The organism is Streptomyces cynarae (assembly GCF_025642135.1).
Classification (GTDB): domain Bacteria; phylum Actinomycetota; class Actinomycetes; order Streptomycetales; family Streptomycetaceae; genus Streptomyces; species Streptomyces cynarae.
In genome coordinates this window covers 2337155-3259900 of record NZ_CP106793.1, presented here as the reverse complement: position 1 = coordinate 3259900, position 922746 = coordinate 2337155, and the positions used below count along the sequence as shown (strand labels likewise).

Annotated in this window: 769 protein-coding genes, 10 tRNA genes, 1 other RNA gene, 60 pseudogenes and 2 riboswitches (2 of these 842 only partly in view); of the genes and pseudogenes, 455 read left to right on the top strand and 385 right to left on the bottom strand. The window is 71.3% G+C overall.

Features of this window, described 5'->3' with window-relative positions; all coding sequences use genetic code 11:
* From N8I84_RS15175 to N8I84_RS15115, 13 genes and pseudogenes are all read right to left on the bottom strand, one after another.
* Nucleotides 1-42: the beginning of a GvpL/GvpF family gas vesicle protein gene (locus tag N8I84_RS15175; protein ID WP_263230036.1), read on the bottom strand. Its footprint begins 771 nt before the window's first position; 42 of the gene's 813 nt are visible here — the first part of the coding sequence; it begins with the start codon at nt 40-42; its stop codon lies beyond the left edge, outside the window.
* Between the two features lie 368 nt (nt 43-410).
* A pseudogene (locus tag N8I84_RS15170) lies at nt 411-725 on the bottom strand (gas vesicle protein); the annotation flags it as partial.
* An 82-nt stretch (nt 726-807) separates the two neighbouring features.
* Nucleotides 808-1923 (bottom strand): SRPBCC family protein, encoded by a 1116-nt coding sequence (locus N8I84_RS15165; protein WP_263230035.1) that lies wholly within the window; start codon nt 1921-1923, stop codon nt 808-810.
* On the bottom strand, nt 1916-2416 hold the full coding sequence (locus N8I84_RS15160) for a hypothetical protein (protein WP_263230034.1): 501 nt from the start codon (nt 2414-2416) through the stop codon (nt 1916-1918). Before N8I84_RS15160 ends, N8I84_RS15165 begins: the two co-directional genes overlap by 8 nt.
* Before the next feature lie 28 nt (nt 2417-2444).
* On the bottom strand, nt 2445-2708 hold the full coding sequence (locus tag N8I84_RS15155; protein WP_263230033.1) for a gas vesicle protein GvpG: 264 nt from the start codon (nt 2706-2708) through the stop codon (nt 2445-2447).
* A gap of 45 nt (nt 2709-2753) precedes the next feature.
* Nucleotides 2754-3476 (bottom strand): GvpL/GvpF family gas vesicle protein, encoded by a 723-nt coding sequence (locus N8I84_RS15150; protein ID WP_263230032.1) that lies wholly within the window; start codon nt 3474-3476, stop codon nt 2754-2756.
* The gene (locus N8I84_RS15145; protein WP_103838718.1) at nt 3473-3901 is read right to left on the bottom strand and encodes a gas vesicle structural protein GvpA; all 429 of its coding nucleotides are present in this window, start codon (nt 3899-3901) and stop codon (nt 3473-3475) included. Before N8I84_RS15145 ends, N8I84_RS15150 begins: the two co-directional genes overlap by 4 nt.
* A 47-nt stretch (nt 3902-3948) precedes the next feature.
* Nucleotides 3949-4275 (bottom strand): gas vesicle protein GvpO, encoded by a 327-nt coding sequence (locus N8I84_RS15140; protein ID WP_103838719.1) that lies wholly within the window; start codon nt 4273-4275, stop codon nt 3949-3951.
* Between the two features lie 262 nt (nt 4276-4537).
* Nucleotides 4538-4927 (bottom strand): D-ribose pyranase, encoded by a 390-nt coding sequence (gene rbsD, locus N8I84_RS15135; protein ID WP_263230031.1) that lies wholly within the window; start codon nt 4925-4927, stop codon nt 4538-4540.
* Entirely contained in the window at nt 4924-5919 is a 996-nt protein-coding gene (locus N8I84_RS15130; protein WP_263230029.1) for a ribokinase, read from the bottom strand. Before N8I84_RS15130 ends, rbsD begins: the two co-directional genes overlap by 4 nt.
* A gap of 122 nt (nt 5920-6041) precedes the next feature.
* Nucleotides 6042-7988, bottom strand: a complete 1947-nt coding sequence (locus tag N8I84_RS15125) for an ABC transporter permease/substrate-binding protein (RefSeq protein WP_263230028.1) — start codon at nt 7986-7988, stop codon at nt 6042-6044.
* A complete protein-coding gene (locus tag N8I84_RS15120) occupies nt 7978-9507 on the bottom strand; it encodes a sugar ABC transporter ATP-binding protein (RefSeq protein ID WP_263230027.1) in 1530 nt (509 codons plus the stop codon). Before N8I84_RS15120 ends, N8I84_RS15125 begins: the two co-directional genes overlap by 11 nt.
* A complete protein-coding gene (locus N8I84_RS15115) occupies nt 9504-10544 on the bottom strand; it encodes a LacI family DNA-binding transcriptional regulator (protein ID WP_263230025.1) in 1041 nt (346 codons plus the stop codon). Before N8I84_RS15115 ends, N8I84_RS15120 begins: the two co-directional genes overlap by 4 nt.
* Before the next feature lie 325 nt (nt 10545-10869).
* On the opposite strand from N8I84_RS15115, the gene N8I84_RS15110 reads away from it, so the two are divergent.
* The 10 genes and pseudogenes from N8I84_RS15110 to N8I84_RS15070 all read left to right on the top strand — a co-directional run bounded on the left by N8I84_RS15110 (nt 10870) and on the right by N8I84_RS15070 (nt 21027).
* Entirely contained in the window at nt 10870-11196 is a 327-nt protein-coding gene (locus tag N8I84_RS15110) for a hypothetical protein (protein ID WP_263230024.1), read from the top strand.
* 80 nt (nt 11197-11276) lie between these two features.
* Nucleotides 11277-11591 carry a pore-forming ESAT-6 family protein gene (locus N8I84_RS15105; protein ID WP_263230023.1) on the top strand — a complete coding sequence of 105 codons (315 nt, stop codon included), beginning with the start codon at nt 11277-11279 and terminating at the stop codon, nt 11589-11591.
* Nucleotides 11592-11627: 36 nt separating this feature from the next.
* Nucleotides 11628-12020 (top strand): DUF6507 family protein, encoded by a 393-nt coding sequence (locus tag N8I84_RS15100; protein ID WP_263230022.1) that lies wholly within the window; start codon nt 11628-11630, stop codon nt 12018-12020.
* Nucleotides 12021-12205: 185 nt separating this feature from the next.
* The gene (locus N8I84_RS15095) at nt 12206-14674 is read left to right on the top strand and encodes a hypothetical protein (protein ID WP_449334042.1); all 2469 of its coding nucleotides are present in this window, start codon (nt 12206-12208) and stop codon (nt 14672-14674) included.
* Nucleotides 14671-15690: a hypothetical protein gene (locus N8I84_RS15090; RefSeq protein WP_263230020.1), complete on the top strand. Its 1020-nt coding sequence runs from the start codon at nt 14671-14673 to the stop codon at nt 15688-15690. Before N8I84_RS15095 ends, N8I84_RS15090 begins: the two co-directional genes overlap by 4 nt.
* Nucleotides 15691-15809: 119 nt before the next feature.
* On the top strand, nt 15810-16247 hold the full coding sequence (locus tag N8I84_RS43130; protein ID WP_390898895.1) for a pentapeptide repeat-containing protein: 438 nt from the start codon (nt 15810-15812) through the stop codon (nt 16245-16247).
* A 57-nt stretch (nt 16248-16304) separates the two neighbouring features.
* A pseudogene (locus tag N8I84_RS15085) lies at nt 16305-16482 on the top strand (IS5/IS1182 family transposase); the annotation flags it as partial.
* A gap of 223 nt (nt 16483-16705) precedes the next feature.
* Entirely contained in the window at nt 16706-17002 is a 297-nt protein-coding gene (locus tag N8I84_RS15080) for a YrhB family protein (RefSeq protein WP_263230019.1), read from the top strand.
* A 199-nt stretch (nt 17003-17201) separates the two neighbouring features.
* Nucleotides 17202-19484, top strand: a complete 2283-nt coding sequence (gene recD2, locus N8I84_RS15075) for an SF1B family DNA helicase RecD2 (protein WP_263230018.1) — start codon at nt 17202-17204, stop codon at nt 19482-19484.
* Between the two features lie 253 nt (nt 19485-19737).
* Nucleotides 19738-21027, top strand: coding sequence for a citrate synthase (locus tag N8I84_RS15070; RefSeq protein WP_263230017.1), 1290 nt, complete (start codon nt 19738-19740; stop codon nt 21025-21027).
* A gap of 814 nt (nt 21028-21841) precedes the next feature.
* Here N8I84_RS15070 and N8I84_RS15065 read toward each other — a convergent pair.
* On the bottom strand, nt 21842-24106 hold the full coding sequence (locus tag N8I84_RS15065) for a heavy metal translocating P-type ATPase (RefSeq protein ID WP_263230016.1): 2265 nt from the start codon (nt 24104-24106) through the stop codon (nt 21842-21844).
* A gap of 86 nt (nt 24107-24192) precedes the next feature.
* The gene (locus N8I84_RS15060) at nt 24193-24432 is read right to left on the bottom strand and encodes a heavy-metal-associated domain-containing protein (RefSeq protein WP_263230015.1); all 240 of its coding nucleotides are present in this window, start codon (nt 24430-24432) and stop codon (nt 24193-24195) included.
* Between the two features lie 245 nt (nt 24433-24677).
* Here N8I84_RS15060 and N8I84_RS15055 point away from each other — a divergent pair.
* A pseudogene (locus N8I84_RS15055) lies at nt 24678-25720 on the top strand (zinc-dependent alcohol dehydrogenase family protein).
* Nucleotides 25721-25799: 79 nt separating this feature from the next.
* Here N8I84_RS15055 and N8I84_RS15050 read toward each other — a convergent pair.
* The 4 genes from N8I84_RS15050 to N8I84_RS15035 form a co-directional block, all read right to left on the bottom strand.
* Nucleotides 25800-26000 (bottom strand): helix-turn-helix transcriptional regulator, encoded by a 201-nt coding sequence (locus N8I84_RS15050; RefSeq protein ID WP_103838731.1) that lies wholly within the window; start codon nt 25998-26000, stop codon nt 25800-25802.
* A gap of 344 nt (nt 26001-26344) precedes the next feature.
* Complete coding sequence (locus tag N8I84_RS15045; RefSeq protein ID WP_263230014.1) at nt 26345-27067, bottom strand: chaplin; 723 nt, start codon at nt 27065-27067, stop codon at nt 26345-26347.
* A 136-nt stretch (nt 27068-27203) separates the two neighbouring features.
* Complete coding sequence (locus N8I84_RS15040; RefSeq protein ID WP_390899030.1) at nt 27204-27395, bottom strand: chaplin; 192 nt, start codon at nt 27393-27395, stop codon at nt 27204-27206.
* Nucleotides 27396-27755: 360 nt separating this feature from the next.
* Nucleotides 27756-28166 (bottom strand): rodlin, encoded by a 411-nt coding sequence (locus tag N8I84_RS15035; protein ID WP_263230013.1) that lies wholly within the window; start codon nt 28164-28166, stop codon nt 27756-27758.
* Nucleotides 28167-28420: 254 nt separating this feature from the next.
* Between N8I84_RS15035 and N8I84_RS15030 the strand changes: the two genes are divergently transcribed.
* Nucleotides 28421-28828 carry a rodlin gene (locus N8I84_RS15030; protein WP_390898894.1) on the top strand — a complete coding sequence of 136 codons (408 nt, stop codon included), beginning with the start codon at nt 28421-28423 and terminating at the stop codon, nt 28826-28828.
* A 102-nt stretch (nt 28829-28930) separates the two neighbouring features.
* Here the strand turns inward: N8I84_RS15030 and N8I84_RS15025 are convergent, their stop codons facing one another.
* The 7 genes and pseudogenes from N8I84_RS15025 to iolC all read right to left on the bottom strand — a co-directional run bounded on the left by N8I84_RS15025 (nt 28931) and on the right by iolC (nt 38953).
* Complete coding sequence (locus tag N8I84_RS15025; protein WP_263230011.1) at nt 28931-29794, bottom strand: ABC transporter permease; 864 nt, start codon at nt 29792-29794, stop codon at nt 28931-28933.
* Nucleotides 29791-32436 (bottom strand): alpha/beta fold hydrolase, encoded by a 2646-nt coding sequence (locus N8I84_RS15020; RefSeq protein WP_263230010.1) that lies wholly within the window; start codon nt 32434-32436, stop codon nt 29791-29793. Before N8I84_RS15020 ends, N8I84_RS15025 begins: the two co-directional genes overlap by 4 nt.
* A gap of 178 nt (nt 32437-32614) precedes the next feature.
* A complete protein-coding gene (locus N8I84_RS15015) occupies nt 32615-34012 on the bottom strand; it encodes an APC family permease (protein WP_263230009.1) in 1398 nt (465 codons plus the stop codon).
* A gap of 300 nt (nt 34013-34312) precedes the next feature.
* Nucleotides 34313-35815: a CoA-acylating methylmalonate-semialdehyde dehydrogenase gene (gene mmsA / locus N8I84_RS15010; protein WP_263230008.1), complete on the bottom strand. Its 1503-nt coding sequence runs from the start codon at nt 35813-35815 to the stop codon at nt 34313-34315.
* A 14-nt stretch (nt 35816-35829) separates the two neighbouring features.
* Nucleotides 35830-37713: a 3D-(3,5/4)-trihydroxycyclohexane-1,2-dione acylhydrolase (decyclizing) gene (iolD, locus tag N8I84_RS15005; RefSeq protein ID WP_263230007.1), complete on the bottom strand. Its 1884-nt coding sequence runs from the start codon at nt 37711-37713 to the stop codon at nt 35830-35832.
* A gap of 89 nt (nt 37714-37802) precedes the next feature.
* A pseudogene (locus N8I84_RS15000) lies at nt 37803-37965 on the bottom strand (5-deoxy-glucuronate isomerase); the annotation flags it as partial.
* A 34-nt stretch (nt 37966-37999) separates the two neighbouring features.
* Nucleotides 38000-38953 carry a 5-dehydro-2-deoxygluconokinase gene (gene iolC / locus N8I84_RS14995; RefSeq protein ID WP_263230006.1) on the bottom strand — a complete coding sequence of 318 codons (954 nt, stop codon included), beginning with the start codon at nt 38951-38953 and terminating at the stop codon, nt 38000-38002.
* A 180-nt stretch (nt 38954-39133) separates the two neighbouring features.
* On the opposite strand from iolC, the gene N8I84_RS14990 reads away from it, so the two are divergent.
* The 5 genes from N8I84_RS14990 (at nt 39134) to N8I84_RS14970 (ending at nt 42759) form a co-directional block, all read left to right on the top strand.
* The gene (locus tag N8I84_RS14990) at nt 39134-40093 is read left to right on the top strand and encodes a helix-turn-helix domain-containing protein (RefSeq protein ID WP_263230005.1); all 960 of its coding nucleotides are present in this window, start codon (nt 39134-39136) and stop codon (nt 40091-40093) included.
* Between the two features lie 371 nt (nt 40094-40464).
* Nucleotides 40465-40704 (top strand): chaplin ChpG, encoded by a 240-nt coding sequence (gene chpG / locus N8I84_RS14985; protein ID WP_181138935.1) that lies wholly within the window; start codon nt 40465-40467, stop codon nt 40702-40704.
* Nucleotides 40705-40955: 251 nt separating this feature from the next.
* On the top strand, nt 40956-41672 hold the full coding sequence (locus tag N8I84_RS14980) for a hypothetical protein (protein WP_263230004.1): 717 nt from the start codon (nt 40956-40958) through the stop codon (nt 41670-41672).
* A 136-nt stretch (nt 41673-41808) separates the two neighbouring features.
* Nucleotides 41809-42105, top strand: coding sequence for a hypothetical protein (locus N8I84_RS14975; protein WP_263230003.1), 297 nt, complete (start codon nt 41809-41811; stop codon nt 42103-42105).
* 156 nt (nt 42106-42261) lie between these two features.
* A complete protein-coding gene (locus N8I84_RS14970; protein ID WP_263230002.1) occupies nt 42262-42759 on the top strand; it encodes a DUF5949 family protein in 498 nt (165 codons plus the stop codon).
* A gap of 17 nt (nt 42760-42776) precedes the next feature.
* Here the strand turns inward: N8I84_RS14970 and N8I84_RS14965 are convergent, their stop codons facing one another.
* The 3 genes from N8I84_RS14965 to N8I84_RS14955 all read right to left on the bottom strand — a co-directional run bounded on the left by N8I84_RS14965 (nt 42777) and on the right by N8I84_RS14955 (nt 45379).
* Nucleotides 42777-43736: a D-2-hydroxyacid dehydrogenase family protein gene (locus tag N8I84_RS14965; protein WP_263230001.1), complete on the bottom strand. Its 960-nt coding sequence runs from the start codon at nt 43734-43736 to the stop codon at nt 42777-42779.
* Nucleotides 43737-43829: 93 nt separating this feature from the next.
* Entirely contained in the window at nt 43830-44378 is a 549-nt protein-coding gene (locus N8I84_RS14960; protein ID WP_263230000.1) for a L,D-transpeptidase, read from the bottom strand.
* 350 nt (nt 44379-44728) lie between these two features.
* Complete coding sequence (locus N8I84_RS14955; protein ID WP_263229999.1) at nt 44729-45379, bottom strand: RraA family protein; 651 nt, start codon at nt 45377-45379, stop codon at nt 44729-44731.
* Nucleotides 45380-45647: 268 nt separating this feature from the next.
* Here N8I84_RS14955 and N8I84_RS14950 point away from each other — a divergent pair.
* The 3 genes and pseudogenes from N8I84_RS14950 (at nt 45648) to aroC (ending at nt 48664) form a co-directional block, all read left to right on the top strand.
* Nucleotides 45648-47208: pseudogene (locus tag N8I84_RS14950) on the top strand (acyl-CoA carboxylase subunit beta).
* The gene (locus N8I84_RS14945) at nt 47205-47468 is read left to right on the top strand and encodes an acyl-CoA carboxylase epsilon subunit (protein ID WP_263229998.1); all 264 of its coding nucleotides are present in this window, start codon (nt 47205-47207) and stop codon (nt 47466-47468) included. Before N8I84_RS14950 ends, N8I84_RS14945 begins: the two are co-directional and overlap by 4 nt.
* Nucleotides 47465-48664 (top strand): chorismate synthase, encoded by a 1200-nt coding sequence (gene aroC, locus N8I84_RS14940; RefSeq protein WP_263229997.1) that lies wholly within the window; start codon nt 47465-47467, stop codon nt 48662-48664. The genes N8I84_RS14945 and aroC overlap by 4 nt, the downstream gene beginning before the upstream one ends.
* Before the next feature lie 128 nt (nt 48665-48792).
* Here aroC and N8I84_RS14935 read toward each other — a convergent pair whose 3' ends face one another.
* Nucleotides 48793-49470: a ScbR family autoregulator-binding transcription factor gene (locus N8I84_RS14935; protein WP_390898893.1), complete on the bottom strand. Its 678-nt coding sequence runs from the start codon at nt 49468-49470 to the stop codon at nt 48793-48795.
* A 162-nt stretch (nt 49471-49632) separates the two neighbouring features.
* Between N8I84_RS14935 and N8I84_RS14930 the strand changes: the two genes are divergently transcribed.
* Nucleotides 49633-50718, top strand: coding sequence for a ScbA/BarX family gamma-butyrolactone biosynthesis protein (locus N8I84_RS14930; protein ID WP_263229995.1), 1086 nt, complete (start codon nt 49633-49635; stop codon nt 50716-50718).
* A gap of 470 nt (nt 50719-51188) precedes the next feature.
* Here N8I84_RS14930 and N8I84_RS14925 read toward each other — a convergent pair whose 3' ends face one another.
* Nucleotides 51189-51824 carry a TetR/AcrR family transcriptional regulator gene (locus N8I84_RS14925; RefSeq protein WP_263229994.1) on the bottom strand — a complete coding sequence of 212 codons (636 nt, stop codon included), beginning with the start codon at nt 51822-51824 and terminating at the stop codon, nt 51189-51191.
* Between the two features lie 130 nt (nt 51825-51954).
* Between N8I84_RS14925 and N8I84_RS14920 the strand changes: the two genes are divergently transcribed.
* From N8I84_RS14920 to N8I84_RS14905, 4 genes are all read left to right on the top strand, one after another.
* The gene (locus N8I84_RS14920) at nt 51955-53127 is read left to right on the top strand and encodes an acyl-CoA dehydrogenase family protein (protein ID WP_263229993.1); all 1173 of its coding nucleotides are present in this window, start codon (nt 51955-51957) and stop codon (nt 53125-53127) included.
* Nucleotides 53128-53134: 7 nt separating this feature from the next.
* A complete protein-coding gene (locus N8I84_RS14915) occupies nt 53135-54100 on the top strand; it encodes an HAD family hydrolase (RefSeq protein ID WP_263229992.1) in 966 nt (321 codons plus the stop codon).
* A gap of 203 nt (nt 54101-54303) precedes the next feature.
* Nucleotides 54304-55479, top strand: coding sequence for a ParB/RepB/Spo0J family partition protein (locus N8I84_RS14910; protein WP_263229991.1), 1176 nt, complete (start codon nt 54304-54306; stop codon nt 55477-55479).
* A 189-nt stretch (nt 55480-55668) separates the two neighbouring features.
* Nucleotides 55669-56730 carry a LuxR C-terminal-related transcriptional regulator gene (locus N8I84_RS14905; protein ID WP_263229990.1) on the top strand — a complete coding sequence of 354 codons (1062 nt, stop codon included), beginning with the start codon at nt 55669-55671 and terminating at the stop codon, nt 56728-56730.
* Between the two features lie 30 nt (nt 56731-56760).
* On the opposite strand, the gene N8I84_RS14900 is transcribed toward N8I84_RS14905, so the two are convergent.
* Together N8I84_RS14900 and N8I84_RS14895 are read right to left on the bottom strand one after the other, a co-directional pair.
* Nucleotides 56761-58119, bottom strand: a complete 1359-nt coding sequence (locus N8I84_RS14900; RefSeq protein WP_263229989.1) for an NB-ARC domain-containing protein — start codon at nt 58117-58119, stop codon at nt 56761-56763.
* 5 nt (nt 58120-58124) lie between these two features.
* Nucleotides 58125-59045, bottom strand: coding sequence for an AfsR/SARP family transcriptional regulator (locus N8I84_RS14895; RefSeq protein WP_263229988.1), 921 nt, complete (start codon nt 59043-59045; stop codon nt 58125-58127).
* 218 nt (nt 59046-59263) lie between these two features.
* Here N8I84_RS14895 and N8I84_RS14890 point away from each other — a divergent pair, with 218 nt between their 5' ends.
* The 6 genes from N8I84_RS14890 (at nt 59264) to N8I84_RS14865 (ending at nt 64574) form a co-directional block, all read left to right on the top strand.
* Nucleotides 59264-59770 carry a PhzA/PhzB family protein gene (locus tag N8I84_RS14890; RefSeq protein ID WP_308437743.1) on the top strand — a complete coding sequence of 169 codons (507 nt, stop codon included), beginning with the start codon at nt 59264-59266 and terminating at the stop codon, nt 59768-59770.
* Nucleotides 59771-59861: 91 nt separating this feature from the next.
* A complete protein-coding gene (locus N8I84_RS14885; protein ID WP_200417826.1) occupies nt 59862-60032 on the top strand; it encodes a hypothetical protein in 171 nt (56 codons plus the stop codon).
* 44 nt (nt 60033-60076) lie between these two features.
* The gene (locus N8I84_RS14880) at nt 60077-60418 is read left to right on the top strand and encodes a hypothetical protein (protein ID WP_263229987.1); all 342 of its coding nucleotides are present in this window, start codon (nt 60077-60079) and stop codon (nt 60416-60418) included.
* The gene (gene phzG / locus N8I84_RS14875) at nt 60415-61032 is read left to right on the top strand and encodes a phenazine biosynthesis FMN-dependent oxidase PhzG (protein ID WP_263229986.1); all 618 of its coding nucleotides are present in this window, start codon (nt 60415-60417) and stop codon (nt 61030-61032) included. The genes N8I84_RS14880 and phzG overlap by 4 nt, the downstream gene beginning before the upstream one ends.
* A gap of 96 nt (nt 61033-61128) precedes the next feature.
* Complete coding sequence (locus N8I84_RS14870; protein ID WP_313884256.1) at nt 61129-61971, top strand: PhzF family phenazine biosynthesis isomerase; 843 nt, start codon at nt 61129-61131, stop codon at nt 61969-61971.
* Nucleotides 61972-62057: 86 nt separating this feature from the next.
* On the top strand, nt 62058-64574 hold the full coding sequence (locus N8I84_RS14865; RefSeq protein ID WP_263229985.1) for a helix-turn-helix domain-containing protein: 2517 nt from the start codon (nt 62058-62060) through the stop codon (nt 64572-64574).
* A gap of 76 nt (nt 64575-64650) precedes the next feature.
* Here N8I84_RS14865 and N8I84_RS14860 read toward each other — a convergent pair.
* From N8I84_RS14860 to N8I84_RS14840, 5 genes and pseudogenes are all read right to left on the bottom strand, one after another.
* Nucleotides 64651-65858, bottom strand: a pseudogene (locus tag N8I84_RS14860) (3-deoxy-7-phosphoheptulonate synthase).
* Nucleotides 65855-67822, bottom strand: a complete 1968-nt coding sequence (locus tag N8I84_RS14855) for an anthranilate synthase family protein (protein ID WP_263229984.1) — start codon at nt 67820-67822, stop codon at nt 65855-65857. Before N8I84_RS14855 ends, N8I84_RS14860 begins: the two are co-directional and overlap by 4 nt.
* Nucleotides 67819-68481, bottom strand: a complete 663-nt coding sequence (locus N8I84_RS14850) for an isochorismatase family protein (RefSeq protein WP_263229983.1) — start codon at nt 68479-68481, stop codon at nt 67819-67821. Before N8I84_RS14850 ends, N8I84_RS14855 begins: the two co-directional genes overlap by 4 nt.
* 69 nt (nt 68482-68550) lie before the next feature.
* On the bottom strand, nt 68551-69462 hold the full coding sequence (locus tag N8I84_RS14845) for a hypothetical protein (protein WP_263229982.1): 912 nt from the start codon (nt 69460-69462) through the stop codon (nt 68551-68553).
* Nucleotides 69463-70115: 653 nt separating this feature from the next.
* Nucleotides 70116-71363, bottom strand: a complete 1248-nt coding sequence (locus N8I84_RS14840; protein ID WP_263229981.1) for a cytochrome P450 — start codon at nt 71361-71363, stop codon at nt 70116-70118.
* Between the two features lie 261 nt (nt 71364-71624).
* On the opposite strand from N8I84_RS14840, the gene N8I84_RS14835 reads away from it, so the two are divergent.
* Both N8I84_RS14835 and N8I84_RS14830 read left to right on the top strand, forming a co-directional pair.
* Complete coding sequence (locus tag N8I84_RS14835; protein ID WP_263229980.1) at nt 71625-71975, top strand: YybH family protein; 351 nt, start codon at nt 71625-71627, stop codon at nt 71973-71975.
* Between the two features lie 73 nt (nt 71976-72048).
* The gene (locus tag N8I84_RS14830; RefSeq protein ID WP_263229979.1) at nt 72049-73959 is read left to right on the top strand and encodes a DHA2 family efflux MFS transporter permease subunit; all 1911 of its coding nucleotides are present in this window, start codon (nt 72049-72051) and stop codon (nt 73957-73959) included.
* 108 nt (nt 73960-74067) lie between these two features.
* Here the strand turns inward: N8I84_RS14830 and N8I84_RS43125 are convergent.
* The 8 genes and pseudogenes from N8I84_RS43125 to N8I84_RS14790 form a co-directional block, all read right to left on the bottom strand.
* A pseudogene (locus N8I84_RS43125) lies at nt 74068-74466 on the bottom strand (MFS transporter); the annotation flags it as partial.
* On the bottom strand, nt 74463-75167 hold the full coding sequence (locus N8I84_RS14820) for an MFS transporter (protein WP_263229976.1): 705 nt from the start codon (nt 75165-75167) through the stop codon (nt 74463-74465). The gene N8I84_RS14820 and the pseudogene N8I84_RS43125, both read right to left, overlap by 4 nt.
* Nucleotides 75168-75172: 5 nt before the next feature.
* On the bottom strand, nt 75173-75514 hold the full coding sequence (locus N8I84_RS14815; protein WP_263229975.1) for a hypothetical protein: 342 nt from the start codon (nt 75512-75514) through the stop codon (nt 75173-75175).
* 7 nt (nt 75515-75521) lie between these two features.
* Nucleotides 75522-75818 (bottom strand): phosphopantetheine-binding protein, encoded by a 297-nt coding sequence (locus N8I84_RS14810; protein WP_263229974.1) that lies wholly within the window; start codon nt 75816-75818, stop codon nt 75522-75524.
* 38 nt (nt 75819-75856) lie between these two features.
* A complete protein-coding gene (locus tag N8I84_RS14805) occupies nt 75857-77500 on the bottom strand; it encodes a (2,3-dihydroxybenzoyl)adenylate synthase (protein ID WP_263229973.1) in 1644 nt (547 codons plus the stop codon).
* 46 nt (nt 77501-77546) lie between these two features.
* Nucleotides 77547-78602, bottom strand: coding sequence for a ketoacyl-ACP synthase III family protein (locus N8I84_RS14800; RefSeq protein ID WP_263229972.1), 1056 nt, complete (start codon nt 78600-78602; stop codon nt 77547-77549).
* A 35-nt stretch (nt 78603-78637) separates the two neighbouring features.
* The gene (locus tag N8I84_RS14795) at nt 78638-78832 is read right to left on the bottom strand and encodes a tautomerase family protein (protein ID WP_263229971.1); all 195 of its coding nucleotides are present in this window, start codon (nt 78830-78832) and stop codon (nt 78638-78640) included.
* A gap of 37 nt (nt 78833-78869) precedes the next feature.
* Nucleotides 78870-80129, bottom strand: coding sequence for a DegT/DnrJ/EryC1/StrS aminotransferase family protein (locus N8I84_RS14790; protein ID WP_263229970.1), 1260 nt, complete (start codon nt 80127-80129; stop codon nt 78870-78872).
* Nucleotides 80130-80361: 232 nt separating this feature from the next.
* Here N8I84_RS14790 and N8I84_RS14785 point away from each other — a divergent pair, with 232 nt between their 5' ends.
* On the top strand, nt 80362-81486 hold the full coding sequence (locus tag N8I84_RS14785) for an LLM class flavin-dependent oxidoreductase (protein WP_263229969.1): 1125 nt from the start codon (nt 80362-80364) through the stop codon (nt 81484-81486).
* A gap of 821 nt (nt 81487-82307) precedes the next feature.
* Here N8I84_RS14785 and N8I84_RS14780 read toward each other — a convergent pair.
* Complete coding sequence (locus N8I84_RS14780; protein ID WP_263229968.1) at nt 82308-84410, bottom strand: BTAD domain-containing putative transcriptional regulator; 2103 nt, start codon at nt 84408-84410, stop codon at nt 82308-82310.
* Nucleotides 84411-84600: 190 nt separating this feature from the next.
* Here N8I84_RS14780 and solA point away from each other — a divergent pair.
* From solA to N8I84_RS14755, 4 genes and pseudogenes are all read left to right on the top strand, one after another.
* Nucleotides 84601-85838, top strand: a pseudogene (gene solA / locus N8I84_RS43120) (N-methyl-L-tryptophan oxidase).
* 32 nt (nt 85839-85870) lie between these two features.
* Nucleotides 85871-86377 (top strand): flavin reductase family protein, encoded by a 507-nt coding sequence (locus tag N8I84_RS14765; RefSeq protein WP_263229966.1) that lies wholly within the window; start codon nt 85871-85873, stop codon nt 86375-86377.
* A 50-nt stretch (nt 86378-86427) separates the two neighbouring features.
* Nucleotides 86428-87525 (top strand): phenylacetate--CoA ligase family protein, encoded by a 1098-nt coding sequence (locus tag N8I84_RS14760; protein WP_263229965.1) that lies wholly within the window; start codon nt 86428-86430, stop codon nt 87523-87525.
* A pseudogene (locus N8I84_RS14755) lies at nt 87525-88969 on the top strand (aldehyde dehydrogenase family protein). Before N8I84_RS14760 ends, N8I84_RS14755 begins: the two are co-directional and overlap by 1 nt.
* Nucleotides 88970-89086: 117 nt before the next feature.
* On the opposite strand, the gene N8I84_RS14750 reads toward N8I84_RS14755, so the two are convergent.
* Nucleotides 89087-90319, bottom strand: coding sequence for a cytochrome P450 (locus tag N8I84_RS14750; protein ID WP_263229964.1), 1233 nt, complete (start codon nt 90317-90319; stop codon nt 89087-89089).
* 328 nt (nt 90320-90647) lie between these two features.
* Between N8I84_RS14750 and N8I84_RS14745 the strand changes: the two genes are divergently transcribed.
* From N8I84_RS14745 to N8I84_RS14720, 6 genes are all read left to right on the top strand, one after another.
* Nucleotides 90648-90995, top strand: a complete 348-nt coding sequence (locus N8I84_RS14745; protein ID WP_263229963.1) for a phosphopantetheine-binding protein — start codon at nt 90648-90650, stop codon at nt 90993-90995.
* A complete protein-coding gene (locus N8I84_RS14740; RefSeq protein ID WP_263229962.1) occupies nt 90988-93582 on the top strand; it encodes a type I polyketide synthase in 2595 nt (864 codons plus the stop codon). Before N8I84_RS14745 ends, N8I84_RS14740 begins: the two co-directional genes overlap by 8 nt.
* Before the next feature lie 49 nt (nt 93583-93631).
* Nucleotides 93632-95659 carry an acyltransferase domain-containing protein gene (locus tag N8I84_RS14735; protein ID WP_263229961.1) on the top strand — a complete coding sequence of 676 codons (2028 nt, stop codon included), beginning with the start codon at nt 93632-93634 and terminating at the stop codon, nt 95657-95659.
* A 12-nt stretch (nt 95660-95671) separates the two neighbouring features.
* Complete coding sequence (locus N8I84_RS14730; protein ID WP_263229960.1) at nt 95672-96745, top strand: aldo/keto reductase; 1074 nt, start codon at nt 95672-95674, stop codon at nt 96743-96745.
* Nucleotides 96746-96767: 22 nt separating this feature from the next.
* A complete protein-coding gene (locus N8I84_RS14725; RefSeq protein ID WP_263229959.1) occupies nt 96768-97256 on the top strand; it encodes a lipocalin-like domain-containing protein in 489 nt (162 codons plus the stop codon).
* A 242-nt stretch (nt 97257-97498) separates the two neighbouring features.
* Nucleotides 97499-98887, top strand: coding sequence for an FAD-binding oxidoreductase (locus N8I84_RS14720; RefSeq protein WP_263229958.1), 1389 nt, complete (start codon nt 97499-97501; stop codon nt 98885-98887).
* Between the two features lie 188 nt (nt 98888-99075).
* Here the strand turns inward: N8I84_RS14720 and N8I84_RS14715 are convergent, their stop codons facing one another.
* Together N8I84_RS14715 and N8I84_RS14710 are read right to left on the bottom strand one after the other, a co-directional pair.
* Nucleotides 99076-99366 (bottom strand): hypothetical protein, encoded by a 291-nt coding sequence (locus tag N8I84_RS14715; protein WP_313884254.1) that lies wholly within the window; start codon nt 99364-99366, stop codon nt 99076-99078.
* A gap of 428 nt (nt 99367-99794) precedes the next feature.
* Entirely contained in the window at nt 99795-100334 is a 540-nt protein-coding gene (locus N8I84_RS14710) for a GNAT family N-acetyltransferase (RefSeq protein ID WP_263229956.1), read from the bottom strand.
* A 554-nt stretch (nt 100335-100888) separates the two neighbouring features.
* On the opposite strand from N8I84_RS14710, the gene N8I84_RS14705 reads away from it, so the two are divergent.
* The 3 genes from N8I84_RS14705 (at nt 100889) to N8I84_RS14695 (ending at nt 103000) form a co-directional block, all read left to right on the top strand.
* Nucleotides 100889-101089, top strand: a complete 201-nt coding sequence (locus N8I84_RS14705) for a hypothetical protein (protein WP_263229955.1) — start codon at nt 100889-100891, stop codon at nt 101087-101089.
* 639 nt (nt 101090-101728) lie between these two features.
* Nucleotides 101729-102157, top strand: coding sequence for a hypothetical protein (locus N8I84_RS14700; RefSeq protein WP_263229954.1), 429 nt, complete (start codon nt 101729-101731; stop codon nt 102155-102157).
* Nucleotides 102158-102415: 258 nt separating this feature from the next.
* Nucleotides 102416-103000, top strand: a complete 585-nt coding sequence (locus tag N8I84_RS14695; protein ID WP_263229953.1) for a hypothetical protein — start codon at nt 102416-102418, stop codon at nt 102998-103000.
* A 230-nt stretch (nt 103001-103230) separates the two neighbouring features.
* On the opposite strand, the gene N8I84_RS14690 is transcribed toward N8I84_RS14695, so the two are convergent.
* Entirely contained in the window at nt 103231-103572 is a 342-nt protein-coding gene (locus N8I84_RS14690; protein WP_263229952.1) for a DUF5713 family protein, read from the bottom strand.
* Nucleotides 103573-103747: 175 nt separating this feature from the next.
* Here N8I84_RS14690 and N8I84_RS14685 point away from each other — a divergent pair, with 175 nt between their 5' ends.
* On the top strand, nt 103748-104164 hold the full coding sequence (locus N8I84_RS14685) for a hypothetical protein (RefSeq protein ID WP_263229951.1): 417 nt from the start codon (nt 103748-103750) through the stop codon (nt 104162-104164).
* 104 nt (nt 104165-104268) lie between these two features.
* Nucleotides 104269-104922: an ATP-dependent DNA ligase gene (locus N8I84_RS14680; protein ID WP_263229950.1), complete on the top strand. Its 654-nt coding sequence runs from the start codon at nt 104269-104271 to the stop codon at nt 104920-104922.
* A 296-nt stretch (nt 104923-105218) separates the two neighbouring features.
* Here the strand turns inward: N8I84_RS14680 and N8I84_RS14675 are convergent.
* Nucleotides 105219-105291: transfer RNA gene (locus N8I84_RS14675), tRNA-Arg, on the bottom strand.
* Between the two features lie 263 nt (nt 105292-105554).
* Here N8I84_RS14675 and N8I84_RS14670 point away from each other — a divergent pair.
* The 4 genes and pseudogenes from N8I84_RS14670 (at nt 105555) to N8I84_RS14655 (ending at nt 111689) form a co-directional block, all read left to right on the top strand.
* Nucleotides 105555-107200, top strand: a pseudogene (locus N8I84_RS14670) (dynamin family protein).
* Nucleotides 107201-107235: 35 nt separating this feature from the next.
* Nucleotides 107236-109204: pseudogene (locus tag N8I84_RS14665) on the top strand (GTPase).
* A 293-nt stretch (nt 109205-109497) separates the two neighbouring features.
* Nucleotides 109498-109989, top strand: a complete 492-nt coding sequence (locus N8I84_RS14660; RefSeq protein WP_263229949.1) for a single-stranded DNA-binding protein — start codon at nt 109498-109500, stop codon at nt 109987-109989.
* Nucleotides 109990-110282: 293 nt separating this feature from the next.
* The gene (locus tag N8I84_RS14655; RefSeq protein ID WP_263229948.1) at nt 110283-111689 is read left to right on the top strand and encodes a thioester domain-containing protein; all 1407 of its coding nucleotides are present in this window, start codon (nt 110283-110285) and stop codon (nt 111687-111689) included.
* Between the two features lie 62 nt (nt 111690-111751).
* Here the strand turns inward: N8I84_RS14655 and N8I84_RS14650 are convergent, their stop codons facing one another.
* Both N8I84_RS14650 and N8I84_RS14645 read right to left on the bottom strand, forming a co-directional pair.
* Entirely contained in the window at nt 111752-113128 is a 1377-nt protein-coding gene (locus tag N8I84_RS14650) for an FAD-binding oxidoreductase (RefSeq protein ID WP_263229947.1), read from the bottom strand.
* 25 nt (nt 113129-113153) lie between these two features.
* Nucleotides 113154-114119, bottom strand: coding sequence for an antibiotic biosynthesis monooxygenase (locus N8I84_RS14645; protein WP_263229946.1), 966 nt, complete (start codon nt 114117-114119; stop codon nt 113154-113156).
* Between the two features lie 99 nt (nt 114120-114218).
* On the opposite strand from N8I84_RS14645, the gene N8I84_RS14640 reads away from it, so the two are divergent.
* The 4 genes from N8I84_RS14640 (at nt 114219) to N8I84_RS14625 (ending at nt 117749) form a co-directional block, all read left to right on the top strand.
* Entirely contained in the window at nt 114219-114785 is a 567-nt protein-coding gene (locus N8I84_RS14640; RefSeq protein WP_263234762.1) for a nucleoside deaminase, read from the top strand.
* A gap of 203 nt (nt 114786-114988) precedes the next feature.
* Nucleotides 114989-116653, top strand: a complete 1665-nt coding sequence (ettA, locus tag N8I84_RS14635; RefSeq protein WP_263229945.1) for an energy-dependent translational throttle protein EttA — start codon at nt 114989-114991, stop codon at nt 116651-116653.
* 2 nt (nt 116654-116655) lie between these two features.
* Nucleotides 116656-117066, top strand: coding sequence for an acyl-CoA thioesterase (locus tag N8I84_RS14630; RefSeq protein ID WP_263229944.1), 411 nt, complete (start codon nt 116656-116658; stop codon nt 117064-117066).
* The gene (locus tag N8I84_RS14625; protein WP_263229943.1) at nt 117063-117749 is read left to right on the top strand and encodes a hypothetical protein; all 687 of its coding nucleotides are present in this window, start codon (nt 117063-117065) and stop codon (nt 117747-117749) included. The genes N8I84_RS14630 and N8I84_RS14625 overlap by 4 nt, the downstream gene beginning before the upstream one ends.
* A gap of 38 nt (nt 117750-117787) precedes the next feature.
* Here the strand turns inward: N8I84_RS14625 and N8I84_RS14620 are convergent, their stop codons facing one another.
* Complete coding sequence (locus tag N8I84_RS14620) at nt 117788-118201, bottom strand: globin (RefSeq protein WP_263229942.1); 414 nt, start codon at nt 118199-118201, stop codon at nt 117788-117790.
* A 119-nt stretch (nt 118202-118320) separates the two neighbouring features.
* Between N8I84_RS14620 and N8I84_RS14615 the strand changes: the two genes are divergently transcribed.
* A complete protein-coding gene (locus N8I84_RS14615) occupies nt 118321-119301 on the top strand; it encodes a methyltransferase domain-containing protein (RefSeq protein WP_263229941.1) in 981 nt (326 codons plus the stop codon).
* Between the two features lie 20 nt (nt 119302-119321).
* Here the strand turns inward: N8I84_RS14615 and N8I84_RS14610 are convergent.
* The 14 genes and pseudogenes from N8I84_RS14610 to N8I84_RS14540 all read right to left on the bottom strand — a co-directional run bounded on the left by N8I84_RS14610 (nt 119322) and on the right by N8I84_RS14540 (nt 138709).
* Nucleotides 119322-120676, bottom strand: a pseudogene (locus tag N8I84_RS14610) (FHA domain-containing protein).
* Nucleotides 120677-120758: 82 nt separating this feature from the next.
* Entirely contained in the window at nt 120759-122141 is a 1383-nt protein-coding gene (locus tag N8I84_RS14605) for a vWA domain-containing protein (protein WP_263229940.1), read from the bottom strand.
* A 183-nt stretch (nt 122142-122324) separates the two neighbouring features.
* Complete coding sequence (locus tag N8I84_RS14600) at nt 122325-123725, bottom strand: PP2C family serine/threonine-protein phosphatase (RefSeq protein ID WP_263229939.1); 1401 nt, start codon at nt 123723-123725, stop codon at nt 122325-122327.
* A gap of 3 nt (nt 123726-123728) precedes the next feature.
* Nucleotides 123729-126445, bottom strand: a pseudogene (locus N8I84_RS14590) (tetratricopeptide repeat protein).
* A 4-nt stretch (nt 126446-126449) separates the two neighbouring features.
* Nucleotides 126450-127763 (bottom strand): annotated as a pseudogene (locus tag N8I84_RS14585) (hypothetical protein); the annotation flags it as partial.
* Nucleotides 127764-127849: 86 nt separating this feature from the next.
* A complete protein-coding gene (locus N8I84_RS14580) occupies nt 127850-128854 on the bottom strand; it encodes a glutamate ABC transporter substrate-binding protein (RefSeq protein ID WP_263229937.1) in 1005 nt (334 codons plus the stop codon).
* A gap of 14 nt (nt 128855-128868) precedes the next feature.
* Nucleotides 128869-130242 (bottom strand): hypothetical protein, encoded by a 1374-nt coding sequence (locus tag N8I84_RS14575; RefSeq protein WP_263229936.1) that lies wholly within the window; start codon nt 130240-130242, stop codon nt 128869-128871.
* 441 nt (nt 130243-130683) lie between these two features.
* Nucleotides 130684-131667, bottom strand: a complete 984-nt coding sequence (locus N8I84_RS14570) for an N-acetylglucosamine kinase (RefSeq protein ID WP_263229935.1) — start codon at nt 131665-131667, stop codon at nt 130684-130686.
* Nucleotides 131658-132923 carry a 6-phospho-beta-glucosidase gene (locus tag N8I84_RS14565; RefSeq protein ID WP_263229934.1) on the bottom strand — a complete coding sequence of 422 codons (1266 nt, stop codon included), beginning with the start codon at nt 132921-132923 and terminating at the stop codon, nt 131658-131660. Before N8I84_RS14565 ends, N8I84_RS14570 begins: the two co-directional genes overlap by 10 nt.
* A gap of 10 nt (nt 132924-132933) precedes the next feature.
* Nucleotides 132934-133827 (bottom strand): carbohydrate ABC transporter permease, encoded by an 894-nt coding sequence (locus N8I84_RS14560; protein ID WP_263229933.1) that lies wholly within the window; start codon nt 133825-133827, stop codon nt 132934-132936.
* Between the two features lie 2 nt (nt 133828-133829).
* A complete protein-coding gene (locus tag N8I84_RS14555) occupies nt 133830-134771 on the bottom strand; it encodes a carbohydrate ABC transporter permease (protein WP_263229932.1) in 942 nt (313 codons plus the stop codon).
* A gap of 2 nt (nt 134772-134773) precedes the next feature.
* Nucleotides 134774-136105 (bottom strand): ABC transporter substrate-binding protein, encoded by a 1332-nt coding sequence (locus tag N8I84_RS14550; RefSeq protein ID WP_263229931.1) that lies wholly within the window; start codon nt 136103-136105, stop codon nt 134774-134776.
* Nucleotides 136106-136191: 86 nt separating this feature from the next.
* Nucleotides 136192-137403 (bottom strand): ROK family transcriptional regulator, encoded by a 1212-nt coding sequence (locus N8I84_RS14545; RefSeq protein WP_263229930.1) that lies wholly within the window; start codon nt 137401-137403, stop codon nt 136192-136194.
* A gap of 208 nt (nt 137404-137611) precedes the next feature.
* Nucleotides 137612-138709 carry a mechanosensitive ion channel family protein gene (locus N8I84_RS14540; RefSeq protein ID WP_263229929.1) on the bottom strand — a complete coding sequence of 366 codons (1098 nt, stop codon included), beginning with the start codon at nt 138707-138709 and terminating at the stop codon, nt 137612-137614.
* Nucleotides 138710-139031: 322 nt separating this feature from the next.
* On the opposite strand from N8I84_RS14540, the gene N8I84_RS14535 reads away from it, so the two are divergent.
* Complete coding sequence (locus N8I84_RS14535; RefSeq protein WP_200417413.1) at nt 139032-139568, top strand: HNH endonuclease; 537 nt, start codon at nt 139032-139034, stop codon at nt 139566-139568.
* Between the two features lie 72 nt (nt 139569-139640).
* Here the strand turns inward: N8I84_RS14535 and N8I84_RS14530 are convergent, their stop codons facing one another.
* The 4 genes from N8I84_RS14530 to N8I84_RS14515 form a co-directional block, all read right to left on the bottom strand.
* Nucleotides 139641-140378, bottom strand: a complete 738-nt coding sequence (locus tag N8I84_RS14530; RefSeq protein ID WP_263229928.1) for an ATP-binding cassette domain-containing protein — start codon at nt 140376-140378, stop codon at nt 139641-139643.
* Nucleotides 140375-140962, bottom strand: coding sequence for a hypothetical protein (locus N8I84_RS14525; protein WP_263229927.1), 588 nt, complete (start codon nt 140960-140962; stop codon nt 140375-140377). Before N8I84_RS14525 ends, N8I84_RS14530 begins: the two co-directional genes overlap by 4 nt.
* Nucleotides 140959-142263, bottom strand: a complete 1305-nt coding sequence (locus N8I84_RS14520; protein ID WP_263229926.1) for a DUF7224 domain-containing protein — start codon at nt 142261-142263, stop codon at nt 140959-140961. The genes N8I84_RS14525 and N8I84_RS14520 overlap by 4 nt, the downstream gene beginning before the upstream one ends.
* An 85-nt stretch (nt 142264-142348) precedes the next feature.
* Complete coding sequence (locus N8I84_RS14515) at nt 142349-142783, bottom strand: hypothetical protein (RefSeq protein ID WP_200417409.1); 435 nt, start codon at nt 142781-142783, stop codon at nt 142349-142351.
* Between the two features lie 301 nt (nt 142784-143084).
* On the opposite strand from N8I84_RS14515, the gene N8I84_RS14510 reads away from it, so the two are divergent.
* The 3 genes from N8I84_RS14510 to N8I84_RS14500 all read left to right on the top strand — a co-directional run bounded on the left by N8I84_RS14510 (nt 143085) and on the right by N8I84_RS14500 (nt 145825).
* Nucleotides 143085-143324, top strand: coding sequence for a hypothetical protein (locus tag N8I84_RS14510; RefSeq protein WP_103842593.1), 240 nt, complete (start codon nt 143085-143087; stop codon nt 143322-143324).
* Nucleotides 143325-145400, top strand: a complete 2076-nt coding sequence (gene malQ, locus N8I84_RS14505; protein ID WP_263229925.1) for a 4-alpha-glucanotransferase — start codon at nt 143325-143327, stop codon at nt 145398-145400. It begins immediately after the preceding gene.
* Nucleotides 145401-145585: 185 nt separating this feature from the next.
* A complete protein-coding gene (locus N8I84_RS14500) occupies nt 145586-145825 on the top strand; it encodes a hypothetical protein (RefSeq protein WP_200417407.1) in 240 nt (79 codons plus the stop codon).
* 122 nt (nt 145826-145947) lie between these two features.
* Here the strand turns inward: N8I84_RS14500 and N8I84_RS14495 are convergent, their stop codons facing one another.
* Nucleotides 145948-146520, bottom strand: coding sequence for a TetR/AcrR family transcriptional regulator (locus tag N8I84_RS14495; RefSeq protein WP_263229923.1), 573 nt, complete (start codon nt 146518-146520; stop codon nt 145948-145950).
* Nucleotides 146521-146620: 100 nt separating this feature from the next.
* On the opposite strand from N8I84_RS14495, the gene N8I84_RS14490 reads away from it, so the two are divergent.
* Complete coding sequence (locus tag N8I84_RS14490) at nt 146621-148105, top strand: FAD-dependent monooxygenase (RefSeq protein ID WP_263229922.1); 1485 nt, start codon at nt 146621-146623, stop codon at nt 148103-148105.
* Nucleotides 148106-148220: 115 nt separating this feature from the next.
* Here N8I84_RS14490 and pepN (N8I84_RS14485) read toward each other — a convergent pair whose 3' ends face one another.
* The 3 genes from pepN (N8I84_RS14485) to N8I84_RS14475 all read right to left on the bottom strand — a co-directional run bounded on the left by pepN (N8I84_RS14485) (nt 148221) and on the right by N8I84_RS14475 (nt 155581).
* Nucleotides 148221-150800 carry an aminopeptidase N gene (gene pepN, locus N8I84_RS14485; RefSeq protein ID WP_263229920.1) on the bottom strand — a complete coding sequence of 860 codons (2580 nt, stop codon included), beginning with the start codon at nt 150798-150800 and terminating at the stop codon, nt 148221-148223.
* A gap of 132 nt (nt 150801-150932) precedes the next feature.
* Complete coding sequence (locus N8I84_RS14480; RefSeq protein WP_263229919.1) at nt 150933-151949, bottom strand: aspartate-semialdehyde dehydrogenase; 1017 nt, start codon at nt 151947-151949, stop codon at nt 150933-150935.
* 332 nt (nt 151950-152281) lie between these two features.
* A complete protein-coding gene (locus tag N8I84_RS14475) occupies nt 152282-155581 on the bottom strand; it encodes a S8 family serine peptidase (RefSeq protein ID WP_263229918.1) in 3300 nt (1099 codons plus the stop codon).
* A 377-nt stretch (nt 155582-155958) separates the two neighbouring features.
* Here N8I84_RS14475 and N8I84_RS14470 point away from each other — a divergent pair, with 377 nt between their 5' ends.
* A complete protein-coding gene (locus tag N8I84_RS14470; RefSeq protein ID WP_263229916.1) occupies nt 155959-156450 on the top strand; it encodes an NUDIX hydrolase in 492 nt (163 codons plus the stop codon).
* A gap of 46 nt (nt 156451-156496) precedes the next feature.
* On the opposite strand, the gene N8I84_RS14465 is transcribed toward N8I84_RS14470, so the two are convergent.
* Entirely contained in the window at nt 156497-157066 is a 570-nt protein-coding gene (locus N8I84_RS14465) for a GNAT family N-acetyltransferase (RefSeq protein WP_263229915.1), read from the bottom strand.
* 236 nt (nt 157067-157302) lie between these two features.
* On the opposite strand from N8I84_RS14465, the gene N8I84_RS14460 reads away from it, so the two are divergent.
* The gene (locus tag N8I84_RS14460; RefSeq protein ID WP_263234760.1) at nt 157303-158532 is read left to right on the top strand and encodes a glycosyltransferase; all 1230 of its coding nucleotides are present in this window, start codon (nt 157303-157305) and stop codon (nt 158530-158532) included.
* 103 nt (nt 158533-158635) lie between these two features.
* Here N8I84_RS14460 and N8I84_RS14455 read toward each other — a convergent pair whose 3' ends face one another.
* Both N8I84_RS14455 and pepN (N8I84_RS14450) read right to left on the bottom strand, forming a co-directional pair.
* On the bottom strand, nt 158636-159688 hold the full coding sequence (locus N8I84_RS14455) for a hypothetical protein (protein ID WP_263229914.1): 1053 nt from the start codon (nt 159686-159688) through the stop codon (nt 158636-158638).
* 348 nt (nt 159689-160036) lie between these two features.
* The gene (gene pepN / locus N8I84_RS14450; RefSeq protein WP_263229913.1) at nt 160037-162646 is read right to left on the bottom strand and encodes an aminopeptidase N; all 2610 of its coding nucleotides are present in this window, start codon (nt 162644-162646) and stop codon (nt 160037-160039) included.
* Between the two features lie 162 nt (nt 162647-162808).
* Here pepN (N8I84_RS14450) and N8I84_RS14445 point away from each other — a divergent pair, with 162 nt between their 5' ends.
* Nucleotides 162809-163483 carry a DsbA family protein gene (locus N8I84_RS14445; RefSeq protein WP_263229912.1) on the top strand — a complete coding sequence of 225 codons (675 nt, stop codon included), beginning with the start codon at nt 162809-162811 and terminating at the stop codon, nt 163481-163483.
* A 96-nt stretch (nt 163484-163579) separates the two neighbouring features.
* On the opposite strand, the gene N8I84_RS14440 is transcribed toward N8I84_RS14445, so the two are convergent.
* The 9 genes from N8I84_RS14440 to N8I84_RS14400 form a co-directional block, all read right to left on the bottom strand.
* Nucleotides 163580-163810 carry a hypothetical protein gene (locus N8I84_RS14440; protein WP_263229911.1) on the bottom strand — a complete coding sequence of 77 codons (231 nt, stop codon included), beginning with the start codon at nt 163808-163810 and terminating at the stop codon, nt 163580-163582.
* A gap of 23 nt (nt 163811-163833) precedes the next feature.
* A complete protein-coding gene (locus N8I84_RS14435; protein ID WP_263229910.1) occupies nt 163834-164835 on the bottom strand; it encodes an NAD(P)-dependent oxidoreductase in 1002 nt (333 codons plus the stop codon).
* Nucleotides 164836-164968: 133 nt separating this feature from the next.
* Nucleotides 164969-166345 (bottom strand): amino acid permease, encoded by a 1377-nt coding sequence (locus tag N8I84_RS14430; RefSeq protein ID WP_263229909.1) that lies wholly within the window; start codon nt 166343-166345, stop codon nt 164969-164971.
* A 120-nt stretch (nt 166346-166465) separates the two neighbouring features.
* Nucleotides 166466-167356, bottom strand: a complete 891-nt coding sequence (locus N8I84_RS14425) for a TauD/TfdA dioxygenase family protein (protein ID WP_263229908.1) — start codon at nt 167354-167356, stop codon at nt 166466-166468.
* A gap of 11 nt (nt 167357-167367) precedes the next feature.
* Complete coding sequence (locus tag N8I84_RS14420; RefSeq protein WP_263229907.1) at nt 167368-168711, bottom strand: LLM class flavin-dependent oxidoreductase; 1344 nt, start codon at nt 168709-168711, stop codon at nt 167368-167370.
* Nucleotides 168708-169442 carry an ABC transporter ATP-binding protein gene (locus N8I84_RS14415; protein ID WP_263229906.1) on the bottom strand — a complete coding sequence of 245 codons (735 nt, stop codon included), beginning with the start codon at nt 169440-169442 and terminating at the stop codon, nt 168708-168710. Before N8I84_RS14415 ends, N8I84_RS14420 begins: the two co-directional genes overlap by 4 nt.
* The gene (locus tag N8I84_RS14410; RefSeq protein WP_390898892.1) at nt 169418-170257 is read right to left on the bottom strand and encodes an ABC transporter permease; all 840 of its coding nucleotides are present in this window, start codon (nt 170255-170257) and stop codon (nt 169418-169420) included. Before N8I84_RS14410 ends, N8I84_RS14415 begins: the two co-directional genes overlap by 25 nt.
* Before the next feature lie 5 nt (nt 170258-170262).
* On the bottom strand, nt 170263-171330 hold the full coding sequence (locus tag N8I84_RS14405) for an ABC transporter substrate-binding protein (RefSeq protein WP_263229904.1): 1068 nt from the start codon (nt 171328-171330) through the stop codon (nt 170263-170265).
* Between the two features lie 250 nt (nt 171331-171580).
* Nucleotides 171581-172780: an ROK family transcriptional regulator gene (locus tag N8I84_RS14400; RefSeq protein WP_263229903.1), complete on the bottom strand. Its 1200-nt coding sequence runs from the start codon at nt 172778-172780 to the stop codon at nt 171581-171583.
* A 447-nt stretch (nt 172781-173227) separates the two neighbouring features.
* Here N8I84_RS14400 and N8I84_RS14395 point away from each other — a divergent pair.
* Nucleotides 173228-173808, top strand: a pseudogene (locus N8I84_RS14395) (biotin transporter BioY).
* Here the strand turns inward: N8I84_RS14395 and N8I84_RS14390 are convergent.
* Together N8I84_RS14390 and N8I84_RS14385 are read right to left on the bottom strand one after the other, a co-directional pair.
* Nucleotides 173795-175132 (bottom strand): FAD-binding oxidoreductase, encoded by a 1338-nt coding sequence (locus tag N8I84_RS14390; RefSeq protein WP_390898891.1) that lies wholly within the window; start codon nt 175130-175132, stop codon nt 173795-173797. The pseudogene N8I84_RS14395 and the gene N8I84_RS14390 overlap by 14 nt on opposite strands.
* A gap of 61 nt (nt 175133-175193) precedes the next feature.
* On the bottom strand, nt 175194-176663 hold the full coding sequence (locus N8I84_RS14385; protein WP_263229901.1) for an amino acid permease: 1470 nt from the start codon (nt 176661-176663) through the stop codon (nt 175194-175196).
* Nucleotides 176664-176931: 268 nt separating this feature from the next.
* Between N8I84_RS14385 and N8I84_RS14380 the strand changes: the two genes are divergently transcribed.
* Together N8I84_RS14380 and N8I84_RS14375 are read left to right on the top strand one after the other, a co-directional pair.
* Nucleotides 176932-177417 (top strand): ribose-5-phosphate isomerase, encoded by a 486-nt coding sequence (locus tag N8I84_RS14380; protein WP_263229900.1) that lies wholly within the window; start codon nt 176932-176934, stop codon nt 177415-177417.
* Nucleotides 177418-177504: 87 nt separating this feature from the next.
* Entirely contained in the window at nt 177505-178314 is an 810-nt protein-coding gene (locus tag N8I84_RS14375; RefSeq protein ID WP_263229899.1) for an Fpg/Nei family DNA glycosylase, read from the top strand.
* Nucleotides 178315-178366: 52 nt separating this feature from the next.
* Here N8I84_RS14375 and N8I84_RS14370 read toward each other — a convergent pair whose 3' ends face one another.
* Nucleotides 178367-179596, bottom strand: coding sequence for a GNAT family N-acetyltransferase (locus N8I84_RS14370; protein ID WP_263229898.1), 1230 nt, complete (start codon nt 179594-179596; stop codon nt 178367-178369).
* Nucleotides 179597-179745: 149 nt separating this feature from the next.
* On the opposite strand from N8I84_RS14370, the gene N8I84_RS14365 reads away from it, so the two are divergent.
* The 8 genes and pseudogenes from N8I84_RS14365 (at nt 179746) to N8I84_RS14330 (ending at nt 191055) form a co-directional block, all read left to right on the top strand.
* The gene (locus tag N8I84_RS14365; protein WP_263229897.1) at nt 179746-180924 is read left to right on the top strand and encodes a PP2C family protein-serine/threonine phosphatase; all 1179 of its coding nucleotides are present in this window, start codon (nt 179746-179748) and stop codon (nt 180922-180924) included.
* Between the two features lie 99 nt (nt 180925-181023).
* The gene (locus N8I84_RS14360) at nt 181024-181476 is read left to right on the top strand and encodes an HD domain-containing protein (RefSeq protein WP_263229896.1); all 453 of its coding nucleotides are present in this window, start codon (nt 181024-181026) and stop codon (nt 181474-181476) included.
* A 38-nt stretch (nt 181477-181514) separates the two neighbouring features.
* Nucleotides 181515-181826: a hypothetical protein gene (locus N8I84_RS14355; RefSeq protein ID WP_263229895.1), complete on the top strand. Its 312-nt coding sequence runs from the start codon at nt 181515-181517 to the stop codon at nt 181824-181826.
* 13 nt (nt 181827-181839) lie between these two features.
* Entirely contained in the window at nt 181840-183195 is a 1356-nt protein-coding gene (eccD, locus tag N8I84_RS14350; protein ID WP_263229894.1) for a type VII secretion integral membrane protein EccD, read from the top strand.
* Nucleotides 183196-184011: 816 nt separating this feature from the next.
* Entirely contained in the window at nt 184012-184911 is a 900-nt protein-coding gene (locus tag N8I84_RS14345; RefSeq protein ID WP_263229893.1) for a MinD/ParA family ATP-binding protein, read from the top strand.
* A gap of 22 nt (nt 184912-184933) precedes the next feature.
* Nucleotides 184934-188910, top strand: a pseudogene (gene eccCa / locus N8I84_RS14340) (type VII secretion protein EccCa).
* A 168-nt stretch (nt 188911-189078) separates the two neighbouring features.
* Nucleotides 189079-190509: a DUF6177 family protein gene (locus N8I84_RS14335; RefSeq protein ID WP_263234759.1), complete on the top strand. Its 1431-nt coding sequence runs from the start codon at nt 189079-189081 to the stop codon at nt 190507-190509.
* A gap of 351 nt (nt 190510-190860) precedes the next feature.
* Entirely contained in the window at nt 190861-191055 is a 195-nt protein-coding gene (locus N8I84_RS14330) for a hypothetical protein (RefSeq protein ID WP_200417380.1), read from the top strand.
* A gap of 535 nt (nt 191056-191590) precedes the next feature.
* Here N8I84_RS14330 and N8I84_RS14325 read toward each other — a convergent pair.
* Nucleotides 191591-191661, bottom strand: a tRNA-Gly gene (locus tag N8I84_RS14325).
* A gap of 152 nt (nt 191662-191813) precedes the next feature.
* On the opposite strand from N8I84_RS14325, the gene N8I84_RS14320 reads away from it, so the two are divergent.
* The 5 genes from N8I84_RS14320 to clpX all read left to right on the top strand — a co-directional run bounded on the left by N8I84_RS14320 (nt 191814) and on the right by clpX (nt 197091).
* A tRNA-Pro gene (locus N8I84_RS14320) sits at nt 191814-191890 on the top strand.
* A 207-nt stretch (nt 191891-192097) separates the two neighbouring features.
* A complete protein-coding gene (gene tig / locus N8I84_RS14315) occupies nt 192098-193486 on the top strand; it encodes a trigger factor (protein WP_263229892.1) in 1389 nt (462 codons plus the stop codon).
* 499 nt (nt 193487-193985) lie between these two features.
* Nucleotides 193986-194597: an ATP-dependent Clp protease proteolytic subunit gene (locus N8I84_RS14310; protein ID WP_200417786.1), complete on the top strand. Its 612-nt coding sequence runs from the start codon at nt 193986-193988 to the stop codon at nt 194595-194597.
* Between the two features lie 336 nt (nt 194598-194933).
* Nucleotides 194934-195614, top strand: coding sequence for an ATP-dependent Clp protease proteolytic subunit (locus N8I84_RS14305; RefSeq protein ID WP_313884253.1), 681 nt, complete (start codon nt 194934-194936; stop codon nt 195612-195614).
* 190 nt (nt 195615-195804) lie between these two features.
* On the top strand, nt 195805-197091 hold the full coding sequence (clpX, locus tag N8I84_RS14300; RefSeq protein WP_200417377.1) for an ATP-dependent Clp protease ATP-binding subunit ClpX: 1287 nt from the start codon (nt 195805-195807) through the stop codon (nt 197089-197091).
* 88 nt (nt 197092-197179) lie between these two features.
* Here clpX and N8I84_RS14295 read toward each other — a convergent pair whose 3' ends face one another.
* A complete protein-coding gene (locus tag N8I84_RS14295; protein ID WP_263229891.1) occupies nt 197180-198187 on the bottom strand; it encodes a hypothetical protein in 1008 nt (335 codons plus the stop codon).
* 138 nt (nt 198188-198325) lie between these two features.
* Between N8I84_RS14295 and N8I84_RS14290 the strand changes: the two genes are divergently transcribed.
* The 13 genes and pseudogenes from N8I84_RS14290 to N8I84_RS14230 form a co-directional block, all read left to right on the top strand.
* The gene (locus N8I84_RS14290; protein WP_263229890.1) at nt 198326-200950 is read left to right on the top strand and encodes a valine--tRNA ligase; all 2625 of its coding nucleotides are present in this window, start codon (nt 198326-198328) and stop codon (nt 200948-200950) included.
* A gap of 411 nt (nt 200951-201361) precedes the next feature.
* A complete protein-coding gene (gene folC / locus N8I84_RS14285; protein ID WP_263229889.1) occupies nt 201362-202909 on the top strand; it encodes a bifunctional tetrahydrofolate synthase/dihydrofolate synthase in 1548 nt (515 codons plus the stop codon).
* 6 nt (nt 202910-202915) lie between these two features.
* On the top strand, nt 202916-203254 hold the full coding sequence (locus tag N8I84_RS14280; RefSeq protein ID WP_263229888.1) for a DUF4233 domain-containing protein: 339 nt from the start codon (nt 202916-202918) through the stop codon (nt 203252-203254).
* 190 nt (nt 203255-203444) lie between these two features.
* On the top strand, nt 203445-203858 hold the full coding sequence (ndk, locus tag N8I84_RS14275) for a nucleoside-diphosphate kinase (protein WP_263229887.1): 414 nt from the start codon (nt 203445-203447) through the stop codon (nt 203856-203858).
* A 342-nt stretch (nt 203859-204200) separates the two neighbouring features.
* Nucleotides 204201-205220 carry a rod shape-determining protein gene (locus N8I84_RS14270; protein ID WP_103845224.1) on the top strand — a complete coding sequence of 340 codons (1020 nt, stop codon included), beginning with the start codon at nt 204201-204203 and terminating at the stop codon, nt 205218-205220.
* A 142-nt stretch (nt 205221-205362) separates the two neighbouring features.
* Nucleotides 205363-206301, top strand: coding sequence for a rod shape-determining protein MreC (gene mreC, locus N8I84_RS14265; RefSeq protein ID WP_263229886.1), 939 nt, complete (start codon nt 205363-205365; stop codon nt 206299-206301).
* Between the two features lie 12 nt (nt 206302-206313).
* A complete protein-coding gene (gene mreD / locus N8I84_RS14260) occupies nt 206314-206982 on the top strand; it encodes a rod shape-determining protein MreD (protein WP_263229885.1) in 669 nt (222 codons plus the stop codon).
* Nucleotides 206983-207056: 74 nt separating this feature from the next.
* Nucleotides 207057-209309 (top strand): penicillin-binding protein 2, encoded by a 2253-nt coding sequence (mrdA, locus tag N8I84_RS14255; RefSeq protein ID WP_263229884.1) that lies wholly within the window; start codon nt 207057-207059, stop codon nt 209307-209309.
* Entirely contained in the window at nt 209306-210505 is a 1200-nt protein-coding gene (gene rodA, locus N8I84_RS14250) for a rod shape-determining protein RodA (protein ID WP_263229883.1), read from the top strand. The genes mrdA and rodA overlap by 4 nt, the downstream gene beginning before the upstream one ends.
* 232 nt (nt 210506-210737) lie before the next feature.
* Entirely contained in the window at nt 210738-212237 is a 1500-nt protein-coding gene (locus N8I84_RS14245) for a CYTH and CHAD domain-containing protein (RefSeq protein WP_263229882.1), read from the top strand.
* Nucleotides 212238-212404: 167 nt separating this feature from the next.
* Entirely contained in the window at nt 212405-214375 is a 1971-nt protein-coding gene (locus N8I84_RS14240) for a TIGR03960 family B12-binding radical SAM protein (RefSeq protein WP_263229881.1), read from the top strand.
* Between the two features lie 577 nt (nt 214376-214952).
* Nucleotides 214953-215615 (top strand): CBS domain-containing protein, encoded by a 663-nt coding sequence (locus N8I84_RS14235; RefSeq protein WP_263229880.1) that lies wholly within the window; start codon nt 214953-214955, stop codon nt 215613-215615.
* Nucleotides 215616-215679: 64 nt separating this feature from the next.
* A pseudogene (locus tag N8I84_RS14230) lies at nt 215680-216033 on the top strand (IS630 family transposase); the annotation flags it as partial.
* A gap of 89 nt (nt 216034-216122) precedes the next feature.
* Here N8I84_RS14230 and N8I84_RS14225 read toward each other — a convergent pair.
* From N8I84_RS14225 to N8I84_RS14215, 3 genes are all read right to left on the bottom strand, one after another.
* Entirely contained in the window at nt 216123-216518 is a 396-nt protein-coding gene (locus N8I84_RS14225; RefSeq protein WP_263234757.1) for an MmcQ/YjbR family DNA-binding protein, read from the bottom strand.
* Between the two features lie 123 nt (nt 216519-216641).
* The gene (locus N8I84_RS14220; protein ID WP_263229879.1) at nt 216642-217292 is read right to left on the bottom strand and encodes a nitroreductase family protein; all 651 of its coding nucleotides are present in this window, start codon (nt 217290-217292) and stop codon (nt 216642-216644) included.
* 148 nt (nt 217293-217440) lie between these two features.
* Nucleotides 217441-217974: a carboxymuconolactone decarboxylase family protein gene (locus N8I84_RS14215; RefSeq protein ID WP_263229878.1), complete on the bottom strand. Its 534-nt coding sequence runs from the start codon at nt 217972-217974 to the stop codon at nt 217441-217443.
* A gap of 135 nt (nt 217975-218109) precedes the next feature.
* On the opposite strand from N8I84_RS14215, the gene N8I84_RS14210 reads away from it, so the two are divergent.
* Nucleotides 218110-218748: a TetR/AcrR family transcriptional regulator gene (locus N8I84_RS14210; protein WP_263229877.1), complete on the top strand. Its 639-nt coding sequence runs from the start codon at nt 218110-218112 to the stop codon at nt 218746-218748.
* Between the two features lie 232 nt (nt 218749-218980).
* On the opposite strand, the gene N8I84_RS14205 is transcribed toward N8I84_RS14210, so the two are convergent.
* Nucleotides 218981-219274, bottom strand: coding sequence for a hypothetical protein (locus N8I84_RS14205; protein WP_263229876.1), 294 nt, complete (start codon nt 219272-219274; stop codon nt 218981-218983).
* Here N8I84_RS14205 and N8I84_RS14200 point away from each other — a divergent pair.
* Both N8I84_RS14200 and N8I84_RS14195 read left to right on the top strand, forming a co-directional pair.
* Nucleotides 219273-219515, top strand: a complete 243-nt coding sequence (locus N8I84_RS14200; protein WP_263229875.1) for a hypothetical protein — start codon at nt 219273-219275, stop codon at nt 219513-219515. The two genes, N8I84_RS14205 and N8I84_RS14200, sit on opposite strands and share 2 nt — an antisense overlap.
* Before the next feature lie 365 nt (nt 219516-219880).
* Nucleotides 219881-220696 (top strand): class I SAM-dependent methyltransferase, encoded by an 816-nt coding sequence (locus N8I84_RS14195; protein WP_263234756.1) that lies wholly within the window; start codon nt 219881-219883, stop codon nt 220694-220696.
* A gap of 131 nt (nt 220697-220827) precedes the next feature.
* Here the strand turns inward: N8I84_RS14195 and N8I84_RS14190 are convergent, their stop codons facing one another.
* Nucleotides 220828-221523, bottom strand: coding sequence for a DUF899 domain-containing protein (locus N8I84_RS14190; protein ID WP_263229874.1), 696 nt, complete (start codon nt 221521-221523; stop codon nt 220828-220830).
* A gap of 104 nt (nt 221524-221627) precedes the next feature.
* Complete coding sequence (locus N8I84_RS14185; protein WP_263229873.1) at nt 221628-222515, bottom strand: alpha/beta fold hydrolase; 888 nt, start codon at nt 222513-222515, stop codon at nt 221628-221630.
* Between the two features lie 233 nt (nt 222516-222748).
* On the opposite strand from N8I84_RS14185, the gene N8I84_RS14180 reads away from it, so the two are divergent.
* From N8I84_RS14180 to N8I84_RS14130, 11 genes and pseudogenes are all read left to right on the top strand, one after another.
* Nucleotides 222749-224284, top strand: a complete 1536-nt coding sequence (locus N8I84_RS14180) for an alpha/beta hydrolase (protein ID WP_263229872.1) — start codon at nt 222749-222751, stop codon at nt 224282-224284.
* 184 nt (nt 224285-224468) lie between these two features.
* Nucleotides 224469-225245, top strand: a complete 777-nt coding sequence (locus N8I84_RS14175) for a TIGR03936 family radical SAM-associated protein (RefSeq protein WP_263229871.1) — start codon at nt 224469-224471, stop codon at nt 225243-225245.
* Nucleotides 225246-225509: 264 nt separating this feature from the next.
* Nucleotides 225510-229557, top strand: a pseudogene (locus N8I84_RS14170) (Rne/Rng family ribonuclease).
* Between the two features lie 278 nt (nt 229558-229835).
* Nucleotides 229836-230156, top strand: a complete 321-nt coding sequence (gene rplU, locus N8I84_RS14165; RefSeq protein WP_004001309.1) for a 50S ribosomal protein L21 — start codon at nt 229836-229838, stop codon at nt 230154-230156.
* Between the two features lie 14 nt (nt 230157-230170).
* Nucleotides 230171-230425 (top strand): 50S ribosomal protein L27, encoded by a 255-nt coding sequence (gene rpmA / locus N8I84_RS14160; RefSeq protein WP_014672692.1) that lies wholly within the window; start codon nt 230171-230173, stop codon nt 230423-230425.
* A gap of 138 nt (nt 230426-230563) precedes the next feature.
* A complete protein-coding gene (gene obgE, locus N8I84_RS14155) occupies nt 230564-232000 on the top strand; it encodes a GTPase ObgE (RefSeq protein WP_263229870.1) in 1437 nt (478 codons plus the stop codon).
* Nucleotides 232001-232246: 246 nt separating this feature from the next.
* Entirely contained in the window at nt 232247-233374 is a 1128-nt protein-coding gene (proB, locus tag N8I84_RS14150) for a glutamate 5-kinase (RefSeq protein WP_263229869.1), read from the top strand.
* A 190-nt stretch (nt 233375-233564) separates the two neighbouring features.
* The gene (locus N8I84_RS14145; RefSeq protein ID WP_263229868.1) at nt 233565-234068 is read left to right on the top strand and encodes a hypothetical protein; all 504 of its coding nucleotides are present in this window, start codon (nt 233565-233567) and stop codon (nt 234066-234068) included.
* A gap of 61 nt (nt 234069-234129) precedes the next feature.
* Complete coding sequence (locus N8I84_RS14140) at nt 234130-235416, top strand: glutamate-5-semialdehyde dehydrogenase (RefSeq protein WP_200417354.1); 1287 nt, start codon at nt 234130-234132, stop codon at nt 235414-235416.
* A gap of 120 nt (nt 235417-235536) precedes the next feature.
* Nucleotides 235537-236148, top strand: a complete 612-nt coding sequence (locus tag N8I84_RS14135) for an SCO2584 family spore wall biosynthesis protein (RefSeq protein ID WP_449334041.1) — start codon at nt 235537-235539, stop codon at nt 236146-236148.
* Nucleotides 236149-236303: 155 nt separating this feature from the next.
* Nucleotides 236304-237370 (top strand): annotated as a pseudogene (locus N8I84_RS14130) (SCO2583 family membrane protein).
* A 151-nt stretch (nt 237371-237521) separates the two neighbouring features.
* On the opposite strand, the pseudogene N8I84_RS14125 reads toward N8I84_RS14130, so the two are convergent.
* A pseudogene (locus N8I84_RS14125) lies at nt 237522-238568 on the bottom strand (M48 family metallopeptidase); the annotation flags it as partial.
* Nucleotides 238569-238686: 118 nt separating this feature from the next.
* Between N8I84_RS14125 and N8I84_RS14120 the strand changes: the two are divergent.
* From N8I84_RS14120 to N8I84_RS14090, 7 genes are all read left to right on the top strand, one after another.
* A complete protein-coding gene (locus tag N8I84_RS14120) occupies nt 238687-238842 on the top strand; it encodes a hypothetical protein (RefSeq protein WP_200417350.1) in 156 nt (51 codons plus the stop codon).
* A gap of 167 nt (nt 238843-239009) precedes the next feature.
* Nucleotides 239010-239165, top strand: coding sequence for a hypothetical protein (locus tag N8I84_RS14115; protein WP_181923042.1), 156 nt, complete (start codon nt 239010-239012; stop codon nt 239163-239165).
* Between the two features lie 82 nt (nt 239166-239247).
* Nucleotides 239248-239910 (top strand): nicotinate-nucleotide adenylyltransferase, encoded by a 663-nt coding sequence (nadD, locus tag N8I84_RS14110; protein ID WP_263229866.1) that lies wholly within the window; start codon nt 239248-239250, stop codon nt 239908-239910.
* Nucleotides 239911-239926: 16 nt separating this feature from the next.
* Nucleotides 239927-241690: an LCP family protein gene (locus N8I84_RS14105; RefSeq protein WP_263229865.1), complete on the top strand. Its 1764-nt coding sequence runs from the start codon at nt 239927-239929 to the stop codon at nt 241688-241690.
* Between the two features lie 109 nt (nt 241691-241799).
* A complete protein-coding gene (rsfS, locus tag N8I84_RS14100; RefSeq protein WP_200417347.1) occupies nt 241800-242258 on the top strand; it encodes a ribosome silencing factor in 459 nt (152 codons plus the stop codon).
* Nucleotides 242255-242923: a histidine phosphatase family protein gene (locus tag N8I84_RS14095; RefSeq protein ID WP_263229864.1), complete on the top strand. Its 669-nt coding sequence runs from the start codon at nt 242255-242257 to the stop codon at nt 242921-242923. The genes rsfS and N8I84_RS14095 overlap by 4 nt, the downstream gene beginning before the upstream one ends.
* 118 nt (nt 242924-243041) lie before the next feature.
* A tRNA-Ala gene (locus N8I84_RS14090) sits at nt 243042-243114 on the top strand.
* Between the two features lie 53 nt (nt 243115-243167).
* Here the strand turns inward: N8I84_RS14090 and N8I84_RS14085 are convergent.
* Nucleotides 243168-244076 (bottom strand): helix-turn-helix transcriptional regulator, encoded by a 909-nt coding sequence (locus N8I84_RS14085; RefSeq protein ID WP_263229863.1) that lies wholly within the window; start codon nt 244074-244076, stop codon nt 243168-243170.
* Nucleotides 244077-244300: 224 nt separating this feature from the next.
* Here N8I84_RS14085 and N8I84_RS14080 point away from each other — a divergent pair, with 224 nt between their 5' ends.
* The 4 genes from N8I84_RS14080 (at nt 244301) to N8I84_RS14065 (ending at nt 246332) form a co-directional block, all read left to right on the top strand.
* On the top strand, nt 244301-245665 hold the full coding sequence (locus N8I84_RS14080) for an MFS transporter (protein WP_263234755.1): 1365 nt from the start codon (nt 244301-244303) through the stop codon (nt 245663-245665).
* A gap of 69 nt (nt 245666-245734) precedes the next feature.
* A complete protein-coding gene (locus N8I84_RS14075) occupies nt 245735-245908 on the top strand; it encodes a hypothetical protein (RefSeq protein ID WP_200417343.1) in 174 nt (57 codons plus the stop codon).
* Between the two features lie 3 nt (nt 245909-245911).
* Nucleotides 245912-246145, top strand: coding sequence for a hypothetical protein (locus N8I84_RS14070; protein ID WP_016643127.1), 234 nt, complete (start codon nt 245912-245914; stop codon nt 246143-246145).
* A gap of 114 nt (nt 246146-246259) precedes the next feature.
* Nucleotides 246260-246332 (top strand) — tRNA-Ala (locus tag N8I84_RS14065).
* Between the two features lie 214 nt (nt 246333-246546).
* Here the strand turns inward: N8I84_RS14065 and N8I84_RS14060 are convergent.
* Nucleotides 246547-248163: an NADH-quinone oxidoreductase subunit NuoF family protein gene (locus N8I84_RS14060; RefSeq protein WP_263229861.1), complete on the bottom strand. Its 1617-nt coding sequence runs from the start codon at nt 248161-248163 to the stop codon at nt 246547-246549.
* A complete protein-coding gene (locus N8I84_RS14055) occupies nt 248160-249464 on the bottom strand; it encodes a cytochrome b/b6 domain-containing protein (RefSeq protein ID WP_263229860.1) in 1305 nt (434 codons plus the stop codon). Before N8I84_RS14055 ends, N8I84_RS14060 begins: the two co-directional genes overlap by 4 nt.
* Before the next feature lie 576 nt (nt 249465-250040).
* On the opposite strand from N8I84_RS14055, the gene leuS reads away from it, so the two are divergent.
* The 8 genes and pseudogenes from leuS (at nt 250041) to holA (ending at nt 260673) form a co-directional block, all read left to right on the top strand.
* Nucleotides 250041-252920 carry a leucine--tRNA ligase gene (gene leuS / locus N8I84_RS14050; protein ID WP_263229859.1) on the top strand — a complete coding sequence of 960 codons (2880 nt, stop codon included), beginning with the start codon at nt 250041-250043 and terminating at the stop codon, nt 252918-252920.
* Nucleotides 252921-253069: 149 nt separating this feature from the next.
* On the top strand, nt 253070-253804 hold the full coding sequence (locus tag N8I84_RS14045; RefSeq protein WP_263229858.1) for a hypothetical protein: 735 nt from the start codon (nt 253070-253072) through the stop codon (nt 253802-253804).
* Nucleotides 253805-253876: 72 nt separating this feature from the next.
* A complete protein-coding gene (locus N8I84_RS14040; RefSeq protein ID WP_263229857.1) occupies nt 253877-254722 on the top strand; it encodes a DegV family protein in 846 nt (281 codons plus the stop codon).
* Nucleotides 254723-254850: 128 nt separating this feature from the next.
* Nucleotides 254851-255945: a ComEA family DNA-binding protein gene (locus N8I84_RS14035; protein ID WP_263229856.1), complete on the top strand. Its 1095-nt coding sequence runs from the start codon at nt 254851-254853 to the stop codon at nt 255943-255945.
* Nucleotides 255942-258465: pseudogene (locus N8I84_RS14030) on the top strand (ComEC/Rec2 family competence protein). The gene N8I84_RS14035 and the pseudogene N8I84_RS14030 overlap by 4 nt, the downstream one beginning before the upstream one ends.
* 4 nt (nt 258466-258469) lie before the next feature.
* The gene (locus tag N8I84_RS14025) at nt 258470-259309 is read left to right on the top strand and encodes an arylamine N-acetyltransferase family protein (protein WP_263229855.1); all 840 of its coding nucleotides are present in this window, start codon (nt 258470-258472) and stop codon (nt 259307-259309) included.
* Nucleotides 259310-259371: 62 nt separating this feature from the next.
* Complete coding sequence (locus N8I84_RS14020; RefSeq protein ID WP_263229854.1) at nt 259372-259617, top strand: hypothetical protein; 246 nt, start codon at nt 259372-259374, stop codon at nt 259615-259617.
* Nucleotides 259618-259683: 66 nt separating this feature from the next.
* The gene (holA, locus tag N8I84_RS14015) at nt 259684-260673 is read left to right on the top strand and encodes a DNA polymerase III subunit delta (RefSeq protein WP_263229853.1); all 990 of its coding nucleotides are present in this window, start codon (nt 259684-259686) and stop codon (nt 260671-260673) included.
* Between the two features lie 326 nt (nt 260674-260999).
* On the opposite strand, the gene rpsT is transcribed toward holA, so the two are convergent.
* Entirely contained in the window at nt 261000-261266 is a 267-nt protein-coding gene (gene rpsT, locus N8I84_RS14010; RefSeq protein WP_263229852.1) for a 30S ribosomal protein S20, read from the bottom strand.
* A 287-nt stretch (nt 261267-261553) separates the two neighbouring features.
* Here rpsT and lepA point away from each other — a divergent pair, with 287 nt between their 5' ends.
* A complete protein-coding gene (gene lepA / locus N8I84_RS14005; RefSeq protein ID WP_263229851.1) occupies nt 261554-263422 on the top strand; it encodes a translation elongation factor 4 in 1869 nt (622 codons plus the stop codon).
* A gap of 266 nt (nt 263423-263688) precedes the next feature.
* Entirely contained in the window at nt 263689-265563 is a 1875-nt protein-coding gene (locus N8I84_RS14000) for an AMP-dependent synthetase/ligase (protein WP_263229850.1), read from the top strand.
* Between the two features lie 7 nt (nt 265564-265570).
* On the opposite strand, the gene N8I84_RS13995 is transcribed toward N8I84_RS14000, so the two are convergent.
* Entirely contained in the window at nt 265571-266134 is a 564-nt protein-coding gene (locus tag N8I84_RS13995; protein WP_263229849.1) for a response regulator, read from the bottom strand.
* A 157-nt stretch (nt 266135-266291) separates the two neighbouring features.
* On the opposite strand from N8I84_RS13995, the pseudogene N8I84_RS13990 reads away from it, so the two are divergent.
* The 3 genes and pseudogenes from N8I84_RS13990 to N8I84_RS13980 all read left to right on the top strand — a co-directional run bounded on the left by N8I84_RS13990 (nt 266292) and on the right by N8I84_RS13980 (nt 270165).
* A pseudogene (locus tag N8I84_RS13990) lies at nt 266292-268222 on the top strand (SpoIIE family protein phosphatase).
* Between the two features lie 31 nt (nt 268223-268253).
* Nucleotides 268254-269486 carry a radical SAM family heme chaperone HemW gene (gene hemW, locus N8I84_RS13985; RefSeq protein WP_263229848.1) on the top strand — a complete coding sequence of 411 codons (1233 nt, stop codon included), beginning with the start codon at nt 268254-268256 and terminating at the stop codon, nt 269484-269486.
* Between the two features lie 100 nt (nt 269487-269586).
* Nucleotides 269587-270165, top strand: a complete 579-nt coding sequence (locus N8I84_RS13980) for a Uma2 family endonuclease (RefSeq protein ID WP_263229847.1) — start codon at nt 269587-269589, stop codon at nt 270163-270165.
* Here the strand turns inward: N8I84_RS13980 and N8I84_RS13975 are convergent.
* Together N8I84_RS13975 and N8I84_RS13970 are read right to left on the bottom strand one after the other, a co-directional pair.
* Nucleotides 270143-270955 carry a DUF3097 domain-containing protein gene (locus tag N8I84_RS13975; protein ID WP_263229846.1) on the bottom strand — a complete coding sequence of 271 codons (813 nt, stop codon included), beginning with the start codon at nt 270953-270955 and terminating at the stop codon, nt 270143-270145. The genes N8I84_RS13980 and N8I84_RS13975 overlap by 23 nt on opposite strands.
* A gap of 34 nt (nt 270956-270989) precedes the next feature.
* Nucleotides 270990-271724, bottom strand: coding sequence for an MBL fold metallo-hydrolase (locus N8I84_RS13970; protein ID WP_263229845.1), 735 nt, complete (start codon nt 271722-271724; stop codon nt 270990-270992).
* Between the two features lie 197 nt (nt 271725-271921).
* Between N8I84_RS13970 and hrcA the strand changes: the two genes are divergently transcribed.
* From hrcA to N8I84_RS13920, 10 genes are all read left to right on the top strand, one after another.
* Complete coding sequence (hrcA, locus tag N8I84_RS13965) at nt 271922-272941, top strand: heat-inducible transcriptional repressor HrcA (protein ID WP_263229844.1); 1020 nt, start codon at nt 271922-271924, stop codon at nt 272939-272941.
* Nucleotides 272942-274078, top strand: coding sequence for a molecular chaperone DnaJ (dnaJ, locus tag N8I84_RS13960; RefSeq protein WP_263229843.1), 1137 nt, complete (start codon nt 272942-272944; stop codon nt 274076-274078).
* A gap of 922 nt (nt 274079-275000) precedes the next feature.
* Nucleotides 275001-276074 (top strand): nitronate monooxygenase, encoded by a 1074-nt coding sequence (locus N8I84_RS13955; protein WP_263229842.1) that lies wholly within the window; start codon nt 275001-275003, stop codon nt 276072-276074.
* The gene (locus N8I84_RS13950; RefSeq protein ID WP_263229841.1) at nt 276071-276820 is read left to right on the top strand and encodes a 16S rRNA (uracil(1498)-N(3))-methyltransferase; all 750 of its coding nucleotides are present in this window, start codon (nt 276071-276073) and stop codon (nt 276818-276820) included. Before N8I84_RS13955 ends, N8I84_RS13950 begins: the two co-directional genes overlap by 4 nt.
* A 44-nt stretch (nt 276821-276864) precedes the next feature.
* Nucleotides 276865-277257 (top strand): VOC family protein, encoded by a 393-nt coding sequence (locus N8I84_RS13945; protein ID WP_263229840.1) that lies wholly within the window; start codon nt 276865-276867, stop codon nt 277255-277257.
* Nucleotides 277258-277341: 84 nt separating this feature from the next.
* On the top strand, nt 277342-277908 hold the full coding sequence (locus tag N8I84_RS13940) for a hypothetical protein (RefSeq protein ID WP_263229839.1): 567 nt from the start codon (nt 277342-277344) through the stop codon (nt 277906-277908).
* 71 nt (nt 277909-277979) lie between these two features.
* Complete coding sequence (locus tag N8I84_RS13935; RefSeq protein WP_263229838.1) at nt 277980-281183, top strand: S41 family peptidase; 3204 nt, start codon at nt 277980-277982, stop codon at nt 281181-281183.
* Nucleotides 281184-281307: 124 nt separating this feature from the next.
* Nucleotides 281308-281661 (top strand): histidine triad nucleotide-binding protein, encoded by a 354-nt coding sequence (locus N8I84_RS13930; protein WP_263229837.1) that lies wholly within the window; start codon nt 281308-281310, stop codon nt 281659-281661.
* Between the two features lie 6 nt (nt 281662-281667).
* Nucleotides 281668-282600, top strand: coding sequence for a ribonuclease Z (locus tag N8I84_RS13925; RefSeq protein WP_263229836.1), 933 nt, complete (start codon nt 281668-281670; stop codon nt 282598-282600).
* Between the two features lie 20 nt (nt 282601-282620).
* A complete protein-coding gene (locus N8I84_RS13920) occupies nt 282621-283613 on the top strand; it encodes an adenosine deaminase (protein ID WP_263229835.1) in 993 nt (330 codons plus the stop codon).
* Here the strand turns inward: N8I84_RS13920 and N8I84_RS13915 are convergent.
* Together N8I84_RS13915 and N8I84_RS13910 are read right to left on the bottom strand one after the other, a co-directional pair.
* Nucleotides 283577-284827: an MFS transporter gene (locus N8I84_RS13915; RefSeq protein WP_263229834.1), complete on the bottom strand. Its 1251-nt coding sequence runs from the start codon at nt 284825-284827 to the stop codon at nt 283577-283579. The genes N8I84_RS13920 and N8I84_RS13915 overlap by 37 nt on opposite strands.
* 196 nt (nt 284828-285023) lie before the next feature.
* Nucleotides 285024-285806 carry an IclR family transcriptional regulator gene (locus tag N8I84_RS13910; RefSeq protein WP_263229833.1) on the bottom strand — a complete coding sequence of 261 codons (783 nt, stop codon included), beginning with the start codon at nt 285804-285806 and terminating at the stop codon, nt 285024-285026.
* Nucleotides 285807-285923: 117 nt separating this feature from the next.
* Here N8I84_RS13910 and N8I84_RS13905 point away from each other — a divergent pair, with 117 nt between their 5' ends.
* The 3 genes and pseudogenes from N8I84_RS13905 to N8I84_RS13895 all read left to right on the top strand — a co-directional run bounded on the left by N8I84_RS13905 (nt 285924) and on the right by N8I84_RS13895 (nt 289483).
* Nucleotides 285924-286880, top strand: coding sequence for a 5-dehydro-4-deoxyglucarate dehydratase (locus tag N8I84_RS13905; RefSeq protein WP_263229832.1), 957 nt, complete (start codon nt 285924-285926; stop codon nt 286878-286880).
* Entirely contained in the window at nt 286877-288223 is a 1347-nt protein-coding gene (locus tag N8I84_RS13900; RefSeq protein ID WP_263229831.1) for a glucarate dehydratase family protein, read from the top strand. Before N8I84_RS13905 ends, N8I84_RS13900 begins: the two co-directional genes overlap by 4 nt.
* Nucleotides 288224-288368: 145 nt before the next feature.
* Nucleotides 288369-289483, top strand: a pseudogene (locus tag N8I84_RS13895) (carbohydrate kinase family protein).
* Nucleotides 289484-289723: 240 nt separating this feature from the next.
* On the opposite strand, the gene era reads toward N8I84_RS13895, so the two are convergent.
* Nucleotides 289724-290674: a GTPase Era gene (era, locus tag N8I84_RS13890; RefSeq protein ID WP_200417311.1), complete on the bottom strand. Its 951-nt coding sequence runs from the start codon at nt 290672-290674 to the stop codon at nt 289724-289726.
* A 185-nt stretch (nt 290675-290859) separates the two neighbouring features.
* On the opposite strand from era, the gene N8I84_RS13885 reads away from it, so the two are divergent.
* Both N8I84_RS13885 and N8I84_RS13880 read left to right on the top strand, forming a co-directional pair.
* Nucleotides 290860-292170, top strand: a complete 1311-nt coding sequence (locus N8I84_RS13885; protein ID WP_313884252.1) for an ammonium transporter — start codon at nt 290860-290862, stop codon at nt 292168-292170.
* Nucleotides 292167-292505 (top strand): P-II family nitrogen regulator, encoded by a 339-nt coding sequence (locus N8I84_RS13880; protein WP_200417310.1) that lies wholly within the window; start codon nt 292167-292169, stop codon nt 292503-292505. The genes N8I84_RS13885 and N8I84_RS13880 overlap by 4 nt, the downstream gene beginning before the upstream one ends.
* Here N8I84_RS13880 and N8I84_RS13875 read toward each other — a convergent pair.
* The 4 genes and pseudogenes from N8I84_RS13875 to N8I84_RS13860 all read right to left on the bottom strand — a co-directional run.
* A pseudogene (locus N8I84_RS13875) lies at nt 292402-293409 on the bottom strand (WxL protein peptidoglycan domain-containing protein); the annotation flags it as partial. The gene N8I84_RS13880 and the pseudogene N8I84_RS13875 overlap by 104 nt on opposite strands.
* 59 nt (nt 293410-293468) lie before the next feature.
* Nucleotides 293469-294788: a beta-xylosidase gene (locus tag N8I84_RS13870; RefSeq protein ID WP_263229830.1), complete on the bottom strand. Its 1320-nt coding sequence runs from the start codon at nt 294786-294788 to the stop codon at nt 293469-293471.
* Nucleotides 294789-294935: 147 nt separating this feature from the next.
* The gene (locus N8I84_RS13865) at nt 294936-295289 is read right to left on the bottom strand and encodes a cytidine/deoxycytidylate deaminase family protein (protein WP_263229829.1); all 354 of its coding nucleotides are present in this window, start codon (nt 295287-295289) and stop codon (nt 294936-294938) included.
* 111 nt (nt 295290-295400) lie between these two features.
* Entirely contained in the window at nt 295401-296270 is an 870-nt protein-coding gene (locus tag N8I84_RS13860; RefSeq protein WP_263229828.1) for a helix-turn-helix transcriptional regulator, read from the bottom strand.
* A gap of 91 nt (nt 296271-296361) precedes the next feature.
* On the opposite strand from N8I84_RS13860, the gene N8I84_RS13855 reads away from it, so the two are divergent.
* Nucleotides 296362-297825, top strand: a complete 1464-nt coding sequence (locus tag N8I84_RS13855) for an MFS transporter (RefSeq protein ID WP_263229827.1) — start codon at nt 296362-296364, stop codon at nt 297823-297825.
* Here the strand turns inward: N8I84_RS13855 and N8I84_RS13850 are convergent.
* Genes N8I84_RS13850 through N8I84_RS13835 form a run of 4 tightly spaced genes read right to left on the bottom strand, consistent with a single transcriptional unit; the run spans nt 297787 to nt 301032 of the window.
* On the bottom strand, nt 297787-298146 hold the full coding sequence (locus N8I84_RS13850) for an MmcQ/YjbR family DNA-binding protein (RefSeq protein ID WP_263229826.1): 360 nt from the start codon (nt 298144-298146) through the stop codon (nt 297787-297789). The genes N8I84_RS13855 and N8I84_RS13850 overlap by 39 nt on opposite strands.
* Nucleotides 298143-299453 carry a hemolysin family protein gene (locus N8I84_RS13845; protein WP_263229825.1) on the bottom strand — a complete coding sequence of 437 codons (1311 nt, stop codon included), beginning with the start codon at nt 299451-299453 and terminating at the stop codon, nt 298143-298145. Before N8I84_RS13845 ends, N8I84_RS13850 begins: the two co-directional genes overlap by 4 nt.
* Nucleotides 299450-299947, bottom strand: a complete 498-nt coding sequence (ybeY, locus tag N8I84_RS13840) for an rRNA maturation RNase YbeY (RefSeq protein WP_103838288.1) — start codon at nt 299945-299947, stop codon at nt 299450-299452. The genes N8I84_RS13845 and ybeY overlap by 4 nt, the downstream gene beginning before the upstream one ends.
* A 14-nt stretch (nt 299948-299961) precedes the next feature.
* Complete coding sequence (locus tag N8I84_RS13835) at nt 299962-301032, bottom strand: PhoH family protein (protein ID WP_200417304.1); 1071 nt, start codon at nt 301030-301032, stop codon at nt 299962-299964.
* Nucleotides 301033-301311: 279 nt separating this feature from the next.
* Between N8I84_RS13835 and N8I84_RS13830 the strand changes: the two genes are divergently transcribed.
* The 4 genes from N8I84_RS13830 to N8I84_RS13815 all read left to right on the top strand — a co-directional run bounded on the left by N8I84_RS13830 (nt 301312) and on the right by N8I84_RS13815 (nt 305336).
* Nucleotides 301312-302382 carry a M4 family metallopeptidase gene (locus N8I84_RS13830; protein ID WP_263229824.1) on the top strand — a complete coding sequence of 357 codons (1071 nt, stop codon included), beginning with the start codon at nt 301312-301314 and terminating at the stop codon, nt 302380-302382.
* A gap of 21 nt (nt 302383-302403) precedes the next feature.
* Nucleotides 302404-302670 (top strand): protealysin inhibitor emfourin, encoded by a 267-nt coding sequence (locus N8I84_RS13825; RefSeq protein WP_263229823.1) that lies wholly within the window; start codon nt 302404-302406, stop codon nt 302668-302670.
* Nucleotides 302671-302754: 84 nt separating this feature from the next.
* Nucleotides 302755-304074: a GH1 family beta-glucosidase gene (locus N8I84_RS13820; protein ID WP_263229822.1), complete on the top strand. Its 1320-nt coding sequence runs from the start codon at nt 302755-302757 to the stop codon at nt 304072-304074.
* The gene (locus tag N8I84_RS13815) at nt 304071-305336 is read left to right on the top strand and encodes an MFS transporter (RefSeq protein WP_263229821.1); all 1266 of its coding nucleotides are present in this window, start codon (nt 304071-304073) and stop codon (nt 305334-305336) included. Before N8I84_RS13820 ends, N8I84_RS13815 begins: the two co-directional genes overlap by 4 nt.
* Nucleotides 305337-305370: 34 nt before the next feature.
* Here N8I84_RS13815 and N8I84_RS13810 read toward each other — a convergent pair whose 3' ends face one another.
* Nucleotides 305371-306180, bottom strand: coding sequence for an SDR family oxidoreductase (locus tag N8I84_RS13810; RefSeq protein ID WP_263229820.1), 810 nt, complete (start codon nt 306178-306180; stop codon nt 305371-305373).
* A gap of 431 nt (nt 306181-306611) precedes the next feature.
* Here N8I84_RS13810 and leuA (N8I84_RS13805) point away from each other — a divergent pair, with 431 nt between their 5' ends.
* Complete coding sequence (leuA, locus tag N8I84_RS13805) at nt 306612-308333, top strand: 2-isopropylmalate synthase (protein WP_263229819.1); 1722 nt, start codon at nt 306612-306614, stop codon at nt 308331-308333.
* 184 nt (nt 308334-308517) lie between these two features.
* Nucleotides 308518-309225, top strand: a complete 708-nt coding sequence (locus N8I84_RS13800; protein WP_263229818.1) for a TerB family tellurite resistance protein — start codon at nt 308518-308520, stop codon at nt 309223-309225.
* A gap of 87 nt (nt 309226-309312) precedes the next feature.
* Here the strand turns inward: N8I84_RS13800 and N8I84_RS13795 are convergent, their stop codons facing one another.
* On the bottom strand, nt 309313-310248 hold the full coding sequence (locus N8I84_RS13795; protein ID WP_263229817.1) for a dihydrodipicolinate synthase family protein: 936 nt from the start codon (nt 310246-310248) through the stop codon (nt 309313-309315).
* Between the two features lie 211 nt (nt 310249-310459).
* On the opposite strand from N8I84_RS13795, the gene N8I84_RS13790 reads away from it, so the two are divergent.
* The gene (locus tag N8I84_RS13790) at nt 310460-310939 is read left to right on the top strand and encodes a protein-tyrosine phosphatase family protein (protein ID WP_263229816.1); all 480 of its coding nucleotides are present in this window, start codon (nt 310460-310462) and stop codon (nt 310937-310939) included.
* Here N8I84_RS13790 and N8I84_RS13785 read toward each other — a convergent pair.
* The gene (locus N8I84_RS13785; protein ID WP_263229815.1) at nt 310920-311453 is read right to left on the bottom strand and encodes a GNAT family N-acetyltransferase; all 534 of its coding nucleotides are present in this window, start codon (nt 311451-311453) and stop codon (nt 310920-310922) included. The genes N8I84_RS13790 and N8I84_RS13785 overlap by 20 nt on opposite strands.
* A 263-nt stretch (nt 311454-311716) precedes the next feature.
* On the opposite strand from N8I84_RS13785, the gene N8I84_RS13780 reads away from it, so the two are divergent.
* The 6 genes from N8I84_RS13780 (at nt 311717) to N8I84_RS13755 (ending at nt 318343) form a co-directional block, all read left to right on the top strand.
* Nucleotides 311717-312520, top strand: coding sequence for an SCO2525 family SAM-dependent methyltransferase (locus N8I84_RS13780; protein WP_263229814.1), 804 nt, complete (start codon nt 311717-311719; stop codon nt 312518-312520).
* Between the two features lie 72 nt (nt 312521-312592).
* Nucleotides 312593-314431 carry an SCO2524 family protein gene (locus N8I84_RS13775; protein ID WP_263229813.1) on the top strand — a complete coding sequence of 613 codons (1839 nt, stop codon included), beginning with the start codon at nt 312593-312595 and terminating at the stop codon, nt 314429-314431.
* Between the two features lie 2 nt (nt 314432-314433).
* Nucleotides 314434-315351 (top strand): SCO2523 family variant P-loop protein, encoded by a 918-nt coding sequence (locus tag N8I84_RS13770; RefSeq protein ID WP_263234753.1) that lies wholly within the window; start codon nt 314434-314436, stop codon nt 315349-315351.
* The gene (locus N8I84_RS13765; RefSeq protein WP_263229812.1) at nt 315348-316331 is read left to right on the top strand and encodes an SCO2522 family protein; all 984 of its coding nucleotides are present in this window, start codon (nt 315348-315350) and stop codon (nt 316329-316331) included. Before N8I84_RS13770 ends, N8I84_RS13765 begins: the two co-directional genes overlap by 4 nt.
* 1 nt (nt 316332) lies before the next feature.
* Entirely contained in the window at nt 316333-317301 is a 969-nt protein-coding gene (locus N8I84_RS13760) for an SCO2521 family protein (RefSeq protein WP_263229811.1), read from the top strand.
* Nucleotides 317302-317341: 40 nt separating this feature from the next.
* Nucleotides 317342-318343, top strand: a complete 1002-nt coding sequence (locus N8I84_RS13755) for a DUF6879 family protein (protein WP_263229810.1) — start codon at nt 317342-317344, stop codon at nt 318341-318343.
* Between the two features lie 15 nt (nt 318344-318358).
* Here N8I84_RS13755 and N8I84_RS13750 read toward each other — a convergent pair whose 3' ends face one another.
* Together N8I84_RS13750 and N8I84_RS13745 are read right to left on the bottom strand one after the other, a co-directional pair.
* Nucleotides 318359-319192 (bottom strand): ABC transporter permease subunit, encoded by an 834-nt coding sequence (locus N8I84_RS13750; RefSeq protein ID WP_263229809.1) that lies wholly within the window; start codon nt 319190-319192, stop codon nt 318359-318361.
* A complete protein-coding gene (locus tag N8I84_RS13745; protein ID WP_263229808.1) occupies nt 319189-320103 on the bottom strand; it encodes an ABC transporter ATP-binding protein in 915 nt (304 codons plus the stop codon). Before N8I84_RS13745 ends, N8I84_RS13750 begins: the two co-directional genes overlap by 4 nt.
* Nucleotides 320104-320235: 132 nt before the next feature.
* Here N8I84_RS13745 and N8I84_RS13740 point away from each other — a divergent pair, with 132 nt between their 5' ends.
* From N8I84_RS13740 to N8I84_RS13730, 3 genes are all read left to right on the top strand, one after another.
* Nucleotides 320236-321438, top strand: coding sequence for a sensor histidine kinase (locus N8I84_RS13740; RefSeq protein WP_263229807.1), 1203 nt, complete (start codon nt 320236-320238; stop codon nt 321436-321438).
* On the top strand, nt 321435-322088 hold the full coding sequence (locus tag N8I84_RS13735; RefSeq protein ID WP_263229806.1) for a response regulator: 654 nt from the start codon (nt 321435-321437) through the stop codon (nt 322086-322088). The genes N8I84_RS13740 and N8I84_RS13735 overlap by 4 nt, the downstream gene beginning before the upstream one ends.
* 172 nt (nt 322089-322260) lie before the next feature.
* A complete protein-coding gene (locus tag N8I84_RS13730; RefSeq protein ID WP_263229805.1) occupies nt 322261-323208 on the top strand; it encodes an FG-GAP repeat domain-containing protein in 948 nt (315 codons plus the stop codon).
* A gap of 61 nt (nt 323209-323269) precedes the next feature.
* Here N8I84_RS13730 and N8I84_RS13725 read toward each other — a convergent pair whose 3' ends face one another.
* Together N8I84_RS13725 and N8I84_RS13720 are read right to left on the bottom strand one after the other, a co-directional pair.
* On the bottom strand, nt 323270-323476 hold the full coding sequence (locus N8I84_RS13725; RefSeq protein ID WP_313884251.1) for a DUF397 domain-containing protein: 207 nt from the start codon (nt 323474-323476) through the stop codon (nt 323270-323272).
* Nucleotides 323458-324291, bottom strand: coding sequence for a helix-turn-helix domain-containing protein (locus tag N8I84_RS13720; protein ID WP_263234751.1), 834 nt, complete (start codon nt 324289-324291; stop codon nt 323458-323460). The genes N8I84_RS13725 and N8I84_RS13720 overlap by 19 nt, the downstream gene beginning before the upstream one ends.
* 185 nt (nt 324292-324476) lie before the next feature.
* Between N8I84_RS13720 and N8I84_RS13715 the strand changes: the two genes are divergently transcribed.
* From N8I84_RS13715 to N8I84_RS13690, 6 genes are all read left to right on the top strand, one after another.
* Entirely contained in the window at nt 324477-324659 is a 183-nt protein-coding gene (locus tag N8I84_RS13715) for a hypothetical protein (protein WP_390898890.1), read from the top strand.
* On the top strand, nt 324656-324877 hold the full coding sequence (locus tag N8I84_RS13710) for a hypothetical protein (protein ID WP_263229803.1): 222 nt from the start codon (nt 324656-324658) through the stop codon (nt 324875-324877). The genes N8I84_RS13715 and N8I84_RS13710 overlap by 4 nt, the downstream gene beginning before the upstream one ends.
* Nucleotides 324878-324921: 44 nt before the next feature.
* Nucleotides 324922-325668, top strand: coding sequence for a DNA repair protein RecO (gene recO / locus N8I84_RS13705; protein WP_200417284.1), 747 nt, complete (start codon nt 324922-324924; stop codon nt 325666-325668).
* A 110-nt stretch (nt 325669-325778) separates the two neighbouring features.
* On the top strand, nt 325779-326612 hold the full coding sequence (locus tag N8I84_RS13700) for an isoprenyl transferase (protein ID WP_263229802.1): 834 nt from the start codon (nt 325779-325781) through the stop codon (nt 326610-326612).
* Nucleotides 326613-326681: 69 nt separating this feature from the next.
* The gene (locus tag N8I84_RS13695) at nt 326682-326825 is read left to right on the top strand and encodes a hypothetical protein (RefSeq protein WP_263229801.1); all 144 of its coding nucleotides are present in this window, start codon (nt 326682-326684) and stop codon (nt 326823-326825) included.
* A complete protein-coding gene (locus N8I84_RS13690; protein WP_263229800.1) occupies nt 326822-327175 on the top strand; it encodes a hypothetical protein in 354 nt (117 codons plus the stop codon). Before N8I84_RS13695 ends, N8I84_RS13690 begins: the two co-directional genes overlap by 4 nt.
* Before the next feature lie 19 nt (nt 327176-327194).
* Here N8I84_RS13690 and N8I84_RS13685 read toward each other — a convergent pair whose 3' ends face one another.
* The 4 genes from N8I84_RS13685 to N8I84_RS13670 form a co-directional block, all read right to left on the bottom strand.
* Nucleotides 327195-327617, bottom strand: a complete 423-nt coding sequence (locus N8I84_RS13685) for a Fur family transcriptional regulator (protein WP_263229799.1) — start codon at nt 327615-327617, stop codon at nt 327195-327197.
* A 221-nt stretch (nt 327618-327838) separates the two neighbouring features.
* Nucleotides 327839-328741 carry a metal ABC transporter permease gene (locus N8I84_RS13680; RefSeq protein WP_263229798.1) on the bottom strand — a complete coding sequence of 301 codons (903 nt, stop codon included), beginning with the start codon at nt 328739-328741 and terminating at the stop codon, nt 327839-327841.
* Nucleotides 328741-329526 (bottom strand): metal ABC transporter ATP-binding protein, encoded by a 786-nt coding sequence (locus tag N8I84_RS13675; protein ID WP_263229797.1) that lies wholly within the window; start codon nt 329524-329526, stop codon nt 328741-328743. The genes N8I84_RS13680 and N8I84_RS13675 overlap by 1 nt, the downstream gene beginning before the upstream one ends.
* Before the next feature lie 17 nt (nt 329527-329543).
* Nucleotides 329544-330503, bottom strand: a complete 960-nt coding sequence (locus tag N8I84_RS13670) for a metal ABC transporter substrate-binding protein (protein ID WP_263229796.1) — start codon at nt 330501-330503, stop codon at nt 329544-329546.
* A gap of 161 nt (nt 330504-330664) precedes the next feature.
* Here N8I84_RS13670 and N8I84_RS13665 point away from each other — a divergent pair, with 161 nt between their 5' ends.
* The 4 genes from N8I84_RS13665 to N8I84_RS13650 all read left to right on the top strand — a co-directional run bounded on the left by N8I84_RS13665 (nt 330665) and on the right by N8I84_RS13650 (nt 336379).
* Nucleotides 330665-332047 (top strand): glycine--tRNA ligase, encoded by a 1383-nt coding sequence (locus N8I84_RS13665; RefSeq protein ID WP_263229795.1) that lies wholly within the window; start codon nt 330665-330667, stop codon nt 332045-332047.
* Nucleotides 332048-332213: 166 nt separating this feature from the next.
* On the top strand, nt 332214-334616 hold the full coding sequence (locus tag N8I84_RS13660) for a glycosyltransferase (protein ID WP_263229794.1): 2403 nt from the start codon (nt 332214-332216) through the stop codon (nt 334614-334616).
* A 204-nt stretch (nt 334617-334820) separates the two neighbouring features.
* Nucleotides 334821-335264: a hypothetical protein gene (locus N8I84_RS13655; RefSeq protein ID WP_263229793.1), complete on the top strand. Its 444-nt coding sequence runs from the start codon at nt 334821-334823 to the stop codon at nt 335262-335264.
* A gap of 140 nt (nt 335265-335404) precedes the next feature.
* Nucleotides 335405-336379 (top strand): glycosyltransferase family 2 protein, encoded by a 975-nt coding sequence (locus N8I84_RS13650; protein WP_263229792.1) that lies wholly within the window; start codon nt 335405-335407, stop codon nt 336377-336379.
* Between the two features lie 62 nt (nt 336380-336441).
* Here N8I84_RS13650 and N8I84_RS13645 read toward each other — a convergent pair whose 3' ends face one another.
* Nucleotides 336442-336900 carry a VOC family protein gene (locus tag N8I84_RS13645; RefSeq protein ID WP_263229791.1) on the bottom strand — a complete coding sequence of 153 codons (459 nt, stop codon included), beginning with the start codon at nt 336898-336900 and terminating at the stop codon, nt 336442-336444.
* A 139-nt stretch (nt 336901-337039) separates the two neighbouring features.
* Complete coding sequence (locus tag N8I84_RS13640; RefSeq protein WP_263229790.1) at nt 337040-338467, bottom strand: MFS transporter; 1428 nt, start codon at nt 338465-338467, stop codon at nt 337040-337042.
* Between the two features lie 101 nt (nt 338468-338568).
* Between N8I84_RS13640 and N8I84_RS13635 the strand changes: the two genes are divergently transcribed.
* Nucleotides 338569-339489 (top strand): helix-turn-helix transcriptional regulator, encoded by a 921-nt coding sequence (locus N8I84_RS13635; RefSeq protein ID WP_263229789.1) that lies wholly within the window; start codon nt 338569-338571, stop codon nt 339487-339489.
* Between the two features lie 70 nt (nt 339490-339559).
* Here the strand turns inward: N8I84_RS13635 and N8I84_RS13630 are convergent, their stop codons facing one another.
* Nucleotides 339560-341005, bottom strand: a complete 1446-nt coding sequence (locus N8I84_RS13630; protein ID WP_263229788.1) for an MFS transporter — start codon at nt 341003-341005, stop codon at nt 339560-339562.
* Nucleotides 341006-341087: 82 nt separating this feature from the next.
* Between N8I84_RS13630 and dusB the strand changes: the two genes are divergently transcribed.
* Complete coding sequence (gene dusB, locus N8I84_RS13625; protein WP_263229787.1) at nt 341088-342227, top strand: tRNA dihydrouridine synthase DusB; 1140 nt, start codon at nt 341088-341090, stop codon at nt 342225-342227.
* On the opposite strand, the gene N8I84_RS13620 is transcribed toward dusB, so the two are convergent.
* The 3 genes from N8I84_RS13620 to N8I84_RS13610 all read right to left on the bottom strand — a co-directional run bounded on the left by N8I84_RS13620 (nt 342228) and on the right by N8I84_RS13610 (nt 348054).
* On the bottom strand, nt 342228-344204 hold the full coding sequence (locus N8I84_RS13620) for an alkaline phosphatase family protein (RefSeq protein WP_390898889.1): 1977 nt from the start codon (nt 344202-344204) through the stop codon (nt 342228-342230). It lies immediately after the preceding gene.
* Nucleotides 344205-344488: 284 nt separating this feature from the next.
* Nucleotides 344489-346426, bottom strand: a complete 1938-nt coding sequence (locus N8I84_RS13615; protein WP_263229786.1) for an amylo-alpha-1,6-glucosidase — start codon at nt 346424-346426, stop codon at nt 344489-344491.
* The gene (locus tag N8I84_RS13610; RefSeq protein WP_263229785.1) at nt 346423-348054 is read right to left on the bottom strand and encodes an MGH1-like glycoside hydrolase domain-containing protein; all 1632 of its coding nucleotides are present in this window, start codon (nt 348052-348054) and stop codon (nt 346423-346425) included. Before N8I84_RS13610 ends, N8I84_RS13615 begins: the two co-directional genes overlap by 4 nt.
* Before the next feature lie 130 nt (nt 348055-348184).
* On the opposite strand from N8I84_RS13610, the pseudogene N8I84_RS13605 reads away from it, so the two are divergent.
* Together N8I84_RS13605 and ppdK are read left to right on the top strand one after the other, a co-directional pair.
* Nucleotides 348185-349404 (top strand): annotated as a pseudogene (locus tag N8I84_RS13605) (ROK family protein).
* Between the two features lie 456 nt (nt 349405-349860).
* Nucleotides 349861-352602: a pyruvate, phosphate dikinase gene (gene ppdK / locus N8I84_RS13600; RefSeq protein ID WP_263229783.1), complete on the top strand. Its 2742-nt coding sequence runs from the start codon at nt 349861-349863 to the stop codon at nt 352600-352602.
* Nucleotides 352603-352729: 127 nt separating this feature from the next.
* On the opposite strand, the gene N8I84_RS13595 is transcribed toward ppdK, so the two are convergent.
* Nucleotides 352730-353338 (bottom strand): hypothetical protein, encoded by a 609-nt coding sequence (locus tag N8I84_RS13595; RefSeq protein WP_263229782.1) that lies wholly within the window; start codon nt 353336-353338, stop codon nt 352730-352732.
* 478 nt (nt 353339-353816) lie between these two features.
* Between N8I84_RS13595 and N8I84_RS13590 the strand changes: the two genes are divergently transcribed.
* From N8I84_RS13590 to N8I84_RS13575, 4 genes are all read left to right on the top strand, one after another.
* Nucleotides 353817-355034: an NAD(P)/FAD-dependent oxidoreductase gene (locus N8I84_RS13590; protein ID WP_263229781.1), complete on the top strand. Its 1218-nt coding sequence runs from the start codon at nt 353817-353819 to the stop codon at nt 355032-355034.
* On the top strand, nt 355034-357625 hold the full coding sequence (gene nirB, locus N8I84_RS13585) for a nitrite reductase large subunit NirB (RefSeq protein WP_263229780.1): 2592 nt from the start codon (nt 355034-355036) through the stop codon (nt 357623-357625). The genes N8I84_RS13590 and nirB overlap by 1 nt, the downstream gene beginning before the upstream one ends.
* On the top strand, nt 357622-357975 hold the full coding sequence (gene nirD / locus N8I84_RS13580; RefSeq protein WP_263229779.1) for a nitrite reductase small subunit NirD: 354 nt from the start codon (nt 357622-357624) through the stop codon (nt 357973-357975). Before nirB ends, nirD begins: the two co-directional genes overlap by 4 nt.
* 150 nt (nt 357976-358125) lie before the next feature.
* Entirely contained in the window at nt 358126-358908 is a 783-nt protein-coding gene (locus tag N8I84_RS13575; RefSeq protein WP_263229778.1) for a sulfite exporter TauE/SafE family protein, read from the top strand.
* Nucleotides 358909-358942: 34 nt separating this feature from the next.
* Here N8I84_RS13575 and N8I84_RS13570 read toward each other — a convergent pair whose 3' ends face one another.
* The 4 genes from N8I84_RS13570 to N8I84_RS13555 form a co-directional block, all read right to left on the bottom strand.
* Nucleotides 358943-359563 carry a class F sortase gene (locus tag N8I84_RS13570; RefSeq protein ID WP_263229777.1) on the bottom strand — a complete coding sequence of 207 codons (621 nt, stop codon included), beginning with the start codon at nt 359561-359563 and terminating at the stop codon, nt 358943-358945.
* Between the two features lie 114 nt (nt 359564-359677).
* Nucleotides 359678-360202, bottom strand: a complete 525-nt coding sequence (locus tag N8I84_RS13565) for a hypothetical protein (protein WP_263229776.1) — start codon at nt 360200-360202, stop codon at nt 359678-359680.
* A 262-nt stretch (nt 360203-360464) separates the two neighbouring features.
* On the bottom strand, nt 360465-361394 hold the full coding sequence (locus N8I84_RS13560) for an aminoglycoside phosphotransferase family protein (protein ID WP_263229775.1): 930 nt from the start codon (nt 361392-361394) through the stop codon (nt 360465-360467).
* Between the two features lie 76 nt (nt 361395-361470).
* Complete coding sequence (locus N8I84_RS13555; protein WP_263229774.1) at nt 361471-363123, bottom strand: M4 family metallopeptidase; 1653 nt, start codon at nt 363121-363123, stop codon at nt 361471-361473.
* A 145-nt stretch (nt 363124-363268) separates the two neighbouring features.
* On the opposite strand from N8I84_RS13555, the gene N8I84_RS13550 reads away from it, so the two are divergent.
* Together N8I84_RS13550 and N8I84_RS13545 are read left to right on the top strand one after the other, a co-directional pair.
* Nucleotides 363269-363682, top strand: coding sequence for a gamma-glutamylcyclotransferase family protein (locus N8I84_RS13550; protein WP_263229773.1), 414 nt, complete (start codon nt 363269-363271; stop codon nt 363680-363682).
* Nucleotides 363683-363783: 101 nt separating this feature from the next.
* A complete protein-coding gene (locus tag N8I84_RS13545) occupies nt 363784-364725 on the top strand; it encodes an intradiol ring-cleavage dioxygenase (protein WP_263229772.1) in 942 nt (313 codons plus the stop codon).
* On the opposite strand, the gene N8I84_RS13540 is transcribed toward N8I84_RS13545, so the two are convergent.
* The 3 genes from N8I84_RS13540 to N8I84_RS13530 all read right to left on the bottom strand — a co-directional run bounded on the left by N8I84_RS13540 (nt 364673) and on the right by N8I84_RS13530 (nt 369105).
* Nucleotides 364673-366838 carry a molybdopterin oxidoreductase family protein gene (locus tag N8I84_RS13540; RefSeq protein WP_263229771.1) on the bottom strand — a complete coding sequence of 722 codons (2166 nt, stop codon included), beginning with the start codon at nt 366836-366838 and terminating at the stop codon, nt 364673-364675. The genes N8I84_RS13545 and N8I84_RS13540 overlap by 53 nt on opposite strands.
* 111 nt (nt 366839-366949) lie before the next feature.
* Nucleotides 366950-368422 carry a membrane-associated oxidoreductase gene (locus N8I84_RS13535; protein WP_263229770.1) on the bottom strand — a complete coding sequence of 491 codons (1473 nt, stop codon included), beginning with the start codon at nt 368420-368422 and terminating at the stop codon, nt 366950-366952.
* A 2-nt stretch (nt 368423-368424) separates the two neighbouring features.
* Nucleotides 368425-369105 carry a SanA/YdcF family protein gene (locus tag N8I84_RS13530; protein ID WP_390898888.1) on the bottom strand — a complete coding sequence of 227 codons (681 nt, stop codon included), beginning with the start codon at nt 369103-369105 and terminating at the stop codon, nt 368425-368427.
* Between the two features lie 251 nt (nt 369106-369356).
* Between N8I84_RS13530 and N8I84_RS13525 the strand changes: the two are divergent.
* The 5 genes and pseudogenes from N8I84_RS13525 (at nt 369357) to N8I84_RS13505 (ending at nt 376401) form a co-directional block, all read left to right on the top strand.
* A pseudogene (locus N8I84_RS13525) lies at nt 369357-370165 on the top strand (sirohydrochlorin chelatase).
* A 72-nt stretch (nt 370166-370237) separates the two neighbouring features.
* Entirely contained in the window at nt 370238-371563 is a 1326-nt protein-coding gene (locus N8I84_RS13520) for a deoxyguanosinetriphosphate triphosphohydrolase (RefSeq protein WP_263229768.1), read from the top strand.
* 163 nt (nt 371564-371726) lie between these two features.
* Complete coding sequence (locus tag N8I84_RS13515) at nt 371727-372992, top strand: NAD(P)/FAD-dependent oxidoreductase (RefSeq protein WP_263229767.1); 1266 nt, start codon at nt 371727-371729, stop codon at nt 372990-372992.
* 135 nt (nt 372993-373127) lie between these two features.
* Nucleotides 373128-375032 (top strand): DNA primase, encoded by a 1905-nt coding sequence (gene dnaG, locus N8I84_RS13510; protein ID WP_263229766.1) that lies wholly within the window; start codon nt 373128-373130, stop codon nt 375030-375032.
* Nucleotides 375033-375145: 113 nt separating this feature from the next.
* Nucleotides 375146-376401 (top strand): annotated as a pseudogene (locus N8I84_RS13505) (RNA polymerase sigma factor).
* A 35-nt stretch (nt 376402-376436) separates the two neighbouring features.
* Here the strand turns inward: N8I84_RS13505 and N8I84_RS13500 are convergent.
* From N8I84_RS13500 to N8I84_RS13485, 4 genes and pseudogenes are all read right to left on the bottom strand, one after another.
* A complete protein-coding gene (locus tag N8I84_RS13500; protein ID WP_263229764.1) occupies nt 376437-378365 on the bottom strand; it encodes an ABC transporter ATP-binding protein in 1929 nt (642 codons plus the stop codon).
* On the bottom strand, nt 378365-380098 hold the full coding sequence (locus N8I84_RS13495; RefSeq protein ID WP_263229763.1) for an ABC transporter ATP-binding protein: 1734 nt from the start codon (nt 380096-380098) through the stop codon (nt 378365-378367). The genes N8I84_RS13500 and N8I84_RS13495 overlap by 1 nt, the downstream gene beginning before the upstream one ends.
* 248 nt (nt 380099-380346) lie before the next feature.
* A pseudogene (locus tag N8I84_RS13490) lies at nt 380347-381836 on the bottom strand (xylulokinase).
* Nucleotides 381837-381926: 90 nt separating this feature from the next.
* Complete coding sequence (locus N8I84_RS13485; RefSeq protein WP_263229762.1) at nt 381927-382241, bottom strand: YtxH domain-containing protein; 315 nt, start codon at nt 382239-382241, stop codon at nt 381927-381929.
* 155 nt (nt 382242-382396) lie between these two features.
* Between N8I84_RS13485 and N8I84_RS13480 the strand changes: the two genes are divergently transcribed.
* From N8I84_RS13480 to N8I84_RS13470, 3 genes are all read left to right on the top strand, one after another.
* Nucleotides 382397-382469 (top strand) — tRNA-Asn (locus N8I84_RS13480).
* A gap of 5 nt (nt 382470-382474) precedes the next feature.
* Nucleotides 382475-382547, top strand: a tRNA-Asn gene (locus N8I84_RS13475).
* A gap of 176 nt (nt 382548-382723) precedes the next feature.
* Nucleotides 382724-382800 (top strand) — tRNA-Ile (locus N8I84_RS13470).
* Nucleotides 382801-383155: 355 nt separating this feature from the next.
* On the opposite strand, the gene N8I84_RS13465 is transcribed toward N8I84_RS13470, so the two are convergent.
* Together N8I84_RS13465 and leuA (N8I84_RS13460) are read right to left on the bottom strand one after the other, a co-directional pair.
* A complete protein-coding gene (locus N8I84_RS13465; RefSeq protein ID WP_390898887.1) occupies nt 383156-383965 on the bottom strand; it encodes an ABC transporter ATP-binding protein in 810 nt (269 codons plus the stop codon).
* Nucleotides 383962-385758, bottom strand: coding sequence for a 2-isopropylmalate synthase (gene leuA / locus N8I84_RS13460; protein ID WP_263229760.1), 1797 nt, complete (start codon nt 385756-385758; stop codon nt 383962-383964). The genes N8I84_RS13465 and leuA (N8I84_RS13460) overlap by 4 nt, the downstream gene beginning before the upstream one ends.
* 185 nt (nt 385759-385943) lie before the next feature.
* On the opposite strand from leuA (N8I84_RS13460), the gene N8I84_RS13455 reads away from it, so the two are divergent.
* Nucleotides 385944-386633 carry a FadR/GntR family transcriptional regulator gene (locus N8I84_RS13455; protein WP_263229759.1) on the top strand — a complete coding sequence of 230 codons (690 nt, stop codon included), beginning with the start codon at nt 385944-385946 and terminating at the stop codon, nt 386631-386633.
* 499 nt (nt 386634-387132) lie between these two features.
* A complete protein-coding gene (locus tag N8I84_RS13450; protein WP_263229758.1) occupies nt 387133-387351 on the top strand; it encodes a class IIb bacteriocin, lactobin A/cerein 7B family in 219 nt (72 codons plus the stop codon).
* 76 nt (nt 387352-387427) lie between these two features.
* Here the strand turns inward: N8I84_RS13450 and N8I84_RS13445 are convergent, their stop codons facing one another.
* Complete coding sequence (locus N8I84_RS13445; protein ID WP_263229757.1) at nt 387428-388021, bottom strand: NADPH-dependent FMN reductase; 594 nt, start codon at nt 388019-388021, stop codon at nt 387428-387430.
* 113 nt (nt 388022-388134) lie between these two features.
* On the opposite strand from N8I84_RS13445, the gene N8I84_RS13440 reads away from it, so the two are divergent.
* Complete coding sequence (locus N8I84_RS13440; RefSeq protein ID WP_263229756.1) at nt 388135-388986, top strand: helix-turn-helix domain-containing protein; 852 nt, start codon at nt 388135-388137, stop codon at nt 388984-388986.
* A gap of 125 nt (nt 388987-389111) precedes the next feature.
* Here N8I84_RS13440 and N8I84_RS13435 read toward each other — a convergent pair whose 3' ends face one another.
* The 6 genes and pseudogenes from N8I84_RS13435 to N8I84_RS13410 form a co-directional block, all read right to left on the bottom strand.
* On the bottom strand, nt 389112-389804 hold the full coding sequence (locus N8I84_RS13435) for a DUF305 domain-containing protein (protein WP_263229755.1): 693 nt from the start codon (nt 389802-389804) through the stop codon (nt 389112-389114).
* A 106-nt stretch (nt 389805-389910) separates the two neighbouring features.
* The gene (locus N8I84_RS13430; protein ID WP_263229754.1) at nt 389911-390339 is read right to left on the bottom strand and encodes a DUF6153 family protein; all 429 of its coding nucleotides are present in this window, start codon (nt 390337-390339) and stop codon (nt 389911-389913) included.
* 101 nt (nt 390340-390440) lie between these two features.
* Nucleotides 390441-391477: pseudogene (locus N8I84_RS13425) on the bottom strand (rod shape-determining protein).
* Between the two features lie 157 nt (nt 391478-391634).
* Nucleotides 391635-392972, bottom strand: coding sequence for a carboxyl transferase domain-containing protein (locus N8I84_RS13420; RefSeq protein WP_263229753.1), 1338 nt, complete (start codon nt 392970-392972; stop codon nt 391635-391637).
* A complete protein-coding gene (locus tag N8I84_RS13415) occupies nt 392965-394452 on the bottom strand; it encodes an acyl-CoA synthetase (RefSeq protein ID WP_263229752.1) in 1488 nt (495 codons plus the stop codon). Before N8I84_RS13415 ends, N8I84_RS13420 begins: the two co-directional genes overlap by 8 nt.
* 73 nt (nt 394453-394525) lie before the next feature.
* Nucleotides 394526-395590, bottom strand: a complete 1065-nt coding sequence (locus N8I84_RS13410) for a MerR family transcriptional regulator (protein ID WP_263229751.1) — start codon at nt 395588-395590, stop codon at nt 394526-394528.
* Between the two features lie 162 nt (nt 395591-395752).
* On the opposite strand from N8I84_RS13410, the gene N8I84_RS13405 reads away from it, so the two are divergent.
* On the top strand, nt 395753-396622 hold the full coding sequence (locus N8I84_RS13405; protein ID WP_263229750.1) for an ATP-grasp domain-containing protein: 870 nt from the start codon (nt 395753-395755) through the stop codon (nt 396620-396622).
* Here the strand turns inward: N8I84_RS13405 and N8I84_RS13400 are convergent.
* Nucleotides 396606-397184, bottom strand: coding sequence for a hypothetical protein (locus N8I84_RS13400; protein ID WP_263229749.1), 579 nt, complete (start codon nt 397182-397184; stop codon nt 396606-396608). The two genes, N8I84_RS13405 and N8I84_RS13400, sit on opposite strands and share 17 nt — an antisense overlap.
* A gap of 134 nt (nt 397185-397318) precedes the next feature.
* On the opposite strand from N8I84_RS13400, the gene N8I84_RS13395 reads away from it, so the two are divergent.
* The 3 genes from N8I84_RS13395 (at nt 397319) to N8I84_RS13385 (ending at nt 400142) form a co-directional block, all read left to right on the top strand.
* Nucleotides 397319-398092: an IclR family transcriptional regulator gene (locus tag N8I84_RS13395; protein WP_263229748.1), complete on the top strand. Its 774-nt coding sequence runs from the start codon at nt 397319-397321 to the stop codon at nt 398090-398092.
* Nucleotides 398089-398934 (top strand): SMP-30/gluconolactonase/LRE family protein, encoded by an 846-nt coding sequence (locus N8I84_RS13390; RefSeq protein ID WP_263229747.1) that lies wholly within the window; start codon nt 398089-398091, stop codon nt 398932-398934. Before N8I84_RS13395 ends, N8I84_RS13390 begins: the two co-directional genes overlap by 4 nt.
* A 218-nt stretch (nt 398935-399152) precedes the next feature.
* Complete coding sequence (locus N8I84_RS13385; RefSeq protein ID WP_263229746.1) at nt 399153-400142, top strand: arabinan endo-1,5-alpha-L-arabinosidase; 990 nt, start codon at nt 399153-399155, stop codon at nt 400140-400142.
* Here N8I84_RS13385 and N8I84_RS13380 read toward each other — a convergent pair.
* Entirely contained in the window at nt 400139-403099 is a 2961-nt protein-coding gene (locus N8I84_RS13380; protein ID WP_263229745.1) for a beta-galactosidase, read from the bottom strand. The genes N8I84_RS13385 and N8I84_RS13380 overlap by 4 nt on opposite strands.
* A gap of 39 nt (nt 403100-403138) precedes the next feature.
* Here N8I84_RS13380 and N8I84_RS13375 point away from each other — a divergent pair, with 39 nt between their 5' ends.
* The gene (locus tag N8I84_RS13375; RefSeq protein WP_263229744.1) at nt 403139-403597 is read left to right on the top strand and encodes an RrF2 family transcriptional regulator; all 459 of its coding nucleotides are present in this window, start codon (nt 403139-403141) and stop codon (nt 403595-403597) included.
* A gap of 19 nt (nt 403598-403616) precedes the next feature.
* Here the strand turns inward: N8I84_RS13375 and N8I84_RS13370 are convergent, their stop codons facing one another.
* The 10 genes and pseudogenes from N8I84_RS13370 to N8I84_RS13325 form a co-directional block, all read right to left on the bottom strand.
* A complete protein-coding gene (locus N8I84_RS13370) occupies nt 403617-404948 on the bottom strand; it encodes a substrate-binding domain-containing protein (protein WP_263229743.1) in 1332 nt (443 codons plus the stop codon).
* Nucleotides 404949-405408: 460 nt separating this feature from the next.
* Nucleotides 405409-406128, bottom strand: coding sequence for a transglycosylase SLT domain-containing protein (locus tag N8I84_RS13365; RefSeq protein WP_263229742.1), 720 nt, complete (start codon nt 406126-406128; stop codon nt 405409-405411).
* 392 nt (nt 406129-406520) lie between these two features.
* Nucleotides 406521-408232 (bottom strand): annotated as a pseudogene (locus tag N8I84_RS13360) (pyridoxal phosphate-dependent aminotransferase).
* 113 nt (nt 408233-408345) lie between these two features.
* Nucleotides 408346-409425 (bottom strand): annotated as a pseudogene (locus N8I84_RS13355) (aldose epimerase family protein); the annotation flags it as partial.
* A gap of 42 nt (nt 409426-409467) precedes the next feature.
* Nucleotides 409468-410712, bottom strand: a complete 1245-nt coding sequence (mmsB, locus tag N8I84_RS13350; protein WP_263229741.1) for a multiple monosaccharide ABC transporter permease — start codon at nt 410710-410712, stop codon at nt 409468-409470.
* Nucleotides 410709-412259, bottom strand: coding sequence for a multiple monosaccharide ABC transporter ATP-binding protein (gene mmsA / locus N8I84_RS13345; protein ID WP_263229740.1), 1551 nt, complete (start codon nt 412257-412259; stop codon nt 410709-410711). The genes mmsB and mmsA (N8I84_RS13345) overlap by 4 nt, the downstream gene beginning before the upstream one ends.
* A 45-nt stretch (nt 412260-412304) precedes the next feature.
* The gene (gene chvE / locus N8I84_RS13340) at nt 412305-413414 is read right to left on the bottom strand and encodes a multiple monosaccharide ABC transporter substrate-binding protein (protein WP_263229739.1); all 1110 of its coding nucleotides are present in this window, start codon (nt 413412-413414) and stop codon (nt 412305-412307) included.
* 127 nt (nt 413415-413541) lie between these two features.
* Complete coding sequence (locus tag N8I84_RS13335; RefSeq protein WP_263229738.1) at nt 413542-414510, bottom strand: hypothetical protein; 969 nt, start codon at nt 414508-414510, stop codon at nt 413542-413544.
* 123 nt (nt 414511-414633) lie between these two features.
* The gene (locus N8I84_RS13330; protein ID WP_263229737.1) at nt 414634-415638 is read right to left on the bottom strand and encodes a zinc-dependent alcohol dehydrogenase; all 1005 of its coding nucleotides are present in this window, start codon (nt 415636-415638) and stop codon (nt 414634-414636) included.
* On the bottom strand, nt 415635-416798 hold the full coding sequence (locus N8I84_RS13325) for a mandelate racemase/muconate lactonizing enzyme family protein (protein WP_263229736.1): 1164 nt from the start codon (nt 416796-416798) through the stop codon (nt 415635-415637). Before N8I84_RS13325 ends, N8I84_RS13330 begins: the two co-directional genes overlap by 4 nt.
* 306 nt (nt 416799-417104) lie before the next feature.
* Here N8I84_RS13325 and N8I84_RS13320 point away from each other — a divergent pair, with 306 nt between their 5' ends.
* From N8I84_RS13320 to yjfF, 6 genes are all read left to right on the top strand, one after another.
* Nucleotides 417105-417914 (top strand): SCO2400 family protein, encoded by an 810-nt coding sequence (locus N8I84_RS13320; protein ID WP_449334040.1) that lies wholly within the window; start codon nt 417105-417107, stop codon nt 417912-417914.
* Nucleotides 417915-418388: 474 nt separating this feature from the next.
* Nucleotides 418389-419405, top strand: coding sequence for a LacI family DNA-binding transcriptional regulator (locus N8I84_RS13315; RefSeq protein ID WP_390899029.1), 1017 nt, complete (start codon nt 418389-418391; stop codon nt 419403-419405).
* 138 nt (nt 419406-419543) lie between these two features.
* Nucleotides 419544-420548: an ABC transporter substrate-binding protein gene (locus N8I84_RS13310; RefSeq protein ID WP_263229733.1), complete on the top strand. Its 1005-nt coding sequence runs from the start codon at nt 419544-419546 to the stop codon at nt 420546-420548.
* A 96-nt stretch (nt 420549-420644) separates the two neighbouring features.
* Nucleotides 420645-422183: a sugar ABC transporter ATP-binding protein gene (locus N8I84_RS13305; RefSeq protein WP_263229732.1), complete on the top strand. Its 1539-nt coding sequence runs from the start codon at nt 420645-420647 to the stop codon at nt 422181-422183.
* A complete protein-coding gene (locus N8I84_RS13300) occupies nt 422180-423277 on the top strand; it encodes an ABC transporter permease (RefSeq protein WP_263229731.1) in 1098 nt (365 codons plus the stop codon). The genes N8I84_RS13305 and N8I84_RS13300 overlap by 4 nt, the downstream gene beginning before the upstream one ends.
* A complete protein-coding gene (gene yjfF / locus N8I84_RS13295) occupies nt 423277-424299 on the top strand; it encodes a galactofuranose ABC transporter, permease protein YjfF (protein ID WP_263229730.1) in 1023 nt (340 codons plus the stop codon). The genes N8I84_RS13300 and yjfF overlap by 1 nt, the downstream gene beginning before the upstream one ends.
* A 115-nt stretch (nt 424300-424414) precedes the next feature.
* On the opposite strand, the gene N8I84_RS13290 is transcribed toward yjfF, so the two are convergent.
* Nucleotides 424415-424870: a MarR family winged helix-turn-helix transcriptional regulator gene (locus tag N8I84_RS13290; RefSeq protein WP_263229729.1), complete on the bottom strand. Its 456-nt coding sequence runs from the start codon at nt 424868-424870 to the stop codon at nt 424415-424417.
* Between the two features lie 90 nt (nt 424871-424960).
* Here N8I84_RS13290 and N8I84_RS13285 point away from each other — a divergent pair, with 90 nt between their 5' ends.
* Together N8I84_RS13285 and N8I84_RS13280 are read left to right on the top strand one after the other, a co-directional pair.
* On the top strand, nt 424961-425959 hold the full coding sequence (locus N8I84_RS13285; protein WP_263229728.1) for an NADP-dependent oxidoreductase: 999 nt from the start codon (nt 424961-424963) through the stop codon (nt 425957-425959).
* 211 nt (nt 425960-426170) lie between these two features.
* A complete protein-coding gene (locus N8I84_RS13280; RefSeq protein WP_263229727.1) occupies nt 426171-426968 on the top strand; it encodes an EI24 domain-containing protein in 798 nt (265 codons plus the stop codon).
* A 199-nt stretch (nt 426969-427167) separates the two neighbouring features.
* Here the strand turns inward: N8I84_RS13280 and N8I84_RS13275 are convergent, their stop codons facing one another.
* Both N8I84_RS13275 and N8I84_RS13270 read right to left on the bottom strand, forming a co-directional pair.
* Nucleotides 427168-428139, bottom strand: a complete 972-nt coding sequence (locus tag N8I84_RS13275; RefSeq protein ID WP_263229726.1) for an aldose epimerase family protein — start codon at nt 428137-428139, stop codon at nt 427168-427170.
* A 10-nt stretch (nt 428140-428149) separates the two neighbouring features.
* Nucleotides 428150-429040 (bottom strand): SGNH/GDSL hydrolase family protein, encoded by an 891-nt coding sequence (locus N8I84_RS13270; RefSeq protein WP_263229725.1) that lies wholly within the window; start codon nt 429038-429040, stop codon nt 428150-428152.
* 203 nt (nt 429041-429243) lie between these two features.
* On the opposite strand from N8I84_RS13270, the gene N8I84_RS13265 reads away from it, so the two are divergent.
* A complete protein-coding gene (locus N8I84_RS13265; RefSeq protein WP_263229724.1) occupies nt 429244-429738 on the top strand; it encodes a DUF3145 domain-containing protein in 495 nt (164 codons plus the stop codon).
* A gap of 85 nt (nt 429739-429823) precedes the next feature.
* Here the strand turns inward: N8I84_RS13265 and fabF are convergent, their stop codons facing one another.
* The 5 genes from fabF to fasR form a co-directional block, all read right to left on the bottom strand.
* Complete coding sequence (gene fabF / locus N8I84_RS13260; RefSeq protein WP_263229723.1) at nt 429824-431095, bottom strand: beta-ketoacyl-ACP synthase II; 1272 nt, start codon at nt 431093-431095, stop codon at nt 429824-429826.
* Nucleotides 431096-431215: 120 nt separating this feature from the next.
* On the bottom strand, nt 431216-431464 hold the full coding sequence (locus N8I84_RS13255) for an acyl carrier protein (RefSeq protein ID WP_043440034.1): 249 nt from the start codon (nt 431462-431464) through the stop codon (nt 431216-431218).
* Between the two features lie 103 nt (nt 431465-431567).
* Nucleotides 431568-432599 (bottom strand): ketoacyl-ACP synthase III, encoded by a 1032-nt coding sequence (locus N8I84_RS13250; protein WP_263229721.1) that lies wholly within the window; start codon nt 432597-432599, stop codon nt 431568-431570.
* 16 nt (nt 432600-432615) lie between these two features.
* Nucleotides 432616-433554 carry an ACP S-malonyltransferase gene (locus tag N8I84_RS13245; RefSeq protein WP_263229720.1) on the bottom strand — a complete coding sequence of 313 codons (939 nt, stop codon included), beginning with the start codon at nt 433552-433554 and terminating at the stop codon, nt 432616-432618.
* Nucleotides 433555-433643: 89 nt separating this feature from the next.
* Nucleotides 433644-434849 (bottom strand): fatty acid biosynthesis transcriptional regulator FasR, encoded by a 1206-nt coding sequence (gene fasR, locus N8I84_RS13240; protein ID WP_200417197.1) that lies wholly within the window; start codon nt 434847-434849, stop codon nt 433644-433646.
* A gap of 80 nt (nt 434850-434929) precedes the next feature.
* Here fasR and N8I84_RS13235 point away from each other — a divergent pair, with 80 nt between their 5' ends.
* Nucleotides 434930-435586 (top strand): pirin family protein, encoded by a 657-nt coding sequence (locus N8I84_RS13235; protein WP_263229719.1) that lies wholly within the window; start codon nt 434930-434932, stop codon nt 435584-435586.
* Nucleotides 435587-436087: 501 nt separating this feature from the next.
* Here N8I84_RS13235 and N8I84_RS13230 read toward each other — a convergent pair.
* Together N8I84_RS13230 and N8I84_RS13225 are read right to left on the bottom strand one after the other, a co-directional pair.
* On the bottom strand, nt 436088-436909 hold the full coding sequence (locus N8I84_RS13230; RefSeq protein ID WP_263229718.1) for a serine hydrolase domain-containing protein: 822 nt from the start codon (nt 436907-436909) through the stop codon (nt 436088-436090).
* A gap of 19 nt (nt 436910-436928) precedes the next feature.
* Nucleotides 436929-437420 (bottom strand): GNAT family N-acetyltransferase, encoded by a 492-nt coding sequence (locus N8I84_RS13225; protein ID WP_263229717.1) that lies wholly within the window; start codon nt 437418-437420, stop codon nt 436929-436931.
* Nucleotides 437421-437516: 96 nt separating this feature from the next.
* On the opposite strand from N8I84_RS13225, the gene N8I84_RS13220 reads away from it, so the two are divergent.
* Complete coding sequence (locus N8I84_RS13220) at nt 437517-437993, top strand: MerR family transcriptional regulator (protein ID WP_263229716.1); 477 nt, start codon at nt 437517-437519, stop codon at nt 437991-437993.
* Entirely contained in the window at nt 437990-439006 is a 1017-nt protein-coding gene (locus N8I84_RS13215) for an aldo/keto reductase (protein ID WP_263229715.1), read from the top strand. Before N8I84_RS13220 ends, N8I84_RS13215 begins: the two co-directional genes overlap by 4 nt.
* A 102-nt stretch (nt 439007-439108) precedes the next feature.
* Here the strand turns inward: N8I84_RS13215 and N8I84_RS13210 are convergent.
* From N8I84_RS13210 to N8I84_RS13200, 3 genes and pseudogenes are all read right to left on the bottom strand, one after another.
* Nucleotides 439109-439959: pseudogene (locus tag N8I84_RS13210) on the bottom strand (DUF4429 domain-containing protein).
* A gap of 65 nt (nt 439960-440024) precedes the next feature.
* Complete coding sequence (locus N8I84_RS13205; RefSeq protein WP_263229714.1) at nt 440025-441242, bottom strand: alpha/beta hydrolase family protein; 1218 nt, start codon at nt 441240-441242, stop codon at nt 440025-440027.
* A gap of 258 nt (nt 441243-441500) precedes the next feature.
* Nucleotides 441501-442142: a TetR family transcriptional regulator gene (locus tag N8I84_RS13200; RefSeq protein WP_263229713.1), complete on the bottom strand. Its 642-nt coding sequence runs from the start codon at nt 442140-442142 to the stop codon at nt 441501-441503.
* 112 nt (nt 442143-442254) lie between these two features.
* Between N8I84_RS13200 and N8I84_RS13195 the strand changes: the two genes are divergently transcribed.
* Nucleotides 442255-443871 carry an MFS transporter gene (locus N8I84_RS13195; protein ID WP_263229712.1) on the top strand — a complete coding sequence of 539 codons (1617 nt, stop codon included), beginning with the start codon at nt 442255-442257 and terminating at the stop codon, nt 443869-443871.
* A gap of 193 nt (nt 443872-444064) precedes the next feature.
* Complete coding sequence (locus N8I84_RS13190; protein ID WP_263229711.1) at nt 444065-444364, top strand: small hydrophobic protein; 300 nt, start codon at nt 444065-444067, stop codon at nt 444362-444364.
* A gap of 49 nt (nt 444365-444413) precedes the next feature.
* Here N8I84_RS13190 and N8I84_RS13185 read toward each other — a convergent pair whose 3' ends face one another.
* Entirely contained in the window at nt 444414-445157 is a 744-nt protein-coding gene (locus N8I84_RS13185; protein WP_263229710.1) for a potassium channel family protein, read from the bottom strand.
* A 113-nt stretch (nt 445158-445270) separates the two neighbouring features.
* Nucleotides 445271-448018 (bottom strand): pyruvate dehydrogenase (acetyl-transferring), homodimeric type, encoded by a 2748-nt coding sequence (gene aceE / locus N8I84_RS13180; RefSeq protein ID WP_263229709.1) that lies wholly within the window; start codon nt 448016-448018, stop codon nt 445271-445273.
* A 426-nt stretch (nt 448019-448444) separates the two neighbouring features.
* On the opposite strand from aceE (N8I84_RS13180), the gene N8I84_RS13175 reads away from it, so the two are divergent.
* The 6 genes from N8I84_RS13175 (at nt 448445) to N8I84_RS13150 (ending at nt 453524) form a co-directional block, all read left to right on the top strand.
* A complete protein-coding gene (locus N8I84_RS13175; protein ID WP_200417185.1) occupies nt 448445-448882 on the top strand; it encodes a DUF3052 domain-containing protein in 438 nt (145 codons plus the stop codon).
* Between the two features lie 236 nt (nt 448883-449118).
* Nucleotides 449119-449577, top strand: a complete 459-nt coding sequence (locus N8I84_RS13170; RefSeq protein ID WP_263229708.1) for a peroxiredoxin — start codon at nt 449119-449121, stop codon at nt 449575-449577.
* A 155-nt stretch (nt 449578-449732) separates the two neighbouring features.
* Entirely contained in the window at nt 449733-450308 is a 576-nt protein-coding gene (locus tag N8I84_RS13165; protein ID WP_200417183.1) for a TerD family protein, read from the top strand.
* Between the two features lie 474 nt (nt 450309-450782).
* On the top strand, nt 450783-451358 hold the full coding sequence (locus tag N8I84_RS13160; RefSeq protein WP_263229707.1) for a TerD family protein: 576 nt from the start codon (nt 450783-450785) through the stop codon (nt 451356-451358).
* A gap of 176 nt (nt 451359-451534) precedes the next feature.
* On the top strand, nt 451535-452683 hold the full coding sequence (locus N8I84_RS13155; protein ID WP_200417181.1) for a DUF475 domain-containing protein: 1149 nt from the start codon (nt 451535-451537) through the stop codon (nt 452681-452683).
* Nucleotides 452684-452792: 109 nt separating this feature from the next.
* The gene (locus N8I84_RS13150) at nt 452793-453524 is read left to right on the top strand and encodes a TerD family protein (RefSeq protein ID WP_263229706.1); all 732 of its coding nucleotides are present in this window, start codon (nt 452793-452795) and stop codon (nt 453522-453524) included.
* A gap of 103 nt (nt 453525-453627) precedes the next feature.
* On the opposite strand, the gene N8I84_RS13145 is transcribed toward N8I84_RS13150, so the two are convergent.
* Complete coding sequence (locus N8I84_RS13145; protein ID WP_263229705.1) at nt 453628-454548, bottom strand: TerD family protein; 921 nt, start codon at nt 454546-454548, stop codon at nt 453628-453630.
* Between the two features lie 189 nt (nt 454549-454737).
* Here N8I84_RS13145 and N8I84_RS13140 point away from each other — a divergent pair, with 189 nt between their 5' ends.
* The 4 genes from N8I84_RS13140 to N8I84_RS13125 all read left to right on the top strand — a co-directional run bounded on the left by N8I84_RS13140 (nt 454738) and on the right by N8I84_RS13125 (nt 459959).
* Entirely contained in the window at nt 454738-455904 is a 1167-nt protein-coding gene (locus tag N8I84_RS13140; protein WP_263229704.1) for an HpcH/HpaI aldolase/citrate lyase family protein, read from the top strand.
* A 17-nt stretch (nt 455905-455921) separates the two neighbouring features.
* Nucleotides 455922-458402 (top strand): phosphoribosyltransferase, encoded by a 2481-nt coding sequence (locus tag N8I84_RS13135; protein WP_263229702.1) that lies wholly within the window; start codon nt 455922-455924, stop codon nt 458400-458402.
* Nucleotides 458399-459211, top strand: coding sequence for an HAD family hydrolase (locus N8I84_RS13130; protein ID WP_263229701.1), 813 nt, complete (start codon nt 458399-458401; stop codon nt 459209-459211). Before N8I84_RS13135 ends, N8I84_RS13130 begins: the two co-directional genes overlap by 4 nt.
* 88 nt (nt 459212-459299) lie before the next feature.
* Nucleotides 459300-459959, top strand: coding sequence for an O-methyltransferase (locus N8I84_RS13125; RefSeq protein ID WP_263229700.1), 660 nt, complete (start codon nt 459300-459302; stop codon nt 459957-459959).
* A gap of 128 nt (nt 459960-460087) precedes the next feature.
* On the opposite strand, the pseudogene N8I84_RS13120 reads toward N8I84_RS13125, so the two are convergent.
* A pseudogene (locus N8I84_RS13120) lies at nt 460088-460311 on the bottom strand (FmdB family zinc ribbon protein).
* A 644-nt stretch (nt 460312-460955) separates the two neighbouring features.
* On the opposite strand from N8I84_RS13120, the gene N8I84_RS13115 reads away from it, so the two are divergent.
* The 3 genes from N8I84_RS13115 to N8I84_RS13105 all read left to right on the top strand — a co-directional run bounded on the left by N8I84_RS13115 (nt 460956) and on the right by N8I84_RS13105 (nt 465696).
* Nucleotides 460956-463064: a transglycosylase domain-containing protein gene (locus N8I84_RS13115; protein ID WP_390899028.1), complete on the top strand. Its 2109-nt coding sequence runs from the start codon at nt 460956-460958 to the stop codon at nt 463062-463064.
* 55 nt (nt 463065-463119) lie between these two features.
* Nucleotides 463120-464418, top strand: a complete 1299-nt coding sequence (locus N8I84_RS13110) for a polysaccharide deacetylase family protein (protein WP_263229699.1) — start codon at nt 463120-463122, stop codon at nt 464416-464418.
* Nucleotides 464419-464544: 126 nt separating this feature from the next.
* Entirely contained in the window at nt 464545-465696 is a 1152-nt protein-coding gene (locus N8I84_RS13105; protein WP_263229698.1) for an amidase domain-containing protein, read from the top strand.
* Between the two features lie 28 nt (nt 465697-465724).
* Here the strand turns inward: N8I84_RS13105 and N8I84_RS13100 are convergent, their stop codons facing one another.
* Both N8I84_RS13100 and N8I84_RS13095 read right to left on the bottom strand, forming a co-directional pair.
* Complete coding sequence (locus N8I84_RS13100) at nt 465725-467074, bottom strand: coiled-coil domain-containing protein (RefSeq protein ID WP_263229697.1); 1350 nt, start codon at nt 467072-467074, stop codon at nt 465725-465727.
* Nucleotides 467075-467218: 144 nt separating this feature from the next.
* Complete coding sequence (locus N8I84_RS13095) at nt 467219-467995, bottom strand: DUF4097 domain-containing protein (RefSeq protein WP_263229696.1); 777 nt, start codon at nt 467993-467995, stop codon at nt 467219-467221.
* A 174-nt stretch (nt 467996-468169) separates the two neighbouring features.
* Here N8I84_RS13095 and N8I84_RS13090 point away from each other — a divergent pair.
* Nucleotides 468170-468241 (top strand) — tRNA-Val (locus N8I84_RS13090).
* 74 nt (nt 468242-468315) lie between these two features.
* On the opposite strand, the gene N8I84_RS13085 is transcribed toward N8I84_RS13090, so the two are convergent.
* Entirely contained in the window at nt 468316-468804 is a 489-nt protein-coding gene (locus N8I84_RS13085; protein WP_263229695.1) for a DUF4396 domain-containing protein, read from the bottom strand.
* A 270-nt stretch (nt 468805-469074) separates the two neighbouring features.
* Between N8I84_RS13085 and N8I84_RS13080 the strand changes: the two genes are divergently transcribed.
* Nucleotides 469075-469581 carry a hypothetical protein gene (locus tag N8I84_RS13080; RefSeq protein ID WP_263229694.1) on the top strand — a complete coding sequence of 169 codons (507 nt, stop codon included), beginning with the start codon at nt 469075-469077 and terminating at the stop codon, nt 469579-469581.
* Between the two features lie 154 nt (nt 469582-469735).
* On the opposite strand, the gene N8I84_RS13075 is transcribed toward N8I84_RS13080, so the two are convergent.
* The gene (locus tag N8I84_RS13075; protein WP_263229693.1) at nt 469736-470086 is read right to left on the bottom strand and encodes a hypothetical protein; all 351 of its coding nucleotides are present in this window, start codon (nt 470084-470086) and stop codon (nt 469736-469738) included.
* A gap of 177 nt (nt 470087-470263) precedes the next feature.
* Here N8I84_RS13075 and N8I84_RS13070 point away from each other — a divergent pair, with 177 nt between their 5' ends.
* From N8I84_RS13070 to N8I84_RS13060, 3 genes are all read left to right on the top strand, one after another.
* Complete coding sequence (locus N8I84_RS13070) at nt 470264-470713, top strand: MarR family winged helix-turn-helix transcriptional regulator (RefSeq protein WP_263229692.1); 450 nt, start codon at nt 470264-470266, stop codon at nt 470711-470713.
* 114 nt (nt 470714-470827) lie between these two features.
* Complete coding sequence (locus N8I84_RS13065) at nt 470828-471415, top strand: hydrolase (protein WP_263229691.1); 588 nt, start codon at nt 470828-470830, stop codon at nt 471413-471415.
* A 58-nt stretch (nt 471416-471473) separates the two neighbouring features.
* Nucleotides 471474-471725, top strand: a complete 252-nt coding sequence (locus N8I84_RS13060) for a DUF2277 domain-containing protein (RefSeq protein ID WP_263229690.1) — start codon at nt 471474-471476, stop codon at nt 471723-471725.
* Here the strand turns inward: N8I84_RS13060 and N8I84_RS13055 are convergent.
* The 3 genes and pseudogenes from N8I84_RS13055 to N8I84_RS13045 all read right to left on the bottom strand — a co-directional run bounded on the left by N8I84_RS13055 (nt 471697) and on the right by N8I84_RS13045 (nt 473969).
* A pseudogene (locus N8I84_RS13055) lies at nt 471697-472295 on the bottom strand (DedA family protein). The gene N8I84_RS13060 and the pseudogene N8I84_RS13055 overlap by 29 nt on opposite strands.
* Nucleotides 472296-472556: 261 nt before the next feature.
* Complete coding sequence (locus N8I84_RS13050) at nt 472557-473009, bottom strand: DoxX family protein (RefSeq protein WP_263229689.1); 453 nt, start codon at nt 473007-473009, stop codon at nt 472557-472559.
* A gap of 315 nt (nt 473010-473324) precedes the next feature.
* The gene (locus tag N8I84_RS13045; RefSeq protein ID WP_263229688.1) at nt 473325-473969 is read right to left on the bottom strand and encodes an HNH endonuclease family protein; all 645 of its coding nucleotides are present in this window, start codon (nt 473967-473969) and stop codon (nt 473325-473327) included.
* Between the two features lie 409 nt (nt 473970-474378).
* Here N8I84_RS13045 and N8I84_RS13040 point away from each other — a divergent pair, with 409 nt between their 5' ends.
* Nucleotides 474379-474960 (top strand): TMEM165/GDT1 family protein, encoded by a 582-nt coding sequence (locus N8I84_RS13040; RefSeq protein ID WP_263229687.1) that lies wholly within the window; start codon nt 474379-474381, stop codon nt 474958-474960.
* A 199-nt stretch (nt 474961-475159) separates the two neighbouring features.
* Complete coding sequence (locus N8I84_RS13035; RefSeq protein WP_263229686.1) at nt 475160-475819, top strand: HAD-IA family hydrolase; 660 nt, start codon at nt 475160-475162, stop codon at nt 475817-475819.
* Nucleotides 475820-475880: 61 nt separating this feature from the next.
* On the opposite strand, the gene N8I84_RS13030 is transcribed toward N8I84_RS13035, so the two are convergent.
* Entirely contained in the window at nt 475881-476846 is a 966-nt protein-coding gene (locus tag N8I84_RS13030; RefSeq protein ID WP_263229685.1) for a peptidoglycan-binding domain-containing protein, read from the bottom strand.
* Nucleotides 476847-477034: 188 nt separating this feature from the next.
* On the opposite strand from N8I84_RS13030, the gene N8I84_RS13025 reads away from it, so the two are divergent.
* On the top strand, nt 477035-479170 hold the full coding sequence (locus N8I84_RS13025) for an MDR family MFS transporter (RefSeq protein WP_263229684.1): 2136 nt from the start codon (nt 477035-477037) through the stop codon (nt 479168-479170).
* Between the two features lie 10 nt (nt 479171-479180).
* Here N8I84_RS13025 and N8I84_RS13020 read toward each other — a convergent pair whose 3' ends face one another.
* Nucleotides 479181-479672, bottom strand: coding sequence for a GNAT family N-acetyltransferase (locus tag N8I84_RS13020; RefSeq protein WP_263229683.1), 492 nt, complete (start codon nt 479670-479672; stop codon nt 479181-479183).
* 175 nt (nt 479673-479847) lie between these two features.
* Here N8I84_RS13020 and N8I84_RS13015 point away from each other — a divergent pair, with 175 nt between their 5' ends.
* Both N8I84_RS13015 and N8I84_RS13010 read left to right on the top strand, forming a co-directional pair.
* Complete coding sequence (locus N8I84_RS13015; protein ID WP_263229682.1) at nt 479848-480522, top strand: hypothetical protein; 675 nt, start codon at nt 479848-479850, stop codon at nt 480520-480522.
* A gap of 5 nt (nt 480523-480527) precedes the next feature.
* A complete protein-coding gene (locus N8I84_RS13010) occupies nt 480528-481070 on the top strand; it encodes a hypothetical protein (protein ID WP_263229681.1) in 543 nt (180 codons plus the stop codon).
* Nucleotides 481071-481272: 202 nt separating this feature from the next.
* On the opposite strand, the gene N8I84_RS13005 is transcribed toward N8I84_RS13010, so the two are convergent.
* Nucleotides 481273-481692: a DnaJ family domain-containing protein gene (locus N8I84_RS13005; RefSeq protein ID WP_263229680.1), complete on the bottom strand. Its 420-nt coding sequence runs from the start codon at nt 481690-481692 to the stop codon at nt 481273-481275.
* 118 nt (nt 481693-481810) lie between these two features.
* Between N8I84_RS13005 and N8I84_RS13000 the strand changes: the two genes are divergently transcribed.
* Nucleotides 481811-482206, top strand: coding sequence for an FHA domain-containing protein (locus N8I84_RS13000; RefSeq protein WP_263229679.1), 396 nt, complete (start codon nt 481811-481813; stop codon nt 482204-482206).
* 15 nt (nt 482207-482221) lie between these two features.
* Here the strand turns inward: N8I84_RS13000 and N8I84_RS12995 are convergent, their stop codons facing one another.
* Both N8I84_RS12995 and proP read right to left on the bottom strand, forming a co-directional pair.
* The gene (locus N8I84_RS12995) at nt 482222-482896 is read right to left on the bottom strand and encodes an O-methyltransferase (protein ID WP_263229678.1); all 675 of its coding nucleotides are present in this window, start codon (nt 482894-482896) and stop codon (nt 482222-482224) included.
* 157 nt (nt 482897-483053) lie between these two features.
* Entirely contained in the window at nt 483054-484430 is a 1377-nt protein-coding gene (gene proP / locus N8I84_RS12990; protein ID WP_263229677.1) for a glycine betaine/L-proline transporter ProP, read from the bottom strand.
* A gap of 559 nt (nt 484431-484989) precedes the next feature.
* Here proP and N8I84_RS12985 point away from each other — a divergent pair.
* Nucleotides 484990-485817, top strand: coding sequence for a glycerophosphodiester phosphodiesterase (locus tag N8I84_RS12985; RefSeq protein ID WP_263229676.1), 828 nt, complete (start codon nt 484990-484992; stop codon nt 485815-485817).
* A gap of 214 nt (nt 485818-486031) precedes the next feature.
* On the opposite strand, the gene N8I84_RS12980 is transcribed toward N8I84_RS12985, so the two are convergent.
* The 3 genes and pseudogenes from N8I84_RS12980 to N8I84_RS42710 form a co-directional block, all read right to left on the bottom strand.
* Complete coding sequence (locus N8I84_RS12980) at nt 486032-487228, bottom strand: hypothetical protein (RefSeq protein WP_263229675.1); 1197 nt, start codon at nt 487226-487228, stop codon at nt 486032-486034.
* An 11-nt stretch (nt 487229-487239) separates the two neighbouring features.
* Nucleotides 487240-489090 (bottom strand): SCO5717 family growth-regulating ATPase, encoded by a 1851-nt coding sequence (locus tag N8I84_RS12975; RefSeq protein WP_313884343.1) that lies wholly within the window; start codon nt 489088-489090, stop codon nt 487240-487242.
* 168 nt (nt 489091-489258) lie between these two features.
* Nucleotides 489259-489822, bottom strand: a pseudogene (locus N8I84_RS42710) (RNA polymerase sigma factor); the annotation flags it as partial.
* A 107-nt stretch (nt 489823-489929) separates the two neighbouring features.
* Between N8I84_RS42710 and N8I84_RS43115 the strand changes: the two are divergent.
* Both N8I84_RS43115 and N8I84_RS12970 read left to right on the top strand, forming a co-directional pair.
* Nucleotides 489930-490052 (top strand): annotated as a pseudogene (locus N8I84_RS43115) (XRE family transcriptional regulator); the annotation flags it as partial.
* On the top strand, nt 489994-490275 hold the full coding sequence (locus N8I84_RS12970) for a DUF397 domain-containing protein (RefSeq protein ID WP_263229673.1): 282 nt from the start codon (nt 489994-489996) through the stop codon (nt 490273-490275). The pseudogene N8I84_RS43115 and the gene N8I84_RS12970, both read left to right, overlap by 59 nt.
* On the opposite strand, the gene N8I84_RS12965 is transcribed toward N8I84_RS12970, so the two are convergent.
* Entirely contained in the window at nt 490259-491428 is a 1170-nt protein-coding gene (locus N8I84_RS12965; RefSeq protein WP_263229672.1) for a steroid 3-ketoacyl-CoA thiolase, read from the bottom strand. The two genes, N8I84_RS12970 and N8I84_RS12965, sit on opposite strands and share 17 nt — an antisense overlap.
* A gap of 258 nt (nt 491429-491686) precedes the next feature.
* Here N8I84_RS12965 and N8I84_RS12960 point away from each other — a divergent pair, with 258 nt between their 5' ends.
* A complete protein-coding gene (locus N8I84_RS12960; protein ID WP_263229671.1) occupies nt 491687-492922 on the top strand; it encodes a cytochrome P450 in 1236 nt (411 codons plus the stop codon).
* Between the two features lie 133 nt (nt 492923-493055).
* Here the strand turns inward: N8I84_RS12960 and N8I84_RS12955 are convergent, their stop codons facing one another.
* Complete coding sequence (locus N8I84_RS12955) at nt 493056-493742, bottom strand: YoaK family protein (RefSeq protein ID WP_263229670.1); 687 nt, start codon at nt 493740-493742, stop codon at nt 493056-493058.
* Between the two features lie 105 nt (nt 493743-493847).
* On the opposite strand from N8I84_RS12955, the gene N8I84_RS12950 reads away from it, so the two are divergent.
* Nucleotides 493848-495101: an alpha/beta hydrolase gene (locus N8I84_RS12950; protein WP_263229669.1), complete on the top strand. Its 1254-nt coding sequence runs from the start codon at nt 493848-493850 to the stop codon at nt 495099-495101.
* A gap of 108 nt (nt 495102-495209) precedes the next feature.
* Here N8I84_RS12950 and N8I84_RS12945 read toward each other — a convergent pair whose 3' ends face one another.
* Complete coding sequence (locus N8I84_RS12945; RefSeq protein WP_263229668.1) at nt 495210-495638, bottom strand: aggregation-promoting factor C-terminal-like domain-containing protein; 429 nt, start codon at nt 495636-495638, stop codon at nt 495210-495212.
* A gap of 395 nt (nt 495639-496033) precedes the next feature.
* Between N8I84_RS12945 and N8I84_RS12940 the strand changes: the two genes are divergently transcribed.
* On the top strand, nt 496034-496723 hold the full coding sequence (locus N8I84_RS12940; RefSeq protein ID WP_263229667.1) for a phosphotransferase: 690 nt from the start codon (nt 496034-496036) through the stop codon (nt 496721-496723).
* A 49-nt stretch (nt 496724-496772) separates the two neighbouring features.
* On the opposite strand, the gene N8I84_RS12935 is transcribed toward N8I84_RS12940, so the two are convergent.
* Nucleotides 496773-497252 (bottom strand): nuclear transport factor 2 family protein, encoded by a 480-nt coding sequence (locus N8I84_RS12935; RefSeq protein ID WP_263229666.1) that lies wholly within the window; start codon nt 497250-497252, stop codon nt 496773-496775.
* A gap of 43 nt (nt 497253-497295) precedes the next feature.
* Entirely contained in the window at nt 497296-498351 is a 1056-nt protein-coding gene (locus N8I84_RS12930) for an MBL fold metallo-hydrolase (RefSeq protein WP_390898884.1), read from the bottom strand.
* 495 nt (nt 498352-498846) lie between these two features.
* Here N8I84_RS12930 and N8I84_RS12925 point away from each other — a divergent pair, with 495 nt between their 5' ends.
* Nucleotides 498847-499011, top strand: coding sequence for a hypothetical protein (locus N8I84_RS12925; protein WP_263229665.1), 165 nt, complete (start codon nt 498847-498849; stop codon nt 499009-499011).
* Nucleotides 499012-499106: 95 nt separating this feature from the next.
* Here N8I84_RS12925 and N8I84_RS12920 read toward each other — a convergent pair whose 3' ends face one another.
* Complete coding sequence (locus tag N8I84_RS12920; RefSeq protein ID WP_263229664.1) at nt 499107-499496, bottom strand: hypothetical protein; 390 nt, start codon at nt 499494-499496, stop codon at nt 499107-499109.
* Nucleotides 499497-499777: 281 nt separating this feature from the next.
* On the opposite strand from N8I84_RS12920, the gene N8I84_RS12915 reads away from it, so the two are divergent.
* Together N8I84_RS12915 and N8I84_RS12910 are read left to right on the top strand one after the other, a co-directional pair.
* A complete protein-coding gene (locus tag N8I84_RS12915) occupies nt 499778-501238 on the top strand; it encodes an aldehyde dehydrogenase (RefSeq protein ID WP_263229663.1) in 1461 nt (486 codons plus the stop codon).
* 3 nt (nt 501239-501241) lie between these two features.
* Nucleotides 501242-501475, top strand: a complete 234-nt coding sequence (locus tag N8I84_RS12910) for a ferredoxin (protein ID WP_263229662.1) — start codon at nt 501242-501244, stop codon at nt 501473-501475.
* 306 nt (nt 501476-501781) lie between these two features.
* Here the strand turns inward: N8I84_RS12910 and N8I84_RS12905 are convergent, their stop codons facing one another.
* On the bottom strand, nt 501782-502429 hold the full coding sequence (locus tag N8I84_RS12905) for a TetR family transcriptional regulator (protein ID WP_263229661.1): 648 nt from the start codon (nt 502427-502429) through the stop codon (nt 501782-501784).
* A 229-nt stretch (nt 502430-502658) separates the two neighbouring features.
* Here N8I84_RS12905 and N8I84_RS12900 point away from each other — a divergent pair, with 229 nt between their 5' ends.
* Genes N8I84_RS12900 through N8I84_RS12890 form a run of 3 tightly spaced genes read left to right on the top strand, consistent with a single transcriptional unit; the run spans nt 502659 to nt 505944 of the window.
* Nucleotides 502659-504113 (top strand): glycosyltransferase family 4 protein, encoded by a 1455-nt coding sequence (locus tag N8I84_RS12900; RefSeq protein ID WP_390898883.1) that lies wholly within the window; start codon nt 502659-502661, stop codon nt 504111-504113.
* On the top strand, nt 504107-504877 hold the full coding sequence (locus N8I84_RS12895) for a class I SAM-dependent methyltransferase (protein ID WP_263229660.1): 771 nt from the start codon (nt 504107-504109) through the stop codon (nt 504875-504877). Before N8I84_RS12900 ends, N8I84_RS12895 begins: the two co-directional genes overlap by 7 nt.
* A complete protein-coding gene (locus tag N8I84_RS12890; RefSeq protein ID WP_263229659.1) occupies nt 504874-505944 on the top strand; it encodes a prenyltransferase/squalene oxidase repeat-containing protein in 1071 nt (356 codons plus the stop codon). The genes N8I84_RS12895 and N8I84_RS12890 overlap by 4 nt, the downstream gene beginning before the upstream one ends.
* 87 nt (nt 505945-506031) lie before the next feature.
* On the opposite strand, the gene N8I84_RS12885 is transcribed toward N8I84_RS12890, so the two are convergent.
* Nucleotides 506032-506325, bottom strand: a complete 294-nt coding sequence (locus N8I84_RS12885; protein WP_103841859.1) for a hypothetical protein — start codon at nt 506323-506325, stop codon at nt 506032-506034.
* A gap of 160 nt (nt 506326-506485) precedes the next feature.
* Between N8I84_RS12885 and N8I84_RS12880 the strand changes: the two genes are divergently transcribed.
* The gene (locus N8I84_RS12880) at nt 506486-507070 is read left to right on the top strand and encodes a hypothetical protein (RefSeq protein WP_263229658.1); all 585 of its coding nucleotides are present in this window, start codon (nt 506486-506488) and stop codon (nt 507068-507070) included.
* 57 nt (nt 507071-507127) lie between these two features.
* Here N8I84_RS12880 and N8I84_RS12875 read toward each other — a convergent pair whose 3' ends face one another.
* The 5 genes from N8I84_RS12875 to N8I84_RS12855 all read right to left on the bottom strand — a co-directional run bounded on the left by N8I84_RS12875 (nt 507128) and on the right by N8I84_RS12855 (nt 512692).
* A complete protein-coding gene (locus tag N8I84_RS12875; protein ID WP_263229657.1) occupies nt 507128-508135 on the bottom strand; it encodes an LLM class F420-dependent oxidoreductase in 1008 nt (335 codons plus the stop codon).
* Nucleotides 508136-508244: 109 nt separating this feature from the next.
* Nucleotides 508245-509048: a DUF5336 domain-containing protein gene (locus N8I84_RS12870; RefSeq protein WP_263229656.1), complete on the bottom strand. Its 804-nt coding sequence runs from the start codon at nt 509046-509048 to the stop codon at nt 508245-508247.
* Between the two features lie 158 nt (nt 509049-509206).
* Complete coding sequence (locus tag N8I84_RS12865; protein ID WP_263229655.1) at nt 509207-510160, bottom strand: N-acetylmuramoyl-L-alanine amidase; 954 nt, start codon at nt 510158-510160, stop codon at nt 509207-509209.
* 10 nt (nt 510161-510170) lie between these two features.
* Nucleotides 510171-510833 carry a class I SAM-dependent methyltransferase gene (locus N8I84_RS12860; RefSeq protein WP_263229654.1) on the bottom strand — a complete coding sequence of 221 codons (663 nt, stop codon included), beginning with the start codon at nt 510831-510833 and terminating at the stop codon, nt 510171-510173.
* Nucleotides 510834-510943: 110 nt separating this feature from the next.
* Nucleotides 510944-512692 carry an MFS transporter gene (locus tag N8I84_RS12855; protein WP_263229653.1) on the bottom strand — a complete coding sequence of 583 codons (1749 nt, stop codon included), beginning with the start codon at nt 512690-512692 and terminating at the stop codon, nt 510944-510946.
* Nucleotides 512693-513051: 359 nt separating this feature from the next.
* Here N8I84_RS12855 and N8I84_RS12850 point away from each other — a divergent pair, with 359 nt between their 5' ends.
* Nucleotides 513052-514473: an MFS transporter gene (locus N8I84_RS12850; protein WP_390898882.1), complete on the top strand. Its 1422-nt coding sequence runs from the start codon at nt 513052-513054 to the stop codon at nt 514471-514473.
* Between the two features lie 19 nt (nt 514474-514492).
* Here N8I84_RS12850 and N8I84_RS12845 read toward each other — a convergent pair whose 3' ends face one another.
* The 4 genes from N8I84_RS12845 to N8I84_RS12830 all read right to left on the bottom strand — a co-directional run bounded on the left by N8I84_RS12845 (nt 514493) and on the right by N8I84_RS12830 (nt 518240).
* Nucleotides 514493-515125: a response regulator transcription factor gene (locus N8I84_RS12845; RefSeq protein ID WP_263234745.1), complete on the bottom strand. Its 633-nt coding sequence runs from the start codon at nt 515123-515125 to the stop codon at nt 514493-514495.
* 175 nt (nt 515126-515300) lie between these two features.
* Complete coding sequence (locus N8I84_RS12840) at nt 515301-516587, bottom strand: sensor histidine kinase (RefSeq protein WP_263229651.1); 1287 nt, start codon at nt 516585-516587, stop codon at nt 515301-515303.
* Nucleotides 516588-516612: 25 nt separating this feature from the next.
* Nucleotides 516613-517329 (bottom strand): ABC transporter permease, encoded by a 717-nt coding sequence (locus N8I84_RS12835; RefSeq protein WP_263229650.1) that lies wholly within the window; start codon nt 517327-517329, stop codon nt 516613-516615.
* Entirely contained in the window at nt 517329-518240 is a 912-nt protein-coding gene (locus N8I84_RS12830) for an ABC transporter ATP-binding protein (protein WP_263229649.1), read from the bottom strand. Before N8I84_RS12830 ends, N8I84_RS12835 begins: the two co-directional genes overlap by 1 nt.
* 246 nt (nt 518241-518486) lie before the next feature.
* On the opposite strand from N8I84_RS12830, the gene N8I84_RS12825 reads away from it, so the two are divergent.
* From N8I84_RS12825 to N8I84_RS12815, 3 genes are all read left to right on the top strand, one after another.
* Nucleotides 518487-519377, top strand: a complete 891-nt coding sequence (locus N8I84_RS12825; RefSeq protein WP_263229648.1) for a MaoC/PaaZ C-terminal domain-containing protein — start codon at nt 518487-518489, stop codon at nt 519375-519377.
* A gap of 134 nt (nt 519378-519511) precedes the next feature.
* Nucleotides 519512-520588, top strand: coding sequence for a Zn-dependent alcohol dehydrogenase (locus tag N8I84_RS12820; protein WP_263229647.1), 1077 nt, complete (start codon nt 519512-519514; stop codon nt 520586-520588).
* Nucleotides 520589-520599: 11 nt separating this feature from the next.
* Nucleotides 520600-521595, top strand: a complete 996-nt coding sequence (locus tag N8I84_RS12815; RefSeq protein WP_263229646.1) for a 3-oxoacyl-ACP reductase — start codon at nt 520600-520602, stop codon at nt 521593-521595.
* Between the two features lie 163 nt (nt 521596-521758).
* Here the strand turns inward: N8I84_RS12815 and N8I84_RS12810 are convergent, their stop codons facing one another.
* Nucleotides 521759-521941, bottom strand: coding sequence for a hypothetical protein (locus N8I84_RS12810; RefSeq protein ID WP_263229645.1), 183 nt, complete (start codon nt 521939-521941; stop codon nt 521759-521761).
* Nucleotides 521942-521991: 50 nt separating this feature from the next.
* Nucleotides 521992-523307: pseudogene (locus N8I84_RS12805) on the bottom strand (hypothetical protein).
* A gap of 483 nt (nt 523308-523790) precedes the next feature.
* Between N8I84_RS12805 and N8I84_RS12800 the strand changes: the two are divergent.
* The 3 genes and pseudogenes from N8I84_RS12800 to N8I84_RS12790 all read left to right on the top strand — a co-directional run bounded on the left by N8I84_RS12800 (nt 523791) and on the right by N8I84_RS12790 (nt 526633).
* A pseudogene (locus N8I84_RS12800) lies at nt 523791-524647 on the top strand (Nif3-like dinuclear metal center hexameric protein).
* Nucleotides 524644-525387, top strand: coding sequence for a zinc ribbon domain-containing protein (locus N8I84_RS12795; protein WP_263234744.1), 744 nt, complete (start codon nt 524644-524646; stop codon nt 525385-525387). The pseudogene N8I84_RS12800 and the gene N8I84_RS12795 overlap by 4 nt, the downstream one beginning before the upstream one ends.
* A gap of 43 nt (nt 525388-525430) precedes the next feature.
* The gene (locus tag N8I84_RS12790) at nt 525431-526633 is read left to right on the top strand and encodes a bifunctional RNase H/acid phosphatase (protein WP_263229644.1); all 1203 of its coding nucleotides are present in this window, start codon (nt 525431-525433) and stop codon (nt 526631-526633) included.
* On the opposite strand, the gene eda is transcribed toward N8I84_RS12790, so the two are convergent.
* Both eda and yaaA read right to left on the bottom strand, forming a co-directional pair.
* The gene (eda, locus tag N8I84_RS12785; RefSeq protein ID WP_263229643.1) at nt 526608-527300 is read right to left on the bottom strand and encodes a bifunctional 4-hydroxy-2-oxoglutarate aldolase/2-dehydro-3-deoxy-phosphogluconate aldolase; all 693 of its coding nucleotides are present in this window, start codon (nt 527298-527300) and stop codon (nt 526608-526610) included. The genes N8I84_RS12790 and eda overlap by 26 nt on opposite strands.
* Before the next feature lie 81 nt (nt 527301-527381).
* Nucleotides 527382-528182, bottom strand: coding sequence for a peroxide stress protein YaaA (yaaA, locus tag N8I84_RS12780; RefSeq protein WP_263229642.1), 801 nt, complete (start codon nt 528180-528182; stop codon nt 527382-527384).
* A gap of 226 nt (nt 528183-528408) precedes the next feature.
* On the opposite strand from yaaA, the gene N8I84_RS12775 reads away from it, so the two are divergent.
* The 8 genes and pseudogenes from N8I84_RS12775 to N8I84_RS12740 all read left to right on the top strand — a co-directional run bounded on the left by N8I84_RS12775 (nt 528409) and on the right by N8I84_RS12740 (nt 536054).
* Entirely contained in the window at nt 528409-528987 is a 579-nt protein-coding gene (locus tag N8I84_RS12775; RefSeq protein WP_263229641.1) for a Uma2 family endonuclease, read from the top strand.
* Between the two features lie 42 nt (nt 528988-529029).
* Nucleotides 529030-529857 carry a helix-turn-helix domain-containing protein gene (locus N8I84_RS12770; RefSeq protein ID WP_263229640.1) on the top strand — a complete coding sequence of 276 codons (828 nt, stop codon included), beginning with the start codon at nt 529030-529032 and terminating at the stop codon, nt 529855-529857.
* 22 nt (nt 529858-529879) lie between these two features.
* A pseudogene (locus N8I84_RS43110) lies at nt 529880-530659 on the top strand (DMT family transporter); the annotation flags it as partial.
* Between the two features lie 127 nt (nt 530660-530786).
* An RNA gene (gene rnpB / locus N8I84_RS12760) (RNase P RNA component class A) lies at nt 530787-531194 on the top strand.
* Nucleotides 531195-531545: 351 nt separating this feature from the next.
* On the top strand, nt 531546-531773 hold the full coding sequence (locus tag N8I84_RS12755) for a hypothetical protein (protein WP_263229638.1): 228 nt from the start codon (nt 531546-531548) through the stop codon (nt 531771-531773).
* 5 nt (nt 531774-531778) lie between these two features.
* Nucleotides 531779-534055 carry a TOMM precursor leader peptide-binding protein gene (locus N8I84_RS12750; protein WP_263229637.1) on the top strand — a complete coding sequence of 759 codons (2277 nt, stop codon included), beginning with the start codon at nt 531779-531781 and terminating at the stop codon, nt 534053-534055.
* Nucleotides 534056-534307: 252 nt separating this feature from the next.
* On the top strand, nt 534308-535420 hold the full coding sequence (locus N8I84_RS12745) for a sensor histidine kinase (protein WP_263229636.1): 1113 nt from the start codon (nt 534308-534310) through the stop codon (nt 535418-535420).
* A gap of 121 nt (nt 535421-535541) precedes the next feature.
* The gene (locus N8I84_RS12740) at nt 535542-536054 is read left to right on the top strand and encodes a flavin reductase family protein (RefSeq protein WP_263229635.1); all 513 of its coding nucleotides are present in this window, start codon (nt 535542-535544) and stop codon (nt 536052-536054) included.
* A gap of 61 nt (nt 536055-536115) precedes the next feature.
* Here N8I84_RS12740 and N8I84_RS12735 read toward each other — a convergent pair whose 3' ends face one another.
* Nucleotides 536116-537036 carry an MBL fold metallo-hydrolase gene (locus tag N8I84_RS12735; RefSeq protein WP_263229634.1) on the bottom strand — a complete coding sequence of 307 codons (921 nt, stop codon included), beginning with the start codon at nt 537034-537036 and terminating at the stop codon, nt 536116-536118.
* A 203-nt stretch (nt 537037-537239) separates the two neighbouring features.
* Here N8I84_RS12735 and N8I84_RS12730 point away from each other — a divergent pair, with 203 nt between their 5' ends.
* Nucleotides 537240-537848, top strand: coding sequence for a response regulator transcription factor (locus N8I84_RS12730; protein ID WP_263229633.1), 609 nt, complete (start codon nt 537240-537242; stop codon nt 537846-537848).
* A gap of 77 nt (nt 537849-537925) precedes the next feature.
* Here N8I84_RS12730 and N8I84_RS12725 read toward each other — a convergent pair whose 3' ends face one another.
* A complete protein-coding gene (locus N8I84_RS12725) occupies nt 537926-538567 on the bottom strand; it encodes a hypothetical protein (RefSeq protein WP_263229632.1) in 642 nt (213 codons plus the stop codon).
* A 170-nt stretch (nt 538568-538737) separates the two neighbouring features.
* Here N8I84_RS12725 and N8I84_RS43400 point away from each other — a divergent pair.
* Nucleotides 538738-539555: pseudogene (locus N8I84_RS43400) on the top strand (AfsR/SARP family transcriptional regulator).
* A gap of 4 nt (nt 539556-539559) precedes the next feature.
* Here N8I84_RS43400 and N8I84_RS12715 read toward each other — a convergent pair.
* The 3 genes from N8I84_RS12715 to N8I84_RS12705 are packed head-to-tail and all read right to left on the bottom strand — an operon-like array spanning nt 539560 to nt 542620.
* Nucleotides 539560-540450 (bottom strand): 4'-phosphopantetheinyl transferase family protein, encoded by an 891-nt coding sequence (locus tag N8I84_RS12715; protein WP_263229631.1) that lies wholly within the window; start codon nt 540448-540450, stop codon nt 539560-539562.
* A complete protein-coding gene (locus N8I84_RS12710) occupies nt 540447-542153 on the bottom strand; it encodes an acyl-CoA dehydrogenase family protein (protein ID WP_263229630.1) in 1707 nt (568 codons plus the stop codon). The genes N8I84_RS12715 and N8I84_RS12710 overlap by 4 nt, the downstream gene beginning before the upstream one ends.
* Nucleotides 542154-542179: 26 nt before the next feature.
* The gene (locus tag N8I84_RS12705; RefSeq protein WP_263229629.1) at nt 542180-542620 is read right to left on the bottom strand and encodes a nuclear transport factor 2 family protein; all 441 of its coding nucleotides are present in this window, start codon (nt 542618-542620) and stop codon (nt 542180-542182) included.
* 183 nt (nt 542621-542803) lie between these two features.
* Between N8I84_RS12705 and N8I84_RS12700 the strand changes: the two genes are divergently transcribed.
* The 4 genes from N8I84_RS12700 to N8I84_RS12685 are packed head-to-tail and all read left to right on the top strand — an operon-like array spanning nt 542804 to nt 545717.
* Nucleotides 542804-543589 (top strand): SDR family NAD(P)-dependent oxidoreductase, encoded by a 786-nt coding sequence (locus tag N8I84_RS12700; protein ID WP_263229628.1) that lies wholly within the window; start codon nt 542804-542806, stop codon nt 543587-543589.
* 8 nt (nt 543590-543597) lie between these two features.
* Nucleotides 543598-544452 carry a DUF6081 family protein gene (locus tag N8I84_RS12695; RefSeq protein ID WP_263229627.1) on the top strand — a complete coding sequence of 285 codons (855 nt, stop codon included), beginning with the start codon at nt 543598-543600 and terminating at the stop codon, nt 544450-544452.
* 30 nt (nt 544453-544482) lie between these two features.
* Nucleotides 544483-545211, top strand: coding sequence for an SDR family NAD(P)-dependent oxidoreductase (locus tag N8I84_RS12690; RefSeq protein ID WP_263229626.1), 729 nt, complete (start codon nt 544483-544485; stop codon nt 545209-545211).
* A gap of 35 nt (nt 545212-545246) precedes the next feature.
* On the top strand, nt 545247-545717 hold the full coding sequence (locus tag N8I84_RS12685) for a hypothetical protein (RefSeq protein ID WP_263229625.1): 471 nt from the start codon (nt 545247-545249) through the stop codon (nt 545715-545717).
* A 63-nt stretch (nt 545718-545780) separates the two neighbouring features.
* On the opposite strand, the gene N8I84_RS12680 is transcribed toward N8I84_RS12685, so the two are convergent.
* The 4 genes from N8I84_RS12680 to N8I84_RS12665 all read right to left on the bottom strand — a co-directional run bounded on the left by N8I84_RS12680 (nt 545781) and on the right by N8I84_RS12665 (nt 549630).
* Complete coding sequence (locus N8I84_RS12680) at nt 545781-546740, bottom strand: aromatase/cyclase (RefSeq protein WP_263229624.1); 960 nt, start codon at nt 546738-546740, stop codon at nt 545781-545783.
* Nucleotides 546741-546824: 84 nt separating this feature from the next.
* Complete coding sequence (locus N8I84_RS12675; RefSeq protein WP_263229623.1) at nt 546825-547097, bottom strand: acyl carrier protein; 273 nt, start codon at nt 547095-547097, stop codon at nt 546825-546827.
* 50 nt (nt 547098-547147) lie between these two features.
* A complete protein-coding gene (locus N8I84_RS12670) occupies nt 547148-548365 on the bottom strand; it encodes a ketosynthase chain-length factor (RefSeq protein WP_263229622.1) in 1218 nt (405 codons plus the stop codon).
* Entirely contained in the window at nt 548362-549630 is a 1269-nt protein-coding gene (locus N8I84_RS12665) for a beta-ketoacyl-[acyl-carrier-protein] synthase family protein (protein ID WP_263229621.1), read from the bottom strand. Before N8I84_RS12665 ends, N8I84_RS12670 begins: the two co-directional genes overlap by 4 nt.
* A 343-nt stretch (nt 549631-549973) precedes the next feature.
* On the opposite strand from N8I84_RS12665, the pseudogene N8I84_RS12660 reads away from it, so the two are divergent.
* A pseudogene (locus N8I84_RS12660) lies at nt 549974-551136 on the top strand (acyl-CoA dehydrogenase family protein).
* 85 nt (nt 551137-551221) lie between these two features.
* Here the strand turns inward: N8I84_RS12660 and N8I84_RS12650 are convergent.
* Nucleotides 551222-551587 carry an ArsR/SmtB family transcription factor gene (locus tag N8I84_RS12650; protein ID WP_263229618.1) on the bottom strand — a complete coding sequence of 122 codons (366 nt, stop codon included), beginning with the start codon at nt 551585-551587 and terminating at the stop codon, nt 551222-551224.
* Between the two features lie 123 nt (nt 551588-551710).
* Here N8I84_RS12650 and N8I84_RS12645 point away from each other — a divergent pair, with 123 nt between their 5' ends.
* The 9 genes from N8I84_RS12645 to N8I84_RS12605 all read left to right on the top strand — a co-directional run bounded on the left by N8I84_RS12645 (nt 551711) and on the right by N8I84_RS12605 (nt 560441).
* Entirely contained in the window at nt 551711-553171 is a 1461-nt protein-coding gene (locus N8I84_RS12645; RefSeq protein ID WP_263229617.1) for an MFS transporter, read from the top strand.
* Nucleotides 553172-553203: 32 nt separating this feature from the next.
* The gene (locus N8I84_RS12640) at nt 553204-554127 is read left to right on the top strand and encodes a zinc-binding dehydrogenase (RefSeq protein WP_263229615.1); all 924 of its coding nucleotides are present in this window, start codon (nt 553204-553206) and stop codon (nt 554125-554127) included.
* 84 nt (nt 554128-554211) lie between these two features.
* Nucleotides 554212-554700 carry a cupin domain-containing protein gene (locus N8I84_RS12635; protein WP_263229614.1) on the top strand — a complete coding sequence of 163 codons (489 nt, stop codon included), beginning with the start codon at nt 554212-554214 and terminating at the stop codon, nt 554698-554700.
* A gap of 33 nt (nt 554701-554733) precedes the next feature.
* Nucleotides 554734-555498, top strand: coding sequence for an SDR family oxidoreductase (locus tag N8I84_RS12630; protein WP_263229613.1), 765 nt, complete (start codon nt 554734-554736; stop codon nt 555496-555498).
* A gap of 35 nt (nt 555499-555533) precedes the next feature.
* Nucleotides 555534-556529 carry a quinone oxidoreductase family protein gene (locus N8I84_RS12625; RefSeq protein WP_263229612.1) on the top strand — a complete coding sequence of 332 codons (996 nt, stop codon included), beginning with the start codon at nt 555534-555536 and terminating at the stop codon, nt 556527-556529.
* Nucleotides 556530-556774: 245 nt separating this feature from the next.
* Entirely contained in the window at nt 556775-557956 is a 1182-nt protein-coding gene (locus N8I84_RS12620; protein WP_263229611.1) for an acyltransferase family protein, read from the top strand.
* Between the two features lie 381 nt (nt 557957-558337).
* Nucleotides 558338-558610 (top strand): type II toxin-antitoxin system Phd/YefM family antitoxin, encoded by a 273-nt coding sequence (locus N8I84_RS12615; protein WP_263229610.1) that lies wholly within the window; start codon nt 558338-558340, stop codon nt 558608-558610.
* A complete protein-coding gene (locus N8I84_RS12610; protein ID WP_263229609.1) occupies nt 558607-558870 on the top strand; it encodes a Txe/YoeB family addiction module toxin in 264 nt (87 codons plus the stop codon). Before N8I84_RS12615 ends, N8I84_RS12610 begins: the two co-directional genes overlap by 4 nt.
* A gap of 158 nt (nt 558871-559028) precedes the next feature.
* Complete coding sequence (locus tag N8I84_RS12605; RefSeq protein ID WP_263229608.1) at nt 559029-560441, top strand: RtcB family protein; 1413 nt, start codon at nt 559029-559031, stop codon at nt 560439-560441.
* Between the two features lie 45 nt (nt 560442-560486).
* Here the strand turns inward: N8I84_RS12605 and N8I84_RS12600 are convergent, their stop codons facing one another.
* The 6 genes from N8I84_RS12600 to N8I84_RS12575 form a co-directional block, all read right to left on the bottom strand.
* Entirely contained in the window at nt 560487-560942 is a 456-nt protein-coding gene (locus N8I84_RS12600; RefSeq protein WP_200417762.1) for an archease, read from the bottom strand.
* Nucleotides 560943-561064: 122 nt separating this feature from the next.
* Entirely contained in the window at nt 561065-562678 is a 1614-nt protein-coding gene (locus N8I84_RS12595; protein ID WP_263229607.1) for an MFS transporter, read from the bottom strand.
* Nucleotides 562679-562744: 66 nt separating this feature from the next.
* Nucleotides 562745-564148 carry an alpha/beta hydrolase gene (locus tag N8I84_RS12590; RefSeq protein ID WP_263229606.1) on the bottom strand — a complete coding sequence of 468 codons (1404 nt, stop codon included), beginning with the start codon at nt 564146-564148 and terminating at the stop codon, nt 562745-562747.
* 192 nt (nt 564149-564340) lie between these two features.
* Nucleotides 564341-565168, bottom strand: a complete 828-nt coding sequence (locus N8I84_RS12585) for a PaaX family transcriptional regulator (protein WP_263234743.1) — start codon at nt 565166-565168, stop codon at nt 564341-564343.
* 61 nt (nt 565169-565229) lie between these two features.
* Nucleotides 565230-565595, bottom strand: a complete 366-nt coding sequence (locus tag N8I84_RS12580) for a MazG-like family protein (RefSeq protein ID WP_263229605.1) — start codon at nt 565593-565595, stop codon at nt 565230-565232.
* A gap of 24 nt (nt 565596-565619) precedes the next feature.
* Nucleotides 565620-566165 carry a DoxX family protein gene (locus N8I84_RS12575; protein ID WP_263229604.1) on the bottom strand — a complete coding sequence of 182 codons (546 nt, stop codon included), beginning with the start codon at nt 566163-566165 and terminating at the stop codon, nt 565620-565622.
* Nucleotides 566166-566329: 164 nt separating this feature from the next.
* Here N8I84_RS12575 and N8I84_RS12570 point away from each other — a divergent pair, with 164 nt between their 5' ends.
* The gene (locus N8I84_RS12570) at nt 566330-567325 is read left to right on the top strand and encodes an aldo/keto reductase (RefSeq protein WP_263229603.1); all 996 of its coding nucleotides are present in this window, start codon (nt 566330-566332) and stop codon (nt 567323-567325) included.
* A gap of 275 nt (nt 567326-567600) precedes the next feature.
* Entirely contained in the window at nt 567601-568929 is a 1329-nt protein-coding gene (locus tag N8I84_RS12565) for a D-alanyl-D-alanine carboxypeptidase family protein (protein ID WP_263229602.1), read from the top strand.
* A 118-nt stretch (nt 568930-569047) separates the two neighbouring features.
* On the opposite strand, the pseudogene N8I84_RS12560 reads toward N8I84_RS12565, so the two are convergent.
* Nucleotides 569048-569807, bottom strand: a pseudogene (locus tag N8I84_RS12560) (SDR family oxidoreductase).
* Nucleotides 569808-569907: 100 nt separating this feature from the next.
* Between N8I84_RS12560 and N8I84_RS12555 the strand changes: the two are divergent.
* Nucleotides 569908-571278: a multidrug effflux MFS transporter gene (locus N8I84_RS12555; RefSeq protein WP_263229601.1), complete on the top strand. Its 1371-nt coding sequence runs from the start codon at nt 569908-569910 to the stop codon at nt 571276-571278.
* Nucleotides 571275-572444, top strand: coding sequence for a serine hydrolase domain-containing protein (locus tag N8I84_RS12550; RefSeq protein WP_263234742.1), 1170 nt, complete (start codon nt 571275-571277; stop codon nt 572442-572444). Before N8I84_RS12555 ends, N8I84_RS12550 begins: the two co-directional genes overlap by 4 nt.
* A gap of 145 nt (nt 572445-572589) precedes the next feature.
* Here N8I84_RS12550 and N8I84_RS12545 read toward each other — a convergent pair.
* Nucleotides 572590-575457: pseudogene (locus N8I84_RS12545) on the bottom strand (AAA family ATPase).
* A gap of 173 nt (nt 575458-575630) precedes the next feature.
* Here N8I84_RS12545 and N8I84_RS12540 point away from each other — a divergent pair.
* The 3 genes from N8I84_RS12540 to N8I84_RS12530 all read left to right on the top strand — a co-directional run bounded on the left by N8I84_RS12540 (nt 575631) and on the right by N8I84_RS12530 (nt 578924).
* Nucleotides 575631-576836, top strand: coding sequence for an epoxide hydrolase family protein (locus N8I84_RS12540; protein ID WP_263229600.1), 1206 nt, complete (start codon nt 575631-575633; stop codon nt 576834-576836).
* Nucleotides 576837-577029: 193 nt separating this feature from the next.
* Nucleotides 577030-578040 (top strand): small ribosomal subunit Rsm22 family protein, encoded by a 1011-nt coding sequence (locus tag N8I84_RS12535; RefSeq protein WP_263229599.1) that lies wholly within the window; start codon nt 577030-577032, stop codon nt 578038-578040.
* 152 nt (nt 578041-578192) lie between these two features.
* A complete protein-coding gene (locus N8I84_RS12530; RefSeq protein WP_263229598.1) occupies nt 578193-578924 on the top strand; it encodes a bifunctional DNA primase/polymerase in 732 nt (243 codons plus the stop codon).
* Nucleotides 578925-578999: 75 nt separating this feature from the next.
* Here the strand turns inward: N8I84_RS12530 and N8I84_RS12525 are convergent, their stop codons facing one another.
* Genes N8I84_RS12525 through efeO form a run of 4 tightly spaced genes read right to left on the bottom strand, consistent with a single transcriptional unit; the run spans nt 579000 to nt 583245 of the window.
* Nucleotides 579000-580001, bottom strand: a complete 1002-nt coding sequence (locus tag N8I84_RS12525; protein WP_263229597.1) for a hypothetical protein — start codon at nt 579999-580001, stop codon at nt 579000-579002.
* Nucleotides 579958-580833 carry an iron uptake transporter permease EfeU gene (efeU, locus tag N8I84_RS12520; RefSeq protein WP_263229596.1) on the bottom strand — a complete coding sequence of 292 codons (876 nt, stop codon included), beginning with the start codon at nt 580831-580833 and terminating at the stop codon, nt 579958-579960. Before efeU ends, N8I84_RS12525 begins: the two co-directional genes overlap by 44 nt.
* A 3-nt stretch (nt 580834-580836) precedes the next feature.
* Nucleotides 580837-582087, bottom strand: coding sequence for an iron uptake transporter deferrochelatase/peroxidase subunit (efeB, locus tag N8I84_RS12515; protein WP_263229595.1), 1251 nt, complete (start codon nt 582085-582087; stop codon nt 580837-580839).
* 15 nt (nt 582088-582102) lie between these two features.
* Nucleotides 582103-583245, bottom strand: coding sequence for an iron uptake system protein EfeO (gene efeO, locus N8I84_RS12510; RefSeq protein ID WP_263229594.1), 1143 nt, complete (start codon nt 583243-583245; stop codon nt 582103-582105).
* A 145-nt stretch (nt 583246-583390) separates the two neighbouring features.
* Between efeO and N8I84_RS12505 the strand changes: the two genes are divergently transcribed.
* The gene (locus tag N8I84_RS12505) at nt 583391-584080 is read left to right on the top strand and encodes a PhzF family phenazine biosynthesis protein (protein ID WP_263229593.1); all 690 of its coding nucleotides are present in this window, start codon (nt 583391-583393) and stop codon (nt 584078-584080) included.
* A gap of 7 nt (nt 584081-584087) precedes the next feature.
* On the opposite strand, the gene N8I84_RS12500 is transcribed toward N8I84_RS12505, so the two are convergent.
* Complete coding sequence (locus N8I84_RS12500; protein WP_263229592.1) at nt 584088-584756, bottom strand: biliverdin-producing heme oxygenase; 669 nt, start codon at nt 584754-584756, stop codon at nt 584088-584090.
* A 116-nt stretch (nt 584757-584872) separates the two neighbouring features.
* Complete coding sequence (gene map, locus N8I84_RS12495; protein ID WP_263229591.1) at nt 584873-585730, bottom strand: type I methionyl aminopeptidase; 858 nt, start codon at nt 585728-585730, stop codon at nt 584873-584875.
* A gap of 60 nt (nt 585731-585790) precedes the next feature.
* Here map and N8I84_RS12490 point away from each other — a divergent pair, with 60 nt between their 5' ends.
* Nucleotides 585791-586021: a hypothetical protein gene (locus tag N8I84_RS12490; protein WP_200417093.1), complete on the top strand. Its 231-nt coding sequence runs from the start codon at nt 585791-585793 to the stop codon at nt 586019-586021.
* A 223-nt stretch (nt 586022-586244) separates the two neighbouring features.
* On the opposite strand, the gene N8I84_RS12485 is transcribed toward N8I84_RS12490, so the two are convergent.
* Complete coding sequence (locus N8I84_RS12485) at nt 586245-586847, bottom strand: hypothetical protein (RefSeq protein ID WP_263229590.1); 603 nt, start codon at nt 586845-586847, stop codon at nt 586245-586247.
* A 202-nt stretch (nt 586848-587049) separates the two neighbouring features.
* Between N8I84_RS12485 and npdG the strand changes: the two genes are divergently transcribed.
* Nucleotides 587050-587754: an NADPH-dependent F420 reductase gene (gene npdG / locus N8I84_RS12480; protein ID WP_263229589.1), complete on the top strand. Its 705-nt coding sequence runs from the start codon at nt 587050-587052 to the stop codon at nt 587752-587754.
* Nucleotides 587755-587838: 84 nt separating this feature from the next.
* Nucleotides 587839-588033: a hypothetical protein gene (locus tag N8I84_RS12475; protein WP_263229588.1), complete on the top strand. Its 195-nt coding sequence runs from the start codon at nt 587839-587841 to the stop codon at nt 588031-588033.
* Here N8I84_RS12475 and N8I84_RS12470 read toward each other — a convergent pair.
* Complete coding sequence (locus N8I84_RS12470; protein ID WP_263229587.1) at nt 588023-588823, bottom strand: site-2 protease family protein; 801 nt, start codon at nt 588821-588823, stop codon at nt 588023-588025. The two genes, N8I84_RS12475 and N8I84_RS12470, sit on opposite strands and share 11 nt — an antisense overlap.
* Nucleotides 588824-588975: 152 nt before the next feature.
* Between N8I84_RS12470 and N8I84_RS12465 the strand changes: the two are divergent.
* Nucleotides 588976-592250, top strand: a pseudogene (locus N8I84_RS12465) (BTAD domain-containing putative transcriptional regulator).
* Nucleotides 592251-592278: 28 nt separating this feature from the next.
* On the opposite strand, the gene N8I84_RS12460 reads toward N8I84_RS12465, so the two are convergent.
* The 3 genes from N8I84_RS12460 to panB form a co-directional block, all read right to left on the bottom strand.
* Nucleotides 592279-593097 (bottom strand): ABC transporter permease, encoded by an 819-nt coding sequence (locus N8I84_RS12460; RefSeq protein WP_200417087.1) that lies wholly within the window; start codon nt 593095-593097, stop codon nt 592279-592281.
* Entirely contained in the window at nt 593094-594119 is a 1026-nt protein-coding gene (locus N8I84_RS12455; protein WP_263229586.1) for an ATP-binding cassette domain-containing protein, read from the bottom strand. The genes N8I84_RS12460 and N8I84_RS12455 overlap by 4 nt, the downstream gene beginning before the upstream one ends.
* A gap of 182 nt (nt 594120-594301) precedes the next feature.
* Nucleotides 594302-595189, bottom strand: coding sequence for a 3-methyl-2-oxobutanoate hydroxymethyltransferase (gene panB, locus N8I84_RS12450; RefSeq protein ID WP_263229585.1), 888 nt, complete (start codon nt 595187-595189; stop codon nt 594302-594304).
* Nucleotides 595190-595475: 286 nt separating this feature from the next.
* Here panB and N8I84_RS12445 point away from each other — a divergent pair, with 286 nt between their 5' ends.
* The 4 genes from N8I84_RS12445 to N8I84_RS12430 all read left to right on the top strand — a co-directional run bounded on the left by N8I84_RS12445 (nt 595476) and on the right by N8I84_RS12430 (nt 600347).
* Nucleotides 595476-597065 (top strand): MFS transporter, encoded by a 1590-nt coding sequence (locus tag N8I84_RS12445; protein WP_263229584.1) that lies wholly within the window; start codon nt 595476-595478, stop codon nt 597063-597065.
* A gap of 93 nt (nt 597066-597158) precedes the next feature.
* Complete coding sequence (locus N8I84_RS12440; protein WP_263229583.1) at nt 597159-597788, top strand: TetR/AcrR family transcriptional regulator; 630 nt, start codon at nt 597159-597161, stop codon at nt 597786-597788.
* 205 nt (nt 597789-597993) lie between these two features.
* Nucleotides 597994-599028, top strand: a complete 1035-nt coding sequence (locus tag N8I84_RS12435; RefSeq protein ID WP_263229582.1) for an endonuclease/exonuclease/phosphatase family protein — start codon at nt 597994-597996, stop codon at nt 599026-599028.
* A gap of 98 nt (nt 599029-599126) precedes the next feature.
* Nucleotides 599127-600347, top strand: a complete 1221-nt coding sequence (locus N8I84_RS12430) for an MFS transporter (protein ID WP_263229581.1) — start codon at nt 599127-599129, stop codon at nt 600345-600347.
* Between the two features lie 96 nt (nt 600348-600443).
* Here N8I84_RS12430 and N8I84_RS12425 read toward each other — a convergent pair whose 3' ends face one another.
* The 4 genes from N8I84_RS12425 to N8I84_RS12410 form a co-directional block, all read right to left on the bottom strand.
* Entirely contained in the window at nt 600444-602543 is a 2100-nt protein-coding gene (locus tag N8I84_RS12425; RefSeq protein WP_263234741.1) for an NAD(+) synthase, read from the bottom strand.
* 135 nt (nt 602544-602678) lie between these two features.
* On the bottom strand, nt 602679-604619 hold the full coding sequence (locus N8I84_RS12420; protein WP_263229580.1) for a S53 family peptidase: 1941 nt from the start codon (nt 604617-604619) through the stop codon (nt 602679-602681).
* A gap of 299 nt (nt 604620-604918) precedes the next feature.
* Nucleotides 604919-605548, bottom strand: coding sequence for a DUF305 domain-containing protein (locus tag N8I84_RS12415; RefSeq protein WP_263229579.1), 630 nt, complete (start codon nt 605546-605548; stop codon nt 604919-604921).
* Nucleotides 605545-606273 carry a DUF3105 domain-containing protein gene (locus N8I84_RS12410; protein WP_263229578.1) on the bottom strand — a complete coding sequence of 243 codons (729 nt, stop codon included), beginning with the start codon at nt 606271-606273 and terminating at the stop codon, nt 605545-605547. Before N8I84_RS12410 ends, N8I84_RS12415 begins: the two co-directional genes overlap by 4 nt.
* Nucleotides 606274-606426: 153 nt before the next feature.
* On the opposite strand from N8I84_RS12410, the gene N8I84_RS12405 reads away from it, so the two are divergent.
* Complete coding sequence (locus N8I84_RS12405; protein ID WP_263229577.1) at nt 606427-606861, top strand: RrF2 family transcriptional regulator; 435 nt, start codon at nt 606427-606429, stop codon at nt 606859-606861.
* Between the two features lie 350 nt (nt 606862-607211).
* Here N8I84_RS12405 and N8I84_RS12400 read toward each other — a convergent pair whose 3' ends face one another.
* Together N8I84_RS12400 and N8I84_RS12395 are read right to left on the bottom strand one after the other, a co-directional pair.
* A complete protein-coding gene (locus N8I84_RS12400; RefSeq protein WP_263229576.1) occupies nt 607212-607667 on the bottom strand; it encodes a DUF4232 domain-containing protein in 456 nt (151 codons plus the stop codon).
* 256 nt (nt 607668-607923) lie between these two features.
* A complete protein-coding gene (locus N8I84_RS12395) occupies nt 607924-609105 on the bottom strand; it encodes a globin domain-containing protein (protein WP_263229575.1) in 1182 nt (393 codons plus the stop codon).
* A 317-nt stretch (nt 609106-609422) separates the two neighbouring features.
* On the opposite strand from N8I84_RS12395, the gene glnA (N8I84_RS12390) reads away from it, so the two are divergent.
* Nucleotides 609423-610784, top strand: a complete 1362-nt coding sequence (glnA, locus tag N8I84_RS12390; RefSeq protein WP_263229574.1) for a type I glutamate--ammonia ligase — start codon at nt 609423-609425, stop codon at nt 610782-610784.
* A gap of 663 nt (nt 610785-611447) precedes the next feature.
* On the opposite strand, the gene N8I84_RS12380 is transcribed toward glnA (N8I84_RS12390), so the two are convergent.
* From N8I84_RS12380 to N8I84_RS12365, 4 genes are read right to left on the bottom strand one after another with little or no spacing between them, the layout of a single operon-like run.
* The gene (locus tag N8I84_RS12380; RefSeq protein ID WP_263229573.1) at nt 611448-613079 is read right to left on the bottom strand and encodes a glycoside hydrolase family 13 protein; all 1632 of its coding nucleotides are present in this window, start codon (nt 613077-613079) and stop codon (nt 611448-611450) included.
* Between the two features lie 58 nt (nt 613080-613137).
* Nucleotides 613138-613971 (bottom strand): carbohydrate ABC transporter permease, encoded by an 834-nt coding sequence (locus N8I84_RS12375; RefSeq protein ID WP_263229572.1) that lies wholly within the window; start codon nt 613969-613971, stop codon nt 613138-613140.
* 4 nt (nt 613972-613975) lie between these two features.
* Nucleotides 613976-614914, bottom strand: coding sequence for a carbohydrate ABC transporter permease (locus N8I84_RS12370; protein ID WP_263229571.1), 939 nt, complete (start codon nt 614912-614914; stop codon nt 613976-613978).
* A 5-nt stretch (nt 614915-614919) separates the two neighbouring features.
* Nucleotides 614920-616323 (bottom strand): ABC transporter substrate-binding protein, encoded by a 1404-nt coding sequence (locus N8I84_RS12365; RefSeq protein WP_263229570.1) that lies wholly within the window; start codon nt 616321-616323, stop codon nt 614920-614922.
* 285 nt (nt 616324-616608) lie between these two features.
* On the opposite strand from N8I84_RS12365, the gene N8I84_RS12360 reads away from it, so the two are divergent.
* The 3 genes from N8I84_RS12360 (at nt 616609) to N8I84_RS12350 (ending at nt 619075) form a co-directional block, all read left to right on the top strand.
* Nucleotides 616609-617628: a LacI family DNA-binding transcriptional regulator gene (locus N8I84_RS12360; protein ID WP_263229569.1), complete on the top strand. Its 1020-nt coding sequence runs from the start codon at nt 616609-616611 to the stop codon at nt 617626-617628.
* Nucleotides 617629-617807: 179 nt separating this feature from the next.
* A complete protein-coding gene (locus N8I84_RS12355; protein ID WP_263229568.1) occupies nt 617808-618161 on the top strand; it encodes a DUF6233 domain-containing protein in 354 nt (117 codons plus the stop codon).
* Nucleotides 618162-618391: 230 nt separating this feature from the next.
* Nucleotides 618392-619075 carry a DUF899 domain-containing protein gene (locus tag N8I84_RS12350; RefSeq protein ID WP_263229567.1) on the top strand — a complete coding sequence of 228 codons (684 nt, stop codon included), beginning with the start codon at nt 618392-618394 and terminating at the stop codon, nt 619073-619075.
* 3 nt (nt 619076-619078) lie between these two features.
* On the opposite strand, the gene N8I84_RS12345 is transcribed toward N8I84_RS12350, so the two are convergent.
* The 3 genes from N8I84_RS12345 to N8I84_RS12335 are packed head-to-tail and all read right to left on the bottom strand — an operon-like array spanning nt 619079 to nt 622312.
* On the bottom strand, nt 619079-620116 hold the full coding sequence (locus N8I84_RS12345) for a TolB family protein (protein WP_263229566.1): 1038 nt from the start codon (nt 620114-620116) through the stop codon (nt 619079-619081).
* The gene (locus tag N8I84_RS12340) at nt 620113-621423 is read right to left on the bottom strand and encodes an MFS transporter (protein ID WP_263229565.1); all 1311 of its coding nucleotides are present in this window, start codon (nt 621421-621423) and stop codon (nt 620113-620115) included. The genes N8I84_RS12345 and N8I84_RS12340 overlap by 4 nt, the downstream gene beginning before the upstream one ends.
* Nucleotide 621424: 1 nt before the next feature.
* Nucleotides 621425-622312, bottom strand: coding sequence for an alkaline phosphatase family protein (locus N8I84_RS12335; protein WP_263229564.1), 888 nt, complete (start codon nt 622310-622312; stop codon nt 621425-621427).
* A 171-nt stretch (nt 622313-622483) separates the two neighbouring features.
* Between N8I84_RS12335 and N8I84_RS12330 the strand changes: the two are divergent.
* Together N8I84_RS12330 and N8I84_RS12325 are read left to right on the top strand one after the other, a co-directional pair.
* Nucleotides 622484-623418 (top strand): annotated as a pseudogene (locus N8I84_RS12330) (DUF72 domain-containing protein).
* Nucleotides 623419-624310: 892 nt separating this feature from the next.
* The gene (locus N8I84_RS12325) at nt 624311-627310 is read left to right on the top strand and encodes a bifunctional [glutamine synthetase] adenylyltransferase/[glutamine synthetase]-adenylyl-L-tyrosine phosphorylase (RefSeq protein WP_263229563.1); all 3000 of its coding nucleotides are present in this window, start codon (nt 624311-624313) and stop codon (nt 627308-627310) included.
* Between the two features lie 24 nt (nt 627311-627334).
* On the opposite strand, the gene N8I84_RS12320 is transcribed toward N8I84_RS12325, so the two are convergent.
* Both N8I84_RS12320 and N8I84_RS12315 read right to left on the bottom strand, forming a co-directional pair.
* Nucleotides 627335-628204: a phosphatase PAP2 family protein gene (locus tag N8I84_RS12320; RefSeq protein WP_263229562.1), complete on the bottom strand. Its 870-nt coding sequence runs from the start codon at nt 628202-628204 to the stop codon at nt 627335-627337.
* Between the two features lie 108 nt (nt 628205-628312).
* A complete protein-coding gene (locus tag N8I84_RS12315) occupies nt 628313-629347 on the bottom strand; it encodes a LacI family DNA-binding transcriptional regulator (RefSeq protein WP_103843642.1) in 1035 nt (344 codons plus the stop codon).
* 425 nt (nt 629348-629772) lie between these two features.
* Here N8I84_RS12315 and N8I84_RS12310 point away from each other — a divergent pair, with 425 nt between their 5' ends.
* From N8I84_RS12310 to N8I84_RS12275, 8 genes are all read left to right on the top strand, one after another.
* Nucleotides 629773-631047, top strand: coding sequence for an extracellular solute-binding protein (locus tag N8I84_RS12310; protein ID WP_263229561.1), 1275 nt, complete (start codon nt 629773-629775; stop codon nt 631045-631047).
* A gap of 168 nt (nt 631048-631215) precedes the next feature.
* Nucleotides 631216-632220, top strand: a complete 1005-nt coding sequence (locus N8I84_RS12305; protein WP_263229560.1) for a carbohydrate ABC transporter permease — start codon at nt 631216-631218, stop codon at nt 632218-632220.
* A 13-nt stretch (nt 632221-632233) separates the two neighbouring features.
* A complete protein-coding gene (locus tag N8I84_RS12300; protein WP_263229559.1) occupies nt 632234-633145 on the top strand; it encodes a sugar ABC transporter permease in 912 nt (303 codons plus the stop codon).
* A gap of 184 nt (nt 633146-633329) precedes the next feature.
* Nucleotides 633330-634994, top strand: coding sequence for a glycoside hydrolase family 13 protein (locus tag N8I84_RS12295; protein WP_263229558.1), 1665 nt, complete (start codon nt 633330-633332; stop codon nt 634992-634994).
* A 355-nt stretch (nt 634995-635349) separates the two neighbouring features.
* On the top strand, nt 635350-636732 hold the full coding sequence (locus N8I84_RS12290; RefSeq protein WP_263229557.1) for an alpha-amylase: 1383 nt from the start codon (nt 635350-635352) through the stop codon (nt 636730-636732).
* A gap of 204 nt (nt 636733-636936) precedes the next feature.
* Nucleotides 636937-642345 carry a pullulanase-type alpha-1,6-glucosidase gene (gene pulA, locus N8I84_RS12285; protein WP_263229556.1) on the top strand — a complete coding sequence of 1803 codons (5409 nt, stop codon included), beginning with the start codon at nt 636937-636939 and terminating at the stop codon, nt 642343-642345.
* 77 nt (nt 642346-642422) lie between these two features.
* The gene (locus N8I84_RS12280) at nt 642423-644036 is read left to right on the top strand and encodes a fused response regulator/phosphatase (RefSeq protein ID WP_263229555.1); all 1614 of its coding nucleotides are present in this window, start codon (nt 642423-642425) and stop codon (nt 644034-644036) included.
* Between the two features lie 33 nt (nt 644037-644069).
* Entirely contained in the window at nt 644070-644426 is a 357-nt protein-coding gene (locus tag N8I84_RS12275; RefSeq protein ID WP_263229554.1) for a 5-carboxymethyl-2-hydroxymuconate Delta-isomerase, read from the top strand.
* A gap of 7 nt (nt 644427-644433) precedes the next feature.
* On the opposite strand, the gene N8I84_RS12270 is transcribed toward N8I84_RS12275, so the two are convergent.
* From N8I84_RS12270 to N8I84_RS12260, 3 genes and pseudogenes are all read right to left on the bottom strand, one after another.
* Complete coding sequence (locus N8I84_RS12270) at nt 644434-645150, bottom strand: TetR/AcrR family transcriptional regulator (RefSeq protein ID WP_263229553.1); 717 nt, start codon at nt 645148-645150, stop codon at nt 644434-644436.
* Between the two features lie 115 nt (nt 645151-645265).
* Nucleotides 645266-647181, bottom strand: a pseudogene (locus tag N8I84_RS12265) (hypothetical protein).
* Between the two features lie 224 nt (nt 647182-647405).
* Complete coding sequence (locus N8I84_RS12260) at nt 647406-647909, bottom strand: tetratricopeptide repeat protein (RefSeq protein ID WP_263229552.1); 504 nt, start codon at nt 647907-647909, stop codon at nt 647406-647408.
* A 143-nt stretch (nt 647910-648052) separates the two neighbouring features.
* Between N8I84_RS12260 and N8I84_RS12255 the strand changes: the two genes are divergently transcribed.
* Nucleotides 648053-648478, top strand: a complete 426-nt coding sequence (locus tag N8I84_RS12255; RefSeq protein ID WP_263229551.1) for a hypothetical protein — start codon at nt 648053-648055, stop codon at nt 648476-648478.
* 101 nt (nt 648479-648579) lie between these two features.
* Here N8I84_RS12255 and N8I84_RS12250 read toward each other — a convergent pair whose 3' ends face one another.
* The 8 genes from N8I84_RS12250 to N8I84_RS12215 form a co-directional block, all read right to left on the bottom strand.
* Nucleotides 648580-650124, bottom strand: coding sequence for a DUF1996 domain-containing protein (locus N8I84_RS12250; protein WP_263229550.1), 1545 nt, complete (start codon nt 650122-650124; stop codon nt 648580-648582).
* A gap of 210 nt (nt 650125-650334) precedes the next feature.
* Nucleotides 650335-650988, bottom strand: a complete 654-nt coding sequence (locus N8I84_RS12245; protein WP_263229549.1) for a response regulator transcription factor — start codon at nt 650986-650988, stop codon at nt 650335-650337.
* Nucleotides 650973-652241 carry a sensor histidine kinase gene (locus N8I84_RS12240; protein WP_263229548.1) on the bottom strand — a complete coding sequence of 423 codons (1269 nt, stop codon included), beginning with the start codon at nt 652239-652241 and terminating at the stop codon, nt 650973-650975. The genes N8I84_RS12245 and N8I84_RS12240 overlap by 16 nt, the downstream gene beginning before the upstream one ends.
* 50 nt (nt 652242-652291) lie before the next feature.
* Nucleotides 652292-653314 (bottom strand): SDR family oxidoreductase, encoded by a 1023-nt coding sequence (locus tag N8I84_RS12235; RefSeq protein WP_263229547.1) that lies wholly within the window; start codon nt 653312-653314, stop codon nt 652292-652294.
* Between the two features lie 60 nt (nt 653315-653374).
* On the bottom strand, nt 653375-653956 hold the full coding sequence (locus tag N8I84_RS12230; RefSeq protein ID WP_263229546.1) for a winged helix-turn-helix domain-containing protein: 582 nt from the start codon (nt 653954-653956) through the stop codon (nt 653375-653377).
* Nucleotides 653957-654338: 382 nt separating this feature from the next.
* Nucleotides 654339-655367, bottom strand: coding sequence for a glutamine synthetase (gene glnII / locus N8I84_RS12225; protein WP_263229545.1), 1029 nt, complete (start codon nt 655365-655367; stop codon nt 654339-654341).
* A 556-nt stretch (nt 655368-655923) separates the two neighbouring features.
* Nucleotides 655924-656628, bottom strand: coding sequence for a septal ring lytic transglycosylase RlpA family protein (locus tag N8I84_RS12220; protein WP_263229544.1), 705 nt, complete (start codon nt 656626-656628; stop codon nt 655924-655926).
* Between the two features lie 136 nt (nt 656629-656764).
* Entirely contained in the window at nt 656765-657124 is a 360-nt protein-coding gene (locus N8I84_RS12215; protein ID WP_263229543.1) for an arsenate reductase family protein, read from the bottom strand.
* A 164-nt stretch (nt 657125-657288) separates the two neighbouring features.
* On the opposite strand from N8I84_RS12215, the gene N8I84_RS12210 reads away from it, so the two are divergent.
* Complete coding sequence (locus N8I84_RS12210; protein ID WP_103843620.1) at nt 657289-657597, top strand: hypothetical protein; 309 nt, start codon at nt 657289-657291, stop codon at nt 657595-657597.
* 102 nt (nt 657598-657699) lie between these two features.
* Here N8I84_RS12210 and N8I84_RS12205 read toward each other — a convergent pair whose 3' ends face one another.
* Nucleotides 657700-658911: a winged helix DNA-binding domain-containing protein gene (locus N8I84_RS12205; RefSeq protein WP_263229542.1), complete on the bottom strand. Its 1212-nt coding sequence runs from the start codon at nt 658909-658911 to the stop codon at nt 657700-657702.
* Between the two features lie 142 nt (nt 658912-659053).
* On the opposite strand from N8I84_RS12205, the gene N8I84_RS12200 reads away from it, so the two are divergent.
* Nucleotides 659054-659317, top strand: a complete 264-nt coding sequence (locus tag N8I84_RS12200; RefSeq protein ID WP_263229541.1) for a hypothetical protein — start codon at nt 659054-659056, stop codon at nt 659315-659317.
* Between the two features lie 22 nt (nt 659318-659339).
* Here the strand turns inward: N8I84_RS12200 and pspAB are convergent, their stop codons facing one another.
* From pspAB to glnA (N8I84_RS12185), 3 genes are all read right to left on the bottom strand, one after another.
* Nucleotides 659340-659924 carry a PspA-associated protein PspAB gene (gene pspAB, locus N8I84_RS12195; protein WP_263229540.1) on the bottom strand — a complete coding sequence of 195 codons (585 nt, stop codon included), beginning with the start codon at nt 659922-659924 and terminating at the stop codon, nt 659340-659342.
* A gap of 6 nt (nt 659925-659930) precedes the next feature.
* The gene (htpX, locus tag N8I84_RS12190) at nt 659931-660854 is read right to left on the bottom strand and encodes a zinc metalloprotease HtpX (RefSeq protein ID WP_263229539.1); all 924 of its coding nucleotides are present in this window, start codon (nt 660852-660854) and stop codon (nt 659931-659933) included.
* A gap of 209 nt (nt 660855-661063) precedes the next feature.
* Complete coding sequence (glnA, locus tag N8I84_RS12185) at nt 661064-662473, bottom strand: type I glutamate--ammonia ligase (protein WP_103843613.1); 1410 nt, start codon at nt 662471-662473, stop codon at nt 661064-661066.
* Between the two features lie 198 nt (nt 662474-662671).
* Here glnA (N8I84_RS12185) and N8I84_RS12180 point away from each other — a divergent pair, with 198 nt between their 5' ends.
* A complete protein-coding gene (locus N8I84_RS12180) occupies nt 662672-663139 on the top strand; it encodes an RDD family protein (protein ID WP_263229538.1) in 468 nt (155 codons plus the stop codon).
* A gap of 105 nt (nt 663140-663244) precedes the next feature.
* On the opposite strand, the gene N8I84_RS12175 is transcribed toward N8I84_RS12180, so the two are convergent.
* From N8I84_RS12175 to lipB, 4 genes are all read right to left on the bottom strand, one after another.
* A complete protein-coding gene (locus tag N8I84_RS12175; RefSeq protein WP_263229537.1) occupies nt 663245-663946 on the bottom strand; it encodes a DUF4191 domain-containing protein in 702 nt (233 codons plus the stop codon).
* Between the two features lie 164 nt (nt 663947-664110).
* Nucleotides 664111-664308 carry an SCO2195 family GlnR-regulated protein gene (locus tag N8I84_RS12170; RefSeq protein WP_200417036.1) on the bottom strand — a complete coding sequence of 66 codons (198 nt, stop codon included), beginning with the start codon at nt 664306-664308 and terminating at the stop codon, nt 664111-664113.
* Nucleotides 664309-664585: 277 nt separating this feature from the next.
* Nucleotides 664586-665575, bottom strand: coding sequence for a lipoyl synthase (lipA, locus tag N8I84_RS12165; protein WP_263229536.1), 990 nt, complete (start codon nt 665573-665575; stop codon nt 664586-664588).
* Nucleotides 665576-665720: 145 nt separating this feature from the next.
* Nucleotides 665721-666518, bottom strand: coding sequence for a lipoyl(octanoyl) transferase LipB (lipB, locus tag N8I84_RS12160; RefSeq protein WP_263229535.1), 798 nt, complete (start codon nt 666516-666518; stop codon nt 665721-665723).
* Between the two features lie 241 nt (nt 666519-666759).
* Between lipB and N8I84_RS12155 the strand changes: the two genes are divergently transcribed.
* Nucleotides 666760-668235, top strand: a complete 1476-nt coding sequence (locus N8I84_RS12155) for a regulator (RefSeq protein ID WP_263229534.1) — start codon at nt 666760-666762, stop codon at nt 668233-668235.
* Between the two features lie 13 nt (nt 668236-668248).
* Here N8I84_RS12155 and N8I84_RS12150 read toward each other — a convergent pair whose 3' ends face one another.
* Both N8I84_RS12150 and N8I84_RS12145 read right to left on the bottom strand, forming a co-directional pair.
* Nucleotides 668249-669619 (bottom strand): NAD(P)/FAD-dependent oxidoreductase, encoded by a 1371-nt coding sequence (locus tag N8I84_RS12150; protein ID WP_263229533.1) that lies wholly within the window; start codon nt 669617-669619, stop codon nt 668249-668251.
* Between the two features lie 188 nt (nt 669620-669807).
* On the bottom strand, nt 669808-670710 hold the full coding sequence (locus N8I84_RS12145) for a TIGR01777 family oxidoreductase (protein WP_263229532.1): 903 nt from the start codon (nt 670708-670710) through the stop codon (nt 669808-669810).
* 71 nt (nt 670711-670781) lie between these two features.
* On the opposite strand from N8I84_RS12145, the gene N8I84_RS12140 reads away from it, so the two are divergent.
* Nucleotides 670782-671270 (top strand): GNAT family N-acetyltransferase, encoded by a 489-nt coding sequence (locus N8I84_RS12140; RefSeq protein WP_263229531.1) that lies wholly within the window; start codon nt 670782-670784, stop codon nt 671268-671270.
* A 70-nt stretch (nt 671271-671340) separates the two neighbouring features.
* Here the strand turns inward: N8I84_RS12140 and N8I84_RS12135 are convergent, their stop codons facing one another.
* Nucleotides 671341-672525: a MarP family serine protease gene (locus N8I84_RS12135; protein ID WP_263229530.1), complete on the bottom strand. Its 1185-nt coding sequence runs from the start codon at nt 672523-672525 to the stop codon at nt 671341-671343.
* A 352-nt stretch (nt 672526-672877) separates the two neighbouring features.
* On the opposite strand from N8I84_RS12135, the gene N8I84_RS12130 reads away from it, so the two are divergent.
* Together N8I84_RS12130 and N8I84_RS12125 are read left to right on the top strand one after the other, a co-directional pair.
* Nucleotides 672878-673621 (top strand): peptidoglycan recognition protein family protein, encoded by a 744-nt coding sequence (locus N8I84_RS12130; RefSeq protein ID WP_390899027.1) that lies wholly within the window; start codon nt 672878-672880, stop codon nt 673619-673621.
* A gap of 129 nt (nt 673622-673750) precedes the next feature.
* A complete protein-coding gene (locus N8I84_RS12125; protein ID WP_263229529.1) occupies nt 673751-674008 on the top strand; it encodes a hypothetical protein in 258 nt (85 codons plus the stop codon).
* Between the two features lie 2 nt (nt 674009-674010).
* On the opposite strand, the gene N8I84_RS12120 is transcribed toward N8I84_RS12125, so the two are convergent.
* The 12 genes and pseudogenes from N8I84_RS12120 to N8I84_RS12065 all read right to left on the bottom strand — a co-directional run bounded on the left by N8I84_RS12120 (nt 674011) and on the right by N8I84_RS12065 (nt 690866).
* Nucleotides 674011-674529: a DUF4240 domain-containing protein gene (locus tag N8I84_RS12120; RefSeq protein WP_263234739.1), complete on the bottom strand. Its 519-nt coding sequence runs from the start codon at nt 674527-674529 to the stop codon at nt 674011-674013.
* Between the two features lie 56 nt (nt 674530-674585).
* A complete protein-coding gene (locus tag N8I84_RS12115; protein ID WP_263229528.1) occupies nt 674586-675590 on the bottom strand; it encodes a helix-turn-helix transcriptional regulator in 1005 nt (334 codons plus the stop codon).
* 77 nt (nt 675591-675667) lie between these two features.
* Entirely contained in the window at nt 675668-678370 is a 2703-nt protein-coding gene (gene aceE, locus N8I84_RS12110; protein WP_263229527.1) for a pyruvate dehydrogenase (acetyl-transferring), homodimeric type, read from the bottom strand.
* A 297-nt stretch (nt 678371-678667) separates the two neighbouring features.
* A complete protein-coding gene (locus N8I84_RS12105; RefSeq protein WP_200417025.1) occupies nt 678668-679291 on the bottom strand; it encodes a GntR family transcriptional regulator in 624 nt (207 codons plus the stop codon).
* A gap of 194 nt (nt 679292-679485) precedes the next feature.
* Nucleotides 679486-681311 (bottom strand): annotated as a pseudogene (gene sucB, locus N8I84_RS12100) (2-oxoglutarate dehydrogenase, E2 component, dihydrolipoamide succinyltransferase).
* Nucleotides 681312-681370: 59 nt separating this feature from the next.
* Nucleotides 681371-682759 carry a dihydrolipoyl dehydrogenase gene (lpdA, locus tag N8I84_RS12095; RefSeq protein ID WP_263229526.1) on the bottom strand — a complete coding sequence of 463 codons (1389 nt, stop codon included), beginning with the start codon at nt 682757-682759 and terminating at the stop codon, nt 681371-681373.
* Between the two features lie 302 nt (nt 682760-683061).
* Nucleotides 683062-684591, bottom strand: a complete 1530-nt coding sequence (locus tag N8I84_RS12090) for a leucyl aminopeptidase (RefSeq protein ID WP_263229525.1) — start codon at nt 684589-684591, stop codon at nt 683062-683064.
* Between the two features lie 253 nt (nt 684592-684844).
* Nucleotides 684845-685626, bottom strand: a pseudogene (locus N8I84_RS12085) (adenosylcobinamide-GDP ribazoletransferase).
* Nucleotides 685627-685666: 40 nt separating this feature from the next.
* Nucleotides 685667-686350, bottom strand: coding sequence for a hypothetical protein (locus tag N8I84_RS12080; protein ID WP_263229524.1), 684 nt, complete (start codon nt 686348-686350; stop codon nt 685667-685669).
* 100 nt (nt 686351-686450) lie between these two features.
* Complete coding sequence (locus N8I84_RS12075) at nt 686451-688448, bottom strand: phosphatidylglycerol lysyltransferase domain-containing protein (protein ID WP_263229523.1); 1998 nt, start codon at nt 688446-688448, stop codon at nt 686451-686453.
* Between the two features lie 66 nt (nt 688449-688514).
* A complete protein-coding gene (gene cobT / locus N8I84_RS12070) occupies nt 688515-689585 on the bottom strand; it encodes a nicotinate-nucleotide--dimethylbenzimidazole phosphoribosyltransferase (RefSeq protein ID WP_263229522.1) in 1071 nt (356 codons plus the stop codon).
* A gap of 82 nt (nt 689586-689667) precedes the next feature.
* Nucleotides 689668-690866 (bottom strand): annotated as a pseudogene (locus N8I84_RS12065) (bifunctional adenosylcobinamide kinase/adenosylcobinamide-phosphate guanylyltransferase).
* Nucleotides 690867-690979: 113 nt separating this feature from the next.
* Here N8I84_RS12065 and N8I84_RS12060 point away from each other — a divergent pair.
* A complete protein-coding gene (locus tag N8I84_RS12060) occupies nt 690980-691189 on the top strand; it encodes a hypothetical protein (protein ID WP_263229521.1) in 210 nt (69 codons plus the stop codon).
* A 40-nt stretch (nt 691190-691229) separates the two neighbouring features.
* Here N8I84_RS12060 and N8I84_RS12055 read toward each other — a convergent pair whose 3' ends face one another.
* The 3 genes from N8I84_RS12055 to N8I84_RS12045 all read right to left on the bottom strand — a co-directional run bounded on the left by N8I84_RS12055 (nt 691230) and on the right by N8I84_RS12045 (nt 693756).
* Nucleotides 691230-692300, bottom strand: coding sequence for a S1C family serine protease (locus tag N8I84_RS12055; RefSeq protein WP_263229520.1), 1071 nt, complete (start codon nt 692298-692300; stop codon nt 691230-691232).
* Between the two features lie 71 nt (nt 692301-692371).
* A complete protein-coding gene (locus N8I84_RS12050) occupies nt 692372-693073 on the bottom strand; it encodes a class I SAM-dependent methyltransferase (protein WP_263229519.1) in 702 nt (233 codons plus the stop codon).
* An 83-nt stretch (nt 693074-693156) separates the two neighbouring features.
* Nucleotides 693157-693756: a DUF3043 domain-containing protein gene (locus N8I84_RS12045; protein WP_263229518.1), complete on the bottom strand. Its 600-nt coding sequence runs from the start codon at nt 693754-693756 to the stop codon at nt 693157-693159.
* Between the two features lie 329 nt (nt 693757-694085).
* Between N8I84_RS12045 and N8I84_RS12040 the strand changes: the two genes are divergently transcribed.
* The 5 genes from N8I84_RS12040 (at nt 694086) to N8I84_RS12020 (ending at nt 698361) form a co-directional block, all read left to right on the top strand.
* Nucleotides 694086-694883, top strand: coding sequence for a PspA/IM30 family protein (locus N8I84_RS12040; RefSeq protein WP_263229517.1), 798 nt, complete (start codon nt 694086-694088; stop codon nt 694881-694883).
* Between the two features lie 25 nt (nt 694884-694908).
* Entirely contained in the window at nt 694909-695187 is a 279-nt protein-coding gene (gene pspAA / locus N8I84_RS12035) for a PspA-associated protein PspAA (RefSeq protein WP_263229516.1), read from the top strand.
* Between the two features lie 122 nt (nt 695188-695309).
* A complete protein-coding gene (locus N8I84_RS12030) occupies nt 695310-696539 on the top strand; it encodes a sensor histidine kinase (RefSeq protein ID WP_263229515.1) in 1230 nt (409 codons plus the stop codon).
* Nucleotides 696540-696561: 22 nt separating this feature from the next.
* Nucleotides 696562-697239, top strand: a complete 678-nt coding sequence (locus tag N8I84_RS12025) for a response regulator (RefSeq protein WP_263229514.1) — start codon at nt 696562-696564, stop codon at nt 697237-697239.
* A gap of 471 nt (nt 697240-697710) precedes the next feature.
* A complete protein-coding gene (locus N8I84_RS12020; RefSeq protein ID WP_263229513.1) occupies nt 697711-698361 on the top strand; it encodes an SMI1/KNR4 family protein in 651 nt (216 codons plus the stop codon).
* A 543-nt stretch (nt 698362-698904) separates the two neighbouring features.
* Here N8I84_RS12020 and nadA read toward each other — a convergent pair.
* Nucleotides 698905-700089, bottom strand: a complete 1185-nt coding sequence (nadA, locus tag N8I84_RS12015; RefSeq protein WP_263229512.1) for a quinolinate synthase NadA — start codon at nt 700087-700089, stop codon at nt 698905-698907.
* A gap of 322 nt (nt 700090-700411) precedes the next feature.
* On the opposite strand from nadA, the gene N8I84_RS12010 reads away from it, so the two are divergent.
* Nucleotides 700412-700768: an iron-sulfur cluster assembly accessory protein gene (locus N8I84_RS12010; RefSeq protein ID WP_055491910.1), complete on the top strand. Its 357-nt coding sequence runs from the start codon at nt 700412-700414 to the stop codon at nt 700766-700768.
* Nucleotides 700769-700848: 80 nt separating this feature from the next.
* Here the strand turns inward: N8I84_RS12010 and N8I84_RS12005 are convergent, their stop codons facing one another.
* Both N8I84_RS12005 and N8I84_RS12000 read right to left on the bottom strand, forming a co-directional pair.
* Nucleotides 700849-702369, bottom strand: coding sequence for a hypothetical protein (locus N8I84_RS12005; RefSeq protein ID WP_263229511.1), 1521 nt, complete (start codon nt 702367-702369; stop codon nt 700849-700851).
* A gap of 172 nt (nt 702370-702541) precedes the next feature.
* The gene (locus N8I84_RS12000) at nt 702542-702757 is read right to left on the bottom strand and encodes a hypothetical protein (RefSeq protein WP_200416999.1); all 216 of its coding nucleotides are present in this window, start codon (nt 702755-702757) and stop codon (nt 702542-702544) included.
* A 132-nt stretch (nt 702758-702889) separates the two neighbouring features.
* On the opposite strand from N8I84_RS12000, the gene N8I84_RS11995 reads away from it, so the two are divergent.
* Nucleotides 702890-703864, top strand: coding sequence for a carbohydrate kinase family protein (locus N8I84_RS11995; RefSeq protein WP_263229510.1), 975 nt, complete (start codon nt 702890-702892; stop codon nt 703862-703864).
* Nucleotides 703865-703890: 26 nt separating this feature from the next.
* Here the strand turns inward: N8I84_RS11995 and N8I84_RS11990 are convergent, their stop codons facing one another.
* Nucleotides 703891-705267 (bottom strand): cysteine desulfurase/sulfurtransferase TusA family protein, encoded by a 1377-nt coding sequence (locus N8I84_RS11990; protein ID WP_263229509.1) that lies wholly within the window; start codon nt 705265-705267, stop codon nt 703891-703893.
* Nucleotides 705268-705651: 384 nt separating this feature from the next.
* Between N8I84_RS11990 and ctaC the strand changes: the two genes are divergently transcribed.
* The 4 genes from ctaC (at nt 705652) to N8I84_RS11970 (ending at nt 710124) form a co-directional block, all read left to right on the top strand.
* Entirely contained in the window at nt 705652-706611 is a 960-nt protein-coding gene (ctaC, locus tag N8I84_RS11985) for an aa3-type cytochrome oxidase subunit II (protein WP_103843106.1), read from the top strand.
* Nucleotides 706608-708341: an aa3-type cytochrome oxidase subunit I gene (gene ctaD / locus N8I84_RS11980; protein ID WP_263229508.1), complete on the top strand. Its 1734-nt coding sequence runs from the start codon at nt 706608-706610 to the stop codon at nt 708339-708341. The genes ctaC and ctaD overlap by 4 nt, the downstream gene beginning before the upstream one ends.
* Nucleotides 708338-708736 (top strand): cytochrome c oxidase subunit 4, encoded by a 399-nt coding sequence (locus tag N8I84_RS11975; protein ID WP_263229507.1) that lies wholly within the window; start codon nt 708338-708340, stop codon nt 708734-708736. The genes ctaD and N8I84_RS11975 overlap by 4 nt, the downstream gene beginning before the upstream one ends.
* Nucleotides 708737-708867: 131 nt before the next feature.
* A complete protein-coding gene (locus tag N8I84_RS11970; RefSeq protein WP_263229506.1) occupies nt 708868-710124 on the top strand; it encodes a L,D-transpeptidase in 1257 nt (418 codons plus the stop codon).
* Nucleotides 710125-710169: 45 nt separating this feature from the next.
* Here the strand turns inward: N8I84_RS11970 and N8I84_RS11965 are convergent, their stop codons facing one another.
* A complete protein-coding gene (locus N8I84_RS11965) occupies nt 710170-710571 on the bottom strand; it encodes a response regulator (RefSeq protein ID WP_263229505.1) in 402 nt (133 codons plus the stop codon).
* Between the two features lie 180 nt (nt 710572-710751).
* Here N8I84_RS11965 and ctaE point away from each other — a divergent pair, with 180 nt between their 5' ends.
* The 8 genes from ctaE (at nt 710752) to N8I84_RS11925 (ending at nt 718578) form a co-directional block, all read left to right on the top strand.
* Complete coding sequence (gene ctaE / locus N8I84_RS11960) at nt 710752-711372, top strand: aa3-type cytochrome oxidase subunit III (RefSeq protein ID WP_103843096.1); 621 nt, start codon at nt 710752-710754, stop codon at nt 711370-711372.
* 109 nt (nt 711373-711481) lie between these two features.
* Nucleotides 711482-712294 carry a cytochrome bc1 complex diheme cytochrome c subunit gene (qcrC, locus tag N8I84_RS11955; protein ID WP_263229504.1) on the top strand — a complete coding sequence of 271 codons (813 nt, stop codon included), beginning with the start codon at nt 711482-711484 and terminating at the stop codon, nt 712292-712294.
* Nucleotides 712291-713349: a cytochrome bc1 complex Rieske iron-sulfur subunit gene (gene qcrA, locus N8I84_RS11950; protein ID WP_263229503.1), complete on the top strand. Its 1059-nt coding sequence runs from the start codon at nt 712291-712293 to the stop codon at nt 713347-713349. The genes qcrC and qcrA overlap by 4 nt, the downstream gene beginning before the upstream one ends.
* A complete protein-coding gene (gene qcrB, locus N8I84_RS11945) occupies nt 713346-714983 on the top strand; it encodes a cytochrome bc1 complex cytochrome b subunit (RefSeq protein ID WP_263229502.1) in 1638 nt (545 codons plus the stop codon). Before qcrA ends, qcrB begins: the two co-directional genes overlap by 4 nt.
* Before the next feature lie 136 nt (nt 714984-715119).
* Entirely contained in the window at nt 715120-716184 is a 1065-nt protein-coding gene (gene trpD / locus N8I84_RS11940; protein ID WP_263229501.1) for an anthranilate phosphoribosyltransferase, read from the top strand.
* A 94-nt stretch (nt 716185-716278) separates the two neighbouring features.
* On the top strand, nt 716279-716635 hold the full coding sequence (locus N8I84_RS11935) for a PRC-barrel domain-containing protein (RefSeq protein ID WP_263229500.1): 357 nt from the start codon (nt 716279-716281) through the stop codon (nt 716633-716635).
* A gap of 27 nt (nt 716636-716662) precedes the next feature.
* Nucleotides 716663-716833, top strand: a complete 171-nt coding sequence (locus N8I84_RS11930; protein WP_263229499.1) for a hypothetical protein — start codon at nt 716663-716665, stop codon at nt 716831-716833.
* 80 nt (nt 716834-716913) lie between these two features.
* A riboswitch (SAM riboswitch) is annotated at nt 716914-717030 on the top strand.
* A 186-nt stretch (nt 717031-717216) separates the two neighbouring features.
* The gene (locus N8I84_RS11925) at nt 717217-718578 is read left to right on the top strand and encodes an aminotransferase class V-fold PLP-dependent enzyme (protein ID WP_263229498.1); all 1362 of its coding nucleotides are present in this window, start codon (nt 717217-717219) and stop codon (nt 718576-718578) included.
* 44 nt (nt 718579-718622) lie between these two features.
* Here N8I84_RS11925 and N8I84_RS11920 read toward each other — a convergent pair whose 3' ends face one another.
* On the bottom strand, nt 718623-718904 hold the full coding sequence (locus N8I84_RS11920) for an Lrp/AsnC family transcriptional regulator (RefSeq protein ID WP_103843080.1): 282 nt from the start codon (nt 718902-718904) through the stop codon (nt 718623-718625).
* A complete protein-coding gene (locus N8I84_RS11915) occupies nt 718901-719632 on the bottom strand; it encodes a rhomboid family intramembrane serine protease (RefSeq protein WP_263229497.1) in 732 nt (243 codons plus the stop codon). The genes N8I84_RS11920 and N8I84_RS11915 overlap by 4 nt, the downstream gene beginning before the upstream one ends.
* Nucleotides 719633-719789: 157 nt before the next feature.
* Between N8I84_RS11915 and N8I84_RS11910 the strand changes: the two genes are divergently transcribed.
* From N8I84_RS11910 to N8I84_RS11890, 5 genes are all read left to right on the top strand, one after another.
* On the top strand, nt 719790-720029 hold the full coding sequence (locus N8I84_RS11910) for a hypothetical protein (protein ID WP_103843079.1): 240 nt from the start codon (nt 719790-719792) through the stop codon (nt 720027-720029).
* 36 nt (nt 720030-720065) lie between these two features.
* Entirely contained in the window at nt 720066-721415 is a 1350-nt protein-coding gene (locus N8I84_RS11905) for an NYN domain-containing protein (RefSeq protein WP_263229496.1), read from the top strand.
* Nucleotides 721416-721654: 239 nt separating this feature from the next.
* Nucleotides 721655-722689: a C40 family peptidase gene (locus tag N8I84_RS11900; RefSeq protein WP_263229495.1), complete on the top strand. Its 1035-nt coding sequence runs from the start codon at nt 721655-721657 to the stop codon at nt 722687-722689.
* Nucleotides 722690-722936: 247 nt separating this feature from the next.
* Entirely contained in the window at nt 722937-723980 is a 1044-nt protein-coding gene (locus N8I84_RS11895; protein ID WP_263229494.1) for a C40 family peptidase, read from the top strand.
* 64 nt (nt 723981-724044) lie between these two features.
* A complete protein-coding gene (locus tag N8I84_RS11890; RefSeq protein ID WP_263229493.1) occupies nt 724045-725241 on the top strand; it encodes a hypothetical protein in 1197 nt (398 codons plus the stop codon).
* Between the two features lie 41 nt (nt 725242-725282).
* Here N8I84_RS11890 and N8I84_RS11885 read toward each other — a convergent pair whose 3' ends face one another.
* Complete coding sequence (locus tag N8I84_RS11885) at nt 725283-726512, bottom strand: glycosyltransferase family 87 protein (RefSeq protein WP_263229492.1); 1230 nt, start codon at nt 726510-726512, stop codon at nt 725283-725285.
* A 147-nt stretch (nt 726513-726659) separates the two neighbouring features.
* On the opposite strand from N8I84_RS11885, the pseudogene N8I84_RS11880 reads away from it, so the two are divergent.
* Nucleotides 726660-727801 (top strand): annotated as a pseudogene (locus N8I84_RS11880) (glycosyltransferase family 4 protein).
* 163 nt (nt 727802-727964) lie between these two features.
* On the top strand, nt 727965-729587 hold the full coding sequence (locus tag N8I84_RS11875; RefSeq protein WP_263229491.1) for a GMC oxidoreductase: 1623 nt from the start codon (nt 727965-727967) through the stop codon (nt 729585-729587).
* Between the two features lie 23 nt (nt 729588-729610).
* Here N8I84_RS11875 and N8I84_RS11870 read toward each other — a convergent pair whose 3' ends face one another.
* Entirely contained in the window at nt 729611-731407 is a 1797-nt protein-coding gene (locus tag N8I84_RS11870; protein WP_263229490.1) for an AMP-dependent synthetase/ligase, read from the bottom strand.
* 306 nt (nt 731408-731713) lie between these two features.
* Here N8I84_RS11870 and N8I84_RS11865 point away from each other — a divergent pair, with 306 nt between their 5' ends.
* The 6 genes from N8I84_RS11865 (at nt 731714) to N8I84_RS11840 (ending at nt 737012) form a co-directional block, all read left to right on the top strand.
* Nucleotides 731714-732511: a metallophosphoesterase family protein gene (locus N8I84_RS11865; protein ID WP_263229489.1), complete on the top strand. Its 798-nt coding sequence runs from the start codon at nt 731714-731716 to the stop codon at nt 732509-732511.
* A 161-nt stretch (nt 732512-732672) separates the two neighbouring features.
* The gene (locus tag N8I84_RS11860) at nt 732673-733116 is read left to right on the top strand and encodes an SRPBCC family protein (protein ID WP_263229488.1); all 444 of its coding nucleotides are present in this window, start codon (nt 732673-732675) and stop codon (nt 733114-733116) included.
* Between the two features lie 110 nt (nt 733117-733226).
* Entirely contained in the window at nt 733227-734396 is a 1170-nt protein-coding gene (locus N8I84_RS11855) for an ArsA family ATPase (RefSeq protein WP_263229487.1), read from the top strand.
* Between the two features lie 89 nt (nt 734397-734485).
* Complete coding sequence (locus N8I84_RS11850) at nt 734486-734968, top strand: DUF5304 domain-containing protein (protein WP_263229486.1); 483 nt, start codon at nt 734486-734488, stop codon at nt 734966-734968.
* 137 nt (nt 734969-735105) lie between these two features.
* Complete coding sequence (locus tag N8I84_RS11845) at nt 735106-736059, top strand: ROK family glucokinase (RefSeq protein ID WP_200416971.1); 954 nt, start codon at nt 735106-735108, stop codon at nt 736057-736059.
* A 194-nt stretch (nt 736060-736253) separates the two neighbouring features.
* Nucleotides 736254-737012, top strand: a complete 759-nt coding sequence (locus tag N8I84_RS11840) for an endonuclease/exonuclease/phosphatase family protein (RefSeq protein ID WP_263229485.1) — start codon at nt 736254-736256, stop codon at nt 737010-737012.
* A gap of 30 nt (nt 737013-737042) precedes the next feature.
* On the opposite strand, the gene N8I84_RS11835 is transcribed toward N8I84_RS11840, so the two are convergent.
* Together N8I84_RS11835 and N8I84_RS11830 are read right to left on the bottom strand one after the other, a co-directional pair.
* Nucleotides 737043-737609, bottom strand: a complete 567-nt coding sequence (locus N8I84_RS11835; RefSeq protein ID WP_263229484.1) for a hypothetical protein — start codon at nt 737607-737609, stop codon at nt 737043-737045.
* Nucleotides 737602-738381 (bottom strand): alpha/beta hydrolase, encoded by a 780-nt coding sequence (locus tag N8I84_RS11830; protein ID WP_263229483.1) that lies wholly within the window; start codon nt 738379-738381, stop codon nt 737602-737604. The genes N8I84_RS11835 and N8I84_RS11830 overlap by 8 nt, the downstream gene beginning before the upstream one ends.
* Nucleotides 738382-738543: 162 nt before the next feature.
* Between N8I84_RS11830 and N8I84_RS11825 the strand changes: the two genes are divergently transcribed.
* The 4 genes from N8I84_RS11825 to N8I84_RS11810 all read left to right on the top strand — a co-directional run bounded on the left by N8I84_RS11825 (nt 738544) and on the right by N8I84_RS11810 (nt 742493).
* Nucleotides 738544-739281 (top strand): lysophospholipid acyltransferase family protein, encoded by a 738-nt coding sequence (locus N8I84_RS11825; protein WP_263229482.1) that lies wholly within the window; start codon nt 738544-738546, stop codon nt 739279-739281.
* Between the two features lie 53 nt (nt 739282-739334).
* Nucleotides 739335-740579 carry a MacS family sensor histidine kinase gene (gene macS, locus N8I84_RS11820; protein ID WP_263229481.1) on the top strand — a complete coding sequence of 415 codons (1245 nt, stop codon included), beginning with the start codon at nt 739335-739337 and terminating at the stop codon, nt 740577-740579.
* A gap of 50 nt (nt 740580-740629) precedes the next feature.
* A complete protein-coding gene (locus N8I84_RS11815; protein ID WP_263234738.1) occupies nt 740630-741277 on the top strand; it encodes a response regulator in 648 nt (215 codons plus the stop codon).
* A 187-nt stretch (nt 741278-741464) separates the two neighbouring features.
* Nucleotides 741465-742493, top strand: coding sequence for a 6-phosphofructokinase (locus N8I84_RS11810; protein ID WP_263229480.1), 1029 nt, complete (start codon nt 741465-741467; stop codon nt 742491-742493).
* 98 nt (nt 742494-742591) lie between these two features.
* Here N8I84_RS11810 and N8I84_RS11805 read toward each other — a convergent pair whose 3' ends face one another.
* Together N8I84_RS11805 and N8I84_RS43105 are read right to left on the bottom strand one after the other, a co-directional pair.
* Entirely contained in the window at nt 742592-744550 is a 1959-nt protein-coding gene (locus N8I84_RS11805) for an anthranilate synthase family protein (RefSeq protein WP_263229479.1), read from the bottom strand.
* A 101-nt stretch (nt 744551-744651) separates the two neighbouring features.
* The gene (locus N8I84_RS43105) at nt 744652-744714 is read right to left on the bottom strand and encodes a trp operon leader peptide (RefSeq protein ID WP_351226422.1); all 63 of its coding nucleotides are present in this window, start codon (nt 744712-744714) and stop codon (nt 744652-744654) included.
* 100 nt (nt 744715-744814) lie between these two features.
* Between N8I84_RS43105 and N8I84_RS11800 the strand changes: the two genes are divergently transcribed.
* Together N8I84_RS11800 and N8I84_RS11795 are read left to right on the top strand one after the other, a co-directional pair.
* Nucleotides 744815-746167, top strand: a complete 1353-nt coding sequence (locus N8I84_RS11800; protein WP_263229478.1) for a class II 3-deoxy-7-phosphoheptulonate synthase — start codon at nt 744815-744817, stop codon at nt 746165-746167.
* 119 nt (nt 746168-746286) lie between these two features.
* A complete protein-coding gene (locus tag N8I84_RS11795; RefSeq protein WP_263229477.1) occupies nt 746287-746529 on the top strand; it encodes a (2Fe-2S)-binding protein in 243 nt (80 codons plus the stop codon).
* Here N8I84_RS11795 and bfr read toward each other — a convergent pair.
* On the bottom strand, nt 746526-747005 hold the full coding sequence (gene bfr / locus N8I84_RS11790; RefSeq protein ID WP_263229476.1) for a bacterioferritin: 480 nt from the start codon (nt 747003-747005) through the stop codon (nt 746526-746528). The genes N8I84_RS11795 and bfr overlap by 4 nt on opposite strands.
* Before the next feature lie 153 nt (nt 747006-747158).
* On the opposite strand from bfr, the gene N8I84_RS11785 reads away from it, so the two are divergent.
* Nucleotides 747159-747791, top strand: coding sequence for a sulfite oxidase-like oxidoreductase (locus N8I84_RS11785; protein WP_263229475.1), 633 nt, complete (start codon nt 747159-747161; stop codon nt 747789-747791).
* A 19-nt stretch (nt 747792-747810) separates the two neighbouring features.
* On the opposite strand, the gene N8I84_RS11780 is transcribed toward N8I84_RS11785, so the two are convergent.
* The 5 genes from N8I84_RS11780 to thiO all read right to left on the bottom strand — a co-directional run bounded on the left by N8I84_RS11780 (nt 747811) and on the right by thiO (nt 752971).
* Nucleotides 747811-748710, bottom strand: a complete 900-nt coding sequence (locus N8I84_RS11780; RefSeq protein WP_263229474.1) for a deoxyribonuclease IV — start codon at nt 748708-748710, stop codon at nt 747811-747813.
* Nucleotides 748711-748762: 52 nt separating this feature from the next.
* Nucleotides 748763-750676 (bottom strand): Stk1 family PASTA domain-containing Ser/Thr kinase, encoded by a 1914-nt coding sequence (gene pknB, locus N8I84_RS11775; protein ID WP_263229473.1) that lies wholly within the window; start codon nt 750674-750676, stop codon nt 748763-748765.
* A 100-nt stretch (nt 750677-750776) separates the two neighbouring features.
* On the bottom strand, nt 750777-751571 hold the full coding sequence (locus tag N8I84_RS11770) for a thiazole synthase (protein WP_263229472.1): 795 nt from the start codon (nt 751569-751571) through the stop codon (nt 750777-750779).
* 3 nt (nt 751572-751574) lie between these two features.
* Nucleotides 751575-751775, bottom strand: a complete 201-nt coding sequence (thiS, locus tag N8I84_RS11765; protein ID WP_263229471.1) for a sulfur carrier protein ThiS — start codon at nt 751773-751775, stop codon at nt 751575-751577.
* Complete coding sequence (gene thiO, locus N8I84_RS11760) at nt 751772-752971, bottom strand: glycine oxidase ThiO (RefSeq protein ID WP_263229470.1); 1200 nt, start codon at nt 752969-752971, stop codon at nt 751772-751774. The genes thiS and thiO overlap by 4 nt, the downstream gene beginning before the upstream one ends.
* Nucleotides 752969-753081, bottom strand: a riboswitch (TPP riboswitch). Its footprint overlaps the gene before it by 3 nt.
* 125 nt (nt 753082-753206) lie before the next feature.
* On the opposite strand from thiO, the gene N8I84_RS11755 reads away from it, so the two are divergent.
* The 5 genes from N8I84_RS11755 (at nt 753207) to N8I84_RS11735 (ending at nt 757750) form a co-directional block, all read left to right on the top strand.
* On the top strand, nt 753207-754433 hold the full coding sequence (locus tag N8I84_RS11755; RefSeq protein WP_263229469.1) for an NAD(P)/FAD-dependent oxidoreductase: 1227 nt from the start codon (nt 753207-753209) through the stop codon (nt 754431-754433).
* 80 nt (nt 754434-754513) lie between these two features.
* Nucleotides 754514-754879 carry an Rv2175c family DNA-binding protein gene (locus N8I84_RS11750; RefSeq protein WP_200416954.1) on the top strand — a complete coding sequence of 122 codons (366 nt, stop codon included), beginning with the start codon at nt 754514-754516 and terminating at the stop codon, nt 754877-754879.
* A gap of 186 nt (nt 754880-755065) precedes the next feature.
* Entirely contained in the window at nt 755066-755716 is a 651-nt protein-coding gene (thiE, locus tag N8I84_RS11745) for a thiamine phosphate synthase (RefSeq protein ID WP_263229468.1), read from the top strand.
* Nucleotides 755717-755835: 119 nt separating this feature from the next.
* Nucleotides 755836-756759, top strand: a complete 924-nt coding sequence (gene metF / locus N8I84_RS11740) for a methylenetetrahydrofolate reductase [NAD(P)H] (protein ID WP_263229467.1) — start codon at nt 755836-755838, stop codon at nt 756757-756759.
* 55 nt (nt 756760-756814) lie between these two features.
* The gene (locus N8I84_RS11735) at nt 756815-757750 is read left to right on the top strand and encodes an SCO2102 family sporulation regulator (RefSeq protein WP_263229466.1); all 936 of its coding nucleotides are present in this window, start codon (nt 756815-756817) and stop codon (nt 757748-757750) included.
* 28 nt (nt 757751-757778) lie between these two features.
* Here the strand turns inward: N8I84_RS11735 and N8I84_RS43100 are convergent.
* From N8I84_RS43100 to N8I84_RS11715, 5 genes and pseudogenes are all read right to left on the bottom strand, one after another.
* A pseudogene (locus N8I84_RS43100) lies at nt 757779-758066 on the bottom strand (NAD(P)/FAD-dependent oxidoreductase); the annotation flags it as partial.
* Nucleotides 758067-758128: 62 nt separating this feature from the next.
* Nucleotides 758129-759271: a phytoene desaturase family protein gene (locus tag N8I84_RS11730; protein ID WP_390898880.1), complete on the bottom strand. Its 1143-nt coding sequence runs from the start codon at nt 759269-759271 to the stop codon at nt 758129-758131.
* 455 nt (nt 759272-759726) lie between these two features.
* Entirely contained in the window at nt 759727-760359 is a 633-nt protein-coding gene (locus tag N8I84_RS11725; protein ID WP_263229465.1) for a TetR/AcrR family transcriptional regulator, read from the bottom strand.
* 44 nt (nt 760360-760403) lie between these two features.
* Nucleotides 760404-762488: a YhgE/Pip domain-containing protein gene (locus tag N8I84_RS11720; protein WP_263229464.1), complete on the bottom strand. Its 2085-nt coding sequence runs from the start codon at nt 762486-762488 to the stop codon at nt 760404-760406.
* Nucleotides 762460-763260 carry an ATP-binding cassette domain-containing protein gene (locus N8I84_RS11715; protein WP_390899026.1) on the bottom strand — a complete coding sequence of 267 codons (801 nt, stop codon included), beginning with the start codon at nt 763258-763260 and terminating at the stop codon, nt 762460-762462. Before N8I84_RS11715 ends, N8I84_RS11720 begins: the two co-directional genes overlap by 29 nt.
* Before the next feature lie 231 nt (nt 763261-763491).
* Here N8I84_RS11715 and N8I84_RS11710 point away from each other — a divergent pair, with 231 nt between their 5' ends.
* From N8I84_RS11710 to N8I84_RS11700, 3 genes are all read left to right on the top strand, one after another.
* Complete coding sequence (locus tag N8I84_RS11710) at nt 763492-764031, top strand: SAV_6107 family HEPN domain-containing protein (protein WP_200416947.1); 540 nt, start codon at nt 763492-763494, stop codon at nt 764029-764031.
* Nucleotides 764032-764181: 150 nt separating this feature from the next.
* The gene (locus N8I84_RS11705; RefSeq protein ID WP_263229462.1) at nt 764182-764952 is read left to right on the top strand and encodes a methyltransferase; all 771 of its coding nucleotides are present in this window, start codon (nt 764182-764184) and stop codon (nt 764950-764952) included.
* Nucleotides 764953-765229: 277 nt separating this feature from the next.
* Nucleotides 765230-765613 (top strand): DUF3040 domain-containing protein, encoded by a 384-nt coding sequence (locus N8I84_RS11700; protein ID WP_263229461.1) that lies wholly within the window; start codon nt 765230-765232, stop codon nt 765611-765613.
* Nucleotides 765614-766028: 415 nt separating this feature from the next.
* Here N8I84_RS11700 and N8I84_RS11695 read toward each other — a convergent pair.
* The 4 genes and pseudogenes from N8I84_RS11695 to N8I84_RS11680 all read right to left on the bottom strand — a co-directional run.
* Nucleotides 766029-768455 (bottom strand): annotated as a pseudogene (locus N8I84_RS11695) (transglutaminase TgpA family protein); the annotation flags it as partial.
* Complete coding sequence (locus N8I84_RS11690; RefSeq protein WP_263229460.1) at nt 768452-769810, bottom strand: DUF58 domain-containing protein; 1359 nt, start codon at nt 769808-769810, stop codon at nt 768452-768454. The pseudogene N8I84_RS11695 and the gene N8I84_RS11690, both read right to left, overlap by 4 nt.
* Complete coding sequence (locus N8I84_RS11685) at nt 769810-770838, bottom strand: AAA family ATPase (RefSeq protein WP_263229459.1); 1029 nt, start codon at nt 770836-770838, stop codon at nt 769810-769812. The genes N8I84_RS11690 and N8I84_RS11685 overlap by 1 nt, the downstream gene beginning before the upstream one ends.
* A gap of 283 nt (nt 770839-771121) precedes the next feature.
* A complete protein-coding gene (locus N8I84_RS11680; RefSeq protein ID WP_263229458.1) occupies nt 771122-771664 on the bottom strand; it encodes a beta-class carbonic anhydrase in 543 nt (180 codons plus the stop codon).
* 417 nt (nt 771665-772081) lie between these two features.
* On the opposite strand from N8I84_RS11680, the gene rsmH reads away from it, so the two are divergent.
* The 16 genes and pseudogenes from rsmH (at nt 772082) to N8I84_RS11600 (ending at nt 790026) form a co-directional block, all read left to right on the top strand.
* Nucleotides 772082-773038 (top strand): 16S rRNA (cytosine(1402)-N(4))-methyltransferase RsmH, encoded by a 957-nt coding sequence (gene rsmH, locus N8I84_RS11675; protein ID WP_263229457.1) that lies wholly within the window; start codon nt 772082-772084, stop codon nt 773036-773038.
* Between the two features lie 106 nt (nt 773039-773144).
* Nucleotides 773145-773765, top strand: coding sequence for an FtsB family cell division protein (locus N8I84_RS11670; protein ID WP_263229456.1), 621 nt, complete (start codon nt 773145-773147; stop codon nt 773763-773765).
* A 5-nt stretch (nt 773766-773770) separates the two neighbouring features.
* On the top strand, nt 773771-775723 hold the full coding sequence (locus tag N8I84_RS11665; protein ID WP_313884249.1) for a peptidoglycan D,D-transpeptidase FtsI family protein: 1953 nt from the start codon (nt 773771-773773) through the stop codon (nt 775721-775723).
* Nucleotides 775724-775958: 235 nt separating this feature from the next.
* Nucleotides 775959-777535, top strand: a pseudogene (locus N8I84_RS11660) (UDP-N-acetylmuramoyl-L-alanyl-D-glutamate--2,6-diaminopimelate ligase).
* Between the two features lie 4 nt (nt 777536-777539).
* Nucleotides 777540-778955, top strand: a complete 1416-nt coding sequence (locus N8I84_RS11655; protein WP_263229454.1) for a UDP-N-acetylmuramoyl-tripeptide--D-alanyl-D-alanine ligase — start codon at nt 777540-777542, stop codon at nt 778953-778955.
* Entirely contained in the window at nt 778952-780025 is a 1074-nt protein-coding gene (gene mraY / locus N8I84_RS11650; protein ID WP_263229453.1) for a phospho-N-acetylmuramoyl-pentapeptide-transferase, read from the top strand. The genes N8I84_RS11655 and mraY overlap by 4 nt, the downstream gene beginning before the upstream one ends.
* A complete protein-coding gene (gene murD, locus N8I84_RS11645) occupies nt 780007-781437 on the top strand; it encodes a UDP-N-acetylmuramoyl-L-alanine--D-glutamate ligase (RefSeq protein ID WP_263229452.1) in 1431 nt (476 codons plus the stop codon). Before mraY ends, murD begins: the two co-directional genes overlap by 19 nt.
* A 117-nt stretch (nt 781438-781554) precedes the next feature.
* Nucleotides 781555-782904: a putative lipid II flippase FtsW gene (ftsW, locus tag N8I84_RS11640; protein ID WP_263229451.1), complete on the top strand. Its 1350-nt coding sequence runs from the start codon at nt 781555-781557 to the stop codon at nt 782902-782904.
* Between the two features lie 6 nt (nt 782905-782910).
* The gene (gene murG, locus N8I84_RS11635) at nt 782911-784002 is read left to right on the top strand and encodes an undecaprenyldiphospho-muramoylpentapeptide beta-N-acetylglucosaminyltransferase (protein WP_263229450.1); all 1092 of its coding nucleotides are present in this window, start codon (nt 782911-782913) and stop codon (nt 784000-784002) included.
* 23 nt (nt 784003-784025) lie between these two features.
* Nucleotides 784026-784811: a cell division protein FtsQ/DivIB gene (locus N8I84_RS11630; protein ID WP_263229449.1), complete on the top strand. Its 786-nt coding sequence runs from the start codon at nt 784026-784028 to the stop codon at nt 784809-784811.
* A gap of 279 nt (nt 784812-785090) precedes the next feature.
* The gene (gene ftsZ / locus N8I84_RS11625; RefSeq protein ID WP_263229448.1) at nt 785091-786278 is read left to right on the top strand and encodes a cell division protein FtsZ; all 1188 of its coding nucleotides are present in this window, start codon (nt 785091-785093) and stop codon (nt 786276-786278) included.
* Nucleotides 786275-787003, top strand: a complete 729-nt coding sequence (pgeF, locus tag N8I84_RS11620) for a peptidoglycan editing factor PgeF (protein WP_263229447.1) — start codon at nt 786275-786277, stop codon at nt 787001-787003. The genes ftsZ and pgeF overlap by 4 nt, the downstream gene beginning before the upstream one ends.
* A gap of 6 nt (nt 787004-787009) precedes the next feature.
* Nucleotides 787010-787729 (top strand): YggS family pyridoxal phosphate-dependent enzyme, encoded by a 720-nt coding sequence (locus tag N8I84_RS11615; RefSeq protein WP_103839874.1) that lies wholly within the window; start codon nt 787010-787012, stop codon nt 787727-787729.
* A gap of 129 nt (nt 787730-787858) precedes the next feature.
* On the top strand, nt 787859-788500 hold the full coding sequence (gene sepF / locus N8I84_RS11610) for a cell division protein SepF (RefSeq protein WP_200416927.1): 642 nt from the start codon (nt 787859-787861) through the stop codon (nt 788498-788500).
* A 52-nt stretch (nt 788501-788552) separates the two neighbouring features.
* Entirely contained in the window at nt 788553-788843 is a 291-nt protein-coding gene (locus N8I84_RS11605; protein WP_103839876.1) for a YggT family protein, read from the top strand.
* Between the two features lie 52 nt (nt 788844-788895).
* A complete protein-coding gene (locus N8I84_RS11600) occupies nt 788896-790026 on the top strand; it encodes a DivIVA domain-containing protein (protein WP_200416926.1) in 1131 nt (376 codons plus the stop codon).
* A gap of 252 nt (nt 790027-790278) precedes the next feature.
* Here the strand turns inward: N8I84_RS11600 and ileS are convergent, their stop codons facing one another.
* Nucleotides 790279-793416 carry an isoleucine--tRNA ligase gene (gene ileS, locus N8I84_RS11595; RefSeq protein ID WP_263229446.1) on the bottom strand — a complete coding sequence of 1046 codons (3138 nt, stop codon included), beginning with the start codon at nt 793414-793416 and terminating at the stop codon, nt 790279-790281.
* Between the two features lie 610 nt (nt 793417-794026).
* Here ileS and N8I84_RS11590 point away from each other — a divergent pair.
* From N8I84_RS11590 to N8I84_RS11565, 6 genes are all read left to right on the top strand, one after another.
* Complete coding sequence (locus N8I84_RS11590; RefSeq protein ID WP_263229445.1) at nt 794027-795655, top strand: TraR/DksA family transcriptional regulator; 1629 nt, start codon at nt 794027-794029, stop codon at nt 795653-795655.
* Nucleotides 795656-795732: 77 nt separating this feature from the next.
* Nucleotides 795733-796353, top strand: a complete 621-nt coding sequence (gene lspA, locus N8I84_RS11585) for a signal peptidase II (protein ID WP_263229444.1) — start codon at nt 795733-795735, stop codon at nt 796351-796353.
* Between the two features lie 84 nt (nt 796354-796437).
* On the top strand, nt 796438-797382 hold the full coding sequence (locus N8I84_RS11580) for an RluA family pseudouridine synthase (RefSeq protein ID WP_200416922.1): 945 nt from the start codon (nt 796438-796440) through the stop codon (nt 797380-797382).
* Complete coding sequence (locus N8I84_RS11575) at nt 797379-797855, top strand: GNAT family N-acetyltransferase (RefSeq protein ID WP_263229443.1); 477 nt, start codon at nt 797379-797381, stop codon at nt 797853-797855. The genes N8I84_RS11580 and N8I84_RS11575 overlap by 4 nt, the downstream gene beginning before the upstream one ends.
* A gap of 84 nt (nt 797856-797939) precedes the next feature.
* Nucleotides 797940-799526 (top strand): Na+/H+ antiporter, encoded by a 1587-nt coding sequence (locus N8I84_RS11570; RefSeq protein WP_263234737.1) that lies wholly within the window; start codon nt 797940-797942, stop codon nt 799524-799526.
* A gap of 78 nt (nt 799527-799604) precedes the next feature.
* Nucleotides 799605-800345 (top strand): SDR family NAD(P)-dependent oxidoreductase, encoded by a 741-nt coding sequence (locus N8I84_RS11565; RefSeq protein ID WP_263229442.1) that lies wholly within the window; start codon nt 799605-799607, stop codon nt 800343-800345.
* A 12-nt stretch (nt 800346-800357) separates the two neighbouring features.
* Here the strand turns inward: N8I84_RS11565 and N8I84_RS11560 are convergent, their stop codons facing one another.
* The gene (locus N8I84_RS11560) at nt 800358-801467 is read right to left on the bottom strand and encodes a mechanosensitive ion channel family protein (RefSeq protein ID WP_263229441.1); all 1110 of its coding nucleotides are present in this window, start codon (nt 801465-801467) and stop codon (nt 800358-800360) included.
* 102 nt (nt 801468-801569) lie between these two features.
* Between N8I84_RS11560 and N8I84_RS11555 the strand changes: the two genes are divergently transcribed.
* Nucleotides 801570-802139 (top strand): dienelactone hydrolase family protein, encoded by a 570-nt coding sequence (locus tag N8I84_RS11555; protein WP_263229440.1) that lies wholly within the window; start codon nt 801570-801572, stop codon nt 802137-802139.
* 15 nt (nt 802140-802154) lie between these two features.
* Here the strand turns inward: N8I84_RS11555 and N8I84_RS11550 are convergent, their stop codons facing one another.
* The 4 genes from N8I84_RS11550 to N8I84_RS11535 form a co-directional block, all read right to left on the bottom strand.
* The gene (locus N8I84_RS11550) at nt 802155-803816 is read right to left on the bottom strand and encodes an alkaline phosphatase D family protein (RefSeq protein ID WP_263229439.1); all 1662 of its coding nucleotides are present in this window, start codon (nt 803814-803816) and stop codon (nt 802155-802157) included.
* A gap of 102 nt (nt 803817-803918) precedes the next feature.
* Nucleotides 803919-804731 (bottom strand): DsbA family protein, encoded by an 813-nt coding sequence (locus N8I84_RS11545; protein WP_263229438.1) that lies wholly within the window; start codon nt 804729-804731, stop codon nt 803919-803921.
* Between the two features lie 72 nt (nt 804732-804803).
* The gene (locus tag N8I84_RS11540; RefSeq protein ID WP_263229437.1) at nt 804804-805490 is read right to left on the bottom strand and encodes a hypothetical protein; all 687 of its coding nucleotides are present in this window, start codon (nt 805488-805490) and stop codon (nt 804804-804806) included.
* 68 nt (nt 805491-805558) lie between these two features.
* Complete coding sequence (locus N8I84_RS11535; protein WP_263229436.1) at nt 805559-806884, bottom strand: DUF2252 domain-containing protein; 1326 nt, start codon at nt 806882-806884, stop codon at nt 805559-805561.
* Between the two features lie 234 nt (nt 806885-807118).
* Between N8I84_RS11535 and dnaE the strand changes: the two genes are divergently transcribed.
* Nucleotides 807119-810655, top strand: a complete 3537-nt coding sequence (gene dnaE, locus N8I84_RS11530) for a DNA polymerase III subunit alpha (RefSeq protein ID WP_263229435.1) — start codon at nt 807119-807121, stop codon at nt 810653-810655.
* A 109-nt stretch (nt 810656-810764) separates the two neighbouring features.
* Here the strand turns inward: dnaE and N8I84_RS11525 are convergent, their stop codons facing one another.
* Entirely contained in the window at nt 810765-810944 is a 180-nt protein-coding gene (locus tag N8I84_RS11525) for a hypothetical protein (protein ID WP_263229434.1), read from the bottom strand.
* Nucleotides 810945-811165: 221 nt separating this feature from the next.
* Here N8I84_RS11525 and N8I84_RS11520 point away from each other — a divergent pair, with 221 nt between their 5' ends.
* The 4 genes from N8I84_RS11520 (at nt 811166) to N8I84_RS11505 (ending at nt 815076) form a co-directional block, all read left to right on the top strand.
* Nucleotides 811166-812371 carry an NYN domain-containing protein gene (locus tag N8I84_RS11520; RefSeq protein ID WP_263229433.1) on the top strand — a complete coding sequence of 402 codons (1206 nt, stop codon included), beginning with the start codon at nt 811166-811168 and terminating at the stop codon, nt 812369-812371.
* Between the two features lie 120 nt (nt 812372-812491).
* A complete protein-coding gene (locus tag N8I84_RS11515) occupies nt 812492-813463 on the top strand; it encodes an ABC transporter ATP-binding protein (RefSeq protein WP_263234736.1) in 972 nt (323 codons plus the stop codon).
* Between the two features lie 82 nt (nt 813464-813545).
* The gene (locus N8I84_RS11510; RefSeq protein ID WP_103839892.1) at nt 813546-814367 is read left to right on the top strand and encodes an ABC transporter permease; all 822 of its coding nucleotides are present in this window, start codon (nt 813546-813548) and stop codon (nt 814365-814367) included.
* 34 nt (nt 814368-814401) lie between these two features.
* A complete protein-coding gene (locus N8I84_RS11505) occupies nt 814402-815076 on the top strand; it encodes an AAA family ATPase (RefSeq protein ID WP_263229432.1) in 675 nt (224 codons plus the stop codon).
* A gap of 186 nt (nt 815077-815262) precedes the next feature.
* Here the strand turns inward: N8I84_RS11505 and ybaK are convergent, their stop codons facing one another.
* From ybaK to N8I84_RS11485, 4 genes are all read right to left on the bottom strand, one after another.
* Nucleotides 815263-815769 carry a Cys-tRNA(Pro) deacylase gene (gene ybaK, locus N8I84_RS11500; protein WP_263229431.1) on the bottom strand — a complete coding sequence of 169 codons (507 nt, stop codon included), beginning with the start codon at nt 815767-815769 and terminating at the stop codon, nt 815263-815265.
* Between the two features lie 45 nt (nt 815770-815814).
* A complete protein-coding gene (locus tag N8I84_RS11495; protein WP_263229430.1) occupies nt 815815-816555 on the bottom strand; it encodes an LON peptidase substrate-binding domain-containing protein in 741 nt (246 codons plus the stop codon).
* Nucleotides 816556-816566: 11 nt separating this feature from the next.
* The gene (locus N8I84_RS11490; RefSeq protein WP_263229429.1) at nt 816567-817673 is read right to left on the bottom strand and encodes a hypothetical protein; all 1107 of its coding nucleotides are present in this window, start codon (nt 817671-817673) and stop codon (nt 816567-816569) included.
* A gap of 153 nt (nt 817674-817826) precedes the next feature.
* The gene (locus N8I84_RS11485) at nt 817827-819407 is read right to left on the bottom strand and encodes a pentapeptide repeat-containing protein (protein ID WP_263229428.1); all 1581 of its coding nucleotides are present in this window, start codon (nt 819405-819407) and stop codon (nt 817827-817829) included.
* Nucleotides 819408-819716: 309 nt separating this feature from the next.
* Between N8I84_RS11485 and hisD the strand changes: the two genes are divergently transcribed.
* The 10 genes and pseudogenes from hisD (at nt 819717) to N8I84_RS11435 (ending at nt 827484) form a co-directional block, all read left to right on the top strand.
* The gene (gene hisD, locus N8I84_RS11480) at nt 819717-821042 is read left to right on the top strand and encodes a histidinol dehydrogenase (RefSeq protein WP_263229427.1); all 1326 of its coding nucleotides are present in this window, start codon (nt 819717-819719) and stop codon (nt 821040-821042) included.
* Nucleotides 821039-822178: a histidinol-phosphate transaminase gene (locus tag N8I84_RS11475; RefSeq protein ID WP_263229426.1), complete on the top strand. Its 1140-nt coding sequence runs from the start codon at nt 821039-821041 to the stop codon at nt 822176-822178. The genes hisD and N8I84_RS11475 overlap by 4 nt, the downstream gene beginning before the upstream one ends.
* On the top strand, nt 822175-822768 hold the full coding sequence (hisB, locus tag N8I84_RS11470) for an imidazoleglycerol-phosphate dehydratase HisB (RefSeq protein WP_100825690.1): 594 nt from the start codon (nt 822175-822177) through the stop codon (nt 822766-822768). The genes N8I84_RS11475 and hisB overlap by 4 nt, the downstream gene beginning before the upstream one ends.
* 3 nt (nt 822769-822771) lie before the next feature.
* Nucleotides 822772-822936, top strand: a complete 165-nt coding sequence (locus tag N8I84_RS11465) for a hypothetical protein (RefSeq protein ID WP_263229425.1) — start codon at nt 822772-822774, stop codon at nt 822934-822936.
* A complete protein-coding gene (hisH, locus tag N8I84_RS11460; RefSeq protein WP_263229424.1) occupies nt 822933-823604 on the top strand; it encodes an imidazole glycerol phosphate synthase subunit HisH in 672 nt (223 codons plus the stop codon). The genes N8I84_RS11465 and hisH overlap by 4 nt, the downstream gene beginning before the upstream one ends.
* A 3-nt stretch (nt 823605-823607) precedes the next feature.
* Nucleotides 823608-824333 (top strand): bifunctional 1-(5-phosphoribosyl)-5-((5-phosphoribosylamino)methylideneamino)imidazole-4-carboxamide isomerase/phosphoribosylanthranilate isomerase PriA, encoded by a 726-nt coding sequence (gene priA, locus N8I84_RS11455; RefSeq protein WP_103839900.1) that lies wholly within the window; start codon nt 823608-823610, stop codon nt 824331-824333.
* Nucleotides 824330-824719: a RidA family protein gene (locus N8I84_RS11450; RefSeq protein WP_263229423.1), complete on the top strand. Its 390-nt coding sequence runs from the start codon at nt 824330-824332 to the stop codon at nt 824717-824719. Before priA ends, N8I84_RS11450 begins: the two co-directional genes overlap by 4 nt.
* 25 nt (nt 824720-824744) lie before the next feature.
* Nucleotides 824745-825515 (top strand): imidazole glycerol phosphate synthase subunit HisF, encoded by a 771-nt coding sequence (gene hisF, locus N8I84_RS11445; protein ID WP_263229422.1) that lies wholly within the window; start codon nt 824745-824747, stop codon nt 825513-825515.
* A gap of 122 nt (nt 825516-825637) precedes the next feature.
* Nucleotides 825638-826228 (top strand): ArsR/SmtB family transcription factor, encoded by a 591-nt coding sequence (locus N8I84_RS11440; RefSeq protein ID WP_263229421.1) that lies wholly within the window; start codon nt 825638-825640, stop codon nt 826226-826228.
* A 12-nt stretch (nt 826229-826240) separates the two neighbouring features.
* A pseudogene (locus N8I84_RS11435) lies at nt 826241-827484 on the top strand (MFS transporter).
* 9 nt (nt 827485-827493) lie between these two features.
* On the opposite strand, the gene N8I84_RS11430 reads toward N8I84_RS11435, so the two are convergent.
* Nucleotides 827494-828129, bottom strand: coding sequence for a TIGR03085 family metal-binding protein (locus tag N8I84_RS11430; protein ID WP_263229420.1), 636 nt, complete (start codon nt 828127-828129; stop codon nt 827494-827496).
* 82 nt (nt 828130-828211) lie between these two features.
* On the opposite strand from N8I84_RS11430, the gene hisI reads away from it, so the two are divergent.
* Nucleotides 828212-828613 carry a phosphoribosyl-AMP cyclohydrolase gene (gene hisI, locus N8I84_RS11425; protein WP_263229419.1) on the top strand — a complete coding sequence of 134 codons (402 nt, stop codon included), beginning with the start codon at nt 828212-828214 and terminating at the stop codon, nt 828611-828613.
* A gap of 11 nt (nt 828614-828624) precedes the next feature.
* A complete protein-coding gene (locus N8I84_RS11420) occupies nt 828625-830133 on the top strand; it encodes an anthranilate synthase component I (RefSeq protein ID WP_263229418.1) in 1509 nt (502 codons plus the stop codon).
* A 3-nt stretch (nt 830134-830136) separates the two neighbouring features.
* Here N8I84_RS11420 and N8I84_RS11415 read toward each other — a convergent pair whose 3' ends face one another.
* Nucleotides 830137-831354: a S53 family peptidase gene (locus N8I84_RS11415; protein WP_390898879.1), complete on the bottom strand. Its 1218-nt coding sequence runs from the start codon at nt 831352-831354 to the stop codon at nt 830137-830139.
* A gap of 259 nt (nt 831355-831613) precedes the next feature.
* Between N8I84_RS11415 and N8I84_RS11410 the strand changes: the two genes are divergently transcribed.
* From N8I84_RS11410 to lgt, 9 genes are all read left to right on the top strand, one after another.
* Complete coding sequence (locus tag N8I84_RS11410; protein WP_263229416.1) at nt 831614-832252, top strand: TIGR02234 family membrane protein; 639 nt, start codon at nt 831614-831616, stop codon at nt 832250-832252.
* 150 nt (nt 832253-832402) lie between these two features.
* Nucleotides 832403-832642, top strand: a complete 240-nt coding sequence (locus N8I84_RS11405; RefSeq protein ID WP_263229415.1) for an HGxxPAAW family protein — start codon at nt 832403-832405, stop codon at nt 832640-832642.
* Between the two features lie 94 nt (nt 832643-832736).
* Nucleotides 832737-833195: a DUF2752 domain-containing protein gene (locus N8I84_RS11400; protein ID WP_263229414.1), complete on the top strand. Its 459-nt coding sequence runs from the start codon at nt 832737-832739 to the stop codon at nt 833193-833195.
* Between the two features lie 177 nt (nt 833196-833372).
* Nucleotides 833373-834182 (top strand): indole-3-glycerol phosphate synthase TrpC, encoded by an 810-nt coding sequence (gene trpC / locus N8I84_RS11395; protein ID WP_263229413.1) that lies wholly within the window; start codon nt 833373-833375, stop codon nt 834180-834182.
* 22 nt (nt 834183-834204) lie between these two features.
* Nucleotides 834205-834453, top strand: coding sequence for a tryptophan biosynthesis modulator TrpM (gene trpM, locus N8I84_RS11390; protein ID WP_263229412.1), 249 nt, complete (start codon nt 834205-834207; stop codon nt 834451-834453).
* Between the two features lie 82 nt (nt 834454-834535).
* Nucleotides 834536-835822 carry a tryptophan synthase subunit beta gene (gene trpB / locus N8I84_RS11385; protein WP_263229411.1) on the top strand — a complete coding sequence of 429 codons (1287 nt, stop codon included), beginning with the start codon at nt 834536-834538 and terminating at the stop codon, nt 835820-835822.
* Complete coding sequence (gene trpA, locus N8I84_RS11380) at nt 835819-836634, top strand: tryptophan synthase subunit alpha (protein ID WP_263229410.1); 816 nt, start codon at nt 835819-835821, stop codon at nt 836632-836634. Before trpB ends, trpA begins: the two co-directional genes overlap by 4 nt.
* Before the next feature lie 85 nt (nt 836635-836719).
* The gene (locus N8I84_RS11375) at nt 836720-837496 is read left to right on the top strand and encodes a DsbA family protein (protein ID WP_263229409.1); all 777 of its coding nucleotides are present in this window, start codon (nt 836720-836722) and stop codon (nt 837494-837496) included.
* Nucleotides 837497-837614: 118 nt separating this feature from the next.
* Nucleotides 837615-838598, top strand: coding sequence for a prolipoprotein diacylglyceryl transferase (gene lgt / locus N8I84_RS11370; RefSeq protein WP_263229408.1), 984 nt, complete (start codon nt 837615-837617; stop codon nt 838596-838598).
* Between the two features lie 67 nt (nt 838599-838665).
* Here the strand turns inward: lgt and N8I84_RS11365 are convergent, their stop codons facing one another.
* From N8I84_RS11365 to N8I84_RS11335, 7 genes are read right to left on the bottom strand one after another with little or no spacing between them, the layout of a single operon-like run.
* The gene (locus N8I84_RS11365) at nt 838666-839493 is read right to left on the bottom strand and encodes an HpcH/HpaI aldolase/citrate lyase family protein (protein WP_263229407.1); all 828 of its coding nucleotides are present in this window, start codon (nt 839491-839493) and stop codon (nt 838666-838668) included.
* Entirely contained in the window at nt 839490-840680 is a 1191-nt protein-coding gene (locus N8I84_RS11360; protein WP_263229406.1) for a CaiB/BaiF CoA transferase family protein, read from the bottom strand. The genes N8I84_RS11365 and N8I84_RS11360 overlap by 4 nt, the downstream gene beginning before the upstream one ends.
* On the bottom strand, nt 840677-842164 hold the full coding sequence (locus N8I84_RS11355; RefSeq protein ID WP_263229405.1) for an ADP-ribosylglycohydrolase family protein: 1488 nt from the start codon (nt 842162-842164) through the stop codon (nt 840677-840679). The genes N8I84_RS11360 and N8I84_RS11355 overlap by 4 nt, the downstream gene beginning before the upstream one ends.
* A 1-nt stretch (nt 842165) precedes the next feature.
* Nucleotides 842166-843320, bottom strand: a complete 1155-nt coding sequence (locus N8I84_RS11350; protein WP_263229404.1) for an ADP-ribosylglycohydrolase family protein — start codon at nt 843318-843320, stop codon at nt 842166-842168.
* Nucleotides 843321-843327: 7 nt separating this feature from the next.
* A complete protein-coding gene (locus tag N8I84_RS11345; RefSeq protein ID WP_263229403.1) occupies nt 843328-844449 on the bottom strand; it encodes an ADP-ribosylglycohydrolase family protein in 1122 nt (373 codons plus the stop codon).
* Entirely contained in the window at nt 844446-844679 is a 234-nt protein-coding gene (locus N8I84_RS11340; protein WP_263229402.1) for a hypothetical protein, read from the bottom strand. Before N8I84_RS11340 ends, N8I84_RS11345 begins: the two co-directional genes overlap by 4 nt.
* A gap of 13 nt (nt 844680-844692) precedes the next feature.
* Entirely contained in the window at nt 844693-845874 is a 1182-nt protein-coding gene (locus N8I84_RS11335) for an ADP-ribosylglycohydrolase family protein (protein WP_263229401.1), read from the bottom strand.
* Between the two features lie 255 nt (nt 845875-846129).
* Between N8I84_RS11335 and N8I84_RS11330 the strand changes: the two genes are divergently transcribed.
* The 4 genes and pseudogenes from N8I84_RS11330 to N8I84_RS11315 all read left to right on the top strand — a co-directional run bounded on the left by N8I84_RS11330 (nt 846130) and on the right by N8I84_RS11315 (nt 854207).
* On the top strand, nt 846130-846861 hold the full coding sequence (locus N8I84_RS11330; RefSeq protein WP_263229400.1) for a VIT1/CCC1 transporter family protein: 732 nt from the start codon (nt 846130-846132) through the stop codon (nt 846859-846861).
* Nucleotides 846862-847228: 367 nt separating this feature from the next.
* Nucleotides 847229-851824: a glutamate synthase large subunit gene (gltB, locus tag N8I84_RS11325; RefSeq protein WP_263234735.1), complete on the top strand. Its 4596-nt coding sequence runs from the start codon at nt 847229-847231 to the stop codon at nt 851822-851824.
* Nucleotides 851817-853279: pseudogene (locus N8I84_RS11320) on the top strand (glutamate synthase subunit beta). Before gltB ends, N8I84_RS11320 begins: the two are co-directional and overlap by 8 nt.
* 205 nt (nt 853280-853484) lie before the next feature.
* A complete protein-coding gene (locus N8I84_RS11315; RefSeq protein WP_263229399.1) occupies nt 853485-854207 on the top strand; it encodes a vWA domain-containing protein in 723 nt (240 codons plus the stop codon).
* A gap of 6 nt (nt 854208-854213) precedes the next feature.
* Here N8I84_RS11315 and N8I84_RS11310 read toward each other — a convergent pair whose 3' ends face one another.
* Together N8I84_RS11310 and N8I84_RS11305 are read right to left on the bottom strand one after the other, a co-directional pair.
* Nucleotides 854214-855158 carry an acyl-CoA dehydrogenase family protein gene (locus tag N8I84_RS11310; RefSeq protein ID WP_263229398.1) on the bottom strand — a complete coding sequence of 315 codons (945 nt, stop codon included), beginning with the start codon at nt 855156-855158 and terminating at the stop codon, nt 854214-854216.
* Nucleotides 855159-855186: 28 nt separating this feature from the next.
* Nucleotides 855187-856323 carry an acyl-CoA dehydrogenase family protein gene (locus N8I84_RS11305; RefSeq protein WP_263229397.1) on the bottom strand — a complete coding sequence of 379 codons (1137 nt, stop codon included), beginning with the start codon at nt 856321-856323 and terminating at the stop codon, nt 855187-855189.
* 68 nt (nt 856324-856391) lie between these two features.
* Here N8I84_RS11305 and N8I84_RS11300 point away from each other — a divergent pair, with 68 nt between their 5' ends.
* From N8I84_RS11300 to N8I84_RS11290, 3 genes are read left to right on the top strand one after another with little or no spacing between them, the layout of a single operon-like run.
* The gene (locus tag N8I84_RS11300) at nt 856392-857174 is read left to right on the top strand and encodes an SDR family oxidoreductase (protein WP_263229396.1); all 783 of its coding nucleotides are present in this window, start codon (nt 856392-856394) and stop codon (nt 857172-857174) included.
* Nucleotides 857175-857215: 41 nt separating this feature from the next.
* Nucleotides 857216-857860 carry a TetR/AcrR family transcriptional regulator gene (locus tag N8I84_RS11295; protein WP_263229395.1) on the top strand — a complete coding sequence of 215 codons (645 nt, stop codon included), beginning with the start codon at nt 857216-857218 and terminating at the stop codon, nt 857858-857860.
* A gap of 42 nt (nt 857861-857902) precedes the next feature.
* Nucleotides 857903-859060 carry an acetyl-CoA C-acetyltransferase gene (locus tag N8I84_RS11290; RefSeq protein WP_263229394.1) on the top strand — a complete coding sequence of 386 codons (1158 nt, stop codon included), beginning with the start codon at nt 857903-857905 and terminating at the stop codon, nt 859058-859060.
* Here the strand turns inward: N8I84_RS11290 and N8I84_RS11285 are convergent.
* Genes N8I84_RS11285 through N8I84_RS11270 form a run of 4 tightly spaced genes read right to left on the bottom strand, consistent with a single transcriptional unit; the run spans nt 859044 to nt 862491 of the window.
* Entirely contained in the window at nt 859044-860102 is a 1059-nt protein-coding gene (locus N8I84_RS11285) for an NAD(P)H-dependent flavin oxidoreductase (protein ID WP_263229393.1), read from the bottom strand. The two genes, N8I84_RS11290 and N8I84_RS11285, sit on opposite strands and share 17 nt — an antisense overlap.
* Nucleotides 860102-860857 (bottom strand): CoA-transferase subunit beta, encoded by a 756-nt coding sequence (locus N8I84_RS11280; RefSeq protein WP_263229392.1) that lies wholly within the window; start codon nt 860855-860857, stop codon nt 860102-860104. The genes N8I84_RS11285 and N8I84_RS11280 overlap by 1 nt, the downstream gene beginning before the upstream one ends.
* Nucleotides 860854-861747 carry a CoA transferase subunit A gene (locus tag N8I84_RS11275; protein WP_263229391.1) on the bottom strand — a complete coding sequence of 298 codons (894 nt, stop codon included), beginning with the start codon at nt 861745-861747 and terminating at the stop codon, nt 860854-860856. The genes N8I84_RS11280 and N8I84_RS11275 overlap by 4 nt, the downstream gene beginning before the upstream one ends.
* Nucleotides 861748-862491 (bottom strand): enoyl-CoA hydratase family protein, encoded by a 744-nt coding sequence (locus tag N8I84_RS11270; protein WP_263229390.1) that lies wholly within the window; start codon nt 862489-862491, stop codon nt 861748-861750. It lies immediately after the preceding gene.
* Nucleotides 862492-862582: 91 nt separating this feature from the next.
* Here N8I84_RS11270 and N8I84_RS11265 point away from each other — a divergent pair.
* Nucleotides 862583-863352: pseudogene (locus N8I84_RS11265) on the top strand (SDR family oxidoreductase).
* On the top strand, nt 863349-864263 hold the full coding sequence (locus N8I84_RS11260) for an SDR family oxidoreductase (protein WP_263229389.1): 915 nt from the start codon (nt 863349-863351) through the stop codon (nt 864261-864263). Before N8I84_RS11265 ends, N8I84_RS11260 begins: the two are co-directional and overlap by 4 nt.
* Nucleotides 864264-864449: 186 nt before the next feature.
* Here the strand turns inward: N8I84_RS11260 and N8I84_RS11255 are convergent, their stop codons facing one another.
* Entirely contained in the window at nt 864450-864968 is a 519-nt protein-coding gene (locus N8I84_RS11255; protein WP_263229388.1) for a MarR family winged helix-turn-helix transcriptional regulator, read from the bottom strand.
* 134 nt (nt 864969-865102) lie between these two features.
* Between N8I84_RS11255 and N8I84_RS11250 the strand changes: the two genes are divergently transcribed.
* Nucleotides 865103-866542 (top strand): MFS transporter, encoded by a 1440-nt coding sequence (locus N8I84_RS11250; protein ID WP_263229387.1) that lies wholly within the window; start codon nt 865103-865105, stop codon nt 866540-866542.
* 57 nt (nt 866543-866599) lie between these two features.
* Here N8I84_RS11250 and N8I84_RS11245 read toward each other — a convergent pair whose 3' ends face one another.
* The 3 genes and pseudogenes from N8I84_RS11245 to N8I84_RS11235 form a co-directional block, all read right to left on the bottom strand.
* Nucleotides 866600-866920 carry a hypothetical protein gene (locus tag N8I84_RS11245; RefSeq protein ID WP_263235060.1) on the bottom strand — a complete coding sequence of 107 codons (321 nt, stop codon included), beginning with the start codon at nt 866918-866920 and terminating at the stop codon, nt 866600-866602.
* 77 nt (nt 866921-866997) lie between these two features.
* Nucleotides 866998-867342, bottom strand: a pseudogene (locus N8I84_RS11240) (ankyrin repeat domain-containing protein); the annotation flags it as partial.
* 114 nt (nt 867343-867456) lie between these two features.
* Complete coding sequence (locus N8I84_RS11235) at nt 867457-868353, bottom strand: hypothetical protein (RefSeq protein ID WP_263229386.1); 897 nt, start codon at nt 868351-868353, stop codon at nt 867457-867459.
* Between the two features lie 199 nt (nt 868354-868552).
* Between N8I84_RS11235 and N8I84_RS11230 the strand changes: the two genes are divergently transcribed.
* The 5 genes and pseudogenes from N8I84_RS11230 to N8I84_RS11210 all read left to right on the top strand — a co-directional run bounded on the left by N8I84_RS11230 (nt 868553) and on the right by N8I84_RS11210 (nt 875655).
* Nucleotides 868553-868903 (top strand): chorismate mutase, encoded by a 351-nt coding sequence (locus N8I84_RS11230; protein ID WP_263229385.1) that lies wholly within the window; start codon nt 868553-868555, stop codon nt 868901-868903.
* 602 nt (nt 868904-869505) lie between these two features.
* Nucleotides 869506-870063, top strand: a complete 558-nt coding sequence (locus tag N8I84_RS11225) for a response regulator (protein WP_200416861.1) — start codon at nt 869506-869508, stop codon at nt 870061-870063.
* 56 nt (nt 870064-870119) lie between these two features.
* Nucleotides 870120-872650: pseudogene (pepN, locus tag N8I84_RS11220) on the top strand (aminopeptidase N).
* Nucleotides 872651-872857: 207 nt separating this feature from the next.
* On the top strand, nt 872858-874249 hold the full coding sequence (locus N8I84_RS11215) for a pyridoxal phosphate-dependent decarboxylase family protein (RefSeq protein ID WP_263229384.1): 1392 nt from the start codon (nt 872858-872860) through the stop codon (nt 874247-874249).
* A complete protein-coding gene (locus tag N8I84_RS11210) occupies nt 874246-875655 on the top strand; it encodes a lysine N(6)-hydroxylase/L-ornithine N(5)-oxygenase family protein (protein WP_263229383.1) in 1410 nt (469 codons plus the stop codon). Before N8I84_RS11215 ends, N8I84_RS11210 begins: the two co-directional genes overlap by 4 nt.
* Nucleotides 875656-875734: 79 nt before the next feature.
* Here the strand turns inward: N8I84_RS11210 and N8I84_RS11205 are convergent, their stop codons facing one another.
* A complete protein-coding gene (locus N8I84_RS11205; RefSeq protein WP_263229382.1) occupies nt 875735-877531 on the bottom strand; it encodes a bifunctional metallophosphatase/5'-nucleotidase in 1797 nt (598 codons plus the stop codon).
* A gap of 307 nt (nt 877532-877838) precedes the next feature.
* On the opposite strand from N8I84_RS11205, the gene pyk reads away from it, so the two are divergent.
* A complete protein-coding gene (pyk, locus tag N8I84_RS11200) occupies nt 877839-879275 on the top strand; it encodes a pyruvate kinase (RefSeq protein ID WP_263229381.1) in 1437 nt (478 codons plus the stop codon).
* A 4-nt stretch (nt 879276-879279) separates the two neighbouring features.
* On the opposite strand, the gene N8I84_RS11195 is transcribed toward pyk, so the two are convergent.
* The gene (locus N8I84_RS11195; protein WP_263229380.1) at nt 879280-880059 is read right to left on the bottom strand and encodes a helix-turn-helix domain-containing protein; all 780 of its coding nucleotides are present in this window, start codon (nt 880057-880059) and stop codon (nt 879280-879282) included.
* Between the two features lie 83 nt (nt 880060-880142).
* Nucleotides 880143-880225: transfer RNA gene (locus N8I84_RS11190), tRNA-Leu, on the bottom strand.
* A gap of 98 nt (nt 880226-880323) precedes the next feature.
* Here N8I84_RS11190 and N8I84_RS11185 point away from each other — a divergent pair.
* Nucleotides 880324-880974, top strand: coding sequence for an ANTAR domain-containing response regulator (locus N8I84_RS11185; protein ID WP_263229379.1), 651 nt, complete (start codon nt 880324-880326; stop codon nt 880972-880974).
* An 89-nt stretch (nt 880975-881063) separates the two neighbouring features.
* On the opposite strand, the gene N8I84_RS11180 is transcribed toward N8I84_RS11185, so the two are convergent.
* The 9 genes from N8I84_RS11180 to N8I84_RS11140 form a co-directional block, all read right to left on the bottom strand.
* The gene (locus N8I84_RS11180) at nt 881064-881780 is read right to left on the bottom strand and encodes an ABC transporter ATP-binding protein (RefSeq protein ID WP_263229378.1); all 717 of its coding nucleotides are present in this window, start codon (nt 881778-881780) and stop codon (nt 881064-881066) included.
* On the bottom strand, nt 881777-882688 hold the full coding sequence (locus N8I84_RS11175; protein ID WP_263229377.1) for an ABC transporter ATP-binding protein: 912 nt from the start codon (nt 882686-882688) through the stop codon (nt 881777-881779). Before N8I84_RS11175 ends, N8I84_RS11180 begins: the two co-directional genes overlap by 4 nt.
* A 5-nt stretch (nt 882689-882693) precedes the next feature.
* On the bottom strand, nt 882694-884520 hold the full coding sequence (locus tag N8I84_RS11170; protein WP_263229376.1) for a branched-chain amino acid ABC transporter permease: 1827 nt from the start codon (nt 884518-884520) through the stop codon (nt 882694-882696).
* A gap of 5 nt (nt 884521-884525) precedes the next feature.
* On the bottom strand, nt 884526-885458 hold the full coding sequence (locus tag N8I84_RS11165; RefSeq protein WP_263229375.1) for a branched-chain amino acid ABC transporter permease: 933 nt from the start codon (nt 885456-885458) through the stop codon (nt 884526-884528).
* A 114-nt stretch (nt 885459-885572) separates the two neighbouring features.
* On the bottom strand, nt 885573-886802 hold the full coding sequence (locus tag N8I84_RS11160; protein WP_263229374.1) for a branched-chain amino acid ABC transporter substrate-binding protein: 1230 nt from the start codon (nt 886800-886802) through the stop codon (nt 885573-885575).
* Nucleotides 886803-887089: 287 nt separating this feature from the next.
* Nucleotides 887090-887698 (bottom strand): Tat pathway signal sequence domain protein, encoded by a 609-nt coding sequence (locus N8I84_RS11155; protein WP_263229373.1) that lies wholly within the window; start codon nt 887696-887698, stop codon nt 887090-887092.
* Nucleotides 887695-888117, bottom strand: coding sequence for a hypothetical protein (locus N8I84_RS11150; protein ID WP_263229372.1), 423 nt, complete (start codon nt 888115-888117; stop codon nt 887695-887697). Before N8I84_RS11150 ends, N8I84_RS11155 begins: the two co-directional genes overlap by 4 nt.
* A gap of 63 nt (nt 888118-888180) precedes the next feature.
* Nucleotides 888181-888669: a PaaI family thioesterase gene (locus N8I84_RS11145; protein WP_263229371.1), complete on the bottom strand. Its 489-nt coding sequence runs from the start codon at nt 888667-888669 to the stop codon at nt 888181-888183.
* Between the two features lie 54 nt (nt 888670-888723).
* Complete coding sequence (locus N8I84_RS11140) at nt 888724-891027, bottom strand: FdhF/YdeP family oxidoreductase (RefSeq protein ID WP_263229370.1); 2304 nt, start codon at nt 891025-891027, stop codon at nt 888724-888726.
* A gap of 287 nt (nt 891028-891314) precedes the next feature.
* Between N8I84_RS11140 and polA the strand changes: the two genes are divergently transcribed.
* Nucleotides 891315-894041: a DNA polymerase I gene (gene polA / locus N8I84_RS11135; protein ID WP_263229369.1), complete on the top strand. Its 2727-nt coding sequence runs from the start codon at nt 891315-891317 to the stop codon at nt 894039-894041.
* A gap of 178 nt (nt 894042-894219) precedes the next feature.
* Here the strand turns inward: polA and N8I84_RS11130 are convergent, their stop codons facing one another.
* A complete protein-coding gene (locus tag N8I84_RS11130) occupies nt 894220-895074 on the bottom strand; it encodes a DUF4184 family protein (RefSeq protein ID WP_263229368.1) in 855 nt (284 codons plus the stop codon).
* A gap of 273 nt (nt 895075-895347) precedes the next feature.
* Between N8I84_RS11130 and N8I84_RS11125 the strand changes: the two genes are divergently transcribed.
* The 3 genes from N8I84_RS11125 (at nt 895348) to N8I84_RS11115 (ending at nt 898396) form a co-directional block, all read left to right on the top strand.
* Entirely contained in the window at nt 895348-897087 is a 1740-nt protein-coding gene (locus N8I84_RS11125; protein ID WP_263229367.1) for a lytic transglycosylase domain-containing protein, read from the top strand.
* Nucleotides 897088-897246: 159 nt separating this feature from the next.
* On the top strand, nt 897247-897381 hold the full coding sequence (locus N8I84_RS11120) for an SPW_0924 family protein (protein ID WP_263229366.1): 135 nt from the start codon (nt 897247-897249) through the stop codon (nt 897379-897381).
* Between the two features lie 22 nt (nt 897382-897403).
* Nucleotides 897404-898396 carry a DUF3068 domain-containing protein gene (locus N8I84_RS11115; protein WP_263229365.1) on the top strand — a complete coding sequence of 331 codons (993 nt, stop codon included), beginning with the start codon at nt 897404-897406 and terminating at the stop codon, nt 898394-898396.
* Here N8I84_RS11115 and hrpB read toward each other — a convergent pair.
* The 3 genes and pseudogenes from hrpB to N8I84_RS11100 all read right to left on the bottom strand — a co-directional run bounded on the left by hrpB (nt 898386) and on the right by N8I84_RS11100 (nt 902242).
* A pseudogene (hrpB, locus tag N8I84_RS11110) lies at nt 898386-900886 on the bottom strand (ATP-dependent helicase HrpB). The gene N8I84_RS11115 and the pseudogene hrpB sit on opposite strands and share 11 nt — an antisense overlap.
* Before the next feature lie 25 nt (nt 900887-900911).
* Entirely contained in the window at nt 900912-901238 is a 327-nt protein-coding gene (locus N8I84_RS11105) for a hypothetical protein (protein ID WP_263229364.1), read from the bottom strand.
* A gap of 143 nt (nt 901239-901381) precedes the next feature.
* Entirely contained in the window at nt 901382-902242 is an 861-nt protein-coding gene (locus N8I84_RS11100; RefSeq protein WP_263229363.1) for a class I SAM-dependent methyltransferase, read from the bottom strand.
* Nucleotides 902243-902587: 345 nt separating this feature from the next.
* Between N8I84_RS11100 and rpsA the strand changes: the two genes are divergently transcribed.
* The 4 genes from rpsA to N8I84_RS11080 all read left to right on the top strand — a co-directional run bounded on the left by rpsA (nt 902588) and on the right by N8I84_RS11080 (nt 906309).
* Nucleotides 902588-904078, top strand: a complete 1491-nt coding sequence (gene rpsA / locus N8I84_RS11095; protein WP_103839640.1) for a 30S ribosomal protein S1 — start codon at nt 902588-902590, stop codon at nt 904076-904078.
* A 182-nt stretch (nt 904079-904260) separates the two neighbouring features.
* The gene (locus N8I84_RS11090; RefSeq protein WP_263229362.1) at nt 904261-905199 is read left to right on the top strand and encodes a PAC2 family protein; all 939 of its coding nucleotides are present in this window, start codon (nt 904261-904263) and stop codon (nt 905197-905199) included.
* A 70-nt stretch (nt 905200-905269) separates the two neighbouring features.
* Nucleotides 905270-905878 carry a dephospho-CoA kinase gene (gene coaE / locus N8I84_RS11085; RefSeq protein ID WP_263229361.1) on the top strand — a complete coding sequence of 203 codons (609 nt, stop codon included), beginning with the start codon at nt 905270-905272 and terminating at the stop codon, nt 905876-905878.
* A gap of 50 nt (nt 905879-905928) precedes the next feature.
* Complete coding sequence (locus tag N8I84_RS11080; protein WP_263229360.1) at nt 905929-906309, top strand: tetratricopeptide repeat protein; 381 nt, start codon at nt 905929-905931, stop codon at nt 906307-906309.
* A 94-nt stretch (nt 906310-906403) separates the two neighbouring features.
* Here the strand turns inward: N8I84_RS11080 and N8I84_RS11075 are convergent, their stop codons facing one another.
* A complete protein-coding gene (locus tag N8I84_RS11075; RefSeq protein WP_263229359.1) occupies nt 906404-906670 on the bottom strand; it encodes a DUF6343 family protein in 267 nt (88 codons plus the stop codon).
* A gap of 119 nt (nt 906671-906789) precedes the next feature.
* Between N8I84_RS11075 and N8I84_RS11070 the strand changes: the two genes are divergently transcribed.
* Together N8I84_RS11070 and N8I84_RS11065 are read left to right on the top strand one after the other, a co-directional pair.
* Entirely contained in the window at nt 906790-907776 is a 987-nt protein-coding gene (locus N8I84_RS11070; protein ID WP_263229358.1) for an acyltransferase domain-containing protein, read from the top strand.
* Between the two features lie 83 nt (nt 907777-907859).
* The gene (locus N8I84_RS11065) at nt 907860-908552 is read left to right on the top strand and encodes a class I SAM-dependent methyltransferase (RefSeq protein WP_263229357.1); all 693 of its coding nucleotides are present in this window, start codon (nt 907860-907862) and stop codon (nt 908550-908552) included.
* 1 nt (nt 908553) lies between these two features.
* On the opposite strand, the gene N8I84_RS11060 is transcribed toward N8I84_RS11065, so the two are convergent.
* Nucleotides 908554-909246 (bottom strand): RNA-binding S4 domain-containing protein, encoded by a 693-nt coding sequence (locus N8I84_RS11060; protein WP_263229356.1) that lies wholly within the window; start codon nt 909244-909246, stop codon nt 908554-908556.
* A 111-nt stretch (nt 909247-909357) separates the two neighbouring features.
* Here N8I84_RS11060 and N8I84_RS11055 point away from each other — a divergent pair, with 111 nt between their 5' ends.
* Nucleotides 909358-910074: a uracil-DNA glycosylase gene (locus tag N8I84_RS11055; protein WP_263229355.1), complete on the top strand. Its 717-nt coding sequence runs from the start codon at nt 909358-909360 to the stop codon at nt 910072-910074.
* Here N8I84_RS11055 and N8I84_RS11050 read toward each other — a convergent pair.
* Entirely contained in the window at nt 910071-910727 is a 657-nt protein-coding gene (locus N8I84_RS11050) for a GntR family transcriptional regulator (RefSeq protein ID WP_263229354.1), read from the bottom strand. The two genes, N8I84_RS11055 and N8I84_RS11050, sit on opposite strands and share 4 nt — an antisense overlap.
* Nucleotides 910728-910983: 256 nt before the next feature.
* On the opposite strand from N8I84_RS11050, the gene N8I84_RS11045 reads away from it, so the two are divergent.
* From N8I84_RS11045 to N8I84_RS11025, 5 genes and pseudogenes are all read left to right on the top strand, one after another.
* Complete coding sequence (locus tag N8I84_RS11045; protein ID WP_263229353.1) at nt 910984-912462, top strand: NCS1 family nucleobase:cation symporter-1; 1479 nt, start codon at nt 910984-910986, stop codon at nt 912460-912462.
* Between the two features lie 2 nt (nt 912463-912464).
* Nucleotides 912465-913175 (top strand): aspartate/glutamate racemase family protein, encoded by a 711-nt coding sequence (locus N8I84_RS11040; RefSeq protein WP_263229352.1) that lies wholly within the window; start codon nt 912465-912467, stop codon nt 913173-913175.
* Nucleotides 913176-913272: 97 nt separating this feature from the next.
* Nucleotides 913273-914052: a nucleotidyltransferase family protein gene (locus tag N8I84_RS11035; RefSeq protein WP_390898877.1), complete on the top strand. Its 780-nt coding sequence runs from the start codon at nt 913273-913275 to the stop codon at nt 914050-914052.
* 178 nt (nt 914053-914230) lie between these two features.
* Nucleotides 914231-916095: pseudogene (locus tag N8I84_RS11030) on the top strand (FUSC family protein).
* A gap of 229 nt (nt 916096-916324) precedes the next feature.
* Complete coding sequence (locus N8I84_RS11025) at nt 916325-916498, top strand: hypothetical protein (protein WP_200416828.1); 174 nt, start codon at nt 916325-916327, stop codon at nt 916496-916498.
* A gap of 219 nt (nt 916499-916717) precedes the next feature.
* Here the strand turns inward: N8I84_RS11025 and N8I84_RS11020 are convergent, their stop codons facing one another.
* Nucleotides 916718-917176, bottom strand: a complete 459-nt coding sequence (locus tag N8I84_RS11020; RefSeq protein WP_263229351.1) for a hypothetical protein — start codon at nt 917174-917176, stop codon at nt 916718-916720.
* Nucleotides 917167-917865 (bottom strand): ATP-binding protein, encoded by a 699-nt coding sequence (locus N8I84_RS11015; RefSeq protein WP_263229350.1) that lies wholly within the window; start codon nt 917863-917865, stop codon nt 917167-917169. Before N8I84_RS11015 ends, N8I84_RS11020 begins: the two co-directional genes overlap by 10 nt.
* Before the next feature lie 319 nt (nt 917866-918184).
* On the opposite strand from N8I84_RS11015, the gene N8I84_RS11010 reads away from it, so the two are divergent.
* The 3 genes from N8I84_RS11010 (at nt 918185) to N8I84_RS11000 (ending at nt 920206) form a co-directional block, all read left to right on the top strand.
* Complete coding sequence (locus tag N8I84_RS11010; protein WP_263229349.1) at nt 918185-919045, top strand: helix-turn-helix domain-containing protein; 861 nt, start codon at nt 918185-918187, stop codon at nt 919043-919045.
* A complete protein-coding gene (locus N8I84_RS11005) occupies nt 919046-919300 on the top strand; it encodes a DUF397 domain-containing protein (RefSeq protein ID WP_263229348.1) in 255 nt (84 codons plus the stop codon).
* A gap of 90 nt (nt 919301-919390) precedes the next feature.
* On the top strand, nt 919391-920206 hold the full coding sequence (locus N8I84_RS11000) for an SAM-dependent methyltransferase (protein WP_263229347.1): 816 nt from the start codon (nt 919391-919393) through the stop codon (nt 920204-920206).
* Between the two features lie 110 nt (nt 920207-920316).
* On the opposite strand, the gene N8I84_RS10995 is transcribed toward N8I84_RS11000, so the two are convergent.
* The 3 genes from N8I84_RS10995 to N8I84_RS10985 form a co-directional block, all read right to left on the bottom strand.
* Nucleotides 920317-921807 carry a glutamate synthase subunit beta gene (locus tag N8I84_RS10995; RefSeq protein ID WP_263229346.1) on the bottom strand — a complete coding sequence of 497 codons (1491 nt, stop codon included), beginning with the start codon at nt 921805-921807 and terminating at the stop codon, nt 920317-920319.
* Nucleotides 921808-921908: 101 nt separating this feature from the next.
* Nucleotides 921909-922388 carry an anthrone oxygenase family protein gene (locus tag N8I84_RS10990; RefSeq protein ID WP_200416822.1) on the bottom strand — a complete coding sequence of 160 codons (480 nt, stop codon included), beginning with the start codon at nt 922386-922388 and terminating at the stop codon, nt 921909-921911.
* Nucleotides 922389-922432: 44 nt separating this feature from the next.
* On the bottom strand, nt 922433-922746 hold the 3' portion of the coding sequence (locus N8I84_RS10985) for a DUF2293 domain-containing protein (RefSeq protein WP_263229345.1). Its footprint extends 376 nt past the window's final position; the window shows 314 of its 690 coding nt (coding positions 377-690); its start codon lies off the right edge, out of view; the stop codon is at nt 922433-922435.

Sequence of the window (922746 nt, the reverse complement as noted above, 5' to 3'; positions counted from 1 at the left end):
CGCACCCAGCACGGCATACGCGTAGCACAGCTGCTCGTCCACCGCCCTCAGCTCCGGTCCTCGTCCTCATCGGCCCTGCGCCGGGTGCGTCGCGGCTCGGTGCGCGGCTCTCGTTCGGCGTCGCGGTCCCGTCGTGGTTCTCGTTCGGCGTCGCGGTCCCGTCGTGGTTCTCGTTCGGCGTCGCGGTCCCGTCGTGGTTCTCGTTCGGCGTCGCGGTCCCGTCGTGGTTCTCGTTCGGCGTCGCGGTCCCGTCGTGGTTCTCGTTCGGCGTCGCGGTCCCGTCGTGGTTCTCGTTCGGCGTCGCGGTCCCGTCGTGGCTCCCGCTCGGCGTCGCGGTCCTCCCGCGGCCGGCTGCGGCGGCCGGACCTGCCCTCGGACAGCTCGGGCGGTGGGGACGACGCGAGTTGTCCGCGCAGCTCCTCCACTTCGGCCCGCAGCCGCTCGTTCTGTTCCCGGAGGCTGCGCCGGCCGTCGGCGCGTGAGGACAGCGCCGGGTCGTGCTCCCACCAGTCGATGCCGATCTCCCGGGCCTTGTCCACGGAGGCCACCAGGAGCCGGAGTTTGATGGTGAGCAGCTCGATGTCGAGCAGGTTGATCTTGATGTCGCCGACTATCACGATGCCCTTGTCGAGCACGCGTTCAAGGATGTCGGCCAGGTTCGCGCCGGAGGACCCCTGACTGTAGGGGGTCAGGGGCCGCGACGCGGGGACGGCGGGATCGGACACGGCACACTCGACCTCGTTTCCCTGAGCACCCGGCGCCGGCGACAACGGAGGCCGGCGAGTTCACGCACCTCAGCGCCCGCGACTATCCGCGGCGCCGACGCCCTTCGGGTGCCTCCCTCTCGTCGTAGCGGTCGTCGGGTTGCTCGTCTTCGTCCTCCTCCCACTCGTCGTCCTCCTCGGAGGACTCGGGCTTCTCGTCGTCCTCGTCCTCTTCGTCCTCGTCCCGGCGTCCCCGACGTCCCTCTTCTCTGTCTGCCTCTTCTTCCTCCTCCTCGTCCCGGCGGCGCTCCTCGGGCTCCTCTTCCCGCTCCTCGGGCTCCTCCTCGCGCTCCCCGCGGCCCTCCTTCTCGGCCTCTTCCTCTTCCTCGCGCTCGACCTCCTCCGAGCTGCGGACCACCTCCCCGTCGCGGATCTCGCCGCGCCAGGCGCCGGTGGCCTCACCGCGGGTCATGACGAACGAGCGGTAGAGCTTGAGATCGAGCCGCACCCGCCGCCCCTGGGCGCGCCACAGGCTGCCCGTCTTCTCGAACAGGCCCTTGGGGTAGTACTGCAGGACCAGCAGAACCTTGGTGAGGTTGTCGCCGAGCGGGTGGAAGGTGACGACGCCCTTGTTCGTGCCCTTGGGACCCTCGGTGGTCCAGGCGATGCGCTCGTCGGGCACCTGCTCGGTCACGACGCCCCGCCATTGGCGACGTGACTTGGCGATCTTCGCCTGCCAGTGGGTCGTGGTCTCGTCGTCCTGCCGGACGTCCTCGACACCCTTGGCGAACTTTTCGAAGTCCGGGAACTGCGTCCACTGGTTGTAGGCCTCGCGGACGGGCACGCCCACCTCGACGTCCTCGATGATGGTCAGTCCCCGCTGCGGTCCGCCGGGCTTCTTGCCGCCTACGCCCGCCGCCTCCTTGGCCTTGCCGAGCAGCGTGTCCTTCGCCTGGGACAGGATTCCGCCCGCCCCCGCCCCCGCGCCTTCCCCTCCGAGGAGCCTCTTGCCGCCCTTGAGGGCGAGTTTGCCCAGCATGCCGGGACCGACGTGCGTCTCCGCCAGCCGGCGCGCCCCCTCACCCAGCCGCTCGCCCATGCTCTCGAGCATCACCTGGAGCCGGGCCTGCAGGTAGCTCTCCAGCTCTGCCTTGAGCCGGTCCGCGCCAGGGTTCCCCTGCACCTGATCACGAACCTTGTTGAGGGTGCCCTCAACCATCGTCCGGCCTCCTTGATCGTGCGGACCCGCTCTTCGCCCTCTTCTCGCGCCCCTCGCTCCGGTGACCCGGCTCCTCCCCTGCTCCGCTCCGACGCTCTCTCCGGCTTCCGTCGTCCCGGCCGCCCTCGTCCCGGTCCCCCTCCTCGTCCGCGTCTTCCTCGTCGCGGGCCTCCTCGTGCCGACCGCGCCCGCCCTCGCCGTGCGTCCTCTCCTTCAGCCCCGCGGTGCGCTCGTGCAGGGCGTCGGCCAGGCTCTCGGCCTTCGCCGACAGCACGGTGGTGGCCGCGGCCTTGCCCGCGCTCGCCAGCTCACCGCGCACCTGCTTGCTGACGTTGCCGAGGACGGGGGAGTCCTGGAGCAGCTTGCCGACCTGCCCGGGCCTCATCCGCGACCCGGCCATCGCCGCCCCCAGGCTCAGGGCGAGCTTGCCCTTCTTCGTCCGGCCCAGCAGATAGCCGCCGAGAACAGCCGCGCCGATCTTGGCGTTGTTCATGGTTCCCTCTTCTTTCTTTCGCCGACCGTCACGGCCCGCCCTGCGCCTTCCGCAGGTGGTAGGCCCTGATCTCCTCCAGGCGGTGCAGCAGCGCCTCCTCGCGCTGCGCGAACTCCTCCTCGGCGATACGGCCCTCGGTCCGCGCCTGCTCCAGGTTCACCAGCTCCTCCTGGATGGGAGCCGGGTCGTAGTACTCCTGCTCCGCGGTCTTGACGACCTTGTCGAGCACCCAGCCGATGCCCCTGACCGGGGCGAACGGCAGCCCCAGGATCCCGGTGACCAGTCCTCCCACAGCGCCTCCTCCTCATGCCGTCCGGGTCGGTCGGTCCGGGCCCGGTCAGGCGAAGCTGTACGGCGGCAGCGGCCCCCGTACCCGCACCTCGATGCCCTCGCCGAGGCGCTCGGCCAGCTCCTGCCCGGCCCGTGTGAACTCCTCCGCCCGCTCGCCCTCCACCAGGAAGGACGCGTTCACGAAGTACTGCTTGGACGGGGGGGACACCTTCTCCGACAGCGCGAGCGGCCGCAGCGCGGCGAGGACCTCCTCGGCCTCCGCGTCCTGGCGGCTCTGCACCTCCTGCGCGATGAGCTGACCGAGCGCCAGGCGGTCGTCGTAGCTGCCGCCCTCGCGGGTCCGCGCGCTCAGCGCCCGCGCCTGCTCGGACTCCTCGAGGATGGTCCGCAGCAGGGCGTCCTCTTCCTGCACGCCCTTGACGTTGAACTCGGCCCGCCCGGTGAGCTCGTCCAGCCGCTGGGAGAACTCCTCGGCCCGCGACTCCAGCACGGCGCGTACGGCGTCCTCGTTCTCCGCGACGTATCCGAAGCCGAGCGGCAGGATGCTGCCGCCGGCCCACAGACGTCCCTGGACCTCGTTGTGCGCCTCCAGGTCGCGGCGCGCGACCGACAGGTCCTGGGGGGCGTCACTGACGACGGCGCACAGCGAGCCGCTGCGGACGGTCCGCAACTCGGCGGGGGCCTCGCCCACGCCCTTGACCCCGTCCAGATCCAGCGGATGCGAGTCCTTGGTGATCGCGTACACGTACAGCGACATCGGCTCGCTCACTCCTCCCGGTCCTTCGAGGAGCGGTGGCTCGAGCCGCGTTCGATGTGCTCGGGCTCCCTCTCGCGCTCCTTGCTCCCCTTCTGGAGCGATTCGGTGAACGCCTCCACCGCGCCGGTCAGCGCGCCCTTGCTCTTGCCCCGGGCACCACCCTCGGTGATGCTCTGGGTGATGTCCGTCAGCGTCGCGGGGGCCTTGCGGCCGGACTCCAGGTCCAGCCGGTTGCAAGCCTCGGCGAAGCGCAGATAGGTGTCGACGCTGGCGACGACCACGCGGGCGTCCACCTTCAGAATCTCGATTCCGATGAGGGACAACCGTACGAATGCGTCGATGACGAGGCCCCGGTCGAGAACCAGTTCCAGTACGTCGTAGAGGTTGCCGGAGCCTCCGCCGCCCCCGCCGGCCGGCAGACCACCGCCCTGCGGCATTACAGTCACAATCTTCTGTCCCTTCAAGCGAAGGGCGTCAGCCGCTGTCAGCGGCCCTCTTTGTCGACCTGCGCGCGGGTGTAGCGGCGTACTTGTTCGTAGCCCATCAGATTGCCCGCGGGGTCCAGAACGACCCGGTAGCTGGCCATCACACTGCTCGTGTCCGGAACACGCTCCAGCTCCACGACCTCGACGAGGGCCTCCCAGCCATGGTCCGTCGGTCTCAGCGCCGAAACGGACTGAGGAGCCCGCCCGAGCAGCTCGGTCAGCTGTTCGGCCGCGCTCCGCATGGCCTGGGGAGCGCTCACTCGCTGAGGAGCGGACGCCTCCCGCGACGAGGAGTCTGCCTTGTCCGGCTCACGGTCGTTCGTGATCCATCACCTTCTTACTCCACTTCCATCATCGACCCTGACCACATCCGGTGCCAGTTCTTGCGCCGCCCGCGACGGACCCTCGGAAAATTCTCCGCGAAGGGTGCAACCCTTGCCGCCCTCTGCGTGTCGTAAGGGGAGTCAGGACTCCCCGGGGGGATCTGGGGGGATCACGGGGGTTCTGGCTGGGTGGGGGGAAACCGAGGGGCCCGGGCAGTGACCGGGCCCCTCGAAGTATCGCGGTATCGCAGGCAGAGCGGCCGGTTCAGAAGAAGACGCCGCAGCGCAGGAGCACGTTCGCGTACGGGCGGGCCTCACCGGTGCGGACCACCAGGTGGGCGTCGGCCGCAAGCCGCTTCAGCTTCTCGTGCGGGACCAGCTCGAGGTCCGGGAAGCGGGCCTCCAGCAGCGCCGTGGCCTGCGGGTTGGCGTCCCGCACCTCGTGCGCGGCCGTGGCGCCCTCCACCACCAGCTCCTGGAGCAGACCGTCCAGGACCTCCGCGAAGGACGGCACCCCGGCGCGGAACGCCAGGTCCACGACCCGGGGGCCCGCCGGGATCGGCATGCCCGCGTCGCATATCAGGACCCCGTGCCCGTGCCCCAACTCGGCCAGGGCGCCCGCGAGGTGACGGTTCAGGATTCCGGCCTTCTTCACAGGGACTCACCTCGCGCGGACGCTCCTCGGGCAGGCACTCCAGGCTCGCCTTCCCGGCCGGGCGTCCGGGGGTCGTCCCCCAGGCCGGCGCCGCACAGGGCTTCGACCTCCTCGGCGGTGGGGTAGGACTCCTGAGCGCCGGGGCGCGTCACCGCCGCCGCCCCCACCCGCGCCGCGTACGCCGCCGCCTCGGGCAGCGCCGCGCCCGTGCCCAGCCGCCAGGCCAGCGCAGCCGTGAAAGCGTCGCCCGCGCCCGTCGTGTCGACGGCGTCCACCTTCACGGAGGGGACACGGGTCATCGAACCGTCGGCCGCCACCAGAGCGCCCTCCGCGCCCAGCGTCACCACCACCGAGCGGGGGCCGAGCGCCAGCAGCGCCCGCGCCCAGTCCTCAGGCGCCCCGCCCAGCTCGTCGCCCGCGATGACCCGTGCCTCGTGCTCGTTCACGATCAGCGGGTCACAGGCCGCCAGCACCTCGGCGGGCAGTGGCCTCGGCGGCGACGGGTTCAGCACGAACCGGGTGCCGGACGGCAGGTTCCGTACGACCTCCTCCACCGTCTCCAGTGGGATCTCCAGCTGCGCCGACACCACCCGGGAGGCGTGCAGCAGGCCTTGTGCGGCCCGTACGTCCTCAGGGGCGAGCCGCCCGTTGGCGCCCGGGGAGACCACGATGCTGTTGTCCCCCGACGGGTCCACCGTGATCAGCGCGACCCCCGTGGGCGCCCCGCCGACCAGGACCCCCACCGTGCCGACGCCCGCCGCGCGCTGCGCGTCCAGCAGCAGCCGGCCGTGCGCGTCGTCGCCGACCCGGGCCAGCAACGCCGTACGGGCGCCGAGGCGGGCGGCGGCCACCGCCTGGTTCGCGCCCTTGCCGCCCGGGTGGACGGCCAGGTCGGAGCCGAGCACCGTCTCCCCGGCCGCGGGCCGCCGCTCGACCCCGATCACCAGGTCGGCGTTGGCCGATCCCACGACCAGGAGGTCGTAGTCGTACATGAACTGTCTCCCAACGGATCCCAGCGGATCCCCGTGCATCCGACAAAGCGGTGAATCCGGCGCCACGGCCGCGGACCGCGCGTGCTGCGCGGCCCGCCGCCGTGGCGACCGGACGGGGCGGGTCAGCCGGTGAACCCGGCCACGTTCTCCTTCGTGACCACCTTCACCGGCACCATGACCGTTTTCTCGACCTTCTTGCCCTGAGCGGCCTGCAGCGCGTTGTCGATCGCGATCCGGCCCAGCTGCGAGGGCTGCTGCGCCACCGACGCGTACAGCGTGCCCGCCTTGACCGCGGCGAGTCCGTCCGGCTCACCGTCGAAGCCGACGACCTGGACCGACTTCCCGGCCTTCGACCCCAGCGCCTTGATCGCGCCGAGCGCCATCTCGTCGTTCTCGGCGAAGACGCCCTGGATGTCCGGGTGGGCCTGGAGCAGGTTCGTCATCACGTCGAGGCCCTTGGTGCGGTCGAAGTCGGCGGGCTGCTCGGCGACGACCTGGATGCCCGGGTAGGCCTTCAGGCCCTCGGCGAAGCCCGCGCCGCGCTCGCGGCTCGCGGACGTGCCGGCCAGACCCTGCAGGATCACGATCTTGCCCTTGCCGCTGAGCTTCTCGGCCAGCGCCTTGGCGCCCAGCTTGCCGCCCTCGACGTTGTCGGAGGCGACCAGCGCGGCCGTCTTCGCCTTGTTGACGCCGCGGTCGACGCCCACGACGGGGACGCCCGCCTTGTTCGCGGCCCGCACCGCCGGGCCCGCGGCGTCCGAGTCCACCGGGTTGACGACGATCGCGCCGAGGCCCGAGCTGGTGAAGTTCTGCAACTGGTTGGCCTGCTGCGAGGCGTCGTTCTGCGCGTCCGTGACGGTCAGGTCGACGCCCAGCTTCTTCGCCTCCGCCTGCGCGCCCTGCTTGATCTGGACGAAGAAGGGGTTGTTGAGGGTGGACAGCGACAGGCCCACCTTCGGCGTGGTGGAGGACGAGCCGCCGTGCAGGAAGGACATCCCGCCCACCACGGCCACCGCGACCACGGCCGCGAGCGCGTACGTCAGCGTCTGCCGGCCCCGGCCGCCCGGAGAGGTGCCGGCGGCCACGGGGGTGGCCCCGGCCTTGCGGCGCACGGTGTCGAGGAGCACCGCCAGGGCGATCACGACACCGATGACGACCTGCTGCCAGAAGGCCGACACCGACAGCAGGTTGAGGCCGTTGCGCAGCACCGCCAGGATCAGCGCGCCGATCAGCGTGCCCGACGCCTTGCCGGTGCCGCCCGCGAGGGAGGCGCCGCCGATGACGACCGCGGCGATCGCGTCCAGCTCGTAGCCGTTGGCGGCCTGCGGCTGCGCGGAGGACAGTCGCGCGGCGAGCACGATGCCCGCGGCCGCGGCGAACAGACCCGACAGCGCGTAGATCGCGATCTTCTGCTTCTTCACCCGCAGACCCGACAGACGGGCCGCTTCCTCGTTGCCGCCGATCGCGTACATGGAGCGGCCGATGTACGTACGGCCGAGGACGAACGCGGTGATCAGGCCCATGACGACCATGACGAGGACCGGCACGGGCAGCCAGCCGCCCAGCGTGTCACCGAGGTGCGAGACCGAGTTCGGGAACGCGATCGGGGAGCCCTGCGAGATGACCAGCGAAAGACCGCGGCCCACCGACAGCATGGCGAGCGTCGCGATGAACGGCGGGAGCTTCCCGTACGAGATCAGGATGCCGTTGACGAGTCCGGCGGCGAGGCCGGTCGCGATCGCGAGGATCACCGCTATCGCGACGGGGACGCCCGCCGACGTGGCGCTCCAGGCCAGGACGGTGGCCGACAGCGCGGCGACCGACCCCACCGACAGGTCGATGCCCGCCGAGACGATCACGAAGGTGACGCCGAAGGCGAGGATGGCCGTGACGGCCGCCTGGACGCCGATGTTGAGGAGGTTGTCGGTCGTCAGGAAGTCGCCGGACAGCGCGGACATCGCGATGACCAGGACGATCAGCGCGGTGAGCGCGCCGTTGTCGAGCAGGAGTCTGCGGACCCCCGCGGCGCCACCGGCGCCCGCCCGGCTCTTGAGCGTGTCAGTGGCCACGGGTGGCCTCCATTTCGTTCACAGACGTGGTGGGTGTGCTGACGGCGAGCGCCATGACGGAATCCTGCGTCGCCTCGTCGGCGGAGAGTTCGCCCGCGATCCGGCCCTGGGCCATCACCAGCACCCGGTCGCTCATGCCGAGCACCTCGGGCAGATCGCTGGAGATCATCAGGACTGCGGCGCCCGCGGCCGTGAGTTCGTTGATCAGCTGGTAGATCTCGACCTTGGCGCCGACGTCGATACCGCGCGTCGGCTCGTCGAGGATGAGCACCTTGGTGTTCGCCAGGAGCCACTTGCCGATGACGACCTTCTGCTGGTTGCCACCGGAGAGCGTGCGCACGTGCTGGCCGAGACCGGCCATCCGCACGCGCAGCTGGTCGGCGACCTTGGCCGCGGCGGCGTGCTGCCCCTTGCGGTCGACGAGCCCGCCGCGGGTCGCGGCCCGCATGGTCACGAGTCCGAGGTTCTCCTCGATGGACGCGTCCAGGACGAGACCCTGGCCCTTGCGGTCCTCGGGCACGAGCCCGATCCCGGCCTCCATCGCGGCGTTCACGTCGTACCGGCGCACCTGGGTGCCGGCGACGCGCACGGCTCCCCTGTCATAGGGATCGGCGCCGAACACCGCCCGTACGACCTCCGTACGGCCGGCCCCCACCAGCCCCGCGATGCCGACGACCTCACCGGCCCGCACCTCGAACGACACGTCGTGGAAGACCCCGTCCCGGGTGAGCCCCTCGACGGTGAGCAACGCCGCGCCGGTGTCGGGCCGTTCACGCGGGTACTGCTGCTCGATCGACCGTCCCACCATGAGGCGCACGAGCTCGTCCTCGGGCGTGGAGGCGGGCACCTGACCGACGCTCCTGCCGTCGCGGATCACGGTCACCCGGTCCCCGAGAGCGGCGATCTCCTCCAGATGGTGGGTGATGAAGACGATGCCGACGCCGTCCTCGCGCAGCGCGCGCACGATGGCGAACAGCTTCTCGACCTCTTCGGAGGTGAGCACGGCCGTCGGCTCGTCCATGATCAGCACGCGCGCGTTCAGGCTGAGCGCCTTCGCGATCTCGACCATCTGGAGCCGGGCGATGCCCAGTTCACGCACACGCGCGCGGGGAGACACGTTCACACCGACGCGTTCGAGGAGTGCGGCGGCGTCCGCCTCCATCTTCTTGCGGTCGATCATGCCGAAGCGGCGCGGCTGGCGGCCCAGGAAGATGTTCTCGGCGACGGTCAGGTCGGGAACGAGGTTGAACTCCTGGTAGATGGTGGCGATCCCGAGGCGCTCGGAGTCCTGCGCACCGTGGATGCGCACCTCCTCGCCGCCGACCAGGATCCGCCCGGCGTCGGGGCGGTAGGCGCCGGAGAGCATCTTGATGAGGGTGCTCTTGCCCGCGCCGTTCTCACCGAGCAGCACATGCACCTCGCCGCGGCGCAGATCGAAGTCGACGCCGTCGAGCGCGACCACGCCGGGGAAGGTCTTGCGTATGCCTTCGATGCGCAGCAACTCGTCAGGGTTGCTCACGACTGGCTCCTTTGTACGGGGAACTGCACAGCGGGGGCCTGTGCAGGCGACTCGCCGCACGAGCGGCGTACGACGAGACGGGCGGGGAGGGTGACGGACTCGGGGTGCCGCCCCTCGATGCGGTCGACCAGCGCGCGCACGGCGGCGCGTCCCAGCCGGCCGGTGGGCTGGGCGATCGCGGTGATCGGCGGATCGGTGTGCACGAACCACGGGATGTCGTCGAACGCGGCGAGCGCGATGTCGTCCGGCACCCGCAGCCCGCGCGCCCGGATGGCGTCCAGCGCGCCGAGCCCCATCAGGTTGTCGGCGGCGAACACGGCCTCGGGCGGCTCGGCCAGGTCGAGGAACCGCTCGGTGGCCCGGCGCCCGCTCTCGACCTGGAAGTCGCCCTGGCCGATGTAGGCGTCCGGGAGGGGGAGCCCGTACTCGGCCAGGGCCTCGCGGAAGGCCTCGACGCGCTCGCGGCCCGTCGTGGTCGCCGCCGGACCGGCGATGATCGCGAGCCGCCGGTGGCCGAGCCCGTGCAGATGACGGACGAGATCGTGGACGGCGGCGCGGCCGTCGGAGCGTACGACGGGTACGTCGACGCCCGCGATCCACCGGTCCACGAAGACCATCGGGGTGCCGGCCCGCGCGGCGTCCAGGATGAGCGGCGACCCGCCGTCCGTCGGGGAGACGAGCAGCCCGTCGATCCGCCGGTCCATCAGGGTCCGCACATGGTGGTCCTGGAGGTCGGGCCGCTCGTCGGCGTTGCCGATGATCACGCTGTAGCCGAGGGCGCGGGCCTCCTCCTCGACGGAGCGGGCCAGATGGGTGAAGTAGGGGTTGAGCACGTCGCTGATGACCAGGCCGAGGGTGTGGGTCTGGTCGGTGCGCAGGGACCGGGCGACGGCGTTCGGGCGGTAGCCCAGCGCCTCGACGGCGGCCAGCACACGGGTGCGTGCCTCGGCGCTGACCGACGGGTGGTCGTTCAGGACGCGCGACACCGTGGCGACGGAGACTCCCGCCTCGGCGGCGACGTCCTTGATGCTCGCCATCGCCGGACCACCTCCTTGTGGATCCGTGGAATCGTTTTCACGACTGACGAACAGGATTGGAATCGATTACATTCCGTTCTTCAAGGGGTGGAGCGAGGGCGAGACCTGATTGTGACCGTGTGAGGCAGGTCACTTGAGGGGGCGTGGGCTGCGGCTGGTGTGAGGTGGGCCACTCGAGTGCATGTCTGCCCCCTGGACTTCGCGGAGTGATCCGTTCCCTGTAGCAGGGCTGTGACCGGAGGCGGTTGCGAGTGTGAGGGGCGGCCGTGAACATGGAGGGTGCGGAATCGTTCAGTGAGCTCAACTCGCCACAGGGGGAGCCGAGATGAAGTTCGACATGGGGGCGCAGACCCTGTCCACGCTGGTCAAGGAGTCGCGTGGGTCGAGTGACGATCTGGGGACGCTGATCCGTCAACTGGTGCAGGCGGCACAGCCGTTGGAGGGGAAGTTCAACGGTGCGGGCCGGGTGGCGTTCGACCGGTTCAAGGCGCGGGCGGACGAGATCACGCAGGAGCTGAACGGTTCGCTGGCGGCGATCCTGGGCGGTCAGAGCGGCATGGACTCGGCGTTCGGCACGGGTGTCCAGGAGCAGGGTGACAACGCGCGGCGTCAGATGGGGGCGGCGAACTTCGACGCGGCCAGGTTCCGCTGAGCGCGGCGGCGCGGGTGGCCGCGGCGGAGCGGCCGACGGCAGGTCGACTTCTGTCCTTTTTCCACGGGGAGTGATGGGTGATGGCGGGTTCGGATGTGGACCGTCGGTCGTACGACACGGGCGCGTCGGCGGACGCGCAGGCCAGTCTCCAGTCGGTGATCGGCCGGTTGGAGCAGGTCATCGCGGATCGGGACCGTCAGGTGAAGGCGGCGATCGCGGACTTCACGGCTGACGGGGTGGCGGACGAGTACCACGGCAAGGAAATGCGGTGGAACCGTGCGTCGCAGGAGGTGAAGAACATCATCGCGCTGGTGAGGTCGACGCTGGAGGAGAACGACGCGACGGCGCAGTCGACCATGGCGCGGGCGAAGGCGGCGGTCGACGGCATCGGCTGAGGCCGGTGGTGGTTTGGCGGTAGGTGCGGGGGGTGCGTGGTGCCGGGCTGGGATCTGAAGCCGCAGGGCATTCAGGGTGTGTTGAAGACGACGGGTGAGGCGGCGTCGCATTTCGAGAAGCAGGCGAACGCGTTCGGGGAGCATCTGACGTCGGCGGCGTCCAGTGCCGGCACGATCTCCGCGAACGGTGGGGGCGGGGGCGGTGACGGGAAGCCGCAGGGCGGCCTGGTGGCGCTGGCCCTTTCGCAGTACGCCGAACACGCCACGAGGGACCTGCAGTTCATCGCGGCGCGGGCGGGCAAGTCGCTGCAGGGTGCGGTGGATGCGACGACGGCCTATCTGAACGGGGACGAACAGATGGCGGCGCAGGCGCAGCGCAAGGCGCTGGCGGATCCGCGGGTGGACATGCCGGGGGCGGGTCAGAGGTGATCGATCCGGAGGCGATACCGCAGTACACGGGGAACCTGGCGGAGCTGGAGGCGGCGTACGGCGACCTGAAGAGCGACGCCTCCGACATCCGCGACACCGGCCGGGACGTGCACACCCGGTTCCAGGGCCTGACGGCGTACTACAGCGCGCCGGAGGCGGAGCAGCTGTTCGCGACGACGAAGCCGGTGGCGGACCGTTCGGATGACTTCGCCACCGGTCTGGAAACGGTCTCCTCGGCCTTGTCCGGTTACGCGACCGAGATCCGCCCGCTCGTCGAGAAGCTGAAGCAGCTGAAGATCGAGGCGACGAACTTCGTCAACTCGGTCAAGGACGACAAGGACTGGGAGTACGACGGCGACAAGGTCGACGAGCACAACCGGATCCGGGACGAGATCACGCAGACGGTGGCGGCGTTCTGGGCGGCGGAACGGACCTGCCACAACAAGATCACCGCGTTGTGGCACGGCACCCGGATGGTGGCCGGGGACGGCTCGGACAACAAGAACCAGTACGGGTTCGACGCGGCCGACATGAAGAACGCCAAGCTCCCGTGGGGCGATCCGGTGGACGAGAAGCACCACTGGTGGGAGGTCGGCCACTGGGTGAAGTCGTTCCTGTGGGACGGGATCGTCATCGACAGCGTCTGGGGCACGATCAAGGGCCTGGGCACGCTGGTGGGTGTCAACGGCTGGGCGGCGATGGGGCAGGCGTGGAAGGGCCTGGCGCAGCTGACCACCGGCCTGGTGATCTCCTCGCTTCCCGGAGCTCAGGCTCTGTTCTGGGGCCTGCCGGACGACAAGCTGCCGTCGTGGCTGCGCGACTCGCGCAAGGCGATGAAGGAGACGGGCAAGGCGCTGGTGGCGTGGGACGAGTGGGGCAAGAACCCGGCTCGTGCGGCCGGTGCGGTCACCTTCAACGTCCTGACGGCCGTGTTCACCGGCGGCGAGGGGGCTGCGGCGGCCGGTGCGGGCAAGGCGGGTGCGGTCGCGAGGGCGGCCTCGGTGGCGGGCAAGGTGGGCCGGGTCATCGATCCCATGACGTATGTCGCGAAGGGCGCGGGCGCCGGCCTGTCGAAGATCGGCGACATCACGGCGGCGCTGAAGGGCGTCGGCCGCGTCGAGATCCCCGAACTCCCGGAGAACGCGCTCACGCTGCCCGAGGGCGCGGTGAGGCTGCCCGACGGCACGGTGCACCTGCCGGAGGGAGCGGCGATCCCGGAGGGCGCGGTCAGACTCCCGGACGGCAACGTCCAACTGCCGGCCCACGACGGGCCGGTACTGCCGGAGGGCGCGACGAGACTGCCGACCGGGGAGGGCGCCCCGGCGCGGTACCTCGACCCGCGGGGAAACATCCTGGACGAGCACGGCGACGTGCTGCAGAGTGCGGAGGACGCCCCGAGGGAGCCGGGCGACACCGAGCCGAAACCGCCGACGGGCTCGGACGTGCCGCATACACCGACTCCGGCCAGGGAGCCGGCGCTGGTGGGCGCGGGCGGGCAGACGGCTGAGCAGGCGGGGGAGCACGTTCGGCTGGTCGACAGCGTGGGCCACGACCTGGGCGACGTTGGCCGGGCGGGCGACGACGCGGCGGTGCATGCGGGCGGGGAGAGCGTGCCGAGGGTCCACGCGGGCGGCGACGGTCTGCCGGGTGCAGGCCATGCCGGGGATCATCTGCCAGGCGGCCACGCGGGTGACCACTTGCCCGGTGGCAGCGCCCACGAACACGGGGCCGGGCCCTCCGCCAGCCATGAAGCACCGAGCGATCACGGCAGTGGCTCTCATACCGATGGTCCTGGCAACTCGGGCCATGAGGGCTCGCGTGGAGGGCACGAGCAGCCATCCGTCGGCGGTCACGTCGAGGGAACGGCTACCGATGGCCATGAAGGCGCGGCCACCGGCGGTGGTGAGGGACTGCACGGTTCCGGAACGGCTGATGCGCCGGACATCGGTGGCATGCACGAGCCGGCTGGCTGGGAGCGCCCCACCGAGGCCACGGGACCGATGGAGCGCGGCGGTCAGCTCGAGCAGCAAGTTCGGGACCAGATACGAGGCACGAATGTCAAGCCCGGTGACGTGGGCAAGATCATGCAGACGCTGGGTGACAGTCCTGCAGGCAAGGAGATCGCCGACACCATCGCATCGGGCAGGTTCAGGAACACCGAAGGATTTTCCACTGTGGTTTCCAACCTCTCGCGCCCACAAGACCTTTCCGGCTGCCTGGAGCAGATTCGGCTCGCCAACCGCTTGCACAACAGTGGACTCACTGACATCTCGTTCGAAGTGAAGCAGGATGGGCATACGCTGAGGCCTGGTGTGATCACAGGTCCGGCAACGGATCTCGACGTCATGGCCCGGGACGCCAATGGCGACGTTCACGGCTGGCAGTTCAAGGACATGACGGGACCGGACTCGACCACGAAGGCAAGCAAGGTCGTCGACAAGATATACAAGAGCCTTGATCAGCTCAGGGACTCGCACGCCGACGTGCAAACCTTCGTGGTCGATACAAAGGTGCCCAAGGCCGAAATTGAGAGCCAGCTCGGGCGGCTGCAGAAGGGTTTCGAACAAAAGGAAGTGCAGTTTGTCATCCGTACACCGGACGGGGTAGTTTTCGTGCCGCGCGGCGGTAGGTTCACCCCGGAGGGAACGCTGTGATCGCCAGTACGACAGTCGCCCGCTGGACGTGGGGGCGGGAGGACGAATCGGCCGATGCGCTGACGTGCTGCCTGCGGGATCTGCTGGCGGCGTACGGCGTGTTGTCGGTGCACAGGCTTGCGGTTGGTGAGCACACCGTACACATCTCGGTCACCGAAGCAGGAAGGGCGAGAACCCGCCTTTTCGAGGGCGAGTTCACCGTCTCGTCCGAAGCGGCGAGCCGACCCGAGACGGTGGCGTGGTTGGCCGACGAAGTCCGAGCGGGAATGCGAACAGGCGAGGTCGGGTCCGTGGATGCCAGGATGGCATGCACCGGTGTTGTCGAGAGGCCCCCGCACGAGGCACAGCAAGAGGAGTTGTTCTCGCTCAGTGCGTCGTCGTTCGCCGATTTCGTCACCGTCGCCCTGTCGACGCGAACGGACGCGTGGATGCCGTACGACCTGAGAGGTCGTGCACAGCCCGAGGTGTACAAGGCGAACGCGCCGCGGCTGGCCGCCGCACTGGACGGACTGGCTGCGGCGCTCGGTTCCGATACCGATCCGGACGATCCGACGTATTTCGGCAGGCCTACCGAGACCGGGATCGAGAACTTCTACGAATCCGACGGTGCTGCGTCGGACGTGTGGGGAAGCTTCGAGATTCCGTATCGAAATGAGGTCTTCCATCACACTCCCCGTTTCCAGGACGACGTCTACCGGCGCTCGATGGACGGAGAGGTGCTGTACGTCCCGGTGCGCGATGAACACGGTCGAGTTCTGGGCTACCTGTGGGCCTCGGACGCCGAGGGCGCAGCCAGCTTCGAACCACGGATCGACGCGGACGATGACGGCTACAGGGCAGGCCTTTTGTGGCTGGACCGTCTGCACGTCCTCTTCCAACGGCGTCTCTCACCGTCTGCGGCGCTCACCGAGGCGTCGAACGTTCCCGAGGAGTCGGGTTCCGGCCGTGTGGATCCTGCGGCCCGGCCTCGTACCGTCGACCTGATCGAGCTGCGAGAACTGGCGGCCGGCGGCTGACGGGGTCAGGGCCGCGACCACGCCGACGTTGAACCGACGATGTCGAAGGAGCCGGTCCCGTAAGGGATGGGCTCCAGTCCGCTTTCGGTGGATGGCATGACGACCCAGCGTCTGCGTGAGTGGCTCGACACCGACGGAGGGAGGCTGCACGCCGCAGGGCTAGACCTCCGAGGCGCGGACTCCCGCACGGTGATTTCTCGGAATCCTGGTTGTCGGAAGTGAAGTTGGCCAGCGTCAGGTCGGTCGGCGCAGGACTGTACCGCTCGCATGTCCACGGGACCGACCTGACGGAGAGTTCCCTTGTGCCGGTCAACCTCCACGACGCGGACCTGCGGAACGCGAAGCTCGACGGTGCAAACGCCTGTTACACCCGACGAGGCGCAGGCTCTGGCTGCTTGCTTCGGCCCCGACGACTGCTACGGCGTCGCTTGGTCGTTGCTGCACCTGATCGAGACCAGCCCCGGGCCGGTGCCGCCGGTGACGCCTCCCGGCCCCGATGCCGACGAATGGCATCACACGCTCTGGAACCGGTGGGGAAACCATGCACTCACCGGTGAGGACTTGACGCGTTTAGGCCCTGAGGTGTCTGGATAGCCCGTTCACCGGGTTGAGCGACCCTGCAGCAACTGGCGCCGCTCTTCGGGGTGTCAAAGTCTGCAGCCGACCGCATCATCGACCAACTCGGGCCGTCGCTGGCACTGGAACCCCGCAAGCAGTTCCGTAAGGACACCATGCTGATCGTGGACGGCACTCTCGTCCACACCCCGTGACCACACCATTGCCGAGCAGTCGACAGCCCTTGCGGTCGCGAGGGCAGCCTCGGTGGCGGGCAAGGTGGGCAGTGCCCTGGGCATCGCCGAGTCCGGCGGCCTGAGCCTGCCGGTGCGCCTGGCGCCCGAGAGCTGGGAAGAAGCCGCAGACGACACTGGGGATATGAAAGCGTGATGACCGGCCCCGGTAAAGGCCATCCTCTCCCAGCGTTGAGTCCTACGGAAAGAACGATCGGGTCCTGAGAATGACGAGAGACGAAGCCGTCGAGGCGGCACGTGTCCACCTGCGAACAATTTACGGAGACGGGCCGCCGACCATCGTGATGGAGCCGGAACTGTCGGTCGAGCACGATGCGGCGTGGGCCGTGCGCTTCGACAGCCAGGAGCACATCGACACCGGGGACATCACCCAGGCGCCGATGGTGCGGGTCGTCGCCGTCTTCAAGGACAGGTCGTTTGTGGGGTTCCCTCCTTCCGCCTGCACCACGGAGCAGTCGAAGACGTGGCTGGCCACGGGGCAGCGGCCCAGGAAGCCGTTTTGAGCCCATGAGTGATCCGCGCATCGCCGGCTGAGGACTGGTTGCGGCGGACCTACCGCGGAATGGTGGAACTGTCCGGCTCCGGCCCGTCGCCGGCCGGGCGTGGTTCTTCGGTGCGAGTAATGGGCGGCAAGGGCCGATGCCCCGGAGCACCTGGCACAGGTGGGCTCCACCTGTCACACCCCAGCGCTAACGTCACCCCATGACCAAGGAGGCGACCCGGACGGGGCAGGCCGGTGACGGGGCCGGCGAGCGGCGGCTTGCTGTGCTCGAAGGTGTGCTTGAGCGGATCACGTACGCCAATGAGGAGAACGGGTACACCGTCGCCCGCGTCGACACCGGCCGCGGCGCTGGTGACCTGCTCACCGTCGTCGGTGCGCTCCTCGGTGCGCAGGTGGGCGAGTCGCTGCGGATGGAGGGGCGCTGGGGGTCGCACCCCCAGTACGGGCGGCAGTTCACGGTGGAGAACTACACGACCGTCCTCCCGGCCACCGTCCAGGGCATCCGCCGCTACCTCGGGTCCGGACTCGTCAAGGGCATCGGCCCCGTCTTCGCCGACCGGATCACCCAGCACTTCGGGCTGGACACCCTGAAGATCATCGAGGAGGAGCCCGAGCGGCTCATCGAGGTCCCCGGCCTCGGCCCCAAGCGCACCAAGAAGATCGCCGACGCCTGGGAGGAGCAGAAGGCGATCAAGGAGGTCATGCTCTTCCTGCAGACCGTCGAGGTGTCCACCTCCATTGCCGTCCGCATCTACAAGAAGTACGGCGACGCCTCCATCTCCGTCGTCAAGAACCAGCCCTACCGCCTCGCCGCCGACGTCTGGGGCATCGGCTTCCTCACCGCCGACCGCATCGCCCAGTCCGTCGGCATCCCGCACGACAGTCCCGAGCGCGTCAAGGCCGGCCTGCAGTACGCCCTGTCGCAGTCCGCCGACCAGGGACACTGCTACCTCCCGGAGGAGCAGCTCATCGCCGACGCCGTCAAACTCCTCCAGGTCGACACCGGCCTCGTCATCGAGTGCCTCGCAGAGCTGGCGGAGCCACCGGAGGACGGCGACGACCCCGGTGTCGTACGGGAGAAGGTGCCCGGCCCGGACGGAGGCGACCCCGTCACCGCCGTCTACCTGGTCCCCTTCCACCGCGCCGAACTCTCCCTCTCCGCCCAGCTGCTGCGCCTCCTGCGCACGGAGGAGGACCGGATGCCCGACTTCCGGGACGTGGCCTGGGACAAGGCGCTCGGCTGGCTCAAGGAGCGTACGGGGGCCGAACTGGCGCCCGAGCAGGAGCAGGCCGTACGGCTCGCGCTGACCGAGAAGGTCGCCGTCCTCACCGGCGGGCCCGGCTGCGGCAAGTCGTTCACCGTACGGTCGATCATCGAGCTGGCCCGAGCCAAGCGGGCCAAGGTCGTGCTCGCCGCGCCCACCGGCCGTGCCGCCAAGCGCCTGTCCGAGCTGACCGGCGCGGAGGCCTCCACCGTCCACCGGCTGCTGGAGCTGAAGCCCGGCGGCGACGCGGCCTACGACAGGGACCGCCCGCTCGACGCCGACCTGATCGTCGTCGACGAGGCCTCCATGCTCGACCTGCTGCTCGCCAACAAGCTGGTCAAGGCCGTGCCGCCCGGTGCGCACCTCCTCTTCGTCGGCGACGTCGACCAGCTGCCGAGCGTGGGTGCCGGCGAGGTCCTTAGGGACCTGCTCGCCGACGGCAGCCCGATCCCGGCTGTCCGGCTCACCCGCGTGTTCCGCCAGGCCCAGCAGTCCGGCGTCGTCACCAACGCGCACCGCATCAACGCCGGGCAGCACCCCCTCACCGACGGCCTGAAGGACTTCTTCCTCTTCGTCGAGGACGACACCGAGGCCGCCGGACGGCTCACCGTGGACGTGGCGGCCCGGCGGATCCCGGCCCGCTTCGGCCTCGACCCGCGCCGCGACGTGCAGGTGCTCGCGCCCATGCACCGCGGACCTGCCGGCGCGGGCACCCTCAACGGTCTGCTCCAGCAGGCGATCACCCCCGCCCGTCCCGACCTGCCCGAGAAGCGGTTCGGCGGCCGCGTCTTCCGCGTCGGCGACAAGGTGACCCAGATTCGCAACAATTACGAGAAGGGGAAGAACGGTGTCTTCAACGGCACCGTCGGCGTGGTCACCGCGCTCGACCCGGTCGATCAGCGCCTGACGGTGCTGACGGACGAGGACGAGGAGGTGGCGTACGAGTTCGACGAGCTCGACGAGCTGGCCCACGCCTACGCGGTGACGATCCACCGCTCCCAGGGCAGCGAGTATCCGGCGGTGGTCATCCCGGTCACCACCGGAGCCTGGATGATGCTCCAGCGGAACCTGCTCTACACCGCGGTCACCCGGGCCAAGAGGCTGGTCGTGCTCGTCGGTTCACGCAAGGCGATCGGTCAGGCGGTGCGTACGGTGTCGGCCGGCCGCCGCTGCACGGCACTGGACTTCAGGCTGTCGCCGCGGCCCCTGGAGAGCTGAGCACCTCCCGTCCCCGGCACCCCACCAGCGTCCATCGCTGTCATCGAAAAAAATGATCGATCAAATGAGTCGCGAAGGTCACAGAGCACTTCCGGAACGGGTCGGAGGGGGGCAGGATGAGCAGGTTGACGGCACTCAGTGCCGCCGATGAGCCCAACGGCCGACCCCGAGTGCACTCTCCTGCGCCAAATGGGGGATGGTAGAGACAGTCAGGGCACCTCGAAGATGAGGCACTACGTCGGTGAGGGAAGACGTGAGCGACAACTCTGTAGTACTGCGGTACGACGGCAACGAGTACACCTACCCGGTGGTCGACAGCACCGTCGGTGACAAGGGCTTCGACATCGGAAAGCTCCGCGCCCAGACCGGTCTGGTGACCCTGGACAGCGGCTACGGCAACACCGCCGCCTACAAATCCGCCATCACCTACCTCGACGGCGAGGAGGGCATCCTCCGGTACCGCGGTTACCCGATCGAGCAGCTGGCCGAGCGCTCCACCTTCCTGGAGGTCGCCTACCTGCTGATCAACGGCGAGCTGCCCACGGTCGACGAGCTCTCCACCTTCAAGAACGACATCACGCAGCACACCCTGCTGCACGAGGACGTCAAGAACTTCTACAAGGGCTTCCCCCGCGACGCCCACCCGATGGCGATGCTGTCCTCGGTGGTCTCCGCGCTGTCCACCTTCTACCAGGACAGCCACAACCCGTTCGACGAGAAGCAGCGCAACCTCTCCACCATCCGCCTGCTCGCCAAGCTCCCGACGATCGCGGCGTACGCCTACAAGAAGTCGATCGGTCACCCGTTCGTCTACCCGCGCAACGACCTCGGCTACGTCGAGAACTTCCTGCGCATGACCTTCTCGGTCCCCGCGCAGGAGTTCGAGCTGGACCCGGTCGTCGTGTCCGCGCTCGACAAGCTGCTGATCCTGCACGCCGACCACGAGCAGAACTGTTCGACCTCCACGGTCCGCCTGGTGGGCTCCTCGCAGGCCAACATGTTCGCCTCGATCTCGGCCGGCATCAACGCGCTCTGGGGCCCGCTGCACGGCGGCGCCAACCAGTCCGTCCTGGAGATGCTCGAGGGCATCCGCGATTCCGGCAACGACGTCGACACCTTCATCCGCAAGGTGAAGAACAAGGAGGACGGCGTCCGCCTGATGGGCTTCGGCCACCGGGTCTACAAGAACTTCGACCCGCGCGCCAAGATCATCAAGGCCGCCGCGCACGACGTCCTCTCCGCCCTGGGCAAGGAGGACGAGCTCCTCGACATCGCGCTCAAGCTGGAGGAGCACGCGCTGTCCGACGACTACTTCGTCGAGCGCAAGCTCTACCCGAACGTGGACTTCTACACCGGCCTGATCTACCGCGCCATGGGCTTCCCGACCGAGATGTTCACGGTCCTGTTCGCCCTCGGCCGCCTGCCGGGCTGGATCGCCCAGTGGCACGAGATGATCAAGGAGCCGGGCTCCCGCATCGGCCGCCCGCGCCAGATCTACACCGGAGTGGTCCAGCGCGACTTCGTTCCGGTCGAGGAGCGCTGACACCTGGCGGTGAGGGGTGCCGGGTGGCTGGTGCCCTGTTGCCGGGTTTCGGTGGCTCCGGTCGGTCTGCCGGCTTGGGGTGGCGTGGGCTCCCGGGCCGGCCGGGGGTCCGGGGGTTGCCCCCGGGTCGGCACGGTCGCCGGAGTGGTCCAGCGTGACTTCGTTCCGGTCGAGGAGCGCTGAGCGGCGCTGCCGCGTAGCTGTCGTACGTACCCGTGGCGTACGCCGTCTTCGTAGAACGGCGTACGCCGCGCGCGCTCCGCGCACATGAGCCGGAAAAGCAGAAGGCGCCCCGGCGCCGGTCCCCCCACGGGCCGACGACCAGGGCGCCTTCCCATGTCCCGGTGCGGATTCCCCCCACGGGATCCGGCCGGGCGTCTGCGGGACAGCGCCTGAATCGCTGTGAGCAAAACGAGCAGAAGTCGGCATACCACTGCGGTGCGGTCTGCCGGGACGCGTACGGACGGGAGGGCCGCTCAAAGCTCCCCGGTGTACGTGCCCCGGCAACGCAGTTTCCCGGGGACGTCCCCCAAGACATCCCCAGATGTCAGTCGCGCCCCCCAAGACGCTCCCGACATCGCCAACTTAGACCCACGAACCCTTCCGCTGGTTACGTTCACGTCACTGTGATCTGTGTCTCTTGCGCAGCTCCTGAAGATGCGCAAGAGCCTCGACACGTTGATCGAGGCCCCAGCGTAAGGATGATGCGCGGGCCTTGTGAAGAGCTTATGTGAGGCTCGCTTCCGACTCTAGAGGGACTCTTACCGCCCCGTCCCGGGAACCGCGCCCCGAGGCCGGTGTCCCCGCGGTCCCCTCATGAGAACGCCCGCAGCCGCAGGCTGTTCGTGACCACGAACACCGACGAGAAGGCCATGGCGGCACCCGCGATCATCGGGTTGAGGAAGCCCGCCGCGGCCAGCGGCAGGGCGGCCACGTTGTACCCGAAGGCCCACGCCAGGTTCCCCTTGATCGTGGCGAGCGTGCGCCGTGACAGCCGGATCGCGTCCGCGGCCACCCGCAGGTCCCCGCGCACCAGCGTCAGATCGCTCGCCTCGATCGCCGCGTCCGTCCCGGTGCCCATGGCCAGGCCCAGATCGGCGGTGGCGAGGGCGGCCGCGTCGTTGACGCCGTCGCCGACCATGGCGACGGTCCGCCCCTCGCCCTGGAGCCGCCGGACGACGTCGACCTTGTCCTCGGGCAGCACCTCGGCGATCACGTCCGCGCCGTCGATGCCGACGGCCCGCGCCACCGCCTCGGCCACCGCCCGGTTGTCCCCGGTCAGCAGCACCGGCCGCAGTCCCAGCGCGCGCAGGTCCCGTACGGCCTCGGCGCTGGTCTCCTTGACCGCGTCGGCCACGGTGACGACACCCAGTGCCACACCGTCCCGGACGACCACGACGGCCGTACGCCCCTCCGTCTCCGCCCCGGCCTTCGCGCCGGCCAGCGGCTCCGGGAGCGCGCCGGGGAAGCGGCCCACCGTGACCTCGTGTCCCTCGACGCTGCCGCGCACGCCGACTCCTGGCACGTTCTCGAAGTGCTCCGGCGTCGGAAGGTCGCCGAGGCGCTCCTGGGCGCCTTCCGCGACCGCCCGGGCGATCGGGTGCTCGGAGGCGTGTTCAAGGGCCCCTGCGAGCCGCAGAACCTCCTTCTCGTCGCTGTCCTCGGCGGCGTACACCTCCTGGAGCGTCATCCGGCCGGTGGTCACCGTTCCGGTCTTGTCCAGGACCACGGTGTCGACCCGCCGTGTGGACTCCAGCACCTCGGGACCCTTGATCAGGATGCCGAGCTGGGCGCCGCGGCCCGTGCCGACCATCAGGGCGGTCGGGGTGGCGAGACCCAGTGCGCACGGGCAGGCGATGATCAGCACCGCGACCGCCGCGGTGAAGGCGGCGACGGTGTCCCCGGTGACGCCGAGCCACACCCCGAAGGTGCCGAGCGCGATCAGCAGCACCACGGGCACGAAGATCCCGGAGATGCGGTCGGCGAGGCGCTGCACCTCCGCCTTGCCGTTCTGCGCGTCCTCCACGAGCCGCGCCATCCGCGCGAGCTGGGTGTCCGCGCCGACCCGGGTCGCCTCGACCACCAGCCGGCCCCCGGCGTTCACGGTCGCGCCGGTCACGGAATCGCCCACCGCCACATCGACCGGCACCGACTCGCCGGTCAGCATGGACGCGTCGACCGCGGAGGCGCCCTCCACGACGGTCCCGTCGGTGGCGATCTTCTCCCCGGGCCGAACCACGAACCGGTCGCCGACGGCCAGCCGCGCCACCGGAACGCGTACCTCGCGTCCCTCCCGCAGCACCGCGACGTCCTTCGCGCCCAGTTCGAGCAGCGCCTTCAGCGCCGCGCCCGCGCGCCGCTTGGAGCGGGCCTCCAGGTAGCGTCCGAGCAGGATGAACGCGACGACACCGGCGGCCACCTCGAGGTAGATCGTGGACGCCCCGTCCGTACGGGAGACGGTGAGCTCGAAGCCGTGGCGCATGCCCGGCATGCCCGCGTGCCCCCAGAACAGCGCCCACAGCGACCAGCCGAAGGCGGCGAGCGTGCCGACGGAGACGAGCGTGTCCATGGTGGCCGCGCCGTGCCGGGCATTGGTGAACGCCGCCTTGTGGAACGGCAGACCGCCCCATACGACAACGGGGGCGGCGAGGGTGAGCGAGAGCCACTGCCAGTTGTCGAACTGCAGGACCGGAACCATCGCGAGCAGCACGACGGGCAGGGCGAGCAGCGAGGAGACGGTCAGGCGCCGGCGGAGAGAGGCGAGCTCCGGGTCTTCTTCGAGCCCCGAGGGCTCCTCCGTCCCGGCGGGCCGTTCCGGCTGCGGCGGCGGGGGTTCCTCGGCGGAGTAGCCGGTCTTCACCACCGTGGCGATCAGATCGGCGACCTCGATCCCCTCGGGGTAGGAGATCTTCGCCTTCTCCGTCGCGAAGTTGACCGTGGCGGTGACGCCGTCCATCCGGTTGAGCTTCTTCTCGACACGGGCCGCGCAGGAGGCGCAGGTCATGCCGCCGATCGTGAGCTCGACCTCGGAACGCGCGGTCGTGTCGTTTATCGGGGCTGGTGCTGTGGTGCTGGTCATGTCCGGACTCCAGACAACGGACCGGGCCGTGCGGAGCCAGTATCAGCTGGTCGGTACGGCTCGATGCGGTGGGCGATGCCGGTGGTTCAGGCCTTGCCGACGAGTTCGAAGCCCGCCTCGTCGACCGCGGCGCGCACGGCCTCGTCGTCGAGGGGGGCGGCGGAGACGACCGTCACCTCGCCGGTGGACGCGACGGCGGTGACGGAGGTGACGCCGTCGATGCCGGAGATCTCGCCGGAGACGGAGCCTTCACAGTGCCCGCAGCTCATCCCGCTCACCTTGTAGACGGTCGTCACGGAACCGGGGGTGTCGGTCTGCGCGGTCATGGCGTTACTCCTCAGGGAGGCGTGTGGGGCTTACGAGAATCACACTATACCCCCTGGGGGTACCCGACGAGGGGAGGTGGGGGCGCATCGGCGGGGCGCGTTCCGTCCGGCCGCCGTCAGTGGGTCGCATCTCGGCGTGGAGGACGGGGAGGAGGCCCGGGGGACGGGGCACCGGCGGGGCACTAGCGTTCGGCAGGAGACGATCTGCGGGGCAGGGATCGCGGACATGGCGGAGGGTCGGTCGTATGCGTGCGGTGGTGTTCGAGCGGTACGGGGAGCGGGCCGAGGTGCGCGAGGTGGCGGACCCGGAACCGTCAGAGCACGGGGCCGTGGTGCGGGTCGAGGCGACGGGGCTGTGCCGCAGCGACTGGCACGGCTGGATGGGACACGACCCGGACGTCACGCTCCCGCACGTGCCCGGCCATGAACTCGCCGGTGTCGTCGAGGCCGTCGGCGCCGGGGTGACGCGCCGGCGGCCCGGCGACCGGGTCACGGTGCCGTTCGTCTGCGCCTGCGGCAGCTGTCCGTCCTGTGCGGCGGGCGACCAGCAGGTGTGCGAGCGGCAGACCCAGCCCGGGTTCACGCACTGGGGGTCCTTCGCACAATACGTGGCGCTGGAGCACGCGGACGTGAACCTGGTCGCGGTGCCGGAGGAGATGTCGTTCCGGACGGCGGCGGCGCTCGGGTGCCGGTTCGCCACGGCGTTCCGGGCGGTCGTCCAGCAGGGGCGGCCGGCCGCGGGGAGTGGGTCGCCGTGCACGGCTGCGGGGGTGTCGGGCTGTCGGCGGTGATGATCGCGGCGGCCGTGGGGGCGCGGGTCGTGGCCGTCGACCTGTCGCCCCAGGCCCTTGAGCTGGCACGGAAGTTCGGCGCGGCGGAGTGCGTGGACGCGACGGGCGCCGACGACACGGCCGAAGCGGTCCGCTCCCTGACCGGCGGCGGCGCCCACGTCTCCCTCGACGCGCTCGGCTCCCCGGCGACGTGCGCCGCGTCGGTGAACGGACTGCGCCGCCGCGGACGCCACGTCCAGGTCGGTCTGCTGCCCTCCGCCGACGGCACCACCCCCGTCCCCATGTCCCGGGTGGTCGCCCTGGAACTGGAGATCCTCGGCAGCCACGGCATGGCGGCACACGCGTATCCGCCGATGCTGGAACTGGTCCGGTCCGGCGCCGTGCGCCCCGACCTCCTGGTCACGTCGGCCATCCCGCTGGCCGCGTCCCCCGAGGCACTGGCGGCCATGGGTACGGCACCGGGGCAGGGAGTGACGGTCGTCGAGCCGTGGCGCTGAGCCGGCCGGCCACCGCCGGCGACAGCCGAGTGGCCCGCCCCGACCGGGACGGGCCACTCGGAGGCACCGGGGGTAGCCGTCAGGGCTCTCCGCGGCCGCGGTTGCCCGGGCGGGAGGCCACCCAGGCCCGGACCGTGTCGGCGTACCAGTAGGGCTTTCCGCCCTCCACATGGTCCGGTGGGGGAAGCAGCCCGTGCTTGCGGTAGGACCTGACGGTGTCCGGCTGCACGCTGATGTGGGCGGCGATCTCCTTGTAGGACCAGAGGCGACGGTCCGTCATCTTCAAGCACCTCCTCGCGCACGCCACGGCGGCGACCGGGGGGAGGTCGTCGGGGGAGCCGGGCCCGCGCTGGCGATCACAAAGCCTGTGCCGGGTCAACGACCCGCGGCGCGCGCGGGAAAGGGCCTGTGAACCGGCTGTGACAGAAGGCCCGCACAGCCGGGACATGCGTGACCGGAGGGAGTCCTTTGTGACACGGGTGGCGCATCGGCCGCGAGTGCCCATCGGCTGAACGGCCCAGGGGCGGCGTCCGGAGTGGACGCCGCCCCTGGGCGGTGAACTGAGGGAGTGACGCGTGAACGACGCCACGGGTGCCGGACGCGGGACGCCCGGCCCCCGGCGCGCTACCGGCGGGAGGTGACCCGCCCCCGTCGGTACAGGATGAGCCCGCCGGTCAGCATCGCGACGCTGACGGCCGAGGCCGCGAGGAGGCCCTCACTGCCGGTCTCCGCCAGGGCGGGCAGGGTGTGCGAGGCCGCGACGGGCTGCACGCCGGCCCGCGGGATGTTCGTCTGCGGGACACCAGCCTGGGGCGGCAGCGTTCCCTGCGGAGGCAGCGTTCCTTCCGGCGGGGTCGTCCCGGTGCCCGGCGTCTGGGGCGTCGCCCCGGAGCCCGGAGGGTTCGTGGTGCCGGACCCGGGCGGGGTGGTCGTGGTGCCGGACCCGGGCGGGGTGGTCGTGGTGCCGGACCCGGGCGGGGTGCTCGAGGTGCCCGACCCGGGTGGGGTGCTCGGGGTGCCGGAACCGTTGCCGTGCGGCGGCGTCTGCACCGGGACGGTCGGTGTGGGGGCGGGGGTCACGGGTGCAGGGGATGCCGTGGCGCCCCGGCCGTTGGCACAGGCGTTGCCGAACGCCGGGTTCAGCACGGCGATCACGTTGACCGTGTTGCCGCAGACATTGACGGGGACGTTCACGGGGGCCTGGATGGTGTTGCCGGACGCGAGGCCCGGTGATCCGGACGTCGAGCCGTCGGCGGTCGAGTCGGCGAACACCGGGCTGCCGCACAGGGACAGAATGCCCGTCGCGGCGGCCGCCGCGACCATTCCCCTGCTCAGGGTCTGTCGCAATCTCGTTGTCTTCCTGCTGGTAGAGGTGGGATAAGTGGTAAAGCCGGCCCTGGAACCGAGAAGAGCAGTCCAAGGCCGGCCGTGACACAGCCGGACGGCTGGTGTGCGACGACCTCAGCCGCGCGCGGCCATGGCGTCAGGTGTTGGAGCACGCGTTGCCGGCTGTGGGGTTCAGCAGCGCGATGATGTTGAGGCTGTTGCCGCAGACGTTGACGGGCACGTGCACGGGAACCTGGATGACGTTCCCGGACAGGACACCCGGGGAGTTGGTCGCGGACGCGTCGGCTCCGGAGTCCGCCATGGCCGGCGCGGCCATTCCCAGAGCCATGATGGCGCCGGCCACGACGGCGGCGCTCTTCTTGTGCTTCACGGAATTTCCCTTCTGTGCGGTCGTGCCCCTGTGACGGCCGAAACCGAGCGAGCACGGCTTGAAACGGCTCGCCGCACGACCTGCATCTGTGAAACGAGGAATAGACGGCCGAAGCAACTCCCTGGCGAGGGCCGCCACGCAATTCACCCGAACGCCGATCGTGAATACACACGAAAGGCGGGGCGGGCCGTCCGCGTGACTTCGTGCGACTTAAAGCCGTTGGGGAGGAGGCCGGGAAAAGAAGAATTCGCCGACGACCGCCCGCGTCCGGGGCGCCGAAGATGCGAAAGCGGGCGGCCGACCGGTGCGCGAAGGCGGTCAGCGGTTGCCGGTTCCGTTCGCGGACAGGACCGGAACGTCCTCCAGGACGTGCGACAGCGGCTCGTCGCCCTTGGCCTGGGTGGAGTTCTCGGTGCACTGCTGGTTCTGCGGAGCCGACAGGACCGGGACGTCCTGCACGGCGACCGGCACCAGGCCGACGAGCGAACCGGCGTTGGCCTTGGCCGGCGCACCGAGGCAGAGCTTGTTCAGGGAGCCCTGCACCAGGGACATCTGCGGACTCATGGCGCCCGAGGTCGCCGAGTTGCCGAACGACTCGGAGATGGTGTTCGAGTTGGTGGAGGTGGTGCCGGTGTCGTCACCGAGCGCCAGGGCATGCGGAGCGGCCGCCGCCGAGACACCCACCACGGAAGCCGCGACCGCAGCCGCGGCCATCGCCTTCTTGAACATGTCGGTTCCTTTCCTGACAGAAGACACGTGTTCCTGCTCTGCGACCAACCCGGAACCCTCGTATTGGTTTCGGCCGTTCACCCGGTCGGGCCCGTTCCGCGGGCAGTAATTCTGGAAATACGCGCCCGGCGCACGGATCCGCCTGCGCCTCTCGATATCGGCCATCGGAGTGAAGGGGAGCAACCATGACACCGTGCGGCAGTTGTCCAGAGCGCTCCGGTGGACGGGGTTTCTCCAGAAGGGACTAGCAAGTGATGAAGAGGTTCATGGCCGCCGCGGCGGTCGCTGCTTCCGTGGTGGGCGTCTCGGCGGCGGCCGCTCCGCAGGCGCTGGCGCTCGGTGACGACACCGGGACGACGTCCACCAACGGCAACACCTCGACGCAGCAGTACGGCAACTCGGCCACCTACGGCGCGATGAGCCCCCAGATGGCGCTCATCCAGGGCTCGCTGAACAAGCCCTGTGTCGGTCTGCCGGCGAAGGTCAACGCCGGTTCGCTCGTCGGCCTGGTGCCGGTCGGCGTCCAGGACGTCCCCGTCCTGTCGGCGTCGCAGAACCAGCAGTGCACGGAGAACTCCACCCAGGCCAAGGGCGACGAGCCGCTGTCGCACATCCTGGACGACGTTCCGGTCCTGTCCGCGAACGGCACCAACAACGGCTGAGTCCGGAACTTCCGGCGCACGAGGAGCGGCCCGCCGAACGATTCGGCGGGCCGCTCCTTCGTATGCGCCCCGGCCACTCGGCTCCGGGGATCCCCGGCTGTCCTAGGAGACGACGTCCTTGCGGGCGAAACCGCGGAACGCCAGGGCGAACAGCACGAGCGCGTACGTCACCGAGATCGCCGTGCCCTGGACCATGCCGGCCCACTCCGGCTGGGTCTGCACCGCGTCGGCCCAGGCGAACTGCCAGTGCGCCGGCAGGAAGTCGCGCCAGTGGCCGAGAGCGGTGACCGCGTCCAGCACGTTCCCCACGATGGTGAGCCCGACCGCGCCGCCCACCGCGCCCAGCGGGGCGTCCGTCTTCGTCGACAGCCAGAACGCGAGCCCGGCGGTGACCAGTTGGGACACGAAGATGTACGCCACCACGACGGCCAGCCGCGCAGCCGCCGTGCCCGGGGAGAGGGAGCCGCCGGTCGGTATGTTCAGCGGGCCCCAGCCGTAGGCGGCCGTCCCCACCGCGAGCGCGACGACCGGCAGCAGCACCATGGCCGCGAGGCTCATGCCGAGCCCCACCGCGAGCTTGGACCACAGCAGGCGGGTGCGGGGGACGGGTGCCGCGAGCAGATAGCGCAGCGAGGACCAACTCGCCTCCGAGGCGACCGTGTCGCCGCAGAACAGGGCCACCGGGATGACCAGCAGGAACCCGGCGGAGACGAACAGGTTCACCGCGGCGAAGTTGGCACCCGACGCGGTCGCCGTGTCCATCAGCGTCACCCGGCCGTTGCGCGAGCCCGGGTCGCCGCCGATGGCGAACGCGACGACCAGCACGAACGGCAGCAGGGTCAGGATGGCACCCATCACGAGGGTGCGGCGCCGCTTCAACTGCCGGACGAGCTCCACACGCAGCGGCAGCGTCCGCCGCGCCCGGTACCCGTCGGCCGTCTCCGCCCGCTCGGCGAGCGCACTCATGCGGAACCTCCGATCAGGGTCAGGAAGGCGTCCTCCAGACGCCGGTGGGGGCCCACGGACTCCACGGGGACCTCCAGCCGCACCAGCTCCGCGACCAGCCGCGGCGCGCTGCCGCCCGCGTCGAGCCGGACCAGCAGCCCGTCCTCCGTGCGCACCGCCGAGGCGACGCCCGGCAGTGCGCCCACCTTTTCGACGAGGGGCTCCTCCACGGGTGCGGCGGTGCCGACGAGCAGGGTGTCGCCCGAGCCGATGATCTCCTTGACCGGGCCCGCCTGGAGCAGTCGGCCGCGGTCCATGACCACCAGGTGGGTGCAGGACTGCTCGACCTCCGCCAGCAGGTGGCTGGAGACGATGACCGTGCGCCCGCCCGCCGCGTACCGGATCATGACCTCGCGCATCTCGCGGATCTGGGGCGGGTCCAGGCCGTTGGTCGGCTCGTCCAGGATCAGCAGGTCCGGCAGGCCGAGCATCGCCTGGGCGATGGCGAGGCGCTGCCGCATGCCCTGGGAGTACGTGCGCACCGCGCGCTCCAGCGCGTCGCCGAGCCCCGCGATCTCCAGCGCCTCGTCCAGGTGCGCGTCCTCGGCCGGGCGGCCCGTCGCTCGCCAGTACAGCTCCAGGTTCTCCCGGCCGGACAGGTGCGGCAGGAATCCGGCGCCCTCCACGAAGGCCCCGACCCGTGACAGCACCGGCGCACCCGGGCGCACCGCATGGCCGAAGACGCGGATCTCGCCGCCGTCCGGCCGGATCAGGCCCATCAGCATGCGCAGCGTTGTGGTCTTGCCCGCGCCGTTCGGCCCCAGCAGGCCCAGCACCTGTCCCTTCGCCACGCGGAAGGACAGGTCCTTGACCGCGTACCGGTCCGCCGACTTCGCGTACCGCTTGCTCAGGCCGGTGATGTGCAGCGGGACGTCCGCCAGCGCCGGGTCGGGTGCCGGTGCCGTCGTACGGCGGCGGGCCGTGAGCAGCAGGGCCGCCGCGACGACCGCTCCGGTCACCGGCAGCCACCACACCCAGGAGGGAAGCGGGGCCGCAGCGGTCGCGACCCCGGGCGCCGTCGGCACCTTCAGTCCGCTCTTCAGGGAGACCGTGTACGTGGCGGGTGCGGTCGGGGAGGCGTAGCCGAGGTCCGTGGAGGCGAGGACCAGCCGGAGCCGGTGTCCCTTCTGCACCTCGTGGTCGACGGCGGGCAGGGTCAGCGTGACGTCCTTGCCGGTCTTGGCTCCCTCCACCCGGACGGGGGCGACCAGTTGTGACGGCAGTACCGGCTGTCCCTTGCCGGGGCCGACGTCGTACACCTTCCCGAACAGTACGGCGTCGTCGCTCGTCGAGGTGACATGCACCGTCACGGTCGGCGAGCCGGTGATCCACAGGTCCTGGCGCACGGGACGTGAGTCGAACTGCGCGTACTGTCCGGGGAAGTCGAGCGACACCCCGACGCCCAGCGACGACAGCTGGGCGAGGCCGCCCGAGCCGCCGAGCCCGGGGAGGGCGGAGACCGCGGGCGGGGTGGCCCCGGCCGGGTTGGCGAACCGCTGCTGACGGCCGCTGAGCTCGACCGTCCGCTGCCCGCTCTCCAGCCCCTGGTACGAGGCGCCGCTCGCGCCCTTCAACTGGGCCGCGCCGTCCGTGGAGTCGATGCCGCCGGTGCGGGTGATCCGGAAGGCGGGCCCTGTGTCGACGCCCTTGTCGCCCTTCAGATAGCGGTCGAACCAGGCGGTGTCACGGGCCTGCACGCGGCTGGTCTCCATGTCCCCGCCGTCGTGGCCGCCCGCGATCCAGTCGACGTCCACCGGGGCGCCGTCGGCCCGGATCGCCCGGGCCGCCGCGTCCGCCTGCCCGAGCGGGAACAGCGAGTCGGACTGGCCCTGCACCAGCAGGGTGGGCACCTTGATGTCCTCTGCCACGGCGGACGGCGAACGCGCCTGGAGCAGGGCACGCGCCTCGGTGTCGGGCTTGCCGGACTCGGCGACCCGCTCGTACATCCGGCACAGCTCGGCGGTGAACTTCGCACAGCCGCCGCCGGAGTTCACGAAGACGCCTGCCCACAGCTTCTTGAACACGCCGTTCGGGAACAGGGCGTCCGCCAGGTTCCAGTACGTGATCGCCGGGGCGATGGCGTCCACCCGGTGGTCGTACCCCGCGGCCAGCAGCGCGATCGCGCCGCCGTAGGACGCGCCGGCCATGCCCACGCGCGGGTCGCCCGGCTTGTCCAGCCGGACCTCCGGCCGCTGCGCCAGCCAGTCGATGAGCCGGGAGACATCGGCGACCTCGCTCTTCGGGTCGTTCAGCCCGATCTTCCCTGTGGACCTTCCGAAGCCGCGCGCCGACCAGGTCAGCACCGCGTACCCGTCCCGGGCGAGCGTGACCGCCTGGTCCGTCATGTCGTCCTTGCTGCCGCCGAAGCCGTGCGCGAGCAGGACGGCCGGGCGGCGGCCGGGGGACCCGGACGTGAAGAACGAGGTGTCGATCCGTACTCCGCCGCCCATGTCCATGACTCTGTCGGAGCGGTGCACGGCCGGTGCGTCGTCCGATGCGACGGCCGTCCACGTCCCGACGCCGGCCAGCACGAGGAGGGCCGCGACCACGGCGGCCACGGCCCCTCGGCGCAGCCCACGGAATGCGGGCAGTCGAAGATCCATGCGTCAACGGTAAAGGCCACCGCCGACAACGGGGGCAGCCGCGGGACTGAACCGCGGCCCCTCCTGCGGGCGTACGGGCCTGCCGCCGCGTACCGCAGCCGTGGTACGACGACGCGGCCGCCCCAGCCGCCGGTGGTGGTGCGGGCGGCAGGGGCGACGGGGCGACGGGGACGGCGGCTCAGGCCCGCGCGTCCTCCGGGAGCGACACCAGCCAGCGGGTCGCGCGGCGCGGGCGGAGGTACAGGGCCCAGTAGAGGGTGGCGGCGGCCGTGATGCCGCCCGTCCACAGCAGGTAGGTCGCCTCCTGCTGGGTGAGGATGTAGCCCAGGACCGCGATCAGCAGGACCGGCATCGCGGGCCACAGCGGCATCCGCCAGGCCGGCGTGTGCGCGTGGGCGCCGCGCCGGGCGAGCAGGGCGGCCACCGCGACGAGCAGGTACATGCCGGTCACCGAGACGCCCGTGACGCCGTAGAGCGTGTCCAGGTTGACGAAGCAGAGCAGTGCGCCGGGGACGCCGACGACGAGGGTGGCGACCCAGGGGGAGCCGAACCTGCCCAGCTTGGCGAGCGCGTGGTTGACCGGCTCGGGCCAGGCCTTGTCGCGGGCCGAGGCGAACAGCACGCGGGAGTTCTGGATGACCATGACGATGCCCGCGTTGATGATCGCGAGCGCCACGCACAGGCTCACGAAGGTGCCGACGGCGGTGTTCGACCAGGCGGTGACCATGCTGCTGAGGTCGCCGCCGGTCAGCGCCTTGAGGTCGGGGGCGCCCATGGTGATCGCGACGACCGGGACCAGGATGACGACCGAGGAGATGGCGAGGGTGGCGAGGACCGTGCGGGCGACGGTGTGGCGCGGGTTCTCCAGTTCCTCGGAGAGGTAGACGGCGGTCGAGAAGCCCTGGGTGACGAAGAGGGCGATGGCGAGGCCGGAGACCACCATCATGGCCGTGACGTGGTCCGTGTGCCCTCCGGCGCCGGTCACCTGCATCGAGACCAGACTGCCGGCCCCCCGCTCGCCGTGCGCGAAGCCGAGGACCGCGACGACGCCCGCGGCCACGACTTCCAGGACCAGGAAGATGCCGGTGATCCAGGCGTTGGCGCGCAGATCCAGCAGACCGGCGAGGGTGGCGAGGAGCATGACCCCGGCGCCCGTCATGGCCGGGTCGAGGTGCACCACCGGAGCCAGGTAGTCCGCCGTGCCCATCGCGATCACCGGTGGCACGATCATGACGACCAGCAGGGACAGCACGAACACCAGCCAGCCCGCGAGCCGTCCGGCCAGCGTCGACACCATCGCGTACTCGCCGCCCGCGCTGGGGATCAGGGTGCCCAGCTCCGAGTAGCAGAACGCCACCGCGATACAGAGGACGGAGCCGATGGCGATGGTGAGGGCGGTGGCGGTGCCCAGCGAGCCGAACAGGTCGGGGACGACCACGAAGAGCGTGGAGGCGGGCGTCACGCACGACAGGGTCAGGAGGGTGCCGCCGACGACGCCGATGGACCGCTTGAGCTTCTGGGGACTGCCCGATACCGGGACGGGGGCGTTCTCGACAGGGCGGAGCGTGTCGGTCATGCGGCGGTTCCGATCGACTCGTGCGACATGGTGGGGTCGGGAGCGTTATCGCCTCCGCGGCTTCGGTCGTACATGCTCTGGTGCGCTCCCGGCGCACGCATCGAACCCCGACGAAAACCGCCGCGTCAATGGGTGTTCAGCTACGAAATCCGCACCAGAATCGCGATCTACGACTGAATCACGCGTCAATCGGTCCGTCCGTTCGGCATCTTGCGGTCATGCGGGAACCGCAACGGGGTCCCGGAAAAAAATGAGGCCGTCCGCATGACGGACGGCCTCGTCAGCCCTGCCGGGCGATGATCAGTGGTTGCGCGGGAACCCCAGGTCCACGCCCGCCGGGGCGTCGGCCGGGTCGGGCCAGCGGGAGGTGACCACCTTGCCGCGGGTGTAGAAGTGCGTGCCGTCGTTCCCGTAGATGTGGTGGTCGCCGAAGAGCGAGTCCTTCCAGCCGCCGAAGGAGTGGTAGCCCACCGGGACCGGGATCGGCACGTTCACGCCGACCATGCCGGCCTCGATCTCCAGCTGGAAGCGGCGGGCCGCGCCGCCGTCCCGGGTGAAGATCGCGGTGCCGTTGCCGAAGGGCGAGGAGTTGATCAGCGCCACGCCCTCGTCGTACGTGTCCACGCGCAGGACGCACAGCACCGGGCCGAAGATCTCGTCCTGGTACGCCCTCGCCGTGGTCGGCACCCTGTCCAGCAGCGAGATGCCGATCCAGTGACCGTCCTCGTAGCCGTCGACGGTGTACCCGGTGCCGTCGAGGACGACCTCGGCGCCCTCCGCCGCCGCGCCCGCGACGTACGACGCCACCTTGTCGCGGTGCGCCTTCGTGATCAGCGGGCCCATCTCGGACGCCGGGTCGTCGCCCGGACCGATCTTGATCTTCTCGGCGCGCTCGCGGATCTTCTCCACCAGCTCGTCGCCGATCGAGCCGACCGCGACGACCGCGGAGACGGCCATGCAGCGCTCACCCGCGGAGCCGTACGCCGCCGAGACCGCCGCGTCCGCCGCCGCGTCCAGGTCGGCGTCCGGCAGGACCAGCATGTGGTTCTTGGCGCCGCCCAGCGCCTGCACGCGCTTGCCGTTCCCGGAGGCCGTGGTGTGGATGTAGCGGGCGATCGGGGTGGAGCCGACGAACGACACCGCCTTGACGTCCGGGTGTTCGAGCAGCCGGTCCACGGCCACCTTGTCGCCGTGCACGACGTTGAAGACGCCGTCCGGCAGACCCGCCTCCGCCAGCAGTTCGGCGAGGCGGATCGACGCCGACGGGTCCTTCTCGGACGGCTTCAGCACGAAGGTGTTGCCGCACGCGATGGCGATCGGGAACATCCACATCGGCACCATCGCCGGGAAGTTGAACGGCGTGATGCCCGCGACCACGCCCAGCGGCTGCCGGATCGAGGCCACGTCCACCCGGCTCGCCACCTGCGTGGACAGCTCGCCCTTCAGCTGCACGTTGATGCCGCAGGCCAGGTCCACGATCTCCAGGCCGCGCGCCACCTCGCCGAGCGCGTCGCCGTGCACCTTGCCGTGCTCGGCGGTGATCAGCTCCGCGATCTCGTCGCGGTGCTCGTCCAGCAGCGCCCGGAACCTGAACAGGATCGAGGTGCGCTGCGCGAGCGAGGACCGGCCCCAGGTCGCGTAGGCCTCCTTGGCCGCGGCGACGGCCGCGTCCACCTCCTCCACGGTCGCGAACGCGACCTTCGTGGTGACCGCGCCGGTCGCCGGATCCGTCACCGGCCCGTACGTGCCCGACGCGCCTTCGGCGGTCTTGCCGCCGATCCAGTGGTTGACGATCTTCGTCATGCCCGAGAACTCCTTCACAGATGGCGGCGTCGGGTGGCAACGTGCCGTTCGTAGACCTCGCGCGCCTTGACCGCGGACGGCCGGGTCGCGGTTTCGGCCACGGGTACATCCCACCAGGCCTGCGCGGGAGGCGCGCCCGACACAGTGTCTGCGGTTTCGGTCTCCACATAGACACATGTGGGAGTGTCCGCGGCGCGCGCCTCGGCGAGCACGTCACCCAGGTCGCGTACGGTCCTGGCGCGCAGCACCCGCATCCCGAGACTGGCCGCGTTGGCGGCGAGGTCCACGGGCAGCTTCGCCCCCGTGTACGTGCCGTCGTCGGAGCGGAAGCGGTAGGCGGTGCCGAACCGCTCGCCGCCCACGGACTCCGACAGGCCGCCGATGGACGCGTAGCCGTGGTTCTGCACGATCAGCACCTTGATCGCGATGCCCTCCTGCACGGCCGTCACGATCTCCGTCGGCATCATCAGATAGGTGCCGTCGCCGACCAGTGCCCACACGGGCCGGTCCGGCGCGGCCAGCTTCACGCCGATCGCGGCCGGGATCTCGTACCCCATGCACGAGTAGCCGTACTCGACGTGGTACTGGTCGCGGGAGCGGGACCGCCACAGCTTGTGCAGGTCGCCCGGGAGCGAACCGGCCGCGTTGATGATCACGTCCGACTCGTCCACCACCGCGTCCAGAGCGCCGACGACCTGCGGCTGCGTCGGCCGCAGATCCGGCTCCTCGGCCTCGAAGCAGGCCTCCACGCGCTGCTCCCAGCGCTCCTTGTCCTCCGTGTACTCGGTGACGTACGCCGGATCGACCCGGTGGTCGTGCAGCTCCAGGGCCTCGGTCAGCTCCTCCAGCCCGCTGCGGGCGTCCGCGACCAGCGGCGTCCCGGACATCTTGTGCCCGTCGAACGAGGCGATGTTGATGTTCAGGAAGCGGACGCCCTCACCGGCGAAGAGGGTGCCGGAGGCCGTGGTGAAGTCCGTGTAGCGGGTGCCGACGCCGATGACCAGGTCGGCGGTGCGGGCCAGCTCGTCGGCGGCCGCGGTGCCGGTGTGGCCGATGCCGCCGACGTCCTGGGGGTGGTCCCAGCGCAGCGAGCCCTTGCCGGCCTGGGTGGAGGCGACCGGGATGCCGGTGGCCTCGGCGAACTCGGCGAGGGCCTCCTCGGCGCGGCTGTGGTGGACACCGCCGCCCGCGATCACGAGCGGACGCCGGGCGCCGCGGACGGCCCGGACGGCCTCGCCGAGTTCGATCGGGTCGGGTCCCGGGCGGCGCACGTTCCAGGTCCGCTCGGCGAAGAACTCCTCCGGCCAGTCGAAGCCCTCCGCCTGCACGTCCTGCGGCAGCGCCAGCGTGACCGCGCCCGTCTCCACAGGGTCGGTGAGCACGCGCATCGCCTGCAGGGCGGCCGGTATCAGCGCATCCGGGCGGGTGATCCGGTCGAAGTACTTCGACACCGGGCGCAGACAGTCGTTGACGGACACATCGCCGGCGTGCGGGACCTGAAGCTGCTGGAGGACCGGGTCGGCGGGGCGGGTGGCGAAGACGTCGCCGGGCAGCAGGAGGACCGGGAGGTGGTTGACCGTGGCGAGGGCGGCACCCGTGACCAGGTTGGTCGCGCCCGGCCCGATGGACGTCGTCACCGCGTGCGTGGACAGCCGGTTCGACTGGCGGGCGAAGCCGACCGCCGCGTGCACCATCGACTGCTCGTTACGACCCTGGTGGTACGGCATGGCGTCGGGGTACTCGACCAGCGCCTGCCCGAGGCCCGCGACGTTGCCGTGCCCGAAGACGCCCCAGGTGGCGGCGATCAGCCGGCGGCGCACGCCGTCGCGCTCGGTGTACTGGGCGGCCAGGAAGCGTACGAGCGCCTGAGCGACCGTGAGCCTCGTCGTTGAGGTCATCGGTATCCCTCCGTGTGGTCCGGGTGGAAGCAGATCCGCACCTGGGGTACGGCCCTGCCGCCCTGCACGTCTCGACCGTACGTCGCTCGGACCTCCGGCGCGGGGCCGTAGCGGGCGGGGAGTCTGCGCTCGCACTTCGCTCCTGCCAGGGCGAAGCGGTCTCCCGCGCCGGAGGCGATCGGTGCCCGGGCGTCCGGACCCGTGCGCGAGGCCGGTCGTGCCAGCGAACACGGTGTCCCTGCCCGGGAGTTGTTCAGCTTTGTCCGCTATGTTTTCGTCCCGGTGGTCACAGCACCGCTCCCGCCGTGATCGCCGCCTCCACCTCGTCGGCCGTGGGCATGGCGGAGGAGCACTCCAGGCGGGAGGCGACGATGGCGCCCGCCGCGTTGCCGTATCGCATGATCCGCTCCAGGTCCCAGCCGGCCAGCAGCCCGTGGCACAGCGACCCGCCGAAGGCGTCGCCCGCGCCGAGGCCGTTGAGGACCTTCACCGGGAGCGGCGGCACCTCGGCCGACTCGCCCGTGCTGCTGACCGCGAGGACGCCCTTGGGCCCTTGTTTGACCACGGCCAGCTCGACACCGGCGTCCAGCAGGGCGCGTGCGGCGGCGTGCGGATCGCGCTCACCGGTGGCGATCTCCACCTCGTCGACGTTGCCGACCGCGACGGTGGTGTGGCGCAGGGCCTCGGCGTAGAACGGACGCGCGGTGTCCGGATCGCGCCAGAACATGGGCCGCCAGTCGAGGTCGAAGACCGTCGTACCGGCCTTGGCGCGGTGGGCGAGCGCCGCGAGCGTGGCGGTGCGGCTGGGCTCCTCGCACAGGCCCGTGCCCGTGATCCAGAAGACGCGCGCGGCGCGGATCGCGTCCAGGTCCAGCTCGTGCGCGTCGATCTCCAGGTCCGGCGCCTTGGGCTGCCGGTAGAAGTACAGCGGGAAGTCGTCCGGTGGGAAGATCTCGCAGAACGTGACCGGTGTCGGCAGCCCGGGCACCGCTGTGACCCAGCGGTCGTCGACGCCGAAGCCGTGCAGCGCCTCGTGGAGGTAGGCGCCGAAGGGGTCGTCGCCCGTGCGCGTGATCACCGCCGTACGCCGGCCGAGCCGGGCTGCGGCGACCGCGACGTTCGTCGCCGAACCGCCCAGGAATTTCCCGAAGGACGTCACCTGCGGCAGGGACACCCCGGTCTGCAGTGGATAGAGGTCCACGCCGATCCGGCCCATGGTGATCAGGTCGTAGGCCTCCATCGGGTTCCCTTCGCTTCGGCTGTCCCCCAGGTCTAGCCGTGCCGGGGAGCCCTGTCAATGTTTTGTCCAGACATTCGGATGACACCTTGACGTGGTTTCGGGAAATCGAGGGCCGGTGGGCTTTCGGAGGCTGTGGAGGGTGGGCACCATGGGTGGTTTCCGGGTGTCCCGGGAGGGCGTATGGCGAGCGGGATGGCGGCGCGCAGTGGGCGCGGACCGGACGGGAGTTGGGAAACCGTGGTCGCGCGGCCGCACCCCCGGCTGCGACCCGGTGTGATCAGCTACCGGGGGATCCGGCTCGCGCTCGACGGCCCGCGCAGCCGCCTGGAGACCCCCATCGGCGCGGCCACGCTCCTGCTGGGCTTCGAGGGCTCCGTCCGTATCGCTCGGCCCGGCCGGCCCCCGACGACCCTTGAGTCGGTGTACTCCGGGCTGAACACCACGGCGGCCGTCGGCGAGCACGGCGGCCGCATCTTCGGCATCGAGATCCTGCTCACCCCGTGGGCCGCGTTCACCCTCTTCGGCGCCTCTCAGTACGAGTTGACCAACCGGCCCGTCGACCCGGACGAGTTGCCGCGTCCGGCAGGTCGTGGCGGCGGGGCGGGCGTGGCCGAACTCGCCGCCGCACTGGCCGCGCTGCCCGCCTGGGCGGACCGTTTCCGGCTGCTCGACGACGTGCTCGCGCACTGGACGCAGGCAGGGCCGCCGAGTTCGGCCCGGGTGGTGCGCGCCTGGTCGCTGCTGCGGCGCAGTGGAGGTGCCGTGCCGGTGGCGCGGCTCGCGGACGAGGTCGGGTGGAGCGTACGGCAGTTGGAGAACCGGTTCCGCGAACAGATCGGGCTGGGCCCGAAGGCCGCGGCCCGTGTGCTGCGGCTGCAACGCGCCCGGCGGCTGCTCGCCTCCGGGCGGTCGGCCGCCGAGACCGCGGCGCTCTGCGGCTTCTACGACCAGGCGCATCTGAGCGGGGAGTTCAGGGCGATGACCGGGTGCACGCCCCGGGAGTTCGCCGCGGCGCGCGGAGCGGTGGCGGCGACGCGGTCCGGGCCGCCCGGGGCGGACCGGATGACGGGGGAGGCGACGAGCCTGGTGCTCTCGCCGAACGACAGTGCGCTTTTCTCCAAGACCGGAAGGATCGCCTGACGGCACGCTGGGCCCGTGGCGGTCGCTGCGGGGGAACGCGCGGACCGGCGAGCCGGTCCCGGCGCAGCGGGTCCGGCCCGCCCTGCACGGGGGCAGGGCCGGGCCGGGGTGGCCTGAACGGCCGGGATCCGTACGCGTCACCGGTTCGCACGGCGCGGCAGCGACCGCCCGGCCACGGCCTGGGATGCCGGCCCCTGCGGTGCACGAGCTGCTGCGGCACACGGAAACCGGTCAAGTGTCCCGGAAGGGTGAAGCGTGGCAATTCCGGAGATCACCCCATCGGAGGCGCAACCCGGGCGGGTGCATCGCAGTTGACTCAACGTCGGGCATTCCGCCCGGCTGTTGTGACGATCCCCAAGGAGCACCTCTCCATGTCGCGTATCGCGAAGGGCCTTGCCCTGACCTCCGTTGCCGCCGCGGCCGTGGCGGGCACCGCCGGCATCGCCGCCGCCGACAGCGGCGCAAGCGCCGCCGCCGACAACTCTCCGGGCGTTCTGTCGGGCAACGTCGTGCAGGTCCCGATTCACGTTCCGGTCAACGTGTGCGGGAACACGATCGACGTCGTCGGCCTGCTGAACCCGGCGTTCGGCAACACCTGCGCCAACGGCTGACGCCCGACAGCGGACCCTTCTGCCGGCCGTTCCCCCCTCGGGGGGACGGCCGGTTGGCGTCTTTGCGCCCGTTCGGCGTTGCCCCGAACGGGTGGCGCCGTCACCAACCCGCTCATATGGCCCCTCACCAGCGGAAACGTGGTGTCCGACGGGCCGCGGACGCTACTGCGGGCGGCCGATCTGTTGCAGGCCATGGCGGCTCCTTCCACGGTGAGCACAAGCACCCTCACCGACCACGAAGGGGACCACTCATGCCTGCTCTGTCCACCCGCCGCCTTGCTTCCTCCGCTGTCTGCGCCACCTTGCTGCTCGGCATCACCGGCCCCGCCGCGGTGGCGGCCGACCACGACGCGCCCCGCGGCCGGACCCACGCCTCCGCCCCGCTGCCCGGTCCGGAGGTGCTTCTGCCCCGGGTCCAGCGGCTCACCGGAGCCGACCGTGCCGTGGCGCCGGTCTCCGAGCTCGTCAAGGCCGCGCTCACGGCGGACAACCACCGGCTGCCCGCCAAGGAGGCGGCCAAGCTCAGCAGGGCCGCGCAGGACGCCGTCACCAGGATCACCCGGCCCAGCCCGGCGCCGACCGGGCCCATACCCTCGCGCAACGACGTACAGGGCGACGCGCTCGCCGCTCTGCGCAAGGCGGTCGACGACCTGTCCGCGGCGACCACGTCCGGCAACGGCGGTCAGGTACTGCCCGCGGCCACGACCGTGCTCAACAAGCTCATCAGCGTCCTCGTCGCCTCCGTGGCCGGCGGGGTGACCATGCCGCCCCTCCCCAGCCTGCCGAGCATGCCCAGCCTCCCGCCGTCGCTGATGCCGAAGCCGAGCGGGAGCGCCACCGCCAAGCCCAGCCCGACGACCACGCCGACGTCTTCTCCGACGTCCGGCTCGAAGCTCGCGCCGGCCGGCACGCCCACGGACCCGCCGCAGCACACGGTCTCGGCCATGCCGTACCCGCCCAAGCGCTGAACCGGCCTGATCCAAACGAGAGGCCCTAAGGGTTTCCGCCGGGTCGGGGGCTCGTTAGCCAGGACGCAACCGTCCCCTCCGGTGACTTCGGTCACCGAAGCTCCGGTGACCTCGGTCGCCGAAGAAAGGAACACGGATGAAGTCCCTCAAGGCCGTCGCCGTCGTCGCCGGGTCCCTGGTCGCAGCCGGCGTCACCGCACCCGCCTTCGCCGACGACGCCTCCGACCTGACGCCCACCAGCCTCAACGGTGCGCTGCAGACCGTCACCACCCAGAAGACCCTTGACATCCGTCCCATCGCCCACCAGTCCGACACCCTGGACACCGAGAACAAGCACTCGGTGCTGAGTACCGTGAACGGCGCGGCGGCCGCCCTCAACCGGCAGGCCGGCCCCACCCGGCTGCTCGGCGGTCTCCCGCTCCGGGGCCGCTAGGGCGTGTTGCGAAGGGCCCTTCCTCGCAGCCGACCTGATCCGAAAGACAGGCTCTGGCCGTCCGGGTCCCTCGTTCGTGTGGTCGCCGCCGTCCGCATCCCCCGGTCGGGCGAGAAACCGCCCGGTGGGCCGCCGGGCCGTCGATACGGTTCCGCGGTGACCACAACTTCCAGCGCAACGCGCCCCTTCCGCGCCGCCGACCTCGGCACGCTCGTCGTCCTGGCCTGGAGCGGCGAGGCCCCCGGCGGGGACATGCCCTACCTGCTCGCCTACTCCCTCGGCGACGGGGAGAGCGGTCCGGAGGGCTCGGCGGCCGCCGTCGAGGCGCTGCTGCGCGCCAACGGGCTGCACCCGGGCGATCAGCTCATCGACGGCACCCAGCGCCCCGGCCTGCCCGTGACGTTGCTGGCCGAGGCGGGCCAGGCCGTCGTCACGATGCCGTATCTGAACGCCCAGTGCGCCGTGCCGCCCCAGTGGCTCGCCGCCCTCCGCGCACGGGGCCACGCCTACTTCCTGTTCGCCACCCGCCCCTGGCCCGAGGCCGCGCCCGGCAGGCCCGTCGAGCCGGAGCGGCTGGCGGCGTTCGCGGGCGCCGAGGAGACGCTGACCACGGCCGCGCACGTCCTGGTGCCGGCCCTCAGGCTGCGCGGCTGAGGCTCTGCGGCCGCCGATCAGCCGAGGCGGCGCACCGGCTTCCCCGCCAGGTACGCCTGGATGTCCTCCACGGCCTGGCCGTAGTACGTCGCGTAGTTGCCGCGCGAGACGTAGCCCAGGTGCGGGGTGGCGAGCAGGCGCGGGGCGGTGCGCATCGGGTGGTCGGCCGGAAGCGGTTCCACGTCGAACACGTCGACGCCCGCGCCCGCGATACGGCCCTCGTGCAGGGCCGCGAGCAGGGCGTCCTGGTCGACGATGGCGGCACGTGAGGTGTTGATCAGGTAGGCGGTCGGCTTCATGAGCGCCAGTTCACGGGCGCCGACCAGGTCGCGGGTGCGGTCACCGAGCGCGAGGTGCACCGAGACGAAGTCGCTTGTCGCGAGCAACTCCTCCTTGGACCCGGCGAGTTCCACCCCGACCTCGTCCGCGCGCTCCTTCGTGAGGTTCTCGCTCCAGGCGGCGACCTCCATTCCGAACGCGAGCCCGACCCGCGCCACCCGGCTGCCGATCCTGCCGAGACCGAGGAGTCCGAGCCGCCGTCCGTGCAGGTCCGCGCCCACGGTGCTCTGCCAAGGGCCGCCGTGCCGCAGGGCGTTGTTCTCCTCGACGATGCCGCGCGCGAGCGCGAGCAGCAGGGCCCAGGTCAGCTCGACGGGCGGTGTGCCCGAACTCTCGGTGCCGCAGACGGTCACCCCGTGCGCCTTCGCGGCGGCGTAGTCGATGACGCTGTTGCGCATGCCGGAGGCGACGAGCAGTCGCAGTCGGGGCAGCCGGGCGAACAGCGAGCCCGGGAACGGCACGCGCTCGCGCAGCGTGACCACGATGTCGAACTCCGCCAGCGCCGTGACCAGGGCCTCCTCGTCGTCGAAGTGCTCGGCGAAGGACACCACCTCCACCCGGTCCCCGATCGGTGACCAGTCCGCGACGGTCGTCGCGATCTGCTGGAAGTCGTCGAGCACGGCACAGCGAAGCCGCATGTCAGCCCCCTTTGATCAACGGGGGCACCTTATCGGACGGAGTACGGCGGCCCGGTGGCCCTGTGGACGGCCGCCCGGGAATTCGCCGTGCGACTACTCTCCCTTCCTGGTGCCCCAGAGGTAGACGCTGTCACCGATGCGGAGCAGGGACCAGAGCGCCTTGGCGTCGTCGTACCGTAGATTCACGCACCCGTGCGATCCCGGGTCCTCGAAAATCGGCCGGTAGCTCGCGTGAAGGGCCTCGCCGCGGTCGAAGAACTGGCTGAACGGCATGGGGCCGGGAAACTGCGTCGAATAGAAGTCCTCCACGCGCCGGTAGATCTTGTGCCGGCCATTGCGGGTGAGGTAACCCGGCCTGCCGGTACGCGCCGGGACGGGCCCGAAGACGATCTTCTTGTTCTTCCGCACCCACAGCAACTGACGGTTCTGGTCCACGCAGACCGCGACTTTCGCCGCCTTGGGGCATCCGGTGAGGGACTTCTTGTGGGTCGCGGCCCAGGTCACGCTCGCGGCTCGGTAGCTGACGAGGCCGGCATACCCGTCCGCCGGGTCGATCTCGTACTTCTGCTGCATCTCTTGGATGGCCGCGCAGTCCTCCGCGGACTGCTCTCCGTCCTCGCGCAGACCCAGATACTTCTCCACCTGCCGTTGAAAAGGCCCTGTGCTGAGCCGGCATTCCGGTGTTTCATCCCCGGCGGGGCGGATGTGCGGAGCGCTCGCGGCCGACGGCGCCGAGGTGATGGCGAGCGTCACGGGGAAGGCGATGCCCGCGGTGGCCCAGATGCGAATCCAACGGAAGGGGATTCGTTTCCTCCTTGCCATCAGGTTCCCTCTCGGTACCGGGCCCATGGAATTCCGGGGCGTGCGTCGACGGGGAACCAGTTGACATTTCCCGTTCCTGCCAAACGGAGGCGCCGAGGGCATCACCCCAATGCCCCCGGCGGCGCTCCCGGGACAGTGCCCTTCGGTCCTCGACGGCCCGTCAGGCGCCGTCAGCCTTCGAAGCCCTGGGCGCGCAGGATCGCGTCGACGCGGGTGCGGTGAGCCTCCTCCCACGCGTCGAGGGTCTCGGCGGCCTCCTCGGCCAGCTTGGCCCGGGCCGCGGCGAGCACCTCGTCCGTGCGGGCGGCGGGGACCACGACGACGCCCTCCTCGTCGGCCACCACCAGGTCGTCGGCGCGCACCGGAACCCCGCCGCAGCGGACCTCCACGTTGAGGGGTTCCACGACCGACTTGCCGCCGGGGACGGGGATGACGCCCCGGGCGAAGACGGGGAAGCCCATGGCGCGGACCTCGGCGAGATCGCGGATCAAGCCGTCGGCGACAAAGCCCCTGACGCCGCGTCGCCGGGCCACGGCGCAGACGTTTCCGCCGGCCAGTGCGTAGTCCAGGTCGCCCGACTCGACGACGATGACCGACCCCGGCCCGGCGCGGTGGATGGCCGCGTGCAGCATGAGGTTGTCACCGGGAGCGCACCGCACGGTGAACGCCGGTCCGGCGGTGCGCGGCACCGGTGACCACAGCGGTCGTATGCCGATGTCCATGACCTGCCCGCGGCCCAGGATGTCGGCGAGGGTGGTCGTGGGGATGTCCGCGAAGACCGACGGTCCGGCGGAGTCGATGGTTCCAGGGGCGTCTGTCATGGTCGCTCCGTTCGTCGTATGCCGTGGTGACCTCAACACACCCCTATGACCTGCGGAGATGCGCTGGTCATGACCATGTCGGCGAGCCTACCGAAGACGCGCGTCGACTGACGTGGTGATCACGCCGCTTCCGATCGAGGACTGAGGCCGCCGGTACAGATCCCTGCAAGGCTCCGGCTAGGGCGGGCGTCCACCATGGCAGGTGTCCAGCTGAGGCCAGGGGTGCGGCCGGGAGCGGCCGGTCCCGATTCCGGAGGGGGGCGTGCAGATGACCGAGCCGGAGGACGCCCGCGCCAAGGCGGCCGCGCTGGCCGCCCTGCGCGAGCAGGTGCACGCCGGACCGGGCTCCGAGGCCACGGCCGCACAGCATGCGAAGGGCAAGCTCACCGCGCGCGAGCGGCTGGCGCTCCTCTTCGACAAGGGCACGTTCACCGAGACCGAACCCTTCCGCCGGCACCGCGCGAGCGGCTTCGGCCTGGAGCACAAGAGGCCGTACACGGACGGCGTCGTCACCGGCTGGGGCACCGTCCACGGCCGTACGGTCTTCGCGTACGCCCATGACTTCCGCATGTTCGGCGGTGCCTGGCGAGGCCCACGCCCAGAAGATCCACAGACTCATGGACCTGGCTGAGAAGGCCGGCGCGCCGTTGGTGGGCCTGTGCGACGGGGCAGGCGCGCGCATCCAGGAGGGCGTGACCGCGCTGGCCGGATACGGCGGCATCTTCCGCCGTCATGTCCGCAACTCCGGGGTGATTCCGCAGATCAGCGTCATCATGGGGCCGTGCGCGGGCGGCGCCGCCTACAGCCCGGCACTGACCGACTTCGTCTTCATGGTGCGCGGAACCTCGCAGATGTTCCTCACCGGCCCCGACGTCGTCCAGGCGGTCACCGGCGAGCGGATCGGGCAGGACGGCCTCGGCGGCGCCGACGTGCACGCCGCGCGCTCCGGGCTGGCCGGCTTCGTCCACGACGACGAGGAGAGCTGCCTGGAGGACGTACGGCGTCTGCTGCACCTGCTGCCCTCCAACAACCGCGAACGCCCGCCCGCCCTTCCTTTGGAAGACCCCCCGGACCGGCGCACCGAGACGCTCCTCGACCTGGTGCCCGCCGATCCCCGGCGCGCCTACGACATGCGGGCGGTGCTCGCCGAGATCGCCGACGACGGTGACTTCTTCGAGGTGCACGAGGCGTGGGCGCCCAACGTGCTGTGCGCGCTGACGCGGCTGGCCGGACAGGTGGTCGGCGTCGTGGCCAACCAGCCTTCCGTGCTCGCCGGGGTGCTCGACATCCACGCGTCCGAGAAGGCCGCGCGTTTCGTGCGGTTCTGCGACGCCTTCAACATCCCCCTCGTCACCCTCGTCGACGTCCCCGGTTTCCTGCCCGGTGTCGACCAGGAGCACAACGGCGTGATCCGGCACGGCGCCAAGCTGCTGTACGCGTACTGCGACGCCACCGTGCCCCGGGTCTCCCTGGTGCTGCGCAAGGCCTACGGCGGCGCCTACATCGTGATGGACTCGCAGTCCATCGGCGCCGACGTCTGCCTGGCCTGGCCGACCAACGAGATCGCGGTGATGGGTGCCGAGGGCGCCGCCAGTGTCGTCTTCCGGCGGGAGATCGCCGCCTCCGAGGACCCGGAGGTCACCCGTCGGGAGCGCGTCGAGGAGTACCGGCGCGAACTGATGCATCCCTACTACGCGGCCGAACGCGGCCTCGTCGACGACGTCATCGACCCTGCGGACACCCGTTCCGCACTGATTGGAGTGCTGGCCATGCTGCGCGAGAAACACGTCCCCCTGCCCGGCCGGAAGCATGGGAACCAGCCCCAATGAGCGCCCGCAACGAGGGGTTTCGCGCGTACGACCTGCTGGCCGCCGGGGCCTGGCGGGTCGTCAGGGGAGAGCCCACGGCGGAGGAGGTCGCCGCGCTGGCGCTCGTGCTCGGGGCGGCGCTGTCCCGGCGGCAGTCGGCCCCGCGCGACACGGAGCGGACGGTCACCGTTCCCGTGGCCCTGCGCCGCGGCGAGCCCTGGTCGGCCGCCGCCACGTCGTGGGCGGCGGCGCCCCTGACCGGTCGGCGGGAGGCGGCATGAGCGGCGCGACGGCGGGCAGGTTGCGCTGGCTGACCGCGGGGGAGTCCCATGGTCCCGCACTTGTCGCGACGCTGGAGGGCCTTCCCGCCGGCGTGCCGATCACCACCGGGATGGTGGCGGACCACTTGGCGAGGCGGCGGCTGGGCCATGGACGCGGTGCGCGGATGAAGTTCGAGCGCGACGAGGTCACGTTCCTGGGCGGTGTCCGGCACGGTCTCACCCTGGGCTCCCCGGTGGCGATCATGGTCGGCAACACCGAGTGGCCCAAGTGGGAACAGGTCATGTCGGCCGACCCCGTGGACCCGGCGGTCCTCGAGAACCTCGCGCGCAATGCGCCTCTGACCAGGCCGCGTCCGGGGCACGCGGACCTGGCGGGGATGCAGAAGTACGGGTTCGACGAGGCCCGGCCGATCCTGGAGCGCGCCTCGGCCCGCGAGACGGCGGCCCGCGTGGCGCTGGGCGCGGTGGCCCGCTCGTACCTGAAGGAGACCGCCGGTATCGAGGTCGTCTCGCACGTCGTCGAGTTGGCGAGCGCCAAGGCCCCCTACGGCGTCCACCCGACCCCGGCCGACGTGGCGAGGCTGGACGCGGATCCGGTGCGGTGCCTGGACGCGGACACGTCGAAGGCGATGGTCGCGGAGATCGACCAGGCGCACAAGGACGGCGACACGCTCGGCGGTGTGGTCGAGGTCCTCGCGTACGGCGTGCCGGTCGGGCTGGGCTCGCACGTGCACTGGGACCGGCGCCTTGACGCACGGCTGGCCGCCGCGCTGATGGGCGTTCAGGCGATCAAGGGGGTCGAGGTCGGCGACGGGTTCCGGCTGGCGCGGGTGCCGGGGTCCGAGGCGCACGACGAGATCGTGCGGACCGGTGACGGGATCAGGCGTGCCACCGGCCGTTCCGGGGGCACCGAGGGCGGTCTGTCCACGGGTGAACCGCTGCGCGTGCGGGCGGCGATGAAGCCGATCGCCACCGTGCCGCGGGCGCTGGCAACCGTCGATGTGGCCACCGGCGAGGCGGCCAAGGCCCATCACCAGCGCTCGGACGTGTGCGCGGTGCCGGCGGCCGGCATCGTCGCCGAGGCGATGGTCGCCCTGGTCCTGGCGGACGCCGTGGCGGAGAAGTTCGGCGGCGACAGCGTCGCCGAGACCCGCCGCAACGTGCGGTCGTACCTCGACAGCTTGCACATCCGCTGACGTGACCGCCGCCGGGCCTCCCGACGGCCGCCGCAACGGCGTGGCGGCGGTCGTCGGGCCGTCCGGGTGTGGTCCGGTCTCCGGGGGTGGTCCGGTGCGGAAAGGGACCAGGCGCCGGCTCGGCGGCGTCAGACCTTGCCGGCCGCGGAGGTCGCCATGGGCAGTACGGCGTCGATGATCTCCCGCACGCGCGTCACGAGATCGGCCCGCTGGTCGAGCCGCCACGAGATGTGCTGCGCCCCGAAGAACGCCGCTACGAGCACCCGGCCCAGAGCGTCCGGGGCGCTGTGCGACGGCAGGTCGCCCGCGCTCCGGGCCCGGTCGAGCAGCTGCGTGACCGACTCGGTGTATCCGACGAACGGCTCGGGAAGCGAGGCGTTGATGGACGCCGACTCGATCTGCAGCCGTGCCCCGGCCTGGATCATCGTGTCGTCGCGGAAGGCCAGCGCCGTGCGGTTGAGGAGCTCGGCCACCGCCTGAAGGGGAGGCAGCCCGGCCTTGCCCACCTCCTCGGCGATCAGGGGAAGACGGCGGTAGAACTCCTCGCTCACCGCGGTCGCCAGGGCTTCCTTGTTGGCGTAGTGGAAGTAGACGGCGCCCTTCGTCATGCCCGCGATCTCGGCGATGTCGAGCATGGTCACGGCCGGAAAGCCCCGTTCCGCGAAGGCGGCGGCGGCCGCGTCCAGCACCTGCTGACGGGTGCGGACGGCGCGCTCCTGCTTGAGCTCGCGCGGCCTGGCTGCCCTGGGCGAGGGTCGGCGCGTGGGCTTGTCTGCTGCTCCCACAGTGCTCCTCTTCACGTTCATTGCTCCTTGGTATGCCGACCATCGTCGGGGAGAGCGGCAGGCATTGCAATATTCCTTCTCGAAGGTATATTTTCTCGCCCCGGGGGGATGGTTTCTTGCCCCCGCTCCGTCATCGCAGCGATCCGTACATCGTTCCATCGTGACTGAGTGGAGGATGCATCAATGTTTGATGTCTTAGCCGCGGAGGCGACCGCTCCGAGAGCCGAGACCGTGACCGACCGGGGCGGTGCGCCGGACGTCCGCACCACGACGTGCGAAGCGCCCGTCGTGCCGGGCGGCGCGTGGAGTGCCGACTTCGTGCAGCGCCTCGATCATCTCAGGCCGGTGCCGCGCACCCTGGTGCACCGTGCGGCCATGGCCGAGGTCTTTCTCACCGACACGGCACCGATCGGGGAGGACCACTTCCTGGTCGCCGCGCAGTGGCCCAGGGACCATGCGCTGTACTACCCGGATCCGCTGGGCCGCACGGATCCCCTGCTCATTGCAGAAACGCTTCGGCAGTCGTTGGTCTACCTCTCCCACGAGTACTACGACGTGCCTCTCGGATACCGGTTCGTGGCGTACGACATGGACTTCGAGATCACGGATCCGGCGCCCCTGCGCGTGCGCGGAGTGCCGCACTCCGTGGTGCTGGACGTCCGCTGCGTGCGGGTGGGACATCGGCCGCCGCGCCGACACGGACTGCGCCTGGAGGCGGAGCTGACCGTGGACGGGAAGGTCTGCGGGCGGGCCGGGATCCGCTTCATCGCACTGGACGAACGGACCTACCAGGTTCTGCGGTCCCGCAGCACCCCCTACGCGAGCCCGGTCTCACTGACGGGCGACGCGGTGCGGACGGGGCCCGGCGGGGCGGAGTGGGAGACGGTGCCGCCCACCGGGACGGGCCGGTTGCGGGCCAAGGACTGTGTACTGGAGCGGTCCGCCGCGGGGGAGTGGCGCATGCGGATCGACACGGACCACGCGATCCTGTTCGACCACCCCACCGACCATCTGCCGATGATGGCGTCCCTCGAGGGGTTTCGGCAGCTCGGCCATCTGCTCGTCAACGGCGGCTCGTCCGACGTCGGCGCCTACTCCCTGGTCTCGTGCACCACCGACTGCCGCCTCTTCGTCGAGCTGGACGCCCCGGTCTCACTCGTCGTCCGGGACGACCGCCGCGACGCCGGCACCCGCCGGCTGACCGTCGACGCGGTGCAGTGCGGCAAGGTGGTCACCACGGCGGACATGGTGTGGGCGGAGAAGGGCTGACGCTCCGTCGGGTGACGGTGCGGGGAGGCGGGCTGACGGGCCCTGTCGTGTGTGGCGGTGTGGCGGAGGCCGACTGACGTCCCGTCGTGTGGGGGCGCGGGTGGAGGCCGGCTGATGCTCCCTGTCGTGCGGTGGGGCGGGTGGAGGCCGGCTGACGTTCCCCGTCGTGGCGGCGGGGCGAGTGGAGGCCGGCTGATGCTCCCTGTCGTGTGGCGGGGCGGGTGGAGGCCGGCTGATGCTCCCTGTCGTGTGGCGGGGCGGGTGGAGGCCGGCTGATGCTCCCCGTCGTGGCGGCGGGGCGAGTGGAGCCCGGCTGATGCTCCCCGTCGTGGCGGCGGGGGTGGGGCCGGCTGACGTTCCGTCGGGGCGGCGGTGCGGGCGGAGGGTGAACTATCCCTCCGCTCGTACGCCGGCTGCCGCCGTGCACTGCCTGCCCCGGGTCGGCCCGGGGCGGTGGCGTGCCTTCCCGGTCAGGAGCCGGGTTCCGCCCGGTGTCCGCGTAGGGCCGGGTCCAGGAGGTCCCACATCTCGCGGACCCGGTCCGGCAGCTTCGTCCAGTTCACGACGGGTGCCGTGCAGTGCGCGCCGAACAGCACGGCGAGCAGCAGGTTGGCGATGCGCTCGGCGGGCAGCTCCGGGTCGACGTCCTGCTCCCGCTGGGCCTCCAGTACCAGCTCCACGGCGTGCGCCCGCAGCCGGGACAGCATCGTCGGGGGCTCCCCGGTCCGCTGGGCGCGGTCCATGACGAGGCGGAGGGCGGCGGCGGTGCGGATGTCGTTCTCGAGGCGGTCCGCGAGCGAGAAGGTGAGCGAGCGCAGCTTGCCGAGCGCGGTGCCGTCCGGACCGCCGAAGGCGTGCCTGCCGTCGTCGCCCCCGGTCCTGTCATGGTCCGGTGTGCTCAGGGCCGCGTCGAACTGCTCGACCAGGGCCCTGGCCAGTTTCTCCTTGGAGGGGAAGTGGCCGTACAGGGCGCCCTTGGTGAGGCCGGTGCGTTCCGCGACCCGCTGCAGATTGGTGTTCGGGTACCCCTGCCGGGCGAACTCCTCGGCCGCGGCGTCCAGGACGCGTTCGTACGTCAGCCGTGACCGTGCTTGCTTTCCGGTCATCCCTCTTCCCTTCCGAGGGCTGCTGGTACATGGTAAAGATACCTTCGCGAAGGAATTTTTACTAGCCCGAACGCCCTCGTCGTGGTCCGGGCCGTCTCAAACAATCGCATTGATCCGAGGAGTTCAAGGGATGACCGAGCTCACTGACCTGATCGCAGCGGACACTCGGCGGCGCGGGCTGCTTGCTCCGGCCCCGGCCGCCGCGGTCGCCTCGCTCGGCGCGGCCGACGCCGAGCAGGAACGGCACATCTCCGCGCGGACCGCGCGGGCGCTGACCGAAGCGGGCTTCGCCCGCCACTTCGTGCCCCGGACCTGGGGCGGCGGCGAGGGCGGCTTCGCCGAGCTGTTCGACGCGACCGTCGAGGTCGCCGGGAGCTGCGCCTCCGCCGGATGGTGCGGGGTGCTGTGGGCGGGCCACGGGCGCTTCGCCGCGTTCCTGCCGGAGGAGGGGCAACGGGACCTCTGGGGCCGAACGCCCGACGTGCGGATATCGGCGGCGGTCATCCCGCCGGCGGGCAGTGCCGAGCCCGAGGCCGACGGCTGGCGGGTGGGCGGCAGATGGCGGTTCGCCAGCGGGGTGGACCATGCCGACTGGGTGCTGGTGGCCGCGCCGGAACGGCAGGCGGATGCGGACGCGGGCGGGTGCGCGCGTGCGCTCGTCTTCGCCGTGCCCCGGGCCGAGGTCGAGGTCATCGACTCCTGGAACAGCGTCGGCCTGCGCGGGACGGGCAGTCACGAGATCGCGCTCGACGGAGTGTTCGTGCCGCGCCGGCGCTCCTTCGAGATGGCCGCGATGATGAGCGGCGACGCGACGCCCGGACGCCCCGTCCCCTACGCCGCCCCCGCCCAACTCGTCGGCGGAGTCCTGCTGGTCGCGGTGGCGTTGGGCGCCGCCCGGCGGGCCCTGCGCCTGTGGAGCGAGCTGGTGCTGGGCAAGGCGGCGTCGGGCGCGGCCTCCGCGGCCGTTCCCGTCTGGGAGGCGTTCGCCCGCTCCTCCGCCGAACTCGACGCCGCCGGGCTGCTGTTGCGCGAGGTGGCGCGCCGGGCGGACGTGGACCCGCGGGCCGAGGGAGCGGTCGCGCACGGCCAGCGGGACGCCGCGGTGGGAGCCGAACTCGTGGTGGCCGCCGTGGACCGCCTCTTCCGCACCGGCGGCTCGCACGGCAGCGACGCCACGGGCGACTTCCAGCGCGCCTGGCGCGATGTGCACACCGCCACCGGGCACGCCGCCCTGCGGCTCGGCCCCGCGGCGGAGGCCTATGCCCGCGTCGGTACGGCGGCTCTGGCGGCCGAGGGCAGGTGACGAGAGCGTGGCCACGGGGGATCGGACGCCGGCGGTGACGGCGGTCGAGAGCCGTACGGGCGGAGCTGCCGTGAAGACGGTCGAACGGGCGACGGGCACGCGAGCCCTGGAGCGCAGCGGACGCCCGCACGCGGCCCTGCGGACCGTCGTCGGGCAGGCCCGCGCCGGCGGCGTGAACGGGACGAAGGAGTCGGCGGCCGCTGCGCCGCCCCACGGCGCACCGGTGTCTCCGCACCCGTGCGGGCCCGCCCCCTTCCCGGTGCCGTCCGGTCCGTTCGGGCCCCCCGGGCGGGAGCGGCCGGACCGTGCCGTCGCCGTGCGGGTGGTGGTGTTCAGTGACGTGGACGAGACGATCGTCGCCTGCAAGAGCCTGATCGACTTCCTGGGTTTCTACTGGGGCGAGCGGTACGGCGCACAGGGCGTCCGGCACGCCCGGCGTCTCGCCGCCGAGCTGGCTGCGATGGCGGGCGCCGGGGTGTCGCGCGAGGAGGCGAACCGCCGGTACTACCGTGCCTGGGCCGGTGAGAGCGCCGCCGCCGTTGCGGAGGCGGGGCGCCGCTGGTATCACGAACGGTCGCGCCGGACCGGGTTCTTCGTCCCCGGCACCCGCGCGGCCCTGGACGCGCACCGCGCCGAGGGCGCCGTCGTCGCGCTCGTCTCCGGGTCGTTCCCGGCGCTCCTCGCCCCCGTGGCCGAAGCGGTCGGCGCCCGGCACCTGCTGTGTGCCCGCCCGGAGGAGCGCGGCGGGGTGCTGACCGGCGAACTCCAGGACGGGCCGGTGATCGGGGAGGGCAAGCGGCGACTGGTCCGGCGGCTGCTGGACCGGTACCCCGGGGCCGACCCGCGGGACTGCTTCGCCTACGGCGACCACATCTCGGACCTGGCGATGCTCACCGAGGTCGGCCACCCGGTCATCGTCGGGGACGACCCGGGACTCGTCGCGCGCCTACCGGGCGCCACTCGGCTCAAATAAAATTCCTTCGCGAAGGTATTATGCTCGATGCGGGGACTTGGCGGACGGCCCGAACCCCGAACGGCCCCGCCGCCCCGAAGGGGGACACGCACCATGCGGAACGCCACACATCTGTCACCGGCCGGGACCGCAGCTCGCACCCGGCTCCGTACGCCTCCTTGGATGCGACCCCGCACGACCGACCCGACCGGGGGGACAGCCACGTGAGCAGCACCGACTCCACCGACACGGGCGCACCGATCCGGGAGACCGGGACCGCCGTCCAGGGGAGCGCCCTGACCATCGGATCCTCGGGCGGCGGGTTACCGCTCAGCCTCGCGGACTCCGCGGCCCTGTTCCTGGACACGGCCGATCCCGAGGCCGCGCACCACAACAGACTCTCCCCCGTGGAGCTCGTCCCGATCGACTCACTGCTCCCGGCCGCGTCCCCGCGGCTGGGCGGGGAGGACGCGGCGCACGCACGGACGCTCGCCGGGTCCGGGGCGACCCTGCCGCCCGTCATCGTGCACCGTGCGACGATGCGGGTCGTCGACGGCATGCACCGGCTGCGCGCCGCGCGCCTGCGCGGCGAGGAACGGCTGCCGGTGCGGTTCTTCGACGGGTCGGAGCACGACGCCTTCGTGCTCGCCGTCGAGTTGAACGTCAAACACGGCCTGCCGCTGTCCACGGCCGACCGCACCGCGGCCGCCCACCGCATCCTGCGCACCCATCCCCAGTGGTCCGACCGGGCCATCGCCTCGGTGGTCGGCCTGTCCGCCCGCACCGTGTGCGCGATCCGCCAGCGCATGGAGGGCCCGGAACCGCAGGCCGCGGTCCGCGTGGGACGCGACGGGCGGGTCCGCCCGCTGAGCACCGCCGAGGCCCGCCGCCAGGCCGGCGCGTTCATCGCGGCGCACCCCGAGGCGTCCCTGCGCGCCGTCGCGGCCGCGGTCGGCATCTCGCCGGGCACGGTCAGGGACGTACGCCAGCGGGTACTGCGGGGTGAGGACCCCGTACCCCCCGGGCAGCGGGAGCGGCGGGCCGCCAAGACGGCCGGGCAGGACAGGTCGGTCAACGGGACCGAGGGAGCCGACGGGGACACGGACCGCGTGGGCCGCCCGGCGCGGACCCGCGGCGGACGCGGCGCGGCCGGACGCCCGGCGGCAGAGGAGCGGGACGAGTTGCTGCGGGTGCTCAGCCGCGACCCGTCGGTACGGCTCACCGAGAACGGCCGCTACCTGCTGCGGCTGATGGCCACCCATGCCGTCCCCGCCGAGCGCCGCCGCCAGCTCGCCGACAGCGTGCCGCCGCACTGCACCGGCATCGCCGCCGGCCTGGCCCGGCAGTGCGCCGAGGCCTGGCTCGACCTGGCCCGCAGCCTGGACGGCCGGGCCGGATGACGCCCGGCCGAAGCGCCCCCGACGGACACCGGAAGGCGCGGTCCGCCCACCCGCCGGAGCGCCCGTCGGCGCACCACGCGTGCAACTGCCGCACCCCGGCGGTCGCACACCGCCGGGCCGCGTCCCTCGCGCGCCTTCTCCCCTCCGTGAACCCTCCGATCCGACCCACCCCCCGACGAGGAACCGACGATGCTTGACGAACTCGGACTGGGCCCGGACGCCGCAGCCGTGTACGGCGTCATGCTCAGGACTCCACAGCTGGGACGGCAGGAACTGGCCGGGATCCTGGGCTGGGCGCCCGACCGGATCGAGGACGCGTGGGACGAACTGCTCCGCCTGGCGCTGCTGCGGCCCTCCGAGGAGCGGCCCGGACGCATGCGGCTCGTCGACCCCGAGCTGAGCCTGCAGCGCCTGCTGGCCCGCCAGGAACAGCGGCTCCTGGAGCGGCAGAAGGCCGTCGCGGAGGCCCGGTTCGAAATCAGCCGCATGCTGATCGAGCTCATGGACGAGGCCCCGGGCACCGGGCCCAGCGGGGTCAGGCAGTTCACCGGCGAGGACGCTGTCCGCTCCCGGCTGGAGCGGTACGCGTACGGCTGCGAGCGCGAGTTCGCCCTGTTCGCTCCGCGCGGCCCGCGGCTGGAGAGCTCGCCGGAGGCCTCCCGCGTGCTGGAGCAGGGAGTGGTCGGCCGCCGCCTGCGCGCCCGCTACCTGTGCGTGACCGGCCTCGCCGGCGACCGGGACGCCCTCGCCCACGCCCGCTGGCTTCGGGGCAGCGGGGCCGAGGTGCGCGCGGTGCCCGAACTCCCGTTGCGCATGGCGTTGTTCGACGGCCGCACCGCGGTGCTGCTGCGCGATCCGGACCAGCTGGACGAGGGCATCCTGGTCCTGGACGGCGGCCCCGCCGTCACCGCCCTGAACGCCCTCTTCGAGCTGCAGTGGCAGCGCTCCGAGCCGCTCGACCCCGAGCCGGAGCCGGCCGACGACGAACGCCCCACCGGCCAGGAACGCGCGGTCCTCGAACTGCTCGCGGCCGGGCACACCGACGAGGTCGTCGCCCGCAAACTGGGGATATCGGTGCGCACCGGACGCCGTGTCACGGCGCACCTGCTCGAACGCCTGCAAGCTCGCAGCCGCTTCCAGGCGGGTGTCCTCGCCGCCGCCCGCGGCTGGCTCACCCCGGTCCCGCAGCCGCCCTCGCCCGTGCGGGCGGCCCCCGCACGGCGAGGGAGGAGCGACCGTGGCGCGAGGTGAGGAGAGGGCGGACCGGCCGCAGACCCGCCCTCAGGCCGCGCCGGGTGCCCCTGTCACGACCGGGGTGTGGGCCTGACCGGGTGCCGTTGCCAGGGCTGGGGTGTGGGCCTGACCGGGTGCCGTTGTCAGGGCTGGGGTGTGGGCCTGACCGGGTGCCGTTGTCAGGGCTGGGGTGTGGGCCTGACCGGGTGCCGTTGTCAGGGCTGGGGTGTGGGCCTGACCGGGTGCCGTTGTCAGGGCTGGGGTGTGGGCCTGACCGGGTGCCGTTGTCAGGGCTGGGGTGTGGGCCTGACCGGGTGCCGTTGTCAGGGCTGGGGTGTGGGCCTGACCGGGTGCCGTTGTCAGGGCTGGGGTGTGGGCCTTACCGGGTGCCGTTGCCAGGGCTGGGGTGTGGGCCTTACCGGGTGCCGTTGCCAGGGCTGGGGTGTGGGCCACGCCGGGGGTCCCCGTCACGGTCGGGGCCTGGGCTTGATCAGGTGCCCCTGCCCCGGCCTGGGTCTGACCGGAGGCCGGAGCTTCGAGGGAGCGGGCGAACAGCTGTACCAGACCGGGGCAGCGGTACAGCGGCTGTCCCTGGTCGTCGATCGCCGACAGGTCCAGCAGGCGGGCGTCGGCCAGCCGGTCCAGGGCCTGCTCGAACGACGCGGGCTCCGCGCTCCCGGCCCGCCCGGCGGCCTCCGCCGCGGTGAACGGGCGCAGGCCCAGAGCGGGGAGGCTCCGCAGCACCGCGACGGCGGTGTCGTCGAGGTCGTGCAGCGAGTGGGCCAGGCTCGCGGCCACGGACAGCTCGCCGTACCGCAATTCCCCGAGCCTCGCCTCGGGTTCGGCGAGGCGGTCGGCCAGCCAGGACAGGGGGAGCCGCGGCCGGGCGGCCAGGCGGGCGCCCACCGCGCGCAGCGCCAGCGGCAGCCCTTCGCAGTACGCCACCAGGTCCCGTGCCGCCTCCGGTTCGCGGGCCAGCCGCGACGCCCCGGCCATCGCCCCCAGGAGCGTCAACGACTCGCCGGGGCGCAGCGGTTCGAGGACCACCGTGCGTATGCCGGAGACCGCCGCCGGATGCGTCCGGGCGGTGACCACCACCGCGGATCCGGTCCCGCCCGGCAGCAGCGGGTCCAACTGCCGCTCCTCCACCAGGTTGTCGAGGATCACCAGCAGCGCCTTGCCCGCCGTGCGGGCGCGGTAGCGCTGCACGTACGCGGGCAGGGCGGCGCCCGCCAGGTTCTCGGCGCTGTCGCCGAGCGCCCGCAGCAGCTCGGACAGCACCGTGCGCGGGTTCCGCGGCGCGCCGTCCGGCGCGCGCAGGTCGGCGTACAGCTGACCCTCGGGGAAGGAGGACGCGACCGTGTGCGCCACCTGCACGGCCAGCGTCGACTTGCCGACGCCCGCCATGCCGGTCAGCAGGAAGCGCCGCGGACGCTGCGGTGCCCCCTCGCCCTCGTCCCACGGCGGCAACAGCCGGGCGAGCTCGGCCAGTTCCCGCTGCCGCCCGGTGAAGTCGTCCGCGGGGGCGGCAGCATCGCCGGCGCGTCGGCCGCCGCGGCCGGCACCGGGGCGGCGGCGCGCCCGGTCGGCGGCACCGCCAGGACCGGGGTGTTGTTCAGCACGGTCTGGTACGCGGCGCTGAGCGTCGGCCCCGGATCCACACCGAGCTCGTCGGCAAGCAGCTGCCGTCCGTGGTGGTACACCGCGAGCGCGTCGCTCTGCCGGTCGCAGCGGTACAGCGCGGTCATCAGCTGGGCGCGCAGCCGCTCGCGCAGCGGGAACGCGTGCACCAGGCCCGTCAGCTCCGCGATCAGCTCCCGGTGCCTGCCCAGCGACAGATCCGCCTCCAGACGGTCCTCCAGGGCCAGTGCCCGGGCCTCCTCCAGCCGGGGCCGCTCCGCGTCCGCCAGATGCTCCGTCACATCGGCGAGCGCCGTCCCGCGCCACAACCGCAGCGCCTGCCCCAGCCGCCGGCTCGCCCGCTCGAACTGCCGCTGGCGCAGCGCCCGTGCCCCCTCGGCCGCCAACTGCTCGAATTCCAGAACGTCGACGGCGGCGTCCTCGGCGTGCAGCAGATAGCCGGACTGCTGCCGCTCGAGCCGCACCGAAGGACCCAGCAGCCGTCGCAGCCGCGACATGTAGGTGTACAGCTGCGCGGTCCGGGTGTCCGGCGGATGCCAGCCCCACAGCGCCGAGGTCAGCGCGGAGTCCGGCACGGGCCAGCCGCGGGCGAGGACCAGGGCCGCGAGCGCCGTGCGCACCTTCGCACCCGGCAGGGGGACCGCGCCGCGCTCGCCCAGCACCTCGACATTTCCCAGCAGCCGGAATTCCATCGCCCTCTCCTTGCCCCGTGGCGGAGTCGTCTCCGTTCCGGCATTCTGCGCGAACGGTCGGCCCGGATTCAGCAGGACAGGGCGTCAGGAAGCTGCGCGGGCAGGACGTTGCCACGCGCGTATAGACGAAATATGGCAGCGCGCTCCCCGGCTATAGACACCCGTCCCACGGTGGCGGGCGGCAGCACTCATTCGTCCGTACGACGCCGGAGGACACCGTGTCCGACACCGCACAGCTGAACGGCACCGCCGACACCGCGGTCTTCGCCGACGAGGCCGAACTGCGGCGCGCCAACCGCGCCGCCGTCGAGACGTACATGCACACGCTGGGCCAGGACCGCCTGACGCGGCATCACCTGTTCACGGAGGACGGGGTGGGCGGCCTGTGGACGGCCGACACCCCGGGCCCCATCGCCATCCACGGCCGCGACCGCCTGGGCGAGCACGCCGTCTGGTCGCTGCGGTGCTTCCCCGACTGGGTCTGGTACAACATCGAGATCTACGAGACCCAGGACCCGAACCGCTTCTGGGTCGAGTGCGACGGCAAGGGGAAGATTCTGTTCCCCGGCTATCCCGAGGGCTATTACGAGAACCACTTCATTCACTCGTTCCTGCTGGAGAACGGAAAGATCAAGCAGGCCCGGGAATTCATGAACCCGTTCAACCAGCTCCGCGCGCTCGGCATCGACGTCCCGCAGATCAAGCGGGAAGGAATTCCCACCTAGTCCCCCTGGACGGCCCGTGCCGAAAAGGCCGTGCCGGACAGCCCGCGTCGAAGAGTTCGCGTCGAAGAGTTCCCGGCGACGAGGAGTCGTGGTGTCCCCGAAGGAAAAGGCTGCACGCCGCCGGGCCCTGGGCCGCACGCGGCGCACCACTCGGTACGGCCTGCCGCGGAGCCTGGACGTCTGGGCGCACTGCGCGCCGATCAGGCTCGCCGGCTGCGAGGACGTGCCGAACGAGACGCACATCCTGCGCGGCATCGACTGACGGCGGCGGCCCCCGCCGCCTCACCCGAGAAAGGTTCACATGTCATGAGGGCCATGGTCGCCTGGTGGGATCTGAGCGAATCCGACCAGACCATCGAAACCCTGCGGAACTTCCTGCGCGACGAGGCCGTCGACGCATGGAACCGCCAGCCCGGACTGATCTACAAATTCTGGATCGCCGACCAGGAGCACAACCGCTGGGGCGCCGTCTTCATCTGGGAGTCGGCCGAGGCGTCCGCGCCCCCGCATCCGCGCAGCGCCGCGGAACTCATCGGCTACCCGCCCACTCAGCGCTCGGTGTTCGACATCGAGGCCGTCGCGGAAGGCATCCACGAGCTGGCCGGCATCTCCAGCCTCGCGGGCCTCGGCCGCGCGCTGCAGGTATGAGCACGACGGAGGCGCACGTGACCGCGACGCCGGTGGACCCGCCCTTCCCCGACGACCCCATCGGGCTGCTCAGAACCTGGTTCGGCACGGCCGCCGAAGAAGGGGTGCGGGAGCCGGGAGCCATGGCGCTGGCCACCGCGGACGAGGGCGGCCGCCCCTCCAGCCGTACCGTCCAGGTCAACACGATCACCGACCGCGGCCTGGTGTTCACCACCCACGCGGGCAGCCGCAAGGGCCGCGAACTTGCCCGGCGCCCCCGGGCGTCCGCGGTGCTGTACTGGCGCGAGAACGGCCGTCAGATCGTCCTCGAAGGCCCCGTCGAGCGGCTGCCGGACGCCGAGGCGGACCACCTGTGGGCGGTGCGCCCGGTGGTCACGCACGCCATGTCCACGGTCTCCCGGCAGAGCGAACCCCTCGACGACGAGGAGCGGCTGCGCGCCGAGGCCGCCCGGCTCACCGGGCTCGGCGCCCTGCCCCGGCCGGAGTCCTTCGCCGGATACCTGCTGACCCCCGACGCGGTGGAGTTCTGGCAGGCCCGCACCGACCGGCTGCACCACCGGCTGGTCTACCAGCGGACCGACCGGGGCTGGACGACGAGCCGCCTGCAGCCGTGACGCGCCCCGGCCCCGCACCTCGGGGTGCGGGGCCGTCCCCCCTCCCTACGACAGAAAGGTGACGGACATGGCTCCGGCGCCCGCGCGATTGGACGGATGATGCACGCCTACATGGTGGCTGACGCCTTTACGAGCACGCGTCTCGAGGGCAACCCGGTGGCCGTTTTTCTGGACGCGGCCGACATACCCGGCCCGCGGATGCAGCGCATCGCCCGGGAGATGAACCTGTCGGAGACCACCTTCGTGCTGCCGCCCCAGGAGGGCGGCGACGCGCGCATCCGTATCTTCACCCCGGTCAACGAGCTCCCCTTCGCGGGTCATCCGCTGCTGGGCACGGCCATCGTGCTCGGTGAGTCGGTCCGGGCCAACCGCCTCCGGCTCGAGACGGCGATGGGAGTGATCCCCTTCGTCTTCGACCGCGGCGACGACGGGAGGATCGTCTCGGCACGGATGCGGCAGCCGATCCCGACCTGGGAGGTGTACGAGCACGCCGACGAACTCCTCGCCGCTCTCGGCCTCGACTCCTCCACCCTGCCGGTGACCGCGTACCGCAACGGCCCCCGGCACGTCTACGTGGGCCTCGAGAGCATCGAGGCGCTCTCCGCCCTCGAACCCGACCACAAGGCGCTCGCCAAGTTCCCGGACATGGCCGCCAACTGCTTCGCGGGATCCGGCGCGCAATGGCGCAACCGCATGTTCTCGCCCGCCTACGGCGTCGTCGAGGACGCGGCGACCGGCTCCGCGGCCGGCCCGCTGGCCCTGCACCTGGCCCGGCACGGCCTGGTCGAGTTCGGCCGGCAGATCGAGATCCAGCAGGGCGTCGAGATGGGGCGCCTGTCCACCATGCTCGCCACCGCGTCCGGCCGGGCCGACCACGTGGAGTCGATCGAGGTGGGCGGCTCCGCGGTCATCGTCGCCCGCGCCGGACTCATGGCCTGACACCGGCGTGAACGACGCCACGGGCGCCCGGCACCCGGCCGGCGCCCGGCACCGGAGCACCCAGCGGACAAAGGAGTGACCGCACCATGCCGATCACGCCGTACGCCGGCGCCGCATGGCCCCTCACGGCCAGGGAGACCGAACTGGCGGACGTCGCCACCGCGGTGGAGCGCGGCGGCGCCCTCCTCGTCGGAGAGCCCGGCACCGGAAAGAGCAGGCTGCTCGCGGCCGCCATGCAGGCGGCACGGCACGCCGGGCACACCACCGTGTGGCTGCACGACCCGCGCGCCACCGACCTGGACCGGCACTTCGGCGAGGCGGACGGCGGGGGGCGGACCGTCGTCGGGGCCGACGACGTGCACCTGCTGGTACCGGGCGCGGCGGAGCGGCTGTACACGCTGGTCCGCGCCGGCCGGGCCGCCCTGCTCGGGGCGGCCCCGTCCGGCATGCCGCTGCCGGACGGCGTCTCCCGGTTGTGGGTCGAGGGCCGGGTCGAGCGGATCCCCGTCGAGCCGTTCGACCCGGCCGCGGCCGAAACCCTGCTGCGGGCCCGGCTCGGCGGCCGGATCGCCCGGCAGAGCCTGGACGGGCTGTGGTCGCTGACCCTGGGCAACGCCCAGTTCCTGTGCGAGATCGTCGAATCCGCGCTCGCCGAGGGCGCCTTGCGGCTCGGCGGCGACACCTGGCAGTGGCACGGCCCCGCCGGCGAGCCCTCCGACCGGCTCGCCGAGATGGTGCGGCTGCGGCTCGGCCCGCTCGCCGACGACGAGGCGGAGCTTGCCGCGATGATCGCCCTCGCCGGACCGCTGGAGGCCGGTCTGGCACCGGTCGAGGACCTCATCCACGCCGCCGAGTCCCTCAACCGGCGCGGCGTCGTGGTCACCGAACGCGACGGCAAACGGCTACGGCTGCGCCTCGCCCACCCGCTGTACGCGCCCGTGCTCACCGCCGGGCTGCCCGATCTGACCGCCCGGCGGCTGCGGCTGCGGCTGGCGGAGGCCATCGAGGCGACCGGCGCCCGCCGCACCGACGACGGTTCTCGCACGGTCGCGCTGCGGCTCGCCGCGGGCGACGAGCTCCCGCCGCACCGGCTGCTCGCGGCGGCCGACGCGGCCCTGCGCCGCCGCGACTTCGCCCTCGCCGAGCGCCTGGGCCGCCTGGGACTCGCGGCGCAGGGCGACCGGGACCACGGCGGGGGTGGTCCCGGTGCCCTGCTGGCGCGGGCGCTCGCCGGGCAGGGGCGGTACCAGGAGGCGGAGGCGGAGTTCGCCCGGGGAACCGGGGACGAGGCGGCGCGGGCCCTCAACCTGGCCTGGGGCCTGCACCGGGTCCCCGAGGCCGCCGCGCTCGTGGAGACGGCCGCCGCGAGGCGCCCCGACGACCCCGAGCTGCTCGGTGCCCGTACCGTCCTGCAGTTGCTGCGGGACGACACCGGCGACGCGGCCGGCACCGGGCTCCCGGGCCCGGACGCCGCCGCCCTGGTCGTGCCGCCCGTGGCGCTGGCACGGATCGAACGCGGCGACGCCGCCGGCGCGCTCGCGCTGCTGGGGCAGGTGCGCGACCGGATGGACGGGTGGGAGGCCGAACACCGGCTGGCGGCCCGGCTGCTGACCAGCCGCGCCGCGTTCCACGCCGGCCGGACCGCCGAGCTGTCCGCCGCACTCGACGGGATCCGTCACGACAGCGCGGGCAGCCGCGGCGAGATCCGCGGCGCGGTGGTGCGGGCCCGCACCTACCGCAGCGCCGGGCGCTACGACGAGGCCGTCGCGCTGCTGCGGCGGGCCTGCGCCCGCGACGACCGCGCCGACTGGTTCACCACTCCCGCCTGGACGCTCTCCCAGCTGGCCGGTGCGCTCGCCGAGGCCGGTGAGCACACCGAGGCCGTACGGACCGTCGTCGAGGCCCGCGCGGTCGAGCGGCAGTCCGTGGCCTACCCGCTCGCCGTGGACGGCGCCGCCCTCGAGCACGCCCTCGTCCTCGCGTACACCGGCGACCTCGCGGGCGCCGCGCGCCGCGCCCGCGAGGTCGCCTCCCGAGCGGCCGCGGCCGGGCGCCTGCAGCAGGCGGTCACCGCCCTGCACCTGGCGGGCCGGGTCGGTGACGCGGCGGCTTCCGCCGCGGACCTCGCCCGGCTGGTCCGCGAGGACGACGGCGGGTACCCGGCGCTGCTCGCCACCCACGTCCGGGCCCTGGCCCGGCGTGACGGCGACGCGCTGGACACGGTCGCCGACCGGTTCGCCTCGTTCGGTGCGCCGCCGCTCGCCGCCGAGGCGTCCGCGCAGGCCGCCCGCGCGCATCAGGCGGCCGGCCGCCGTCGTCGGGGTCGCGCCGCACGCGTGCGGTGCGCGGAGCTCCTCGCCGCGTACGACGGTGATCTCCCGCCCTGGGCACCCGCATCGGCGTCCTGGACGGAACCCGCCCCGGGCACGGCCCGGCTGACCGCCCGGGAGCGCGAGGTCGCCTCGCTGGCCGCCTCCCGGCTGTCCAACCAGGAGATAGCCGACCGGCTCGTCGTCTCCGTGCGCACGGTGGAGAACCACCTGCACCGGGTGTACGGGAAGCTCGGCGTCACCGCCCGCACGGAGCTCGCCCACCATCTGTGAGCCCCCTCCCTCTCGTCCGTCCCCTCCATGAAGGGCCCCGGCCGTCCGGCCGGGGCCCTTCGCGCGGCCGGCTGGCTCACCCGGCCACCGGGGTGGCCAACTCACCGACGAGCCGGGCCAGTTCCAGCGTCTGACTGCGGTTGAGCCGCGGGTCGCAGGCCGTCTCGTAGCGGAGCGGCAGGTCGGCCGGGGCGACGCCGGCGCCGACGCACTCCGTGACCTCCTCCCCGGTCATCTCCAGGTGCAGGCCGCCCGGGTGCGTGCCCAGCGACCGGTGCACCTCGAAGAAGCCGGTGACCTCGTCGAGGACCGCGTCGAAGTGCCGGGTCTTGTGCCCCGACGGCGCGTTGTAGGTGTTGCCGTGCATCGGGTCGCATATCCACACCACCGGCCCGCCCGCCGCGGCGACGCTCTCCACCAGCGGCGGCAGCGCGTCCCGCACCCGGTCGGCGCCCATCCGCGCGACGAGCGTGAGCCGCCCGGCTCCCGGTCCGGGTCGAGCCGCTCGATCAGGGCCAGCACCTCGGCGGGCGTGGCCGTCGGGCCGACCTTCACCGCGACGGGGTTGCGGATCCGGGAGAGGTAGTCGATGTGCGCCCCGTCCGTCTGCCGGGTCCGCTCGCCGACCCACAGCAGGTGTCCGGAGCCCGCGTACGAGTCGCCGGTCCGGGCGTCCGGCCGGGTCAGCGGGTGCTCGTAGTCGAGCAGGAGCGCCTCGTGCGAGACGAACATCTCCCGCTGGCCGAGAGCCGTGCGCCGTTCGGTGAGCAGCGAGCGCACGGCGTTCAGCGTCGCCCCGGCCGCCGCGTACACCTGCAGCATCCGGTGCGGGTCCGGGGTGCGGGCCTCGGCGGTGAACTCCGGGCCGTTCACGGCGTCACCCCGGTACGACGGCAGAGTCACCCCGTCCCGGGTCTCCACCGGCTGGGAGCGGGGTTTGGCGTACTGGCCGGCGAGCCGCGCCACGACCACGACCGGGAGGAACATCGCCTCGCTCAGCTCGTCGGCCGTATCGAACAGGGTGTCCATCTTGCGTGAGACCGTGTCGAGCGACAGGTCGCGGAAGGTCTCCGCGCAGTCGCCGCCCTGAAGGAGGAACGCCTTGCCGGCCGCCACGGCGGCGAGCCTCCGGCGCAGGACGTCGCACTCGGTCGGCAGCACCAGCGGCAGCGCGGTCAGCAGCCGATCCCGGACGGTCCGCAGGGCCTCGGGGTCGGGCCACACCGGCTGCTGGAGCGCCTCGGGCACGGCAAGGGACGACGACGGGGGCAGAAGGGCGCTCATGCGACTTCCTCGCGTTCCGAGTAGGGGAGGGGCGAACGGAGACGGGCCGGGAACAGGCCGCTGACCAGGCGTTCGAAGGTGTGCACGCCGGCCCGTGACATGACGGACTCGGGATGGAACTGCACGGACGCGAAGCCCGCGCCGCGCAACCCGTGGACCTCGCCGGTGGCCGGGTCCCGGGCGACCTGAACGGGGCCGGGGCGGGCGGCGGGGCCGGGGAACGTGTCCGCCGCGCTCACCGCGGTGAACGTGTTGTAGAAGTAGACGTCCTCGCGGTGCTCGAACAGGTCGATGGTGCGCTGCACGCCTTGGTTGGGCACGTCCTTGCGGACCAGTTCCAGGCCGAGGACCGAACTGAGGATCTGATGGCCCAGGCACACCGACAGAAACGGCGTGCCCCGGCGCAGCAACTCCCCGGTGAGCGCCCGCATGTGGGCGATCTTCGGATGGGCGGTGTCCCGGGGGTCGCCCGGTCCCGGGCCCACCACGACCAGGTCGTTGCCGTCGAGGTCGTACGCCTCGTCGAACCGGCGCACCACGACCTCGAGCCCCAGGGCCCGCATCAGGTCGGCGCCCATCGCCGTGAACGTGTCCTCGGCGTCCACGAACAGGGCCCGCAGCCCGGCCAGCGGCGAGTCGGCCGTCCGCCGTCGCCGCGGGTCGGCGCGCCAGAACGGAGCCAGCGGTTCGTTGCGGGCGGACAGGGCGAGGGCGACCGCCGGCAGCAGGCTCAGCCGGCGGGCAGCCGCGGCGGCCGGGGACACCTCGCCCGGTTCCGCCGCGGTGGCGCCCGGGTCGCCGTGCACCACGGCCAGCAGGCCCGCCGCCTTGGCCCGCGTCTCGGCGGCCTCCGCGTACGGGTCGGAGTCCCGCACCAGGGTCGCCCCGACGCTCAGCCGCAGCGTGCCCGCGGCGTCCACCTCGGCGGTGCGGATCAGGATCGCCGTGTCCAGGGCGCGCTCACCCGCGGCGTCCCGGCCGATCAGCGCGGCCACGCCCGCGTAGTAACCCCGGCCGTCCGGCTCGTACTTGGAGATCACCCGGCAGGCACTCTCCAGGGGGCTGCCGGTGACGGTCGGCGCGAACAGCGTCTCGTGCAGGACGGTGCGCACATCGAGCCGGGAATGCCCCTCGACGAAGTACTCGGTGTGCGCGAGCCGGTCCATGGCGCGCAGCCGGGGGCCCACCACGCGGCCGCCGCCCTCGCAGATCCGGCTCATCATCTTCAGTTCCTCGTCGACGACCATGTACAGCTCGTTGGCCTCCTTGCGGTCGGCCAGGAACTCAAGGAGGCCTTCTGCGGACGGGCCGGACTCCGGGTAGCGGTAGGTGCCGCTGATCGGGTTCATCACGGCGGTGCCCGCGTCGAGGGTGATGTGCCGCTCGGGGCTCGCGCCGAGCAGGGTGCGCTCCCCGGTGTGGATCAGGAAGGTCCAGTAGGCGCCCGCCGAGTGGCGCAGCAGCCGCTTGAAGAGCGCGAGCGCGGCCTGCGGCGACCAGTGGTCGAACTGCGTCACGAAGGTGCGCTTGAGGACGAAGTTGGCGCCGGCGCCGGTGCCGATCTCCTCGTCGACGACGCGGCGCACGGCGTCGGCGTAGGCGTCGTCGTCCAGGTCGAAGCCCAGGTCGCGGGCGCTCAGCGGCACGTCGGGGAGCCGGTCGAGCACCTCGCCGACCGGTGCCGAGGCCTGGTGCTCGATGCTCATCACCGTCAGCGGCGCCCTGTCGTCGGGCGCCTCGAAGCCGCGCTCGGCGATCTGCCGGTAGGGCAGCAGCACCAGCGCCTCGTGGCGTGCGCGCCCGCCCGGGGCGGGCAGCGGCACCTCGGCGAGGGCGTCCGCCTGGTGCAGGGTGCCGGTGAGCAGGTCGATCCGCTCGGCGGCCGTCTCCGGGCGGTGCAGCAGCGCGAACGCCGCGGGCGGGGTCGGACCGGTCAGCGCGTCCAGCAGGTCCGGGTACGTCATCGCAGGGCTCCGGTGGTCTGAAGGGCCAGGGCGTCGCACACGTCGGCCGCGGTCACGACCATGGCGCAGCGCTTGGCCGCGTACTCCACGGCCATGCGGTGGTCCCGCTCGCTGAAGTCGGCGACGGCGTCCGCCACGAAGAACGGCTGGATGTCGTGCGCCATGGCCTCGCAGGCGGTCTGCAGCAGGCCCACGTGTGCGTACACGCCGCACAGGATCAGCTGGTCGCGTCCGCTGTCGCGGAGCAGGTCCAGCAGCCCGGTGCGGAAGAAGGCGCTGGGGCGCCACTTGGTGAAGACGGTGTCGCCGGGGTCCGGCGCCAGGGACGCGGGGATGTCCCGGTCGGCCGCGGTCGCGCGCATGCCCTCGCCCCAGAAGTCCTTGAGCAGGCCGCGCTCGGCGGGCGTCATGCTGCCGGGCTGGGCGGTGTACGCCACCGGCACGCCGGAGACCGCCGCCGCGCGCCGTACGGCGGTGGCGTGGGCGAGGAGTTCGGGTCCCGGGGAGCGGTCGCCGAAGCACCTGAGGAAGTAGTGCTGCATGTCGTGGACGAGCAGCAGCGCCCGGCGCGGGTCCACCGTCCAGGAGACGGTGTTCGCGGGCAGGTCGGCGCGGGTGGGCAGGGAATAGGGCGGTACCGGCGGAATGGTGTTCGCCATGGTCCGGGCCTCCTGGGTAGGGAACGGGACTTCAGGTGGGTCGCAGCCCGTGCGGGCACGGGAGGGGGCTCAGGGCAGGGCCGCGGTGATCTCCAGGACGGCGGCGCCCGCTTCCAGCCCCGGCGTGGCGGCGGTGAGCAGCAGCCGGTCGCCGGGCGCCGCGCGACCCGTGGCGCACAGTTCCTCCAGGGCCGGCACCAGGTCGCCCGCGCCGGACGCGCCGCTGAGGGTCGCGGCGAGATCGCCCCGGGCGAGGCCGGCCTCGGCGAGGACCTGGTCCTCGGTGCGGGCGCGCAGCGCGGCCCAACCGGTGCCGGGCGGGATGCGCAGGTCGTAGTGGCCGGGGTCGCAGTTCTCGGCGACCGACAGCACGCGGGCGAAGCCGCCGAGCCGCGAGACGACGAGCGCGTGGCCGGTGGGGGCGCCCGGAGCGGTGGCCGGCGCGTGCGGATCGTCCCGGGCATCGAGGTCGCCCCGGATGTCGGGTACGGGGGCGGCCGGGTCGGATCCGGTGATCAGGACGGCGTCCTTGCCGCCCGGTGCGCGCAGCAGATGGGCGCACAGTCCCAGCGCGGACAGCAGGGAGAGCTGTCCCTGACGCAGCTCGGCCGCGGTGACGGCCCGGCCGAGGGTGCGGTGCAGGACGTAGTGCGGAACCGACAGGTGTGCGGGGCCGGCCGGAAGGGTGCTGCCGTGCAGAAGCGCACCGAACCGTTCGTACGGCAGCCCCGCGCGCGTCAGGGCGGTCCGGGCGGCGTGCACGGCGGCCTCGGGGCCGGGCCGGACCGTGGTGTCGTCGTGGTCGGCCCGGGACGACCGGGCCGCCGAGTCGTGCCCGGTGGCCGTCCAGGACCCGGAGATCGCCCCGGGTCCGGCCGCGGGCGCGGTGCCGGGACGGGCGAAGGCACCCGGTGGACGGATGTGCGCGGTGGCCGGGCGCCAGGTGCCGATGCCCGCGAGATGAATGTGTCCGGCTCTCATCCCGTGCCCTCCTTTCGGTGCGGTGACCGGCGGAGAGCAGCACAACACGCGGGCAGTGCCCGTCTCTTGAGTGGACGTCACTCACAAACGCCCGGACCCGGCCCGGCAACGTGTGGGCGTCGGGGGCCCGTGTGGGGGGTCGGACGGACCGCGCGGGCCGGGCTCGGCAACGTGTGGGCGTCGGGGGCTCGTGTTGGGGGTCGGACGGACCGCGCGGGCCGGGCTCGGCAACGTGTGGGCGTCGGGGGCCCGTGTGGGGGGTCGGACGGACCGTGCGGGCGGGGCTCGGGAACGTGTGGGCGTCGGGGGTCCGTGTGGGGGGTCGGACGGACCGTGCGGGCCGGGCTCGGGAACGTGTGGGCGTCGGGGGTCCGTGTGGGGGTCGGACGGACCGTGCGGGCCGGGCTCGGGAACGTGTGGGCGTCGGGGGCCCGTGTGGGCGGTCGGACGGACCGTGCGGGTCCGGCCCGGCAACGCGTGGGCGGCGGAGGCCCGTGCGGGTTGCCGGACGGACCAGGCGGGCCCGGCTCGGCAACGCGTGGGCGGCGGAGGGGCCCGTGCGGGTTGCCGGACGGACCGCGCGTGGGCCCGGCATGCGACCGGGCCCGGGAGGAGGCCTCCCGGGCCCGGAGCGCCGGATGGGGGACTGCCGGTCACCAGGTGACCGGGAACCGCTCCAGCCTCCTGCTGGCCGCGCCGGGCACGAACCGCAGCTCCTCGTCGGGCACGGCCAGCCGCATGTCCGGGAAGCGGGTTCGCAGCGCCAGCAACGCCTCCTGGATCTCGATGCGGGCGACGGGGGAGCCCAGGCAGTGGTGCACACCGAAGCCGAAGGCCATCTGATGGCTGCCGTTGTCCCGGGCAGGGTCGTGATCCAGCGGGGCCGGGAAGGCGGCAGGGTCGAAGTTGGCCGCCTGGGTGGCGGCGACGATCACCTCGCCCGCGCGGATGCGGACGCCGCCCACCTCCATGTCCTCCGTCGCCTGCCGGGCCAGCGTGCCGCCGAAGTTGCCTATGGGCAGCCGGCGGACCAGCTCCTCGACCTCGGCGGCCAGCTCCGTCCGCTCCGTGGGCACGCTCAGCAGACCCTCCGGGCGGCCCAGGATCTCCCGCAGACAGAGGCCGAGCTGGGCCACGGTGGTCTCGAAGCCGGCGACCAGCAGAGTGCCGCCGAGCGCGACGATCTCCTGATCGGTCAGGGCGTCGTCCTTGTCCGAGGGGCCCTGCCCGGCGGCGGCGAGGATGCTCAGCAGGTCGTCGCCCGGTTCCTTGCGCTTGGCCGCCACGAGCTCGCCGATGTACGCGAGCAGGGCCTGGTGCGCACCGGCGTCGAAGGGCCGGTCGGGTCCGGTCGGGGCGATCAGCGCGTCCCGCCACGCCTCGAAGCGGTGCCGGTCCCCGAGCGGCACGCCGAGCAGTTCGCAGATGACCCGGACCGGAAGCAGCATGCAGAACTGCTCGTTGATGTCCGCGGGACGCGGTCCGGCGGCGAGGTCGTCGAGCAGTTCGCCGGCCATCTCGGCGATGCGGGGCCGCAGCGCCTCGCTGCGGCGCGCGGTGAAGCCCCGGCCCACGATCCGGCGCAGCCGGGTGTGGTCCGGCGGGTCGAGGGTGAGGATCGAGGTGCCGACCCGCTCCACGGCGAGGACCTGCGCGCCGTCCGAGCGGGCGGCGGCCTGCCGCGAGGCCCGCGCGTCGGTGAGGACGGAGCGGACCTCCTGATAGCCGGTGACCAGCCAGGCGGGACGGCCGCTGGGCAGCCGCACCCGGGTCACCGGGTCGCCGGTCGCGAGGTGCGCGTAGGCCAGGGCTCCGTCCGTGCGGGACTCCTCCTCGCCGAAACGCAGTGGGAATTCGGGAAGCAATTCAGCCGTGTCTTCCGAGGTGACGGTTTCGGTCATCGCGGTGAAATTCCTTCGGTGGAAGCCATTCGGATCCGCGGCACCGTACGACCCGTCCGGGTCCCCGGACAATGTACGCAGTCGAACGCCCGGCCGGGACCTATTCCGTGTGCAAGTCCGCTGTGCAAGTGAGGACTTCGCGCTGCCCCCGAAACGGAATGCACTGCCACAATTCCCGGACGGCAGGCCCGTGCGCACCGGCACGCGCGCGCACCGCTGCCGCCTGCCGTTCGCACACCGATGTGGAGAGTGAGTACGCGGATGACTGAACGCGAAACCGCCAAGAGCCCGGAGGACCTGCTGCGGCTCTTCATCGAACGCGGCAACGCCGGGGACGTAGAGGGGCTGCTGGCGCTGTACGAGCCGGACGCCGTGGTGGCCGTCCCGCCGGGCCGCGAGACCACCGGCCACGAGGCGCTGCGCGCGGTCTACACCCAACTGCTGGCGAAGAAGCCCAAGTTCGACGCGGGCACGGTGCTGCCCGTGCTGCGCAGCGGCGACTACGCCCTGACGACGGCGCGCACCGACGACGGTGGCGCCCGTGCCGAGGTTGCCCACCGCCAGCCCGACGGCACCTGGCTCTGGATCATCGACCGGCCGTTCTTCGGCTGACTCGGTCCGCCGGGGGCGGCGGCGACGCGTCCGGCCGCTGCCGCCCGCACCGGACCGCTTCCCAAGGAGTCACATGAACACGAAGCTGCGCGGCAACCCCTGGGCCATGCTGACGGTGCTGTCCCTCGGCTACTTCATGACCATGCTCGACATGACGATCATCAACGTCGCCGTGCCGAGCATCTCCGGCGACCTGCACGCGTCCCTCGCCGACATCGCCTGGATGATCAACGGCTACGTCATCGCCGTGGCGGCGTTCCTCATCACCGCGGGGCGCCTCGGCGACCTCTGGGGGCCGCGCAACCTCTTCCTCGGCGGCGTGGTGCTCTTCACCGTGTCGTCCATGGCCTGCGGCCTGGCCCAGAACACCGAGCAGTTGATCGCCGGCCGGTTCGTGCAGGGCCTGGGCGCGGCGCTACTGCTGCCGCAGACCATGACGTTCATCATCGCGGTCTTCCCCGCGGAGCGGCGCGGCTCGGCGCTCGGCGTGTGGGGCGCGATCGCGGGCGTGGCGACCGTCGCGGGCCCCACACTCGGCGGGCTGCTGATCACCGTCGCCGACTGGCGCTGGGTCTTCTACATCAACCTGCCCATCGGCGTGGCCGTCCTGGTGCTCGGCCCCCTGCTGCTGACCGACGTGCGCCCCGGCCGCCGGGCTTCGCTGGACCCGGTCGGCGTGCTGCTGCTCACCGTCGGCCTGGTGCTGCTCACCTACGGCCTCGCCGAGGGCCAGCGCTACGACTGGGGAACGGTCGACGGCTGGATCACCATCCCGGGGGTGCTCGCCGCCGGTGCCGTGGTGCTGCTGCTGTTCCTGCTGGACCAGCGACGCAAGCAGGGCCGCTCCCCGCTGGTCCCGTTCGAGCTGTTCAAGGACCGCAACTACACGCTGATGAACGGCGTGAACGTCCTGGTGTCGCTGTGCACGGTCGGTGTCTTCCTGCCGCTGAACATCTACCTGCAGTCGGTGCTGGGCTACAACGCGCTCAAGACCGGTCTGACGATGGCGCCCATCGCCGTCGTCTCCGTCGCCGTGGCCCCGGTCGCCGGGCGTCTCGTGGACCGGGTCGGCGGCAAGTACATCCTGGTCGCCGGACTCGTGCTGTTCATCGCAGGCATCGGCTCGGTGGCGTTCATCGCCGAGGTGGACACGCCCTGGTACGCCTTCCTGCCCGGGTTCGCCGTCGCGGGTGCGGGCGTCGGCTGCACCTTCGGGCCGATGCAGACCCTGGCCACGTACGACGTCCCGCACCGGCTCGCCGGGGCCGCGTCCGGAGTTCTCAACAGCAACCGCCAGTTCGGCTCCGTCCTCGGCGGTCTGGTCGCGGTCGCCGTGCTGCAGAACCGACTGCTGGCGGACGTGACCCCGCGAGCCTCCGACGCGGCCCGCGCGCTGCCCGCTCCGCTGCGCGGGCGGTTCGTGGACGAGATGACCGGGGCAGCGGCCGGTGCCGCGGCCGGAGGCGGCCGGTCCGCTCCCGCGCTGGCCCGCGACGCCTCGCCCGAACTGGCCCGGAAGATCACCGACCTGGCTTCCACCGTGCTGTCCCACTCCCTCGTGGCGGCCCTCGTGCCCGCCCTGCTCGTGGTCTGCGGAGCCATGGCGCTCGGGGTGCTGCTCGCGGCGGCGGCCCGGCAGCCCGCCCCGCCGCAGCGGCGGACCAGAGGAGGCCACGGCACCGACGGCCGTGCCGGCCCTGCCGCCGACGGACTGAACGAAGGCCTCCGCCCGGACCGCCGTCCCCGGCACCCCGGGCGGAGGCCTCCACCCGCCGGCCGTCCGCTCCCGCACTCTGCCCGCCCGCCAGGTACGGCGGGCGGACGAGGAGTTCCGGAGCGCGCGGACGGGAGGCGGGGCCGTCAAGCCGCCGCCTTCACCGGCTCGGAGGACGGCGCGGCGGGCGCCGCCACCTGGGTGCGGCGGCGGCCCGGGAGCAGCAGGACCGAGCCGGCACCGAGCACGGCGGGCACGGCGAAGGCGTAGAAGTTCACCGCCGCACCGACGTCCGCGGCGACCAGCAGCCCCGACGGCCGGCCCGGCCACCGCCCCGAACCGCCCGATCCCGAGCGCCCAGCCCAGCGCGGTCGCCCGGATCTGCGGCGGATAGTGCAGCGCCACATAGGCGTTGACCAGGATCTGGGTGCCGATCGTGCCGCATCCGGCGACCGCGACGAGCAGATACAGCGCGGGCGCGTACGTCGCCTGGCTGAGCAGGGCGATGGACACCGCGGCGGCGGCGAAGGAGAGCGCGGTGACCGGCTTCATGCCGATGCGGTCGCCGAGCGGTGCGAGCAGCAGTGAGCCGGCCACCGCGCCCGCGTTCATCGCGACGAGGAACAGCAGCGACCCCGACAACGGGTATCCCGCCCCCTTCATGATCTCGGGCAGCCAGGTGTTCAGTCCGTACACGAGGAGCAGTCCGAAGAAGCTCGTCAGGGCGAACAGCAGGGTGGCCCGCAGGTGGCGGGGCGAGAACAGGGCGAGTGTCACCGCCCGCGCGGAGGCCCGGCCCGCGGCGGCGCGGTGGGCGCGGGCCGGCCGGCGGTGAAGCGCCGTGCCACCGCCTCCGCCTCGGCGAGACGGCCCTCGGCCCGCAGGAACGCCGCCGACTCCGGCAGGTACCGCCACAGCAGAGGCACCACCAGTACCAGCGGCAGCACCCCGATCCAGAACATGACGCGGAAGCCGTAGCGCGGCAGCAGCGGCATCGCCAGCACCGCGGCGAGGATCCCGCCGACCGAATAACCGGAGAACATCAGCGCGTTGTTGAGGCTGCGCCGGTGCGGCGCCGAGCACTCCACGGTCAGGGCGATCGCCGTGGGCATGACCCCGCCCAGGCCCAGACCGCCGAGCGCCCGGAACAGCCCGAGCCAGCCGGGCGTGGGGGCGAGCGCGCAGGCCGCCATGGCGAGCGAGAACCACGCCACGCTGATCAGGACGGTGCGGCGACGCCCCAGGACGTCCGCGACCGCGCCCGCGCACAGGGCGCCGACCAGCATGCCGAACAACCCGTAGCTGCCGATCGCGCCCGCCTCGGTGGGCGTCAGGTGCCACGGCTCGTAGCGGAGCAGCTCCGGCACCACCGCGCCGTACACGATCAGGTCGTAGCCCTCGCACACGATCGCCGCGAAGCAGAGCCCCACGACCAGCAGTTCGCCGCGTCGCGCACGGGGGAAGAGAGCCGTCGTCATGGCGCTCACACCCCCGCCGCGGCCGTGAGCGGGGCGAGTTCGCGCGCCATGGTGCGCACGTCGCCCGCGATGCACCGGGCTATCCCGGGCAGCCCGTCCGACACGGGCAGCCGACGGGACCAGGAACGCGGCTTCGCCGGACCGTCATGGGTCATCCGGAATTGCAGCTGGAACGAGTCTCCGGATTCCCGCAGATGTACGTGGAAATGCGTGTCGGGGATGTCGAGCGTCACCTCGTCCCCGACGCAGGAGAAACGGACGAGCTGTTCCACGTCGGCATCCAGCAGATGCCGGGCGAGCCGGGCAGCCGTTCCGGCGACATGGAATTTCCGTACTCGGGTGGCCATGATTTCCTCACCTCTCCCCGTTCCCGGAGTTCTCGGCGTTCTCAGTGTTCTCAGTGTTCTCGGCGTTCTCGGCGTTCTCGGAGACGAGCCGGGCCCAGGCGTTCACGGTGGGCTCGGCGGCCAGGTCCTGGTACTTCACCCGGATTCCGGCGCGGCGCCAGCGCGAGCCGAGCCGCATGACCTGGAGCGAGGTCAGCCCGAGGTCGACCAGGCGGGCGTCGCCGGGGACCTCCTGCGGGGCGGTGCCGAGCAGCTCGGCGACCGCCGCCCGCACCTCGTCCTCGGCTCGGATGGTGCTGTTCATGGGAGTTCCTCCCTCTCGGTGGTGGGACGGCGGGACGGTCAGCCGGCGGGCAGCAGACCGGCGGCCGCAGGCGCGTCCTCGCCCCGGGCGATCGCGGACAGCCGCTTCTTGTCGACCTTGCCGAGCCCGGTCAGCGGCAGGCTGCCGAGGTACTCGACCCGGTCCGGGAGCTTGTACTCGGCAAGGCCCCTGGCCCGCAGCGCCTCCTTGAGCTCCACCAGGGACGGCGGGGTGCCCTGGGGCACGACGAAGGCGCAGGTCTTCTCGCCCAGGTAGGTGTCGGGTACGGGCACCAGCGCAGCCCGCGCCACCGCCGGCAGGGTCAGCAGATGCCGCTCGACCTCGTCGGCCGGGACCTTGTCGCCGCCGCGGATGATGACGTCCTTGATGCGGCCCTCGATCACCAGGTTGCCGTCCTCGGTGAGCCGGGCCAGGTCACCGCTGCGGTAGAAGCCGTCCGCGGTGAAGGCGCGCGCGTTGTGCTCCGGCGCCCGGTAGTAGCCACGCAGTGTGTACGGCCCGCGGGCCAGCAGCTCACCGGTCTCGCCGACCGGCACCTCGCGGTCGTCCTCGCCCACGATGCGGATCTCGTCGGCGGGTGAGATCGCGCGGCCCTGCGTGGTCAGGACCGTCTCCTGCGGATCGCCCTCGCGGGTGAAGGTCAGCAGGCCCTCCGCCATGCCGAACACCTGTTGCAGCCGGCAGCCGAACGCCGGTTCGACCCGCGCGGCGACCTCCGGGTGCAGCTTCGCGCTGCCGATCTGCAGGGTGCGCAGCGAGGAGATGTCGTTGTCCAGCCACTCGGCCTCGTCGAGCCACATCTGTACGACGCTGGGCACGACGGAGGTTATCGTCACCCCCTCCTGCTCGATGAGCGCGAAGCACACGTCGGGCGTGGGCTCCTCGGCGAACACCACCGTGCCGCCCTGCTGAAGTGCTCCGATCACACCCGGGCAGCCCCAGGTGAAGTTGAACTCGACCGGCAGCACCGCGAGATACACGTCCCGCTCGCCCAGGCCGGACGCCTGGGAGGCGGCCCGCGCCTGGTACGCGTACTCCTCGTGGATCCGCGGGATCAGCTTCGGCAGGCCCGTGGTGCCGCCGGACAGCAGGAAGAACGCCACGTCCGACGGGTCCGGCGCGGGCAGTTCCTCCGGCTCGGCGTCCACCTCTGCGAGCGGCACCGCGCCGACGCCGGCGGTGTCCTCGCCGTACACGAACAGGTGTAGCAACGCGGGCAGTTCGTCACGGACCCGGCGCGCGAGCCCCAGGTGGTCGAAACCGTTCAGCTCGGCCGGGAAGACATAGCCGACCGCCTGCGACAGCTCGCACAGGTGGCGGACCTCGGCCGCACGGTGCGCGGGCAGGCAGAACACCGGTTTGGCGTCCAGGCGGAACAGCGCGAAGCAGACCACGACGAACTCCGGCGTGTTGGGCAGTTGCACCACCACGCGGTCCCCGGCCCTGATGCCGCGAGCCCTGAAGCCCGCGGCCATGCGCCGGGAGCGGCGGTCGAGTTCGTCGTACGTCAGCCGGGTGCCCGGCCCGACGAGGGCGGTCCTGCCACCGACCCGGCGGACGGACTCGTCCAGCAGATCCAGCAGCGTCTCACCGCGCCAGTAGCCCTCGGTGCGGTAGCGCTCGGCGACGTCCTGCGGCCAGGGCGTGCATCCGTCGAGCATGGTCGTCTCCTTCAACTCGTACTCGATGTGGGGCGGTCGGCGGCGGTCACCCGGACGCGGCGTCCGTTTCGTCGGTGAGCGGCGCGGTGATCTCGACCACGGCGCAGCCGCACTCCATGCCCGGGGTCGCGCCGACCAGCAGGACCCGGTCCCCGGGCACCACCTGGCCGGTGGTCCACAGGTACTCGAGGCCGATCGCCAGGTCGTTGACGCTGGCGTGGCCGGTACGGCGGGCCATCTCCCAGGTGCTGCGGGAGATGTCGAAGCCGAGCGGTTCGAGGAACATCGCCTCCAGGGCGTCCCGGGTGAAGGACACGGTGACCACGCGGGCGATGTCCTCGATGGCGGTCCCGGCCTCCGCGAGCGTGCGCTGCACGGCCTCCTCGCACAGCTCCTGCCAGCTGCCGCCCGGCGGGGTGTGCCCCTCGGCCCACTTGCGCCGCCAGTAGTCGGAACGCGACTGGAAGTCCATCAGCCGTTCCTGCGGCTGCTGCGGCGGCAGCTGCACGCGGCCGTCGCGGTGGCGCCACTCCATGTGCGGATCCGACAGCGAGCCGACGGCCAGCAGCCGCGCGAAGCCGGAGCGGCGGGAGACCACCAGGGCGGAGCCCGCGTCGCCGAGCACGAACAGGTCCATCGCGCGCCAGCGGTCCACCAGCGGAGTGGAGAAGGTGTCCGCGCCCGTCAGCAGCACCGCGTCCTTGCCTTCCGGGGCGGCGGCCAGCTGCGCGGCGGCCATGCCGAGCGCGGACAGCATGCCCAGGCAGCCCTGGCGCACCTCGACCGCGCTGATCGGCGTGGCGAGGGTGTGCAGCAGCACGTAGTGCTGCGCCGACCAGCCCTCCTGGCCCTGGCTGAAGGTGCCGGTGTGCAGCAGGGACGCGAAGTCCTCGGGGCGGTGGCCGGAGCGGCGCAGCGCGGTGCGCGCCGCGCGCACCGCCATCTCGGGGGCGGGCAGTCCGCTCTCCACCGTCACCGACTCGATGCCGGACGCCTCCCGGGCGTCGGCGTCCCACCAGCCGGCCTTCACGGCCTGTTCGGTGGGGACGGCCGGGGGCAGATAGGTGCCCACGCCGGCCAGGTAGATGTCGTCGACCTTCACCTCACGGTCCTCCTTCCGCGCACGCTCAGGGGCCGCTACTGGTCGGCGGAGCCGGGCTTGCCGCCGATGCCCCAGCGCCTGCGGGGCACTCCCTGCACGGCGATCCAGGTCTGTTCGGCGGCGCCGGGTCCGAACACGTCGCCGACGGCTTCGGTGAGGCGGGCGATGAGCGCGGCCTCGGTCTGCTCGTCGAGGCGGTCCTCGTAGAGCTTCACGTCGATGAAGGGCATGGTGGGCTCCTCGGGAAGAAGGGGAGGTGGGAAGGGGTCAGCCGCGAGCCGCGCCGACCGGCTGGGCGTCGGCGGCCGGGGCCAGCGCCTCTGCCAGGGCCTCGTCCAGTGCGTTCACCAGGTGGTCGACCTGTGCGTCGGACAGCCCCGGGTGGCAGGGCAGGTTGACGTGCTCGTGGAACCACAGGTGCTCGGCGACCGGGCACTCGCCGGTGCCGTGGCCGCGCTGCTGCCACTCCGGCAGCAGGTGCAGCGGGAAGTAGCGCAACTGCACTTCCACGCCACGGGAGTTGAGGCCGTGCACCAGGCGCTCGCGGGCGCCGTCCGGGCCGTCCAGGAAGCAGGTGTACAGGTGCTGGGCGTGCTGGATGCCCGGCCTCGGCCGCTGCACGCGGGTGTACGGGTGGGCGGCGACGACCTCGTCGAGGCGCGCGGCGATCGCGCGGCGCCGGGCCACCAGTGTGTCGAGCCGGTCCATCTGCACGAGACCCACGGCGGCCGCGGCCTCCGACAGGGTCGCGTTCGTGCCCGGCCTGCGGAACTCGGAGACCACCCGCTCATAGGCGCCCGAGGTGAACTTCATCCAGGGCAGCAGCTCCGGGGCCGGTGCGGTGGGCTCCGGCACCGCCGTCAGGACCCCGTCGATCTCGTTGGACCGCAGCCGGTCGATCCGCTCCGCCCAGTCGTCCCGGTCGAAGGTCAGCATGCCGCCCTCGCCCAGGGTGCTGATGTTCTTGGCGGAGTGGAAGCTGAAGCAGCCGATGTCGCCGAGCGAACCGGGGCGCCGTCCGTCGTACCGGGCGCCGAGGGCGTGGGCGCAGTCCTCGATCACGGTGATGCCGCGCTCGCGGGCGATCGCCATGATCTCGTCCATGTCGGCCGACCAGCCGCCGTAGTGCACCAGCAGGATGGCCCGCGTCCGCTCGTTGACCAGGGACTTCAGAACGACCGGGTCCATGTTCAGGGACTCGGGTTGTACGTCGCAGAAGCGCACCCGGGCCGGCGACCCGAGCAGCGGCTGGGCGGTCGCCTGGAACGTCTGCGGGGTGACGACGACCTCGTCGCCCGGCTGTAGGTCCAGCAGATGGATGGCCAGTTCCAGGGCAACCGTGCCGCTGGTGACCGACAGGGCGTGACGGGCCCCCACATGGCGGGCGAAGCGCTCCTCGAAGCGTTCCCGCCAGGCGCCCATCGTCAGCGCGTCGTCAGAGGCGACGACGTCCTCGAGAGCCGCGACCTCGGCCGCGCCGAGTATGGTTCCGCGTTTCGCGTACGGCACGGAATAACTTCCCCGCATGGTCATCCCCTTCTTGCCAGCTCGACTTGCTCGCCGATCGCGTACTGCATTCGCAGCTTAGGGATGCGGGGGAGTGGGGGAAGGAATCCGGGCCTTTGCTGACTCCAGGCTGACGTCCTGACATCGGCCGCCGGTCCTTCCTTGACAGTTGATGACGTGTCGGGGGCAATGTGGGGTGCGTGGCAAGGCGAGTCCAAGAACGAGGACGCATACACGACCACAGGGAGTCGTCATGGAATTCGGTGTGAACTTCTTTCCGGTCATCGACCCGGCCGAGAAAACGGCGACGGCCTACTACGACGAGACGCTGCGGCTCATCGAACTGGCCGAGTCCCTCGGTTTCACCCAGGCGCAGACCGTCGAACACTACTTCTCGGGCTACGGCGGTTACTGCCCCGACCCGATCACGCTGCTCACGGCGGCCGCCGCCCGCACCACGCGGATCCGGCTGGCCACCGGGGCGTGCGTGCCCGCCTTCACCCACCCGGTGAAACTGGCCGGCAAGCTGGCCATGCTCGACCACCTCTCGCACGGCCGGCTCGACGTCGGCTTCGGACGCGCCTTCCTGCCCACGGAGTTCGAGGCGTTCGGCGTGTCCATGGACGAGAGCCGGGCCCGGTTCGCCGAGGGTGTCGAGGCGATCCGCAGGCTGTGGACGGAGGAGAACCTGGTCTGGGAGGGCAGCTTCCACCGGTTCGGGCCGGTCACCATGCTGCCCCGGCCGTACCAGGACCCGCACCCGCCGATCTACATCGCCTCGGCGTCCAGCGCCGAGTCCTGCGCGGCGGCCGGCACCGCCGGGCACCACTTGCAGGTCGTGCCGTCGGTCACCTCCGCCGAGCAACTGGCCGCGATGCTGGTCCACTACCGCCGGGCCTGGGACGCGGCGGGGCACGACCCGGCGGCCCGCCGCATCCAGATCAAATTCACCTGCTATGTGGACGCCGACCGGGAAACGGCGTACCAGCAGGGCGAATTCTACGAGCGCAACTACGTGGACCACATGGCGAAGGCCGTCGCCCCGCTCGCCGAGAGGGGATCGGCGGACTATCCCGGGTACGAGAAGTTCCTCGAGAAGGCACGGAATTACGACTTCCGTGCCGCGCTCGGGGCGAACAAGGTACTGGCGGGAAATCCGTCCGACGTGCTCGCCCAGATCGAGACGGTACGCGAGCAGTTCGGCACGGATCTCTCCTTCAGCCTCCAGTTCAACCCGGGCGCCATGGAATACGGCCGGGCGGCAGCCGCGATGGAATTGTTCGCGGCCGAGGTGATGCCGGCGTTCCAGGACGACGCGCCGCAGGACGGCACGGGCGCCGAGATCCGCTGCCGCGCCGCGCTCGCGGTGCCGGCCTGACCGGAAGCCGGAAGCCGGCCCGGCGAGAACGCGGTGAGCGGCTTGTTCCATCGGGGTCCCCCAGGGCGGCACGGACGGCGCTGGGGACCCCCTCGGGAGGAGGCCCCCGGCCGGCGTCGCTGTCGGCGCAGGCGCCGCGGTGAGGGCTCTTGGCCCCCTGTGGTACGGGTGGTCAGGTCGGCTGCCGTGCCGCGCTCGCGGTGCCGGCCTGACCGGACGGCGGAAGCCGGAAGCCGGAAGTCGGCCCGGCGAGGAACGCGGTGAGCGGCTTGTTCCATCGGGGACCCCCAGGGCGGCACGGACGGCGCTGGGGATCCCCTCGGGAGGAGGCCCCCGGCCGGCGTCGCTGTCGGCGCCGGCGCCGCGGTGAGGGCTCTTGGCCCCCTGTGGTACGGGTGGTCAGGTCGGCTGCCGTGCCGCGCTCGCGGTGCCGGCCTGACCGGACGGCGGAAGCCGGCCCGGCGAGAACGCGGTGAGCGGCTTGTTCTATCGGGGCCCCCAGGGCGGCACGGACGGCGCTGGGGATCCCCTCGGGAGGAGGCCCCAGGCCGGCGTCGCTGTCGGCGTCGGCGCCGCGGTGACGGCTCTTGCTCCCCGTGGTCGGGTGGTCAGGTCGGCTGCCGTGCCGCGCTCGCGGTGCCGGCCTGACCGGACGGCGGAAGCCGGCCCGGCGAGAACGCGGTGAGCGGCTTGTTCCATCGGGGGCCCCAGGCCGGCACGGACGGCGCTGGGGGACCCCTTCGGGTGGAGGCGCCTCCGGCCGGCGTCGCTATCGGCGTCGGCGCCGCGGTGGCGGCTCTCGCTTCCTGTGGTGCGGGTGGTCAGGTCGGCTGCCGTGCCGCGCTCGCGGTGCCGGTCCGAGCGGGCGCCGGGAGCCGGCTGCCGAGAAGCGCGGTGAGGTGCTCCACCTGAGCCTGCAACTCCTTCTGCTGCGAAGCGAGCAGCGCGACCCGCTCGCGCAGCCGGATCAACTCCCGCCGCTCCGCGGCCCGCTCCGGCTCCGGCCCGTTGCTGACCCACACACCCCGACCTCCGGGCCCTGTAGTCGCCGTCTCCCGCGGGGCCCGTGGCACGGCTCGCGGCCGACCGGGGCCGGGAGAAGCGAGTCCGCCCCCGCGCCCGGTGCCGCTGCTCGTGGCGGGTACGGGGCCGGCGTGACCGGGGTCGCGGCCCGCGGCGCCGGACCCGGTGGTGCCTGACCCCGGGACGGTACCGGGAGCGCGGTCGTCGCCGTGGCCGGTGCGCCGAGCACGGCCGTCCGTGCCGCCGGGGCCCGTGGCGACGCGGGTGGCGGTTCCGGTCGTGGAGGAGCGCCCGTTCGCGACGTCGCCGTCGTCGGCGGCGCCGGAGCGGGCGCCGATGCCACCGCGTGCGGCTCCGGCCGGTTCGTGCGCCCCCGGGACGCCTGGCCCCCGACCGGCCGGGACGGGGCCGCGTGCAGGCGCTTCCCGCATGCCCTCGGCCTCGACCGGCCGACGCCCCTCCGCATCGGGCGCCGGCTGCCGCCGGTCCGACCCGGCGTCCGTGGGCTGGGACGGGCGGCCGTTCGAGTGAGGCTGGTGGGCCGAGGAGTCTGGCCGACGTCCGTTCGGGCCGGGTCGGGAGGCGGTGGCATCGGGCCGGTGGCCGGCCGGGACCGGTCGGGGCACCGTGGAATCGGGGCGACGACCGTTGGGGCCCGGTCGGGGGGCCGTGGGACGTGGCCGACGTCCGTTCGGATCCGGGTGGAGGGCCGTGAAGTCGGGCTGCCGACCGCTCACGTTCGGCGTCGGCGCCGTGGGATCGGGTCGATGACCGCTGGGGCCCGCCCAAGGGGACTCGGGTTCCGCCTGACGACCGTGCCGGCCCGGCGAGGAGCTCTCCGTAGCGGGGTCATCATCCCGTCGGCCCGGTGCGTGGACCTGCGAACCGGAGCCGAGGCCGGTGCCGGTGCCGTAGGGGGTCGGCCGGGGCCTCCCCGGTACCAGCGCGGAGCCGCCCGGGACGGCTCCGGGAACACGCCGTCCCGGTCCGGGCTCCTCGGGGTCGAACCCGAAGTCGCCAGCGGCGGTTTCGGATTCCCGTACGTCCGGTGCAAGTTCCTCCTGGCTGCAGCCGAGGGCGCCGCCCCGGAACGCCTCGAACTTCGGTACGCCCGGCCCGGACTCCTGAACGCCGCCCCCGAAGCCCCCGGCAGCGGTGTCGGGCCGCCGCAGGCCCGATGCGGGCTCCTCCCGCCCCGAACCGAGACCGCCCGGGAGCGTCACGGACTCGCGCGGAGCCGGCTCGTCGGCAGGGAGGTCGTAGCCGCCGACACGGCGCATCGCCAGGGCCAGTTGCTCCTGGAAGCGGGAGCGGCCGGGGTGCGCCAGGGCGACCGCGTCGATCTCCTCCACCAGCTGCGCGTGGCGCCCGGCGCGCAGCCCGCAGTCGAAGTACAGCTCCAGCACGTCGAGCCGCTCCGCCTCCAGCCGCCGGGCGACCCCGGAGCACAGGGGTCCGCGCGCACTGCCGTACAGGGCGGGCCCCCGCCACAGTGCCAGCGCGTCGCGCAACTGCCGCCAGGCGGCGCGCGGATCGCGCTCCACCAGGGCCCGGCCGCGCTCGACGGCGTTGCGGAAGCGGGCGCGGTCCAGTTCCTCGGGGCGGACCTGGAGCAGATATCCGGCACCCCGGGCCACCAGGCGCGGGGTGTTGGCCCGCTCCGGCTCCACCGAGATCAGCGCCTGCCGCAGCCGCGACACGTGCGCCTGCAGCGCGTTGCCCGCCTTGCCGGGCGGGCAGTCGCCCCACAGCTCGCGGATCAGATGCTCCGCGGGGACGACACCGCCCGGCCGGGTGAGCAGCGCGCCGAGCAGGGTGCGCTGTTTCGGGCTGGTGAGCGCCACGCCTGGTGCGCGCGGTGCGGCGGCCACCTCCGGGGCGCCCAAGATCCGGAATTCCATGCGGTCCCTCTTTCGATCCGTCCGGTCCGCGACCGCTCCGCCGTCGCGGGCCGTTCCCCGTGTTCGACGCGCGGGTGTCTCCCGCCGCGCCGATCGGACCACGCGTCCCGCCCGGGCAGCGTGAGTGAGCGGTACTCAACTGAGCGGTCGTCAGACGGCGCTCACCGCGCCCTCCCGGCCGGGGACCCGGATGAGTGGTGGCTACTCAGGCCCCGCGCCGGCGCCGGGTGGTGTGGTGGACGCCGTCGGCCGGCCGGACCGTGGCCGGCCCGAAGGAGGAGGGGACATGGCCGGGTGGGACGCGGAAGTGGCCGTCGTGGGCCTGGGAGCCTGGGGCGCTTCGGCCCTGTGGCAGCTGGCGGCGCGCGGCATCGACGCCGTGGGACTCGACCGCCATGAGCCGGGCCACCCGTTCGGCTCCTCGCACGGCGGCTCCCGGATGTTCCGCGTCACCTGCCTGGAACACCCCCACCTGGTCCCCCTGGCCCGCCGCTCCTTGGAGCTGTGGCACCAGCTGGAGCAGGCCCACGGGCAGCAGTTGTTCGTTCCCGCGGGCGGTCTGCTGATCGGCCCCGAGGACGGTCTCATCGCCGGCGGCACCCTGCGCGCGGCCCGCGTCCACGGCATCGAGGTGGAGACCCTGACCCCGGCCCGGCTGCGCGAGCGCTTCCCCCGGCAGGCCGCGCTGCCCGCCGACCACATCGGCGTGTGGGAGCCGTCCGCGGGCATCCTGCGCCCGGAGGAGTCGGTGCGGGCCGCCGTCGGCCTGGCCCGGGCCGCCGGGGCCTGGTCCACACCGGCACCCGTGTCGACGCGATCGAACTGGTGCCCGGCGGCGCGCTGGTGCGTACGGCCCAGACCGAACTGCGGGTCCGTCAGGTCGTCGTCGCGGCCGGCGCGTGGCTCGGCTCCCTGGTGCCGGGCCTGCCCGTGGAGACGTACCGGATGCCGATCACCTGGTTCCGTCCCCGGGCGGGCCACGAGGACGGCTTCGGCCTCGCCGACCTGCCCGTCTTCATGCGCGAGATCGAGGGCGGCCGGGTGCTGTGGGGCAACGGCGCCGAGAACGGGCACGACGTCAAACTCGGCCTGGAGGAGCACGGGCGGGTGCCCACCCCGCTGGACCCGCTGACCGACGACCGCGCGGTCCTCCCCGAGGACTGGACGGAGCTCGGCTCCCTGCTCCCCGAGAAGCTGCCCGGCCTCGCCGACGTGCCGTCGAAGGTCGCGGTCTGCATGTACGCGAAGACCCCCGACGGCCAGTTCGTCATCGGACGCCCCGGCGGGGACAGCAGGCTCGTGGTCGCCGGCGGGTGCAACGCCCACGGGTTCAAGCACGCCACGGGCATCGGCGAGCTCCTCGCCGACCTGGTGCAGCACAAGCCCGCGGCGATCGACGCCGGCTTCCTCTCCCCGGACCGTTTCTGACGGCCCGGACCGCTTGCGACGGAAGGTGAATCATGACTGTTGAGGCACTCGCGCGGCCCTCCCTCATCGGCAACCAGGAGTTCCGCGACGCGATGGCGCTGCTCGCCGCCCCCGTCACGGTCGTCACCACCGTGGACGCGGTGGGACGGCGGCGCGGGTTCACGGCCAGCGCCGTCTCCTCGGTGTCCATGGACCCGCCGCTGCTGTCGGTGGGCCTGGCCCGCACCTCCAGCTGCCACGACGACCTGCTGGCCGCACCCGAATTCGTGGTCAACGTGCTCGCCGGGCACCAGCAGGACGTCGCCCGGGGCTTCGCCCGGCAGGGCCAGGACCGGTTCGCCCAGGGGACCTTCGCCGAGTGGCCGGGCACCGGACTGCCGTATCTGCCCGACGCCCTGATGACGCTGCACTGCCGGCTCGACCAGGTGGTGGAGGCCGGCGACCACGTCCTCGTACTGGGCGCGATCTGCGGCACCCGGACCAGCGCTCCGGGCAAGGCCCTCGTCTGGTACGACCGCGCCTTCCACACCCCCGGCTGACCGGGCCCGCCGCGCCCGCCCACCCACCGTGAGACGATCAAGGAGACGTCGTGCCCACCGCAGTCAACCCCCTGCTGGAGCTCCCCTTCGACAGCCGCCCCGACCCGGACGAGTTCGTCCAGGCGGCGATGGAATGGCACTTCAGCCCCGAGACCGGCTCCCCCTACTGGCTTCAGCGGGCCAAGGCCCTGGACTTCGACCCGCGCAGGGACATCAAGAGCCACGCCGACCTGCACCTGTTCCCGAACGTCGTGAACGAGATGCGCAAGGTCCCGGTGCACGAGCTGATCCCCAAGGGCTACGGCCCCCGCCCGGACATCGTCGGCATCTACGAGAGCGGCGGCACCACCGGCGCGCCCAAGCGCGTGGTGTGCCCCCGCGACTGGCTCGACCGGCTGGTCGAGTGGAGCAACGCCAACCTGGACGAGCACGGTTTCCCGCGCGGAGTGGACTGGCTGGGCCTGACTCCGTCCGGGCCGCACATCGTCGGCGAGATCTTCCGCCGGTCCGCGGCCACCCACGGCCGGTACGGCTTCCAGGTCGACCTCGACCCGCGCTGGGTGAAGAAGCTCATCGCCGAGGGGCGCAGGGACCAGGCCGACGCATACGCCGAACACGTCATCGACCAGGCGGCGTTCGTGCTGCGCACCCAGGACATCGGGGTGCTCACCATCACCCCCGCCCTGCTGGAGCGCCTGGTGCGCCGCGACGACCTGGTGAAGCTCGTCAACGACAAGGTGCGGGCCATCCGCTGGGGAGGCACCCAGCTCGACCCCGACACCCTGCACCTGTACCGCACCGAGATCTTCCCGGACACCGTCCTGTACGGGCACTACGGCAGCACGATGATCCTCGGCATCGCGGGCCAGCGGGCGGGGGACACCGGCGACGCCTGCGTCTTCGACACCTTCTCGCCGTACGTCACCTTCTCCGTCGTCGATCCGGCCACCCGCCGCCCCGTGGCGTACGGGGAGCGCGGCCAGGTGGTCATGAACCACGTGTCCAAGGCGCTGTTCCTGCCCAACAACCTGGAGCGCGACCTCGCCACCCGCGTCGAGGCGCTGCCCGGCCGGGTCGGCGACGCGGCCGCCGACATCGCCCCGGTCGCCACCTTCGAGAACGAGACGGTCATCGAGGGGGTCTACTGATGACGACCGCACCCGCCCGGACGACGGCACCCGCGCCCGCGACGGCCCCGGCGGCGGAGCCCGGCGCGCCGGCGCCGGACGGCGGACCGATCCAGCTGGACGTCCTCGGCCCCTCGGGGCCCTACCGCTCCCGCACCCGCGCCCCGGTCGCCGACGTCTCCGGACAGCCGGTGGCCGAGCTCTCCTCGCCCCGGCCGTCTACGTCGACCGGGCCATGGCCGCGCTGCGCCGCGCCCGGCCGCTGCCCGCGGACGAGCGGATCGCCGCGATCGTGCGCGCCGGACGCATCTTCGCCACCGAGACCATCGGCGGCCTCACCGTCGACGACTACGAGCACGCGGTCAGCCGGGTCTCCGGCGTTCCCCTGACGGTGGTACGCGCCGCCACCCGCACCGCGCTGCACCGCACCGCCCAGCTCCACCGCGGCCTCCAGCACGCCCGCCCGCACGGCGCGGTCGGGGACTGGCGCGACCCGCTGACCCGTTCCGGGCGCGCCGTGTGGACCCGCAGGGGCGAGGTGTTCGCCGTGCACGCCGCCGGTAACCACCCCGGCACGCACACCCTGTGGCCCGAGGCCCTGGCCCTCGGCTACCGCGTCGCCGTACGCCCCTCACGCCGTGAGCCGTTCACCCCGCACCGCCTGGTGAGCGCGTTGCGCATGGCCGGGTTCGGCGAGGACCAGGTGGTGCTGCTGCCCACCGACCACGCCGCCGCCGAGGCGCTGCTGAGCGGCGCCGACCTCGCGTACGGCAGCGACGAGGTCATCCGCCAGTACGCCGACGACCCGGCCGTACTGCCGCTGACCCCCGGCCGGTCCAAGATCCTGCTGACCGCGGACACCGACTGGCGCGCCCACCTGGACACCGTGGTCGACTCCATCGCCCACCACGGCGGCACCGGCTGCGTCAACGCGACGGCCGTCCTGGTCGAGGGCGACCCGACCCCGGTCGCCGAGGCGATCGCCGAGCGGCTCGCGGCGCTGCCCGCCCTGCCGCCCGAGGACGAGAACGCGGTCCTTCCGGTGCAGTCCGCGGTCGCCGCGCGCGCCCTGGAGAAGTACGTACGGGACCGCGCCGGGGACGCCCGCTGCCACCTCGGCTGCGACGGCTTCGTCGAGGAACTGGGCGACGGCAGCGCGGTGCTCCGCCCCGTCGTCCACCAGCTCGACAGCGCCGCCGACGACCGCGTCGGCACCGAACTGCCCTTCCCCTGCGTGTGGGTGGCGCCCTGGTCGCGCGCGCAGGGCGTGTCCCCCCTGCGCGACACGCTGATCCTCGGCGCGTACACGCAGGACACCGAACTGATCGACGCGTTCCTCGACGAGCCGAGCATCGCGAACGTGTACATCGGCGACCATCCCACCTACTGGACCGACACCGGAATTCCGCACGACGGCTATCTCGCGCATTTCCTGATGCGGACCAAAGGCGTCATTCGCGGATGACCTGCGGATGCGCAAGCGGCGATGCCCGTCCCCGGCAGGGGGACGGGCATCGCCGTATTTCACCGGCCACGGACGGGCATCGAATTCTCCGTGGACCGGAATCGGTGACGAGCGTGATCACCAGACGACGGGAAGGGACACCAGACGCCGGTTGATCGCGGCCTCGTGGAAACGCAGTTCCTCGGCCGGCACCGCGAGCCGCATTCCGGGAAACCGGTCACGCAACGCCTTGAGGGACTCCTGGAGTTCGATCCGGGCAACCGGCGCGCCGAGGCAGCGGTGCACCCCGTAGCCGAACGTCAGGTGGTGGGCGACGGTGTCGCGCACCGGGTCGTGGCGGCGCGGGTCGGCGAAGGCCTCCGGGTCGAAGTTGGCGGCCTGCACGGCGGCGATCACGATGTCGCCGGCCTTGATGGACACCCCGCCCAGCTCGACGTCCTCGGTCGCCTTGCGGGCCAGCGTGCCGCCGTAGTCGCCGATCGGCAGCCGCCGGATCAGCTCCTCGACCTCGGCCGCCAGCGCCTCCTCGTCCTGCGGCAGGCCGCGCGGCCCGTCCGGTCCGGTCAGCACCTCCCGCAGCACCAGGCCGAGTTGCGCCACGGTGTTCTCGAAGCCGGCGACCAGCAGGGTGCCGCCCAGCGCGGCTATCTCCCGGTCGGTCAGGACGTCCTCCTCCTCACCGTCCTCGCCCGCCCGGGCCAGCACGCTCAGCAGGTCGTCCTGCGGCCGCTCACGCCGCTCGGCCACCAACTCGTCGATGTACGCGAGGAGTTCGGCGTGTGTCGAGGTGTCCGGCGCGCCGGTCCCGGTGATCGGCGCGTCGAGGCCGTCGCGCCACTTCTCGATCCGGTACCGGTCGGTCGGCGGCACCCCGAGGATCTCGCCGATGACCCGCACGGGCAGCACCTTGCAGAAGCCCTCGCACAGGTCCACGGGGTCGGGGTGCTGCTGCGCCAGGTCGTCGAGGAGCTCACCCACCATCTCGGTGATGCGGGGCCGCAGGGCGGCGATCCGCGCCTCGGTGAAGCCGCGCGCGGCCACGCGGCGCAGCCGGGTGTGGGCGGGCGGGTCGAGGTTGAGTATCGACGTGCCGACCGCCTCCACGGCCAGCAGGTGCCCGCCCGGGTCGCGGACCGCCTCGTTCCGGGAGAACCGCGGATCGGTGAGCGCCGTACGCACCTCCCGATAGCCCACGATCAGCCATGCGGGGCGGCCGCTGGGCAGCCGTACCTCGGTGACCGGGGCGCCGGCCGCCAGCCTCGCGTACTCCTCGGCCACGTCCGTGCGCCGTTCGACGCTGCGGAGCGGGAACTCCGGCAACTGCCTGCCGGTCATGGTCTGCGCGGTCATGAGTTTCCTCCCCTGGAAGACAGCGCCGGGAACAGTACGGGCCTATTTCAACCATCGGCAACGATCCGCAGTTGCCCACCGGATCGTTCCTCCTGAGAAGGAGTCAATCGCATGGTCGTGCACGGGGGCGATGCCCCTCGGGCGTTCTATAGACCGCTCATGAGACCGGGAATGGAATTCCTGGAGAGGGCCGCCGGACGATGCTTTCGGTGACGGATCGCGTTCAACCGAGGATGTGCGTCAGTCGCACGGCGGCGCGGCCCTCGGAGCCACGGCCGTCCTCCGTCATCCGGCGCAAGACATCCGCGCGACACAGGGGAGAAGACCGGTGATTTCCCATCCCCCGGCCACGGACACCGAGCGTGTCCTCGCCGGCATCTGGTGCGAGGTCCTCGAACTGCCCGAGGTGGGGGCCGAGGACAACTTCTTCGACCTCGGCGGGCACTCCGTCCTGCTGCACATGGTGCAGGACCGCATCACCGCCCGCCTCGGCGCGGCCCCGCCGCTCGTGGACCTGTTCCAGTACCCCACGGTGCGCGGGCTCGCCGCACACCTGGACGGGGACGGCGGCGCCGGGGAACCGCTCGGCCGCACGGCACGACGCCCCGGGGGCGGCCGCTCCCGGCTCGCGGCGCGCCGCGCCCGCACCGGACTCGGAGGGCCCGGCCGTGAGTGACCGCATCGACGACGCCGGGGCGGATGCCGGGCAGGACGACGGCCTGGTCGCCGTCGTCGGCCTGGCATGCCGGTACCCGGGAGCCGAGAACGCCGACGAGTTCTGGCACAACCTCGTGCGGGGACGGGAGACCGTCACGCGCTTCCCGCGCCGTCCCACGCCCCGCGGCGGCAGCGAGTACACGCCCGCGCGCGGCCTGTTGAAGGACCCCGAGTGGTTCGACGCGGACTACTTCGGCTTCTCGCCGCGCGAGGCACGCCTGCTCAACCCGCAGCACCGGGTGTTCCTGGAGTGCGCGGTCGAGGCGCTGGAGGACGCGGGCCAGGACCCGGACCGGCACTCCGGACGCGTCGGCGTGTACGCGGGCAGCACCGACACGGCGTACGCGCAGTTGCTCAAGGAGCGCCGGGACGAGCTGCCCTCCGTGACCGACATGGAGATCCTGGTCGCCAACGCCCCCGACTACCTGGCCTCCCGCGTCGCCTACAAGCTGGGCCTGCGCGGCCCCGCCGTCGTGGTGCAGGCCGCCTGCGCGACCTCCCTGGTCGCCGTGCACACCGCCGTGCAGGCGCTGCTGTCCGGCGACTGCGACCTGGCACTCGCCGGAGGCGTCGCGGTGCGCGTCCCGGCCAAGGAGAGCCCGTACATCGAGGGCGGGATCATCTCCGCGGACGGCGTCTGCCGCACCTTCGACGCCGCCGCGGGCGGCACGGTGGGCGGGGACGGCGTCGGCATCGTCGTCCTCAAACGGCTCGCCGACGCGCGGGCCGACGGCGACCGGATCCGTGCCGTGCTGCGCGGCTCCGCGGTCAACAACGACGGCTCCGACCGGGTCGGCTTCACCGCGCCCAGCGTGTCCGGACAGGCCGCCGTGATCCGCGAGGCCCAACTCGTCGCGGGCGTCGACGCGGACACCGTCACCTACGTCGAGGCCCACGGCACGGCCACCCCGCTCGGCGACCCCATCGAGATCACCGCCCTGACCCGGGCGTTCCGCGAGGACACCGACCGCGCCGGGTTCTGCGGCATCGGCGCGGTGAAGACCAACATCGGACACACCGACGCGGCCGCCGGGGCCGCCGGACTGATCAAGACCGTGCTCGCCCTGGAGCACGGCGTCCTGCCGCCGAGCCTGAACTACACCGCGCCCAACCCCGGGATCGACTTCGCGTCGAGCCCCTTCGAGGTGGTCACCGAGGTCCGCGAGTGGCGCCCGGACGGCGGCGTGCCGCGCCGGGCCGGGGTGAGCTCCTTCGGCATCGGCGGCACCAACGCGCACGTGATCCTGGAACAGGCGCCCGAGCCGGCGCGCACCGGTGCCGAACCGGGCGCGGTGGAGCCCGGACCCCAGCTGCTCGTCCTGTCGGCCCGCACCGAAACGGCCCTCGACACGCTGACCGGCCGGCTCGCAGCCCACCTGCGCGACCGCCCCGGACTCGCGCTGCCCGACGTGGCCTGGACCCTCCAGACCGGCCGCCGCGAACTGCCCGTGCGCCGCTGCGCGGTCGTCGACGGCCCCGCGGACGCCGTACGCGTCCTCGACGGCCTGGACCGCGGCCGCCTCACCGACTCCGCGGCCGCCGCCCCCGCCGGCCCCCTCACCCTGTTCTTCCCCGGCACCGCGACCCGCGCCGACACCCGTGACCTGAGCGCGGATCCCCTGTTCCGGCGCACCGTCGAGGAGTGCCTGGCCCTCGCCGACCCGGACGCGGAGGTCCCGGAGGCCCTCGACGTCTTCGCCACCGAGCTGGCCCTGGGCCGGCTGTGGCAGTCATGGGGCGTCCGTGCCGCGGCGGTCGCGGGACACGGCACCGGCGCGCTCGTCGCCGAGACCGTGGCGGGGGTGTACACAGTCGAGGACGCGGTGCGCCTCATCCTGACCGGGGCCGGAGCCGGGCGGGGGCCGAGGCCGCCCCGGAGCCCAGGCCGATGGCGACAGCGGCGTCACCCGCCGCGACCCGAGCATCCCGGTCCGCACGGGGGTGTCCCCGCCCGCACGGAAGACATCCAGGTCAGCACGGCAGGCGCCGACGCGTCGGCCGAGGACCGCGGCATCACGCTGCTGCCGGTCCTGCCCGAGGAGGCCGGTGCGCTCGGCGCCCGCGCCGCCCTGCTGACCGCCCTCGGCCGGCTCTGGCTCGGCGGCCTGTCCGTCGACTGGAGCGCCGTGCACGGGGCCGGGCGGCGCCGCAAGGTGGCACTGCCGACGTACCCCTTCGAGCGCCGGCGCTACGTGGTGGAGCCACTGGCCCCCGCCTCCCCGGACGCCACGCCCAAGGCGTCCCCGGCCCCGGAAGCCCCGACTGCCGTCGTGCCGCAGGCTTCTGGTGCTCCGGACGTGCTGACGGCGGTGTCGGAGTTGTTCGCCCGGACGTTGGGGCTGGAGTCGGTGGGTCCGGATGCCGGGTTCTTCGATCTGGGTGGGGATTCGCTGGTCGCGACGCAGTTGCTGGCATTGGCGCGTGAGTCGTTCGGGGTGGAGCTGGAGTCGTCGGTGCTCTACGACGCGCAGACCCCTGCCGAGTTCGCGGCCCTGGTCGCCGACCGGCTCGGCGGGCGCACACCCGAACCGGCCCCGGTCGCCTGACGGCCCCCGCCGTGAGCCCCGCCCCCGCCTCCCGAAAGGAGCACCACCCATGAACGCCGGTACGCCACGCGGCCGGTGGCTGGTCACCCGCACCCGCCGCCCCGACGCCGTCGCGGACCTGTACTGCTTCGCCCACGCAGGGGGTTCGCCCGGCGAGTACGTCCGCTTCGGCGACGAACTGCCCGAGCTCGAGGTCCACGGCATCCAACTCCCCGGCCGTGCCGCGCGGCACGCCGAGCCCCCCGTCACCGGCATGCCCGAGCTGGTCGACGCGGTGGTCGCGGTCCTGGACCCGCAGCGCCCGTTCGCCTTCTTCGGTCACAGCCTGGGCGGACTGGTGGCCTTCGAGGTGACTCGTGCCTTACGCCGCGTGGGCCGGCCGCTGCCGACCCGGCTGCTGCTGTCCTCCAGCCCGCCCCCGCCCCACCAGCGCGCCGCCACGACCGTCCACACCCTCCCGGACGACGAACTGCTCGCCGAGGTCGAGCGGCGCTGGGGTGCCCTGCCCGCCCAGGTGCACGAGGACGCCGCCCTGCGCGCCATGGTGCTCGGCACCTTCCGCGCCGACCTGCGGATCTTCGAGACGTACCACTTCGAGCCCGGCCCGCCCCTTCAGATCCCGCTCACCGTCTTCGCGGGCGAACAGGAGCGCGAGACCCTGCGCGTGGAGAACTGGCGGGAGCACACCGAGGGGCCGTTCGAGACCGTCCACCTGCCCGGGGGCCACTTCTACTTCCGCGCCCCGGACCAGCGGCACCGGCTGCTCGCCCGGATCCGCGGCCTCCTGGGGGAGGAGCCTCCCGGCGGGACTGTGCACGTCAGGGCGGGGGCCCACCGGGTGGTGGCGGTGACCGCGCCGGTACCCCCGTACCGCGCCTTCGCGGTGGGGGAGACCGACGAGGACCTGGCGAAGGCACTGCAGCGGGAGCGGGAGAAGGCACGGCATGAACTCCGGCAGGCCGCTGGGGAGGCGGTAACGGGAGGAGTGCCGACGGGGCCGGGAGCGGCGCCGACGGCACCGGGAGGAGCGCCGCAGCGGCCGGACGGCCGACCGCCCGCCATCGCCTTCGTCTTCCCCGGCCAGGGCTCCCAGTACGGCCGCATGGGCCTCGCCCTCGCCCGCGACCTCCCGCTCTTCCGCGCCGAACTGGACCGTTGCCTCGACCTGCTGCACAGCGCCGCCGGAATGGACCTGCGCCCCGTCCTCCAGGACGCGACGGGAGCCGGACTCCGGCAGACCGAGGCCGCACAGCCCGCCCTGTTCGCCTTGGAATACGCCCTGGCCCGCACCTTGATCGCACTCGGCGTGCGGCCCGCCGCGATGATCGGGCACAGCCTCGGCGAGTACGTCGCCGCCACCCTGGCCGGGGTCATGGAACTCCCGGACGCCCTGCGCTTCGTGGCCCTGCGCGCCCGGCTGATGCAGCAGGCGCCGCCCGGGGCGATGCTCGCGGTTCCGCTCCCCGAGCACGCACTCGCCCCGTACCTCACCGAGGGCACCGACCTGGCCACGGTCAACGCCCCCGACTCGTGCGTGCTGGCCGGAACCGATGAGGCCATCGCGCGCGTCGAGGAGAGGCTCGCCTCCGCCGGCACGCCCGGCCGCCGCCTGCGCGTCTCGCACGCCTTCCACAGCAGGATGATGGACGGCTGCGTGGACCGGCTGCGCGAGGCGGCCGCCGGGATCGGGTTGCGCCCGCCCGCGGAGAGGTTCGTCTCAGGCGTCACCGGTGCCTGGATCACCGCCGAGCAGGCCACGGACCCCGACTACTGGGCCCGGCACCTGCGGCAGACCGTGCGGTTCTCCGACGCCGTCGCCACCCTGCTCGCCGACGCCCCCGGAGTCCTCCTGGAGACCGGCCCCGGCCCCGCCCTGACCGGACTCGTCAAACGACGCTCCGACCTGCCTCCGGGCACCACCGCCCTCTCGTCGCTGCCGCACCCCGGCGCCCGCACTCCCGAAACCGCCGGACTGCTGACCACGCTCGGCACGCTGTGGACGGCCGGCGCCCCGGTCGACTGGCCCGCGCTCGGCGCCGTGCCCGGCGATCGGCCCACCATCCCCCTGGCCGCCTGAGGAGGCCCAGCCATGCGCAGTCCCGCCTTCGGACGGAAGACCGGCCTGAGGGTCTCCCAGTACGGGCTCGGCACCGTCAACTTCGGCACCCGCTGGGGAGCCGGGGCCGAGCCGGCCGTGGCCCGCCGGATGTTCGAGCGCTTCGCCGAGGCCGGCGGCACCCTGATCGACACCGCCGACTACTACCAGAGCGGCCAGGCCGAGGAACTGGTGGGCGAGTTCGTCGGGGCGGACCGCGACGCGTTCGTGCTGTCCGGCAAGTACACCTTGGGCACCGGGGCCTCCCGGGCCCCCGGGGACACGGCCCGTGGCGCCGGCCCCCGCCCCGGCAACAGCCGCAAGAGCATGATCCGCTCGCTGGAGGCGAGCCTGCGGCGGCTGCGCACCGACCACATCGACATCTACTGGGCGCACTTCCCCGACCCGGTGACCCCGGTCGAGGAGATCCTGGCTGCCTTCGACGACCTGGTGCGCGCGGGGAAGATCCTGTACGCGGGTCTGTCCAACTTCCCCGCATGGCGGGTCTCCCGGGCCGCCACCATCGCCGAACTGCGCGGCTGGTCCCCCCTGATCGGCATCCAGACCGAGTACAGCCTCGCCGAACGCACCGCCGACCGCGACCTGCTGCCCATGGCCGAGGCCCTGGGCCTCGGCGCGGCCCTGTGGTCGCCGCTCGGCGGCGGACTGCTCACCGGCAAGTACCGCACGAGCAGCGCGGGCCGCCTGACCGACCTGGGCGGACGCGTCATCCGTACGGAGTCCAGCGCCCGCGTCACCGCGGTCGTGGACGCCGTCCTGGCCGTCGCCGCGGAGACGGGGGAGCCCGCCTCCCGGGTGGCCGTCGCCTGGGTCCTGCACCGCGCCCGGCGCAGCGGCACCACGCTGGTGCCGGTGATCGGCCCGCGCACCCCCGCCCATCTGGAGGACTACCTGGCCGCCCTCGACCTGCGCCTCACCGACGAGCAGACCGCCCGCCTCGACGAGGTGAGCGCGCTGCCGCCCGAGCCGCTCGAGGAGACGACCCGCCGGGCCCAACGGGGCATGACCGGCGACGACACCCCTGAACCCGCCGCTCCCGCGGCCTGAGCGCCCCGGAAGGGAGACGCCGATGCACCCCCCGACGACAGCACAGCTCACCGCACCGGACGGCACGGGACGCGGAGCCCGCCCCACGGCACGGGACACCACCGGTCGCGCGGCCGGCCCGTGGGAGACCGACGAGGACCTGACCGGCGTCTGGTCCCTGCGGTCCTTCCACGACCTGGACGACGACGGCACCGTGCACGAGGGCCCGCTCGGGCCCGCACCGGCGGGCCTGCTGGTCTACGCCCCGGGCGGCCGGCTCTCCGTGACGATGATGCGCACCGGTCCCGCGCAGCCCGGCCGGCCCGACTACATGAGCTACGCGGGCACCTGGCGCCGGGACGGCGACCGCGTCGTCCACACGATCGACCTGGCGCCGGACAGGTCGTGGCTGGGCACGGACCAGATCCGCGACCTGGTCTTCGTCGCCCGGGACGAACTGGAGCTGCGCGGCCGGGCCCTGGTGGGCCGCCCCCAGCTGCGCGTACTCCGATGGCGCCGCGTCTCGCACTGACCGGCAGCCGGATCACGCACTGACCGGCAGCCGGATCACGCACTGACCGGCAGCCGGATCACGGACTGACCGCCAGTCGGCTCACCGACTGACCGCCAGTCGGCTCACCGACTGACCGGCGGCCGCATCACCGACCGACCCGGGCCGAGCAACCGGCGCGGTGTGCAAACAAGCCCATCCATCGACTGCCGACACAGGCAACGGCAGGGTGGCAGTTGACCCCCCTGGAAAGGAACGAGCAGATGAGCGTCGACGTCGACCTGGAAGGCCTGACCGGGCAGGTGAAAGGCCCTGTGCTGCGGCCGGGCGACGAGGGCTACGACGAGGAGCGGTCCGGCTTCCAGGCCGGTTTCCGGCACGAACCCTCCGTGATCGTCGGTGCGACGTGCGCCGACGACGTGCGCGCGGCGGTGCGGTTCGCCGCCGGCCTCGACCTGCCGGTGGCCGTGCACTCCACCGGTCACGGCATCGTCACCGCTCTGCGCGGGGAGGGGGTGCTGATCAGCACGCACCGGATGACCGGCCTCGAACTGGACGCGGAGGCCCGCACCGTACGGGTCGAGGCGGGCGTGCGCTGGGAACAGGTGATCAAGGCCGCGGCCCCGCACGGCCTGGCCCCCCTCAACGGATCGGCGCCCCATGTGGGCGTGGTGGGCTATCTGCTCGGCGGCGGCACGGGACTGATGGGCCGTGAGTTCGGCTACGCCTCCGACCTCGTCCGCTCCCTCGACGTGGTCACGCCGGACGGCACCCTGCGCCACGTCACGGCGGAGTCGGACCCGGACCTGTTCTTCGCGCTGCGGGGCGGCGGTGGCGCCTTCGGCGTGGTGACCGCTGTCGAGACGGAACTGGTCCCGGTGGCACGCTTCTACGGCGGCGGCCTGTACTTCGAGGCCGACGACCCGGTGGACTTGCTGCGGGCGTACCACGAGTGGACGCTGACGGTGCCGGAGCAACTCACCTCGTCGATCGGGCTGATGGGCTACCCGCCGGCCCCCGCGTTCCCCGAGCCGCTGCGCGGCAAGTACGTCGCCCACGTGCGGCTCGTCTTCAACGGCAGCGCGGAGGACGGCGAGCGCCTGGTGGAGCCGCTGCGTGCGCTCGGCCCCCGACTGATCGACTCGGTACGCGAGATGCCGTACGAGGAGGCGGGGTCGGTCTACCACGACCCGACGTTCTCGCATGCCTACTTCGGCGGCAACGTGCTGCTGCGGGAGTTGGACCCCATCGCCCTCCAGACCCTGATCGATCTGGCGGGCCCGGGCACCCCGGTACCGTGCATCATCGACATCCGTCACCTGGGCGGCGCCCTCTCCCGACCCCCTGCCCACCCCAGCGCGGTCGGCGGCCGCTCGGCCCAGTACGTGCTCCGCCTGATGACCGGCGGCATGGCGGCCCCGCCGGAGGCCGCGCGCCCGGTCCACCAGCGGGTCTACGACGCCCTCAAGCAGTGGACGGTGGGCCGCAGCCTCAACTTCGTCTACAACGACGGCACGCCTGTCGCCGAGCCCCAGGTCCGCGACCTGTTCGAGCCGGAGACCTACACCCGCCTCCAGTCCCTCAAGTCGACCCTGGACGCCCAGAACCTCTTCCGCCACACCCACAACATCCCACTGCCGCCGACGACCTGACAGCCCTGGCCCCGGCTCACCATCCCCCGGGCCGGGGCCAGTTTGCACCGGGGGAGTAGGGCTCCCGTCGACCTGGACGGGGCGGATCGCCGGACGGCCGGGCTGTACCGACCCCGTGAAGACGCGCCGCTCGAGCGGCCGGGCATCCCTCGCGGCCCGCTACGAGGCGACGGGGCTCGCCCGTCGCCTCAGATCCGCCCGCCGGTCAGACGGGTGATCGGACCCTGCGTGCGGCGCCCCGCACGACGGCCCGCCAGGTATGACGTGGTACCCAACGCCGACAAGCCCGCACCCACACCGGCGGCGAGGAGCTTTCGATGGGCGATCAACGTCCATGCCGTCTTGGCGAAGGCGACGGCCTGTCCCGAGGCGGCGATGACGGCCCGGCGACCGGCTTGGACACGCTCGGCCGCGCCGTGCACGACCTGGGTACCCGTCCCGGCCGCACGCTCGACCGCGTCCTCGGCCGCTGACGCCACGTCACCGGTCTTTTCGGCTGCCTTGTCCGCCGCCTGCGACGCGGGGGCAGTCGCCTTCGTAGCAGCCCGCCGGGCCTTGGCAGATGCACTCCGCTTGGATGCGGAACCTTGATTCGTGCCGCTGTTCGATTGACTCATGGACTTCGCGTTGCCGCTCGCGTGAACGCCAAACACACTCCGCCGGGACGGTGCGCGCCGATGTTGCGCGCCCCGCCCCGGCCGCTCAGGGCACCAGCGACACCCGCTTCAGGAGTGCGACTCACGGCGGCCTCAGCCGTGGGGACTTGGGGAGCCATCGGTCATGGGGGTACTACAAGCCTGCCTACGGCCGCTGCCGTTGATGTCGGACGCGGATGTCAGACGCGGATGTCAGATGTCGAACCGATCCAGATGCGGGCAGGGCTCCAGTGGGGTATACGACCGGTCAATCAGGGGCGGTTCAGGCCCCACGTCTGCAGGGCGTAGGGCCGCCCCTTCTCCTCACCCCTGATCAGCGGCACGTCGAGCAGTCTGAAACCCGCCTTGGTGGCCACGGCGACGCTGGCGGCGTTTTCGGCCTCGAGCTCCAGGATCACCTTCTCCGCGCCCAGTTGCTCGAAGGCGTACGCGGCCATCACCCGCACCGCCCGCGCTGCCAGCCCCTGGCCGCGGTGTGCCGGGCCGACCGCATAGCCGAGCTCTGGGCCCTCGGGGGTACGCCGCAGCATCACCTCGCCGAGCGGTGCGCCGCCGTCGACGGTGATGGCGAGCAGGATGGTCGTGCCCTCCGCTCGCAGCTGCCGGTCCCGGTCCAGTCGCGTGCGGGCGGCCGCTTCGTCGAAGGGGGAGACGATGGGTGTCCAGTACGCGATGTCGGGGTGGTCGAACAGCTCCGGCATCGCGGCCAGGTCCGCCTCCGTCCAGTCGCGGAGAACGAGGCCCTCCCCCGAGAGCTCGATCCGCTCGGGAAAGGACGTGGTGCTGATCATGGTGGGGACCTCCCTGGCCTGTTCAGGACAAGGCAGGGTAACCAGAGGCAGGCGAAGGCTCACCGATATTTTCCGGGGACTCTCAAACCCGGCCGTGGTGTCCGCCAGTACCGCCGACGGCTCCCGTCACGATCGGCATCCGCCACGACCAGCGCGAGCACTCAACGGCAGGACTCGAACCGGCGGAGCCCAGCGCTCGGAAGATCCGGGCACGCCCGTGACGCGCGTCCGGATCGGCTGACGCCGCAGCCGTGACCGACTGCTGACGGCTACCGCCGTCTTTGTTCGTTGCCGTCAGTGCTGCCGCGTGGGCTCCGGACTCTGCCGGCTTTGCCGCAGCGGGCGCCCGCGTCACTGCTGCTACCTCGTCTGTCACTGTTGGTCGCCGTCGACCGGCCGCGGGCAGCCTGGAGACGCCCCAGGGCGTCCTGGCTGTCGCGGTAGCTCATGCCATGAGGCCTCTTGACTGCAAGCCGTGGTGATGTGGAGCAGAGTGTCTGCAGGGGGGCCGGTGGGGAAGAAACCAGAGCGGGAGGGAGAACAGGAGGACCGACGTGACCGTCCTCGCGATCTTTCTCTTCATCATCGGGACGCTCCTGATCCTCATCGGGGCGCTCCTCATCCTGATCGGGACGTTTCTGATCGCACTCGGGGCGACCTTGATCCTGACGGGGCTCGCCCTGATCGCCGTAGGCGCGTTCTTGCTGATCCGGAGAGTCCTCGGACGTGATCGAAGGCGATCGCACTCCTGGTGAACCCAAGGACGGCCCCCAGCACAGCCACAGCTGATCACCGGCGGCCATGACCTGGGGTCGCCACGGGAGGGCGCTCGTGCGTGAGCACGGCGTCACGAGTTCGACCTATACCTGACCTTGGTGCGGTGACCTGGCGTTGCTGCGGCCGGACGGGAGTGCTCGTGTACGCCCCCGTCCGGTGTCATCGATGTCAGCCGTGGCTGTGAGGCCCCTGCTTGATGCGAACCGTGGACGCATAGGTCGCTGAGGTCTGCCGTGCTGGCCAGGCGAACAGTAAGGGGTATGGCCGGTGGGGGCCGGTCGGACGGGGTTGCTGTACTTCCCTGCTCTACAGCCGCGCATCTCCAAGCGCAGGTCGCGGGAATGACACGCGTTGATCACGCTGGCGTCGCGGCTCGAACCCCGTTCACACTGCGACCTTGACTTGAAATTAATCTTAGGTGAGCCTTACCTAAGTATCATCTGTGATCGCCTTAGGAGTCGTCTGTGTCCGTGCTGCCCTCGGAGCCATCCGTGTCCCCTCAGGCGGCGCCCACCAGGCGGTTGGGGCTGTACGACACATGGTGGACGGTCGGAGCGGCCGCGCTAGTCGTCTGCCTGGGCCTCTCGGCCTGCACATGGATATCCCTGCATGTGAGAGTGGACGCCACCCTTCACGCCGTGGCGCTTTTTGCCCACCTGGCCTCACTCGTGCTCGGCTTCGGGGCCGTCCTGGTGGCCGACTACCATGCGCTCCTGTATCTGGCAGGCCGGTGCACCTTGCGCGACGCCCTGAACAGCACAGCCCACCTCCACGTCCTGATCTGGAGCGGCCTCGCCGGGCTCGTGGCCAGCGGCGTAATGCTCCACCCAAACCTTGGCTCCGCCCTGACCCGCATGAAGTTGGGGCTGGTGCTCGTCCTCACTCTCAACGGCCTCCAGGCCGGGCTCCTCAACAGACGCATGATGCAACAGGGCGGTGCCGTGGTCACACCGCGCCTCCTGGCTTGGGGAGCCGCGACGGCTCTGGTGTCTCAGACCTGCTGGTGGGGCGCCGTGGCAATCGGCTTCCGCAACAGTCAGTACTGAGGTCGGCGGAGTCTCAAGGACCGAGTCAAGCCTGTGGGGCGTCGCTCATCGGTTGAGAACGGCGCCCTGTGCAGGCGTTGTGTGACGTTGCCCCTCGATGCGAACTACGGGCACGGTGGTCACTGAGGTCTGCTCGGCTGGTCGGCCGGTCGTCTGTGGCCTGTGGCAGTCGGCTGTGGTCGCGGTGGTTGCTGTACTTCGCTGCTGTACAGCTCCAAGTGGTCCGAATCTTCCAGCCGCCCACGTAGCCTCATCTGCGTGTATGACGACTGGTTCGAGGACTACGAACTGAACAGCCAACAGCAGGCGGTCGTGGACGTCGTGAGGGAGTCCGCCCGCTCCTGGCCGGAATGTCGACCCGCTGACACCGTCGTGCTCGTCTTCGGGCCGGACGAAGACGACGAGGAGGACGTAGCCCCTGCCGCACGGGAGTCTCGGTGGGAGCCCCCAACTGAGCACACGGCCTACCTCACCGCACTGGACGAGGCGCTGGACCGGGGAGAAGAGGTTCTCACGCTCATAGCGGATCTGGTCGATCGGCGTGAAAGGGACAGGGGCCTGATCTTCATGACGTTGGGCGCGACTGTCATAGGTAACCGGCTCTTCTGCAGCGAACGCCACAGCCAGAACTACCAGACTCCGGAACCGACCAGGAATGTGGCGCTGCTTACTGCCGCCGGCCCCCCGGAACATCTCGGCCGGATCGCTGCCGCCTGGTTCGAGGAGATCATGAACCGCCTCATCGTCTCTTCTCACCCGGTCGTGGGTGGCGGATACAGATTCGTCCCTCCGGGCACTGCACTTCCGCCAGGACATCGCTGGGTGCGCAACGGACCCCAGTGATCAACCCATTTCGAGGAACGTTGCAGAGCGCGTCAGAACCCGAAGAAGTGAAGGGCCGGGTCTCTGACCTGCGGCCGTACAATCGATCAACGCTGCGACCTGCGGCTTAGCTGTCGCTGGTTGTAAGCGTTGGTCGTCGTTGAGCGCCCTCGCACGGCCCACAGACGGCCCGGGACTGCGCCGGAGCTGACTGCGTCTACCAGCGTGGATCAGGGTGACCCGGTACCAGGTCACCAATCGCGGGTTGCGATCAGCGTCTCTACGTCAGCGTCCTGGAAGCCATAGGCCGATGCTACGAACCAGAAGTCTTCGGCGATCACTTCCCGGGCAACCGTCTCGATCTCGCTGCCTGCTGCCTCGAACTCCGCTTCCAGGAGGTTGAACTCCTCCGTCGCGGCCTGGGCGAGTGCGTACAGCGACGCCACATCCGTCGGTCGTTCGGCCTCGATCCGCTCACACAGACGGATCATGATCGCCTTGCCCTTATCGACCACGTGATCCGGGAAGTACCCGTCCGAGTACAGGCCTCGCAGAAACGCGTGCCCTGCCACCTGCTCGTTTGTGATGGCCATGTTGCGTGCCCCATTCCCCGGATTGAACCGATGCGCAGATCATGCAGCACGCCACTGACAAGGTCGGCGGAGTCTTAATGACTCAGTCAAGCGTGGTCTCCCACGTCGAGGAGCACCGGTCCAGAGCCGACTGACGTCGATGGTCCCCCACGGTCGGCTCGACTACCCTGCGGGTGTGCGTGCTGAAGAGGTCCGCCGCTGGATCGCGGAACACGATGCTTCGATCAGCACGGTCGAGCTTGCTTCAGCGTTCGATGCTTACCTCTGCACCCTGCCGTGGGCGGGCCATGGCATCGACTGGCGAGGCTTGCCGTGTCGATCCCTCGGGCTTCAGGGTGTCTCAGATGAGGAGGCAGTGGCGTGGGCAAGGATGACTCCTATGGGCGCCCATGATCACGTCCTGTTGATCGATTCCGCGTCCGAGCCGGGCGTCATCTGTGCTTTCGACGATGCGCTGCGCGACTTCGAGCTGCTATCGAATCGTCCAGAGCTCTACATGTGCGGAGTGGACCTCTCGGGAGGGCTGCCCGAACCGGCCTTTGGGCACTTCATCGAGCGCCGTGCGTTCATGACCCTCAATGCGCGGCTGTGAGGCGCAGCCGGCGGCGGGCTCAACCTCCTGCTGAGGCAATGGCCCTCCCTGGTGGTGTGGTTGTGAAGGGCCGGTTGTCGCGGAGCAGGGCCCACAGGACATCGATGCGTCGGCTCCGTGTGGCCGCGCATGCCGGTGTCCTGCAAGCCGACAGGCAGGAGTTGCTACGTGAGCCGTACGCACGTCGACGCGAGAAGCTGGAGGGCCTGTTCCGCGAGCATGGGCTGATTACGCCGTGGACGCTGTGTCCCGAGACAAGCGACGTCCGGACTGCACAGGAGTGGCTGGCCTCCTGGACGCAGGAGCCAGGCCTTGAGGGGCTGGTGATCCGCGGGAGGGACCAGCGATACCTTCCGGGCGTTCGGGGTTGGCACAAGATCCGCCGCAGGAACACGACCGAGGGCATCGTCGGGGCGATCACCGGCACCCTGCCCCGCCCGCAAAGCCTCTTGATGGGCCGCTACGACCAGGACGGAGCCTTGCATCTGGTCGCCCGTAGCACCCAACTGTCCCCTGAGTCGGCCCGGCGTGTCGCCGGCAGGCTCACCGCTGCCAGGCCGGGGCACCCGTGGGAGGGCGTGCGATTCACCACGTCGTGGGCGTCTCGGACACCGCTCGACGTCGTCCTCGTCGAGTCCGCACTGGTCGCGGAGATCGACGTGGACACTGCCCAGGACAGGGGGGCCTGGCGGCACCCGGTGCGGTTCATCCGCCTCCGTGAGGACATGGCGCCACAGGACGTTGCTGCCTTCGGCTAGGGCGCCGTGCCGGCCGCCGGGTGACCGCACGGTCGGAGCTGCCCTGTACACCTCGAGGCAGCTTCGGGACGTCGATAGCGATCCTCGCGGTTACCTCTCCGCCCTGCCTGAACGGCCTGACGGTGCTCGGAGAACTTCTCCGCGTATTCACCGCAGCCACCCGCAGAAACCCGGTGACGGCCGGACAGCGCCGGACTCTCCCCGCGACCACCAGGAGCGGTCCGGCGCTCTTCTGCGTAGACCTGCACCCACCCTGACCAGCAAAAAGCCCTCCCCGAAGGGAGGGCGGAAACGTGCGCCCCCGGCAGGACTCGAACCTGCGGCCAAGCGCTTAGAAGGCGCCTGCTCTATCCACTGAGCTACGGGGGCCTGTGGTGGCCTGTCGTGGGGCCCGGACGGGCTGATCCGTGACCTTGCCGGGGACAAGGATAGGGCTCCCCGGGCCCTTGTCCCTGTTGCTTCGCCTCCGTGGCTCCATGTGGAGGTTCAGTGAAGCGGTCCGATAATCGCAGGCAGGTGCGAATCCTGCATCGCTTTTGGCGTTCCACGCCCCGGGTGTTGTGCACTCGTTATGCCTGCGTCCCAGTCGCCCCATCCGTCCCGTCTGTCCTTCGGCGCGCAGACATCGTCATATGCTTCAGAAAGCTTCCAAAGTTGGGCATTCTTCGCATGTGGTGACCTTGGACGTACGGCCTCAGCTGCTCGACGCACTCTCCGCCCTGCGCGACCGTGTCGCCGCCGCACGCTTCCCGCTGCCCCTGGCCGGGGCTCCACGCGCGCGTGCGAACCGCGACGAGCTTCTCGCACAGCTCGACGACTATGTGGTGCCCCGGCTGAGAGAGCCTGAAGCGCCCCTTCTGGCCGTCATCGGGGGATCGACCGGGAGCGGCAAGTCGACGCTCGTCAATTCCCTGGTAGGGCGCAAGGTCAGCGAGGCGGGCGTCCTGCGGCCCACCACCCGAACGCCCGTCCTGGTCTGCCATCCGGGGGACCACCACTGGTTCAGCCGTATGCGCGTCCTTCCCACCCTTTCGCGCGTATGGGTGCCCCAGCAGGAGTCCGGCGACGACCCACGCACCGCTGTGGGCCGCGAGGAGCGGGTGCTGCGCATCGAGACAGCCGACACGCTCCCGCGCGGGCTCGCCCTCCTCGACGCGCCCGACATCGACTCCCTGGTCGCGGGCAACCGGATCCTCGCCGCCGAGCTGATCTGCGCCGCAGACGTCTGGGTGCTGGTCACCACCGCCGCCCGCTACGCCGACGCCGTGCCCTGGCACCTGCTGCGCACCGCCAAGGAGTACCGCGCGACCCTCGTCACCGTGCTCGACCGGGTACCGCACCAGGTCGTGTCCGAGGTGTCGCGGCAGTACGCCGCCCTGCTCACCAAGGCCGGGCTCGGCGACGTCCCCCGGTTCACCGTGCCCGAGCTGCCCGAGTCCGCCTGGGGCGGGGGGCTGCTGCCCGCCACCGCCGTCGAGCCGCTGCGCTTGTGGCTTGCGAACCTGGTCCGGGATCCCGCCGCCCGGGAGGCCGCCATGGCACGGACGGCCCAGGGAGTCCTCGACTCGCTCAGGGCCCGGCTGCCGGAACTGGCCGGCGCCGCCGCCGCCCAGTACGCCGCCACTCTTCGGCTCACCGCGGCCGTCGACACCGCGTACGACAGCGAGTGCGCGCGCGTGCGGGAGCGGCTGGAGTCCGGGGCCGTCCTCGCCGGCGACGCCCTGAAACGCTGGCGCGGCCACCCCGTGGACTGCACCGCCGGGGAACTGCTGGACGCCCTCGTCGACAGCCTCGGCGCCCTGCTGCTGTGCGCGATCGCAGCCGCCGACGAGCGCGTCGAGGATGCCTGGCGGCGCGAACCCGCCGCGGCTACCCCGGAATTGATGCAGCGCGACCCCTCGCTGGAGAGCGCCGAGCACCGCATCGGGATGACCGTACGACGCTGGCGGCGCGTCCTGGAGGAGTACTCCGAGGAAGCGGTGCGCGACCTGGACAAGAGCACCGCCCCGGACGCCGAGGAGGTGGCCGCCCTCGTCGCCACGGCCCTGCTCGGCGGAGGGCGGGCGCGGGCGGCGGCGAGGGGCTTGCCGAGCGGATCGGCGCGCATCGGGCGCTGCGGCTGCGCGACCGCGCCGCGCGGCTGCTCTCGGAGTATCTCGACCGGGCCCTGCGCACGGAACGCGAACGCCGCCTCGCCCCCCTCGACGCCCTCGATGTCCACGCCGAGCCCCAGGCCGAACTCATCGCCGCGCTGTCCGTACTCGAGAAGGAGAGGTGACCGCGGTGACCGCTGCCACGGATCACACCGATCACATGGGTCACGCAAAAAGTCCCGGACATGAGCTCGCGGAAGGGGCCGTCGCCACCGCCGAGGAGCGGGCGGGCGACGGACGGTCAGCCGGCGAGTACGCGCGCGGGGAGCACGATTCCGCGGCGGAGCGGACCGGTGCGGACACCGGCGTGCCGCACGGCTCTCGGATGGGCGTCCCGAAGGCGTCGACCGGGGGCCCGGCCGACGACGGCCTGCACGCGCACGTGCAGCACGGCGACCCGGCGGCGCATACGGAGGCCGTGCCCGTCTGGGACGACGGACTGATCGCCCGCCGCATGCCCGGTACGGCCGTCCCGCCGGACGGCACCACACCGGACGAGCCGGGTGCCGCGGCCGTACGGCAGCCCGCGCCGCTCGCCTACGACGGGCCCCTGCGCTTCCGGCTGGACGCGCTGCGCGAACTGGTGGGTCTGTCGCGGACCAGGCTGGACAGCGGCACGCTCGCGGAGGCGGGCCGGGTGCTGGACGAGGCGGCCGCGCGGCGCAGGCTCTCCGGGGAGCACACCGTGGTCGCCGTCGCGGGAGCCACCGGCAGCGGGAAGTCGACGCTCTTCAACGCGCTCGCCGGCGTGCCCTCTCCGAGACCGGGCTGCGCCGGCCGACCACCGCCGCGCCGATCGCGTGCAGTTGGAGCGACGGCACGGGCCCGCTGCTCGACCGCCTGGGCGTTCCGGGGCGGTTGCGTCGACGCCCCGTGCCCAACCCCGAGGGCGAGGCGCGGCTGAGCGGCCTCGTCCTGGTCGACCTGCCCGACCACGACTCCGCGGCCGTGGAACACCGGCGGCAGGTCGACCGCATCCTGGCCCTCGTGGACGCGGTCATCTGGGTCGTCGACCCCGAGAAGTACGCCGACGCCGTCCTCCACGAGCGCTATCTGCGGCCCCTGGCCGGGCACGCCGAGGTCATGTTCGTCGTCCTCAACCAGGTCGACCGGCTCCCCGGGGAGGCCGCCGAGCAGGTCCTCGACGATCTGCGGCGGCTGCTCGACGGGGACGGGATCGCCTTGGGGGAGTACGGCGAGCCGGGCGCGACCGTGCTGGCGCTGTCGGCGCTCACCGGCGAGGGCGTGGGGGAACTGCGCGAGGCGCTCGGACAGTTCGTGGCCGAGCGGGGGGCTGCCGTGCGCCGTGTCTCCGCGGACGTGGACGTGGCCGCCGCTCGGCTTCGGCCCGTCTATGCCACCGCGGGCCGTGCCGGGCTCACCGAGGAGACGCGTGAGGAGTTCTCCGGGCGGCTCGCGGACGCGGTCGGCGCGACCGCTGCGGGGAGGCCGCCGAGCGCGCCTGGCTGCGGCACGCCAACCGCGCGTGCGGCACGCCGTGGCTGCGGCTGTGGAGGTGGTACCGGGACCGGCGCGAACCCTCCACGGGACGCCTGCCGGTGCCCGCGCCCCCGGACGAGGAGGCCACCGCGCGGCAGCGCGTCGAGCAGGCCGTGCGGACGGTGGCGGACCGGGCGACGGCCGGGCTGCCGGCGCCGTGGGCCCAGGCGGTGCGCGAGGCCGCGGTACGGGGTGCGCAGGGGCTGCCGGAGGCGCTGGACGAACTGGCGGTGCGCACCACCCTGCCCTCGGGTCGGCCGCCTCGGCCCGGCTGGTGGCGGGTCGCCGTGCTCGCCCAGGCGTCGATGACGCTTCTGCAACTCATGGGGACTCTGTGGTTGGTGGGGCAGGTCGTCGGATTCATGCCGTCGGGCCTCTGGGCGTCGCTGCTGCTGTTGCTGGTCGGCCTGGTCGGTGGTCCGGGCGTCGAGTGGGGCTGCGGGGTGGCGGCCCGCGGACCGGCCCGGCGGTACGGGCTCGAGGCGGAACGGCGGCTGAGGGACGCGGCAGCCGCGTGCGGACGGGCCCGGGTCCTGGATCCGGTGGCGGCGGAACTGCTGCGGTACCGGGAAGTGAGGGAGCAGTACGCGAAGGTGGCGGGGGCCGGGGCGGGGGCGCGGGTGGGGTGAGCGTCGTGCGGCCGTCGCGTCGGAGAGCTGACGGAGGCGTCGCACGGGGACGGGAAGGGGCGGAGGCGCTCGTTCGGGTGGCGGAGTTTTCCACAACCGGGCGGTAGCCCACAGGGCCCAGCGGGCTCGGGCCGACGGAGGCAGTCTGGCTTCGCGGCGATCGCGGACGAAGCGGTCGCCGTACGGCGGCGGCAGGCGACAGGGCGTGGCCGCCGCGGCAGACGCATCCGTGCGGGACAGGCCCGTACGCGTTCGGCTCCGGTGCGCGGCCGGAGCGAGGGAGGGGATTCGCCATGAACGAGACGACGGTGTGCGTGGTCGGCAACGTCGCCACACAGCCGGTGTACCGGGAGTCGCCGTCGGGACCCACCGCCCGGTTCCGGCTGGCGGTGACGGCGCGGTATCTGGACCGCGAGAAGAACGTGTGGACGGACGGGCACACCAACTTCTTCACGGTGTGGGCCCGGCGCTCGCTGGCCACGAACGTCGCCGCATCGGTGGCGGTGGGGGATCCGCTCGTCGTCCAGGGGCGGTTGAAGGTGCGGACCGAGCAGCGCGACGGGCAGGGCTGGCTGTCGGCGGACCTCGACGCGGCGGCGATCGGCCACGACTTGTCCCGCGGCACGTCGGCCTTCCGGCGGTCGTCGCGGCCCGAGGCGCAGAGCGGCGTGACGGCGCAGCCGGAGCCCAACTGGGAGACGGAACCGGCGAGTCGGACGCCCGAGGAGACACACCCGCGAGAAGGGGCGGAGCAACCGCAGCCGGAGCCAGCCGGAGTGACGTGACGTCAGGCACAGCAGTCATCGTCAGGCACAGCAGTCATCGTCCTGGCCCAACTGCCGCTCATCACCGCAAGTATCGCCCAATATGCTGACGCTTCCTGCCCTAAGGGCGATAGGCGCAGCTCACAGGCTGTGTGAGCGATAACGATTGCGAGTCGGATCGGCTGTTGGGTCACATGATCGGGGAGCGGGGTGCGTGGCGTCCTTAGGATGCCGGGCATAGCTCTCGGGGCTTCTGATTCTGCTGGTGGGACCACGCACCCCACGTCAACGGGTCCTGCTCGAAGGGGAATTCTGTGTTTGCTGCGTTCTCTGCGCCGTCCGCGCGCAGGCGAGGGGCCGCCCGCCTCGCTGCCGCGACGCTGGTGTCCGGACTCGTCGCGGCGGGCCCGCTGGCCGCCGCGGGGGCGACGGCCGCCGACGGGACGCCGCAGAGCGAGGGCGGGGCGACCGCGACCATCGGCGGCCTCAAGACCTACGGGGCCGCCGTCGTCCACGGCGGCGGCACGGACGAACAGCTGTCGGCGGGCCTGTTCGAGATGTCCGTCGACAACGGCGGCACCCTGCAGACGTACGGCATCGACATCCACAACCCCACGCAGAAGGAGGCCAGGTACCACGAGACGTCGTGGAGCGGCACGTCCCTGAACGGCAACAAGAACGCCGGAAAGATCCGCTGGATCCTGCAGAACTCCTACCCGCAGGTGAACGACCTGGCGCGGTTGGCGGCCGAGGCCGGGGCCAAGGGCCTCACCGAGCAGGACGCGGCGGCCGGCACCCAGGTGGCGATCTGGCGCTTCTCGGACGGCGCCGACGTGGACGCGGTCGACCCGCAGGCCGAGAGGCTCGCGGACTACCTGGAGAAGCACGCACGGAGCCTCCCGGAGCCCGCGGCGTCCCTGACCCTCGACCCGCCGGCCGTCGCGGGCCACCCGGGCGAGAGGCTCGGCCCGGTCACGGTGCACACGAACGCGGACAGCGTGACGGTGACCCCGCCGGCGGACGCCGCCACCACGAAAGTGAAGATCGTCGACAAGGGCGGCAAGCCGGTCACGACCGCGACCGACGGCAGCCGGATCTACTTCCAGGTGCCGAAGACGGCGCAGCCCGGTTGGGGACAGCTGACGGTCCAGGCGTCGACCACCGTGCCGGTAGGCCGGGCCCTCACCTCCGAGACCCGCAGCCAGACGCAGATACTCGCCGGCTCCAGCGAGTCCACCGTCTCGGCCACGACCACGGCGGCCTGGGCAGAGAAGGGCGCCATACCGGCTCTGTCGGCCGAGAAGAACTGTGCCGAGGGCGCTGTGGACATCTCCGCCGTGAACAAGGGCGACAAGGCGTTCACGTTCGATCTGATGGGCGCCGAGCACACGATCCCGGCAGAGGCGTCACAGAAGGTGACCATCCCTTTGCAGGAGGATCAGCCCTACGACTTCACGATCAAGGGCCCGGCAGGTTACAAGAAGTGGGTCAAGGGCGTCCTCGACTGCAAGACGGAGACCGCCGCGGGCGGACTGAAGATCCAGACGCTCAGCCGGCCCAGCCCTGCCACGGCGGGCGGCACGGCAACGGACACCAACCTCGCCGAAACGGGCACGTCGAGCGCCACCCCGCTCATCGCGGGCACGGCGATGGCCCTGGTCCTGGTCGGCGGCACGGCGCTGCTCCTGGTCCGCAGGAAGCAGACGTCGACGCACGACTGAGCGATACGAAGCGGTCCGAGTCACGGAACGCCATCGAACATGGCTGAGAATATGACTGAACGTCACGGTGAGGCATCCTCAGGTGACAGATAAGACCAGAAGACGCCCTCCGGGTCGTACGTCGTCTTGAGGCTCTGCAGTCGCTGCCAGTCGTCCGGGGCGAAGGACCGGCGGGCACGGGACGACGCGGCGGTGAGGTCGGCCTCGGCGATGTAGTGCCCCGTCCCCAGGGGTTCGATCGCGTGCATGGCTTGACGCAGCCAGTCGATGTTGACCGCGTCTTGGCGGTGATCCTGCCAGACGGCGTACAGAGCGACGTAGCTGTTCCCGAGCGCGGAGAAGGCCATGTCCCCGGGTGGTCGGCCCGCCGGCGAGACCGGCGCCAGGATCAGCGACCTGCTCGACGGCGCCGCGTCGAAGACATCGGCGAGTCGCCCCAGCAGCGTGGGGAAGTCGGCGTCCGACCACAGCGTGTCCGCCGCATAGCGGTGCTCAGGACCCCAGAGGGTGGCGGCGACGTCGTACAGGGTCTCGAACGTCGCCGGCTCGTCCAGCCGACGGGAGAGGGAGCGTTCGGCGAGGGGACAGGTCCGGAGCGGTCCCAGGGAGTCGTAGGCCTCTTGCTTGCAACGGGCGAAGGCGGTCCCCGTCACGGTCACCACTTTCGGGCCGGGCGCCGAGCCGGGGTCCGCCGTGGCGAGGGAGAAGCTCAGCTCGACGCTCGGGGGGAGCTCTGAGGACGCCCCCATGGCCCAGTGCGTCACCTCGACGACGTCCGAGAGGGGGAAGGTCCACGTGGTGCTGGTGATCGCCTCGGGGCGCGGATACAGCCTGAGGCGGAAGGCGGTGACCGCGGCGAAGAAACCTGGACCCGCTCCGCGTGCCGCCCAGAACAGGTCACGGTGTTCACGCTCGTTGCAGGTGATCGGCTCGCCGTCCGCGGTGACGGCCTCGATGTCCGTGACGTCGGCGCAGGCCGGTCCACGGATTCCGGAGTTCCATCCCAGTCCTCCGCTGAGGAGGTACCCGCCGACGGCGACGGACCCGCAGTGGCCCGTCGGGAAGGCGAACCCGTGACGGCCGAGTTCGGGAGTGAGCTCCCGGCCCGTTATCCCGGGCCGCACCGTCGCCGTCGCGGATACCGGGTCGACCGCACACGTGCGGAGTCCGGACAGGTCGATGAGCATGCCGCCGTCGCGCAACGGTGACCCGCACCAGCTGTGTCCTCCCGACCGCATGGCGACCCGGAGTCCCTGGGCGCGGGCCAGGCGGACCGCCTCCACGACGTCGTCGGCCGAGGCCGGGCGGACGATGACGTCCGGGAACCGCGCCGGTGTGAGCCCGTTCCACACCGCGGCGGTGCGGATGTCTTCGTAATCGGTGTCGCCCCGTCGCACCGACATTCCCGCGAGACGGTGAGTTCGGGTGTGCCGCTTCATCACCTGTGCTCCTCACCTCGGCCCGTCAAGTGGTGAAGCCGAAAACAGCGAGGAGCCCCGCGTAGCACGCCGTCACCATGGCGGCGCCCGCGAGCTCGACGCGTCGCGACCGCAGCCGGTCGGGCGCCAGCCAGAAGGTCAGGGCGCGGTTCACCAACGGCATCAGAACCCAGGTCAGAATCGCGACGCTCAACACGTTTCCGATGAACAGGCCGAGGTACCCCGGAACGCCGGCATCGGTGAGGGCACGGCCCACGCTGAGGTTGAGCACCACGACGGTGGGATAGAGCGCGAGGAGAACGGACATGGCCTGCTTCCAGTTGGGAGGGGCGCCTGCCTCCTCCCTGCCGCCGAAACGGAACCAGCCGCTGAAGGCCGACGCGATCTCGCGCACATCGAAGTCGGCGAAGTAGTCGCGTCCCTCGTCCAGCAGTTTCCCGCGGACGTCCGACTCGAGCCACTGGTCGAGGTGTTCACGGGTGTCGAACCGGAACATGACGACCCAGCGATCCTGGATCCCCTCGACGGGCGCGAAGAGTTCGGACCCTTTGAAGCCCCGGTACTTCTGCTGAGTCTTCAGGACCTTGTCCTGCCAGCGCAGGAAGTCCCGTTCACGGCCAGGCCTCACGTCGTGGGAGACGACCGCCGTCACGGCTTCCCGAGCCGGTCGCCCTCCGCTGAGGACCTGCTGGGAGGACTCCCCCTCGAACAAGTCGCGGCCGTCATGCAGAAGTTCCCGGCGCGTCGCAGACTCGAGCCAGGCGCTCAACTGGTCGACGCCCGAGAAGCGGAACACCACGACCCACTGGTTGTCCTCGGCGGATTCGGGCGGGTACAGCTCCGTTCCCTCGAACCCGTCGAAGTCCCGTACGGCCCGATTCACCCGCTCCTGCCAGCGCTTGTAGTCCTCCTCGCGACCGAGGACGACCCTTTGCGTGATCACCACGGTCGCTCCGGCCCCACCAGGGGCGCGGTTTGCGCTGGCGTTCATACGGAGTAGCGTAATCTGAAAGGGATTTAAGGGGCAAATCGGTGGAATGCGAATACCGTTGAATGTCGAGCCGTGAAATGGCGGGAAGCGGAGGTCGTCATGGGGCACAAGGAGTTCCTGGCGGAGGCGGTACGGCTGGCCACGGAATCGGTCGAGCATGGATGGGGTGGCCCGTTCGGCGCCGTCATCACCAGGGACGGCGAGATCGTCGCCCGGGGGCAGAACCGCGTGCTCCTGACCGGCGACCCCACCGCACACGCCGAGGTGGAGACCATCCGCAAGGCGGCCCAGCTCCTTAACCCCCAGGCGCCCACCATCTCGGAAGAGCACCAGAACGAGGGCACCCTGCAATATGTGCCGCGTCCCGAAGGCTCCCCCGACCCGGTACCCGAGCGCGCCCGGATGCTCCAGGGCTGTTCGATCTACATCAGCGGCGCACCGTGTCCGATGTGCATGAGCGCCATCTATTGGTCGCGTATCGACAACGTCTACTTCAGCTGCGACCTGGACGCCACCCGGAACATCGGCTTCGACGACGCCTTCCAGTACGAGGACTTCCAGAAACCGCTGGACCAGCGCCGGATCCACATCGAGCAGATCCACCCCGAGCTGGGCGCGACGGCATACGAGGCCTGGGAGACGAAGCCGGACCGGCACCCCTACTGAACCGTGCGGATGACGCACAGCCACAGCGAGCGCACGTAAGGTGACCGAGCTGTGTGGTCGGCGACAGTCGAGCCCACTGCGGCGAGGGGAGAAACCGCAGGTCGGAGGGGCCCGCTCATACTGGTTTCCGCTCCGGGGCGGCCGTCGGGCAAGATGGGGTGTATCTGCCCACTGCCAGATTTCAAGCTGCCGGACGGTTTCTCTTGGCTGAGTTCATTTACACCATGCGCAAGGCGCGCAAGGCGCACGGCGACAAGGTGATTCTCGACGACGTCACCCTGAACTTCTTGCCGGGTGCCAAGATCGGCGTCGTCGGTCCGAACGGTGCCGGTAAGTCGACCGTGCTGAAGATCATGGCGGGGCTGGAGCAGCCGTCGAACGGTGACGCGTTCCTCACGCCCGGCTACAGCGTCGGCATCCTGCTCCAGGAGCCTCCGCTGAACGAGGAGAAGACCGTCCTGGAGAACGTCCAGGAGGGTGTTGCCGAGATCAAGGGCAAGCTCGACCGGTTCAACGAGATCGCCGAGCAGATGGCGGTCGAGTACACCGACGCGCTGATGGAGGAGATGGGCAAGCTCCAGGAGGACCTCGACCACGCCAACGCGTGGGACCTGGACTCCCAGCTGGAGCAGGCCATGGACGCCCTGGGCTGCCCGCCCGGCGACTGGCCCGTCACCAACCTCTCCGGTGGTGAGAAGCGCCGCGTCGCGCTCTGCAAGCTCCTCCTCGAGCAGCCCGACCTGCTGCTCCTCGACGAGCCCACCAACCACCTCGACGCCGAGTCCGTGAACTGGCTGGAGCAGCACCTGGCCAAGTACGAGGGCACCGTCGTGGCGATCACCCACGACCGGTACTTCCTCGACAACGTCGCCGAGTGGATCCTCGAGCTGGACCGCGGCCGCGCCTACCCCTACCAGGGCAACTACTCCACCTACCTGGAGACCAAGGCCACCCGCCTCAAGGTCGAGGGCCAGAAGGACGCCAAGCGGCAGAAGCGCCTGAAGGAAGAGCTCGAGTGGGTGCGGTCGAACGCCAAGGGGCGCCAGGCCAAGTCCAAGGCGCGGCTGGCCCGCTACGAGGAGATGGCCGCCGAGGCCGAGAAGATGCGGAAGCTGGACTTCGAGGAGATCCAGATCCCGCCGGGCCCGCGCCTGGGCAACGTCGTGGTCGAGGTCGACGACCTGCACAAGGCCTTCGGGGAGAAGATCCTCGTGGACGGGCTTTCGTTCACGCTGCCCCGTAACGGCATCGTGGGTGTCATCGGCCCGAACGGCGCCGGCAAGACCACCCTCTTCAAGATGATCCAGGGCCTGGAAACGCCGGACTCCGGTGACATCAAGGTCGGCGAGACCGTCAAGATCTCGTACGTCGACCAGACCCGCGCCAACATCGACCCGAAGAAGACGCTGTGGGAGGTCGTCTCCGACGGCCTGGACTACATCAACGTCGGCCAGGTCGAGATGCCGAGCCGGGCCTACGTGTCCGCCTTCGGCTTCAAGGGCCCGGACCAGCAGAAGCCCGCGGGTGTCCTCTCCGGCGGTGAGCGCAACCGCCTCAACCTCGCGCTCACCCTGAAGCAGGGCGGCAACCTGCTGCTCCTCGACGAGCCGACCAACGACCTCGACGTGGAGACGCTGTCGTCGCTCGAGAACGCGCTGCTCGAGTTCCCCGGCTGCGCCGTCGTCGTCTCCCACGACCGCTGGTTCCTCGACCGTGTGGCCACCCACATCCTCGCCTACGAGGGCGAGTCCAAGTGGTTCTGGTTCGAGGGCAACTTCGAGTCGTACGAGAAGAACAAGATCGAGCGGCTCGGCCCGGACGCGGCCCGGCCGCACCGTGCCACCTACCGGAAGCTGACCCGGGGCTGATCTTGCGCCACATCTACCGCTGCCCGCTGCGCTGGGCGGACATGGACGCATACGGCCACGTCAACAACGCGGTGTTCCTCAGCTACCTGGAGGAAGCCCGGATCGACTTCCTGAGCCGCCCGGACAAGCAGTTCAGGCAGGGATCCGTGGTGGCACGCCATGAGATCGACTACAAGCGGCAGCTCGTCCACCGGCCCGAGCCGGTGGACATCGAGCTGTGGGTGACGGAGATCAAGGCGGCGTCCTTCACGGTCGCCTACGAGGTCAAGGACGGCGACCAGGTCTGCGTCCGGGCCTCGACGGTGGTCGTGCCGTTCGACTTCGAGGCACAGCGGCCCCGCCGGATCACGGCGGAGGAGCGCGCGTTCCTCGAGGACTACCGGGACGACGAGGAGGAGGCCGTCGCCGCATGACGGTGCTCCACCTCGCCGACGACGGGGAGGCGGCGGACCTCGCCGCCTTCCTGGCCCGGCTGCTCCACTACGACCGCGGCGCCGCGGTACGTCTCCAGGCGACCGGGACGACGCTGGCGGTCTTCGGGCGGCCGCCGTCGTTCGAGGTGCTCGCGGTCCGCGCGGTGCGGCTCGCCAAGCCGTACGAGGACGGGCTGGAGCTCCAGCTCGATGTGACCGTGTCGGCGGGTGAACTCCTGGAGTCCGTCGACGAGTCGGCGGCCACGGCAGCGGTGCCCGCCGCCGTCACCGGACCGCCCTGGGCGGGCGTCCTGCCGCCGCGCGCCGGCTGGCGGCCCGAGCCCGGGCTCGGGGCGCCCCACGCGCTGCGGGCGACCGTGGCGGCGGCGGTGGCCGAGTTCAGGTCCCGCACGGAGGAGCTGCCGGCCGAGCGGCGCACCCGTGCCGAACTCGACCGGATCGGCCGTGAGATCTGGTCCCGCACGGTGGGGGACACCGGGCTGCCGGTGCGGGCCGTGCACGCGGCGCAGTCGCTCGGCTTCCTGCGCCCGGCCCCGCAGGCGTCCACCGAGGAACCGGTCGCGCTGCTCTCCTCCGGCGCGTGGCTGCGGCTGCGCACGCCGTACGGGTCGATCGCCGTGCGCAGAGCAGGACTCGGCGCGCTGAACGTCAGCGTCCGCTGACCTTCGGCGGAGCCTGACCCCAAGGCTCACCCCAGGGCTCACCCCGGGGTGTTCACCATCGTCGCGGCGGCGTACGTCAGGTAGTTCCACAGCGTGGTCTCGTGCTCCTCGGAGAGGCCGAGTTCCTCCACCGCGACCCGCATGTGCTTCAGCCAGGCGTCGTGCGCGGCCTGGTCCACGGCGAACGGGGCGTGGCGCATGCGCAGACGGGGATGCCCGCGCTGCTCGCTGTACGTCGTCGGGCCGCCCCAGTACTGGATCAGGAACAGAACGAGGCGCTCTTCCGCCGGGCCCAGGTCCTCTTCGGGGTACATGGGCCGCAGGACCGGATCCTCGGCGACTCCCTCGTAGAAACGGTGGACCAGGCGGCGGAAGGTCTCCTCACCGCCGACCTGCTCGTAGAAGGTCTGCTCCTGAAGCGTGCCGCGCCGAATCTCTTTCACATGCTCCATGGTCTCAGACACGCCGACCGAGGACGCAAGGCTTAGGACCAGGGGGCCAGAGGGACGGATTCCGGATCCGGCGCGCGGCGTGCTCGCCCCGGGACTGTGTGCCGCAGCACAGTGGAGGTATGGCCACGCACGCTCTCGACCAGGATCTGGAGAACCTCGCCGCGTCCGCACGGGCGGAACTCGTGCGGGAGATCGACGCGAGCGGCGCCTGGAGCGCGGATCCCGTGTGGCGGGAGGCGTTCGAGGCGGTGCCGCGCCACCTCTTCGTGCCGTACTACTACATCGGCGTCAGGGGCGGCTACGAGCGCCGATGGTGCGGCGACCCCGACCCGGAGCACAGGGAACAGTGGCTGCGCGGCGCGTACACCGACACCCCGCTGGCCACCCGTGTGCGCGACGGCGAGCTGCTCTCCTCCAGCAGCCAGCCCTCCCTGATGGCGGAGATGCTGACCGAGCTGGGGGTCGAGGACGGGAACGCCGTACTGGAGATCGGCGCCGGCACCGGCTACAACGCGGCCCTGCTCGCCCACCGCCTCGGCGACGACCGGGTCACCACCATCGACCTGGACCCGGAGATCACCGAGTCCGCCCGGCAGCACCTGGCGGCCGCGGGATACCACCCGGCCGTGGTCACGGGCGACGGCGCGCGCGGCGTACCGGAACGCGGCCCCTTCGACCGGGTCATCGCGACCTGCTCGCTGAGTTCGATCCCGGGCGCCTGGCTCGCGCAGTGCGGTCCGGGCGCCCGCATCCTCACGCCGTTCGCGACGGGGCTGATCGCCCTGCGGGTGCGGGACGCGGGGCACGCCGAGGGGCGTTTCCTGCGTACGCCCGCCTTCTTCGTGCCGTTGCGCGGGGGCACCCGCACCGAACCGGAGCCGCGGGATCTGGGCGGGCTGCCGCAGCGGGCGCGCGGCGACGACCGGTTCCGGTTCCTGCTGGCCCTGACGCGGGGCAGCCTAGACCCGTACGAGGCCTACACGCTGTGGGAGCGCGAGGGACAGCCCGGGCGGGAGCGGTACGGCATCACTGTCGACGGCGACCGCTCCTGGGCGTGGCTGGACGATCCGGAGGGGCCGTACGCCTGGCCCCTCCCCTGATCGTCCGTTCCGTCAGCCCCTCAGCCCCGGCGGATGGTGATCGTCGTCCAGGCGCCCACGTGCACCCGGTCCCCGTCCTGCAGGGGCACCGGCACGAAGGGCTGGATGGGCTCCTCGGAGCCGTTGACCGTGGTGCCGTTGGTGGAGTTCTGGTCGACGACCGCCCAGGACCCGTCCGGCTGCTGCACCAGTACCGCGTGCTGGTGCGAGACGCCCGGGTCCTCCGGCGGCACCGACAGGTCGATGTCGGGGGTGTCGCCGGTGGAGTGGCGGCGGCGGCCGATGCTGACCTGGTTGCCGGTGAGCGTGCGCTGCTGTTCCGGGGAGTACGCGGGCAGGTTGAGGCCCGCGGCCTCCGGGCCGGAGCGCTGCATCATCGCCATGAAGTACTCGCGGTCCGGGCCGATGGTCGCGGTCCAGGTCGCGGGCTGCTGCTCGTACGGGCGCGGCGGGGCCTGGGTGGCGCCGGGCTGCGGGTAACCGTAGGCACCGCCCTGACCGCCACCGGGGCCGCCGGGACCGCCCGGCGCCGGGGCGGACGACGGCGGTGAGATCACCCAGTCGTCGTCACCGCCGCCGAAGGACGGACCGCCCGACTGCGGCGGGGCGGGCGGCGGGAAGCCCTGGGTCGGCGGCGGGGGAGGCGGCGGACCGGGCCGCTGGAAGGCGGAGGGCGGTGCGCCCTGCGGGAAGCCCGACGGGACACCCGGAGCCGTGGCCTGCGGACCGGACGCGCCGGGACCACCCGGGCCACCGGGACCACCATGACCGCCCGGGCCACCGGGCGTGGGGCCGGGCGGCGGCGGAACCGGACGCGACGGATCGGCACCGAAGCCGGGCGGACCGGACGGACCGGCGGGACCGGCCGGGCGTGAGGCGTCCGGGCCGAACCGCGTCGGCCCGGACGGCTCGCTGCCGAACGGCGACGGCGGAATCGGTTCCGCAGGCCGGTTGACCTGCGACGGCCGGGACCTCTCGTAGTCGTACGAGTCCGGGCCGGGCCCGGCCGGTCCGCCCTGCTGGAAGTGCGGCGGCAGACCCGGCGCCGGCGTGCGCGGGGCGGCGGGGGTGTACGAGGTCGCCGTGTTGGTCAGGAAGTTCCACCGGCACTCCTCGCAGAACGGGGCGCCGCCCTCGCGGGGCGTACGGCACTGCGGGCACAGCTCCGGCTCGGAATCCGGTACGGCGGACAGCGGGCGTCCCCCGGGCGGCCGCCCGCGCCCGGAGGCGGCGGGGGCGAACCCGGCGGCGGGTAGCCGTAACCGGCGGCGGGCGGCGGTGGAGGCGGCGGGGGTACGGCACCGGCCATACGGTGACCGCAGACCTCGCACCAGTCGTCGGAACCCGACTGGTGTCCGTTCGGGCAGGTCGGCATGTCGGCGCGTCCCCCTCTCCTTCTTCCGGTCACCGGGACCGGCGTGGTTCTCCAACCCCTGGGGGTCGGGCTGGCTGTTATGTCACTTCTTTACACGAACAGTCTTTGTGGACCGTGTCTCGAGTGTCATCTCGTCGGCCTCCGCGACCTTCGCCTTCAGTCGCACAGTACCTGTCGCGGCATCGACCACGTCCACCACCTTCGCAAGCAGTTTCGCAGTATCCGCGTTCCCTGAGGCATTCGCGAGCTGAACGGCGCGGCCCAGTTTGGCCGTTGCGCCATCGAAATCGCCCTCTTTGCGCAGATCCAGCCCCTGCTGGATGACTTGGGCGAGTTCGGCCTGCCCTGTGTAGTGGGCGACCTGGGGGTTGATGGACGTGGACGCCGCCATGTCGTCGGTCCACACGGCGCGTACGAGCCCCTGGACGCCCAGGCTCTGGGCACTTCCTCCCCCACTCCCGGCTCCGCTCGAGCGTGAGGCACCCCCGGCCTCGGGTATGACCAAGGACACGCGCGCGGCCAGCATCTCCTGGCCGATGTTCGCCGCCGGGACCTGGACGCAGACGTGGTAGTCGCGGGACTCGTCGCCCCAGGAGCCGGTGGGGTAGTCCCCGGCGCGCGGACCCGCCTCGACCCGACGGGCGGTCAGGTCCTCGACGGTGGGCGCCACCTGCTTGACGAATTTGATCTCCGTGCCGACGGGTGTCCACAGCCGCAGCGCGACGTCCGCGACCTCCTTGCCCATGGCCGTCTCCATCATCTGTGTGAAGTCGGCGGCGAGGGCGGCCGGATCGGCGACGATGTCGGCGGTGCCGAGCAGCGCGGAGGCGATCCCGGTGACCTCCTTGACCTCCCAGTCGGTGCCCACACCCCGCGCGTCGCAGGTGAACCGGCCGGCGCAGGCGTCCAGCGTGGCCTTCAGCGCTCCGGGGGACTCGTGCTCGTTGCGGCCGTCGGTGAGCAGGATGCCGTGGCGTATGGAGACGTCCGCCGAGGACAGCAGCCGGTCCGCGAGCCGCAGCCAGGTGCCGATCGCGGTGCCGCCGCCCGCGCTCAGCCGGCGCAGCGCCTGCTTGGCCTGGCCGCGGGTGGTCGCGTCGGCGACCGCGAGCCGCCCGCCGCCCGGGTAGACCTCCTTGGCCACATGGGTGCCGCCGATCACCGCGAAGTGCACACCGTCGCGCAGGGTGTCGATGGCGGCGGCGGTCGCCTCGCGCGCGTTGCGCATCTTGGTCGGCGGATAGTCCATCGACCCGGAGCAGTCGACCATGATCGCCACGGCCGCGTCCGGGCCCTGCCCCGGCGCGTAGAGGTGGGGCGCCCTGACGGCGCTTCCGATCGTGCCGCCGCCGGTCGCCGTCACCGTGACGATGGCGTTGACCTCGCGGCCCCCCTCCGGCAGGTACTCGTTCTGGTAGACGTCCACCGAGAACTGCGGCACGCTCGACTTCGAGAAATTGGCCATGGCCGTATCGGATCCCCCTTGAGAAAACCCACCGCGGTGGGTGACGACTGGTGGCGGACCGGTCCCCTCCGGTCCTGCGTCCTGTCGTCGAACCCCCACGACAGGACTCGGGGCCTCTCGGGCCGGCCCCCGCCGGCCCCGGGCGCGTCCGGGGGCACCCTCACGGTGCCCCCGGCAGACCTCTCAGGCGGATCCTGCCCCCTGCGGCAGGGCAGGGAACGGGAGGACCGCCACTGTTACGTTGTCGTGCCCACCGCCGTCCAGGGCGTGGCCCAGCAGTACCCGGGCGGCGTGCAGCGGACGGAGCCCGGCGTCGAGCGGCACCACCTCGGCCATCTCCTCGGCGGCCTCCGCGTAGTTCCACAGCCCGTCGGTGCACACCACCACGACACCCGGCCGGTCCGGTTTGAACGACGCCGTGTGCGGGTCCAGTTCGTAGGCGTCCGCGCCGAGCCAGCCCGTGATCGCGTGGGCACGCTCGTCGGCGTACGCCTCGGCCTCGCTCATCAGGCCCGCGGCGACCATCTGCGCGGCCCAGGAGTCGTCCTCGGTGAGCCGGGCCGGCGGCGCGGTGCGGTCCACCGGGACCCAGTAGGCGCGGCTGTCGCCGACCCAGCCGACGACGAGCAGACTCGCGGTGACGACGGCGCCGACCAGGGTGCACGCGGGCGCGTTCTGGTGCGGGGCGTGCTCCTGGGCCGTCTCCGGCTCGGCGGCCAGGGAGTTGACGGCGTGCGAGGCGGCGATGATCGCGTCGTGCATGGCCTGCTGCGGGTGCGTGCCGCGCGGCAGGGCGTCGAGGAGCGCTTCGCTCGCCGCCCGGGAGGCGGCCAGAGAGGCGTCGTCGGGGCGGGTCGCCGAGGACACGCCGTCGCAGACGATCGCGACCACCGCGGGCGAGCCGTCGGGCAGCGCGGTGGAGGAGACCGCGAACGCGTCCTCGTTGCGGTGGTGGCGCAGGCCGCGGTCGCTGACCGCCGCGACCGCTCCCAACTCCTGTTCCAGGTGGTCGCGTTCGCGCGGCTGGGCGTGGCCGCAGTTCTCGCAGTAGCCGTCGCTGTCCACGGTGCCCGCGCGGCAGGCCACGCAGACCTTCGTGCCGGCGGGAGGCGTGGACGGCACGGTGGTGCGCGGGTCGACCGGCTGGGACGGGGGCCGCCCCTGCTCATGGGGGTCCCCCCGCTCGAGCGAAGCCGAGAGTGGGGGAGGAGCCGAGTGCTCGGGGGAGGCGAGGTGGTAGTCGTCGGGTTCCGCGGGACGGTCGAACCGCACGCCCCTCCCGGCGGGCGTGCCGGGAGGCTCCGCGCCGCCCGGGTCCGTGCCCGGCAGGTCGGTCGGCAGGTGCACCGGGGCGGGCGCCTGCGGGCCGCCCGTCGGCGGGGCAGGCGGCCAGTCCACCGAGGGCGCCTCCGAAGAGGGCCGCGGCACCGTGCCGTTCATGGTCAGCGTCGGGGGGTCGGACGGCGGAGCGGGCACCACCGACAGGTCGTACCCGCAGGCGCCGCAGTAGAGGTCGCCCGGCTCCAGGGGCTCCTCACAGCTGGGGCACCGCGAAAGCGCCGTCGACCGGGGCATCTGCGACATCGATCACACCCACGTCCGGGGGCGGTAACGGTTTGCACGTTCCACCAGGTCGATCCTCTCCTCGCCGCCCTGTGCGAGCCTGGCCAGCGTCCGGTACGAGCGCTCCAGGCCGAAGCGCAGGCCGCGCTCGTCCAGGTCGCTGCCGAGCAGCGCCCGCCCGTCGGCCGCGGGCGGCGCGGAGCCCTGGCCACCGGAGAGTACCCAGTCCAGCGCACAGCCCAGGACCTCTGTGGACAACTGCTCGCGCCGCACGGCGTCCAGACCGTACGCCTCCAGCGCCTGCACTTGTCCCGCGGCGGCCACCAGGTCGTCCAGGAAGGCCGGGTCCGGTCCCCGGCCGGTGCGCTGCCGCAGCCGCGCCCGGACGGCGGCGACGCGGGCGGCGGTGTAGTGGATGGACGCCTCCGGCACGGACTCCAGGGTACGCACGGCACCCTGGCGGTCACCGGCGGCGAACTGGACGCGGGCCAGACCGAACGCCGCGCTGACGTAGCTCGGGTCGGTCGTCCATACGAGGCGGTAGTACTCGGCGGCGTTGTCGAGCTGGCCGAGGACCTCCGCGCACAGGCCGAGGGCCAGCTTGGGCGCGGGCTCGCCGGGGAAGGCGTCGTAGACCGCGTCGAAGGAGAGCGCGGCGGCCTCGTGGTCGCCCGTGACGAGCGCGGTGACACCGCGGTACCACACGACCCGCCAGTCGTCGGCGTGGTCCGTCTCCAGGGCCGCGAGGGCCTGCCCGGCACCCGCCGTCTCACCCATCTCCAGCCGGGCGCGCAGCTCGCGCAGCCTCAGCTCCGGGGAGGCGGTGGGTGCGCTGCGCAGAGCGACGATCAGCTCGGCGGGCGCGGAGGCGATGAGACCAGCCAGGAAACCGGCGTTGGGGTCGCCGGGGTCGACATGCGGGACGGGCAGCGCGAGTGCGGCGGCAGGGGCGTCGACCGGCTTGACGACGGCGGGGGCGCCGACGGCGGCCGTGCCACCCGTGCCCCCGGCCGCCCCCGGACCGGTACCGGCGGCGGGGGAGCCGGAGACGGCGGGAGGGGCGGCGGGGGCAGGGGCCACGACGGCAGAGGCGGACGCGGCACGCACGGTGCCGGAGCCCGCCGTTTCCGGCGTGGCGGGCAGCGCACCCCCGGTTCCGGAGCCCGCGGTTCCCGGCGTGGCGGGCAGCGCACCCCCGGCCGCCCGGCGCAGGCGGCGCGCGGCACCACCCGTGCCCCCAGCCGCGACACCTCCCCGGCCTGCCTCGGGAACAACTCCGTGTCCGTGACCTTGAGTTCCGGACCGAACAGCGTCGACAGCGCGGGCCTCGGACGGCCCGTCCGAAGCGCGACGACCTCCCGCAGCACGCCCGTCAGCTGCTCCGACATCTCCTGCGCGGACGCGAACCGGCGCGCGGGGTCGGGGTCGGTGGCGCGGACCAGCAGCCGGTAGAAGGACTCGTACCGGCGGAAGACCTCGATGGTGTCCGGGTCGGGCAGGGAGTCGGCGTAGGCGTTCGTGTAGCCCTGGAAGTCGAAGGTGAGCACCGCCAGGGTGCGCGCGACCGTGTACAGGTCGGAGGCCACCGACGGGCCGACGTCCGCGACCTCGGGAGCCTGGTAGCCGACCGTGCCGTAGATGGCCGACTCGTCGTCGTCCATCCTGCGCACCGCGCCCATGTCGATCAGCTTGAGCTGGTCCTCGGTCTGGATGGCGTTGTCGACCTTGAAGTCGCAGTACAGCAGGTTCCGGCTGTGCAGATGGCCGAGCGCCTCCAGCGCCTCGATGCCGTACGCGCACGCCTGTTCCACCGGCAGCGGATCGCGTCGCCCGTCCGGTGCGCGACGCTCGTTGGCGATCTCCTTCAGCGACTTGCCGCCGACGTACTCCATGACGATGTAGCCGTCGAGCGAGCCCGTGCGCTGGTCCAGGTGCTCGACGAAGTTGTAGATCCGCACGATGTTGGCGTGCTCGATCTCCGCCAGGAAGCGCCGCTCGGAGATCGCCGCGGCCATCGCGTCCTGGTCGCCGGTGTCCAGCAGGCCCTTGAGGACCACCCAGCGGTCGGAGACGGCGCGGTCCACCGCCAGGTAGATCCAGCCGAGCCCGCCGTGCGCCAGGCAGCCCACGACCTCGTACTGGCCGTGCACGATGTCTCCGGCCTTCAGCTTCGGGACGAACGAATAGGGGTGGCCGCACTTGGTGCAGAACCCCTCCGTGCGTCCGGGCCGGTCGCCGCGCGCCCGCCCCACCGGGGCCCCGCAGTCGGAGCGCGAGCAGAACCGCTTGCGTTCGGGCACCTCCGCGCGCTCCAGCACCATGGCCCGCGGGTCGGGCCGCGGCACCGCCGGGACCTGCACCAGGCCCAGGCCGAGCCGGCTGCGACCCGAACTCCCACCGGTGGAACCGGAGCTGCGCACCGACACCGAGCGGCCGGTGGACTTCCCGGACAGCCGGCCCGACACCGACCGCCGCGACTGTGACGACCGCCGCGACTGTGACGACCGCCGGGACTGCGACGACCGCGACGACGTTCCCGAACCGGGCCGCGCACCGCCGGTCCCCGAACCTTGGGAGCCCTTGCCGTCCGCGGTGCCCCCCGCGGGCGGCGAGCCCTCCGCGCCCTTCGCCGAGACGACCGGCGCGAGCCCGCACGTGTCGCAGTACAGCTCGCCGCCGCCCACGTCCTCGTACGACCCCTCGCAGCCGGGCCGCTGGCACGCCCGCCCCGCCTGGCTCATGCCTCCCCCTCCGGTCGGCCGGTGCGCCCGGCTCGGGCACGCGCGCGCCGAGCAGTTCCGCGGCCGCCCGCTGGTAGCGCAGCACCGCCTGCTCGGCGGCCCTCAGGTCGCAGGGCGCGCTCCACAGCATGCGGCGGGCCGCGTCGTACCGCTCGACCAGCAGCGGGTCCTCCGCCAGGCCGTGCCGGGCCACCTTCGCCTTGTACGCGTCGAGGCGGCCGCGTAGCTCGGCGCGGACCGCGAGCGGCGCGGTGACCGCCGTCAGCGACTCACGGGCGCGCTGGAGTTCGTCCTCCGCCCTCTGCTCCAGCGAGTCAAGGAGCGGCGAGAGGCGGTGCCACTGGGCGTGCCTGCGGTACTCGGCGGCCGTCGCCAACTGCTCCTGCAGCGCGGTGGGCGGGCCGCTGACCGCGGGCACCTCCGAGGCGGCGATCTTCGCCAGCACCTCACCGCGCGCGCTGCGGGCCTCGGCCAGGGTGCGGTCGGCGCGGCTGAGCAGGTCGCGCAGTCTGACGAGCCGCTTCTCCGCGTCCTGACGTACCGTCAGTACTGCGTCGATCTCCCGGCGTACGTCCTCAAGGGCGCGTGCCTGGCGGTCGTACACCGTGGTGTCCGGCCTGCCGCCGCCGGGCGCCGAACTCCCCTGGGCCGGGACCCAGTACGCCAGCGGGTCGGAGACCACCTGCTCGCGCAGCCTGGTCAGGGTGCGGGTGATGCGCTCCAGGTCGTCGCCCGCCGGATGCTCACCGGGGCGTACGCCCACCGAGTGGGCGAGTTGACGCGTGCGCTGCAACTCCGCGGCCAGTAGATCGATCCGGGCGGGCAGCGCCGACCACACCGCGTCGGCGGCGACGACCATGTCCAGCGAGGACGCGTACAGGTCGTTCATCCGGTCCACGAGCTGCTCCAGGGTGAACTGCTCGCTGAGCCGGCCGGTGCCCGCCATGGTCGGCGCGTTCGCCGTCGCAGTGATGCCGCCCGCGACGGTGACGCTCGGGCCGCGCAGCAGTTCGGTCAGCTCGGCCAGGTCCTCGCGGCTCGACCAGCGCCTGCGGGAGCGGATGTCCCGCGCGGTGCGCAGCGTGTCCGTGTAGGCGTCGAAGTACGCCCACAGCAGGGTGATCGACGCCTCCGCCGACGCCCACCGCTCCTTGGTGACGCCGGTCAGCTCGGCGCCCTCGAGGAGTCTGCGGCCCGCGTGGTCCTGGAGGGCGAGGAGCGAGGTCTCTATGGCCTCGTGCTCCGCACCGAGCCGCGCCAGCGCACGGTCCACCTCGTCCCGGTCCAGCACCGGCCCGGTGGGTCCCGTGACGCCCATCGATCACCTCTCGCTCTCGTCGTTCCCCGCGCGCCTGTCCGGTGCGCCGGGGCAACTCTCCAGTGGTACCAGGTCGGTTGCGCGGTTCAGGTGGAAGGCGGCTGTGACGGCGTCGAGTCCTTGCCCAGCGTCTGGGACAGCCACCTGGTGTACGAGGCCTGCCAGCCGTTCTTGCGGTAGTCCTCGAGCACCTGGTTGACCCGGCGTACCAGATCCTTGTCATCCTTGTTCATCGCCACGCCGTAGTACTCGGTCGTGAAGGGCTTGCCCTTGAGTTCGACGGTCGGGTCCTGGGCGGCCTGACTGGCGGCGAGCGCGCCGTCGGTGACCACCGCGTCGACTTCGCCGAGTTGCAGTTTCACCAGGCAGTCGAGCTGGTTGGGGACGGTGGTGGAGATGTCGGCCGACGCGGCGAGCCGGCCGGACTTCCTGTCCTCGGTCAGCTTCGCGCCCGCGGTCGAACCCTGGGCCGAGCAGATCCTCTTGCCGGCGAGCGACGTGTCATAGCCCGTGATCGAGGAGGACTTGGGCGCGAGTACCTGCTGGCCGGTCGTGAAGTACGGCTCGGAGAAGGAGACGTCCGCCAGCCGGGCGCAGGTGATCGTCATGGTGCGCACCACCATGTCCACCTGGTGGTTCTTGATCGCCGGAATGCGCTGGTTGGTGGGGATGGCGTGGAAGCGGACGGCGTCCGGGCTGCCGATGACCTGCCGGGCGATCTCGCGGGCGAGGTCGATGTCGAAGCCCTCGAGGTCGCTGCCCTTGCTGTTGGGGTCGCGGTAGCCCCAGTGGTAGCTGTTCTGGTCGACGCCCACCGAGAGATAGCCGCGCTGTTTGATGGCCGTGACCGCCCGGCCCGTCTCGTCGCTCGACGGCGGCGGGCTCAGCCGCTCCGGGTGGCCGTCGCAGGAGTCGTCCTTGGCCTGGGTGGCCTGGGCGAGGCCCGGGCCGCCGGTGCTCGTGGAACCGTTCCCGCGCGGGTGGGTCAGCGGCAGCAGCAGCGCGAGGACCAGGGTGAGCGCACAGGCGACGAGCATCGCCGCCACGCCGCCCCAGCCCTTCACGCTCGCCCGCAGACGCCGTGCGATCATCGCCGCTCCCCCTCTCACCGGTACTCCGACAGCCTGCGCCCGATGCCGAGCACCGCGCCGGAGGCGCCCAGCACGGCGAGGACGGCCGCGCCCACCGGGAGCCCGGTCATGGCGTCCCGGCCGTCGCTCGCCGCCTGCACGAACTCACTCTCCTCGTGGTCCAGCGCCTTCGCCAGGTTCGCGTCCACGCTGTCGAAGCACTCGCCGGTGGGCTGGTCCGCCCTGGATCCGATGATCTTGTTCAGGGCCGCCTGGTAGTTGCCGTCGTCGTCGGCCGCCCGGGCCTGCTTGTGGCGCTCCTGCCACACCTTCATGTTGCCGGTGGCGGCCTTCACGGGCTGCTCGCCCGCCTGGTCGTCGGCGAGGGAGGCCGCCTTGGCGAGGGTCGTGCCGAGTGCGTCCATGTCCTGCTGGAACGCGTAGTCGTAGGCGTCCTCGACCGCCCCGCTCGGCAGCTTCTCGGTCTCGGCGCCGCGGCTGACCAGGGTCAGGTTCTCGTTGCCGCGCGCGTTCAGGGACGCGATACGGGCGTCGTGCAGCACGTTCAGCGAGCGGATGCCGTGCGCGTACGACGAGTTCAGGCCGGCGCGGGCGACGCTGTGGCCGGCGGCCAGCCACAGCAGGACGATCGCGGAGGCGGCCGTGGCGGCGACCAGACCGTGGTTGAGCACCCGGTTGGTCCGCAGGTAGTGGCGGCGCTGCGCCCAGCCGAGGGCGGCGAGCGCGAGGACGCCGAGGGCGAGGGCGAACCAGGGATACGGAGTGGCGCTCCTGTAGTCGGAGCGCAGCCGCTGGTTCTCCTTGGTGTACAGGTCCTGGGCGGCCGGCAGCATCTCCTGCTGCATCTTCTCGTTCGCCGCCCGCAGATAGGCACCGCCGACCGGGAAGCCCTGGCGGTTGTTGGCGCGGGCACGTTCGATGAGGCCCTTGTACTCCGGGAGCAGCGTGTTGAGCTTGGTGATGGTGGTCGCGGAGGGGGAGCCGGGCTCGGCGTTGGCCGCGGCGGTGACCAGCTTCGCGGCGGCCGTCCGGATGTCCTTCTCGTACCGGAGGGTGGTCGCGGCGGGTTCCTGGCCGCCCGCCAGGAAGCCGCTGGAGGCCGCGGTGTTGGCGTCGGCGAGGGAGCGGTAGATGTCGGCGGCGCCCGCGCTGAGCGGCTGGCTGCGGTGGAGTACGTCGTCGGCGGCGCCCGCGCGGTCGGTCATCTGCCAGGCGGTGACGGCGCCGAAGGATACGACGAGCAGGGCGAGGACGGCGCCGATGACGCGGAGCCGGCCGGGTTCGGTGGCGGCGGCGGCGCGCAGGCGGTCGGCGCCCTCGGCGAAGGCGGTGCGGCGGGGTGCGAGGGGCGTCGCCGGTGGGGCGACGCCGTGCTGCAGCTGTGTCACCTGACCTCCCCCTTGGCCATCCGTCGCGGCAAGTATCGCCGCGGGGGTGCTGTCCGCACAGGGCTTTGGGTGATCTTGTTGCTGAGCTGTGCCGTTGCGTTGCCCCTCCCCCCGCTCTTGAATACGCGTTCTGGTGGTGTTCGGTTCCCGGGGGTGGGCTGGGCCGGGGGAGGTCGCGCGACCCGGCGCCTACGGGGTGCCTCCCCCAGTGCCTTGACGGCCTGGGAGGTACCCCCAGCGCCCACCCGTGCCGCCCCAGCGGCACGACTGCCCGCAGCTACGGCGGCTCGACTGCCCGCAGCTAGGGCAGCTACGGCAGCTATGGCGGCTGCGGCGGCTGCCGCAGCTACCTGGCGCCCGGTGGCTTCGCTGCCACGGCTGGGTGGGCGGGAGCCCAGCGCACGGGCGCCCGCAGCCGCGCAGGCGCGACTTCCCGTCGGCTCAGCGGCCTTGCGGTCCCTCGTAGTACGCCCGTGCCCGTGCCTGGGCCTCCTTCGGGGCGTGTTCGTGGTCCAGGCCCAGTAGTGCCGCTCCCAGGACCGGGCGGGCCGTGACCACCTGGGGGACCGCCTTCGGGGCCCTCGACGCCAGGAGGTCCCTTACCGCGCCGTCCAGTCGGGGGTGCTGGGCCGCCAGGATGCTGCCGCCCAGTACGACCGGGGTCTCCTCCTCCAGGAGGTCCAGCCGCCTCAGCGCCACCGTCGCCATCGTGACCACCTCCTCCGCCAACCGGTCCACGACCGCGCGGGCCACCAGGTCGCCCTCCTCGGCCGTCGTGAACAGCACCGGGGTCAGCTCGTGGCGCCGGTCGTGGGCGATGTGCCCCAGGTGCAGCGCCTCGATGAGCGCGTACATCGAGGCGAGGCCGAAGTGCGCCGGCAGCGTGCGTGCCAGGGCGGTGGGGCCGCCGCGGCCGTCCTCCGCACGCGCCGCCCACCACATGGCCTCCTCCGCCAGGCCCCAACCGCCGCCCCAGTCGCCGGAGATGCGGCCGAGTGCGGGGAAGCGGGCGGTGCGTCCGTCGGGGCGCATGCCGACGCAGTTGATGCCGGCGCCGCAGACCACGGCGACGCCTCTCGGTTCGGCCACCCCGGCCCGCAGGATCGCGAACGTGTCGTTGCGCACCTCCACCGTCGTGCCCCACGCGCGCGCGTGCAGCGCGGCGGCCAGCTGTTCCTCCTCCACCGGCAGGTCGGCGTTGGCCAGGCAGGCCGAGACATGGGTGACCGAGGCGACCCCCGCCGCCGCGCAGGCCCGCTCGACGGCTTCAGCCAGGGCGTCCACCGCCGTCTCCACGCCCACGGCCGGCGGCCGGAACCCCCCGCCCCGCGCGGTGCCGAGGACCTCCCCGTCGGCGGCCACCACGGCGACGTCGGTCTTGCTGTTGCCCGCGTCGATGGCGAGGACACTTGCGGTCAGGCCCACGCGAGGTGCTCCCGGTTGTGCGCGATCAGTCGGTCGGTGAGGGCGTCGGCGTACTCGTACTGGCCGATCAGGGGATGGGCGAGCAGGGCGCGGAAGACGCGGTCCCGGCCGCCGCGCAGGGCGGCGTCCAGGGCCAGGTCCTCGTACGCCGTCACGTTCGCCATCAGCCCCGCGTACAGCGGGTCCACGGAAGGTACGGGCAGCGGGGTCGGTCCGTGCGGGCCGACGGCCGCCTGCACCTCGATCACCGCGTCGTCCGGAAGGAAGGGCAGCGTGCCGTGGTTGTACGCGTTCACTACTTGGTACGGCGAGCCGGACCCGCCGAGCAGCGCCGCCGCGAGGTCGACCGCGGCCTCCGAGTAGTAGGCGCCGCCCCGCCGGGCGAGCAGATCGGGCTTCTCGTCGAGCTCGGGGTCGCCGTACATCTGGAGCAACTCCCGTTCCATGGCGGCGACCTCGGCGGCGCGCGAGGGCTTCGTCCTCAGTTCCCGCACGACCTCGTCGTGCGCGTAGTAGTAGCGCAGGTAATACGACGGGACCACGCCGAGCCGGTTCACCAGGCTCCGGGGCAGGCGCAGATCGGCCGCGATCGCCTCGCCGTGCTCGGTGAGCAGCTTGGGCAGTACGTTCCCGCCCTCGGGACCGCCCAGGCGCACACCGGTCTCCCACGTGAGATGGTTCAGGCCCACATGGTCCAGGTGCACATCGGCGGGAGTGACCCCGAGCAGCGCGGCGAACTTCCGCTGGAAGCCGATCGCCACGTTGCACAGTCCGACGGCCCGGTGGCCCTCCTTCAGCAGGGCGCGGGTGACGATGCCGACCGGGTTGGTGAAGTCGATGATCCAGGCCTTCGGGTTGGTGCGGCGGACCCGTTCGGCGATGTCCAGGACCACCGGCACGGTGCGCAGCGCCTTGGCGAGGCCGCCCGCGCCGGTCGTCTCCTGACCGACGCAGCCGCACTCCAGCGGCCAGGTCTCGTCCTGCTGCCGTGCGGCCTGGCCGCCGACGCGCAGCTGGAGCAGCACGGCGTCGGCGCCCTCGACCGCCTCGTCCAGGTCGCCGGTCGTGACGACGCGTCCGGGATGTCCCTGCTTGGCGAAGATCCGTCGGGCCAGCCCGCCCACCAGCTCGAGGCGTTCGGCGGCCGGGTCGAGGAGGACCAGCTCCTCGACCGGCAGCGTGTCCCTCAGCCGTGCGAATCCGTCGATGAGTTCAGGTGTGTAGGTCGACCCTCCGCCGACCACGGTGAGTTTCATGTGTGGCTGACTAACCCTTCACTCCGGTGAGCGTGACGCCCTCGACGAACGCCCGCTGGGCGAAGAAGAACACGAGGATCACGGGGGCCATGACCAGCACGGTCGCGGCCATGGTCAGGTTCCAGTCGGTGTGGTGCGCGCCCTTGAACGACTCCAGGCCGTAACTCAGCGTCCAGGCGCCCGGGTTCTCGGAGGCGTAGATCTGCGGGCCGAAGTAGTCGTTCCAGGCGTAGAAGAACTGGAAGAGCCCGACGGCGGCGATGCCCGGCCGGGCCATGGGCAGCACGACCTTCAGCAGGGTCCGCAGGTCACCGCAGCCGTCGACCTTCGCGGCATCCAGGTACTCGTTCGGGATCGTCATCAGGAACTGGCGCAGCAGGAAGATGGAGAACGCGTCGCCGAACGCCATCGGGATGATCAGTGGCCACAGCGTGCCCGCCAGATCCAACTGCTTCGCCCAGAACAGGTACATCGGGATGATGATCACCTGCGGTGGCAGCATCATCATCGAGATCACCAGCATGAGGGACAGATTCCGGCCCCGGAAGCGGAACTTGGCGAGCGCGTACGCCACCGGAACGGACGACACGACGGTCAGGACGGTGCCCAGGCCGGCGTAGACCAGGGTGTTCCTCCACCAGGTGAGGAAGCCGGGTGTGTCGAACACCTTCCGGTAGTTGCCCCACTCCCAGGTGTGCGGGATCAGGTCGCGGCTGAGCGCCTGGCTGTCGCTCATCAGCGAGGTCAGCAGCACGAAAACGAAGGGCAGAGTGAAGAAGAGGGCGGCGGCCACGCCGAGGGAGTGGACCGCGACCCACTCCAGGGCGGCCCTGCGGCGGGCGGTGCGTGCGGCCGGCGAGGCGGGCGCCCGCACCCCCACCGGCTTGTCGAGCACTTGGGTCATGGTCAGTCACCTGCCAGGTTGAGGCCGCCCCGGCGCCGCATCAGGAACGCGGTGAACACCATGGACAGGGCGAACAGCACGAGCGCGACCACACAGGCGGAGCCGTAGTCGAAGCGCTGGAAGCCGAGGTTGTAGACGAGTTGGGGCAGGGTGAGCGTGGACTTCTCGGGGTAGCCCGGCTCGAACTGCGTGCCGGCGCCCTGGATGACACCGGAGGCGACCTTTCCGGCGATCAGGGGCTGTGTGTAGTACTGCATGGTCTGGATCACTCCGGTGACCACCGCGAACATCACGATCGGCGAGATGTTCGGCAGCGTCACGTACCGGAAGCGCTGCCAGGCCGACGCGCCGTCCAGTTCGGCCGCCTCGTACTGCTCCTGCGGCACGTCGAGCAGGGCGGCCATGAAGATGACCATCAGGTCGCCGATGCCCCACAGGGCGAGCAGGGTGAGGGCGGGCTTGGACCAGGAAGGGTCGTTGAACCAGCCCGGTGCCGGGATGCCGATCTTCTCGAGGATCGAGTTGACCGGGCCCGTACCCGGGTTGAGAAGGAAGGCGAACGCCATGGTGGCGGCGACGGGCGGGGCGAGGTAGGGCAGGTAGAACAGGGTGCGGAAGACGCCCGTACCCGTCTTGATCTTCGTGATCAGCAGTCCGACGCCGAGCCCGAAGAGGACCCGCAGGCTGACCATGATCACGACCAGCCACAGGGTGTTGCGCAACGCGGGCCAGAAGTAGGGGTAGTTCTCGAAGACGTACGTCCAGTTCTTCGCTCCGCTCCACGTCGGCGGCCGGAAGCCGTCGTAGTGCATGAACGAGAAGTAGACCGTCGAGATCAGCGGGTACGCGAAGAAGACCGCGAAGCCGATCAGCCAGGGCGACATGAAGGCGGCCGTCCGAAGCGCCGCCCTGCGGCGCTTCGAGGCGAGGGTGATCGTGCTCATCGCTACTTGGCCTGCGCGATGTCCGTGTCGATCTGCTGGGCGGTCTTCTGCAGAGCGGCCTTCAGATCGGTGACCTTGCCGCTCTCGTAGTCGTATCCGAGCTGCTGGATCGTCGTGAGGTACACGCCGCCGTTGACCGAGGCGGGGGTGGTCGTGGAGTTCGGGTTCGCGGCGATGTCCAGGAACGTCTTGAAGCGCGGGTCGTACTTCAGCTTCGGGGACTTCAGGGCCGCCAGGGTGGAGGGCACGTTGTGGATGGCGTTGGAGAAGTTCACCACCGCGTCCGTGTCGGTGGTCATGTACTTCACCAGTTCCCAGGCCGCGTTCTGCTTGGTGCTGGTGGCGGCGATACCGGCGATCGTGCCGGTGATGTAGCCCTTGCCGTACTGGGAGGCCTGGTCGTCGGGGACGGGCAGCGGGGCGACCCCGATGTCGAAGTTCGGCTTGGCGTCCAGGGCCATGCCCAGGCGCCACTCGCCGTCGAGCTGCATGGCGACCTGACCGGTGTGGAAGGGGTGCTTGGGACCCCATTCGTCACCGAGCTTCGAGCGGTACCTCTCCAGCTTCTGGTAGCCGCCGAGTTCGTCGACCAGCTTCTTCTGGAGCGTGAAGCCGGCGGTGAAGGCGGGGTCCTCGGCGAGGTTCGACTTGCCGTTCTTGTCGAAGTAGGTGGGGGAGAACTGCGCGAAGTAGTGCTCGGTCGTGGTCTCCCAGCCGTGGTAGTCCGGCATGAACCCGAGCTGCTTGTAGCCGTCGCCGTCGGGGACGGTCAGCTTCTTGGCGTCGGTCTCGAATTCGGACCATGTCTTCGGCGGGGCCGCGATGCCCGCCTTCTCGAAGGCGGTCTTGTTGTAGTAGAGCCCGTACGCATCGCCCAGCAGCGGCACCGTGCAGCGGTTGCCGTCGAACTGGGTGTACTCGTTCATCGCCTTCGGGAAGGTCGTGGACGGGTCGACGCCGGCCTTCTTGAAGAACGGGTTCAGGTCGACCAGGGCGCCCGAGGAGCAGAACTTGCCGACGTTGTTCGTGGTGAAGGACGAGATGACGTCGGGAGCCTTGTCGCCGCCGGTGCGCAGCGCCTGGTTGATCTTGTCGTCGGTCATGTTGGCGACGACGTTGACATGGATGTTGGGGTGCGCCTTCTCGAAGCCGGCGATCAGCGCGTTCACGGCCTTGGTCTCGTTCGGCGCGCTCCAGGCGTGCCAGAAGTTGATGGTGGTCTGCTTGGAGGCGTCGTCACTCGCGCCGGAGGAGGACTGGCCGGTGCAGGCGGTCGTGAGGAGAGCGACCGACGCGGTCAGGGCAAAGGCGACTTTTCGGACTGTTTCGGGCATGACGGGGTCTCCCTGGGACGGGCGGGGTGTGGTTCGACCGGAGCGGGTGCCGGGCAGGGGTGGAACCGGGGTGGGGACCCGGGGACTCAGCGCGAGGTGTCGAAGACCTCGTCGCGGGTGGCGGCGAGGGCGCTCTCCAGCGCCCCGCGCAGCACGGGGTGTTCACGCACGTCGCCTACGACGAGGCGTGGCCGGGATGCGGCCAGCTCCTCCAGTTCGGCCTGGAGCAGGCCCCGCAGCGGCTCGCCCCCGGCGGTGAGGGAGGCGCCGCTGAGGACGACGAGTTCGGGGTCGAGCACGGAGACGAGCGAGGCCAGACCGGTGGCCAGTCGGGTCGCGTACGTCTGAAGGAGCCGCCGGTGGGGACCGGTGGCGCTGTCGGCGGCCCGGGCGACGAGGGTGGCGGCGACCTCGGCGTACGGGCCGGTGGGCACGTCGTCGATGCCGAGTTCGCGGGCCAGTACCGGGATGGTCTGGGAGCCGGCCAGTTCCTGGAAGCCGCCGCTGTTGGCCTTGGCGACGTGGCGGACCAGGGGTGCGCCGGGCACCGGCAGGAACCCGACCTCGCCCGCGCCGCCGGTCCAGCCGCGGTGCAGGCGTCCGCCGAGGACGAGGGCGGCGCCGAGACCGCCCTCGCTCCACAGCAGGACGAAGTCGTCGTGGCCCCTGGCCGCGCCCAGGCGCTGCTCGGCGAGGGCGACGAGGTTGACGTCGTTCTCGTACTCGACCGGCATCGGCAGGGCGGCGGCGAGTTCCTCCAGCAGCGTGGGGGAGTGCCAGCCGGGCAGGTGGGAGGCGTAGCGCAGGCGGCCGGTGTTGGGGTCGAAGGCGCCCGGGGTGCCTATGACCACCCGGTGCACGTCGGAGGCGGCGAGCCCGGCGGCCTTCACGGCGCCGTCGAGGGCGTCCGTGACCTGCCGTACGACGGGTTGCGCCGCGCGGCGGCCGGGGGTGGCCAGCTCGAACTCGCCGACCGTCCGGCCCGTGATGTCGGCGACGGCGGCGAGGATGCGCTCGGGGGTGACGTCCAGGCCGGCGACATGGGCGGCGGCCGGGTTGACGACGTACAGCTGGGCGCTGGGGCCCGGGCGGCCCTCGCTGGTGCCGGTCATCAGGACGAGTCCGGCGGCCTCGAGACGGGCGAGCAGCTGGGAGGCGGTGGGCTTCGACAGGCCGGTGAGCTTGCCGATGCGGGTGCGGCTGAGCGGGCCGTGCTCCAGGAGCAGGTCCAGGGCGGCGCGGTCGTTCATGGCGCGCAGCACCCGGGGGGTGCCCGGTGTACCGGCGGATCCTGCCATGCGTGTCGCCACCTGCCTTTCAACGGCCCAGCTTCTCAGCGAGGGCGCGGGGAAGTCCACCGAGCGCTCGTTTCCGGTCACTGTTAGGAAAGTTTCCTATTGGTGAGAGGACCGTAGGCGCCGTGTCCCGGAGGCGTCAATACCCCACGGAAAAGGGCGCCCGGAGATTTCCGGGCGCCCTGTCGGGTCGTACGAGCCGTCGGCCGTGCTACTTGGCGGCCGGGCGCGGTGGCGGGATCGGTGAGGCGGCCTCGGACTGCGGGGAGTCCGGGTTCGAGTGGACCGACGGGGGTGCCACCGGGGCCGTGGAGTCGTCGGCCTCCTCCTCCGCGAGGGTTGCGGGCAGGCCGCCCACGATGCGGATGTCCTCCTCGTCGAAGGCCCGCTTGACGCGCCAGCGCAGCTCGCGCTCCACCGCCCGTGCCTTGCCCGGCATGGTCTTGGCCGAGAGACGGACCACCATGGAGTCGATCAGCACGCTGTCCAGTCCGAGCACCTCGACGGGGCCCCAGAGGATCTCGTTCCAGGGCTCGTCCTTGCTCATCCGCTCGGCCACCGTGTCCAGGACCGCCTTCACCCGGTCCAGGTTCTCGCTCGCGCGGACGGTGACGTCCACCCCGGCCGTCGCCCAGCCCTGCGAGAGGTTGCCGATGCGCTTGACCTCGCCGTTGCGGACGTACCAGATCTCGCCGTCGGCACCGCGCAGCTTCGTCACCCGCAGGCCGACCTCGATCACCTCACCCGAGGCCACACCCGCGTCGATGGTGTCCCCGACGCCGTACTGGTCCTCGAGGATCATGAACACGCCGGACAGGAAGTCCGTGACCAGGTTGCGGGCGCCAAAACCGACCGCGACACCCGCGACACCCGCCGAGGCCAGCAGCGGGGCCAGGTTGATCTGGAAGGTCGCCAGCACCATCAGCGCCGCGGTGCCCAGGATCAGGAAGCTCGCCACCGAGCGCAGCACCGATCCGATGGCCGCCGCGCGCTGCCGGCGGCGCTCGGCGTTGACCAGCAGGCCGCCCAGCGAGGTGCCGTTCGCCGTCGCCTCGCTGCTGCGGTTCATGCGCTCGATGAGCTGGGTGATCGCGCGCCGTACCGCCACTCTCAGCACTGCCGCGATGACCAGGATCAGGATGACCCTGAGGCCTATCGCGAGCCAGGTCGACCAGTTCTGCTCGACCCAGCTCGCGGCGTGGTTCGCGCTCTCCTGGGCGTCCTGGAGCGTGGGAACCGCCGGAGCCGTCGACTCCGTCGGGGACGGAGACGGTGTGGCGCCGGCGGCCGGTAGGGCGGGCAGGGACACGGCGGGTACCTCCAGTGCGTCTGCCTCCGGTGGGGGCGGTCAAGGTCGTCGAGGTCACGGAAAGGTCACCGGACGGCAGGAGCACCACACTAACGGGGCATCGTGTGGGGATCATGACGATGTCCCGTGGAGAGACCGTGTCACCTGGGAGTTCACCAGGTGAAGCAGGGGGGCGCGCGCCCGGTGGCGCCCCGGGTGTGGTCGAAAACACTCCCAGCCCGTTACCGGGACATGGTGGCGCTTCCACCAGGCATGAGGGGAGACTGGCTCTCAGATCGTCCCGGCGCGAGCCACGCGCCGCCGGCGTACAAGGAGGGCATCCGTGCCGCACGTCCTGGTCCTCAACGCGTCGTACGAGCCACTCGGCGTCGTACCGCTCCGCCGCGCGCTCGTCCTCGTCCTCGAGAACAAGGCCGTCTGCCTCGAGGAGTCCGGCGCCTACCTGCACAGCGCGACCGTCACTGTCCCCGCACCCAGCGTGGTCCGGCTGAAGCGATTCGTACGGGTTCCCTACCGTGGGCCCGTTCCTCTCACCCGTCGCGCGCTCTTCGCCCGCGACGGCGGCCGGTGCATGTACTGCGGTGGCGTCGCAACCAGCGTCGACCACGTCATCCCGCGCAGCCGCGGTGGTCAGCACGTCTGGGACAACGTGGTGGCCTCCTGCCGCCGCTGCAACCACGTGAAGGCCGACCGCCACCTCGTCGAGCTGGGCTGGCGGCTGCGCCACAAACCCGCCCCGCCCACCGGCCTGGCCTGGCGCATCATCGGCACCGGCCATAGGGACCCGCGCTGGCTGCCATACCTGCAGCCGTACGGCGCGGACGACGCCTTGGCCCGGATCGACGGCATTTCCGCCTGAGGATCCGGGCCTTCGTGTTCGCGGGGGCGACCCGCGGCGGCATGCCGCGGGTCGCCCCCGGGCTGTACTGGCCTACGGCTCCCCGTGGCCCAGGAGAGCGGTGTACGCACCCTCCGCGGCACGTCCCTGGGGGACGTCGGCCGGGGTGTGGGCGAGGAAGGACTCGGTGGTGCCGGAGTGCAGGATCCGGCCGGCCTCCAGAACGGTGACGTGGTCGGCCTCCTCGGCGAGGTCCGCGACATCGTGCGTGGACATGAGCACGCGCACGTCCTCCCTCAGACCGGCCAGGATGTCCCGGAAGACCCGGCGCTGACGCGGGTCCATGCCGGCCGTCGGCTCGTCCAGCAGGAGCACCCTGGCGTCGTGCACCAGGGCCGCCGCCACCCCCACCCTGCGCAGCTGGCCGCCGGAGAGGCGGGTGGTGCGCTCGTCGGCCTTGTCGGACAGCTCGACGCGCTGCAGCGCCCGGCGCGCCTGCGACCAGGCGTCGCCGCGGTTCATCCCCTTGAGCCAGCCGATGTAGGCGACGTACTCCCGGGCAGTCAGGGAGGCGAGCGGGGTGATGGTCTGCGGCATCCAGGCGACGGCCTTGCGGAACTCCTTGCTGCCGGCGCGCAGCCTGCCGAAGGAGACCGAGCCCGACTCCGGAACGACGACGGAGGCGGACATCTTCAGCAGCGTCGACTTCCCCGCGCCGTTGGGGCCCAGCAGGATGGTCAGGCCGCCGGGCAGTGCGTAGCTGAAGTCGCTGAGCACGGGCCTCTTGCGCCGCCCGTAGGAGTAGGTGCAGTCGGCGAGTACCAGGGTCATGGCTGATTCCTAGGGGAGCGTAGCTGGGCGGCGATGCCGGCGGCGAGGGCCAGGACGGCGGCGATCGCGGCGTGCGGAGCGCCGAGCGGTTCCGGGACGATCGCCCAGAAGTACGGGTCCGTGAAGGTGCGGAAGCCCACCAGGACGACGGCCATGACCCAGGCGACCGGCACCATGACGGCGGGCGTGCCGACCAGGGCGTGGAAGCAGAGCATCAGACCGGTGAGGAAGGCGGTGTTGCGGCCCACCGCCCAGGCGGCGGAGGAGCCCGTGAGGGCGCCGACCGCGAAGCCGACGAGCAACGAGGCCGCGACGACCGAGAGGACCAGCAGGGTGTCCAGCCGTCGTACCGGCCGGATCCCCGAGCCCTCCGGCGCCGGGAGCCGGGAGTCCAGGCAGCGTGCCACCGCGGCGACCGGCACGATCGCGACGAAGGTCATCACCTGGGTCTGGGTGCCGCCCGACAGGCTGATCGACGGCAGCAGGGCCGTCGTGTCCTGGAAGACGAGCGTCAGTGCGGCCAGTCCGGCGAGGCTCGCGGGAAGCACCACGTGGGCCTGGCGCGCCTTGAGCCACCAGATCACGCGGCCCCTCCGTTCTCGGCCTTCGCGCAGGCCGCGGTCAGCTGCCGGCGGTACCAGCGGGTCTGCTCCGGCCCGGGCTTGCCGAGCACGGCACGCACCTGCCGCTGGAGTGCCGAGCGCTGCTCGGTGCCGTAGAACGGGTCCTGCGCCAGGAGCTTCTGGAGCGTCTTCGACTCACCGGTCCGCTCGGCCGCCCATCCGACCACGACCCGGGTGGTGGCGAGGTCGGGCCGGCGGCAGGGGAAGGCGATCGCGCTGCGCACGATCTGGTAGCGGACGGTTCCGCGCTCGGCGCCCTTGGTCAGCCCCACCCGCCAGGTGCTCCCGGTGGAGGCCGAGTGGCCGGGTCCGGCGGCGAGCGTGTCGGTGACCAGCTTCGGAGGGGTCCGCGTGATGCCTGCGGCTGCCAGGTCCTTGAGGGCGCTCGCCACGTCGGTGTGCACGGCGTCCAGGTCGTCCGCCGTCACCTCCGGCATGCAGACCTGCGGCGCCGTGCCCGTGCAGGACATGGCGACCTCACCCTTGGCCAAGGGAGGCATGGGGCCCCAGTCCCGGGTGATGGAGAAGGCGCTCACCGCACAGGCGCCCGCGAGACAGACGGCGAGCGCCCCGCGCAGCGCGGGCCGGCGCAGCGCGGACCAGGACGACCACAGGAGCGCGACCGCCAGTGCCAGACCGCAGGTCGGCAGGGACTGGGCGAGCATGGAGGTCCAGGTCGCGGCTTCGCCGAAGCCCAGGGTCGCGGGGTACTGGCCGCTGATCTGGCGCCACCAGAACGTGTCGAGGGTGACCGACGTCGCCACCAGCAGCCAGACCGCCACGGCCAGGACGGGCGCAGCGAAGACGGGCTTCGTCCGCAGTCCCACGGCGAAGCCGATCACCGAGTGCGCGACGCACACGAGCAGGGCCATCAGCAGCGGCCGCAGGCTCACGAGGGTGGGCGTCGCACCTTCCTGGGCGAACGCCATGGACACCGGAAGGAGCAGCAGCAGCCAGGCCACGGCGATCACGGGCCCGAGCGCATCGGCGGCTATCCGGTAGCGGGAGCGGGCCGGGGCGAGCTGCCAGACGGCGCCCTGAGCCAGACGTCCGCTCTCCCAGGCGCCCAGGGCGGCGGCCAGGGCGTAGGCGAACGGGTACATGGACGCCAGCGGGTAGGCGACCAGGGTCGGGGCGTAGCCGTAGCTCGACGCGGAGATCGGGCCGGCGGTGACCTCGTAGTAGTAGAAGAGGGCCAGCGCGATCGCGACGGGGAAGGCCCACAAGGCGCTGCTGGCGCGCAGCCGCGTGCGAAGTCTCACGGATGTCCTTGGGTGGGGGGCGGGGAGGGGCGCTCCCCGGGCGGTGCCCGGTGAACGCCCCTCCCCTCCTCGGGTGATCGGCCGTTCAGTCCGCCTGGGTGGTGTCGACGTAGACGGTGCTGACGTTGAGCAGACAGCAGGAGCCGCCCTGGGCGATCTTGTCCGCCTCGAAGTAGAAGTCACCCGACGGCAGGCCGGTCCACTCGCCGTTGCTGGTGTAGCCCGAGCCCTTGAAGCAGTTGGTGAACGTCTTGCTGCCGTAGCTCGGGTCGGTCGCCAGCGGCTTGTCCTGCCACATCTTGACGACGACCGAGTCCTGGGTGCCGTACTGGGCGAAGCAGTTGGTGAACTGGACCTGCGAGTAGCTCTCGTCCGCCCAGCGGCGGGACTCGTTGCCGTCGGTCCAGCTGCTGATGTAACTGGTCCAGTTGGCGGCGGCCGAGGGCGCGTTGATCAGGCCGAGGGAAGCCACGGCGGCGGCGGCCAGAGCCGCCCGGCGTATGGTGGTCACGGAACGCATGTCTGTTACTCCTCACCAGGTTGCGGATCATGTGCTCCGGAGGCGGATGTGCCTCCTGGCCCCTTCGGACCGGGCAGGGTCCGGAGGGGCCTTTAAAGATCACTTAACTTCTTCACCTTGTCAACAACGTTTGTTTTCTTGCCTTTTACCTTTCTGTGGGGTGTCGGCGACCCGGGGAGGCGGCGCGGCAGTACGTTTTGTGACCAGACCCACGTTGTCCGTCCTCACACGTCTGCGCACGCGCCCACTGGGTAGGGCTGCACTCACCCGCAGAACGTCGCACGACGACAAGGAGGCCCCCGTGGCCGCACCGGCACACCATCCGCTCCCGACCCTGTCCAAACGTCGCGCGGAACCGTCCGCCGCCCCCCGGGCCCCGATCGGCGTCCTCAGCGCGGAGGGCGCCCGCACCCAGGCGCCGCTGACCAGCGAGCCGCCGCTGCCCGACGCCGAGCCCCTCACCAGCGAACCCCCGCTCGCCGACGTCGCCCCCCTGACAAGTGAGCCTCTGGCCGCCGGCCCGGACCCCATGGGGTACTAGATGACACCGGCGGCCCCCGCGCGCGACGACACGCCCCTGTTCCGGCTCGCCGCGCTGCACGGCGTCGCCACCTCCTACCGCCCCTCCCCGGACCGTACGGTCACGGCCTCGGACACCGCGGTCACCGCCGCCCTCGCCGCGCTCGGCGTGGACGCGAGCACCCCGGACGCCGTGGGTGACGCCCTGGCCGCCCGTGAAAGCGAGCTGCGGGCACGGCTGCTGCCCCCGACCGTGGTCGGCTGGGGCGGCGAGCCGCCCGCCGCACTCGCCGCCCTCCCGGACGGCACCCGGGTGCGCGTCGAGACCGAACAGGGCGAGACGCGCGCCTCCGCCGACGACCTCCCGCCCGGCGTGCACACCCTCCACGTCACCGCCCCCGACGGCCGCACGGCCGAGGCCCACCTCATCGCCGCCCCCGCCCGGCTGCCCGCGCCGCCGGGGCGCTCCTACGGACTGCTCGTCCAGCTCTACTCCCTGCTCTCCCGCCGCTCCTGGGGCATGGGCGACCTCGGCGACCTGACCGAGCTCACCGCCTGGGCCGGACGTGCGCTCGGCGCGGGGTTCGTGCAGGTCAACCCCTTGCACGCGGCCGTAGCCGGCGCTCCCACCGACCCGTCCCCCTACCGCCCCTCCTCCCGTCGCCACCCGGACCCCGTGCACCTGCGCGTCGAGGACATCCCCGAGTTCCCCTACGCCGAGGACCGCTCCCGCATCCGGACGCTGCTGGAGCGCGCCGCGCGGCTGCGCGAATCCGTCCTCGACAAGGGCGAGTTGATCGACCGCGACGCCGTGTGGCAGCTCAAACGCGAGGCGCTGGAGCTCGTGCACGCCGTCCCGCTGGGGCCGGGACGGCGCGCCGCCTACGCCGACTTCCTCGCCGAGCAGGGCCAGGAGCTGGAGGACCACGCCACCTGGTGCGCGCTCGCCGAGCTCTACGGCCCGGACTGGCACGGCTGGCCCACCCGGCTGCGCGACCCCCGCTCGGCCGCGACCGGTCGCGCCCGCGCCGAGCTGATGGACCGCGTCGACTTCCACAGCCGGCTCGCCTGGCTCACCGACGCCCAGCTCGCCACCGCCCAGCGCACCGCCCGCGACGCCGGAATGCCGGTCGGGCTGATCCACGACCTCGCGGTCGGCGTGCACCCGGGCGGTGCCGACGCCTGGGCCCAGCAGGAGTACCTGGCGTCCGGGATGTCGGTGGGCGCCCCGCCGGACGCCTTCAACCCGCGCGGCCAGGACTGGGGCCTGCCGCCCTGGCGCCCCGACCGGCTCGCCGCCTCCGGCTACGCCCCCTACCGCCGGCTGCTGCGCGCCCTGCTGCGGCACGCGGGCGCCCTGCGCATCGACCACGTCATGGGCCTGTTCCGGCTGTGGTGGGTGCCCCAGGGGCAGCCGCCCACCGAGGGCACCTACGTCCGCTACGACGCCGAGGCCATGCTCGCCGTCCTGGTACTGGAGGCCTCTCGCGCCGGGGCGCTGGTCATCGGCGAGGACCTCGGGACGGTGGAGCCCGGGGTGCGCGAGACGCTGCACGAGCGCGGGGTGCTCGGCACGTCCGTCCTGTGGTTCGAACGGGACTGGGAGGGCAACGGGCAGCCGCTGCCGCCGGAACGCTGGCGCGCCGACTGCCTGGCCACCGCCACCACCCACGACCTGCCGCCCACCGCCGCCCGGCTCAGCGGAGAGCACGTCGAACTGCGCGACCGGCTCGGCCTGCTCACCCGCCCCCTGGCCGAGGAGCGCGCCGAAGCCGCCGCCGAGACCGGCCAGTGGCTCGCCCTGCTGTCGCGGCTCGGCCTGCTCGAAGGGGGCAGCGGCGGGAACTCGGCGGTGTCGGAGGAGAGGGAGATCCAGGCCGTCCACCGCTTCCTGCTGCGCACCCCCGCCCGGCTGGTCGGCGTCTGGCTGCCCGATGCGGTCGGCGACCGCCGCCCGCAGAACCTGCCGGGCACCTGGGACCAGTACCCGAACTGGCGCCTGCCGATCGCGGACGCGCAGGGACGCCCGGTGACGCTGGAGGACCTGGCGGCCTCGCCGCGGCTGTATGCGCTGATGGATGTGGTACGGGGCCGGTAGGCGCGGTACGGCACCTCGGCGGCCCCGGTACGGCGCCCCTGTGACCGGAACGGGACCTCGGCGGCCCCGGTACGGCGCCCCGGCGGCCCCGGTACGGCGCCCCGGCGGCCCCGGTACGGCGCCCGGGGCGCCCGGTACGGCACCCCGGGCGCGCGGGCCGTTCGGGCGTTCGCTACTTTTGCACCGTGGACAAGAAGAACGCCCTGCGCGCCGGCGCCCTGGCCGCCGGTACGACGCTGATGATGCTGCTCATGTCGTCCCCCGCGCTCGCGCTGACCCGCGACGACGGCGACGACCCCGGCAAGGGCCTGAGCGTGGCCGACACGCTGGGGCTGTTCGTGGCGGCGCCCATCGTGCTGTTCCTGGTCATCGCGGGCCTGGTCATGGTGACCGACAAGACCCGCAAGGAGACCAAGCAGGGCTGACGCCCACACGGTCGTACTCTCCGCCGAGGGAGTCCGCGCACCGGACGGGGGCGTGGGCTCCCTCGGCGTGTTCGTAGGCCCGCGGCTCCGCGGGCCTACCGTCGTTCTCCACACCTTCGGGTCTACGGATGCGGTGCGGTGAGGTAGCGCCGCAGCGTGGGGGCCAGCCAGGCCACCACCTCCTCGCGGGCCAGAGTGACGGCCGGCGGGATCTTCAGGACGTACCGGGCGAACGCCATCCCGACGACCTGCGAGGCGGCGAGCCCGGCCCGGGTGGGCGCCTGCTCGGGATCGGGGCAGGTCTGCCGCGCGACCGGCAGCAACTGGTCCCGGAAGATCTCCTGGAGCCGCCGGGCCCCCGCCGGATTGGTGACGCCCACGCGCAGCAGTGCGGTGAGCGCGTCGTGGTTCTCCTCCCAGAGCGTCAGGAAGTGGTTCACCAGGACCACGCCCACATCGTGGACGGGCACTCCCCTCAGGTCGGGCAGGCGCAGATCGACGTCGAGCACCGCGTCGAAGAGACCCTCCTTCGAGCCGTAGTAGCGCATCACCATGGACGGGTCGATCCGCGCGTCCCTGGCGATCGCGCGGATGGTGGTGCGCTCATAGCCGTCGGAGGCGAAGCGTTCCCGGGCGGCGGCGAGGATCGCGCCGCGGGTGGCGTCGGAGCGGCGGGGTGGGGGCTTCTCGGGCATGCCAACAACCGTAGGCCAACAGGTGTTGACCGTCCACTGTTGGCCAACGTATGTTGGCAAACGAGCGTTGGCCCACACGCGTTGGCATCAGGAGGCAGCCATGGCACAGCCCCGCACCACCGTCACCACCGCTCACAGCGACGGCGAAGCCGCCCCCACCGGCGTCCTCGTCGTCGGCTCCGGCCCCACGGGTCTCCTCCTCGCCGGTGACCTCGCCACCGCCGGCGTCCCCGTCACCCTCGTCGAGAAGCGCCCCCACAGGATCAGCAATCTCTCCCGCGCCTTCGTCCTGCACGCCCGCACCCTGGAGCAACTCGACGCCCGCGATCTCGCCGACGACCTCGAGGCCAAGGGACAGCCGCTCTCCGACATCCGGCTCTTCGGCGGGCTCTCCATCCGGCTCGACACGCTCCCCTCCCGCTTCCGCCACCTGCTCGTCCTGCCCCAGTACGAGGTCGAGAAGGCGCTGGAGCGGCGCGCGGCCGACGCCGGGGTGCGGTTCCTGTACGAGACCGAGGTCACCGGCGTCGGCCAGGACGCCGACGGTGTGACGCTGCACGTCCGTCGCCCCGACGGCGAGCCCGGCGAACTGCGCGCCGCCTATGCCGTGGGTGCCGACGGCATCCACAGCGCCGTACGCACCTCGATCGGCCTGCCCTTCCCGGGCAAGTCCGTCATCCGTTCCGTCGTCCTCGCCGACGTCCTCCTCGACGAGCAGCCCGAGCGGACGCTGACCGCCAACGCGGTCGGTGACGCCTTCGCCTTCATCGCGCCCTTCGGCGACGGCTACCACCGCGTCATCGCCTGGCACCGCGGCCGCAACGTCCCCGACAGCGCGCCGCTCGACCTCGACGAGGTCCGCGACACCGTCCGCCTCGCGCTCGGCCGCGACTACGGCATGCGCGACGCGCGCTGGATGTCGCGCTTCCACAGCGACGAGCGCCAGGCGCCCGCCTACCAGGTCGGCCGTGTCTTCCTCGCGGGGGACGCCGCGCATGTGCACACCCCGGCCGGCGGGCAGGGCATGAACACCGGTCTGCAGGACGCCGCGAACCTCTCCTGGAAGCTCGCCGCCGTCCTGCGCGGCCACGCCGACCCCGCCCTCCTGGACACCTACCAGTCCGAGCGGCACCCCGTCGGCAGGTCGGTGCTGCGCAGCAGCGGCGGCATCGTGCGCCTCGCCATGGCCAAGCGCCCCTGGACCCTCGCGCTGCGCACCGTGCTCGCCGCCGCCGTCACCCACGTCGGCCCCCTCCGGCGGCGCGTGACGGGCCAGGTCACCGGCATCGGCTACGCCTACGCCGCTCCCCGCGGGGCTCACCCCTTGACCGGCAGGCGCATCCCGGACGTGGCCCTCACCGGCGGCCGGCTCCACGAGGCCCTGCGGGGCGGCCGGTTCGTGCTGATCACGCCGGGTCCGTACGACGAGGCCGGCCGCAAGGACCGGCTGGCCGTGGAGCACTGGGCGGGCGAACGGCGTACGACCGTGCTGGTACGGCCAGACGGCTATGTCGCCTGGGCCGCCGAGGCGCCCGACGCCGCCCGGATCGAGGCCGCGCTGCTCAGCTGGACGGGCCGGGGATGACGGTACCGGCGAGCGAACCGGCCGGCCACCGCGGCCACCGAAAACCCGGCCACCGAAAACCCGGCCACAGAAAAAGGGGCGCCCCGCATGAGCCGGGCGCCCCTTCCGCTTGCGATCAGGCCGCGGCCGCGTCCGCCGCCTGGGCCTTCAGCGCCCGTTCGATGCCCGCGCGGGCCTCCGAGACCAGGCGTCGCAGCGCCGGGGGCGGTTCGGCGGAGGCCAGCCAGGTGTCGGTCTTCGCCAGCGTGTCCTCGGACACCTGGATCGACGGGTAGAGACCGACCACGATCTGCTGGGCCATCTCGTGCGAGCGGGAGTCCCAGACGTCCCTGACCACCTCGAAGTACTTCTCCGCGTACGGAGCGAGCAGCTCCCGCTGGTCGGTCTCGACGAAGCCGGCGATCACCGCCTCCTGCACGGCGTTCGGCAGCTTGTCGGACTCCACGACCGACGCCCACGCCTCCGCCTTGGCCTCCGCGGTCGGGCGGGCGGCCCGGGCGGTGGCCGCGTGCCGCTCACCGGCCGCCGTCTTGTCGCGCTCCAGCTCGCCCGCGATCTCCGCCTCGTCGAAGCGGCCCACCGCGGCGAGCCGCTCCACGAACGCCCAGCGCAGCTCGGTGTCCACGACCAGGCCCTCCACCGACTGCGAACCGTCGAGCAGAGCCTCCAGCAGGTCCAGCTGCTCCGGGGTGCGGGCGGTCGCCGCGAAGGCGCGCGCCCAGGCGAGCTGGTGGTCGCTGCCCGGCTCGGCGGCGCGCAGATGGGCGAGGGTCGCGTCCGTCCACCGGGTCAGCAGCGCCTCGCGCGCGGACGGGTCGGCGTACAGGTCGATCGCCAGCTTCACCTGGCGGTGCAGCGACTGCACGACACCGATGTCGGACTCCTTGGCGATGCCGGACAGGACGAGCGAGAGGTAGTCCCGGGTCGCCAGCTCCGCGTCCCGGGTCATGTCCCAGGCCGAGGCCCAGCACAGGGCGCGCGGCAGCGACGACTCGAAGTCGCCCAGGTGCTCGGTGACGAAGGCCAGCGACTTCTCGTCCAGGCGGACCTTGGCGTACGACAGGTCGTCGTCGTTGAGCAGGACCACGTCCGGGCGGCGCCGGCCGGTCAGCTGCGGCACGGCGGTCAGCTCGCCGTCGATGTCCACCTCGATCCGGCCGTCCTCGTCGCGCAGCAGCTTGCCGCTGTCCTCGTCGAGGCCGTACAGGCCGATCGCGATGCGGTGCGGGCGCAGGATCGGCTCGCCCTTGGCGCCGGCGGGCAGGGCGGGGGCCTCCTGGCGGATCGCGAAGGACGTGATGACGCCGTGCTCGTCCGTCTCGATCTCGGGCCGCAGGATGTTGATGCCCGCGGTCTCCAGCCACTTCTTGGACCACGTCTTCAGGTCCCGGCCGGAGGTCTCCTCCAGGGCGCCCAGCAGGTCCGACAGGCGCGTGTTGCCGTACGCGTGCCGCTTGAAGTACGCCTGCACGCCGCGGAAGAACTCGTCCATGCCGACGTACGCGACGAGCTGCTTGAGGACGCTGGCGCCCTTGGCGTACGTGATGCCGTCGAAGTTGACCAGGACGTCGTCCAGGTCGTTGATCTCGGCCATGATCGGGTGCGTGGAGGGCAGCTGGTCCTGCCGGTACGCCCACGTCTTCATCTGGTTGGCGAACGTGGTCCAGGAGTGCGGCCACCGGGAATTCGGGTGGAGTGCCTGGCAGGCGGCCTCGGCGTAGGTGGCGAACGACTCGTTCAGCCACAGGTCGTTCCACCACTCCATGGTCACCAGGTCGCCGAACCACATGTGGGCCAGCTCGTGCAGGATCGTGGCGGCCCGGGCCTCGTATGCCGCGTCCGTCACCTTGGAGCGGAACACGTACTGGTCGCGCAGGGTGACCGCGCCCGCGTTCTCCATCGCCCCCGCGTTGAACTCCGGCACGAAGAGCTGGTCGTACTTCTTGAACGGGTACGCGAAGTCGAACTTCTCCTGGAACCACTCGAAGCCCTGCCGGGTCACCTCGAAGATCGCGTCCGAGTCGAGGTACTCGGCGAGCGAGGGCCGGCAGTAGATGCCGAGCGGGACGCTCTGGCCGTCCTTCTCGTACACGCTGTGCACGGAGTGGTACGGGCCGACGATCAGCGCGGTGACATACGTCGAGATCCGCGGCGTCGGCTCGAAGACCCAGACGTCGTCCTTGGGCTCGGGGGTGGGCGAGTTGGAAATGACGGTCCAGCCGCTGGGCGCCTTCACCGTGAACTGGAAGGTGGCCTTCAGATCCGGCTGCTCGAAGGAGGCGAACACCCGCCGGGCGTCGGGCACCTCGAACTGGGTGTAGAGGTAGGCCTGGTCGTCGACGGGGTCGACGAAGCGGTGCAGGCCCTCGCCGGTGTTGGTGTAGGCGCAGTCGGCGACGACGCGGAGGATGTTGCGGCCCTCCAGGAGCCCGGGCAGGGCGATCCGCGAGTCCTTGAAGACGTCGGCGGGGTCGAGGGAGTCGCCGTTGAGAGTGACCTCGTGGACGGTCGGGGCCACCAGGTCGATGAAGGACTCCGCGTCGTTCTCCGCGGAGTCGAAGCGCACCGTGGTCACGGACCGGTAGGTGCCGCCCTCCTGCGCGCCGGAGAGGTCGAGATCGATCTCGTACGAGTCAACGGTGAGCAGCTTCGCCCGCTGCTGCGCCTCTTCGCGAGTCAGGTTTGTGCCAGGCACGCGGTCATCTCCTCGTGGTGTGTCGGTTCCGTCATCCTTCCACGTCACCGCCGTGCCAAGCGATGACCGGACGCACAGCAAGGGGCGCGCACCGGCAGCGGTGCGCGCCCCATCTCGGCGTGAGGGTTTTCCCTACTTCTTCAGCTCCGCCGCCACCAGCTCGGCGATCTGTACCGCGTTCAGGGCAGCGCCCTTGCGGAGGTTGTCGTTGGAGAGGAACAGGGCCAGGCCGCTCTCGACCGTCTCGTCGCGGCGGATGCGGCCCACGTACGACGGGTCCTTGCCGGCCGCCTGCAGCGGGGTCGGGATGTCGGAGAGGGCCACGCCCGGCGCGCCGGCCAGCAGCTCCGTCGCACGCTCCACCGACAGGGGACGCGTGAAGCGGGCGTTGACCTGGAGGGAGTGGCCGGAGAACACCGGGACGCGCACGCAGGTGCCGGAGACCTTCAGACCGGGGATCTCGAGGATCTTGCGGGACTCGTTGCGGAGCTTCTGCTCCTCGTCGGTCTCGTTCAGGCCGTCGTCGACGAGGTTGCCCGCGAAGGGGATGACGTTGAAGGCGATGGGGCGCTTGTAGACCTGCGGCTCGGGGAAGTCGACCGCCTCGCCGTCGTGGGTCAGCTTGTCGGCCTCCGCGACCACCTTCTGCGCCTGTCCGTGCAGCTCCGCCACGCCCGCGAGGCCCGAGCCGGACACCGCCTGGTAGGTGGCGACGACCAGCGCCTCGAGCCCCGCCTCCTCGTGCAGCGGCTTGAGCACCGGCATCGCGGCCATCGTCGTGCAGTTCGGGTTGGCGATGATGCCCTTCGGCCGGTTCACCACCGCGTGCGGGTTCACCTCGGAGACCACCAGCGGCACGTCCGGGTCCTTGCGCCATGCGGAGGAGTTGTCGATCACGACGGCGCCCTGCGAGGCGACCTTCTCGGCCAGCGCCTTGGAGGTCGCGCCGCCCGCCGAGAACAGCACGATGTCCAGGCCGGTGTAGTCGGCCGTCGCCGCGTCCTCCACCGTCACGCCGTCGAGGATGGTCCCCGCCGAACGGGCCGAGGCGAACAGGCGCAGCTCGGTGACCGGGAAGTCGCGCTCCGCGAGGATCCTGCGCATGACCGTGCCGACCTGACCGGTCGCTCCGACGATTCCGACCCTCACGGCGACTCCCTCTCGTGATCTTTGCGTGCGTGTTGCCTGACCGAGGCTTTTCCATCATGCGGCCGACCCCGGCCCGCCTGTCCAATTCTTTGCACCCAGTGCCCGAGGAATGGGACGCGACGGCCCGGCCGGCGGTTGCGGAACTGCGGCGTCCATCCCGCTGAGCTGCAGAAATTCAGCCGACGGGGGTCCCGCACCGCAAGCTGTGCTGCCCCGTGCCTGCCCCCGCCCCGTCCGGCGCACACGACGGTGTGACGTACGCCCCATCGGCCGGGCGGACGAGAGAAGGGCGGGCGCCCCACGGACGCCCGCCCCCACAGCCGTAGGAAGCCCTACGGCGTGACCTTCTCGATCTTCACGCTGCCGGTGCCCGCGACCGTGCCGCGCGCGTTCACCAGCTGGACCTGGCCGAAGAACTCCCGCCCCTCGGGTGCCGGAGCGGCCGCGGTGACCGTGCCGGACACCGTCGCGGAGTCGCCCGTGCCGAGCTTGACCGGGGCCGAGCCGTCGACCGTGACGGAACCGAGCGCGGGGGAGAAGAACACGTCCCGGTAGTCGTAGGCGGTCGAGCCGGACGGGACCGAGTACCCCGCCACCTGGATCGTGTACGTTCCGGCGGCCGGCGAGCCGATGTGCACCGACTCCTCCGAGTCGCCGTCGGCGGACTTGCCGACCTCCTTGCCGGAGGCGTCGTACACCACCAGGTCGAGGTCGGCGGCCGTGTCGGACACGTTGCCGATCGCGACGTCCAGCGAGGCGGCACCTGCGGGCACCTCGACGGTGGTGGTCTGCGTCTCGCCGTTCTTGATCGTCGGCCGGGCCGTCTTGGACGAGCCGAGCGGGCCGCCGACCAGCTTGCCGTCGAGCGCGGCGAACTTGTTGGTCACCTTCCAGGAGGCAGCGGCCGGGGAGCCGACCTTGGCCTCGGGCACGGTCACGGTCTCAGGGTCGAACGCCGCGCCGAGGACGGTGACGTCCAGCGTGTAGGGGTTGTCGAGCAGCGGCGAGGTGCGGCGCGACTCGACCTCGATCTCCCAGACACCGGCCTGCGGGTCCGCGTACGAGCGCACGTCGGGCTTGCAGCCGTTGCCGTCGAGGTAGTTGTTGTAGCAGTACGGCGTCGAGGTGTTGTCGACCGGAGTTCCGTACGGGTGGATCGCGATGAACCGGGTCTGGCTCTTGTCCTTCAGCCCGCCGATCGCCACCTCGAGCGACTTCGCGCCCTCGGGCACGGTCAGGAAGTACGACCGGGTGCTGTTGCGCTGCACCGAACCCGATGCCGAGTAGGTGTACTTGACGGGGGCCGACACCACGACGGTGGTGAGGATCTGCTTGTCGACACCCTCGGTGAACGGGTCGTCGACCTCGAGGATCGCGCTCTTGATGCCCGCCGAGCGCGGCGCGGCCTGGACCTTCACGGTCACCGGCTGGTTCAGCGGCAGCTTCACCAGGGGCGAGCCGAGGAGGCGGAAGGTGTCACCCGCGTTGTTCTCGAAGCGCAGCGTGTGCCAGACCGGCCTGTCGGGGCCGGAGGTGCGGGTGACGGTGATGTCGTACGTCTTCTTCTCGCCCGCCTTGAGGCCGCCCTCGCGGTCGTACAGGCCGGTGCCGAAGCCGGGGGTCTTCAGCGCGTAGTCGATCGCGGTGTCGACCGGGGCCTTCACGGTGTAGTCGTGGGAGGTCACGTCGTCGCGGATCGCGTCCCAGGCGTCGACGATGTTGATGCGGCCCGCGCCCTCCTCGTACGCCTGCACACCCTTGATGTGGTCGGCGGTCGAGGTCAGCGCGGTGCGCAGCTTCGCGGGCGTGAGGTCGATGCCCTTCTGCTTGGCGGCGGACAACAGCAGCGCGCTCGCGCCCGCGGCCTGCGGGGAAGCCATCGAGGTGCCCTGCAGCATGGAGTAACCGGCCGGCAGCGAGTAGCCCGCCTCGGCGACCGGGGAGCCCGGCAGCCAGGTCTGGGTGGTGTTGATCGCGGCCCCGGGCGCGACGAGCGTCGGTGTGAAGCCGCCGTCCTCGCGCGGGCCGCGCGAGGAGAAGGGCATCATCTGGTACTCCTTCTCCACGACCGAGCCGTAGTCGGCGGCCCAGGTGTCCTTGGAGATGGCCGCGCCGACCGAGATCACCTTGTCGGCGAGACCGGGGTCGCCGATGGTGTTGGCGCCGGGGCCGGAGTTGCCCGCGGAGATCACCAGCTGGACGCCGTAGGTGTCGATCAGGCGCGTGTACAGCTCGGCGCGCGCGTTGTTGCCGTCGTTGAGCGCCGGCAGGCCGCCGATGGACATGTTGACGATGTCGACGCCGCGGTTGACGACGAGGTCGATCATGCCCTCGGTGAGCGCGACGTTGGTGCAGCCGCCGGTCCAGGTGCAGGCGCGGGAGGAGACGATCCTCGCGCCCGGGGCGGCGCCGTTCATCTTGCCGCCGAACAGGCCGTTGGCGGCGGTGATGCCGGCGACGTGGGTGCCGTGCTCGGACTCGATGACGCCGATGTTGACGAAGTCGGCCTTCTTGCCGACCCAGGACCCGCCGTAGGGGTCCATCGGGACGTCCTTGCGGATCTGCACGACGAACGGCACCCGCTCGACGACGTCCGTCTTCGGGTCGTCGGTGCCGAAGTAGCCGACCTGGAAGCCGTCCTTGTACGGCTTCATCGGCGTGTCGTCGGTGAAGTCGTTGTTGTTGTTCAGGTCGACGGTGACCGTGCCGGCCGCCGGGTCGTACAGGACGCCCCAGCTGTCGGTGGTGTCGCCGTCGCGGTTGAGGTCGCCCTTCTCGTCGCCGCCGGTGGTCGCGGACTCCTTGAAGGAGCTGATCCCGTACGAGCCCGCCGGGGCCTTCCAGCTCTGGCCGCCGTAGGTGAAGGCGGGGCCGGAGACCGTCGTCACCATCGGGCGCCAGGTCGCGTCGCTGTCGACGATCGGGTCGGTCGAGGTCACCCAGTCGACGATCTTCCGCTCGCCGGTGGTGGTCTTCTGCAGCGCCGGGTGGCCGAGGTCCACACCCGAGTCGAGGATGCCGATGGTGATGCCGCGGCCGTCCGCCTTGGGGTGTTCCTGCACGAAGTCGACGGCACCCGTCTCGAAGGACGGGTTGTACGGGTTCCTGGCCGGGGTGTTCTCGCCCGGGGCCGGATAAGTGGCGCTCCTGGCACCGGACTTGGCGCCGTCCGCGCTCGGCGACGGGTCGTCGAGCGGGATCTCCCGCTTCAGGTCGATGGCGTGCACGGAGGACAGCTTCTCGGCGGCGGCGATCGCCGAGTCCGCCTCGGCCGTCGGGACGGTGGCGCGGACGTAGCCGAGCTTGTCGTAGGCGCGGCCCACGGAGCCGCCCTTGACCGCGTCCAGCTCCTTGGCGACCTGCTCGGTCTGCCCGGGCGCGGTCGCGACCATCATGGTGACGTTCTTGGCTCCGTCGGCCTTGGCCTCGGCGAGCAGGTCCGCGTCGTCCGAACCGAGCTTGGCGCTCGCGGACTTCACGGTGGGGTCGGCGTCGGCCGGGGGGTGGTCCGCGGAGAAGGCCAGGGGTATGGGCCCGGCCGCGGAGAGCGCGGCCACGAGACCGGCGGTCACGGCGGCGCGGGCCACGCGTCTCGCGCCCGATGTCGGGGCGCGGTGAGGGTCGGTGGTCATCGGCATCCCTTGTAGGTAAAGGAACGTGGGCGGTGCGGCCGGAATCCGACAGTGGATCGGTCCTGACCGCAGTCGTCCGGATGTCGGGTCCGGGTGACCGCTCAGCTTTACCCAAGCGACAGATGTTTGGGGAGAGTTGACCGAGACGGGGTGGACTCATGGCGTAATCCCGCCATGCGTCATCGGGGACGTACGGGAGCAGGACGGGACATATCTGGGAGCCGACCGTGCCCCTACGCGCGTAGCGGAGCGGTCGGCCCACGCGTGTGCGCGCCGAGTGACGGGCCGCCTTCGTGCGGTCGCCGCGGGCGGCCGCGGTGCCGACCCCGCCCGGACACGCACCGGCCGGCCCCGCCTCGGCGCGCTAACGTCCCCATATGCGACGGAACTTGAGGGTGGCGGCCTACGCCGTGTGCGTCCGCGACGGACAACTCCTGCTCGCCCGCTCGCCGGGTCCCGACGGCACCCCCGAGTGGGTGCTGCCCGGCGGCGGCATGGAGCACGGCGAGGACCCCTACGACACCGTCCGCCGCGAGGTGACCGAGGAGACCGGCTACCGGATCCGGGTGACCGGCCTCCTCGGAGTCGACTCCCGCCGCCACCTCTTCCAGCGCCGCGGCCTGGAGCCCGCCACCGACCACCAGGCACTGCGGCTGATCTACGAGGGAGAGATCGTCGGCGGCGAACTCCGGTACGAGGTGGGTGGCTCCACGGACTTCGCCGCCTGGCAGGACCTGGACGCGGTGCCCGGACTGACCCGGGTACGGCTCGTCGACGTGGCACTGCGGCTGTGGCGCGAACGGCCGGCCGACGGACACCTCGCAGTTCTTGAGACTCCTCCCCTTCCCCAGGAGGCGCACGAAGAGTGACCGCGTCTCTCGGGGGCGGGCCTCCGTCACCCGTCCTTCGGTGCCGTCACCCGGCCTTCGGTGCGAGCACCAGCTCCGCTCCCTCCACCGCCGGCTCCCGTGGCCCCGTCGAGCGGTTCGCGGTCGTCGGGCCCTGTGGTGCCGGGCCCGTGAAGCGGAAGGAGAGCGCGGCGAGGAAGCGGCGACCCCGGTCCCAGTCCGTCGGCACAGTCGCGGTCACCCGGGCCGTGCCCGAGGCGGCCGTGCGGTCCAGCAGCGCGGTGGCCAGGGGCCTGGCCGCTCCGGTGCCCCACAAGGAGGGGTGCAGCAGGAACAGGCCCACCGCGCAGGCGTCCGGGTCCGGGTGGCGCAGCACCGCGTCGACGATCCCCACCACCGGGCCGTCGGCGCCCTCGGTCACGACCAGGATCCGTTTGTCCTGCCAGTCGGCGCCCGGCGGCAGGCTGTAGTACAGGCTCTGCAGATCGGCGGGGCCCGAGGGCAGGCCGGTGGCCGCCTCGAAGTACTCCGTGCTCGCCTCGAACAGGGACGTCACGCCCGGCTCGTCGTCCGGCGTGGCCTCGCGGACGGTGTACCGGCGCCCGTCCTCCGTGGTCACGGTGATCGGCTCGGTCATCGGATCATCGTCACACCGGCCGCCAGCCCCTGGCCACCGAAAATGCGTGTGCCACTGGATCACGGTGTACAAGACCGACGAATTGCGGCGTAACCCAGTCGACCCGGACATGAGACGCGGTGTTCATCCGCTCGAAACGTTCGTGCCGCCTCATAGCGACCAACCCGCTGTTCACGGGGATGGTTCGACACTTGTGCAAGGCGGGTGGTCACGTGCGCGTAAGGCACGAGCTGCGCGTGCTGTCGGTCTACGACGGCTTCTTCTCCGGGGGCGCCCGGATCCTCCACAGCGACGTCGTCCTGGGGCTGCGCGAAGGCGGCCAGCACCACCGGGTGCTCAGCGTCCACGGGGAAGTGCTCCGTGAGGCGACCCGGCAGACCATGCGGGACGACGCCTGCTACCGGTCGCTGACCGCGGCCGGGGTGGAGGTCACGTCCCTGGGCCGCACCTTCGGGCTGAGCGGGGTCCCGGCCGTCGATCCGGGCGTCTTCAGCGGGCCGGAGCTGGCGGAGACGGCACGGGCGATGGCCGGGGCCGACGTCGTCCTGTCGCTCAAGGAGCAGCCGCTCGGCCTGCTCAACCAGGGGGGCCTGCCGCGCCGCCCCGTGATCGTCTGCCTGCACCGCTCCGACCCGGAGAACCAGGGCGGGGCGCTCGCCGAGCTGAAGGCCGCCATCGCCGACGGCACCGTGGTCGCCTGCGTCTGCTGCGCCGAGTCCACCCGGGAGGCCTACCGGGCCGCCGGGATCCCGGCCGAGCTGCTGCACGTCATCCCCAACGGGGTCGACCTGCTCCGGTTCCGGCCCGACCCGGCCCGGCGCCTTCGCACGCGGGACGCGCTGGGCATCCCCGAGACCGCCCCGGTCGTCGTCTTCGCGGCCCGCTACGACGCCATGAAGAACGTCCCGCTGTTCCTGCGCGCCGCGCACGCCTGGCTGCGCCGTGAGCCCGCCGGGCACGTGCTGATGTGCGGCGCCGGCATGACCGGGGACCAGCCGGGGCTCGCCGCCGACATCCGGGAGGCCTTCGGCGACGACACGCGGCTCACCGAGCGGCTGCACGCGCTGGGTGTCCGGCGCGACATGGAGACCGTCTACGCCGCCTCCGACGTGGTGGCGCTGACCTCGTCCTGGGGGGAGGCGGCCCCGCTGTGCCTGATCGAGGGCATGATGTGCGGAGCGGTCCCGGTCGCCACGGACGTGGGGGACAGCGCGCTGATCGTGTCCGGGCACGGCCACCTCACCCCGCCGGACCCCGACGTGATCGCCCGGGCCTGGACCGAGGCCGTCGCCGCCCGCACCGACCTCGCGCCCGTCCTCGCCCGCAGCCGCGAGCGTTTCAGCCGTACCCGCATGATCGCCTCGTACGCCGACCTCATCGACCGCGTCCACGCGCAGGCGATGAGGCCCACCGCGCCGGAGCGGGAGCCCGCGCTCCCCGAACCGCCCCTCCCCGACCCTCTCTGACGGTCACCGGCGTCCCCGGGCCGAACCGGACCCGCACACGAGGAGGGGCCGCCGGCACCTGTCGGCGGCCCCTCCTCTCCCCTCCTCGTGTCACCCCGGTCCGTCACCGGGGCAGCACCTCCACCGGCGCGGCCGGCTCCCGGTCCAGGGACGCCATCAGCGCCGTACGGACCACCGTCGCCTGCTGCTCCGGACAGTCGCGCAGCTTCTTCGGCGTCAGGTACACGACCGTGATCCCGAGCCGCTCCAGCTGCTCGCGCTTGCGGGCGTACTCCGACCACAGCGCGTCCTCGTCGTGGCGCGGGGCGCGGGTGTCCAGTTCCAGCGCCACCGCCTGCTCGGGCCAGTACGCGTCCAGGCCGCCGAGGTAGGGGCCGCCCGGCAGCCTCAGGTCCACGTTCCAGACCGGGTCCGGCAGGCCGTGCTCGCGCACCATCCGGTACAGACGGTCCTCCGCGACCGCCCGGCTCTCCGCCAGCAGCGCGTCCACGGCGTCCACCACGTGCGGGCGGCTCAGCAGCCGCGCCTGGTTCAACTCCCGTACGAGCACGGCCGGTTCGCAGTGCCCGTCGCGGACCGCCTCGGTCAGCAGGCGGCGCACCACAGCCGCGTCCGGCACCTCGGCCACCGCGTCGGCCAGGGCGCGCACGACCGGGGCGACGGGCACACCGGTCATCAGCCGCGGGTCGGGCAGCGAGGGGGTGCGGACCAGCCGGGCGCAGCCGGTGCTGCGCAGCCGGCGCGTCCGCGGCACCAGGACGTCGATCTTCTCGAGTGACGACAGTCCGGGCGCGGAGGTGAAGCCGTACAGAGCGAGGGCGGCCAGACCGGTGACCATCGCGTCCGTGTACGGCAGCGGGCCGTGCGGGGCGCCCGCGCCGGGCTGGGCCGGGACCGCGGGCACCGGGTCGGCGAGCGAGGAACGGGCCGCGTAGAGCAGCACCCCGTGCAGGCGTTCCTCGGAGGTCGGCGGGCCGGGGTGCAGCAGGTACACGCCGGGCAGGAACTGCTGCCAGGGGCCTCCGGGCCGGCACTTGCCGGTGGTCTCGGCGGCGCTCACTCCGTGGGCGCGCAGCTGGGCGGTGGTCAGCACCCGGCGCTGCACATCGGACAGATGGCGGAGGGGGCGGGGGGAGAGCGGGGTGTTGTGGTTCATGATCCCGGGTTTCCCGCCCCCGGTGCACCCTCTAACCGCTGTTACACGCCTGTCGACAAATGCGGACAACACGGCGCTAAAGTACGTGCGTTCGACTGCCGAAAGAGGCTGGTCCGGACGGGGGACGCGGCAGGTTACGGGTTCCGATACTCGTATTTCGTCACCGTCGTCCCGCCGCGCCTGTCAACCACAGTCCCCGGCCCGGCGAGCCGCCTGTTCGTCAACCACAGTCCCCGGCCCGGCGAGCCGCCTGTTCGTCAACCACAGTCCCCGGCCCGGCGAGCCGCCCGTTCGTCCACCACCGTCCCCGGTGCCGGCGGGCCGCCCGCCAACCGCCGTCCCCCGGCGTCAGCCGGCCGCCGCCGCGTCGCAGGCCTGCCCCCGCAGGACGCGCGCCAGGTCGTCGCGCGCCTCCAGCACCAGCCGTCGCAGCGCCGGCGGGGCGTCCTCGTGCGCGGCGAGCCACGCGTCCGTCGCCTCCAGCGTCCCCGGCGAGTCCTGCAACGCCGGGAACAGGCCCCTGACCACATGCATCCCGATCTGGATGGACCGCTCCGCCCACACCCGTCCGATCGCCGCGAAGTACTTCTCCGCGTACGGCGCGAGCAGCTCCCGCTGGGAGGGCTGCACAAAACCCGCGATGGTCGCCTCGACGAGCGCGTTCGACAGCGTGTCGGACTCGACGACCTGCGCCCACGCCTGCGCCTTGACCGCGGCCGAGGGGCGCGAGGCCAGGCAGCGGACCTGGTGGCGCTTGCCGGAGGCCGTGTCGTCGCGGGCCAGCTCGGCGGCGAGCACCGACTCGTCGGCGGCCCCGTGCGCCGCCAGCGGCCGCAGGAACGCCCAGCGCAGCTCCTGGTCCACGTCCAGCCCGTCGATCTTGTCCGTGCCGTCCAGCAGCCCCCGCAGCAGCCGCAGATCGGCCTCCTGGGACGCCACCGCCGCGAAGAAGCGCGCCCAGGTCAGCTGGTGCTGGCTGCCCGGCTCGGCCTGCCGCAGCTCGCGCAGCGCGCCCTCGGAGAGCAGCCGCCCGCCCGTCTCCCGCCACGCGGGCGCCGCGTAGTGCGTCAGCGCCGAGTCGGCCCAGGTGTGCAGCATCTGCAGCACGCCGATGTCGGACTCCCGGCCGGCGAACCGCAGCACCAGGTCGACGAAGTCCCGCGCCGGCAGCAGAGCGTCCCGGGTCAGGTTCCACAGCGCCGACCAGCACAGGGCGCGGGCCAGCGGGTCGGTGATGTCGCCGAGACGGTCCTTCAGGGTCTCCAGCGAGGTGTCGTCGAAGCGGATCTTGCAGTAGGTGAGGTCGTCGTCGTTGACCAGGACCAGCTCCGGCGCCCCGGCCCCCGCCAGTTCACCGACGACCGTCCGCGGACCGTGCACGTCCACCTCGGCGCGCGCGTACCGCACGAGCGCACCGCCCTCGGTGCGGTACAGGCCGACCGCCACCCGGTGCGGCCGCAGCTCATGGATGCCCGTCGGCGGAGCCGGCTGATGGGCAGGGCCCGCGGCCTCCTGGAGCACCGACAGCTCCGCGATCCGCCCGTCCTCACCCAGCAGCACCTGCGGAGTCAGGGAGTTGACGCCCGCCGTCTGGAGCCAGGAGCGCGCCCAGGACGCCATGTCCCGGCCGCTCGTCTCCTCCAGCACCGACAGCAGGTCGGTCAGGCGCGTGTTGCCGTACGCGTTCCGCTTGAAGTAGCGGCGCGCGCCCTCCAGGAACGCCTCCCGCCCGACGTACGCAACCAGCTGCTTCAGTACGGACGCGCCCTTGGCGTAGGTGATGCCGTCGAAGTTGAGCTTCGCGTCCTGGAGGTCGCGGATGTCCGCCGTGATCGGGTGTGTGGAGGGCAGCTGGTCGGCGCGGTACGCCCACGCCTTGCGGTTGTTGGCGAAGGTGATCCAGCCGCTCGTGAACCGGGTCGCCTCCACCAGTGAGAACGAGCCCATGAAGTCCGCGAAGGACTCCTTCAGCCACAGGTCGTCCCACCAGGCCATGGTCACCAGGTCGCCGAACCACATGTGGGCCATCTCGTGCAGGATCACATTGGCCCGGCGCTCGTAGGACGCCTGGGTGACCTTGCCGCGGAAGACGAACTCCTCGGTGAAGGTCACGAGCCCCGGGTTCTCCATGGCGCCGAGGTTGTACTCGGGCACGAACGCCTGGTCGTACTTGCCGAACGGGTACGGATAGTCGAAGTGGTCGTGGAAGAAGTCCAGGCCCTGCTTGGTGATCAGGAAGACGTCGTCCGCGTCGAAGTGCCGGGCCAGACCCTTGCGGCACATCGCGCCGAGCGGGATCTCGAGGGTCGTGCCGTCGTCGAGGGTGCGGGTGTAGGTGTCGGTGACGTAGTGGTACGGGCCCGCCACGACGCAGGTGATGTACGTCGAGATCGGCTTGGTCTCCGCGAACCGCCACACCCCGTCGTGCTTCTCGCCGACGCCGTTGCTCCACACCGTCCAGCCCTCGGGGGCGCGGACCTCGAAGCGGAAGGGGGCCTTGAGGTCGGGCTGCTCGAAGTTCGCGAAGACGCGGCGGGCGTCGGCGGGCTCGTACTGGGTGTACAGGTAGACCTCGCCGTCCTCCGGGTCGACGAAGCGGTGCAGGCCCTCACCGGTGCGGGAGTAGGCGCACTGGGCGTCGACCACCAGCTCGTTCTCGACGGCCAGGTCCTCCAGCAGGACGCGGGTGCCGTCGAAGACCTCGCCGGGGTCGAGGTCCTTGCCGTTGAGGGACACCGCGGTGACGCTCGGGGCGATCAGGTCGGCGAAGCCGGCCGCGCCCGGCTCGGCGCAGCGGAAGCGGATCGTGGTGACCGAGCGGAAGGTACGCTGCTCGTCCGCGCCGCCGGGTGCCTCGCCCACGGCGGAGCGCAGGTCGAGCGACACGTCGTACCCGTCGACGGACAGCAGGGCGGCCCTCTCCTGGGCCTCGTCGCGGGACAGGTTCTCACCGGGCACGGGCGGCACTCCTTGGCGGCTGCTGGGTGGCACGGACAGGACCGATCCTGCCATGCGCCCCTGACCTGGGGCAGCAGGGAGTACGACAGGCACGCGTGAGGGAATGACGCGGGCGGTGCGCCGGTTGTCGCCGGTTGAACGTCCACGTTTCCGAGGAGAGCCATGTCCGAGACCGAGACCGAGACCGCGACCGCTTCCGGCAAGACCCCCGTCGACTTCTGGTTCGACCCGCTGTGCCCCTGGGCCTGGATGACCTCCCGCTGGGTGCTGGAGGTGGAGAAGGTCCGGGACATCGAGGTGCGCTGGCACATCATGAGCCTGGCCGTGCTGAACGAGGACAAGCTTGACCAGCTGCCCGAGGAGTACCGGGAGATGCTGGCGACCAAGGCGTGGAAGCCGGTGCGGGTGGTGACGGCGGCGTGGCAGAAGCACGGTGCGGACGTCCTCGGACCGCTGTACACCGCGCTCGGCACGCGCTTCCACAACCAGGGCGAGGGGCCGACGCTCGAGGCGATCGCGGCGGCGCTTCAGGAGGTCGGTCTGCCCGCCGACCTGATCGACTACGCCGAGCAGGAGGACTTCGAGTTCGAGGCGGAGCTGCGGGCCTCGCACAAGGAGGGCATCGAGAAGGTGGGCCAGGAGGTGGGCACGCCGGTGATCGCGGTGCCGGGCCCGGACGGGGAGCAGATCGCCTTCTTCGGACCGGTGGTGACTCCGGCGCCGAAGGGCGAGGAGGCGGCGAGGCTCTGGGACGGGACGCTGGCGGTCGCGTCGGTGCCGGGCTTCTACGAGATCAAGCGGACGCGGACGAAGGGGCCGGACTTCAGCAACCTGTAGTCCTCACCGCCGGGTGCCGCTGAGGCAGCGTGGACCAGGGCGCCGCAGCCATGGCCGGTGCGGCGCCCTTTCCCGTGTCCCGTGCCTGTCGGGGCACTAGGACTCCTCCGGCAACGTCGCCCCCGTCCTCCAGTGGTCCTTGCGCTGGATGCGCCGGCAGCCGGGGCGGGCGCAGCGGTGGTAGTCCTTCGCGACGAAGGGATGGCCCTCCAGGACCGGCCGGAGGACCTCCTCGGCCGCCGCCTTCTCCGCGTCCCCCTCCAGCTCCCGGAAGTCCTGCATGGTGTCCCCGCAGTTGGGACACCGCCGGTATGCCCGGTAGGTCATGGCTGTCTCCTCGTAGTGCCCGATCACGCCAGGGAGTGCGCCGGGGGCTCCCCGCGCACCCAGCGGCCCACCTCCTCCGCCGCGATCCCGGCCGCCTTCTCGGCCGCCGCACGGCTCGACCCGCCGAGGCGCGGGGTCAGCACCAGCCGTGGTGCCAGAGCGAGGAGCCGGGAGTCCGGCGGCAGCGGCTCGTGCGCGTACGTGTCGAGGGCCGCTGCCGACAGCTGCCCGCTCTCCAGGGCGTCGCACAGCGCGTCCTCGTCCAGCAGCTCCCCGTCCGCCGCGTTCACCACCACCGCGCCGCGCGGCAGCACGGCCAGCTCCCGGGCCCCGATCAGGCCCCGGGTGCCGGAGGTGAGCGGGGCGTGCAGGGTGATCACCCGGGAGCGGCGCAGGAGGTCGTCGAGCGAGCCGATCCGCAGCCCGTGCACCTCGCCGCGCACATACGGGTCGTAGACCATCACCCGTGCCCCGAACGCGCACAGCGCCCGCGCGACCCGGCTGCCCACCGCGCCGTGACCGATCAGGCCCACCGGCAGGTCCTCCAGCTCCGGGCCGGCGTGCTCGTACGTAGGGGACGCGGGGCCCTGCCACCCCCCTTGCCGGGTCAGGAAGGCGTGGGCCTCCGGGATGCGGCGCAGCGCGGCCAGCATCAGGCCGAGCGTGAACTCGGCGGTGGCCGCCGCCTCGCCGCCGGGCGCACGGCAGACGCGGACGCCATGTGCCTTGGCCGCATCGAGGTCGACGTTCACCGGGCCGCCCCGGCACACCACCACCAGCCGCAGCTCCGGTGCGGCGGCCAGCACCCGCTCGGTGACCGGACCGCCGCGGGTGACGAGGACCTCGGCGTCCGCCAGCGCCTTGATCAGCTCCTCCTCGGCGTCGCCCGCGCCCTCCGCGAGCGCCAACTCCCGTACTTCGCAGGGATGTTCGTCCATCTCGTGGTGTATGGCCGCCGTGATCAGCGACGGCACGACGAAGCGGTCACCCGCGGCCGCCACACGTACCGGGTCGGTCGACTCCATCGGCTCCCCTTCCCGTCCCCGTCCCCTCGTGGGAACGGCTTGTCGACCGAGGGTGATCCCGAGGTGGCGGACCGTCAATCCCACGTGCGACGGAAAGAGGAGCGCGCGGGACCGCCACGCGGCGGTCCCGGCGTCAGCGTTCGGCGCGCGCCCGCTGCCAGGCGTAGCCGACGGCCGCCAGGAACAGGGTCATCCCGCCCGTCGAGTACAGCTGAACACGGGTGTCGGGCTGTCGCGCCATCAGCACGAAGATCGCCGCCATGCCGGCCAGCGCGAGCCACGTCAGCACGGGGAACGCCCACATCCGCACGACCAGCTTGCCGGGCGTCTCCCGCTCCAGGCGACGGCGCAGGCGCAGCTGCGAGACCGCGATGAAGACCCAGACGACCAGGATCACCGCGCCGATCATGTTCAGCAGCCAGGGGAAGACGTCGTCCGGCCGCCAGTAGCTCAGCACCACGCACACGAACCCGAAGACCGAGGACGCCAGCACCGCGATCCGCGGGACGCCGCCGAAGACCCTGCCCAGCGCCTTCGGGCCCTGGCCGCGCTCCACCAGCGAGTACGCGATGCGCGAGGAGCCGTAGATGTTGGCGTTCATCGCGGACAGCAGCGCGACCAGCACCACCACGTTCATCAGCTGCCCGGCGCCCGGAATGCCCAGGTGGTCGAGGGCGGCCACGTACGGGCCCTTCTCGACGACCTCCTTCGCGTTCCACGGGACCAGCGTGACGATGACCGCCATCGAGCCGACGTAGAACACCGCGATGCGCCACATCGCCGTACGCACCGCGCTCGCCACACCCCTGACCGGGTCCTGCGACTCGGCCGCCGCGATGGTGACGGTCTCCAGGCCGCCGTACGCGAACACCGACGCGAGCAGGCCGATGACCAGGCCCTCGCTGCCGTGCGGCAGGAAGTCGGTCAGGTGCGAGGCGCCGGGTGAGTCGGTGCCGGGCAGTACGCCCGCGATCGCCAGCACGCCGAGCACCAGGAACAGGGTGATCGCGCCGACCTTCAGCGCGGCGAACCAGAACTCGAACTCGCCGAAGTTCTTCACGGCGGCCAGGTTGGCCCCGCAGAAGACCACCATGAACAGCGCCACCCACGCCCATTCCGGGGTGCCGGGCAGCCAGCCGGTGACGATCTTCGCGGCGCCGATGCCCTCCAGGCCCACCGCCGTGCACAGCAGCACCCAGAACGACCAGCCCGCGGTGAAGCCCGCCCAGGGGCCGATGGCCCGCTCGGCGTGCGCGGAGAAGGAGCCCGACGACGGATGTGCGGCCGACATCTCGCCGAGCATCCGCATCACCAGCATGACGAGGAGACCGGAGACGGCGTACGCGATCACGATCGACGGCCCGGCGGCGGCGATGCCCGCGCCGGACCCGACGAACAGGCCGGCGCCGATCACCCCGCCGAGGGCGATCATCGACAGATGGCGTTGCTTGAGGCCGTGGGAGAGGGAGACGTCGTCGGTCGGCGGCGTCTCGACGGTGGTGCTGGGCATGGGCGCGGCTCGTCCCGTACGTGAGAGGGGCAAAACGCCCACAGTGTGGGCAGCCTCTCCGGTGGGACGGAGAGGCTGCCCACTATCCGGACGCCGGATGTACGCCGGGTGACCTGCCGATTACGCGGCGACCGGCGTGTAGTGCGAGGCGTCGCCCTCGATCGAGTAGCTCTCCTTGCCCTCGATGCCGACCGGGACGTCACCGGCGACGGTCACCCGGTGCAGCCGGCGCGGCTGCCCGTCGTAGTTGTCGACGGCGTAGTGCTGGGTGATCCGGTTGTCGAAGAGCACCAGCTCGTTCCGGGCCCAGCGGTGGCGCAGGATGTTCTCCGGGCGGGTGACGTACGCCTGGAGCAGCTCCAGGATCTTGCGGGACTCGCCGGCCGACAGGCCCACGATCCGCTGCGCGAAGCCGCCGATGAACAGCCCGCGCTCCCCGGTCAGCGGATGGACGCGGACGACGGGGTGGGCGGTGCGGTACTTGATCGAGGTGAACTGGGCGCGCTGGGCGGCCTTCTCCTCGTCGATCTCCTCCTCCGGCACCGCGTAGTCGTAGTCGTTGGTGTGCTCGGCCCACAGGGTGTCGGCCAGGCGGCGCAGCGGCTCCGGCAGGTCGCGGTAGGCCGCCGCCGCGTTGGCGATCAGGGTCTCGCCGCCGTAGGGCGGGATCGTGATCGAGCGCAGGGTGCTGGCCTGCGGCGGGTTGAGGACGAAGGTGACGTCGGTGTGCCAGTGGTTGGCGCGGCCCCGCTCGCTGTCCACGGGCAGCACGTTCGGGGCGCCCTCGACGGCGCCGACCGTCGGGTGGGCGGTGGTGAGGTCGCCCAGCCGGCGGGCGAAGGCCTGCTGGCCCTCGTCGTCCAGGTCCCCGGCGTCGAAGACGAGTGCCTTGTGGGCGTTCAGGGCCTCGCGGATCGCGGTGACCTGCTCCTGGTCGAGCGGCTTGGTGACGTCGACTCCGGAGACCCGGGCGCCGATGCGTGCGGTGACCTTGGTGATCTCGATGGACATGGCGGGTCCTTTCAGGCGGTGGCGAGTGCGGGGGTCAGATACTGGTTGGCGGGGCGGGGGAGGCCGTAGCGCTCCCGCAGGGTCTGGCGGGGGCCGTACTCCGTGCGCAGCAGGCCGCGGGCGCGCAGGATCGGCACGACGTGCTCGACGAACGCCTCCAGGCCGGAGGGCAGCACCGCGGGCATGATGTTGAAGCCGTCGGCGGCTCCCTGTGTGAACCATGTCTCGATCTGGTCGGCGACCTGCTCGGGCGTCCCCGCGAAGGTCAGGTGCCCGCGCCCGCCGCCGAGCCGCCCGATCAGCTGCCGTACGGTCAGCCGTTCGCGCCTGGCCAGCTCCACGACGAGCGTGTAGCGGCTCTTGGCGCCCTCGATGGCGGACTCGGGCGGCAGATCGGCGGGGAGCAGGGCGTCCAGCTCGAGGGTCCCGGGCTCCAGGTGCAGCAGGCTCTCCAGGCGGCCCACCCCGTGGTCGTACACGATGTGGTCCTCGAGGAGCTGCTCGGCGGCTCCGGCCTCGGCCTCGGTCGAGCCGAGCACGGGGACGATGCCGGGCAGCACCTTGATGTGGTCGGGGTCGCGTCCGGCCCGCTCGGTGCGGGACTTGAGGTCGGCGTAGAAGGCCTGCGCGTCCTCGATGGTCTGCTGGGCGGTGAACACCGCCTCCGCGTACCGTGCCGCGAACCGCTTCCCGTCCTCCGAGGAGCCCGCCTGCACCAGCAGCGGGTAACCCTGCGGGGTGCGCGGCACGTTGAGGGCGCCGGCGACGCTGAAGTACCTACCCTTGTGCCGGGGCGGGTGGATCTTGCTGTCGTCGCCCCAGACTCCGGTCGCCTCGTCGGCGACGATGGCGTCGTCCTCCCAGCTGTCCCAGAGCTTGAGGGCCACGTCGAGGAACTCGGCGGCGCGCGCGTAGCGCTCGGCGTGTGCGGGCTCGGCGTCCAGGCCGAAGTTGCGCGCGGCCTCGGCGCCCGCGGTGGTGACGATGTTCCAGCCCGCCCGGCCCCCGCTGATGATGTCCAGCGAGGCGAACTTGCGGGCCAGGTTGTACGGGGAGTTGTAGGACGTGGAGGCGGTGGCGATCAGGCCGATGTGCTCGGTGGCCGTCGCCAGCGCGGTCAGCAGGGTGAGCGGTTCCAGGGCACCGGCCGGCCGCTGGGCGAGGTTGTTCCACAGCTGGGGGCCGTCGGCGAGGAAGAGGGAGTCGAAGGTGCCGCGCTCGGCGGTCCGCGCCAGGTCGACGTAGTGCGCGAGGGCGACGTGCGCGTAGGGGTCGCTCTCCGGGAGCCGCCACGAGGCCTCGTGGTGACCGGTGTTCATCAGGAACGCGTTGAGGTGGAGCCTTCTCTGTGTCACTGATGGTCCTCCGTGACGCCCAGGGCGGCCAGCAGCCGCTCGCGGTATTCGCCCAGGACCGGCTCGCGGTAGGAGCGCGGATGCGGGCGGTCGATGGTCAGGTCGAGGCCGATACGGCCCTGGTCCAGGACGAGGACGCGGTCGGCGAGCACGATCGCCTCGTCCACGTCGTGGGTCACGAGCAGCACGGAGGGCCGATGGCGCTTCCACAGCTCGCGCAGCAGGTTGTGCATCCTGATCCGGGTGAGTGCGTCCAGTGCCCCGAACGGCTCGTCGGCCAGCAGGAGCTCGGGCTCGCGGACCAGGGAGCGGGCCAGCGCGGCCCGCTGGGCCTCACCGCCGGACAGCTCACCCGGCCAGGCCCGCTCGCGGCCCTTCAGGCCCACCTCCGCGAGGGCGGCCCGGCCGCGCTCCTCGGCCTCCTTGCCGTTCAGGCCCAGCAGGACGTTGTCCAGAACGCGGCGCCAGGGCAGCAGCCGGGAGTCCTGGAAGACCACCGAGACCCGCTCGGGTGCGGTGAGCCGCCCTCTGCCGACGACCCCGTGGTCGAGTCCGGCGACGGCCCGCAGCAGGGTGGACTTGCCCGAGCCGCTGTGCCCGAGCAGGGCGGTGAACTGTCCGGCGGGCAGGTCGAGGTCGATGCCGTCGAGGACCGTACGGCCGTCGAACGACCGGGTCAGGCTCCGCAGTCGGACGGCGGGCCGGGTCAGCTGCTCAGTGTGCGTCGCCACGACAGCACCCTCCGTTCGATGAGACGGACCACGCTGTCGGAGACCAGGCCGAAGACGCCGTAGATCAGCAGGCCGACCAGGATGACGTCGGTCTGGCCGTAGTTCTGCGCCTGGAACATCATGTAGCCGAGGCCGCTGGTTGCGTTGATCTGCTCCAGGACCACCAGGCCCAGCCAGGAGCCGGTCACGCCGAGCCGGAGTCCCACGAAGAATCCGGGGAGCGCGCCGGGGATCACCACCTGCCGGACGAAGGTGAACCTCGACAGGCCCTGCACTTCGGCGAGTTCGACGTACCGGCTGTCGATGCCGGACAACGCGGAGTGCGTGTTCAGGTAGATGGGGATGTAGACGACGATCGCGATGGTGGCGATCTTGAAGGTCTCGCCGATGCCCAGCCAGAGGATGAACAGCGGGATAAGACCGAGGGTCGGGATCGCCCGGTTGAGCTGCACGGTCCCGTCGATCAGCGCTTCCCCCACCCGGCTGAGCCCCGAGGCGAGCGCCAGCAGCACGCCCGCGGTCAGGCCGATCGCGAAGCCGTACGCGGCCCGCTTCAGCGAGGTCAGCACATCCGTGGACAGCGTGCCGTCCGTCCACAGGTGGCCGGCCGTCCTCAGCACCGTCCAGGGCGCCGGGACGGCACCCTGGTCGAGCGCTCCCGCGGCCGAGGCGGCGGACCACAGGGCGAGGACCACCAGCGGGCCGATGAGCCGGGCGGCGGGCAGGTGACGCCCGGGGGAGAGCCGGCGGCGCCGACGGACCTGGGGGAGTTCCTCGACGGCCGTCGCCGCCACGGCTGCCGTCGTCGCGGTCACGGCGCTCACCTCCGGTACTCCGCCGGTACGGCCGTGGCGGCGATGGACTCGAAGCGGTGGTCGAAGAGCGAGGAGACGTCGAACTTCTTCACGAAGCCGCCCTCGGCGAGCAGATCGGCGGTCTCCTGCTCCCACTTGATCGCCTCGTCCCAGCCGGCCGGGAACAGCGGCTTGTTGGCGAGCGCGGTGATGGACTTGGCCTGCTCGAGGGTCAGGTTCTGCGTCTTGACGTAGAACTCCTCGTCCCAGACGTCCGGGTGCTCGTACGTCCACACCTGGGCCTGGGCCCACTGGGGGATGTACGCGGCGATCGCGGCGGCCTTGGCCGGGTCGTTGAGCACGGACTGCGGCGCCCACAGCAGGTTCAGCAGGTCGACCACGTCGGTGGTGACGGTGTGGGCGCCCTTGGACCCGTACTGCTTCAGATAGGCGGGTGCCTGGTTGTTGCCGAGCGGGGCCACGTCCACCTGCCCGGACTGCAGGGCGGTGAGGAACTGGTTGCTGGTCAGCGGGACCAACTTCACGTCGGAGTACTTCAGGCCCGCCTTCTTCAGCGCCCGCAGCAGTACGACGCCCTGCGCCTGGCCCTGGGAGAAGGCCAGCCTCTTGCCCTTGAAGTCCTCGACGGTGCGGATGTCGCTGCCGGGTTTGGTGGCGAAGAGGTAGTTGGGCTTGCGGGTGATGTCGATCGCCACGATCTTCGCGGCGAAGCCCTGGTAGTGCGCCTGGATGGGCGGGATGCCCGCGTTGTTGGCGAGGTCCAGCGACTTGGCGCGGAACGCGTTGATCACGTCGGGGCCGGCCCCGATGTTCACCCAGCTCGACACCGTGAACGGCAGCTCGGGCAGCCTCGCCAGCTTGAACTGCAACTGCTGCTGGTTCTGGTACGAGGCGATCTTCAGGCTGGTGCCGGCCGGGACCTTGTCGGCGAGCGGCTCGGTGGCGGCGCCCTCGGTGTCGGCGGCGGCACTGCCGCCCGCGCAGCCGCTGAGCCCGGCCACGGCGGCGGACGCCCCGAGCAGGGAGGTGAGAAACAGGCGGCGGTCGAGACCGGAAACAGATGGAGAAGGCATGGGAGGACTCCCTGGATGCACGGAGCGGGACAGAGCACAAAAGCAGGAGGAATTCCGGGCGGGCCGCATGCCGGAAGTGGGGAATCCCGGACGGGAAGGGTGCCGGAAGAAGTGAACTCACGCAGACGGAAACACGCGCTTCATGCGCGGCAATGTGTCAGCAACAGAGGGTGCGACAGCTCGTGAGCGGGTTCATGAGCAGGATGTTCCCGGCCATGGACGACCCCTGTCAACATTCCGAGTTTCTGAATTAAATAGCCTCAGGTGACGCGCCCAGTGGGTCCCGGAACAGCACGTCGAGAACCACGGAGCCGCCCGCGACCGCAAGCACGGAATCCGGGAAACTGGTCGGCACGACGGCCGCCGCCCGGCGTATTCCGGCCGCTTCCCGCAGTGCGTGCAAGCAGTCCTCGAAGTGCATGACACCCACCTCGGTCACCACGACCGTCTCCGGGTTCAGGACGTCCAGCAGCAGCCCGGCCGCCCACCCGGTCGTCCGGGCCCGTTCCCTCAGCAGCCGCCGCGCCACCGCGTCCCCGGCCGCCGCCGCGGTCACCACGTGCATCGGGTTCACCCCGTCGATCACCCCGGCTGCCCGGGCCCGTCGGCACAACGTCCGCTCGCTCAGCTCCACTTGGAGGCAGCCGATACGGCCGCACGCGCACGGCTCGGTGCCGCCCGGCACCGGAAGGTGGGCGATCGACCCCGCCTGGGAGCGGGGCCCGTGGTGCACCTCGTCATTGGTGGCGAAGGCCGCGTCGACCACGTTGCCCACGAACAGGTGCAGCACGCTGCGGCTGCCCCGGGCCCGCCCGAACAGCCGCTCCCCGTTGACCAACGCGCGCGCGTGCCCGTCCACATGGACCGGCAGCCCGGTACGGGCCTCGAGCAGCTCCCGCACCGGCACCTCGCGCCAGCCCAGCAGCTCGTGCTCGACCACGGTGCCCGTCTCCCGGTCCACCCAGCCGCCGACCGCGACCCCGACCCCCAGCGGCCCGCGGCCGGGCGCCTCACCGAGAAGTCCCGCGAGTCCCTCCGCGGCCCGGGCCAGCACCCAGCCGGGGTCCGTCCGCTCGTGCTTCACCTCCCGTTGCGCCACGACGCGGCCGCGCAGATCGAGCAGCGCGACCGTGGTGTACGGCACGGCCACATGCACCCCGCAGACCAGGAACCGCCCGGTGTCGAGATCGACGGGCACATGCGGCCGGCCCACCCCGTTCGAGCGGCGCGGGGCCGCCTCCTCACGGATCAGCCCGAGCCCGGTCAGCCGGGCACAGTGCTCGGTCACGGACGCGGGCGACAGCCCGGTCAGCCGGGCGACGGTGCTGCGCGCCACCGGTCCGTGCTCCAGCACGGACCGCAGCACGACGCTGGCGCTGGTACGCCGCCGGTCGCTGTCGGCGGCACGGGGAACGGGGGAGACAAGAGTGGATGCCGCGGTACGGGGCATGGAGAACCGTCCTCGGGAACGGGGCCGACACGTCTCGGAAGGCTCGAGGCGCGCCGGAGCCCGCCCCTACACCGGGCGGCGACAGGTGGCCGTGCCCTGGCGTCGCAGGTCGACATAGCGACGCGACGTGAAGTTCCGGGCCTGGGCAACCATGTGCTCGAAGCTAGCAAAACGGCCCACCGCTGCCCAGACGGCGACCGACGGGCGAGACGAGCCCCTCGGGGCTTTGGCGGGACCCTACAGTTCCCGGTCGTTACCGGAGCGTGAGGGGAACGTCTTCATCTCAGTGACCGGTCTCACGCCTGACCATGTGTAAGGACCACCCTTTGTGCGAAGTGCATGAACGCGCCGTTCCACCCTTTGTCGATCGCCGATGGTGATCCGCTCGAGGGCGCTGGGATAGCGTCACGCTGTCCCGACGTGTCCACACCACCCCGCGGAGTCCCCATGAGCACCGCCACCACCCTCGCCCGCCCCGGCACGGTCCTCGCCGACCTGCTGCCGACGTCCCGCGTCCGCGACGCGGCCCTCGTCCTCGGCGGCGCCGTGCTCACCGGCCTCGCGGCCCAGCTGTCGGTCCCGGTGCCCGGGTCCCCGGTGCCGGTGACCGGCCAGACCTTCGCCGCGCTGCTCGTCGGCACCGCGCTCGGGGCCCGCCGCGGCTTCCTCTCCTCGCCCTGTACGCGCTCGCCGGTGTGGCCGGCGTGCCGTGGTTCGCGGGCGGCGCCTCCGGCGCGGGGGCCGTCTCCTTCGGCTACGTGATCGGCATGCTGCTCGCCTCGGCGGCCGTGGGCGCCCTGGCCCGCCGCGGCGCCGACCGCTCCCCGCTGCGCATGGCGGGCACGATGATCCTCGGCGAGGCGATCATCTACGCGGTCGGCGTCCCCTACCTGGCGCTGGCGGCCCACCTCTCCTTCTCCCAGGCGGTCGCGGCCGGCCTCACCCCGTTCCTGATCGGTGACGCCCTCAAGGCCGCCCTGGCGATGGGCGCGCTGCCCACCGCCTGGAAGTTCGTCAGCAAGCGCTGACGCCGTAGTTCCTGCGGAAGAGGTTCGCCGGGTCGTAAGTCTCCTTCAGCCCGGCGAGCCTCTTCCGCGTCTCCGGGTCGTACAGTCCGGCACCCCGGTCCCCGGACCCGAAGGCGAAGTTCAGCGAGCGGCCCAGTCGATCGTCCGCCAGCAGGGCGAACGCCGGGTCCAGTACGGCCCGCGCCCGCTCACGGTCCCCCACGGTCAACAGCCGCACCAGGAACCGCCCCTCGCGGTACGGCACCGCGTTCGGCGCGGGCCGGGCCAGCGCCCCGCCCAGGTGGTTGACCTGCACCACACACATCTGGCCCGCCTCGGGCCCGGTCCGCTTCAGCAGTTCCCCGGCCCGTTCGACGTCCAGCTCCCGCAGCACCGCGCTGTCGCCGTAGTAGGCGTGCGGGAAGTCCGGGTCGCTGTGGATGGTGTGGCTCTCGGCGTACGGCATCTCGCGCAGCGAGTCCGACAGCACCGGCCCGATCTCCCGCAGCGGGGCCGTGAGCCGTTCGCCGTCGGCGCCCGTGTGGGCGATCCTGATCGAGACGAGGTACCGGCCGCGCAGGTGGGGCGGCAGCGCGGGCAGGTCCGGGTACGGTACGGCGGCGAAGGAAGAGGTCAGCGAGTCCGGCACGGTCCGCGTCCACGCCTCGTACGCGCGCAGCACGGCCGCGGGGTCCACCTCGCGCCCGTCGAAGGCGAGCGAGCCGCCGTACAGCGTCCGCACCGGAACCAGGCCGATCTCCAGCTCGGTCACGATGCCGAAGTTCTGCCCCGCGCCCAGCAACGCCCAGTACAGGTCGGGGTCGGACTCCGGGGTGACACGGCGGAGTTCGCCGTCGGCGGTGACGACCTCCAGCCACCGCACATGGTCTGCCGCGTACCCGAACTCCCGCGCGAGGATGCCGAGTCCGCCGCCCAGGGTGTACGACACCGCGCCCACGCCCGGTGCCGAGCCGTTGAGCGGTGCCAGCCCGTACGGCTCGGCCGCCGCGACCACCTGCCCCCAGCGCACCCCCGCCTGCACGCGGACCGTACGCGCCTCGGGATCGACGGCGAGCCCGTCCAGCCGCCGGGTCGTGATGAGCAGCCCGCCCTCGTAGCCCCCGGGCAGCCCGTGTCCGGTGGCCTGCACGCCCACCGGCAGCTCTTCGGCGGCCGCGTACCGTACGGCGGCCACCACGTCCGCGGTCGACCGGACGGCTGCGATCACCGAGGGCCGTTGGGTGAACCCGGTCTGGAACCCGGCGAGTTCGTCGTCGTAGCCGGCGTCGCCGGGGCGGAGCAGGGTCAGGTCTGCGGGGTTGTCCGTGTAGGTCATGCCACGCATGATGGCCGCATAACCTGACAGGTTCCGTCAAGTTATGCGGCCATGTTCCGAGGGGCGCGGATCAGCCGACGGATACCTTGTCGGCCGGTGCCTCGGTGGGGGCGGCCGTGCGGTTGCCCGCGATCCGCTCCTTCACCACGGCGATCACCAGCACCACGGCGGCGACGAGCAGCGACAGCAGCACCGTCTCACGTCCGTCGTGCTCGGTGTCGGTCAGCATGTAGCCGAGGACGAACACGATCAGCGCGGCCGTCGCCCAGGTCAGGTACGGGTACAGCCACATCTTGACGAGCAGCTTCTCCGGCGCCTCGCGCTGGATGATCTTCCGCATCCGCAGCTGCGAGAAGCAGATGACCAGCCACACGAACAGGGCCACCGCGCCACTGGAGTTGACCAGGAAGAGGAAGACCGAGTCCGGGAACTTGTAGTTGAAGAAGACGGCGACGAAGCCGAAGACGACGGACGCGACGATCGCGGCCATCGGCACACCCCGGGACGTGGTCCGCGCGAACGCCTTGGGAGCGTCACCCCGCTGGCCCAGCGAGAAGGCCATGCGGGAGGCCGTGTAGAGCCCGGAGTTCAGACAGGACAGCACCGACGTCAGCACGATGACGTTCATGATCTGGCCGGCGTGCGCGATGCCGAGGGAGTCCAGGGCGGCGACGTAGGAGCCCTTGTCCTTGATCGACGGGTCGTTCCACGGCAGCAGCGAGACGACCACGAAGATCGAGCCCAGGTAGAAGACGGCGATTCGCCAGATGATGCTGTTCGTGGACTTGGTGACCGCCCGCTGCGGGTCCTCCGACTCGCCGGCCGCCAGCGTGGCGATCTCGCTGCCCATGAAGGAGAACACGACCAGCAGCACACCGGTGAGGATGGCGCCGGGTCCGTGGGGCAGGAAGCCGCCCTGACCGGTCAGGTTGCCCAGGCTCGCCTTGTCGCTGTGGACGCCCGGCAGCACCCCGAAGACGGCGAGGGCGCCGACGACGATGAACGCGCCGATCGCCACGACCTTGATCCCGGCGAACCAGAACTCGAACTCACCGTAGGAGCCGACGGAGACCAGGTTGGTCGCGGTCAGCACGATCATGACGATGAGCGCCCAGCCCCACTGCGGCACGGCCGGGACCCATCCGGAGAGGATCTTGGCGCCCGCGGTGGCCTCCACGGCCAGCACGACCACCCAGAAGAACCAGTACAGCCAGCCGATCGAGAAACCGGCCCAGCGGCCGAGCGCCCGGTCCGCGTGCGCGGAGAAGGAGCCCGAGGTGGGGTTCGCGGCGGACATCTCGCCCAGCATCCGCATCACCAGCACCACGAGCGTGCCGACGAGAGCGTACGAGAGCAGGATGCCGGGGCCGGCGGTGGCGATGCCGGAGCTGGATCCGACGAACAGGCCGGCGCCGATGACGCCACCGATGGCGATCATCGACAGATGACGGTTCTTGAGTCCTGCCTGAAGGCCGCCGCCGGGTTCTCCGGGGCGGCCGGATGCGTTTCCGGCCTGGGTGGGGGTCGGCTGCGAAGTCATAAAGGGTGATTCCTTTGCGCCGGGTGTACGGGAAACAAGAGGGGACACACGTACGGACGGACACCTTCTGCCCCGCACGAGCGGAAGTACGGGGGCTCGTACGAGCGGTGTACGAGCCGGTCCAGTGAATCTGAGGCGAACAATTTCGGGAACCTTTGAATCCGGATTGTTACTTGAGGTTTTCTTGAGGTTCTATGGTGCAGCTCACACGTTTTCCTGGCTGTCACCCCGCGAGGCCGAGCCGCGACGGACGTGACACACTCGGACCATGCGCGTGTACCTCGGCTCCGACCATGCCGGTTTCGAACTGAAGAACCACCTCGTCGAGTGGCTCAAGGCCGCCGGGCACGAGCCCGTCGACTGCGGGCCCCACATCTACGACGCCCAGGACGACTACCCGCCGTTCTGCCTCCGCGCCGCGGAGCGCACCGCCGCGGACCCCGACGCCCTCGGCATCGTCATCGGCGGCTCCGGCAACGGGGAGCAGATCGCCGCGAACAAGGTGAAGGGCGTGCGTGCGGCCCTCGCCTGGAGCGAGGAGACGGCCTCACTGGGCCGGCAGCACAACAACGCGAACGTCGTCGCCGTGGGCGCCCGGATGCACACGGTGGAAGAGGCGACGAAGTTCGTCGAGACGTTCCTGAACACGCCGTTCTCGGGCGACGAGCGGCATGCGCGGCGCATCGACATGCTGTCCTCGTACGAGACCACGGGCACGCTGCCGCCGATCCCCCCGCACCACCCGCAGGGCTGAGAACCGGCAGGTCAGATGCAGGGCGGAGCCAGGGGGCGGTGGTGCCCCCCCGGCGCGCTCCGCTGTTGTGGAAGGTTGAGGGAAGCCGTGCCAGAGGGGCACACCATCCACCGGCTGGCCCGGGACTACGCGGCGCGGTTCGCCGGCGGCGCGGTCGCCGTCACCAGCCCCCAGGGCAAGTTCGCCGACGCCGCCGCCCTCCTCGACGGGGCCGAGCTGCACACAGCCGACGCCCACGGCAAGCACCTCTTCCTCGGCTTCCGCGGCGCCGACTGGGTGCACATCCACCTAGGCCTGTTCGGCAAGGTCGCCTTCGGCGACGCCCCCGCGCCCCCGCCCACCGACACGGTCCGCCTGCGTCTGGCGAACCCCACCGCGTACGTCGACCTGCGCGGCCCCACCACCTGCGCGCTGGTCACCGGCGAGGAGAAGACCGCGGTCCACGGCCGCCTCGGCCCCGACCCGCTGCGCGTCGACGCCGACCCGGAGGCCGCCCACCGGCGGGTCCGCCGCAGCCGGACGAGCATCGCCGCCCTGCTCATGGACCAGAAGGTCATCGCGGGGGTCGGCAACGTCTACCGCGCCGAGGTCCTCTTCCGGCACGGCATAGACCCCTACCGGCCCGGCAAGGACATCACGCCCGCCGAGTGGGACGCGATCTGGGCCGACCTCGTCGCCCTGATGCGCGAGGGCGTCCGCACCAACCGCATCGACACCGTGCGGCCCGAACACACCCCCGAGGCCATGGGCCGCCCGCCGCGCGTCGACGACCACGGCGGCGAGGTGTACGTGTACCGCAGGGCCGGCCTGCCCTGCCACCTCTGTGGCGGCGAGATCCGCACCGCCTCGCTCGCCGCCCGCAACCTGTTCTGGTGCCCCGGCTGCCAGAGGTCATAGGCGCCCTCGTAGGGCTCACACAGCCTCTCGCACCCCGCGGCCTGGAACCGGCCTAGAACCCGTGCGACAGCCACGGCGCCACCACCGAGCCGAACGCCAGGGACGCCTCGGCCAGCGCCCCCTGCCGCAGCTCCCGTACCCGGCCGGCCGCGGCCAGGGACGTGAGCGACACCCCGCCCAGATAGGCGGCCCCCAACTCCCGTACCGACAGGGCGAGATCGGCCGCGTCCGCCGTACGCGCACACGAGGCTCCCTTCGCGTCGCCGGTCAGCCGCCAACGCCCTTCGTTCCAGGCACAGAAGGCGTCCTCGACCTCGAACACCACGTCCACGGGCGCCTGGTACGTCCGTGCCTCCAGGGCCGCACCGACATCGACGAGACGCAGATGGAGGGCATCCCTCAGCCGGGGCCGGCACCGCCGGACGTCGGACACCAGGTGCTGCCAGGCGTCGTCGACCGGCCGCGCGCGTACGACCAGCGTCGTCGTCAGGTCGATGCCGAACAGGAAGCGCCACAGCGCCGCATCCGTCGCCGGGTCGAGCGCGGCCCGGTTCACCAGGGTCACCGTCCCGTCGTGCCCGGCGGCCCCCCAGCCGAGCTTGGTGCGGAAGCGGGCGTACCCCGTGATCTCGCCCCCGCGCTCGGCGACCACGCACTGCAACGCGGACGCGCCGTCCCGCTCGCTCGCCGGGTCCAGCAGCCCCGCCCACTCCCAGCCCGGCCGCCGCTCCAGCATGCCGGGACGGCCGGGCACCAGCCGTGCGTACACCGCCTCACAGGCGTCGAGCACGTCGGCGGGGGCCGCGTACCGCAGTCGTACGTCATCCGTGCCGGCCGGAACGGACAGCTCGACGCGGCTCGTGTCGATCTCGGCGCCCAGCTGGAACGTCGCCGCGCCGTACCCGAACCGGCCGTAGATCGCGGGCTCTGAGGCGGTCAGCACCGCCAGCGGCTCCCCCCAGGAGCGGACGTCGTCCAGCTGCCGGCGCATCATCGAGGTCAGCACCCCGCGCCGGCGGTGCGTGGCCGCCACACTCACCATGGTGACGCCCGCCGCGGGGACGGAGGCGCCGCCGGGGACGGTGAGACGGAAGCTGAAGGCGCCCGCAGTGCCCACACATGTGGTTCCGTCCCACACGCCCAGGGATCGATCGAATTCGGTGAGTTCGCGATCCAACGCGCGTTCTTCGGGTGCTTGGTCCGCGCCGCCGAAGGCCCGGACCAGGTTGTCGTACCACGTGTCCCACTCGTCCTGCCGCAGCACCCGCACGTCCGTCGTCATGTGCCATGCCTATCAGGGCAATGCGGGGCGAGCGAGGGAATTTCCCCCGCGTTACGGGGCGCCGCTTCCTGTGAAGTTCAGCGCTCGGACGGGGGACAAGTGGGACCTCCCGTGCCAAGGGGCTGGTCCGATGGATAGGGTCCCGGACAATGGCAGCAGGACGAGAGCGGCGCGCGGAAGCCGAGACGTTCACGGCCCGGTTGAGGAAGCAGTGGCACCGGGCCCGCACCGGCGTGCGCCGATCCGCCGTGGACTACTTCCGCGGGGACGGTTCGGACTGGGTCGCGCTGGCCGGCCTGCTGCTGACGATCCCGCTGATCGCGGCGGTCACCCTGGCCGACCCCGTCTGGTGCTCACCGGCCGTCCTGGTCCTCCCCATCGTCGCCGGCGGCCTGCTGCTGCGCCCCTCCAGCCTGCTCGGCCTGTACGCCGCGGCCGCGACCGCGCTGATCGTCGAGTCCGTCAGACTCGGCCCCTACACCGAGGGGCCGTCCCGGGTCACTCCGGGCACCGTGCTCGTGGTCGCGGCCTGCGGCCTCTTCGGCCTGCTGATCGCGCAGTTCCGCAGCCGGGTCGGGGTGCCGTGGCGGCGCGGCGGGACCATGCTCTTCGACCTGCGGGAACGCATCCGGGTCCAGAGCAAGCTGCCGAAGCTGCCGCTGGGCTGGCACCGTGAGATGGCGCTCAGACCGGCAGGCGGGCAGTCCTTCTCCGGCGACTTCGTGGTGGCGGCCCGCACCAACGGCGGCCGCACACTGGAGGTCGTCCTCACCGACGTCTCCGGCAAGGGCATGGACGCCGGTTCGCGGGCACTGCTGCTGTCCGGGGCGTTCGGCGGACTGCTGGGATCGCTCCCACCGCACGCGTTCCTGCCCGCAGCGAACGGCTACCTCCTCCGTCAGGACTGGGACGAGGGGTTCGCGACCTCCATCCACCTGGTCCTGGACCTGGAGTCCGGCGACTACGAGCTCTACTCCGCCGGACACCCGCCGGGCCTGCAGCTCAGCGCGGGCACCGGCCGCTGGGAGGAGAAGGCGGCCGAGGGACCGCTCCTCGGCGTCTACGACGGCGCCCAGTTCGACTCCGTGAAGGGGACGTTGCGCCCCGGCGACGTGCTGATGCTGTTCACGGACGGCCTGGTGGAGACGTCCGACCGCGACATCGTGGAAGGCATGGACCGCCTCATGGGCGAGGCCGACCGCTATGTCACGGGCGGCTTCCGCGGCGCGGCCTGGCACCTCATCGAGGCGGTCGCGAAGGACGTGAACGACGACCGGGCGCTGCTCCTGATCTGCCGGGAGGCGGCGACGGCGCAGGCGGTGCGCTGAGGAGGCGCGTCCGAGGGCGCGCCCGCGGTGGCCGGCGCGGGTGTACTCCCTGCTCGGTCATGCCATATGTTGCGGAAGAAGAGTCAGGGGGAGGCTGTCATGTCGCTCATGACACCGGCCGAGGTCGAGGCCGTCGCCCGCGCCGCGCACTCCGCGCAGAAGGACAAGGCCGGACGGCCCTACGCCGAGCACCTCGCGGCCGTCGCCGAGGGTGTGCGCGCCCGCGGCGGGGGAGACGAACTCGTCGCCGCCGCCTGGCTGCACGACTCCGTGGAGGACGGCGTCCTCAGCGAGGAGTGGCTCGACACCGCCCCCTTGTCCCCCACGACGAAGGCCGTCGTACGGGCCGTCACCAAGCGGCCCGGGGAGGACCCGCAGGCGTACGCGCGGCGCATCCTCGCCACCCCCGGGGCCCGTCTGGTGAAGGCCGCCGACCTCGCCCACAACGCGGATCCGCAGCGGCTCGCCGCCCTCGACGCCCCCACCGCGGAGCGGCTCACCCGCAAGTACGCCACCATGCGGCAGTACCTCGGCCTCACCGCCGATGACTGACGGTCCGCCGGCAACGACGAGTACACAGGACGAACTCCATGGCACGGGACTACGACAGTCAGCTGCTGGAGTCGGTGGCGGTGCGCCGCCGGCGGATACGGGACGCGCTGCTGTTCGGCGCCCAGCGCGGCCGGCGCACGACGGACGAGCGGCTCGGCAAGATGTTCGCCGGCATCGCCATCGCCGCCGTTCTGTGCGCCGGATGCGTCGGCTGGTCCTTCCTCCAGGCAACACTGGCCAAGCAGAAGGCCGAACAGAAGAGACAGGAGCAGCGGCAACAGCAGTCGTACCACTCGGCGCCCGCGCGAAAGTCCCCTGTGGAAGGCCCGATTCGAACGTCGTCGCGATGATAGGTTCCCGTAAGTGGTGAGCACAGCAACGACTTCCCGGGGCCGGCTGAGCCGGGTCACCCTGGCCGGCGAGCGACGGCGAGCCGACATCGTCCTGCCGTCGGACGCCCCGATCGGCCAACTGCTCCCCGACATCCTGCGGTTGCTCGACGACCGGGCCGCCTCCCGCCCCATGACCCGGCAACTGATCGCCTCCGACGGCTCGGTGCTGCCGCACGACGCCACCCTCGCCTCCGCGGAGGTCCCCGACGGTGCCGTGCTCCAGCTCGTACGGGCGCACGCGGCGCCCCCCGCGCCGGTCGTGCACGACGTCACCGACCAGGTCGCCGACGACCTCGATCTGCGCGCCTGGCGCTGGCGCCCCGCCGCCCGCCGGATCAGCGCCGGCACGGCGACCGTCGCCTTCACCGTGATCACCGCCCTGCTCGCCCGCCGTGAGGTCGCCCTGGCGTCCCTCACCACCGGGCTCGTGGCCGCCTGCGTGCTCCTCCTCGTCGCCGGGGCGGCCGTGGCGAAGATCGGGGACGGCAACCGCGGCCTGGCCACCGCCCTGTTGATCGCCTCCGGCGGCCTCGGCCTGCTCGCCGCCTGGACCGCCGCCGACGCCTACGGCTGGCCGGCCGCCGCCCGGCTCGCCGGGGTCGTCGCCGCGCTGGTCCTCATGCTGGTGCTGCTGGCGTTCTTCTCGCCGCTCGGCCGTGGCGGACTCGTCGGCGCGGGAGCGGCGGTCGTCCTCGCCGTCGTCTGGGAGGCGGTCGCCGCCGTCCAGGACCGGCCCGACCGCCTCGGCGCCGTCATGGCCGTGCTGTCCGTGCTGCTGCTCGGCCTGCTGCCCCGTTTCGCGCTCACGGCCTCCGGGCTCACCGGGCTCGACGACAAGCGCGCCGGCGGGGTCTCGGTCAGCCGGCACCAGGTCGGCAACGCCCTGGCCGCCACCCATCGCGGGCTCGCCCTCGCCACCATCGCCACCGCGGCCTCGGCCGCCGCCGGAGGCTGGCTGCTGACCACCGCGCACCGGCCGACCGTCTGGACCGTGACCCTGGCATCGCTGGTCGCCGTCGTCCTGCTGTCCAGGGCCCGGGCCTTCCCGCTGGTCGCCGAGGTGGTCGCGCTGTTCGTCGCCGCCGCGCTGCTCGTCGTACGCCTGGTGGTGCTGTGGATGGACCACGTGGGGGGCGCGGGGCCGCTCGTCGTGCTGTGCGCGGCCGCTGTGCTGCCGCTGCTCGTCCTCGCCGTGGAGCCGCCGGAGCACGTGCGGGTACGGCTGCGGCGCATCGCCGATCTGATCGAGTCCATCGGCGTCATCGGACTGTTCCCGCTCGCCGTCGGCGTCTTCGGGATCTACGGGCAGCTGCTCGACACGTTCTGACACACGGCGGCCGCTCCGGGCGGGGCGGTGAGGAGAGAAGGGCGACATGCCGAACGGCGACAACTGGCAGAGCGACGTGCTGCGCGACCTGAGGGGCACCCCGGCCTCCGGGCGGCCGGGGCCCCGGCCGCACACGCCGCAGCCGACCCCCGCCCCCGCCACCGGTCCGCAGCCGACCTCCGCCACCGGTCCGCAGCCCCAGCCGCCCCCGCCCCCGCCGCCGGCCCGCAGCCCCAGCCGCCCCCGCCCCCGCCACCGGTCCGCAGCCGGCCTCCGCCGCCGGTCCGCAGCCGGCCTCCGCCGCCGGTCCGCAGCCCCAGTCGGCCCCTGCCCCCGCCACCGGTCCGCAGCCGGCCTCCGCCGCCGGTCCGCAGCCCCAGTCGGCCCCTGCCCCCGCCACCGGTCCGCAGCCGGCCTCCGCCGCCGGTCCGCAGCCCCAGTCGGCCCCTGCCCCCGCCACCGGTCCGCAGCCGGCCTCCGCCGCCGGTCCGCAGCCCCAGTCGGCCCCTGCCCCCGCCACCGGTCCGCAGCCGGCCTCCGCCGCCGGTCCGCAGCCCCAGCCGACCCCCGCCCCCGCCACCGGTCCGCAGCCCCAGCCGCCCCCGCCCCCGCCGCTGATGCCGTCCCGCCGGGCGTACCCGCGCAGGGGCAGCCGTACGGCCACCCCCAGCAGCCTTCACAGCCGTACGGTCACCCCGGACAGCCCCCGCAGGCATACACCCCCCAGCAGTCCCCGCAGGCGTACGTACCCCCTCAGCCTCCGCAGCCTCCCGCCACCCCCGGCCCGCGCCCCCGCACCCCGACTCCCGCCCGGTCGTGGACGAGCAGCTCGCCGCCGCCGGCCGTGGGCCCCGCCACGGGGAACCCGTCACCACCCGCGCCCTGCGCGCCCTGCGCCGCACCGTTTCCTCCTCCGCCGCCCGCGAGGTCGCCGAGTCCACCGCGACCGCCGAAGCGCTCCAGCAGGCCGTGACCACCGGTCGGCAGATCGCCGTCACCTCCATCCGCGGCGGCGCCGGGAAGACGACCGTCGCCGCGCTGCTCGGCATGACGTACGCCCATTACCGGCACGACCCGACTCTCATCGTGGAGGCCGACCCGGCGCTCGGATCGCTGCCGTTGCGGCTCGGCGCTCAGAGCCTGCGCTGGAGCACCACCGACGTCGCGGGCATCGTCGAGCCGCAGATGTCGCTGCTCGACGTCACCGGCTACCTGGTGCAGCTCCCGGACAACGCCTGGCTGCTGCCCGGCAGTCAGGGCCAGATCGGCGCGATGCTCGACGTCACGGCGTACGAACGGGTCATGGTGTCGCTGCGCCGCTACTTCGGCGTCACCGTCGTCGACTGCGAGACCCTGCCCGCCGAGGTCGCCCGGGCCGCGCTGTCCGCCGCCCAGGCCCGCGTGGTGACCGTGCCCGCGACCCTGGAGGGAATCCAGACCACCTACGCGGTCCTCGAGTGGATACGCGGGCTGCCGAGGCATGTCATCGACGGGACCGTCGTCGCGCTGACCGAGCTGGTCCCGCACACGGGGCTGGACGTGGAGAAGGCCGCCGAGCGGCTGAAAATGACCGGCGCGCGCGTCCAGGTCCTGCCCTACGACCGGCACCTCGCGGCCGGCGGCTCGATCCGCACCGAACTCCTCGCGAGCGCCACCCGGCAGGCGGCCGTTCGCCTGGCCGCCGACGTCTTGCGGCTCTCCCAGAAGCGCCGCTGAAGCAGGGGGAGGAACGCGGCCCATGACCACCCGACTGATCCACCGCCCGGCCCGCACCACCCGGCCCCCGGCGGCCCCCGAGCCGCGCACCATCGAGGCGCCGCCCAACCTGCCGGAGGGCAAGGCCGGTTCGGTCGCGACCTCGCTGCTGCCCGTGGCCGGTGTGATGTCGTCCGTCGTGATGATGACCGTCGTGCGCAACAGCCAGTTCGCCGGGCTCGGCGCGATCATCCTGGTCGTCACCGTCGCCGGTTCGCTGGCCCTGCTGTTCTCCCAGCGCGGCAAGGCCCAGCGCACCCGCCGTGCGCAGCGCGAGGCGTACCTCGCCTACCTGGAGGACCTGCGCGAGGAGCTGTCGAAGGAGGAACGGGAGCGGCGCGAGACGGCGCAGGTGCTCAATCCGCCGCCGGACGCCCTGTACGACATCGTCCGCGACCCGGCCCGGCTGTGGGAGCGGCGCCGCCTCGACGGGGACTTCCTGCGGGTGCGCGTCGGCACCGGAGAGATGCCGGTCCGGGACCTGAAGGTGGCCCAGCAGGGGTCGTCCGTGCTGACCCCGCCCGACGAGTTCATGCTGAACGAGGCCTCCGCGCTGATGTCCCGTTTCGGCACCGGCACCGCACTCCCGCTCACCGTCCCGCTGGACCGCGTCGGCGACATCAGCGTCATCGGCCCCCGCGAGGACACTCTGCGGGTCGCCCGCGCCCTGATGGTCCAGGCCGCCGCCACCCACGCCCCCGACGACGTGGCGATGGCGCTCGCCGTGCCCGGCGACCGGCTGCAGGACTGGGAGTGGGCCAAGTGGCTGCCGCACCTGCTGGACCCCGAGCAGTCCGACGGCCCGGTCGCCGCCCGCCGTATCGCGCCCTCGCTGCCCCAGCTGGCCCGCCGGATCGGCCCCGAGCTGCGCCGCCGCGCGTCCTTCGCGGCCGAGGTGCGCCGGGGCTGTCCGGCAGGGAGGCCCTCGCCATGACCTCGCGGCTGCTCGTCGTCACGGACGGGCACGGCGAGGACGCCGTCGACCTGCCGCGCCCCGACGACGCGGTCGGCCTGCGCGACATGGCGGTCACCGTGCTGCACCTGCTCGACGAGCGGGTGCGGGAACCGGGCCACGTCGGCGTGCGGATCACCGTGGACGGGACCCGGGTCGTCGTCGAGGACCTGCGCGAGGCCGAGCCGGTCGGCGCGCACGGCACGGTCGACGAGGTGAGCGTCCCCTTCGCGGAGGGCCTCGCCCGCATGCTCGCCCCGCTGCGCCTGTCCACCGAGTCGATGGTCGACGCGCCGCTGACCGGCCCCGTCGACTTCGCCGGGCTGCTGGGCATCGAGGACGTGGCCCGCCTGGACCTGGACCGGCTCTGGGCGCCGCGCGGCGAACGCGCGTTCCTGCGCGTCCCCATCGGCGTCAACGACCGCCGCGAGCCGGTGCTGCTCGACCTGAAGGAGTCCTCCGAGCTGGGCATGGGCCCGCACGGCCTGTGCGTCGGCGCCACCGGTTCCGGCAAGTCGGAGCTGCTGCGCACCCTGGTGCTCGCGCTGTCCGCCACCCACCCGCCGGAGGACCTCGCGCTGGTCCTCGTCGACTACAAGGGCGGCGCCACCTTCGCGCCCTTCGCGGACCTGCCGCACGTGGCCGGCGTGATCACCAACCTGGAGAACCAGGCTGGCCTGGTCGAGCGCGTCCACGCCTCCCTCGCGGGCGAGGTCAAGCGCCGCCAGCAGGTCCTCAAGGACGCCGGCAACGTCGCCGACATCGGCCACTACGCCGCCCTGCGCGCCGAGAAGCGGCCCGACCTGGAGCCGCTGCCGCACCTATTTGTCGTCATCGACGAGTTCGGTGAACTGCTCACCGCCAAGCCGGACTTCATCGACCTGTTCCTGTCCATCGGCCGCATCGGCCGCTCCATCGGCGTGCACCTGCTGCTGTCCAGCCAGCGCATCGAGGCCGGCAAGCTCAAGGGCCTGGAGACCTACCTGTCCTACCGGCTCGGCCTGCGCACCTTCTCCGCCGACGAGTCCCGTACGGTCCTGGACACCACGGACGCCTTCCACCTGCCCCCGCTGCCCGGCTTCGGCTACCTCAAGGTCGACACCAGCCACTACGAACGGTTCAAGGCGAGCTACGTCTCCGGCGCCTACCGCGGCCCCGTCCGGCGCGACGAGGAGGACACCGGGCCGCTGGCGCTCACGTACGAGGCGTACAACACCCTCGGCCAGGAGGGAGGTTCGGCCGCCCAGGAGCCGCAGATGCGGCGGCGCGAGACCGGCCCCACCGAGTTGGGCGTCATGGTCCGGCAGATCGAGCACGCCGGCACCCGCCCCGTACGCCGGATCTGGCTGCCCCCGCTGCCCGACGCCATCGCCCTGGACAAGGTCGCCGGGCCGGTCGAGGTCGGAGCGCGCGGCATGCAGCTGGCCAGGCGGCGGGGCCCGCTCCAGGCACCGATGGGCGTCCTCGACGACCCGACCAGGCAGTGGCAGGGCCAGTGGTACCTGGACCTGACGGTCGCGGGCGGGCACGCGGCCGTCATCGGCGGCCCGCAGTCCGGCAAGACGACCCTCCTGCGCACCCTCGCCCTCTCCCTGGCGCTCACCCACACCCCGCAGGAGGTCGGCATCTACGGCCTCGACCTGGTCGGCGGCGGCCTCCAGGCCCTGGCCGGGCTCCCGCACGTCGGCGGGGTCGCCGGCCGCGCCGACCGCGAGCGCGCCGCCCGCACCATCGACTCCGTGCGCGGCATGCTCGACCGGCGCGAGGAACTGTTCCGCCGCCACACCATCGACTCGATCGAACAGCTGCGTGACCTGCGCGCGGCCGGCCGCCTGCCGGAACTGGCCTCCACCGAGATCGTGCTGCTCATCGACGGCTTCGGCGCCCTGCGCGACGACTTCGAGGAACTGGACGACGCGGTCGTCGACATCCTCAAGCGCGGCGGCGGCTACGGCATCCACGTCGTCGCGGGCATGCTGCGCTGGAACGACGTGCGCATCGCGACCCAGTCCCAGTTCGGCACCCGCGTCGAGCTGCGCCTGAACGACCCGGGCGAGTCCAGCATCGACCGCAAGCTCGCCGAGACCCTCTCCCCGCAGGAGAAGGGCCGCGTCCTCACCGACGGCAGGCTCTTCGCCCAGGCCGCCCTCCCGCGCACGGACGGCCTCGCCGACGCCGCCGACCTCGGCGCCGTCCTGGAGCGCACGGCCCGTACGGTCCGCGCCACCTGGACCGGCGACGTGGCCCAGCCCGTCCGCGTCCTGCCGCACCTCCTCGAACCCCGGCAGCTCCCGGGCCCGGTGGCCGAACCGCGCCGGGTGCCCATCGGCCTGGACCAGACCCACCTGGCACCCGTCCTGCTCGACCTGTTCGAACACGACCAGCACCTGCTGATCCTGGGCGACAGCGAGTGCGGCAAGACCAACCTGCTGAAGGTCATCGCGAACGGCCTCATCGAGCGCTACGGCGAGAGCGAGTTGGTCTTCGGCATCATGGACCCGCGCCGCGGGCTGCGCGGCGCGATCCCCGAGGAGTACCGCGGCGGCTACGCCTACAACTCCAAGCTGGCCGGCGCGCTGTCCGCAGGCATCGCCGCGGAACTGGAGAAGCGGCTGCCCGACGAGAGCGCGAACGGCGAGGACCTGGAACCGGGCAGCTGGGGCTCGGGCCCGCGGATCGTGATCCTCGTCGACGACTACGACGTCCTGACCACGGCCGGCCGGCAGCCGCTCGCCCCCTTCGAGCCGTACATCCCCTCCGCCGTCGACATCGGCCTCCACTTCGTCGTCACCCGCCGCGTCGCGGGCGCCTCACGCGGCCTGTACGAGCCGCTGATCCAGGGTCTGCGCGAGTCCGGCGCCTCGGCACTGGTGATGGCGGGCGACCGGAGCGAGGGCCAGCTCTTCCCCGGCGTGTACGCGACGCAGCAGCCGTCCGGGCGGGGGGTGCTGGTGCGCAGGGGCGAGCCGAACCGGCTGATCCAGACGGTGCACGCCGGGGGCGGGTGAACCGGGGGCCGTCGAACCGAGGACGGTGAACCAGGGCACCCCATGAGGCGTCCGGAACAGCGGAGCCGCACGAACCGAACCGACCACGACACCGACCGCGACGTCGATCAGGACATCGACCGCGACGTCGATCAGGACATCGACCACGATGAAGGACCGGCCGACCCCATGACCAAGGACGTCATCGCCCTCACCCAGAAGATGCCCGACCCGCTGAGCGTGATCGCGGGTCTGCTCTCCGGCGGCCAGGACAAGCTGGTGGGCGCGGAGGGCGGCGGGGCGGTCGTGCAGTTGTGTGACGAACAGGGGCGCCCACTGGTGTCCGTGGAGGCGCCGCTGCTGGTCCAGGTGCGGGGCGAGGCGCAGCGGCTGCTCGGCGCGAGCGAGCCGCAGGTGCCGTACTGGTGGACGGAGGCCCGCGCCACGACCGGTGTACGGGAGGCGGAACGACTCGCGGGCACCTTCGCCGCGCGCCTGGCCACGCTGACCGGCGGGACCGCGTGGCCGCCGGAGGCGGCCCGGTCGCTGGCCGTGGTGACGACGGACGGGGTGAGCGCCGTGCCCACGCCGGCGGCCGCGCAGCCCGCCGTCGACGTGCTCACCGACAAGGTCGCCGTCGTCATCCAGGACCGCCCGGTGGTGGCGATGACGGCCTGGCTCTCGGACGCCCTCCGGGCGGCGGCGAACGCCGAACTGGGCCTGCAGATCGTCACCCCCGCGGGCACCCGCCTGTCGCCCGCGGTCCGCAACAGCCTGCCGGGCTGGCCCTCCCGCTGGGTGGTCCGCGACGAAGAGGTCGGCTACTACGACGGACTGTCGGGTGCCGTACTGGAATGGAAGAACGGTCTGTTCGCGACGGTCGATCCCCCGGACGCGACCCCGGACGGCCCGCGCACACCGGTCGCCGACGCGTTCGGGACGGACATCCAGGACACGGGGGAGCGCCAACTGGCCATCTCCTTCCGGGCGGTCCACCCGGCGGACGACCGTCTGGTGCTGGGCGGCGCCCTGGAGACCCTCTGGCGGGAGATCACCGGCGAGCCGCCGGTCGGCTGGGGCACCGAGGAGCCCGCCAACCTGCCCTGGTCGCTGCGGCAGCTGACGGACGTGGCCCGCGAGCGGGCGCCCGAACCGACATGGCTGGTGGTGGTCGGCACCCCCGAGCGTCCCGGGCACGCGACGGTCCGGATCAGCCGTACGAAGGCCGGGGTGGAGGAGGACGTCACGCTGGCGTTCGGGTACGGGCCCGGGGAGGAGGTGCCGTCGGAGGCGGTGCGCGCGGCGGCGGAGGCGCTGGCGACCCGGCACGACCTCCAGTCGATGCTGGTCCAGATCCGCAAGGCCCGCCGCGACCTGTCGGTCCCGCCCCGCTTCGAGGGCCCGGGCGTCCCGTACGCGTTCGTGCTGGGCGCGGAGGAGGTACGGGCCATGCCGGGCGACAGGGCCCGCCGCACACCCCTGCGGGAGTCCCCGATCCCCCTGGGCCCGAGGACGAGACCGGCGCTGTACTACCCGTTGCCGGGGGACCCGGGGGACCTGTCGGGATGGCAGGACTTCGAGCGGCTCATGCGGCACCTGAAGGGAGCCCCGACCCGATAGGGTCCGCCGCGGCGCCATCACCGTCCCGGACCACCACGGGCGCGCCCAACTCCCGCACGGCGTCGCGGCGGATGGTGAGATGTCGGTGTGGAATCACCTGCGAGCACGATGTGTGGGCATGGAAACGATCACCGCCCATCTGCCCCACGGGTACCGTGCGATTTCCTTGCGCAGCAGCCCCGTTGGCCATGGCTGACCGCTCCTCGCTGTGACGAGTTGCCGCCAAGGTGGTCGACGATGCCTCAGCGGCCGCATAGGGCGGGCCGGTTGGTGGCACGATGGTTCTGGCGGGGTGTGCAGGGGACGGCGCCCCGGGCCGGGAGAGCGGACCGACCGAGGGTGTGATCAGTTGTGGCGATTTCGCTGTCAGTGGTGCTGCTGTTGGCGATCATCCTGGTGGTGATGATCAGAGGGGGCTCGATCAAGGCCGGACCGGCGATCGTGGCGATGCTCTTCGGCTTCTTCCTGGCCTCCACCGGCATGGCTCCGTCCATCAACCGCTTCCTGAACTCGATAGCGGACACGATCAACTCGATCCGCTTCTGAGCGGACGGGACCACGCCCGGCACCGGTCGGCTCGGCTTTGTACGGAGTCGGGCCGGCCCGTTCCGGGCGACTTCGGCGACGGCCGCACCGGCAGTGGGCCACCGATCGCCGACCGGCCCGCGCCCCTGGGCTCGACGTGCCCGGACACGCCGTTCCGCTCCGAGGGGACCATCGTCACGGCCGACGGCTGCCCGGCGTCGCAGTACCTCACCACATGGGTGCTCGGGAAGCGGCGCTCGGGGTTGAGGTCGGCGCTGGCGGCCGGGCCCAGGCTGCCGGCGAGCGCGCTGCCGAGGTCCGCGTCGACGACCTCGAGCGCGAGGCGGGTGCGGCTTCGCCGCCCGGGTGGGGGCGGAGACGTCCCTGCGCAGGGGGCACGGACCTACACGCGCTTCGCTCGGCGGTTCTGACGGCGTCGGTGAGAAAGATCGCAAGCCGAAGGGGCACGCGGGGACACGCCGGACTTCGGCAGACCCGAAAACGCTCAGGGCCAGGTCGGAGGAATGATCCTCCGACCTGGCCCTGAGCCGTTCAGAGCGGGCGACGGGAATCGAACCCGCGTAGCTAGTTTGGAAGACTAGGGCTCTACCATTGAGCTACGCCCGCAACACGATGCGCCGCAGGTCACCGACCGCGGCACAGAAGGCATCGTAGCGGGTCGCCCGCCTCGTAGGCCAACGCGTCGGGGCTCACACGCGCCCGCGAACAAACCGGCCGACTCGGCCGGTCCGGGCATGTACCCTACGTGTCGCACCAGACGGGGTGTGGCGCAGCTTGGTAGCGCGTCCGCTTTGGGAGCGGAAGGCCGTGGGTTCAAATCCCGCCACCCCGACCACCGGCCCGGCTCGGCCCGGCGCCGATCCGCGTGATCGCCTTTGGGGGCGCTCAGTGCCTGCGGTTACTATGCAAGCTGCGCGCCCGTGTGTCTGCACTGCCATGTCTCTCAGGCAGGGGCCCGCGAATCCGCCGAAGGCATGCCCGCCCCTCCGGGTGGCGCAGGCTCGGCAGAACCCCAAGAAGTCAGCCACAAGGAGACCGAACCGTGAAGAGCGCCGTGGAGACCCTGAACCCGACCCGGGTTCGGCTCACTGTTGAGGTGCCCTTCGAGGAGCTCAAGGACAGCCTCGACGCGGCGTACAAGAAGATCAACCAGCAGGTCACGGTGAAGGGCTTCCGCAAGGGCAAGATCCCCGCCCGGGTCATCGACCAGCGGTTCGGCCGTGGCGCCGTGCTGGAGGAGGCCGTCAACGACGCGCTTCCCAAGCTCTACACCGAGGCGGTCAACGAGGCCGAGCTGAACCCGCTGGGCCAGCCCGAGGTCGACATCACGGAGCTGAAGGACAACGAGCTGCTGTCCTTCACCGCCGAGGTCGACGTCCGCCCGACCATCGAGATCCCGGACTACTCCGGCATCGAGGTCGAGGTCGACGCCGTCGAGGTCACCGACGAGGACGTCGAGAAGTCGGTCCAGCAGCTGCGCGACCGCTTCGCGTCCACCTCCCCGGTCGAGCGCGCCGCCGAGGACGGCGACGTGGTCACGATCGACCTGGAGGCCAAGGTCGACGGCGAGGTCCTCGAGGACGGCGTCGCCAAGGACGTCTCGTACACGATCGGCTCCGGTGAGCTGCTGGACGGTATCGACGACGCCGTGAAGGGCCTGTCGGCAGGCGAGGAGGCCACCTTCACCTCCGAGCTGAAGGGCGGCTCGGCGGCCGGCAGGGAGGCCGAGGTGACGGTCAAGGTCACCCAGGTCGCCGCCCGGGAACTGCCGGAGCTCGACGACGAGTTCGCGCAGCTCGCGTCCGAGTTCGACACGCTGGAGGAGCTGAAGGCGGACAGCCGCAAGCGCCTCGAGAACATGAAGCAGTACGACCAGGCCACGCAGGCCCAGGAGCGCGTCCTGGACAAGCTGCTCGAGCTGGTCGAGGTCCCGGTCCCCGAGAAGCTCCTCGAGGACGAGATCAACACGCGTAAGCACAACCTCGAGCACCACCAGCTCGGCCAGATGGGTCTGACCCTCGACCGGTACCTGGAGATCCAGGGCAAGACCGCCGAGGAGTTCGAGACCGAGACGCGCGAGGCCGCGATCAAGGGCATCAAGACCCAGTTCGTCCTGGACGAGCTGGTCAACAAGGAGAAGCTCAACGTCAACCAGGAGGAGCTCACCGAGCACCTCATGCGGCGCGCGGCCTCCTCCGGCATGTCCCCCGACCAGTTCGCCCAGGCGGTCGTCGAGGGCGGCCAGGTCCCGATGCTGGTCGGCGAGGTCGCCCGCGGCAAGGCCCTGGCGCTGGTCGTCGAGGCCGCGACGGTCAAGGACACCAACGGCGAGGTCGTCGACCTGGACGACGAGGAGGAGTCGGAGGAGGAGTCCGCCGAGGCCACCACGGACGCCTCCGCCGAGGCCACCGAGGAGAAGCCGGAGGCGTAACCTCCCTCGCTACGGCAGTACGGGCCCCGGGGCGCACAGCGTGCTCCGGGGCCCGTCGCCATATGCGCATGCCGGCAACCGCCCGGCGCCCGCCGGGAACCGGTCGGCCCCGGCGAGGGGTGCACCCGAAAGGGGCGCGGGAACTGCGGGAGCAACCCACCACAAGCCCACACCGACGCGACGACGGCACCCTCCACGGCGACAATGGACCCGGGGCCCGGGGCGGAGCCCCGCGACGGCACATCCGGCACCGGGCCCCGCACAACCAAGCCCCAGCACCACCCCCGGCCGGCCCAAGCGGAGCGCATGCGCTCACAGCGAACAGCCCCTTAAGCGGGATTCCCCGAAGGGACCCGCGCGTTAGGGTCCATGAATACGAGGGCAGGGGAGTCCCCGAAGCCGCCCCGCAGGGGGTCGGACGGGGTCCCACGCCCCAGCAGGACACGTGAGACGGCCCCGTGCCGTCGTAAGACGAGCAGGTGGATACGTGACGAATCTGATGCCCTCCGCCGCCGGCGAGCCTTCCATCGGTGGCGGCCTCGGCGACCAGGTCTACAACCGGCTGCTCAACGAGCGGATCATCTTCCTCGGCCAGCCGGTGGACGACGACATCGCCAACAAGATCACCGCACAGCTGCTGCTCCTTGCCTCCGACCCGGACAAGGACATTTACCTGTACATCAACAGCCCGGGCGGCTCGATCACGGCCGGCATGGCGATCTACGACACCATGCAGTACATCAAGAACGACGTGGTGACGATCGCCATGGGCATGGCGGCCTCGATGGGGCAGTTCCTGCTCAGCGCGGGCACCCCGGGCAAGCGCTTCGCCCTGCCCAACGCCGAGATCCTGATCCACCAGCCCTCGGCCGGCCTCGCCGGCTCCGCGTCGGACATCAAGATCCACGCCGAGCGGCTTCTGCACACCAAGAAGCGCATGGCCGAGCTGACCGCCTTCCACACCGGCCAGTCGGTCGAGCAGATCACCCGGGACTCGGACCGCGACCGCTGGTTCGACGCCCAGGAGGCCAAGGAGTACGGCCTGATCGACGAGGTCATCACCACCGCTGTCGGCATGCCGGGCGGCGGAGGCACCGGGGCGGGCTCGTAAGGGCTCACCGGGTCCGCTCGAGGCCCGACGGCCGCCCAGGCGGACCGTGAGCCTCCGACGAGGCCCCGAAGGCCTGCGCGACCGGGCAGCCGGTCCCGTCGGGCTTCCGGATCGGTCGAGCACGAGCCGGCCGGCCCGCCCGGGCACGTGAGGGCTCCCCGGCCCCGGCACGGCCGCAGGGCCCTCCAGAGGCCCGGCAGGCGCCCATGGGCCCCGGGAGCCGGTCCCGGGCCCGGCAGCAGCCGCAGCGGCCGTACAGGACCCACAAGGACCCGAACAGCCCCCAGTGCCCCTCAAGCCCCCCAGCCACCGCCCCAGCCCCCTTCAGGAGACACCGTGAACGACTTCCCCGGCAGCGGCATCTACGACCGTATGCGCGCCGAGTACACCGGCCCCGCGGCCGAGTCCCGCTACGTCATCCCGCGCTTCGTCGAGCGCACCTCGCAGGGCATCCGCGAGTACGACCCGTACGCGAAGCTCTTCGAGGAGCGCGTGATCTTCCTCGGCGTCCAGATCGACGACGCCTCCGCCAACGACGTCATGGCGCAGCTGCTGTGCCTGGAGTCGATGGACCCCGACCGTGACATCTCGGTCTACATCAACAGCCCCGGCGGCTCCTTCACCGCGCTCACGGCCATCTACGACACGATGCAGTTCGTGAAGCCGGACATCCAGACGGTCTGCATGGGGCAGGCCGCCTCCGCCGCCGCCGTGCTGCTGGCCGCGGGCACCCCGGGCAAGCGCATGGCGCTGCCGAACGCCCGTGTGCTGATCCACCAGCCCTACAGCGAGACCGGCCGCGGCCAGGTCTCGGACCTGGAGATCGCCGCCAACGAGATCCTCCGGATGCGGAGCCAGCTGGAGGAGATGCTGGCCAAGCACTCCACCCAGCCGATCGAGAAGATCCGCGAGGACATCGAGCGCGACAAGATCCTCACGGCCGAGGACGCGCTGCAGTACGGCCTGATCGACCAGATCATCTCCACCCGGAAGATGAACAACACCGAGATCCGCTGACGCGAATCCAGGCGATTCGTCACCGGCCCTGTATCGTCTGCCGCCCCTTGGCACGGTTTGCCCCGGCTCACGTCGAGCGAACCACGCCAAGGGGGGCCCGAACGGGGGGCCCGGCAAGGTACCGTCGACATAAGGCAGCACCAGGAGCCGCTGGATGTAAGGCGTCTCCCAGGCGAAGGGGAAGCACACCGTGGCACGCATCGGTGACGGCGGCGATCTGCTCAAGTGCTCGTTCTGCGGCAAGAGCCAGAAGCAGGTCAAGAAGCTCATCGCAGGCCCCGGTGTGTACATCTGCGACGAGTGCATCGATCTCTGCAACGAGATCATCGAGGAGGAGCTCGCCGAGACGAGCGAGGTGCGCTGGGAGGAGCTCCCCAAGCCCCGCGAGATCTACGAGTTCCTCGAGGGGTACGTGGTCGGCCAGGAGGCGGCCAAGAAGGCCCTGTCCGTCGCGGTGTACAACCACTACAAGCGGGTCCAGGCCGGTGAGAACGGCGGCGCCCAAGGCCGCGACGACGCCATCGAGTTGGCCAAGTCGAACATCCTGCTGCTGGGCCCCACGGGCTCCGGCAAGACGCTGCTCGCCCAGACCCTGGCCCGCATGCTGAACGTCCCGTTCGCGATCGCCGACGCGACCGCGCTGACGGAGGCGGGGTATGTCGGCGAGGACGTCGAGAACATCCTGCTGAAGCTCATCCAGGCGGCCGACTACGACGTCAAGAAGGCCGAGACGGGCATCATCTACATCGACGAGATCGACAAGGTGGCCCGCAAGAGCGAGAACCCGTCGATCACCCGGGACGTGAGCGGCGAGGGCGTCCAGCAGGCCCTGCTGAAGATCCTGGAGGGCACGACGGCCTCGGTCCCGCCGCAGGGCGGCCGCAAGCACCCGCACCAGGAGTTCATCCAGATCGACACGACGAACGTGCTGTTCATCGTGGGCGGCGCGTTCGCGGGCCTGGAGAAGATCATCGAGTCCCGGGCGGGGGCGAAGGGCATCGGCTTCGGCGCCACCATCCGCTCGAAGCGCGAACTGGAGGCCAAGGACCAGTTCGAGGACGTCATGCCGGAGGACCTGGTTAAGTTCGGGATGATCCCCGAGTTCATCGGCCGTCTCCCGGTCATCACCTCGGTCCACAACCTCGACCGCAAGGCCCTGCTGCAGATCCTCGTCGAACCGCGTAACGCGCTGGTGAAGCAGTACCAACGGCTCTTCGAACTCGACGGGGTGGAACTGGACTTCGAGCGCGAGGCCCTCGAAGCGATCGCCGACCAGGCGATCCTGCGCCAGACGGGCGCCCGGGGTCTGCGCGCCATCATGGAGGAGGTCCTCCAGGCGGTGATGTACGAGGTCCCGTCCCGCAAGGACGTGGCCCGCGTCGTCATCACGGCCGACGTGGTGCTCCGCAACGTCAACCCGACCCTGATCCCGCGGGACGCGCGCGGGCGAGGCCCGGGCGAGCAGAAGACGGCGTAGCCACCGCTCGGCACACGAGCCGACCCCCGGACGAGGAAGGGGCCCCGGTCGACCGACCGGGGCCCCTTCACCGTTGCGGCGCAGGGCGTCAGGCCTTGACGCGCACGTCGTTGCGGAGCTTGCGGGTCATGTCGGCCGCGGTGTCCTTCGACACGTCGGCCGCGTTGTTGCCGGGGGAGACCATGGCCATCGTGCTGTAGTCGGCCCAGGCGCAGAACCAGTCGGTCTGCTGCTGCTTGGTGAGCTGGTTGGTCCCCTTGGCCGCTTGGCACTTCATGACCGCGCCGTCGATGCCGACCGACTCGGGCTCGCCGACCAGTTCGCTCTTGCTCGCGGCACCGCTGCCGGACGAGTTCTTCTGGAAGTCCTTCTTGATCTGGGCGAAGTACGCGTCCAGGGCCGCCTTCGGATCGGCGATCTTGCCGTAGGCCCCGATGAGCGTGACGCCCTTGGCCGTGAGCAGCTTCGACTTGTCGGGCAGGGTCGAGGGATCGCTCGGGTCGTACTTGCTGAGGTCGGCCGTCGAGTACGCGCTGTAGACGGCGGTGCCGTTCTTGACGCCGCTCTTCTCCAGGTCCTTGACGGTACTGGAGCTGGTGTCGCTGGTGTCGCTCTCCTTGGTCGCCCGGTTGTACTCGCCGAGCACCTTCTGCGGCGTCGTCAGCTTGTGAGGACCGTCGTCCGCGAGACCGGACGACCCGCCACCGCCGATGACGAAGTACGCCCCCACCGCGATCACCGCCACCACCGCCACCGCGCCGATGATCAGCCCCGTCTTCTTCTTGCCGCCCCCTGGAACCGGCGGCTGCGGGACGCCGTAGGGCTGCTGCTGGCCGTAGGGCGGCTGCTGCTGGCCGTACGGGTTCTGCTGGGGCGGGGCGGCCTGCGGAGGCTGCTGGGGGTAGCCGTAGCCGGGCGCCGGCGGCGTCTGCTCGGGGTAGCCGTAGCCGGGCTGGGGCTGGGGGGCCTGCGACGGCCCGCCGTAGGGGCCCGGCTGACCGTACGGCCCCGGCCGCCCCTGTCCCTGCCCCGGCTGACCGTACGGTCCGGGCTGCTGCGGCTGCCCGCCGTACGGGCCCGGCTGGTTGTAGCTCATGTTCTGGGTTCCCCTCCAGACGCTTATGTGGCCCTGACATCCTGGCGCAGGCCGGGGAACGCCGGGTCGCCAGGGGGCCGGCCGTTACGAAAGAATCGTGTTTCGGGACGGGGCCGTGACACCTCTAAACTGACCCCCGTGACCGAGAACGCTCAGCAGCAGCCATCAGCGCCCCACACCGAACTGCCGACCCAGTACGCGCCGGCCGATGTAGAGGGGCCGCTGTACGAGCGCTGGGTAGAGCGCGGTTACTTCGAGGCCGACGAGAAGAGCGACAAGCCTCCGTACACCATCGTCATCCCGCCGCCGAACGTCACCGGCTCCCTCCACCTGGGGCACGCCTTCGAGCACACGCTCATCGACGCCCTGACCCGCCGCAAGCGCATGCAGGGCCACGAGACGCTGTGGCAGCCCGGCATGGACCACGCCGGTATCGCCACGCAGAACGTGGTCGAGCGCGAGCTCGCGAAGGAGGGCAAGTCCCGGCACGACCTGGGGCGGGAAGCCTTCGTCGAGCGCGTCTGGCAGTGGAAGGCCGAGTCCGGCGGGCAGATCTCTGGCCAGATGCGGCGCCTCGGCGACGGCGTCGCCTGGTCCCGCGAGCGGTTCACCATGGACGAGGGTCTCTCCCAGGCCGTTCAGACCATCTTCAAGCGTCTCTACGACGACGAGCTGATCTACCGCGCCGAGCGCATCATCAACTGGTGTCCGCGCTGCCTGACCGCCATCTCGGACATCGAGGTGGAGTACCAGGACGACGACGGCGAGCTCGTCTCGATGAAGTACGGCGAGGGGGACGACACCATCGTCGTCGCCACCACCCGCGCCGAGACGATGCTCGGTGACACCGCCGTCGCCGTCCACCCCGACGACGAGCGCTACAAGCACCTGGTCGGCAAGCTGGTCAAGCTGCCGCTCACCGACCGCTCCATCCCGGTCGTCGCGGACGAGCACGTCGACCCCGAGTTCGGCACCGGCGCCGTCAAGGTCACCCCGGCCCACGACCCGAACGACTTCGAGATCGGCCAGCGCCACGGCCTGCCCGCCATCACCGTGATGGACGAGCACGCCGTCATCACGGCGCACGGCCCCTTCCAGGGCCTGGACCGCTTCGAGGCCCGCTCGGCGATCGTCGCCGCCCTGCGCGCCGACGGCCGGATCGTCGCCGAGAAGCGGCCGTACGTCCACTCCGTCGGCCACTGCTCGCGCTGCAAGACCACCATCGAGCCGCGCCTGTCCATGCAGTGGTGGGTCAAGGTCGGGCCGCTCGCGAAGGCCGCCGGTGACGCGGTCCGCGAGGGCAAGGTCAAGATCCACCCGCAGGAGATGGAGAAGCGGTACTTCGACTGGGTCGACAACCTCCACGACTGGTGCATCTCGCGCCAGTTGTGGTGGGGCCACCGCATCCCGGTCTGGTACGGGCCGGACGGCGAGGTCGTCTGCGTCGGCCCGGACGAGGAGCCGCCGAGCGGCGAGGGCTGGCGTCAGGACACCGACGTCCTCGACACCTGGTTCTCCTCCGGCCTGTGGCCCTTCTCCACGCTGGGCTGGCCCGAGCAGACCGAGAGCCTGAAGAAGTTCTATCCGAACTCCGTCCTGGTCACCGGCTACGACATCCTCTTCTTCTGGGTCGCCCGGATGATGATGTTCGGCCTGTACGCGATGGACGGCACCCCGCCGTTCCACACCATCGCCCTGCACGGCATGGTCCGCGACCAGTTCGGCAAGAAGATGTCGAAGTCCTTCGGCAACGCGGTCAACCCGCTGGACTGGATGGACAAGTACGGCTCGGACGCGCTCCGGTTCACCCTGGCCCGTGGCGCCAACCCGGGTGTCGACGTCCCGATCGGCGAGGACTGGGTCCAGGGATCGCGCAACTTCGCCAACAAGATCTGGAACGCGACCCGCTTCGCGCTGATGAACGGCGCCACGGTCGAGGGCCCGCTGCCCTCGCCCGAGAAGATGTCGGCCACCGACCGCTGGATCCTGTCCCGGCTGAACTCGGTCGTCGCCGAAGTCGACGCCTTCTACGACGACTTCCAGTTCGCCAAGCTGTCCGACGCCCTCTTCCACTTCGCGTGGGACGAGGTCTTCGACTGGTACGTCGAGCTGTCGAAGACCACGTTCCAGGCGGGCGGCGAGGCGGCCGAGGTCAGCAAGCGAGTCCTCGGCGAGGTCCTGGACGTCACGCTGAAGCTGCTGCACCCGATCGTGCCGTTCGTCACCGAGACGCTGTGGACCACCCTCACGGGCGGTGAGTCGGTCGTCATCGCGGACTGGCCCGAGGACAGGGGGTTCCGTGACGCCGCGGCCGAGAAGGAGATCGAGACCCTCCAGTCGGTGATCACCGAGGTCCGCCGTTTCCGCGCCGACCAGGGCCTCCAGCCCGGTCAGCGGGTCCCGGCTCGGCTGAGCCTCGAGGGCACCGCGCTCGCCCCGCACGAGGCGGCCATCCGGCAGCTGCTGCGACTGCAGCCGGAGGGTGAGGGCTTCACGGCCACGGCGACCCTGCCGGTCGCGGGCGCCACGGTCGCGCTGGACCTGTCGGGCACGATCGACGTGGCGGCGGAGCGGAAGCGGCTCGCGAAGGATCTGGCCGCCGCGGAGAAAGAGAAGGCGCAGGCCACGGCGAAGCTCGGGAACGAGGCGTTCCTGGCGAAGGCGCCGGAGCCGGTGGTGGAGAAGATCCGCGGGCGGCTCGCCAAGGCGGAGGAGGACATCGCCCGGATCCAGGCCCAGCTGGAGCGGTTGCCGCAGGCCTAGGGCCTCTCGTTTGGATCATGCCGGGTTCGCGGGGCCTGGCACCGCGCCTCGCCGCGTTGTCGTCGGTTGCCATGGCTCCGCCATGGCGCCCTCCTCCGCCTTGCGATGCACGGCACCAGGCCCCGCTCCCTGATCCGGCCTGATCCAAACGAAAGACCCCAGCGGTACGTTGCTGAAGCCCCCGGAGCTTTTGGAGTTCCGGGGGCTTCGGCCGGCCCGGGGCAGGTCGCGCGACCCGGCGGTGACGGGGTGCCTCCCCCAAGCTCTTCGAGCAGGGGGTACCCCGGCGCCCACCCTCCCTCAAGCTCTCGGCTTCGCTCGAGCAGGGGAGGCCCCCATCGCCCCAACGGCACGATCGCCCGCAGGCCACGCGGACGACTGCCCGCAGGCCGGGGTACGTAGACTGGCCCCGTGAGTGACCTGCCCCCGCGCGACCCCAACGAGAGCGATCCCTTCGAGCAGATCGTCGAGGCCGAGACCGACCTTCCCCAAGCTCTCGACTCCGCTCGAGCAGGGGAGACCCCGATCCCCGACCTCGCGGTGATCGAGGCCGGCAGCCGTACCCTGCGCACGCAGGGCGGCCCATCGCAGGCCGACGTGCCCACGCGGCCCGAGGACCCCGAGGTCGACAAGGCGCTGCGCGAGGTCGAGGCCGAGCTGGCGACCCGCTGGGGCGAGACCAAGCTGGAGCCGTCCGTCACCCGTATCTCCGCGCTGATGGACGTACTGGGGGAGCCGCAGCGCTCGTACCCCTCCATCCACATCACCGGCACCAACGGCAAGACCTCCACCGCACGCATGATCGAGGCCCTCCTCGGCTCCTTCGAGCTGCGCACCGGCCGGTACACGAGCCCGCACGTCCAGTCGATCACCGAGCGCATCAGTCTGGACGGCGCCCCGATCAGCGCCGAGCGGTTCGTCGAGACGTACCAGGACATCAAGGCGTACATGGAGATGGTCGACGCCTCGCAGGAATACCGGCTGTCCTTCTTCGAGGTGCTCACCGGCATGGCGTACGCCGCCTTCGCGGACGCGCCCGTGGACGTCGCGGTCGTCGAGGTCGGCATGGGCGGCAGCTGGGACGCCACCAACGTGATCGACGGGGACGTCGCCGTCGTCACCCCCATCGACCTGGACCACACCGACCGGCTCGGCTCCACGCCCGGCGAGATCGCGGGTGAGAAGGCCGGGATCATCAAGTCCGACTCCACCGTCATCCTCGCCCAGCAGCCGGTCGACGCGGCCCAGGTGCTGCTGAAGAAGGCCGTGGAGGTGGACGCGACCGTGGCCCGCGAGGGGCTGGAGTTCGGGGTCGTGTCGCGGCAGGTCGCGGTCGGCGGGCAGCTCCTCACGCTGCGCGGCCTCGGCGGCGAGTACAACGAGGTGTACCTGCCGCTGCACGGCGCCTACCAGGCGCACAACGCCGCCGTGGCGCTCGCCGCGGTGGAGGCGTTCTTCGGCGTCGGCTCCCAGCGCCCCGAGCCACTGGACATCGACACGGTCCGCAAGGCCTTCGCGTCGGTGTCGTCCCCGGGCCGTCTGGAGGTCGTACGGCGCTCCCCGACGATCGTCCTGGACGCCGCCCACAACCCGGCGGGCGCCCGGGCCACCGCGGAGGCGGTGAGCGAGGCGTTCGACTTCAGCCGGCTGATCGGGGTCGTGGGGGCGAGCGGCGACAAGAACGTACGGGGGCTGCTCGAGGCCTTCGAGCCGATCTTCGCCGAGGTCGTGGTCACCCAGAACTCCAGCCACCGCGCATTGGACGCGGACGAGCTGGCCGCGATCGCCGTGGATGTCTTCGGCGAGGAGCGCGTCCAGGTCGAGCCGAGGCTGCCGGACGCGCTGGAGGCCGCGATCACGCTGGCCGAGGAGGAGGGGGAGTACGCGGGCGCCGGCGTGCTCGTCACCGGTTCCGTCATCACCGTCGGCGAGGCCCGACTGCTGCTGGGGAAGGGCTGAGCTGTCGTGCGTACGCTGTGTGCTTCGACGCTGATCGGCGAGTTCTTCGTCATCGGTTTCGCCGCGCTGGTCGCCATGAAGGACCCGGGCCTGTCCACGGGCACGGTCTGGACGGTCAGCGGGATCGCGATGCTGCTCAGCATCCTGCTCTGCGGCATGATCACCCGGCCCGGCGGGGTCCAGCTGGGCTGGGCGCTGCAGATCGCGCTGATCGCCTCCGGGTTCTTCGTGCCGACGATGTTCTTCATGGGCGCGGTCTTCGCCGCGCTGTGGTGGGCGTCGGTCCACTACGGGCGGAAGATCGACGAGGCCAAGGCGAGATTCGCGGCCGAGGGCAGCCGGTAGTCGCCCGGCGGTCCCCCTTCTCGAAGAGCTCGGGGGATTCGAGCACGAGGCCGTTCAAGCCGAAGCGGTGGTCCGGGGGCGCGGCCCCCAGTCGGCCACCGCACCAGAGGGCACCTGACGCTGCGTAACGTCCACCCAGACCCGCCCTGTAACCTCTACGCACCGAAAACCTTGGTAAAGGAGCCCTCTCGTGACCTCGCGCACCCTCGTCCTCCTCAAGCCCGACGCCGTTCGTCGCGGGCTGATCGGCGAGATCATCGGCCGTATCGAGCGCAAGGCCGGCTGGAGCATCAGCGCGCTGGACATGCGCACCCTGGACCAGGACACGCTGGAGCAGCACTACGGCGAGCACAAGGGCAAGCCGTTCTACGAGCCGCTGGTGGAGTTCATGGCCTCCGGTCCGGTCGTCGCGCTCGTCGTCGAGGGCGAGCGGGTCATCGAGGGCGTGCGCGCGCTGGCCGGCGCCACCGACCCCCTCGCCGCCAATCCGGGCTCCGTCCGCGGCGATTTCGGTGTGATCGTCCGCGAGAACCTCATCCACGCCTCCGACTCCGAGGAGTCCGCCGAGCGCGAGCTGAAGATCTTCTTTCCCGGGCGCTTCTGAGTCCAAGAATGATGAACTTCCGAACCCGTCTTGTGGATGATTTCTGAGGGTTTGTCACGTCACCCGGACGCCGTAACGGCCGCGCCGGGATTCCCGGCCCCGGAAACCCCGTCGACCCTTGGCATATGCGGCGCGTTCGGGGGAACGGCTACCCCCGAACGCCCGTCTCCAGGAGCGAGGCGACGCGTCATCTGCTGACAATGGCGGAGACCCTCGCGCAGTGTTTCGTGCAGGCGAGACTACGATGTAAGCCTTCACGTCACAGCACCCACTTCGCCGCCCCAACGAAAGCTGTCCAACGCTCCACTTGGGAAGGCCAGACGAATCCTGATGGGGAACTCAATGTCGTTCATCGGCCGTGACATGGCTGTCGACCTCGGGACCGCCAACACGCTGGTGTACGTCAGGGGTCGCGGGATCGTACTCAACGAGCCGTCCGTAGTCGCGATCAACACCAACACCGGTGGCATCCTCGCGGTCGGCGCGGAAGCGAAGAAGATGATCGGCCGGACGCCGGGCAACATCGTGGCCGTGCGCCCGCTGAAGGACGGCGTGATCGCCGACTTCGAGATCACCGAGCGGATGCTCCGCTACTTCATCCTGAAGATCCACAAGCGGCGGTATCTGGCTCGTCCGCGGGTCGTCGTCTGTGTGCCGTCGGGCATCACGGGCGTTGAGCGCCGGGCCGTCATCGAGGCGTCCTCCCAGGCCGGCGCCCGCCAGGTGCACATCATCGAGGAGCCCATGGCCGCCGCCATCGGCTCCGGCCTGCCGGTCCACGAGGCCACGGGCAACATGGTGGTGGACATCGGCGGCGGCACCACGGAGGTCGCGGTCATCTCGCTCGGCGGCATCGTCACCGCCCAGTCCATCCGCGTCGCGGGCGACGAACTGGACAACGCGATCATCCAGTACGTCAAGAAGGAGTACTCGCTCCTCCTCGGTGAGCGGACGGCCGAGCAGATCAAGATCACGATCGGTTCGGCGTACGACCTCGACACTGACGAGCACACCGAAATCCGTGGCCGGGACCTGGTCTCCGGGCTGCCCAAGACCGTGGTCATCTCCGCGGCCGAGGTCCGCAAGGCCATCGAGGAACCCGTCAACGCGATCGTGGACGCGGTCAAGACGACCCTCGACAAGTGCCCGCCGGAGCTGTCCGGCGACGTCATGGACCGCGGGATCGTCCTCACCGGCGGCGGCGCCCTGCTGCGCGGCCTCGACGAGCGGCTGCGCCGGGAGACCGGCATGCCGATCCACATCGCCGAGGACCCGCTGGACAGCGTGGCGCTCGGCTCCGGCAAGTGCGTCGAGGAGTTCGAGGCGCTCCAGCAGGTGCTGGACGCCCAGCCCCGCAGATGACGCGACGCGCCGACTCCGCCGTACGAGACCATCTGTGCTCGTGCGGCGGATCGTTGATATAGAGGCATAAGCCCCGTATCGCCACCAACCGAACCTCCCATCCCCAACCTCCCATACGACGAGGAAGGCACGGCCGCCGCACGTGAGGGACACACGAGAGAGCCGGCTGCTCCTGGTGCTGCTGATCGCCATCGCGTTCGCTCTGATCACGGTGGACATCCGCGGTGGCCAGGACTCACCGGTCGAAGGTGCCCGACAGGCCGCCGCCACGGTCTTCGGCCCGATCGAGAACGGGGTGTCGTCCGCCGTCGACCCCGTCGGCAACGCGATCGCGGCCGTACGCGACTCCGGCAGCCGGCACGACCGCATCGCCCAACTGGAGCGCGACAACGCGGCCTTGAAGGCGAAGCTGGGCAGCGACGACCGCAACCGCAGCCGGCTCAAGCAGCTGGACAAGATGATCCGGGTGGCGGGCGAGGGCCAGTACGGCATCAAGGGCGCGGAGGTCATCGGGATAGGAGCGGCCCAGGGCTTCTCCTGGACCGTCACCATCGACGTGGGCGCGAACGACGGCATCAAGCGCGACATGACCGTCCTCAACGGCGACGGGCTGGTCGGCCGTGTCACCACCGTCGGCCCCGGCACCTCGACGGTGCTGCTGGCCAACGACCCGGACTTCACCGTCGGCACCCGAATGGAGGGCAGCGACGAACTCGGTTTCGCCTCCGGGCAGGGTGACCGCCCGCTGCGCGTGCAGCTCCTCAACGCCAAGGCGGACGTGAAGAAGGGCGACCGTCTGGTCACCTTCGGTTCCGAGGCCGACAAGCCGTTCGTGCCGGGCGTCCCGGTCGGCGTGGTCTCCCGGGTCGATCCCTCCGGCGGCGACCTGACCCGCACGATCTACGTGACCCCGTTCGTGTCCTTCACCAAGCTCGATGTCGTCGGCGTCGTCGTCCAGGCGCCCAAGAAGGACCCGCGCGACACCGTCCTGCCACCGAAGCCCCAGCCGACGCCCACGCCGACCGTGACCGTCACCGTCACCCCCTCGGCCTCCGCCGACGGCGGGCAGCAGACGCCCTAGGAGCCGAACCCGATGCGCCTCAACCGGATGCTGCTCGCCACCCCCCTGGTCCTCGTCGCCCTGGTGATCCAGGTGAGCGTCCTCGCCCGTCTGCACCTGCCCGGCGCCGTCCCGGACCTGGTGCTGCTGACCGTCGTCGGCCTGGCCCTGGTCTACGGCCACGTCGGCGGGTGCCTCGTCGGCTTCGGCGCGGGCCTGCTGTCCGACCTGGCCCCGCCCGCCGACCACGCCGCCGGCCGCTACGCCCTCGTGCTGTGCGTCATCGGCTACCTGGCCGGACTCGCCAAGCCGGAGAACGGCCGCCTGAAGTCCGCCAGCGGCCCCATGGTCGTGGTGGTCGCCGCCGCGATCGGCTCCACCCTGCTGTACGCGGGCGTGGGCGCCCTCGTCGGTGACACCGCCGCCCGCCATGTGGGCCTGCCGAGCCTGCTGTTCACCGCCGCGCTGTACGACCTGCTGCTCGCGCCCTTCGTGGTTCCCGGGATCATGGCCCTGGCCCGCCGCGCCGACAACGACCCGCTCGCCGAGACCAACTCCGCCAAGGCGGCCGACGTCTCCTCCGGCTGGCTGTCCTCCGGCACCGGCCTGCGCATCGGCAGCCAGCGCAGCGGCCTGAGGGTCAGAGCCGCCAAGGCCCGGGTGGCCCGCGCGGGACGCATCAAGGGGGTCAAGCGGCTGTGACGACAGGACCTGGGCCGCACAGGTCGACCGTGTACTCGTATGACCCGTACGTGCGCTGAGAGGGGGCGGCAGCAGTGACCAACATTCCCGAGACCGGGCGGACTCCACGGGTCCAGATCCGGCTCGTCGTCATCCAGATCCTCGTCTTCTCCCTCCTCGGCACCCTCGGCAGCCGCCTGTGGTACCTGCAGATCCGCGAGGGCGCCCAGTACCAGAAGGAGGCGTCCGGCAACCACGTCCAGCAGGTCGTCCAGCCCGCCGTACGCGGTGACATCCTGGACGCGCGCGGAGTCCCGCTCGCCGACAACGAGACCAAGCTCGTCGTCTCCGCCTCCCGCACCGACCTGCTGAAGATGAAGGACGGCGGCAAGGCCGTCCTGACCAAGCTGGCCGGTGTGCTGGGCATGAAGCCCCAGGACGTGATGGACAAGGTCCGGCTGTGCGACGCCAAGACGCCCCAGCCCTGCTGGAACGGCTCCCCGTACCAGCCCATCCCCATCACCGACGAGGCCACGCCCCGGCAGGCCCTGCAGATCCGTGAGCGCTCCGAGGACTTCCCCGGCATCACCGCCGAGCCGGAGGCCGTGCGCCGCTACCCGAGCCCCGGCGACTCCAACACCGCCCAGGTGCTCGGCTACCTCTCGCCCGTCACGGACCAGGAGATCCAGCAGGCGAAGAACACCGACTCCCCATATCTGCGCTCCGACATGGTGGGCCGCTCCGGGCTCGAGCGCCAGTACGACGCGGTGCTGCGCGGCAAGGCCGGCGTCACCCGCTATGAAGTCGACAACCTCGGCCGGGTCATCGGCAAGGCCAAGTCGGACGCCGCCGAACCCGGATCCAAACTGGTCACCAGCATCGACGCCCGGGTACAGCGGGTCGCCGAGTACGAGCTGGACCGGGCGATGAAGGTCGCCCGCACCCAGTTCGACAAGAACACCGGGGAGAACTACAAGGCCGACTCCGGCGCCGTCGTCGTGATGGAGGCCAAGACCGGCCGCGTCGTCGCCATGGCGTCCGCCCCTACGTACGACCCGAACGTGTGGGTCGGCGGGATCTCCGCCAAGGACTACAAGAAGCTCACCGGCAAGGACTCCGACTACCCGCTGCTCAACCGGGCCATCCAGGGCCAGTCCGCGCCCGGCTCCACCTTCAAGGTGGTCTCCACGGCCGCCGCGATCCAGGCCGGCTACGACTTCGACGGCCACTACCCGTGCACCAGCTCCTACTCGGTCGGCGGCCAGGTCTTCAAGAACTTCGAGGGGGAGAACTTCGGCCCGATCTCGCTCGGCCGCGCCCTGGAGGTCTCCTGCGACACCGTCTTCTACGGCCTCGCGGACAACGAGTGGAAGAAGGACGGCGGCATCAACCCCAAGAAGGGGCAGCCCAAGGACTGGTTCTTCAAGACCGCCCACCAGTTCGGCCTCGGCAAGCCCACCGGCATCGACCTGCCCAACGAGGTCTCCGGCCGCGTCCCCGACCGCGAGTGGAAGCAGAAGTACTGGGAGGCCAACAAGGACGCCTGGTGCAAGACCGGCAAGAAGGACGGCAGTTACGTCGAGAAGATCGCGTACGAGAACTGCCTCGAGGGCAACAAGATGCGCGAGGGCGACGAGATCAACTACTCGATCGGCCAGGGCGACACTCTTCTGACCCCGATCCAGGAGGCCGTCATGTACTCGGCGATCTCCAACGGCGGCACGCTGTGGGACCCGACCATCGGCAAGGCGATCGTCAGCCCCGACGGCAAGAAGGTCACCGAGATCAAGCCCAAGTCGCACGGCAGGCTGCCGATCGACGCCAAGACGCGGGACGTCATGGAGGAGGCCCTCGCGGGCGTCGTCACCCGCGGTACCGCCGCCTGGAAGTTCGGCGGCTGGCCGCAGGACAAGATCCCGCTGCACGCCAAGACCGGTACCGCCGAGGTCTACGGCAAGCAGACCACGTCGTGGCTGGCCACGTTCTCCAAGGACTACGCGGTCGTGATGACGATTGCCCAGGCCGGTACCGGTTCCGGTGCCTCCGGTGAGGCCGTCCACAACATCTACAACGCCCTGTACGGCGTCCAGTCCGACGGCTCGATCGACAAGAAGAAGGCTCTGCTCTACACCCCGCAGCAGGGCCTGCCCAAGATCCAGCCCGACGGCTCGATCGTCGCCCCGAAGATCGAGAAGTTCGACCCGAACGCCAACCAGGCCAGTCCGTCGCCCGGGCAGACGGCGCCCACCGACAACCCGCCGGCCACCGCGCCGTCGCCGACCGCGAGCAACCGCGACACCCGACGGCGCACGGGCCGCCCGAAGAAGAGGCGGAGGATCCTCACGTGACCGGAGCGAACAACTTCTCCGTCTCCGGGTACGGGCCCGAGCGGGCCGGCTGGACGCGGATCTTCGCCCGCGACGGCCTCGCCCGCCGCCTCGACTGGCCGATACTGCTGTCTGCCCTGGCCCTGTCCCTGATCGGCACGGCCCTCGTCTACTCGGCCACCCGCAACCGCACAGAGATCAACCAGGGCGACCCGTACTACTTCCTGATCCGGCACCTGATGAACACCGGCATCGGGATCGCCCTGATGATCGGCACGATCTGGCTCGGCCACCGCACCCTGCGCACCGCCGTGCCGATCCTTTACGGCCTCTCGCTGTTCATGGTGCTGCTGGTGCTCACCCCGCTCGGCGCCACCATCAACGGCAACCGCAACTGGATCGTCTTCGGCGGCGGCTTCTCCCTCCAGCCCTCCGAGTTCGTGAAGATCACGATCATCCTGGGCATGGCGATGCTGCTCGCGGCCAGGGTCGACGCCGGCGACAAGCCGTATCCCGACCACCGGACCGTGGCGCAGTCCCTGGGCCTGGCCGCCGTCCCCATGATGATCGTCATGCTCATGCCGGACCTCGGTTCGACGATGGTCATGGCGGTCATCGTGCTGGGCGTGCTGCTCGCCTCCGGCGCCCCCAACCGCTGGATCTTCGGCCTGCTCACCGCGGCCGCCGTCGGCGCGATCGCCGTCTGGCAGCTCCACATCCTGGACGAGTACCAGATCAACCGCTTCGCCGCCTTCGCCAACCCCGACCTGGACCCCTCAGGCGTCGGCTACAACACCAATCAGGCACGCATCGCCATCGGCTCCGGCGGACTGACCGGCGCGGGACTGTTCCACGGCTCCCAGACCACGGGCCAGTTCGTGCCCGAACAGCAGACCGACTTCGTCTTCACGGTCGCGGGGGAGGAGCTGGGCTTCCTCGGCGCCGGCCTGATCCTCGTCCTGCTCGGCGTCGTCCTGTGGCGGGCCTGCCGGATCGCCCGCGAGACGACGGAGCTGTACGGCACGATCGTCGCCGCCGGCATCATCGCCTGGTTCGCCTTCCAGTCCTTCGAGAACGTCGGCATGACCCTCGGCATCATGCCGGTCGCGGGCCTGCCGCTGCCGTTCGTCTCCTACGGCGGCTCTTCGATGTTCGCCGTGTGGATGGCGGTGGGACTGCTGCAGTCGATCCGGGTGGAGCGGCCGATGTCGGCGTAGGCCTTTGGCGGTCGGGCCCGGTCGGCCCGGTCGGGCCCGGTCGGGCCGACCGGGCCGGTCGTCCGGCGCGGGTCGGTTGTCCGGTACGGGTCGGTCGTCCGGTGCGGGCCCGTCCCGGTGGCCGTTTCTGGGGCTCCGCCCCCAGAGCCCCGCCCGGCCTGAACGGCACCTCGTCCTCGAACCCCCGTGGCACCCCCTGCCGTCCCGCACCGATTCCCACTAGATTCGCGTCATGGCGGACACCAAGCGCGAAATCGAGCGCAAGTACGAGGCCGCAGCCGATGACCAACTGCCCGACCTGACCGGCGTCGCAGGCGTCTCGGCCGTCATCGACAAGGGCGTCGCCGAACTCGACGCCACCTACTACGACACGGCCGACGAACGCCTGGCCCGCACCCGTCTGACCCTGCGCCGCCGCACCGGAGGCGGCGACGCCGGCTGGCACCTCAAGCTGCCGGTCGCCGACGGGGTCCGCGACGAGATCCGCGCCCCGCTCTCCGACACCGTCCCCGCCTCCCTGTCCGCCCTCGTCCGCTCCCGCGTCCGCGACACCCCCCTCGTCCCCCTCGTACGCCTGCGCTCCGCCCGCCACGTCCGCCACCTCGTCGATGCCGACGGCGCCCTGCTCGCCGAGGTCAGCCTCGACCACGTCCGCGCCGAGCGGCTCAGCGGCGGCACCGGCACCGCCGCCTGGACCGAGATCGAGGTCGAACTCGCGGACGCCGGCGACCCCCGCTTCCTCGACAAGGTCGAGAAGAGACTCCGCAAGGCCGGGGTGCACCGCTCACCGTCCCACTCCAAGCTCGCCAGGGCACTGCAGGAGACCGGCGGGCCCGCAGCGACCGGCGAGCAGCCCCCACCGGCCACCGCGGGCGACCACGTCCTCGCCTACGTCCGCGCCCAACGGGACGCGATCCTCGCCCTCGACCCCGCGGTACGCCAGGACGTCTTCGACTCCGTGCACGCCCTGCGCGTGGCCACCCGCCGACTGCGCAGCACACTCCGCTCCTACTCCAAGGTCCTCGACCCCGCCGTCACCGCCCCGATCGCCGACGAGCTGAAGTGGCTGGCCGGCGAGCTGGGCGTGGACCGGGACCAGGAGGTGCTGACCGAACGCCTGACGGCCGCCGTCGCCGCACTGCCCCGCCACCTGGTCGTCGGCCCGGTCCGCGGCCGGCTGCGCACCTGGTCCCGCGCGGGGCGCGGCGGCTCCCGGCGCCGCCTGATCGCGGTCCTGGACGGCGAGCGCTACCTGCGACTGCTGGACGCGCTGGACGCCCTGATCACTGACCCGCCCCTGCTGAAGGCGGCCGCCGGGAAACCGTCCACGGTGATCGCCAAGGCCGTACGGAAGGACGTCCGCAAGGTCGCCGACCTGATCGGCCGCGCCCTGGACCAGCCACCGGGCACCGACCGCGACCTCGCCATCCACGAGGCCCGCAAGAAGGCCAAGCGCACACGGTACGCCGCCGAGGCCGCCGCACCCGCCCTGGGCGCCCCCGCCGAATCCCTGGCCACGGCGATGAAGTCCCTGCAGACCCTGCTCGGCGACCACCAGGACAGCGTGATGGCCCGGATCGCCCTGCGCGAGCTCTCGGCACAGGCGCACACGGCGGGGGAGAACGCGTTCACCTACGGCGTCCTGTACGGCCGCGAGGAACAGCGCGCGGCAGCGGCGGAGGCGGCGCTGCCGGAACTGTGGCAGGCGGTGGAGGCGGAAGCGGACGTCTGAGCGGATGGAGGCCTGCCCGCGGTTCGATGCTGAGGCGGGACGGGCGGACCGGCGCCTGAGCCCCCTGTCCCTGCGGCCCGGCCCGCGGGCGTCCGAGGAGGTGTCCCGGCCGCGTTAGGCTAGATGGTCACCCCTGACAGTTCCGTCCAGCTCACGAAAGTCGCGAGATGTCTGCCGAAGCCGCTGTATCGGTGTTCCCGCAGCTCGAAGCTCTGCTGCCACACGTGCAGAAGCCGATCCAGTACGTGGGCGGCGAGCTGAACTCCACCGTCAAGCCGTGGGACGAGTGCGACGTCCGCTGGGCACTCATGTACCCCGACGCCTACGAGGTCGGGCTGCCCAACCAGGGCGTCATGATCCTCTACGAGGTCCTGAACGAGCAGCAGGGCGTCCTCGCCGAGCGCACCTACAGCGTGTGGCCGGACCTGGAGGCGCTGATGCGGGAGCACGGCGTTCCTCAGTTCACCGTCGACAGCCACCGCCCGGTGAAGGCCTTCGACGTGTTCGGCATCAGCTTCTCCACGGAGCTGGGCTACACGAACATGCTGACGGCCCTGGATCTCGCCGGCATCCCGCTGGAGTCCAAGGACCGGACCGTCGACGACCCGATCGTCATGGCGGGCGGCCACGCGGCCTTCAACCCCGAGCCCATCGCGGACTTCATCGACTGCGCGGTGATCGGCGACGGCGAGCAGGCGGTCCTCGAGGTCAGCAAGATCGTCCGCGCCTGGAAGGCGGAGGGCCGTCCCGGCGGCCGCGAGGAACTCCTCTTCCGCCTGGCGAAGACCGGCGGGGTGTACGTCCCGGCGTTCTACGACGTCGAGTACCTCCCCGACGGCCGTATCGCCCGCGTGGTCCCCAACCGCTCCGGCGTCCCGTGGCGCGTGTCGAAGCACACGGTCATGGACCTCGACGAGTGGCCCTACCCCAAGCAGCCGCTCGTCCCGCTCGCGGAGACGGTCCACGAGCGCATGTCGGTCGAGATCTTCCGGGGCTGCACCCGAGGCTGCCGCTTCTGCCAGGCGGGCATGATCACGCGCCCGGTCCGCGAGCGGTCCATCACGGGCATCGGCGAGATGGTCGACAAGGGCCTGAAGGCCACGGGCTTCGAAGAGGTGGGCCTCCTCTCCCTGTCCTCGGCGGACCACTCGGAGATCGGCGACATCGCCAAGGGCCTGGCGGACCGCTACGAGGACGACAAGATCGGCCTCTCGCTCCCCTCCACCCGCGTGGACGCCTTCAACATCGACCTCGCGAACGAGCTCACCCGCAACGGCCGCCGCTCGGGCCTGACCTTCGCCCCGGAGGGCGGCTCGGAACGCATCCGCAAGGTCATCAACAAGATGGTCTCGGAGGAAGACCTCATCCGCACGGTCGCCACCGCCTACGGCAACGGCTGGCGCCAGGTGAAGCTCTACTTCATGTGCGGCCTGCCGACGGAGACCGACGAGGACGTCCTCCAGATCGCCGACATGGCGACGCGCGTGATCCAGAAGGGCCGCGAGGTCTCGGGCTCCAACGACATCCGCTGCACGGTCTCGATCGGCGGCTTCGTCCCCAAGCCCCACACTCCCTTCCAGTGGGCGCCCCAGCTCTCCGCCGAGGAGACGGACACGCGCCTGGAGAAGCTGAGGGACAAGATCCGCGGCGACAAGAAGTACGGCCGCTCGATCGGCTTCCGCTACCACGACGGCAAGCCGGGCATCGTCGAGGGCCTGCTGTCGCGCGGCGACCGCCGGATCGGCGCGGTGATCCGCGCGGTGTACGACGACGGCGGCCGCTTCGACGGTTGGCGCGAGCACTTCTCCTACGACCGCTGGATGGCGTGCGCGGAGAAGGCGCTGGCCCCCTACGGCGTGGACGTCGACTGGTACACCACCCGTGAGCGCACCTATGAGGAGGTCCTCCCCTGGGACCACCTCGACTCGGGCCTCGACAAGGACTGGCTCTGGGAGGACTGGCAGGACGCCCTCGACGAGACGGAGGTCGAGGACTGCCGGTGGACGCCTTGCTTCGACTGCGGGGTGTGTCCGCAGATGGACACGCACATCCAGGTCGGTCCGACCGGCAAGAAGCTGCTGCCTCTGACGGTCAAGAACGCAGGTCCGACGCCGGCTTCGAGTGGTCACGCGCACTGAGGTGAGCGAGGCACTCGATCGGGCGGTGCAGGCGCTGGCGGGGGCGAGCGAGGAGGAGGTAGCGGCTGCGCTGACTGCTGCCGGCTCTTCTGGTCGTCGACGCTCGGCCCCGAAGCGCAGTCTTCGCACGCCCTTGCCGGAGCCTGCGGGTTTCTCGAATGTCTGCTCAGAGGTGGAATGGGTCTGAGCTCGCCACGGCTGAGTTACGACGTTCTTCGCTGGTTTCAAGACACCCGGCTACGCTCCTGCCTTCGGCCCGCTCCGCCCGCGCTGCGCCGACGCGCGCCCACATGCGGATAGGGCCAGTGGCCATGAGTCGAGCACCGCACAGCGCGGCCTCGCGGTCGAGGCGATGCCTCTGACGGGGGATCGGCCGGCACAGGGATGGTGGGGGCGCCGTTCTCGACTACGGCCCCTCAGTGGCGTGCGCGGGGGGATGGCTGGCCCTCCCCGCCAGGTCGAACGTCACTGGTCACCGGAGCGGCGCGGTGTTGTCATGGGTAGGGAGACGGGCCTGGACGAGCGGCCGCGAAGGCCGGGGCGCCGCGCCGTCGCGAAGCGGAGGAGACTGGATGCCATGCTGCACCGCCGCACGGTCGGCGACGTGATGACCGAAGAAGTCATCACCCTCCGCACCGACACACCGCTCCACCAGATCGCCTCCCTGCTCGACGCGAACGACATCGCCGCGGCCCCGGTCATCGATGACGAGGGCGTCCCCATCGGCGTCGTGTCCGCGTCCGACGTGCTGCGGCACGAGACCGGCATGCCCGATCCGCAGGGGCAGGACGGGAACGACGAGCGCGCGTGGGGCAAGGCTCGGGCCCGGACCGCGGGCGCGCTCATGAGCAGCCCTGTCTTCACCGCCCGTGCCGACTGGACGATCCCCCGGGCCGCGCGGGAACTCCACAGGCGGCACGTCAAGCAACTGCCGGTCGTCGGCGACCACGGGCTTCTGACCGGCATCGTCAGCCGTAGCGACCTACTGACCGCCTTCATCCGCTCCGACGTTGAAATCCGCGGCGAGGTCGAGCGGGACGTCCTGGGGCGCATCCTCAGCCTGGAAGAGGGCACCGTAGCGGTCGAGGTCCGGGACGGTGCCGTCACCCTGCGGGGTCACGTCCCGGAATCGCGTCTTGTGCCGGTGGTCGTGGGCCTGTGCCAGGGCGTCGACGGTGTCGTCGCCGTGGATGCCCACCTCGCGGCCGGCCGGGCAGGCCCTGGTGCAGCGCCGCATTGATCTTGCGGGGGTAGGTGCCCGCCGTCAGCGGCGACGGGGCTGCTGACTCGAGCAGCGCGAGTTCGAGTACCGACGCCACGGCACCGCCCCCATCATCGCGGCCCTGGACGTGCACACCGGTCAGGTCGTGGTCGAAGACATCGTCCGCAACGACTCGGCCACCTTCATCCGCTTCCTGCGGATGCTCGACCAGTCCATCGACCCGAAGCTCACGATCCACCTGGTCCTTGACAACGGGTCGTCCCGTGTCTCGAAGGCGACCCGGGCCTGGCTGGAAGCACACCCGAGGTTCGCCGTCCACCACACACCCGAACACGCTTCGTGGCTCAACCAAGTCGAGATCTTCTTCTCGATCCTGGCCCGCCGACTGCTGCGGCGCGGTGAGTTCACCTCGCGCCAGGACCTCATCGACCAGATCCGCGAGTTCACTCTCGCCCACGACGATGAGGCCCGGCCGTTCCGCTGGACCTACGACGGAGCCGGTTTTGTTTTCGTCTGCCGCGTCGGTCAGTCGGCGGACGGCAGAAAGCTGAAAGTGTCGGGGTCGACCGGGCGGTTCTGTCTGGGAAGGCCCGCGACGACGAGCAGGTACGACTCGGTCACGAGGTCGTCCACCAACGCCTGCCCGATATCCGCACCAGGTCTGACGGTGATCCAGTGCTTCTTATTCATGTGGTAGCCGCGAGAGATGCTCGTGTGCGACGCGCGGAGCGTCTCCGCATCTGAGGGATCGGCCTTGAGGATCACGACCGGCTCCCCAGGCATCGATGTCTGCAGCATGAACACCTTGCCGCCGACCTTCCACGCCTCCCAGTCGCCGGTGAACTGGTGCGTGTGCTCTGAAGCCGGGAGCTCTGCCGCGCGCGCGGCCGCGCGGTTCTGAACTGTCCTGTCTGCGTGCATCTTGGCCTCCTCGAGGTCGGTGGAGGTCAACTGTCCGGCGTCCGTCGGGCAGAGGTGCGGGCGCCGGACAGTCGAGTCCCCCAGAACCGAGCAGGCGCGCCGATCGCGCACCCGCTCAGTTCGTCACATGTGGGTGAAGATCTTCTCGGCGTCGAAGCGAGAGACCGGCTGGCGAGAGACGCGCGTCTCGTCCGGGTACCCGAGCGCCATGATCAGCGTTGTGGTGAAGTCGGTGTCGGTGAGGCCGAACGCTTCGTCGATCGCCGCGCGGTCGAACCCTTCCATCGGGGTGGCGTCTACTCCGAGAGAAGCGGCGGCCATCATGGTCGCGCCGACCACGAGGTAGGTGTTCTTCTCCAGCCAGTGGAGTACGTCGCCGCCATAGTTCTGCGACTGGATCTCCACGAAATTGGTCGCTCCAGCCTCCCATCCCTTCTGGATCTCCGGGTCCGCGAAGCGACCGTCCGCGCGCTCCTTCGCGAAGATCTCCTGCAAGTGCTCGTCGGGAATCGTCTTGCGGGTCGTGAACACGATCGCGTGCGACGCGTTCCGCACCTTCTCCTGGTTGTCCGCGAAGCGGCCGACGAGAGCGTCCGCAAGCTTGTCCTTGCCGGCCTGCGACTCCAGCACATGGAAGTGGTTCGGCTGGATGTTGACCGTCGTCGGCGAGGTGCGTAGGTAGCGCAGCAGGAGCTGGAAGGTCTCCTCCGGGATCTTCTTGTTCGGGTCGAAGTAGCGGGTGAGGTGCTTGGTGATCAGATTGTTGAGATCCATGCTTGGTTTTCGTTTCGTTGTCGGAGAGATGTCGGAGAGATCGGGTCAGCAGGCGGTTTCTGGGCGTTGGAGTCACGTCAGTACGTGGTGAACGTCGCTTTCATTGGGGCGACCTCCGTGCCGGTCGACGCGGTTTCGACGTCGCTGGCTACGCGCCCGCACCGGGGATGTCGACGACGGTGTCGTTGACGTTGTTGAGGTAGTTCGTGAGCAGCGTGACGACCACGACGGTGACGATCGCCTGGATCTCGGGGTCCGTGTACCCGGCCTCGCGGACCGCGGCGATGGCCTCGTCGCCCACCTGACCGCGGGTCTCGATCACCTGCTGGGAGAAGCGAGCGACGGCGGCACGCTTGGGATCGGTGGAGCCGCCGGTGCGGGCCAGCTCGATCTCCTCGGTCGACATGCCTCCGAGGTTCGCGGAGATGTATCCGTGCAGCGCCGAGCAGTAGTCGCAGTCGTTGGAGTGGGACGTGGCCAGCGCGATCGTGTGGCGGGTCTTCGCGTCGAGAAGCTTCGCGATGCTGCCCTGCAGGCCCATCACGATCTCGAGGACGGTCGGGTTGGCGGCGAGCGTGGTGAACATGCCCGGAGCGAAGCCGAACTGCTTGGCGATGGCGTCGAGCGTGCCCTGCGTCTTGGCGTCGATGTCGGTGAGCTCGGGCGTGCTGAGACGAGACATGGTGGCGGTCCTCGGTTCGGTATCAGTCTGGGCTGTTTGGCCCACTCGCAGTAAACGCGACTCAGATTGGGCTGTCAAGCCCAATCCGTGTCCATGTTGGGCCGCTGAGCCCAATCTGCGGGATAGGTTGGTGACATGCAGATGAACGATGGATCCCGTGATCTTCGCGGGCGCACGGGCAAGGGGCTGGCGACGCGAGGTCGCATCCTCGAGCACGCCGCGGACTTGATCTACGCGCGGGGGGTCCACGCGACGAACAACGAGCTGGTACGAAGAGCAGCGGGGGTCAGCGGCTCGCAGCTGAGCCACTACTTCGCGAACAAGGAGAGCCTGGTGCGCGCCGTCATCGACTGGCAGGCCGAGAGCGTGCTCGGCTTCCACCGAAGCGAACGGTTCGCCGGCTTCGACACGATCGAGGCGTACCAGGAGTGGGCGGACTTCTTCGTCGTCTCCGGTCGCCCGTTCGAGAACGGCTGCAGCCTCGGATCCCTCGCGAGCGAGATCGTCAAGACCGATCTGGATGTCCGCGACGACCTCACTCGTGTCTTCGCCGAATGGCGGGACATCTTCCGAGCTGGACTCGAGCGGATGCAATATGACGGACGACTCGACGCGTCGGCGGATCCGGCGCGACTCGCACACATGCTGATCGCCGCCTACCAGGGGGGCAGCCTGCTCGCGCAGATCGCCCGCGACGTAGCGCCATTGCGTGAGGCGCTGTATGCCGCGGTCGAGCATCTTCGCGCGTACACGACGTCAGACGACGTGGTGTGAACTTGATACGAAGCCCCGGCCTCTTGTTCCAGAGTGTGAACGTCTCGTGACGAGATCGGTAAGACCGTGGCGTCGGTAGGCGCTGACGAACTCGCGTGGCAGCGTAGCGAGCAGCGGTCGGAGGGCCAGCCGGCGGAACGGTCGAGCCTCCGGTCTGCCCGGCGGATCATGGGACCATCGACTCGGCGACCGGGCCGGTGTCTCGGCGGTGCGCGGATCCGGCCGTGATTGGTTACTTTCCGTCGACGCCGGGCTGGATCTCCAGCGTGAAGACCGCGTCCTCGGGGCCGGTGCCTTCTTCGCCCGCCCAGACGATCACGCGCACGTGCTGCTCGCTGACGCCGTTCACCTTCCACTCGGTCACAAGGTCGGTGGCGACGAGGGCGGCGACGTATCTGGCGTCCTCGCTCCGGGACTCGGTGGTGACCCTTCCCCGCCAGCGGTGGGAGGGGCCGCCGTGGGGGCGCCAGCCGTGCGAGCCGTGTGGCTCCTCCACTCGGTACGCCCACACCCTCTCGGTGCCCATGGCACCGATCCTGTCACCAAGGAGCCCTCATGCGCCGGATCGGATCGAGCCCGCCGAGCGGGGCAGTGCGACGGGGCAGCCCTCTCCGGACCTCATCCAGGCCGACGACGGGGAGTTCCTCGTGATCGGCAAGCTCGCCGCCGTGCTCCTTTCGGTCCTCCTCGGTCTCATGTGCTACGCCCACCTGCGGGAGCGCAGGAACGTCGTTCCGGGAGGCACGGTCGTGGCCCGGGATTCCTGAGACCGGGTATGCATGCGGCACGCCAGGCGGGGCGGCCTTCCGCGCGGCGTTCAGTACCAGCACGGGGCCAACAGTGCGCGAGCCGCGGTCGAATGTGGTCCTGGTGTCTTGTGCCAGCGGATGGACACGCACATCCAGGTCGGTCCGACCGGCGAGAAGCTGCTGCCTCTGACGGTCGAGAACGCCGCACCGGCGCCCGTGTCGCGTGGTCACGCGCACTGAGGGGGCGAGGCACTCGAGCGAGGACGAGGTGGCGGCTGCGCCGGCTGCGGTCGGTACCTGACTCCACTCATCGGGGCGCTTTGGAATCGATCACCTAGGCTGACGCGGTGACTGATGAGCAGGAGCGGGTGCAGCCGTCGGGAGTGTGGGCCACGGCGGTGGGGGTGGCCAGGGTGCGGGCGCTGGAGACCGAGCGGGAGAACGCGCTGTTCCGCGACCCACTGGCACAGGCCTTCGCCGCCGCCGGCGGCCTGTGGCCCTCCTCGCCGCCGCTGCCCGATGACGAGGCCGCGCGACGCCGCCGACTGGCCGTGTCGTTCTCCATCGTCATCAGGACGAAGTTTCTCGACGACCTGTTGCAGCAGGCCTCCGCGTCCGGGGTGCGGCAGGTCGTGCTGCTCGGCGCCGGCATGGACAGCCGGGCCTTTCGGATGGACTGGCCCGAGGGCACCCGGCTGTTCGAGGTCGACACCGCCGCGCCACTGGACTTCAAGGCTTCGGTGCTGCGCCAGGAGCGGGCCGTCGCACGCTGCGAGCGGATCACCGTCGCGGTCGATCTGCGTGAGGACTGGCCAGGCGCGCTGGCCGCCGCAGGGCACGACCCGGCGGTGCCGACCGTGTGGATCGCCGAAGGACTGCTGATCTATCTGCCCGAGGACGCGGTGGAGCTGCTGCTGGCCCGGATCGGCGCGCAGTCGGCGGCAGGCAGTCGGATGGGGCTGACGTTGGGCTCGCGCGGCGTGATCGAGCGCTTCGGCGCGGACGCCGTGCCGGGATCGGCGGCGTCCATGTGGGTCTCGGAGATGCCCGACGACCCGGTGGCCTGGCTGGCCGGGCACGGCTGGGAGGCCGACAGCTACACCCTGCGCGAGCGCGCTGCCGCCTACGGCCGCCCGATCAGCACCCCGCCGCAGCGCGAGGAGCGGCCCGGCGGACTGATCTCGGCGGTCCGCCGGTAGAGCGCCCCGTCAGCACCGCCCACCTTCGCCTGCCTGCGTCGCAGGGGCAGCTGGGCGGCTGGACTCCGCCCCCGGCTGCCCCCGACCGCATGTCATGGCACGGAGGCGCCCCGCTCATCGGCCGTGATCGGTCAGCCGCCGCCGGAGCCCGGGCCGTAGAGCGCGGCGATGTCCTCGGAGCTCGCCCACCGGCTGTAGGTGGGTGACTGAGGCCAGCCTTCGGGTGAGTCCTGCCATTCCTCCTGCCGTCCGTACGGCAGGAGGTCGATCAGCGCGAAGCTGTGACTGAGCTGCTCGGTGCCCCGGCCGTTGGTGTGCCAGGTGCGGTAGACGGTGTCGCCGTCGCGCAGGAACACGTTGACCGCGAATCCTCCGCCGGGCGGTGCGCCGACGTCGGCCCCGAAGGAGCTGTTGGCAGTCGAGTACCAGGTCATCCGGTTGCCGACCCGCTGCTTGTAGGCGAGTGCCTCTTTGATCGGGCCCTGGGTGACGACGACGAATCGCGCGTCGTAGTCGTCCAGGAACTCCAGGCGGGTGTACTGCGAGGTGAACCCCGTGCAGCCCGGGCACTGCCATTCCTTGCCGGCGAACCACATGTGGTTGTAGACGATCAGTTGCCTCTTGCCCTCGAAGACGTCCGCCAGCCGAACGGGGCCGTCCTCGCCCTCGAGGGTGTAGTCGGGCATCTCGACCATCGGCAGGCGACGGCGCTCGGCGGCGATGGCGTCGAGTTCCCGGGTCGCGGCCTTCTCCCGGGCGCGAAGTGCCTCGAGCCGGCGCTCCCAGGTTGCGGTGTCGACGACGGGTGGTAGTGCGTGGCTGGTCATGGTCGCTCGCCTCACAGAGCTCGTGCGCGGCTTTCGCTTGTCCAGAGGTAGACCGCACCGGGCTCCGGAACTCATCGGTCGCAGGCCGAACCGTCTCCGCCGGCTCACCGCCCGGCAGGGCCTGCGCGTCGTGCGAGCGCCGGGCGCGTTGCCCCGGTAGGGGTGGCGGTGGCGGCCTTGAGGATCAGGTCGGTGACGGCGTCGGGGCGGGCGATCAGAGACACGTGGCAGGTGTCGATCTCCACGGTGTGGGAACCGGCGCGCTTGGCCTCGAAGCGTTCCTGATCCGGACTGATGGTCATGTCCTGACGGCCGACGAGGGCCCAGGAGGGGATGTCCTTCCACGCCGCGACCTGGGCCTTCTCCGAGAACGCGGTGCTGGCCGCGGGCCGCTGGGTCACCGCCAGCAGATTCGCCTCGCTCGCCGGCAGGCAGGCGGCGAAGACCGGGTGCACCTTGTCCCGCTTGAGGTACAGGTCGGTTCCGCTGGCGTCGCCCGCTCGGTAGGGCACGGATGTGGTGGCGGTGCCCAGGGCGCTGGGGAAGCGGGCGGACAGCGACATGCCGCTTTCGCCCACGTCGGGCATCAGCGCTGAGATGTACACGAGGGACTTCACCCGGGGGTTGCCGGCTGCGGCCGTGCTGATCACGGCTCCTCCGTAGGAGTGGCCGACCACTACTACGGGGCCTTTGACGCTCTTGAGCACCGAGGCGATGTAGGCGGAGTCGCTGTACAGCCCGCGCAGTGGGTTGGCCGGGGCCATGACCGTGTAGCCGCGGCTCTCGAGCCGTTCGATCACCCCGCTCCAGCTGGAGCCGTCGGCAAAGGCGCCGTGCACCAGGACGATGGTGGGCTTGGGTTCGCTCGCGCCACTGTCTGCGACGGCCGGAGCCGCCGTGACCGCGCACAGGGCGGCGAAGGCGCATCCCGCCGCCGCGGTGCGGGAGCGATGCGTGCGGCGACGTATGCCGTGGACCGCGGATGTGGTCATGCCCTTCTCGCTTTCCTCTGGGGTGTACGCCATCAGCGTTGACGCATCGGTGCGGTGGAGCCCGCTCATCCGGTGCAATCGGGTGAAACCGGCGTCCCGGGCCGTCCGTTGAGCGACATGTCCTCCGCGCGGTGGCGGGGCGGCCCGGAGGTGGCCTGCGGGGGCAAACCCCCGTAGGGACAGGCACGTTGGCCGGATGGGAAGGGCGGTCGTGATCGGCGAGGCTCATCGGCATGAAGCAGACCAGCAGCACAAGAGCCGTCTGGACCGCCGTATCCGCCGCCGTCCTCTGTCTCGCCGCCCCGCTGACCGTCTCCCCGACCGCATCCGCATCCGCATCCGCGCCCGCGGAGGCCCCCTCCTTGAACTGGACCAGGTGCGAGGGCAGCGGGCTCGATCCCCGCCAGCGGTGTGCGTCCGTCGAGGTGCCGATGGACTACTCCGACCCCGGCGGCCGGAAGATCGACGTCGTGGTCTCCCGCATCCCCGGCGAGAAGCCGTCCGCCCGCCGCGGCGCGCTGCTGCTGATTCCCGGCGGTCCCGGAGGCTCAAGCCTCAACGACCCGTCGGGCAAGGGGCAGAAGCTGCCGCAGGAGGTGCGGGACTCCTACGACCTGATCGGTTTCGCGCCGCGCGGGCTCGCGCCCTCCACCTCTGTCAGCTGCGGTCTCGAACACGGCGACCTCGCCCTGTCGAAGCTGCGGCCCTGGCCCGCGGCGGACGGGTCGGTCACCGGGAACATGGCCACCGCGCGGCGGATGGCGGACGCCTGCGCGCGCAACGGCGGTGAGTTGATCCGGCACATCAGCACGGTCGACGAGGCCCGCGACATCGACCGCATCCGCGCCGCGCTCGGCGAGCGCAGGCTCTCCGCGTGGGGTGTCTCGTACGGTACGTACGTCGGCGCCGTATACAGCCAGTTGTTCCCGCAGCGCACCGACCGCGTCGTGCTCGACAGCAATGACGACCCCGATCCCGTGAGGGTCTCCCGGGGCTGGCTCGCCGCGTACGAGACCGGGGTCGAGGACACCTTCCCCGAGTTCGCCCGGTGGGCTTCGGCGCCCGGCAACCCTGACCGGGTGGCCGCGACGGCGGCAGAGGTGCGACCGCTGTTCCTGCGCCTGGCCGCACGCCTCGACCGCGCACCGATCCCCTGGCCGGGCGCCAACCCCGAGGAGCTGAACGGCAACGTGCTGCGCCAGGCGATGCTCGACAGCTTCTACACGCCCAGCCGTTTCCCCGCCCTGGCGAAGCTGATGCTGGCCGCCCGGAGCGGCACCGTCCCGCCCGCGCCCGCGGCACAGCCCGATGCGGTGCTGCAGAACGTCACCGCGGTCAGCGCCGCGACCATCTGCAACGACGTGGCCTGGCCCCGGTCGGCGGCCGCGTACCTCGACGATGTCGCCGTCAGCCGCCGCGAACACCCGCTGACCGCCGGCATGCCCCGGAACGCGATGGTCTGCGCCGCCTGGCCGTACCCGCCGGAGCAGGCGCCGGTCCGGATCGCGTCGAGAGGGCCGTCCGGCATCCTGCTCGTGCAGAACGCCCACGACGTCGCCACCCCGCTGAGCGGCGCGCGGAAACTCCGCGAGGCGTTCGGGGCGCGGGCCGTCATGGTGACCGTCGACTCCACCGGCCACGGCGCCTACCTGGCCAACGGGAACGCGTGCGGCGACCGCGCCGTCTCCCGCTTCCTGGCGACCGGAGAGCGGCCCGACCGGGACGTCCGCTGCCCGAAGGGGCCCTCACGCCGTGGCTCGTACGTGTGATCTTCGAGGTCTCCCACGGAGGGGTTTCGCGAGCCGGCACCGCCGGGCACCCGGAGATGCGGGTGCCCGGCGGGAACGTTTGGGCCGCCGGACACGTAATCTAGGTAGGAGTACCACCGCTCTCACGAAGGACTGAACGACACTGGGCAAGCGACAGCCCGAAGGCCCGCCGCCCGCACCCGCGGTGCAGCGCATTCGACTGCGTTACACCAAGCGCGGCCGCCTCCGGTTCACCAGCCACCGTGACTTCCAGCGCGCCTTCGAGCGTGCGTTGCGCCGTGCCGAGGTGCCGATGGCGTACTCGGCGGGGTTCACGCCGCATCCGAAGGTGTCGTACGCCAATGCCGCACCCACCGGCACGGGCAGTGAGGCGGAGTACCTGGAGATCGCGCTCACCGAGGCGCGCGATCCGGAGCGGCTGCGTGTCCTCCTCGACGAGTCGTTGCCCGCCGGGCTCGACGTCCTGGAGGCGGTCGAGGCCCGCACGTCGGGGCTCGCCGACCGGCTGACGGCCTCCGTGTGGGAGCTGCGGCTGGACGGTGTGGACCCGGCGGAGGCAGAGCGTGCCGTCGCGGCCTTCAACGCGGCCGAGAGCGTCGAGGTCCAGCGCCTGACCAAGAACGGCATGCGCACCTTCGACGCCCGACCCGCCGTCGCGAGCCTGGAGCGCGTCGAAGCGCACAGTTCGCCGGCTGATAGGCCGAGCGACCAGCCCTGTGCGATACTGCGGCTGGTTGTTCGGCACGTGACGCCTGCCGTACGACCCGACGACGTCCTGTCCGGTCTCCGCGCCGTGGCCGACCTGGCGCCGCCGGTCCCCGCAGCGGTGACCAGGCTGGCGCAGGGGCTGTTCGATGAAGAGACCGGCACGGTGACCGACCCGCTCGCGCCCGACCGCGAGGCAGCAGCGACCGAGCCGCATCCGGCCGCCGCCACTGCCGCCGCGACGGCGCCGGCGTAAGGAAGGTCCCGCGCAGGGACGTACGTCGTAGCGCCGCCCTCGTACTCGGGAGCCACCTGGGTCGGGCAGCGCACCGACCAGAAGACTTTCGCCAGGCCGTGCACAACAAGGAGTACGGAACCGGCGAGACAGGACACAGAGAGCTCCCGTGCGGCGCCCGCGCCCCGGACGGCGGCACCGCGCACAGCGCGAGCCGCGGACGTCAACGGCGATCCATGCCGGACCAGGCGCGGCGCCCGGGAGCCTGACGGGAGAAACGCCCGCATGCTCGAACCGACCGAACCCACCGAGGGTTCCGAGAACAACACCCCCAGCGACACCCTGCCGCCGCGCCGTCGGCGCCGCGTCGCCTCGCGCCCGGCGGGCCCGCCGAGCGCGGACGCCGTGACCGGTGAGGTCACGCTGCCCGACCCCGCGACCGGGGCCGGGCCGGCCATACCGGCGGAGGCGGAGCCCCCGGCCGCTGGGGCAGAAGAGACCGAGGAGACCGGGGCGGTGGCCGAGGCCGCCGTCTCCGGTGCCGCCGAAGCCGAGCCCGCCTCCGCGGAGGCGCCCGCTCCGGCTCGTGCGCGTCGGCGTGCCACGCGTCGTGCGTCGGCGCCCGCCGGGGCGCCCGCGACCGCCGAGGCCGTGGAGGTCGTCGTGCCCGCCGGTGGGGACGGCGCCGAGGAGTCCGAGGCCCCGGAGGCCGAGCCCGTCGCCGCGGCGGTGTCCGCTCCGGCCCGTCCGCGCCGGCGTGCCACGCGTCGGGCGTCGGCGCCCACCGGGGCGCCCGCGGAGGCCGAGGCCGTGGAGGTCGTCGTGCCCGCCGGTGGCGAAGCGCCCGAGACCCCCGCGGTCGAGGCCGAGCCGGTCGCCGAGGAGGCGCCCGCTCCGGCCCGTCCGCGTCGCCGTGCCACGCGCCGCGTCTCGGCGCCCTCCGAAGCGCCCGCCCCCACCGAGGCCGCGGAGCAGGAGCCGCCGCCGAGGCCGAGACGAAGACGGCCGAGCAGGCCCCCGCCGAAGAGCCCCAGGCCCCCGCCGCCGAAGAGCCCGCCCGCCGTACCCGTCGCCGTGCCACCCGCCGGGTGACCGCGTCGGCCGCCGCGCCCGAGGGCGCCGCCGACGAGGCCCCGCAGACCGAGGCCGCCGGGACGGCCGGCGCGAGCGAGAAGGCCGAGGCCGTAGAGGAAGGCGCCCACGCCCCCGCCTCGGCGACGGTCCCCGCCGCTGCCGAAGCCGAGCCGCCGCCGCGACGGTCCCCGCCGCCGAGGCCGAGGAGGCCGCCCCGCGTCGTCGCCGTCGTGTCGTCCGCAGGGCCGCCGGAGGCTTCTCCGAGCCCGCGCAGCCCGCCTCCGGCGCCGACGAGGCGTCCGAGGCCGCGCAGCGGCCCGCACGACCCGCCGTGGCCGTGTTCCAGGCGCCGGTGTTCACCGAGCCGATGTTCCAGACCCCGGAGCGGGCCGCCGCTGCCGCTGCCGCCGAGGCGGCGGAGCAGGAGGAGGCCGCCGAGGAGGAGACCGCCGGTGCGCGCCGCCGCCGTCGTCGCCGGGGCGGTGACGAGGAGCCCGTGGCCGTGGCGCCCGAGACCACCGACGAGGTGGAGGAGCCCGATGAGGCGGAGGAGTCCGCCGAGGGCGAGGAGGCCGAGGAGCCCGGTTCGCGTCGGCGCCGACGCCGTGGTGGCCGCCGCCGTCGCCGTGGTGAGTCCGCCGAGGCCGAGGGCGAGTCCGCGGAGGGTGACGAGACCGAGGAACTCGCCGCCGAGCAGGCCGCGCAGGACGCCGAGGACACCGCCGAGCAGGTGGAGGAGGACGACGAGGAGGCCCAGGAGCACGCCGAGGACACGGCGTCCTCCAGCAGCACCAGCCGTCGCCGTCGCAGGCGCCGCCGCCGGGCCGGTGACGTGCTCGTCGACAACGAGCCGACGCCTGACGACCCGGAGCGCACGGTCGTCAAGGTCCGCGAGCCGCGCAAGGCCGCCGAGCCGTCCGACGAGGTGCAGTCCATCAAGGGCTCGACCCGCCTGGAGGCGAAGAAGCAGCGCCGCCGGGAGGGCCGCGAGCAGGGCCGACGCCGCGTCCCGATCATCACCGAGGCCGAGTTCCTGGCCCGCCGCGAGGCCGTCGAGCGTGTGATGGTCGTCCGGCAGAACGGCGAGCGTACGCAGATCGGCGTACTCGAGGACGGCGTGCTCGTCGAGCACTACGTCAACAAGGAGCAGTCGACCTCGTACGTCGGCAACGTCTACCTGGGCAAGGTCCAGAACGTGCTGCCGTCGATGGAGGCCGCCTTCATCGACATCGGCAAGGGCCGCAACGCGGTGCTCTACGCCGGTGAGGTCAACTTCGAGGCGCTGGGCATGGCCAACGGCCCGCGTCGCATCGAGTCCGCCCTCAAGTCCGGGCAGTCGGTCCTCGTCCAGGTGACGAAGGACCCGATCGGCCACAAGGGCGCTCGCCTGACCAGCCAGGTCTCCCTGCCGGGCCGTTACCTCGTGTACGTCCCCGAGGGCTCGATGACCGGCATCAGCCGCAAGCTGCCCGACACCGAGCGGGCCCGCCTGAAGACCATCCTCAAGAAGATCGTCCCCGAGGACGCGGGCGTCATCGTGCGCACCGCCGCCGAGGGCGCGAGCGAGGACGAGCTGCACCGCGACGTCGAACGGCTCCAGGCGCAGTGGGAGGACATCCAGAAGAAGTCGAAGAACGGCAACGCCCCGACGCTGCTGTACGGCGAGCCGGACATGACCGTCCGGGTCGTGCGCGACATCTTCAACGAGGACTTCTCCAAGGTCATCGTCAGCGGTGACGAAGCCTGGGAGACGATCCACGGATACGTCGCGCACGTCGCGCCGGACCTCGCGCCGCGTCTGCAGAGGTGGACCAGCGAGGTCGACGTCTTCGCCACGTACCGGATCGACGAGCAGCTCGCCAAGGCGCTGGACCGCAAGGTGTGGCTGCCGAGCGGCGGTTCGCTGGTGATCGACCGGACCGAGGCGATGGTCGTCATCGACGTCAACACCGGCAAGTTCACCGGTCAGGGCGGCAACCTCGAGGAGACCGTCACCAGGAACAACCTGGAGGCGGCCGAGGAGATCGTCCGCCAGCTGCGGCTGCGCGACCTCGGCGGCATCATCGTGATCGACTTCATCGACATGGTGCTGGAGTCCAACCGGGACCTGGTGCTGCGGCGCCTGCTGGAGTGCCTGGGCCGGGACCGCACGAAGCACCAGGTCGCCGAGGTGACCTCGCTGGGCCTCGTCCAGATGACCCGCAAGCGGGTCGGACAGGGCCTGCTGGAGTCGTTCTCCGAGACCTGCGTGCACTGCAACGGCCGTGGCGTGATCGTGCACATGGACCAGGCGGCCGCGGCCGGCGGCGGCAAGCGCAGGAAGCGCGGCCGGGGCGGCGCCGAGGCAGAGCCCGAGACGCACGAGGCGGTCGCGGTCGAGGCCGAGGTCGAGGAGGCTTTCGAGGCCACGGTCGCCGAGCCCGAGGTCGCGGTTCCGGCGGCGCTGTCGGAGTCGGCCGTGACGGAGTCGCTGATGGACTCGGTCGCGCCGGACGAGGAGCTGTACAGCAGCGTGGCCGAGGCGGAGGCCGCCGCGTCCCGGGGCCGTTCGCGGCGCCGGGTGAGCCGGCGGGCGTCGGCTCCTGCGGGCGCCCCGCGGACCGAGGAGCGGGCGCCGAAGTCCCGTACGGACGAGCGCGCACCGAAGTCGCGGTCCGAGGCGGAGGCGGAGCCGGTGGCGGCCGAGGACCCGGTCGTCGAGGCGCCGGCGCCCGTCGAGGAGGAGGCCGCGCCCAAGGGCCGTACGCGCCGTCGGGCGACCCGCAAGGCGTCGGCGCCGGCCGGTTCGCCCACCGAGGCAGTGGTGACGGTCCCGGAGGCCGCGCCACAGCCCGCCGAGGAACCGGAAGCCCAGGCCCCGGCTCCGGCCGAGCCCGTGGCCGAGCAGGCCGCCGAGGCGCCCGTGGAGAGCGCTCCGGCCCGTCCGCGCCGCCGTGCCGTCCGCAAGGCCACGGCGCCGACCTCGTCGGAGGAGACGGCGGTCGTGGTCGTCCCGTCGGCGGCTGAGGCCCCGGCGGAGCAGACCGAGGCCCCGGCGGAGGCCGAGCCCGAGGCGGTGGCGCCCGCCAAGAAGGCGGCCCGCAAGACCGCCAAGAAGGCCACGGCGAAGAAGGCTGCCACCAAGAAGACGGCGGCCAAGAAGACGGCCGCGAAGAAGACCGCCGCGAAGAAGACGACCGCCAAGAAGGCGGCGGCCAAGAAGACGGCGGCGGCCGAGCAGTCGGCACAGCCGACCGTTTCGGTCACCACGGAGGACTGACCCTCCGACGCGACGGCATCGTCACGACGGCGGCCCGCCCGGAGAGATCCGGGCGGGCCGCCGTCGTGTTGGGGAGTGGCGGACAGGACCCGGTTTGACCCTTCCCGACCCGGCCCCGTAACCTTGACCGTCGGCGTGTCCACTGACGCGCCACATCCCCGTAAACCTCTTCCTCCCGGACGCGGGCCGCAAGGACCGGCCGGGAGAGGTCGCTCGCGCGTTTCGCAGGGCGGCTGGCCTGCGGGGGTGCCGTTCCCGAGCGAGAGAGTGAGTTCCGCGTGTACGCGATCGTGCGCAGCGGTGGTCGCCAGCACAAGGTTGCTGTCGGCGACATCGTCGAGGTTGACAAGATTTCCACCGCCAAGGTCGGCGACACGGTCGAGCTCTCGACCCTGCTCGTGGTCGACGGCGACTCCGTGACCAGCGACCCGTGGGTGCTGGCCGGCATCAAGGTCCAGGCTGAGGTCGTGGACCACCACAAGGGCCAGAAGATCGACATTCTGCGCTACAAGAACAAGACCGGTTACCGCCGTCGCCAGGGCCACCGCCAGCAGTACACGGCGATCAAGGTCACCGAGATCCCCACGGCTGCGAAGTAAGGGACTGAGAACAGATGGCACACAAGAAGGGCGCATCGTCCACCCGGAACGGTCGCGACTCCAACGCCCAGCGGCTCGGCGTGAAGCGCTTCGGCGGTCAGGTCGTCTCCGCGGGTGAGATCCTGGTCCGCCAGCGCGGCACCCACTTCCACCCGGGCGCGGGCGTCGGCCGCGGCGGCGACGACACGCTGTTCGCGCTGCAGGCCGGTTCGGTGCAGTTCGGCACCCACCGTGGCCGCAAGGTCGTGAACATCGTTCCCGTCGCCTGAATCTCCTGATTCACGGCTACGACCGAACGTTCAGCGAGGCGGACCTCACTTCCCGGTCGGGAAGGCGGGTCCGCCTTTCGCTTGTTGGACAGCTGTCGGACAGCACACACCCCGTACGTTTTCTGGAGGCACTGAACCATGACCACCTTCGTGGACCGCGTCGAACTGCACGTCGCCGCGGGTAACGGAGGCCACGGCTGTGCCTCCGTCCACCGTGAGAAGTTCAAGCCGCTCGGCGGCCCCGACGGCGGCAACGGCGGACGCGGCGGCGACGTCATCCTCACCGTCGACCAGTCGGTCACCACGCTGCTCGACTACCACCACTCCCCGCACCGCAAGGCCACCAACGGCAAACCCGGCGAGGGCGGCTTCCGCTCCGGCAAGGACGGCCAGGACCTCGTCCTGCCGGTCCCGAACGGCACGGTCGTACTCGACAAGTCGGGCAACGTACTGGCCGACCTGGTCGGCCACGGCACGTCGTACATCGCCGCCCAGGGCGGCCGCGGCGGCCTCGGCAACGCGGCGCTGGCCTCGGCCCGCCGCAAGGCGCCCGGTTTCGCGCTGCTCGGCGAGCCCGGCGACGTGCAGGACATCGTGCTGGAGCTGAAGACCGTCGCGGACGTGGCCCTCGTCGGCTACCCGAGCGCGGGCAAGTCCTCGCTCATCTCCGTGCTGTCCGCCGCCAAGCCGAAGATCGCCGACTACCCGTTCACCACCCTCGTCCCGAACCTGGGCGTGGTCGCCACGGGCTCGACCGTGTACACCATCGCCGACGTTCCCGGGCTCATCCCGGGCGCCAGCCAGGGCAAGGGGCTGGGCCTGGAGTTCCTGCGGCACGTCGAGCGGTGCAGCGTCCTCGTGCACGTGCTGGACACGGCCACCCTGGAGTCCGACCGCGACCCCGTCTCCGACCTCGACGTCATCGAGGAGGAGCTGAAGCAGTACGGCGGCCTCGACGACCGCCCGCGCATCGTCGTCCTCAACAAGATCGACGTGCCCGACGGCAAGGACCTCGCCGAGATGGTGCGGCCCGACCTCCAGGCCCGCGGCTACCGCGTCTTCGAGGTGTCCGCGGTGGCGCACACCGGGCTGAAGGAGCTGTCGTACGCCCTGGCCGACCTGGTCGCGAAGGCGCGTGCCGCCAAGCCGAAGGAGGAGGCGACCCGGATCGTCATCCGGCCGCAGGCCGTCGACGACGCGGGATTCACCGTCACGCGCGAAGCCGACGGGCTCTTCCGCGTGCGCGGCGAGAAGCCCGAGCGCTGGGTGCGCCAGACCGACTTCAACAACGACGAGGCCGTGGGCTACCTCGCCGACCGGCTGAACCGCCTCGGCGTCGAGGAACGGCTGATGAAGGCGGGCGCGAAGGCCGGGGACGGCGTCGCCATCGGACCCGAGGACAACGCGGTCGTCTTCGACTGGGAGCCGTCGCTGACGGCCGGCGCCGAGATGCTCGGACGACGTGGCGAGGACCACCGGTTCGAGGGCGTACGGCCTGCCGCGCAGCGGCGCAAGGAACGGCAGGCCGAACACGACGAGGCGCAGCAGGAGTTCGACGACTTCGAGCCGTTCTGACAGCCGCCGCGGCAGCGGGGGGCCGGCCTCCCGCTGCCCGCCGTGCTGCGCCCGAAGGCCTCCTCACACGCGTTCGCCGGGCTGCGGGTCGAGGCGGGCGTGCCGGGGTGCGGCTGGTGACGTCTCGGTGACCGGGCGGCGCGCTCCGGTCACCGTCCGCTTCCTGGACCGGTGCGCGGCACCCGTGCGTCTTCGCGTAGATTGCCGGACGGGAGCGGGTATCGCGCGCGAGGGGAAGAACAGCAGGTGGCAGGCGCAAGACAGGCCGTGGAAGAGGCCCACAGGATCGTCGTCAAGGTGGGCTCCTCCTCACTGACCACGGCCGCGGGCGGGCTCGACGCCGACCGCGTCGACGCCCTCGTCGACGTGCTCGCCAAACACCGCAGCGGAGGGGAGAGAGAGGTCGTCCTCGTCTCCTCCGGTGCCATCGCCGCCGGCCTCGCGCCTCTCGGCCTGCGCCGCCGCCCCCGCGACCTGGCCCGCCAGCAGGCCGCCGCCAGCGTCGGCCAGGGCCTCCTGGTCGCGCGCTACACGGCCTCCTTCGCCCGCTACGGCATCCGCGTCGGCCAGATCCTGCTGACCGGCGACGACACCAGCCGTCGCGCCCACCACCGCAACGCCTCCCGCACCCTCGACAAGCTTCTCGCGATGGGCGCGCTGCCGGTCGTCAACGAGAACGACACCGTCGCCACCGACGAGATCCGCTTCGGCGACAACGACCGCCTCGCCGCGCTCGTCGCCCACCTCGTCCACGCCGACCTGCTGGTCCTGCTGTCGGACGTGGACGGCGTCTACGACGGGGATCCCAGCAGGCCCGGCACCTCGCGGATAGCGGAGGTGCGGGGCCCGGAGGACCTGGCGCACGTGGAGATCGGCAGCGCGGGCAAGGCCGGCGTCGGCACCGGCGGCATGGTCACCAAGGTCGAGGCGGCCCGCATCGCGGCGGCGGCCGGCATCCCCGTGGTGCTCACCTCCGCCGTGCACGCCGCCGACGCCCTCGCGGGGCGTGACACCGGCACGTACTTCCACCCCACCGGCAAGCGCTCCGCGGACCGGCTGCTGTGGCTGCAGCACGCCTCCACCCCGCAGGGCGCCCTCACCCTCGACGACGGAGCCGTGCGCGCGGTCGTCGAAGGCCGCAAGTCGCTGCTGCCCGCCGGCATCGCCGCGGTCGAGGGCGACTTCAGCGCGGGCGACCCCGTCGAACTGCGTGACAGCGAGGGGCGTGCGGTCGCACGCGGGCTCGTCAACTTCGACGCCAAGGAGATCCCCCGGCTGATCGGCCGCTCGACCAGGGAACTGGCGCGCGAACTCGGCCCCGCCTACGAACGCGAGGTCATCCACAGGGACGACCTGGTCGTCCTGCACCCGTGAAGCCGTAAGCCCGCGTTCCGCGCCCGAGCGACAGGCCGAAAGTCCTGCCCCGCGGGCCCAGTCCGGTGAGGGACGTTCCGCAAAAACGCCCCACGGGCCCGCGCGGCCTGCTCCACTGGGTCTGGGGGACCGGTCGACCGACCGGGTCCCCGGCACCCATTCCGGACGAGCACCGCGTAAGGAGGCCGTCGTGAGACGAGTGCGCCCGGGGGCGGCGTCCCGCGGTGGTGGCACTTCCGGTGCCTCCCGGGGCGGCGGCCCGCGCAGGGGGGACGAGCAGCGCCCGCTGACCAGCGTCCCGGCCGGGGAGGCGTACCAAGAGCCCGCCGACGCGCGCCAGGAGCCCGGCGAGATGCCCCGGCTGTGGCACGTCACGCTCAGCGTCTCGGGTGAGGAGGCACCGCTGAAGGAGGTGCGGCGCTCCCTCGAACAGCTGGCCAACGACCACCCCTTCCTGCTGACCAGCCGCTACGCGTGCGACCACGCCGAGATCCGCTACTGGGAGGAGGCCCGCGACCTGCATGACGCCGCCGCGGTCGCGCTGCGCCTGTGGGGCGAGCACCGGCAGAGCGCGGGGCTGCCGCCCTGGGAGATCGTCGGCCTGGAGGTCGTCGACCGCGACACCTACCACCAGCGGGTCACCGAGGGATACGGGCCGCCACCGGCCACACCGGTCGGAGTTCACCCGTTTTGAGCGCGTCTCGGTGTGTGGGACGAGCCCTGAACGGGGATGTCCGGCGCACTACGCTTCCCTCATGACCACGCTCTCGCCGTACGACTCCATGTCCCCGGTGGCCCAGGCCGCCTACCGTGCCCGGGCCGCCGCCGCAGACCTCGCGCCGCTGCCGCGGTCCGAGAAGGACGACGCGCTGCTCGCCATGGCGGACGCGCTGGAGGTCCGCACGAGTGAGATCGTCGAGGCCAACGCGAGGGACATCGCCAAGGCCCGCGAGGCCGGCACGAGCGAGGCGATCATCGACCGGCTCACGCTCACACCCGAGCGGGTCCGGGCCATCGCCTCCGACGTCCGGGACGTCGCCGCCCTGCCGGACCCGGTGGGCGAGGTCGTCCGCGGCTCCACGCTGCCCAACGGCATCGACCTGCGCCAGGTCCGCGTCCCGCTGGGCGTCGTCGGGATCATCTACGAGGCCCGGCCGAACGTGACCGTCGACGCCGCCGCCCTGTGCCTGAAGTCCGGCAACGCGGTCCTGCTGCGCGGCTCCTCCTCCGCCTACGAGTCGAACGCCGCGCTCGTACGGGTGCTGCGCGACGCCGTGGGCGGGGCCGGCCTGCCCGCCGACGCCGTCCAGCTCGTGCCCGGCGAGAGCCGCGAGTCGGTGCGCGAGCTGATGCGGGCCCGCGGCCTGGTCGACGTGCTCATCCCGCGCGGCGGCGCCTCCCTGATCCGCACGGTCGTCGAGGAGTCCACCGTCCCGGTCATCGAGACCGGCACCGGCAACTGCCACGTCTACGTCGACGCGCGGGCCGACATCGACATGGCGATCGACATCCTGATCAACTCCAAGGCGCAGCGGCCGAGTGTCTGCAACGCCGCCGAGACGCTGCTGGTCCACCAGGACATCGCGCCCGAGTTCCTGCCGCGCGCCCTGGACGCCCTCGCGGACGCAGGGGTCACCGTGCACGCCGACGAGCGCGTGATGGCGTACGCCAAGGACTCCCGGGCCACGGTGGTGGAGGCGACCGCCGACGACTGGGACACCGAGTACCTGTCGTACGACATCGCCGCCGCGGTCGTGGACTCGCTCGACAAGGCCGTGTCGCACATCCGGCTGTGGAGCTCCGGCCACACCGAGGCGATCGTCACCACCTCGCAGCAGGCCGCCCGCCGATTCACCCAACTGGTCGATTCCACGACGGTCGCCGTGAACGCCTCGACGCGCTTCACGGACGGCGGCCAGTTCGGCTTCGGCGCGGAGATCGGGATCTCCACCCAGAAGCTGCACGCCAGGGGTCCGATGGGCCTGCCGGAGCTGACCAGCACCAAGTACATCGTCACCGGTGACGGACACGTACGGCGCTGAGCGAGCGCTCGTTCCGCAGGGCGGTGCCGATTCCTGACACCCGCCCGTGAACCGTCTCGCCAGTCGGATGAATTTCCATACCGTCTGCCCAAATTGACCCCCCAGGTCTACTCTGGATCCGTGCCGGAGGACGTGGGGGGCACGCCGTTCGCTGACGGCCCGGAGCCCGACGACGACCGCGACCGCGGAGCGATGGACGAAGAGTTCGCCTCCGCGGTCTTCGACGAGGCCTGGATACGGGCCGCCGTGGTCCACGAGCCGACGGCCGTGGAAAGACTCCTCGCCGCCGCCCAGGCCCGCGCCGACGCCCAGGAGGCGGAGGCGCGCCGGGCACGCGGCAGGGCCGCACGGGGCGACGACGAGCGCTACGACGACGGATTCGGTCCCGACGACGGCTTCGGCCACGGCCTGGACCCCGACGACCTGGACGACATGGACGTCCTCGACGGCCGCTACGGCACCGTGGGCCCCTTCGGCAGGGCCTACGGCAAGGGCGCCCGCTGGCACCGCCCTGTCGCCTGGATGCTCGCCCTCGTCATGGGCATCGGCATGGTCGCCCTGGCCTTCACCGCGGTGTACCGGGGCGGGTCCTCCAGTCGTCAGGACCAGGTCCCCACACCCGCTTCGACCGGTCTGGAGCAGGGCCAGGAAGCCGGCGCGGGCACCACCGGCCCCTCGGCCTCCGCGGACTACTCGCCCCCCGCGTTCTCAGCGGTGCCGCGGACCCCCTGACCCTCCGCATCGGGGCGTTCCACAAGCTCACGGGCGTTGGGCCGAACCGCCCCGACCCAGCGTTCGAAACGCGTTCCAAAACCTGGTGAGGACCTGTCAGAACTTGTGGTGTACCAGGGCGTTTACCCGGGCTCCCGGAGACCTACTCTGAAGATATGGGCGGGCCTGGAGACCCACCTGAGGGGCTGCCCGAGGGTGCTCCAAGTGGTGGCGAGGACGAGTACCGATCCGTCGTGTTCGACGAGTCGTTCGTGCGGGCTGCCCGCCTCCAGGAGTACTCCGCCCAGGAGCGGATGGCCGACCACGCCCCCGCCGTGCGCCGGCGGCCGCTCCTGCACCGGGCACTGCCCAGACAGGCGCTGATCCTCGTCCTGCTCATAGCCGTCGCCTTCGCCACCGCGATCTACATGGGCGTGCGCCACCCGTACCAGGCGCCCAGGGCGCAGACCGCCGAACCGCTGCGCATGACGGTGATACCGCTGGCCCCGCAGTCCGCCGTACCCGGCGCCACGGACCCCGAGGCGCTGTACGCGCACAGCCCCGCCGCGCAGTTCCGCGTCGGCGCCCAGGGCATCACCTTCCCCGCCGCCCGGCGTACCGCGCACTTCTCCGAGAGCCAGGTCTACGCCGCCCTGACCAACGCGAAGAACTACCTGGTCGCGTCCTCCCTCGACCCGGCCGTCCTCACCGGCGGCGCCGTGCGCCCGGTGCGCCTGCTGCTCGATCCGCAGCAGTTCGACCAGTTCGACCAGAGCTTCTCCCACCCGGCCTCGGACGGGCGGCACGCGGCCACCGGCTGGCTGGTCCGCTTCGATCCCTCCCGTGCCCGGCTGGCCGACCCGGACATCCGCGTCCAGGGCACGCTGCAGGCCACGGAGGCCGACTCCGACACGCTGGAGGTCAGCGCCGACCACACCGTGGTGTACGCGCTGAAGCCGGCCGGCTCCGACGCCAAGGCGAAGGCGTCGCTGTTCACCGTGCGCCGCGAGCTGACGTTCCGCTTCGACCGTGACGACCTGCGCCTGAACCAGGCGGAGCTGGTCGCCGCCTACGTACAGGCCGGACCGCTCGCCTGCGCCGAGGACACCGGCAGCCACCTCCGGCCGCTGCTCGCCGGTCAGACCGCCAAGGCGGGCGGCCCGGCGGCACCGACCCCTTCGCGACGGGCAGCGCGACGGCCGTGTGCGGCACGCTGTCGGCGAGCGCGGAACCGAAGGTATAGGGACCGCCCGCCGGGCCCGTCGCCCCTCACCAGGCCCGCCCGGGCGGAGGCCGTCAGTCCTTGCCGTAGGGGTCCTCGTCGCCCGGGTGGATGTCGCCCGTGTGGCTGTCGCCCGGGCGGCTGTCGTCCGGCTCGCGCGGCGCGTCCTTGGGGCGCTGCCCGCGAAGCCCGCGAAGCCGCGTCGCACCCGGTCGCCGAGGTCGCCGGCGCCGCCCGCGAGGTCGTTGACCAGCTTCATCAGCGGGTCCTTGGACTGCCTGACCTCGTTCGCGTAGCTCGCCGCCGACTGCCGGAACGAGTCCGACACCGAGGTGTCCCCGTCCTCGCTGCGCCGCGTGTAGTGACCGTCCATGATCCGCTGGTGGTCGCGGGAGGCCGCCCACTTCTTCAGCTCGGCCGCGCGGACCGTGGTGAAGGGGTGCGTACGCGGCAGCACGTTGAGGATCTTGAGCACGGAGTCGCGCAGATCGCCCCCGGCCTCGTACTCCTCGGCCTGCTCGAGGAACGCGTCCACGTTCATCTCGTGCAGATGGTTGCCACCCGCCATCTTCATCAGCCCGCGCATCGAGGCCTGCAGATCCTGCCCGACCAGCAGACCGGCGCGGTCGGCCGACAGCTCAGACTTGCGGAACCACTCCCGCAGCGCGGTCACGATCGCCATGATCGCCAGGTTGCCCAGCGGGATCCAGGCGATCCGGAGCGCGAGGTTGGTCAGGAACAGCAGGATGGTCCGGTAGACGGAGTGGCCCGAGAGCGCGTGCCCGACCTCGTGCCCGACGACGGCCCGCATCTCCTCCTCGTCCAGCAGCTCCACGAGTCCGGTCGTCAGGACGATGATCGGCTCGTCGAGGCCGATGCACATGGCGTTCGGCTGCGGGTCCTGCGTGACGTACATCGGCGGGACCTTCTCCAGGTCCAGGATGTAGCAGGCGTCCCGCAGCATGTCGTGCAGGTGGGGGAACTGCGCGTCCGAGACCCGCACCGAGTCGGAGAGGAACAGCAGCCTGAGACTGCGCTCCGGCAGCAGACCGCTGAGGGCCTTGAAGACCGTGTCGAAGCCGCTCAGCTTCCGCAGGGCCACCAGGGCCGAGCGGTCCGCCGGGTGCTCGTACGCGCGCGAGGAGATACCCGGAAAACGCCTGCGCTGCCTGCTCGGCATCTGCTCGTGAGCGTTCTGACCCTGACCGTCGTCGGACATGCGTTCCCCCATGTGTCTGATGGTTCACCATGCGCGGCCCGCGTGATGCGCCCCCGAAGCGGTGTCCAGCCTAGGCGGAGATACCGTGACAGGGCAGCACACCGTAAGGAGCGATCTCATGGAGCACATCAGCGCCGCCTGGCTCACCGAGGCAGCGACGGCCGCCAGCCGACAGGGCCCGGGCAACCTGCTCCGAGTCGTCCTGATCGTGATGGTCCTCGGCTGCGTCCTGACCGGCTGGTTCCTGCTGCGGGGCTACAAGCGCAAGGACTGACCCGGGCGCCGCGCGGGGGCGCCCGGCGGGCGGGAACCGCCGGCCCGGGCAGCCCGATGCCCCGCAGTCCGCGTCCAACGGCGGAGTCGCCGTGATGCCCGCGAACGCGCCCGCATACGATGAGCCGACGTCTTTATCCCGCCCACACCGGATAGGTACTGCCGAAGATGAGCTTCCACAGCACCGCTGCCCAGTTGGCCACCCTCGCCGAGGGCGAAGGCGAGCGCCACGCGAGCATCAGCCCCTTCATGACCGGCGGAGGCGCCCTCGTCATCCTCCTGCTGCTGCTGTGGATCACCACCCGCTTCAACCGCGACCGCTGAGCCGAGGCCAAGAGCCCGTCCCGGCCGCTCGCGGGGGCCTGTCGGCCGGTGCCCGGCGGCCGGGCCGGTAGGGTCTGCACGCATGGGAGAGCAGCACACACCCACCGGTCCGGCGAAGGGCACGGGACCCGGCCCCGGCAGCGGGCCGTCGAACCCGGGCAAGCGCCGCCTCGGCGTCATGGGCGGAACGTTCGATCCGATCCACCACGGCCACCTGGTCGCGGCCAGTGAGGTCGCCGCCCAGTTCCACCTCGACGAGGTGGTGTTCGTGCCCACCGGCCAGCCGTGGCAGAAGAGCGACCGCAAGGTCAGCCCCGCCGAGGACCGCTATCTGATGACGGTCATCGCGACCGCCGAGAACCCCCAGTTCTCGGTGAGCCGCATCGACATCGACCGAGGCGGTCCCACCTACACCACGGACACCCTGCGTGATCTGAAGGCGCTCAACCCCGACACCGACCTCTTCTTCATCACCGGCGCCGACGCGCTCGGCCAGATCCTCACCTGGCGTTACACGGACGAGTTGTTCTCCCTGGCCCACTTCATCGGCGTCACCCGCCCCGGTCACACCCTCGCCGACCCGGGCCTCCCCGAGGGCGGCGTCTCGCTCGTCGAAGTTCCCGCGCTCGCCATCTCGTCCACAGACTGCCGTGCGAGAGTCGCCAAGGGCGAACCCGTCTGGTACCTGGTGCCGGACGGCGTGGTGCGGTACATCGACAAACGGCAGCTGTACCGCGGCGAGTGAGCCGAGAGGGGCACCGGTGAACGACCGATACGACGGATACGCGGGCGGCGACCAGTACGAGCTCGTCGGCTATGACGAGTTCGGGCAGCCTGTGTACCGGCAGGTGCCCGCACAGCGGACCCCGCAGGGCTACGACCCGTACGGCACACAGCCCGACCAGCAGCACCAGGGATACGGCTACGACCCGTACGCGACCGGCACTCAGCAGTCCGTGGGGCCCTACCAGACCGGTCGGCAGCAGCCGGAGTCCTCCCATGACACCGGCCGACAGCCCCCCGCCGCGCCTTACGACCCCTACGCCCCGTACGGCACCACGACCGCCGCCGGCCACGACCCCTACGGCCGGTCCGCGACCAGTGGCCGGCAGCCGCGCGTCACCGAGCAGACCGCCTACATCCCGCACCAGGCCGGTCCGGCCGACAGCGTCCCGGGGCACGCCCCCGGGACCGGCTTCGCCGGCGACGGCACGCCCGCAGGCGGCGAGACTTCCGAGCCGCACGGCGACCGCGACTACCGCACCGAGCAGTTCGCCTTCGTCGAGGAGCCCGACGGCGACTCCGAGGACGTCATCGACTGGCTGAAGTTCACCGAGAACCGCACCGAGCGCCGCGAGGAGGCCCGCCGCCGCTCCCGCAGCCGGATCATCGCCCTGGCCGTCGTGCTCGCCCTGGTGGCGGTCGGCGGCGTCGGCTACCTCTGGTACGCGGGCAAGCTGCCCGGCCTCTCCTCCGGTGGCAAGTCCGGCACGACGACGACGGCCGCGACCGCCCAGAACCGTGATGTGATCGTCGTCCACCTGCACAACACCAAGGGCGGCGGCACTTCCACCGCGCTGCTCGTCGACAACACCACCACCAAGCAGGGCGCCACCGTCCTGCTGCCCAACTCCCTGGCCCTGACCTCGGACGACGGCAGCACGACCACCCTCGCCAAGTCGGTCGCCGACGACGGCTCCTCCGGCACCAGCGACGCCATCGACTCGGTCCTCGGCACCAGGATCGAGGGCACCTGGCGCCTCGACACCCCCTACCTGGAGAACCTCGTCGAACTCGTCGGCAACATCGAGGTCGACACCAACGCCGACGTCCCCGACCCCGGCGCCAAGAAGAAGGGCGGCGCGCCCCTCGTGCACAAGGGGCAGGACCAGACCCTCAGCGGCACGATGGCCGTCGCCTACGCCACCTACCGCGCCACCGGGGAGTCCCAGGACGCCCAGCTCGAGCGGTTCGGCCAGGTGATGCAGGGGGTGCTGCGCAAGATGTCCTCCGACCCGCAGGCCGCGACGACCACCGTGCAGACGCTCGCCCAGATCCTCGACCCCTCGCTGACCGACAACGACCTCGGCACCTTCCTGGCCAAGCTCGCGGATCTCGCCAAGGACGGCGACTACAAGACCGCACTGCTTCCGGTCCAGTCCGACGGCACCATCGGCCAGAAGGCCACCGACACCGTGGTCAAGACGCTGCTCGGTGGCACCGTGAAGAGCCCCCAGGCCGGTGACGCCGTCCGCGTCGGCATCGAGAACGCCACCGGTTCCCAGGCCGCCGCCGAGCAGGCCCGTGTCGTCCTCGTCAACGGCGGCTACACCTCCGTCGACGCCGGCACCGGCCCGGCCCGGGCGACCTCCCAGGTGACCTACGCCGACGACGGCGACAAACAGAACGCCATCGAGGTCGCCAAGACCCTCGGTCTGCCCACCAGCGCCGTCAAGAAGGGCACGGGCGCCTCGAACGCGAACGTCTCGGTCGTGCTCGGCAAGGACTTCAAGCCGTCCTCGTGACGTGGGCCACACTCCGGCCGCCGGGGCGTGCTCCATTAATCACATGGGGTGCCGTCGGCGGTCCGTGAGACCCTTGAGGTATCACTGACCGCCGACGGAAAGCCTTGTAGTGACCGCCACGGACCGCTCTCTGGAACTCATCAACACCGCCGCCCAGGCGGCCGCCGACAAGCTCGCGCACGACATCGTCGCCTACGACGTCAGCGATGTGCTGTCGATCACGGACGCCTTCCTCCTGGCCTCGGCTCCCAACGACCGTCAGGTCAAGTCGATCGTCGACGAGATCGAGGAGCGGCTGCTCAAGGAACTCGGCGCCAAGCCGGTACGCCGCGAGGGCGACCGCGAGGCCCGCTGGGTGCTCCTGGACTACGTCGACATCGTGGTGCACGTCCAGCACAGCGAGGAGCGCGTCTTCTACGCGCTGGAGCGGCTGTGGAAGGACTGCCCCGAGCTGGACCTGCCGCCCGACGCCAAGGCCACTCGCGGCAAGGCCGCGGAGCACGCCAGGCTGCAGGCCGCCCAGGACGCCGCCGAGCTGGACGCGCAGCTGGGCGGGGAGCTGCGGTGACGGCAGCAGGCACCAGCACGGGGAAGAAGGGCCGGGGGCGCCGGATCATCCTGTGGCGCCACGGTCAGACGTCCTGGAACGTGGAGCGCCGCTTCCAGGGCTCCACGGATGTCGAACTGACCGAGACCGGCATCGGCCAGGCCCGCCGCTCCGCGCGCCTGCTCGCCTCGCTGAAGCCGGACGCCATCGTCGCCTCCGACCTCAGGCGCGCCGCCGCCACGGCCGCCGAGCTGGCCACGCTCACCGGCCTGGAGGTCACCCTGGACGAGGCCCTGCGCGAGACGTACGCGGGCGTCTGGCAGGGGCTGACCCACGAGGAGATCATCGCCCTGCACGGCGAGGAATACGCCGCCTGGAAGCGCGGCGAGCCCGTCCGCCGCGGCGGTGGCGAGCTGGAGACCGAGGTCGCCGACCGGGCCGCCCCCGTGGTGCTCCGCCATGCCGAGAAGCTCCCCGTGGACGGCACGCTCGTGGTGGTCAGCCACGGCGGCACGATCCGCACCACCATCGGCCGCCTGCTCGGCCTGGAGGCCCAACACTGGGAGAGCCTCGGCGGTCTCTCCAACTGCTGCTGGTCCGTCCTCGGCGAAGGCTCCCGCGGCTGGCGCCTCCTCGAACACAACGCGGGCACCCTGCCGGAACCGGTCCTCGGCGACGACGACTGAGCGGCCTCGCGGTGCTCCTGGCCCGGATTTCACTTTCTGGCAGGTCGCAGGCTAAAGTTCTTCTTGTTCGCCCCGCCGAGCGGGGCGAAACACCATGCGGCTCCGCCGCGTGGCACGAGGGGCTATAGCTCAGTTGGTAGAGCGCCTGCATGGCATGCAGGAGGTCAGGAGTTCAATTCTCCTTAGCTCCACGGATCGGCACTCTGTTGAGTTGTCAAAGATCGATGATCAGGATCCCGTCCCGTCAAGGGGCGGGATTTTCTGTATTCCGAATGCGGACGGCCTCCCCGGCCTCGCCGTCCGGCGACGGCCACAGCCGCTGCCTCCGCGCTCTGAGCAGTGCGACCTTCTCGCGAGCCTCCTCGTTCTCCGGCGTGTACGCCACGATCCTGCACTCCGGCATTCCGTCGATCGACAGGGACAGCGAGGTCATCCTCAGCTCGCCCACCGCCTTGTGACGGAAGGTCTTCACCCGCGGCCCGGGCGGGGTCACCTCGCCGCTCGCCCACAGCTCCGCGAAGTACGCACTGGCCGCCGACAGCTTGCGTATGAAGTCCTCCCACGCCGGCTCGCCCACATGTCTGCCGTACGCGGAGCGAAGGGTGGCCACCATCACCGGCAGCTCGCTGTCCCGGTGCACCACCGGGCAGGCCTCCTCGGGCACCATGAACAGCGTCCACAGCGCGTTCGCCGCGCCGATGTCCGGCGTCCTCGGAATCCGGAACAGGTCGCCGTAGGCGGCGTTCGTGGCGAGGACGTCGTAACGCGAGTTGTAGACCACCGCCGGACGCGGGTCCAGGGCGTCGATGACGTCCAGCACGTCCTGGCCGACCCGCTGGGGCAGCCGTTCCCCGCCCCCGTCGTAGGGCACCTCCGCCAGGTGGTACAGGTGCTCGCGCTCCGGCTGGTCCAGGCGCAGCGTGCGCGCCACCGCGTCCAGGACCTGTGGCGAGGCGTTGATCGGGCGGCCCTGCTCGAGCCATGTGTACCAGGTCACACCCACCCCGGAGAGCTGCGCCACCTCCTCGCGGCGCAGGCCCGGCGTCCGGCGCCGCAGTCCCGGCGGCATGCCCACGTCGGCCGGTGTCACCCGGGCCCGCCTGCTGCGCAGGAAGGCGGCCAGCTCCGGCCTGCGGCGCTGTGTCGTCCTCATGGTCCCCCACATCCCCCGTCTCCATCGTCGGGACCGGAGCCGGTCGCTGCCAGGTGCTGTCGGTACCAGCATCGGCGGGCTCTCGGCACCCGTGCCCGCTCGTCGCCAGGCTCGCAGGCATGACGACGACAATCCCACCGGGCCCCGGATCCACCCCCGGAACCCGACCTGCGACCAGTAAAACCCCCACCACTGACAATCGCCCCGGCCGGCTCCTCGCGGTCGTGCTCACCGCCCAGTTCATGGCCCTGCTCGACGTCTTCATCGTCAACGTCGCCGTGCCCACGATCGGTTCAGACCTCCACGCGAGCGGCGCCGGACTGCAGCTGGTGGTCGCCGGGTACTCCATCGCGTACGCCGTGCTGCTGATCACCGGAGCGCGCCTCGGCGACCTGCTCGGCCACCGCCGGGTCCACCTCGCCGGGATCGCGGTGTTCACGGCCGCTTCGCTGGCCTGCGGACTGGCCGGGGGAACGGGGGAATTGATCGCCTTCCGGCTGGTGCAGGGCGCCGGGTCGGCCGTGATGATCCCGCAGGTGCTCAGCCTGATCCAGCGTCACTTCACCGGCGAAGCGCGGGCGAAGGCGCTCGGGGCCTACTCCGCCGTACTGGCCACCGGTGCCGCCGCCGGGCAGGTGCTGGGCGGGGTCCTGGTCAGCGCCGACCTGTTCGGCGAGGGCTGGCGGCCGGTGTTCCTCGTGAACGTGCCCGTCGGCGCCGTGCTGCTGGCCGTCGGCAGCCGCGTCCTGCCGCGGGACGACGCACACGCCGGGGAACGCTCGCGCGGCCTCGACCTGCCCGGCCTGGTGCTGCTCGGCGGGGCCGTCTCGCTGCTGACCGTGCCGCTCGTGCTCGGCCAGGAGGAGCACTGGCCGCTGTGGTCCTGGCTGTCCCTTGCCGCGGCCGCACTGGCTTTCGCCCTGTTCCTGGGATATGAGTCCCGGCTCGCCCGGCGCGGCGGGGCGCCGTTGATCGCGCCGAGGGTGCTGCGCCATCCCGGTATCGGCCTCGCCGTCTTCCGGCTGCTGGCCGTGATGGCGGTCAACGCCGGTTTTCTCTTCTCGCTGACCCTCCACATCCAGGGCGGCCTCGGCTACAGCGCCCTGCGGGCGGGGCTGACCTTCGCGCCGACCGCCGTGGTGTTCGGGTTGGCCGGTCTGACCTGGCGCAAGTGGCCGGCCTCCTGGCAACGCCACCTGATCCCGGGAGGGTTCGTCCTCACCGGCCTGTCGGTGACCGGGGTGGGCCTCGCGTTGCACGGCGGGAGCCACGGCGGGGCCGGGCTGTACGCGGCCTTCGCGGGCGTCGGGGTGGGCCTCGCGCTCGCTTTCAGCCCCACCCTGACCGGGGCCCTCGCCACTGTGCGGCCCGAGGACGCGGCCGACGCCAGCGGCCTGCTCGCCACGGTCACCCAGCTCGGTCAGCTGCTCGGTGTGGCGGCCTTCGGCGCACTCTTCCTGAACCGGCTTGAGTCACTGGGGGCCCCTGGGGCGTATACCTCTTCGGACGCGCTCCTCGTGTGCATGTACGCGCTGGCCGCGACGGCCACGCTGGGTGCTGTGTCCGGACTGGTACGAAGGCGTCGCTGACCGTATTGGTCCGGCCGTGGCAGAATCAAACGGCCGGAAGGGGGCGCGGCCCGACGGGAGGGAGTAGCGATGCCAGCGAGCATCCGCGGGGAGGTCCACGATCTCCTCGCAGTGGCGGTGACACGTCGGAATGCCACCCTCCTCGACTGCCCCTCGTGCGGCTCGTCCCACGTCGCCCAGGTGCTCGGCGACAACGGCGGCATCTCCTACGTGTGCACGGCCTGCGGCCACAGCTGGAGCTGATCGATGGGTGCACACAGGCGGAAGTGCGACTGGTGCGGCAGCGGCACGCCGATCGTCCGTGACATGGAGCCGGTCAACCCGGACTACCAGTACTGGTGCGAGGAGTGCGCACGGGCGCTGATCATAAAAGGCGACCCGATCGAGACCTATCGGGAGCTGGAGGGGGAGCCGATCTACGGCCGCCTCCTGGACGAGCACTGCACGCTCAAACGCTTCTACTCGTTCGCCACGGCCTGACGCGGGGGCGAGGGAAACGATTTGGTGTTCCACCCGGTGGACCGTGTAATGTTGGCGTCGCCGCCGGGGAAACCGGGCGGCAAGGCCGATACGCGGTTCCGCGCGTGGCCGCAAGGGGCTATAGCTCAGTTGGTAGAGCGCCTGCATGGCATGCAGGAGGTCAGGAGTTCAATTCTCCTTAGCTCCACAGAAGTTGAAGGCGGTTCATCCGAGGGATGGGCCGCCTTCGTCGTGCGTTCGGCGTGGACGGCCGCGGACCACGTGCGAGCGGTGAAGACGACTGTTCATGCGGGGAGGACAGTCCGCGTACGCGGACGCGTGGGGACGAAACGGCGGGCCGCCCGGTGAGGGTGGCCCGCCGTCCGTGTGGTCAGCGCCCGGTCAGCGCCTGAGGGCCCGGGTCAGCGCCCGAGGGCCCGGCGTCCGCGGCCCTGCGACAGCACGGGCAGGTTGCTGCGCGACGGCGGACCGGACCGGGTGTCCTCCTCGATCCGCAGCGCGAGCGCCGGGCAGCGGCGCACGGCCCGCAGGGCCTTCGCCTCCGCGTACAGCGGCACCGGCGCCTGGGCGACCGTGGGGAAGCCGTCGGCACCCAGTTCGAAGACCTCCGGGAGGATGTCCGCGCACAGTCCGTGGCCACGGCACAGCGTCCAGTCCACGTAGATCTTCTGCCGGCTGGCCCCCGCCTCCGGCTGGGCCTGTCCGCCGCCCGGGATGCCCGTCGGGGCCCTGCCGCCCTCGAACAGTGGCAGCACGCCCTCCACGGGCCTGCCGCAGCCGTTGCCGAGGACGTGCGCGGCCAGGTCGTCCGTGAACGCCTTGATGGTCGATTCCAGGAACATCGCGGAGCCGTCCGGGTGCGAGCACGCACCGCGCCTCTTCACGGCCTTGGCGACCTGTTTGAGGGCCTCCAGGGCGGCCGGACCGCCGCCGTTGAGGATGTCCTCCATACCGCGGGCCGCGGCCGGCAGCCCCAGGTAGCAGGGGCCGCACTGGCCCGCGCTCTCCTCGGCCAGCCACTTCGCCACCTGGAGGGACTCGCCGAGCGGGCAGGTCTCCTGGCTGATCGGCAGGATCGCGCCGGCGCCCAGCGAGCCCCCGACGGCGTCCAGGGAGTTGCGCGAGACGACCGCCTCGTCGACGGTCGTCGCGTCGATCCACTTGCCGTGGTAGCCGCCGGTCAGCACGCCCTGCGGGACCGGCGGGGCGCCGGCCAGCTGGAGCACGTACCGGAGCGGGACGCCCGTGGGGACCTCGATCACCATGGGGCGGTTGACCGCGCCGGAGACGGTGAGCATGACGGTGCCGGGCTCGTCGTACAGGCCGGTGTTGCAGTAGCGCTCGGCGCCGATGCGCGCGGCGATCGCCAGCTGGGCGAACGTCTCGGCGTTCGACAGCAGCGTGGGCGCGCCGCCGACCCCGCTCTGCGAGGCGCTGGTCTTGCGCCCCGGAGGGATCGCCGGACCGCCGTCGATCGAGCGGATCAGCGAGGCGGCGGCTCCGGTGACCATGCGCACCGGATTGCGCTGCACGCGCGCGCGGATGGGCGCGCCGCGACGGTCGCTCAGCCCGCGCTCGGCCAGCGCCTGCTCCATCGACCGCTCGGTCGAGGCACGTGTCACCCCGACGACGAGCTGGCGGGCGCCCAGGGCCTCCGCGACCAGCAGGGCGCCGTCCAGGATGAGGTGGGGGGCGCGGTTGATCAGCACCGTGTCCTTGCGGCAGGCGGGCTCGTCCTCGCTTCCGTTGACGACCACGACCGGCCGGATGCCGCGGCGGATCGCGGACTCGGCGACCGAGCGCAGCTTCTTGTGGAAGGGAAAGCCGGCGCCGCCGCGCCCCTTGAGGTTGATCTGCTCGGCGAGCTGTGCGAGCTGCTCTCCGCCCATCGGCTCGAGCGGGCCGTGCACCTTGAGGTGCATCGGCAGGTCGAGTCTCTCGACAAGGTCGAAGCCCGACGTGAGCTGCGGAAGCCCGACCACCCGGACTTCCGGGACGTCGGGCAGGGCCTCGTTCACTTAAAGCCTCCGGAAGGCGCGTTCCAGGGTTCGCCGGCTCCCGGCGTGTCGAAGGCGCCGGGGAACGTTTCCGCTGCGGGACCGCTGTTGTACGTGTTGTTCGAGTTGTACGTGCCGAACGGTACGTTCGTCTCACCGGTGTCGTACATCTCACTCGCGCCGTACCCGTTGTATCCCGGATTGCCATAGGCCGGGATGGTGTATCCGGTGTCCTGGAGCGGGTCGTACGCGGAGCGAGGCGCCTCCCCGACCGGCGGCGGTGACGGGATCGGCCAGCTGCCCGAGGTGCTGCCGCCGGCGTCGACGCGCGGCATGGCCTCGGTGGCCTGTGTGTCGTACAGATCCATCCGCTGGGTCGCGTCCGGCATCATCGGTGTCTGCGCGCGCGGGGTGGCCGACGTGGCCCGGTAGGCGGCCGCGAAGCCGTTGCCGGGCTCCGGGGTCATGCTGCGGGCCGCGGGAGCCTCGTACAGGGGCGTTGAGGGCTGCGGGGGGACCAGGTTCTCCGGGCCGCCGACGCGGTCCGTCGAGCGCCCCGAGAAGCCCGCCAGGGTGGCTGCCGCCTCCGCGTTGCGGGCGCGGCTGGCGTCCAGTCCTTCGCGTCCCGCCATGTCACCGCCGCCGACGATCGCGAAGACCCTGTCGGCCACCTTGCGCTTGAACGGGCGCGGCGCGGCGCGCAGGGCCAGCGCCCCCATGACCCCGAGCAGGCACAGCTCGTAGGACACCATGAAGAACGGCTTCGCCGCGCGTCCCGCGTACAGGCCGTGCACGAGCGCGGCGCACCAGGACGGGTAGGCCAGCATGTGCATCGCCCGCCAGCGCGCCGCTACCGGCGCGGGGGTCGCGAAATTGCTGCGCAGCGCGCCGGTGACACCCACGAAGATCATGAGGAGGCCGGCCAGGGAGCCAAGGCCGATGAGGCCGGCGGAGCCGCTGACGCCCAGGCTGAAGGGGATCAGTGCGGCGATCAGCACAGTGTGTTCGAGCGCGATCTTGACCGTGACGTGCACCAGGAGGAACGCGATCGAGGCGACCGCGGTGGTCCGGTGGACGGCCTGCGCGACGATCCGCTGGCGGGTGTTGAGGAAGATCCGGTCCTGGGCGACGAGCCCCCAGATCACGGAGCAGCTGAGGGAGACGAGCGAGAGCACGCCCGCTCCGAAGTTGAGGAAGTCCCGGACTGCGTTCCCGCCGGCCAGCACGATGACGGGTATGAGCAGCAGCACCACAGCCGACGCCACGCCGTAGGCCGAGCGGCCCGGCTTGGGGAGCGAGCTGTTACTACGTGGAGGGTTCATGGGGGCAACTCCGAACAGTTTCGGGAAGGCGGTCCCGCTGCCGCACTCTAGGTGGCTCCAAACCGAGCGGTACGTGGTTTCAGTTATTGCGCTGTTATCAAAGGGCGACGGCGTGGCTGCGATGTCCGATTAGCTGCTGTTACGCGAAGTAATATTTGAACTCGATTCAGCCTTTCGTGACGTTCGCCACCTGACCGTCGATGTCTGAGTACGGCTGCGATCGGTGTTGGGTTCATCCGGTTCGCTCAGAGTCGGGTCCGAGCCGGGTCCGAGCCGGGTCCGTGTCGGGTCCGCGTCCGATCCGGGTGGGGTCCGCGTCTGATCCGGGTCGGCCCGGGTCGGCTCCCGGTCGCCCCGGGTGCGCTCCCGCGGTGCCTCCGGTGGCCCGTCGCGGTGCGCTCGGGCGCTGCGGTACCCTGACGCCATGCGTGCCGTACGCCTTCTGCTTAGCGAGCCGCGCTGATCAGTCCCGACCACCGGGCGAATCCGATGGTCGGAATCGGCGCGGCGACCCCTCCTGTGCGAGGGGCTTTTTCATTTCCGCTGGCAGAGACGATCTATGGAGCTTTGAGGATCATGAGCGAGACGAATCCCGCTGCCGCCGCCGTGTCGGCGGAGGCCGCGCCGCACCGCTACACGGCCGCTCTGGCGGCCGAGATCGAGGCACGCTGGCAGGACTTCTGGGACGCCGAGGGCACCTATGAGGCGCCGAACCCGAGCGGCGACCTGGCAGGCGATCCCGAGCTGGCCGCCAGGCCCAAGAAGTTCATCATGGACATGTTCCCGTACCCCTCGGGTGCCGGCCTGCACGTCGGCCACCCCCTGGGGTACATCGCCACCGACGTCTTCGCCCGATTCCAGCGCATGACCGGGCACAACGTCCTGCACACCCTGGGCTTCGACGCCTTCGGCCTGCCCGCCGAGCAGTACGCCGTGCAGACCGGCACGCACCCGCGCGTGTCCACCGAGGCCAACATCGAGAACATGAAGTCCCAGCTGCGCCGGCTGGGCCTGGGTCACGACAAGCGCCGGTCGTTCGCCACGATCGACCCGGACTACTACAAGTGGACCCAGTGGATCTTCCTGCAGATCTTCAACTCCTGGTACGACGACGAGGCCCGCAAGGCCCGCCCGATCTCCCAGCTGATCGCCCAGTTCGAGTCGGGTGAGCGGGCGATTCCGGGCACCACGCGCGCGTGGGACGAGCTGACCGCCGCCGAGCGCGCCGACGTCCTGGGCGAGTACCGACTGGCCTACGCCTCCGATGCGCCCGTCAACTGGTGCCCCGGCCTGGGCACGGTCCTGGCCAACGAGGAGGTCACCGCCGACGGCCGCTCCGAACGCGGCAACTACCCCGTCTTCAAGGCCAAGCTGCGCCAGTGGAACATGCGCATCACCGCCTACGCCGACCGGCTGCTGGAGGACCTGGAGGAGCTGGACTGGCCCGAGGCGATCAAGCTGCAGCAGCGCAACTGGATCGGCCGGTCCGAGGGCGCCCGGGTCGACTTCCCGATCGACGGCGAGACGATCACGATCTTCACCACACGCCAGGACACCCTGTTCGGCGCCACCTACATGGTGCTGGCACCCGAGCACCCGCTGGTCGAGAAGTTCACCCCCGAGGCGTGGCCCGAGGGCACGCACGAGGTGTGGACCGGCGGCCACGCCACGCCCGCCGAGGCCGTCGCCGCCTACCGCGCCCAGGCCTCCTCCAAGTCGGACGTCGAGCGGCAGGCCGAGGCCAAGGACAAGACCGGCGTCTTCACGGGCGCGTACGCCACCAACCCGGTCAACGGGGAGAAGATCCCCGTGTTCATCGCCGACTACGTGCTGATGGGCTACGGCACCGGCGCGATCATGGCCGTCCCGGCGCACGACAGCCGCGACTTCGCCTTCGCGCGCGCCTTCGAGCTGCCGATCCGCTGCGTCGTGGAGCCCACCGACGGCCGCGGCACCGACCCGTCGGCGTGGGACGACGCCTTCGTCTCCTACGACGCGAAGATCGTCAACTCCTCCGGTGACTCGGTGAAGCTGGACGGTCTGGGCGTCACCGACGCCAAGGCGCGCATCACCGAGTGGCTGGAGCGCAAGGGCATCGGCGAGGGCACGGTCAACTTCCGCCTGCGCGACTGGCTGTTCAGCCGTCAGCGCTATTGGGGCGAGCCCTTCCCGATCGTCTACGACGAGGACGGCGTCGCCCACGCGCTGCCCGAGTCGATGCTGCCGCTGGAACTGCCCGAGGTCGAGGACTACTCGCCGCGCACCTTCGACCCGGACGACGCCGACACCCGGCCCGAGACCCCGCTGTCGCGCAACGAGGAGTGGGTCAACGTCACCCTGGACCTGGGCGACGGCCCGAAGCAGTACCGCCGCGAGACCAACACCATGCCCAACTGGGCCGGTTCCTGCTGGTACGAGCTGCGCTACCTGGACCCGCACAACAGTGAGAAGCTGGTCGACCCGGCCATCGAGCAGTACTGGATGGGTCCGCGCGAGGGCATGCCGCACGGTGGCGTCGACCTGTACGTCGGCGGCGCCGAGCACGCCGTGCTGCACCTGCTGTACGCGCGCTTCTGGTCCAAGGTGCTGTACGACCTGGGGTACGTCTCCTCCGCGGAGCCGTTCCACAAGCTGTTCAACCAGGGCATGATCCAGGCCTACGTCTACCGCGACAGCCGCGGCATCGCGGTGCCGGCCGCCGAGGTGGAGGAGCGCGACGGCGCGTACTACTACCAGGGCGAGAAGGTCAGCCGCCTGCTGGGCAAGATGGGCAAGTCCCTGAAGAACGCGGTCACTCCGGACGAGATCGCCGCCGAGTACGGTGCGGACACCCTGCGCCTGTACGAGATGGCGATGGGTCCGCTGGACGTGTCGCGGCCGTGGGACACGCGCGCGGTGGTCGGCCAGTTCCGGCTGCTGCAGCGGCTGTGGCGCAATGTCGTCGACGAGACCACCGGTGAGGTCACCGTCGTCGACGCCGAGCCCGACGAGGACACCCTGCGCGCCCTGCACAAGGCCATCGACGGCGTACGCCAGGACCTGGAGGGCCTGCGGTTCAACACGGCCATCGCCAAGATCACCGAGCTGAACAACCACCTGACGAAGGCGGGAGGCCCGGTGCCGCGCTCGGTCGCCGAGTCGCTGGTGCTGCTGATCGCTCCGCTGGCCCCGCACATCGCCGAGGAGCTGTGGCGCAGGCTGGGCCACACCGACTCCGTCGTCCACCGGGACTTCCCGGTCGCCGACCCCGCCTACGTCGTGGACGAGACCGTGACGTGCGTGGTCCAGGTGAAGGGCAAGGTCAGGGCTCGCCTGGAGGTCCCGCCCTCGATCTCCGAGGAGGAACTGGAGAAGGTGGCGCTGGCCGACGAGAAGGTGGTCGCGGCCCTGGACGGCGCCGGGATCCGCAAGGTGATCGTGCGCGCGCCGAAGCTGGTGAACATCGTCACGGCATAGCGGCCGTCGCTCCGGGCAACCGGTGCCGCCCTTGTCGGGGTAGTCCCCTACGGGCAGGTTCGGGGTTCTTCCGGAACCCTGGGCCTGCCCGTTGCGTTTACCGTGGAAGAGCGGTGAGCAGCCGCCCGGCCGACCGGAGGAGGAGCGTTGTGGAAGCCGTTCTGACCGTCATCGCGCTCCTGTTCGTGCTGTGCCTCGTCCTCGGCGTGTATGCGACGGTGAAGGCGGTCGGCGCGGCGAAACGCGGCGTGGACCGGACGATCGCACAGGCCCGGCGCACAGTGGAGGACACCACCCTGCGCGCCAGGACCCTCACCCAGCCCGGTCCGGCGGGTGAACTCGCCGAGCTGCGGCTGAGGCTGCGCACCTCGATGCGCGCAACTCAGGACGCCCTCCACGCGGGCGTCACCGAGGACGAGTCGCTGAAGGAGGCGCTGGGCCTGTTCAAGCGCCTCAGCGCGCACGGACACGAACTGGACGCCGAGCTGCGGCGCCTGGAGGCGGAGCCGGACCGCCAGGCGCTGGTCTCCCGACTGCCCGAGCTGCGCGAACGGACCGAGCGCGTCACCCGGTCGGCGGACTCGCTGCGCTGGGCCGCCCATGACAGGGCACGTCGGTTCGCGGACGACGACCTGGACGCGCTGAGCGCCCAGATCGACGTGGAGGCGGGCGCCCTGCGCCACTGGACCAGAGAGCAGCCGACGGGGTCCACCCCGTCCTGGCCCGAGGCGCCGGGGCCGGAGGATGCGGCCTCCTCGCAGACCTGGCCGGAGACACCCGAGTCGCGTACGGCGCGGGAGCAGACCCGGCCGGCGCTCGGCGCGCGCACCCAGCGGCCCGTGTACCCCTGGCAGAGGAAGCCCCGCCCCGAGAGCACCCGATGATCCCTCCTCGGACCGTCCAGGTCGGCGGGGTCGGTCTGCCACCGGCGCGTTCCGGCAGGTAACCTCCAGCTCATGTCCCGCCATGTCGCGATCGTCACCGATTCAACGGCCTACCTGCCGCCGCGGACGATGGAGCGCCACGGCATCACCGCGGTGCCCCTGACCGTGGTCCTCGGCGACCAGGCACTCGAAGAGGGCACCGAGATCTCCGCCCGTTCCCTGGCCCAGGCCCTGCAGAAGCGACGGCCCGTCACCACGTCCCGGCCCAGCCCCGAGCTGTTCGCGGACACCTACCGCAAGGTCGCCGCGACGGGGGCGACCGACATCGTCTCGCTGCACCTGTCCTCCGAGTTCTCCGGCACGTACGACGCCGCGGTGCTCGCCGGGCGCCAGGCTCCCGTGCCGGTGCGCGTGGTCGACACCGGGATGGTCGCGATGGCCCTCGGCTTCTGCGCGCTGGCCGCCGCTCAGGCCGCGGAGGCGGGTGGCACGGTCGACGACGCCGTCACGGCGGCCGAGAAGCGGGCCGCGGACACCTCCGCGTACTTCTACGTCGACACCCTGGACTATCTGCGGCGCGGCGGCCGGATCGGCGCCGCGCAGGCGCTGCTCGGCTCGGCGCTCGCGGTCAAGCCGCTCCTGCAGCTGAACGGCGGCCGTATCGAGTTGCTGGAGAAGGTGCGTACGGCGTCCAAGGCCATCGCCCGCCTGGAGGAGATCGTCGCCGAGCGCGCCGGCAACGGACAGGTCGACATCGCGGTCCACCATCTCGCCGCTCCCGAAAGGGCGTCGGCGCTCGCCGACCGCCTGCGCGCACGGGTACCCGGGCTGGCCGACCTGCATGTGAGCGAGGTCGGGGCGGTGATCGGGGCGCACACGGGACCGGGTCTGCTGGGGGCCGTGGTGTCGCCTCGGTGAGGGGGTCACACCGGGACCTGGGGCGATGGTGACTCATGTGGGTGACGGAGTTATCCACAACTGAGCAGTAATCCCCGGGAATTGACCAAGATCATCGCCAGGTCGGCGATCTGCCCGATCCTCGGCGCATGGCACTTCGATCACGTTCACGCACCACCGCTCCCACAAGCGGTCCCGGCCGCGGCCCCGGCTCCGACGGCCGCGCCCACCACCGTCCGCGGCATCCGCGGGCGCACGCCCGACGACACCAGGCCTCGGCTGCTGACGTGCTGCGCCTGCGTGCGGAGACTCTCTTCGCCGAACGCGCGGAGGCACGCTTCGCCGAAGGAGCAACGGAACGACAGGCATGGGGAAACGGCCCGCCGAGGGCGGACCGGGACGTCGGGGAGTCACGGTCGGGCACGTCGGCGGGGAGCGGGATCGCCCGGCCGAGCGGACCGGCCGTGGTCGGCGACGTGGACGCACTTGAGCCCGCCGCGACGGGCGGCGCCTGGCGGGAGCGGGTCGTCCCGGCACTGCGCGAACGGATGCCGCTGTGGCTGCAGGCCAGGTGCGGGCTGGAGCGGAGGAGCGTGGCCGCGCTGGGCGTACTCCTGCTGGTGGCCGTGGTTTTCGCGGCGCAGCACTTCTGGACGGGCCGGACCGAGCCGGTGCGGGCGCCCGAGGTGGTGCGGGCGGCGGCGCCCTACGGGACGGCGGGAGCCAAACGTTCGGCTGAGGCGAGCGCCTCGACGGGACCGCAGGCGACGGGACCGCAGGCGACAGGCGGCACCGGAGCGGGGACGGGGGCTGCCGTGGTGGTGGACGTCGGCGGCAAGGTGCGCAACCCCGGGCTGCAGAGGCTGCCGGCCGGGTCACGGGTGGCGGACGCCCTGCGGGCGGCGGGCGGAGTGCGCCCGGGCACCGACACCGACGGCCTCAACCGCGCACGCCTCCTGGTGGACGGCGAGCAGATCGTGGTGGGCGGCCCGGCCCCGGCGCCGGGCACCGGCCCGGCCCTCCCGGCGGCCGGCGGATCGGCCGCTCCCGGCACCCCGGTCTCCCTCAGCACCGCGACGGTGGACCAACTCGACGCGCTGCCCGGGGTGGGGCCCGTGCTGGCCCAGCACATCGTCGACTACCGGTCCCAGCACGGCGGTTTCCGCTCGGTCGACGAACTACGGCAGGTCAACGGCATCGGCGCACGCCGTTTCGCCGACCTGCGGAACCTCGTACGGCCATGAGGCCGCCGAAGCAACCCGGCACGGACGGGCCGAAGGCGCCACCGGGGGATGTCCGCAGTCCGCTGGGTGATCCCCATCCCCGGCAGGAGGGGCCGGCGGATCTCCGGCTGGTGGGGCCCGCGTTGGGGGCCTGGGGCGCGGCGGCGTGGGCTCCGGACGCGCCGGCCGCCTGGGTCGTCGGTGTGACCGTCGGCTGTCTTGCCGCGGCCGGTGGGCTGTTGGTGCTGCGGAGGAAGGCGCCGGCGGCCGGCTTCGGGCCGGGGCCTCGCGGTCGGCGGTGTCGGTCGCCGCCGTGCTGCTGTGTGTCGCCGCTGCCGCCGCCTCCGCCGGGCTCCATGGCGCGGATCTGCGACGGGGGCCGGTTCCCACGCTCGCGCGTCAGTACGCCGAGGTGACCGCGGAGATCGAGGTCACCTCCGATCCACGGCTCACCCGGCCCAGGATCAAGGGCGATCACGCCACGGCCACCGCCGTCCTGCTCGACGGCGAGATGCGGCGCCTGACGAAGGACGACGGGACCGTGGTGGCGACGCGGACTCCCGTGCTCCTGGTCGTCGATCCGCGCACCCGCGGGGTGGAGCCCGGGCGGTGGCCGTGGCTGGCGCTGCTGCCCTCGACGCGGGTGCGCGTGGCGGGCAGGCTGGCACCCCCGCTGACCGGAGGTGACCGCGTCGCCGCCGTGGTGCGTGTCCGGGGCGGGGGACCACCCGACGTCGTGGGCGAGCCGTCGACGGCGCAGCGATGGGCGGGGCGGTTGCGCGCGGGACTGCGGGAGGCGACCGAGGGGCTCGGCCCGGACGCGCGGGCGCTGCTGCCGGGGCTGGTCGTGGGCGACACCTCACGAGTCACTCCGGAGCTGGACGACGCCTTCAAGGAGACGGATCTCACGCATCTGCTGGCCGTGAGCGGAGGCAATTTCACGCTTCTGCTGGCCCTGTTCATCGGCCCGGCCGGACTGGCGCAGCGCGTCGAGCGCCGAGGACTCGCACCACTGCTCGGCATCCCGCTGCGGGGCACGGCGCTGCTGGGCGGCGTGCTCACCCTCGGCTTCGTGGTCGTGTGCGGCCCGACCCGAGCGTGCTGCGCGGCCGCGGCCTGCGGGGCGATCGCGCTGCTCGCGCTCGCCACCGGGCGCCGCAGATCCCTGCTTCCCGCGCTGGCCGCCGCGGTCCTGCTGCTGGTGCTGTACGACCCCTGGCTCGCGCGGGGCTACGGCTTCCTGCTGTCGGTGCTGGCCACCGGGGCGCTGCTGACGGTCGCCCCGCGCTGGAGCGCGGAGTTGCGGCAGCGCCGGGTGCCGCCGAGGCTCGCCGAGGCGCTGGCCGCCGCGGCCGCCGCCCAGGCGCTGTGCGCACCGGTCGTCGCGGTGCTGTCGGCGCGGGTGAGCTTGGTCGCGGTGCCCTGCAACCTGCTCGCGGAGTTCGCGGTGGCACCGGCCACGCTGCTGGGGTTCGCTGCACTCGCGGTGGCTCCGGTGGCTCTGCCGGTCGCCAAGGCGCTGGCGTGGTGCGCGGGTTGGCGGCCGGGTGGATCGCCGGCATCGCGCGCACCGGGGCGTCGTTGCCGGGCGGCGCGGTGGACTGGCCCGGCAGCTGGACGGGGGCGCTGCTGCTGGCAGCCGTGACGGCGATGGCTCTGCTCGTCTGCCGGCGGCTGCTGAGACACCCCTGGCTGATTGGTGCCTGCGCCGTGGTGCTGCTGCTCGTGGTGGTGCAGCCGCCGCCTCTGACCCGGGTGATCACCGGGTGGCCGCCGCCGGGCTGGCGGTTCGCGATGTGTGACGTGGGGCAGGGTGATGCGACCGTGCTGGCGGCGGGCGAGGGCACGGCGGTGGTCGTGGACGCGGGGCCCGATCCGGCGCTGGTCGACCGGTGTCTGACCGTGCTCGGCGTCAGCCGGGTCGCGCTCCTCGTGCTGACCCACTTCCACGCCGACCATGTGGCGGGGCTCCCGGGAGTGCTGCGTGGGCGTGCGGTGGGGGCGATCGAGACGACCGGGTTCGACGAACCACCGGACCAGGCTGCGTTCGTGCGCGCTCAGGCGGCCGCCCGGCACATTCCGGTGACGCGCGCCGTCGCCGGTGAGGGCCGCCGCACCGGGCAGCTCGACTGGCGGGTGTTGTGGCCTCCCCCGGATCCCGCTCCATCCCCCGACGGACCGAACGACGCGAGTGTGGCGCTGTTCGTGCGGTCGGCGGGGCTGACCCTGCTGCTGCTCGGGGATCTCGAACCACCTGCCCAGCAGGAGTTGCTGAGATCGCCGGCCGGGGCGGAGCTGGGACCCGTGGACGTCCTCAAGGTCGCCCATCACGGGTCGGCCTACCAGGACCCGGAGCTCATACGCAGGGTGGCACCACGGCTCGCGCTGATCTCGTGCGGCAGGGACAACCCTTACGGTCATCCGGCGCCGAGCACGATCGCGGCGCTGCGGGACGAGGGTGCGCTGGTGCTGCGTACGGACCAGGACGGCGCGATCGCCGTCGTCGGGGTGGGCGGGGGGTTGAGCGTCGCGAGAGACTGAGGGCATGGACTCCGCACAGGTCGACGCCTACCTCCGCAGGATCGGGGCGCAGCAGCCCGCCTGGCCCACCGGCGATGTGCTGCGCGAGCTGCATCTGCGCCATCTGAGGACCGTGCCGTTCGAGAACCTGTCGATCCACCTCGGCGAGAAGATCGTGCTGGAGGAGGAGCGGCTGCTGGACAAGATCGTGGGGGCGCGCAGGGGCGGCTTCTGCTACGAACTCAACGGAGCGTTCGGGGCGTTGCTGGCCGCGCTCGGCTTCGATGTCACGCTGCTCGCCGGGCGGGTCTACGACGACGAGGGGCGGCTCGGGATTCCGTACGACCATCTCGCGCTGCGGGTACGGACGGTGGACGGAGGCGACTGGCTGGCGGACGTCGGGTTCGGTGCGCACAGCCACTGTCCGTTGGCGTTGCGGGAGCGGGGCGAGCAGCGGGACCCGGGCGGGGTGTTCCGGGTGGTCGAGGCCGGGGCGGATGCGGCGGGCGCGCGCGGAGGCGGCGGTTCGGCCGAGTTCGAGGATCTGGACGTGATGCGGGAGGGCAGGCGGCAGTACCGGCTGGAGGTGCGGCCGCGGGCGCTCGGGGACTTCAGGGCCGGGGCCTGGTGGCACAGCACGTCGCCCGAGTCGCACTTCGTGCGGTCGCTGGTCTGCTCGCGGGTCACGGAGGACGGAGGGCGGATCACGCTCAGCGGCAGCCGACTGACGGTGACGACCCCGGACGGGCGGAAGGAGGGGACGGAACTGGCGGATGAGAAGGAGGTGCTGGAGGTGTACCGGGAGCGGTTCGGGATCGATCTGGACCGGGCGCCCACGCTGCGAGAGGCCGGCCGAAGCGGCTGATCCGAACCGGGTGCAGCGGACGGGGTCTCTGGTCGCGTCGACAGTGCCCGACAATGGGCCTCGTGAGCGATGTGAGACATGTGCTGGTGCTGCCGGACCGTGATGCCGCGGAGGAGGCGGCGCAGGCGCTGGTGGAGCGGTTCGGGCTGGAAGAGGAGCCGCGGATCGTCCGGGACGCGCTCGCAGGCGAGGACGACGCCGAGGATGCGCAGTGGCTGGTGGTCCTCCGGGACGAGCAGCAACTCCTCGACCCGGAAGAGCTGGACACCTTCGCAGGGGAGTGGGACGGCTGGCGGGAGGAGCCGTAACCCTTCGGGCGAGGCGGCGGCGGCCGCGGGCACCCGTTGTCAGTGGCGCGTGGGATCCTGTCCGTGATGGCCAAGAAGACTGCGAATGACGACCCCCTCGCCCCCGTCACCCTTGCCGTGGGCCAGGAGGACCTCCTGCTCGACCGTGCCGTGCGGGAGGTGGTGGCAGCCGCCCGGGCCGCCGACGCCGACACGGACGTACGGGATCTGACCGCGGAGCAGTTGCAGCCCGGCACACTGGCCGAGCTGACGAGCCCGTCGCTCTTCGCCGAGCGCAAGGTCGTGGTCGTACGCAACGCACAGGATCTTTCAGCCGACACGATCAAGGAACTCAAGGGGTACTTCTCCTCGCCCGCCGAGGAGATCACCCTGGTGCTGCTTCACGCGGGCGGCGCCAAGGGCAAGGGCCTGCTCGACGCCGCGCGCAAGGCGGGCGCCCGGGAGGTGGCGTGCCCGAAGATGACGAAGCCCGCGGACCGGCTGGCGTTCGTGCGCGGAGAGTTCCGCTCGCTGGGGCGTTCGGCGACGCCCGAGGCGTGCCAGGCGCTGGTCGACGCGATCGGCAGCGATCTGAGGGAGCTGGCGTCCGCGGTGGCGCAGCTCACCGCGGACGTCGAGGGCACGATCGACGAGGCGGTGGTCGGGCGGTACTACACCGGGCGGGCCGAGGCCTCCAGCTTCACGGTCGCGGACCGGGCGGTCGAGGGGCGGGCGGCGGAGGCGCTTGAGGCGCTCAGGTGGTCGTTGGCGACAGGCGTGGCGCCGGTGATGATCACGAGCGCGCTGGCGCAGGGTGTGCGGGCGATCGGGAAGCTCTCCTCGGCACGGGGCGGTCGCCCCGCGGACCTCGCCCGGGAGCTGGGCATGCCGCCGTGGAAGATCGACCGGGTCCGGCAGCAGATGCGGGGCTGGACGCCGGAGGGGGTCGCGGTCGCGCTGCGCGCGGTGGCCGAGGCGGACGCGGGCGTGAAGGGCGGCGGGGACGACCCGGAGTACGCGCTGGAGAAGGCCGTGGTGACGATCGCCCGCGCGGCGCGGTCCCGGGGGCGCGGATAGCGAGGAGTGCGGCCACCCACGCGCGGTTTCCCGTGCCGACGTGGCTCCTCATGCCAGCCTGTGCTCCCGCGCGGTCCGCGTGGGGGCACTTTCGGCTGCCCACGCCGACGTGACTCCCCACCCCGACCGGCTCCCCATGCCGAAGGCCCCGCGTGCTCCGGCCTGGGGGAGGACGGGCGGCGGGGCCTTCGGTTCAAGCGGATGAGTCCGTACCCGCGTGGCGAACGCAGGCCGCGTACGGACTCGGGGTGCCGGTCGGGAGCGGATGAGAGAGGGCCCGCTCTGGGTCCTTCCGGCGGTTGGATCAGTTCAGATCAAAAGGAGGGTCAGCCCTTGAGGGTCGTGACCTTGGTGGCCAGCGCCGACTTCTTGTTGGCGGCCTGGTTCTTGTGGATGACGCCCTTCGAGACGGCCTTGTCGAGCGCACGCGCGGCGGCGCGCTGGAGCTCGGTGGCCTTCTCGACGTCGCCCGCGGCAGCGGCCTCGCGAGCCTTGCGGATCGCGGTCTTGAGCGAGGACTTGACGGCCTTGTTGCGCAGGCGCGCCTTCTCGTTCGTCTTGTTCCGCTTGATCTGGGACTTGATGTTCGCCACGAATGAGCCTTTACAGGTTCAGGCACGCGAGACTGGACGTCCCACGCGCCGGTGATTTCTTGAAGGCGTGCCTCGCGCTGAGAGGGCAGGAGACACAGCCACCCAGGCTACCAGTCGCCCTCTGGCCCGCCCAAACCGGTCGGGAGGCCTCGCCCGGCCACCCGTTCCACCGCCTCCGGCACGGCCCGAACCGGTCGTAGCCCCGCGCGCGTGGGACCATGGAGGCTACGTATCGATCCGACCCGAGACCGCAGACACTGCGGACGCCTCAAGAATCAGGACCCTGCGTGCCCGCGATCCCTAGCCATGTGCCCGAGCCGAGCCGTACCGACCCGGCTCTGATCCGCAATTTCTGCATCATCGCGCACATCGACCACGGCAAGTCCACGCTCGCCGACCGGATGCTCCAGCTGACCGGCGTCGTCGAGCAGCGGCAGATGCGCGCTCAGTACCTCGACCGCATGGACATCGAGCGCGAGCGCGGCATCACCATCAAGTCCCAGGCCGTGCGGCTGCCCTGGGCCCCCACCCACGATCCGGGCAACACGCACATCCTGAACATGATCGACACCCCGGGGCACGTCGACTTCACCTACGAGGTCTCGCGGTCCCTCGCCGCCTGCGAGGGGACCATCCTCCTCGTCGACGCCGCCCAGGGCATCGAGGCCCAGACCCTCGCCAACCTCTACCTGGCGATGGAGAACGACCTCACGATCATCCCCGTCCTCAACAAGATCGACCTGCCGGCCGCGCAGCCGGAGAAGTTCGCCGAGGAACTCGCCAACCTCATCGGCTGCGATCCCGGCGACGTGCTGAAGGTCTCCGCCAAGACCGGCCTCGGCGTCGAGGCGCTGCTGGACAAGGTCGTCGAGCAGATCCCGGCCCCGGTCGGCGTCGCCGACGCGCCCGCCCGCGCGATGATCTTCGACTCGGTCTACGACTCCTACCGCGGCGTCGTCACCTACGTCCGTGTCGTCGACGGCAAGCTCAACAAGCGTGAGCGCATCCGGATGATGTCCACCGGCGCCACGCACGAACTGCTGGAGATCGGCGTCAACTCGCCCGAGATGCTCGGTGCCGACGGCCTCGGTGTCGGTGAGGTGGGCTACCTCATCACCGGGGTGAAGGACGTCCGCCAGTCCAAGGTCGGTGACACCATCACCAGCCAGGTCAAGGGCGCCGAGAAGCCGCTGGGCGGGTACAAGGACCCGAAGCCCATGGTCTTCTCGGGTCTGTATCCGCTGGACGGTTCGGACTACCCCGATCTGCGCGAGGCCCTGGACAAGCTCCAGCTCAACGACGCCGCCCTCGTCTACGAGCCGGAGACCTCCGCCGCCCTCGGCTTCGGCTTCCGCGTCGGCTTCCTCGGACTGCTGCACCTCGACGTGATCCGCGAGCGGCTCGAGCGCGAGTTCGGGCTCGACCTGATCGCGACCGCGCCGAACGTGGTCTACCGCGTGATCATGGAGGACGGCGAGGAGCACACGGTCACCAATCCGAGCGAATTCCCCGAGGGCAAGCTCGCGGAGGTGTACGAGCCGGTCGTACGGGCCACGATCCTCGCGCCCACCGAGTTCATCGGCGCGATCATGGAGCTGTGCCAGACCCGCCGCGGCGCTCTCCTCGGCATGGACTACCTCTCCGAGGACCGCGTCGAGATCCGCTACACGCTGCCGCTCGCCGAGATCGTCTTCGACTTCTTCGACCAGCTGAAGTCCAAGACGCGCGGGTACGCCTCCCTGGACTACGAGCCCACCGGAGAGCAGTCCTCGAGCCTCGTCAAGGTGGACATCCTGCTGCACGGCGACAAGGTCGACGCCTTCTCCGCGATCACCCACAAGGACCAGGCGTACGCCTACGGCGTCCGGCTCGTCGCCAAGCTGAAGGAACTCATCCCGCGGCAGAACTTCGAGGTGCCGGTGCAGGCCGCCATCGGCTCCCGCGTCATCGCCCGCGAGACCATCCGCGCCATCCGCAAGGACGTCCTGGCCAAGTGCTACGGCGGTGACATCTCCCGTAAGCGGAAGCTGCTGGAGAAGCAGAAGGAGGGCAAGAAGCGGATGAAGATGGTGGGTTCCGTGGAGGTTCCGCAGGAAGCCTTCATCGCGGTGCTCTCCAGCGATGACAGCGCGGGGTCGAGCAAGGGCAAGAAGTAACCCGGGTCTCCCGCGACGACCCGGCAAACCGGGCGGTACGGGGCCCGTCGTGCGAAAGCGCGGCGGGCCCCTGTGCGTGCGCCCGGTCGCTCTGTGTACGAAACGACAGGCCACCGCCCCTTACGAACCGGCCGGTCGGGCTCTACTCTGATGCCTGCTCGAGGGTTACTCGTGAGTTAAACAAAAGGTCTCGAGTGACCGCAGCCGCAACGATCCAGCAGCAAATGAGCCAGCCAGCCGCACCGCCGCGGGCCCCGGAGGATGTCGTGAGCGACACACAGACTTTGATCGAGAACCGTCCGCCCTCCGTGGCGGCGCTCTTCCTGGAGCGCGTGGCGGCCACGCCGGACGCCGAGGCCTACCGCTACCCCGTACCCCCGGCCTCCGGTGAAGGCCCCGACGACTGGAAGTCGCTGAGCTGGGCCGAGGCCGCCGAGCGGGTCCACGCGATCGCGGCCGGGCTCATCGAACTGGGTGTCCAGCCCGAGCAGCGCGTCGCCCTCGCCTCCTCCACCCGGGTCGAGTGGATCCTCGCCGACCTCGGCATCCTGTGCGCCGGTGCCGCCACGACCACCATCTATCCGCAGACCAACGCCGAGGAGTCGGCCTTCATCCTCGCCGACTCCCAGAGCAGGGTCCTCGTCGCGGAGAACGCCGAGCAGCTCGCCAAGGCGCAGCAGAAGCGCGACGAGCTGCCCGCCCTGACCCACATCGTGGTGATCGACCCGGCGGGCGCCGAGACCGGCGACGGGGTGCTCAGCCTGACCGAACTGGAGCAGCGCGGCGCCGCCTACCTGGAGAAGCACCCCGAGCTGATCAAGGAACGGGTCGGCGCGATCACCAAGGACCAGCTCGCCACGCTCATCTACACCTCCGGTACCACCGGCCGCCCCAAGGGCGTGCGCCTGCCGCACGACAACTGGGCGTACATGGCGAAGGCGATCGCCGCGACCGGGCTGCTCGGCCCCGAGGACGTGCAGTACCTGTGGCTGCCGCTCGCCCACGTCTTCGGCAAGGTGCTCACCTCCGGCCAGATCGAGGTCGGGCACGTCACCGCCGTCGACGGCCGCGTCGACAAGATCATCGAGAATCTACCGGTCGTGCAGCCGACGTACATGGCGGCCGTGCCGCGCATCTTCGAGAAGGTCTACAACGGCGTCGCGGCCAAGGCCCGGGCGGGCGGCCCGGCCAAGTACAAGATCTTCCAGTGGGCGGCAGAGGTGGCCCGCGAGTACGCAAAGGTCTCGCAGGACAACTTCCGCCGCACCGGCACCCACGCCGTGCCGTTCGGCCTCGGCGCCAAGCACAAGGTCGCGGACGCCCTCGTGTACGCCAAGATCCGCGAGGCGTTCGGCGGCCGGCTGCGCGCCTGCGTCTCCGGATCGGCCGCCCTCGCACCCGAGATCGGGTACTTCTTCGCGGGCGCCGGCATCCACATCCTGGAGGGCTACGGCCTCACCGAGTCCTCCGCGGCCTCCTTCGTCAACCCGGGCGAGGCCTACCGCACGGGCACGGTCGGCAAGCCGCTGCCCGGCACGGAGGTGCGCATCGCGGACGACGGCGAGATCCTGCTGCGCGGCCCGGGCATCATGGAGGGCTACCACGGGCTGCCCGAGAAGACCGCCGAGGTGCTGGAGGCGGACGGCTGGTTCCACACCGGTGACATCGGCGAACTGTCGCCCGACGGGTATCTGCGCATCACCGACCGCAAGAAGGACCTCATCAAGACCTCCGGCGGCAAGTACATCGCGCCCGCCGAGGTCGAGGGCCAGTTCAAGGCGGTGTGCCCGTACGTCTCCAACATCCTTGTGCACGGCGCCGACCGTAACTTCTGCACCGCGCTCATCGCGCTCGACGAGGTCGCGATCCTGGAGTGGGCGAAGGAGAACGGCCTGGAGGGCAAGTCCTACGCCGAGGTCGTGGCAGCGCCGCAGACGGTCGAGATGGTCGACGGCTATGTCAAGCAGCTCAACGAGGGCCTCCAGCGCTGGCAGACGATCAAGAAGTTCCGGTTGCTGCCGCGGGACCTCGATGTGGAGCACGGGGAGATCACGCCCAGCCTGAAGCTGAAGCGGCCGGTCGTCGAACGGGAGTACAAGCACCTGATCGATGAGATGTACGCGGGATCGCGCGAAGCCTGAGAAGGCGTCAGGACGCCTGCCCGTCGCCGGCCAACTGCTGTAACTCCCGGATCTGGCACCGTAGTCGAGCCAGGTCCGGGAGGTCGTCCGCAGACAGGCGATCCTCCAGGCCGGACAGGTGCTCCACCAGGCCTGCCAGGCCCTCCTGCAGCCGCTCCAACCGCCTGCTCTTGCGGTACAGATCGAGGAACACCGTCACCTTGGCCCGCAGCACCCACGGATCGAACGGCTTCGTCAGATAGTCCGCGGCCCCCGTCGCGTACCCCCGGAAGGCATACCCGGCCTCCGCGTCCGAGCCGGTCAGGAAGACGATCGGGACGTCCTTGGTCCGGTCCAGCGGTTTGATGTGCGCGGCGGTCTCGAAACCGTCCATGCCGGGCATGCGGATGTCCAGCAGGACCACCGCGAACCGGCGCTCGAGCAGCGCCTTCATCGCCTCCTCACCCGATCGCGCGCGCACCAGCGGCTCGTTGAGCGAGCGCAGCACGGCCTCCAGCGCCGTCAGGTTCTCCTCCATGTCGTCGACGAGGAGGATGCCGGCGCTGTCCTCGGACGTCTTCTCAGTAGGCATGCCCTGCTCGAATCTGTCCGTCTTCGACCACATGCGTAGCACGGTTCTCACTCATGGCGGGCCACTTCGGTAACTCGGTGCTTATGGGCGGGGTCAGTCTGTCACCCTGTCCGCATCGCCACAGGCTCATTCGACCGAACTGCCCGGGGAGCTGCCCATGGGGCCCATTCCCACCCAACGGGAGACCGCCTCCCGCGCCCCCGACGTGCTCGAGTCCGCGGGGCTGCGCACGGTGGTGCGGTCGACCCTGCCCGGCAGCCCCCTCGCGGCCGGCAACGCCCGCCGGCTCGTGCGCGCCGCCCTCAGCGAGTGGGACCGGCCCGCCGAGCCCGACGCCGTCACCGAGCGGCTGGCCGACGACGCCCTGCTCGTCGTCAGCGAACTCGTCACCAACGCCGTAGTGCACGCCGGCACCGACGTCGAGCTGGTCTGCCGCCTCATGGACGCGCAGGGCGAGTCGGCCGGGCTCCTCGTCGAGGTCTCCGACCACCACCCCTCGCGCGCGGTCCGGGACGACGGCGCCGAGCGGCCCTACGGCATACCGGAGTACGGCCGCGGCCTGCGCCTCGTCTCCTCCCTCTCCACGGCTTGGGGGATCAGTTACCGCACCGGCACGAAGACCGTCTGGGCGCTGCTTCCTCTGCACGCCGCCCGGGACGCCGAGGACGCGATCGAGACGTACGCCGGAGACAGCGCCCTGGGACGCGGGCTGAGCCCCGCCGAGATACTCGGGCCCGAACTCTCCGCCTTCGCCGAACCCGGACGAGGCCTGTACGACCGGGAGTGGCGGGGCCGCGGCGCGCTGTCCTTCCTGGCCGAGGCGTCCGACCTGCTCGCCGGGCAGCTCGACGAGGACCTGGTCGCCGCGCTCACCGGGCAGCTGATCGTGCCCCGGCTCGCCGACTGGTGCGCGGTGTGGCTGGAGGACGAGGCGACCGGCTGGCGCGGCCCTTCGGCGCCGGTCGCGGCCGCCCCCGGCTCGCCCGCGTCTGGCACGGCAGCGAGAACCGCATCGAGGAACTGCGCCGGGCCCTGGAGAAGGACCCGCCCCGACTGCCCGAGTCGGTGCGTTCCCGGGCGGTGCCCGTTCCCTGGCCCGGCGAGGCGCTGGGCCCGCGGGGCGCGACCGGGGCGGCGCTCGCCTACCGGCTGATCGCGGGCGGGCGGCCGCTCGGGACGCTCGTCATCGGACGGGCCGGATTGCTGCGCTTCCCCGACGAGATCACCGGGCTCGTCGAGGACCTCAGCCGCCGGGTGGCGCTGGCCATCGGGGCGGCCCGGCAGTACGCCCGCCAGGCCACCATCAGCCGGGTGCTCCAGCGCGGGCTGCTGCCCGGCGCGGTCGCCGAGATCCCCGGGGTGAGCAGCGCACTCGTGTACGAGCCGTGCGACATGGGCGGACCGAGCGGTGACTTCTACGACATCTTCCCCGCCGGCCACGGACGGTGGTGCTTCGCGCTGGGCGACGTCCAGGGCAAGGGTCCGGAGGCCGCGGTCGTGATCGGGCTCGCCCGGCCCTGGCTGCGGCTGCTGGCCCGCGAAGGCTACGACGTCCCCGACGTCCTGGACCGCCTCAACCAGCTCCTGCTCGACGACGCCACGGAGGCCTCCGACGCGGCGGCCCGGGCGCTGGTCGCGGCGGGCACGCCGATGCCGGTCGCCGACGAGGGCCCCCACGCCCGCTTCCTCTCCCTCCTCTACGGGGAACTGGTCCCCTTCGACGGCGGAGTGCGCTGCACGCTCGCCTCGGCCGGGCATCCGCTGCCGCTGCTGCTCGGCCCGGGCGGCGACGTACGGGCCGTGGCCCAGCCGCAGACGCTGCTCGGGGTCGTCGAGGACGAGACGTACACGTGCGAGACCTTCGATCTGCGCTCCGGGGACACGCTGCTGTGCGTCACCGACGGGGTGACCGAGCGGCGCAGCGGGTCCCGCCAGTTCGACGACGGCGACGGGCTCGCGGCGGCCCTGGCGGGCTGTGCCGGGATGAACGCGGAGCTGGTCGCCGAGCGGATCAGGACGCTGGTGCACGAGTTCGGCGGGAAGCCGCCGGAGGACGATCTGGCGCTGCTGGTGCTTCAGGCGGAATGAGGACTTCTGGCAGTACGGGACAATGGGGGACATGCCTTCCGCACTCCCCGACGGCGAACCGGTCCCCGACGACGGCGCGCTGCCCGCGCACGCGCTCGCCGGGGCCGCCGAGCGCCCCCTCGGGTTCTACCTCCATGTGCCGTACTGCGCGACGCGCTGCGGCTACTGCGACTTCAACACGTACACGGCGACGGAGCTGCGGGGCACGGGAGGCGTCCTCGCCTCCCGGGACAACTACGCGTCGACCCTGATCGACGAGGTCCGCCTGGCCCGCAAGGTGCTGGGCGACGACCCGCGCCAGGTGCGCACGGTCTTCGTCGGGGGCGGTACGCCGACGCTGCTGGCCGCGGACGACCTCGTACGGATGCTGGGGGCGATCCGCGACGAGTTCGGCCTCGCGGAGGACGCGGAGGTGACCACGGAGGCAAACCCGGAGTCGGTCGATCCGGCGTATCTGGCCACCCTCCGGGAGGGCGGCTTCACCCGGATCTCCTTCGGCATGCAGAGCGCCCGCCCGCACGTCCTGAAGATCCTCGACCGCACGCACACCCCGGGCCGTCCCGAGGCGTGCGTGGCCGAGGCGCGGGCCGCGGGCTTCGAGCATGTGAACCTGGACCTGATCTACGGCACCCCGGGGGAGTCGGACGACGACTGGCGCGCCTCCCTGGACGCGGCGCTGGGAGCGGCCCCGGACCACATCTCGGCGTACGCGCTGATCGTGGAGGAGGGAACGCAGCTCGCCCGCCGCATCCGCCGGGGCGAGATCCCGATGACGGACGACGACGTGCACGCGGACCGCTATCTGATAGCGGACGAGGCGCTGGGGTCGGCGGGCTACGACTGGTACGAGGTCTCCAACTGGGCCACGTCGACCGCCGGCCGCTGCCTGCACAACGAGCTGTACTGGCGAGGCGCGGACTGGTGGGGCGCGGGCCCGGGCGCGCACAGCCATGTGGGCGGGGTGCGCTGGTGGAACGTGAAGCACCCGGGGGCGTACGCGGCGGCGCTGGCGGAGGGCCGCTCCCCGGGCGCCGGGCGGGAGGTCCTGTCGGAGGAGGACCGCCGGGTGGAGCGGATCCTGCTGGAGCTGCGGCTGCGGGAGGGGGCGCCGTTGAGTCTGCTGCGGGAGGAGGGGCTGACGGCGTCCCGCCGAGCGCTGGGGGAGGGGCTGCTGGAGCCCGGTCCGTACGAGCGGGGGCGGGCCGTTCTCACGCTGCGGGGGCGGCTGCTGGCGGACGCGGTGGTGCGGGACCTGGTGGACTGATCACTCCGGTGGGTGAATCCCAGCGGAACGAGGGTTCGGTCCCTAACCTGGTTCGTAGGCTGCCGCCAAAAGGACGCGGCGGATGTGGAGGGCCACGGAGATGACCGCTGTGGACGAGCGTGGGATGGCCAAGTTCTTCGAGGAGTTCGAGCCTCCCGAGGGCATCAAGGTTGAGCTTCTCCGGGGGGAAATCGTGATGATGGCCACTCCTGATCTGGTGCATAACCGGATCGTGGAGGACGTGGTGGATCAGATCCCGCGCAAGCGCTGGGAACGGCTCCAGACAACGGATGTGGACATCATCGATGAGGCCAGCGAGCCCATTCCGGACCTGGTGGTGCTGGAACGCGGTGTGGCACCGGCCTCAGGCCATCTTCTGCCGTCCCAGTTGGTCGCGATGGTGGTCGAGGTGGTCTCCAAGACGAGCGTTGACCGAGACTATGGGATCAAGCGCTCCATCTATGCGGCAGGTAAGATCCCTGCCTATCTGATCATCGACCCGATCGTCGCACACTGCGTTCTGCTCACCGACCCCATCGGTGAAGGGGAGCAAGCCGACTACCGTGGGCAATGGATCACCAAGTTCGGAGACCCGGTGCTGCTCGAGTTGCTCGATGTCGAACTGGATACAAGCGAATTCGGGATTCTCACGGGAGTCAGGCGTCACCGATTGCCGTAACGAAGTCGATCAACTCCTCGATCCGGCCCAGCAACGCCGGCTCCAGGTCCTTGTAGGACCCCACCCGCTTCAGGATCGCCTGCCACACCGCGCCGGTGTTGTCCGACGGCCAGCCCAAGGCCCGGCACACCCCAGTCTTCCAGTCCTGGCCACGTGGAATCCGCGGCCAGGCCTCGATCCCCAGGGACGCCGGCTTCACCGCCTCCCAGATGTCGATGTACGGGTGTCCGACCACGAGCGCGTGCTCGCTCGTCACCGACTGCGCGATGCGCCACTCCTTCGTGCCGGGGACCAGGTGGTCCACCAGGACACCCAGGCGGGCGTCGGGGCCCGGGGCGAAGGACTCGACGATCGACGGCAGGTCGTCGACGCCCTCCAGGTACTCCACCACCACGCCCTCGATGCGCAGGTCGTCGCCCCACACCTTCTCGACCAGTTCGGCGTCGTGGCGGCCCTCCACATAGATACGGCCGGCGCGGGCCACCCTCGCGCGCGCACCCGGAACGGCCACCGAGCCGGACGCCGTACGCGTGGGGCGCTGCACGCCGGCCTTGGGACGGACCAGGGTCACCGTCCGGCCCTCCAGCAGGAAGCCCCCCGGCTCCAGCGGGAACACCCGGTGCTTGCCGAAGCGGTCCTCCAGCGTCACCGTGCCCGCCTCGCAGCGGATCACCGCCCCGCAGAACCCCGTGCGCGGCTCCTCCACCACCAGACCGGGGTCCGCCGGGACCTCCGGCACGGGCTTCGGCTTCTTCCACGGAGGGGTCAGATCCGGAGAGTACTGGCGCATTCGAGTGACGATAGGAGAAGACGTCCTCGAGGTGCTACGACACGCCGAAACGGGACGCCAACTCGTCCCGCTGGGCCCGTACGAACCGCGCGTCCACCACCGCCCCGTGCCCCGGGACGTACGCCGCGTCCTCCCCGCCCAGCTCCAGCAGCCGGTCCAGGGCCGCCGGCCAGTGCGAGGGGATCGCGTCCGGGCCCGCCTGCGGTTCGCCGGACTCCTCCACCATGTCCCCGCAGAACACGACCTCCGGGTCCCCGGGGACGAACACCACCAGGTCATGGGCCGTGTGGCCCGGGCCCACATTCGCCAGCAGCACCTGGACCCCGCCCAGGTCCAGCGTCCACTCGCCGGAGACCTGGTGGTGAGGGCGGACCAGTGCGTCCGCCGCCTCGGCCGCCTCCGCCGGGTCCAGACCGTTGCGGACCGCGTCCGCGACCAGTTCCCCCCGCCCGTACGCGAGCACCCTGTCGATGCCCACGGCTCCGAACACCTCCGCGCCCGCGAACGCCGCCGCCCCGAAGACATGGTCGAAGTGCGGATGGGTGAGCGCGAGATGCGTCACACGCCGGTCTCCGCCGAGCGGCTCCAGCAGCCGCTCCGCCGCGCCGCGCAAGCGCGCGCCCTCGGACAGGCTCGACCCGGCGTCGACCAGCAGCGCCGCGTCGTCGCCCACCACCAGCCCGGCCGTGCAGTCCCAGACCGGCAGCCTGGTCCGCCCCGCACGCGCCCCGAGCGCCTCCCACCCCGAGCCTTCCCACAACACCGTCATACGGCGACGCTATCCGCAGGCGCCCCACCCGGCAGGACAGGCCGGTACAGGTCGGTAACACCTCGGCACGGCACCGGTGCCCGCCCTTGCCGGGTGTGTACCCGACAGCCGTACACTGGGCCGGGGAATGCTGGCACTCGCAAGTGCAGAGTGCCAGGGGAAGCGCCAAGGGGACATGACCGCTGGAGGTGTGCGCGATGCTCAGTGAACGCAGGCTCGAGGTGTTGCGCGCCATCGTCCAGGACTACGTCGGCACCGAAGAGCCGGTGGGTTCCAAGGCTCTCACCGAGCGGCACAACCTCGGCGTCTCCCCGGCCACCGTCCGAAACGACATGGCCGCGCTGGAGGACGAGGGGTACATCGCCCAGCCGCACACCAGCGCAGGACGCATTCCCACGGACAAGGGCTACCGCCTCTTCGTCGACAAGCTCGCGGCCGTGAAGCCGATGAGCCCGCCCGAGCGCCGCGCGATCCATAACTTCCTGGAGGGCGCCGTCGACCTCGACGACGTGGTGGCGCGCACGGTGCGGTTGCTCGCACAGCTCACCCGGCAGGTCGCCGTCGTGCAGTACCCGTCGTTGACGCGTTCGACCGTGCGCCATGTGGAGCTGCTGTCGATGGCACCCGCGCGTGTGATGCTCGTGCTGATCACGGACACCGGCCGGGTCGAGCAGCGCATGATCGACTGCCCGGCGCCGTTCGGCGAGACGTCGCTCGCGGACCTGCGCGCGCGGCTCAACAGCCGGGTCGCCGGCCGCCGCTTCGCGGACGTCCCGCAGCTCGTGCAGGATCTGCCCGAGGCGTTCGAGGAGCCGGAGGACCGCGGCACGGTCTCGACGGTGCTCTCCACGCTGCTGGAGACGCTCGTGGAGGAGACCGAGGAGCGGCTGATGATCGGCGGCACCGCGAACCTGACCCGCTTCGCGCATGACTTCCCTCTCACCATCCGCCCCGTCCTGGAGGCGCTGGAGGAGCAGGTCGTGCTCCTCAAACTGCTGGGTGAGGCGAAGGATCCGGCCATGCGGGTACGTATCGGCCATGAGAACGCGCACGAAGGACTCAACTCCACGTCCATCGTCTCCGTGGGCTACGGTTCGGGCGGCGAGGCAGTAGCGAAACTCGGCGTGGTCGGACCGACCCGCATGGATTACCCGGGAACGATGGGAGCGGTACGAGCGGTGGCACGGTACGTCGGACAGATCCTGGCGGAGTCGTAAGTGGCCACGGACTACTACGCCGTACTCGGCGTGCGCCGCGACGCGTCGCAGGAAGAGATCAAGAAGGCGTTCCGCCGGCTCGCCCGCGAGCTGCACCCGGACGTCAATCCCGATCCGAAGACGCAGGAGCGGTTCAAGGAGATCAACGCCGCGTACGAGGTGCTCTCGGACCCGCAGAAGAAGCAGGTCTACGACCTCGGCGGCGACCCGCTGTCCCAGTCGGGCGGCGCCGGCGCGGGCGGCTTCGGCGCGGGCGGCTTCGGGAACTTCTCCGACATCATGGACGCGTTCTTCGGCACGGCGTCGCAGCGCGGTCCGCGCTCGCGCACCCGCCGGGGCCAGGACGCGATGATCCGGCTCGAGATCGAGCTGGACGAGGCGGCCTTCGGCACGACGAAGGACATCCAGGTCGACACGGCCGTCGTCTGCAACACCTGCAACGGCGAGGGCGCCGCGCCGGGTACGTCGGCGCAGACGTGTGACATGTGCCGTGGCCGCGGTGAGGTCTCGCAGGTCACCCGGTCCTTCCTGGGCCAGGTCATGACCTCCCGGCCGTGCCCGCAGTGCCAGGGCTTCGGCACGATCGTCCCGAACCCGTGCCCGGAGTGCGCCGGTGACGGGCGGGTGCGCTCACGCCGGACGCTCACCGTGAAGATCCCGGCCGGTGTCGACAACGGCACACGGATCCAGCTCGCGGGCGAGGGCGAGGTCGGCCCCGGCGGCGGCCCGGCCGGCGACCTGTACGTCGAGATCCACGAGCTGCCGCACCAGACGTTCCAGCGCCGCGGCGACGATCTGCACTGCACGGTCACCATCCCGATGACGGCGGCGGCCCTCGGCACGAAGGTGCCGCTGGAGACGCTGGACGGCCTGGAGGAGGTCGACATCCGTCCCGGTACGCAGTCCGGGCAGTCGATCCCGCTGCACAACCGCGGTGTCACGCATCTGCGCGGCGGCGGCCGGGGCGACCTGGTGGTCCACGTCGAGGTCCAGACGCCCACCAAGCTGGACCCCGAGCAGGAGCGGCTGCTGCGCGAGCTGGCGAAGCTGCGCGGCGAGGAGCGGCCACAGGGTCAGTTCCAGCCGGGGCAGCAGGGGTTGTTCTCTCGGTTGAAGGATGCGTTCAACGGGCGTTGAGGTGAGCGCTGGCGTGGGCCGGGGGTCCGGGGGTTGGCCCCCGGGTAGGCACAGTCAGCCGGGGCAGCAGGGGTTGTTCTCTCGGTTGAAGGATGCGTTCAACGGGCGTTGAGGTGAGCGCTGGCGTGGGCCGGGGGTCCGGGGGTTGGTCCCCGGGTAGGCACAGTCAGCCGGGGCAGTAGGGGTTGTTCTCTCGGTTGAAGGATGCGTTCAACGGGCGTTGAGGTGAGCGCTGGCGTGGGCCGGGGGTCCGGGGGTTGGTCCCCGGGTAGGCACAGTCAGCCGGGGCAGTAGGGGTTGTTCTCTCGGTTGAAGGATGCGTTCAACGGGCGTTGAGGTGAGCGCTGGCGTGGGCCGGGGGTCCGGGGTTGGTCCCCGGGTAGGCACAGTCAGCCGGGGCAGTAGGGGTTGTTCTCTCGGTTGAAGGATGCGTTCAACGGGCGTTGAGGTGAGCGCTGGGGGCCCGGGGGTCCGGGGGTTGGCCCCCGGGTAGGCACAGTCAGCCGGGGCAGCAGGGGTTGTTCTCTCGGTTGAAGGATGCGTTCAACGGGCGTTGAGGTGAGCGCTGGCGTGGGCCGGGGGTCCGGGGGTTGGCCCCCGGGCGGGCACAGTCAGCCGGGGCAGCAGGGGTTGTTCTCTCGGTTGAAGGATGCGTTCAACGGGCGCTGACGGTGTCGGGTACCCGGCGTCGGATGGGCATCCGGCGCCGGGGTGGCCGTCCCTGGGGGGCTGCGCCCCCAGACCCCCCTTCGGCCTGAACGGCCTCGTCCTCAAACTCCCCCAAGCTCTTCGAGCAGGGGGGACCCCCAGACGGGCTGATTTCCACCGTCCCGGGCTGCCATCGGACTGTCCTCATTCCTCCCGCGTATGCAACGGGACCGGTGGATTCGGACTCGTTCGAAAGACGTGACAACATGCCGTCATGTCCTCCCTGACCGATCTCTCCCCGCACCCGATCGTGCAGGCCCCCATGGCGGGCGGCGCCTCCGTGCCGCAGCTCGCCGCCGCCGTGTCCGAGGCCGGCGGCCTGGGTTTCCTCGCCGCCGGGTACAAGACCGCCGACGGGATGTACCAGGAGATCAAGCAGCTCCGCGGGCTGACCCACCGCCCCTTCGGCGTGAACGTCTTCATGCCGCAGCCCGAGTATGCCGACCCGGCCGCCGTCGAGGTGTACGCCAACCAGCTCGCCGGCGAGGCCACCTGGTACGAGACCGAGCTGGGCGACCGCGACAGCGGCCGTGACGACGGCTACGACGCCAAACTCGCCGTCCTCCTCGACGACCCGGTCCCCGTGGTCTCCTTCCACTTCGGAGTCCCGGCCCCGGACGTCCTGGAGTCCCTGCGGCGCCTGGGCACCCTCACCCTGGTCACCGCGACCACCGCCGAGGAGGCCCTGGCCGTGCAGGAGGCGGGCGCCGACGCGGTGATCGCGCAGGGCGTCGAGGCCGGCGGCCACCAGGGAACCCACCGGGACAGTCACGAGAACGACGGCGCCGGCATAGGGCTGCTCTCGCTCCTCGCCCAGGTCCGCGAGACCGTGAGCATTCCGATCGTCGCCGCCGGAGGCATCATGCGCGGCAGCCAGATCGCCGCCGTCCTCGCCGCGGGCGCGAGCGCCGCCCAGCTCGGCACCGCGTTCCTCGCCACGCCCGAGTCCGGCGCCCACCCCGCGCACAAGCAGGCGCTGACCGACCCCCACTTCGTCCGCACCGAGCTGACCCGGGCCTTCTCCGGACGCCCGGCGCGCGGGCTGGTCAACCGGTTCATGCGCGAACACGGCCCCTACGCGCCCGCCGCGTACCCCGAGATCCACCACCTCACCTCCCCCCTGCGCAAGGCGGCCGCCAAGGCCGGTGACGCCCAGGGAATGGCCCTGTGGGCGGGCCAGGGCCACCGACTGGCGCGGGACCTGCCCGCCGGCCGGCTGGTGGAGGTGCTGGTCGCGGAGGTTCAGCAGGCGGCGACAGCGTTGTCGACGGGGGGTGCCGGACGATGACGGCGCCGGTGTTCGTGGTGGAGGACTTCCGGGCCGGTCCCGGAGGGCGGTACGTCCTGGACGGTCCCGAGGGACGCCATGCCGTGTCCGTGAAGCGGCTGCGCCCGGGGGAGACCGTCGTGCTGACCGACGGCGCCGGGCGGTGGGCGGAGTGCGAGGTCGTCGACATCGAGGGCAAGGACCGGTTGGTCGTCCACATGCACCCGGTGAACGAGGAGCCTCCGGAGTCTCCCCGTATCACCGTCGTCCAGGCCCTCCCCAAGGGCGACCGCGGTGAGCTGGCCGTGGAGACCATGACCGAGGTCGGCGTCGACGCGATCGTCCCCTGGCAGGCCTCCCGGTGCATCACCCAGTGGAAGGGCGACCGCGGGCTGAAGGCGCTCGGCAAGTGGCGGGCCACCGCCCGCGAGGCGGGCAAGCAGTCGCGCCGGGTGCGTTTCCCGGAGGTCGCGGACGCGGCGACCACCAGGCAGGTTGCCGCACTTCTCGCCAAAGCCGACTTCGCCGCCGTGCTCCACTCGGACTTCGAGTACGGCAGCGAGCCGCTCGCCACCGCCCAACTCCCCGCCGAGGGGGAGATCGTGCTGGTCGTCGGGCCCGAAGGTGGCGTCTCCTCCGAGGAGTTGGCGCTGTTCCGGGAAGCGGGTGCGAAGGCGTACGTCCTCGGGCGTAGTGTCCTTCGTACATCGACCGCCGGCACTGCGGCGGCCGCGCTGCTGCTCGGCCGCACGGGCCGCTGGTCCTGACGCACGGATCTCCAACGGATCCATCGAGCCACCGGGGGAACGCCATGGAACTCGCCCAAGTGCGGCTGCTGGTATCGGACTTCCCGGCCTGCTACCGCTTCTACGCCGACGTCCTCGGCCTCAAGCCGCAGTCGGGCGCGGCCGACGGACCGTACGAGAAGTTCAGCCCGGCCACCGGCTCCGCGGGCATCGCGCTCCAGGACCGGGCGATGATGGCCGAGGTCCTCGGCGAGCTGGGGGACGAGGCCGCGGGCCACCGCTCGCTGGTGGTACTGCGCGTGGACGACCTGGACGCGTACTGCGCCGAGATCACCTCCCGCGGCGCGACCCTCCTGCACGGCCCGGCCCCCATGACCGACCGCATGCGCGTCGCCCACCTCAAGGACCCGGAGGGCAATCTGGTGGAACTTCAGCAGTGGCTGCTGCTGCGCGGCTGACGGCGCGGGGAGGCTGACGGCGGGGCGCTCGCGTGGCCGTATGCGCTCTACCGTCTGCGCCGCGGGAGTGGCACGCTGCCCTTCATGGGGGCATTGCGGCGCATTGGGCGACGGCCCGGGTCACGACGGCTCGCCGCGGTCACCGGCCTCGCGGTGGTGGCCGTGGGCGGAGCCGTGGCCTGCCAACCCGGTGATCTCAGCTCCGCTGCGGTGGCGTACACCACGGACCAGACCGCCACCAAGGAGCTTCAGCGGCAGCATGTGAAGGTGCGCTGGCTGAGCTGCTCGGGCGACTACGGCGGCGGGGCCGGCACGAGGGGAACGTCCGGCTCGGCGCCCTCGGCGAGCGAGACCGCCGTCGTCACCGTCGACTGCAAGGGGCAGACGGACGACGGGAAGGACATCACCGTCAAGGGCCGTGTCACCCGCGCCGTCGACGGCAGGTGCGTCCGCGGGGACCTCAGGGCCACCGTGGGTGGCAAGGAGTTGTTCCACGTCAGCGGCCTCGGCGACTGCCAGGGCAGCACGCCCAGCCCGCCCGCCGGCGACCCGACCGTCCCCGGGCGGCCCGGGCCCACGGTCACGGTCACCGTCACCAGGACCATCTGGTGCCAGGGCGACCCCACCTGCTGGCCGGTTCAGGGCAAGTGACGGACGCATGCGACGCAGGCAAGTGGGGAAGCCCCCTGTTCGGGACCGCGCCGGCTGCTTAGGGTGACCTGGTGACTCAGTCCGCATCGCCCGCGTATCTCCGTTTCCCGCATCTGCACGGCGAGTTGGTCGCCTTCACCGCCGAGGACGACGTCTGGGTCGCCCCGCTCGACGGCGGCCGCGCCTGGCGGGTCAGCGCCGACAACATACCCGTGAACCACCCCCGCATCTCCCCGGACGGCACGACCGTCGCCTGGACCTCCACCCGCGACGGCGCCCCCGAGGTGCACATCGCGCCGATCGACGGCGGGCCCGCCAAGCGCCTCACCCACTGGGGGAGTTGGAAGACCCAGGTGCGCGGCTGGACTCCCGACGGAGACGTGCTCGCGCTGAGCACGGTCGGTCAGGCCTCGCTGCGCCGCACCTGGGCGCACGCCGTACCGCTCGACGGGGGACCGGCCACCACGCTGCCGTACGGGCCCGTCGGCGAGGTCGCGTACGGGCCGCACACCGTGCTGCTGTCCGCCGGGGCCCGCGAGGCCGCCCTCTGGAAGCGGTACCGGGGCGGCACGGCCGGCAAGCTGTGGATCGACCGTGAGGGCGGCGGCGAGTTCGTACGGCTGCACGAGGACTTGGACGGCAACATCGAGTACCCGTCGTGGGTGGGGGACCGTATCGTCTTCCTCTCTGACCACGAGGACGTCGGGGCGCTGTACTCGTCGCTCGCCGACGGCTCCGACCTGCGACGGCACACGCCGATCGAAGGCTTCTACGCCCGCCACGCGGCCACCGACGGCACCCGGGTCGTGTACTCCTCCGCCGGCCGGCTGTGGATCCTCGACGACCTCGACGGCGCCGAGCCCAGGCCGCTCGACATCCGGCTCGGCGGGCAGCGCGTGGACCTCCAGCCGTATCCGGTCGATGCCTCCCGCTGGTTCGGGGCCGCCTCGCCCGACCACGCGGGGCGCGGCAGTGCCGTCCCGGTGCGCGGCGCCGTCCACTGGGTGACCCACCGCTCGGGGCCCGCCCGAGCGCTCGCCGCGGAGCACGGCGTGCGCGCCCGGCTACCGCACACCTTCCGCGCGGACGGCGAGGAGTGGGTGGTGTGGGTGACGGACGCGGAGGGCGACGACGCGCTGGAGTTCGCGCCCGCCACCGGCCTCGCCCCCGGCGCCGTCCCGCGACGGCTCGTCGCGGGGCAGCTCGGGCGGGTGCTGGGGCTCGCGGTGTCGCCCGACGGCAGCAAGGTCGCCGTCGCCGCGCACGACGGGCGGGTGCTGCTGGTCGAGCGGGACAGCGGCGAGGTGCGCGAGGTCGACCGCAGCGAGGACGGCGAGGTCAGCGGGCTCGTCTTCGCACCCGACTCGGCGTGGCTGGCCTGGTCGCACCCCGGACCGCGCCCGCTGCGCCATCTGAAACTCGCCAACACGGCCGACCTGTCGGTGACCGAGGCGACCCCGCTGCGGTTCCGGGACTACGCGCCCGCGTTCACCCTCGACGGCAAGCACCTCGCGTTCCTCTCGGCGCGCTCCTTCGACCCGGTGTACGACGACCACGTCTTCGACCTCGCCTTCGTGGGCGGCTCCCGGCCGCACCTGATCACGCTCTCCGCGACCACCCCCTCCCCGTTCGGTCCCCAGCGGCACGGCCGCCCCTTCGAGACGCCCGACAAGGACGAGACACCCGACAGCGAGGGCGCGCCGACCACCCGCGTCGACCTGGAGGGCCTCGCCGACCGGATCGTGCCGTTCCCGGTGGAGGCCGCGCGCTACTCGGGGCTGCGCGCCGCCAAGGACGGGGTGCTGTGGCTGCGGCACCCGGTGCGCGGCGTCCTCGGCGCCTCCCGCGCCACGCCCGACGATCCCGACCCCAGGAGCGAGCTGGAGCGGTACGACCTCGTCCAGCAGCGCATCGAGCACCTCGCCTCGGACGCCGACCACTTCTCGGTCACCGGCGACGGCAAGCGGGTGCTGCTGTGGACCGACGGCAAGCTCAAGGTCGTCCCCAGCGACCGGCGCGCCCCGAACGACGACGACTCCGACGCGAACATCACCGTCGACCTGTCGCGCGTCCGGCAGACCGTCGATCCGGCGGCCGAGTGGCGGCAGATGTTCGACGAGACCGGCCGGATCATGCGGGACAACTTCTGGCGGCCCGACCTGGGCGGCGTCGACTGGGACGGCGTACTGGGGCGCTACCGGCCGGTGCTCGACCGGGTCGCCACCCACGACGACCTGGTCGACCTGCTGTGGGAGGTGCAGGGCGAGCTGGGCACCTCGCACGCGTACGTCCTTCCCCACGGCTACGGCCCGGGCCACGACCGGCGGCAGGGACTGCTCGGCGCCGACATCTCCCGGCATACGGACGGAAGTTGGCGCGTCGACCGGGTGCTGCCCTCGGAGACCTCCGACCCCGACGCCCAGGCACCGCTGGCGGCGCCCGGGGTGGCGATACGGGCCGGTGACGCGATCGTCGCGGTCGGCGGGCGGCCGGTGGATCCGGTGACCGGGCCCGGGCCGCTGCTGGTCGGGACGGCCGGCAAACCGGTGGAGCTGACGGTCTCGCCGGCGGGCGGGGGTGACCTGCGGTACGCCGTCGTCGTGCCGATCGCCGACGAGGAGCCGCTCAGGTACCACGCGTGGGTGGCGGACCGGCGGGCGTACGTGCACGAGAAGTCGGGCGGGCGGCTCGGGTATCTGCACGTGCCGGACATGGTGGGCTCCGGGTGGGCGCAGCTCCACCGTGACCTGCGGATCGAGGTCGCGCGGGAGGGCCTGGTCGTGGACGTCCGGGAGAACCGGGGCGGCCACACCTCCCAGCTGGTCGTGGAGAAGCTGGCGCGGCGGATCGTGGGCTGGGACCTGCCGCGCGGACTACGGCCGTACAGCTACCCGGAGGACGCGCCGCGCGGGCCCGTCGTCGCGGTCGCCAACGAGTTCTCCGGCTCGGACGGCGACATCGTCAACGCGGCCATCAAGGCGCTCGGCATCGGCCCGGTGGTCGGGACGCGGACGTGGGGCGGTGTCATCGGGATCGACAGCAAGTACCGGCTGGTCGACGGCACGCTGGTGACCCAGCCCAAGTACGCCTTCTGGATGGAGGGGTACGGGTGGGACGTGGAGAACCACGGCGTCGATCCCGACGTCGAGGTGGTCCAGGCCCCGCAGGACCACGCGGCGGGCCGCGACACGCAGTTGGACGAGGCGATCCGCCTGGCACTGGCGGCACTGGAGGAGCGTCCGGCGAAACAGCCCCCGGAGCTGCCCGCACTGTGATCCGCCGCCCCCTCTCCGGGAGGGGCGGGCGGACGCCCTTCACCCGCCCGGCCTTCCGGGGCGGGCGGGTGGAGAGTGCCGATAGCATGCCGTCGTAGTGATCAGTCCGTGTGAGGAGGCACGCATGGCGGGAGAGCCGCAGGACGACTGCCTGTTCTGCAAGATCGTCGCGGGGCAGATCCCGGCGACGATCGTCCGGGAGACCGACACCACCGTCGCCTTCCAGGACATCAACCCCCAGGCGCCGACCCATGTGCTGGTCATCCCCCGGGTGCACCACCGGGACGTCGCCGCCCTCGCCGCCGCCGAACCGGCCATCACCGCCGACGTGCTCCGCGAGGCCGGCGAGGTCGCCGCGCAGGAGAAGCTCGACAGCTACCGAGTGGTCTTCAACACCGGCAGCGGCGCCGGCCAGACCGTCTGGCACGCGCACGCCCACGTCCTGGGCGGCCGCGGCCTGCAGTGGCCCCCCGGGTAAGGCGCCGTGTCCGTACGCGAACTGGTCGTCCTCGGCACCGCCAGCCAGGTCCCGACCCGGCACCGCAACCACAACGGCTACCTGCTGCGCTGGGACGGCGAGGGCATCCTCTTCGACCCCGGCGAGGGCACCCAGCGGCAGATGCTGCGCGCCGGGGTCGCCGCCCACGACCTGCACCGGATCTGCGTCACGCACTTCCACGGCGACCACTCGCTGGGCCTCGCCGGTGTCATCCAGCGCATCAACCTCGACCAGGTGCCGCACGAGATCACCGCGCACTACCCGAAGTCGGGACAGCGGTTCTTCGAGCGGCTGCGCTATGCGACGGCGTACCGCGAGACCGTCTCCCTGACCGAGGCGCCGGTCGACGCGGACGGGCCCCTCGCGGTGACTCCCGCGTACACGCTCCAGGCGCGCCGGCTCTCCCACCCCGTCGAGTCCTACGGCTACCGGATCGTCGAGCCGGACGGGCGCCGCATGCTGCCCGAACGGCTCGCGGCGTACGGCATCAAGGGCCCCGACGTCGGGCGGATGCAGCGGGAGGGCTCCCTCGGGGGCGTGTCGCTGGAGGAGGTCAGCGAGGTGCGGCGCGGGCAGCGGTTCGCGTTCGTCATGGACACCCGGCTGTGTGACGGCGTCCACGCCCTCGCCGACGGCTGCGACATGCTCGTCATCGAGTCGACCTTCCTGGACGAGGACGCCCGACTGGCCGACGAGCACGGCCATCTGACGGCCGGACAGGCCGGACGTGTCGCCGTGGAGGCCGGGGCGCGGCATCTCGTCCTCACCCACTTCAGCCAGCGCTACACCGAGCCTGGGGGCACCTCCCAGACGGAGTCTGGGGGAGAGTTCGAACGGCAGGCGCGTGCCGCCGGGTTCGAGGGAGAGCTGACCGTGGCGCACGACCTGATGCGGGTGCCGGTTCCGAAACGGCGGTAAAGCCCCCGTACGATGCTTCGATGCCCCTCCCGAAAGCTGAACTGCACCTGCACATCGAAGGCACCCTGGAGCCGGAGCTGGCCTTCGAGCTGGCCGCTCGCAACGGTGTGAAGCTGCCCTACGCCGACACCGGCGAACTGCGCGCGGCCTACGCCTTTCAGGACCTCCAGTCCTTCCTGAACCTGTATTACGAGCTGATGGCCGTCCTGCGCACCGAGCGGGACTTCGAGGACCTCGCGAACGCCTATCTCGCGCGCGCCGCCGCGCAGGGCGTGCGGCACGCCGAGATCTTCTTCGACCCGCAGGCCCACACCGCCCGCGGCGTGGACCTGGGCACGGTGGTGGAGGGGCTGTGGCGCGCGCTCGGCCACAGCGAGCAGAACCACGGCGTCTCCACCCAGCTGATCATGTGCTTCCTGCGCGACGAGTCCGCCGAGTCGGCCATGGAGACGCTGGAAGCGGCGAGGCCGTATCTCGACCGGATCACCGGTGTGGGCCTCGACTCGGCCGAGGTCGGGCATCCGCCGGTCAAGTTCCGCGAGGTGTACGAGGCCGCCGCCGCCCTGGGCCTCAGGCGCGTGGCGCACGCCGGTGAGGAGGGGCCGCCGGAGTACATCACCGAGGCCCTCGACGTGCTCGGTGTCGAGCGCGTCGACCACGGGCTGCGCTGCATGGAGGACCCGGCGCTGGTGGAGCGGCTCGTGCGGGAGCGGATCCCGCTGACCCTGTGCCCCCTGTCCAACGTCCGCCTGCGCGCCGTCGACACCCTGGAGGCCCACCCCCTGCCTGCCATGCTCGACGCCGGGCTGCTGTGCACCGTCAACTCCGACGACCCCGCCTACTTCGGCGGCTACGCCGGCGACAACTTCGACGCCGTCCGTGCGTCCCTGGGGCTCGGCGAGGAGCGGCTGCGTGAGCTGGCCCGCAACTCCTTCCTCGCGTCCTTCCTGGAGCACGACGAGGAACGGCGGGCGCGCTACCTCGCCGAGGTGGACGCGTACGCGTTCTCGTAGGCGTCGGGCACCTCCACGACCGGTGCGCCGCCCCCGAGCTCTTCGCGCTGGGGGGATCCCCACCCACGGCGCACCGTGGCCGGCCGCAGCGTGCGGCCCCCGGTGCGCAGGGCGACCGCGGACAGCGGGAACACGATCGCGAGCAGCCCGGCGGCGAGGATCGCGCCCATCGCCGGGAACCCCGCCTGCGCGGACAGCACACTGCCGGTCAGGGGGCCCGCCGCCGTGCCGAGCGAGGACGCGGAGCCGGCGAGGACGGCCCACCGGCCGCGCCCGTCGAGGGAGGCGGCGAGGCCGATCAGATACGACAGCACGATCGGGTAGAGCGTGTTCCAGGCGATCTCGCCGGCCGCGAAGGTGCCGAGCCCGGTGGCGGACGCGCTGACCGCGATGCAGCCGGCGATGAGCGCGGTGCCCGCGCCGATGGGCAGCGCACGCCCGAGGCGCGGGCCGAGCGCGCCCGCGCCCATCACGCCGAGCAATCCGGCGCCGAGCGCGACCGCGAAGACCGCGCCGACGGTGACCTCCGTGAGGTGCGCCTGGGTGAGGCCGATGCGTCCGCTGACGCCCCAGAGGGAGTTCTGGGCGAGGGACCAGCACAGCATGCCGGCGGCCAGGACCAGCCCTGAGCGCGGATGGGGGAGCCGGCCGCTCTCGCGGGTGGCCGTGGTGGCCGGGCCGTCGGAGGTGAGGCGAGCGGTCGCGGGCCACACCAGCAGCGCGGTGAGCGCGATCGCGGCGAGCGGCAGGCCGTGGCCCGGGCCGAGGTGGGGGACCGTCAGGTAGACGGCGCCCGCGAGGGCGGACACCGCGAGCAGGCCGAGCGTGGAGGAGCGGTGGGGGTCACGCTGGGCGGCGATACCGGTCGCGGCGACCGTCGTGACCGTCCCCGACCCGAACCCGCCGACGACCGCCCCCGCGACGACCACGGGGATGCCGTGGCTCAGGGCAGCCGTGCCGTAGCCGACGGCGGCGCACAGGAGCCCTGCGCGGGCGAGGCGGCGGGGGCCGATGCGCCGGACGTGCGCGGCGAGCAGGAAGCCGGCGGTGGCCGAACTCAGCAGCAGGGCACTGCCGATGGAACCGGCCTCGGTGGCGGAGAGCGGGAGACCGGAGTCGAGCCTGCCGACGGTGGTGGGCAGCAGGTATGAGGCGAGGTACCCGGCCGTGAAAAGGGCGACGAGGGGCCAGGGCGGGGCGGTGCGGGAGGACACGGGCGTTCCAGGGCGTGCGAAAAGAGCGGCTCAGAATGGGGGAGGGGCGCCGTCCGTCGAACGACAGGAACGTGCAGGGAATTTGTATCAAGCACGCGTTTCGAGAAGAAGCGCGGAGTGTGTGATCTGAGCCACTTTCGGTTTGGTCCTGGTGGCGTCGGGTAGTGGGAATCGCTCTCTTGGTCGTCCACCGCCCTCAGCGCCAGTGCGGAGCGCCCGCACCGCCCACCGTGATGCCCTCGATCCTGGCCCGGATCTCCCGCATCACGGCGACGATCCGCTCCTCGTGACCCGGCGTCAGCCGGGCCACCGGCACCGAGCAGCTGATCGCGTCCTGTGCCGGGGTGTCATAGCGCAGGGCGAAGCCGAAGCCCGCGATGCCGACGACGCTCTCCTCCCGGTCGATGGAATAGCCTCGCTCGCGCGTGGCGGCGAGGTCCGTCAGCAGGGACTCCCGCGTGGTGTGCGTGTTGGCGGTCAAGGGCTCGAACGGTCCCTGCGGCACCGCCTCGTCCGGCCGTTCCGCCAGCAGTGCCTTGCCGAGCGCGCCCGCGTGCGCGGGCAGCCGCCGGCCCACGCGGCTGATCGTGCGCAGGTATTCGTGCGACTCGCGCGTCGCCAGATACGCCACGTCCGTGCCGTCCAGCCGTCCCAGGTGGATCGTCTCGCCGAGCGCCTCCGACGCCTCGTCCAGGTAGGGCCGGACGGTGCGGACACGCGGGTCGGAGTCCAGGTAGCTCGTGCCCGTCAGCAGCGCGTGGATGCCGATGCCGTACAGCGAGCCGGTGACGTCCGTCCGCACCCAGCCCCGCGAGATCAGGGTCTGCAGCAGGGCGTACATCGAGCTGCGCGGTACGCCGAGCTCGTCCGCCAGTTCCTGCAGACGTGCCGGACGGTCGCCGCGCGCGGCGAGCACCTCGAGCAGCTCCACCGTGCGCGCGGCCGACTTCACCTCGCGGACGCCCCCTGTGTCGGACATGCGGTGATGGTAATGCGGCGGGAGGTGCGGCACTCCGGTCGCGGTGCGGGGCATTGACGGCGTCCGTTCGCGTATCTAACCTCCATCTTCATACGTGGATGACATCCAGGCAGGGAGATGAACAGGGTGAGCGGCGGTTCGGACACGGAGGCCGTGGCACGGCGGCTGCGGGACGGTATGGCGCGCGGGATCCTGTCGTTCCCGCTCACGAGCTTCCACGACGACGGCTCCCTCGACCTCGAGGGCTTCCGCGCCCATGTCGGGACGCAGCTCGCCACCGGCCCCGGCGCCGTCTTCCCCGCTTGCGGCACCGGTGAGTTCTTCTCCCTCAACGAGGACGAGTACGGGCAGGTCGTCACCGCCGCGGTGGAGGCCGCCGGAGGCGCCGTGCCCGTCGTCGCGGGCGTCGGATACGGCTGGGCGCAGGCGGTGCGGTTCGCGCGGATCGCCGAGGATGCGGGCGCCGACGCGCTGCTCGTCCTGCCGCACTACCTCGTCGCCGCCCCGCAGGACGGGCTCGTCGCCCAGCTGGAGCACATCGCCGCCCGCACCCGGCTGCCACTGATCGTCTACCAGCGCGGCCAGGTGGCCTACGGCCTTCAGGCGTTCCGGCGCATCACCGAGATCCCCGGCGTCATCGGCCTCAAGGACGGCCACAGCGACCTCGACCGGCTGCAACGGCTCACCCTCGCCGCTCCCGAGGGCTTCCTGTTCTTCAACGGTGCCGCCACCGCGGAGGTCCAGGCCCGCGCGTACGCCGCCGTGGGCGTCCCGGCCTACTCCTCCGCCGTCCACGCCTTCGCCCCCGAGATCGCGGACGCCTTCTTCACCGCGCTGCACGCCGGAGACCACGCCACGGTGGACAAACTGCTGCGCGACTTCTACGTCCCGCTCGTCGCGCTGCGCGACCGGGTGCCCGGATACGCCGTGTCGCTGGTCAAGGCCGCCGCCCGGCTGCGCGGCCGCCCCGTGGGACCCGTGCGCGCCCCGCTCACCGAGCCGTCGGCCGCCGACCTGGCCGAACTGAAGGACCTGCTGACCGCCGGACTCGACCTCGTAGGAGCCGCCCTGTGACCCGCGACCTGACCGTCTCCGAGGTACGGCTGACCCCGATCCTGGTCGCCGACCCGCCCCTGCTCAACACCCAGGGCGTCCACCAGCCGTACACGCCCCGGCTGATCGTCGAGGTGGTGACGGCCGACGGGACCAGCGGCGTCGGCGAGACCTACGGCGACACCAAGTACCTGGAACTCGCCCGGCCCCTCGCCGACAAGCTGGTCGGCCGTCAGGTGTCCGACCTGAACGGCCTGTTCACGGTCGCCGAGGACGTGGCCGTCGACGACTCCCGGACCTCCGACCGGCTCGACGTCGGCGGGCTGCGCGGCGTCCAGACCAACGACAAGCTGCGCCTGTCCGTCCTGTCCGCCTTCGAGGTCGCCTGCCTCGACGCGCTCGGCAAGGCGCTCGGGCTGCCCGTGCACGCGCTGCTCGGCGGCAAGCTGCGCGACGAGGTCGAGTACAGCGCGTACCTGTTCTACAAGTACGCCGCTCACCCCGAGGGCGTAGCGGCAGAGCAGGACGACTGGGGTGCCGCACTCGACCCGGCGGGCGTCGTCACACAGGCACGGAGGTTCAAGGAGCGCTACGGCTTCACATCCTTCAAGCTCAAGGGCGGGGTCTTCCCACCGGATGAGGAGATCGCCGCGATCCGCGCGCTCGCCGAGGCGTTCCCCGGGCATCCGCTGCGCCTGGACCCCAACGGTGCCTGGTCGGTGGAGACCTCCGTGAAGGTGGCCGAGGAACTGCGCGACGTCCTCGAGTACCTGGAGGACCCGGCCCTCGGCACATCCGCCATGGCCGAGGTCGCCGCGCGATTGAAAGGGGCGGCGCGAAGCGCCTCGGACAAGGGTGGTGGTGGGCGACGGGCGGGAGTGCCGCTCGCCACCAACATGTGCGTGACCACGTTCGACGAGATCAAGGAGGCGTTCACGCGGGGCGCCGTGCAGGTGGTGCTCTCCGACCACCACTACTGGGGCGGGCTGCGCAACACGCGCGAACTGGCGGCTGTCTGCCGTGCGTTCGGGGTCGGGGTGTCCATGCACTCCAACACGCACCTCGGCATCTCGCTGGCCGCGATGACCCATGTCGCCTCCACCGTGCCGGGCCTGCACCACGCCTGCGACACCCACTACCCGTGGCAGTCCGAGGACGTCATCACCGAGCGCATCGCCTTCACCGGCGGCCGGGTCGCCGTCCCCGACGCGCCCGGGCTCGGCGTCACGCTGGACCGCGATCGGCTGGCCGCGCTGCACGAGCGCTGGCTCGCCGACGACGGCGGCCTGCGCGAGCGCGACGACGCGGCGGCGATGCGGGTCGCGGACCCGGGGTGGGTGACGCCGACGGTGCCCCGCTGGTAGCGGGCCGCGCACCTGGCGGGCGCAGGACGAGCGTCCGCTGGTGGCCGACGGCCGACCGCCGACCGGGCGGGCGCGGGCGACCGGCCCGCCCGGAGGGACGCTTGGTGCACACTGGCTGGATCAGCACCACGCCAGGGAGCGCACCGTGACCGCGTCCATCGGAGAGGGACCACACCGCCACCACGCCCACGTCGACCCCCTTGGCGCGCTGCGCGCGCCCGGCGACCCGCCCTGGGACGTCTACCTCACGGGGACCGTCTTCCTCGACATCATCTTCACCGGCCTCGACTCCGCCCCGGTGCGCGGCACCGAGTCCTGGGCGCGGGGCATGGGGTCGAGCCCCGGCGGCGTCGCCAACATGGCCACCGCGCTGGCCCGCCTCGGCCTGCGGACGTGCCTGGCGGCGGCCTTCGGCGACGACCACTACGGCGAGTACTGCTGGGACGAGTTGAAGGAGGGCGAGGGTATCGACCTCTCGCCGTCCCGCAAAGTCCCCGGCTGGCACTCCCCGGTGACCGTCTCCATGGCCTACGAGGGCGAGCGCACCATGGTCTCCCACGGTCATGAGCCGCCGCCGGAGGAGCCGCCCCGGACTGCCCGCCGCGCGCCCGGGCCGCGGTCGCCTCGCTGACGCCGGGCAGGCGTGAACCGTGGATCGCGGAGGCCGCGAAGCAGGGCACACGGATCTTCGCCGACGTCGGCTGGGACGAGACCGGGGCGTGGGACCCGGCGGCGCTGGCCGACCTCGAACACTGCGAGGCGTTCCTGCCGAACGCCGAGGAGGCCATGCGGTACACGCGCACGGACTGCCCGCGCGCCGCCGCGCACGCGCTCACCGAGTACGTGCCGCTGGCCGTGGTCACCCTCGGCGCGGAGGGGGCGTACGCCGTGGACGGGCGCACCGGGGAGAGCGCGGGCGTTCCCGCGATCGCCGTGGAGGCACTGGACCCCACGGGGGCGGGTGACGTCTTCGTGGCGGGTTTCGTGACCGGCACGCTGGCGGAGTGGCCGCTGGCCGACCGCCTCGCCTTCGCCGGTCTGACGGCGGCGCTGTCCGTCCAGGAGTTCGGCGGCTCGCTGTCGGCGCCCGACTGGTCGGAGATCGGGGCGTGGTGGCGCAAGGTCCAGTCCTACGAGAGCCAGGACCCGGCGGCCCTGACCCGCTACGCGTTCCTGGAGGGCCTGGTCCCGCAGGAGGACATCGAAGCGTGGCCGCGCCGCCGTGCCGTCCCGACGATCGGCTTCCGCCGACCTGGGTGACGCCACCCCGCCACCCGCCGGGGGCCGCGCAAGACGTGTTTCGCCCCCGCCGCCCCTACCGGTCCCGTACCTGGGGGCTGCCCCCAGCCCCCCGAGCAGGGGATCCCCGGACAGGCTGAAAAATCAGCCCCTCCGGCGCTTGAGGAGCGGGGGTCCAGGGGGCGGAGCCCCCTGATGGAGTCGAAGGGGGCGCAGCCCCTAAAGCACGGGAAGGGCAGGGGCGGCGGGGGCGGGAACCGCTCAGAAGCCCAGGCGCCGCAGCTGCTTCGGGTCCCGTTGCCAGTCCTTCGCCACCTTCACGTGGAGGTCCAGGAACACCGGCGTCCCCAGCAGCGCCTCGATGTGCTTGCGGGACTTGATGCCTACCTCCTTCAGCCGCTTGCCCTTGGGACCGATGATGATCCCCTTCTGGCTCGGCCGCTCGATGTAGACGTTCGCGTGGATGTCCAGCAGCGGCTTGTCCGCGGGCCGGTCCTCGCGCGGCAGCATCTCCTCCACCACCACCGCGATCGAGTGCGGCAGCTCGTCCCGGACGCCCTCCAGCGCCGCCTCACGGATGAGCTCCGCCACCATGACCTGCTCCGGCTCGTCCGTCAGATCGCCCTCGGGATACAGCGCCGGCCCCTCCGGCAGCAGCGGGATCAGCAGGTCCGCCAGCAGGTCCACCTGCTTGTTCGCGGTCGCCGACACCGGGACGATCTCCGCCCACTCGATCCCCAGCTCCTCACCCAGCCGGTCGATCGCGATGAGCTGCTCGGCCAGGGCCTTGGAGTCCACCAGGTCCGTCTTCGTGACGATCGCGACCTTCGGGGTCTTCCTGATCCCCGCCAGTTCCTTCGCGATGAACCGGTCCCCGGGGCCGATCTTCTGGTCGGCGGGCAGACAGAAGCCGATCACGTCGACCTCCGCCCACGTCGTGCGCACCACGTCGTTCAGCCGCTCGCCCAGCAGCGTGCGCGGCTTGTGCAGACCCGGTGTGTCCACCAGGATCAGCTGCGCGTCCGGTCGGTGCACGATGCCCCGCACCGTGTGCCGCGTCGTCTGCGGCCGGTTCGAGGTGATTGCCACCTTCTGCCCGACCAGAGCGTTCGTCAGAGTGGACTTGCCCGCGTTGGGACGGCCCACGAAACAGGCGAAGCCCGCCCGGTGGACGGCCTCGGTGGGCTCGGATGGCTGGGTGCGCACGCTCATGGCGCCCATTCTCCCTGATCCACGGAGCCCCTCCGCACGCCCTGCCGCGCCCCGGACCCCGCGCGCATCCCGGTGAGATTCCGGAAACCTTCCCGCAACACGAAACGTCACGGAAACACACCTGTACGCAACAGGAAACGAGCGCCGGTGACCCTCGGACGAGCCCCCGGACCGTAGGAGAGCCCGTGACCCTGGCCGCGCCCCACATCGACACCGGCGACACCGCCTGGCTGCTCGCCGCCACCGCCCTCGTGCTGCTGATGACCCCCGGCCTCGCCCTCTTCTACGGCGGCATGGTCCGCACGAAAAGCGTGCTCAACATGCTGATGATGAGCTTCGTGTCGATCGCCCTGGTCACGGTGGTGTGGCTGGCCTGCGGCTACTCCCTCGCCTTCGGTGACGACGCGTTCGCCGGCCTCATCGGCGGACTGAGGCACTCGGGCATGGCGGGCCTCGGCCCGGACAGCCTCCACGGCACCGTGCCCACCCTCCTCTTCGCCACCTTCCAGCTCACCTTCGCGATCATCACCGCCGCCCTGATCAGCGGCGCGATCGCGGACCGTGCGAAGTTCGGCGCCTGGCTGGTCTTCGTGCCCGTCTGGGCCCTGCTCGTATACGTTCCCGTCACCCACTGGGTGTGGGGTCCGGGCGGCTGGATCGTGGACAGGCTCGGCGCCCTCGACTTCGCGGGCGGCCTGCCCGTCGAGATCACCTCCGGCGCGTCCGGGCTGGCGCTGTGCCTGGTCCTCGGCCCGCGGCTGGGCTTCAAGAAGGACGCCATGCGTCCGCACAACCTGCCCATGGTGATGCTCGGCGCAGGTCTGCTGTGGTTCGGCTGGTTCGGATTCAACGCCGGTTCGGCCCTCGGTGCGAACGGCCTCGCCGCGGCCGCCTTCCTCAACACCCTCGCCGCCGGCTGCACCGGCCTGCTCGGCTGGCTCTTCGTCGAGCAGAAGCGCGACGGCCACCCCACCACTCTGGGCGCGGCGTCCGGCGCGGTCGCGGGCCTGGTCGCCATCACCCCGTCCTGCGGCACGGTGTCCCTGCTCGGCGCGCTGGTCGTCGGCCTCGCCGCCGGCGTCGTCTGCTCGTACGCCGTGAGCTGGAAGTTCAAGCTGAACTACGACGACTCGCTCGACGTCGTCGGCGTCCACCTGGTCGGCGGCATCATCGGCACCCTCCTCATCGGCCTGTTCGCCGTGAAGGAGATGACCGGCGGGGCCGAGGGCCTCCTCTACGGCGGTGGGATCGCCCAGCTCGGCAAGCAGCTCCTCGCGGTGGTCGTGGTGGCGCTGTACGCGTTCGCTGTGACGTACGGCATCGGCAAGCTGATCGACAAGGCGATGGGCTTCCGCGCGAGCGAGGAGCAGGAGCACACCGGACTGGACCTTACGGTGCACGCCGAGACCGCTTACGATCACGGGGTCCTGGGCCACGGCGCCCCGGTCGCCCACTCCGTCCCCGCAACCACCCAGAAGGTCACGACCCAGGCATGAAGCTCATCACCGCGATCGTCAAGCCGTTCCGCCTCGACGCGGTCAAGACGGCCCTGCAGGAACTCGGCGTGCACGGCCTGACCGTGACCGAGGCCAGCGGCTACGGCCGTCAGCGCGGCCACACCGAGGTGTACCGGGGGGCCGAGTACCGGGTCGACCTCGTGCCCAAGGTCCGGATCGAAGTCGTGGTGGAGGACGCGGACGCCGACGCCGTCATCGACGCGATCGTGAAGGCCGCGCAGACGGGGAAGATCGGAGACGGGAAGGTCTGGGCACTGCCGGTCGAGACGGTCGTACGCGTACGGACGGGCGAACGCGGCCCCGACGCGCTCTGACCGCCGACGCTCCCGCCACGACCCCCGCGGCGAACACGGCCGCGACCACCAGCCACGGCAGCGCGAAGAACGAGGCGCTCGCCGACTCGCGCGTGTCCTTCGCGCTCGCCGTCAACGTGACGTCGCCCCAGTCGAACTGGGGCGCGTCCCGCCATGGTTCGGACAACCGCACACGCTGACCGGGCAGCAGCTCGGAGGGGATCCGCGACAGGGAGCGCGTCAGGAGCGTCCGGCCGAACAGGCCCGTCGCCCGCAGCTCCACCTTCGGGGCGAGGGTGACGTTGCCGGTGTTGTGCAGGGTGTAGGAGACCGTCGCCGTGCTGTCGCCGAGGCCGGGGACCAGGGGCTGCCGGTGGGTGAGGCGGACGTCCTCCACGGCGATCGCCGGCAGCGTGGGTCCGCCGACGCGGAGGTAGACACGGGCGCCGACGGCCCGCTGCACACCGAGCGCCAGCTTGCCGCTGCCCGGGGTCGGCTGCTCGTCGAGCGCGACGATCGCGCCCGGGTGGTCGCCGGGTTCGGCACCCTCGGGCACCTGCAGCGTGAAGGGCACGGTGACGGTCCTGTGCCCGGGCACGGTGATCCGGGACTGCGCGGGCCTCGCCCAGGCGCCCACCGCCAGCATCCGTTCCGCCGGCGTGCGTAAGGCGAAGCCGCCGTCGCGCACGGTGTTGTAGGCGTCGGCCGCGTAGAGCCGGAAGGTGAGCGGCTTGCCGGTCTTGTTCTGGACGGCGACCTTGTCGCTGAGGGTCTGGCCGGGGTCGGCGGAGAGGTAGAAGTACGGCCGCGCGGCGACTTTCGAGGCGACCGGGTAGACGGACCAGCTGCCGTTGTCGGCGGCGTGCGCGGGCGTGGTTCGCCATGCCAGCGCGAGGCCCAGGAGGAGGACGTACAGCTTGCGCATGGGTGCGGACCCCCACGGACGAGGGACAGGGGAACGGGCGGGTGCGGACGCCCTTGCGCTCAGGCGAGCGTCAGGGTGAGCACACCGGAGTACGAGCCCGGAGGCGTGAACGCCGGTACGTCCAGGGACAGCCCGGCGTCGACGGTGAACTCGCCGCCGGTGAGCGTGCCGTCGGACGTCGACGCGAGGGTCGCCCCCGACGTGCCCACGGCTCCTGCCGAGCCGGCCTTGCAGGTGCTCGGGCTGCCCGGCTCGGTCGCGCAGGCAGGGGTCCAGTTCAGCCTCCCGGCGTCGATCTTGCCGGCGGGCCCCGTGAAGTTCGTGACCTTGCCGGTCAGGGACCAGCCGGCGGGACCCCCGCGGAAGTCCTGCACGGTCACGGTCTGGAGTTTCCCGGCGGAGGTCCCTCCCTTGCCGAAGTCCACCGCCGCCAGGGCCACGGCGTCCCCGGCGTGGGACATGGACAGGGTGCCCGCCTTGACGGTGGTGGTCAGCTTCTGACTGCCGGCCGGGACGGGCGCGTTGTCGTTGACCGCGTACGCCGCCGGGCCCGCGCCCTTGTCCTGGCTCCAGGAGCTGCCCTCGTAGGCCACGATCCCGGTCGTGGCTCTGTCGTTGACGACGAGCGAACCGCTGAAGGAGCCCTGGGAGTTCGCGGTCACGGTGGCGGTGTCCGTGGTCGGGATGCCCCCGGCCCGCCCGGCCAGGGTGACGGTCGCGCCCGGCGTGAAGTCGCTGCCGCTGACGGTGACACTGGCGCCCGGGTCACCGGATGCCGAACTCAGCGAGATGGCCCGGGTGTTGGCCGGGGTGCCGTCGGTCGCCGTGACGGTCTCCGAAACCGGGGCGGGCGGGTTGGTGACCGTGCACGGGGTGTCCAGCTCGAGGATGTAGCTGGTGTGGATGTTGTAGTCGCCCGGCGAGAGGGTGATCTGGCCGGCCCTGGTGACGGTGAACGTTCCGGTCATGGAGAAGGACGGGAAGGCCGCTTTCCCCGGCACAGGCGGGTTCTTCTTCGGCCCGGCGACGGTGACGTCACCGGTCTGGGCGCCCCCGAGGGACACTTTTCCGGTCGGCGTCATGATGTCGGCCGGCAGGGCCAGGTCGGTGGGATTGCTCGCGGCGGCCTGGACCACCGTGTAGGTCACGGTGACCGTGTCGCCCACCTTGGGACTGGCGTTGTCCACCGTGATCTTCGCGGTGGTGGTGCCGTCGATCGGGGGGATGCCCGCGACCGCGGGCGGAATGCAGTGGGTGGGGAAGTCCACCTGCTGCGGTGCGGCGCCGGCCGGACAGGCCAGGGCACCCCCGCCGGCGACCGCGAGGGCGGTCACCGTGAGTATCGAGGCCCAGCGGCGTCTTCGAGTCGGTAAAGCCATGACGGCCCCCTAGGTGGTTTTCGGGCGCAGCGGCTCTTCTGCGCCGACAGGGGGCCATTGACGTGCGGGTTGTGTGAGAAGTCAATGGAGATGCGGCAAGTGGACTGACGGGCCGTCAGTTTTCTCCGTCCGGCCGTGCGCGATCCCTCAGCCCGCGGTCACCGTGACGCGAACCGTCCCGTCCGGCCCGGCCACCAGCACAGGCGTCCGAGGCCCGCCGAGGTCCCGTACGGCCGCACGGTCCTCCGCGGACGCGACCTCGGCCTCCGTGACGACCGCAGCCGCCTCCAGCGACTTCGCGCCCGAGGCCACCGCCATGGCCACCGCCGTCTGCAGGGCACTCAGCTTCAGCGACTCGAGGGCTACGGTCCCGGCGACGTACGTCCGTCCGGTCTCGTCCCGCACCGCGGCCCCCTCGGGCACGCCGTTGCGGGCCCGCGCGGAACGGGCCAGGGTGACGATCTTGCGGTCCTCGGGGTCGAGCGCATTGCTGTCGGTCATGCCACGAGCATACGAAGAGCGGCCGCGGTCAGCGCGCAACGGGCTACACCGTCGAGGTCGTCCCGCGACGGGGTCCCGTCGAAGTCGTCCCGTGACGGAACGACGCCGAGGTCATCCCGCCACGGGATACATCGCCCCGCGCCTGCCCTGCGGCGAGGCCAGCCACTCCAGCTTCGCCGTGGTGTTCGCCTCCTCCAGCGGGGTGTGGAGCACGATCGTCAGGTCGGGCCGCGCCGGCACCTTCAGCGCCGTCGACTCCACGCACAGCAGCCCCACCAGCGGATGGTCCAGCTCCTTGCGGATCACCCCGGCGTCCTTGATGTCCCGCCGCTCCCACAGCGCGGTGAACTCCTGGCTCACCGCCTTGAGTTCGGCCAGCACCGCCCGGAACCCCTCGTCGTCGGGGTTGTCCGAGCACATCGCCCGGAACTGTGCGACGACCGTGTGCGCGTTCTGCTCCCAGCTGTGGGAGCGGGAGCGGTACAGCGGGTCGGTGAAGAAGTCGACGATGCAGTTCTGCGTGATCTCGGGCCGCATCCCGAGCACCCAGCCCGCGGCGTCGTTGTACATCACGCAGTTGTAGTACCGGTCCATGATGTGGGCCGGATACGGCATCCAGGCGTCGATCAGCCGCCGCATGCCCTCGCAGCCGTGGTCGGGCGCCGGTTCGGGCGCGGGCGGGTTCAGCCCGGCCAGGACGTACAGATGCCGGCGCTCCGCGTTGCTGAGCCGCAGCACCCGCGCCACAGCGTCCAGTACCTGCGGGGAGACGGAGATGTCCCGCCCCTGCTCCAGCCACTGGTACCAGGAGATGCCCACCCCGGCCAGCACGGCGACCTCCTCGCGGCGCAGACCGGGCGTACGGCGCCGCGGCCCGCCGGCGGGCAGTCCGGCCTCCGCCGGGGTGACCCGGGCGCGCCTGCTCATCAGGAACTCGCGCAACTCCCGCAGCCGATGGCTCTTCAGCGCGTCCTCGGGCACGTACGGATCCCCCCGTCGGTGTCTGGTGGTGCCACCACCACCATAAGTGCCGACTCCCCATGGATGTTCCGTTCGCACGAGGCTCTTGCCCATGGCGATCGACACCACCACCTCCACCACTTCGACCACCCCCGCACGCGAACCGCTCGACAACCCCCGGCTGTCGACGCGCGACAAACTCGTCCTCTTCGTGCTGTGCGCGGCCCAGTTCATGGTCGCGCTGGACTTCTCCGTCCTGAACGTGGCGCTGCCCGTCCTCGGCGACGACCTTGGAATGAGCCGCTCCGCCCTTCAGTGGGCGGTCACCGCGTTCGCCCTGCCGTCCGGTGGCTTCCTGCTCCTGTTCGGCCGGATCGGCGACCTCTACGGGCGCCGCAGGCTGTTCCTGACCGGCCTGGCCCTGTTCGGCGCCGCCTCGCTGCTCGCGACGTTCGCCTGGGACCCGGCGTCGTTCCTGGCGGGCCGCGCCCTTCAGGGCCTCGGCGCGGCGGCGATCGTGCCCACCGGGATGTCGCTGCTCACCACCACCTTCCCGGAGGGCCCGGCCCGCGACCGCGCCCTCGGTATCTCCGGCACGCTGCTGTCGCTGGGCTTCACGGTCGGCATGGTCGCGGGCGGCGTCCTCACCGACGCCCTCGGCTGGCGCTCCACGATGGGCCTGCTCTCGGTCTTCGCGCTGATCGTGCTCCCGCTCGCCCCCGGCCTGCTGCCCGAGTCCCGCACCCCGGACCGCCCGCGCCTGGACGTCCCCGGCGCGATCACCGTCACCGGCGGCCTGCTCTCCCTGATCTACGCCCTGTCGACGGCCGCCGACCACGGCTTCGGCCGTGCGGACGTCATCACGACGCTGGTCGTCGGCGCCCTCCTGCTGACGGCGTTCGCCTTCGTCGAGTCCCGCACCGCGCAGCCCCTGGTCTCGCTGCCCATGCTGCGCCGCCGCACGGTGGCGTGGGGCAACCTGGGCGGCCTGGTCACCTTCTCGATGATGTCGACGGTGATCTTCGTGCTGACCCTCTACCTCCAGGAGGTCCTGCGTCTGTCCGCCTTCGAGACCGGTCTGGTCTTCGGCTTCCAGGGTGTCCTGTCGGCGGTGGCGGGCACGTACGCACCCAAGGTCATCGGCCGCTTCGGCGCCCGCCGCACGCTGGTCGGCTCGCTCGCCGGGCAGGGCGCGCTGATCGCCGCCCTGCTGGGCCTGAACAGCCACGTCTGGTCGGTGTGGCTCGCCACGGCCGCCGTCTCCCTGGCCAGCATGTGCCACCTGGGCGCGATCATCTCCTACGGCCTTACGGTCACCTCGGGCGTCCCGGACGAGGAGCAGGGCCTGGCCACCGGCCTGGTCACCTCCACCCAGCAGGTCGGCATCACCGTGGGCATCCCGATCCTCGGCGTCCTCGCCACCACCTCGACGGACCTGCTGTCGGGCGTGCACACGGTGCTCGCGCTGGACGCGGCGATCGTCCTGGCGGCGGCGGTGCTGGTGGCGCTGGGACTGCGCACCCGGAGTGCGGGCGGCTCAGGGGCGGTCGAGGCGGAGGCGGTCGGCGCGCGGTAGGCCGGCGACGACCAGGTCGTACGAGTCCTCGACGAGCTCCCGGACCAGGCGGTCCGGGAGCTCGCCGTCGACCGTGACCGTGTTCCAGTGGCGCTTGTTCATGTGCCAGCCGGGGACGATCAGGCCCTCGTGCTCGCGGCGGAGCCGCACCGCGTCGTCCGGGTCGCACTTGAGGTTGACCTTCAGCGGCCGCGCGTCCAGGGCCGTCAGCGCGAAGAGCTTGCCCTGCACCTTGAAGACCGAGGTCTCCGGGTTGAACGGGAAGTCCTCCACCACCGCGTTGAACGACAGACAGAAGGCGCGCAGCTCCTGAGGGGTCACTCGGGCTTCTTCTCCTCGTCCTCGGCGGTCTCCACCGGACCCACCGGCTCCACCAGCACCGTCACGATCTTGTTGCGGCGGCCCGCCGCGGCCTCCGCCGTCAGGCGCAGTTCCCGGCCGTCCGGAAGCTCCACCACGGACGACGCCCCGGCGATGGGCACCCGGCCCAGAGCCTTGGCGAGCAGACCGCCGACGGTCTCCACGTCCTCGTCGTCGAACGCCTCGAGCCCGTACAGCTCGCCCAGGTCGCCGATGTCCAGCCGGGCGGTGACCCGGTAGCGGTCGTCGCCCAGCTCCTCCACCGGCGGCAGTTCGCGGTCGTACTCGTCGGTGATCTCGCCGACGATCTCCTCGAGGATGTCCTCGATGGTGACGATGCCGGCCGTGCCGCCGTACTCGTCGATGACGACCGCGACGTGGTTGCGCTCCTTCTGCATCTCGCGCAGCAGGTCGCCCGCGTTCTTGGTGTCGGGCACGAAGGCGGCCGGCCGCATGGCGGTGGACACCAGCTCCGACTCGGCGTCCCGGCTGATGTGCGTCTTGCGGACCAGGTCCTTCAGGTACACGATCCCGACGACGTCGTCCTCGCTCTCCCCGGTGACCGGGATGCGCGAGAAACCGGAGCGCAGGGCGAGGGTGAGGGCCTGGCGGATCGTCTTGAAGCGCTCGATGGTGACCAGGTCCGTCCTCGGCACCATCACCTCCCGCACCAGGGTGTCGCCCAGCTCGAACACCGAGTGCACCATGCGGCGCTCCTCGGCCTCGATCAGGGACTCCTTCTCGGCGAGGTCGACGAGGGCGCGCAGCTCCGCCTCGGAGGCGAAGGGGCCGCGGCGGAAGCCCTTGCCAGGGGTGAGCGCGTTGCCGATGAGGATGAGAAGGGACGGGATCGGGCCCATGATCCGGGCCAGCGGCACCAGGACGTACGCCGCCACCGTGGCCGTGTTCACCGGGTGCTGGCGGCCGATCGTGCGCGGGGAGACGCCGACGGCGACGTACGACACCAGGACCATGACCGCGATCGCCACCAGCAGCGCCTCGGCGGTCCCGCTGAGCTCCTTCAGGCAGGCATAGGTGACCAGCGCGGCGGCGGCCATCTCGCAGGCGACACGGACCAGCAGCGCCACGTTCAGGTAGCGGGTCGGGTCCGCGGCGACCTGGGCGAGCTTGGCGCTGCCGCGCCGGCCCGCCCTGACGGCCTCCTCGGCGCGGAAGCTGGAGACGCGCGCCAGGCCCGCCTCCGCGCAGGCGGCGAGCCAGGCGACGACGACCAGGGCGATCGCGCCGACGACGATCTGGGGGCTCATGACACGGTGGGGGCCGGGGACGGGCCGGTCAGGCCCCTCTCCGCGCGCCAGCCGTCCACGATGGCGGCCTGCAGACCGAACATCTCGGCCTTCTCGTCCGGTTCCTCGTGGTCGTAGCCCAGCAGGTGCAGCACCCCGTGGACGGTGAGCAGCTGGAGCTCCTCGTCCATGGAGTGCTGCGTCGGGGCCTCGGCGCCCTGCTTGGCGGCGACCTCGGGGCACAGCACGATGTCGCCGAGCAGGCCCTGCGGCGGCTCGTCGTCGTCCTTGGACGGCGGCCGCAGCTCGTCCATCGGGAAGGACATGACGTCCGTGGGCCCCGGCAGGTCCATCCACTGCACGTGCAGCTGCTCCATGGCGTCGGCGTCCACGACGATCACCGAGAGCTCGGAGAGCGGGTGGATGCGCATCCGCGCGAGCGCGTAGCGGGCGATGTCGAGGATCGCCTGCTCGTCGACCTCGGTTCCGGACTCGTTGTTGACGTCGATCGACATGTGGTGCTCGGTCTCTACTTCCCCTTGTGCCCGGCCTTGCCCCGGCTCTGCCCCTTGTGCGTGCCGTTCTGGGTGCCGTGCCTGCTGTCGTACTGCTCGTACGCGTCGACGATACGGCCGACGAGCTTGTGCCGTACGACATCGTGCGACGACAGCCGGGAGAAGTGGACGTCCTCGACGCCCTCCAGGATCTCCTGGACCTGGCGCAGACCGCTCTTGGTGCCGTCCGGGAGGTCGACCTGGGTGACGTCACCCGTGATCACGATCTTCGAGTCGAAGCCGAGGCGGGTGAGGAACATCTTCATCTGCTCGGGGCTCGTGTTCTGGGCCTCGTCCAGGATGATGAAGGCGTCGTTGAGCGTGCGGCCGCGCATGTACGCGAGCGGGGCGACCTCGATCGTGCCCGCGGCCATCAGCCGGGGGATCGAGTCGGGGTCGAGCATGTCGTGCAGCGCGTCGTACAGCGGGCGCAGGTACGGGTCGATCTTCTCGTAGAGGGTGCCGGGCAGGAAGCCGAGGCGCTCGCCCGCCTCCACCGCCGGACGGGTCAGGATGATGCGGTTGACCTGCTTGGACTGCAGGGCCTGCACCGCCTTCGCCATGGCGAGGTAGGTCTTGCCCGTACCCGCGGGGCCGATGCCGAAGACGATCGTGTGCTTGTCGATCGCGTCCACGTACCGCTTCTGGTTGAGCGTCTTCGGGCGGATGGTGCGGCCGCGCGACGACAGGATGTTCTGCGTCAGCACCTGGGCCGGGGTCTCCGGCGCACCCTCGCCGTTCTCGCCCGCCCGGAGCATGGCGATCGAGCGTTCCACTGCGTCCTCCGTCATCGGCTGCCCGGTGCGGAGCACCAGCATCATCTCGGCGAACAGGCGCTGGATCAGGGCGACCTCCGTCGCCTCGCCGACCGCGCTGATCTCATTGCCCCGGACATGGATGTCGACCCCGGGGAAGGCCGTCTCGATCACGCGCAGCAGCGAGTCGCCGGAACCCAGCACCATCACCATCGGGTGCTGGGCGGGGACGGTGATCTGTGCACTCGCCTGCCCCTGCGCGGGGGTGTGAGCTGTGGGTGTCTGAGTCATGGGCCGGCTCTGTAGGCCTGCGATTCCTCCTCCGTACGGCCGCGCGACTGACGGCGGCCTCGCGACTTCAAGAGTACGACGCGGGGCTGACAGAGCCGTAGGGCTTTTCGTCGCGGTCTTGCACCGCCGCTCGGGTGACTTCGCCACCGCGGGCCGCCACCCTCGGCCGCGGGGACTCATACCACCTCTTCGCGGAAGACACCGCTCCGTATCACGCCTTTTCATCAATCGTGGTTGCGAGGGGTGACAGTGCGGTGACTCAGTGCAATGGTGCAGCACATGACCAGTCACGGGGGCCACGGGCCCGTCTTCTGCACCATCGTGCCACCGCACGTCCTCGACAAACTCGCCCAGCACGAGGACACCGCGCTCGCCGCTCCCGCGCGCCGCACCCTCGAGCGCGACGCCCTCGAGCGCACCCGCCGCCGGCTGACCACGGTCATCGGCGCACCCGCGGCGACCCCGCCCCAGGACACCCCCGGCGGGCCGCACCGCACCGTCTACGACGCCGGGCATAACCAGACGCTGCCCGGGAAGAAGGTCCGCGGCGAGGGCGACGAGCCCGGCAGGGACGCCACCGTCAACCGGGCCTACGCGGGCCTCGGCGCCACCTTCGAGCTGTACCGGACGGCGTACGGCCGCGACTCCATCGACGGCAAGGGCCTCCCGCTGGACGCCAGCGTGCACTTCGGCGAGGACTACGACAACGCCTTCTGGAACGGCGAGCAGATGGTGTTCGGCGACGGGGACGGCAGGGTCTTCCTCGACTTCACCCTCCCGGTGGACGTCATCGGGCACGAACTCACCCACGGCGTCACCCAGTACACGGCGAACCTGGCCTACTTCGGCCAGTCGGGTGCCCTCAACGAGTCCGTCTCGGACGTCTTCGGCTCGCTGATCAAGCAGTACACCCTCGGCCAGACCGCCGACCGGGCCGACTGGCTGATCGGCGCCGGACTCCTCGCCCCGCACGTGAACGGCACGGCGCTGCGCTCCATGAAGGCGCCGGGCACCGCGTACGACGACCCGGCGCTCGGCAAGGACCCGCAGCCCGCGACCATGGCCGGGTATGTGAGGACCAGCCAGGACAACGGCGGCGTGCACATCAACTCCGGCATCCCCAACCACGCCTTCTACCTGGTGGCCACCGCGCTCGGCGGACACGCCTGGGAGCGGGCCGGGCAGATCTGGTACGACGTGCTCACCGGCGGCGAACTGCAACAGGACGCGACCTTCGAGGACTTCGCGAAGCTGACCGTGACGGCCGCAAAGTCCCGCTACGGCGCCACCGGCCAGGAACAGGAGGCGGTGCTCAAGGCCTGGGAGGAGGTCGGGGTGCCGACCACGTAGTTCTGTACTAGACAGACACCCATGCGTATTCACGTCAGGCGCACGGGCGGTTTCGCGGGCATCGAGCGGCAGGCCGAGGTCGACACCTCGGGGCGGCCCGACGCACCCGAGTGGCATGCCCTGGCCGAGCGCGCGCTCGCGGCCGGCCGGGGCGCGCCCCCCGCGGGGGTTCCCGACGGGTTCAGCTACCAGATCACCGTGGACGGCAGGACGGTGTACGCCGCCGATCCCGGGCTGACCGAGGAGCAGCGGCAGTTGGTCTCGCGGGTATTGAAGGAAGGGGCCTGACTGCGGGTACTGAAGGCGGGGGCCTGACTGCTTGTTCACGCCTGCCCGTTGACTTCCGTTACCGGCGGTAAGGATGATCCGCGCATGGCGACAGACGCGCGCATGGCGACGGACCCGATACCTCAGTTCCCGCCCGGCTTCCTGTGGGGCGTGTCCACCTCGGCCCACCAGATCGAGGGGGCGGCCGAGCGCGAGCCCTCGGTGTGGGACGCCTTCACCGCCGAGCCCGGCCGGGTGAAGGACGGCTCGACCGCGGAGGTGGCCTGCGACCACTACCACCGCTACCGCGAGGACGTGGCCCTCCTGGCCGGCCTGGGCGTGGACGCGTACCGCTTCTCCGTCTCCTGGCCGCGGGTGAACACACCCGGCGGCCTCGACTTCTACGACCGCCTGGTCGACGAGCTGTGCGCGGCGGGCGTACGCCCGGTCGTGACCCTCTTCCACTGGGACCTGCCGATCACGCTGGACTGGCTCCAGCGGGACACGGCGTCGCGATTCGCCGAGTACGTGTCGGTGGTGGCCGGCCGTCTCGGCGACCGCGTGCACAAGTGGATCACCCTCAACGAACCCGCCGAGCACACGCTCCTGGGCCATGCGCTGGGGGCGCACGCGCCCGGCAGGCAGCTGATGTTCGACGCCCTGCCGGTGGCCCACCACCAGCTGCTGGCCCACGGCCTGGCCGTACGGGCGCTGCGCGCGGCCGGGGCGAGCGACATCGGGATCGCCAACTCGCACGGCCCGACGTGGCCGGCGTCCCAGAAGCAGGAGGACGTGGAGGCGGCGGACTTCTACGACGTCCTGCTGAACCGGTTGTTCTCGGACCCGCTGCTGCTCGGCCGGTACCCGGAAGGCATCGGCGAGTTGATGCCGGGCGACGTGCACTCCGACCTGAAGGTGATCGCGGAGCCGGTCGACTGGTACGGGATCAACTACTACGCGCCGACGCGGGTGGGCGCTCCACAGGGCGCGGAGATCGAGTTCGGCGGCCTGACGCTCCCCGCCGAACTGCCCTTCTCCGTCCGGGAGATCGAGGGCCACCCGGTCACCGACTTCGGCTGGCCGGTGGTCCCCGAGGCGCTCACCGAGCTGCTGACCGGCTTCCGCGCACGCTACGGCGACCGGCTGCCGCCCGTGGTCATCACCGAGAACGGCTGCTCCTACGAGGGCGTCGACGACCAGGAGCGCATCGCCTACCTGGACGGACACATCCGTGCCCTGCACCGGGCGCTGGAGGCGGGTGTCGACGTACGGGGCTACTTCGTCTGGTCACTGCTGGACAACTTCGAGTGGGCCGAGGGGTACGCGCGCCGGTTCGGGCTGGTGCACGTGGACTACAAGACGCTGGAGAGGACGCCGAAGGCGTCGTACGACTGGTTCCGGGACCTTCTGCGGGCGCGGGGATGACGACGGCCGACCGGGCCCTGCCCGACGTCGACGCCCTCGCCGAACCCGTCGAACGCGTCGGCCGGGGCTGGACCGCCGCCCTGTCGCTGGCCAACGGGGCGATCTGGGTCGGCTGGTACGGCCCGCTGCAGATCCTGCTCGCTTCCCAGGCGAAGGACTTCGCGCCCGGCTCCGGGATGTCCAAGGAGACGATGCTGGCCTGGGTGACGGGCACGGGCGCGGCGGTGTCGCTGGTGGCGAACCCGTTCTTCGGCGCCCTGTCGGACCGGACGACGGCGCGTCGGGGCCGCCGTACGCCGTGGATCGTGGCCGGCACCGCGGGCGGCGCGGTGTCGCTGCTGCTGCTCGCGGGCGCGGGCGGTCCCTGGACCATGGCGCTCGGCTGGTGCCTGGTGCAGCTGACGCTGAACGCGGCGTTCGCGGCGGTGACGGCGGCGGTGCCGGACCGGGTGCCCCGGCCGCAGCGGGGGTCGGTGGGCGGCTGGCTGGGGGCGGCGCAGATCCTCGGCGTGGTCGGCGGGACGGGCCTGGCGACGGTGGCCGGGGGCGTCGGAGCGGGCTACGCGGCGTGCGCGGTGTTCACGGTGGCGGGCGTCCTGCCGTACGTCCTCGGCCACCGGGACCTGCGGCTGCCGGTGGCGGCCCGCGCGCCCTGGTCCTGGCGGGGCTTCCTGGCCGGCTTCTGGCTGAGCCCGCGCCGCCACCCGGATCTGGGCTGGGCCTGGCTGACCCGCTTCCTGATCAACCTCAGCAACGCCCTGGTCCTGCTGTATCTGCTCTACTACCTGCGGGACCGCCTCCACCACCACGACCCGGACCAGGGCGTCCTGATCCTCACGGCAGTGAACGGGGTGACGCTGCTGGCGACGGTCGTGGTCGGCGGGGTCTGGTCGGACCGGGTGGGCCGCCGCAAGCCGTTCGTGATCTGGTCGGGGGTGCTGATGGCGGTGGCGACGGCGGCCCTGTCGGCGTGGCAGACCTGGCCGGGGGCGATCGTGGCGGCGGCGGTGCTGGGCGTGGGCTTCGGGGTGTTCACGTCGGTGGACTTCGCCCTGATGACGGATGTCCTGCCGAAGGCCCTGGACCGGGGCAAGGACCTGGGGGTCATCAATGTCGCCAACGCCCTGCCCCAGGTCGCGGCGCCCGCGCTGGCGGCACCGATCGTCACCTACCTCGGCGGATACCGGGTCCTCTACCTGGTTGCGGCGCTGATCGGGATCGCGGGGGCGGGGCTGGTGGGGCGGATCCGCGGGGTGGACTGAGCCCACCCACTCGGTCCACGGGTGCCGCCCCGGGTCAGGGGCGCCGCCAGTCGTCACCGGCCATATGAGAGCCGGCCATCGGGCCCATGCGGAGCATGCCGCCGTCCACGCTCCAGGAGGCGCCGATGACATAGGAGGCGTCGGGGCCGGCGAGGAAGGCGATCACGGCCGCGACCTCGCGGGCGTCGCCCGGCCGCCCGAGCGGAACCCCGGGGCGGCGCTCGGTGTGCACGTCGGTGTCCTCCTGCCCGGTCATGGGCGTGGCGATCTCGCCGGGCGCCACCGCGTTGACGGTGATGCCGTGCTCGGCCAGTTCCAGGGCCATGACCTGGGTGAGCAGGCCGAGACCGCCCTTGGCCGCGCAGTACGGGGCCGCACCCACCCGCGGCTGGTGTTCGTGCACCGAGGTCACGTTGACGATCCGGCCGCCGTCGCCCTGCCGGATCATCCTCCGCGCCGCGCGCTGGCCGCACAGGAACGGGCCGAGCAGGTCGACGTCCAGGACCTGGCGCACATCGTCCAGGCCCAGGTCCAGGAAGGGGGTCATGGTGCCCGTACCGGCGTTGTTGACCAGGACGTCGATGCGGCCCAGTTCCTCGCACAGTGCGTCGACCCTGTCGGCGGCCTCGGGAAGCCGGGTGAGGTCCACCTGGGCCACGGCGGCCCGCCGCCCCTTGCCGCGGACCTCATCGGCGGTCTGCTCGGCGCCCTTCTGGTCGCTGTGCCACGTGATGCCGATGTCCATCCCCGCCTCGGCCAGGCGGACGGCGGTGGCGCGGCCGATTCCGGAGTCGGATCCGGTGATCACGGCCACCTTGGACGCGGACGCGGTGGGGGCGGACATACGGGCCTCCGGAGGGGTGTGCGGTCCTGGACGAGGGGTGGACGAGGGATCGCAGTACCCGGGGACGTACCGGGCAAACGGTGACCGGAACGCGCCCGCGCCGGACCGCCCGGCGGCCCGCCGCCGAGCGGCACCGACTCCTGCGTGCGGCCGCAGGCGCCGCTGGGTCCGCAGGACCCGTCACCGAGCGGGACCGCTAGGGAAATGTGACTTTAGGAACTCTTTGTCCGAAAGCTGCCCCTGGTCCCGCATACTGATACAGGCCTTCGCATCCGGCGCGCCTCGGCTAGCATGCGGAGCATCATGCGTTTCGGGCTGCTTCTCCTTAGCTGCCGCGGCGAGGGCCTGTAGTCGAGGCCGACTCCCTCCCCGCGGTGCTTGGCGTTGCGTCGTCGGCCGTCCTTCCGGACCCCTTGAGGAGCCCACGCACCATGGCGAACCGCCAGCAGCCCACCTCCATGCCGATCCACAAGTACCGGCCGTACGAGCAGGTCGACATCCCCGACCGCACCTGGCCCGACCAGCGGATCACCAAGGCCCCGCGCTGGCTCTCCACCGACCTGCGCGACGGCAACCAGGCCCTGATCGACCCCATGTCGCCGGCGCGCAAGCGCGCCATGTTCGACCTGCTGGTGAAGATGGGCTACAAGGAGATCGAGATCGGCTTCCCGGCCTCCGGCCAGACCGACTTCGACTTCGTGCGCTCCATCATCGAGGAGGAGGGCGCGATCCCCGAGGACGTGACGATCTCCGTCCTGACCCAGGCCCGCGAGGACCTGATCGAGCGGACCGTGGAGTCCCTGAAGGGCGCGCGGCGCGCCAACGTCCACCTGTACAACGCGACCGCCCCGGTCTTCCGCCGGGTCGTCTTCCGCGGCTCCAAGGACGACATCAAGCAGATCGCCGTCGACGGCACCCGGCTGGTGATGGAGTACGCGGAGAAGCTGCTGGGCCCCGAGACCGAGTTCGGCTACCAGTACAGCCCCGAGATCTTCACCGACACCGAGCTGGACTTCGCCCTGGAGGTCTGCGAGTCGGTCATGGACGTCTGGCAGCCCGGCCCGGACCGCGAGATCATCCTCAACCTGCCCGCCACCGTGGAGCGTTCGACCCCGTCCACGCACGCGGACCGCTTCGAGTGGATGCACCGCAACCTCTCCCGCCGCGAGTTCGTCTGCCTGTCCGTCCACCCGCACAACGACCGCGGCACGGCCGTCGCCGCGGCCGAGCTGGCGGTGATGGCGGGCGCCGACCGCGTCGAGGGCTGCCTGTTCGGACAGGGCGAGCGCACCGGCAACGTCGACCTGGTCACCCTGGGCATGAACCTCTTCTCCCAGGGCGTCGACCCGCAGATCGACTTCTCCCACATCGACGAGATCCGCCGTACCTGGGAGTACTGCAACCAGATGGAGGTCCACCCGCGCCACCCCTACATCGGGGACCTCGTCTACACGTCCTTCTCCGGCTCCCACCAGGACGCCATCAAGAAGGGCTTCGACGCCATGGAGGCCGACGCGAAGGCCAAGGGCGTCACGGTCGACGACATCGAGTGGGCGGTGCCGTACCTGCCGATCGACCCCAAGGACGTCGGCCGCTCCTACGAGGCCGTCATCCGCGTCAACTCGCAGTCCGGCAAGGGCGGTATCTCCTACGTCCTGAAGAACGACCACAAGCTGGACCTGCCGCGCCGGATGCAGATCGAGTTCTCGAAGATCATCCAGGCGAAGACGGACGCCGAGGGCGGCGAGATCACGCCGAAGGAGATCTGGGACGTCTTCCAGGACGAGTACCTGCCGAACCCGGACAACCCGTGGGGCCGTATCCAGGTCCGGACGGGTCAGACCACCACCGACAAGGACGGCGTCGACACCCTGACGGTCGAGGCCACCGTCGACGGCGAGGACACCGTCCTGACCGGCACCGGCAACGGCCCGATCTCCGCGTTCTTCGACGCCCTGCAGTCCATCGGCATCGACGTACGCCTGCTGGACTACCAGGAGCACACGATGAGCGAGGGCGCCTCCGCGCAGGCCGCCTCGTACATCGAATGCGCGATCGACGGAAAGGTCCTGTGGGGGATCGGCATCGACGCGAATACGACACGTGCCTCGCTGAAGGCGGTCGTCTCCGCGGTCAACCGAGCCGCCCGCTGACCCTCTGACCTCCACGTTCACGGCCCCGTCCGCCTCCCGAGGCGGACGGGGCCGCGTCGTGTACCGGCCATTTCGGCCGAAGATCACGAGGAGGTCTCGTCCGGGGTACTGACTCCGCCTCAACAATGTGGCTAACATCACGCCAGCAGCGGCGATGTTGCCGCGGCGAGGACGGAGGTGCGACGTGCTGCCAGGACGGGGACGCAACGGCCCGGAAGCCCGCAAGGGCCGCATTTCGCAGGTCCTCGGCGTCCGCACCGCGTGGACCACCGTCGGCGACGGCGAGTTCTTCTGCCCCGGCTGCGGGGGCGACCGCAACTACCAGCGCCTCACCGGACGCCGCCGCCTCACCTTCGCCGGCCTGCCGGTCGTGCCGCGCGGGGAGACGGGTCCGGTCGTGGAGTGCGCGGCCTGCGGCCACCACTACGGCACGGACGTCCTCGACCACCCGACCACCACCCGCTTCGCCGCGATGCTCCGCGACGCCGTCCACACCGTGGCCCTGGCGGTCCTCGCCGCGGGCGGCACCTGCTCCCGTACGTCCCTGGAGACGGCCGCCGCCGCCGTCCGCTCCGCCGGCTTCGACGACTGCACGGCGGACGGACTCAGCGCCCTGGTCGACGCCGTGGCCGCCGACACAGGCCGGGTCTGCGGCGAACCGGGCGGCGGTGCGAGTCTGGCCATAGAGCTGCACGAGGCCCTGGACCCGCTCGCCCCTCACCTCGCCCCCACCGGGCGCGAGTCGATCCTCCTCCAGGGCGCCCGTATCGCGCTCGCCGACGGCCCCTACACCCCCGCGGAACGCGACGTCCTGGCCACGGTGGGCGCGGCCCTGACGATCTGCTCGCAGGACGTGACCCGCCTGCTCGCGGCGGCCCGCACGGTGTCGTAGCTCTCGACGGGGCACGGGTCACCCGGTCCGGTTCCGGCTCACCCGGTCCGGTTCCGGCGCATCCCCTGACCGACCCGGAGTGAGTCGTCACAGCAGCCCGGCCGCCGCGAGATGCTTGCCGACGCCCTCCCGCTCCTCCTGGGTGAGCGGCACCTGTGGCTCCGCCGTGGCCGGACACGCGATCACCCCGCGCAGATGCAACGCCGCCTTGAACGCCCCCAGCGCCGACGAACTCGCGCCCATCCGGGCCGGGTCCCCGACGCCGACCATGCCGTACAGCGCGCACAGCCGCTCCTGTTCCGCCCGCGCCGCGTCCCAGTCGCCCGCGCGGCACAGCCGGTCCAGGCGGACATAGCCCGCCGGGTCCACATTGGCCAGCCCGGGCACCGCCCCGTCGGCGCCGAGCGCCAGTGCAGAGTCCACGACCAGCTCCGAACCCGTCAGCGCGCTGAACTCGGTGAGCGCGGGACGCGTCCGCACCCCCGCCACGACCGCTCGCAGACCGGCCAGATCGCCGCTGGAGTCCTTCAGCCCGGCCAGCGTCCCGTCCGCCGCCAGCTCCAGCACCAGCTCAGGGCCGAGCTTCACGTGCACGGAGACGGGGATGTCGTAGGCGACGACCGGCACGGGGGAGCGGTGGGCGACCAGCCGGTAGTGCCGGGCGATCTCCGCGGGGTGCGTCCGCGTGTAGAAGGGCGCCGTCACGACGACCGCGTCCGCGCCCGCCCGTGTCACATACGCCACGTGGTCCAGCACCCGCGGTGTCGTCATGTCGATGGCCCCGGCCAGTAGCGGCACCTGCCCCGCGACGTGGGCCACCACCGACTCGACCACGACAGCGCGCTGACGGTCCGTGAGGTGGGCGGTTTCGGCGGACGACCCGAGCACGAACAGGGCGTCCACCCCGCCGTCCAGCAGATGGTCCACCAGCCGCAGCAGCGAGGGCACATCCACCTCGCGGTCCGGTGTCAGAGGGGTGCAGACGGGCGGGATTACTCCGGTCAGCGGGGCGGGGAAGGGCATCAGGGCTCCCGGACGTGTTCCTGTTCCCGGCGCTGCGCCGGCCGTGGCGGTGGCCGTGGAGGGCCGGGACGGCCGACGTGTTCGGCTCGGGGACGGCTCGTCCCCTCCCCAGGATGGTGGCAGCGAGAGCGGTGGCCGACGGCCGCCGACGCGCCCGTCCGCTGCCCGCGAAACGGCCGTCCGCGCGGGCCCGTCGGCCGACACTGGACCGATGAGCGATCCCGAACCGGACAACGGCACCGGCACGGCCGACGGCGAAGGCTGGGACCCCGGGGCGCCCGGTGTCCTGCGGCTGCCGTCCGGGCGGCTGGTGCGCGGGCGGGGCCTGCGGCGGCCCGTGCCGGACGGGCCCGCGCCCACGTACGGGCTGTATCTGCTCGGCATGCGGCCTCCGGACGTTCCCTGGGCCTCCGACTGGCTGCGGTGGCCCGACTTCCGGCTGCCCAGCAGCCGCGGCGAGGCACGGCGGCTGCTGACCGAGGCATGGGAGCGGGCCGCGCGCGGGCGCGTCGAGGTCGCCTGCGGCGGCGGACGTGGCCGCACAGGTACCGCGCTCGCCTGCCTCGCCGTACTGGACGGCGTACCGCCGGAGCGGGCCGTGGCCTATGTGCGCGCCCACTACGACCGGCACGCCGTGGAAACGCCCTGGCAGCGGCGGTACGTACGGCGCTTCACAGTCCCAGCGTCATGATGAGCCGGTCCTCTCCGGCCCCGAAGTAGTCCGTGCGCACCCCTTCGTCGGACGAGAAGCCCAGCGACCGGTAGAGCATGATCGCGGCCGCGTTCGCCGGCTCCACCGTCAGCCGCACCTCGCGCACCTCCTCCGCCCGCAGCCGGCGCAGCACCTCCACCATCAGCCGCCGGCCGAGCCCGCGCCCCCGCTGGTCCCGGGTCACACCGAGGCTGACGATCCAACTCCGGTAGCGGTCCGGCGTGGTGACGTACAGGACGTACCCGTGCAGGCTCTGCCCGTCGTCCAGCACCAGCAGGCAGTCCCCGTGCAGGTCGAACAGCTGGCGCAGCACGAAGTAGGGGTACGGCTCGTCGGGGAAGGCCTCCCTGTCCACCCGGACCAGTTCGGACAGGTCGTCCTCCGTGACCCCCCGCATCGTCAGGGGGCGGTCGACGAACGCCCGATCGTGGAACAGAGCCGGTCCGGTGGGCCCGCCACGCGAAGGGAAACGTTCCTCTGGAAACACAGTCATGCCGCCCCCCTGCGGAATGGAGTCAAGCGCGCGTGACCCTCCGTACGGGTGGTACGAGTGGGACGCGCGCTGTCTGCCGTTCGGGTATGTTCGACAGATTTCCGACCATCTTGAGCGGGACGATCCAGCCCGTTCAAGGCAGGATCAGGTCCAATAAGTCATTCGCCCCGATGCGCCCCCGGTGCGCCCCAAGTGGCGTAACTGCGTCGCCCGGTTGGCCCAAGGGGGATCCCGCCCGGTCTTCCGATTGGTACGCTCGACCAATGACCTTCAGATCGCCGGGGGATGTACAGCTGAATGCGGACGTGTCATGGGCCGCATTCGACCCCATTGCCTACGTTGAGCACAATTACCGCGGCCTGCAGGCGGAGGACGCGGAGATCCTTCAGATCGTGGGCGATCATTTCGGCGATCATTTCCAGGGGCGTGACACCGCCCGCGTTTCGGGCATCGATGTCGGGGCCGGCGCGAACCTCTACCCGGCGCTCGCCATGCTCCCCTGGTGCGACGAGATCACCCTCTACGAGCGCTCACCGTCGAACGTCCGCTACCTCGAGAGCCAGGTCGCCTCCTACGACGGGAACTGGGACCAGTTCTGGGACCTGCTCCGCAAGAACGAGGCATACGGAGCGCTGGAGTTGGATCCGCGCGCCAGGTTCCGGGACGTGGTCCGGGTCCAGTCGGGCAACCTCTTCGACCTGGTGCGGCACCAGAGCCGCTGGTCCATGGGGACCATGTTCTTCGTCGCGGAGTCGATGACCACCTCGCACGCGGAGTTCGCCCGCGCCGTCGAGTGCTTCCTGCGCGCCCTCGCCCCCGGCGCGCCCTTCGCCGCCGCGTTCATGGAACATTCGTCCGGGTATCACGCGGGCAAGCATTTCTTCCCGGCGTGCGACGTGGGAGAGTTGGAGGTGTACGAGAGTCTCGTGCCTTTCGCGGGCGAGTTCAAGACCATGCGTCTCAAGTCCTCGGCCGCCGTACGTGAAGGTTATTCGGGAATGATCGTCGCCTACGGCTGGAGGAATTCGGAGTCCGACATTCCGGAGTCTGATATTCCGGCCGTTTGAGGACCGCATCGTCACAACAGAAGACGGCGCGTCCTCCAATGATGGCAGCGCGGCCTGTGTGAGGGGCATGGGATGCAGATCAAGCCACGCCAGCATCTGCTGGACATCTGGCAGGCGATCGCCCGCCACTCGTTCGACGGCGGGGAGTGGACCTGGGGCAAACGGGGTGGGGAAAGCAGCGTCGCCGATGCCGAGCGCCTGCTCTGCATCCTGTATCCGGCCACGGAGATCCCCGCCTTCCGCCTGGACGACCCTGACACCACACAGGACGACGTCCAGAGGGTGATGAAGAGGGCGGGCGGGCGCCTGGAGATCCCCGCGAACCTCGTCACGGCCACCGCCGAGTTCATGCGCAGGCACGCCGACGAGAAGAGACCCACGTTCTCCGGCGGCCACTACTTCGTGTCCGGGGACAAGGACCGGGACCTCACCCAGGAACAGCGCGACCTCGGAGTCGTCGACTCGTACTCCATGTCGATCACCCTGTGCCTGGCCACCCTCGGCTTCCTCAAGATCTACGAGTCCAAGACCCGGCGCGGCGACATCCTGGAGACCATCCAGGAAGTGCGCGCCGCCACCAGCAACCGCCTCACCGCGGCCATGGTGAGCCTGCTGCGCTCCTTCACCATCAACGTCTTCGACACCGACTCCTCCCAGGGGCGCACCCTGTGCGAACTCCTCGGCCAGGGACGGCTGTCGCAGCGGCATGTGCTGCGCAGGTTCCAGGACCGCTTCGAGGCCCTGCGCGCCGCCATCGTCGAGAGCTTCGTCCTCGGTGTCGACGTCGAGGAAGGCCTCAAGGACCCGAACCAGCTCTTCGAATGCGGCTGGGGCTGGAGCATCGTCAGGGACGCGCCCGAGGTCGAGACCGCCGAACCCATCGGGCCGCAGCCCCAGGGCGTCGCCAACCCGGTGCCGTACCTCTACTTCACCGTGGTCGCCCTCGACGGCATCCAGGACCTGTTCTCCGACCGTACCCTCACCCTCGGCCTGCTCAACCCCGAACAGCAGCGGCTCGCCGAGGCGTTACGACTGCGCTGGGAGATCACCCAGCAGTTCTGGTCCGGCATCGCGCGCTTCGGCGGCGACCGCTGGCCCCTCGAGGACATCCCCTGGCGCACCACCGGCCAGAAACTCGAATCCGAATACTTCTCCCTCTCCGTCGCCGCCATCCTCGTCCACGACCTGATGCGGCGCCGCGCCACCGACGACGACCTGACCCGCACCGTCAGCGTCATGGAACGCCTCGCCGAACGCGGCCGCATCACCAGCCGAATGACCCAGGACGACCCCATGGTCCGGCTGCACCACCCCGGCGTCACCCTGCCGTTGCAGGGCAGCGAGAGCGTCGGACCGCCCATGCAGTGGATCATGAGCGACTTCTCCGCACAGCTGCTCAAGCGGACCATCCAGCTGTGCACGCTGTCCCGCAACCTCGGCTCGCACGACCGGCTGCTCCGGCTCGCCGAGGACATCTTCGACCACCTGTGGCGGCGCCGGATCGGCGACGGCGAGGGCACCGGCCTGTGGGACAACGTCCACGCCGCCTACCCCGAGACCCCGGCGTACGAGGGGCAGGTGTCCTGGAGCGTCACCGAGCGCGTCACCGAGGTGATGGTCCAGGTCCACCAGATGTACAAGCAGCCCCCCATCCGGAGCAGCGAACTCACCGTGCTGGCCCGGGCGTTGCTGAGCGAGTCGACCCACCTCCTCGGCAACGAACAGATGGAGCCCGCGCCGGCCTCCGAAGGCAACCGCGGCATGGAACTCAGGAGCATCGAGGTCAAGTTGCGCCGCGCCCGCAAGCTCGTGGACGAACAACCCGGCACCGCCTGCTCGTTGACCCTCGACGTCCTCGGACAACTCGACGCCCTCGCCCGGGCCCGGGAAGCCGCGGCCCAGGGGGTGTGACCGTGCTCGTCTTCGCGGCCTCCGACAAGGGAGGCACGGGCCGCTCCGTCACCAGCGCCAACCTCGCCTACCACCGGGCGCTGGCCGGTGACGACGTCTGCTACCTGGACTTCGACTTCGGCTCGCCCACCGCGGCGGCCGTCTTCGACGTACCCGACGCCCGCCGGGCCGCCGAGGACCGCGGTCTGCACTCGTACCTGACCGGCGAGGTCGGCGAACCGGCCCGCATCGACGTCTGGGCCGAGACCGAACACCCGGTGCTGCGCAACCGGCCCCCCGGCTCGGGCAGCCTGGTGCTGATGCCCGGCGACGTCAGCGGCGGCGAGTTCGCCACCACCGATGAGACCCTACGCCGCTGCGTCGACCTCCTGCTGCGGCTCAACGGCGAGTTCGACATCATCGTCGTCGACCTCAGCGCCGGCCGCAGCTACGCCGTCGACATGGCCCTGGAGGCCACCTCCCAGCGCGAGCTGCGCGGTGTCCTGGCCCGCTGGCTGGTCTTCCACCGCTGGACCCGGCAGCACGTGGGGGCCGCGGCGAGCCTGGTCTACGGCAAGCGCGGCATCGTCGCCGGCGGGGTGGCCCGCGGCCACGACGAGGAGGCGCTGCGCAACGTCATCCGGTTCGTCCGGGCCGCCGTACCCGACCCCGAGTCCGCGCTGTGGTCGCAGGTGTCGGCGACCCAGTCGGCGTGGATGCGCGCCTGCGACCGTGACCTGAAGCAGATGTCCTCCACCCTCGGCATCGGATACACCCAGGTCCTGGGCTCGGTGCCGCTGGAGCCCGTCCTGCAGTGGCGCGAGCAGCTCATCACCGACGAGGACGTTCTCGACAGCCAGATCGCCAACCGGGAGACGTGGGAGGCACTGAGCGAACTGGCGAACCGGCTGACCGACGACAAGTACTGGGAGCAGCCGTGACGGAAGCCGTGTTCCGCGAGACCACCGCAGAGCCCCGCACCCAGTCCGTACCGCTCGCCCACCTCTCCCTCGAACTCGGCCACCTCTACATGGAGGACTTCGAGGCCGGGCCCGAGCGGCTGCGCGAGCACTTCGCCGAGGTACGCGTCTGGGTGGACGCCGCCCGGGCCGCCGCCGCCCGCCGCACCGGCGGCAAGCGGCCCCGCATCAGCACCTGCTTCCTCATCGACGACTACTTCACCCGCTTCTCCACCCCCGCCGAACTCGTCCCCGTGGTGCTTGAGGAGGCCGAGCGGGCGGGCCTGGTCATCGACTACCTGGCCCGCGAGTCGGGCTGCGCCGTCGCCGACAAGATCGAGCTCGCCGAGGCCGTGATGCACCGCCTCGTCGAGTCGCCCCCGCCGGGTAGTCACGGCTCCCGCCCGCCCGTCAGCCAGACCGGCTGGCTCGCCAACGGGCAGCGCAGCCCCGGCTCGCGCAGCGCCATGGGGGAGATCACCGGCTGGCAGCCGCCCCAGGAGACCGCCGCCCGCAACCACTCCGTGTTCATGGACGTCGAGCTGTGGTCCGAGAAGGACGGACAGCGGCTGTGGTCCTGCCCGTTCCTCGCCGCCGTCTGGCAGCTCGCCCGCCTCGGCCTGCTGCGCCACCTCGGCGAACCCGTCCTCGTACCGCGCCCCTGGAACGGCCGCGACTTCCCCCACGAGTGGGACCGGCTGCCGCCGCTGATCCAGCTCAACCCGACGGCGGCGCCGTTCAGCGCGTACCGCACCTGCACCCTGATGCCCAACCGCTTCCTCGCCGTCGAGGACGCCGTACGGCTCGTGCTCGACCAGATAGACGTCGACTCGGGCGCGCTCAAGCAGGTCGCCGAGCGTTCCGCCCGCGAGGGCGCGGCGGTGCCGGAGGCGGTCGCGCAGCGCGCCACGTACGTCTTCTACGAGGAGCCCGCCGGCGCCGTCACCGCCGAGGAGAGCTGAGATGCCGGCCGGGGGACAGTCGGCGCGCCCGGTGCTCGCCTGCGGTGAGGTGCGGACCTGTCTGCTGCCGTCCTTCCACGCACTGGACGGCCGGGCCGCCGCCCAGCTGCTGAGGCTGCGCGCCGACGAGCACGTCCGGGTCTCGGAGCGGCCCAACCTGTACGCGCTGTCCCCGGACGTCCTCACCGGAGTGGACTGCCGGCTGCCCACCTCCAACGGCGCCAAGGTACGCGCCGTCGGCACGGTGGCCGCCCGCGCCGCGCTCACCGAGGGCCGCGTCCTTCAGGCCACCGCCTACTTCAGCGCCCCGTCCGCCGGCCCCGACACGCGCCGCCCCTGGGGCCACTACCTGGTCAGGCCCGGCCTGGTCGAACCCTTCGGGAAGCTCCCCGAACAGGCCACCGCCGAAGGCGTCCTGCGCGGCGGCGCACGCGGCGAACTCGACCTCGGAATGATCGTCGAGGGCCTGCTCGCCCAACTGCTGCGCCACCCGCTGCTCGACCACAAGGCACCCTTCAAGTCCCGGCGCACCCATCTGCGCTGGGTCGCGCGACGCGCCCCCGAGGGCGAGGGACCCTCGCTTCAGCGCTTCACCCTCGCCGAGCACGGGCTGCGCACCGTGGAACTGAGGCTTCCGGAGGACGTGCCGGCCGCCGCGGCCGCCGGCCTGTGCGAGGACCTCGCACTGCACGACTGGCTGCTGACGACCGTCGTGCACATGCTGGACAGCAGCCGGCTCGGCGCGGCGGACGGCCCCTCGGCCGTCCTCGCGCTGCGCCCGGCCGTCGATCACCTGCTGCATCTGTGGATGCCGCGCGCACACGTGGACCGCACCCTGGGTCACCTGTGGGACGTGCTGGAACGGGAGCCGGGGTTCACCCGTCAGTGGCAGACCCTGGTCCAGCGCATCCGCGACCAACTGGCCGTCCAGGCCATTCCGTTGCTGCACGAGGCGCTGAGCACGCGCTGAAGGGCGGCACGAACCGACAATCGGGACGGGGGAGACCGACATGACCGGAGCGTCAGGAGCGTCATCAGGGGAAGCACGCAGGACGTCGAGGAGCGAGGAGGGGCAGCACTCACCGAACCTGTTACGGAAGACACTGGTCACGGCGGTGGTGGCGGGTGCCACCTACTTCCTGACCAACGTCCTGAACCAGGACAAGAACGCGGTGTGGCAGCTGACCGTGTCCGTCGTCCTCGGGGGCGCCGCACTGATCATCCAGTACCTCGTGGACTTCGAGCAGCGGCTGAACTCGATGGAGCAGGGCCTGGACAAGTACCACCTGGAGATGCGCAGGGAGGTCGAGGGGGCCTTCGTCCGGATCAGTGAGGCGACCGAGCTGTTCAGCGAGGTGGACCGCTCGGTGCTGCGGTCCGACGGCGTGGCGCGGCTGGCGCGCGCCTACACGCATGTGGGCCGCCAGGAGTCACAGCTGGTGAAGGACTTCGCCCAGGACCGGATCGCCCAGCTCGCCTCCACGATGGAGAGCCTCAGCCGTGGCAGCACGGACTGCCCGGGCGAGGAGCACGACTGGCTGATCGCCCTCACCGCGTGCTGCGCCCGCACCCTCGAGGCCACCAGCACCCCCGTGGACCGCGACTTCTGGACCAGCGAGCCCGCCAACCGCTACCTGAAGGCACAGGAAGAGGCCGTGAAGCGGGGAGTGCGGGTGCGGCGGCTGTTCCTCGTGAAGAATCCGCTCGAACGCACCGAGGAACTGGAGGACCTCTGCCGCAGCCAGCGGGACCTCGGCATCGACGCACGCATCGCGGTCCGCTCGGAACTGCCGCAGCGCGCCCGTCTCACGCTCACGAACGACTTCATCGTCTTCGACGGGCAGCTCTGCTACGAGATAGAGCCGGACGTGGACGTCGTACCGGCCAAGACGCTCCTGAAGATGACACCCGAGCACGTCCAGGAGCGCATGAAGCGGTTCAACGTCCTGTGGGAGGCGACCGAGCCCACCGGACCGGACCCGCTGCCCGCACCCACCGCCGCGTCCGGCTGAGCGGTACGCCGCACGTCACACGTCGCGGCGGTCCACGGTGACCACCGCGACGACCGCCGCCACGAGGGACCACGCCGCGAACACGATCCAGCCGCCCGTCACCGTCGTCGGATAGCGCGATGCCAGGGTGAACGGGTCATGCCCGTAGCCGATGTCGACCAGACGGTCCCAGGCGTTGAAGGGGAGGGCGTTCCGGACACAGGCCGTCCAGTGGTAGCGCTCGGTGACCATCGTCGGCAGGAGCAGCAGGACGAACACGGTGAGCACCATGGTCGTCGCGCTGTGCCGGATCAGCGCGCCCAGACCCATGCCGACCAGGGCACACACCGGGGCCAGCAGCGCCGACGCCACGACGACCCGCAACGCGCCCGGATGACTGATCGACACGCCCTGACCGCGCCCGTCGAGGACGGCTTGCGTCACCGCGAACGAGGCGCCCGCGACGACGGCGCCGAACACCGTCATGACGGCGGTCAGGACGACGACCTTCGCGGTCATCAGCGCCCGCCGGTCCGGGACGGCCGCGAAGGTCGTACGGATCAGGCCCGTCGAGTACTCCCCGACGACGGTGATGGCGCCGATGCCTGCGACCGCGAGGACGAGGATCATGGCGGCGCCGGCGGTGAATGCGTCCCGCAGTGCGATGTCGACGAAGTGGGCCCGCATGATCCCGTTGTAGTGCGGATAGTTGGCGTAGTCGGCGCGGGCCGCGTTGGCATTGAAGGCGACGACGCTGAGGCCGCTGGCGCCGAGCGCCCAGTACGTGGAGCGCAGCGAACGCAGCTTGATCCACTCGGCGGCGAGCAGATCGGTGAATCGGGCGGCGGGCAGGGCGAGGGCGGTCGTCATCGGGACTCTCCGGCGAGGTATTCGACGCTGTCGGCGGTCAGTTCCATGAACGCCGCCTCCAGGGAGGCGGCCTGGGCGGCCAGCTCCCACAGAAGGAACCGGTGTTCGTGGGCGATCTCCCCGATCCGTACCGAGTCGACCCCGGCGACCTTCAGTGTCTCGGTGTCGTACGGCACCACGGCCGCGCCCTCGGCCGACAGCAGCGCGGCCAGAGCACCGGCGTCGGGCGTCCGCACGGTCACGGTGGGCTGGGTGCCGCGCGCGGCGAACTCGTCGAGGCTCTCGGCGGCGATCAGTTCGCCCCGGCCGATGACCACCAACTCGTCGGCGGTGTGCTCCATCTCGGACATGAGATGGCTCGAGACGAAGACGGTACGTCCTTCGGCGGCGAGCCTGCGGAAGAGCTGCCTCACCCACAACACCCCTTCCGGGTCGAGCCCGTTGAGCGGTTCGTCGAAGAGGAGGACGGGCGGGTCGCCGAGCAGTGCGGTGGCGATACCGAGGCGCTGCTTCATGCCGAGCGAGTAGCCGCCGATCCGGCGCCGGGCGGCGGCACCCGTGAGCCCCACCTCGGTGAGGACTTCGTCCACGCGACGCGTGGGGATGCCGTTGCTGCGGGCCAGCGCGTGCAGGTGCGCCCGGGCTGAACGGCCGCCGTGCACGTCACCGGCGTCGAGGAGGGCACCGACGTGGTGCAGCCCGCGCGGATGCCGGCGGAAGGAGTGCCCGCTGACGGTCGCGGTGCCGGAGGTCGGCTCGATGAGACCGAGCAGCATGCGCAGGGTGGTCGTCTTGCCGGCGCCGTTCGGGCCGAGGAAGCCGGTGACGTGGCCGGGGCGGACGGTGAAGGAGAGGTCGCGGACGGCGGTGGTGTCGCCGTAGCGTCTGGTGAGTTTGCTGACTTCGATCACGGGACCACGGTGGCGCGGGCGGGCCGGGCGGGGCATCGCCCCGCCGCTGACACTCGCGGCGGACGGTTGTCGACCGTGGTTGTACGTCCACGGTCCGATGACCTCGGCAGCGCACGCACCTACGATCACGGCATGCCCGCCACTCCACCGCTGCCCCCGCTCAAGCGTGTGCCGCCGGGCGCGTGGATCGCGCTTGTGTGGTTCGCGAGCACACTGTTCACGCTGCTGACGCGGGTCAGACTGCCCGGTGAGCTGGAACCCGAGAAATGGCCCGCCGCTCAGCTCTACCGCTGGGACGGCGTGACGATCACCGTGCTGTCCACGGCCGCCGCGCTGTACGGCAGTCGCCTGCTGGTCCGCAGACCGCTCCTGGCTCTGGCCCTGCTGATCCTGGCCTCGGTCTTCGAGACGACCGACCTGGCGGCGGGCGGGATCCCGATGACGCAGTACCTCGCGGCCATGCTGGCGCTGTACTTCATCGCGGCGACCCGCCCGCGCCGGACCGCGGCCATCGCACTGGTGATGGCACTCGTCACACTCGTGGTGTACGAGGCCACGCGGCTGCTGCGCGGATGGGGCGTCAGCACATCGGCGGAGCTGGCGGTGGCGCTGGTCACCGCGATCGCCTGGCTGCTCGGCAACTCCGCGTACCAGGCACATGAACACGCGGAGCGCGTCCGCGCGCAGACCGCCGCGCAGGCGGTGACGGAGGAACGGCTGCGCATAGCCCGCGAGATGCACGACACCGTGGCCCACAGCATCGGCATCATCGCCCTCCAGGCGGGCGCGGCGGCCCGGGTGGCGGCGACCCGGCCCGAGGCGGCACGCGAGGCGATGCGGGCGGTGGAGACGACGGGCCGGGAGACGCTGGCCGGGCTGCGGCGGATGCTGGTCGCGCTGCGGGCGGCTGACGTGGGCCACGGGGACGGCACGGAGGCGGTGCCGACCGCCGGCCTGGACGACGTCGACCGCCTCGCCGCCGAGACGACGGCAGCGGGGGTGCGCGTGGAGGTGCGGCGGCTGGGCGAGCCCCGCCCCCTTCCCCCCGACCTCGACCTGTCGGCGTTCCGGATCATCCAGGAGTCCGTCACCAACGTCGTACGGCACTCCGGTACGGACGCCTGCCGGGTGACCGTGGACTACGCCGACGACGTGCTCGCCCTCGAGGTGACGGACGACGGGCGGGGCCGCGGCACGTCGACGGACACCGGCTTCGGCCTGGCGGGCATGCGGGAACGGGTCGCGCTGCTGCACGGGGAGTTCAGCGCGGCTCCCCGCCCGGAGGGCGGCTACCGGGTGGCGGCGCGGCTGCCGGTACCGGAGGGCGTCCGATGACGGTCCGGGTGGTCCTCGCCGACGACCAGCAGTTGATCCGTACGGCGCTGCGGATGGTGATGGAGGAGATCGACGACCTGGAGGTGGTGGGCGAGGCGGCCACGGGTGAGGAGGCGGTGACGCTGACGGAGGAACTGCGCCCGGACGTCGTGGTGATGGACATCCGTATGCCGCAGGTGGACGGCATCGACGCGACGCGCCGCATCACCGCCGGGCCGACGGACACACGGATCGTGGTCCTGACGACCTTCGACGACGACGATTACGTGTACGGGGCGCTGCGCGCGGGCGCGTCCGGGTTCCTGGTCAAGGACATGGCGCTGGACGACATCATCGGGGCGGTGCGGGTGGTGGCTTCCGGCGACGCGCTGTTGGCCCCCGGCGTGACCCGCCGCCTGATCCAGGACTTCGCGGCCCGCCCCGGACCGGCCCCCAACCGCCGCGACCTGAGGGGCATCACGGACCGGGAGCGCGAAGTCCTCACCCTGGTCGGCTCCGGCCTGTCCAACGCGGAGATAGCGGCCGAACTGTGCATCAGCGTGGCCACGGCGAAGACGTACCTGACCCGCCTGCTGACCAAGTTGGACGCGAGGGACCGCGTCCAGCTGGTGATCACGGCGTACGAGGCGGGGCTGGTGTCGGTGGGGTAGGGCGTTCGGCTCCGCCCGCACGGTGCGGGGTCGGGCGCGCTTCTGGGGCGGCGGTGCGGCGTTGCCGATTGCTGGGGAAATCCGATGAGTCTTGTGAGGCCCTTGTGAGAAGCTGCTGACGACCATGTGGCACATGACATGTGCCGTTCAGTACATCGCAGGGGGAACATTCATGATCATTGCCCGACGTCGGCGTGCGTTTCGGGGCGCACTGGCCGCCACCGCCGTCACGGCCGTGATGGCCACCACGGCCGGTACGGCCTCCGCCTCCGGCGACCCGGCCGGGGCCGCCCGGACGCGTACCGCGGCCGGGGCACAGCAGCAGGCCCGGGGCGTCCAGAGCCTGGGTCCGCGCGTCCGCGCGGACGGCACGGTGGAGACGCCCAGCTTTGCGCTGACGGCCGTTCACAAGCGGACCGCAGAGCTGTACCTGTACTTCACGGACCGCAAGGGCGGTTTCGAGCCCCGCGAAGACGTGGGGGTCACCTTCGAAGCCTTCGCCGACTCGATCGATGTCGACAACGACAAGGACGGGTGGAGCGACGGCACCTGGTACCTCTACAAGGACGGGAAGCTGGACTACCTGTGGATCGATGACCACCTCGACATGCACACCAACCATGTCGGCACGGGCTGGAACATCTACACCACGGTCCTCTCCCCCGGAAACCTCGCGGGAGCCAAGGAGGCCGACCTCATCGGCGTCGACAAGGCCGGTGTTCTGTGGGAGTACCTCGCCTACCCGGACGGAAAGCTCACCTCGCGGAAACGTATCGGCCAAGGCTGGGGCCAGTACACCCAGATCGCCGGCCAGGGTGATCTGACCGGTGACGGAAGGGCCGACATCGTCGCTCGGGACAAGTCCGGCGTCCTGTGGCTCTACAAGGGCACCGGCGACTACCAGGCCCCGTTCGCTCCCCGTACGAGGATCGGCGGCGGCTGGAACACGTACGACCGGCTGCTGTCGGTCGGCGACCTCGACGCCGACGGAAAGCCGGACCTGATCGCTCGCAAGCCGAACGGCGACCTGCTCCGGTACTCGGGCACGGGCAACACCCAGTCCGTGTTCCAGAAGCCGGTCAAGATCGGCAGCGGGTTCCAGGCGTACAACCTGCTGTAGCGGTACGCATCGACGAGACGGGCTGACGGGTCGTTGTCTGCGGCCCGTCAGCCCAACGGTGTCAGCTCGTGCGCGAGATCACCGGTCCGCGCACGAACGCCGTCCAGGCGGCCGGGCTCACGAGCACCACGGGACCTCCGGGCACCTTGCTGTCCCGGACGGGGACGACACCGGGGACTCCGTCGGCGACTTCGACGCAGCTACCACCGTTGTCGTCGCTGTAGCTGCTTTTGCGCCAACGGGCGTTGCTCAGGTCGTACCCGCGCATCGTCTGTGGTCCTCCGCCGCCGACTCGATCAGGGCGAGGGACGCCTTCGGCGGCAGTGCGGCGGCCCTGAGCAGATCGTATGCCCCCTGTACACGCTTCACCAGGGCCGGATCATCGAGCAGGCTCCCCGAATACACCGCCTCTGTATAGGCGGTTGGCGGCGCGTCCTCGAACTCGAAGAGCGTGACCATGCGGCCCATGAGCGGGTAGGCGCCCGCGCTCGTCGGCAGCACCTGCACCAGGGCCCTGCGCTGCCGCGCCAGTTCTGCGATGTGGTCCAACTGTGCCGCCATCTCGGCACCGCCGCCCACCGGGATGCGCACCACGTGCTCGTGCAGGATCACCCAGTACACGGGGCCTGTGGCGTCAGCCAGGACCTGCGCGCGCTCCACACGAGCGGCCACCTTCTCCTGGATGTACTCCTCGGTGACGAACGGGTTGCTCGCCAAGGTCACGGCCCGCGTGTACTCGGCCGTCTGCAACAACCCCGGCACCAGCGCAGGCGCGAACTCGCAGATCTTCGTCGCCGTCCGCTCGAGCTCCACCACCTCCGCGAAATAATCCGCATATCTCGCGTCATCAATGAGCTTTCGCCACGTCCGCTCGAAAAAGCCCTCGGTTTGCAGGATCTCGTCGATCCGCTGTGCCACGTCCAACTGGGGTTTGCGAATCGCCTGTTCGAATTGGCCGATGTAGCCGCCCGATACGAAAACACGCGCCCCAAGCGCCGCCTGGGTGAACCCCGCGTTCTCCCGTCGCCGCTTCAGCTCGGCACCGAAGAACTCCCATGCCGCCTGCCGCGCACCGTTGGCCATGGCGCAACGCACCCCCGCTGCCTCGCACTTGTAGGGCACAGACACCTGTCGAGTGTAGATGCAGAGCGTCACCATGGAGATGCGAAGCGTGAAATTGCACGGGGAAGGGGAGCACGGTGACTGCAGTACACGTATCACTCGGGGGACGAGACTCGGCGCACCGCGTCGAAGAGGCGGAGGAGACAGTGAAGGAATTGCGGGCTGCGCTCGCGAGCGCCGGAATCACATTGCCGTCGCTCCGGCTCGACCCGGCAAGTCTGGCTCGGGAGACGCCCTGTCCGCTGGTGGAATTGGGCGGCTGTTCCGTCGATGTCGCCGCCCGGCTCGCGGCGGCGCTGCGGGCGCGGCCGGCGGCGGAGGCGCGATGAAGAAGAAGCCGCCGATCGGGTCGTACGCCGTCGACACCCGCACCGGGAGGGTGGGCGTCGTCATGGGGCACGAGGGCCCCTACGTACAGCTGAGGCCGTACGGCGGGGGCAAGGAGTGGGACGTCGAACCGGAGGCCGTGCGCCCCGCGACGCCGGCCGAGCGCCTGCGGGCCGCCACCGCGTACGCCAACGCACGCAGCCGCGGTGAGGTCCCTTGAGGACCCGGCCCGAGGCGGGTCCGCCGTAGGCGAGAATGGACCCCATGAGTCTGTTCCGCGACGACGGCATCGTGCTGCGCACCCAGAAGCTGGGTGAGGCGGACCGGATCATCACGCTGCTCACGCGGGGTCACGGACGCGTACGCGCCGTGGCCCGCGGGGTGCGCCGGACGAAGTCGAAGTTCGGGGCCAGGCTGGAGCCGTTCTCACACGTGGACGTGCAGTTCTTCGCGCGCGGGAGCGAGCTGGTCGGGCGGGGGCTGCCGCTGTGCACGCAGAGCGAGACCATCGCCCCCTACGGCGGTGGGATCGTCACCGATTACGCCCGGTACACCGCCGGGACCGCCATGCTGGAGACCGCCGAGCGGTTCACCGACCATGAGGGGGAGCCGGCCGTCCAGCAGTACCTGCTGCTGGTCGGGGGCCTGAGGACGCTCGCCCGTGGTGAGCACGCGCCGCACCTCGTCCTGGACGCCTTCCTGCTGCGCTCCCTCGCCGTCAACGGCTACGCGCCCAGCTTCGGCGACTGCGCGAAGTGCGGCATGCCCGGGCCGAACCGCTTCTTCTCGGTCGCCTCGGGCGGGTCCGTGTGCGCCGACTGCCGGGTGCCCGGCAGCGTCGTACCCTCGCCGCAGGCCCTGGAACTGCTCGGCGCGCTGCTGACGGGAGACTGGGAGACCGCGGACGCGTGCGAGGCGCGGTACGTCCGGGAGGGCAGCGGGCTCGTGTCTGCGTATCTGCACTGGCACCTGGAGCGGGGACTGCGCTCGCTGCGGTACGTGGAGCAGTAGAGCGACGCGGCGTCACAGCTGTCGACTCGGCAGACCGACAGAGCGACAGAGCGACAGAGCGAACAGACCGAAGAAGCGAACAGAGCGAAGAACCGAGGAGCGAGAAGCACATGGCCGTACGCGGGTTTCTGGGGCGCCAGCGCCGGGAGTACAGGACGCCGGAGCCGCACCCGTCCGGCGCGCGGCCTCCGAAGCTCCCCGGGGAGCTGGTCCCGAACCATGTGGCGATCGTCATGGACGGGAACGGGCGGTGGGCCAAGCAGCGCGGGCTGCCGCGCACCGAGGGGCACAAGGTCGGTGCCGAGCGGGTGCTGGACGTGCTGCAGGGTGCGATCGAGATGGGCGTCGGCAGCATCTCGCTGTACGCCTTCTCCACCGAGAACTGGAAGCGCTCGCCCGACGAGGTCCGCTTCCTGATGAACTTCAACCGCGACTTCATCCGCAAGACCCGCGACACGCTCGACGAACTGGGCGTGCGGGTGCGCTGGGTGGGCCGTATGCCCCGGCTGTGGAAGTCCGTCGCCAAGGAGCTCCAGGTCGCCCAGGAGCAGACCAAGGGCAACGACCGGCTCACGCTGTACTTCTGCATGAACTACGGCGGCCGCGCGGAGATCGCGGACGCGGTGCAGGCCATCGCGGAGGAGGTCAAGGCCGGCCGGCTCGACCCGTCGAAGGTCAACGAGAAGACGGTCGCCAAGCACCTGTACTACCCGGACATGCCGGACGTCGACCTGTTCCTGCGCCCGAGCGGCGAGCAGCGCACCTCCAACTACCTGCTGTGGCAGAGCGCCTACGCCGAGATGGTCTTCCAGGACGTGCTGTGGCCGGACTTCGACCGGCGGGACCTGTGGCGGGCATGCGTCGAGTACGCCTCCCGCGACCGCCGCTTCGGCGGCGCGATCCCGAACGAGGAGCTGCTGGCGATGGAGGGCAAGCAGGAGTAGGCCCGGGGCCGGCTGTCCCGACCTGCGGTTACGATCACGGCTCGTCATTCGAAGAGACGGGGAGGGGCCGTGACCGAGCAGACCGTGGAGCAGCGGGGGCCCGAGGTCGTGCTGGAGTACGAGTACCGGCAGCAGGACATGGCGGAGGCCGTCCGGCTGGTCGTGCGCAAGCGGCCCGGGGCCGGACCGGCCCACCACCTGTCCCGCGTATGAGCGTCGTCCGCGGCTGCGCGGCGGTCGTCGCCCTCGGCTGTGCGGGGCTCGCCGTGTTGTTCAGCTTCATGATCACGACCGACATGCAGACGGTCCCCGGCCTGCGGGACAACCTGGCGCCGACGGCCGTCGGCGCGCTGGTGTCCGCGGCGCTGCTCGTCGTCGGCGCAGTGGCGCTCGGCGGGCGGCCGTCGTACGCGGGGTGGGCGGTCGCGGCCGTGTTCGGCGTACTCGTGGCGCTGCGGATGTGGACGCTCGCCCCGATGCTGCACTGCTGGTCGTACGACAGCGTGGGGCGGAACGACGACGGCTCCTATTCCTGCGTGAACCGGGGCGACATGGCGCCCTGAGCCCGCCCCGCGCCGCTGCTCAGCGTTCGGACTCGGCGCCCGCGCACTCCGCGCACGTGCCGAAGATCTCCACCGTGTGGGCGACGTTGACGAAACCGTGCTCTGCCGCGATCGCCTCCGCCCACTTCTCCACCGCGGGGCCCTCGACTTCGACGGCCTTGCCGCAGACGCGGCAGACCAGGTGGTGGTGGTGTTCGCCGGTCGAGCAGCGGCGGTAGACGGACTCGCCGTCGGAGGTGCGCAGGACGTCGACCTCGCCTGCGTCGGCGAGGGACTGCAGGGTGCGGTAGACCGTCGTCAGGCCCACCGAGTCGCCCTTGTGCTTGAGCATGTCGTGGAGTTCCTGCGCGCTGCGGAACTCGTCGACCTCGTCGAGGGCCGCCGCGACAGCGGCACGCTGCCGGGTGGCGCGGCCCTTCACGGGCGGTCCTGCGGTGGTCACCGGTTGCCTCCCTTTTGATGGCTCGTTCGCCTACGGGGCGCTTCGAGTCGGTGTCGAGAGCACTGCTCACGCCTTCGGGCCTCCGCGCTCCCCCAAGCTCTCGACTTCGCTCGAGCAGGGGGGACGCCCATGCACCCTCGACACCGGCGCGCCCCTGCGGCTCTCTCACGGCTCATGTCTGCGCCTTGCCGGGCCATTGTGCCAGCCCGGCCCGCGCGCGGTCAGACTCCGACCTCGTCGCCGGCCTCCCGAGTGGCCGGAATCGCGCACTCTGCGGGGTCCCCGGCGGGCTGTGCGGCGGCGAGCGCCCGCGCGCGTCGCCGGGCCAGCGGAGCGGCGAGGGCGGTGAGTGCGATGAACGCGGCGATGGTCAGCAGCACGATCGTCGCGCCGGGCGGCACGTCCTGGTAGTACGACGTGATCGTGCCGCCGAGGGTGACGGTCACGCCGATGGCGACCGCGATCGCGAAGGTCGCCGCGAAGCTGCGGCCGAGCTGCTGCGCGGCCGCCACCGGGACCACCATCAGCGCGGAGACCAGGAGGAGACCGACCACCCGCATCGCGACTGTCACGGTCACGGCGGCGGTGACCGCCGTCAGCAGGTTCAGGGCGCGCACCGGCAGGCCCGTCACCCGGGCGAACTCCTCGTCCTGGCTGACCGCGAAGAGCTGGCGGCGCAGGCCGAGGGTGACCAGGACGACGAAGGCCGCGAGCAGGCAGATCGCCACCACGTCGGACTGCGAGACGGTGGACAACGAGCCGAACAGGTACGACGTCAGGTTCGCGTTGGAGCCGCCCGGTGCGAGGTTGATGAACATGACGCCGCCGGCCATACCGCCGTAGAAGAGCATCGCGAGCGCGATGTCGCCGCGCGTCTTCCCGTACCAGCGGATCAGTTCCATGAGGACCGAGCCGAGGACGGAGACGGCCGTCGCCATCCACACCGGTGAGGTGGACAGGAGGAAGCCGAGGCCGACGCCGGTCATCGCCACGTGGCCGATGCCGTCGCCCATCAGGGCCTGGCGGCGCTGGACGAGGTAGATGCCGACGGCGGGGGCCGTGATGCCGACCAGGACGGCGGCGAGCAGGGCCCGCTGCATGAAGGCGTAGTTCAGGAAGTCCATCAGCTCAGCAGTCCCGTGCGGATCGGTTCGGTGCCCGCGGCCTCGTGCGGGTGGACGTGGTCGTGGCCGGGCAGGGCGTGCTGGCCCAGGGCCTTCGGTGGCGGCCCGTCGTGCAGTACGCAGCCGTCACGCAGGACGACCGCCCGGTCGATCAGGGGCTCCAGCGGGCCCAGCTCGTGCAGCACCAGCAGGACGGTGGCGCCGGAGGCCACCTGCTCCTGAAGTGTCCGGGCGAGCACCTCCTGGCTCGCCAGGTCGACGCCCGCCATCGGCTCGTCCATGATCAGCAGTTCGGGCTCGGAGGCGAGCGCGCGGGCGATCAGCACGCGCTGGTGCTGGCCGCCGGACAGGGCGCCCACGGAGTCCCTGGCCCGGTCCGCCATGCCGACGAGGTCCAGGGCGTGGCGTACGGCCTCGTGGTCGGCCTTGCGCAGGATGCCGAAGCGCGCCCGGGACAGGCGGCCCGAGGAGACGACCTCGGTCACCGTGGCGGGCACGCCGCCCGCGGCGGTGGTGCGCTGCGGCACGTACCCGACGCGCCGCCAGTCGCGGAAGGCGCGCCGCGGGGTGCCGAAGAGTGCGATCTCCCCGGCGCTCACCGGCACCTGGCCGATCACGCTGCGCACGGCGGTCGACTTGCCCGAGCCGTTCGCCCCGAGCAGGGCGACGACCTCACCGCGGTGGACGGTGAGGTCGATGCCGCGCAGGACCGGGCGGGAGCCCAGGTCGGCGCGTACGCCGCGCATCGATATGACGGGCTCGCCCATCGCGTCCATGGCGCCCATGGCGTCCTCCGTTGCGATCACTTGGTGCCCAGGGCGGTCTGCAGGGCTTTGAGGTTGGAGTCCATGACCTGGAAGTAGTCGCGGCCGCGGGACTTCGGAGTGATGCCCTCGATCGGGTCGAGGACGTCCGTCTTCAGGTTCGCGTCCTTCGCGATGGTCTTCGCGGTCTTGTCGCTCACCAGCGTCTCGTAGAAGACCGTGGAGACGCCGTCGGCCTTGGCCATCTTCTCGAGGTCGCGGACGCGGGCGGCGCTGGGCTCGGACTCGGGGTCCAGGCCGTTGATGGCCTCCTCGGTGAGGCCGTAGCGCTCGGCGAGGTAGCCGAAGGCGGCGTGCGTGGTGATGAAGACCTTGGTCTTCGTGTTCCTCAGTCCGTCCGCATACCGGGTGTTCAGGTCGTCGAGCTTCTTGGCCAGAGCCTCGGTGTTCTTCTTGTAGGTGTCCGCATGCTTCGGGTCCGCCTTCTCGAAGGCGGCGCCGACGCCCTTGGCGACCTGGGCGTAGCGCACCGGGTCGAGCCAGATGTGGGGGTCCTCGGCGCCGGCCTCCTCGCCCTGGTGGGTGTCGTGGGCGGCCGCGTGCCCGCCGACCTCGTTGCCGTGCTCCTCCAGGGAGGTCAGGGAGGCGGCGTCGACCTTCGTCCTGATCTCGGACTGGGCCACCGCGTCGTCGACGGAGGGCTGCAGGCCCTTGAGGTAGAGGACCGCGTCGGACTCCTGGAGCTGCGCGGTCTGCTTGGCGCTGATCTCCAGGTCGTGCGGCTCCTGACCGGGCTGGGTCAGACTGGTGACGTGGACGTACGACCCGCCGATCTGCTCGGCGAGGAAGGCCAGCGGGTAGAACGACGCCACGACGTCGAACTTGCCGCTGTCGCCCGCTGCGGCACTGGAGGAGGAGCAGGCGGAGAGGGCTCCGAGCCCGAGGGCGGTGGCCGCCGCGACCGCGGTCCCGGATATGAGGCGTCGTCGTCCGTTCATGACAGTCATTTTCATCAAACATGGAAACCGTTGTCAACAAGCTCCGGTGCGGGCTTGTGGACGGCACCGATTTGATTGAGGGGGAGCCACCGCCGGTACCCTGAAGCATTCGCTTTGAAGCGTCTCGCTTCGTCGCCCGTCGTCGTAATGAAGAGAGCACCGTGGCCGCCGACAAGATCGACACCATCGTCAGCCTGAGCAAGCGCCGTGGCTTCGTATTCCCCTGCAGCGAGATCTACGGCGGTCAGCGTGCCGCCTGGGACTACGGACCGCTGGGTGTCGAGCTCAAGGAGAACATCAAGCGCCAGTGGTGGCGCTACATGGTGACGTCGCGCGAGGACGTCGTCGGTATCGACTCGTCGGTGATCCTGGCGACCGAGGTCTGGGTGGCCTCCGGTCACGTCGCCACCTTCACCGACCCGCTCACCGAGTGCACCTCCTGTCACAAGCGCTTCCGTGCCGACCACCTGGAGGAGGCGTACGAGGCCAAGCACGGCCGCCTCCCGGAGAACGGCCTCGCGGACATCAACTGCCCCAACTGCGGCAACAAGGGCCAGTTCACCGAGCCGAAGCAGTTCTCGGGTCTGCTCTCCACCCACCTCGGCCCGACGCAGGACAGCGGCTCCATCGCGTACCTGCGCCCCGAGACCGCGCAGGGCATCTTCACCAACTTCCTCCAGGTCCAGCAGACCTCGCGCCGCAAGCCGCCGTTCGGCATCGCGCAGATGGGCAAGTCGTTCCGCAACGAGATCACGCCGGGCAACTTCATCTTCCGCACCCGCGAGTTCGAGCAGATGGAGATGGAGTTCTTCGTCAAGCCGGGCGAGGACGAGAAGTGGCACGAGTACTGGATGCAGGAGCGCTGGAACTGGTATACGGGTCTCGGCCTGCGTGAGGAGAACATGCGCTGGTACGAGCACCCGAAGGAGAAGCTCTCCCACTACTCCAAGCGCACCGCCGACATCGAGTACCGCTTCCAGTTCGGCGGCAACGAGTGGGGTGAGCTGGAGGGCGTCGCCAACCGCACGGACTACGACCTCACCGCGCACTCCAAGGCCTCCGGCCAGGACCTCTCCTACTTCGACCAGGAGGCCGGCGAGCGCTGGACGCCGTTCGTCATCGAGCCCGCGGCGGGTGTCGGGCGCACCATGCTGGCGTTCCTGCTCGACGCGTACGTCGAGGACGAGGCGCCCAACGCCAAGGGCAAGATGGAGAAGCGCACGGTGCTGCGCCTCGACCACCGCCTGGCTCCCGTGAAGGTCGCGGTGCTGCCGCTGTCCCGGAACCCGGAGCTGTCGCCGAAGGCCAAGGGCCTCGCGCAGGCGCTGCGGAAGCACTGGAACATCGAGTTCGACGACGCGGGCGCGATCGGCCGCCGCTACCGCCGCCAGGACGAGATCGGTACGCCGTACTGCGTGACGGTGGACTTCGACACGCTGGAGGACAACGCGGTGACGGTGCGTGAGCGCGACTCCATGAAGCAGGAGCGCGTGTCTCTCGACCAGATCGAGGGGTACCTGGCCGGTCGCCTCCTGGGCTGCTAGGCGCCGGGCGCTCGACGCGGGACGAGGACGCCGGGCGGACTGGAGGGTCTCCAGTCCGCCCGGCGTCCTTTGTTCGGATTCTCGCCAGGTGCCGCCCGGGTGAATGTGCGGTCGGCAGGTGCTGCCGGAGCCACTGGGAAGCAAAAAGGATCTTCATACTGCGTGCATGCGGACACAGGAGAAGATTCCCGCCCTGATCCATCAGACCTGGAAAGACACCGACGTACCTGAGAAGTGGCGCAAGTGGGTCGATTCCTGGCGTCTGCATCACCCCGGCTGGGGATACCGGCTGTGGACCGACGCGGACAACCGCGCCTTCCTCCAGGAGCACTATCCCTGGTTCCTGCCGGTGTACGACGGCTACCCGGAAGCGATCATGCGGGCCGACGCGATCCGCTACTTCCTGCTCGATCATTTCGGCGGGCTCTACGTGGACATGGACTTCGAGTGCCTGAAGCCGGTCGACGCACTCCTCGACGGACGCGAACTCGTCCTCGGCTGCGAACCCGAGGCTCACACGCGTCTGCTGCAGGCCCGCCGGAGCGGATTCGGCCGCATCGTCGGCAACGCGTTCATCGCGTCACGGCCGGGCCACCCCTTCTGGGCCCATGTGCACCGGCAGCTGGTCGGCGCTCACAGGGCGCCCGGTGCTCTGGAGGCCACAGGCCCCTTCTTCCTCACCAGGGCCGTCGACAGCGCCCCGGAGCCCGCCTCGGTCACGGTCCTCGGGTCGGAAGTCCTCTATCCCGAGGTGAGCCCGTATGCGGCAGAGCTGTTCGGCCCTCAGGAAGCCGACTACGAGCGTGCGTACGCCGTGCACCACTGGTCCGGCAGCTGGGTGCGGGACGACTCCGGTGCAGTGCGGATCTCGACCGGCAGGCGGTTCCGCTTCTGGGCGAGCCAGGGGCTGCAACCGCTCGCCGACGGTCAGCTCGGTCCTGACGCCCAGCGGCGCCGCTGGGCCTCGGGCGCGCCCGCGCCCACGGTGTCCTGCCTGATGGTGACCAAGGGCCGCCTGGCGATGGCGAGCCGCGCGATCGCCTGCTTCCGTGCGCAGACGTACCGCGCACTGGAGCTGGTCGTCGTGGACGACGGCACCGACGACGCCCTCGAGCGGTACATCCGGGAGATGGGCGACCCGCGGATCCGCCATCACCGGCTCCCTCCGGAGGGGCGGACGCTCGGCGAACTGCGCAACGAGGCGGTGGACCGGGCCACCGGGCCCTACGTATGCCAGTGGGACGACGACGACCTGTACGACCCGGAGCGGGTCGAGTCGCAGATGGCGGCGATCCTCGCCCTCGGCGCAGAGGCATGTTTCCTCGCCCGTGAACGTCTGTGGTGGCCCGCTCGCCACAAGCTCGCGATCTCCTGCGCGCGGGTCTGGGAAGGATCGATGATCTGCGCCAAGGACCGGATGCCGCGCTATCCGGCGCAACGCCGGGGCGAGGACACGCCGGTGGCGGAAGAGGTGGTCCGCACCTGCCGGGTCGTCTCCATCGACGCGCCGGAGCTGTACACCTACATCTGCCACGGCGGCAACACGTTCAACGAGTCGCATTTCGCCGAGCACTTCGAGGTGGCGACCCAGGTCTGGGCCGAACCCGGCGCGTACGCCGAGCGGTTGCTGGCCATGGCGACCCGGCTGCCGATCGAGCCGCGGGACATCGCACACGCCGAGACCGGCGCCGCCGCCGCGCGAGCGGCCGACGAACGACCGCGTACGGCTGCCGAGTCGGCTCCGGGCCCGGCGAGCGAGCGGCCCCTCGTGCTGGTGCTCACGCCCCTGAAGGACGCGGCCGCGCACCTGCCCGGCTATCTGGAGAAACTGCGCTCCCTGGACTATCCGCGCGAGGCGATCTCCCTGGGCCTGCTGGAGGGCGACAGCGAGGACTCGACGCCGGAACTGCTGCGGCAGGTCCTGCCCGGCCTCGAGGCGGAGTACCGGCGGGTCACCCTCGTCCACCGCGACTTCGGCCTCCACGCTGCCGGGCCGCGCTGGGAGCCGGGCCTCCAGCGCCGGCGCCGGTCGGTGCTGGCCAAGGTGCGCAACCATCTGCTCACCCGGGCCCTGGCCGACGAGGAGTGGGTGCTGTGGCTCGATGTGGATGTCACCGACTACCCGGCCGACCTGATCCAGCGGCTGCTCGGAGCGCGCAAGGACATCGTCGTCCCGCACTGTGCCACCACGGCCGGGGGACCCACGTACGACCTCAACACCTTCGTCCTCCACCCCGGCGCCGGCACGCTCAACTGGTCCCAGTGGCTTCGCGACGGCATTCTGCAGCCGCCCAGGGGGTTCGGCCGGATCTACCTCGACGAGCTGCGCGGCAGAGGGCTTCTCCGGGTGGACTCGGTCGGTGGCACCGTGCTGCTGGTCCGCGCCGACCTGCACCGTGACGGCCTGATCTTTCCGCCCTTCCCGTACCAGTACCTCATCGAGACCGAGGGCCTGGCCGCGATGGCCCGGGACATGGGCACCGCCTGCTGGGCGCTGCCGGACCTGGAAGTGCTGCATCCGCTCCCCGTCCCGGATCAGGCCGACACCGCGGTGCTGTCCCCGTCCTGAACGAAGCGGTGCCGGGCCTGCCGGACGGGGACACCTTGCCTGGGGCCCCGCCACTCGCGTTGGTGCCTCGGTGGCCCCCGCCACTCGCACGGTGTAATCGTTTTGCCACGGACAGTATGCAAATCCTACGGTGGCGCTGCTGTCCCTGGCGTGAAGGTCGCCGGTTGTCGGGGCGGCTCCCTCCCTCGAAAGGAAGGCACCACCGTGAAAGCTCGTGTCATGTCCTCCCTGGCTCTGCCGGCCGCACTGGCGACCGCCGGACTGCTCAACACCGCGGAGGCCGCCTACGCCGCCGCCCTCGGCCAGGAAACGCTCGCGGCGTCGGCCCCGTACGCGTACCAAGGGCAGCCGATGAGCGGCGACGTCACCCTCATACCGGGGGACGATCACCCCTGCCAGAACTTGGCGAACGTCACGATCGGCAACTACGGCCGCTGCTGCCCACCGATCGGCAACGTCACCATCAGCAACTACGGCCACTGCTGCCCCCCCATCGCCAACGTCACCATCAGCGACTACGGCCACTGCTGCGCGCCCGTGGCCAACATGACCATTTGTGACTACGGTCACCACCAAGATCATCACAGCTCCGGCCGCTACTCCGACTACGCCGACCGCGACTACGCGGGCACCCTCGGCATCGGCTAGCACCTGATCGGCGGGTCCGCTGCGACGTGGCCCTGGCACAGGGCGGGGGGGGGGCCGCCCGCGCCCGACATAGCGCAGGCCTGCCGCCCGTGGTCCGGGCTCCTCGTCCCTCCCCTTCCGTTCCGAGCGAAAGACGGCACATGCCCCACGGTTTCGACCCTGTGGTCTCGGTGGTCATCCCCTGCCACGACTACGCCCGCTACCTGCCCGACGCGGTGTCCAGCGTCGTCGCCCAGACGTTCCGTGACTGGGAACTCGTCATCGTCGACGACGGCAGCACCGACGACACCGCCGAGGTGGCGAAGGGCCTGATCGCCCGCCACCCCGACCGGTGCATCCGACTGCTCCAGCAGGCCAACGCCGGAGTCTCCGCCGCCCGCAACACCGGGATCGAGGCGGCCGCCGGCCGCTACATCCTTCCGCTCGACGCCGACGACGTGATCGCGCCCACGATGCTGGAGAAGACAGTCGCGGTCCTGGACGGCGACCCCGGCATCGCCATCGCGTCGACGGACGTCTTCACCTTCACCGACGACGACCTGCCCCCGCAGGCGATGCCCCTCCCCGCCTACAGCCGGGAACTGATGCTCCAGCGGCTGATCATGTTCTACTGCTCGCTGTACCGCCGTGAGGCGTGGCAGGCCGTGGGCGGGTACGACGAGAGCATGAGAGCGGGGGAGGACTGGGACTTCTGGATCGGCTGCGTCGAGCACGGTTTCGACGCCCACCACATCCATGAGCCGCTGTTCGGGGCGCGCAACAAGGACACGGGACTGCATCTGGAAGCCGCCGAGAACGACCTCGCCATCCGGGCGCGGATCGTGGTCAAACACCCGGGTCTGTACAAGCCGATCACCCGTGGCTGGGCGCACGCCGTACTCGGTCAGGACGCGGAAGCCTGTCTTCGGGACGAGAACGTGCCCGACGACATCCTCACCCGGGCCGCCGAGATGGATCAGTTCCTCGGTGCGGTCATGGCCCTGCAGCGCACCACGCGCGTGCAGTACTACCACATCCGTCGCCTGGAGAAGGCGCTGGCCGCGCACACCGGCACCACCGCCCCGCCCACGCTGGAGAGCGCCCCCGCCGCCGCGACGGCTGCCGCCGTGCACTAGGTCGCTACTGGGCCCCTACGAGGCCCCTACGAGGCTCCTACGAGGCCGCTACTGGGCCATTACTAGGCCACGCAGAACTCGTTGCCCTCCGGGTCGCGCATGACCCACCAGTGCCCGGCCGGGCCCTTGTTCACCTCCTCGACGCGCGTCGCGCCCAGGGACTCCAGGCGGGCGACGGTCGCCTCGCGGGCGTCCGGGCCGGCGTGCACGTCGAGGTGGAGGCGGTTCTTGGCGGTCTTCGGCTCGGGGACGTCCTGGAAGAGGATGCGGCGGCCCCGGCCGATGCCCGTCTCCTCGTCGTACGGGTCGTCCGGGTGCCGGACGGCGGCGAAACCCCGGAAGATCCGCGTGCCGTTGTGCTCGGCGACCGCCGCCTCCGGGAGCTGACCCGCCGTCATGAGCCGGTCGATCAGCGCGCTGTTGTCCTCCACCTCGTACCCCAGCGCCGCCGCCCAGAAGTCCGCGAGAGCGGGAGCGTCGTGCGTGTCGACGACCAGTTTCCAGTCCAGTGTGGCTGCCATGCAGCCACTATCCCGGCCGGCACCTGGGCCCGTCCTGGAGATCACGGAGGAGGAGGTGGCCGCGGCGCGGGAGCACACGGCGGCCCCGCACCCGTCTCACCGGCGTGCGGGGCCGCGTCCGGCCGTCGACTTCGGCGGACTAGCTGATCGTGCGCGGCAGGCGCAGGCTCAGGGCGGCCGTCAGGGCGATGCCGGCCAGCTGCACCAGCAGCGTCGTCACCAGGGCGTCGCGCATGCCCATGCCCGGCACCAGCGTCAGGAACAGCGTGCCGAGCGTCGCCACGCCCAGCGCCAGCGCCGACTGCTGCGTCGTCACCATGACACCGCCGCCGACGCCCGCCCGCGCCGTCGGCACCTCGGACAGGACGATCCGCATGATGATCGGGAGCTGGAGCGCCTGGCCCGCGCCCGCCACCGCCGCGCCCGGCAGCAGCTCCCACACGCCCAGGTGCGGCCAGGAGCGCCAGGCGGTCAGGACCAGCAACCCGATGCCGACCGCCTGGATCAGCCCCCCGGCGGTCACCACCCGGGTGCCGAAGCGGGAGACCAGCCGCGGCCCGTACAGCGAGACCACGAAGAACGCCAGCGCCATCGGCGTCAGCGCCAGACCCGCGGAGACCGGACCGAGCCCCGCGCCCTGCTGCAGCGACACCGCGATCACGAACATGAATCCGCTGAACCCGATCGAGAACGGCACCATCATCACCAGTCCACGCCGCAGCGAGGTGAGCGCGAACAGGCTCGGCGGCACCAGCGGCGTACGGCCCTGCCGGTCCGCGCGGCGCTCCACCGCGTAGAACGCCCACGCCGCGAACGGGAACGCGGCCAGTGCCAGCCAGGTCCACAGCGGCCAGCCCGCGGCCCGGCCCTCGGTCAGCGGCGCCAGCAGGGTCAGCAGCGAGACGGCGAGCAGGACCGTGCCGGGCCCGTCCACCGGCTCCGGGTGCTGCGAGCGGGTCTCCGGGACCGCCCGCGCGCCCAGGAACAGGCCGACCGCCACGACCGGCACGTTGACGAGGAACACCGAACGCCAGCCGGTGCCCCAGATGTCGGCCGCCACCAATACACCGCCGAGGATCTGCCCGGCCACCATGGACAGACCGGCCGTCGCACCGTACAGGCCCATCGCTTTGGCGCGGCGCTGCCCGCTGGTCGCCGCCTGGATCGTGGCGAGCACCTGCGGCAGCATCGCCGCGGCCGCCGCGCCCTGCGCGACCCGCGCCGCCACCAGCGTCCAGGCCGTCGGGGCGAGCCCGCACGCCAGCGAGGTCACACCGAAGGCGGCCATCCCGTAGAGGAAGAACTCACGCCGGCCGAACAGGTCGCCCAGCCGACCGCCGAGCACCAGCAGCACGGCGTACGACACCCCGTACCCGGCGACGACCAGTTCGAGGACGGACTCGCCCGCGTGCAGATCCCTGCCGATCGTCGGGAGGGCGACGTTGACGATGAAGAAGTCGATGAGGGGAAGTGCCGCGCCCAGCAGCACCGTGAACAGTCCGAGCCCGCCCAGCCGTGGGGTCGCCACCGGTGAGCGGACAGTAGGGGAAGTGAGAGTCTCGGTCACACCAGCAAGGCTCCGCCGACCCTCAGCCTGGTACCAGAGTGTCTTTATCCTGGTACCAGGACTACCTGGAAACAGGCTCCGCGGAGCGGCAGGCTGGGGGCATGGCGACGATGGCGCAGGAGACGGTGGCGGTCCGCGAGACACGGACGGACCGGGAGGCGGAGGCGCCCGACCGGCGCGCATCCGAGATCCGGCGGTATGAACTGGCCGCGTTCCTGCGGCACCGCCGCGAGCACATCACCCCCGAGCAGGTCGGGCTGCCCCGCGGTCGGCGCCGCCGCACCCCCGGGCTGCGCCGTGAGGAGATCGCGCACCTCGCCGCGGTCGGTGTCACCTGGTACACCTGGCTCGAGCAGGCCCGGGACATCCAGGTGTCCGTCCAGGTCCTCGACGCCCTCGCCCGCACGCTGCTGCTCGACGCCAGCGAGCGGGCCCATCTGTTCAACCTGGCCGGTGCCGTCGACCCGGCACCCGGCGCGCACTGCCCGTCTGTCACCGAGGCCCAGCGCATCCTGCTGGAACAGCTCGAACCGCTCCCGGCCTGCATCTCCAACAGCCGGTACGACATCCTCGCCTACAACCGCACCTACGGGCTGTTGATGTGCGACCTCGACGCCGTCCCGCCGGCGGACCGCAACTGCATGGTGCTGTGCTACACGCACCCGGACTGGCGGGCGGCGATCGTCGAGCACGAGGCGACGATGCGGCTGATGGCCGCCAAGTTCCGCGCCAACATGGCCGACCACCTCGGTGAGCCCGCCTGGAAGATGCTGCTCAACCGGCTGATGACGGAGTCCGCCGAGTTCCGCGAGGCCTGGGAACGGCACGAGGTGGTCGGCTCCCGCAGCAAGCGCAAGCAGTTCCGCAACGCCCACGTGGGCTTGCTGACTCTCGACCACACCGATCTGTGGCTCGGTCCGCACAACGGGCCCCGGATGGTGACGTACGCGCCGGCGGACCGGGAGTCGCGGGAGCGGCTGGAGAAGTTGCAGGCGATCGCGTCGCAGCGGAGTGGCGCCTGACCCGTGGAGGTCCCTGGGCTGAGATGCAGGCCCTAGGCGGAGACGCAGACCCTGGGCGGAGACGCAGATCCTAGGCGGAGACGCCGGAGGCCTCACGAACCTCGGGGGACTCGAGCCGGTCAGCCGTACGCTCGGCCGTCCTCCTGGCCCACCGGCCGGTGGTGAGCGCGCCGAGTATCAGCACGGCCGCACCGCAGGCGACGAGAATCCACCAGCCGGGGCGGGCTGCCGAGACGAACGTCTGCCTGTACGCCGACGCCGTCACGCCGGAGGCCAGCACCGCGCCGACCACCGCCACGCCGAGGGTCTGGCCGAGCTGGCGGCTGGTGGAGGCGACCGCCGCGGCGACGCCGGCCTGGGCGCGGGGCATGCCGGAGACGGCGGTGTTGGTGATGGGGGCGTTGACGAAGCCGAAGCCGATGCCGAACAGGACGTAGCCGACGAGCAGCGTGGTGTTCGACGTCTCCGCCTCGAAGGCCGCGAACAGCACCGCGCTCGCGGTCATCGCACAGCCCGCCACCAGCAGCGGCAGGCGTGGCCCGCGGTTGCCGACCAGGCGGCCGGACAGCGGTGCGCACAGCATCGTCGGGGCCGCCAGCGCCAGCATCCACAGGCCCGCGTGCAGCGCGTCCAGTCCGCGTACGTTCTGCAGGTAGAGCGTGGACAGGAACAGGAAGCCGCCGAGGGCCGCGAACGCGCTGATGGCGATCACCGTGGCCCCGCTGAACGGCGCCGAGCGGAAGAAGCGCAGGTCGATGAGCGGTTCGGCGCGGCGCGGCTCGTACCAGAACAGGCCGAGCAGGGCCGCGAACGCGACCACGGCGAACGGGACGATCCTTGCTGCACTCGCGTCCGGGGCCTCGATGATCGTGTACGTCAGGCAGCCGAACAGGGCGATCACCAGCAGCTGGCCGACCGGGTCGGGGCGACGCGCCTTGGGCGCCCGGGACTCGGGGACGAAGCGCAGGGTGAGCAGGAGCGCGGCCAGTCCGACCGGCAGGTTGACCCAGAAGATCGAACGCCAGCCGACCGACTCCACCAGCAGCCCGCCGACCAGTGGGCCCGCGGCCATGGATATGCCGACCACGGCGCCCCACGCTCCGATCGCGCGGGCGCGTTCACGGGCGTCGGTGAAGGTGTTGGTGATGATCGACATCGCGACCGGGTTGAGCATCGAACCGCCCACCGCCTGCACCATGCGGAACACGACCAGCAGTTCGAGGTTCGGCGCGAGCGAGCACAGCAGGGAGCCGACGCTGAAGACGATCAGGCCCGCCATGAAGACGCGCTTGCGGCCGATCCGGTCGGCCGTCGAACCCGCGAGCATCAGCAGCGAGGCCAGGACCAGCGTGTACGCGTCGATCGTCCACTGGAGGCCGGCCACGCTCGCATGCAGTTCCCGCTGCATAGAGGGCAGCGCCACGTTCAGGACGGTGTTGTCGAGGCTCACGATCAGCAGGCTCATGCAGCAGATCGCGAGCACCAGCAGACGTCGGCGATGGCTGAGCTCGGGCATGCGGTCCATCGTACGCCCGCATTGATAGTGTGTCTAACTAATGAGTGCTACATGGTCATTGCCGATACGCGACAATGGGGCAATGCCCACCGAGTCCCTCTTGCAGATCGGCCCGCACACCGTCCAGCCGCCCGTCGTGCTCGCGCCCATGGCCGGGATCACGAACGCGCCGTTCCGCACGCTGTGCCGAGAGTTCAGTGGCGGCAAGGGCCTGTTCGTGAGCGAGATGATCACGACGCGGGCGCTGGTCGAGCGCAACGACAAGACCATGCAGCTGATCAAGTTCGACGCGAGCGAGCGGCCGCGGTCGATCCAGTTGTACGGCGTGGACCCGGCGACCGTCGGCAAGGCCGTCCGCATGATCGCGGAGGAGGACCTCGCCGACCACATCGACCTCAACTTCGGCTGCCCGGTGCCGAAGGTGACCCGCAAGGGCGGCGGCTCCGCGCTGCCGTACAAGCGGAACCTGCTGCGGGCGATCCTGCGCGAGGCGGTCAGCGGGGCCGGCGACCTCCCGGTCACCATGAAGATGCGCAAGGGCATCGACGACGACCACATCACCTACCTCGACGCCGGGCGGATCGCCGTCGAGGAGGGCGTGACGGCCATCGCGCTGCACGGGCGTACGGCCGCCCAGCACTACGGCGGCACGGCGGACTGGGACGCCATCGCGCGGCTGAAGGAGCATGTGCCGGAGATCCCGGTGCTGGGCAACGGCGACATCTGGTCGGCCGAGGACGCGCTGCGGATGGTGCGCGAGACGGGCTGCGACGGGGTCGTCGTGGGGCGCGGCTGCCTGGGGCGGCCGTGGCTGTTCGCGGACCTGGTGGCCGCTTTCGAGGGGCGGACGGAGGACATCGCCAGGCCGACCCTCCGCGAGGTCGCCGACGTCATGGTCCGGCACGCCACCCTGCTCGGCGAGTGGCTCGGCGACGAGGCGCGGGGCGTCATCGACTTCCGCAAGCACGTGGCCTGGTACCTGAAGGGCTTCGCGATCGGCTCCGAGATGCGCAAGCGGCTCGCGATCACCTCCTCCCTTCAGGAGCTGCGGGCCGGCCTGGACGAGCTGGACCTCGACCAGCCCTGGCCGTCCGGCGCCGACGGGCCCCGCGGCCGTACGTCCGGCAACAACCGGGTGGTGCTGCCGGACGGCTGGCTGAAGGACCCGTACGACTGCGCGGGGGTCGGCGAGGACGCGGAGCTCGACACCTCCGGAGGCTGATCAGTCCGCGGAGGGGTGCGGCGTGGAGCCGTACGCCGTCAGGAAGCGGTCGCGGAAGGAACTCATCTTCCATACCGGCGCGTTGTGCGCGGGCCGCAGGCCGTCCGTCCAGCCCCAGCCCGCGATCCTGTCGAGGACCTTCGGGTCCTTGGCGACGATCGCGCAGGGGACGTCATGGCTGGCGTGGTTGCCGCTGACGTGGGCGTTCGCCTGGTGGTCGCCGAGGAAGACGAGCACGGTGTCGTCGTTGCCGTAGCGCTCCAGGAACTGGGTGAGGGCGGTCACCGAGTACTGGACGGACTTGCCGTACTCCTCCTTGGAGTGGGTGTCGCTGGTGTAGGTGTAGTCGGGCTTGTTGCCCGCCTTCTGGATGGCGTCGAAGATCGAGCCGTTGCCCAGTTGGTCCCAGCCGACCATCTTCGGGATGGGCGCCCAGGGGGTGTGGCTGGAGGTCAGGATGATCTCCGACATCAGCGGCTTGTCGCGCTTCCTGCCGTGCTCCAGGCGCTGGAACGCCTCGAGCGCGTACTGGTCGGGCATGGTGGACCAGCTGAACTTCGGGCCCTTGTAGCCCATCTCGAAGGCGTTGTAGACCTTGTCGAGGCCGTAGTACTTCTGCTCCGGCCAGCCCTTCTGCACACCGGGCATGATGCCCACGGTGTCCCAGGCGCCGGTCTTCTTGAACACCTTGGTGAGGCTGAGGTGGTCGCTGGTGGTGACGGTGCGGTAGCGGTTCTGGTTGTCGATCCACAGGCCCGACAGGAACGTGGAGTGGCCGAGCCAGCTGCTGCCGCCGTACGTCGCCGAGGTCAGCCAGCCGCTCTTGGCGTGGAAGCCGGCCTTGGCGAGGGCCTGGGTGCTGGTGTCGAGGGTCTTGTCGACGCCGGGTGCCATGATCGGGTCCTCGATGGCACTGCGGCCGTAGCTCTCGATGAACGTGAAGATCATGTCCTTGCCGCGCAGATCGGGCACGAGCTGCGAGCCCGGGGTGGCCCCGAAGGCGTCGACCCTGGCGGTCTTCGCGAAGTCCCGCTCGTCCCTGAGGGTCTGACGGACGAGGTCGGAGCGGGCCTTGAGCATCGTGACGGTGCGTTCGGCGGCCAGCGGCACACCGCCGAACTGGAGGCCGAGGACCGTGCAGGTCATCCACACCATGCTGAGCACGAGGACGGTACGGGTGGTGGTGGTGCGGTGCCGGGCCATGACGTTGCCGAGCCGCACGACCGAGAGCGCCGAGACGGCGAGGACGACGAGGACGATCGCGACGGCCGCGAGCAGGACTCCCAGGGCGCCCGCCTGGCCCAGGGTGTCCTGGAGGTAGGAGTAGGCGTCGCTGAGGAGGGGCCAGTCGAGGACGGCGTTGAAGTCGCGGCCGAGGTACTGGTAGAAGCCGGCGTCCAGCAGGTTGAGCATGGTCTGCACGCCGAGTGCGACACCGCCGACCCAGGCGACGACCAGCCGCGGCCGCCGGGGAAGAGCGGTCAGCACGACGCCCGCGATCAGCGCCTCCACCGGTATCCGCGTGAACATGGCCGGCCGGAAGCTCGCGAGCCTGTTGGGCATGACGAGCGAGACGACGACGAGGACACCGGCGAGCACGGTGACCGTGATACCGAGGACGCGGGCGGCGGCCGGGCGATCGGCCCGCCAGGTGCGCCAGCGGAAGCGGTGACGGGGGCCGTCGGCTATGCCGGCCCGGTTTTCCACCGCTCCGGTTTCCGCCGCCTCGCTGTGGGCGGTGGGGGTGTCCTCGGCGGTAGGGATGTCCTTGGCGGTGGGGGTGTCCTTGGCGGTGGGGGTGTCCTCGGCCGTGCGGGCGTCCTCGGCGTCCGGCTCCGTCGTACGGTCGGCGGGCTCGTCCGGAGCGACGGGCTCCGCCTCCGGCACCGGCCGCTCGTCCTCCTCCGCCGGCAGGACCCCGTCGGTGGCCGCCCCCGCCTTGCTCGTCGTGTGTGGTGCGCGCGTGTTGAGAGGCAACCCGAGGGTCCTTCCGTGCGAAGCCCGTGGTGGAGGGCGGGCCACGCTGGGGAGGCCGGCCCGCCGTCATCCCGTACGGGTGGCCGGGTACATGCGTTCACCACGGCGCCCCAGCACCCGGCAAACACCCGGCAAATCCCAGGTCAACCACTCCGGGAGCACGTCGTGGCAGAGGCGGGGCGTCGGGAAGGAGCCGCCCCGGGGCCGCGCGCCGCCCGCCCATTGGCTCCGCGCGGTCCCGGGTGTCTGTGGGGGCTGTGCCCTGCTCGCCGCGGTGGCCGGGGCTACGCCCCGCCCACCGCCGTGAGCAGGGCGAGTGGTGTCGCCGCCGAGCGGGACTCGCGGACGCAGGCGTGCGGGTACGGCACCGGCTCCGGGTGGCTGTCGCGGCCGTACCCGGCGAGCACCTCCGGCAGCCGGTGGCCCGTCGCCGTCGCCGCGTCGACCAGGGCGTGGGCGACCGTACGGGCCTCGTCGTGCAGGCCGTAGCGGGCGAGGCCTAGCGTGATCAGCGCGTTGTCGTGCGGCCAGACCGAGCCGCGGTGGTACGACATCGGGTGGTACGCCGCCTGGCCCGCGGCCAGAGTGCGGACGCCCCAGCCCGAGAAGAAGTCCTCCTCCAGGAGGCGGCGGCCCACCAGTTCCCCGTACTCCTTGTCCAGCAGGCCCGACCACAGCAGATGCCCCGCGTCCGAGGCCAGCGCGTCCACCTGGTTGCCCTCGCCGTCCAGCGCCAGCGCCGGGAACGCCTGTTCCTCCATCCAGAAGTCCCGCTGGAAGCGGTCGCGCAGATCCGCGGCCGCCTGTTCGAGCAGCGTCGCGTACACCTCGTCCGCCCACACCGTGCGCGCCAGGTGCGCGGTGCGGCGCAGCGCGTCGTAGGCGTAGCCCTGCGCGCCCGCCGCCATCACCGGCCCGGTGGGGCGGCTCCCGTCGGCTGAGCAGATCGCGCCGGGGGAGTCCTTCCAGTTCTGGTTGGCGAGGCCGCCCTGGTCGGCGCGGTAGACAAGGTAGCCGCGCGAGGTGAGGCCGCCGTGGTCCAGCATCCAGCCGATCGCCGCTCGGGCGTGGGGCTCCAGGCGGCGAGCCATCGCCGTGTCACCGGTCTGCTCGACGTAGGCCCCGAGCAGCACCAGGAAGAGCGGCGTCGCGTCGACCGAGCCGTAGTACCGCCCGTACGGCACCTGCCCGAAGTGCGCCAGCTCACCGTGCCGCACCTCGTGCACGATCTTCCCCGGCTGGGCGACCGAACCCGCGGCGACCTCGGTCGCCTGGGTCGCGGCGAGCGCGGGCAGGGTGGCCGCCGCCGGCTCGGGTCGGTAGGGGAGCACGAAGAGGGAGGTCAGGAGTGCGTCGCGGGCGAGGAGCGTGAGGAACCAGGGCGCGCCGGCCGCCGGGACGCGCAGCTCCTCGCCGTCGGGACCCGTCGCCGGGACCTGGAGCGCGGCCAGGTCGGACAGGCCCCGCGCACAGGCCGTGGCCAGCTCGGGCCAGCCGGTGGGGAAGGCGATGCCTTCCATGAACTCGCCCTCCAGGCGGAGGAGTCGGTGGTTGGCGGCGGCCGGGGACGCGGGGACCACGGGGGCCTGCACCGCCCCGTGCGGCCGGGCGGCGACCCGCAGGGACAGTTCCGCCGAGCCGTGCGGCTCCAGCTCCAGCGTCCACACAAGGCGCCGGGCGCCCGTGCCGGTCTCCTCGACGCCGTCCGGCGCGGGCTCGGCCGTGACCCTCGTACAGGAGCGCCACTCGCCGCGCCGGTACCCGAACTCCACACCGTCCTCCAGGACCCGGCGGAAGCGCACGGCACCCGTCTTCGTGTACGTACGGTGGTCGGAGCGCAGCTCGAACTGGTCCGTGAAATCGGCGTCCACGGTGACCGCGACCCGGACCGTGGTCGGCACCGGGCGGTTGCTGGTGACGCGCAGCGACTCCACGAACGCACCGTCGACGACGGCCTGTTCGCGGAAGAGCGTGTGCGCGGGCGGCTCCTGGCGGCCTCCGCGCGGCACGAGGACGCAGCGCGCCGCGTCCCCGTCGGCGACCGGCGTGAGCGTCTCGGGCACTGCGCCGTCCACGGTGAGCTGCCAGCGGCTCAGATGGCGCGCGTCCCGTACGAACAACCCGGACGGGGAGGTCGCGCCGCGCACCCCGCTGATGTCCCCGCTGTCGCTCACGGCGGCGAAGGTCCCGCCGCACACGAGCAGATGATGCCGGTCCGTCATCCCCGGCCCCCTCCCTTGTCACTCCTGTCGAACGTGCCGGTGCCCGTCGGGGACACGCCCTGTCCGGGGTGGTCGTGGAGCAGGTCGAGTGTGAGGGCGGCGGTCCAGCCGAAGCCGACCGCTCCGCACGCCTCGCCGGTGTACGGATCGACGTACTCCGCGAAGTCGGAGGTGCCCGCTGTCTCCAGCAGGGCCTCGCGCAGCGCGTCGGCGTCCGCATGCTCGCCGTGCAGGCGCAGCCCGCGCTCCAGCAGCCAGCCGGTGTTGAACCAGGCGGGCCCGCGCCAGTACCGGTGCGGATCGAAGGCCTCGCCGAGCAGGTCGTAGCTGGGCACGAGCCGGGCGGCGTCGCCGAGCGAGAAGTGCGGCCCGCGCAGGGTGCCGACCAGGGCGGTGGTGATGTCGCGCGGGAGGGTGGGCAGCAGCAGGGGGATGAGGCCGGAGACGGTGCGCTCGGGGACGAGGGCGCCGGTGGGGGAGCGGCGCTCTGATCCGAGAGCGCTGCTCCCGAAGCGCTGATCTCGACCGAGAGCACCGCTCTCCCGCGTCTCGCCCCCGTACACGTCCCGGCAGAAGAACATCCCCTCCACCGGGTCCCACAGCCGGTCGATCAGAGCCTCCGTCAGGCGCTCCGCGCGGGCGTGCCGTGCCGTCCCCGGTGCGCCCAGCTCCTGTGCGATACGGGCCAGCGCGTGCTCCGACGCGATCAGCAGCGCGTTGAACGCCGGGTCCTCCACCGCGAAGCCGCCCACCCGTCTCCCCCCACCACCCTCAACCGAGGCCCTACGGGCCGCCCCCTTGTCTGTTCCGTCGGCGTATCCGCCGTCGCGGTACTCCGTCGCCAGTCGGACGTACCGCCCGTAGTCCAGATCCGTCGGCCGGTCCTCCGGCGCGCCGTGGGCCAGGTCGGCGCGGCGGAACGAGCGGGCCGGGGCCGGGGTGATCCGGGACAGCGGCGCGTCCCAGGCGGGGCTGTTGTCCATGCCCTGCTCCCAGGGATGCACCACCGAGGCCAGCCCGCCCCCGCCCAGGTCGCGGCGGTGCAGCAGATAGCGGTGCCAGGCCGCCAGGTGCGGGTACACCCGGGCGAGGAAGCCGCGGGCCAGGGACAGCCCCGGGTCGGCCAGGTGCACCAGCCAGGCCGCCAGCGCGTGTACCGGTGGCTGCACGATGCCCGAGGTCTGTACGGTGCGCGGGGCGCCCGCGGCGCGCCCGGCCGTGGAGGAGCGCCAGAAGTCCGGGCTCGGGAAGTACGCGTCGAAGGGCACGGAGGGGTTGAACACGATGTGCGGGATCCGCCCGTCCGCCCACTGTGCGTCCAGCAGCGTCTCCAGCTCGGTCTGCGCCCGTAACGGTGAGATGTGGCGCAGCCCGATCGCGATGAACGCCGAGTCCCAGGACCACTGGTGCGGGTACAGCCCGCGCGAGGGGACCGTGGACGTCCCCGTCCAGTTGGCGTCGAGTACCCGCGCCGCCCTGACGTGCAGCGATCCCGGAACGGCGGGATCGTGTACAGGTGCCCCGGAAGGGGTGGTCCCACCGGGGCGGGACGCGGTCGGTGAGCCCGGGGGGCGCACGGGAAGCGCCGGTTCCGTACGGCGGGCGGTGAGTTGGGTCGTGCGCTCCACTCAGGTCTCCCCGAAAGACGTGCGACCGAACGGTTCGGCGCGGTTCGGCAGTGGCTACCGTAGGGTTACGTCTATTTAACACGCAAAACTCAATATGTAATGCAGGATCGGTGAACGCAAGGGGGTGCGCATGAGCGGAAGAGCCGGAAAGCCGGGCGCGTCGGCCGGCGCCGGAGATCTGCTCGAACTGGTGCGCAGTGGCCGCGCGACGACCCGGGGTGCCCTGCAGCAGGCCACCGGCCTCTCCCGGGCCACGGTCGGCCAGCGCCTCGACCGGCTGTTCCGGGCCGGGTGGCTGCGTGAGGGCGCGGGCGGACCGGTCGACTCGCCGCTGGGCGGACGCCCCTCGATCACGCTCGAGTTCGACGACGCCCATGCCGTGGTGCTCGCCGCCGACCTCGACACCCGGCACGCCCGCGCGGCCGTCCTCACCCTGGCCGGGGAGATCCTGGTCGAGCACAGCGGCGTCCTGCTCCTGGAGGGGGGTCCGGACGCCGTCCTCGGCGAGCTGGGCCGCTGGTTCGCCGGACTCCTCGACAAGGCGGGCCATCAGGCGCACGAGGTCTGTGGGATCGGCCTCGCGGTACCGGGGCCCGTCGACTGCGACACCGGCCGGGTCGTGCAGCCGCCGATCATGCCGGGCTGGGACGGCTACGACATAACGGGGCGCCTCGCCCGCGCCTTCACCGAGCACGCGCACGGCGCCGCCGACGTCCCCGTCCTGGTCGACAACGACGCGAACCTGATGGCGTACGGCGAGCAGCGCACCGCGCACCAGGACTGCCGGGCGTTCGTGCTGGTCAAGGTCTCCACCGGTATCGGCGCGGGCGTGGTCGTGGACGGCCGGATCTACCGCGGCGTCGACGGCGGCGCCGGCGACATCGGGCACATCCGCGTCCCCGACGGCGCCGACGCGCTGTGCCGCTGCGGGTCATACGGCTGCCTGGCCGCCGTCGCGAGCGGCGGTGCCGCGGCGCGCCGCCTGGCTCAGGCGGGGTGCAGGCCGCCTCCGGCTCGGACGTACGGGACCTGCTGGCCGCGGGGCACCCGGAGGCCGTCGCGCTCGCGCGGGAGGCCGGGCGGAGGGTCGGGGAGGTGCTGGCGACCGTGGTGACCCTGCTGAACCCGGGGGTGCTGATGATCGCGGGCGACCTCGCCGGGACGCCGTTCCTGACGGGTGTGCGGGAACTGCTGTACCAGCGGGCGCTGCCCCGCTCCACCGCACATCTGGACGTGGTGGTCTCGCGGCTCGGCGAGCGAGCGGGGCTGGTGGGTGCGGGCGCGTCGGTCGTCGAGCACCTGTACGCGCCGGAGCGGGTGGAGGAGCGACTGAAGGCACTGGGTGTCTGAAGTCCCCACCCATGGCCGGAGATCCCTCCCTCGTTCTTGTTGGGTGCGTGACAGCTGCATTTCGGTGCGGATCGGCGTCCGCATGGTGAAATCGGGCGACCTCGGTTAGCGTGATTCTCGCCACCCCTGATAGGGGTTGCGCTCAGATGAGCGGATCTTGGGCGGCTGCACTTCCTCAAGGGGTGGCACTGAGTGTCACCCCTTGATCGTTCATCGAGCGAAAATCAGAAGTGCCGAGACCCGCTCATGTGAGCATCAAACCCCCTCTACAGGCGTTGATGCCTTCAACAAGTGAAAACATCGCCCGGTCGCCACTTGCCAAGCCTTGACTTTCGATCCGGTGGCGGACGAGTGGTTACGGGCACATGACGGGCAAGTGGACGTACCCAGACGCCTTTGATCTGGGTATGTTCCTCGCCGTCAGGGCAGCCACCGCGTCCTCGAGGAGTCGAGACCGTGTCGGAAAACAAAGATCGCCACGTAACAGAGAACGGCGTCGAGGGCTTGAAGTTCGTTTACGACTTCACCGAAGGCAACAAGGACCTCAAGGACCTTCTCGGCGGCAAGGGTGCGAACCTCGCCGAGATGACCAACCTGGGCCTGCCGGTCCCTCCGGGCTTCACCATCACCACCGAGGCCTGCAAGGTCTACCTGGACAGCGGCGAGGAACCCCCGGCACTGCGTGACGAGGTGAGTGCGCACCTCGAGGCCCTCGAGAAGAAGATGGGCAAGAAGCTCGGCCAGCCCGACAACCCCCTTCTCGTCTCCGTCCGCTCCGGGGCCAAGTTCTCGATGCCGGGCATGATGGACACCGTCCTGAACATCGGGCTCTCCGACAAGTCCGTGCAGGGCCTGGCGAAGCAGGCCGGAGACGACCGCTTCGCGTGGGACTCCTACCGCCGGCTCATCCAGATGTTCGGCAAGACGGTCCTCGGCGTCGACGGCGAGCTCTTCGAGGACGCGCTGGAGGCGGCCAAGGAGGCCAAGAAGGTCGCCGACGACACCCAGCTCGACGCGGCCGACCTGAAGAAGCTGGTCACCAAGTTCAAGAAGATCGTCAAGACCGAGGCCGGGCGCGACTTCCCGCAGGACCCGCGCGAGCAGATGGACCTCGCCATCAAGGCGGTCTTCGACTCCTGGAACGGCGACCGCGCCAAGCTCTACCGCCGCCAGGAGCGCATCCCGCACGACCTCGGCACCGCGGTCAACGTCTGCTCGATGGTCTTCGGCAACCTCGGCCCCGACTCCGGCACGGGCGTCGCCTTCACCCGGGACCCCGCCTCCGGTCACCAGGGCGTCTACGGCGACTACCTGCAGAACGCGCAGGGCGAGGACGTGGTCGCGGGCATCCGCAACACCGTCCCGCTCGCGGAGCTGGAGAACATCGACAAGAAGTCGTACGACCAGCTGCTGCAGATCATGGAGACGCTGGAGAACCACTACAAGGACCTCTGCGACATCGAGTTCACCATCGAGCGCGGCAAGCTGTGGATGCTGCAGACCCGCGTCGGCAAGCGCACGGCGGCCGCGGCCTTCCGCATCGCGACCCAGCTGGTGGACCAGGGCCTGATCGACGAGGCCGAGGCGCTGCAGCGGGTGACGGGCGCGCAGCTCGCGCAGCTGATGTTCCCCCGGTTCGACGAGAAGGCGAAGGTCCAGCAGGTCGCCCGCGGTATCGCGGCCTCGCCGGGCGCGGCGGTCGGCAAGGCGGTCTTCGACTCGTACACCGCGGTGAAGTGGTCCCGCTCCGGCGAGAAGGTCATCCTGGTCCGCCGCGAGACCAACCCCGACGACCTGGACGGCATGATCGCGGCCGAGGGCATCCTGACCTCGCGCGGCGGCAAGACCTCCCACGCGGCCGTCGTCGCGCGCGGCATGGGCAAGACCTGTGTGTGCGGGGCTGAGGAGCTGGAGGTCGACACCAAGCGCCGCCGGATGACGGTGCCGGGCGGGCACGTCGTCGAGGAGGGCGACGTCATCTCCATCGACGGCTCGAGCGGCAAGGTGTACCTGGGCGAGGTCCCGGTGGTCCCGTCCCCGGTCGTCGAGTACTTCGAGGGCCGGATGCACGCGGGCGCCGACGACGCCGATGAGCTGGTCGAGGCGGTGCACCGCATCATGGCCTTCGCCGACCGCAAGCGCCGCCTGCGCGTCCGCGCCAACGCCGACAACGCCGAGGACGCGTTGCGCGCACGCCGCTTCGGCGCCCAGGGCATCGGCCTGTGCCGCACCGAGCACATGTTCCTCGGCGACCGGCGTGAGCTGGTCGAACGCCTGATCCTGGCGGACACGGAGGCGGAGCGCGAGGAGTCGCTCAAGCAGCTCCTGCCCCTGCAGAAGCAGGACTTCGTGGAACTGTTCGAGGCGATGGACGGCCTCCCGGTCACGGTCCGGCTGCTGGACCCGCCGCTGCACGAGTTCCTGCCGGACATCACCGAGCTGTCGGTCCGCGTGGCCCTCGCCGAGTCCCGCCAGGAGCCGCACGAGAACGAGCTGCGCCTGCTCCAGGCCGTGCACCGGCTGCACGAGCAGAACCCGATGCTCGGCCTGCGCGGCGTACGTCTCGGCCTGGTCATCCCCGGCCTGTTCACCATGCAGGTCCGGGCGATCGCGGAGGCGGCGGCCGAGCGCAAGGCGGCCAAGGGCGACCCGCGCGCCGAGGTCATGATCCCGCTCGTCGGCACGGTCCAGGAGCTGGAGATCGTCCGCGAGGAGGCCGACAACGTCATCGCGGAGGTCGAGTCGGCGACGGGCACGGAGCTGAAACTGGCGATCGGCACGATGATCGAGCTGCCGCGCGCCGCGCTCACGGCCGGTCAGATCGCGGAGGCCGCCGAGTTCTTCTCCTTCGGCACCAACGACCTCACGCAGACGGTGTGGGGCTTCAGCCGGGACGACGTGGAGGCGAGCTTCTTCACGGCGTACCTGGAGAAGGGCATCTTCGGCGTCTCCCCGTTCGAGACGATCGACAAGGACGGCGTGGGCAAGCTGGTCCGCGACGCCGCGAAGGCGGGCCGCGCCACCCGGCCCGACCTCAAGCTCGGCGTGTGCGGCGAGCACGGCGGTGACCCGGAGTCGGTGCACTTCTTCCACGAGGTGGGCCTGGACTACGTCTCCTGCTCCCCGTTCCGCATCCCCGTGGCCCGCCTGGAGGCCGGTCGGGCGGCGTCGCAGTCGCAGGGAAGCGACCACCGGTAGGTCCTCCGGCGGACCTTCGCCGAACGCCGGAACCGCTGCCGGTCACCCCGACCCTCACCGACACGGCAGCGTTCCGGAGCACCCAGAGAGGGCGGCACCCCTGTGCGGGGGGTGCCGCCCTCTCGCGTCAGTACAGGAAACGGTGCAGTGGAGCGGACTCGGTCAGCAGCATGGTGACCCGGTGGGCGAGCCGCTGCCACGCCTCCTCCTGGGCGTAGGAGAGCCGCACATCCTCGTCGCCGGCCGCCGTCTGCAACGTCGTGAAGAGGACATCGGTGTCGGCGTCGGGCGCGAGGTCCACCATCGACAGCACCCGGGCCAACGCACCGACCAGGCCGGCCGCGGACTCGCCCTCGGCGGACGCGTCGCCGAGGAACGCGGCGACACCGCCCGACGGCTGCGGCGATGCGACGAGGGCCCCGGACAGCTCACGCAGCAGTGCGTACAACAGGTCCGTCTCTTCGGTGGGCAGCTGGACCACGCGCAGACCCTCGTGCTCCCAGCGGCCGTTCGGCGTCCACACCCGCGGTCCGCGGGCCACCGCTTGGGCCAGTGCCGCCCGGACGCGCCGGAAGGCGGCGAGCCCGTCCGCGAACAGCGCGTGATCACACCCCTCACGGGGAGCCCCGGCCAGGGGAACCAGCAAGTGCTGCTCCACCTGCTCGCATTGGGCGTCCAGTTCCGGATCCACGACAACGAGGCGAACTGACGTGCGCTGCTGGTGCTCCTGCTCCATGTCGAACACTCTGCCAGTCGGCTCTGACAACGGTCGTGGGGCGTCCCGCGGACTCGGCGCCCGGCGCAGGCCTTGTGGCCGGGGCTGTGCGCGTGGCAGCGGCCGCATGACGCGTCAGCGGGTGCGACACATTTCCCAGATGTGTCGCAGTCCAGCCGGTACACCACCTTTGTGGGCGCGCCCGGATCCGGCGACGCAACCTGGCACCGGAGGGACAGCCCTACGACCTGTTCGGCGTGGTCCTCGACGTCCTGGCCCAAGGCGGCATGCGCGTCACCCCGGCATGAACCGCGGTCCGCGCGCCGGGCACCGATCCGGCCCGACGCGCACGTGCCGTCCTCCCGCGCCCGTCTCACACCGCGCCCCCGCCCCGCCCCCGGAACCCTCACACCCACCCCGCGCCCCCGCTGAGGGCAGCGTTCCCCGTGGGAAACAGTCGTGATGCGGCCGGGTAACGTCGGCACCGCACGCTCGACACATGACCTCGAATACGCGTGTGGTGGTGATCGGCGCCGGGCTCGCGGGCGTCCGACTCGCCCGGCGGCTCGGCGAGCTCGGTGTGCCCGCCCTGGTCGTCGGCGAGGAGGAGCACCCCCCGTACAACCGTGTGCTGCTCGCCGACGTGCTGGCCGGCCGCTACGCGCCCGAGGTGATCTCCCTCCCGGCCCCCGAGCGCCTCGTCCGCGCCCGGGTCACCCGGATCGACCGGGCGGCCCGCGAGATCCACTGCTCGGACGGCGCGGTGATCGCATACGACACGCTCGTGCTCGCCACCGGTTCGAACCCCGTCCTGCCGCCCCTGCGCGGTCTGCTCACCCCCGACCGGCCCGAGCTGCCCGAGGGCGTCCACGCGTTCCGCACCATGGACGACTGCCTGGGCCTCGCCAAGGCCGTGCGCCCGGGTGTGCGCGCCGTCGTCATCGGCGGCGGGCTCCTCGGCGTCTCCGCCGCCCGCGCGCTCGCCGCCCGCGGCGCCCAGGTCGTCCTGGCCCAGCAGGCCGAGCGCGTGATGGAGCGCCAGCTCGACCCGTCGGCGTCCAAGCTGGTGCGCCGCCACCTCACCGACCTCGGCGTCGAGGTCCACACCGAGACCCGGGTGCGCGGCGTGCGCACCCTCGGCGGCGCCGTCCGCACCGTGGAGATGGCCGACGGCTACGCCCTCGACACCGACCTCGTCATCCTGGCCTGCGGCGTCCACCCCCGGGTGGGCCTCGCCCAGGACGCGGGCCTCGCCGTCCACAAGGGCATCCTCGTCGACGACGAACTGCGCACCTCCGACCCGCACATCCGGGCCATCGGCGACTGCGCCCAGCACGACGGCACGGTGTACGGGCTCGCCGCCCCGGCTCTCGAACAGGCCGAGGCGCTGGCGGAGTCGCTGGCCGGAGACCCGGACTCCCGCTACACCGGCACCCGCTCCCTGACCCGGCTCACCCTCGCCGGGCACGACTTCCTCGACCTCGCCGCCTTCGGCGAGACCGAACCCCGCCCCGGCGACGACGTCGTTCAGCTCACCGACGCCACCCGCGGCACCTACCGGAAGGTCGTCGTCCGCGACGACCGCCTGGTCGGCGGCGTACTCGTCGGCGAACTCGGCACCGTCGGCGCGCTCGCCCGCGCCTGGGAGGGAGCAGAGCCGCTCCCCACGGACGGTGCCCCGCTGCTCCACCTGCTCACCAACGATGGAGGCTCCTGATGTCCACGGACACCACCCCCACGATCGTGCTCGTCGGCCATGGCATGGTCGGCCAGCGCTTCCTCGAAGCGCTCGCCGAGCGCGGCCTGACCGCCACGCACCGGGTGGTCGTGCTGTGCGAGGAGCCCCGCCCCGCCTACGACCGCGTGCAGCTCACCTCGTACTTCTCGGGCACCACGCCCGACGAGTTGTCCGTGACCGACATGGAGTTCATCGCCACGCACGGCATCGAGCTGCACATCGGCGACCCGGCCGAGACCATCGACCGGGAGGCGAAGACGGTCACCGCCCGCTCCGGGCTGACGGTCGCGTACGACACCCTGGTCCTCGCCACCGGGTCCTACCCCTTCGTCCCGCCGGTCCCCGGCAAGGACGCCGAGGGCTGTTTCGTCTACCGCACCATCGAGGACCTGCTGGCCATCGAGGAGTACGCGAAGACGAAGGCGACGACGGGCGCGGTGGTCGGCGGCGGTCTGCTCGGTCTCGAAGCGGCCGGCGCGCTCAAGGGCCTGGGCCTGAACACGCACATCGTGGAGTTCGCGCCGCGTCTGATGCCCGTGCAGGTCGACGAGGGCGGCGGCGCCGCGCTGCTGCGCACCATCGAGGACATGGGCCTGACCGTGCACACCGGCACGGGCACCCAGGAGATCGTCGTCGGTGAGGACGGCTCCGTCACCGGCATGAAGCTCTCCGACGGCTCGGAACTCGCCACCGACATGGTGGTGTTCTCGGCCGGTGTCCGCCCCCGTGACCAGCTGGCCCGTGACTGCGGTCTGACGGTGGGCGAGCGCGGCGGCATCACCGTCGACGAGCAGTGCCGCACGGTTGCCGACCCGCACGTGTTCGCGATCGGCGAGTGCGCGCTCGCGGCGGACGGCCGGGTGTACGGCCTGGTCGCGCCCGGTTACGAGCAGGCCGAGACGGCGGCCGCGACGATCGCCGCCGACGAGGCGGAGTTCACCGGCGCCGACCTGTCCACCAAGCTGAAGCTGCTCGGCGTCGACGTGGCCTCCTTCGGCGACGCGCACGGCACCACCGAGGACTGCCTCGACGTCGTCTACTCCGACTCGCGCTCGGGTCTGTACAAGAAGCTGGTCATCGGCCGCGACGGCACGCTGCTCGGCGGCATCCTGGTCGGCGACGCGGAGGCGTACGGCACGCTGAAGGCCTTCACCGGTTCGGTCCCGCCCGTCTCGCCCGAGTCGCTGGTGCTGCCCGCCGGCGCCGGGGAGTCCGCCCAGCTCGGACCGACCGCGCTGCCGGACGACGCGATCATCTGCTCCTGCAACAACGTCACCAAGGGCACGATCCGCGGCGCGGTCACCGAGCACAAGTGCACCACCGTGCCCGAGGTGAAGAAGTGCACCAAGGCCGGTACGACGTGCGGCAGTTGTGTCAAGGTGCTGGGCCAGCTGGTCGACGCCGAGCTCGAGGCGAGCGGCGTCGAGGTCGACAAGGGCCTGTGCGGCTGCTTCTCGCAGACCCGCGAGGAGCTGTACGAGATCGTCCTCGCCCTGCGGATCAACTCCTACCAGGACCTGCTCGACCGCTACGGCCGCGAGGGCGCCCGCGGCGGCGACGGCTGCGAGACCTGCAAGCCGGCCGTCGCCTCGATCATCGCCTCGCTCGCCCCGACGATCGGCGCGAGCGGCTACGTCCTGGACGGCGAGCAGGCCGCGCTGCAGGACAGCAACGACCACTTCCTGGCCAACCTGCAGAAGAACGGCTCCTACTCGGTCGTGCCGCGCATCCCCGGCGGTGAGATCACCCCGGAGAAGCTGATCGTGATCGGCGAGATCGCCCGGGACTTCGGGCTCTACACGAAGATCACCGGCGGTCAGCGGATCGACCTGTTCGGTGCGCGCGTCGAGCAGCTCCCGCTGATCTGGGCCCGGCTGGTCGACGCCGGCTTCGAGTCCGGCCACGCCTACGGCAAGGCGCTGCGCACCGTGAAGTCCTGCGTGGGCTCGACCTGGTGCCGCTACGGCGTCCAGGACTCCGTCCGCATGGCGATCGACCTGGAGCTGCGCTACCGGGGCCTGCGCTCCCCGCACAAGCTGAAGTCGGCCGTCTCCGGGTGCGCCCGCGAGTGCGCCGAGGCCCAGTCGAAGGACTTCGGCGTGATCGCCACCGCGGGCGGCTGGAACCTCTACGTCGGCGGCAACGGCGGCGCCACCCCGCGCCACGCGGACCTCCTCGCCCAGGACCTGTCCGACGCGGAGCTGATCCGCCTCATCGACCGGTTCCTGATGTTCTACATCCGCACCGCCGACCGCCTGGAACGCACCAGTGTGTGGCTGGAGCGGATCCCCGGCGGCCTGGACCACGTGCGCGACGTGGTCGTCCACGACTCGCTCGGCATCTGCGACGAGCTGGAGGCCCTGATGGCCGCGCACGTCGCGAACTACCGCGACGAGTGGGCCGAGACCATCAACGACCCCGAGAAGCTGGCCCGGTTCGTGTCCTTCGTCAACGCGCCGGACACCCCCGACCCGGTCGTCGGCTTCGTCCCCGAGCGCGACCAGATCAAGCCCGACCTGCCGCTGCTCACCATCGGCACGCGACCCCTGGAAGGAAGCGCCCAGCGATGACCCTTGCACTCGAGACCACCGACCTGAAGATCGAGCTCCGGATCGACGAGGACACCTGGTTCCCCGTCTGCGACATGAGCACGCTGACCGCGGGCCGCGGCGTGGCGGCACTGCTGCCGGACGGCCGCCAGGTTGCGCTCTTCCGGGACCGCTCGGGTCGGCTGTACGGCATCGACAACCGGGACCCCTTCGGCGGCGCCGCGGTCCTCTCCCGGGGGCTGACCGGCACCCACCAGGGCCGCCCCTTCGTCGCCTCGCCGCTGCTCAAGCAGCGCTTCGACCTGGAGACCGGCCAGTGCCTGGACGACGAGACCGTCCGGGTGGCGGCGTACGAGGTACGGGCCGCCTGAGGACGGCGCCGAGGACCCCTCCCTCTGTCCGCCGGGCCGGTCACAGGCCCGGCGGCGGGGGCCGTCGGCAACCTCGGCAGACCCTCGTCAACCTCAGAAGACCCTCATATGGATGGACGGGCCACCGACCCCGTCCCTAGGGTCACGATCATGCCCGACATCTCGCTGACCTTGGTCGCCGCCCTGTGCCTCGCCGCGCTCGCGGCCGGCTGGATCGACGCCGTGGTCGGAGGTGGCGGGCTGCTGCTGCTTCCCGTACTGCTGCTGGGGCTGCCCGGCGGCACCCCGGCGTCGTACGCGCTCGGCACCAACAAGGCCGTCGCGATCGTCGGGACGACGGGGGCGGCCGTCACGTACGCGCGCCGGACACCGGTCGACGTGGGCACGGCCGTACGGATCGGGCTCGCGGCGCTCGCCGGGTCCACGGCCGGGGCGTTCGTGGCCGCCGGGCTGAGCACCGACGTCCTCAAGCCGGTCGTCATGGTGGTGCTGCTCGGCGTCGGCGCCTTCGTCCTCCTGCGCCCCGCCTTCGGCACCGCCCCCTCCACCGCGCCGGTCTCCGCACGCCGGGTGCTCGCCGCGATCGGGCTCGCGGGCCTCGGCATCGGCTTCTACGACGGCCTCATCGGCCCCGGCACCGGCACCTTCCTCGTCCTGGCGCTCACCGCGGTGCTGCACATGGACCTGGTGACCGCCTCCGCCACCGCGAAGATCGTCAACTGCTGCACCAACGCGGGCGCGCTCGCCACGTTCGCGTGGAAGGGCACGGTGTTCTGGCAGCTGGCGGTGCTGATGGCCGGCTTCAACCTGGTCGGCGGCATGGTCGGGGCGCGGACGGCGCTGAAGCGGGGCAGCGGGTTCGTGCGGATCGTGCTGCTGACAGTGGTGTTCGCCCTGGTCGCGAACCTGGCGTACGAGCAGTGGCTGGCCTGAGTGAGCGGTGGGTGCCGCAGATGGCCCGGGCGGTTCAGCGGCTGCCCGTCAGGTGGGCGAAGACGACCACGTTGCCCTGGTAGCCCGTCGTCTTCGAGTATCCGCCGCCGCAGGTGATCACGCGTAGCTCAGGGCGCCCCGCCGCGCCGTACACCTTGTCGTCGGGGAAGTTCCGCGCGGCGTAGACCTCGACCGCGTCCACGGTGAACACGGCGGTCGAGCCGTCGCGGCGGCCGATCTCGATCGTGCTGCCCTTGCTCAGGGCGCCCAGGTCGTAGAAGACCGCCGGGCCCCGGGTGTTGTCGACGTGCCCGGCGACGATCGCGGTGCCGGTCTCGCCGGGCATGGTGCCGGCCTCGTACCAGCCGGCGAGGTTCTTGTCGTCGGCGGGCGGGACGTCCAGGCTGCCCGCACTGGTCAGCCTCAGGCCCATCAGCGGGGCGTCCACGTGGATCGAGGGTATGCGGATGCGGTCGGGCGGGGAGGGCGGCAGCGCCGGCGCGGCGGAGCCCTCGCGGTCCGGCTCCACGGCGCCCTGGGCGGCCGAGGGTTGCGGGGGAGCGTCGCTCCGGTAGGCGCTGTGCAGCAGCCAGGCGCCGGAGCAGAGGGAGACCGCCGTGACGGACGCTATCGCGGCGTTACCGACCTTGTGCACACGAAGCTCCTTCCGGGAGAGCGGGACCCCGGGCCCCCTCCGGGCCGCGAGGGGCAGTCGGACCCGGAGGGGGAGGGGGACGGCGGTACCGGCGACGGACAGCGGAGGTGTCCGTCAGATCCCGTTGCCTCTCAGTCGGCGATGCAGGAGCCAGGTACCGCCCGCGGCGGCGACGGCGAGTGCCGTCACACCGGCCGCGGTCCGCACGGGGTCGGGGCCGAGTGCACCGCCGACCCCCGTCTTCACGCTTCCTCGCGGACGCGTCTGATCCTTGGCCGCGCTGAGGGCGACCGTCAGGTCGCCGGTCACCCTGGCCCGCCGGCCTCCGGAGCACGTGGCGACGATCTCGTACGTCCCCGGCTGCGCGCTGGGCGGTACCCGGAACCGGCCGATCACGTCCTGCTCGTGCGTGCTGGGCGCGAGCGTGAACGTGCCGCCGCCGACCGCGGTGGCGTCGCCCGCCGCGGAGCCGTCCGCGCCGCACGCCGCCGTGTTGACGGTGACCACGCTCCCGGGCACGGCCATGGTGGGGAAGACCTCCAGCCTCCCGGTCTCACCGCCGTACGCGGGCGCGGCGGCGAGCCCCGCGGCGGCGAGGGCGAGCGCGGTGCCGGTCAGCGAACGGGCCGTACGTCGCATCGTGGTGCTCCTCGGGCGGGACACGGCCCGCGGCCTCACCGGCGTGCCGCTGTGTCGGTCGTGTCCTCGCACTGTCGAGGAAAAGGGCAGCAGACCGCGGCCGCTCGCTGACGGTATGTCAGAAATGCGATGAACGGGTGCCCGCCGAAGGCGTCAGCGGCGACATTTTGGCAGGTCAGTGGCGCAGGGGCGGTGAGTGAGGGAAGAACACCCCAGGGTGAACGGGGGTGGTGAACAGGGGTGGTGAACGGGTGACCGGTCGTCAGGCGCCGGATGCCGTCCGCTGCGCCGCCGGGAAGCCCCGGTCCGCCAGGGCCTCGGTCACCGCCCGGTGCCCCACGGCCGCCAGGACCGGATTGGTCTCCCGGTAGTAGTGCTCCGCCATCAGGCCGAAGCACAGGGCCCAGCCCCGGCCCCGGGCCCAGGTCGCGTCGTCCACGGCGGCCGCCTCACGGAACAGGTCGCGGGTGCCGTGGGTGAAGACCGCCCACGCGGCCAGGGTGTCGGCCGCCGGGTCGCCCACGCCCAGGCCGCCGAAGTCGATCACCGCGGTCAGTCGGCCCGCGGTCGTGAGCAGGTTCCCGGGCAGCAGGTCCCCGTGCAGCCAGACCGGATCGCCCTCCCACTGCGGGAGCCGGACGACCTCCTCCCACAGTGCCGTCGCCGCAGCGGCGTCCACCGTGCCGTCCGCGCCCAGGTCGCGGATGGCCGCGCGGACGTACGCGTCGTTCGCCGCCACCGGGCCGCCCCGCCAGGACGCCGGACCGCCGCTCGCGTCGACCCGCCGCAGGGCCGTCACGAAACGGCCCAACTCCATCGCTGCCGCGTCGAGTTCGGTGATCGGTGCGTCGTACGCGTTCCCGCCGTCCAGCCAGCGCAGCACCGACCACGGATGCGCGTAGCCGTGTGCCGGGGCGCCCCTGCCGAGCGGCACCGGAACGGGCAGCGGCAGATGCGGGGCCAGCAGCGGCAGCCAGCGCTGCTCCTCGTCCACCTGCCGCGCCCCGCCGGGCCGCCGGGGCAGCCGTACGACCATGTCGTCGCCCAGCCGGTACATGGCGTTGTCCGTCCCGGCGGACGGCACCTCGGTGACCGGCAGCCCGGCCCACCGAGGGAACTGCTCGGCGACCAGCCGGCGCACCAGCGCGGTGCCCACGTCCAGTTCGTCGGCGTGCATCTTCGCGGCGGGCATCGGTCTCCAGTGGGGGTACGGCGGTCGGGTGCCGCAGCGTAGGCAGGGCGGCACCCGACCCGCCACCGCATTTCCCTCAGCCGACGTTCACGGCGCTCCAGGCCGCCGCCACCGCGTTGTACTCCGTGCTCCCCGCCCCGTAGAGGTCCTTCGCCGCGTTCAGCGTCGCCGTGCGGGCGCCCGCGTAGTTCGTCGAGGACGTCATGTAGACCGTGAGCGCCCGGTACCAGATCTTGCCGAGCTTGTCCCGGCCGATGCCCGTCACCGTGGAGCCGTTGCAGGTGGGGGAGTCGTAGGCGACAGCGTTGATGGTCTTGGCGCCGCTGCCCTCCGCGAGCAGGTACGCGAAGTGGTTCGCGACGCCGGACGAGTAGTGCACGTCCAGCTTGCCCACCGAACTGCTCCAGCAGTCCGCCGAGTTGCCGTCCTTGGACGGCTTGTCCATGTAGCGCAGAGCCGACTTGCCGAAGCCCGACCGGACGATCTTCTCGCCGATCAGGTAGTCACCGGGGTCGGAGGCGTTGTTCGCGTACCACTCCACCAGCGTGCCGAAGATGTCCGACGTGGCCTCGTTCAGCCCGCCCGACTCCCCGGAGTACGCCAGCGCCGCCGTCTTCGACGTCACGCCGTGCGTCATCTCGTGCCCGGCCACGTCCAGCGCCACCAGCGGCCCGAGCGTCGTGCCGTCACCGTCGCCGTAGGTCATGCAGAAGCAGTTGTCGTCCCAGAAGGCGTTGTTGTAGTTCGTGCCGTAGTGGACGCGGTTGTAGGAGCCCTTGCCGTCGCCCGCGATGCCGCTGCGGCCGTGCACGTTCTTGTAGTAGTCCCAGGTCACGTCGGTGCCGTACTGCGCGTCCACCGCCGCCGAGGAGCGGTCCGACACCGTGCCCGAACCCCAGTGGTTGTCGGAGTCGTAGAAGAGGGTGGCGGGGGCGCGGCTGACGCAGATGGTGGTGAGGAAGCACAGGTCGGTCTTGTTCTCGGCGTCGCCCGTGTACGTGTCGCCCCGCGTGGGGTCCTTGAGCTGGTACGCCGACCCGGACTGCGTCGTCTGAAGCGGAACCGTTCCGCTGTAGAGGGACTTGCCGTCACCGGTCGCCGTCTCGATGCTGTCCCAGGCGTCGATCTGCCGCCCGGTGCCGGCGTCCGTGACGACCGTGCGCGCGACCGGATTGCCGAGCGTGTCCTGCCCGGTGACCTCGGTGCGCCAGGCCAGCCGGGGCGCGCCGTGCAGCGCGTCGACGACGAGCTGCGGCCTGGCGGTCAGGTGCTTGAGCAACTCCCCGGCGTTCGCGGCGCGCAGCGCGGCGGTGGCGAGGTCGGCGGCCCTGGGGGCCTTCACGGCCGGGGTGATGGTCGGCAGGGAGATGTCCCGCCCGGTGGCCCGGTCGGCGCCGCGGTACGACCCGTCGGGCGCCAGGTGGAGTACGAAGTCGCCGCCCACGACGGGAAGCTGACGGTACGTCCGGTCGTAACGCACATGCCGGCTGCCGTCCGGGTCCACTACGACGTCCCGTACGCTCGTGCCCTGCGCCGGTGTCAGGCCAAGGCGGGCGGCCTCGCGCGCCAGCACCGCCGCGGCGTCGCGGATCACGGTGGACCGGCCGGGTCTGGCGGCCGCGTCGGCGGTGGGGGCCGGGGCGAGCGCGGCGGCCAGCAGGGCGGCGGCGGTCGCGGCGGTGCCGGCCGCGGTGAGACGGGAACCTCGGGCAGGCCGTATCCGGCTCATCGGTCTCCTAGGGAAGGCGCCCGGGGGCGCAATTGGGGAGGGCAGGGGAGGGGGAACCCCCTGACGTCCCTCCGATTGAAGGGTCCAGGGCATGTCATGTCCATGGAGCGGCAGGGGAGATGTGTGAGGGGGAAGAATCGGTTCTGTGAGACTGCCGTTCTTCGTCTACGGGACGCTGCGCCCGGGGGAGCACAACCACGCCCTCTTCCTGCACGGCCGCACCGGCTCCGAGGAACCGGGCCTGCTGCCGGGCGCGGTGCTGTACGAAGGGCCGGGCTACCCCTACGCGGTGGCGGACGCGGACGGCGGCACGGTCACCGGCGAGATCGTCACCGCCCGGCCCGAGGCGTACGACGGTCTCCTCGTCCTGCTGGACCGCCTCGAGGAGTACGTGCCGGGTGATCCGCGCAGCCTCTACGAGCGGGTGCAGCGGGAGGTGACCGCCGCGGACGGCAGGACCGTACGGGCCTGGGTGTACCTGGCCGCCCCCGCGGTCGCGACCCGGCTGCGGCGGCGGGGCAAGCTCATCGAGAGCGGGGACTGGCGCGCCCGCCGCTGATGGCCCGCCACTTGGCGAAAGAGCCGTTCCCGTCCCTCGTGTGGGCGACCACCCCGTGCGCCCCCACTCACCGTCGCACCGCGCCACCTAGGGTCCCGGCCATGACCGATAGCGACCTCACCCGGCGGCGTGCGCTCAGGCTGGGCGGTGCCGCCGTGGGAGCCGTCCTGGGACTGGGGACCGGCGCCTGCTCGTCCTCCCACCGGCACGCTCCGGACGCCCACAAGGCACCCGGCGCGGAGCTGTGCGTGCTCAACCCGAGCGTCACGCAAGGGCCGTACCACCTGGCCGACGCGCCCTTCCGCAGGGACGTCACCGAGGGCAAGGAAGGGGTCCCGCTCACCGTACGGCTCACCGTGCGCGACGAGCCCCATGCCTGCGCGCTCCTGAAGGACGCGGCCGTCGAGATCTGGCAGTGCGACGCCTGGGGCTACCACTCCGGCTTCCCCGCCGTGCACCCGGGCGGCACGGCACCCGCCGAGAGCCACGCCAGCGGCACCGCCCCCACGACGTACCTGCGCGGCTTCCAGACGACCGGCGCCGACGGCGTCGTCGAGTTCGTGACGATCTTCCCCGGCTGGTACACGGGGCGCGCCCCGCACCTCCACGTCAAGGTGCACACCGGAGGCAAGAAGACCGCCGGCACCTACAAGGGCGGCAGGGTCAACTGGACCGGGCAGCTCTTCTTCCCCGACGGCGACGCCGACGCGGTGTACGCCAAGGCCCCGTACACCCAGCACACCGGCACCCGTACCCGGCTCGCGCACGACCCGGTCTACCGCGGTGGCGGCGCCAGGGACGGACTGATGACGGTCACCGGGGACGCCGAGACGGGCCTCGTCGCGACGCTGACCGTCGGCATCGACCCGACGCGGGAGAACACCGGAGCGGGCGGCGCGCCCACCTCCTCCCTGCCGAGCAGCGCGTCGACCGACGGCACGCCACCGCCGGACAGTGCGGCGAGCGCGTCCCGTACGCCCACCTCCGCCCTCACTCCGCGGAGCCCTGGCCCAAGCGCTCCAGCCGTACCGCGCACACCTTGAACTCGGGCATGCGCGAGGTGGGGTCCAGGGCGGGGTTGGTCAGCGTGTTGGCGCGGCCCTCGCCCGGCCAGTGGAACGGCATGAACACGGTGTCGGGCCGGATGGCACGGCTGATCCGCGCGGGCGCGACGGCCCGTCCCCGCCGTGACACCACCGCTACCGCGTCCCCCTCCGACGCGCCGAGCCGTTCCGCCAGCCGCGGGTGCATCTCCACGAACGGCCCGGGCGCGGCGGCGTTCAGCTCCGCGACACGGCGCGTCTGCGCCCCCGACTGGTACTGCGCCACCACGCGCCCGGTGGTCAGCAGCACCGGGTACGCGTCGTCGGGTTCCTCGGCGACCGCCCGGTAGGACACGGCGGCGAACAGGGCCCGTCCGTCCTCGGTGGCGAAACGGTCGAGGAAGAGACGGGGGGTGCCGGGGCGGACGCCGGGCGCCGGTTCGCCCGAGGGACTGAGCGCGCTCGCCCCCTCGACACCGGCGCGCCCCTCCGGCTCCGCGCTGTCGGCCGGCGCCGGGCACGGCCAGAACACCCCGTTCTCCTCCGCCAGCCTGCGGTAGGTGATCCCGGAGTAGTCCGCCGGACCGCCCGCGCTGGCTCGGCGCAGTTCCTCGAAGACCTCCTCCGGGTCCGTGGGGAAGCCCTTCTCCACGCCCAGGCGGGCGGCGAGTTCGTGCATGACCTCCAGGTCGCTGCGCACCCCGGGCGGCGGGGTCAGCGCGCGGCGGCGCAGCAGGACCCGGCCCTCCAGGTTGGTCGTCGTGCCCGTCTCCTCCGCCCACTGCGTGACCGGCAGCACCACGTCCGCCAGCTCCGCCGTCTCCGACAGGACCACGTCGCAGACGGCGAGGAAGTCCAGCGAGCGCAGCCGGTCCTCGATGTGCGCGGCGCGCGGGGCCGACACCACCGGGTTGGAGCCCATCAGCAGCAGCGTGCGGATGTCCGTGCCGAGGGCGTCGAGGAGTTCGTATGCACTGCGGCCCGGGCCCGGCAGGGAGTCCGGGTGCACGCCCCACACCTCCGCCACGTGCCGGCGTGCCGCCGGGTCGGTCAGCTTGCGGTAGCCGGGCAGCTGGTCGGCCTTCTGGCCGTGCTCCCGGCCGCCCTGCCCGTTGCCCTGCCCGGTCAGACATCCGTAGCCGGACAGGGGGCGGCCGGCGCGCCCGGTGGCCAGGCACAGGTTGATCCACGCGCTCACCGTGTCCGTGCCCTTGGACTGCTGCTCGGGCCCGCGCGCGGTCAGCACCATCGCGTTCTCCGGCGCGCAGAACAGCCGTACGGCCTCCCGGAGCTGCGGAACGGACACCCCCGTGATCCGCTCCACGTACTCCGGCCAGTGCGCCATCGCCGCCGCCCGCGCCTCCTCCCAACCGCTGGTGCGCTCCCGGATGTACGCCTCGTCCGTGCGTCCCTCGGCGACCACCAGGTGCAGCAGGCCGAGCGCCAGCGCGAGGTCCGTGCCCGGGCGCGGCGCCAGATGCAGATCCGCCTGCTCGGCCGTCCGCGTCCGCCGCGGATCGACGACGATCAGCGTTCCGCCGTTCTCCTTGAGCTCCGTCAGATACCGCAGCGCCGGTGGCATCGTCTCGGCGAGGTTGGAGCCGACGAGGATCACACACCCGGTCTTCGGGATGTCCTCCAGCGGGAACGGCAGCCCCCGGTCGAGCCCGAACGCCTTCGTCCCCGCGGCCGCCGCGGACGACATGCAGAACCGCCCGTTGTAGTCGATCTGCGAGGTGCCGAGCACCACCCGGGCGAACTTCCCGAGCGTGTACGCCTTCTCGTTCGTCAGCCCGCCCCCGCCGAACACGCCGAGCGCGTCCGGCCCGTGCTCCGCCCGGGCGCGCGAGAACGCCCCGGCGATACGGTCCAGCGCCTCCTCCCAGGTGGCAGGCCTGAGCTCGCCCCCGGACCGGACCAGCGGCGACGTCAGCCGCACCCGTGACGACAGCACCTCGGGCGCCGTACGGCCCTTGCCGCACAGCGCGCCCCGGTTCACCGGGAAGTCGGCACGCTCGGCCACCTCGACGCCCCCCTCGGGCGTGGGATTGAGGTTCATCCCGCACTGCAGGGCGCAGTACGGGCAGTGCGTGGGCGTCGAGGTGGTCTGCATGCCGCTCAGCGTGCGTCGGGCGTGTTACGCGGCGGGGCGTTGCCGGTTACACGGCCGGGACCAGGACCTCCCCGCCGCCCCCGGGGCGGCGTGAGGTCCGCGGCCCCGGGCCTACTGCCGGTTCAGCGAGCGTGTGACGCCCGCCGCGATCGTCGTCGCCAGCACCCAGCCGGTGGCGATCAGCAGGTAGGACAGCCACTGGTACCAGCCGCGCGGCGCGTACGCCCCCTGCTGGCCGAAGTCGACGATCGGCAGCAGCAGGTCCAGGGTGTAGACGAACGGGTTGAAGCCGGGCGCCTCGGACGGCTTCAGCGCGGGCGGACGGTGCAGTGCGAAGGCGAGCGTACCGGTGCACAGCAGCACCAGCAGCCAGCCCGCGGCCCGCATCGGGCGGAAGCCGTAGCCCACGGCGGCGTCCTGCACATACCCCCACAGCCGGGCGTACCGGGGCAGGGTGCTCCGGTGGCGGCGGAGCTTGGCCAGCTGGACGGTGCGGGCGGCGGCGTCGTCGCCCGCGGTGCGGTAGGCCGTGCTCAACTGCTCGTAGGAGTACGGGAGATAGCCGTCCGTGTCGCGTTCCAGCAGCGGGAGCCGCCGCTCGGCGGGCAGGTGCGGGGCGAGTACCCGGTAACCGAGCCCGTCCAGCCGGACCTGCCCGGGCCACACCTCCGGCGGCACGTGCAGCAGGTCCACCTGGGCGCCGCGCAGATTGACGACGCCCTCGACGGGCGCGGCGCCGCGCAGCCACAGCTCGCCGACGACACTGCTGCTGGCGCGCAGGGCCTGTCCGCCCGGGTGGGACAGACGGGCCCCGGTCAGACTGAGGTGGCGGGGAATCCGGGCCCCGCTCACATTGACCCGGCCACGGGCACGTAGCCCCCTGGCGTGCAGGTCGGTGCCGACCGTCAGGGTCTCGGCGTGCAGGGCGGTCCCGCCAGGGGCGTACAACTCGGCGTTCTCGAGGTTGACCTGCCCGCCGACGGTGGCACCGTTCATCCGTACCTGGCCGTGCGCGACGAGCCCGGCGGCCCACACGTCCGTGCTCACCTCGGCGTGGTTGAGCTGGAGGACGGGCTCCTCGGGGGTCTCGTCGTCGGGCGTGCCCAGCCGGGCCGCGTTGGCGAAGAACGCGCTGGAGATCTTCGCCCCCGCCAGCCGCACCGGACCCGCGATGCGGCAGCAGGTGATCCGTACGACGCCCTCGGAGCGGAGGTTCCCCGCCGTCAGCCCGGGCAGCACCGAGTCGTTCAGGACCAGGGCGACGATCCGCGCCCCGTACAGGTCCGGCGCCTGATCGAAGTGGCAGCACCGCAGGCGGATGGAGTGCTCGACCGTCCCGTACTTGAGGTCCAGCCGCCCGGTGATGCGTGCGCCCCACACCTTCAGTCCGGCGATCCGGTCGTCCCGCACCGGCCCGTCCAGCAGCAGCGCACGCAGCACCTCCGCCCGCAGGGTCCGCTCGGGCCCCCATGAGGCGCCCTGGACGGGGTCCTCGTCCTCGTCCTCGCGGAAGTCCACGCCCTCGCCGAGCGGGAAGGCCTCCCACACGCGGCGCTCGGCGGGCGTCAGGTCCGTGATCTCCACGCTCAGTCCCGTGCCCCCGCCAGCGCCTTGGTGACCCCCTGCTCCTTCGGCCCGAGGAACGTCGGGTCCGGGCGGAACAGCACGTCCAGGGCCGCCTTGCCCGCCGCGAAGACCTCCCGGGTGCCGCCGTAGTACCAGGTCACGTCATGCTTGGCGTCCACCCCGACGCCGTACGACGTCACGCCCGCCGCCTGGCACAGGGCGACCGCGCGGCGGATGTGGAAGCCCTGGCTGACCAGGACGGCCCGGTCGACACCGAAGATCTTCTTCGCCCGGACGCAGGAGTCCCAGGTGTCGAAGCCGGCGTAGTCGGTCACGACGCGCTCGCGCGGTACGCCGTGCCGCGCCAGGTACGCGCGCATCGCGTCCGGCTCGTCGTAGTCCTTGCGGCTGTTGTCCCCGGTGACCAGGACGACCTTGATCCGGCCCGCCCGGTACAGGGCCGCCGCCACGTCCAGGCGATGGGCGAGGTAAGGCGACGGCTCGCCGCCCCACAGGCCCGCGCCGAAGACGACGGCGACCTCGGTTCGCGGCACGTCCGCGGTGGTGCGCAGCCGGTCGGCCGTGGTCAGGTACAACCAGGTGGCCGGCAGCAGTGCCAGCACGCACAGCGCCGCCAGGACCTGAACGGCCCTGCGCTGTCCGGCGCGCGTGCGCGGCAGCCTCGGTCTGCGGATCTTCATGCCCGGCATGCCAAGAGGGACGCGGCGAACAGCCATCCGGTTCGCGCACCTCTCGCGATCCCCCTCACACCGTCCGCGCCCGCGCCGTGAAACGCCGGAAAACAAGCCGGTCACGGCCGCGCAACGGCGCGGCAACCTGCTGCCGCCAGGATCGGTGCATGACGGCGTCGAACCTTCCACCCGACGAGTCCCCCCTGCGCCCCGGCGGCCGGCCGCCCGGTGGCGCCCACCTCGACAGTACGGCGCAGCTCATGAACCGGATCACCAGCCAGCTCGGCAGTCAGCTCAGCCTCGTCTCGCTCGACGGCAGCCGGCGTCCCGCCCCGCCCGCGCTCGTCCTCGTGGCGCACGGCAGCCGCGACCCGCGTGCCCTGGCGACGGTGAGGACCCTCATGGAACGGGTCCGTGAGCTGCGCCCGCACCTGCCGGTGCACCTCGGGCACATCGAGCTGAACGAGCCGCTGCTGCCCGACACCCTCGCCTCCCTCGGCGACGCTCACGCCGTCCTCGTACCGCTGCTGCTCAGCCGCGGCTACCACGTCAAGCAGGACATCCCCGAGGCGGCGGCAGCGGCGCGCGCCCACACACGCGTGGCGGCCCCGCTCGGCCCGCACCCGCTCCTCGTGGAGACCCTGTACGCCCGGCTGGTCGAGGCCGGCTGGCCGGCCGGCATGAGCGGCGCCCTGCGCCGCACCAGCGCGGTGGTGCTGGCCGCCGCCGCTCCCGCGACCCCGAATCCGCCGTCGACACCCGCCGCACCGCCCAGCTCCTCGCCGAACGCCTCGGTGTCCCCGTCGTCCCCGCGTACGCCTCCGCCGCCGCGCCCACCGTGCCCCAGGCGGTGCGTGCGCTGGCCGCCCGCGGCCGCCACCGGGTCGCCGTCGCCTCGTACTTCACCGCGCCCGGCCGTTTCCACACGGAGTGCGCCGAGGCCGCCCCGTGGATCGCGGCCGCCCCCCTCGGCGCCCACGCGGCGATGGCCCGCCTGGCCCTGCACCGCTACGACCAGGCCCTCGCGACCCCGGAGGCGGCCACGGAACCCGCGCTGGCATCGGCCTGAAGCACGCCTGAGGTCCGGCGAGAGACGGACGACGACATCCCGATTGTCCGTGGCTGCGATTACTGTCAGGTCATGGACGGGATCGCACCGAAGGCCCACGAGACCCCCACACGCTGCGAGAACGGCTCGGCGTACGACGCCTCGGACACCGAGCGCTGGGCCGCCGAGCCCGACAAACGCCCCGGCCGCACCGCTTTCCAGCGTGACCGCGCCCGAGTGCTGCACTCGGCCGCGCTGCGCCGTCTGGCGGGCAAGACGCAGGTCGTCACCCCCGGCACCAGGAGTGAAGCCTGGGACGCCAGCCCCCGCACCCGGCTCACCCACTCGCTGGAATGCGCCCAGGTCGGCCGCGAGCTCGGCGCCGCCCTCGGCTGCGACCCGGACCTGGTGGAGGCCGCCTGCCTCTCCCACGACCTCGGCCACCCGCCCTTCGGGCACAACGGCGAACAGGCGCTGAACGCGTTCGCTCACGACTGCGGCGGCTTCGAGGGCAACGCCCAGTCCCTCCGCCTGCTCGCCCGCATCGAGCCCAAGCGGTTCGTCCCCAATGTCTGCACCGGCGAACTCGTCAGCGTCGGCCTCAACCTCACCCGCGCCGTCCTCGACGCCGCCACCAAGTACCCCTGGCCGCGCGGCGCCCACCCCACCGACCCCGCCTCCGCGAAGTTCGGCGTGTACGAGGACGACCGCCCCGTCTTCGACTGGTTCCGCAAGGGCGCCCCCGGCCACCGCACCTGCTTCGAGGCCCAGGTCATGGACTGGTCCGACGACGTGGCCTACTCCGTGCACGACTTCGAGGACGGGCTGCACGCCGGATACGTCGACCCCGGCAGCCTGCACGCCGAACCGGAGCGGCAGGCGGTCTTCGCCGTCGCCGCCGGCCGGTACGTGCCCGCGGACACCGACCCCGATGAACTGGCCGAAGCCCTCGACCGGCTCCTCGCCCAGCAGTGGTGGCCACGCGAGTACGACGGCTCCGCCATCGCCCAGGGCCGCCTCAAGGACGCCACCAGCCAGCTCATCGGCCGCTTCTGCCTGGCGGCGGAGGGCGCGACCCGGGCGGCGTACGGAAGCGGGCGCCTGACCAGATACGCCGCCGAGCTGGTCGTGCCCCGCAGCACCCGCATGGAGTGCGCGGTCCTGAAGGCGGTCGCCGACCTGTACGTGATGCAGCGCGCCGAGCAGGAGCGGATCCGCGCCGACCAGCGCGTCGTCGTCGCCGAACTGGCCGAGGCGCTGACCGCCCGCGCGCCCGACGGACTGGACCCGCAGTTCAGGGCGCTGTTCGAGGAGGCCGCCGACGACCGCGCCCGCAAGCGGGTGATCGTCGACCAGATCGCCTCGCTCACGGACGCCTCGGCCGGCCACCTGCACGCGCGGCTGACGGGGCGCGCATGACCGGCACATGACCCATGCATCACTCGTCATGACCCGTACATGACGGCGGCACGTGACGGCCGGTCGTGCCCTTCCGTGGCCTGATCGGGGCACTCCCTCTTCCCGCAGCCCGCTCCCGTGCGGGAGGCTCGCATGTGGCGACATCCTTACGAGGAGGCATCAAGTGGTCGACGCGGATCAGACATTCGTCATCGTCGGAGGAGGTCTCGCCGGCGCCAAGGCGGCCGAGACGCTCCGAGCGGAGGGCTTCAGCGGCCGCGTGATACTGATCTGCGACGAACGCGACCACCCGTACGAACGGCCTCCCCTGTCCAAGGGCTACCTGCTCGGCAAGGAGGAGCGCGACAGCGTCTTCGTCCACGAGCCCTCCTGGTACGCGCGCAACGACATCGAGCTGCACCTCGGCCAGAGCGTCGACGCCGTCGACCGCGCCGCGAAGACGGTCCGCCTCGGCGACGACGGCACGCTCGTCCACTACGACAAGCTGCTCCTCGTGACCGGTGCCGAGCCCCGCCGCCTGGACATCCCCGGCACGGACCTCGCGGGCGTCCACCATCTGCGCCGCCTCTCCCATGCCGAGCGCCTCAAGGGCGTCCTCACCGCCCTCGGCCGGGACAACGGTCACATCGTGATCGCGGGCGCCGGCTGGATCGGCCTCGAGGTCGCGGCGGCGGCCCGCGAGTACGGTGCGGAGGTCACCGTCATCCAGTCCGCGCCGACCCCGCTGCACCACGTCCTCGGCCCCGAGCTGGGCGAGCTGTTCGCGGAGCTCCACCGCGACCACGGGGTCCGCTTCCACTTCGGGGTGCGGCTCACCGAGATCATCGGCCAGGACGGCATGGTGCTGGCCGCCCGCACGGACGACGGCGAGGAGCACCCCGCGCACGACGTGCTCGCCGCGATCGGCGCGGCCCCCAGGGTCGCTCTCGCGGAGGCGGCCGGGCTGGAGCTGGCGGACCCCGCGCAAGGAGGCGGCATCGCGGTGGACGCGTCACTACGCACCTCCGACCCCGACATCTACGCGGCCGGTGACGTGGCGTCCTTCCACCACCCCCTCTTCGGCACCCGGCTGCGCGTCGAGCACTGGGCGAACGCCCTGAACGGCGGCCCGGCCGCCGCCCGCGCGATGCTCGGACGCGAGGTGACGTACGACCGGGTGCCGTACTTCTTCTCCGACCAGTACGACGTGGGGATGGAGTACTCGGGGTGGGCGCCGCCCGGCACGTACGACGAGGTGGTCATCCGGGGTGACGCCGGCAAGCGGCACTTCATCGCCTTCTGGCTCAAGGAGGGCAGGGTGCTGGCCGGGATGAACGTGAATGTGTGGGATGTCACGGACCGCATCCAGAAGCTGATCCGGGAGCGGACGGTGGTGGACCCGGAGGCGTTGTCGGACCCGGGGGTGCCGTTGGAGAGCCTGGCCCCGTGACGGACGCCGTCCACTGCCGCCGCCCCTGTCACACCGTCCCCGTGCTGTGATTCCCGGGGGTCAACCCCCGGCCCCCCCGCCGGGGGGTGTCTCGCTTGCCCGAGGCGTGTCAGTTCTGCCCCGTAGAATCTCCTCGTGGCAGGACGGATCAACGACGAGGACGTGAAGGCGGTACGGGACGCTGTCCCGATCGACGCCGTCGTGTCCGAGTACCTCCAGCTGCGCAACGCCGGCGGGGGAAACCTGAAGGGGCTGTGCCCCTTCCATGACGAGAAGTCGCCGTCCTTCCAGGTCAGCCCCAGCAAGGGGCTGTTCCACTGCTTCGGCTGCCAGGAGGGCGGCGACACCATCACGTTCGTGATGAAGGTCGACCACCTCTCGTTCTCGGAGGCGGTCGAGCGCCTGGCCGCCCGCGCGGGCATCACCCTGCGGTACGAGGAGGGCGGGTACAACCCCACTCACCAGCGCGGCGAACGCATCCGCCTGGTGGAGGCCCACCAGCTGGCCGCCCAGTGGTACGCCGAGCAGCTCGACGCGAGCCCGGAGGCCGAGGCGGGGCGGAAGTTCCTGGCCGAGCGCGGCTTCGACCAGGCCGCCGCCGTCCACTTCGGCGTCGGCTACAGCCCCCAGGGCTGGGACCACCTCACCCGCTATCTGCGCGGCAAGGGCTTCAGCGACAAGGAGCTGATCCTCTCCGGCCTGTCCCAGGAGGGCCGCCGGGGCCCCATCGACCGCTTCCGCGGCCGGCTGATGTGGCCGATCCGGGACATCGGCGGCGATGTGGTCGGCTTCGGCGCCCGCAAGCTCTACGAGGCGGACACCGGCCCGAAGTACCTGAACACCCCCGAAACGGCGATCTACCGGAAGTCCCAGGTCCTGTACGGCATCGACCTGGCGAAGAAGGAGATCGCGAAGAGCAGCCGGGCCGTGGTCGTCGAGGGCTACACGGACGTCATGGCCTGCCACCTCGCGGGCGTCACCACGGCCATCGCGACCTGCGGCACGGCCTTCGGCGGCGAGCACATCAAGATCCTGCGGCGGCTGCTGATGGACAACGGCAGCGCGCGGGTCATCTTCACCTTCGACGGCGACGCGGCCGGCCAGAAGGCGGCCCTGCGCGCCTTCGAGGACGACCAGAAGTTCGCCGCCGAGACGTACATCGCGATCGCGCCGGACGGCATGGACCCCTGCGACCTGCGGCTCGCCAAGGGCGACGAGGCGGTCGCGGACCTGGCGGAGCCGCGTACGCCGCTCTTCGAGTTCGCGCTGCGCCAGATCGTCGGCCGCTACGACCTGGAGACCCCGGCGGGCCGCGCGGCCGCGCTGGACGAGGCGGCGCCGGTCGTGGCCCGCATCAAGAACAGCGGCGCGCAGCACGAGGTGGCGGTCCAGCTCGCGGGCATGCTCGGCATCCTGGACACGCAGTTCGTGGTCAAGCGGGTGGCACAGCTGGCCCGTTGGGCGCGCGACCGGGGCGGCAGGGGCCCGGCGCCGACGGGACCGCGCCCGGCGGAGCGCTACGAGGCGGCGCCCCGCCCGGCCGCCTCCGGCCCGGCGCTCACCCTTCGCAACCCTGTCTACGCGACCGAGCGCGAGCTGCTGAAACTCGCCCTGCAGCGGCCGGAGTTGGTGTCGCCCGCGTTCGACGCCTACGGGGTCGACGAGTTCACGGCGGCGCCGTACGCGGCCGTACGGCAGGCGATCATGGAGGCGGGGGGCGCGGAGTGGGGCGCGCAGGACCCGCAGGAGTACCTGGTCCGGGTCCGCGAGGCGGCGCCCGACGACACGGTGCGCGCGATGGTCACGGAACTGGCCGTCGAGGCGATCATGCGCAGGACGGTGGACGAGGTGTACGCGAGCACGGTCCTCGTCACGGTCCGCCGCCGCGCGGTCGAACGCCGGATCCGCGACATCCAGTCCACCCTGACCCGTCTGGGCACACACGGCGACCCGGCCCAACTGGCCGCCGTGCAGAACGAGCTGTGGGTACTGCAGCAGTACGACCAGGCGCTGCGGGAGCGGGGGGCGGCCGCGCTGTAGGCGGCGTACCGCACACCCGTGCGGCAGCGTAACCACCCGGTCACGGACCGGACTCAAAAAGTGGGCGCACAACCCTCGTGGCGGTGATGTGTCGTACTCCACACTGGGTTCCGGTGCCTGAGTCCTCGGAGCGCGGCCGGCCCGCCCATGGCGGCGGGTCCGACACCCCCGCGGTTCCGCTCACCGACGTACCGCTGCCGCACGCCTGAAGCAGCGACATTCCTGGAGGTCGCCCCCCGTGCAGACCCAGACCCTCACCCAACCGGACATCCTGAACGCCGAGCCGGCCGCGGAGGCCGACGTCCTCCCGGCGGTTCCGCCGCAGAACCGGCTCGCGCACCACCCCGAGACGGAGGCCGAGCCGGAACCACCGGGCCCGTCCGAGCTCGAGGAGCCCCTCGACGCCGTCGAACCCGCTGAACCCGTCGAAGCCCTGCGCGACCGCGCCGACACCGGTGGCCCCTCCTCCGACCTGTTCCGCCAGTATCTGCGCGAGATCGGCCGCATCCCGCTGCTGACGGCCGCCGAGGAGGTCGAACTCGCCCGCCGCGTCGAAGCCGGCCTGTTCGCCGAGGAGAAGCTCCTCAACACCCCCGACCTGGACACCCGGCTGGCGCTCGACCTGGACCGGCTCGTCGTCATGGGGCGCATGGCCAAGCGGCGGCTGATCGAGGCCAATCTGCGTCTCGTCGTCTCCGTCGCCAAGCGCTACGTCGGCCGCGGGCTGACCATGCTCGACCTCGTACAGGAGGGAAACCTCGGTCTGATCAGGGCGGTCGAGAAGTTCGACTACGCCCGCGGCTACAAGTTCTCCACGTACGCGACCTGGTGGATCCGTCAGGCCATGTCCCGCGCCCTCGCCGACCAGGCCCGCACCATCCGTGTCCCGGTCCATGTCGTCGAGCTGATCAACCGGGTCATCCGCGTCCAGCGCCGGATGCTCCAGGAACGCGGCTACGAACCCACCCCGGAAGAGGTCGCCGCGCATCTGGAGCTGCCCAGCGAGCGGGTGAGCGAGGTGCTGCGGCTCGCCCAGGAGCCCGTCTCCCTGCACGCCCCCGTCGGCGAGGAGGACGACGTGGCCCTCGGCGACCTCATCGAGGACGGCGACGCCACCAGCCCGGTCGAGTCCGCGGCGTTCCTGCTGCTCAGGGAGCACCTGGAAGCGGTCCTGTCCACGCTGGGGGAGAGGGAGCGCAAGGTCGTGCAGCTGCGGTACGGACTCGTCGACGGACGCCCCCGCACCCTGGAGGAGATAGGCCGCATCTTCGGCGTCACCCGCGAACGCATCCGCCAGATCGAGTCCAAGACGCTGAACAAGCTCCGCGACCACGCCTTCGCCGACCAGCTGAGGGGCTACCTGGACTGAAGGGGCCGCCCGAGCGGGCGGCCCCCGGGACCGGATCAGTCGACCTCGGCGACGGCCTGCGCGAACTGCGCCTTGTACAGCCGTGCGTAGGCCCCGTCCGCGGCCAACAGCTCTGTGTGCGAGCCCTGTTCGACGATGGAGCCGTTCTCCATCACGAGGATCGTGTCGGCGTCCCGGATCGTCGACAGCCGGTGTGCGATCACGAACGACGTCCGCCCGTGCGCCAGCTTCGCCATCGCCTTCTGGATCAGCACCTCGGTCCGCGTGTCCACGGAACTCGTCGCCTCGTCCAGCACCAGGATCACCGGGTCCGACAGGAACGCCCGCGCGATCGTGATGAGCTGCTTCTCACCCGCGCTGACCCCCGTCCCCTCGTCGTCGATCACCGTGTCGTAGCCGTCCGGCAGCGTGCGGATGAACCGGTCCGCGTGGGCCGCCCGCGCCGCCTCCTCGATCTCGCCCCGCGTGACCTTCCGGGAGGCGCCGTAGGCGATGTTCTCCGCGATCGTGCCGCCGAACAGCCAGGTGTCCTGCAGCACCATCCCGATCGAGGACCGCAGTTCGTTCCGGGACATCTTCGCGATGTCGACCCCGTCGAGCGTGATCCGTCCGCCGGTGACGTCGTAGAAGCGCATCAGCAGGTTGACGAGCGTGGTCTTGCCCGCTCCCGTCGGGCCGACGATCGCGACCGTCTGGCCCGGCTCCACCTTCAGCGAGAGGTTCTCGATGAGCGGCTTCTCCGGGTCGTAGCGGAACGACACGTTCTCCAGCGCGACCCGCCCGCGCAGCTCCTCCGGCCGCAGCCCGCGCTCGGGGTCGGCCCCCTGCTCCTCCGCGTCCAGCAGCTCGAAGATCCGCTCCGCCGACGCGACACCCGACTGCACCAGGTTCGCCATCGACGCGACCTGCGTGAGCGGCATCGAGAACTGCCGCGAGTACTGGATGAAGGCCTGCACATCACCGATCGACAGGGCGCCCGACGCGACCCGGAGACCGCCGACCACCGCGACCAGCACATAGTTCAGGTTGGACACGAACATCATCAGCGGCTGCATCACACCGCTGTTGAACTGCGCCCGGAACCCCGCCTCGTACAGCGCCTCGTTCTGCTCCGCGAACTGCCTGGCCGACTCCTCCTGCCGACCGAACACCTTCACCAGAGTGTGCCCGGTGTACATCTCCTCGATGTGGGCGTTCAGCTTGCCGGTGGTGCGCCACTGCTGCACGAAGTGCGGCTGCGACCGCTTGCCCACACGGGTCGCGACGAAGAACGACAGCGGCACGGTCACCAGGGCGACCAGCGCCAGCAGCCACGACACCCAGAACATCACCGCCAGCACGCCGACGATCGTCAGCAGCGAGTTGATGAGCTGGCCCATCGACTGCGACAGCGTCTGCTGGATGTTGTCGATGTCGTTGGTCGCGCGGCTGAGCACCTCACCGCGCTGCCGCTGGTCGAAGTACGACAGCGGGAGCCGCGACAGCTTCGCCTGCACGTCCTCGCGGATGCGGTAGATCGTCCTGTTGATGGCCCGGTTGGAGAGCCTCGTCGACACCGCCATCAGCAGGCCGGCCACCAGGAACGTGCACAGCGCGAGCAGCAGGACGTCCCCCACGGCACCGAAGTCGATGCCCTTGCCCGGGGTGAAGTCCGTGCCGGAGAGCATGTCGGCGATGCCGCCCTGGCCGCGCTTCCGCATGGAGTCGAGGACCTGCTCCTTGCTCAGGCCCGCCGGCATCTGACGGCCGATGATCCCGGCGAAGACGAGGTCCGTCGCCCTGCCCAGGATCTTCGGTCCGACCACGGACAGCCCGACGCTCAGCACACCGCAGACCAGCATCGCGATCATGGTGGGGCGTTCGGGTGCGAACTGGGCGAGGAGCCGTTTCCCGGACCCCTTGAAGTCCATCGAGCGCTGGTCGGGGCCGCCCCCGCCCATCATCCCCCGCATGGGCCCGGCCATCAGGCAGCCTCCGCTTCCGTGAGCTGGGAGAGCACGATCTCCCGGTAGGTCTCGTTGCCCGCCATCAGCTCGTGGTGGCGGCCGGTGCCGACGACACGGCCCTCGTCCAGGACGACGATCCGGTCGGCGTCCCGGATGGTCGCCACCCGCTGGGCGACGATGACGACGGTCGCCTCGGCGGTCTCCCGGGTGAGCGCCGCCCGCAGGGCCGCGTCGGTGGCGTAGTCGAGGGCGGAGAAGGAGTCGTCGAAGAGGTAGATCTCCGGGCGCTGCACGAGGGTGCGGGCGATTGCGAGGCGCTGCCGCTGGCCACCGGAGACGTTGGTGCCGCCCTGCGCGATGGGGGAGTCCAGGCCGTTCTCCAGCTTGGAGACGAAGTCCTTGGCCTGCGCCACCTCCAGCGCGTGCCACAGCTCCTCGTCGGTGGCGTCCGGATTGCCGTAGCGCAGGTTCGTGGCGACCGTGCCCGCGAACAGGTACGGCTTCTGCGGCACCAGCCCGACCGTCTTGGCCAGCAGCTTCGGTTCGATCTCCCGCACGTTCACACCGTCCACGAGGACCTCGCCCTCGGTGGCGTCGAACAGGCGGGGGATCAGCCCGAGCAGGGTGGACTTGCCGCTGCCGGTGGACCCGATGACGGCCGTGATCTCGCCGGGCCGCGCCACCAGGTCGATGGCCTTGAGCACCGGCTCCTCGGCGCCCGGATAGCGGAACCCTGCGCCCCGCATCTCCAGATGACCGTGCCGGCGCAGTTCGGCGACGGGCGCCGTGGGCGGTACGACGCTGGAGGAGGTGCCGAGGACGTCCTGGATGCGCTCGGCGCAGACCTCCGCGCGCGGCACCATCATGAACATGAAGGTGGCCATCATCACGGACATGACGATCTGCATGAGGTAGGCGAGGAACGCCGTCAGGTCGCCGATCTGCATGCCGCCGCTGTCGATGCGGTGCGCGCCGAACCACACCACGGCGATCGAGGAGAGGTTCACCACGGTCATCACGATGGGGAACATCAGCGCCAGCGTGCGGCCGGTGGCGAGGGCCACGTCGGTGAGCTCGGTGTTCGAGCCCTTGAAGCGCTCCTTCTCGTAGTCGTCCCGGACGAAGGCGCGGATGACCCGGTTGCCGGAGATCTGCTCGCGCAGCACCCGGTTCACCGTGTCGAGGCGGACCTGCATGGTGCGGAACAGCGGCCGCAGCCGGCGCACGATCAGCGTCACGGAGATGCCGAGCACGGGCACCACGGCGACCAGGACACCGGACAGCGGCACGTCCAGACCGAGCGCCAGGACGATGCCGCCCACACACATGATCGGCGCCGACACCATCAGGGTGAACGTCATCAGGGCGAGCATCTGCACCTGCTGCACGTCGTTCGTGGTCCGGGTGATCAGCGAAGGCGCGCCGAAGTGACCCACCTCACGGGAGGAGAACGACTGCACCCGGTCGAAGACGGCTGCCCTGATGTCCCGCCCGACGGCCGACGCGGTCCGGGCTCCGAAGTAGACGGCGCCCATGTTGCACACGACCTGGCCCATCGAGACCCCGATCATGAGGCCGCCGAAGGTCAGGATGTAGTTCGTGTCCCCCTTCACGACACCGTTGTCGATGATGTGCGCGTTCAGAGTGGGCAGATAGAGCGTGGCGCAGGTCTGCAGGAACTGCAGCAGCACCAGCAGGGCTATCGGTTTCTTGTACGGACCCATATGGGTCCTCAGAAGTCGTATGAGCACGCGAAGTCTCTCGGAGTGGTCGACGAAAAGGGAGGCGGTCGGTGGTGCACCACGCCCTATCGTCGAACACTCCACCCGCGTTACCTCAACCGATTAAGCCGACAGCGGTCATACGACCGAGCGGACTCGGCCTTCGGATGTAGTCCTGAAGGGTGGTGACGTGCGTCACCGCCGGGCGGCCGCCGTGCGGGTGACGCCCTGTGAGACGGACGACACAGCCACCCCTACGGCCGCGACGATCAGCGTGTCTACGGGCGGAACGCTCCCGGATGCGTCTGCTCGCGTACCGACACGTACTGCTGCCGTACGGCCTGGCCCACCGCGAGCTCCTCGCCCGGCTCCAGGACCTGGGCCGCCGCGCCCTGCCACGGGGGCGGGGTGCGAGGGTCGAGGGTGCCCTGGGAGACGCCGAGCGACCAGGCCGCCTGGCGGGCCGCGCCGATCGCCGCGTAGTCCGCCGGCTGGGGGACGACGACCTGCGCGCCGAACAGCGAGGGAGCCGCCGCCTGCACGGCGGGCAGCTCCGCGGCGGCGCCCAGCAGGAAGATCCGCCGCACCTCCACGCCGCGCCCGCGCAGCACGTCCAGCGCGTCCGCGAGCCCGCACAGCATGCCCTCGAACGCGGCCCGCGCCAGGTGCTCCGGCTTCATCGACTCGCGCCGCAGCCCGGCCAGGGTGCCCGCGGTGTGCGGCAGGTTCGGGGTCCGCTCGCCCTCCAGGTAGGGGAGCAGGACGAGCCCGTGCGAGCCCGGCGTCGACTTCATCGCCAGGTCGGACAGCGACTCGAGGTCCGGCAGGCCGAGGAGTTCGGCGGTGCCGCGCAGGGTGCGCACGGCGTTGAGGGTGGTCACCACCGGGAGGTGCATGCCCGTGGCGTCCGCGAGCGAGGTGATCATCCCGGAGGAGTCGACGAGCGCCTCCGGGTGGACGGCCATCACGGACCCGGAGGCACCGAGCGAGACCACCGCGTCGCCGAGCCCGATGCCCAGACCCAGCGCGGCGGCCATGGTCTCCCCGGTGCCGGCGGAGATCAGCAGCCCCTCCGGCGTCGTACCGGCCGCCTCGGAGGGGCCGATCACCTCGGGCACCATGGCCTGGTGGCCGAGGGCCAGCTCGACGAGGTCGCTGCGGTAGGTGCCGGTCGCCGCCGACCAGTACCCGGTCCCGGAGGCGCCGCCCCGGTCGGTGGTCCGTCGCACAGGGCGGCCGAGCAGCTGCCACACCAGCCAGTCGTGGGCCTGCATCAGCACGGCGGTGCGGAGCGCGTTGTCGGGTTCCGTCTTGGCGAGCCAGCGCAGCTTGGTCACGGGCTGCGCGGCCTGCGGGACGCAGCCGACGGCCTCGGCCCAGGCCTGCCGCCGCCGAGCGCGTCGATCAGGTCGGCCGCCGCGACCTGTGCCCGCTTGTCGCCGCCGACCAGCGCGGGCCGCACGGTGGCGCCCTGCGTGTCGAGCGGGACCAGCGCGTTCGCCTGCGCGGAGACGCCGATGGCCTGCACACCCTCCAGGAGCCCGCCGCCGGCCGCCTCCCCGAGCGACAGCAGCCAGGCCTGCGGGTCGATGTCGGAGGGACGGCCTCCCGCACGCTCGGCTCCGCTCGCGCGGGCGGTACCCCCATCCTCGGGGGTCTCCACCGGATGCGGCGCATACCCCTGCCTGAGCACGGCCCCCGTGTCCGTGTCGCAGACGACGATACGAGTGAAATCGGGCGAACTGTCCAACCCGGCGACTATCCCCATGGCGGAAATTCTGCCGTACGGAAGGGGGTGGACGTGCGCGCCGGGAGGAGCCGCGGGGCCCTCCCGGCGCGCACGTCACCGATCCCCGGGTCAGCTGTTGCTGGTGCCCCAGTCGTCCGGTCCGCTGCCGTTCGTGCCGCGGTCACGCAGTGAGCGCACACGGTCGGCGACCGAGTCGGGCATGTGGTCGCCCACCTTCGCCCCCACCGCGTGGAGGGCCTTCCCGGCGATCTCGCGGCCCTGGTGGGCTGCCGTCTCGGCGGTGTTGCGCACGGCAGGGTTCTGCGCGACCTGCCGGGCGGATTTCTTCAACTGCTCGTAACGCTCGCGCCCGGCCCGTGTCCCCAGCACATAGCCCAGGACCAGCCCGGCGACGAACGTGAGCCGATAGCGCATGGCGGCCATCCTTCCCTTGCGTCTGCGTCGTCCCTTGCGTGGGCGCCGGTGTCGAGGAGTACCGGTTGGCGGAGCACCCCCCTGCTTGCGCTAATGTATGTGTCGCAGCGAGCGAGCGCCCCCTGGCGGATACCCGGGGAGGTACGTTCGATGCAACGAGGCATTCCTCCGTAGCTCAATTGGCAGAGCAGCCGGCTGTTAACCGGCAGGTTACTGGTTCGAGTCCAGTCGGGGGAGCTCGGTCCTCCGTAGCTCAATTGGCAGAGCAGCCGGCTGTTAACCGGCAGGTTACTGGTTCGAGTCCAGTCGGGGGAGCATGCTGAACGAGGACCCTTCGGGGTCCTTTTTCATGTCCGGGGGAACCGCCGCGTCTGCGGTGAAGTCCTCAAGGTCATGAAGGGCCGCGGAAGACGACCATCCGAAGCAGGAGATCGTATGAGCGGCTATGCTGCGGCAGACGGCGCGCACACATGTACGCGACGCGCCGTGACGGGGCGGTAGCTCAGCCGGTTAGAGCAGCGGACTCATAATCCGTCGGCCGTGGGTTCGAGTCCCACCCGCCCCACCAGGCGCTACACGCGCAGAAGCGTTTCTATCTGCGGGAACGTAGAGATCGGGGGTCGCCACGCGGACGTGGCGGCCCCTGTTCACTCGCCCGGACCAAAATCCAGGGGACGGGTCGGCGTCAGGCGGCCTTCCGGCGTGATCCAGGCCCAGCCTCTCGTGGCCGGTGCGCCAGGCCGCCCGGCACTCCGCGTGTGCGGTCCGCGGTGGCCGGATGAACCGGCCGCGGTCCTGCCGCCACGGCGTACACCGCATCCAGGACGGCACCGGCGGCAACCGCGCGGACGAGACGGTTGCCCGGCTCACGGTCGGCCGGAAGGGAGCCGGTCGCGGTGGCGCGCGCCACCGCGACCACTACGTCAGACGTGTCCGGTGCCGGCCGGGCGGGCCGCCCGCACGCTCCACCGTCCGTCCACGCGCGTGAGCCGGATCGGATGGTCGAAGCATTTGCTGACCTGGTCGCTGGTGAGGACCTCGTCGGCGGGGCCGGCGGCCAGGCGGCGCCCGTCGCGCAGCAGCATCACGTGGGTCGTCCCGGGAGGCAGTTCCTCCAGGTGGTGGGTGACCAGGACCGACGCGAGATCCGAGTACGTGCGCTGCAGTGCGTCGATGCGTTCGATGAGCTGTTCACGGCCGGCGACGTCCAGTCCGGTCGCGGGCTCGTCCAGGAGCAGGAGCCGCGGACTGGGCATGAGCGCACGGGCGATCAGTGCCCGGCCCCGCTCACCCTGCGACAGGGTCGGCCAGCGCGCCTCGACGTGTTCGCCGAGACCGAGCAGGCCGATGAGACGCTCCGCCGTCGCGACCTGTTCGGGCGTCGGCCGCCAACGGGGAACCCGTTCCAGGGTGTTGGTCAGCCCGGTCAGCACGACGTCCCGCACCTTGAGGGGTGAGCGCAGGTCGTGCCGGGGGTTGACGTGGCCGACGTAGGAGCGCAGTTGGCGCATGTCGACCCGCCCCAGACGGTGGCCCAGCACCTCGACCGTGCCACGGGTGGGGTGGGCGAGCGCTCCGAGGAGACCGAGCAGGGTGCTCTTGCCCGCTCCGTTGGCGCCGAGCAGCGCCCAGTGCTCGCCGGCTCGCACTGTCAGCGACACCTCGCTCAGGATGGGATTGCCGTCGCGGACGACGTCCGCATCCGTCACGCGCAGGACAGGGGCTGCCGTCACGAGGAGGCCCATCCGGAACGGTTGACAGCGGCCATGACGGCATGGACCGACGCGGTCAGCACAGAGGTGTCCCGGCCCGCGCCCCAGCAGGGCACGTCGTCCACACGGCATTCGGCGTAGGCGACGGCGGGGCTGCCCGGGCCGGTGGTGGTGGAGTGCTCGGTGTAGCTGAGGATGTCGACGGTGATCCCGACGGTACGCAAAGCGTCGGCCAGGGCGGACAGCGGGCCGTTGCCGGTGCCCTCGCAGGGGCGCTCCTGTCCGTAGACGACCAGCGTGCCGGTGAACCGGTGCTCGCCGGGCGCGGGTTCCGTGGCGGCCCAGGAGGCCAGCGTCATCGGGCCGTCCAGGGCCGGGGCGATGTACGTGGTGCGGAACAGCTCCCACAGTTCCTTGGCGGACAGCTCCTGACCGGTGGCGTCGGTGACCTGCTGCACCGCGCGGGAGAAGTCCGGGCGCATCGCCCGGGGCAGGTCCAGACCGTGGTGTGTGTGGAGCAGGTGCGCGATGCCTCCCTTGCCGGACTGGGAGTTGATCCGGATGACCTCCTCGTACGTACGGCCGATGTCTCCCGGGTCGATGGGCAGATACGGCACCGCCCAGGCGGCCTCCTCGACGGGGACGCCCTGCTCGGCGGCCTGCTCGGCGTGGTGGGCCATGCCCTTGGCGATGGCGTCCTGGTGGGTGCCGGAGAACGCCGTGTGCACGAGGTCGCCGCCGTAGGGGTGGCGGGGGTGGACCGGCAGGCGGTTGCAGTGCTCCACCGCTTCACGTACCGCGTCGATGTCCGAGAAGTCGATCATGGGGTTCACGCCCTGCGCGTAGAGGTTCAGGGCAAGGGTCACCAGGTCGACGTTGCCGGTGCGCTCGCCGTTGCCGAACAGGCAGCCCTCCACTCGCTGCGCGCCCGCCAGAACGGCGAGTTCGGCGCAGGCGACGCCGGTGCCGCGGTCGTTGTGCGGGTGGACCGACAGGATCACGGACTCGCGGCGCGCCAGGTGGCGGTCCATGTACTCGATCTGGTCCGCGTAGACGTTGGGCGTGGCGATCTCCACCGTGGCCGGCAGGTTGTGCACCACCGGCCGGTCCCAACTCGCCTCCCACAGCTCCGTCAGGCTGTTGCACACCTCCAGGACGAAGTCCGGCTCGGTGAGGTTGAAGACCTCCGGGGAGAACTCGAACCGGATGTCGGACTGCGGGCGTTGCTCGGCCTGGCGCATCAGGTAGGCGGCGGAGTCCCGGATCAGCTCGTGGACCTCGGCCCGCGTGCGGCCGAGGACCACGTCCCGCCAGGCGGGCGCCGTCGCGGTGTAGAGGTGTACGAGAGTGCGGGGCAGCCCCTCGATGGAGGCGATGGTCCGGTCGATCAGGTCCCGGCGGGCCGCGGTGAAGACGGATACGGTCACGTCGTCGGGGACGGCGCCGCTGTCGGCCAGGTGACGGACGAAGTCGAAGTCGGTCCGGCTGGCGGAGGGGTAGCCCACCTCGATCTCCTTGAACCCCATGGTGACCAGGAGATCGAACATCCGGCGCTTGCGCTCGGTGTCCATCGGCTCGGCCAGCGCCTGGTTGCCGTCTCGCAGGTCGACCGGCACCCACAGTGGGGCCTGCTCGATCCGGCGCGACGGCCAGGTCCGGTCCGTCAGCGGCAGGGCCACCCGCTCGTGCGCGGGGCGGTAGCGGTGGTGCGGCATCGCGCTGGGACGCTGGGGGTTCCAGCGCGGCGCGTCCGCCGGCACATCGCCGGCAGGAGTGCGCAGGGTGGGGAACATGTTCGGCGAGGAGTGGGTCATCTTGCTGAAGTTCCTTCAGTCGGCCATCCGTGACCGGCACAGCCCGGACCCCGCTGCGGGGGGCCGGTCGTGTCAGGCCCCGCAGCGGCAGCCGAGAAGAAGGAGCTCGTGCAGCGACATGGGAGGTACAGTAACGACAACTCAGCTCCTCAGACAACCTGAGGTGTGGAAAGGTGAAACGTCATATGTCACTGGGTGCCTTGCGGCCGTCCCCCTTGGTCGAGCAGGCCACCGTGCGCCTGCGTGAGCAGATCACGAGCGGTGAATGGGCCGTCGGGACCAGGCTCCCCGGCGAGACCACCCTGGCCAAGTCCCTCGGTGTGGGGCGCTCGACCGTCCGTGAGGCCCTCCGTGCACTGGCCGGCGCCGGGCTGGTGCAGGCGCGCCAGGGATCCGGTGTCTTCGTCATCGCGACCAAGCCCAAGGAGGACTGGTCCACCCGACTCCGCCAGGCGGCCATCGCCGATGTCTACGAGGTCCGGATGCTCGTCGAGGTCGAGGCCGTGCAGTTGGCCGCGCTGCGCCGGACCGACGACGACGTCGCCGCCCTCCACGGGGCCCTGGCCAGGCGCCGCGAGGCCGCGCACGCCGGGAACGCCGAGTTCGTCGAGGCCGACATCGCACTGCACGGGGCCATGGTCGCCGCGGCGCACAACCCGGTGCTCACCGGCTTGTTCAGCGAGTTCGTGCCTGTGCTGCAACAGCGGCTGCTCGATCTGCTGGAGATGCTCAACCTGCGCTCCGACGACCCGAACCACGGCGACGAGGGGCACGCCGAACTCGTGAACGCCGTCGTACGGGGAGACGCCGAGGCGGCCGGACGCGCGCTGCGGAACGAGCTCGAGCAGACGCTCGCCTTGCTCCACTCTCTGTGACCTGCGTGGTCCTTTCGGAGACCGGTAACCACGCCCGATGCCGATCTGCTCGGCCGCGCCGGTCACGTCGTCCCCGGTCGGCGAGAGCCGTCGGCACCCGGGGTTCGGGGAATCTGCACCGTGAATGCGCAACTGCGGCACGAGGTGCGAAGGATCTCCACGACGGGTTGCCGGAGCGCGTTCCATTGGCGCGGAATGTCTTGTTCCGCATCTCGGGGGAAACGCCGGTCCCGTCCCGGCCTCGCGCGGTGTGTGGAGAAACCGCCCCCGATTCGTGCGCGTGCCTTTACGGATGCGTGGCCTGCGCGGTCAACCGCCCTGGTGGAAGCGCCGGTTGATTGGATAGCCGGCGTACTCCGTGCTTTGATCGCTGGCGCCGCGGGGTCGTGCGAAGGGTGGCCGGTAACGGATGCCGCACGCCCGCGGTCGCGGCCCGCCACCTGTCCCCAGCGGGACGCTCCCCCCTTGCGGAACACCACATGCGAAGGGAAGTTCCATCATGAACTCCGCTCCCCAGGTTCACACCGCCGAGCTGTCCGACGCCGAGCTCGACAACGTCTCCGGCGGCCTTGCCCCGCACGCCAGCGCGGTCGTCGGCCCGACGACGGTCAGCGACGCGGACGTCCTGGCTCAGGTCGGCACCGTCCAGGGCGTTGCCCTGGGCACCGTCGGCACCCTCGGCGCCTACCACCAGGCCGGAGTCAACGTCTCCTTCTGATCGCCGGCTCGAAGGGGCCGTCCGGACCGCGCTCCCCGCGCGGGCGGACGGCTCCTTCTTGTCGTGCTGCCCCGGCTCACGCCGGGTAGGGGGCGGCCTCGCGTGCCGACCGAAGTGCACCCGCCCACCAGGTGAGTTGGTCCAGCAACGTCTTGGCGTACCCGGGGGCCTGGGGGTCGAGCGGCTGACCGTCCTGCCACGCCGTGAAGTAGTTCGGGAAGGCGAGACCGTCGCGGATCGTCACCGCGTGCAACTCGGTCAGAACGTTCTCCAGATGCAGTACGGCATGCCGGCCGCCTGCCGCACCGCCGTAGCTGACGAACGCGACCGGCTTGGCGGTCCAGTGGGTGAAGTGCCAGTCGATGGCCGCCTTCAACGACGCCGGATAGCTGTGGTTGTACTCCGGAGTGACGATGACGAACGCGTCCGCGCCGTCGAGTGCCGACGTCAGGGGCTCCATCCCGGCCGGACGGGGGTAGTCGTCGCCCGCGAACTTCGGCGACACGGCTGGCAGGGCCAACGGGACCTCGACGTCCGCCAGATCGACGACCTCGACGTCGAATCCCCCGTGCGCACGGGCCTGATCGGCGACCCAAGAGGCCACCACGGGACCGAACCGGCCCTCCCGGACGCTGCCAACGATGATCACGAGCTTGTGCGTGTTCTCCATGGCCACCACCATCGGCCGCCGCGACGAGCCCAGCCAGGCCGGGCTCAGGCTGGCCCCCGCAGGGCCACCCTCAGCACTCCACGACCGGCGAGGCGTCACCGTATGCTCACGGCATGGGTACACCGTTGGGTGACTTCGTCCGGGCCAAGCGCGACAGTATCCAGCCGGACGAGTTGGGGATACCGGATCACGGCCGCCGCCGTTCACCCGGTCTGCGGCGCACGGACGTGGCCGTGCGGGCCGGCATCAGCGTCGAGTACCTGACCCGTATCGAGCAGGGCCGCGACCGCAACCCCTCCGTGGCGGTGGTGAACGCGCTCGCGGACGCCCTCAGTCTCGACCCCGCGGAGCGCAACCACCTGCGCTACCTCGCGAAGATCAGCGGCGGTGAGTGTGTCGCCCACACACGGCCGGCGCCGCCCCGGCGCGAGGTCCGGCCGTCCGTACTGGAGACCCTGCGCCTCCTCGAGCCGGGGATCGCGCTGGTGACGAACCGTCTGGGCGACGTCCTCGCCCACACCGGCGGCTACGCGTGGCTGATGGACGGAACCGGGTTGCTGGAGACCGGCGCACCCAACCTCACCCGCTATGTGTTCACCGACCCTCGCGCCCGCACCTTCTTCGCCGACTGGGACGACATCGCGGACCAGCAGGCCTTCGACCTGTGGCTCGGGCCGTCCGTCGAGAACTCCGAGTGGTTCACCGCGGAACTCGCGCCCCTCGCGGGTCCCGACTTCACACGGCGCATGAACCGGCACATGGTCCCGAAGCGCGGCGTCCTCCGACTGAACCACCCCACCGCACACGAACTCCGCTTCCACCGGGAGACACTCGAACTCTCTGCGGACGCGCAGCAGCTGGTCGTTCACCTGCCCGCGGACGAGGAGACCGCCCGGAGCGTCGAGCAGCACCGCCACGAGTCCTTCCGCCACCGGCCCTTCGGCAGGCTCCGCGCCGTCACCTGACACTCCGCCGTCGCCCGGGTGCGATGCGAAGGGAGCCGGATGCGGGGCAGCGGCCTACCGCCGCTGCCCCGAGCCGGCCCTGGGCCCACTGCCCAGTCACAACTGCTACTGCTACTGCCTGCTGACTACCGCTCGCCGAGCATCTTCTTCATCTCGGTGATCTCGGCGGACTGCGAGGTGACGATCGACTTCGCCATCGTCTGCGCGGGATCGTAGGCGCCCTTGGCCCCTTCGGTCCTCGCCATGGCGATCGCGCCCTCGTGGTGGCCGATCATCATCTGGAGGAAGGCCTTGTCGAAGGCGACACCCGACAGGCTCTGAAGCTTCTTCATGTCCCCGTCGGACATCATGCCGGGCATCGACGAGCCGGAGTGGTCCATGCCCGGCATGCTCTCCATGCCGGACCCGCTGCCCTCGGGGACCTTCTCGCCCCACGCCTTCAGCCAGCCCGACATGGTGGCGATCTCCGGGTCCTGAGCCTTCCGGATCCTCGCGGCGAGGTCCTTGACGTCCGGGGAGGAGGCCCGCGACGGGGCCAGGCCGGCCATGGCCACGGCCTGGCGGTGGTGCGGGATCATGTCCTGCGCGAACGCCACGTCCTGCGCGTTGTGGCCGCCCTGCGCCGCGGAGGCGCCGCCCGAGGGGGCGGCCGGGGACATCGACCCCATGCCGTGGCCGGAGTGCCCCGACGAGGCGGAGGACGAGGCGGAGGGCGAGGAGGAGGAGTCGCTGCCGCCGCAGGCGGTCAGCACCACTGCTGCGGCCGCGGCCGCGGCCGCGGCGACGGTACGGCGGATCGAGGAACGGCGAAATGCCATGAGAAGTACAGCTCCTTGGAACACCCCGCGCAGGCGCGCGGGAAGAACGGATCGTGAGACTGACCGGAGCACGCCACCTGAGAAGGCCGGTTTCGTGCGGGCGCCTCTAGATCCGCAGAAGCTGTAGTTCGGACAGGTCGGGCGGAGCCCGGCCGTCGGCCGTCCGTGCGACCGGGTGACCGGAGAAGGCCGCGGCGCACTCACCGGGGACCGTCAGCGCGGGCAGCAGGGCGGGCGGGACGTAGGAGGCGGCGGTGCCTCCGGCCGCGCAGGTGCCGCCGGAGTGGTCCATGGCCGTCCCGCCATGGCCGGCGTTCGACAGATGGGGGCACGCGCAGTCGTCCGCGGGAGCGGGTGCGGCTGCGGTCCGATGCCCTGCCGTACCCGGAGCCCCCATCATGACGTGCTGCCCCGCCGACGGCGTCCCGGACGGCGACAGCGCGTGCATGGCCAGAACCCCGGCCAGCACCGCCATCACCAGCAGCACCCAGCGGGCACGGCTCACCGAGGAGCGGGTGCACACGCGGGACGCCATGGCGCCCATCGTACGGAACCGCCCGCGGCTCCCTGCGGAGACCACCCGGACGCCGTCCGGCTCCACCGAAAGACCGTCCGGCCTTCAGCACGACCGGGGGCTCAGGCCGCCAGTGGATCCAACGTCAGAGGTTGGATCCTGCCCTCCAGCATGGCGCCCAGGCCCTGCACCGCGCAGATGTCGGGCCGTTCGGCGATGTGCACGGGCATGCCGGTCGCCTGGCGCAGCATGTCGTCGAGCCCCGGCAGCAGCGCGCTGCCCCCGACCATCATGATCCCGCGGTCGGCGAGGTCGGCCACCAGATCGGGCGGGCAGTCCCGCAGCACCTTGCCGATGCCGTCCAGGACGGCGGTCAGCGGGGTCTGGATGGCGTTCCGCACGGCCGCCGTGTCGACCTTCACGGAGCGCGCGAGCCCGGTCGCCACGTCCCGCCCCATGATCTCGGTGGAGGCGGGCCCGTCCGAGGTGAACCCGCCCGCGCACAGGGCGAGCCGCAGCGGCCGTACGGACTGGCTCGGGAGCATCAACGCGTGCTCGTGCCGCAGGTGTTGCACTATGGCGTGATCGACGGCCTCGCCGCCCACCGGGATGCGCTCGGCGGTCACGATGTTCCCCAGCGACAGCACCGCGATCTGCGTGGCGGCGGCCCCGCACACCATGATCATGGAGGCTTCCGGCTGCTCGACGGGCAGCCCGCACCCCACGGCCGCCGCGACGAGCGTGTCCACCAGTTCCACCCTGCGCGCCCCCAGCCCGACCAGCGTCTCCACGGCCGCGCGCTGGGCCAGCGGGTCCGCGTCGTGCGGGTGCAGGCGGCGGCCCGCAGCCGGGGCTTGCGGCGCAGGCTGCGGCGGAGCTTCTCGCCGAGCAGATGGCGCAGCATGCGCTGGGCCATCTCGATGTCGACGACGGTACCGCCGGAGACGGGCCGGACGACGCGGATGTACGAGGGCGTGCGGCCCGTCATCTTCTCGGCGAACTCACCGACCGCGATCAGCGCACCCGTACGGGTGTTCACGGCCGCCGCACTGGGCTGGTCCACCACCAGACCGGCGCCCTTGACGTAGACGCGGGTCCTCGCCGCGCCCAGGTCGACGGCGAAGTGGCAGCGGCGCAGCTGGTCCAGGCTGACGGTCATGGCGGTACCTCCCGAGAACGGACCGCGGGCGGGCCGCCGGGCGGCGGGCCTCTTCTCCGCATCCTCTGACGTGACGCGGGCCCGCGCCCCTCGGAATGGTCCGGGCGGGTGGTCCTGGGCGCGTCGCGCACGGGGGACCTTGTACGGGGTCCGCCCGTCACGTAGCGGCGCCGGCGATCCCCCGTACCACCCCCAGGGCGACCAGGTCCTGGGGCCGGACCCGGAGCCGGTCCGCCGTCTGCCGCACCTGCTCCGGCGGGCGCTTGAGTATCGCGGCGGCGAGCTCCGGGGCGATGACGGAGAAGTAGCTGTCCGGCGTGACCCACGTGTTGCCGGGCGCGGCCAGCGCGAGGGCGCCGCCCGAGCCGCCCTCGCCGACGACCAGCGTGGTGATCGGCGTACGGGCGGTGGCGACCGCGGCGAACAGGTCCGCGATCGCGGCGCCCGCACCCTGCCGTTCGGCGTCGGCGTCGTTGGCGGCGCCCGGGGTGTCCACCAGCGTCAGCACCGGCAGGGACAGCCGGTCCGCCAGGCGGATCAGCCGGGCGGCCGTACGGTACCCGGCGGGCCGGGTCGCGGTGCCGGTCTGGGCGGCGTAGGCGATGGTCCGGCCGTCGTGGGTGCCGAAGCCGCACAGCATGCCGTCCGGGTCGGTGCCGCCGCACCGGTCGCCGCTGATGGCCGCCCGGCCGGTGAAGTAGGCGTCCAGGTAGGCGTGCGCGCGGGGACGCTCCGGGTCGCGGGCGCGCCGCACCGCGTCCCAGCCGGTGGCCGGGAGGTCCACCCGGCCGAGCGCGCCGGGCACGGGCGCGGGCTCGGCTGAGGGCGCCGTCAGCAGCGACAGCCACCGGCCCAGCGTCTCGCGCAGCTCTCCGGGCCGTACGACCGCGTCGACGGTGCCCGCCGCGAGCTGCGCCTGGGCGGTGTACGCCGCCGGGTCCGCGTCCGGTGGGCGCACCCGGGAGCCCGCGAAGCCGACCTGGGCGTCCGGCAGGGCCAGCACCACGTCGGCGCCCGCGCCCAGCGTGGCCCAGCCGCCGCCCGTGGTCGGGTCCCGCAACACCGCGAGCTGGGGCAGACCGGCCGCGCGGGTGAGCGCCGACTGGCGGGCCACGCGCTGCAACTGGGTCAGCGCGAGCATGCCCTCCTGCATCCGGCTGCCGCCCGTCGCGACCAGCGAGACCACCGGCAGCCGCCGCTCACGGGCGTGGACGTGGGCCGCCTCCAGCCGGTCCCCGGTGTGTTCGCCCAGGGAGCCGCCGAGGAAGCCGAACTCGAACGCGATCAGCACGACCGGGGTGCCGCCGACGGTGGCGCGCCCGCAGACGACGGACTCCTCCTCGCCGGTGCGCGCGGCGGCGCGGGCCCGGGAGGCGTCGTAGCCGGGCCAGGCCAACGGACCGTCGGGCTGCCCGTCGCGCCCGGGGGAGGGGAGTTCCGCGAAGTCGTCGGTGACCAGGGCGAGGGCGTCCCGCGCTGAGGGGCGCTCAGGCATCCCGCAGGGCCCGCTTCATGATCTTCCCCATGTCGTTGCGGGGCAGGGCGTCCAGGTACCGCACCACGCGCGGACGCTTGTGCGGGGCGAGCCGGCGGGCGACGTGGCCGGCCAGCTCGTCGGCACCGGGCGGCGCCGCGGGATCCGCGGGCACGACCCAGGCGACGATCCGCTCGCCCAGGTCGTCGTCGGGCTCCCCGGCGACGGCGGCCTCCCGGACACCCGGGTGCTCGAGAAGCGCGTTCTCGATCTCCCCGGCCCCGATCTTGTAGCCGCCGCTCTTGATGAGATCGGTCGCCTTGCGCCCCACGATCCGCACGTACCCGTCGGGCTCGCGCACCGCCATGTCCCCGGTGCGGAACCAGCCGTCCGGGGTGAACGCGGCGGCGGTGGCGTCGGGCCGGTTGAGGTACTCGGTGAACAGATTCGGCCCGCGCACCTGGATCTCCCCGACGCTCTCGCCGTCGCGGGCGGCGACGACGGACCCGTCCTCCTCGACGAGCCGCAGCTCCACACCCGGCAGCGGAACCCCCACCGTCCCCGCGCGCGCCTCCCCGTCCACCCGCACACTGGTGTTCATCAGCGTCTCGGTCATGCCGTACCGCTCGACGACCCGGCGGCCGGTCGCGGCGGCGATCCGCTCGTGGTCGTGCACCGGCAGCGCGGCGGACCCGGAGACCAGCAGCCGGGCCCCGGCGAGCGCCTTGGCCAGCTCGGGGTCGGCGGGCAGGGCCTCGGCGATGCGGTGGTACATCGTCGGCACGCCGAACAGCATGGTCGCGCCCTCGCCCAGCTCCCGCGCCACACCGTCCGTACTGAACCGCCCCAGGTGCCGCACGGACCCGCCGCGCCGCAGCGGCCCGAGGATGCCCAGCACCAGCCCGTGCACATGGAACAACGGCAGCCCGTGCACGAGCACGTCGTCGCCCGTCCACTGCCAGGCGTCCGCGAGCGCGTCCAGGGTGGTGGCGACGGCACGACGGGGGATGACGGCGCCCTTGGGCGGGCCCGTGGTGCCGGAGGTGTACACGACGAGGGCGGGGTCCTCGTCGCCGGTTTCGCCCTCCGGGAGAGCCCCGGAGCCGTGCACATCGACGTCGACGCGCTCCAGTCCGCCGACCGGGGCGGGCAGTTCGACGCCCGGCCCGGCGAGCACCAGCGACGGCGCGCTGTCCGCCAGGATGTGCCCGAGCTCCCGCTCCCCGGACTTCGGGTTGAGCGGGACGAAGGGCACACCGGCGCTCAGCGCGGCGACCGCGGCGACGGCGGTCTCCAGGGAGGGCGTGGCCCATACGGCCACCCTCCCCCAAGCTCTCGACTTCGCTCGAGCAGGGGGGACGCCCATGGCCCCGCCGATCCGCCCGGCGAGCGCCCCCGCCGCCGAGGCGAGCTCCGCATAGGTCAGAGCCCGCTCCCCGAACCGCAGGGCGGGCCGCCGCCCGGCCGAGGGATCGGACAGTGCCGGAAAGAGGGAGGACACGCGGACACTCCTTGCGTCGAGGCGGACATGCGGACGGGACCTACGAACCCATCGTGCCGCACAGCCCCGTCCGTTATGCGGCCTCCACCACCTCCGCCACCACACAGCTCACGTTGTCCGGGCCGCCGGCGGCGTTCGCCGCGCCCACCAGTGCCCGCACCGCCTCGTCCGGGGCGGACGCGGACGTGAGCGCGGTGCGGATCTCCTCGTCCGGCACGACCCCGGACAGGCCGTCCGAGCACAGCAGATACCGGTCGCCGGGCAGCGCGTCGTGCAGCCGCAGATCGGGTACGGCACCGGCGTCGTCGCCGCCCGTCAACGCCTTCAGCAGCAGGGCGCGTTGCGGATGGGCGGCGGCCTCCTCCGGTGTCAGCCGGCCCTCGTCGATCATCCACTGGACGACCGTGTGGTCGTGGGTGATCCGGAACAGTTCGCCGTCGCGCAGCAGATACGCCCGGGAGTCACCGATGTGGACGAGGGCGAGCTGCGAGCCGGTCCACACCGCCGCGGTGAGGGTGGTGCCCACCTCGGCGTCGCTCCCTGCCGCGTCCCGCACCGCCCGGGTGGCGTCCTGCACCGCGTCCTCCAGCAGGTTGAGCACGCTGCCCGCAGGCAGCGGCTCCCGGTCCAGGTGCCGCAGCGCCTCGATCGCGGCCGTGCTCGCGGGCGCGCCCCCGGAGCCGAAGCCGTCGGCCACCGCGAGCACCCGGGCGCCCGCGTAGGCCGTGTCCTGGTTGGCCGTGCGGACCCGACCGGGGTCCGAGAGGGCCGAGTAGCGCAGTTCCAGCATGGTGGTGTCCTTCCTCGACGGATGTGAGAGGTGGTCCACGAGGAACGCCGCCAGTTCCCGGCGCGCCGCTGTCTCCGCCTCGACCCGTGCCCAGTAGGCACGGATCTCCCGGGCGGCGCCCGCGTCGTCCAGCGCGCACACCTGCCGGATGCGCGCCAACGGCATGCCGAGCCGCCGAAGCCACGCCACCAGCCGCGCCTGCTCCAGCTGGCCGGCGGCGTAGTAGCGGTAGCCGGTCTCCGGGTCCACCCGGGCCGGGCGCAGCAGATCCAGCTCGTCGTAGAGCCTGAGCGCCTTCGGCGACAGCCGGCACGCCTTCGCGAACGCCCCGATCGTCAGCATCTCCACCGCCGCACCCCGCCCTTCCGGCGTTCCTCGTCCGTTCCGCCACCGATGCTGGGGCTTCACCGAAGGTGAAGGTCAACGGCCCGTGCCCGGTTCCACGCCCTTTTGTTAGCCTGCGCGGAGGAATCGTCGCGGAGCATTGGTCGTACGAACAGGAGTCCAGACGTGGCCCGAGTCGCACTCGTCACCTGCCGTCCCGGGCCGGAGGTCGCCGTCGACCGCGATCTGCCGGTGCTCATACGGGAGTTGCGGGCGGCGGGGGCCGAGGCGGACGCCGTGTACTGGGACGACACGGACGTCGACTGGTCGGGATACGACCTGGCCGTGATCCGGTCCACGTGGGACTACAGCTGGCGGGCGGCCGAGTTCACGGCGTGGGCCGAGCGGTGCGGGAGGGCCACCCGGCTGGCCAATCCGGCGGACGTCGTCCGCTGGAACACCGACAAGCGGTATCTCGGGAACCTGGCCGCCGCGGGCGTCCCCACCGTCCCCACGCGGTACATCGCCCCCGGCGACCCCGCCGACCTGCCCGGCGACCACGAGTACGTCATCAAGCCCACCTCGGGCGCCGGCGCCCGGTTCGCCGCCCGGTACACGCCCGGCGAGCACGACACCGCCGTACGACAGCTCGCCCGCCTGCACGCCGAGGGGTTCACGGCGATGGTGCAGCCCTATGTGAAGGGCATCGACGTGAGCGGGGAGCGGGCGGTGCAGTTCTTCGGCGGGCGGCTGCTGCACGCCAGCCGGAAGGGCGCCGTCCTGGCGCCCGGAACCCCGTACGACGAGAAGAAGGTGGCCCACCCCGGCCTGGAGCCCTGGACCCCGACCCCGGCAGAACTCGCCACCGCCGAGCGCGCCCTGGCCGCCGTCCCGGGCCACGCCGACCTCCTCTACGCCCGCGTCGACCTGGTGGACGGGGCGGGCGGGCAGCCGTGCGTGATGGAGCTGGAGCTCGTCGAGCCGAACCTGTTCCTCGACCTCCACACCGGGTCGCTGCCCGTGGTTGTGGACGCGATCCTCACCGCTGCCCGCTGACGCCCACCCGCTGCAACAGCCCCCAGGTGAACTCCGCGGCGACCTGATGGCGTACGCCCCGCGCGTCCGGGGCCGTGAAGGCCAGGCCCCAGCGGGTGGGGGCCGTGCCCTCCAGCGGGCGGGCGGGGGCGAAGGCGCGGGCCGCCTCGTCGACCGTGCAGGACCAGGGGGTCAGGTCCTCCAGGGTCTTCAGCTCGGGGGACGGCGCGCCCGGGGCCCGTACCAGCCACTCGTTCCACACCACGCCGTTCGGCGCCACCAGGATCTCGAAGCGCAGGTCGGGCCAGAGCGGGACCGGCCACAGCAGGGCGTCGCAGTCCAGGTCGCCGATGCGGCGGGGGGTCGTCGACTCGGGCTCGCCCAGGACCGAGCGGTACCGGGTCAGGGCCGAGCGGGAGCGCGGTGAGCGGACCATCGCCTGCCAGCGCTTGTTGGCCTCGCGCATGTCCGCGATCGAGACGCCCAGCTCGTGGCGGGCGCCCTCCACCAGGTCCGGATTGTGGTCGGCCATGCGGCGCAGGAGGACCAGCTGGAAGTCGCGGGGCGTGAAGGCGGACGGCATGCCGTCCATCCTCGCCGACCACTTGCGGAATCCCGCACCTCGCACGACCATTGCCGCCCCAGCGCACTATGACTAGCCTGTGTTCGTCATGCCGATCGTCAGTTGAAATTTCGAACATGGAGAGGGGGCCGGTCGTGGGACGCCTCGTACCTGCCGTCACCCGGGCTCTCGACATCCTGGAGCTCTTCCTCGACGGGGACGGCACGCTGTCCGCCCCCGACATCGTGCGCAAGCTCCAGCTGCCGCGCACCACGGTGCACGAGCTCGTCACCACGCTCGCCGCGCGCTCGTACATCGTGCCCGTACAGGGACAGCCGGGACGCTACCGCCTCGGCGTCCGCCCGTACCAGCTCGGCAGCCGCTACGCCGAGCAGCTCGACCTCGCCGCCGAGGGCCTGCAGGTCGCCCGGTCCGTGGCCGAGACCTGCGACGAGACCGTCCACGTGGCCATCCTCGAGGGCACCGACGTCATCTACATCGCCAAGGTCGACTCCACGCACGCCGTGCGCATGGTGTCGGCGGCCGGGCGTCGGCTCCCCGCCCACTGCACCTCCGTCGGCAAGATGCTCCTCGCGTCCCTGCCCGAGCCGGAACTCGCCGCCCGTGTCCCGGACGACGCCGAGCTGGTCGCGATGACTCCCAACAGCATCACCGACCCGGCGGCCCTGCGTGAGGCCCTGGCCCGGATCCGCGCCCGCGGCATCGCCGTGGAGAGCCGCGAGTCCAACCCCGACGTCAGCTGCGTCGCCGCCCCCGTGCGCGACCGCACCGGGCAGGTCGTCGCCGCACTGTCCATCTCGGTGCCCATGATCCGCTGGAGCGACGAGCGCCTCGCCGAGCTGGAGCAGCTCGCCGCGAAGGGCGCCGCGGAACTCTCCGAGCGGCTCGGCCACCGGAGCGTCGCATGACGACGACGTACGAGCTCGCCGTACGCGAGGAGGCGGCCCTCGGTGAGGGCCCGACGTGGGACGCCGACGGCGGTCGGCTGATCTGGGTGGACATCCTGGGGTCCCGGGTGCACACGTACGACCCCGCCTCCGGGGGCCGCACGGTCATGACCAGCGAGCAGCACGTGGGCGCCGCCAAGCCGCGCTCCGGCGGCGGTCTGGTGCTCAACCTCCGCGACGGCGTGGGCCTGCGCGACCCCGACGGCACCTTCCGCTGGCTGCACCACGAGCCGGTGCCCGGCCGCCGCGGCAACGACGCGGCCGTCGCCCCGGACGGCTCCCTGTGGGCGGGCACCATGCGCTACGACGAGGCGCCGGGCGGCGGCACCCTGTCCCGGATCACCGGCGACGGCACCGTCCACACCGTCCTCGACGACGTCGCCGTGAGCAACGGCACCGGCTGGAGCCCCGACGGCCGGCTGATGTACTACGTCGACTCGCCGACCCGCCGCATCGACGTCTTCGACGTCGGCGACGACGGGCTCCCGGCGGGCAGGCGCGCCCTCGCCCACGTCGAGCGCGGCTTCCCCGACGGACTGACCGTCGACGCCGACGGCTGTGTGTGGGTCGCCCTGTGGGACGGCGGCGCGATCCACCGCTACACCCCCTCCGGGGACCTGGACCGCGTTTTGGAACTGCCCGTCGAGCGCCCCACCGCATGCGCGTTCGGCGGCGCCGACCTGGCCGACCTGTACATCACCACCGCCCGCACGGGCCTTCAGGCCCCGCACCCGCTCTCCGGCTCGCTCCTCGTCGTCCCCGGCGCCGGAAAGGGCCTGGCGCAGCCCGCTTTCGCCGGCTGACCCGTCGTCCGCTCAGGGCCTCCGCCCGGTCGTCACCGGGTGGGGGCCCTGAAGTGTGCCGGAGTAAACGGTTCCTCCGGTTCTTGTCCGGCCCATTGACCGTGAAAGCGCTTCCACTCTACGGTCCGTTCGCAGTTACGAGCGTCATTCGAAATACCGAACGCACAAGCCCCGGTCGGCAGCACGTCACGCAGCTTCTCCCGTAAGGAGACCGTCCGTTGAAGCGCCTCAGACTCGCGGCGATCCTGGCCGCCGCCCTCCTCGCCTTCCTGCCCTCCACCGCCCAGGCCGCCGACTACCCCGACCCGCTCCCGCTCACCGGGCAGCAGATCATCCACGACCCGACCGTCCACCGCCTCGACAACGGCCTGTACGTCGCCTACTCCACCGGCGGCGTCATCGGCGCCCGCCTCTCGAAGGACCTGCGCCACTGGGACGACGCGGGCAACGCCTTCGACCAGCCGCCGAGTTGGTGGTACGAGTACAACTCCACCGGCGACCCCTGGGCCCCCGACCTGTCCTACCGCGACGGCCGCTACTGGCTCTACTACGCCGTCTCCTCCTGGGGCACCAATCACTCCGCGATCGGCGTCGCCACCTCACCGACCGGCATGCCCGGCACCTGGACCGACCACGGCAAGGTCTTCACCTCAGAGACGACCGACGCATGGAACGCCATCGACCCGGCGGTGATCCCCGCGAACGGCAGGCTCTGGATGGCGTTCGGCTCGTACTGGACCGGCATCCGCATGGTCGAACTGGACGCGACGACCGGCAAGGCGATCCCCGGCGCCACGGTGCACCACCTGGCGACCCGCCCCGACGCCCCGTACGCCGTCGAGGGCGCGTACGTGGTCAAGCACGGTCAGTACTACTACCTGTTCGCCTCCTACGACGCCTGCTGCGCGGGGGTGAACTCCACGTACAAGATCAGGGTCGGCAGGTCCACGTCGGTGACCGGCCCCTACACCGACAGCACCGGCACACCCCTGCTGAACGGCGGCGGCGACCTGTTCCTCGCCTCCCACGGCCGCTACATCGGCCCCGGTGGAGAGTCCGTCTTCCGCGACCAGGGCGAGGACTGGATCGCCTACCACTACTACGACGGGGACGACAACGGCACACCCAAGCTGGGCATGAACCCGCTCGGCTGGACACGTGACGGCTGGCCCACGCTCGAACAGCCCTCGCCAACCGCCCGTCCCTAGAGCGACCGGCTCGGAAATCCGGGGGAGTCCACCAGCGTCACCGGGACTCCCCCGGCCGCCCGTCCCAGCAGCGTCAGTTCGACGGTGCCCGGCCCCGACGGGGTGGTCCCGTCGGCGAGGACCGCCAGCGCGAGCGTGTTCGGGCCCCGGGTGTCGAGCACACCGTTGGGCAGGACGAAGGTGTGCTGGGGGCCCACGTCGTTGATGTACTGGCCCATGTTCCATCCGTTGAGGAAGATCTGCGCCCGGTAGGCACGCGCCGGATCGTCCGCCAGGGTGAGCCCGATGGACGCGTCCGTGCCGGGATCGACGGCCAACCGGAACCGCGTCCGGTACCAGACCACACCCTGCCCCCGCTCGGTACGCGGAAGCGGGACCGCCTCCCAGTCGCCGTCCGGGAACCCGGGCAGATGCCAGCCGTGCCGCTCCCCGTACAGCCCACCGTTGTTCAGCGGGCCGCGCACCGGGTCCGGGGCCGCCTCGCCCTGGATCCGCCAGCGCACCGCGGGCGACGCCCCGTCGAAGGCGACGGAGACCAGGCCCCGGCCCGCCTTGTGGCTGTCGTTCGCCCCGCCGTCCTCGTCGTGCTGCATGCGCCGGACCAGCACGGACAGCACATGCGGTCCGTCACCCGGCGCGATGGGGAACGTCGCCGTGGCCGACCACGTCCCCCGCCGCACCGTCTTCGCGTCCGGCACGGGCATCCGGTGGGTGCCCAGCGGCTTCCCGTCCAGCCACGCCATCAGCAACCCCTGCGTGCCGGACACGTACGCCAGCGACACGGACGCGGCGCCCGCTGCTCCCTCGAAACGGCCCCGGTACCAGACGTCCCCGTAGTGGAAGCCGTAGTCGTCGGCGAAGAGGACGGGCTGTCCGGCCGGCACAGGAGTCGTGGCGTACGACGTCGTCCGGTCGGCCGTCCGCCACGCCGAGTCGTCGAAGTCGACGGCGGCCTCGGGGCTCTCCGCCCGCCGGCGCCACCCGGTCAGCGCGGGCAGCCGGACCGGTGCCGCGCCCGGCAGCCGCCGGGTGGCGCGCACACTGCCGGACGCGGTGCCGCGCGCGGGCACGGGAGCACCGTTCCAGACGACCTCGGTCACCCCGGGCGGCGCCCACACCTCCAGATCCGCGTCGTCGACCGTGTCGCCGGTGAGCTGTGCGGTGGTGCCGCGACGCTGGGCGGTGCGCAGCAGGGCCGGCCCGTGCACCAGGAACGGCCCCGACGGTGTGTGGTGGGGCCATAGCCGTACGGACGTCTCGTCGTCCGCGAGGAGGAGCAGCAGCGGACGTGCCACGCCTCCGCCCTCCACCAGCACCCGGACGAGCCCGCCGAGCCGCACGTCCAGGCGCAGGGTGCCCTGCGCGTACGTGTGCGCCGCGTCCCCCTCCAGCACGGTGACCCTCGGCTCACGCGCGCACTCCAGGACGGTCGTCGTCACCTCGCCCGAACGGCCCGTGAAGACGGCGAGGTCCTGCCGCCCGACGGCCAGCCGCAGCATGGGCTGCGCGGAGGAGTACCGCAGCGTCCGCCGCCCGAGCGACATCCCGGCGGCCAGCAGCCGGGCGTCGAGGCCGGGCACGGGCACCCGGACGGTGGTCCCGGCGACGGGGACGGCGGCCTCGGCTTCACCGGTCGAGTCGTTGCGCAGCACGTGCACATGTGTTCCGGTGTCCGGATTGACCAGGTGATACGCCCTGAGCGCCGGGCCGCCGCCGACGTCGACGTCCTCCGCCCGGTCCAGCTCGGCCAGCTCCGGCACGGTGTGCAGCAGATGCCCGATCTGGTGCATGGGGACCAGCTTGGCGGTCGGCTGTCTGGCCTCGTCGAGGGCGGCGCCGTAGTCGTACGACGTGTAGACGACCGGCGCGGGCAGCCACCCCCACGACGTGCCGCCGAACGTCATGTACACGTTGTGGATCTTGATGCCGTTGGCGAGGTTGGTCAGGTGGAAGCGCCGCTCGTACGCCGCGTCCCGGGTGCGGCGCGACTCCGCGTACCCCTTCCCGCCGAACTCGGCCCCGCCCCACGGGTCGAACCAGCCGCCCCCGAACTCGGCCAGGAATCCCGGCGTGTCAGGACTCGCGGTGGATCCGCCCTTCGTCCCGCCCGGCCCGAAGTACCCCCAGTCCGGCGGTGGGCGGAACGGCGACGGATACCCGTCGAAGCCGTACAGCCAGCGCCCCCGCTCCCCGCCGGTGTCGAAGGTGCCGGGCGCCCAGTAGCCGTTGCGGCCCTTGTCGTTGTGGAAGAGCGGCACATCGATGCCGTCGGCGCGGACCTTGTCGTACAGGTGGGCCATGTAGTCGCGGCCGGCGGCCTCGGTGACGTGGTTCGCGTACTCGTTCTCGAGCTGGTAGAGGACGATCGTGCCGCCGCCGCGCGTGTACAGGTGCCGTACGGCGATCCGGTTGACGGCCGTCAGCCACTCGTCGACGTGACCCAGATACGTCGGATCGGAGGTGCGGGCCGTGCCCGGCGTCGCCGTCAGCCAGCCGGGGAAGCCGCCCGCGTCGACCTCGGCGTTGATGTAGGGGCCCGGGCGCAGGGTCACGTACAGACCGGTTTCGGCGGCGGTACGCAGGAACAGGTCGAGGTCGCGGACGCGCGTGAAGTCATGGTGGCCGGGGGCGGAGGAGTGGAAGTTCCACGCCACGTAGACGCTGACGGTGTTGTACCCGTGGCCGCGCATCTTCTGCAGCACGTCCCGCCACAGGGACGGGCTCGGCAGCCGGAACGGGTGCATCTCGCCCGACCACAGCACGACCCTCCGGCCGTCGACGAGCATCGAGTACCGGTCGAAGCCGACGGTGTGCGCCCGTCCGTCCGCCCGCGGCGGATCCGGGGGCGGACCGGTCGGCGCGCTCACGTCGGCGTGCACCTCACCGCTGCCGCCGAGCGCAAGACCGAGCGCGGCGGTGCCGGTGATCATATGGAATGTACGTCTGCTCATCGCCACGCGAGGATTGTCACCCGTGGCAGGCATGACAATGGCCGCATGAGGATCTCGGCACGGGCGGATTACGCGGTACGGGCGGCGCTGGAGCTGGCCGTGCGCGAGGAGACGGCACCGGTGAAGGCGGAGACGGTCGCGGCCGCGCAGGGCATTCCGCACAAGTTCCTGGAGGGCATCCTGGGCGATCTGCGCCGCGCGGGCCTGGTCACCAGCCGACGCGGCGGCACCGGAGGCTACGCCCTGGCCCGGGAGCCGTCCGCGATCACCGTGGCGGACGTCATCCGCGCGGTGGACGGTCCGATCGTGTCGGTACGGGGGGAGCGGCCCACGGGCCTCAGCTACACCGGCTCGGCGCAGCCGCTCCTGCCTCTGTGGATCGCTCTGCGGGCGAACGTACGCAAGATCCTCGAGGGCGTCACGCTCGCCGACATCGCGACGGACACCCTCCCGGAACCGGTCCGCCGCCTGGCCGCGGAACCGGCGTCGTGGGAGAACCCCTGAGACCCGGCGCCGAGGCGGGCTACCCACTCGGACGGCACAGCAACGGTTTGGCCAGTTCCGCGCAGGGGCGGTCGCCGTGGGAACGGATGATGTCCTTGCCGACCTCCTCGGAGAGGTAGCGCAGGAAGCCGGCGGCGAGGGAGTCGGCGGGCGGTTCGCCGTAGGTGTAGGCGTACTCGGTCTGCCAGTACGGGTAGGCGCCGCCGTCGACGCCCTCCAGCGTGGCCGGGTAGCCGTCGATGCGAACGGGCTGGATGCCGGCGTGGGCCGTGGCCGCGCCAACCTCGCTGTGGCCGAGGGCGCCCGGGGTCGAGGCCACGGTGTCCAGGAGGGCCTGGGTGTCGCCGACCTCGCAGCGGCCCGGCTTGGCGGTGTCCATGGCGACGCAGTCGCTCGCCGTGACGCCCGGCAGCCGCTGGTCGCCGAGGACGCGGAGTTCGAGGGTGGTGCGGGTGCCGGAACCGGGGTAGCGGCTCACGAGGTGGATGGGCACGTCGTTGCCGTTGACCTGCTTCCAGTTGGTGATCTTGCCGGCGTAGATGTCCCTGATCTGCTGCAGCGGCAGGTCCTTCACGCCCGCGTCCGGGTTGACGACCAGCGTGAAGAGGGAGAGGGCGACAGGGCGGGGCAGCAGTTGCGGGTGGCCGGTCCCGCTCTTGGGGCCGTCGCTGAACGCCAGACGGTCGCCGAGGCCCTTGCCGCCCTTCGGCTTGTCCTGTTCGCCTGCCGCCTCAAGGGCGTTGAGTCCGGGGACGCTGCCCTTGAAGCTGTCGTTCGAGAGCGGGATGTGCGCGTCGGGGCACGTCTTCTCGTACTGCCGCGCGGCCTCCCGCAGAACCGGCGCGAACGCGGTGGACCCGGACAGCGTGAGCGTGCCCTTGGCGCAGTCCAGCGGCGCGGGCTTCGGGTCGCTGCGCAGGAGCATGAAGAGGGACTGCCCGATGAGCACCAGGACCAGGAGGACGAGCAGCACCCGGACCGGCTTGGCGGCGAACGGGTAGTACTCGGTCTTCCGCATCCTGCCGCGGCGGACCCCGCCCACGATGCCGCCGACCACCTCCGGGTCCGGGAACGTCTGCTCCGTGAAGCCCGCCTCGCGTTCCAGCACCGCCAGCACCTTGTAGTGGTCGCGGCGGTTCAGCTTCACCTTGGGCAGTTCGATGAGCCCGTCGCCGACCCCGAGGCCCGGCACCGGCTGAGGGGTGCCCTGGCCGCTGCCGGAGGGAACGAAGAAGCTGCGCAGCTCACTGCGGCTGAGTTCGGTGACGACCATGCCGACGACCCGGCGGCCCCGGAACGTGACCTGGATGCCGGCCCGGGCGCCGTCGGGCGCCAGGTAGTCGTCCTCCACGATGGGGGCCGGCCGCTGTTCTCGATGCGCAGCAGGACGAACGACGGGTCGTGCAGGGACGTGCCGTTGTGCTGCATCTGCCGGAGCACTCCCGCGTACGGCGCGGCGGCCGCGTCCTGGGCGGTCGTGTCCATCTGCACGCGGTAGCCGAGGAGTTTCCGGCTGCCGACGACGAACTCCCACAGAGCCGCGGCACCGGAGACGGCCAGACCGACGACGGCCAGGGTGGTGTCCCAGGGGAAGCCGTTCACGGCCAACTCCCAGACGTCACAAGGCGGATGGGAAGGTCATGGTGACCGGAGCAGGCGGGTGACGGGGAGGGGGAAAGGTCGTCTTCTATGGTGAATTCACTGGCATGTCATCCCGGGACACCGGGCGTTTTCCGGCCGTTGGGCACGGGACGGGGTGGCGGCCGCGCGACGCTGCGCGGCCACCACCCCGAAGGTGCGGATCAGGTGCCTCAGTAAGGGCCGTTGACGTTGTCGATCGAGCCGTAGCGGTGGTAGGCGTAGTTGCACGCGGCGGTGATGTTGGCGACCGGGTCGTAGATGTCCCACGACGTGCCCGGCACGTGGTACGCGCGGAACGTCGGGTCGATCACCTGGAGGAGGCCCTTCGACGGGATGCCCTTCGCGGCGTTGGAGTCCCAGAGGTTGATGGCCTTCGGGTTGCCGGAGGACTCTCGCATGACATTGCGGTAAATGCCGTTGTAGGAACCCGGAATACCGTGCTGCTTCATGACCGCCAGCGAGTGCTTGATCCAGCCGTCCAGGTTGTTGGCGTAGATCACGCCGCTGGAAGCCGGCGCGGTTTTCGCGGCCGGGGCGGACACGGTTTTCTTGATCGAGGAAGACCCGGTGGGAAGAATCAGGACCTGACCCGGCCGGATGATGTAGGGGCTGGAAAGCTTGTTGGCCGCTGCGATGGCCTGCCAGCCGCCCGGCACATTGTGGGTCCGTGCGATAGAAGCCAGATGGTCGCCGAGCCGGACGACGTATGTGGTCTTAGCGGTGGACGCGGCCGGAGTTCCCGCGACGGCCGAAGCGGCCGGAGCGGCGTCGGCGGCCTGGGCCGCCCCGAGCACGGCCGTGCAGGCCAGGGCGAGAGAGCAAGCGGTGACGGCGCCGCCGGTGGAGAACCGGCGCGCCCGGCGCGAGCGGTTGAAGGCGTGTTTGGGCATGGTGCGGTCCTTGGTCCGGGGATTGCATTGCCCGCAGTTGCCGGTTCCCCTCGACAAACAGCACCGCATTTCGTTTGCGGTGCGCTGCGGCGGGAACATTCTTAGCCGCCGGGAATAATTCGACAATTCCCGTTTTTACTAAGCAGGCTAGTTGCCGCCCGTGCCTCGGATTGGGGCATGTCCGCAAAGTCGGGAGGTTAAGGACCAGGTAAAGCCACTAAGGGGCATCGTAAGTGAATTGCGTCACTCGGGGTCGAGCGGCATTTCCGGTGGGGTCTTTCAGTGGGCGAAACAGTTGCTTGGTGATTCCTCGGTATTTATAGGAGTAAATCGGACATCAAGGAATAACTCGGTGGCTTTTGTATCACCCGGACGGCACCTGCGCGGCGGTCCTACCCCGCCTGACCCATCCCCGCCGCGTTCGGCCAGGCCGGCGGGCTGGGCCAGCCGGTGGCCGGGGCCGGTGCCAGGCCGGGGATGCCGGGGGCGGGCGCGGTCATGCCGCGCACCTGGGCGGCGGTCAGACCACCGCGGGCCGGGACGCCCGGCGGGGTGGGGCCGGTCGCCGCGGCGGCGGCGGGGATCGGGGCGGCCGCCGGGAACGGCGCCTGAGCGGGCTCGGGGAACGGCGCCTGAGTGGGCTCGGGGAACGGCGCCGGAGCGGGCGCGGGGAACGGCGCCGAAGCGGGCGCGGGGACCGGAGTGGGCGCGGGGGTCGGCAGCGGGGCGGGAGCCGGTGCGGGTGTGAGCAGGGGCGCGGGCGCCGGAGGCAGGGGAGCGGCCTGGGCTGCGGCGGGCATCGGCGTTCCACCGACGGCCGGCTGCGCGGCGGGGAGCGGTGCGGCGGCCGGGAGCCCTGGAGCGGGCCCTGCGGCCCGGGCGGCGAGCCCCCGCACCCCGCCCCGTTGGTCTCGCTGACCAGGCGGTCCACCGCCGCCGTACCCGAGCTGTAGCCGGTTCGCCGGCTCAGCTCGGGCACGGCGGCTCCCCTCCTGGACCCGTAGAGCACCTGCTCCAGGGCGGACACCAGGCGACGCACGTCCACCTGGGGGCGCACCACGAGTCGCAGGAAGCGGCTGGAGGAGCCGATCTTGTTGCCGCACTCGCGGACCAGGATCCGGTGCTCGGTGAGCAGCCGGTCGCGGACCACGGTGCCCTCGGCACCGACGGGGAGGCGCACGAAGAGGAAGTTGCCCTGGGACGGGTAGATCGTCAGGCCGGGCAGCGCCGAGAGGTGGCTGGCCATCTCCAGACGGTCGCGGCGCACCTGCTGCAGGCTCTGCTGGTACTCCGCCCCGTGCTCCTTCAGCATGAACACCACGTGCTCGGCGAAGGAGTTGAGGTTCCACTTCGGCAGCATGGAACGGATCCGGCCCGCGAGCGACGGGTTGGCGACCAGGTAGCCGAAGCGTATGCCGTGCAGGCCGAAGTTCTTGCCGAGGCTGCGCAGCACGACGACGTTGGGCCGCAGCATGGCCTCCTGCACGACGCTGGGGTCGGCCTCGGCGTCCGCGAACTCCAGGAAGGACTCGTCCACGACGACCAGGTCGAGGTCGGCCATCTGGTCCATGAACTGCACCAGGGCGTGCTTGTACTGGTAGCCGCCGTCGGGGTTGTTCGGGTTGCAGACGACGGCGACCCGGGTGCCCCGCCCGCGGATGAACTCGGCGTACTGGGTGAGGTCCAGGGAGAAGCCGTTGGACTCCTGGAGCGGGAACATGTCGACCCGCTTGCCGGTCTCCATGGGCTGGTCGGTCCAGCGGCCGAAGGTGGGGACGGGGACGGCGAGGGACTCGCGGACCAGCAGGTGGTCGATCCAGGTGATCAGCTCGGTGGAGCCGTTGCCCATGGCGACGCACTGCGGCGGCAGCTGGAGGAGACCGCACAGCTCGGCCGTGATCGTCTCCGCGCCGCTCGGGTAGTAGGTGAGGATGTCACGCAGCTTGCCCGCCATCTCCTCGAACATGGCGGGCGTGGGGAAGTACGGGTTGCACGGGATGCAGAAGTCCACCGGGCCGACTCCGTCGTTCTCCCGTGTCAGCGCCGCCATCGAGGGGCTGTGCGCCGCGGAGCTGCGGAACAGCGAGGTGACGTTGTCTGCCAAGGCAACCTCCGTACAGTGGGTGGCCCGTGCGGGGGAGCACGGGCCATCCACTCATACGGATACGGACGTGGCGTCGTTCAACTGGTGTGCGTCGAGTGTGAGTTCGCTCGCGTTTACGCGCTGAACGAGTGGATCGTCGTCGTCCGGTACGTCTGCCCGGGCCGCAGCACGGTCGACGGGAAGTTCGCGTGGTTCGGCGAGTCCGGGAAGTGCTGGGTCTCCAGGCACAGCGCGTCGCCCTGGCGGTAGGTGTGGCCGCTGGTGCCGACCAGGGTGCCGTCGAGGAAGTTGCCCGAGTAGAACTGCAGGCCCGGCTGGTCGGTGGAGATCTTCAGGGTGCGGCCCGAGCGCGGGTCGCGCAGCGTGGCCACGTGCTCGGGCTTCGCGGTGACGCCCTTGTCCAGGACCCAGTTGTGGTCGTAGCCCTTGGCCTGCACCTGCTGCGGGTCGCCCGCTCGGAGGTCCCGTCCGACCGCCTTGGCGTGGCGGAAGTCGAAGGGGGTGCCGGAGACCTTCGCCAGCTCGCCGGTGGGGATGAGGCCCGAGTCGGTGGGCGTGTAGCGGGAGGCGGCGATCTGCAGCTCGTGGTCCTCGACGGTGCCGCTGCCCTCGCCGGCCAGGTTCCAGTAGACGTGGCTGGTGAGGTTGACGACGGTGGCCTTGTCGGTGGTGGCCTCGTAGTCGATGCGCCAGTCGCCGTGCTTGTCGAGGGTGTACGTCACCTTCGCCTTGAGCGTGCCCGGGTAGCCCATCTCGCCGTCGACGCTCGTGTAGTACAGGTGCAGGCCGACGTCGGAGCCCCTGGTGAACGGCTCGACGTCCCAGATGTGCTTGTCGAAGCCCTGCTTGCCGCCGTGCAGGCTGTTCACGCCGTCGTTGACGGAGAGCTGGTAGCTCTTGCCGTCCAGGGTGAACCGGCCCTTGGCCATACGGTTGCCGTAGCGGCCGATGAGGGCGCCGAAGTACGGGGTCTTCGCCACGTAGTCGTCGATGTTGTCGAAGCCCAGGGAGACGTTGGCGCAGCGGCCGTGCCGGTCGGGGATCTCCAGGCTCTGGACCACACCGCCCCAGTTCAGCACCTTCAGGCGGGTCCCGCCGTTCTCCAGGGACCAGCGGTAGACCTTGGTGCCGTCGGCGAGCTTGCCGAAGAGTTCCTTCACGGGCTTCCTGCTTTCTGCTGCCTGCGCCGTGCCCAGGGAAAAGGCCCCCGCCTTTCGGCGGGGGCCCTTACCGGCTCACGAACCGGACTTGCGCTTGTTCCACACGTCGAAGCCGACCGCCACCAAAAGGGCCAGGCCCTTGATGACCTGCTGCCAGTCGGTGCCGACGCTGAGGAGGTTCATGCCGTTGTTCAGCACGCCGAGCACGAGACCACCGATGATCGCGCCGAGGACGGTACCGACACCGCCGCTCATGGACGCACCACCGATGAAGGAAGAGGCGATCGCCTCGAGCTCGAAGTTCACGCCCGCCTTCGGCGAGGCCGCGTTCAGACGGGCGGCGACCACCAGACCCGCCAGGGCCGCGAGCACGCCCATGTTCAGGAACACCTGGAAGGTGACCCGCTTGTCCTTCACGCCGGACAGCTTCGCGGCCGGCAGGTTGCCGCCGATCGCGTAGATGTGACGGCCGAAGACGGCGTTGCGCATGACGTAGCCGTAGCCGACCACCAGGACACCGAGGACGATGAGGATGATCGGCGCCCCCTGGTAGCTGGCGAGCAGCATCGTGAGGGCCAGGATCGCGGCGACGATCGCGACGATCTTCAGCGCGAACATCCGCGCCGGCAGCACGTCCAGGGAGAACTCCTGCTGGCGACGCCGGTCGCGCACCTCCTGCCACACCACGGCGGCGATCATGACGAGGCCGAGCAGCAGCGTGAGGTTGTGGTAATTGGTGTTCGGGCCGACCTCGGGCAGGAAGCCGTTGCCGAGCTTCTGCAGCCCGTCCGGGAAGGGGCCGAGGGTCTGCCCCTTGAGCAGGATCTCCGTCAGGCCGCGGAAGAGCAGCATTCCCGCGAGGGTGACGATGAACGACGGTATGCCGAGATACGCGATGAGGTATCCCTGCACGGCGCCGGCCACCGCGCCCACCAGCAGGCACAGCACGAGCGCGAGGGGCCACGCCACACTGTGCTCCACCGTCAGCACGGCCGCGAACGCACCCACGAACGCCGTCAGCGAGCCGACCGACAGATCGATGTGCCCGGCGATGATGACCAGCATCATGCCGATCGCGAGGATCAGGATGTAGCTGTTCTGCAGCACCAGGTTGGAGACGTTGCGCGGCAGCAGCAGGTCCCCGCCGGTCGCCACCTGGAAGAAGATGACGATCAGGCCGAGCGCGATCAGCATCCCGTACTGGCGCATGTTGCGGCGCAGGCCGCCCAGAACCAGCTGGAGCAGGCCCCTGCCGGTGGCCGATCCGCTCTTGCCCGGCGGCGCCGGGGCCGGGGTCTTGGCGGTCACATCGGTGCTCATCGGGTTACCTCTTTGTCCTTCGTCATCTGGCGCATCAGCACTTCCTGGGTGGCCTCGGCCCGTGGAACCTCTCCGGTCAGCCGCCCGGCGGCCATGGTGTAGATGCGGTCGCACATGCCGAGCAGCTCCGGCAGCTCGGAGGAGATGAAGACGACCGCCTTGCCCTGCGCGGCCAGCTGGTCGATCACCGTGTAGATCTCGTACTTGGCGCCCACGTCGATGCCGCGGGTGGGCTCGTCCAGGATCAGCACGTCCGGTCCCGCGAAGATCCACTTGCTGAGGACGACCTTCTGCTGGTTGCCGCCCGACAGTTTGCCCACCGGCTCGAAGACGGTCGGCGCCTTGATGTTCATGGTCTTGCGGAAGCCCTCGGAGACCTGCCGCTCCTCGTGCTCGTCGACGATGCCCCGCTTGGCCACCTTGTTCAGCGCGGTCAGCGAGATGTTGCGGTTGATGGTGTCGATGAGGTTCAGGCCGTAGTGCTTGCGGTCCTCGGTGACGTAGGCGATGCCGTGCTCGACCGCCTCGGCGACGGTCTTCGTACGGATCTCCTTGCCGTCCTTGAGGACCGTGCCGCCCGCGTACCGGCCGTAGGTGCGCCCGAAGACGTTCATGGCCAGCTCGGTGCGGCCCGCGCCCATCAGGCCCGCGATACCGACGATCTCCCCGCGGCGCACCTGGATCGACACGTCGTCGACGACCTTGCGCTGCTGGTCGATCGGGTGGAACACGGTCCAGTTGCGGATCTCCAGGGCCGGTGCCGCGCCCTCCTCCGGCCGGTGCGGAGTGCGGTCGGGGAAGCGGTTGTCGAGGTCGCGGCCGACCATGCCGGCGATGATCCGCTCCTCGGTCGTCTCCGGCGCCTTCACGTCGAGCGTCTCGATGGTGCGCCCGTCGCGCAGGATCGTCACCGAGTCGGCGACCTTGCGGATCTCGTTCAGCTTGTGGGAGATGATGATCGAGGTGATGCCCTGGTTCTTCAACTCCAGGATGAGATCGAGGAGTTTGCCGCTGTCCTCGTCGTTCAGGGCCGCCGTCGGCTCGTCGAGGATGAGCAGCTTCACGGACTTCGACAGCGCCTTCGCGATCTCCACGAGCTGCTGCTTGCCCACGCCGATGTCGGCGATCCGGGTCTCCGGATGCTCGTCGAGGCCGACGCGGCGCAGCAGTTCGGTGGCGTGCTTGAGCGTGTCGTTCCAGTTGATGAACCCGCGCGAGGCGTGTTCGTTGCCGAGGAAGATGTTCTCGGCGATGGAGAGAAACGGCACCAGCGCCAGCTCCTGGTGGATGATCACGATGCCGTGCTGCTCGCTCGCCCGGATGTCCTTGAAGCTGCAGACCTCGCCCTCGAAGAGGACCTCTCCTTCGTAACTCCCGTGCGGGTGGACGCCGGAGAGGACCTTCATGAGGGTCGACTTGCCGGCGCCGTTCTCCCCGCAGATGGCGTGGACCTCGCCTTTACGGACGGTCAGATTGACGTCCGACAGCGCCTTGACGCCGGGAAAGGTCTTGACGATCGAGCGCATTTCCAGGACGGGTCCCGCCATGGTCGTGCCTTCCAGTCGTGTGCGGTCGGTGAAGGGGGGCGCCGGTTACTTGAGCTGGGCGTCGGTGTAGTAGCCGCCCTTGACCAGCACGTCCTCGTAGTTCGACTTGTCGACGCTCACCGGCTGCAGCAGGTAGGCCGGGACCACCTTCGTGCCGTTGTTGTAGGTCTTGGTGTCGTTGACCTGCGGTGTCTTGCCGTTGAGGGCGTCGTCGACCATGGTCGCGGCGACCTTGGCGAGCTGGCGGGTGTCCTTGTAGACGGTCTGCGTCTGCTGACCGGCGATGATCGACTTCACCGAGGCGAGCTCGGCGTCCTGGCCGGTGATGACCGGCAGCGGCTTGCTCGCCGAGCCGTAGCCGTCCGACTTCAGCGCGGACAGGATGCCGATGGAGATGCCGTCGTAGGGCGAGAGCACCGCGTCGACCTTGCCGCTCTTGTAGGCGGAGGTGAGGACGTCCTCCATGCGCTTCTGCGCGGTGGTGCCGTCCCAGCGCAGGGTGGTGACCTGGTTGAGCTGGGTCTGGCCGGACTTGACGACCAGCTCCTTCTTGTCGATGTACGGCTGCAGCACGCTCATCGCGCCGTTGAAGAAGTACTTGGTGTTGTTGTCGTCATTGGAGCCGGCGAACAGCTCGATGTTGAACGGGCCCTTCTTGCCCTTGTCCAGACCGAGCTTCTGCACGATGTACGTGCCCTGCAGCACGCCGACCTTCTCGTTGTCGAACGAGGCGTAGTAGTCGACGTTCTTCGTGCCGAGGATCAGGCGGTCGTAGGCGATGACCGGGATCTTCGCCTGGGCGGCCTGCTGGAGGACGTTGTTCAGGGACTTGTTGTCGATGGCCGCGATGATCAGGCCCTTGACGCCCTGGGTGATCAGGTTCTCGATCTGCGAGACCTGGGTGTCGGGGTCGTCCTCGCCGTAGACCAGCTTGGTCTTGTAACCCGCGGCCTGGAGGTTCTTGACGACGTTGTTGCCGTCGTTGATCCAGCGCTCGGAGGACTTGGTCGGCATGGCGATGCCGATGGTGCCGCCCTTGGCGCTGCCCGCCTTCTCCTTGCTGCCGCCCGCGCCGCTCTGGCCGCAGGCGGTCAGGGTGAGAGCGAGGGAGGCGGCTCCGGCTATCGCGGTGAGAGCGGCTCTGCGAGTGCGCATGATGATCAGTCCTTGCTGTGCGGGAGGTGTTCGGTCATTCGGATGCCGTGCGGGGTGTCGACCGAGAGCAGGTGTGTGGGATTCTGCGCGGGGTTGTCGGCCGGTGTGAAGCCGAGTTTCCGGAACGTTATGACGGAAGGTCGAACCGGTTGAGCGAGCCCGGCAGCCGGGAGCCGAGCGGCGCCATGTCGCCGTCCGCCCCGTGCCGTGCGAGCAGGTCCAGGGCGAGCCGGCCGCGCCGCACGCGTTCCTTGGCGGTGGCCAGGGTCAGCTCCCGCATATGGTTGCCGTACGGGTAGATTCCGGGCGCCTTGGACAGGCCGAACTTGAGGTACAGCGGCGCGCCGCGCCGGATCAGCTCGGCGACCTCGTACATGCGCACATAGCCGCCGAGATCGTCGGGGGCTTCGATGTACATGTCCATGGGGGCCGCGGAGACCCGCCGGATCTCGGTGAGGTGATCGAGCGTCAGGTCGCTGGGCACGTTGACCGAGTCCGCGCCCAGGCGCTCGTACACGGCGTACGCGGCCGGGTTGACCGGGCCGATCAGCGCCGAGACCTTCAGCGTGGTGTCGGCCGGGATGATGCCCTTCTCGCGAGCCCGGTGCAGTGTCCACAGCACGCCCTCGTCGGCGACGAGCAGGCACTTCACGCCCAGCTCCGTCGCCCGGACGGCGTCCTCGACACAGCCTGCGACCGCGTCGTGGCCGCGCGCCCGCAGACCCGCGCCGCGCGAGTCGGTGCGGACCGAGCCGCCGATGTCCCAGGTGCCGCGCGGCCCCGTGAACAGGCACAGCTCGATGTCACGTTCGGCCGTGGCCTCGACCATTTCGGTGATCTCGGCGTCGGTCAGCATCCAGACGCCGCTGCCCTGGCTGATGCGGTGGATCGGCACATCGAGCCGGGAGGACTCCTTGAGGACCACCGCGAGCGCCTCGGGTCCCTCGCACGAGGGGATCTCGGTGCGCCAGCGGCCGCCTCCGGGGAAGGTGTGCGGCGAGGCGTCGGCGGGGGAGGGGGCGGGGGCGCCCAGGCCGAGCGCGGCGAGCGCCTGCTCACCGGGCCTGCGGGCTGCCGTAGCGGAGTCGGTGGTCACGAGGAGTCCTTTATGTTCGGTATTTCGGACGAAGTTCGCGGCTCGGGGTGCGTGTGGGCTGGTGGTACGCCGGTACGGAGCTCGTCAGGTAACTCCGTACCGGCGTACGGCTCTAGGGGGGTGTCACGGTCGTAGCAGGACCTTGCCGACCTTCGGGTCGCCGGACCCCACCAGCTCGATGGCCTGCGGGAACCCGGTGAGCGGCAGCTCGTGCGTGACCAGCCGCAGCGGATCGAGCAGCCCCGCGCCGAAGACCCGCACCGCGTGCGCCCAGGCGTCCGGCGGCGCACCGAAGACGGTGTGCACCTCCAGCTGCCGTACGACGAGGTCGGTCGGGTCCAGGCCCTCGGCGCCCGGCGCCGGGATGCCCGTCAGGACGAGCCGCCCGCCGCGCCGCAGCAGCGAGGCGGAGGTGCGCGCGGCGGAGGCGGACCCGGCGGTCTCGATGACGACGTCGAAGTCGTCGGGGAGCTCCTGGTCCTTGGTGCGGAAGTCGGTCGCGCCGAACTGCCGCGACAGCGCCTCGCGGTCGTTCCTGGTGCCCACCACCAGCAGCTCCGACGGCGAGACCGCCTTCAGGAACTGCACGGCGAACATGCCGAGCGTGCCCGTGCCGACGACCGCGACCCGCTCGCCCGGCTGTGCGTTCCCCTTCAGCGCGGCGGCCGCGATGCAGGCGGCCGGCTCCAGCAGGGCCGCCGCCGTGAGATCGGCGTCGTCCGGCAGGATGTGCAGCAGGCGGGCCGGGAGCGTGAGGGTGGTGGCCATCGCGCCGGGCTGGGTGAAGCCCGTCTCCTCGTACCCAGAGGTGCACAGCGTCGTCTCGCCGGCGTGGCAGCGGTCGCAGACCTGGCAGTTGCGGAAGCCCTCCCCGACGGCCTTGCGGCCGACCAGCGACTCGGGCACCCCGGCGCCGACCGCCTCCACCGTGCCGGACCACTCGTGGCCGGGAGTGAGCGGGTAGCGCACGTAGCCCTCGGGCCGGTTGCCCTGGTAGACCTCGCGGTCGCTGCCGCAAATACCGACGGCGTGGACCCGCACCAGCGCCTCGCCCGGACCGGGCTCGCGCGGTGTGTGCTCCTCGAGCCGGTAAGCGCCGGGCGCCTCCACGACTACGGCGGTGGTCACTGCCCGTCCTTCGGGTTGCGCCTTTCCCAGCCTTCGGCCCACAGGTCGAAGTGGGCCCGCTGCTGCGGGAACTCGGCCGCCGCGTCGGTGTCCAGTTCCACGCCGAGGCCCGGGGCGTCGGAGAGGTGGAAGCAGCCGTCCTCCGGGTTCACCTGCGGGGCACCCTTGACCACCTTCTTGATCTCCGCGTCCGCGAAGTCGTTGAAGTGCTCGAGGATCTTGAAGTTCGGTGTGGTGAAACCGACTTGGAGGGAGGCGGCGGTGAGTACCGAGCCGCCCACGTTGTGCGGCGCCACCAGCATGTAGTGCGTCTCGGCGGTCGCGGCCAGCTTCCGCGTCTCCCAGATGCCGCCGATGTGGCCGAGATCGGGCTGGATGATGTCCACGGCCTGGCTGTCGAACAGCTCGCGGAACTCGATGCGGTCGTGGATGCGCTCGCCCGTGGCGACCGGCATGTCGACCTTGGCGGCGACCTTCTCGAGTGCCTTGAGGTTCTCCGGCGGAACCGGCTCCTCCAGCCAGGCGGGCTTGAACGGCGCCAGCTCCTTGGCGAGCCGCACGGCGGTCGCGGGGGAGAAGCGGCCGTGCATCTCCAGCATCAGCTCGGCGTCCGGCCCGATGGCGTCGCGCACAGCCTCGATGAGGGAGACCGCGTACATGGTCTGCTCGTGGTCGAGCTCGAAGTGGCCGGTACCGAAGGGGTCGATCTTGAGGGCCCGGTACCCGCGCTCCATGACCCCCTGGGCGGCCTTGTGATAGGCCTCCGGCGTCCGCTCGGTGGTGTACCACCCGTTCGCGTAAGCCTTGACCTTGTCGGTGACCTTGCCGCCGAGCAGCTGCCAGACGGGCACGCCCAGGGCCTTGCCCTTGATGTCCCAGCAGGCCATCTCGACCACGGCGATGCCGGACATCACGATCTCACCCGCGCGCCCGTAGTCGCCGTACTTCATACGGCGGACCAGGTCCTCGACAGCGAACGGGTCCGAGCCGAGAATGTGATTGACCTCGGCCTCTCGCAGGTAGCCGATCAGCGCGTCGGTGTGGCCCAGCATGCGGGTCTCGCCAACGCCCGTGATGCCCTCGTCGGTATGCACCTGGACGTACGTCAGATTCCGCCAGGGGGTCCCGACCACGTGTGTGCTGATTCCGGTGATGCGCACGGAAGTCGCCTTTCAGCTGTTCGAGATTTCGGCTCTCGTTCGAAATGCTGGCCAGACAGTAAGTTTGGCGTGGCGGGAGTGTCAATGGGGCGAACGAGTAACGGTTTCGATACTTTCCCGAGCCTGTTATGTGGTGGCATCGGGGGATGGGCCGGGGATGCCGGGGTTGCCGGAGGGATGCCGCGAGATGGCGCGGAATGTGGGGTGCCCGTATCAAGTCGCCGTGCCGGAACGGCGTGTTTCCCACACAACTTTCACAGGCACTCCTAGGAACGTCACCAAGGGGGGACCTAGTCTTCCCGCGTCATGGACTTCTGCCACCCGTGCCGACGGCACCTCAATGGCGCCCTCGCATGCCCGGGGTGCGGCACAGTAGTCGAAGAACTCCGCGCGTATGCGGAGGAAGCGGACGTGTCTCCGCAGCCGGACGCCGCCGTCGAGCCGTACGGCACCGAGGACTACGGCACCGAGGACTACGGCAGCCCGGACCAGCACACGCACGGTCACGGCGACGGAGGTGTGCCGCAGGGGCGGGCGGCCAGGCGCCAGGCGCAGGGGCGCCGGCGGGGACCTGGACGGGAAGCCGATGAGGAGACGACCGGACCGGTCGGCGGTGGCAGTGCAAGTCGTCGTGACCGCAAGGCCGCGGCCCACCGCCGGCGCCGCCGGCGCACCCTCCTGATCACCGCAGGCTTCGTCCTCGCGGCGGGCGGCCTGAGCCTCGCGGAACTCGGCGTCGACGCGCCCTTCGCCAACTCCAGGCCCCCGGCGGCGGGGGGTACGAACGCCGAGGGCGGTACGTCGTCGGAGGCGCACAAGACGGCACGGCCCGCACGGCCCCTGGACGGCCCGACGAGCAAGGGCGCCGGCTCGACGTCCCCGGACCCCTCGGCGTCCGCATCGGCCTCCAAGTCCGCTTCGCCCTCGGCGTCCACGAGCGCCGACGGCAAGGCCACCCGGCCGGCGACCGCGGGTGCTTCACCGGTCACGCCGACCCAGGGTCCGACGGCGACGCGCCCCGCCGGGACGAGCAGGCCGACGGCGGCACCCACGACGTCGAACCCGGATCCCTCGCCGTCCCGGACGTGCACGCGCTTCCTGTGGTGGTGCACGTAGGGCGACGGCTGGACGCCGATGTCCGGGACACGGCTTGCCTGACGCACTCGCGCCTCGAACGTCCCTGGTGGGGCTCGCTGCGGCGTGTTCCTGTCGCTGCGGCGGCGCCGAGTCGCCGCTCCGCATCGGTGCCCGCGGTTGCCCCGGGCCTCGGACCAGGGTGGATGCGCCGCCGCCCGGTGCGTTATTCAACCGTGAACGACGATCTGATGCATCCCTCTTGACCGCCGTGAATTGTTAGCGCTCACAATAGCCCCCGCATTCACCAGTCAGCGGTCGACGCAGGACGGGGGGTCCGAGCACCGTGTCCACAGTGTGCCCCGACTCGCCCTTCCGGTCAGCGCCGTCGGGCTTTCCGGAACCATGGAGTGAAGCCCGCGGTACGGCGACGACCGCCCACAGCGCAGGACTTACCGGCAGACGGGCGTCAGGGGAGGTGTGGTCGTGACAAGCAGTGAGGTTCGACCGCCCACCATGGCGGACGTGGCGCGTGTGGCCGGTGTGTCCCACCAGACCGTGTCCCGTGTGCTGGGGGACCACCCCAACGTGCGGGACGCGACACGGGCCAGGGTGCTGCGCGCGATCGAGGAGATGGGCTATCGCCGCAACTCCTCCGCGCGGGCTCTGGTGACTCGGCGCACCCGGACGCTGGGTGTGGTCGCCTCCGACACCACCCTCTACGGACCGGCCAGTACGCTGTTCGCACTCGAGGAGGCGGCGCGCGCCGAGGGGTATCTCGTCTCGACGGTCAGCCTGCGCAAGCTGACCATGGAGACGCTCGCCGAAGCCATGGACCACCTCAGCGAGGGCGGAGTGGAAGGAGTGGTCACCATCGCTCCGCAGCGGTCGGCGGTGGACGCTCTCGCCGAACTCCGTTACCCCTTCCCGGTGGTGGTCGTGGGCAGCGCGCCGGGCGTCGACATCCCGGGCGTCAGTGTGGACCAGCACCTGGGAGCGACGCTGGCCACCAGTCATCTGCTGGCCGCCGGCCACCGCACGGTCTGGCACCTCGCCGGGCCCGAGGACTGGCAGGAGGCGGCCGATCGGGCCGCCGGCTGGCGGGCGACGCTCGAAGCGGCCGGCGTCGAGCCGCCCATGCTGCTGCGCGGGGACTGGAGTCCGCTGTCGGGTTACCGCGCAGGCCAGGAACTGGCCGGCTGGGTGCGCCGGGGGCTGACCGCCGTCTTCGTGGCCAACGACCAGATGGCACTGGGGGTGTTGCGGGCCCTGCGTGAGGCGGGGGTCCGAACGCCCCAGGACGTCGCGGTGGTCGGTTTCGACGACATCCCGGAGTCGGAGTTCTATGCTCCTCCTCTCACCACCGTTCGGCAGGACTTCTCGACAGTGGGCAGGCGAGGCATCGCGCTGCTCCTGGAGTTGATCGAGGGCCGGCCACCCGCCACCACGGCCCGGATCACGATCGAACCCCAACTCGTCGTCCGCGCCAGCACTTTCCCGTACGCCGCTCAAACGGAGGGCGTACACCACTGACCAACCGATCGGCCGCTCTGTACGCAGAAACGTGGTCGATATCTCGAACAATGATCGACAGGTTGGACGCGCCGCGGCCGACTCCCTCCAGCACCAGCGGGTCCAATCTCCCGGGTCGGCTCTTCAAAGGAGAAGAACATGCTCAACAGAAGGAACTTCCTCACGGCGGCGGTCGGCGTGGCGGCCGCGGGCGGCCTGGCGGCCTGCGCCAAGACGGACGACAGCTCCTCCGGTTCCTCCGGGGGCGGCAAAAAGACGATCACCCTCGGCTTCTCCCAGGTCGGTTCCGAAAGCGGCTGGCGCAGCGCCAACACCACCTCGGTGAAGGACGCGGCCAAGGCGGCGGGTTACAACCTCAAGTTCTCCGACGCCCAGCAGAAGCAGGAGAACCAGATCTCCGCCATCCGCAGCTACATCGCGCAGAAGGTGGACGTCATCGCCTTCTCGCCGGTGGTCGTCACCGGCTGGGACGCGGTGCTCAAGGAGGCCAAGGCCGCGAAGATCCCCGTGGTCCTCACCGACCGCTCGGTGGAGACCTCCGACGACTCCTTGTACGTGACCCTGGTCGGCTCCGACTTCACCGACGAGGGCCGCCGCGCCGCGAGGATCCTGGAGAAGGTCCTTCAGAAGGCCGGCCACAAGGGTGCGGTGAAGATCGCCCAGCTGGAGGGCACCACCGGCGCCGCCCCGGCGATCGAGCGCGCCAAGGGCTTCAAGGAGGTCATGGACGCGCAGCACAAGGACGACTGGAAGATCGTCGTCAGCCAGACCGGTGACTTCACCCGCGCCGGCGGCAAGCAGGTCATGGCGGCCTTCCTGCAGTCCAACCCGGATGTCAACGTGCTCTTCGCGCACAACGACGACATGGCCCTCGGCGCCATCCAGTCCATCGAGGCGGCGGGCAAGAAGCCCGGCAAGGACATCCTGATCGTCTCGATCGACGGCGTCCACGACGGCTTCGTGGCCATGTCCCAGGGCAAGATCAACGCCATCGTCGAGTGCAACCCGCTGCTCGGCCCCCAGCTCATGGAGGTCGTGAAGCAGGTTCACGACGGCCAGAAGGTCGAGCGCTGGATCAAGACCAAGGAGGGCGACTACATGCAGGACCAGGCCGCAGCCGCGCTCCCGAACCGCAAGTACTGACCGACCGCGCCCACCGGCAGGGAGCCTCCGTCCGGCCGAGCACTCGGTCACGGGGCTCCCTGCGGGCCTGAACCAGTCTCAATGAGGAGCGCTGCCATGGCAGAGCCGCGGCCCGTCCTGGAAATGACGGGCATTGTCAAAGAGTTCCCGGGGGTACGGGCTCTGTCGGACGTCGACTTCCGGCTCTTCCCCGGCGAGATCCACGCCCTGATCGGCGAGAACGGCGCGGGCAAGTCCACCCTCATCAAGGTGCTGACGGGGGTCTACTCCCTGGACGGCGGCACGGTCACGCTGGACGGGAAGTCCGTGCGGTTCGGCAGCCCGCTGCAGGCACAGCAGGCCGGCATCAGCACGGTCTACCAGGAGGTCAACCTCTGCCCGAACCTGTCGGTGGCGGAGAACATCTTCATCGGGCGCGAACCGACCCGTATGGGCCGCATCCAGTGGAAGCGGCTGCGCAAGGAGGCGGCAGAGCTCGTCGACCGGCTCGGCCTCGACATCGACGTCACCGCTCCCCTGTCCTCGTACCCGCTGGCGGTGCAGCAACTGGTCGCGATCGTGCGGTCGGTGGGCACCGGCGGCAGCGGCGACGAGGGCCCGGGCACCAAGGTGCTGATCCTCGACGAGCCGACCTCCAGCCTCGACCGGGACGAGGTCCTCGAACTGTTCGCCCTCATGCGGCGGCTGAAGGGCGAGGGCGTCGCGATCCTGTTCGTCTCGCACTTCCTCGACCAGATCTACGAGGTCTGCGACCGGATGACCGTGCTGCGCAACGGCACCCTCGTCGGTGAGCACATGGTGCGCGACCTCGATCAGGTCGGCCTCGTCCAGCTCATGCTCGGCAAGGCACTGGACCAGCTGGAGGAGCTCCACGACCAGCAGCTGCACTCCGACCTCGGCGAGACGCTGCTCCAGGCGGACGGCCTCGGCAGGACCGGCGGCATCGCGCCCTTCGACCTGGAGATCAAGAAGGGCGAAGTGGTCGGGCTCGCCGGCCTGCTCGGATCGGGACGGACCGAACTCGCCCGGTTGCTCTTCGGCGCCGACCAGCCGGACAGCGGCAAGGTGTCCATCGGCGGCAAGCAGGTGTCGATGAGCGCTCCCAACGACGCGATCGGCGCCGGCGTCGCGTTCTGTTCCGAGAACCGCAAGACCGAGGGCCTGGTGCCCGATCTGACGGTGCGGGAGAACATCATCCTGGCACTGCAGGCCGCGCGCGGCTGGACCCGGCCCATCCCGGTCTCGCAGCGCGACGAACTCGTCGCCAAGTACATCAAGGCGCTGGACATCCGCCCCGCCAATCCCGAGGCCCGGGTCGGACAACTCAGCGGCGGCAACCAGCAGAAGGTGCTGCTGGCCCGCTGGCTGATCACCCAGCCGAAGCTGCTGATCCTGGACGAGCCGACGCGCGGCATCGACATCGGCGCGAAGGCTGAGATCCAGAAGCTCGTGGTCTCACTCTCAGAGGACGGCATGTCCGTCCTGTACATCGCGGGCGAGCTGGAGGAGGTACTCCGGCTCAGTCACACCATCGGAGTGCTGCGCGACCGCCGGCTGGTGGCGCAGATCGCCAACGGGCCCGAGATCACGACCAGCCGGATCCTGGAGACCATCGCGAGCGGAGAGCACCAGTGACCACCTCTTCCCGATGGCGAGCGCTGACCCAACACCACCTTTTCTGGCCGGTGGCGGTCCTAGTCCTCCTGTTGCTCGTCAACGTTCCCTTTACGCCCGACTTCTTCTCCGTCCGGATGTCGGGCGGCCACCTGTACGGCAGCCTCGTCTCGATCGTGCTGTTCGGATCGCCCCTGATCCTGGTGGCGGTCGGTATGACCCTGGTCATCGCGACCGGAGGCATCGACCTCTCCGTCGGCGCGGTGGTCGCCATCACCGGAGCGCTGGCCTGCTCGTACATCAGCCACCAGGCCGACCAGAACGCCCTGTCCGGGGTGCTGCTCGCCATGGGTCTGGGCCTGCTGGCCGCGGTCGTCTGCGGTCTGTGGAACGGCTTCCTGGTAGCCAGGATGGGCATCCAGCCGATCATCGCCACGCTGATCATCATGGTCGCCGGTCGCGGTGTCGCCCAGCTGATCAGCGGCGGCCAGATCATCACCGTGAACAGCGACCCGTACAAGCTGATCGGCGGCGGCTACTGGCTGACGCTGCCGTTCTCCATCTTCGTGGTGGCCGTGGTCGTGGCCGTCACCGTCGCGCTGACCCGCCGCACGGCACTCGGTCTGCTCGTCGAGTCGGTCGGCGGCAACGCCGAGGCCAGCCGCCTGGTGGGCATCAGGTCCCGGCGCATCAAGATCATGGTGTACGTGTTCTGTGCGCTGTGCGCCGGCATCGCGGGCCTGATGATCAGCTCCAACACCTCGGCCGCGGACGGCAACAACGCCGGCCTGTGGATCGAACTCGACGCGATCCTCGCCGTGGTGATCGGCGGCACCTCGCTCCTGGGCGGCCGGTTCTCCGTCGGCGGCACGGTGGTCGGCGCCCTGGTCATCCAGACCCTGACCACCACGATCTACACCATCGGTGTGCCGACCCAGACCAACCTGGTCTTCAAGGCCGCCGTCGTCATCGTCGTCTGCCTGCTGCAGTCCCCGAAGTTCCGCGCCAGGCTGTTCGGTGCCAGGTTCGGCGGGAAGGGGAGCGCCACGCCGGCCGCGGCCCCGGCGGACACCGCCGCGGCGGCCGACGCCGCTCCCAAGATGGAGGTGTCGTGATGAGCGCGACCACCCAGAGCCCCACGGCGCCGGACAGCCGTGCTCCGTCCAAGGCCCGGCGCCTGCTCGGTGACCAGCGCCTGCCCGTAGCGGCGACGGCACTGCTCTTCCTCGTGATGTACGGCGTCGGCCTGAGCCGCTACCAGTACTACGGGTTCGCCGAACCGCAGGTCTTCCTGAACCTGTTCATCGACAACGGCTATCTGCTGGTCGCGGCCGTCGGCGCCACCTTCGTCATCCTCTCCGGCGGCATCGACCTGTCCGTCGGCTCGATGATGGGCTTCACGACGATGTTCACGGCCTGGCTGGTGGAGCGCCAGGGGGTGCCGCTGCCGCTCGTGATCCCCATGGCGCTGGGCGTGGGCGCCTTCGGTGGGTTCCTGATGGGCTACGTGATCCAGAACTTCGAGATCCAGCCCTTCATCGTGACCCTCGCCGGGCTCTTCCTCTTCCGCGGCCTGTGCCTGGTCATCAGCAAGGAGTCGATCTCCATCAGCGACGCCTCGGTGAGCAGCATGGCCGATGCGCAGGTGTCGCTGGGGGTGGGCTTCCTGTCGATCGGTGCGATCGTCGCGCTGGTCGTCCTCGCCGTGGCGTTCTACGTCCTGCACTACACGCGCTTCGGGCGCCGGGTGTACGCCATCGGCGGCAACGAGCACTCGGCCATGCTGATGGGTCTCCCGCAGGGCGGTACGAAGATCGCCGTGTACACGGTGAGCGGCTTCTGCTCTGCGCTCGCCGGTCTCCTGTTCACCCTGTACATCCAGTCCGGTGACCCGTTGCACGCCACCGGCATGGAACTCGACGCGATCGCCGCGGTCGTGATCGGCGGCACGCTGCTGACGGGTGGCTCCGGCTACGTGCTGGGAACCCTGTTCGGTGTGCTGGTGCTGGGCCTGATCAAGAGCATCATCCAGTTCGAGGGCACGCTGAGCTCCTGGTGGACGAAGATCGCCACCGGTGTGCTGCTGTGCGTGTTCATCCTGGTCCAGCGGATCATGACGGCCCGCAAGAGGACCTGATCCGTAAGGGACGTTGCCAGTCCGGGCGGTCCGGGGCACTCCGTGCACCGGACCGCTCGTCCGTTTCCGCCCCGGTGGCGCGCGAGGCCGACAGGGCCTGCGGTACCACCCGTTCTCAGTGTCCCTGAGTGGTGCCCGAGGTCAGCATCCGCTGCAACAGTCCCCGCATCACATGGCGCTCGTCCTCGGTGAGCGCCGCCAGGGGCTCTTTCGCGAAGCGCAGTGACTCGCGCAGGCTGCGGGCGACGCGGCGGCCGTCGTCCGTCGCCGCGGCCAGCTTCACCCGGCGGTCCGCCGGGTCCGGGCGGCGTTCGACCAGGCCGCGAGACTCCAGGCGGTCGACGATGCCGGTGACGTTCGACGGCTCGCACTTCAGTTTCTGGGCCAGCTTGCGCATCGGCAGCGGCTCCAGCGACAGAAGGCTGAGCAGGCGTGCCTGTGCGCCGGTCAGCGCGTGCTCGCCGGCCGCTGTCTCGTAGTCCTCGTAGAAGCGGGCCACCACCTCGCCGATGAGTTCGACGACTTCCAGGGTCAGGGCGTCGGGGCGAGGGGTTTTCCGGAGAGTGGCCATGGGCTTCAGGATACCCGGTTACTTGACAGACTGAAATATTCAGGAGCATGGTTGTTTTAGGTACTGAAGTAAATCCCGAAAGGCACAGTCATGATCAACCGCGAGTGGCACCTGCTCAGCCGACCGGTCGGCTGGCCGAAGCCCGAGGACTTCGCCCTGGTCGACGCGGAGGCCCCGACGCCGGGCGAGGGTCAGGTGCTGGTGCGGAACAAGTACCTCTCCGTCGACCCGTACATGCGTGGCCGCATGAGTGCCGCCAAGTCCTACGTCGCCCCCTTCGAGCTCGGCAAGGTCATGCAGGGCGGAGCGGTCGGCGAGGTCGTGGCCTCCAACGCCGAGGGCCTCGCCGTCGGCGACCACGTGCTGCACTTCTTCGGCTGGCGCGAGTACGCGGCAGTGGACGCGAAGAACGCCGTCAAGGTCGACCCCGGGACCGCGCCCCTCTCCACGTACCTGGGCGTCCTCGGCATGACCGGCCTCACCGCCTACGCCGGCCTGCTGCGCACCGCGGCCTTCAAGGAGGGCGACTCCGTCTTCGTCTCCGGTGCCGCGGGCGCCGTCGGCAGCCAGGTCGGCCAGATCGCCAAGCTCAAGGGCGCCTCCCGGGTCATCGGTTCCGCGGGCTCCGACGAGAAGGTCAAGCTGCTGCTGGAGGAGTACGGCTTCGACGCCGCCTTCAACTACAAGAACGGCCCCGTGAGCGAGCAGCTCCGCGCCGCCGCCCCCGACGGGATCGACGTCTACTTCGACAACGTAGGCGGCGACCACCTGGAGGCCGCCATCAGCTCCCTCAACCGCGGTGGGCGCATCGCCGTATGCGGCATGATCTCCGTCTACAACAACACCGAGCCCGCCCCCGGTCCGAAGAACCTCGCCCGCCTCATCCAGACCCGCGGCCGGATCGAGGGCTTCCTGGTCGGCGACCACTACGACCTGCAGCCGCAGTTCGTCGAGGAGGTCGGCGCCTGGGTCCGCTCCGGCGAGCTGAAGTACCGCGAGACCGTCGTCGAGGGCATCGAGAACAACCTGGAGGCGTTCTTCGGCGTCCTGCGCGGCGACAACGTCGGCAAGATGATCGTCGCGCTCTGACCGGCGGAACACCGCCCGCCTCACCCGTGACGCCCGCCTGACCGGGTTCGTTGCGTACGACGAAGGCCGTGCCCTTGGACGTGGGGTGCGGCCTTCATCGTGCCGTCCGCCTCGGGGAATCGCCGCCTCCACGCGAGGGCGGCACGAGCATGACGGGCGACGGTGACGCCACCATGACAATCGAAAGGCTGATCGCCGATAGGGTTTTCCCATGCATGATCTGGGCGCGGGACTCGGCTATCTCCTCAAGGGTCAACGCTGGGTGGCCCGCCACGGCAAACAGTACGGCTTCGGCATCCTTCCGGGCCTGATCGCCCTCGTCCTGTACGCGGCGGCGCTCGTCGCACTCGCCCTGTGGGGCGACGACCTCGTCACCTGGGCCACCCCCTTCGCCGACGGCTGGCCGGACCCCTGGCTCGGGCTCTTCCGCGGTTTCCTCACCGTCGTGCTGTTCGCCCTCGCCCTCCTCCTCGCCGTCCTCACCTTCACCGCGGTCACCCTCCTCATAGGCCAGCCCTTCTACGAGAACCTCTCGGAGAAGGTCGACCGAGACGTCTCCCCGGACGGCACCGCGCCCGAGTCGGACCTGCCCCTGCACCGGGAGATGTGGATATCGGCCCGCGACAGCCTCCGCGTCCTCGTACGGGCCGCACTCTGGGGCGTCCTGCTCTTCGCCCTCGGCTTCCTGCCGTTCGTGGGCCAGACCGTCGTCCCGGTCATCGGCTTCTTCGTCACCGGCTTCTTCCTCACCGAGGAACTCACCGCCGTGGCGCTCCAGCGCCGCAGCGTCGAACTCCGCGACCGCCTCACACTGTTGCGCTCCCGCAAGCTGCTCGTCTGGGGCTTCGGCACACCCCTCGGCCTGGCGTTCCTCGTCCCGTTCGTCGCCGTCTTCCTGATGCCGGGCGCGGTCGCGGGCGCCACACTGCTGGCCCGGGACCTGCTGGGTGAGGAGAACGCGCGGGAGGCGGAGGACGCCCCCGAGGACGAGCAGATCACCCACCACTGAGGGCGCCTCCGGGGACGTACGCCGCCTCCCCGGGTGGACGTTTGTGAAGGGTTCGTACGGAATCCAGGGCGGACGCTCGATCGCCGACCACCGGGTCACGACGACGATTAACGTCTGAGGCGGGACCGAGTCCCCCTACGAACAGCCCCGGTCCGGGACCTGACGGCCGGACCGGGGCTCGTCGCTCGTTCGACGGACCTCAGCGCACCGAGAAGCGGTACACCGTCTCCGACCGGTACCCCTCGCCCGGCCGCAGCCGCGTGCTCGGGAAGTCCGGGCGGTTCGGGGAGTCCGGGAAGTGCTGGGTCTCCAGTGCGATGCCGTCGCCGGGGGCGAACGGGGCGCCGAGGTGGTCCGCCGTGTACAGCTGCAGGCCGGGCTCGGTCGTGGACACGGTGAGCAGGCGCCCCGACGCCGGGTCGTGCAGCTCGGCGACCTCGACCGGGGTGTGCGTCACACCCTTGTCGAGCACGAAGTTGTGGTCGTAGCCGGAGCCCACCTTCCGGGACTCCCGGAAGTCGAAACGGCTGCCCTCGACGGTCTCCGGCGCTCCCGTCGGGATCAGGTCCGCGTCCACCGGGGTGTACCGCGAGGCCGCGATGCTCAGCTCGTGGCCGCCCGCGTTCCCGGAACCCGCCAGGTTCCAGTACGAGTGGTTCGTCAGGTTCACCACGGTCGGCGCGTCCGTGACCGCCTCGTACACGATCCGCAGCGCGCCGTCCCCATCGAGGGTGTACGTCGCCGAGACCTCGAGCCGCCCCGGGAAGCCCTCCTCGCCGTGCGGGCTGACCCGGGACAGCCGGACGCCGTGCTCCACCGGCTCCACGTCCCAGACCCGCTTGTCGAAGCCCCGTGACCCGCCGTGCAGCGAGTTGGGGCCGTTGTTCGGCTCCAGCGAGTAGGTCCGGCCGTCGAGCGGGAAGCGGGCGCCCGCGATGCGGTTGGCGTACCGCCCGACCAGAGCCCCGAGGAACGGCTCAGGGTGGCGCAGATAGCCGTCCAGATCCGGGAAGCCCAGCACCACGTCCGCCCGGGCCCAGTCCCGGTCCGGGACCTCCGCCGACTGCACGACCCCGCCGTACGACAGGACGCGCACCCGCACCCCGCCCCGCTCCAGCGTCCAGCGGTGGACCGCCGAGCCGTCGGGAAGTGTGCCGAAAAGTTCGCTCATGTGGGAAACCCTAGGTCACGGGAGCCTCGGCGGTGACGGCACGGTAGGCGATCTCGGCGAGTCGTGCCTGACCGTTCCTGCTCGGGTGGAACCAGTCCCAGGGGCTCAACTGCGCGGGCCCGAAGCGGTAGTCGAAGACCGCGTTGCCGTCGAAGCGGCACCGCCGGTCCTTGGCGCACACCTCCTTCAGGACCCGGTTGTACTCCTCCACCCGCGACTGCACGGTGGCGCGCCGCTGGGTGGACGCGGCGTCCAGCGCGTCCGCGTTGCCCAGCATCGACGGGCAGATGCCCAGCTTCCACACCTGCTTGCCGAGCGCACTGGTGCGGCCCTCGGACCACAGCCGCATGAGGTTCGGCACGCTGGAGACGTACACCTGCGCCTTCGGCAGCGACCGGCGCAGGACGGCCATCGCGTCCTCGAACTGCTCGCGGAAGTCGTCGACCGGAGTCATCGCCGAGGTGGAGGAGCGGCAGGCGTCGTTGGCCCCGACCATCACCGTCACCAGTTCCGGCCTGCGCTGCACCGCCTGCGCGACCTGCCCGGCCAGGTCGGCCATCCGCGCCCCGGTCGCCGCGTAGTTCCAACTGTGCTCCGCCGCCCCGGTCGCCCCGAGCAGCCGTACGGCCAGGCTGTCGACGCCGGTGTCGGTGCCCGTGGCCCATGACACCTGGGGGCAGTCGGACAGCACGGTGCAGGCGTCGAAGCCGCGCGTGATGGAGTCGCCGACCGCGGCGATCGAGTCGGGGGAGCGGTTCCAGACCGGTTTCGGGGACGGCCGCGACGACGGCGCGGTGCCCCGCCCCCCGTCGCCACCCGAGGCGTCGCATCCGGCGAGCCCCAGGACGACCGCGGCCGCGACCGCGGCGACGGCCTTGAAGCGGTGGCTTCGCTTCCGCATCCCTGGTCCCCTCGTTCGACAGCGCTTCGAACACGCTGGGTCAGGCCCGCGTCCCCTTGGGTGAAACCTCGGCATTCACGGGCAACGGGACCGACGGTACGTCACACTCCTCGGCCCGCCGCACGGTAGCCTCGCCCCGTGGCCGCCCTTGCCACACCCGTTCCGCAAAGTTACAAGATGTGGCGCTCTGCCCGGAGGTTCAGGTGACGACACGTGGAGTCCTGTACGTGCACTCCGCGCCCCGCGCACTGTGCCCGCACGTCGAGTGGGCCGTCGCGGGCGTGCTGGGCACCCGCGTCAACCTAGACTGGATCCGGCAGCCCGCCGCCCCCGGCACCTGGAGATCGGAGTTCTCCTGGCAGGGCGAGGCCGGCACCGCCTCCAAGCTCGCCTCCGCGCTGCGCGGCTGGCAGCTCCTGCGCTTCGAGGTCACCGCGGAACCGTGCCCGACCGCCGAGGGCGAGCGCTACAGCTGTACCCCCGACCTGGGCATCTTCCACGCGGTCACCGGCATCCACGGCGACATCCTGATCCCCGAGGACCGGCTGCGCGCGGCCCTCATCCGCTCCCAGCGCGGCGAGAGCGACCTGGAGGCGGAACTGGCCCGGCTCCTGGGCAAGCCGTGGGACGACGAACTGGAACCGTTCCGGTACGCGGGTGAGGGAGCACCGGTGCGCTGGCTGCACCAGGTGGTCTGAAGACCTCCGCTCACGACGTGAGGGGCCCCCACCAGCCGGTGGAGGCCCCTCACGTGTAGTCGTGCATGTGTAGTCGCGGTGCTGATCAGACCGTCCGGAACGCCAGCACCACGTTGTGGCCGCCGAACCCGAACGAGTCGTTCAGCGCGGCGATCCGGCCCTCGGCCCGCAGCTTCCGGGCCTCCCCGCGGACGACGTCCGCGTTGGCCTCGGCCTCCGGGTCGATGTTCTGCACGTTGATCGTCGGCGGCGCCACCCGGTTGTACAGCGCGAGCACGGTCGCCACCGACTCCACGCCGCCCGCACCACCGAGAAGGTGACCGGTCATCGACTTGGTCGCGGAGACCGCCATGTGGTCCGCGTGGTCCCCGAACACCTTCCGCAGCGCCTTCAGTTCGGCGATGTCACCGGCCGGCGTCGAGGTGGCGTGCGCGTTGACGTGCACGATCTCCGCCGGGTCGAGGTCGCTGTTGTCCAGCAGGTTGTGCAGGGCGTGCGAGATGCCGCGGCCCTCGGGCTCGGGCTGCACGATGTCGTGGCCGTCGGCGGAGATGCCCTGGCCGACCGCCTCCGCGTAGACGCGGGCGCCGCGCTTGGCGGCGTGCTCGGCGGACTCCAGGACCAGGACGCCCGCGCCCTCACCGAGGACGAAGCCGTCACGGTCGACGTCGTAGGGACGCGAGGCCCCCTGCGGGTCGTCGTTGTTCTTGGACATCGCCATCATGTTGCCGAACGCGGCGATGGGCAGCGGGTGGATCGCCGCCTCCGTACCGCCGGCGACGACTACGTCGGCGCGGCCGGTGCGGATCATCTCGATGGCGTAGCCGATGGCCTCGGCCCCCGAAGCGCAGGCGGAGACCGGGGTGTGCACACCGGCGCGGGCGCCGACGAGCAGGCCCACGTTGGCGGACGGGCCGTTCGGCATCAGCATCGGCACGGTGTGCGGGGAGACACGGCGGACGCCCTTCTCCTTCAGCACGTCGTACTGGTCGAGGAGGGTCGTCACACCGCCGATGCCGGAGGCGATGACCGCGCCGAGCCGGTCGGGGTCGACGCTTGCGTCCTCGCCCGCCGTAGCGGTGAAACCGGCGTCAGCCCAGGCCTCCTTGGCCGCGATCAGCGCGAACTGCGCCGAACGGTCCAGACGGCGGGCCTGGGGCCGCGGGATGACCTCGGACGGCTCCACGGCGATCTGCGCGGCGATGCGGACCGCCTGCTCGGCGGCCCACTCCTGCTCCAGGGGTCCGACACCGGACTTGCCGGCGATCAGGCCCTCCCAGGTAGAGGCCGCGTCGCCACCCAGCGGTGTGGTTGCGCCGATACCGGTGACGACCACGGTGCGATTGGTCGAGCTCACGGGAATTCTTTCTCCAACGGATACGAGGATTCAGCGGCGCCACCGCCGGGTGGCGGGGCAACGGCCCGGCGACCGGACCACTGGCCCGGCGCCTGGCTGTCTGCCCAGGTGATCGGTCGATCAGGCCTGGTGCTTGAGGATGTACTCGGCGGCGTCACCGACCGTCTTGAGGTTCTTGACGTCGTCGTCGGGGATCTTGACGTCGAAGCGCTCCTCGGCGGCGACGACGACCTCGACCATCGACAGCGAGTCGACGTCCAGGTCGTCGGTGAAGGACTTGTCCAGCTGGACGTCCTCGGTGGGGATCCCGGCGATCTCGTTCACGATCTCGGCGAGACCGGCGACGATCTCTTCCTGAGTGGCGGCCATGTCAGGCGCTCCTTCGTAGATATCCATCAGGGTGTGGCGCCCGCCGCGTCAGCGGCAGGTGGTGCAGTTTCCGCACCGGACCGCATGATCCGGCACGGAGTGCCTAGGGGAGGGTAACGACCGTGGCGGCGTAGACGAGACCCGCCCCGAAGCCGATGACGAGCGCGGTGTCGCCGCTCTTCGCCTCGCCGGTCGCCAGGAGCCGCTCCATCGCGAGCGGGATCGAGGCGGCCGAGGTGTTGCCGGTGGTGCGGATGTCACGGGCGACCGTGACATGCTCCGGCAGCTTGAGAGTCTTCACCATCGAGTCGATGATCCGCACATTGGCCTGGTGCGGGATGAAGACGTCCAGGTCGTCCGAGGTGATCCCGGCCGCGTCCAGCGCCTGCTGGGCGACCTTCGCCATCTCGAACACGGCCCAGCGGAACACCGCCTGGCCCTCCTGCGTGATCGCGGGGAACTTGACGTTGCCCTCGCTGTCCACGGGGAGCTGGGAGACGTCGCCGAGCCGGAAGGCGTTCCACGGCACCGTCTGCTTGATCGTCTCGGACTTGTCGCCCTCCGAACCCCACACGGTCGGACCGATGTGCGGCTCCTCGGAGGGACCCACGACGACCGCGCCGGCACCGTCACCGAACAGGAAGGCGGTGGCCCGGTCCTCCAGGTCCGTCAGGTCCGACAGCCGCTCCACGCCGATGACGAGGACGTACTCCGCGGAGCCCTCGACGACCATGCCCTTGGCGAGCGTGAGGCCGTAGCCGAAGCCCGCGCAGCCCGCCGAGATGTCGAAGGCGGCGGCCTTGTTCGTGCCGAGCTTGTCGGCGATCTCGGTGGCGACGGCCGGGGTCTGGCTGAAGTGGGAGACGGTGGAGACGACGACCGCGCCGATCTGGTCGGCGGCGATCCCCGCGTCGGCGATCGCCTTGCCGGCCGCCTCGATCGACATCGCGGCGACGGTCTCCTCGTCGTTCGCCCAGTGCCGGGTCTCGATGCCGGAGCGGGAGCGGATCCACTCGTCGGAGGAGTCGATCTTCTCCAGGATCACCTCGTTCGGCACCACCCGGACCGGACGGTACCCGCCGACGCCGAGGATGCGCGCGTAGGGGGCGCCTTTGCGTGCCTTGATCTTCGACATGCTCTCGCTCTCCTGATCAGGCGCTGTGCTCGGCGATGAGTTCGCGAGCAGCGTCGAGGTCGTCGGGGGTCTTCAGGGCGAGGGTCTTGACGCCCGGCAGCGCGCGCTTGGCGATGCCGGTGAGGGTGCCGCCGGGGCACACCTCGATCAGCGCGGTCGCGCCCAGCTTCTCGAAGGTCTCCATGCACAGGTCCCAGCGGACCGGGTTGGCGACCTGGCCGACCAGGCGCTTGAGCACCTCGGCACCGGTCTCGACGGTCTGCCCGTCCTTGTTGGAGACGTAGGTGACCTTCGGGTCGTCGGGCGTCAGCGCCTCGGCGGCGTGCGCGAGGGCGTCGACCGCGGGGGCCATGTGGTGGGTGTGGAAGGCGCCGGCCACCTTCAGCGGAACGACCCGGCGCACACCCTCCGGCTTGTCCGCCTCCAGGGCGGCGAGCTGCTCCAGGGTGCCGGCGGCCACGATCTGCCCGGCGCCGTTCACGTTCGCCGGCGTCAGGCCCAGCTTGTCCAGGTGCGGGATCGTCGTCTCGGGGTCGCCGCCGAGCAGGGCCGACATGCCGGTGGGCGTGATCGCGGCGGCGTCCGCCATGGCCAGGCCCCGCTTGCGGACCAGGGTCAGCGCGGCGGTGTCGCCGAGGACGCCCGCGAAGGCCGCTGCGGTGATCTCGCCGACGCTGTGCCCGGCGACGGCGCCGGGAATGCCCGCCGCGTCAGCGGTAGATGTGCCGATACCGAGTGCCGCCGCGGACAGCAGCCCGGCGGCCACCAGCAGGGGCTGGGCCACGGCGGTGTCCCGGATGGCCTCGGCGTCGGCCTGCGTGCCGTAGTGGACGAGGTCCAGTCCGATGGCCTCCGACCAGGCGCCGACGCGGTCGGCGGCGCCGGGGAGGTCGAGCCAGGAGGTCAGGAAGCCGGGCGTCTGGGCGCCCTGGCCGGGAGCGACGAGTACGAGCACTCTCACACTCTCTCTTGGGGACGGCCGGGGCCGCCCGTGGGGACAAGGACGAAGAACCGCAGGGGGTTTTGTGGGCCCCCGACAAAAGACTAGGTCTGGGGATCACCCTCGGCCAGACGCCCCAGGATCAGTGCGATCCGCAACGTGAACGCGGAGCGTACATCAGAGGGTGACCAACCGGTGACGTCAGTCACACGTCGGAGCCGGTAGCGGACGGTGTTCGGGTGAACGAAGAGCATGCGTGCGGCGCCCTCGAGACTGGACGCCTGCTCCAGGTACACGCTGAGCGTTTCCAGCAGCGCCGAGCCCGCCTCCTCCAGCGGTCTGTAGATCTCCTCCACCAGTTGCTCGCGCGCACCCGGATCGCCTGCGATCGCGCGCTCCGGCAGCAGATCGTCCGCCAGGACCGGGCGCGGCGCGTCCTGCCAGGCGGAACACGCCTTCAGGCCCGCGGCCGCGGCCTGCGCGGACCGGGTCGCGGCGAGCAGATCGGGCACGATCGGCCCGGCGACGACCGGCCCGGCGGCGAACGGCCCGATCAGCGACTTGGCGACGGCGAGCGGATTGTCACTGCCGCCGGCGATGACCACGAGCCGGTCCCCGAGCACCCCGGTGAGGACCTGCAACTTGGCGTGCCGGGCAGCCCGTCGAATGGCCTCCACCGTCAACTCGCTGTCACCGTCGGGTGCCGTACCGAGCACCACGCACACATGTTCAGGCGAGTTCCAGCCAAGTGCGGCGGCCCGGCTGACGGCCCCCTCGTCGGCCTCCCCGCTGAGCACGGCGTTCACGACGAGCGACTCGAGCCGCGCGTCCCAGGCGCCGCGGGCCTCGGCGGCCTGGGCGTAGACCTGCGCGGTGGCGAAGGCGATCTCTCGCGCGTACACGAGGAGCGCCTCGCGCAGCACGGACTCGTCGCCGGGGGCGGCCACCTCGTCGATGGCGGACTCCATGACCTCGATGGTGGTGCGCACCATCTCCACGGTCTGCCGCAGGGTGATCGCCCTGGTCAGCTCGCGCGGCGCGGTGCCGAACACATCGGTGGAGATGGCCTGCGGGGCGTCCGGGTGCCGGAACCACTCGGTGAACGCGGCGATACCCGCCTGAGCCACCAGCCCGATCCAGGAACGGTTCTCCGGAGGCATCGCCCGGTACCAGGGCAGCGTCTCGTCCATGCGCGCGATGGCCTGCGCGGCGAGGCTTCCGGACGATTTCTCCAGCCGCTTCAGGGTCGCGGCGTGCGGATGGATGGAATGCGGTGCGGGCTCGGTGAGGCGGGCTTCGGGTTCGGGCACGGGGACAAGACTGCCTTATCGGGACGGGACCGTGTGGCGGGGGTCCCTGAGCGCGGGATGTACGGGGCTACGGTGGGGCTGTGATGGACGTACGGCGCACCGGCGAGCGCTACCGCGGAGGGGACCCGGCGGCCGGGATCGAGTCCCTGCACGCCTTCAGCTTCGGCCCGCACTACGACCCGGACAACCTCCGCTTCGGCGCGGTGATCGCCTGCAACGAGGAGCGGCTCGCACCGGGCGCCGGCTTCGACGAGCATCCGCACAGCCACACGGAGATCGTCACGTGGGTGGTGGAGGGCGAACTGACCCACCGCGACTCCACGGGCCGCACGTCGGTGATCCGCCCCGGCGACGTCCAGCGCCTGAGCGCGGGGGCGGGCGTCCGTCACGTCGAACGCAACGACGGTGAGAGCCCCCTGGTCTTCGTCCAGATGTGGCTGTCCCCCCTGACACCCGGCGGCGACCCGGTCTACGAGGTCGTCCACGGCATCGCCGACTCCACCCCGTACGCGGTGCCGGAGGCGGGCGCGATGCTCCATGTACGGCGCCTGGGCGCGGGGGAGCGGACGGCGGTGCCGGATGCGCCGTACCTGTACGTGCACGTGGTGCGCGGTGAAGTGCGACTGGACGGTGAGGAGTTGGGGCCGGGGGACGCGGTGCGGATCACGGACGCCAAGGACCTGGAGGCGGTGGCGGTGACGGGGGCGGAACTGCTGGTGTGGGAAATGACTCCCTAGCAGTGCGACGCCTCCGCACGCACACTCAGGGAAGGTGACCGACCCGTGCTCGTCCCGCTGGCACTGCCCGCCCTGTCGGCGAGCCCCGTCCGGCTCATGGCGGGCGTTGCCGAAAGCTCTTCGCCGCACTCCCCGGACGCCGTCCGGACTGGGCCCTGGACCTGTTGCGCTGGTGCGCCGTCATGGCGGCGGTCGCAGCTGTCGGCCTCTACCTGATCGGGCTCGGCGCGGTCGACTAGGCGGCGCACGAATCCGAGTCCGGCGCGGACTCGACCCCCTCCCCCTCCTGCCGCGACGTCCCGCGGGACGTCCGCGAGCACCTCGTCGGACACCGTCCGTCCCACCTGCCGTCGGGCTCCGACTGCGTCCTGGACGACGGCACGACGTATTCGGGCAGCGGCGTCCACACCTGGATGAACGCTCTCGTCGCCGCGTTCGGTCTGGGCGCCGCCGTGCTGACGGTGGCCTGGGGATTCGCGACCGAGCGCCGCTCCCGACCGGTCAGCCGCGCAGCTCCGCCAGCACCGCATCCGTGAACGGCGTCCACACCTCGATCGCCCAGGGTCCGAACGCCCGGTCCGTGAGGGCCGCGCACGCCACCCCCGCGTCCGGGTCGATCCACAGGAACGTCCCCGACTGCCCGAAGTGCCCGAAGGTCCTCGGCGAGGAAGAACTCCCCGTCCAGTGCGGCGACTTCGAGTCGCGGATCTCGAACCCCAACCCCCAGTCGTTCGGGTTCTGGTGCCCGTACCCGGGCAGCACCCCCTTCGTCCCGGGGTACTGCACCGTCATCGCCTCCGCCACCGTGCGGGGATCCAGCAGCCGCGGCGACTGCACCTCCGCCGCGAACCGTGCCAGGTCCGCCACCGTCGAGACGCCGTCCTTCGCCGGGGAGCCGTCGAGGGTCGTGGACGTCATGCCGAGCGGCTCCAGCACCGCCTGCCGGGCGTACTCGGCGAACGGGATGTCCGTCGCCTTCGCCACATGGTCGCCCAGCACCTCGAACCCCGCGTTCGAGTACAGCCGCCGCTCCCCGGGCGCCGACGTCACCCGGTGCTCGTCGAAGGCCAGCCCGGAGGTGTGCGCGAGCAGATGGCGCACCGTCGCGCCGGACGGCCCGGCGGGCTCGTCCAGCTCGATCGCACCCTCCTCGTATGCGACGAGCACCGCGTACGCGGCGAGCGGCTTGGTGACCGAGGCCAGCGGGAAGCGGTGGTCGACCGGACCGTGCGTACCGAGGACGGTGCCGTCCGCGCGGACGACCGCCGCGGCGGCGGTGGGAACGGGCCAGTTCTCGATCAGTGCCAGGCTCTGCAGGGGCATGCTCCCGAGCCTAAGCGGCTCACAGCTGCAACCGCATCGAGGGGTCAGGCTTGCGCACGAAGCCCAGCGACGCGTACAGCGGCTCCGCCTCGGCGGACGCGTTCAGGTCGACCTGGGGGACTCCCTGCTCCCGGAACCAGCCCAGCAGCTCCTCCATGCAGGCGCGGGCATAGCCGCGGCGGCGCGCGTCCGGATCGGTGGCGACGCTGAAGACGTGCCCCACCCGCCCGTGCGGATTGCCCGCCCGCCCGATCCGGTACTCGATCGTCCCGGCCACCAGCGCCGCCAGCGCCCCCGGCCGCTCCGGATGGTCCACGACGAACGCCGCGAAGCCGCCGTCCGGATCGGCGAGTCGGCCGCGCAGGGTCGGCAGGGACTCCTCGTGCCACTTTGTGGACGAGGCGGAGGAGGCGGAGGAGGAGCCGGTCGAGAAGACCGAGTCGATCATCACCTGGCGCAGGCGCAGCACTTCGTCGGCGTCCTCGGGCACGGCCCGGCGTACGAGACTCATGTCCCGCACGCTAGTCACAGCCCGTCGTCCGGGTCTCGCCATTTTCATCGCATTCCGCTTGCTTGGAGTGCACTCGAAGGCCCTAGCGTGGAGGCCATGACGGTGATCGAGACCTTGGCCGAGGCGGCCGAAAACGGGACCGACATCTGCGGCGTGCCGCCCGGGCGGCACCCCCGCCCCGATGGACAGGACAGTTACACGATCAGCGAGGTCGTCGCCTTCACCGGCCTGACGGCGCACACCCTGCGCTGGTACGAGCGGATCGGGCTGATGCCCGACGTGGACCGCTCGCACACCGGGCAGCGCCGCTACTGCAACGCCGACCTCGACTGGCTCGATCTCGTCGGCAAGCTCCGGCTCACCGGCATGCCCGTCGCCGACATGGTGCGCTACGCCGAGCTGGTCCGCGCCGGAGACCACACGTACGCCGAGCGCTACGAACTCCTGGAGGCGACCCGCCGGGACGTGCTCGCCCGGATCGCGGAGCTGCAGGACACGCTCGCGGTGCTCAACCGGAAGATCGATTTCTACGCGGACGCCGGGCGCGCCCTGGCGTCGGAGAGGCCCCGATGACGGACAGCAGGATCACGCAGGTGCGGCTCGGCGACGACGGCCCCGAGGTGGGTGTGCAGGGCCTCGGCTGCATGGGCATGAGCTTCGCGTACGGCCCCGCGGACGCCGAGGAGTCGCGTGCCACCCTGGAGCGGGCGCTGGAGCTCGGCGTCACCCTGTACGACACGGCGGACATGTACGGCGCGGGGGAGAACGAGAGGTTCCTGTCGCCGTTCTTCAAGGCGCACCGGGACGAGGTCGTCATCGCCACCAAGTTCGCGATCTCGACCTCGCCCGACGACCCGTTCAAGCGGGTCGTCCGCAACGACCCGCCGTACATCCGTCAGTGCGTCGAGGCGAGCCTGAAGCGCCTGGACGTCGACGTGATCGACCTCTATTACATGCACCGCCGGGACGTGAACGTCCCGATCGAGGAGTCCGTCGGCACGATGGCGGAGCTGGTGCGCGAGGGCAAGGTCAAGCACCTGGGGCTGAGCGAGGTCACCGCCGACGAACTCCGGGCGGCCCAGGCCGTCCACCCGATCGCCGCCGTTCAGTCGGAGTGGTCGCTGTTCAGCCGTGACATCGAGGCCCATGTGGTGCCGGCCGCCAAGGAGCTGGGCGTGGCCCTGGTGCCGTACTCGCCGCTCGGCCGAGGCTTCCTCACGGGCTCCTTCTCGAACGCGGAGACGGACCTCACGGACCAGGACTTCCGCCGTACGATGCCCCGTTTCACGGGCGAGAACGCGGCCGCCAACGTGGCGCTCCTCGAACCGATCCGGTCCGTCGCGAAGGCCCACGGCGCTTCGCCGGCGCAGATCGCGCTGGCCTGGGTGCAGCAGCAGGCCACGGTGCGCGGCCTCGCGGTGGTCCCCATCCCGGGTACGACCAAGCGCCACCGCATCGAGGAGAACGTGGAGGCCGCACGCATCGTCCTGACGGAGGAGGAACTGTCCCTGCTGGAGCCGATCGCGGCCAAGGTGGCGGGCGACCGCTACCCGGACATGAGCTTCACGTCGGTGGGGCGGGAGTAGGCGCATCGCAAGGGCCGGAGTGGTACGCCCCGACAGGGGCGCGGGCCTGCGACATCGTGCGGGCCCGCACCCGGCAGGGAAGTCGCCCCGCACCGGGCGGGGCTAAAGCTCCGCCAGCAACTCCGCCTTCTTCACGCAGAACTCCTCGTCCGTGACGAGCCCCGCCTCGTGCAGCTCCCCGAGGTGGCGAATCCGCTCGGCGATGTCCGCCGGGTCCCGCCGGGGGCGGGCACCGCGACCGGGGCGGTGCCCGCGCCGCGCACCGCGGCCAGCACCGCCGCGGCGAACGGCAACGACTCGTGCACCGGGCCGTAGCCGAGCCCGAACACCACAGCCGCCGGGTCCTGGTCCGGCTGAGCCGGCGGCAGGCCACCCGCATCTCGGCGCAGCAACCGCAGGTAGCCGTCGAACACCTCGGGCGACCGCCACTCCACCCCGCTGAGGCCGGTGACCGGGAAACTCTGGTCGCCGGCCTTCCACTTGGCCGAGGACGCGCCCGTCCAGAACCAGCGGAAGGACACCGCCTTGCCGTCGAAGGACGCCTTCCCGTCGTATGCCTTGAACTGCAGCGGCGCCTCGGGCGGCGCGACCAGGAACCGCTCGGCCGGAGTGTCGTCCCCGCCGATACGGGCGCGCAGCTCGTCCGCGTAGGACTCGGCCAGGGTCTCCCGGGCGGCGGGCAGGACCAGCCGGTAGGGGTCGGAGGACTCCTTGAGCTGTCCGTCCGCCGCCTCCATCAGCGGGTCGGCGCCGGGTCTCGGCACCGCGTGCAGGACCACGGTCCCGCGTCTGCCCGGGCTCAGTGCGACCCCAGCGATCGCCTCCAGGGGTATACGGCGCTGCCCGAGCGCCTGGAACAGCTTCGGTGTGCGGATCCCCCGTTCGAAGCGGATGAGCACGGAGTCGGACTCGAACTCCCAGACGGCATGAAATCCGGCCAGTACGTCACCCATGCGGCTCATCGTATGCGGCACGCGCTCCTCCGTCGCTCCCCGAGCAGACCGCAATTCCTGGTCTTCTACGCGCGTCCGACCGGCGTCGTGCCGGGCAGATCCGCCCGGCACGCGTCATCGTCGTGTGCGCAGTGCACCGCGTCGTACGCCCCGACGCCGATCTCGGCGAAGTTGCGCAGGCTCTCGGTGCCCGGCGCGAAGTAGCCGGCGTGCCCCTGCGCCCCCTGTGCGGACAGCACCCTCGCGCCGAAGCCGCGGGAGACCGGGTCGGCGCCGTGGCCGAGGCCCCCGACCTCCAGGTACGGCACGTCCTGGATCCAGTCGTCGGCGTCCCGCATGGCCCACACCCGGGCCGTGGTGTGCAGCCCGGTGGCCGACTCGGTGCGCATGCCGGGGCTGCCCGCCACCGTTATGTCGGACACCCGTGCGGGCAGCGTGCGCGCGGCGATCCCGCACAGCACCGAGCCGTAGCTGTGGCAGTACAGCTGGACGGGCGAGCGGCCGGGCAGGGCGCGCAGCAAGGCGTTCAGCCGGACGGCGCCCACCTCGGCGCGCATCGCGGTCGCCGCCTCCATGCCGAGGCCGCTGGGCGAGGTGTAGTCGGCCCATGCGATCACGGCCGTACGGGTCCCGGGGCTCGCCGCACGCTCCGCCGCGTACAGCGACTGGGCCATGCCGACCGGGGCCGAGTACGGGCGGACGGTGCGCTGGAAGGTGAGCAGGTCGGTGTCGACGCCGGGCACGACGACCGAGACCCGCCGGGCGGAGTCCAGGTCGCCGAAGACCTCCGCGATGCGGCCCGAACCGTCCGGGTCGAAGGCGAGGATCTGCCGGTCCTGCTGCATCAGCGCCTCGAAGCGGTGCATGAGGCGGCCCGCCTCCTGCTGGCCCACCGACGACAGCCGGTCGTCGTGCATCCGGGCGCGCTCGACCCTCCGCTGCTGGTCGAGGGCGATGCGGTTGGCCTCGTAACGCAGGCCCACCGGCGCCCCGTTCATGTTGCCGACCGCGAGCGGGTAACGGTGGGCGAGCCGGGCACGCTGGTGGGCGCTGAGCGAGGAGAAGAAGCGGGCGAGGTGGGCCGGGGAGTCACCGGGGTCCGGCAGCCTGTGCCCGGTGATCGTGCCGTGCTCCCACGCAGAACGCGACGCCTCGAGGGGCGTCGCGCCACGGTGGCTGCGCACGGCGGTCCAGCCGGTCGTCGCGAGCATCACGAAGACCACGGCCAGCGCGAGCAGTGCGCGCCAGACGTTGAGTTGCGGGGAGGTGTCGAAGGAAGTCACTGGGAGGACACACTAGGAGAACGAGAGGGTCTCGCGTTAACCGAGTGACGCGTCTCACGTTTCTCATATGCCAATTAGGGCAAAACGGGTAGGCCTTGCGTTCGATCGTCACGCTAAGTCGATGAGGCGCACGTCACTTGGCACACGCTGTCACCGAGAGGTCACCCGCCCGGCCGCTGCTGCCTCGGGGCGCGCCCGGAATTCACTTGACGCCTGCGGGGCCGACACACAATCAGTTCCTGCGGTATGCGTACGTCGTCACTCCGTGCGCCACTTGTCCGCCAACGCGGGGCGGAGGGCGTCGAGATACGAGGCCGTCAGCTCGCGGATCGCGTCCACGCTGGTGTCGCCTCCCGCGCACCACAGGCGTTCCGTGACCCGGATCACCCCGCCGAACACGGCCACCGCGACACGCGGCCGCGGGTCCGTGTCCACGTCGAGTCCCTCACGGTCGGCGATGATCCGGGCGATCTCCTCCTCCAGCTCCGCCGAGCGGCGCAGATGGGTGGCGAACAGGGAGGGTGTCGACTCGATCAACCGGTAGGTGCGCATGTGGAGTTCCACCGGGACGATCCGCTCGATGGCCTCGCCGATGCCGTCCCAGCCCTCCAGCACCGCCTGCCGCAGCGCCTCCAGCGGGGCCTCGTCGAGCGGCCGTCCGCGCAGGAGGTCGACGAAGTGCTCCTCCGCGACGGACTGGGCGAAGAAGACGACGTCCTCCTTGCCGGCGAAGTACCGGAAGAAGGTGCGCTGCGAGACGTCCACGGCCTCGGCGATGTCGTCGACGGTCGTCTCCTCGTACCCCCGGGTGGTGAACAGCTCCAGGGCGGCACGCAACAGAGCGTCCCGGGTGCGCTGCTTCTTGCGCTCACGCAGACCCGGCCGCGACGCCGTTTCCATCAGTCCTCATTCCGTTCATCAGTCCCGTTCACACTATCCGGGAGTGGCGTGACAGCTACCGACTTGTGAACTGGTTTGTCAATTGTCAGTGGCTGTCACTAGCCTCGAACGCATGACTAGTCAGACCGTCGACACGACAGGGCCGGGGGACAAGGCGCCGGCAGCCCCGTCGGACCCCGCGCCGGACAGGGGGCTGCGCGGGCACCCGTGGTTCACCCTGATCACCGTTGCCGTGGGGGTCATGATGGTGGCCCTGGACGGCACCATCGTGGCCATCGCCAACCCGGCCATCCAGAAGGACCTGGGCGCCAGCTTCGCCGATGTCCAGTGGATCACCAACGGCTACTTCCTCGCCCTCGCGGTGTCCCTGATCACCGCCGGCAAGCTCGGCGACCGCTTCGGCCACCGGCAGACCTTCCTCATCGGCGTGACCGGCTTCGCCGCCGCGTCGGGCGCGATCGGCCTGTCGCACAGCATCGCCGCGGTCGTCACCTTCCGCGTCTTCCAGGGCCTGTTCGGCGCGCTGCTGATGCCGGCCGCGCTCGGCCTGCTGCGGGCCACCTTCCCGGCCGAGAAGCTGAACATGGCGATCGGCATCTGGGGCATGGTCATCGGCGCCTCCACCGCCGGCGGCCCGATCCTCGGCGGCGTCCTCGTCGAGCACGTCAACTGGCAGTCGGTGTTCTTCATCAACGTTCCGGTCGGCGCCCTCGCCCTGGTCCTGGGCCTGCTGATCCTGACCGACCACCGCGCCGAGAACGCGCCGCGCTCCTTCGACGTCCTCGGCATCGCGCTGCTGTCCGGCGCCATGTTCTGCCTGGTCTGGGCACTGATCAAGGCCCCGACGTGGGGCTGGGGCGACGCGAAGACCTGGCTGTTCATCGGAGCGTCCGTGCTGGGCTTCGCCCTCTTCTCCGTCTGGGAGACGAAGGTGAAGGAGCCGCTGATCCCGCTGTCGCTGTTCCGCTCGGTGCCGCTGTCCGCGGGTGTCGTCCTGATGGTCCTGATGGCGATCGCCTTCATGGGCGGCCTGTTCTTCGTCACCTTCTACCTGCAGAACGTCCACGGGATGAGCCCGATCGACGCCGGCCTGCACCTCCTGCCGCTGACCGGCATGATGATCGTCGGCTCCCCGCTCGCGGGCGCGCTGATCACCAAGCTGGGCCCGCGCATCCCGCTCGCCGGCGGCATGGCCGCCACCACCGTCGCCATGTACGGCATGTCCACGCTCGATGCGGGCACGGGGAGCGCCGTCATGTCGCTGTGGTTCGCCCTCCTGGGCCTCGGTCTGGCGCCCGTGATGGTCGGTGCCACCGAGGTCATCGTCGGCAACGCGGCCATGGAGCTGTCCGGTGTGGCCGGCGGTCTCCAGCAGGCCGCCATGCAGATCGGCGGCAGCCTCGGTACGGCGGTGCTGGGCGCCGTGATGGCCTCCAAGGTGGACCACGACCTGCCCGGCAACTGGAAGGACGCGGGGCTCCCGCCGCTCAGCCAGGCCCAGCTGGACCAGGCCTCCGAGGCGGTGCAGGTCGGTGTCGCCCCGGTGCCGAAGGGGACGCCGGAGGCGTTCGCCGCGAAGATCACCTCCGTCGCGCACGACACGTTCATCTCCGGGATGAGCCTCGCCTCCCTCGTCGCGGCCGGGGTCGCGGCCGTGGCCGTACTGGTCGCGCTGCTCACCAGGCGCGGGGAGAACGCGGAGGCGGGTGCGGGCGCCGCGCACATCTGACGCCGCCGGAGGGCAAGTTCGCTCATCAGGGTGAAGGCGCTCAAGATCCCTCCCGCCGGGCGCGTGCCGCGGGTCACAGTGGGTCACGTCCTGCGGTGCGCTGCTGGAGGGGGGCAGCGCATCGGCAGGACTGAAACGCGCAACGGGGGTACCCGCACATCAGCCCGAACCGACGGCTGAGTTCAGGGAGTTGATGATGGCGGGCTTCGGACACGGCACGCGCAGGTACCCCCGCTCACGGAGCCGGATGTGGTCCCGGAGCGGGCCGGATCGCGCGACGCTCGGGATCGTCGGAGTCATCTGTGCGATCGCGGGCTTCTTCGCCCTCGGCATCATCCTGGGCCCGGTCGCGGTCGTCTGCGGCTGGCTGGCCATGGGCCGCACCTGGACGGGAAACCGTTCGGTGCCGGCCCTGGTGGCCGTGGTCCTGGGAGCGATCGACACGCTCCTGGCGATCGTGTGGCTGGCGGGCGGGACACCGGGGTTGGCGTAGCGCAGCTGCGGGCAGCCGTGACCTCCCCCGGCACCGGGTGCGTTCCGGGCTAACCCCGCTGCCCCTCCCGCTCCCGCGCCAGCGAGGCGACCTCCGCGCGAAGCGCCCGCACCTCCTCCGTCAGCGCCTCGATCGCCGCGGTCTGACGCCGTTCCTCGACGTCGTCCTTCTCGAACCGGGCGATGAACCACGCGGCGATGTTCGCGGTCACCACACCCAGCAGGGCTATGCCCGACAGCATCAGCCCGACGGCGATCATCCGCCCCAGCCCGGTGGTCGGCGCGTGATCCCCGTACCCGACGGTCGTCATCGTCGTGAACGACCACCACACCGCGTCGCCCAGCGTCCTGATGTTCCCGCGCGGCGACTCCCGCTCCACCGACAGCACGGCCAGCGACCCGAACATCAGCAGCCCGATCACCGCTCCGCCGACATACGTCGTCAGCCGGATCTGCGAGGCCATCCGCGCCCGCCGCCCCACGAGTATCAGCGTGGCCACCATCCGCAGCAGTCTGAGCGGCTGCAGCATCGGCAGGATCACCGCGCACAGGTCCAGCCAGTGGGTCCGTACGAACTCACGCCGCTGCCCGGACAGCGCCAGCCGCACCAGGTAGTCGGCGGCGAACGCCGCCCACACCGCCCACTCCGCCACCGCGCAGGCGGTCGCCACTGCCCGGCTCGCCCCGCTGTCCACGATCGGCACCGCGTACGCGACGCCGAACAGGACCGCCAGCGCCAGCAGGGGGCGCTGGGTGTGGTACTCCCAACGGGCCTGCGCCGACTGCTCGTTCATGCCCGCATCGTAAAGAACGTAAAGACATATGACGACGAAGGGCGGCGGGACCCGGGCCCCGCCGCCCTTCGACCGTCACCGCCGCTGCCGCTCAAGCCGAGCGCGGCGTGACATCACGCGTCGCCACCCGCCGCGCCCGGGTCCGCCGCCGTCACATCCAGCAACTGGTACCGGTCGATGGCCTGCTTCAGCACCGAGCGGTCGACCTTCCCCTCCTTCGCCAGCTCCGCGAGCACCGCCACGACGACGGACTGCGCGTCGATGTGGAAGAAGCGGCGCGCCGCACCGCGCGTGTCGGCGAAGCCGAAGCCGTCCGCGCCCAGCGACTGGTACGTCCCCGGCACCCAGCGCGCGATCTGGTCCGGCACCGACCGCATCCAGTCGGACACCGCCACGAACGGCCCCTCCGCAGCGCTGAGCTTCCGCGTCACGTACGGGACGCGCTGCTCCTCCTCCGGGTGCAGCAGGTTGTGCTCCTCGCACGCCACCGCCTCGCGCCGCAGCTCGTTCCAGGAGGTCGCCGACCAGACGTCGGCCTTCACGTCCCACTCCTCGGCGAGGAGCTTCTGCGCCTCGATCGCCCAGGGCAGAGCGACGCCCGAGGCCATGATCTGCGCCGGGACGCTGCCCGCCGTGCCCTCGCTGAAGCGGTGGATGCCCTTGAGGATGCCCTCGACGTCCACGTTCGCCGGCTCGGCCGGGTGCTGGATCGGCTCGTTGTAGACGGTGAGGTAGTAGAAGACGTCCTCGCCGTGCGGGTGCTCGGGCGAGGAGCCGTACATCCGGCGCAGACCGTCCTGGACGATGTAGGCGATCTCGAAGGCGAACGCCGGGTCGTAGGCCACGCACGCCGGGTTGGTGGAGGCGAGCAGCTGCGAGTGGCCGTCCGCGTGCTGCAGGCCCTCACCGGTCAGCGTCGTACGTCCGGCGGTCGCGCCGAGGACGAAACCGCGCGCCAGCTGGTCGGCCATCTGCCAGAACTGGTCGCCGGTGCGCTGGAAACCGAACATCGAGTAGAAGACGTACACCGGGATGAGCGGCTCGCCGTGCGTGGCGTACGCCGAACCCGCCGCGATCAGCGACGCCGTGCAGCCCGCCTCGGAGATGCCGTCGTGCAGCATCTGGCCGGTCGGCGACTCCTTGTAGGCGAGCAGCAGGTCCCGGTCCACGGCCTCGTACTGCTGACCGAGCGGGTTGTAGATCTTCGCGCTCGGGAAGAACGAGTCCATGCCGAAGGTGCGGTACTCGTCGGGCGCGATCAGCACGAACCGCCTGCCGAGCTCCTTGTCCCGCATGAGGTCCTTCAGCAGTCGTACGAACGCCATGGTCGTGGCGATGGACTGCTGACCGGAGCCCTTCTTCACAGTCGCGTACGTCTTGTCGTCCGGCAGCGCCAGCGGTTTCGACCGCACGACGCGCGTCGGGACGTACCCGCCGCACGCCTTGCGCATGTCGTGCATGTACTGGATCTCCTCCGAGTCCCGGCCCGGGTGGTAGTACGGCGGCGCGCCGGACTCCAGCTCCTTGTCGGAGATCGGCAGGTGCAGGCGGTCCCGGAAGTGCTTGAGGTCGGTGACCGTCAGCTTCTTCATCTGGTGGGTGGCGTTGCGGCCCTCGAAGTTCGGTCCCAGCGTCCAGCCCTTGATCGTCTTGGCAAGGATCACCGTCGGCTGGCCCTTGTGGGCCTTCGCCGCGGAGAACGCGGCGTAGATCTTGCGGTGGTCGTGACCGCCGCGGCCCAGGTGCAGGATCTGGTCGTCGGTCATGTTCTCGACCATCGCGCGCAGCCGCAGGTCGTCGCCGAAGAAGTGCTCGCGGATGTACGCGCCGGACTCGGTGGCGTACGTCTGGAACTGGCCGTCGGGCGTCGTGTTCATCTTGTTGACCAGCACGCCGTCCCGGTCCTGGGCCAGCAGCGGGTCCCAGGAGCGGTCCCAGATGAGCTTGATCACGTTCCAGCCGGCGCCACGGAAGACCGACTCCAGCTCCTGGATGATCTTGCCGTTGCCCCGCACCGGGCCGTCCAGGCGCTGCAGGTTGCAGTTGACGACGAAGGTCAGGTTGTCGAGGCCCTCGCGGGCGGCGATGCTCAGCTGTCCGAGCGACTCGGGCTCGTCCATCTCGCCGTCGCCCAGGAACGCCCACACGTGCGACTTGGAGGTGTCGGCGATGCCGCGCGCCTCCATGTAGCGGTTCATCCGCGCCTGGTAGATCGCGCCGATCGGGCCGAGGCCCATGGAGACCGTCGGGAACTCCCAGAAGTCCGGCATCGAGCGCGGGTGCGGGTAGCTGGAGAGGCCGTACGGGGACTTGGACTTCTCCTGGCGGAAGCCGTCCAGGTGCTGCTCGGTGAGCCGGTCCAGGAGGTACGCGCGGGCGTAGATGCCCGGGGAGGCGTGCCCCTGGAAGAAGACCTGGTCGCCGCCGTCGCCCTCGTCCTTGCCGCGGAAGAAGTGGTTGAAGCCCACGTCGTACAGCGAGGCGGAGGAGGCGAAGGTGGCGATGTGGCCGCCGACCCCGATGCCCGGGCGCTGGGCGCGAGAGACCATGACGGCGGCGTTCCACCGGGTGGCGTTGAGGATCTTGCGCTCGATCTCCTCGTTGCCGGGGAAGAACGGCTCGTCCTTGGTCGCGATGGTGTTGACGTAGTCCGTGCTGCGCATCTCGGGCACGGCCACGCGCCGCTCACGGGCCCGCTCGATCAGACGGAGCATCAGGTAGCGGGCCCGCTCGCGGCCGCGCTGGTCCACGGCGGCGTCGAGCGAGTCGAGCCACTCCTGGGTTTCCTCGGGATCGAAGTCAGGAACCTGACTCGGAAGGCCGCCAATGATGATCGGATTGCGATCGGATCCGGAAGCCACGCTGTTCCTTACCTGTCAGAGGGCCACTTTTTCCTGTGCCTGCACCGGTCCCCATCGTGTACCTCGGGGAAGCGAAACGTCATCTCTACCGCGAGGTAACCACGGCGGCGGACCGGATGTTCAGGGGCGGGCCCGATCAAAACGCAACGATACGCCCAGGCCGTGACGCGCCCCGCAAAGTCATTCGGGACTCGTACCCGCGGATGATTCCGGAATGCGCAAACCGGGCAGAACGGTGTGGTGTAGGTCACCTCGCGGCGCGATACGGTGCCTGGAGTTGCGGCGACACGGCCGGGATCGTCACCGTTTCGGCGGTCTGAACCGCCGGGTACTTGCGCGATCCGCCCCGCCCGTGTGGACTACGGCCAATGCTTCGCGTACGCGCGTGGCTGAGATACTCACCAACACATGATCAGGAGGCAACCCGTGAGCGCGACCGCGGACCACGCGGAGGAGCGGACGAACCCTGCCGTGAGGCTGGGGTTCCAGCCCGAGCAGGTGGTCCAGGAGATCGGCTACGACGACGATGTCGACCAGGAGCTTCGCGAGGCCATCGAGGAAGTTGTCGGCAGCGAGCTCGTGGACGAGGACTACGACGACGTTGCCGATGCCGTGGTGCTGTGGTTCCGCGACGAGGACGGCGACCTGACGGATGCGCTGGTGGACGCCACCACGTACGTCGAAGAAGGCGGCTCGATCCTGCTCCTCACGCCGAAGACCGGCCGAACGGGCTATGTGGAGCCCAGCGACATCTCGGAGGCCGCGACGACGGCGGGTCTGTCGGCGTCCAAGAGCGTCAGTGTGGGCAAGGACTGGAGCGGCTCGCGTCTGGTGACGCCGAAGGCCGCGAAGTCCAAGCGGTGACGCTCCGCCGGGGTGCCGTGCGCTGAGCGGTGCCCCCGTCTGGGTGGCCGCAGCTGGGGGCTGCGCCCCCAGACCCCCATCGGCCCAAGCGGCCTCGTCCTCAATCTCCCCCAAGCTCTTCGAGCAGGGGGCACCCCCAGGACGGGCTGGTTTCGCCCAGCCCGTCCGTGAGCGTGCCCCGGTCGCTGCGTAGGGTGGTCCTGCCTCAACCGTCCCGTCGAAAGGGAAGCAGGACCATGGCGATCCAGGTCGGCGACAAGGCCCCCGACTTCGAGCTCAAGGACAATCACGGCAGGGCCGTGAAGCTCTCCGACTTCCGCGGTCAGAAGAATGTCGTGCTGCTCTTCTACCCGTTCGCCTTCACCGGGGTGTGCACCGGCGAGCTGTGCGCGCTGCGCGACAACCTGCCGAGGTTCGTCAACGACGACACCCAGCTGCTCGCCGTCTCCAACGACTCCATCCACACCCTGCGCGTCTTCGCCGAGCAGGAGGGCCTGGAGTACCCGCTGCTGTCCGACTTCTGGCCGCACGGCAACATTTCGCGCGCCTACGGCGTCTTCGACGAGGACAAGGGTTGCGCGGTGCGCGGGACCTTCATCATCGACAAGGAGGGCGTCGTGCGGTGGACCGTCGTCAACGGCCTGCCGGACGCGCGTGACCTGAACGAGTACGTGAAGGCGCTCGACACCCTGTGATCCCGTGTCGAAGGGTCCGCCCGAGGGGCGCGCCCCTTCGGCTTACTTCGGTTCCAAGGCCTGTGGGGTGTGGGAACCCGTCACTAGGATCGACTCGTTGATCCGGTACATCGCACGACGGGGCTCCCCGCCCCTGGACACCATTGGAGGGACTCGTGGGAGTCAGCCTCAGCAAGGGCGGCAACGTATCGCTGACCAAGGAGGCCCCCGGCCTGACCGCGGTCCTCGTGGGACTCGGCTGGGACGTCCGCACCACCACCGGCACCGACTTCGACCTGGACGCCAGCGCTCTGCTGCTGAACTCGTCGGGCAAGGTGGCCAGCGACCAGCACTTCGTGTTCTTCAACAACCTCAAGAGCCCAGACGGCTCCGTCGAGCACACGGGTGACAACCTCACGGGTGAGGGCGAGGGCGACGACGAGGTGATCAAGGTCAACCTCGCCGGAGTGCCGGCCGACGTCGACAAGATCGTCTTCCCGGTCTCGATCTACGACGCCGAGAACCGACAGCAGTCCTTCGGCCAGGTGCGCAACGCCTTCATCCGCGTGGTGAACCAGGCCAACCAGCAGGAGATCGCGCGGTACGACCTGAGCGAGGACGCGTCCACGGAGACCGCCATGGTGTTCGGCGAGCTGTACCGCCATGGCACCGAGTGGAAGTTCCGTGCCATCGGCCAGGGCTACGCCTCGGGCCTGCGGGGCATCGCCCAGGACTTCGGCGTCAACGTCTGAGCCGAGCGCACCAGCCCACGGACTCCTCCGCACCGTCCGGCGCGGACGGTGCGGGGAGCCGTCAGCTGGGCGGAGGGCCGGGTGCGCCTCGGGGAACGTCGGCGTGCCCCCGGCCTCGACGACTCCGCCCGCGCGGCACCAAGCCTCCGGCCGCCGAGGTTTCCACTTCGGCCACCGGGGGAGAAACCAGGACCACCGGGGCCCCCGACCAGCCGGGGAAGAAGCCCCCATCGCCGGGATCGACCCCATCGCCGGGGCCGACCCCCCAAGTGGGGCCGACCCATCAGTGGGTCCGAGCCCAAGCAACGGGGTGAAGCCCTGGCACCGGGGCCGAGCCCTGGCACCGGGGCCGGCCTCAACGCCGGGGCACCACCCCGGACACCGGGGGAGGAACCCCCGCGACCGGGGGACCAGCCCCCGGCCACCGGGGGTTTTCGCCCCCGGGGCAACCACGTACCGGGGAGGATCAGGATCATGGGCGTCACGCTCGCCAAGGGAGGCAACGTCTCCCTGTCCAAGGCCGCGCCGAATCTCACGCAGGTGATGATCGGGCTCGGCTGGGACGCGCGCTCCACCACCGGGGCCCCCTTCGACCTCGATGCCAGCGCACTGCTGTGCAGCGGCGGTCGGGTTCTCGGTGACGAGTGGTTCGTCTTCTACAACCAGCTCAAGAGCCCCGACGGCTCCGTCGAACACACCGGCGACAACCTCACCGGTGAGGGTGAGGGCGACGACGAGAGCATCCTGGTGGACCTCTCCAAGGTCCCGCCCCAGTGTGACAAGATCGTCTTCCCGGTCTCCATCCACCTCGCCGACGAGCGCGGTCAGACGTTCGGCCAGGTCAGCAACGCCTTCATCCGTGTCGTCAACCAGGCCGACGGCCAGGAGCTCGCCCGCTACGACCTCAGCGAGGACGCCTCCTCCGAAACGGCCATGATCTTCGGCGAGGTCTACCGCCACAGCGGCGAATGGAAGTTCCGCGCCGTGGGTCAGGGGTACGCGTCCGGCCTGCGCGGCATCGCTCTCGACTTCGGAGTGAACGTTTCGTAAAGGGGCTCTCCGCTTGGTGCGCCTCCAGGCCTTTGCCCTCCCGGACCTGCGATGTTCCGGTCCGGCTTGACCACATGTCCCGTCTGGACCGGGACCCCTCTAGACTCTGTGGTCAATGTTGGGTAAAGCCGGGTACGGCGACGGGTAGCCCCGTACACATACGGATTGGGTAGCCAGTGCTTCTGAAAACCTTCGGCTGGTCGTTCGTGGTCACCGCGGTCGGCTTGGCCCTGGCGGTCCTCTATGGGGGGTGGACCGCCTTCGGCATCGTGGCGATCCTCTCCATCCTCGAGATCTCGCTGTCCTTCGACAACGCGGTGGTCAACGCCGGAATCCTGAAGAAGATGAACGCCTTCTGGCAGAAGATCTTCCTCACGGTCGGCGTGCTGATCGCGGTCTTCGGCATGCGACTGGTCTTCCCCGTCGTCATCGTCGCCGTCACCGCGAAGAAGAACCCCATAGACGCCGTCAACCTCGCGCTGACGGACAAGGACCAGTACCAGCAGCTCGTCACCGACGCCCACCCGGCGATCGCGGCGTTCGGCGGTATGTTCCTGCTGATGATCTTCCTCGACTTCATCTTCGAGGACCGGGACATCCAGTGGCTGCGCTGGATCGAGCGTCCGCTCGCCAAGCTCGGCAAGGTCGACATGCTGTCGGTCTGCATCTCGCTGATCGTCCTGCTGATCGCCTCCATGACCTTCGCGGCCCACGCCCACCAGCACGGCGGCGCGCACGTCGACAAGGCGCAGACGGTGCTCATCTCGGGTATCGCCGGTCTGATCACCTACATGATCGTCGGCGGTCTCTCCGGTTACTTCGAGGACAAGCTCGAGGAAGAGGAGGAGCGCGAGCACGAGGAGGAGGAAGAGGCCGCCCGCAGCGGCAAGCCGCGCTCGGCGGTGCTCCTGGCCGGCCAGGCCGCGTTCTTCATGTTCCTCTACCTGGAGGTCCTGGACGCGTCCTTCTCCTTCGACGGCGTGATCGGCGCGTTCGCCATCACCAACGACATCGTCCTGATGGCGCTCGGCCTCGGCATCGGCGCGATGTACGTGCGGTCGCTGACGGTCTACCTGGTCCGCCAGGGCACCCTCGACGACTACGTCTACCTGGAGCACGGCGCCCACTACGCGATCGGCGCGCTCGCCGTGATCCTCCTCGTCACCATCCAGTACGAGATCAACGAGGTGGTCACCGGCCTCGTCGGTGTCGTCCTGATCGCAGCGTCCTTCTGGTCCTCCGTGCGCCGCAACCGAGCGCTCGCCGCGGCCGAGGGAAAAGCGACGGCCTCGGACGAGAAGACTGAGGTCTCGTCCGGGGTGTGATGGGACGCGGGGTGAGGAACGCTCTGTGCGGGGCGGTCGCGAGGAGGCGTCCTCGGCGGCCGCCCCGCGGCTGTGGAACCGGTGGGACGTGTAGGTGCAGGGGGCGGGCATGGGTTTCTGGGACGGTGTGTGGCGCGCGCGGGCGACGGATTTCGACTCGGGCAGCGCGGCGACCAACGCGATCGAACTGACCAAGCGGCACCACCGGGTCTCGCTCACCAAGCAGGGCGCGGCGAGCGGCAACCTGCGCATCAACCTGTCGTGGCGCATGCGGACGTCCGACATAGGCGGCCCCGAGCGCGGCAGCCTGCTCCGCAACCCGCTGCGGTTCTTCACCCCCGAGGTCGTGCAGGCGCACACCCAGAGCATGGTCAACGTCGACCTCGACCTGGGGTGCCTGTACGAGCTGAGCGACGGCACGAAGGGCGTGGTGCAGCCGCTGGGCAGCTTCTACGGGGAGCTCAACGACCCGCCGTACATCAAGCTGAGCGGCGACGACCGGTTCGGCTCCGGATCCGGTGAGACGATCTTCGTCAACCTCGACCACCGGGACGACTTCAAGCGGCTGCTGATCTTCGTCTACATCTACGACCAGACGCCGGCGTTCGACCGTACCCACGCCCACGTCACGCTCTACCCGAGCAGCGGCCCCCGCATCGAGATCGGCCTCGACGAACGCCACCCCCAGGCCCGCTCCTGCGCGGTCGTCCTCATCGAGAACGTCAAGGGCGAGCTCATCGTCCGCCGAGAGGTGAGGTTCGTCTACGGCTTCCAGGCGGAGCTGGACCGCCTGTACGGCTGGGGCCTGCAGTGGGGCCGCGGCTACAAGACCAAGGCGTAGCCGCCCCGGCTGCGGGCATTCGCGCCTCCTCCAGAGCCCTGACGGCGTGGGGGCCCCGGTTGCGGGCCGACCCCCGGCAACCGAAGCCACCGGGTGCGTGCGTCTACCCCTGGCGCCCGATGAACTGCGGCCCCTGCGGCGGCAGCTTGAAGTCGGGGTCCGGCACCGGCACAGCCGTCTGCGGATACCCGTACGCGGGCACCGGCGCAGTCTGCGGATACCCGTACGCCGGCTGCGGATACCCGTACGCGGGCTGCGCCGACGCAGTCGCAGGCGCAGCCACAGCCGCAGTGCCCGCCTCCGCCGGATACCCGTACGCCGCAGGCGCCCCCACCGGCCGCTCCGGCGGCAACGGCACCGACCCCTCCGACGCGGAAACCGGCACCTCGGGCGCGGAAACGGGCACCTCGGGCGCGGAAACCGGCGCCTCCGCCGTGGGACCCGACGCCGCCGCCGTGGGACCCGACGCCGCCGCCTCCTCCGACTCGTCCACCGAGATGCCGAAGTCGTTCGCGAGGCCCTTCAGCCCGTTGGTGTATCCCTCACCCAGCGCCCGGAACTTCCAGTTCTCCCCTCGCCGGTACAGCTCCCCGCAGATCAGCGCCGTCTCCGCGCCCGTCTCCGGCTTCACGTCGAAGTACGCCAGCGGCTCCCCCTCGGAGACCTCCGCGTCGTACAGCAGGATCCGCAGCCCTCGCACCCGGTCGAACGTGACGTCGTCCGCCGAGGCGACCAGCAGGATCCGCCCCACCCCCGGCTCGACGCCCGCCAGGTCCGTCTGGATGGTGTCGGTCAGCCCGTCCGTCTCCCGTTTCTTCCCGAGCAGCCGGACCTTCCCGGACGGATGCCGGGGCTGGTTGTAGAAGACGAAGTCCTCGTCGGACCGCACACGACCGTCGGAACCCAGCAGCAGCGCCGAGGCGTCGACCTCGGGCACGCCCTGCCCCGGCGCCCAGCGCAGCACCGCCCGTACCGCCGTGGCCTCGAGCAGTACGTTCGACCCCTTCAGCATCGCGTGCGTCATGCCCGTCATCCTGCCCTCTCCGTCCTGGTCACGACAACGCGGGGGCCATCCGTCCGCATGTTCTCCGCACGGTCGTCGACATGGCCGAGTTACCTGAACTTCATGCCTGAGGGGAACCCATGACACGGAGTTGTACGTACTATTACCGGCCACGTCTTTCCGGGCAGTCCTGCATCACGGGGGAGTCATATGCGTCATTTCGGGCACGTCGCCCCTGAGGAGCGGAAGCGTCTCTTCTATCGCGAGCCGGCCGTCTTCACCGCCGACTCGCCGGCCCCCGTTCTCGCGGCGGCCCTCGGCGCCACCCTCTACAGTCCGGCTACCCGCCCGCACCTGGCCGACGACGTGGTCAAGCAGGCGGCCCGCGGTGTCGTCTCCATGGTGCTGTGCCTGGAGGACTCCATCGACGACGCGGACGTCGTGCCCGCGGAGGAGAACCTGGTCCGGCAGTTCACCGACCTCGCATCGGGCGGGGACGCAGAACTGCCGCTCCTCTTCGTCCGCGTCCGAGCCCCGGAGCAGATCCCGGACCTGGTCGCCCGGCTCGGCCCGGCCGTCCGGCTGCTGTCCGGCTTCGTGCTGCCCAAGTTCACCGAGGAACGCGGCGTCCCCTTCCTGGAGGCGCTCACCGCGGCCGAGACGGCGAGCGGGCGGCGCCTGTTCGCCATGCCCGTCCTGGAGTCGCCCGACCTGCTCTACCTGGAGTCGCGCCGGGAGACCCTGGACGGCATCTTCCGCACGGTCGACAAGTGGCGCGACCGCGTCCTCGCGCTGCGCCTCGGCGTCACCGACTTCTGCTCCTCGTACGGCCTGCGCCGGGCCCCCGACATGACCGCCTACGACGTCCAGATCGTCGCCTCCGTGATCGCCGACGTCGTCAACGTCCTCGGCCGCGCCGACGGCACCGGGTTCACGGTGACCGGGCCCGTCTGGGAGTACTTCCGGGTCCAGGAGCGCATGTTCAAACCGCAGTTGCGCCGCAGCCCCTTCCTCGAGGGCCACGTCGAGGAACTGCGCGAGACGCTGATCGAGCACGACATGGACGGGCTGCTGCGCGAGATCTCCCTCGACCGCGCCAACGGCCTGCTCGGCAAGACCTGCATCCACCCCTCGCACGTGATGCCCGTGCACGCGCTGTCGGTCGTCAGCCACGAGGAGTACAGCGACGCCCAGGACATCCTGCGGCCCGAGCGACTCGGCGGCGGCGTCCTGCGCTCGGCCTACACCAACAAGATGAACGAGGTGAAGCCGCACCGCGCCTGGGCCGAGCGCACCCTGCGGCGCGCCGAGGTCTTCGGCGTCGCCAACGAGAACGTCGGCTTCGTCGAGCTGCTGGCAGCCGGGCTGCCGCAGTGACCGCCGTGAAGGAATCGATGAAGAACGTGGTCTGGTCCGGGACCTGGGTCGCCGAGCGGCTCGGGGTCGAACTCGTCGGCGACGAGCGGTTGACGCAAATGCTGGGGCTCGCGCTGCGCCGCAACCCCAAGCGGGCCCACCTGCTCGTCTCCAACGTGCTGGGCAAACACGTCCCGCAGTTGCCGTCAGTCGTCCACGACCACGGGGTGGCGCTCGGCCGGCGGGTGCGGGACCTGCTGGGGGAGGAGGAAGCGGGCCGAGCGGTCGTCCTCGGATACGCGGAGACGGCCACCGGACTCGGCCACTCCGTCGCGGACGGCCTCGGCCCGGTGCCCTGTCTGCACTCCACCCGCCGCCCCGTCGAGGGTGTCGCCCGCGCCGGCGGTTTCGAGGAGTCCCACTCCCACGCCACCTCGCACCTGCTGCTCCCGGAAGACCCGGCGCTGCTGGCGGGCGACGGCCCGCTCGTCCTGGTCGACGACGAGTTCTCCACCGGCAACACCGTCATGAACACGATCCGCGACCTGCACGAGCGGTACCCGCGCGAGCGGTACGTCGTCGTCGCCCTGGTCGACCTGCGCTCGCCCGCCGATCTGGGCCGGCTCAAGGACTTCGCCCAGCAGATCGGCGCCCGGGTGGACCTGGTGGCCGCGGCCTCGGGCACGGTGAAGCTGCCCGAGGGCGTCCTGGAGAAGGGGCAGGAGCTGGTCGCCCGGCACGAGACGTCCGTGCGCCCAGAAGAGGCCCACGGGACGATCACCCGCATCGACCTCGGCTGGCCCCACGGGCTGCCGGACGGCGGACGGCACGGTTTCACCCCCGAGCACCGCTCCCGCCTCGAGCGCGCACTGCCCTCGATGGCGGCGCGGCTCGCCCGGGCACTGCCCGCGGGCGCCCGCCGCGTCCTCGTACTCGGCTTCGAGGAGCTGATGTACGCGCCGCTCAGGCTCGCCCGCGAGCTGGAGGAGACGGTGCCCGCCGAGGTCCGCTACTCCACCACCACCCGTTCGCCCGTCCTCGCGGTCGACGACCCCGGCTACGCGATACGCACCCGCATCGTGTTCCCCGCGCACGACGACCCGGCCGACGGCCCCGGCGAGCGGTACGCGTACAACGTCGCGGGCGCCGGCTTCGACGCCGTCGTCGCGGTCGTGGACTCGGCGGCCGACACCCCCCGACTGCACGCCCCCGGCGGGCTCCTGGACCGGCTCGCCGCGCACACCCCGCACGTCCTGCTCGCGGTGGTCCCCGCCTACGTCCCCGCGCCGCCCCCGCCCGTCGCCGCCTCGTCAGAAAGTTCCGCCATGCTGCCCGAGCCCCTCCGCGGCCCCGCCTTCTCCTCGTACGCGCCCGACGAGGTCGGCTGGCTGCTCCAGGACCTCTCGGACGTCACCCTCGAGGCGCCGACCGAGGAGCGCGAGGAGGCCATCCAGCGCGGCGGCGCGCACTACGCGGAGTCGCTGCCGGTGGAGTACCAGCCGAGCGAGCAGTACCAGGAGCTGTTCCACGCGGCGCTCGATGCCTCGGCCGCCCGTCTGGCGCAGGCCGTCGGCGTGGTCACCGAGACGATCCTCGCCGAGCTCCCCCACTCTCGACTTCGCTCGAGTGGGGGGACCCCCATGCCACGGCCCGTCCTGGTCTCCCTGGCCCGCGCCGGCACCCCCGTCGGGGTCCTCATGCGCCGCTGGGCCCGGCACCGGCACGGCCTCGACCTGCCGCACTACGCGGTGTCCATCGTGCGCGGCCGCGGCATCGACGCCAACGCCCTGCGCTACCTCGCCGACCGGTACGACCCCGGCGACGTCGTCTTCGTCGACGGCTGGACCGGAAAGGGCGCCATCGCCCGTGAACTCGCCGAGGCCATCAGGGAGTTCGAGAAGTCCGACGGCATCACCGGCTTCGACCCGGAGATCGCGGTGCTCGCCGACCCGGGCTCGTGCGTACGGACGTACGGCACCCGGGAGGACTTCCTCATCCCCTCCGCCTGCCTCAACTCCACGGTCTCCGGCCTGATCTCGCGCACGGTGCTGCGCACCGACCTGATCGGCCCGCACGACTACCACGGCGCCAAGTTCTACCGCGAGCTGGCGGGAGCCGATGTCTCGGTGGCCTTCCTCGACGCCGTCTCGGCCCGCTTCACCGAGGTCGAGGAGGCGGTCGATCTCCAGGCCAAGGAACTGCTGGCCGGTGACCGTACGCCGACCTGGGAGGGCTGGGCGGCCGTGGAGCGCATCAGCGAGGAGTACGGCATCCACGACGTGAACCTGGTCAAGCCGGGCGTCGGCGAGACCACGCGCGTGCTGCTGCGCCGGGTGCCGTGGAAGATCCTGGCGCGCGCCGGGGCCGGCGCCGACCTCGACCATGTGCGCCTGCTGGCCGCCCAGCGGGGCGTGCCGGTGGAGGAGGTCGAGGGGCTGCCGTACACCTGCGTGGGGCTGATCCACCCCCGGTACACGCGGGGTGCGACGGGCGCCGACGGCAAGGCGGTGGCCGGATGAGCCCCGTACTGGTCGCCAGCGACCTCGACCGCACCCTGATCTACTCCTCCGCGGCGCTCGCACTGACCATGCCGGACGCGCGGGCGCCCCGGCTGCTGTGCGTGGAGGTCCACGAGAGCAGGCCGCTGTCGTACATGACCGAGACCGCGGCCGGGCTGCTCACCGACCTCGGCGACCGGGCGGTGTTCGTACCGACCACCACCCGCACCCGCAAGCAGTACCAGCGCATCAACCTGCCTGGCCCCACCCCGGCGTACGCGATCTGCGCGAACGGCGGCCATCTGCTCGTCGACGGCGTCACGGACCACGACTGGCACGCCGCGGTGCTGGCCCGGCTGGCGGACGAGTGCGCGCCGCTGGCCGAGGTGCGCGAGCATCTGACGGCCACCGCCGACCCCGCCTGGGTGCGCAAGCACCGGGTCGCGGAGGACCTGTTCGCCTACCTCGTCGTCGAGCGGGAGCTGCTGCCCGAGGAGTGGGTGAAGGAACTGGCCGTCTGGGCGGAGAACCGTGGCTGGACGGTGTCGCTGCAGGGCCGCAAGATCTACGCCGTGCCGGGGCCGCTCACCAAGAGCGCGGGCGTGCGCGAGGTCGCCCGCCGCACCGGCGCGACGCTCACGCTGGCTGCCGGGGACTCGCTGCTCGACGCCGACCTGCTGCTCGCCGCGGACCGCGGCTGGCGCCCGGGCCACGGCGAACTGGCCGACTCCGGCTGGACGGCCCCCGGGATCGGTGCGTTGCCGGAGCGGGGCGTGGTGGCCGGGGAGCGGATCCTGCGGGAGTTCCTGAAGGCGACCAGGGAGGCATGACCGGTCCCGGCACGGGGGCCTTCGAGGCTACGGTGGAGGGGAGCCGGGAGCCCCCGGGGTTGCGGGGGCCGAGTCAGAGGAGGGCCGGGTGGCCAGGGGGAACGGGACGCCGCTGACGGACGAGCTGTACGGGTACATGCTCGGCCACAACCCGCCGCTCGACCCCGTGCAGCGGATGCTCGTCGAGGTCACGCACACGCAGCTGCCGCTGGTGGCCGGCAAGCAGGTCGCCGAGGAGCAGGGGCCGCTTTTGGCCTTCCTGGTGCGGCTGACCGGGGCGCGCCGGATCGTCGAGGTAGGGACCTTCACCGGGCTGTCGGCGCTGTCCATGGCGCAGGCGCTGCCGCCCTGCGGGAAGCTGCTGACCTGCGACGTCTCCGAGGAGTGGACGCGGCACGCGCGGGAGGCGTGGGAGAAGGCGGGCGTGGCCGACCGGATCGAGCTGCGGATCGCCCCCGCGCTGGAGACGCTGCGGGGGCTGCCGTCCGAGCCGCACATCGACATGGCGTTCATCGACGCGGACAAGGACAACTACACCGCCTACTGGGACGAACTGGTGCCCCGGATGCGCCCCGGCGGCCTGCTGGTGGTCGACAACGTCTTCTTCCACGGCGGCGTGACGGACCCGGACGCCACCGGGCCCGCCGGGGCGATCAGGGACTTCAACGCCCATGTGAAGGCGGACGGACGGGTGGACAGCGTGATGCTGTCGATCGCGGACGGCCTGACCCTGGCCCGCCGCCGCTGACGGCGTCTCGGCCCGCGAACCCGCCGTTGACGGCGTCTCGGCCCGCGAACCCGCCGTTGACGGCGTCTCGGCCCGCGGCAGCCGGTGCTGACGGTATCTCAGCCGGTACAGCCGCCCCTGACGGGGCTTCAGCCGCAGCAACCACCGCCGCAGCAGCCGCCCCCGAGCCGCCACCCGCCCTCGGGGCCGGCGCCGGGGCGGAGGCCGTGCCGCCCACCGCCACGGTGGACAGCAGCTTCACCGTGTCGTCGTGGCCCTGCGGGCAGTTCGCGGGGGCGGAGGACTCCGCCATCGGACGGCTCAGTTCGAACGTGTCGCCGCAGGTACGGCAGCGGTACTCATAGCGTGGCATGCGCACAGATTAACGGTCGCTCACCGGCGATCACAGGACTTCCGGCTCCCCGCACCGCTTTGTGAATGCCGCACGATCTCCCCGAGATCTCCTTAATATTCTCTCCGTGACCACGTACTGGCCGGTACCTGATCGAGGACATCACAAAGGTCGCTGCTAATTTAAGGAAGCCGCGATGAGCCGCAGTGTCGGGGAGGGGGGCTCGCTGCCGCATGTCCGGCCGCTGCATCTACCCGCGCGTGCAATTCCGAGTGCGGAGGGAGACGCAGTCGTGACCGAGGCATGGCATCGAACAGGTGACAGGCCGTCCCAGGGCCGTCCGCACACCGGGGCGGGCCGTGGCTAGCCAGGACGGCGGCCGTCCGGACCGTCGTACGGACCGCCGCACCGGGGCCGACGACCCGTCGCAGGCGCCGTTCGACCCGGACGTCACCATGCAGTTGAAGGCCGGGGCACCTTCCGACGCCGACGGCGCCGCGCAGTTGAGGGCCGCCGAACCCGTGACGACCGACCGGACCGCGCAGTTGAAGGACGTCAGGCCCCTCGCGCCGGACGAGACCATGCAGTTGAAGGCCGTAGCGGTCCCGGCTCCGGACGAGACCATGCAGTTGAAGGCCGTCAGGCCCGTGGCGCCGGACGAGACCATGCAACTGCGGATGCCCCGCCCGCCGGAGGCGCCCAAGTCTCGCAGCGCGCGGCGCAAGGCCGCACGCCCCTCCGCCCTCACTCGTGTCACCTCGTACCTGACGCCGTACGTCCGCAAACTGGCCCCGTACGCCCAGCGGTTGACCCCGTACGCCCGACGGCTCGCCCCGTACGCCCGCAAACTCAGGCCCGTCTATCCGCGGCCCGGCCGCGTCGGCTGGCGCCGCTGGATGCCCTCATGGCGGCAGTGGCTCGGCGCCGTGCTCACCTCTTTCGGTCTGAGCAGCGTGTTCCTGGTCGTCGCGTACGCCGTCACCGACATACCGGACAACCTCAACTCGTACGCCACCCAGCAGGACAACGTCTACTTCTGGTCCGACGGCACGCCCATGGCCCGCACCGGCTGGGTGCAGCGTCAGGCCATGCCGCTGAAGGACATACCCGAGCAGGTCCGCTGGGCGGTGCTGGCGGCGGAGAACGAGAGCTTCTACTCCGACCCCGGCATATCCGCCAAAGGCATCACCCGCGCGCTGTGGAAGACGGTCGGCGAGGGTGACACCGAAGGCGGTTCCACCATCACCCAGCAGTATGTGAAAAACGTCTATCTGACGCAGAACCAGACCATCGGCCGCAAATTCACCGAGGCCATGATCGCCCTCAAGCTCGACAACAGGATGAGCAAGGACAAAATCCTCGAGGGATACCTCAACACCAGCTGGTTCGGCCGCGGCACCTACGGCATCCAGCGCGCCTCCCAGGCCTATTACGGCAAGGACGTGAGCCAGCTCAACGCCGGCCAGGCCGCCTTCCTCGCCTCCCTGCTCAAGGGCGCCGGCCTCTACGACCCCACCCTCGGCGAGGCCAACCACCACCGGGCCGTCGAACGCTGGAAGTGGATCCTCGACCGCATGGTGAAGATCGGCAAGCTGTCGAAGGCCGAGCGGGCCAAGTACACGACCTTCCCCGAGCCGCTCAAGCAGAACCCGCTCTACGACACCGGTCAGCAGAGCGACTACCTGGTGGAGCTGGCGTCGAGTTACGCCAAGAAGGCCGCGCACATCTCCGACCAGCAGTTCGACCTGGGTGGCTACCAGATCTACACCACCTTCGACCGCAAGCGGGAGAGCGCGCTCACCGACGCCGTCAACAAGGCCCGCAAACAGGCGCGGAAGGACCACCCGGACACCGCGCCGACCGCCCACTTCGGCGCCGCCTCGGTGAGCACCGACGGCCGGATCCTGGCCGTCTACGGCGGCCCCGACCACCGCACCCAGGGCTACAACGAGTCCAACGCGGCCACCGTCCCCGCCGGTTCGGCCTTCTTGCCGTTCGTCTACGCCGCCGGCCTCGAACACGGCGTCCACAAGACGCGCGGCGGGCCCGCGACCCCGGTCACCCCGGAGTCGGTCTACGACGGCCGTGACAACATCCCCGTCACCACCCCCGAGGGGCCGTACTGGGACCGCAGCGGCAAGAAGGTCTCCGCCCACAACGACGGAAACAAGTCGTACGCGCACATCACCCTGCACGAGGCCCTCGCCCGGTCGGTGAACACGCCGTTCATGCAACTCGGTATGGACATCGGCCTGGACAAGGTGCGCGAGACGGCGGAGGCGGCCGGGCTGCTGTCCGACAGCATGGGACCACAGGTGCCCGCGCTGTCCCTGGGCAACTCCACGCCGAGCGCGATCCGGATGGCGAGCGGATACACCACGTTCGCCGCGGGCGGCACGCACACCGAGCCGTACTCGGTGCGACGCGTCACCCGCAACGGCGCCACGGTGTCCCTGAACGTCCCGAAGTCCCGCCGCGCGGTGGGTGCCCAGGTGGCCGGGGAGGTCACCGAGGCGCTCACGGATTCCTTCCGCGCCGCCCACCCGGGCGCGGGGGACGCCTCCGCGCAGGTCGCCGGGAAGGCCGGAACCACCCAGGACGACACGGCCTCTTGGTACGTGGGCACGGCCCGGTCCGTGTCCACCGCGGTGGTCGCCTACCGCATGGACCTGTCCAAGAGCCTCGAACCACTGCCGCTGAAGGGAGTCGCCGGCACGCCGAACGACGGCGCCCCCTACGGCATCTGGTCCGCGGCCATTGGACCGCTCGGCTGACGCCACCGGCCGAGCATGCAACCCCCCACCTTCCTCCTCGGAGAACGAGCCGCCCATGACCACGAGAAACGGCCGTCGCCGCCGCCCTCGCTCGTCCCGCATCGAGCAGTGGAAGAGCCGCCCGAGCTTCATGACGCTGGCGGCCCTCCTCGCCGTCGCATCGGTGACGGTGACCTTCCTGGCGGTGTCCCGGCCGGACAGCACCGCGGCGACCGCCACGGCGGACGTCGGCAAGAGCATCGGCAGAGGATTCACTCCCCGGCCCACCACGGAGCCCAAGTGGGACGGCAAGACGAAGATCATCGGTGACGGCTCCACCTCGTACACCGGACCGCAGAAAGACCAGTTGAAGCCCAAACCGCTCAAACCCGGGGAGAAACCACCCCAGTTCGTCGTCTTCTCCTGGGACGGCGCACTGGAGGGCGACGACCACCTCTTCTCCCACTACCGGGAGATGGCCGAGCAGTACAACGCCCACATGACCTTCTTCCTCACGGGCATCTACCTGCTGCCCAAGAGCAAGAAGGACCTCTACCACCCGCCGCAGCACCCGGTGGGCTCCGCGGCGATCGACTACGCCACCGACGAGCACATCCGCGACACCGTGGAGCAACTGCGCCTGGCGTACGACCAGGGCAACGAGATCGGCACCCACTTCAACGGCCACTTCTGCGGCGCCAAGGGCGGCGGCGACTGGAGCGTGGAGGAGTGGAAGAGCGAGATCGACCAGTTCTACTCCTTCGTGCAGAACTGGAAGACCAACACCGGCTCCAAGAACATCGCTCCGCTGCCCTTCGACTTCCAGAGGGAGGTCATCGGCGGCCGCGCACCCTGCCTGGAGGGCCAGCCGAACCTGCTGAAGGCCATCAAGAGCTACGGCTGGCGCTACGACGCCAGCTCCCCGGGCGACTTCCAGATATGGCCGACGAGGAAGAACGGCATCTGGGACTTCCCGCTGCAGATGCTCCCCTACGAGGGCGGCAAATACCAGGGCCTGTCGATGGACTTCAACTTCCTCTACAACCAGTCCAAGGGCGAGACCAAAGGCGACCCCGCGAAGTACCCCCAGTGGGAGCAGCAGACCGTCGACTCCTACATGGCCGGCTTCAACCGCGTCTACTACGGCAGCCGGGCGCCCCTGTTCATCGGAAACCACTTCGAGAACTGGAACGGCGACATCTACATGAAGGCCATCGACCAGGTCGTCAAGAACGTCTGCACGAAGGACGGCGTCAAGTGCGTGTCGTTCAAGGAGCTGACCGACTGGCTGGACGTGCAGAAGCCCGCCACCCTCGAGCGGCTCCGCACCCTTGACCCGGGGCAGTCGCCGGACTGGTCGGCCGTCGTGCAGTGACAACCGGGCGCTCCGCCAAGCCACTTGGACCACCCCCTTCACACAAGCCACACACGGCGTGCGAAGATGCGGCCCCCGGTATCGGAGTACCGGTGTTAGAGGGGAACATCATTGAAATCAAGAAGATTGAGCCGTAAGCGGCGCCGCGCGACCATAGTCACCGCGGCCGCCGCATCGGTCGTCGCCGGCGCCGCACTGCTGCCCAACTGGGGCGCGAACGCGGCGAGCGTCGCGGAACCCACGGTGGACCCGGGGACCAGGGCCACCTTCCAGCGGCTGGCGGACGCGGTCTTCACCGACCGTACGGACGCCCTGGTCGACAAGAGCGACAGCGGACGGGGCAAGCCCCTGGCGGCCCGCTTCTCCGGCGACGTACGCCTGTCGTCCACGCTGTCGCACCAGGAGGACACCGCCCTGTCCACGCTGCGCGGCCGCAAGTCCCGCCTCGCCGCGCTCGGCGAGAAGTACAGCAAGTCCGACACCACGGTCTCGCTGGACCGGACACGGGTGAAGGGCCGGCACGCCACGGTCGACGTCACCGAGACCACCACCCTGACGTACGAGAAGGCCGACAACGGGCCGAAGACCACCGGCTTCCAGGCCCACCACCAGCTGACGTTCCAGGCCGACCGGCAGGGCACCTGGCAGCTGACCGGCATCCGCGACACCGACGCGGGCATGGCGGTGAACACGCTGTCCAAGCCGTCCGTCAAGGCGCCCGCCACCGCGGACGACGGCGGCATGCCGAACGCCCCGCGCGCGGCCACGACCCGCAACCCGGTCGCCGTCCCGAAGACCGGCACCGCCTACAACTACAAGGCCATGGCGGCCTACGCCGAGAAGTACTGGAAGGTCTACAACAAGGACTACCCGGACTACAACGGGCACGGCGCGGGCGGCGACTGCACCAACTTCGTCAGCCAGTCCCTGAAGGCGGGCGGCTGGAAGCACGTTCCCGGCTACGTGTACGACTACACGAAGTGGTTCGGCAACGCCGACATCCAGTCGGACTCGTTCGTCGGCGTCAACGAGTGGTCCTGGTTCGCCCAGAACTCCAAGCGGACCAAGCCGCTCGCCAACGTCTACCAGCTCGAAGTCGGCGACGTGCTCCAGATGGACTTCGACCGGGACGGGTCCAAGGACCACACGATGATCGTCACCTACAAGAGCGGCGGCGTCCCGTACGTGACGTACCACTCCAACAACACCCTCCGCAGGTCGGTGGCGAGCCTCATCGCCTCCTACCCGAACGCGTACTACTACGCCTACCGCACCTGACCGGTGGTCCTCCGGGGCGGGGGCCGGGTCAGTGGCCGGTTCCCCGCTCCTCCCGGATCCGCGCCACGACCTGGGCGACCGCCTGCCGCACCGCCTCGGTCTCCGTCAGGAAGTGCCAGTAGTCCGGGTGGCGGCCCTCCAAGGTGGCGATCGCGCGCTCCAACCGCGCCACCGAGTCGTCGAGCGGGCGGGCGTGCCGCGGATCGGGCGTCGTACGGCCCGCCATCGCCAGCCGCTGCGCGTCCCGGATCGCGAACCGGGTGCGCTCGATCTCCTGCTCCGGATCCTTCTGCACGGCGTTGAGCCGCCGCAGGCGCTCCCCGGCGGCCGACACGGCCTCGTCGGTGGTGTTCAGCAGCGCCCGTACGGTCGACAGCAGCGTGGTGGCGTCCGCCCAGCGCTGTGCGTCACGCGCGCCCTGCGCCTGCCGCAATTCGAGCTCCGCCCGCCGTACGTTCTCGACGGCCTGCTCCGGCACGTGCTGGAGATCCTGCCAGCAGGCCGCCGCGAACCTGCGCCGCAGCTCGCTCAGCACGGGCTCGACCTGCCCGGCCCGCGTGGTCAGCGCCTCTGCCCGGGTGCGCAGCGACACCAACCGACGGTCGATCTCGGCCGCCTTCTCCGGCAGCCGCTCGGCCTCGGCCCGAACCGCCGCCGCCTCCCGCGTGACCCGCTCGGCACGCTCCAGCGTCTGCTGCACCCCGTGCTGCCCCGCGCCCTGGTTCAGCCTGGTCAGCTCCGGGCCGAGAGCGGCCAGCCGGGCGGCCAGGTCGTCGGCCTTCAGCCCGGAACCCCGTACCCCGTCCAGGGCGTTGCTGGCGGCGAGCAGCGCCTGCCGGGCGCGCTCCACGGCCGGGGCGAGACGGGCCAGTTGGGTCTCGGCCTTGCCGAGCAGCGGCCCCAGACCCTGGGCGAATCGATCCAGCTCCTGCTTGACCCGGACCAGCTCGTCCTTGGCGGCGGTGAGATCCGCCCGGGCCCGGGAAGCGGCGGAGGCCTCCAGATCCACCCGGTCGAGATCATGCGCGTCCACGGCCTGGATGTACCGGTGACTGACCTCGTCGATCCGCCGCCCGAGCGCCTCGAAGTCGGTGAGGGCACGGCGGGCGGCCGGGGAGTCGTCCACGGCGGTGATCGTCTCGACGGAGATCCGAACATCCCGCTGAGCGGTGTCCAGCTCGTAGAACGCTTCGGCGGCCGCGTCCTTGGCCCCCTGCGCCTCGGCCCGCTGAGCCTCGCCCCGCCCCCCGAACCACCGCCGGGTACCGCCCGAGGCGAAGGCGGCGGGGAGGACGAGGGCGACGAGAAGAGGGAGGAGGAGGACTCCGGGGACGGACCGAGCGACGCGGTCGGACTCCTGCCGTGGTGTCGCCGTCACATCCCTCTCCCGTACCGTGATCCACCCTGCCCGGTGTCATTCTCCCACCGGTAGAGGACGAACACACGGGCCGGTCGGTTCGCGGTGCGGCCGGACTCATGGCCGCGGTACCCGCGACGACGTGCCGTGCCGGTGACGGCCGGCTCAGCCCGCCGCCCGTACGCTGACCGACCCGTCACGGGTCCGGGCGTCGATCAGGTGGGAACTCTTCGACTCCGTCGGGACGGACACATGGACGGAGCCGTCGGCGGAGCGCGTCGACACGCGGTACGTGCTGTGCGGCAGCGCGATGGCGACCGACCCGTCGTGGCTGCTCGACTCCACCCGGTCGGGCACGTCACGGAACTCCAGGCTCACCGACCCGTCGTTCGTGGTCGCCCGCACACGCCGCGACCGTACACCTGTCGCGCGCACCGATCCGTCGTCGCTGGCGAGCGCCAGCGGTCCCGTGGAATCGCTCACCCGCACCGACCCGTCCCGCGTCCGGATGTCCAGCGCCGCGGCGAAGCCCTCCGCCCGCACGCTCCCGTCACCGTCCTCCACCGTGACGGCGACCCCGCGCGGCACCTCGATCCGATGCCGCGCGGAACAGTCCGCGACGATCCCCGAGCACTTCAGCCGCAGCACGAGCCGGTCGCCCTTCATGGCCCAGGTCACACGCGGATCCCCACCCACCACGACCGTCCCGCGGAACCAACGGGTGACCTGCACCTTGTCCACATCGGCCGGGACGATCTCCAACGCCGAGTCGTCGGAGTCCACGGTGAGCGTACGGCCGTGCAGCGCGAAGGCCGCGTGGTCCGGGTGCGGGTCGTCGCGGGCCTCGTTCCCGCAGGCGGCGACTGTGCCGATGAGCACGGCGGCGATCCCCGCCACGGCGACCACCCGGGTGCGCCGCGCGAGCACCGTCGTACGAGCCATGATGTTCCCCCTGAGAGCCGGAGGGCCGGATGCCCTCAACGCCGAAGTGCTTCGACGGTACGAAGCCACGGCTCTCGACGGCATCCGGCGTGCTCCCGGATCGGGGGTGGGGATATCCCCCGGTACGGGTTTGCGAGGCATCCCCTTCGGCAATGTAGGCTGTCGACTCGTCTCGGGTGCGTAGCTCAGTGGTAGAGCGCCTGCCTTACAAGCAGGATGTCGGCGGTTCGAAACCGTCCGCGCCCACCGGATGATCGCGGCAGAGCCCCGGAAGTGCCTGTGCAGGCCACTTCCGGGGCTCTTCCGTGTCGGGCGAGGGGTCAGTGGTAGGCGTGGACGACGGCGTGGCCCTTGCCGCGGCCGATCATCCACCGGTTGACCGGGGTGGTCAGTACGAAGGCCAGGGCCAGGGAAAGGCCGAGCGAAGCCCAGAAGAGGATCTGTCCGAGACCGGCGTCCATGGCCCCGGGCACGCCCACCATGACGGTGTTGTCGATCAGTTCCATCACGGCGATGGACACGGTGTCCGCGGCCAGCGCGACCTTGAGCGCCTGCCGGAGCGGCAGCCCGGCGCGCAGCACGCCGCGCATGGTGAGTGCGTAGCCGAAGACGAAGGCCAGCGCTATCGAGATGACGACGGTGGCCGCGTTGTGCAGGCCGGCGGCGGTGCCGATGACCATGCCGAGGACTTCGCCGATGGCGCAGCCGGTCAGGCAGTGCAGCGTGGCTTGTGCGGCCGTGCGCCAGGAGGTGCCGGGTGCATGGTGATCGTGATGCTCGTGCACGTGCTCATGTGCGCTGTGGTCCATCGCTCGTTTCCCCTCGCACGCTCAGGTCTTTGCTCCACTGAACGGAATACCCCCCAGGGGTATTCCGAAGCGGGCTTCGCCGACCCTCCTGCGCCGGTACCGGGACTTCGAGTGCATCGCCGCCGTCACCGGCCGGGCGCTGCAGTACGAGTGGTACGGCTTCGAAGCGGCAAGTGAGAGGACCGAGCGCCGCTGCTCCCGGATGACGAATCGCAGCGCACTTTTGACAGGCAGCACAACCAGGGAGCCCGTCAAGGAGTCGTACGCGGCATGATCGGCATGCGCGCGCGGCAGGCTTTCGGCGGCTCGACGATCGTCGTGGTCCTGGCGTCATTGTTGCTCTCCTGCTCCAGCAGCCCAGGTGCGACGTCCAGCGAGGAGTCGCCCGCCCGTGCTGTCCGGCAGGCGTCGTCGTCCCCCGCGACCCAGGAGCCGTCCGCCCCGAGCACGGTGGAACCGGCACCGAGTGTGGAGAAGGTCCGTGACGTGTTCGCCCGGCTTCAGGCCACCTACAACGACGGGTGCACGACCCCGGGGAACTGCGAGTACTTCCTGGGGCGCGTGCTCGATGAGCTGAGCAGTCTCGACGAGGCGATGAAGGCTGACCGTCAGGGGCCTGAACACTTCGAGGAACCCCTCGCGTGGATCGCGAAACTGCGGGCCGGACTGGGCGACGACAGGTCCTTCGAGAACCTCAAGAAGCACCAGAGCCTGCTCACCGGCACGCGCGACAAGATCAATGCTTGGATGCAGGGCCACCCGGAGGACTATCGGTGACACCGGCGCCGAGCGCGCGTGCCGTGAAGTCGGATCCGGTCAGCGCACCGAGCCGTTGAGGTGGTTGACGGGTGGGCGGCCGTACAGCGCCGCCTGCGGCTCCCGTCACGTGAAACCCGAAGACCCCGGCCGCTCCCGCCGGGGTCTTCGCGTTTCAGTTCTCCTTCTGCTCGTTCCTCTCGTCCTCGTGCACGTGCTTCAGGCGCGTCCGCGCGTCCATCCTGTCCTCGGCCGCCACCTCGTTCCAGAAGCGGTGGCAGGAGACGAACACCGCGAGTTCCCGCTCGCGTCGGCGAAGCTTTTCCACCTCCGCCTGTTCGTCCTGGGTCCAGCCCGGGGAGGCGGGGCGCTCCACCTTGCGCCAGCCGGTGTCGTCGCTGAATCCGTCCAGCGGTTCCACCGACCACGGCAGCCGCTTCAGCAGGGCCAGGAGCTCTGCCCGGACCTGATGCAATTCCTCCTGGCCGGCCAGGAGGTCACTCGGAAACTCATAGCTCGCAGCCACAGGCCAATGCTACGCCTGTTCGATTTTCGGGGGCGACCCTCTTCCCTCGGTTCACTCGAACGGACGTCCGTCTCGTTGATCACGCGCCGGCCCGGGATGTGGCTCCCCTCCAATCTTCAGGCAGACCTGCTCAGTTGAAACTGGACAGTCCTACCTGGCGGATCTAACGTGAGGCCCATGGACCACAACCCGGAAGGCGTCTCCGAGTCCGCCGCCCGTGCGGCGCGTGACCTGCGGGTGGTCGTCAGCCGACTGCGGCGACGTATACGTGAGGTGGCCGGGGACGACGACCTCACACCCTCCCAGGTGTCCGCGCTCACCCTGGTCGGTAAGGGCGGTGCCGCCACCGCGAGCACCCTGGCGTCCGCCGAGGGTGTGAGGCCGCAGTCGATGGCCGCCACCCTCGCCGTCCTCGAACAGCACGGCCTGATCCGGCGCAGCCCCGACCCCGACGACGGCCGCCGCCAGTTGGTCACCCTCACCGAGGCCGGCCGGGAGCGCGTCGAGGGCGACCGACAGGCCCGGCAGGAGTGGCTCGCCCGCGCCCTGCAGGACCGCTACAGCGAGGGGGAGCGGCAGACCGTCCTCGCCGCGCTCTCCCTGCTGGAACGGCTGACCCAGCCGTGATGCCGTAACTCCGTTCATGACGGCGGGAGCGGCGGGATCCGTCCTGCTCGTGCCGGTGGCCCCCCTCGACCGCTCCCTGTCCGCATTCACCCCCGCCACGCGAAAGGCCTGACCATGGCTCTCACCACGCTCGACCCGCGCACCGCCCTCGTCGTGATCGACCTCCAGAACGGCATCGTGGGGATGCCCACCCAGCCCCACACCGGCTCGGAGGTGGTCGCCCGCACCGTCGAGCTCGCGGACGCGTTCCGGGCCCGGAACCTGCCGGTGGTCCTGGTCCGGGTCTCCTTCGCCGCCGACGGCTCCGACGCCGTCCCCGGACGCACCGACCAGCAGCGCGGCGCCCGCGCCTTCTCAGAGGGCTGGGACCTCGTCGTCGACGAACTCGCCGGCCACCCGGGCGACATCCACGTCACCAAGCACAACTGGGGCGCCTTCCACGGCACCGATCTCGACGTCCAGCTGCGCCGCCGCGGCGTCACCCAGATCGTGCTGACCGGCATCGCCACCAGCATCGGCGTGGAGTCCACCGCAAGGGCCGCGTACGAGCACGGCTACCACGTCACGCTCGCCACCGACGCCATGGCCGACGCCTCCCCGGAGGCGCACCGGAACAGCCTCGAGTGGATCTTTCCGCGCCTGGGCGAGTCCGGCACGACGGCCGAGGTCCTGGAGCTGCTGGCCAAGACGCACGCGGTCTGAGGCCGACGGAAGCGGAAACCCTCCTCGCCCCGCGGGGCGAGCAGGCCACACTGGAGTCATGTGCCGCAGCATCAAGACGCTCCGCCCGCCTGCCCTGCCCGAAGAGGCCACCGAGGAGGAGATCCGCGCCGCCGCGCTCCAGTTCGTGCGCAAGGTCTCCGGGTTCCGCGCCCCGGCCGCCCACAACCGCGAGGCGTTCGAGCGCGCGGTGGACGCGGTCGCCGAGGCGACCGCGGAGCTGCTCGCCGGCCTGGAGGTACGTGGCGGGCAGCCCCGGCAGGCTACTTCGACGACGCCGGGCCGCGCATGAGGTGGGCCGCGCCCGCGCCGCCGCGAACAGGGCCGCGACCGAGACACCGGTCGCCAGCCAGCTCGCGCCCAGCCACTGGGCGCCCAGGTAGCCGAGGGCCACGCTGTAGACGGCCCAGGTGATGCCCGCCAGCGCCGACCAGGGCAGGAACTCGCGGGCGCGCCGGTGGGCGGCGCCCGCGCCGAGCGAGACGAGTGAGCGTCCCGCGGGCGCGAACCGGGCGACGATCACCAGCGCACCGCCGCCGCGCGCGAGTGCCGCACCGAGGCGTTCCTGTGCGTGCCTCAGGCGGCGGGAGCGGGCGATGGCGCGGTCCAGACGCTCACCGCCGCGCCAGGCCAGGCCGTACGCCACCAGGTCGCCGAGGACCGACGCCGTGGCCGCGCACAACGTGAGCCCGACGATGTCCGGTGTCCGCGCGACGGCCGAACCGGCGGCCGCCGCCGTGGCCGCCGTGATCACCAGCACGCCGCTCGGCAGCAGCGGCAGGAAGACGTCCAGCAGGACAGACACGGCCACCACGGGGTAGATCCAGGGGCCACCGGCCAGCGACCCCACGCTCTCCATCACCGGAACTCCCCGTACGACTCCCCAACGGCGACCATGTGCCGCGATGTGGCGGGGGAGCGGCAGCCGGCGGCCTTCGACAGCCGTACAGCGTACGCGGCGGGTGTGACTAGCGGTGCGTAGGGGGCTGGTGAGACAGTCGCCCGCACCCGTTGGACGACACCCGAAGCGGTCGCGGTACACGCCGGACACGCCGACGAGCCGGACAGGCCGGACACGCCGACGGCGCCCGCAAGCGGGCGCCGCCGTCCGTACGGAACTCGATCAGGCCGCGACGGGCTCCGAAGCCCGCTCCTTCTCGGCGGCCGCCGACCGGGAGGCGAACAGGCGGTCCAGGCCGAGCGCCCCCGAGCCGGTGAAGACCAGCAGGAGGAAGGCCCAGCAGAACAGCACCGGCAGTTCGCCGCCGTTCTGGATGGGCCACAGGGCGTGGGACTGGTGCACGTCGAAGTACGCGTAGGCCATCGAGCCGGACGCTATGACCGCGGCACCCCGGGTGCCGAGGCCGACCAGGATCAGGGCACCGGCGACCAGTTGGATCATCGCGGCGTACCAGAAGGGCCAGGTCCCGGTCGGGACGGTGCCGCCGTTGGTGCCCGCAACGCCGCCGAGGACGCCGAACAGCGAGGCGGCGCCGTGGCAGGCGAAGAGCAGGCCGACGACGATGCGGAACAGTCCGAGGGCGTAGGGCTGGGCCCGGTTGAGGCGTGCGGTCATGTGGGGGGGCTCCTTCGGTCTGGTTCGGTCCGCGAACGGACCGGTCTGGGGGACGGAAACCGAGTGAGCCCACAGGTTAGGCAGCCCTAATCAATACTTGCAAGTTCAACATCCGGTCGATGGCTGATCCGTTTCGCATCCTGTCGCGATCGCGTCACTCCAACCGCAGGCGAGAGATGGTTTTTTGACAGTACGTCAGTTCCGACCGTTCGCCGAACCACGGGCCGCCCGCGCGGCGCGGCCGGGGGCGGGGTGGTGGCTCCGCGGTCCCGGGCGCGTCGGCGGGCCGGCCGGGCTCGGGACCCGCGAGGCGGCTCAGCAGCTCGCGAGGTAGTTCTGCAGCGCGCTCTTCTCGGCGGAGTCGACGGAGAGGTCGTAGTAGTACTTCACCTGCACCCAGGCGCGGACGTAGGTGCAGACGTACGACGAACGGGACGGAACCCAGGTGGCCGGGTCCTGGTCGCCCTTGGCCTGGTTGACGTTGTCGGTGACGGCGAGCAGCTGCGGACGGGTGATGTCGTTGGCGAAGGCCTGGCGCTGGGACGTCGTCCACTTGCTCGCGCCGGAGTCCCAGGCCTCGGCGAGCGGGACCAGGTGGTCGATGTCGACGTCGGAGGCGGCGTACCAGGTCGCACCGTCGTACGGGGAGTACCAGCTGCCGCTGGTGGCGGCGCAGGAGGAGTCGGTGACGACGTTGGAGCCGTCGCGCTTGAGGATGTACTCGCGTGTGTTGCAGGTGCCGCTGATGGTGATCCAGGTCGGGAAGAGGTCGCGGCTGTAGCCGGTGCGGTTCTCGGTGGCCACCGTGAGCGTGGCGAGGTAGCTGCGGGCGGTGGCGGCGCTGACCGGGGTGGGGAGTGCGGCGGAGGCGGTCGGACCGTTGAACAGGCCGACGGAGGCTATGAGGCCGGTAAGAGCGGCGAGTATGCTGACGCGTCGACGCGCGTAGACCTTGGACATGCCAACTTCCTTGTCGTGTGGGGGTGTTGAGGTGCGAGCGAGGGAATGCTCGCGGGGGCGTGTTGCCTCCAGGTGTGTGTTTGGTAAGAAGCTAATGACGCGAACATGACACGACAAGGGGTGTGGCGGAGTCGGCGGTGTGACCGGCGTCCTTTGGTGTGGGTTGTCCCGTCCCGTACGATGGTCGGCGCAGAAGGGGAGTAGCTCTTCGCCGGACCGTCGACACACTGCTCAGTTCCGCTGAGCCGGCGCCCGGAGGCGGACCTCGGTCAGGGGTCGGCCAGCGAGACCTTCGGCAAGCAGTGCACGCCCGTGCCGTACGGCAGTGGGCGATCCGTGTGCTGCCGTGCCGAGGTGTCGAAGCGTTCACAGCACTCTCGGTGGGGCGGCCCCGACCGATTGAGGAACCTTGATCAGCATCACCGTCCTGGCGCTCGTCTTCGGCGTCATCTTCCTGGCCGAACTGCCGGACAAGACGGCCCTCGCCGGACTCGTCCTCGGCACTCGGTACCGCGCCTCCTACGTCTTCGCGGGCGTCGCCGCCGCCTTCACGCTGCACGTCGTGCTCGCCGTCGCGGCGGGCAGCGCGCTGACCCTGCTGCCGCAGCGGCTCGTGCACGCGCTGACGGGTGTGCTCTTCCTGGGCGGCGCGGCGATGCTGCTGCTGAAGAAGGGGGACGACGAGGAGGAGATCCGCAAGCCGGAGGACCAGTCCTTCTGGAAGGTGGCCGGAACGGGCTTCATGCTCATCCTGGTCGCGGAGTTCGGCGACCTGACCCAGATCATGACGGCGAACCTCGCGGCCCGCTACGACGACCCGCTGTCCGTGGGCCTCGGCGCGGTCCTGGGGCTGTGGGCGGTCGCGGGGCTCGGCATCGTGGGCGGCAAGGCGCTGATGAAGCGGGTGCCGCTGGGACTGATCACGAAGATCGCGGCGCTGGTGATGCTGGCGCTCGGGGCGTGGAGCCTGTACGAGGCCGTGGCCCGGTGACGTCGACGGGCCCGGCGGGGGTGGCCGGGCGGCGAACGGCTGGTGACGTCTTCGTGGGAGCGCTGGCGGGATCCCGCACGGTTTTGTACCGTGGAGGAACAAAGTGGCTCCCGTCCGTTTCCCCTGACCGGCGGGCGGGGCCGCCTTGTCCCCGCGGGGCCCGCACGTGCGGCCCCTCCGCCGTGTCTTGGAGTTGCCGATGACGGCCACCACCGTGCTCACCGCCCGCGCCCTCCTGCTGGACATGGACGGCACCCTCGTCAACTCCGACGCCGTCGTGGAGCGGATCTGGCGCCGCTGGGCCGACCGGCAAGGTCTGGACGGCGACGAGGTGATGAAGGTGGTGCACGGCCGGCAGGGTCACGCCTCGATGGCGCTGCTGCTGCCCGACCGGCCCGTCGAGCAGAACCTGGCGGACAACGCCCGCATGCTCGCCGAGGAGACCTCGGACATGGACGGAGTCGTGGCGATCCCCGGGGCCCGGGAGTTCCTGCACTCGCTGCGGGGGCTGCCGCACGCGCTCGTGACCTCGGCCGACGTGGCCCTGTCGACCGCGCGGATGGCGGCGGCGGGTCTGGAACTGCCGCCGGTACGGATCACCGCCGAGTCGGTCGGTGTGAGCAAGCCCGACCCCGAGGGCTTCCTGAAAGGCGCCGCGGACCTGGGCGTGGCCCCGGAGGACTGCGTGGTCTTCGAGGACTCGGGTGCGGGCATCGCGGCGGGACGCGCCGCGGGGATGCGGGTGGTGGGGGTCGGCCCCCGCGCGGGGCTGCACGGACCGGACGCGCTGGTGCCGGACCTGACCGGGGTGCGGGTGGACACCGCCGGGGACGGCACGATACGGCTCCACCTCGCCTGACGGTCCGCTCGCGCGCCGCAGTTCCGACGACGGGGCCCGGCCTCGCGGCGGAAGCCGTGGACTACGGCCGCGTCGTCTCCGATTCCAGCCTTGCTCTCGTTGCCGCGCCGTACACCCCCGGCTCGTCCTGTGTGATGCCCCGGCTGGTCTGGTAGTTGCGGACCGCGCTCTCCACCTGGGCGTCGTAGGTGCCGTTCGCGGGGCCCAGGTACAGGCCCAGTTGACGCAGGCGAAGCTGCAGTTCCCTGACCTCCGGGCCCTCGTCGCCGGTGCGCAGGGCGGAGGCGCTGTGCCGGGGCTGGGCGTGCGTGCCCGGGGACGCCGTTGTGGTGGGCGGTGCGGTCGTCGGTGTGCCGCTAGGGGTCGGCGACGTGGACGGCGTGGGGGACGGGCTCGACGGTGACGGCGACGGAGACGGGCTCGTACTCGGCGACGGCTTCCTGCTCGGCCGGGGCGCCGCCGCGGACACCGTTGCGGCCGGCACCGACGTACCGGCCGGCGACGACGCCTCCGGCACGCTCGCCCGTATCTCCTGCGGCAACGCACCGTCCCGCTTCGGAGGGTCGTAGGAGAACAGCCCGCTCGCGTAACCCGCCGCCGCCACGACCGCGACCATCGCACCCCCGGTGGCCAGCAGGACGGTGCGCCGCAGGCGCCGGGGCCGCGGCTCGGCGTCCGCGGGCACGGCGGCCGCCCGGTCCTCCACGTCGGGCACGGCCGGCAGAGCCGTCGTCACGTCCGGTACGGCAGCCGACCGCACCGTCGCGTCCGGCTCGTCCGGTACGGCGCCCAGCCGCACCGTCGCGTCCGGCTCGTCCGGTACCGCGCCCAGCCGTACCGTCTCGTCCCCCAGCTCCACATACGGCCTGATGCGCAGCGGATCGAAGTCCTCCGCCGCTGCCGCCTCCGCCGTGCGCGCCTCCTGGAGTGCCTCGGCCGCCCGCCGGGTGCATCCGCACGACGGTGTGCCGTCCCCTCGTCGCGGTGCCGCGCACTCCGGACAGGCCCGTCCGTTCGGTCCGTTCACGCGTGGGTCCCCTCCCCGCCGAATTCCAGAAATTATGCAGATCTCCCTCACGGAATCTCCCGGCAGCCCCCGGAATTCCTCCCTCCCATCAGGACTCAACAGGCCATAACAGGTCACACCCACCACGATGAGAGTGCACGATGGACGACAGCGCACGGAGGTCGTACGACCGTCCACGGGAGGCCTTCATGACCGATGACACCCAGGGCAGGGCGGCGGGGGAGGACACGCGTCCCACGGAAGGGGCCATACCCGGTACCGGGACCGGTGCGGGCACCGGCGGCTCCGTCGCCGCACGCCACGCGCCCGGCGACGACGGCGTGCACGGCGGCGTCCTCGTGTCCATCGGCGCACTGCTGCTCGGCATGCTGCTGGCCGCCCTCGACCAGACGATCGTCTCCACCGCGCTGCCCACCATCGTCAGCGACCTCGGCGGTCTGGAGCATCTGTCCTGGGTGGTCACCGCCTATCTGCTCGCCTCCACCGCGGCCACGCCCCTGTGGGGCAAGCTCGGCGACCAGTACGGGCGCAAGAAGCTGTTCCAGGCCGCGATCGTGCTCTTCCTGATCGGCTCCGCGCTGTGCGGCATGGCGCGCAACATGCCCGAGCTGATCGGGTTCCGCGCCCTGCAGGGGCTCGGCGGCGGTGGGCTCATCGTGCTGTCGATGGCGATCGTCGGCGACATCGTCCCGCCCCGGGAACGGGGCCGTTACCAGGGCCTCTTCGGTGCCGTCTTCGGTGCGACCAGCGTCCTCGGCCCGCTGCTCGGCGGCCTGTTCACCCAGCACCTCAGCTGGCGCTGGGTCTTCTACGTCAACCTGCCCGTCGGTGCGGTCGCCCTCGCCGTGATCGCCACGGCCCTGCACATCCCACGGAAGGCCGAACGGCACGTCATCGACTACCTCGGCACCCTCCTCATCGCCTCCGTCGCCACCTGCCTGGTCCTCGTCGCCTCGCTCGGCGGCACCACCTGGGCCTGGGGCTCACCGCAGATCGCCGGCCTGGCCGCCCTCGGTGCCGTGCTGCTCGTGGCGTTCCTCCTCGTCGAACGCCGTGCCGCCGAACCCGTCCTTCCGCTGAAGCTCTTCCGCGTCCGCACCTTCACGCTCTCCGCCGTCATCAGCTTCATCGTCGGCTTCGCGATGTTCGGCGCGATGACGTACCTGCCGACGTTCCTGCAGATCGTCCACGGCATCAGCCCCACCCTGTCCGGTGTGCACATGCTGCCGATGGTGGCCGGCATGCTGCTGTCCTCCACCGCCTCCGGCCAGATCGTCAGCCGCACCGGCCGCTGGAAGGTGTTCCCGATCGCGGGCACCGCCGTCACCACCATCGGTTTGCTCCTGCTGCACCGGCTCACCGAGAACAGCAGCACCGCGGAGATGAGCGGCTACTTCTTCGTCTTCGGCCTCGGCCTCGGCCTCGTCATGCAGGTGCTGGTGCTGATCGTGCAGAACGCCGTCGCCTACGAGGACCTGGGCGTCGCCACCTCCGGCGCCACCTTCTTCCGCTCCATCGGCGCCTCGTTCGGTGTGGCCGTCTTCGGCACGATCTTCGCGGGCCGCCTCGCCGACAAGCTCGTGGCCGCGCTCGCCGGGCATCCGCTCCCGCCGGGCGTCACCCCGGCCGCCCTGAAGGCCGACCCGCGCGGAATCGCGGCCCTGCCGCCCACCGTCCGGCCCTCCGTGCTGCACGCGTTCTCCTCCTCCATCACCGACGTCTTCCTCTACGCGGCCCCGGTCGCCCTGCTCGGCTTCGTCCTGGCCTGGTTCCTGCGCGAGGACAAGCTGCGCGGCTCGGTCACGGCACCGGACGTGTCGGAGACCCTGGCGAGCAACCCGGTGCACCGCTCGTCGTACGAGGAGGCCGGTCGCGCGCTGTCCCTGCTCGGCTCCCGGGAGGGCCGCCGGCAGATCTACGAGAAGATCACCAGGCGGGCCGGGTACGACCTGCTGCCCGCGACGAGTTGGCTGCTGCTGCGGATCAAGAAGCACGGCTGGGCCGAGCCGGCGCTGCTCGCGGAGCGCAGCTCGGTTCCGCTGCCCGTCATCATCGCCGCCGCGCGGCAGGTGGAGGAGCGGCGCCTCGGCGTGCGCGAAGGGCTCGACCTGGTGCTGACCGAACAGGGGCGCGAGGTCGCCGACCGTCTCGCCGAGGCGCGTGAGGAGTCCCTGGCCGAACTGCTCGGCGACTGGTGGGGCCCCGACCGTCCGACCGACCTGATCAAGCTGGTCCAGGAACTGAACGCGGAACTGTGCGGCTCGGACGCGGAACGCCCGCACAACGGCTCGACGACGCCGCGACAGCTCGGCCGGGCCGTCTAGGGCGGCTTGCTCAGGTCAGCTGCTTGGCGAACCAGTGCTCGGCGTAGTCGTTGTCGTTGTACGGCGCTGTCTCCTCGTATCCCAGACGCGCGTACAGGGCGCGGGCCTCCACCAGATCGTTGCGGGTGTCGAGCACCATCCGTCCGGCGCCCAGTGCGCGGGCCGCGTCCTCGGCGGCGGTCACCAGGAGCGGGGCGCCGCCCTTGCCACGCACGTCCGGGTGCACGAAGACCCGCTTGAGCTCGGCAGTCGCCGGATCCATCAGGCGTACGCCCGCCATGCCCGCCGGGCGGCCGTCATGACGGGCCACCAGCAGCACACCGCCGGGCGGCGCCAGGTAGTCGCCCCTGTCGGCGGCGATCTCGCGCTCCAGCTCGCCAGGCTCCGTGCGACGCCCCTCGTGCAGCAGATACCAGCGGTCGCTGACCTCCGTGTAGTACGCCCGCCACAGCGCGGCGGCGACCGGGGAGTCGAAGGGTTCCGGGGCGATGGTCCAGCTCATGCGGCACATTCTCCAAAGGGCCCGGGAGGGGCACGCAAACGAATTACGTGCGCCCCTCCCGGGCCTTGCGGCGGCACGGGGCCGGGCGGCTCGTTTGGGCGCGGCCGTCCGGGCAACCCGGGCGGGAGACGGCCCGCCGGGCCGTAAGACCTGAAGGCAATCCCGGAAGGCACCCATGTCCACAGGCTGGATCATCGCTCTGATCGTGATCGTGATCGTGGCGGCCGCCCTCGCGGGCGCTGCCGCCGTGTCCCCGAAGGCCCGGGGCGCGGTCGGCGGTCGGAGCCTGAAGCGCCGCTTCGGACCGGAGTACGAGCGGACCGTGGCCCGGCACGACGGCGACACCAAGGCCGCGGAGCGCGAACTGACCGAGCGGCTGAACAAGTACGGCGCGTTGAACGAGCACCCGCTGGAGCCGGCCGAGCGCGAACGGTACGCGGCGCGCTGGACCGCCGCGCAGGAGCGCTTCGTCGACTCCCCGGGTGAGGCGGTGGCCGAGGCGGACCGCCTGCTCGCCGAGCTGGCGGGCGTGCGGGGGTTCCCGGACGGCGCGCGCTACGAGGAGCAGCTCGACGCGCTGTCCGTGCACCACGCCCATCACGTCCACGGCTACCGCCGGCTGCACCGGGCCGCCCACGCCCCGGACACCGGCGTCTCCGCGGACGGCTCGGACACGGAGGAGATGCGCGAAGCCATGCTGGAGGCGCGTGCGCTCTTCGAGGACCTGGTGGCACCCCCGCGCCGGCAGTCGGCCGGCCCCACGGAGAAGACGCCCCGGCACGCCGCCGGCAACGCCGGGCAGTCCCGTCTGCCGTGGGCGTTCCACAGGCAGCATGTGAAGGGGAGTTGAGGGCGATGACGGAATGGACACCGGGCGGCGCCGCTGAACGCCCGGAAGCGACGGGGCGTCGGCCCGACACCGGAGAGCCCCGATCGGCGGCGGAGTTCCGGCCCGAGACGGGTGAGCGCCGGTCGGGCGCGGAGTTCCGGCCGGAGGCAGGGGAGTCCCGGGTCGCGGGCGAGTACCGGCCCGGGACGGGTGAGCCCCGGCCGGCGGCGGAGTTCCGGCCCGATACCGGCGAGTCCCGGCCGTCCGCGGCGGGCTCCTCGCGGGAGCCCCGGCTGCTGCCGCGCGACGAGTGCGACAAGTTCGAGCTGCGGTTGCAGCACGCGGTCGGCAGGTTCGTCGACCGGCCCAAGGAGGCCGTGGAGGAGGCGGACCAGGTGGTCCAGGAGGTCGCCTCGCGCCTCGCGGAGGCCGTGTCCTCACGGCGCCGGACCCTGAAGGCGTCCTGGCAGGAAACGGGCGACACCGCCCACCCGACGGGCGACACGGAACAGCTGCGACTGGCGCTCCGGGACTACCGGGCGACGGCGGAGCGGCTGCTGAACATGTGAGCGACTCCCCGGCGAGCGGGCCCGCCCGGAGTGCGAGCGGCCCCCGGCGAGCGGGGCCGACCCGGACGACACCTCCGGGTCGGCCCCGCTCGCCGTGTCACTGCGTCGGTCCCGCGGCCGCTCGGCTCGACGGCCGCTGTGGTCGGCTTCCCGACGGCCGCTGTGGTCGGCCTGCGCCTTCCCCGGCCCGTCTCCCGGGCGCTCAGCCTGCTCCCGAGCGACCCCCGTGGCGTTCACGCCACTCCTCGACGACCGCCTCCACGTCGTACGGCTTCAGGCCCAGCGGCGGGCCCGGCGGCGGCTTGAACATCATGTCGCGGATCTTCACGTTCAGCTGCTCGACCAGTCGCCGTGCCACCCGCTCCGACGGTGCCTGAGCGGCCGCCGCCAGCGTGTCCTCCGCCTCCTTGCGCAGGGCCAGTGTCGGCGGCAGGACCGAGATCCCCTCGCGGGCCATCTTGCGCTTGATCCACCACAGCTCGTCGTACGCCGTGTCACTGACGGCCGGTGACGGCTCTCCCGCGCCGGCGAGGTTCGAGAACTCTCCTCGTGCCTGGGCGTCACGGATCTGCTTGTCGGCGAACGACTCGAAGCTGACACCAGGTGGCTTGCGCTCGGTCATGGGTTCATTGTGCGCGACGTCACCCGGCGGGGCGATCGGGCGAATTATCATTCCGGCGCGGCACGCCAATCGGGCCGGACCGCAGCACACTTGAACCGCCGCACCAGAAGGAGCGCACGTGCTCGAACTCACCATGGCCTCGGTTTCCGCGGCGGACGCCGGGGCGACGGCCGGCATGCAGATGGCCGACGCGCCCAGCGACCCGGGCACCGTGCTGCGGGTGGGCCGGGACAGGTCCGTGTGCCGGCTGGCGACCCCCGACGACTGGCTGTTCGTCTCCCGCGTCCATCTGGAGTTCCAGTGCGGCCCCGACGGTGTCTGGCAGGTCACCTGGCTGCGCGGCTCCCAGCCCGACCCCTCCTCAGAGGTCCTGCTCACCCTCGCCGGGCACCCCGCGCAGCCCCTGCCCTACGGCGGGGCGGTCGAGCTCCCGCAGGGCGCCCCCGGTGAGCTGGTCATCCAGGACCGCGCCGCCCCGCGCAGCGTCAACGTGGGCTTCTACCAGGAGGCCTGAGGGCCGCCCGGGTGGTCAGCCCACCACCCGGGCCAGCGCGAACCCGTCGTGCCCCTTGCTGCCCACCGTCTGCACCGCCGTCGCGCTCAACTTCGGGTTCGAGGCCATCAGTTCCAGCGCGGCCCGGGTCCCCCGCACGCTCGGGTCCTCGCTGCCCGCGTCGGTGACCTGGCCGCCGCGCACCACGTTGTCGAGGACGATCAGGCTGCCGGGGCGGGTCAGCTTCAGCGCCCACTCGACGTAGTGCGCGTTGTTGACCTTGTCCGCGTCGATGAACACCAGGTCGAACGGCTCGCGCTGCTCCTCGGCCAGCTTGGGCAGCGACTCCAGCGCCGGACCGACGCGCACCTCCGTGATCCCGGCGAGGCCCGCCCGTTCCAGGTTCCGGCGGGCGACCTCCGCGTGCTTGGCCTGGTACTCCAGCGTGATCAGCCGGCCGTCCGCGGGCAGGGCGCGGCCCAGCCAGATCGTGCTGTACCCGCCGAGCGTGCCGATCTCCAGGATGTGGCGGGCGCCCTGGATCCGGGCCAGGAGCTGGAGCAGCTTGCCCTGGTTCGGCGCCACGTTGATGTGCGGCAGTCCCGCGTCGTCGCTGTCCCGCAGGGCCGCGGTGAGCGCCTCGTCCTCGGGGGCGAGCAGGTCCGTGAAGTAGGCGTCGACGTCGTCCCAGAGCTGTTGCGCTGTGCTCATGCACCATGCCTTTCATATGGCTGGTTAGATCACCTAACTAGGCTCCCTAACGAATATAGCCAGGGCAGGGTGGCGTGTCAGCCGATTTCCACCAGTCGGGTGACGTGCCGCACGGTCGAGCGGCACGTCACCCGGGAGTCGGCTCAGGTGGACCGGATCAGCGCTTCGCGCCGCGCTCCAGCGACGGTGCCGAACCCGGCAGCGGGCGGCCCGCCGACTCGGTCATGAACCACACCGCGGCACCGCCGATCACGGCCGCCGCCATCATGTAGTAGGCGGGCATCATCATGTTCCCGGTCGCGCCGATCAGCGCCGTGACCACCAGCGGGGTCGTGCCGCCGAACAGCGACACCGAGACGTTGAAGCCGATCGACAGCGAGCCGTAGCGGACCCGGGTCGGGAAGAGGGCCGGCAGGGCGGACGGCATGGCAGCCGTGAAGCAGACCAGCAGCAGACCCAGCGCGCCCATGCCGAGCGCGACCGCGAGCAGGCTGCCCTGGCGGATCAGCAGGATCGCGGGGACGGACAGGAACAGAAAGCCCGCGCACCCCGCCGCGATCACCGGACGGCGGCCGACCCGGTCGGTCAGCGCGCCCACGAACGGCTGCACGATCATCATCAGCGCCATCACGGCGAGCACGACCAGCAGCCCGTGCGTCTCGTCGTACTTCAGCTCACTGGTCAGATAGCTCGGCATGTACGACAGCAGCATGTAGTCGGTGACGTTGAAGACGAGCACCAGCCCCATGCACAGCAGCAGCGCCTTCCACTGGCCGGCGATCATCTCGCGCAGCGGCACCTTGGGCCGGGCGGCCTCGGCCTTCTCCACCTCGGCCGCGAAGGCGGGGGTCTCCTCCAGGCGCAGCCGCAGGTAGAGGCCGATGACGCCCATCGGGCCGGCGATCAGGAACGGGATCCGCCAGCCCCAGGACACCAGGTCCTCGGAGGACAGCAGGGCCGTCATCAGGGTGACCAGGCCCGCGCCGCCGATGTAACCGGCGAGCGTGCCGAACTCGAGCCAGCTCCCGAGGAAGCCGCGCCTCTTGTCCGGCGCGTACTCGGCGATGAACGTGGACGCGCCCGCGTACTCGCCACCGGTCGAGAAGCCCTGCACCAGCCGGGCCACGAGCAGCAGGACCGGCGCGCCGACGCCGATCGCCGCGTAGGACGGGATCAGACCGATCGAGAACGTGCCGATCGCCATCATGATCATGGTGACGGCGAGCACCTTCTGCCGCCCGACGCGGTCGCCGAGCGGCCCGAAGACCATGCCGCCGAGCGGACGGACCAGGAAGGCCGCGGCGAACGCGCCGAAGGTGGACAGCAACTGCGCGGTGGAGTTGCCGGACGGGAAGAACACCTTGCCCAGCGTGACCGCGATGTAGCTGTAGACACCGAAGTCGAACCACTCCATGGCGTTGCCGAGCGCGGCGGCCTGTACGGCACGCTTGACGAGTGCCGGGTCGGTGACGGTGGCGTCGGAGGGCTTGGGGGCGGGGGTGAAGCGCGAAGCGGCAACTGTGGCAGCCGACAAGAGTTCGCTCGCCTACCTTTCGACGGGGACAGGGGCGGGCCCGCCGTAGTACGAGGCGTGCGTGTCTGCTGCGTCTCGTACGGCGGACCGGTGGGTCGGCCGCAGAGGGGCCGGCCGTTGCCGGTCAGGGCCCGGCCGCAGGACCGCGAGGACGGGCCGAGAGGGCGACCGCGGCGGCCCTGGGGCCAGGGTCTGGCACGGCGATGGGCCAGGACCAGCTACAGGAACAAGACTTGCCACAAAGGCGAGCCGAAAAACGACCATAAGGGAACTTGCCCTCATAACGGACGGTAACCGGATCGGCGCGCAGAGCGCGAAAAGGCGCCGTGTCCAGGAGCGACGGCCGCACTGTGACCCGCCGCCATCCGGTCGTTCTGTGATCCATCTCGCGTACCGCACTGGAACCGGACCGGCCGTCCACGAACCGTCGAGTAAGATCGCCGGGTTCATCGCTTCGCTCAACTCAATGGGCTTCCACGGGGGGATTGCGTACATGGGACGGCGCGGCACGCCCGGTTCGGCCCGTCCGACAGCGCGTCGGAGATACGTGCTGCCACTCATGGTGACGACGGCCGCGGTCGCGACCGCGTGCGTCTCCGCACTGACCGGCCGGACGCCCGGGACACCCGCGGCTCACGCGCCGCAGAAGAGCCCCGCCGTCGACTGCTCCGGCACCCGTGTCATCGGGCACCGCGGCTCTCCGCGGCGCGCGCCGGAGAACACGATCGCCTCCTTTCAAGCGGCGGCGGCTCACGGAGCCGACTACGTGGAAACCGATGTGCAGGTCACCGAGGACGGCGAGCCGGTCATCATGCACGACGCCACCGTGGACCGCACGACCGACGGAACCGGCCGCATCGATCAGCTCACCGCGCAGGAGGTGTCCCGGCTGACGGTGAAGGGCGGCGGGCACGTCCCGACGCTGCGTCAGGCGCTGTCCGCCGTCAAGGCGCTTCCGGTCCGGTTCCTCCTGGAGATCAAGGGGCCGCAGACGCCCGCGGCGGTCGACCAGGTCCTGCGCCTGGTCTCCGAGTCCGGAATGACCGAACGCACCGTGGTCCAGTCCTTCGACGAGAACATCGTCCTGCACGCGGCGGCCTCACCGTACAAGATCAAGCCGGCCCTGCTCCGGGACAGGGTCGACGCGGACCCCGTGGCGACGGCGCGGAAGTTCTCCCTGGCCGCCTACGCGGTGAACTTCAACAGCCTCAAGGCGCACCCCGACGCGGTGCGCCGACTCCACGCGGCCGGTGTGCAGACGTTCGTGTGGACGGTCGACGGCGACAGCAAATGGCGGACCGCGACGTCGTGGGGCGTCGACGGCGTCATCACCAACACCGCTGACCGGTTCTTCCAGTGGCGGAAACATCACTGTGCCCAAAAATGACCTGGTGAGAGAGGTTCAGCCTGTACGCAGCAGAGCATTGAAGGCTCTGCCTTCACGCTCCTGGTAAGACGCTGTTCGCGGCCCTCATCCACGTGCGCGTCAGTGGCTTCGTCGTCAGCTCAGGGCAGGGATACAAGCGGCCGCCTGCAGCGGTGGTGTCTGCTGCCTGCCCTGCCCCGATCAACAGGGTTTCGCTCTGTCAGGCTTCACGTGCTCACTGGTTCTCCAGCGGCCGATTCTGACGCATGACGTCGCCGATGACTGTGGCGACGTGAGGAAGGTTCCAGTACGCCGAGTGGGTCCACATGCCCGTGCTGGCCTGATGGCTTACGGGGAGGTCCACCGGAGCGGTTCCGTCGTGCAGCTGGAACACCTTGGAAGCGGCGAAGGCCAGAATGTCCAGTGGCTCCCAGAGGTTGGTCCAGCGGTTCAGGGAAGCCGGCAGATGCACGGGCGTGCTGCCTCCGTAGGGGGTCAGTTGCCCTCCTCTGGGATCGCACACATGGAAGAAGGCAGCCTGGGAGCCGAACGTGATCAGGGATTCGGTCCACAAGGGTGCGGTGGCGGTGGCCATGTCAACGGCGATGACGCCACCCAGGCTGTGGGCCACGATGCGCACCGGTCGGGCGGAGCTACGCCCGAGTTCGGGGTGTACTTCGTCGATGACCTGCCGTACGCGGGCGTGAACAGCGTCCCGGTGGCGTTGGTAGACGAGCACGTCGCCGAGGAAGCGTGTGGTGCCGGGCCCGAACCGGCTGCGTACGGCGTGGTTCAGCCGTGCCCCCACCGCCTGAACGGCTGCGCCCGCGACACGGTCCAGGTCCTTCAGCCGACGCCGCACCAGGGAACGGACGCGGCTGTGAAGATCGGTTCCTCCGCCGCGCAGTCCGTGATACGAGTCGTCGTAGTCGGGATCGGTTTCATCCAAGAGTGACCGTGCCAGAGAGCGCCCGGTCTCAAGCAGCAACTGCGCGTCGTCGGTACGGCAGAGCCACTCGGTGTCGGCCCACGCCTCCCTCACGTACTCAAGGATCTCGTCGGGATCGAGCTTGTCGCGGCCGCTATCTCGCAGCCCCTCGTCCTGCGCGTCGTTCCCTGCGCTCAGCTGTTCGCGGACGGCGGCATCGAGCAGCGACAGCTGCCGCACTTCGTCGATCGTCTCGGTTAACAGGGCAGCGGCAAAGTGCTTGGCCATGACGGGCTCCGGTGCCTCGCCGTCACGCAAGGTGTCCGTATCAGTGCGGTAGACGGGCAGTGTGGCGTCGATGAACCGGTCCTGCGCACCCAGGTCACCCCAGTGCACCGGGACCATGTCGACTCCGGCCGCCGCAGCAAGTGCCGAGACGGCCGCGGTGAACTCGTCCCGGTCACGATTGGCGACGCCGTGGATGACGAAGACCGGATCCTTCACGTGCTACTCCTTTATGCGCTGATGTGCACGGTCGCTGCGGGACTGCCGTACACGGCGTACGCCAGCCATGTCGGATCGCCTCCGTGCAGGTCGTGGGTGGTCCGCCGGGCTGTGAGCGAAGCCTTGCCGAGTGGCTGCCGGTGGGTGATCAACTGGTCGTAGAAGGTTTCGGCGAACTGCAGCGCGGATCGTGACCGTACGGGCCAGAGGGTGCCGACGAAAGCGCCCGCGCCCGCGGTCAGGAACTGGGGGGCCCACCCCAGGCTCTCGCCGAACCAGTCGATCTCCCCGGCGCTTCTGCAGGCGTTGAAGAACACGAGAGGGCGATGGGTGCGCAGGGTTCGCAGTTGTGCGGCCGACGCGAGGTCGATGGGGTCGAACGGTCCGTCAGCCATGGTCACGCACGAGCCGGTGCCCGTGAAAGCGTTGTGGCAGGCGAAGTGGAGCAGGCCGGCGTGGCCGCCCTTGATCAGCGCGGTAAGGGCCGCCCGCTCGGTCAACACCCCGGCGTCGGATACGGCTGTTCCCAAGCGGGCACGAAGGGATCTCACTTCCTCGCCCGCGTCGTCTGGAGAGCCGGGAGGAACCACGAACGCCACGTCCGGCAGACGCAGGCTGCGGACTCGGTCCTGCCCGTGCACCCGCCGCACCACGGGAAGCCACTCCGCCAGGAAGCCTCTGTTCTCGTATCCCGCGTTCAACGGATACAGCAGTTCCCAGGGGACGATGTCGTGCTCCCCCAGGACGGTGAAGGCCGTGACATGGTCGGACTCTTCCCAGAATTGGCTCTGGATGCGCTGCGGGACCACGGATTTCCACAGCTCTACGCCTTGACTCTCCAAACGGTCGGGCAGCCACGATGCTCCGCCGCCCGTCGCGGCGGCCTTCGCGGCTTTCCTCAGCTCGGCGTATATGGCCTCGGTGGCTTTGCGGGGGTCGCCGGCCCGGAAGTCGACGATCTCCCGCGCGTAGAACGTCTCGCTGATCAGTTGGAAGCTGAAGGCGCCGTCGCCGTCCTCCTTCAGGACCTGGAGAGTGACTTCCCCGGGGTCGAAGGCCATGGAGGCCAGCGATGCATGGCGTTGCGGGCCGTCTCTTGTGACACTTCCGTGCCCAACCGACGTCTGACATGTCACTTCACCCAGGAAGGTGCCGCCCCGGAACGCCCGCACCGTCACCTCATGCAGCCCCGGCTTCGATGCCCTCAACCGGAACAGCAGCACGTCCGAGTCCCGGCCGGGCCACAGGTGCAGCTCCTGGTACAGGTCATCGATGGCCTCAAGGCCAGGAGCGTGAACGGTGACCATCACCTGGGCCCCGCCGGGCGGGAGCATGAAGGAGCGCAACTGCACACCCCTTTCACTGCCATGGACAATCTGCACATGCAGCGGTACCACTCGCCCGGGCGAGGTCTGCTCGACCAACTCCGCGACCAGGGAGCGCGGCTCCATCGAGCCGATCTCAGGGGGGCCGGTGTCCGAAGGCGGAGTGACAGGAGGCTGGGGAGGACTCGCCGAAGTGGTGTCCGACTGCGACTGCGCAGGCGGGGTGGTGGGACCAACCGCCGGCACCTGCGACGCCGGCCCCGCGGTGCCCGGGGCGTTCTGCATGTACCAGGCAGGTGGGACGTAGTCGATCGTGAACTCGCCCGTCAGCTCCGTGGTGTTCTCGACGTCCCCGGCTTCATCGTCGGAGGTTGTCCACCCACCACGGATTCCGTCCCGGTCCGACCTCGACCGGCCCGTAGAGGCCTGAGACTCGTCGTCTGGCGAAGCTGGGACATCCGGCGCTTCGGTGGCTTCGGCTTCCCAGATTTCGGCGAGGTCGGCGTTGAGTTGCCGAAGTTCGAAGGGTGCTGGCAACGTGGCTACGCGCGTGCCATGAAGAGGAACCGAATGCGAATGGCTCCCGTGACCGGCAATGAATACCTTTCGGGGACCGGCAGCGGGGCCAGGGAACGAGAAGTTGCAGTGTGGTGTGGACTGCTCGGGAGCGGCAGCGTCGTCAGCACTGTCGCTCCCACTGTTTTCCCTGGCCTCGATACGGGCTCGAAGGCGGCGCAGGCAGCGCTGGCGCATGGGCCCGATGCTGCCGACGGGGATACCCAGTGCGGCGGAAACCTCCGCGTAGCTGGGCGGCGGTGAGGCAATGAGCACGCGCAGCAACTGCCTGCACCGCTCCCCGAGTTCCTCGAACTCCTGCCATATGATCCGGCTTCGCTCAGCCTCGGCTGCCGCCTCCTCGGAGTCGAGGAAGGACTGCTCGGTCGTGCGGTCTTCACTTCCCGAGTCCGGGAGCTGCGGACCGTCTGTCTGGGACAGCCGTCTTGAGCTCTTGAGTACCTTCAGGCACTCATGCCGCGCTGTGCTCGCCAGCCACACCCCCGCCTTCTCTGGTTCCGGGATCCTCCCCAGGTGCTGGGCGAAGCGGAACCACACGGTCTGATAGACCTCGTGCCCGTCGGCGTCGGGGAGCCGGTGCGCCCGCACCACGGACCACACCAGTGGGCTCAGTGCTTCCACCAGCGCCTTCCACGCCGCTGCGTCGCCGTCTACGGCGGACTGAACCAGCGCGCCGACATCTGCTCGGTCCACGGCACACCCCTCGTATAGGGCATGTCATCGTACGCTGCGGAACTATCCGCTCCGCCACACACGTCGGAAGCCGAGGAACTGCCGTCTCACACGATGAAGTCGCGCATCGGGCCGCCGCGCTCTCCCTCAGGGACTCGGCGGAGCTGATCCGGCACGTGATGGAGGGACGTTATGGAGAGCAACGCGACTCTGGCGGGGATCCAGTGGCGGAAGTCCAGCTACAGCAGTGACCAAGGCGGCGACTGCGTCGAGTGCGCGCCGCTCGGCGCCCTGGCCGCCTGGCGTAAGTCCAGCTACAGCGGAGACCAGGGCGGCAACTGCGTGGAGATCGCCGAGGTCCCCTGCGCCACCGTAGCCGTACGCGACTCCAAGACGCCCGCCGGGCCGGTGCTCACCCTCGCACCGGCCGCCTTCTCCGCGTTCGTCTCCTGGGCGGCTACAACCGCTGAATGATCGTCCCGGTCGCCAGCCCGCCCCCGGCGCACATCGTCACCAGCGCGAACTCCTTGTCCGTGCGCTCCAGTTCGTGCAGTGCCGTCGTGATGAGCCGGGCCCCGGTGGCTCCCACCGGGTGGCCCAGCGCGATCGCGCCCCCGTTGACGTTCACCTTCTCCAGGTCCTGGTCGAAGACCCGCGCCCAGCTCAGGACCACTGACGCGAACGCCTCGTTGATCTCCACCAGGTCGATGTCCCTCAGGGACATCCCGGCCTTCCCCAGTACCGCCTTGGTCGCGTCGATCGGGCCCTCCAGGTGGAAGTGCGGGTTGGAACCCACCAGGGCCTGGGCCACGATCCGGGCCCGCGGGCGCAGCTTCAGCGCGCGCGCCATCCGCTTCGACGCCCACATGATCGCAGCCGCGCCGTCCGAGATCTGCGAGGAGTTGCCCGCCGTGTGCACCGCCGTCGGCATGATCGGCTTCAGCCGGGACAGCGCCTCCATCGACGTGTCGCGAAGGCCCTCGTCCCGGTCGACGAGCCGCCACATGCCCTGGCCGGCCCGCTGCTCCTCCTCCGTCGTCGGCACCTGCACGGCGAACGTCTCACGTTTGAACCGCTCCTCCGACCAGGCGATCGCCGCCCGTTCCTGGGAGATCAGGCCCAGCGCGTCCACGTTCTCGCGGGTGAGGCCACGGTGGCGGGCGATCCGCTCGGCCGCCTCGAACTGGTTCGGGAGGTCCACGTTCCACTCGTCGGGGAAGGGCTTGCCCGGACCGTGCTTGGAGCCCGAGCCGAGCGGCACCCTGGACATGGATTCGACGCCGCATGAGATGCCTACGTCGATCACGCCCGCCGCGACCATGTTGGCCACCATGTGCGACGCCTGCTGGGACGAGCCGCACTGGCAGTCGACCGTCGTCGCCGCCGTCTCGTAGGGCAGGCCCATCGTCAGCCACGCCGTGCGCGCCGGGTTCATCGACTGCTCGCCGGCGTGCGTCACCGTGCCGCCGACGATCTGTTCGACGCAGTCGGCGGGGATGCCGGTGCGGCCGAGGAGTTCACGGTAGGTCTCGCCCAGGAGGTAGGCGGGGTGCAGATGGGCGAGCGCGCCGCCGCGCCTGCCGATGGGGGTGCGCACGGCTTCGACGATCACGGGTTCCGCGGCCATGGGGGCTCGTCCTCTCCTCGGTCACCCGCGCGGCGCGGGCGTCCCGGCCCACCCGCCACGCAGAACTAGTACGCGTTCTAGTTCTGTGTGCAGTTTGCTGACAGGGTGTCCAGGGCCGCAAGGGTCGTGCAGCCTCCGAAGTCGTGATCTGCACGAGTCTCGCACGCAATCGGGGCGCCGTGCCCCTTGCGGCTTGTAGAACCCGTTACTACCTTCACCGCAATTCCTGATGGACCGTCAGAATGGTGGGAGTCGCCCATGCCCTGTCCCGCGCTGCCCGACGGGTTCGACTTCACCGATCCCGATCTGCTGCACCACCGCGTGCCCCTGCCGGAGTTCGCCGCACTGCGCCGGGCCGAACCGGTGTGCTGGGTACCCCAGCCGGCCGGGCTCGCGGGCTTCCAGGACAAGGGGTACTGGGCGGTCACCCGGCACGCCGACGTCAAGTACGTCTCCACGCACCCCGAGATCTTCTCCTCGTCCCTCAACACCGCGATCATCCGCTTCAACGAGCACATCGAGCGCGACTCGATCGACGCCCAGAGGCTGATCATGCTGAACATGGACCCGCCTGAGCACACCCGGGTCCGCCAGATCGTCCAGCGCGGCTTCACCCCGCGCGCCATCCGGGCCCTGGAGGAGCGGTTGCGGGCCCGCGCCCGGGCCATCGTGCAGGGTGCCCTCGCCCACGACGGCCCCTTCGACTTCGTCACCCAGGTCGCCTGCGAACTGCCGCTGCAGGCCATCGCCGAGCTGATCGGCATCCCCCAGGACGACCGGGCCAAGATCTTCGACTGGTCAAACAAGATGATCGCGTACGACGATCCCGAGTACGCCGTCACCGAGGAGGTCGGCGCCCGGTCGGCCACCGAGATCATCGCGTACGCCATGAACATGGCCGCCGACCGCAAGCAGTGCCCGGCGAAGGACATCGTGACGACGCTGGTGGCCGCCGAGGACGAGGGGAATCTCAGCTCCGACGAGTTCGGGTTCTTCGTGCTGATGCTGGCCGTCGCCGGCAACGAGACCACCCGCAACGCCATCACGCACGGCATGCACGGCTTCCTCACCCACCCCGGCCAGTGGGACCTCTACAAGCGGGAGCGGCCCCGTACCGCTGCCGAGGAGATCGTCCGCTGGGCCACCCCGGTCAACGCCTTCCAGCGCACCGCCACCCAGGACACCGAGCTCGGCGGCAAGCAGATCAGGAAGGGCGACCGCGTGGGGCTCTTCTACTCCTCCGCCAACCACGACCCCGAGGTCTTCGACCACCCCGACGGCTTCGACATCACCCGTGACCCCAACCCGCACCTCGGGTTCGGCGGCGGAGGCCCGCACTACTGCCTCGGCAAGTCCCTGGCCGTCCTGGAGATCGACCTCATCTTCGACGCGGTCGCCGGAACCATGCCGGACATCAAACCGGCAGGCGACCCGCGCCGCCTGCGCTCCGCCTGGATCAACGGCGTGAAGGAGCTCCCGGTCACCGCGGGCTGACGGACCCGGGCCGCCGGCCTCCAGGCGCCGTCGGCCCGACCCGAGGGAGGCAGGGGCATCCCCCCTACGCCCCGCCCCTGCCTCCCCCGAGACCCGCGCGGCGCAGCCGCCTCGCCGTCCGGGTCGCCCACAGTCACTCCCGCTCGGACGCGACCACCGCCAGCACGGCCGTCGTCACCGCCGTGAGCAGCAGGGGCCAGCCCAGGCCGTGGTGGACGACCAGCCACCCGCCGAGGACAGCGCCCGCCAGCAGGCAGATCGCCGAGGCCGCGCGGCGCCGGGAGCGCCTGCCCGTGCCCCCGCCGAGCCGGGAGTCCGAGGCGAGCCCGGTCAGGGTCGAGGTGAGGACGGTGGTCGTCGTCAGGTCGGGCACGGCCAGCTTCCGTACCGTCGCGTTGCGCACCCCCATCGCGAAGGCCGTCACCGCGATCAGCGTGTACCTGGTCGTGGTGGTGCCCGGCGCGATGAAGGCGACCGCCGCCGACGCCCCGAGCAGCACCGCCTCGACCGCGAGCGCCATCCGGGCCCAGGCGCGCCGCGACCCGCCGCCGTACCGCCGGCCCGCGCGTCCGCCCGCCACCGCCCCCACCAGGAACGACCCCAGCGAGATCACCGCGTGCGAGGTGGAGAAGCCGGGCGCCCCGGCGGCGGCGAAGCCGAGCACCACCACGTTGCCGGTCATGTTCGCCGTGAAGACGTGCCCGAGCCCGAGGTAGCTCACCGCGTCGACGATCCCGCTGATCACGGTCATCACCAGGAGCGCGGGCACCAGACGCAGTCCGCGCGTTCCGGGTTCCTCCACCGGTGTGTCAGTGCTCATAGGGGCCTCCGGGCAGTGGTGACGGGCGCGGTGTACCCAGGTACACCCCGGACGCGGGGGATGTTCGGATGTCCGGGCGAACGGGGCGGCCCATAGCCTCGGACCATGGGTGAGGACACGCACAAACACCAAGAGAACCATACGAGTTGGACGGTCGGACGCGGGCTCGCCGCCGCCGCGGCCTTCCTGCTCGCGAGCGTCGCCGCGGCCCCCGCGGTCGCGGCGACGCACACGCCGGACGGCACAGCGCCCCGTCGCGGCACCCTCGTCTCGCTTACCCCGGTCGTGTCCCGGGGCGCCACCGGCGTACGGACCTTCCTGGCCGGCCGGGACATCGCCACGGACACCGTGCGGTACGGCGTGACCGGATACCGGCTGACGTACCGGACCGTCGACCCGTACGGGAAACCCACGACAGCCACCGGTCTGCTCACACTGCCCGCCGGCGGCGCGCACCGGCTCGACCTGGTGTCGGACACGCACGGCACGATGGTGTACCGCGGTGACGCCCCCTCCGTGGGCGACGACTTCGGCCGCATCCCCTCCTACCTGAACGCGAGCGCCGGCCGTGCCGTCGCCGCGCCCGACTACCTGGGCCTCGGCGAGGGCCCCGGCCGCCACCCCTACATGGACACCCGCTCCTCCGTCACGGCGTCCGTCGACATGCTGCGCGCGGCCCGTACGGCGGCCGCCCGCCTCGGCAGGCCGCTCACCGGCGACGTCTATGTGACGGGCTTCTCCCAGGGCGGGCAGGTCGCGATGGCGCTCGGGCGCGCGCTGCGGCAAGGGGCCGACCAGACGTTCCGGCTCAAGGCGCTGGCGCCCGTCAGCGGCCCGTACGACATCGAGGGCCAGGAGGTCCCGGCGCTGTTCGACGGCCGGGTCAACGACACCAGCGGTGTGCTGTACACCGCGTACTGGCTGGTCGCGCAGAACCGCCTGCACCACCTCTACGACAAGCCGTCCGAGGTGTTCCGCGCCCCGTATGCGGACCGGGTGGAGGCCCTGTTCGACGGCACCCACGCGGACGAGGACGTCGTCAAGGCGCTGGCGCCCAGTGTGGGCGAGCTGCTCACGCCGGCCTTCCACGAGCGGATGCGGCATCCGAGCGGTGCGCTGCGGGCCGCGATGCGTGCGGCCGACGGCACCTGCGACTGGAAGCCCGAGGTGCCGGTGCGGCTGTACGCGGGGGCGGCCGACACCGACGTGCCGATCGGGAACGCGCGAAGCTGCGCCACCGGACTCAGCGGGCACGGCGGGCGGGTGCGGCTCGTGAACCAGGGGCAGGTGGACCACTTCGGGTCGTTCGCGGTGTCGGCGCCGCAGGTGGTGCGGTTCTTCGACGCGGTGCGCCGCTGACCCAGGACGCCGAAGGCGGCGGCCCCGGAATCGGGGGCCGCCGCCTTCGTGAGGTCGTGGGACCTGTGTGGTCGCTCGGGACCGCTGTGGTCGCGTGGACCGGCTCGATCAGTACCAGTGGTGGGTGGACCAGAAGTTCCACGCCGCGGCGGGGCTGCCGTAGCGGGAGTTCATGTAGTCCAGGCCCCACTTGATCTGGGTCGCCGGGTTGGTCTTCCAGTCCGAGCCGGCGGACGCCATCTTCGAGGCGGGCAGCGCCTGGACCAGGCCGTAGGCGCCGGAGGAGGCGTTGGTGGCGTGGGGGTTCCAGCCGCTCTCATGCGAGACGATCTTGTTGAACGCTTCGTACTGCGCCGGGTCCGGGATCATCTGGTGCGCGATCGCCTGGGCGGAAGAAGCCGAGCCGGGCGCCGCGGTCGGGGTGGCGGCCTGGGCGGGCGCCGAGGTGAGCAGCGCGCCGGTGGCGGCGGCGGCGACGGCGGTGGCGGCGATGGCCTTCTTCGGGGAAGCGATGCGGCGGATGAAGGAGACGGTCACAGGAAACCTTTTCGTCGGGTACATGGGGGGCCGCGCACATGCCGGAACCGCGAGGAACGCGGTGGGGGGCATGCGTCGGCGCCGCGACCCGGGTGGGCTCGTCGGCGCCTGGCGACGTCATCCAGAGAAGCAGGCCGACGAGGTGTCCGCAATGACCCCTTTTACTAGTTGTGGTCGCATCCGCCGGAAAGGTCTTGTGTGTGATCTGGCTCTCAAACCGCAGGTCGCACGGGCAATTGGCGCATGCATGCCATGAGGATGGATCTACGGTCGGGCGTCGTAGGTGACGGCGGTCACGTGGGGCTCGTCACGGTTTGGGTCACGGATCGCCAATAGTGGATATACGGTGCGGAATCGGGCGGTGTGACCCGTGCCGCACGAACGGGGGTGCAGATGTGACCGGCGTCGCAGGCGTGAAGCCCGGAAGACTGCTCGGGTCCGGTCGCAGCGCGGACGTGTACGAGATCGACGAGACCTGGGTGCTGCGCCGCTACCGGCACCCGCACGGGGACGCGGCCGCCGAGGCCCTGGTGATGGGGCACCTCCGCGACCACGGCTATCCCGTGCCCGGCGTCCGCGCTGCGACGCGCGGCGACCTCGTGATGGAGCGGCTGTACGGCCCGACGATGCTGGACGCGCTCGTGGCCGGCCGCCTCGGTCCCGAGGGGGCCGGCACGATCCTCGCCCGGCTGCTGCGCGAGCTGCACGCGCTCCCCGCCCGCCGCTCCGCCGCACCGGCCGTGCGCATCCTCCACCTCGATCTCCACCCGCTGAACGTGATCATGGCCGCGGACGGCCCCCGGGTCATCGACTGGGCCAACGTCGAGGAGGGGTCGCCCGGGCTCGACTGGGGCATGTCCGCGGTGATCCTGGCGCAGGCCGCCGTGGTCGGCGAACCTCACGTGGACGGCGTGCGCGAACTGCTGGGCGCGATGCTGGCGGGCCAGGCCGGTGCCTCGGCGCTCACCGAGGAGGGTCTGGCTGAGGCCCGCAGCCGCCGCGCGGCGAACCCCACCATGAGCGACCGCGAGGTCGAAGCCCTCGGGGAGGCCGAGGCGTTGGTCCGCGCGCTGCTCCAGCGCTGATCCGAAGGACAGGCCCTTGGAGCCCCGGGCCCCCATTTTGTTCGGGCTCTCAGCCGGCCGGGAGCCGCGTGGTCGGGCCGCCGAAGGGCAGGTGGAGGGTCCGGGAGGCGAGCAGCCAGGCGCCGTCGGACTTGCGGAACGTGTCCTCGTAGTGGCCGACCTGGACCGGCGGGCCGGGCGGCACCATGGCGCCGGAGTAGCCGTCGACGCGGTACGTCGTGAAGTACGACGTGGCCTCGGCCGTGTCCGGCGACGTCACCGTGACGAGGATGTTGGACATGATCCGGCGCGAGAGCCGGTCCGCCGGCCGTGACCCGAAGTACTCCCGCAGTGCTTCCCGTCCCTCGGACCGCCGCCCGTCTCCCGGTGCCGGCCACTGCCAGACGCCGTCCTCGGTGAACAGCTCGGCCACGGAGGAGGGCTCGCCCAGGTCGAGGCGGCGGACGAAGTCGACGACGAGGCGCTCACAGGCGCGTTCGGCCAGAAGGCGTTCCAAGGGGTCCAGGTGTTCCATGTGTTCGTGGTCCATGTGTCTGGGTACCAACTGCGGAACGCGCCGCGCCAGCGCTTTTTCACGCCGCCACGTACGCCACCGGATCGCTCCCCGCCACCGCCTCCGCCCGGCCCAGCTTCACCAGCCGGCGCAGATGGGCCTCGGCCTCCGCGACCGCGATGTGCCGTGATCCGTACGGGATCTGCTCCCAGGGGCGGTTCCACTCCATGCGTTCGGCGAGCTGCCAGGGGGTGAGCGGGGCGGACAGCAGGGTCAGCAGCCCGCTCAGCCGCTCCCCGTGGTGTGCCAGCAACTCCCGTACGCGGCCCGGCGCGTCGGTGAACGCGTGCTGGTGGGCCGGCAGCACCTCGGCGGGCTCCAGACGGCCGACGCGCTCGAGGGAGTCGAGGTAGTCGCCGAGGGGGTCGGTCGCGGTGGTGTCGTCCGGGTCCTCGTACAGGCCGATGTGCGGGGTGATCTCGGGGAGCAGGTGGTCGCCCGAGAACAGGCGGCCGTGGCCCGGGAGTCCGGCCGGGTGGTCCTCCTCCAGGTGGAGGCAGACATGGCCGGGCGTGTGTCCCGGCGTCCAGATCGCGCGCAGGCGGCGCCCGGGGAGGTCGAGAAGTTCCCCGGGGACGATCTCGCGGTCGGGCAGCGTGGGGCTGAGGCCCGGAAGGTCCCGGCGGCCGTGCGCGGCGCGTAGCGGGGTCAGATGCTCCTCGGGGGCGCCGGCCGCGGCCAGCTTGTCGGCCATGTACGCGTACCAGCGTTCGGGGCGGGTCTCGCGTGTCCGCCGTACGACCGCGGTGTCCGCCGCGTGCATGGCGACCCACGCGCCGGACGCCTCGCGGACCCTTCCGGACAGGCCGTGGTGGTCGGGGTGGTGGTGCGTGATGACGACGCCGAAGACCTCCGCGGGCGAGGCGCCGCACGCCGCCAGGCCCTGCGCGAACGCGTCCCAGGAGTCCGGGTCGTCCCAGCCGGTGTCGATCAGCACCGGGCCGCGGTCGGTGTCGACGACGTGGACGAGCGTGTGGCCGAGGGGGTTGTCCGGGATGGGAACCCGGAAGGACCGTACGCCCCCGCCGTGGTCGCGCGCCTGTGCCACCGGCTCCCCGTCCTGACTCGTCGTCATCGCGCCTCCACCCCGCCGTTGGCCATTGCCCACTATAACTAGAACTGGTTTCAAGAGACGCTCAGGTCGACTGATCTCGTCGGCGGCCGGGTCGACCTGATCCGATGTGACCGCTGCCTTTCATGGTTTGTCGACGAAGGGCGCTCCACGAGTTTGCTGCTACGACAGCAACCAAAAGCGGTGCAGCTAGGTCTCACGGACATGAGCCCTCGTTTTGCAGCGCCGGGTGCGACACGACTCCGCGTGGTCCGACTGCTCGGGGTCGGCACGGTCGTGATCGGTGCGGTAGCCGGGTGCACCACCCGGCCGACGGTGTGCGCGGCCTCGGCGGTGTTGGCGCTCCCCTCCGTCGACCTGAACGTCTCGGCCTGGACGCGATCGCACCCACAGGCGACAGTGCGAGCCTGCGCCGACACTCACTGCGTGTCGTACCCGGCCGGAGAAGTCGGAGCAGACCTGCACGTCCCGACTTCGCCCGGCACCGACCCACACCGCATGGTGACCATCACCCTCACCGCGGACCAGACCGGACAGCAGGTACTCCGGACCGACACCCGGGTGCGGCTCGTGCACCACACCGCGCACGATCCGTGCGGACCGCGCGACTGGTGGACGGCGTCGGTCACCCTCACCGCGACGGGACGACTCCAGCCGGGCTGATCATCGGCCACGGCTTCCCGGGGCGGCCTCCGCGGATCCCCCGTTGTTCCCCATGGCTCCCCGTCCGATCGGGCACATGAGGGGCATGCGTGCCGCTAGCCGTCCAGCCTTGCCCAGAAGCGCCGTTGTGCAGGCCAGAGCAAGGCGGTGACGGTCACGCCTGCGGAGAGTCCGAGCGCCCAACACCACCAGACCGAGAGCACAGTGCCGAGCAACAGGGCGGGGAGCACGAAGAACAAAGTCGCAAAGACGAACACGAAGAGGACGAACGTTGTGATCAGGTGGCGCCTCAGCCACGACGCCGCCCCGGCGCGCCCGAAGATCGTCGCCAGCCACCAACTGTAGACCGCGGTGCCTTCGAGCAGTCCCCATGTGGTACCGAACCGCGCCCAGGCTATTGCGCCGGGAAGCAACGGCCAGGCCCATAGGAAGACCTGCTTGGGAACACTCATCGGCTCGCCGGCCGCATCCTTGAAGACGAACACCGTTGTCCTCCGAGCGCTCGACGATGCCGCCCGTTGACTAGAACGCAGGCAGTGCGGCCGGTCAAGCCATTCGCTTCGGTCGTCGCCTGCGTGAGCCGCCGACGCGGCCCGCAGCCGCCGACGGCCCCTGACGGCCCAAAGGTTCCGAACTCGCCCGTGGTCACCGGGAACCGCTGGTCAGGACATTCTTGTGTCGTCCGTGGACTACTTCAACTAGAACTGGTATCAGTTCTGAAATACCGTCAGGAACGGTACCGCCGGCTCCGCAGGAGGCAGTCGCCATGACCGAGCTCGTGGAACACGGACAGCTGTTCATCGGCGGGGAGTTGACCGACCCCCTGGGTGAGGACGTCATCGAGGTGGTCTCCCCGCACACGGAAGAGGTCATCGGGCGGGTGCCGCACGCCTCGCGGGAGGACGTCGACCGGGCCGTCGCCGTGGCACGCCGCGCCTTCGACGAGGGGCCCTGGCCGCGGATGACGCTCGACGAGCGGATCGGGGTCGTGACGAGGATCAAGGACGCGATCGCGGTACGGCATGAGGAGATCGCCCGCGTGATCTCCTCCGAGAACGGCTCCCCGTACTCCTGGAGCGTCCTCGCGCAGGCGCTCGGCGCGATGATGGTGTGGGACGCGGCGATCACGGTCGCGCGCGACTTCACGTATGAGGAACGGCGGGACGGCGTTCTCGGGAGGATCCTGGTGCGGCGCGAGCCGGTCGGGGTGGTGGCGGCCGTCGTGCCGTGGAACGTGCCGCAGTTCGTGGCCGCCGCCAAGCTCGCGCCCGCGCTGCTCACCGGCTGCACGGTGGTGCTGAAGCCGTCGCCCGAGTCTCCGCTCGACGCGTACCTCCTCGGTGAGATCGCCCGTGAGGCCGGGCTGCCCGAGGGCGTGCTGTCGATCCTGCCCGCGGACCGCGAGGTCAGTGAATACCTCGTGGGGCATCCGGGGATCGACAAGGTGTCCTTCACCGGCTCGGTCGCGGCCGGCAAGCGGGTCATGGAGGTCGCCGCGCGGAACCTGACGCGCGTGACCCTGGAGCTGGGCGGCAAGTCGGCGGCCGTGGTGCTGCCGGACGCGGACGTCGGGACGACCGTGGCGGGGGTCGTCCCGGCCGCCTGGATGAACAACGGCCAGGCCTGCGTCGCCCAGACCCGGATCCTGGTGCCGCGCTCGCGCTACGACGAGTTCGCCGACGCCTTCGCCGCCGCGGCGAGCGCCCTCGTGGTCGGTGACCCGCTGGACCCCGCGACGCAGGTCGGGCCGCTGGTGGCGCGGCGGCAGCAGCAGCGCAACCTCGACTACGTCCGCATCGGCCAGGAGGAGGGGGCGAAGATCCTCACCGGCGGCGGGCGGCCCGCGGGTCTGGAGCGTGGCTGGTACGTGGAGCCGACGCTCTTCGGCGACGTGGACAACTCCATGCGGATCGCCCGGGAGGAGATCTTCGGGCCCGTCATCTGCCTGCTGCCCTACGGCGACGAGAGCGAGGCCGTGAAGATCGCGAACGACTCCGACTACGGGCTGAGCGGCAGCGTGTGGACGGCGGACGTGGAGCACGGCATCGAGGTCGCCCGGCAGGTCCGCACCGGAACGTACTCGGTGAACACCTTCAGCCTCGACATGCTCGGCCCCTTCGGCGGCTACAAGAACTCCGGGCTCGGGCGGGAGTTCGGCCCCGAGGGGTACGGCGAGTACCTGGAGCACAAGATGATCCATCTGCCGGCCGGGTACGGGGAGGCGTAGCCCATGGGAGACCGCTGGCACATCGAGGTCGACCGCTCGGTCTGCATCGGCTCGGCGCAGTGCGTGCACCAGGCGTCCGGTGCCTTCCGCCTCGACTCCGCCCGTCAGTCCCGTCCCGTCACACCCGACGCCGACGCGGGGGAGCAGATCCTTCAGGCGGCGGAGAACTGCCCGGTGGAGGCCATCACGATCACGCTGGCGGGAAGCGGGGAGCCGGTGTTCCCGCCGGGGGAGTAGGCGGGGCGACGGGTCCGGGCGACGAGTGTGGGTGGTTTGCCCGAAAAAAGTATAAAAATCATGGTTCGGGGTCTTCCATCTGGCCGCAGAAGTCCTAATCTAGAAATTGCCTACGAGGCGAGTGAAGGAACTCGACCGGAGATGCCGACTGGGGCGTGAAGCTTAGGCTTCCGCTGTGGCCGACATCGACGGTCGACAGGCCGGAAGGTCGAGAGACCGGAAGGTCGACCGGAACCCGTCTCGTAGGTCTTTTCGTGCCCTGGTCCCGTGTGTCCTTGTGCCCCGGTCCCATGGTCCTTCTGCGCCCTAGTCGCGCGCCGGGGCGTCCGTGAGGTCGATCAGCCGGCACACCGTCTCGATGTCGATCCTCACCTGCGCGATGGAGGCGCGGCCGGAGAGCCAGGTGATCAGCGCCGAGTGCCAGGTGTGCTCGATGACCCGCACCGCCGAGAGCTGGTCCGGCGTCGGGTCGCCGTCCAGGCCCATCGCGTCCAGGATGATCGCCGTCGTCTGCCGGGAGACCTGGTCCACCTCGGGGGAGACGCTGCGGTCGGCGAAGGTGAGGGCGCGGACCATGGCGTCGGCCAGGTGCGGCTCGCGCTGGAGGGCGCGGAAGGCGCGCATCAGGGTCTCCGCCACCCGCTCGGCCGCGGTCCGACCGGCCGGCGGCTTCTTCCGCAGCGTGCCGTGCATGCGCTCCAGCTGATCCTGCATGGTCGCGACCAGCAGGTGCACCTTGGAGGGGAAGTAGCGGTACAGCGTGCCCAGCGCCACCTGCGAGGACTCCGCAACCTCCCGCATCTGCACCGCGTCGAAACCGCCCCGGCTCGCCAACTGCGCGCTCGTGTGCAGGATCCTGCGGCGGCGTGCCTCCTGCCGCTCGGTGAGCGGAGGTGAGGCCGGCTGCGCCGCCGGTCGCGCGGTACTGGCTGGCACCTTGGCTTCCGCAGGCATGGGTCCCGTTCCGTGACAGTCGGTGAGGGTGATGATCAGGTCGGTGAGGGGTGGCGGTCGGACAGCATGGCAGGGCGTCGGCCGTGGCGCGAATCACCCGATCCGCCGCTCACAGCGGGGCTACCTGCCGGTAGATTCAGAGGCTCTTGAACGATCAAGTCTGTAACTTGTTCTAGATTACCGTCCCGGCGTAGTCTCGCGGGAAACTGCAGGGAAGAAGGGGCCGAGAGTGACCGCTGAGGGCAGGGAGGCGGGTCCCGAGGGGGGTTCCGCCGCCGGTGGGGGTCCCTCCCTGTTCGAGCGCAGTCGAGAACTTGGGGGAGGCCGGCCGCTGCGCATCGCGCTCCTGACGTACAAAGGGAACCCGTTCTGCGGGGGCCAGGGCGTCTATGTACGGCACCTCTCCCGTGAGCTGGTCCGGCTCGGCCACCAGGTCGAGGTCATCGGCGCGCAGCCCTACCCGGTGCTCGACGAGGGCGAGGGCCTTCAGGGCCTGTCCCTCACCGAACTGCCCAGCCTGGACCTGTACCGCCAGCCCGACCCCTTCCGCACCCCCAAGCGCGGCGAGTACCGGGACTGGATCGACGCCCTCGAGGTCGCCACGATGTGGACCGGCGGCTTCCCCGAGCCCCTCACGTTCTCCCTGCGCGCCCGCCGCCATCTGCGCGCCCGACGCGGCGACTTCGACGTCGTGCACGACAACCAGACGCTCGGCTACGGCCTGCTGGGCGATGTGGGTGCGCCGCTGGTGACCACCATCCACCACCCCATCACCGTGGACCGGCAGTTGGAGCTGGACGCTGCGGAGGGCTGGCAGCGGCGGCTGTCCGTACGACGCTGGTACGCGTTCACGCGCATGCAGAAGCGGGTAGCGCGCCGGCTGCCGTCGGTGCTCACCGTCTCCGGCACCTCCCGCCAGGAGATCGTGGACCACCTGGGCGTCGAACGGGACCGTGTCCACGTCGTGCACATCGGCGCTGACACCGACCTGTTCTCGCCGGACGCGTCGGTGCCGCAGGTGCCGGGCCGGATCGTCACCACCTCCAGCGCGGACGTGCCGCTCAAGGGCCTCGTCTTCCTGGTCGAGGCGCTCGCCAAGGTGCGGACCGAGCACCCCGGGGCGCATCTCGTGGTGGTCGGCAAGCGCGCCGAGGACGGGCCCGTCGCTCAGGCCATCGAGCGGTATGGGCTCGAGGGCGCCGTCGAGTTCGTGAAGGGCATCTCCGACGCGGAGCTGGTCGACCTGGTGCGGTCGGCCGAGGTGGCGTGCGTGCCGTCGCTGTACGAGGGGTTCTCGCTGCCCGCGGCCGAGGCGATGGCGACCGGTACGCCGCTGGTGGCCACCACGGGCGGTGCCATACCGGAGGTCACGGGCCGCGACGGGGAGACGTGCCTGGCGGTCCCGCCCGGTGACGCAGGGGCGCTGGCCGCCGGCCTGAGCCGGCTGCTGGCGGACCCGGAGCTGAGGGCACGGCTCGGCGCGGCGGGCCGCGAACGGGTGCTGCGGCACTTCACCTGGGCGAAGGCGGCGGAGGGGACGGTGGCGCGGTACCGCGAGGCCATCGCCCTCACCCAGACCCGGCTCGGCCCGCTCGGGGGCGCCCCCGTCGAAACAGTCGCCGCCCCCGCAGCCGCCGCCGAAGACATCGTCGTACCCAACCGCGAAAGCAGGGCCACGTGCTGACCGTCGACTTCTCCCGGTTCCCGCTCGCCCCGGGCGACCGCGTCCTGGACCTCGGCTGCGGTGCCGGACGGCACGCGTTCGAGTGCTACCGGCGCGGCGCGCAGGTCGTGGCGCTGGACCGGAACGGCGAGGAGATCCGCGAGGTCGCCAAGTGGTTCGCGGCGATGAAGGAGGCGGGCGAGGCTCCGGCCGGTGCCACCGCGACGGCGATGGAGGGCGACGCGCTCGCCCTGCCCTTCCCCGACGAGTCCTTCGACGTCGTGATCATCTCTGAGGTCATGGAGCACATCCCGGACGACAAAGGCGTCCTCGCCGAGATGGTCCGGGTGCTCAAGCCGGGCGGCCGTATCGCCGTCACCGTGCCTCGCTACGGCCCTGAGAAGGTCTGCTGGGCGCTGTCCGACGCCTACCACGAGGTCGAGGGCGGCCACATCCGCATCTACAGGGCCGACGAACTGCTGGCGAAGATGCGGGAGGCGGGCCTCAAGCCGTACGGCACGCACCACGCGCACGCGCTGCACTCGCCGTACTGGTGGCTGAAGTGCGCGTTCGGCGTCGACAACGACAAGGCGCTGCCGGTGCGCGCGTACCACAAGCTGCTCGTCTGGGACATCATGAAGAAGCCGCTCGCCACCCGCGTCGCCGAGCAGGCGCTGAACCCGCTGATCGGCAAGAGCTTCGTGGCGTACGCGACCAAGCCGCACCTGCCGTCTCTCGCCGAGAGCGCCAGGACCGCAGAGACCTCCGAGGCGGCCGCCAAGTGACCACCCCCCGGACAGAACACCTCGTCCTGCCCGGGGTCCTCACCGCCGAGCAGGCCGCCGCGACCGTCGCCGGGATCCTCGCCGTGCAGCGGGAGGACGGCGCCATACCGTGGTTCCGCGGGCACCACCTCGACCCGTGGGACCACGTCGAGGCGGCGATGGCGCTGGACGCGGCGGGGGAGCACACGGCGGCCGAGCGGGCCTACGACTGGCTGGCACGCCACCAGAACGAGGACGGGTCCTGGTACGCGGCCTACGCCGACGGCGACCCGGAGCAGATCACCGACCGCGGCCGCGAGACGAACTTCGTCGCGTACGTGGCCGTCGGCGTCTGGCACCACTACCTCGCCACCGGCGACGACACGTTCCTGGACCGCATGTGGCCGACGGTGTACGCGGCGGTCGAGTTCGTGCTGCGGTTGCAGCAGCCGGGCGGGCAGATCGGCTGGAAGCGGGAGGACGACGGCACGGACGTCACCGACGCGCTGCTGACCGGCTGCTCCTCCATCCACCACGCGCTGCGCTGCGCGCTCGCGATCGCCGAGCAGCGCGAGGAGCCGCAGCCGGACTGGGAGTTGGCTGTGGGCGCGCTCAGGCACGCCATACGCCGGCACCCGGAGCGGTTCCTGGACAAGGACCGCTACTCCATGGACTGGTACTACCCGGTGCTCGGCGGAGCGCTGACGGGCGCCGAGGCCAAGGAGCGCATCGAGGCGGACTGGGACCGTTTCGTCGTCCCCGGCCTCGGTGTGCGCTGCGTCGTCCCCAACCCGTGGGTGACCGGCGGAGAGTCGGCCGAACTCGCCCTGACCCTGTGGGCGATGGGCGAGTCCGACCGCGCCCTGGAGATCCTCCAGTCGATCCAGCACCTGCGGGATCCGAAGACGGGCCTGTACTGGACGGGCTACGTCTTCGAGGACGGCGCGATCTGGCCCGAGGAACTCACCACGTGGACGGCCGGCTCACTGCTGCTCGCCGTGGCCGCCCTGGGCGGCGACGAACCGACCTGCACGGTCTTCAGCGGAGAACAGCTGCCCCGGGGCCTGGACACCGACTGCTGCCCATAGCTCCGCGGGCTGCTCGGTGCCGGTGGGGGTGCCCCAGGGCTGTCGCGCTCAGCGGCAGTGCTCAGTGGCCGCGTTCAGTTGCCGCGTTCAGTGGCGGTGGATGCGGTTGGCGATGGCGTGGCCCACGAAGAGGTAGACCACCGCGGCGAGGCCGTAGCCCGCGACCACCCGTGCCCACGCCTCGTGGAACGTGAACAGGTCGTGGGACCAGCCGGCCAGCCACGCCGCCGCGTTGTGGACGAACTGGACCAGATCGTTGCCGGGGTTCGCGTTCAGCAAGTACATCAGGATCCACAGGCCCAGGATGACGGCCATGATGTCCGCGATCACGGCGATGACCGTACCGGCCTGATTCGCACCGTTGCGATATCGAGGGGACATGCCCTCCGGGTTGCCCGGCGATTCCCCGTCAAACTCGTAGAAGTCCGGGGACGACCGTGCGCAGCCGGGGTCACCCGATCGCCACGCCCGGGCGGCAAGGCCGGGCGGTGTGGGTGAAGCTGTCGGTGGATCAGTCGGCTTCCCGGTCCCGGAGGCTCCCGTGCCCGCACCGATACGCTCCCCCAAGCTCTTCGAGCAGGGGGTACCCCCACTCGTCGTGGCGCTCGTCCTCTGCTCCACGGTGTTCGCCGGTGCCGCCGCCTGCGGTGACGGGAGCGCCGTGCAGCGGGCCGCCGCGTACATCGCGGTCCCCACGCCCACCCCGACCACCCCGGCGGAGCGGCAGAAGTTCGCCAGGGCGCGGTTCGCGGCGAACGCGGGGCTCGCGGCCGGGGCCGTCCACGAGTGGATCGTGAAGCCATGGAAGGCCGGTACGTTCAAGAAGGGCGCCAAGGGACGCAGGACCGCCCTGGCCAAGGCCGGACTCGTCGGCACCTTCGCCTACAACCGGCTCGGAGCCGCCGCACGCAACGCCCAGGGCGACCCCGCGCTGGCCAAGGGCCTCGCCCCGCTCGCGCCGGGCATCGACGGGCTCAAGGATCTGCCGTCCCGTCTGAGCAAGGGCGACGAGTCGGCCGCGGCGTCCTACGCCGGTCTCGTCGACAAGGTGAAGGCCGCGGCCAGGAAAGCGGGCGTCCCCGTCCGCAACCAGCTCCCGTCCGCCGCGCAGCTCGCACGCGGCTGACGGGGCCAACGGGGCACCGCCGTGCAGCGCTCCGCGGCGGTGCCCTACCCCCTGTGGTCAGTTCAGCTCGGCCAGCACCCGCAGCGTGTGCGGGTCCGGTGCCAGCGCCAGCAGGTCCGTCACCGGGCCCCTGCGCCACAACTCCAGCCTTTCCGCGATGCGTTCACGCGGCCCGACCAGCGAGATCTCATCAGCGAAGGCGTCCGGCACCGCAAGCACCGCCTCCTCGCGCCGCCCCTGAAGGAACAGCCGCTGGATACGGCGCGCCTCCTCCTCGTACCCCATGCGCGCCATCAGGTCGGCATGGAAGTTCCGGGCCGCGTGCCCCATCCCGCCGATGTAGAAGCCGAGCATCGCCTTCACCGGCAGCAGCCCTTCGGCGACGTCGTCGCACACCTTCACCCGCGCCATCGGGGCCACGACGAACCCCTCACGCAGGTCGGCCGGCGCCACCCCGTACGCCTCCGGGCGGGTCGGCGACCAGTACAGCGGCAGCCAGCCGTCCGCGATCCGCACCGTCTGCGCCACGTTCTTCGGGCCCTCCGCGCCCAGCAGGACGGGCAGATCGGCGCGCAGCGGGTGCGTGATCGGCTTCAGGGGCTTGCCGAGGCCGGTGCCGTCCGGGCCAGGGTAGGGCAGGGGATGGAAGCGGCCGTCCAGCTCCACCGGCGCCTCGCGGTGCAGCACTTGACGTACGACCTCGACGTACTCCCGGGTCGCGGTGAGCGGTGAGCTCGGGAACGGGCGCCCGTACCAGCCCTCCACCACCTGCGGCCCCGACAGGCCGAGGCCCAGCATCACGCGCCCGCCCGAGAGGTGGTCCAGGGTGAGCGCGTGCATCGCGGTGGTGGTGGGGGAGCGGGCCGCCATCTGGGCAACCGCCGTGCCCAGCTTGATCCTCGACGTCCGCGCGGCGATCCAGGTGAGCGGGGTGAACGCGTCCGACCCCCAGGACTCGGCGGTCCACACCGAGTCGTAGCCGAGCCGCTCCGCCTCCTGCGCCAGCGTGACATGGTCCGTCGCGGGGCCCCGACCCCAGTAGCCGAGCGCGAGCCCGAGCCGCATGCCGTCACCCACTTCTCTGACGAAGTATCAGATCCAAGGAGCGGCAGCGACTCTACGACAACGGCCCCCCGCCCGGAAGGGCGAGGGGCCGTACCGACGGGCGTGGGGCTCAGCCGCGCTGGATGCCGCTCGTGTCCTGCAGCACACCGCGGCGGCCGTCCTGCGTCTGCGCCACCAGGGCGGGGCCGCGCTGTTCGACGGCCAGGTACCAGGTGCCGGGCGCCAGTTCGGCGATCGGCGTGGGCGAGCCGTCCTCCGGGAACAGCGGGCGCGGCACCGGCACCGCGAACCAGAACGGCGAGAAGTCCGCGGCGGGAACCGTCTGCTGCGGCTGCTGCCCGCCGAACGGCTGCCCCTGCTGCGGCTGACCGTACGGCGACTGCTGCGCACCCGGGTAGCCGTACCCGCCCTGCGGCTGCCCGCCGTAGGGCTGCGGGGCTGCGGGCTTGGGGGCCGGGACGAGGGCGGCCTGCAGGGCCGGGACCAGCGGCGCGGCGATCGCCGCAGCGGCCATGACAACAGTGGCGACGAGGCCGAGGATCAGTCCGGTGCCGGCGCCGACCCCGTTGTCCGAGGCAGAGCCGACGTTGTCGACGCCGCCCATCGGATCGAAGACGTTCCCGAGCGCGCTCCATGCGGCGAAGACCGTGAACGCGACGCCGAACTGACCGAGGTCGAGACCGGCGACCTTGGGCACCTGCGGCAGGCCGTGGGCGACGACGACCAGCGCGGCGCCGATGATGCCGGCCAGGAAGACGCTCAGCAGCAGCGGTCCGCTGGCCCAGGCGCTGGGGATGTCCGCGCTGCTGGGCGCCCCGTCGATCGAGTAGATGTCGAGGAACGACGCGATGAACAGCAATACCGCTGCTCCGATCACCACGCCGTCGCCTCTCGTGAGGGAGCGGATATTCACTTCGGGTCCTTCGTCTGTCGTCTCGTCGTCGGAGGAGGCGTCGCTGTCACCATGTCGACCTCGGGCCGCGGTGTGAAGCGCGGGGGTGACCCCTCATCGTAGGGATGACACTATCGTCAGCCCGGCCGGGGTGTCCGCCGGGTCGGAGCCGATGATCGCTACCCGCGCAGGAAACTCACGATTCCCTCAGAGATCCCCTGCGCCGCCTTCTGCCGCCACGAGCCGCTGGTCAGCTGCGCCGCGTCCTTGGTGTCGCGCATGTTGCCGCACTCGATGAAGACCTTGGGAACCGTTGACAGATTGAGACCGCCGAGATCGCTCCGTACGACGAGACCGGTGCCGTCGCCCACGTAGTTGGAGGGCGCGCTCCCGGTGACGCGGACGAAGTCGCCCGCCACGCGCTCGCCGAGGTCGCGGGAGGGGCCGACGATGCGACGGGTGTCCGCGGCACCCTTGTGCACCGAGGCCGGCAGGATGACGTGGAAGCCGCGGTCGCCCTGGGCCGCGCCGTCCGCGTGGATGGAGATCGCCGCGTCCGCGTGCGCCTCGTTGCCGATCCGCGCCCGCTCGTCCACGCACGGCCCCCACGACCGGTCGCCGTCCTGCGTGAACTTCACCGTGGCACCCTGCTGCTCCAGGAGCGTGCGCAGCCGGCGCGCCACGTCCAGGGTGAACTGGGCCTCCGTGTAACCCGAGTTGGTGGACGTGCCGGTGGTGTCGCACTCCTTGGAGTTCGTACCGATGTCGACCTTGCGGTTGATCTCGGCCGTGTGGTGGACGTTGCCGGGGTTGTGTCCGGGGTCGACGACGACGACCTTGCCCGCGAGCGGCTTGGAACCGGCCCGTGCGGTGGACGACGCGTCCGGCTGCTCGGCGTTGTCCGCGCCACCGGCCGGGGAGGCCGGAGAGCCCGGGGCGGCGGACGGCGCGGTCCCCGCGGACCTTGTCGTGGGCGCCCCGTCCGCCGATCCGCCGCCGCTGTCGGCCACCGCCTCGTAGACCAGCCAGCCGAGCAGCGCCGCCGGCACCAGCGCGGCCACCACGACCGTCAGCGGCCCGCGCCGACGGCGGCGGGGTTCGGGGGCATCGAAGTCCGGTCCAACGTACGACATGCCTGCGACCCTAACGGGACGATTCGCTCCTTGCCCGCGTTCGCCGCAGGACGCGCAGCGAGTCGGCCGCCGAGACCTCCGTGAACTCTCCGGACCGAAGGGCCCTCAGGTAGACGCGGTACGGGGCCTGGCCGGTGAACTCGTCCTCCGGGTCGGGGAACACGTCGTGGATGACGAGGAGGCCGTCCTGGGCCACATGGGGGGCCCAGCCCTCGTAGTCGGCGTTCGCGTGTTCGTCGGTGTGGCCGCCGTCGATGAAGACCAGGCCGAGCGGGGTGTTCCACACCCTGGCCACCTGCGGCGAACGGCCCACGAGTGCGATCACGTGGTCCTCCAGGCCGGCCCTGTACAGGGTGCGCCGGAAGGTGGGCAGCGTGTCCATCAGGCCGACCTCCGGGTCGACCGTCTCCGGGTCGTGGTAGTCCCAGCCCGGCTGCTGTTCCTCGCTGCCGCGGTGGTGGTCGACGGTGAGCGCGGGGACTCCGGCGGCGCGGGCCGCGTCGGCGAGCAGGATCGTGGACCGGCCGCAGTACGTGCCGACCTCCAGCAGCGGCAGCCCGAGCCGCCCGGCCTCCACGGCGGCCTCGTACAGCGCGAGCCCCTCGTGCCGTGGCATGAACCCCTTCGCGGCCTCGAACGCGGCCAGGATCTCGGGCTTGGGCGCCGCGGGCATGGGGCGTCCTTTCGGTCGTACGAGCGTATGGACGCCCCATGCTGCCGCACCCCCCGGCGGCGTGGCGACGGGGGGTGCGGGTGGCGTGTGTGGCGTGGACGGCGGGCTGCTCAGACCTCCGCCACCGGGACCGGCTCGCCCGGAAGGGACAGGTCCAGCTCCACCGGGCGGTCGTCGCCCGAGTGGGTGGCCGACGAGGCGACCGGGGCGTGGCCCGAGGCCCTGGCGGCCAGGACGTACGGACCCTCGGACGGCACCGTCAGCGTGTAGCTGCCGTCCTCCGCGGACAGCGTGGCGCCCGCCTGGCGGCCCCGGCGGTCGATCAGCGTGACCTTGGCGCGGGCGACCGGGGCGCCCTCGGCGTCCAGGACCCGGCCGCGGAAGCCCCGCAGCACCTTCTCGGCGCGCTCCAGGTTCGCGTCCTCCTCGCTGCTCGCGCGCAGCTGGGGCCGGACCGCGGGGCGGCGGCCGGGCAGGAAGAGGGCGAGCAGCAGACCGAGGGCGACCGCGGCCGTCGCGATCAGGAAGGAGACCCGGAAGCCGTGCATGGTCGGGACGGCCAGACTGTTCACGTGGTTCGCCGTGTTCGCCAGCACCATGCCGATCACGGCGCTGGACACCGACGTGCCGATGGACCGCATCAGGGTGTTCAGGCCGTTGGCCGCGCCCGTCTCCGAGGCCGGGACAGCGCCGACGATCAGGGCGGGCAGCGAGGAGTAGGCGAGGCCGATGCCGGCGCCCAGGACCACCGAGGTGATCACGGTCTGCCAGGCGGCGTCCATCAGGCCGAGGCCGCCGCCGTAGCCGAGGGCGATGACCAGCAGGCCGATGATCAGGGTGACCTTGGGGCCGTAGCGGGCGGACAGACGGGCGTAGACCGGGGCGGTGAACATCATCGTCAGGCCCAGCGGAGCCACGCACAGGCCCGCGACGACCATCGACTGGCCGAGGCCGTAGCCGGTGGCGGTGGGCAGCTGGAGCAGCTGCGGCAGGACGAGCGAGACGACGTAGAAGCTGACGCCGACCATGATCGAGGCGAGGTTGGTGAGCAGCACCTCGCGGCGGGCGGTGGTGCGCAGGTCCACCAGCGGGGCGCTGATGCGCAGTTCGAGCACGCCCCACAGGAGCAGGATCGCGACGGACGCGCCGAACAGGCCGAGCGTGGTGCCGGAGGACCAGCCCCAGTCGCTGCCCTTGGTGATGGGGAGCAGGAGCAGCACCAGACCGGCGGACAGGCCGAGCGCGCCCAGCAGGTCGAAGGAGCCCTTCGCGCGCATCGGGGACTCCGGTACGGCGAGGAGGGTGAGGGCGATGGAGAGGGCGCCGAGTCCGGCGGAGCCGTAGAACAGGGCGTGCCAGTTCGTGTGCTGGGCGACCAAGGCGGCGGCGGGCAGTGCCAGGCCGCCGCCGACGCCGATGGAGGAGCTCATCAGGGCCATCGCCGAGCCGAGCCGCTCGCGGGGCAGCATGTCACGCATCAGGCCGATGCCGAGCGGGATCGCGCCCATCGCGAAGCCCTGAAGCGTACGGCCGACGATCATGGGCATCAGGGTGCTGGTGACGGCGCTGACCAGGGCGCCGACCACCATCACGGCCAGGCTGGTGAGCAGCATGCGCCGCTTGCCGTACAGGTCGCCGAGACGGCCCATGATCGGGGTGGCGACGGCGCCCGAGAGGAGGGTGGAGGTCAGGACCCAGGTGGCGTTGCTGGGCGTGGTGTGCAGCAGCTGGGGCAGATCCTTGATGACCGGGACGAGCAGCGTCTGCATCACCGCGACCACGATGCCCGCGAAGGCGAGCACCGGCACGATCGCGCCGGACGGCCTTGGTGCGGGCTGGTCGGTCGTTGGGTGCGTCATGGATCGGGGCCTCCGGGCCTGGTCGGTGTCGTGCGGAACGGTCGCTCGGGACAGGGGGAGCCGAGCGGACGCGTGCTGGGTGAACCACGTATGCACAGGCAACTATTCCGATGCTTTGGCGTACTAACGAATCCTTGACCGATTCATGGGTTTCTGAGCGCACGTCAGGAGATCGTCTGCTGACGGTGTGTCAGGGGATGCGTCGGGGATGTGCCAAGGGGTGCGTCCGGGGATGCGCCGGGGACGTGCCAGGGGATGCGTCGGGGGCGCGTCCAGGGATGTCGTACGTCCCAGGGCCGAGGCGGCGTGGGGCGAAATCCCGATGCGGAAGGCGGGGCCGGGTTGGGAGCATGGCGCGCATGCTGCGAGCCGTCGAAGACACCGTGCCCACCCGTCGTACCGCGCCGCCCACCTGGGTGGTGGTCGCGCTCGCGTGTGCCGGGCAGTTCCTCGTCGTGCTCGACGTGTCCGTCGTCAATGTGGCGCTGCCGTCGATGCGGGCCGACCTCGGGCTGAGCGCGGCGGGACTCCAGTGGGTGGTGAACGCGTACGCGATCGCGTTCGCCGGGTTCATGCTGCTCGGCGGGCGGGCCGGGGACCTCTACGGACGCAAGCGGATGTTCCTCATAGGGCTCGCCCTGTTCACGCTGGCCTCCCTCGCCGGCGGGCTGGCCCAGCAGGACTGGGAGCTGCTGCTCGCCCGGGCCGTACAGGGGCTCGGGGCGGCGGTGCTCGCACCCTCGACGCTGACGCTGCTCACCGCGGCGGTCCCGGAGGGCGCCGCACGGGCCCGGGCCATCGCCACCTGGACCGCGGTGGGCGCCGGCGGCGGCGCGGCGGGCGGGCTCGTCGGAGGAGCGCTGGTGGACGGGCTGTCGTGGCGCTGGGTGCTGCTGATCAACGTGCCGGTCGGCGCGGTCCTCCTGGCCGGGTCGGCACGGTGGCTCGTGGAGAGCCGGGCGGGGGACGGGCGGCGCCTGGACCTGCCGGGCGCCCTGCTGGTGACGGCGGGCCTCGGCACGCTCGCCTACGGGATCGTGCAGACGGAGGCGGAGGGCTGGACGGCGGCGGCGACGCTGGTGCCGCTCGCCGCCGGACTCGGCCTCATCGGCCTGTTCCTGGCCGTCGAGGCGCGGGCGAAGGCGCCCCTGATGCCGCTGAAGCTGCTGCGGGTGCGGTCGGTGTCCTCGGCGAACGCGGCCATGTTCGTCTCGGGCTCCGCGATGTTCTGCATGTGGTTCTTCATGACGCTGTACGCGCAGAACGTGCTCGGCTACTCGCCCCTGGATGCCGGGCTCGCCCTGGTGCCCAGCTCACTGGCCGTGGTGCTCGGCTCGAAGGTCGCGCCGCAGGTGATGCGGAGCGTGGGGGCGCGGAACCTGGCGGTGCTCGGGACGCTGATCGCGGCGGCCGGGTTCGGCTGGCAGTCGACGATGACGGCGAACGGCTCGTACCCGACGGCGATCATGTTCCCGGGCATCTTGATGATGCTGGGCGCCGGCCTGGCGGGTACCCCGCTCGCCGCGCTCGCGACATCGGGGGCCGCGCCGGGGGACGCCGGACTGGTGTCGGGGCTCGTCAACACCTCGCGCACCATGGGTGGTTCCCTCGGCCTCGCTGTGATGTCCACCATCGCGGCGACGCGCACCGGGGGCCGCGGCTCGGCCGACGCCCTCACGGAGGGGTACGCCGAGGCGTTCCGGACGAGCGGGTCCGTACTGCTGGTGGGGGCCGTGCTGATGCTGGCGTGGCTGCCGCGGACGCGGACCGGCCAGGGGTGACGCACCTTCGCAACCGGCCCTACAGCCACCCCTGCTGCCGGGCCTCCCGCATCGCCTCCATGCGGTTGCGGGTGCCCGTCTTGCCGATGGCGGAGGAGAGGTAGTTGCGGACCGTCGACTCCGAGAGGTGGAGTCTGGCGGCGATGTCGGCGACCGTCGCCCCGTCCACGGAGGCCTTCAGCACGTCGCACTCGCGGGCGGTCAGCGGATTGGGGCCGGCGCTCAGGGCCGCCGCGGCCAGGGCCGGGTCGACGACCCTCTCGCCGGTGAGCACCCGCCGGATCGCCGCGGCCAGCTCCTCCACCGGCCCGTCCTTGACCAGGAAGCCGGCGGCGCCCGCCTCCAGGGCGCGGCGCAGATAGCCGGGGCGCCCGAAGGTGGTGAGGATCAGCACTCGGCAGCCCGGAGCCTCCTCCCGCAGCTCGGCCGCCGCGTCCAGGCCGCTCTTCCCGGGCAGCTCGATGTCCAGCAGCGCCACGTCCGGGCGGTGGGTGAGCACGGCGTCCACGATCGCGTCACCCGCCGCGACCTGCGCGACGACCTCGATGTCCTCCTCCATGCCGAGCAGCAGGGCGAGGGCGCCGCGCATCATCCCCTGGTCCTCGGCGAGCAGTACCCGGATGCATCGCGTCGGCCGGTGGCTTCGGGGCATCTCGTCCACGAGCCAAGGGTACGGGCAGCGTGCCGGGTCCGGGGCGCAGGCCGAGCGTGCCGCCAACTCGCCGACGCCATCCGGCAATCAAAGACTCTCCATTGTTCCGTAAGCGACGGCGGCTCGAACACATGGGACAGCTCCACGTCATGGACGAACGACGTGAGCTGGGTGGTCAGTCAGCCGTGGGCGCCGTAGCCGACGGGGACAGCGACTGAAGGGGCGGCTGAACGGGCGACGCGGGCTCCACCGGGAGTTCGGCGGTGACCGTGAAGCCGCCCCGCGGCGACGGGCCGGCCCGCAGGGAGCCGCCCGCCGCCGCGAGCCGTTCGGTCAGGCCCTTCAGACCGGTCCCGCCGACACCCGCCGGGGCCGGCACGGCGGGCGCGCCGCTCCCGTTGTCCGCGACCGTCAGCCGGACGCGCTCAGGGGTCCCGTCTACGGTGATCTCGCAGCGGGTCGCGCCGCTGTGCCGTACGGCGTTGGTGACCGCCTCGCGCACCACCCAGCCCAGCAGCGCCTCGGTCTGCGAGACCAGGGGAGGGCCGGAGCGGCGTACCACGGGCTCGATGCCGGCGGCGGTCAGGGCCGAGCGGGCCCGGTCCAGTTCCGTGCCGAGGCTGCCCTCGCGGTAGCCGGTCACCGCCTCGCGTATCTCGGTGAGCGCCTGCCGCCCGACCGACTCGATGTCCGTCACCTGGGCCAGCGCCGCCTCCAAGTCACGCGGGGCCAGGCGCCGGGCCGCCTCCGACTTCACCACGATCACCGAGAGCGTGTGGCCGAGCAGGTCGTGCAGGTCGCGGGAGAAGCGCAGGCGTTCCTGCTCCACGGCGCGGTGGGCCAGCTCCTCGCGCGCGGCGCGCAGTTCCCGTACCGCCTCGGAGAGGGACAGGATCGCCGCGGTCACCATCGTCGACAGGAACGTGCCGTACGCGACGTTCAGCCCGTCCCAGCCGTCGCGCAGGCAGGAGACGGCACCCGCGACCGCGGTGAGGGCGAGGCCCGTCCTGCCGAGCCAAGGGCCTCGCACGACCGCTCCCGTCGCAAGGCCCAGCAGCGGGAAGAACAGCAGCCAACTGCCGCCGTACCCGATGGCCAGGCCGAAGGTCACCACGCCCATCACGACCAGCGCCGTCCGCGTGGACCTGGCCTGACGCGTCTGCTTGTGGAAGGCCCGGAACACCACGTAGATGTAGCAGGAGTTGAAGGCGAGCAGGCCCAGGCCGCCGATCCACGGGTTGGGGGTCTTGCCCTGGAAGAGGTTGGAGAAGGCGCCCATCCCCATCAGCAGCCAGGGCAGCAGGGAGAATCCGGTGGGCGGCGGCCCCGGGTTCTCGGGCACCTTCCCCGCCTTCCGGGCGGCCTTCTGCTCGGCCTTGAACCGTTCCTTGTGCTCTTTCCACGTCTGCCGAGCCTGCTGCCAGGCACTGAGGCGGCACGAGACGTTGCTCACCCAGGACATGTCCCTCTTTCCCCCGTTCCCCCGATCAGATGTTCCCCGCGGTCCTGCGGTAGGACAGCACAGCGTAGGAACCGAACGCCAGCAGCCAGGCCGCGAGGACGACGATCGCGCCCGGTGCCGGGGCATGACCGTCCGCCACCGATGTGCCGAGCTCGGCGAAGCGGTGGGTCGGGGTGTACGCGGACACCGAGCGCAGCCAGCCCGGGAACAGGGACAGCGGGAACCACAGGCCGCCGAGCACCGCCAGACCCAGGTTGCAGATCATGTTCGTCACGCCCGTGGTCTGGGCGGTCATCCGGTAGCCGTTGCCGAGCCCGAGCAGGGTGAAGGGGATCGAGCCGAGCCACAGCAGCAGCGCGATCGCCGCCCACTGCCAGGCCGCCAGGCGCACGCCGTTGACCAGGCCGCCCGCCGCCAGCACCGCGACGATCGCGGGCAGCACGGTCACCGATCCGGTCAGCGCCCGGCCGGCGACGACCTGGCGCGGGGTCATCGGGGTCACCCTCAGCTGCCGCAGCCAGCCGATCGCCCGGTCCTCGGCCACCCCGCCGCCGGTGTTCAGCGCCGAGCCGACCGCCCCGTACGCGGCCATGCCCACCATGGAGGCGGTCCTCCAACTGCCGTTGTCGTCACCGATGTTGGTGAACAGCAGGTACATCATCACCGGCATCGCGACCCCGCCGATCACAAAGCCCACGTCGCGCAGGGTCCGGCGCACCTCGAGCCGCAGGTAGTCCCACATCACACCGTCTCCTTCTCACGTGAGGTCAGGGCGAGGAACGCGTCGTCCAGCGACGCCGGGACGACCTCCAGGCCCCGTATCGCGTCCAGTCGGGCCAGGGCGATCACGGTCGCGTCGGAGTCGTCCGTGCGCAGCAGCGCCCGGTCGCCGCGCACCTCCACCGACCGCACGCCGGGCAGCAGCTCCAGGCCCGCCGTGCCGTGCCCCGCCAGGTCGAAGGAGACCAGGTTGCCGCCCGCGGCGCGCCTCAGCTGCTCCCCCGTGCCGTCCGCGACGACCCGGCCCCGGTCGATGACGACGATCCGGTCGGCGTGCGCGTCCGCCTCGTCCAGGTAATGCGTGGAGAACAGGACGGTGTGGCCGCGCCGGGCGTAGGACCGCATCGAGTCCCAGAACGCGTGCCGCGCCTCCACGTCCAGCGCGGCGGTCGGCTCGTCCAGCACGAGCAGCGAGGGATTCCCGGCGAGCGCCACGGCGAACCGCACCCGCTGGGTCTGGCCGCCGGAGAGCCGGTCCACGCGCCGCCCGGCCAGGTCCGCGATCCCGGCCAGCTCCAGGGCCCGGGCGACGGGCATCGGGTCGGGGTAACGGCCGGCCACGAAGGAGACCAGCTCGCGAACGGTGACCCGGGGGACAGCCCGCGCCTCCTGGAGCATGGCGCCCACCCGGCCCGCGCGCACGGCGTGCTCCGGGGGCGCGCCGAAGAGTTCGACCGTCCCCTGGTCCGGCTCGTTCAGGCCGAGCAGCAGCGAGATCGTCGTCGATTTCCCGGCGCCGTTGCGGCCGAGCAGTGCGACCGTCTCGCCGTGCTCCAGCCGCAGGTCGATGCCGTCCACGGCGCGCACGGCACCGTAGGTCTTGACCGCCCCCGTGAAGGACACCGCCGGTGGTGTCCCAGTCGTCTTCGTCATGCATACGACGCTATGCGGGGCCGGTACCGCCCGGCAGAGGCGTTTGTCAGCGATCCGGCAGGACAAATGTCCCGCTCCTGTCCCGGACAGGTCGAGCTGACACGGCGTCAGGAGCCTTCACAACGCGGGACCGCTGGGCTATACAGGGTCCGCCGGACTGGAACGCGTTCCTGTTCTGCCCGTGACGACCTCGGTGCGGCCGACGGTGCGGACGGCCGCACCGAGGTCTCGACCGTCAGGAGCCTCATGCCCATCGACGAAGCCTCGGCCCTCGCGGCCGAACCCCGGACCGGCGAGATCACCTGGACCTCCAAGGACGTGCAGCTCTACCACCTCGGCATCGGCGCCGGCATCCCCGCCACCGACCCCGACGAACTGCGCTACACCCTCGAGTCCCGGCTGCACGTCCTGCCCAGCTTCGCCACCGTCGCCGGAGCCGGCTCCCCGGGCGTGATCAGCGGTCTGTCCATGCCCGGCGTGGACGTCGACCTCGCCCGCGTCCTGCACGGCGGCCAGTCACTGACGGTCCACCGCCCGATCCCGGCCGAGGGCAGCGCCACGGCGACCTCCCGCATCGCCGCCGTGTACGACAAGGGCAAGGCGGCGGTCCTGGTGATGCGCACCGAGGTCGCCGATGCCGACGGGCCGCTGTGGACCAACGAAGCCCAGATCTTCGTACGGGGAGAGGGCGGCTGGGGCGGTGACCGCGGCCCCTCCGCCCGGCTGGATGCGCCCACAGGCGAGCCGGACAAGGTCGTCGAACGGACCGTCCGTGAGGACCAGGCCCTGCTCTACCGCCTCTCCGGCGACTGGAACCCCCTGCACGCCGACCCGGAGTTCGCGAGGCTCGCCGGATTCGAGCGGCCCATCCTGCACGGTCTGTGCACCTACGGGATGACGCTCAAGGCCGTCGTCGACACGCTGCTCGGCGGCGACGTGACCCGTGTGCGCGCGTACGCCACGCGGTTCGCCGGGGTGGTGTACCCGGGGGAGACCCTGCGCATCCGCATGTGGCCTCAAGGGACGGAGGGGACGGAGGGGGCGCATGGGGCGAAGGGCGTGGTGCGGGTGACGGTGACCGCGGTCGAGCGGGGCGATGCGCCGGTCCTCGCCGACACGGTCGTCGAGCACTCCTGAGCCGCCGAGCCGTCCAAGCAGTCCTGAGTCACCGATCGGTCCAAGGTCCTGAGTCACCGATCGGACCAAGCAGTCCTGAGTCACCGAGTCGCCGAACACTCCTGAGCCACTGAGCCCTCGAGGGGAGCCGCACCATGCGCGCAGCCGTACTGCACGAGATCGGCCAGGACAAGCTGGAGGTCCTCGACGACGTCGAGGCGACGGGCTTCGGCCCCGGCAGGGTCAGGATCCGGGTGCGTGCCACCGGGCTGTGCCACTCGGACCTGTCCGCGATGAGCGGGGTGCTGCCGCAACCGGGGCCGTTCGTGCCCGGCCACGAGGGCGCGGGGGAGGTCCTCGAGGTCGGCGAGGGGGTGAGCCGTGTGAAGCCGGGGGACAGGGTGGTCGTGTGCTGGCTGCCGGCCTGCGGTGCCTGCCCCGCCTGCCGGCGCGGACAGACCGAGCTGTGCCTGGCCGGGTTCATGAACGCGGGCACCCCCAACTTCAGGCGCCCCGGCGGTGACGTCTTCGGCTTCGCGGGCACCGGCACCTTCGCCGAGGAGGTCGTCGTCGACGCGGGCTGCGCGGTCCCGATCCCGGACGACGTGCCGTTCGACATCGCCGCGCTCATCGGCTGCGGGGTGACGACCGGGCTGGGCGCGGCGCTCAACACCGCCGGCCTGGAGGCCGGTTCGTCGGTGGCGGTCATCGGCTGCGGGGGCGTCGGCATCTCCGCGATCCAGGGGGCGCGGCTGAAGGGCGCCGCCGAGATCGTCGCCGTCGACCCGGTCGCCTCGCGCCGTGAGGCGGCGCTGAGGTTCGGCGCCACCAGGGCCGTGTCACCGGACCAGCTGCCCGACACGAAACAGCTGGTCACCGGTGGCGAGGGCTTCGACTACGTCTTCGAGGTCGTCGGGAAGTCGGCCACGGCCCGCACGGCGTACGAGAACACCCGGCGCGGCGGCACGCTCGTGATCGTCGGCGCGGGCGCCATGGACGACTTCCTGCAACTCAACATGTTCGAGCTGTTCTTCGACGAGAAGCGGATCCTGCCGTCCCTGTACGGCGGCGGCGACGTGCTGCGCTCCTACGAGCGCACCATCGCCCTGTGGCGGGCGGGCCGCATCGACCTGGAGGGGCTGATCACCCACCGGGTGCCGCTGTCCGAGATCAACGAAGCGCTGGACCAGATGCGTACCGGCACCGCCCTGCGCACGTGCATCGAGATCTGAGGACGCAGCTCATGTCACTGCCACTGGAGGGGCTGTCCGCGATCGTCACCGGCGCCGGACGCGGACTCGGCCGGGCCGAGGCGCTGGAACTCGCCCGGCTCGGCGCGGCCGTCGTCGTCAACGACTACGGGGAGCCGGGGCGATGGGGGTCCCCCCTGCTCGAGCGAAGCCGAGAGCTCGGGGGAGGCTTGGGCGAGGCCTCCACGGCCCCCGCCGAGGCGGTCGTCGCCGAGATCCGCGCGGCCGGCGGCCGGGCCTTCGCCCACACCGGGGACGTGTCCGACTTCGAACAGGGCCGTGCGCTGGTCGAGTCGGCCGTCGAGGAGTTCGGCAAGCTCGACATCCTCGTCAACAACGCGGGCATCCTGCGCGACCGCATGGTCTTCTCCATGTCCGAGGAGGAGTGGGACGCGGTGATCCGGGTCCACCTCAAAGGCCACTTCAACACCACCCGCTTCGCCGCCGCGCACTGGCGGGCCCGCTCGAAGGCGGAGGGCGGGCCGGTGTACGGGCGGATCGTGAACACGTCCTCGGAGGCGTTCCTGGCGGGCTCGGCCGGGCAGCCCAACTACGCGGCGGCCAAGGGCGGAATCGTCGGCTTCACCACGTCGACGGCGCTCGCCCTCGCCAAGTACGGCGTCACCGCGAACGTGATCTGCCCGCGCGCCCGGACCCGCATGACCGAGGACGTGTTCGCCGGCTTGGAACCGCCGGACGACGGCCTGGACCCGCTCGCGCCCGAGCATGTCGCCCCCCTCGTCGGCTATCTGGCCTCACCCGCCGCCGCGCAGGTCAACGGGCAGCTGCTCGTCGTGCACGGCGGCATGGTGGCGATCGTCGAACGGCCACGGGTCGGGGCGAAGTTCGAGACCAAGCAGGACGCCTTCACGTACGACGAACTCGACGCACTGCTCACCCCGCACTACGCCGAGCGGCCGCGGGGAGAGACGTTCGCGGCGGTGGAGGTGCTGGGGCTGCGGCACGAGGGGGCGTCGGGGGATCGCTGAAGGGGCCGGGCGAGGGCGCTGAGCGGCGAGCCCTCCGTCGTTGGACGGCGTCCCCGTCTTTGGACGGCGTCCCCCGTCGTGCGACGGCCCCACCCGTCGCGGGGACGGGCGGGGCCGAAGAGATCCGGCAGCCGACGGGGTACGGCGGCTGACGGACCTCACATCACGCAGCGGACGCGGTTCGGGCCGCTGTGCCGGTCTGTTGCTGCTGGCCGGACGGCTTGCGGTGCCGTCCGTGCGGCGCCGCCTCGTGGTCCTCGGCGGAGACCGGACCGCGGTGCTTGCCGTGCCCCGGGATCTCCTGGGCCTCGGCAGACAGAGGCTGTGTGGTGCTGGTGTCGTTCATCGGAAGTGTCCACCCCGTCAAAACATGATCGTTCGTACAGCCGGGCGAGTCTAACGGGCGGCAACGACAGCCGTGCCGGGGGCCGGGGGTGTCGTGCTGCGGCTGCCGCCCTGGCCCTGCGCGTGCCCGGGAAACCCGTCCTTACTCCCCACCGGTGCCTGTCTCTTGCGGATCCACACGAGCGGGGTCGGGGCCGCCTCGGCGCGCCGTGGCGACAGCGCCTGCTGCAGCGTGACCGGTCGCGTCACGGACGGCTCCGGGGGCCCCGGAACCGGCCGTTCATCCGTCTCCCGGGCCGACGCGGCGCCCGTCTCCCGGGCCGGTGCCGCGACCGTCGCGCCGGGCACCTCCAGCAGCGCCACCCCGCACCGCACGGCACCCGCCGCGTACGGCAGCCGCAGCACCCCGTCCCGCGTCCACAGCCCGGCCCCCGCCAACCAGCCCGTCGGCGCGGCGAGTTGGTGCACCCGGCGGTCCGCGGGGCGCCACACCCCGACCCAACTGCCCACCGGCCCGTCGATGCGCAGCGCCACCGCGCAGCTCTCCGGTGTCAACGCCTGCCCCGGCTGAATGGCGAACGGCGTCGCCGGGCGCTCCAGCCGCAGGCACTCGGGGAAACGCACCGGCAGCGTGCTCCCCAACACACCCCAGCCGAGCCGCTCCCGGCCCGGTGAGGGTGCGTCCGAGCGGATCAGCAGCAGGCCGCTGTCCGGGTCGGCGAGCAGCAGCCGGTCGTTGCTGCCGTCCGCGATCTGCAGCAGCGGCGACACCTCGCCGTCCCGCTCCAGATCGACCACCACGGTCTTGGTGGGACCACCGTCCGGCGGCGTACGGTCCACGGCCAGCAGCCGGCCCGTGCGGTCCAGCCACACGCCGCCCGAGCACCGGCCCGGCACCTGAGCCACCCGCTCGGGCCCCCTGGCGCCGCCCGCCACCAGCCACACCGCGCTCGTCCCCTCACCCACCTCCAGGGCGAACGCGCGGTCCCCGTCGGCGCGGGCGGCAGCAGCCGCAGCCGGGTCCCCTCCGTGGGGCACTCCACCGCGCCCAGCAGCCGCTCCCCGGTCCCCGGCCCGGTCGGGTACAGCAGCGAGAACGTGTGCCGCCGCCGGGCCGCGACGCGGTGGACGAGCACCCGCCCGTCGGCCAACGGCTGCACCTCGGTGCCGGGCTCCTCGGGCTGGTTGACGGGCAGCGGTACGGCGTACGGTTCCGGGCCGTCCAGGGTCCAGCGCTCCGGGTACCAGGACGCGCCGTCCAGAGCGAGACGCGCCGCGTAGGAACCGTCCGCGGTGATCACGCATCCGGGCGCGGGCGCCCCTTCGGGGCCGTTCGCCGTGGCGGATGTGAAGGCACAGGCCGTCATCATTCGGTCACCTCCGGCGACGAAGCTAGTTTTCGTACGCACAGGCGTGACATCCCCCGGCCGTCGCTTCACACGTAAGGGTGTCGGTGCGGGGATTCCTGTGAATAAACGGGGGCGGCTGTGCTGCACAAGGGGGCGCGCGTCCGGCCAACTCACCACCTCGGCGCGACGGGACGGCGACCGGACGGCGACCGGACGGCGACCGGCACCGGCTGGGTGACGTCCACGGCGGTGGAGCTGCTCGGACGCCGTCTGACGCGCGGGCTCCCGCGGACCTCCTACGCCACCGCGGACCGCGTTCCCCAGGAGCGCTCGGCCGCCTCCGCACGACTGGACGACGGCCGGACGACGTCTGGACGACGTCTGGACGGGGAGCCGGCTCGTACGGTTCGGGGGGCCGGCTCGTACGAGCCGCTCCCGCCTGCCCGCCGGAACGGCCCGCGACCGATGGGTCACCGCCCCGGGCCAGGTAGCCTTTTCCCCGTGCCCCGTCTGTCTGAAGTCATCGCCGCGCTGGAGAACCTGTGGCCCGCCGAGCGGGCCGAGTCCTGGGACGCGGTCGGCACGGTCGTCGGCGACCCGGACCAGGAGGTCTCCCGGGTTCTCTTCGCCGTCGATCCCGTCCAGGAGATCGTCGACGAGGCGGTGAAGCTGGGCGCCGACCTGCTGGTCACCCACCACCCGCTCTATCTGCGCGGTACGACGACGGTGGCGGCCTCCACCTTCAAGGGCCGTGTCGTGCACACCCTGATCAAGAACGACATCGCGCTGCACGTCGCCCACACCAACGCCGACACCGCCGACCCCGGCGTCAGCGACGCGCTGGCCGGCGCGCTGGACCTCAGGGTCGCGCGCCCCCTGGTGCCGGACGCCACCGACCCGGAGGGCGGCGGGGTCTCGGCCGCGTCTGCGAGCTGGACCACCCGCTGACCGTCCGCGAGCTGGCCGCCCGCGCCGCCGAGCGGCTGCCCGCCACCGCGCAGGGCATCCGCGTCGCCGGCGACCCCGAAGCGGTGGTCCACACGGTCGCCGTCAGCGGCGGCTCCGGCGACAGCCTCTTCGACGCGGTCCGCGCGGCGGGTGTCGACGCCTTCCTCACCGCGGACCTGCGCCACCACCCGGCCTCCGAGGCCCGCGCCCACAGTCCTCTCGCGCTGCTCGACGCGGCGCACTGGGCCACCGAATGGCCCTGGTGCGAGCTGGCCGCAGCCCAGCTCGACGAGATCTCCGACCGGCATGGATGGGGCCTTCGCGTCCACGTCTCCAAGACGGTCACCGACCCCTGGACCGCCCACGCGGCGTCCGCCACCACCTCTACCGCAACGGGAGCCCCAAACTGAACGCCGCGCCCGCCGACCAGATCCGCCTCCTCGACGTCCAGGACCTCGACGTACGCCTCCAGCAGCTCGCTCACAGGCGGAGGTCCCTGCCCGAGCACGCCGAGATCGAGTCCCTGACCAAGGACCACGCCCAGCTGCGCGACCTGCTGGTGGCCGCGCAGACGGAGGAGAGCGACTGCGCCCGCGAGCAGACCAAGGCGGAGCAGGACGTCGACCAGGTGCGCCAGCGCGCCGCCCGCGACCAGCAGCGCCTCGACTCCGGTGCGATCACCTCGCCCAAGGACCTGGAGAACCTCCAGCACGAGATCGCCTCGCTCGCCAAGCGGCAGGGCGACCTGGAGGACATCGTCCTCGAGGTGATGGAGCGCCGTGAGGCCGCGCAGGAGCGGGTGGCGGAGCTGACCGAGCGTGTCGCCTCCGTCCAGTCGAAGATCGACGACGCGACGGCGCGCCGGGACGCCGCCTTCGAGGAGATCGACGGCGAGGTCGCGTCGGTGACCAAGGAGCGCGAGGTCGTCGCGGCGTCGGTGCCGGCGGACCTGCTCAAGCTCTACGACAAGCTGCGCGAGCAGCAGGGCGGTATCGGCGCCGCCAAGCTGTACCAGCGCACCTGCCAGGGCTGCCGGCAGGAACTGGCGATCACCGAGATGAACGAGATCCGCAAGGCCGCGCCCGACACGGTGGTGCGCTGCGAGAACTGCCGCCGGATCCTGGTGCGCACGGCGGAGTCCGGCCTGTAAGAGGCGACCAGAGGCTATAGAGGTTCGACAAGAGGCGTACGGCGTGCGGGAGTTCATCGTCGAGGCGGACGGCGGTTCCCGGGGCAACCCGGGGCCCGCGGGCTACGGTTCCGTGGTCCGCGACGCGGCGAGCGGCGAGACGCTCGCGGAACGGGCCGAGTTCATCGGCACGGCCACGAACAACGTCGCCGAGTACCGGGGACTGCTGGCCGGGCTTCGCGCGGCCCACGAGCTGGACCCGGGCGCGCGGGTACGGGTGCGGATGGACTCCAAGCTGGTCGTGGAGCAGATGTCGGGCCGCTGGAAGATCAAGCACCCGGCGATGAGACCCCTGGCGGTGGAGGCGGCCGCGGTCTTCCCGCCCGGGCAGGTCGCCTACGAGTGGATCCCGCGCGAGCAGAACAAGCACGCCGACCGTCTCGCCAACGAGGCGATGGACGCGGGGGCGCGGGGCGAGCGCTGGGAACCGTCCGGTTCGACGGCGGAGCCGGCTTCCAGTGGCGCCACGGGCTCCGGACGAGAGGCTCCCGCGGGTTCGGCGATGACTTCCGTGGGCCCGTCGGAGCGGGAGTCGGCCGACATCCGGGCCGCTCGCAACGTCGCCTCGGCGCCGCCCGACCTCGGCGCCCCCACCACCTTCGTACTGCTGCGGCACGGCGAGACCCCGCTGACTCCGCAGAAGCGGTTCTCCGGCAGTGGGGGCAGCGACCCGGGCCTCTCCGAGGTCGGCCGACGGCAGGCCGAACTGGTCGCCGGCGTGCTGGCCGCGCGCGGGACCGTGCAGACCGTCGTCTCCTCGCCCCTCGCCCGCTGTCGCGAGACGGCAGGTGTCGTGGCAGCCCGCCTCGGGCTGGAGGTCGGCATCGAGGACGGACTGCGCGAGACCGACTTCGGTGCCTGGGAGGGCCTCACCTTCGGCGAGGTCCGCGAGCGGTACCCGGACGACATGAACGCCTGGCTGACCGACCCCGAGGCCCGACCCACCGGCGGCGGCGAGAGCTTCGCGGCCGTCGCCCGCCGGGTCGCGGTGGCGCGGGACAAGCTGCTCGCCTCCCACGCGGGCCGCACCGTTCTGGTCGTCTCCCACGTGACGCCCGTCAAGACCCTGGTCCGGCTGGCGCTCGGCGCACCGCCCGAGGCCCTGTTCCGCATGGAGGTGTCCGCCGCGTCCCTCTCCGCGGTGGCGTACTACTCCGACGGCAACGCCGGCCTCCGCCTCCTCAACGACACGTCGCACCTGCGCTGACCGGCCGCCGCAGCCCCGCCGCCGCCCGGGCGAGGCCCTCGATCCGCGCCCAGTCCCGCCCGGCGATCGCGTCCTCGGGGACCATCCACGTACCGCCGACGCAGCCGACGTTGGGCAGGGCCAGGTACTCCGGGGCGTCCGCCGGTCCGATGCCGCCCGTCGGGCAGAAGCGGGCCTGGGGGAGCGGTCCGGCGAGCGACTTCAGGAACGCCGTGCCACCCGCCGCCTGCGCCGGGAAGAACTTCATCTCCCGCACGCCGCGCTCGAGGAGCGCCACGACCTCCGAAGCCGTCGACACCCCCGGCAGGAACGGCACCCCGGAGTTCTGCATGGCCGCCAGCAGCCCGTCCGTCCACCCGGGGCTGACCAGGAAACGCGCACCCGCCGCTACGCAGTCCGCCACCTGCTCGGGCGTGATGACGGTCCCGGCCCCGACCACCGCGCCCGCGACCTCACCCGACACCGCCCGGATCGCCTCCAGACCGGCCGGGGTACGCAGTGTCACCTCGATCGCGGGCAGCCCACCGGCCACGAGCGCCCGAGCGAGCGGCACGGCGTCGGCGACGTCCTTGACGACGACCACGGGGATGACCGGCGCGAGATCGAGCACCGGGTGGGCGGAGGGCGCGGCTGACGGCGCGGGGGACGCGGGCAGGGGCGAGGTCATGGCCGTCATCCTGCCCACGAATGACACCATGCGCAAAGCCCATTGCACATGCTGCAACGCCCGCTGCCGACGGGCGGCCGATCAGTGGATCTCGGTCACCACCACGTCCAACGACCAGGGCTTCCCCGCCCGGCCCGGCGCCTCGGCCTCCACCACGTACCCCAGGTCCCGCAGCACCTCGACCAGCTCCGCCGGATCCTTGGGCGCGACCCCGGCAGTCAGCAGGGCGCGGACGATCCGCCCCTTGGTCGCCTTGTTGAAGTGGCTGACGACCGACCGCTTCTCCACCCCGTCCACGACCTGGGAGTGCAGCACCCGCACGGTCGCCGTACGTCCGGCCACCTCGCCCTTCGGCTTCCATGCGGCCGCGTAGGCGGAGGACCGCAGGTCGAGCACCAGACCGCCGCCGGCCGCCTCGGGCAGGACGGAGGCCATCGGCGTCCGCCAGTACGCGCCGAGCGCCCCGAGCCCGGGCAGTTTCACGCCCATCGAGCAGCGGTAGGAGGGGATGCGGTCCGTGACGCGGACGGCGCCCCACAGCCCGGAGAAGACGAGCAGCGACCTGGCCGCACGCCGCTTGGCGGCAGTGTCCAGGGAGGCCAGGTCCAAGGCGTCGTACAGCACGCCGGTGTAGATCTCCCCGGCGGGCCGCGCCCCCGCCGTCAGCAGCCCGGCGTTCTTCGCGACCTCCCCGCGCAGCCCCTCACTGAGCCCGAGCACCTGGCTCGCCTTCTCCACGTCCCCCGCACACAGCTCCACGAGTTCCCCGAGCACGGCCTCCCGCGCGGCGGTCAGCCCCGGCAGGGACAACGACTCCAGCTTCAGCGAGGCACCGCGTCCGGAGGGCGCCTTGCCTTCGGAGGGCGGCAACAGGACGAGCACGGGTCTTCTCCTTGAACCTTGATCCGGGTGGTGGGGCCTGCGCCAGGTTACGGGGTGCCGCGGACCATCAGTGCAGACTTCGACGCCGCGGCAGGGGACGAGCGCGCGGCTCGGCGCCTGACGACCGTCGTGATCCTGTGCCACGATCGAGGGAAGGTTCCCGATCTCACGGCCAGGTGATCAGCGGATGTCCCATTCTGGCGAGCGACCGAAGGAGGGGCGTGACATGACTGCCACGGCCCATGAGCCGCTCACGCAGGAAGAGGACCTGCTGGAGGGCTTTCTCGCCCTGGAGACCCCAGAAGGTTTCCGGGCGGAGCTGATCGACCGGGAGATCGTCGTGACACCGCCGCCGGACGGGGAGCACGAGCACTACATCAGCCGTATCGTGCGGCAGGTGCTCAGGCGGTCCGAGACCGACATGGATTTCTCCGGGAACAAGGGCCTGATGCTGAAAAGCGGGGAGGCCTGCCCGAAGGACCACGTGATCCCGGACGTCACGTTTGCTCCCCTGGAACTGGGACTCTTCAGGACAGCCGACTCATGGATGCCCTGTGACGAAGTCGCCATGGTGGTCGAGGTGACGTCCACCAAGCCCCAGACCGACCGTGTGGCCAAGCGGCGTTGCCACGCCCGCGGAGGTGTCCCCCTCTACCTGCTCGTGGACCGTGAAGACTCGATGGTGACGTTGTTCAGCGACCCGGACAAGGATGACTACCGACGGCTGCCCAAGCGCGTCTTCGGCGATCCTTTGCCTCTCCCCGAGCCTTTCGCCTTCAGCCTGGAGACCAAGGACTTTCTCTGAGCAACTCGGCGTTGCACCCCTTGGGACTCCAGGGGGTGCGAGATGGGCGTACGGGAACAGGCCACGTGGACCAGGGCACGGCTCGGTGCCGGCGGTCCGCCCCTCGACCTGCTCACCGCCCGCTTCGACCGGCACCGCTACGCCCCGCACGCGCACGCGGAGTTCACCATCGGCGTCTGTGTCGGCGGCTCCGAGGTCATCGACTACCGCGGCGGCCACATCAGCACCGGCCCCGGCACCATCGTCGTCCTCGACCCCGGCGAGACCCACACCGGCGCCCCCGCCACCACCACCGACGGCTACGCCTACCGTGCCCTCTACGCCGACCCCGCCCTCCTCTCCGACGGCATCCTCGGCGGCCCGCCCCACTTCCGCGAACCGCTCCTCGACGACCCCGAACTGGTCACCGCCCTGCGCGCCACCCACACCGAACTCAGCGCCTGCCCCGACCCACTGGAAGCCGAGTCCCGCCTCCCGTGGCTGCTCACGGCCCTGGCCCGCCGCCACTCCACGGCACGCCCGGTACCCGACACGATCCCCGGCGCCTCCTCGGTCGCCCGCGCCGTCCGCGACCGCCTCGCCGACGAACTCCTCGCCCCGCCCTCTCTCGCCGGCCTGGCCGCGGACCTGGGCATGTCCCGCTACCAGTTGCTGCGCGCCTTCCGCACGACAACGGGCATGCCGCCGTACGCCTGGCTCGCCCAGTACCGCGTGACCCGGGCCCGCGGACTGCTGGAGACAGGCCTGCGCCCCGCCGAGGTGGCCCCACTGGTCGGCTTCGCCGACCAGGCCCACCTGACGCGCTGGTTCCGCCGCGTGCTCGGGGTGACCCCGGCGGCGTACCGCAACAGCGTTCAAGACGCGGCCTGAGGCCGGGCCTCACACTCACCGCATGACTGCACGCGGCTGGTTCCTCTTCTCCCTCATGGGAGTGATCTGGGGCGTCCCCTATCTGATGATCAAGGTGGCGGTGGACGTCGTGTCCCCCACCATGGTGGTGTTCACGCGCTGCGCACTGGGCGCCGCGCTCCTGCTCCCGTTCGCGATACGCCAAGGGAACCTCACCCGGGTCGTACGGACCCACTGGCGCCCCATGCTGGCCTTCGCGTGCATCGAGATCATCGGCCCCTGGCTGACGCTCACCGACGCCGAGCGGCACCTGTCCAGCTCGACGGCGGGCCTGCTGATCGCGGGCGTCCCGATCGTGGGCGTGGTCGCGGCCCGGCTCCTCGGTGACACGGAGCGCCTGGGCATACGACGGCTGACGGGCCTGGCGCTGGGCCTGGCCGGCGTCGGCGTCCTCACAGCCCCCCACCTGACCGGCGGCGACGCCCGTTCCCTGGCCGAGGTGCTGCTGACGGTCATCGGCTACGCGACGGCGCCACTGATAGCCGCCCGCCACCTCAAGAACGTGCCCACCCTCCAGCTCATCGCCCCCTGCCTGGCCCTGGCGACGCTGGTCTACGCCCCGGCGGCCGCGGCCACCTGGCCCACCACGGTCCCCTCCGCCCACGTCCTGGCCGCCCTGGCCGGCCTGGGCGTGATCTGTACGGCGGCAGCCTTCGTCGCCTTCCTGGAACTGATCAAGGAGGCGGGCCCGACCCGTGCGACGGTGATCACGTACGTCAACCCGGCGGTCGCGGTGGCGGCGGGCGCGACGTTCCTGGGCGAGCAACTTACGGCAGGCATGCTGATCGCCTTCACCCTGATCCTGGCGGGCTCGGTCCTCGCGACGGCCGGCCCCGCCGCCACCGCCCCGAAGCGGGCCGCACGCCCGGTACCATGGTCCACACGGCAGACGAGCCGGGCGGACGGCCGCGTGGAGTCCCCCTGACGGGGAGCTTCCCGAGGAACGTCCGGGCTCCACAGGGCAGGGTGGTGGCTAACGGCCACCCGGGGTGACCCGCGGGACAGTGCCACAGAAAGCAAACCGCCGGGGACCTCGGTCCACGGTAAGGGTGAAACGGTGGTGTAAGAGACCACCAGTGCTCAGGGTGACCTGGGCAGCTAGGTAAACCCCACCCGGAGCAAGGTCAAAAGGAGCGCTGTAAAAGGCGCTCTGCGCGGACGCTGGAGGGCTGCCCGCCCGAGTCCGCGGGTAGACCGCACGAGACCGGCGGCAACGTCGGTCCTAGATGGATGGCCGTCGCTCCAGGGCCCGCGAGGACCCTGGAGAACAGAACCCGGCGTACAGCCCGACTCGTCTGCTTTTATGGCCCTGATCTGGGGAGTCGCCCGGAGCAGGGCCTTTTTTGTGCAACGGCTGTGGTGGGGAGCGGCTGGCGGGGCGTGACTTGGCTCGTCGACGGAGTCGCCCAGCGAGTGCCGCGCAGGTTCGGACAGAACCCCTGGCCGGAGCAACGAACTTCTCCGTAACCCAGCGGAAACAGCCGCAACGCAAGGTCCGTCCGGACATTCGCAGACCCATGAAAAGTTCATGTTCGAGTGGTGAGGACGGCACTGTCCGTGATCGCCGGCCTCTTCGCAAGATTCTCTCCAGGGCGGACGACGGGTGTCCGTCCGGAACGCATCGAGGCAGAGCGAGAGAGGGGAACGCCATGACGGAGAACGTCACCACCGCAGCGAACATCTTCGAGGTCGACCCGTACGGCGAGCTGGTCCGGCTCGGGCTGCTGCCCGGCACCGTCGCCCCGCGGCCGAGCGCCCCGCGCGCAGAGTCCGCCGCGCGGCTGGACATCGAGGAGCTCGATGTGTTCGACGGCACCCGCCCGATGACCGCCGGTCTGTGCGTGCGCAGCGTCCCGGCCGAGCGCGCCGCTGCGTGACCGTCATGGAGGGAAGGGAGCCGCGGGTCGGGTTCAAGAAGCACCTCAGGGTGGAGGTGGTCCCGGGAGAGGCCGCCTACCTCATGTCGGCACAGGGGGTCACCGTGCTGCGGGGCGTGGACGCCGAGGCGCTGGCGCCCTTGCTCGACGGGACCCGGACGCTGTCCGGGATCCTGGCGGAGGCGTCCCGCGCCGTCCCCCTGCCGCAGGCCGAGGATGCCATCCGGCGCCTCGCCGAGGCCGGCCTGGTCCGGGCACAGGGGGCGGCCGACGCCGACGAGGCCTTCTGGACGCCGGGCACCCTCGACACGGAGGCCTACTGGGACCTGGCAGGGCTCGACGGGGCGCAGGCCGCCGCGCAGGTGGCCGGCACCCCGGTCCGGGTGCGCTGTCTGGACGGCGTCGATCCGGGCGAGGTCGCCGAGGCGTGCGAGAGCGCGGGGCTGCGCGTGGACGACGGCCCCGCGGCGCTCACCCTCGTGGTCTGCGGCGACTATCTCGACCCGGCCCTCTTCGACGTGGATGCCGCCCAACGGGCCGACGGGCAGCCCTGGTTGCTGGCCAAGCCCGGCGGCTTCGAACCCTGGACCGGCCCCGTCCTCCGCCCCGACGGCGGGCCCTGCTGGAACTGCCTGGCGGACCGGCTCCGCGGCCACCGACGCTCCGAGCGGCCCGTGCAGCGGGCGCTGGGTCTGACCGGACCCGTGCCCCGGCCCACGGCCTCACCCTCAGCCGGGCGCGGGCTCGGTCTGCAGATCGCCGTCCTGGAAGCCGCCAAGTGGCTGGCAGGCATGCGCTACGACCGCCAGGACGCCGTCTTCACCTACAACACCCTCACCCTGCGCGGCGCCGGCCACGAGGTGCGGCGCAGACCGCAGTGCCCGGCGTGCGGCGACCCCGGCCTCGTCGCCGAGCGGGTCCACAGTGCGGTGGTCCCGGTGTCGCGGGCCAAGGGGCACAACGCAGGCAACGGCGAGCGTTTTCTGACGTCCGGCCAATTTCTCGAGACGTACGGCAATTTGGTGGGACCGGTTACCGGGATCGTAAGCGAGATACGGCGTGACCCGGCGGGCTGCGAGTTCGTCGACAGCTATGTGTCGGGGCAGAACCTGGCCGTCGACGCCCGTACGCTCGCCGGGCTGAGGGCTGGACTGCGCAACCTGAGCGGCGGCAAGGGACTCAGCCCCCTCGAAGCGCGGGCGAGCGCGCTCGGCGAGGCCGTCGAGCGGTACTGCGGATCGCGGCACGGCGACGAACCCGTGGTGCGGGACACGTTCCACGCACTGGGCGATGCGGCCCTGCACCCCAACGCCTGTCAGCTTTACGACGTACGCCAGTACCGCGACCGTGAGGCCTGGAACCGGACGCGGTCGCACTTCCAGTACGTGCCGCGGCCCTTCGACGTCGACCGGCCGACGGACTGGACCCCCGTCTGGTCGCTCACCGCCGGCACCCATCGGCTGCTGCCGACATCGTTCCTCTACTTCGACGCGGAGTCCGGCCCCGACTCGGTGTGCGCGGACTCCAACGGCAACGCCGCCGGCTCCACCCTCGAAGACGCCCTGGTCCAGGGCTTCCTGGAGCTTGTGGAGCGGGACGCGGTCGCCCTGTGGTGGTACAACAGGACCCGCCACGCGGCCGTCGACCTGGACGCCTTCGACGCGCCGTGGGTAGAGCGGATCAAGCACGGCTGCCGGCTGATCAACCGCGAGGTCTGGGCCCTCGACCTCACCTCCGACCTGGGCATTCCGGTGGTGGTCGCGCTCTCCCGGCGCACCGACAAACCCGCCGAGGACGTGGTCTTCGGCTTCGGCGCCCACTTCGACCCCGCGATCGCCCTGCGCCGCGCCCTGACCGAGATGGCCCAGTTGCTGCCGGCCGCTGCCAAAGCCCGGCCCGACGGCACCGGCTACACCCTCACCGACCCCGAGCCGCGCGCCTGGTGGCAGCACGCCACACTCGCCAACCAGCCCTATCTGCGAGCCCATCCGCAGCAGACGCCGCGCACCCCGGGACACTGGTCCCACACCCCGCGTGCCGACTTCGCCGACGACGTCACCGACATCCTCGCCCTGACCCGGCGCCACGGACTGGAGCTCCTCGTGCTCGACCAGACCCGCCCCGACATCGGGCTTCCTGTGGTCAAGGTGATCGTTCCGGGCCTTCGGCACTTCTGGGCGAGATTCGCTCCCGGGCGGCTGTACGACGTCCCGGTCCGGACAGGGCGGCTCGCCGCGCCGACGCCGTACGAGCAGCTCAACCCCATCCCTTTGTTCGTATGACCGACCACTTCCGGACCGGCGGTCCGGTGGACGGATTTTTGCCATGCGTTGACACGACCTCCGTATGATGCTGCGTGGTCGTAGCCGTACTTGGGGGGTACCTACGTGTCACGCGGCGAAGCGCACCGGAGCGTGCCAGGCGAAACGTCACAGCACGAACCACCGGAGGTAGCCGGTGACCCGGTCGCCGACCCGCCCGGACGCGGACCGGGTACCGCCGGGGAGGTTCCGGCCCCCAGGCTCGCCCGCGCGATGCTGATCGCGGTGCTGCTCAGCTTTCTGCTGATCACCTTCCTGAACATCACGCGCCAGCACTTACGCCCGCACATGCTCATCATCGGTCTGGTCAGCCTGGGGCTGATCTTCGCCCTGCAGCTGCGGCACTCGGCGGCCGGGGCCGCCCGCGCGCCGGGGCGCCGCAAGCTGGTGACCCTCGGCCTGCAGGCCGCGCTCACGTATCTGCCGCTGTTCTTCTTCCGCTCCGAATGGGGTGCGATGGCGGGCTTCCTCGCGGGTTCCGTGCTGCTGGTCCTGCCGGCCCGGGTCGGCTGGACCCTGTACGGGATCATCGGGCTCACCATGCTGTGTCTGCCGATCGAGGACGGCAAACCCCTGTCGGACAGCGCCTACTACGCGGAGTCGACGCTGCTGTGCGGGCTCGTCGTGTACGGCTTCACCTGGCTCACCGACCTCGTGGTGCGGGTCCAGGCCACCCGCGGTGAACTGGCCCGCACCGCCGTCGCCAACGAACGCCTGCGCTTCGCCCGCGACCTGCACGACCTGCTCGGCTACAGCCTCTCCGCCATCACGCTGAAGTGCGAGCTGATCCACCGCATCGCGCTCAGCCATCCCGAACGGGCCCGTGAGGAGATCGAGTCGGTGCTCACCATCTCGCGCCAGTCCCTGGCCGACGTGCGGATGGTGGCCAGCGGGTACCGGAAGATGTCGCTCTCCCAGGAGGCCGCGTCGGCCGACTCGGTGCTGGGCGCCGCGGGGGTCGACGTGGAGGTCGACATCCGGCTGGGGCCGCTCACCCCGCAGGTGGACACCGTCCTCGCCACGGTGCTGCGCGAGGGCATCACCAACGCCCTGCGCCACAGTGAGGTGGGGCGCTGCACGATCAGGGCCTGGGAGCAGGGCGGTCAGGCCATGCTGTCCGTGGTCAACGACGGGGTCGACCCCGGCCGCCGCGATCTGTCGCCGCACCGCGGCAGCGGCCTGGGCAACCTGGCCGTGCGCCTCAGCGACGTCGGCGGCTCACTGATCGCGTCCGTGCGCGAAGACGGCTGCTTCGAGATCCTGGCCGAGACGCCGCTGCCACCGGCCGGTCCGGTGGCGGTGCCGGAGTCGGAATCCGTGGCCTGAGGCGGCCCCGGCCCACCTCCAGTCCGCATCCAGCGGCCCTCCACCCGGCTCGCCGATGCTCGGTGCCAGGCGCGGCGCCGTGCCGTGCGAGCCGGATGGAGAAAGCGACGGTGAGGCTCAAATGGCCGTGGACTCAGGACGGTTCCGGGAGCTCTTCGGCTCCTTCCCGACATCCGTCTCGATCGTCACAACGCTGGACCGTACGGGCGATCCCCGCGGATTCACGTGCAACGCGGTGTCCGCGGTATCGATGGACCCGCCGCTGCTGCTCATCTGCGTCGACAAGGGGTCGCGCAGCCTGCCGGCCCTGCAGCACTCCGGCGTCTTCGTCGTCCATGTCCTGGCCGACGGCGGGCAGGACGCCTCGGAGCGGTTCGCGGGCAAGTCGGCCGACAAGTTCGCCGGCCACCCGTGGCGTCCCTCTGCGGTCGCGGGCGGTGCGCCGGTGCTGAGCGACATCGCACTGGGCCATGCCGAGTGCACGGTCGTGCAGCGGGTGGAGGCCGGCGACCACTGGATCCTCATCGGCCGGGTGGAGGCCGCGGAGGTGTTCTCCGGCCGGCCCCTGCTCTACCACCGACGCGCCTACAGCGTCTGGGACCCCACCGCCGAACTGGCGGGCACGCCCGGCTGACATTGAACGAGCGGGCCTCCCCGGAACCCCGGAGAGGCCCGCTCAGCGTTACCCACGGCGCTCAGGCGTGACAGGCCGGCAGCCCCCCGTGGAACTCCACCATCTCGCCGAACAGCACCCCGATGTCCAACCGTTCACCCGGCAGCCCGCCGAGCGCCTCCGCGTACGCACGATGCAGGTTCGGCACGAGCCGTTCGGAATCGAGGAGTTCCCCGTACTCGCCCAGATCCGTCTCCCGCGCCAGCTCCAGCGGGCCGAGCTTCGCCTCCAGCCCCTGCCGCGCCAGCTCCTGCACCCATCGCAGATACCCATCGGCCCGGTCGAGGACTTCGGGTCCCGCCACCGGCCCGTGCCCGGTCACCACCGTCCGCGCACCCAGCCTCCGCAGCTCGGCGATGGCGTCGAGCGAACCGGACACCGAACCCATGGGGCAGAACGGGGTGACGTCCGACATCACCAAGTCACCGGTGAACAGCACACGTTGCTCGGGCAGCCACACCACGGTGTCGTCCGTCGTGTGTCCGGGTCCCAGGTGCAGCAGTTCGGCGGTCACCTCGCCGACGTGCAGCGTCAGCCGGTCCCGGTACGTCAACGAGGGCAGCGCCAGCGAGAGCCCGCCCCACTCCACGTCCGGCCACAGGGTGGTCAGATGCAGGCCGGCGCCGGCCATCTCGGCCCGGGTGCGCTCGTGCGCCACCACCACGGCCTGCGGCGCGAAGACGAAGTTGCCGAAGGTGTGGTCGCCGTGGAAATGAGTGTTGACCACGGTCCGCGGCGCGCCGGGCGACACTCGGCACACGGCGTCCCGCAGCGCGAGGGCGCGGGACTCGGTGGCCGCCGTGTCCACCAGGGCGCACTCGCCGCCGGACACGATCAGGCCGGCGTTGTTCAGGCACCAGCCCCCGTCCGGCTGGACATAGGCGAAGACCTGGTCCGCGACCTCCTCCAACCTGGGTTCCGACTCCGTACGCAGCACTGTCACAGCCGTCTCCTGGTCTGCTCGTGGTCAGGACGACCACGGTGACCGTCCGGCATCGAGGGCCGGTCGAACCCGGGCGGATCGGGAACGCGATGCGGTACCTGTTTCGCTGAAGTGGTCTGCGATCGGGAACGGTTGGTTGATTACGATCGTTGGACTGCACGGAGCAGTGTGAGCGGTTCAAGCCTGCGACGGGGAGACACGCTTTGATACGCATCCTGCTGGCCGAGGACATGCACATGGTCCGCGGCGCTCTGGTTGCCCTGCTGCAGTTGGAGAGCGACTTCGAAGTCGTCGCCGAGGTGGAGCGCGGCGACCGGATCGTGCCGACCGCCCTCCACGAGCGGCCGGACGTCGCCATCATCGACATCGACCTGCCCGGCGTGGACGGACTGACCGCCGCGGCCCAGCTGCACGACCGGCTCCCCGAGTGCCGGTGCCTGATCCTCACCAGCCTCGGCCGCCCCGGCACCCTGCGCCGGGCCCTGGCCTCCAAGGTCTCCGGCTTCCTCCTCAAGGATGCCCGGCCCAAGGAGCTCGCCGAGGCGGTGCGGCGGGTGCGCGCGGGGCACCGGGTGATCGACCCGCAGCTCGCCATGGACGCGTGGGGAGGCGCGGAAAGCCCTCTGACCGACCGGGAGCTGGAGGTCCTGCGGCTGACGGCGGACGGGGCGGAGGCGTCGGAGATCGCGGCTATGTTGCATCTATCGGTGGGTACGGTACGGAACTATCTGACGAGCGTGGTCGCCAAGGTGAACGGCCGCAACAGGGTGGACGCGGTGCGAATCGCCCGCGAATCGGGTTGGCTGATCTGAAACCCCCTACAGGGGCGCGGTGAACTGCGCGAACAGCCATGACATACCCGCAGACACCCGATGACCATGCGCGGCACTCACCCCTTGTCCGTCATTCCGGTGGCGGCCAGGTAGGCCAGAACATCCGCCGCCGTCGCGGGAGCCAGCGGAAGCGCAAGCACCTTCGCCGGGCTCGTCGGACGCGCGAGTACCTGTGCCGACCACGCCGCCTCGGGGCGGTGCAGCACCACGCGGAACGGCGTGAGGATCGACTCGACGACCAGCGCGCCCGCCTCGCTGCGCGACGTGGCGAACGGTGACAGTCTCAGCGGGACCGCCGCGGGTAGTCGTACCGGATCGAAGGCCGTGTCACGCGTCAGTGTGAAGACGGAGAGGAGCGGGCCTTTTTCGTCGTCTGTGCCCAGGCTGCGCACCACCAGATGAGACAGACGGCGCAGCACCGACCACACCGGGGAGGCTTCTGCCGGCCGTGTGCCGGGGTCGCGGGTGGCCGGGTGGGCCAGGGACGCGTCCACGTTCGACAGCAGTACGGGACCCAACGTCATCCGGCGCAGCACCTCGCGCAGAACCGGGTCTGCACACCGTACGGCCTCGGCGGCGCCGCCGCAGCGCAGCACCAACTCCCCGTCTGTGTACGCCTCGACGGTCACCTCTTCGCGCAGGGACCACAGCGGCAGCGTACGGGGGCCGGTCTGCGGAACCTCAGGATCGCAGGACACGCGGTACCTCCAGTAACCGCAGTGAGTATCGGGCCGCAGCGTGAGCGGGGGGCAGTGAACGGCTCATGCGGGAGGGGTGAGATGTTCACGCCTCGGAAGGTGACGAGGACACTGGGAAGCGACGGTGGCCGAATGTGACGATCCATGGCGAGGACCTAGGAGGTATCGCTGTGGAGATCAAGGTGCTCGGACCATTGGTGGTCCGTGAACGGGGCATGTCGATCGTGCCCAGCGCAGGCAAACCACGACAGATCCTCGCCGTGCTCGCGCTGCGCGCCGGCCGGGTCGTGCCGGCCGCCACGCTCATGGAGGAGATCTGGGGCCAGGACATCCCGCGCAGTGCGGCGACCACACTGCAGACCTACATCCTGCAGCTGCGCAGGAAGATCGCGACCGCGCTCGGGGACGCGCCGGGCCTGACACCCAAGGACGTGCTCGTCACCAACTACGGCGGCTACCTGCTGAAGGCGGAGGCGCAGGACAGTGACCTGCGGCAGTTCGAGCGCCTGTCGGCCGCCGGCGGCGCCGCCCTGGAGGGGGCGACGCCCGTGCGGCCGCCGACCTGCTGGCCCGCGCGCTCGGCCTGTGGAGCGGCGCGGCCCTCGCGGACGTACCCGTGGGGCCGGTGCTGGGCCTGGATCTGGTGGGGATGGAGGAGGCACGGATGCGCGCGCTGGAGCAGCGCATCGAGGCCGACCTGGCCGTTGGCCGGCACGCCACGCTCCTCGCCGAACTGCGCATGCTGGCGGAGCGGTTCCCGATGCAGGAGAGCCTGGTGGCGCACCTGATGCTGGCGCTGCACCGCTCCGGCAGCACGTGGCGGGCCCTGGAGGCTTTCCAGCGGCTGCGCGGCACGCTCGTGGAGGAGCTGGGCATCGAGCCCTCGGCCCGGTTGCAGGACCTGCACGGCAGGATGCTGGCGGGCTGCCCCTCCCTGGACCTGCCCGAGGACACGGGCTACGGAATGCCGGCCAGGCTGTCCGCCTGACGCGTCACCGCCCGGGACCGGACTCCGCGCCGTCGCGTGCGGGTTCCGGTCCGGCGCGGTGTGCGGCGGCCGCCAGGACCGTCGCCGCGAGGTCGCCGTCGAGCATCGTGCGGGCCTGTGTGTCACGAGTGGGACCGAGGGCGCGGCGCGAGATCGCGGCGCTCGCCGTGTACGCGCCGTCCAGCACATGCGACTGGAACGACCATCCGCCCTGCTCCACCGGCACCCCGTCGGCCCGCAGAAGCCGGCCGGGGCCCTCGCCGCCGACGGGCTCGAAACCGAACGACGTGAACGGCAGCCGCATCCCGAACCCGAGCGCCTTGCTGTACGCCTCTTTCAGCGTCCACAGCCGCACAAGCGCGGCGTTGCGCCGCTCGGCGGGCAGACGGCCGATGTCCTCCGCCTCCCGCGCGATGCAGATGTCACGCTCGACCGGGCTGCCGAGGACGGGCCGGTCGGCCGCCTCCACGTCCACCCCGACCAGGCCGAGCTGGCTCACCGCGACGACCAGCATCCGCCCGGTGTGGCTGAGACTCACCTCCAGCTGGTCGCAGCCCCGGACATAGGGTCGCCCGCCCGGCCTGCGCGCAAGCTCCAGCTGCTCGGGCTCGGCGCCGAGGGCCGCGGCCGCCGCGTGCTTGAGCAGCATCCGTGAGGCCGCGAACCGGTGCCGGTGCTCCGGGCTGCCGATCCTCTCGTACCGGCCGAACTCCCTGCCCAGCAGGCGCCTGATGGCCGCGGGTTCGGGCGCCCAGTCGGCCGGGCGTCCCCACACCAGCGCGTAGCCCGTGGCCGCCAGAGCCTGGTCCAGGCCGGGCAGGGGTGTGCGGGGACCCGGGGCGAACGTGGGGTCGGGGCCCGGGCGGTAGGTCTCCGGGAGCGATGCGATGGTCATACGGTGGTGCCTCCTGCCAGTGGTTCGTCGTACAGATCGAGCGTGCGGCGCCGCGCGCAGCGGGACAAAACCTCTGTCATCGCCGCGGCGGCGCTGTCGGCGACCTCAGCGGGCACGGGCAGCCCGAGCCGCACGGCTGTCCTGCCGAGCACGCCCAACAACAGGACAGGATCAGCCGGTTGGTTTCCTTGCTGCCACACACCAAGGCACGCGCCGGCCGCCGCGAGCAGCGTGTACCGCTCGGCGAGGGCGAAACCGCGCGGGTTCGCGAGCAGGGCCGGCTCCCCCTCGGGCAGACGGCGGCACTCCTCGCCGAGCATGGCCAGTTCGTCTGCCAGTTGCCGTACGAGCGTGGCGAGTGGCGTCCGTCGGGAGCCCAGCCGGGCCGGAGCCTCGCGCAGGGCGGCGGCCAGGGGGTCGTGCCGGGCGGCGAGGGCGAGGGCGGCCGGATCCCAGGGCGGCAGCGGTCCGTCGGCGTGGAACAGGGCGTCGGGCGCCGCTTCCGCGACGGGCCAGGAACGCCGCGCCAGCGAGGGGAGCTGGGGGAGCAGGCTGGCCAGGCTCGCGGCGGCGCCCGCATGCCCGGGCGGCATGCCGGCGAGGTCCCGCAGGTGCTTGCGAAAGGTGCCGTACGCGCCCTCCTCCCGGTGCACCCGGGGCCCGAGGATCGCCGCGAGATCGTCGGCCGCCTCCTGCAGCACCCTCGGCACCAGGTACTTGGCCGCCGCCGCGGGCATGCTCGAATCCCCTGGCGCCACATGCAGGGCGCGGATCGCGGCGAGCAGCAGGCAGTCGCACAGGAGCAGATCCAGAAAGGCCCCGGCGACGGCCGCGCGGGTGTAGCGGGCGTCGAGGGAGCGCACCCCGTCCGCGCCGCCCGAGCCGGACAGCTCGACCACGGTACGCAGTGCGGTGTCGGCGCAGCCGAGCGCCATCGCGGGGATGAGCGGGCGGGTGATCTGCAGGCAGCGCAGCATCACCTCGGTGCCGCAGCCCGCCGTGCCGAGCAGGGCCTCGGCCGGAGCCGGGCAGGCGGCGAACTCGATCCCGCCGACTGGACAGCCGCGGATCCCGTCGGCCCGGTAGCGGGGCAGGTCGCGCAGCGTCCTGGCGGGCACCCGGGCGCGCTCGACGAGGATGGCCGAGTGCGCACCACCCGCCCGCCCCGCCCCGGTGCGGGCCAGCACCACCAGGGCGCCGGCCCGGGCCGCGTTGGTCACCACCGGCTTGTGCCCCTGCAGCAGCAAACCACCCGCCCCGTCGGGAAAGGCGGTGACGCTGCTGGTGCTGAAGTCGTTGCCGTGGGCGATGTCGTGGAACATCACCGAGATCCGGCCGCCGTCCAGCAACAGCTCGGCGATGCGGGCCCGTTGGGCGGCCGAGCCGTGGACCCACACGGCGACCGCGGCCACGAGGGACGCGGCGCCGAAGCCAAGTCCGAGCGAGAAGTCCCGCCGGAAGACCGCGCGCAGCAGCCGGGCCGGCGCGTCTAGCCGGTCGAGCCGCCCGCCGAGCCCGGTGGGCACCAGCTCATGGTGCAGTCCGGCCTTGCTCAGCAACTCCTCCCCGCCCGGCAGCAGTTCACGCTGCCGGTCGGCGTCCAGCACCGCGCTGTGCCCGACCGGGTTCGCCGCGTCCAGCGGATCGCCGAGCAGCTCCTCCAGGGCCCGCACGCGGCCCGCCGGGTCCGCCGATGGCAGCATGGCCGTTCCTCCTCTTCCGGTTCGCCTCAGAACATCTGGTCGTGTGTCACCAGCCGAGAGCGGGTGAGCACCCGGCCCTCGTCGATCTCCAGGACGTCGTGCACCACGCAGCTCGGCGCGATCTCCGGCTTGCCGCCCGGACGGACGGTGACGACCAGGGCGTACACCGTGGACGCCAGGGAGCCGTCAGGCTGCGGAGTCAGCGCGATGTGGGTGAACCAGTGGCGGCGCTGCACCGGGTCGCCGTCGAAGCGCTTGTGGAACTCCACCAGTTCCGCGACGATCCCGGCCCGGGTGCGGGCGGGCTCGGCCTGCGGGGAGTGCTGGAAGGTCCCGTCCTCGGTGAAGGTGGCCGCGTAGTCCTCGAAGCGCAGGCTGTCCAGGGCCTGCATCTGGTGGGCGTAGAAGTGCTGCACGCGCGAGTACACATCGGTCGTCACATCGGGCGTCGCGAAGGTCTGGGTCATCTGAACTCTCCTGTTTCCGCCGGCTCCAGGCGCACATCGACCTCCCCACCGTCCCCGGGCCGCCTCGAACGAGGCTTGAAGCCCGCTGATCGAACCCGCTGCTCAAGGGCGCCTTGAGGGGGGCTCCAGACCGCCTGCCGAGTCTCGGAGGGAACCGTCCGACGCATGGACCATGGAGGAGAGATGACGCAGACTGCGGCGCCGGTGGCGCTGGTGACCGGTGCGACCAGCGGCATCGGCCTGGAGATCGCCGAGCGCCTCGGCTCGCTCGGCGCACGGGTTTATTTGTGCGCACGGCACACCGAGGAGCTGACCAGCACCATCAAGTCCCTTCAGGACAAGGGGTATGAGGCTGACGGCACCGTGTGCGACGTGGCGAGCGCGGAGCAGATCCGGGCCTATGTGCGCGCGGCCGTCGACCGGTTCGGGCCCGTCGACATCCTGGTCAACAACGCCGGCCGCAGCGGCGGCGGCGCGACCGCCGAGATCCCCGACGAGCTGTGGCTCGATGTGATCAACACCAACCTGAACAGCGTCTTCTTGATCACCAAGGAAGTCCTCACCACGGGCGGCATGCTCGCCGCCGGCCGCGGCCGCATCATCAGCATCGCCTCCACCGGGGGCAAGCAGGGCGTGGTGCACGCGGCACCCTACTCCGCCTCCAAGCACGGCGTCGTGGGCTTCACCAAGGCCCTCGGCCTCGAGCTGGCCCGCACGGGCATCACCGTCAACGCCGTCTGCCCCGGCTTCGTCGAGACGCCGATGGCCGAGCGGGTGCGAGAGCACTACGCCGGGATCTGGGGGGTCAGCGAGCAGGAGACCCACGACCGGATCACCGCCCGCGTGCCGCTGGGCCGCTATGTGACCACCCGGGAAGTGGCCGCCATGGTCGAGTACCTGGTCGGCGACGACGCAGCTGCCGTCACCGCGCAGGCCCTCAACGTGTGTGGCGGTCTCGGCAACTACTAGGGAGAGCCGTGATCACGCAGCAGCACTCACTCCTGCCGGCCGCTGAGGCCGGGCACACCCTGTTCCAGGACGACTTCCAGGACGGCCTGCGGCACACGGGCGACGACGCCCCCTGGGAGCTGCGGCCCGCGGGGGGCTTCCCGCACGGCGACGGGATCGTCCACCGCACGCCGGACGGCTTCGCGGTCGTCCCCACCGACCTGCACCCGGCCACCGGCGAACCCGCCTTCGCCCGGCCCACCGGACCCGAACCGCCCAGCGCCCTGCTGCGCTGGACGGCGGCCCTGCGGGCCACCGCGAGCTCGGGCGCGCCGGGCTTCGACGCCGAGCCCGGACGACTGCTCACCGCGGAGGCCGAGTTGGCGGTACGGGCCTTCGGTACCGGAGGATCCCCCGCCGACGGCACCGCGGCCGACCCGGCCCGCGATGTCGCCCGGGCCGCCGGAGTCCTGCTCGCCTTCGACCGCGAGACCGGCATGGTCTTCGACTTCGCCCTCACCGGCAGCGCGGTCTACGCGATCTACGAGCGGCTGCCCGTCGCGGGGCGCACGCACCGGGCGTTCTCCTGCGCCGTCCCCCTTGCCGGGGTGCGCCCGGGCCGCTTCCACCACTGCGCCCTGACCCTGGACCGAACCGCCTCCACCGTGACCTGGACGCTGGACGGCAGCGAGGTCCTCAGCGTGGCGAGCATCGGGTACCAGGACTTCCACGACTCCTTCCTGATGTGGGACGTCCCGGGTGCGGAGGAGGCGGTGACGCCACGTCAACTCGACTTCGGCTTCTCCCTGTTCGCCGCAGAACCCGCTGGGCAGGGCATCCGCCTCGAAAGCAGGGGCCTACGCGTCACCACGCAACCCGTCTGACCCACTTCTCACCCGAGGGAGCTACCCCGCATGTCCGCCCATCGCGTCGCCCTGGTGACCGGCTCCACGTCCGGCATCGGCGAGGCCGTCGCCCGCCGCCTGGCCGCTGAGAACATCCGCGTGGTGATCAATTCGACCCGCTCGGTGGAGGCGGGCGAGAAGCTCGCCGCCGAGCTGCCCGACGCCCACTACATCCAGGCCGACATCGGCGACGAGACCGAAGCCCGGCGCCTGGTCGCCGAGACCGTCGACCACTACGGACGGCTCGACATCCTGGTCAACAACGCCGGCACCACCCGCCTCATCCCGCACGCCGACCTGGAGGCCGCCACCCCCGACATCTGGCGCGAGATCCTCGGACTCAACGTCATCGGCACCTGGCAGACCACCGTGGCCGCCGTGCCGCACCTGAAGGCCGCGGGCGACGCCGTCGTCGTCAGCGTCTCCTCGGTCGCGGGCAGCCGCCCCGCCGGCAGCTGCATCCCGTACGCGATCAGCAAGGCCGCGATCGAGCACCTCACCCGGCTCCTCGCCAATGTGCTGGGCCCCGAGATCCGGGTCAACGCGGTGGCCCCCGGGCTCATCGACACCCCGTGGACCAAGGACTTCACCGCGATCGCCGAGCACGTGCGCGAGGCCACCCCGCTGCGCCGGGTCGGCGACCCCGAGGACGTGGCCGACGCGGTCTTCGGCCTGGTCTCCTCCGCCTACACGACCGGTGCCGTGCTGAGCGTGGACGGCGGTGCCCACCTCCTGTGAGACGGACGAGCCGCCGAGCGGAAGGAACGTAGGCCGTGCGTCTCGGCGTCAACCTCGGCTATCAGGGCGCGGGCCGGCCGGCCCGCGCCGCAGAGGATCTCGGATACTCCCTCGCCCTCGCCCCGGAAGGCATGCGCTCGGACACGCCGAGCGTACTCGGACTGGTGGCGGGGGCGACTCGCCGTGGCATCGGCGACCCCGACGCCAACCGCCACTACCGGCTGGCCGTAACCCTCGGCCACGCACGGCAGGCGGCAGAGGTACGACGACGGCTGGTGGCGGGCGATCGGGTGGTGGCGGCCGCCGCCGTGCCGGCCGAGTTCGTCGACGCCACGGCGCTCGCGGGGCCCGTGCGGCGGATCGCGCGGCGGATGCGGGCGTGTGCGGAGGCGGGAGTGACCACGCTCGGCGCGATGATCTCGGCGACGGCCACGGACGTCACGGGGCGCTTCGAGCAACTGCGTCTTGCGGCAGACACGTTGGACCTGTCGGGAGCGGAAGGCTGAGTGACGTACAAGAGCCGGGCACCTTCTTCATGAGGTGCCCGGCCCTTTCGGCCGTCGGCCGGTTCAGTCCACGCCCACCGTCAGCCGCGCCGCCGCGTACTCGCCGGCGTGCGTCAGCGTCGCGAGGCTGTTGCGGCCCAGCGCGTCGCGCAGGTAGGCGCGGGCGTCGGCCAGGGTGCTGCCCTCGCCCAGCACCTCGGTGATCGCGGTGGGATTGATCGCCACGGTGTGCGTGGCGGTGACCAGGCTGCCCTCGCGGCCCTCGGCGAAGTTCCAGCGGCCGCTGTGCCCGAGCAGCAGACGCGGGGCGACCCGCTGCTTGTACGCGATCCACTCCTGGCCCCGGCACACGCGGATCGACCGCGTCGTGTGCGCCGAGCCGTCCGAGGTCACCGTGTCCATCTCGAGGTCCTGCACCCCCGGCGAGGGCTCGCTCAGCCGGACCCGGCTCACGTGCGGCAGCCGCTCGGCCCAGTGCTCGGCGTGGTGGACGAAGTCGTAGGCGTCGGCGGCGGAGCCCGGCAGTTCGGCCGTGTCGGTGAAGGAGAAGACGAGGTCGTCCACCGGGTGGCCGGACTCCGCTATCCGGCCGAGCGCCGCCAGCTCGTCGGGGCTGTTGCGGTCGAGGGCCTCGTTGATCCAGCGCACCGTTTCGGGGTCGTCGCCGACCGCGGTGAAGTCATGGCGCAGGACTATCTCGGTACGTCCCCCGTCCAGCTCCCGGAAGAGCCACTCGCCCCCCATGGAGGCGATCGGGGCGCGGCTGCGCTCCTGCTGGAAGGTGATGCGCAGGGCGTCGGCGTCGAAGGTGCGGCGCGATACCCAGCTGCCCACTTCGCCGTTGACCACGGCCCAGATCTCGAAGCGCTCGCCGTACTCGTCGTGCTCCAGGAGGTCCACGTGCACGCTCGGCCCGAACACGGCCGGCCACCGGGTCACGTCCGCGACCAGGCCGTAGAGAGACCGCGCGGGAGCGTTCACGGTCAATGTGTGTTCCGTGTAGTGCTGTTGACGGAAGGGCATAAGTCCTTACTCCTCAGTGGATGCGGGTCCGGCTCCGGACTCCTGTGGGGGATGGCAGGAGTCCGGAGCCGGAGGGGGAGGGGGTCAGGCGGCGGCGGAGAGGCCGGTGTTGACCAGGCCGAGAAGGGCGCGGGGCGTCTCGACCTCGGTGATCTCGTCGTCGGGTATGCGGATGCCGTACTCCTGCTGGATCCGCGCGGCGCTCTCCATCAGCGCGAGCGAGTCGTAGCCGAGCTCCTCGAAGGGGATGTCGCTGATGTCGGTGGCCGGATCGGGCGCGCCGTCGAAGCCCGCGCTCTCGATCAGGATCCGCCGGATGTCGTCGATGTTCAGGCCGGTGACGGTCTGGACGGTCATGAGAGGTCTCTCTTTCTCTGTACGTGCCTTGTGACAGGCGTGTGACGGGATCAGACCGCGCGGACGACCAGCGCCGAGTTGAAGCCGCGGCGGCCGCGGGCGAGCACCAGGGCGGTACGGACCGGCAGTTCGCGCGCCTGGCCGAGGACCAGGTCGAGGCCGTACTCCTCGGGTACGTCGGTGGTGTGGGCGGTCGGCGGGACGACGCTGTCCCGGATGGCGAGCAGTGCGGTGGCGACGTCCAGTGGGCCGCCGCCGCCCGCGAGGCGGCCGGTCAGGGCCTTGGGGGCGGTGACCGACACGCCGCGCGCGCCGAAGACCTCCCGCAGCGCGGCGGCCTCGGCGCGGTCGAGGCCGGGATTGCCGGCCGCGTCCGCGAACACAACGTCGACGTCGGAGGGAGCCAAGTGGGCGTCGGCGAGGGCCAGTTCGATCGCGCGGCGCAGGCCCGGGGGGCGGCCGGAGCCGGGGGCCGGATCGAAGGTCGAGGCGTAGCCGGCCACCTCGCCGTAGAGGTGCTCCACGCTGCGCGCCCGCGCCGACTCCTCGTCCCCGACGATGAGGATCGCCCCGCCCTCGCCCGGCACATGGCCGCAGGCGGCGGCGTCGAAGGGCAGGTAGGCGCGGGCCGGATCAGACACCGTGCTGACCAGGCCGCCGGCCAGTTGGGCGGCGTAACCCCAGGAGTCCAGAGCTGAGTCGACACCGCCGGAGACCACCACTTCGGTGCCGCGGCGCACCGTGCGGCGGGCGTGGCCGAGGGCGTCGAGACCGCCGGCCTGCTCCCCGACGAGGGCGGCACTCGGACCGCGCATCTTGTTGCGGATGGAGATCTGGCCGGTGTTGACGGCATAGAACCACGCGAACGACTCGTAGACGCTGACGAATTCGGGTCCGCGGCTCCACAGCTTGTCGAACTCGTTGTGGGTGAAGGCAAAGCCGCCCTGCGCGGTCGAGGTGACCACGCCCATGCTGTAGTCGGCGAGGGCGTCCGCGCCGATGCCCGCGTCCTTCAGCGCCCAGTCGGCGGCGACGAGCGCGTACTGGGTGGAGACATCGGTCTGCGCGTGCAGCCGGTCGGGCAGGTGGTCCTCGACGTGGAAGTCGGTGATCTGGCCCGCGAGGCGGGAGGGGTAGCCGGCGGTGTCGAAGCGGTCCAGCTCGGTGATGCCGTTGCTGCCCGCGAGCACCGACTTCCAATACGCCTCCGTGCCGAGGCCGTTCGGGGCCACGACCCCGATTCCGGTGATGACTGTCCGCTTGCTCATGCCGTCACTTCCTGGGGTCGCTGGAGGACCATCGCGCTCTGGAACCCGCCGAAGCCGCTGCCGACGGTGAGCACGGCGTTCGTACGGTGTTCGCGCGCGGTGACCGGGACGTAGTCGAGGTCGCACTCCGGGTCGGCCTGGTGCAGGTTGGCCGTCGGGGGCACCACGTTGTGCTCGATGGCGAGCGCGCAGGCGGCGATCTCGATGGAGCCGATTGCGCCGAGCGAGTGCCCGACCATCGACTTGATGGAGCTGACCGGGATCCGGTAGGCGTGATCGCCGAGGCTGCGCTTGAAGGCGGCGGTCTCGTGCCGGTCGTTCTGCTTGGTGCCGGATCCGTGGGCGTTGATGTAGTCGATGGCGGTGGGATCCAGGCGCGCCTCGTCGAGCGCCCGGCGGATGGCCTCGGCCATCTCCCGGCCGTCCTTCTTCAGACCGGTCATGTGGTAGGCGTTCGAACGGGTCGCGTAGCCCGTGACCTCGGCGTAGATGTGCGCGCCGCGGGCCTTGGCGGCCTCGTACTCCTCCAGGACGAACATCGCCGAACCCTCCGCGAGGACGAAGCCGTTGCGGGAGTTGTCGAAGGGGCGCGAGGCGTGCTCGGGGTCGTCATTGCGCGTGGTGGTCGCCTTGATCGCGTCGAAGCAGGCCACCACGATCGGCGAGATGGGGGTGTCCGTTGCACCCGCGATCATCGTGTCGACGCTGCCCTCGCGGATCAGCTGGACGGCGTGGCCGACCGCGTCGAGCCCCGAGGTGCAGCCGTCGGACACCATCGTCACCGGCCCCTCGGCCCCCACGGACCAGGCGACCTCGGCCGGCATGATGCCGGGGCTCAGGTAGTCGAACATGTGCGGCGACAGGTAGGCGGGGTCGACCACCGGCTGGCGCCCGGCGTCCGACATCACCAGGTACTCGCTCTCCAGGCTGGTCGCGGAGGCCACCGCGCTGCCCAGGCTGACGCCGAGCCGGTGTGGATCGCCCGTTTCGAGGTCGAGCCCCGAGTCGGCCACCGCGTCCCGGGTGCAGGCGACGGCAAACTGGGTGGCCCGGTCCATGCGCCGTATCTCGCGAGGGGTGAAGCCCTCCAGCCTCGCGTCGAAGTCGATCTCGGCGGCCACCTGGGAGCGGAACGGAGAGGGGTCGAAGAACGAGATCCGCCTGGTCGCCGTGCGACCCGAGGTCAGCAGATCCCAGAACTCCTTGGTGCCCGTCCCGCCAGGAGCGCGCACGCCGATCCCGGTCATCACCACACGCCGGTTCATCGGGCACCTGCCGGGCGGCCCGGAGCGTCGGACGCTCCCTGAATACGGCCGCGGGTCGCCGTGCGGCCTTCGGTCGAGCAGAGCATCTCGTTGCGTTCCTTTCGTCTGCGCCGGGCGGGGATCTCCCACCGCCGACGGGAGATCGCCGTTGGCAGCTTCGAAGCTCGGCCAGCCGACTCGAAGGTGACTCGAAGGAGGGTGGGGCGGGTTGGGCGCGGTACGCGTTCGAGCGGTACTCCAGAAGCCGCTACGAGTCGGCCCCAGCCGGGTTCAAGGGGCGCTCCAGCAGGCCGTACGAGGCTGGTGACCGCTTGTCGTCCACCGACCGGAGGAGGTACTTCCGATGTCCGACGCCTCACCCGCCCGCGCCCCGGCGCCGACGGCGCGCGAGGTCGGCGTCCTGGCGGGCGCCCACGCCGCGAAGGCCGAACTCGACCGCATGCTCGGCCCGGAGGTGACGGAGGCGATCCGGGCCGGCGGCTTCGCCCGGCACTTCGTGCCCGCCCGCTGGGGCGGTACCGAAGGCTCCTTCGGCACGTTCGTGCGCGAGGTGGCCGACGTCGCCGCGGGTGACGCCTCGGCCGCCTGGTGCGCGTCGATCGCCGCGACCCTCGGCCGCATGGCCGGCTTTCTGCCCGAGGAGGGACAGCGGGCCGTCTGGGCCGACGGGCCCGACGCCTTCGTGGTCGGCGCCCTGATGCCGGGCGGCAACGCCCGTGCGGTGACCGGAGGTTGGGAGATCGACGGCAAGTGGGCGTTCCTCAGCGGGATCCACGCCTCCGACCACGCCCTGCTGTGCTGCCCGGTGCCGACGGCCGACGGCGGCCGGGATGTCCGCTTCCTGCTCGTGCCCCGGGCCGCCTACACGATCGAGGAGACCTGGTTCACGGTCGGAATGCGCGGCACCGGCAGCGACACCCTCGCCCTGGAGCCCACCTACGTCCCCCGCGAGCACACCTTCGCCCGGGCCGACCTGCTCGCCGGGCAGCCCGTCGCCTCGGAGGCGCACGTCAACCGCGTGCCGCTGAAGAGCGTGAGCGGCCTGTCCTTCGCGGCACCGGTGCTCGGCGCGGCCGAGGGCGCCCTGCACAGCTGGTCGGGCGCGGTCGCGCAGAAGCGACGGGTGGCGCCGTCGACGGAGCGGATCTCCGGCGGCCAGGACGCGACGAGCGAGCTGACCCTGGCCCGCGCGGCCGGTGAGATCGACGCCGCGCGCCTGCTCCTGGAGCGCGCCGCGGCGGACGCCGACGCGGGCGGCCGTCTTCGCTGACCGCGGCGCGCGCCCAGCGCGACCACGTACTGGCGGTGGAGCTGCTGCTTGACGCGGTGGGACGACTGGCCCGCACCGCCGGCACCCGGGCCCAGAGCGAGTCGGGAGACTTCCAGCGCTTCTGGCGGGACGCGAACGCGGCGTCAGGACACGCGGTGCTGCAGTGGGAACCGGCAGCGCGGGGATATGCGGGGTTGGTCCTCGACGGGGAGCCCTGGAGCTTGACGAACCGCTGAGGGCTCTGTGGCGCCCCTGAGGGGCGGGGGGACTGCCGTGACCGGCCACAACGGACCCGCAGCCCGACGGCCAATCTCGAAGCGCCTAATGGGCGTTCACCCGCTCGCGCCGCGCAGCCCGCACCGGGACCGGCTCGGCCGGGGCCGCCAGCACCGCGTCCAGCAGCCCCGGAAAGCGCGCGTCCAACTCCTCGCGGCGCAGCCTCAGGATCCGGTGCGATCCCTGCACCCGGGTCCGGGTGATCCCCGACTCGCGCAGGATCCGCTGATGGTGGGACATCGTCGACTTGCTCAGTTCGAGACCGGCGTCCTGCCCCAGCCGGGTGCAGGACACGCCGTCCGTCGCGGCCACGGCACGGACCATCGCGAGACGGGCCGGGTCGGCGAGCGCGGCGAGCACCTTGGACAGGGGCAGGTCCTCGACCGCCGGGTGGAAGACCTCATCACTCATGCGGGCCAGCCTAGTTCACCGTTGCGCAGAGTTCTACATCCATCGTACTCTTCGATAACCATCGCACAGTTCGATGATTATCGACCTCTTCGAAGTATTTGAAACTTCCGCTCTGGAGGCACCGTGACCACCCCAGACCCGCGCCGATGGCTGATGCTTCCGGTCATCCTGTCGGCGACCTTCATGTACGGGTTCGACCTCAACGTCATCAACGTCGCCATCCCCTCGCTCCAGCACGACCTGAACGCGAACGAGGCCACGCTGGAACTGATCGTGGGCGGCTACTCGTTCACGTACGCAGCAGGCCTCGTCCTCGGCGGCCGGCTCGGCGACCTGCTCAGCCACCGGCGGATGTTCCTGATCGGCATGGCGAGCTTCACCCTCGCCTCCGTGCTGTGCGGACTCGCCCAGAGCCCCGGCGAACTGGTGGCCGCGCGGCTGCTGCAGGGACTCACCGCGGCCGCGATGGTCCCGCAGGTCCTCGCCCTGATCACCTCGGTCTTCCCCGGGGAGGAGCGCATGCGCGCGCTGTCCTGGTTCGGCGTGGTCGCCGGTCTCGCCGGCGTCTGCGGTCAGGTCCTCGGCGGGCTGCTCCTCAGCGCGGACGTGTTCGGGCTGGGCTGGCGGGTCATCTTCTTCCTCAACCTGCCCGTCGGCGTGGTCGTCGTCGCCTTCGCCCTGCGGCTGCTGCCCCAGGCCGACACCGGACGGCGCCCCGGCCTCGACCCGCTCGGCGTGGTCGGCGTCTCCGGAGCGCTCGCCCTCGCCCTGGTCCCGATGGTCCTCGGCCGCGGTCAGCACTGGCCGCTGTGGACCTGGATCTCGCTCGCCGCCTCCGTGCCCGTGGGCATCGCCGCGATCCTGTGGGAGCGCCGGCTCGGCGGACGCGGCGGCGACCCGCTGCTCGACCTGGCCCTGTTCCGCAACCGCGGCTTCAGCCTCGGGCTCGGTGTCAACGTCGCCTTCATGGCCTCCTTCACCAGCGGCATCTTCGTACTGAGCCTTCTCCTGCAGTCCGGCCTCGGCCTCAGCGCCCTGCAGGCGGGCCTCGCCTTCGGGCCGATGGCCGTGCTCGGCATGGCGGGACCGGTGGCGGGCCGGCGCCTCGTGCCCAAGATCGGCGCCCGGGGAGCGATGCTGCTCGGCTGCGCGATCACCGCCGTGGGCATGGTGTTCATCGGTACGGCGCTGCAGGCTCTGGGCGGCGACATCAACGTGGCCTGGCTGGTCATCGGCCTAGCGCTGCTCGGCTTCGGCAACACGCTGGTGCTGCCGCTGCTGATCGGGGCCACCCTCGGCGGGGTGCGGCCGCAGCAGGCGGGCGTCGCCTCCGGCATGCTGAACACGACCCAGCAGTTCGCGGGTACAGCGGGCCTCGCCGTGCTCGGCACCGTGTTCTTCTCCGTGCTCGGCTCGCACACCGGACGCGCGGACTTCGCCTCCGCGGCGGAGACCGTCGTCTGGATCAACCTCGCGCTGATCGCCGTGATGGCCGGGCTGACCGCGCTGCTGACCCGGCCCGCGGCCAAGCCCGCCGCCGCGGCGGACAGCTCGCCGACGGTCGCCGCGGAGGCGTCGGCCTGAGCACCGTAGACAGTGACGAGAGAAGGGCGCGGATGCGCGGCTTCATCACCGACAGTACGGCACGGGCAGGTCTCCGGCTCGCCGACGACCTGCCCGAACCGCAGCCCGGACCAGGGGAGTTCCTCCTCGACGTACGCGCCTACGCCGTCAACCCCGGCGAGACCAAACTTTTCGAGGAGCGGCCCGACGGCTGGCGCCCCGGACAGGACGTCGCCGGCGTCGTGCTGCGACCGGCGGCGGACGGCAGCGGTCCGCCGGCCGGCGCCCGGGTGGTGGCCCGGGTCGACTGGGAGGGCTGGGCGGAGCGGGTCGCCGTGCCCGTGCACCGCTCGGCCGTGCTGGACGAGCGGGTCGCCCACGAACAGGCCGCGACCCTGCCCATCGCCGGCCTCACGGCGCTGCGCGCGCTACGGGTCGGCGGGGCGGTTCTCGGGCGCCGGGTCCTGGTCACCGGGGCCACCGGCGGGGTCGGCCAGTTCGCCGTCCAGCTCGCCGCCATGTCAGGGGCGACGGTCACCGCCCACGTCAGCGGCGAAGAACGGGCGGCGGAAGCAAGGAAGTTGGGCGCCCACCAGGTCGTCACGTGCCTGCGCGACCCGGCCCTCGGTCCCTTCCACCTCATCCTCGACGGCGTCGCCGGCCCCCTGCTCACCGACGCCGTACGCCTGCTCGTCCCCGACGGTATCGCGGTCGTCTACGGCGGCCACAACGGTCCGACCGAACTGCGCCTCAAGGACTTCGCGATGCGCGGCCACAACGCCAGGATCCAGGGGTTCATCAGCGAACACCCCGAGGAGACCAAGGGCGAGGACCTCGCGCTCCTCGTCTCCCTCGTCGCCGACGGCCGCCTGCGCCCGGTGATCGGCAGGATCGACGACTGGTGCCGTACACCGGATGTCTTCGAGGCGTGGGCGAATCGGGAGTTCAGGGGCAAGGCGGTGCTGCTGCGCACCTGACCGCCGGGATTCGAGGCGGACTCCAGCGGCTGGGCACACCCTCGTGACGAAACCCGAGAGGGCGCCGGAACAGGGGAGTTGAGCATGACCATCAGGCCAGGCAAGGTGATCGTGCGCGATGAGGTCGAGCCGGTCCGGTGGACCGTGGAGGAGGGGCGCGTCCTGCTCCGCTCCGCGGACACCGGCGGGCTGTTCTCCTTCTTCGAGCTGACCACGCCGCCGGGCGGCGGCCCGCCGCTGCATCTGCACGACGGCCTGGACGAAACGTTCTACGTCATCGAGGGCGCGTACGACATCCAGCTGGGCGACCGCATCCACGAAGCCCGCCCCGGCACCCTGCTCTACGGCCCGCGCGGCATCGGCCACGGCTTCCGCAACATCAGCGACGGCCCGAGCCGGATGCTCTGCATCTCCACCCCGGGCGGCACCGAGGCCATGTTCGAGGGCCTCGCCGAGCTGCTCGGCCGGGGCACGCCCCCCGACCGGGCGGCGATCGAGGCGCTCGTCGCCCGGCACGACGTCACCTACCTGGGCCGCCCCGGCGAAGCGCTCACCGGCGTGCGCGCCGGCTGACCCCACACAAGTCCCGTAGAACAGGACCCGTTGATGAGCCAGTTGACGAGCAACGACGACCTCAAGACCCTGCCCCCGGGCACCGTCGCCCTGGTCACGGGCGCCAACAAGGGCATCGGCTTCCAGACCGCCCGCAAGCTCGGCTCGCTCGGCGCGACCGTGCTGGTGGGGGCCCGCGACCGGGAACGCGGCGCCACCGCGGCGGCCGCCCTCGGCGCCGAGGGCATCGACGCCCACGCCCTCCGCCTCGACGTCACCGACCAGGACAGCGTGAAGGCCGCCGCCGACCGGATCCGGCAGACCTTCGGCAAACTCGACATCCTCGTCAACAATGCGGGCGTCCTGCTCGACCACGGCATACCGGTCGTCGAGGTCACGGTCGCCCTGCTGCGCGACACCTACGAGACCAACGTCTTCGGCGCCGTCGCCGTCACCTCCGCCATGGTCCCGCTGCTGCGCCTCTCCGGCCGGGCCAGGATCGTCAACATCTCCAGCAGCCTCGGTTCCCTCGGCGTCAACTCGGCCGAGCCCGAGCGTCTCGCGCCCTTCCAGATGCTGGCATACAACTCGTCGAAGGCCGCCCTCAACGCCCTCACTCTCATGTACGCCCAGGCGCTGAAGACCGACGGCATCAAGGTCAACGCCGCCGAGCCCGGCTACGTCGCCACGGACCTCAACGGACACCAGGGCGTCGGGACCGCCGAGGAGGCCGCCGTGACCGTCACCCGCCTCGCCGTCCTCGGCGACGACGGGCCCACCGCCACCTTCCAGTCCGAGACCAGCCACATTCCCTGGTGAACCGGGTGACCCGTCCCCTCGTGAGGAGCAAGCACATGCGTGCCGTCCCGATCGCCCGCTACGGCGCACCCGACGTCCTGCAGGTGACCCACGCCGACGTCCCCGAGCCCGGTCCGGGACAGGTGCTGATCGCCGCCGAGGCCGTCAGCGTGGGCTTCGCCCAGACCCAGATGCGCCGCGACTGTTTCCCCGCACCGATGTGGAAGCCGACGCTCCCGGTGGTCCTGGGCGGCGACGTGGTCGGCAGGGTCGAGGCCGTGGGTCCGCAGGTCGAGCACGTCAAGGCCGGCGACCGGGTCGGCGCTTTTCTGATGCAGGGCGCGTACGCCGAGTACGCGGTGGCCGACGCCGCGACCCTGGTGCCAGTGCCCGAAGGGCTCGACGCCGCGGCGGCGACGGTGCTGCCGGGCGCGGGGCCCATCGCGGTGGGCACGCTCGCGACCGGGCGGCTGGGGGCGGGGGAGACCGTCCTGGTGCACGCGGCCGCAGGCGGAATCGGTCATCTGTCCGTGCAGCTGGCCAAGTTGGCGGGCGCGGGCCGGGTGATCGCGACCGCGAGCTCCCCGGCCAAACTGGACTTCGCCCGTTCCCTCGGCGCCGACGCGGTGGTCGACTACACCCGCCCCGGGTGGACCGAGGAGGTCGCGACCGCCGCCGGCGGGCGGGGCGTCGACCTGATCCTGGACAGCGTCGGCGGTGACGTCCTGCTCGCGGGGATCGGCCTGCTCGCGCCCGGCGGGCGGCTCGTCTTCTACGGCTCCGCAGGCGGCGGCACGGAGGTGCCGAAGGTGCCGGTGCTGGACCTGATCGGCCTGAAGTTCGTGACCGGCTTCTCCCTCTCGGCCTGGCAGCGCCTGCACCCGCAGCAGTACTCCGACGGCCTCGCCGAGCTGACGGACCATCTGATGTCGGGCCGCCTCAAGGCCGCCGTACACGCCCGTCTTCCGCTCGTCGAGGCGGCCAAGGGCCACGAGATCATCGAGTCCCGGGCCCACCAGGGCCGCGTGGTGCTGCTGCCCCGCACCGCCTGAGAACCACCACCCGAAAGCCGATCGGCGGGGGCCTTCCGCCGCAGCCCCGGCCACGTATGCCCCGGCCACGTATCGGCCTCTCGGAGACTCATCGAACGGGCCCTGTTCACCGGGGGCCGGGACACGCGGTCTTCAGCGGGCGCTCATCCGGAGTGCGCAACGCCACATGATTCAAGGCGACTTCAAGCCATCGGCAGCACTATTGCCGATGCCTCCCGTATCCACCTCCTTGGAGTTGATGCCTCATGGCACGCCCCCAGACCCGCTCCGGCAGTCCGCAGGCCGGCGCGCGCCCCGCCTGGCTGCCCGGCCTGAACGGCATGCGGCTCGTCGCAGCCACCCTGGTGTTCACCTTCCACTTCGCCTTCCAGTTCCCCTTCCACGACAAGTGGGCCGCCGACACCTACATGACGCTCTTCCACAGGACGGGGCCCATAGGGGTGGGCTTCTTCTTCGTGCTGAGCGGGTTCATCCTCACGCTGATCGCCAAGCCCGGTGAGCCGGCGCGCAGGTTCTGGCGCCGCCGGGCCGTCAAGGTGGTGCCCAACCACGTGGTCGCCTGGCTGATCGCCGCGATCCTGATGGTCTGGCTCGGCGTCTCCATACGCTGGCAGAGCGCGGTGCCGAACCTGTTCCTGATCCACTCCTGGTTCCCGAGCTCCGACACGTTCTTCAGCATGGACTTCGTGAGCTGGTCGCTGTCCGCGGAGGTCTTCTTCTACGCCTGCTTCCCGCTCTTCCGCCGGGCCGTCGCGGCCATCCAGCCCGAGCGCCTGTGGTGGTGGGCCGCCGGCCTGGTCGCGGCGACCTGGGCGATCCCGTTCGTTGCCGAGCTGCTGCCCGCGAAGCCGATGTACTTCACCATCCCGACCTACCGGGTCTGGTTCATCCAGATGGCGCCGCCCGTGCGCGCCCTGGAGTTCGTCCTCGGCATGGTGATGGCCCGCATCGTCATGACCGGCAAGTGGATCAGGCTGCCGCTGTGGGCGGCCATGACACTGCTCTTCGGCGGCTACCTCCTCGCCTCGAACATCGCGGAGCCGTGGAGTTTCGTGGCGGCGACGAGCGGACCGATCGCCCTGGTCGTCGCGGCGGGGGCCACCGCGGACATCGAGGGGACCTGGTCGCCGTTCCGCAGCCGGGTGTTCGTCAGGGGCGGCGAGCTCTCCTTCGCCTTCTACCTGCTGCACTGGCTGGTGCTCAACTTCGGCCATGTGGCGCTCGGTGCCACGAAATCGTGGGGCACGGCCGAGGCGGTCGGTCTCGGCCTGTTCGCCTTCGCGTTGTCGTGGGGTCTGGCCTGGCTGCTGAACAGGTGCGTGGAGGAGCCGTTGATGCGCAGGTTCGCCCGGCCCAGGGCCAAGTCAGAGCCGGCGGCCGTACTCGACACCGCCGAGGAGCAGCCCATCGCTCCCGTCGCGGGGTGACCCCGTGACCGTCGACGTCCTCCTCTCCCGCTACGGCAGCCCCGAGGCCTCGGTCGCCGGGCTGCTGTGCGACCGGCACCCGGGTACGCGACGGCGTTCACCTCCCTCCGCGAGGGCCTCTCGTCGCACGATTTGACGTACGGCCAACTCGGCGACATTGCGGAGTTGGCCGTACGTCTCGGTGCGGCGGGAGCCGGCCCCGGGGAGTCCGGACTCCGTCCGAGGGCCGCTGAGCGGTGCCTGCACCTGCAGACACTGGAAGGGCGCGTTCGCCGTCAGGCGTTCGCGCTTCGCGGCTGCCCGTACTCGTGTGAAAGCAGTACGTACTTCCGTACCAGTCAGGTACGATTTTCCGTACCGGTTCAAGAGAGGAAGGGTGCCATGGCCTTCACTGCGAGCGAGGCGCGCAAGGAGCTCTTTCCCCTGATCAAGAAGGTCAACGACGACCACGCGCCCGTACGCATCCACTCCAAGCACGGCGACGCCATACTCATGTCTGCCGAGGACTACGACGCCTGGCAGGAGACCATCTACCTCCTGCGATCGCCGGCCAACGCACGCCGTCTCATGGAGGCTGTCGCCCGCGACCGTGCGGGCCAGACAGGAATCACCAAGAGCCTTGACGACCTCCAAGAGCTGGCCGGTGAGGAGTGAGGGACGTCAACTTCGACCCGGGCGCCTGGGACGACTTCCAGTACTGGCTGGAGACCGACCGAAAGATGGTGCGTCGCGTCGTTCGTCTCATCGGCGAGATCCAACGCGATCCCTTCAACGGCATCGGCAAGCCCGAGCCGCTCAAAGGAGACCTCTCCGGCTACTGGTCGCGACGCGTTGATGACGAACACCGCCTCGTCTACCGAGTCGATGACAAAGAAGTCAAGATCCTCAAGGCTCGCTATCACTACGCTGACTAGAGTCGGCTGAGGCGAGCCCTGAGGGCCTGGGCGAAGGGATGACCGACACTGCCGACCGCGGGAGTCACCCCGCCCCCGCGCGGAACTCGGAAGGCAGCGGGTCCGCTGCGGTGGTCTACCCGAGGCGACCCGCGCCGCACGCACCGCAGGAGACCACCATGGAACTCCTGGAAGAAGCACCCCACCGCTTCCGCATCGAACGACACGGCGACATGCGCGTCCCGGGCGTCGTCTTCGCCTCCCGCGCCCTGCTCAGCGACGCCCAGCAGGCGCTGGGGCAGGTCGTCAACGTGGCCACGCTGCCCGGCATCGTCGGCGCCTCGTACGCCATGCCCGACATCCACTGGGGCTACGGCTTTCCCATCGGCGGGGTCGCGGCGACCGACGTCGACGACGGGGGCGTCGTGTCGCCGGGAGGGGTCGGGTTCGACATCTCCTGTGGGGTGCGGTTGCTGGCCGCCGACTGTGATCGCGCCCAGCTCGCCTCCGCCATGGACGCGGTCATGGACGGGCTCGACCGGGCCATCCCGCGTGGCGCGGGGCCCGGTGGTGTGTGGCGGCCGAGCCGGGCCGGGGAGCTGGAGCGCGTGCTGGAGGGCGGAGCCCGTTATGCCGTGGAGCAGGGGCATGGTGAAGAACGGGATCTTGCACGGTGTGAGGATGGGGGAGCGGTCCGTGACGCCGATGTCGGGCAAGTCGGCGGACGGGCCCGTGAGCGGGGGCTCGGGCAGGTGGGCAGCCTGGGATCGGCCAACCACTTCCTCGAGGTGCAGCAGGTCGCCGAGGTGTACGACCAGGCGGCCGCCGGCGCCTTCGGGATCGCCCGCGGCCAGGTGACCGTCATGATCCACTGTGGGTCGCGCGGGCTCGGGCATCAGATCTGTACCGATCATGTGCGGGCGATGGACCGGGCCATGACCCGGTACGGCATCGCCGTGCCCGATCGGCAGCTGGCCTGCACCCCGGTCGCCTCGCCGGAGGGGCAGGCGTATCTGGGTGCCATGGCAGCCGCCGCCAATTACGGGCGCGCCAACCGCCAGCTCCTCACCGAAGCCGCCCGTCGGGTCTTCCGCCGCGCCGCCGACGTCCGGTTGTCCCTCGTGTACGACGTGTCGCACAACCTCGCCAAGCTCGAGACCCATGACGTGGCCGGGCGGCGGCGTCGGCTGTGCGTGCACCGCAAGGGCGCCACTCGGGCGTTTCCGCCCGGGCATCCCGAGCTTCCCGAGGACCTTCGCGAGCAGGGGCAGCCCGTGTTGATCCCCGGGACCATGGGAACGGCCTCGTACGTCCTGGCGGGTGTGCCCGGCGGAGGTGCCTTCTTCTCCACCTGCCACGGTGCGGGGCGCCGGATGAGCCGCCACCAGGCCGCCCGTTCCATCACCGGCAGGGAGCTGCGGGCCAGGCTCGAGCGGGACGGTATCGCCGCGCGTCCGCTCTCCTGGCGCGGCCTGACCGAGGAGGCCCCTGAGGCGTACAAGGACGTCGGCGAGGTCGTGGCGGCGAGTGAGAGTGCCGGACTGTGCCGTGTCGTCGCCCGCCTGGTGCCGCTCGGGGTGGTCAAGGGCTGAGCCCATGAAGCCCACAAACCCATGACCCCGCAGGACGACGGCTGCTCACACGTCCACGATCGCCGTGCACGACCAGCCGTACGGGTCCGGGCCCATGTGCAGGCCGTGCCACGACACGCCCTTCGGTACGGCGCCGGTGATCTCCACGTCCGACAGGCCGGTGACCGTCAGCCGCACCTCGAGCCCGTCGTCGTCGGACTCGGCCTCCACGTCCACGGGCACCTGGCCGTGGACCTCCAGCCGGTAGACGACCTCCTCCAGGAGCGCGGCCAGCAGATCGTCGTCGTCGTTCTCGGCCAGTCTTACGCGCTCCACGGCGGTGGGACGTGCCGTGGACAGGTCCGCGAAGCAGTCCACGAGGCCGGTCGCCGCCTCCGCCAGGCAGCTCTCCCGGCTCACTCCCCACGCCTCGATCCGTACATCGGCGGTGTGCGGCACCGTCCGGTGGCCGCTCGAACCCTGCCGACGCATCGACCTGTCGTCGTCCGTGTCGCCGACCATGTCCATCGTGTGCCCCCTTGGGACACAGTCAATCGGCTTTCGCCGCGTCGCTCTGCTGCCGACGCGAGGCCCGGGGATGCTGGAGCAGCCCCATGGCCTCGCGACAACACCCGTCGCCCGCCTCACCCCGTGGCGAGCACCGCACGTTCCTTCCCGTCCCCCTCCGGCTCCGCCGCGCTCTCCTCCGCCGTACGCCCCCGCAGTGCCGTCACCACCAGCAGTGCCGAGAACAGGGCCGCCGAACCGCACACCACGAACCCGATCGAGTAGCCGTGGCCGAGCGCGTCCAGGGCGTAGGAGCGGGCCGCGCCCGGCGGCGACCCCGCAGGCACCGAGTTGAGGGCGAGCGGGCCGCCCTCCTTCAGTACCTCGTGTGCCGCCGCCTTCGACTCCGCGCTCAGCGAGGACGAGGTCGCAAGCGCGGAGGTCACCCGGGACGCGGCCTGGCTCAGAGCAACCGCGCCGATGACGGCCGGGCCCAGCGTGAAGCCGAAGTCGCGCAGCAGGTTGGTGGCCGCGCTCGCCATGCCCGCGAGCGGCACCGGGACCGTGTTGACGGCGGTCGCGGTGATCGACGACACCGTGAAGGCGAAGCCGATGCCGACCAGGCCCAGCGGCACGATCAGGGAGGTCAGGTTCTCGTCTCCCACGTCCAGCCCCGCCGCCAGGAAGTCGCCCGCCGCGATCAGCGCCAGGCCGGCGGTGAGCAGCGCCCGGGCCGGGAGCCGGTGCAGCAGCCGCGAGGTCAGCGGAGTGAGGACCGGCGTGATGGCGTTGAGCAGCAGGAACGCGAACGCCGTACGCATCGGGCTCTGGTGCTGGATCGGGCCGAGCCGGATGCTCGCCGCGTAGGCCGTGCCCAGGAAGCTGAACATGCCCACGACCGCGACGACCGAGGCGATCGCGAAGGAGCGGTTGCGGAACAGGTCCAGACGGAGCAACGGCGACCGGGCTCGGCTCTCGGCGTAGACGAACAGGGCGATGAACACCGCCGCGATCACGAACGCCACGACAACCGGGGTGGACCCCCAGCCGTCCGTCGGTCCCTGGATGACCGCGTACAGCAGTGCGAACAGGCCGACGCCGATGGTGATCTGGCCGCCGACGTCGAGTGAGCGGCCCTCCGGCGCCCTGGAGTCGGTGGCCAGCCACAGGCTCACCAGCGCGCTGATCGCGGCAAGTACCGCGACCACCACGAACGCCGAGCGCCACGAGCCGTACGTCCCCGTGATGCCGCCGAGCAGCGGGGCGAGGAAGCCGCCCGCGGACAGGCTGGAGGCCCATACGGCGATGGCTCGTGCCCGCTGGGGGCCGGTGTGCGTGCCGGCGGCGATCATGGCGAGCGAGGTGGGGAAGAGTGCGGCGGCGCCCAGGCCGGCCAGCGCTTGTCCCACCCACAGCTGGTGGATGCCGGAGGCGCTCGCGGCGACGATCTCACCCGCGCACAGCAGCGCGGCGCCGCCGACCAGGAGCCGTTTGCGGCCGAAGAGGTCGCCGAGAACACCGAAGGACAGTTCGAGAACGGCGACGGGCAGCAGGAACGCGTCCGAGATCCAGGTCAGCTGGGAGCCGACGGGGTGGAGGTGTTCCTGGAACAGGCCGTTGAGCGTGGCCGGCATGGCGAGGCCGATCTGGGCCAGGCAGACGGCGAGACAGCCGGCGACGAGCGTGCCGATCGGGAGCGACGCACGCGGAGGAGCCGATGCGGAGGTCGGAGGAGTGGAGGTGTCGGACATGAGCGGGTCCCAACGTCAGTGGTGGGTGCGGTGCGGGGCGCGAGGGCGGCTGGCGGCTGCCGTACGTCAGGGCTGCGTGGGGTATGAGGGGCGGTCCCGGCCGACCGTCAGGCGTGCCGGTCGGTACGTGACGTACGCCGCCCCGTCCAGACCGAGCGCCGTGGCCGACCGCTGGAGCACCCCCGGCGTCGCCGCGTCGTCCCAGTGGCCGGTGGTGACGCGGTGTTCCAGTGCGTGCAGGGCGGCCACCGTCTCGGCGGTGGTGAACGCGCAGTGGCCCTGGCGCTGGACGTAGGCCTGCCGAAGCAGCGCCCCGTCACCGGCTGCGCGCACCCGGTCGCCGAACCGTCGCTCCTGCTCAACCGGGACCAGGTTGTCGGCGACGGTGTGCACGTCCAGCAACGGCACGCCCAGGCCCTGGCCGGCGGAGGACGTGCGCTGGGCGGTGCGTAGGGCGGCCGGGTCGGCGGTGATCGCGGCGCCCGCCGTCAGGGACCTCAGGTCGGCGCGCAGGTCCAGGCCGGCCGCCTGGTACAGGGCCCGGACCTGCTGGGCGTGCACGGAACCGGCCAGCAGACGGGTGTAGTCGACGCCCTTGTTCCAGGAGTTGTTGCCGCCGACGGACTGCTCGATCGCGTACCGGCCCCCCTCCACGAAGGAGAGGATGCCTTGCGCGAACCACGCGTACTGCTGCTTCTCCTGCCCCGCCCAGTCGCTCGGCGCGGGGGCGCTCTCGCCGGGCGCCCACGCGGGCAGGTTCAGGAAGGCGGCGGCCAGCGCGATCCGGGCCCGGCCCTGCGGGGTGGCCTGGGCGGCGGTGACGGCGTCGGTGAGCTTCTTCGCGGTGGCGGCCGCGTCGGCGGCCGACCCGAAGAGGACCAGGCCGACGTCCTGCCCGGGCAGGAGCAGCCGGGCGATCGTGTACTCGGCGTCGAGCTGGTAGTCGTCCAGGTCGGTACCGCCCGCGACCAGGCCGCACAGTCCGAGCGCGCCGTCGACGCGGCCGGCGCCGTCACGGGCGATCTGCGCGTTGACGAGCCCGCCCATGGACTGGCCGACGGACAGCGTGCGCCGCGGTGTGCCGATCTTCGCCGTGACCGCGTCGAGCGTGGCGAACTGGTCGCGTTCCGCGCTGTTCAGGGCCCACATCGAACCATGGGGGTCGTACGACGACCCGGCCATCGCATAGCCCTCGGCGAGCAGCTCGGTGCGTACGGCGTCGGAGGGGGCGTCCTGGGCGACGGTGGGGCCGAAGCCGTGGCTGAACAGGAGGAGGGTGCCGTTCCAGCGGGCGGGGACGTCCGCGATCCAGGTGGCGCCGTCGGCGAGGGTGCCGGTGAGATGGGCGGCCCCCGAGTCCGCCTGGGCGGCCGGGGCGGGGAGCGTGGTCAGGGCCGCGGACGCCACCGTGGCCAGGGCGGCGAGGGCGATGCGGAGTCGGGTACGGGGACGAGTGCGGGCGGCGCGCATGCGTCGGCTCCTGTCTGGCGGCTCGGGGGCAGGGACCGTGCGATTGCTCTAAGGCTCGAAGGAAGGCTCGAAGGCCCGATTGCTCAGTGCACTGAACGTCAGGGAATGTAGGGCTGATTTCTTGCGGGAGTCAATGGAGTGCACAACATCACTTCGCGACGCCGCGGCCGGGGTCACGAGCCCGAAGGGCCGCTACTCAGCCGGAATCGACTCGATCAGCCGCCGTGCTGCGTCCCTGGCCGGCGCGTCCAGCAGGCCGTGGACCGCCCGGAACGTCTCCTCCGCGCCGACCGCGGGCCAGTCGGCCGGCAGATGCCGTACGGGCAGCCGAGGGTCGCTGCGGATCACCTGCAGCCACTCGGAGGTCAGCCGCAACCGCAGTGCGAGGGCGTCCTCCGCGGTGATGTCCGTGCGGCCCGACGCGAACGGCCGCCAGGCCGCCTCGAACTCCCGGTAGCGGGCGGCCAGTTCGTCCAGGTCCCAGGTCTCGTCGATCATTCCGGCGATGTCCGTGCCGGTGTCCGCCCGGGCCCGGAAGACCTTCACATGCGCCGCGAGCCCGAGCTCGGCGACGATCGCGGAGACATCGACCTCGCCGGGCGCGATCCACAGCCCGCTGAACAGCGCCCCGAACCCCGCCCAGGTCAGCTGCGACCGCAGATCGTGCCGCTGGCGCTGCCAGGACTCCGGGAGCGAGAAGCCGAGGAGGGTCCAGGTGCCGTCCCAGTCCCGGTTGACCGCGCCCGTCTTCCAGATGCGCCGCTCCCCGTCGCGCAGGATCGCCTCCGAGCGGTCGGTCAGGCCGACGTACGTGCGGCGGCCCTCACGGCGGCGAGACAGCAGTCCGCGGGCGACCATGCGGGTGAGGGTGGACCGGGTGGCCTGCTCGCCCACCCCGGCGCGCCGGAACACCTCGATGACGCTCCCCGTGTACACGCACACCCCCCGGCCCAGCACCTCGTCACCGAGGAAGCTGAGCAGCAGGGACTGGGGGCGCAGGGCCGGGGTGGTCACGCGGATACAGTACGAGGCCGTGTCATTCCTGACACACCTTCAGTCCTCCATGTGTTCGTGGAGCAACTCAGGACGAGGAGCCCAGCGAGCGTGCCCTGACCCCGTCCAGGTGCGCCGTGAACACCTCGCGCGCCTCAGGCGTCAGGGTGCGCAGCGCCACCAGCGCGGTGATCACCACGTCGCACAGCTCCGCCTGTACGTCCTCCCAGCTGTGCGACGTGCCCTTGCGCGGGTTCTGGCCCGTCGCGCCGATCACCGCCTGCGCGACCTCGCCGACCTCCTCCGACAGCTTCAGCACGCGCAGCAGCCGCTCGTCGGCGCCGTCGTGCACACGGTTCGCGTCCAGCCATGTGTGCAGCCGGTCGATCGACTCCCAGAGGTCCGGCTTCGAGTCCGATTTCAAGAGGTCCGCGGACGTCACCTGTTCGGTCATCCCGGCAGACTGCCATGGAAACGGTCACTCCTCGAAGAGCGCGTCCTGCTCGCCCTCCGACTTCTGCCGCAGCCGCTTGGCCCGCGCCCCGACCACCAACGCCGTCCCCGCCGCCGTCGCCGCGAACGCCGCCGGGACCATCCAGTCGCGGTTGAAGGCGTGACCGGACAACGCGTCCAGGGAGAGCCGGCCCGGTCCCGTGACCGCCAGGCTCGCCGCCGTCAGGCCGAGGGACACCGGGTATTCGAGACCGCCGCCCTGGGCGAAGAAGCCCTGCGGGGCGAGCACGGCAGCCGCCCCCGCCATCCCGCCGGCCACCGCGGCGCCCGCCGCCGGTGTCGCGAGGCCCAGCGCCATCAGCGTGCCGCCGCCCGCCTCCACCAGCCCGGAGACCAGCGCGTTCTGCTTCCCGGGCCGATAGCCGACGGACTCCATCCACTGCCCGGTGCCCTCGAGCCCGCCCCCGCCGAACCAGCCGAACAGCTTCTGCGCGCCGTGCGCCGCCAGCACCGCGCCGGTCCCCAGCCTGAGCAGGAGCAGCCCCACGTCACGTCGGTCGAAACAAGTCATGGTCACTCCCTGGCAGGCAACAGGAACAATCCCCTCCGCGTTCCCACCGTCCCACCCGTCACACCGGCCGACCCGTTCACGACGCCGTTCGGGTGGCGAAAGGCGCGACCGCATCCGAGAAAGGGCTTGCCCTCGCGTGCACTCCAACTCCTACGGTCACCGGCATGGAGAGCATCGAGCACGTCAGGACCCTGGGAAGAAGCGGTATCCGGGTCAGCGCCCTCGGCTTCGGCTGCTGGGCCATCGGAGGTGAGTGGGCGTCCCTCGACGGACAGCCCCTGGGCTGGGGGAAGGTCGATGACGAGGAGTCCGTACGGGCCGTACGACGCGCCCTCGACCTCGGTGTCACCTTCTTCGACACGGCCGACGCCTACGGCACCGGCCACAGCGAGCGCGTCCTCGCGCGCGCCCTCGGCAAACGGCGCGCCGACGTGGTCGTCGCCACCAAGTGGGGCAACCTCATCGACGAGGAACGCCGGCTGCTCACCGGCAGCGACGACTCACCGGCGTACGCCCGCCGCGCACTGACCGCCTCCCTGCGCCGCCTCGACACCGATTACATCGACCTCTATCAGCTGCACCTGTCCGACGCGGACCCCGAGCGAGCGGCCGAACTCCGCGAGACCTGCGAGGAGTTCGTACGGGAAGGGCTCATCCGCGCGTACGCGTGGAGCACCGACGACCCGGTCCGCGCCGCCGTGTTCGCCGAAGGGGAGCACTGTGCGGCCGTCCAGCACCGCCTGAACATCCTTCAGGACGCTCCCGAACTCCTCGCCCTGTGCGAGGGGTCGAACCTCGCGAGCATCAACCGCAGCCCCCTCGCCATGGGCCTGCTGACCGGCAAGCACACCCCCGGGCGCGCCCTGGAGGCCGGCGACATCCGCAACGCGCCGCCCGCGTGGCTGCCGGGCTTCACCGAGGGCGGCGGCGCGGACGCCGAGTGGCTGCGGCGCGTCGAAGCGCTCCGGGACGTCCTCACCAGCGGCGGCCGTACGCTCGCCCAGGGCGCCCTCGCCTGGATCTGGGCCCGCAGCCCGCTCACCGTCCCCATCCCGGGCTTCCGCTCGGTCGCCCAGGCCGAGGAGAACGCCGGCGCGCTCGCGAAGGGGCCGCTCACCGCCGCGCAACTGGCCGAGGTGGAGCGGATCCTGGGGCGGTGAGCGCACTTGGACGGTCGCCCGTCGTGGGCGCGGCACAGGCCGGGGAGAAACCGTCGAGGGTCCCTGAGTAAGAAATGCGTGAGGGCTGAGAAAGACGCCCGGGGCCAGGTTTTCGCAAGACGGCGCATTTTCGGCCGTTGACGGTGGGTTGCCGGGAAACTCCTGGTGAGTGGTGTGGTCTGCGCCACCGGTGTTTCCCGGACATGGCCCGGACTTTGCCGTGCCTTTAACACCCTGGTGCGTGTCGCAGGGGATTGGCTTTGTACGGTCCCGGGGTGCGTTTTTCCTCTTCGCTTTCCCCGTGCGACGCGCGGCTGCCGCGGCGCGCCGTGTTCGGGCTCGCTGCCGCCGCGCCGCTGGCTCTGGCCGCGCCCGCGCCCGCGTCCGCCTCCGGGGCCCCGGTCATCGGTGGCGAACGGCTGGGCCTGGCCGGAGTCCAGGTGCAGGGGGGCGCCCCGCTGCCGAAGAAGCTCACCGCCCGCGCCTGGCTCGTCGCCGACCACGACAGCGGTGAGGTGCTCGCCGCGTGCGACGCGCACCGGCGGCTCGCCCCCGCCTCCACGCTGAAGATGCTGTTCGCGGACACCGTGCTGGGGAAGTTCGAGCGGAACCAGACCCACACGGTGACCGACGCCGACCTCGCGGACATCCCCGAAGGGTCCAGCCTCGTCGGGATCAAGCCCGGAATCACGTACACCGTCGAACAGTTGTGGCTCGGTGTCTTCCTGCGCTCCGGCAACGACGCGGTCCATGTCCTCAGTCATATGAACGGCGGGATCGCGAAGACCGTCGCCGAGATGCAGGCCCGGGCCGAGGACATGCAAGCCCTCGACACCCATGTGATGAGCCCCGACGGCTTCGACCACCCCGGGCAGCTCTCCTCCGCGTACGACCTGACGCTGTTCGCCCGCCACGGCCTCAGGAACGGCGACTTCCGCGGCTACTGCTCGACCCGCCTCGCGAACTTCCCGGCGGGTGGGAAGAAGACCTTCCAGATCCAGAACACCGACCGCCTGCTGACCGGTGCCTGGGGTCTCGGCGCCTACAAGGGCCTCATCGGCGTCAAGAACGGGTACACCAGCGACGCGGGCAACACCTTCACCGGCGCCGCCACGCGCGGCGGGCGCACCCTCCTCGTGACCGTCATGCACCCCGAGCCCGGCGGCAACGGCGTCTACCAGGAGACCGCCGCCCTGCTCGACTGGGGCTTCGCACACGCCGGGAAGGTCCAGCCCGTGGGCACCCTGGCGGAGCCCCTCAGCGAGGGCGGGGCGAAGGGGGCGCCCGCGCCGGGGAAGCAGGCGTCGGCTCATGGGGCGGGCGCCGCGGGGAACGGTGGTTCGTCGTGGGGGCTGATCGGCGGGGCCGGGGGAGTGGCGGCGCTGCTGGCGGCGGGGTCTACGCGCTGCGTGGGCGCGGGCGCGGGCGGCGCAGAGCCGCGGAGGACGGCCGTCACCGGCGTTGATCCGGGGCGAAGCTCGGGCAGCCGTTCCGCGGTCCGGCGCGTACCCCGCGGTCCCACGCGAGGTCCCCCCCTGCCGGACCACGGAACGGCTGCCACCCCCCTTGGTGTGGCCTACGGAATCCCAGTGCTCCAAATGTGAAGCTCTGGTGTAGATGTGCCCAGCGTAAGCCCGTCACAGGCCCAGATGGTGCGGAGTCTTCAATTCCGTTTGTGGAAGTTGAGTTGTCGACAAACCGCCGTCCCGGGCCCCGGGCCCGTCAGCCGCGGCCCACGTACGGCATCGTCGTCGCCAAGCACCGTCGCGAACTGCACGTTCGCCTCCAACGGCAGCTCCGCCATGTGCCGCACGGTGCGCGCCACGTCCGTCACGTCCATCACGGGCTCCACCGCCACCTCCCCGTTCGCCTGGAGGACTCCGCCCCGCATGCGCGCGGTCATGTCGGTCGCCGCATTGCCGATGTCGATCTGGCCCACCGCGATCCGGTACGGACGCCCGTCCAGGGACAGCGACTTGGTCAGTCCGGTCAGGGCGTGCTTGGTCGCCGTGTAGGCCACCGAGTGCGGGCGGGGCGTGTGCGCGGAGACGGAGCCGTTGTTGATGATCCGGCCGCCCTGCGGATCCTGCTCCTTCATCTGCCGGTACGCCGCCTGCGCGCACAGGAACGCGCCGTTGAGATTGGTGTCCACGACATGCCTCCAGGCGTCGTACGACAGCTCCTCGACCGGGACGCCACCGGGGCCGAACGTGCCCGCGTTGTTGAACAGCAGGTCGAGCCGCCCGAACCGGTCACGCACGGCAGCGAACAGGGCCTCGACCTCCTGCGGCCGTGACACGTCGGTCCGTACGGCGAGCGTGTCGCCCCCGGGCACGAGCGCGGCCGTCTCCTCGAGCGTCTCCACGCGCCGCCCCGCGAGCGCCACCGACCAGCCCGCGCCCAGCAACTCCACGGCGACCGCGCGCCCGATCCCCGAACCGGCGCCGGTCACCACGGCGATCCTCTTCTCCCTGTTCGTCATGGGCTCGCAGCGTAGGCGTGTCCGCCCCTCGGTACGCCATCCCGTCCAACCGGTGGGAGCTGAGAACATAAGGGGCGGACCGTATGACGAGGAGGACCACATGCTCGAGCGTGGACGTACCACGCACGACAGGAAGCAGCCGGAAAGCCGCATAACCGAGCCGGAGACGGCACCGTCCGGCGCCCCATCGCACGCCCGGGGCGCCGGCCGGCGCCGTACCGGCCTGCTGGTCACCTTCCTCCTCGGCGCCCTCACCGCCACGCCCCCGCTCGCCATGGACATGTACCTCCCGTCCCTGCCGGAGGTCACCAGGTCCCTGCACGCGCCCGCCGCGACCGTGCAGCTCACCCTCACCGGCTGCCTCGCCGGCATGGCGCTCGGCCAGCTGCTGGTCGGCCCGATGAGTGACAAGTGGGGGCGCCGCCGCCCGCTGCTCACGGGCCTCGTCGTCTACGTCCTCGCCACCGCGCTGTGCGCCCTCGCCCCCTCGGTGGAGGCGCTGGTCGCCTTCCGCCTGGTGCAGGGGCTCGCGGGCGCGGCCGGGATCGTGATCGCCCGGGCAGTCGTCCGCGACCTGTACGACGGCGTCGCCATGGCCCGGTTCTTCTCCACGCTTATGCTGATCTCCGGGGTGGCGCCGATCGTCGCGCCGCTGATCGGCGGCCAGATCCTGCGCGTCACGGACTGGCGGGGCGTGTTCGTGGTCCTCACGCTCGTCGGCATCGCGCTCACCGCGCTCGTGTGGGTGCGGCTGCCCGAGACGCTCGAGCCGGCCGGCCGGCACGGGGGCGGGGGAGTGGGCGCCGCCCTGCGCTCCATGGGGACCCTGCTCGCCGACCGCGTCTTCACCGGCTACACCATCGCGGGCGGTTTCGCCTTCGCCGCGCTGTTCGCGTACGTCTCCGCGTCCCCGTTCGTGATCCAGGAGATCTACGGCGCCTCCCCCCAGACCTTCAGCCTGCTGTTCGGCCTCAATTCGGTCGGCCTTGTCGTCGCCGGACAGGTCAACGGCAAGATCCTGGTCGGTCGCGTCAGCCTCGACAAGGTCCTGGCGGTCGGCCTCACGGTCGTCACCCTCGCCGCGACCGCGCTGCTGCTGATGGCGACGGGCGCCCTCGGCGAGGTCGGCCTGGCACCGGTCGCCGCCGCCCTGTTCGTGCTGATGTCCGCGATGGGCATCACCCTGCCGAACACGCAGGCACTCGCCTTGATGCGCACCCGCCACCACGCCGGTTCCGCGTCCGCGCTCCTCGGCACCACCTCGTTCCTCATCGGCGCGGTCGCCTCGCCGCTCGTCGGGGTCGCCGGCGAGGACACCGCCGTCCCGATGGCCGTCGTCCAACTGGCGGCCGCACTGGTGGCGGTCGCCTGCTTCGTGGCACTGTGCCGTCCCTGGACCGCACGCGCGGGCGCGGAGGGCGGGGGCACCCCCAGCTCGAGCGCAGCCGAGAACGTGGGGGAGGAGAACTGAGCGCACCGAGACTGCGTGTCGACACCCCGGAGAAGGCCGGGCTCGACGCGGAGCAACTGCGTCTTCTCGTACGCGAGGTCCACGCCGCCGTCGAAGGGGAGCGCCCCTGGGCGGCCGGCGCCGTGGTGGTCGCCGGGCGCGGACCGGTGGTCGCCGTGGAGGAGGCGGTGGGCTGGGCGGTCCGCTACGCCGCCTACGACGAGCAGGCCGACCGGGGTGTGGAGCTGCCGCCGCAGGAGCGGGTGCCGATGACCGTGGACACGCCCTTCGACCTGGCTTCCCTGACCAAGCTGTTCACGGCGGTCGCCGCGGTGCAGCAACTGGAGCGGGGCACGCTCGGCATCGATGCGCGCGTGGGGGCGTACCTGCCGGAGTTCCGGGCGGTGGCGCACGCGGGGATCACCGTACGGCAGTTGCTCACCCACACCTCCGGGCTGCGGCCAGAACTGCCGCTGTACGACTGCGCGTCGCAGGAGGAGCGGCTCGCGCTGCTGCGGGCGGAGGCGCCGGTGGGCGAGCCCGGCACGTCGTACTGCTACTCGGACCTGAACCCGCTGCTACTGCAGTACGTTCTGGAGCGCGTCACCGGCCGCAGCCTCGACGTGCTCTTCCGCGACGGGATCACCCGGCCGCTGGGGATGGCCGCGACGGGCTTCGGCCCGTGCCCCCACGCGGCGGCGACGGAGGACCAGCGGCGACCGTGGGCCAAGGCGGACAGGGGGATGGTGCGGGGCAGCGTCCACGACGAGAACGCGTGGGCGCTCGGCGGGGTGGCCGGGCACGCGGGCCTCTTTTCGACGGGGCGGGACCTGGCGGTGTTCTGCCGCACACTGCTGGCCGGCGGCTCGTACGGGACGGCGCGCATCCTGGGTCCCGACTTCGTCGAGCTGATGCTGACCCCGCCGGGGCTGGGCTTCGCGGTGGACCAGCCGTGGTTCATGGGGGAGCTGGCGGGTCGGGGGGCGGCGGGCCACACCGGCTTCACGGGCACCTCACTGGTGCTGGACCCGGCGACGGACACGTTCCTGGTGCTGCTGGCGAACACCGTGCATCCGCGCCGCCGGGCGCCGGACAACGGGCCTCGGGCACGGGCGGGGGATCGGCTGGCTCGGGCGGTACGGGGAGTGAGCGGTGATCCCGGGAGCGACGGGCGCTCTGTCAAGTGAGCGGTGCTCTTGGGGATGACGGGGGCTCCGTCGAGTGAGCGGTGCTCTTGGGGATGACGGGGGCTCCGTCGAGTGAGCGGTGCTCCTTGGCCACGACGGGCGCTCTGTCGAACGAGCGGCGCTCTCCGGAATGGCGAGCGCTCTGTCAAGTGAGCGGTGCTCTTGGCGATGACGGGCGCTCCTTTAAGTGAGCGGCGCTCACAATGGGGACGGGTGCCAGCACTGCGCGGAGCTGCCTTCGGGAGCTGACTCCGAGCTTGGCGAACACGTTGCCGAGGTGCCATTCCACCGTGCGGGGGCTGATGAACAGCTGGGCAGCGATCTCCTGGTTGGTGTGCCCGTCCCTGGCCAGCCTGGCGACTTGCGCCTCCTGGCCGGTGAGCTCGGTGTCCGCGCCGATCGTCCGCCTGCGTGCGGTCTCGCCGGTCGTCAAAAGCTCCTTGCGGGCGCGATCGGCGAAACCGTCGGCTCCGAACCGGTTGAACGCCTCGTAGGCGAACCGCAGTTGAACACGGCTGTCCTGGCGGCGACTGCGACGACGCAGCCACTCGCCGTACAGCAGTCGGGCGCGAGCCAGTTGGACGGCGATCCGGCAGCGTCCGAGACGGCCGATCGCCTCCTGGTAGAGCGCATCGGCAGCCTGGCCGTCGCACAGCAGCGCGCGCGAGCACGCTTCCATGCCCAGGGCCCACTCCGTTCCGCTCGCACGTGTGCGGTCGGTGAGCTCGTCCAGCGCCGCCGCGGCGTCCTCCGGCCGACCGCAGCGGGCAGCCGCCTCGATCAGTTCGGTCAGGGCCCACCCGAAGAAGCCGAGATCCTCGTACTGGCATGCGCGCGTCGCGGCGGCAAGCGCGGCGTCGTAGCGGCCGAGGCCGTTGTACAGCACTGCGGTCGCGTACTCGGCGAGGCCGAGAGAGCGTCCCTCACCCCGGGCGCGCACCTCTTCGACGGTGCTCTCGATGAGCACCAGAGCCTGAGACTCGTGTGCCCGCCAGGCGTCGAGCAGCAAAGACGTGTACATCATGGGTGCGCCGCCCGCTGCCTCGGAGATCGCCGTCGCCTCGTCGACCAGGGCCGCCGCGGTGTCGAATTCGCCGGCATGGACGTGGAAGCACGCCTGGTACGTCAATGCCATGGGAAGGACGGCGAACGCCCCTGCTTCGCGGGCGATGCCGACGGCGCCGGTCGCCAGTTCGTACCACTCGTCGTCGGCCCACAGCTCCGGCGCGAGAGGCTCGGGTATCACCCGGAACGCCAGCCACAGCAGGCGCCCGTCCGCACCCGTCGCGCCGGATGCCTGCTCCTGCCGCACGACGCGCAGTGCGTGCCTGAGGGAGTCGACGCCGGCGGCGTAGCCGTCGAGGATCCGGGTGGCCATGCCGTCCAGAAGGACGTCCACCATCCGCGGCGGGGTCGGCGGCGGCGGTCCGGCGCGGGCGGCCTCGGCCACCTCCCGCAGCCCGGGTCCCGCGCTGAGACGGCCGGCGAAGATCGCCGCGCCGACCGCTTCCACCAGGGTGTCACGGGCGAGTGCGGCGTCGAGAGGTGCCAGTCGGTGTGCGGCGTCGAGCAGGAGCCGGGGCGCGTCGCCGCCCCTCAGCCGGGAGAAGACCAGCCGGGCTCGTAGCCGCTCGAGCCGGGCGCGCCGCAGGTCGTCGAGCGGGCCGGCCTCCGCGGCGGCCAGCATGGTGGAGGCCTGGTCGGTCTCTCCGGCGTCGATCTCGGCCTGGGCGGCGGCCAGTGCCCGGGCGACGCGGCGTGCGGGATCGGGGTCAGTTCCGCCGCCCGCCGCAGGAACGCGGCTGCCGCGGCGGCGCCTCCTGCTTCGGGCCCGGTCGGCCGAGCGCTCCAGGTCGACGGCGACGTCTTCGCCGGGCCGGGCGGCGGCGTGAGCGCGGTGCCACGCCCTGCGATCAGGATCGAGGTGGGGATCGGTGGCTTCTGCCAGCACTCGGTGTGCCGCCCGGCGCTCCGGCGCGGACGCCCTGTGGTAAATGGCCGAACGTACGAGGGGATGGTGGAAGCGCACCTGTGTGCCGAATTCGACGAGCCCCGCGTCCTCGGCCGGCGCCGCGGCGGCATCGGGTATCTGTTGCAGACCGGCCGCGCGCCACAACAGGGACGCGTCTCCGGTCGGTTCAGCCGCAGCGGTCAGCAGGAGACGCCGGCTGGCTGGTGGAAGCGACCGGAACTGCTCATGGAAAGCGATCTCGATCCGGCTCGCCAGGGGACCCCTGCCGGGAAGCGAGAAACCACCCGCCAGCTCCGCGGGCGCGCGGGGCAGTTGCAGCAGGGCCATCGGGTTGCCCTGGGCCTCGGCGACGATCCGGTCCCGCACCAGCGGGTCGAGGGGCACGCGGAGGGTGGAAGCCAGCAGAGTACGGGCGTCGGGCTCGCTCAGGCCGCCGACGATCAACTCCGGCAGACCGGCCAGCTCACGATGGTCATCAGGCTCCCGCAGGGCGAAGATCAGCACTAGCGGCTCGGCCATCAACCGCCTCGCGACGAACGCCAGCGCCCCCCTGGACTCCTCATCCAGCCACTGCGCATCATCGATGAGGCAGGCCAGCGGCTGGGCCTCGGCGGCACCGGCCAGCAGATCCAGTGCGGCCAGGCCCACCAGGTACCGGCTCGGCGCCTTGCCGTCCTGAAGTCCGAACGCGACGGACAACGCATCGCGCTGCGGCTCCGGCAGCTCTGGAAGCCGGTCCGGCGTGCAGGTGATCGTGCAGAGCTGATGGAGACCCGCGAACGGAAGCTTCATCTCCGACTCGATGCCCAAGATGCCGACGGTACGGAACCCGACGGCCCGGTCGGCCGCGTAGTTCAGCAACGCGGTCTTGCCGATCCCCGCCTCGCCGCGAAGGACCAGGACCGCGCTGCTGCCCGCCCGCGCCGTGGCCAGCATCCGCTCTAGCGCGGCCAGCTCCCGGTCCCGCCCCAGCAGTCCGACCCGAGTGCCGGACGCGGGGCTGCTCCGTCCGACAGCACCCGATGCCACGATTGTCACCATAGTTCTCTTTTGGGTGTTCAGAGAGGTCACGGGTCCCCGCCCCGGGGGCGATGCCTCCCCGGGGCGGCCACGGGACCGATCCCCGGGGGTTTCCCGGGGGCGACGCAGGCCCGACCTCGGAAGGGTGGACGAGTCGGCGACACGCGGTCGCCGGCGACAACAAGGAGATTTACATGTCCATCACTCCCGGCACTGCGGAGATCCGGCCGTTCACGTTCGAGTTCCCCGAGGCGGAACTCGAGGATCTGCGTGCGCGCATCAAGGCGGCGCGGTGGCCCGAGAAGGAGACCGTCGCGGACCAGTCGCAGGGCACGCAGCTGGAGACGATGAAGGAGCTCGCACGGTACTGGGCGTCGGAGTACGACTGGCGCAAGACCGAGGCGAAGCTGAAGGCCCTGCCGCACTTCATCACCGAGATCGACGGTCTGGACATCCACTTCATCCACGTCCGGTCGAAGCATGAGGATGCTCTGCCGCTGATCGTCACCCACGGGTGGCCGGGCTCGATCATCGAGCAGCTGAAGATGATCGAGCCGCTGACCGACCCCACCGCCCACGGCGGGAGCGCCTCGGACGCCTTCCACGTGGTCATCCCGTCGATGCCCGGCTACGGCTTCTCGGGCAAGCCGACGTCGACCGGCTGGGGTCCCGAGCGCATCGCACGCGCCTGGGGCGAGCTGATGAAGCGCCTCGGCTACACCAGGTATGCCGCCCAGGGCGGCGACTGGGGTGCGATCATCACCGACTTCATGGGCGTCCAGGAGCCCGAGGGCTTGATCGGCATCCACACCAACATGGCCGGCGTGATCCCGCCCGCCATCGACGCCGCGCTCATCGCGGGCAACCCGTTGCCCGCGGGCCTGTCGCTCTCCGACGAGGAGAAGGCGGCGGTCGAGCAGCTGGACTTCGTGTACCGGCACGTCTACTTCGCCTACCTGATGGGGTCGCGTCCGCAGTCGCTGACCGGGCTGGCGGACTCCCCGGTCGGTCTGGCGTCCTTCATGCTCGACCATGACGCGGCCAGCCTGGCCATGATCTCCCGGGCTTTCGCCGGACAGACCGAAGGCCTCACCCGGGACGACGTCCTCGACAACCTCACGCTCTTCTGGCTGACCAACACGGCGATCTCCGCTGCTCGGCTCTACGCGGAGAACAAGACCTCGTTCTTCGGAGTCAAGGGAGTCCTTCTCCCCGTCGCCGTGAGCGTCTTCCCCGACGAGATGTACCAGGCCCCGAAGAGCTGGGCGGAGCAGGCCTACCCGAACCTGGTCCACTACAACAGGCTCCCCAAGGGCGGCCACTTCGCGGCCTGGGAGCAGCCGAAGCTGCTCGTGGAGGAGATTCGTGCGGGCCTCCGGACGCTCCGCCAGATGATCTGACCGTGTCCGACCGTCCATACGGGCGCTAGCCAGGCAGGGGCGACCGGGTGCTCGAGCTTCGAGCGCTCGGTCGCTGCGGGCTGTGTGGTGGTTCGCGCGCCGAAGCGAGCGCCGCTCTCCAAAGCGAGTGCCGCGCGCCGAAGCGAGCGCCGCTCTCCCAAGTGAGCACCGCTCACCGCCCTAGAATCGGCACGTGAACGCCCCCGACTCCTCAGCCGACGCCCTCCGTGCCGCCCTCTCGCGGCTGCTCGACGGGCTTCCGTCCCGGCAGGCCGCGCAGGCCGTGGACCGGCTGATCGCCAACTACCGGGGGCGGACCCCGACCGACGCGCCCGTGCTGCGCGACCGCTCCGACGTCGTCGCCTACGCCGCCTACCGCATGCCCGCCACCTTCGAGGCGGTGTCCGCGGCGCTCGGCGCCTTCGCGGACGCCGTCCCCGGCTGGGTGCCCGCGAGCCATGTGGACGTCGGCGGCGGCACCGGCGCCGCGACCTGGGCCGTGAGCGCCACATGGGGCGGCGAGCGCCCGGTGACCGTGCTCGACTGGGCCGAGCCCGCGCTGGCACTCGGCCGGGAGATCGCCGCCGAACACCCGGCGCTCAAGGCCGCCGAGTGGCGCCGCTCTCGTATCGGATCGGCGCTCAGCATAGAGAGCACTGATCTCGTCACGGTCTCGTACGTCCTCGGCGAGCTGACCGAAGCCGACCGCGCCGCCGTCGTCGACGCCGCGGCCACCGCCGCCCAGGCCGTCGTCATCGTCGAGCCCGGCACCCCCGACGGCTACGCCCGCGTGATCGAGGCGCGCGACCGCCTGATCCGCGCCGGCTTCCATGTCGCCGCCCCCTGCCCGCACAGCGCCGCCTGCCCCATCGTCCCCGGCGAGGACTGGTGCCACTTCTCGGCCCGCGTCAGCCGTTCCTCACTGCACCGCCAGGTCAAGGGCGGCTCGCTGGCGTACGAGGACGAGAAGTTCAGCTATGTCGCCGCGGCCCGTTTCCCGGTGCGCCCCGCCGCCTCCCGAGTGGTCCGGCGCCCCCAGATCCGCAAGGGCCAGGTGCTCCTCGACCTGTGCGGCCCGGACGAGTCCCTGCACCGCGACACGGTCACCAAGCGCCACGGTCCTCTCTACAGGGCCGCCCGCGACGCGGATTGGGGCGACGCCTGGCCCGCACCCCGCGACGATGCACACGGACGGACCGGATGAAACGGCGCGATGTCCGCCGACGGCGCACCGCAGTTGGCATCGCCCTACCCGCCGCCGTGCTCGCCCCGGTGGGCAACTCCGGTCACCCGGCGCGCAGGATGGTGGGACGATAGGGCATGCTGTCAAGACACAGCAGCGAGGCGAGGGGATAGATGAGCGCAGACTTCGGCCGCCGCACGAGCGTGCAGGGCAGGATCTCCCAGTGGCTGCGCGGACGACGTCCCGCCCGTCTCAAGGAGGACGCCGGCGACGGCGGCCGTGAGGCGATGCTGCTGGCTGCCGCCGCCGCGGGGCTGCCGCTCGCGCCCGCCGCCCACCCCGTCGGCTACCGCTGTTCCTGTGACCGCGTCGGCTGTCCCACGCCTGCCCGACACCCGGTCTCCTTCGCCTGGCAGACGCAGTCCACCACGGACCGCGGGCAGGTCGAGCGATGGGCCCGGCACCAGCCGCAGGCCAACTTCATCACCGCCACCGGGATGGTGCACGACGTGCTCGACGTCCCGCGCGAGGCCGGCGAGAAGGCCCTGGACCGGCTGCTCGCGTCCGGTGTCGAGGTGGGTCCGGTCGCCACGACCGGGGACGGCCGCATGCTGTTCTTCACGCTGACCCGCGGCACGCCCGAGGACGAGGACGAGTGGTGGCCGTGCGAACTGGACTGCCACCCCGAGACGATGGACGAGCACCCGGGACTGCGGTGGCACTGCCGGGGGTCGTATGTGCTGGTGCCTCCGGCGCAGTTGCCGGGGGAGCTGACCGTGGAGTGGGTGCGGGGGCCCGAGCACGCGCTGCCGGATCCGCTGAGCCTGCTCGAGGTGCTCACCGATGCGTGCGCGCGGTACGCGGGCGAGGAGAGCGAGTTGGCGGGCTGGCCCCACCGGGGCTGAGCCCCGGCCAAGACCCCCGTCACCGCGTCGCTCCCCTTGCTCCCGTCACTCCCGCTCGGCTTACTCCACCTCGGCTCACTCCCCCTCGGCCCCCGTGAGCCCCTCCACCCGGCTCACGAACTTCACTGGGCCCTTCCTCGGATCCAGCACCGCCTGGTTCGACACGTACTCCAGGGTCAGGGACTGCTTGACCTCCCCGGTCAGCAGGGCCTTGATGTTCGGGTCGCTGATGTTGATGTTCACCCCCTGCGCGGCCGTCTGCCTCTCGTAGTGGTGTGTGGCGAAGAACACCAGCGCCCCGCCGTCCGTGGTGCGCAGCCCCACCGGGGCGTAGTCACCGTTCGTCAGCGACTCGTCGATGTACTGCCGGGCCAGCCCGGGCTGGCTCGCGTTCTTCAGCCGGGTGGCGCGCCACTGCGAGGTGTGCGGGCCGGGCGCGAACACGTCCCCGCCGCTTCGCAGATAGGTCGCGTACGCGGTGCTGAGCTTTTGGGGCTGGACGGCGAGCGCCGGGTCGTCCGCGGTGACGGGTTCGGCCCAGCCGTCCTTGTCCGTCTTGAACGCCGGTACGTCGCCGGGCGCGAGGATCGTCAGGTACGACACCGCCCACACCTTGCTCGCATCGGAGCGGGTGAAGACGAGCAGCCAATGGGCGTCCGCGCTGCCCTTGTTGGCGCGGGTGTCGGCGACGAACCAGCGCGGCCAGCCGGCCTTCCTCGGGATCGTGAACTTGGCGTCGGTCAGCTTCAGCGGCACATGGCCGGGGTTGCCGCCCGGATTGATCTTGTGCCCGGCCTCCAGTTTGCCGCCGTCGATGGCGCCGAGCGCACCGGTGACCCGGCTCGCGTCCAGAGACCGGTCGTACGCCTTGTCCGCCTTGTTGTAGGCGGTGAGGAAGTCCGTCAGCGCGCGGGCCGCATCGGCGCGTGTCGCCGTCGGTACGACCTCCCGCTCGCCGTGCACCACGACGCAGCCGCTCGCCGTCACGGACAGAACGGTCACCGCCGCCGTTGCCAGGGCGAACCGGTTAGGACTACGAAGCGTTCGAGGGCTGCGATCCCCGCGATCCCTGCTCATCAGTGACCTTCACCTTCCCCTTTCCGGAGGCGAACCCTACCGGGGACAGGAAAAGCGCGAGCGTCGGGATCAAGTAGAGCAGCCACACCGTGACCTGAAGGACCGTCGGATCGGGCTGGAAGTTGAACACGCCCTTCAGCAGCGTGCCGTACCAGCTGTCCGGCGGAACGGTGCCGCTGATGTCGAAGGCGAGGCTCGTCAGGCCCGGGACCCAGCCGGCCTCCTGCAGGTCGTGGAAGCCGTAGGCGAGCACGCCCGCGGCGACGACGACCAGCATGCCGCCGGTCCAGGTGAAGAACTTCGCCAGGTTGATCTTCAGGGCGCCGCGGTAGAACAGCCAGCCCAGGAAGACGGCCGTGGCGAGGCCCAGGGCGACGCCGACGAGCGGGCGGGGGGTGCCGTCGCTCGCCGCGTGCACCGACGCCCACACGAACAGGGCGGTCTCCAGCCCCTCGCGGCCCACGGCGAGGAAAGCGGTGGCGACCAGCGCGCCCGTGCCCATCGCCAGGGCCGCGTCCAGCTTGCCGTGCAGTTCGGACCTCAGATGCCGGGCGGTGCGCCGCATCCAGAAGACCATCCATGTCACCAGGCCGACGGCGAGGATCGACAGGGAGCCGCCGAGCGCCTCCTGCGCCTGGAACGTCAGCTCCTGGGAGCCGAACTCGAGGACGCAGCCGAAGCCGAGCGCGATGGCGACCGCGATGCCGATGCCGGTCCAGATCGGCTTCAGGGCGTCGCGGCGGCCGGTCTTGACCAGGTAGGCGATCAGGATGCAGACGACGAGGCTGGCCTCCAGCCCCTCGCGCAGGCCGATCAGATAGTTGGAGAACACGGGCTACGCCTCCTCGGACAGCAGGGTGCGGCCCCACCAGTCGCCGGAGTCCCGGACGCCGGGCGGGATGGCGAAGAGGGCCGAACCCACGTGCTGGATGTACTCGTTGAGCGCGTCGTGCGCCGCCAGCCTGCGCTGGAGCGGGATGAACCCCTTGCGCACGTCGCGCTGGTAGGCCAGGAAGAACAGGCCCGCGTCCAGGCGGCCGAGGCCGTCGGTGCCGTCGGTGAAGGAGTAACCCCGGCGCAGGATGGTGATGCCGTCGTTGGAGTCGGGGTGCGCGAGCCGCACGTGCGCGTCGGGCTTCATCGCCTTCAGGAACGGCTCGTCGTGCTCCTTCGCCCTGCCGACCGGTGCGCCCTCGCGCTTGTCCCGGCCGAAGACGTCCTCCTGCTCCTGCAGCGAGGTCCGGTCCCAGGTCTCGACGTTCATGCGTATCCGCCGGGCGACCAGGTACGAGCCTCCGGTCATCCATTCCGGCCCGTCCCCGTCGCCGACCCACACGAACTTCTTCAGCCGGTCCTCTTCCGTCCCCGCGATGTTGCGGGTGCCGTCCTTGAACCCGAAGAGGTTGCGCGGGGTCTGCGCGTCGGGAGTCGTCGAGGAGGTCTTGCCGAAGCCGAGCTGGGACCAGCGGATCGCGACCTTGCCGAAGCCGATGCGGGCCAGGTTGCGGATCGCGTGAACGGCGACCTGTGGGTCGTCCGCGCAGGCCTGGACGCACAGATCGCCGCCCGTGCGGGACCGGTCCAGGTTGTCGCCGGGGAACTTCGGCAGGTCGACCAGCGCCTCGGGCCGCTTGTCCCGCAGCCCGAACTTGTCGAAGAGCGACGGCCCGAAGCCGATCGTCAGGGTCAGCCGCGAGGGCTTGAGACCCAGCGCCTCCCCGGTGTCGTCCGGCGGCGCCTCGGCGAGCCCGCCGTACGCGCCCTCACCGATGGCCTGCCCGGCCGTCATCCGCCGGGCCGCGGCCGTCCAGTCCTTCAGCATCTGCACGAACTCGGCGCGGTCGTCGGTCTTCACGTCGAACGCGGCGAAGTGCAGCCGGTCCTGCACGGGCGTGGCGACGCCCGCCTGGTGGGCGCCGTGGAACTCCACCGCGCCACCGGCCTCCGCCGCGGCCGGATCCACGTCGTTGCCCGCGTTCGCGGCCGCCACCGCGCCACCGGCCACGGCGGCACCGAGCGCGAGCCCGGCGCCTGTCCAGCCGATCAGCGCCCGGCGCGACGGACTGCTCCCCTGGATGTCGGTCATCGCCCTACCCCCTGCTTACTTCACGACCGCGGCGGCGAGCTTGGAGAGCGGCTCGGCGAGCGCGTTCACCGCGTCCGAGAGCTCCTTCTGCTGGTTCTCGGTGACCTTGTCGTAGGAGACGAACTCGTACGAGGCCTTGTCCGAGCGGTACTTGTCCAGCAGGGCGTTCAGCGCGGCGAACTGCTTGTCCAGCTCCTCGGCCAGCGCCGGGTCGTTCTTCGACGCGACCGGCTTCAGCAGCTCGTACGCCTTCTGCGCGCCCTCCACGTTGCCCTTGAAGTCGACGAGGTCGGTGTGGGAGTAGCGCTCCTCCTCACCGGTGACCTTGCCGGTGGCGACCTCGTCGAGGAGTTCCTTGGCGCCGTTGGCCATGGAGGTCGGGGTGATCTCGGCGGTGCCGACCTTCTCCTGCCACTCCTTCAGGTCGGTCACCAGCTGGTCGGCGAGGGACTTCTCCTCGGCGCCGATCTTCTTGTCCTGCCAGAGGGCCTTCTCCAGACGGTGCCAGCCGGTCCACTTCTGGCCGTCCTCCAGGCCGTCCTCGCGGACGTCGACCTTCGGGTCGATGTCGCCGAAGGACTCGGCGACGGGCTCGGTGCGCTCCCAGCCGAGGCGGGAGGGGGCGTACGCCTTCTTCGCCGCCTCCAGGTCACCGGCCTTCACGGCGTCGGTGAACACCTTGACCTTGGGCAGCGTCTCGTCGGCCTGCGCTTGCGCGTACTCGCGGTAGGCGGCCACGGCCTGGTCCAGGCGCGGGTCGCGCTTGGCGACGCTGCCGCCGCCGGTGGCCTTGACGGTCTGGCGTATGCCCTTGCCCGTCATGCCCGGCTTGCAGGCGATCTGGTAGTCGCCGGCCTTCACCTCGGCGGTGACCGTCTGCTTGGTGCCGGGGCCGATGTTCTCGCGCTCGGCGACGATCCGGTCGTCCGGGAAGAGCAGGTACACCTCGGTCACCTTGGCGCCCTTGTTCTCGACCGCCACCTCGACGTGCCCGGCCGGGAACTCCTTCTTGGACACCTCGCACTTCGAGTCGGTGGCGGTCACCCGGATCGCGCGGTCGGATCCCTCAGCGGTGCTCTTCTCCGTGCATCCGGTGAGAGCGGTCAGAGCCGCCGCGGTGGCGGCGGCGGTGACGACGGAGAGTCGAACGGCTCGCATGCAGGCTCCAGGAAGAACGGTTCGGTGAGGCTTGCCTAATTTAACTGAGCATTACCTGCCCCATACCCACCCGGACCGTGATTCAGGTCTCACTGGGGTCTTCGGGGCTCCGCCCTGAGTCCCCGGGTGATGTTTGAATGCGCCGGTGACTGACTACGACGTGCTGCGCGTCTTCTGCGGACCCAGCGGCGGCTACGGCAACGAACTCGGCGTCGTCCGGGACGGTTCGCTGATGCCCGGGCGGGACGAGCGGCAGACGTTCGCCGCCAAACTCGGCTTCAGCGAGACCGTGTTCGTCGACGACCCCGAGCGCGGGATCATCGACATCTACACGCCCACGCTGCGGCTGCCGTTCGCCGGGCACCCCTGCGTGGGCACGGCCTGGCTGCTCGATCTGCCGGAACTCGTCACTCCGGCCGGTGTGGTGGGGGCGCGTCAGGACGGCGAGTTCAGCTGGATCGAGGCCCGCCCGGAGTGGGCGCCGCCGCGCACGCTGCGGCAGTACGCGACGGCCGCGGAGGTGGACGGCCTGGCCGTCCCGCCGCTGGGGGAGTGGGTCTACGCCTGGGCGTGGGAGGACGAGTCGGCGGGCCGGATCCGCGCCCGAGGCTTCCCTGGCCGAATGGATGAGCGCGGCGTCAGCCGCTCCAGTGGAGCCGGTGCTTGCACCGGGGGCATCGGGGAGGACGAGGCGACTGGGGCGGCGGCGCTCCTGCTCACGGCCCGACTCGGCCGCGCGCTCAACATCCGCCAGGGAGCGGGCTCGCAGATCCTGACGGCGCCGCAGCCGGAGGGGTGGGTGGAGGTCGGGGGCAGGGTGTTTCTGGAACGCTGACCCCGTGCTAGGCGCTCAGTGGGAACTCCTCGCCCAGAGCCCGGAAGACCGCCGTGTTGAGTGTGTACGCCCGCCGGCACTCGGCGATGACCCGCTGCTTCTCCAGGTCGTCGACCCGGATGCCGTCCAGGAGGGTCCGGTACGTCCTCTTGAACGCCGCCGGGTTGGGGATCGCGTCGAACACATAGAACCGGACCCCGTCGCCCTTCCGGGTGAAGCCCCATGTCCTCTCGGCCATGTCGCGGATGATCTGGCCGCCGGCGAGGTCGCCCATGTAGCGGGTGTAGTGATGTGCGACGTATCCGCCGGGCCACTTTTCGGCGCACGCCCGCACCCGGTTCGCGTACGTCCGCGTCGCGGGCAGCGCCGTGACGTGCGCCCGCCACTCGGGTCCGCGCAGATGCGCCAGGTCCCGCTCCAGCGCGGTCAGCCGGAACAGCTCCGGCCGCAGGAACGGCCCGGCCACCGGGTCGCCCGCCAGCCGGGCGGCGGCGGACTCCAGGGCCTCGTACACGAACCACAGCTGCTCCGTGTACCGCGTGTACGCGTCCACGCCGAGCCTGCCGCCGAGCAGTCCGGTGATGAACCCGGAGGTGTTCGCCTCCCGGTGCCCGTCCTGTGACGCGGCGCGGATGAGCGCCGAGAAGGCCGTGTCGGCCGTCTCCGGGGTGTTCATGAGGCCTCCGCGGTTTGCCGACATCCTGTCGGCAAAATCCTACCCGCGATCCGCTCCCGGCCCACGCGAAAGAGCCCGCTCTGTGGACAGAGCGGGCTCCGGGGGGTGCGGCGTGGCTACGGCAGCGTGAGGATCTCCGCGCCCGTCTCCGTGACGACCAGCGTGTGCTCGAACTGCGCGGTCCGCTTGCGGTCCTTCGTGACGACCGTCCATCCGTCGTCCCACATGTCGTACTCGTGCGTGCCGAGGGTGAGCATGGGCTCGATGGTGAAGGTCATGCCGGGCTGCATCACCGTGGTCGCGTGCGGGCTGTCGTAGTGCGGGATGATCAGCCCCGAGTGGAACGACGAGTTGATCCCGTGACCGGTGAAGTCCCGCACGACCCCGTACCCGAACCGCTTCGCGTACGACTCGATGACGCGGCCGATGACGTTGATCTGGCGGCCGGGCCTGACGGCCTTGACGGCACGGTTGAGGGACTCGCGGGTGCGCTCGACGAGCAGCCGGGACTCCTCGTCGACGTCGCCGACCAGGTAGGTGGCGTTGGTGTCGCCGTGGACGCCGCCGATGTACGCGGTCACGTCGAGGTTGATGATGTCGCCGTCGCGCAGGACCGTGGAGTCCGGGATGCCGTGGCAGATGACCTCGTTGATCGAGGTGCACAGCGACTTGGGGAACCCGCGGTAGCCCAGGGTGGAGGGGTAGGCGCCGTGGTCGCACATGTACTCGTGCGCGACGCGGTCCAGCTCGTCCGTGGTGACGCCCGGGGCGACGATCTTCGCCGCCTCGGCCATCGCCCGCGCCGCGATACGCCCGGCGAGACGCATCGCCTCGACGGTCTCGGGGGTCTGCACCTCCGGCCCGGTGTACGGGGTCGGCGCCGGTTTGCCGACGTACTCGGGGCGGCGGATGTTTCCGGGCACGGAACGGGTGGGAGACAGCTCTCCTGGTACGAGCAGCGACTGGCCAGACATGCCAGCGAGTCTATCCAGCGGCCGTGCGGGACCATGGCCGTGGTGAAAGGAGCTCCTGCGATGGCGCTGTTCAGGAAGCGTACGGTCGGAAAGCCGGGCGAGTGGTACTACTGCCTGGTCCACCAGAAGGTCGAGGAGGGCCCGGACTGCCCCGCGAAGGACCGTTTCGGCCCGTACGCGTCCCGTCAGGAGGCGGAACACGCGATGGAGACGGCACGGGAGCGGAACGTCGAGTGGGAGACGGACCCGCGCTGGCACGACGCGCCTCCGGCGGAACGGGAGGGGGACTGAGTCCCGGGTTCGCGGAGCGGCATGGGGACTGAGCCCGGGGGCTCCCGCGGAGCGGCATGGGGACTGAGCCGGGGGCTCCCGCGGAGCGGCATGGGGACTGAGCCGGAGGCTCACGCACCGCCTCCGCCGCTGCCCGGCGGAGACAGGAGGCCCCCACCCGTTCGCCTTTCGGGCGGGTGGGTGCCCACCGCCCGGCGCCCGGGGCAACCGGGTCTCCCGCCGGCTACCACCGCGCCGGCGGCGGCTCCGTCAGCTGCTCCGCCAGCCGGGACAGACGGTCCCTGAAGCGGCGGCGGCCCCGTGGAGCCGGCAGCCGGTTCTCCCCGGCCGCGGCGCTCACCAGGTGCTGCACCGTGTCCAGGTCCAGATCCGTCTCCGCGGGCACCGTCAGCGACTCGTGTGCCAGAGCCGTCAGGTCCGGGTCCCCGGCGTCCAGCGCCAGCACCGTCGCCCCGGCCCGCCGCGCGTCGTGGACCCGCTCCAGCAGCCCCGCCCCCGGCGCGGCGGGCGACACCACCAGCAGTGTCTCCCCGCGCCGCGCCGCCGACAGCCGTCCCGGCCCCACCGCCAGGTGCGCCGGGTCCGAGGCCCGCGCCGCGTGCCGCACCAGCGTCGGGGACAGCTCCGGGGTCCCGGACCAGGCCGCCTCGTCGGCCAGGTGCGCCGCCAGGTGCCACGGCTCGTACTCCTGAGTGCCCACGAGCAGCAGTCCGCCCCCGTGCGACACCACGGACCCGCGCAGCGCCCCCGCGAACCGCCGCGTGGCGACCGGCCACTCGGTCCCGGCGAGCACTTCCCGCAGCAAGGCGACCCGTACGGCGTCCATACGCAGGCATCCTGCCGCAAACGGCCCCTGGGGAGCGGGTGTTCCCCCCGAATTCCCCCGACCCGGGGACGATCGGGACCACCGGCCGCAGACGCACCACCGCCCACCGCCGCCGGCCCTCCGGAGGGGCACCTTCCGTCGGATCCCGGGACGGCCCTCACCTGAGCGGCGCGGCCGGCCGGGGCGCACGTAGAGTCGGCCCATGACCTCTACCGACAGTGCACCCAAGGCCCCCGCCAAGGACCCCTGGGACCTCCCCGACGTCTCCGGACACGTCGTCGGCGTGCTCGGCGGCACCGGGCCGCAGGGCAAGGGCCTCGCCTACCGGCTCGCCCGGGCCGGCCAGAAGGTGATCATCGGCTCCCGTGCCGCGGAGCGCGCGCAGAACGCCGCCCGGGAGATCGGCCACGGCATCGAGGGGGCCGACAACGCCGAGACCGCGCGGCGCAGCGACATCGTGATCGTCGCCGTGCCCTGGGAGGGCCACGGCCCGCTGCTCGAGTCGCTGCGCGAGGAGCTGGCCGGCAAGCTCGTCGTCGACTGTGTCAACCCGCTCGGCTTCGACAAGAAGGGCGCCTACGCGCTGAAGCCGGAGGAGGGCAGCGCCGCCGAGCAGGCCGCCGCTCTGCTGCCCGAGTCGCGGGTCACCGCCGCCTTCCACCACCTGTCCGCCGTCCTCCTGGAGGACCCGGAGGTCGAGCAGATCGACACGGACGTCATGGTCCTCGGTGAGGAGCGGGCCGATGTGGAGATCGTGCAGGCGCTGGCCGGACGCATCCCCGGCATGCGCGGCATCTTCGCCGGCCGGCTGCGCAACGCCCACCAGGTGGAGTCGCTGGTGGCGAACCTGATCTCCGTCAACCGGCGGTACAAGGCACACGCCGGTCTCCGGATCACGGACGTGTGACCCGATGGGGGACACTGGTCGGCGAAGCAGTTCCGAGCACTGCGAGCATTCCGAGCAGTGTCCCCCGACAGGAGAGCCGAACCCATGCCCCGCCTAGCCCTCTACGCCCTCGCCGTCTGCGTCCTCTCCGTGGCCGCGGCCGTCGTCTCCTTCGTCCAGGGCAGCTGGCTCGGCATCGTGTGGATCCTGCTCGCGGGCGTGTCGTCCAACATGACCTGGTACTACTTCAAGCGCGGACGCGCGGGCCGTTCGGACGGGACGAAGTCCGTCACGGGCTGACCGAGCAGAACTCGTTGGTGCCCTGCCAGAAGCGGTACAGCTCCTGACCGCAGTACCGGTCGAAGTCGCCGATGCCCAGGGCGTTCAGGATGGTGTCGATCACGTCGAAGAACGCGCTGTTGACCGACGGCACCCACAGCAGCGCGAACACGAACAGCAGGCCGAACGGCGCGAACGGCTCCACCTGGCGCCGGACGCTGTACGGCAGCCAGGGCTCCAGAATGCCGTAGCCGTCCAGGCCGGGCACCGGCAGGAAGTTCAGGATCGTCGCCGAGACCTCCAGCAGGGCGAGGAAGGCGAGGGCGAACCGGAAGTCCCGCGGCACCCCGTCCAGCGCACCCAGCCAGAACGGGGCCGTCAGGAGCGCCGCGAACACCACGTTCGTCAGCGGGCCCGCGGCCGAGATCAGGCTGTGCCGCCAGCGGCCCCGGATACGGCCCCGCTCGATGAACACCGCGCCGCCCGGCAGACCGATCCCGCCCATGATCACGAAGACCACCGGCAGCACGATGCTCAGCAGGGCGTGCGTGTACTTCAGCGGGTTCAGCGTGAGGTAGCCCTTCGCGCCGACCGAGATGTCGCCGCTGTGCAGGGCGGTGCGGGCGTGCGCGTACTCGTGCAGGCACAGGGAGACCACCCAGGCGGCCGTCACGAACAGGAACACGGCTACGCCGGGCTGCTCGGCGAACCCGCTCCAGGTGGCCCAGCCGGTGACCGCCGTCACGGCCAGAATCCCGATGAACACGGGACTGATCCTGCGGTCACTGCGCCGGGCGGCGGCGGTGGTCATGGGTCTCCCTGAACTCGTACACATACGGCGACGGCCCGACCGTACCGGGCGCAGCGGGAAAACGTCTCGCCCGAGGGGCCGAGTTCCGGTGCCCGCGCCGCGCCAGGTGGAAACCCCGTGACCCGCGGTGACGGTGGCGGAGAGAATGAACCGTGCGCTATCGCCTTCTCGGTACCACCCAGGCACTCCGCTCCGACGGCACGCCGCTGTCCGTCGGCGGGGCGCGGCTGCGTGCCTTGCTGACCGTGCTCGCGCTGCGGGCGGCCGGGCCGTGCCGGCCGCCCTGCTCGTCGACGAGGTGTGGGACGGCGACCCGCCCGCCGACGCCCCCGGCGCCCTGCAGGCGCTGGTCGGGCGGCTGCGCCGGACGCTCGGTGCGGACGCCGTGGAGTCCGTGGACGGCGGCTACCGGCTGGCCGCCGCGCCGGACGACGTCGACCTGCACCGGTTCGAGCGGCTCGCAGGGGAGGGCCTGCGCGCACTGGCCGACGGCGACCCCGCGAAGGCGGCGGTCGTGCTGGACGACGCCCTCGCCCTGTGGCGCGGCCCCGCCCTCGCCGACCTGCCCGACCGCACCGCCGAGGCGGCCCGCTGGGAGACCCGCCGCCTCGACGCGCGCCGCGCCCGCCTCACCGCCGGGCTCGCCCTCGGCCACGGCGAGCAGCACCTGCCCGAGCTGACCGCCCTGTGCGACCTGCACCCCCTGGACGAACCCCTCCAGGCGCTGCGCCTGCGCGCCCTGCGGGACGCGGGCCGCCCGGCTCAGGCCCTGGCCGCCTACGAGGACGTACGGCAGCTGCTGGCCGACCGGCTGGGCTCCGACCCGGGACCCGAACTGCGCGCGCTCCACGAGGAGTTGCTGCGTGTCCCCAGCACCGCGCCCACCACGCCCCCGTCCCACGGCGGCAGCCCCGCCGCACCCCCACCTCCCGGCAACCTCCGCGCCCGGCTCACCTCCTTCGTCGGGCGCGACGCCGACATCGACGCCCTTCGCGGTGACCTCGCCCACGCCAGGCTCGTCACCCTGCTCGGGCCCGGTGGCGCGGGAAAGACGCGGCTGTCGCAGGAGGCCGCCGAGACCGTGGCGCACGAACTGCGGGACGGCGTGTGGCTGGCCGAACTCGCGCCCGTCGACGACCCCGAGGCCGTGCCCGAGGCCGTGCTCACCGCCGTCGGCGCGCGCGAGACCGTGCTGCGCGGCGCCGGCGCCGAGGAGATGCGTGCCGTCGCCGACCGGCACGACGACCCCCTCGTCCGGCTCGCCGAGCACTGCGCCCGGCGCCGCATGCTGCTCATCCTCGACAACTGCGAGCACGTCGTGGACGCCGCCGCCCACCTCGTCGCGCACCTGCTCGAACGCTGCCCCGGCCTGACGGTCCTCGCCACCAGCCGGGAACCCCTCGGCGTCCCCGGGGAGGTGCTGCGCCCCGTCGAGCCGCTGCCGCAGCCGTACGCCCTGGAACTGCTCGCCGACCGCGGCGCCGCCGCCCGGCCCGGCTTCCGCGTCGAGGACGACCCCGAGGCCGCCGCCGAGATCTGCCGCCGCCTCGACGGGCTGCCCCTCGCCATCGAACTGGCGGCCGCCCGCCTCCGCATGCTCACCCCGCGCCAGATCGCCGACCGGCTCGACGACCGCTTCCGGCTGCTGACCTCCGGCAGCCGCACCGTGCTGCCCCGCCAGCAGACGCTGCGGGCCGTCGTCGACTGGTCCTGGGACCTCCTCGACGAGGACGAACGTGCGGTGCTGCGCCGGCTGTCCGTCTTCTCCGGCGGCTGCGACCTGACCGCCGCCGAGGCCGTGTGCGGGCCCGCCGCACTGGAGGCACTCGGCTCGCTCGTCGACAAGTCCCTCGTCGTGGCCGCCCCTTCGGGCGACGGCGAGATGCGCTACCGGCTTCTCGAGACGGTCGCCGAGTACGCGGGGGAGCGGCTCGAGGAGTCCGGCGAACGCCCCGGCACCGAGCGCGCCCACCTCACGTACTACCGTGAACTGGCCCGCACCACCGACCCGTTGCTGCGCTCCTCGCGGCAGCCTGCGGCGGTCGCACGGCTCCAGCTGGAGTACGAGAACCTGCGCACCGCGCTGCGCCGCGCCGTCGCCGCCCGCGACGAGCAGGAGGCGTTGTGCCTGTTGCTCTCGTTGTGCTGGTACTGGCAGATGCGGGACCTGCGCACCGAGGCCCGCACCTGGTCGACCGCCGTCATGGCGCTCGGCCCCGACCCGTTCACCTCGCCCGCGCGTCCGGTGCCGGACCTGCTCGATCGGCCCATCGACAGCCCACCGCCGATGCGCCCCGAGGTCCTCGACGAGGCCCGCCGCGACGCGCATCTCGTCCACCTCGCCTGCATGGACATGGACATCCAGGCGTGGGAGACACCCGAGGCCAAGGCGAAGCTGCGCGTCATCAGCGAGACCTACCGGCCCGGGCAGCCGCAGACCTGCCGGGTGCCCGGGTTCCTGTGGTTCTTCGCCGTCCTGCTCACCGCCGACATGGACCGCGTCCGCGTGGTCATGGACGAGGCCGTGCGCACCTGCCGCGCCCTCGGCCACGCCTGGGAGCTGGCCCAGACCCTTCAGGTGCGCGCCAATCTCCTCTCCAACCGCACCGACTGGACGGGCGACGCGACCCAGGACGCGGACGAGGCACTGGAGATCTTCATCCGCCTCGGCGACGCCTGGGGCGCGGCCGAGGCCCTGTCCGCCCGTGGCGAGGCCAACGAACGCCGCGGTGACTACCTGCTCGCCGCCGCGGACTACGAGGCCGCGCGGCGTTACGCCGAACAGCTCGGCGCCCGCTCCCAGATGGCCGTGCTCGGCGCCCGCCTCGGCAGCGTGCTGCTGGACGCCGGGGACGCCGAGCGGGGTGAACGGCTGCTGCGCGAGGTGATCGAAGACCGCCGGGGCGTGGTGTACGACGCGCTGCCGGCCGCGCGGCTGTTCCTCGCGATGTGGCTCGGCCGTACCGACCGCGTGGCCGAGGCGCGCGAACAACTGCGGGCGGTGCGCGAGGAGTTCCAGGCCATCACCTTTCCGGTCTTCGAGGGGCTCGTGATCGGCATCGACGCCTGGCTGGACACCGTCGAAGAGCGGTACGAGGAGGCGCTCGTCAAGGTGCGCACGGGGCTCGCGCGGGCCGGGGACCGGATGAGCCGGATGATCGCGCCGCACATGGCCTCCGTGCATCTGGTGACCGCGGCGATCGCGCTCGCCGGCGTGGACGGCGGGCGTCGCGCCGGGGACGCGGCCCGGTGCGTGGCCGCCGCCGACGGGCTGCTGCCGCCCGGCCACGTCCGGGCACCCGCGGAGCTCGAGGCACGCGCCAGGGCGGAGGCGGGCGCCCGGGCCGCGCTGGGCGACCCGGCCTACGAGGCCGCGTACGTGGAGGGCGGCGGCCTCACTCTGGAGGAGGCCGCCGCCCTCGTGTGACGCGGACCGGCTGCGCCCGTGCCGGGCGTCAGCTCTTGTTGTTGAACTTGCGGATGGCGATCGGCGCCATGACCAGCGTGAGGACGGCCGACCAGGCGAGGGTCATCAGCACGCTGTGGGCGACCGGACCCCCGTTCATCAGACCCCGCGCGGCGTCCGCGAGCGTCGACAGCGGGTTGTAGTCGGTGAACGCCTGCAGCCAGCCCGGCATGGTGCTGGTCGGGGCGAAGATCGACGAACCGAACTGCAGCGGCATCAGCACGAGAAACCCCATCCCTTGGACGGCCTGGGCGCTCTTCAGCACCACGCCCAGGGTCAGGAAGATCCACATGATCCCGAACCCGAAGAGCACCGACAGGCCGATCGCCGCGAACAGGCCCGGGACGTTCGACACCGACAGTCCGAGCATGAAGCCCACCGTGAGCAGAACCGCAGTGGCGAACAGCATCCGCCCGAGCTCCACCGTGATCTTCGCGACCAGGACGGAGGCGCGGCTGATCGGCAGGGACCGGAAGCGGTCCATCACGCCCTTGTGGAAGTCCTCGTTGAACCCGGTGCCCACGCCCTGTGCGATGTTCATGCCCATCATCGCCATCAGGCCCGGGACCACGTAGTTGACGTACGCGTGCCGGTTGTGGGTGCCCGCGATCGCGCCGCCGAAGACGAACACGAACAGCAGGCAGAAGATGACCGGGAACAGGATCGCGTCGAACATCGACTCCGGGTCCTGCCGGATCCACAACAGATTGCGGCGGACCAGCGCGCCGATGTGACGCAGGTTGGCGCGCAGTCCGATACGGCCTTCGGAGACCGGGGCGGCGGGTGCGGTCAACGTGGTGGCGCTCATGCGGCGACCTCCTCACGGGCGGGGGACGCGTCCTGCGGGGCTCCGGCCTTGTGGCCGGTGAGGGACAGGAACACCTCGTCCAGGCTGGGCAGTTCGGTGGAGATGCCGGCGAGCGTGATGCCGCGGGCGGTGAGCGCGCCGACCACCGCGGTCAGCTGCTCGTCGCTGAGGATCGGCACGAGGACGGTGCCGGTCTCGGTGTCCACGGTCGCGCCGCCGGGACCGGTGAGGCCGAACTCGTCGAGTGCCGCGGCCGTCGGGCGCAGCTCCGCCCGGTCGGCCGGGCGGACGCGCAGCGTACGGCCGCCGACCTTGGCCTTCAGTTCGTCGATGCCGCCGCCCGCGATGACCTTGCCGCGGTCGATGACGGTCAGCTCGGAGGCGAGCTGTTCGGCCTCCTCCATGTACTGGGTGGTGAGCAGCACGGTGGCGCCCTCGGCGACCATCCGCTTGACCTCGGTCCACACCTCGTTCCGGGTGCGCGGGTCGAGGCCGGTGGTCGGCTCGTCCAGGTAGAGCACCGCCGGGTGCCCGATCATCGAGGCGGCGAGGTCCAGGCGCCGGCGCATGCCGCCGGAGTACGTGGACGCCGGGCGCTTCGCGGCCTCGGTGAGCGAGAACCGCTCCAGCAGCCCGTCGGCCCGGGCGCGGGCCTCCTTGCGGGGCAGGTCGAGGAGCCGGCCGATCATGTAGAGGTTCTCGAAACCGGACAGCTTCTCGTCCACGGAGGCGTACTGGCCGGTGAGGCCTATCACGCGGCGCGTCTGCCGCGGCTGTCGTACGACGTCGTAGCCGGCGACGACGGCGTGGCCGGCGTCCGGGGTGATGAGGGTGGACAGGCAGCGCACGAGGGTGGTCTTGCCGGCACCGTTCGGCCCCAGTACGCCGAGGACGGTGCCCTCGCGCACATCGAGGTCGACGCCGTCCAGCGCCTTGGTCTCACCGTAGTGCTTGACCAGCCCCCGCACGGTGACGGCCGCGTCCGGTGCGGCGTCCTTCGGGGTGTTGTCGATTCGCGTCATGCCACGAAGGTGTCAGCCCCCACCGACAAACGACCGACAGCGCACCTACAGCCGCCGACAGGTTGCCGACAGACGGCAAACAGCCCGCCGACGGGGGAAGATCGGCGGGCTGCTGCGCGCCGCCCGAAGGGGCGCGGGGCGGTGGCATTGTCGGGCTTCGCCGTGTGGACGGCTGGCGAACGTCAGTGGACCGAGTGCTCCTCGAGCGGGAACGTCCCGCCCACCACGTCCTCGGCGAACGCCTTCGCCGCGTCGCCCATCACCTGGCGCAGATCCGCGTACTTCTTCACGAACTTCGGCACCCGGCCCCCGGTCAGTCCGAGCATGTCCGTCCACACGAGCACCTGCGCGTCGGTGTCCGGACCGGCGCCGATGCCGACCGTCGGAATGTGCAGCACCCGCGTCACCTCGGCCGCCAGCTCCGCCGGGACCAGCTCCAGGACCACCGCGAACGCACCGGCGTCCTGCACCGCCTTGGCGTCCCGCAGCAGCTGCGCGGCCGCCTCCTCGCCGCGGCCCTGCACGCGGTACCCCATGGCGTTCACGGACTGCGGGGTGAGGCCGATGTGCGCCATGACCGGGATGCCGGACTCCACCAGCAGCTCGATCTGGCGGTGCGAGCGCTCGCCGCCCTCCAGCTTCACCGCGCCGACCCCGGCCTCCTTCACCAGCCGGGTCGCCGAGCGCAGCGCCTGCACCGGGCCCTCCTGGTACGAGCCGAAGGGCAGGTCGCCGACGATCAGGGCGCGCTTGGTGCCCCGTACGACAGCGGCGGAGAGCATGGTCATCTCGTCGAGGGTGACGGGCACGGTCGTCTCGTACCCCAGGTGGCAGTTGCCCGCCGAGTCGCCGACGAGCATGACCGGGATGCCGGCCTCGTCGAACACGGACGCGGTCATCGCGTCGTAGGCGGTGAGCATGGGCCACTTCTCGCCGCGCTCCTTGGCGGCGGTGAGGTCGCGGACGGTGATACGGCGGGTGCTCTTCCCCCCGTACAGCGCCTTGCTGCTGTCGGAGGACCTGAGCGTGCCCTGAGCGTGCTGCCCCTGGGCAGCCGGAAGCTGCGTCATCGCAACGGCTCCTTCTGTCATCTCGAGGCGCCCTGACGGCGTCCCCGGACCACCCCCATGGTGGCACCTCGTGCCACGCGCGGCTAGGGCAGGGGGCGGGGCTCGGCCCGCGCCGGGGGCCGACCTCGGCCCGGGCCGGGGGACAGGTTGCCGCTCGACCTCGGGGCCGAGTCCGTGTCTTGCGGATTGGGCCGTTTGACACGTGAGCCAGGTCTCTTCTTAAGGAGTCCGTAAAGACTTCCGATACGAGACGGTTCCGTATCGGAAGTCGCCTAGGCTCGCTCATATGACTACCCCTGCTGCCCCTGTCGAACGGCGGGTGCCCGATGCCGTGCACCGGCGCCGGTGGGCCATCCTCGGCACGCTGATGCTCAGCCTGCTGATCGTGGTGCTCGACAACTCCATCCTGAACGTCGCCATCAAGACGATCTCCACCCCCGCGCCGATCGGCCTCGGCGCCACCCAGAGCGAGCTGGAGTGGGCCATCAACGCCTACACGCTCGTCTTCGCCGGGCTGCTGTTCACCGCGGGGCTGCTGGGCGACCGTCTGGGCCGGAAGAAGGCGCTGCTGGCCGGTCTCGTGGTGTTCGGCGCGGGGTCGGCGCTCGCCGCGGAATCCGGTTCACCCGATCAGCTGATTGCGTTCCGCGCCCTCATGGCCCTCGGCGCGGCCTTCGTGATGCCGGCCACGCTCGCCGTCCTCATGAACGTCTTCGAGCGCGACGAGCAGCCCAAGGCCATCGGCATCTGGGCCGGCGGCGTCGGCCTCGCCATCGCCATAGGGCCGATCACCGGCGGGGTGCTGCTCGACCACTTCTGGTGGGGCTCCGTCTTCCTGATCAACGTGCCGATCGTGATCCTGGCGCTCGCCCTGATGATCTGGCTGGTCCCCGACTCCCGCGACCCCAGCCCCGGGCGCCTCGACCCCATCGGCGTCGTGCTGTCCGTCGTCGGCCTGGTCCTGCTCGTCTACGGCATCATCAAGGGCGGCCAGCTCGCCGACTTCACCGACACCAAGGTGATCGGGACCATACTGGCCGGCCTCGCCGTCCTCGCGCTCTTCGTCGTGTTCGAGAAGCGCAGCGACCACCCGTCCATCGACGTCGGCTACTTCAAGAACAAGGCCTTCTCCTCGGCCATCACCGCGATCTCCCTGGTCTTCTTCGCGTTGATGGGCGTGACCTTCTTCTCCGTCTTCTACACCCAGAGTGTGCGCGGCTACTCGCCGCTGCAGGCCGGTCTGCTGTTGCTGCCGCTGGCCGCCGCACAGCTGATCTTCGCGCCGCGTGCCCGGCTGCTGGTCGACCGGTTCGGCAACAAGGCCACCACCACCGCGGGCATGCTCATCATCGCCGCGATGCTCGCCGCGTTCGCCGCCCTGACGGCGGACACGCCCATCTGGATCCTCGAGGTCCTGTTCTTCCTGATGGGCACCGGGATGGCGCACATCATGACCCCGACCAGCGTCGTCATAATGCAGGCCCTTCCCCGCGAGAAGGCCGGCTCCGCGTCCGCGCTCAGCAACACCTTCCGTCAGGTGGGCGGCGCGCTCGGCATCGCGGTGCTCGGCTCGGTCCTGTCGACGTCGTACCGCGACGGCATCCAGGACAAGCTGACGTTCCTGCCGGCAGGCGTACGCCACACCGCGGGCGAGTCCATCGAGGCGACCCTCGGCGTCGCCGCCAAGCTCGGCCCGAAGGGCAGGGCGCTCGTCTCCCCGGCCAACGACGCGTTCCTGCACGCCATGCACGTCACCGCGCTGTGGGGCGCGGGCGTGGCGGTGCTCGGCGCCGTGGTGGTCGCGCTGTTCCTGCCCGGGAAGGCGGCCGCACGGACCGGCACGGAGGAGCCGGAGCTGGTCGCGGCCGATCACTGACGGTACGTCAAGGCGGGCACTCGGACAGCCGGGTGCCCGTTGACGACAGACAGCGGGGGAACATCCCACCGCCGGCCAAGGACGGAGTCGAACGTGAGCCTCGCCGAGAGCAGGCCCCGGACCCAGCAGCAGGAGTGGCCCGTACGCGGACGTCCGCGCAGCGAGGCCGTCGAACGGGCCATCATCGAAGGGGTGATGAAGCTCATGGAGGACGGCGTGTCCCTCGCCGACCTGTCCATAGAGCGCATCGCCCGCACCGCGGGCGTCGGCAAGGCCACCATCTACCGGCGGTGGAACAACAAGGAGGACCTCTTCGTCGACGTCCTGCGCGCCGCCGACCCCGAGGACCCCGAACTGCCGGGCACCTCGATGCGCGACGACCTGGTCGTGCTGCTGGAGTGGCTGCGGCAGCGCGCCCTCGCCAGCCGCTCCTCGGCGATCCTGCGCAACGTGCAGGCGCAGATGAAGTCCAGCCCCAAGATCTGGGCCGCCTATCACGCGACCGTCATAGCACCCCGGCGCAGGCTCAGCCTCGACATCCTGCGCCGCGGACAGCGGAACGGCGAGCTGCGCACGGACGTGGACATCGATCTGATGAACGACATGCTGGTCGCCCCCATGCTCGTACGCTCCCTGCTGCGCCCCGAGGCACCGCTCGAGGAGGGCTTGAGCGAGCGGATCGTCGACACGGCCCTGGAAGGCCTACGACCCGTCAGATCGTAACGCTCACGCGCCGATTTCCCGCGCGTATGTGCGCGTTTCGTCACAGAAGGCCTCTCAGGAACCCCCGTTCGGAACTTCGGACGCCGCCTCGTTCGTCCTCGTGCGCGTACGGCCGTCATGGGGCGGCAGGGACGGAGCCGATCATCCCCTAGGGTCGTTACCGCGGGGGGATGACGGAGTGCACGGCAAGGTGTGAGGCGACGGTATGGCGCAGGCGTACATGACGGAGACGGGTGGCGGCGGCACGGGGCCGGGCCGCAGAGGATCCCGGCTCCGGCGCCTGTACGACGCTCTGCGCGGTGACCGCGGCATCTGGCGTCGCGGCATCGTCCTGGCCGCGCTCGCGGTGGTCCTCGCGCTGGTGATGCTGCTGCACGCGCGGATCCCCAACAGGGTCGGAAACCTCGGCTCCCTGACGGAGACGTTCCTGCCGTGGCTCGGGATCGTGGGCGTGCCGCTGCTGCTGATCCTCTCGCTGCTGCGGAAGTCGGCGACGGCGCTGATCGCGGTGCTGGTGCCCGTGACGGTCTGGCTGAACCTCTTCGGCGGGCTGCTCGGCGACAAGAGCGGCAGCGGCGGCGACCTGACCGTCGCCACGCACAACGTGAACGCCGACAACCCCGACCCGTCCGACACCGCCCGGGACGTGGCCGCGTCCGGGGCGGACGTGCTGGCGCTGGAGGAGCTGAAGGCGTCCGCCGTGCCGGTGTACGAGCGGGCGCTGGCGTCGACGTACCGGTACCACTCGGTGCAGGGCACGGTCGGGTTGTGGAGCAAGTACCCGCTGAGCGGGGTCGAGCCCGTGGACATCAAACTGGGCTGGACGCGGGCGATGCGGGCCGCCGTGCGCACGCCGGAGGGGGAGGTCGCCGTCTACGTCGCCCACATGCCCTCCGTGCGGGTGAAGCTGGCCGCCGGGTTCACGGCGCGGCAGCGGGACACCAGCGCGGACGCGCTCGGAGAGGCCATCGCAGAGGAGAAGCTGAGCAAGGTGATCCTGCTCGGCGACCTGAACGGCACCATGAACGACCGAGCGCTCAACGCCGTCACCTCCCAGATGCGTTCCACGCAGGGCGCGGCCGGCAGTGGTTTCGGGTTCAGCTGGCCGGCGTCGTTCCCGATGGCGCGGATCGACCAGATCATGGTCAAGGGCATCGAGCCGGTGAGTTCGTGGACGCTGCCGCAGACGGGGAGCGACCATCTGCCGGTGGCGGCACGTGTGAACGTCACCACCCCTTGACCTCGCGGAATACTGGGCCTGCCAGACTTTGTTCCGTACGTGAACATACGAAACGCAGACGACGTACGGAACCCGTTTTGGAAAGGCACAGGCACTTCATGCCCCTGGCCCTGCTCGCCCTCGCCGTGGGCGCCTTCGGCATCGGAACAACCGAGTTCGTGATGATGGGCCTCCTGCCCGATGTCGCGGACGACCTGCACATATCCATCCCCACCGCCGGGCACCTGGTCTCGGCGTACGCCTTGGGCGTGGTGATCGGCGCGCCGCTGCTCGCCGCGGTCACGGCGCGCATGTCCAGGCGCACGGTCCTGATCGGCCTGATGGCCCTGTTCGTGCTGGGCAACGCCCTCTCCGCGCTGGCGCCCGGGTACGGCTGGCTGCTGGCCGCCCGCTTCCTGAGCGGGCTGCCGCACGGGGCGTTCTTCGGCGTCGGCGCGGTCGTCGCCACCGACCTGGTGGCGCCCGAGCGCAAGGCCCGCTCGGTCTCGCTGATGTTCATGGGCCTGACGGTCGCGAACATCGCGGGTGTGCCGGTGGCCACGCTGATGGGCCAGCACCTGGGGTGGCGCGCCACGTTCCTGGGCGTGAGCGCGATCGGCCTGGCCGCGATCGCCTCCCTCTTCCTGCTGATCCCGCACGACCACACCCACGCCCCGGCCGGCGGCCTGCGCGGCGAACTGGCCGCCCTGCGCTCGCTGCCCGTGTGGTTGGCGCTGGGGACGACCGTGGCGGGCTTCGGCGCGCTGTTCTCGGCGTACAGCTATGTCACGCCGATGCTGACGGACGCGGCGGGCTACGCCGACTCGAGCGTGACGCTCCTGCTGGCCCTGTTCGGCGTGGGCGCGACGATCGGCAACCTGGTGGGCGGCCGGCTGGCGGACCACTCGCTGCGGGGCACGCTGTTCGGCGGCCTGACGTCGCTGGCGGCGGTCCTGTCCCTCTTCCCGCTCCTGATGAGCGCCGAGTGGAGCGCGGCCCTGGCGGTGACGCTGCTGGGCATGGCGGCGTTCGTCACCGGGTCGCCGCTACAGCTCATGGTCATGGAGAAGGCGTCGGCGGCGCCGTCGCTGGCCTCCTCGGCGAACCAGGCGGCGTTCAACCTGGCGAACGCGGGCGGAGCGTGGATCGGCGGCCTCGCGCTGGCCGCCGGCTTCGGCGTGACCTCTCCGGCGGTGGCCGGGGCGGGGCTGGCGGTGCTGGGGCTCGCGGTGGCCGCGACGGCGGCTGCGGTGGACCGGCGCCGGGTCGCTCAGCACGCCGGACGGCAGCGGGTGGTCGCCTCGCACCTGCCGCAGGAGTCGGAGGCGCTGTACCGCTGATCTCCGCGCGCCACGACGAAGGGGTGCCCGGTCTCCACCGGGCACCCCTTGTCGTTGGTGCCGTCGCTGTCGCTCAGGCGGTCCCGTGCGGGCCGGTCACCGTGCTACGTCCTCGATGTCCTGGATCTCCTCGACGTCCTCGATGCCCTCGATGCCCTCGATGTTTTCGATGTCGAAGCGGGCGAGGTCCCGCAGCCAGGCCCGCGCGTTGCTGTCGGACGGTGCGCGCCAGTCGCCGCGCGGGGAGAGCGAACCGCCGGCCGAGACCTTCGGCCCGTTCGGCATGGCGGACCGCTTGAACTGCGCGAACGCGAAGAAGCGGCGGCAGAAGACCTCCAGCCAGTGCCGGATCTCCGGCAGGTCGTACGCCACCCGCTCGGCCTCGGGGAAGTTCGGCGGCCAGGCGCCGGCCTCCGGGTCGTGCCAGGCGTGCCAGGCCAGGAAGGCGATCTTCGACGGCCTGAAGCCGTACCGCAGCACATGGAAGAGCGTGAAGTCGTGCAGCGCGTACGGGCCGATCTTCGACTCGGTGGACTGCATCTCCTCGCCCGGCACCAGCTCCGGGCTGATCTCGGTGTCGAGGATCGCGGCGAGCGTCTTGCCCGTCTCCTCGTCGAACTGCCCGCTGCTGATGACCCAGCGGATCAGATGCTGGATCAGCGTCTTCGGCACGCCCGAGTTGACGTTGTAGTGGCTCATCTGGTCGCCCACGCCGTACGTGGACCAGCCGAGCGCCAGCTCCGACAGGTCGCCGGTGCCCAGCACGATGCCGCCGCGCTGGTTGGCGAGCCGGAACAGGTAGTCGGTGCGCAGCCCGGCCTGCACGTTCTCAAAGGTGACGTCGTACACCGGCTCGCCGGAGGCGAACGGGTGGCCCATCTCCTTCAGCATGAGCCGCGCGGTGGGCGTGATGTCCAGCTCGGCAGCGGTCACGCCGAGCGAGTTCATCAGCTTGTGGGCGTTGTCCTTGGTGTGGTCGCTGGTGGCGAAGCCGGGCAGCGTGAAGGCCAGGATGTCGCTGCGCGGGCGGCCCGCGCGGTCCATGGCGCGGGCGGCGACGATCAGCGCGTGCGTGGAGTCGAGGCCGCCGGACACCCCGATGACCACCTTCGGGCCGCCGATCGCCGCGAGGCGCTGCTGGAGGCCCTCGACCTGGATGTTGTACGCCTCGAAGCAGTCCAGGGCGAGGCGCTCGGGGTCGGCGGGCACGAACGGGAAGCGCTCCAGGCGACGGCGCAGCCCCAGGTCGGTGAGCGGCGGATCGAGCTCGAACCCGACCGTCCGGAAGTCGCCGGTCCGTGCGCGGTGCGTACGGCGGTTGTCGTCGAACGTGCCCATCCGCTGCCGCTCCTGCCGCAGCAGGTCGAGGTCCACGTCGGCCACCGCGTAAGTGTCGCCGAGCGGGAACCGCTCGGTCTCGGCCAGCAGCACGCCGTTCTCGTAGATCATGGTCTGGCCGTCCCAGGACAGGTCGGTGGTCGACTCGCCGAGGCCGGCCGCCGCGTAGACGTACGCGGCGAGGCAGCGGGAGGACGCCGAGCGGCACAGCAGCTTGCGGTCCTCGGCCCGCCCGACCGTGATCGGGCTGCCCGAGAGGTTGACCAGGACGGTCGCACCGGCGAGGGCCGCCTCCGCGCTGGGCGGCACCGGCACCCACATGTCCTCGCAGATCTCCGCGTGCAGCACCAGGCCGGGTACGTCCTCGGCCGCGAACAGCAGATCCACGCCGAACGGTACGGTCTCGCCGCCCACCCGGATGGACCCGCCGCGCTCGTCGGCGCCGTCGCCGATCTGCCGGCGCTCGTAGAACTCCCGGTAGTTCGGCGGATACGACTTGGGCACGACACCGAGGACGCGGCCGCGGTGCACGATGACCGCGCAGTTGTAGACCCGGTTGCGGTGGCGCAGCGGGGCACCGACGACCAGGACCGGCAGCAGCTGAGCCGATCCGGCCACCACCTCCTTCAGCGCCTCCTCGACCTGGTCGAGCAGCGCGTCCTGAAGCAGCAGGTCCTCGATCGAGTAGCCGGACAGCACCATCTCCGGGAAGACGGCGACGGCGACCCCCTCCCCGGCGCACCGGCGCGCGTGGCGCAGGACCGCTTCGGCGTTGGCGTGCGGATCCGCGATGACGGTGTGACCCGTGCACGCGGCGACGCGCGCGAAGCCATGCTGATAGATCGACCACAAGTTCAACGGAGGCACGACGCCCAGTGTAATCGTCAGAGCGACGCGATGGGTGGTGCGGGGTGTGTGCCACCTCACACACGGCGAAGGGGCGCGGGGTGGACCCACCCCGCGCCCCCTCAGGGTGTCGTTGTCGGCGGTGCCTCAGCGGCGCTTGTACGACTCGACGTAGCCGGGAGCGGGCGAGCCCACGCCGGTCACGTCGTCGTAGCCCTTCTCCGCGCTCAGCGAGCTGTCCTTGCCGAGGCTGCGGACCGAGGTGGCGATGCCGCCCGTGGCGTCGTAGCCGTTGACGAAGTCGACGCGCGCCACGGCGAGTCCGGAGCCCGTCGGGTTGTCCGTGACGTCGTGGTACACCTTCGAGCCGTACCTGGCGTAGATCTCCGGGTTGGCGAAGCCGATCGGCTGGCCGCCGCGGGCCTCCTGGGCCAGCGCCTGGACGGCGGCGATCACCGGCGCGGCGAGCGAGGTGCCGCCGATGCGGTACTCGTCGTACGCCTGCGTCTTGCCGTCGGGCAGGGTCTGAGTCTGGCCGACCAGGAAACCGGTGTTGGGGTCGGCGATCGCCGCGATGTCCGGGACGACGCGGTTGCCGGTCGCGTTGTTGGCGTTCGCCAGCGCGTCCGGGACGACGCCCTTCTGGTAGTCGGGCTCCGCCACGGTCTTGCTGGTGCCGCCGCCCGCGCCCGAGGTGAACGCGCCGGGGAAGCCCACCCAGCTCTTGCCGTCGCTCGACAGCAGAGCCTTCTCGGTGCCCCAGCCGGTCTCCCACTTGTACGTGTCGTTCTTGCCGACCGCCAGCGAGGTTCCGCCGACCGCGGTCACCCAGGCGGAGTTGGCCGGGGTGTCGACCTGCTTCGTACCGGTGTTGGCGACCTCGTCGCCGTTGTCGCCGGAGGAGAAGTAGAAGCCGATGCCCTCGACCGCGCCGAACTGGAAGACCTGGTCGTAGGCGGCCGCGAGGTCCGGGGTCTGGTTGGCCTCGATGTCGCCCCAGGAGTTGGAGACGATGTCGGCCAGGTGGTTGTCGACGACCTTGCTGAGCGAGTCGAGCAGGTCGTCGTCGTAGCAGGAGGCGGCGCCGACGTAGGTGACGTTCGCCGCGGGGGCGACCGCGTGCACGGCCTCGACGTCGAGCGTCTCCTCGCCGTACCAGCCCGCGGCCGAGCACTCCTTGGTCTTGGTGTACTGGTTCGGCAGCACCTGGTGCAGCTGACCGGTGGTCCAGGCGGCGTCGCCGTGCTTCTTCGCGTAGGTGGCCGCGTCGAAGGCGATGGTCGGGGAGGCGTACGCGTCCGTGATGGCGATACGCACCCCCTTGCCCGTGCGGGTGCCCGCGCCGTACGCGGCCCGCAGCTGCTTGCCCGTGTAGCCCTTGACGGCGTACGGGATCTCGTGGCCGTACGCCTCCGGCAGCGTCGTCGCGGTGTTCGAGCCGTAGTAGGAGGAGAACGGCCCGGAGTTGCGGAAGACGGTCTCCGGCGGCGGCAGCTGGTCGTCGTGGTTCGCCTTGTGCGGGGCGTTGTCCAGGCCGGTGACGGTCAGGACGGCGCCCTTCAGGCTCTCCGGCGCGGTGGCCGCCTTCGAGGGCGCACGGTAGGTCTTGCCGCCCTTGGCGTAGTTGTGCAGCTGCGTGCCGAACGCCTTCTCGGCGGCGGCGACGTCACCGGTCACGGCGACGTAGTGCTGCGTGACGGCGGTGACCTTCAGGCCCGACGCCTTCAGCCACGACTTCACCGCGGCCACCTGCTCCTTGGTCGCGCCGAAGCGGGCCTGCGTCTGCTTGGCGCTCAGGTACTTGCCGTACAACGGCGAGTGCGGGTCGGAGACGGCCTTCGCGTAGGCGGCCAGGCCGCGCGCGTCACGGCCGGCGAGGTAGACCCGGGCGGAGACCTGGGCGCTGTCGGAGGTCGCGCCCTTGTCCGCCGTGGCCGTCGCCCACGCGGGCTTGGTGCCCTGCAGTACGTCACGAGCGGGGCTGTCCGCGGCGTGCGCCGCGGGTATGCCCAGCGCCAGCGCGCCGGCGATCATGGGCAGCGTTGCTGCCATGCTCACAGCGCGCATCTTGGCGCGGTTGGATCTCATAGAACCCCCTGCGATGCGGTTCGCATGCATGTAGTGGTCGATACGTCATGCGGTCCGCGTGCCGGCCCGCGGCGGTTCGGCCGACCGTATGGATCACACGATGGGGGTCACTCTGTCGATGAACGATTCATGCCAGGGGAATGAAAAGGCCAAGGAAACCCCAAGTGGTCGCGGCCACTTGGGGTTTGGGTGGATTTGGGCATTCCCCGTATGTTGCGGAAAGGTTGCGATTCCCGGGATGCCCTTGCGGTGAACTCCGTTCGATGCCGCTTTGTCGACTTGTATGCAGACCGGTGGCGTCAGGTGCGTGGCTCGGCGCCGCGTTCCTCGAGCATCGTCGTCATCAGATCGATCTCCGACCGCTGTGCGTCGACCATGCCCTGCGCGAGCCTCTTCTCCACGGCCACCGTGCACTTGGCGACACAGCCCTCGGCCATGTGGATGCCGCCCCTGTGGTGGTCGGTCATCAGTTGCAGATAGAGGATCTCCGCCTGCTTGCCGCTGAGTTCGCCCAGCTTCTTCAGCTCCGTGTCGGTCGCCATGCCCGGCATCAGAGCGCCGTCCTTGCCGGAGGCCATGCCGCCCATGCCCATCCACGTCATCGGCGGCTCGGAGGACACCTTCGGCAGCCCCCACAGGTCGAGCCAGCCCAGCAGCATGCCGCGCTGGTTGGCCTGTGTCTGCGCGATGTCGTACGCGAGGCGGCGCACCTCCTCGTTCCCGGTGCGGTCGCGCACGATGTACGACATCTCGACGGCCTGCTGGTGGTGGACCGCCATGTCCCGCGCGAAGCCGGCGTCCGCCGAGTCCGCGGCGGGCACGCGGACGCTCCCCGACCCGCCGTCCTCGGCGACCGCGTACGTGATCCCGCCCGTCGCGACGAGAGCCGCCGCCGCGGCCCCGGCGATCCAGCCGATGTGCCGGTTCACCGCATCGTCCCGCCGGTGCACGAGGCACCCGGCTCCGGCGTCTGCTCGCCCTGGACGTAGGCCGCGAGGAACCTGTCGACGCCCGGGTCGCCGGCGCTCTGCACGGAGAGCTGATGGCCCCAGGCCGTGAGCATGATCGGGCTTGCCTGGTTCTCGTAGGGGCTCATCAGCGTGTACGGGGTCTTCCTCACCTTCGCCGCGAGCGCGGCGACGTCGGCCTTCGACGCCTTGCTCGAGTACGTCACCCACACCGCGCCGTGCTCCAGCGAGTGCACGGCGTTCTCGTCCCTGACGGGCTCGGTGTAGACGTCGCCGTTGCAGTTCAGCCAGACCGGGTTGTGGTCGCCGCCGACGGGCGGGTGCATCGGGTAGGGCACGTTCGTGGTGACGTGGTTGCGGGTCAGCCTGCCCGTCCAGACCCGCACGCCGTCCTTGCCGGTGACGAAGTGGCCGGAGTCCTTCGCGCTCTTCGCGGAGCCCTTGGAGCCGCCCGCCGAGCCCTTGGGGCCGCCGGCCGAGTCCTTCGAGCCGCTCGCCGCGGACGCCTTGCTCCCGGACTGCGAGTCGACCAGGACCACCCCGCCGACGACGAGACCGGCGACGACGACCACGCTCGCCGCGGTCGTCAGGATGCGGTTGCGGCGCTCACGTGCGCGTTCCGCACGGCGCATCTGCTCCATGCGGGCCTTGCGCTCGGCGGAACCGGGGGTGGGGGCGGAGCCCATGGCGCGTCCTTCGGGGGAAAAGGGACCTTCGGGACGGCTGATCGTAGTGGGGCGCCAGTCCCTGGACCTAGGCCGGACCACCCGAATGGCCGAAGGGGCGGCCTTCCCGCCGAATAATTTGAAGCTCAGATGCGCATTATCTACGCTGACGGCATGCGGCTGTTGCGCTCCACCGACCTGGCGCTGCGGGTCCTGATGCGGCTCGCCGTCGCCGGCGACTCCAGCCCCACGACCCGCGAGGTCGCGGGGGCCATGGACGTGCCGTACACGCACGCCGCGAAGGTCGTGGCCGAGCTGACGCACATGGGACTCCTCGAGGCCCGCCGCGGCCGGGGCGGCGGGCTCACGCTCACCGAGGCCGGGCGCACGGCGTCGGTCGGCGCGGTCGTGCGCCGCTTTGAGGGGGACGGCGACGTCGTCGACTGCGAGGGCGCCGTGCCCTGCCCCCTGCACACCGGCTGCCGGCTGCGGGGCGCGCTGCGCCGAGCTCAGGAGGCCTTCTTCGCCTCGCTGGACCCGGTGACGGTCGAGGACGTGGTGGCGGCGCCGACGGGGCCGCTGCTCCTCGGTATGCCCTCAGCGCTGTGACGGCGAACGGCCGGGGTCTCGACCTCGTCCCGTGCCTGTGCGCTGCTGCATACGATGCAGGCGTCGCCGGACTCGACTGCTCCTGAGCGGCACGGTCGCCGCTCTCCCGCCCCGCCGCGCCCCGGCGGGGCAGGCTTCCCGTCCGCGCCGACGCCCGGGGCGAACTCGCCTCGCATCGCCACGGTCAACGGCTCCGGCTGCCGCAGGGCACCGGCGACGTCGCGGTCCCGTGGCGCGACGGGGACATCGACACCGTGTACCGCCCGGCGTGGAAGGGGTCCGCGCTCCCGAGCCCCACGAGGGCGGTGAGCTGGGACGGAGCGCGGGAGGCGGTTCCGTGTCCGCCCGGCTCAGGCGCCCGCGGCGCGGAAGGCGGTGACGCGCACACTGGTCCCGCAGAGCGCGAAGTCGCCGCCGTCGTCCGGGGCCAGTTGCTGGCCCCCGCCCGCGATGCCCACCACGATCGAGGGCGCGACGGAGGGCGCGGCGCCGGACGTGCAGTACCCGCTCGCCTCGCCGAGGACGGGCGTGAAGGTGAGCTGCGTCGAGGCCCGACCGCCGACTGTCAGTGTCACCGGGCCCGAGGCGCCCTGGTGGACGACCTGGAGAGGTTTGTTCCTGCCGGGGGAGCCCAGACCGGCGAGGGCGACGGTGGGATAGCCCTTGAGCACGCACGGTCGAGGGCCCTGATTGACGACCGTCACCACCACCTGGCCCGACGCCAGACGGTGTGCGCTGCTCGCGATGAGCTGCGCGCTCGTGCACGGGGCGACCGTCGCCTGTGGCGACGTGGCCGCGTCCGCCATCGCAGCGGCAGTGGAAGCGCCAGCGCCAGCAGCAGGGGCTGCGGCCGACAGGCCTGCCGCGACAGCTCCGGCCGCGGCCGCGGACAAGATCGTCCCCACGCGTTTCCTCGTTGTGCGTGCCATGAGCGCCGTCCTCCGCGTCGAATGGTGGGTGGCTCGACCTCACACCCTCGAAGGTCTCTTCTGCCTCACAGGCCTCACCACACCACCGTCGCATCAGGACCCCTCGCCGGCCAGCCGGGCAGCCGCGGCGGGATCAGTCCTGAGCGAGCCAGAGGTCCGGCCCGAACACCTCGTAGTGGATGTCGGCGGGGCGCACACCCTTCTCGATCAGCTGGGTGCGCACCGCGCGCATGAAGGGCAGCGGACCGCACAGGTACACGCGCGTGCCCGATGCGACCGGCACGGCGGACAGGTCCACGAGGCCCATGTGCGCGGACTCGGGGGCGTCCTGCTCGTACCAGAAGTGCACGGCCGCGTCCGGCAGCTTGGCCGCGAAGCCCTCGTGGTCGCTGCGCAACGCGTGCGTGGCGGGGGAGCGGTCGGCGTGCACCACGGTGACCGGGGCGCGGTGGCCGGTGCGGGCGAGCTGCTCCAGCATGGCGATCATCGGGGTCACGCCGATGCCGGCGGAGGCGAGCAGCAGGGGTGCGTCGGTGGCGTCCAGGATCAGGTCGCCGTACGGGGCGGACAGCTCCAAGGTGTCGCCCTCGCGCACGCGCGCGTGGAGGTGACCGGAGACCTCGCCGTCCGGCGTGTCGCCGCCGTGGACGCGCTTGACGGCGATCTGGCGCACCGGGGAGCCCGGCGCGGCGGACAGGCTGTACTGGCGGATCTGCCGGGCGCCGTCCGGGAGTTCCACGCGGACGGAGACGTACTGGCCGGGGCGGAAGTCGGGCACCGGGCCGTCGTCGGCCGGGCTGAGCTGGAAGGTGGCGACGTCCGCCGTCTCCTCTATGCGTCCGACGACCCGCCACTGCCGCCAGCCGGTCTGCCCGCTCGCCGCGTACAGCCGCTTCTCGATCGCGATCAGCGCGTTCGCCATCAGCCAGTAGACCTCGTCCCAGGCGGCGGCGACCTCGGGGGTGACCGCGTCGCCGAGGACCTCGGCGATGGCCGCGAAGAGGTGCTGGTGGACGACCTTGTACTGCTCGGGCGTGACGCCCAGCGAGGCGTGCTTGTGGGCGATACGGCCCAGCATCACGTCGGGGCGTTCGTCCGGGTGCTCCAGCAGGTGGGTGGCGAAGGCGGCGATCGAGCCCGCCAGCGCCTGCCGCTGGGTGCCGGCCGCCTGGTTGCCGCGGTTGAACAGGTCGCGCAGCAGTTCCGGGTGGGCGGCGAACAGTCCGTCGTAGAAGCGCTCGGTGATCTCGGCCAGTGAGGCGCCGACGGCGGGGAGGGTCGCGCGCACGGTGGCGGCGGACTGCTCGGAGAGCATCGGGACTCCTTTTGTGAAGGAACGGTGGGCTTCGGCCCGCTCGGCCGTCGGCACCGTAATGAAACTTGCATCTGAGATGCAAATTAACGAGGGGGGAGAGGGGCGAGACCGGCCATTACGCATGGGCCGCCGAACAGGCAAGATGGGCCTCAGAGCAGGACACCTGCCGTATGCGAGGCGTTCAGCCCGAGGTCGGGCGGCCGATCAAGGTCCGCAACGCGCATGAAATGCTGTTGTGGTGGGATGCTCAGGTGCCCGACCGCCTCCCGTGGTGCGGGAGACAGGCGGCCTGACCAGCAAGGATGGGGAAGCGGAAGATGGACAAGCAGCAGGAGTTCGTGCTCCGGACCTTGGAGGAGCGCGACATCCGGTTCGTACGCCTGTGGTTCACGGACGTGCTGGGCTTCCTCAAGTCCGTGGCCGTGGCCCCTGCCGAGCTTGAGCAGGCGTTCGACGAGGGCATCGGCTTCGACGGCTCCGCCATCGAGGGCTTCGCCCGCGTCTACGAGTCCGACATGATCGCCAAGCCGGACCCGTCGACCTTCCAGGTCCTGCCCTGGCGCGCGGAGGCCCCCGGCACGGCCCGTATGTTCTGCGACATCCTCATGCCGGACGGCTCGCCGTCCTTCGCCGACCCCCGGTACGTCCTCAAGCGCGCCCTGGCCCGCGCCTCCGACCTGGGCTTCACCTTCTACACCCACCCCGAGATCGAGTTCTTCCTGCTGAAGGACCGGCCGCTCGACGGCAGCCGCCCGACGCCGGCCGACAACTCCGGCTACTTCGACCACACCCCGCAGAACGTCGGCATGGACTTCCGCCGCCAGGCGATCACCATGCTGGAGTCGATGGGCATCTCGGTGGAGTTCTCCCACCACGAGGGCGCCCCGGGCCAGCAGGAGATCGACCTGCGGTACGCCGACGCGCTGTCCACCGCCGACAACGTCATGACGTTCCGCCTGGTCATGAAGCAGGTCGCGCTGGAGCAGGGCGTGCAGGCCACCTTCATGCCGAAGCCGTTCTCCGAGCACCCCGGCTCCGGTATGCACACGCACCTGTCCCTGTTCGAGGGCGACCGGAACGCGTTCTACGAGTCCGGCGCGGAGTACCAGCTGTCCAAGGTGGGCCGCTCCTTCATCGCCGGCCTGCTGCGGCACGCCGGCGAGACCTCGGCGATCACCAACCAGTGGGTGAACTCCTACAAGCGCATCTGGGGCGGCACCGAGCGCACCGCGGGCGCCGGCGGCGAGGCGCCGTCGTACATCTGCTGGGGGCACAACAACCGCTCGGCCCTGGTCCGGGTCCCGATGTACAAGCCGGGCAAGACGGGCTCGGCCCGTGTCGAGGTCCGCTCGCTGGACTCCGGCGCGAACCCGTACCTGGCCTACGCCGTCCTGCTCGCCGCCGGCCTGAAGGGCATCGAGGAGGGCTACGAGCTGCCTCCGGGCGCCGAGGACGACGTGTGGGCGCTGACGGACTCCGAGCGCCGCGCGATGGGCATCGAGCCGCTGCCGCAGAACCTGGGCGAGGCGCTCGCGCTGATGCAGCGCAGCGACCTGATCGCCGAGACGCTGGGCGAGCACGTGTTCGACTTCTTCCTGCGCAACAAGAAGCAGGAGTGGGAGGAGTACCGCTCGGAGGTCACGGCGTTCGAGCTGCGGAAGAACCTGCCGGTGCTGTAGGGGCGGGTCAGAGCGGGTTTCCCGCTGATTCAGCGCCGGGGCCGACGATCGCGGATCGTCGGCCCCGGCCGCTTCTCACTGGTCTTGGGTCGTCTTTCGGCCGTACGGAGTTCGGTTGGCGGTTCCTGATGCCTTCGGCGGCCATGCGGCCGTCTGGACTGCGTCCCTCTCGAAGCGGTGCCAAGCACGGGGCCCTGTTCGCCCTGCGCTCCGTGGTTCGACCACGGCGCTTGGGCACACCCGCGGAGAGCAGCCTGTGGCCTCTGTCGCCTACCGTCAACTGGGCATCGTGTACAGGCTGTCGATGGCCTTCCGCGTTCGTTCATCACTGCTCGGCATGAGGTGCGTGTAGCCCCGGAGCGTGAACCCGGGGTCGTTGTGACGACAACGGCACACAACATCACGTCGCTGATCAAGCACAACGCTCGCAGGAACAAAAACGGCCTGCGGCGGATCGCCGACACGATGAACGCGATTGACCCCCGAACGTGCAGCTGAAGTCGACTCGGCCCTGTGCCCTTGGGCCTCGAGGTGGCGAGCCTCGACTTCCTTCGGAAGGCCAGGGCCTGCCCGGTCGGCGGGGAGGACACCGGACAGGCCCTGGCAGATTCAGGTGGGCCAAGGACGCGGACGGACCTGGCCGGGACGCGCCCTCTCAGCCTGTCAGTGGCGCTGCAACCAGACCGTGGTGTCCGGGGGCAGCAACCCGTCACTATCCAGAGGGCCTGATGCCAAGAGGGGATCGCAGGCGTCGGGGAGCGGGATCGGCTGGTCGGAGAGGTTGACCGCGCACAGCAGGCCGTTGCCGCGTTCGAAGAGGAGCATGCCGTCCGGGCTGTTCAGCCAGCGGAAGTCCTCGCCACTCAAGCCCTCGTTGGTACGGCGCAGGCGCAAGGCCGAGCGGTAGAGCTGAAGCATGGACGCGGGATCGGCCTGGTTGGCTTCGGCAGTGTAGGACTTCCAGTCCTCGGGTTGGGGCAACCAGGAGGCGGCTCCGGAGGTGCTGAAGCCAAAGGGCGGGGTGTCGCCGTACCAGGGCAGGGGGACACGGCAGCCGTCGCGGCCTCGGAGGGTGTGGCCGGAGCGTTCCCAGGTGGGGTCCTGCAGGACGTCTTCGGGGAGGTCCTCGACTTCGTACAGGCCGAGTTCTTCGCCCTGGTAGATGTAGGCGCCGCCGGGCAGGGCCAGCATGAGGAGGGTGGCGGCGCGGGCGCGGCGGGTGCCGAGGGCGAGGTCGGTGGGGTGGCCCTGGTCGCGCATGGGGGTGGTGACGCCGGTGTAGGCGCGGCCGTAGCGGGTGACGTGTCGGGTTTCGTCGTGGTTGGACAGGACCCAGGTGGCGGGGGCTCCTACGGCGGCGAGGTCGGTGATGCTGCGGTCGATGACCTCCCGCAGCTGGTCGGCCTCCAGGGGGCATTTGAGGAAGTCGAAGTTGAAGGCGGTGTGCAGCTCGTCGGGGCGCAGGTAGTTCGCGAGGCGACCGGGGCGGACGTGGGCTTCGGCGACGAAGACGCGCCGGTCGGGATAGCTGTCTGCGATGGCGCGCCAGCTGCGGAAGATGTCGTGGATGCCCTCGCGGTCCCAGTGCGGGTGGTTCTCCTGGCCCTCGCGCGCCAGGACGGAGAACTCCGACAGGCCCAGATCCGGCAGGGCTGGGTCCTTGATCATGCCGTGGGCGACGTCGATGCGGAAGCCGTCTACGCCGAGGTCGAACCAGAAGCGCAGGATCGACTCGAACTCGGCGTGGACCTCGGGGTTGTCCCAGTTCAGGTCGGGCTGTTCGGGGGCGAACAGGTGCAGGTACCACTGGCCGTCGTCGGTGCGGGTCCAGGTGGGACCGCCGAAGGCGGCGTGCCAGTCGTTGGGCGGCAGGGAGCCGTCCTCGCCTCGGCCGTCGCGGAAGATGTACCGCTTCCGCTCGGGTGAGCCGGGTCCTGCGGCCAACGCCTGCTGGAACCAGACGTGCTGGCTGGAGGTGTGGTTGGGGACGATGTCCAGGATCACGCGAAGGCCAAGCTCGTGGGCTTCGACGATCAGCTCCTTCGCCTCGTGGAGGTCGCCGTACGTGGGGTGGATGTCGCGGTAATCGGCCACGTCGTAGCCGCCGTCGGCCAGCGGGGACGGGTACCAGGGGTTGATCCAGATGGCGTCGACACCGAGGTAGGCCAGGTACTGCAGGCGGGAGCGGAGGCCGGCGATGTCGCCGATACCGTCGCCGTCGCCGTCGGCGAAGCTGCGTATGTAGACCTGGTAGATGACGGCGTTGCGCCACCACGAGTCGTTTGCCGTGCTCACGTTGCTCGATTCCTGACTGTTCGGTGTGCGTGTGGGGGTGAGGAGGAGATGCCTGGCGCTAGCCCTTGACCGAGCCCTGCAGCAGCGCCTTGACGAAGTGGCGTTGGAGGAACAGGAACACGAGGATCGTGGGAGCCATGATCAGCAGAGCGCCGGCGTTCAACAGGACCTGGTCCGTGCTGTATTTCGTGGTGAACGCCTGCAGGGCGCCGGCCATGGTGCGCTTGTTGGGGTCGTCGATGAGCACCAGGGCGAGCAGGAACTGGTTCCAGGTGGACAGGAACATCAGCAGCGCCAGGGAGGCGATCGCCGGGCGGGCCAACGGCAGATGGATGTGGCGCAGTGCCCGCCAGGGGCCGGCGCCGTCCATGCTCGCGGCCTCCGACAGTTCGCGAGGAACGCCTGCGAAGTGGGCGCGCATCCAGAAGACGGCGAACGGCATGTTCATCCCGATCAGCGGCAGAATCAGCGCCCACTGGGTGCCGAGCAGGCCCATCGCCTTGACCTGCTCATACAGCGGGACGATGACGATCTCGTACGGCAGCGTCAATGTCAGGACCAGCACCGCGTAGAAGACGCGGCCCAGCGGGATCTCAAGGACAGCGATGGCGTAGGCGGCCATCGTGGATATCAGGACCGCGACGGGGACGACGCCGAGGACGATCAGGGTGCTGGACTTCAGCAGCGTGGTGATGTTGGCGACGTTCCAGGCATCGACGAAGTTGTGCCAGTGCGGGTCGGTGGGCCAGCTCAGGCCGCTGGGGAAGGAGCCCTGCGGGGCGAGGGCGGCGCTGACCATGCTCAGCAGCGGTACGACCGAGTAGAGCGCCGCCGCTGCGATCAGTACCAGCCCGGGCGCGCGTCGGCGCAGTGTCTGCGTGGTTGCGGGCATGGCGTTACTTCTCCCGGAACAGGCGCTGGAGCGGGGCGACGATGGCGATCACGATCAGGGTGAGGACCACGGCCAGAGCGGAGGCCGCACCCAGGCGGTTGTCGTTGAACGCGAGGTTGTAGACGGCGACGCCGGGGACCATCGTCTGGGTGCCGGGGCCGCCCTGGGTGGCGAGGTAGACCACGTCGAAGCTGGCGAGCGCGGCGATGATCGTGATGGTGACGCAGACGCCGATCTCGTTGCGCAGCCCGGGCAGGGTGACGACCAGGAACTGGCGGATGGGACCTGCGCCGTCGATGCGGGCCGCCTCGTACAGGCTGCCGTCGATCTTGCCGATGCCGGCCAGCAGCAGCATCGTGCACAGGCCGGTGGACAGCCAGGTGCCGATGAAGCCGACCGCGGTCAGGGACCAGGTGAAGTCGGCCAGCCACGGACGGGCGAGTGAGTCGAGGCCGATGGCGCGCAGGAACTGGTTGACCACGCCCTTGTCGGAGTACATCCACGTCCAGGCCACGCCGGCAGCGGCGCCGGGGATGATCTGCGGCAGGAACAGCAGGGTGCGGGCCACCGCTCCGGTGAAGCGGCCCTGGAGCTGACGCAGCACCGAGGCGGTGATCAGAGCCAGGGTCACCGGCAGGACGGTGAAGAACAGGATCAGGTAGAAGGCGTGAAGCAGCGAGTTGAACTGCTCGGAGTCGGTGAAGACCTCGGTGTAGTTCTTCAGGCCCACCCAGGTGGAGGCGCCCACCCCGTCCCAGTCGTAGAAGGAGTACTGGATCGACATCAGCACCGGGCGGAAGTTGAAGACTCCATAGAAGACGAGGGCAGGCAGGGCAAACAGCCAGCCGGCCCACCGCCGGGCCCGGAGCCCGCGGCGGCTGCGGCTCCGGGCGGCGGTGGCGCCCTGCTTGTGGCTGATGCCGGGCGACGTGGTCAATTGCATGGTGCTCAGCTGCTCTTCAGGGCGTCGGCGTAGGTGGTCTGCAGCGTCTTCACCATCCCGGCGGGTTCGACCTTGCCGGAGACAAGCAGCTGCAGCTGCTGGGTCAGCTTGGTGTTGACTTCGGGCGCGACGTTTTGCAGCCAGCTGTCGAAGCCGTTGTCGGCGGCGATCACTGCGTAGCCGGTCTGGATCTGGTCGGTCAGCGAGCCGGACAGGGACGGCTTGCCGGTGCTCTTCGCATCGCCTGTCAGGGCGGCGTAGCCGTTCTTCACCGCGACCTTGGCCGCTTCTGGCGTGGTGAGGAAGTCAAGGAACAGTGCCGCGGCGTCCTTGTTCTTCGAGCGCGCGGCGATCGAGAAGGCGAGGGTGTTGCTGGTCATCCCGGCATGCGCGCCGCCCTCGGTGGCCGGCGGCATCGGGAAGACGCCGTACTTGCCCTTGAAGGTCTTGTCGATCGTCTGCGTGATCCAGCTGCCCTGGAAGAAGAACAGGCCCTTGCCGCCGGTGAACTGCCCGTACGACGCCTCCTGGTTGATGGCGTTGACGTCGGACGCGAAGTACCCGGCCTTGATCCACTTCTGGAGGGTCTCGGTGGCCTTGACCGCCCCCGGGGTGTCCAGGGAGACGCCGGGCTTGTGGTAGACGATGTCGCTGAGCTTCTGGGCGCCCATGTAGTCGCCGAGCAGCAGGTTGTAGAGGTGGCCGATCAGGCCGTCCTGGTTGGAGGCCACGATCGGGGTGATCCCCTGCTTCTTCGCCTTGGCCATCACCGTCTCGAATTCGGCGACAGTCGAGGGCACGGTCTTCATGCCGACCTTGGCGGCCAGGTCCTTGTTGTAGAAGACGCCGACCAGCGGCCCGGCCGAGCCACCCGCCTGATACAGCGATCCGCCGCCGATCACTCCCATCGCCACCCGGCCGGGCGCGAGCGCGGATGCCGGGACCTTCTCGCTCCAGCCATACGCCTTGTCATAGGGGTCGAGGTTGGTCAGCAAGTGGTCCTTGACGCCGCCGAGGAGGTCGAAGGGCTGCACCAGGTCCGGCGCCGAGTCGGAGGCGAGCACCCTCGGCAGCACGGTGTTGTAGTTGTTGTCCGCCTCCACCCGCAGCTTCACCTTGATCTTCGGGTACTTGGCCATGAAGGCGTCGGCCAGGCCCTGCTCGTAGGTCTGCAGGCCCGCAGCCGAGAACAGGGTCAGCGTCGCCGGGGTGTCGCCGACGGCCGTGTTGACCGCGGTCGGAGTCGCGTCGTCCGGCGAGCCGGAGGCGGAGCCCGAGCCGGGCGCGCTGCACGCCGCCAGCGTGACCAGCGCGGACCCGGCGGCGATGGCCGCCAGCGAGGCGCGCAGGCGCCTGCCCGCGGCGCCGGTGCCTGTTCTGGCCGGGGAGGGGGTGGGGTGCTCAAGCATGATGGCTCCTCGCATCCATGCGGCTGCCGTTCACGGTCGGCAGACGAGGTCTCGGGGCGCTTCCTGGCTGGCTGCGGGGAGGCGGCGGCTCGTTTCGGAAGCGTTTCCGTTGCCGAAAGACTGAGTGTCTGGGTCGAGGCTGTCAAGTAACGAAACCGCAACACCGTTTTGAAGTGCAGAAACAATGAGATGCATACGTGCGGTTGCTGATCGACCGCAGGGAACCCTTGAAGGGTTCTTTCGCGAAAATGGAAGCGTTTCCGATCCGTGGGTTAGCCTTCCGGCATGGCGCAGAGCTCTCGGAAGATCAACATGGCGGACGTGGCCCGCGCGGCCGGCGTCTCGATGGCCACCGCCTCACGCGCGCTCAACAACGAAAGCGGCGTCTCCGAAGCCACCCGACGCCGCGTTCGGGCGGTCGCCGAAGAGCTGTCCTATGTCGTCTCCCCCGAGGCGTCCCGCCTGGCCGGCGGCGCCACCGGCCGGGTCGCGGTGGTCGTACCGCACATCTCGCGCTGGTTCTTCGCCACCCTCCTCGAAGGACTGGAATCAGTCCTGCGCGCCGCCGAACTCGATGTGCTGCTGTACCACGTCGACGGCATCGAGGATCGCCACGACTTTTTCCACCGGCTGCCCGCCCGGCGCAAGGTCGACGCCGTCGTCGTCCTGGCCTTCCCCGTCGGCGAGGAGGAGCAGCGGAGGCTGGAACTCATGGGCGTCACGATCATCGCCGCGGGCGGCCAGCACGCCCCCTACCCGAACGTGTCCATCGACGACGAGACAGCCGGCCGCCAGGCCATGAACCACCTGCTCTTCCTCGGCCACCGCCGCATCGCCATGATCGCCGCCGTCGACCCCGACCAGCCCGACGAGGTGCAGCCCTCCGGCCGCTCCAACGCCTACTACGCCGCCCTGCGCGAGGCGGGTATTCCCCTCGACGAACGCCTCGTCGTCACTGTCGACTGGGGTGGCGCCGAGGGCGCCGACGCCATGGCCAAGCTGCTCAGCCAGCCCGAGCCGCCCACCGCCGTCTACGCCCACTCCGACGAAGTGGCCCTCGGCGCCATCCGCACCCTGCGCCGCGCCGGCCTGCGCATCCCCGAGGACATCTCCGTCATCGGCATCGACGACCACCCCATAGCCGAACTCACCGACCTCACCACCGTCCGCCAACCCGTCCGCGAGCAAGGAGAACGTGCCGGACGCATGCTCTTGAAGATCCTGCAGGGCGAAGAGACCGACCGCGACGTCGTCGTACCCACCCAGCTCGTCATCCGCGGCAGCACCGCGCCACCCCGCGCGTAGCAACTGCGCGACCCGCGATGGCGCCGGCGAGGAAGGAGCCGCATCGGCGCGTCGTCCTGGTCGCGTACTAGTGACCCGAACCACTCGGACTTCGATGAGAATCGCTCGACGTTCGGTGCGATAGATCATGGGCATCTCGACGGTGTGACGCGATCAGTACGCCGCCTACAATCGAACGTGTGAGCGATACCCCGCTGTCCCGTCTGGAGCTGCTGCGCTTCGCGCGCCGCGTCGTGGTGCAGCAGGCGACGGCGGCCGTGGCGCAGCTCGACCGCTGGATCGCGGACGAGGAGCGGCGGGAGGCGGAGCGCCGCCAGGCCGAGGAGATGCGGCCGCCGCCGCCCGAGTGGCTGATCCAGTACGGCCTGAACCGGCGGAACGTGGACGCGGTGCACGTGGGCGACTGCTGGGCGGCGGCGAAGAGCGGGCGGTGCCGCCCGGCGACCAGGGCGCAGGTCCTCGACGCACTGCGCCACCAGGTGAAGGCATGTCCGCACTGCCGCCCGGACAACGAGCTCGGTGTCCTGGAGTAGCGGATCGGGGCCGTGTCAGCAGGATGCGGCCGTCGGCCCCTCGCCGAAGCCCGAGGTCGCGGCGTTCGAGCTGCGGAAGAACCTGCCGGTGCTGTAGGGGCAGGTCTCAGCGGTCTGCTGGGCGGGGGCCGACGGTCGTGGATCGTCGGCCCCCGGCGCGTCCCGGCGCCGCCGGGCATGCCGCCCTAGACTCGAATGACCTCGGGGCTCCCCCCACCCAGGAGGTCGTGATGGTGCGGCACACCCGACTGCCCGGCGAGTCCGCCGACTACCTCGCCGCCCGCGAAGAGCTCCGGCTCGCCGAGATCGAGCTCATGCGCCACCGGGAGGAGGTCGCTTCCCGGCGCCGGGCGCTCCCTGAGGGCCCTGTCGTCGACGACTACGTCTTCCTCGAAGGCCCGGCGGACCTGGACGAGGGCGACACCCCCGTCCGCGAGGTCACCCTCAGCGGGCTGTTCACCGCCCCGGACCGGCCGCTGATCGTCTACCACTTCATGTACGGCAAGTTGCAGACCGATCCCTGCCCGATGTGCACCCTGTGGATCGACGGCTTCAACGGTGTCGCCCACCACATCGCCCAGAGAGCCGACTTCGCCGTCGCCGCCGCGGCCGACGCGCCCACCCTGCGGCAGCACGCCCGCAACCGCGGCTGGTCCCGGCTGCGCCTGCTGAGCTGCGGCGACAGCACCTTCAAGTACGACCTCGGCAGCGAGGACGAGGACGGCGCGCAGGACTCCACCGTCTCCGTCTTCACCCGGGACGGCGACGGATCGGTCCGCCACTTCTACTCGGCCCATCCGCGCATGGCCGAAGACATCGACCAGCGCGGCATCGACCTGCTCAACCCCGTATGGCACCTCCTCGACCTGACCCCGGGCGGTCGCGGCGACTGGTTCGCGGGGCTGGACTACTGACGATCAGGACGCCGGTCCCGTCCCGCCGACGAACGCCGGGGACACCGCCGCGCTGTCGATCCGGCGCGGGGCGCCCGTGCCGTCCGCCGGGACCTGGTACAGGTCCGCTCCGAAGTCGCCCGGCAGCGCGTACACCACCGTGTGTTCGTCACGCCAGACCGCTTGGTCGTCCACGCTGCGGGACTCCGCGAGCGGGGTTTCGCGCATCGTGCGCAGATCCAGCACGTACAGGTGCCAGGGGGCGTCCTTGGGCAGGCCCTTCACCCGCTTCTTGTACGCGATCCGCGTGCCGTCGGGGGACAGGGAGGGGCACTCGACGTTCGGATGGAGGGTGGTGACCGTGCGGGCGCGCAGGTCGCCCCGGACCAGGTACGTCGTGCCCTTCGTCGCCAGGGTCGCGTAGAACGTCCGGTCGTCGGACGCGAACGTCACTCCCCAGAAGTTCACGTCCGACGCGTGGTACGTCCTGCCGTCCTTGACGATGCGGTACGCCTCCAGGGACGGCGTCAGCGCGCCCGTGCGGATGTCCACGATCGCCGCACGGGTCGAGAAGTCCGTTCCCGCGTACGAGTCGCCGCCCACGAACGCCGTCCACGCCGCGTAGTGGCCGCTGGGGGAGACCCGGGCGCGGGACGGGATGCCCGGGACGTCGTAGTGCGCCCTGATGTGCAGTGACGCGTCGAGGATCAGTGCGCGGTAGGTGTCCGAGACCGGCCCGTGCACGGCCTGGAGGCAGACTCCGGTGCCCGCGGCGGCGTAGAAGCGCAGGCACTTCACGCCCGAGGCGGTGCGCGGGCCGGAGGGGTCCGACGCCGGGACGGTCGTGAGTTCGTCGCGGTGCGGGCCCCACGCCATGTTGCGGAACACCATGCGGCCGGGCTGGGTGAGCGTGACCTTGCCCGAGGTGATCCGAGGGCCGCCGGCCTGGGCCTGGTCCCTGCGCTCCGCCCGCGCCGACGCGTGCAGGACCGAGGCCGTGCCGACCCCCGCCAGGACCAGGAGGGCCGAGAGCAGGACCAGGATGCGGGTGCGTACCGTCATGCCGTGCCTTTCGGGCGGAGCGTCGTCAAGGAGAAGGCCGCGCACACCGCGAGCGCCACCGCGGAGGCCGTCAGGGCCGTGCGGTCGCCCCACACCGTCCAGACCGCCCCGAACCCCAGCGAGCAGGCGAACCGGGCGAGTGCCTGGCCCGTCTGCACCACGGCGAGACCGGAGGAGCGCAGTTCCTCGGGGACGCTGTCGGAGGCCGCCGCCATCAGCACGCCGTCGGTGGCCGCGTAGAAGCCGCCGTGCAGGGCGAGCACGGCGTACGGCAGGGCCGCCGCGTGCCAGGACGTGAGCAGCAGGGCGTAGGCCAGGAGCAGCGCTGCGTGGCCCGCCAGGAAGATCCGCCAGCGGCCCACCTTGTCCGCGAGCCGCCCGAGCGGCATCGCCAGCAGCAGGAACGCGGCCGCCGTGCCCAGCGGCAGCAGCGCGAACCAGCGGTCGGGGACACCGAGGCGGCGTTGCAGCAGCAGGTAGACGAAGGAGTCGCTGACCGTGGCGAGGCCGAGCAGCAGCGCGCAGACCGTGAGACGGCGCAGGTCGCGGCGGTGCAGCAGGGCGAGGGCGGCGCGGAGGGTCGGCCGGGGGCCGTCGCCGGCCGCCGGGGAGTGCGCGCGGCCGCCGGGCACGAACAGCACCAGGACGAGGACGCCCGTCACGGCCACGCAGAAGCTCACCGTGAACACCGCGTCGTAGCCGTCCACCGTCGCCCGCAGGATCAGGAACGCCACGAGCGGGCCGAGCAGGGCGCCCGCCGTGTCCATCGCACGGTGCACACCGAAGGCGCGGCCACGGGTCTCCGGGGTGCTGGACAGGGAGATCAGCGCGTCCCGGGGAGCGGTGCGCAGGCCCTTGCCGGTGCGGTCGGCGGCCAGGACCAGGCCGATGGGGGTGAGTGTGTGGGCCACCAGCAGAAGGGGTTTGCACAGGGCCGAGATGCCGTAGCCGAGGCCTGCCACCCACTTGTGACGGCCTCCGCCCCGGTCGGCCAGATGGCCTCCGGCGAGCCGTACGAGCGCGGAGAAGCCGTTGTAGACGCCGTCCAGCAGGCCGAAGCCAAGCGGGGACAGGCCGAGGCCCGTGACGAGGTACAGCGGGAGCACCGCCGTGACCATCTCGGAGGAGACGTCGGTGATCAGGCTGACCGCGCCGAGCGCGAGCACGGTCGGGGCGACCGCGGTGAGGCGCCGCCCGGCACAAGGCCGGGCGGCGCCGTCCGCGGACGCCGTTGCCGATGGGGGTCCCCCCTGCTCGAGCGAAGTCGAGAGCTTGGGGGAACCGGCGCGGCTGTCCGCTACGTACATGTCACGACGCCCAGATGCCGGTGATGTCCGTGGCGGAGGCGGCGTTGCCCGCGTGCGTCGTCAGGCCCTGGGTGTCCTCCAGGGTGCGCAGCAGGTCGTAGTGGTTGTAGGTGGTGGAGGTGCTGGAGCCCGGGGTCACCGGCTGGCCGTACAGCACCGTCGGGATGCGGTTGCCGCTGAGCTTGTTGTCCTCGTCGAACGTGACGACGAGGAGGCTGTTGTGGGTCTTGGCCCAGGTGGCGTAGGCGCCCAGGTTGTTCTTCAGCCAGGTGTCACCGGTCGAGATCGAGCAGTCGTGCATGTCGCTGCACAGGTTGGGGACGACGAAGGACAGCTGGGGCAGCGTGGTGTAGTCGGTGGGGAACTGCGCGAAGGTCTTGGCGCTCGACGTCGGCACGTTGCTGAAGGCGAACCACGGGTTGTGCTTGCGGGCGTAGTTGCCGCTGCTGCAGGTGGTCGAGCCCTGGCTGGGCAGTGACTCGTTGTAGCTGGCCCACGTGCGGCCCGCGGCGAGCTGCTCGGAGGCCAGGTTGCGGGCGGAGGAGAAGCCGGGGGTGTAGCAACTGTCGTCCGTGATGCCCTGGGTGGAACCGGAGAACAATGCGAGGTAGTTGGGCTGGCTGGGGTGCGTGATGGCGTAGGACTGGGTGAGGTTGGCGCCCCCGGACTTCAACGAGTTGATGTACGGGGCGCTGGAGGAGCCGATGATCTGGCTGTACGCGTGATTCTCCATGACCACGACGACCACGTGGTCCGGGCTTGGGACGGAGCCCGCGGCGTGCGCGGACTCACCGCCGAGCCCGGTCCACAGCCCGATCGCTGCTGCGGCGAAGGCCGCCACGGACGCCACGGTGGTACGGGTGCGGCGGTACAGGGAACTGCCGGACACAATCAACCTCCGGTGAGGGGGGCTACGGGGGGGGGGCAGCGCTGCCAGAGCATGCTCACGCCAAGGTGCCCTCGCCCCACGCCCCACGACCCGGCGGATGAAGAGCCGGTGAATTGCCGGCGCGCCGCAACGGCCGGACATGGCCGTACGTCCCCGGGTAACACGGCCCTCATGGGCGACATCCTCGTGGGCACCTGTTCGTGGACGGACCGGGCGCTGGTGGCGAGCGGCTGGTATCCGCGGGGGCGGCGCGACGCGGAGGGACGGCTGAGGTTCTATGCCGAGCGGTTTCCCGTGGTCGAGGCGGACTCCTCGTACTACGCGCTGCCCAGCGAACGCACCAGCCGCCTGTGGGTGGAGCGGACACCTGACGGCTTCGTCTTCGACGTCAAGGCCTTCTCACTGCTGACGGGACATCCGACACGGCCGGACGCGCTGCCCGCCGACCTGCGGCCGGCCCTGGCCGACGGCGCGCCCCGGATCCGGGCGGCGGCGACGCGGGCCTGCTCGACGAGTTATGGGCACGCTTCACCGAAGCGCTGGCGCCGCTGCGGCGGGCCGGACGGCTCGGGACGGTCCTGTTCCAGTTCCCTCCCTCGCTCACTCCCGGCCCACGGTCGGAGGCGTTCGTACGCGCCTGCCGTGAGCGGGCCCGCGGCTGGCCGTTCGCCGTCGAGTTCCGGCACCCGGACTGGTGGCGGGGCGACCGGGAGACGGCCACGGCGGCAATGCTCGCGGATCTGGACGCAACGGCGGTCGCCGTGGACACGGCGCGGGACCTGCCGACCTCGATGCCGCCCTTCGCGCCGGTCACGACACGGCGGCTGGCCGTCGTGCGGTTCCACGGACGCAGCCCCCACTGGGGCACCGGGTCCAAGGAGGACGCCTACCGCCACGCGTACACCGAGGGGGAACTGGCGGAGTGGGTGCCACGGGTGCGGGGCCTGGCCGAGCGGACGGAACAGGTGCACGTCCTGTTCAACAACTGCTGCGCCGACGCGGCGGTCCGCGCGGCGGAGGCGATGCGTCGCCTGCTGGGGGAGCAGGTACCGCACCAGGTGCGGCACGCCTTCACGCCGCTGCCGGGGCTGTGGCCGGGAGACTGACACCCGTGGCACGCCCATCCGCGGCCGACGCGCCCGTAGGGAGCCGCCACTCGGGCCCCGCGTGCCCGCAGATCACCGTCACTGGGGCCCGCGTGCCCGCGACCGCCGCCACTCGGGCCCCGCGTGCCCGCAGATCACCGCACTGGGGCCCGCGTGCCCGCAACCACCGCCGTCCGAGCCCCGCGTGCCCGCGAGCACCGTCACTGGGGCCCGCGTGCCCGCAACCACCGCTGCCCGGGCCCCGCGTGCCCGTATGGCGCCCCCGCTGGGGCCCGCGTCCCGCGAGCACCGCCGTCCGAGCCTCGCGTGCCCGCAGATCACCGTCACTGGGGCCCGCGTGCCCGCGACCGCCGCCGTCCGGGCCCCGCGTGCCCGTAGGGCGCCCCCACCGGGGCCCCGCGTGCCCGCAACCGCCGCCGTCCGGGCCCCGCGTGCCCGTAAGGCGCCCCCACCGGGGCCCCGCGTGCCCGCAACCACCGTCGCCCGGGCCCCGCGTGCCCGTAAGGCGCCTCCACTGGGGCCCGCGTGCCCGCAACCACCGCCGCCCGAGCCCCGCGTGCCCGTATGGCGCCCCCGCTGGGGCTCCGCGTGCCCGCGAGCACCGCCTTCCGAGCCCCGCGTGCCCGCAGATCACCGTCACTGGGGCCCGCGTCCCGCGAGCACCGGCACCCGGACCCGGGACCCCGGCGCCCGCAGCCACCGCCACTCGTGCCCGCAGGGCACCGACCCGCACCCGTCGCGCCCGCATCCGCGTACCCCCTCCCAGGCACCCGCAGAGGCCCCGTACCCCCAGGCCTGCGGCCCGTAGGCCACCGCCCCGGCGCTCCCGTCCCCGTCTCCGGTTACGCTCAAAGCCGCAGGACCTTGATCTCGATGCTCGGGAGGCCGAGGGATGACCGTGCCCCAGGGGCGCAGAAGCAGCACCTTCACGCGACTGCTGCGACACGGTTTCACCGACCCCTCCGCCGCCGAGCGGCTGCTGGAGAGCGTCGAGCTGGCGCCGGTCAGGTCCGACCCCGTCCTGCTGGACGCCCTCGGCGCCACCGCCGACCCCGATCTCGCGCTGGGCGGACTCGTCCGGCTGCTGGAGGCGCAGCCCGCGCCCACCGCCCGCCGCGAGCTCCTGGACACGCTGATCTCGGCCAAGCCCCTGCGCGACCGGCTGCTCGGTGTCCTCGGCGCCTCCGCGGCGCTCGCCGACCACCTCGCCCGCCACCCCGGCGACTGGCACGCCCTCGTCAACTACGAGCCGCACGACCTGCACCCCGGCGTGGCGGAGTTCGAACGGCAGCTCGCCGAGGCCACGGACCCCGTCTCGCTGCGCGTCGCCTACCGCCGCTGCCTGCTGTCCATCGCCGCCCGTGACGTCTGCGGCACCACCGACGTCGCCCAGGCCGCCGCCGAACTGGCCGACCTGGCCACCGCCACCCTGCGTGCCGCCCTCGGCATCGCCCGCGCCGCCGCCCCCGACGACGCGGCGCTGTGCCGCCTCGCGGTGATCGGCATGGGCAAGTGCGGCGGCCACGAGCTCAACTACGTCTCCGACGTCGACGTCATCTTCGTCGGCGAGGCCGTGAGCGGCGCCGACGAGCGCAAGGCCCTCCAGGCCGCCACCCGGCTCGCCTCGCACATGATGCGGATCTGCTCCGAGACGACCGTCGAGGGCAGCATCTGGCCGGTGGACGCCAATCTGCGACCCGAGGGCAGAAACGGTCCGCTGGTGCGCACCCTCGCCAGTCACCTCGCCTACTACCAGCGGTGGGCCAAGACCTGGGAGTTCCAGGCCCTGCTCAAGGCGCGCCCCGTGGCCGGCGACCTCGCCCTCGGCGAGGAGTACGTCGCCACCCTGGCCCCGCTCGTCTGGCAGGCGGCCGAGCGGGAGAACTTCGTCGCCGACGTTCAGAAGATGCGCCGCCGGGTCGTCGAGAACATCCCCGCGGGGGAGGTCGAGCGTGAGCTGAAGCTCGGTCCGGGCGGCCTGCGGGACGTGGAATTCGCCGTCCAGCTGCTGCAGTTGGTGCACGGGCGGTCCGACGCCTCGCTGCGCAGCGGCACCACCCTCGACGCGCTCAAGGCCCTCGCCGCCGGCGGCTACGTCGGCCGCGCCGACGCCGCGCAGCTCGACGACGCCTACCGCTTCCTGCGCTCCATGGAGCACCGCATCCAGCTCTACCGGCTGCGTCGCACCCACCTCGTCCCCGAGGACGAGGCCGACCTGCGCCGACTCGGCCGCTCCCTCGGTCTGCGCACCGATCCGGTCGCCGCGCTGCGGCGCGAGTGGAAGCGGCACAGCGGCGTCGTACGCCGGCTGCACGAGAAGCTCTTCTACCGCCCGCTGCTCGATGCCGTCGCCCAACTCGCGCCCGGCGAGGCCCGGTTGAGCCCCGACGCAGCCCGGGAACGGCTCGTGGCACTCGGCTACGCGGACCCGGCCGCCGCGCTGCGCCACCTGGAGGCGCTGGCGTCCGGCGTCACCCGCAAGGCCGCCATCCAGCGCACGCTGCTGCCCGTGCTGCTCGGCTGGTTCGCCGACTCGGCCGACCCGGACGCGGGCCTGCTCAACTTCCGCAAGGTGTCCGACGCGCTCGGCAAGACGCCCTGGTACCTGCGGCTGCTGCGGGACGAGGGCGCCGCCGCCGAGAACCTCGCCCGCGTGCTGTCCGCCGGCCGGCTCGCCCCCGACCTGCTGATGCGGGCCCCCGAGGCGGTGGCCCTGCTCGGCGACGGGGACGGCGGCGGACTCGAACCCCGCTCCCGCGCCCACCTAGAGCAGGAGATCCTCGCCGCCGTCGGCCGCGCCGAGAACGCCGAGCAGGCGGTCACGGTGGCGCGCGGTGTACGGCGCCGGGAGCTGTTCCGTACGGCCGCCACGGACATCGTCGGCTCCTACGGCACCGAGGAGATCCCCGCCCGCCCGGACCAGGGTGCCCTGGTGGACCTCGTCGGCGGCGCGGTCTCGGACCTGACGGCGGCGACCCTGGCGGGCACCCTGCGGGCCGTGGTCCGGGACGGCTGGGGCGACACCCTGCCCACCCGGTTCGCCGTCATCGGCATGGGCCGCTTCGGCGGGCACGAGCTGGGCTACGGCTCCGACGCGGACGTGATCTTCGTGCACGAGCCGCAGGACGGCGTGGACGAACGGGAGGCTGCCGAGGCCGCGAACAAGGTCGTGTCGGAGATGCGACGCCTGCTGCAGATCCCGAGCACCGACCCGCCCCTGCTGATCGACGCCGACCTGCGCCCCGAGGGCAAGTCGGGACCGCTCGTGCGCACCCTGACGTCGTACGCGGCCTACTACCGCCGGTGGTCGCTGGTGTGGGAGGCGCACGCGCTGCTGCGGGCCGAGCCGGTCGCCGGCGACGAGGACCTGGGCCGCCGTTTCATCGAACTGGTCGACCCGCTGCGCTACCCGGCGCAGGGGCTCGGCGACGATGCCGTGCGCGAGATCCGGCGCCTGAAGGCCCGTATGGAGTCCGAGCGGCTGCCGCGGGGCGCCGACAAGACCCTGCACACCAAGCTGGGCCGCGGCGGCTTGTCGGACGTGGAGTGGACGGTCCAGCTGCTGCAGCTCCGGCACGGCCGGTCGGAGCCGGGCCTGCGCACCACCCGCACCCGCGCCGCCCTCGCCGCCGCCTGCGCCGCGGGTCTGATCTCCGACGAGGACGCCGCGATCCTGGACGAGGCCTGGGTCCTCGCCACCCGCGTGCGCAACGCGGTGATGCTGGTCCGGGGCCGCGCGGGCGACACGTTCCCCTCCGAGACCCGTGAGCTGGCCGCCGTGGGCCGCTACCTGGGGTACGGCCCGGGCCACGTCGGGGACATGCTGGACGACTACCGGCGTACGACGCGCAGGGCACGCGGCGTGGTGGAGAAGCTGTTCTACGGGTCGTGACGCGCCGGGGGCGGTGGAGGCAGGTCACGCCCGTGCCGGCACCAGCGCGGGCTCGCCCGCCGTCGCCACCCTTCGCGGCAGTGCGTACGGCAGCGCGCCGTACCAGACCCGCACCACCGTGAAGCCGAACGCCAGGCAGAGCGTGCCGCCCACCGCGTCCAGCCAGAAGTGGTTGGCGGTGGCGACGATCACGACCAGTGTCGTCGCCGGGTACAGCAGGCCCAGGACCCGCGCCCACGGCACCGTCGACAGCGCGAAGATGGTCAGACCGCACCACAGCGACCAGCCGATGTGCATCGACGGCATCGCCGCGTACTGGTTCGACATGTCCTTCAGGTCGCCCGACGCCATCGAACCCCACGTGTGGTGCACCACCACCGTGTCGACGAAGTGCCCGCCGTTCATCAGGCGCGGCGGCGCCAGCGGGAAGAAGTAGTAGCCGAGCAGCGCCACGCCGGTCGTGGCGAACAGGGCGAGGCGGGTGGCCGCGTACCGTCCCGGATGGCTGCGGTACAGCCACACCAGCACACCCAGCGTCACCACGAAGTGCAGTGTGGCGTAGTAGTAGTTCATCCCGATGATCAGCCATGTCACCGAGTTCACGACGTGGTTGACCGAGTCCTCGACGGCGATCCCCAGGTGGTTCTCCAGCCGCCACACCCAGTCCGCGTCGCTCAGCGCCTCGGCCTTCTGCTCCGGCACGGCGTTGCGGATCAGCGAGTAGGTCCAGTAACTCATCGCGATGAGCAGGATTTCGAACCAGAAGCGCGGGCGGCGGGGGGTGCGGATCCGGCGCAGGGCGCCGTGGATCGCGCCGTCCCGCGTGTCGTCCGTGCCGGACCGGGGAGCGGCCTGCCCCTGACCCCCCACCGCCGTCACGGTCGTTTCACCCATAGCTACAGAGTCTGCCAGAAAAGGGTTCCCCCACCGATCATCCCCTGGCAGGGTTCCGGCCACCCGTTCTCCAACCGGCGTACTGGTACGAAGCGCCGGAACTACTGCCTAGGGACGACTGCGGTCCCCAGGCGCCGAAGCAGTCGACCCGCGCACCACCAGCTCCGGCATGAACACGAATTCACTGTGGGGAGCGGGCGTCCCGCCGATCTCCTCCAGCAACGTGCGTACCGCCGCCTGCCCCATCGCCGGGACCGGCTTGCGGATCGTCGTCAGCGGCGGGTCCGTGAACGCGATGAGTGGCGAGTCGTCGAAACCCACCACCGAGATGTCCGTGGGGACTTCCAGGCCCCGCTGCCGCGCCGCCCGTATCGCCCCGAGCGCCATCATGTCGCTCGCGCACACCACCGCCGTGCAGTCCCGGTCGATCAGCGCGGACGCCGCCGCCTGACCACCCTCCAGGGTGTACAGCGAGTGCTGGATCAGCCGGGACTCGATGTCCTCGACGGTCAGCCCGAGCTGCTCCTGCATGGTGCGCACGAAGCCTTCGATCTTGCGCTGCACCGGCACGAACCGCTTGGGTCCGAGCGCGAGTCCGATCCGGGTGTGCCCGAGGGACACCAGGTGCGTCACCGCGAGGGCCATCGCGGCCCGGTCGTCGGGGGAGATGAACGGCGCCTGCACCTTCGGCGAGAAGCCGTCCACCAGCACGTACGGCACGCCCTGGGCGCGCAGCCGCTCGTAGCGCTGCATGTCGGCGGTGGTGTCCGCGTGCAGCCCGGAGACGTAGATGATCCCGGCGACCCCGCGGTCCACGAGCATCTCCGTCAGCTCGTCCTCGGTGGAGCCGCCCGGCGTCTGCGTCGCCAGCACCGGCGTGTACCCCTGCCGGGTCAGGGCCTGGCCGATGACCTGGGCGAGGGCGGGGAATATCGGGTTCTCCAGCTCCGGGGTGATCAGGCCCACCAGACCCTCGCTGCGCTGCCGCAGCCGGACCGGGCGCTCGTAGCCGAGCACGTCGAGAGCGGCCAGCACGGACTGGCGGGTGGTCGCCGCGACGCCCGGCTTTCCGTTCAGTACACGGCTCACGGTCGCCTCGCTGACCCCCGCCTGCGCCGCGATGTCGGCAAGCCGTGTGGTCACGGCACTGGACTGTACCGGCCGCGTCTCGGCTTGCCCACCAAAGGGACGCCGGGCCCGGGCGGTTGAACGCCCCGGTGCGGGTTGCTGCGTCATCGCGCTCCCTCGTGTTCTGTTTCGGCGTCCGTCCGCAACGGGATGATTCCCGCGCCGGTGACGTATGGCAAGAGCTTGCAGAGTCTTGCACAACTGTCCGCGGTCCCGCAGATCAGCCGCAAACGCCGGTCTACGGGCCCTCACGGCGAGGTCACGGCGGGGTAACCATTGTCGCTTCTTTCATTTTTTTGCTGCAAGCTCTTTCGCGGCGATTGCATCGCTGTTACGTTCACCGTCGCCCGGCGGCCGCAAGGAAGCAGTCGGCAGTCGGCAGGGGCGGCAGACGGGGCCGCCACCTGTAGCACTCGGGCTTTCACCCTCAAGGAGAACTCATGCGGCGTGGCATAGCGGCCACCGCGCTGGTGGCGTCCGTCGCCCTCGCGGCGACGGCCTGCGGCGGAAGTGACGGCGGCAGCGGCAAGTCCGACGGTCCGGTCACCATCACCTGGTGGGACACCTCCAACGCCACCAATGAGGCGCCGACGTACCAGGCGCTGGTCAAGGACTTCGAGAAGGCCAACCCGACCATCAAGGTCAAGTACGTCAACGTCCCCTTCGACCAGGCGCAGAACAAGTTCGACACCGCCGCAGGCTCCAAGGGCGCCCCCGATGTGCTGCGCTCCGAGGTCGGCTGGACCCCCGCCTTCGCCAAGAAGGGCTACTTCCTGCCGCTGGACGGCACCGCGGCCCTCGCCGACCAGGGCAAGTTCCAGCCCAGCCTGATCAAGCAGGCCCAGTACGACGGCAAGACCTACGGCGTGCCGCTGGTCACCGACACCCTCGCCCTGGTCTACAACAAGGCCCTGTTCAAGAAGGCCGGCATCACCGAGGCCCCCAAGACCTGGGACGAGCTGAAGTCCGACGCCGCCAAGGTCAAGGACAAGACCGGCGCGGACGGCTACTGGGGCTCCACCCAGGCCTACTACGCCCAGACCTTCCTCTACGGCGAGGGCACCGACACCGTCGACGCCGGCGCCAAGAAGATCACCGTGAACTCGGCCGCCGCCAAGAAGGCGTACGGCACCTGGCTGAGCACGTTCTCCGGCAAGGGCCTGCACAAGGCCGACACCACTGCCGACGCCTACGCCCACATCCAGGACGCGTTCGTCAACGGCAAGGTCGCCGCGATCATCCAGGGCCCCTGGGAGATCACGAACTTCTACAAGGGCTCCGCCTTCGGCGACAAGTCCAACCTCGGCATCGCCACCGTCCCGGCCGGCTCCACCGGCAAGGCGGGCGCCCCGACCGGCGGCCACAACCTCTCCGTCTACGCCGGCTCCGACAAGGCCCACCAGGAAGCGGCGCTGAAGTTCGTCAACTTCATGACCTCGGCGAAGTCCCAGGAGACCATCGCCCTGAAGAACTCCACGCTGCCCACGCGCGACGACGCCTACACCGCGCAGGTCAAGGCCGACCCCGGCATCGCCGGCTACCAGTCGGTCCTGCCCGCCGCCCAGCCGCGCCCGGCGCTTCCCGAGTACAGCTCGCTGTGGGGCCCGCTCGACACGGAGCTGCCCAAGATCGCGGGCGGTAAGGAAACGCTGGACAAGGGCCTGAGCAACGTGGAACTCGCGATCGCCAAGCTGGTCCCCGACTTCAGCAAGTGAGCCGCCGTGGCCGCCGGGTCCCCCTGGGGGAGGGATCCGGCGGCCACCGGCCTGCGCCGGGGTCTCTCGTTCGGATCATGCAGGGCTCGGCTCGCTGATCCGGCCTGATCCAAACGAGAGACCTTGGGCCCCCCTTGATCCGCAGACCTCCGAGAAGGTTGTCGAACCATGACAGTCGCCATCGACCGAGCGACCGGCAAGCGGCGCGGTGAGCCGGGACCGCGCCCCGGCCTGAGCCGGCGCATCAGATACGGCTACCAGAAGCACTGGTACGCCTATGCGATGATCGCACCGGTCGCCGTCGTGCTCGGCGTGCTCGTGTTCTATCCGCTGGTGTACGGCTTCTATCTCACACTGACCGACGCCAACAGCCTCAACAGCGCCCGCACGATCGGCGTCAACCACATCGACGCCACGTACAAGTTCATCGGTCTCGACAACTACAAGGACGTCCTGTTCGGTCAGTTGTCGTACGACCGCTTCTGGTCGCACTTCATCTGGACGGTCGTGTGGACGGTCGTCTGCGTCACCCTGCACTACACCATCGGCCTCGGCCTCGCGCTGCTGCTCAACCAGAAGTTCCGCGGGCAGACCCTCTACCGGGTGATCCTGGTGCTGCCCTGGGCCGTGCCCACCTTCGTCACCGTCTTCGGCTGGCGGTTCATGCTCGCCGACAGCGGCATCATCAACGCCGCCCTGCACACCCTCCATCTGCCCCAGCCGCAGTGGCTGGAGGACACCTTCTGGCAGCGGTTCGCCGCGATCATGGTCAACACCTGGTGCGGTGTGCCGTTCATGATGCTCTCGCTGCTCGGCGGTCTCCAGGCCATCGACGCCTCGCTCTACGAGGCCGCCGAGATGGACGGTGCGAGCGCCTGGCAGCGCTTCCGGTACGTCACCCTGCCGGGCCTGCGGTCGGTCAGCTCCACCGTCGTCCTCCTCGGCATCATCTGGACCTTCAACCAGTTCGCCATCATCTTCCTGCTCTTCGGCAATACCGCGCCGGACGCCCAGATCCTCGTCACCTGGGCCTACCAACTCGGCTTCGGACAGCAGCCGCGTGACTTCGCGCAGTCCGCCACCTACGGCATCCTGCTGCTGGCCATCCTGATCGTCTTCACCTCGTTCTACCGCCGCTGGCTGAACCGCAACGAGCAGCAGCTCGCGATCTGAGGCAGGAGTTCCCATGAGTACGACCACTGTCGAGACCTCCTCCGCGGTGACCGAGCGACCCGTCGCGGGTGCCCCGCGACGCAGGGTGCGCCGGCGCGGCGAGCACGGCCCCGTCGCGGCCCTCGCCTCCCACGCTCTGCTGGTCGTGGCGAGCCTGATCGCCTTCTTCCCCGTGGGCTGGCTGGTCTTCCTGTCCCTCGGGCCGGACAAGGACGACTATCTGCACCCCGGGCAGATCTGGCACACGATGACGCTGGACAACTACTCGTTCGTCCTGCAGCACACCAGCTTCTTCGACTGGCTGAAGAGCACGCTCATCGTCGTGGGTGGCACCACGCTCATCGGCGTGCTGATCGCCGCCACCACCGGCTACGCGGTCTCCCGCATGCGCTTCCCCGGCTACAGGAAGTTCATGTGGCTGCTGCTGCTCACTCAGATGTTCCCGATCGCCGTCCTGATCGTGCCGATGTACCAGATCATGTCGAACCTGGGACTCATCGACACCTACCTCGGGCTCGTCCTGATCAACAGCACGACGATCGTTCCCTATTGCGCCTGGCTGCTGAAGGGGTACTTCGACACGATCCCCTTCGAGATCGACGAGGCGGGCCGGGTCGACGGACTCACCCCCTTCGGCACCTTCGTGCGGCTGATCCTGCCGCTCGCCAAGCCCGGTCTCGCGGTCGCCGCCTTCTACGCCTTCCTCACCGCGTTCGGTGAGGTCGCCTTCGCCTCGACGTTCATGCTGAGCGACGACCACTACACGTTCGCCGTCGGCCTGCAGAGCTTCGTCAGCGAGCACGACGCCCAGCGCAACCTGATGGCCGCGACCGCGGTGCTGATCGCGATACCCGTGTCCGCGTTCTTCTACCTGGTGCAGAAGAACCTGGTGACCGGTCTCACCGCGGGCGGCACGAAGGGCTGAGCCCCGCCTGCCGGACAACGGCTCCCGCGCGCCTGTCCGCGCGGGTGGCGGCCGCGGTGCCCTCCCCCAAGCTCTTCGAGCAGGGGGTGCCCCCAGATCCCGCTGACACCGCGGCCGCCTCGTCAACCTGCCCGCCGTACCCATGCCCATGACCCGAAGCACTCCGTTACGTACCAAGGACGCCATGAGCCAGCACTCCGCCGACCCGGCCCCGAGCACCGCCGTCGCCACCGTTGCCAAGCGCCGCGACTGGTGGCGGGACGCGGTGATCTACCAGGTCTATCCGCGCAGCTTCGCCGACAGCAACGGCGACGGCATGGGTGATCTGGAAGGCGTACGTTCCCGACTTCCGTATCTGCGCGACCTCGGCGTGGACGCCGTGTGGCTCAGCCCCTTCTACGCCTCACCGCAGGCCGACGCCGGCTACGACGTCGCCGACTACCGTGCCGTCGACCCCATGTTCGGCAACCTGCTGGACGCGGACGCGCTGATCCGCGACGCCCACGAACTGGGTTTGCGCATCATCGTCGACCTGGTCCCCAACCACTCCTCCGACCAGCACGAGTGGTTCAAGCGGGCGGTCGCCGAAGGCCCCGGCTCGCCGCTGCGGGACCGCTACCACTTCCGCCCCGGCAAGGGGGAGAATGGCGAACTGCCGCCCAACGACTGGGAGTCCATCTTCGGCGGCCCGGCCTGGACCAGGGTCCCGGACGGCGAGTGGTACCTGCACCTCTTCGCCCCCGAACAGCCCGACTTCAACTGGAACCACCCGGCCGTCGGCGACGAGTTCCGGTCGATCCTGCGCTTCTGGCTGGACATGGGCGTCGACGGCTTCCGCATCGACGTCGCCCACGGCCTGGTGAAGGCCGACGGCCTGCCGGACCTCGGCTCCCACGACCAGCTCAAACTGCTGGGCAACGATGTCATGCCGTTCTTCGACCAGGACGGCGTGCACGAGATCTACCGCGAGTGGCGCACGATCCTCGACGAGTACACGGGCGACCGTATCTTCGTCGCCGAGGCGTGGACCCCGACCATCGAGCGCACCGCGAACTACGTCCGCCCGGACGAACTGCACCAGGCCTTCAACTTCCAGTATCTGAGCACCCACTGGGACGCGGCCGAACTGCGCGACGTCATCGACCGCACCCTCGACGCGATGCGCCCGGTCGGCGCCCCCGCCACCTGGGTCCTGTCCAACCACGACGTGACCCGGCACGCCACCCGCTTCGCCCACGAAGCGGCCCTCGGCACCCAGATCCGCGAGGCGGGCGACCGCGAACTGGGTCTCAGGCGGGCGAGGGCGGCGACCCTGCTGATGCTGGCGCTGCCGGGATCGGCGTACGTCTACCAGGGCGAGGAACTGGGCCTCCCGGACGTCGTGGACCTCCCCGACGAGGTCCGCCAGGACCCCGCCTACTTCCGGGGCGCCGGCCAGGACGGCTTCCGCGACGGCTGCCGGGTCCCGATCCCGTGGACGCGTACGGGTACGTCGTACGGCTTCGGCACCGGCGGCAGCTGGCTCCCGCAGCCGGAGACCTGGGGCGAGTTGAGCGTGGAGGCCCAGCAGGGCGTCCCCGGTTCCACCCTGGAGCTGTACCGCACGGCGCTCGCGGCCCGCCGCGCCCAGGCCGACCTGGGCGCGGGCGACGCGGTGGAGTGGCTGAAGGCCACCGAGGGCGTCCTCGCCTTCCGTCGCGGCGACTTCGTGTGCGTGGCGAACACTACGGGTGAGGCGGTGACGATCCCGGCGTACGGCCGCGTGCTGGTCGCGAGCGCGGAGGTGACGGTCGCGGAGGCGGAGGCGAAACTGCCGGCGGACTCGACGGTGTGGTGGACCACGTCCTGACCGTGCGCCGCATCTGTCGCGGGGCCCGCCGTCACTGCTGACGGCGGGCCCTACGGTTTGCGGGCCGGGAAACCGGCGACCGTCCTCTTCATCCCCTCAGCCGCGTGCGGCGTACTCGGCCGCGACGGTGTCGTACGGCTCCCGGACGGCTGCGAGGTAGGAGGGGCTCGGTCGTCCGGCGCTTTTCGCATGGGTGACAGGGGCGTGTCCGCAGGGTTGACCGCCGGGGGCGGGGCTCGTACGGTCTGCTGCACTGCAAGTGGTTGAAAACTTGCAGCAATTCCCTTCAGAGGGTCTCAGCGCCTTCTCGCAGGCCCTCCCCTCAGCAGATCCTTCAACGGAGAAGGACCCCCACATGCCCAGCAGAACGCTCTCCGGCGCACTCGCCCTCGCGGCGGCCGCGTCGGTCGCACTCGCCGTCCCCGCCGGGACCGCCCATGCCTCGCCACCCGGCACGAAGGACGTCACCGCCGTCCTCTTCGAGTGGAACTTCGCCTCGGTCGCCAAGGAGTGCACCAACACCCTCGGCCCCGCCGGCTACGGCTACGTGCAGGTCTCCCCGCCCGCCGAGCACATACAGGGCTCGCAGTGGTGGACGTCGTACCAGCCGGTCAGCTACCGGATCGCGGGTCGTCTCGGCGACCGCACGGCCTTCCAGAACATGGTCAACACCTGCCACGCGGCAGGTGTGAAGGTCGTCGTCGACACCGTCGTCAACCACATGTCGGCCGGCAGCGGCACCGGCACGGGCGGCTCCTCCTACACGAAGTACGACTATCCCGGCCTGTACTCGTATGCCGACTTCGACGACTGCACCGCCCAGGTCACCAACTACCAGGACCGCTGGAACGTGCAGCACTGCGAACTCGTCGGCCTCGCCGATCTGGACACCGGTGAGGAGCACGTCCGCAGCACCATCGCCGGCTACATGAACGACCTGCTCAGCCTGGGTGTCGACGGCTTCCGCATCGACGCCGCCAAGCACATCCCGGCGGACGACCTGGCCAACATCAAGTCGAGGCTGACCAACCCCTCCGCGTACTGGAAGCAGGAGGTCATCTACGGCGCCGGCGAGGCGGTCCAGCCCACCGAGTACACCGGCAACGGCGACGTCCAGGAGTTCCGCTACGCCTACGACCTCAAGCGGGTCTTCAACAGCGAGAAACTCGCGTACCTGAGCAACTTCGGCGAGCCCTGGGGCTACCTGAGCAGCTCGGTCGCCGGGGTCTTCGTGGACAACCACGACACCGAGCGCAACGGCTCCACCCTCAACTACAAGGACGGCGCCAACTACACGCTGGCGAACGTCTTCATGCTCGCCTGGCCGTACGGCGCACCCGACATCAACTCCGGGTACGAGTGGTCCGACTCGGACGCAGGTCCGCCGAACGGGGGACAGGTCAACGCTTGCTGGCAGGACGGCTGGAAGTGCCAGCACGCGTGGCCGGAGATCAAGTCGATGGTCGCCTTCCGCAACGCCACGCGCGGCCAGGCGGTCACCAAGTGGTGGGACGACGGCAACAACCTCATCGCCTTCGGCCGGGGAAGCAAGGGCTACGTGGTGATCAACCACGAGAGCACGACGGCCGACCGCTGGTTCGAGACGTCGCTGCCGGCCGGCACGTACTGCGATGTGCAGGGCAACAGGACCGTGACGGTGAACAGCAGCGGCTGGTTCCAGGCGTCGGTGGCCCCGAACACGGCACTCGCCGTCTACGCGGGCAAGTCCGGCTGCTGAGCCCGCACGTCCCGAGGGGGCCCGCCGCTCGCCGTATTGCGTGGGCGGCGGGCCCCTGTCGATGCAATTCCTTTCCATTGCTTTCAAGTCTCTTGCTGTAAACCTTGCGTGAGCGGTACGGTCACGCGGGCGCCCGGCGACGAAGCCGTCCCGCGGCGTAGGGGCCGGACCCACCTGAGCCGTATTCGCAAGGAGTTCACACCTGTGATACCGAGATGGCCGGCGCCCCCGACGCGCCGCACCCCGTACCGGAGAAGGGTCGCGGCCACCGTCGTCGCCGCGCTCGCCGCCGCCCTCCTCCCGCCCCTCGCCGCTCACGCCGCCACCCCGCCGGCGCCCCCGTCCGACGCGAAGCTCGCCGCGCAGCCCGCGCGGCACGGTGACACCCGCGAGCAGTTCTACTTCGTCATGCCGGACCGTTTCGCCAACGGGGACCCCTCCAACGACCGCGGCGGGCTCACCGGCTCACGCCTGGCCACCGGCTACGACCCCACCGACAAGGGCTTCTACCAGGGCGGCGACCTCAAGGGCCTGACCGACCGTCTCGACTACATCAAGGGCCTCGGCACCACCGCCATCTGGATGGCCCCGATCTTCAAGAACCGGCCCGTTCAGGGGACCGGGGCGAACGCCTCGGCCGGGTACCACGGGTACTGGATCACCGACTTCACCCAGGTCGACCCGCACTTCGGCACCGACAGGGACCTGAAGGCACTCATCTCCAAGGCGCACGCCAAGGGCATGAAGGTCTTCTTCGACGTCATCACCAACCACACCGCCGACGTCGTCGACTATGCGGAGAAGTCCTACGACTACCTCTCCAAGGGCGCCTTCCCGTACCTGACCAAGGACGGCCGGCCCTTCGACGACGCCGACTACGCCGACGGCGCCCGGCACTTCCCGGCTGTGGACGCCGACTCCTTCCCACGCACCCCGGTCGTTCCCGCCGCCAAGCGGAACCTCAAGGTCCCGTCCTGGCTCAACGACCCGACGATGTACCACAACCGGGGCGACTCCACCTACGCCGGTGAGTCCACCACGTACGGCGACTTCTCCGGCCTGGACGACCTGTGGACCGAGCGTCCCGAGGTGGTCAAGGGCATGGAGAAGATCTACGAGCGCTGGGTGCGGGACTTCGGCGTCGACGGCTTCCGGATCGACACCGTGAAGCACGTGAACATGGAGTTCTGGACGCAGTGGGCGACCGCGCTCGGCAAGTACGCGGCTCGGCACGGCCGCAGGAACTTCTTCATGTTCGGCGAGGTCTACTCCGCCGACACCGCCATCACCTCGCCGTACGTCACCCAGGGCCGTCTCGACGCCACGCTCGACTTCCCCTTCCAGGACGCCGCCCGCACCTACGCCTCCCAGGGCGGCAGCGCACAGAAGCTCGCGGGCGTCTTCGCCGACGACTACAAGTACACGACCGACAGGGCCAACGCCTATGAGCAGGTCACCTTCCTCGGCAACCACGACATGGGACGCATCGGGTACTTCCTGAAGCAGGACAACCCGAAGGCGACCGACGCCGAGCTGCTCGCCAAGGACGAGTTCGCCAACGAGGTGATGTTCCTCAGCCGCGGCAACCCGGTCGTCTACTACGGCGACGAGCAGGGCTTCACCGGCTCCGGTGGCGACAAGGACGCCCGCCAGACCATGTTCGCCTCCAAGGTCCCGGACTACCTGGACGACGACGAGATCGGCACCGACCGTACGCACGCCAGTGACTCGTACGACACCGGTGCGCCGCTCTACAAGGAGATCGTCGCTCTCTCCAAGCTCCGCAAGAACAACCCCGCACTCATCGACGGCGTCCAGACCCAGCGCTACGCCGCCGACGGCCCCGGCGTCTACGCCTTCTCCCGCACGGGTACCGACGGCACCGAGTACGTCGTCGCCTTCAACAACGCGGACGGCGGCAGGACCGCCACCTTCGCCACCGGGTCGGCCGGCATGACCTTCCGCGGCATCCACGGCACCGACGCCTCCCTCACGAGCGACGCCGACAAGAACGTCACCGTCACCGTCCCGGCCCGGTCGGCGGTCGTCTTCAAGGCCACCGGCCCGCTCGGCTCCCCCGCCGCCGAGCCGGCCCTCACCCTCAAGGCCCCGGACGCGGGCGCCACCGGCACGGTGGAGGTCTCCGCCGACGTCACCGGCGGGCAGCTCGACCGCGTCGTCTTCGCGGCCCAGGTCGGCGACGGCGCCTGGAAGGTCCTCGGCTCCGCCGACCACGCCCCGTACAAGGTCACCCAGACGATCGGCAAGGACGTCCCGGCCGGGACCGCCCTGCGCTACAAGGCGGTCGTCGTCGACTCGGCCGGCCGCACCGCGAGCGCCACGGCCGGCAGCACCACCGGCACTCCGCCCGCCCCGCAGATCCCCACGGCGTCCTCGCGTGACTACGTGGTCGTCCACTACAAGCGCGCCGACGGCGACTACGCGAACTGGGGCCTGTACGCCTGGGGCGACATCGCCGACGGCGAGGCGACGACCTGGCCGAACAGCCATCCCTTCGTCGGCCGTGACGCCTACGGCGCCTTCGCCTACGTCAAGCTCAAGCCGGGCGCCTCCGGTGTCGGCTTCCTCGTCATCGACAAGGACGGCAACAAGGACGTCTCCGCCGACCGCAGCATCGACGTCACCAAGACCGGCGAGGTGTGGGTCGAGCAGGGCAAGGAGGCGGTGCTCACGCAGAGGCCCGGGTACCCGGCGCAGGACACCACCAAGGCCGTCATCCACTACCACCGCGCCGACGGGAGCTACGACGGCTGGGGCATCCACGTCTGGACCGGCGCCGCGAACCCCACCGACTGGGCCGGCCCGCTGAAGCCGGTGCGGACCGACGCGTACGGCGCGGTCTTCGAGGTGCCGCTCGCCGCCGGTGCCACCAGCCTCAGCTACATCATCCACAAGGGCGACGAGAAGGACCTTCCCGCCGACCAGTCGCTCGACCTCAAGGCGAACGGGCACGAGGTGTGGCTGCTGAACGGCCAGGAGAAGTACCTGCTGCCGCAGCCCGCGGGCGCCGCGGCGGCCCTCGACCCGACCACCGCCAAGGCGGTCTGGATCGACCGGGACACTCTCGCCTGGAACGGCGTCGACGGCGCCGTGTCCACCCAGCTCGTCTACTCCCACGACGGCTCGATCACCGTCAAGGACGGCACGCTGACCAGTGACGACGAGCGCTGGCTGCGCCTGACGAGGACGACGCTCTCGGATGCGCAGAAGGCGAAGTTCCCGCACCTGAAGGGCTACACGGCCTGGTCCGTGGACCCGCGCGACCGCGACCGGGTGCGTGAGGCGCTCGGCGGCCAGATCGTGGCCTCGCAGCGGGCCGCGAACGGCGCGGTCCTGGCGGCGACGGGCGTCCAGATCGCCGGAGTCCTCGACGACCTGTACGACGCGACGAAGGCCGATCTCGGGCCGGTCTTCCACGACGGCCGTCCCACGCTCTCGGTGTGGGCGCCGACGGCCCAGGCGGTGAAACTGGACCTCGACGGCTCCACCGTCGCCATGAAGCGCGACGACACCACCGGCGTCTGGTCCGTCACCGGCCCGGCGTCCTGGCGGAACAAGCCCTACCGCTACGTTGTGAAGGTGTGGGCGCCCAGCGTCCGGAAGGTCGTCACCAACCAGGTCACCGACCCCTACTCCCTGGCGCTCACCGCCGACTCGAAGCGCAGCCTGATCGTCGACCTGGACGACAGGTCCCTGGCCCCGAGCGGCTGGTCGGCTCTGAAGAAGCCGAAGGCCGTGCCGCTCAGGGACGCGCAGATCCAGGAGCTGCACATCCGCGACTTCTCGGTCGCGGACAGCACCGTGCCGGCCGAGGACCGGGGCACCTACCTGGCCTTCACCGACAACGACAGCGACGGCTCCAAGCACCTGCGGGAGCTGGCCGCGGCGGGTACCTCGTACGTCCACCTGCTGCCCGCCTTCGACTTCGCGACGGTCCCCGAGAGGAAGTCGGAGCAGGCCCACCCCGGCTGCGACCTCGCCTCCTACGCCCCCGACTCCGACCGGCAGCAGGCGTGCGTCGCCGCGACCGCCGCGAAGGACGCCTACAACTGGGGCTACGACCCGTACCACTTCACCGTCCCGGAGGGCTCCTACGCCACCGACCCGAACGGCACGGCCCGTACGGTCCAGTTCCGCAGGATGGTCAAGGCGCTCAACGAGGACGGCCTCCGGGTCGTGATGGACGTCGTCTACAACCACACCTCGGCGAGCGGTGAGGCCGACACCTCCGTGCTCGACCAGATCGTGCCCGGCTACTACCAGCGGCTCCTCGCCGACGGCTCGGTGGCCGACTCGACCTGCTGCGCGAACACCGCGCCCGAGAACGCGATGATGGGCAAGCTGGTCGTGGACTCGATCGTCACCTGGGCCAAGGAGTACAAGGTCGACGGGTTCCGCTTCGACCTCATGGGCCACCACCCCAAGGCCAACATCCTGGCGGTCCGCAAGGCCCTCGACGCGCTCACCCCCGCCAAGGACGGTGTCGACGGCAAGAAGATCATCCTGTACGGGGAGGGCTGGAACTTCGGCGAGGTCGCCGACGACGCCCGCTTCGTGCAGGCCACGCAGAAGAACATGGCCGGCACCGGCATCGCGACCTTCTCCGACCGCGCCCGCGACGCCGTGCGCGGTGGCAGCCCCTTCGATGCCGACCCCGGCGTCCAGGGCTTCGCGTCCGGGCTGTACACCGACCCCAACTCCTCGCCGGCGAACGGCACCACGGCCGAACAGAAGGCCCGCCTCCTGCACGACCAGGACCTGATCAAGGTCGGCCTGACCGGCAACCTCGCCAAGTACCGCTTCACCGACTCAGCCGGCAAGGAGGTCACCGGAGCCGAGATCGACTACGGCGGCTCACCCGCCGGGTATGCGGACGCGCCCGGCGACGCCCTCGCCTACGCCGACGCGCACGACAACGAGTCGCTGTTCGACGCCCTCGCCTACAAGTTGCCGAAGGACACCTCCGCGGCCGACCGGGCCCGGATGCAGGTGCTCGCCATGGCCACGGCCACCCTCTCGCAGGGCCCGTCCCTCTCCCAGGCCGGCTCCGACCTGCTGCGGTCCAAGTCCCTGGACCGCAACTCCTACGACAGCGGCGACTGGTTCAACGCCATCCACTGGGACTGCCGGGACGGCAACGGCTTCGGACGGGGGCTGCCGATGGCGGCCGACAACCAGTCCAAGTGGCCGTACGCGGGGCCCCTGCTCACCTCGGTGAAGGTGGGGTGCGAGCAGATCCACGGCGCCTCGGCCGCCTACCGGGACCTGCTCAGGATCCGGGCCACCGAGCCCGTCTTCTCCCTCGCCACCGCCGAGCAGGTGCAGTCGCGGCTCTCCTTCCCGCTGTCCGGGAAGGACGAGACGCCCGGCGTGATCACGATGGAGCTGGGCGACCTGGTCGTCGTCCTCAACGCGACACCGACGGCGCAGCGGCAGACGGTCGCCGCCCTCGCCGGCGAGCACTACGCGCTGCACCCGGTGCAGGCCGCGGGCGCGGACCCTACCGTCAAGACGGCCTCCTACGCGGCGAAATCCGGCACGTTCGCCGTTCCGGGTCGTACCGTCGCGGTCTTCACCCGGGGCACGCGCTAGGACACTAGCGTGGTGGGGCGGACCGGAAGCTCCGGCTCCGCCCCATCTTCTTTCCCGAGCGCCGAGGGGCGGCTCTCATGGACGGCAACGGCGAACACACGGGCTCCACCGTGCTGGTGGTCGACGACGCGCCGGACAGCCGCCATGCCCTGGGCAGCGTGCTGGCCCGGGCCGGCCACCACATCGTGCCCGTGGCCAGCGGCGGCGAGGCGCTGACCGAACTCCACGCACGGGTACGCGACGGCACCCTGCCCGATGTGGCCCTCGTCGAGGTGGGCCTGCCGGACATGAGCGGCTTCGAACTGTGCCGCAGGCTCAAGTCGTCACCGCCCACCGCCGCCCTGCCGGTCGTGCACTTCTCCGCCGCCTCGGCCGGACCCGGTGTCCGCTGCCGGGGGCTGGACTCCGGCGGCGAGGCCTATCTGTCGGTGCCGGCGGCACCCGAGGAGATCCAGGCCGTCGTACGGGCCGCCGTACGCGGGGCCCGGATGCGCACCGGTGCGGAGGCGCTCGCGCGACGGCTGACGCTGCTGTCGGAGACGATCGTCTCGGTGCAGGCGGCGCGGTGCATGACGGGACTCGTCCGGGCCGCCGCCGAGGGCACCGCCCGGCTCACCGGCTTCCCCGCGGTCGTCTTCGTGCTCGGCGAGGACGGTGAGCTGCACCGGGGCCTGTCCCGCTCACGCGCGTCCGCCGTTCCTCCCGGCGCCGAGGCGCACGACACCGTGGCCCGGCTGATCCGCGGCCTGGCCGCCGGGCACACCGGGGCGCGCGGCACCGTGGTGCCGTATCCGCTGTGGCCGGCCGGGCTCCTCGGGCCCGGACATGCCGGGGACGCCCGCGTGGTGGTGACCCGGACCCGGGAGGGCAAACCGGCCGTGTGCCTCGCCGTGCCCGCGCGCGGCCCGGGCGACGAGGGCGACCCGCTGGTCACCCGACTCGCCCAGGCCACCGCGCTCGCCGCGGACGCGCTGCTCATGTACCAGGTGGAACGCCATGTGGCGCTCACCCTGCAACACAGCTTCCTGCCCCAGAAGGCGCCCCCGACACGGGGCGTCGAGACGGTCGTCCGCTATGTGCCCGCCTCCCGGCAGACCGAGATCGGGGGCGACTTCTACGCCGCGCTGACCACCGCGGGCGGGGTGCTCACCGCGGTGGGCGACGTCGCCGGGCATTCGCTGGACGCGGCCACCGTCATGGTCGAGATCCGGCACGCGCTGCGCGCCTACTGCCTGGAGGACCCGGACCCGCGGAGCCTGGCCCGGCGGCTGGACCGGCTGCTCCAGCACTACCACGCGGACGTCACCGCGACCGTCTGCCTGGTTCTGGTCGACCCGGACAGCGGGCGCGCGCGCATCGCCAACGCCGGGCACATTCCGCCGCTGGTCGTGCGCGGCGACGGCACCGCCACCTACGCCGCCGCCAAAGGGCCGTTGCTCGGTCTGGGCCTCGACCGGCCCCCGTCCACCGAGACGGTGCTGCGGTCCACCGACCGGCTGCTGATGGTCACCGACGGGCTCATCGAGGACCGCGGCACCGACCTGACCGTGTCGATGGAACACCTGCGCAGGGCCGCCGCCGACGCCCCGGCCGACGTCGCGTCGCTGTGCGACACGCTGCTCGGCCGCTTCGGCCGGGACCGGCAGGACGACATCGCGCTGCTGGCGCTGCGGCTGACCGGCACCGTCTAGGGTGAGCACGTCCGCCGTAGAACAGGAGTGCCCATGCCGCAGATCACCGTCGACTACTCCGCACCGCTTCAGGACGCCTTCGACCGGCGCGCGTTCGCGCTGGCGCTCCACGACCGGGTGGTCGACATCGCGGCCGCGCGGATCGAGGCGTGCAAGACGCAGTTCCGCCGCACCGACGACACCACGGTCGGCGCCGACACCGACGGGCACGCCGTCGTGCACGTCACCCTCGGGCTGCTCGCCGGGCGCACCGAGGAGACCAAGGCGAGGCTCACCGAGGCCACGCTGGAGCTGCTGCGGCAGTACGTCAAGCCCGCCGGGGACCTCGCGCTGCACGCGTCTGCCGAGGTGCGGGACCTGGACGCCTCGTACCGGAAGTTCGAGAGCTGACGCGTCCTCAGGACGCCAGGGTGACCAGCCGGGCGACGAGGTCGCCGAACGGTCCGTCGGCCGGCTCGTCACCGAGCATGCGGCGCAGCAGCGCGCCCATCTCGTCGTCGTAGGCGGCGCTCACCGCCGTCAGCGCCGCCAAGTCGCGCACGAGCTGGGCCTCCAGCTCCCGGCGCGGGATCCGCCGGCCGTCCAGCCAGATCAGTGCCGTGGACTCGACGAGCGAGATCCAGGAGCGGACCACCAGCTCGAGGCGGGCGGGCGGGTTCTGCACCTGCAGGTGCGCAAGGATCTGGACATAGGCGGCCTGCCGCACCGCGTCGACGAGCGCGTTGGTACGGGATACGGCATCCCTTGAGCGGACTCCGTCCGCGGGGACGGCCGGGCCGCCGCGCATCAGCGCGGAGAAGCCGGGGCCGTGGTCCTCGACGAAGTCGAAGAACCGGTGCATCACACGCAGCAGCCGGGCGCCCAGCGGGCCCTCCTGCGGTTCCACGAACCGGGCCGCCAGATCCTCGGAGGCACGCTTCAACGCGGCCTCGTACAGGCTGAGTTTGCCGGGAAAGTAGTGGTAGACCAGCGGCCGTGAGATACCCGCGGCCGACGCTATCTCGTCGATGGAGACCTCGTCGGGGGAGCGCTGGCTGAACAGTTCCAGCGCGACGCCGATCAACTGCTGCCGCCGCTCCTCGACTCCCAGTCTGCGGCGTACCCCGGTTGTCATGCGAACACCTTACCGATCGAATCCAGCCGCGTAGGGCTCCGAACGGCAGCAATTGTTCACATCTCAATCACATGTCTCTCACCGAACGGGCGCAGTGCGCGGGCCCGGCGCCGTGTCACCGCAACGCGCCGATCGTCCTTCCGTCCTTCAGCGTCCCCTTCAACCGCGCCTGCGCTCCCTGCTTCGCGCGCACGGTCAGCAGCCGGGCCTCCGCCGACCCGTTCACCCCGCCCGTCGCCCGGATCGACTTGGTGTCCTCGGCCCCGGCGGCCAGCAGATACCACTCGCCCTTCGCCGACTTCCACAGCACGCCCGCCAGCACATGGGGATCCTTCGCACCGCACGCCGGCACGTCCTCGGCCTGCGCCGCGACCGCCCCGGAGGCCCCGCCCGGCGTGTGGAACTGCGCCTGCACCTGAGCCCCGTCACCCCGCCACGTGTCCGCCCGCGTGCACACCCAGCCCGCCTCCCCGGACGCGTCCGGCAGCGCCTGCCGCGCGTACTCCCACGCGTTCACCGACTTCACACCCTGCGACCGCATCACCGCCAGGGAGCAGGCGAAGGGCGCCCACGCACGCAGCGCCGCCGCCCCGGAAACCTCCCCCGGCGCGCCCGGCCGCCCACGGTCAGGTGCGCCGGCACCAGCTCCCCGAGGTCGGTCAGCAGCCGCGTGCCCGAACCGCCCGTCAGCTGCAACACGTTCCACGACGAGCACGAGCCGGACTGCTGCGCCGGACTCGCGAGCGGCGCGGTCACCCCGCCGGTCAGGCCGAGGTTCATCGTCCCCGCCGTCGGCTTGCGCAGGTCGCGCTCGACGGCGCCGGTCACCCAGGGGGCCGTCAGATAGCGGACGTTGCCGTCGGCGCGGTCCAGCACCACCGCGTCCGCCTCGGCTCCGCCCGCCCCGTCGACCCGGGCGAAGTCCAGCGCGGCCCCCCGGGAGCCGTCCTTCGGCTCGGCGTAGCGCACGATGCGCAGACCGTCGTAGAAGACCACCACGCGCGCGGAGTCGACCTGTCCCGCGTACAGCAGCCGCGGCGGACCGGGCGGAGCGCCCGAGGGGGTGCCCGGGGTCATCGAGACCCGGACGGAGTCACGGGGCCGCGCCCAGGCGGTGAGCGCGCGCCGCAGCAGCGCCCGGTCTCGGGTGAGGGCACCGCGCGCGGGCCACACGGAGAAGTCGGTGCGCGCCGAGGTCTTCCAGGCGGCGGGCGGCACCGTCGTCAACCGGGCCGGGTCAACGGCGGCCTGCGCGGCCGGGTTCAGAGCGTCCGAGGGAGCGGCCGCGTCGTCCGTGCCCCAGCCGCCGCCGGGCAGTGCGAGCAGTGCTCCGCACACCGCGACGGCCGCCGCCGCGGCGAGCGCCGCCTTGGCGTGCCGGCGGCGCCGCATCAGGTCGGTGGGCCGGGCCTGGAGGGAGCACGGGTCGAACTCGGGGGAGTCCAGCAGCGCGTCCTGCACGGGCACCTTCGCGGCCTGCCGGACCGCGACCGCCGCTTCCGTGACGCCCGCCGCGGCGAGCACCTTGCGCACTTGGTCGTCGGGGAGCTTCTCCAGGCTGCGCAGGGCGTAGGCGGCGCGGGCCGGGCCGGAGAGCGACGACAGCCGCTGTTCCAGGGCGAGTTCGTCGGCGCCGCCCGAGCGCGGGAAGAGCTTCAGACCCCACACCTGCGGCAGCAGCGGCGGCAGTTGGGAGCGCTTCGGCCAGGCGGCGCGCCGCAGCGGCGCTCCCGCCTCCAGTGCCGTACGCAGCACCCGGAGGCGGACGAAGGAGTACCCGGGGTCGCCGTCGCGGCCGGTCGCCTGGGCCGGGATCACCGAGGCGGCGGCGCGCCCGTGGGGCAGCGCCCGCTGGACCAGGGCGTGCGCGGTCAACACCCGCCGGGTGCGGCCGAGGCCCGTCGGCAGCACCAGATAGGCGAGCCGCACGAGCCGGGGGTAGTGCTCGACGAGAGCGGCCTCGGCCTGCTCGACGTCGACGACCGGTCCGGAGGTCGGAGTGGGGCGCGGGGCGACATCCTGTGGCTGCACGTCCGGCAAAACGAGCGAGACAGAGGTTGGTCACCGGGACGCCGGCCCGCCTCGCCGCCACCGCGGCAGCGCGGTGGTGAGCGGAGGCAGCACGCCCGCAGCCGCGATGGCCGGACCCGCATCGGCACCGGGCCGGCCCCGCTTGCCGCGCCAGGAGGGCGATCGGCCGCATAGGGGCAGGCCCCGCTGAACTCCGCTGACCGGGCGTGGCGGCCCTGCCGGGCTCAGTCCCCGGGTTCGACCAGGAGCCGTGCGTAGTTCGCCATCGACCGCTGGTAGCGCGGCAGATGGGGGGCGAGCGCGCCGAGGACCAGGGCGAGGCCCTCACGGTCGCGGCCCAGGCTCGACAGGCACAGGGCCAGAGTGGCGCGTACCGCGTCGTCCAACTCGTCCGACGGCCCGTCGAGTTCCGGGGTCAGCAGCTTGACGCCCTCCTCGGGCTGCCCGATGTTCCTGAGCGAGCTGGCCAGCTGGATCCTGGCCCGGCGACCGCGGTAGCCGTCGAGGCCGCGCGCCAGCGCCTCCCGGTACAGCGGCACCGCCCGGTCCGAGTGGCCCGTCGAGTCCCAGGCGCAGGCCCGTTCGAACGGCGCGAGCGGGCTGTCGTCGGGCAGCTCGGCGACGAGGGCGTCGATCAGCGCGCGGAAGTCCGCGGCGCCCCCCTCGGCGTAGTCGTCGAAAGCGGCCCAGGCCGCGGCCAGGCGCTCCTCCCAGCCCGGTGTGCTCATCCATCCCCCTCGTCACGAGTACCGACGGCACACTGTCGCACAGATGTGCCGCCATTGAGCACCGGACGCACCACAGCCGTACGGAAGGGCAGGGCCCCTCGCGGGGGCTCCCAGCGGCATGGCCCGAAGGACCGGAGGAACACATGAGGTGGACGCGCGAGAAGCTGGCGGCCGGTGCCGTCGTCGCCCTGCTGGTGCTGACCGGCTGCGGCGGATCGGGCGGGTCGTCCGGGGCCGCCCAGGACCAGGTCCCGGCGGCCGCGACCGGCAGCCTCGAGGATCTGGCGGCGGACGTGAACTGCAAGCCGAACATCCAGACGGACGCCGACGAGATCCGTCAGGCCATCTGCACCAATTCCAACGGCAAGTTCGTGCTCGCCACCTTCGCCACCGACCGCGGCCAACGCGAGTGGATCAACGATGCCAAGGACTACGGCGGTTACTACCTCGTGGGCCGCAAGTGGGTCGCCGTCGGCGACGACGGAGTGGTCAAGGCGCTGCGCGGCAAGCTCGGCGGCGATGTCGAGGTGGGCGTCGACCACCACTCCCACGCCGGTCACAGCGGCTGAGCCGGGCCGGGCGGCACACCACGAAGGCCGGTGGCGGGATCTCCCGCCACCGGCCTTCGTCAGTGGGTCACCGGCTCAGTCGGGTCACCGACCCGGTCGGGTCACTGGCACCTCTGACCGGAGTTGATGCAGTTGGCGATCTTGTTCGCCAGGCCGCCGGTCGTGACGCTGATGAAGTCGTCGTGGTCGGTGGCCGCCTTGTGGAGCTGGTCCGGGAAGCCGTCCACCGCGTAGGCGTTCTTCACCTGGCCGTTCTGGATGACCGGCGGGTTGATCTTGTACACGAGGCGCATCGTCAGCTGCGGGATCGCCTTGAAGCCGTTCCCGCAGACGCCGCTCGCCGGGTCGGCGAAGGCCACGTGCGTGCGGTGGTTGGCGCTGTCGATGTTCTGGCCGTCCCAGCAGCTCTGGAAGGCGAACGTGCGGACCACGTTGCTGCCCTGCGGGCAGATCGGGTACTGCGTCGTCAGCTGGACCTTGTTCTCGAAGCCGGTGCAGCTCCAGTGCGCGTTGGCGTTCGCCAGACCGTTGGTGGTGGTCTTGGCGTCACCGGTGATGATGCGCAGGAACTGCGGCATCGCGACGACCTTGCTGCTCGGGTTGCCGACGTACTTGATCTCCGCCTGGACGGGGGTCAGGATCCGGCCGACGTTGCCTTCCTTGCCGCCGCCGTCCTTGTTCTGGTCGAAGTCCTGCGTGCCGTCCTGGATGCGGACGACCGGCCAGTAGTACGCCGACAGGTCGTTCTTGTTCTGGCAGCTGGTGCCGCCCTGAAGGAACGTCTGGTTGCTGGAGAAGGCGTTGACCTTCTGGTTGCCGACGTAGTCGTGCAGGTGGTGCGCGCCGTTGGCCACGCCGGGCGCCACGATCACGTTGTCGGTGTTGTGGTTCTTGTTCGCGTTCACACCGCAGCGCGTGACGAACTGACCCGTCGAGGCGTTGCCGGTCTTGCGCGGCTTGCCCTGGACGTTCGGGGCGACCTTCGTGATGTCGACGAAGTCGGCCGCCACCGGGCCGTTTCCGGCCTGGCCGCCGTTGCCCTGCTGCTGACCGTTGTTGCCCTGCTGCTGGCCACCGTTCTGCTGCTGGCCACCCTGCTGCTGCTGGCCGCCCTGCTGCTGGCCGCCGTTCTGCTGACCGCCGCCCGTCTGGCCGGTGTTCGTCTGGTTGGCGGTGAGCGTGGTGCAGGCGGCGAGCTGGGACAGCGACTGGTCGAACGTCCCGCCGACCCGCTGGACGTCGATCCTGATCCGGTCGATCGTCGCGGCCCGCTTCTCCTTCAGCGGGCCGACGATCGCGTTCTGCACGAAGCTCGCGTCGTTCGCCTGGGCCTGGCGGGTGGAGGCGAGCCGGGAGTACGCCTCGGTGATCTGCTTGTCGAGGTTCGCGAGCTCCGCGGCCACGCCGTTGCGAGCCGCGGCCGGCACGTTCGTCAACTTCTGACCGACGTCCGGGCAGGAGATCGTCGCCACCTGCGCGCTGGCGGCCTTTGTCTGATTCCCTCCCCACGCCTGGTTGTTCGTCTCGTGGGCCGAGGCGAAGTAGTTGGCCCAGAGCAGCCCGCCCCCACCGAGCGCTAGGGCAGCCGAGGCGGCTATGGCCTTGGTGGCCAGCGGCGTACGGCGTTTTCTCGTGTTGCGTCCCATGGAACTCCTCTGACTTCCTTTCGGGGCGGAGGCGCCCGACAGGGGTGAAGCGGCGTCATCCCATACGCAGGAGGCCGGTGGGGTGTTCAGGGGCCGGAGAAAAACTTGGAAGTTCCTGAGGGCAATTCGGGTGCAAGAGGTGCAGAAGCCCCTGTTTCAGCGGGAGTTGAGACGGGTAGATCTCACTTTTTTGAATTTGATTCAGCCGGTTCAGCGTCCGTGATCCAAATAGGCGAGCACGGCCAGAACCCGCCGATTGTCGTCGTCGGAAACCTCGAGGCCCAGTTTCGCGAAGATATTGGAGGTGTGTTTCGCGATCGCCCGCTCGGTGACGACCAGCCGGTCGGCGATCGCCGCGTTCGAGCGGCCCTGCGCCATCAGCTCCAGCACCTCCAGCTCACGGGGCGTCAGCCGCGCCAGGGGCCGGTCGTCCGCCGCACGCCGCGTCAGCAGCTGCTGGATCACCTGCGGGTCCATCGCGGTGCCGCCCGCCGCGACCCGTCGTACGGCGTCCACGAACTGCTCCGCGTCGAACACCCGGTCCTTGAGCAGATAGCCCACCCCGCCGGTGCCGTCGGCGAGCAGCTCCCGCGCGTACAGCTGCTCCACGTGCTGCGACAGCACCAGCACCGGTAGCCCGGGCCGCTCCCGGCGGGCCCGCAGCGCGCACTGCAGGCCCTCGTCGGTGTGCGTGGGCGGCAGGCGTACGTCCACCACGGCGACGTCGGGGGTCAGTTCGGCCAGCGCGCGGGCGAGCTCGGGACCGGACTCGACGGCGGCGGCGATCTCGAAGTCGTGGGCCTCGAGCAGCCGGACCAGTCCGTCGCGCAGCAGGAAGAGGTCTTCCGCTAGGACAACGCGCACGGGATCTCCATGGTGACCATGGTGGGACCGCCCGCGGGGCTGCTGACGGCCAGGACGCCGTCGAATGTACCCAGCCGCCGCTCGACTCCGAAGAGCCCGGAACCCGCGCCGATCACCGCGCCGCCCTTGCCGTTGTCGGTGACCGAGATGCGCAGCATGCCCTCGCCGTGGTGGAGGTCGACCCAGATCCGGTCGGCGCCCGAGTGCTTGACCGCGTTGGTGAGGACCTCGCTGACCGCGAAGTAGGCGGCCGACTCGACCGGCGCATCGGCGCGGCCGTCCAGCTCGACGTTCACCTCGGTGGCGAGGGGCAGCCGCAACGCCAACGCCCGTACGGCATCGCCCAGTCCACGCTCGGCGAGTACCGGCGGATGGATGCCGCGGACGAGTTCGCGCAGCTCGGCCAGCGCCTCCACGGAGGAGCGGCGGGCCTGAGCGAGGAGTTCCCTGGCCTTCGCCGGGTCCTTGTCGAGCAGCATCTCGATGGTGCCCAGGTCCATGCCCATCGCCACCAGCCGGGCCTGCGCCCCGTCGTGCAGGTCCCGCTCGATCCGGCGCAGTTCGGCCGCGGCGGTGTCCACGGCGTCCCGGCGGGTCTCGGTCAGCACCCGGACCCGTTCGGCCAACTCCCCCTGGCTCGCGCCCAGTACGGCCCGGGTGAGCCGGAAGTGGACGGCCAGCAGGCGCGGAGCCAGCGGGACGAGGGCGAGGAGGACGGCGGCCAGAGCGCCGGCGCCGAGCGCGGAGGCCTGGTCGGTGACGTGCACGAAGCCGTACCAGTACCCGCCGTACTCGGACAACGGCCGCCACAGCCCGGCCGCGACCGCGAACCCCTCCAGCGGGTAGATCAGCAGTACGGTCGGCAGCAGCGCGGTGAGGTACCCCGCCGTCATGTCCACCTGCAACCACCGCAGATCCCGCCAGGTCGCCGGGTCGCCGAGCATCACGTACGTCCGCGTCCAGGGGTTGGCGTCCTCGGGGACCGGCCGGTACGCAGACGGGATCTTCACTCCACCCCACTCCGCCGCCAGCACCCGCCGCCAGTCGGCGAACGCCCGCACCTGCGTCAGCACCCACGGTGTGGTGACCAGCCCGACGCCGATCGGGATGAGCGAGATGGACACCAGGGACAGCGTGGAGCACACGACCGCACCCGGAAGGATCACCAGGGCCAGCACGAACCCCCGCCCCGCCGCCAGTGCGACGGCCCGGGCCCTCGTGTGAGGAGAGCCGCTCTTCGTGTTGGTGTTCATGGCAGCAGTCTCGCCGGGGAGGGCGGCGAGGTCACGGGGTGGAGCCCCCGTCAGGGGGTGGTGTCAGGTACACCCCCGGACAGGCCCGCGAGCACCCTCGCCTCCACCTCCGGGTCGAGCCCCTTCGAGGTGCGGTCCGGACGCATCGGCGCCGTGCCGCCGATGTCCCGCAGCCACGCCCAGGTGTCGGTGACGGTCTCCCCGACGGGACGGCAACTCAGGCCCGTCGCCAGCGCCCGCGAGACGTCGGCGGAGTGCAGGGAGTCGTGCATGTCGCTGCCCGGCGGGACCCACACCGGCAGCTGCGTCCACGGCTCGATACCCGCGTCCAGGATCACCTCCGGCCCGGTCCAGCACAGTTCCGCCGCCGCGCCGGTCACGTCCACGCACGCGTCGAGCAGCTCTCCCATGGTGGCGTGCCCCTGCGGGCTGATCATGTTGTACGGCCCGCCGAGCTCCCGCTCCGCCGCCCCGAGGATCCACTCGGCCATGTCGCGCACGTCGACGTACTGAAGGGGCAGCTCCCGAGGCCCCGGCGCCAGCACGGGCCCGCCGCGCGCGATGCGGGTCAGCCACCACGGCAGCCGGCCGACGTTCTCGTACGGGCCGAGGATCAGCCCGGCCCGTACGAGCACGGAGCGGTCCGCGCCGAAGGCCTCGACGGCGGCGATCTCGGCGCCCCGCTTGTCGCGCGCGTAGTCGGTCGTGCCGGCGTCGGGCTCGGCGCCCTCGACCAGCGGGGCACTCTCGTCGTACCCGGCCGGCGCGGGCCAGGCGTACACCGAGCAGCTCGACACGTACACGTACCGCCCTGCGCGGCCCCGCAGCAGCCGTGCCGCCTCGTGCACGGTTCGGGGCGCCGCCGACCAGGTGTCGACGACGGCGTCCCACTCGCCTTCCACGAGGGCGGCGAGCCCGTCGGGCGCGGTGCGGTCGCCCTGCAACGACCGCACACCGGCCGGGGGTCGGTGCGTCCCCCGGTTGAAGACGGTCACGTCCCAGCCGCGTCCGAGGGCCGCCTCCACGACGGCCCGTCCCGCGAACTCCGTACCACCCAGTACCAGAAGCCTCATGCCGGTGACTCTGCCCGGACGGGCGGCCGGAGGGAACGGGAATCTGCCGTCAGCAGACGGTCAACGGCCCGTCGGCGGGACGTACTTGTAGCCCACGCGGCGCACCGTCCGGATGGTGTCGCGGTGCTCGGCGCCCAGCTTGCGCCGCAGCCGGGCGATGTGGACGTCCACGGTGCGCCCGTCGCCCACGTGGCCGTAGCCCCACACCGTGGTCACCAGCTGGTCCCGGGTGTGCACCCGGTGCGGGTGCGCCACCAGGTGGGCGAGCAGCTCGAACTCCAGATAGGTCAGGTCGAGCGGCCGCCCGTCCACCTCGGCGGTGCGCCGGCCGGTGTCGACGCGGACGAGCGGGTCCGCGCCCACGGCTTGTCCCGTGTCCGGCTGGTCGGGCACCGCGACGGGCGGGAACGGGGGCTGCTGGTCGGCCGGGACGAGTACCAGGTAGCCGATCATCGGCGGGCGGCCCGGCAGGTTCGGCAGCGTGTGCGGGGGCGCCGGCAGCCAGGTGGCGCCCGGCGGCAGGAAGTCGGCCACGTCGACGGCCTCGTCCCGGTCGACGGCACGCAGCCGGTGCCGTGCGGAGCCGTTCGGCGGGGTGGCGGTGGTGAGGGTGGCGGTGGAGAGAGAACGAGTGGTCGCCATGAGAGGTCAGCTCTTTCGCGCGAGGAGTTCGTCGGGGGACGTACGTCGTGCGCGCTGGCCGAAGGCCGGAAGGACGGCTGTGCCGGTACGGCTGCCGGGTGTACGGCTCTACAGGGCCCGCGCGGTGTTCGCGCGACAACACACCCGGTCGAAGTCGTGGTGCTGACGGGAAGGCCAGAAGGGCTCGAGGTCACGGCGACCCGTCGCACTGAACTTCTGGAAGCTGGCCATGGTTCTCATTGAAGCAGACACACGCCCGTGACAGGAGCCTGCTCTCACTGCTTGGACGCTCTTTTTCCCGGCGTGCCCGAGCACCCTCGAAGTGCGGAAGGGGCGCCCGCCACCACGGCGGGCGCCCCTTCCGGGAGCTGTGGGGAGCCGATCAGACCTGGCCGGCCTTCTCCAGCGCCGTGCAGCAGGTGTCGACGATGAGCCGGGTCACCAGGTACGGGTCGACGTTGGCGTTCGGACGGCGGTCCTCGATGTAGCCCTTGCCGTCCTTCTCGACCTGCCACGGGATGCGGACCGAGGCACCGCGGTTGGAGACGCCGTACGAGTACTCGTTCCACGGGGCGGTCTCGTGCAGACCGGTGAGGCGGTCCTCGACGCCGACGCCGTAGTTCTTGACGTGGTCGAGCGGCTTGGAGCCCTCACCGAGCGACTCGCAGGCGGTGATGATGGCGTCGTAGCCCTCGCGCATCGCCTTGGTCGAGAAGTTGGTGTGCGCACCGGCACCGTTCCAGTCGCCCTTGACCGGCTTCGGGTCCAGGGTCGCGGAGATGCCGAAGTCCTCGGCGGTGCGGTACAGCAGCCAGCGGGCCACCCACAGCTGGTCGGCGACCTCGAGCGGGGAGAGCGGGCCGACCTGGAACTCCCACTGGCCGGGCATCACCTCGGCGTTGATGCCGGAGATGCCGAGGCCCGCCTTCAGGCAGTTGTCCAGGTGCGCCTCGACGACCTCACGGCCGAAGATCTCGTCGGCGCCGACACCGCAGTAGTAGCCGCCCTGCGGGGCCGGGAAGCCGCCCTCCGGGAAGCCGAGCGGACGCGAGCCGTCGAAGAAGGTGTACTCCTGCTCGATACCGAAGATCGGCTCCTGAGCGGCGAACTTCTCGGCCACCTCGGCCAGCGCGGCACGGGTGTTGGACGGGTGCGGGGTCATGTCCGTGTCGAGGACCTCGCACAGCACCAGGACGTCGTCGCCGCCGCGGATCGGGTCGGGACAGGAGAAGACCGGCTTGAGCACGCAGTCCGAGGAGTGGCCCTCGGCCTGGTTCGTGGAGGACCCGTCGAAGCCCCAGATCGGAAGCTCCTTGCCCTTGGCGTCGTCGGCCAGGATCTTCGTCTTGGACCGGAGCTTGGCGGTCGGCTGGGTGCCGTCGATCCAGATGTACTCAGCCTTGAAGGCCATGGGCCACATCCTTCGGGGGTGGTCTCGACTGCGCGGTCGACAGCGCAGTCGCAGAGGTCGTGCGGGTGCGCGGCGCTGCGGCAGTGGGGCGCCGGGTGATGCCCGGCAGCATGTCAACAGGCGATTTCCCGGCCATTGCCCTGATGTGAACCCCGTGTTACCGGGGGCTCCCGTGCCGGGATTCACACGGTGACCGATCCGTCCCCTTCCGGCGCGTAGGCCATCGACCCCTGTCGAGTGGCCCGCAAACCCCCGTCGGGTACGCCACCTACCTGTGGCGCGTACGCCACCGGCCCCGTGGCTGAGCCTCGGCTCAGCGCACGTGAGGCCGGCCACCGCCCCCTGTACGGTGGCCGACCTCGGGGCCCGCTCCGAGCGGAGCGGCCGCGGCTCCAGTGGCGACCGTCGGCTTCCCGACCCGGAACCGGTCACGGACCCGCGTCCGAGCGCCGCCGCGCTGCGCTCGACCGGGGTGCCGGTCCTGCTGCTCGTGGCCGCGAACAGCAGGACCGTGCCACGTGACGTGCCGCCTTCTGGAGTTACTGAACCGCCGGCCTCACCCCACCTTCTCGATCAGGGCGCGGCGGATCAGGAACTTGCCGGGTTCGCGGACCTGTTCGAAGGCGGCGTTGTTGAGGAGCACGCAACTGCCGGAGACGGAGGTGACCTTCACCGTCGTGGACTTGTTGTTGTCCAGGTTGGTGACCTTCAGGGTCGTCCCCGCCGGGAACTGGTTGCTGGACGCGGCCGGGGCGCCGCCCTCACCGGAGAGCGTCACCGTGGAGCCCTTGCAGACCTGCTGGCCTGAAGCAGCGGTGCCGGCGCCTCCCGTGTTGTTCGCGGGTGCGGTCGTGGCAGGCGCGGTGGTGGCGGCCTGCGAGGCCTGGGGGTCCTGAGCCGACCCCCCGGCCTGCGCGGCGCCGCCGGACTGCGCCGATCCCGATTGACCCGCCTGGATCGACTCCCCGACCTGGCAGCCGGACGCCTCCTGCTTCCGCTTGATCTCGGCGACCACGGCCTCGCGGTTGGCGATCCGCGCCGCCGACTGGGCGTCCGGGTTGGCCTTCTGCGCGGCGATGAACGACTCGTTGTTGCCGAGCGCGGTGGCCAGGCCCTGACAGACCGTCGAGGTCGACGCGTTCTGCACGTTCGCCGCGTTCGAGGTGGCGGCGAGGGCGAAGGCCCCACTGCCGGCCACGGCGACGGCGGTGACCGCCAGCGCGATCTTCTTCTTGGGACTGAGGGTTCTCCTACGCGACATGCGCGCCTCCTGTCCCCGGCCGCCGTCACCGGCGACCGGACGCGATAGGTACGCCGCTATGTACGAGATACCGAACGGAGTTACTCAGCGGTTTACAGGAGTCAGCGAAGTAACGTAGGTCACAGGGGAGTCGGCGTCAGCGGGACAGGGCGTCCCGTACGGCCTCCTCCGTGCGCCCGACCACGGCCGTACCGTCGTCCGCGGTGATGATCGGCCGCTGGATGAGCCGCGGGTGCTCGGCGAGCGCACGCACCCAGCGGTCGCGCGAGGCGGCGTCCCGCGGCCACTCCTTCATGCCCAGTTCCTCGGCGTCGGCCTCCTGGGTTCGCGTGATGTCCCAGGGTTCGAGGTTCAGCCGGTCGAGGACCTCGCGAATCTCGTCCTGAGTCGGCACGTCCTCCAGGTAGCGGCGCACGGTGTAGTCGGCGCCCTCGGCGTCGAGCAGGGTGAGGGCGCTGCGGCACTTCGAGCAGGCCGGGTTGATCCAGATCTCCATGCCTCACACGGTAGCCGACACCCCCCTTCTCACCCATGTCACAACCTGGCTCAAATGGCCTGTGGCCAGGGACTTTTGTCAGTGGGGGGCAGTAAAATAGAAGCAGTGTTCGAGGGGGGCGCCGGGGTGTCCGGCACCTCCCTGACCGCGACAGGAGGATGCCTGTGCCCGCTGCCGCAACCAAGCCGAAGCCGACCCGGTCGACGGCGCGGCGACCGGTCCCGATGGACCTGCCGTACGCACCGACGGCCAAGCGACCGCTCCCTCCGGGGCGGCCGCGCGAGTGGTACGTCACGCACAACCGGCGCCTGAAGGCGATGCGCCTCGCCATCGCCCTGCTCGACTCCGGCGTGTACGTACCGAACCAGGCGCACAACGAGACGATACGGAGCACGGCGGAGCGGGTCGGGATACGGCCGCCGTCGGACACGACGTGCCACATGGTGCGGGCACTGATGCGCTACAGCCGTTGAGCGCCGCGCCGGGTGCCCTCTCGCTCATGGGCACCCGGCGTCGGGGCTGCCGTCCCCGGTGGCTCCGCCCCTGAGCCCCGGTCGGCCCGAACGGCCTCGACCTCAATTGCCGGACGGTCCGGGCCGGTTGGACAGCTCCTTCTCCAGCGGTGTCCGGAAGCGCGGCGTCACCCGGGTGCCGGCCAGCCACGACCCCAGACGGGCCGCCTCCCGCTCGATCGCCTCGTGGGCGTCCCGGCCCAACCCCTCCCCGTCCAGTACGCGCCACACCACCTCGCCGTCCGCCCGCTGAGCCCACCCCCCGACCACCCGGCCGTCCCACCACACCGACGGACCGACATTGCCGCTGCCGTCGAACAGGGCCGGGCGCAGCTCGGGGGCCAGGTACCAGTCACGGTCCTGCCAGCCCATCGCCGTCGGATCCAGGGCCGGGAGCAGTGCCGCCCACGGTTCGACGGCCGGCTGCGGTTCCTCGTCGCCCGGCGTCACGTAACCCGTCGCCCCGCCGTCCAGCGTCACCGGTACCGCCCCGATCGCCGTCAGCGACCGGCGCACCTCCGTGACCCTCCAACCGGTCCACCACTTCAGATCCCCCTCCGTGGCCGGCCCGCAGGCCTCCAGCCAGCGTCGCAGCAGCTCCCGCTGGGCCCCTTCGGGCGGGAGTTCGGGGTGAGGCGGGGCGACGGCCCAACGGAACTGCGACGACGTCCACGCACCCAGGGGGCGTCCCCGGACGACCCGGCCCTCGACACCGAGGACGCGCATCAGCCGCGACGACACGGTCTGCGGGGCCTCGTAGCTCCTGCCCGCGCCGTAGGTGAACTGCTCCTTCAACCGAGGCTCGTCCCTGGTGAGTTCGCCGACGGTCGCCTGACCGCGCCTGGCCAGAGCGGCCAGCGCCGACGCCTCGACCTCCGCGAGCCACTGAGCCGTCAGCCGGCCACCGCTTCCGGACACCACGTCCTTGACCAGCGCGGCGCGGGCCTTCGCCGCGTTCACCAGGCCGGTCGACGCGTGCACCACGGCGGCGAGTTCGGTCGGGAACACGAACACGGTGTGCCGCATGCCGTGCATCCGCACCAGCGTCCGGTCCTCGTACAGCGCCCGCTCGACCTCCGCCACGGTCTTGTCCGCGTCCGCGAGGCGCGCCCCGACGGCGAGGTACACCGTGGCCGGATCCGTGCCGTGCAGCGCGACGAGCGACCCGGCCACCTCCTCGGGTGTCACCGCCCGCGACCGGGCACCCAGCCGGTGCCGCACCGCGAGCCGGGCCCGCCGCTCCGCCGTCCCGATGTGCCGCCCTCCGTCGCCCATGCCGTCTCCCTCGGATCGAAAAGCAGATGCACCCGCAGTGACCGCCTCCCTACGCTGGACACACATCCGACGGGGTCACGGATCCCCGGCACCCCGTCGAATCCCCGTGGCACAACCACTCACCCAAGCGAAGGAGGGCGTCATGGGCACCATCATCCTTGCCGGAACCGTCGTCCTCGTCCTCTTCGGATTCGGCAACCACATCTGGTGGCTCGCCGCCATAGCGCTGTTCGTCCTGTACGTGCGGTACGGTCGCGGCTCGTCTGCCGCGGGCACCGGAGGGGCCCCGGCCTCGGCGGCCAGCTACCAGGAGTACCGCGCGCGCCGTGACCAGCAGGCCAAGTGGGAGCGCCGCTACCGCCGCGAGCGCCCCTTCGAGGCCCGCCGCCAGGAGGGCGGCAAGTAGGAAGCGCGAGGAGGAGCAGGCGTCACAGGCCGGGTGTGCCCCAGATGGGGAACCACCGGCCGAGGTCCTGCTCGATCCGCAGATCGTTCCCGAGGGTCGCCTTGATCTGCAGCTCCAGCGCGTTGTCGCGCCGCTCGCCCTGCCCGGCGAGCGGCGCGAACGGATAGAAGGTGCCCCGCTTGTACAGATACACCAGCCCCAGTCGTCGCCCGCTCGTGTCCTGGAAGCCGGCCACCGAGCACAGCAGCTGCGGTCCGAAGCCGTTGACCTCCATGGCGCTGTTCACCGCGTGCAGATCGTTGACCAGGGCGGACAGCTGGTCGGGGGTGCGGCGGGAGACCAGCCACGAGTAGCCGTAGTCGTCCCGTTGCAGCTCGACGGGCGGCCCGGTGCGGTCGGTGTCGGCGTCGAGGAGCGCCTGGACCTCCCGGTTGGCCTGGGTGAAGGCGCCACCTTCCACCGTGGCGAAGCAGACCGCGCCGGTCCCTGTCGGGGTGAACCCGGCGGCGGCCTCGAGCGTGATCGCCGCCGACGGCAGGGCGAACAGCTGGTCGAGGTCGGGTGCCACCGGCTTCGTACGGCCGAGCAGGATGTCCAGGAGCCCCATCGGCGCTCAGCCCGCCTTTCCCGGCGCCGCCGCCTCGCCGAGCTCCGCGGAGATGCGGGCGAGCTGCTCGAGCCGCTGCTCCAGGGTCGGGTGCGTGGAGAACAGACGGGAGATGCCCGGGTCGGAACCGAAGGCGGGGGTGAAGTAGAAGGCGTTGAACGCCTGGGCCGTCCGCAGGTCCTGCGTCGGGATGCGGGCGATGTCCCCGGTGACCTTGGTCAGCGCGGACGCCAGCGCCGACGGCCGTCCGGTCAGGTGCGCGGCGGCGCGGTCCGCGGCCAGCTCCCGGTACCGGGACAGGGCCCGGATCAGCAGGAAGCTGATCGCGTAGACGAGCGCCGAGATCCCCATGACGGCGCCGAAGACGGCGATGGTGTTCTGGTCCTTGCGGCCCCGCCCGCCGAACAGCTCCGAGTAGAACGCGAACCGGACCACCAGCCCGGCGATCACCCCGAGGAACGACGCCACGGTGATGACGGCGACGTCCTTGTGCGCCACGTGCGACAGCTCGTGCGCGAGCACGCCCTCCAGTTCCTCGGGCTCCAGACGCCTGAGCAGCCCGGTGGTCACGCACAGCACGGCGTGATCGGGGTTGCGGCCGGTCGCGAACGCGTTCGGCATGTCCAGATTGGAGACGGCGACGAGCGGCTTCGGCATGTCGGCCACGGCGCACAGCCGGTCCACCACACCGTGCAGCTGTGGATACTCCTCACGCTCCACGATCCGCCCGTGCATGGCGTACAGCGCGATCCGGTCCGAGAACCAGTACTGAGCGCCCAGTGCCGCCGCCGCGATCACGACGACCAGCACCCAGGACTTCAGCAACGCGATCAACGCGGCGACGAACGCCACGTACAGCAATCCGAGCAGAAACAGCGTGACCGTCATCCGGACGGTCAGCCGCCGATCACTCTGGAACCGGCTCCGCATCGTGCATCACCCCGCAGTACCCCGCAGTAAGGCACTCGTCCCACCCCCATTGTGCGCCCAACCCGAACCATGAACCGGTTCCGAACGGCTCCGTGGCAGGCAAAGAGTGCGTGTGGAAACTCTCCGGGAGGTCCGGGGGAACGACGGAGCCCCGTCTCCACCCGGAGGCGGGGACGGGGCTCCGTGTCACTGCTGCGGCAGCGGCCGGCTCACACGTCGAAGTAGAGCTCGAACTCGTGCGGGTGCGGACGCAGCTGGAGCGGGGCGATCTCGTTCGTGCGCTTGAAGTCGATCCACGTCTCGATCAGGTCGGACGTGAAGACGTCGCCCTGGAGGAGGAACTCGTGGTCGGCCTCGAGCGAGTCGAGGACGGCCGACAGCGAGGTCGGGACCTGCGGGACGTTCGCGTGCTCCTCGGGAGCCAGCTCGTACAGGTCCTTGTCGATCGGCTCGGCCGGCTCGATCTTGTTCTTGATGCCGTCCAGGCCGGCCAGCAGCAGCGCCGAGAAGGCCAGGTACGGGTTGCCGGAGGAGTCCGGGGCGCGGAACTCGACGCGCTTGGCCTTCGGGTTCGAGCCGGTGATCGGGATGCGCATCGCGGCGGAGCGGTTGCGCTGCGAGTACACCAGGTTCACCGGGGCCTCGAAGCCGGGCACCAGGCGGTGGTACGAGTTCACCGTCGGGTTGGTGAAGGCCAGCAGCGACGGGGCGTGCTTGAGGATGCCGCCGATGTAGTAGCGGGCGGTGTCCGACAGGCCCGCGTAACCGGCCTCGTCGTAGAACAGCGGGTCGCCGTTGCTCCACAGGGACTGGTGCACGTGCATGCCCGAGCCGTTGTCACCGAAGATCGGCTTCGGCATGAAGGTCGCGGTCTTGCCGTTGCGCCAGGCCACGTTCTTCACGATGTACTTGAACAGCTGCAGGTCGTCAGCGGCGGCGAGCAGCGTGTTGAACTTGTAGTTGATCTCGGCCTGGCCGGCGGTGCCCACCTCGTGGTGCTGGCGCTCGACCTTCAGGCCGGCCTTCTCCAGCTCCAGGGAGATCTCGGCGCGCAGGTCGGCGAAGTGGTCGACCGGCGGGACCGGGAAGTAGCCGCCCTTGTAGCGGACCTTGTAACCACGGTTGTCCTCGAGGGCGCCGGTGTTCCAGGCACCCGCCTCGGAGTCGATGTGGTAGAAGGACTCGTTCGCGCTGGTGGCGAAGCGGACGCTGTCGAAGACGTAGAACTCGGCCTCGGGACCGAAGTACGCCGTGTCGGCGATCCCGGTGGAGGCGAGGTAGGCCTCGGCCTTCTTCGCCACGTTCCGCGGGTCACGGGAGTACTGCTCGCCCGTGATCGGGTCGTGGATGAAGAAGTTGATGTTGAGCGTCTTGTCCCGGCGGAACGGGTCGACGCGTGCGGTCGACAGGTCGGCGCGCAGCGCCATGTCGGACTCGTGAATGGCCTGGAAGCCACGGATCGAGGATCCGTCGAAGGCGAGCTCGTCGTCCGGGTCGAACGCCTCAACCGGCACCGTGAAGTGCTGCATCACGCCCGGCAGGTCGCAGAAGCGGACGTCGATGAACTTGACGTCCTCGTCCGCGATGAACTTCTTGGCCTCGTCGGCGTTCTGGAACATCCAGCTCCTCCTACTCCCGACCGTCCGTGCCGGGGTGGTAGTTCGTTCGTGCGGCCAGTGCGGTGGCACACGCTGCAGCCGACCATAGGGACGGGCGGTTTCTCAGGCGTGACCCATTTGTTTCTCCCAGGTTAACCAGCTCCCGCCTGAGTGACCCCGCCCGCCGGACCGCCAAATCGGGAGCGATACCGTGGACGGGTGGACAACAGGCAAGCAATCGGATCGTGGCTCTCCGGTCCCCGCGCGGCCATGGAAGAAGCCGGGGCGGACCTCGGATACCGCGGGGAGCAGCTCGGTCTGCCGGAGCAGGGGCCGGGCTCGATCGCCCGCCCGGGCCGGCGCCTCGGCGCCCTCGCCGTCGACTGGGGCCTGTGCGTCTTGATCGCATACGGTCTGATCACCCACGGCTATGAGCCGGCCACGAGCAACTGGGCGCTGCTCGTCTTCTTCGCGCTCGGCATCCTCACGGTCGGCACGATCGGCTTCACCCCCGGCAAGCGCCTCTTCGGGCTGCGGGTGGTGGCCCTGGGCACGGGCCGGGTCTCGCCCCTGCGCGCGGTGCTCCGCACGCTCCTGCTGTGCCTGGCCATTCCGCCGCTGGTCTGGGACCGGGACGGCAGGGGGCTGCACGACCGGATGGCTGGGACGGTCGAGGTCAGGACCTGAGGTTTCCACCGGGCCCGAGACTTCTGCCGGGCCCGAAAACGCCGATCGGCCGTCCGGGACATGACGTCTCAGGACGGCCGATCGACGCGATCTCGACTTGTCGGCTCATCGGCCCTTCGGGCCGCCTCGCGGCATCCGCATCCCCTTCGGAAGAGGACCCTTCGGCAGCGGCATGTTGCTCATCAGGTCACCGAGGGCCCGCAGCCGGTCGTTCGTGGCGGTCACCTGGGGACCGGTGAGGACCCGCGGGAACTTCAGCATCGTCGTGCGCAGCTTCTTCAGCTCGACCTGACCCTCGCCCGTGCCCACGACGACGTCATGGACCGGTACGTCCGCGACGATGCGCGCCATCTTCTTCTTCTCGGCGGCGAGCAGGCTCTTGACCCGGTTCGGGTTGCCCTCGGCGACCAGGACGATGCCGGCCTTGCCGACCGCGCGGTGCACCACGTCCTGGCTGCGGTTCATCGCGACCGCCGGGGTGGTGGTCCAGCCGCGGCCGATGTTGTCCAGGACCGCCGCTGCTGCGCCCGGCTGGCCCTCCATCTGCCCGAAGGCGGCGCGCTCGGCCCGGCGTCCGAAGACGATCGCCATCGCGAGGAAGGCGAGCAGGAGGCCCAGAATGCCGAGATAGATGGGGTGGCCGATCAAGAAGCCGATCGCGAGGAAGACACCGAAGGTGATGATTCCGACAGCCGCGAGTACAAGACCGATCTTCGGATCGGCCTTGCGGGTCATCTTGTAGGTCAGGGCGATCTGCTTCAGTCGCCCGGCGTTCGCAGCGTCCGCTGCAGTTTCCTTCCTCGCCATGCCACGCAGTCTACGTGGCCGGGGAAGCGGCTACGACGGCAGTGCCGGGGTTGGAGCGGGTGCGGAGCGGTGGGGACGCTCCGGTGCGCCGGGGAGGCGCCGCGTGGCGGCCATCGGCGGGACCGGGTGGCCGTGACGGGCGGGGCGCCGGTCTGGACCGGCTGTTACGAGCGGGACGCCGCGGCCTCAAGGACGCGCTCGGCCTCGACGCGGTCCTTGGCGCGGCGGCGGTCCTCCAGGACGGAGTTCCAGGCGTTGCGACGGGCGGTCCGCTGGCCGCTGCTCATGAGCAGCGACTCGATGGCACGGAGTGCATCGGTGAACGACGGGATCGCGTTGGCACGTACGGGTGCGGCCTGCATGGTGGACGTCCCCCTCGGGTCGGCGGCTCGTGGCCTGGGTGCTACCGGGCGTAAAGCCAGGCTCACTGTTTGGTGTTACCAGCACGTGACCGACCGGTCAAACGCCAATGAAGCCTTGCTGCGCAGCGCGAAAACCCGAACGCGGCCCCGACGGTGCCCGCTAGCTGCGGGGACGGTCGGGACCGCGTCAATCGGCCACTACCCGGCGGTAGCCGCTTGTGTGCGGATTCACACACGGGAAGTGGCACGGGGTGCCACCATCAGGGTGACGGCCGGGTCAGACGGCCTGTGCGGCGACGTATGTGCTGCCCTGCCGCGGAGCATCCGCCTGACGCTGCTCGACGGCCATCCGGTAGAGCCGCCCGGCGCGGTACGAGGAGCGCACGAGCGGACCGGACATGACGCCGGAGAAACCGATCTCCTCGGCCTCCTCCTTCAGTTCCACGAACTCCTGCGGCTTCACCCAGCGCTCCACGGGGTGGTGGCGAACGCTCGGCCGCAGGTACTGGGTGATGGTGACCAGTTCGCAGCCGGCGTCGTGCAGGTGGCGCAGGGCCTCGCCGACCTCCTCGCGGGTCTCGCCCATGCCGAGGATCAGGTTCGACTTCGTCACCAGCCCGTAGTCGCGGGCCGCGGTGATCACCTTGAGGGAGCGCTCGTAGCGGAAGCCGGGGCGGATGCGCTTGAAGATCCGCGGGACGGTCTCGATGTTGTGGGCGAAGACCTCGGGGCGGGAGGAGAAGACCTCCTCGAGCTGCTCCGGGACCGCGTTGAAGTCGGGGGCGAGGAGCTCGACCTTCGTACGGCCGCCCTCGCGGTCCGCCGTCTGCCGGTGGATCTGCCGCACGGTCTCGGCGTACAGCCAGGCGCCGCCGTCCTCCAGGTCGTCGCGGGCGACGCCGGTGATGGTGGCGTAGTTCAGGTCCATGGTGACCACGGACTCACCGACGCGACGCGGTTCGTCGCGGTCGAGTGCCTCGGGCTTGCCGGTGTCGATCTGGCAGAAGTCGCAGCGGCGGGTGCACTGGTCGCCGCCGATGAGGAAGGTGGCCTCGCGGTCCTCCCAGCACTCGTAGATGTTCGGACAGCCGGCTTCCTGGCAGACCGTGTGCAGGCCCTCGCTCTTCACGAGGTTCTGCATCTTCGTGTACTCGGGACCCATTTTCGCCCGGGTCTTGATCCACTCGGGCTTGCGCTCGATGGGGGTCTGGCTGTTGCGGACCTCCAGGCGCAGCATCTTGCGTCCGTCGGGTGCGACTGCGGACACGTCGGCTCCCTGTAGCTTCGATTCTTCGGCGTACACCAGGGTACGCCCGTGGTTGTCTGCCCCCGCGTTGAGGCCAACCTGGGGGCCTCGGGGTGCATTCCCCTGCCGGGTGCGCGGGATTGGTTTCGCACACCCGGGCGCGTCCTCACGCCGAGGCCCGCTCGACCTCCCGCGGCTTCAGGTCCGCGTTCTCCAGCACGTCCCGCAGGTGCCGCTCCACCACCGGCAGCACCTCCTCGATCGTCACGTCCCGGCCCAGCTCGTTCGCCAGGGACGTGACACCCGCGTCCCGGATCCCGCACGGGATGATCTTGTCGAACCACGCGTTGTCCGGGTTCACGTTCAACGCGAAGCCGTGCATCGTGACACCCTTGGCGACGCGGATCCCGATCGCCGCGATCTTGCGGTCCTCCCGTCGCTGCCCCGCGTTGGACGGCGCGTACTCCGGGCCGTTCAGCCGCGGGTCGAACTCCTCGTCGTGCAGGCGCGGGTCGAAGTCCAGGGAGAGACCGCCCAGGGAGGGGCGCTGGTCGACCGGGTCCCCTAGAACCCACACCCCGCTCCGGCCCTCCACCCGCGTCGTCTCCAGGCCGAACTCCGCACACGTGCGGATCAGGGCCTCCTCGAGGCGCCGTACGTGGGCCACCACGTCCACTGGGCGCGGGAGCTTCTGGATCGGGTAGCCCACCAGCTGGCCCGGGCCGTGCCAGGTGATCTTGCCGCCGCGGTCCACGTCGATGACCGGCGTGCCGTCCAGGGGCCGCTCCTCGGGCGCCGTGCGCCGGCCCGCCGTATAGACCGGGGGGTGCTCCAGGAGCAGGCAGGTGTCCGGGATCTCGTCCGCGAAGCGGGCGGCGTGCACCCGGCGCTGCTCGTCCCACGCCTCCTGGTAGTCGACGGCATCGGTCCCGAACCCCATACGGACGAACCGCAACTCGCTCACGGCAAGCGCCTCCCTAGAAGCCTCGTAAGGCGCGAAACGCGCCCACGCCACTGTACGTCCGGCCCGGAGGAAGGGCGCCGCCCGGGCCACCGTCAGCTCGACCCAGCAATCCTCACACGATCGGATGAATGGGTACCGAAGAGTGCGATCGTCTGCTCACTCTCCGCTACATTCACGCCGTCACCAGGCCATAAGGGCTGTTCACAGACGATGTCAGGGCAGGCAGGAGACCGCACCGCAGATGACGGAACGACCCGCGCAGCGCACCCCCAACCGACAGCTCGCCGCGCTCATCGCAGAAGCGGGGTTCTCCAACGCAGGTCTCGCCCGTCGCGTCGACCAGCTGGGCCTCGAACACGGGCTGGATCTGAGATACGACAAGACGTCCGTGACGCGCTGGCTGCGCGGGCAGCAACCGCGCGGCACCACCCCGGCGCTGATCGCAGAGGTGTTCACCCGCAGGCTCGGACGCCGGCTCACCGCCCAGGACCTCGGGCTCGACGCCTGCGCCCCGGTGTACGCGGGGCTGGAGTTCGCCGCCACTCCGGAGGAGGCCGTCGACATCGTCAGCGGCCTGTGGCGCAAGGACTCCGGCAGCCACGCCGAGCTCCGGAAGATCGCGTTCACGCCGGCCGGGCTCGTCGTCCCCAGCCGGGACTGGCTGATCGGGCGCCCGGACGACAAGGTCGCCCGCTGCGAGAGCGTCCCCCGCATCCCCGCCCAGGGCCGCCCCGCCTCCCCCAAGTTCTCGACTCCGCTCGAACAGGGTGGACCCCCGTCCCGGCAGCGCGGCCAGTCCGAGCGCGGCCCCGGCCAGAAGGTCACCGGCGGAGACATCGCCGCCCTCCGCTCGGTCGGCGAGCTGTTCCGCGCCCTCGACAACGCCTACGGCGGAGGCCACGCCCGCCAGGCCCTCGTGCGCTACCTGGAGCACGAGGCCGAGCCGATGCTCCGCGGAACCTACGGCGAGCAGACCGGCCGCCGGCTGTTCGCGGCCGCCGCCGATCTGACCCGGCTCGCCGGCTGGACGTCGTACGACATCGGCGCGCACGGCCTCGCCCAGCGCTACTTCGTCCAGGCGCTCCGTCTCGCCCAGGCCGCCGGGGACCGGATGTACGGGGCGTACGTGCTGGTCACGATGAGCCGCCAGGCCGTCTACCTCGGCCACGGCCGCGAAGCCGTACAGCTGGCGCGCGTGGCACAGCAGGGTGTCGGCACCTCGGCGCCGCCCGTCGTGCAGGCGCTGCTGCACGCCGTGGAGGCGCGCGGGCACGGCGTGCTCGGCGAGGTGCGCGCCTGTACGTCCTCCCTCGTACGGGCCGAGCGTGCGCTGGAGTCCGCCCGGCCCGGCGACGAGGCCCCGTACTGGGCGCGGTTCTTCGACGAGGCGCAGCTCGCCGACGAGTTCGGGCACTGCCACCGGGACCTCCAGCAGTACCGGGCCGCCATCCAGCACGCCGAGCGCTCGCTGCAGCTGCGCGCGCCCGGCTACGCCCGCAGCCGGCTGTTCTGCCGGGTCGTGCTCGCCACGGCCCGGCTCGGCCTCGGCGAGCTGGACCAGGCGTGCCAGCTCGCGGCCGAGGCCGCCGGGCAGGCGGCGGAGATGCGGTCGGTGCGGGCGACGGAGTACGTACGGGACTTCGAGCGCCGCCTGGAGCCGTACAAGGACGCCGCCCCCGTGCGCGGCTACCGGGACAAGGTCGCCGCCCTGCACTGACCCCGGCGGCCGCTCAGGCCGCCGTCGGCAGCGGGTCCGCCAGCATGGTCGGAGCCGTGCCCAGGTCCGCCAGGACCGCGGAGGCGGCCCGGTGACCCGAGTGCAGTGCCCCCTGCACCGTGCCCGTGTCCCGGTGGTCGCCGCACACATACAGACCGGCCAGCAGCCGCACCGGCCGGCGTACGTCGTGCGGAGGGCGCATCACCGGGACGGCCCGCGCGGTGTGGTGCACGGCGAGCGTCTCCCACCGTGTGGTCGAGGTGCCGTACAGCCGGGTCAGATGGGCGCGTACGGCGCCGTCGACGTCCTCCGGCGGCGCGCCGAGGACGGTGGAGGAGACCAGGGGCCGGCCCGCGGGCGCCCGGGACGGGTCCACCAGGCTGACCACCGCCGTGTGCGCCACCGGGCCGTCGCGGTCCGCGTCGAGCAGCAGTGACGCGCCGGTCGGCGGCGGCTCGTCCATGGTGTGGTGGACGACCGTGACGGGATGGAACTCGGGCACGCGCAGCCCGGGCAGCAACTCGGCGGCGGCGTGCGCGTCGGTGGCCAACAGCACGGCGCGGCAGCGGAATTCGCCGTGCTCGGCGGTGGTGACCGAAGTGGTGGAGATCGAGGTGGCGCGCACGCCCGTGTGCACCGTGCCCGACGGCAGCGCCTGCGCCAGCAGCTCGGGCAGCATCTCGGCGCCGCCCTCCGGCAGGCACAGCCGACCGCTCGCGAAGGCGCGCAGCGCCAGGTCGGCGGCGCGGCTCGACATGCCGAGCTCCGGGTCGCACAACAGCGCGGCGAGCAGCGGACGCAGAAAGCCCTCGACCGTACGGGCGGGCATCCCGCGGGCCGCGAGCGCGCGCCCGGCGGTCGACTCGGGCCGCGCCAGCAGCCGTTCCACGGGGGTCGCGGCCATCCGGGCCAGTGCCGCGTTGAGCCGCGCCTGGTCCACGGCACCGCCGAGCGGGGCCGGGGATCCCGCCGCCCTCGGCCGGACGGCCCGCACGCCGGCCGTTCCGCTTCCCGAGCGGGGCGCACCGGCGAGAGCGCGAACGGCGTTGAGCGCTCCCCGTGCGCCCCCTGCCATCGGGAGAGCGCCCGCGCGCCGGTGACGGCCGCCGCTGTGCACCAGGACGCCCGGCGCGAAGGGCCGCAGGACGAGCGCGTCGAGCCCGGGAGTCAGGCCCAGTTCGGGATACGACGTGGACAGGAGCTGTCCGACGCGGTCGAGCCGGAAGCCGTCGACCTTCTCGGTCGACATCCGGCCGCCCACACCATGGGCGGCCTCCAGGACGGTGGTACTCACTCCTGCGCTGGTCAGCCGGTGGGCCGCCGCGAGGCCCGCCACCCCGGCCCCCACGATGACGACGTCCGCCTGATACACGGGCTTCAACACGTGCCCCTCCTCGAGGTTGCGCGGTCGGCGAAGACGTCATGCCCGCGACCGGCTTCAGGAATACCCGAGTTCTGCTCGAGGGTAGGGCCACGCACGGTCAAGTGAAGTCGCGCATCAACAGAGCACGGTCGCACAGCGGTCGCATATGGTCGAACGCGAAAGGTTTCGTCCGCCGGTGCGCCGTCCGGTCACCGCCCGAGCGCCGCCCGCAGCGCGTCCTCGATCTCGGGGAACGTGAACGAGAACCCCGACTCCAGCAGCCGCTTGGGCACCACCCGGGCGCTGCCGAGCACATCCCCGGCCATCTCGCCGAGCGCGAGCCGCAGTGCGGGCGCGGGCACGGAGAAGAGCGTCGGCCGGTGCAGCACCCGTCCCATGGCCGCCGTGATCTCACCGTTCGTCAGCGGCTCGGGAGCCGTCAGGTTGAACGGCCCGGACAGTCCGTCCGTGCCCAGGAGATGACGGATCGCCGCCACCTCGTCGTACAGCGAGATGAACGACCAGTACTGGCGCCCGTCTCCCATGCGCCCGCCGAGCCCCGCCTGGAAGAGGGGGAACAGTCGGCCCCACGCGCCGCCTTCACGCGCCACCACCAGTCCCGTGCGCAGAAACACCGTCCGCACGCCCGCCTCCCGGGCGGGATCCGTCGCATCCTCCCACTCCACGCACATCCGGGACAGGAAGCCGTCCCCTGGCGGAGCCTCCTCGTCGACCACTTGGTCCCCGGTCTCGCCGTAGTAGCCGATCGCGCTCGCGTTCACCAGCACGCGCGGCGGTTCGGGCAGGGAGGCGACGGCCTCCGCGAGCGCCGCCGTACCGAGCACCCTGCTGTCCCGCAGCGTCTTCTTGTACGCGTCCGTCCAGCGGTGGTCGCCGACCCCGGCCCCGGCGAGGTTGACCACCGCGTCGCACCCGGCCAGCCCGGCCGTGTCGATGTACTGCCCCTCCGGATCCCAGCAGACCTCGTCCTCGCCCCGGGCCGCGCGACGCACCAGGCGCACCACCTCATGCCCCTCCGCCGCCAGTGACCGGACCAGGGCACTGCCGATGAGTCCGGACGCACCGGCCACGGCGATCCTTGAAAGTTCCATGAAATCCATCCTGCCCGTCGCCGCTTAAAACCCCGGTCAGGACATGCGTACCCCGCCGTACAGTGACCTTCATGCCCGCTGCGTACATACGGCTCGCCACCCCCGACGACGAGGACGCGCTCGGTCGGCTCGACCGGGAGACCTGGTCCTCGCTGCACGCCGTCCAGCCCCGCCCCCAGCCGCCGTACGAGCCCTTCTACAACGAGCGGTTCGGGCCGCGGGACCACCTCGTCGCGGAACTCGGCGGCGCGCTCGTCGGCTACATCCGGCTCGGGTTTCCGACCTCGCTCGCGTGCAACTCCCACGTCCGGCAGATCCAGGGCCTGGCCGTCGCCGAGGAGGCACGCGGCGCCGGCGTCGGCCGGGCGTTGCTCCGGGCCGCCCAGGACGAGGCCCGCCGCCGCGGCGCCCGCCGTATCACCCTGCGCGTCCTCGGCCACAACACCCCCGCCCGGGGGCTCTACGAGTCCGAGGGCTTCGTGGTGGAGGGCGTCCTGCCCGAGGAGTTCCTGATCGAGGGCGAGTACGTCGACGACGTCCTCATGGGCCGCTTTCTGTGACAGCCACGGGCTCAGGGGTCCTTGCACCGCACCACGCGACCTCATCGGGCGCTCATGGCGCAAGGACCCCTCAGGACGTGACGAGCTCGCCCGTGTCCACGGGTGTCGTGGCGCTCGCCGCCCGTTGGGCGTCGCCCGTCACCTCGTCCGCCGTCAGGACGTACCCCGTCTCCTGGTCGGAGGTGGACCGGGCGAACACCACGCCGTACACCTCACCGTCGGTGGTGAGCAGCGGGCCGCCGGAGTTGCCCGGCAGGACCGTGGAGCGGATGGAGTAGATCTCCCGCGTGACGGTGCCCGTGTTGTAGATGTTCTGACCCGTCGCCTGGATCTTGTTCGCGACCGTGGCGGCCCGCAGTGTCAGGTCGCCGTCCTGCGGATAGCCCGCGACCACGGCCGCGTCACCGCGCTTGGCGTCGTCGTCGAAGCGCAGCACCGGCGCCCGCAGATCCGGCACGTACAGCACGGCCACGTCCCGGTCGGGGTCGAAGAGCACCACCCGGGCGGCGTACGCCGGACCGACGCCGCCGATGCGCACGGTCGGATGGTCGATGCCGGCCACCACGTGGGCGTTGGTCATCACATGCCGCGCCGCGTACACGAACCCGCTGCCCTCGCGGCCCTGGAGGCCCGAAGCGCCCTCGATCTTGACCGTGCTGAGCTTCGCCGCGTTCGTGGCGCTCGGTGTGACGTTGTCCCCGGAGGGCTTGGCCACCCCCGCCGTCGGCTCGTTCTCGAAGGGGTTGAAGACCTGTGGGAAGCCGGCCTGGGTGAGCGCGGAGGTGGCGCGCGAGAACCACGTGGGGGTGGTGTCCGGCATCACGTTCTGCACGGCGCCCAGCAGCCGTGAGTCCCGGATCGCCTCCGTGACCAGCGGTGAGGAGGAGGCGCCGAGGACGCTCGCGGCCACCCACGCCACGATCAGCACCGACAGCGAGTTGGCTGCCGCCCCGCCGATCCCGTCGGCCACCCTGAGCGGCCCGTGGTCCAGCTCACGCCGCAGCTTCAGCGCGAGCCGGCCCGCCAGCTCGTGGCCGATCGCCGCCGGGACCAGCACCGTGAACACCGCCGTCACCGTGGCCGCGGTCGTCCCCCGCGTCACCAGATGCATCACCCAGGGCAGGACCCACACGCCGACGACGGCGCCGCCCACGAAACCGGCCAGGGAGACACAGCCGGCCACCAGTCCGCGCCGGTAGCCGGACGCCGCGTAGGCCAGGACGACCAGCATCAGAAGGATGTCGAGCAGGTCCACGAAGCCGCCTTTCTCTTGGACCCCTTAGTACGCGCAGCGGGGTTCCGGTGATCAGCCCCACGCACGCCGCGCGCGGAAATCGGCTCCGCGCGCCGACCTGCGCTGCACCACCCGGGGGACAACCTCCGGACCGCCGGCCGGCGTGTGGTTGCCCGGGCGACCCGCGCGACGCGCACTGGTGAAAACGTCCTGGACCTGGACGATGGTTCCACCGGGTGGCACACCACACATCGCGGACGCGACGGAGGGGATGGACAGTGGGTCCATGCGTGTCTTCCGAAGAGCACGAAGGGGCAGGAAAAGACGCCCGCTCCGTTCGCTCCGTTCGGTGCGGATCTCGGGCGTCGTCCTGCTGCTGGTCGGCTGTACGCCCGGACTCACCGCCGGTGCCGCGCTGCTGATCGGGACGTTGAACACCGAAATCCCGGTCGAGGTACGGCGCCCGCGGCCGGTCGGCGCCCGCTCCGCGCTCCTGCACACGGCGCCCAGGCCGCGCATCCTGCCGAGGTCCGCCTGGGCGCAGCCGGAGGAGGGCGCCGGGAGCCGGCCGGCGCCGCGCTACGACGACAAGGTCGTCGCCGTCTTCGTGCACCACACCGCCTCGCCCAACCGGTACGACTGCGCCGACACACCCCGCATCATCCGGGCCCTTTACGCGGGCCAGATCGGCAACCGCCGCTGGGACGACATCGGCTACAACTTCCTGGTCGACCGCTGCGGCACGATCTACGAAGGCCGTTCGGGCGGCGTCGAACGCCCCGTCACCGGCGCCCACACCCAGGGCTTCAACCACCGCACCTCGGGCATCGCCGCCATCGGCACCTTCTCCCAGGGCGTGCCCGTGCCCCGGGCGATGACCGACGCGATCGCCGCCCTGGCGGCATGGAAGCTGGGCCTCGCGGACGTCGACCCGCGCGGCAAGGTCAAGCTGGTCTCCAGCAACGGCCAGAGCCGGTACCAGGAGGGCAAGACCGCCCTCCTGCCCGCCCTCGCCGGCCACAACGACGGCTACATGACCAACTGCCCCGGCGCGGCCCTCACCGCCCTGCTCCCGTCGATCAGACAGAAGGCGGCCCACCTCCAGGGCAGGAAGTGAGGGCCCGTCATGGCCTCGTGTCCCGCTTCGCCCGCGGCCCGGTCCACAGCGACGCCACAGGTCGTGCGCAGGGTCCTGAGAACCCGGCGGCCTACGGTTTTGGCAACAGCCGAACCGGAGGTGTGGACCATGAGCAGCAGCAGTACGGAGATGAAGAGGACGAGCACCTGGGCGGGGGCCGCACGCAACCCGTGGACGGTGCTCTGCGCGGTCGCGGCGGTCGTCCTGGGCCCGGCCGCGACCACGGCGTCCGCCCTCGACCAGGCCAACAAGGCGCCGCTCCACCACGCGGCGACCCCCGGCCGGGCGCCGCACCCCCACCTCCCGGGCGCCGCCCAGGCGCAGGCCTACCTGCCCTCGGAGGCCACCCGTCGGCGCGCGGCATAGCCTCAGGCCCGGAAACGCTCCCACAGTCTCGGGTAGCGCTCGGCCAGCACGGACTCGTTCTCCAGGTCGAACGGCGTGCCCTCCGGCTCCGCGGGCGTGGGCGGGATGTCCAGGTCGGGCGTCTCGGTGCCGGTGAGCTGCTCGTACGCCTCGTCCGCCGCGTAGCCGAGTTCCTCTCCGTCGCCGTCGATCTCCTCGTCGAACTCCTCCAGCAGGTCGGCGAGCGAGTCGGGATCGTGCAGGGCGCCCTCGAACATGTGCCGGCCCTGGCCGATCAGCCAGCACCGGAAGGAGTCGAACGCGTCGTCGCTGGCCCCGTCGAGCAGCACCCAGGCGGCACCCCACAGGTCCCAGCGGTAGGAGCGGTTGAACCGGGACTCGAAGTGCCGGGCGAAGTCCACGACCGACTCCGGGTCCAGCTGGAGCAGCCGCTCGACGAGCACGTCGGCCTGTTCCGCGGGGTCGCCCTCGGCGGCCTCGCGGCTCGCGTCCACCAGCTCCCAGAACTCCATCTCGTCCATCACGGGACCAGCATCGGCCTTCGGCGCAACGGGCGCACGCGGAGTGCGCCGGGACGTCAGGAGGCGTAGAGCCCCGCGAGCCGCCGAGCGTCGCTCGCGAAACGCGCCCGCAGCCCCTTCGGCGACAGCACCTCGACCTCCGGGCCCAGCGCCGTGAGCTGGGTGTGCGCGACCTCCTCGGACTCCACCGGCAGGGTCGCCCTCACCCAGCCGCGCTCGTCCGGGGCGTCCGCGTCCCGCAGCGCCTCCCGAGCCGCGGCGTGGCCGACGGCGTACGGCAGTCCTCTCACGCCGTCCTCGGACAGCCGCACCACGACCTCGGCCCGCAGGATGGACCGCGCGAACTGCTCGGCGCGCTCCGCCCAGAAGGCGGGCAGGTCGAACGCCTCGTCGCGGGCGAAGCGTTCCCCGCCCACGTCCACAGCGGTGAAGCGGTCGATGCGGTACACCCGGAAGGAGCCGTGCCCCGCGTCCCGCGCGGTGCGCCCCTGCGGCTCGCCGACGCGCGCGCACAGGTACCAGACGCCCGCCTTCAGCACGAGCCCGTAGGGCTCCAGTTCGCGCTCCACCACGTCCTCGCCGCGCCGGTAGCGCGCGGTGACCGGCCGGTCGTCCCACACGGCGTCCGCGACCGCCGGGAGCAGGGCGGGTGTCTCCGGCTCCTTGAACCAGTCGGGCGCGTCCAGATGGAACCGCTGCGCCGCCGTGCGTGGCGCGTCGCGCAGCGAGGGGAGGAGGGCAGCCGACACCTTCAGACGGGCCGCCGACGCCGCGTCCTGAAGCCCCATCTCGCGCAGCGCGCCCGGTACGCCGCTCAGGAACAGTGCCTCGGCCTCGCTGCGGGCGAGACCGGTCAGCCGGGTGCGGTACCCGCCGACCAGGCGGTAGCCGCCGATCCGTCCCCGGTCCGCGTACACGGGGATCCCCGCCTCCGACAGCGCCTGAGCGTCCCGGGTGACGGTCCGCTCGGACACCTCCAGCTCCTTCGCCAGCTCGGCGGCCGTCATGGAGGGCCGGGCCTGGAGCAGCAGCACCATTTTGATCAGACGGGCGGCACGCATGGGTTCATCATGCCGGGGACCACTGACAGGGAAGGGGCACGGCGAGACCGCCGTACCCCTTCACCGGACTAGAGCCCTTACAGGCCGTACTTCTCCCGGGCCTCCTTCACGGCCGCCGCCTTGACCTCGCCGCGCCCCGCGAGCTGGGCGAGGGCCGCGACCACGATCGACTCGGCGTCGACGCCGAAGTGGCGGCGGGCCGCCTCACGGGTGTCCGAGAGGCCGAAGCCGTCGGCGCCCAGCGAGGACCAGTCCTGCTCCACCCACTGCGCGATCTGGTCCGGGACCTGCCGCATGTAGTCGGAGACGGCCAGCACCGGGCCCTCGGCACCCTGGAGCGCCTGGCGCACGTACGGCACCCGCTCCTCGCCGCGCAGCAGGGCCGCGTCGGCCTCCAGGGCGTCGCGCCGCAGCTCGGTCCAGGAGGTCGCCGACCACACGTCCGCGGCCACGCCCCACTCCTCGGCGAGCAGCTTCTGGGCCTTCAGCGCCCAGTGGATCGCGGTGCCGGAGCCCAGCAGCTGGATGCGCGGGGCGTTGGCAACCGGGGCCAGGCCCGCGGACTCAGCCGTGTTGAAGCGGTACAGGCCCTTGACGATGCCCTCGTCGATGCCCGGGGCGGCAGGCTTCGCGGGCTGCGGCAGCGGCTCGTTGTATACGGTCAGGTAGTAGAAGACGTTCTGGTCCTCGCCCGGCGCCGCCTCGCCGTACATACGGCGCAGACCGTCCTTGACGATGACCGCGATCTCGTACGCGAACGCCGGGTCGTACGTCAGCGCCGCCGGGTTGGTCGCGGCGATGACGGGGGAGTGGCCGTCCGCGTGCTGCAGGCCCTCACCGGTCAGCGTGGTACGGCCGGCGGTGGCGCCGACGAGGAAGCCGCGGCCGAGCTGGTCGCCGAGCTGCCACATCTGGTCGGCGGTGCGCTGCCAGCCGAACATCGAGTAGAAGATGTAGAAGGGGATCATCGCCTCGCCGTGCGTCGCGTACGACGTGGAAGCGGCGATGAAGTCGGCCATCGAACCGGCCTCGGTGATCCCCTCGTTGAGGATCTGGCCGTTCTTGGCCTCCTTGTAGTACATCAGCTGGTCGCGGTCGACCGGCTCGTACGTCTGGCCCTTGGGCGAGTAGATGCCGAGGGAGGGGAAGAGGCTCTCCATGCCGAAGGTGCGCGCCTCGTCCGGGACGATCGGCACCCAGCGACTGCCGGTCTCCTTGTCGCGGACCAGGTCCTTGACCAGGCGGACGAACGCCATCGTCGTGGCCACGTTCTGCGAGCCGGAGCCCTTGTCGAAGGCGGCGAACGCCTTCTCGGCGGGCGCGGGCAGCGGGGCCACCGGGTGGACCCGGCGGGCCGGGGCCGGGCCGCCGAGGGCCGCGCGGCGCTCCTGGAGGTAGCGGACCTCGGGGGAGTCGGCCCCCGGGTGGCCGTAGGGGACCACGCCGTCGACGAAGTCGCTGTCCTTGATCGGCAGGCCGAGGCGGTCGCGCATCGCCTTGAACTCGTCCACCGTCAGCTTCTTCATCTGGTGGTTGGCGTTCTTCGACGCGAAGCCCTCACCGAGGGTGTGACCCTTGACCGTCTGGGCCAGGATCACCGTCGGCGCGCCCTTGTGCTCCACGGCGGCCTTGTACGCGGCGTAGACCTTGCGAGCCTCATGACCACCGCGGGAGATGTGGAAGCACTCGAGGATCTTGTCGTCGCTCAGCAGCTTCGCCATCTCGGCGAGCGCCGGGTCCTTGCCGAAGAAGTCCTCGCGGATGTAGGCGGCGTCGCGGGTCTGGTACGTCTGTACCTGCGCGTCCGGCACCTCGCGCAGGCGGCGTACGAGCGCGCCCGTGGTGTCGAGGGCGAACAGCTCGTCCCAGGCGGTGCCCCACAGCGTCTTGACGACGTTCCAGCCGGCGCCGCGGAACTGGGCCTCCAGCTCCTGCACGATCTTGAAGTTGGCGCGCACCGGGCCGTCGAGGCGCTGCAGGTTGCAGTTGATGACGAAGGTGAGGTTGTCCAGCTCCTCGCGGGCGGCGAGCGCGAGGGCCGCCGTCGACTCGGGCTCGTCCATCTCGCCGTCGCCGAGGAACGCCCACACGTGAGAGGCGGAGACGTCCTTGATGCCGCGGCTGGTGAGGTAGCGGTTGAAGCGCGCCTGGTAGATCGCGGAGAGCGGGCCGAGGCCCATCGACACGGTCGGGAACTCCCACAGCCAGGGCAGGCGGCGCGGGTGCGGGTAGGACGGCAGGCCGTTGCCGCCGGCCTCCTGGCGGAAGTTGTCCAGGTGCTGCTCGGTCAGGCGGCCGTCGAGGAAGGCGCGGGCGTAGATGCCGGGGGAGGCGTGGCCCTGGATGTAGAGCTGGTCGCCCGAGCCGTCGCCCTCCTTGCCCTTGAAGAAGTGGTTGAAGCCGGTCTCGTAGAGCCAGGCGGCGGAGGCGAAGGTGGCGATGTGGCCGCCGACGCCGTGTTTGCTGCCGCGCGTCACCATGGCCGCCGCGTTCCAGCGGTTCCAGGCGGTGATCCGGGCCTCCATCTCCTCGTCACCGGGCACGGACGGCTCGGCGGCGGTGGGGATGGAGTTGACGTAGTCGGTCTCGAGGAGCTTCGGCAGCGCGATGCCGCTCCCCTCGGCACGCTCCAGCGTGCGGCGCATCAGGTATGCGGCACGGTGCGGCCCGGCCGCCTTGGCGACGGCGTCCAGGGAGGCCTGCCATTCGGCGGTCTCCTCGGGGTCGCGGTCCGGGAGCTGGTCGAGCTCGCTCGGCTGGATGGCCTGGGGGTCGGTCATGTCGCCGCCTTCCTCAGTCGAAGGGGGTTCCCTCATCGGTAAGGGTCGGGGGTGCCCTTGGTCTTTGGCAGGACAGGGCGCGGGCTCCGGTGAGAGTCCACCGGGGACTCTAACTCCCTGATCGATGATCGATCAAAGGGTTGAGGGGCAAAACCTCTCGATCACGAGAAAGTCGGCACGCGGTGCCTCCAGCGGTGGCACCGGGTGACGTTGTTGGGTGGGGTTTTCGCAGGTGAGACTGCGTCTGAGCGCGGGGCCGCTCTGGTGTTCGGGGTGCCTGCGGGTGTCGAAAAGACGTCACGCCCTCGGCGCGCAGCCGAGCACGTGGGCCTTCACCAGGTCCGCGATCCTCGGGTCGCGGCGCTTGAACGCCTGTACCAGTTCCTCGTGTTCCTCCGCGTACGACTGCTGGACCGTGCCCAGCCAGCGGATCGACAGGGCCGTGAAGACCTCGATGCCCAGGCCCTCCCAGGTGTGCAGCAGCACCGAGTTGCCCGCCGCGCGGACCAGTTCCCGGTGGAAGGCCACCGTGTGCCGTACCTGCGCCGTACCGTCAGACCTGCGGTCCGCCTCGTAGAGCGCGGCCACGTGCGGTTCCAGCGCCGAGCAGTCCTCCGCCAGCCGCTGCGCCGCCAGTTCCGCCGCGATCGCCTCCAGACCGGCCCGGACCGGGTAGCTCTCCTCCAGGTCGGCCGCCGACAGGTTCCGCACCCGTACGCCCTTGTTCGGCGCCGACTCGATCAGTCGCAGCGACTCCAGCTCCCGCAGCGCCTCGCGCACGGGCGTCTGGCTGACCTCCAGCTCGGTCGCGATCCGCCGCTCCACGATCCGCTCGCCCGGCTTCCAGCGACCGCTGACGATCCCCTCCACGATGTGCTCGCGGATCTGTTCGCGCAGCGAGTGGACGACGGGCGCGGTCATGAGGGCTCCTTAGAAAGGGGCCCAGTGGCCCCCGGGGGCGTTCGACGTTTAGACAATACGGCTGCCACCGCCTGGGGGAAGGGCGCATACCGGCGCTTTTGCGCAGGTGAGACGAGGCTTACACCCGGCAAACGCGACGCCCCCGCCCGGAGAGCTCCGGACGGGGGCGTCGTACAGCCGTATCCCTGAGGGGATCAGAGGCCGAGCTCGACCTCGAACTCGCCCGCCTCCAGGATCGCCTTGACCGCCGTCAGGTAACGGGCCGCGTCGGCGCCGTCCACCAGGCGGTGGTCGTAGGACAGCGTCAGGTAGGTCATGTCGCGGACGCCGATGACCGTACCCTCCTCCGTCTCGATGACGGCCGGGCGCTTGACCGTGGCGCCGATGCCGAGGATCGCGACCTGGCCCGGCGGCACGATGATCGTGTCGAACAGGGCGCCGCGCGAACCGGTGTTGGAGATGGTGAAGGTCGCACCGGCCAGCTCGTCCGGCGTGATCTTGTTGCCGCGGACCTTGGACGCCAGGTCGGCCGTGGCCTTGGCGATACCGGCGAGGTTGAGGTCACCGGCGTTCTTGATGACCGGGGTCATCAGGCCCTTCTCGGAGTCCACCGCGATACCGACGTTCTCGGTGTCGAAGTAGGTGATGGTCCCCTCGGCCTCGTTGATCTTGGCGTTGATGACCGGGTGGGCCTTCAGCGCCTGGGCGGCCGCCTTCACGAAGAACGGCATCGGGGAGAGCTTGACGCCCTCACGGGCCGCGAACGCGTCCTTGGCGCGGGCGCGCAGCTTCATCAGGCGGGTCACGTCGACCTCGACCACCGAGGACAGCTGGGCCTGCTCGTGCAGCGCCTTGACCATGTTGTCGCCGATGACCTTGCGGATCCGCGGCATCTTGATGGTCTGGCCGCGCAGCGGGGAGACCTCGAGCGCCGGGGCAGCCTTCTTGGCGGCCGGTGCAGCGGCGGCCGGAGCCGGGGCAGCGGCGGCGGCCTTCGCGGCCTCGGCGGCGGCGATGACGTCCTGCTTGCGGATGCGGCCGCCGACACCGGTGCCCTTGACGGTGGACAGGTCGACGCCGTTCTCGGCGGCGAGCTTGCGCACCAGCGGGGTGACGTAGGCACCCTCGTCGGTCGGCTGGGCGGCCGGAGCAGCCGGGGCCGGGGAGGGCGTGGGCGCAGGTGCGGCCGCGCGGGAGCCGGAGCCGCGGGCTGGGCCGGTGCCGGGGCGGCAGCGGCGGGGGCCGCCGGGGCGGCGGGAGCCGGAGCCGGAGCGGCGGGCGCAGCCGGGGCAGCGGGAGCCGCGGGGGCGGCCGGGGCCTCGGCGGCGGGCGCCGGGGCGGGGGCGGCCGGGGCGGGGGCGGCCGCCGGAGCGGCACCCGGGGCGCCGATGACGGCGAGCTTGGCGCCGACCTCGGCGGTCTCGTCCTCACCGACGACGATCTCGAGCAGCACACCGGAGGTGGGCGCCGGGATCTCGGTGTCGACCTTGTCCGTGGAGACCTCGAGCAGCGGCTCGTCGGCCTCGACGGTGTCGCCGACCGACTTCAGCCAGCGGGTGACGGTGCCCTCGGTGACGGACTCGCCGAGCGCGGGCAGGACCACCTCGGTGCCCTCGGCGGTGCCGGCACCGGCGGCGGCCTCGGCGGTCGGGGCCGGGGCCGGGGCGGCCTGCTCGGTGGAGGGGGCGGCCGGGGCCTGGGCAGCCGGAGCGGCCGTGGGGGTCGGAGCCGGGGCGGGAGCGGCCTCGGCGGCCGGGGCCGGGGCGGCGGCCGGGGCACCGGTGCCGTCGTCGATGACGGCCAGCTCGGCGCCGACCTCCACCGTCTCGTCCTCGGCGACCTTGATGGAGGACAGCACGCCGGACGCCGGCGCCGGGATCTCGGTGTCGACCTTGTCGGTCGAGACCTCGAGCAGCGGCTCGTCGGCCTCGACGCGCTCACCCTCGGCCTTCAGCCAGCGGGTGACAGTGCCCTCGGTGACGCTCTCGCCGAGCGCCGGAAGGGTTACGGAAACCGCCATGGTTTCGGTTGCTCCTTACAAGTGCGGAAGTCTGTGTCGTCGCGTTCGTCGACCGAGGGTCAGTCGTGTGCGTGCAGAGGCTTGCCGGCCAGGGCCAGGTGGGCCTCGCCGAGCGCCTCGTTCTGCGTCGGGTGGGCGTGGATGAGCTGGGCCACCTCGGCCGGCAGCGCCTCCCAGTTGTAGATCAGCTGGGCCTCGCCGACCTGCTCGCCCATGCGGTCGCCGACCATGTGGACGCCGACCACGGCACCGTCCTTGACCTGGACGAGCTTGATCTCGCCCGCGGTCTTGAGGATCTTGCTCTTGCCGTTGCCCGCCAGGTTGTACTTCAGAGCGACGACCTTGTCCGCGCCGTAGATCTCCTTGGCCTTGGCCTCGGTGATGCCGACGGAGGCGACCTCCGGGTGGCAGTACGTCACCCGCGGCACACCGTCGTAGTCGATCGGAACGGTCTTCAGGCCCGCCAGACGCTCCGCCACCAGGATGCCCTCGGCGAAGCCGACGTGGGCCAGCTGGAGGGTCGGGACCAGGTCGCCGACGGCGGAGATGGTCGGGACGTTGGTGCGCATGTACTCGTCGACGAGGACGTAACCGCGGTCCATGGCGACCCCGGCCTCCTCGTAGCCGAGGCCCTGCGAGACCGGGCCGCGGCCGACGGCGACGAGGAGGACCTCGGCCTCGAACTCCTTGCCGTCGGCGAGGGTGACCTTCACGCCGTCCTGGGTGTACTCGGCCTTCTGGAAGAAGGTGCCGAGGTTGAACTTGATCCCGCGCTTGCGGAAGGCGCGCTCGAGAAGCTTGGAGGAGTTCTCGTCCTCGACCGGGACGAGGTGCTTGAGGCCCTCGATGATCGTGACGTCGGAACCGAAGGACTTCCACGCGGAGGCGAACTCGACGCCGATGACACCGCCGCCAAGGATGATCGCGGACTTCGGCACGCGGTCCAGGACGAGGGCGTGGTCGGAGGAGATGATGCGGTTGCCGTCGATCTCCAGACCGGGCAGCGACTTCGGCACGGAGCCGGTCGCGAGCAGGACGTGGCGGCCCTGGATCCGCTGGCCGTTGACATCGACGGAGGTCGGGGAGGACAAGTAGCCCTCGCCCTCGATGTAGGTCACCTTGCGGGAGGCGATCAGGCCCTGCAGGCCCTTGTACAGGCCCGAGATGACATCGTCCTTGTACTTGTGGACGGCCGGTACGTCGATGCCCTCGAAGCTGGTCTTGACACCGAACTGCTCGCTCTCGCGGGCCTGGTCGGCGATCTCGCCCGCGTGCAGCAGGGCCTTGGTGGGGATGCATCCCCGGTGCAGGCAGGTGCCGCCGACCTTGTCCTTCTCGATCAGGGCGACGTCCAGGCCCAGCTGCGCCCCGCGCAGGGCCGCGGCGTAACCACCGCTACCGCCGCCGAGGATCACTAGGTCGAAAACGGTGCTGGCGTCGTTCGCCACGTCACGTCCTCCATGCATGTGCGCCGTGCGCCGGTCGTCGGTGACCGGCAGGCGGCTGGTGTCCGGCCGCTTGATGCTTCGGCCCTTCGGTGGGGCCCTGTCCTGCCGAGACCCCATCTTTGCACTTGTCGGCGGCCGCCGAGACGCCGGGCCGGTGTGTGAGACGTCTGATCCGTCACGTCGCAAGGTCGCGGCGGCGGTGGTCCGTACGGATTTCGTCCAGGGCGTAACGCCGGTGCGACGACGAGGGCGCCCCCTGACCGCGTCGGTCAGGGGGCCGCCCTCATCGGTGTGTGCCGCGGTCAGCCCAGGTCGCCGGCGGCCGCCAGCTCCGCGAGCCGGACCAGGGTGCGCACCGCCGAGCCCGTGCCGCCCTTCGGGGTGTAGCCGAAGGGACCCTGCTCGTTGAAGGCCGGTCCCGCGATGTCGAGGTGGGCCCAGGTGATGCCCTCGCCGACGAACTCCCTCAGGAAGAGCCCGGCGACCAGTCCGCCGCCCATCCGCTCGCCCATGTTCGCGATGTCGGCCGTGGGGGAGTCCATGCCCTTGCGCAGGTGCTCCGGCAGCGGCATCGGCCAGGACTCCTCGCCGACCTCCTCGGCCGCCTCGTGGACTGCGGTGCGGAACGCGTCGTCGTTCGCCATGATCCCGAAGGTGCGGCTGCCGAGCGCCAGCATCATCGCGCCGGTCAGGGTGGCGACGTCCACGATCGCGTCCGGGTTCTCCTCCGAGGCCGCCCACAGCGCGTCCGCGAGGACCAGCCGGCCCTCGGCGTCGGTGTTGAGGACCTCGACGGTCTTGCCGCTGTACATGCGCAGCACGTCACCGGGGCGGGTCGCGGAGCCCGACGGCATGTTCTCGGCGAGGGCGAGCCAGCCGGTGACGTTCACCTCGAGACCGAGGCGGGCGGCGGCCACGACCGCGGCGAACACCGCCGCCGCGCCGGACATGTCGCACTTCATGGTCTCGTTGTGGCCGGCCGGCTTCAGCGAGATGCCGCCCGAGTCGTAGGTGATGCCCTTGCCGACGAAGGCCAGGTGCTTGCTCGCCTTGGAGTGCGTGTACGACAGCTTGACCAGGCGCGGGGCGGAGGCGGAGCCCGCGCCGACGCCGAGGATGCCGCCGTAACCGCCCTTGGCCAGCGCCTTCTCGTCGAGCACCTGCACCTTGATGCCGTGCTCCTTGGCCGCGGTCTGCGCGAGGGCCGCGAAGGCCGCCGGGTTCAGGTCGTTCGGCGGGGTGTTGATCAGGTCGCGGGCGCGGTTGAGCTCCTCGGTGACGGCGATGGCGCGCTCCACGGCCGCCTTGTACGCCTTGTCGCGGGGCTTGCCGCCGAGCAGGGCGACCTCGGCGAGCGGGGCCTTGCCGTTCTTGGCGTTCCGGCCGTTCTTGCCGTTCTCCTTGTACGTGTCGAAGGAGTACGCGCCGAGCAGCGCCCCCTCGCCGATGACGGCGGCGTCGGCGGCGTCCGTGATCGGCAGCGCGAAGGCGGCCTTCTTGGAGCCGTTCAGCGCGCGAGCCGCGGATCCGGCGGCGCGGCGCAGCGCCTCGGCGGTGAACGCCTCGTCCTTCTCCGGCTCGGCACCGAGGCCCACCGCCACCACGACGGGGGCCTTGAAGCCGGAGGGCGCGGGCAGCTTCGTCACCTCGCCCTCGGCACCCGAGGCGCCCAGGGTCTGCAGGATGGCGGCGAGCCTGCCGTCGTACGCCTGGTCCACGGCCTCGGCGCCCGGTGCGACGACCGGGCCCTCAGCGCCCTTCGCGACACCGACCACGATCGCGTCGGCGCGCAGGCCGGCCGCGGCGGCGGTGCTGAGAGTGAGAGCAGTCACGGTGGTGAAATCTCGCTTCCGATTGAGTTTCAGGTGGCCGAACGGATGGGGTCGGCCGGCCCGGGAACCGACCCTAGGCCCTGCCCCGTATCCGGTTTTCACCTGGGCAGGGAAACATCCGGCACGAGCCTACGCGCGGTGGCGGGTTTCCGTGGTGCCCGGCGTCGGGGATCACCGCCGGGGACGGTCACGCACTCCCCGAACTCCGCCCCGTGGGGCGTCCGGTACGACCTGAGGCGTGGCGGCAGCCGGTTCAGCCCAGTGACAGCACGACGAGTGCCGCCGTCGCGGCGGTCTCGGCGAGCCCGCCGAAGACATCACCGGTGACCCCGCCGAAGCGGCGCACGCAGTGCCGCAGCAGCAGTTCGGCGACGGCGACCGCGACGACGACCGAGAGGGCCGTACGGGCCGTGTCGTACGCCCCGAGGAGCGCCCCTCCGGCTGCCGCGGCCACGGCGACGACGACGGCCACCGCCAGTGCACCGCCCGCCGGCACCACGCCCGCGACCGCGGCCCCCAGCCCCTCGGGCCGGGCGGCCGGTATGCGGCGCGCGCGGCCAGGGTGAGGGCCAGCCGGGCCGCCGTCGCGGAGACGACCGCCGCGAGGACCCCCCGCTCCAAGGAGTGGCCGTACGCCTGCGCGAGCGCCGCCACCTGCGCCAGCAGCACGAGGACCAGCGTGATCACACCGAACGGCCCGATGTCGGACTGCTTCATGATCCGCAACGCGTCCTCGGCGGGCTTGCCGCTTCCGAGCCCGTCGGCGGTGTCGGCCAGCCCGTCCAGATGCAGCCCCCGGGTGAGCACGGCGGGCACGGCAGCCGAACCGACGGCGGCGAGCAGGGCTCCCGCACCCAGCAGATCCAGCACCGCCCCGGCCGACCCGGCGATCCCCCCGACGACGACTCCGGCGAGGGGTGCGCACAACATGCCTCCGCGCGCGGCGCCCCGGTCCCACCGGGTGACCTTGACGGGAAGCACGGTGAGGGTGCCGAAGGCGAAACGGAGGCCATGCGCGGGCGGGATCCTGGACACGGCGGCAGCGTAGCTGGCCGAGCCGACACGCCCCGGACCCTCACCCCCGGGTATCACGCAACCACGCGGCGTCCAGGGAACGTTGGCGCAGCTCCGACACCGAACACAGCAACACCACCGCCCCGATCGCCGCGATGTGCTCCTTGCCCGCGAGGTTGTCCTTCACCACCACCTCCACGACCATCGCCGCGATCACCACGCTCCCGGTGACGCGCGCGCCGTACCGCCAGCACAGGAACAGGGCCAGCCCGATCACCGCCGCCGACGGCCCGGTGTCGACGACCTGCGCGTCCGTCGCGGGCAGCCCCAGCGGATGGTGCGCGCCCAGGCCGATGCCCACGCGCGCGTACAGGGTGCCGGCCAGCGTGGCCGCGTAGGCGATGACGAGGGTGCGCCACCAGCCCAGGCAGATCTCGGCGATCCCGAAGACGAACAGTATCTGCAGCAGCGCCCCCCACACCGGCAGGTCGAGAGCCGGTACGAAGAGGGAGAGGGGGGTGCGCAGCAGGGCCAGCCACAGCGGCTCCTCGGCCCGTACGGACCCGATGTTCTGCACGAACTGAAAGCCCCACGACTGGTTCTGCACGAACTGCAGGACCGACGTGAGGCACACGGCCGTGAGCGTCGTCGGCAGCGCCCGCCAGGCGCGCCGGACGAGTGCCTGACGGACGGTGACGTACGGCGGTCCCCACTCGGCGCGGACCAGACGGGTGAGGGCGTTCATCCTGCGGTCCTCATCTGTCCGGCGCTCATCGACTCCCCGGCGCTCGACGTCTCCCCGGCGCTCGACGTCTCCCCGGCCCTCGTCATCTCCCCCGTGCTCCTCACCTGTGCGACTGGAGGTGCTTGCGGTGCAGCCACTTGGGCAGTCCCGGTGCCGCGGGGCCTGGCGTCGGATTCCCGCCTGCTCCGCGACGCCTGGCACGCACGCTCGCCGCGTTGCCGGAGCGCCCACGTGGCTCCTCCCCCAAGCTCTCGGCTTCGCTCGAGCAGGGGGGACCCCCACCGAGAAAGCTCCGGCGCCTTGCGATCGCACGCACCAGACGCAGCGGAGCCCGCCCTCCGGGCGGACGACGGGAATCCGACGCCAGGCCCCCCAGAAACCCTTCGGCCCGCGCCGACGCGATGCCGATGCGCAGCAGGTCCGCGCTCTTCTCGAAGAGCAGGAACCTCGGTTCCCAGATGGGCCGGTACTTCGCGTTGGCCCGGTACAGCGACTCGATCTGCCACCAGCGCGAGAAGAAGCTGAGCAGCGAACGCCACAGCCTGAGCACCGGTCCGGCGCCGAGCCGTGCACCACGTTCGAAGACGGAGCGGAACATGGCGAAGTTGAGTGAGACCTGCGTGACCTCGATCTCCCGGGCGCGGCGCAGCAGTTCGATGACCGTGAACTCCATGAGGCCGTTGTCGGAGTCCCGGTCGCGCCGCATCAGGTCCAGCGACAGGCCGTGCGGTCCCCACGGCACGAAGGACAGCAGCGCCCGCAGCCGTCCCTCGCCGTCCCTGCACTCCAGCATCACGCACTGCCCGTCCTCCGGGTCGCCGAGCCTGCCCAGGGCCATGCTGAAGCCCCGTTCGGTGGCTCCGTCGCGCCAGTCGTCGGCCTTCCGCAGCAGGAACGCCATCTCGTCGACGGGGATGTCCGCGTGGCGCCGGATACGGACCGTGTACCCGGCGCGTCGCACCCGGTTGCAGGCCTGGCGGACGGTGCGCATGGCCCGCCCTTCGAGGGTGAACTCGCCGACGTCCACGATGGCTTCGTCGCCGAGTTCCAGGGCGTCCAGCCCGTGCCGCGCGTAGACGGTTCCTGCCTCCTCGCTCGCGCCCATCACGGCCGGGATCCAGCCGTGCGCGCGGGCCTCGGCGAGCCAGGGCTCGATGGCCCCGGGCCAGGCCTCCGGGTCGCCGAGCGGGTCGCCGGAGGCGAGCGAGACGCCGCCGAGGACGCGGTAGGCGACGGCCGCCTTGCCGGTGGGCGACCAGATGACGCTCTTCTCACGGCGCAGTGCGAAGTACCCGAGGGAATCGCGCTCGCCGTGCCGTTCGAGCAGTGCCCGCAGCCGTTTCTCATCGTCCTCGGTGATCGGGTCGACGGCGCGCCGGGAGCGGAAGGCGGCGTACAGGACGGCGAGGACGAGCAGCGTGCTGAACACGTTGATGGTGACGTTGACCCAGTTGGGGGTGGCGATCCCCGGGTAGTGCGAGTCGTCCACGGTGACCGAGACCAGGCGCAGGGTGCCGTAGCGCCAGCGCTCCGGGAAGGTCGAACGGTGCGCGTCCGGTGCGGTGTTGGTGACGGTCACCAGGAACGCGGCGAGCAGCGAGGACGTGAGCAGACCACCGGCGGCGACGGCGGCGGCGAGCCGCGGGTTGGACCGGTCGCCCTTGGCGTAGAACTCGCGCCGGCCGACGAGGAGCGCGCCGGCGAAGGCCGCGGTGAGGACCAGGGAGATCCAGTTCTGGGCGTACTGCCGGATCTCCGGGAAGGTCATGGCGAACGCGAACAGCAGCAGGAACGGGCCGCTGAGCGCCAGGTTGAGGATCCACGCGGCCCGCTTGCGACGCCGCATGGTGACGGCGAGGAACATCGTGAACACGCCGGAGGCGAAGCCCGCGGTCAGCAGGTACGGCGTGAACAGGTTCTCCTGGTTGTGCCGTCGCACGTCCTGCCCGAAGGAGACCCAGACGGCGGAGAGGAAGTTGACGAAGGTGACGGCACGCAGGTACCAGACGGCGAACGCGGCGGCCCGCCGGGAGGCCCGCCCCCCGCCCCCCGGCCGAACCGAGCGTTCCCGTTCCGCACTAAATCGGGCATCTCCCATGAAGGGCGATGATATGGGGCACTGGGGGATGGGTGGGGGAGCGGTTCAAGGCAGAAATCGGCCAGTTCACTCCTTGTCTTCCTCGGCCTCCCCGGGCTTCTCCGGGAGCTCCGCGGCCAGCGCGGCGGCGGCCTGCACCAGGGGCAGCGCCAGCAGGGCCCCGGCTCCCTCACCGACCGTCACGCCGTGGTCGAGCAGCGGTTCCATAGCCATCCGGTCCAGGGCCTTGGCCTGGGCCGGCTCCCCGCTGTTCTGGCCCGCCAGCCACCAGTCCGGCGCGCGGAACGCGACCCGCTGCGCCACCAGCGCGCACGCCGCCGACACCACCCCGTCCAGGATCACCGGCGTCTTGCGCACCGCACACTGCAGCAGGAAGCCGGTCATCGCGGCGAGATCGGCACCGCCCACCGTCGCCAGCAGCTGCAACTGGTCCCCGAGCACGGGCCGCGCCCGCCGCAGCGCGTCCCGGATCGCCGCACACTTGCGCATCCACGCCAGGTCGTCGATCGCCAGACCCCCGCGCCCGGTCACCACGGAGGCGTCGGTCCCGCACAGCGCGGCGATCAGCACCGCCGCCGGCGTCGTCCCACCGACGCTCACATCACCGAGGACGACCAGGTCCGTCCCGGCGTCCGCCTCCTCGTCCGCGACCGCGACCCCCGCCCGGAACGCCGCCTCCGCCTCCTGAAGCGTCAGCGCGTCCTCCACGTCGATGCGTCCGCTGCCGCGCCGCACCCGGTGCCGTACGACGTCCTGCGGAAGCCCCTCGGGGTCGCAGTCCAGCGCCATGTCCACCACCCGCACGGGCACGTTCAGCTGCCGCGCCAGGATCGACGCCGGGCTGGCGCCCTCCAGGACCGCGCGCACGAGCTGGTCGGCGCCGCCCGCCGGCCGCGCCGACACGCCGAGCGAGGCGACCCCGTGGTCGCCCGCGAACAGCACCGCGCGCGGCCGCTCGATCGGCCGCACCGGCACGGCGGACTGCGCCGCCGCCAGCCACTCACCCAGGTCGTCCAGGCGCCCCAGTGCCCCGGGCGGCACGATCTGACGCTCCCGGCGCGCCTCCGCGTCGCGGCGCACCCCGCCGTCGGGGCGCTCGATCAGATCGGTGAAGTCGTCGAGATTAAGCGAGCTCATTCGCCGAACAGTACCGGCAGAGATCGAACGCCAGGGCGCCACCCGCGATCAGGGTGTGCCGTGAAGGCCACCTCTCCGGCCGTCATCCGCGCAGCGCCAGCGCCTGACCGGCCACCACCAGCAGCACATGCTCGCACTCCGCCGCGAACGCCGTGTTCAGACGGCCGAGTTCGTCGCGGTAGCGGCGGCCGGACGCGGTCGCCGGGACGATGCCGGAACCCACCTCGTTCGAGACGGCGACGACCGTCCGCCGCGTCTCACGGACCGCCGCCGCCAGTTCCTCCACCCGGGCCCGCAGCGCCCGCTCGCCGCCGGCCGCCCACTCGGCGTCGTCCCACGCGTTCACCCCGTCCATCGCGTCCGTCAGCCACAGCGACAGACAGTCGATCAGCAGCGGCGGCCCGTCCTCCTTCAGGAGCGGTACGAGGTCGCAGGTCTCGGCGGTGCGCCAGGAGCCGGGCCGCCGCTCACGGTGCGCGGCCACCCGCGCCGCCCACTCCGTGTCCCCGCCCCGCGTCCCGCCCGTCGCCACGTACAGCACGTCAGGAAACGCCTCCAGACGCCGCTCCGCCTCCACCGACTTGCCCGACCGGGCCCCGCCCAGCACGAGGGTGCGCCGCGGCACGTCCGGTACGTCCTCATAGGCGCCGACGGGCAGCACCGTGCCGTCCGGCACCGCCCGCGCCCCCGCCGCCGCGAGCCGCCGCGCCAGCTCCGCGCCCGGCGGTACGTCATGGTCCAGGTGGGCGGCGACGACGTCCGTGGTCGGCCCGAGCGCCCCCACCGCCCGCAGCTTCGCCAGCGCGTCCGGCCGCCCGACGACATCGGCGACCACCATGTCGTACGGCTCCGCCGCCCCACGAGCCCCGCGGGCGCCGCGCCCGGCGGCAGATACAGCAGCCGCATCCCGTCCGGGCCGGTCACCGCGTACCCCGTGCCCGGCGCGTCCATCGCGAGCGCCCGCACCCGGTGCCCGGTCAGCAGCGCCAACTCCCGCCCGTCCGGCACCCGCCCGGGCTGCGGCAGCCCCGCCGGGACCTCCACCGGGGGACCGTCGTGCGGATGGGTGAGCAGCACCTGCCGTACGCCCGCCAGCGACTGCCCGGCACGCGCGGCCGCGAACGCCGCGCCCGGCGTCAGGTCGAGCAGCAGCGCCCCGTCCACGAGCAAGGAGGTCGCCGCCCGCGCCTCGGGCCCCAGCGCCCGCGCGCAGGCGGCGCAGGGACAGTCGGGACGGGGGAGTCCGAGCGGGGCACCGGTACCGAGCAGAGTGAGTTCCACGGACCCGATTTTCCAGGGTCGCCGCAGGTCTTGCGCGTCCGGCTACGCTCGGATCACGAGCCGGACCAAGATCCGGCCCCTGGTTCGCAGGTGCTCACATCGTGGAGGCGTACATGCTGGCATGGACGTGGCGGTTCGAGAAGGCCGACGGGACGGAGGTCCAGCCCGCGGTCGCGCCCGAGGAGTTCACCACGCAAGGGGACGCGGAGTCCTGGATCGGGGAGCACTGGAAGGAACTGCTCGCCGGAGGCGCCGACCAGGTGCGGCTGTTCGAGGACGGCACGGAGATCTACGGGCCGATGAGCCTGCACGCCGAGGAGTAGTCCACCGGCGCGGGGCGGGGGCCCGGCCCTCGCCCATCTCCTACTGCTCGCCCAGGGTGACGTCCACCGTCTTCCGGTGACCGTCCCGCAGGAACGTCACCGTCGTCCGCTGCCCCGGCTTGTCACCGGCGAGCGCCTCCGCGAGGGACGTCACCGTGGTGATGCGCGTGTCACCGAGTCCGGTGATGATGTCGCCGGCCCTGAGCCCCGCCCTGTCGGCCGCGCCCCCGCTCTTGACGTCGACCACCGCGACCCCGGCCGGCTGGTAGCTGTCGTTCACCACCGTGCGGGCCGAGATCTCGAGGGCCGCGCGTCCCGATTCGGTGACGTGCCCGGTCCTGATGATCTGGTCGGCGACCGTCTTCACCAGGGACGCCGGGATCGCGAAGCCGATGCCGGGCGCCGCGCCGCCCCCGAGCTCCGGGTCGGTCGCGGCGAGCGTGGGAATGCCGATGACCTGGCTGCCGAGGTTGACCAGCGCGCCCCCGCTGTTGCCCGGGTTGATCGCGGCCGAGGTCTGCACCATGTTCGCGATGGTGGCGCCCGTACCCCCGTCGCCACCCTCGCTGACGGTCCGTCCGGTCGCCGACACGATCCCCTGTGTCACGCTCGACGCGAGCCCGAGCGGGGAGCCCATGGCGAGCACGATCTGCCCCACCTCGACCTTGGCCGAGTCCCCGAAGGCGGCCGCCTTCAGCCCGCGCGGCACCTTGTCCAGCCGGATGACGGCGAGGTCCTGCTCCGGGTACGAGGAGACCAACCGGGCGGTCAGGGGCTGCTCGCTGTTGGCGGTGGTCACCTCGAACGTCCGGTCGCGCCCGATCACATGGGCGTTGGTGACGATGTGCCCCTTGCCGTCGTAGACCACGCCGGATCCCAGGGCGTTGCCCGTCCGGATCTGCACGACGGACGGCAGGACGTCCTTGACGACCCGCTGGTACTCGCTCTGCAGGTCGTCCCCCGTCGTGGTCGGGGCCGCCCGTGCGCTCGCCGTGTCCTCCGTCCGGGCCGCGGACCCGGAGCCGCCGGTGCAGCCGCCGAGCAGGACCAGACAGCAGACGAGGAGCGGGGCGCACAGCCGGTACGGGACACGGGTACGGGAAGCGTCCATGCCCCGAGTGTCACCAAGGGCCGACGGCCCTGCCCCCGGTGGTCACCCGAACGGGATCGGCCGCAAGCCTCTCAGCCGCGCACGCCGCACAGATGCAGCAACGCGGCGACCCCGCGGTACGGGTCCGTCCGGCCGGCCCGCTCCTCCACCGCCAGCAGCGCCTCGACATCGGCGGGGATCGCCGCGTCGTCCGCCGCCGTGTCGGTGAAGACCCGCACCCCGTACCAGGCGTGCAGCGGTGCTCCGATCCCCGCCAGCGTCGCGGTCAACGCCGCCAGCCGGTCCGCGCGCACCTCCAGGCCGAGCCGGTTGGTGTAGGACACGGTGCCGAACGCGGCCAGCGCGCCCGCCCAGTCACCGGACAGGCCCGGCCGCATCGCCAGCGCGTCCCCGTTCCGCACCAGCAGGGAGAGCAGCCCACCGGGCGCCAGCATGCGGGCCATCCCCGCCAGCAGGGCGTCCGGCTCCTCGACGTACATCAGCACCCCGTGGCACAGCACCACGTCGAAGCTGCCCGGCAGGAAGTGCACGCCCGTGTCCCGGCCGTCACCCTCGATGATCCGCATCCGCTCCCGGATGCCCTCCGGCTCACCCGACAGGGCCTCACGGGCGACGGCGATCATCTTCTCGTCGCGCTCGAGCCCGGTCACCTGGTGCCCCGCCCGAGCCAGGCGCAGCGCCTGCGTCCCCTGGCCCATGCCCACGTCGAGCACCCGCAGCCGCTGCCCGACCGGGAACCGCCCGGCTATCTGCTCGTCCAGCTGCCGGGCCACCAGCTCCTGGCGTACGACATCACGCAGCCCCCCCAGCTTGCTCAGCCAGGCGTCCGCCGCACCCCCCGAGAAAGACGTCGTGCTCAGGGCCGCTCTCCGCGCTTGACCTGCGGCTTCGGCAGCCGAAGCCGACGCATCTGGAGGGAGCGCATCAGTGCGTAGGCGACCGCGCCCCGCTTGTTCTGGCCGGGGAAGCGCTCGTTGAGCCGCTTGCGCAGCCGGAAGGCGGAGAACACGGAGTCGACGACGATCCCCAGGATCACGATCAGCCACAGCAGCAGCGCGATCGACTGAAGCGCGCCCACCCGCACCACACTCAGCACGAGGATGACCACGGCCATGGGCAGGAAGAACTCCGCCACATTGAGCCGGGAGTCGACGTGGTCGCGCGCGAACTTGCGGACCGGGCCCTTGTCCCGAGCCGGCAGATACCGCTCGTCCCCGCCGGCCAGCGCCTGGCGCTGCCTCTCCAGCGCGGCGCGCCGCTCCTCGCGCTGCCGCTTGGCGGCGTCCTTGCGCGTCATCGAGGTGTTGGCGACGCTGCGCCGTTGGGACTGGGCCTCACTGCGCTTGGGCGTGGGCCTGCCCTTCGGGGCCTGCGGGTCACGGGGCTGCTTGGAGTCGGTCACCGGCGCCTTGTCGGCGGTCGGGGCCTTCTCTTCCTTGGCACGGCTACGGAACACAAAACCCAAGGGTACGGGGTGCCCCCGCGTGGACCCCAGCCCCGTGGGGAACGATCCGGCAACACCGCTCGTCTCCAGGGGGACAGAGCGGCCGTAAAAGGAAGACCGCCGACGTTCTTCCACAGGATGGCTGAGGGAATCCCGGCGTCTCCCCGTACGCAAGCCCGGGGGACACCTACTCCCTACGCCGGAGCGGGACCGTACGCAGTCGTCCTTGGGGATGACCGCATCCGTTCCCGAACAGTGCGGTAATGGATGCAGGGCCCGTACTGTGGGTTCTGTCGCAGGACTGTGAGCCGGAGTCGGTCAGAAGGGGGCGCGCGAAGCCCATGAGCGGTGTCATGAAGCGTATGGGGATGATCTTCCGCGCGAAGGCGAACAAGGCCCTTGACCGGGCCGAGGACCCGCGCGAGACCCTCGATTACTCGTACCAGAAGCAGCTGGAGCTGCTGCAGAAGGTGCGCCGCGGCGTGGCCGACGTGGCCACCTCGCGCAAGCGCCTGGAGCTCCAGCTCAACCAGCTCCAGCAGCAGTCGTCGAAGCTGGAGGACCAGGGCCGCAAGGCGCTCGCGCTCGGCCGCGAGGACCTCGCCCGCGAGGCGCTGTCCCGGCGGGCCGCGCTCCAGCAGCAGGTGACGGACCTGGAGTCCCAGCATCAGACGCTGCAGGGCGAGGAGGAGAAGCTCACGCTGGCGGCCCAGCGGCTGCAGGCGAAGGTGGACGCCTTCCGCACCAAGAAGGAGACCATCAAGGCGACGTACACGGCGGCCCAGGCACAGACCCGGATCGGCGAGGCGTTCTCCGGCATCTCCGAGGAGATGGGCGACGTCGGCCTCGCGATCCAGCGCGCCGAGGACAAGACGGCCCAGCTCCAGGCCCGCGCCGGCGCGATCGACGAGCTGCTGGCCTCCGGCGCCCTGGACGACCCCTCCGGCATGGCCAAGGACGACATCCAGGCCGAACTGGACCGGCTCTCCGGCGGCACGGACGTGGAGCTGGAGCTGCAGCGCATGAAGGCGGAGCTGGCGGGAGGCTCGTCCGACCAGCGCCAGGCGATCGAGGGCGGCACCGGACAGGGTCAGAACCAGTCCCAGCCGCAGGACACCCCGCGCTTCGACAAGCAGTAGCCGGTCTCGCGCCCGAGGAGGCGACATGATCGTGCGGATCATGGGTGAGGGGCAGGTACGCCTGGACGACACCCACGTCACCGAGCTGAACAAGCTGGACGACGAGCTCCTCGCGGAAATGGAGCACGGCGACGAGGCCGGCTTCCGCCGCACCCTGACGGCGCTGCTCGAGGAGGTCCGCCGTCTGGGCGCTCCGCTTCCGGACGACTCCCTGGAACCGTCGGAGCTGATCCTGCCGTCGCCGGACGCGAGCCTGGAGGAGGTCCGCGAGATGCTGAGCGGGGACGGGCTGATCCCGGGCTGACCAGGACGAGGCCGTAAGGCCGATGGCGGGGGTCTGGGGGCGGCAGCCCCCGGACGGTAGGTGCACCGCCGGGACACTCGACCCTGGTTCCGCCCGCCGCGGGCGCCCCGTACCGTGAAGCCGTGAGCACCCTGGAACGCACCCGGTGCCGGATCCGCGCCCATCCCCTCGCCCTCGACGCAGTCCTGGCCCTCGGCGTGCTGGTCGCCATGCTGGCCACCTCCTTCGCCGACCCCCACGGCGAAGGCGCCACCTGGGGCGCCCACACCCCCGACGCCCTCAGCCTCGCCCTCATGGTGCTCGGCGCGGCAGCGCTGGTCCTCCGCAGGCGGCGCCCCATGGCCGTCCTCGCCGTCACCGTCGCCCTCTCCCTCGTGGAGCTGGTCACCGCCGACCCCCGCGCCCCCGTCGCGATGTCCGCCGTCGTCGCCCTCTACACCGTCGCCTCCACCACCGACCGCCCCACCACCTGGCGCGTCGGCCTGCTGACCATGACCGTGCTCACCGGCGCCGCCATGCTCGCGGGCCCCCTGCCGTGGTACGCCCAGGAGAACCTCGGCCTGTTCGCCTGGACCGGCATGGCTGCGGCCGCCGGCGACGCCGTGCGCAGCCGCCGCGCCTTCGTGCAGGCGATCAAGGAGCGCGCCGAGCGTGCGGAGCGCACCCGTGAGGAGGAGGCCCGCCGCCGGGTCGCCGAGGAGCGGCTGCGCATCGCCCGCGACCTGCACGACGTCGTCGCCCACCACATCGCCCTGGTCAACGTGCAGGCCGGAGTCGCCGCCCACGTCATGGACAAGCGACCCGACCAGGCCAAGGAAGCCCTCGCCCACGTCCGCGAGGCCAGCCGCTCCGCACTCAACGAACTCCGCGCCACCGTCGGCCTGCTCCGCCAGTCCGGCGACCCCGAGGCCCCCACCGAACCCGCCCCCGGCCTCGCCCGCCTCGACGAGCTCGCCGACACCTTCCGCAGCGCAGGGCTCCCCGTGGAGGTCGCCCGCGCCGACGACGGCACGTCCCTGCCCGCCGCCGTGGACCTGGCCGCGTACCGCGTCATCCAGGAGGCACTCACCAACGTGCGCAAGCACGCCGGGCCCGCCGCCAAGGCAGAGGTCAGCGTCGTCCGCGTGGGACCGGACGTGGAGATCACGGTCCTCGACGACGGCCCGGGCGAGGACACCGCACCCGGCGACGACGACGGCCACGGCGGCCACGGCCTGCTCGGCATGCGGGAGCGCGTCACCGCCGTCGGCGGCTCCCTCACCACCGGTCCCCGCTACGGAGGCGGCTTCCGGGTCCATGCGATCCTGCCGGTCGAGAACCCCACGACGACCTCAGCCGGGGAGACCGTGTGACCGCCGCCCAGGGAGCGCCCGTATGACCATCCGTGTCCTGCTCGCCGACGACCAGGCGCTGCTCCGCAGCGCCTTTCGCGTGCTCGTCGACTCCGAGCCGGACATGGAGGTGGTGGGCGAGGCGTCCGACGGCGCGGAGGCGGTACGGCTGGCCGAGGAGCGCGCCGCCGACGTCGTCCTCATGGACATCCGCATGCCCGGCACGGACGGTCTCGCCGCCACCCGCCTGATCAGCGCCGATCCGGCCCTCGCCCATGTCCGGGTGGTCATACTGACGACCTTCGAGGTCGACGACTACGTCGTGCAGTCGCTGCGCGCCGGTGCGTCCGGCTTCCTCGGCAAGGGCTCCGAGCCGGAGGACCTGCTGAACGCCATCCGCGTCGCGCACGGCGGCGAGGCACTGCTGTCGCCCGCCGCCACCAAGGGGCTCATCGCCCGGTTCCTCGCCCAGGGCGACGACGACGGCCGCGACCCGGCCCACTCCGACCGGCTCGGCACCCTCACCGTCCGGGAGCGCGAGGTGCTCGTCCAGGTCGCCGGCGGTCACTCCAACGACGAGATCGCCGAGCGCCTGGAGGTCAGCCCGCTGACGGTGAAGACACACGTCAACCGAGCCATGGCAAAACTGGGCGCCCGCGACCGGGCACAGCTCGTCGTCATCGCGTACGAGTCGGGGCTGGTACGTCCGAGGACGGACTGACCCGGAGACCGGGACATCGGAGGATCACCTGTCCGTGGGATCGGGAACCGCTCCTCCACCTGGCCGATCAACTGGAGCGGAGCTGCTCGATTCGGCCGCGCCGGCGGATGCTCTGCGGATCACGGCGAGTCGGGGTGCGCGGCTGACGGGGAAGCTGACCCCGTCCTGCCGCCGCATGCCGGCCATCCGATGGCGATCCGGGGGTGGTTGCCGGGTGTGATCCAGGACATGGTCCGGTCCATCGTGGCGCGCGGCACGGAGACGCAGCCGGCTGTGGCTCCGGATCCGTTGACGTGGCGGCCGCAGGACTGTGCCGACCGGGTTCCGTATCAGCGCCTACGGCACCTTCGAGGACGGAACTCCGGGGCTCACCATTGACGGTGTTTTCATGTCGAACACCCTCGGCGGCCGGAATCTCAGAATGTTCAACGATCCGAAGACGGGTCGCCAGGTTCCCACCGGGGCGATGCCATGACGGGGCCCGAAGAACAGGAAGGAATGACCGGGGTGACAGATTGGGAGACGCCCCTGCGGCTCATGCCGCCCATGGCCGAGAGTGATACGTCGGCCGACTGGGGTCGAATGCGTGAGTCGTGGGGCAAGGAGTTCCCGTCCGACTACAAACAGTTCATTGAGGCTTACGGGGCCGGTTCGATCGAGAACTATCTGGTTGTCCTGGCTCCCGAAGCCAAAGAGGAACGACTGGCGACCGAGGGCGATGGCATGGTCCACGAGACCGCTAATGCCGAGGCTGCCTGGGCACGCGGCGAGGAGAGGTCACCCGAGTTGGCGGCGGCGACCCCTGAGCTGATCGCCTGGGGGGCCGATGCCAGCTCCGACATCCTGTGTTGGGACGCCTCTGGCGACGATCCTGACACCTGGCCGGTCCTGGTGCGCAACAGGGACGACAACCTGTGGAGCCGTTACGACTGCGGGATGGTCGAGTTCCTTTCGCGGATGCTCCGGGCGGACTTCGACGAGTGTCCGCTGGGTGGACTGTCCCTGTGGGGGAAGCAGCCTGCCACTTTCCTGAACGAGCGGGAGGAGAAGCGTCTCCTGCGGCAAGGTCTGGACCCATGGACCGGCGAGCCGGATCCCTACGCCGGGATGTTCGGCGACTGACCGGGCCGACTGAGCCGGAACCGCAGTAAGGCGAGGCCCCTGGCCGCCGTGCCCGTGCTGACCCACGACGCGCGGCGGCTCAGGGGCCTGCGCATGCCTGGAGCCTCCGCTGGGCCTGAGCGACCGCATCGACTGATCGGCAATTGATCCGGCAGGCAACGTGAACGGCGATCGCCGCCAGGGTTCCTGGGGCGATCGTCATGTACCGGAGTAGACCGCGGTGAACTGCCCGCAGCATGTTCAGCCGTTGGGCCGGGGCCCCTCCGCGCCTGGCTTTCGGCGCTGAGGCTGAGTTCGCCGGCCGCTGTCCGACGAATCTGGCAGAGGTTCACCGAGCAAGCGGTACGCGTTCGGTGGTGGCAATCCCACCAGCTTCGTCGAACGGGACGGGCACAGCGGTTGCGGCGTCACCGGGATGTGCGAAGGCGTGTACCGCGAAAGCCCGATGATCAAGCGGGAGGAGTCGGGGGCACCCGGCGCGGCGGGTGCTGCCGCCGAGGGGGCGGCACCCGCAGGGCGCCCCCATCGGCGGCAGGGAGAGAGTTACGGCAGCGCCAGCATCCGCTCCAGCGCCAGCTTCGCGAACGCCTCCGTCTCCTTGTCCACCTCGATGCGGTTGACCAGGTTCCCCTCGGCCAGGGACTCCAGCGCCCACACCAGGTGCGGCAGGTCGATGCGGTTCATCGTGGAGCAGAAGCACACCGTGCGGTCGAGGAAGACGATCTCCTTGCCCTCCGGCGCGAAACGGTTCGCCAGGCGACGGACCAGGTTGAGCTCCGTGCCGATGGCCCACTTCGAGCCCGCCGGGGCCGCTTCCAGCGTCTTGATGATGTACTCGGTCGAACCCACGTGGTCCGCCGCCGACACCACCTCGTGCCGGCACTCGGGGTGCACCAGCACGTTCACGCCGGGGATCCGCTCCCGCACGTCGTTCACCGAGTCCAGGTTGAAGCGGCCGTGCACCGAGCAGTGGCCCCGCCAGAGGATCATCTTCGCGGCGCGCAGCTGCTCGGCGGTCAGGCCGCCGTTCGGCCGGTGCGGGTTGTAGACGACGCAGTCGTCCAGGGACATGCCCATGTCGCGCACCGCGGTGTTGCGGCCCAGGTGCTGGTCCGGCAGGAACAGGACCTTCTCACCCTGCTGGAACGCCCACTCGAGTGCTCGCTTCGCGTTCGACGACGTGCAGATCGTGCCGCCGTGCTTGCCCGTGAACGCCTTGATGTCCGCGGACGAGTTCATGTACGACACCGGCACGACCTGCTCGGCGATCCCCGCCTCGGTCAGCACGTCCCAGCACTCGGCGACCTGCTCGGCCGTCGCCATGTCGGCCATGGAGCAGCCGGCCGCGAGGTCGGGCAGGACCACCTTCTGGTGGTCGGACGTCAGGATGTCCGCCGACTCCGCCATGAAGTGCACACCGCAGAAGACGATGTACTCGGCCTCCGGCCGGGCCGCGGCGTCCCGGGCCAGCTTGAAGGAGTCGCCCGTGACGTCCGCGAACTGGATGACCTCGTCGCGCTGGTAGTGGTGCCCGAGCACGAACACCTTGTCGCCCAGCTTCTCCTTGGCAGCGCGGGCGCGCTCGACCAGGTCCGGGTCGGACGGCGAGGGAAGCTCGCCGGGACACTCGACGCCCCGCTCGCTCTTCGGGTCGGCCTCACGGCCGAGGAGCAGGAGGGCGAGGGGCGTCGGCTGTACGTCGAGCTCCTGGGTCTGGGCGGTGGTCACGACACGCACCCTTTCTGTTCTGCGGCTCGCCGGCCCTTCAGGTGGGCCGGCGGGACATGCGGGACAAGCCTTTTCGTCGAATTGACGCTATCTATCATAACCGCTTCATGTCACTTTGACGATGGCGATAGCGTCGATGTGACGTGAATCCCGGCCCGCCCACCGCCGTCCCTCCACAGGCCGGTGTGCGTGTTCCGGCGTGTGTGCGAGCATGAGGAAGAAGCGAGACGCGAAAAGACGCGCGCAGGCCCGGAATGAATCCGCGGCCACGCCGGTTGCACTCGTCGGCAAGCAGTCTCCGTACAACCCGGGAGAGATGTAGATGTCCGTACAGGACGAGACCACCACCGTCACCGACGGCATCATCCTGACCGACGCCGCCGCGGCCAAGGTCAAGGCCCTGCTCGACCAGGAAGGCCGTGACGACCTGGCGCTGCGCGTCGCGGTCCAGCCCGGCGGCTGCTCCGGCCTGCGCTACCAGCTCTTCTTCGACGAGCGCTCGCTCGACGGCGACGTGGAGAAGGACTTCGGCGGGGTCAAGGTCGTCACCGACCGCATGAGCGCCCCGTACCTGGGCGGCGCGACCATCGACTTCGTCGACACCATCGAGAAGCAGGGCTTCACCATCGACAACCCGAACGCGACGGGCTCCTGCGCCTGCGGCGACTCCTTCAGCTGAGCAGCGCCCACCGGTAGGCGTACAAGGAAAGGCGGCGTCCCCCACCCGGGGGCGCCGCCTTCGTCCGTCCGCGGAGCCTCCTACCGCGCGAGCGGAGGCCCCGCCCCGTCGGCGGGCACCGTCGCCTTCGGAATCGGAGTGCCGTCCGAAGCGACCACCTGGCGGTCACCCAGCGGCGCCTTGAGGTGCAGCGTCTGGTGGTAGACCTTGGCGATCATGATGCAGACCTTGCCCCGCCAGGGCGTCTCGGTCACGGTCACCGTCACCTTGTCCGAGCCCTCGCTCACGGACGCCGCGTAGTCGGCGCACACCCCGCCCTCGTAGGCGATGGTGAGGTCCCGGCCGTCGGCGGTGTAGCCCATCACCTTCACGTCATGCTTCGCGGGTGCCGGGGACGGCGTCCCGCCCGGAGCACTCGTACCCGGGGACGGCGTCCGGCTCGGCTGCCCCGGCGGCTGCGGAGTGGTCAGATACTGCGGGTCGATCGCGGGATACGTCACCGTGAGGCCGTCCCCGTCCCCGGTCGGCCGTACCTCGAACAGCCACGACGGCACCAGCACCGCCTGGCCGTTCACGGAGTGCCGGGCCAGCCCGAACACCGCGCCCTCCACCGTCGCCGACGCCCGTTTCGGCGCCGCGGTGGACGCCCCGCACGGCTTCTCGTCCCGCTCCTTCACCGGTACCGGACTGGCGCAGCCGCCGATGCCCTTGCGGCCGTACGAGGGCGCGCCGTTCATCAGCTCCAGCGTCCGCTTCGCGTCGAGCACGGGATACACCGCCCCCTTGACCGGCGCCTTCAGATTGCCGCTGCCGCCCACCACGCGGCCGTCGGCGGCCACCTGGACACCGGTCGACCAGCCGTGCGTGGGCAGCCCGCCGACCTGCGGATCGGCGTTCACCACCCGCAGGGAGCCCAGGACCTGGTGCGCGTCTAGCTTGGCGTCGTCCTGGCCCAGCGCCTTCAGCACCGGAGCGGCGGCCCGCTTCGCCACGGCCTCGCTCACCACGGACGAGGAGCCCTCGGCGGAGCCCTGTGCGAAGGCGCACACCTTGGTGCCCCGGCACAGGTTGTCGGACCCGGGTCCGTACCGGCTGAACGTCCACATCCCCGGTGCCTGCCCGGCCACCCGCAGCAGCGGCTGCGCCCCGTCCTTGCCGCCGCCCACCGTCCAGGAGTCCCCGGCCCGCTGCGGCGTGCCGCTCACGTCCAGCGCCTCGGCGAGCCGGGCCACCTCGTCGCGCGTCACCTCGCCCTTCGCCCAGTACACGGGCGCCGACCCGGGTCCGCCGGGCAGCTTGCCCGCCGCGCGGTACGTCGTGCCGTACGGGTTGGGCTCGCCCACCGCGATGCCCGGCGAGCCGACCCCGCCACGGCCGTCGAGGGCCAGCGGCGGGGGAGCGCCGTCACCACCCGGTGCGGAGGAGCCGCCCGCCCCGCCGGCCAGGGTCGTGGCCAGATACGCCCCGCCGCCCCCGACCAGCAGGACCGCGGCCGCGACCGAGGCGACCACCACCGGGGAACGCCGTCGCGGCACGGCGCCGCCCCCACCCTCGGGGACGTCCGCCGGCTCGCTCACGTCGTCGGGTCGCTCGGTGTTCACCGCATCGCTCCTTCGGCTCCACGCTGTCCCAGGAGACCCCGCCGTGCCGGAAAAGGGGCACGGAAGGTCGTATCCCGCCTCCCTCTTACGGGGGACGGCGATGGGACGCGGCGGGGGAGCGCACGGTTCCCTCGCGGGTGCGCCGGTCGGCCGGGCGCGGCCGGACGCCGGATCAGTCCCCGTAGTCGGACATCGCGTCCAGGAGGCGGGCGGAGGCGGGCGGCACGCTGACCCCGTGGATCAGGGACGGTGAGACCGGCACGGGAGCGGCTTTCGCGGGTGCGGCCCAGTGCGGGACCATGCGGGCACAGTCGCCGCGCAGCGACGCCAGGTCTCCTTCCGGTTCCGTGCCGAGCGGTGCGGTGCCGAGGACCTCGAGCTTCGTCATGGCCGCACCGTAGGCAGGCCCGAGCCCACCGGGAAAGATCTACCATCGGGTAGTTTTGCCTGCTTCAGAGGGCCCGGTGGACCGGGTAGCGTGAACTGTCCATCCCCTCCGCCCCAGGAGCGTGTCCTAGCCGTGCGTATCGCAGTCACCGGCTCCATCGCCACCGACCACCTCATGACCTTCCCCGGCCGCTTCGCCGACCAGTTCGTCGCGGACCAGCTGCACACGGTCTCACTCTCCTTCCTGGTCGACCGCCTCGACGTACGCCGCGGCGGGGTGGGCGCGAACATCGCCTTCGGTATGGGACAGCTCGGCACCAAGCCGATCCTGGTCGGCGCGGCCGGCTCCGACTTCGACGAGTACCGTGCATGGCTGGACCGACACGGAGTGGACACGGACTCCGTGCGGATCTCGGAGACCCAGCACACGGCCCGCTTCGTGTGCACCACGGACGCCGACCACAACCAGATCGGCTCCTTCTACACCGGCGCGATGAGCGAGGCCCGGCTCATCGAGCTCAAGACGGTCGCCGACCGGGTGGGCGGCCTCGACCTGGTCCTCATCGGCGCAGACGACCCGGAGGCGATGCTGCGCCACACGGAGGAGTGCCGCTCCCGGTCCATCCCGTTCGCCGCGGACTTCTCACAGCAGATCGCCCGTATGGACGGCGACGAGATCCGGATACTGCTGGACGGGGCGACCTACCTCTTCTCCAACGAGTACGAGAAGGGGCTCATCGAGACCAAGACGGGCTGGTCGGACTCCGAGATCCTGGGCCGCGTGGGCCACCGGGTGACCACGCTCGGCTCCCGCGGCGTGCGCATCGAGCGCGTCGGTGAGGACCCGATCGAGGTCGGAGTTCCCGATGAGACGGCGAAGGTGGACCCGACCGGCGTCGGCGACGCCTTCCGGGCCGGATTCCTCTCCGGGCTGGTGTGGGGGGTCACGCTGGAGCGGGCCGCCCAGGTGGGCTGCATGCTCGCGACCCTGGTCATCGAGACGCTGGGCACGCAGGAGTACCAGCTGCGGCGGGCGCACTTCATGGAACGCTTCACCAAGGCGTACGGGGACGAGGCCGCCGCGGAGGTCCGGGAACACCTGGCCTGAGGCCGCAGCCGGGCCACGACACGCAGCTAGGAGAGCCGGCGGACCACGTAAGCCGACCCCCGTTCCGCCGGCTCCTCTCCCACGTACTCCTGCCCCCGCATCTCGCACCACGCCGGGATGTCCAGGCGCGCCGCCTCGTCGTCGGCCAGGACGCGGACCGTGCCGCCGACCGGGACGTTCCCGAAGACCTTGGCCAGCTCGATCACCGGGATCGGGCAGCGCTTGCCGAGGGCGTCGACGACCAGGGCGTCCTGTGGCCCGGCGGTCCGCGGGGAGGGCGCCCCCAGCTTCTCCCGGACCCCCGCCACCGCCTCCGGCAGCACCTTCAGGAACCGTTCGACGTCCTCCTCCGGCGTCCCCGGCGGCAGCGAGACGCGCACGTTGCCCTCGCTCAGCACCCCCATCGCCTTCAGCACGTGGCTCGGCGTCAGCGTGCTGCTCGTGCAGGAGGAACCGGACGAGACGGAGAAGCCCGCGCGGTCCAGCTCGTGCAGCAGCGTCTCTCCGTCGACATAGAGACAGGAGAAGGTGACGATCCCGGGCAGCCGGCGCACCGGATCGCCCACCACCTCCACATCGGGGACCAGCTCCGGCACCCGCGCCCGGATCCGCTCCGTCAGTTCCCGCAGCCGTCGGGCCTCCTCGGCCGCCTCCGCCCGTACCGCCCGCAACGAGGCCGCGGCCGCCACGATCGCCGGGATGTTCTCGAACCCGGCCGCCCGCCCCGACTCCCGCTCGTCCGAGGGCCCTTGGGGTGCGAACCGCACCCCCTTGCGCACCGCGAGAAGCCCGACACCCGACGGCCCGCCCCATTTGTGCGCACTGGCCGTCAGGACCGACCAGTCGCCCTCCACCGGACCCCAGCCCAGTGACTGCGCCGCGTCCACCAGTAGCGGCACCCCGGCCGCCTGGCACACCTCGGCCACCTGGGCCACCGGCTGCACCGTGCCCACCTCGTGGTTGGCCGACTGCAGGCAGGCCAGCGCGGTGTCCGGACGCAACGCGTCCGCGTACTGCCCGGAGGTGACCGCGCCCGCGCGCGAGACCGGCACCCGGGTCACCGTCCCGCCCGACGCCTCGAACACCTCCGCCGAATGAAGCACCGAGGAATGTTCGACCGCTGACACGATCAGGTGGTGTCCGACCCGGCGGCGCCCCGCCAGCGCCCCCTCGATCCCCGCGTGCACCGCCCGCGTCCCGGAGGAGGTGAAGGCCAGCTCGTCCGGACGGCAGCCCACCGCATCGGCGGCCGCCTCCCGCGCCGCGTCCAGCAGCAACCGCGCCCGCCGCCCCTCGCGGTACAGGCGTGCGGGATCGGCCCACCCCTCATCGAGCGAGGCCAGCAGAGCCTGCCGGGCAACGGGATGGAGGGGAGCACCGGAAGCAGCATCGAAGTAACCCACACAGCAACGCTAGAACGCCGGGCAAGTGCAGCCGACCTCAAGGGGTCGGAGCCCGCCGCGGGGCTGCGTCGATGTGCGGCTCCGCCGCGATGGGGGTCCCCCTGTTCGAGCGAAGTCGAGAACTTGGGGGAGCGATCGACCCGAAACCACCCGCACCCGCCACACAAGCCGTATCCCCGAGCTGTTGGGCGCCCCATTTGCCACACTCCACCCCTTCGGGGCGACCCGGCGGCGCGTACGGCACCCTCCCCGCAACCCGCCGGAAGGCGTCCAGTAGGGTTTGGTCCGCATAAACATCCAAACCCCTGCCCGACGCAGGGCGGCGACCGACCAGCGAGAAGGCCGCAGCCAACCGCGCGGGCGAGACTCTCGGGAAGGCGCTACGTGAGTCCCAACGGCTCCGACCGCTCGCCGCGGCGCCCGATGCGGCGGAAGCTGCTGCAGGCACTGACCGCGGGCCTGGTCCTGGCGACCGCAACCGGTTGCACATACAAGGACTTCCCCCGCCTTGGTATGCCCACCCCGACCACGGAAGAGGCTCCGAGGATCCTCTCCCTGTGGCAGGGGTCCTGGGCGGCCGCGCTCGCCGTCGGCGTGCTGGTGTGGGGCTTGATCCTGTGGAGCGCGATGTTCCACCGTCGCAGCCGCACCAAGGTCGAGGTTCCCCAGCAGACCCGGTACAACATGCCGATCGAGGCGTTGTACACGGTCGTCCCGCTCATCATCGTCTCGGTGCTCTTCTACTTCACCGCCCGCGACGAGTCGAAGCTCCTCAGCCTCTCCAAGAAGCCCGACGTCACCGTGAACGTCATCGGCTACCAGTGGAGCTGGGGCTTCAACTACATCACCCCCGTGGACGGGGTGACGGGCGACGCGAAGACCGACAAGAACCTGGTCGCGATTCCGGACCGGTTCAAGAACGACTTCCCGGCGAACGCCGGCGGTGTCTACGACTTCGGCACGCCCGCCACGCGGAACCCGCAGACGGGCAACCCCGGTCCCACCCTGTGGCTCCCCAAGGGCAAGACCGTCCGCTTCATCCTCACCTCGCGTGACGTCATCCACTCCTTCTGGGTGCTGCCGTTCCTGATGAAGCAGGACGTCATCCCGGGCCACACCAACGCCTTCGAGGTGACCCCCAACCAGGAGGGCACCTTCCGGGGCAAGTGCGCCGAGCTCTGCGGCGTCGACCACTCCCGGATGCTGTTCAACGTGAAGGTCGTCTCGCCCGCAGCGTACGAGCAGCACCTCAAGGACCTCGCGAAGAAGGGGCAGACCGGTTACATTCCCGCCGGCATCGCGCAGACGAGCCACGAGAAGAACCGGGAGACGAACAACCTGTGAGCATCCTCAACGAACCCCAGGGTGCCGCGGCAGCAGAGTCGTACGAGAACGAGCTGCCGGTACGGCGCAGGCGACCCGGTAACGTCGTCATCAAGTGGCTGACGACCACCGACCACAAGACGATCGGCACGCTGTATCTGACGACGTCGTTCGCGTTCTTCCTGATCGGCGGCGTGATGGCGCTGCTCATGCGCGCCGAGCTGGCCCGTCCGGGCCTGCAGATCATGTCGAACGAGCAGTTCAACCAGGCGTTCACGATGCACGGCACGATCATGCTGCTGATGTTCGCGACGCCGCTGTTCGCCGGCTTCGCGAACTGGATCATGCCGCTCCAGATCGGCGCGCCCGACGTGGCGTTCCCGCGGCTGAACATGTTCGCCTACTGGCTCTACCTGTTCGGCTCGCTCATCGCGGTCGGCGGCTTCCTCACCCCGCAGGGCGCGGCCGACTTCGGCTGGTTCGCCTACAGCCCGCTGTCGGACGCGGTCCGCTCGCCGGGTGTCGGCGCCGACATGTGGATCATGGGTCTGGCCTTCTCCGGCTTCGGCACGATCCTCGGCTCGGTCAACTTCATCACCACGATCATCTGCATGCGCGCCCCCGGCATGACGATGTTCCGCATGCCGATCTTCGTGTGGAACGTGCTGCTGACCGGTGTGCTCGTGCTGCTGGCCTTCCCGGTCCTGGCGGCCGCGCTGTTCGCCCTGGAGGCGGACCGCAAGTTCGGCGCCCACGTCTTCGACGCGGCCAACGGCGGCGCACTGCTGTGGCAACACCTCTTCTGGTTCTTCGGCCATCCAGAGGTGTACATCATCGCGCTACCGTTCTTCGGAATCATTTCCGAGGTCATCCCGGTCTTCAGCCGTAAGCCGATGTTCGGCTACATGGGCCTCATCGGCGCCACCATCGCCATCGCCGGTCTGTCCGTGACGGTGTGGGCGCACCACATGTACGTCACCGGTGGCGTACTGCTTCCGTTCTTCTCCTTCATGACGTTCCTCATCGCCGTACCCACCGGCGTGAAGTTCTTCAACTGGATCGGAACGATGTGGAAGGGCTCGCTGTCCTTCGAGACGCCGATGCTCTGGGCGACCGGCTTCCTGATCACCTTCACGTTCGGTGGTCTGACCGGTGTCATCCTGGCCTCGCCGCCGATGGACTTCCACATCTCGGACTCGTACTTCGTGGTGGCGCACTTCCACTACGTGGTCTTCGGCACCGTCGTCTTCGCGATGTTCTCCGGCTTCCACTTCTGGTGGCCGAAGTTCACCGGCAAGATGCTCGACGAGCGCCTGGGCAAGATCACGTTCTGGACGCTGTTCATCGGCTTCCACGGCACGTTCCTGGTGCAGCACTGGCTGGGCGCCGAGGGCATGCCGCGTCGTTACGCGGACTACCTCGCCGCCGACGGCTTCACCGCCCTGAACACGATCTCGACGATCTCCTCCTTCCTGCTCGGCCTGTCGATCCTGCCGTTCCTCTACAACGTGTGGAAGACGGCCAAGTATGGCAAGCCGGTCGGTGTCGACGACCCGTGGGGCTACGGCCGTTCGCTGGAGTGGGCGACCTCCTGCCCGCCGCCGCGGCACAACTTCCTCACGCTGCCGCGGATCCGCTCCGAATCGCCCGCCTTCGACCTGCACCACCCGGAGATCGCCGCGCTCGAGCAGCTCGAGTACGCGGGTGCCGGCAGCAAGGGCGTCGCTGGTGGCAAGGAGGCCGGCAAGTGAAGATCCAGGGCAAGATGTTCCTGTGGCTGTCCGTCTTCATCCTCGTCATGGCCATCATCTACGGCCTGTGGTCGAAGGAGCCGGCCGGCACCACCGCGCTCTTCCTGGCCTTCGGCCTGAGCGTGATGATCGGCTACTACCTGGCCTTCACGGCCCGGCGGGTCGACGCGGGAGCGCAGGACGACCAGGAGGCCGACGTCGCCGACGACGCCGGTGAGATCGGCTTCTTCAGCCCGCACAGCTGGCAGCCGCTCGCCCTCGGTGTCGGTGGAGCGTTCGCCTTCCTGGCGATCGCGATCGGCTGGTGGCTGCTGTACTTCTCGGCCCCGCTGATCCTGGTGGGCCTGTGGGGCTGGGTCTTCGAGTACTACCGCGGGGAGAACCGCACCCAGTAACACGCACCGAGCGCGACGGGAGCCCGGACACACCGCCTGGAGTGTCCGGGCTCCCTCTTTTGCCGCGTCTGACGTCCCCCACACGGATTGCCCGGCGCGCCATGCTTGACGGACGTTCCTAGCGTGAGGGCATGAGCCACACAGCGTTCTTGAGGAACGGCACGGTCGTCGGCTGCACCTTGCTGGTGATCGCCCTCGGTGCGGGTCTCGTCGCCTGCGGCGGGGACGGGGACCCGGCGGCGAAGCCGTACGACGCGGCGGACGACATCGCCTTCAACGCACCGGTCGGCGACGGCAAGCAGGTCGACCCGGACAAACCACTGGAGATCACCGCCTCGGGTTCGGACGCGCGCATCACGGACGTCACCGCCACCGACTCCCGAGGACGCTACGTCGCCGGCGAACTCTCCGCCGACGGCAGCCGCTGGCACAGCACCTCACCGCTGGCCGCGGGCACCCACTACACGGTGCAGGTCAGCACGGAGGACGAGGACGGCAACCCGGGCCGCAAGACCCTGGAGTTCGACACCGGCACCCCGAAGACCAGCAAGGTCCTGAACGTCACCTTCGGCCCCGACTCCGGGACCTACGGCGTCGGCCAGCCCGTCACGGCCACCCTCAGCCAGCCCGTCAAGGACAGGGCACAGCGGGCCATCGTCGAGCGTGCCCTCAGGGTGGACTCTGTGCCCGCCGTGGAGGGCTCCTGGTACTGGGTGGACGACAAGACGCTGCACTACCGCCCCAAGGACTACTGGCCCGTCCACGCCACCGTCACGGCCTACAGCAACCTCGCCGGCGTGAAGATCGCCGAACGCCTCTGGGGCGGCGACACCAAGCCCGTGAAGCTGACCACGGGAGACAGCGTCATCGCCGTCACGGACTCCGGGTCACACCGGATGACGGTCTACAAGAACGGCCAGGTGATCAAGCAGATCCCCATCACCACCGGCAAGCCCGGCTACGAGACCCGCAACGGCGTCAAGGTGATCCTGAACAAGAGCTACGTCGTACGGATGCGCGGGACCACCATCGGCATCTCGGCGGGCTCCAGCGACTCCTACGACCTGAACGTCTACTGGGCGGCCCGGGTCACCTGGAGCGGCGAGTACGTGCACGCCGCCCCCTGGTCCGTGGGCTCCCAGGGGTACGCCAACGTCAGCCACGGCTGCACGGGGATGAGCACCTCGTACGCCCAGTGGTTCTACAACACGGTCCGGCAGGGCGACATCGTCCAGGTCGTCAACTCGGGCGGCAAACAGATGGAACCGTTCGGCAACGGCTTCGGCGACTGGAACGTGGACTGGGAGAAGTGGCAGAAGGGCAGCGCCCTGACCCCCGACACCTCGAACCCCGCGATGACGGCACGACTGAGCCCGGAGAGCGTCTGAGCGCCCCTGGAAGGGGCGCGAGGCAAAACGCCGGGAACCGAGCTCTCAGGCGCTCGAAAGGGCCCTGCGCCGCAACAGCCCGGCCAGAGCAGAGGCGAACTCGACAGGTTCGACCGGCAGCGCCACCGCCGCATCCGCGCGGCTCCAGGTCGCGAGCCACGCATCCTGAGGCCGAGCGATCAGCACCAGCACCGGCGGACAATTGAAGATCTCGTCCTTGATCTGCCGGCACACGCCCATGCCCCCCATCGGCACGGCCTCGCCGTCCAGCACGCACACGTCGATGCCGCCCTTGTCCAGCTCCCTGAGCACGGCCTCCGGCGTGGCGCACTCCACGAACTCCACCTCGGGAACGTCCGGAGCCGGCCTGCGGCCGGAGGCCAGCCGCACCTGGGCGCGGGTGTTGGAGTCGTCGCTGTAGACCAGCACCGTGGCGGTCGGCTGCATGCTTCCCTCCGGGACGTCGTCGTCGTACGGAACGGACCATCGGTGCGGATGCTACCCCCTGGAACACCGGGCCGACACCGGCGCGCACCCCCCTTCGGTGCGCCCATCCGGGCACTACAGACGGTACGGACACTCCGAACGGCACCCCCCGGAGTGAGGGCGAGATAAGCGACCGACATAATGTCGGTCGTGGCGACAGCAACGACAGTAGAAACCGGGCACGCGCACCCGTCGGTCAACCGGCCGAACCTCACCAGCGTCGGAACCATCATCTGGCTGAGTTCCGAGCTGATGTTCTTCGCGGCCCTCTTCGCGATGTACTTCACCCTGCGATCGGTGACCGGGCCGGCTCACTGGAAGGAGATGGCGAGCCATCTCAACTTCCCGTTCTCGGCGACGAACACCACGATCCTGGTGCTCTCCTCCCTGACCTGCCAGCTCGGCGTGTTCGCCGCCGAGCGCGGGGACGTGAAGAAGCTCCGGGGCTGGTTCATCGTCACCTTCATCATGGGTGCGATCTTCGTCGGCGGTCAGATCTTCGAGTACACCGAGCTGGTCAAGAAGGACGGCCTCTCGCTGTCCTCGGACCCGTACGGCTCGGTGTTCTACCTGACCACCGGCTTCCACGGCCTGCACGTGACGGGTGGTCTCATCGCCTTCCTGCTGGTCCTCGGCCGCACCTACGCGGCGCGCAGGTTCACCCATGAGCAGGCGACCGCCGCCATCGTCGTGTCCTACTACTGGCACTTCGTCGATGTCGTCTGGATCGGCCTCTTCGCCACGATCTACATGATCCGGTAGTCGGCCGCCGCGCGGCGGACGGTCCCCGACCGGGGGAGCCGATCGCCCCCGACGACCCGATCCACCTCCAGAAGCATCGACGCAGAAGATCCTGACACCGGGGTAATCCGTGAAAAAGCTCTCCGCACGACGACGCCATCCGCTGGCGGCTGTCGTCGTCCTACTCCTCGCGCTGGCGGCCACCGGGGGGCTGTACGCAGCGTTCGCGCCCGCGACCCAGGCGCAGGCCGATACGACCGCCCAGTCCCTCGCCATCGACGAGGGCAAGAAGCTCTACCAGGTGGGCTGCGCCAGCTGCCACGGCACCAACGGTCAGGGCAGCTCCGACGGTCCGAGCCTGGTGGGCGTGGGTGCCGCGGCCGTCGACTTCCAGGTCGGCACCGGTCGTATGCCGGCGGCCACCTCGCAGGGCGCCCAGGTGCCGCGGAAGAAGCCGATCTACAACCAGACCCAGATCGACCAGCTCGCGGCGTACATCTCGTCCCTCGGCGCCGGACCGGCGATCCCGACGAAGAACGACTACAGCCCGGAAGGCGCCGACATCGCCAAGGGCGGTGAGCTCTTCCGTACGAACTGCGCGCAGTGCCACAACTTCACCGGTGAGGGCGGCGCGCTGACGCACGGCAAGTTCGCCCCGAGCCTCGAGGGTGTCGCCCCCAAGCACATCTACGAGGCCATGCTGACGGGCCCGCAGAACATGCCGTCCTTCCCGGACACCACGCTGTCGCAGCAGAACAAGAAGGACATCATCGCGTACCTGAACGCGGTCAACGGTGACCAGACCGAGAACCCCGGCGGTCTCAAGCTGGGCGGCCTCGGCCCGGTCTCCGAGGGCCTGTTCGCCTGGATCTTCGGCCTCGGCGCGCTGATCGTCGTCGCCGTCTGGGTCGCCGCTCGGACCGCAAAGGCCAAGAAGTCATGAGTAGCCACGACATTCCAGAAGAGAACCTGCCCGCTGAGCAGGACACCGAGTCCGGTGCGGTAGCCGTCGCGGACGAGGAGAACCCGTTCGCCGACCCGGGGCTGCCGCCCCACGAGCACCGCATCCAGGACATCGACGAGCGGGCCGCCAAGCGCTCCGAGCGCACGGTCGCCCTGCTGTTCACCGTGTCGATGCTGGCCACCATCGGCTTCATCGCCTCGTACGTCGGGATCCCGAACGACAAGTCGATCTACGTCTTCCCGATCGGGCACATCAGCGCGATGAACTTCGCGCTGGGCCTGACGCTCGGCGTGGCGCTGTTCACGATCGGCGCGGGCGCGGTCCACTGGGCCCGCACCCTGATGTCCGACGTGGAGATCGCCGACGAGCGTCACCCGGTCGAGGCGTCCCCCGAGGTCAAGGCCAAGGTCATGGCCGACTTCCGGCAGGGCGCCAAGGAGTCGGTGATCGGCCGCCGCAAGCTGATCCGCACCACGATGCTCGGCGCGCTGGCCATGTTCCCGCTCTCCGGCCTCTTCCTGCTGCGCGACCTCGGCTCCCTGCCCGGGACGAAGTTGCGCCACACGATGTGGTCCAAGGGCAAGCTCCTCGTCAACATGAACACGAACCAGCCGCTGCGTCCCTCGGACGTCCAGGTCGGTTCGCTCACCTTCGCCAAGCCCGAGGGCCTGGAGGAGACCAGCGAGGACTTCCAGGTGGAGATCGCCAAGGCGGCGCTGATGATCGTCCGGCTGCAGCCGGAGAACATCAAGGACAAGAAGGAACTGTCCTGGTCCCACGAGGGCATCGTGGCGTTCTCCAAGATCTGCACCCACGTCGGTTGCCCGATCTCCCTGTACGAGCAGCAGACGCACCACGTCCTCTGCCCGTGCCACCAGTCCACCTTCGACCTCTCCGACGGTGCCCGGGTCATCTTCGGCCCGGCCGGTCACGCCCTGCCGCAGCTGCGCATCGGCGTCAACGCGGACGGTTACCTCGAGGCGCTCGGCGACTTCGAGGAGCCCGTCGGTCCTGCCTTCTGGGAGCGCGGATGAGCACTACAACGAGCAACGGGTCCGCGTCTCGCGGACGGGCACCGGCCGGCGAGCGCGTCTCCGACTGGGCCGACGGACGCCTGGGCATCTACACCCTGGCCAAGTCGAACATGCGGAAGATCTTCCCCGACCACTGGTCGTTCATGTTGGGCGAGGTCTGCCTCTACAGCTTCCTCATCATCATCCTCACGGGTGTCTACCTGACCCTGTTCTTCCACCCGTCGATGAACGAGGTGGTGTACCACGGCAGTTACGTGCCGCTGCAGGGTCAGCTGATGAGCGAGGCGTTCAACTCGACGCTGCACATCAGCTTCGACGTCCGCGGCGGTCTGCTGGTCCGGCAGATCCACCACTGGGCGGCGCTGATCTTCCTCGCCGGCATGTTCGTGCACATGATGCGCGTGTTCTTCACCGGCGCGTTCCGCAAGCCGCGTGAGATCAACTGGCTGTTCGGCTTCCTGCTGTTCGTCCTCGGCATGTTCACCGGCTTCACCGGTTACTCGCTGCCGGACGACCTGCTCTCCGGCACCGGTGTCCGCTTCATGGAGGGCGCGATCCTGTCCGTGCCGATCGTCGGCACGTACCTGTCGTTCTTCCTCTTCGGCGGCGAGTTCCCGGGCGGCGACTTCGTGGCCCGGTTCTACTCGATCCACATCCTGCTGCTGCCGGGCATCATGCTCGGCCTGGTGGTCGGCCACCTGATCCTGGTCGTCTACCACAAGCACACGCAGTTCGCGGGCCCCGGCAAGACGAACACCAACGTCGTCGGCATGCCGCTGATGCCGGTCTACATGGCCAAGGCCGGAGGCTTCTTCTTCCTGGTCTTCGGCGTCATCGCGGCCATCGCGGCGATCGCCACCATCAACCCGATCTGGGCCATCGGCCCCTACCGTCCGGACCAGGTGTCCACGGGCGCCCAGCCCGACTGGTACATGGGCTTCTCCGAGGGCCTGATCCGCACGATGCCGGGCTGGGAGATCAACTTCTGGGGTCACACGCTCGTCCTGGGTGTGTTCGTCCCGCTGGTGATCTTCCCGCTGGTCCTGGTCGCGATCGCGGTCTACCCGTTCATCGAGTCCTGGGTCACCGGCGACAAGCGCGAGCACCACATCCTGGACCGCCCGCGCAACGCTCCCACGCGCACCGCGTTCGGTGCCGCCTGGATCTCGTGGTACTTCGTGCTGCTGGTCGGTGGTGGCAACGACCTGTGGGCCACCCACTTCCACCTGTCGATCAACGCGATCACCTGGTTCGTCCGCGTCGCCTTCTTCGTGGTGCCGGTGCTCGTGTTCATCGTCACCAAGCGGATCTGCCTCGGTCTGCAGCGTCGGGACCGCGACAAGGTGCTGCACGGCCGCGAGTCGGGCATCATCAAGCGGCTGCCGCACGGTGAGTTCATCGAGGTCCACGAGCCGCTCAGCCAGGAGCAGCTGCACACGCTCACGGCGCACGAGCAGTACAAGCCGGTCGAGCTCGGCCCGACGGTCGACGAGAACGGCGTCGAGCGGAAGATCAAGGGCTCCGCGAAGCTGCGTGCCAAGCTCAGCAACGCGTACTACGGGGAGGACAACCAGATCCCCAAGCCCACGGTCGAGGAGTACAAGGAGATCACGAGCGGCCACGGCCACCACTGATCGCTGCACGCCACGCCACGGTAAAGGGCCCCGTCCGGTGTTCGGACGGGGCCCTTCGCCATGCCCCCGGCTGGATAGGGTGGACCCGTTCGAGACTTGCGTCCCGTAGTCCGGGACACCGACCCAGGAGCGGCTTATGAGCGCTGTGCACCCCGCTGGAGGCGACACCGCGGCGGGCCGTTCCTGGCCCCAGGTGCTGAACGGGCTCCTCGAGGGCCGCGACCAGAGCGCGGACGACACGGCCTGGGCGATGGACCGCATCATGCGCGGCGAGGCGACGGACGCGCAGATCGCCGGGTTCGTGGTGGCGCTGCGGGCCAAGGGGGAGACCGTCGAGGAGATCACCGGTGTGGTCCGGGCGATGTACGAGCACGCCAACGTGATCGAGGTGTCGGGCCGCACGGTCGACATCGTGGGCACGGGCGGCGACGGCGCGAGGACGGTGAACATCTCCACGATGTCGGCGCTGGTGGTGGCCGGCACGGGGGCCAAGGTCGTCAAGCACGGCAACCGCGCGGCCTCGTCGGCGTCGGGATCGTCGGACGTCCTGGAGAAGCTGGGCGTCAACCTGGACCTGACGCCCCAGCGGGTCGCGCAGGTCGCGGAGGAGGCGGGCATCACCTTCTGCTTCGCGGTGAAGTTCCACCCCGCGTTGCGCCATGTCGCCGCCGCGCGCGGTCAGCTGGGCATCCGGACGGTCTTCAACGCCCTCGGCCCGCTGACCAACCCGGCGAAGGTGAAGGCCCAGGCGGTCGGCGTGGCAGACCCGCGCCTGGCGCCGATGATCGCAGGTGTGCTCGCCGAGCGCGGCAACTCCTCTCTGGTGTTCCGCGGCGACGACGGCCTCGACGAGCTGACGACCACTGCCACCTCCCACGTCTGGGTGGTCCGCGACGGCAAGGTCACCGAGGAGACCTTCGACCCGCGGGACGCCGGTATCGAACTGGTGCCGGTGGAGGCCCTGCGTGGCGGCGACCCGTCCCACAACGCCGAGGTCGCCCGCCGCCTCCTCGACGGGGAGAGGGGCCCGGTACGGGACGCCGTGCTGCTGAACTCGGCTGCGGCGCTGGTGGCGCTGGAGCCGGGCGACGGCCCGCTGGCGGACCAGATCCGCACCGGCATGGCCAAGGCCGCCGAGTCGATCGACTCGGGCGCGGCCAAGCGTGCCCTGGAGCGGTGGGTGGCCGCCAGCAACGCCTGACGCCGAGCGCGCCCGCGGAAAAGGCCAGGTCAGGCTGGCCGGGGTAAAGTGAGATAAGTGGCAGCTCTCCCCGCGGGCCGCAAGGAGGCTGGGCATGATCCATTCAGCCGATATCCGCGAGTGGCGCAACCGGGACGTGATCGACGCCAAGGGCCGCAAGATCGGGTCCCTGGAGGCGGTGTACGTCGACACCACCACCGACACCCCGGCCATGGCCACCGTCCGCACCGGAATGGCGACCCGGCACAGGCTCGTCTTCGTTCCCCTGGACGAGGCGACCGTGGGACCCGGGTACGTCCAGGTGGCGCACTCCAAAGGGCAGGTGCGCAAGGCGCCGTCGATCGGTGTGGACGACGTCCTGCCCGTGGAGCGGGAAGAAGAGATCTTCAAACACTACGACAGGGCCTATGAGCCCGGTGCCGACCGCGGACGCCGCCTCGCGCGCCGCTGACCCCCGGGCCGAAAGAAGTTGGTCACCATGGCGGTCTTCCTGTTCCTGATCCTTGCGGCGGTCGCCCTCGGCATCATCGGCGCGGTCGCGAAGGGGCTGTTCTACCTCCTGATCATCGGCATAGTGGTGTTCCTGGCCAGCCTCGTCCTGTTCGGCATGCGCTGGGGGCGGCGCTCGAAGCACCACCTGGTTCGGTGACCCACCGGGACGGGACCGCCCGTCCCGGTATACGGACAGAAGTTGCGGGCAGGTGATCACCTGCCGTAATTTCCACATCAGGTCATGAGCGACAGTCATTCGGCCCCGGCCGGCTGTCCGGCAACCCTCCGTCCGTGGCGGGGTGCCCCGGGTGAAGACCAGGTCGCAGGCAGCGAGGTCTGCGGCAAGCGCGGACCCCTCGTGCCTTCCAGGGGTCCTGGTCGTTCGAGGGAGCCTTCCGTGAGCAAGCGAATGCGTTAGGGCCGCAGAGCCCCGCCTCCGCATCCCCTTTTTTCCTTCACCTTCTCCGTGCCGTGGACACCGCTGCGCCCGTGCGCGCCTCCGGCACCGGTGAGTCTCGCCTGCTCTACGGGAGTACACCCATGTCCGTCTCCACCCTTGCCGCCGACCAGTCCGTCTGTGCCCCGCTGCCCGTTCTGGGTCGTGGCGTCACCGTCCCGCTCGTGACCGGCGGCGACGTCACGTACGCCGCGCTCGACTACGCGGCCAGTGCCCCCGCGCTGCAGCGCGTCTGGGACGACGTCGCGGCGTACGCCCCCTACTACGGCAGCGTCCACCGCGGTGCCGGCTACCTCTCCCAGCTGTCCACCGACCTGTTCGAGAACGCCCGCCGCACGGTCGCCGAGTTCCTCGACTGCCGCGACACCGACCAGGTGGTCTTCACCCGCTCCACCACCGACTCGCTCAACCTCCTCGCCGCCGCCCTCCCGGCCGACTGCCAGGTCTTCGTCTTCGAGACCGAGCACCACGCCTCCCTGCTGCCGTGGCGGGCCGCCCAGGTCACCTACCTCGACGCCCCGAGCAGCCCCGGGCAGGCCGTGGAGACCCTGGAGCGCGCCCTCGCCGACCGCGCCCCCTACGGCCCGGCCCTGGTCTGCGTCACCGGCGCCTCCAACGTCACCGGCGAGCTGTGGCCGGTACAGGAGCTGGCGGCGGCCGCGCACGTGCACGGCGCCCGTATCGTCCTGGACGCCGCCCAGCTCGCCCCGCACCACCCGGTGTCCGTCAAGGACCTCGACGTGGACTGGGTCGCCTTCTCGGGCCACAAGCTCTACGCGCCCTTCGGCTCCGGCGTCCTGGCCGGCCGCGCCGACTGGCTGCGCCAGGCCGAGCCGTACCTCGCGGGCGGCGGCGCCAGCCGCAAGGTCACGCGCAGGACGGACGGGGGAGTGGACGTGGAGTGGCACGACACGGCCGCCCGCCACGAGGCCGGCTCCCCGAACGTGATCGGCGCCTACGCCATCGCCTCCGCCTGCAAGGCCCTCACCGAGGCCGGCTTCGACACCCTGGTCGCCCGCGAGCAGCACCTGATCCGCAAGGTCAGGGAGGGCCTCGCCGACGTCCCCGAGGTCAGGATCCTCTCCCTCTTCGGCGACGACGCCGCCCGCGTCGGCGTCATCTCCTTCGTCGTCGAGGGCTGGAACAGCTCCCACTTCGCCGCCGCGCTCTCCGCCGAGTACGGCATCGGCGTCCGCGACGGCCTGTTCTGCGCCCACCCGCTGGTCCGCACCCTGCTCGGCAGCGACCCCCAGACCCAGGGCGAGTGCGGCGCGCCCGAGGCGGCGCCCGGGGAGAAGTCCCTCAACGCGATCCGGGTGAGCTTCGGCGCCGGCACCCCCGACGAGCACGTGGAGCGCTTCGTCAACGCCGTGAAGGAACTGGTCAGCGACGGTGCGCGGTGGCAGTACCGCACGGAGAACGGCCGCTGCGTCCCGGCGGTCTGAGATCGCGCAGGGCCGGTGAGGCGGTGTTCAGTGGATCGGGCGGATCAGGAGTCCAGCCCGATAGCGAACGCCGCCTCCAGGTCGTGCTGGGAGTACGTACGGAACGCCACGTGGGTGTCCGTCGCCTCGACCCCCGGGATCTTGCTGATCCGTCCGGGGATGACGTCCGCCAGCTCCTCGTGCTCCCTCACCCGCACCATGGCGATCAGGTCGTACGTCCCCGTGACGGAGAAGACCTCGCTGACGGAATCCAGCGAGGCGATCCGCTCCGCGATCTCGGGGATCCGGTCCACGCTGGTCTTGATGAGCACGATCGCGGTGATCACGGCTGCTGTTCTCCCTCGGGGGCCTCGGCTGGTGGTTTCACCCTACTCGTACGCGTGTAGCGCACCGACGCGTAGACGAACCCCAGCGAGAACCCCACCAGGTGGGCCAGGTAGGCCACCCCGGGCCCCTGGGCGGCCCGGCCCGCCGCCATCCACTGCAGGGACGCCCAGAACGGCAGCACCACCCAGGCCGGGAACCTCAGCGGCAGGAAGAACAGGAACGGGAAGAGACTGGTCACCCGCGCCTTGGGGAAGAGGAACAGGAACGCACCCAGGACCGCGGAGATCGCCCCGGACGCTCCGACCAGCGTCTGCGCCGACGCGGCGTTGGCCGCCGCGTACCCCAGCAGCGCCAGACAGCCGCATCCCAGGTAGAACAGGGCGAACTCCACATGCCCCATCCGCTCCTCGGCCATGGCCCCGAAGACGTAGAGGAAGAGCATGTTGCCCAGCAGATGCACCCAGCTGCCGTGCACGAACAGCGCGGTAGCGGGCGTGAGCGCCGCCCGCGGCGCCCCGCTGAACAGCTCCACCGGCACCACGCCCCAGCGGGCGAAGTAGGCCCGCTGCGCGGCGAGCAGCGCGTCCCCGGTCCCGTAGGCCGGACTCAACCCCGCGGCCGGTCCCACGACGAAGAGTGCGCAACACAGGACGATCAGCCCGTACGTCACCGGCGCGGGCTGTCCGCGCAGCGCTCCCACGGCCGCCCTGCTCCAGGTGCTGATCATGGTACAGAGCATGGCGTAACCGGACGGATACGCACAGAGTGCCTCGCCGCCGTGGAACGGGCGGGCGACGGGTACTCGGCAGGCCGTAGGGTTACGAGCCACACGCTCCAGGGAAACTGGCGCATCACGGAGACTGGAAGAAGGAAGAGCACCCACGATGACGGTTCCCCTGCCGACGGAGACGACCCGCTGGCGCTGCACGCTCTGCGGCAACCTCACCCGTTTCGACGTGACCCGCTCGTCGAAGGTCGTCGAGTACGTGCACCTCGATCTGGCCGGGGAGCCGAAGGTCGAGGAGCGCGAGGTGGTCAGTGAGACCATCGAGTCGGTCCGTTGCCGCTGGTGCAACGCGGTCGACCAGGTGGAACTCGTGGACAGGCCGGGCGCCGGCTCCTGAGGGAGGCGGCCCCGCAGGGCGTATGGGGTGTGAGGGATGGCTGAGACCACAGGCGGGGAGCCGGTCGACGGCACCGCTGAGGTGCTCGACCGTCCGCTGCCCGACGGCGTGCGCCGCCGGGTCGTGCAGATCGTGTCCGACGGCTTCGGCGGGCTGACCCTCGCCGAACTGCCCGCACAGCTGCGCCAGTACGCCCGGTTCACCCCGACCCGCCGGGCGAAGTTCGCCGGCAACGCCATGGCGGCGGCCGTGGAGACGGACGCGCTGTTCCGGCAGCGCATCGCCGAGAAGCTCAGAGAGGCCCAGCCGGAGCTCGCCGGCGCCCTGGACTCCGGCTCGCCGCCCCCGGCCGCGGACCCGCTCGACGTGGCGGCCGCGGCCTATGTGCTGCGCCCGGCGGGCTGGGTGAAGCTGGTGACCGCCGCCGGTGAGGAGGCCCAGCGCGTCGACGCCGAGCGCGCCGACGAGGAGAGCCGGGCCGAGCTGGAGCGGCTGCGCGCGGAGCTGGCGGCCGCACGCGAGCACACCCGCGCCGAGACCGAGCGGCTGCGGGCGGAGCTGGACGCGGCCCGCAAGGAGGCCGACTCGCTTCACCGCAAACTGCGAGCCGCCCTCAGCGACGTCAGACGTGGCGAGGCCGCCCTGCGCAAGGCCCAGGGCGAGATCGAGGCGGTGCGCGCCGAGGGGCAGGCCCAGCTCTCCGCCGCCGAGAGCGAGACCCGGCGGCTCAAGGCACGCCTCGGCGAGGCGGAGGCCACCCTGGAGGCCACCCGCAGAGCGGCGCGCGAGGGGCGCAGTGTCGAGGACATGCGGGTGCGGCTGTTGCTGGACACCCTGCTCGACGCGGCCCAGGGGCTGCGCCGTGAACTGGCGCTGCCACCGGTCTCCGTACGGCCGGCGGAGACGGTGGACGCGGTCGAACCAGGACGAATGACTCCGAAAGACATCGCCGCCCGTGCGCTGTCCGAAAACGATCCCGCGATTCTCGACCAGTTGCTCGCACTGCCCCAGGTGCATCTGGTCGTCGACGGCTACAACGTCACCAAGACCGGGTATCCGCAGATGCCGCTGGAGAAGCAGCGTCTGAGGCTCCTCGGTCAGCTCTCCCAACTCGCCGCGCAGACCGGCGCCGAGGTCACCTGTGTCTTCGACGGGGCCGAACTGGCCGCACCGGTGCTGCTCGCGCCGCCGCGCGGGGTGCGGGTGCTGTTCTCCAAACCGGGCGTCACCGCCGACGAGTTGATCCGCCAGCTGGTGCGCGCCGAGCCGCCGGGCCGGCCCGTCATCGTCGCTTCCACGGACCGTGAGGTGGCCGACGGAGTCGCGAGGGCGGGAGCGCGCCCGGTCGCCTCGGCGGTGCTACTGAAGCGTCTTTCGCGCGGCTGAAATCGGGCCCGGGATCACTTACGTCACCAAGCGCAACGTACAGGCTCAATGCCCGAATTGACGGAACCGTCGCGCGACGTAGCGTCAGGACTGCCTCACTTCCTGTGCCTCATGTGCAAAGAATGCATTGCGTGACCGGATTTTTTGGTGTGAGGATTTGAATTCATCACGATGAGGTCACTAGGGTCTGGCCTCGAACCTCCGAGCGGGTGATCACTCAGAAGAAGGAGCCTGCTTCCGTGGCGTCCCACCGTCGACCCAAGCAGCCGAGCCGTGCACGTGTGACCGTGCTGACCACCGCGGCCGCCGCCGCTGTCGCGTTCAGCGCGAACGCCGCCAACGCGGCGCCCAGTGCCAAGCCGAGCGTGGACGAGGTCAAGTCCAAGGTCGACAAGCTCTACGAGGACGCGGAGAAGGCCACCGAGCAGTACAACGGGGCCAAGGAGAAGCAGGAGCAGCTCCAGAAGGAGATCTCCACCCTCCAGGACAAGGTCGCCCGGGGCCAGGACGAGCTCAACAAGCTGCGCGACGGCATCGGCACCATGGCCAGCGCCCAGTACCGCACCGGCAGCATCGACCCCTCCCTCCAGCTCTTCCTCTCCTCGAACCCGGACGACTACCTCGACAAGGCGTCCACCCTCGACCAGTTGAGCAGCCAGCAGGTCGAGGCGCTCAAGAAGATCCAGGAGAAACAGCGCGAGCTGGCCCAGGAGCGCCAGGAGGCCACCGACAAGCTCAAGGACCTCGCCGCCACCCGCACCGAACTGGGCAAGAAGAAGCAGGAGGTCCAGGGCAAGCTCGCCGCGGCGCAGAAGCTCCTCAACAGCCTCACCGCCCAGCAGCGGGCCGCCCTCCAGGACGACCAGAACCGCGCCAGCCGGGCCAGTGAGCGCACCGCCCTCAGCGTCGGCGTCGGCTCCGGCCGGGCCGGTGCCGCCTTCTCCGCCGCCCAGACCCAGGTCGGCAAGCCGTACGTCTACGGCGCCACGGGCCCCAACGCCTACGACTGCTCGGGTCTGACCTCCTGGGCGTACGCGCAGGCCGGCGTCTCCATCCCGCGCACCTCGCAGGAGCAGGCGAACATAGGAACCCGCATCTACTCGGTCAACGACCTCAAGGTCGGCGACCTGGTGTTCTTCTTCAACGACCTCCACCACGTGGCCCTCTACGCGGGCAACGGCCAGGTCCTGCACGCCCCCCGCACCGGCACCGTCGTCCGCTACGAGTCGATGTCCACGATCGGCGGACCGTTCATGTTCGGCGTCCGGGTCTGAAATCCCGGTTCCGAGTCCGACCCGGTTACCCGGTTCCTCGAACCGCACGACACCACACCGCCCGAACGAGCGAATTCCAGCGACTCCCGCTGACTCCACGCCCCGCCGATGACCTGCGTCAGCGGCGGGGCGTCGCTCTGTCGGCCTCTCGAGGTCTTTGGACCCGCGGTGATCACCCCGCTACTGTCTGCCGCGTTTCCCCCGCCGCCCGGCGGGCGGTTCGTCAGCGGAAGGAGAGCGACCGGTCGTGGGGTCCCATCGCCGCCTTGCACCGTCCGGCATGCGCCAGGGCGCCAGCGCCGCGGAGTCCAACCGAGCCCTGAAGAGGGCAGCCGCCGTACTGTCCGCCGCAGCGGCGGCCGCGGCGACACTGGGCGCCGTACCGGCGAACGCCGCGCCACGCGACACCCGGGCCACGGTGGACCAGCTGTACCGGGAGGCGGAGCAGGCCACCGAGGCCTACAACAGGGCCGGGGAACGCGCCAACGCGCTGCGCCGGGACGTCGGCCGGGCACAGGACCGCGTCGCCCGGCAGCAGGACCGCGTCAACAGCATGCGGGACGCGCTCGGTGCGCTCGCCGGGGCGCAGTACCGCTCCGGCGGACTCGCCTCCTCCCTCGCGCTGCTGCTGTCGGACAACCCCGGCGAGTACCTCGACAGGGCGGCCGTGCTGGACCGCATCGGCGCCCGCCAGGCGGGGCAGCTCAAGGAACTCCAGGGAGCGTTGCGCCGGTTGGCCCGGGAACGTGCGGTGGTGGCCGGTGAGCTCGCCCAGTTGGAGAAGAGCCGCGAGGCGGTCGCGCAGCACAAGAAGGCCGTGGAGCGGAAGCTCGTCGCGGCACAGCGGCTGCTGAACTCCCTGCCGGACGGGGAGCGCACCGCCTACCAGCGGGCCTCCCGCTCCGCCGGCGAGGTGCCCGCCCTCACCCCCGCCGCGGCGCCCGACTCCCGCGCGGCGGCGGCCGTCGCCGCTGCCCGTTCGGCGCTCGGCCGCCCGTATGTGTGGGGCGCCAACGGGCCGGGCGGCTTCGACTGCTCGGGCCTCATGCAGTGGTCGTACGCGCGGGCGGGCGTCGGACTGCCGCGCACCTCGCAGGAGCAGCGGTACGCCGGCCGCCGGGTGCCGCTGTCCCAGGCCCAGCCCGGGGACCTGGTGGTCTACCGCTCCGACGCCAGCCATGTGGCGATGTACGTCGGCAACGGCCAGGTCATCCACGCACCCCACCCGGGGGCGGCGGTGCGCTACGACCCGGTCGGCATGATGCCGATCGCCTCGGTCACCAGGCCCTGAAGGCGCCGGTCAGCTGCCGAAACCGGCGCGCGAGCGGCGAGCGGCCGCCGCGTACGATCGGACGGTGGCTGATCGTGGGCGTGCGTCGGGGATCGTGGCGTGCTGTGTCCTGCTGCTGGCCGGGCTCGTCGGCTGCGGCGGCGCCGCCCCCGCCGGGAACGGGACGGCCGCCGTGCGGCAACTGCTCGAACGGCGGGCGACGGCGGTCCTGGACGGCGACCGCTCCGCGTTCCTCGCCACCCAGACCCGCGCGGCGGGCACCACCGGGTTCGACAACCTGCGCGCCGTGCCGCTGGCCGACTGGTCGTACCGGCTCACCGCCGTTCACCTGACCGGTGACCGGGCCACCGCCGACGCCGAACTGCGCTACCGCGTCAGGGGATACGACCAGGCGCCGGTCACCGCCGCCCGGTCACTGCGGCTGACCCGCACCGGCGGACGCTGGTACCTCACTTCCGACGAGCCCGCGCGGAAGGCCGCCCGGCAACTGTGGGACCAGGGCGCCGTCGAGGCGGTTCGCGGCGCGCACAGTCTCGTCCTCGGCGTCGGGCAACCGCGGGAGACGCTGCGGGAGTACGCGCGCCTCGCGGACCGGGCGGTGCCCGCCGTCACCGAGGCGTGGGGGGCCGGCTGGCCGGGCCGGGTCGTGGTGCTCGTACCGAAGTCGCTGGAAGGCATGGCGGCGCTCCTCGGCGCACCGGCGTCCGGGTACCGGGGGATAGCCGCGGTCACCACCGGTGAGGTGGGCGGGAGCGGGACGGCGCCCGCGGACCGGATCACCGTCAACCCGGACGCCTACGCGATCCTCGGCGACCTCGGCAAACAGGTCGTCCTCACCCACGAGACCACTCATGTCGCCACCCGCCGCCACACCACGGCGGCCACACCCCTGTGGCTCTCCGAGGGGTACGCCGACTGGGTCGGCTACCGTCGCACCGGCCGGACCCCCGCCCAGGTGGCGCCCGAACTCGAGCGCGCCGTCGGGCTCGGCACCGCCCCGTCCGCGCTGCCACGGGACTCCGACTTCGCCTTCTCCGGGGACGCGGGGAAACTGGCGCAGGCCTACGAAAGCGGCTGGATGGCCTGCCGGATGATCGCCGACCGTTGGGGCGAGGCCCGGCTGAACGACTTCTACCGGGCCGTCGGCGACCACGGGAAGCGTGAGGGATCGGTCGAGACGGCCCTCGCAAGGGTGCTCGGCACGACCCCGGAGAAGTTCACGCAGCAGTGGCGGGCGTATCTGAGGTCCCAACTCCGCTGAGGGCACCGCCGGTTCGGCCCGGCACCGAGCAGGGGCGACGCTCAGGAGGGCGTGAGCGTCTCCTGGGTGCGGGCGGTCTGAGGCGGAACCGTCGCGGTCGGGCGGGAGACCGTGGTGCGCCACAGGGACCTGGCCGCGGTCAGTGCGGCGAGCAGCAGCAGGCCGTTGCGCGTGGCGAGGAGGGTGACGCCCAGCCGGTCGCTCGCCACGACGTTCGCGAAGTACACCGGGAACTCCAGGACCGTGGCGAGGCAGGCGGCCAGGACCAGCCCGGCGGGCAGGAGCATCCGGCTGCCGGGGAAGCACAGGCAGACGGCCGCGAGCCCGACCAGCCAGACCATGTACTGCGGGCTGATCACCCGGCTGGTGAGCGTGAACAGCAGCACCGCCACGAAGGCCGCGTCCGCGAGCGCGTGCGGCGGCAGGCGGCGCACACTCACCCGCCACAGCAGCAGCCAGCCGAACGCGATCACGGTCAGGAAGAGGGCTGCCGCGCTTACCCAGTCGACGTAGGGGCCGAGGAACTCCACCGAGCCGTAGTTGAGCATCACCCGGCCCTCCCAGCCGTAGTGCCGGGCCACGTGGAACACCAGCGAGCCCAGCGACTCCACCTCGGTGCCGCGGTCGCGCTGGGCGGTCAGGAAGGAGAAGGCGCCGGGCATCGACACGGCGAACAGCAGGGCGAGAGCGCCCGCCGTCGCGGCGGCCGAGATCCAGGCCCGTCGCCTGCCGGCGCCCACCAGCAGCAGCGCCGGCCACACCTTCAGCAGTGCGCCGAACGCCGCGAGCGCTCCCATCAACCGCGGGCGGCGCATCCCGGCCAGCAGCGCGGCGACCGCCACGGCCGTCACCATCAGGTCGTAGCGGGCGTACACCGTCGGGCCGAGCAGCGGAACCCCGACCACCCACACCCAGGCGCCGCGCAGGGACTTGCCGCGCCTCAGGCCCGCGTACAGCAGAAGGCCGAAACCCGCCAGGTCGGCGACGCAGGCGAGCACGAAGAACGCCTGCGCGTACTGCAGGAAGGGCAGCAGCGCGGGGGACAGGATCGCGAGCGCCGCGGCGGGCGGGTACTGCCAGGTGACGTCGCCCTGGGGGAACGTGCCGGTGCGCAAGGTCTCGTACCAGCCCTGGTAGATCACCGAGACGTCGCTGGTGACGTCCGGCCCGGGGAAGACCCACACCTTGAAGACGAAGAGCAGCAGGACGAGTCTCGTCAGCAGCCAGGTGGCGAGCAGCAGCCAGACCGGAATGCGCCGTGCGCCCGCCATGTACACCTTCAGTCCCTGTCCTCACGCGTCCGGTATCGCTGTCACCGACGGGCCATGATCTCGCGTCGAGCCGGGCGGGGGGCGGCAAACGCGGCCGTACGGCGCTGTGAGTACGGTCGCACAACCGGTTCGGTACTGTCGACGACGATGCACAAGACCCTCATCGTGACCAACGACTTTCCGCCGCGCCCCGGCGGCATCCAGGCGTTCCTGCACAACATGGCGCTCCGTCTGGACCCCGACCGGCTGGTCGTCTACGCCTCCACCTGGAAGCGCGGCCGCGAGGGCGCCGAGGCGACTGCCGCCTTCGACGCCGAACAGCCCTTCACCGTCGTACGGGACCGGACGACGATGCTGCTGCCGACACCGGCCGCGACCCGGCGGGCCGTGGGGCTGCTGAGGGAGCACGGCTGCACCTCGGTGTGGTTCGGGGCGGCGGCACCGCTCGGCCTGATGGCCCCGGCGCTGCGGCGGGCGGCGCGCGGCGGCTCGTCGCCACCACGCACGGCCACGAGGCGGGTTGGGCCCAACTGCCCGCCGCACGCACCCTGTTGCGGCGTATCGGCGAGTCCACGGACACGATCACCTACCTCGGCGAGTACACCCGCTCACGCATCGCCACGGCGCTCACCCCTCAGGCGGCCGACCGGATGGTGCAGCTGCCGCCGGGCGTCGACGAGAAGACCTTCCACCCCGGCTCGGGCGGCGACGAGGTCCGCGCCCGCCTGGGGCTGACGGACCGCCCGGTGGTGGTCTGCGTCTCCCGCCTGGTCGCGCGCAAGGGCCAGGACACCCTCATCCGGGCGCTGCCGCGCATCCTCGCCGAGGAGCCGGAGACGGTCCTGCTGATCGTCGGGGGCGGGCCCTACGAGAGGGACCTGCGCAGGCTCGCCCAGGAGACCGGGGTCGCCGACGCGGTCCACTTCACCGGCGCCGTGCCCTGGTCCCAGCTGCCCGCGCACTACGGGGCGGGCGACGTCTTCGCGATGCCGTGCCGCACCCGCAGGGGCGGCCTGGACGTGGAGGGCCTCGGCATCGTCTACCTGGAGGCCTCCGCGACGGGCCTCCCGGTGGTGGCCGGCGACTCGGGCGGCGCCCCGGACGCGGTCCTGGACGGCGAGACGGGATGGGTGGTGCGCGGCGGCTCGGAGGAGGAGACGGCGGACCGCGTCATCACCCTCCTGAAAGACCCGGAGTTGCGGCGCAGGATGGGCGAGCGGGGCAGGCGGTGGATCGAGGAGAAGTGGCGCTGGGACTTGCTGGCGGAGAGGCTCCGGCAACTTCTCTGAGGGTGGTCGCGCCCGCTAGGGGCGCGGGGTTGCATCGATATGCGCTCCGCCGCGTGGGCGCGAGGAACCACGAACAACCCGCACCCGCCCGACGGCAGGACGAGGCATCCCAGAAGGCGCCCGGACCCTAGCCGGAACCCAAAATTCCGCCGATGCTGCGCCCATGACAACAAACCTGACACGCCGTCAGATCTTGGGTGTCGCAGCCCTGCAAACGGCAGCCGCACTGGGGTTCACCCGCATCAACCTGCACTCGGCCCAAGCTGCAGAGCCCGACGCAGTCGACAGCGCCCCGGCGATAGTCATCGGCTCCGGCTACGGCGGCGCCGTAGCCGCCCTCCGCCTCGGCCAGGCCGGCATCCGCACCCTCGTCCTGGAGATGGGCCGCCTGTGGAACAACCCCGGCCCCGACGGCACGGTGTTCTGCTCCACCAGCGCCCCGGACGGCAGATCCATGTGGTTCCGCAACCGCACCGAGGCCCCGCTCGCCACCTTCCTCTGGCTGGACGTCGTCAACCGGGACATCAGCCCTTACCCCGGCGTCCTCGACCGCGTGCACTTCGACGCCATGTCCGTGTACGTGGGCCGCGGCGTCGGCGGCGGCTCCCTCGTCAACGGCGGCATGGCGGTCACACCCGTCCAGTCGTACTTCAGCGAGCAGTTCCCCACTGTCGACGCCACCGAGATGTACGGCACCTACTTCCCGCGCGCCCGGTCCATGCTCGGCGTCAACACGATCGACCGCGCCTGGTTCGAGTCGACCGAGTGGTACCGGTTCGCCCGCACCTCCCGGAAGGCCGCCGCGAACACGGGCCTGAAGACCACATTCGTGCCCAACGTCTACGACTTCGCCTACATGCGGCGCGAGGCGGACGGCACCGCCACCAGGTCCGCTCTCGCCGGCGAGGTCATCTACGGCAACAACCACGGCAAGCGCAGCCTCGACAAGACCTACCTCGCCTCCGCGCTCGGCACCGGCAACGTGACCATCAACACGCTGGAGCGGGTCAGGGAGATCCGAAGAGCCGCCGACGGCACCTACGTACTGACCGCCGACCGGATCGACGTGACCGGCGCGGTCGTCGAGACCAAGCAGTACGGGTGCACGTACCTCTTCCTCGCGGCGGGCAGTATCGGTACCACCGAACTTCTTCTCCGCGCGCGGGAGAAGGGCACCCTGCCCGCGCTCGACGCGAGCGTCGGCACCGGCTGGGGCACCAACGGCAACGTGATGCTCGCCCGTGCCAACCACGTCTGGGACACGGTGGGTGCCGACGAGTCCACCATCCCCGTGATGGGCATCGACGACTGGGCCAACGCCGACAATCCCGTCTTCGCCGAGATCGCCCCGCTGCCGACGGGGCTCGAGCACTGGGTCAGCCTCTATCTGGCGATCACCAAGAACCCTCAGCGGGCCTCGTTCACGTACGACCCCTCGACCGACGGCGTGAAACTCGGCTGGAGCGCCGCCCAGAGCGCCGTCTCCGTGAGCATGGCCAAGAAGCTCTTCGACCGGATCAACACCGCCAACTCGACCATCTACCGGTACGACCTCTTCGGCGCCGGCAGCAAGGTCTTCGCCGACGACTTCACGTACCACCCGCTCGGCGGCTGCGTGCTGGGCAGGGCGACCGACGACCACGGCCGGGTGAAGGGCTACTCGAGGCTGTACGTCACCGACGGCTCCCTGGTGCCGGGCAACCTCGGCGTCAACCCGTTCCTCACCATCACCGCGCTCGCGGAACGCACCATGGCGCGGGTCCTTTCCGAGGACACCGCGCCATGACGTAAGCCGTGAGAGGGGGCCGACTACTTCCGGTAGAGGGCCTCGATCTCTTCCGCGTAGTCCTTCGCCACCACGTTCCGCTTGAGCTTCAGGGACGGCGTGAGGTGGCCCGACTCCTCGGTGAACTGGGAGGGCAGAATGCGGAACTTCCGCACCGATTCCGCCTTCGACACCGCGGCGTTGCCGTCGTCGATCGCGTCCTGGATCGCGGCGAGCAGATCCGGGTCGTCGCACAGCGACGCCGCGGTGGAACCCGCCGGCTTGCCGTGCTCGGCCGCCCAGCGGCCCAGGAACTCCTCGTCGATCGTGACGAGCGCCCCCACGAACGGCCGCCCGTCGCCCACCACCATGCACTCCGCGACCAGGGCGTGCGCCCGGATGCGGTCCTCGATCACCGCAGGGGCCACGTTCTTGCCGCCCGCGGTGACGATGAGCTCCTTCTTGCGGCCGGTGATCCTGAGGTAGCCGTCCTCGTCGAGGGTGCCGATGTCGCCGGTGTGGAACCAGCCGTCGGCCAGCGCCTCGGCGGTCGCTGCCTCGTTGTTCCAGTAGCCCTTGAAGAGGTGCTCGCCGTGCAGCAGCACCTCGCCGTCGTCCGCGATGCGGATCACGGAACCCGGCAGCGGCTGGCCGACCGTACCGATCTTCTGCCGGTCCCACGGGTTGAACGCCGTCGCCGCGCACGACTCGGTCAGGCCGTAGCCCTCCAGGACCGTGAAGCCGATGCCGCGGAAGAAGTGGCCCAGGCGCTCACCCAGCGGGGCGCCCCCGGAGATGGCGTACTCGCCGCGGCCGCCCAGCACCGCGCGCAGCTTGCTGTAGACGAGCTTGTCGAACGCCTTGTGCTTGATCTTCAGGCCGAGGGACGGACCGGACGGCGAGTCCAGCGCCTTGCTGTAGGCGATCGCCGTGTCCGCCGCCTTGTCGAAGACCTTCCCCTTGCCGTCCGCCTGGGCCTTGGCGCGCGCCGAGTTGTACACCTTCTCGAACACGCGCGGCACGCCGAGGACCAACGTCGGCCGGAACGCGGCCAGTTCGTCGGTGAGGTTCTTGATGTCCGGGACACAGCCCAGCTTGATCGGCGCCATCATCGGCGCGATCTGCACCAGACGTCCGAAGACGTGCGCGAGCGGCAGGAAGAGCAGGACCGAGCACTCGCCGGTACGGAACAGGGGGCGCAGCCGCTCCACGACGTTCCCGCACTCGGCGAAGAAGTTGCGGTGGGTCAGCACACAGCCCTTGGGGCGCCCGGTGGTGCCGCTGGTGTAGACGATCGTCGCCGGATCGTCGGCCTTGGCGAGGGAGCTGCGCTCCTCGACCGCCGTGTCACTGACGTCCCGGCCGACGCGGCCCAGCTCCTCCACGGCCCCGGCCTCGATCTGCCACACGTGCTTGAGCGCGGGCAGCTTCTCGCGCACCGTCTCGACGGTCGCGGCGTGCGCGTCCTGCTCCACGATGCAGGCGGTCGCGCCCGAGTCGCTGAGGATCCACTGCACCTGCTCGGGCGAGCTGGTCTCGTACACCGGCACGGTGACCCCGCCCGCGCTCCAGATCGCGAAGTCCAGCAGCGTCCACTCGTAGCGGGTCCGCGACATCAGACCCACCCGGTCGCCCGGCTGCACTCCGGAGGCGATCAGGCCCTTCGCCGCGGCCTGCACCTCGGCGAGGAAGGCGGCGGCGGTGACGTCCTGCCAGGCGCCCGCGACCTTGCGGGCGATGACGGCGACGTCCGGATGCTGCGCGGCGTTTCTGCGAACGATGTCGGTCAGGTTTCCGTCCGCAGGGACCTCGTACAAAGCCGGAAGGCTGAACTCGCGCAAGACTGCTGCTCCTCACAGGGCGCCGACGCCACGACTCTGTGTGCTGCGACGGTGCGGTCCAAGGCTCGGTCAGGTGCTCGGGATTCCTCCGGGATTCACTGGTTGAAACCCTGAGCACGACTGGACTGCCCGGACGTTACCCGCCGGTATGGCTTCTCCGACAGGGGGTCCCGACGAGATGTTCCGTGCGTCACACGTGTTGGCGTTCCTCGGCGCACAGTAGTCCACCCCTTGACTTACCGGCCAGTAACCGCAGGTCCCGCCGCTACTGTTCACGTTTGCCCCACAGCCTTACGCTTGATCGTCATGGCACCCACATCGGGCGGTAACACCAGGACGCGTGTCCACGTGGTCAGCGACGTGCACGGCAATGTGCGCGACCTGGCCGAAGCGGGCGAGGGGGCGGACGCCCTGATCTGTCTGGGTGACCTGATCCTCTTCCTCGACTACGCCGACCACTCGCGCGGGATATTCGCCGACCTGTTCGGCACCGAGAACGCCGACCGGCTGGTGGAACTGCGCACCGCCCGCCGCTACGAGGAGGCGCGCGCGTTCGGAGCCGAGCTGTGGGCCGGGGTGGGCATGGACCGGGCCGCCGCGATCGAGAAGGCGGTGCGTCGGCAGTACGCCGAGCTGTTCGCCGCGTTCCCCACCCCGACGTACGCCACCTACGGCAATGTCGACATGCCGCCCCTGTGGCCCGAGTGCGCAGGTGAGGGCACCCGGGTGCTGGACGGCGAGCGGGCGGAGATCGGCGGCTGGACCTTCGGCTTCGTCGGCGGCGGCCTGCGCACCCCCATGCGGACCCCGTACGAGATCAGCGACGAGGAGTACGCGGCCAAGATCGAGGCCGTGGGGGAGGTGGACGTGCTGTGCACCCACATCCCGCCGGAGGTCCCGGAACTGGTCTACGACACGGTGGCGCGCCGCTTCGAGCGCGGCAGCCGGGCCCTGCTCGACGCCATCCGCCGCACCCGGCCGCGGTACTCCCTGTTCGGCCACGTCCACCAGCCGCTGGTGCGCCGGATGCGGATCGGGGCGACGGAGTGCGTGAACGTGGGGCACTTCGCGGGGAGCGGGAAGCCCTGGGTACTGGAGTGGTGAGCGGTCCGCGGGTCGGCGCCCGGGCTCCGAGACGGTCCCTGCGGCCCAAGCCCAGGTGGGGTGGTACCGGCGCCGCGCCTGCGCGGTAGCCTTCACGCTGCACACACGTGCGCACGGCGCACCACCTCCCTCACCGGACCGCATCTGGAGGAGCCACGGCGATGGCGGAACACACCAGCTCGAGCATCACGATCGAGGCGGCTCCGGCCGACGTCATGCGGGTGATCGCCGACTTCGCGCGCTACCCGGACTGGACGGGCGAGGTGAAGGAGGCGGAGGTCCTCTCCACCGACGACCAGGGCCGCGCCGAGCAGGTGCGCCTCGTCATGGACGCGGGTGCCATCAAGGACGACCAGACGCTCGCGTACACCTGGACGGGCGACAGCGAGGTCTCCTGGACCCTCGTCAAGTCGCAGATGCTGCGCTCCCTGGACGGCTCGTACCTGCTCAAGCCGGCCGGTGCCGGCGCCACCGAGGTGACCTACCGGCTGACCGTCGACGTCAAGATCCCGATGCTCGGCATGATCAAGCGCAAGGCGGAGAAGGTCATCACCGACCGCGCGCTGGCCGGGCTGAAGAAGCGGGTGGAGTCGGGGGAGAAGTAACCTCCTTCGAGTGCGGGAGAGGTGACGTCCGGCCGGGGTACAGGTGACGGCCACGGCACGCGCGGGTGCTGTCGCGTCGCGGCAGTACCTCTCCGTTACCGTTCACGGTCATGCGCACCATCCTGATCACCGGCCCCGGCGGCTCCGGCCGGACCACCGTCGCCGCGGCCACCGCGCTGAACGCCGCCCGCCGGGGCAGCCGCACGCTCGTGCTCAGCGCCGACCGCACCGACACCCTCGGTGCCGTACTCGGCGTCCCCACCGGCGCCCGCCCCGTGGAGGCCGCACCCGGCCTCACCGCCTGGCGGCCGGACGCCGCCGCCCGCTTCCGCGACGGCCTCGTGGCCTTCCAGGACCGCGCGGCCACCGCCCTCGACCTCCTCGGCGCCGCCCCGCTGGACGCGGAGGAGGTCACCCCCCTGCCCGGCGCCGAGGAACTCGCCCTGCTGCGCGCCGTGCGCGACACCGCGCTCTCCGAGTCCCACGACCTCCTCGTCGTCGACCTGCCCCCCGTTCCGCAGGCGCTCGTCCTCCTCGCCCTGCCCGAGGAACTCCGCCGCTACCTGCGCCGGCTGCTCCCGCCGGAGCGGCAGGCCGCGCGCGCCCTGCGCCCCGTCCTCGGTCGGCTCGCGGGCGTGCCGATGCCCTCCGAGTGGCTGTACGAGACCAGCGCCCGCTGGGACGTGGAACTGGCCGCCGTCGAGGCCGTCCTCGCCGACCGCGCCACCAGCGTGTGGCTGGTCGCAGAACCGGGCCCTGCCGCCGCCGACGCGGTCCGTACCGCCGTCACCGGCCTCGCCCTGCGCACCCTGCGCCCCGAGACCCTGGTCGCGAACCGCGTCCTGCCCGACAGCGGCCACGACGCCTGGCTCGCGCAGTTCGCCGCCCAGCAGCGCAAGACCCTTCAGGAGTGGCAGGGCGCGTACGCCGTGCACGGCGTCCCGCACCTCGGCCACGACCCGCGCGGCGCCGACGACCTCGCCGCGCTCGCGGTCCCGGACGTCAACGCGGCGCCCTCCCCGGCCGAGTGGCCCGTGGCGGACCGGCTCGCCGAGGACGGAGTGCTCGTGTGGCACATCCCGCTGCCCGGTGCGATACGCGAGGAACTGGACCTCGTCCGGCGCGGCGACGAGATCGTGGTGACCGCGGGGCCGTTCCGCCGCATCGTTCCCCTTCCGTCGGCGCTGCGCCGCTGCACCGTGGCCGGGGCGGCGCTGCGCGAGGGCGAGCTGCGCATCCGTTTCGCACCGGACCCGGAGCTGTGGCCGCGCACCTCGTAGGGGCGGTGCGCGCCCCCGGACTCATCTGATGAAGCACGTACCCCCGTTCGGGTAACGTCGGGAGTACGAACCGCAGTCAGGAGTCCGCCATGAGCGAAGAGCGCCCCTCCTCCGACGCCGCTCAGGAGGAGGCCGAGGAAGTGCGGGTGACCGACGCCGACGCCTGGGCGACAGCATGCGCCGAGGACCTCGCCGCGGAGAAGGCCCGCCGCCGGGCCCGGTACGGCTCGCCGTCCGGCTCGGCAGCCGAGGAGCTGAAGAAACTCGTCGACGCCGTCGCGGACAAGCTGTCCGGGCTGCAGGCGCCGCTGCTCGGCGCGGCGGCATCGGGCACGGCCCAGCAGATGGTCCGCCAGGTCGTGCAGCAGGCCAAGGCAGCGGTGGAGCCGGTCATCGAGCGCAACCCGGACGTCTTCGACCACCTCGCTGCGGCCGGCTCGGAGCTGCTCGCGGCCTACCGCTCCGCGGTCGAGGCCCAGGAGCAGCGCTGGACCAACCGCACGTCCGGCGACATGGACCCACGCCGACAGGACGGGGACGAAGGCCCCGGCGAGCACATCGACCTCGACTAGGCCGGCAGGGAGAGCCGTCAGAGGCCGCAGAGGCTGCAGAGGCCCGGGTTTCGGGGGGTGGAGGGAGCTGTCCGACACCCTTACGGCCCCTCGGGTACGGTGGGCCGTAGCGGGGCTCGACCGAAACTGAGGGATTCATGGGACTCACCATCGGCGTCGACATCGGCGGCACGAAGATCGCGGCCGGTGTGGTCGACGAGGAAGGCAACATCCTCTCGACCCACAAGGTGCCGACTCCGGGCACGCCCGAGGCCATCGTGGACGCCATTGCCGCTGCCGTCGAGGGCGCCCGTGCCGGACACGAGATCGTCGGCGTGGGGATCGGTGCTGCCGGATACGTCAACCGTCAGCGCTCGACGGTCTACTTCGCGCCGAACATCGACTGGCGCCAGGAGCCGCTGAAGGAGAAGGTCGAGGCCCGCGTGGGCCTCCCGGTGGTCGTCGAGAACGACGCGAACGCGGCCGCGTGGGGCGAGTACAAGTTCGGCGCGGGCAAGGGCCACCGCAACGTCATCTGCATCACGCTCGGCACCGGCCTCGGCGGCGGCATCATCATCGGCAACAAGCTGCGCCGCGGGCACTTCGGCGTGGCCGCCGAGTTCGGCCACATCCGGATGGTCCCGGACGGGCTGCTGTGCGGCTGCGGCTCGCAGGGCTGCTGGGAGCAGTACGCGTCGGGCCGCGCGCTGGTCCGTTACGCCAAGCAGCGCGCGAACGCGACGCCCGAGAACGCGGAGGTGCTGCTGTCGCTGGGCGACGGCACCCCGGACGGCATCGAGGGCAAGCACATCTCGATGGCCGCGCGCCAGGGCGACCCGGTGGCGGTGGACTCCTACCGCGAACTCGCCCGCTGGGCCGGCGCGGGCCTCGCCGACCTGGCCTCGCTCTTCGACCCCTCGGCGTTCATCGTCGGCGGCGGCCTCTCCGACGAGGGCGAACTGGTCCTGGAGCCGATCCGCAAGTCCTACAAGCGCTGGCTGGTGGGCGGCAACTGGCGCCCGGTCGCCGACGTGATCGCGGCCCAGCTGGGCAACAAGGCGGGCCTGGTGGGCGCGGCGGACCTGGCCCGCGAACCGGACCCGATCATGTAACTCCCGTTCCACGCACAACAGCGCCCGCCGCGCCCCCAGGGGCCCGGCGGGCGCAGCCGTTCCGGTGGGAGTCGGCGGTTTCCCGGTGTCGGTGTGCGGGCCGACGGCACTCTCATAGCCGCCGGGACGGGTAGGGGCGGCGGGGGCGAGCAACCCCTTCGAGCCGCAGCCGGGCGCGGCGTATCTTGATCCGCATGGCGACCTCCGACCCGCTGCTGCCCGACTCCCGAACCGAAGCCGACGGATCCGCCGTCCTCCGGGTGCTCAGCTACAACATCCGGTCGATGCGCGACGACACCGACGCGCTCGCGCGCGTCATCCGCGCCTGCGCCCCAGACCTCGTGCTCGTCCAGGAGGCCCCCCGTTTCTTCCGGTGGCGTAAGAAGCTCGCCCGACTCGCGGCGGCCTCCGGCCTCGTGATCCTCTCGGGCGGTGCCACCGCCGCCGGACCGGCCCTGCTCTGCTCGCTGCGGGCCACCGTCGAGCGCACCGAGGACGTCCTGCTGCCCCTCACCCCCGGCCTGCACCGCCGCGGCTTCGCGACGGCGGTCGTGCGGTTCGGCGGCGCCCGGCTCGGCGTCATCGGCTGCCATCTGAGCCTTCAGGACGACGAGCGCCACGAACAGGGCGGCATGCTCCTCGACCGCCTCGCCGCGATGGGCGTCGAGCACGCGATCGCGGGCGGCGATCTCAACGAGACCCCGGACGGGCCCACCTTCAAGCGTCTCGCCGCCGACCTTCAGGACGCCTGGGCCACCGCCCCCTGGGGCGGCGAGCACACCTGGACCCGCTCCGGCCCCCCGCGCCGTATAGACGCCGTCTTCGCCACCGGCGGCATCGAGGTCCTCGGCTGCGGGGTCCCCCTCGGCCACCCCGGCGTGACGGAGCGGGACCTCACCGCGGCCACGGACCACCTTCCGGTGCTCGCCGCCCTCAGGGTCCCCGCCTCGTAGGGGACCCGACCACCGCGCCGGACCAGCGCGTCAGACCACCGCGCCGCGACCCGGTTCGTCGTCCCCGTCGTCGTCCGTCCTCATGCGTACGACCAGGGTCGTGAAGCCGCCCAGGAAGCCGCCGACGCCGAGCGTGGCGAGCCACCAGGTCATGCTCCAGCCCAGCACGACCGCCAGCAGAAGCAGCACCGGGCCGCCGATCACCGAGAGCCACGCGAACTTGGCCGTCGTGTCCGCCGCGGGCAGCGGCGGCGGCTCCGGCGGCACGAAGTGGCCCTCGTCGTCCTCGTCGAAGTCGTCCTCGGACGGCTCCGGCGGCGCGTAGTCCCGGGGGCCCACCCCGGGGGCGAAGGACACCGAGCTGCCCAGCGGCTTCACCGGTCCGTCCTTCGTCTCGTCGTCCTTGAACGTGACGCTGTTCGGCTCCCAGTCGGGCAGCGCCAGGTCCTCGATCGGCTTGAACGGCTTCGAACCCGGCGGGTCCTGCGGCTCCTCGCCGTACCCCGCGACGATCGCCGCCCACGCGGCCTCCTCGTCGAAGGGCACACCCTTCTCGTCCGGCTCGCGGTCCTCGCGGTCGGAGTCGTGCTCAGCCACCTGCGGCCGTCCCTTCCTTGCCGACACTGGGCGCGAGCCGGCCGATGAACGCGTGGCTCTCCTCGAAGATCCGGTCCGCGTCGTGGTCCAACGTCGCCACGTGGTAGCTCTGTTCCAGCAGGATCTCCCGCACGTCCGTGGAGGAGACCCGGCTCAGGATCCGGGCCGAGTCGGCCGGCGGCACCACGTGGTCCTGCGGGCTGTGCAGGAGCAGCAGCGGCTGGGTGATCTGCGGCAGCTCGCCGTCGACGACCCGGAAGAAGTTCCGCAACGAGTGCGCCGCGTGCAGCGGCACCCGGTCGTACCCCAGCTCCACGCTGCCTTCCTTGGCGATGTCGCTGGCGATCCCGTTCGTCGAACGGACGAGGTGGCGGGCGACCGGGAGGGCGTACGCGGACAGGCCGTGCACCTTGTTCGCCGGGTTGACCACGATGACGCCGCTGACCGCGTCCCCGTGCTTGGCGGCCAGCCGGAGGGCCAGGGCGCCCCCCATGGACAGACCGGCCACGAACACCTGCGCGCAGCTCCGGCGCAGGGCGCGCAGCTCGCGGTCCACCTCCCCGTACCAGTCCTGCCAGCCGGTGAGCTGCATGTCCTCCCAGCGTGTGCCGTGCCCGGGCAGCAGCGGCAGCGAGACGGTGAGGCCGCGCTCGGCCAGATGCTCCGCCCAGGGGCGCAGCGACTGCGGGGAACCGGTGAAGCCGTGGCAGAGGAGGACGCCGATCTCCCCGCCCTCGTGGCGGTACGGCTCGGCTCCGGGGAGGACCGGCACGTCGGTCTCCTGTTCATGAAAAGGGGCTGGGCACGTCGATTGCAGGTACTTCACCGTACGCGACGGCACTGACACCGACCAGGGTCGTCGGATCCTTTGTCGGCGGGCCGCGTTAAGGTCTGATCTACAGACACAGGAGGCACTCGGTTGTTGTACGGCGCGATGAAGGTATCCATCGGGGGGCCGCTGAAGCTCGCCTTCAGGCCGTGGGTGGAAGGCCTGGAGAACGTTCCCGCCGAGGGCCCCGCGATCCTGGCGAGCAATCACCTGTCCTTCTCGGACTCGTTCTTCCTGCCCGCGGTGCTCGACCGCAAGGTGACCTTCATCGCGAAGGCCGAGTACTTCACCACGCCCGGTGTGAAGGGCCGGCTGACCGCCGCCTTCTTCAAAGGCGTCGGCCAGCTTCCCGTCGACCGCTCCGGAGCGCGCGGCGCGGGCGAGGCCGCCATCAAGAGCGGCATCGAGGTGCTGGAGCGCGGCGAGCTGTTCGGCATCTACCCGGAGGGCACCCGCTCGCCCGACGGCCGCCTCTACCGCGGCAAGCCCGGCGGTCTCGCGCGCGTGGCGCTCGCGACCGGGGCGCCCGTCATCCCGGTCGCCATGATCGACACCGAGAAGATCCAGCCGCCGGGGAAGGTCATCCCCAAGCTGATGCGGCCGGGGATCCGGATCGGCAGGCCGCTGGACTTCAGCCGCTACCAGGGCATGGAGCACGACCGGTTCGTGCTGCGCGCGATCACCGACGAGGTGATGTACGAGATCATGAAGCTCTCCGGCCAGGAGTACGTCGACATCTACGCGACCGCCGCCAAGCGGCAGATCGCGGAGGCGGCCAAGGCGGAGAAGCAGGCGCAGAAGGAAGCGCAGAAGGACGCGGGGAAGGGACCGGCGGGCTCTTAGGACACGGCCCGCACGGCTGGGGCGGCGGGGAAGGGCCGGAAAAGAGGGGGGACATGGCCAAGCGCGAGCGTGTCATCAGGATGTCCGTCGAGCAGCCGCTGTGGCGTGCCCTGGCCGGGTACCGGGTCCTGACGATGCTGTACGCGATCGGGTTCTTCGCGACCGCCTACGACACGTTCACCCGGCCCTGGCTGGCGATCGCCTACTACCTCGTGCTGAGCGTGTGGACCCTGGCCACGCTCCCCCGGGTTGCGAACGCGGCGAGCTGCACCAGGTGGTTCCTGGCCGTCGACCTCACCATCGCGCTCACCGGCATCCTCCTCACGCCCGTCGCCGACTCGCACGAGCGGGTCGCCTCGGGCGGCCCGACCCTGCCGTCGATATGGACCGCCGGGTCGGTCCTGGCGTACGCCCTCAAGGGCGGCTGGCGCTGGGCGGCCTTCGCCTCCACACCGGTCGCCGCGGCGAACCTGATCGAGCGCGGCTCCCCGGCCCGGGACACCGTGCACAACGTGGTCCTCGTCTGGGTCGCCTCCATCGCGATCGGCTACGTCGTCGAGGTCGCCCGCGCCTCGGAGCGCACCCTCGCCCGCGCGCTGGAGATCGAGGCCGCGACCCGGGAGCGGGAGCGGCTGGCCCGGGACATCCATGACGGCGTGCTCCAGGTGCTCGCCATGGTGCAGCGGCGCGGCACCGCGCTCGGCGGTGAGGCCGCGGAGCTGGGCCGGCTGGCCGGGGAGCAGGAGGTGGCGCTGCGCACCCTGGTCTCCGGGGGCCTGGTGCCGCCGTCGCGGGTGTCGGAGGACGCGGCGCTCGGCGCGGTCGTCCGCGCGGTCGACGAGCCGGACGCCGAGGAAGGCCCGGTCGACCTGCGCACCCTGCTCGCCCGGTATGCGGGCGCCCGGGTGACGCTGTCCGAACCGGGCTGCCCGGTGCCGCTCGCCCCGGCCGTGGCACGGGAACTGGCCGCCGCTGTCGGTGCCGCCCTGGACAATGTCCACCGGCACGCGGGGGAGGGCGCCCGCGCCTGGATCCTGGTCGAGGACGAGCCGGAGGGGATCGTGGTGACCGTACGGGATGACGGGCCCGGCATCCCGGAGGGACGCCTCGTCCGCGCCGAGGAGGAGGGACGCCTCGGAGTCGCGCAGTCGATCCGCGGCCGTCTGCGCGACATCGGCGGCACGGCCGAGTGGATCTCGGTCCCGGGGCAGGGCACGGAAGTGGAACTGAAGCTACCGAAGGCCGTGGGGGACGGGCAGGACCTGAAGGCGGCACGGGGGAAGGCGGAGCAGCGGTGACGGAGAGCAGCACGACGACGGACGAGCGGGGGCAGGGCCCGGTCAGGGTCATGGTGGTCGACGATCACCCCATGTGGCGGGACGCCGTCGCGCGTGACCTCGCCGAGTCCGGGTTCGAGGTCGTCGCCACCGCGGGGGACGGTGAGCAGGCCGTGCGCCGGGCCCGAGCCGCCTCGCCGGACGTGCTCGTCCTGGACCTCAACCTGCCGGCCAAGCCCGGCGTCCAGGTCTGCAAGGAACTCGTCGGCGCCAACCCGGCGCTGCGCGTGCTGGTGCTCTCGGCCAGCGGCGAGCACGCGGACGTGCTGGAGGCCGTGAAGTCGGGTGCGACCGGCTACCTGCTGAAGTCGGCGTCCACTCAGGAGCTGATCGACGCGGTGCGCCGCACGGCGGTCGGCGACCCGGTGTTCACCCCCGGCCTGGCGGGGCTCGTCCTCGGCGAGTACCGCCGCCTCGCCTCCGAACCGGCCCCCGCCGCCGGCGCCGACGAGCCGAAGGCGCCGCGGCTGACCGACCGTGAGACCGAGGTGCTGCGCCTGGTCGCCAAGGGCCTGAGCTACAAGCAGATCGCCGAACGCCTGGTGATCTCGCACCGCACCGTGCAGAACCACGTCCAGAACACCCTGGGCAAGCTCCAGCTGCACAACCGGGTGGAGTTGGTCCGGTACGCGATCGAGCGCGGACTCGACGGCGAGTAGGCCCCGGCCGGGCCGCAAAGGGACCCCGACCACGTCAATCTCCGGAAGGATATCCCGCTTTCGAGTGGATTGACGGTGATCAACTGCCGGACAATTCACCGGAATTGACCTTCCCGCCCATGCCGAAGTGACCTGGGTCACTATTAGCGTGACCTGCATCAGGCAACCGCGGCGAAGGGACATTTCCATGCGGGTCGGAGTACTGACCGGAGGCGGCGACTGCCCCGGGCTCAACGCCGTCATCCGGGGCGTCGTGCGCAAGGGCGTGCAGGAGTACGGCTACGACTTCGTCGGCTTCCGGGACGGCTGGCGGGGTCCCCTCGAAGGCGACACCGTCCGGCTCGACATCCCCGCCGTGCGCGGCATCCTGCCCCGCGGCGGCACCATCCTCGGCTCCTCGCGCACCAATCCCCTCAAGCAGGAGAACGGCATCCGCCGCATCAAGGACAACCTCGCCAAGGAGGAGGTCGACGCGCTCGTCGCGATCGGCGGTGAGGACACCCTCGGGGTCGCGGCGCGCCTGTCCGACGAGTACGGCGTCCACGTCGTCGGCGTGCCCAAGACCATCGACAACGACCTGTCCGCCACGGACTACACCTTCGGCTTCGACACCGCCGTCAACATCGCGACGGAGGCGATCGACCGCCTGCACACCACGGCGGAGTCCCACATGCGGGTGCTGGTGGTGGAGGTGATGGGGCGTCACGCGGGCTGGATCGCCCTGCACTCCGGGCTGGCCGGCGGCGCCAACGCCATCCTCATCCCCGAGCAGCGCTTCGACGTCGACCAGGTGTGCGCCTGGGTGACGTCCCGGTTCAAGGCGTCGTACGCGCCGATCGTGGTCGTGGCCGAGGGCGCGATGCCGAAGGACGGCGACATGGTGCTCAAGGACGGGTCCCTGGACTCGTTCGGGCACGTCCGCCTCTCCGGCGTCGGCGAGTGGCTGGCGAAGGAGATCGAGAGGCGCACCGGCAAGGAGGCCCGGACGACCGTGCTCGGTCACGTCCAGCGCGGCGGCACGCCCAGCGCCTTCGACCGCTGGCTCGCCACCCGCTTCGGCCTGCACGCCATCGACTGCGTCCGCGACGGCGACTTCGGGAAGATGGTCGCCCTGCGCGGCACGGACATCGTCCGCGTTCCCCTCTCCGAGGCCACCGCCAAGCTGAAGACGGTCGACCTGAAGCTGTACCAGGAGGTCGGCGTCTTCTTCGGCTGACGTCGCACCTCGAGGAACCCGGCCGGGGCGGTTCCACCCCGGCCGAGCCCCTGGCCGCCCGACACAGCGCCGGTCGCCCCTCCAGCGCCGGTCGCCCCCTACAGCGCCGGCCGCCGCTCCGCGAACGGGCTCGTGCCCGCGGCGGCCAGCCCGTCCAGCAGCTCCCGTACGACGCCCGCGCCACCCACCGACAGCACCGACTCCGGGTGGAACTGCACCCCGGCGAACCCGCCCCCGCGCAGAGCGTGGACCTCCCCGGTCGCGCTGCGGCTGACCTCGACCCCGTGCGCCGCCAGCTCGGCCGCCGCGTCGTCGTCGCAGCGCGCCACGAAGCTGTTGTAGAAGCCGACGGTCTCCCGCCGCCCGAACAGGTCGATCTCCGTCTGGGCGCCCTGGTACGGAACCTCCTTGCGGACGATCTCCAGGCCCAGCTCCGCCGCGATCAGCTCATGGCCCAGGCAGACGCCCAGCACACCGTGCCGGTGGCCCCGGATGACCTGGGCCGTCAGCTCCCGCAGGAACCGCATCTTCGGGTCGGCCAGGTCCGAGGGGTCGCCCGGCCCCGGCCCGAGCACCACGGGACCGGAGTGGGCGAGCACCGCCTCCCGCAGCCCCGGCTCGTCGTACCGCCGTACGGTCACCTCCAGACCGGTCGAGCGCAGGACGTGCGCGAGCATCGCGGTGAACGTGTCCTCGCCGTCCACGACGAACGCGTGCCCGGTCAGGTCCGAGGCCCGCTCCTGCATCCGCAGCCAGAACGGGGCGAGCTTCTCCCGCCGCCCGTCCAGCGCCGCCCGTACCCGCGGGTCCTCCGCCAGGTTCGGCCGTACGTGCTCCTCGCGCGGCCGTCCGGGCCGTACCCCCAGAGCCGCCAGCACCCCGGCCGCCTTGGCGTGGGTCTCCGCGACCTCGTTCGCCGGGTCGGAGCCGCGCACGAGTGTGGCCCCGACGGGCACCCTCAGCCGTCCTTCCCCACTCTCGGCTTCTCCCCCACTCTCGGCTTCGCTCGAGCGGGGGGACCCCCATGAGCGGGAGGCGCCCCCACTGCCGATGTCGGCGGTGCGGATGAGGATGGGGGAGTCGAGGGTCTGCGCGCCCCCGGCGTCCCGGCCGAGCAGCGCCAGCGCGCCCGCGTAGTAGCCCCGGCCCCCGACCTCGTGCCGCTCGATCACCCGGCAGGCGTTCTGCACGGGAGACCCGGTGACGGTCGCCGCGAACATCGTCTCCTTCAGCACCTCGCGCACGTCCAGCGTGGACTTCCCGCGCAGCTCGTACTCGGTGTGCGCCAGGTGGGCCATCTCCTTCAGGCGCGGCCCGACGACGACCCCGCCCATGTCGCCGACCGTGCACATCATCTTCAGCTCCTCGTCGACGACCATCGACAGCTCCTCGATCTCCTTGCCGTCGGCCAGGAAGCGGAGCAGGTCCTCGGGGGTCGGGCCGCCCGCGGGATAGCGGTAGGTGCCGCTGATCGGATTCATGACGACGGTTCCGCCGGACATCCGCACGTGCACCTCGGGGCTGGCCCCCACCAGAGTCCGGTCACCGGTGTGCACGACGAAGGTCCAGTACGCCCCCCGCTCCCCGACCAGCAGCCGCCGGAAGAGAGCGAGGGCGTCGGCCCGTCCGAACCCCGGGATGCGGCCCTCGTACGTCCGCCGGATCACGAAGTTGGCGCCCTCGCCCCGCCCGATCTCCTCCTCCAGCACCCGCCCGACGATCCGGGCGTACTCCTCGTCGGAGACGTCGAAGCCGCCGTCCTCGACCCGGACGTCGTGGCCGGGCAGCTGCGCCAGTGCCTGGTCCAGGGGGATCTCGTACGACTCCTCGGGCGTGAGCGCCAGCAGCGGTGTGCCGTCGTCGCGGACGTCGAAGCCGCGCTCGCGGATCTGGCGGTAGGGGACGAGGGCGAGGGCCTCGTCGGGCAGGTCGGCCAGGCGCTCGAAACGGCCGACCGGGCCGGTCAGCACCTCGACGGTGTCCTGGTCGCGCCCCGGGGTGCGGCGGCGCAGCAGGGCGAACGGGCGGGGGTCGTCCAGCAGGTCGAGCAGGTTCATGGGCGGTGTCCTTCTCGGTGAGGTGAGAGGGAACGGCCCGGTCGCGGAAACGCCGAAGGCCGCCCCTCGGGCGGCCTTCGCGAAGTCGTGCGTACGCGCAGTCAGTGGGCCGCCGGACGAGCGGTCCACCACCAGTTCTGGTTCTGGGTCGAGTGCGCGAACATGTCCGGCACCCTACACGAACGCACGCCCCGGGCGGGACGACCCGTCTCATCAGTCGAGCGCATCGATAAGCGGTGGACACGACCCCGTAATGTTTAGGGGGTGACCGTGAACGCTAAGACCAGCCCCAGCGCTGGCAACACCTGGCGAGACCTGCCCGCGGCGCAGCAGCCCGAGTACCCCGACCCCGAGGCTCTGCGCAAGGTGATCGCGGACCTCGCGTCGTATCCGCCGCTCGTCTTCGCGGGCGAGTGCGACCAGCTGCGCGCCCGGATGGGAGCCGTCGCCAGGGGCGAGGCGTTCCTGCTCCAGGGTGGCGACTGCGCCGAGGCCTTCGACGCGGTGTCCGCCGATCACATCCGCAACAAGCTCAAGACGCTGCTCCAGATGGGCGCCGTGCTCACGTACGCCGCCTCGGTGCCGGTGGTGAAGGTCGGCCGTATCGCCGGCCAGTACTCCAAGCCGCGCTCCAAGCCGACCGAGACCCGCGACGGGGTGACGCTGCCGGTGTACCGGGGCGACTCGGTCAACGGCTTCGAGTTCACCGAGGAGTCGCGGATCCCGGACCCGGAGCGCCTGAAGCGCATGTACCACGCCTCGGCGTCCACGCTGAACCTGGTGCGTGCCTTCACCACCGGCGGCTACGCCGACCTGCGCCAGGTGCACGCCTGGAACCAGGACTTCGTGAAGTCGTCGCCGTCCGGCCAGCGCTACGAGCAGCTGGCGCGCGAGATCGACAACGCGCTGAACTTCATGCACGCCTGCGGGGCCGACCCGGAGGAGTTCAAGACCGTCGAGTTCTACTCCTCGCACGAGGCGCTGCTGCTCGACTACGAGTCGGCGCTGACCCGCACCGACTCCCGTACCGGGCAGCTGTACGACGTCTCGGCGCACATGGTGTGGATCGGTGAGCGCACCCGGCAGATGGACGGTGCGCACATCGAGTTCGCCTCGAGGATCCGCAACCCGATCGGCATCAAGCTCGGCCCGACCACGACGGCCGAGGAGGCGCTGCGGTACATCGACCGCCTCGACCCGGACCGCGAGCCCGGCCGGCTGACCTTCATCGTCCGCATGGGTGCGGACAAGATCCGTGACCGGCTCCCCGAGCTGGTGGAGAAGGTCACGGCGTCCGGCGCGGTGGTGGCCTGGGTGACCGACCCGATGCACGGCAACACGTTCGAGGCGGCCTCCGGGCACAAGACCCGCCGCTTCGACGACGTGCTCGACGAGGTCAAGGGCTTCTTCGAGGTCCACAAGGGGCTCGGTACGCACCCGGGTGGCATCCATGTGGAGCTGACCGGCGACGACGTCACCGAGTGCGTGGGCGGCGGCGACGAGATCTTCGTCGACGACCTGCACCAGCGCTACGAGACGGCGTGCGACCCGCGGCTGAACCGCAGCCAGTCGCTGGACCTGGCGTTCCTCGTCGCGGAGATGTACCGGGACCAGTAGCCTGCGGGCGCTGACCGACGCGAGTGGGGTGCGGATCACACGATCCGCGCCCCTCTCTGCTGTCGCACCCCCGGCGGGACAGGTAAGGTTAGGTTTGCCTTATCGATCTCGGCGGGGAGGTGCACCGCGTGTATGTCTGCAGTTGCTTCGGCGTCACCGAGCAGCAGGTGAGGCAGCACGCGGAGAACGGCGCCTGCACTCCGCGGCAGATCGCCTCCGCCTGCAAGGCGGGCACGGACTGCGGTTCCTGCGTGCGGAGGATCCAGGCGCTGCTGGGACGCGGCGCGTGCCCCCGTCCCGAGATCGCCGAGCCGGCGCTGTCCGGCCTGTCGGGCCTCTCCGGCCTGGAAGAAGCCGCCTAGCTCTCCGGCTGTTCGATGATCTGGGAGATGTACAGCGCGTCGCCCAGCTTCTCCAGCAGGTCCAGCTGGGTGTCCAGGTAGTCGATGTGGTGCTCCTCGTCCGCCAGGATCGACTCGAAGATGTTCGCGGAGGTGATGTCGCCCTTCTCCCGCATCACCTTGATCCCGCGCCTGAGCCGGTCGATCGCCTCCACCTCGATCTGCCGGTCCGCCTCGAACATCTCCCTGACGGTCTGCCCCACTCGCACATGGAAGAGTCGCTGGTAGTTGGGCAGGCCCTCGAGGAAGAGGATGCGGTCGGTGAGCACCTCCGCGTGCTTCATCTCGTCGAACGACTCCCGCCGCGTGTACCTGGCGAGCTTGTACCACCCGAGGTTCTCCTGCATCTTCGCGTGCAGGAAGTACTGGTTGATCGCGGTCAGCTCACCGGTGAGCTGCTCGTTGAGGAATTCGATGACCTCTGGGTCGCCCTGCATGGCGGGGATCCTTCCGGGCGGGGACGGGCGGGCTGCGCCGCATCATGGCACTGGCACCCAGGAGCGTCCAGTAAGTTCACACTTAGTCTGAGATGCCCCGAATTGAACCCGGGCTGGTCATGTGCACCCTCCGCGGTCTGTCAGGATGGAGTCATGGGTCATCCGGTGGAGCGCGAATCTGGAGAAACGGCACGGTCACAGCTTCCGCCGGGACAGCGACTCCAGCGGGGCTGGCCGGTCACGCACTACGGACCCGTGCCCAAGTTCCGCCCCGAGCGCTGGGAGTTCCGGGTCTTCGGCGCCACCGCGGACGGCGAGAAGCGCTGCTGGAACCACGAGGAGTTCACGTCACTGTCGTACGCGACCGTCGTGGCCGATCTGCACTGCGTGACGAAGTTCAGCATGGTCGGCGCCGAATGGGGCGGCATCCCGGCCCGTACGATCCTGGAGATCGCCCCGCCCGCGCCCACCGTCACCCACGTGATGGTGTGGGCGGAGTACGGGTTCAGCTCCAATCTGCGCCTGTCCGATTTCGCCTCCGACAGGACGATCTTCGCCACGCACAAGGACGGCGAGCTGCTCACCGCGGAACACGGCTTCCCGCTGCGCCTGATCGTGCCGCACCTGTACGCCTGGAAGGGCCCCAAGTGGGTCCGCGGCGTCGAGTACATGACCACCGACCGGCGCGGCTTCTGGGAGGAGCGCGGGTACCACAACATCGGTGACCCGTGGAAGGAGCAGCGCTACTCCTACCAGGAGGAGCCCGGGGACGGCCCCGAGCTCTGACGCCCGGGGCGGCTCCAGGTCAGCCGTCCCGCAGCTTCTTCAGCCGCTCCACGTCCGCCGCGTGCCCTTCCTTGCGGCCGGGCGTCTCGATGATCAGCGGCACGCCCTCGGTGGCCGGATGCGTCATCAGCGCGCGGAACGGGGCCTCGCCGATGTGGCCGGCGCCTATGTTCGCGTGACGGTCCCGGTGGGCGCCGACCGCCTCCTGTGAGTCGTTGGCGTGGATCAGTTTGAGCCGGCCCTCGCCGACGGTGTCCACGAGCAGGTCCAGCGTCCGGTGCGCCCCGTCCGGCCCGGTCAGGTCGTGCCCGGCCGCGAAGATGTGGCAGGTGTCCAGGCAGACACCGAGCTTGGGGTGGGCGTCCAGGGCCTCGAAGTACGGCCCGAAGTCCCAGGTGCGGGAGCACAGTGAGGCCCCCTGGCCCGCGGTCGACTCAAGCAGCAGCCACGGGTCGTCGTCGTGCGTCAGCTCCTCCAGCAGCGGCAGCATGCGCTCCCGTACCTGCTTCAGCGCCACCGAACGGTCCCGGCCGCCGGTCGCGCTGCCGGTGTGCACGACCACGCCCCGCGCCCCGATCCGGCGGCCCCGCAGCAGCGAGTGCCTCAGCGACTCCACCGACCTGTCCACGGTCGCCTCGGTGTGCGAGCCGAAGTTGATGAGGTACGGCGCGTGGACGTACACCGGGATCGACTCGGCGGCGCATGCGGCCCGGAACTCCTCGTCCTGACGCGGACTGCCGGCGGGCGTCGCCCAGCCGCGCGGGTTGGCCACGAAGACCTGTACCGTCTCGGCCCCGATGTCGCGGGCGTAGGCCAGCCCGACGGAGTTCAGCCCACCGGCCACCGGGACGTGGCTGCCGATCGGGTTGCGGGATGGGCCGATGGATCCGGGGGCGCCACGGGACTGCTCAGTGCTCACCCCCCAAGGGTGTCACGTCGTCCCGGGCGCCCGGTCCTCGGCCATCGGCTTGCTAGCGGATCTTGATCGTGATCGTCGATCCCTTCGGAGCCTTGTCCCCGCCCTTGACCGACTGGCCCTTCACCGTGTCGCCGAACAGGCCCAGCAGGCCCCGGTCCTCCTCGACCTGGAAACCCGCGGCCTCGAGCGCCTTCTTGGCGTCGTCGACGTTCTGCCCGGTCACGTCCGGCACCTGGACCATCTCGGGGCCCTTGGAGAGCGTCAGCGTGACGGTGTCGCCCTCGCCGGCCTGCTTGCCCGCGCCCGGCGACTGCTGGGCGACCTTCCCGGCGTCGTACTCGGAGGTGACCTGCGTGTCGGCGATCTTCACCTGCAGGCCCGCGGCCTGGAGCTGTGACGTCGCGTCCTCGATGGACGAGCCCACGATGTCGGGCACGTCCACCGGGCTGCCCTTGCTGACGGTGAGCGCGATCGCCGAACCGCCGTGCCGTTCGGTCCCCGCCCCCGGGTCCGTACCGATCACGGAGCCCTTGGGCACGTCCTCGCTGAACGCCTGTGTGACCATGCCCGGCACCAGGCCGTCCTTCTTCAGCCGGGCCTGCGCCTGGTCCAGCGGGTAGCCCTTCAGATCGGGCACCTGCACCGTCTCGGGACCGTCCGAGAGCGTCAGCGTCACCGCGTCATGGGAGCGGATCCGCGCACCCACCGCCGGATCGGTGCTGATCACCGTGCCGCGCTTCACCGTGTCGCTGTAGGCGTGCTTGACCTGCTTGACCTCGAGACCGGCCTTCTTCAGCCTGGCCCGTGCCTCGCCCTCCGTCTTCGCCAGCAGCGGAGGGACCTTGGTGAACTGGCCCGAGTTGATGTACCAGACCCCCGTGCCCACACCGAACACCACCAGCACGGCGAGGACCAGCGCGTACAGCCCGCGCCGGGGCCGCGCCGGGCGCCGGGGCGGCTCGGGCGGCGGGGTCTGAAGCCGGCTCGTCCGGTTGAGGACGGCCTCCCGGTCCTCGCCCACAGGGCGGGTCGGCAGCAGGCGCGGGATCACGCTCGTGCGGTCCTCGGCGTTGTCGTGCTCCGCGGCGACGGCCCCCGGCGGCACGGCGTCCAACTGCTCGTCGGTCAGCGCGCCACGGGCTTGAAGCACCTGGCCCAGCAGCGCCACCGCGTCCGCCGGGCGCAGCTCGGGGTTGCGCGCGGTCGCCGACGCGACCAGGTCGTCGAGTTCGACGGACAGCCCGGGCACGGCAGCCGACGGCGGGGGGACGTCCTCGTTCAGGTGCCGGTAGAGCACCTGGGCGGGGGAGTCGCCGTGGTGCGGCTTGGCGCCGGTCAGCATCTCGTGGAGGACGACCCCGCACGCGTACACGTCGACCCGCGGATCGGCCGTGCCGTGCTCGATCTGCTCCGGGGCGAGGTAGGAGACGGTGCCGAGGACGGCGCCCGTGGTGCTGGTGACGGTGTCGACGGACCGGACGAGACCGAAATCGGCCACCTTGACCCGGCCGTCGTCACCTATGAGGACGTTCTCCGGCTTCATGTCCCGGTGCACGAACCCGGCGCGGTGCGCGGCCCCCAGGGCGGCCAGCACCGGCTCCAGGATGTCCAGGGCCGCGCGCGGCTGCAGCGCCCCGCGCTCGCGCAGCACGTCCCGCAGGGTGCAGCCGGCGACGTACTCCATGGCGAGGTAGACGTACGATCCGTCGGCACCCTGATCGAAGACCTGCACGACGTTCGGATGGTCGAGACGGGCGACCGACTTGGCCTCCCGTATGAAGCGGTCGACGAACGAGCCGTCGGCCGCCAGCGTCGGGTGCATCACCTTCAGCGCGAGCACACGGTCCAGGCGGGTGTCCAGGGCCCGGTAGACCGTGGCCATCCCGCCGACCGCGATCCGCGCGTCGACGCGATAGCGGCCGTCGAGCACCTGCCCGACGAGAGGGTCCTGAAGGGTCGTATCCACGCTGGTGAGTCTACGAGGGCGCACTGTCACTCACCGTCCGCAGCGGGGACACCGGAGCCCGACTGCAGCCGACCTGTGACGCGGCCTCCTCCGGCCCGGCTCAGAAGGCCGGCAGCTCCGGGTCCAGCCGGGCCATGCCCTCCGTCGGCGACGACGCCTGAGCGAAGTGCCGGCGCGGGATACGGCCCGCCCGGCGGGCGAGCCGGCCGGCCTCCACCGCGTGCCGCATGGCCTCCGCCATCAGGACCGGCTCCTGCGCCCGGGTCACCGCCGAGGCGAGCATCACGCCCGCGCACCCCAGCTCCATCGCCAGCGCCACGTCCGACGCCGTGCCCGCCCCCGCGTCCAGGATGACCGGCACGCGCGCGTGCTCCACGATCAGCTGGAAGTTGTGCGGGTTGCGGATGCCGAGCCCGGACCCGATCGGGGAGCCGAGCGGCATGATCGCGGCGCAGCCGACGTCCTCCAGCTTGCGGGCGAGCACGGGGTCGTCGTTCGTGTACGGCAGCACGGTGAAGCCGTCGTCCACCAGCGTCTCGGCCGCCTCGAGCAGCTCGATCGGGTCCGGCAGCAGGGTCCGCTCGTCGGCGATGACCTCCAGCTTGACCAGATCCGTGCCGAGGGCCTCGCGCGCGAGGCGGGCGGTGAGCACGGCCTCGCCCGCGGTGAAGCAGCCCGCGGTGTTCGGCAGCACCCGGATGCCCAGCTTGTCGAGCACGGACAGGACCGAGCCGTGCACCGAGGCGTCGACGCGCCGCATCGCGACCGTCGTCAGCTCCGTGCCGGACACCGTCAGCGCCCGCTCCAGCACGTCCAGGCTGGGCGCGCCGCCCGTTCCCATGATCAGCCGGGACGAGTAGGTCGTGCCTCCGAGGACGAAGGGATCGTCAGCCATGGGTCAGCCTCCTTGGACGGCGGTGAGGACCTCGACGCGGTCTCCCTCACTGAGGGACGTCGACGCCCACTGCGCGCGCGGTACGACGGTTTCGTTGACGGCGGCGGCCACGCCCGAGGGGGCGGCGGTCAGGCTCCGCACCACCGCGTCGAGCGCGACACCGGGGGTGACCTCGCGGGCCTTCCCGTTGACCGAGATGTTCATACGGGCTGCTCCGTGAGGGCGGCGGCGGTGAAACGCCGGGGGGTGAAGGGACGGGCCTCCTCGGGAAGCTCACCGGTGGTCAGCACGTGCGCCATGATGTCGCCGGTGACCGGGGTGAGCAGCACACCGTTGCGATAGTGGCCGGTGGCCAGCAGCAGGCCGTCCAGCCCGGTGGCGCCGAACAGCGGCGCGTTGTCCGGGGAGCCCGGACGCAGACCCGCCCGTGTCTCGGTGAGGGGCAGCTCGGTGATCCCGGGCACCAGCTCGTGCGCGTCCCGCAGCAGCTCGTACACCCCGCCCGCGGTGACCGTGGTGTCCCAGCCCAGCTCCTCGCTGGTCGCGCCGACCACCAGCTCGCCGTTCTCGCGCGGCACGAGGTAGATCGCGCCACCGCGGACGACGGCGCGCACCGTACGGCTCAGGAACGGCGCGTACCGCTCGGGCACGGTCAGCCGCAGCACCTGCCCCTTCACGGGACGTACGGGCGGCAGGACGTCCTCCGGGACGCCCGCGAGCCGCCCGCTGAGGCTGCCCGCGGCGAGGACGACCTGCCCGGCGGCGAGCTCGGTGCCGTCTGCGGTCCGCACCCCGCAGGCCCGCTCCCGCACCACCGTGAGCCGTTCGGCCCACATCCGGTGGAAGACGACCCCGGCGCGTTCACAGGCCGTCACCAGGGCCGCGGCGAGGCGGCGCGGGTCGATCTGGTGGTCGCCGTCGACCCTGAGCCCCCCGCGCACGCCCGGCGCGAGCATCGGCTCCAGACGGCGGCACTCCCGTCCGCTCAGCCACTCCGACTCCAGCCCCGAGCGCTGCTGAAGGGCGTGCAGTTCGCGCAGCTCGGCGCGGTCGTCGGCGTCGAGCGCGACGGCGAGCGTGCCGCAGCGGCGGTAGCCCAGGTCCCGGCCGGTGGCCTCGGCCAGCTCGGCGGCGAAATCCGGGTAGCGGCGCGCGGAGGCGAGGTTCAGGGCGAGCAGCGTCTGCTCGCCGTAGTGCAGCTCGGTGACGGCGGCCAGCATCCCGGCGGCCACCTGAGCGGCTCCGCCGCCCGGCTCCGGATCCACCACGGCGGTGGCGAACCCGCGCTGCGCCGCCCGCCAGGCGGTGACCAGACCGATGATCCCGCCCCCGATGACGAGGACGTCCGACACGGTCGACGCATCGCGCGATGTCGACGGTTCGTCCGGTGTACGCGACATGGGCGTCCAGCCCCTCCCTTCGCCGGCATGACCCGGATCAGGTTCGTACGGTCGGAGGCCGTCCCAGCCTCCCTCTCAGCCCGGTGCGCCGGGCTCCCGCGAGTGCTTACGGTGGTCAACCCTAGCCCGCAGAGCGCCGCCCTCGTAAGACAGCCTCCACCCGGCCCAGGGCTGTGCAGGACGTCACTCAGCACGCCCCCTGACTGACAATTCGTCAGTTGTCTATGGTGATCAGGTGAGCGAGCAGACGCAGGCACGGGGCGGTACGGCACGGCGCGTCGTCGTCGTGGGCGCGGGCATGGCCGGGGTGCAGACCGCGGTCGCCCTGCGGGAACAGGGCTTCGCCGGCGGCGTGACGCTGATCGGCGCGGAGCCGCACCAGCCGTACGACAGGCCGCCGCTGTCCAAGGCGGTGCTGCTCGGCAAGGCCGAGGGCTCCGCCTTCGACGTCGACTTCGAGGCGCTGGACATCGAGCTGGAGCTGGGCCGCGAGGCGACCGCCCTGCGCCCGGAGGACCACGAGCTGGACACAGAGCGGGGCCCCGTCGCGTACGACGTCCTGGTCATCGCGACCGGGGCGGAACCGATCCGGCTGCCGGGCGCGGAGGGCGTCCCCGGGGTGCATCTGCTGCGCACGCTGGACGACGCCGAGCGGCTGCGGCCGGTGCTCGCCCGGCAGCACGACATCGTGGTCGTCGGCGCGGGCTGGATCGGCGCCGAGTTCGCCACCGCCGCGCGCGAGGCGGGCTGCGCGGTGACCGTGGTGGAGGCCGCGGACCGGCCGCTCGCCGGGGCACTGCCGGCGGAGGTGGCGGCGCCGATGACGGCCTGGTACGCGGACAGCGGGGCGGAGCTGCGCACGCACGCGCGCGTGGAGCGCATCGAGCCGGGCGCGGTGGTGCTGGACGACGGCTCCCGGGTGCCGGCCGGGGCGGTGGTGGTGGGCATCGGGGCCCGGCCCGCCACGGCCTGGCTGGGCGGGTCCGGGATCGAGCTGGGCGTGCACGGCGAGGTGCTGGCCGACGACCATCTGCGCACTTCGCTGCCGGACGTGTACGCGGTCGGTGACTGCGCGTCCTTCCCGTCGGGCCGCTACGAGGAGCGACTGCTCGTCCACCACTGGGACAACGCCCTCCAGGGGCCGCGCACGGTGGCCGCGAACATCATCGGTCAGACACCGGTGGCGTACGACCCGGTGCCGTACTTCTGGTCGGAGCAGTTCGGCCGGTTCGTCCAGTACGTGGGCCACCACGCGTCCGCCGACACGACGGTGTGGCGCGGCGACCCCGAGGGCGCGGCCTGGACGGTCTGCTGGCTTCGCGAGGGCCGCCTGGTGGCCCTGCTGGCCGTGGGCCGCCCCCGGGACCTGGCGCAGGGCCGTCGCCTGATCGAATCGGGCGCCCCCATGAACCCCGCGCTGCTGTCGGACCCGTCCCGCCCGCTGAAGGAGGCGACGGCGTAGGGCGCAACCACCCCCTCCGCCTAACCCCGCCGGAGGCGCTCAGCTTCCGACTGTCAGTCCGGGATGGCACGCTTGATCCCGTGACCGAGATTGACGCAAAGATCGATGCTCTCGTCCCCGCCTGGCTCACCCTGCCCGACATCGCCGAAGCCCTCGGCGTGGAGGTGACCCGGGTGCGGCAGCTGGTCAAGGAGGGCCAGCTCATCGCCGTTCGCCGAGGCGAGAACAAGGCGCTGCACGTCCCCGCCGCCTTCATCGACGGGGACAAGGTGGTCAAGGGCCTGTCCGGCACCCTGACCCTGCTGCGGGACGACGGCTTCACGGTCGAAGAGATGATCGAGTGGCTCTTCACCCCCGACCCGACCCTGCCCGGCACCCCCGCGCAGGCTCTCAGCGAGAATCGCGGCACGGAGGTGAAGCGCCGCGCGCAGGCGCTCGCCGTCTGATCGATCCGGCCTGATCGGACCGGACCCGATCGGACCCGACCCGATCGGACCGGTTCCGGCCTGATCAGGCCGGAACACAAGAACAACCGTCCGGCGTACGGGCCGCGGGCCGAGGGACACGCCCAGGCTCCGGCCGACCGCGCCCCGCCGCGGCCCGTACGCCACCGACAACGGGGGGACACCACCGTGCCCGAAACCGCCCGCACCGCCCGGCTCGCCGACGCCCGCGTCTATCTGTGCACGGACGCACGCAAGCGCCAGGGCGACCTCGCCGAGTTCCTCGACGCGGTCCTCGCCGGCGGCGTCGACATCGTGCAGCTGCGCGAGAAGGGCATGGAGGCCGCCGAGGAGCTGGAGCACCTCCAGGTCTTCGCCGAGGCCTGTGCCCGCCACGGCAAGCTCCTCGCGGTGAACGACCGCGCGGACGTCGCCCACGCCGCCCGCCCCGACGTCCTGCACCTCGGCCAGGGCGACCTCCCCGTCCCCGCGGCCCGCGCCATCCTCGGCGACGACATCCTCATAGGCCGCTCCACCCACTCCGAGGCGGAGGCCGAGGCCGCCGCCGTCCAGGAGGGTGTGGACTACTTCTGCACCGGCCCCTGCTGGCCCACCCCCACCAAGCCCGGCCGACCCGCCCCCGGCCTCGGCCTGGTGCGCCACACCGCCGCGCTCGGCACCGACCGCCCCTGGTTCGCCATCGGCGGCATAGACCTCGGCAATCTGGACCAGGTCCTCGAGGCCGGCGCCCGCCGCGTGGTGGTCGTCCGCGCGATCACGGAGGCGGACGACCCCGGCGCGGCGGCGGCAGAGTTCGCCAAGCGGCTGCGCGCCGCGTAGGAGCGCCGAAGGCCGGTCCTGCCCCCCGTGTTGTCCGATGGGTGGACAACAAGTCGACAATTCGGGCAAATCGCAGGCGTCCGGTTGGGGGACCGCCGCGCCCTGGCTAACCTGCGACTATGGCCCTCGGAACCGCATCCACGAGGACTGATCGCGCACGAACCGTGCGCGACATCCTCGCCACCGGCAAGACGACGTACTCGTTCGAGTTCTCGGCGCCGAAGACCCCCAAGGGCCAGCGGAACCTGTGGAGCGCACTCCGCAGGGTCGAGGCGGTCGCCCCCGACTTCGTGTCCGTCACGTACGGCGCCGGCGGTTCCACCCGTGCGGGCACGGTCAAGGAGACCGAGCAGATCGTCGCCGATACGACGCTCACCCCGGTCGCCCACCTCACCGCGGTCAACCACTCCGTCGCCGAGCTGCGCAACATCATCGGCCAGTACGCCGACGCCGGGATCCGCAACATGCTCGCGGTGCGCGGCGACCCGCCCGGCGACCCCATGGGCGAGTGGGTGCCGCACCCCAGAGGCCTGACCTACGCGGCCGAACTCGTCCGGCTCATCAAGGAGTCGGGCGACTTCTGCGTGGGCGTCGCCGCCTTCCCGGAGATGCACCCCCGCTCCAGCGACTGGGACACCGACGTCGCGCACTTCGTCGACAAGTGCCGGGCCGGCGCCGACTACGCGATCACGCAGATGTTCTTCCAGCCGGAGTCGTACCTGCGCCTGCGCGACCGGGTCGCCGCAGCCGGCTGCGACACCCCGGTCATCCCCGAGGTCATGCCCGTGACCAGCGTGCGGATGCTGGAGCGGCTGCCCCAGCTCAGCAACGCCGCCCTCCCCGACGGCCTTCAGGAGCGGATCCTCGCGGCGAAGGGCGATCCGGCGGCGGTACGCTCGATCGGCATCGACTTCGCCACGGAGTTCTGCGCGAGGCTGCTGGCCGAGGGGGTCCCCGGACTGCACTTCATTACACTCAACAACTCCACGGCGACGCTCGAGATCTACGAGAACCTGGGCCTGCACCACCCGCAGCGGGCCTAGACCGCCGCACCCGTATACGACACACTGCGTAGCGGCCACTGGGAGAGGGGCGTACATGGGCTGGACGGTCCTCTACATCGCGTTCGGCATCGTCGCACTGTGGCTGCTCGGTGAGGTGCTGCTGCAGTACAAGGCACGCCTGCGCTGGCGGCTGCTCGCGTTCGTCGGATTCCTCGGCGTCGTGTTCGGCGTGCTCATCCAATCCGTCGTGGTCATCGGCCTGGGCGCCGCAGCCTTCGCGGTCGGGCAGACCTACGTCACCCTGTCGTTCCGCCGCGGCTTCGCGGCCGGCTGGGCCGTCGGCAACCGCCCGCGCGAGGGCTCGGGCACCGGCAGCAAGCGCCGCCGGGCCGAGAAGGCCCGTCAGGAGGCGGCGGAGGACACCGACGTCGAGCCGACGGCCGCGACGACGACGATGCCCGCCGGAACGTACCGCCAGGACGACGCGTACGACGAGGAAGACCACGACGACGTCTTCTCCCGCCCGGGGGCCCCGCCCGCGGAGACCGCGGCCGAGGCCACCGCCGTCTACGAGCCGCAGCCCCTGCCCGAGGAGACCGGCTCCTACGGCATCTACGCGGATGCCACCTACGGCACCGCCGGACAGCCCCACGAGCAGCAGCCCCAGGAGCAGCAGGCCTACGCCTACGACGGCTACTCCGGATACGGCCAGCAGCAGCACTACGGCTACGAGGGCGGCCAGGAGCAGTACGGCGGGTACTCCGACCCGTACCAGGGCACGGGGACCTACGGTGGCGGCTCGTACGACACCACGTACGGCGGCCAGCAGCAGTACGGACAGCAGGCCTACGGTCAGGACCAGTACGCCACCGGTACCTACGGCGAGACCCCGCCCGGCGGTGTCTGGGTGCCCCAGCAGCGCACCACCGACGAAGCGCTCGGCGGCGAACTCCCGCCCGAACAGCCGTACCCCTACCAGGACAACGGCACCCCGCACGGCAACGGCTACGACGAGCGCTACCGCTTCTGACGTCCCGGAGCCGTGGGCCCCGGGACGGTCACTGAGAGCCCCGGAAGTCCGGCCCCTCCACGATGAGCCCCGCCACCAGGGCGCCCGACATGCCGGCGTGGGGGAGACCCCCACCGGGGTGGGACCAGCCGCCGACCGTGAACAGGCCCGGTGTACGGGTGCTGTTGGACGGCTGCAGCAGACGGCCCCCGGCCGCGGCGAGAGCCGGCGCCGGTACCGCGCCGCCGGGCGCTCCGGTGTCCTCGGCGATGTCGGCGGGCGTGCGCACCTCTCGCCACAGGACACGGTCGGCCAGGCCGGGTATCGCGCGCCCGGCGGCGGCGACGATCCGGTCCACGTCGGACTCGGAGACCTCCATCCCCTGGGGCACCGTGACCGTCAGCGTGACCGCCTCGTGCGCCGTGTCGGGCACCAGCGCGGGGTCGTCCGGGCGCAGCACGGCCACCGTCGCGGAGGGCGGAAGCCCGGCGGACTCCCCGAACAGCCGGTGCAGCTCGCCCTCGCGGTCGGCCGTGTGGACCACCGTCCGATGCGCGGCACCCTCCGGCCGGCCCCGCGCAGGGCCAGGAACACCGTCAGCCGGCCGGGCATCCCACGCTGCGGCGCGACCTCGTCGGCAGCGCGCGCCGCCGTCCCCGGCACCAGGCGGTCCAGGACGGCGGGCGCGACCCCGGCCACCACGTGGTCCGCCTCCGCCGCGACACCGTCGGCCAGCTCCACCCCCGTCGCGCGGCCGTCCTTCTCGACGATCCCGGTGACCTCGGCCCCGAAGACGAACTCCACCCGGCGGGCCAGGCACCGCTCGTACACGGCACGCGCCAACTCCCGCATCCCGCCCCGGACGTACCACATCCCGAAGGCGTGCTCCATGTACGGCAGCACCGCCGCACTCGCCGGCGTCGTCCGGGGATCCAGGCCCCAGGCCAGGGCGTGGCTCTCCAGCACCGCCACAAGGCGCGGATCGCGCAGCTCCCAGGCGCCGACCTCGGCGAGCGTGCCGGCCCGGCGTGTACGCAGCAGTCGCTTGTGCGGCACAGCCGGATACGGCTCCTTCTCCGCCAGCACCTGCCAGTCGGGCCACAGCGGCTCCTCCAGGAGCGGACGGCGCGTACGGTCCCAGGCCTCGCGCGCCCGCACCAGGAAGTCGCCCCAGCGCCCGCCCGCTCCCGCACCCAGCGCAGCGTCCAGCGCGGACACCACCCCTGCGCGCGAGGCGTTGGGCAGCGCCACCTCGGTGCCGTCCGCGAAGACGTGCCGTGACGACGGGTCCACCTGGACCAGCTCGACGCAGTCCTCCAGCGGCTCCTTGCCCGTCTTCACGAACAGGTCGCGGTAGACCGCGGGCAGCGGCAGCAGACCCGGGCCGGTGTCGAAGGAGAAGCCGTCGCGCGAGAAACGGCGCACCGCACCGCCGTACGTCTCCGTACGCTCGTACACCACCACCCGGTGGCCCGCGACGGCCAGCCGGGCGGCGGCCGCCATCGCGCCCATCCCGGCGCCGATCACCGCAATCCGTGCCATGCCTGCGACCTTATCGGCCGCCGCCGACAATCCGGCCGCGGGCCTGTGACCGGCGCTTTCCGTGCATCCGTGCCGGGGGTGAGCGCTCAGGGTCTGAGTATCCGTACCTAGTCGGAGAGATGAGTAGCTGCGCGGATGGGGTCAGGCCCGCGCGGACGAGAGAGTGGAGGCACGGAAAGGGGCACGGCTCCGGCACCGCCGACACGGGGCGGCGGAACGGTGCCCGCCCTCGACCGCTCCTTCCGCCGGCACTTCTCCGGCGGAAGCGAGGCAGGGGGAGACCCGGGGGAAGGACCCAACGGGGGTACGGGGGTCACGGGGGCACGACGGAGTGCCGGTTCGAGGGGGCACGCCAAGGGCGCGGCCACCACGAACCGGCGCTTTCGTCTTGCCGGGCGCCACCGGCCATCCGAGGACCTGACAGCCGTCCGAGGACCTGACGCCGTCCGGGCGCCCTACCGGCCGCCGCTCACGCGTCCCTGGATCAGCCGCGACAGCGCCGCGTGGACGTCGTCCAGGGAGCGCTCCGGCTGGAACGACTGCCAGTCCAGCGCCGCCACCAGCACCATGCCGACCAGTGCCGCGGCCGTCAGCGGGACGTCGATCTCGTCGCTGAACTCGCCGCTTTCCACACCTGCGCGCAGCACGTCCTCGATGGCCGCGACGACCTGCCGCCGGACCACCATGAGCGTGGACTGCCAGGCCCGGTTGGTGCGCCACAGCTCGGCCACGTACAGCTGGGTGAAGGACGGGTAGCGGGCGATGAAGGCCAGCCCGGCGCGGATCATGGCGTCCAGCGCGTCCACCTTGGTACCGCCCGCCCGGTCGCTCTGCTCGGCCGCGTCCCTGAGGGAGGCGGTCAGGAGCCCCACACCGTGCCGCAGCAACTCCTCGAAGAGGACGGACTTGCTCGCGAAGTTGTAGTAGACCGTGCCCTTCGCGACCCCGGCCCGCTCGGCGATCTCGTCGACGGTGGTCGCGGAGAAGCCCTGCTCCGCGATCAGGGTGACGGCCGCCTCGTAGAGCTTCTGCCGGGTCGCCTCGCGGCGGCTCGAGCCGCCCGACGTAGCGGCGCTGCTGCGTTCCATGGCCCTGATTCTCACAGGAACGTCCCGGTGGGATGGCCCGGACCTCACAGGTTCAGCTCCGGGTGCAGTCGGTCGAGCGTCCACACCTGCCTGCGCCGGGCCGACAGGGCGGTCAGCGCGAGGGCGCCCGCGGTGAACGCCGTGAGCACGGCGCACGCCTGCCACACGGGACCGAGGCCGCCGCCCGTGATGAGCCTCCGCAGCGCTTCGACGACGTAACTCATCGGCAGGAAGGGGTGGATGGCGTTGAAGAAGCCCGGGGAGGTCTGCACGGGGTAGGTACCGCCCGCGGACGTCAGCTGGAGCATCAGCAGGGCGAGGACGAGGATCCGGCCCGCCGCCCCGAAGCGCGCGTTCAGCCACTGGACGAGCGCCGCGAAGCACGCCGCCACCAGGAACAGGAACCCGATCGTCCCCGCCGCGCGCGTCATCTCCAGGCCGATCGCCCAGTGCAGCACGGCCATCAGGGCGGCCGTCTGCAGCACGCCCACGGCGGCCACCGGCAGCCAGCCCGCCAGCGCGATCCGCCAGGCGGAGGCGCCCGCCGCGAGCGCGCGCCGGTTCATCGGCGGTATCAGCATGTACGCCACCATCGCGCCCACCCACAGGGACAGCGGGATGAAGTACGGAGCGAAACCGGTGCCGTAGTTGGGCGCGTGGTGCAGGTCCCGGGAGGCGAGTTGCACCGGGTCCGCCATGACCTGGGTGCGCCGGTCGCGGTCCTGCTTGTCGTAGTCGGGGATCTTGCCCGCCCCGTCGTGGAGCCCGTCGGCGAGCTTCCCGGAGCCGTCGGCGAGCTTGTACATGCCGCCGTTCAGGTCGATCGCGCCCGTCTCCAGCTTGCCGATGCCCGCGTCCAGGTCGGCCGCCCCGGTCCGGGCGGCGCCAAGGCCGGTGTGCAGGGTCCGGGCGCCCTTGGCGACCTCGGCGGCGCCCTTGTTGAGCGCGTCCACCTTGGAGACCGCGTCGTCGAGGTCGCCGGACAGGTGCGGTGCCGCCTTGGCCAGCGCCCGGGCCTGCTGCTGGAGGGTCTTCAGGTCCTGCCGCATGGCGGTCATGTCGCCGTGGTAGTCCTGCACCACGGTGTTCACGTCCTCGGCGAGCCGTGCCGCGTCCGCGGCGGCGTCCTTCGCCTTCTTCAGGTCCGCGCACGCGGGGTCGGACAGGACCTGGTTCACACAGCGCCTCTCGTACACCGCGTCCAGCGTCTCGGACGCTTCACGCGTGCCCTTCTCGGCGACGGGGGCCGTGGTGACGAAGGCGTCGAGGTGCTCGCTGATGACGCCCGACGAGTCGGCCACCAGGGTCGCGGTGTCGGCGATCTGCCGTCCGTCCTTCTTCAGGAAGGGCCGCACCTGGTCGGCCGCGCCGTGCACCCGGTCGGCGAGCGCCTGGGTGCCGTCCGCGACCTGCTGGGCGCCGTCCTGGAGGGCGCCCGCGCCCCGGTCGAGCTTCGTCAGGCCGCTCGACAGCTTTGCGCTGCCGCTCTTGGCCTCCTGCAAGCCGTCGGCCAGGTCCTTTGAGCCTTTCTCCGCCTTGCCGATCCCGCCCGTGAGCTGGTCGGCGCCGTCGGCGGCTTTGACGGTGGCCCCGTGGATGTCCGAGAACGAGATGAAGATCCGGTCGAGGAACGACCGCGACGTCTTGGTGGATGCGGCAGCGCGCACCTCGGCGAACACCGTCTTGGAGATCTGCCCGACGATGTAGTTGTTGGCGTCGTTCGTCCGTACCTGAAGGGCGCCCGTCTCGGGGGAGCTTCCGGAGCTGGAGGCGATCTTGGCGCTGAAGTCGGACGGCATGGTCAGCGACAAGTAGTAGGTGCCGTCCTCGACGCCCTTCCTGGCTTCGGCGGCGCCCACCCGGTGCCACTCGAAGGTGTCGCTCTTGAGCAGGCCCTTGACGAGGTCGTCGCCCGCGGTGAGCCTCCGGCCGGCGACGGTCGTGCCCTTGTCGTCGTCGACGAGCGCCACGGGGATGCGGTCCAGCCTCCCGTACGGGTCCCAGAACGACCACAGGTACAGGGCGCCGTACAGCAGCGGCAGCAGCAGGAGCGCCACCAGCGCCGCACGCGGCAGCTTTCCCCTGCCGAACCGCCTGAGTTCAAGCGCGGCCAGTCTCGGCGAGCGCATCCGCCGTCTCCTTGTCGTCGTCGCCTTCTACGGTCGGCTCGTCGGGGGTGGTCTCCTCGCGCGCGTGCCGCGCGCCGGGTGCCGTCGACACCACGACGGCGTCCTCGGGGGCCTCGGTGCACACCGCGAGGACGGTCGTCCCGTCCTCGGTCAGCGACCTCAACAGGTCCCAGGCTTCCGCCCGTTCGGCGGGGGACAGCTTCAGGTCGGCGTCGTCGACGGCGAGCAGGCGGGGCCGGCCGATCAGGGCCAGCGCCACGGACAGCCGCAGGGCCTCGAGGCGCTCCAGGTCGCGTACGGCGGTCCGGCGGCCCTTGGGCAGCTGTTCCGGGTCGAGTCCGGCGGCGGCGAGGGCGGTGTCGATACGACGTTCCGCCTCGGCCGCCCGATCACTCCTGGGGCGCAGCGCCGCCCGCAGGGAGTCCGCGAACCTGCTTTCCAGCAGGGCGCGTTCGCGCAGATGCTCGCCGACGGTCAGGGCCGGGTCGAGGTCGGTGACGCCGGGCACGTGCGCGAGATCGCTGATCCCGCGCACGGCGGACATCTCCTTGGGCAGCCGGTGCCCGCCGACCGCGGCCCGTCCCTCGCTCGGCCTCATCCGCCCGGTGAGCGCGAGCAGCAGACAGGTCCGGCCGGAGCCCGAGGGGCCCTCGACGGCGATGAGCGAGCCGGGCTCCGCCTCGAGGCCGACGCCCCGGAAGGCCCAGCCGCGCGGTCCCTTCAGGCCGAAGCCGGCGGCACTGACGGCGACCCCGGCCGCCGTCTCCTGCATGTCCATGTCCCCCCTCGTTCCCCTGGGTGGGGCACCCAGTCCCGGGGTCCGGTCACAGGACCCCGGGAACCCCGGGCTTTTGAACTGACTGGTCAGTGCAAAAACTACCCCGAACCTCTGAGCGAAGCAAAAGAGCAGGTCAGAACGGATTGTCAGTGCCATACCCCACGATGGGCACATACGGCAGCCCGTATCAGGGCGTGCCGTCACACAGACGACAGGAGGTTCGTCATGGCCAGTCACCACGCAGCCGCCGCACGCCGGCGCCGCGCCACCGGCCCTGCCCCCTCACTGACCGGCCCTGCGAGCGACGTGCACCCCGTGCTGCGCCGGGCCACGGCCCCGCCTGCCGCGCTCGACCTGCTGGCCCAGGCCCGCGCCGCACTGGAGGAGGCCACCCTCCTCGAAACGCCGAACGAGCGGTACGCGACGGCCCACCTGGCGGCCCTGCGCACCGCCGCCGCCGTGCTCGCCGCACGCGGGCGCCCGGAGCCGACCGCGCGGCGCCGCGCGAAGATCCGCAGCGCCTGGGAAGTGCTCCCCGAGATCGCGCCCGAACTCACCGAGTGGAGCGCGCTGTTCGCCTCCGGCGCCGCCCGTCGCGCCCGCGCCGAGGCCGGCATCCGCGGTGCGGCCGGCACCCGGGACGCGGACGACCTGATACGGGACGTGGCGATGTTCCTGCGCCTGGTCGAGCGGATGCTGGTGCTCCAGCCGGTTCTTCCGCAGCCGAGACAGGAGGCGGAGCGGGAGATGCCGGACGCGGGGTGAGGATCCGGGTGGGATGAGGGGTCCGGCGCGGGGGCCGGAGGCAATAGGGTGGAGGCGCCTGAAGTCCTTCGCCCCTGGTGACAGGGGTCGGAAGGCCGTCCGATCGCTCCGCCGAACACCAGGCGGTGCCGCGCCGAGGAGTCAACTGCCGTGTCGGACCCCACTCGCCCCCGCGCGTCTCTCCGTACCGCCGTGGTCTGGGAGGTCCTCAAGGACGCCCTCGACCGCCGGGTCAAGGCCACGGGGCGGGACGTGCTGGACGTCCTCGACACCGGTGGCGGCAGCGGCAACTTCGCCGTGCCCCTCGCCCGCCTCGGCCACCGCGTCACCGTCGTCGACCCCAGCCCGAACGCGCTGTTCGCGCTGGAGCGCCGGGCCGCCGAGGCCGGTGTCGCCGACCGGGTGCAGGGCGTGCAGGGCGACGCGCACGGCCTGTTCGACGTGGTCGAGCGCGGCGGCTACGACGTGGTGCTGTGCCACGGTGTCCTGGAGTACGTCGACGACCCCGCCGAGGGCGTCCGCAACGCCGTCGCGGCCCTGCGCCCCGACGGTGTCCTCAGCCTGCTGGCCGCGGGCCTCGGCGGTGCCGTGCTCGCGCGGGCCCTCGCCGGGCACTTCAAGGAGGCCGGCCAGGCGCTGCAGGACCCGAACGGCCGCTGGGGCGAGGGCGACCCCGTACCGCACCGCTTCACCGCGCAGCAGCTCACCGCGCTCGTCGAGGACGCCGGCCTGAGCGTGGGCGCGGTGCACGGTGTGCGGGTCTTCGCGGACCTGGTGCCCGGGGTGCTGGTGGACACCGAGCCGGGCGCGCTGGAGGCGCTGCTCAAGTTGGAGGCCGCGGCGGCCGAGTCTCCGGCGTTCCACTCGGTGGCGACGCAGCTGCACGTGCTGGGTGAGACCAGGGGGGCCGCCGAGTCCTGAGCGGCCTGTTCGTGGCGCCCCGCTGATCAGCGGCTTGGCGGCGGATGGAGTACGCCACAGGCCCCCCGATCGGGCGGTCCGCGCCGTATGATCGAGGGAGACCGACCGGCATGACGGGTCGGCCGCTGGGGAATGAAGATCTCAGTGAGCCGGGACGGGCATGGCGGATTCCGGTTGGCCAATTGGCGTAGAGGGGCGGGTTTCAAGGGGGCGATTCCCTGCCTATCCTGAAGGGGACCCCCGGTCGCCCCGGCGACTGCACGATGAGGAGGACTCCGTGCCGCTCTCGGAGCACGAGCAGCGCATGCTCGAGCAGATGGAGCGAGCGCTGTACGCCGAAGATCCCAAGTTCGCGTCGGCGCTTGAGGGAAGCGGGCTGCGTACGTACACCCGGCGGCGGGTCTACCAGGCGGTCGCGGGCTTCCTCGTGGGTATCGCGCTCCTCATGGCCGGAATGGTCGCGAAGCAGATCTGGATCAGCGTGGTGGGATTCCTCGTCATGCTGGGCTGTGCGGTGCTCGTGGTGACCGGTTGGCGCAAGGTTCCCAAGCCGGGTGAGCAGGGAGCGCCGGGCGTCCGCCGACAGGTGCGTCAGCGACGCTCCGTGATGGACCGCATCGAACAACGCTGGCAGCGCCGACGGGACGAACAGGGCCAGTAGCCGCAGACGTGACGCAACAGGGGCGACCGGAAGGTCGCCCCTGTTGCTGTGCCCGTACCCGTACCGGCCCTGGGGGCCGCCGCGGTCCGTCCCGCCCGCCGCCCCCGCTCGGGCGGGGCGACGGGCGGCGCGGCGCTTGCAACGGCGAGCCGGTAGCGCCTGCGGGCCCGGCCCGGAGACGTCGTGCGACCGGAGACGTCGTGCGACCGACGACGATGCCGCTGGGGTGCCCCTCAGGCCGTTGAGGGGTGGGGTCGCCGTCCCAGGCCATCAGGCCATCGGCGCCGAGCGCAGTGCCCGAGAGCCGCCCGCCCCGTCGACAGGGCGGGCGGCACCCCGTGTCAGCCCCTCGCTGCTCCGACGGGCGGCGCGTCAGGGCCGTCCAGCGGGTCGCCCAGCGCGTCCTCAGATCGGCCCAGCGGTCCGCTGCCGCCCATACCGCGCGCATCGCCGAGGGAGGGGCCACTATCGCGCGGAGGCGGGTGCGGCGGCCGGCCGTGGAGCGCAGGGACGCTCGCAGCTTGCGCACGTCGTCCACCAGGCCCGTCTCGGACCGCGGCTCCGGCGCGTACAGAACCTGCTCCACCGCGCCCGCCACCCGGTGCACGGCCCCGGCCGTCTCGGGATCCAGCCGGCCCAGCCGCACGATCCGCTCGGCCGCCTTCCGCGGCGTCAGCGCGTCGTCCGGCGCGATGCCGTAGTCCCACGCCGTGTCCGTGAGCTCCCGCCACACGGCCAGAGTGTGCCCCACGGCCACCTCGGTCGCCCGGCTCGAGGCGGTGTCACCGGACAGCACCGTCACCCCGATCTCGTCCGCATACCGCTCACCGCCGCGATCCCCGCGGCGGACGCGGGCGAGCGGTGGCGCGGACGGGGCGTGCTGGGCGGAGGCCAGCCGCACCGACCGGCTCCTGAGCCGCCACAGCATCGGCGTCAGCGGCACCGCCACCAGCACCAGACCCAGCAGCGCCCACAACAGCACGCGGTACCACGGCGGCCCGTCGTCCCCGGAGCCCGTAGCGACCTGCGAGGACTGGCTCGGGCATCCCTCGATCTTCCGCAGGGCCGCCGAGCAGCTCTCGCTCGCCGACGGCGCGGTGGACGGCGCCGTCGACGACGACAGCGACGGCCGCGGCACCACCGGAATCTCCCCGGTCGGCGTGTTCGACTGCGTGTAGGACGGGGTCGAGCCCCGGTTCGGGGTCGGCTCGAAACGGGTCCAGCCCACGCCCTCGAAGTACAGCTCAGGCCACGCGTGCGCGTCCCGCAGCCCCACCGACATCGAGCCGTCCGCCTGCGGCGACCCGGGGGTGAAGCCCACCGCGACCCGCGCCGGAATCCCCAGCGTCCGCGCCATCGCGGCCATCGCGAAGGAGAAGTGCACGCAGAAGCCCTGCTTGTCCCTGAGGAACCGGGCGATCGCGTTCGGTCCGGTGCCGACCTGCACCTGCGTGTTGTAGGTGAAGCCGCCGTCGACCGCGAAGTAGTCCTGGAGCTTGACCGCCTGCTCGTAGTGGTTCGACGACCCTGCCGTCACCCTGCGGGCCGTCTCTGCCACCACGGCGGGCAGCGAGGACGGCACCTTCGTGAACTCGCGCTTCAGCGACGCCGGCGGCTCAGGGGCCTCGGCCAGCTGCTCCGCCGTCGGCTGCACGATCAGACTCTTGACGTCGTACTGCACGCCCCGCGTGTTCTGCCCGTGGTCGCCGACGAGCGTGCGGCCCACCGGCTCGTACCGCCAGCTGCCCTTGATCTTCACGCTCGCCGCCGGGTACGGCATCGGCAGCCAGTCCTGCGCGTACCAGTCCGCGGCCGAGATCCGCGTCTCGATCTCGGTCCGCCGTACGCCGCCCGCGAGTCCGGTCGGCGTCGGGAACGAGTCCGGCACGGAGGTGATGTGCCGCTGGGCGGGCTTCCAGGTGGTGCCGTCGAAGTCGTCCAGGGCGACGATCCTCAGGTACATGTCCTGGGTGTCGTCCGTGTTGGTGCGGTATGCCATGACCTGGCGGTCCTGGTCCACGTTCAGGCTGTCGCGCAGCGACACCAGTGGGTTGACCGCGGAGATCGTGTTGCCGTCGCCGAGCCCGGCGCCCACCCCGGCCCCGGTGCCGTCCAACAGCCCGCCCCGCAGCGAGGGCAGGGCCAGTGGCACCACCAGGGCGATGCCCAGCGCCACCGCGCCGATCCGCCGCCCGGTGCGCACGGGAGCCACCGCGCCCCCGAAGTCCCCGCCACCCTGGCGCGGGGCGCCTGTGAAGACCCGCCCCCACTGGGACAGCCGGTCGCGGCCCTCGGCCAGCAACAGCATCAGATAGCCGCCCGAGGCCACCAGGAACCACACCCAGTCGGCTCCGCCGTGCGACAGGGCCGTCGCCACCGCGTACAGCGCGAGCAGCGGCAGTCCGGCCGGCGCCGCCGTGCGGAACGTCACCGCCAGCGCATCCACCAGGAGTCCGATCAGCAGCACCCCGCCGACCACCATCAGCCGGATCCCGGGCGTCAGCGGCGCCGGGCTCGTGTACCGCCCGACGTCGTCCCTGCCCGACTGCAGCAGCTCCCCGAAGTGCTGGAAGGCGTCGGGACCGGGGACGAACCCGGCCAGGGCCTGCTGCCGGGCGAAGACCAGCGTGAGCAGCAGCAGGGCGACCACCACCTGGCAGGCGAGGACCAGCGGACGCGCCAGCGGCACCCGCCGGGTCGCCGCGCCCACCCCGGTCACCGCCGCCACCAGCATCGCCGCCTGGAACAACCAGGTGGTCGGGCTCACCAGCGGCAGCAGGGCGCACGACGTCATCAGCGTCGCCGCCGCGGCACACAGTGCCAGACGCGCCCGCCCGCTCACGACCGTCCCTCCGTGCCGCTCAGGGCGCCCACGCCCGTGCGCTGCCGGTCCGCCTCGCGCCACAGCTCCGTCAGGGACCCGCCCCGGGGCACGGGCACGGCGGTCCAGCCCGCCTCGCGCAGCAGCCGCAGCCGCTCCCCGCTCCGGTGGCCCGGGCCCGGCACATCGGTCGGTTCCCGCCCCCAGTCATCGCTGTCCAGCACGAACGCGAGCGCGCCGCCGCTGCGCCCGCTCATCTTGGCGGCCATCGCGGTCTGCTCCTCGTCGAGATCGCCGAAGAACGCCACCAGCAGCCCCTCGTTCCCGCCGCGCAGCACGTCGTAGGCGCGCGAGAGACCCGCGCCGTCCGAGTGGTCGATCACGGCGAGTGTGTCCATCATCAGCCCGGCCGCGTCCGCGGACTCCTGGCTCGAACCCGCGAACCCGTCCGCGCCCTCACCGGGCACCGAACTGCCCGTGTCGGTCAACAGCCGCACGGAGAAGCCCCGTTCGAGCATGTGCACCAGCGCGGACGCCGTGCCCGTCACCGCCCACTCGAAGGCCGAGTCCGGGCCCGCGCCCTGGAAGGCGATCGCCCGGGTGTCGAGCAGCACCGTGCACCGGGCCCGCTGCGGCTGCTCCTCCCGGCGCACCATCAGCTCGCCGTAGCGCGCGGTGGAGCGCCAGTGCACCCGGCGCAGGTCGTCGCCGTACCGGTACCCGCGCGGTATCACGTCGTCCTCGCCGGCCAGCGCCAGCGAGCGCTGCCGCCCGTCGCCGTACCCCTGCGACTCGCCCGCGAACCTGACCGGCGGCAGCGGCTCCACGCGCGGGATGACCGTCAGGGTGTCGTACGTGGAGAAGGAGCGGGTCAGCTCGCACATCCCGAAGGGGTCGGTCAGCCGCAGTTGGAGCGGGCCCAGCGGGTACCGGCCGCGCAGGTCCGAACGCACGCGGTAGGACACCTCGCGGCGGCCGCCCGCCTCCACCCGGTCCAGGACGAACCGGGGGCGCGGCCCGAGGACGTAGGGCACCCGGTCCTGGAGCATCAGCAGCCCGGTGGGCAGCCGCGAGACGTTGTCCATCCGCAGATGGACCCGCGCCTCGGACCCCGCGGGCACCCGCGAGGGGGACAGACGGCGGCTGCCCGCGACCCGGTAACGCGTGCGGTGCAGCACGGTCGCGCACGCCAGGGGCAGTACCGCGAGCAGGATGCCCACCCGCAGCAACTCGCTCTGGCCGAGGACGTAGGCGCAGATCGCGGCGGCCACACCGGCAGCCAGGAAGGACCGGCCGCGCGTGGTCAGCCCGGCGAGCGCGGTGCGCAGCCCGCCCCGGTCCTCCTCGGCGGTGCGCGCCGTCCCCCCGTGGCTCATCAGAGCCTCCGGGGCGGCTGCTGGCCGAAGCCGCGACCCACGGTGAGGCCGGGCTGCTGCTGGGGCCCGGCGGGCACGGGGGTGCTCTGCAGGATCTCCTGCACGACCTGTTCCGCCGTACGGCGGTTGAGCTGGGCCTGGGCGGTGGGCAGCAGCCGGTGGGCGAGGACCGCCACGGCGAGCGCCTGGACGTCGTCCGGCAGCGCGTACTCCCGGCCGGCCAGGGCGGCGGAGGCCTTCGCCGCGCGCAGCAGGTGCAGTGTGGCGCGCGGCGAGGCGCCGAGTCTGAGGTCGGGGTGCGTGCGTGTGGCGGCGACCAGGTCCACCGCGTAGCGCCGGACCGTCTCGGCGACGTGGACACCGCGGACGGCCTCCACCAGCTTCACGATCTCGTGAGCGTGCGCCACCGGCTGGAGGTCGTCCAGGGGGCTGACGCCGCCGTGGATGTCGAGCATCTGCAGTTCGGCCTCGGGGCTGGGGTAGCCGATGGAGACACGGGCCATGAAGCGGTCGCGCTGGGCCTCGGGCAGCGGATAGGTGCCCTCCATCTCGACCGGGTTCTGGGTGGCGACCACCATGAAGGGGCTGGGCAGTTCGTACGTCTGGCCGTCGATGGTGACCTGACGCTCCTCCATCGACTCCAGGAGCGCGGACTGGGTCTTGGGCGAGGCGCGGTTGATCTCGTCGCCGATCACGATCTGGGCGAAGATGGCGCCCGGCTTGAACTCGAAGTCCCGCCGCTGCTGATCCCAGATGGACACGCCCGTGATGTCCGAGGGCAGCAGGTCGGGCGTGAACTGGATGCGCCGCACCGAGCAGTCGATGGACCGGGCCAGTGCCTTGGCGAGCATGGTCTTGCCCACGCCGGGGACGTCCTCGATCAGAAGGTGCCCCTCGGCGAGCAGCACGGTCAGCGAAAGCCGTACGACCTCGGGCTTGCCCTCGATCACTCCTTCCACCGATCTGAGGACGCGCTCCACAGTGGCGGTCAGATCAGTGAGGCTCGCTCGATCGTCATAGGTCGTCACCCGGCCCTCCTCGGCCCGTTCTTTCTCCGGGCCGACGCTCTGCTGTGCGGACCGGCCCACCCCGAAACACGGACACCACGCGTGAGAAGTTCCGCGTGACGCCACAACCCGCAATCTTGCCGCCGTTACCGATTCGTGTCACTCGCCTGTGGATAACTGGCCGCGATATGTCGGCCTTACGGGCTTTTTGGCGCACCAGGGTCGGGATCTTTGTCCGAATGGACTTTTCCCGTCGGCAGGCTGACGGCGGGTCGAGTACGGGGTGGGAGCCCGGAACGTGCCGTTACGCCGGATCGATCTCCCGCAGCCGGCCCGTCTTCACGTCGAACACGAAACCGCGCACGTCGTCCGTGTGCACAAGGAACGGCGAGGTGCGCACCCGCTGCATCGACTGCCGCACGTCCTGGTCCACGTCGCGGAACGCCTCGACCGCCCAGGAGGGCCGCTGGCCGACCTCCATCTCCAGCTCGTGCCGGAACTCCTCGGTCAGCGACTCCAGGCCGCAGCCCGTGTGGTGGATGAGCACGACGCTGCGGGTGCCGAGCGCCCGCTGGCTGATGGTGAGGGAGCGGATCACGTCGTCGGTGACCACGCCGCCCGCGTTGCGGATGGTGTGACAGTCGCCCAGCTTCAAACCGAGCGCGGCATGCAGGTCGAGGCGTGCGTCCATGCAGGCCACGACCGCGACGCCGAGCACGGGACGGGCGTCCATCCCGGGATCGGTGAAAGCGGTGGCGTAGCGCTGGTTGGCCTCGACGAGGCGATCGGTGACGGAGCCCACTATGGCGCCTTCGGGACCGGCGGGTACGGATGCGGAAGTCGTCATACCCATGACGTTACTGGTCATCGCCGATCTCGGCCCGCTGTGGACGGGGACAAAAAACGCCACTGCGGCATGTTGTGAGGTAACCCACACGCGACGGGAAACAACCACCGGATGGGTGAATCCTTTCGAATCCTGCCGCCGTGGCGGGCCGGTGGCGCCACACGCAGGCCCGTTGATTGACCGCGAGACAGGGTGGACTAAAGTGACGCGAAGCGGGAGGCGAGACGCTCTCCCCGCCACTGTTCACCCCGGAGACGTCGGCGGACGCCGATGACTCCCCGCGTGCGCGGCGCGTACGTACGGCTCGGCCTCCTCCCGCTCCCGGTCGGCTGACGCTTCCGGCGCCGGCAGGCCGCCTTGTGAGCGGGCGGGGACCTGGCGGTGCGATGCGGGCCGCGCCGGATCTGAGAGGCCCCCTTGTCCCAGAGTCGACACGTGCCCGTCATGCTCCGGCAGTGCCTGGACATGCTGGCCCCGGCCCTCGACGAGCCGGGGGCCGTCGTCGTCGACTGCACCCTCGGGCTCGGCGGCCACAGCGAGGCGCTGCTGACGCGGTTCCCCGAGGCCCGGCTCATCGGGCTGGACCGGGACAAGGAGGCGCTGCGCCTGTCCGGGGAGCGCCTGGCTCCCTTCGGTGACCGCGCCACGCTGGTGCACGCGGTCTACGACGAACTGCCCGACGTGCTCGCCCGGCTGGGCGTTCCGCGCGTCCAGGGTGTGCTCTTCGACCTCGGCGTCTCCTCCATGCAACTCGACGAGGCGGACCGCGGTTTCGCCTACGCCCAGGACGCCCCGCTCGACATGCGCATGGACCAGACGACGGGCATCAGCGCCGCCGAGGTCCTCAACACCTACCCGGCCGGCGACCTGGTGCGGATCCTGCGGACGTACGGCGAGGAGAAGCAGGCCAAGCGGATCGTGTCCGCGATCGTGCGCGAGCGCGAGAAGGAGCCGTTCACCAACAGCGCGCGACTGGTGGAGTTGATCCGCGACGCGCTCCCGCAGGCGGCCAAGCGGACCGGCGGCAACCCGGCCAAGCGCACCTTCCAGGCGCTGCGCATCGAGGTCAACGGCGAGCTCGCCGTTCTGGAACGGGCGATTCCCGCGGCCGTCAAGGCGCTGTCCGTCGGCGGCCGGATCGCCGTCCTCTCCTACCACTCGCTAGAGGACCGCCTGGTCAAGCAGGTGTTCGCGGCGGGTGCGGCGAGTACCGCGCCCCCCGGGCTGCCGGTCGTCCCCGAGCGTTACCAGCCCCGGCTCAAGCTCCTCACCCGCGGTGCCGAACTTCCCACCGAGGAGGAGATCGCCGAGAACCGCCGGGCGGCCCCGGCACGTCTGCGTGGTGCAGAGCGCGTCCGTGAGGACGTCCAGTGAGCCAGGGCACCGAGTGAGCCGTACGACAACCGAGTGAGGCGCACGAAAGGGGTGGGCGAGTGAGCAGGGGACGCGAGGAGGGTCTGGAAGCGCGGCGGGAGGGCCTGTGAGCGGCAAACCCGAGCTCAGGGGCCGGGCCGCCCGGCTCGTCCGGTTGATCCCCGCCGGCGGCAGCCGGGCCGCCCGTACCCCCTTCGTGCTGCTCGTCGTTCTGCTGCTCGGCGGCGGCCTCATCGCGCTCCTCATGCTGAACTCCGCGCTCAGCGAGGGCGCGTTCAAGCTCGACGACCTGCAACGGCAGACCAAGAACCTCACCGACGAGGAACAGGCCCTCCAGCGGGACGTGGACGCCTACTCCGCGCCGGACGCGCTCCAGCGCCGGGCCCGCGAACTCGGCATGGTCCCCGGCGGCGACCCCGTCTTCCTGAACCCCGACGGCACCGTCAAGGGCGTCCCCGGGCCCGCCGGTCAGCAGGCCTCGGCGAGCACCGCCGCCGTGCGCCCGCCCGAAGCGCTCGGCACCGGCCCCAGCCCGGCGGCACCGCCGTCACCGTCCCGCTCCACCCATCCGGCCGCCGCCCGCACGGCCGCGTCCCCGACACCGGCAGCCCGCACGGCCGCGTCCCCGACCCCGGCCGCCCGCACGGCCGCGTCGCCGACACCGGCCGCCCGCACGGCCGCGTCCCCGACCCAGCCCGTACACCCCTCCCCGACCCCCGGCAGGTGACGGAAGTGTCCGACAGGGAACCGCCGCGCCGTCGCGTGCCCGGCCCCGCCCGGCCCGTGCGCCCCGACGCCCGGCGCCGCCCGGGCCCCGGCGCCCGCCCGGCACGCCGCCCGGCCCCGGCCCGCCGCCCCGCCCCGCGCACCATCCGGCTCGGCAGCCCGCGCCCCCGGCTGCGCCTGATCGGCCTCGCACTGACCCTGGTGATGACCGCCTTCGTCCTACGGCTGCTCCAGGTGCAGGCCGTGGACGCGAGCGCGTACACCGCCAAGGCCGACCAGAACCGCTACGTCGGCCGCACCCTGGCCGCCGTCCGCGGCGAGATCACCGACCGCAACGGCGTCGAACTGGCGAGCAGCGTGGACGCGTACGACATCACGGCCGACCCGACGCTCTTCACCCCCAAGGCCACCAAGGTGGCGGACGCCCCCGAGCAGGCAGCCGCGCTGCTCGCGCCGATCATCGGCCAGGACGCCGCCGAGGTCGCCGGGAAGCTCAAGACCCCGGACACCCAGTACGTGCTGCTGGCCCACCGCCAGACCCCGCAGGTGTGGAAGCAGATCAAGGATCTGAAGAACACCCTCGCGGCCAAGGCGAGGACGGACCCGAACACGGCCAACGTCCTCGCCGGTGTTCTCGCCGAGCCCACCAACAAGCGCGTCTACCCCAACGGCGACCTCGCCGCCGGGGTACTCGGCTGGGTCAACGCCGACGGCAAGGGCGCCGGCGGCATCGAGCAGCAGCTGAACCAGGAACTGGCGGGCAAGGACGGCAAGATCCGCTACGCCCAGTCCGGCGGCCGTCTGGTGCCGACCGCGGGCTCCGCCGAGACACCCGCCGTGGCCGGTACCGACATCGAACTGACCCTCGACCGGGACATCCAGTGGGCCGCCCAGAGCGCCATCACCGAACAGGTGAAGAAGTCCGGGGCGGACCGCGGGTACGTCGTGGTGCAGGACACCCGGACGGGCCAGATCCTGGCCCTCGCCAACTCGCCCGGCTTCGACCCCAACGATCTCTCGCACGCCAACGCGGCGGCCCTCGGCAACGCCGCCGTGCAGGACGCGTACGAGCCCGGCTCCACCGCCAAGGTCATGACCATGGCGGCAGTGCTCCAGGAGAACGCCGCGACCCCGCTGACCCACGTCACCGTGCCCAACCGGCTGCACCGCGGCGACCGGCTCTTCGCGGACGACGTCGACCACAAGACCTGGTACCTGACCCTCAACGGCGTCCTCGCCAAGTCCAGCAACATCGGCACCATCCTGGCGGCCGGCCAGCTCGGCAGGACGCAGACGCAGGCCAACCAGGTCCTCTACTCCTACCTGCGCAAATTCGGCATCGGCCGCCCCACCGGGCTCGACTTCCCGGGTGAGACCGCCGGCATCCTCGCGCCGCCCGACAAGTGGTCGACCTCCCAGCAGTACACGATTCCTTTCGGCCAGGGCGTGTCGATCAACGCGGTGCAGGCCGCGTCCGTCTACTCGACCATCGCCAACGGCGGCGTGCGCGTCGAGCCCACCCTGGTGCGCGGCACGAAGGGCCCGGACGGCCGCTTCACCCCGGCCCCGCAGCCCGAGAAGACCAGGGTCGTCAGCGACAAGACGGCGAAGACGCTCGCCCAGATGCTGGAGGCCGTCGTGGACGACGGGCAGGGAACCGGCAACAAGGCGCGCATCCCCGGCTACCGGGTCGCGGGCAAGACAGGTACGGCCAACCGCGTGGATCCGGCCACCGGCAGGTACCGCGGCTATACGTCCTCCTTCGCCGGCTTCGCCCCCGCGGACAACCCGCGCGTCACCGTCTACTGCGCGATCCAGAACGCCACCAAGGGCAGCTACTACGGCGGCGACATCTGTGGCCCGGTCTTCAAGCAGGTGATGGAGTTCGCCCTGAAGACGCTCCAGGTCGCGCCCACCGGAGCCGCCCCAGCGAACCTGCCCGTCACTTTCACGCCATGATCAGCTCCACGAAGCACTACGGGAAAGACCGACGAGGAACCAGCTCGTGACAACGAACACTCCCGACCCCGGGAACCACACCCCGCCCTCGCCCTCGCCCACCCGTCTCCCGCCACCGCCCTTGTCGGACCGCGCTTCGCGCGGGCTCCCTTTTCGCCCCCCGGGGGGTGCGCCCGGTACGCTCACCGCCGTGCCACACGCTGATCAGTCCCCCACCACTCAGAAGGGCGCTTCCGTGACATATCCGGGACCGCCCAGGCCGCACCACGTCTCCGCCACACCCCTCGCGGAGCTCGCCGGCCAGCTGGGTGTCACCGCCCCTGAGGGCGTCGCCGAGGTCACGGGCATCACCCACGACTCGCGCGCCGTGCGCCCAGGCGACCTGTACGCCGCCCTGCCCGGTGCCCGAGCGCACGGCGCCGACTTCGTCACCCAGGCCGCCGGACTCGGCGCGGTCGCCGTGCTGACCGACCCGACGGGCGCCGAGCGCGCCGCCGCGACCGGCCTGCCGGTCCTGGTGGTCGACGACCCGCGCGCACGGATGGGTGAGCTGGCGGCCACGATCTACGGCCACCCCGGCCGTGACCTGCTCCAGATCGGCATCACCGGCACCTCCGGCAAGACCACCACCGCCTACCTCGTCGAGGGCGGCCTGAAGACGGTCCGCTCCACGAACGAGGGGGGCCGGCGCGAAGCGCCGTCGGTTGAGGGCGGTGGTGGGCGACGGGTCGGGCTCATCGGCACGGTCGAGATGCGCATCGGCGAGACCCGCATCAAGTCCGAGCGCACCACCCCCGAGGCCACCGACCTGCAGGCCCTGTTCGCGGTCATGCGCGAGCGCGGGGTCGAAGCCGTCGCCATGGAGGTCTCCAGCCACGCGCTGGTCCTCGGCCGCGTCGACGGCTGCGTGTTCGACGTCGCCGTCTTCACCAACCTCAGCCCGGAACACATGGAGTTCCACTCCGACATGGAGGACTACTACCGGGCGAAGGCGCAGCTGTTCACGGAGAAGCGCAGCAGGCTCGGCGTGGTCAACCTCGACGACGAGTACGGCCGCAGGCTCGCCAAGGAGGCCGGCGTCCCGGTCGTCACGTACTCCGCCGAGGGCCACCCGGACGCCGACTGGCATGCCGAGGACGTCCACATCGGCCCGCTGGACTCCACGTTCACCGTGATCGGCCCCAAGGAGCAGCGGATCGCCGCCAGGTCGCCGCTGCCGGGCCCGTTCAACGTGGCGAACACCCTCGCCGCGATCGTCGCCCTCGCCGAGGCCGGGCTGGACCCGCAGACCGCCGCCGACGGCGTCGCCGCCGTACCGGCGTCCCCGGGCGCCTGGAACGCGTGGACGCCGGGCAGCCCTACCTCGCGGTCGTCGACTACGCCCACAAGACCGACGCCGTGGAATCGGTGCTGCGCGCCCTGCGCAAGGTCACCGAGGGCAGGCTGCACGTCGTCATCGGCTGCGGCGGCGACCGCGACACCACCAAGCGCGCCCCGATGGGCGCCGCCGCGGCCCGGCTCGCCGACACCGCCGTACTGACCTCCGACAACCCGCGCTCCGAGGATCCCCTCGCGATCCTCGCCACCATGCTCCAGGGCGCCGCGTCCGTGCCCGCGCACGAGCGCGGCGAGGTCCAGGTCTTCGAGGACCGGGCCGCCGCCATCGCAGCCGCCGTCGCCCGCGCGCGGCCCGGCGACACCGTGCTCGTCGCGGGCAAGGGCCACGAACAGGGCCAGGACATCGCCGGAGTGGTCCGTCCCTTCGACGACCGCCAGGTGCTTCGCGAAGCTATCCAGAACACCCAGGGATGAACTTGTGATCGCCCTCTCCCTCGCCGAGATCGCAGAAGTCGTCGGCGGGCAGACGCATGACATACCGGACCCGTCCGTCCAGGTCACCGGGCCGGTCGTCCGGGACTCCCGCGAGGTCGGGCCCGGTTGCCTCTTCGTCGCCTTCGTCGGCGAACGCGTGGACGGCCACGACTTCGCGCAGGCGGCCGTCGAGGCCGGTGCCGCCGCCGTGCTGGGGTCGCGCCCCGTCGGCGTGCCCGCGATCGTCGTGGACGACGTCCAGGCCGCCCTCGGCGCCCTCGCGCGTCACGTCGTCTCACGGCTGGGGGCGACCCTCGTCGCCCTCACCGGCTCCGCGGGCAAGACCAGTACCAAGGACCTCATCGCCCAGGTGCTGCGGCGCAAGGCGCCGACCGTGTTCACACCCGGCTCGCTCAACAACGAGATCGGGCTGCCGCTGACCGCTCTCAGCGCCACCGAGGACACCAGGTTCCTCGTCCTGGAGATGGGCGCCCGCGGTATCGGCCACATCCGCTACCTCACCGAGCTGACCCCGCCGAGGGTCGGTGTCGTGCTCAACGTCGGCTCCGCCCACATCGGCGAGTTCGGCGGCCGCGAACAGATCGCACAGGCGAAGGGCGAACTCGTCGAGAGTCTGCCCTCCTCGGATGCCGACGGCATCGCGGTCCTCAACGCCGACGACCCGTACGTGCGTGCCATGTCCTCCCGTACGAAGGCGAAGGTGATCCTTTTCGGAGAGTCCGACGAAGCGGACGTACGCGCCGAGAACGTGAGACTCACGGACAGCGGACAGCCCGCCTTCAGGCTTCACACACCCTCCGGTGCATCCGATGTGACCATGCGCCTGTACGGTGAGCACCACGTGTCGAACGCGCTCGCCGCGGCCGCCGTCGCCCATGAGCTGGGCATGTCCGCAGACGAGATCGCCGTCGCGCTCTCCGAGGCGGGCTCCCTCTCCCGCTGGCGGATGGAGGTCACCGAGCGCCCTGACGGCGTGACCATCGTCAACGACGCCTACAACGCCAACCCGGAGTCCATGAAGGCCGCCCTGCGCGCGCTGGCCGCCATGGGCCGGGGACGGCGGACCTGGGCGGTGCTCGGCAAGATGGCCGAGCTCGGGGACGAGGCGCTCGCCGAGCACGACGCGGTCGGACGGCTCGCCGTCCGGCTCAATGTCGGCAAGCTCGTCGCGGTCGGGGGCAGGGAAGCGTCCTGGCTGCAACTGGGCGCATATAACGAGGGTTCGTGGGGTGAGGAGTCGGTGCACGTGTCCGACGCACAGGCGGCGATCGACCTGTTGCGCAGCGAGTTGCGCCCGGGAGACGTCGTACTCGTGAAGGCGTCCCGGTCGGTCGGGCTCGAGAGCGTGGCGCAGGCGCTGCTCGAGACCGGTGCCGAGGGTGAGGTTGCCGCCCGATGATGAAGCAGATCCTGTTCGCAGGAGTCATTGGCCTCTTCCTGACGCTGGTCGGCACGCCGCTGCTGATCAAGCTGCTCGCCCGCAAGGGCTACGGTCAGTACATCCGCGACGACGGACCGCGCGAGCACGCCAGCAAGCGCGGTACGCCGACCATGGGTGGCATCGCCTTCATCCTGTCGACGATCGCCGCGTACTTCCTGTCGAAGCTGATCACCGGCTACCCGCCGAACTACTCCGGGCTGCTGGTGCTCGCGCTGATGGCGGGCATGGGCCTGGTCGGCTTCCTCGATGACTACATCAAGATCGTCAAGCGTCGGTCGCTCGGTCTGCGCGCCAAGGCCAAGATGGCCGGACAGCTGATCGTCGGCGTCGCCTTCGCGGTGCTGGCGCTGCAGTTCGCCGACAGCCACGGCAACACCCCGGCCTCCACCAAGCTGTCCTTCGTGCAGGACTTCGGCTGGACCATCGGCCCGGTGCTGTTCGTCATCTGGGCGCTGTTCATGATCCTCGCGATGTCGAACGGCGTGAACCTCACCGATGGTCTCGACGGCCTGGCCACCGGCGCGTCCGTGCTCGTGTTCGGCGCGTACACGTTCATCGGCGTCTGGCAGTTCCAGGAGTCCTGCGCCAACGCCATGACGCTGACCAACCCGTCGGCCTGCTACCAGGTGCGCGACCCCCTCGACCTCGCCATCGTCGCCTCCGCGCTGATGGGCTCCTGCCTGGGCTTCCTGTGGTGGAACACCTCACCCGCCAAGATCTTCATGGGCGACACCGGGTCGCTCGCGCTGGGCGGCGCGCTGGCCGGCCTTGCGATCTGCTCCCGCACCGAGCTGCTGCTCGCGCTGCTGGGCGGCCTGTTCGTGCTGATCACCATGTCCGTCGTGATCCAGGTCGGCTCCTTCCGCCTCACCGGCAAGCGGGTCTTCCGGATGGCGCCGCTCCAGCACCACTTCGAGCTCAAGGGCTGGTCCGAGGTCCTGGTGGTGGTCAGGTTCTGGATCATCCAGGGTATTTGCGTGGTCGTCGGACTGGGCATCTTCTATGCAGGATGGGCAGCGGAAAAGTGACCGACTGGCAGGGCAAGCACGTCACCGTCGCCGGGCTCGGCGTCTCGGGCATCCCGGCGGCCAAGGTGCTGCACGGTCTCGGCGCGGTCGTGACCGTCGTCAACGACGGCGACGACGAGCGGGCCCGGGCCCAGGCCGCGGAGCTGGAAGCGCTCGGGATCACGGTCCGGCTCGGCGACGGCGCAACCCTGCCCGAAGGCACCGAGCTGATCGTCACCGCGCCCGGCTGGAAGCCGGACAAGCCGCTGTTCGCCGCCGCCGCGGCGGCGGGCGTGCCGGTCTGGGGCGACGTCGAACTCGCCTGGCAGCTGCGCGGCCCCGACGCCGCCCCCTGGCTCGCGGTCACCGGCACCAACGGCAAGACCACGACCGTGCAGATGCTCGCCTCCATCCTGAAGGCGGCGGGCCTGCGCACGGCCGCCGTCGGCAACATCGGGGTCTCGCTGCTCGACGTCGTCCTCGGCGAGGAGAAGTACGACGTGCTGGCGGTGGAGTTGTCGAGCTATCAGCTCCACTGGGCCCCGTCGCTGCGCGCCCACTCCGCCGCCGTACTGAACCTGGCGCCCGATCACCTCGACTGGCACGGCTCGATGGAGGCCTACGCCAAGGACAAGGGCCGTATCTACGAAGGCAATCGGGTCGCCTGCGTCTACAACGTCGCCGACAAGGCCACCGAGGACCTGGTGCGTGAGGCGGACGTCGAGGAGGGCTGCCGGGCCGTCGGCTTCACGCTCGGCACGCCCGCGCCGTCCCAACTCGGCGTGGTGGACGGCATTCTGGTGGACCGCGCCTTCGTCGAGGACCGGCAGAAGAACGCGCAGGAGCTGGCGGAGGTCTCCGACGTCAACCCGCCCGCCCCGCACAACATCGCCAACGCCCTTGCGGCGGCGGCCCTCGCACGCGCCTTCGGGGTGCCCGCCAAGGCAGTACGGGACGGCCTGCGCGCCTTCCGGCCGGACGCGCACCGCATCGCGCACGTCGCGGACGTGGACGGCGTCGCGTACGTCGACGACTCCAAGGCCACCAACACGCATGCCGCTGAGGCCTCGTTGGCGGCCTGTGAGTCGATCGTGTGGATCGCGGGCGGACTCGCCAAGGGGGCGACCTTCGACGAGCTGGTCGCGGGCGCCGCCAAGCGGCTTCGGGGTGTGGTGCTCATCGGTGCGGACCGGGCGCTGATCCGTGAAGCCCTCGCGCGACACGCGCCGGAAGTACCCGTGGTGGACCTCGAACGGACCGACACTGGGGCGATGCGGGCGGCTGTGGCCGAGGCGCGGAAGCTGGCGCATGCGGGTGACACCGTGTTGTTGGCCCCGGCTTGTGCCTCGATGGACATGTTCGCCAACTACAACAAGCGTGGGGATGCGTTCGCGGAGGCCGTTCGCGAACTCGGTGAGGGCGCGGGCGCCTGACGCCGGGTCTCGGCCGCCGCCGGTGGCTTGGGGACCCTTGGAGGACGCGTGAGTCAGATGTGGCTGGTGATTCGTCGGCGGCGGTCCGCCGGTGTCACAGCGACGATGAGGTGACCGGTGGCAGCCAGTAGCCGTACCGCGCCGCGTGCGCCCAAGCGCCCCCCCACCGCACCGCCGCCGCGCGACAACGCCCTCACCCGGCTCGTCGCGCGGGCGCGCCGAGCCTGGGACAGGCCCCTCACCGCCTACTACCTGATCCTCGGCAGCAGTCTGCTGATCACGGTGCTGGGTCTGGTGATGGTCTACTCGGCCTCCCAGATCACCGCGCTGCAGATGTCGCTGCCCGGGTCGTACTTCTTCCGCAAGCAGTTCCTGGCGGCCGCGATCGGGGCCCTGCTGATGCTCGTCGCCTCGCGGATGCCGGTGAAGCTGCACCGGGCGCTGGCGTACCCGATCCTCGCCGGTGCCCTCTTCCTGCTCGTCCTGGTGCAGGTGCCGGGGGTGGGCATGTCGGTCAACGGCAACCAGAACTGGATCTCGCTGGGCGGCTCCTTCCAGATCCAGCCCAGTGAGTTCGGCAAGCTCGCGCTCGTGCTGTGGGGTGCGGACCTGATCGCGCGCAAGCAGGACAAGCGGCTGCTCACGCAGTGGAAGCACATGCTGGTGCCGCTCGTTCCGATGGCGTTCCTGCTGCTCGGGCTGATCATGCTGGGCGGCGACATGGGTACGACGATCATCCTGACCGCGATCCTGTTCGGACTGCTGTGGCTGGCCGGGGCGCCCACGCGGCTGTTCGCCGGCGTGCTGGGCGTCGCCGTGGTGCTCGGCGCCCTCGCCATCGAGAGCAGCCCGCACCGCCTGAACCGCCTGGCCTGCATCGGCGCGACCGATCCGGGTCCGAACGACATCTGCTGGCAGGGCGTGCACGGCCTCTACGCCCTCGCCTCGGGCGGAATCTTCGGTTCCGGGCTCGGTGCCAGTGTGGAAAAATGGGGGCAACTCCCCGAGGCGCACACAGACTTCATCTTCGCCGTCACCGGTGAGGAACTCGGCCTCGCGGGCACGCTGTCGGTACTGGCCCTCTTCGCGGCTCTAGGCTATGCGGGTATCCGCGTGGCCGGACGCACGGAGGATCCCTTCGTGAGGTATGCCGCGGGAGGCGTGACCACCTGGATCATGGCCCAGGCCGTGATCAACATCGGTGCGGTGCTCGGCCTGCTGCCGATCGCCGGCGTCCCGCTCCCGCTGTTCTCCTACGGAGGGTCCGCCCTGCTGCCGACCATGTTCGCCATCGGGCTGCTGATCGCCTTCGCGCGCGACGAGCCCGCTGCGCGGGCGGCGCTTGCGATGCGGCAACCTCGCTTTGGTAGAAAGCGGGCGGGAGGCTCCGTGTCTGACCGGGGGCCTCGGAGATGGAACACGATGCGACGGCGTGCCTCGGCGGCGCGTTCGTCCGGAGAGCGGTGAATTTCGGTGCATGTCGTACTCGCCGGTGGGGGGACCGCCGGCCACATCGAGCCCGCGCTCGCCCTCGCGGACGCCCTGCGCAGGCAGGATCCGACCGTGGGGATCACGGCCCTGGGCACGGAGCGAGGGCTGGAGACCAGGCTCGTCCCCGAGCGGGGCTATGAACTCGCGCTGATCCCCGCCGTCCCCCTGCCGCGCAAGCCGACCCCCGAGCTGATCACGGTCCCCGGGCGGCTGCGGGGCACGATCAAGGCGGCTGAGCAGATCCTCGAGCGCACCAAGGCGGACGCCGTCGTCGGCTTCGGCGGCTATGTCGCACTGCCCGGTTACCTGGCCGCCAAGCGCCTCGGCGTGCCGATCGTCATCCACGAGGCCAACGCACGTCCCGGCCTCGCCAACAAGATCGGCTCGCGGTACGCCGCCCAGGTCGCCGTCTCCACTCCGGACAGCAAGCTGCGCGGCGCCCGCTACATCGGCATCCCCCTGCGCCGCTCCATCGCCACCCTGGACCGCGCCGCCGTACGGCCCGAGGCCCGCGCCGCCTTCGGTCTCGACCCGAACCTGCCGACGCTGCTGGTCTCCGGCGGCTCGCAGGGCGCCCGCCGGCTCAACGAGGTCGTCCAGCAGGTCGCCCCGTACCTCCAGCAGTCCGGCATCCAGATCCTGCACGCGGTCGGCCCGAAGAACGAACTGCCGCAGGTGCACCAGATGCCGGGGATGCCGCCCTACATCCCGGTAAGTTATCTGGACCGGATGGACCTCGCGTACGCGGCGGCCGACATGATGCTCTGCCGCGCGGGCGCGATGACCGTCGCCGAACTCTCCGCCGTCGGGCTGCCGGCCGCGTACGTCCCGCTGCCCATCGGCAACGGCGAACAGCGGCTGAACGCCCAGCCGGTGGTCAAGGCCGGCGGCGGACTGCTGGTCGACGACGCGGAGCTCACGCCCGAGTGGGTCCAGCAGAACGTCCTGCCGGTGCTCGCCGACCCGCACCGGCTGTACCAGATGTCCCGTGCCGCCGGCGAGTTCGGCCGCCGTGACGCCGACGAACTGCTGGTCGGCATGGTGCACGAGGCGATCGCCTCGCGCCACCAGTGACAGCTTGAGGGAAGGCAGGAACCGTGGCCGGACCGACGACCGCCGAGCGCGGTGAGCGGAAGCAGGTTCGGCCCGGCCCGCCCCGGCCGCTCCGCCTCAGGCGGCTGCGCGCCCTTCGTATGCTCATCATCCTTTCCCTGGCGGTGGTGTTGGCGGTCGGCGGCTCGCTCTGGCTGCTGTACGGCTCCCCGTGGCTGCGTGTGGAGCGCGTGTCCGTCTCCGGAACCCGGGTGCTGACCGCGGCACAGGTGCGTGAGGCGGCCGGAGTACGGATCGGATCGCCGCTGATTTCCATCGACACCGAGGCGATCGAGGCGCGTGTGCGCCGGAAACTGCCCCGAATTGACACGATTGACGCCGTCCGCTCCTGGCCCCATGGAATCGGGCTGAAAGTGACTGAACGTACTCCGGTTCTGGTCATCAAAAACGGCGGAAAGTTCGTCGAAGTGGACAGGGAAGGCGTACGGTTCGCCACGGTTTCGCAGGCTCCGAACGGCATCCCGGCCCTGGAATTGACGGTGTCCAAGTCGGCAGGCTGGCGCCGGTTCGGCACCGACCGGATGCTCCACGAGGCCGCCCTCGTGGCCCAGGACGTTCCGGTCGGCGTCAAGCGGGACCTCCGGACCGTCAGAGTCCGTTCCTACGACGCCATCTCGCTGGAGTTGACCGGGGGACGGACCGTGTTGTGGGGCAGCAGCGAGAGGGGTCGCGCGAAGGCCGCCGCGCTCACCGCGCTGATGAAAGCCGCGTCCGGCGCGCGCCACTTCGATGTCAGCGTTCCCACCGCCCCGGCGTCATCGGGGAGTTGACGCACATCCGCGCAGGCCAGCACCCTGGTTGGGCACTGCTACGGCTGATCACATAGGGTGAAAAGAAAAGCGGGAGGTTCGGCGTGTTCGTTGAACGGGCGCCACTTGTCGACTTAGTGTCCTGTTCGGAAGAGTCCAAGGAACAGACACACTGGTAACCCTAAACTTCAGGGTTAGGGTTCGGGTCGGCGTTCGGACCGTCCCATTCGGCATCTGCCGTCGAGCCGCGGGTCACCCGTGGGGCGACGGCAACGTAATTCGAGGCGAGAGGCCTTCGACGTGGCAGCACCGCAGAACTACCTCGCAGTCATCAAGGTCATCGGTGTCGGCGGCGGTGGTGTCAATGCCATCAACCGGATGATCGAGGTCGGTCTCAAGGGCGTCGAGTTCATCGCCATCAACACCGACGCGCAAGCTCTGTTGATGAGCGACGCCGACGTCAAGCTGGACGTCGGGCGGGAACTCACCCGCGGACTCGGCGCCGGGGCCAACCCGGATGTCGGCCGCAAGGCCGCCGAGGACCACCGTGAGGAGATCGAGGAGGTCCTCAAGGGGGCCGACATGGTCTTCGTGACCGCCGGTGAAGGCGGCGGCACCGGCACCGGCGGCGCGCCCGTCGTGGCCAACATCGCGCGCTCGCTCGGCGCGCTGACCATCGGCGTGGTCACGCGCCCGTTCACCTTCGAGGGACGGCGCCGCGCGAACCAGGCGGAGGACGGCATCGCGGCACTCCGCGAAGAGGTCGACACCCTCATCGTCATCCCGAACGACCGGCTGCTGTCCATCTCGGACCGCCAGGTCTCGGTCCTCGACGCCTTCAAGTCGGCCGACCAGGTCCTGCTCTCCGGTGTCCAGGGCATCACCGACCTCATCACCACGCCCGGCCTGATCAACCTCGACTTCGCCGACGTCAAGTCCGTGATGTCCGAGGCCGGTTCCGCCCTCATGGGCATCGGCTCGGCCCGCGGCGACGACCGCGCGGTGGCCGCGGCCGAGATGGCGATCTCCTCGCCCCTCCTCGAGGCGTCCATCGACGGCGCCCGCGGCGTGCTGCTGTCCATCTCCGGCGGCTCCGACCTCGGTCTGTTCGAGATCAACGAGGCCGCCCAGCTGGTGAGCGAGGCCGCCCACCCCGAGGCCAACATCATCTTCGGTGCCGTGATCGACGACGCCCTCGGCGACGAGGTCCGGGTCACCGTGATCGCCGCCGGCTTCGACGGCGGCCAGCCCCCGGCCAAGCGGGAGAACGTCCTCGGCTCGTCCTCGCTCAAGCGCGAGGAGCCGGTCCGCCCCGCCGAGAGCCGCCCGTCCTTCGGCTCGCTCGGCAGTGTCACGCCGAAGGAGGCCCCGGAGCCCGCCCCGGAGCCGGTGGCCGACATCCCGGTGCCCCCGCCGTCGGTGCCGCCGTCGCGGACCTACTCGGACAGCGCGGCCGAGGAGCTGGACGTACCGGACTTCCTCAAGTGATAGGACAGCGCGACACCCTGAGCGGCGCGCACTTCGCCTTCACCGACCGGTGGGGCGGGGTGAGCGCCGCTCCGTACGAGGAGCTCAACCTCGGCGGCGCGGTCGGCGACGACCCCGGGGCCGTACGCACCAACCGGGAGCTGGCCGCGAAGTCGCTCGGCCTCGATCCGGCCCGGGTGGTGTGGATGAACCAGGTGCACGGTGCCGACGTGGCCGTGGTGGACGCCCCCTGGGGTGAAAACCCGGTGCCCGAGGTGGACGCGATCGTCACCGCCCGGCGCGGTCTCGCCCTCGCGGTGCTCACCGCCGACTGCACCCCCGTCCTGCTCGCCGACCCGGTCGCCGGCATCGTGGCCGCCGCCCACGCCGGCCGGCCCGGCATGGTCGCCGGAGTCGTCCCCGCCGCCGTCCGCGCGATGATGGAACTGGGCGCCGACCCGTCCCGGATCGCCGCCCGTACGGGACCCGCGGTCTGCGGCCGGTGCTACGAGGTGCCGGAGGCGATGCGCGCCGAGGTGTCCGCCGTCGAACCGGCGGCGCACGCCGAGACGAGCTGGGGCACTCCCGCGGTCGACGTGACCGCCGGCGTGCACGCGCAGCTCGACCGGCTCGGGGTGCGCGACCGGGCGCAGTCGCCGGTGTGCACGCTGGAGTCGCACGATCACTTCTCGTACCGCCGGGACCGGACGACCGGGCGGCTCGCGGGCTATGTCTGGCTGGACTGATGGGGCATGACGGACCGTAGGGATCACATCGCCGCAAACCTCGCGAAGGTGGAGGACCGGATCGCCGCCGCGTGCGCGGCCGCCGGGCGCAAGCGCGAGGAGGTGACCCTGATCGTGGTCACCAAGACCTATCCCGCCTCCGATGTGCGGATTCTGTCGGAACTCGGTGTGCGGCACGTCGCCGAGAACCGCGATCAGGACGCGGCACCGAAGGCGGCGGCTTGCTCGGATCTGCCGCTTTCGTGGCATTTTGTCGGTCAGTTGCAGACCAACAAGGTGCGATCCGTGGTCGGTTACGCGGATCTTGTGCAGTCCGTCGATCGTTCCAAGCTCGTGACGGCCCTGTCCAAGGAGGCCGTACGGGCCGGGCGCGAGGTGGGCTGTCTGATCCAGGTCGCGCTCGACGCGGGGGCGAGCGGCCGAGGGGAACGCGGAGGTGTGGCGCCCGAAGGAATCGAAGAGTTGGGCGACCTCGTCGCGAGCGCGCCGGGGTTGCGGCTGGACGGCCTGATGACGGTCGCGCCGCTCACCGGCGAGTACGCGGGGCGTCAACGGGCGGCGTTCGAGCGGCTCATGGATTTGTCGACCGACCTGCGCAGGGCTCATCCGGCTGCCACCATGGTCTCGGCAGGAATGAGTGCGGACCTCGAGGAGGCCGTTGCGGCCGGGGCGACACATGTGCGCGTCGGCACTGCGGTACTCGGAGTCCGACCCAGGCTCGGGTAACGTCGCCAAGAAGTCGGACCACAGCAGAAAATATGGTCATTACCGCTGCTAGGCGGGCGTAACGACCTCGTGGATCGCGGGCACTTGGCAGTCGTCAGCCGATCCACCACAGAGCGGAGGACTCAGAGCATGGCCGGCGCGATGCGCAAGATGGCGGTCTACCTCGGCCTCGTGGAGGACGATGGGTACGACGGCCGGGGTTTCGACCCCGATGACGACTTCGAGCCCGAACTCGATCCGGAGCCGGAGCGGGATCGCAGGCGGCACGAACCGACTCACCAGGCGCACCAGGCGATTCAGCCCCAACGGGACGAATCGGTACGCGTGGTGCAGCCGCCGGCGCCACGCGATCCGGTGTCGCCGTCCGCTTCGCTACCCGCGGAATCCGGGCGTCCGGCCCGCATCGCGCCCGTGGCATCCATCACACAAGAACGCCAGAGTCTGGAGAAGAACGCACCGGTGATCATGCCCAAGGTCGTGTCCGAACGAGAGCCGTACCGGATCACCACGCTTCACCCCCGGACCTACAACGAGGCCCGTACCATCGGGGAACACTTCCGTGAAGGCACTCCTGTGATCATGAATCTGACCGAGATGGATGACACAGATGCGAAGCGACTTGTCGACTTTGCGGCCGGTTTGGTGTTTGGTCTTCACGGCAGCATCGAGCGGGTGACGCAGAAGGTGTTCCTGTTGTCGCCTGCTAACGTCGATGTCACGGCGGAGGACAAGGCCCGCATCGCAGAGGGCGGGTTCTTCAACCAGAGCTGAGACGCACGACCGGAAAGACGGCACGGGAGCAGGGGAGAGGGAAGCGCGGACCATGGGCGTGTTCCTACAGGTTGTCTACATCGCGCTGATGTGCTTCCTCGTCGTGCTGATTTTCCGGTTGGTCATGGACTACGTCTTCCAGTTCGCCCGCTCATGGCAACCCGGCAAGGCGATGGTGGTCGTTCTGGAGGCCACCTACACTGTCACCGATCCACCGCTGAAGCTTCTGCGGCGGTTCATCCCGCCGCTGCGTCTCGGGGGCGTGGCGCTCGACCTGTCCTTCTTCGTACTGATGATCATCGTCTACATCCTGATCTCGATCGTGGGCAGCTTCGCGAGGTGAATGTGGACGATACGGTCTTGCCGACTGCCGATGACTACGTTGAGGTGAAGACATGCCGCTGACCCCCGAGGACGTTCGGAACAAGCAGTTCACGACCGTCCGCCTCCGAGAAGGCTATGACGAGGACGAGGTCGATGCCTTCCTCGACGAGGTCGAAGCCGAACTGACCCGCCTGCTCCGGGAGAACGAGGACCTGCGCGCCAAACTGGCCGCGGCCACTCGTGCCGCCGCGCAGAACCAGCAGAACATGCGCAAGCCCCCGGAGGGCCAGGACCAGCAGCATCAGCAGCAGGGCATGCGCGGTCCCGGGGCGCCCGTTCCCGCCGGGATATCGGGCCCGCCGCAGCAGCAGATGGGCGGCCCCATGGGTGGCCCGCCCCAGCTGCCGAGCGGTGCCCCGCAGCTGCCGGCCGGCCCCGGCGGCGGTCAGGGAGGTCCCCAGGGACCGGGTCCGATGGGCCAGGGTCCGATGGGTCAGGGGCCGATGGGTGGCCAGCCTCCGATGCAGCAGCAGATGGGTGGCCCCATGGGCGGTCCGATGGGCGGCCCCATGGGTGGTCCGGGCATGCCCGGCCAGGGTCCCGGTGGCGACAGCGCCGCGCGTGTTCTCTCGCTGGCCCAGCAGACCGCCGACCAGGCGATCGCCGAGGCCCGCGCCGAGGCCAACAAGATCGTCGGTGAGGCCCGCAGCCGCGCCGAGGGTCTGGAGCGCGACGCCCGTGCCAAGGCGGACGCCCTGGAGCGGGACGCGCAGGAGAAGCACCGCGTCGCGATGGGCTCCCTGGAGTCCGCCCGCGCCACGCTGGAGCGCAAGGTCGAGGACCTGCGCGGCTTCGAGCGCGAGTACCGCACCCGCCTGAAGTCGTACCTGGAGTCGCAGCTGCGTCAGCTGGAGACCCAGGCCGACGACTCGCTGGCCCCGCCGCGCACGCCGGCCACGGCTTCCCTGCCGTCGCCGTCGGCGCCGTCGATGGCCCCGGCGGGCGCGAGCGCCCCGTCGTACGGCGGCAACCAGACGATGGGCGGTGCTCCGGCCCCGTCCGCTCCGTCCTACGGCGGCCAGCAGCAGATGTCCCCCGCGATGACCCAGCCGATGGCGCCGGTCCGCCCGCAGGGCCCGTCGCCGATGGGCCAGGCGCCCTCGCCGATGCGCGGGTTCCTCATCGACGAGGACGACAACTGAGGGTCGTGAAGACGCCGTAGGCGTCGGCAGCGTTCAGGGCGGGGCCCCGGATTTCGATCCGGGGCCCCGCCCTTCGTGTGGCATCTCTTTCGTGCGAAGTCCTTGGCGCCCGTGTTCGGACCGGGGAGCGGCTGTGCGTACGGACGCAACGCCGAAGGCCCGGGCCCGCCGAGATTTTCGGCGGGCCCGGGCCTCGGGTGTGTCTTACGCCTTGCGCAGGCGAGTGTCCTGCGCCTTGCGCAGGCGGGTGCCTTATGCCTTGTGCAGGCGGAAGGTCAGGGACAGGCCCTCGTCGGTGAACGGCTCACCGTAGCTCTCATCCGCCTCGCCCTGGGCGAAGTCCGTGGCGAGGACCTCCTCGGCGATCAGACCGGAGTGCTCGGTCAGGGCCGCGACGACCGCCGGGTCCGTCGCGGTCCAGCGCAGCGCGATGCGGTCGGCGACGTCCAGGCCGCTGTTCTTGCGGGCCTCCTGGATCAGCCGGATCGCGTCACGGGCGAGGCCCGCCTGCCGCAGCTCCTCGGTGATCTCCAGGTCGAGGGCGACCGTCGCGCCCGAGTCGGACGCCACCGACCAGCCCTCGCGCGGGGTCTCCGTGATGATCACCTCGTCCGGGGCGAGGGTGACGGTCTCTCCGTCGACCTCCACCGACGCCGTGCCCTCGCGCAGCGCCAGGGACAGCGCCGCCGCGTCGGCGTTCGCGATGGCCTTGGCCACGTCCTGGACGCGCTTGCCGAAACGCTTGCCCAGCGCCCGGAAGTTCGCCTTCGCCGTGGTGTCGACCAGGGAACCGCCGACCTCGGAGAGGGACGCCAGGGACGAGACGTTCAGCTCCTCCGTGATCTGCGTGTGCAGCTCCTTGTCCAGGGACTCGAAGCCGACCGCCGCGACGAGCGCACGCGACAGCGGCTGGCGCGTCTTGACGCCCGACTCCGCGCGCGTGGCGCGGCCCAGCTCCACGAGACGGCGCACCAGCACCATCTGCTGCGACAGCTGCGGGTCGATCGCCGACAGGTCCGCCTCCGGCCAGGACGCCAGGTGCACCGACTCCGGGGCGCCCGGGGTCACCGGCACGATCAGGTCCTGCCACACGCGCTCGGTGATGAACGGGGTGATCGGCGCCATCAGCTTCGTCACCGTCTCCAGGACCTCGTGCAGCGTGCGCAGCGCGGCCTTGTCGCCCTGCCAGAAGCGGCGGCGGGAGCGGCGGACGTACCAGTTGGAGAGGTCGTCGACGAACGCGGACAGCAGCTTGCCGGCGCGCTGGGTGTCGTACGCCTCCAGCGCCTGCGTCACCTGGTCGGTGAGCGCGTGCAGCTCCGACAGCAGCCAGCGGTCCAGGACCGGGCGGTCGGCCGGGGCCGGGTCGGCCTCGCTCGGCGCCCAGTTCGAGGTGCGGGCGTACAGGGCCTGGAAGGCGACCGTGTTCCAGTAGGTCAGGAGCGTCTTGCGGACGACCTCCTGGATCGTGCCGTGGCCCACGCGGCGCGCCGCCCACGGGGAGCCGCCGGCCGCCATGAACCAGCGCACCGCGTCCGCGCCGTGCTGGTCCATGAGCGGGATGGGCTGCAGGGTGTTGCCCAGGTGCTTGGACATCTTGCGGCCGTCCTCCGCGAGGATGTGGCCCAAGCAGACGACGTTCTCGTACGACGACTTGTCGAACACCAGGGTGCCGACCGCCATCAGCGTGTAGAACCAGCCGCGGGTCTGGTCGATGGCCTCGGAGATGAACTGCGCCGGGTAGCGGGACTCGAACAGCTCCTTGTTCTTGTACGGGTAGCCCCACTGCGCGAACGGCATCGAGCCCGAGTCGTACCAGGCGTCGATGACCTCGGGGACGCGCGTGGCCGTCTTCCCGCAGCCGTCCTGCGGACAGGCGAAGGTGACCTCGTCGATGAACGGGCGGTGCGGGTCAAGCTCCGACTGGTCGGTTCCCGTCAGTCCGGTCAGCTCCGCGCGGGAGCCGACGCAGGTGAGGTGACCGTCCTCGCAGCGCCAGATCGGCAGCGGGGTGCCCCAGTAGCGGTTGCGGGACAGCGCCCAGTCGATGTTGTTGTTCAGCCAGTCGCCGTACCGGCCGTTCTTGACGGTCTCCGGGAACCAGTTGGTCTTCTCGTTCTCCTCGAGGAGGCGGTCCTTGATCGCCGTGGTGCGGATGTACCAGGACGGCTGCGCGTAGTAGAGGAGTGCGGTGTGGCAGCGCCAGCAGTGCGGGTAGCTGTGCTCGTACGGGATGTGCTTGAAGAGGAGGCCGCGCTGCTGCAGGTCCTCGGTGAGCCGTTCGTCCGCCTTCTTGAAGAAGACTCCGCCGACCAGCGGGACGTCCTCCTCGAAGGTGCCGTCGGGGCGCACCGGGTTGACCACGGGCAGGCCGTACGCGCGGCACACCTTGAGGTCGTCCTCACCGAAGGCGGGGGACTGGTGGACCAGACCCGTACCGTCCTCGGTCGTGACGTACTCGGCGTTCACCACGTAGTGGGCCGGGGCGGGGAACTCCACCAGCTCGAAGGGGCGTCGGTACGTCCAGCGCTCCATCTCGGCGCCGGTGAAGGTCTGGCCCGTTGTCTCCCAGCCCTCGCCGAGCGCCTTGCCGACGAGCGGCTCGGCGACGACGAGCTTTTCTGCGCCGTTCGTCGCGACGACGTAGGTGACCTCGGGGTGGGCGGCGACCGCGGTGTTGGAGACCAGCGTCCAGGGGGTCGTCGTCCACACCAGGAGAGCGGCCTCGTCGGCCAGCGGACCCGAGGTGAGCGGGAAACGGACATAGACCGACGGGTCCACGACCGTCTCGTAGCCCTGCGCCAGCTCGTGGTCCGACAGGCCCGTGCCGCAGCGGGGGCACCACGGGGCGACGCGGTGGTCCTGGACCAGGAGCCCCTTGTCGAAGATCTGCTTGAGCGACCACCAGACGGATTCGATGTAGTCCGGGTCCATCGTGCGGTAGGCACCGTCGAGGTCCGTCCAGTAACCCATGCGGGTCGTCAGCTCGGCGAAGGCGTCGGTGTGGCGGGTCACGGACTCGCGGCACTTGGCGTTGAACTCGGCGATGCCGTACGCCTCGATGTCCTTCTTGCCGCTGAAGCCGAGCTCCTTCTCGACCTCCAGCTCCACCGGGAGGCCGTGGCAGTCCCAGCCGGCCTTGCGGGCCACGTGGTAGCCGCGCATGGTGCGGAAGCGGGGGAAGACGTCCTTGAAGACGCGGGCCTCGATGTGGTGGGCGCCCGGCATGCCGTTGGCGGTGGGCGGGCCCTCGTAGAACACCCATTCGGGGCGGCCCTCGGACTGCTCCAAGCTCTTGGCAAAGATCTTCTGCTCGCGCCAGAAGTCGAGCACCGCGTGCTCGAGCGCGGGCAGGTCGACCTGGGCGGGCACCTGGCGGTACTGCGTCATCGATCTTCCTCCGGCGGACGTGCTGCCTTCCGTCGGAGGGACGAGAGCCGGGAATTCCGAGAATTCTCCGTACGCCGTGTGCGGCGCGCTCCCGCGGTACCACCCTCCTTGGCTCCCCGGTGCGCCGTACGCGCCGGTGAGCCCCCTCATTGGGGTCGCGAAGCCGGTTCTACTGGCCCCTGGGCTCTCGCTGGGGCGTTCTTCCGGCGGCTCCGGGGTGATCTTCACGTCGCGCTCGCCCCCGGGCTCACACCGTCCCCGGGTCGCTCTGGGCTGCGTACGCCGCTACTCGTCCCCATCCACGCTTTTTCGCTCCGCCCAGTGTACGGCGCCGCACGGACGGCGGCCGACCGGATTTCCCGGTCCGGCGCCCGGGGTGCGGCCGGTCCGCGGGTGACCCGAATGGCGAGACGTCGGCCTGCCGGATTCGGGGAGCGGGGGTCCGGCGGATTACCGGGCGGAGAGCTGGGCACAACGGATGCAGGCTCGCCGCGGGGCACGCGCGTGGCGGGCGATTCGCGGGCGTGCCCCGTTGCCGCGGGCCAGAAGTCGATTTATCGTCCCAGCACGACTCGCGCGCAAGATCACAATATGTGAAGGGGCCGCGGCCATGGTGGTGAAGAAGACCGCCGTACAGCAGTCGGCGTCCGGCAGAACCACGGGTGCGGCTGCCTCCGGCGGTGTGGCGGCCAGGAACGTGGACGGAAAGAAGACCACCCATACGGCGGGGGCGGCCGGCCGGCTGGGCCAGACTGCCACCGGGGCCGGGGCCGGGGCCGGGGCCGGGGCCGGGGCCGGGAAAGGTGCGCACAGGGCCGGGGGGACGGGCGCGCAGGGAAGGAGCACTACGGCGCTCAGGGGCGCTGGAGCGGCAACCGCCGCCCCCGGTGGGGCGACGGACCCCGTGAACGCCTCGGAGGGGCCGGGCGCGGTGAGGGCGACGGCTGCCAGGACGGGTGAGCGGACCGCTGGGAGCAAGGCCTCCAGCAAGCCGACCGCCGGGGAGGCCGGCGTCCACCGGACGGAGTCGAAGGCGGCACCCTCGAAGAAGGCGGCCAGGAAGGAAGGCGACCCCGAGCGGCCGGCGGGTGAGAAGGCGGCGACCGGCACCGTCATCAGGAAGACGGCGGCGAAGAAGAGCGCCGCCGCGAAGAAGACGGTGGCGAAGAAGACCGCTGGGAAGAAGACCGTCGCGGAAAAGGCGGTGGTGAAGGAGACCGCCGGGAAAAAGACGGTGGCGAAGAAGGCCACCACCCGGACGGCACCGGCGGGGAAGACCGTCGCCAAGAAGGCGGCGGCGGCCGAGGAGGCCGCCCCGAAGAAGGCACCGGCCAAGAAGTCCGTCACCAAGAAGGCGGCGGCCAAGAAGGCGGCAACCAAGGGTGTCGCTGCCAAGAAGGCGGCAGCACCCGGCACTGTTCCCGAGAAGGCGGCGGCGAAGAAGGCGGCGCCCGGCAAGGAGGCTCCGGTGACCAGCACCGTCGCGAAGAAGGCGGCAGCGAAGAAGGCCGCTGCCAAGAAGGCGGCGGCCGAGAAGGTCGTCACCCCGAAGACGGCGGCCAAGAAGGCCGTCACCCCCAGGACGGCGGCCAAGAAAGCCGCCGCCGAAAAGGCGGCCCCCTCCAAGGCCGCCGCCGACAAGAGTGCCGCGAAGGGCGGCACGACGAAAAGCACCCCCACGAAGAGTGCGGCCAAGAAGAGCACGGCCAAGAAGGCGAGCGAGGTCGAGGCCGCGAAGCAGACGGGAGCCACGACGGTGGTTGCGAAGAAGACTCCTGGGACGGCCACGGCGGACACGGGCCCCACCGCGGTCCCCAAGGCGAGGATCGCCGCGGCCGAGCCCGGGGAACTGGCGGTGCGCCCCGGAGAGGACCCGTGGACCCCCGAGGAGGTGGCCGAGGCGCGCGCAGAGCTGGAGTCCGAGGCCCTGCGGCTGCGCGGCGAGATCGATGCCTCCGAACAGGCGCTGGTCGGTCTCATGCGCGACTCCGGGGACGGCGCCGGCGACGACCAGGCGGACACCGGCACCAAGAACATCACCCGTGAGCACGAGATGGCGCTCGCCCACAACGCCCGGGAGATGCTCGAACAGACCGAGCACGCCCTGGAACGTCTCGACTCCGGCACCTACGGCCTGTGCGAGAGCTGCGGCAACGCCATCGGCAAGGCCCGTATGCAGGCCTTTCCGCGGGCCACGCTGTGCGTGGAATGCAAGCAGAAGCGGGAACGCCGCCCATGAGCCCCGCCTGAACACGTGATACGGCGTGGTGGTGTCGTAGTCTCGTCCAGTCAGGGCACCTAGGTTGAGGGATTCACGTGGCAGAGGCGGAGCGCATCATCGGTACGCCGGACATCCCAGACGCGGCAGGGCCGGAGCAGTCCGACGGGCGGGCCCCGGCCGAGGGCGCCGGAGCTCAGGCGCCTGGTTCCGGCGCCGCCGAGCGCCCCAGGGGCAGGCGCCGGATCGCGGTCCTGTTCGTGGTCGCCGCCTTCGCGTACACCCTCGACCTGATCAGCAAGCTGATCGTGGTCGCGAAGCTGGAACACCACGAGCCGATCGAGATCATCGGGGACTGGCTGAAGTTCGAGGCGATCCGCAACCCGGGTGCGGCCTTCGGCTTCGGTGAGGCCTTCACCGTGATCTTCACGGTGATCGCGGCGGCGGTGATCGTGGTGATCGCCCGGCTCGCCCGCAAGCTCTACAGCCTGCCCTGGGCGATCGCCCTCGGCCTGCTGCTCGGCGGCGCGCTCGGCAACCTCACCGACCGGATCTTCCGCTCTCCGGGCGTGTTCGAGGGCGCGGTCGTCGACTTCATCGCGCCCAAGCACTTCGCGGTCTTCAACCTGGCCGACTCGGCGATCGTCTGCGGCGGCATCCTCATCGTGCTGCTGTCCTTCCGCGGGCTCGACCCGGACGGCACCGTCCACAAGGACTGAGATCGCGGGGCCGGCCACAAGGCCCGAGGCCGTTGTCCACAGGCTCCTCTCGGGGCCGGAGGACCCGTCCGGCATACTCGACGGGTGAGCACGCTTCCCGAGATCCGTACCCTGCCCGTGCCCGACGGCCTGGAGGGCGAGCGCGTCGACGCCGCCATCTCCCGCATGTTCGGCTTCTCCCGCACCAAAGCCGCGGAGCTGGCCGCGGCGGGCAAGGTGCAGGTGGACGGCGCGGTGGTCGGCAAGTCGGAGCGGGTGCGCGGCGGCGCCTGGCTCGAGGTCGAGATGCCGCAGGCGCCCGCGCCGGTGCAGGTGGTCGCGGAGCCGGTCGAGGGCATGGAGATCGTGCACGACGACGAGGACGTGGTCGTGATCGTCAAGCCGATCGGCGTCGCCGCGCACCCCAGCCCCGGCTGGACCGGCCCGACCGTGATCGGCGGCCTGGCGGCGGCCGGCTACCGGATCTCCACCTCCGGCGCCGCCGAGCGCCAGGGCATCGTCCACCGCCTCGACGTGGGCACCTCCGGCCTGATGGTGGTGGCCAAGTCGGAGTACGCGTACACGTCGCTCAAGCGCCAGTTCAAGGAGCGCACGGTCGACAAGCGCTACCACACGCTCGTCCAGGGCCACCCCGACCCGACGAGCGGCACCATCGACGCACCCATCGGCCGCCACCCCACCCACGACTACAAGTGGGCGGTCACGGCCGACGGCAAGCCCTCCGTCACGCACTACGACCTGCTTGAGGCCTTCCGCTCGGCGTCCCTGCTCGACGTCAAGCTGGAGACGGGGCGTACCCACCAGATCCGCGTCCACATGGCCGCCCACCGGCACCCGTGCGTCGGCGACCTGACGTACGGCGCGGACCCGACGCTCGCCAAGCGGCTCGGCCTGACCCGCCAGTGGCTGCACGCCGTACGCCTCGGCTTCGAGCACCCGGGGGACGGGCAGTGGGTGGAGTTCGAGAGCGCCTACCCCGCCGACCTTCAGAAGGCGTTGGACAAGGTGCGCGAGGAGAGCTGGGCATGAGCGCCGGGAACGCCGGGTACGTCGTGCGGATCGCCGAGGAGCCCGCCGACCGCGAGGCGTGCTTCGCGGTCCGCAAGGAGGTCTTCGTCGGCGAGCAGGGCGTGCCCGAGGACATCGAGTACGACGCGTACGACGCCGCTGCCGTGCACGTCCTGGCCGTCCGGGAGGACGGCGTGCCGCTCGGTACGGGCCGGCTGCTGCACGGGGAGGCGGCCGCCGCCAAGAACGGCGGCGACGCGTCCGTGGGCTCGCTCGGGCGGCTGGCGGTGACGCGGGAGGCACGCGGCCTGGGCGTCGGCGCCGCGCTGGTGCGGGCCATCGAGGACGCGGCACGCGCGCGTGGTCTGACGGCGGTGGACCTGCACGCGCAGACCCAAGCGCTGGGCTTCTACGAGCGGCTGGGCTACGCGGCCTACGGGCCGGAGTTCCCCGACGCGGGGATACCGCACCGATCGATGCGGCGCTCTCTGTAGTGAAGTCGGAAAAACCGGTGAGAAGGGTGGCATGGCAGGCTTGAGACCTGCTGTGTGAACGTCGAACTTCCCGGAGCGCTCACCGTGGACCAACTGGCCCTGTTCCTACTGCTGTTGCTCGGGGCCGTGGTGAGCGTCCCGGTGGGGGACCGGCTCCGGCTGCCGGCGCCGGTGCTGATGACTCTGCTCGGGATCGTGCTCGCCCTGCTCGACTTCGTGCCCAACGTCAACATCCCGCCAGGGCTGATCCTGCCCGCGCTGCTGCCGCCGCTGCTGTACGCGGCGGTGCGCCGCACGTCGTGGCGGCAGTTCGCGGCCAACAAGCGGCCCATCTTCCTGCTGGCCGTCGCGTTGGTGTTCGTCACCACCGTGTGCGTGGCCGCCGTCGCCCACGAGGTCGTGCCGGGGCTGCCGGTCGCCGCGGCGGTGGCGCTCGGCGCCCTGGTCGCGCCGCCCGACCCGGTCGCGGCGACCGCGGTCGCGGGACAGCTCGGGCTGCCCCGCCGCCTGGTGTCGATCCTGGAGGGCGAGGGCCTGTTCAACGACGTGACGGCGATCGTGCTCTACCACGTCGCGATCGCCGCCGCCGTCAGCGGAGCGTTTTCGCTGCCGCACGCCCTGGTCGAACTGGCACTCTCCGCGGTCGTCGCCCTCGCCGTCGGGCTCGCCCTCGGCTGGGCCTCCAACAAGCTGCTCGACCTGCTCGGCGACGCCACCCTGCAGATCGGGCTGACGCTCCTCGTGCCGTACGCCTCGTACGTCCTGGCCGAGGAGCTGCACGGCTCCGGTGTGCTGTCCGTGCTGGTCACCGCACTGTTCCTGGCGGAGTACGCCGCCGATCCGGACGATGTGATGATGCGGCTCGCCGGGCACACGTTCTGGGACGTCGTGGACACCCTGGTCACCGGGATCGCGTTCGGGCTCATCGGGCTGGAACTGCACCACGCGATCCGGACCGCGTCCGGGCGGTGGGGCGAGATGCTCGGCTGGGGCGCCGCGATCGTGGCCGTCGTGGTCTTCGTCCGCCTCGCGTGGCTGCTGCCCGCGACCTGGCTGACCAAGCGGCTGCACGCCAAACGGGACTACGACGAGGAGATCCCGGTGTCCTGGCGCGAGACCGTCGTCATGTGGTGGTCGGGGATGCGGGGCGTGGCGTCGGTGGCGCTGGCCCTGGCCATTCCGCTGACCATGGACGACGGTTCGCCCTTCCCGGGCCGGGACGAGATCGTCTTCATCGCCTTCGGGGTGATCATCGCCACACTCGTGCTCCAGGGGCTCACGCTGCCGTGGCTGGTGCGGAAGTTGAACGTGCGGGCCGACACGGAGAGCGAAAAGGAGTTCGAGCACGCGCTGGCGGTCCGCGCGGCCAAGGCGGCTAAGCGCAGGCTGAAGGAGATCGAGCAGGTCGAGGAGCTGCCGGACGAGCTGTCCGAGCAGTTGCTGCGGCGGGCCTTCGACATCGGCGCCCGCATCAGCCCCGACCTCGGGGACGAGGAGCGGCGCGAGGCACACGAGCAGCGGGCCCGGCGCGTCAAGCGCGTACGCAGGATCCACGGGGAGATGCTGAGCGCGGCACGCCACGAGGTGCTGGCGGCACGCAGCGAGCCGGGTGCCGACCCGGAGATCGTCGACCGGGTGCTGCGCCACCTGGACGTGCGCAGTCTGCGCTGACATCCGCCGCCGGGCCGTCCCGCGACCCGCCCGGACGAGCAATCGCCTCACCGTAAGCGGCTTTTGTACGATCGGATCATGACGCGCAACGTGGTGATCAGTGGCGGTGGCACGGGGATCGGGCTTGCGGCGGCGCGGGCCTTCGCGGCGGACGGGGACCGGGTACTGCTCCTCGGACGCCGGGCGGAGGTGCTGGAGAAGGCCGACGTGCCCGGGGCGCTGACTTATGCGGCCGACCTGAGCGACCCGCACGCCGTGCGCGGCGCCGCCCGGTTCGTGGCCGACGAGCTGGGCACCGTGGACGTCCTCGTCAACAGCGCGGGCGGCAGCGGGCTCCTGGAGCCCAAGGCCGACATCGAAGATCCGCTCGAAACCGTCGCGCACACCTGGACCGTCAACTTCCGGCTGAACGTGCTGACCGCGGCCCTGCTCACCGAGGCACTGCGCGACCGGCTCGCCTCACCCGGCGGCCGGGTGCTGTTCCTCAGCTCCATCGCCGCCTACCGCGGCTCCGGCAGCGGCGCGTACGCCGCCTCCAAGGCCGCCCTGCACCCGTACGCGTTCGATCTGGCCCGGGAGCTCGGAGCGCGCGGCATCACGGTGAACGTGGTCGCGCCCGGCTACGTCGAGGACACCGAGTTCTTCGGCGAAGCGATGGACCCGGCGCGGCGCGAGCGGCTCATCGCGGAGACGTCCATCGGCCGTGCCGCCACGCCCGGCGACGTCGCCGCGACCCTGCACTGGCTGGCGTCCTCCGGCGCCCGCCACATCACCGCGCAGGTGATCCAGGTGAACGGCGGCGCGGAACGCGGCCGCTGACGCGGGCGGGGATCACCCCCGGCTCGCCCGCTGCTGTTCGTACGCCTTGTGGAACTGTCCGTCGCGCACGGAGTGACCGTTCCAGCCGGGCGGAGGTATGGCGCCCGCAGTGTTGACCCGCGGCAGCGCGTAGGGATGCTCCTCGGCCAGCCAGCGGATGAGCTCCTCGCGCACCGTGACCCGCGCCGTCCATATGTCGTCCGCGTCCTTGGCGGTCACCAGCGCCCGCACCTGCATGGTGTTGGGCGTCGAGTCGGTGACCTGGAGGCCGTAGGCCCGGCCGTCCCACGCCGGGCAGTGGCGCAGGATGTCGCGCAACTTGTCGCGCATCGCGTCCACGGGCGCGGTGTGGTCGACGTGGAAGTAGACGATGCCGGTCATCTGGGCGCTGCCGCGCGACCAGTTCTCGAAGGGCTTGGAGGTGAAGTACGACACCGGCATGGTGATCCGCCGCTCGTCCCAGGTGCGCACGGTCAGGAACGTGAGGGTGATCTCCTCGACCGTGCCCCACTCGCCGTCCACGACCACCGTGTCGCCGAGCCGCACCATGTCGCCGAACGCGATCTGAAGCCCGGCGAAGAGGTTGGAGAGCGTGGACTGCGCGGCGACACCGGCGACGATGCCGAGGACGCCGGCCGAGGCCAGCAGCGAGGCGCCGGCCGTGCGCATCGCCGGGAACGTCAGCAGCATCGCGCTGGCCGCCACCACCCCGACGGTCGCGTACACCACCCGCATGATCAGCGTGACCTGGGTGCGCACGCGCCGGACCCGGGCCGGGTCGTGGTGGGCGCGGGCGTAGCGGCTGTACGTCGTCTCGACCACGGCCCCCGCGATGCGGATCACCAGCCAGGCCGCGGAACCGATCAGCACCAGGGTGAGCGTCCGGCCGATGCCGACCTGATGCGCCTGGAGCACCTCGGCCTGGTCGTAGGAGCCCCGCAGCAGGGCCGTGCACAGCACGAGCTGGTAGGGGATGCGGCCGCGGCGCAGCAGATCCCACAGGGGCGTCTCGGGGTGCCGGGCGTTCGCCTTGCGCAGCAGGACGTCCGTGCCCCACCCGATGAGCAGGGTGAGTCCGACCGTGCCGCCGACGACGATCACCGGGCGCAGTACGTTCTCCATCCTTGGAACGTAACCAGTGGGGCCCGCCGTGAACCTGTGGCCAAGAACACCCGCTGCCGCGCAGCGCACGGCGTTGTCCGTCGCGGCTGGCACCATGGGCTCATGAACATCATGCTCTTCCACTCGACGTACGGTCTGCGGCCGGCCGTCCGGGCCGCCGCCGACCGGCTCCGCGCCGCCGGGCACGAGGTGTGGACCCCGGACCTGTTCGACGGCCGCACCTTCGAGACGGTCGAGGAGGGCATGGCCTTCAAGGACGAGATCGGGAAGGAAGAGCTGCTCAAGCGGGCCGTCCTGGCCGCCGCGCCCTACTCGGAGCGAGGGCTTGTGTACTCCGGCTTCTCGCTCGGCGCGTCCATCGGGCAGACCCTGGCGCTCGGCGACCACAAGGCGCGCGGACTCCTGCTGCTGCACGGCACCTCGGACATCGCGCCGAGCGCCTCGGTGGACGCCCTGCCGGTCCAGCTGCACGTCGCGGAGCCGGACCCGTTCGAGACGGACGACTGGCTCAGCGCCTGGTATCTGCAGATGGGCAGAGCGGGCGCGGACGTGGAGATCTACCGGTACGCGGGCGCGGGCCACCTGTACACGGACCCGGACCTGCCTGACTACGACGAGGAGGCGGCCGAGGCCACCTGGCGGGTGGCGCTCGGCTTTCTCGACAGCCTGTAGCGGGCTCCCGGCGGCCTACACCGGGTCGTACGTCCGCTCGACCTTCTGTGTGCCGCTGCGGGTGCGGTACGACCGCACCCAGGACGAGGTGGCGCTCGCGTTCGTACGGTCGGACAGGACGTAGTAGTCCATCTGCGCGCGCTCGGCGGTGATGTCCAGCACGCCGTAGCCGTGGCGGTCGGTGTCGACCCAGTGGACGTGCCGGTTGGCCGCGCGGATGACCGGCGCGGCCACCGCCGAGACGGTGCCCTCGGGAACCTTGACGATGTCGTCGAGGTTGTCGGAGGTGACCGAGGTGACCACGAACTCGGTGGCGGCGGAGGCGGACAGCGGGTAGGTGCCCGCGTCGACCGGGACGTCGTTGGCCCAGGCCATGTGGATGTCGCCGGTCAGGAACACGGTGTTCCGGATCGCGTTGGCCCGCAGGTGGGCCAGCAGTTCACGGCGGTCGTCGGTGTAGCCGTCCCACTGGTCGGTATTGACGGCGAGGCCCTCCTGCGGCAGCCCGAGCAGCTTGGCCAGCGGTTTGAGCAGGTCCGCGGAGAGCGAGCCGATGACGAACGGCGCGATCATCACCGAGTTGCCGACCAGCCGCCAGGTGGTGTCGGACGCCTTCAAGCCCGCCTTGAGCCAGTCGAGTTGGGCACGGCCCGTGATCGTACGGTCCGGGTCGTCGACGGAACCGCTGCCCGTGGACGCCTGCTGCGAACGGAAGGAGCGCAGGTCCAGCAGGGAGAGGTCGGCCAGCTTGCCGAAGCGCAGCCGGCGGTAGGTCGTGCCCTCGACGGCCGGGCGGACCGGCATCCACTCGAAGTACGCCTGCTTCGCCGCCGCCTTGCGGGCCGTCCAGGTGCCCTCTGCGCCCTCGGTGTGGTTGACCGCGCCGCCCGACCAGGCGTTGTCGGCGAACTCGTGGTCGTCCCAGATCGCGATGACCGGTGCCTTCACGTGCAGGGCCTGAAGGTCGGGGTCCGTCTTGTACTTGGCGTGCCGTATCCGGTAGTCGGACAGCGTGATGATCTCGTTCGCCGGGGCGTGCGGGCGCACGACCGTGCCGCGGGCCGCGTACTCGCCCGTCTTGTACTCGTAGATGTAGTCGCCCAGGTGCAGCCACGCGTCCAAATCGCCCCGGGCGGCGAGGTGCCGATACGCCGCGAAGTAGCCGGCCTCCCAGTTGGCGCAGGAGACCACGCCGAAGCGCAGCCCGGACACGGCGGCGTCGGCGGCCGGCGCGGTGCGGGTGCGGGCGACGGGGGAGTCGGTGCCGCCCGCGGAGAAGCGGAACCAGTAGTCGGTGGCCGGCTCGAGCCCCCGGACGTCGGCCTTCACGGTGTGGTCCGAGGCGGCACTCGCGGTGACGGAGCCCTTTGCGACGATCGCTGTGAACGCCTTGTCCTTGGCGAGCACCCAGGTCACCTCGGTGTCGGGCCCGAGCCCGGAGCCGGGCGTCGCATCCGCGGTGGGCGTCACCCTGGTCCACAGCAGGACGCCGTCGGGCAGCGGGTCACCGGAGGCCACGCCGTGCAGGAAGGCCGGGGTGTCGGCGGCGGCCCGGGCGGGAAGGGCGGCGGCGAGCGGGACGCCCAGAACGGCCGTCGCCGCCGCGGCCTTGACGACCGTACGGCGGCGCGGGGAAAGGGAGTTGACTCTCTCGGATGATCTGTGTCGACTGGTCACGGCCGAGCAGACTACTGACCGGTACGCGCAAAGAGCGGGCGAACACGCAAAGTTCGCCCGCTCTTTCTGCGCCTGACCGCTCAGGCCCGCCCGGCGGACCGGTCAGGACTTGAGCGCGTTGTCGATCGCCGCGTTGAACTCGGCCACCGTCATGGGCGCGTTCTTGCCGTCGGACCCGGTGAGCGTCTTGCCGTCCATCTTCAGGGTCGGCGTGCCCTGCACCCCGCTCTTGTTGAAGACGTCGGACATGTCCAGCGCCCACTTGTCGTAGGTGCCGTCCTTCACGGCCTTCTGGAACGCCGCGTTGTCCTTCAGGGCGGGGACGGTGTTCGCGACCTTGATCAGGTAGCTGTCGTCCTTGAACTTGTCCTCGGTCTCCTCCGGGTGCCACTTCGCCGAGTACAGCGCGGTCTTGTACTCGAGGAACGCCTCGGGGCCGACGTTCAGCGCGGCTCCCATGGCGCTCAGGGCGTTCTTGGAGCCCTCGCCCTGGGTGTTGGTGTCGATGAACGAGGCACCGACGTACTGGATCTTGAACTTGCCCGCGTCGACGTCCTGCTTGACGGTCGAGCCGACCGTCTGCTCGAACTGGGCGCAGATCGGGCAGCGCGGGTCCTCGTACATGACCAGGGTCTTCTTGGCGCTGCTCTTGCCGATCACGACGGTGGTGCCGTTCGTGCCGGAGGTGTTGGCCGGCGCGACGAGCTTCTCGCTCTTCGCGGCCTCCCAGTGACTGGGCTTGTTGTTCTGCACGACGGCGTAGCCGACGCCGCCGGCGACGGCGAGCACGGCGACGACCGAACCGGCGACGATCAGCTGCCGCTTGACCTTGTCGCGCTTGGCCTGCCGCTCGCGCTCGACGCGCAGCCGCTCACGGGCCGCCGTCTTCGCCGCCTGGCTGTTCCGCTTGCTCATGGGTGATCTCCTCGGGGACGCGCATCGTCGTGCGCGGAGTAAGGGTGGGGACTGGAGTGCTCGGGGTGTCGCTCAGATCAGGGCGACCGAGCACGGCGGTCCGCGCCGTCCCAGGGAGTGCACGAAGAGGCGGGTGCGCAGGGCGGCGATCCGGGGCGCCGGGCGCGGGGCGCGGCGGGCCGGAGCGAGCCGTACCGTCACCGCGGCGACCGCGAGCAGCAGCGGCCGGAACGTGGTCGCGGCCACCGCGCCGAGCAGCTGGGCCAGCGCCCGCTCGCCGCGGCGCAGCCAGGCGGCGGCCAGCAGCCCCACGCTCACGTGGGCGGCGAGCAGCAGCCAGGCGGTCTCCGGGTCGGCGTGCGCCAGGAGCGCCGCGATCCGGTCGCTGCCGGCGCCGGTGACCCGCGTGAGCGGGGTGCCCACGCTGCCACCGCTGCACAGCAGGTCCAGGCCCACCGAGCGCAGCGGGCCGGTGACCGGGCCGCCCGCCCTGCCATAGCAGGCGTGCTGGCCGGTGGTGAACACCGTGTCCGCGGTCAGCTCCAGGGGCACCAGCAGGGCGGCGATCTTCCCGAAGCCGCGCTCACGGCCCGCCAGCGCGTACGCGACGACGAAGACGGCGGCGGCTATCGCGGCCACCGTCCCCATCGGCAGGGGGACCTCGGACAGCAGCACGTGCGACGCGGTGCTGAGTGTCACGACCAGTGCCGTGAACAGCGCCGCGCGTACGGCTCTGAGGTGGGTCCCGGATATGTCCATAGCAGAGGAGAGTGTGTCACGTGCTCCAGTAAGGGAACACTAAAGGATTCCCGTACCGGGCCCTTCCGTCACAGACCTGGAATCCGGCCGTTGCGGAACAGGTCCACGAAGATCTGGTGGTCCGCACGCGCGCGTGCCCCGTAGGTGTGGGCGAAGTCCACCAGCAGTTCCCCGAAGCCGTCCTCGTCGGCGGCGATCGCCGCGTCGATGGCCCGCTCGGTGGAGAAGGGCACCAGGGACTCGCCGGACTGGTCGTCCGCCGCCGCGTGCATGGCGGCCGTGGCGCGGCCCAGGTCGGCGACGACCGAGGCGATCTCCTCCGGGTCGTCGATGTCGCCCCAGTCCAGGTCCACCGCGTACGGCGACACCTCGGCGACCAGCTGGCCCGCGCCGTCCAGCTCGGTCCAGCCCAGCCACGGGTCGGCGTGCGCCTGCAGGGCGCGCTGGGAGATCACCGTGCGGTGGCCCTCGTGCTGGAAGTACTCGCGGATCACGGGGTCCGTGATGTGCCGGGAGACGGCCGGGGTCTGGGCCTGCTTGATGTAGATCACGACGTCGTTCTCCAGGGCGTCGCTGTGGCCCTCGAGGAGGATGTTGTACGACGGCAGGCCGGCCGAGCCGATACCGATGCCGCGGCGGCCGACGACGTCCTTCACGCGGTAGGAGTCCGGGCGGGCCAGGGACGTCTCCGGCAGCGTCTCCAGGTAGCCGTCGAAGGCCGCGAGCACCTTGTAGCGGGTGGCGGCGTCCAGCTCGATCGAGCCGCCGCCCGGCGCGAAGCGGCGCTCGAAGTCGCGGATCTCGGTCATCGAGTCCAGCAGCCCGAAGCGGGTGAGCGAGCGGGCGTCGCGCAGCGCGTCCAGCAGCGGGCCCTGGGCGGTGTCCAGGGTGAAGGGCGGCACCTCGTCGCTCTTGGCGCCGGTGGCCAGGGCGTGGACGCGCTGACGGTAGGCCGCGGCGTAGATGCCGACCAGCTCGGTGATCTGGTCGTCGCTGAGCGCCTTCGCGTACCCGATCAGCGCCACGGAGGCGGCGAAGCGCTTCAGGTCCCAGGTGAAGGGACCGACGTACGCCTCGTCGAAGTCGTTCACATTGAAGATCAGGCGGCCCGTGGAGTCCATGTAGGTGCCGAAGTTCTCGGCGTGCAGGTCGCCGTGGATCCACACCCGCGAGGTGCGGTCGTCCAGGTACGGGCCGCCGCGCCTGTCCGCGTCCAGATCGTGGTAGAAGAGGCACGCCGTGCCCCGGTAGAACGCGAACGCGGAGGCCGCCATCTTGCGGAACTTCACGCGGAACGCGGCCGGGTCGGCGGCGAGCAGCTCGCCGAAGGCGGTGTCGAAGACGGCGAGGATCTCCTCACCGCGTTGCTCGGCGCTGAGCTGCGGAACCGACATCGCTGGGTGCCTCCTGGTACGGGTGGTGCGTGACGTTTGGGGTTGATCTTCCGCGGGTGTTCCCTCACGCCAACGTCCGGCGGTGTGGTGGAGTGCCCACGTTTTCTCCGCATGAAGGTACGCGCCGGACGCCTCCGGGTGTCAGTGCCGAGGCATAGACTTCGACGCTGTCCCCCAGACTGTCCGCGACCGGGGGACACCGTCGACGTAATGTTTGCCCTGGAGGCTCGAACCGTGTCAAAGCCGCCGTTCACGCACCTGCACGTCCACACCCAGTACTCGCTGCTGGACGGTGCCGCGCGGCTGAAGGACATGTTCAACGCGTGCAACGAGATGGGCATGACCCACATCGCCATGTCCGACCACGGCAACCTCCACGGGGCGTACGACTTCTTCCACTCCGCGAAGAAGGCCGGAATCACCCCCATCATCGGCATCGAGGCGTACGTCGCCCCCGAGTCCCGGCGCAACAAGCGCAAGATCCTCTGGGGCCAGCCGCACCAGAAGAGGGACGACGTCTCGGGTTCCGGTGGTTACACCCACAAGACCATGTGGGCGGTGAACAGGACCGGCCTGCACAACCTCTTCCGCCTGTCCTCCGACGCGTACGCCGAGGGCTGGCTGCAGAAGTGGCCCCGCATGGACAAGGAGACCATCGCCCAGTGGTCCGAGGGGATCGTGGCCTCCACCGGATGCCCCTCCGGCGAGGTGCAGACCCGGCTGCGCCTCGGCCACTTCGACGAGGCCCTGAAGGCGGCCGCCGAGTACCAGGACATCTTCGGCAAGGACAAGTACTTCCTGGAGCTGATGGACCACGGCATCGAGATCGAGCGCCGGGTCCGCGACGGCCTGCTCGAGATCGGCAGGAAGCTCGGCATCCCGCCGCTGGTCACCAACGACTCGCACTACACGTACGCGCACGAGGCGTCCGCACACGACGCCCTGCTGTGCATCCAGACCGGCAAGAACCTCTCCGACCCGGACCGCTTCAAGTTCGACGGCACGGGCTACTACCTGAAGTCCACGGAGGAGATGTACGCCATCGACTCCTCGGACGCCTGGCAGGAGGGCTGTGAGAACACCCGGCTGATCGCGGAGATGGTCGACACCGAGGGCATGTTCGTCAAGCGCGACCTCATGCCCAAGTTCGACATCCCCGAGGGCTACACCGAGGTCACCTGGTTCCAGGAGGAGGTCCGCCGCGGCATGGAGCGCCGCTTCCCGGGCGGCATCCCCGAGGACCGCATGAAGCAGGCCGAGTACGAGATGGACGTCATCATCCAGATGGGGTTCCCGGGCTACTTCCTCGTGGTCGCCGACTTCATCATGTGGGCCAAGAAGAACGGCATCGCGGTGGGCCCCGGCCGCGGCTCGGCCGCAGGCTCGATCGTCGCCTACGCCCTCGGCATCACCGACCTCGACCCGATCCCGCACGGCCTGATCTTCGAGCGGTTCCTCAACCCCGAGCGCATCTCGATGCCCGATGTCGACATCGACTTCGACGAGCGCCGGCGCGTCGAGGTGATCCGGTACGTGACGGAGAAGTACGGCGCCGACAAGGTCGCCATGATCGGCACCTACGGCACCATCAAGGCCAAGAACGCGATCAAGGACTCCGCGCGCGTGCTGGGCTACCCGTACGCGATGGGCGACCGCATCACCAAGGCCATGCCCGCCGACGTCCTCGGCAAGGGCATCCCGCTGTCCGGTATCACCGACCCGAGCCACCCCCGCTACTCGGAGGCGGGCGAGGTGCGCGGGATGTACGAGAACGAGCCGGACGTGAAGAAGGTCATCGACACCGCCAGGGGCGTCGAGGGCCTGGTGCGGCAGATGGGTGTGCACGCGGCCGGCGTGATCATGTCCAGCGAGACCATCACCGAGCACGTGCCCGTCTGGGTCAGGCACACCGACGGCGTGACCATCACCCAGTGGGACTACCCGAGCTGTGAGTCGCTCGGCCTGCTGAAGATGGACTTCCTGGGCCTGCGCAACCTCACGATCATGGACGACGCCGTCAAGATGGTGAAGGCGAACAAAGGGATCGACATCGATCTCCTGAGCCTCCCGCTCGACGACCCCACGACCTTCGAGCTGCTCCAGCGCGGCGACACCCTCGGCGTCTTCCAGTTCGACGGCGGGCCCATGCGCTCGCTGCTGCGGCTGATGAAGCCCGACAACTTCGAAGACATCTCCGCCGTGTCGGCCCTGTACCGGCCGGGCCCGATGGGCATGAACTCCCACACGAACTACGCGCTGCGCAAGAACGGGCAGCAGGAGATCACGCCGATCCACCCGGAGCTGGAGGCGCCGCTCAAGGAGGTCCTGGACGTCACCTACGGCCTGATCGTCTACCAGGAGCAGGTGCAGAAGGCCGCCCAGATCATCGCCGGCTACTCGCTCGGCGAGGCCGACATCCTCCGCCGCGTGATGGGCAAGAAGAAGCCGGAGGAGCTGGAGAAGAACTTCGTCATCTTCCAGTCGGGCGCCCGCAAGAACGGCTACAGCGACGAGGCGATCCAGGCGCTGTGGGACGTGCTGGTCCCGTTCGCCGGCTACGCCTTCAACAAGGCCCACTCGGCCGCGTACGGCCTGGTCTCGTACTGGACCGCGTACCTGAAGGCGAACCACCCCGCCGAGTACATGGCCGCGCTCCTCACCTCGGTGAAGGACGACAAGGACAAGTCGGCCGTCTATCTGAACGAGTGCCGTCGCATGGGCATCCGGGTGCTGCCGCCGAACGTCAACGAGTCCGAGTCGAACTTCGCCGCGCAGGGCGACGACGTGATCCTCTTCGGCCTCTCCGCCGTGCGCAACGTCGGTTCGAACGTCGTCGAGTCGATCATCCGCTGCCGCAAGGCCAAGGGGAAGTACGCGTCCTTCCCGGACTACCTGGACAAGGTCGAGGCGGTCGTCTGCAACAAGCGGACGACGGAATCGCTCATCAAGGCCGGCGCCTTCGACTCCCTCGGCCACACCCGCAAGGGCCTGATGGCGCAGTACGAACCGATGATCGACAACGTGGTCGCGGTCAAGCGCAAGGAGGCCGAGGGGCAGTTCGACCTGTTCGGCGGCATGGAGGAGGAGAGCAGCGAGCCCGGCTTCGGTCTCGACGTCACCTTCACCGACGAGGAGTGGGACAAGACCTATCTGCTCGCCCAGGAGCGGGAGATGCTCGGTCTGTACGTCTCCGACCACCCGCTCTTCGGCCTCGAGCACGTGCTGTCCGACAAGGCCGACGCGGGCATCGCCCAGCTCACCGGCGGCGAGCACGCGGACGGCGCGGTCGTCACCATCGGCGGCATCATCTCCGGCCTGCAACGCAAGATGACCAAGCAGGGCAACGCGTGGGCGATCGCCACGGTCGAGGACCTCGCCGGCTCCATCGAGTGCATGTTCTTCCCGGCGACCTACCAGTTGGTGTCCACCCAACTCGTCGAGGACGCCGTGGTGTTCGTCAAGGGCCGCCTCGACAAGCGGGAGGACGTGCCCCGGCTGGTCGCGATGGAACTGATGGTTCCGGACCTGTCCAACGCGGGCACCAACGCCCCCGTGGTGCTCACCATCCCGGCCGTGAAGGTCACCCCGCCGATGGTCAGCCGCCTCGGCGAGATCCTCAGCCAGCACAAGGGCGACAGTGAGGTGCGGATCAAGCTCCAGGGGCCGCGCAAGACGACGGTCCTGCGCCTGGACCGCCACCGCGTCAAGCCGGACCCCGCCCTCTACGGCGACCTGAAGGTCCTTCTCGGCCCTTCCTGCCTGGCGGGCTGATCACCCGGAGTTGCTCAGCAGATAAGGGGCGCACCCGAGAACGGGTGTGCCCCTTTTTTTCTGCGTCGGCCCTCGCGCGCGGGCCTCGGCATCAGCCTTCGTGCAGGCGTCAGTTGTGGCCGAAGCTCTTCTGCTTCTTACGGGTAACATCCGCCGGGCTGCCCGGGGTCTGCGCCATCGGAGACGTGTGCGTCTCCGTCGCGGGCCGCTGGGTGTGCTCCTGCGCCTGCTCGGCCTTCGGGGAGCGGTTCTGCGGGCCTGCCTGCTTGCGGTTCTTGTTCTTGGCCATGGTGATGCCTCCTGTGGGGACTAGGGGCCAGGGCCGGGACCAGATTCACATAGCCTGACATCAACCGCATGTCGGACAATTACCCTGCGTGACACAGTCCTTCGCGTCCCGGTCCCCCCGATACGCCACGCCGAAGATCGAGTTCCGGCCGTTAACCTCTCCGCCGTCGGGCAGACTCGAAGCAAGCCCGAAGCAAACCTCCCGGAAAGAGGGTGGATCGCGTGGACCGCTGCATCGTCCTGGTGGACGCCGGGTATCTGCTCGGGGCTGCCGCCAGCCTCCTCGCCGGGGAACCCTCGAGGTCCCGGATCACCGTCGACCACGCCGCCCTCATCCAGGGACTGCGGGAGCGCGCAGAGGCAGACACCGGGCGGCCACTGCTGCGCATCTACTGGTTCGACGGCGCTCCCGACCGCGTACCGCAGCCGGAGCACCGCCGGCTGCGCGTGATGCCCCGGGTGACCGTGCGCCTCGGCGCGCTGACCCGCAGCGACGGGCGGTGGGCGCAGAAGGGCGTCGACGCGGCGATGCACGCCGAGCTGACCGAGCTGGCCCGCAACCGCGCGTGCTCGGACGTCGTGCTCGTCACCGGTGACGGGGACCTGCTGCCGGGCATGATGGCCGCCAAGGAGCACGGCGTCGCCGTGCACCTGTGGGCCGTGCAGGCCGCGGACGGCGACTACAACCAGTCCGAGGACCTGGTCGCCGAGGCCGACGAGCGACGCGTGCTCGACCGGGCGTGGATCACCCAGGCCGTGCGGCCCAAGGAACTGGGCGGGGTGTGCGCGCCGCCGCCCGCGCCCCGGCCGGAGATCGCCGCGATCCTGTCGGCGCCGCTGCCCGAGTCGGCGCTCACGGCCGCCACGGAGAGGCCCGCCGCCGAGCCGGAACACGTCCAGACGGCCGCGTCGCAGAACGGCGCCCAGGAGCGGGTGCCGGTCGCCAAGGGCGTACCGACCCCGAAGGACCTCGCGGCGCTGCGGGCGCCGCAGACCGCGCAGCAGCCCGCCGGGGCGACGCTTCGCTGGTCGTCCGACAAGGGCTGGGTGGACCGCCCCGTCGCGGCCGAGTCGCCCGAGGTCGCCTCGCTGCCGACGCTGGCGCAGCTGACGACCGCGGAGCAGCGGTGGGCCGACCGGGAGGAGGACATCACCACGGTCGGCGGCGACCCCTACGAGGTGGGGCAGGTCTTCGCCCGGCGGTGGATCTCCCGCCTCGCCGACCCCTCCCACCTGCAGAAGCTGTCGAGCATGTACCCGCGGGTGCCGCACCGCATCGACGGTGAGCTGCTGCGGTACGCGGCCCGCTTCGGCCTCCTCGCCCACAAGGACGACCAGATCGACGAGCACGACCGGTACGCGATCCGGGCGGGTTTCTGGCGGGAGATCGACCAGCGCACGGCGGCTTCGGCGCCCGCCGGCGAATGACACACCGCTTCGGACCGCGGTCTCGGCGGGCCCCGGGAACCGCTCGGCGGGCGATACCCCTTACCCTCGTCCTTTGTGAGCAAGCGCAGCGCAACGGCACCACGGCACAGTGACGACGTCGTGTGCGCCGTGCGCGGGCTGACCAAAACCTATCCGGCGGTACGGGGGCGACGCGGCACGCCCGGGGCCCCCGAGGTGCGGGCCACCGACGACGTACGGCTGGACATCCGGCGCGGCGAGATCTTCGGACTGCTCGGACCGAACGGCGCCGGTAAGTCCACCCTCCTACGCCAGTTGACCGGACTGATGCGGCCCGACAGCGGCAGCGTGGAGATCCTCGGGCACGACATCGTGCGCCACCCCGAGCGGGCCGCCCGTATCCTCGCCTACCTCGGCCAGGAGTCCACCGCCCTCGACGAGCTGACCGTCTCGCTCGCCGCCGAGACCACCGGACGGCTGCGCGGGCTCGACCTGCGGCACGCCCGCGAGGAGCGGGACGCCGTCCTCGACGAACTCGGGCTCGCACCGATCGCCTCCAGGCCGCTGAAGAAGCTCTCCGGCGGCCAGCGCCGACTCGCCTGCTTCGCCGCCGCACTGATGGGGGAGCGACCGCTGCTGGTGCTCGACGAGCCGACCACCGGCATGGACCCGGTCGCCCGCCGCGCGGTGTGGGCCGCCGTGGACCGGCGGCGGGCCGAGCTCGGGACGACCGTCCTGCTGGTCACCCACAACGTCATCGAGGCGGAGACCGTCCTCGACCGGGTCGCGGTCCTCGACCGGGGCAGGATCATCGCCTGCGACACCCCCGCCGGGCTCAAGGAGCGCGTCGCCGGGGAGGTCCGCGTCGAACTCGTGTGGCGCGAGCGGGCGCCCCTGGAGGTGCCCGAGGTCGCCGCGCTGCGCACCCGCGCCGTGGAGTCCGGGCGCCGCTGGTCGCTGCGGATGGCCCCCGAGGAGGCGCGCGCGGCCGTCGCCACCGTCACCGGGGGCGCCGCCTTCGCCGCCCTCGACGACTTCACACTGGCCACGCCCAGCCTGGAGGACGTCTATCTGACGCTCGGCGGCAGCGGTCAGGGGCTGGTGAAGGCATGAGCGCGGGGGCCGTCGTGTCCGTATGGGGCTCCGGAAGGAGCTCTACGGGGACCTTGGGGAAAACGAAGAGGAGCAGCGCGAGGTGAGTGTCGTACCCGCCGGGGTTCTGCCCGGCGCCCGGGCGACGGACGACGGTGCCGTGGACGGCGCCGCCCTCGGGCCGCGGGCGCGGCTGTGGCCGTCCATGGCCGCCGTGTACCGGGCCCAGCTGTCCAGGGCGCGGGTCGCGCGGATCCCGCTGCTGTTCGTGGCGACCTTCCAGTCGATCGGCATCATGATCATGATGCGCGGGGTGGTGAGCGGCGGCGGGAGCGACGCGTGGTCCGTGGTCGCCGGATCGTCCGTGCTCGTGGTCGCGTACGTCGGTCTGAACCTGCTCGCCCAGTACTTCGGCCAGCTGCGCGGCAGCGGCGGGCTCGACCACTACGCCACGCTGCCGGTGCCGGCCGCGGCGGTGGTTCTCGGCGCCGCGGCGGCGTATGCCTCCTTCACCGTGCCCGGGACCCTGGTGACCGCAGTCTTCGGGTGCGTGCTGTTCGGGCTGCCGCTCGCCCACCTGTGGGTTCTCGCGGCGGTGATCCCGCTGGCCGGCGCCGCGCTGTCCGGGCTCGGCGCCGCACTGGGACTGCTTGCGCCGCGGCCCGAACTGGCCACGCTGCTCGGGCAGTTGGGCATGTCGGCGGCGCTGTTGCTGGGCGTGCTGCCGGCGCACCGGATGCCGGAGGCCATTCAGGTCGCGCGTGACCTGCTGCCGTCCACGTACGGGGTGGAGGCGTTTGCGCGGACCTTCGGCGGGCATCCGGACTGGGCGTTCGTCCTCGGCGACCTGGGCGTGTGCGCCGCCGTCGGGGTGGCCTCGCTGGCCCTGGCGACCTGGGCGTACCGCCGGGCGGCCGTCCGGTGACGCGGCTGACAGACACGCCTGGCAGGATGTGAAGGTGACCGCTCCGTTGACTCCGCCTCCGCCGCCGCACGAACAGTCCCCGCACTCTTCGCACGAGGCGTGGCACGCCGTGTCCGAGCCTGTGGGGATCGGGCCGGCACCGCACGGTGCCACGGCCGTCTACGGGACGGACGGACCCGGTATGAAGACCGAGGTGCGCGAGGCGGCCCTGATCACGGTGGGCGTCGCGCTCGCCGGGGCGCTGCTCGGGGTGCTGTGGTGGTGGTTGGCGCCGCATGTGCCGCTGGTGGGGGACCGGGTCGACAACAACTGGGTCGTCTATCTGAAGGACACCGAGGGCGAGCAGGCGATCGGGGTGGACGGGACGTTCACGCTGCTCGCGGCCGGCTTCGGTGTGCTCAGCGCGCTGGTCGTCTTCCTGGTGCGCAAGCGGGGCGGGGTGCCGCTGGTGGTGGCGCTCTGTGTGGGCGGACTGCTCGGATCGCTGCTCGCCTGGCGGTTGGGGGTCTGGCTGGGGCCCCAGCACAACGTCATCGCGCACGCCAGGGCCGTGGGCAAGGGAGTGACGTTCTCCGCGCCACTGAAGCTGGGGGCCAAGGGCGCGCTGCTGGCGTGGTCGGTGGCTGCGCTGGTGGTGCACCTGGGGCTGACGGCTCTGTTCGCTCCACGGGATCCCGATCCGTACGGGGCGGCTGCGCCGCAGGCGTAGCCCGGCGCTCAAAGCGCTCCTGCGCCGGACGGGCTCAAGAGGCTCGTCCGGCGCTGTTGTGACGGGTGGTGGTCACGCCGGCCGGTGGCCGTGGTTGGCGTGGCCCTTCTTCATGCGCCATTTGCGCTTGCGCGTCCTCTTCGACATGTTTCCGTACTAGCCGAGGACGGGCCGTCCGTCGAGTGGTCAGGCACGGGCGATCGGTGCCAGCGTCGCCTCCGTGAGCTTGGCCAGGTCCTCGGGGGACAGCTCCACCTCCAGGCCCCGGCGGCCGGCGGACACGCAGATCGTGGTGTGCGAGGAGGCCGACTCGTCCAGCACCGTGCGGAGCTTCCTGCGCTGGCCGAGAGGCGAGATGCCGCCGCGCACGTAGCCCGTCGTACGCTCCGCGAGCACCGGGTCCGCCATCGCCGCCCGCTTGCCGCCCACCGCCGTGGCCAGCGCCTTCAGGTCCAGCGAACCCGCCACCGGGACCACCCCGACCACGAGCGTCCCGTCCACGTCGGCCACCAGCGTCTTGAACACCCGGTCGGGGGAGACCCCCATCGCCTCGGCCGCCTCCTCGCCGTAGGACGGGTGGGACGGGTCGTGGTCGTAGGCGTGGACCGTGAACTCCACTCCGGCCGCCGTCAGGGCCACCGTCGCCGGTGTCCCTCCGGGCTGCTGCTGCTGCTTCTTCGACTTCTTCGCCATCCGGCCGTTCCCGTTTCGCGTCCCGTTACCAAAAGCGTTTGTGCGTCAGTTCAGACTCGTCGGCGTCCGCGTCAGCTCCGTCGCCGGCAACGACGGCAGGTTACGGATGATCGCCGTCTCCGAGCGAAGCAGTTTCAGCTCGTCGCGCAGGCGGGAGGCGGTGTCGGGCGCCTGGAGCAGCCGCTGCTTCGTCGGCGTGTCCAGCATCACCGCGGCCGCCACCAGGTACGACACCACTGCCGGTTCGTCCGGGAGGTCGGTACCCGCCGACAGGGACCTCTCCCGCGCGCCCGCCAGCCGCTTCTGGTACTGCCGGAACGCCCGCAGCACCCCCTCGGCCAGCGCGCCCGCCTCGTCGCCCTGTTCCTCCGGCAGCTCCTCCAGCTCGGCCGTCAGATACGGGCCGGAGGTGTCGACCGAGAGCACACGGACGCGGGTCGTGCCCGTCGCCAGGACCTCGAACGAGCCGTCGGCCCGCTCCCGGATCGTCGCCGCGTCCGCGATACAGCCCACCGCGTGGAACGCCTTGGACGGTTCGGACCCGAAGCCGGCCGCGGGCCCGCGCTCGGGCAGCGCCGTGGGATCCGGCATGCCCGGCGCGCTCGGCGCCACCTCGTGGCCGTCGCGGATGGCGACGACGGCGAACCGGCGCGGTTCGTCCTCGGGGATCTTCAACAGGTCGCGCATCAGGGCGCGATAGCGCTCCTCGAAGATGTTCAGCGGGAGCACGAGCCCCGGGAACAGCACCGAGTTCAGCGGGAAGAGCGGGAGCCGGACGGTGGTCACGACCCGAAAGCCTAATGGTCGCAGCGGGGCCTGTGGCCGGTGTGGTCGTTCAGGTGCCCGATCAGTTGCCTGCCGGGGGGAGGGATGAGCGGCAGAAGCCGCTCGGGCATGTGTGGCGGAACCGGCGACGCCACCGCCCGTCGCACCGCCTCCCGCACCTCCAGAAACCGGCCCAGCGGATCGTCGCAGATCCGGTCCCAGGGGAACGACGTGGCGTACGGGCCGGTCATGCTCAGCTGCGTGAGCGCGTCCTGCCAGCGCTCCAGCCGGACCAGGACGAAGACGAGGAGATTGCGGATCTCCGCGGGCCACGGATCGGCGGCCGCGAACCGCGACGACAGCGCGATCGCCCGGTCGGCCGCCGCGTCCAGTCGTCCCCGGGTCACGACCACTCCGTCGCCCTCCGTCAGGTACTTGAACGCGGCGCGCACGGGCAGCGCCTGTACCAGGGAGCCCGGCGGGGCGTCCTGCGCGGCGGTCTCGGCGAAGTCGAAGCACTCCCAGTGCGAGTCCCCGGGCCTGTGCGGAGTCCTTCCCCACTGGGCGCTGCACGCGGCGGACAGGTACTGCAGGGCGGCGACATGGCAGCCGTAGTGGTGCGGGGAGCGGCGTACGGCCTCGGCCCACAGCCGCTCGTACTCGGTGTGGCGGGCGTGCGCGCCGCGGGCATGGTCGAGCGCCACCCGCCACGGCACCGGGTCCCGGGGATCGCCCTCGGTCGCCGCGGTCACCAAGGGGCCGATCCTGCGCAGGAGTTCGACGCGGGCCGGCGACTCCCAGCAGCGGGCCACCGCGAGTTGGGCGCTGACCAAAGTGGCGTCCGGATCGTGCGGGGCGGCCTCGTGCCAGTCCGTGAGCCATTCGTCACGCGAGCGGGCGAAGGCGCCGAGCCGTGTCACGTACCGGTCGCGGTCCTCCCACTCGGCGGCCCGACGCGTGGCCGCGAGCAGTTCGGCCGCCGGACCGTACTCGCCGCGGCCCGCCGCCACCAGGGCGGGCGCCAGGCGGTCGTCGGGCGCGTCGAGAAGGACCTCGGCGTCGGCGGGCAACCCGTCGGCGAGGCGCGAGGAGATGCGAGCCATCCGTGGCGCACGGATGAAGGGGCGGAGCATTGCCATGGTGTCGACCATTGAAAAGCCGCAGGTCGGGGACGCGCCAGCACAAACGCGTAACCCGCGTTTGGTTGTACGGGCGATATTCAAGAATGGGTAAAAAGTAACCGTTTGGTTGCTGATGCGCCTCTATGCGCAGGCCCCTTGCGTCACACGGGGTCAACTGCGCCGCAAGAGCCTCGTCGCCCCCGCGGCGACCGTCGTGGCCAGTATCCAGCCGAGCAGGATCACCGCCGTCGACAGCCACTGCCAGGCCCCGTTCAGCCGCCACTGGCCCGCCTGGCCGAGATCGATGACCGGCAGCAGCAGGTCCAGGGCGAACAGGGAGGGGTTCCACGCCGGATGCCCGTCCTTGTTGACCGGCGGATGGCTCGCGTGTGAGAACGCGATCGACGCCGCCGCCCACAGCACCGCCATCCACACCGCGGCGCGGCCGGGCCGGTACCCGTAGGCGACCGTCCAGTCCTGTACGTATCCCCACAGCTTGGCCGCGAGCGGGAGTGTCTCGCGGCGGCGCCGCTGCTTGGCGAGCAGAACCTCACGCGCGTCCTCGTCCTCGCCGGAGTTTCGCAGCACGGCCGCGAGCCGTTCGTACGGCTCCGGGTTGTACTCGGCGGTCGCCGCCGCCACCCACTCCAGACGCCGGGCGAGCGGGAAGGCGTCCTGCGGCACGAGGTTCTCGTAGGCGAAACCGCCCATGTGGAGATCACCGAGGCCGGGCCAGCTGGTCCACCGGTCCACCAGGTTCACGATCCGGGCGCCCGAAAGGATCACCTTGCCCCGCCCGGGCCGGTCGCCCAGGAAGCGCAGCTCGGGCGTCTGGACGCGGCGCAGCGACAGCTCCTGGTCGTCGTCGAGGACGAAGTGGGCCCGGTCCAGGTCGACTGCGTCCCCGAACCGCCCGTCGTCCAGCCGGATCCCGCCCCGGCACTCGAAGCGCTGCACCCGGGTGCCGCGCGCGGGCGTGATGCCACTGCTCTGCAGCGGATTGCCGACGCCCGCCGGAGTCAGGTACAGGGTGCGCTCGACCGTCAGCTGCGGGGCGTTCAGGGCCAGCCGGGTGTACGGGTTGGTCAGGCGGGCGCCGCGCAGGCTCAGCGACACGCCGACCTTGGCGCCGCGCATGCTCAGCTCCCCGTGCGACTCCAGCATGTCGGCCTGCAGATCCTGGCCGACGGTCAGCCCGTCCGCGGAGATCGAGCGGCCGCGCCGGTCGCGGTGGACGACGGCCTGGTTGAGCATCAGGTCGGTGCCGATGTGCGCGTCCGTGAGCCGTACCCCGCCCTGGAACCGGCAGCGCGCCAGATGCAGGTCGCCCTCCGTGTGCACACGCGCCGCCTCGAGACGCGGCACCGAGCAGTCCACGAACCGTACGGTCGTGAAACGGGCCTCCGGCAGCAGGACCTCCTTCTCGAACCGGCAGCCGTTCAGCTCGACGTACGGCACGACCGTGCCGCCCGCGAGATCCAGGGTGTCCGTGATCAGGATGCCGGTCAGCTTCAGGGACGAGACCCGTCCCGCGAGCGCGGGAGGGCCGTCGAGGAGCAGCCAGGCCACGATCCGGGCCCGCACGCTGCGCTCGGGCCCCCAGGTCCCCTCGCCGTGCGGATCGTCCACGGCGGGGTCCCCGTCGCGCAGGTCGTAATCGCTGCCGTTGCGGAAGGCCTGCCACATTCCGGCCTCCGTGGCGGTCAGTCCGTCCGGCACGTAGTCGACACGGATGCCGGCACCCTCGGTCACGGCGCTTCCTTCCTCCCCAGCTACTCGCGGGTTTCGTACGACCGTTCATGCCCGCTGTGTGACGGCCCGAACGCCGAAGGTGAAGGGGATCTTCCGCCCACTGCCCCCACCCATCGAATCCGGCCACCGCGCCCGGCACCCCTCACCGAGCGCTCCGCCCCGGCTGCGACACGCCGTGTCTCCCACCGATCCGCCCCCGGCCGCCCGCGCCCGACCGGCCCGCCACCGAGCCGTCCGCCCGTCCACGTTCTGTATCAGCCATTGATACGGCCGTCCGGCCCGTCGGTGCCGTCTGCGAGAATTGGGGCTGTGATCTCCCGAATCGATCTGCGCGGCGACGCCCTCCCGGAGGGCCCCGCCCTGCGCGACCTGCTGCCCCGAGCCGACTTCGACGTTTCGGCCGCACTGGAGAAGGTGCGTCCGATCTGCGAAGCCGTGCATCATCGTGGCGACGCGGCGCTGATCGACTTCGCCGAGAAGTTCGACGGAGTGCGCCTGACGTCGGTCCGGGTCCCGGACCAGGCCCTGAAGGACGCGCTGGAGCAGATCGACCCGGCCGTGCGTGCGGCCCTGGAGGAGTCCATCCGCCGCGCCCGTCTCGTCCACCGCGAGCAGCGCCGCAGCACGCACACCACGCAGGTGGTGCCCGGCGGCACGGTGACCGAGAAGTGGGTGCCGGTGGACCGCGTGGGTCTGTACGCGCCCGGCGGCCGGTCCGTCTACCCGTCGTCCGTGATCATGAACGTGGTCCCGGCCCAGGAGGCCGGTGTCGGATCGATCGCCCTGGCCTCTCCGGCCCAGGCCGAGTTCGACGGCCTGCCGCACCCGACGATCCTCGCCGCCTGCGCCCTGCTCGGCGTCGACGAGGTGTACGCGGCCGGCGGCGCCACCGCCGTCGCGATGTTCGCGTACGGCACCGAGTCCTGCCCGCCCGCGAACATGGTCACCGGCCCCGGCAACATCTGGGTCGCCGCCGCCAAGCGCTACTTCACCGGCAGGATCGGCATCGACACCGAGGCCGGCCCCACCGAGATCGCGATCCTCGCCGACTCCACCGCCGACCCGGTGCACGTGGCCTCCGACCTGATCAGCCAGGCCGAGCACGACCCGCTGGCGGCCGCCGTCCTCGTCACCGACTCCGTCGAGCTCGCGGACGCCGTGGAGAAGGAGCTCGAGCCGCAGGTCGCCGCCACCAGGCACATCGAGGACCGGATCCGCCCGGCGCTGGCCGGCAAGCAGTCCGCCGTCGTGCTGGTCGACGGCATCGACGAGGGCCTGCGCGTCGTCGACGCGTACGGCGCCGAGCACCTGGAGATCCAGACCGCCGACGCCGCCGCGGTCGCGGACCGCGTCAGGAACGCGGGCGCGATCTTCGTCGGCCCCTGGGCGCCGGTCTCCCTCGGCGACTACGCGGCCGGCTCCAACCATGTGCTGCCGACCGGAGGCTGCGCCTGCCACTCCTCCGGCCTGTCCGTCCAGTCCTTCCTGCGCGGCATCCACATCGTCGACTACACGCGGGACGCGCTGGCCGAGGTGGCGCACCACGTGGTGACGCTGGCGGACGCCGAGGACCTGCCCGCGCACGGCGCGGCGATCAAGGCAAGGTTCGGTTGGAAGGTGCCTGAGAGCAAGTGAGCTTCGGAATCGACGATCTTCCCGTCCGGGACGAGCTGCGCGGCAAGACCCCCTACGGCGCCCCCCAGCTCGACGTGCCCGTACGGCTGAACACCAACGAGAACCCGTACCCGCTGCCCGAGCCGCTGGTCGAACGGATCACCGAGCGCGTTCGCGAGGCCGCCCGCGCCCTGAACCGCTACCCGGACCGGGACGCGATCGAACTGCGCACGAAGCTGGCCGAGTACCTGACGAAGAGCGGCGGGTACGAAGTCGCCCTCGGAAACGTGTGGGCGGCCAACGGCTCCAACGAGGTCATCCAGCAGCTGCTGCAGACCTTCGGCGGGCCCGGCCGCACCGCGATCGGCTTCGAGCCGTCGTACTCGATGCACGCGCTCATCGCGCGCGGCACGGGCACCGGCTGGATCTCGGGTCCGCGCAACGAGGACTTCACGATCGACCTCGCCGCCGCCGAGAAGGCGATCGCCGAGCACCGGCCGGACGTCGTCTTCATCACCACACCCAACAACCCCACCGGCAACGCGGTCCCGCCCGAGACGGTCCTCGCCCTGTACGAGGCCGCGCAGGCGGCCAAGCCCTCCGTGGTGATCGTGGACGAGGCGTACATCGAGTTCAGCCACGGCTCCTCGCTGCTGCCGCTGCTCGAAGGTCGGCCGAATCTCGTCGTCTCGCGCACCATGTCGAAGGCGTTCGGCGCCGCCGGCCTGCGGCTCGGCTACCTCGCCGCGCACCCGGCGGTCGTGGACGCCGTCCAGCTGGTCCGGCTGCCGTACCACCTGTCGGCGATCACCCAGGCGACCGCCCTGGCCGCCCTGGAGCACACCGACACGCTGCTGAAGTACGTCGAGCAGCTGAAGTCGGAGCGGGACCGGCTGGTCGCCGAGCTGCGCGCGATCGGCTACGACGTCACCGAGTCCGACGCCAACTTCGTGCAGTTCGGGCGCTTCCCCGACGCGCACGAGGCCTGGCGGAAGATCCTGGAGCGGGGCGTGCTGGTCCGGGACAACGGCGTACCGGGGTGGCTGCGGGTCACCGCCGGTACCCCGGAGGAGAACGACGCGTTCCTCGACGCGGTACGTGAACTGCAGTGTCTTGTGGGGGACACCCCCACGCCCCCGAAGGAGTACAGCGCATGAGCCGCGTTGGGCGCGTGGAGCGCACCACCAAGGAGACCTCGGTCCTCGTCGAGATCGACCTCGACGGCACCGGCAAGACCGACATCGCCACCGGCGTCGGCTTCTACGACCACATGCTCGACCAGCTCGGCCGGCACGGTCTGTTCGACCTGACCGTGAAAACCGACGGCGATCTGCACATCGACTCGCACCACACCATCGAGGACACCGCCCTCGCGCTCGGCGCCGCCTTCAAGCAGGCGCTCGGCGACAAGGTGGGGATCTACCGCTTCGGCAACTGCACGGTCCCGCTCGACGAGTCCCTCGCCCAGGTCACCGTCGACCTGTCCGGCCGCCCGTACCTCGTGCACACCGAGCCCGAGAACATGGCGCCGATGATCGGCGAGTACGACACGACGATGACCCGGCACATCCTGGAGTCCTTCGTCGCCCAGGCCCAGATAGCGCTGCACGTGCACGTGCCGTACGGGCGCAACGCCCACCACATCGTGGAGTGCCAGTTCAAGGCGCTGGCCCGGGCCCTGCGCTACGCCAGCGAGCGCGACCCGCGCGCGGCCGGCATCCTCCCGTCCACGAAGGGCGCGCTGTAAGCCATGAACGGCACCTCGACCGTACTGATCGTCGTCGGCCTGTTCCTCGTCGGCGGGATCGTCTCCTTCGTCAAGCAGAAGATGCCCACGAGCCTGATCGTGCTGCTCTCGATCGGCGCGGCGCTGTGTCTCGTCGCGGGCGTCATGCGTCTGGAGGTGTGGAATTGAGCACCCCGAGCACTCCCCAAAAGACGTCGAAGACCTCCAAGAAGGTCGTCGTCTTCGACTACGGCTTCGGCAACGTCCGTTCCGCCGAGCGCGCCCTGGCCCGCGCCGGCGCCGACGTGGAGATCACCCGCGACTTCGACCGCGCCATGAACGCCGACGGCCTGCTGGTGCCGGGCGTCGGCGCCTTCGCCGCCTGCATGCAGGGGCTGAAGGAGGCACGCGGCGACTGGATCATCGACCGCCGACTGGCCGGAGGGCGCCCAGTGATGGGCATCTGCGTCGGCATGCAGATCCTGTTCGGCCTCGGCATCGAGCACGGCGTCGAGACCGAGGGTCTCGCCGAGTGGCCCGGCCGGGTCGAGCAGCTCCAGGCGGACGTCGTGCCCCACATGGGCTGGAACACGGTCGAGGCACCGGCCGACTCCGAGCTGTTCGCCGGGCTGGACGCGGACGCGCGCTTCTACTTCGTGCACTCCTACGCCGTCCACGACTGGCAGCTCGAGACGCACAACCCGGCGATGAGCGCCCCCAAGGTGACCTGGTCGACGCACGGCAAGCCGTTCGTGGCGGCCGTGGAGAACGGCTCCCTGTGGGCCACGCAGTTCCACCCCGAGAAGTCCGGCGACGCCGGCGCGCAGCTGCTCACCAACTGGATCGGAACCCTGTAAGACATGGCCAAGCTCGAACTCCTCCCCGCCGTCGACGTCCGCGACGGCCAGGCGGTCCGCCTCGTGCACGGCGAGTCCGGCACGGAGACCTCCTACGGCTCCCCGCTGGAGGCCGCCCTCGCCTGGCAGCGGGCGGGCGCCGAGTGGCTGCACCTGGTCGACCTGGACGCCGCGTTCGGCACCGGCGACAACCGCGCGCTGATCGCCGAGGTGACCAAGGCGATGGACATCAAGGTGGAGCTGTCCGGAGGCATCCGCGACGACGACACCCTGGCCGCCGCGCTGGCCACCGGCTGCACGCGCGTCAACCTCGGCACGGCCGCCCTGGAGACCCCCGAGTGGGTCGCCAGGGTCATCGCCGAGCACGGCGACAAGATCGCGGTGGGCCTGGACGTCCGCGGCACCACGCTGCGCGGCCGCGGCTGGACCCGTGACGGCGGCGACCTCTACGAGACGCTGGAGCGCCTCAACAAGGAGGGCTGCGCGCGGTACGTCGTCACCGACATCGCCAAGGACGGCACGCTGCAGGGCCCGAACCTCCAGCTGCTGCGCAACGTCTGCGCGGCGACGGACCGCCCGGTGGTCGCCTCCGGCGGAGTGTCGTCGCTGGACGACCTGCGGGCGATCGCCGACCTGGTCCCTGTGGGGGTTGAGGGCGCGATCGTCGGGAAGGCCCTGTACGCGAAGGCGTTCACCCTGGAAGAGGCCTTGGAGGCTGTGTCGTCATGACCGATGCCGTGCGGCGCGTGCAGAGCGGAAGTCCTTGGGAAGAGTCCTTCGGTTTCGCGCGTGCCATCGCGGCGGGCGACCGCGTCCTGGTGGGCGGCACGACGTCCTTCAAGGGCAGCGTGCTCTACGGGGAGGGCGACCCGTACGAGCAGGCGAAGGTGGCGTTCACCAGCGCGCTGGAGGCGATCGCCGAGTTCGGTCTCGGCCCGGAGTCGGTCGTCAGGACCCGGATGTTCCTGACCCATCAGCGGGACGTCGACGAGGTGGGCCGCGCCCACAAGGAGCTGTTCGACTCGGTGCGCCCGGTGGCGACCCTGCTGGTGGTGGAGGGTTTCGTCGACCCGCGCATCCTGGTGGAAGTGGAACTGGAAGCCTTCAGAGGCTAGAAGCAGCAAGAGGAGCCGTGGATTCATGACCCTGGCGGTCCGAGTCATCCCCTGCCTGGACGTGGACAACGGCCGGGTCGTCAAGGGAGTCAACTTCCAGAACCTGCGCGACGCGGGCGACCCCGTCGAGATGGCGAAGGTGTACGACGCCGAGGGCGCCGACGAGCTGACGTTCCTCGACATCACCGCCTCCTCGGGCAACCGGGAGACGACGTACGACGTGGTGCGCCGCACCGCCGAGCAGGTGTTCATCCCGCTGACGGTGGGCGGCGGCGTCCGTGCGGCCGAGGACGTGGACAGGCTGCTGCGGGCGGGCGCCGACAAGGTGGGCGTCAACACGGCCGCCATCGCCCGTCCGGACCTGATCCGGGAGATCGCGGAGCGCTTCGGCCGCCAGGTCCTGGTGCTCTCGGTGGACGCGCGCCGTACGCCTTCGCGCGACGGCTCGTCCGGCTCGTTCGAGGTGACGACCCACGGCGGCCGCCGCGGCACCGGCATCGACGCGATCGAGTGGGCGCACCGGGCGGCGGAGCTGGGCGCGGGCGAGATCCTGCTGAACTCGATGGACGCGGACGGCACGAAGGACGGCTACGACCTGGAGATGATCGCGGCCGTCCGCAAGCACGTCACGGTCCCGGTCATCGCCTCCGGCGGCGCGGGCGCACTGGCCCACTTCCCCCCGGCCGTCGCGGCGGGCGCGGACGCGGTGCTGGCGGCGTCGGTGTTCCACTTCGGGGACCTGCGGATCGGAGAGGTGAAGCAGACGCTGCGGGAGGCGGGCCATCCCGTGAGGTGACGCCGCGCTGGGCTTGGGCCCCGGTCGCCGTTGGGTGGCCGGGGCCTTTTGACGGGCAGACGCGAAAGAAAAGTTGCGCAAAAACAATTGTGCAACTTTTCTTGCGCGTCTAGCGTGAGGCCATGAGCAACAAGGAGAGGGACCGCCGTATCACCGACCTTGAGACGCTCAAGGCGCTGGCCCACCCGCTGCGGATGAACCTGTACCGAAGGCTTCTCATCTCGCGTGCCGCGACGGCCTCGCAGCTGGCGGAGCAGGTCGACGAGGCCGTCTCGCTGGTCAGCTACCACCTGCGCAAGCTCGCCGAGTACGGGTTGATCGAGGAGGCCGAACCGCGCAGCACGGACAGCCGGGAACGCTGGTGGGAGCCGGCGTCCGACGGCCTGAGCATCCGCGACGAGGACTTTCGCGACGCCCCGGAGAAGGCGGCCGCGCACACGGCGGCCAGCCGCCTGTTCTTCGAGCAGCGGACCGAGATGTACCGGCGCTATCTGGACGAACGGGCGCACTGGGGCCCGGGGTGGAACGACGCCGCCGAATCCGCCGAGTCGATGCTGCGGCTGACCGCCGCCGAACTGGCCGAACTGTCCAAGGACCTGCTCGCCCTCGTCCGCAGGTACGAGGAGCGCGGCCGGGCCGCCGAAGCGGCGGGAGACACCCAGGGTCGCGAAAACGTCGCAGTGCACGTCAACGCCTTCCCGTTCCGAGCCTGAGAGGACCGCCGAATGACCTCCACCGCCGTGCGTCCGGTCCCCGTCGTGGAGCGGCCCGCCCACCGCGACCCGAACGTGCTGCGGTGGCTCGGCGCGTACACGTCGTGCGCACTCGGCGACAGCGTCTACTACATCGCCCTCTCCTGCGCGGCCGTCCAGACCGGTACTCCCGCCCAGGCAGGGCTCGTGACGGCGGTCAGCGCCCTACCACGGGCCCTTCTCATGCTCGGCGGGGGAGTGGTCGCCGACCGGTACGGCCCGCGCCGTGTGGTGGTCGGCAGCGGCGCGGTGCGCTGTGCCCTCGTGCTCGCCGCGGCCGGGCTGCTGCTGGTCACCGGCCCGGGGTTGTGGGTGCTGGGCGCGGTGGCGGTTCTCTTCGGGATCGTCGACGCCGTCTTCCTTCCTGCCGCAGGCGCCCTGCCGGCCCGGATCGCCGCCCGGAGCCAGCTCGCCCGGGTCCAGGGCATGCGGGGCCTCGCCACCCGGCTCGCCACGGTCCTCGGCGGACCGCTCGGCGGCCTCGGCGTGGCGCTCGGCGGCACCGCCGGGACGTTCGGGATGGCCGCCCTGCTGACCGCGGCGTCCCTGCCGGTGCTGCTGACGCTCCGCGTCGCGGAGCTGCCACCGGACGAGCGGAAGGAACGGGAAGCCGTCCTCACCGAGCTGCGCGACGGGCTGCACCGGATCCGCCGGAACCCCCTCCTGAGTGCGCTTGTCCTGGTCACGGCCCTCGGTGACCTGGGATTCGTCGGTCCGATGAACCTCGGACTGACCCTGCTCGCGCAGCAGCGCGGCTGGGGCTCGTCCGGCATGGGCTGGGTGCTCGCCGGGTTCGGCGTCGGCGCGGGGGCCGCCTCGCTGGTGCTCGCCGCGCGCGGACGTGTGCCCCGCGCCGGGATCGTCCTCGCCGTTGCCGAAATCGGGGGCGCCGCCGCCATCGGCGGACTCGCCCAGGTGCCGTCGGTCGCCGCCGCGGCGGCGTGGCCCTGCTGATCGGGATGCTGTCCGGGCTGGGCGGGGCCCTCAGCGGGGCGCTGGTGCAGGCCGAGGCGGGCCCCGCCCACGTCGGACGCGTCACCTCGGTCTCCACCCTCGTCGGCTTCGGCGTGGCGCCGCTCACCTTCCCGCTGGTCGGCGCGGCTGTCGACCGGTGGAGCACCGGCCCGGTCTTCGCGGCCTGCGCCACCCTCTGCGCGGTGAACGGCATCCTGGCGCTCTGCTCCCGCTCCCTGCGCCGGGCCGAACTTCCCCGCTGAGCCGCCCGCTCAGATCCCCAGCTGCTTCGTCTCCCGCACCTGAGTGATCGCCTCCTTCTCGCCGTCCAACTCCACGTCCGCCACGCGCTGCCGGCCCAGCGCGAACATCAGCAGTTCCGAGGGCTCGCCGGTGACCGTCACCACCGGGGTGCCCCGGTGGGCGACCGCCGTCTGGCCGTTCGGGCGGCGCAGGACCAGGCCCGTCGGGGCGCCGCGACCGGTCAGGCGGGCCGTGCGCTCCAGGCGGGACCACAGGGCGTCCTGGAAGACCGGATCCAGCTCGCGCCGCGTCCAGTCGGGCTGCGCCCTGCGCACGTCCTCCGTGTGGACGTAGAACTCGACCGTGTTGGCCGCCTCGTCGATCTGCTTCAGGGAGAAGGGCGAGAAGCGCGGCGGGCCGGTACGGACCAGCTGGATCAGCTCCTCGTACGGCTTCGCCGTGTACTCCTCCATCACCTTCTCAAGGCGCGGCGCGAGCTGCTTGATCAGCGTGCCCCCGGCGGCGTCCGGACGGCGTTCGCGCACCACGACGTGCGCGGCGAGATCACGGGTCTTCCAGCCCTCGCACAGCGTGGGCGCGTCGGGGCCCGTGGCCTCCAACAGGTCCGCGAGGAGGAGTCGTTCACGCTTGGCATGGGTCGACATGCAGTCAGCGTACGACCGGGGGACCGGTCCGCCCAGCGGACGGTGACCGGGCATGTCGGTGCGGCGCGGCACAATGGTCCGCATGACCAGCACGCCTTCGCCCAGCAGGCCCAGCGGCCTGGACCCCGAGATCGCCGCGCGCCTCAAGCGCAGCGCCGACGGGCTGCTCCCCGCCATCGCCCAGCAGTACGACACCGGTGAGGTGCTGATGCTCGGCTGGATGGACGACGAGGCACTGCACCGCACCCTCACGACCGGCCGCTGCACCTACTGGTCGCGCAGCCGTCAGGAGTACTGGGTCAAGGGCGACACCTCAGGCCATGTGCAGCACGTGAAGTCGGTCGCGCTCGACTGCGACGCCGACACCGTGCTGGTCAAGGTCGACCAGGTGGGCGCCGCCTGCCACACCGGCGACCGCACCTGCTTCGACGCCGACGTGCTGCTCAAGGACGCCGCCTCCGCCCCGGCGTCCGTGGATCAGTAAGGTCGGCCGCCATGGACCTCGAGACGTTCCGCAAGCTGGCCACCGACCGCCGCGTCATCCCGGTCACGCGCAAGCTCCTCGCCGACGGCGACACCCCGGTCGGGCTCTACCGCAAACTCGCGGCGGAGCGCCCCGGCACCTTCCTGCTGGAGTCCGCGGAGAACGGCCGGTCCTGGTCGCGCTACTCCTTCGTCGGCGTCCGCTCGGCCGGCACCCTGACCGAGCGCGGCGGCCGGGCCCACTGGCTCGGCACCCCGCCCGTCGGCGTCCCCACGGACGGCGACCCGCTGGCCGCCCTGAGAGCCACCATCGAGGCCCTGCACACGCCCCGCGACCTCGCCCACGACCTGGGCCTGCCGCCCTTCACCGGCGGCATGGTCGGCTACCTGGGCTACGACATCGTGCGCCGCCTGGAGAAGATCGGCCCCGGCGAGCGCGACGACCTGAAGCTGCCCGAGCTGACCATGCTCCTGACCAGTGACCTCGCGGTCATGGACCACTGGGAGGGCTCGGTCCTGCTGATCGCCAACGCGATCAACCACAACGACCTCGACACGGGCGTCGACGAGGCCTACGCGGACGCGGTGGCCCGCCTCGACGCCATGGAGGCCGACCTGTCCCGCGCGGTCGCCCAGCCCCCGGCCGTCCTGCCGCCCTCCGAACTGCCCGAGTACACCGCCCGGTGGGGCGGCGAGGACTTCCAGGAAGCGGTCGAGGACATCAAGGAACGCATCCGCGCGGGCGAGGCCTTCCAGGTCGTCCCCTCGCAGCGCTTCGAGACGCCGTGCACCGCGAGCGCGCTGGACGTCTACCGGGTGCTCAGGGCCACCAACCCCTCGCCGTACATGTACCTGTTCCGGTTCCCCTGCGGCGACGGAGATGCGTTCGATGTCGTCGGGTCGTCCCCGGAGGCCCTGGTGAAGGTCGAGGACGGCCGGGCCATGGTCCACCCCATCGCCGGCACCCGGCACCGCGGCGCCACCCCGCAGGAGGACCAGGCCCTCGCCGAGGAGCTGCTCGACGACCCCAAGGAGCGCGCCGAGCACCTGATGCTCGTCGACCTGGGCCGCAACGACCTCGGCCGGGTGTGCGAACCCGGCTCGGTGGAGGTCGTCGACTTCATGTCGATCGAGCGGTACTCCCACGTGATGCACATCGTCTCGACGGTCACCGGACGGGTCGCGGCCGGGCGCACGGCCTTCGACGTGCTCACCGCCTGTTTCCCCGCGGGCACCCTCTCCGGTGCGCCGAAGCCGCGCGCGATGCAGATCATCGACGAGCTCGAGCCGTCCCGACGCGGGCTGTACGGCGGCTGCGTCGGCTACCTCGACTTCGCGGGCGACTCCGACACCGCCATCGCCATCCGTACGGCCCTGCTGCGCGACGGCACGGCGTACGTGCAGGCCGGAGCCGGCATCGTCGCCGACTCCGACCCGGTGGCGGAGGACAACGAGTGCCGCAACAAGGCGGCCGCCGTCCTCCGCGCGGTGCACACGGCCAACAGGCTCACGTCACCGTGACGGTCAGCCCGTGAACGCCGCCGTGCCGTTCGGGACACCGAGGCCCGAGGGCCCGTCGTACCCGGTGGTGCCGGTGCACAGGTACGAGCCGGAGCAGCTGCCGTTGGAGCCGCTGGTGACGTCGTACAGCGCCGACGTGTGGGCGTAGGGGAAGGATCCCGGAGAGGAGCCGGAGGACGGCGCGCCCGCCAGCGCGTAGGTCGCCGCGATCAGCGGCGACGAGGCGCTGGTGCCGCCGAAGACCATCCAGCCGGTGGCCGAGCGGTAGCTGTCGTAGACCGCGACGCCGGTGTTCGGGTCGGCGACCGCCGAGACGTCGGCGACGGTGCGGTTCGCGCACCCGCCATCGCTCTGCCAGGTCGGCTTGGCGTCGTACTTCGAGCAGCCGGAGCCCGCCCCGCTCCACACCGTGTCGGTCCAGCCGCGCGAGTTGGACGCGGTGCTCAGCGACGTACCGCCCACCGCCGTCACGTACTTGGAGGCGGCCGGGTACTCGACGCCGTAGCCGTTGTCACCGGAGGAGACCGTGATGGCGACGCCCGGGTGGTTGAAGTACGAGGAGTCGTACGTCGCGTCGCTGGAGGACTCGCTGCCGCCGTAGCTGTTGCTGACGAACTTCGCGCCCAGCCTGACCGCGGTGTTCACGGCCGTGCCGAGGTTCGTCATGCTCGCCGAGCTCGCCTCCACCAGGAGGATCTTGCAGTTGGGACAGGCCGCGCTGACCATGTCGAGGTCGAGGGAGATCTCCTCGGCCCAACCGGAGTCGCCGCGCGGATAACTCGTGCCGCCGTTCTGGTCGACCTTCTTGAAGCAGCCGTTCGCCGTGGTGCAGGCGGACAGGCCGTACTGGGAGCGGTAGACGGCGAGATCGGCCTCCGCGTTCGGGTCGTCGTACGCGTCGACGATCGCCACCGTCTGGCCCGAACCGCCGGTCGACGAGGGCAGTTTGTAGGCCGCCTGCAGCGAGGCGGGGCCGTAGCCGGCGGGGGTGGCCGCGGCCGTCAGGTCGCTCTCCGTGTGTGCGGACCTGGGGGTGCCCGCGGTGACCTTGAGAGCGTTGCAGGCCATGACGTTCTTCTGCGTCGGGGCCGCGCACGAGTGTGCGACGGTGACGCCGTGCGTCGTGGATGTCGTGGACGCGGCCTGGCCGACGGGAGCGGCCAGGGCGAGGGCGGCGGTGGCCAGTGTGGCCACGGCACCAGCGGAAACGGTTCTGCGCAACGTACGTCCTCCATGAGTGGGTGAACCGGAGAGACATGTGGGGGGTGCGCCGTACAGCCGCCGGCGTGGGTGCACGCGACGACCGCGCAGAACGTATGAATGTCCTGGGCACGACAACAACAAGAACGTTGAAGCTGTGACTTCCTTTTGCCTTGAAGGGGGAGCGCATGGCCTGACGCTGGGATGCCCATGGGAAAACGGTGGTGCGATCATGGGTTGACGGACCCCGGATGACGGTTCTGCCGGGGTTCAGGCGATAGTGGAGTACGTGACTGCCGTACCTCACCCCCGTTCCGAGGCCGCCGCACCCCTCCGGCCCGCCCGGCGAAGCCTCGCCGTCGCCCTGCTGTGCGGGGCGGCCGGCGCCGCCGTGGCGCTGCTCTCCACCCGGCAGAGCTGGTCGGCGGGGACCGTGGCGGTGGCCGGCGGCGACTACTCGCTGACCGCCAAGGGCAGCGACGTCACGGGCGTCCCCGCGGCGCTCGCCATAGTGGGCCTCGCCGCACTCGTCGCCGTCTTCGCCGTCCGCAGCACCGGGCGCCTCCTCGTCTCCCTGCTGCTCGCGCTCTCCGGCGCCGGCACCATCGCCGCCGCGCTGCTGGGCGCCTCCGACAGTTCCGCGCTCGACGAGAAGGCGGCACAGGCGGCCGGTGACACCTCCGCGACCGCGACCGCGCTCACGCACTCCGCGTGGCCGTACGTCGCGGCCGCCGGCGGCGCGCTGCTCCTCCTCGCCGGGCTGCTCGCCCTGCGCTACGGCCGGCTGTGGCCCGCGATGTCCGGCCGCTACGAGCGCGACGGCACTCCCCGTCCGCGCCGGACGAAGCCCGTCGACCCCGACCGCCCCGAGGACCTGTGGAAGGCCCTCGACCGGGGCGAGGACCCCACCGGCGCCTGAGAGCCCCGAACAACCGAAGGGCGCCCCGGAGGTGCTCCGAGCCCCGAATCGGACAGTGCGACCCCGCGCTCACCCCATACGCGCGGGTACGGGACAATGGGCGCCGAGCTTCGACTCACCCACGCACATAGAGCCAACAAGGAGCAAGTCATGGCGGGCAGCAGCCACGGTCACACCCCGGCCGCCTGGACCGGTGTCATCATCGCCTTCATCGGTTTCTGCGTCTCGGGCGCCTTCACCGTGATGGCCCAGCCGGTCGGCTTCTGGGCGGGCATCGCGATCTGCGTCCTCGGTGGCGTCGTCGGCGGCATCATGCGCCAGATGGGTCTCGGTCAGCCGAAGACGCAGGCGCACTCGGCGCACCAGCCCGCGGAGGCGACCGAGCACTGAGCCTCCCCCGGCTCCGGACGACAGGCGGCCCCGCACGGTGCGTACGGGAGCCGCCTCTCGCGTACCCGCGCGCCCACGGCGGCGGGCGGGCAGAATGCGTGGGATGAACGCCGAATCCCCCAGCGCGACCCCGCACCACGGCGGCACCGGCGGCGCAGCCGCGCTCCGTCGCATCGCGGTGCCCGCCGGGGTTCTCACGGCCGTCGCCGGGGCCTTCGCCTACGTCGGAGCGGTGGACCCGAACCGACCCGGCCACTATCCGGTCTGTCCGCTGCTGCGCTACACCGGCGTGTACTGCCCCGGCTGCGGCGGACTGCGCAGCGCACACGCCTTCGTGCACGGGGACGTCCTCACGGCGCTGCACGACAACGCTCTCGCCGTCACCGGCTTTCTGGTCTTCGCCGTGGTGTGGGCCGTGTGGGCGGTGCACGCGGTACGGGGACGAGCGCTGCGGATCGACCTCACACCGGTGCAGCTGTGGAGCCTCGGTGCACTGGCACTGGCCTTCACCGTTGTCCGGAACCTGCCGTTCGGCGGCTGGCTGCACCCGTGATCAATCTGTGAATGTCCAGGTAATGGGACCGGCCTCCACCGGATGTGAGCCTTGGGCCGTGCTCCGGATACCATCGCAGTGACCATCGGTTTCGCCCGCCGAGGCGGCCCCGGTGGACCGAGGCCCGACCAGGTGGGCCTCACCCCATCGTCAACCGTCAGGAAGGGGGCCGCTCGCGTGAGTGTGCTCGACGAGATCATCGACGGAGTCCGTGCCGACCTCGCGGAGCGGCAGGCACGCGTCAGCCTCGACGAGCTCAAGGAGCGCGCGGCGAAGGCTCCCGCTGCCAAGGACGGCTTCGCCGCCCTGCGCGGTGACGGGGTCAAGGTGATCTGCGAGGTCAAGCGGTCCAGCCCGTCCAAGGGCGCGCTCGCCGCGATCGCCGACCCGGCGGGGCTCGCCGCGGACTACGAGGCGGGCGGCGCGGCCGTCATCTCCGTCCTGACCGAGCAGCGCCGCTTCGGCGGCTCGCTGGCCGACCTGGAGGCCGTCCGGGCCCGGGTCGACATCCCGGTGCTGCGCAAGGACTTCATCGTCACCTCCTACCAGCTGTGGGAGGCCCGGGCGTACGGCGCCGACCTCGCGCTGCTGATCGTCGCCGCCCTCGACCAGCCGGCCCTGGAGTCGCTGATCGAGCGCGCGGTCTCCATCGGGCTCACCCCGCTGGTCGAGGTGCACGACGAGGACGAGGTCGAGCGGGCGGTGGACGCCGGAGCGAAGGTCATCGGTGTCAACGCGCGCAACCTCAAGACCCTCGAGGTGGACCGCACCACGTTCGAGCGGGTCGCCCCCGAGATCCCCGGCGGCATCGTCAAGGTCGCCGAGTCCGGGGTCCGAGGACCGCACGACCTGATCGCGTACGCCAACGAGGGCGCCGACGCCGTACTCGTGGGCGAGTCCCTGGTGACCGGGCGCGACCCGAAGACGGCCGTCGCCGACCTGGTGGCGGCGGGCGCACATCCGGCACTGCGCCACGGGCGGGACTGACGTCCCGGTAGGGTGAGCGCCGATGACTGTTCCGACGACCGTGACGACCAGGGACCGGTACGCCCGGCTGGCCCGCGGATGCCGCCCCCGCGGCTGCCGCGCGCCCGCACGCCGGGTGCACGGGCGCCGGGTGCGGTATGTCATCGGTGACGAGCCGGGGCAGGTCAACGGCATGCGATGGCAGCGCCCCGCAAGGGGCGCGGGGCAGTGCCCGAACATGCGGCTCGGCCGCGTCGGCGCTATCAGCCGCAGGCGGCCCGAGGCCGACTGATCAGCCACAGGCGGCCCGAGGCCGACTGATCAGCCCCGCCCCCACGGCGATTGGTATCCACAACTCACCGTGAGGTTTCCGCATGCCCAGCGAGTTCTTCATCCCCGACCCGGAAGGCCGGGTCCCCAGTGCCGAGGGCTACTTCGGCGCGTTCGGCGGCAAGTTCATCCCGGAGGCGCTCGTCGCCGCCGTGGACGAGGTGGCCGTCGAGTACGAGAAGGCCAAGGCCGACCCCGAGTTCGCCCGCGAGCTCGACGACCTGCTCGTGAACTACACCGGCCGGCCCAGCGCCCTCACCGAGGTGCCGCGGTTCGCGCAGCACGCCGGCGGCGCACGGGTGTTCCTCAAGCGCGAGGACCTCAACCACACCGGCTCACACAAGATCAACAACGTCCTCGGGCAGGCCCTCCTCACCAGGAGGATGGGCAAGACGCGGGTCATCGCGGAGACCGGCGCCGGCCAGCACGGCGTCGCCACCGCCACCGCCTGCGCCCTGTTCGGGCTCGAGTGCACCATCTACATGGGCGAGATCGACACCCGGCGGCAGGCCCTCAACGTCGCCCGCATGCGCATGCTCGGCGCCGAGGTCATCGCCGTGAAGTCCGGCTCCCGCACCCTCAAGGACGCCATCAACGAGGCGTTCCGCGACTGGGTCGCCAACGTCGACCACACCCACTACCTCTTCGGCACCGTCGCGGGCCCCCACCCCTTCCCGGCCATGGTGCGCGACTTCCACCGCGTGATCGGCGTGGAGGCGCGGCGGCAGCTCCTCGAGCGCGCCGGGCGGCTGCCGGACGCCGCCATCGCCTGCGTGGGCGGCGGTTCGAACGCCATCGGCCTCTTCCACGCCTTCATCCCCGACGAGGGCGTACGCCTCATCGGCTGCGAGCCCGCCGGACACGGCGTCGAGACCGGCGAGCACGCCGCCACCCTCACCGCCGGCGAGCCCGGCATCCTGCACGGCTCCCGGTCCTACGTTCTGCAGGACGACGAAGGCCAGATCACCGAGCCCTACTCGATCTCCGCGGGCCTCGACTACCCGGGCATCGGCCCCGAGCACTCCTACCTCAAGGACAGCGGCCGCGGCGAGTACCGGGCCGTCACCGACGACGCGGCCATGCAGGCCCTGCGCCTGCTGTCCCGCACCGAGGGCATCATCCCGGCCATCGAGAGCGCCCACGCCCTCGCCGGTGCCCTGGAGGTCGGCAGAGAGCTCGGTGAGGACGGGCTGATCGTCGTCAACCTGTCGGGCCGCGGCGACAAGGACATGGACACCGCCGCCCGGTACTTCGGCCTGTACGACACCGACGCGTCCGTCGCCGCGGACGCCGACACCGACGCCGCGGAGATCGAGGGGGACGCCCAGTGAGCGGGAACATCCAACTGCTGTCGGACACCCTCGCCGCCGCCAGGGCGGAGGGCCGGTCCGCGCTCATCGCCTACCTGCCGGCCGGCTTCCCGACCGTCGACGGCGGCATCGCCGCCATCAAGGCGGTCTTCGACGGCGGCGCCGACGTCGTCGAGGTGGGCCTGCCGCACAGCGACCCCGTCCTCGACGGCCCCGTCATCCAGACCGCCGACGACATCGCGCTGCGCGGCGGCGTGAAGATCGCCGACGTGATGCGCACGGTCCGCGAGGCCTTCGAGGCCACCGGCAAGCCCGTCCTCGTGATGACGTACTGGAACCCGATCGACCGCTACGGCGTGGAACGCTTCACCGCCGAGCTGGCCGAGGCGGGCGGCGCCGGCTGCATCCTGCCGGACCTGCCCGTTCAGGAGTCGGCCCTGTGGCGGGAGCACGCCGAGAAGCACGGCCTCGCCACGGTCTTCGTGGTCGCGCCCAGCAGCAAGGACGCACGGCTCGCCGAGATCACCGCGGCGGGGTCCGGCTTCGTCTACGCGGCCTCGCTCATGGGCGTCACCGGCACCCGCGAGTCGGTCGGCGCGCAGGCCCAGGACCTGGTCCGGCGCACCCGCGCCACCACCGACCTGCCGGTCTGCGTCGGCCTCGGCGTCTCAGGCGCGGCCCAGGCCGCCGAGGTGGCCGGCTTCGCGGACGGCGTGATCGTCGGCTCGGCGTTCGTCAAGCGGATGCTGGACGCGCCCGACGAGGCGGCGGCCCTCGAGGCGGTACGCACGCTGGCGGGCGAGCTGGCGGAGGGCGTCCGCGGCAACGTGTGAGCTGAGAGCGGCAAACCGCTCACTCGAACGAGTGGACCTGAGGCCGGGGAGGCGCGCTGCGCCTCCCCGGTTCGTTCTGCCGGATGTGAGCGAGAAGAACCGTGAAGGAAAGCGCAACGCCCGCGAGCGGCTGGCGGTCGAGCGACGGAAGCAGAAGGCCGCGGACAAGCGCCGCCGCACGCTGATCGTGGGCGCCTCGGTCGTCTGTGTCCTGGCGCTGGCGACGGTGGTGGGCGTCCTGGCGGCGAACGCCGGCAAGAGCGGCAAGAGCGGCGCTTCCGGCCCCGCCATCGCGCCCTCCGGGGCGACGGGCAAGGGTGCCCTCGCGATCCCCGTCGGCAAGGACTCCGCCAAGTCGACCCTCACGGTGTGGGAGGACTTCCGCTGCCCGGCCTGCCGGGCCTTCGAGACCGCCTACCGCCCGACGATCCACCAGCTGGTCGACGCCGGACAGCTCAGAGTCGAGTACCACCTGGTCACGCTCATCGACGGAAACCTGGGCGGCAGCGGCTCCCGCTCCGCGGCCAACGCGGCGGCGTGCGCGCAGGACGCCGGAAAGTTCTCGGGCTACCACGACGTGCTGTACGACAACCAGCCCAAGGAGACGCAGGACACATTCGCGGACAACGCCAAGCTGATCGAGCTGTCCGGCAAGGTGGGCGGCCTCGACAGCCCGGCATTCCAGAAGTGCGTCAAGGACGGCACGCACGACAGCTGGGTGGTGAAGTCGAACGCCGCGTTCCAGAGCGCCCGCTTCTCCGGCACGCCGACGGTGCTCCTCGGCGGGAAGAACCTCTTCGAGGACCGCACGATGACACCGGCCAAGCTGAAGCAGATGGTGGAGGCCGCCGGCAAGTCCTGAGGCCGTGGGCCCCCGCGATGCCCCCGGTGTCCGATAGGCCGGGGGAGTCGTACGTTATGGACCCGTAGCCGGGTGGGTTGCCACGCTGCGTGTCCGGCAGGGTAGCGTCGTTCCTGCCATGGAACTTGCCTACATTCCCAGCCCCTCGCGCGGAGTGCTGTACCTCGGCCCCATTCCGCTGCGCGGCTACGCGTTCTGCATCATCATCGGTGTCTTCGTGGCCGTGTGGCTCGGCAACAAACGCTGGATCGCCCGGGGCGGCCGGGCGGGCACGGTGGCCGACATCGCGGTCTGGGCCGTGCCGTTCGGCCTGGTCGGCGGCCGGCTCTACCACGTGATCACGGACTACGAGCTGTACTTCAGCGAGGGCCGTGACTGGGTGGACGCCTTCAAGGTCTGGCAGGGCGGGCTCGGCATCTGGGGCGCGATCGCGCTCGGCGCGGTCGGCGCGTGGATCGGCTGCCGTCGCCGGGGCATCACGCTTCCTTCGTACGCCGACGCCGTCGCACCCGGCATCGCCTTCGCGCAGGCGATCGGACGCTGGGGCAACTGGTTCAACCAGGAGCTGTACGGGCGGCCGACGGATCTGCCGTGGGCGCTGCACATCACCTCCTCCACGGACGGGCGGGTGCCCGGGTACTACCACCCGACGTTCCTGTACGAGTCGCTGTGGTGCATCGGCGTCGGGTTCCTGGTGATCTGGGCGGACCGCCGCTTCAAGCTGGGGCACGGCCGGGCGTTCGCGCTGTACGTGGCCGCTTACTGTGTGGGCCGCGGCTGGATCGAGTACATGCGGGTCGACGACGCGCACCACATCCTCGGCATCAGGCTGAACGACTGGACCGCGATGCTGGTGTTCCTGCTGGCCGTGACGTACATGGTGGTGTCGTCGCGGCTCAGGCCGGGCCAGGAGGCAGTGGTCGAGCCGGATGCTGCCGGCAGCGAGGCCGAGGGGGACGCCGACTCCGGGGAGCCGGAGAAGAAGGGCGAGCCCGAGCCTGAGGACGAGAAGCCGACGGTTCCCAAGACCACGGGGCAGACGGAGGCCGAGGGGACCGAGAAGACGTCGCAGGACGAGGCCGAGTCGGCCCAGAAGGGCTGAGGGACGTTCCTGCGTTGCCGGGGGCGCCGTATCGCTGGATACGGCGCCCCCGGCGCGTGTGCGGTCCTCAACGCCTTCGGCGGGCCAACGACAGGGTTCTGTACGCCTCTCTCACCACCGCCGTGTCGATGAAGCGGCCGTCGGGGAGGGCCTGGGCGCCCTGGTCCAGGGCGGCGGCCTTGAGGGTTTCCTCCGCTCGCGTGATCTCCTCCGGGGTCGGTGCGTAGGCGCGTTCGATGACCGGGAGCTGACGGGGATGGATCGCCGCCCGGCCCAGGAAGCCCAGGCTGCGGCCGTGCGCACAGGACGCCGCCAGGCCCTCCAGGTCCCGTGTGTCCGGGTAGATCGACTGGGCCGGTGGCGGCAGCGCGGCAGCCCGGGCCGCCACCACCACCCGCGCCCGCGACCAGTCGAGCCCCGCGTCCTCCCGTACGCCCAGGTCGGCCCGGAGGTCCGACTCGCCCAGCGCGATGCCCCGCACGGCCGGATGCGCCGACGCGATCGCGAACGCGCGCTCCACCCCCAGGGCCGTCTCCAGAAGGGCGTGGAGGGGAACGACCGTGCCGTCCGCCCGTACGGCACGTCGCGCGACACGGACGACGTCCGAGGGCGACGTCACCTTCGGCAGGCGCAGCCCCGTGAGACCCACGAGCGCCCTGAGCGCCGTGAGGTCCGCCTCGCCCCAGGGGCTGTCCAGCGCGTTCACCCGGACATGGACCGGCACCGGCGGGCGCTGCGCGAGCCGTTCCGCCGTCGCCGCCCGCGCGTACGCCTTGCGGTCCGGGGAGACCGCGTCCTCCAGGTCGACCAGCACCACGTCCGCCCCGGAGGTGAGCGCCTTGCCCACCACCTCCGGGCGGTCCCCGGGCGCGTACAGCAGGGTGAGGGGGGTCATAGCGCACCCTCCGCCTCGAGCGCGGCGATCTCGGGAGCCGTCATGCCCAGTTCGCTCAGGACCGCCCGCGTGTCCGCGCCGTGCGGACGGCCGGCCCAGCGGATCGCGCCGGGCGTGGCGGAGAGGCGGAACAGGACGTTCTGCATCCGCAGCCGGCCCAGCTCCGGGTCGTCCGGGATCGTGGTGATCGTGCCCAGCGCCGCGTACTGCGGGTCGGTCATCACCTCCCGCACGTCCTGCACCGGCGCCACCGCCGCCTCCGCGTCCTCGAACGCCTTCAGCACCTCCGCGCGGGTGCGGCCGGCGATCCACCCGCCGACGGCGTCGTCGAGCACGTCCGCGTGCCGGGCCCGCTCCTCACCCGTCGCGAACCACGGCTCGTCGATCAGCTCGGGGCGGCCGACCAGGCGCATCAACCGCTCGGCGACGGACGTGGCGGAGGCCGAGACGGCGACCCAGCCGCCGTCCGCGGTGCGGTAGGTGTTGCGCGGGGCGTTGTTCTGGGAGCGGTTGCCGGTGCGCCCCTGGACGTGGGCCAGCTGGTCGTACCAGATCGGCTGCGGGCCGAGGACGGTGAGGATCGGTTCGATGATCGCCATGTCCACCACCTGGCCCGTCCCGGTGCGATCGCGGGCCGCCAGCGCGGTCATCACCGCGTACGCCGTCGCCAGGGCCGCGATCGAGTCGGCCAGCCCGAACGGCGGGAGCGTCGGCGGCCCGTCCGGCTCCCCGGTGATCGCCGCGAACCCGCTCATGGCCTCCGCGAGCGTGCCGAAGCCGGGGCGGTGCGCGTACGGGCCGAACTGGCCGAACGCGGTCACCCGGGCGAGCACGAGACGGGAGTTCGCGGCGGACAGCTCGTCCCAGCCCAGGGCCCACTTCTCCAGGGTGCCCGGGCGGAAGTTCTCGACGATCACGTCGGCGGTCTCGGCGAGCCGCAGCAGTGTCGTACGGCCACCGGGCTTGGACAGGTCGAGTGTCATCGTGCGCTTGTTGCGGCCCAGCAGTTTCCACCACAGCCCTACGCCGTGCTTCGTCGGGCCGTGGCCGCGGGAGGGGTCGGGACGGGCCGGGTGCTCGACCTTGATGACCTCGGCGCCGAAGTCACCGAGCAGAGTGGCGGCGAGGGGGCCGGCGAAGAGGGTCGCGAGGTCGAGCACGCGGAGGCCGGCGAGGGGTGCGGTCATGAGCGGTGGGCCTCCCGGTGGGTGAGGTGGGCGAGCGCGTCGAAGCCGATGCCGTTGAAGTCGCCGACGGACGTGGCGAGCCGGTTCTTGAGGGGAGTGGTCCAGCGGTCGGGGAGCGCGGCGGGGTGCCCGGCCAGCAGTCCGGCGATGCTGCCGGCCGTCGCGCCGTTCGAATCGGTGTCCCACCCCCCGGACACCGCACGGCAGACGGATCCGGTGAACTCGCCGTCGGCGTGGGTGAGGGCGGCGGCGATCAGGGCGGTGTTGGGGATGGCGTGGACCCAGTGGTAGCCGCGGTGGGCGGCGTGCAGTTCGTCGACCACCACGTCGAAGTCGGGCGTGGATTCGGCCAGTCCGATCGCGTGGCGGACCGCGCGGGCGAGACGGGAGGCGGGCGGGACGACGGTGAGACCGGTGCGCAGGCAGTGGTGGACGTCGTGGGCGCCGGTGGCCGCCTCGGCGATGGCGGCCGAGGTGAACATCGCCGCGTAGACGCCGTTCCCGGTGTGGGTGAGGGTGGCGTCGCGGTGGGCCTGTTCGGCCGCGGCGGCCGGGTCGCCGGGGTTGGTCCAGCCGTGCACGTCGGCACGGATGAGGGCGCCGATCCATTCGCGGAAGGGGTTGCGGTGGCGGGCGGTGCGTGGGGGTTCGATGCCGCAGAGGAGGTTGCGGTAGGCGACGCGTTCGGCGGTGAAGGTGCGGGCGGCGGGGAGTTCGTCGAGCCAGAGCCGGGCGACGTCGGCGGTGGTGAAGTGCTTGCCGTGGCGGCCGAGCAACAGCAGGTTCAGCAGGGGGTAGTTGAGGTCGTCGTCCTCGGGCATGCCGTCGATGTTCTCGGCGAGGGAGTTCTTTGCGGAGCGACGGTTCCACGGGTACTGCTCGGCCAGGTCCGCGGGTAGCCCGCGGCCCGTGAACCAGGTGTGCAACGGCCAGTTGCCGGTGGCTCCGGCGAGTCGGCGGATGCCGTCCAGGGGGAGCTTTTCGACCGGTTTGCCGAGGAGGCAGCCGGCGGCTCTGCCCAGCCAGGCGGCTTCGAGGTGCGCTTCGGTGGGGGTTGCCCGGGGGTGTTCGCTTGCCCGCGCTTGCGGGGTGACTCCCCCAGAGGGGGTGCCCCCAGCGCCCACCCTCCCCCAAGCTCTCGACTTCGCTCGAGCAGGGGGTACCCCCACCGCCCCAGCGGCACGACTGCCCGCAGTTTCAGCCGGCCAGCTCCGGCACAGCGCCCTGATCCGGGCCAGGTTCGTCGGCTCGTGTTCCGCCAAGCTGCTCGGCAGGTCGGCCAGTTCGTCCAGCAAGTCCTTTGCGAGCAGGCGCAGGTACGGGGACGCCGGTACCGGTGACGCGCCGGCGGTCAAGGGTGCCGGTGGGCCGCCCGCCGCCCTCCACCTCGCCGCGATCGCCGACGGCTCCCGGCCGTCCTGCTCCGCCTGGCGGAGTTCATGGCCGAGGAGGTCCTCCGGCTGGACCCAGGTCAGTCGGAGCACCTCAGCCCCCCAGCGCGGCGAAGGCCGCCTCGTGGGACCGGCGGCGGCGCACGTCCCGGGCGAAGATCTCCCGGGTGACCTCCGTGAGCGTCAGGGCCGGGGCGTGCAGGTCGAGGCGGCTCGCCTCCGCGACCGCCTTCGCCCAGTCGGACGGGACCTGTGAGCCCAGCGCGCCCGTGATCGCGCCCGCCATCGTGGCGATGGAGTCGCAGTCCCGGCCGTAGTTCACCGAACCGAGCACCGCGTGCCGGTAGTCGCCGCGGGCCACGACCACCATGCCGAGCGCCACCGGGAGTTCCTCGATCGCGTGCAGCCGGGACGGTCGGCGGGCGCCCAGGGACGGGGCACGGTAGTCGGGGCCTACGGTGTCGTACGGCGCCACCGCCTCCCGCAGCGGACGGAGCGCCGACTCGAAGTCCGAGTAGCGGGAGGCGGCGTCGCAGACCGTCTCGATCGCGGCGCGCGTCCCGTCCCTCGCCAGCGACAGGCACGCCGCCACGACCGAGTCCGGTGTCGCGCCCGGCGTGCAGGCCGCCGCCACCGCCGCCGCGAGCACCCCGGCCGCCTCCCTGCCGTACGAGGACTGGTGCGCGCCCGCCAGGTCCAGGGCCTCGGCGTACGCGCCCTCGGGGTTGGCCGCGTTGACCAGGCCGACCGGCGCCATGTACATCGCGGCACCGCAGTTGACGATGTTGCCGACGCCCGCCTCCCGCGGGTCCGCATGGGCGTAGTGAAGCCGTGTCACGAGCCACTTCTCGGCCAGGAAGACGCGGTGCAGCGGGAGTGCCTCCGCCTCCAGCTCCGGGATCCAGCGCGGGTTCGACATCAGGTCCGGGACCAGGTGCTCGGCGATCGCGTACGCGTCGAGGTGGTCGCGGACGGCCGCGTACACCCGTACCAGCGCGTGCGTCATCAACGTGTCGTCGGTGACGTGGCCGTCGCCCTTGTGGAACGGGGCGACGGGGCGGGCCGTGCGCCAGGCGTCGCCGTGCCAGGGTCCGACGATCCCGTGCACCCGGCCGCCGTGCCGTTCGACGATCTGCTCGGGGGAGTGGCCCTCGACGGGACCGCCGAGGGCGTCGCCGACGGCTGCGCCGACCAGGGCGCCGGTGATGCGTTCGTCCAGAGGGACCGACTCGTCAGGAGTGGGCGTCATGCCCGAATCATCCACCGGCAGCGGCCAGTTCCGTCGTCTCCAGGAGTTCGGCGAGGTGTACGAGGTCCGTGCCGGTCAGGTGGGGCAGTGCACAGCCCGCGAGGGTGCGGCAGGCGTCGCGCCACGAGGACGGGATCGCCGCGCCGCCACCGAGGGCTCCCGTGAGTGCGCCCGCGAGGGCCGGGGCGGAGTCGGCCACCCGCGAGAGGCAGGCGGCGGCGGGCACCGCCTCCGCGATGCGCCCCTGGGCCGCTGTCGCGAGGGCGAGGGCGACCGGGACGGTCTCCGCGGCCGCGACGCCGTAGCTGTAGACGTGGTCGACGATCTGATGTTCCAGCAGGGGGACGACACGGAAGGCCCCCTCGCCGTCGTGGGCCAGTTTCAGGGCGTGCCGGGCGTTGCGGCCGATCTCGGTGGACTCGGGGAGTTCGGCCAGCGCGGCCCTCACGCAGTTGTCGAGCGCCTCCCCGGACAGGGCGAGCGAGAGGGCCGCGGCCATGGCGCGGGCGCCGTGCACCCCGTCGCCGTCCTGGGTGTAGCGGGCGTCGAACTCGGCGAGCTCGGCGGCGACTGAGGGCTCGCCCGGGTGGGCCATGGCGAGCACGCAGGCCCGTACGCAGGCAGCGTCGTCGAAGTAGTGCGGGTTGTCGTGACCGGTGGCGGGCGGGCGCAGCCCGGTGGCGAGGTTGCCGAGGCCCGCCCGGACGGAGATCCGGGCGCGCAACGGCATGAGGGCCGTCTCGGCCCCGGGGGCGTGGTCGGCCGCGGCGGCGACCTCCGTGGCGAGGGCGTTCCAACTCCGGTCGAGGGCGGCTCGTAGTCCGCGCTGCCGGTCGAGGCCGCCGAGCGCGTCGGCATCCTCGGCGCGCAGCAGGGCCTCGGCCGTGAACGCCGCCCACTCCGCGTCGTCCGACGGCCCGAGCCGCAACGGCTGCGGCGACTGGTTGAGGGCGATCGGCACCGGCAGGGTGGTGGTCGCGTTCTCCTCGGCGAAGGTGTCGAGTTCCCGGGTCAGCCGCCGGGTCCACTCGGGCATCCGTGCGGCCCGGTGCCGGGCGGCGGGCCACCCGGCGGCATCACCGACGGCGAGCCCGAGCAGCAGACCCTCGATCCGCCGAGGCCCGCTCACGGCTCCACCTGCGCCTGGTCGTACGGCACCGCACCGAGTGGCGTACGTACGTCACGCAGCACGTCTTCCTCGCCGTCACGGGGTTCGGCTCCCTGGCCGTCACGGGGTTCGGCTCCTTGGCCGTCGAGCCGTACGCATCCCTGGCCGTCACGGGGTTCGGCTCCTTGGCCGTCGAGCCGCACGCATCCCTGGCCGTCACGGGGTTCGGCTCCTTGGCCGTCGAGCCGCACGCATCCCTGGCCGTCACGGGGTTCGGCTCCTTGGCCGTCGAGCCGCACGGCTCCGTCGCCCCGCACGCCCAGCCCCGTCTCCGGGACCCCCGCGCCCCCGGCCCCGCGGGACTGAGCGACCCTCTCCTCGCGGAACCCGGCGGCTCTCCCCCGCGGACCCCGGCGGCCCTCCGCCCGCGGACCCCCGCGGCCCACTTCCCCCGTCCCCCGGCGTCAGCAGATCGGCCACGTCCAGGACGTGGTGCCCCTGCACGGACGGCAGGCAGCGGCCTCGTGCCGGGCCGATCGCCGCCGCCCACTCCCGAGGGATCGCCGCGATCCCGCGGGACGCGCCCGCCAGGGCGCCCGCGACCGCCGCCGTGGTGTCGGCGTCGCGGCCCATGTTGACCGCGGCGAGCACCGACTCCCGGAAGTCGCCGCCTGCCGCCACGTACGCGCCGAACGCCAGGGCGACCGCCTCTGGCGCGAGGTCCGTCCAGGGGTAGCCGTCGATCGCCACGGCGGAGCGGACCGCGCGGGCGCCCCGGTGGGCCACGGCGACCGCGCGGCGCAGCGAGCGGGCCGTCCACGAGTCCTCGGGGACGGCCGCGAGGGCCGAGGCCACCACGGCGCTCGTCGACGCTCCGGTCATCGCCGCCGCGACGCCGGCCGCGACCGCCCGGCCGCCGTGGATGCCCTCGCCCTCATGGCTCACCGAGCCGTCGATCGCCACCAGCCGCGCCGCCTCGGCCGGGCGGCCCGCGGCGAACACCCCGAAGGGCGCCGCACGCATGGCGAGCCCGTCGCTCCAGGCGTGCCGGTGCTGCGCGGAGACGGGGGCGGAAAGGCCCCGGCGCAGGTTCTCCAGCGTCCCGCGCTCGCTGAAGCCCGCCCCCCGGAACGGCCCCTCGTCCCGGTCCGCGATCCACTCGTGCCAGGCCGCCTCCACATGCGCCACGGTGAGCGCCGAGCCGTGCCGGGCCAGCAGCAGCCCCGAGAAGATGGCGTACTCGGTGTCGTCCGTGCCGCACGGCTGCTCGGTGACGAACCCCGTGATGCGGCCCCAGCGGGCCCGGATCTCGGACGGCTTCAGGTTCTCGGCGGGCGCCCCCAGCGCGTCCCCGACGGCGAGACCGAGCAACGCGCCACGCGCCCGTTCCCTGGGTCGGGCGGCGTCCTCGGGCGCCGGCACGGGGGGACTGCAGGCGATGGCCATACGGTGCCTCTCCTCTCGGGGCGCCCCCTGTGCGGATCTGTCCCCCCGAAACCGTCGCGCAGAGCCTCGCGGGCCCCACCATCACCCGTCCGGCATCTGAGCACTCATCGTCACGGATGAGCACAGAGAGGCAAAGGTGCAGGTTAGCCCAGCCTTTCCTTGCTGGCGGGACGGAAATTGAAGGCGTAAGTTCTGCGTTGTCGAAGGATAGAACTTGTCCAAACTTAGCTTTGCCTAAGCTTCCTGGGGGACCTCATGGCCATCATCGAGACCGAGGCGACGCTGCACGAGGCGCACCGGGACAACCACACCCACCGGGATGTCAACGGTGGCTGGCTGCGCCCGGCCGTGTTCGGCGCGATGGACGGGCTGGTGTCCAACCTGGCCCTGATGACCGGTGTCGCCGGCGGGTCCGTCAGCCAGCAGACCATCATCATCACGGGCCTCGCGGGCCTGGCCGCCGGGGCCTTCTCCATGGCCGCGGGCGAGTACACCTCCGTCGCCTCCCAGCGCGAGCTGGTCGAGGCCGAGCTCGACGTCGAGCGGCGGGAGCTGCGGAGGCACCCGGAGGACGAGGAGGAGGAGCTGGCGGCGCTGTACGAGGCGCGCGGCGTCGAGCCCGCGCTGGCCCGCGAGGTCGCCAAGCAGCTCTCCCGCGACCCCGAGCAGGCCTTGGAGATACACGCCCGCGAGGAGCTCGGCATCGACCCGGGCGACCTGCCCTCCCCGCTGGTGGCCGCCGTCTCCAGCTTCGGATCCTTCGCGCTCGGCGCCCTGCTGCCCCTTCTGCCCTACCTGCTCGGTGCCCACGCCCTGTGGCCCGCCGTCCTTCTCGCACTCCTCGGCCTCTTCGCCTGCGGTGCCGTCGTGGCCAAGGTGACCGCACGCAGCTGGTGGTACAGCGGCCTCCGGCAGCTCGCCCTCGGTGGTGCCGCGGCGGGTGTGACGTACGTCCTGGGCACTTTGTTCGGTACGGCCGTACGATAGGCGCAGGCTAGTTATGCGAGGGGCCGCATAAATAGTTGTTACTCGACGGTTTCGCGTGCTTAACCAGCGGGCATGAGCCGTAAGCGCCGCGGGCAATGAGGCCTGCTCCGCACCCCTCACGGTGGGCGATGTTGCCCTCCGTACCAGGGTCGACGGACACTGATCTGTCCGCTTGTGCCCCCTCCACTCCATCGCCGTGCGTGGAACCCGCGCCACGCCCCGGCGATGTCCGCATGTTGGAACGGTCTATCCCGGTTTCCGAGAACCGCTCCATCATGTAACCTGCACGAAATTTTGCACTCTTCGCAGAGGGCCAACGTCGTCCCTCGGCACCTGCATATGCCACATGACGACGACGGGAGAGCCGATGCGTACGCCGCGCCAGCCGTCCCAGCACTCCGCGAATGGCCAGAACTGGTCCTTCATGGATGCTCGCCCTGCTGCGCAGGGTATGTACGACCCCCGCAACGAGCACGACGCCTGTGGCGTCGGCTTCGTGGCCACCCTCACCGGCGAGGCGAGCCATGCGCTGGTCGAGCAGGCGCTCACGGTTCTGCGCAACCTGGAACACCGCGGTGCCACCGGCTCCGAGCCCGACTCGGGTGACGGCGCCGGCATCCTCTCCCAGGTCCCCGACGCCTTCCTCCGGGAGGTGGCCGGATTCGAACTGCCCGAGGCGGGCGCCTACGCCGTCGGTATCGCCTTCCTGCCCGAGGACGGTACCGCCGAGGCCGCCTCGACGATCGACGCGATCGCCGCCGAGGAGGGCCTGACCGTCCTGGGCTGGCGCGAGGTCCCGGTCGCCCCCGAGCTCCTCGGTGCCACCGCCCGCTCCACGATGCCCGCCTTCCGCCAGCTGTTCGTGACGGACGGCGTGAGCAAGGGCATCGACCTCGACCGCAAGGCGTTCGTCCTGCGCAAGCGCGCCGAGCGCGAGGCCGGCGTGTACTTCCCGTCGCTGTCCGCGCGCACGATCGTGTACAAGGGCATGCTGACCACCGGCCAGCTCGAGCCCTTCTTCCCGGACCTGTCCGACCGCCGCTTCGCCACGGCCATCGCGCTCGTCCACTCGCGGTTCTCCACGAACACCTTCCCGAGCTGGCCGCTCGCCCACCCGTACCGCTTCGTCGCGCACAACGGCGAGATCAACACGGTCAAGGGCAACCGCAACTGGATGCGCGCCCGCGAGTCGCAGCTGATCTCCGACCTGTTCGGCCCGCAGGAGAAGCTGGAGCGGATCTTCCCGATCTGCACCCCGGACGCCTCCGACTCCGCCTCCTTCGACGAGGTGCTCGAGCTGCTCCACCTCGGCGGCCGCTCCCTGCCGCACTCCGTGCTGATGATGATCCCGGAGGCGTGGGAGAACCACGACTCCATGGACCCGGCCCGGCGCGCCTTCTACCAGTACCACTCCACGATGATGGAGCCCTGGGACGGCCCGGCCACCGTCACCTTCACCGACGGCGTCCAGGTCGGCGCCGTGCTCGACCGCAACGGCCTGCGTCCCGGCCGCTACTGGGTGACCGACGAGGGCCTCGTCGTCCTCGCCTCCGAGGTCGGCGTCCTCGACATCGACCCGGCCAAGGTCGTCCGCAAGGGCCGCCTGCAGCCCGGCCGCATGTTCCTCGTGGACACCGCCGAGCACCGCATCATCGAGGACGACGAGATCAAGGCGACGCTCGCCGCCGAGCAGCCCTACGCCGAGTGGCTGGAGGCCGGCGAGATCGAGCTGGGCGACCTGCCCGAGCGTGAGCACATCGTGCACACCCACGCCTCGGTCACCCGCCGCCAGCAGACCTTCGGCTACACCGAGGAGGAGCTGCGCGTCATCCTCGCCCCGATGGCCAAGACCGGCGCCGAGCCGATCGGCTCCATGGGCACCGACTCGCCCATCGCCGCGCTGTCTGAGCGTCCGCGCCTGCTCTTCGACTACTTCACCCAGCTGTTCGCGCAGGTCACCAACCCGCCGCTGGACGCGATCCGCGAGGAGCTGGTCACCTCGCTGCGCTCCTCGCTGGGCCCGCAGGGCAACCTGCTCGACCCGACCGCGGCCTCCTGCCGCAGCGTCGTGCTGCCCTTCCCGGTGATCGACAATGACGAGCTGGCCAAGCTCATCCACATCAACGCCGACGGCGACATGCCCGGCTTCAAGGCCGCCACGCTGTCCGGCCTGTACCGGGTGCACGGCGGCGGTGACGCCCTCGCCGCGCGCCTGGAGGAGATCTGCGCCGAGGCCGACGCCGCCATCGAGAACGGCGCCCGTCTGATCGTCCTGTCGGACCGGCACTCGGACGCCGAGCACGCGCCGATCCCGTCGCTGCTGCTCACCGCGGCCGTCCACCACCACCTCATCCGCACCAAGCAGCGCACTCAGGTGGGCCTGCTGGTCGAGGCCGGCGACGTCCGCGAGGTCCACCACGTCGCCCTGCTCATCGGCTACGGCGCGGCGGCCGTCAACCCGTACCTGGCGATGGAGTCCGTCGAGGACCTCGTCCGCGCAGGGACGTTCCTGCCCGGCGCCGAGCCCGAGCAGGCCATCCGCAACCTGATCTACGCCCTCGGCAAGGGCGTCCTGAAGGTCATGTCCAAGATGGGCATCTCGACGGTCGCCTCCTACCGCGGCGCCCAGGTCTTCGAGGCCGTCGGCCTGGACGAGGCCTTCGTCGACAAGTACTTCAACGGCACGGCCACCAAGATCGGCGGTGTCGGCATCGACGTCATCGCCCAGGAGGTCGCCGCCCGCCACGCCAAGGCCTACCCGGCCTCCGGCATCGCTCCCGCGCACCGCGCGCTGGAGATCGGCGGCGAGTACCAGTGGCGCCGCGAGGGCGAGCCGCACCTGTTCGACCCGGAGACGGTCTTCCGCCTCCAGCACTCCACGCGCACCGGCCGCTTCGACATCTTCAAGAAGTACACGGCCCGCGTGAACGAGCAGTCCGAGCGCCTGATGACGCTGCGCGGCCTGTTCGGCTTCAAGTCGGGCCGGGGGCCGATCCCGATCGAGGAGGTCGAGCCGGTCTCGTCGATCGTCAAGCGGTTCTCCACGGGCGCCATGTCGTACGGCTCCATCTCCCAGGAGGCGCACGAGACCCTCGCCATCGCCATGAACCAGCTGGGCGGCAAGTCCAACACCGGTGAGGGCGGCGAGGACCCGGAGCGCCTGTACGACCCGGCGCGCCGCTCGGCGATCAAGCAGGTGGCCTCCGGCCGCTTCGGCGTGACCTCCGAGTACCTGGTCAACGCGGACGACATCCAGATCAAGATGGCCCAGGGCGCCAAGCCCGGCGAGGGCGGCCAGCTGCCCGGCCACAAGGTGTACCCGTGGGTGGCCAAGACCCGGCACTCGACGCCGGGCGTGGGGCTCATCTCCCCGCCGCCGCACCACGACATCTACTCCATCGAGGACCTGGCGCAGCTGATCCACGACCTGAAGAACGCCAACCCGCAGGCCCGCATCCACGTGAAGCTGGTCTCCGAGGTCGGCGTCGGCACGGTCGCGGCCGGTGTGTCCAAGGCGCACGCGGACGTCGTCCTCATCTCCGGCCACGACGGCGGCACGGGCGCCTCGCCGCTCACCTCGCTGAAGCACGCGGGCGGCCCCTGGGAGCTCGGCCTCGCCGAGACCCAGCAGACCCTGCTGCTCAACGGCCTGCGCGACCGCATCGTCGTGCAGACCGACGGCCAGCTGAAGACCGGCCGCGACGTGGTCATCGCCGCGCTGCTCGGCGCCGAGGAGTTCGGTTTCGCGACCGCTCCGCTCGTCGTCTCCGGCTGTGTCATGATGCGCGTCTGCCACCTGGACACCTGCCCGGTCGGTATCGCCACGCAGAACCCGGTGCTGCGCGAGCGGTTCTCCGGCAAGGCCGAGTTCGTCGTGAACTTCTTCCGGTTCATCGCGGAGGAGGTCCGCGAGCTGCTGGCCGAGCTGGGATTCCGCTCCATCGAGGAGGCCGTCGGCCACGCCGAGGTCCTGGACGTCACCCGCGCGGTGAACCACTGGAAGGCGCAGGGCCTGGACCTGGAGCCGCTGTTCCACGTGCCCGAGCTGCCCGAGGGCGCGGTGCGCCACCAGGTGATCGCGCAGGACCACGGCCTGGAGAAGGCGCTCGACAACGAGCTGATCAAGCTCGCCGCCGACGCCCTGAACGCCGATTCCCAGGCCGACGCCCAGCCGGTGCGCGCCCAGGTCGCGATCCGCAACATCAACCGCACGGTCGGCACCATGCTCGGCCACGAGGTGACGAAGAAGTTCGGCGGCGCGGGCCTGCCCGACGACACGATCGACATCACCTTCACCGGCTCCGCGGGCCAGTCCTTCGGCGCCTTCGTGCCGCGCGGTGTCACCCTGCGCCTGGAGGGCGACGCCAACGACTACGTCGGCAAGGGCCTCTCCGGCGGCCGGATCATCGTCCGCCCGGACCGCGCGGCCGACCACCTCGCCGAGTACAGCGTCATCGCGGGCAACACCCTCGCCTACGGCGCCACCGGCGGCGAGATGTTCCTGCGGGGCAAGGTCGGCGAGCGGTTCTGCGTCCGCAACTCGGGTGCGCTGGTCGTCTCGGAGGGCGTGGGCGACCACGGCTGCGAGTACATGACCGGTGGCCAGGCGGTGGTCCTCGGCCAGACGGGCCGCAACTTCGCGGCCGGTATGTCGGGCGGTGTCGCGTACGTCATCGACCTGGACCGCGACAACGTCAACGCCGGCAACCTGGGCGCCGTCGAGGCCCTGGACGACGCCGACAAGCAGTGGCTGCACGACGTGGTGCGCCGCCACCAGGAGGAGACCGGCTCGACCGTGGCCGAGAAGCTCCTCGCCGAGTGGGACACGGCCGTGGCCCGCTTCAGCAAGATCATCCCCAGCACGTACAAGGCAGTGCTCGCCGCCAAGGACGCCGCCGAGCGAGCGGGTCTCTCCGAGACCGAGACCCACGAGAAGATGATGGAGGCGGCGACCAATGGCTGATCCCAAGGGCTTCCTGAACCACGGCCGCGAGGTCGCCAAGTCCCGCCCCGTCGAGGAGCGCGTCCGGGACTGGAACGAGGTCTACGTCCCCGGCTCCCTGCTGCCGATCATCAGCAAGCAGGCCAGCCGGTGCATGGACTGCGGCATCCCGTTCTGCCACAACGGCTGTCCGCTGGGGAACCTGATCCCCGAGTGGAACGACTACGCCTACCGCGAGGACTGGACGGCCGCCTCGGAGCGGCTGCACGCCACGAACAACTTCCCGGAGTTCACGGGCCGCCTGTGCCCCGCCCCCTGCGAGTCGGCGTGCGTGCTCGGCATCAACCAGCCGCCGGTCACCATCAAGAACGTCGAGGTCTCGATCATCGACAAGGCGTGGGACAGCGGTGACGTCAAGCCGCAGGCCCCCGAGCGCCTGTCGGGCAAGACGGTCGCGGTCATCGGCTCCGGCCCCGCCGGTCTCGCCGCCGCCCAGCAGCTGACCCGGGCCGGCCACACCGTCGCCGTCTACGAGCGCGCGGACCGCATCGGCGGTCTGCTCCGCTACGGCATCCCCGAGTTCAAGATGGAGAAGCGGCACATCAACCGCCGTATCGAGCAGATGCGCGCGGAGGGCACCCGCTTCCGTACGGGGGTCGAGATCGGCCGCGACCTGAAGGCGTCGGACCTGCGCAAGCGGTACGACGCGATCGTGATCGCCGCGGGCGCCACCACCGCCCGCGACCTCCCGGTCCCCGGTCGTGAGCTCAAGGGCATCTACCAGGCGATGGAGTACCTGCCCCTGGCCAACAAGGTCCAGGAGGGCGACTACGTCGCCCCCCCGATCTCGGCCGAGGGCAAGCACGTGGTCGTGATCGGCGGCGGCGACACGGGCGCGGACTGCGTGGGCACGGCCCACCGCCAGGGCGCGGCCTCCGTCACGCAGCTGGAGATCATGCCCCGCCCGAACGACGAGCGGCACCCGACGAACCAGCCGTGGCCGACCTTCCCGATCCTCTACAAGGTCACCTCGGCCCATGAGGAGGGCGGCGAGCGGATCTACTCCGCCTCGACGACCCACTTCGAGGGCGACGAGGACGGCAACGTGCAGTGGCTGCACCTGGCCGAGGTCGAGTTCGTCGACGGCAAGCTGACGCAGAAGCCGGGCACCGAGCGGAAGATCCCCGCTCAGCTGGTCACCCTCGCCATGGGCTTCACCGGCACCGACCAGCAGAACGGCCTGGTCGAGCAGCTCGGCCTGGCGCTGGACGAGCGCGGCAACATCGCACGCGACGCCGACTTCCAGACGAACGTGCCGGGCGTGTTCGTGGCCGGTGACGCGGGCCGCGGCCAGTCGCTGATCGTCTGGGCGATCGCGGAGGGCCGCTCGGCCGCCCGCGGCGTCGACCGCTACCTCACCGGCGCCAGCGACCTGCCGGCCCGATCCGGCCGACCGACCGCGCACTGGCGGTCTGACGGCTCCAACGGTGACCTGACGGTCACTCATATACGTCCCGTACAAAGGCGTACGGGCGGGATATCTGGGGGATCCTCCCCCAGACCCCCCCAGACGGCGCCTGCCAACTTGTCCCCGACCGGACGAACTGGCAGGCGCCGCCGCTTTGAGCGGCTGTCGTGGCGTAACCTCGACGCTCCCGCACCGCACCGAGGGGGAGTCGGCATGGCCGCGATCAGTCTGACCAAGGTCGAGCAGACCGCGCCCGCGCTGGTCAGTCTGTACAAGACCGCCGGGGTCTCGCTGCGCAAGCACGGCCTCGACGGGCAGCAGGCCGCCGTCTACCTCGTGGTCGACTACTCCGGGTCCATGCGGCCCTACTACAAGGACGGCAGTGTGCAGGCGCTCGCCGAACGTGTGCTGGGGCTCTCCGCGCACCTCGACGACGACGGGAGCGTGCCGGTCGTCTTCTTCTCCACCGATGTCGACACCGTCTCCGACATCTCCCTGGCCGACCACCGGGGCCGTATCGACCGGATCGTGGCCGGACTCGGGCACATGGGCAAGACCAGCTACCACCTCGCGATGGACGCCGTCATCGACCACTACCTCGACAGCGGCTCCAAGGCCCCCGCCTTGGTCGTCTTCCAGACCGACGGCGGCCCCATCGACAAGTTCGCCGCGGAGCGCCATCTCTGCAAGGCGGCGAAACTGCCGATGTTCTGGCAGTTCATCGGGTTCGGGGATCCGGACAGCAGGCAGTTCGATTTCCTGCGCAAGCTCGACGAGCTCCCGGTGCCGCAGAAGCGGGTGGTCGACAACGCCGGGTTCTTCCATGCCGGTCCGGAGCCGCGGACGGTGCCCGACGCCGAACTGTACGACCGGCTGGTGGGCGAGTTCCCGCAGTGGCTGGCGGCGGCACGGGCACGGGGCATCGTTGCCGGATGAGACGCCTCACCTCGGAGCGCCGAGGACGACTGCCCGGCACTCCGCGGGCCCACCCCACGCCGTGCGCAGCGCACGCGCCTTGGTGAGCCACAGGGACAGGTCGTACTCGGCGGTGTAGCCGATCGCCCCGTGCAGTTGGAGCGCGGTCCGGGCGGTCGCGTACGCCGCCTCGCAGGCCGCGACCTTGGCGGCGGCCACGTCCGCCGGCGTCATGGACAGGGCCGCTCCGAACAGCAGCGGACGCGCGAACTCCAGGGCTGTCCTCGCGTCGGCCAGACGGTGCTTGACGGCCTGGAAGGAGCCTGTCGGGACACCGAACTGGACGCGCTGTCCGACATGGGCGACGGTCCTGTCGAGGAGGGCCAGCCCTACGCCGAGCGCCTGAGCCGCGGTGGCGAGGCGGGCCCAGAGGACGGCTTCCGGGGGGATGACGGGGGAGAGCAGTTCCCCACCGGGGAGCGGGGTGGCGAGCCGCCGGGCGGGGTCCAGGGACGGGCGTATGTTCCGGGCGCCCGGCGCCCGCCAGACCTGGCCGTCCCTGAGCGCGAGGACGAGGTCCGCGGTGTCCGCGTCCAGGGCGTACGGTGCGCCCACCGTGGCCAGCGCCTTGCCCGACGCCAGTTGGGGCAGCAGCCGCCCGGCGGGCTCGGGCCGTCCGGAGAGGAGGGCTGCCGCGAGCACCGTCTCCACCAGCGGGCCCGGAACCGCGTGGCGCCCCAACTCCACGAAGGCCACGCCCAGTTCCACGGGCAGCGGCCCCACCCCTTCGAACTCCTCCGGGACCGCGAGCGCGAAGACGCCCGCCTCCGCGATCCGGGACCACAGCGCCCGGCCCGCCGTGGTGTCGCCGGCACTCCAGGACCGTACGAGCGAGGGGGTGTCGGCAGCGGCCAGCAGCGCGTCCAGCGAACGGGCGAACGCGCGCTGTTCCTCGGTGAGCAGGAAACGCATCAGCCATGGCCCTTCGTGAGCGGACGCATCAGCGGCGGCCCTTCGGCAGGCCGAGCAGGCGTTCGGCGATGATGTCGCGCTGGATCTCGTTCGCGCCGGCGTAGAGGGGCCCCGCGAGGGAGAAGACGTACCCCTCCGCCCAGTCGGTGTCCGCCAACTCACCCTCCTCGCCCAGCAGATCGAGCGCCGTCTCGTGCAGCGCGATGTCGTACTCCGACCAGAAGACCTTGTTCATGCTGGACTCGGGACCCAGCGGCTCGCCCTGAAGGAAGCGGGACGCGCCCGCGTACGTGAAGAGCTGGTAGGCGCGGGCGCCGATGACCGCGTCGGCCACCCGGTCCTGTACCCGCACCGGGCATCCGCGCTCCCGCCACAGCTCCACCAGCCGGTCGGCGGCGGCCAGGTAGCGGCCGGGGGAGCGGAGGGTGAGCCCGCGTTCGTTGCCGGCCGTCGACATCGCTATCCGCCAGCCCTCGCCCGGCTCGCCGATCACGTCCTCGTCGGGCACGAACACCTCGTCCAGGAACAGCTCGGCGAACGCCGGCTTCCCGTCGAGGCGGTGGATCGGTCGGACCGTCACCCCGGGCGCGCGCAGGTCGAACATCAGGTAGATCAGCCCCTGGTGCCTCGGTGCCTCCGGTTCGCTGCGGAACAACCCGAACGCACGGTCCGCGAAGGCCGCCCGCGACGACCACGTCTTCTGCCCGCTCAAGCACCAGCCGCCGTCCGTGCGCACCGCCCTCGACCGCAGGGAGGCCAGGTCCGAACCGGCCTCCGGCTCCGACCACGCCTGCGCCCAGACCACCTCCCCGCGCGCCATCGGCGGCAGCACACGGGACCGCTGCTCCTCGGTGCCGTGGTCGAAGAGAGTGGGCGCCAGCAGATGGATCCCGTTCTGGCTGACCCGGCCCGGTGCGCGCGCCGCGTAGTACTCCTCCTCGAAGATCAGCCACCGCATCAGCCCCGCGTCCCGTCCGCCGTACTCGGCCGGCCAGGACACCACCGACCAGCGGTCCGCGGCCAGTTCCGCCTCCCACGTCCGGTGCGCCGCGAAGCCCTCCTCGGTCTCCAGCGAGGGCAGCGGGGCCGCGGGCACGTGCGACGCGAGCCAGGCCCGGGCCTCGGCGCGGAAGGCCTCGTCCGCGGGGGAGTGGGTCAAATCCACGTGCTCCGTCCTTCCGCCGCTCTTCGTCAATCTTTCCTAACAAGTGTTTGGTAGGTTAGCGTGGACCCATGACAGGCGTCGAGAGCCCGGCGTATGTGCCCGGCCACGGACTGCTGCGCGGGCGCACCGCCGTGATCACCGCGGCGGCCGGTGCCGGCATCGGCGGAGCGATCGCGCGCCGGTTCCTAGAGGAGGGCGCGCGCGTCCTGATCAGTGACGCGCACGTGCGCCGCCTCAAGCAGTACGAGGCGGAGCTGGCCGGGGAGTTCGACGGCTCGGTGACCGCGCTGCCGTGCGACGTCACCGACGAGACCCAGGTCCGGGCCCTGTTCGACACCGCCGTCCGCACCCACGGCCGACTCGACATCGTCGTCAACAACGCGGGCCTGGGCGGCACCGCCGCGCTCGTCGACATGACCGACGAGCAGTGGTCGCGCGTGCTGGACGTGACGCTGAACGGCACCTTCCGGTGCCTGCGCGCGGCCTTGCGCGCCATGAAGGAGACCGGCGGCGTGATCGTCAACAACGCCTCGGTGCTCGGCTGGCGCGCCCAGTCCGGACAGGCGCACTACGCCGCCGCGAAGGCGGGCGTGATGGCCCTGACCCGGTGCGCGGCCATGGAGGCGGCCCCGTACGGGGTGCGGGTCAACGCGGTCGCGCCCAGTCTCGCCCTGCATCCGCACCTGGTGAAGGTCACGACCCCCGAACTGCTTCAGGAGCTGACCGCGAGGGAGGCGTTCGGACGGCACGCCGAGCCGTGGGAGGTGGCCAACGTGATCGTCTTCCTGGCGTCCGCTTACTCCTCGTACATGACGGGTGAGGTCGTCGCCGTCAGCAGCCGGCATCCCTAGGCCCGGCGATGGACCCGCGCCCCCGGGATCACAATGGATCCGTGCCCACCAAGCCGACCAACAAGAAGCCCCAGGTGACCGCCGCGCCCGCCCGCCGCCGTGAACTCCTCGACACCGCCGCCGAGGTCTTCGCCGAGCAGGGCTACAACGCCACCACCGTCCGCACGATCGCCGACCACGCCGGAATGCTCGCGGGCAGCCTCTACTACCACTTCGACTCCAAGGAGTCGATGCTGGAGGAGATCCTGCGCACCTTCCTGGACGAGTTGTGGGACGGCTACGACACCGTCCTGGACGCCGGCCTCGGCCCGAGGGAGACGCTGGAGGCACTGGTCACCGAGTCCTTCCGGGAGATCGACCGGCACCGCGCGGCGGTCGCGATCTACCAGAAGGAGTCCAAGCAACTGGCGGCGCAGGAGCGGTTCGCGTTCCTCGCCGAGTCGCAACGCAAGTTCGAGAAGGCGTGGCTGTCCACCCTGGAACGGGGCGTCGCCGACCGGGTCTTCCGGGCCGACCTCGACGTCCGGCTCACCTACCGGTTCGTGCGCGACACCGTGTGGGTCGCCGCCTCCTGGTACCGGCCCGGCGGACAGCACAGCCCGGAGGAGATCGCCCGCCAGTACCTGTCGATGGTGCTCGACGGGATCGCCGTACGCGAAGAACAGCAGGAGCACAGCAGCACGTGAGCAGCCGTATGTGAACCGTCGTCCGGTACGAGGGAGTCCACCATGGCCGAGGCCTACATCGTCGAAGCGGTCCGTACGCCCGTCGGGCGGCGCCGGGGCGGACTCAGCGGGGTCCATCCGGCCGACCTGGGCGCGCACGTACTGAAAGCCCTCATGGAGCGCTCGGGAGTGGACCCGGCGGCCGTGGAGGACGTCGTCCTCGGCTGCCTGGACACCGTCGGGCCGCAGGCCGGGGACATCGCCCGCACCTGCTGGCTGGCCGCCGGGCTGCCGCAGGAGGTGCCCGGCGTGACCGTCGACCGGCAGTGCGGCTCCTCCCAGCAGGCCGTGCACTTCGCGGCGCAGGCCGTCATGTCCGGCACCCAGGACCTGGTCGTCGCGGGCGGCGTGCAGAACATGTCGCAGATCCCGATCGCCTTCGCCTCCCGTCAGGCCGCCGAACCGCTCGGGCTGACCGAGGGGCCCTTCGCGGGGAGCGAGGGCTGGCGGGCCCGTTACGGCGACCAACCCGTCAACCAGTTCGTCGGCGCCGAGATGATCGCCGCCAAGTGGGGCATCACCCGGCGCGACCAGGAGGAGTACGCCCTCCGCTCGCACCAGCGGGCGGTGCGCGCCATCGACGAGGGCCGCTTCGAGAAGGAGACCGTCGCCTACGGGGACGTCACGGTCGACGAAGGCCCGCGCCGGGACACCTCCCTGGAGAAGATGGCCGAGTTGAAGCCGGTCCTCGAAGGCGGCACCGTCACCGCCGCCTGCTCCTCGCAGGTCTCCGACGGCGCGGCGGCCCTGCTGCTGGCCTCGGAACGGGCCGTACGGGAACACCGGCTGACCCCGCGCGCCCGGGTCCACCACCTCTCGGTGCGCGGCGAGGACCCGATCCGCATGCTGACGGCCCCGATCCCGGCGACCGCGCACGCCCTGAAGAAGACCGGGCTCACGATCGACGACATCGACCTCGTCGAGATCAACGAGGCGTTCGCCCCGGTCGTCCTGGCCTGGCTGAAGGAGACCGGCGCCGACCCGGAGAAGGTCAACGTCAACGGCGGCGCCATCGCCCTCGGCCACCCCCTGGGCGCCACCGGAGCCAAGCTGATGACCACCCTCCTGAACGAACTCGAGCGCTCCGGCGGCCGCCTGGGCCTGCAGACGATGTGCGAGGGCGGCGGTCAGGCCAACGTGACGATCATCGAACGGCTCTGAACCCTTCCAGGACCCCGAGCACCTCCTCCGCCTCCGTCATGATCCGCTCCACCAGCTCCGCGCACGACGGCAGGTCGTCGATCACCCCGGCGACCTGCCCGGACGCCATCACCCCGAGATCCGTCCGCCCCTGAACCATCGCGGCCCTGAGCAGCATCGGCGTGTTCGCCGCCAGCAGTACCTGGCCCCAGCTCAGGTCCTTGCCGTGCTTCAGGGCGAGGCCGTCGCGGATCATCCGCGGCCACGTCAGACCCGACAGCCTCCGGAACGCCGACGCCCCGCGCACCGCCCGCAGCAGCGCCCGCACCCGGCCCGCGCGCTCCAGCGAGTCCACGAACGGCGTGCGCAGCATGCGGTGAGGCAGTCCGTCCACCGCCGTCGTCACCGTCACATCCCGCACCGACGCCGCCAGATAGCACGCCTTCACCGCCTCGGGCACCGTCGAGTCCGACGTCAGCAGGAACCGCGTGCCCATCGCGATGCCCGCCGCCCCGTACGCCAGCGCCGCGACCAGCCCGCGCCCGTCGCGGAAGCCGCCCGCCGCCACCACCGGGATGTCGACCGCGTCCACCACCTGCGGCAGCAGCACGGTCGTCGCCACCTCACCCGTGTGACCACCGCCCTCGCCGCCCTGAACGATCACCGCGTCCGCACCCCAGGAGGCCACCTTCTCGGCATGCCGCCGCGCTCCCACGGACGGGATCACAACGACCCCCGCCGCCTTCAGGTCGGCGATCAGATCGGCCGACGGCGCCAGCGCGAACGACGCCACCCGCACGCCCTCCTCCACGAGCATCCGCACCCGGTCGCCCGCGTCCCCGGCGTCCGCCCGCAGATTCACCCCGAACGGCGCGTCCGTCCGCGCCCGCACCTCCCGTATCGCCTCCCGCAACTGGTCGAGCGTCATGGTCGCGGAGCCGAGGATCCCGAGCGCGCCCGCGCCGGCCGCGGCGGAGACCAGACGGGGCCCGGCCACCCAGCCCATGCCCGTCTGCACCACCGGATGCCGGACCCCGACGAGCCGGGTGAACGCGGTGTCCATCACCGCCCCCCGCCCTCACCGACCCGATCGGGCACCTCGCGCTCCCGTAGGCCCTCCGGATCGATCACCTCACGGATCAACCGCAGCTCCTCAGGCGTCGGTTCACGGGTGTACGGAACCTCGTCGGGGACCGTCGGCTCGAAGCCCGTCGCCTGCCGCACCTCCTCCACCGTCACCCCCGGATGCAGCGAGGCGAGCCGCATCGAGCGGTCCGGGGTGTCGAAGTCGAAGACACCGAGGTCGGACACGACGCGCGCAATGTGGTGGAAGCGGGCGGTGGCCGGGTGCCGTGCCGCACGGTCATACCCCACCCCGCACACCATGTCGACCCGCTCGACGAACACCCGCCGTGAATGCCGCGGTATCCAGTAACTGGTCGGATGATTGAGGGTGTTGACCGGCGCTCCGCGCACCCCGAGCAACTGCCGCCGGGGTTCTGCCCAGTCCCCGATGCACGAGATGTTCTGGTTGCCGAAGCGGTCGATCTGGCTCGCGCCCATCATCACGTGCCGCCGGCCGCCGGTCACCAGCTCCAGATGCCGACGGTACGGCAACCAGCCCTCCACCGTGCCGTCGGCGCCCACCAGCATCGCCTCGCCGTCGGTGAGCAGCAGGTCCGGGGAGAAGGTCCGCCGCGCCAGCCGCGCCCCGATCGACGGGATGGGGCCCATGGGGCTCGCGAGGATCTCCCCGGCGCCGCGCCAGGCCTCGGCGCACGCGATCACGCAGTACTCCGCGCGGCTCACTCCGCTCATGACCGCTCCTCGTGCCAGGCCCGGACGGCCGACTGGTAGGCGTGTTCGTCCCCGGCGAGGAACCGCCCGGCGAACCGGGACCACTCGGTGGTCGCATAGTGCCTCTGGAAAGCCTCGTCCCGGTCGTGGTCGGGTGCGCAGGACGTGAAGTGGGCGCCGTTCGGAGCCTCGACCACCCCTCTCACGGTGTGCCGCCTGATCAACAGGGTCTGCGGTGCGGCCTCCTTCGTCAGCTCCGCGGTGTCCACGATCCGCTCGCACGAGATGTACGCCGCGTCGGCCGCCTCGCAGAACAGGTCGTCGAAGTACGGGTCCGGGCCCAGGTACTGGCCGTTGCCCAGCCGGTCGGCACGGTTGACGTGCACCAGGGCGGCATCCATCCGCAGCGCGGGCATCGCCACGAACTTCTCGCGTGGGCCCGGCGAGGCGGCCTCGCCGTCGCCGGTGAAGGGCCACCCGTCCCCGTACGGCGACGTCACCGTCCGCAGGCCCGGGTTGACCCGCAGCACGTCCGAGCCGACGCCCGCCCGCACCGGCAGGAACGGCAGCCGGTTCGCCGCCGCGCGCAGTCCCCACAGGAACATCGCCTCGTCGACCTCCGCCAGCTCCAGCGCACCGCTCTCCCGGGCCGCCCGGTAGTGCGGTTCGAGGGGAATCGAGTCCAGCGTCGTGAAGGCGGCGACCAGTCTCCGGATCCGCCCCGCTGCCGCGAGCATGCCGACGTCCGGACCGCCGCAGGAGACGACTGTCAGATCGGTGATCCCGGAGCGGAGCAGCGCCCGCACCAGGGCCATCGGCTTACGGCGCGAGCCCCAGCCCCCGATGCCGAGGGTCATGCCGCTCTCCAGCCGGGAGACGACCTCCTCCGCGGTCATCGTCTTGTCGCCCACCTATCCGCCCTCCTTCCCGAAGGTGTCCCGGACCCGGCCGGCCACTCCGCTGAGGTTCGCCTCGAACGTGAAGCCCTGCTCGAAGCGGTAGCTTCGACGCACGTCGACCGGGTCGATGCCGTTGAGCGCGGCCTTGGCCAGCCGGAGCAGCTCACCGTCCTTGGCGGCGATCTCACCGGCCAGCTCCAGCGCCGCCGCCCTGAGCCCGTCCCGCGGCACGACCCGCCACACCGAGCCGTGCGCGTGCAGCTCACCCGCCGTCACCGTGCGCGCGGTGTAGTACAGGGCACGCATCAGATGCGGTGGGACGAGCCGCGCCAGATGCGTGGCCGCACCCAGCGCGCCCCGGTCCAGCTCGGGCAGCCCGAAGACGGCGTCCTCGCTCGCCACGATCGCGTCCGCGTTGCCGACGAGCCCTATACCGCCGCCCAGGCAGAATCCCTGCACCGCGGCGACGACCGGCACCTCGCACTCGTACACCGCCGCGAACGCCTCGAAGCACCCCCGGTTGGCCCCGATCAGCGCGCCGTTGCCCTCGGCCTGTATCTCCTTGATGTCCACACCCGCGTTGAAACCGCGCCCCTGCGCGGCCAGCACGACACAGCGGACCTCCCGGTCGCGGCCCGCCGACCGCACGGAGTCGGCCAGGGCGAACCAGCCGGCCACCGGCAACGCGTTCACCGGCGGGAAGTCGACCGTGACTACGGCGACCCCTTTTTCCGAGCACGAGGTGGAGACACCCATGGGCACATCAGCTACCTTTCCACCAAACGTTTGTTAGGTGCGATTCGAAGCTAGCAGTCGCTGCGAGCCGGTGGGAGGGTCTGTGGAAAACCTGCGCGGCCGTACGGCCGTCGTCACCGGCGGCACCCGCGGCGTGGGGGCCGGCATCGTCCGGGCGTTCGTCGCGGCGGGTGCCCGGGTCGTCGTCTGCGCCCGCCGACCGCCCGAAGCCGCCCTGCCCGGCACCGAGTTCGTCCCGCTCGACGTGCGCGACCCGGACGCCGTACGCGACGTCTTCGCCGCACTGCCCCGAATCGACGTGCTCGTCAACAACGCGGGCGGCACCCCCTACCGGCTCCTCGCCGACGCCGGGCCCGAACGGCACGCCCGGGTCGTCGAACTCAACCTCCTCGCACCCCTGACCGTCTCCCTCGCCGCGTACGAGAACCTCCGGCGCGTCCGGGGAGCGATCGTGATGATCGGCAGTGTGAGCGGCGGCCGCTCCTCGCCGGGCAGCGCCGCCTACGGGGCGGCCAAGGCCGGACTGGAGAGCCTCGCCCGGTCCATGGCCGTGGAATGGGCGCCCGAGGTGCGGGTCAACACGCTGGTCGTCGGGATGGTCCGCACGGAAAAGTCCTCTCTCCACTACGGCGACGAGGACGGCATCGCGGCCGTCTCCCGCACCGTCCCGCTCGGACGTCTGGCCGAGCCGTCCGACATCGGCGAGGCCGCCGTCTTCCTTGCCTCGGACGCCGCCGCGTACATCACCGGCGCGAGCCTCCTCGTCCACGGGGAGGGGAGCGCCCGGCGTTCCTCGACGCGGCGACCGTGAACAAGGACGCCAAGGGCGCTACGGAAACAGGGACAGGAGGCATGCCGTGACAGGTGTCGCCGACGGCCGCGTGGTGATCGTCACCGGCGCGGGCCGGGGTCTCGGACGCGCCCACGCCCTCGCGTTCGCCGCCGAGGGCGCGAGGGTCGTCGTCAACGACCTCGGAGTCGGCCTCGACGGCACGCCCGGCGTCGGGAGTCCGGCCGGGCGGGTCGTCGCGGAGATCCGCGCGGCCGGTGGCGAAGCGGTCGCGCACGGCGGTGACATCGCGACCAGTGCCGGGGCCGCGTCCTTGGTGGCGGCCGCCCTGGACACGTACGGGCGGCTGGACACCCTCGTCAACAACGCCGGCTTCCTGCGCGACCGGATGCTGGTCAATCTCGACGAGGACGAATGGGACGCGGTCATGCGCGTCCACCTCAAGGGACACTTCCTCCCGCTGAAACACGCGGCGGCGCACTGGCGTGCCGAGGTCAAGGCGGGGCGCGCCCCCTGTGCCCGGGTCGTCAACACCAGCAGCGGCGCCGGACTGCTGGGCTCGGTGGGGCAGGCGAACTACAGCGCGGCCAAGGCCGGGATCGTGGCTCTGACGCTGGTCGCTGCGGCGGAACTCGGACGCTACGGAGTGCAGGTCAACGCCATCGCACCCGCCGCGCGCACCCGCATGACCGAGCGGACGTTCGCTGGGACGATGGCGGCACCCGCCGCCGGCTTCGACGCGATGGCCCCGGAGAACGTCTCGCCCCTGGTGGTCTGGCTGGGGTCCACCGTGAGCGCCGGCGTCACCGGCCGGGTCTTCGAGGCGGAGGGCGGCCGGATCAGCGTCATGGAGGGCTGGAGGCGGGGCCCGACAGCGGACAAGGGCGCGCGGTGGACCCCGGCCGAGGCGGGGGAGACGGCGCTGAAACTCCTGGCGGAGGCCGAGACGCCGGGGGCCGTGTACGGGGCCGGGGCCGGCTGAGGCCGGGAGGCCAGGAGTCGGAAGCCGGGACCCGGAAGCCGGGGCCAGTCGCTGGGAGCCGGGTGCCAGTCGTTGGGTGCCAGGGGCCGGGAGCCAGGCAGGGGCCGTACAGGGCCGATCAATCGGGTACCACGGGTCGGCAGCGAGTGCCAGGGGCCGCGAGCCGATGGCGAGGGTCCGCGCGTCCTATTCGGACAGGCGGGCCACGAACTTGCTCTGCCGCTCGGACATCACCGCCAGGAACCGGACCACGGTCTCCAGTTCCTGCGCGCTGAACTCCTCGCACGCATCGACGATGTCCCGCGCCCACTCCTCGAAGAACACGGCGAACTCGCCGAGCTTTCGCTGGTTCAGCTCCACGAGCACACGCCGCTTGTCCGTCGGGTGCTTGACCCTGCGCACGAACCCCTTGGACTCCAGGCGGTCGACGAGCCCCGTGACGGACGCGGGAGCCAGACCGGTCAGCTCGGCGAGGTCCTTCGCGGTGAGCGGGCCGCGCCGCTCGAGGAAGTCCAGGGTCTTCTCCTCCGTGGCGTTCAGGCCCTGCTTCGCGGCGATCGCCGAATGGAACATCACCGTGACAGCGCTGTGCTGCCGCCCCACGGTCATGAGCTGCTCCAGCGCCCTGGCCCGCCGCTCACCGTCCACCGCGACCGCTGCCGGGCCCCGGCCCCCGGTCGTGCCATCCGTCTCACCGCTGTTCATGGGACCAGGCTAGCAAATATTTCGTTCGGGCGAACTAAGGACTTGCGTCCGCCGCCCTCTCGATGCAAGTCTTTCGTTAGCTCGAACGAAATAAATCCGGGCCGTAGCAACGGCCGTTGTCGCCGGGAGTCACCATGACCTCAACCCTCGCCGCCACCTCAGAACCGGTGGCGGAGCCGCATCCGCGCCGCTGGGCCGCTGCCGCCGTGATGATGGTGGCGGCCCTGATGGACCTGCTCGACGGGACCATCGTGAACGTCGCCATCCCGTCCATCGGCCGTGATCTGCATGCCGCGCAGAACGCCCTGCAGTGGCTGGTCTCCGCCTACCTGCTGGGCTTCGCGGCCGCGCTGATCATCTCCGGGCACCTCGGTGACCGGTTCGGCCGCCGTCGCCTCTTCCTCCTCGGCACCGCCGGCTTCGGGCTGGCCAGCCTGGGCTGCGGAATCGCCCAGTCACCGGGTCAGCTGATCGCCGCCCGGGCCGTGCAGGGCGTCATGGCCGCGGTGCTGCTGCCGCAGGTCCTCGGCTCGTTCCGGACGCTGTTCCAGGGCCGGGAACGGGGCGCCGCCTTCGGGATGTACGGGGCCGTCGCCGGGTTCGCCTCCGCGATCGGACTACTGCTGGGCGGGCTGCTCACGGACGCCGATCTGTTCGGCTGGGGCTGGCGGTCGGTGTTCCTGGTGAACGTCCCGGTCGCCGCCGCCACCTTCACGGCCGGACTCGTGCTCGTCCCCTCGACGAAGGAGCGGTCGGCCGGACGCCCGGACGTCCTCGGCAGCCTGGTCCTGGCCGCGGGCCTGGTGGCGATCGTGCTGCCGCTGGTGCAGGGACGCGTCAACGGCTGGCCGCTGTGGGGCTGGATCTGCCTCGTCGCCGGCATCGTCGCGGTCGTCGGGCTCGGCGTCCACGAGGCCCGACGGCGCGGAGCGGGGACGGTGCCGCTGCTGCCGGTGCGGGCGTTCCGGCTGCCGGCGTTCTCCGTCGGGTTCCTCGTCCAACTCCTGTTCTCCCTGGGCATGCAGGGCTTCTTCCTGATCTTCGCGATCTGGCTCCAGGGCGGCGAGGGCTACACGCCGATGCAGGCGGGTGTGGTGACGGTGGCGTTCTCCGCCGGCGGCTTCCTGACCGCGCCGATGGCGGACGGGCTGGCGGTGCGGTTCGGGCGGCTGGTGCTCGGTGCGGGCGCGGTGCTCATGGCGGGCGGATTCGGGCTGGTCTGGGCGGCGGTGCACGGCGCGCCCGCCACGCACACCGGGGCCTGGCCGCTGGTACCGGGCCTGGTGCTCGCCGGCGCCGGGCTGGGCCTGCTGGTCGTGCCGCTCGTCAACGTCGTGCTGTCCGCCGTGCCCGGCGATCTCGCGGGTGCCGCGTCCGGCATCTTCTCCACGGCCCAGCAGTTCGGCGGAGCGCTCGGCGCGGCCGTGGTCGGCACCGTGTTCTTCGAGCACATCTCGCACGGCCCGACGCGGGCGCTGACGGGGGCGATGCCCTGGGTGACGGGCGTGTTCGTGCTGTGCGCGGCGCTGTGCACGGCACTGCCCCGGCGGGCGGTGGCCGCGCACGAGGAGTGAGCGGCACAGGAGCTTCGGGGGCGTGGGCCACGAGGTCCGCGCCCCCGCTTGTGCGCCTCACCCGGTGAGGGCGCCGGGCCCCGTCTGCAACAGGTCCACGATCAGGCGGTGTCCCGTCTGCTGGTCGTTCCCCGCCGCCGGCCGACCGTCGCGCACCAGGGCGACCTCGACGGTCACCGTGCCGGGCTCCTGCTCCCAGCGGCGCGTGACGTACTCGTGCCCCGGGCCGTATGCCGCCTCCAGGCCCGCCCGGAGCTCGGCCGCGACGTCCAGTGCCAGCCAGCGCCGCGCCTCGGCGAGCGCTTCCCGCCGTGCCCGGGCGCCGTGGTCCAGCAGGGCCCGCACGCAGGCGGGGGAGCCGCGGCGGGCGGCCGCCACCAGCGGAGGTTCCCCGGCGGGGCCGGGCAGGTCCGGGTTCGCGCCGCCGCGAGCAGCTGCCGGACGACCTCGGCGTGGCCCCGCTGCACCGCCCATGTCAGCGCCCGGAACCCGTACCCCTCCTCCAGATCCGGATCAGCCCCGGCCGCCAGCAGCGCCCGTACGACCTCCGTATGGCCCCCGCAGGCGGCGCCGCACAGGGGAGCGTCGGCGCCCGCGCTGAGCCGGTCGGGGTCGGCGCCTGCCGCCAGCAGCAGCCGAGCGACGCCCGGAGCGTCGCTCACCGCCGCCAGATACAGGGCCGTCTGGCCCTCCTCATCCGTCGACTCGGGGCTCGTACCCGTGCGCAGCAACCGGAGGACCGCGTCCTCGTCCCCTGCGTACACCGCCGCGAACAGCCCCGGCGGCTCGTGCGTGTTCATGACTCGACCCTCGCTCCGAGAGGGCCGCGGACGCAAAGACATATGAGGTGTTCTGTGCCACCTCTGTGCCGCCTCCGAGCCGCCTCACAGGTCGCACCGGGTTTCGGCCGCACCTCACGTGTCGCACTCCAGTACGGTGCGGCACAGTCCGCAGCGCGCCCGCACCCGCCCCCGTACCGGCACCCGGATCCGCTGGTGGCAGGTCGGGCACGGGAAGCAGACGCGCAGCGGGTCGCGGTCGGCCGGGGTGAAGGAGTACGGGACACCCGGCTGCGGGCCGACGGTCAGGTGGTCCTGGGCCGAGCGGCGGTCCCTGGCGTAGCGGCGGCGACCCGCCCAGCCGGCCGCGGTCAGCGGCGGCTGCTGCCCGTCTCGGCGGGCCTGCGCCATGCCCTTCGTGTACGCCGTGTAGGCCTGCGGGCTGGTGAACCAGACCGCGGGGTCCTCCCCGAACACCAGCGCCCGCTTGGCGAGCACGTAGCCGAACTCTTCCGGGGTGAGGTAGCCGAGCTTCTGCGACGACATCCCGTCCTCGCGGAAGGCGTCCAGCAGCAGCCAGCCCGCGCCCAGGTACGTCGCCGCCGTGTCGGTGAGGATCTCGTTGTCGCGCGTGCCGGGGAAGGAGAGGCCGAGACGGTGCAGATAGACGTGCATCACCTCGTGCGCGAGGGCCGCGCCGATGTCCCGGCGATGGGTGCGGAACCGGTCGTTGAGCTCCACGAAGTACTCGGGACCCGCGGCGAGTTCGACGTTCGCCGCGTGCGTCATCTCACGGAAGCTGACGATCATCCGGGCGTCCGGCAGCCGGTAGTGCCGCACCAGCTCGCGCGCCACCCGCTGCGCCCCCAGGTGCAGGTCGTCCTGGTCGCAGAAGGCGACGTCGGCAGGGAGCACGCTGGTCGCGAAGGTGCGGACGGTGTCGTACGACAGCCGCTTGTACAGGGCCGTGATGGCCGCCCGCACCGTGTCCAGATGTGGATAGCCGTGCTCGACCGGTCCGCCGTTCGCCACGTCCGCACCCCCTGAAGACGCCGGCTGTGCTTCCACTGTAGGCGGGCTCGTGGTCGGGGGGCGGAGCGTACGCGCGGCGCCGCGCCACCGGGGTGGTGCGCCCTCGGCGGGCGGTCGTGCGCTGGGCGCGCGGAGGGGAGGGATCCGCACTTCGGACGCCGATGATCGAGGAACGGCCCGCGCCGTAGGGTGGTCGCCCATGACCACCCGCCACAGCACCACCGGAGACGTCGACCCGGCCGTGCGCGCCGAACTGGCCCGGCTGCGCGACAGCATCGACAACATCGACGCCGCCGTCGTCCACATGCTCGCCGAGCGCTTCAAGTGCACCCAGCAGGTCGGCCACCTCAAGGCAGCGCACCAGCTGCCGCCCGCCGATCCGGCCCGGGAGGCCGCTCAGATCGCCCGGCTGCGCCGGCTCGCCGAGAGCGCGAAGCTTGATCCCGCGTTCGCAGAGAAGCTGCTCAACTTCATCATCGCGGAGGTCATCCGCCACCACGAGAGCATCGCCGAGGACGCCACATCGGCGACGGACACCCCCACGGAGTGACATCCGCGGCCGGCCCGCCTCCCTGTGGCGCGCCTTCCGCGCCGCGCCTTCCGCGCCGCGCCTTCCGCGCCGCGCCTTCCGCGCCGCGCCTTCCGCGCCGCGCCTTCCGCGCCGCGCCTTCCGCGCCGCGCCTTCCGCGCCGCGCCTTCCGCGCCGCGCCTTCCGCGCCGCGCCTTCCGCGCCGCGCCTTCCGCGCCGCGCCTTCCGCGCCGCGCCTTCCGCGCCGCGCCTTCCGCGCCGCGCCTTCCGCGCCGCGCCTTTCGCAACGCGCCTCCCGCGCCGCGCCTTCCGCACCTCGCCGCACGTGCCGCGCCGGAGCCGCGCGGGGGTCCGGCCGGCCGGGAGGGCCGCCGACTGCCGAGCGGTCGCGGACCCGAGCGGCCGCGGACCCGGGCGGCACGGCCGCGGGGACGCCCGGCAGGGGTCGGCCAGGCGGGCGCCACCGCGCACCGACCCTGCGCACATACGCTCGATCGATCGAACGCCCACCGGACACACGTACGTCTTCCGAATCGGCCGAAAGGCTCTTTGTCCGGTCAAAGGTGCGCGCGGTAAGACGGTTCCGGCATAAGCTGGTTGCCCAAGCGAGGGGACCTCGGGCCATGCCGTCTGATGCCAGGATTCTCATCGTCGACGACCATGTGGACACGCTCTACGCGCTGGAAAGCGCCCTCGCCCCACTGGGCTACCGCGTGACCCGCGCGACCAACGGCGACGCCGCACTCAAGGAAGTGCTGCGCGGCCAGGTCGGCCTTCTGCTCCTCGACGTGCGCATGCCCAAGGTCAGCGGTCTCGACGTCGTGCGCTACATGCGGCGGGTGGAGCAGACCCAGCACATCCCCGTCATCCTGCTCACCGGCTTCGGCATCGACGCCGAACTCACCTCCGCCGCCTTCGCGCTCGGTGTCGCCGACCTCGTGACCAAACCCGTCGACCCCTGGGCCCTGCGCACCAAGGTCCGCTACCTCTACAACGCCCACCAGCGCTCCCGGACGCTGGAGCAGGAGGTCCGCGCCCTGCGCGCCCGGCTCAAGGAAGGCACCGCGCCCCCGGCACGCGCCCTGCCGCACCCGGAGCCCCGCCTCCCGGGCCAGCGCGACGACCACGCCACCGAGCCGCCCCGCGCACCCACCAGCGCACGCGACGACGGACGGACATAGGGCGTGTACCGGACCGCCCCTGTGCCCGCTCGGCGGCATCGGGCAGCATGTCCCCCATGTCCGTACTCACGCGCGACGAAGCGCAGACCCGTGCCCGGCTCCTCGACGTCCACCGCTACGCGATCTCCCTCGACCTGACCGGCGGCGACGAGACCTTCGACTCCCGTACCGTCATCGGCTTCACCGCCCGCACGGCCGGGGACACCTTCGTCGAACTCAAGCCCGCCGAGCTGCGCTCCGCGACCCTGGACGGACAGCCCCTCGACCCCACCACCCTCGTCGAGAACCGGCTGCCGCTGAAGGACCTCACCGCCGGCGAGCACGAACTGCGCATCGAGGCCGTCATGCGCTACTCCCGCACCGGCGAGGGCATGCACCGCTTCACCGACCCCACCGACGGCGAGACATACGTCTACACCCAGCTGTTCCTGGACGACGTCCAGCGCGTCTACGCCGCCTTCGACCAGCCCGACCTGAAGGCCGTCTTCGACCTCACCGTCAAGGCACCCGAGGGCTGGAGCGTCCTCGCCAACGGCATCACCACCCATGACGGCGACGGCCTGTGGCGCTCCGCCACCACCCCCCTCATCTCCACCTACCTGGTCGCCGTCGCCGCCGGACCCTGGCACTCCGTCACCACCGAACACCGCGGGCTGCCCTTCGGCATCCACTGCCGCCGCTCCCTCGCCCCCCACCTCGACGCCGACGCGGACGAACTGTTCGAGATCACCCGCCAGTGCTTCGACCGCTACCACGAGAAGTTCGAGGAGCCCTACCCCTTCGACTCCTACGACCAGGCGTTCGTCCCCGAGTTCAACGCCGGAGCCATGGAGAACCCCGGCCTCGTCACCTTCCGCGACGAGTTCGTCTACCGCTCCGCCGTCACCGACACCCAGCGCCAGACCCGCGCCATGGTCATCGCCCACGAGATGGCCCACATGTGGTTCGGCGACCTCGTCACCCTGCGCTGGTGGGACGACATCTGGCTGAACGAGTCCTTCGCCGAGTACATGGGTTACCAGACCCTCACCGAAGCCACCCGCTTCACCGACACCTGGACCGACTTCGGCGTCGCCCGCAAGGCCTGGGGCTACGAGGCCGACCAGCGGCCCTCCACCCACCCCGTCGCCCCCGAAGCGGTCGACGACACCGCCTCCGCGCTCCTCAACTTCGACGGCATCTCCTACGCCAAGGGCGCCTCCGCGCTGCGGCAACTGGTGGCATGGCTCGGCGAGAAGGACTTCCTCGCCGGCATCAACGCCCACTTCGCCCGCCACCGCTTCGGGAACGCCGCCCTCGCCGACTTCATCGACTCCCTCGCGAGCGCCACCGACCGCGACGTGCACGCCTGGGCCGACGCCTGGCTGCGCACCACCGGCGTCGACACCCTCACCCCCCACCTCACCCAGGCCGCCGACGGCACCTACGCGCTCACCGTCGACCACGACGGCAGCCGCCCGCACCGCATCAGCGTCGGCCTCTACGACCACCACATCGCCGACGACGGCGCCCTCGCCCTGCGCGAACGCCTCGACCTCGACATCCCGCAGGCCGCGCCCCAGCCCCTGGGCAAGCGCCCCGACCTGCTCCTGCTGAACGACGGCGACCTCACCTACGCCAAGGTCCGCTTCGATGCCGAGTCCTTCGAAACCGTCCAGAACGCTCTGGCCGGGCTGCCCCAGCCGCTCAGCCGCGCCGTAGTGTGGAACGCCCTGCGCGACGCCGTCCGCGACGCCCGGCTGCCCGCCACCACCTACCTGGACACCGCCCGCACCCACCTCCCGCACGAGACCGACCTGGCCCTCGTCGACGGCGTCCTCGCGTTCGCCTCCGGCCACATCGCCGACCGCTACCTGCCCTCCCCCGAGCTCTCGGCTCCGCTCGAGCAGGGAGGCACCCCCATCGCCCGCCCCGCAGCCCTCGCCACCCTCACCGCACTGTGCCGCGACCTCATCCGCCGCACCGAGGACGGCGACAACCCGGGGCTGCGCCTGATCGCGGTGCGCCACTTCATCGACGCCGCAGCCCACCCCGACACCATCGCCGCCTGGCTCGCCGACGGAACCGTGCCCGGCGGACCCGAACTCGACCCCGAACTGCGCTGGCGCATCCTCGGCCGCCTCGCCGTCCTCGGCGCCGTCGACGAGGACGCGATCGCCGACGAACTCGCCCGCGACCCCAGCGCGACCGGCCAGGAAGGCGCCGCCCGCTGCCGCGCCGCTCTGCCCGACGAGGAGGCCAAGCGGCGCGCCTGGGAGGCGATGTTCACCACCGACGACCAGGCCGATCTGTCCAATTACCTGTTCACCGCCACAGCCCAGGGCTTCTGGCAGCCCGAGCAGGCCGACCTCGTCGAGGAGTACGTCGACCGCTACTGGACCGACGCGCCCGCCGTTGCCGCCCGCCGCGGCCCCGCCATCGCCAACGCCGCCGGCCGCTGGGCGTTCCCCGCCACGCCGTGAGCGAGGACACCCTCCGCCGCGGTGAACAGTGCCTGCGCGAAGCGGACCCCACCCCGGCCCTGCGCCGCAGGCTCGTCGACGAACTCGACGACCTGGCCCGGGCGTTGCGCATCCGCGAGGCGTAAGGAGTCGGCCTCCCCACCGACCGGCGCCCGGCTCACCACCGGGCGCCGACCGCGCGCGCGCGCGCCGCCCCCGCCACCCTTCCTCGTTCCTCTCCTCACCGGGGCAGTACCTGCATTCAGGTCTGATCGTTGTCCTCTGCGGGCGTGTCGAACCCCCTTGCCGCCAGGCTTGACTACCCTTGCCGCGCGCCCCCGGGAGGACATCCCATGAGCTTGCCGCCCCTCGCCTCAGGACCCGACGGACCGAGCGCCCTGCGGCCGTTGCTCGCCACCGTCCTCGACGCCCTGCACGAGGGCGCACGAGCGCGCGGCGGCCCCCTGCCCGCCGGCGGCCCCACCGCGGTCGCCGCCCGAGTACGCGACGCCGTCGGCGACGTCCTGCCGGAAAAGGGAGACCCGGACGCCGTACGAGCCCTGGTGCGCGCCCTCGCCGAAGGCGCCGCCGACCCCGCCGATCCGCTGTGCGCCGCCCACCTGCACTGCCCGCCCCTGGCCGTCGCCACCGCCGCCGACCTCGCCGCCTCGTCCCTCAACCCCTCCCTCGACTCCTGGGACCAGGCCCCGGCGGCCTCCGAACTCGAAACGCTCGTCACCCACGCACTCGCCCAAGAGGTCTACGCCGACACAGGCGCCCCGCAGGCGAAAACCGCGACCGCCCTCGTCACCACCGGCGGCACCGAAGCCAACCAGCTGGCCCTCCTCCTCGCCCGCGAAGCCCACGGCACCGTCCGCCTCGTCTGCGGGGCCAACGCCCACCACTCCCTCACCCGCGCCGCCTGGCTCCTCGCACTGCCGCAGCCCGTCGTCCTGCCCACCCCGCGCGGCACCCTCGACCCCGCCGCCCTCCACGCCGCCCTCACCGACCTGGTCGGCCCCCGCGGACCCGTTCTGGTGGCCGCCACCGCAGGCACCACCGACGCCGGCCTCATCGACCCCCTGCCCGCCCTCGCCGACCTGTGCGCCGCCCACGGCGCCCGCCTCCACATCGACGCCGCCTACGGAGGCGGGCTCCTCTTCAGCGACCGTCACCGCGCCCTCCTCACCGGCCTGGAGCGCGCCCACACCGTCACCCTCGACCTGCACAAACTCGGCTGGCAGCCGGTCGCCGCAGGCCTCCTCGCCGTCCGCGACCCTCACGACCTGCATGCCCTGCACCACCGCGCCGACTACCTCAACGCCGACGACGACACCGACGCCGGCCTGCCCGACCTCCTCGGACGCTCCCTGCGCACCACCCGGCGCCCCGACATCCTGAAGATCGCCGTCACCCTCAAGACACTCGGCCGCACCGGACTCGGCACCCTCGTCGACGAGGTCTGCACCCTCGCACAAGAGTTCGCCGACCTCCTGGCCGCCCACCCCGCCTTCGAACTGCACGCCCCGCCCACCATCAGCACCGTCCTGTTCCGGCCCACCGGAGCGTCCGACGACACCGTCGCCGCCGTCCGCCGCACCCTCCTGAACGACGGCCGCGCCGTCCTCGGCCGCGCCCGCCTCGACGGCCGCCTGTGGCTCAAAGCCACCCTCCTCAACCCCCACACCCGGCCCGGCGACCTGGCCGCACTCCTGAACCTGGTGGAAGGAAGCACGCCCCGATGACCACCCCGACCCACCACGAACCCGACGCACCCCGTGACCTCGTCGGCATCGGCATCGGCCCGTTCAACCTCTCCCTCGCCGCCCTCGCCCACCCACTGGCCGAACTCGACACCGCCTTCTACGAACAACGCGCCGGCTTCGACTGGCACCCCGGCCTCCTCATCGACGGCGCCACCCTGCAAGTCCCCTTCCTCGCAGATCTGGTGACCCTCGCCGACCCCGCCAGCCGCTGGTCCTTCCTCAACTACCTCAAGACCCGCGACCGCCTCTTCCCCTTCTACTTCGCCGAACGCTTCCACATCCAGCGCGCCGAATACGACGCCTACTGCCGCTGGGTCGCCGGCAACCTCCCCGGACTCCACTTCGGACACCAGATCGACGCAGTCCGCTGGAACCCCGACACCGACGTCTTCGAAGTCGACTACACCCAACTCGACACAGCCGGCCAAGCCCAAGCCCTCGGCCGCACCCACGCCCGCAACATCGTCCTCGGCGTCGGCACCGAACCCCACGTGCCCGAACCCCTCGAACCCCTCGTCAGAGCCCCCGGCCTACCCGTCATCCACGCCGCCGACTACCTCCAGCACCGCGACACGGTCCTCGCCGCCGACCACATCACCGTCATCGGCTCCGGCCAGTCAGGCGCCGAAGTCTTCCTCGACCTGCTGCGCCACCGCCCAGCCGGCCGCGAGAGGATCCACTGGATCGGCCGCACCGAAGCCTTCGCCCCCATGGAGTACTCCAAGCTCGGCCTCGAACACTTCACCCCCGACTACACCCGCTACTTCCACGCCCTCTCCGAACCCGTACGCGACCGCCTCGTCTCCGCCCAATGGCAACTCCACAAGGGCATCGACGCCGGCACCATCGCCGCCATCCACGACGAGCTCTACCGACGCACCCTGCACGGCGGCTGGCCCGACACCGTCCTCACCCCCGCGGTCCGCGTCCGCACCGCCGGCCGCGTCGGCACCACCCGAATCGAACTCCACCTCGAACACGTCCAGCAGGACACCCGCTCCCGCCTCACCACCGACGCCGTCGTCCTCGCCACCGGCTACCGCGAACGCCCCCTCGGCCGCCTCCTCGCCGGACTCGCCCCCTACCTGCACCGCGACTCGAGCGGCCGCCCCCGCATCGACGACCACTTCCGCATGATCCTCGACCCCACCGTCACCGGACACGTCTACGTCCAGAACGCCGAACTCCACACCCACGGCGTCGGCAGCCCCGACCTCGGCCTCGCCGCCTGGCGCAGCGCCACCATCCTCAACTCCCTCACCGGCAAAGAGCCCTACCCCTTGCCCCGCCGAACCGCCTTCACCACCTTCGGACTCCAGCAACCCGACCGCATCCCGCCCAGCCGACGGCCCCAGATCCTCACCCCACTCGTCGACGGACGGTAGAAGACCGGGAAACCGGGCGGCGCCGACACGAATGCCCGCGCCGGCGCCGCCCACCTGACCTGCTCAACCCTCAGAGGCCTTAAAAGACGGGTGTGCCGTCCCGCGTCAGCCGCCAGTCCACCGACGCGAAGTCCTTCGGATCCAGAACCCCCTTCGCCGTCACCCACTCCGCGATCCGGGTCCGGATCTCCGTCGACTCCGACCACAGCTCCCTGGCCGACGCCACATACGGGAAGGCACCGCCACCGTTCGCGCGGTAGTTGTTCACCGCCAGCACGAACTGCTGCCCGTCGTCCAACGGGGTACCGTCGAAGGAAAGGTTCCTGATCCGCGAACCGGCCGGCTGCGCGATGTCGATGTCATACGCCAGACCCGAGACGTAGTCGTAGTTGTAGTCCGGCCGACCGCCCGCGTTCGTCAACTTCTCCACATCGACCGGCGCGTCCGCCGCCGTCTGCACGAAGTACTCCGCCGAGTACTCCAGGTACGCCCGCAGCTGCGCACCCGTCATCAGCTTCGCCACCAGAGTGTTGTCGTACACGTACAGACTCGACAGATCCCGGATGGTCACATCCCCCGCCGGGATCTCGGACGTCCGCGAGAACGGCGACGCCTGCGCGATCACCGGCAGAGACGCGAACTCCGTGCCCGCCAGCGCCGCCCTGACGACGTCCTCCTGCACCCTGGTGATCAGATCGATGATCGGCGCGTCCTTGTACCGCGCCTCCACCGTCGTCAGCGTCTGCGTCGCCTTGCCGACCACCTGATTGACATACGTCACCACGGTGGCATGCGCGTCCGACAACAGCTTGGTGATTTCCGGATCGTCGGCGACCCTGTTGGAATTCCGCAGCGACGCCGACACCGACTCGACCTCCCACCGACCCTTGTCGAACACCAAGTCGATGTCGAACAGCGTGAGGCGCTCCGCGTAGCACAGCGGCTCGGACAGGACGACCGTCTTCCCCGTCCGCTCATTGGTGACCCTCAGCTCCGGGATCTCCACATGCGCGTGCCCCACCAGAATCGCGTCGATACCCGGCACCTGCCGCGCCACATTCGCGGCCGCGTTCTCCACGTACGGCACCTGGTCACCGTACGACGACGTGCCCGACGCACCCGAGTGCGCCGACACCACGACCACATCAGCACCCATCGACCGCAGCCTCGGCACCCACTTCGCCGCCTGCTCCTCCAGACCCGGAAACGTCAGCCTGCCCTGCACATACGCCTTGTCCCAGATCGCGATACCCGGATTCGTCAGACCGAGCACGGCGACCTTCACCGGCGGAGCGCCCGGCACACGGAACGTCTTCATGAAGTACGGCGGGAACGCCGGCCGCTGAGTCTTCGCATCCAGCGCGTTCGCACCCAGCAGCGGGAAGTCGCACTGCGCCTCGAACTTCCGCAACGTCTCGATACCGTAGTTGAACTCGTGGTTCCCCAGAGCCACCGCGTCGTACCCGATCGCGTTCATCGCCCGCGCCATCGGATGCACCGGACCGCCCTCGGCGGTGATCGGATCCACCTTCGCGTAGTAGTACGTCAGTGGCGTGCCCTGGATCGTGTCACCCGCGTCCAGCAGCAGCGTGTTGCAGCGGCCCTTCTCCTCGCGCACCTGATTCACCAGCGTCGAGATCCGGGCCAGGCCCTGCGCGTTGCCCGCCTTGTCCGCGTACTCCGCGTCCTTGAAGTAGTCCCAGTTGAAGACGTGACCGTGCAGGTCCGTCGTCCCCATCACGGTCAGCGCATACCGCTTCCGACCCCTCTCCGCCGGTGCGGCCTCGGCCGCCGGAGCCGCCGCGGCACCCGCCAGCGCCACCCCCGCCCCGGTCGCAGCGGATCTCCTCAGGAACTTCCGGCGGTTCAACGGCATCTCTCGAACTCCTCTGGAAAAGGTCAATGACGCGCGTAGATTCTGACCCGAACATGACCAACGACAACAGTCCCCGCAGGTTTCGATCTGGTGACCTCCATGGCCTGCGAACCGGCCTCCCCGGCGATCCCGCCCCCCTCGACCCGGACCCCGGCGTCAGTGAATATGCCACGGCAATTTCCCCCGGATGCTCATCGGAGCGCGACACCGCACAATTCAACACTTGACAACAAGGCTTCACTCAAAGGTTGTTGAGTAGTCACGCACGACCAATTCTCTACCGGCCGGTAAGTCATAGGCTCACACCATGCGCCGAGCCAAGATCGTCTGCACTCTGGGCCCCGCCACCGACTCGTACGACCAGATCAAGGCACTGGTCGAAGCCGGAATGGACGTCGCCCGCTTCAACCTCAGCCACGGCACCTACGCCGAACCCGAGGAGCGCTACCAACGCGTACGAAAGGCCGCCGACGAAACCGGCCGCAGCGTCGGAATCCTCGCCGACCTTCAGGGCCCGAAGATCCGACTCGGCCGCTTCACCGAAGGCCCCGTACTCCTTGAACGCGGAGACACCTTCACCATCACCGTCGAAGAAGGCGCCGAAGGAGACCGCCAGACCTGCGGAACCACCTACGCCGGCCTCGCCACCGACGTCACCCCCGGCGAACGCATCCTCGTCGACGACGGCAAAGTCTGCCTCCAGGTCACCGCCGTCGACGGCCCCCGCGTCCACACCACCGTCGTCGAAGGCGGCATGGTCTCCGACCACAAGGGACTGAACCTGCCCGGAGTCGCCGTCTCCGTCCCCGCACTCTCCAAAAAGGACGAAGACGACCTCCGCTGGGCCCTGCGCACCGGCTTCGACATCATCGCACTCTCATTCGTGCGCAGCGGCCGGGACATCAAGGACGTCCACCGCATCATGGACGAAGAAAGCCGCCGACTCCCCGTCATCGCCAAGGTCGAAAAACCCCAGGCGGTCGAGAACATCGACGACATCGTCGCCGCCTTCGACGGCATCATGGTCGCCCGCGGCGACCTCGGCGTCGAAATGCCACTCGAACAGGTCCCGATCGTCCAAAAGCGCGCCATCAAACTCGCCAAGCGGAACGCCAAACCCGTCATCGTCGCCACCCAGATGCTCGACTCGATGATCGAGAATTCGCGCCCGACCAGGGCGGAGGCGAGCGACGTCGCGAACGCCGTCATCGACGGCACGGACGCCGTCATGCTCTCCGGCGAGACCAGCGTCGGCAACCACCCCATCGAAACGGTCAGGACCATGGCCCGCATCGTCGAGGCCGCCGAGGAGGACCTCCTCGCCAAGGGCCTGCCGCCCCTGACCGACAGCAACAAGCCCCGCACCCAGGGCGGCGCCGTCGCCCGCGCGGCAGCGGAGATCGGCGACTTCCTCGGCGCGAAATTCCTCGTCGCCTTCACCCAGTCAGGCGACACCGCCCGCCGCCTCTCCCGCTACCGCTCCCCGATCCCGCTCCTCGCCTTCACCCCCGAGCCGGCCACGCGCTCGCAGCTCAACCTCACGTGGGGCGTGGAGACGTTCCTGGGACCGCATGTCGACTCCACGGACGCGATGGTCGATCAGGTCGACGAACTGCTGCTGAAGTACGGCCGCTGCCAGAAGGGCGACGTGGTGGTGATCACGGCGGGCTCGCCGCCCGGGGTGTCGGGCTCGACGAACATGGTCCGGGTACACCACATCGGCGAGGACGACAGCCCTAAGTAGTCGGTCAGTACTTGGGGCCTACGTGGGCGTCGAGGAGGGCGACGGACGCTTTCTTGGCGACGGAGATGTTGTACGGGTTGCCATTGCGGGTGCAGTGCGTCCACTCGACGCCGAGCTTGTCGAGGGTGTCGGTGTACAGCTGACGGATGTCGTCGGAGACGTTGGTGAAGAAGTACCGCGGGTACTCATAGCGCTTGCGTTCACCGCCGATGAGCCGGATGGTCCAGTTCGTGACACGGCAGCCATCGGAGTGGATGAGGCCGCGGATGAACTCCCAGGGGTGGGCGTCGAGGATGGCTTGCTGCCAGGGTTCGAGGACGATAGGACGTTCATGCTTCTTGCCGGGCCCGTGCTGAGGGAACATGCACGTCCAATGCCTGGTGTAGGACTTCACCTCGATGCAGCCGGTCTTGACGTGTTGCCCGACGCTGGGCGTGGGCATCACCCTGCGCATGGCGTCTTCCGCGGCCGCGATCAGGCCGGTCTGTGTGGCGTTGCAGAAGATCGACAAATGATGCTGCTTGTACTTGGAGATGATGTGACCATCGCCGAGGTAGAGGCCGAGCAGGTACGAGTAAGCCGCTAGGTCAAACTCGCGGCCTGTGCAGCGAGGGCAGTCCGTCGGCTGCCTGTACATCTCACCGCGTGCCTTGCGGTCTTCATAGCGCCACCAGCTGATGGTTCCCCGAGGGATGTTGAGCTGCTCTGCGACGACGCGGTTGGGAACGCCTTGGCGCATCAATGCGACAGCATGTGCGCGAATCGAAGGGCTGTGCTGCTCCATGCGGCCACTCTGCGTTACCGACCGTGACTCAGTGCGCCAAAAAGCGGAGAACCACGCGAACGTGATCCTCCGCTTACTCGGAGTGCCGGGTGCGGGATTCGAACCCGCAAGCCCTCACAGGCAGAGGTGTTTGAGACCTCCGTGTATACCGTTCCACCAACCCGGCGCGGCACATGCGAGAGTGTACCGGGTCATCATCGTTTGGCGCCGCTAGGTAGGCTGCATTAGCAGCACTACCTGCCCAGCCCGTAACGAGGAGCCCGAGTGACCTCCCCCGAGTCGCCCCAGCCCGTTGCCGACGACGACAAGTCGCACGTGCCTCCGCTGACGACCCGTGTCGTCATCGCCGAGGACGAGGCGCTCATCCGGCTCGATCTCAAAGAGATGCTCGAGGAGGAGGGCTACACCGTCGTCGGCGAGGCCGGCGATGGTGAGCAGGCCGTCGAGCTGGCCCGGGAGCACAAGCCCGACCTTGTGATTCTCGACGTGAAGATGCCGAAGCTCGACGGCATCTCGGCGGCGGAGAAGATCGCCGAGGAGCGTATCGCCCCGGTGCTGATGCTGACGGCGTTCTCGCAGCGTGACCTCGTGGAGCGGGCGCGGGACGCGGGTGCGATGGCGTATCTGGTGAAGCCGTTCAGCAAGAGTGATGTCGTTCCGGCCATCGAGATGGCTGTCTCGCGGTTCACGGAGTTGAAGGAGCTGGAGAAGGAGGTCGCGGACCTCTCGCAGCGCCTGGAGACCCGGAAGCTGGTGGATCGGGCGAAGTCGATCCTCCAGACGGAGTACGGGCTGACGGAGCCGGCTGCGTTCCGGTGGATTCAGAAGACGTCGATGGATCGTCGTATGTCCATGCAGCAGGTCGCGGAGGCTGTCATTCAGGACGCGGAGGAGAAGAAGGCCGCCAAGGGCTGACATCCCCGTCGCTACAGCGGAGAGGCCCGCATCCCGTTGCCACGGGGTGCGGGCCTCGTCGTTCGGCGTGTGGCCGAGAGAGCGCGCGCTCAGTCCTCGCCGAGGTATGCCTTGCGCACCGACTCGTCGTGCAGCAGGTCCTGGCCCGTCCCCGAGAGGACGATGTTGCCGACCTCCATGACGTGCCCGTGGTCGGCCAGGGAGAGTGCCGCCTGGGCGTTCTGCTCGACGAGCAGGATGGTCGTGCCCTGGGACTTCAGCTCGGCGATCGTCGCCATGATCTTCTGCATCATGATCGGTGAGAGGCCCATGGAGGGTTCGTCGAGCATGAGCAGCTTCGGCTGGGACATCAGTGCGCGGCCCATGGCGAGCATCTGCTGTTCGCCGCCGGAGAGGGTGCCTGCGGCCTGCTTCCTGCGTTCTCCGAGGATCGGGAAGAGGTCGTAGGCGCGCTGGATGTCCTTTTCGATGCCTGGCTTGTCGTTGCGCAGGAACGCTCCGAGGCGGAGGTTGTCCTCGATGGTCATGCGGGGGAAGATGTGCCGGCCCTCGGGTGAGTGGGCGAGGCCGAGGGAGACCACCTGGTGGGCGGGGATCTTCTTCAGCGATTTGCCGTTGAATTTGATCTGTCCGCCGACGGGCTTCAGCAGGCCCGACAGGGTGCGCAGGGTGGTGGTCTTGCCGGCGCCGTTGGTGCCGATGAGGGTGACGACCTGGCCGGCGTCGACCTTGAAGGAGATGCCCTTGACGGCTTCGATCTTGCCGTAGGCGACTCGGAGGTCTTCGACTTCGAGCAGTGCGGTCATCGGTCGTTCTCCTTGCCGGGCGCGGCGTCCGTCGTGGTCTCGGCCGCTGCTTCGGCGGCTTCGACTTCGGCGATCTCTTCCTCGCCGGGGGCGTTTTCGAAGGGCTCGCCGAGGTAGGCGGCGATGACGCGTTCGTCTCCCTGGACGGTGGCGCTGTCGCCTTCGATGAGTTTTTCGCCCTGGACGAGGACGGCGACGCGGTCGCAGAGGTTGAAGATGAACCGCATGTCGTGCTCGATGACGAGGATGGCGATGCCTTTGTCGCGGATGGCGAAGACCAGTTCCTCGGTGGCGCGGGTTTCCTGCGGGTTCATGCCGGCGGTCGGTTCGTCCAGCAGGAGCAGGCCGGGCTCGCTGGCCAGCGCTCGTGCGATTTCGAGCTTGCGCTGTTCGCCGTAGGGGAGGTTGCGGGCGAGGTGTTCGGCCTTGTCCGCGAGGCCGATGAACTCGAGGAGTTCCATGGCGCGTTCGCGGGAGGCTGCTTCGGCCTTGTGGAAGCCGGGGCCGCGCAGGACGGCGGACCAGAAGCCTTCCTTGGTGCGGGTGTGGCCTCCGACGAGCACGTTTTCCAGGACCGTCATGTTGGCGAACAGGCGGATGTTCTGGAACGTGCGGGCGATGCCTGCGGCGGTGACCTTGAAGGACTTGGGCGGCAGGACGTTGCCCTTGTAGCGGACTTCGCCTTCCGTGGGGACGTACAGGCCGGTCAGGCAGTTGAAGAAGGTGGTTTTGCCGGCGCCGTTGGGGCCGATGAGGCCGACGATCTCGCCGCTGTTCACGGTCAGGTCGACGCCTCGTACGGCGGTGAGTCCGCCGAAGCGCATGGTGACGCCGCGTGCGTCGAGTACGACCTCGCCGGGGGCGGTGGCGCCCGGGGTGGTGTCCGTGGTGGTGGTGTCGGTGGTCATGGTGGTCAGGCCCCTGTCGTGCTGAGGACTGTGGGCGCTTCCGCCTCTTCGTGGAATTCCAGTTGGCGGCGCCGGTTGGGGATGAGGCCCTCCGGACGGAAGCGCATCAGCAGGATGAGTGCGAGACCGAAGGCGAAGAGCTGGTAGTCGCCGAGGAACTGGAGCTTGTTGGGGATGAGGAAGAGCAGAGCGGCGCCGATGAGGGGGCCGCTGATGGTGCCCATGCCGCCGAGGACGACCGCGGCGAGCAGGAAGGCGGAGTTGGGTGGGATGGGGCCGGCGAAGAGGTACTGCTCGGGTGTGACGGTGTAGGTGACGTGGGCCTGGACGGTGCCGGCGAGGCCGGCGAGGGAGGCGCCGACGGCGAAGGCGATCAGTTTGACCCGGAAGCCGTTGATGCCCATGGCGAGAGCGGCGGTCTCGTCCTCGCGGATGGCGACCCAGGCCCGGCCGATGCGGGAGTTGCCGCTGCGCCGGAAGACGAGCACGACGACGGCGGTGATGATCAGCATCAGGAAGAAGTAGTTGGCGAAGCGGCCGATGCTGAACCCGGCGATGTCGTGCTGGGCGCCGAAGTCGAAGCCGAGGATGTCGAGGTTCGGGATGGAGGCGATGCCGTTGGAGCCGTTGGTGAGGTCGGGTCCGGAGGTGCCGTCGAGGTTGTTGGCCGTGATGCGGAAGATCTCACCGAAGCCGAGGGTGACGATGGCGAGGTAGTCGCCGCGCAGGCGCAGGGTGGGGGCGCCGATGAGGACGCCGAACACGAGGGAGGCGGCGGCGCCGATGAGGACGGCGGCCCAGAAGGGGAAGTGGACGTGGAAGGGGGAGTTGGGGGAGCCGGATACCAGGGCCGCGGCGTAGGCGCCGACGCCGAGGAAGGCGACGTAACCGAGGTCGAGGAGGCCGGCGAGGCCGACGACGATGTTCAGGCCGAGGGCGACGGTGGCGAAGATGAGGATGTAGACGCCGAGGGTCGCGTACTGGTCGTTGGTCTGGGTGAAGGGGAACAGCGCCGCCGCGACGAACGCCCCGCAGGTGGTGATGTTCTGGTGGCGGGCGGTGAGCTGGGAGGCCTGGCTGATCAGGCCGGCCTTGTTGAGGGCGGCGAAGCCGAGGCCGGCGGTGAGCAGGAAGCCGATGAAGAGTTCGTCGTACTCGGTGCCGATGCCGTAGGTGAAGACGGTCAGTCCCAGGGCCAGGATCCCGACGATGATCAGGATCTCGGCGTAGGAGGGCAGCTTGCCGAGGGGGCGCGGGGTGCCGGAGGTGAAGGCGGCCTTGACCGTTGCCCATTGGTGGGCGGCCCGGTGCTTGAAGTGTTCCCAGGACGTGTCGTCGGGGTCGATGGGGTCGGGCTCGGGCCGCTGGAAGGGCAGGGCCAGGGCGCCGATCAGGGCGGCCAGGCTGGTGACGGCCACGAGGTAGCCGCCGGGCTCCAGGTTGACGAGTCCGCCGAGTTCGACGCTGATCGCCAGGACCGTGTACCAGGCGGTGGCGAAGGTGGTGAGGGCGGCGAACTTCAGGGCTGCGTCGGCGCCGGCGGGGACGAGCCAGCCCAGGCCTTTGATGCCGTAGGAGGCGAGGGCGAACAGGGTGGTGAGGACGCCGCCGATGAGGACGAGGACCTGCAGGCCGCCCGGGTAGCCGTAGACGGTGAGGTCGCCGGGGAAGTCGGCGGTCCAGGTCCAGGAGAGGAAGGTGGAGAGGATGGTGAGGGCGCCGCCGACGGTGGCGACGGCGCGGCCGATGCGCGGCGGGATGCGGACGAGTCCGGAGGGGGCGCCGGTGGCGGGGGTGCTCGGGGTGTCGGGTGCGGTGGTCTGTGTGGTCATCGGTGTCACGCCCTGTCCGCGACGCGCTCGCCGAGCAGGCCCTGTGGCCTGAACAGCAGCACGAGAATGAGGAGTACGAACGCCCAGACGTCTGCCCAGGACTGGCTGCCGAACTTTTCCATGCCGGGGAGGTCGGCGATGTAGGCGGTGGCCAGGGTCTCGGCGACACCGAGGACGACGCCGCCGATCATGGCTCCGTAGATGTTGCCGATGCCACCGAGGACGGCCGCGGTGAAGGCCTTGAGGCCGAGGATGAAGCCCATGCGGAAGTCGATCTGGCCGTACTTGAGGCCGTAGGCGACGCCGCCGATGGCGGCGAAGGCGGCGCCGAGGGCGAAGGCGACCACGATGATGCGGTCGGTGTCGACACCCATGAGCTTGGCGGTGTCGGGGTCCTGGGCGGTGGCCTGCATGCCGCGTCCGGTGCGGGTCCTCATGACGAAGTAGGCGAGGACGGCCATGCTGATGGGGGCCGCGATGATGAGGAAGACGTCACCGGTCTGGATGGTGACACTGCCGAGGTGGAAGGGGCCCCCGTTGATCTGCGGGAAGGTGCGGGCGGATTTGGCCTCCGGGTACCAGGCCCAGACGGCCTGCTGGAGGGCGAGGGAGAGGCCGATGGCCGTGATGAGAGGGGCCAGGCGGGGGGCGTTGCGCAGAGGCCGGTAGGCGAACCGCTCCGCTCCCACGGCCACGAGGACGGCGACCAGGACCGCGCCGACGAGCATCAGTGGCAGGGCGACCCACATGGAGGTGCCGTCGGGCAGGACGTACGCGTAGACCGTGAGGGCGCCGAACGCGCCGGTCATGAAGATCTCGCCGTGGGCGAAGTTGATGAGCTGGACGATGCCATAGACCATCGTGTAGCCGATGGCGACCAGCCCGTACATGGATCCTAGTAGCAGGCCGTTGACCAGCTGCTGCGGCAGTTCGTTCACCGCATGTCCTCCGAGACGTTCGGAAAAGTTCGACGGATGTGTCCGGATGCGAGTCCGCGCGGGGCGCCAGTGGAACAGCGCCCCGCGCGGCTCGTGAGGATGGTGCGGGCGTGGTCAGCCGGTGAAGGTACCGGACTTGACGGCCGTGAAGGCACCGTTCTTGACGGCGTACACGGTGAGCTGCTTGTTGGTGGCGTCACCGAACTCGTCGAAGGAGACCTTGCCGGTCACACCGTCGAAGGAGACGTTCTGCATGGCGGCGGTGACCTTGGCGCGGGCGTCGGAGGGCAGCTTGCCGCCGTTGTCCTCGACGACCTTCTTCACGGCCTCGATGATCGCCCAGGCGGAGTCGTAGGAGTAGCCGCCGTAGGCGGAGTACTCGTCCTTGTAGCCGGCGGCCTTGTAGTCGGCGACGAACTGCTTGGCGGAGGGGAGGGACTCGACGGGGGCGCCGACCGAGGTGGCGAGGTCGCCGGTGGCCTCGGGGCCGGCCAGCTTGCCGTAGGTGGCGTCGTTGATGCCGTCGCCGCCGACGAGCGGGATCTTGGCACCGGCGGCCTTGATCTGCTTGCTGAGCGGGCCTGCCTGCGGGTACTCGCCGCCGTAGTAGACGACGTCCGCACCCGAGTTCTTCACCTTGGTGGCGACCGCGGAGAAGTCCGTGGTGTCAGGGTTGATGTGCTCGGTGCCGACGACCGTGCCGCCGAGCTTCTTGAACTCCTCGGTGAAGGTGCCGGCGAGGCCCGCGCCGTAGGTCTTCTTGTCGTCGATGACGAAGACCTTCTTCTTCTTGGCGTCGTTGTAGACGTACTGGGCGGCGAACGGGCCCTGGATGGCGTCCGTGGTCGCGGTGCGGAAGTACGACTTGTAGGGGCGCACCTTCTTGGTCTGCCAGTCCGCGCCCTGGGTGAGGGCCGGGCCGGTGTTGGCCGGGGAGACCTCGACGAGCTTGGCGTCGTCGAAGACCTTCTGCATCGACTCGGCGACGGAGGAGTTCAGCGGGCCGACGACGCCGAGGACGTTGCTGTCGGCGACGAGCTTGGTGGCGTTCTGCTGGCCCTGGGACGGCTGCTTCTGGTCGTCGAGGGCTTCGATCTTGAAGGTGATGCCCTTGACGTAGTTCTGCTTGTTGGCGTTCTTGACAGCGAGGTCGGCCGAGTTCTTGATACCCAGGCCCATGGCGGACAGGTCGCCGGTCAGCGGGGCGTCGACTCCGATGGTGACGGTGGTACCGCCGTTGCCGGACGAGCCCTTGTCGCCGCTGTCGCGCGAGCCGCAGGCGGTGAGGGTGAGTGCTCCCGCCGCCAGCGCGGCGGTGATGGCGATGAGCGAACGTTGACGCACGATCAGTCCTTTCCCTGGCACGGCCCTCCCCCCTGGAAGCGGCCGAGTCGAGCGCTGGGCCGAACTGACATTCAGACCGCGCGGTGACTGGCCGTGACTCTAAGCGGGTGTGGGGGAGGTAAAGGAGAGGTTGAACGAGGCTGTGACGCTCTTGTTATGACACCGGGTAATGGAGAGCGGTACTGGGTGGGCGGAAGAGCGGAATTCGGACTGATTCGCCCAGTCCGCATAGTGAGAACTCGCAGGACGTGCCGGGGTGCGTTCAGGTGTCTCAGTCGTTTTGGTCATTACCCGGAACGGTTGCTGCAGGCGACTTGCAGGGCTTGCGAGAGGTCGTGCGCATACCGTGGCCCGGGTATGTAACTGTGAGCCTCTATTGCGTGCGTATTACGCAGAGTTACGTCCAGGAAAGGGAGTCCGGCGTTCTCCGGCGCTTTCGCGCAATCCGTCACATGCATGGTGATGGTGATCTTGCGAATGGATCCTGCCGCCGTCCGGAAAGGGACGGCGGGCTCGGAGGTCAGTGACAGGCCGGCGTAGGGCTGGGCCATCCGAGTCACGGTGACCGGCGGGCCGGACTGTACGCGCAGTGCGACCTCGAAACTGAAGCTCCCGGCGGGTGCGCCCCGGGGTGTGGCCTCGGTGTGCAGGTAGGTGATGTCGACCACCTGGGAGGGGTACGGCGGGGCCGGCGCCGGTGGCTTGTGGGGTCTGGTCGCGTAGACATAGCCGCCGCCCGCGAGGAGGGCGGCGGCTGTCGCGGCCGTGAGGACCGCACGGCGGTGCCGGTCGGGCAGCCGGGCCAGAGGCCCGCGGCGGACACCGGGCACGCCGTCCGTATCCACGTCCCCCGCGTGCGTGCCCTCGCCCGGCTCGAGGGGGCCTACGCCGCTCAACCCCACGGGCCCTTGCTCGGGCCGCCGGTGCGACACCAGGCGGCACAACCCTCGCGGGCCTGACGGACGATCAGCTTGTCGGCGGCTTCCGGGTTTTGAAGCCTCCCTTCGGCCGGCGCGGCGTCCGCGGCCGTCCGGAGCATCTCGCACTGACCGTTGGGGAGCCCCGACGACGGGTGGTGCCCGTGGGTGTGGGTGTCCAGCACTTTGCGCGACCAGCAGGCGGCGACCCGCGCGCACAACTCCTCGTCAGGCGTGGCCCGTGGCGACGCCGAGGGGGAGGCGGCCCGTCCCGTGCTCGTGGCGTCGCTCTGACCCAAGGTGCCGCAGCCGGTGGCCACCGCGCTCGTCAGCAGCGCCGGTCCGAGCCACCCCTTGTACGCAGTCGGCCCCGGCCGGGGGACTCCTCCCGTTCTCATGCCATGACGCTAAGCCGCCGGATGTCCGGGGGCAACGGCGTTGCAGGCGTGGGCTTTCGCCGCTCAGTCCGCCGTGCGCAGGTGCGCCTCGTCGCCGGGCTGCACATCGCGCAGCAGACAGGTGAGGCGGGCGGTGCACACGCGCTTGCCGCCCTCGTTGCTGATGACGATTTCGTACGTCGCCGTGGAGCGCCCCCGGTGTACGGGGGTGGCCACGCCGGTGACCAGACCCGAGCGCACCCCGCGGTGGTGGGTGCAGTTCAGGTCGACACCTACGGCGATCTTGGAGCTGCCGCCGTGCAGCATGGCGCCGACCGAGCCGAGGGTCTCGGCGAGGACGGCGGAGGCGCCGCCGTGGAGCAGTCCGTACGGCTGGGTGTTGCCCTCCACCGGCATGGTGCCGACGACGCGCTCTGCGGACGCCTCGACGATTTGGACGCCCATCCGCGTGCCGAGGTGCCCGGCGGAGAAGAGGGCGGGCAGGTCGACGCCGAGCGCGGCGTACTCGTCGACGACTTCCTGGGGGAACTTCACGGTGTGCTGCTCGCCCATGGGGCACGGCTCCGTTCGTGGTGATCGGTCACTCGACTGTGGCTGAGCAAACGCTCAGTCGGTCGCCGATTGTTCCAGGCGGACCACCACGGACTTGCTCGCGGGGGTGTTGCTGGTGTCGGCGGTGGCGTCCAGCGGGACCAGCACGTTGGTCTCGGGGTAGTAGGCGGCCGCGCAGCCCCGCGCGGTGGGGTAGTGCACGACGCGGAAGCCGGGGGCGCGCCGCTCGACGCCGTCCTGCCACTCGCTGACCAGGTCGACGTACGAGCCGTCCGCCACGCCGAGCGCACGGGCGTCCTCGGGGTGGACCAGGACGACGCGGCGGCCGTTCTTGATCCCCCGGTAGCGGTCGTCGAGGCCGTAGATCGTGGTGTTGTACTGGTCGTGGGAGCGCAGGGTCTGCAGCAGGAGCCGGCCCTCGGGCGGCTTCGGGTACTCCACGGGGGCCGCCGTGAAGTTGGCCTTGCCGGTGGCGGTGGGGAAGCGGCGCTCGTCGCGGGGGGCGTGGGGGAGTGCGAATCCGCCCGGGCGGGCCACGCGCGCGTTGAAGTCCTCGAAGCCGGGGATCACGCGCGCGATGCGGTCGCGGATGGTCGCGTAGTCCTTCTCGAACTCCTCCCACGACACCTTGCTGTCGGCGCCGAGCACCCGGCGGGCGAGGCGGCACACGATGGCCGGCTCGGAGAGCAGGTGCGGGCTCGCGGGCTCCAGACGGCCGCGGGAGGCGTGCACCATGCCCATGGAGTCCTCGACGGTGACGAACTGCTCGCCGCCGCCCTGAAGGTCGCGCTCGGTACGGCCGAGGGTGGGCAGGATCAGGGCGCGCGCGCCGGTGACCGCATGCGAGCGGTTCAGCTTCGTCGACACGTGCACGGTCAGGCGGGCGCGCCGCATGGCGGCTTCCGTCACCTCCGTGTCGGGGGAGGCGGACACGAAGTTGCCGCCCATCGCGAAGAAGACCTTGGCCTCGCCGTCCCGCAGCGCGCGGATGGCCCGGACGACGTCGTAGCCGTGCTCGCGCGGCGGCGCGAACCCGAACTCCTTCTCCAGGGCGTCCAGGAAGGCGGGCGCGGGCCGTTCGAAGATGCCCATCGTGCGGTCGCCCTGCACGTTCGAGTGACCGCGCACCGGGCACACGCCCGCACCGGGGCGGCCGATGTTGCCGCGCAGCAGGAGGAAGTTGACCACCTCGCGGATGGTGGGAACCGAGTGCTTGTGCTGGGTGAGGCCCATCGCCCAGCAGACGATGGTGCGCTGCGAGGCGAGGACCATCCGCAGGGCCTTCTCGATCTCCTCGCGCGTGAGTCCGGTCGCCGTGAGCGTCTCGTCCCAGTCGGCGGCGCGGGCGGCCTTCGCGAACTCCTCGAAGCCGTGGGTGTGGTCGCGGACGAAGTCCTCGTCGATCGCGCCGGACCCCGCGCCGGAGGCGCTGTCGTGCTCAGCGAGGATCAGCTTGTTCAGGAGGCGGAAGAGGGCCTGGTCTCCGCCGATGCGGATCTGCAGGAACAGGTCGGTGAGCGCGGCGCCCGCGGTGAGGCCCTTGGGTGTCTGGGGGTTCTTGAACCGCTCCAGGCCCGCCTCGGGCAGAGGGTTGACGCTGATGATCCGCGCGCCGTTCGCCTTGGCCTTCTCCAGGGCGGAGAGCATGCGCGGGTGGTTCGTGCCGGGGTTCTGCCCGGCGACGATGATCAGGTCCGCCTTGTAGAGGTCTTCGAGCAGGACGCTGCCCTTGCCGATGCCGATCGTCTCGGACAGTGCGGAGCCGGACGACTCGTGGCACATGTTCGAACAGTCGGGCAGGTTGTTGGTGCCCAGCTCGCGGGCGAACAGCTGGTAGAGGAACGCGGCCTCGTTGCTGGTGCGGCCGGAGGTGTAGAAGACGGCCTGGTCGGGGGAGTCGAGGGCGGCGATCTCCTCGGCGATGATGTCGAAGGCGCGCTCCCAGGTGACCGGCTCGTAGTGGTCGGCGCCCTCCGGCAGGTACATGGGGTGCGTCAGCCGCCCCTGCTGGCCCAGCCAGTAGCCGCTGCGGCCGGCGAGGTCGGTCACCGGGTGCGCGGCGAAGAACTCGGGGGTGACCCGGCGCAGGGTGGCCTCTTCGGCCACCGCCTTCGCGCCGTTCTCACAGAACTCCGCCTTGTGCCGGTGGTCCGGCTCGGGCCAGGCGCAGCCAGGGCAGTCGAAGCCGTCCTTCTGGTTGACGCGCAGGAGGGTCAGCGCGGTGCGGCGCACGCCCATCTGCTGCTGGGCGATGCGCAGGGTGTGCCCGATCGCCGGCAGCCCCGCCGCGGCGTGCTTGGGCTCGGCGACCTGCGGCGCGTCCTGAACCGGATCGCCCATGGGCGGCTTCGTTGCCATCGCTGCGCTCTCCTTCACCGGCACCCGTGAACTACGTCTCTGATCCTCGCACGCGCTGCCGACAACGACGGCAGTGCGTGGAGGGCAGGGACCATAGTTCCGTATCATGCAATGGTTGCGGAACAGGCAACGATGTGGAGTCTCGGCGGCGACGGGGCGGCGCCGGTCCCTGCACCTGGCCTCGCGGGGCGCTGCGGCACCGCCCGGGCACCGAGAGGCCCCGTCCGGCCGCCGGAGGAGCCCACGGCCGGGGCCGAGTGTCAGTGGGGCGTGGCAGGATCGGGGGCGTGGCAGAGACAGCATCGAAGCAGACCGACAAGACTACCGGCGGCGACCGTCCCCGGCTGATGCTCATGGACGGGCACTCCTTGGCCTACCGCGCGTTCTTCGCGCTGCCCGCGGAGAACTTCACCACCGCGACCGGCCAGCCGACGAACGCGATCTACGGTTTCGCGTCGATGCTGGCCAACACCCTGCGTGACGAGGCGCCCACGCACTTCGCGGTGGCGTTCGACGTCTCCCGCAAGACCTGGCGCTCGGAGGAGTTCACCGAGTACAAGGCGAACCGTTCGAAGACCCCGGACGAGTTCAAGGGCCAGGTGGAGCTGATCTGCGAGCTGCTGGACGCCATGCACGCCGCCCGGTTCGCGGTCGAGGGGTACGAGGCGGACGACGTGATCGCCACGCTCGCCACCCAGGCCGAGGCAGAGGGCTTCGAGGTGCTGATCGTCACCGGCGACCGCGACTCCTTCCAGTTGGTCAGCGAGCACACGACGGTGCTGTATCCGACCAAGGGCGTCTCGGAGCTGACCCGGTTCACCCCGGAGAAGGTGTTCGAGAAGTACGGGCTCACGCCGGCGCAGTACCCGGACTTCGCCGCCCTGCGCGGCGACCCGTCGGACAACCTGCCCGGCATCCCGGGCGTGGGTGAGAAGACGGCGGCGAAGTGGATCAACCAGTTCGGCTCCTTCGCGGAGCTGGTCGAGCGCGTCGACGAGGTCAAGGGCAAGGCCGGGCAGAACCTGCGCGACCACCTGGAGTCGGTGAAGCTGAACCGCCGGCTGACCGAGCTGGAGCGGCAGGTGGAGCTGCCGAAGGCGGTCGCCGACCTCAGGCGTGCCGCGTACGACCGCAAGACCGTCGCCATGGTCCTGGACACCCTGGAGATCAGGAACCCCTCGCTGCGCGAGCGGCTCTTCGCCGTCGACCCGGGCGCCGAGGAGGTCGAAGCGCACCCGGTCGTGGCGGACGGCGTCGAGCTGGACGGGGCGGTGCTGGGCGCAGGAGAGCTGAAGCCGTGGCTGACCGAGCACGGCACACAGGTCCTGGGTGTCGCCACGGTCGACTCATGGGCGCTGGGCACGGGCGCGGTGGCCGAGATCGCGCTCGCCGCGGCCGACGGCGCGGCGGCCTGGTTCGACCCGGCGGAGCTGGACGAGGCCGACGAGAGGGCGTTCGCGGAGTGGCTCGCCGACCCGGCGAGGCCCAAGGTCCTGCACAACTCCAAGGGCGCGATGCGCGTCCTTCCCGAGCACGGCTGGTCCCTTCAGGGCGTGACCATGGACACGGCGCTCGCCGCGTACCTGGTCAAGCCGGGCCGTCGCTCCTTCGCGCTGGACGCGCTCTCACTGGAGTACCTGGGCCGTGAGCTGGCGCCCGCGGCCACGGCGGACGGACAGCTGGCCTTCGGTACGGACGAGGGCGCCGAGGCCGAGGCGCTGATGATCCAGGCCCGGGCGATCCTGGACCTCGGCCAGGCGTTCGAGGAGAAGCTGCGGGAGGTCGGTGCGGCGGATCTGCTGCGCGACATGGAGCTGCCCACCTCCGCGCTGCTGGCCCGGATGGAGCGGCACGGAATCGCCGCGGACCGAGCGCATCTGGAGACCATGGAGCAGATGTTCGCGGGCGCCGTCCAGCAGGCGGTGAAGGAGGCGTACGCCGCGGCGGGGCACGAGTTCAACCTGGGCTCGCCCAAGCAGCTCCAGGAGGTCCTCTTCGGTGAGCTGGGCCTGCCGAAGACGAAGAAGACGAAGACGGGCTACACGACGGACGCGGACGCACTGGCGTGGCTGGCGACCCAGACGGACAACGAACTGCCGGTGATCATGCTGCGCCACCGGGAGCAGGCGAAGCTGCGGGTGACGGTCGAGGGCCTGATCAAGACGATCGCGACGGACGGCCGCATCCACACCACGTTCAACCAGACGGTCGCCGCGACGGGCCGCCTGTCGTCGACGGACCCGAACCTGCAGAACATCCCGGTGCGCACGGACGAGGGCAGGGCGATCCGCCGGGGCTTCGTGGTCGGTGAGGGCTTCGAATCCCTGATGACCGCGGACTACAGCCAGATCGAGCTGCGTGTGATGGCCCACCTGTCCGAGGACGAGGGCCTGATCCAGGCGTTCACCTCCGGGGAGGACCTGCACACCACGGTCGCCTCCCAGGTCTTCGGGGTCGGCCGTGACGCGGTCGACGCGGAGATGCGGCGCAAGATCAAGGCGATGTCCTACGGCCTGGCGTACGGGCTGTCGGCGTTCGGCCTGTCCCAGCAGCTGAACATCGAGGCGGCGGAGGCCCGCGCGCTGATGGACACGTACTTCGAGCGGTTCGGCGGGGTGCGCGACTATCTGCGCCGTGTGGTGGACGAGGCGAGGGCGACGGGCTACACCGAGACGCTCTTCGGCCGCCGCCGCTATCTGCCCGACCTGAACAGCGACAACCGGCAGCGTCGGGAGACGGCCGAACGGATGGCGCTGAACGCCCCGATCCAGGGTACGGCGGCGGACATCGTCAAGATCGCGATGCTGAACGTGGACCGGGCGCTGCGTGAGGCGGACCTGAAGTCCCGGATGCTCCTCCAGGTCCACGACGAAATCGTGCTGGAGATCGCCCCGGGCGAACGGCAGCAGACGGAGGACCTGGTCCGCCGGGAAATGGCAGCAGCGGTACGGCTACGGGCACCACTGGACGTCTCGGTGGGGTACGGGACGGACTGGGAGTCGGCGGCGCACTGAGTGCCGGGCGGGCGGCGTTCGCCCGGCAAGGACGGGCGTTGTGGGGGTGCCCCGCCCGAGCCGTTGAAGCCGGTTCAAGGGTGGGGGCGCCTGCCGGGCGCGGCGACGGGGCGACGGTTGCCCGTCGCCGCACCAACCCGCGTGTCCGGGCAGTCCACCCCGGATGGCCCGGAGGCGATCAGCGTGACGCCGGTCGAGCCGGTTCCCGATCGGTGCCCCGGCGGTCCCTGGTCGTGCGCCGCAGGGCCCTGACGCCCGTCACATACAGCGCCATCCCCACCGCGAGGCCCGCGCCCGCGCCGAAGCACGTCGGCGGGATCACCTCCCACGGTTTCGCGTGGGCTCCCCAGTAGGCCCACCACCGCGACGCCCGCTGCACCGCCCCCGCCGCCGCGCACCCGCCGATCACCGCCGTAGCCAGCCACCGGTCCGCCCACGACAGCACCGGCAGCGCCGACACCGCCGACGAACCGGCGGACGCCCGCCGCAGCGCGACCGCCACGAACACGGCGATCATGACGGCCGCCACGGCCGAACTCCCGTACTGCAGATACGTGTACCGCGGCGCACCCGCCGTCGGCCGCGCAAGCCAGGGCAACACCTGTACCCCCCACCGGCCGATGTGTGTGAACGCGTCCCACACCACGTGCGTCAGCGCACCCAGCACCGCGGAGACGTACCACCGCGCCAGGAGTGCGAACGAGACCTTGCGCAGCGGTGTACCGCAGCGCACCAGCGCCGCCACCCGCCCCTGCACCGTCGGCGGCAGCAGCGCCACCAACGGCTCCCGCAGTACCAGCCACAACCCCACCAGTGCCCAAGCGATGAGCACATCGACGGTGAACACCCCTGTGAAGGAGTGCGTGACCGTACCGAACTCCATGCCCCCGGACACCACGCTCGCCGCGAAGTAGGTCATGTCGGGCGCGAACGATCCCGCGACGAGAACGGCGGGTACCAGCCGCCCGCGTCCGGACCCGTCCGCGCGCACGGCCGGCAGGACGGCCGCGGCATGGCTGAGGGTGAACGGCACGAAGCCTCCCGCCGCAGATGTTGACCGAGCACAACCACCCGGCGATCACGAGCGTCCAGTATGAGGGACGCATGAGAAAGGTGAGGCGACCCGCCCTGCTTCTGCGTCCGCCCCAAGCGGACATGACCAACTGGTGAAAACCGGGCACCAACCGGTGTCGACGCGTCGCAAGTTGTCGTAGGGTCACTTGGTCGCCGCGCACGGATGCGTGGTCGAACACACGGACACAACAGAGCAGCACACACCAGGTCGTCGACGGGAGGGGTTCACTCAATGGCGGCGCGTTTCGGCAGGAGGCTGCGCAAGGGGGCGGCAACCACCGCTTTGGCCGCGGCCGCGGTCGCGGCTCTGGCGGCATCCCAGGCTCCGGGAGTCACCAGCGACGACCAGGGCAGACAGGCCACCGGCGCGCAGTCCACGCCCGAGACGACCGGCAACACGAGCGGCGGCGACACCGCCACCGGCAACGGCGGCTACTACACCGACCTGCCCCCGCTCAAGAGCCCCACCGAGTCGCCCGACCCCAGCGCCACGCCCACCACGGGCCCTTCCGGCACAGGGCAGGGCGGCATACCCGCCACGGTCCTCGACGCCTACAAGAAGGCCGCGGCGGAACTCCAGAGCTCCAAGCCCGGCTGCAATCTGCCGTGGCAACTCCTCGCCGCCATCGGCCAGGTGGAGTCAGGCCAGGCCGAGGGCGGCCGGGTCGACGCGGACGGCACCACGTACACGAAGATCCTCGGCCCGGTCCTGAACGGCAACGGCTTCGCCAGCATCAAGGACACCGACAACGGCGCCTACGACGGCGACAGCACCTATGACCGTGCGGTCGGGCCCATGCAGTTCATCCCGTCCACCTGGGCCTGGGCGGGCCGCGACGGCAACGGCGACGGCGTCAAGGACCCCAACAACGTCTACGACGCCGCTCTGGCCGCCGCGCACTACCTGTGCCGCGCGGACCGTGACCTGTCGGTGCAGGCCGACATGAACGCCGCGATACTCAGCTACAACAACTCGCAGGACTACCTGAACACCGTTCTGTCCTGGTACGAGTTCTACCGCAAGGGCACCCACTCGATCCCGGACGGCACCGGCACCCTGCCCTCGCACCGCAGCGACCGGAACTCCGGCGCGAGCCCCGACCCGAAGCCGGGGAAGACGAGCAAGCCCGGCAGCTCCGAGCCCGCCGGCGGCACCACCGGCCCCACCCCCACCCCGCCGTCGCCGAGCAAGCCCACCACCCCGAAGCCGACTCCGCCCGCCCCCACCCCCACCGACACGGTGGACCACCTGGCCGACGGCGGCACCGGGCAGCTCTCCGCGAAGACGGGCGACACCTTCGACCGGAAGGTCGTGGTGAAGGCCGTCACGAAGGCCGGCAAGGCCGTGCCGAAGGTCCGCGTGCGCTTCGCGATCATGGATGACACGGACACCACCTTCACCGGTGGGGAGACCGTCGCGACCGTCGTCACCGACAGCTCGGGCAAGGCCACCGCGCCCGCGCTCGTCGCCGGCCAGAAGACCGGCGGTTTCAGGGTCCGCGCCCTGGTCGTGGGCCGCATGGTCGCCGGTCTCGACTACTCGGCCACCGTTGTCGAACGCCAGGCCGACACCCTCGTCCGCACCAGCGACACCGAGCTGACCTGCACACCGGGCGGTGAGTTCGCGGACCAGGTCGAGGTGAAGGCCACGTACAAGGGCGCCGTCGCGGACGGTGTCGCGGCCACGGCGACGCTCGTCAAGTCGGCCGACGACCTGACCGAGAACGACAAGGGCCCCTACTTCAAGGACGCGAGCGGCAAGACCGTACGCACGCTCACAGGCCTCAAGACCGACGCCGACGGCCTGCTGAAGCTGCCGAAGCTGTACGCCGACGACACGACCGGCACATTCCTGCTCCGCATCACCACGGCGGGCGGGGCCACCCTGACGGTCGAACTGAAGGTCGCGGCGGCCGACTCGTCCCCCAGCCCCAGCCCGAGCCCGAGTCCGAGTCCGAGCCCCAGCTCGTAAGGCCGGCCGGGAACGTACGACGGCGGCGCCCCTCCACCGCGGAGGGGCGCCGCCGCCTTTTCGTGCGTCCTGTTCTCATCTCACGCCTCCGTTGCTACGGTGCCGGACCTGACGGTCCATCAGTTGCCCTGTGCCGGCTGCCGTCCCGGGGAGGCCCGTATGCGCGCCCTCATCGCCGCCGCGATCGGCCTGGCGGCGGCGTTCGCCCTGGTGTTCGGCCTTACGGCCCTGGGTTCGCCGTCCGGCACGACGTCCCCGAAACCACTGCTGACGACGGTCCCCAGCCATCCGTGACGCGCGCAAAGGAGGACGCGAGATGCGCCGCAAGGCCGGCCTGGTCCTGCTCGCCTTCGCCGTGTTCTTCACGGCGCTGTCCCCACTGCTGCGCTGGTACGCGTTCCCACGCCTGGCCAAGGTCCCCGCGAACCAGTACCAGACCATGGTCCTCGAGGCGAAGAACGCCACCCTCCTCGACTACGGCACCATGACGTCCCGCACGGTCCCCGAGGTCATCATCGTGCAGACCCTCAGAGGGAACGTGGAGGCCGCTGACAAGATCGAGAAGACCGCGGGCCGGGACGTGGTCGTGTGGGACGGCCTGTCCTATGTGCAGGGACCCGACGGCGCCATGGTGTCCCGCATCCCGGAGCGGTACATCTTCGACGCCCACAGCCAGGAACCCGTCCACGCCACCGGCGAGATGGTCGACGGCGACCCCGTCCACCGTGACGGCATCGAGTTCAAATGGCCCTTCCTGACCCAGAAGCGGGACTACGAATACTTCGACGCGCAAGCCCGCGTCACCCGCCCCATCCACTACAGGGGCACGCGGACCTTCCGGGGCGTCAAGGTCTACTGCTTCGAACAGACGATCCCGTGGACCAAGGTCCCCTTCCCCAAGATCATGCCCGTCAAGGGCATCACCCCCGAGTCGGTCGCGAAGACCGGCACGACCCGCTGGTACACGACGGTCCGCAAGTTCTGGGTAGAACCCCTGACCGGCGCGCCCGTCTACGGCGAGGAGATCCACAAGGAGGAACTGCGGGGCGGCACGCTCCTCGGGGGACGTGACAGGGTCACGGTTTTCGCGGGGCATGTGAAGATGCGCGAGGACTACCTCGCCTCGACGGTCGCCCTGGTCGAGCACAACCGCCTAATGATCCTGCTGCTGACGTCCTCCCTGCCGTGGGGCTTCCTGATCCTCGGCGCCGCCCTTCTGTCGCTGTCCCTCTACCTGGAGGCGCGCGGCCGCCGCCCGGACGACCCGGAGCCCACCGCGGTCGAGGAGCCCGAGCCGGTCACCGCCTGAGCCGAGCGTTCGTGTGCCGGGTCGGCTCCGCGGTGGCCGGGTCCTCCGGCCAGGGGTGCTTGGGGTAGCGGCCGCGCAGCTCCGCCCGTACGGCCCTGTACCCGTCCCGCCAGAAGGAGGCGAGGTCTGCGGTGACGGCCGCGGGCCGCCCGGCGGGGGAGAGCAGGTGCACGACGACGGGCACACCGGCGAGCTCGGGCGAGGCCTGCACCCCGAACACCTCCTGCAGTTTCACGGCGAGCACGGGCCGCTCGGGATCGGCGTAGTCGATCCGGATCGCGGACCCGCTCGGGACGGTGATCCGCTCCGGGGCGAGTTCGTCGAGCCGGGCGGCCTCCCCGGTGGACCAGGGCAGCAGCCGGGCCAGGGCCTGCCCCGCGTCGATCCGGGCGAGGTCGGCCCGCCGCCGGGCACGGCTCAGCTCGGGCTCCAGCCACTCGTCCACGCGCGCGTGGAGCACGTCATCCCGGACGTCCGGCCACGGCTCGCCCAGGTGCAGTCGCAGAAAGGAGAGTCGCTGCCGCAGCACAAGGGCCTGAGGGGACCATCGCAGCAGACCGAAGCCCTCCTGCCGCAGCCCTTCCAGCAGGGCCCGACGTACGAGGGCGGGCGCCGGGTCCCGCAGCGGCCGCGCCGTCAGCTCGAGGGCCCCGAGCCGCTCGACACTCCGGGCGACGACGTCCCCGTCGGCCCAGTGCACCTCCTCGCCCGTGGAGTACAGGGCCCCGGCCGCCCGCCGCGCCACGTCCTCGTCGACCACGGCGGCGAGCCCCACGCGCGCGTGCCCCGCACCGACGGGCCGGTCGGCCACGGCCACCGCCAGCCACGGGGCGCCGCGCAACCCCGACCCCTCCCTCAGCTCGGCGCGGGTGCCGTTCACCATGAGGCAGGAGCCGTCATCGGCCCGCGCGAGCCGCTCCGGGAAGGCGAGCGCGGCGACGAGTCCGACCACATGGTCGTCGCCCACCTCCGCAGCACCGGCAGGCACGTCGTCCGCCGCGGCCCGCAGCCGGCGCACCTCCTCCCTCCAGCGCCCCGCGTACGCGTCGCCCCCGCGCCGGGCCGCCCGCCACACCGCCGCCAGGTCGTCGCCGTACTCCCGCGGCGGCTCCTCGCTCAGCAGAGCCACCGCCTCCGCGGCGCGCTCCGCACCCACTCGCGGGGCCGCGTCCAGCAGCGCCCGCGCCAGCCGTGGATGCAGTCCCAGCCGGGACATCCGTACGCCCCGCTCAGTGACCCGTCCCGCCGCGTCCACCGCGCCGATCGCCGTCAGCACCGACCGCGCCGCCGCCATCGCCCCGGGCGGCGGTGCGTCGAGGAGCGCCAGCCCGGACGCGTCCGGGTCGCCCCAGGACGCCGCCTGCAAGGCGAACGCGGTCAGATCGGCCAGCCGGATCTCCGGCGCCGGGAAACGCGGCAGCCGTGCGTCCTCCGCCTCGGACCAGCAGCGGTACACCCGGCCCGGCGCCTCACGCCCCGCCCGGCCCGCCCGCTGCCGACCCGCCGCCTGCGAGGCCCGTACCGTGGTCAGCGCGCTCAGCCCCGCGCGTGGTCGACCCGCGGCTCGCGCGCGAGACCGGAGTCGACGACCACCCGCACGCCCGGGACGGTCAGGGACGACTCCGCCACGGCCGTCGCCAGCACCACACGCCGTGCCGAGCCCGGCGACAGCACGGCCTCCTGCACGGCCGCCGGCGCACGCCCGTGCACCTGGAGCACCTCGGTGCCGCCGAGATCCCCCAGATGACCCGCCACGCGCGCGATCTCCCCGACACCGGGCAGGAAGCACAGCACGTCCCCCTCGCACTCGGCCAGCGCCCGCCGTACCACCGACGCCACATGCGCGAGCAGCGCCGGATCCACCCGCGTCCCGTGCGGCGGCCGCACGGGACGCGCGGGCGGCGCCCACACCACCTCCACGGGGTACGACACGCCCTCCGCCTCGACGACCGGTGCCCCGCCCAGGAGCCGTGCCCAGCCCACCGCGTCCGTCGTCGCGGAGGCAGCCACCAACTCCAGCTCCGGCCGCAGCGTCTGACGCACATCGAGCAGGAAGGCGGCGACCGTGTCGGCGTCCAGGTGCCGCTCGTGGACCTCGTCGAGAACGACCACGTCGACGCCCGCCAGCTCCTGGTCCCGTTGCAGCCGCTGCAACAGCACACCGGTGGTGACGACCTCCACGCGCGCGTGCCGCCCGACCACCCGCTCCCCGCGCACGGCGTAGCCGACGCTCTCACCGGTCTTCTCGCCCAGCAGCCACGCCATCCGCCGGGCCGCCGCCCGCGCCGCGATCCGCCGTGGTTCTGCCACCACCACCCGCCGAGCGGGACCGCCGCCCAGCAGTCCCGCCAGCTCGAGCGGCACGAGCGTCGTCTTGCCGGTGCCCGGCGGGGCGCACAGCACCGCCGTACCGTGCGCGCCCAGAGCGGCCCGAAGAGCGGGCACGGCGGAACGGACGGGCAGGCGGTCGAGAGCGTCGCGGCGGATCACCGCACCAGTGTTCCAGGCGGCCGCGTCACGGAAGAAAGACGTGCCGGCACCGCAGGCAGAACAGCTGCCTGCGCCAGTCGGCCCGCTGCCGCGCCGCCTGCGTGACGCTGCCGCGCAGGGACACCAGCCACAGGCCCCCGCCGGCGAGCCCGACGAACCCCAGCCACACCTCCGACACGAGCAGGGCGCAGCCCACGGTCAGGAGCCCGAACGGCGCCGCCCAGCGCTCTTCGTCCAGTGCGGGCCGCGCGAGGTGCGGTGCCCCGGCGCGCGCCTCGGGCGACAGCGTCCTCCAGTACGTGCGGAGCCGGGTGGTCCTGTCCCCTCGCCGGCAGACCGGGCAGACGTGCATGCGCGTACCCCCCACCGCCTGGCACCGCGGAGCGCGGCCTTGAGGGTGATATATCGACTCATCGTTTGTGCCCTGCCGGTACGGTCGGCATACGCGCACGGCCGCCACCCCCGCAGATTGGCCGGAACCGGTCCCTCGGTACCTCAGTCCCGTTCGCACACGAAGATCGCCGTCCCCGGGATCAGCGCGCCGCGCAGCGGCGACCACCCGCCCCACTCGGACGTGTTCCAGGCCGGCCACTCCGGCTCGACCAGGTCGACGAGCCGGAAGCCGGACGTCACGATGTCCCGCACCCGGTCGCCTAGCGTGCGGTGGTGCTCGACGTACACCGCCCGGCCCTCGTCGTCCTGCTCCACGTACGGCGTGCGGTCGAAGTACGAGGCCGAGACCGCGAGGCCCTCCGGTCCCGGCTCGTCCGGGAACGCCCAGCGGATCGGATGGGTCGCCGAGAACACGAAACGGCCGCCGGGGCGCAGCACCCGGTGCACCTCGCGCAGCACCAGCCGCGGGTCCGCCACGAAGGGCAACGCCCCGTACGCCGAGCACGCCAGGTCGAAGGAGGCGTCCCGGAAGGGCAGCACGCAGGCGTCCGCCTGCACCAAGGGGAAGCCGGCGCCGATGCGCAGGGCGTGCTGGAGCTGGCGGTGGGAGAGGTCGAGGGCCACAGGGCGGGCGCCGTGCCCGGCGAGCCAGCGGGAGCACTGCGCCGCGCCGGCGCCGATCTCCAGGACGTCCTTGCCCTTCAGGTCCTCGGGCGGGCCCAGCAGCTCGGCCTCGACCTCGTCCAGGCCCTCGGGCCCCCATACGAAGCGGTCGTCGCCGAGGAAGGTGCCGTGCTCGATCTGGTACTCGTCCGCGTTCCTGTCCCACCAGCCCCGGTTGGCCCGGGAACTCTCCGTGACACCCGCCGCGCGTCGGGTGGCTTCAGGTTCGAACTGTTCGGGCTCTTGGATGATGGGCTCCCTCGTCGTACTCTTCCGTCCAGCCTGACGCGGCGGTGTCACGGAAAAGGATCCTGTGGCCTGCACGGTCTCGTGGAATCGGCCGGGTGCGGCCGGTGTCGCACGGGTGACTTGTGCCGGGAATGCGGCGATCCGCCCCGGGTGTGCGCCTTCGCGCATTGACCCTGTCCGGCTGCCCCCGTATGCTACAAGTTGCGCTGCGGGCCTGCGCACCTCAGACGTAGCAGGCTGCGCTCGCATCTGTTGTATGTCCCCTCGGTTGTCGAGGCGCCACCACCGGTCGGCTGGTGGGGCGCTTCCTTGGCTGTCCGGCTTCTGCAGAGCGAAACGGGCTCCGGCGTGAGCAGTACCTACGACTTCAATGTCCGTACCGGAGCCCTTTTCCACATGACGAGCAGCACCGAGACCACCGCCACCACCCCGCAGGTAGCGGTCAACGACATCGGTAACGAGGAAGCGTTCCTCGCAGCGATCGACGAGACGATCAAGTACTTCAACGACGGCGACATCGTCGACGGCGTCATCGTGAAGGTCGACCGGGACGAGGTCCTGCTCGACATCGGTTACAAGACCGAAGGTGTCATCCCGAGCCGCGAGCTCTCGATCAAGCACGACGTCGACCCGAACGAGGTCGTCGCCGTGGGCGACGAGATCGAGGCCCTGGTCCTCCAGAAGGAGGACAAGGAAGGCCGCCTGATCCTCTCGAAGAAGCGCGCCCAGTACGAGCGTGCCTGGGGCACCATCGAGAAGATCAAGGAAGAGGACGGCATCGTCACCGGTACCGTCATCGAGGTCGTCAAGGGTGGTCTCATCCTCGACATCGGCCTCCGTGGCTTCCTGCCGGCCTCCCTGGTCGAGATGCGCCGCGTCCGCGACCTGCAGCCGTACGTCGGCAAGGAGCTCGAGGCCAAGATCATCGAGCTGGACAAGAACCGCAACAACGTGGTCCTGTCCCGCCGTGCCTGGCTCGAGCAGACCCAGTCCGAGGTCCGCCAGACCTTCCTCACGACCCTGCAGAAGGGTCAGGTCCGGTCCGGTGTCGTCTCCTCGATCGTCAACTTCGGTGCCTTCGTGGACCTGGGTGGCGTCGACGGTCTGGTCCACGTCTCCGAGCTCTCCTGGAAGCACATCGACCACCCGTCCGAGGTCGTCGAGGTGGGCCAGGAGGTCACCGTCGAGGTCCTCGACGTCGACATGGACCGCGAGCGTGTCTCCCTGTCGCTGAAGGCGACCCAGGAAGACCCGTGGCAGCAGTTCGCCCGCACCCACCAGATCGGCCAGGTCGTGCCCGGCAAGGTCACGAAGCTGGTTCCGTTCGGTGCGTTCGTCCGCGTGGACGAGGGTATCGAGGGTCTGGTCCACATCTCCGAGCTGGCCGAGCGCCACGTGGAGATCCCGGAGCAGGTCGTCCAGGTCAACGACGAGATCTTCGTCAAGGTCATCGACATCGACCTCGAGCGTCGCCGGATCTCGCTGTCCCTGAAGCAGGCCAACGAGTCCTTCGGTGCCGACCCGACCGCCGTCGAGTTCGACCCGACCCTCTACGGCATGGCCGCGTCCTACGACGACCAGGGCAACTACATCTACCCCGAGGGCTTCGACCCGGAGACCAACGACTGGCTGCCGGGCTACGAGAAGCAGCGCGAGGAGTGGGAGCGCCAGTACGCCGAGGCGCAGGCCCGCTTCGAGCAGCACCAGCAGCAGGTCATCAAGTCCCGCGAGGCGGACGCCGCTGCCGCTGCCGAGGGTGGCGAGGCCGCCGCTCCGGCTGCGACCGGCGGTTCGTACTCCTCCGAGGGCGGCGACAACTCCGGCGCCCTGGCGTCGGACGAGGCGCTGGCGGCCCTGCGCGAGAAGCTGGCCGGCGGCCAGAGCTGAACGCTCACGGCTAGCCGTTAGCCGATGACTGAGGGCCCGTCCCCTGTGGGGCGGGCCCTCAGTCGCGTTCCGGGGCCCGGCCACTGTCGGCTGTGACAGCCGTACTGCCGGTGCGCGAACCGGGGAATGACCGTGCCCCGGCCCGCGTTGTGCCGTACGAACACGAGGAGGAGCGGTCTACAGTGCTTGATCCGCAGGGTTTGTACGCATGGGAGCCGAAGGGCCTCGCCGTCGTCGACATGGCGCTCGCCCAGGAATCGGCCGGACTGGTCATGCTCTACCACTTCGACGGATACATCGACGCGGGTGAGACCGGCGACCTGATCGTCGACGGGCTCCTCGACGCGCTGCCCCAGCAGGTCGTGGCCCGCTTCGACCACGACCGGCTCGTGGACTACCGCGCCCGCCGTCCCCTGCTCACCTTCCGGCGCGACCGCTGGACCGACTACGAGGTCCCCGACCTCGAGGTGCGTCTGCTCCAGGACGCCACCGGAGCGCCCTTCCTGCTGCTGTCGGGGCCCGAGCCGGACGTGGAGTGGGAGCGGTTCGCCGCGGCCGTGGGGCAGATCGTGGAGCGGCTCGGCGTCCGTCTGTCCGTGAACTTCCACGGCATCCCCATGGGCGTGCCGCACACCCGGCCGGTGGGCCTGACCCCGCACGGCAACCGCACCGACCTGGTACCAGGTCACCGCAGCCCCTTCGAGGAGGCGCAGGTACCGGGCAGTGCCGAGTCCCTGATCGAGTACCGGCTCGCTGAGGCCGGACACGACGTTCTGGGCGTCGCCGCGCACGTCCCCCACTACATCGCCCGCTCCCCGTATCCGGACGCCGCGCTCACCGTCCTGGAGGCCATCACGGCCGCCACCGGACTCGTCCTGCCGAGCGTCGCGCACTCCCTGCGCAACGACGCGCACCGCACGCAGACGGAGATCGAGCGGCAGATCCGGGAGGGTGACGAGGACCTGGTGCGGCTCGTCCAGGGGCTCGAGCACCAGTACGACGCCGCCGCGGGCGCCGAGACACGCGGCAACATGCTCGCCGAGCCCATGGAGATCCCGTCCGCGGACGAGATCGGGCAGGAGTTCGAGCGCTTCCTCGCGGAGCGCGAGGGCGACAGCTGAGCCCGAGGCCCACAGCCCGACCCGCGGCCTGCCACCGACACCGTCGGTGGCAGGCCGTAAGCTTCCCGGCATGCTGAAGGTGGGCCTGACCGGCGGTATCGGCGCCGGCAAGAGCGAGGTGTCGCGGCTGCTCGTGGAGCGAGGGGCCGTACTGATCGACGCGGACCGCATCGCGCGCGAGGTCGTCGCTCCGGGCACTCCCGGGCTCGCGGCGGTCGTCGAGGCGTTCGGCGAGGACATCCTCACCGCGGACGGCAGCCTGGACCGCCCCAGGCTGGGCTCCATCGTCTTCGCCGACCCGGACAAGCTCGCGGTTCTGAACTCGATCGTGCACCCCTTGGTGGGGGCCCGCTCCCGCGAACTGGAGACCACCGCTGACGACGACGCCGTGGTCGTCCACGACGTCCCCCTCCTCGCCGAGAACGGGCTGGCCCCGCTCTACGACCTCGTGATCGTCGTCGATGCGAGCCCCGCCACCCAGCTCGACCGGCTGGTCCGTCTGCGCGGTATGACCGAGGAGGACGCACGCGCCCGCATGGCCGCCCAGGCACCACGGGAGAAGCGCCTGGAAGTCGCGGACATCGTGATCGACAACGATGTGCCCCTGGAGCAGCTGAAGCGGCGCGTAAGGGACGTGTGGGAGGAACTCGTCCGCAGAGCGCACCGTTCCCCGGAATAGCGTCCGCCCGCCGGGGCGTTGAACCGGTGCAGTAAGGGAAGGACTCTGCCGTGCCCGAGACCAGCGGTTCCACCGGACCAACTCCGGAAACGCATGTCATCGACTTCCGCGCCGCGGAGCAACTCCTCGCCGCGCGGGACCCGCGGGGCGCGGTCAAGCTGCTCGACGGCGTGATCGCCGCCCACCCCGAGAACACCGCCGCCCGGCTGCTCCGCGCGCGTGCCTTCTTCGCCGCCGCGCAACTACGACCGGCCGAACTGGAGTTCAGCATCGTGCTGGAACGCGAGCCGGACAACGCGTACGCGCACTTCGCACTCGCCCGCACCTACGAGCGCCAGGCCCGGCACGACGAGGCGAAGCGGCACTTCCGGCTGGCCGCCGCACTGGACCCGAACCCTCAGTACCTGAAGGCGGCACGTTTCGACTCCTAGGGCCGCCTTCCGGATCAGCTCGGCCTCGGCTCGGCATCGCGGACCTGGCCACGCGCGTCTGCGGCCCCAACCGCCCACGGGATCCCCTCAGCGGCTACCGGCCGCGGCGTTCCGGGGGCGGGTACGGCGGGACCTCACGGCCCGGCTGCCAGTGCGGGCCCTGACGGATGTGCCGCACGACCACGGTCATGTCCGTGGCCACGACCAGCCACAGCGCACCGCATGCGGCCGCCCAGCCAGGCCGACCGATGAGCGCGAACACGACCGTGCCGAAAGTGGCCCACACCAGGCCCCACAGGCTCAGCCAGAAGCGGGCCCGCAGCGCACTGCGCGCCGTCGCCGGTTCACTGCCCGTACGCATCGCTCTCACTGCTCCTCAAGGCACCAGTACCCTTCGTGGTGCACGTTCACCATGGGACGGCGACCGGATCCGGGCGTCCGCGAACAGCAGCGGGACCGGGTCCGTACGGGGAGGCAACGGTGCTGCTGGAGACGCTGCGGGCGGACGCGCGGCTCGCCGAGTGGCTGAGGGACCTCGACAGCGACGGTGACAGGCGCGTCCAGGCCTCGCTGCCCGACGCGGACGAGCTGCCCGACGTCCTGCTCGACCTGTCCGTGCCCCACGAGGACATCAACGAACTCGTCGCCCAGCGCGCCCGGCTCGGCGGGGACCCGGAGGCGACGGCGCTGCTGGAGCGGTGCGTCGCCCGCTTGGTACGGGACATGGGGGAGATCGGCAAGGGCTGGGAACCACCGCAGTTCCCCGCGTCGGCGGGACCGCTCGGACGGCTCTTCCCCGTGTACGTCTTCGTCGCGGCGTTGCCGTACGTGCGGGCGTACCACCGCGAGCGCGGCATCCCCGAGGAGGTGTCCCGGCGTACGCTCGCCGACCTCGGCCGGCACATGGCGGTGCACCGCCGACGCCGTGGCACGGGCGGGTTGCTGTTCCCCTGGTGGATCGCGCTCCACTTTCACGGGGAGCTGTTCCAACTGGGGCGGCTGCAGTTCCAGCGGGCGCGGCTGGGACAGCGCACGGGGCGGGCCGTCGCGGCGGCGGGTCGGGTGCACGGGCCCGGCGACCTCTGTCTGAGCCTGCACATACCCGACTTCAGCGGCCCGCTGTCGCCGTCCGCCTGCGAGCGGTCCCTGACGCTGGCACGGGCATTCTTCGCCCGGCACTACCCCGACGAGCGCCATGAGATCGCCGTGTGCCACTCCTGGCTGCTCGATCCCCAGCTCAAGCGGTATCTTCCGGCGGACTCCAACATCATCCGCTTCCAGGATCGCTTCGAACTCGCCTACCAGGACACGACACCGGACGACGGGCTACCGGTCGGCTTCATCTTCGGCGACCCGGAACTGCCGGTCGGAGAGCTGCCCCGGCGGAGCAGTGTGGAGCGGGCGGTGGGGGATCATCTGCGGGCGGGCGGGCACTGGTACGGGGGCCACGGCTGGTTCGTGCTGTGACGCCGTTCGACCCTCGAACGTTTCACCCCATCGGGTGACGGCTGACCGGGAACGGGGCACTCGCGGCCGCCCGTTGGACGGGCATGAAGCAGAAGACGCGGAGCGGTTACGGGGGCACGGGCCCCGGCGTGATCACACCCGACGGCTGTGCCGTCGAGCTGTACTCACGATTACCGCCCGGGGACGAGCCGGACATCGTCGCCGCGGCCGTGCCGACGGGGGCGCACATCCTGGAACTGGGCAGCGGGGTGGGGAGGACGACCCATCCGCTGCTGGAGCGCGGTTTCACGGTCACCGCGGTGGACGAGTCACCGGAGATGCTGGAGCGGGTGCGCGGTGCGCGCACGATATGCAGCCCGATCGAGGCCCTGGACCTGGGCGAGACGTTCGACGTGGTGCTGCTCGCGTCGTTCCTCGTGCACGCCGGGGACGTCGGGGTGCGCAGACGACTGCTGGCGACCTGCGCCCGGCACGTGGCCGACCGCGGATGCGTGCTGATCCAGAGGGAGGGCGAGGACTACCACACGAACCTGCCACGTGAACGGGTCGACCCGAGCGGTTTCACGGTACGGATCGTGTCCGCGGAGCCGGTGGGGGACGGGGTCAACTCGGTACGCGCGGAGTACGAATTTCCGGACGCGACCTGGACTCAGACGTTCCTCTCCCGGCCGCTGAGCAGACAGCAGTTCGAGGAGGCGCTGACGGAGGCGGGACTGCGCGTGGACAGGTATCTGACGGACGACCGCACGTGGGTGAGGGCGGTGCGCGCGGGGTAGCTCAACGCCCACCCTTGGTCCGGCTACGGCCGCCGGGCCGGCCCTGGGTGCCCAGACCGCTCGCGAAGCCGCCGCCCGCGGCCGCGGCCAGGCCGCGGAGGCGTTCCGTCTCGCGGCGGTCGCGCTTGGTGGGCCGGCCCGTGCCACGGTCGCGGACACCTGCCGGGGCGATCGCCTCGCGGGACGGCGGGGGCGGGCTGTTGTCGATGTAGCACTGCACGGCCACCGGGGCGCCGACGCGCTTGCGGATCAGACGCTTCACGACGACGACCCGCTCCCGGCCCTCGTGCCTGAGGCGTACCTCGTCGCCGATGCGCACGTTGTACGCGGGCTTCACGCGCTCGCCGTTCACCCGCACGTGCCCGCCCCGGCAGGCCGTGGCGCCGATCGAGCGGGTCTTGACGAGCCGTACGGACCAGATCCAGCTGTCGATGCGGACGCTCTCGCCGTTCCCCGGGCCGGCCGCCTCGGCGGCGGCCACCGCGGCGGCGGTCTTCGGGTCCACGGCGGTCGGTTCGGCGTCCGCGGGCTGCGGGGAGGGCTGGGCGCCGGTGGCTCGCCCGTCCGCGCCCGTGCCGGAGTCCCGCCGGTCCGCCTCGTCCCCGTCGTGCATCCCGGAGTCCCGGCCTGCCGCAGCCGCGCGCGCCTCCTCGGTCCCGCCCGTCGTCTCGTGGTCCGCACCCTCAGAAGCCATGCTCCCGACCTTAGCCCGTCGAGCCCGGTGGACCCGAGGCCATTTCCGCGGTTGAAGGCCAGGCAGCGGGGTGCCGCTCCGGGTCTCCGTCGCCGGCCCTACCGTGGAGGCATGGACAGCAGCAGCCTCGCCCGGCTGGACGAGCGGATCACGGGATGCCGTGCCTGCCCGCGCCTGGTCGCATGGCGCGAGGAGGTGGCCGCCACAAAGCGCGCCGCGTTCGCCGACTGGACGTACTGGGGGCGGCCGGTGCCGGGTTTCGGACCGCCGGACGCCCGGCTGCTCGTCATCGGCCTCGCCCCCGCGGCCCACGGCGGAAATCGGACCGGACGGATGTTCACCGGAGACCGCTCCGGGGACGTGCTGTACGCGGCGCTGCACGACGTGGGTCTGGCGTCGCAGCCCACGTCGGTGTCCGCCGACGACGGCCTGGAGCTGTACGGCGTACGCGTCACCGCTCCCGTGCACTGTGCTCCGCCCGCGAACAAGCCGACGCCCGAGGAACGGGACACATGCCGACCGTGGCTCGTGCAGGAGCTGCGCCTGCTGCGTCCGTCGCTGCGATCCGTGGTCGCGCTCGGGGCCTTCGGCTGGCAGGCCGCGCTGACCGCGCTCGGTGAGGCCGGCTGGGCGGTTCCCCGGCCGCGGCCCGCCTTCGGGCACGGGGCCAGGGTGTCACTGGAAGGACTGGAGCTGTTCGGCTGCTTCCACGTCAGCCAGCGCAACACCTTCACGGGCCGGCTCACGCCCCGGATGCTGCGCGACGTACTGCGCACGGCGGCGGACGCGGCGGGTCTGCCGGTCGGAGCCGTAGACGACAAGCCCTAGGGCAGCTCTCCGTCTCCGAACAGGTGCCGCACCGTGGAGCGGTAGTTGGCGCGCACATGGGCGAGGGCGTGGGCGCGGGCGCGGTTCGGGTCGCCGGAGGCGATCGCCTCGTACAGCTCGCGGTGTTCGGTCAGGAGCTGGGGCCACTCCTCGTTCTGGCGGGTGAGCCAGCGCAGTCGTCCGTCGACCGGTTCCATGACCGAGATCAGCAGGCTGTTGCCGGCCATGGCGAGGATCCGGTCGTGGAAACGGGTGTTGATGTCTGTGATCGTCTCGGCGTCGCCGACGGCGGTCGCGGCCGCCGCCTGATCCAGCAGCTCCGCCAGTTCCGCCAGGTCCTTCTCACCCGCCCGGGCCGAGGCGAGCCCGGCCGCGTAGACCTCGAGGGCCTCGCGCAGTTCGAAGAGCTCCTTGACGTCGGTCGGGGTCAGCCGGCGCACGACGGTTCTGCGCGGTGTCTCGAAGAGCACGAACCCCTCGGCGACCAGTGCGCGGATCGCCTCCCGGACCGGGACGCGCGAGACCCCGAACCGCTCGGCGAGCTCCCGCTCGACCAGGCGGTCGCCGGGGCGCAGCCGCCCCGCGATGATCTCCTGCCGCAACGTGGCGAGCACCCGCTCGCGCACCGCACCCAGGGGTTCGATCTTCGTCATGGGGTCATCTTCGCGGACTCGGAGGGTGTTTTACGGAGCCGTAACAGGACGGACATCGGTCGGAACGGTTGACGGCGAGACCATGACGGCAGTTTGGTATACCAAACAAACCGGGTTCCTGCTCGAGAAGCACCGGCACCCGGACCTCACCCGGCCCGCACCGGCACCCGGCCCCCACCCGGACGTCCCCTCCCCGTCATCGACCCGCACGGATCGTACTGAAAGGCCCCTCCGTCCCCTCGCCCATGGAGGCCCCGTGTCCCTCGCCGACCGCGCCGAAGCCACCGGCGTCCCAGCGTTCGTCCCCGACCCCCGCCTCACCAACGAAGACCTCGCACCCGCCGCCGAGCGCAAGTGGAAGGTCTTCGACCTGTTCGCCATGTGGATGTCCGACGTCCACAACCTCGGCAACTACACCTTCGCCGCCGGCCTGCTGGTCCTCGGCATGAACGTCTGGCAGATCTTCACCTCGCTGCTCGTCGGCTTCGTCCTCATCTACCTCGGGATGAACATGATGGGCAGGATCGGCCAGCGGCACGGGGTCCCGTTCCCGGTCGTCAGCCGGATCAGCTTCGGGGTCTGGGGCGCCAATATCCCCGCCCTGATCAGGGCCGTGATCGCCATCATGTGGTACGGCATCCAGACCTACCTCGCGTCCGTCGCCGTCAACGTCATGCTGCTCGCGGCCTGGCCGGGCCTGACATCGTGGACCCACCACTCCTTCCTCGGCCTCAACGCGCTCGGCTGGACGTCGTTCGTCGCCCTGTGGCTGATCCAGGCGCTGATCATCAGCCAAGGCATGGAGTCGGTACGGAAGTTCCAGGACTTCTGCGGTCCCGCCATCTGGCTGGTGATGATTGCGCTGGCGGTCTGGATCCTCGCGAAGGCCGACTGGAGCATCTCGCTCACCTCCACGCCCCACCCGGTCTCCGTGGGCGAGCAGTGGCGTCAGTGGTTCGGTGCCGTCGGGCTCATCCTCGCCACCTACGGCACCCTGATGCTGAACTTCTGCGACTTCTCCCGCTTCGCTCCCGGCTACACAACCGTCAAGCGCGGCAACTTCTGGGGTCTGCCGGTCAACTCGACGGCCTTCGTGATCGTCTCGGTCATCGTCACGGCCGGTTCCATCAAGGTGTTCGGCGAGGCCATCACCGATCCGGCGATGCTCGTCGCGAAGATCGGCAACACCTGGGTGCTGGTGCTGGCGGCCTTCACCTTCGCCGTCGCCACCATGGGCGTCAACATCGTCGCCAACTTCGTCTCACCCGCCTACGACCTGGCGAACGTCTGGCCGCAGAAGATCAGCTTCAAGGTCGGCGGCATGATCAGCACGGTCGCCGCGCTGGTCGTCACCCCCTGGAACCTCTTCTCCAACCCCACCGTCGTCAACTACTTCCTCGGCGGCCTCGGTGCCTTCCTCGGCCCGCTGTTCGGTGTGATCATGCTCGACTACTACTGGGTGAAGCGCGGCCGCATCGACGTCGACCAGCTCTTCAGCGCCGAACCCGGGTCCCGCTACTACTACCGCAGGGGGGTCAACCCCAAGGCGCTGTGGGCGTTCCTGCCCTCGGCGGCGGTCGCGGCGGTGCTTGCGCTGGTCAAGGACTTCAACGCGGTGGCCCCGTACTCGTGGTTCATCGGGACCGCGCTGTCCGCGACGCTGTACCTGGTGCTGTGCCGATCCGAGCGCACGGCTCCGGCCGTCGCTCCGGCCGCAGCCGTCGTGGAGGGCTGAGCGTGCGGATCGTCGTCACCAACTGCAACACCACGCAGGAGATGACCGAGGAGATCCTCCGTGGTGCCCGGGCCGCCGCCGGCCCGGGCACCACCGTGACCGGACTGACCCCCTTGTGGGGGCCCGAGTCCGCGGAGGGCTGGCTCGACAGCTACCTCTCGGCCGCCGCCGTCCTCGACGCACTGCGCACCTACGAGGGCCCGTACGACGCCGTGGTCATGGCGGGCTTCGGAGAGCACGGCCGCGAGGGCGCGCGGGAACTGCTGGACGTGCCGGTCGTCGACATCACCGAAGCCGCGGCCCACCTGGCGTGCCTGCTCGGGCGGCGGTTCGGGGTCGTCACCACCCTGGAACGCTCGTGCGGGCAGATCGAGGACAGCCTGTACACGGCGGGCGTCCTGCAGAACTGCGCCGCCGTGGTCGGCACCGGCATCGGCGTCCTCGACCTCGGCGACACGGCCCGAACCGAGGAGGCCTTCGTGACCGCCGCCGAGCGGGCCCGCGCGGCCGGCGCCGAGGTCCTGGTCCTGGGCTGCGCCGGGATGACCGGGCTGCAGCGGACGGTGGGGGAGAAGCTGGGGCTTCCGGTGGTCGACGGGGTGGCCGCGGCGGTGAAGCTCGCGGAGTCCCTGGTCTCCCTGGGCCTGTCGACGAGTCGGGCGGGCAGCTGGGCGAAGCCACTGCCGAAACGGAGGGTGTGGGGGCGGGGGTGAGGCGGGACGGTCCCGCCACCGCAACCGCTCGAAATCCCGGCGACGTGCCGTTCGCACCGGACTAACGTGGGCGTCGTACCTGCGAGAAAGGGGTCAGGTGAACGGGAACGCCTCGGTGACGCAGACGGTGAACGACGACGACACGTTCCTCGACACCGTGGCGGACCGCCTGGCCGCCCTCCCCGCGGTCCGTGCCGTCGCCCTCGGCGGCTCCCGCGCCCAGGGCATCCACACCCCGGACAGCGACTGGGACCTGGCCGTCTACTACCGGGGCCCCTTCGACCCCGACGACCTTCGGTCCGTCGGCTGGGAGGGTGAGGTCTCGGAGATCGGCGGCTGGGGCGGCGGCGTGTTCAACGGCGGCGCCTGGCTGACGATCGAGGGCCGCCGCGTGGACGTCCATTACCGGGACCTGGACGTTGTCGACCGCGTCCTCACGGAGGCGGAAGAGGGGCGGTTCCAGGTCGAGCCGCTGCTGTTCCATCTGGCCGGAATCCCGACGTACCTGCTGGTCGCCGAACTGGCCGTCAACCGCGTCCTGCGCGGAGCGGTCCCACGCCCCGCCCGCTACCCGGAGAAGCTGCGCACGAGCGCGTACGCGCGATGGCTCGGAACCGCACGAGCGACGCTCGCATACGCCAAGGCCAACCACGCCCCGGCCGGACGGCGGACGGAGGTCGCCGGTGCCATCGCGGTGGCAACCGCCCAAGCGGCACATGCCGTTCTCGCTGCGCGCGGAGAATGGGTGACCAACGAAAAACGACTGCTGGAGCGTGCGGGGCTCAGAGCGGCTGACGACATCGTCGCGGGCCTGGGACCGGACCCGGAGTCGCTGACCCGGTCGGTCGCTGCGGCAGAGGCACTCATCCGGGTGTGATCGACGATCTTGTCTGCGTGGGGTTGCGTTCATAAAGAACCCGCCCTCCGCCCGCCCTTTCACACCGCTGAAACGCTCACGTCCTTTTCGCTCCAAGAACACGCCCTACGGTGGACCCCACACCGCCCGGCCACCGTCGCCCGAAGGCGCCCCCCGCCCTCGTCCGGACAGGAGCCCTGTGTCGCGTCCCGTGTTCGCCCTGCCGCCCTGGCTCGCCCACGCCCTGCGTGCCCAGCGCGGTCCCGTGCCCTGGAGTGCCGTCGCCCGGGGGCGCTCGCCGCGGGACCGCTGCTGTCGGCCGCCCTGCTCGTCGGGCGTACGTCGGCCGGTGTCCTCGCCGCCCTCGGGGCCATGCTCGCCGGGATCAACGACCGGCCCGGCAGCCGGCGGACCTCCGTGCAGCGGCTCGGCGCACCCGCGCTCGCGGGGGCCGGTGGGCTGCTCGCCGGGACGTATGCCGGACAGCACACCGAAGCCGTCCTCCTCACTCTCGTGCTCACCGTCCTCGGACTCGTCGCCGGAGCCGTCAGCGCCGTAGGACCCGTCGCCTCCGGGGCCGGTACGCAACTGCTCGTCGGTGCGGCCATCGGTGCCGGGATGCCGCTGCCCGAGAGCGGCTGGCAGCGGGCCCTCGCCTTCCTCGCCGGCGCCGGCTGGCTGCTAGCGCTGCGCCTGGTGCTGCCGACGCCCGGCGCGACGACCGGCGACTACCGCTTCGACGGGGAACGCGACGCCGTCGCCGGGGTGTACGACGCCGTCGCCGACCTGCTCCTCGCCACCGCCACTGCGGACGCCACCGCGCGGCGGGCGGCCCTGACAGCCGCCCTCGACCACGCCCAGGACGCCCTCGCCGGGCCCCGGCTGCGGCGGTACGCGTCGTCCTCCGCCGAGCGGCGCCTGCACGCGCAGTACGCCGCCGCTCTCCCTCTCGCCGAGGCCGCCACCGCGCTCGCCTGGGCCGGGGACTCCGTTCCCGCGCGGGCAGCGCAGGGGCCGCGCCGCCTCGCTGCCGCCGTACGCGGCAACACGCATACCGGACCGCTGCCCGCGCCGACCCGCAACGCCCCCGCGCTGCGCGCCCTCGACGACGCTCTCCTGCACGCCGCCGACACCTTCGACCGAGGCGGCGACGGACACGGCCTGCACGCCCGGCGCCGTACCGCCGCCTCCGTGCTGCGCACCGTCCTGGGCGCCGGGGGGCGTGAGTACGGACTCCGCGTCGCCCTCAGCTTCGGCGCCGGCGCCGCCATCGCGCAGGCCCTGCACCACACCCACTGGTACGGGCACCACACCCACTGGTACTGGCTGCCCACCACCGCCGTCTTCCTCGTCAAGCCCGACCTCGGGCCGTTGGTCTCCCGTGTGCTGTGCCGGGCGGCCGGGACGGTGCTGGGTGCCGTCGTCTTCGCCGCCCTCGCCGCCGTCGTGCCCCGGCCCGCGGGCCTCGTCACCATCGTGGCGATGTGCGGGGCGCTCATCCCGGTCGCCACACGGCACTTCGCCGCGCAGACCGCGGTCGTCACGGTCCTCGTCCTCGCCCTGGTCATGGTCGGCGGCGAGTCCCAGGCCTCCTGGAGCCGTATCGGGGAGACGCTGCTGGCCTGCGGGATCGTGCTGCTCGTCGGGCATCTGCCGGCACCGGGGCAGCGCGGCGGCACCGTACGGGCCCGGCTGGTACGCGCGGTGGACGCGGCACACGCCTACCTCGCACACGTCCTGACCCGGGAGGACGACCGCGCCGGGCGCTGGGCGCTGCGCCGCGAGGCCTACCGCGCGCTCGCCGAGGCCCGCCTGGCGATCGACCTCGCCGCCGCCGAGCATCCCGCTCTCGCCCGCCACACCGAGGGCACCGACGAGGTGGCCGCGACACTCGAACGACTCGTCGACACCACCACCGCCTGTGCCGTGCACCTGGATGACAGCGGACGCCTCACGCCCCGGCACCGCCAACGGCTCGCCGAATTGCTCGACGAACTCGCCGAGCGCCGCGCGCATGCCGGACTGGGCACGGACGAGGCCCCGCGGCTGCCCCTGGCCGTGTAGCACAAGCCGTCGCAGCCGTGGCGCCCCTGCGGTCGCGTCCGTGGCGCGGCCGGTCCGAGCCTCTGGCAAATCGGGCTGTCCGGTGAATTCGCCCCGATCTCGCATTGGCCGCGTGTCAAATGCGTCTCAGTAGCGTCACTTAATGCGCCGTTCACCCAAGTGCAGCGTTTAACTCTACGAGTCGACCGTGATCGGCTCGCCGAGACACGGCGTTGCAAGGAGGTGCAGGGTGAACGGGCGAACAGTGCTGGCGCGCTTTCCCGCCGGCGGGCCGCGGGGCTCGTGGCCCGCGGAGGAGTTCGCGCAGGCGCGGCGCGTGGAGGGGCAGCCCGCGGAGGTCGTGATGGACCTCATGACGGACGCGTTCCTGGTGGTCGTGCGAGGGGCCGACGCCGCCGAGTGACCGCCGCACCGGTCGCGTTCGGCAGGGGCGCGTACGCGACGCAGCATGGGCGGCACGCCGCAGCCCTCAGAGACACGTCTCAGTCGTCAGCGGCACGCCTGCAATCGTCAGTGGCACGCCTGGCAATCGTCAGGGGACACCTTGGGTGCGTTCACAAGGCACGCGTGCGTGCGTCATGCCGTTACGCGTGCGGCCCCATGACGTGGGGCGGCCGTACGGTCACGCGTTGATCGGGCGTGCCCATGCCGGAGTGGTGCCCGTGACCCGGCACAGCGCCAGATACAAGGGGATCGGCGGGGTGTACGGCACGCTGTCGTCCGCACGGCGGATGAGCTCGGGGACGCTCTCCGCGTCCGGGACGAGCGCGCCGCGTGCGTAACGGGCGGGTGCCGGCCAGTCCAGGGCGACGTCGGAGTCGGACGGTACGATCCACCACCAGTCGGCCCGGTCGGCGTACACACAGCCCAGCCGCGGCAGTCTGGGCAGCACCAAGGGCCCGTAGCGGGCGGGCACGGCCACCGCGTCGCAGCCGAGCGGGACGGTCATGCCGTCGGGCAGAGGGAGCCGGCTGGACGCCGCGCCGGACGCCCGGCGCGCCCGGTCGAGACGGGCCAGCGAGTCCAGGCTCAGGACCCGGGTGACCCCAGGGCCCGCGGTGTGCGCCCCCCTCACACCCATGCGGTCCCCGTCCCCAGGGACGGCTCCACCTCGGAATCCCGACCGTCCGCGGGGAGCCGCTCGGCACTCCAGCCGGGAGCGAAGCGCGCACCGCCGTCCGCGGGCGGCTTCTTGGCGCTCCAGCCCGGATCGGACCGCGCCATCGCCCCCTCCCTGCCGGGATCGGGCCGCTTCGCCTCCTCCCGCGCCCGGGACCTGTCGCCGGAACACGACAGGTCCCGGGACGGCTGTGTCGGGCGGGGGAGTCGGGCGGGCGGCGACTGGTCGGCCTCGCGTGCCAGTTCCGCCCAGACCAGCAGCCCGGGCCCCGCCTCCTGGGCTCCCCAGGCGCGGCACAGAGCCGCGACGAGAAGCAATCCCCTCCCGTGCTCCTCCTCGGGGCGCTGCAGCGCGGGCCGCGGCTCGCCGGGGGCGCAACCCTCGTCGCGCACGCCTATGCGCACCAGGTCGTCCTCGTCGTGCAGTTCGCATACGACGTGCTCCCCGGCGGTGTGCACGATCGCATTGGTCACCAGTTCGGAGACGACCAGTGCGGCAGTGTCGCACGTGTCTTCGCACACCGCCCAGTCGATCAGCCGGGCACGCGTCAACTGCCGGGCCTGCGCCACGGAGGCCGGGTGCGCGGCCAGCTCGAAGCGGAACCGGCGTTCGGCGGCCGCGTCGGGACGCAGCCCTGAGGCGCCACCCATGCCGGACCGGTCTGCGGGGGCGTCTGTTCCTAACGACGCGGGCGGAATCACGCTTGCCACTATCGCGGTGACATGAACACTTGGCAAGGGTCACTCTGAAAATTGCAGAGTGCTGTGTGACTCTTGGAAGGGGCGTGGCACACTGCTCGCAACGGCAGGCCGAACGACGCCAGTTGGCGTCTGAGATACGGACGTCAGAGCCCGGAGCCCGCGTCGAATGCCGTGAACCGCAATCGAACATGTGCGGGCGGCGGTGCGGAAAGAGTTCGAACGGTGTCGCCTGGGCGGTCAGCGCCAAAAGGACGGGAGGAGGTGCGAGGTGAGCGAGCCGCGCTCGGCGCCGACGGTCGGTCAGGTGGTCCTCGGGCGACGCCTGCTGGACCTGCGTGAACGTGCCTGCCTCAAGCGGGAGGAGGCCGCGCGCATCCTGCGCGTCGCACCCGCCACCGTCCGCCGCATGGAGACCGCCGAGGTCGCCCTCAAGATCCCCTACCTGCAACTCCTGCTGAAGGCGTACGGGGTGAGCGACGAGGAGGCCGAGTCCTTCGTCCAACTGGCGGAGGAGGCCAACAGGCCGGGCTGGTGGCAGCGGTTTCACGACATTCTTCCGGGCTGGTTCTCGATGTACGTCAGCCTGGAGGGCGCGGCCGCGCTGATCCGCCAGTACGAGCCCCATTTCGTACCCGGCCTCATGCAGACCGAGGACTACGCCCGAGGCGTCCTGAAGTCGGGCGCCATCGGGCAGACCAGACCCGAGGAGATCGAGCGTCATGTGGCGTTGCGCATGCAGCGTCAGGAACTGCTCACGCGCGACGACGCGCCCCGTATCTGGGCCGTGGTGGAGGAGACCGCGCTGCGCCGCCCGGTCGGCGGTCCGGCGGTCATGCGAGCCCAGGTCGAACGGCTGCTGGAGGTCACGCGGCTGCCCCATGTGACGTTGCAGGTACTGGAGTTCTCCTCGGGCCCCCACCCGGGGACCTACGGGCCCTTCGTCCTGTTCCGGTTCGCCATGTCAGAACTGCCGGACATGGTCTACAGCGAGTACCTGACCGGCGCCGTCTACCTGGACGCGCGCAGCGAGGTGGCGACCCACCTCGAGGTCATGGACCGCATGGCGGCCCAGGCCGCCCCTGCACAACGCACGAAGGAGATCCTCGAGGATCTCCGCAAGGAGCTGTGAATGGACCGCATCACGCCGCGCAAACGCGTCTACAACGGCATGCCGGCCCGTGAACTGGGCAGCGAGGGCTGGCACAAGCCGTGGAGCGGAGGCAACGGCGGCAACTGCCTGGAGGCGATGAAGCTGCCCGACGGCCGGATAGCCGTCCGCCAGTCCACGGACCCGGACGGGCCCGCGCTGATCTACACCTCCGACGAGATGACCGCGTTCATCGAAGGGGCCAAGGCCGGGGACGCGGACTTCCTGCTGTCGTAACCACCTTGTTGCCCCCCCATGTTGTCATCCGCATCACTAACTTGGCGTTCAGTTGACCACTGAGTTCCCCCGACACTTACGGAGTTCCTCATGACCGGGCAGGACCCCGCCCAGGACGCCGTCGTCATCGATACGAGCAAGCCGCACCCCGCGCGCATGTACGACTGGTACCTCGGCGGGAAGGACAACTACCCCGTCGACGAGGAGATGGGCCGGCAGATGCTCGCCCTCGACCCGAGGGTGCCGGTGATGGCACGCGTCAACCGCGCGTTCATGCACCGCGCCACACGCTGGCTGGCCCACAACGGCGTGCGGCAGTTCCTGGACATCGGCACGGGCATCCCGACCGAACCGAACCTGCACCAGATAGCCCAGCGGATCACGCCCGAGGCGCGCGTCGTCTACTGCGACAACGATCCGATCGTGCTGGCCCACGCGGCTGCCCTGCTGCGCAGCACGCCCGAGGGCGCGACCGAGTACCTGCAGGCCGACGTGCGGGACCCTGCGGCCATCGTCGAGGGGGCCAGGAAGGTCCTGGACTTCTCCCGGCCCGTGGCGCTGTCCCTTGTCGCGCTGCTGCACTTCGTCTCCGACGAGGACGGCGCCCACGACCTGGTCGGCCGCCTGCTGTCCGAACTGCCCTCCGGCAGCTACCTGGTGATGACCCACGCCACGGCCGACTTCACCCCGGAGGAGTCGGCGGCGGCCACGGAGAAGCTCAAGGCGGCCGGGGTCACGCTGGCGCTCCGCTCCCGCGAGGAGTTCGCCCGCTTCTTCGACGGCCTCGACCTCGTCGACCCCGGCGTCGAGGTGGTCCACAAGTGGCACCCGGAACTCGGCGAACCGGTCCCGGGCCAGGACGACGGGGTCATTCCGGGGTACGGGGCGGTGGGGCGCAAGGGATAGCCCGACGGCAGGGCCGGGACACGCCGTGCGCGGCGCAGCGACGCCGCAGCGGCCGCGCCCGGTGGGCACCCGGCGGGTCCATCGCCGGGTGCCCACCGGGTCCCGCTTGCTTACGCCGTCATCGGGCGGTCGTACGGACCGATCGGTGCCTGCAGGCGTGACGTCCCGCCGGACAGCCGCCGGTCCACCGCCGCCGCCACGGCCCGCCCCTCCGCGATCGCCCACACGATCAGTGACTGTCCGCGCGCCGCGTCCCCGGCGGCGTACACGCCCGGGACGCTCGTCTCGAAGTCCTCGTTCCGCGCGATCGTGCCGCGAGCGTCGAGTGCGAGTCCGAGCTGCTCGATGATCCCGTCTTTCCGGTCGGGCCCCGAGAACCCCAGCGCCAGCAGCACGAGGTCGGCGGGCAGCGTCCGATCCGAGCCCGGCAGCGGCCGGCGCCGCTCGTCGACCTCGACCAGATGCAGCTCCCGAACGTGCCCGTCCGCGTCTCCCGTGAAGTGGAGCGTGGACGCCGCGAACAGCCGCGCGTCCGCGTCCGCCGCCGGCGCCGTACGCAGATCACGCGCCTCCTCGTGCGCCGCGGACAACCGGTAGATTTTCGGATACGTCGGCCATGGCTCGGCGTCCTGGTTCCGCTCCGGCTCCGGCTGCGGATAGATGTCCAGCTGGGTCACGGACGCGGCCCGTTCACGCACCGCCGTTCCCAGACAGTCCGCCCCGGTGTCCCCACCTCCCACGATCACCACGTGCTTCCCGGCCGCCGACAACGGCGAGACCTCCAGATCCCCCTCGCACACCCGGTCGGCCAGCGGCAGATACTCCATGGCCTGATGGATTCCGGCCAGCTCGCGTCCCGGTACGTCCAGTTCACGCCATGCCGTCGCGCCGGTCGCGATCACCACGGCGTCATAACGCGACCGCAGCTCCGCCGCCCCGATGTCCTTCCCTATGACCGTGCACGTACGGAACTTCGTCCCCTCCGCACGCATCTGCTCCAGCCGGCGGTCCAGATGCCGCTTCTCCATCTTGAACGCCGGTATCCCGTATCGCAGCAGCCCCCCGACCCGGTCCGCCCGCTCGTAGACGGCCACGGTGTGACCGGCCCGGGTGAGCTGCTGGGCCGCGGCAAGGCCCGCGGGCCCGGATCCGACGACCGCGACGGTGCGCCCCGACAGCCGCTCCGGCGGGCGCGGTGGGGCGAACCCGTCCGCCCAGGCCCAGTCGGCGATGGCCACCTCCACGTTCTTGATGGTGACCGCGGGCTGGTTGATGGCGAGCACGCAGCCCGCTTCACAGGGGGCCGGGCACAACCGCCCCGTGAACTCGGGGAAGTTGTTCGTGGCATGCAGCCGGTCGCTCGCCGCCCGCCAGTCCTCGCGCGAGACGAGGTCGTTCCACTCGGGAATCAGGTTTCCGAGCGGGCAGGCGTCGTGGCAGAACGGGACCCCGCAGTCCATGCACCGGTTCGCCTGCCGGCTGATGATCGGCAGCAGCGCACCGGGGACGTACACCTCGTTCCAGTCCCGCACCCGTTCCTCGACCGGCCTGCGGGGCCATTCCTCGCGGGGTGTGGTCATGAAACCCTTGGGATCGGCCATCGCCGTCCCCCTTGCGTCCATACCGGATCGTCTCGTGCCACGATACGACGCCAGGGGCCCGTGCGCGCCCTGCCATCGGGGCCCCCGCGACGGCTGATGCCTCAGGTGAGGGCCAGTACGTACGACACCGCGGCGCCGGCTGCGGCGACCGCCCGGACGTGGTTCCACAACGTCCACTCCCGCAGGTAGGCACGCCAGTACACGGCCGTCTCGGGGGAGCCGGGGTCCATCCGCAGCAGGGTGTCGTTGCGGGGCACGTTCGCCATGGCGGTCACTCCGAAGACACCTATGAGATACAAGGCACTGCCCACCAGCAGCGGCGCCTTTCCGTCGTCCGGCCAGAGCACGACCGTCACCACGGCGAGCACGGCGCACAGCACCGCCGCCCCCAGAAAAACGATCATGAACGCCGGTGTCATCGCGGCCCTGTTGATCGCGTTCATCGCGGCGACCCCTTGCGCCGGAGGCAGTGAGCCGAGCCCCCTCATCACAAAGGTGGAGAACGCGCAGCACACCCCCGCCACCAGCCCGGCCGCGAGCACCCCGATCGTGATCAGCACGAAGTAAGGCCCATCGATCATGTCAACTCCCCGCATGCTTTCCCCGGAACCCGGACGGTCCCGGATCACGCCGCCTCCCGAAGACTCCACTCCCGCAGCACGGCCTCCACACGTCCCGCGATGCGCCGTCGCGCCTCGGGCCGCGCCACGCCGTCCATCAGCAGCTGGTCGTACGGCGTCTCCAGATGCCGTACGGAAGCCCGCACCGCCGCCGTGACCGCTTCCGGCGACAGGGCCCGTCCCGCCGCGCTGCGCCCCACCCGTCCACTGCCGCGCACCGACGCATGGCCCGCGATCGCCCGCGCCCGCTCGGCCGGGCATCCGGGAAACAGCCGTCGGATCTCCGCTGCGAACGCCTCCGCGAACCGCGCGTCCTCCT

Coding starts and splice junctions, on each gene's coding strand:
- N8I84_RS15165 (WP_263230035.1), bottom strand. CDS start 1,923: ATGGTTGAGGGCACCCTCAACAAGGTTCGTGATCAGGTGCAGGGGAAC.
- N8I84_RS15160 (WP_263230034.1), bottom strand. CDS start 2,416: ATGAACAACGCCAAGATCGGCGCGGCTGTTCTCGGCGGCTATCTGCTG.
- N8I84_RS15145 (WP_103838718.1), bottom strand. CDS start 3,901: ATGCCGCAGGGCGGTGGTCTGCCGGCCGGCGGGGGCGGCGGAGGCTCC.
- N8I84_RS15130 (WP_263230029.1), bottom strand. CDS start 5,919: ATGTACGACTACGACCTCCTGGTCGTGGGATCGGCCAACGCCGACCTG.
- N8I84_RS15115 (WP_263230025.1), bottom strand. CDS start 10,544: ATGGCGAGCATCAAGGACGTCGCCGCCGAGGCGGGAGTCTCCGTCGCC.
- N8I84_RS15110 (WP_263230024.1), top strand. CDS start 10,870: ATGAAGTTCGACATGGGGGCGCAGACCCTGTCCACGCTGGTCAAGGAG.
- N8I84_RS15105 (WP_263230023.1), top strand. CDS start 11,277: ATGGCGGGTTCGGATGTGGACCGTCGGTCGTACGACACGGGCGCGTCG.
- N8I84_RS15080 (WP_263230019.1), top strand. CDS start 16,706: ATGACGAGAGACGAAGCCGTCGAGGCGGCACGTGTCCACCTGCGAACA.
- recD2 (WP_263230018.1), top strand. CDS start 17,202: ATGACCAAGGAGGCGACCCGGACGGGGCAGGCCGGTGACGGGGCCGGC.
- N8I84_RS15065 (WP_263230016.1), bottom strand. CDS start 24,106: ATGACCAGCACCACAGCACCAGCCCCGATAAACGACACGACCGCGCGT.
- N8I84_RS15060 (WP_263230015.1), bottom strand. CDS start 24,432: ATGACCGCGCAGACCGACACCCCCGGTTCCGTGACGACCGTCTACAAG.
- N8I84_RS15050 (WP_103838731.1), bottom strand. CDS start 26,000: ATGACGGACCGTCGCCTCTGGTCCTACAAGGAGATCGCCGCCCACATC.
- N8I84_RS15040 (WP_390899030.1), bottom strand. CDS start 27,395: ATGGCTCTGGGAATGGCCGCGCCGGCCATGGCGGACTCCGGAGCCGAC.
- N8I84_RS15035 (WP_263230013.1), bottom strand. CDS start 28,166: ATGTTCAAGAAGGCGATGGCCGCGGCTGCGGTCGCGGCTTCCGTGGTG.
- N8I84_RS15030 (WP_390898894.1), top strand. CDS start 28,421: ATGAAGAGGTTCATGGCCGCCGCGGCGGTCGCTGCTTCCGTGGTGGGC.
- N8I84_RS15025 (WP_263230011.1), bottom strand. CDS start 29,794: ATGAGTGCGCTCGCCGAGCGGGCGGAGACGGCCGACGGGTACCGGGCG.
- N8I84_RS15020 (WP_263230010.1), bottom strand. CDS start 32,436: ATGGATCTTCGACTGCCCGCATTCCGTGGGCTGCGCCGAGGGGCCGTG.
- N8I84_RS15015 (WP_263230009.1), bottom strand. CDS start 34,012: ATGACCGACACGCTCCGCCCTGTCGAGAACGCCCCCGTCCCGGTATCG.
- mmsA (WP_263230008.1), bottom strand. CDS start 35,815: ATGACGAAGATCGTCAACCACTGGATCGGCGGCAAGACCGCCGAAGGC.
- iolD (WP_263230007.1), bottom strand. CDS start 37,713: ATGACCTCAACGACGAGGCTCACGGTCGCTCAGGCGCTCGTACGCTTC.
- iolC (WP_263230006.1), bottom strand. CDS start 38,953: ATGGAGGCCTACGACCTGATCACCATGGGCCGGATCGGCGTGGACCTC.
- N8I84_RS14990 (WP_263230005.1), top strand. CDS start 39,134: ATGGCGAGCGGGATGGCGGCGCGCAGTGGGCGCGGACCGGACGGGAGT.
- chpG (WP_181138935.1), top strand. CDS start 40,465: ATGTCGCGTATCGCGAAGGGCCTTGCCCTGACCTCCGTTGCCGCCGCG.
- N8I84_RS14980 (WP_263230004.1), top strand. CDS start 40,956: ATGCCTGCTCTGTCCACCCGCCGCCTTGCTTCCTCCGCTGTCTGCGCC.
- N8I84_RS14975 (WP_263230003.1), top strand. CDS start 41,809: ATGAAGTCCCTCAAGGCCGTCGCCGTCGTCGCCGGGTCCCTGGTCGCA.
- N8I84_RS14965 (WP_263230001.1), bottom strand. CDS start 43,736: ATGCGGCTTCGCTGTGCCGTGCTCGACGACTTCCAGCAGATCGCGACG.
- N8I84_RS14955 (WP_263229999.1), bottom strand. CDS start 45,379: ATGACAGACGCCCCTGGAACCATCGACTCCGCCGGACCGTCGGTCTTC.
- N8I84_RS14945 (WP_263229998.1), top strand. CDS start 47,205: ATGAGCGCCCGCAACGAGGGGTTTCGCGCGTACGACCTGCTGGCCGCC.
- aroC (WP_263229997.1), top strand. CDS start 47,465: ATGAGCGGCGCGACGGCGGGCAGGTTGCGCTGGCTGACCGCGGGGGAG.
- N8I84_RS14935 (WP_390898893.1), bottom strand. CDS start 49,470: ATGAACGTGAAGAGGAGCACTGTGGGAGCAGCAGACAAGCCCACGCGC.
- N8I84_RS14930 (WP_263229995.1), top strand. CDS start 49,633: ATGTTTGATGTCTTAGCCGCGGAGGCGACCGCTCCGAGAGCCGAGACC.
- N8I84_RS14925 (WP_263229994.1), bottom strand. CDS start 51,824: ATGACCGGAAAGCAAGCACGGTCACGGCTGACGTACGAACGCGTCCTG.
- N8I84_RS14920 (WP_263229993.1), top strand. CDS start 51,955: ATGACCGAGCTCACTGACCTGATCGCAGCGGACACTCGGCGGCGCGGG.
- N8I84_RS14905 (WP_263229990.1), top strand. CDS start 55,669: ATGCTTGACGAACTCGGACTGGGCCCGGACGCCGCAGCCGTGTACGGC.
- N8I84_RS14900 (WP_263229989.1), bottom strand. CDS start 58,119: ATGGCGGGCGTCGGCAAGTCGACGCTGGCCGTGCAGGTGGCGCACACG.
- N8I84_RS14895 (WP_263229988.1), bottom strand. CDS start 59,045: ATGGAATTCCGGCTGCTGGGAAATGTCGAGGTGCTGGGCGAGCGCGGC.
- N8I84_RS14880 (WP_263229987.1), top strand. CDS start 60,077: ATGAGGGCCATGGTCGCCTGGTGGGATCTGAGCGAATCCGACCAGACC.
- phzG (WP_263229986.1), top strand. CDS start 60,415: ATGAGCACGACGGAGGCGCACGTGACCGCGACGCCGGTGGACCCGCCC.
- N8I84_RS14870 (WP_313884256.1), top strand. CDS start 61,129: ATGATGCACGCCTACATGGTGGCTGACGCCTTTACGAGCACGCGTCTC.
- N8I84_RS14865 (WP_263229985.1), top strand. CDS start 62,058: ATGCCGATCACGCCGTACGCCGGCGCCGCATGGCCCCTCACGGCCAGG.
- N8I84_RS14855 (WP_263229984.1), bottom strand. CDS start 67,822: ATGACGTACCCGGACCTGCTGGACGCGCTGACCGGTCCGACCCCGCCC.
- N8I84_RS14850 (WP_263229983.1), bottom strand. CDS start 68,481: ATGGCGAACACCATTCCGCCGGTACCGCCCTATTCCCTGCCCACCCGC.
- N8I84_RS14845 (WP_263229982.1), bottom strand. CDS start 69,462: ATGAGAGCCGGACACATTCATCTCGCGGGCATCGGCACCTGGCGCCCG.
- N8I84_RS14840 (WP_263229981.1), bottom strand. CDS start 71,363: ATGACCGAAACCGTCACCTCGGAAGACACGGCTGAATTGCTTCCCGAA.
- N8I84_RS14835 (WP_263229980.1), top strand. CDS start 71,625: ATGACTGAACGCGAAACCGCCAAGAGCCCGGAGGACCTGCTGCGGCTC.
- N8I84_RS14830 (WP_263229979.1), top strand. CDS start 72,049: ATGAACACGAAGCTGCGCGGCAACCCCTGGGCCATGCTGACGGTGCTG.
- N8I84_RS14820 (WP_263229976.1), bottom strand. CDS start 75,167: ATGACGACGGCTCTCTTCCCCCGTGCGCGACGCGGCGAACTGCTGGTC.
- N8I84_RS14815 (WP_263229975.1), bottom strand. CDS start 75,514: ATGGCCACCCGAGTACGGAAATTCCATGTCGCCGGAACGGCTGCCCGG.
- N8I84_RS14810 (WP_263229974.1), bottom strand. CDS start 75,818: ATGAACAGCACCATCCGAGCCGAGGACGAGGTGCGGGCGGCGGTCGCC.
- N8I84_RS14805 (WP_263229973.1), bottom strand. CDS start 77,500: ATGCTCGACGGATGCACGCCCTGGCCGCAGGACGTCGCCGAGCGCTAC.
- N8I84_RS14795 (WP_263229971.1), bottom strand. CDS start 78,832: ATGCCCTTCATCGACGTGAAGCTCTACGAGGACCGCCTCGACGAGCAG.
- N8I84_RS14790 (WP_263229970.1), bottom strand. CDS start 80,129: ATGCGGGGAAGTTATTCCGTGCCGTACGCGAAACGCGGAACCATACTC.
- N8I84_RS14785 (WP_263229969.1), top strand. CDS start 80,362: ATGGAATTCGGTGTGAACTTCTTTCCGGTCATCGACCCGGCCGAGAAA.
- N8I84_RS14780 (WP_263229968.1), bottom strand. CDS start 84,410: ATGGAATTCCGGATCTTGGGCGCCCCGGAGGTGGCCGCCGCACCGCGC.
- N8I84_RS14765 (WP_263229966.1), top strand. CDS start 85,871: ATGACTGTTGAGGCACTCGCGCGGCCCTCCCTCATCGGCAACCAGGAG.
- N8I84_RS14750 (WP_263229964.1), bottom strand. CDS start 90,319: ATGACCGCGCAGACCATGACCGGCAGGCAGTTGCCGGAGTTCCCGCTC.
- N8I84_RS14735 (WP_263229961.1), top strand. CDS start 93,632: ATGAACGCCGGTACGCCACGCGGCCGGTGGCTGGTCACCCGCACCCGC.
- N8I84_RS14730 (WP_263229960.1), top strand. CDS start 95,672: ATGCGCAGTCCCGCCTTCGGACGGAAGACCGGCCTGAGGGTCTCCCAG.
- N8I84_RS14725 (WP_263229959.1), top strand. CDS start 96,768: ATGCACCCCCCGACGACAGCACAGCTCACCGCACCGGACGGCACGGGA.
- N8I84_RS14720 (WP_263229958.1), top strand. CDS start 97,499: ATGAGCGTCGACGTCGACCTGGAAGGCCTGACCGGGCAGGTGAAAGGC.
- N8I84_RS14710 (WP_263229956.1), bottom strand. CDS start 100,334: ATGATCAGCACCACGTCCTTTCCCGAGCGGATCGAGCTCTCGGGGGAG.
- N8I84_RS14690 (WP_263229952.1), bottom strand. CDS start 103,572: ATGGCCATCACAAACGAGCAGGTGGCAGGGCACGCGTTTCTGCGAGGC.
- N8I84_RS14680 (WP_263229950.1), top strand. CDS start 104,269: ATGCGTCGGCTCCGTGTGGCCGCGCATGCCGGTGTCCTGCAAGCCGAC.
- N8I84_RS14660 (WP_263229949.1), top strand. CDS start 109,498: ATGAACGAGACGACGGTGTGCGTGGTCGGCAACGTCGCCACACAGCCG.
- N8I84_RS14650 (WP_263229947.1), bottom strand. CDS start 113,128: ATGAAGCGGCACACCCGAACTCACCGTCTCGCGGGAATGTCGGTGCGA.
- N8I84_RS14645 (WP_263229946.1), bottom strand. CDS start 114,119: ATGAACGCCAGCGCAAACCGCGCCCCTGGTGGGGCCGGAGCGACCGTG.
- N8I84_RS14640 (WP_263234762.1), top strand. CDS start 114,219: ATGGGGCACAAGGAGTTCCTGGCGGAGGCGGTACGGCTGGCCACGGAA.
- N8I84_RS14625 (WP_263229943.1), top strand. CDS start 117,063: ATGACGGTGCTCCACCTCGCCGACGACGGGGAGGCGGCGGACCTCGCC.
- N8I84_RS14620 (WP_263229942.1), bottom strand. CDS start 118,201: ATGGAGCATGTGAAAGAGATTCGGCGCGGCACGCTTCAGGAGCAGACC.
- N8I84_RS14615 (WP_263229941.1), top strand. CDS start 118,321: ATGGCCACGCACGCTCTCGACCAGGATCTGGAGAACCTCGCCGCGTCC.
- N8I84_RS14605 (WP_263229940.1), bottom strand. CDS start 122,141: ATGGCCAATTTCTCGAAGTCGAGCGTGCCGCAGTTCTCGGTGGACGTC.
- N8I84_RS14600 (WP_263229939.1), bottom strand. CDS start 123,725: ATGTCGCAGATGCCCCGGTCGACGGCGCTTTCGCGGTGCCCCAGCTGT.
- N8I84_RS14580 (WP_263229937.1), bottom strand. CDS start 128,854: ATGATCGCACGGCGTCTGCGGGCGAGCGTGAAGGGCTGGGGCGGCGTG.
- N8I84_RS14565 (WP_263229934.1), bottom strand. CDS start 132,923: ATGAAACTCACCGTGGTCGGCGGAGGGTCGACCTACACACCTGAACTC.
- N8I84_RS14560 (WP_263229933.1), bottom strand. CDS start 133,827: ATGACCCAAGTGCTCGACAAGCCGGTGGGGGTGCGGGCGCCCGCCTCG.
- N8I84_RS14555 (WP_263229932.1), bottom strand. CDS start 134,771: ATGAGCACGATCACCCTCGCCTCGAAGCGCCGCAGGGCGGCGCTTCGG.
- N8I84_RS14550 (WP_263229931.1), bottom strand. CDS start 136,105: ATGCCCGAAACAGTCCGAAAAGTCGCCTTTGCCCTGACCGCGTCGGTC.
- N8I84_RS14545 (WP_263229930.1), bottom strand. CDS start 137,403: ATGGCAGGATCCGCCGGTACACCGGGCACCCCCCGGGTGCTGCGCGCC.
- N8I84_RS14530 (WP_263229928.1), bottom strand. CDS start 140,378: ATGACCCTGGTACTCGCCGACTGCACCTACTCCTACGGGCGGCGCAAG.
- N8I84_RS14515 (WP_200417409.1), bottom strand. CDS start 142,783: ATGCGTTCCGTGACCACCATACGCCGGGCGGCTCTGGCCGCCGCCGCC.
- malQ (WP_263229925.1), top strand. CDS start 143,325: ATGACACCGGCGGCCCCCGCGCGCGACGACACGCCCCTGTTCCGGCTC.
- N8I84_RS14495 (WP_263229923.1), bottom strand. CDS start 146,520: ATGCCCGAGAAGCCCCCACCCCGCCGCTCCGACGCCACCCGCGGCGCG.
- N8I84_RS14490 (WP_263229922.1), top strand. CDS start 146,621: ATGGCACAGCCCCGCACCACCGTCACCACCGCTCACAGCGACGGCGAA.
- N8I84_RS14475 (WP_263229918.1), bottom strand. CDS start 155,581: ATGACCACCGACCCTCACCGCGCCCCGACATCGGGCGCGAGACGCGTG.
- N8I84_RS14470 (WP_263229916.1), top strand. CDS start 155,959: ATGCGACGGAACTTGAGGGTGGCGGCCTACGCCGTGTGCGTCCGCGAC.
- N8I84_RS14465 (WP_263229915.1), bottom strand. CDS start 157,066: ATGACCGAGCCGATCACCGTGACCACGGAGGACGGGCGCCGGTACACC.
- N8I84_RS14455 (WP_263229914.1), bottom strand. CDS start 159,688: ATGAACCACAACACCCCGCTCTCCCCCCGCCCCCTCCGCCATCTGTCC.
- N8I84_RS14445 (WP_263229912.1), top strand. CDS start 162,809: ATGTCCGAGACCGAGACCGAGACCGCGACCGCTTCCGGCAAGACCCCC.
- N8I84_RS14440 (WP_263229911.1), bottom strand. CDS start 163,810: ATGACCTACCGGGCATACCGGCGGTGTCCCAACTGCGGGGACACCATG.
- N8I84_RS14435 (WP_263229910.1), bottom strand. CDS start 164,835: ATGGAGTCGACCGACCCGGTACGTGTGGCGGCCGCGGGTGACCGCTTC.
- N8I84_RS14430 (WP_263229909.1), bottom strand. CDS start 166,345: ATGCCCAGCACCACCGTCGAGACGCCGCCGACCGACGACGTCTCCCTC.
- N8I84_RS14425 (WP_263229908.1), bottom strand. CDS start 167,356: ATGTCCATCGAGATCACCAAGGTCACCGCACGCATCGGCGCCCGGGTC.
- N8I84_RS14405 (WP_263229904.1), bottom strand. CDS start 171,330: ATGCCTTCTCCATCTGTTTCCGGTCTCGACCGCCGCCTGTTTCTCACC.
- N8I84_RS14400 (WP_263229903.1), bottom strand. CDS start 172,780: ATGCCCCGTACCGCGGCATCCACTCTTGTCTCCCCCGTTCCCCGTGCC.
- N8I84_RS14390 (WP_390898891.1), bottom strand. CDS start 175,132: ATGCGTGGCATGACCTACACGGACAACCCCGCAGACCTGACCCTGCTC.
- N8I84_RS14385 (WP_263229901.1), bottom strand. CDS start 176,663: ATGACTTCGCAGCCGACCCCCACCCAGGCCGGAAACGCATCCGGCCGC.
- N8I84_RS14380 (WP_263229900.1), top strand. CDS start 176,932: ATGCGCGTGTACCTCGGCTCCGACCATGCCGGTTTCGAACTGAAGAAC.
- N8I84_RS14370 (WP_263229898.1), bottom strand. CDS start 179,596: ATGACGACGGACGTGCGGGTGCTGCGGCAGGACGAGTGGGACACGTGG.
- N8I84_RS14365 (WP_263229897.1), top strand. CDS start 179,746: ATGGCAGCAGGACGAGAGCGGCGCGCGGAAGCCGAGACGTTCACGGCC.
- N8I84_RS14360 (WP_263229896.1), top strand. CDS start 181,024: ATGTCGCTCATGACACCGGCCGAGGTCGAGGCCGTCGCCCGCGCCGCG.
- N8I84_RS14355 (WP_263229895.1), top strand. CDS start 181,515: ATGGCACGGGACTACGACAGTCAGCTGCTGGAGTCGGTGGCGGTGCGC.
- N8I84_RS14335 (WP_263234759.1), top strand. CDS start 189,079: ATGACCAAGGACGTCATCGCCCTCACCCAGAAGATGCCCGACCCGCTG.
- N8I84_RS14310 (WP_200417786.1), top strand. CDS start 193,986: ATGCCCTCCGCCGCCGGCGAGCCTTCCATCGGTGGCGGCCTCGGCGAC.
- N8I84_RS14295 (WP_263229891.1), bottom strand. CDS start 198,187: ATGAGCTACAACCAGCCGGGCCCGTACGGCGGGCAGCCGCAGCAGCCC.
- N8I84_RS14270 (WP_103845224.1), top strand. CDS start 204,201: ATGTCGTTCATCGGCCGTGACATGGCTGTCGACCTCGGGACCGCCAAC.
- mreD (WP_263229885.1), top strand. CDS start 206,314: ATGCGCCTCAACCGGATGCTGCTCGCCACCCCCCTGGTCCTCGTCGCC.
- N8I84_RS14245 (WP_263229882.1), top strand. CDS start 210,738: ATGGCGGACACCAAGCGCGAAATCGAGCGCAAGTACGAGGCCGCAGCC.
- N8I84_RS14240 (WP_263229881.1), top strand. CDS start 212,405: ATGTCTGCCGAAGCCGCTGTATCGGTGTTCCCGCAGCTCGAAGCTCTG.
- N8I84_RS14235 (WP_263229880.1), top strand. CDS start 214,953: ATGCTGCACCGCCGCACGGTCGGCGACGTGATGACCGAAGAAGTCATC.
- N8I84_RS14225 (WP_263234757.1), bottom strand. CDS start 216,518: ATGCACGCAGACAGGACAGTTCAGAACCGCGCGGCCGCGCGCGCGGCA.
- N8I84_RS14220 (WP_263229879.1), bottom strand. CDS start 217,292: ATGGATCTCAACAATCTGATCACCAAGCACCTCACCCGCTACTTCGAC.
- N8I84_RS14215 (WP_263229878.1), bottom strand. CDS start 217,974: ATGTCTCGTCTCAGCACGCCCGAGCTCACCGACATCGACGCCAAGACG.
- N8I84_RS14210 (WP_263229877.1), top strand. CDS start 218,110: ATGCAGATGAACGATGGATCCCGTGATCTTCGCGGGCGCACGGGCAAG.
- N8I84_RS14200 (WP_263229875.1), top strand. CDS start 219,273: ATGGCACCGATCCTGTCACCAAGGAGCCCTCATGCGCCGGATCGGATC.
- N8I84_RS14205 (WP_263229876.1), bottom strand. CDS start 219,274: ATGGGCACCGAGAGGGTGTGGGCGTACCGAGTGGAGGAGCCACACGGC.
- N8I84_RS14190 (WP_263229874.1), bottom strand. CDS start 221,523: ATGACCAGCCACGCACTACCACCCGTCGTCGACACCGCAACCTGGGAG.
- N8I84_RS14185 (WP_263229873.1), bottom strand. CDS start 222,515: ATGACCACATCCGCGGTCCACGGCATACGTCGCCGCACGCATCGCTCC.
- N8I84_RS14180 (WP_263229872.1), top strand. CDS start 222,749: ATGAAGCAGACCAGCAGCACAAGAGCCGTCTGGACCGCCGTATCCGCC.
- rpmA (WP_014672692.1), top strand. CDS start 230,171: ATGGCACACAAGAAGGGCGCATCGTCCACCCGGAACGGTCGCGACTCC.
- obgE (WP_263229870.1), top strand. CDS start 230,564: ATGACCACCTTCGTGGACCGCGTCGAACTGCACGTCGCCGCGGGTAAC.
- N8I84_RS14140 (WP_200417354.1), top strand. CDS start 234,130: ATGACCACGCTCTCGCCGTACGACTCCATGTCCCCGGTGGCCCAGGCC.
- N8I84_RS14120 (WP_200417350.1), top strand. CDS start 238,687: ATGGAGCACATCAGCGCCGCCTGGCTCACCGAGGCAGCGACGGCCGCC.
- N8I84_RS14115 (WP_181923042.1), top strand. CDS start 239,010: ATGAGCTTCCACAGCACCGCTGCCCAGTTGGCCACCCTCGCCGAGGGC.
- nadD (WP_263229866.1), top strand. CDS start 239,248: ATGGGAGAGCAGCACACACCCACCGGTCCGGCGAAGGGCACGGGACCC.
- N8I84_RS14085 (WP_263229863.1), bottom strand. CDS start 244,076: ATGAGGACGACACAGCGCCGCAGGCCGGAGCTGGCCGCCTTCCTGCGC.
- N8I84_RS14075 (WP_200417343.1), top strand. CDS start 245,735: ATGCCAGCGAGCATCCGCGGGGAGGTCCACGATCTCCTCGCAGTGGCG.
- N8I84_RS14070 (WP_016643127.1), top strand. CDS start 245,912: ATGGGTGCACACAGGCGGAAGTGCGACTGGTGCGGCAGCGGCACGCCG.
- N8I84_RS14055 (WP_263229860.1), bottom strand. CDS start 249,464: ATGAACCCTCCACGTAGTAACAGCTCGCTCCCCAAGCCGGGCCGCTCG.
- leuS (WP_263229859.1), top strand. CDS start 250,041: ATGAGCGAGACGAATCCCGCTGCCGCCGCCGTGTCGGCGGAGGCCGCG.
- N8I84_RS14040 (WP_263229857.1), top strand. CDS start 253,877: ATGTCCCGCCATGTCGCGATCGTCACCGATTCAACGGCCTACCTGCCG.
- N8I84_RS14035 (WP_263229856.1), top strand. CDS start 254,851: ATGGCACTTCGATCACGTTCACGCACCACCGCTCCCACAAGCGGTCCC.
- N8I84_RS14025 (WP_263229855.1), top strand. CDS start 258,470: ATGGACTCCGCACAGGTCGACGCCTACCTCCGCAGGATCGGGGCGCAG.
- holA (WP_263229853.1), top strand. CDS start 259,684: ATGGCCAAGAAGACTGCGAATGACGACCCCCTCGCCCCCGTCACCCTT.
- N8I84_RS13995 (WP_263229849.1), bottom strand. CDS start 266,134: ATGCCTACTGAGAAGACGTCCGAGGACAGCGCCGGCATCCTCCTCGTC.
- hemW (WP_263229848.1), top strand. CDS start 268,254: ATGCCTTCCGCACTCCCCGACGGCGAACCGGTCCCCGACGACGGCGCG.
- N8I84_RS13980 (WP_263229847.1), top strand. CDS start 269,587: ATGACCGCTGTGGACGAGCGTGGGATGGCCAAGTTCTTCGAGGAGTTC.
- N8I84_RS13975 (WP_263229846.1), bottom strand. CDS start 270,955: ATGCGCCAGTACTCTCCGGATCTGACCCCTCCGTGGAAGAAGCCGAAG.
- N8I84_RS13970 (WP_263229845.1), bottom strand. CDS start 271,724: ATGACGGTGTTGTGGGAAGGCTCGGGGTGGGAGGCGCTCGGGGCGCGT.
- hrcA (WP_263229844.1), top strand. CDS start 271,922: ATGCTCAGTGAACGCAGGCTCGAGGTGTTGCGCGCCATCGTCCAGGAC.
- N8I84_RS13955 (WP_263229842.1), top strand. CDS start 275,001: ATGTCCTCCCTGACCGATCTCTCCCCGCACCCGATCGTGCAGGCCCCC.
- N8I84_RS13950 (WP_263229841.1), top strand. CDS start 276,071: ATGACGGCGCCGGTGTTCGTGGTGGAGGACTTCCGGGCCGGTCCCGGA.
- N8I84_RS13945 (WP_263229840.1), top strand. CDS start 276,865: ATGGAACTCGCCCAAGTGCGGCTGCTGGTATCGGACTTCCCGGCCTGC.
- N8I84_RS13940 (WP_263229839.1), top strand. CDS start 277,342: ATGGGGGCATTGCGGCGCATTGGGCGACGGCCCGGGTCACGACGGCTC.
- N8I84_RS13930 (WP_263229837.1), top strand. CDS start 281,308: ATGGCGGGAGAGCCGCAGGACGACTGCCTGTTCTGCAAGATCGTCGCG.
- N8I84_RS13920 (WP_263229835.1), top strand. CDS start 282,621: ATGCCCCTCCCGAAAGCTGAACTGCACCTGCACATCGAAGGCACCCTG.
- N8I84_RS13910 (WP_263229833.1), bottom strand. CDS start 285,806: ATGTCCGACACAGGGGGCGTCCGCGAGGTGAAGTCGGCCGCGCGCACG.
- N8I84_RS13905 (WP_263229832.1), top strand. CDS start 285,924: ATGAACAGGGTGAGCGGCGGTTCGGACACGGAGGCCGTGGCACGGCGG.
- era (WP_200417311.1), bottom strand. CDS start 290,674: ATGAGCGTGCGCACCCAGCCATCCGAGCCCACCGAGGCCGTCCACCGG.
- N8I84_RS13880 (WP_200417310.1), top strand. CDS start 292,167: ATGAAGCTCATCACCGCGATCGTCAAGCCGTTCCGCCTCGACGCGGTC.
- N8I84_RS13870 (WP_263229830.1), bottom strand. CDS start 294,788: ATGGCTTTACCGACTCGAAGACGCCGCTGGGCCTCGATACTCACGGTG.
- N8I84_RS13865 (WP_263229829.1), bottom strand. CDS start 295,289: ATGACCGACAGCAATGCGCTCGACCCCGAGGACCGCAAGATCGTCACC.
- N8I84_RS13855 (WP_263229827.1), top strand. CDS start 296,362: ATGGCGATCGACACCACCACCTCCACCACTTCGACCACCCCCGCACGC.
- N8I84_RS13845 (WP_263229825.1), bottom strand. CDS start 299,453: ATGAGCCCCCAGATCGTCGTCGGCGCGATCGCCCTGGTCGTCGTCGCC.
- ybeY (WP_103838288.1), bottom strand. CDS start 299,947: ATGTCGATCGACGTCAACAACGAGTCCGGAACCGAGGTCGACGAGCAG.
- N8I84_RS13835 (WP_200417304.1), bottom strand. CDS start 301,032: ATGACTCAGACACCCACAGCTCACACCCCCGCGCAGGGGCAGGCGAGT.
- N8I84_RS13830 (WP_263229824.1), top strand. CDS start 301,312: ATGACCAGTCACGGGGGCCACGGGCCCGTCTTCTGCACCATCGTGCCA.
- N8I84_RS13825 (WP_263229823.1), top strand. CDS start 302,404: ATGCGTATTCACGTCAGGCGCACGGGCGGTTTCGCGGGCATCGAGCGG.
- N8I84_RS13820 (WP_263229822.1), top strand. CDS start 302,755: ATGGCGACAGACGCGCGCATGGCGACGGACCCGATACCTCAGTTCCCG.
- N8I84_RS13815 (WP_263229821.1), top strand. CDS start 304,071: ATGACGACGGCCGACCGGGCCCTGCCCGACGTCGACGCCCTCGCCGAA.
- N8I84_RS13810 (WP_263229820.1), bottom strand. CDS start 306,180: ATGTCCGCCCCCACCGCGTCCGCGTCCAAGGTGGCCGTGATCACCGGA.
- leuA (WP_263229819.1), top strand. CDS start 306,612: ATGGCGAACCGCCAGCAGCCCACCTCCATGCCGATCCACAAGTACCGG.
- N8I84_RS13795 (WP_263229817.1), bottom strand. CDS start 310,248: ATGCCCTTCCCCGCCCCGCTGACCGGAGTAATCCCGCCCGTCTGCACC.
- N8I84_RS13790 (WP_263229816.1), top strand. CDS start 310,460: ATGAGCGATCCCGAACCGGACAACGGCACCGGCACGGCCGACGGCGAA.
- N8I84_RS13785 (WP_263229815.1), bottom strand. CDS start 311,453: ATGACTGTGTTTCCAGAGGAACGTTTCCCTTCGCGTGGCGGGCCCACC.
- N8I84_RS13780 (WP_263229814.1), top strand. CDS start 311,717: ATGACCTTCAGATCGCCGGGGGATGTACAGCTGAATGCGGACGTGTCA.
- N8I84_RS13775 (WP_263229813.1), top strand. CDS start 312,593: ATGCAGATCAAGCCACGCCAGCATCTGCTGGACATCTGGCAGGCGATC.
- N8I84_RS13760 (WP_263229811.1), top strand. CDS start 316,333: ATGCCGGCCGGGGGACAGTCGGCGCGCCCGGTGCTCGCCTGCGGTGAG.
- N8I84_RS13755 (WP_263229810.1), top strand. CDS start 317,342: ATGACCGGAGCGTCAGGAGCGTCATCAGGGGAAGCACGCAGGACGTCG.
- N8I84_RS13750 (WP_263229809.1), bottom strand. CDS start 319,192: ATGACGACCGCCCTCGCCCTGCCCGCCGCCCGATTCACCGATCTGCTC.
- N8I84_RS13740 (WP_263229807.1), top strand. CDS start 320,236: ATGCCCGCCACTCCACCGCTGCCCCCGCTCAAGCGTGTGCCGCCGGGC.
- N8I84_RS13735 (WP_263229806.1), top strand. CDS start 321,435: ATGACGGTCCGGGTGGTCCTCGCCGACGACCAGCAGTTGATCCGTACG.
- N8I84_RS13730 (WP_263229805.1), top strand. CDS start 322,261: ATGATCATTGCCCGACGTCGGCGTGCGTTTCGGGGCGCACTGGCCGCC.
- N8I84_RS13725 (WP_313884251.1), bottom strand. CDS start 323,476: ATGCGCGGGTACGACCTGAGCAACGCCCGTTGGCGCAAAAGCAGCTAC.
- N8I84_RS13720 (WP_263234751.1), bottom strand. CDS start 324,291: ATGGCCAACGGTGCGCGGCAGGCGGCATGGGAGTTCTTCGGTGCCGAG.
- N8I84_RS13710 (WP_263229803.1), top strand. CDS start 324,656: ATGAAGAAGAAGCCGCCGATCGGGTCGTACGCCGTCGACACCCGCACC.
- recO (WP_200417284.1), top strand. CDS start 324,922: ATGAGTCTGTTCCGCGACGACGGCATCGTGCTGCGCACCCAGAAGCTG.
- N8I84_RS13700 (WP_263229802.1), top strand. CDS start 325,779: ATGGCCGTACGCGGGTTTCTGGGGCGCCAGCGCCGGGAGTACAGGACG.
- N8I84_RS13690 (WP_263229800.1), top strand. CDS start 326,822: ATGAGCGTCGTCCGCGGCTGCGCGGCGGTCGTCGCCCTCGGCTGTGCG.
- N8I84_RS13680 (WP_263229798.1), bottom strand. CDS start 328,741: ATGGACTTCCTGAACTACGCCTTCATGCAGCGGGCCCTGCTCGCCGCC.
- N8I84_RS13675 (WP_263229797.1), bottom strand. CDS start 329,526: ATGGGCGCCATGGACGCGATGGGCGAGCCCGTCATATCGATGCGCGGC.
- N8I84_RS13670 (WP_263229796.1), bottom strand. CDS start 330,503: ATGAACGGACGACGACGCCTCATATCCGGGACCGCGGTCGCGGCGGCC.
- N8I84_RS13660 (WP_263229794.1), top strand. CDS start 332,214: ATGCGGACACAGGAGAAGATTCCCGCCCTGATCCATCAGACCTGGAAA.
- N8I84_RS13650 (WP_263229792.1), top strand. CDS start 335,405: ATGCCCCACGGTTTCGACCCTGTGGTCTCGGTGGTCATCCCCTGCCAC.
- N8I84_RS13645 (WP_263229791.1), bottom strand. CDS start 336,900: ATGGCAGCCACACTGGACTGGAAACTGGTCGTCGACACGCACGACGCT.
- N8I84_RS13635 (WP_263229789.1), top strand. CDS start 338,569: ATGGCGACGATGGCGCAGGAGACGGTGGCGGTCCGCGAGACACGGACG.
- N8I84_RS13630 (WP_263229788.1), bottom strand. CDS start 341,005: ATGCCCGAGCTCAGCCATCGCCGACGTCTGCTGGTGCTCGCGATCTGC.
- dusB (WP_263229787.1), top strand. CDS start 341,088: ATGCCCACCGAGTCCCTCTTGCAGATCGGCCCGCACACCGTCCAGCCG.
- N8I84_RS13615 (WP_263229786.1), bottom strand. CDS start 346,426: ATGACGGACCGGCATCATCTGCTCGTGTGCGGCGGGACCTTCGCCGCC.
- N8I84_RS13595 (WP_263229782.1), bottom strand. CDS start 353,338: ATGGAGCAGGAGCACCAGCAGCGCACGTCAGTTCGCCTCGTTGTCGTG.
- N8I84_RS13590 (WP_263229781.1), top strand. CDS start 353,817: ATGACCTCGAATACGCGTGTGGTGGTGATCGGCGCCGGGCTCGCGGGC.
- nirB (WP_263229780.1), top strand. CDS start 355,034: ATGTCCACGGACACCACCCCCACGATCGTGCTCGTCGGCCATGGCATG.
- nirD (WP_263229779.1), top strand. CDS start 357,622: ATGACCCTTGCACTCGAGACCACCGACCTGAAGATCGAGCTCCGGATC.
- N8I84_RS13575 (WP_263229778.1), top strand. CDS start 358,126: ATGCCCGACATCTCGCTGACCTTGGTCGCCGCCCTGTGCCTCGCCGCG.
- N8I84_RS13565 (WP_263229776.1), bottom strand. CDS start 360,202: ATGCGACGTACGGCCCGTTCGCTGACCGGCACCGCGCTCGCCCTCGCC.
- N8I84_RS13560 (WP_263229775.1), bottom strand. CDS start 361,394: ATGCCCGCCGCGAAGATGCACGCCGACGAACTGGACGTGGGCACCGCG.
- N8I84_RS13555 (WP_263229774.1), bottom strand. CDS start 363,123: ATGAGCCGGATACGGCCTGCCCGAGGTTCCCGTCTCACCGCGGCCGGC.
- N8I84_RS13545 (WP_263229772.1), top strand. CDS start 363,784: ATGACCGATAGCGACCTCACCCGGCGGCGTGCGCTCAGGCTGGGCGGT.
- N8I84_RS13540 (WP_263229771.1), bottom strand. CDS start 366,838: ATGCAGACCACCTCGACGCCCACGCACTGCCCGTACTGCGCCCTGCAG.
- N8I84_RS13530 (WP_390898888.1), bottom strand. CDS start 369,105: ATGAAGATCCGCAGACCGAGGCTGCCGCGCACGCGCGCCGGACAGCGC.
- N8I84_RS13520 (WP_263229768.1), top strand. CDS start 370,238: ATGGACGGGATCGCACCGAAGGCCCACGAGACCCCCACACGCTGCGAG.
- N8I84_RS13500 (WP_263229764.1), bottom strand. CDS start 378,365: ATGGCCGGGCCCATGCGGGGGATGATGGGCGGGGGCGGCCCCGACCAG.
- N8I84_RS13485 (WP_263229762.1), bottom strand. CDS start 382,241: ATGGCCGCCATGCGCTATCGGCTCACGTTCGTCGCCGGGCTGGTCCTG.
- leuA (WP_263229760.1), bottom strand. CDS start 385,758: ATGACCCACTCCTCGCCGAACATGTTCCCCACCCTGCGCACTCCTGCC.
- N8I84_RS13455 (WP_263229759.1), top strand. CDS start 385,944: ATGTCACTGGGTGCCTTGCGGCCGTCCCCCTTGGTCGAGCAGGCCACC.
- N8I84_RS13450 (WP_263229758.1), top strand. CDS start 387,133: ATGAACTCCGCTCCCCAGGTTCACACCGCCGAGCTGTCCGACGCCGAG.
- N8I84_RS13445 (WP_263229757.1), bottom strand. CDS start 388,021: ATGGAGAACACGCACAAGCTCGTGATCATCGTTGGCAGCGTCCGGGAG.
- N8I84_RS13440 (WP_263229756.1), top strand. CDS start 388,135: ATGGGTACACCGTTGGGTGACTTCGTCCGGGCCAAGCGCGACAGTATC.
- N8I84_RS13435 (WP_263229755.1), bottom strand. CDS start 389,804: ATGGCATTTCGCCGTTCCTCGATCCGCCGTACCGTCGCCGCGGCCGCG.
- N8I84_RS13430 (WP_263229754.1), bottom strand. CDS start 390,339: ATGGCGTCCCGCGTGTGCACCCGCTCCTCGGTGAGCCGTGCCCGCTGG.
- N8I84_RS13420 (WP_263229753.1), bottom strand. CDS start 392,972: ATGCCTGAGCGCCCCTCAGCGCGGGACGCCCTCGCCCTGGTCACCGAC.
- N8I84_RS13400 (WP_263229749.1), bottom strand. CDS start 397,184: ATGCCGTCCGCCTTCACGCCCCGCGACTTCCAGCTGGTCCTCCTGCGC.
- N8I84_RS13390 (WP_263229747.1), top strand. CDS start 398,089: ATGACGACGACGTACGAGCTCGCCGTACGCGAGGAGGCGGCCCTCGGT.
- N8I84_RS13375 (WP_263229744.1), top strand. CDS start 403,139: ATGAGGATCTCGGCACGGGCGGATTACGCGGTACGGGCGGCGCTGGAG.
- N8I84_RS13365 (WP_263229742.1), bottom strand. CDS start 406,128: ATGCCCAAACACGCCTTCAACCGCTCGCGCCGGGCGCGCCGGTTCTCC.
- mmsB (WP_263229741.1), bottom strand. CDS start 410,712: ATGAGCACCGATGTGACCGCCAAGACCCCGGCCCCGGCGCCGCCGGGC.
- mmsA (WP_263229740.1), bottom strand. CDS start 412,259: ATGGCGGGACCCGTCCTGGAAATGCGCTCGATCGTCAAGACCTTTCCC.
- chvE (WP_263229739.1), bottom strand. CDS start 413,414: ATGCGCACTCGCAGAGCCGCTCTCACCGCGATAGCCGGAGCCGCCTCC.
- N8I84_RS13320 (WP_449334040.1), top strand. CDS start 417,105: ATGGACTTCTGCCACCCGTGCCGACGGCACCTCAATGGCGCCCTCGCA.
- N8I84_RS13315 (WP_390899029.1), top strand. CDS start 418,389: ATGGCGGACGTGGCGCGTGTGGCCGGTGTGTCCCACCAGACCGTGTCC.
- N8I84_RS13310 (WP_263229733.1), top strand. CDS start 419,544: ATGCTCAACAGAAGGAACTTCCTCACGGCGGCGGTCGGCGTGGCGGCC.
- N8I84_RS13305 (WP_263229732.1), top strand. CDS start 420,645: ATGGCAGAGCCGCGGCCCGTCCTGGAAATGACGGGCATTGTCAAAGAG.
- yjfF (WP_263229730.1), top strand. CDS start 423,277: ATGAGCGCGACCACCCAGAGCCCCACGGCGCCGGACAGCCGTGCTCCG.
- N8I84_RS13290 (WP_263229729.1), bottom strand. CDS start 424,870: ATGGCCACTCTCCGGAAAACCCCTCGCCCCGACGCCCTGACCCTGGAA.
- N8I84_RS13285 (WP_263229728.1), top strand. CDS start 424,961: ATGATCAACCGCGAGTGGCACCTGCTCAGCCGACCGGTCGGCTGGCCG.
- N8I84_RS13280 (WP_263229727.1), top strand. CDS start 426,171: ATGCATGATCTGGGCGCGGGACTCGGCTATCTCCTCAAGGGTCAACGC.
- N8I84_RS13275 (WP_263229726.1), bottom strand. CDS start 428,139: ATGAGCGAACTTTTCGGCACACTTCCCGACGGCTCGGCGGTCCACCGC.
- N8I84_RS13270 (WP_263229725.1), bottom strand. CDS start 429,040: ATGCGGAAGCGAAGCCACCGCTTCAAGGCCGTCGCCGCGGTCGCGGCC.
- N8I84_RS13255 (WP_043440034.1), bottom strand. CDS start 431,464: ATGGCCGCCACTCAGGAAGAGATCGTCGCCGGTCTCGCCGAGATCGTG.
- N8I84_RS13250 (WP_263229721.1), bottom strand. CDS start 432,599: ATGTCGAAGATCAAGGCACGCAAAGGCGCCCCCTACGCGCGCATCCTC.
- N8I84_RS13230 (WP_263229718.1), bottom strand. CDS start 436,909: ATGCCCCTGCAGAGCCTGGCACTGATCGAGAACTGGCCCGTTCCCACC.
- N8I84_RS13225 (WP_263229717.1), bottom strand. CDS start 437,420: ATGAGTCTCGTACGCCGGGCCGTGCCCGAGGACGCCGACGAAGTGCTG.
- N8I84_RS13220 (WP_263229716.1), top strand. CDS start 437,517: ATGACGGTGATCGAGACCTTGGCCGAGGCGGCCGAAAACGGGACCGAC.
- N8I84_RS13215 (WP_263229715.1), top strand. CDS start 437,990: ATGACGGACAGCAGGATCACGCAGGTGCGGCTCGGCGACGACGGCCCC.
- N8I84_RS13200 (WP_263229713.1), bottom strand. CDS start 442,142: ATGGAAACGGCGTCGCGGCCGGGTCTGCGTGAGCGCAAGAAGCAGCGC.
- N8I84_RS13195 (WP_263229712.1), top strand. CDS start 442,255: ATGACTAGTCAGACCGTCGACACGACAGGGCCGGGGGACAAGGCGCCG.
- N8I84_RS13190 (WP_263229711.1), top strand. CDS start 444,065: ATGATGGCGGGCTTCGGACACGGCACGCGCAGGTACCCCCGCTCACGG.
- N8I84_RS13185 (WP_263229710.1), bottom strand. CDS start 445,157: ATGAACGAGCAGTCGGCGCAGGCCCGTTGGGAGTACCACACCCAGCGC.
- N8I84_RS13170 (WP_263229708.1), top strand. CDS start 449,119: ATGGCGATCCAGGTCGGCGACAAGGCCCCCGACTTCGAGCTCAAGGAC.
- N8I84_RS13160 (WP_263229707.1), top strand. CDS start 450,783: ATGGGCGTCACGCTCGCCAAGGGAGGCAACGTCTCCCTGTCCAAGGCC.
- N8I84_RS13150 (WP_263229706.1), top strand. CDS start 452,793: ATGGGTTTCTGGGACGGTGTGTGGCGCGCGCGGGCGACGGATTTCGAC.
- N8I84_RS13145 (WP_263229705.1), bottom strand. CDS start 454,548: ATGACGCACGCGATGCTGAAGGGGTCGAACGTACTGCTCGAGGCCACG.
- N8I84_RS13140 (WP_263229704.1), top strand. CDS start 454,738: ATGCGTCATTTCGGGCACGTCGCCCCTGAGGAGCGGAAGCGTCTCTTC.
- N8I84_RS13135 (WP_263229702.1), top strand. CDS start 455,922: ATGAAGAACGTGGTCTGGTCCGGGACCTGGGTCGCCGAGCGGCTCGGG.
- N8I84_RS13130 (WP_263229701.1), top strand. CDS start 458,399: ATGAGCCCCGTACTGGTCGCCAGCGACCTCGACCGCACCCTGATCTAC.
- N8I84_RS13115 (WP_390899028.1), top strand. CDS start 460,956: ATGCAACTGCGGATGCCCCGCCCGCCGGAGGCGCCCAAGTCTCGCAGC.
- N8I84_RS13110 (WP_263229699.1), top strand. CDS start 463,120: ATGACCACGAGAAACGGCCGTCGCCGCCGCCCTCGCTCGTCCCGCATC.
- N8I84_RS13095 (WP_263229696.1), bottom strand. CDS start 467,995: ATGGCTCGTACGACGGTGCTCGCGCGGCGCACCCGGGTGGTCGCCGTG.
- N8I84_RS13085 (WP_263229695.1), bottom strand. CDS start 468,804: ATGGACCACAGCGCACATGAGCACGTGCACGAGCATCACGATCACCAT.
- N8I84_RS13080 (WP_263229694.1), top strand. CDS start 469,075: ATGATCGGCATGCGCGCGCGGCAGGCTTTCGGCGGCTCGACGATCGTC.
- N8I84_RS13070 (WP_263229692.1), top strand. CDS start 470,264: ATGGACCACAACCCGGAAGGCGTCTCCGAGTCCGCCGCCCGTGCGGCG.
- N8I84_RS13065 (WP_263229691.1), top strand. CDS start 470,828: ATGGCTCTCACCACGCTCGACCCGCGCACCGCCCTCGTCGTGATCGAC.
- N8I84_RS13060 (WP_263229690.1), top strand. CDS start 471,474: ATGTGCCGCAGCATCAAGACGCTCCGCCCGCCTGCCCTGCCCGAAGAG.
- N8I84_RS13050 (WP_263229689.1), bottom strand. CDS start 473,009: ATGACCGCACGCCTCAACCGGGCCCAGCCCTACGCCCTCGGACTGTTC.
- N8I84_RS13045 (WP_263229688.1), bottom strand. CDS start 473,969: ATGTCCAAGGTCTACGCGCGTCGACGCGTCAGCATACTCGCCGCTCTT.
- N8I84_RS13035 (WP_263229686.1), top strand. CDS start 475,160: ATGACGGCCACCACCGTGCTCACCGCCCGCGCCCTCCTGCTGGACATG.
- N8I84_RS13025 (WP_263229684.1), top strand. CDS start 477,035: ATGACCGATGACACCCAGGGCAGGGCGGCGGGGGAGGACACGCGTCCC.
- N8I84_RS13020 (WP_263229683.1), bottom strand. CDS start 479,672: ATGAGCTGGACCATCGCCCCGGAACCCTTCGACTCCCCGGTCGCCGCC.
- N8I84_RS13015 (WP_263229682.1), top strand. CDS start 479,848: ATGTCCACAGGCTGGATCATCGCTCTGATCGTGATCGTGATCGTGGCG.
- N8I84_RS13010 (WP_263229681.1), top strand. CDS start 480,528: ATGACGGAATGGACACCGGGCGGCGCCGCTGAACGCCCGGAAGCGACG.
- N8I84_RS13005 (WP_263229680.1), bottom strand. CDS start 481,692: ATGACCGAGCGCAAGCCACCTGGTGTCAGCTTCGAGTCGTTCGCCGAC.
- N8I84_RS12995 (WP_263229678.1), bottom strand. CDS start 482,896: ATGAGCACAGCGCAACAGCTCTGGGACGACGTCGACGCCTACTTCACG.
- N8I84_RS12985 (WP_263229676.1), top strand. CDS start 484,990: ATGGTGACGACGGCCGCGGTCGCGACCGCGTGCGTCTCCGCACTGACC.
- N8I84_RS12970 (WP_263229673.1), top strand. CDS start 489,994: ATGGAGAGCAACGCGACTCTGGCGGGGATCCAGTGGCGGAAGTCCAGC.
- N8I84_RS12965 (WP_263229672.1), bottom strand. CDS start 491,428: ATGGCCGCGGAACCCGTGATCGTCGAAGCCGTGCGCACCCCCATCGGC.
- N8I84_RS12960 (WP_263229671.1), top strand. CDS start 491,687: ATGCCCTGTCCCGCGCTGCCCGACGGGTTCGACTTCACCGATCCCGAT.
- N8I84_RS12955 (WP_263229670.1), bottom strand. CDS start 493,742: ATGAGCACTGACACACCGGTGGAGGAACCCGGAACGCGCGGACTGCGT.
- N8I84_RS12950 (WP_263229669.1), top strand. CDS start 493,848: ATGGGTGAGGACACGCACAAACACCAAGAGAACCATACGAGTTGGACG.
- N8I84_RS12935 (WP_263229666.1), bottom strand. CDS start 497,252: ATGGACCACGAACACATGGAACACCTGGACCCCTTGGAACGCCTTCTG.
- N8I84_RS12930 (WP_390898884.1), bottom strand. CDS start 498,351: ATGACGACGAGTCAGGACGGGGAGCCGGTGGCACAGGCGCGCGACCAC.
- N8I84_RS12925 (WP_263229665.1), top strand. CDS start 498,847: ATGGTGACCATCACCCTCACCGCGGACCAGACCGGACAGCAGGTACTC.
- N8I84_RS12915 (WP_263229663.1), top strand. CDS start 499,778: ATGACCGAGCTCGTGGAACACGGACAGCTGTTCATCGGCGGGGAGTTG.
- N8I84_RS12910 (WP_263229662.1), top strand. CDS start 501,242: ATGGGAGACCGCTGGCACATCGAGGTCGACCGCTCGGTCTGCATCGGC.
- N8I84_RS12905 (WP_263229661.1), bottom strand. CDS start 502,429: ATGCCTGCGGAAGCCAAGGTGCCAGCCAGTACCGCGCGACCGGCGGCG.
- N8I84_RS12885 (WP_103841859.1), bottom strand. CDS start 506,325: ATGTCCCCTCGATATCGCAACGGTGCGAATCAGGCCGGTACGGTCATC.
- N8I84_RS12875 (WP_263229657.1), bottom strand. CDS start 508,135: ATGCGGCTCGGGCTCGCGCTCGGCTACTGGGGTCGGGGCCCCGCGACG.
- N8I84_RS12865 (WP_263229655.1), bottom strand. CDS start 510,160: ATGTCGTACGTTGGACCGGACTTCGATGCCCCCGAACCCCGCCGCCGT.
- N8I84_RS12860 (WP_263229654.1), bottom strand. CDS start 510,833: ATGCCCGCGGCGCCCAAGCCCGAGATCCTGGCCGCGTTCGAGGCCGCG.
- N8I84_RS12855 (WP_263229653.1), bottom strand. CDS start 512,692: ATGACGCACCCAACGACCGACCAGCCCGCACCAAGGCCGTCCGGCGCG.
- N8I84_RS12850 (WP_390898882.1), top strand. CDS start 513,052: ATGCTGCGAGCCGTCGAAGACACCGTGCCCACCCGTCGTACCGCGCCG.
- N8I84_RS12845 (WP_263234745.1), bottom strand. CDS start 515,125: ATGCCCCGAAGCCACCGGCCGACGCGATGCATCCGGGTACTGCTCGCC.
- N8I84_RS12840 (WP_263229651.1), bottom strand. CDS start 516,587: ATGTCCTGGGTGAGCAACGTCTCGTGCCGCCTCAGTGCCTGGCAGCAG.
- N8I84_RS12835 (WP_263229650.1), bottom strand. CDS start 517,329: ATGTGGGACTACCTGCGGCTCGAGGTGCGCCGGACCCTGCGCGACGTG.
- N8I84_RS12830 (WP_263229649.1), bottom strand. CDS start 518,240: ATGACGAAGACGACTGGGACACCACCGGCGGTGTCCTTCACGGGGGCG.
- N8I84_RS12825 (WP_263229648.1), top strand. CDS start 518,487: ATGCCCATCGACGAAGCCTCGGCCCTCGCGGCCGAACCCCGGACCGGC.
- N8I84_RS12820 (WP_263229647.1), top strand. CDS start 519,512: ATGCGCGCAGCCGTACTGCACGAGATCGGCCAGGACAAGCTGGAGGTC.
- N8I84_RS12815 (WP_263229646.1), top strand. CDS start 520,600: ATGTCACTGCCACTGGAGGGGCTGTCCGCGATCGTCACCGGCGCCGGA.
- N8I84_RS12810 (WP_263229645.1), bottom strand. CDS start 521,941: ATGAACGACACCAGCACCACACAGCCTCTGTCTGCCGAGGCCCAGGAG.
- eda (WP_263229643.1), bottom strand. CDS start 527,300: ATGACCTCGCCCCTGCCCGCGTCCCCCGCGCCGTCAGCCGCGCCCTCC.
- N8I84_RS12775 (WP_263229641.1), top strand. CDS start 528,409: ATGACTGCCACGGCCCATGAGCCGCTCACGCAGGAAGAGGACCTGCTG.
- N8I84_RS12770 (WP_263229640.1), top strand. CDS start 529,030: ATGGGCGTACGGGAACAGGCCACGTGGACCAGGGCACGGCTCGGTGCC.
- N8I84_RS12755 (WP_263229638.1), top strand. CDS start 531,546: ATGACGGAGAACGTCACCACCGCAGCGAACATCTTCGAGGTCGACCCG.
- N8I84_RS12750 (WP_263229637.1), top strand. CDS start 531,779: ATGGAGGGAAGGGAGCCGCGGGTCGGGTTCAAGAAGCACCTCAGGGTG.
- N8I84_RS12745 (WP_263229636.1), top strand. CDS start 534,308: ATGCTGATCGCGGTGCTGCTCAGCTTTCTGCTGATCACCTTCCTGAAC.
- N8I84_RS12740 (WP_263229635.1), top strand. CDS start 535,542: ATGGCCGTGGACTCAGGACGGTTCCGGGAGCTCTTCGGCTCCTTCCCG.
- N8I84_RS12715 (WP_263229631.1), bottom strand. CDS start 540,450: ATGACCATCGCATCGCTCCCGGAGACCTACCGCCCGGGCCCCGACCCC.
- N8I84_RS12710 (WP_263229630.1), bottom strand. CDS start 542,153: ATGCTGCCATCGGCGGACCCGGCGGGCCGCGTGCGGGCCCTGGAGGAG.
- N8I84_RS12705 (WP_263229629.1), bottom strand. CDS start 542,620: ATGACCCAGACCTTCGCGACGCCCGATGTGACGACCGATGTGTACTCG.
- N8I84_RS12700 (WP_263229628.1), top strand. CDS start 542,804: ATGACGCAGACTGCGGCGCCGGTGGCGCTGGTGACCGGTGCGACCAGC.
- N8I84_RS12690 (WP_263229626.1), top strand. CDS start 544,483: ATGTCCGCCCATCGCGTCGCCCTGGTGACCGGCTCCACGTCCGGCATC.
- N8I84_RS12680 (WP_263229624.1), bottom strand. CDS start 546,740: ATGCCCTTCCGTCAACAGCACTACACGGAACACACATTGACCGTGAAC.
- N8I84_RS12675 (WP_263229623.1), bottom strand. CDS start 547,097: ATGACCGTCCAGACCGTCACCGGCCTGAACATCGACGACATCCGGCGG.
- N8I84_RS12670 (WP_263229622.1), bottom strand. CDS start 548,365: ATGAGCAAGCGGACAGTCATCACCGGAATCGGGGTCGTGGCCCCGAAC.
- N8I84_RS12665 (WP_263229621.1), bottom strand. CDS start 549,630: ATGAACCGGCGTGTGGTGATGACCGGGATCGGCGTGCGCGCTCCTGGC.
- N8I84_RS12650 (WP_263229618.1), bottom strand. CDS start 551,587: ATGAGTGATGAGGTCTTCCACCCGGCGGTCGAGGACCTGCCCCTGTCC.
- N8I84_RS12640 (WP_263229615.1), top strand. CDS start 553,204: ATGCGCGGCTTCATCACCGACAGTACGGCACGGGCAGGTCTCCGGCTC.
- N8I84_RS12635 (WP_263229614.1), top strand. CDS start 554,212: ATGACCATCAGGCCAGGCAAGGTGATCGTGCGCGATGAGGTCGAGCCG.
- N8I84_RS12630 (WP_263229613.1), top strand. CDS start 554,734: ATGAGCCAGTTGACGAGCAACGACGACCTCAAGACCCTGCCCCCGGGC.
- N8I84_RS12625 (WP_263229612.1), top strand. CDS start 555,534: ATGCGTGCCGTCCCGATCGCCCGCTACGGCGCACCCGACGTCCTGCAG.
- N8I84_RS12620 (WP_263229611.1), top strand. CDS start 556,775: ATGGCACGCCCCCAGACCCGCTCCGGCAGTCCGCAGGCCGGCGCGCGC.
- N8I84_RS12615 (WP_263229610.1), top strand. CDS start 558,338: ATGGCCTTCACTGCGAGCGAGGCGCGCAAGGAGCTCTTTCCCCTGATC.
- N8I84_RS12605 (WP_263229608.1), top strand. CDS start 559,029: ATGGAACTCCTGGAAGAAGCACCCCACCGCTTCCGCATCGAACGACAC.
- N8I84_RS12600 (WP_200417762.1), bottom strand. CDS start 560,942: ATGGTCGGCGACACGGACGACGACAGGTCGATGCGTCGGCAGGGTTCG.
- N8I84_RS12595 (WP_263229607.1), bottom strand. CDS start 562,678: ATGTCCGACACCTCCACTCCTCCGACCTCCGCATCGGCTCCTCCGCGT.
- N8I84_RS12590 (WP_263229606.1), bottom strand. CDS start 564,148: ATGCGCGCCGCCCGCACTCGTCCCCGTACCCGACTCCGCATCGCCCTC.
- N8I84_RS12580 (WP_263229605.1), bottom strand. CDS start 565,595: ATGACCGAACAGGTGACGTCCGCGGACCTCTTGAAATCGGACTCGAAG.
- N8I84_RS12575 (WP_263229604.1), bottom strand. CDS start 566,165: ATGACTTGTTTCGACCGACGTGACGTGGGGCTGCTCCTGCTCAGGCTG.
- N8I84_RS12570 (WP_263229603.1), top strand. CDS start 566,330: ATGGAGAGCATCGAGCACGTCAGGACCCTGGGAAGAAGCGGTATCCGG.
- N8I84_RS12555 (WP_263229601.1), top strand. CDS start 569,908: ATGCTCGAGCGTGGACGTACCACGCACGACAGGAAGCAGCCGGAAAGC.
- N8I84_RS12540 (WP_263229600.1), top strand. CDS start 575,631: ATGTCCATCACTCCCGGCACTGCGGAGATCCGGCCGTTCACGTTCGAG.
- N8I84_RS12530 (WP_263229598.1), top strand. CDS start 578,193: ATGAGCGCAGACTTCGGCCGCCGCACGAGCGTGCAGGGCAGGATCTCC.
- N8I84_RS12525 (WP_263229597.1), bottom strand. CDS start 580,001: ATGAGCAGGGATCGCGGGGATCGCAGCCCTCGAACGCTTCGTAGTCCT.
- efeB (WP_263229595.1), bottom strand. CDS start 582,087: ATGACCGACATCCAGGGGAGCAGTCCGTCGCGCCGGGCGCTGATCGGC.
- efeO (WP_263229594.1), bottom strand. CDS start 583,245: ATGCGAGCCGTTCGACTCTCCGTCGTCACCGCCGCCGCCACCGCGGCG.
- N8I84_RS12500 (WP_263229592.1), bottom strand. CDS start 584,756: ATGAACACCCCGGAGACGGCCGACACGGCCTTCTCGGCGCTCATCCGC.
- map (WP_263229591.1), bottom strand. CDS start 585,730: ATGTCTGGCCAGTCGCTGCTCGTACCAGGAGAGCTGTCTCCCACCCGT.
- N8I84_RS12490 (WP_200417093.1), top strand. CDS start 585,791: ATGGCGCTGTTCAGGAAGCGTACGGTCGGAAAGCCGGGCGAGTGGTAC.
- N8I84_RS12485 (WP_263229590.1), bottom strand. CDS start 586,847: ATGGACGCCGTACGGGTCGCCTTGCTGCGGGAAGTGCTCGCCGGGACC.
- npdG (WP_263229589.1), top strand. CDS start 587,050: ATGACCTCTACCGACAGTGCACCCAAGGCCCCCGCCAAGGACCCCTGG.
- N8I84_RS12475 (WP_263229588.1), top strand. CDS start 587,839: ATGCCCCGCCTAGCCCTCTACGCCCTCGCCGTCTGCGTCCTCTCCGTG.
- N8I84_RS12470 (WP_263229587.1), bottom strand. CDS start 588,823: ATGACCACCGCCGCCGCCCGGCGCAGTGACCGCAGGATCAGTCCCGTG.
- N8I84_RS12460 (WP_200417087.1), bottom strand. CDS start 593,097: ATGAGCGCCACCACGTTGACCGCACCCGCCGCCCCGGTCTCCGAAGGC.
- N8I84_RS12455 (WP_263229586.1), bottom strand. CDS start 594,119: ATGACGCGAATCGACAACACCCCGAAGGACGCCGCACCGGACGCGGCC.
- panB (WP_263229585.1), bottom strand. CDS start 595,189: ATGACGCAGCTTCCGGCTGCCCAGGGGCAGCACGCTCAGGGCACGCTC.
- N8I84_RS12445 (WP_263229584.1), top strand. CDS start 595,476: ATGACTACCCCTGCTGCCCCTGTCGAACGGCGGGTGCCCGATGCCGTG.
- N8I84_RS12435 (WP_263229582.1), top strand. CDS start 597,994: ATGGCGCAGGCGTACATGACGGAGACGGGTGGCGGCGGCACGGGGCCG.
- N8I84_RS12430 (WP_263229581.1), top strand. CDS start 599,127: ATGCCCCTGGCCCTGCTCGCCCTCGCCGTGGGCGCCTTCGGCATCGGA.
- N8I84_RS12420 (WP_263229580.1), bottom strand. CDS start 604,619: ATGAGATCCAACCGCGCCAAGATGCGCGCTGTGAGCATGGCAGCAACG.
- N8I84_RS12410 (WP_263229578.1), bottom strand. CDS start 606,273: ATGGGCTCCGCCCCCACCCCCGGTTCCGCCGAGCGCAAGGCCCGCATG.
- N8I84_RS12405 (WP_263229577.1), top strand. CDS start 606,427: ATGCGGCTGTTGCGCTCCACCGACCTGGCGCTGCGGGTCCTGATGCGG.
- N8I84_RS12400 (WP_263229576.1), bottom strand. CDS start 607,667: ATGGCGGACGCGGCCACGTCGCCACAGGCGACGGTCGCCCCGTGCACG.
- N8I84_RS12395 (WP_263229575.1), bottom strand. CDS start 609,105: ATGCTCTCCGAGCAGTCCGCCGCCACCGTGCGCGCGACCCTCCCCGCC.
- glnA (WP_263229574.1), top strand. CDS start 609,423: ATGGACAAGCAGCAGGAGTTCGTGCTCCGGACCTTGGAGGAGCGCGAC.
- N8I84_RS12375 (WP_263229572.1), bottom strand. CDS start 613,971: ATGCCCGCAACCACGCAGACACTGCGCCGACGCGCGCCCGGGCTGGTA.
- N8I84_RS12370 (WP_263229571.1), bottom strand. CDS start 614,914: ATGCAATTGACCACGTCGCCCGGCATCAGCCACAAGCAGGGCGCCACC.
- N8I84_RS12365 (WP_263229570.1), bottom strand. CDS start 616,323: ATGCTTGAGCACCCCACCCCCTCCCCGGCCAGAACAGGCACCGGCGCC.
- N8I84_RS12360 (WP_263229569.1), top strand. CDS start 616,609: ATGGCGCAGAGCTCTCGGAAGATCAACATGGCGGACGTGGCCCGCGCG.
- N8I84_RS12350 (WP_263229567.1), top strand. CDS start 618,392: ATGGTGCGGCACACCCGACTGCCCGGCGAGTCCGCCGACTACCTCGCC.
- N8I84_RS12345 (WP_263229566.1), bottom strand. CDS start 620,116: ATGACGGTACGCACCCGCATCCTGGTCCTGCTCTCGGCCCTCCTGGTC.
- N8I84_RS12340 (WP_263229565.1), bottom strand. CDS start 621,423: ATGTACGTAGCGGACAGCCGCGCCGGTTCCCCCAAGCTCTCGACTTCG.
- N8I84_RS12325 (WP_263229563.1), top strand. CDS start 624,311: ATGACCGTGCCCCAGGGGCGCAGAAGCAGCACCTTCACGCGACTGCTG.
- N8I84_RS12320 (WP_263229562.1), bottom strand. CDS start 628,204: ATGGGTGAAACGACCGTGACGGCGGTGGGGGGTCAGGGGCAGGCCGCT.
- N8I84_RS12310 (WP_263229561.1), top strand. CDS start 629,773: ATGCGGCGTGGCATAGCGGCCACCGCGCTGGTGGCGTCCGTCGCCCTC.
- N8I84_RS12305 (WP_263229560.1), top strand. CDS start 631,216: ATGACAGTCGCCATCGACCGAGCGACCGGCAAGCGGCGCGGTGAGCCG.
- N8I84_RS12300 (WP_263229559.1), top strand. CDS start 632,234: ATGAGTACGACCACTGTCGAGACCTCCTCCGCGGTGACCGAGCGACCC.
- N8I84_RS12295 (WP_263229558.1), top strand. CDS start 633,330: ATGAGCCAGCACTCCGCCGACCCGGCCCCGAGCACCGCCGTCGCCACC.
- N8I84_RS12290 (WP_263229557.1), top strand. CDS start 635,350: ATGCCCAGCAGAACGCTCTCCGGCGCACTCGCCCTCGCGGCGGCCGCG.
- N8I84_RS12280 (WP_263229555.1), top strand. CDS start 642,423: ATGGACGGCAACGGCGAACACACGGGCTCCACCGTGCTGGTGGTCGAC.
- N8I84_RS12275 (WP_263229554.1), top strand. CDS start 644,070: ATGCCGCAGATCACCGTCGACTACTCCGCACCGCTTCAGGACGCCTTC.
- N8I84_RS12270 (WP_263229553.1), bottom strand. CDS start 645,150: ATGACAACCGGGGTACGCCGCAGACTGGGAGTCGAGGAGCGGCGGCAG.
- N8I84_RS12260 (WP_263229552.1), bottom strand. CDS start 647,909: ATGAGCACACCGGGCTGGGAGGAGCGCCTGGCCGCGGCCTGGGCCGCT.
- N8I84_RS12255 (WP_263229551.1), top strand. CDS start 648,053: ATGAGGTGGACGCGCGAGAAGCTGGCGGCCGGTGCCGTCGTCGCCCTG.
- N8I84_RS12250 (WP_263229550.1), bottom strand. CDS start 650,124: ATGGGACGCAACACGAGAAAACGCCGTACGCCGCTGGCCACCAAGGCC.
- N8I84_RS12240 (WP_263229548.1), bottom strand. CDS start 652,241: ATGAACACCAACACGAAGAGCGGCTCTCCTCACACGAGGGCCCGGGCC.
- N8I84_RS12235 (WP_263229547.1), bottom strand. CDS start 653,314: ATGAGGCTTCTGGTACTGGGTGGTACGGAGTTCGCGGGACGGGCCGTC.
- N8I84_RS12230 (WP_263229546.1), bottom strand. CDS start 653,956: ATGGCGACCACTCGTTCTCTCTCCACCGCCACCCTCACCACCGCCACC.
- glnII (WP_263229545.1), bottom strand. CDS start 655,367: ATGGCCTTCAAGGCTGAGTACATCTGGATCGACGGCACCCAGCCGACC.
- N8I84_RS12220 (WP_263229544.1), bottom strand. CDS start 656,628: ATGTCGCGTAGGAGAACCCTCAGTCCCAAGAAGAAGATCGCGCTGGCG.
- N8I84_RS12215 (WP_263229543.1), bottom strand. CDS start 657,124: ATGGAGATCTGGATCAACCCGGCCTGCTCGAAGTGCCGCAGCGCCCTC.
- N8I84_RS12205 (WP_263229542.1), bottom strand. CDS start 658,911: ATGGGCGACGGAGGGCGGCACATCGGGACGGCGGAGCGGCGGGCCCGG.
- N8I84_RS12200 (WP_263229541.1), top strand. CDS start 659,054: ATGGGCACCATCATCCTTGCCGGAACCGTCGTCCTCGTCCTCTTCGGA.
- pspAB (WP_263229540.1), bottom strand. CDS start 659,924: ATGGGGCTCCTGGACATCCTGCTCGGCCGTACGAAGCCGGTGGCACCC.
- htpX (WP_263229539.1), bottom strand. CDS start 660,854: ATGCGGAGCCGGTTCCAGAGTGATCGGCGGCTGACCGTCCGGATGACG.
- glnA (WP_103843613.1), bottom strand. CDS start 662,473: ATGTTCCAGAACGCCGACGAGGCCAAGAAGTTCATCGCGGACGAGGAC.
- N8I84_RS12175 (WP_263229537.1), bottom strand. CDS start 663,946: ATGGCGAGGAAGGAAACTGCAGCGGACGCTGCGAACGCCGGGCGACTG.
- N8I84_RS12170 (WP_200417036.1), bottom strand. CDS start 664,308: ATGCAGGCCGCACCCGTACGTGCCAACGCGATCCCGTCGTTCACCGAT.
- N8I84_RS12155 (WP_263229534.1), top strand. CDS start 666,760: ATGACGGAACGACCCGCGCAGCGCACCCCCAACCGACAGCTCGCCGCG.
- N8I84_RS12145 (WP_263229532.1), bottom strand. CDS start 670,710: ATGGAACTTTCAAGGATCGCCGTGGCCGGTGCGTCCGGACTCATCGGC.
- N8I84_RS12140 (WP_263229531.1), top strand. CDS start 670,782: ATGCCCGCTGCGTACATACGGCTCGCCACCCCCGACGACGAGGACGCG.
- N8I84_RS12125 (WP_263229529.1), top strand. CDS start 673,751: ATGAGCAGCAGCAGTACGGAGATGAAGAGGACGAGCACCTGGGCGGGG.
- N8I84_RS12120 (WP_263234739.1), bottom strand. CDS start 674,529: ATGGACGAGATGGAGTTCTGGGAGCTGGTGGACGCGAGCCGCGAGGCC.
- N8I84_RS12115 (WP_263229528.1), bottom strand. CDS start 675,590: ATGCGTGCCGCCCGTCTGATCAAAATGGTGCTGCTGCTCCAGGCCCGG.
- aceE (WP_263229527.1), bottom strand. CDS start 678,370: ATGACCGACCCCCAGGCCATCCAGCCGAGCGAGCTCGACCAGCTCCCG.
- N8I84_RS12105 (WP_200417025.1), bottom strand. CDS start 679,291: ATGACCGCGCCCGTCGTCCACTCGCTGCGCGAACAGATCCGCGAGCAC.
- N8I84_RS12080 (WP_263229524.1), bottom strand. CDS start 686,350: ATGAACGCCCTCACCCGTCTGGTCCGCGCCGAGTGGGGACCGCCGTAC.
- N8I84_RS12075 (WP_263229523.1), bottom strand. CDS start 688,448: ATGGGAGATGCCCGATTTAGTGCGGAACGGGAACGCTCGGTTCGGCCG.
- cobT (WP_263229522.1), bottom strand. CDS start 689,585: ATGAGCTCGCTTAATCTCGACGACTTCACCGATCTGATCGAGCGCCCC.
- N8I84_RS12060 (WP_263229521.1), top strand. CDS start 690,980: ATGCTGGCATGGACGTGGCGGTTCGAGAAGGCCGACGGGACGGAGGTC.
- N8I84_RS12055 (WP_263229520.1), bottom strand. CDS start 692,300: ATGGACGCTTCCCGTACCCGTGTCCCGTACCGGCTGTGCGCCCCGCTC.
- N8I84_RS12040 (WP_263229517.1), top strand. CDS start 694,086: ATGAGCGGTGTCATGAAGCGTATGGGGATGATCTTCCGCGCGAAGGCG.
- pspAA (WP_263229516.1), top strand. CDS start 694,909: ATGATCGTGCGGATCATGGGTGAGGGGCAGGTACGCCTGGACGACACC.
- N8I84_RS12025 (WP_263229514.1), top strand. CDS start 696,562: ATGACCATCCGTGTCCTGCTCGCCGACGACCAGGCGCTGCTCCGCAGC.
- N8I84_RS12020 (WP_263229513.1), top strand. CDS start 697,711: ATGACGGGGCCCGAAGAACAGGAAGGAATGACCGGGGTGACAGATTGG.
- N8I84_RS12010 (WP_055491910.1), top strand. CDS start 700,412: ATGTCCGTACAGGACGAGACCACCACCGTCACCGACGGCATCATCCTG.
- N8I84_RS12000 (WP_200416999.1), bottom strand. CDS start 702,757: ATGACGAAGCTCGAGGTCCTCGGCACCGCACCGCTCGGCACGGAACCG.
- N8I84_RS11970 (WP_263229506.1), top strand. CDS start 708,868: ATGAGCCACACAGCGTTCTTGAGGAACGGCACGGTCGTCGGCTGCACC.
- N8I84_RS11965 (WP_263229505.1), bottom strand. CDS start 710,571: ATGCAGCCGACCGCCACGGTGCTGGTCTACAGCGACGACTCCAACACC.
- ctaE (WP_103843096.1), top strand. CDS start 710,752: ATGTCGGTCGTGGCGACAGCAACGACAGTAGAAACCGGGCACGCGCAC.
- qcrA (WP_263229503.1), top strand. CDS start 712,291: ATGAGTAGCCACGACATTCCAGAAGAGAACCTGCCCGCTGAGCAGGAC.
- qcrB (WP_263229502.1), top strand. CDS start 713,346: ATGAGCACTACAACGAGCAACGGGTCCGCGTCTCGCGGACGGGCACCG.
- trpD (WP_263229501.1), top strand. CDS start 715,120: ATGAGCGCTGTGCACCCCGCTGGAGGCGACACCGCGGCGGGCCGTTCC.
- N8I84_RS11935 (WP_263229500.1), top strand. CDS start 716,279: ATGATCCATTCAGCCGATATCCGCGAGTGGCGCAACCGGGACGTGATC.
- N8I84_RS11930 (WP_263229499.1), top strand. CDS start 716,663: ATGGCGGTCTTCCTGTTCCTGATCCTTGCGGCGGTCGCCCTCGGCATC.
- N8I84_RS11925 (WP_263229498.1), top strand. CDS start 717,217: ATGTCCGTCTCCACCCTTGCCGCCGACCAGTCCGTCTGTGCCCCGCTG.
- N8I84_RS11915 (WP_263229497.1), bottom strand. CDS start 719,632: ATGATCAGCACCTGGAGCAGGGCGGCCGTGGGAGCGCTGCGCGGACAG.
- N8I84_RS11910 (WP_103843079.1), top strand. CDS start 719,790: ATGACGGTTCCCCTGCCGACGGAGACGACCCGCTGGCGCTGCACGCTC.
- N8I84_RS11905 (WP_263229496.1), top strand. CDS start 720,066: ATGGCTGAGACCACAGGCGGGGAGCCGGTCGACGGCACCGCTGAGGTG.
- N8I84_RS11885 (WP_263229492.1), bottom strand. CDS start 726,512: ATGGCGGGCGCACGGCGCATTCCGGTCTGGCTGCTGCTCGCCACCTGG.
- N8I84_RS11875 (WP_263229491.1), top strand. CDS start 727,965: ATGACAACAAACCTGACACGCCGTCAGATCTTGGGTGTCGCAGCCCTG.
- N8I84_RS11865 (WP_263229489.1), top strand. CDS start 731,714: ATGGCACCCACATCGGGCGGTAACACCAGGACGCGTGTCCACGTGGTC.
- N8I84_RS11860 (WP_263229488.1), top strand. CDS start 732,673: ATGGCGGAACACACCAGCTCGAGCATCACGATCGAGGCGGCTCCGGCC.
- N8I84_RS11855 (WP_263229487.1), top strand. CDS start 733,227: ATGCGCACCATCCTGATCACCGGCCCCGGCGGCTCCGGCCGGACCACC.
- N8I84_RS11850 (WP_263229486.1), top strand. CDS start 734,486: ATGAGCGAAGAGCGCCCCTCCTCCGACGCCGCTCAGGAGGAGGCCGAG.
- N8I84_RS11845 (WP_200416971.1), top strand. CDS start 735,106: ATGGGACTCACCATCGGCGTCGACATCGGCGGCACGAAGATCGCGGCC.
- N8I84_RS11840 (WP_263229485.1), top strand. CDS start 736,254: ATGGCGACCTCCGACCCGCTGCTGCCCGACTCCCGAACCGAAGCCGAC.
- N8I84_RS11825 (WP_263229482.1), top strand. CDS start 738,544: ATGAAGGTATCCATCGGGGGGCCGCTGAAGCTCGCCTTCAGGCCGTGG.
- macS (WP_263229481.1), top strand. CDS start 739,335: ATGGCCAAGCGCGAGCGTGTCATCAGGATGTCCGTCGAGCAGCCGCTG.
- N8I84_RS11815 (WP_263234738.1), top strand. CDS start 740,630: ATGGTGGTCGACGATCACCCCATGTGGCGGGACGCCGTCGCGCGTGAC.
- N8I84_RS11810 (WP_263229480.1), top strand. CDS start 741,465: ATGCGGGTCGGAGTACTGACCGGAGGCGGCGACTGCCCCGGGCTCAAC.
- N8I84_RS11805 (WP_263229479.1), bottom strand. CDS start 744,550: ATGAACCTGCTCGACCTGCTGGACGACCCCCGCCCGTTCGCCCTGCTG.
- bfr (WP_263229476.1), bottom strand. CDS start 747,005: ATGCAGGGCGACCCAGAGGTCATCGAATTCCTCAACGAGCAGCTCACC.
- N8I84_RS11785 (WP_263229475.1), top strand. CDS start 747,159: ATGGGTCATCCGGTGGAGCGCGAATCTGGAGAAACGGCACGGTCACAG.
- N8I84_RS11770 (WP_263229472.1), bottom strand. CDS start 751,571: ATGGCTGACGATCCCTTCGTCCTCGGAGGCACGACCTACTCGTCCCGG.
- thiS (WP_263229471.1), bottom strand. CDS start 751,775: ATGAACATCTCGGTCAACGGGAAGGCCCGCGAGGTCACCCCCGGTGTC.
- thiO (WP_263229470.1), bottom strand. CDS start 752,971: ATGTCGCGTACACCGGACGAACCGTCGACATCGCGCGATGCGTCGACC.
- metF (WP_263229467.1), top strand. CDS start 755,836: ATGGCCCTCGGAACCGCATCCACGAGGACTGATCGCGCACGAACCGTG.
- N8I84_RS11735 (WP_263229466.1), top strand. CDS start 756,815: ATGGGCTGGACGGTCCTCTACATCGCGTTCGGCATCGTCGCACTGTGG.
- N8I84_RS11730 (WP_390898880.1), bottom strand. CDS start 759,271: ATGGCACGGATTGCGGTGATCGGCGCCGGGATGGGCGCGATGGCGGCC.
- N8I84_RS11725 (WP_263229465.1), bottom strand. CDS start 760,359: ATGGAACGCAGCAGCGCCGCTACGTCGGGCGGCTCGAGCCGCCGCGAG.
- N8I84_RS11720 (WP_263229464.1), bottom strand. CDS start 762,488: ATGCGCTCGCCGAGACTGGCCGCGCTTGAACTCAGGCGGTTCGGCAGG.
- N8I84_RS11715 (WP_390899026.1), bottom strand. CDS start 763,260: ATGCAGGAGACGGCGGCCGGGGTCGCCGTCAGTGCCGCCGGCTTCGGC.
- N8I84_RS11710 (WP_200416947.1), top strand. CDS start 763,492: ATGGCCAGTCACCACGCAGCCGCCGCACGCCGGCGCCGCGCCACCGGC.
- N8I84_RS11690 (WP_263229460.1), bottom strand. CDS start 769,810: ATGAGCCACGGGGGGACGGCGCGCACCGCCGAGGAGGACCGGGGCGGG.
- N8I84_RS11680 (WP_263229458.1), bottom strand. CDS start 771,664: ATGACGACTTCCGCATCCGTACCCGCCGGTCCCGAAGGCGCCATAGTG.
- mraY (WP_263229453.1), top strand. CDS start 778,952: ATGATGAAGCAGATCCTGTTCGCAGGAGTCATTGGCCTCTTCCTGACG.
- murD (WP_263229452.1), top strand. CDS start 780,007: ATGGGCAGCGGAAAAGTGACCGACTGGCAGGGCAAGCACGTCACCGTC.
- N8I84_RS11615 (WP_103839874.1), top strand. CDS start 787,010: ATGACGGACCGTAGGGATCACATCGCCGCAAACCTCGCGAAGGTGGAG.
- sepF (WP_200416927.1), top strand. CDS start 787,859: ATGGCCGGCGCGATGCGCAAGATGGCGGTCTACCTCGGCCTCGTGGAG.
- N8I84_RS11605 (WP_103839876.1), top strand. CDS start 788,553: ATGGGCGTGTTCCTACAGGTTGTCTACATCGCGCTGATGTGCTTCCTC.
- N8I84_RS11600 (WP_200416926.1), top strand. CDS start 788,896: ATGCCGCTGACCCCCGAGGACGTTCGGAACAAGCAGTTCACGACCGTC.
- ileS (WP_263229446.1), bottom strand. CDS start 793,416: ATGACGCAGTACCGCCAGGTGCCCGCCCAGGTCGACCTGCCCGCGCTC.
- N8I84_RS11590 (WP_263229445.1), top strand. CDS start 794,027: ATGGTGGTGAAGAAGACCGCCGTACAGCAGTCGGCGTCCGGCAGAACC.
- N8I84_RS11575 (WP_263229443.1), top strand. CDS start 797,379: ATGAGCGCCGGGAACGCCGGGTACGTCGTGCGGATCGCCGAGGAGCCC.
- N8I84_RS11565 (WP_263229442.1), top strand. CDS start 799,605: ATGACGCGCAACGTGGTGATCAGTGGCGGTGGCACGGGGATCGGGCTT.
- N8I84_RS11560 (WP_263229441.1), bottom strand. CDS start 801,467: ATGGAGAACGTACTGCGCCCGGTGATCGTCGTCGGCGGCACGGTCGGA.
- N8I84_RS11555 (WP_263229440.1), top strand. CDS start 801,570: ATGAACATCATGCTCTTCCACTCGACGTACGGTCTGCGGCCGGCCGTC.
- N8I84_RS11545 (WP_263229438.1), bottom strand. CDS start 804,731: ATGAGCAAGCGGAACAGCCAGGCGGCGAAGACGGCGGCCCGTGAGCGG.
- N8I84_RS11540 (WP_263229437.1), bottom strand. CDS start 805,490: ATGGACATATCCGGGACCCACCTCAGAGCCGTACGCGCGGCGCTGTTC.
- N8I84_RS11535 (WP_263229436.1), bottom strand. CDS start 806,884: ATGTCGGTTCCGCAGCTCAGCGCCGAGCAACGCGGTGAGGAGATCCTC.
- N8I84_RS11525 (WP_263229434.1), bottom strand. CDS start 810,944: ATGGCCAAGAACAAGAACCGCAAGCAGGCAGGCCCGCAGAACCGCTCC.
- ybaK (WP_263229431.1), bottom strand. CDS start 815,769: ATGGCGAAGAAGTCGAAGAAGCAGCAGCAGCAGCCCGGAGGGACACCG.
- N8I84_RS11490 (WP_263229429.1), bottom strand. CDS start 817,673: ATGGCAATGCTCCGCCCCTTCATCCGTGCGCCACGGATGGCTCGCATC.
- hisB (WP_100825690.1), top strand. CDS start 822,175: ATGAGCCGCGTTGGGCGCGTGGAGCGCACCACCAAGGAGACCTCGGTC.
- N8I84_RS11465 (WP_263229425.1), top strand. CDS start 822,772: ATGAACGGCACCTCGACCGTACTGATCGTCGTCGGCCTGTTCCTCGTC.
- priA (WP_103839900.1), top strand. CDS start 823,608: ATGGCCAAGCTCGAACTCCTCCCCGCCGTCGACGTCCGCGACGGCCAG.
- N8I84_RS11450 (WP_263229423.1), top strand. CDS start 824,330: ATGACCGATGCCGTGCGGCGCGTGCAGAGCGGAAGTCCTTGGGAAGAG.
- hisF (WP_263229422.1), top strand. CDS start 824,745: ATGACCCTGGCGGTCCGAGTCATCCCCTGCCTGGACGTGGACAACGGC.
- N8I84_RS11440 (WP_263229421.1), top strand. CDS start 825,638: ATGAGCAACAAGGAGAGGGACCGCCGTATCACCGACCTTGAGACGCTC.
- N8I84_RS11430 (WP_263229420.1), bottom strand. CDS start 828,129: ATGTCGACCCATGCCAAGCGTGAACGACTCCTCCTCGCGGACCTGTTG.
- hisI (WP_263229419.1), top strand. CDS start 828,212: ATGACCAGCACGCCTTCGCCCAGCAGGCCCAGCGGCCTGGACCCCGAG.
- N8I84_RS11420 (WP_263229418.1), top strand. CDS start 828,625: ATGGACCTCGAGACGTTCCGCAAGCTGGCCACCGACCGCCGCGTCATC.
- N8I84_RS11405 (WP_263229415.1), top strand. CDS start 832,403: ATGGCGGGCAGCAGCCACGGTCACACCCCGGCCGCCTGGACCGGTGTC.
- N8I84_RS11400 (WP_263229414.1), top strand. CDS start 832,737: ATGCGTGGGATGAACGCCGAATCCCCCAGCGCGACCCCGCACCACGGC.
- trpM (WP_263229412.1), top strand. CDS start 834,205: ATGACTGTTCCGACGACCGTGACGACCAGGGACCGGTACGCCCGGCTG.
- trpB (WP_263229411.1), top strand. CDS start 834,536: ATGCCCAGCGAGTTCTTCATCCCCGACCCGGAAGGCCGGGTCCCCAGT.
- lgt (WP_263229408.1), top strand. CDS start 837,615: ATGGAACTTGCCTACATTCCCAGCCCCTCGCGCGGAGTGCTGTACCTC.
- N8I84_RS11365 (WP_263229407.1), bottom strand. CDS start 839,493: ATGACCCCCCTCACCCTGCTGTACGCGCCCGGGGACCGCCCGGAGGTG.
- N8I84_RS11360 (WP_263229406.1), bottom strand. CDS start 840,680: ATGACCGCACCCCTCGCCGGCCTCCGCGTGCTCGACCTCGCGACCCTC.
- N8I84_RS11350 (WP_263229404.1), bottom strand. CDS start 843,320: ATGACGCCCACTCCTGACGAGTCGGTCCCTCTGGACGAACGCATCACC.
- N8I84_RS11335 (WP_263229401.1), bottom strand. CDS start 845,874: ATGGCCATCGCCTGCAGTCCCCCCGTGCCGGCGCCCGAGGACGCCGCC.
- N8I84_RS11330 (WP_263229400.1), top strand. CDS start 846,130: ATGGCCATCATCGAGACCGAGGCGACGCTGCACGAGGCGCACCGGGAC.
- gltB (WP_263234735.1), top strand. CDS start 847,229: ATGCGTACGCCGCGCCAGCCGTCCCAGCACTCCGCGAATGGCCAGAAC.
- N8I84_RS11315 (WP_263229399.1), top strand. CDS start 853,485: ATGGCCGCGATCAGTCTGACCAAGGTCGAGCAGACCGCGCCCGCGCTG.
- N8I84_RS11310 (WP_263229398.1), bottom strand. CDS start 855,158: ATGCGTTTCCTGCTCACCGAGGAACAGCGCGCGTTCGCCCGTTCGCTG.
- N8I84_RS11300 (WP_263229396.1), top strand. CDS start 856,392: ATGACAGGCGTCGAGAGCCCGGCGTATGTGCCCGGCCACGGACTGCTG.
- N8I84_RS11290 (WP_263229394.1), top strand. CDS start 857,903: ATGGCCGAGGCCTACATCGTCGAAGCGGTCCGTACGCCCGTCGGGCGG.
- N8I84_RS11285 (WP_263229393.1), bottom strand. CDS start 860,102: ATGGACACCGCGTTCACCCGGCTCGTCGGGGTCCGGCATCCGGTGGTG.
- N8I84_RS11280 (WP_263229392.1), bottom strand. CDS start 860,857: ATGAGCGGAGTGAGCCGCGCGGAGTACTGCGTGATCGCGTGCGCCGAG.
- N8I84_RS11270 (WP_263229390.1), bottom strand. CDS start 862,491: ATGGGTGTCTCCACCTCGTGCTCGGAAAAAGGGGTCGCCGTAGTCACG.
- N8I84_RS11255 (WP_263229388.1), bottom strand. CDS start 864,968: ATGAACAGCGGTGAGACGGATGGCACGACCGGGGGCCGGGGCCCGGCA.
- N8I84_RS11250 (WP_263229387.1), top strand. CDS start 865,103: ATGACCTCAACCCTCGCCGCCACCTCAGAACCGGTGGCGGAGCCGCAT.
- N8I84_RS11230 (WP_263229385.1), top strand. CDS start 868,553: ATGACCACCCGCCACAGCACCACCGGAGACGTCGACCCGGCCGTGCGC.
- N8I84_RS11225 (WP_200416861.1), top strand. CDS start 869,506: ATGCCGTCTGATGCCAGGATTCTCATCGTCGACGACCATGTGGACACG.
- N8I84_RS11215 (WP_263229384.1), top strand. CDS start 872,858: ATGAGCTTGCCGCCCCTCGCCTCAGGACCCGACGGACCGAGCGCCCTG.
- N8I84_RS11210 (WP_263229383.1), top strand. CDS start 874,246: ATGACCACCCCGACCCACCACGAACCCGACGCACCCCGTGACCTCGTC.
- N8I84_RS11205 (WP_263229382.1), bottom strand. CDS start 877,531: ATGCCGTTGAACCGCCGGAAGTTCCTGAGGAGATCCGCTGCGACCGGG.
- pyk (WP_263229381.1), top strand. CDS start 877,839: ATGCGCCGAGCCAAGATCGTCTGCACTCTGGGCCCCGCCACCGACTCG.
- N8I84_RS11195 (WP_263229380.1), bottom strand. CDS start 880,059: ATGGAGCAGCACAGCCCTTCGATTCGCGCACATGCTGTCGCATTGATG.
- N8I84_RS11180 (WP_263229378.1), bottom strand. CDS start 881,780: ATGACCGCACTGCTCGAAGTCGAAGACCTCCGAGTCGCCTACGGCAAG.
- N8I84_RS11175 (WP_263229377.1), bottom strand. CDS start 882,688: ATGACCACCGACACCACCACCACGGACACCACCCCGGGCGCCACCGCC.
- N8I84_RS11170 (WP_263229376.1), bottom strand. CDS start 884,520: ATGACCACACAGACCACCGCACCCGACACCCCGAGCACCCCCGCCACC.
- N8I84_RS11150 (WP_263229372.1), bottom strand. CDS start 888,117: ATGAGAACGGGAGGAGTCCCCCGGCCGGGGCCGACTGCGTACAAGGGG.
- N8I84_RS11145 (WP_263229371.1), bottom strand. CDS start 888,669: ATGGGCGAGCAGCACACCGTGAAGTTCCCCCAGGAAGTCGTCGACGAG.
- N8I84_RS11140 (WP_263229370.1), bottom strand. CDS start 891,027: ATGGCAACGAAGCCGCCCATGGGCGATCCGGTTCAGGACGCGCCGCAG.
- N8I84_RS11125 (WP_263229367.1), top strand. CDS start 895,348: ATGGCGGCGCGTTTCGGCAGGAGGCTGCGCAAGGGGGCGGCAACCACC.
- N8I84_RS11120 (WP_263229366.1), top strand. CDS start 897,247: ATGCGCGCCCTCATCGCCGCCGCGATCGGCCTGGCGGCGGCGTTCGCC.
- N8I84_RS11115 (WP_263229365.1), top strand. CDS start 897,404: ATGCGCCGCAAGGCCGGCCTGGTCCTGCTCGCCTTCGCCGTGTTCTTC.
- N8I84_RS11105 (WP_263229364.1), bottom strand. CDS start 901,238: ATGCACGTCTGCCCGGTCTGCCGGCGAGGGGACAGGACCACCCGGCTC.
- rpsA (WP_103839640.1), top strand. CDS start 902,588: ATGACGAGCAGCACCGAGACCACCGCCACCACCCCGCAGGTAGCGGTC.
- coaE (WP_263229361.1), top strand. CDS start 905,270: ATGCTGAAGGTGGGCCTGACCGGCGGTATCGGCGCCGGCAAGAGCGAG.
- N8I84_RS11075 (WP_263229359.1), bottom strand. CDS start 906,670: ATGCGTACGGGCAGTGAACCGGCGACGGCGCGCAGTGCGCTGCGGGCC.
- N8I84_RS11065 (WP_263229357.1), top strand. CDS start 907,860: ATGAAGCAGAAGACGCGGAGCGGTTACGGGGGCACGGGCCCCGGCGTG.
- N8I84_RS11060 (WP_263229356.1), bottom strand. CDS start 909,246: ATGGCTTCTGAGGGTGCGGACCACGAGACGACGGGCGGGACCGAGGAG.
- N8I84_RS11055 (WP_263229355.1), top strand. CDS start 909,358: ATGGACAGCAGCAGCCTCGCCCGGCTGGACGAGCGGATCACGGGATGC.
- N8I84_RS11050 (WP_263229354.1), bottom strand. CDS start 910,727: ATGACGAAGATCGAACCCCTGGGTGCGGTGCGCGAGCGGGTGCTCGCC.
- N8I84_RS11020 (WP_263229351.1), bottom strand. CDS start 917,176: ATGGGTGTGAGGGGGGCGCACACCGCGGGCCCTGGGGTCACCCGGGTC.
- N8I84_RS11015 (WP_263229350.1), bottom strand. CDS start 917,865: ATGGGTGGCGCCTCAGGGCTGCGTCCCGACGCGGCCGCCGAACGCCGG.
- N8I84_RS11005 (WP_263229348.1), top strand. CDS start 919,046: ATGGACCGCATCACGCCGCGCAAACGCGTCTACAACGGCATGCCGGCC.
- N8I84_RS11000 (WP_263229347.1), top strand. CDS start 919,391: ATGACCGGGCAGGACCCCGCCCAGGACGCCGTCGTCATCGATACGAGC.
- N8I84_RS10995 (WP_263229346.1), bottom strand. CDS start 921,807: ATGGCCGATCCCAAGGGTTTCATGACCACACCCCGCGAGGAATGGCCC.
- N8I84_RS10990 (WP_200416822.1), bottom strand. CDS start 922,388: ATGATCGATGGGCCTTACTTCGTGCTGATCACGATCGGGGTGCTCGCG.